We start from the raw sequence: 657,325 nt of genomic DNA, 5'->3' as shown, positions 1-657,325 counted from the left end.
TACCCACGTGTTACTCACCCGTCCGCCGCTAACATCAGGGAGCAAGCTCCCATCTGTCCGCTCGACTTGCATGTATTAGGCACGCCGCCAGCGTTCGTCCTGAGCCAGGATCAAACTCTCCGATAAATGGATCACAGACTAAGTTCACTGCATCCTGCAGTAACGTCTGTGTGATCTGCATCATGCAGACCTTAGTTTGACTGACTACGCACATCGCTGTGCGATTTATTTAAAACTTTGAATTAACAGGTACGTTTTGTCTTGTTTAGTTTTCAAAGAACTTTTCCACTTCTCTCGAAGCGACCTCTTAATCATAACATTTTCAGTTTGCTAGGTCAATACTTTTTTAAAAAATATTTTCGCTAGGCTTGCCTTTCTATTAAAAAGACAACAAAAAGAATTATATCAGCATCATCACTATGTGTCAAAGCTTTTTTTCATTTCTTTATATAGTAAAAGCGCAGCCTGTTGCAGCTGCGCTTTTTTGTTTATACTTCTTCCGTTTCTTCCGGCTCTTCTTCATTCTTTTCGACAAGCGCCACAGTGGCTACATGCTCTTGATCAGACATGCGGATCAGACGGACGCCTTGAGTTACGCGTCCCGTAGTGGAGATATCATTAATATCCATTCTGATTAACACGCCGCTTGCCGTAATAATCATTAAGTCCTCTTCGCCTTTTGTTGCTTTCACGGTTACTAACGGACCGTTGCTGTCAGTGATTTTACATGTTTTAAGACCTTTTCCGCCCCGGCTTTGAACTCTGTATTCTGAAGCCGGTGTGCGTTTGCCGTAGCCGTTTTCTGTCACTATGAGGACATGAGAGTCTTCTTCAAGAATCTCCATACCTACAACGACATCTTCGTCTGTCAGCGTGATGCCTTTAACACCCGCAGCTGTGCGTCCCATTTGTCTTACATCTTCTTCAGGGAAACGGATCAGTAAACCGTTCTTCGTTCCGATGATGATTTGTTTCTTGCCGTCAGTCAGGCGGACGGCCATCAGTTCATCGTCTTCCCGGAGACCTAGGGCGATCAACCCGTTATTCCGTATATTCGCAAACTGGGACAGTGCCGTACGTTTCGACACCCCTTGTTTGGTCGTAAAGAAGAGGTATTGCTCCTCATCAAACGTGCTGACCGGAATAATGGCATTAATCCATTCGCCTTTTTCAACTTCCAGAAGGTTAATAATCGGAATGCCTTTTGCCGTTCGGCCGTATTCAGGGATTTCATATCCTTTAGAACGGTATACCTTCCCTTTATTAGAGAAGAACAGGATCGTATCGTGCGTTGATGTGGAAATTAAGTGTTCCACAAAGTCATCTTCATTCGTTCCCATTCCCTGTACGCCTTTTCCGCCCCGTTTTTGGCTGCGGTATGTGGACGCCGGGAGACGTTTAACATAGCCGTTATGGGTCAGTGTGATGACGATATTTTCTCTCTCGATAAGATCTTCATCTTCAATTGTTTCAAGACCGGACGTCACAATTTCAGTGCGTCTCTCATCATTGAAACGCTCTTTGATTTCATTAAGTTCTTCACGGATGATCTCAAGAACTCTTTCTTCATTGGCTAAAATATCTTTCAGCTCAGCGATAAGCGCAACAAGTGATTGATATTCCTCTTCAATCTTTTCGCGCTCCAGACCGGTTAATCGCTGAAGACGCATATCCAGAATGGCTTGCGCTTGTTTTTCAGTCAGTGAGAATTGTTCGATCAAACCCGTTCTCGCAATTTCAGCCGTCTGGGAATTGCGGATAAGAGAAATAACGGCATCTAAATGATCGAGAGCAATTCTTAAACCTTCCAAAATGTGAGCTCTCGCTTCCGCTTTGCGGAGTTCGTAAGCCGTTCTGCGCCGGATCACAACCTTTTGGTGATCAAGATAATGCTCCAGACATTGTTTCAGGCTTAGTACCTTCGGCTGTCCGTCAACGAGCGCCAGCAGGTTGATCCCGAAAGACGTCTGCAGGGCCGTTTGTTTGTACAGGTTATTCAAAATGACGTGAGCATTGGCGTCACGGCGGATCTCAATGACGATTCTCATTCCGTTACGGTCGGATTCGTCTCGCAGATCGGTAATTCCTTCGATTTTTTTGTCCCGGACAAGATCCGCGATTTTTTCAATTAATCTCGCTTTGTTCACCTGATAAGGAAGTTCCGTGACAATAATTCTTTCTTTTCCCGATGAAGTCTCTTCGATTTCAGCCTTAGCCCGGATTGTGATTGATCCCCGTCCGGATTCATACGCCTTGCGGATGCCGCTCCGGCCCAAAATCTGACCTGCAGTCGGAAAATCCGGGCCCGGGATGTACTCCATCAGCTCCTGGTTTGTAATCTCAGGATTCTCACTTACGGCAAGCACGCCTTCAATGACTTCTCCAAGCTGATGCGGGGGAATGTTTGTCGCCATTCCGACCGCAATACCGGCAGCCCCGTTTACGAGCAGATTCGGAAATCTCGAAGGCATGACGGCAGGCTCTCTTTCTGAACCGTCATAGTTATCTTGATAGTCAATCGTGTCTTTCGTAATGTCACGCAGAATTTCCATTGCGATTTTTGACATTCTCGCTTCTGTGTAACGCATCGCGGCCGCTGAGTCGCCGTCAACCGAACCGAAGTTGCCGTGTCCGTCAACAAGCATGTAGCGGTAGTTAAAATCCTGCGCCATTCTGACCATTGATTCGTAAACCGCTGAGTCACCGTGCGGGTGGTACTTACCGATAACTTCACCGACGATACGGGCAGATTTTTTATATGGTTTGTCACTGGTCATGCCTAAATCATTCATTGCGTACAAAATCCGTCTGTGAACCGGCTTCAGACCGTCACGCACATCCGGAAGCGCCCGGGATACGATAACGCTCATTGCATAGTCCAGGAAGGATGTCCGCATTTCCTGACTGATATTGACTTCACGTACTTGTGGTGTGTTTTGTTCACTCATTAAAAAAACCTCCCTGAAGTATCACATGAAATAATGTGGGAGTAGATTGTCCATTATGATCTTCAATACGATTTCACTATTCTCCATTATATCAATAAACTTGTGTTTATACACATTAATTTAGTAGAATATACGGGTTTTGCGGATTTCAGAGGCTTTAGAAGCCGCTTTGAGAAAAAAGCCTTATTTCTTAACGAAAATAAGGCTTTCTTGGTTAAATATCAAGATTTTTCACGTATCTGGCGTTTGCTTCTATGAAGTTTCTCCGCGGTTCTACTTTGTCACCCATCAGCATTTCAAAAGTCTCGTCAGCGTCCATTGCATCTTCAAGATTGACTTGCAGAAGCGTTCTGGTCGCAGGGTCCATTGTCGTTTCCCAAAGCTGAGTCGCGTTCATTTCTCCAAGACCTTTATAACGCTGGAGGCCGGGCTTAGGTGATTGCGGAAGCTCTTTTAACAGCTCATCAAGCTGCTTATCGTTATAAGCGTATTCCACCCGTTTTCCCTGCTGCACTTTATAAAGCGGCGGCTGGGCAATGTAGACATAGCCGTTTTCGATGATTTCCCGCATGTATCTGTAGAAGAACGTTAATAAAAGCGTTCTGATATGGGCGCCGTCAACATCGGCATCCGTCATGATGACCACTTTATGATAACGCGCTTTTTCAAGATTAAAATCTTCTCCGATCCCTGTTCCGAGGGCCGTGATCATTGATCTGACCTCATTGTTTGAGAGAATCTTATCAAGTCTGGCTTTCTCAACGTTCAGAATCTTACCGCGCAGCGGCAGAATGGCTTGGAAATGACGGTCCCGTCCCTGTTTCGCTGATCCGCCCGCAGAGTCACCCTCTACGATATACAGCTCGGAAATGCTCGGATCTTTAGAAGAACAGTCCGCCAGTTTGCCCGGCAGATTGGAAATCTCAAGCGCACTTTTGCGCCGGGTCAATTCCCGCGCTTTTTTCGCCGCCATCCGCGCTCTTGCGGCCATTAAACCTTTTTCAACGATTTTGCGGGCTGAGTCCGGATTTTCAAGAAGGAATGTTTCCAGCGCAGAAGAAAACAGCGTATCAGTGATCGTTCTCGCTTCGGAGTTGCCGAGCTTCGTTTTCGTCTGCCCTTCGAATTGCGGATCAGGGTGCTTAATTGAAATAATGGCAGTCAGCCCTTCTCTCACATCATCCCCGCTTAAATTCGGATCATTTTCTTTGAAAATCCCCTTTCTTCTTGCATAGTCGTTTATGACACGGGTCAGACCGGTTTTAAATCCGGCCTCGTGCGTGCCGCCTTCGTATGTGTTGATATTATTTGTGAAAGAATAAATATTGCTTGTATAGCTGTCGTTGTATTGCAATGCAACTTCAACCGTTATGCCGTCTTTCTCGCCTTCGATATAAATCGGCTCTTCATGAACGACTTCTTTGGAACGGTTTAAGTACTCAACATAGCTTTTGATTCCGCCTTTGTAGTGGTACTCGTTTTTCCGTTCTTGTCCTTCACGTTTGTCTTCAATCGTGATGTTTACGCCTTTTGTCAGGAAGGCCAATTCCCGGACACGGTTTGAAAGCAGATCATAGTCATATACAGTTGTTTCTTTGAAAATTTCCGGGTCCGGAACGAAGTGCGTAATCGTTCCGGTCTTATCAGTTTCGCCGATCACTTCAAGATCAGCCACAGGTACACCGCGCTCGTACGCCTGATAGTGGATTTTCCCGTCACGATGAACCGTAACGTCAAGAGTGGTCGACAAGGCGTTTACGACGGACGCCCCTACACCGTGAAGACCGCCGGATACTTTATATCCGCTTCCGTCAAATTTACCGCCGGCGTGGAGAACGGTCATGATGACTTCAACCGCAGGGCGGCCCATCTTCTCCTGGATACCGACCGGAATTCCGCGCCCGTTGTCCTTAACGGTAATGCTGTTATCTTTTTCAATCTCGATGTTAATATCTGTACAATAACCGGCCAGGGCTTCGTCAATACTGTTGTCGACGATTTCCCACACCAAATGGTGAAGGCCTTTGCTGTTAGTTGATCCGATGTACATCCCCGGTCTCTTTCGAACAGCTTCCAAACCTTCTAATACCTGTATCTGATTCTCATCATAACTATTTTGCTGCTGTTCCATAGCCATGCACATTCACCTACACTTTTCTTAAACGATAATATATTCATTGTAAAGATCCGCTAAGAATCTATTTCTAACATAAATTGCGCACGTTTCTTCAGTGTGCCGGAAGATAAGGGAGAGTAATATATATTCTCAGTCGTGACTACGATAGACTTTGGCGTGCCGTTTACGGACGGCACTACTTTTTCTTTCTGTCTGTCCAGAAATTCTTCAACGATCGGCGATACATTGACCTTGCAGTCAAAAATGCCGACAATATCGCGGGTTGAAACGACAAAGTCGTCACCTAAATGAATATACAATCGCTCACCTCATTTCTTCACTTCACTAACGTACCGTTTTCCACACGGAACATTCCTGCTTGATGTAAGGTATCGTGGTCAATGCCATCCACGCTCGTCGTGGTGACAAATGTCTGCACACGGCCTTGGATCGTATGAAGCAAATGGGACTGCCGGTAATCATCCAGCTCGCTTAGTACATCATCCAAAAGTAAAATGGGGTATTCTCCGATTTCTTCATGAATCAAATCTATTTCAGCCAGCTTCAGAGACAAAGCCGTCGTACGCTGCTGTCCCTGCGAACCGTAAGTCTGCACATCGCGTCCGTTCACATAAAAAAGGACATCATCCCGATGCGGTCCGAATAATGTGACGCCTCGTTCTATTTCTTTTTCTTTTAATTTCGAAAAAGACTCCTGGTAGCTGTTACCTATTTTCGACAAATCTTTAGGATCTGATACATCAAGCGCCGTGTGATACTTAAGCGTCAGTTCTTCAAGTCCCCGGGAAATGCCGGAATGGATCGGCTGCGCCCATTTTTCAAGCTGCGCCGTAAACTGCAGACGTTTGGCGACAACTTTTGCGGCTGCTTCAATCAGCTGATCAGTGAGAACGTCAAGCATGGTCCGGTCAGTCTGTTTCCGGCTTTGCAGCTGTTTCAGAAAATGATTCCGCTGTGAAAGGATTTTTTGATAAAGAGATAAATCATACAGATAAACGGCAGAAACCTGCCCGATCTCCATATCGAGAAATCTTCTCCTCACCTGAGGGCTTCCTTTGACGAGATTTAAATCCTCAGGGGCAAACATAATGGTGTTCAGCGCTCCGACATACTGACTGAGTTTTTGCTGCTCTATATGATTGACCTTGCCCTTTTTACCTTTTTTGGAGATGACAAGCTGCATCGGGATGTCCCCGTTGCGCTTCATCACTCTTCCTTCTATTTTAGCATAGTCTTCGTCCCACCGTATAAGTTCTTTGTCATTTGAGGTGCGGTGTGATTTTGCCATCGAAAGGACATAGATGGCTTCCATCAGATTGGTTTTGCCTTGGGCATTTTCCCCGATGATCACATTCACCTTGTTTTCGAATTGAAGCTCAGCGCGCTCATAATTACGGTAGGATGTTAATTCTAAATTTTGGATATACAACCGCTGTCACCCGCTTTAATTGACGACTTGAAATGAACCAAATCCTTCAATCGCGACCACGTCTCCAACGTAAAGCTTTCTGCCGCGGCGATTGTCAGGTTCATTGTTGACAGTCACCTCATGCTCGCTCAGAAACCACTTCGCCATGCCGCCGGACTGAATCACATCGGCTAATTTTAAAAACTGGCCAAGCGTAATCATTTCTGTATCAATCGAAATCGGATTTGCCATAATATCGACCTCTTTCAAATATCACTAATATCTAATTGTACTAAAAAATCCTGAAATAAGGAAAGGGAAAACTTGAGGGAGCGGCTGATGAATAGAAAAGCTGCCGAACTAAGCCGGCAGCACATTCTGTTTGATTAATACGTTCTGACCGGAAGGATGAGCTGAACGATGGTCTCATCATTCGGCGTACGGATAAGAAACGGTCTCATCGCTCCCGTAAAGCTGATGCGGATGTCCGCTCCTTCAAGTACTTTCAGTGCGTCCATCATATATTTTGGACTGAATGAAATATTTAATTCCTCGCCGTCAATCTGGTCAGCCAGCACAGCTTCGACCACTTTCCCGATTTCCGGAGAATTTGATGAAATCTCAAGCGAATCCGCCGGTTTGGCAGAAAGCTTTACAACGTTGTTGCGGCCTTCTCTCGCCAATAAAGAAGCACGGTCTATCGCCTGTAAAAATTCCTTCGTGTTCACGACGATTTCCGTTTTGCTTTCCTGCGGAATTAAGCTGGTCGTGTCCGGATAGTTTCCGTCAAGCAATCTTGAGAAGAACAATACGTTTTTCGCTTTGAACAGAACTTGGGTTTCTGTAATGACGATATCCACCAGCTCTTGGTTGTCATCAAGAATTTTACTCAGCTCGGTTAAGCTTTTCCCGGGAATGACGACGTTATAAGAGCTGTCTTCCGGAATATCAAGCTTCGCCTTTCTTAAAGCGAGTCGGTGGCTATCCGTGGCAGTGCATAATAATTCACCGTTTTCAACTTTCCAGTTTACACCTGTCAAGATAGGGCGTGTTTCTGAGGCGGACACAGCGAACACGGTTTGGCGGATCAGGTTTTTCAAAAGATCCGTCGGAATCTGAATGGCGTGATGCTCTTCGATTTGCGGTAGATGCGGATATTCATCTGCATCAAGGCCGTTTAAATTAAATTCGGCTTTTCCGGAACGGATAATCGTTAAATATTGATTTTGAACTTCGATTTCAACAGTCGCCATCGGCAGTTTTTTAACGATTTCGCTGAAGAAACGCGCTTGCAGCACGATACTTCCCGGCTGATCGATCGTCACGATTTCTTTATCATCATCTTCTTTCGGAATGAATGACTCAATTGAAATATCAGAGTCACTTCCTGTGAAAGATACTCCTTCATCTGAGGCGACGATCTTAATACCGGTGAGAATGGGAATTGTGGTTCTGGATGAAACGGCTTTTAGAACGTCTTGTACACTTTCGACTAACCGATCTTTTTGAATCGTAAATTTCATGTTTATCCTCCTAACGGATAATATAATTAATATATTTTAAAAATAGCAGTAGTAATAGTAGGGCCTGTGGATTTGTGGATAAGTTGTGAAAAAGACAGGAAACACAGCCTATCCACATGTGGACAGACTGTGCATGGCTATGAAAAAGTTATTCACACTTTCCCCGATTCATCCGAGGGCACTATTATTTAAGCAGTTCTTTTATTTCTTTCACCTGCTGCTGAAGCTGCTCGTCATCAATCAGCAGTTTTGAAATCTTTTCGTGGGCGTGAATGACGGTTGTATGGTCTCTCCCGCCAAATTCTTCCCCGATTTTAGGCAAAGAAGAATCCGTCATTTCTCTTGAAAGATACATTGCAATTTGTCTTGGGAAAGCCACGGATTTCGTACGCTTTTTCGCTTTGAAATCTTCAAGCTTAATGTTGAACTGCTGTCCGACAATCCGCTGAATCTCTTTTATCGTAATGACCTTCGGCTTAGAAGACGGAATAATATCTTTCAATGCTTCTGCTGCCAGGTCTGCGTTAATGTCTTTATTGATTAAGGATGAATAGGCGACAACCCGGATTAATGCCCCTTCCAGTTCGCGGATGTTGCTGTCAATCTGATTCGCGATGTAAAGCATGACCTCGTTCGGAATATCAAGGCCCTCCGCCTTCGCTTTCTTTCTCAGAATGGCAATCCGCGTTTCCAGATCCGGCGGTGTGATATCTGTAATCAATCCCCATTCGAACCGCGAACGCAGGCGGTCTTCAAGGGTCGGGATCTCTTTCGGCGGTCTGTCACTGGAAATCACGATTTGTTTGCTTTCTTCATGAAGCGTGTTGAATGTATGGAAAAACTCTTCCTGTGTTTGTTCTTTTCCGGCTAAAAATTGAATATCATCTATCAAAAGTACATCAACGTTCCGGTAGCGGTTGCGGAAATCAACGGCTTTATTATCGCGGATTGAGTTGATGAATTCATTTGTGAATTTTTCAGAAGACAGGTACACCACTTTGGCTGAAGGATTATGATCAATGACATAATGGCCGATCGCGTGCATTAAGTGGGTTTTTCCTAAGCCGACTCCCCCGTATATAAATAAAGGGTTGTATGCTTTAGCGGGTGCTTCCGCCACAGCCAGTGATGCTGCATGGGCGAATCGGTTTCCCGATCCGATGACGAATGTGTCGAATGTATATTTCGGGTTAAGCATGCTTTGGGGAAAATCAGACGGTTCCTCTTTTGCCGCTTTTTTCACTTGCGGTTTCGGCAAAAAGTCTTCTTCGTCCTGATTTTGAGGAATGACAAATTTGACGCTTAATTCTTCCCCGGTTAATTCATATATGGTATCTGCAATGAGATGTAAGTACCTGGACTCCAGCCAGTCTCTGGCAAATTCATTGGGAGCGGTGATGGTTAAGGTATCTCCTTGCAGCGAATGGGCTTTCGTCGACTTCATCCAAGTTTCGAAACTCGGTTTGCTTAGCTTTTTCTCAATTTGAGCTAGAGCTTGATTCCAAAGATCCAATATATTCTCCATTATCCGGCACAGCCCTCCTTTTCTTTAAAAATCAGCGCCCTTCCCCTGTTATAGAACACAAAAAAAGAGCATATGGCTCTGACCATTCGTACACACGAAATGTTGAAAACATATAGTATAGTAGAAAAATAGCTTTTCGACAAATTCCACAAGTTGTGGACAACAATCTACACAAGCTGTGTGAAAACAATCCACAACTTATCCACAATTTGTGGATAAAGAGAATGGACTGGATAAGTAATTAAGAGTTAAAACACAAATATAATATCAAATTAAGCGAGGACTTGCAATGGTTCTCGTAATCTTATCCACAAACCTGACAACTTGTTGAAAAATCTTTGTCCACAGGGGTTAGCAATGTGAAAATGTTGTCGATAACGATTGTGGATATTAAAAAAAGACCGAAAAATTATCCACATGACGTTTTTTCGGGGGAGCGCGGCTTTTTTTGTGCGTTAAAAAAAGGAATATGAAAAATAAGGTTTCTAATCTGGTTAAGGTATGTTATCCTATTATGGTTGTAAGAAATAAAAGCACTGCTGAAGTTGACAATGAATAGGCAGCACAAATATAATAAGTAAGACTGTCTTTAACAGCTATTCCTCGAGGGAGGTGTCATAAATGAAAAGAACATTCCAACCGAATAACCGTAAACGCAGTAAAGTTCATGGCTTCAGAAGCCGTATGAGTTCAAAAAACGGTCGTCTAGTATTAGCACGCCGTCGCCGCAAAGGCAGAAAAGTATTATCAGCTTAGGCCACTGAATAATGTCAGTGGTCTTTTTTCACATTAAGAGAAAAGAGATGTCATGCGTCGCCCGGTACTGGAGAAATTTCTTCAGTATTCCGGCGGCCCGTTTTTTTTAGATAGAAATAAAAGTTTCTGCGAGTGAATATCGGAGTGAATTAAAGTGAAGAAGCGAAATCGGTTAAAGAAAAATGAAGATTTTCAAAAAGTGTTTAAACGCGGAACGTCTATGGCAAACCGCCAGTTCGTGCTGTATACGCTTGATCAGCCGAAACAGGAAGAGCTCCGGGTAGGGCTTTCTGTCAGTAAAAAAATCGGCAATGCCGTCGTGCGCAATCGGGTGAAGCGGTTAATCAGACAGGCTGTTCAGGAGGAAAAAGAGCTGCTCAAGCCGAAAGATTTTATTATTATCGCAAGAAAACCCGCCGGCGACCTCAGTTTTGAAGAAACGAAAAAGAGTCTGCAGCACTTATTCAGAAAAACCTCATTATATAAGAAATCTTCGTCAAAATAGCTCATATTTTGTTTTCTTCACGTTTTTAAAAGCGCTTCCTTTTATTTGGCGAAAAATGAACGCCATTTGAAACTGAAAGATGCTAAAATACATACAAGGTTTATAAAGATTGGTATAGGAGGAAACGTTCTTGAAAAGGAGAATATGGTTACTACTGAGTATGGTCGGTATGCTCGTGCTGCTGGCCGGATGCTCGAGTGTGAAAGAGCCGATTACGGCGAATAGTCCGCATTTCTGGGACAAATATGTTGTGTATCCATTGTCAGAAGTCATTACGTACGTAGCGAAACTGACGGGCGATAACTATGGTTTATCGATCATCATCGTTACGATTTTAATTCGTCTGCTGATTCTGCCGCTGATGATCAAGCAGCTTCGAAGCTCAAAAGCGATGCAGGCGCTGCAGCCTGAAATGCAGAAGCTCAGAGAAAAATACAGCTCTAAAGATCAAAAAACGCAGCAGAAGCTTCAGCAGGAAACGATGGCCCTGTTTTCAAAGCACGGGGTAAACCCGCTGGCAGGATGTTTCCCGATCCTGATTCAAATGCCGATTTTGATCGGATTCTACCACGCCATTATGCGTACGCAAGCCATTTCACAGCACAGCTTTTTATGGTTTGATTTAGGAGAGAAGGATCCTTACTATATTCTTCCTATCGTTGCCGGTGTGGCCACTTTTGTCCAGCAGAAGCTGATGATGGCGGGAAATCCGACTCAGAATCCTCAAATGGCAATGATGGTATGGATTATGCCGATCATGATCATCGTATTTGCGATCAACTTCCCGAGTGCGCTGTCTCTGTATTGGGTAGTCGGAAACCTGTTTATGATTGCTCAGACATTCCTTATTAAAGGACCTGACATTAAACACGATCCGGAAACGCAGAAAGCCGGAGGAAAGAAAAAGTGAAGAAGGTGACTGCTGCGGGACGGAATGTCGAAGAAGCAGTTCAATCAGGCCTTCAGGAACTTCAACTGACGAAAGATCAAGTAGAAATAACGGTGGTGCAAGAAGAATATAAAGGGTTTTTGGGTATTTTCGGAAAAAAGAATGCGATCGTAGAACTGGAAGAGAAAAGAAATCCTGTTCAGGAAGCGAAAGCGTATTTGGAAGAAATCATCCATTCTATTGCCGGGCCTTCTGAGATTGTTACGGAAGAAAACAAGAAAACAGTCTGTTTTCACATTAAAGGTGAAAAAGCGGCGCTGCTTATTGGCAAAAGAGGACAAACACTCAATGCCCTGGAAACATTGACGCAGCTTGTTTTGAACCGCGGCTCCGGCCAGTATCGCCAAGCCGTTGTCGACGCTGAGAATTATCGGCGGAAAAGAAGAGAAATTCTGGATCAGCTGGCAAACAGGCTGGCCAAGCAAGTGTCGAAAACGAAAAAAGATGTGCATTTAGAACCGATGCCGTCAGGTGAAAGAAAAATCATCCATGACGCGCTGTCAAAGCATCCAAATATCAAAACGTTTTCTACCGGTGAAGGCCGGTACCGCCATCTCGTTATTTCCCATAAAGATAGCAGAAAACCGAAGTCCGGGTAAAATCGGAACTTCGGTTTTTTTATTGGTAAAAATGGCTCTATTCCTGAGCAGAATCGCATTTTTTGCGTTTAAGTTTTTTCTTTTTCGGTCTATGCTGTTGATAAAAAAGGTTTTAGGAAATAAAATTAATTGTTATTCACATGTGGATAAGTTAAAGTAATAAGGGATGAATTTCTGCCTTTGTGGATAACGTATCTTCCACTTCAAACCAAACTATGTTATCTTTTAATTTTGGCGTAAATAAAATTTTTTATATAGATGGAAACAGAGATAAAGAGAGGTGAACAGCATGGATACAATTGCAGCGATTTCAACTCCGATGGGTGAAGGCGCGATTGCGATCGTTCGGCTGAGCGGCCCGGAAGCCGTAAAGATCGCCGACAAAATGTACAAGGGTCCGAAAGGCAAAACGCTCAGTTCGGCAGAATCCCATACCATTCATTACGGGCATATCGCGGACAGTACGACGGGACGGATTATTGAGGAAGTCATGGTGTCTGTTTTAAGAGCGCCCAGAACATTCACAAGGGAAGATGTCATAGAAATCAACTGTCACGGGGGTATTGTGACGGTTAATCAGGTGCTCCAGCTTGCTTTAAGAGAAGGTGCGAGACTGGCAGAACCCGGTGAGTTTACGAAGCGCGCATTTTTAAACGGACGGATTGACCTTTCACAGGCGGAAGCGGTGATGGATCTGATCAGGGCCAAAACGGACCGTGCCATGAATGTCGCCATGAACCAGATGGAAGGACGGCTTTCCGCGCTTGTCCGCCGTCTGCGTGATGAGTTGTTAGAAACACTTGCCCATGTTGAGGTGAATATAGATTATCCGGAATATGATGACGTCGAAGAAATGACGCATCAGCTTTTAGTGGAGAAGGCAAGCGGCGTGAAGAAAGAAATCGAGGCGCTGCTCCGTACGTCCGAGCAGGGGAAAATTTTGCGAGAGGGACTGTCTACCGTGATCATCGGCCGTCCGAACGTCGGGAAATCCTCTCTGCTTAACAGCCTTGTCCATGAAACGAAGGCGATTGTAACCGATATTCCGGGAACGACGCGTGATGTGATAGAGGAATATGTCAACGTGCGAGGCGTGCCGCTTCGGCTTGTCGATACCGCCGGAATCCGCGAGACAGAAGACATCGTCGAAAGAATCGGTGTGGAACGGTCACGGCAGGTTCTGAAGGAAGCGGATCTCATTTTGCTTGTGCTTAACCACAGCGAAGCGCTTTCTGAAGAAGATGTTAAATTGTTTGAAGCGGTTGAGGGAATGGACGTCATTGTCATTATGAATAAGACGGACCTTGAGGCTAAGATTGACGCTGAGCGCGTTAAGGAACTGGCGAAAGGCCGGCCTGTCGTCACGACCTCATTGCTGAAAGAAGAAGGCATTCAAGATTTAGAGGAAGCGATTCAGTCGCTATTTTATACAGGAGCGATCGAAAGCGGAGATCTCACCTATGTCAGCAACACCCGTCATATCTCGATTCTGCATCAGGCCAAGCAAGCGATTGATGATGCGCTGAACGGAATTGAACAGGATGTTCCGATTGATATGGTGCAAATTGATTTGACAAGGTGCTGGGAGCTGCTGGGCGAAATCATCGGTGATGCCGTCCACGAAAGCTTAATTGATCAGCTCTTTTCACAATTTTGTTTAGGTAAATAAAAGGGAGGAAAAAACCATGGGGTATGAAGCAGGCCAATACGACGTGATTGTCATCGGCGCCGGGCATGCCGGTGTTGAGGCTGCCCTCGCATCCGCGCGCCAGGGAGCCAAAACGCTTGTTTTGACGATTAATCTTGATATGGTTGCGTTTATGCCATGTAATCCGTCTGTCGGCGGCCCCGCGAAAGGGATTGTCGTCCGCGAAATTGACGCGCTCGGCGGAGAAATGGCTAGAAATATAGATAAAACTCATATTCAAATGAGAATGCTGAATACAGGAAAAGGTCCGGCCGTACGGGCGCTGCGTGCGCAGGCGGATAAATTCCAATATCAGCACGAAATGAAGCATACGCTGGAAAAAACACCGAATTTGACACTTCTTCAAGGGATTGCCGAGCGTTTAATCATTGAAGACGGAGAGTGCCGCGGTGTCATTACGCAAACGGGTGCTGAATACAAGGCAAAAACGGTCGTGCTGACAACCGGAACGTATTTAAGAGGGCGGATCATTCTCGGTGATCTGTCTTACTCAAGCGGCCCGAATAACCAGCAGCCGTCTATTAAACTTTCTGAGCACTTAGAGGAGCTCGGTTTTGATCTCGTCCGTTTTAAAACGGGCACGCCTCCTCGTGTCTCAAGCGATTCCATTGATTACAGCAAAACAGAAATCCAGCCAGGGGACCCGGTTCCGCGCGCTTTCTCATATGAAACGGTTGAATACATTACCGATCAGCTGCCTTGCTGGCTGACTTACACGAGTCCTGAGACTCATGAGATCATCGACAGCAACCTGCATCGTTCGCCGATGTATTCCGGTATGATTAAAGGAACGGGACCGAGATACTGCCCTTCGATTGAAGATAAAGTCGTTCGGTTTAATGATAAACCGCGTCATCAGATTTTCCTTGAGCCGGAAGGCAGAAATACGCAGGAAGTATACGTTCAAGGTCTATCCACGAGTCTTCCTGAGGACGTGCAGCAGCGGATGCTGGCGACCATTCCGGGACTGGAAAAGGTGCAGATGATGAGAGCCGGATACGCGATTGAGTATGACGCGATTGTACCGACACAGCTCTGGCCTACACTGGAGACGAAAAAAATCCCTAACCTGTACACAGCCGGTCAAATTAACGGTACATCAGGTTATGAGGAAGCAGCCGGGCAAGGAATTATGGCAGGGATCAACGCAGGGCGCAAAGCGCTTGGAAAAGAAGAAGTGATCCTCAGCCGTTCCGATGCTTATATCGGTGTATTGATTGATGATTTGGTAACGAAAGGAACCAATGAACCGTACCGTCTGCTGACTTCACGGGCGGAATACAGACTGCTGCTCCGTCACGACAACGCGGATCTTCGCCTGACGGAAATCGGCCACGAGATCGGCTTAATTTCTGATGAGCGCTATGAAGCGTTTGAGAAGAAAAAAGCGGCGATCGAGGCAGAGAAAAAACGTCTCTGGTCTGTTATTATCAAGCCGTCTCCTGAGAATCAGGAATATATCCGTTCACTCGGCGGAAGCGAGCTGAAAGACGGAGTGCGCGGCACAGATTTAATGAAACGTCCGGAAATGAACTATGAAACAGTGACAAAACTTGCGCCTGCAGATTCTCCGGTTCCGCAAGATGTGGCGGAACAAGTGGAAATCCAAGTGAAATATGAAGGATATATCGAAAAATCCTTGCAGCAAGTGGAAAAGCTGAAGAAAATGGAAAACAAAAAAATCCCTGATCGGATTGATTATGACGCCATTAAAGGAATTGCTACTGAAGCCCGTCAAAAGCTGAAAGAAGTGCGTCCTTTATCAGTTGCTCAAGCGTCCCGTATTTCCGGCGTCAATCCGGCAGACATTTCAATCCTGCTGGTATACCTGGAGCAGGGCCGTATTGCCAAGGTAGCTGAATAGAAAGGATGACGGCATGAATATAGAGGAATTTACATCCAGTTTAGCGGAGAAAGGGATTTCCCTTTCTGACCGCCAGCTGGAGCAATTCGAGTTGTATTATCGGATGCTCGTGGAATGGAACGAAAAAATGAATCTGACATCCATCACTGAGAAAAAGGAAGTTTATCTCAAGCATTTTTATGATTCGATAACGGCGGCATTTTATATTGATTTTGAAAAGGTCACCACTCTTTGTGATGTCGGCGCCGGCGCCGGTTTTCCAAGCCTGCCCGTCAAAATCTGCTTCCCGCATCTGCATGTCACCATCGTCGATTCACTGAATAAGCGGATTACGTTTTTGGAAACTCTCTCTGATGCTTTACAATTAGAGCATACGACATTTGTCCATGACAGAGCGGAGACATTCGGACAGCGGAAAGACGTCCGGGAAAGCTTCGATCTCGTGACGGCCCGTGCGGTGGCGCGTCTGTCAGTCCTGAGTGAGCTTTGTCTGCCGCTGGCCAAGAAAAACGGTATATTTGCAGCACTAAAAGCTGCAGCCGCTGATGAAGAGCTGAAAGCGGGGCAAAAGGCGATTAAAGTATTGGGAGGAGAGCTTGAACAAGTTCATTCCTTTACACTTCCCGTTGAAGAAAGTGAACGGAACATTATGATCATTCGCAAGACGAAAAGCACTCCGAAAAAATATCCGAGAAAACCGGGTACTCCAAATAAATCGCCAATTGAAGGGTAATTTAGACAGCCTGATGTGACAATTCCATCATATTTTCTGCAAAATTGATGAAGATACAGCAGGAAAAACCATGAGAAAATAGAATTATAAAAATGGCAGTTTTTAAAGGTGGTGTAGGTACATGAAGCATTCATTCTCTCGTTTCTTCGGGTTTGGTGAGAAGGAAGAGGAACCGGAGATAGCTGAGCATGATACAAACAAAGAAGAGATACTCGAAATACCGGTACATGCTATCGTTCCCAACCGTTTTCAGCCACGCACCATTTTCTCAGATGAAAAAATCAAAGAGTTAGCAATGACTATCCATACACACGGCATCATTCAGCCGATTGTTGTCAGACATACAGAAGATGAAGGACAATATGAGCTCATTGCGGGTGAAAGGCGCTGGAGAGCGGTACAGACGCTTGAATGGGAGAAGATTCCCGCAATTATTAAAGATTTTTCTGATACGGAAACAGCATCTGTCGCTTTGATTGAAAACCTGCAAAGGGAAGAATTGTCCTCCATTGAGGAAGCTCATGCGTACGCAAGGCTGTTAGAACTTCATGATTTAACACAGGAAGCCTTGGCGCAGCGCTTAGGAAAAGGCCAGTCAACGATTGCGAACAAGCTCCGATTGTTAAAGCTCCCGGAACCCGTCCAGGATGCGATTATGGAGAAAAAAATTACGGAACGTCATGCAAGAGCACTGATTCCGCTCAAACAGCCGGAGTTTCAGGTCACATTGCTTGCGGAAATCATTGAGAAAAGCTTAAACGTCAAGCAGACGGAAGACAGAGTGGTGAAAATGCTTGAACAGAATAAGCAGAAACCAAAGCCGAGACGCAAAGCGTTCAGCAGGGATACAAGAATTGCGATGAATACGATTCGTCAGTCACTGTCCATGGTGGAAGACAGCGGCGTCAGGCTGAACACTGAAGAAGAAGAATTCGAAGAGTACATCCAGCTTACCATTCGGATACCTAAATAAAAACTCTCCTGATCAGCAGGGGAGTTTTTATTTTAATCAAAAAACTATTTTGAGATAATGATAGATTTATTGTGCACTATACATTATATATGTAAAATTTTATCTTTTTGTGTCGTGAATTATCTTTTTACAGTCAAAAAAGTCACTTTATCGGAGAACTTATATTAGAAAGTGTCTTTTTCGTTTACATTTTTTTCACTTGCTGATAAACAAATTATGAAAAAAATAAAACGCTTTACTCTTTTTTTGATAAGATAGAAACAAGACAGTACATGTTCATGTGAAGGTAGGTGACATCGTGGGAAAAATCATAGCAATTACGAACCAAAAAGGCGGAGTCGGGAAGACGACGACTTCTGTCAATCTGGGGGCTTGCTTGGCTTACATAGGTAAAAGGGTTCTTCTTGTTGATATTGATCCGCAGGGCAATGCAACGAGCGGATTAGGGATTGAAAAAGCCGATGTGGATCATTGTGTGTACGACATTTTAGTAGATGATGCAGATGTTACAGATATTATTAAACCGACTTCAGTAGAGAACTTAGATGTCATTCCGGCCACGATCCAGCTTGCGGGAGCGGAAATCGAATTGGTTCCGACGATCTCACGGGAGGTCAGGCTGAAAAGAGCATTAGAATCTGTGAAACAAAATTACGATTACATGATTATTGATTGTCCTCCGTCTCTCGGGTTATTAACGATTAATGCGCTTACCGCTTCAGATTCAGTCGTTATCCCGGTTCAGTGCGAATACTACGCTCTTGAAGGATTGAGTCAATTATTAAATACAGTTCGGCTTGTGCAAAAACATTTAAATACCGACTTAATGATAGAAGGAGTGCTTCTGACGATGCTTGATGCCAGAACGAATCTCGGCATTCAAGTAATAGAAGAGGTAAAGAAATACTTTAGAGATAAAGTGTATCAAACCATTATTCCTCGCAATGTCCGTTTAAGTGAGGCGCCGAGTCACGGCAAGCCGATCATATTATACGATCCGCGTTCGAGAGGTGCGGAAGTATATTTAGATTTAGCAAAGGAAGTGGCAGCGAATGGCTAAAGGCGGGCTCGGAAAAGGGATTAACGCGTTGTTTAATCAGGTTGATTTGTCTGAAGAGACAGTGGAAGAGATTAAAATCAGTGATTTACGCCCCAATCCTTATCAGCCAAGAAAACAATTTGACGATGAGTCATTAGCTGAACTGAAGGAGTCCATCATTCAGCATGGCATTCTTCAGCCCATTATCGTGAGAAAATCATTGAAGGGCTATGATATTGTAGCAGGCGAACGCCGTTACCGCGCCGCAAAACTTGCCGGTAAAGAGACAGTGCCGGCTATCGTGCGGGATTTATCTGAATCGCTGATGCGGGAAATCGCTCTTTTGGAAAACCTTCAGCGTGAAGACTTATCACCGCTTGAAGAAGCTCTGGCATATGACTCACTGCTGAAGCATTTGGATTTAACCCAGGAACAGCTCGCTAAACGGCTCGGTAAAAGCAGGCCTCATATTGCCAACCATTTAAGACTGCTGACGCTGCCGGAAAGCATCCAGAACCTCATTGCAGAAGGTACATTATCCATGGGACACGGCAGAACCTTGCTTGGTTTGAAAAATAAAAACAAGCTTGAACCGCTTGTGAAGAAAGTGGTTGAAGAACAGCTGAACGTCCGTCAGCTTGAGCAGCTGATTCAGCAGTTAAACAACAATGTTCCACGTGAAACAAAGAAAAAAGAACCTGTTCAAGATGTTGTGTTAAAAGAGCGGGAATCGTATTTGCAAAATTACTTCGGAACAACAGTCAATATTAAGAGACAAAAGAAAAAAGGGAAGATTGAGATTGAGTTTTTCTCAAATGAAGATCTTGAACGTATCCTGGAACTATTGTCCGAGAGAGAAGCGTAAAAACCATCTTTATTTAAAAGATGGTTTTTTATATACGTCTTGTCAGCTTATGAAACGGACTGAGCCGTTCCTGCCGGCCTTCTGATTTATCTGTCAGCTGTAACCCCTCTGCTAAAACATTTGCCATGCTCATAACAAGATGAAGCCTCGTATTCTGCAGGACAAAATACTCCATAAACCCGCTGACATTGACGATTCCATTGATATGGACGTCACCGATTTCAGGAAGGTCTTTTTGAACACCTGCTCCGGGCTTCAGCGGCCCATCGCCGATTTGAAATGAGCCTACGCTTTTGACGCGGCCTAAACAAGCATCAACCGCTATAATAAACGGATTTTTATGTAGATGTTGAATATCTTTCAGCTTGTCTTTCATATTGACGGCGTGAACAGGATCTGACAGCGTGCCGTAAACGTGCAATCTGCCTAAATTCATTTTTTCTAACTTTGTTCCTACGAGCGGACCTAATGAATCTCCGGTCGACCGATCTGTACCGATACACACGGTGACTAACGGTCTGCCGGCTGCTTTACGTAAAGATGAAGTAAGGATCGCTTGTATTTGATTCGCAGCAGAAGAATCCGTATGGGATACATATTGTTTTGCCCGTTCTTGAGAAAAAAGCCCGCCTTTTCGATTCATAAGGTTCACTTCCTTGTCATGTCATACGAGTATTACATTGTTGTTTTTGGTGATGTATGGTTGTTTACAGTATATCCAGCGCTGCCTTTTTTTATGCTTATGTCATGATCAGCATGCCGGTTGTTTGAAAAGAGCGGGATAGAAAAAGAACCCAGAGCAGTTATTCTCTAAGTTCATGAAAGAAATAAGACCATTTGATCTACATCAACATATTGCTGATGATCTAATTTCAGCGCTCTTTTTTCTGTAGAGAAGAGGATAAATCCTAACTGAGCGTAGAGTTTTTTTGCGGGTTCATTTGTTGAAGTCACAGAGAGATGGAGCTGTTCTGTGTCTTTCATCTTTTTTGCTTGGCTGATGGCTTCCGTCATTAAAGCTTTTCCCGCGCCTGACCCTCGGTGTTTGGGGGAAATATACATAGAACCAATAACCGCAATGTGTCTTAGTTTAAACAGCGAATGCTTGGAGATCTTGAGGATTCCTATCAGTCTGTCTTGTTCAAAGGCGCCAAGCACGATGGCATTGCCGGCTTCAAGCCTGGCTTTGCATTTTTCGGACAGCCATTCTTTCTCCTCATCATAGCTGACGGCGAATGCGTCCGGGTGATCTTTTAAAGCTTTGAGCCTGATATCGGGTATCACTTGCGGTTAAACGCCTGATGTCCATGATTTGAGCGCCTAACATAAATAAATTTTCTGAATAGTCAATCGTCGTTATCATACCATATTTGTCCCATTTGTATGAATGTTTGCCGCTGTCACTCAATATAGTAGCAATATGCGGAGATGATCAGAAATTTTATGAGGTGATGAGGGTGTGGAGAGCCGGGATGAAGTGGATGCTGCTCATATTAAGCAGCCAGATTGGGGCCGGGTATGCAAGCGGGCAGGAAATATGGCAGTTTTTCGGTGTCGAAAGCGGACTGGCTATTGTATTGTTTACAGTCATGTTTACGATTTCGGCTTATATTGTGTTGAAGATCAGCTATCGGGTTCAATCAACGCACTTTTTACCTGTGCTTGAGCATCTGATGGGGCCGGCTCTTGCTAAAGTCTATGATGTGCTTATTATGTTTTATTTGTTTTCAATGACGATGGTTATGATTGCCGGCGGCGGTGTGACGCTGCAAATGTACAAGCTGCCGTTTTGGATCGGTATTTTTCTTCTTTGCATTGTAACCGTCGGTTTATTCTTTTGGGATATAAAAGGAATATTATCTCTGAATAGTATTTTGATACCGATTCTTGTAGCGGGGCTGTTATATGCATTGGTCTTTTTTCAGACAACCCATCATTACACGTGGACGATAGATTTGACCCGCCAGTATAATTGGCCGGCAAGCATTACCTTCACGTCCTTAAACATCCTTTCTGTTGTCGCTGTTCTTTCTTCAATCGGGAAAGATATGAAGGGACTGGGAGAAGCGAAAATCGCAAGCGTTGCAAGCGGGCTGATTTTCGGTATGATTTCATTTGTTTACAATGAAACGCTTGTACAGCTTTCAGGCAGTCTTACACAATATGAAATTCCTCTTTTCGCCGTCCTTGAAGGCGCTCCTTATCCGTTATTTCTTTGTATGGCCGCCGTGCTTTTTTTAGCCATCTATACGACAACGGTGACCGGTCTGTTCGGGCTGTCCAGCCGCATGCTTGCATTTGTGAAATTGCCGAGATGGACGCTCGTATCTCTTCTTTTAGCTGTGATGGTGCCTTTTACGACAATCGGTTTTTCAGATTTGATCGCCATTTTATATCCCATTTACGGGCTTTTAAGTCTTTATTTGCTGGTATGTCTTCTTCTTTACCCTATTTTAGGGAGATGGAAAAAAGTATAATGCTCATTTTGAGTGCGGCCGTTGCTCTTATCCTGTCTTTTTTTGTACAATAAATAAAGCAGTCTATGGAGAGAGGTGAAGGGTCTTGGCGGATAAAGACTTTGGCCTGAATGATATTGTTGAAATGAAGAAACCGCATCCTTGCGGTGAAAACAGGTGGAAAATCATTCGGATGGGAATGGATATTCGGATCAAATGCACGGGTTGTTCCCACAGTGTCATGATTCCGAGAAGAGATTTTGAGAGAAAGCTGAAAAAAGTACTCGTCAAGCATGAGGAGCCTACATCATAAGGGCTGGCGCTCATGCTTTTTCATATAGAGGAGAGGAAGAGGCCCGATGAGCAAAGTGCATCAGTCAGCGTGCCCGCTGAATTGCTGGGACAGCTGCGGCTTTTTGGTGACAGTTGAGGATGGAAAGGTGACGAAAGTAGACGGAGACCCGAATCATCCCATTACGGAAGGGAAAATTTGCGGCCGGGGCAGAATGCTGGAGACGAAAACGAATGCGCCGGAACGGCTTCGTTTCCCTTTAAAAAAGAAAGACGGCGAATTTGTCCGGATTTCCTGGGAGCAGGCGTTAGATGAAATTGCTGAAAAAATGGCGGTGATTAAGGAGACGCTGGGCACTGCCGCAGTGCTGCACAGTCATGACTACGCCAATAACGGTCTTTTGAAGGCGCTCGACCAGCGTTTTTTCAATGGATACGGCGGTGTAACCGAGATTGCGGGCAGCATTTGCTGGGGTTCCGGCATTGAAGCGCAGCGCTGGGATTTCGGGCGTTCTTACGGGCATGGACCGCTTGATATTTATCACAGCAAGCATGTGATCGTATGGGGCAGAAACGTGTCCCGGACGAATATGCACCTCTATCATCATCTGCAGCAGGTGAAGAAAAAAGGAGCGACACTGACGGTCATTGATCCTATTTTTAACCCGACTGCAAAGCTTGCCGACCGGTATATATCCGTCAAACCCGGCATGGATGGCTGGCTTGCGGCGGGTGTTTTAAAAATATTATGCCAAACCGGCAGAACCGATTCTGATTTTATTCAAAAGCATTCGGTCGGTTTTGAGGAAATAGACAAGCTTCTGCAGACGATTTCTTTTGAGGAGATCATTGAGAAAACAGAAACGTCTTTAGAAGTGCTTGAATATCTTGCCGATTTATATGCAGACGGTCCCGCCTCCACTTTTATGGGTCTTGGGATGCAGAGATATAAAAACGGGGGCGGGACGATACGGTGGATTGACGCTCTAGCTGCGGCGAGCGGAAATGTCGGTATCAAAGGCGGCGGCGCAAACTTCGGAAATGTGCAAGTCGGTGAAAGCTTTGCAAAGGCCGAGCTCACTCGTCCTGATTTGAAGAAAAGTTCGAGAATGTTTTCGATGATGACTCAAGCTGAAGAGGCGCTGAATGCAGCCGACCCGCCGATTGAGATGATCATCGTGACGTGCGGCAATCCGCTGACACAGGTGCCGAATACAAAAAAAGTGAAGGAAGCGTTTGAAAAAACATCGGTCACAGTGGCCATTGATTCGGTCATGACCGATACGGCGAAGCTCTGTGACTATGTGCTGCCGACGGCCGTAGTTTTCGAAGAGGAAGATATTTATTATTCCAGCATGTATCATCACTATGTTCAATATGGCAAGAAGCTTGCGGAACCGCAGGGAGAGGCAAAATCAGACCGCTGGATCTGGACGGAACTCGCAAAGCGTCTCGGATTCGGGGAGCTGTTTGATTACAGTACGGAAGATTTCTTAAAAATGGGGCTCCCTTCTTTGGAGAAAGAAGGAATCACCCTTGAGCAATTAAAGGAAAAAGGACATATGCCGCTTCCGGTCGAACAGGTTCCGTGGAGTGATTTTCAATTTTTAACCCCGAGCGGAAAATTTGAATTCGTCTCGTCACTGGCAGAAGAGAAAGGATACAGCGGCCTCCCTCAATTGGAAGTGCCGGAGGAGTCTGTTTATCACGACGCCGGGCTTGCAGGGAAATATCCGTATACGCTGCTGTCCATTCACCCGCAGCGCTCCAATCATTCACAGCACGTGCCGTTTATTGAAAAGCTTCAGCAGATTCAGGTGGACCTGTCGCCGGATATCGCGGAAGAGCTTTCTCTTCAAGACGGAGATACGGCAGAGGTTTACAATGACCGCGGCCGTCTGCGCGGCAGGGTGAAAATCATGAAGCAGGCTCACCCGAAGACGGTGAATATAGATGAGGGCATGTGGGCGGCATTCGGAGGCTCCGTCAACATGCTCACAAAGGATTCAAATTCCGATAATGGAATGGGAAGTACGCTTTTTGACTGTCTGGTAGCGGTTAAAAAAGGATAATCTAAGGAGAGAGAGGGCGGGAAATGCTTTTTTCTCAGCTTGTCTTTTCCTATGAACCTCCTTATAATTGCTCTAGGTTTACAATACGTTTATACGATGATGGTTTGATATAGAGGAGATGAAAGAATGGCTTTAACTGCTGGAATTGTCGGTTTGCCGAATGTCGGAAAATCGACGTTATTTAATGCAATTACCCAGGCTGGTGCCGAATCAGCCAACTACCCGTTCTGTACAATTGATCCGAACGTGGGAATCGTGGAAGTGCCGGATGAACGTCTGCAAAAGCTGACTGAATTGGTGAACCCGAAAAAAACGGTGCCGACTGCGTTTGAATTCACTGATATCGCGGGGATCGTAAAAGGCGCATCTAAAGGTGAAGGACTCGGAAATAAGTTTCTTTCTCATATCCGTCAGGTTGATGCGATCTGCCACGTTGTACGTGCATTCGCTGATGACAATATTACGCACGTGTCAGGGAAAGTCGATCCGATTGACGATATTGAAACGATCAATCTTGAATTGATTCTTGCCGACATGGAGACAGTCGAAAAACGCATCACGCGTGTAAGCAAGCTTGCGAAGCAAAAAGACAAAGAAGCGGTTTTTGAATTTGACATTCTGTCTAAATTAAAAGAAGCTTTCGAACAAGAAAAGCCTGCCCGTTCCGTTGAATTTACGGAAGAACAGCAAAAGCTTGTGAAGCAGCTTCATTTGCTTACGTCAAAACCCGTGCTTTATGTGGCGAATGTAAGCGAAGATGAAGTGGCTGATCCTTCAGACAATGAATACGTTGCGAAAATCCGTGAGTACGCCGCGGGTGAAAATGCCGAAGTTATCGTCGTCTGTGCGAAAATTGAGTCTGAAATTGCTGAATTGGAAGGCGAAGAAAAGCAAATGTTCCTTGAGGAGCTCGGCATCGAAGAATCAGGTCTTGATCAGCTGATTAAAGCGTCATACTCTCTTCTCGGCCTTGCAACATACTTTACGGCGGGCGAACAGGAAGTGCGCGCATGGACATTCAGAAAAGGCATGAAAGCTCCTGAGTGTGCGGGTATCATCCACACTGACTTTGAACGCGGCTTTATCCGCGCTGAAACGGTTGCTTATGAAGACCTTTTGGCAGGCGGCGGAATGTCCGGAGCGAAAGAAGCCGGAAAAGTGCGTCTGGAAGGTAAGGAATATGTAGTCCAAGACGGAGATGTCATTCATTTCCGATTTAATGTATAGGACACAGTTGTAAAGGGACAAGAGCTTTGGTATAATATAAACTTGTGAGTAATAGAATTATTGCTCCTTGCCCATTATAGGGCCGCTTAGACCAAAAGGAGGTGCAAACAGATGAAAAAGTACGAAGTTATGTACATTATCCGTCCGAACATTGACGAAGAGTCAAAGAAGGCAGTTATCGAGCGTTTCAACAACGTATTGACTTCTAACGGAGCGGAGATCACTGGAACAAAAGATTGGGGTAAACGTCGTCTTGCTTACGAAATCAACGATTTCCGTGACGGTTTCTACCAAATCTTAAACGTTCAGTCTGAAGCTGCAGCGGTTGCTGAATTCGACCGTTTAGCTAAGATCAGTGACGATATCATTCGCCACATCGTTGTTAAAGAAGAAGAATAAGCAATTTGAAATATATAATGTTAAAAGGTGGTCTTTCATATGCTTAACCGAGTTGTATTAGTCGGAAGACTGACAAAAGACCCAGAGCTTCGTTATACGCCAAGCGGTGCGGCTGTCGCCACGTTTACTCTTGCTGTGAATCGTACATTCACGAACCAGTCCGGAGAACGTGAAGCCGATTTCATTAATTGTGTCACTTGGAGAAGACAAGCCGAAAACGTTGCAAACTTTCTTAAAAAAGGAAGCCTTGCCGGCGTAGACGGCCGACTCCAGACAAGAAATTATGAAAATCAGCAGGGACAGCGTGTCTTCGTGACAGAAGTCCAAGCTGAAAGTGTTCAATTTCTTGAGCCTAAAAACAGCGGCGGTTCTGGATCAGGCGGATACAACGAAGGAAACAGCGGCGGAGGCCAATACTTTGGCGGAGGCCAAAATGATAATCCGTTCGGCGGAAATCAGAACAACCAGAGACGAAATCAAGGGAACAGCTTTAATGATGATCCATTTGCCAACGACGGCAAGCCGATTGACATCTCGGATGATGATCTTCCGTTCTAATAGATTATCGCTATATTCATAACGAGAAAGGTGGGAAATGACAATGGCAGGAGGACGCAGAGGCGGTCGTGCGAAACGCCGTAAGGTTTGTTACTTCACTTCTAACGGCATTACGCACATCGATTACAAAGATGTAGATCTTCTTAGAAAGTTTGTTTCTGAGCGTGGTAAAATCTTACCTCGCCGTGTAACTGGAACAAACGCGAAATACCAACGTAAATTGACTATCGCAATCAAACGCGCACGTCAAATGGCTTTACTTCCATACGTAACTGGCGAGTAAGCCGAAAGAAAAGAGCAAGAGCCTGCGGGCTCCTGCTCTTTTTTTATATCAGTCCTCCTCCATCCTGCCGAAATGTTTCACATGAAACATGGAAGTGCTTCTTACTCCTTTGTTATCTTGCTCCTCTATTCAAATACGCGTACTTATGCAATGAATTTGTTTATACTGAAGAACAGGGGGTGGCTGAGATGGAGACAGACAGAAATATCCTGACTGATGAAAAGTGGGGCGCAATCATACGCAATGATGCTTCTTATGACGGGGCATTTTATTATGCAGTAAAAACGACGGGGATTTTCTGCCGGCCTTCTTGTAAATCGAGAGTTCCGAATAAAGAAAACGTGCTGGTGTTTGATACGGCTGATGCAGCGCTCGAGAAACATTTTCGTCCCTGTAAAAGGTGCCGGCCGAACGGTCTTCGTCTTCCTGATGAAGAATGGATTGTTCAAATCATTGAGTACATTGACCGCCATTATCACGAATCTCTGACTCTGAGTGTACTGGCCGAAATGTGTCACGGCAGCCCTTATCATTTACAGCGGACATTTAAAAAAATCAGGGGAATATCCCCGATTGAGTATATACAGAAAAGAAGATTGTCGAAGGCGGAACACCTTTTAAAGCATACTGATATGACAGTCATGGAGATCGCTCTGACGGTCGGAATTCCAAACACAGCGCATTTCGCCACTCTTTTTAAAAAGAGAACCGGAAATTCGCCCACAGAATACCGAAAAACTGCCGGAATGGGAAAGGGAGGTTCAATATGAGTAAAGAGACAATGGTCTATTGGACACTTTTCACACGGAATGATTGGAGCCTGTATACAGCCGCCACATCTAAGGGGCTATGCTTTATAGGTTCAAATCATGGAAGCTTTGAAGAGCTTGAGCAGTGGGCAAAAAAATCACTGCCGTAATACCGATTGGCACGTGATGATGAGAAGCTGGCGTCTTACACGGCAGAGCTGTCCGAGTACATCGAAAATGGCAGATCAGCTTTTTCAGTGCCGGTGGATCTTTACGGGACAGAATTTCAGCTTGCTGTATGGAAAGCGCTTATGGACATACCGTACGGCGAGACATACTCGTATTCGGATATAGCAAAAATAATTCAGAAACCGGCAGCCGTAAGAGCCGTGGGCGCCGCGATTGGAAAAAATCCGGTATTGATTACGGTTCCGTGCCATCGCGTCATTGGAAAAAACGGGAAACTGACCGGATTCAGAGGCGGTTTAGAAATGAAAAAGCAGCTGCTGGCATTAGAGGGCGGAAACATTTAAACACTGGAATGACGGCTGAGCCGGACAGGAGGGAACACATGAAACTGATTTCTTGGAATGTAAACGGCTTACGTGCTGTGATGAAAAAGATAGATATCAATACTTACGTTCAGGAAACGGAAGCCGATATTTTATGTCTGCAAGAAACGAAAGTACAGGACGGACAAGTATCATTACAGCTTGAAGGGTACCATGGCTATTGGAACTATGCGGTGAAAAAAGGCTACTCAGGCACGGCTGTTTTTTCGAAAGAAAAGCCGCTTCACGTGTTTTATGGATTGGGAATTGACGATCATGATCAAGAAGGACGGGTGATCACACTTGAATTTGAGAACGTGTTCGTCGTCAACTGTTATACGCCGAATGCCAAACGCGGATTAGAGCGAATTGATTACCGTCTTCAATGGGAAGCCGATTTTAAGGATTATCTGAAGAAGCTTGACCGGAAGAAGCCCGTGATATTATGCGGCGATCTGAATGTCGCACACAGGGAGATAGATTTAAAAAATCCGAAAGCCAACCGGAAGAACGCCGGTTTCTCGGATCAAGAGCGGGAAGCGTTCAGCGCCCTGCTGAACACAGGATTTACCGACTCATTCCGCTATTTATATCCTGATCGGGAAGGCGCCTATTCCTGGTGGTCTTACAGGACGAACGTACGTGAGAAAAACATCGGCTGGCGGCTTGATTACGTCATTGTTTCAGACAGACTGAAGCCGCGGATCAGCCAAGCGGCCATTTGTGCCGATATCATGGGTTCTGACCATTGCCCTGTTGAAATGACAGTGGATTTATGATGAGATAGCAGTAAGAGAAATCCACTCTTGCTGCTTTTTTATCACCGAAAATGGAGGAGCACATGGCAAATATAAAAGAGATTGCGAAACTGGCGAATGTGTCGGTGGCCACCGTATCACGCGTATTAAACCGACACCCGTACGTATCTGAGGAGAAAAGGCGTCTTGTGAATCAAGTGATGAAGGAGCTGGATTATACCCCTAATCGAACTGCCATTGATCTGATTCGCGGAAAGACCAATACGATCGGCGTGATATTGCCGTACAGTGACCATCCCTGCTTTGACAAAATTGTAAACGGTATCACGAAGGAAGCGTTTGCCCATGATTACGTGACAACCCTTCTCCCCACCAACTATGACCTCGCTATAGAGATGACCTATTTCGAACTGCTGAAAATGAAAAAGATTGACGGACTGATTGTCACGTCCCGCGCGAATGAATGGGAAACCGCTGTGCCTTACCTGGAATACGGCCCCATTGTCGCTTGTGAATATACGCAGCATCAAGAGATTCCCTGCGCTTATAATGACAGGCAGGCAGCTTACAGAGAAAGCTTTTTGTATTTGAAAAACCGCGGACATCAAGACGTTGCTTTTACATGTGTGCGGGAAGCGGAAAAAAGCCCGAGTACGGCCGACAAGGTAACCGTATATAAGGCGGTTTTCGGCTCTCTTGATGAAACCCGCATTCTGATCGGATGCCATGATATGGACGACGGAAAGCGGGCAGGTGAACACTTCTGGGGTTTCGACAAGGCGCCGACGGCCATCTATGCGCACAGTGATGACGTGGCTGCCGGCTTGTACCAGTTTGCGAAAGAACAGAAATGGGACGCGGAGATCATCGGCGAGGGAAATCTGAGCGTCAGCCGGGCATTGAATATCCCATCTCTGGAACTTCATTTGGAACGGGTCGGAAGGGAAGCATTTTTGCTGTTTTTGCACGGAGAAACGGCTAAAAAACAAATTATGCATCAATTTCAGCGGAAAAAGTCTTGAACTGAAATGGGTTTCATGCTTTATAACTAGATTGAGAAAAAAAGGAGGCGGACATATGCGAATTGAACATGCGGCCATATGGGTGAAAGATTTAGAACGGATGAAAGAATTTTATGAGAAATACTTCGGCGCCAAGGCCAATGACCTTTATCATAATGAGAAAAAAGATTTCAAATCGTACTTTCTTTCGTTTGACTCCGGATGCAGGCTGGAACTTATGAAAAAAGGCGGCATTGATGAAGCTCCGTCACAGAATATGACCGGATGGGCGCATCTCGCATTTTCTACAGGCAGCAAGGAGCGGGTGAATGAATTGACGGAGACGTTTAAAAACGACGGATTTCAGGTTGTAAGCGGCCCGCGGGTGACGGGTGACGGATATTATGAGAGCGTGATAGAGGATGGGGAAGGCAATTTGATAGAAATCACAGTGTAACAGTGCGGGGAACCCGCACTGTTTTATTGATTAAATTTGCTGAGCATTAGTTTTCGGACCGAAGAGGATTAACAAAACGGAACATAGAAGCCAGCAGCCGCCGATGAACAAAAAGACGCTGATGTAGCCGAGCTTAACGGCAATAAATCCGACGAGCAGGGAGCCGAATATATTGGAAAAACGGCCGAGCCCGTACGCCAGCCCGCTCCCGGCCGAGCGATATTCCGTAGGATACGGCTCCGATGTATATGCGTATAAGTTTGAGGTGAATACCCGTTCCGTGACGTTGACGACAAATCCAAACACAATAATCATGACGGGAATAAACGTCATGCCGTATAACAGTCCGGCAATGGCAGTCAGAAAAGCGCTTGCGGCCAGAATCCATTTCCTTTGGAACGTCTCGGATATCATGGAACCGAGCAATGCGCCAAGCGGTGCGCCGACAGAGTGAAGCACATTGTACCACAGCGTTTTTTCCATGGTGATGCCGTTGCTTTTCAGCAGGCTGGGCACCCATGAAGCAAAGCCGTAAAAGCCAAAGGTTTCAAGAATCCATACCGCTGACAGGATGATGGTGATCTTTAAATTCCTGCCCTGAAACAGCCCTAAGTAGCCTGCGTGCTTCACTGTATGTACTTCTGCCGCCTCTTTTGGCGCGGGAAGCGGGCCTTTTTCTTTCTCTATACGTGCTTCAAGACGGTTCATAATGGCGTTTGCCTGATCATATGCGCCCCGATTTTCGTGCCAGCGCGGCGATTCCTCAAGCCGGCGGATAAAAAAGAAATAAATGAGACCGGCCGCCCCCCATACGAATACGAGCCGCCACCCCCATGAGCCTAAAGGAATGACAAAAGCGGAAACAACGTTTGTGACGGGAACGCCGATCAGTCCGATCATGGCGCAAAAGGAGATGTATTTTCCCCGTACGGATGATGGAAAAAATTCCGCCAAATAGCTGTTCGTCACAATCATGGCGGCCGCGACGCCGAGCCCGGTCAAGAAGCGGAAAATCATTAAGGAAGGAATGTCCCATGCCAGCGCATTCAGAAAAGATGAGATCGAAAAGACAAGGACAAAACAATTCAGCGCTTTTTTCCTGCCGATCCGATCGGACAGCCTTCCGCCGATGGAGGCGCCTAAAAACATGCCCAGGAAGGATGCGGCCGTGATGTCGGCAATGACGGACAGCTTCACGCCCCAATGCTCAATCAGCGCCGGAGCCACGTTGCTGAGCGTAAACAGGTCAGCGAGATCGAAAAAATAGATGATTCCGAGAGCGGTTAATACTTGATAGTGCACACGCGAAATGGGGAGACGGTCTAATCGGTTCGCTACATTTGAGAATGTCTGATGTTTCATAAAAAACCCCCTGACTTAGCAATTGTAATCAGAAAATACTGTAAATTTATCTGACGAATACATTATAAAGGTCTTTTTTTGGCAAAAACAGAGTGTAAATAACCAGAGCCAAAGGAAACGGCATAGCGCTTTCTTCTTAAAATATATAACATTTCCTATATCTGTTTCTGTTTATATTGTAAAATGTTGAAGGAAAGGAAGTTGATGCATAAATATGAATACATTTGTACGGCCCGCAGAGGGAAGAAATAGTGTATCGAGATATCTTCTTTCTCTGTTGCTCATTGTGGGTTTGTTCTTTTTCGGAAGCATACTGACCGTGTTTTATATGTTTCTCACGTCCGCTTTCAATCCTTCACTGACGATAAATTGGGATGAGGCGGCATTAAGTGACCCGCTGGCGGATATTTATTTACAGCATATCGTCTATTTCATAGCGATTCCGGGCATTTGGATAGCGGTTCGTTTCATTATGAAGCGGCGGTTTTTATCCATCATTACACCGAATCAGTCGCTGAACTGGAAGAGAATTTTCTTTGGATTCGGCACATATGTTGTGCTGATGTTTGTCGCGGGGCTGATTGATTTTTTAATTCATCCGGATCGTTTCACGCTTCAGGAATTCCATGCTTCACGTTTTCTGCTGCTGTTAGCGGCGGCCGTCTTGTTGGTTCCGATTCAAACCTCTGCGGAGGAATTTCTCTTTCGCGGTTTTCTGCTACAGTTTGCCGGAAAATTGACGGCAAACGCGGTGGTTCTGACGATCATTATCGGCGGATTATTCGGCGCACTTCATTTCGGAAATCCGGAGATGGATAATGGGGCTCTATGGGCGGGAATCGGATATGTCACCATCGGCATGATCTGGACCTTTATCACGATTAAAACGGGCAGTCTGGAGATGTCCCTTGGCGGTCACGCTGCCAATAATATGTTTTTATTTATCTTTCTCACAGAGGATCATTCGGTGTACGGCGGCATTCCGTCGGTATTTACAACAGCAGCCGGGGGCTATGAAATATACGATTGCATATCGACTCTGGTGATCAATATCATCTTCGCATGGCTCGCATTCCGTTTTGTGAAAAAAGAAAAGCAGCAGGCCGCCTAGGCTCTGCTGCTGATTTGTAAGGTGTTCATCGCTTCATCAATATCCGTCGTCGGCCTCCGGCAGGCGAAATTCTCACAAATGTAGACCGTTGTCTTCCCATCGATCATTTGATAACCTGCGGCAAAGTCAGAAATGCCAGCAAGATCATCCGGATGTTCTGCGGCGAGAATCGTATAGGCGGGAGTGAAATGCTCCTGAAGCGCCTCAATGAAACGTTTTCTGTCCGGGTCATCTTTCCTTCCGAACACAACGATTTCTTTTTGGGGCATTGTGTGTGCCAGTACGCTTTGCATGAAGAAAGCGTTGCTGCTCGGATAGGCCTCTATTTCCCGTTTGAACACGGAAAACATCACTTCGGCTTTTTCAATCAGTGATACATCACCCGTCAGGCGGCCGAGACGAAGCAGCTGTACGGCAGCCGCGCTGTTTCCGGAAGGCACGGCCCCGTCATAAACCTCTTTTTCCCTGACAAGAAGGGTCTCAGCATCATTCCCCGTAAAGAAGAAACCCCCGTGCCGTTCATCCCAGAACAGCTCCAGCATGCTTGTACATAACGTTTTCGCTTTCTGCAGATAAGACGGATGAAAACCCGCTTCATACAGTTCAAGATAAGCCCAGATGAGAAAAGCGTAATCATCGATAAACCCTTTGTTTTTCACTTCGCCCTCGCGATAGCGGACCATGACGCGCCCGTCCGGCATGAGGTGCCGTTCGAGAAAGCGGATGGCTGTTTCCGCCATGCTGAGATAGTCAGGCTCGTGAAATACCTTTGCGGCTTTTGCCAGCCCGGCAATCATGAGCGCGTTCCATGAGGTCAGCACTTTGTCATCTGTATGCGGATAGCTTCTGTTTTCACGGGCCTCCAGCAATTTTGTTCTTGCCTCTTCAAGACGTTCGGCCAGCTCACGTTCGGTGAGGCCGGTCTCTTCGAGGATAGCCTCACGCCGCGTGAAAATGAGGTGCGGGATGTTTTCGCCTTCAAAATTGCCTTGATCTGTGATGTTATACACCTTGCAATAAAGCGGGCCGAGTTCATCACCGAGAAGATTCATGATTTCTTTTTTTGACCATATGTAATATTTCCCCTCACGGCCTTCGGTATCAGCGTCTAAAGCTGAGAAAAAGCTGCCGTCTTCATGCATCATTTCCCGCTGAATAAACGTTACGATCTGCATCGCAATCTGTTTGTAGCGCTCATTACCTGTGACTTGATAGGCTTCCGTATAGGCGGTCAGGAGAAGGGCGTTGTCATACAGCATTTTCTCAAAATGCGGCACGAGCCATTCATTATCAGTCGAGTAGCGGGCAAAGCCAAATCCGATATGGTCAAAAATTCCGCCGTTCGCCATGCCGTCGAGTGTCTTGGTTACGCCGGCCAAAGCCTGTTCCTTGCCCGTATAGCTGTAGTAGCGAAGCAGAAACATGAGCATATGCGGCATCGGAAATTTCGGAGCCTGGCCGAACCCGCCGTACACCGTATCAAACCCGCCGGCCAGCTGGCGATACGTGTCATGAACCGCCTGTTCGCCAAGCATGCCCTCAGCCGGGTGAATCTTGACTTCAAGATGAGCGGCGGCGTTTTCGGCGATATCCTCGACATGCTGCCGGTCATTCGCAAACGTTTCGGACAGATGTTCAAGCACATCGATAAAGCCCGGACGGTTAAATTTGCTCGTCTTCGGAAAATACGTCCCCGCATAAAATGGCTTCTGATCTGGTGTGACGAACACGTTCAGCGGCCACCCGCCCTGCCCCGTCATCAGCTGGCAGATTCTCATATACACGGAATCCACATCAGGGCGCTCCTCACGATCAACCTTGATGGCTATGAATTTATCGTTTAACATACCGGCGATCTCTTCGTCCTCAAAGGACTCGTGAGCCATTACGTGACACCAGTGGCAAGTTCGCTAAGCTACCCGTACCCAATAGATAAGAGAACAGGTTTATTCTCTCGTTTCGCTTTTTCAAATGCTTCATCGCACCAAGGATACCAATCCACGGGATTATAAGCATGTTGGAGTAAGTACGGTGACTTCTCGTCGATTAATCTATTGGGTACTTTTTTATTTGGCATGGGATCACCTTCTTTCGTTCGTATTACCGTTGATATATCTTTACTGTACCATAAAGATGTGCAGTCTATTCTTTATTTGTTTCTGTCTAAAGAAAACTAGTCTGTAGTTGACAGAATGGACAAGGTGCCTGACAACTGATATAGAGCTATGCGCCTAATCCAAAAGCTTTCATAACAAAGATAACAACAGGCGGAATGATAAGTGATGGCAGAAGATTTAAGGTTTTACATTTTTTAATTCCCAAAATGCTTAACCCCGAGCTTAGTATCAGTATTCCGCCCACAATTGTTATTTCATTAATCATGTCTGCACTTAATGCACTCTCCATTACTTTTGCAAATAAATAGAGTGAGCCTTGCCAGGCAAATAACACAACAGCAGATAAGGCTATTCCAAAGCCAAACGCTGATGCGAGAACAATAGAAGTGATGCCATCCAACATACCGTTTGTAAGAAGATAAGTGGAATCACCATGGATCGCGGATTCAATAGGCCCTAATATCGACAATGATCCCATGCAAAACAATAAGATTGCAGTTGATAAGCCTTCAGCTAAGTTATTTTTAGAGAACTTGCTGACTAGATGGTTGAATCTAAGTTCCAAATTTACAAACTGTCCAAGTAGTCCGCCAACAGCTAAACTTACAATAAAAAGAATAGGGTATTTACTATCCGATAAATGCTGTGTAATGGCGTTTATTCCTAATCCAACTGCAACAAACCCCATCGCTTGCATAAGAATATCTTGATATTCACCTTTCATTCCTTTCTTGAATAGCCCTCCGAGTAAACATCCTGCGAAGATCATAAATGTGTTAAAAATTGTTCCAATCATGTGCTTTCTCCCCCAATAAAGTGTGCTTTTAAAAAAATAAACTCTCCAGTAACTAGAGAGTCAAGGGATTATTTAATGGGCAGCATGATTTCGGTCACATAATGATCCGGATTATTAGTAACACCATAATCAATTAACGTTATCTCAATGGAGTCGGCCGCTAACTCCAGATGATGCTTTTTCATATATGTCAGTAACTTTTTATAATATTGTTTGGCCTCTTTATGCGACCCCTTAAACCTGATTTGTAAATATTCATTTGATGGTAAGGTGATTACTGATGGGGGCAAATTATGCTCGTCTTCTAAGATCATAAAAATACTGGAGTAACGATCAAACTTATGCGCTTTTAGGTTTGACACTGAAATCGATAATCCAATCTTTCCTAAAAATATGTCTTCTTTAATAGTAAGATCATTTCTCAATTCTGTTAGAGAGTGTTCAATATCATGACCTAGAATATACTCATGCTGTAAATAAGCGACACGCAACTCCGGAAGTTTGATTTTTGTAATTTTGTCTAACGGTTTATTAACGGCATCTTCTATTTTGTTTAAACGGCGGGTGATCTTTTTTTCAATAAGCTCTAATTCCCTTTTTTTACGATCGATTTCGGTTTTTTGGTTTTTCAGTAATTGAATTAAGGTATCTGCATTGTGGGAATTATAAAAATCTAGGAGTTTGTTTATTGGCAAGCCTAAAGCCCGCAAATATTTGATTGTATCCAGTCTCTCAAACTGCTCTGTGGAATAGTATCTGTAGTTATTTTGCTTGTCTTTGTATGCAGGTTTCAAAAGACCGATCTCATCATAATATCTGAGAGTGGATATTTTGACGTGAAATAACCTGGATACCTCTCCAATAGAGAAAAAATTCTTCATGATCATAATCCTTCTGCTTTCATTTGTCTTAATAAACCTGTAAAAAATGGTTTTATCAACATTATAATATTCAGCAATTTAAAGATAAAGCATCCCCTCTGGATCGAAAAATTTTAATGGAGGGAATTGGAGAGGATTATATGGTAATCTGCGTGGCGTCAGTGACAAGTCGAATAGCCGACGCTGACAAGAACCGGCTTGTTTAAGTTTAAGCGTTTCGCTTTTTCGAAGGGTGCCAGTTTACGGGGTTGTGGGCGTGTTGGAGCAGATAGGGGGACTTCTCCGTGATTAAACTGTTGGGTTTACTATTGTTTGGCATGGGCTCACCTGCTTTCTATTCATATTTGTATGTTTAACATACCACAATCCTCTAAAAAAATTCATACACTCAACTTTGTGATCCAAACCCAAGTCATTAAAAAGGAGAACGGCTTACGACTCTATTTTCAGGGTTAAATGTCATCCACTTTATTGCTTTTTAGATAAGAAATAAGGATTTAAAATCTTTATCATTTTATTTACTGTTAGATAAGTGAAACACACCCCGGCGACTGTAACTGCGCCGCCCAGAAGAGAAATAAACGCAGGTACTTCACCTAACCACACCCAAGAAATGACCAAGGTTATGGCTGGTGTTAAATAAAGTGAAATGGCTGCTTCTGAAGCACCGACGAGTGAAGTGACATACGCAAGTGCAAAGTAAGGCACAACCGTTGGTAATAAGCCTAAGTAAACGATAGACAATGTGGAATTCATAGATGCGTGAACAACTTCTCCCCATAATCCCGGAAGAAACATCAGCATAGGCAATGTTGCACCCCAAATGGTGAATGTCACAAATGGAATAAAACCATACTTTTTTATATAGCGGGCTTGAAAAACGAAATAAATACTCTCCGAAAAAGCTGCCAGCAGGATTAACAAAATGCCGTTCACTGAATTTGTATAGTTTCCTGCCCCGAAAGAAATGATCGACACACCCAATAAACTTATGATAGAGCCAATCCATTTATAAAGCCCAAAATGTTCACCAAAAAACAGACGAGATAACATTGCAGAAAAAATAGGTGTCATGGTCACGAGTAAGCTTGCTACCCCTGCGCTGACGGTTTTTTCTCCGATATTCAGCAAAATGTGATATAGTGCAAAACCTAAAAATCCTAACGATAAAATAGCAGGGATATCCTTCATGTCGGGTAAACGCATATGAGTCAAAACAGCAAAAACCAGCAGTGCCATTGACCCAATCAACAAGCGAAACAAAGCAAGGTGTTCCGGCGTGTAACTCTCAAGACCCGCGCGAATTCCCGGGAAAGCTGATGCCCACAACCCAATCATCAGACTGTAAGATATGCCGATTCGAACTGTTTTCTTTCTCATCTTTCTCACTCCTCTTTACAAAAACCAACCAGTTATTTAATGTTTTTCTATATTAATAAAGATTTGATGAGATGACTTCAACCAGTTAAATAGATTTTGACCCAACCACTTTAGTTTTTAAGGAGGACCCTTTTAATGAGCGCTCCAGAAGAAAAAAAGATGAGAAAGCTTCCTAAGTACATACAAATCATTCAATTTATAAAAGAGAAAATAGGAAATGGAGAATGGCCGATCGGAAGTAAGATTCCAAGCCAGCGCACGCTTGCCAAACAACTTGAGGTGAACAGGAGCACAGTCATTACAGCTTTAGAGGAATTGATGGCGGATGGATTAATCGAAGGCAGAATGGGCAAAGGGACAGTTGTTACGAACAATACATGGACACTTTTGGCTAAGAATTCCGCCCCCGATTGGGATCAGTATGTAACCTCCGGAATTCAGCAGCCAAGCCAAAAAATCGTTCAAGAGATCAATAAATCAGAATCAAATTCTGATCTTATACAGCTCAGTAAAGGAGAACTTTCACATGAGATTTTTCCTTTAGCTGTTATGAAAGAGATCATGGGAAAGATATCTCAAAACATAGAGGCATTCGGATATGAGGAACCAAAAGGATATTTACCTTTGAGAGAGGCATTAAGCGGCTATTTAAGAACAATCGGCATTCAAGCTTCTCCTTCTTCCATTCTTATTGTTTCTGGAGCGCTGCAAGCCTTACAGCTTATATCAATGGGGCTTTTACAAAGGGGATCGACCGTTTATCTTGATCAGCCTTCCTATCTTTATTCATTACACGTCTTTCAATCAGCCGGGATGAAGCTGACTGGAGTTCCTATGGATCATGATGGACTTTTGCCGGAACATATCCGCATGGCAAGGGGGGAACGGGGGAGGGCTATCTTATATACAAATCCTTGTTTTCATAATCCGACAGGTATTTTAATGTCAAAAAAGAGACGAGAAGAAATCCTTGCGGCAAGTGAGAATACACAGCTTCCCATTATTGAAGATGACATTTATCGTGAGTTATGGATAGATGAGATTCCTCCAGATCCTATTAAAACAATTGATAAAAATGGGCATGTGCTTTACATAGGCAGCTTATCGAAAACATTAAGTCCGGGCTTGAGGATTGGATGGATCGTCGGGCCGGAACCAGTGATTGAACGTTTATCCGACATAAAAATGCAAACAGATTACGGCTCCAGTTCGTTATCCCAGAGAGTAGCGGCTGAGTGGTTTATATCCGGTGAATACCAGCAGCATCTAGAACAGGTGAGAAGTCAATTAAAGGTGAGAAGAGAATTGGCCTTGAGTGTTTTAGAAACTCATTTGAAAGATGTGGCGACATGGAATATCCCAAAAGGAGGATTCTTTGTCTGGGTAAAAATATTGCCTTCCATATCCATGAAATTACTTTATACCAAAGCCTTATCAAAAGGGGTTCTGCTCAATCTCGGCAGTATCTATGCTGAGGAAAAAGGGAATTATATTCGCTTATCATATGCTTATGCATCTCTTGAAGACCTTCAAAAGGGAATTTATGAATTGGGTTTGATGATTAAGGAATTGGCAAGCAGACAAATTTAAAAGACAGCGGCATATCGGAATTCAAACTGCATGGTTCGTTTTAAACTTGGCGAATCGGGATGCAGTGAGTGGCAAGGCAGAGATAGATGAGAAAGTTAAAGGAGATCAGAATATTCTAACCTCCTTTAACTTCGGTCAATCTTGCATCCTTAATATACTAAAGATTAAAAAGGAAGAAGTCCGGCCGTTTGTTATTCGGTTAAGCCAGCTCTTTTGTCATTAAGACATGCGGGATGCCGTCTTCCATAAATTCCGGTGAATCTGTCTGATAGCCCAGTTTGTGATAAAAGCCTTCCGCATGTGTTTGTCCATGCAGTTTACATTGGGTGATGCCTTTTTCTTTTACCATGTTTTCTAATTCGCTTATGATTACTTTGCCTAACCCGTATTTGCGGTAAGGTTTCAGGATGCAGATTCGTTCGAGCTTGCCTGTATGGTTTACGATGCGGACCCGTCCTGTGCCGGCAGGCTGATTTTCATGATAAACCAAGACATGCCCGCACTGTTCCTCAAGCGTATCGAACTGATCAAATTCATCGGATTCAGGTACTTGCTGTTCCTCAATGAATACTGCTTTTCTAATCTCAAGCGCTGCTTGCAAATCAATTTCCGTTGTTATTCTTATTATCCTCATGATCAATCAATCCTTTTCACATATTAATCTGGACTGCACGGCTTGCTTGTGGTCTTATAGAAGTAACGATAAAACAATTATATTGCAAATGCAACAAAAACATGAAAGGTTTGAAAAGATATGACTGATATTTTGCGGGAAATCGGCATGATCGCACGGGCATTGGATTCCATCAGCAATATTGAATTTAAGGAATTAGACTTAACAAAGGGGCAGTATCTCTATCTTGTGCGTATATGTGAAAACCCGGGAGTGATACAGGAAAAACTGGCGGAAATGATTAAAGTTGACCGGACAACAGCGGCGAGAGCGATCAAGAAACTGGAAATACAAGGATTTGTTGAAAAGCGTCCTGATGATCAAAATAAAAAAATAAAAAAACTGTTCCCGACCGAAAAAGGGAGAAAGGTTTATCCGTTATTGCAAAGAGAAGGAGAGCACTCTGCGGAAGTAGCCCTGTCCGGCTTTACGTCTGAGGAAAAAGAAACCATTTTCAGCCTTCTTCAGCGGGTGAGAAAAAATATAGAGCATGATTGGGAATATGTGAAGAAGGGAAACAAAAGAGACTATTAATGGATGATAATCCCTTTTACTGAACGATTGCGTTGTGAATGATTAAAGTCATAAATGGATACGTTATCTGTGAAATCTCCTTCCTCGGTTCCTGCTTCAACTAGTCGATAGGCTTATTTTTAACGAAAAGTATCAATTATGGTATATTTAAATAAGACAAAATAATTGAAGCGGGGAATGATATGAGTACAATCGAAAAACAAAGACGTAAGAAATTCAGAGCGAAATCAATCGTACGGGCCATCATGGTCATCATCGGCGGAATTATTGCCGCGTATGGACTGGAAACCGTACTGATTCCGAATAGTGTATCTGACGGCGGTGTAACCGGACTCAGCATTGTCGGTTCACAGCTCTTTCATTTGCCTCTTGGGATCTTGATTGCGGTGATCAATATACCGTTTGTCTGGTTAGGATATAAGCAAATCGGGAAAGGTTTTGCGTTTCTATCAATTATCGGTATTGTCTCACTTGCCGCGGGCACGAGTTTTTTCCACCACACGCCGGCTATCATTGAGGGAGATACCCTGTTAATCACCGTTGTCGGCGGGATTATTCTCGGCTTGGGAATGGGATTGGCATTGCGCAACGGCGGCGCCTTAGATGGAATTGATATGCTGGCTGTGCTTCTGTCACGGAAACTGCCGTTTGGCACGAGCGATCTCATTTTATTTTTAAACATTTTTGTGTTTATTTTTGTTTCTTTTGTATTCGGGCTGCAAGGCGCATTGCTTTCCGTCATTGCTTACTACATCGCATCCAAGGTGATCCATGTGGTTGAGGAAGGCTTAAGCGGTTCTAAAACATTTCAGATTATCACCAACGAGCCTGCATTAATGGTAGAGACCATTCGTGAAGAATTGGGCCGGAGCGCTACGTATAAAGAAGCATACGGCGGTTTTTCTCATGAAAAATTCAAAGAAATCACATGTGTCATCAACCGTTTGGAAGAAACCAAACTGAAGGAAATTATTAATGACATTGATAATCAAGCCTTTGTGACGGTATATGATGTCGCTGAAGTAAAAGGCAGTAATTTCAGAAAAATCCATAATCATTAAGAAGGAGCTGCCGTTCACCGGCAGCTTTTTTTAAAAAAGGAGAAAACACTTGCAAAAAAAGAATAACGGATGTATATTATTGATATATCAAACATTGACTAGTCAATTAATTGCGCAAAAGAAAGTAGGGATGGGTTTTGACAGCATGTTGTTCAGAGGAAGGCGAGATTTTGTATCAGCTTCAATCACTGCACAAAGTGATCGGCACGAAGTTTGAAGCGTGCACCGGAATCAGCCAATCCCGCCTTGAGCTTCTCGCCGTGCTTTTTTACGTCGATGAGATCAGCCAAAGCGATCTTCAGAAAAAGGTGAATATTGACGGCGCAGCCGTGACAAGACACTTGAAACAGCTTGAAGCCAAAGAAATGGTCACAAGAAGGCGGAAGCCCGAGGACAACCGAATTATACTTGTCCGGCTTACTGATCAGGGGCGGGAGAGAATTGAGGCTTCCAAAAAGGAGAAAGAGCGTTTCATAAAGGAAATGCTTGCCGGTGTCAGCGAGGAAGAACGCAATATGTTAAAAAACGTATTGTCGCAGATGCAGAATAATATAGAAAATATGAAAGCATAGGAGTGTATTACACATGAAAACAGAACTGAAAACAAACGACTTTATGGACATTATGAAAGGGCGCCGTTCCATTCGGAATTACGATCCGGCCGTAAAAATCAGCAAAGAAGAAATGACTCAAATTCTTGAAGAAGCAACGACAGCGCCGTCTTCAGTCAACGCGCAGCCATGGCGTTTCCTCGTCATTGACAGCCCTGAAGGAAAAGAAAAACTCGCGCCGCTTGCCAGCTTTAACCAAACACAGGTCAGCACATCATCTGCGGTGATCGCGGTTTTCGCAGATATGAACAGTGATGACTATTTAGAAGAAATTTATTCTAAAGCAGTCGAACTGGGCTACATGCCGCAGGAAGTAAAAGACAGACAAATCGCTGCTTTGACGGCGCATTTTGAAAAACTGCCGGAGCAAGTGAACCGTGAAACGATTCTGATCGACGGAGGTCTCGTTTCCATGCAGCTGATGCTTACAGCACGTGCGCACGGCTATGATACAAACCCGATCGGCGGCTATGATAAAGAAAAGATTGCCGAGGTTTTCGGAATGGATAAAGAGCGTTATGTACCGGTCATGCTGTTATCAATCGGAAAAGCGGCAGACGAAGGATATGCTTCCTACCGTCTTCCTATCGAAACAATCGCACAATGGAAATAAGGTTGAAGTGAAGCTGAGAGGAGAGGGACAGTGGACATAATTGCGGCTGTTTTCGTCGGAATTGTAGCTTTAGAACATATATTTATCATGATACTTGAAATGTTTTTTATCAATTCGAAGGCTGCCAAGCGGTCTTTCAAATTGCCGAAGCATTTAGAAGGTGATCGGAATGTGGCGGTCATGTTTGCAAATCAAGGTCTGTATAATGGATTTCTGGCTGCCGGCCTCATTTGGGGACTGATCCTCGGAGCTGATCCGATTGGCCATATGATTCAAATGTTTTTCGTTATTTGTGTGGTCATCGCGGCCATTTTCGGAGGCTTTACTTCAAACAAATCAATTATCGTAAAACAAGGACTTCCGGCTGTTTTAGCGCTTATTTTTCTTTTATTGGCGTAGCAGACGGAGTGAGGGCTTCCGGAAAGGAAGCCCTCTTTTTTTATTCTGTTTTGAAAATCATTTCTTATATACATCACTATAGATTGGGGAATGTCAAATCAGCGGGGGCAAGCAATGGATTGCAGTCGCTTGGAATGAGTATGGTTCCGGATGTGATCAGCTCGTTTCAACACATATATCCTTATGTCAATTTTCAGTTGAACCAAGCGTCAAATCAGCTGTCACTCCTTCTTAATTGTTATTTGCTGAAATAGATGGAGCGGACTCCATGTCAATCTGTTTTTTTAAAAAAAGCTGATCGGCAAATATGGTATGATTTACATAATCAGGGAGTGGGGTTGCAGAGGATGAATACGAAGAGAGCGTATTACGCTATTTTATACAGCCAGACCGCTATCAACTTGGGGTTTTCACTTTATACGATGGCCGTTATCTTGTTTTTGTTTACAAAAACCGGTTCGACAGCGATGGCCTCTCTTATGACGCTCGTCAGCATTGTATGCCGCGTATTGGGCAGCGCCGTTTTGCCGCTGGTCACCGGCCGGTTCACGCTTCGTTCTTTGTTAATCAGTTCTCAATTGATACAGATCACACTGTTAGTCTGTTTGTTTTTTGTCATCCAAACCGGTTCATCCGCATTCTTTTTTCTGCTGTTTTGTCTGATCGGAGGCATTTCTTTTTGCAACGGATGGTTTGCTCCGATAAAAAGCGCGCTGATTGGGGAAATCATTCCTCCTGATCGAAGGGCGAAAGCGAACAGTTTATTATCTGCGGCGGATCAGACCGTTCAGTTTGCGGGGTGGTCTCTGGGCGGCGTCATCATAGCGTTCCTGGGAGAGAGCGATACAATGATCGTCACTGTCATGTTATTGGTTTCTTCGGTGTTGGGCATCATTCTGTTTCTTCGAGTACGCATGTGTGCGCCGGCAGCAGTCAGGAAACGTTCCCTTTTTGCAGATGCGGCAAGCGGCTGGGTGTATTTATTTCAGCAAAAACAGCTCAGGGTTCTCATTGTGATGGATGTGATCGAATCGTGGGCAGGCATGATATGGATCGGGTCTGTGTCCTTGACTTATGTGCATGACGTCCTTCATAAAGGAGAGGCTTGGTGGGGGTATGTCAACGGAGTCTATTATGCAGGGACGATGATCGGAGGACTGATCATCTATAAGTTATCCGGTAAGTTTCAGCATCATCTCATTCCGCTTATGCTGACGGGAGCCTTGGCATATGGAATGTTCACGTTTATTTACGGGCTGATCACAAGCGCCGTTACGGCCCTTTTTCTGGTGCTGTGTATGGGGCCGGCTTGTGTATTACGAGATCTCACGCAGGAAACATTACTTCAAAACATCACGACCGAAAAGACACGGGTCAATATATTAGCGGCGAGATCAGCTTTAGTTCAGTTCATTTTTATGTTTTCCATTATCGGAACGGGGATTATCTCAGATGTATTCGGTGTGCGGTTTATTTATATTGGCGCAGGCCTTCTCTTATTAATTTCGGCTTTTATCGGATTTTCTCAGTTGCGAATGAAGAAAATGGTACAGAGCGGCATGTAGTATAGTATAATTAGGAACGTACGTTCTATATCGAGAGAGGAGAGGGTAATGTGGGACATCTGGCACTGCAATTGTATGATTATCATCTTTGGGCAAATCAGCAAATATTCACCCGGCTTAAAGAGCTTCCGGAGGATGTGTACCGTAAGGAGATTCAAAGTGTCTTTCCGTCGATAGCCGGTGTATTGACTCATGTGTATCTGTCCGATAAGGGGTGGTTTGATGTGTTCTCCGGAGAGCGTCTGGAGGATACGCTGAAATCAGCTGAACAGCAAAAAGGGGACATCTTGTCTAAAGAGATAGAAGAGCTGGAAGATCTATTTTTGGAATTATCAGACCGGTATCAACTATTTTTGCAGAAGGAGGAAAATATCAGTCTCCCCCTTGAAATAGAGCATCCGTCAGGTGACATCATGAAAACCGCAGCTGCCGATATGATCCTACATGTTGTGAACCACGGAACGTATCATCGCGGGAATATAACAGCCATGCTCAGACAGATGGGGTATGCTTCTGTGCCGACGGATTACGGTATTTATTTATATATAAACAAAAAGTAAACAAGACAGCCCACGCGGCTGTCTTGTGATATCCGTAAAAAAGCCAAATCATATGAGTGATTTGGCTTTTTCGTTTGCTATGCCATGTTTTGCAGCCGTTCTAAACTGTTTTTCCAATTCGCTTCAAGCGCTGTAAAAGCAGCGGCGGCATCTTGCTGTTCTAATGCGTGAATGATATCAGAGTGTTCATTATATGATCTGTTTAAAGCGCCGTTTTCACTGAAATAGCGGATTTCCAGTCTCTGAATTTTGACTTTCAGGCTTACAAGCAATTTGTGAAGTTCAGCGTTGTCCGCAAGCAGAATGATGCGATGGTGAAATGCATTATCCGCTTCCAGAACGGCCATTTTATCGCCGTCTTTCATCGTTTGAAGAAGATTTTCATTCAGCTGTTTCAATTCTTGAATCACGGCATCGTCCATACGCGGGAGGGCTTGCTGCAATGCGAGTTTCTCAAGCGTCCAGACGATGGAATACAAGTTTTCCGCTTCTTTTAACTCAATCGGAGCGACAAGCGTCCATCTGTTCGCTTTTGTTATCACCAAGCCGTCATCTTCCAGCCGCAATAAGGCTTCCCGTATCGGGGTGCGGCTGATTCCCAATGTTTCCGACAAATCCTTGTCCTTTAACTTTGTTTCCGGTTTGAGCTTGCCCGTTATGATCCAGTTTCTGAGTGTGCGATACACTTCGTCCCGCATGATGGTTCTTTTCAGCACAGGTTCTTTGTTTTGATTATCCAATGGAACACCTCATGAATCGTAGTATACATATTTGCATTTTACCACAGTCCGGGCGCCGGTTAGAAATGAAGAGGGACGTCTAAGGATGAATCGAACCGAGATGCTTCATCTCAATATGCTGAAAGTCAGCGGAGCCGCCTTCAGAAAAGAGCGTGATTCCCTGATCTTCGTGTTTTGGGAACACTTCATTTGTCAAAACGGTTTTTCCGTCGTCTGCAAATACTTCAATACTGGTTTTATCTACGAGAATTTTCAGATGAACGCGCCCTTTGTTTCCGTCAAATGGGGCTTTGCTTTCGACGTATGCGCCGGTTTTATCAGGCTGGTCTGTAAACGATCTGTTCACATAGGCACAGCCGTCTTCTGCTGAAATACCGACATCAATATGCCGGCTTTGGTCTGCTGATTCTCTGAGTCTGACGCCTGCATTTTTGATATCTGACCAAGCGATATCCATATCAAGCTGATATGTGTCACCTTTGATCGGCAGTGTCTCTGAACCGTTCACCTGTTTGTGTTCTATGCTGTCAGTTGAAGAGGTTAATTGGTTCAATGCTTCAACCGGCTCTGACACAAGGCTGTATGTGCCGCCGTCCTGCTGCTGAAGACGGATTTCACGGACGATAGAATCCGTGCCGTTAAAGCCGTTTTTTAGTGTCGGTGTTTCATTCGGATAATCCCAATTGTTCATCCATGCCAGCGCATAGCGTTTTGTCAGCGGATCTTCGCTATTACCGTCTTCAAATGTGACGCCGCCGTACCAGTCAAAGCCGTAATCGAGCCATTGCGGTTCTTCTTGATCGGCGGTAAATTCCTCCCCGTCAAAGTTTCCGGTCCAATACGCGTACGTATTCGGTTTGCCTGCGGGTTTGCCGTTTGCGCTTGCGCCCAGAACCCATTTGGCTGTTCCGTCATCTGCACGCATCATATAAAGGTCGGGGCATTCGACGAGGCCGATCTGCTGAGTGATAAAGCCGCCCGTGTATTTCCAATTTTTTAAATCGGGTGATTCATAAAAACCGATTTTTTCTCCTTCGGCCATGGCCATCACCCATTTGTCATCCTGTTCATCCCAGATTACTTTCGGGTCCCGGAAATCCTTAGTTCCCGGGTTTTTCATAACGGGCTGATCACTATAGGAAGTAAACGTTTTTCCCTTATCCGTGCTGTACCATAAATATTGTTCCTGGGCTTTTGTTTTGGCAGTCGGCTGCGTTGTGACGGCGACCAGCGCGTTTTTGCCGAAGCCCGCCGTGTTGTGTTTATCAATGACGACAGAACCGGACCATATATCGCCGTTTTCGTTGGTGTATTTCGGAATAGCCGTGCCTTCGTCCGTCCAGTGCACCAAGTCCTCTGATACGGCGTGCCGCCATTCTGTGCCGTTGCCGTTCGGGTAATCCCGATTATAAAGATAGTAGTAATGATATTTCCCCTCGAAAAAAATGGGCTTTTGAGGGTCGTTTTTCCATTTGTCCGGGGTCGTAAAATGATACGCCGCCCGGTAATCCTTCTTATGCTCCGTGTTTGTGTCAGAGGAATTGTGGGTTTTGTTCGGCAGTAAGCCGACAAACAGGAACGCACCCAAAAAGATCAATATTACAACGGGCCATTTTCGAGCCATGATTGAGTTCACCATCTTGTTGAGAAATAAAAGAAAATGCCAATGAAGTATCGGCATTTTCTTTTTGTTGTTATTAGTTGTTAACCGTAAGCTGTCCTTGTTCAAGGATGCTGTTTTTAACAACGGATGTTTTCTTGCCTTTGATGTTCATTAAGAAGCTTGGCGCAAATGTCGCCTTTTTATCCTCAAAGAAGCCTCTGTTTGTCATGTAGCTTGTGATCACGACATTGTTGCCTTTGGCTTGCGGCACTGCGAAGTGAGAGTAAGTGAACGTTACATCGTTAGGATCAAGACCCATTTGCAGGACAAGACCAGTTTTGTTCAGCGGCTTGTAAGGACCTGTTAAAGAGTTTGATACATAACCAAGCATGTAAATATCGTTTGAGTTAATACCGTCGATCGTCATTTTTGAACCGCGTGAATCAGTGAACAGGTACCATTTGCCGTTCATTTTGAAAACATTCGCGCGCTCGATTTCATCAGTTACCGTGTTTGAAGTGATCAGCGGCTTCATGACTTTTTTCAATGTGTAATCATCGTTTAACTCTACCATACCGAGGGCGCCGTTCGCTAATTCAGCATCGCGTTTTTTAGCGCTTTGCTGAAGCTTCTGACTTTCTTTACGGAAGAAGTTTGTGCTGCCGCCGTAGTACGCTTTGTTAAATAAAGATTCTTCGCCTTGGTATCCGTTTTCTGTTCCCGTGTTGGCTTCGAATACAAGGTATTTATGGCCTTTGTCTTCAACGTAGTGAGGGTCTCTCAGCGTATGGTTGTCGCCGGATGTATAGTTCCCTTCATCGATAAACTGCTGAACGTTTTGATATGTTTTTCCGTCGCCGTCAAAAATCGTTTTATGATCTTCGACTCCGTTGATCTTGAGCGTGTCATCAGATTTTGACACATTTACCTGCGCCGTTGTCAGGCTTTGTTTACCGTAATGTTTACCGGAAAAGTCAGTGTAGAATAAACGGATTTTTCCGTCAGATGTAAAGGTTGCAGAACCGGACCATTCTTGTGTCTGTTCTTTCAGGATTTCATCGTTGGCGTCGAACTTATCGCTGTCTTTAAAGACACGGCCGGCATTTTTCCAGCTGTCGATCGAGTTGTCGCCGACTTTTTGGTAAAACATGTAGATGGATGTGTCATCAGCGTCTTTCGGGCTTCCCGCAAGAGCAAACACGACGTGATAGCCGTTGTAGTCAGCTACTGTTCCGTCAGCGTTTTGGAGCGGCCAGCTGTCCCACACATCCAGTCCTTTCGCGGACTCGATATTTTTAATTGTTGATTGGTCGAATTGAGGAACTTGGTATTTTTCACTTTGCTGCTGTTTAGGGATCTGCAGCATATCATGGCGTGTGATATGAGAGACGCCGTACGTTTCTTTGTAAGGTTTTTGGGTATTTTCTTTCGCGAAGGCTTGAGTCGCTCCTCCTGCCAGAAGTGCAGTCGTAAAAGTTAGAACTGTGGCTCGTTTTGCAAATTTTTTGATGTTCATGTTCATGTCTCCTTTTGTATGTACCTTTTTTTGCGATCTGCCGATTCGATCCTCCTGCATTCATGGATGGCAGGTTTGTTACAGAAAAAAAGACCTAAAATATGTATGGGGTGACGCCAAAGAATACACTTTGCCCTTAACACATTTTAGGTCTTGCCTGCTTTATCAGTAACAATCCTGCATGATTTACTTGTCGACATCATTCTATTAGACTCTGATTCTATTGACAACTGGTCTATTTTCCTCTTTTGGATGATAGTAAAATGAAAAAAGGCCTTTTAATATATGGGTAATTGAGACTAAGGGGTGCTCTGGGCCTAGGAAAAAACCTCTCTAAAAAAGAGAGGTTATTTTTTCTTGATAGATAATAAAGCGATGGTGGCTAAAATCAGCAAAGTACCCAGCCATTCTGATATTCCGAAGGGAACATGCAGCCAGATAACAGCTAAAAAAGCTGCCGACAGCGGCTCTGCACAGGCAAGCAGGCTGGTTTCAGAGGCACTCAGATATTTCAGGCTTTCCAAGTAGCAATAAAAAGCGATGAGCGTTCCGAAAATGATGATAAACACAATCGCGGCATATGCAGGAAAGGACCACTCGCCTTCAAATGTCCAGGGCGGGCGGATCAAGCTGAGGGCGGCTCCGCCGATCAGCATGCCCCATCCGACAACAATGGCGGATCCCCATTTCTTCAGCAGACGATGCGGCTGAAGGGTGTAAAACGCCAGTGCAAACGCCGAACTGATTCCCCAAAAGACGGCCAGACCGGATATGGACAGGCTTCCGGCATTCCCGTGCGTGACCAAAATGAATGTGCCGGCAACCGCCAATAAGACGGCGAGCAGTTCTTTTCCCGAAGGAATTCTCTTTGCGCGAATCGCTAAAAAGCATGTAATGATCGCCGGCCCTAAATACTGAAGAACGGTAGCAGTTGCCGCGTTGCCGTACTCAATTGCCGCGAAGTAGGTGTATTGAACGCCTAACATTCCGAAAATCCCGAATAAAAGAAGGGGAATTCTGTCCCGGCTGTCTTTCCAAACAGCCCATATCCGTCCTTTTTCTTTGCGGTACGCGATTCCGAGCAGAAGCGCCCCTGACACCAGAAGGCGCACCGAAGTCAGCCATTCTGTATTAAAATGGCGGTGCTGGAACAGATACTGGGCAACCGTTCCCGAGACCCCCCATAAGATAGCTCCTGTAAGCACAAGCCAAATGCCTGTTGTTCGTGAATAAGAAAGAGCAGCGTGTTTTTCCAGGATAGACACCCCCGATTCTGATGTTGCGATAGCAACTTACAATAATTAGGAAAACAAACACCTTACATGTGATATATTATATATTGTATATTAGAAGGCGTCAAAATAATTTTCGGAGAAAGCGCTTACGAATGGCTGTCTGATGAACGAGCTATAAAAAAAACACCCCGGCTGGTTGCCGGGGTGTGTTGGTTATTCTGCAATCGCGTCTGTTAAAACAGGAACGACTTGTTTCTTTCTGGATACGACGCCTTTTAAAAGAGCCGTGTTGTTTTCTAACGTCACGTTGAATGCTTTTTCAACTTTTGACGCTTGATCACCGATGGCGAGCGCAAGGGAATCGTTTTCCAAAATGTCCGTAATCACGAGAAGGAACAGGTCAAGGTTCTTCTCAGCAATTACTTTTGAAAGAGCCGCTTCTAATTCCGGCTGCCGCTTTTTGACATCTTCAATATCAACTGTGTTGACTTGGGCGATTTCGACTTTTTTGCTGCCGAGCGTGAACTCTTTCGCATCAAGAGAAATCAGTTCTTCCACAGTTTTTTTGCTTAAGTCGGCGCCCGCTTTCAGCATGTTTAAGCCGTACTCTTCCGCATCTACGCCAGCAATTTCAGCAAGCTCTTTTGCCGCTGCGATATCTTGCTCCGTGCAAGTCGGAGATTTAAATAACAGAGAGTCGGAAATGATTGCTGACAGCATGAGGCCCGCAATTTCTTTCTCGATTTTCACGTTATTTTCTTTGTACATTTTGTTTAAGATCGTAGCCGTACAGCCGACCGGCTCAGCACGATAGTAAAGAGGTTCCGCTGTTTCGAAGTTGGCGATACGGTGGTGGTCGATCACTTCAAGAACCTGAACGTCTTCGATATCCTTGATGCTTTGCTGGCGTTCATTGTGGTCAACAAGGATGACGCCGTTTACTTCGTTTGCGGCTGTTTCCACCAAACGCGGGCTTTCCTGCTTGAAATAATCAAGCGCGTATTGTGTTTCGCCGTTGACTTGTCCAAGGCGGACGGGCTCAGCATTGAAGCCGAGTTTATTTTTTAGATCAGCATAGGCAATGGCAGAGCAAATGGTATCTGTGTCTGGGTTTTGATGTCCGAAAATAAGAATTTTTTCCATAATAACTCCTTGTCCTTTTTTGTAGTGTAAACAATCTTTTTATAGTTTAACACGTCTTGCGGAGGGTGTAATCTTCAAAACCTTAAAAATTGATGTGAAAAAGAAGCATTTTTGTTGAGCGGTGAGGAGGATTGCGAGTAAAATACTGGGTAAGTCAGATGCTAATCAGCATATAGTATCAAAAAAGGTACTATGGAGGATGAAAAATGAACATATATCCGAATAAAGAAGGTTGTCCGGTTGAACTGACGCTTTCCGTTATCGGCGGAAAGTGGAAGGGTATTTTGTTTTATCATATGATCGGCGGAAAAAAGCGGTTTAATGAGTTTCGGCGCATTTGCCCCAGCATTACACAGCGTATGCTGACGCTTCAGCTTCGCGAGCTTGAGGCGGACGGCATCGTGCATCGCGAGGTATATCAGCAGGTGCCTCCAAAGGTGGAGTATTCTCTTACCGAATTCGGCAGGTCGCTGGAACCGATCGTTTTGCAAATGAAGAAATGGGGAGATGCCAACCGGGAGTTTCTCGAGGCATACCGGGAAAAAACGTCGCCTCAAGATCAGTCCGCTCAAAAATAAGAAGCAGCAAAGGATTAAATTCCTTGCTGCTTTTTTTTATTTCATCGCGATGGCCTTTCTGGCGTTACGCACGTCATTCTTCAGCAATTCGCTCAGGTTGTAAGCCGGATATTGCCCGCGTTCTTCCATATACTCAAAGACCATTTGATGCCACTTGATGGCCGCGTTTAAGTGCTTGACGAAAACGTGTCTTAATTGAGGTGTGGCCGTCTCTGTAATGGCTCCGGCGTAATTGCGGACAGACGTTTTGGCCATGATCAGCAGGCCGCCGCTGTAAAAGGAGGAATCAGCGCGTTCTTCTGTTTCATCCTCACGAAAAGCGGGAGCTTCAGGGAAGAAAGGAAGCAGTTCACGCAGATTTTGTTCCAGCGAATGGATGGAAAATCTGTAAAGCTGTTTTAATCTGGCATCGCTTACGTCCCGCTCTGTTCTTTTTAATTTCACAAGTCCGTTTGCCTGGAAAGCCACTAACTCATGCAGTTCTAACGTTTCATGCCATGCTAATGTTCTCCGCTCGGTCATGGTGTAAGAATCTCCTTTATCCTTCATTTTCACTTTCAGCATATGCCCCGGTCCCGATGTTGTTCCTGATGTTTTGAAGTTTCCAGAAAGGGAAACTCAATGTAAAGGAAATACGAAATAGAGGTGAAACTATATGTGGGACATGATAAAGAACTTCTTCCTTTTCAGCAGCGGGGTTTTACAGGCGACCACTCTCTTACTTATCGTTATCGTCTTGTTATATGTACGAAAAACCAAAAAGAAAAACAGAGATACTTCTGGTTTCATGGATGATCAGGATCACTGATACAACGGGCATTCTTTCACTGGGATGTCCGTTTGTCTGTTTTCATGTTTCACATGGAACATTGCGGGTGTCCGCGCTCATTTTACTTGCGATTTCGACTTATGTTAAAATATATACGTGTATTTTGGAGAGTTTATGGAAAATTCAGGTCTTGAAAGAGACATTGCGGCGTCAAAAGAGCAGTCGTCTAAGCTGCTCTTTTCTATTCGTATGTTCGAATGATACAAGGTTTGAGGTGAGTAAGTGAAAAATACAAGGGCTCTAATAGAAGGCGCCATTTTGATCAGTATTTTTGCAATCATTTCCCTTTTGGTCGTGTACCTCCCTTTACTGGGGGCAATTCTTCTCTTTGCTTTGCCGCTGCCGATCATTCTTTACACCATTCGGCACGGTCTGAAGCCCGGGGTATGGATGGGGCTTGCCAGCCTTCCTGTCAGCTTTATTGTAAGTTCGTTTACCGGGCTTACAGGCGCTTTTACGGCTGCCTGTACGGGAATCGCCATGGGATATTATTTTAAAAAGAAACAGCCCGGCTATGCGGTTGCTGCCGGCGCTATGGCGTATGTGCTGTGCGGCGTCGTTTTTTTTGTGGTCAGCATCGTGTTTCTTAATATGAATGTGATCGATACCACCATGTCCCAGCTTCGGGAGTCGCTGTCTTTAGCAGAAACCATGTCAAAGCAGCTCGGTTACGGAGATCAGTTCGGGAAGCAGATCAAGCTGATGGAAAGTCAGCTGAGCACGGTTCAATATCTTTTTCCGACAGTGCTCGTATTGACCGGCATCGTTTTTTCTTTCCTCAGTTATGCTATGGTAAGGCCGCTTTTACGGCGATTTTCCCCTGATCTTCCGAAGATGAAGCCTTTTAGAGAGCTCAAACTCCCGCAAAGCGTTGTCATTCTGTATTTTATTGTGACGATATTAGGGTTTCTGCCTTTAGAAAAAGGGCATATGCTGTATTCGGTTTCATTGAATGGGGGATTTATTCTCAGCTTGCTGATTTGTATTCAAGGATTAGCGTTTATTTTTTTCTATTGCCGCGAAATGGAGATGCCGAAAGCCGTTCCTGTTTTAGCAATTGTGCTGGGTGTGCTTTTTCCGCTCATCTTGTCCGTGTATCTCCTCTTAGGCATCATTGACATAGGCTTTAACATAAGAAATAAGGTGACGCGAAATTGAGTGTGACTTACAGGTGGGGAGTTGATAGAAATGCCTAGTTTTTATGAAAAACCGTTGTTTCGGTATCCCATCTATGCATTGATTGCATTGTCAATCATCATAATCCTCATCAGCATTTACTTTAACTGGCTGATAGGAGCCATCGGCGTTGTGCTGCTCGCCGTGATCCTGTTTTTCATTAAGCGTGCGGATTCTCTGATCAGAAAAGAAATTGACGATTATATCTCCACGTTATCGTATAGATTGAAAAAAGTAGGCGAAGAGGCATTAATGGAAATGCCTATCGGGATTATGCTGTTTAATGATCAATATTACATTGAGTGGGCGAATCCGTTTTTGTCTTCCTGTTTTAATGAAAGCACACTCGTCGGGCGCTCGCTGTATGACACATGCGAGGCCGTCGTGCCGCTGATCAAGCAGGAGGTCGATTCGGAAACGATCACCTTGAATGAGCGGAAGTTTAAAGTAGTGATTAAAAGAGATGAGCGCCTGCTCTATTTCTTTGATGTGACAGAACAGATTCAGATTGAAAAGCAGTACGAAAATGAGAGAACCGTGCTGGCATATATCTTTTTAGATAACTATGATGACGTCACACAGGGGCTGGATGACCAAACGAGAAGCACGATGAACAGCCAGGTCACCTCATTATTAAATGCGTGGGCGCAGGAGTACGGCATTTTCCTGAAACGGACGTCCTCTGAGCGGTTTATCGCGGTGTTAAATGAACACATTTTAACGGAGCTTGAAAACGCGAAATTTTCGATTTTGGATGAAATTCGAGAAAAAACATCCGTTCATACTGTATCTTTGACCCTCAGCATCGGGATCGGCGCATCGGTTTCTTCCTTGAAGGAGCTAGGAGATCTGGCGCAGTCCAGCCTCGATTTGGCTCTCGGCCGCGGAGGCGACCAAGTGGCGATCAAAATGCCGAACGGCAAGGTGAAATTTTACGGCGGCAAAACAAATCCGATGGAGAAACGCACAAGGGTGCGCGCCCGGGTGATTTCTCACGCGCTCAAGGAGATTGTCTCAGAAAGCAGCAATGTCATTATCATGGGGCACAAGTTTCCTGATATGGACGCAGTCGGAGCCGCAATCGGAATATTGAAGGTGGCGCAGGCCAACGGCAAAGAAGGCTACATCGTCATTGATCCGAACCAGATCGGATCAAGCGTTCAGCGCCTGATTGAAGAAATTAAAAAATATGAAGAGCTGTGGTCGCGGTTCATCACGCCGGAAGAGGCGATGGAAATTTCAAATGACGACACGCTGCTTGTCGTCGTTGATACACATAAACCGTCCCTTGTGATGGAAGAGCGTCTCATGAACAAAATCGAGCACATCGTTGTGATTGACCACCACCGCAGAGGCGAGGAATTTATTAAAGACCCGCTGCTCGTTTATATGGAGCCATACGCTTCATCCACCGCAGAACTCGTGACGGAGCTGCTTGAATACCAGCCGAAGCGGCTCAAAATCAATATGATTGAAGCGACGGCCCTGTTAGCTGGTATAATAGTGGATACGAAGAGTTTTTCCCTTCGCACGGGCTCGCGGACGTTCGACGCCGCTTCTTATTTGAGAGCGAAAGGCGCAGATACGGTTCTGGTGCAGAAAGTTCTCAAAGAATCCGTCGGTTCTTACATCAAGCGGGCGAAACTGATCCAGCATACGGCTCTTTATAAAGAACATATCGCGATTGCTTCTCTTCCTGAGAATGAAGAGGAGTACTTTGACCAGGTGCTGATTGCGCAGGCGGCTGATTCCCTCTTATCGATGAGTGAAGTGGAAGCTTCATTTGCGGTAGCCAGACGGGATGAGCATACGGTGTGCATCAGTGCGAGATCGCTGGGCGAGGTCAATGTGCAGATTATTATGGAGGCGCTGGATGGCGGAGGGCATTTAACCAATGCGGCAACCCAGTTATCGGGCATTTCTGTCTCAGAAGCGCTCGTCCGGCTGAAGGAAGCCATTGATGAATATTTTGAGGGAGGCGTTCAGAGATGAAGGTTATTTTCTTACAAGATGTAAAAGGTAAAGGAAAAAAAGGCGAAATGAAAAACGTAGCAGACGGTTATGCACATAACTTTCTCATTAAAAAAGGCCTCGCTGTCGAAGCAAATGCGACAAACATCAGCGCATTGAAAGGACAGAAAGAAAAAGAGAAAAAAGAAGCGATTGCCGAGCTTGAAAGAGCGAAAGATTTGAAAGGAACGCTTGAACAGCTGACTGTTGAGCTGAGTGCCAAATCCGGTGAAGGCGGCCGTCTGTTCGGATCTGTCACAAGCAAGCAGATTGCAGAAGCGCTGCAAAAAACGCATAAGATTAAAGTGGATAAACGGAAACTGGAGCTCCAAGACGGTATCCGCACACTGGGATATACAAACGTTCCTGTAAAGCTGCACCCTGAAGTTCAGGCTGTGCTGAAGGTTCACGTAAAAGAAGAAGCGTAATACACAATGAAAAACCCGCCGATCCGGCGGGTTTTTTTATGTCAGCAGACGGCGCAGCGCAAGAAAATGATGAGATTGTTTCATTTCCGATCGCTACCAGATTGCATATTATATTACATCATAACGAAGGATGTGTCGGTATGAAACGATTTTTTTCTGAAACATATTTTAATAATCCGGAGAATAAAAAGGCGCTGGAGCATTATCCGCTGATCGGAGACGGAAAAGACGGGGAAGTCTACCGCTTAACACACAACAAATGCATAAAATACTTCTTTGAAAAAGGGACATGCAAGAAGGAATTGGCGGCTTTAAAGACCGGACAAGGTTCCCCGGTGATTCCAAGACTGTATGAATACGGAGATCGTTATATTGTGATGGAATATGTCCAAGGCACCTCTCTTGCCCGCCATATCAGAAAAGAAAAATCTCTGTCCGTCAAACTGACTGCTGATATTTTAAATATGCTGGATGAATTAAAAAGAATCGGTTTTACCAGATGGGATGCCGAAATCAGGCACATTCTGATTAACGAACACGGAAATCTTAAGGTCATCGACCATAAAAGAGCTTTTTCCGCCATTACCCGGTTTCCCGTAAAACTATTAAAAGGACTGGACAAATACGGCTTGGCAGATGAGTTTTTGAACACTATAAAAAAAACAAATCCGTCACGTTACCTGGAATGGCAGCCGCACATGTAAGTTTCTGAAAATCCGCATATGTAAGTTTCCTTTTTTTAGGGTCGTCATATGATATTTGTAACATTTGTTTGGTGGAGTGTGGAAAAAATGGCAGAATACATTATGGTTATCGGCGCTCATCCCGATGATGAACTATTGGGAGCAGCGGGCACCATAAAACGGCTGATCAATGAAGGATATAAAGTGATTTCCATTATTACGGCATTAGGAAGAAAAGAAGAAGCTCATCATATTAAACAATTAGGCGAACGCGCGAATCAAGAGCTTGGAATTGAGAAAGTCATCTTTTTGGAGCATACGAATTTAGAGCTGGAATGTATCCCGCTTCATAAGCTTGTCAAAGAATTAGAGCAGCTCATTCGCGTCTATCAGCCTGATAAAATCTTTACACATCATTACGGCGATATCAATATGGACCACCAGAGAACATTCCAAGCAGTTTTAACAGCCGCCAGACCGCTTCCGAATCAAAAGCCTATCGAACTGCTTACGTTCGAAACGCTATCTTCAAGCGAGTGGGAGAGGAATACGGCTGATAAACTCTTCAAACCTAATTACTTCGTTAACATCACAGACACAATGGATGCCAAACTCGCGGCGCTTCACCACTATGACGTAGAAATGAGGGATTACCCTCATCCCCGTTCATATGAAGGCGTTAAACATTTAGGAAGAGTCAGAGGGATGACGGCGGGTGTGGAATACGCCGAAGCTTTTGAAGTCGTGCGGAGGATCTGGAAATGATCAAGACATTTTCCGTCCCGTATCCGTATATGGTTCAGACGCTTGACCGCTACTACGGGGTCAAAACGCGCCCTCAAAAAAAGGCGGCAGTAAAGACACAGTTGAAACATGAACATCATATTCCGCGGTTATACAGGAAAAAAAAGAAGTTATCCATTTTGATTGCCACGTTTTGGGACTACCCGCACACGGGCGGTTTATCAAACTATATTAAAACGCTTAGTGAAGGCCTGAAAAAGAGGGGTCATAAGGTCGATGTCATCTCCCCTAATCTGTTTCCGTCCGCACAGGTAAAAGAACTGCGGGCGGCTGTTGTTCCGAAGTTAAAAGATTTCTTTAAGGACAGATATGGGGATTATAACAATCATATTTTGAAAAATAATAGGCTGATGTTTATATACGAGCAAATGCTTCAAAAGATTCATTTGGAAAGATATGATGTGTTTCATGCTCAAGATTTATTTACAGCCAATATATTAGGCAGATTCAATCAAATCTATAAGAAACCTTTATTTTTCACACCGCATGGCATGTTTACTTTCAACAGACTTAAATTTCACATCTTTAAAAAAGGATCGATAGAAGAGTTTTATTATAAAAAACTAGAGATGAAAGCCATTGAATACGCAGATCGCCTGATTATTATCAGCGATACGTTCCGCAGCCCGCTCATGAAGCTCGGAGCCGAACAGGAAGACATGACAACGGTGATCACAGGAATCGATTACGATGCAAAAACAGGCGGGAAAAGAAAAATCCCGCTGCCGAAAAATAAGATCATCATCTCGTGTATTGCAAGATTAGGCCCGAGAAAAGGACATAATCATTTGCTTGACGCACTTTCACGAATTCCGTCTGATGTGCTTGAACATGTTCAAGTGCTGATCGCGGGCGACGGAGAGATGAGGAGCGCCTTAGAGGAACAGGCTCGAAAACTGAATCTATCTATGGTCTCCTTTTTAGGAAAAAGAGATGATGTTCCCGCTATTTTGAATATGACGGACATATTTGTACTGCCGACCATTAATGATAGTCTGCCCATCTCGATTATTGAAGCGATGTTCAGCGGCTCGGCTATCATCGCGACCGATTGCGGGGGTATTCCGGATCTGATCCGCCATAACAAAACGGGACTTATTGTCGAGCCGGGAAATGCAAAGGTTCTTGCCCGGGCTTTAGCGTTTTTTATCTCTAACAAATCTGCGCGGGAGAAGGCTGCTTCAAACGCAAAGGCCTACGCGGAGAAATATTTAAGCAGTGAGACGATGATAAAAAATATCGAATCGATTTATCAAAATACCAACAGCTCGGAGGGAGATCATGAAACATGAACATGCAGCCGTTGTACTTGATTTCAGTGCAAACGGGATTGGGATCATTCGCAGCCTGGCCCGAAGAGGAATCGATGTTTACGCGTTTGACACGGAGGGACCTTATCGTATCGGAAAATCAAGATTGGCAGATTGCGGGATATGTCCCAGCCCTTTAACACAAGAGGAAGAACTGCTGACATTTCTGACTGATTTCGGGAAGCGATTCCAAGCAAAGCCGGTTCTGTACGCAGGATCTGATGATTATGCGGGATTTATATCTAAATTCCGCGAGACATTAGCCGGTTTTTTTTTATTTTTGCTCCCGAGCCGCTCTCTGTTAGAAACGGTCTTAGATAAAAGCAAAGCATATGAATTAGCGGTCAAGCATAACATCCCCTGCCCGAAAACCTTTTTTCCGAACAACCGGGATGAGCTGGAAGAGGCCATCGCCAATATTGACTTCCCGTGTATTTTAAAACCGGTGGCCGGCCATGAATACAGAAAAAAAGTAAACAAAAAAGCAATTGTAATGAAGGATGCCGCACAATTGCGCAAGGAGTTCAGCTCCTACAGAGAAAATGGAGAACTGCTTGTGCAGGAGATCATCCCCGGAGACAACCAGTGTTTTTATAAAGTCGCCACTTTTTATGATGACCAAATGAAATTAATGGGCTTATTCTCTCTGCAAAAGAACCATCAATTCCCTGCTGATTTTGGCGCGGGGGCCCACGTCGTCAGCAAACGGCTTCCTGATTTAATCGAGAAGACCCTGCCGTTTTTTGAAGCGATTCAGCTGAAGGGAGTAGGCATGGCGGAATTTAAAAAGGATCCCCGAGACAATGTTTACAAGTTTATCGAAATTAATCCGCGCTTTTGGCTCAGCCATAGCCTGACAGAACCGGCAGGCATTCATTTCGTTTACATGTACTATCTGTATTTGACCGGACAACAGGTGAAGCCCCAGCTCGAACAAAAAGACGGAATCAATTGGATTTATGAGGTGCGTTACTTCTTAACGTTTTTGAAGAAACGAAAAAGAGGAGAAATGACGTTCCGGGATTTTTGGAAAGGATTTAAAGGAAAAAAAGAGTACGCTCTTTTTGCTTGGAATGACCCGATGCCATTTATCAGAAACACTTGGTCTCATCTCAAAAACAGCTGGAAACGGAAGCGGAAGGAAGATCGGCATGTATGAAAAGGATCTTTTGTATGACGCATTTCAAAAACTGAGAATTGACGAAAAACTGTCGTATTCGTTCGGTGAAAGGGCCGCGGTGAATCCGGTTGACATCACATGCCTGAAATCAACAGACAGAAGCGCCATTTATAAACTGTTTGTAAAGAAAAAATCCGGCATTGTTCCGCTGATATTGAAGGTGTATAAATCTTCCCGTGAAAAAAACAAGGTCGAGATTAATATATACGGGAAAGCCCGTTCTGTTTTAGGGGATTTGCTGCCGGACATCTATCTTATAGAAGAAAGTGACCATGAAACGTGGATATTTATGGAGTTTGTCAGCCAGATCAGAGGACAGCTTACATTTCATCCGAAGCATTTCAAGTATATTATTCCGTCTGTCGCAGAACTGCACAGCCGCACCTTTGAAAACAAGACTATTTCTGACGGTAAATGGCGGTCGTGGCTGCCGGTATACGAATCGGAAACCATGAGAAAAGGGCGTAAAAAGCAGATCAAAAAGACAGCGGAATTATTGGATAGAGCTCTTAAAGATGAGCGCACAAAGGATATCGTGAAGCCTCATTATCGGCAAATCACAAACTTGCTGGAGCAGGAGGAGCCGGATTTTTTCCCAGAATTGATCCAAAACGGCTCAGCCATCACACACGGTGATCTTCATATGCAGAATATCTGCACCCACGATGCGTCCGGACATGAACCGTGGGATATTCAATTCATCGATTGGGAATCCGCAAAGTACGCGCCGGTTTGGTTTGATATGACGGTGCTGGTTGAAATTCTGCTCGGCTTCAGAAAAGATTGGAGCCGGCACGCAGAAGATATTCGGACGTATTGCGTAAAAGTGTATACGAAAGAAATGAAAAAGCGGGGCATTCATTTTCAGACCCCTCCTATGACGCTTTATAAAATGGCTTATTTGCAGAGAACACTTGAGAAAGGGCTTCATACCCAATTGCGGAGAATCTTCGACAATCGGGGAGGAGAACTGTTGCCGTATCATGTTGACAAAGTGTCAAAATGGGGACGGGAATTAGGATTATAAGTTTAAGAGAGGGGGAGCGGATTTGAAAGAAGAGATCGGCAAGCCGAACGGTCTGGTGCCTCTTGCCTTATTGCGCGTCATGGATCAATTTTACGGGATCGAACATCAAAGTGAGCCGGAGATGCTGTATTCGTTCTGTGCGGAAGGAAAAAGCTCCCCCAAACGAAAAAAGCCATTGCGTATTCTGTACGCAACCTTTCTCCGTTACCCGAATGTCGGAGGACTGGCGAGTTATATCACGTCAATTAAGACGGGTTTTGAGCGCATCGGTCATCAGGCGGATGTCATCTCGCCGCTCCAAATGCCGCCAGCTTTTTTTCAGGAAGATATCCCGCGGGCCGCTGACGAGATCAGAGCGTTTCTTGTTGGCAGATACGGCGCCGCAAACGAAAAGTTTGTGAAGAATCTCAGCTATTTACATGTCTTTCAAAGATTTTTGAAGGAGAAAGACTTAGAACAATATGACCTGTTTCACGCGCAGGATTTATTTGCGGTATTTTTGCTGGGATACCTTAATCAAACGTATCGGCGTCCGCTTTTTTTTACGCCGCACGGACATTTTACGAAAAGCCGGATGAAGTTTCATAAAATCCAAAAGGGTTCAATAGAAGAGGCATATTTCAGTGAAATAGAAAGGCAGGGTATTCGGGCTTCGGATAAAATCATTACAATCAGCGACTCCTTTCACGAGCCCTTGCTGGAGTACGGAGCGAAGGAGGCTCAGCTGACGACTGTTCATACCGGCATTGACATCCGGGATGCACCCGAGCCAAAACGTGCTGAAAAGCTCGTGATTGCGTGCGTTTCCCGTCTGACCGAGCGAAAAGGACATGATGTGCTGCTGGACGCCCTCGCCCGCATCCGGCACCATTTATCCGGAGTGGATATATGGATCATCGGAGACGGAAACATGAAAGGGTTTCTGGAAGAGAAGAGACGGAAACTGGGCCTCTCAAATGTGTTTTTCCTCGGAAAACGACATGATGTGCCGGCGCTTTTGGCTGAATCATCTATATTTGTCCTGCCGACATTGAATGATAATTTCCCCATAGCGATCATCGAAGCGATGTTCTCAGGTCAAGCCATTGTCGCAACTGACTGCGGAGGAATCCCTGAGATGATCTGGCATGAGGACACAGGGCTTATCTGTCAGCCCGGCAACAGCCGCGAACTTGCTGATGCCCTCGTAATGCTGATTACGGATCAGTCTCTCAGGGAACGGCTTGGAAAAGAAGCGCGCTCCTATGCCGTCCGGCATCTGCGTCAGGAACTGATGGTTTCAAAAATAGAAAGGATTTATCAATCATTTTTCTGAATGATACCGGCGCCGCATGGCAGGTGCTTCAAGAGCAGAATAAAGAGGCCGGCGTTTAACTATCCAGCCTCTTTCCGAGCTGTTTTTTCATCTCATACAGAGTCCGCTGGCTTTGTCCGCCCGGGCCGCCTGTCATTCCTTGCCGGGCTGAGCTTGTTTTTCCGGTGCTGTATCGGTCAGCTGAGATTTTTGTGCCGTTCTTTTTAATCCATGAGACAAGCTTTGTGTTGCCTGAATTGTTTCCGGATTATAAGAAATAGTTCACTTTTCCTTCGTCAACAAGTTTTTTCAGCTGTGAGACGGTTTTACCGAAATTTTCTTCACGGAAAAAAGAGGCGGAAAGCCATCGCTTCCGCCTCCCGCACATATATATGAGAGAGCGGCCTTTATTTGTGATCGTTCTCTTTTTGGATTTCAGCTAATTTGGCAAGCAGAATGTGCTGAGGCATGTGCATGATTCTCTCAAGCGGCATATTCAGTGATTCTGCGAGCTTTTGCGCCGTTTCGGCGGAAATTTGCAGCGGTTTCATGTGATCACTCCTTCCGTTTCTTTATTGTACTAAAATCAGAAATCTATCGTAAGGGGATATGACAAAGGAATGGAGGTTTGAAAAGCGGGGCTTTATAACAGAATGGGGGAGGTTTTTTATGCAATCGCCATTGATGTTATTACAGCTGAAGCTGGCTGATTATCAGAAAAAAGCCGCAGAACTGCGGACAATTGACGAATTTATCATACTGAAACAGACATTGCAGGACATGATGAAAGTATTCGCCGCCTTTGAAGAATGGGAGCTGTATCAAAAAACGGCCGATCTCATGGCGCAGACGGTGCTGCACATCCGTTTCATCGAATAAGGAAAAGCCCTCGCTCGGGCGAAGGCTTTTCTTAAAAGGACCGTTCTTCTTCAATGTTTTTATGCTGATCATAAATGACAAGCTTAGACGGGCTGTTCTCTTTCGCCGTCTGCTCCGCTTTCTCGATCGCCGCGTCCTTTGATGTATAAAGAGCCGTCGGCGCCACATTTTCCACCTTCACAAACCATCCGTCCGCATCAACACTGGGTGTTACAGCATATGTTTTCATCCTTCTTACCTCCCGGTTTCGATTTATTTATTTGTTTCCCGGCATTCGGAACGGCAAAACACATAACCCTCTCCTCCAAATACAGGGAAAGTGATATTTTTCTATTCTTTTTCATGAGAAATGGTAAAATGGAGTTTGGATATTTTTTAAGGAGAGGACGGTGCTTAGCATGACAGACCTTCTGAATGATCGGCTGCCGCCGCAAAACATAGAAGCTGAGCAGGCCGTGTTAGGTGCTGTTTTTTTACAGCCGTCTGCGTTGACACTGGCTTCTGAAGTGTTGATTCCGGATGATTTCTACAGAATGTCACATCAAAAAATTTACAATGCCATGCTCGTGCTCGGAGACCGCGGTGAACCGGTTGATTTGGTCACGGTAACGTCAGAGCTTGCGAATACCGATTTGTTAGAAGAGGTGGGCGGCGTTTCTTACCTGACGGATATCGCGAATTCCGTTCCGACAGCGGCTAATATAGAATATTACGCGAAAATCGTTGAGGAAAAATCCATTCTCCGCCGTTTAATCAGAACGGCGACCTCGATCGCTCAAGACGGGTATACGCGCGAGGATGAAGTTGAAGATTTATTAAGCGATGCGGAAAAAACGATTATGGAGGTCGCGCAGCGAAAAAATTCGGGCGCCTTCCAAAATATTAAAGACGTGCTTGTGCAAACATACGACAACATTGAGCAGCTTCACAACCGGAAAGGCGATATAACCGGGATTCCGACCGGCTTTATCGAGCTTGACCGGATGACGGCGGGTTTTCAGCGGAATGATTTGATCATTGTCGCAGCCCGTCCGTCCGTGGGGAAAACGGCGTTTGCCTTAAATATTGCGCAAAACGTGGCCACCAAAACGGATGAGAGCGTCGCGATATTCAGTCTTGAGATGGGTGCCGAGCAGCTTGTCATGCGTATGCTCTGCGCTGAAGGGAATATTAACGCCCAAAATCTCAGAACGGGTAATCTGACGGAAGAAGATTGGGGCAAGCTGACGATGGCGATGGGAAGCCTGTCAAACAGCGGTATCTTTATAGATGACACCCCCGGCATCCGCGTCAGCGAAATCCGTTCAAAATGCCGCAGGCTGAAGCAGGAGAACGGATTGGGCATGATTTTAATTGACTACCTGCAGCTCATTCAGGGAAGCGGCCGTTCGAGCGACAACCGTCAGCAAGAGGTATCGGAAATTTCACGGGCGCTAAAAGCGCTGGCGCGGGAGCTCGAAGTCCCGGTCATCGCCCTGTCTCAGCTCTCCCGGGGTGTTGAGCAACGGCAGGATAAACGTCCGATGATGTCAGATATCCGTGAGTCGGGAAGTATTGAGCAGGATGCCGACATCGTCGCCTTCCTGTATCGTGATGATTACTATGATAAAGAATCCGAAAACAAAAACATCATCGAAATCATTATTGCCAAACAGCGTAACGGCCCGGTGGGCACCGTCTCACTGGCTTTTGTGAAAGAATACAATAAGTTCGTAAACCTGGAAAGGCGCTTTGATGACGGCGGTGTTCCGGCAGGTGCGTAAAGCCTCAAGCAATGTCTTGAGGCTTTTTTTCATCCGAAAGAATGAGAGAATGCCGTCCGTTCGGCAGACGAAAAAAAGAAAGCGCTTTTATATAATGGCATTAAGGGAGGGATGATGATGACAATTGAATTTCCGCAATTCCAAGCGGCGCAAATCCGGATTGCCCGGCCGACCGGACAGCTCAAAGAAATCATCAGGTTTTATGAAGAAGGCCTCGGATTGAAGAGAATCGGCAGTTTTTCCGGACATGAGGGCTACAGCGGCGTCATGTTCGGCCTGCCGCATACGCAATATCACTTAGAATTCACCGAAGAAACCGGCTCGTCTCAGCCGGCGCCCGTTCCGCACGGCGACAGCCTGCTTGTCTTTTACATCCCTGATCAGCAGGAGGTCATTCGCATCAGCACGAAATTAAAGCAGATGGGATATGAGGAGAAAGAATCCGAAAATCCGTACTGGGAAGAAAAAGGCGTGACCATCGAAGATCCTGACGGCTGGCGGATCGTCCTGATGAATACAAGCGGAATATAAATGACTGTCTGAAGAACCTGGGATACGGGTTCTTTTTCATGTTAAAGTATGAAAGTTTCGGGAGTAATAGATAGCAAATGAAAGAGAAAACGCTTTTAATCAGGTTTAAGGCGAACAAATATAGAATAATAAGATTTAAACGTTCGGATTTACGATTGACTTTCTGTTTCTGCACTGATACACTTAATTTGTTTGAATGAGATATCGTTTTGAAAGGTTAACGGAGGTGCACGGATATATGTCTTCAGTAGTCGTAGTAGGTACGCAGTGGGGCGATGAAGGAAAAGGTAAAATTACAGATTTCCTATCAGAAAATGCAGAAGTGATCGCACGTTATCAAGGCGGAAACAATGCAGGACATACCATCAAGTTTGATGGCGTCACGTACAAGCTTCATTTAATCCCATCAGGAATTTTTTATAAAGAAAAAGCGTGTGTCATCGGGAACGGAATGGTTGTTGATCCGAAAGCGCTCGTAACGGAGCTTGCGTATCTTCATGAGCGCAATGTGAGCACGGATAACTTGAGAATCAGCAACAGAGCCCACGTCATTCTTCCATACCATCTGAAACTGGATGAAGTAGAGGAAGAACGCAAAGGGGCCAACAAGATCGGCACAACGAAAAAAGGCATCGGACCTGCTTATATGGACAAAGCGGCGCGGATCGGCATCCGGATCGCAGACCTGCTAGATCGTGACGTGTTTGCAGAAAAGCTTGAACGGAACCTTGAAGAGAAAAACCGTCTGCTGGAAAAAATGTATGAAACGGAAGGCTTCAAAATTGAAGATATTCTGGATGAGTATTATGAATACGGCCAGCAGATTAAAAAGTATGTATGCGATACATCCGTCGTTCTGAATGACGCGCTGGATGAAGGCCGCCGCGTTTTATTTGAAGGCGCTCAAGGGGTTATGCTTGATATCGACCAAGGGACATACCCGTTTGTCACTTCATCCAATCCGGTCGCCGGAGGGGTGACGATCGGTTCAGGCGTAGGCCCGACAAAAATCCAGCACGTCGTCGGCGTATCTAAAGCGTACACAACCCGTGTCGGTGACGGTCCTTTCCCGACTGAGCTGAAAGATGAAATCGGAGATCAAATCCGTGAAGTCGGACGCGAATACGGCACAACGACAGGACGCCCTCGCCGTGTCGGCTGGTTTGACAGCGTTGTTGTCCGCCACGCCCGCCGCGTCAGCGGAATCACAGATCTTTCTTTGAACTCAATTGATGTGCTGACTGGCATTGAAACGCTGAAGATCTGTGTCGCTTACCGCTACAAAGGTGAAGTGATTGAAGAATTCCCGGCAAGCCTGAAAGCCCTCGCTGAGTGTGAACCGGTATATGAAGAAATGCCTGGCTGGACGGAAGATATCACAGGCGCAAAAACATTGAGCGATCTTCCTGAAAATGCGCGCCATTATTTGGAACGCGTATCTCAGCTGACAGGTATTCCGCTTTCTATTTTCTCTGTCGGTCCCGACCGTTCACAAACGAACGTCATCCGCAGCGTATACCGCGCTAACTAAGAATTTGCAGCAAACAAGCCTCCGGTCATGGAGGCTTGTTTTTTATGTAGGAAAAAAATAATAGATTTTTTTCAAAAAAGTAGTTGCCACTTTCGAATGTTCTATGATATTATAAATCTCGTTGTTACGGAACAGCTTCAATAGAGTACTGCAAGAAAGCTTTTGTCTCAATGCTCTATGATACATAATCCGACACATCAAGAGCCATTAGCTCAGTTGGTAGAGCATCTGACTTTTAATCAGAGGGTCGAAGGTTCGAGTCCTTCATGGCTCACCACTTTTTATGGCCCGTTGGTCAAGCGGTTAAGACACCGCCCTTTCACGGCGGTAACACGGGTTCGAATCCCGTACGGGTCATTGATTTACTTTAGCGTTATTGCTAACTCCTTATTTGTCCTCGGAGGGCCGCCACGATACGGTTCTCCGGACAAATTACTGTAAGGTCCGGTAGTTCAGTTGGTTAGAATGCCTGCCTGTCACGCAGGAGGTCGCGGGTTCGAGTCCCGTCCGGACCGCCATTTTACTTTACTTTATAGTATAGAAAAGAAACATCTGGCTCGGTAGCTCAGTTGGTAGAGCAACGGACTGAAAATCCGTGTGTCGGCGGTTCGATTCCGTCCCGAGCCACTTACCCAAACGCATCTGCAATAGTAGGTGCGTTTTTTCTTTGTTATAAAAAAGGGAGAGCCGGCTTTTCAGCCGGCCCAGAAGAAGACGTCAAACAATAGACGGCGTTTATTTTCGTGAGGTTTCAAAAAAATATTATTTTTTAAAAGAAAATAAAAAACATGACAAAAGGATGGCAGTTCAATACGTTTTTGCGCTGTTCTCTTTAATTTTTTTATCTTTTGACCTGAAACCGTTATAATAGACGGGGAACGTTTTTCACGATGCGAATTGTGATCATCATGAAACATCAATAGATGAAATGAAGTCATTCTGGCAGGAGGAAAATCAAGATGATGGATAAGAAAATCCTTGTAGTCGATGATGAAAAACCGATTGCAGATATATTAGAGTTTAATTTAAGAAAAGAAGGCTATGACGTGCATTGTGCGTACGACGGAAACGAAGCCGTGGAAATGGTGGAGGAGCTTCAGCCTGATTTAATTCTTTTAGATATTATGCTTCCGAATAAAGACGGAGTTGAAGTGTGCCGGGAAGTCCGGAAAAAATATGATATGCCGATTATTATGCTGACGGCAAAAGACTCGGAGATTGACAAGGTCATCGGGCTTGAAATCGGAGCGGATGACTATGTCACGAAGCCTTTCAGCACGCGTGAGCTTCTGGCCCGCGTCAAAGCGAACCTGCGCCGCCAGCTTACAGTTGCGCCGGCTGAGGAAGAATCAGCTTCTAATGACATTCATATCGGTTCTCTCGTCATCTTCCCTGACGCTTATGTCGTATCAAAAAGAGAAGAAACGATCGAGCTGACTCATCGTGAGTTTGAATTGCTTCATTACTTAGCCAAACATATCGGACAGGTTATGACGCGTGAGCATCTGCTGCAGACTGTGTGGGGCTATGACTATTTCGGTGACGTGAGAACGGTGGATGTAACAGTGCGCCGTCTCCGTGAGAAAATCGAGGATAATCCGAGCCATCCGAACTGGATCGTCACAAGACGGGGTGTCGGTTATTACTTGAGAAATCCTGAACAGGACTAACCGGCGATGAATAAGGTTGGTTTTTTTCGGTCGATTCAGTTTAAGATCACGCTGATCTATGTGCTTCTCATTATCATCGCCATGCAGATTATCGGCGTGTACTTTGTGAAACAGGTGGAGAATTCTCTTCTCAAGTCCTATGAATTATCGTTAAATCAGCGGATTGACAATCTATCCTATTATATTGAGCAGGAATATAAAGGAGATAATGACAGCACCGTCATTAAAGATGACGTCAAACGGATTTTGAATGATTTTACGAAAAACAATGAAATACGGGAGATTACATTTGTTGATAAAAGCTATGAGGTCGTCGGTTCTTCGAGGCCTTATGGCGAGGAAATAGCGGGGAAACAGACGACTGACCCGATTTTTAAACGGATTTTCTCAACAAAACAGGCCTATTCAAAAAAATATTATGATCCTAAAAGCAAAAACAGAGTGCTGATTTCAGCAAAACCTGTCGTCACAGAGAATCAAGAAGTTGTCGGCGCGATTTATGTCGTGGCCAGTATGGAAGATACCTTTAACCAGATGAAAACCGTCAACTCGATTCTTGCTTCAGGAACAGGCTTAGCCCTTGTTCTGACGGCCCTTCTCGGTATTTTTCTCGCCCGCACCATCACCCATCCGCTGTCGGATATGCGTAAGCAGGCGATGGAACTGGCAAAAGGGAATTTCTCAAGAAAGGTGCGGAAATACGGGCATGATGAAATCGGTCAGCTCGCAACGACGTTCAACCATCTGACGAGAGAGCTTGAAGATGCCCAAGCCATGACAGAAGGGGAGAGAAGAAAGCTTTCTTCCGTTATCGCGTATATGACGGACGGTGTCATCGCTACGAATCGCAACGGGGCTATTATTCTTTTAAACAGCCCTGCGCTTGAGCTGCTGAATGTTTCACGTGAAACGGCTTTAGAGATGCCGATTACGTCTTTATTGGGCATAAAAGAGAACTTTACATTTGAGGATTTAGTAGAACAGCAGGATTCAATGCTGCTGGAGATCGAACGTGACGATGAAACGACTGTACTGCGGGTGAATTTTTCCGTTATTCAGAGAGAGCACGGAAAAATCGACGGTTTAATCGCGGTTCTTTATGATGTCACCGAACAGGAAAAACTCGATCGGGAACGCAGAGAGTTCGTTGCCAACGTGTCTCATGAGCTGCGGACACCGCTGACGACCATGCGAAGCTATTTAGAGGCGCTTGCGGAAGGCGCGTGGGAAAACAAAGATATCGCTCCGCGTTTCTTAATGGTGACCCAAAATGAGACTGAGCGCATGATCAGATTGGTGAACGACCTGCTTCAGCTTTCTAAATTCGACAGCAAAGATTATCAGTTTAATCGGGAGTGGATTCATATGATCCGCTTTATGTCACTGATTATCGATCGTTTTGAAATGACGAAAGAACAGCATGTCGAATTTATCCGCGAGCTTCCGGACAGAAATCTGTACGTGGAGATTGATCAGGATAAAGTGACGCAGGTTCTCGATAATATCATTTCTAACGCACTGAAATACTCACCGGAAGGCGGGCATGTCACTTTCTCAGTCGATGTGAACGAGAAAGAAGAGCTGCTTTATATCAGCGTAAAAGATGAAGGTATCGGCATTCCGAAAAAAGATGTGGAAAAAGTCTTTGACCGTTTCTACAGAGTGGATAAAGCGCGCACGAGAAAACTCGGCGGCACCGGGCTCGGCCTTGCGATTGCAAAAGAGATGGTTCAGGCGCACGGCGGAGACATTTGGGCCGACAGTGTAGAAGGCAAAGGAACGAAGATTACATTTACTCTTCCATATAAAGAAGAGCAAGAGGATGATTGGGATGAGGCGTGAAAATATAAAAACAGTCATACTGTCAGTGCTGGTCGTCATTAGTCTTGTTTTAACATGGGGAATTTGGACATTCCAGCCCAATTTTTCAGAAGGCACGGCCTCAACCAAATCGACTGTCCGGGAAAAGCATAAAATTGATAAAACGAGCCAAAAAGTGTCGCAAACGGTAAAACCCCGGGATATGTTTATTCATACAAACGGCTCTCATTATAAAGTGGATGATGAGACGCTCTTTAATGACCTGTGGGCGGATTTGCCGCAATGGGAAGTAAAAGGGATGAAGGATATTTCCGATCAATACGACAAGCTCGGTTTTAAAAATTGGCTTTACGGCAGAAACGGCAATTCGGCAAAGCTCGATCTGCAATTCAATGACACCATTCCGATTGATTTCTTCCAATCGATGTTTAAATGGTCAAATCCGTCAATGGAATACAGCTCATTTGACCATATTGTTATTCCGTTTAATGAGAATAAGACGAATAAGAAGATTTACATGGTCTCATACAGCAAGCAGCTGATTTTGGAAGTGACTGTGGAATCGGCGAATTACCGCAATCTGATGAATGAGCTGTACAGCAAAAAGTCGAGTATGCCGTTATACCACCTCTATTCGGTCGGAAAAAGCAAAGAATTTCTCATGCCGAATGCGCGGTTTAATATGAAGGAAAAAGAATTTATCACTGAAACCATTAAGACGAACCTGTTTAAGCAGACGCTTTTTAATGATCCGAGCACGGTCAGAGAGGACCCGAATTACAATCGGAATGTGCTGACTGACGGAATCAGCCGTCTGGAAATCAATTCGACACAGCGGCAGATTCAATTCCAGCATCGGAACCTGGCACAAAGCGCTTCTTACCAAACGGGTGAGCTGATTAAGAAAAGCTATAAATATTTAGAGGATACGGGAAGCTGGACGGATCATTATCAATTTTTTAATGTGAGTGATAACCAGCAGCTGAGTTTCTACATGTTTAAAGACCAAATGCCTGTGATCAACAGCACGTCTAAGCCTTTCGGATCCGGCCCTGTTTTGACCCTGCAATGGGCCAATGACGAGGTTCTCAGCTACAAGCGGCCGAACTATGTTCTCGGGCCGAATCCGATTAAAACAAAAGACGTAAAAATGATGAACGGCAATGAGGTTGTGTCTCTGCTGGAGCAGCAGGATAAATACGACGTGAACAAAATCGACCAGATCTTCCTGTCCTATCAAATGGTCTCTTCGTCAACGAATGATCTTGTTGAGCTGGAACCCGTCTGGAGTATGAAAATCAACGGGAAGATCGTCCCGATTACGAAAGATCTGCTGGGGAAGGAGGAGGACGATAATGGAGTGGAATAAGACAAAAACGATCTTCATCATTGCCTTCCTCATCCTCGATATTTTTCTCGGCTATCAGTTTTTTGAAAAACGCTCGAGCAGTGAATACGAAGTGATTAAAAATTCAAACGTGGAAAAAGACATGGAGATGGACCATATCACATTCGGCAACCTGTCTTCTGATTCCGCGACGGGCTACCGGCTGACGGCGGGCCAAAAGGTATTTACCGCTGAAGATATTGATGCTTTGAAGGATCAAAAGCCGTTAATGGAGATGCCGGCGGATGATCATAAGGTCACAACGCTGAAAATGAAATTTACCGATCCGGTCGGTTTATCGAAGCAAAAACCGCAGGAGGATGCGGAATCGCTCGTCAGCTCTAAAGTAACCGGCGGTGAAAAATATAAACTGTGGAAAGTCGACAAGGATCAAAAACAGATCATTTTTTACCAGACGTATGACGGACAGTTTATTTATCAGGATTTTGACTCGTCCACGGATGCGATCGGACAGGTGATTCTGCATCTGAACGATAAAAACCAGGTCGTATCTTACGAGCAGACCATGCTGGAGTCATTCAAGCGAATCCAGACGGAGAGCCTGATTCCTGAGCTTGATGCGGTCGAATTATTGTATTCTCAAAATTACTTAAAAGCGAATTGCGCCGTTAAAAGCGTCAAGTTCGGCTATATTGCCCAATACCCGCTGACAAGTACGCAGGTGCTGGCGCCGGTATGGAGAATTACAATTGAAGATAAGTCAAAAGGGACGAAGAAAAAGACACAGCAAACGTACACTGTGAATGCATTGGAAAGCACAGTCATTGATAACAATCAAAATAAATAATGGAGTGAGACACAATGGGCTTGCAATTTAGCGTGCTTGCGAGCGGGAGTACCGGAAACGCGTTTTATCTGGAGACAGAGGAGCACTCTTTTCTGGTGGATGCCGGCCTGAGCGGTAAAGCGATGGACGGGCTGATGGAGAGAATCGGCCGTAAGATAGACGACGTCGACGGCATCTTTGTCACTCACGAGCACAGCGACCATATTAAAGGGCTCGGCGTCATTGCGAGAAAGTACGGTCTACCCGTCTACGCCAATGAAAAGACGTGGAAAGCGATGGAGAATCAGATCGGCAAGCTGGATACCGGACAAAAGTTTTTGTTCCCGATGGAAAGCGTGAAATCTTTCGGCGGGCTTGATGTTGAGTCATTCGGCGTCTCTCATGACGCGGCCGAGCCGATGTTTTACGTTTTCCACTACCAAGGCAGAAAGCTCGCGCTGATGACGGACACCGGATATGTGAGCGACAGAATGAAAGGCATCATCCGTTCGGCCAATGTGTTTGTGTTTGAAAGCAACCATGACGTCGGCATGCTGCAAATGGGCAGATACCCTTGGAGCATTAAGCGGCGGATTTTAAGCGATGTCGGCCACGTCTCGAATGAAGATGCGGCGCTCGCCATGACTGATGTCATCGGCGACGGCACATCGCGCATCTATTTGGCGCATCTGAGCCAAGACAACAATATGAAGGAACTGGCGAGAATGTCCGTGCAGCAGACATTGGCTGCGAAAGGATTTGTCGCCGGGGAAACGTTTCAGTTATTTGATACCGATCCGAAAATTCCGACGCCGCTGTGCGCCGTGTAATTTTTCCAAATGAATCATGATTATTAATCCGCGATCTGACCCACACTATAAGCAAATCGAGTACTCTTGAAAGGATTTGAGATAGGGTGGATTATAATCGCGATGATGAACAGTACGCCTCCGAACAGCCCCGCCGCAGCAAGAGAGGATACTTTCTATCAAGTCTGATCGGCGTCATCGTCGGGGCCGCGCTCATGGCTTTCCTGCTGCCGTACTGGACAGGCGGAGACCATGGAGACAGCAGCAAAAGCACCAGCCGGCGTCTCGGCAGCGAACAGGTGAAAACAGTCAACGTAAATGTCAATGACGCTGTCACGAATATGGTCAGCCGTGTATCAGATTCGGTAGTCGGCGTTCTCAATATCCAAAAGACCGATATTTGGGGAGAGGGCGGCGAAGCGGGAAGCGGGTCGGGCGTCATTTATAAAAAGAACGGAAACACTTCTTATATCGTAACCAATCACCATGTCATTGAAGGTGCGACTGAGATTGAGATCAGCCTGAAGGATGGCTCGCGCGTGCCTGCTGAGCTGATCGGGAGCGACCGTCTGATGGATCTCGCGGTACTGAAGGTGAAGTCTGATAAAATCAAATCGGCCGCCCAGTTCGGCAATTCTGATCAAGTCAAAGTCGGAGAACCGGTCATTGCGATCGGAAATCCGCTCGGACTTGAATTTGCGGGTTCAGTGACACAGGGGATCATTTCAGGCACGGAAAGGGCGGTGCCTGTTGACTCAAACGGCGACGGACATCCGGATTGGAATGCGGAAGTGCTGCAGACCGACGCCGCGATTAATCCCGGCAACAGCGGCGGCGCTTTGATGAATATATCGGGCAAGGTGGTCGGCATCAACTCAATGAAGATCGCTGAATCCGCCGTTGAAGGAATCGGCCTGTCCATTCCGTCAAAGCTTGTCATTCCCGTTATTCAGGATTTAGAAAAATACGGAGAAGTCCGACGGCCTTTCCTCGGTATTGAGATGAAATCCTTAACGGATATTGCGAGCTACCATTGGAGCCAGACGCTGAAACTCCCGAAAGGCGTTAAAACCGGGGCGGTCATTATGGGTGTCGACGCGTTTTCACCGGCCGGAAAAGCGGGTTTGAAAAAGCTCGACGTGATCACCGGGTTCGACGGACATAAGGTCAATGACGTTGTGGATCTCCGCGAGCGCCTGTATCGCAAAAAGATCGGCGACCGTGTGAACATCACGTTCTACCGTTCGGGAAAGAAAAGAACAGCGGAAGTCAAACTGACCGAAGCGGATCGATTACAGAAATAAAAAAGCAGCCCGGATGTCCGGGCTGCTTTTTATTGATTTATTTGTTAATATTATACTATTGTGAAGCGGGGAGGTGAAACACATGAAAACGGCTGATGTGATCATCGTATTGAATGAAATCGAGGGTGAATGTGAAGGAAGAATTATTTTAGAATGCAGAATTTAAGAAAATGAAACACGTCATATCAAACGTCCTTTTTCAGGGGCGCTTTTTTTATGCCTTTTTTCAGAAGATATAAAAAAGAACTGAACGCGGGTCTCAACACGTTCAGTTAAAAATGGATAAGTTTAGAAAAAGGCAGACAATTGAAACAGACTGGTGCTGAATTGAAGCGGCAGCTTATTGATTATGATTTGCAGATGGCTCCGTTTTCAGCGTTTACTTTCACCAATTCAGCTTAGCTTCCGTTTTGTTTCTGATAAAAGCGAATAATAGAAGGGGAAGCGAAAAAAATAAACACAGGCTGATACATCTAAGGAGAGACTGCATCATGAATAAGTTGAAAGGCATCAAGCTGCTGAGTGCAGACGGCGAGTCTGCACTCATTGATTCTTTAACGATGGGGCTTCATCACGGAACGGTCCTCGGGGAAAACAATATCGTCGAGGCATACATCCGTTCTTTGCGCGAAAAGCTGAAGGACAAAGAGCACAAGGTGATTCGCACGGTTCGGGGCGCCGGGTACAGGGTGGATCTGGCATGAAACGGCTTTACAGAACCCTGCGGTTCCAGCTCCTGTTCAGGTCACTGGCGATGTTGACCTTGCTGTTATGTTTCATCGGCGGCACACAGTACATGTTGATGAAACGGACGATGTATGAAAATCAGGCGATCAGCATTCAGAGTGATATCAATTCAATGGATCAAAGCGTATGGAGGTCAATCAAAACCCTTGCCCGTTCCGAAACACCGGCTCATCCGAAGGTGATTTACCCCGGGGTGACGGTTGCTTTTATCAATCAATCATACAAGATGTCAGTTTTATCAGAAGACCCGCACGCGGGGGCCGCTCCTTCTTTTCCGAAAAACGTGTATCGGGATGCGCTGACAAATACAATGGCGCTTCACTACCAGGTGGCTCACAATAAGGCGGGTGAGGAAATCATCGTCGTGTTTAAGGCGATTTCCGTTGACGGAAGGCAGGCGGGAGTTGTGCAGATGAGCACGCTGACCCAGCCTCTGAATGATTCGCTGTTCCGCCAGATCAGCATTTTCGCGGTGCTTTCCTTTGCGGCTTTGGTCATCGGACTGTTTGTTTTTTTGCCGGTGATCCGGCTCACACTCAAGCCGCTGTCCCGCATTGTGCATATGATGGGTGACATTCATGCCGGCAGTCTCGATAAACGGCTGCCGATTGATAGGAAGCAGGCCGAAATTGAGTCATTGGGCATCTCCATCAATCAGATGCTGGAACGGATTGAAACCGCGTTTCAGGCGGAAAAAGAAGCGAAGGAGCGTATCCGGCAGTTTGTATCAGACGCATCACATGAGCTGAGAACACCGCTTACCTCCATTCACGGCTTTATCGAAATTTTAATGCGCGGGGCGGCGGAAAAGCCGGAGCAGAAAGAAAAAGCGCTTCAAAGCATGTACGCGGAATCCGCCAGGGCGAATAAGCTGATAGAGGATCTTTTGTTTCTCGCGAAGATTGACCGGGTTCCGAGCTTTGAAATGAAAAAAGGCGCATTGGGAGACGTCATTTTGGAAATGGAGGCTGAGCTGAAGCTGCTCGCGAGAAACCGGAAACTCGAGTTCTTTGTCGATCAAAAGATAGAAGCCGTTTTTGACAAAGACAAAATGAAGCAGGCCATTCTCAATCTCTTTTACAATGCGGTGCAGCATACGGATGAAGACACGGGTGTCATCACCGTCTCCCTGCAGAAAGACGGGGGAATCATGCTTATGATTGCGGATAACGGAACGGGAATCGCTCCGGAGCATGTGCCTCATGTGTTTGACCGGTTTTACAGGGCGGAAACCTCCCGATCCCGTCAATCCGGCGGCACGGGGCTGGGTCTTGCCATTACAAAAACCATTATCGACAGCCATAACGGAACAATTGAAGTGAAAAGTGAGCAGGGAAAAGGCTCCGTGTTCATCATCCGGCTGCCGGGATAAACCGGGATGCCGGAAGAAATATCACAATTTATATATAAATTCTAAATTTTCAAAAAATAACTTGTCCTTTTCCAATATTGATGATAATATCTAGTTATTGGTAAAGGGGGTGTGTACTGATGAAGATTGAAGAACTTGATCTTGATACAGAAACAGCAAGCTTGGTGCAGCGTTGCTAGTAAAGCCGTGACTCCCCTCATTGGGGAGTTATTATCTTTCAGGGGGTATGTCATGATGTCAACGGACTGTAAGCGCTGGAAGTTTAAAGACAGCGTGCAGGTGCTGACCTACACGGCGCATATTATCATTCAATATCGAAAGGCGATTAAGCTTGGGCATACGAGTGAGATAAAAGAGGCGGTTGAACGGCTGATCACCGGCTGTGAAAAACAAGAGCTTTCTGATCTTCTGGGAGAGGAAGCGGGAAACCGGTTTTTCGATGCGTTAATGAAATTGGATGCTTTAATAGAGCCATGGCAAAACGGCCGTGAAGGCTGCATCACTGAAAAGCAGCTGTACCATTTTGAGAAATACAACCAAAACCCCAATCTGATCCAAAACAGATTAGACGGCAGCAGGGCAGCGATCGTGGGTCTGGGGGGCGTCGGAACGATCATTCTTCAAAACCTTTTGGCGGCGGGCATGCAGCATTTTATTCTCATTGATTTCGATGCCGTATCAGTACATAACCTGAACAGACAATTCGTCTATAATAAATCTTCTGTAGGCAAATTAAAGGTCTCAGAATGCAGAGATTATATTGCGGGTATCAATCCCCATGCGGACGCAGCACTTTACCATCAGGAAATAACACAGCCGCAGGACCTGCGTGTGTTAGATCCGTACGAAATTGATATCGTCATAAATGCCGCTGACAAACCCCATAACATTTCTGAATGGGTTTATCAGTATTGTAAGCAGCGGAATATCGCGTTTATGACCGGGGGTGTCGGCAGCTTCAGCGGCCAATGGGGGCCTCTGCTCACGCCTGAATCCTATCAATCCGGCGTCACCTATGAAAAAAGCATGCCGGCCGGACTTCTGAACTGTTACCCCGATGAACCGATCAAAGGTTCTTTAGGAGCGACAAACGGTATTATATCCTCGTTTATGTCTCATGACATTATCACATACCTTGCAGGCGGAAGCCCGAAATCCCTGAATACCCGCATCGGCTTGGACTTTGACGGCCTTCATATTACAGAAACGAAGCTATCTCAAAAGGAAAGCGCTTTATGAAGACGATGCATCGTACGGCGAGAAAACCGGGCGACCCTCTGAAAATAGAAATCGACACAAGCCCGATACGCTTGAACCCATTAGATACGCAGGATTACACAAGCAAGATGATTTGCAGCATTATGTATGAAAGTCTGCAGGACGGCTATAACTGCCGAATCATCCGCAAAGATCGCCGCACCTGTCAGGTGGACATTCACCCAGACTATTTAGGTGACGCCGAGGGTGTGGTTCAAACGATCATCTATCATCTGACGAAAGAAAACCAAAGTCCCCATCTCGGCAGTTTCCTGAACATAAAACAGGCCGTTCCGTATGTAAAAGGCCTCGTCTCTTCCGATCAGCTCGGGGTGAACGTAACGGGTGAAAAACGATTTGAAGTCACCTTGGACGAGCCGTCTGATGAAATAGAAGCCGTTTTGCAGAGCAGCTTTCTGATTCCGGGAACCGCCGGGGGCGATGTGCCGGAAAACGGCCCGTACCGATTCAAGCGTACGTTTGAGAAAGGGCTGGAATTTGAGCGGAATCCGCAATATAAAATGACGCCCGCGGATCACCGCACGGTTCAGACCATCCAATTTATTTTGAATGATGATCTGGAAAAAAGCATCGGGCTGTACGAAGCGAATCAGACCGATGTGACCTGCCACACCCAGTTTCATCATTCCAACATGAGGTATCGGCAGTATGCTGATTTTAAAGAAAATCATTTGCCGATGTTATTTACCTTCAAGGTAAAGGACGGCATGCTGAGATCTTTCATTCAGCATTATTTTGATAAACAAAAGCTGGCCGGGGATTTGGGGCATATCATCACACCAACTGATTCACTGATCGGTATATGGGAAAGCGGGCGGACACCGCAGAAAGATCCGCCCCTTTTGACAAAAGGAGAGCCGATCCGAATTGTTTATGCCGATTATTATCCCAACGGAGAGATCATTGAAAGGCTGGCTGAATTGTTTCGGCGGGCCGGAGCGGACGTATCCGTCTCCCGCGTCAGTCATTTCAATGATTATTACCATATGGATAAAAGCGGGTTTGATATTGAGCTCCATTTGTTCCTGCCGGCTTACATGCATGAGCTGAGCTATATCAAATATTTCATCCGCGACATCAGCGATCCGGGGAAGAAAAAAACGATCATTGATGCCATAGGATCTGAAAAAAAGAAGGAACTTTTTGGGTTATTCGAGAATACAACTCATTATTGCCCAATTTGTTTTGGGAAAAGTCTGTATCTGCAAGATCCATGTATAGAGGGTTTTAGTGTAAAGACTGACGGGCTCCTTTCTGTTCATGATGTTAAATGCAGATAGCTGGAAAGGGGTATTCATTTGCGGAATCGAAATTTGCTTTACTTCTCCGGTTTTTTCGGAAACTTCTTTTTCGAACGGGGAATTTGGATTTTATATTTAACAAGCATGAATTATTCATTGTTTCTAGTGGGCATCCTGCAATCGGTCCTGAATTTGGCGATGTTTCTGGCGGAAGTGCCGAGCGGCGTCATCTCGGACAGAATCGGGAGAAAAAAATCGCTCTTGCTCGGCCATTTTATGGTCATTGTCTATTTGGTGATGTTCCTGAGCTTCCATAACTTCATCGCCCTCTTCATCGCCCATATTATATACGGTATCGGGCTGACGTTTATATCAGGAACGGATCACGCCTTTTTGTTTGATTCACTGAAAGAACAAGGGAAAGAAAAGTGGTACGGCAAATCCATCGGAAATTATAACGGACTTGTCATACTCGGTCTTGCGATCGCCATGGGCATCGGCGGCTACTTGCAGGAAATATCATGGTCGTATGTGTTTATCGCCGGGATTGTGACTCAGCTGATTGCGATGGCGGTCATTACACAGCTGACGGAAATCAAATTTGAAAACAGTGAACACGAAACGCAGACGGTCGGGGACATCTTAAAAGAAGTCAAAGATTTCTTCAGACTGAACAAAGCCTTTAAATATCTGGTGCTGTCACTGTCTGTTTTCTTTGCGATTACATCGGTTTTTTATATGTACGGACAAGATTTGTTAAGTCAGGAAGGGTTGTCCGTGCGCAATATATCCATTATTTTTGCGGGACTGTCCATCTTGCAGGCGCTGTGCTCCATCTTTTCTTCAAAGCCGGCGGAAAAATTCACGCCGAGGCGCGTGCTTCTGCTGACATTCTGCATCATCGGGGCGGCCTATCTGTTTATACCTTCGGGCAGCCTGTACGTGACGATTGCAGCTTTTGTCGTCATCAACGCGCTCTATGATGTGATAGAACCCGTATCCAGTCAGGTGGTGAATAATGAGATTCCGTCCAGAACGAGAGCCACGCTGCTGTCCATTATCAGTTTGATGACCTCGCTCTTCATGTTCATTGCCTTTCCGTTTATCGGATTCTTAACGGACTATTTTGATTCAGCTTTGCTGCTGACCGCAATCGGGGTATTATCCATCTTATTGTCGCTGTTTATGATGCTCAGCTTTTACAAACTGAAAGCGAGCGTCGCCATCCAGAATAAAGTCGAGCTTTGAACCAGAATGACAAAGGGATGATGTGAATTGCTGAATATTCATAATCTTACGGTAAATTTAGCGGGAGATACCATTTTCAAACAAGTTTCTTTCTTCATCAATGAAGGCGAAAAAGTGCTCGTGGCCGGGCCGAACGGGTCCGGCAAAAGCACGCTGTTCAGGGTGCTTTCAGGAGAGCTTGAGGCGGATGAAGGAACGATTGCGATCAACAAAGGGGCGAAGGTCGGTTTGCTGAAGCAGATCGCTGATCCCCATGAGGATCTGACGTTGTATCAATATCTGGAAAAATCGTTTGAAGCTCTCGCGGCGATCCAGAAGGAAATGAAGGCCATTGAGCTGAAGCTTTCGGAACCGATGAGTGATGACGAGCTGACTGCTTTATTGGAAAAGTACAGTCAATACACGGAAACATTTGAGCGGAACAGCGGCTACCAGATGCACGCGATGATTGACGAGGTATGCAATGGGCTCAGCCTTAGTGAATTAAAGGATCAGCCGTTTTCAAAGCTGAGCGGCGGCGAAAAAACAAAAGCCGGCCTTGCCGAAATTTTAATCCGCAACGACGACATTATACTGCTGGACGAGCCGACCAACCATTTGGATGTCCATGCGATTGAGTGGCTTGAAGGGTTTATAAAAAAATCGAACAAAACCATTCTGTTTACGACCCACGATAAAACGTTTGCCGACCAGACGGCGATGAAGGTGCTCGAGATTGATGATACTGAGGTGAAGATTTGGCCTTACGGTTTCAGCGAATACCTGAAAAAGCGGGAAGAATTCATCATCGCCCAGTTTGAGAAATATGAAGAACAGCAGAGAAAAATACAGAAGATGAAGGAATCCATCGCCCAGCTGAGAGATTGGGCCAACCGCTCGAATCCGCCGTCTGTCAGCCTGCACAGACGCGCGAATAATATGGAAAAGGCGCTGAAAAGGATCGAGCTGATCAATAAGCCGGTCCGGACGGAGCAAAAATTAAAAAACGCATTTCAGGAAGCGGGCGCCGGTTCAAAAGATATTGTGTTCATTGAAAACGGAAAGGTGGCCAACGGATCTTCCCTTTTATATCAAAATGTGAATCTGCGAATAAAGCATAAAGACAGAATCGGCGTCGTCGGCAGAAACGGCGTCGGCAAAACAACGCTGATCCGCTGTATCATCGGGGAAAGAGAACTGTCGGACGGCACCATTAAAGTGGGGGAAAATCTTAAGATAGGCTACATTGATCAAAAGAGCCAAGTCGGAGATTCGAGTCAGACGATTCTGCAATTCTTTAAAGAAAATCTGCTGACTGAAGAGGGCATGGCCCGGAATATGCTGGCCAAGTACGGATTTTACGGGTCGTCGGTCTTTAAAAAACTTTCCGTCCTGTCGGGCGGTGAGAGAATCAGGCTGAAGCTGTCCATCTTAATGGAAAAAAAGCTGAATGTCCTGATCCTGGATGAGCCGACCAACCACTTGGATATTGAATCTCAGGAAATTCTCGAAAACAGCCTGATGCAGTTTCAAGGCACCATCATCTGCGTTTCTCACGACAGAAACCTGCTGGAGAAGTTCAACAAGATTTTCTGGCTTGAGAATCAAAACGTCACCATCTTTTCAGGTCCATACAGTTACGCCAAACAAAAAAAACGGCAGATTGCCGAATAAAAGGGGAATGGATATGACCATTGACAGACTGACAATCAATGAGTTATCGTACGATCTTTTTGTAAGCGAGTATGCTGATAAGAAACCTTTTATTTTGACGGGGGCAATGGATCACTGGGAATGCAGGCCGTGGACGCTTGAATACATTGACGAACACTATGGAGACAGAATGGTCACCATCCGGAAATCAGATATCGAAGGGGTCAAAACGTTTAAACAAGTAAAGCTTTCCAACTATATCGAGTACATTGATCAGAATGATGACAAATGGTACTGTGACTGGAATTTTACGCAGCTGAACCAAAATGACTTAGACCTTGTCTATTCCGCACCCGAGTATTTTACAAAAGACACATTGAGAGCGGATGAAGAAACGGGACGGGACTGGAAATGGTTCTTTCTCGGTTCTAAGCAGACAGGCACGCCGCTGCATCAGGATTTTAACAGCACGCACGCGTGGAACGGCGTCATTTTCGGAGAGAAGGAATGGATCTTCTATCATCCGGGCGACTCTCCGTATTTGTACGAAGGAAATATCAATGTCTTTGATGAAAAAGACATAGAGCAAAAACCGCTGGCGCAAAAGGCGTCTCCGATCCGCTTCAGACAAAAGGCGGGAGAAATCATTTACGCGCCGCGCCATTGGTGGCATCAAGTCGAGAATACGGAACATACATTGGCAGTGAGTGAGAACTTTTGGTTTACCGGAGAGCGGCTTGCCAATCAGATATAAACGAAAGGCTGAGGAGCACCTCAGCCTTTTTTTGTATGGATTCATTTCATCCGGTCCAGACCGAATTTTTTCAGGCGGTATTGCAGGCTCTGCCTGCTGATTCCGAGCTCGTTTGCCGTTTTGGATATGTTATTGCCGTTTTTTCTCAGGGTTTTTTCGATCATGTATTTTTCGAAGTTTTCCATTTTGTCTTTTAAATCTGTGCCGGGCTGGGTGCTTGTGGCTGCTTTGCTTTCCGTGTCAGCGGGTTTGATTTTCATCCGGTATTGGTAAGGCAGGTGGGCCGCCGTAATCGTCGTTTCATCCGTCATAAAGTTCATGGCGCCTTCAATCATATGTTCAAGCTCGCGGATGTTGCCCGGCCAGTCATACTCCAGGAAAAATTGCTGCACATCGTCACTGATCGAATCGACATGCATTTGGAACAGGTGGTTGTTTTTCTGAATAAACACTTCGGCCAGAGGCAGAATGTCTTCCTTGCGCTCCCGGAGCGGGGGAATGATCAGCGTGACAACGCTTAAGCGGTAGTATAAATCTTTGCGCAGCCGCTCTTCTGAAATGGCGGTGATCGGGTCTTCATTCATCGTGGCGATGATGCGGACGTCAATCGGTTTGTCCTGAGCTGATCCGATGCGCCTGATTTTCTTTTCCTGAAGGGCGCGGAGCAGTTTTGCCTGCAGGCTGAGATTGAGAGAGTTGATCTCATCGAGGAGCAGGGTGCCTCCCTGCGCCTGCTCAAATAAGCCGGGCTGGTCGATGGCTCCGGTAAAGGCGCCTTTTTTCGTGCCGAATAAAATACTTTCGACCAGACTGTCCGGCAGGGCGGCGCAGTTTTGTGAGATGAACGGGGCGCCTGAGCGCTGGCTGCCGTTGTGAATGCTTTGGGCGAACAGCTCCTTGCCTGTTCCCGTCTCGCCGGCCAAAAGCACGGACGATGACGTACGGGTTGCACGTTTCGCGTTTTCGATGACTTCCCGAATGACCGGGCTGTTGCCGAGAATGCTGTCAAACGTGTAGCTGTTCTGTTCTTTCCTGTGCATGTTCTCCCTGATCAGCCGTTCGAGCTTGGTGACGTCCTTGGCGATTTCCACGGCGCCCTTGATCTCGCCGTTTTGCACAATCGGGAAGGTGTGGTTGATCGTCGTGATTTCCTGGCCTTTGTTATTGAAATAGCTCTGCTTTACATTTTTAATCGCTTTGCCTTCTTGAAGGGCCTGAACGAGCGTGCTGTCCTGCTGATTGGAAAACATAAATACATCAGTCAGGTTTTTATGCAGGACGTCCCGTTCATCCATATCTTCAATCTGCATCATTTTCTTATTGTAAATGACGGTGCTGCCCTTCTCGTCCACCACATGCAGCCCGACATCAATCTCTTCCAGAATGCTTTGTAACACGAGTGTGTAAAATTCGCTGGTTGTGTGCAGGTCAATTCCCCCTCTCAATCGTCTTAACATTCATTATTTTAAAATAAATCGAACAGGAAACGCAAAAAAATTTTGCGCTTGGACGATGTTTAAAAATAAATGGAAATTGAGGTAATAAAATCATTGACTTTTTTAGGGAAATGATTGATATTTAGATATATACTTAAATATCTAAATCGTACGTATGAGAGGGGGAAAGTTTTTGAATAAAGCTTTTAAAGCACTGGCCGATCCTACAAGGAGAAGAATTTTGGATTTATTAAAGAAACAAGACATGACAGCTGGTGAAATTGCGGAACACTTCGACATGTCAAAACCCAGTATTTCTCATCACCTTACCATATTGAAAAATACTGATTTGGTTCACGATGAGAGGAAGGGCCAATTTATTATGTATTCATTAAATACCACTGTATTACAGGATCTTATAGGCTGGTTCTTTTCTCTGACAGATTCAGAACATGATAATAAGAAAGGCGGGGAATCATGAAAAAATATCTCTTTTCGGCAGGAATCATTGTTTTAACTGTTTTCACATGGGTTTGCACTTATTCATCTTTACCGGACAATTTGGCGACACACTGGGGATTAAACGGAAGTGCAAATGATTACCAAACGAAAGCTAATGCGATGATGATGCTTATTGGCATCATGATTATTGTATATATTTTAATGGTTATCATCCCTAAGATTGATCCTAAAAATAACTACAAAACATTTATCCGGCCATATATGGCTATATTTAATACAATGTTTGCGGTTCTGTTTGTCATTAATCTGATGACCATCTTGACCGGCCTGGGATATGATCTCCCTATATCTTATTTAGGAAACTTTATAGTGGGAGTCATTTTCATGGTATTTGGAAACTTCATTCAGATCGTGAAGCCTAATTTCTTTTTAGGGATAAGAACACCTTGGACGCTGAGCAGTGAAAGAGTTTGGAAGGATACACACAGGGTTAGTTCGAAAATTTTTGTCTTAGCGGGCATACTCATGATGCTTGCAGCCTTTTTGCCGCCGGTATATAGAGTGTCAGTCATTTTCATTGCGGCAATCGGCTGTATCATATTATCTTTACTATATTCTTACATTGTATATCAGAGACAATTAAATAAATAATTGTTGAACAGGAGCAATCTAATCGGATTGCTCCTATTTTGTCAGCGGGAAACGCAAAAAAATTTTGCGCTTGGCTGAAGTTTGCACGCAAACTGCCGGAATATTTTGCGGGAAAAGAAAGAATGCTGGCGAAACATCCCGTTTTTTCGGATTGGCACGGAACTTGCTTTATAAAAAGGGAAAGCAAGATCTAATGTTGAATGATTACAAAACAAGGGGGAATCAGATTATGTCAGCTTTCACAAAATCTCAAGAAATTATCAGCCAAACTTCACATTACGGCGCGAACAATTATCATCCTCTGCCGATTGTTATTTCCGAAGCGCAGGGTGTTTGGGTAAAAGACCCTGAAGGCAATCAATATATGGATATGCTGAGTGCTTATTCTGCGGTGAACCAGGGGCACAGACATCCGAAGATCATTCAGGCGCTGAAGGATCAGGCGGATAAAATCACTCTGACGTCACGCGCGTTCCATAACGATCAGCTCGGCCCGTTTTATGAGAAAACAGCCAAGCTGACCGGAAAAGATATGATTCTGCCGATGAATACGGGAGCGGAAGCCGTTGAATCCGCTGTCAAAGCGGCGAGACGCTGGGCATATGAGGTCAAAGGAGTAGCCGATAACCAGGCGGAAATCATTGCGTGTATCGGCAACTTCCACGGCAGAACGATGCTCGCGGTATCCCTTTCTTCAGAAGATGAGTATAAACGCGGTTTCGGACCTATGCTTCCGGGTATAAAATTAATTCCATACGGAGACGCAGAAGCGCTGCGCCGGGCGATCACGCCGAACACAGCCGCTTTCTTATTCGAACCGATTCAGGGAGAAGCGGGCATCGTCATTCCGCCGGAAGGATTTTTACAAGAAGCGGCCGCTATTTGTAAGGAAGAAAATGTGCTTCTGATCGCTGATGAAATTCAGACGGGACTCGGCCGCACAGGGAAAACATTCGCGGTTGACTGGGAAAATATCGTACCGGATATGTTCATCTTAGGCAAAGCGCTCGGCGGGGGCGTCTTCCCGATTTCGTGCATCGCGGCGAACCGTGACATTCTCGGCGTGTTTAACCCGGGTTCCCACGGCTCGACATTCGGCGGAAACCCGCTCGCTTGCGCGGTATCGCTCGCATCTCTTGAAGTCCTTGAGGAAGAAGGGCTGGCAGAGCGTTCCCTTCAGCTTGGCCGGTATTTTAAAGAAGAGCTAGAGAAAATTGATAACCCGATCATAAAAGACGTGCGCGGACGCGGCCTGTTTATCGGTGTTGAACTGACAGAAGCGGCCCGTCCGTACTGTGAAAAGCTGAAAGGCGAAGGGCTTTTATGCAAAGAAACACATGATACCGTGATCCGTTTTGCACCGCCGTTAATGATTTCCAAGGAAGACTTGGACTGGGCGATCCAAAAGATCACAAACGTGCTTCAAAACGCGTAAAACCTTGATGCGGCAATGCTTTCCCTCGGCTTGTATGGAATTTACAAATAAAAAATTCAGCACACTCTATTTGCGCGGCGACAGTATTTTAGTATAATGTATCTTTATGTACGAAAATGAATTTCATATAACATTCATATACAAATAGAGGCTCTTTGGACAGCAAATCGGTTTCAAAGCACCGGCTTGGTTCCAATACAAGTTGCTGAAGGGGTGCAGAATAGTGAATACAAATCAAAAAGAGAATCAGCTTCAGCGCACAATGAAATCGCGCCATTTGTTTATGATTTCATTAGGCGGAGTGATCGGCACCGGGTTTTTCCTGAGTACCGGATTTACAATTAACCAGGCGGGACCGCTGGGCGCGGTTCTGTCTTATCTGGTCGGCGGTTTTATTATGTTTTTGACAATGCTCTGCTTAGGCGAGCTTGCGGTTGCCCTTCCCGTATCAGGGTCGTTTCAGACGTACGCAACCAAATTCATCAGCCCCGCTTTCGGTTTCGCATTCGGCTGGCTGTACTGGCTCGGCTGGGCGGTGACATGCGCCATTGAGTTTTTATCTGCGGGACAATTGATGCTCCGCTGGTTTCCGCATGTTCCCGTATGGGTGTGGTGCCTCGTGTTTGTCGGACTGATGTTTCTTTTGAACGCGATTACCACAAAAGCGTTCGCTGAGTCGGAATTTTGGTTTTCCGGCATTAAAATTTTAGTCATTCTGCTGTTTATTATTTTGGGCGGCGCGGCCATGTTCGGCCTGATCGACATGAAACACGGCGAGCAGGCTCCTTTCTTCTCTCATTTTTATGAGGATGGATTGTTTCCGAACGGCATTAAGGCTATGCTTATTACGATGATTACCGTAAACTTCGCGTTCCAGGGAACGGAGCTGATCGGGGTTGCCGCGGGAGAAAGTGAAAATCCCGAGAAAACAATTCCGCGCTCTATCCGGCAGACGGTATGGAGAACCCTTGTCTTTTTCGTTCTTTCCATCATCGTCATTGCCGGGATGATTCCGTGGAAGCAGGCGGGAGTGGTCGAAAGCCCGTTTGTCGTGGTGTTTGAACAAATCGGTATTCCATATGCGGCCGATATTATGAACTTTGTTATCTTAATTGCGCTGCTCTCAGTGGCCAACTCAGGCCTGTTTGCATCGACGCGTATCCTATATGCCATGGCGAACGAAGGACAAGCCTTTAAATCGCTCGGCAAAACAACTAAACGCGGCGTGCCGATGAACGCTTTGATCGTGACGCTGGCCGTCGCCTGCCTGTCCCTGCTGTCTAAAGTGGCAGCGCCGGAAACCGTTTATATGTTTCTCTTATCATTAGCCGGACTAAGCGCGCAGGTCGGCTGGATTACGATTTCCCTGTCGCAGCTGATGTTCAGACGGAAATATATCCACGAAGGCGGCAAAGTGGAAGACCTGAAGTTTAAAACACCGCTGTACCCGGTGCTGCCTATTATCGGGCTGACGTTAAACACGGTTGTTCTGATCAGCCTCGCATTTGATTCAGAACAGCGGCTCGCCCTTTATTGCGGCATCCCGTTCATGGCGGTGTGCGTTATCGTCTATCATCTGTATGTAAAAAAGCATAAGCAGTCAGAAAAACAGATAGAGCTTTAAATCTTTTCGTGTCCAAGTCATCTTTGAGAAACCCGCACAGGACAACATACAACATGTTGAGGTGGAAAAACGGATGAACAAGAATATCTCAGTTATTGGAATGCCGATGGATTTAGGACAAGCACGACGCGGAGTGGACATGGGCCCGAGCGCCATCCGCTACGCGCATCTCATTGAACGGTTATCTGACATGGGGTATGCGGTGGAAGACTTAGGCGACATCCCCGTCAATCGTGAAAAACTCAAAAATGATGAAGATCTGAAAAATTTGAACTCTGTGCTCTCGGGGAACGAGCAGCTCGCCCAAAAGGTGGACAGCGTCATTGAGAATGAGCGGTTCCCTCTCGTCTTGGGCGGCGATCACAGCATCGCGATCGGAACGCTGACAGGAACGGCAAAGCACTATAAACAGCTCGGCGTCATCTGGTACGACGCGCATGGCGACTTAAACACCCTGGAAACATCGCCGTCAGGCAATATTCACGGAATGCCGCTGGCCGTCAGCCTCGGCGTCGGGCACGACACGCTGGTGAATCTGGGCGGGTATGCCCCGAAAATCAAGCCGGAGAACGTCGTCATCATCGGCGCGAGATCGCTTGATGAAGGCGAGCGTGAATACATTAAGGAAACAGGCATGAAAGTCTATACGATGCATGAGATTGACCGCCTCGGCATGACAAAGGTCATTGAAGAAACCATTGACTACCTGTCAGACTGTGACGGCGTTCACCTCAGTCTTGATCTAGACGGCCTTGATCCGAGCGACGCACCCGGCGTAGGCACGCCTGTCGTCGGCGGCATCAGCTACCGTGAAAGCCACTTGGCAATGGAAATGCTGTATGATGCCGACATCATCACTTCAGCTGAATTTGTCGAAGTCAACCCGATCCTCGATCACAAAAACAAAACCGGCAAAACAGCGGTCGAGCTGGTAGAATCTTTGTTAGGAAAAAAACTATTATAAAATATGCGCCTCCGCACTTGCGGGGGTTTTTTTGTTGCCACGAGGAAACTAGCGGGCTTTCACCCTCTTTTCGGACCTGTAAATATGATATATTTATTACACAAAATGGGAAAGGGAGGTGTCCTGACAGATGGCTGAAGTGATGGCCCACGAAACAGTTGCGAAAAAAATCAGTGACTGGTATGAGGAAATCAAAAAGCACAACACTGAATCGGCTGAGGCGTTAAGAGAACAACTGCTTACGGATCTGCAAAATATGACACAAAATCAAACGGTGCTCCTTTATTTTAATTTAATTGATTCCCGCTATAAGCTTTTAATGGAAGAGTATGAGAAAACAGACGGCATTTTAAAAACGATCCAGCTGAACGCCGATAAAGAAAAAACAGACCAGATGATTCAATACTATTATTATTTCTTTTCCGGAATGCACGAGTTTTACCGTAAACGGTTTATGAACGCCATTAATTTTTACCGGATTGCTGAAAGCAGGCTCCGGCACATACCGAATGAGATTGAAAGAGCCGAGTTTAATTATCAAGTGGCGATTGCCTACTATGAAATCCGCCAAAACTACTTTGCGATGAACCACGCGGAAAAAGCGTTGGAGATCTACAAAGCCAATGAAATGTACGCGGTCAGAGAAGCACAGTGTTTAATGGTGATCGGCTGTAACAGAATGGACTTGTTTCACTATCAGAAAGCCGAAGAGCTCCTGCAGACGGCGGTTCATCAAGCCGCCAAAGCGGGCGATCCGCATATTGAGGCGCTCGCCCACTTTAACGCAGGCATTTGCTATGAAAGACAGGAAAAACTGGAGGAGGCGCGGGTCGAGTTTGAAACGGCTCTTGATCAAAAGGAGCATTTGCGATCAGCGTATTCGGTCCGGAGTCTGTACATGCTGGCCAGAGTGTTATTGAAGCAGGAAAAGACGGATGAGGGCCGGTTTTGGCTGCATAAAGCGCTGAATGCCGCTGAAGAAAAAAACGAACCCGTATACACCCAAAAGCTGCGCATCTTACAGCATGTCTTTATTGACCGCAATGAAGAAGCGCTTGAATCAGCTTTCGCCGAGTTAAGAAGGAAAGAGCTGTGGAGTGACGTTTCCGATTTGTCATATCAGGCCGCGGCGCATTTTAAAAAACAGGAGAAATACAAACCGGCGGCGAAGTATTTTCAGGAATCAATTGATGCCAATGACCAAATTTTGAGATTAACGGAGGGGATTCGTAATGAAAACATGTAAATTCATTGTACTCTCAGCAGCCTTGGCAAGTCTCATTTCGATTGGATTATTTGCACAAACTGGTTCAACGGCACAAGCCGACCAAATCATAAAACCGGCGGAAAACGGAGCCTTCGGATAATACTTCATGATACCGCTTTCGTGTAAGGAGTGATTCAATGGCTATCACGCTGCAGCCGATGACAGGACAAGAATTTCAGTCCTATCTCGCTCATTCAACCAAGCATTACGCTGAAGAAAAGGTAAAAGCGGGAACGTGGCTGCCTGACGAAGCGCCGGAATTAGCGGAACTGGCATTTGAAGACCTGCTTCCAGACGGCTTGGAGACGGCCGATCACTATTTATGGACGCTGACATTGGACGGAAAGGAAAATGCCGGCTGGCTGTGGCTGCACGCCGATCCGGACAACCCGCAGCAGGACGCATTTATTTATGATTTCGGCCTTCATCCGCCTTTCCGCGGCAAAGGCTATGCAAAAGAGGCGCTCGCAAGGCTGGAGGACAAAGCCAAAGACCTGGGTGTCCGCAAGATTTCTCTCCATGTGTTCGCTCATAACGAAACGGCGCGGAAGCTGTATGAGAAGACAGGATTTCTGGAGACGGATGTCATCATGAGCAAAAAGCTGTCATGAAAAGAGGCCCGCACGCTGGGCCTCTTTTGTTATTCATCTAACAATGTCATCATGTGTTCCGGATAACGCTCGCCGGCCGCCGTTCCGATCGGAAACATCTCATCCAACCGCGCCTTCACATCCTCCGGAAGCACAATGTCGAGAGCGGCGAGGTTCTCTTCCAAGTAGTGTTTCTTTTTTGTACCCGGAATCGGAATGAGGTCATCGCCGTTTGCGAGAACCCATGCGAGTGCAAGCTGAGGCGCGGTGATATTCATTTCCCGGGCAATGGCGGTAAGTTTTTGGACGAGCCCTATATTCACCGCCAAATTGTCTTCCTGGAATCTCGGCGTTCTTCTTCTGTAATCATCGGCATCCAGCTGATCTGTCGACGTCATCTTTCCGGAAAGAAAACCTCTGCCGAGCGGACTGTAAGGCACAAATGAGATGCCGAGCTCACGGCAGGCGGGCAGCACATGCTCCTCTGCTTCCCTGCTCCATAAAGAATATTCCGATTGAAGCGCGGCAATCGGGTGAATGCGGACGGCGCGCCTGATCGTTTCTGCGGAAGCCTCTGACAATCCGATATACCTCACTTTTCCTTCGTCAATCAGCTCCTTCATGGCGCCGACAGTTTCTTCAATCGGCACCCGCGGATCAACCCGGTGCAGATAATAAAGGTCGATATAATCCGTCCCAAGGCGTTTCAGACTGGCATCACACGCTTTTTTCACATAATCGGGCCGTCCGTTGATTTCGATAAACTCACCCTTTTCGCTTCGGACATAACCGAATTTCGTCGCGAGGCACAGCTCCTTTCTGAATGGGGCGAGCGCTCTGCCGACAAGTTCTTCATTCGCACCCAATCCATATTGATCAGCCGTATCAAACAAATTCACGCCGAGATGAACGGCATGATGCAGTGTGGAAATCGACTCTTCCTCACGCTGGCTGCCATAGTATTCCGACATGCCCATGCACCCTAACCCCATTGCGGAAACCCGCATCGAACCGATCGTTCTGTCCTTCATATGTCCTCCCCCTTTCTTGTATGATAACCAGATTTCCTGATATTTGAAAATGATTTATGTATATGATTTACATATTGTTATAAAATTTTTAAAAATCTGTAAATTGTATATTTTTTTATCACAATTTCGTCATATAATGAAAACGTGGAAAAATTAACCTTTGAGAAAAGAGGCGAAGTCAATGTGTAAAAAGCTGTTCAAAGCCGTCCTCCCGTTTGCCCTGTCATTCACCATGGTTCTGTCGTTCTCCGGTTTGAATGTAAAAGCGAAAGAAACAGAAATACCACGCTACGCAAAAGAAATCGCAGACCTTCAGCAGGGCACGACTCCTGAAGACGTTCTCCAATCCGCCAAAGAGCTTGCCAAACAGAAGCATGTTTCAACAGAAGCAATTCTCAAGCAGTTTCATCAAGAAATCACGGCAGACAAGGTGCAAGGAAATGTAATCGCTTCCAAAGACGGACTCTCTGCGATGGGCGGATCGTCAGGAACCAAAAAACTCCCGAAAAGCACAAAAGGCAATATTTATTACACGAACTCATACACGGCTTATTACAATCACGGGCATGTCGGCATGTATTCATCCGCTGATAAAATTGTCGAATCCGTGCCGGGAGACGGCGTCCGCCAGATTGCGTATAACGGCAGAGAAGTCGAAGACAATTCAATCGTCCAGACCGTGAAAGTTACTGATGCCCAAAAACAAGCCGCCGCTGACTGGGCTGTATCAAGAGTGGGTGATGAGTACTCCTTCAACTTCGTCAATAACAGAAATACGGGCCATGAAGGCGCCAAAAACTGCTCAAAACTGCTGTGGTCGGCATTCCTTTTAAAAGCGGGGATTGATATCGACTCTAACGGCGGCTTAGGCGTATACCCGCGCGACATCACAAGCTCGTCCTACACAACCACGATCCTGACCATTCACTAAGGAGAACAACGTGAAAAAAATCATCTCGATACCCTTAGTGATCATCGCCGCCGCAGCGGTCTTATGCTTCTTCTATTTCCCCACGGAAGATCCTGCGGAGGTTGCGAGAGACACATTAAATGACCCTGATTTTCTGAAAGATAAAGAGGCGCTGCTGTATTTCTCCACTGCGGCTGACCAAGACACGTTCGGCGGCGGAAAAAGCTACGCCCTCTTCGCCGATGAAAAAGGACGGCTCTCTTCTTATCAAATGAAGGGGCTTGAGCTCGGATCGGCCAAAGTGCATGACGAAAGCGTCCTGCTGGAGGACAAAAAAGGAATCTACACCGTTCAGGACGGCCTTCACACGTATAAAAGAGCGTATCAGCATACGGGAGACAGCGCGGGATATATCGAACGGACGAAAGGCTTTTACACGCTGTATAATTCGGGCTACGACAAGAGCGGCGGCAGCTATCGCTCAGAGCTGTACCGCCAGATGTACGGCAGGTGGAAGCAAGACGTTATCCCGCACTATATCCGTGCCTCAGGCTTTTTTAAAGATCATCTTTTCGCGCTCACGCCGACAGATGACGAAAAAGGCTATCACGTCCAAGACATTCAGGCCGATAAAGAAAAGCTCCATACAACATCAATCGCGACGTGGACGTATAAAGAAGGCACGTCTGTCGAATCCCAGCTCGCCGCGGACGACAGCGCCGTCTGCTTTGTTACCAGAGGAGAAAAAGCCGATTACATCTATCAAATGGTGAAAGTCATGAAAAACAGCGGCGCCATCAAAACGTATGACATCGCCGCTTATAAAAATGACGAACAGACGATCTATGACTCCATGCCGTTCAGCTTCAAAAAAAGCTTTTTCATGGAGCATCGCAGCTTCTATTTCGTTGACGGCTTCGGAACCGTCTACCGCATCAACCCTGAGACCGGAAAAAGCAAAAAGGCCTTCACCCTCCCCGCATCACGAATGAAAGCCGACTTCAAGGAGCTGACCCATCAAAACGGAAAGCTGTATCTGTTTACGTACAGCTACAAAAAGCCCGCAAAAATCGAATCCTTCGACCTGAAAACGGGAAAAAAACTGAACGACCTGACCATCCCAAATTTAAAAAACATCGTCACGCCGAAAAGCCATCTCAAGCTGTATGATGTGCAGGTGATGGATGGGTTTTGAGAAGGAAAAGCAGTCATCATAATGAAAATACAAACTTTGGATGATATAAACAAAAAACCCTTTTATTGGTTTGACCGTATCCGTTTGCGGATATAGAGTAGTAGACTGAATAAAAGGAGGATATATAGTGAAAAAACATTTCAAATGGTTTGTGGGAGTAGTTATTTTTGTTTTTATGTTCAGTTTTTCAGGTGTGACAGAAGCTATTAGTACAAAGACAATAAAAGATGAAATCACATGCCCTGTCTGTGATAAAACGATTAAGGCTGAAGGAAGTAAAAAAGACAGACAAAAAGCTTTGGATATCGTCAAAGACAGAGATGATTTGGATATGGATCAAACAGAAGTCTTTGTGACTGTTTTAAATAATAAAGACCATAAGATTGCATTGGTTCATTATGAAGATCAGCAAAATCATTCATTTGCGCAGAGGTATATTAATTTAAACACTGAGCAAATCGTTTTATCAGTAGAGGGTAAAGGAAAATGGGACAAAGAAAAAAAAGAAGGAAACTTCAAATTAAGAGTTGGAGATAAAGAAATTATTAATGAAGATTTTAATCAAGATGGATTAAAAGGCAAGGGGAATAATGCTTTATTGAACTCTGTCAAAAAAGCATCTCCGGCAAAATCAAAATTGGAGTCCTGTAACGATTTAGTCACAAAAATGCTGGGGCTTGGATCTAGTATTGCTTGCGCAGGTGCTTGTATGGCTGTCGGAGGTGCTGTCGGCGCAGTAGTGTGCTCGCCCTTATGTTTAGCAATTGAAAATGGAGTTGGCGAAGCAGGTGCTAAAGAAATTTGTGAACAATTCTTTGGTTGAAATATGCAGATTTGAAAAGAGCTTGCCGCTTTTGGTAAGCTTTTTATAATGAAACGTTACTGCGGGAAAGAAGGTGTTCATTTGAAATCATTCAGTATCTTCTTATTGTTGTCCGTCATTTGTATAACCATTGTTTTTGTCATAATGAATATGTTGATTGGATACCCTGATGTGAGTAACGGGGCATTGATTATGATTGTATATATCGTTGTGACCCTCATGATAAGGCTATATAGCAAGAAAAAAGCCGACCGAACATAGAGATAGAGGAATTTGACCCGTAAAAGCAGAAGACAGTCGGTGAAGGAGGGAGCCGATGAAGAAAAAGCTTGCCGCGGTGACCGTAACCATTCTCCTGGTTTCCGTGATAACCAACTCTTTTCTAAACGGCGGAAAGCCGGACTGGATTGATGTATGCTGTACGCTGCTGGCGTGTCTATTAGGAATTCTGTTCGTCCTTCGCTTAGAAAAAAGAGAAAACACGTAAAGAGCCGGATGCTGAAAACACCGGCTCTTTTTGCGCGTGATTTGCCGAATTGTGGATAAAACTCAGCCCGAAGCACTACTAACATGTGTATAAATAGGTTATATTGAGAAGAGAACAATTGCCGCGCGCAAAAGAAAACCGGAGGATGTAACAATGAAAACCGCTTATTATTCTTGTGAAGAACATATCGAAACCGTGCTGGACATGTACATAGATGATCATGAGCTTCCGCCCGAAATCAGAAAAATCGAACATACTAACAGTTTATCCACAGCCTGTGAATTATGTGGGGACACTGCAACATATCTAGTAGGGAACGAATGATCCTACACAAAATACAGAAAAGATATCCACAATTGTGGACAATATATATGAATAACTTGTTTCTAAAGTGGGGATGACCTGTGAATATCAATATTGTGACCATCGGAAAACTAAAAGAAAAATACCTCAAACAAGGCATTGAAGAATACAAAAAACGACTCTCAGCCTACGCAAAAATCGACATTATCGAACTCCCGGACGAAAAAGCTCCGGAAAACCTGAGCGACCAAGACATGAAAATCGTCAAAGACAAAGAAGGCGAACGCATCCTGGCCAAAATCAGCCCGGACACCCACGTCATCGCCCTCGCCATCGAAGGAAAAATGAAAACATCCGAAGAACTGGCCGATACAATAGATAAGCTGGCGACATATGGAAAAAGCAAAATCACCTTCGTCATCGGCGGCTCACTCGGCCTAAGCGACGCCGTCATGAAGCGCGCAGACGACAAACTGTCTTTTTCGAAAATGACATTTCCTCATCAGCTCATGCGGCTGATTTTAGTGGAGCAGATTTATCGGGCATTTCGGATTAATCGTGGGGAGCCTTATCATAAGTGAAGGGATTTTATATGCGTAAAATATAGGAATTTAATTAAAAAATAATATAAAATTACGCCATACAGGAAGGAGCAATTTTTGTGCTAGAATGGGATCAACTTTTAAATACTGAAAGACAGAGGGAATCCTTAGGGAAAAGTTTGCCACATAGAAATGAATTTGATAAAGATTATGAAAGAATAATTTATTCTTCCTCATTAAGGCGACTTCAAGATAAGGCTCAAGTGTTTCCACTACAGAATAACGACTTTATTCGAACAAGACTTACCCATTCTTTAGAAGTCGCCTCATTAGGACGTTCTCTAGCTTGGAATATAGGAAGTTGGTTGATTGAAGAAAAAGTATTTCCTAATTTCGAAAGGGCAAAAGAATTAGCATCTCTGGTAGAAGTATCATGCTTAGTACATGATCTTGGTAACCCTCCTTTTGGTCACTATGGAGAAGATATTATTAGAAAGTGGTTCGAAAAATGGTTTAATAGTACTTCCTTTGAAAAAGCACAACAAAAATTTGGTGAAATGGATGAACAACAAAAAAATGATTTTTTATACTTTGAAGGTAATGCACAGGCAATTAGGATATTATCAAAGTTACAATTTTTAAATGATCCATTCGGTGCAAATTTTACGTATGGAACTCTAGCCACATTAATGAAATATCCATGGGCATCAAATCATGATAATGTAACCAAACAAGGAAAAAAGAAATTTGGTTATTTTTATGCTGAAAAGGATTTATTTGAGAAATTATCTTCTAAGGTTGGTATTGGTATTTGTAGGCATCCTGCTACATATATATTGGAGGCAGCTGATGATATTGCTTATTTAACTGCAGATATAGAGGATGCAGTTAAAAAAGGAGTATTTACTTGGGAAGAAGAATACATGAAACTTAAAGAAAAGTTTAATAAAAAATATGAATCGGTATTTAAAAAATTAGAAGAATACAGAAGACAGGCAATAGAGAATAAGGTACCTAATAAAAGTCTTATTGATGTTCAAAATTTTAAAGTATCTATTCAGGGTATCATGATTTTTGCAGTTGTAGAAAGTTTTAAAACAAATTATCATCAGATTATGAGTGGAGAATTTGACGGAGACTTATTATCTACTTCATCTGCAAATGAAATAGCTGATGATTTAAGAAATTTAGCATTTAAATATGTGTTTTCTAATAAGGAAGTTTTGACTCTAGAGCTAGTTGGAGATAGAGTTATTTCTGACTTATTATCACTATTCATTGAAGCTGTGACTAATGTTAATGGGCTAGAAAAGTCAAAAAGTAAGCATGAAAAATTAGTACATCTAATTTCAGAAAATTTTAGGCATATTCAGCGTTTTTCTGAAGCTGGAAAACCTGAAGTAGACTTTTCAGAGCTTACACTATACAATAGATTATTATTAGTTACAGACTTTATTTCTGGTATGACTGACGGATATGCAGTTAACTTGCATCAAGAGTTATTAGGAGTGAAGTTACCATAACGGTAAGGAGGGTTTATAATGAGTAAAATTGAAGGAAATGTTAAAGTAGAGTTAATTAATTTGCTTGGAAAATACTCAGAAACCCTTGAATTTGTTGAAAAATTAGCGGAAACAGGAGAATTACTCTTTTTTGGTGGTGCTGTTCGGGATATATATTTAAAAAATGACCAATATCCCAGAGACTTTGATATTGCAATAAAGTTTAATGATAAACTAAAGTTTCATAATTTTATTAAAAATTATGAATATAGGATGAATCGATTTGGTGGGTATAAATTTAAAATCTCGGATGTTGATTTTGATATTTGGGATTTAAATAATACATGGGCATTTAAAAACACTAATTTAACACCAAGTGAAGAGAATCTAGCAAGGTCTGTTTACTTAAACATAGACGGCGTAGTATATAATTTTAACTCAAATTGCTTATATGCAGATTTATTAAGGGAATCTTTGATGAAATCTGAGTTGGATATTAGTCTAGAAGAGAACCCACATGTAGAGCTTAACTTGCTTAGGGCTTTAGTATTCAAAAGAAAATACAATCTAAATTTTTCAAGCAAATTAAGAAGAGTCTTCAAATATTATATAGAATCTACAAAGGAAAATAATTTAGTAAATCATTTATTAGAGTTACAATTATCACATTATAGAATAGAAAAAATTTCGAAAGAAGAACTTCATAATGAGTTACTATATATAGGGTGACAAGGGAAAAAAGTTAGGTGAATTTATTTACCTAACTTTTTTCCTTGATTCAAAGGGGGGGGTTATAACCAAATTTCTATTCTGACTAAAGCTTCAAATATTAATAAATAAACCTCATTTATTCCTATTAAAGTAAGCCTTATCTTAAGTGAGTGAGTTAAAGTGAAAATAAACTATTGAAAAGAAAGACTAGGTTAGACGTTCTTTTAAGTTAATCCTGTATAAAACGGTGAATAAACCATAATAATCGTTGGAAATTTACTGTTTTATATAATTAAAAGTAGTTTATATTACTTAGAGCATTTTTTAATGTATAGGGACAAAAATGACCTGTAACATCATGGTATTCACTATTCAGCCCAAAAGTTAAAGCTAATAAAATTCTGTCGATTGGCATAATATCTGAATGTATGCATAACCTTTTAGCTGCTTCTGAAAAGTAGTAAGATGTTATAAAATATACATATATAGGAGTAAAACTCTTTATTGAAATGTTAGGATAAGGATCGTTTTTTAGAGCAAAACCTTTTGTTTTTAGAAGATAAATAGATCCAGCTAATTCTCTAATTTCATTAGACTTCACTTTATCAGTATCATAGTGTTTTGCTTGACCTATTAAATAAATTTTATTTATATTTGATTTTGAACTAAATAATCTAGAGTGTACTTTTCTCTCTACAATGCCCACAAAGTCAATCCCCTGATCATGCGAATGTTTGGTGATATTTGGAATTCCGGTTGTGCCTAAAAATTTTATATATAAGGCACATAATTTTTCGAAATCATGAGGAATAAGTGCTTTAATCTCTATAAGCGCTTTAGATATATTATTAAGTAAATCAGTATTGAAATTTATATCCAACGTCTCACTATTTATATCAAATATATTAGTTGAAAAAATTTCCTCAATATCTGTCTCATATAAGCTGAGTTCTTCTGCAAAGTCTTTAGCCATTGTTAAGGGATCGTTTGTTTCGTAATTATTATCAATAAAGGTTATAAGGTTATTATAATGTTGATATTGAAGGAATAATATTTCTAAAAGAGACTTAAAAGTGTCTTCCTTGCGTATAATATTGATATCCATACAATTGATCCTTTATTATAAAAACTTTTTAAAAGCTTCTACAGATTTAATTATGCCTTCTAGATCCTCTTTTGTACTCTCATCCATATCGATAAGAGCAGTAATAGAAATTCGACTAATATTGTTTTTTATATTTTTTATATTTCTTTTAAACCCTTCCTTAGTTAAGTAACTACTGCTGTCTAATGCCTCTCCTAAATTTTTGGTATCTTCCATTATTTCTAAAGCTTCTTTATCAAAAATTATTTTGTTTAAATCACGAATATGATCCCGCTTAGTCAATATTCTTTTTCCGTTTTCATCAGCGGAAATCCAACTGAAAAATCTATTTAGATTAACTTTATTTGTAAATGTACCTAATTCCTCATTCCAACCAAGCCAGTTTCGGAGGTTAGGACGGCTCATTAATTCATGGAATAGACCAGCCATATCAGTATTAAAGCTATCTCCGTATTCATCATCATTTCTATAAATGTCCATTGCCTTAAATGAATTCAACTTTCTTCTAACTTCTTGTCTTGATATCCCTAATCTATTGGAAATTTCATGTTGGGACATACCAAAATTTAATTGTAAATTCATGATTAATTCTGCTTGTTCGAAATCATCCCATGGCTTAACACCACTTACATGTCTTAATCCCATTAATAAAAGATAAGATTCTTCATCAAAAGTATCATACAAGATAACTTCAAGGTTGTTAAATTGTTCAGGATCTAAATTTTCTATATCATAGCCGTTTTCATAATCAAATTTTAAAGATTTTAATGTGGCAATACGTCTATTACCCTCAATAACAACATAATGATCAGGCTTCCCGTCAATTTGTTTCACTAGAATGTTATCAATTTTTAAATAACCATTAGATTTGAAACTAACTAATAAATCTTTTATTCCTTCTCGATTATCGCCGCAAATCATATCAAGTACACGCTTTTGTACTAAGGGGTTGTCAACTTTTGATTCTTGAATTGGGGTATATCTATTATGGCTATGCAGACGATAATTGTTTGGGTCAAGATACAATTGGTCAATTGAGACTTTTATATTTTTCATAAAGAGCTCTCCTTAGTTAATATATATTACATTTATTATATCCTAATTCAATTGTTTTTATGTGTGATGTGTTAAATTAGGATGAAGAGGAATTCTTTAACCTATGGGGAAATACGTGAGTACTGTTATTCTGTATAATATGACGATTAAAGTATTACAGTAGTACAGGAGCAAAGCTGGTGAGGTTTTTGATAAGGTCTAAAAATTTTATTCTTTTCAAGTTACAATTAGTCATTTTTCGCTAACAACAATTACCTATTCAACTTATTAAATAACTCTCCTTCTCCATTTAGCCATCGAGTTGTGATTAAGTCAATATCATCCTTCTCCAGCTTTTCCAGTTTAACATCAAAAAAACTAGTAGCCTGTGCAACAAACTGTAGACTGCTCATTATATGAGAGATTTTTGAGAAAGCCGGCAGTCCAGCTTTAAGACCAACGACACTATTTTATTATACTGGACTGTATCCAGAAACAAATAAGAAAAAATCTTCAATTCTAACTCTTCCATATGCAATGGAAAGCTAGGGAGAAATGATTTCTTTGATAATATTATTATTCAAAACATAAGCTTTGGCGTTTGTGTAGCAGGAGGGCTTGAAATTGACGCCTCGAAAGTCATGGTGTTACTTTTTCTATTGAAAAGAAGTTTTTTCTAATGATATGATTACCTTATTATTTTCAGTTTACTGAATTAGCTCTCTGATCACGATTCGAAAGTAAGTTGGTCAAAAACCCCTAAAATAACATATTTTCCATTAAGTGTATTACTGTAGAGGAGACTATCATCATCCCTAAACCATAAATATAACTCACTTCATATACTGATACTCCCACAATCTCTCCAAAACAGCCATTTTCTTCAGCAGTTTTTCATCGACATTCGTTTCTTTCACTCTACTAATCGTTCATTGTTAACCGATACTCACACTAGCCTTAGAGTCAAAGTGTTTATCGGCAACTAGCTACATGCCGTAGGAGTTGTATAAGAGCGTGTAGCCGACGATGACGATCATTTTTCCATTCGCCTTGATCGGATCTTACTTCGCTTTCTTTTAATGGAATAGGATTCTCCTCTAGCCAAACCTTACGCCTCATGTTTCTGAAGGCTAACGGTTTCCCCAACCCCAAATAGAATCCGTCATTCAAGAATCCCCCTTCGAACAACACTTCTTTCGCTTTTTCCCTACGACAGTATAAATCCCTTTCCGTCACGGAAACCTAGTGGAAAAGGTTTCTGAAAGGAGGGGGCGTATGATGAAAAGTGAAAAAATCCAAAACAAAACATCTTTGGTTTGGAAGATGGCGATTGCATCTGCGGTTTCTTGGGAAGCGGCAAAACTGGCGGGCTCTGATCACCCCTATTTAGCGCCTCTGTCTGTTATTTTATGTTTGCAGCCAACGATAGATCAGTCGATTCGCTTTTCTTTTCATCGTATTGCGGGAACTGCGATTGGGATCATGCTAACGTCCTTTCTTGTCAGTCACTTGCCAATGAATGGCTGGATGCTGGGGCTGTTCCTATTAGGCGGTACTTACATTGCGAAGTGGTTACGAATAGATGTAACGGTTTTACATCAGGTAGCGCTCACCATTTTATTGGTCTTTACGTTTGAACGAAACTCTAAAGATTATGCATTCGACCGAATCATCGATACGGTGATCGGCGTCATCATCGCGATTCTGATTCACATGTTCCTGTTTCCGCCGGACTACACAAAAAAGGCAGCGGACTCTTTTCAAACATTGGCCCGTCAGCTTTCCGACGCACTTTCAGACCTTTCCAAATGGGTGCAATCAGAGTGGGGACAAGGAAAAGGGAACCTTATGGAATATAAAATGAACCATCTTCTGCAGGAGCTGCATACGGCAAAAGAGATGCTGCAAACAGCCTCTGACAGCTTAAAATTCAACCCCGTCAGAAAAAAACATAAAAACATCATTTCAAGCTATCAAATAGAGATGCAAAAGTTGAACGCCGGATTTGAGTATCTATCAAATATAGTGAAAACGTTAAAAGAATGGGAAAAAGAAGGAGCTTTATCTTCAAGTGACAAAAGGGAGCTGGGGAATAATTTACAAGTGTTAAGTGAATATTTTGCGGGTTTTAAAGGAATACAGCAGGGCGAAACAGACAATCGGAAACAGAAGGAACAGAACGTGTTATTGGAATCTCTCCGCTCCGACATGCTGTCGCAACCGCCGCCCGGTCATAAGGTCTATAAAGACTCTTTTTTTTTAGAAACGAAGAAATTGCTGAAGCGTTTGTAATGTTTTCTGGAATTATAGAATACGGATATACAGATGCAGATATGATCAGGTAAAACGGGGGACATGAAATGGATGATATACACCGGATTTTGGATGTCATCGCTAATTCTAAGAAAGCTAAGGTACTGGCTACCATTATTAAAACAGAGGGGTCCGCTTATAAGAAAGAAGGCGCCTCCATGCTGATTTTAGAGGACAAAACAAGAGTCGGCATGTTATCCGCCGGTTGTCTGGAAGAAGATCTCGTTGAAAGGGCAGAGCAGGTCTGGTCTGCGGGAGAACCGTTGATTGTCCGCTTTGATATGAGTGCGGAAGACGATTTATCCTGGGGACAGGGCGTTGGCTGTAATGGTGTTTTGACGGTGTTGCTTGAGCCTGTAAAAGGGGAATTGGAACGGCATCTGATGACAGTCAAGACATGCTTAGATGGAAAAAAATCTGTGACCCGAGTGAAACGATTCACTGAAACGTTAGAGCCGAAGGAAGATCTGTATATCGCTGAAGACGGCAGCGTGTTTGGAACCGGGGATGTGATGGAGCAAGGCTGTATTCAAAAACTGAGACAGACAGAGAAGGGAATCAAAAGAGATGAACATACATCTGATTTGTTTTTTATCCATCAGATGGTGCCAAAACCTTGTTTATATGTCTTCGGAGCAGGAGAAGATGCGAGGCCGTTAGTTTCGTTGGCGGCTCGTGCGGGCTTTCATGTGACGGTGATTGACTGGCGTCCCGCCTTATGTCATCACGGGCATTTTCCTGAAGCCGGCCATTTGATAACGGGAGCGCCGGAAGAAGTCATGGAAGGCCTGAGCATGACAAAAAGGGATTTTGTTGTCATTATGACGCACAGCTTTCAAAAAGATCAGATCATTTTACATACATTAAAAAACGAGAATGTGTTTTATAAAGGCGTATTAGGTCCCAGAAGGCGTACGGAGCGGCTGTTAGGCGGGGCAGAGATTCCGGCAGATATTCATTCCCCTATCGGCCTTCCCATCGGGGCACAAGGCCCTGAAGAGATTGCTGTAAGTATCGTCGGCGAGCTGATTAAAGAAATGCGAAAACAAAGGTCCCGCTTATGAAAACAGCAGCCATTTACCTGGCAGCCGGTACAAGCAGACGCATGGGGACGGATAAGCGAAGTTTATTTCTCAATGGCGTTTCCCTTGGAAGTATGGCTCTTAAACATGCCTTGTTATCTGAATTAGATCATATTTTCGTTATTACGGGAAAGGGAGATTCACTGCATTGGCTTTCGGAATTTTTCTTTTTATCCCCTATGTCAAATAAGTGGAGCCAGGCAGAATGTGAGCAGGCGGGTAAGGGCCAAAGCCATTCTATAATATGCGGTTTACAAAAAGCGGCAGCGTACGAGGCTGACGCCGTTATCATTCTCCTTGCAGATCAGCCGTTTGTCACCGCAGATATCATCAATACGTTAATTGATTCCTATCAAAAAGAGCGCCGTTATTCATTTATCGCCGCTGAAAATCAGCATCTTCCTATGCCTCCCATTTTATTCTCCAATCAATGTTTTCCAGTCTTGTATCAATTAAAGGGAGATCAGGGCGCCCGGCATGTCATCCGTGAAAGTATGATCAAGGCGGGAAAAATGATCAGCTTTCAAGACCCTTTGCTTTTTTATGACGTCGATACAGTTGAAGATTATAGGCTGCTGCTGAATAAATTCGGGGAGTGAATGAGTTGGAGTATATCGGGAAGAGTGTCATTCGGAAAGAGGCCCTTGAAAAAGTGACGGGTAAAGCGAAATATACGGATGATTTTCAAGAAACAGGGACGTTGCACGCAAAAATGCTGACCAGTCCATATGCTCATGCCGATATTGTGTCGATGGACTTTTCAGAAGCTTGGAAGATTCCCGGTGTGAGAGCGATATTGGGGGATGAACCTTTTCCGCTTGCAGGTGAGGAAATTAAAGACAGATCGCCGATTGCTTACAAAAGGGTCAGATACCATGGTGAGCCGGTTGCTGTTGTTGTTGCGGAAAATCCGATTACAGCTAAAAAGGCCGCGGATGCCATCAAAGTATCCTATAAACCTCTTCCCGTCGTCAATTCCCCCCGTGAGGCCTTTCAAAAGGATGCGCCGCTCGTTCATGAACATGCGGACCGCTATGAGAAGACAAAAGGTGTATTCCCGGTTCCGAAGACAAATATCGCAAACCTGGATAAGGTTAGAAAAGGAAATATTGAAGACGGGTTTAGGGAAAGTGATGTGACAGCAGAATTCCAGATTTCCTTTAACCCTTCTGATCACGCTGCGATGGAAACAAGATGCTCGATTGTTGAAATTCGGGCGGATGAGGAGATTATCATTACCACATCCTCTCAAGCTCCTTTTGCCATTAAAAAATTAATGCAGTGGTATTTTGGAATTGAACCCGGAAAGGTGATCGTCAAAACGCCTTTAGTAGGAGGAGCGTACGGGGGAAAAGCAGCCGTTCAGTTAGAGGTGATTGCCTATTTGGCATCAAAAGCAGTCGGAGGCCGGCCCGTCAAATTGTTTAATACGAGAGAAGAGGATATGATCACATCTCCCGTTCATGTAGGATTGGATGCCATTGTCAAATTAGGGGCCACAAAGAATGGAATTTTAAAGGCGGCGGACATTCAGCTTTTATTTGATGGCGGAGCATACTCTGATAAAGGAGTGGACATCAGCCGGGCTGCGGTGGTTGATTGTACGGGTCCGTACGCTATCGACCATATATCGTGTGATTCATATTGTATGTATACGAATCACCCATATCCAAGTGCATTCAGGGGCTACAGCCATGCTGAAGTGTTATTTGCTTTTGAGCGGACGATGGATGTATTGGCGGAAAAGCTGAACATGGACCCGTTAGAACTTCGCTATAAAAATGCCATTCGCCCCGGTGATACCACACCGACTCAAGTTCTTCTCAATTCAAGCACGGTCGGAAATGTACCGAAATGTATTGAAAGATTGAAGGAATTAATGAATTGGGACGAGGGACAGCGAATTGAAATCGACGGCCGGAAGATACGGGCGAAGGGAATCAGCTGTATTTGGAAAACCTCAACATTTGATACAAATGCAACATCCGGGGTTCTTTTAACCTTTAATCCCGATGGAAGCATTAATTTGATGTCAGGGGTAGTGGAAATTGGAACAGGGACAAAAACAGTGCTAGCCCAAATCTTAGCGGAACGAATGAAAATGGATATAAGCAAAATTCACGTAAAAATGCTTGTAGATACACAAACAACACCCGAGCATTGGAAAACCGTAGGGAGCAGAGGGACGTTAATGGCTGGGAGAGCCGTACTGAATGCAGCGGAGGAAGCCATTCGAAAGCTTAAGGACGCGGCATCATGTGTGTTGCGGGTTCCTGTCGAGGAATTGGAAGTGGCCGACGGAAAGGTTTATTTTATAGATCATCCTTCTGTACATGTTGACATAAAAGACATTGCTTACGGATATACGTTTCCGAATGGAAATACCATTGGCGGCCAAATCATTGCGAGCGGCAATTATACACTAACCCGGATGACGAATTTAGACCGGGAAACGGGAAGAGGAAAGCCGGGACCCGAGTGGGCTGTCGGTGCTCAGGGGATTGAAGTTGAGTTGGATAAACGGGATTATACGTACCGAATTACAAAAGCCTATTCTGTTGTGGATATAGGAACAGTATTGAATGAAAAAGCTGCAAGGGGTCAAGTGATGGGGGGGATGAGTATGGGAATCGCATTCGGAGGAAGAGAAACCTTTGTATTTGATCCGTATGGCAGAGTATTAAATCCTCAGCTTAGAACATACCGCCCCCTTCACTATGGAGAGCAGCCTGAATATATCGTTGAATTTGTTGAAACCCCGCATGTGATTGCGCCTTATGGAGCGCGCGGCGGAGGGGAACACGGACTGCTGGGGATGCCGGCCGCATTGGGAAATTGCCTTTCCGCCGCTTTAGATGTCCAATTGAATCAACTTCCTCTCATTCCCGAACAATTATGGAGAACGCAAGAGGGGTGGAAAGATGATACCGTTTGATTTTGACTATTTTAAACCGAAGACCATTCAAGAAACAATCAATCTATTTCACTCTCTTGCGGCCGAAAAGAAAACACCAATGTATTATTCCGGCGGGACGGAAATTATCACGTTAGGAAGGCTGAATATCGTCTATACGGATACGGTGATAGATATGAACGCGCTTCCGGAATTTCACGCTATCCGTTTTTATGAACGTTATCTGGTGATCGGAGCGGGCGTGTCATTAACGAAACTGGAGGAAGAAAATCCATTTCCGCTTTTAAGTAAAACGGTAAGTGAAATTGCGGATCGGACGTCTCGAAATAAAATCAGCCTGGGCGGAAACATTTGCGGGGGCATCTATTACCGTGAGGCCGTGCTGCCGTTGCTGATTTCTGATAGTTTGCTAGGGATTGCAGGGAGAGCGGGGATTCATTACCGCCCCATAAATAAAGTATTTAACAAGGAAATACAATTGCAAAAAGGTGATATTTTATTTCATATCGTTGTCGATCGAGCGTATGTTGACCAGCCGTTTGTCAGTATCAAAAGAAGACAGCAGTGGAATGTCGGATATCCATTGGTGACAGTCTGTGCGCTGAAAAAAGATGATGAGATCAGAATGGCCTTCAGCGGCGTATGTCCATTTCCGTTTCGTTCTGCTGAAATGGAGGCTGTGCTTAACGATAAAAGCTATTCATTAGAAGATAGAGTGCGCAGGTCTTTACAGTATGTACCCAAACCCGTTCTTGATGATGCGGAAGGCTCAAGTGAATACCGAATATTTGTCTTGCAACATACAATTTTAGATGCCTTACAGGAATTAGAAGGAGGTCCAAATGTCTGATCCTATTACGTTGAAAGTAAATGGCGAGGAAAGACAGATTACGGTCAGACCGGCTGATACTTTGTTATTTGCTCTTCGTCTTCGTCTCGGATTAACTGGTGCAAAACCGGGCTGCTTAAATGGGGATTGCGGCGCCTGTACGGTATTAACGGACGGGGTGCCGATGAAGTCTTGCTTAATGCTTGCGGCAGAAGGGGAAGGAAAGGACATTACGACAATTGAAGGACTGATCAATACGCCGATTCAAAAGGCTTTTATTGAAAAATTCGCGTTTCAATGCGGTTATTGCACACCGGGTTTTCTCATGAATTGCCACGCTTTAGTGAATACTGAGCCGAATGCAAGTGATGACACGATAAAAAATTGGCTGGAGTCCAATATTTGCAGATGTACGGGTTACAGGGAGATTGAAGAAGCGGTTAAATCCGTTTTACATACAGGGAAAGGGACTTCTTAGTTCGCAACCGTAAAAAAAGAGCCCAGAGAATCATCTCTGAACTCCATATTCTTCACTTCATATACCGATACTCCCGCAGTTTCTCCAAAATCGCCACTTCTTTCAGCAGTTCTTCACCGACGTTTGTTTCTTTCACTTTCTTTCGCTCAAGCTCTTTGTCGACTAATCGTTTCACTGTTAAGACGTCGGTTCCGGTGCTCAGCACTTCGGCCTTGGAGTTAAAGTGTTTATGGGCGACGAGCTGCATGCCGTAGGAGTTGTATAAGAGCGTGTAGCCGGCGATGCCTGTTGTGGATTGGTAGGCTTTGGAGAAGCCGCCGTCGATGACGATCATTTTTCCGTTTGCCTTGATCGGATCTTCGCCTTCGATTTCTTTTACCGGTGTATGGCCGTTGATGATATGGCCGTGATCCGGATTGAGGCCGAATTCCTTCAGGATGTTTCGGCAGGTTGCCTCGTCTTCACGCAAATAGTAATACGGGTTTTTCTTTTCTTTATGCGTTTCCTTCTCTTTAATGAAATACCGCTCAAAGGTTGTCATGGCCCGTTTTCCGAAGAGGGAGGAGTATTCGCCTGTCCATAAGTACCACGTCATATCTGTCGCCAGATCATCGGTTTCTTCCGGATGGGCAAAGGCTTCACGTAAGAACCGTTCAAATACATCGAGCAGCTCACGGCCCGCATAAGCTTTATCCTCTATCATCATCGTTTCCATGCTGCCGTTTTCATCGACGGGAATACAGCCGTGAATCAACAGGTTGCCGTTATATTTCAGATACAGGCTGCCTTTTTTCATCATAAAATTCATATGGCGGCCCAGCTTTTCGGAGTGCTGGACAGAAAACAGCAGCTTGTCCATGACTTCTGCTTCTTCTTCTAGCAGCTCGTCAGGCTGTTTGGGATTTACCGTCGCAAAGCAGGTGTTTTCCAGTTGATACGTTTTTCCGTTCAGCGTAATTTCATTGCGGTCATAATCAATCTTTTCCAGTAACAGCCGTTCTTCCATATTAAAGTTCGGCCGTCTCTTAATAATCGGGCTCTCAAGCTTGAATTGAATCATCGCGATCGCCTGATGAATTTTTGTGATTTGTTTAATCTCATCTTCCGGTCTGTTTTCGTCCGCTTTCGGGCGGAAAGACGGGTTATCATCGTAATATTTTTCGGCAAGGTTCAATAGCGGTCTCAGATTGATGCCGTAAACGTCTTCAATAATATCCAGATTGTCATAGCGGGCACAGATGCGGATAATATTTGCCAGGCATACTTTTGAGCCGGAATAAGCGCCTATCCAGAGAACATCATGATTCCCCCATTGAATATCCACTGAATGATAGTTGATCAGTTCTTCCATGATTTTATCCGGCTGCGGTCCGCGGTCGTAAATATCGCCGACCACATGCAGATGGTCGACCACCAATCGCTGCGTGCTGTAGGCAAGACCGGTGATCAGCTTATCGGCCTGGCCGAGCGCAATGATCTGTTCTATGATTTCGGAGTAGTATTGTTCCTTGTTGGCGGCTTGTTCTGTTTTGTACAGCAGCTCTTCGGAAATATAAGCAAATTGGGCGGGCAGTGCTTTGCGCAATTTGGATCGGGTGTACTTGGAAGAACAATAAGAAACGAGCTTAATCATCCGATGAATCGTTTCTTTATACCACTCGTTTAATGCCTCTTTCGTATCAAAGCCATGTTTGATCAACTTCAGTTTGTCTTCCGGGTAATAGACCAAAGCCGCCAATTCATCAATTTCTCTATCGTAAATGACGCCGCTGAAAATATCGCGGATCTTCTCTTTTACTCTTCCTGAACCGTTCCGCAGCACGTGCTGGAATGCCTGGTACTCCCCGTGCAGATCACTGACGAAATGCTCGGTTCCTTTCGGCAGGTTCAGTATCGCTTTCAGATTAATGATTTCCGTGACCACTTTTTCTTCACAATCGTATTTTTGTGCGAGCAGATCTAAATATTTGGTTTCCAATCTCGTCCATCCCCTTTTTATTTACGAGCAATTGTATGATAAAGTGAATTTAAAGTATGACATAATGTTTACATCATTAGACCTTATATGATAGTACCGCATAACGCCTTTTTGAGACAATGAAAACGGAAAATACGGCGCTTCAGGCATCGAAATTGGACCGGGATAACGCCGTGAGCACATCCCCCTATTGACAATGAATTCAACTTCCATTAAAATAAAAAGTTAGCTGATAGTTATTTCTATCGGAAACTTAATACGTAGCAGGCTATGATTGCTGTGGGTCGCACTACAGCAGGAGCGGCTTCTGGAGAGACCGCGGGTTTTCCGCGGCGCCGAAGGGTTCACAATCTCAGGCAAAAGGACAGAAGAGTACCGAATATGTATTTGTCATGCTGTTGATTGTCAGCGGCGCAAATATAATTTGATATTCTTATGACCATGAGATTGGAGGGCATCCAATCTCTTTTTTTATTGGCTTTTTTTGCTCGTCGTTCACTAGAGAGGTAAGGAGGAGTCAGATGTGGAGCAGCGAGAGCTAAAGAGGGACTTATCGAATCGGCATGTGCAGCTGATCGCCATTGGCGGCACGATCGGCACCGGATTGTTTTTAGGGTCCGGTAAGGCGATTCAGCTGGCGGGTCCTTCTATCATCTTTGCGTATTTTATTGTAGGTATTGCGCTTTTTTTCGTCATGCGGGCGCTGGGAGAACTGCTGTTATCTAAAGCGGGGTACCAATCATTAACGGATATAGCCGAGGCGCATTTAGGACCGCGTGCAGCGTTTGTCACCGGCTGGACCTATTGGTTTTGCTGGATTATGACGGCTATGGCGGATGTGATCGCCGTCGGTGTGTATGTGAAATATTGGTTTGATATTCCGCAGTGGATTCCGGCACTTATCTGTTTGCTCATTTTATTAGGGCTTAATCTGTTAACGGTTAAGATTTTTGGAGAATTGGAGTTTTGGTTCGCCTTAATTAAGGTAGTCACGATTCTCGCGTTAATTGTCATCGGGGTGGTTCTGCTGGTGATTGGGTTCAAAACGCATACCGGAACGGTTTCAGCGGCGAATCTGTGGGAGCACGGCGGCTTGTTTCCGAACGGATTTTCAGGCTTTTTACTTTCGTTCCAGATGGTGATCTTCGCCTATGTCGGTGTGGAATTAGTGGGTGTGTCGGCGGCTGAAACGTCAAATCCGAAAAAAAATATTCCGTCCGCGATCAATAAAATTCCATTGCGGATTTTATTTTTCTACGTCGGGGCATTGATCATTCTTTTATGTATTAACCCGTGGATGCAGCTGAATGCAACGGAAAGTCCTTTTGTAAAGACCTTCAGTCTGGTCGGCATTCCGTTAGCCGCGGGAATCATTAATTTTGTCGTATTAACGTCTGCCGCTTCTGCTTGTAACAGCGGGATGTTTTCAACAAGCCGGATTCTGTATAACTTAAGCAAAACGAAACAGGCGCCGGCAAGTTTTGCGAAGCTGAATAAAAATCATGTGCCGAGCCGCGCGTTATGGATATCGGTTATTGTGCTGTCAGCGGGCGCTCTTTTAAGCAAATTGATACCGGAAGCGGCCTTTGGCATCGTGACCACCATCAGCGCGATCTGTTTCATTTGGGTGTGGGGCGTGATTCTTGTCTGTCATATCAGATACAGGAAAACCCGTCCGGACTTACATGCAAGCTCGTCTTTCAAGGCGCCGTTTGCGCCGTTTATCAATTACGCCGTGCTGGCGCTGTTTGCCGTCATTCTGGTGATTATGCTGTTTGCGGTTGCGACGCGCCCGGCTTTGCTGCTGACGCCGCTGTGGTTTATTGGATTATTTCTCATCTATCGGGCGAGAGGGAGAAAGACAGATTGAATTACTTCAGACGGTGTACTGCCATGCAGTATGCCGTTTTAATATAAAAAAGCGCTATCCTGCCTTGTAAGCAGGGTAGCGCTTTTTACATTAATTCCGGATCAAATAATCAAATGCGCCTAAAGCGGCAGTTGCACCTGATCCCATGGAGATAATGATTTGGTTGTACGGGCCGTCTGTGCAGTCCCCTGCGGCAAATAGGCCGGGAACGCTTGTCGCGCCGCTCTTATCGACGATGATTTCGCCGATGCGGTTGCGTTCGACGGTTTCGTCTAACCATTCTGTATTAGGCACGAGACCGATTTGGACGAATACACCTTGGAGTTCAACGTGTTTTTCTTCGCCTGTTTCACGGTCAACGAACGTAATGCCGTTTACGTTTTGGTCGCCTGTGATTTCTTTCGTTTGTGCATTTTTGTGCACAGTGACGTTTGGCAGGCTGTAAAGACGTTTTTGCAGGACTTCGTCTGCTTTCAGTTCAGGCGCGAATTCCAGCACAGTCACGTGATTGACGATACCTGCAAGGTCAATCGCCGCTTCGATTCCGGAGTTTCCGCCGCCGATAACGGCTACGTCTTTGCCTTCAAATAAAGGTCCGTCACAGTGCGGACAGTATGCAACACCTTTGTTTTTGAACTCTTGCTCACCAGGTACGTTGACATTGCGCCAGCGGGCACCTGTTGAAAGGATCACTGTTTTACTTTTCAGTACAGCGCCGTTTTCAAGTTCAAGTTCGAAGAGGTCTTTTTTCTCAAGGCGTTTCGCGCGCTGAAGGTTCATGACGTCAATATCATAATCTTTCACGTGCTCTTCAAGGCTTGCAGCGAGCTTCGGTCCTTCAGTCGCTTTGACGCTGATGAAGTTTTCGATGCTCATGGTGTCGAGTACCTGGCCGCCGAAGCGTTCAGCGACGACACCGGTGCGGATGCCTTTACGCGCCGTGTAGATCGCCGCGCTTGCGCCGGCAGGTCCGCCGCCGACAACAAGAACGTCAAACGGCTCTTTGTCGGCAAACTCAGACGCATCTGCGCCGCTGCCCATTTTCGCGAGAATCTCTTCGATGGTCATACGGCCGCTGCCGAAAGATTCATCGTTTAAGAAAACAGTCGGAACAGCCATGATGTTTTTGCTTTCTACTTCTTCTTTGAATGCCGCGCCGTCAATCATTGTATGTGTGATATTCGGGTTGAGCACGCTCATCATGTTTAATGCTTGGACGACATCAGGGCAGTTGTGGCACGTCAGGCTGATATAAGACTCAAAGCGGTATTCTCCGCTGATGTTCTTAATCTGGTCAATGACCTTTTGATCAGCCTTAGGCGCTCTGCCGCTGACTTGAAGCAATGCCAGCACTAATGATGTAAATTCGTGGCCGAGAGGAACACCGGCGAATGTAACGCCTGTGTCTTCTCCGGTACGATTAACGCTGAAGCTCGGTGTTCTGTTTAATTCAGTTTTTTCAACTGAAATTTTAGATGACATGGAAGCCAGTTCGTCAACGAGAGCCAGCATGTCCTTAGAAATGTCATCGTCACCGGCGCTTACTTTGAGAACAATGTCGTTCTCAATTAGCTGCATGTATTGATTTAATTGTGCTTTGATATTTGCATCAAGTACCAATGGAATGCACTCCTTAGATTTTACCTACCAAATCAAGGCTAGGTGTAAGTGTTTCGCCGCCTTCTTCCCATTTAGCCGGGCAGACTTCACCTGGGTTTTGACGAACGTATTGAGCTGCTTTTACTTTGTTTACTAGGTTGCTTGCGTCACGGCCGATACCGCCTGCATTGATTTCAACTGTTTGGATAACGCCATCAGGATCGATGATGAATGTTCCGCGGTCAGCAAGACCAGTTTCTTCGTCAAGAACGTCGAAGTTGCGGGAGATCGTTTGAGATGGGTCACCGATCATTGCGTAAGTGATTTTGCCGATTTTTTCAGAGCTGTCATGCCAGCCTTTGTGTACGAAGTGAGTATCTGTAGAAACAGAGTATACTTCAACACCTAATTCTTTCAGTGCAGCGTATTGTCCTTGAAGATCTTCAAGTTCAGTCGGGCAAACGAAAGAGAAATCCGCTGGGTAGAAGCAGAAAACGCTCCATTGACCTTTCAAATCTTCGTTTGTTACATCGATGAATTCACCGTTTTTGAAAGCTTTTGCTTCGAATGGCAGTACTTCTTTTCCGATTAAAGACATAATATCTTCCTCCTGAAATGTGATTTGAAATATATTAAAAAGACAAAGCATTCACTTTATCTTTCAATAATAATTCTAATTATATATAGATTATTAAATAACATTTATTTTTTGTCAAGCTATATGGGGTATTATTTTCTGCTTTTTTTGCTTTAGACATTTAAAAACGCCTGGTATAAGCGGTTTGGCGCTGTTTGTCATGTGTAGCGCCGGGCGAAAGGGGGATTCTCAATTGGTGCAGAATAATATCAAGAATCCACCCTCTATATGGTAGTATAAACCAAAGAGGGGACGGTCATGCAAATAAAGTAACTTTGTTCAGGCACACTTTTATGAACGGGCGTTAGGTTTTAAAAAAATGATCAGTCCGGTGTCCAGAATTTAAAGTATATATTTGCGGATGTTCTTATACTAGCCTTACTCATATATCATCATGAGTGATTTTCTGAAAGAGATTTTAGGTGTGAAATGAAGATGGTTTTACGCAGGGGTGTTAGGGACGCAAAAATAATATAAATATCAAGCCAGTTTTAACAAAGACGTTAAATAGGAGTGTAGAAGTTGACCATACCAGGATATCAAGAATTTATGTACCCTTTTTTAAAGATTCTTTCAGATAAAAAGGAGCACAGATTACAAGAATTATACGTGAAATTAGCAAAAGAGTTAAACCTGTCAGAGGAAGATGCAGAAAAATTATTACCCAGCGGAAACCAAAAAGTACTTCATAATCGAATCGGTTGGGTAAGAACTTATTTAAGTAAAGCCGGTTTAATCGACATTGTCAGACGGGGTGTTTTTCAGATCACCAGCGAAGGCTTAGAAATCATTAATGACCCGAGTGTCGCCAGTATAGATAATAGATTTCTAATGAAATATAAGAGCTTTCAGAGATTCAAACAGACGGGTAAAGACAGCAATCAACAGGAAAGTGAGCCGGCGGTTACTTCAGAGCCCAGAACTCCCAATGAAATCATTGAACATAATTATAATGCTGTTAAAAATGAGATTAAAGAAGAGTTACTGAACCAAATATACAAATGTTCTCCTGCTTTTTTTGAAAAACTAGTCGTAGAATTGCTTGTTGCTCTTGGATATGGCGGTTCGTTAACAGATGCAGGCACGGCTATAGGGAGATCTGGAGATGGCGGCATAGATGGAGTTATAAAAGAAGACATTTTAGGGCTGGATATGATTTATCTTCAAGCCAAGAGGTGGAAAGATTCTGTTTCAAGGCCGGAAATACAAAAATTTGCGGGCAGCCTGGATGGGAAAAAAGCGAAAAAGGGTGTGTTTATTACTACATCTGTATTTACTGATGGCGCAAAAGAATATGTTAAAGTGATCGATAAAAAAATTATATTAATTGATGGAGAGAGGCTAACGGATTTGATGTTCAACTATAATGTCGGCGTTAGTTTAGAGAATACTTTTGTTATCAAGAGAGTTGACCTGGATTATTTTGAAGAGTGATTAAAAAGAGGTGCTGTTAAAAACAGCACCTCTTTTTCGGGAAAAAATGGATAATCATCTTTACAATGCTATTTTCGAAACCGATAATAAAAAGACAGTTTAAGTAGCGGTAAATCATTCAAACATAATAAAAAAGGGTGATCAAAAATGGAAGTTAGAAAAACAAAGTTCAATTATTTATACATTGTTTGGTCTGGGCTGACAGTTTTGATTTCAATTATGATCTTCAGAAAATTATTTCCTTTGGCACTTTTTCCAACGGTTCTTCTTTTTTTATCCGTTTACGGATTGTTATTCTTTATGAATTATGGACTTTTTGGGGATTGGAGAAATAGAATCAGGGCTGGGTTAAGGCGCCCGGCAACCATTGGAGAAAAGGAGTACCTTGAAAGGTTAAACGATGAAGTTTTTGTAAGCGTACAAAGACATTACCCTCATGTGAAAAAAGCGGATCTTTTTTTAATAGATGATGAGGGTATTAATGCATTTGCACTGGGGTTTAAAACGATAGGACTGACTTCGGCGGCTATGAGAAATTTAAGTGATGGTGAGCTAAAAGCGGTACTGGCCCATGAGTATGCGCATCTTGCTTTTAAAGACACATTACACCTTGTGATGTTTAATTCCAGTTTTACTATTTTGAGTATCGCACTGTTGCCGCTGTATGTGATGGGATTCTTTATATGTTTTATTCTGGGGTGTATTGAAGGGCTTCTGAACGGCGGATCAAATCCTTCTGTGTCTGGGGGATTATTAAACATATTCTTCAGGCTGGTCGGATGGTGTTACATAACGTACTGCCGTTTGGGGTTTTATTTTGTGAATATCGGAAGCAGAGATTTTGAATATCGGGCAGATGAAGTAGCAGCGAAAGCGGGTTTCGGAGATGAGCTGTTAGAATTTTTCTATCGGCTTGAACGTGAAAATATTGACGTTCGAAAAGGTTTTATCGCTTTATTAGCTTCAACTCATCCCTATACTGCTTACCGAATTGAGAATATTGAATCATTTCTGAACGGAGTCAGACAAGAATATTGATGTATTCATTGTCTTTATAAAGTTAACTGCCATTTGAATAGATGGAAAAAATATAAAGGAGCTGAAAAGGTGGCAATAACAATACCAGAATCAATTAAAAGTACAGCCACATCAGGAGAACGAATTCTGTTTCGTACATTAAAAGATTGGCTTCCTGATGATTATATAGTGTATTACGAGCCGGAAATTCATGGTGTAAGACCCGATTTTATCATTATTGGTCCAGATTTAGGTCTGATCGTACTTGAAGTAAAAGATTATACTAAAAATACATTTTATCATTTTACTAGAGAACAATGGACAATACGAAGCACACAAGGTGATTTACATAGTGTGAAAAACCCTTTCAAACAAGCCCGAGATAATTCTTTTAAAGTTGTTGAGATGTTAGAAAAAGATAAGAATTTAATACAGACAGAAGGAAAATACCAGTTTAAGCTTAAGTTTCCTTATGGATACGGGGTGGTGTTTACACGTTTGAGTGAAATCCAACTGTTAGAAAGCAGAGTTTATGATGTAATTGATCCTGAATTTATTCTTTCACGGGATCAAATCGATCCTGACCATGAACATTTTTCAGGAGATGTAATGGTTGAGAAATTAGTTCAGATGTTCAAAGTTCCTTTCCGTCTTAAAGAGCCTTTAACACATGAGGAAATTAACACGATTCGTTATTATTTGTTTCCGGAAATCCGTCTTGGTGCTGAAGTGAAGGAAACCGTTCCGTATCGGGATCAGCTGCTGCTGTCACTGCGAGATATAAAAACGATGGACTTACATCAAGAAAACATGGCGAAGCAGATTGGTGACAAACATAGGCTGATCCGTGGTGTGGCGGGAAGCGGAAAAACATTAATATTAGCCAGTCGTGCAAAAATGCTTGCGAAGAAACATCCTGATTGGAACATTTTGATACTCTGCTTTAATATTTCTTTGTCTCGAAATATCATTCAAATGGTGCGGTCTATGTACGCGGAGCCGGAAAAAGTATGTGATACTTACTCAGAGGACCACGATGCTCTGCAAGCAGAAGTGCCGGATAATTTACATGTTCGAAATTTTCACCAATGGTTTAAACAAGATCTGCAAATTAATAATGTAGATGATTATATAGAGAATATTGAAATAGCGGAAAAAGTATTGCCAAAGTATGATGCAATATTGATAGATGAAGGTCAGGATTTTGAAGGGAACTGGCTTAAATTAGTCAGCCTTTGTTTAAATCCGGATACGCAGTCATTATTGTTGGTCGAAGATCGAGCGCAGTCGATCTATGGTAATAAGAGGAGTTATATCAAAGAAACAGGTTTTGATTTTAGAGGGAGATCAAAAATTCTGAATATCAATTATAGGAATACGGCACAAATTGTTTCACTTGCATGGGATTTTTATGAAACATTCGCCGATATGCAAAAAAAAGGACAGCAAGAAGGAGAACATATAGAAATTATCTCACCCAAAAGTACAAAACGTAAGGGTCCTGAAGCAGCTCTTATAAGGTGTGACAATATTGAAGATGAGATAAGGATTGTTGCGAAACAAATTTTGAACTTTCATGCGGAAAAGAAAATTCCTTATTCCGAAATTGCTATCTTGTATCGAGCGAATTTGAAGGGGGTAGTTGCATGTATTAAACATACGCTGGACGAGTATGGTATTCCTTTTTATTGGATTACAGAAAGTAAGGATTCGAAGCGGAATTTTAATCCTGAAGAACAAACAGTGAAAATAACTACAATCGACAGCAGTAAAGGACTTGATTTTCAGGCGGTTTTTATTGTTAAAGCAGATCTCATGCCATTAGAAAAAGAAAAAGATAAGGACCGTGAAGTGCCTCTTATGTATATCGGCATGACTCGATCAAAGCAATATCTTTGCATTACATATTCAGGTGAATCAGATTACACAAATTATTTCGATAAGAGAAGAGAGCTTATACCCCAAATAACTGCCACGATGAATCATTGAATTAAAGTTAATTAGATAAACCATTTAATATATGTAATCTGCTTAACTGTTAAATATTTAAGGAAGCAAACAGTAGGAATCAACCCCTCTATATGGCAGTATAAACCAAAGGGGGTATGATCATGCAAATAAATCACATTACTTTGTACAGTTGTGCGTTGGAGGAGACGAAACACTTCTATGAACGAGTGTTAGGTTTTCCTTTAATTGATGAGTCCGGTGATTCGTTTACCATCAAGGCGGGGGAAAGTGAGTTGGAATTCAGGCGCGCCGATTCTCACTCTCATCCGACGTATCATTTCGCGTTTAATATTCCGAATAATCGTTTTGATGAGGCGAAGGCGTGGATAAAGGATAAAGTCGTTTTTCAAACGGAAGATGGGGAGGATGAGGTGTATTTCTCTCATATTCAGGCGCGTTCCTTTTATTTCAAAGATCCGTCCAACAACCTGGCGGAATTCATCGCGAGAGACACATCGCCGGAAAGCGCGGAACGTTTTTCGATTGGGTCCGTCCTGAATATCGGCGAGGTGAATCTGACGGCTGCCGAGGTGGTATCGACGGGGAAGGAGCTGCAGCGTTTCGGCATTCCGGTGAGAAAGCATGCGCCTCTTAGTGAAAACGGGTTTCATTTTATGGGTGATTACAATGATGGGGCGTTTTTACTTTTAGGGCCGAGCGGCCGCCGCTGGATTTTTTCTGATCAGCATGCGGAGTTCCATCGGCTGTCTGTCATTGTGAACGGGACGATCCGCATTGAGGCTGACGGAGAAGGCGGCATTGACATCAGGCGGGCACAGCCGTCATAAAAAAGCCCGGGCTCAAAGGCCCGGACTTGGGGACATTATTTATAAACAACCCGGGTGCTGCACATGATGTCGTGCAGCGTTTTTTTCTCTCCGAAGGCACCCATGATGAATCCGATATAAAGAATGAGCTTAGATATGATATATGCGAAAGCGCGTCCGAAGGCCTGGCCGATGGAAATGCGTCCGCCATCTTCATTGACGACCTTAAGGCCGAGCAATGCTTTTCCCAGGGTCCCCTGCATCTTTGAGGCTGTGAGCAGGCTGAAATATAAGATGCTGATCACAATAGAGCTCACAAGAATCGGAATGACGCCGAACACCAGAAAAGAGATGTTAAACTGGTTTTCGGTCATGAAGGGGTCAGCCGCCGCAACGCCTGCCGCAAATAAAAAAGAGACCATAAATTGAATGATAAAAATCGGAATTCCTATGATGATTTGATCAATGACGTAAGCCAGAAACCGAATCCAAAATCCTGCCGGTCTTTCCATGTATCTTTTTCTCTCCCTTGCTTTAATCTGGAATATTATACGTAATCATTCCGGATTTTGCAACGGAGCTTAGGCTTCTGCGAGCAGCCTCTTTCCCCATGCCAAGCGTCCCATGATCAGCCCGAAAGCCAGAAGGGCAAACATGATGCCGCACCACATCAGCTGATGGATTCCCAAATGTGAAATAAACCAGCCGCCCGCCGCCGTTCCGATGGTGATGCCGAGGTTGGAAAAAGAGACAAACAGGCTGTTGCCGAATTCAGGCGCCTCCTTTGCTTCCGCAGTAAGCCATGTCTGGCTGACAATGAGACCGCCGGAATGAACGGCGCCCCATACGAAGACGAGGACAGCCATCGGCGCGAAAGACGTCCCAAACCCGTATATGAGCAAGTAGGCGGCTGTATAAAGAAGCGGAAACAGGATGACGGTCTTTTTCATATTTTTATATAACAAAGCACCGAAGACGAAATTCCCGGCTATCATAATCACCCCGAAACTCATCAGCATGAAGCTGACCCATGTGCCGTTCATATGGGACACCCGCCCGAGGTACTCCGCAAAATAGCTGTAGACAGAAAACATGGCCGCAAAGAGACAGGTGACGGCAGCGATATTGAGCCACAAAGCCGGTTTGCGAAGAATGCCGAGCTGGCTACTGAAAGACATTTTTTCTGTGACCGGCATGGATGGCAAAAAGAGAAGAATGCCCGTGAACGCGATGAGACTGATGATAGCGCCGAATAAGAAGGCGGATTCAAGGGAGAGACGCTCCGCCAGATAGGACGTGAAAGGCACGCCGAACGCAAAGCCGGCGGTGATGCCTGAAAAGACTTTCGTTACGGCTTTTCCGGATTGGCCGGCGGGGACAAGCCGGGCCGCGGCCGCAAGCGCTACAGAAAAGAACACCGGGTGGCATAAAGCCGGAATGATCCGAAACGCCAGCATGACACTGAAATGCGCCGTATACGCGTAGACCGCATTTGAAACGGCAAACATCAGCACCGCTAAAAGCAGAATGTATTTCCGGTTTATACCTGAAGCAAGCAAGGTCAAAAACGGTCCCGACACAGCGACGATGAACGCGAAAATACTGACAAGCCATCCCGCTTTTGAAGCAGAAATATGAAATCTGTCCGCCACTTGCGGAAGAACCCCGATGATGCCCATCTCGGTCGTAATAATCCCGAAAACCCCTAGTGCCAAAAATAGAATGAAGATGGAACTGCTTTTTTTCATTGTTATGTATGCCTCCTTTTATAACTACATATATAGAAAAATAGATATGTTAGAACAAAAAAAGCCCTCCTTTCATGGTTATAGCTGGTGCTGGACATAGTCAGCAAAGGCTTTAATTTGTTTTTCATTTCTTCTGTAATAGGTCCATTTTCCGATTCGTTCGGATTCCAGCAGGCCGGCTTTTTGCATGGTCAGCAGGTAGCTGGAGATGACGGACTGCGCAAGCCCCGACTTTGCCTGAATATCACCGACGCAAATTCCGGTGCGGAAACTGAGTCCCTGCTCAAGATAAGGCCTTTCATCAAAATGGTCTTCCGGGTGTTTAAGCCACGTCATAATATCACTTCGTGTTTTGTTAGATAACGCTTTATGAATCAATATCGGTTCCATAACGTTTATTATATCTATTTTTCTGGATTTGTAAATTCGTTTTTAACAAAACATTCTCAAAATAACTAAATATCGTGCTAAAATATAACATATTATCAGATTACCGGTAAAAAAGCCGGGTTATTGTCAGGAGGATATTCACATGAATCAAAAGAAAAAAGGTGCGGTTGCGGTGACCTTGCTTTCCGCTCTGATGTTTTGTTTATTGCCGGTCCTCGTATCGCTTTCTCCGCTTGCAGAAACGGGGCCGAACGCGAATCGTTTTAATTCCGCGGGCATGTGGGCCGCCGTCGGTCAGATCCTTGTTATATATGCGGTCCCGCTCATTATGTATATTCTCGGTGTTCGTGGCATGAAAATCATCATGGCCGTTTTTTGCGGAATCGGGCTTATCATTTGCGCGGCTGTCTTGTTGGTGGCGTTATTGACCGCAATTTCCTTAGGGCAAGAGCTGTCTCTTTATTACGGCCTTTTCGTTTGGTCAGGCGCGGCTTTCATCGTCAATGTGGTGTGGTATATTGCCGCGTTTCGTTCCTCCCCGAAGCATCAGCAGGCTATGTGACATTTGTTCTATAAATCTACCGAAAATACAAATATTTCATAGGATGATTATGGTATGATGAAAGCGGTATAGCAGTTTTTAATAGAAACGGGAGGAACTGACATTGAAAAAAAAGACAGCTTCATTGCGAATGAAAACATTGGCGGCCGGCGCTGCGGTTGCTGCGGCTTTATCTGTGGGGGCGGTTTCTGATCTGCCGGGGGCAAAATGGCTGCATCCGGCCGCTGCTCAAGCTGCGGAAACGGTATTTAAACAAAATCATGCGGCATCCGGTTTCTTGGCGGGACGGTATGACGCGCAGGCGATGTCTCCGACGATGTTCAACTGGTCAAGAGAAAGCCGGTTTACAAGCACTGCCGATGGCGCGTTAAAATGGGAAAAGAATGTTCCGGCCACCCCTCAAAACGGTGCGGGAGCCGCGGTTGACGGGGACGGCACCGTATTTATTCAATCAAAGGACGGGAAGCTGACGGCGTATCATTCGGACGGTACTGTGAAATGGGTGACGGAAAACCTCGGGACGACCTATACGCTGACTCCGGTGCTCGGAACAAACGGTGTCATTTATCTTCCTTCTCACGATAAAAAACTGTATTTCATCGACAAAGAAACCGGAAACATTTTAACATCGGTTCCGCTGAGCGGAGCGCCGAGTTCCGATGCGGCTATCGGCTCTGACGGCACGCTGTATGTGTCGACGCTGGATAACTATATCTATGCGATTAAACCGACGTCGCCTTCGACATGGACGCAGAAGTGGAAGTTTAAAACAAACGGCGTGGTCGGTTCCGCTCCCGTGTTAGCATCAAACGGCACTCTGTATACGGCAACGTACAATAATATCTTTTACGCGATCAATTCCGGAACGGGCCAAGTGAAATGGTCAAAAACGACGTCCAACGGGTTTAAAGGTTATCCGGTTATTGATAGAGACGGCACCGTTTACGCCGGAAATCAGGACGGCAACTTATACGCCTATACATCAACGGGTGCTGTAAAGTGGACGTTCCCGTTAAACGGTTTCTCCAGCTCTTCATTAGCGATCGACCATAACGGCAATGTGTATATCGGTTCGGGAAGCGGCGAGCTGTTTTCCATCAGCAAAACCGGTAATATGAACTGGTCTTTCTATACGGACGGGCCTGTGAGAACGGCGCCGCTGATTGATGCGGACGGCAATGTGTACTTCGGTTCTGACGATAAAAATGTCTATGCGGTTGACGCTGACGGTAATGAAAAATGGCGCTATCAAACAGACAGCAATGTCATTTCCTCCCCGGTTCTGGCTGAAGACGGCACGCTTTATGTCGGTACTTATACGAAACTGCTCGCATTCGGGGCAAAAAAATAATAAAAAAGAATCCGCGTGCGCGGATTCTTTTTTATTTAGAGGCTTGAATAAATACGCCTTTTTCATGAGAGAATTCTTTAAAGCCGTACACACCGTGATATGAACCGATCCCGCTCGTATTGACACCGCCGAACGGAAGGTTGACGTCAGTGAAATGAACGACGACATCATTGACAGAAGCGTTGCCGGACGTCGTATGCTGCAGAACATAATCGATCAGCTCCTGATTATGGCTGAATACATACAAGGCAAGCGGCTTGTCCCGTTCAGTGATGTAATCAACGGCTTCACTGATATCTTCGTAATTCATAATCGGCAGAATCGGTGCGAAGATTTCTTCCTGCATGATCTTCATATCAGGCGTGACGTTTGTCAGCACGGTCGGAGAAATCGTGCGGTCATGCGCATCGAATACGCCGCCGAACGCCGTTTTCGCCCCTTTTTCAATGGCATCATCATACAGGGCTTTGACACGGTTAAAGTTGCGGTCGTTGACAATCTGCGTGAATTTGTTGCGGTCAACCGTATGATCATCCTCCATAAAACCTGCATTGACAATGGTCTGGAGAAGATCTGTAAAGGTGTCCTGTACATCTTCCTTCATAAGGAGATAGTCAGGAGCGATACATGTTTGCCCCGCATTGACAAATTTGCCGACGGCGATTTTTTTCGCCGCGTCCATCAAATCATAGCCGCTGTCGATGATCGTCGGGCTCTTTCCGCCAAGCTCAAGCGTGACGGACGACAAATGCTTCGCCGCTGCCGTCATGACGATTTTACCGACATTTGTGCTTCCGGTGAAGAAAATGTGGTCAAACGGCTGGTCGAGCAGTTCTGTCGCGACATCGACCTCACCTTCAAAAATGGCGACTTCTTCTTCGTGAAATGCCTCGCGAATAACTGTCGCGGCGATATGGCTCGTCTCCATCGTAAAATCGGACAGCTTCACAATCGCGCTGTTTCCCGCCGCAATGGCAGCCGCAAGCGGAGCCATCGTCAGCATAAACGGATAATTCCATGGGCCGAGAATTAAGGTAAGGCCTTTTGGCTCGTACATTAATACGCCGTCAGCATCGGGGCTGACGGATGAGCCGACGCGTTTCGGCGCCATCCAGGTGTCGAGATTGTTCATATTATCTTTAATCGCCTTGATTGTTCCCTGCGTTTCCGCTCTTTTCACCTCATGATAAGGCTTGCGGACGTCCCGTCTGATCGCCTCGATGATTTCTTCTTCATGTGCGGTGACGGCATCTAAAAAGCGCTGAAGCTTTTCTCTGCGCTGCCCGGCTGTTGAAGCACGCAGCGTTTTTTGATTTTTTTTCTGAAGCGCAAAGACGCGTTTGATGTCTGCTTTTATATGCTGATCCATCGGTCTTCCTCCTCTGGTTGCTTTTTTGTTTCTTCAGGGCCTATTATAATGTGATGTGATTTTGCGGCAAAGACAGCGTAAACGCATCTATACGTTACCGTACAAATTGCCGTGATCTGTCTAATGAAAGGAGTGTCTCTTATGCCGGATTCTGTGACAAATGACATCAAACAAGCGCTTTTGGCCATGCTTGGAGAGCGGGATATCCGCCGTGTGACCATGAAGGACATCGCCGGACGGGCGCACGTGAGCCGGGGGACACTGTACCTTTATTACGAAGATAAATATGCGATTTTAGAGGATATAGAGGAAGAAATGAAAGACGGGCTGAGCGAAGCGCTGTATGATTCGCTGAAGAATAAAGATGTGCTTCATTTACAGGGCGGATGGCAAAAAGTGCATCCGACACTGTCTTTTGTTGACCGGCATCGGGTGTTTTTTCAAACGATGATGGACCGTCATAAAATGCCGTATTTTCACTTTCATGCTTTTTTAAAAGATGTGTTCCGGCATGATGTGCTGCTGTCACCGGTCAATGCGGATTTCTCACCGACTGAACAGGATATGTACATTCATTACCGCGCGTTATACACGTATGCCATTGTGTTGTACTGGCTGAATGAGGAGCCCGGGGCATCCCCGGAAGAAATCAGCGGACAGGTGTGGGATTTGATTTCTCAAAAACGGTTTTACTGGCTGTTCGGCCGCCGGGTGCCGGAACAAGAAGAAAAAAAGCCCGCCGACCGCCGGGTGACAAGGACGAGGCAGGCCTTGCAAGAAGCCATGATCGGCTTAATGGCGGAAAAAAAAGAGTACGCGGCGATTACGATTTCCGATATTGCCCGTCAAAGCAACCTCCGCCGTGCCACTTTTTATGACCATTACGCCAACAAAGAAGCATTGCTGAAAACGATCATCCATCAATCATGCCGGGATCTGATCGGATTATTGACGGTAAAAGGAGACCCTGCCGACTGCTCCGTGGAAGAAGCGGAAGCCGCGCTCGTCCGTCTCTTTTCGGCACTGTCGGACGGCCTTCCGCTCGTTCATTTTCTGAGAGAGGGTTCCGAAGTGCCTGACGTCATCCCGGAAATGTTCAGAGCGCTGCAATCGTTTTATCTTCATCAGCCTCTGCACATTCAGGCGGGCAAAAAGCTCTATGCATACTATGTCGCGTCCATGCTCGTCGGCCTGATTCAATATCGTCTTCATGAAGGAAAAGACCACGCGCCGGATATGCTGGCCCGGGAGTTTCTGCAGTTTTTGGATGTAAAGAAGTATCGGGTGATTTTGCTGTGAGGATGATGAAAAAGAACTCGGCCGAAAACAGGCCGGGTTCTTTTTTGCTGTTTTCTTTGAGAAGTGCCGATATGAAAGAAACCTTCCATATGGCGCCTGATCAGCATTCTGCCGCCAAACATGACAAATGTCATATTCGGGGCATGATGGCTGCTACTACAAAAGCGTCTGGCGCCCCGTTATACTTGGGATCATAATGAAAAAGAAGGGACATGACATTCATGATCAATCACGCCGCAACTCAAAAACAAGCGTCTTTAAAAAAGCAGGTTGCCGCATTTTCCGGCGCCGATACAAAGCATAGTATCATTCAGCTTTTCAACACGTTTGTGCCGTTTTTTGCCCTTTGGTTTCTTGCTTACTTCAGCCTCAATATCTCCTATCTTCTGACCCTCGCCTGTACTGTTATAGCAGCGGGATTTTTGACAAGAATCTTTATTATTTTCCACGACTGCTGCCATCAATCCTTTTTCAAACAAAAGAAGCTGAACCGGCTGTTCGGGTTTATTTCAGGTGTTCTGACACTGTTTCCGTTCCTTCAATGGCAGCGAAGCCACTCCATTCATCATGCGACGAGCAGCAACTTAGATAAACGGGGCACCGGCGATATTTGGATGATGACCGTCAAGGAATACAACGAAGCGTCAGCCTGGACAAAAATACGCTACAGACTTTATCGCAATCCGTTTATTATGTTTATTCTCGGTCCGATTTACGTATTTCTGATTAAAAACCGTTTCAATGTAAAAGGCGCCCGCCGCAAGGAGCGCTGGAACACCTATTTCACGAACGCGGCGATTGTCTTATTGGCTGCTGCGACGTGCCTGCTTGTCGGCTGGGAAAACTTTTTGCTTGTTCAGGGTCCGATTTTCCTTATTTCGGGGTCAATCGGCGTCTGGCTCTTTTATGTTCAGCACACGTTTGAGGATTCTTATTTTGAAGCTGATGAGCATTGGGATTATGTGCAGGCCGCGGTAGAAGGAAGCTCCTTTTACAAGCTGCCGAAGCTTTTGCAATGGCTGACGGGCAATATCGGCTACCATCATGTCCACCACTTAAGCCCGAAAGTGCCGAACTACAAGCTGGAAGCGGCTCATGAGGGGCACGAGCCTTTAAAAAACGTACCGACCATTACGCTTAAAACAAGTCTTGAATCCATGAAATTCCGTCTGTGGGATGAGGACGAAAAGCAGTTTGTCACCTTTCGGGAGGCGCGGAAAACACCGGCGCCCCATCCGGTGCCGAAAGAACCTTTAAAGAAAAATGCCTGATACGGCGCACGGCTGGCTCTTTCTCTTATCAGAAAGAGCCTTCTCTTCATGCGTGAGGGTGCAATGAAGGCGGTGTTTTGATAAAGTGATGGTAGACACAAGCAGCAGAAGGTGGAACAAAGATGAAGAAGTATTTTAAATTTCAAAAACTGAACGGGATTTCTCCTTATATATGGACGATTTTTTTCATCCTGCCTTTTTATTTTATTTTTAAAAGCTCTTCTACCTTCGTCATCGTGGCCGGCATCATTTTCACGCTCGTTTTCTTTGGCGCATACCGCTTTGCATTTGTTGCAAAAGGCTGGCCGCTTTACTTATGGGCGCTTCTTCTGATCGGCATTTCGACCGGCTCAGCCATGCTGTTCAGTTATATTTATTTCGCTTTCTTTATCGCCTACTTCATCGGCCATATCCGAGACAAAGTTCCATTTTACATCTTATATTACATTCATATCATCAGTGCGGCGGTTGCCGTCAACTTCAGCCTTGTTCTGAAAAAAGAGTGGTTTTTGACACAAATTCCGTTTATCGTCATTACATTGATCAGTGCCATCCTGCTTCCGCTCAGCATTCGAAGCAGAAAGGCACGGGAGCGCCTTGAGGAGAAATTAGAATATGCAAATGAGCGAATTGCCGATCTTGTGAAGCTGGAAGAAAGGCAGCGTATCGCCCGGGACCTTCACGATACACTTGGACAAAAGCTCTCCTTAATCGGACTGAAAAGCGACCTTGCCCGAAAGCTGATATATAAGGATCCTGAACAGGCCCGCACTGAGCTGAAAAGCGTGCAGCAGACGGCCCGCACCTCCTTAAATGAGGTCAGACAAATCGTCTCATCGATGAAAGGCATCCGATTGAAGGATGAGCTCGGCAATGTTCGGCAAATTCTTGAAGCGGCAGGAATTGAATTTGTGTATGAAGAAAAAGAAGCGCCCAAACATATCTCTTTGCTGAACGAAAACATCGTCAGCATGTGCATTAAAGAAGCCGTCACCAATGTCGTGAAACACAGCGGCGCCAAAGTATGCCGCATCACCATTCAGCAGCTTTGGAAAGAGGTCGTCATTACGGTAGAAGACGACGGCAGCTTTCAATGCAGAGAAGACCGCTTTTTTTCAAAGGGGCACGGCCTGCTTGGAATGAGGGAACGTCTTGAATTCGCAAACGGCAGTTTAGCCATCGATACAGCCGCCGGAACAAAGCTGACCATGAGAATCCCGAATGATTCAAAATCAAAAGAAAAGGATGGTAGCAGATGATCAACATCTTCATTGCCGAGGATCAGCAAATGCTGCTCGGCGCACTCGGTTCGCTGTTGAATTTAGAAGAGGATATGACGGTTGTCGGCAAAGGCACAAGCGGCCAGGATGCCATCGATTTCGTGGAAAAACATGCGCCCGACATCTGTCTGATGGATATCGAAATGCCCGGGAAATCAGGTCTTGAAGCGGCAGAAGAACTCAAGGACAGCGGTGTGAAAATCATCATTTTGACGACCTTTGCCCGCTCCGGCTATTTTCAGCGGGCGCTAAAAGCAGGCGTCAGCGGGTACATGCTCAAGGACAGCCCGAGCGATGAGCTCGTCAGCGCCATCCGCAGCGTCATGAAAGGAAGACGCGTCTACGCACCTGAATTAATGGAGGACATCTATAGTGAAGAAAACCCGCTGACCGAACGGGAAAAAGAGGTGCTCGAGCTTGTCGCAGACGGAAAAAACACGAAAGAAATCGCAAACGCCCTCAGCATCAAAAGCGGCACAGTCCGCAATTACGTTTCGATGATTCTGGATAAACTAGAAGTGAAAAATCGAATTGAAGCCATTACCCGATCAAAGGAAAAGGGCTGGTTTAAGTAACCCGCCCTCAGCTTGTTCAGCCAGTGTTTTTTTACACTGGCTTTTTTTATTATCTATCGTCACTCCGTCTCTTCCTTCCACTTCTTATCAATCAGCATTTTTCCCGGCCAAGTGTATGCCATGATGCCGCCGTCTGCGGTGATGTCTTCTCCCGTGACGTAAGAGCTGTCGTCTGAAGCGAGGAAGAGCGCGACAGCCGCCATTTCTTCCGGTTTTCCGAGCCGGCCGAGCGGCGTGACCCATTTGTTGGCTTCACGGAACGCCTCGCCCATTTCGTCTTCTTTCGTGCCTGCCAATTTATCAATGAGCGGCGTTTCAATTGTGCCCGGCGATAAGGAATTGACGCGGATTCCGCTTCTGGCGTAATCAATGGCCATCGCTCTCGTCAGGTTCGTGATTCCGCCTTTTGCGGCGTTATAGCCGGAGCGGTCAAGGTCTGCGGCCCGGCCGGACATGGAGGAGGTGTTGATGATGGAGCCTCCTTTTTCGAGCATGAGCGGAATCAGGTATTTGCTGCACAGAAATGTGCCGCGCAGATCGACGGCGATGATCCGGTCAAAAAGCTCGACCGGGTATTCATGGACTTTGCCGCCCTCTTGGTCAACACCGGCATTGTTAAACAGAATATCAATTGTTCCGTACTTTTGCTGAATGCCGTCCGCAAAAGACTTTACGCTTTCTTCGTCTGATACATCAAGGTGAAAGGCTTCTGCTTCTCCGCCGTTTTTTCTGATGGCGCTGACGGTTTCATTCAGTTCGCTTTCATTGATGTCACCGCAGATCACGCGGGCGCCTTCATCGGCGAAAACCCGTGCCGTCGCTTGTCCGATGCCTGTCGCGGCCCCTGTGATGATTGCGGTTTTGTCTGTTAATCTTCCCATATTGCGATGCCTCCTTTTTTTATAACTGTTCCCGCTGAATAGGGGGATAAACATACGGAGGTTTATTTCTAAATACTTATTAAATATGTTAATATTATGTATATACATCATTGGGAGGTTTACATATTTTGAAGATACAGCATAAGAAGGAGATAGCGTTTTATTGTTATGCCATTGTTCCTATGGGATTTGTGATTTACACCGTTATCTCTATTCTATTTCAGGACATCACGTTTCCTCTCACTGTAAGAAATGTTCTGCATGAGTCTTTGCGAAACTTGGGATCTCTTATCTTATTTAGTTTGTTTTTCTACCCGTCATACATATGGATGAAGAAGGAATTCGGCCGCCGGAAAGAAGCAGAGGGGAGAGGATGATCAACATTCTCTCTTTTTTATTGATAAAATGGGTGAAATGAATCCATTAACATGTTAAATTTACAATATATGCATCTGCTAATCCTAGTTGACAATTGTCACTGTATATGATAAATAGATGCTGAAAAGATTTTACATAACATCAAAGCATAATTAAAGGAGAGATCTGAAGTGCGGAAAAAAAAGTTTAAAGCAGAATCCAAGCGATTGCTGGACATGATGATTAACTCCATTTACACGCAGAAGGAAATTTTTCTCCGCGAGTTAATTTCCAACGCGAGCGATGCGATTGACAAAATCTATTACAAGGCGTTAACCGATGATTCATTAACGTTTGATCAAGACAATTACTACATAAAAGTGACGGCGGATAAAGAAGCGAGAACGCTCACCGTCACAGATACCGGTATCGGGATGACAAAAGACGAGCTTGAACAGCATCTCGGCACGATTGCGAAAAGCGGTTCACTCGCTTTCAAGCAAGAAAATGACTCGAAAGACGGCCATGACATTATCGGCCAGTTCGGCGTCGGGTTTTATGCGGCGTTTATGGTGGCTGATAAAGTCACGGTGAAAAGTAAGGCGCTCGGCAGTGACGAGGCGTATGTATGGGAGTCGGAAGGGGCCGCCGGCTACACGATCGCGCCGTGTGACAAGGAAACCGTCGGTACGGAAATCACCCTGAAAATAAAAGAAAACACAGAAGATGAAAGCTATGATGAGTTTTTAGAAAACTACCGCATCAAAGCGATCGTGAAAAAGTACTCTGATTTTATCCGCTACCCGATCAAAATGGAAGAGACGGTCAACAAGCCGAAAGAGGGCAGCGAGAACGAATTTGAAGAAGTTCAGGAAGAACAGACGGTCAACAGCATGGTTCCGATCTGGAGAAAAAACAAAAGCGAGCTGACGGATGAGGATTACGAGGCTTTTTACGCCGAGAAGCATTACGGTTTTGATAAACCGCTGACCCACGTGCATATCAGCGTCGATGGAGCGGTGCGCTACAATTCGATTTTGTTTATTCCGGAAAACATGCCGTTTGACTATTATACGAAGGAATTCGAAAAAGGATTGGAGCTGTATTCCAACGGCGTGCTGATCATGAACAAATGCGCCGACCTGCTTCCGGATCATTTCAGCTTTGTAAAAGGCATGGTGGATTCTGAGGATCTGTCGCTGAACATTTCCAGAGAGATGCTGCAGCACGACCGCCAGCTGAAGCTGATTGCGAAAAACATCAATAAAAAAATCAAAGCCGAGCTGAAGAGCCTGCTGAAGAACAAAAGAGAAAAATACGAATCTTTCTATGAATCTTTCGGCAGACAGCTGAAATTCGGCGTCTATAATGATTTCGGCGCGAATAAAGACGTCTTAAAAGATCTGCTTCTCTTCTATTCATCTAAGGAGAAAAAGCTCGTCACTCTGGACGAATATGTGTCCAGAATGCCTGAGGATCAAAAATATATCTATTACGCGTCCGGCGATTCATATGAGCGGATTGAAAAGCTGCCGCAAACTGAAATGGTGGCGGACAAAGGCTACGAAATTTTATATTTCACGGAAGATATTGATGAATTCGCGATCAAAATGCTGACAAGCTACGAGGAAAAAGAGTTCAAATCCGTCTCAAGCGCCGACTTAGGCATCGACAGTGACGAAGATGAAAAGCAGACTGAAGCCGAAGAAAACGAATATAAAGACCTGTTCGAAAGCATGAAAGAGATTCTTGCGGATAAAGTCAAGAACGTCAGAGCATCGAAACGCTTAAAATCCCATCCGGTCTGCTTTGCGACAGACGGCGAAGTGACGATCGAAATGGAGAAAGTATTAAACGCCATGCCTGACAGCCAGCAGGTCAAAGCGGAAAAAGTGCTGGAAATCAACCCGAACCACGAAGTGTTTGAGACGTTAAAGAACGCGCACGGGCAAGATCGGGAAAAGCTTGCTTTATACACAAACCTGCTGTACAATCAGGCGCTTCTGATTGAAGGACTGCCGATCCATGATCCAGTCGAGTTTACGAATGACATCTGCAAAGTTATGGTATGACGCCAAAAAGGAATCGCCCAGCGGGGGCGATTCCTTTTTTGATTACAGTGTGCGCTGTTTAAGAATTTGATTTTGTTTGCTGCGCTTCTTTAAGGAGAACCGTTTTTTCAAGTGCGTTTCGATTTCTTCTAAACTTCTGCCCTTCGTTTCAGGAACGATGTAAGCGGCGAAGAAGAAGGATGTGAGGCAGATGACTGAGAATATTCCGAATACCCAGCCGATGCCCATGGCGCTCAGCATAAGCGGGAATACCAGTGAAACGACCAGGTTTGTTGCCGACAGAATCAATGTCGTAAATCCGGTTGCGGCTCCGCGTGCGTTTGACGGGAACAGCTCCGGCATCAGGACCCATACGACGGGACCCCATGTCGCCTGATAAAAGACGATATAGATTCCGAGAAACAGCACGGTCAGCCAAGCTGTTGAAGCTGACAGGCCGGCCAGAAGGAGAATGGCTGATAGTGACGCCAGGCTCAAGGTAATGCCGACACTTCCCCACATCAGCAGTTTTTTCCGGCCGATCCGGTCAATTAAGATCATGGCGGTGATACACATGATGACGTTTAAGACACCGATGCCCATCGTGCCGAGAACGGACGCCGAAGTGCCGAGTCCGGCCTTTGTAAAGATGGTCGGCGCATAGTAAATTACCGTGTTGATCCCGACCGCCTGCTGGAAGATGGCGAGGCCGATCCCGATCAGCAGCATAGGGCGGATCCATTTTGCTTTCAGCAAGCCGAGTGTAGATTCTTTTTTCTCAGCTTCTCCTTGTTTCATTTCCGCCAATTCAACGGCGATATCCTCTTTGTCGTGAGTCATTTCCATGACTTGTCTGGCTTCCTGCTCACGGCCGCGTTTGACGAGCCATCTCGGAGATTCCGGCATAAACGCGATTCCGATTAATAAAAGCGCCGCCGGTACTGCCGCGAGACCGACCATCCAGCGCCAAGCTTCAAACGGGGTGAATATGTAATTCACAATATATGCGAGTAAAATTCCGGTCACAATCATTAAGTTATTCAATGTGCCGAGCGTTCCGCGTATTTTTGTCGGCGCCATCTCAGATAGATAAACGGGAACCAGCGCCGTTGAGCCTCCGACGGCTAACCCGAGAATGACACGGGAGATAATCAGCATAGTGACGGTTTGCGAAGCCGCACAGGCAAGCGCGCCGATAATAAAAATGAGTGAAAGGACGAAAACCACTTTTCTCCGGCCCCATCGGTCAGAGCATGTCCCGCTTAAGGCGGACCCGAAAATCGCACCGAGCAGCAGCATGCTGACGACCAATCCCTCGGTCAGCGTGTTTAAAGGAATATCATTGTTAATAAATAACAAAGCTCCTGAAATCACACCGGTGTCATAGCCGTAAAGCAGCCCGCCCAATGCTCCGAAAAAGTAAATCAGGTATTTTTTGGTGTTTTTCTTCACAGATGATCCTCCTCATCTTTTGGAACGCATAATAGTTTATTTAGATAACTATTTCATTCCCCGAAGAGAAAAATATAAACATAAAAAAACACGCCCTTTCAAAAAGGCGTGTTTTTTTCTTATGAAAACAGCTTATCAATAAACGCGATTTCTTCAGCAGATAGCGTAATGGAGGCTGCTTTCACGTTGTCTTTTAATTGATCCGCGCGTTTGGCGCCCGGAATCAGGATATCGATTTCAGGTCTCGCCAAGTACCAGGCAAGCACGATATGCGCCGTATCGGCATTGTGCTTTTCGGCAATCGGTTTGAGCTGGTTGACTTTTTTGATGTTTTCTTTAAACTGCTCCCCTTGGAAATGCGCCTGATCATTGCGCAGGTCGCCTTCCGGGAAGGTTGTGTTCTCGTCGTATTTGCCGGCCAGCAGTCCGGATACGAGCGGGAAGTACGGAATGAATGAGATGCCGTGTTCTGTCGTATAAGGGAAGAAAGTCTTTTCCGCCTCACGGTTCAGCAGGTTGTATTCTCCTTGAACCACGTCGACTAAGCCGTCTTTATTGGCTTCTTTCAGCTGCTCCAAAGAGAAATTGGATACGCCGATGGAACGGATTTTTCCTTCTTTTTTCAGCTCATTCAATGCTTGAACGGCTTCGTCCTTCGGCGTGTGCTCATCCGGGAAATGGATGTAGAATAAATCGATGTAATCAGTCTGCAGGCGTTTCAGGCTGTCTTCGACTGATTGTTTCAAAAAGGCCGGTGAGTTGTCGAAAACAAAGTCATTGCCTTCTTTTCTGTGAGCGGCTTTTGTGGCGATGAAGACATCCTCGCGGTTATATTCTTTCAGCACCTCGCCGATCAATTCTTCAGAACGGCCCACACCGTAAATATAGGCAGTATCTAACATGGTAACGCCGCTTTTAATCGCTTCCCGGACCAATTCTTTTCCCGTTACTTCATTCAGATTCGGATAGAGATTGTGTCCGCCGACCGCATTTGTTCCCAAACCGATCGGAAATACCTTTAGGTCAGTTTTGCCGATTGTTACTTTGCTCATGTTTTCGCCCCCTGAAAAAATTGGATATCATAGCGCCTGCCGGAAAAATACGGCAGCGTTCTCTATTAACTATAACGCTATGCCAAGTGAATGTCGATTTGGTGCTCTTGGCAATACTTCGTATATTCCTCATCGAGCTGCTGAGAAGTGACAATGCTGTGAAGCCGGTCGAAAGGCGCGTATGTCAAAAGCGTGGATTTGCCGAATTTGGAATGATCCGCGAGCAGATACACTTCGTTCGCCTTTTCGGAAATTTTCTTTTTCACCTCGTATTCCAGTAAATCGGAATTCGTCAGGCCGTGGGTGATCGTTGTCCCGGTAGCGGACATGAACGCCTTGTTAATGTTGTATTTATTGAGGGTGCTCGGATCATCAATGCCGACAAACGACCTTGTCTTCCGCTTGTAGTTATTGCCGATGATGATCAGGTCGATATTTTTCATGGATGAAGCGGCGTTAATAATATCAAGGCTGTTCGTCAACACCGTTACATTCTTATCCGGATCAAGCGTCTCCAGCATCGATTTGGTCGTCGTGCCGGAATCAATAAATACAAGATCGTGATCCTCGATAAACCGCGACGCATAGCGGGCGATTTTGATTTTTTCATCCTGATGTTGAATGGTGCGGTTCTCAAAAGGGACGAGCACAGATTTTTCTGCTGACGTCACGCCGCCGTACACCTTTTTGATCACCCCTTTTTCCGCAAGCTTATTAATATCGCGTCTGACCGTGTTTTTAGAGACGTTGAATACCTCGCACAGCTCATCCAGCGAAGTGGCTCCGTGTTTGAGAATGTATTCTTCCATCTCCTGAATCCGCATCAGTTTCATAAAAAAACTCCTTCTAGAATTCTTAAAGTAATTAAAATATATAATAAACACCAAGAGTTAATCAATAGTTACTTAACAAATGATAAAAAAGAGGGTTCCCACCGTACGATTCGACACGGTTCTCCAAGTTCCTGTTTTCCCGCTCAAAAAAAGTACGATAAAAATAATGAAAAAATTTTGATTTTTTAGATTGACTTGAAGGTGTGTTGGGCTTACAATGTAACCAAGAAATGACCAAAATATAACCTGTAAAATCAAAATTGAAAGATGTAATCGTTTGCTTTATCCGTCACATGACCAACTTTTACATGGAAAGATTGGGATTCACCATCATTTTAGCATTTGTAAGCGTTTAATTCATGTCTTTTATATGAAAAAGATGAATATATTCATCCGTTATTATCCAGCTGACAGGATGTTTACTATTTAAGGAGGCAATGAGAATGGCAGAGATCAGAAAACTGAAAAACTACATCAATGGTGAATGGGTTGAAAGTAAGACAGATCAATATGAAGACGTTGTCAATCCGGCGACAAAAGAAGTGATGTGCCAGGTTCCGATTTCTACACGGGAGGATGTGGAATACGCCGTCCGCTCAGCGTCAGAAGCGTTTAAAACATGGTCGAAGACGGCGGTGCCGCGCCGTGCGAGAATTCTATTTAACTATCAGCAGCTTCTCCAGCAGAACAAAGAAGAGCTTGCCCGTCTGATCACTTTGGAAAACGGTAAAAACACGACAGAAGCACTCGGTGAAGTGGGACGCGGAATTGAAAACGTCGAATTCGCAGCGGGAGCGCCGTCACTCATGATGGGCGATTCACTTGCCTCTATCGCGACGGATGTAGAGGCGGCGAATTACCGCTATCCGATCGGGGTGGTCGGCGGTATCGCACCGTTCAACTTCCCGATGATGGTCCCGTGCTGGATGTTTCCGATGGCAATTTCGTTAGGAAACACTTTCATTCTGAAGCCTTCTGAGCGCACGCCGCTGTTAACGGAAAAACTGGCAGAGCTGTTTGAACAGGCCGGTCTGCCGAAGGGTGTCTTCAATGTCGTGCACGGCGCGCATGACGTCGTAAACGGCATTCTTGAGCATCCGGAGATTAAAGCCATCTCATTCGTCGGTTCAAAACCTGTCGGCGAGTATGTTTTCAAAAAAGGCAGCGAACATTTGAAACGCGTGCAGGCGTTAACGGGCGCAAAAAACCATACGATCGTGTTAAATGACGCCCACCTTGAAGATACGGTCACAAACATTATCGGCGCGGCATTCGGTTCGGCAGGAGAGCGCTGCATGGCATGCGCGGTCGTGACGGTTGAAGAGGGAATCGCCGATGAGTTTATGGCGAAATTACAGGAAAAAGCAGCGGACATCAAGATCGGAAACGGACTGGATGACGGCGTATTTTTGGGACCGGTCATCCGCGAGGACAACAAAAACCGCACGCACAGCTATATTGAAAAAGGCATCGAAGAAGGAGCGAAACTGCTTTGTGACGGCCGTGAACATGTAACGGAAGACGGCTATTTCGTCGGACCGACGATTTTTGACAACGTGACGACGGATATGACGATCTGGAAAGATGAGATCTTTGCGCCCGTTCTGTCGGTCATGCGTGTGAAAAATTTAAAAGAAGCGGTTGACATCGCCAACCAGTCTGAATTTGCGAACGGCGCCTGCCTGTTCACTTCAAATGCGAACGCGATCCGCTACTTCCGTGAGAATATTGACGCGGGAATGCTCGGCATCAACCTTGGCGTCCCGGCGCCGATGGCATTCTTCCCGTTCTCGGGCTGGAAGTCTTCTTTCTTCGGCACATTGCACGCAAACGGAAAAGACAGCGTCGACTTCTATACACGTAAAAAAGTCGTGACGGCACGATACCCGTCTCCTGACTTCAATTGATCAGACAGCCGGCCCGGACGGCTTTGTGATTCCGTCCGGGTTTTCTTTTACCATCCATTAAGGAGGAATAAACATGAGTTATTTGCTGCGCAAACCGCAGGCCGATGAGATTTCTCAAGGCGTGACCATCATACATGACGTCACTTCAGCCAATTCAGACCTCAAATACGTCGGATTTAAAGTCGTTGATCTTGCTCCCGGCTCAACATATACAGAAGATTTGAAAAAGACGGAGTGCTGCATCGTTGCGGTAACGGGAAAAGTTACCGTCACTGATTATGATCAGACATTTGAAAGCATCGGCACCCGTGAAAGCGTATTTGATAGAAAACCGACGGACAGCGTTTATGTGTCCAATGACCGCTCTTTTGGAATCACAGCTGTCAGCGGGGCGAGGGTCGCGCTGTGCTACTCTCCGTCCGAACACCAGCTTCCGACAAAGCTGATTAAAGCGGAAGACAACGGTGTGGAACATCGCGGCAAGCTGGCAAACAAACGAACCGTTCATAACATTCTCCCCGATTCAGATCCATCGGCAAACAGCCTTCTCGTTGTTGAAGTTTACACGGACAGCGGCAACTGGTCGAGCTACCCGCCTCATAAACATGACCAAGACAATCTGCCGGCTGAATCCTTTTTAGAAGAAACCTATTACCATGAAACGGACCCGCCGCAGGGATTTGTCTTCCAGCGTGTGTACACGGACGACCGCTCGATTGACGAGACGATGACCGCAGAAAATGAAAACGTTGTCATCGTGCCGGCGGGCTATCACCCGGTTGGTGTTCCGGACGGGTATACCTCTTACTACCTGAATGTCATGGCGGGACCGACACGAAAATGGAAGTTTCATAATGATCCGGACCATGAATGGATTCTGGAACGCTGATAAGTGAGGAGTGGCAGATAACGATGAAATATACGTTTAATGAAGAAAAAGAGTTTGATATTGTCGCGATCGGACGCGCGTGTATTGATTTGAACGCGGCGGAATACAACCGGCCGATGGAAGAAACGATGACGTTTTCTAAATATGTCGGCGGCTCCCCGGCAAATATTGCGATCGGCAGCGCTAAGCTCGGATTAAAAGCCGGTTTTATCGGCAAAATCCCGGATGACCAGCACGGCAGATTTATCGTTTCTTATATGCAGGAAAAGGGCGTTGATACGTCACAAATGACCGTTGACAGAGAAGGGCGCAAAGCGGGGCTCGCTTTTACGGAAATTCTCAGTCCCGAAGAGTGCAGCATTCTGATGTACCGGGATGACGTGGCGGATTTGCATCTAGAGCCGTCCGAAGTCAATGAAGGCTACATCGCAAACGCGAAAATGCTGCTCGTATCAGGTACGGCGCTTGCGAAAAGTCCGTCGCGCGAAGCCATCTTAAAAGCGGTGCAAATCGCAAAAAAACATGGCGTAAAAGTCGTGTTTGAGCTCGACTACCGTCAGTATACATGGCAATCGGCAGAAGAAACAGCCGTGTACTACACGCTGGTGGCGGAACAATCCGATATCGTCATCGGTACGCGTGACGAATTTGACGTAATGGAAAACCGCAGCGGCGGAAATAACGATGAAACCGTCCGCCATTTGTTTGCGCACTCCGCCGACCTTGTCGTCATTAAGCACGGCGTTGACGGATCATACGCATACAGCAGATCGGGGGAAGTTTTCCGGGCGCACGCCTATAAAACAAAGGTGCTGAAGACCTTCGGAGCGGGTGATTCCTATGCGTCAGCCTTCATCTACGGACTGGTCAGCGGCCGGGATATTGAAACGGCTTTAAAATACGGGAGCGCTTCCGCTTCCATCGTCGTCAGCAAACACAGCTCCTCAGAAGCAATGCCGGCTGCCGGTGAAATCATCGAACTGATTGAAGCGCAGCACAGTCTTAACGGTAAATAGAACGTATAAAAGGTGGGATCGTTTGTGGGTAAGACCATTCGCTTAACGACAGCACAAGCGCTGATTCAATTCTTGAACCGGCAGTACATTCATGTTGACGGAAAAGAAGAGCCGTTCGTTGAGGGCATCTTCACGATTTTCGGCCATGGAAATGTGTTGGGGATCGGGCAGGCGCTCGAGCAGGACGCCGGGCACCTGAAAGTCTATCAAGGCAAAAACGAACAAGGCATGGCGCATGCCGCGATGGCATACAGCAAGCAGATGCTGAGAAGAAAAATTTACGCGGTATCGACATCGGTCGGTCCGGGTGCCGCTAACTTGACAGCTGCCGCGGGTACGGCGCTGGCCAATCATATTCCGGTGCTGCTGCTTCCGGCCGATACCTTTGCAACGAGGCAGCCTGACCCGGTGCTTCAGCAGGTGGAGCAGGAATACAGCGCCGCCGTCACAACAAACGATGCGTTAAAGCCCGTGTCCCGCTATTGGGACCGCATCACCCGACCTGAGCAGCTGATGAGCAGCTTAATCCGGGCATTTGAAGTGATGACAGATCCGGCAAAAGCGGGCCCGGCCACCATCTGTATTTCTCAGGATGTAGAGGGAGAAGCATTTGATTTTGATGAAAGCTTCTTTGAAAAACGCGTTCATTACATTGACCGGATGCAGCCTAGCGAGCGTGAGCTGAAAGGCGCCGCGGAGAGAATTAAGGAGAGCAGCCGTCCCGTCATTTTAGTGGGCGGCGGCGCGAAGTACTCCGGCGCGCGTGAGGAATTAATCGCGCTTTCTGAAACATACGGCATTCCGCTTGTCGAAACGCAGGCCGGCAAGTCAACGGTTGAAGCCGATTTCGCCAACAATCTGGGCGGCATGGGCATCACGGGCACACTCGCCGCAAACAAAGCCGCCCGCCAGGCTGATCTGATCATCGGTGTCGGCACACGGTACACGGACTTTGCGACATCCTCGAAAACAGCGTTTGATTTTGACAAAGCAAAATTTTTGAATATCAACGTCAGCCGCATGCAGGCATACAAGCTTGACGCGTTTCAGGTCGTAGCCGATGCGAAAGTGACGCTCGGCAGGCTGCACGGCTTATTAGACGGATATAAAAGTGCATTCGGCACGGCGATTAAAGGCTGGAAAGATGAATGGCTGGCTGAACGGGACCGGCTCGGCAAGATCACTTTTACACGTAACGCGTTCAAGCCGGAAATTAAAAACCATTTCTCACAGGACGTGTTAAACGAGTATGCCGACGCGCTCGAGACTGAGCTGCCGCAAACAACGGCGCTGTTGACCATCAATGACACGATTCCTGAAGACAGCGTCGTCATCAGTTCGGCGGGATCTCTTCCGGGGGATCTGCAGCGGCTGTGGCATTCCAATGTCCCGAATACGTACCATCTGGAGTACGGCTATTCCTGCATGGGATATGAAGTATCGGGCACGCTCGGCCTCAAGCTGGCTCATCCCGACAAAGAAGTCTATTCACTCGTCGGCGACGGAAGCTTTCTGATGCTGCACTCTGAGCTGATTACCGCGCTTCAATATAACAAAAAAATCAATGTCCTGCTCTTTGACAACTCCGGATTCGGCTGTATCAACAACCTGCAGATGGATCACGGGAGCGGCAGCTATTTCTGCGAGTTCCGCACAGAGGACAATCAGATTTTAAACGTTGATTACGCGAAGGTGGCAGAGGGCTACGGCGCTAAAACTTACAGAGCCAATACGGTTGAAGAACTGAAAGCGGCGCTTGAAGATGCGAAAACGCAAGATGTATCCACTTTAATTGAAATGAAGGTTCTGCCGAAAACGATGACGGACGGCTATGACAGCTGGTGGCATGTCGGCGTGGCGGAAGTGTCGGAGCAGGAAAGCGTTCAGCGGGCATACGAAGCGAAAGAGATGAAGCTGAAGTCTGCGAAGCAGTACTAGAGGGGAGGCATCACGATGGGCAAACAAAATATTTTGTGGGGCATCGCTCCCATTGGGTGGCGAAATGACGATATGCCGGAAATCGGAGCCGGGAATACGCTGCAACATTTGTTAAGCGATATTGTTGTCGCCGGTTTTCAAGGTACGGAAGTGGGAGGGTTTTTCCCTGAACCCTCCGTCCTCAATAAGGAGCTGGCTCTCCGGAACTTGCGGATTGCGGGGAAATGGTTCAGCAGCTTTATCATTCAAGACGGTATTGAAAAAACGGCTGAACAATTTACAGAACACTGTGATTATTTGCAGAAAGTCGGAGCGGATGCCGCCATCGTTTCTGAACAGACGTACAGTGTCCAGGGCTTGGACATTGATGTATTTAAGAAAAAACCGCACTTCTCAGATGAAGAATGGGATACACTGTGCCAAGGCTTGAACCGTCTCGGGAAAATCGCTGACGAATACGGGCTGGATCTCACGTTTCATCATCATCTCGGCACAGGCGTCCAGACGGCGGAAGAAGTTGACCGGCTGATGGATGGAACGGACCCGCGGTATGTCCATTTACTTTATGATACCGGCCATGCCTATATCTCGGACGGAGACTATATGACGATTCTCAACAAGCATATGGATCGGATCAGACACGTTCATTTCAAGGACGCGCGGTTTGACATTATGGAGCGGTGCAGACAGGAAGGAAAGTCATTCAGGCAGTCATTTTTACAGGGCATTTTTACGGTTCCCGGAGACGGATGCATCGATTTTACCGAAGTGTACCAAACGCTCGTCCGTCATGATTATTCAGGCTGGATCGTCATTGAAGCCGAACAAGACCCGGCAGTCGCCAATCCGCTTGAGTACGCGCTGATTGCGAGAAAGTACATCGACAGTGAACTGCTTGATCCTGCAAATTAGAGGGGGACTTATATGAATCGTGCCAAGGCGGAATCAGCTTTCAGCAAACGGACCATCGCCGCAGCATTAGCAAATTACATTGATGCAGGTTCCATCGTGGCAGGATCAGCGGGTTTATCTATGTGGGTCAGCTACTTGAAGCTGTCCGACAGTCAGATCGGATTGCTCGGCGCCCTCAGCGCAAACGCGATATCAGCGGCCATCGGAGCGCTGCTCGGCGGGTATTTGGCTGATAAGGTCGGCCGAAAAGCTGTATACACAAACAGTATGCTCGTCTACGCTTTAGGAATTTGTTTGGTTTTGTTTGGATTCAACTTTCCCATGCTGTTATGCGGATACATGATTATCGGGGTTTCTGTAGGCGCGGATATTACGGCTTCATGGACCATTATTGCGGAAAACGCCCCCGAGAAAAACCGGGCGAGGCATTGCGGAGTGGCGCAGGTGGCGTGGGCCGCAGGAGCCGTTGTGGTTCTGCTGTTATCCGTTTTGGTCGGTGACCTCGGGCTTTTAGGAAATAAAATTGTCTTTGCGCATCTATTGGTGATCGCCCTGATCACATATGTGATAAGAAAGCGTTTACCTGAGTCGGATGCCTGGAAAAACAGTGAAGAGCGGCCTGCCGCCGTGAAAAAAACATCTTATTTTGACCTGCTTCAGCCGAAATTTTTCAAGAACATTTTGTTTTTAATGGGTGTGTTTCTCGTATGGAATCTCGCCGCGGGCGTCATGGGATTCTTCATGCCGTACATCTACCAGCAGGTCGGCGGCGTATCCGCAAATACGGCCAACATTCTGCAGATGGCCCTGTTTATCTTCACCGGTCTCGGCGTCGCCTGTATCTTCATGCCTTTTGCAGATCAATATCGGAAAACGGTGTTCGGAATCTGCGCCTTTATGGCTGTTGTCGGCTGGTCGCTGTTTTTGCTGCCGTTTCAGGGGCTCCCGATGCTGCTTTTGTTTGTTTTAGCGATCGGCATCAATAACGGAGCCGGCCAGCAGGCGAACTACCAGCTGTGGGCAAGCGAGCTGTTCCCGACAGAACACAGAGCGTCAGCACAAGGGCTCATGTTCTTTCTCGTCCGTATTTCAATCGGAATTTGGAGTTTATTTGTGCCGGTCATCATGTCACAATTCGGCATCGGTTTTATGGCCGGTATTCTGCTCATATGTGTGACGGCCAGTATGATCATCGGGCTTGTTTTCGCACCGAATACGTCCGGCAAGTCGCTTGAACAGATACAGGAGGAACTGTACGGTGCTCCTCAGGACGGCTGCGGGAAAAAAAAGACGAGAACCATTATTTGATTATCAGAAGGAGTGGCGATCAATGAATTTACGTATAGGTGTTATCGGAACCGGTGCTATCGGAAAAGAGCACATCAACCGCATCACAAATAAGCTGTCCGGAGCGGAAATTACCGCTGTCACAGATGTGAATGAGGAGGCCGCGCAGCAGACCGTTCAGCATTTCAATTTGAACGCCTCCGTTTATCCTGATGACGACAGCCTCCTCGCTGCTGAAAATGTGGATGCTGTCTTAGTGACAAGCTGGGGCCCGGCTCACGAGTCCAGCGTGTTGAAAGCGATTCAGCACGGCAAGCACGTGTTTTGTGAAAAGCCGCTTGCGACAACGGCAGAAGGCTGTATGCGCATTGTCGAGGAAGAAATGAAGACGGGAAAACGATTGGTGCAGGTAGGTTTCATGCGCAGATATGACAGCGGTTACGTTCAGCTGAAAGAAGCGATCGACAACCGTGCGGTCGGCGAGCCGCTGATGATTCACTGTGCGCACCGCAACCCGACAGTCGCATCGAATTATTCAACGGACATGGCCGTCGTCGATACGCTCGTTCATGAAATTGATGTTCTCCACTGGCTCGTCAATGACGACTATGAATTCGTACAGGTCATCTATCCGAAGAAATCAAAAAATGCGCTGCCGCATCTGAAAGATCCGCAGATGGTCATCATCGAAACAAAAGGCGGCATTGTCATCAATGCCGAAATCTACGTGAACTGTAAATACGGCTATGACATTCAATGTGAAATCGTCGGGGAAGACGGCGTCATTAAGCTTCCGGAACCGTCAAGCATCAGCTTGAGAAAAGAAGGGAAATTCAGCACCGATATTCTGATGGACTGGCAGCGCCGATTTGTGGCTGCGTATGATGTGGAAATTCAGGACTTCATTGATTCGATCCGGAAAAAAGGCGAAGTCAGCGGTCCGACGGCATGGGACGGTTATATTGCCGCGGTGACAACAGACGCGTGCGTAAAAGCTCAGGAATCCGGACAGAAAGAGCCAGTGGCGCTTCAAGAGAAACCGGCATTCTATCAATCATTTACGACTGTGAACAAATAATAGATCGGGAGTGAAAAAATGAAACTGGCCTTAGATCCATCCATGTACCGCGATGATTTAACATTAGAGGAAATGGTCTATAAAACGGCGGAGCTCGGATACGAATATATCGAACTGTCCCCGCGCGAGGATTTTTGTCCTTTCTATAAATATCCGAAAGTCGATTCAGCAAAAATCAAACAATTGAAGCGCCTTTTAAAGGATACAGGTGTGAAGCTGTCCTCTCTTCTTCCGCTTTACCACTGGGCGGGCCCTGATGAAGACCGCCGACAGGCCGCCGTGCGCAACTGGAAACGGGCGATCGAAATTGCGGTTGAACTTGAAGTGGATTTGATGAACAGTGAATTCAGCGGTTCAAAGTATGATCCGTTGACAAGTGAAGAAAAATTCATCAAATCCATGGATGAGCTGCTGCCCGTCTTTGAAAAAGAAGGCGTTAAACTCAATCTTCAAGCCCATCCATACGATTTTATCGAAACGCACAAAGGTGCGATGGATATGATCCGCGCGCTCGATAAGGATTGGATCAACCTTGTCTACTCGACTGCGCATACGTTCTTCTATGATGACGGCAAAGGCGATATCGAAACCATGTTTGATGAAGCCGGCGACCGCCTCACGCATGTTTTATTTGCAGATACTTTTAATCATAAAGCGGCGCACGGCCTGCGTTACATCGTCAATCCGCCTGACGCGAAAGTAACGGTGCACCAGCATTTGGATATCGGGCAAGGCGAGGTCGATTTTGAGACGATTTTCAGAAAGATGAGAGAGATGAAATTCGACGGAATTGCAACGAACGCCGTGTTTGCTTGGGTCGGCGAAAGAGCGGATGAATCAAGCCGGATCATGCTTAAGAAATTAAAAGAAGAACTGGGTATGGCATAAGCTGAGTATGGAGTTCGGCGGATCGGAGTAAAAATGCCCTCCAGCCGGACTCCCTTCATATCGAAAATGCGGATGGGAGAGGCTGACATGAAACTTTGCTTTAATGAAGCGACTACGCTGGAGAATTCAAACCTGAAACAGGATTTAGAACTGTGCGAAAAGCACGGCTATGATTATATTGAAATCCGCACAATGGATAAGCTGCCGGAATACTTAAAAGACCATTCACTGGCCGATCTGGCGGAATATTTTCGAACCCATCACATTAAACCGCTTGCCCTGAACGCACTGGTTTTCTTCAACAACCGTGATGAGAAGGGCTATAGGGAGATCATTTCGGAATTCAAAAGCATGATGGAAACCTGCAGGACGCTCGGCGTGAAATATGTGGTGGCCGTGCCGCTTGTGACAGAGCGGAAAATCTTGAAAGAAGAAATCAAAAAGAGCAGCGCAGAGGTGCTGACTGAGCTTTCGGACATCGCGGAGCCGTACGGCGTAAACATTGCCCTTGAATTTGTCGGCCACCCGCAATGCACGGTCAATACATTTGAACAGGCGTATGACATCGTGAACGCTGTCGGCCGCGATAATGTCGGACTGGTGTTTGACAGCTTCCATTTCCACGCGATGGGCTCCAATATTGAGAGCTTGAAGCAGGCGGACGGAAAGAAAATTTTCATCTATCATATCGACGATACAGAAGACTTTCCGATCGGCTTTTTAACGGATGAAGACCGCGTCTGGCCTGGGCAGGGTGCGATTGACTTAGACGCCCATCTGTCAGCGTTAAAAGAAATCGGATTCAATGATGTTGTCTCCGTAGAGCTGTTCAGACCTGAATATTATAAGCTGACTGCGGAGGAAACGATCAAAACGGCAAAGGAAACAACGGAAGCCGTCGTATCAAAATACTTCATGAAGGAGGCGTGAACATGGCTTTTGTCACCATGAAACATCTTCTTGCAGAAGCGAAACGGGAGCATTATGCAGTCGGCCAGTTTAATATCAACGGCCTCCAATGGACGAAGGCGATTCTGCAAGCGGCGCAAAAAGAGCAATCGCCGGTCATCGCCGCGGCTTCCGATCGTCTGGTCGACTATTTAGGCGGGTTTAAAACAATTGCCGCCATGGTCGGCGCGTTAATGGAAGAAATGGCGATTACCGTTCCCGTCGTGCTCCATCTTGATCACGGAAGCAGTGCGGAACGCTGCAGACAGGCCATTGACGCCGGATTCAGCTCAGTGATGATTGACGGCTCCCATCATCCGATTGATGAGAACATCGCGATGACAAAAGAAGTCGCCGATTATGCCGCAAAGCACGGCGTCTCAGTAGAAGCAGAAGTCGGCACGGTCGGCGGCATGGAAGACGGGCTGGTCGGCGGGGTCCGCTATGCCGATATCGCCGAATGTAAACGGATCGTGAAAGAAACCAATATCGACGCTCTGGCCGCCGCCCTCGGCTCCGTCCACGGCAAATATCAGGGCGAGCCCAATCTCGGATTTAAAGAAATGGCGGCTATCTCCCGCATGACTGATATTCCCCTCGTTCTCCACGGAGCATCCGGGATTCCGCAGGATCAGATCAAAAAAGCCATTACGCTCGGCCACGCGAAAATCAATATCAACACGGAATGTATGGTAGCCTGGACAGACGAAACACGACGCATGTTTCAGGAAAACGGCGATCTGTACGAACCGCGCGGCTACATGACACCCGGCATTGAAGCCGTGGAAGAGACGGTGCGAAGCAAAATGAGAGAGTTCGGATCAGCCGGTAAAGCAGCTAAGCAGCAGGTCGGCTGAAGAAAAAGCACTCACAGCATCGTGAGTGCTTTCGTCTTGTTATTTCGTTCTTGCGTTTCACCAAAGTATCACAATCAAATCAACCTGTTGCTGACTGAGAGCGATTGGTAAAGGTAGATGGTGTCAAAGTCATTGATAAACACATGGTTATGTTCGACAGCGGCAAGATTTTTTCTAAATGGGGGATTGCTCTGGCTTGTTTTGTTTCAGTCTTTCAAATTGTAGTCTGCGAACATGGAGATAAAGGGTATAGCACGCGTTATTGAAATAAAATAAAGTCAGCGGCCCAAAGTTTTTCCAGTGGGTTCATTGAGGAAAAGGGGCTTTTCCAGCGTAGCTTTCTGTCTATCCCCTACTTGTTTTATCCATAAGTCATAATAATATCCCCTTTTCTCTAATAACTCTTGATGTTTTCCTTTTTCGACTATTTTTCCTTGATCTAATACCACTATTAAATCAGAGTCTTGGCTGCTTAAAAGACGATGAGTTATTACAATACGGGTAATATTTGATTTTGCAAAGTATTCGTCAATTTTATGCTCTGTTAATGTATCCAAGTTACTTGTTATTTCATCTAAAATGACTACAGAAGGGTTATCGACGATAGCTCTTGCTATTGCTATGCGCTGACGCTGCCCTCCTGACAACATACTGCCATTTTCCCCGATAATTGTGTTATATCCCATTGGCATTCTTATTATATCTTCGTGTAACTGCACTCTCTTTGCTGCTTGTTCAATTTTATCTTGAGATAAGCTTTTAAATCCAGCTATATTGTTTGCAATAGTATCATTGAAAAGAAAGCTTTCTTGTAATACGACCCCCATTTGTTTTCGGAGCTCGTAAAGGTTTAAATTCTTCAAGTCTTCTTCACCATATAATACTTTTCCCTTAGTGGGTTTGTATAACCCCAGTATAATTCTTGATAAAGTTGTCTTTCCACTACCTGTACGGCCTACCAGAGCTAATTTAGTACCTGACTTAATGTTTAATGAAACTTCTTTAAGAATATGTAAGCTCTGGTGCGTAAATGTGACATTTTCAAGTTTTATGTCCTGTTTTGATAGTTCAGTTTCAATTATTGAAGTTTGGTTGAGTTGTTCGGGCTCAGTTTCCATAACATCTTGCATTCGTTCAAAAGTGTCACCGACCAATTGAAATTGTTGCATGCTTGTTATTAAAGAAGCAATCGGCAACAAGAAAGATGTTCCTAAACTGCTAAACCCTAATAAGCCTCCGAGTGTTAAATTTCCGGTGATAACTTCTTTTGATCCAAACCATAATAAGAGAAGGGGTGCACAATATCGGATGCTTATACTTATGCTATCCATTATAGCGTCTAAGTGGTATCGCTGTGAAAATGCTTCGATTTGTTTATCATAGTAATTTGACCACTTTGTTAGGATAGAATGATCTAAACCATTTGATTTAATAAAAGTGATAGCTCTTAGAGCTTCCACCAAAAAACTTTGTGTAGTTGTTTGAATTGATAAGTCATTATGGATTAAATTTTTTATTCTTGGAATCAAAATCATCATTAGTAAGAATTGAATAATTGCCAATCCAATAGCAAAAAATGCAAGCTTAAATGATTGAGTTAACATAGCAATAAAAAATGAAATCAAAGTAATAATATCTAGTACTACTGTTACTCCATTCTTAGCCATAATCTCCCTTATCATGGAAATGTTACTTACTCTCATTGCAATATCACCGGTTGTTCGATTTTCATAAAAATTAAGAGGTAATTTTAATAAATGTTCCACAAAATCGTTTGAAATGCTTTTACTTATAATAGCTTGAAGTTTAATTGTGAAATAATTGCGGAGAAACATAACAAGTCCCAATATAAAAACTGCTATGATGACTACAATTCCTAAAAATAGAAAAGAATTTGTTGATTTACTTATTAAAGAATGATCCACTAAATATTTAATTAAAAAAGGAACGGCTAAGAAGACTACTTGTGTGATCAGTGAAAAGAGAATGATAAGTGAAACAATAGTACGGCTTTTAACTATATAACGTAAATAATACTTTGCTGCGGGTGATGGCATCATCTCTTTAAATCTATCTGACTTCGTAAAAGTCAAGATTACCTTGCTATAATGTCTTTTAAATTCTTCTTCGGATAATCTCAACTTTCCTCTGTTGGGGTCAATTATATGAAAAAGACCTTTTTTAATCTGTTCTAAAACCACAAAGTGCCGTTCATCCCAAAATATGATGCAGGGAAGATATGAATGGATATATTTTTTCAAATCTTTAAATGAAACTTGGTATACTTTGCAGTTAAGCCCATAGTATTCTGATACTGATTTTAAAATGGATACAGATACGCCATTTCTTTGGGCATCACATTGTTCACTTATTTTATTTAGAGATATAGTACTCCCATAGTAACTTAAAATCATGGTGAGGCAGGCGGGCCCGCACTCATATTGTCCCATTTGCCTTACTAGAGGAACTCTTCTTCTCATTGGATCACTCCTAAGAAATAGAGCCTTAACAAAGTAAGGCTCATTTTAATTTTACAATTTTAGTTCTAAAGGTGATTGGAGTCTCAAAACTGATGGCACTTCAGTCGGTGCAAAAATCTTAAGCAATCCAAGTCCTATACCTGCATACCCCATCATTAAGGATGGGGATTCGTTATTTTTTTCAAATCCAGTTAACCATCCTCTGAGCTTTATATCATTTAAAATTTTATGGCTTAGTTCTGTTACATTTACGCTTAACTTTTTATTAAAGTTTTCCGTTGCGTACATAAGGATGTCCAGATTACCTAAATCACCATGGCATAAAGAATGATCATGTTCAAAACCATATTTTAGGGTTGTATTAATGGCGACATGTGCTTCATCCTTTATCAATTCATTTTGATTGTGTGGCAGGATCAATATTCTGCCTAATCCTATGCCTGCTGCGCCATTACACCAAGCAACAAAATTATCATTTCGAAACTGTCCGTTTTCAAGTTTAATATCTGCCCAATTGTTTTTTTCCGGAATAAACAAAGTTCTTTCAAATTCTAATGCTTTTTCAGCTACCTCTTTAAATACATTTTGCTCAGTAATTGCGTAAATTTCATAAAGAGCCCATATAATTCCTGAGGCACCATGAGCAAACCCGGAGGCTGGCGTTGGGTTTGCCGGGACTTTCCATCCAACTCCCTTTTCCATAACGTTAATATTTTGAATAAGACGATTTCCGCATTTTGTAATCAAGTTTAAGATTTGTTCTTCTTTATACCGTTTAAACAAATTTATTAAAATAACTGCTGTTCCAGCCACCCCTGTTAAAATATCGTTGTTTTCATCCCTTTCGATCAAAGAATCTAATTTGTTGAGGGCAGAATGAAGTTCGTTTTTCAATAGTTGTTCATCATTCCATAATTTTGATAAATGATCCAACAAATAAAGGTAAGAAGCAATCCCCCCAAAGGCACCCAAATCACTAGATGCAGACATATTTTTGTGTACTGCCACTAAAGCTTTTTTAGATAGTTTGGTGTATTTTTCATCGTTAGAGAGGCGACCTAAATAAGCAAGGAAGAGAGAAATACCTCCTACACCCTCGTATAATGAACTATTTGCAGCTGAAATCTTGAATTGATCCTCTCGTTGATTGTCAACAAACGATCCAATCCAAGATACATCCTCTTGTCCATCTAACTGTTCACCTTCAATCGCCCTACTAGCAAGAAAGTCTCCAATTTTAATAGCTTCTTGAAAAAAATCTTTTGGGTTAAATACGTGTAATCGAGGATTTATATCAAATACTTTATGTTTACGATAAGAATCCTTAATTACTAAAATAGCTGTTTTTATAAAGCTTACTTGTTCATGACAGTCACTTTCATTCATTTCATTTATTTTTTCCTTTGTCTCATTTAAGGCACTTGTTTTAAAAAAATTGTTGATTTTTCGACCGTTGGAATCCCACATATTTGTAGATTCAGGCTTGCTTGTGAAATATGGGATATCCCCAAGAAATAAGTCGTCCTTTTCACTATTTACAACTTGGTTCAATCGTGGATTCAATTTGGTATCTAACCACAATTTATCTAAAATCATTTCACGATCTAAGCCGTCTCTCATGAAATCTGGATGTAAACTTATTTTCAGAAGGTTTGCATAGCGAGATGTACCACGCAATATTTGTCTTACAGTAACTCCTTTAAAAGAATCTATTTGTTCGAGCATGTCTTGTTTATATTTCATGAAAAGGAAGTAGGTTTCTTCAAATCCTTTTATAATATCTCCTTCGTAAGCAACACTATTAATGATTTGCCCATGCAGCATAGGTCTATGTTGACTAACTGGAATTGGAAAGTTTTTTTCTTCTATCCTGACCGTATCTTTATCTCGATCAACTATTGTACTGGTTTTATGCGGAGATACTTGTCCTTCTTGTGCACCTAATGCACTAAGGTCAATTCCTTCAAATCCAGCTTTACTATTTATTTTTCTCGGTAATAACCCAATCCGCAAAACTGAACGTTCAATATGTTCTTGTGCGCGACTAAAAGCACTGGTATCTGTATACGTGGAATTATTATGAAATAAAGATTCTAAATCAACTAAAATAGGATATTCTCCCTCAGCAATTAAATTTTGCATATGAAAATCTACCGCATTCATTGCATATAAGATAGCTAAATAACTTCCAATACGCCAATAAAATTTTCCAATTTGCAGTTCTTCCTGACATTCTTTATAAGAGATAAACTGGGTCCATCCATAAGATTTTTTGTTAAGTGTGTGCACAGTTTTTAAGTCAAAACTTAAATTTTTACCATTTAGATAATTTACAAACTTATTGAATTTTACGTCTATTTCTAAGGAACGAGGTTTATACACAATTTTAATTCCAGTCTCAAAGTTTAAAATGGCGACTGTTTTTCCTTTGTTATGAGTATCTGAGACGCTACTTCCTGTATCGATGGATATAACTTTTCCTAATTTTTGACCATTAGTAAACTCAGATTCTAATAGCCCTTTATCCTGATGAAATCTTATAAGGAGTTCAGAAGTATTTTGAATCCAATACATTGTTTTTGTTGCTAACAGTCTTGTTAAAACTATGTATTCTTCTCGAATTGATCGAACATATGCCGGGTCATTTAAAAGGACTTTATTGAAATAAGAGGCTCGTTCTTCAGAAGTTTCACCTCGGAGCTTTCCTGCTACCCTTGCTACATTTAACTCCAATATTAATATCCGACTACTTATAGCTGACAAAGTTTCACCAAGAATATTAAGTGAATCATCAATTACAGACGGACTAAGTTCTTCCTTTATCAGAGATTTATTAGAGTGAGAATATAATACTTCCTCTAATTTTCCTCTTGCTATTTTCAAAAATGGTTTTATAAAACTAAAGAAGAGAATATCTTTTCTAACTTCTATATTTACATCTTTATAGGATTGTTCATCAACTAGCTGAATAATTTCTAGCCATCCTAGATGATCACTTTCATTAATAAATTCCACTTCTTTTGCATTGATAGTATGCTTTAGAGTTTCTTCATCAATATTTTGGGTGGCTAATACATTCTCAATTCGAATCCCCTCATCACTTTCAACAAGGCTTTTCCATCTTTCGAAGCGTCTGTTTGTTAGTTCATCCCAATTAGTATTAAGTGGACGCCTTACTTTTCTTTCACTTATCGAAGAAGATCTATTCCATACCGAATTCCATTTTAATTTTGTATGCATATTGAACACCTCATTTTTAATAAATTTGAACAATTAAGATTCCTTAATTATCCATAAATATAGCAGGGTTATTTAAAAGTTAAAAGAATTTCAAAAGAAGTTTAGGTTTATTTTATATGTGTTTATTAAGAATATTTAATATTTGAAATAAACACCACAAAAAGAATAATTGTGTAGTATGATAGTCTAAAATTTACAGGAGGAGAAAAAATGAGTATTTCAATATTAAAAGATAAAAAGTTATTGATCGGGATTTGCGGATCAATCTCATCTGTCGGCATCTCCTCGTATCTCTTATATTTTAAAAGTTTCTTTAAGGAAACAAGGGTTGTTATGACAAAAACAGCGGAAGACCTTATTCCAGCTCCTACTGTTTCTTATTTTTGTGACCATGTATACTCAGAACATGGGGAAAACGGAAAAAGACATAGCCACGTAGAAATTGGCCGCTGGGCGGACATATATTGCATTATTCCAGCTACAGCGAACATCTTAGGACAAACTGCTAATGGTGTAGCAATGAATTTAGTTGCAACTACTGTATTAGCTCATCCACATAACACTATTTTCTTCCCTAATATGAACGATTTAATGTGGAATAAAACAGTTGTTTCCAGGAATATTGAACAATTAAGAAAAGATGGGCATATTGTTATTGACCCAGTTGAAATTATGGCGTTTGAGATCGCGACGGGTACAAGAAAACCTAATCGTGGTCTAATTACACCCGACAAAGCTTTATTAGCAATAGAAAAAGGGTTTAGAGAAAGAACAAAACACCCCTCACTAACATAAATGGGATGACTCAAAAGTCATTTTAAAATGATTTTTGGGTCATCCTTTTTACACAACATTTTTTGAGTCTGCTTTTTTTTCAAGACAAATATATGTACTGTCAGATAGGAGGTACCCTTTTCCAAACTTTGTTTGAAGAATCTTTGGATCTCCAGGATTATCCTCTACTTTTTCTCTAAGAGAACTAATGTGTACATAGAGACTTGACCTACCAGTAAGGTCAGCGTATTCAATAAGTTCTTCAGAACAGACTATTTTATTTGAATTTAAATAAAGCAAATATAAAATTTTAAATTCTTGTATTGCCAGAGGGATATATTCATTCTTTTTCCAAATACAATGCTTTCCAACGTCGAAAAAAGTTGTAAAAGACAATTGAAAAACATTATGTTTTAGGGTTGAAACATTATTTATTTGATTTAATATTGGACCAGGGTTATAATCTGAAACGTTAGTTTCTAAGGAGTTAAGTATTATGACTGGGCAAGATATCGATTTTATCAGTTGCAACACTAAATCATTAGGGTGGCAAGTATCGATGATTACAGAGGAAAAATTTTCCTTGGATATTATTTGTTTTAATTCATCCAATGTGTTAACATTTATTATTTCATTACTATCTGGCGTTAATAAATGATTCATATATGCTTGGAAATAGCTATTTTCTGAACAAACGAGAGTTTTCCCCAACGATTTACCCTCCTGTTTTTTAAGAATTTTCTAATATTTTATATAATAAAATATAGGCTGTTCCTTCTGAAGGGAAACAGCCTATATAAATCAAATTAGCAAATACATTCAGAAGTTAGAGTACAAACACCGCCGCCACCAGGCAATGTAAAAGTACATGCTGCTTCCATGTCTCCCGCACCTACTAACTTATCCATTTGTGCTTCTTTCAGCTCACTGAATGGGTTACCAGCTGGATTTTGTGTAGAATTTTCACGGGAAAAAGGATCTTTCCATGAACGAATGATAGCTTCTTGACTCATTGTATTCACCCCCCTTATTAAGTATAGTATTATATTAACTCATAATCAAAAAAATGGAAGAGATATTATTAAATGTAAAAAATGTTTAAATAAAGAGTCTTAAGATATCTTTATATTTCTTATGTCTTATGCCTTGAAACATCACCTTTTCCATTAGTCGTTTAGTTTCAAAGAATACAACCAAAAAGATTTAGTCTTACCTTCATATAAATTTCTGTTTTACATAGCGCTAGTCAAATTAGTTTACCTTGTCTCGAATTCTCATAAGTTTAGACCGTATATACCCTACGTAAGGTCTCGTTTAGTAAAACTTCTTATTCCGTAAACCAAGAGAACGAGGCAGGTTATTACCATAATTGAGTAAAACAGGAAATTTGATTGAATCGGTGATTCATCTGCGGGTGACATTGCTAACATAGGCTGTGTCCATGGATATACTTGACCTAATGGTGTACTGGCAATAATAATGGCCGGTAATGTAAAAACAATGCTAACAGCGAGTGGTATGCCAAATGTTTTAGACCTGATTGAAACAATAAGCTGCAATAAAATTAATGGTAAACAAGCTAAGATCCCTCTAATTCCATATCCTAGAATTGTAAGTAAAGGAAAACTCCCGCTTATGCCTAACATATAACCGAATCCAATAAATAAGAGGATTAAAATGAACATACTAATGAATATCATGCGGACCACTGTTAGAAACTTTCCCAGAAAGATATCTGAGTGTTTAACTGGTAAGGCTAGAAGCTGTTTCCAACCGCCTCCTACATGTTCCCCCCTGCAAACAAGGGCGGCGAAAATTCCCACTACGATAGGCAATACAAAAGGGCCCATAAATAAGGCCACTTGTGTCCAAGCCTCTACCCAGGGATTGTCTCCAGGATTCATAAAAAGGTTATAGTTTTTAATAAAGTTAGTGTATGCCAGGGATACACCTAACAAAGGCCCTAGTAAATAGATGATCCATAACTTTGATCGCCTAAGCTTTAAACGTTCTACAAATAAAATGTTTTTCAAGTATTTCGCCTCCTTTTTACAAAGCATCCCGTTTAGCAAAATGAATAGAGCCTAGAAATAATATAATTATCCCTAAGAAAAGGCTAATGCAAAGGTAAGATGAAAGATCTGGGTTATATCCTATACCTTCATACTGCAGAATGACTGTCGAAGATTGACTAGGATAAGCCAGCGGAAACCATCTCGTTGATTGAGCAGCAGCCAAAAACAAACCCATTATAGATGATACTGATCCTACAAGAATTGAGAATGCTTGGTTGCTAAACACCATAGATAACCATATCTGGAATGCCATTATAGGCAGTACTGTAACTAACATGCTGTAACTATCTCCAAACAAAAGTCCCCAAGGTACACTGCCTTCGAATCCTACCAGTTTGCCCAGCAGTACCATGCCGAGCAAGAAGATTGTTGACGAAATAAATAAACTGACTACTAAGCAAATAAATTTACTTACATAAATTCGCATTCTAGATACGGGAAAAGAAAGGGTTTGCTTCCATCCGTTTGCTTGATGCTCTATATTTGCTATTATTGACGCAGAAAGTGTGGCGGCTAATGGAAAACCTAGACCAAATAACAAACTGTTATCATACAGTAAATACATCCACATTGACCCAGCATGGAACATTTCAGCTTGTTTTTCCACGTATTCAGATCGATAAGTAAGATTCACCAACTCGTATGCTATAATGAGTAAGGGAACCAATAAGACTACAATCAATAACGACGAACGTTTCAGTTTTAATTGATCTGCCCATAATAACTTTTTCATAGACTTCCCTCTGTACCAGTTAATTCTAAAAAAATATCCTCAAGCGATCGTGTCTTTTCTTCAAGTCGAAATACAGACAGCCCTGAATGAAGAAGTATGGAATTGATTTCTGAAACAAATTCCGGTTCTGTTTGAGACAGCCACAAATAATTTTTTTGTAAATCAACCTTTAATCCTTTCCTGTTTAGTATTGTTTTTGCTTCGATTACGTCACTAACACCGACTTTTAATAGTGGTTTTCGTTTTTGATGTAAACTTGCAATTGAGTCCTGGAAAATCATCCTCCCATTGTTTATAATCCCCACTTGAGTAGCCATTTGATCTATTTCACTCAACAGGTGGCTGGATACAACGACACTCATTCCCGATTTAGGCAATTCTTTAATTAACTCTCTTATTTCTTGGATACCGGATGGATCTAAACCGTTTGTCGGTTCATCCAGAATTAATAAATCAGGACTGCTTAACAGGGCAACTGCAATTCCCAAACGTTGTTTCATTCCAAGGGAATACTCCTTAGTCAGTCGATTTGCTACTTTAGATAACCTTACAGTTTCCAATACTTCATTGACCCGTTGTTCCGGAAGCCCTCTTAACCTCCTAACAGCTTCTAAGTTTTCGTAACCGGTTAAATTACCATAATAAGTTGGAGATTCTACCAGTGACCCGATTCTTTGCAATATCTGCAAACGATTCTTGTTTAGGTTTTGGCCAAAGATTTCGATGTTTCCTTTTGTTGGTTTAATTAAACCTAATAACATTCGGATGGTTGTTGTTTTACCAGCACCATTCGGTCCAAGAAAACCATAAATTTCGCCGCGCCTAATCCTTAAGTTTAATCCATCAACTGAAGTATGCTTTTTATACTTTTTAGTTAGATCGTGTGTTACCACTATTTGATCATTCATTTGTCTCTCACCTCACTTTTATCATAAGCGATGTTCTTTAAACACAAACGAAACTCTTCCTAAACATTCACTTAACGACATCCATTGTTTATTTTCTGTATGTAGTTATATTGATCCCTGAATATCAAGGTTAAAATATTAAAAGAATATTCTGAACCCTTAACGAAAGTTAAATTCTTTCCTTTTCTGACCTTTATGTCCTTGATCTCATATAAAATAAGAAATAAAAAGGAGGATAACTTATGACTTTAGAAGAGAACAAAATCCTCATGGTGGATGATGACGAACATATCTTAAACTTATTAATAACTTGCTTTGAAAAGGAAGGTTTCAGCAATATTTCCACAGCTATGACAGGGAGCGAAACCCTTCTGAAAATCGATCAGGAACTTCCAAATATTATTTTATTAGATGTCATGCTTCCGGACACTGATGGCTTCACCTTATGCAGCAAAATACGCTCCCATACAAATGTGCCGATACTCTTCTTAACAGCAAAAACAACAGATTTAGATAAATTGCAAGGGTTTAGTTTTGGGGGAGATGACTATATTACTAAACCATTTAATCCACTGGAAATCGTAGCTCGTGTAAAAGCCCAATTAAAGAGAACGACTCAGCTCTCTTCTTCTTACCCTCTAAAACAGGTATACGATTATGAATACTTTAAAATAGATCCCAATACCGGAAGACTTGTTGTTAACGGGACAAGAATCGATTGCCCTGCTCAGGAAATGAAACTTCTGATTTATTTCTGTGAACATCCCAATCAAATTTTAAGTAAACACCAAATTTATAAAGATGTATGGGGGGAGTTTTATGGCGGAGATAGTACTGTAATGGTACATGTAAGACGATTACGTGAAAAATTAGAGGAAGACCCGAGCAGACCAAGATGGATAAAAACAGTTCGAGGACAGGGCTATATATTTGAAGCAGAGCCTATAGATGAGGAGTTATTGTGAAGCTGAGAAATAGGATAGCATTTTACTTCGTATCGAGACTTTTTTTACTCATGTTTATTTGGGGTCTGCTCATGGTGGGCAGTATCATATTTTTCAGCCTCGTCTTAGGTCAAAATAAAATGGAAACCCCACAATTATCCTTGAAAAAAATTGTTGCCCAAACAGTTGTTGGAGATAAACAATTTTCAATAAACACGAAAGCAAAAGAAGATTTATTAGAGAACCGGATGTGGATTCAAATTTTAGATGAACAAGGAGATGAGGTTTTTTCTTTTAATAAACCTAAAAATATACCTAAGCATTATATTCTTGGAGAGTTAATATCAGATTACATGTACCCTGCCAAAAAAGGTTATCAATTATCTACGTGGTACGAAACGAAAAACAACCATGATTTAACGTGGGTATTGGGAAAGCCGATGGAAAAAAATAACCCTTTTTTCTATTGGGTGAATAACTTGTGGATTGTTTCTATTATTATGGCAGGGATTGTAATTGCAATATTTTACGGAAAAAAACTAGGTGCTCCCCTGCTGTTTATTGTATCTTGGATTGAGAATTTGTCTAAAGAAAAATATGAAGAACCTTATGATCGGAAGTTTCATTCAAGCAAATATAAACATAATAAATCTGGATATAAGACCTATCAAGAATTAATGCAGGCTCTGTCTGAACTTACCTCAACGCTTCAAAGGAATAAGGCTGAAAGAGAATTATTGGAAAAGACACGAGAAGAGTGGATGGCCGGTGTCTCACATGATTTAAAAACCCCTCTTTCGGTTATTAAGGGATATACGGTTCTTTTATCTTCAAATGAATATGAGTGGGAAAATCAGCAAGTGCGTGATTTTTCCTTAATAATGGAAGAACGTGTCGAATATATGGAAAAGCTGATTGAAGATTTCAACTTAACTTTTCAATTGAAAAATGAGTCGCTTCCAATCCATCTTGAAGAAAAAAACGTAGTGAAAGTAATTCATGACACTTTAGAAAAAATGAAGTTGCTACCGGAGTCAGAAAATAAGAGATTCGCTTTAGAATCCAGTCACAATAAGATACTTTTTAATATGGATGAAAGGTACCTAAAGCGCGCAGTTGAAAACTTGATTGCTAATTGTATTAAACATAATCCTCCGGGCACTAAAATAAAGGTCATATTATATCAGGACGTGTTACATGACAACGAAATACAAATTACAATAGAAGACGATGGGATAGGAATGGACGAAGAGACGGTTGAATGTTTATTTGATCGGTATTTCAGAGGGATAAGCGCTTCGTCAAATAACTCCGGGACTGGATTAGGAATGGCTATTGCTCAGCAAATTATCAAGGCGCATGGTGGAAATATTGATATATACAGTCAGCCGGGAGTTGGCACAAGATTTAAAATTACCTTTCCGAAGCCGCCATCTAAGTATAACAATGTCAATTAGAAATAATCTATCTTACGTTGAGAAAGGGTGAAGCGGGTCTTTTATAAAGGCCCGCTTTCTCATGTTGCAGAGAAGCGATGAAAGCATTATGATGGGGGCATCAAATAATGATGGCTCCGAAAAGCCGTATCCTTTTGGAGGATGGTTGCATGAATAAAATCATGATTGTGGAAGATAGTGAAGATATTCGCGGACTATTGCAGAATTACCTTGAAAAATACGGATATCAAACCGTGGCCGCCGCGGATTTCACGGCTGTTCTTGATGTCTTTTTGCGGGAAAAGCCTGATGTGGTGCTGCTTGATATCAACCTGCCGTCTTATGACGGCTATTATTGGTGCCGCCAGATCCGCCAGCACTCTACAAGCCCGATCATTTTCATCTCAGCCAGAAGCGGGGAAATGGATCAGGTGATGGCAATTGAAAACGGCGGAGATGATTATATCGAAAAACCGTTTTCCTACGATATTGTGCTGGCGAAAATCAAAAGCCAGATCCGCAGGGCATACGGAGAGTATGCCGCCAAGCAGGGTGAGAAAGTGGTTGAATATGCCGGTGTGCAGCTCTTTGTGGAACGGTTTGAACTGCGCTTTCAGGACGAAAAAAGCGAGCTTTCTAAAAAAGAAAGCAAGCTTTTGGAAGTGCTGCTGGAGCGGGGAGAAAAGGTGACGGGAAGAGACCGGCTCATGGAAAAAACGTGGGACACTGACATTTTCGTCGATGATAATACGCTTAACGTGTATATCACGCGGCTCAGAAAAAAACTGCGGGAGCTGAATGCGCCTGTTTCCATTGAATCGGTGCGGGGCGAAGGCTACCAGCTGAGGGCGCTGTCATGAAGCTGTTTCTCCGGTCTCATGCCGTGCTGATTCTGCTTTTTCTCCTTCAAGGGCTGTTTGTCTTCTTTTATTACTGGTTTGCGGGTCTCCATTCTTTTTCCCACCTGTTTTACATATTGGGCGTGCAGCTTCTTATTTTGGCGGGGTATCTTGCCTATCGCTGGTACAAAGACCGCGGTGTGTATCATTGGCTCAGCTCGGAGCAGGAAGGGACGGACATCCCGTATCTCGGTTCTTCAGTGTTTTGTTCAGAGCTGTATGAAAAGCAGATGGAGCTGACCCGGCTGCAGCACCAGAAGCTCCATGAAACCGAAGCCAAACTCGACGGGCGGGTGACGTATATGAATCAATGGGTGCACCAAGTAAAAACGCCGCTGTCGGTCATTAATTTAATCATTCAGGAAGAGGATGAGCCCGTCTTTGAACAAATCAAAAAAGAGGTCCGGCAGATTGAATTCGGGCTGGAGACGCTCCTTTATTCATCAAGGCTCGACCTGTTTGAGCGGGATTTTAAAGTCGAAGCGGTGTCCTTATCAGAGCTTCTCCAATCGGTCATTCAAAGCTATAAACGATTTTTTATTCAATACCGCGTTTATCCGAAAATGGACATTCGCGATGATCATCAGATTTACACCGATGCCAAATGGCTCAAATTTGCGATCGGCCAAGTGGTTACAAATGCGGTCAAATATTCGGCAGGCAAGAGTGACAGACTGGAGCTGAATGTCTTCCGCGATGAAGACAGGACGGTGCTTGAAGTCAAAGATTACGGTGTGGGCATTCCCCCGCAAGACATCAAGCGGGTGTTTGACCCTTATTTCACCGGCGAAAACGGACGGCGTTTCCAAGAGTCTACAGGAATCGGTCTCCATCTCGTCAAAGAAATTACGGGCAAGCTCAATCATACGGTCGACATCAGTTCGTCCCCCGGTGAAGGGACATCGGTCCGATTTTCATTTCTTACAAAAATGTAAGGCTCCGTTAAGAAAACAACATAGCTCATTCTGTTTCCCCTTGATAACATGGATTTACGTCAAGGGGATTTTTTATGCTGAATGCCCCGGCACTACATGAAAGCAGCCCAGATCAACAAGAATAAAACCATAAGGAGGATTCTCATGGCGAATATGCTTGAAGTCAAACATATAAATAAAACCTATAAAGGACAAGTATCCTATCAAGCTTTAAAACAAATTTCATTTTCAATAGAAGAAGGCGGGTTCACGGCGGTGATGGGACCGTCCGGCTCCGGAAAAACAACGCTTTTGAATATCATTTCAACGATCGACCGGCCGGATTCAGGCGATATCCTGATTCACGGAGAAAACCCGCACCGGCTGAAGCGGACAAAGCTCGCTCATTTCCGCCGCAAGCAGCTCGGATTTGTGTTTCAGGATTTCAACCTTCTGGACACGCTGACAATCGGTGAAAATATCATGCTGCCGTTAACGCTTGAAAAAGAAGCGCCGTCTGTCATGGAAGAAAAACTGCACGGCATCGCGAAAAAGCTCGGAATCGAAGACCTGCTCAATAAACGGACGTTTGAAGTATCCGGCGGACAGCGCCAGCGGGCCGCCATCGCAAGAGCGGTCATTCATAAGCCGTCACTTATTCTGGCCGATGAACCGACGGGAAACCTTGATTCCAAAGCGTCAAAAGATGTCATGGAAACGATGCAGAGCCTGAATCAGGATGATCATGTCACGGCTTTGATGGTGACCCACGATCCGGTTGCGGCAAGCTACTGCCGCCGCGTCATCTTTATAAAAGACGGCGAACTGTTTAATGAGATTTACCGCGGAGAAAACCGCCAAGTCTTTTATGAGCAGATTCTTGATGTGCTGTCTATGCTGGGGGGAAACGCAAATGACCTTTCTTCAGTTCGCTTATAAAAACGTCACGAGAAACAAAAGGGCCTATCTTGCATTCTTCTTGAGCAGCGCCTTTTCCGTTTTGATTTTCTTTACCTTTGCGATGTTCCTGTTTCATCCGGCATTAAAGGAAGGCTACCTGAATAATATCGCCAAAAAAGGCTTAACTGCCGCGGAATGGATGATCTTTGTTTTTTCTTTCTTATTTGTTCTGTATTCGGTTAACGCATTTTTGAAATCGAGAAATAAAGAATTCGGTATTCTGCTGATGCAGGGTATTACGCCGGTGCAGCTGAGAAAGCTCATTACGGCGGAAAACATGATCATCGGTGTCATGTCGATCGCAGCCGGGATTATCGGAGGCTTCATTTTTTCAAAAACGTTCTTTACGGTCGGCGCTTATATTTTAGAAATGGACGCGCTGCCTCTGTACATGCCTTGGAAAGCGCTCGGCATTACGGCCGGCGGATTTCTGCTCTTATTTTTCCTTTTATCGCAGTTCACGATCCTTTTTGTCAGATCAAATACAGTGATCAAATTAATAAAGGGCACTGACAAGATCAAGCCGGAGCCGAAGCCGTCCGTGCTTCTGTCCTTATTCGGCATCGCCTGCCTGTGCGGCGGGTACGGCATGGTTCTGAAAGGCAATGTCCACGGGACCGAGCCATTCATCATTTTACTGCTTACCGTCATCGGCACGTATTTCTTTTTCAGCCAAAGCAGCATCTGGATTCTGCGCGCGCTGAAGAAGTGGAAAACCTTTTATCTGCGCGGGAAAAACGTCATTTGGGTTTCTGATCTTGTTTATCGTTTAAAAGACAACGCCCGCCTGTTCTTTATCGTCAGCATTATTTCCGCGGTTGCCTTTACGGCGACGGGCGTGCTCGCGATGTACAAATCGACCGTCGGGGCGGAAGAGTCCGCCTATGAGATGGAGTATTTATCTTTCAGCAATAACCCGAAAGAACAGACTCATTTGAAAGATATTGATCATGAACTGAAAACACACGGCTTTACGTATAAGAAAGACAAAATAAATGTTTCCTATGTCCGCTATCAGGAAGGAGGTACTGTTCCGCCTGTTTACATGATCAGCGAATCGGATGTGTCAACATACTTCCATGTCAAGCTGAACGGGCTGAAACATAATGAGGCTGTCTATTTCCCGGGCACGTATGACCGCAATTTCAAAAACGACGCGCCGGATCAGCTGAAGCTGCTGAACCAAAAAGGCAAGCCGTCTGACCAAAAACTGACGGTAAAAGAAGTCAAAAAACCGCTGATTTCACTGAATGCCATCATCGCGGTGAACGATCAAACCTTTGATCAGCTGAAATCACTCGGTGAGAAAGCGTCATTATACGGCTACAGCTATGATCATTGGAAAGACAGTCTTGGGATCAGCCAATCCTTGAAAAATGAGATTTACGGCAACTATATCGACGTGCATTCTGATTTTATGGCAAAAGCCGGGACGTACTATGATACGGTGCAGCTGCCGAGCCTGAGTTTATTCATCGGCCTGTTTATCGCGATCGTTTTCTTTGTCGCGGCAGCGAGTTTCTTATATTTCAGGCTGTTCACCGATTTAGATGAGGACCGGGAGCGCTACCGTTCATTGGCCAAAATCGGTCTGAGCGAGCGTGAAATGGCACAAAGCGTGACGATACAATTGGCGATTCTCTTTTTCTTTCCTTTCGTCATTGCCGTCATCCATACGCTGTTTGCTTTGAGAACATTGGCGGTGGAAGGCTATTCCGATGTAGCGGGGCCGCTCAGTCTGACCATCGGAGGGTTTTTCATCTTTCAGCTTCTGTTCTTCCTCGCGGTGCGGACAAGCTATTTGAAAAAAATGAACAAGTAAGGGGAGTGCACAGATGAAAAAAGCATTGGCAATCCTGGCCGTCTTGGCGGCCGCTGCCGTCATATACGGACTTCTCTTTTTTCATAATGATGTTACAGACAGATTTAATCCGTTTATTCACCAGCAAGATGTTTATGTACAGATTGATCGAGATGGCAAACATCTTAGCCCGGGCGGTACTGAGTATACATTAGACGGATATAACGCATCCGGGAAAAAAGAAGAAGTGACCTTTTTCGCCGGGAAAGACCTTCGGAAGAACGCGTATTTGAAGGTGAAGGCGAAAGGAAAGTATGTCGAGACCTGGGAAGAAGTCAGATTTGAAGATATGCCGGGCTCCGTACAGTCAAAATTAAAGTGAACATGAAAAACGGCACAGTGTCATGACTGTGCCGCTTTTTTTATTTTTTATTTTCTTCAGCCCGTTTGATCAGCATGTCGGTGATGATATCCATCTGTTTGCTGACGGCAATCGGGTCATACGGATAGAAGGTGTTGAAATCGTTGATAAAGACACGGTTGTTCTTTACGGCATCGAGATTTTTCCAAACGGATGACTCTTTCAGACGCTCAAATGTTTTGCTTTCTCCATTCGGATTGTAATCGGTAATGAACATATAATCAGCCGCATATTGAGGGATGACCTCTTGGGAAACCTGTTTCATGGCGCCCGTTTTCATGATGTCTTTTTCGATTTTGGCCGGCGCTTTCAATCCGAGCGCGTTATAAACGGCTTGGCCGCCGCGGCCGGAATTGTCATTAAAAATCCAGATTTCGCCTTTATCCGTCGTTTCATAAAGGCCGACTGTCTCGTCTTTGCCGATCACGTTTTTGAGGCGCTTTTGATCGGCTTCGGCCTTTTTGTTGAAGTCTGCCATAAAGCTTTTGGCTTTATCCTTCGCCCCGGCAATGTCGCCGAATAGGCTGACCGTATCTTTCGTATTCTTTGCGGTGTTAAAAGGAATGACAATCGTCGGTGCGATTTTCGATAGTTTCTCGTATTGGTCATCCTTCATCAGCACGATTAAATCAGGCTTCAGCTGCATCACTTTCTCCACATTGACGGGATTGCCGATGTCCGTGGTGTTTTTCAGCTGTTTTTTGATAAACGGATTTTTGAAAGCCCATGAGCCCGCCCCGACGACATTTGCGTCAACGGACAGCAGCTCACCTGCATAAAAGTCAGTGACGATCCGTTTCGGATGTGCGGGTATGTCAATATTTCCTTTTGTTGATTCATATGTACGCATGTCTGTCTTTCCTTTGCCTGATGCCGATCCGTTGTTTTCCTTCGCGCCGCTGCAAGCGCTTAATGCGAAAACAAGCAGAAGTGCCAGGCCGATCAGCCATGATTGTTTCTTCATAATGATCCCCCTATTTCAGTGATAATGATTATCATTATTAATATAGCAGGAAGACGTCATTCCGTCTATGTTTTTTATAGAAAACCTTCCTTGATTATCCATGTTATAGTAGTAAAGGAGGAGGAATGAATGTTGATTACGAAAAGAGGGACTTGGTGGGAAGTGCTGCACAGCTGGTGGCTGCTGCTGACTTTCGCGCCGTTTGGGCTGACCGCTTTCTTGGCCTTTTTCTATATCGGCTACCGGGCCAAGAACAAAAAATGGCTGAAATACGGACTTATCTATTTTATTATTTTAGCAATTGCTTTTGTTCTGCCGAGCACGCCGGGCGTGTATATCGTGCTGCCTTTATGGGTCATCTCCATCATCCACGGGCTGAAAGTGCGGGCGGCTTATTTAATACAGCTTGATGTGTTTAAACAAAACGTCGAAGCAAGAGCGTTTGAAGCGGTAAGGCATGAGGCGGAGGAAAAATTCGGCGGAAAACCCGCTCAACGCATTGATCTGACAAAACAGAGATAAAAACAAATGACAAAGCCGGTATCTCGCGCTTTGTCATTTGCATGACCGGCCTATTGCTGGTATGAATGCTGCTGAAACGGTGTGTGATGCTGTGTTTGCGGGAATGAAGAAACATTAGCGTTTGCCATCGGTGCAGGCATGTGTCCGCTTACTTCCTGCTGAAGCTGATTGCACACATTCACGATTTGCTGGCATTTCTGAATGGCCATTTCATGCCCCTGCAGCGCTTGCTGAATGGTATGAACGGCATGCTGTTCATGGTTAAGCATCTGCTGAAGCATTTGAATGTTTTGCTGTTCCTGCTGGAGCATTTGCTTGTACTGCTGACTGCTTTGCTGTGTCTGCTGAATAAGCTGCTGTGCTGTTTGGCGGCATTGCTGCAGCTGATTTCCGCTGTATTGGTTTTGATACATCATGAATACCTCCCGGAGTGATTGATTTTACACATTTATCATGTGAAAGAATAGGAGAGGCATTCATGCAAGAAGGGGATTCAAATATTTACCTGTTATGTACAGAGCGGAATACAAGGCTCGGGATGGCCTGTCGAGCTTTGTATTCCGGCCCTTTTTCTCAGAAGCCGCCTTCTGTAGCGTGAAAAGGAATATTGAGTCTGTTTTCGACTGCGCGCAGGCGCTGATTCAAACGGTTTAAGCGGCGGGTATGGATTTCAATGGACTGGCTCAGCCGTCTGATCTGCTCATTCATACGCGTGATTTCCCGGTTTTGGCGCTGGTCTTCTTGTGAGAGGCGGGTGAGCTCTCTCGTTTGCTGGGCGTTTTGTCTTTCAAGTTGGGCGACTCTCCGTTCTAAAGCCGTCGGCTGCCGCTCTTCAGACTGAGGGGGCGCATAATAATAGCTTTCCTGCTGCTGATACGGCTCATACTCAACGGGGCTCACTTCGTATTCCTGCTGCTGAGGGAAATAGGCAGATGGGGTGTAGTACTGATATGGGTTCATTCATCATTCTCCTTATCTAGTGAAGTCTTTATACACTATGTAGTCAATTGCACAGTGCCACGGCATCCGCCTAACTTACAGGCGTAAAAAAAGCTTCAAAAGAAGGTGATCATGTTGCGGAACATACGGATTTTCATCATGACGGTTCTTGTTATCGGATGCGTCATGATAACAGGCTGCTCGCAAAAGAAAGCAGACGAACCCCCTTTTTATTACGGGACATGGGATGCGGGGCTGAAACCGGGCCCGATGGACGGGGTCAGATCTGAAACCGTTACGTTTACGAAAGACAGCGTGCTGACAAAGCAGGTCATTAAAGGCCGCGGCGAGGTTCCCATGCCCTCAGATGTTTACAAGGTGGTCTCACAAAACACGGACGGAACGATCGAGATTGAATACCTCGGACATCCGCACCCCGTCAAAAGCACGTTGAAAAGAGGAAAAAACGATACGCTCATTTGGAAGATATACGGAGAAACAAAAACAATGACAAGAATAAAAACCGGCGGGGAGGATGCACATGAGAAATAAGGCTGCCGACAGACTCGTTTTGACGGGTGTCATCGTACATATCATTCAATGGTTTTCACTGTTATGGTTATTTTTTATGCTTTTTGATCAGTTCGGGCGTTTTACCATTTATAATCCCAATGTCGTCAACGGCAGCATGCAGTCTTTTTCATTCTTTGATATGATGCGCGCTCTTCTGTTTTCCGGCACGCTGCGGAATACGCTCCTGCTGTTTCTGTTTGCGGCGATGCTCATTTACTTATGGGTGAACGCTCTGTTTATCCTGCTGGAAATCGTTTCTTATATCATGATCAGGCGGAACAGCCGTTCATTATGGGCATACTTTCCCGCAGCGATGGGAATAAAGCTTGCCCTTCTGGACATAGCGGCCGTCCCTTTCTTTGCGGCGGGGCTGATGCTCTTGAAGCAGAAAACAGATGACGGCGGCGAACAAGCTGACAAGGGGAAAAGACGGCCCCGCATCCGGAGGCAGGCCCGGTATACGAAGAGAAGGCGGAGAAACTTGTCCGTTTGATTTTTCATTGAAACGAAAAAACGATATGATGAAAGCATAAGCAGAAAAGGATACAAAGGAGATGCAGGATGTACAAGTTAATCGCAATAGATATGGACGGAACACTATTAAACGATCATCATGAAGTGACGGCTGAAGTCCGCGGGGCGCTTGATGCCGCCAAAGCGGAAGGGGTCAATATCGTCCTGTGCACGGGACGGCCGATCGGCGGCGTGCGTCGGTATTTGGAAGAGCTGAATTTACAGGAAGAAGGCGACTTTGTGATTGCCTATAACGGCGCACTCGTCCAAAATACGTATACAAACGGTGTCGTGGCCGAGCAGTCATTAGGCTTTGAAGATTTGGAGTCGCTTTACGAGCTGAGCTTACAGCTGGATACCCCGATGCATTACTTTGACACAGCCAATCTGTACACGCCGAACCGGGATATCAGTGAATACACGGTTTACGAATCATATATCACGAAAGTGCCGCTTCATTTCCGCACGATCGATGAAGTGCCGAAGGATATTCTGATTCCGAAAGTCATGTTCATTGACGATCCGGACAAGCTGGAGAAAGCGATCGCTTCCATTCCGGAATCATTCAGGGAAACATACACAATGGTCAAAAGCGCGCCATTCTTCCATGAGATTCTTCACCCGAAAGTCAGTAAAGGAAACGCGGTCAAGCTGCTGGCCGAAAAACTCGGCATTGAACAGAAAGACGTCATGGCAATCGGCGATAACGGCAACGACATGTCCATGATTCAGTGGGCCGGCTGCGGTGTGGCAATGGCCAATGCCATCCCGGAAGTAAGGGAGATTGCTGATTTTGAAACGAAATCAAATAACGAACACGGCGTGGCGCATGCGATTCAGGAGCTTGTGCTGAAAAAATAGGCACCCCATCAGAGGGTGCTTTTTTACCGCGTGTTTTGGTGATATGATAAGCGGAGAGGGGAGGCGCGACATGGATCGTGAAAAACAGCAGCTCAGCATAGAAGCGGCAAAACTATATTATCAATCAGATTACAGCCAGCAGCAGATCGCCGAACGGCTTAATCTGTCACGCCCCACCGTTTCAAGGCTGCTTCAGTACGCAAAGGAAAAAGGGTATGTGCAAATTCGCGTCATGGACCCGTTTGAGGATCTGGACGAACTCGGCGCAAAGCTGGAAGAAAAATACGGGCTGCTTGAGGCGCACGTCGTCTTTTCTCCAAGCGACGATTACCAGGCCATTACACATTACTTAAGCCGCTATGGCGCAGACTATATGCATAAAACCGTAAAGGACGGCGATATACTCGGCGTAAGCTGGGGGACGACAATGTATCAGATCGCAAGCCGCATGGAGCCGAAGCAGGTAAAGAGCGTTGAAGTCGTGCAGCTGAAAGGCGGCATCAGTCATTCCAATGTCAATACGTATTCGTCAGAAACGATTCAGCTGTTCGCCGAAGCATTTCAGACCATGCCGAGGTATTTGCCGCTGCCGGTTATATTTGACAGCGCTGATGTGAAGCAGATGGTCGAGCGGGACAGGCATATTAAGCGGATCATTGAAATGGGCAGACAAGCCAATATCGCCCTGTTTACGGTCGGAACCGTCCGGGATGAGGCGCTGCTTTTCAGACTCGGCTATTTCCGGGAAGAAGAGAAACAATTGCTGAAAGCACGCGGAGTCGGCGATATTTGTTCGCGCTTTTTTGACGCGGAAGGCAGGATTTGCAGCAGCAGCATTAACGGCAGGACGATCGGAGTTGAGCTCAGCGACTTGAAAATGAAAGAGCGTTCGATTCTGGTGGCGGGCGGCAGCAGAAAATGCAAAGCCATTCACGGTGCCCTGAAAGGAAAGTACGCCAACGTTTTGATTACCGATCAGCATACGGCCAAAAAACTCATTCAAGAATTGTGACAATTCTTGAACATAATTTCAATTACCAATTTACATATGTTCAAAATTCGGTTATTCTAAACGTATCCTAGGAAAAAGGAAGTGCATACAATGTCAATTGCAAGTCAAATAGACCATACTGCTTTGAAACCGCATACACAAAAAGCGGATATTTTACAACTGATAAAAGAAGCAAAAGAATATAAATTCGCTTCCGTTTGTGTGAACCCGACTTGGGTCAAACTCGCAGCGGAGGAACTGAAGGGCACGGGAGTTGACGTTTGCACCGTTATCGGATTTCCTCTCGGCGCAACGACATCGGAAACAAAAGCATTTGAAACGAAGGATGCCATCTCAAAAGGAGCCACTGAGGTGGACATGGTCATCAATATCGGCGCATTAAAAGACGGCGATGATGAAGCGGTTGAAGCTGATATCCGCGCGGTAGTTGAAGCAGCTGATAAAAAAGCGCTCGTCAAAGTGATCATCGAAACATGCCTTTTGACAGATGAAGAAAAAGAGCGTGCGTGCCGCTTGGCGGTATCCGCAGGCGCCGATTTCGTCAAAACGTCTACCGGTTTTTCTACAGGCGGGGCAACGGCTGAAGATATCGCTCTCATGAGAAAAACAGTCGGACCGGACATCGGGGTCAAAGCATCAGGCGGCATCAGAACAAAAGCTGATGTTGACAGCATGATCGCTGCGGGCGCGAGCCGGATCGGCGCAAGTGCGGGCGTCTCTATCGTGAGCGGCGGAGACAGCGGCAGCAGCGACTATTAATCAGCAGTGCGGAAGCTGAAAGCTTCCGCCATCCTCTTTCTTTGTTGATGCATAAAAAATTGTAAGCGAATACAAATAAAAGGAGAACACATATGAAGTATCTCATCGGAATTATCGGAATCATTGTGTTTTTAGGTCTTGCCTGGCTTGCCAGCAACGGCAAAAAAAGAATCAGAATCCGGCCGATCGCCGTCATGCTCGTGCTGCAGCTGATTCTCGGTTATATTCTCCTCAACACCGGTATCGGGAATTTTCTTGTCGGCGGTTTTGCAAAAGGATTTAACTACTTGCTGGAATATGCATCAGAAGGGATTAACTTTGTATTCGGCGGGCTTGTGAATGCGAAACAGACGACGTTCTTCATGAGCGTGCTTCTGCCGATCGTCTTTATATCCGCTTTAATCGGAATTCTGCAGCATTGGAAGGTCCTCCCCTTTATCACGAAGTATATCGGACTTGCGTTAAGCAAGGTGAACGGAATGGGGAAAATCGAATCTTACAACGCTGTCGCATCCGCGATTTTAGGGCAATCAGAAGTCTTTATCAGTTTGAAAAAACAGCTCGGTTATCTTACTGAACAGCGCTTATACACGCTTTGCGCGTCCGCAATGTCGACGGTCTCAATGTCGATCGTCGGTTCTTACATGATGATGCTGAAGCCTGAATACGTCGTGACGGCGCTTGTGCTGAACTTATTCGGCGGATTTATCATCGCTTCTATCATCAACCCGTACACCGTCAGCAAAGAAGAGGATTTGATCGTCGTTCCTGAAGAAGAAAAGCAATCCTTTTTTGAAGTGCTCGGTGAGTATATAATGGATGGATTCAGAGTCGCCGTTGTCGTAGCGGCGATGCTGATCGGATTTGTCGCACTCATTGCCCTGGTCAACGGCGTTTTTAACGCGGTTTTCGGCATTACATTCCAGGCGCTGCTCGGATATGTATTCGCGCCGTTTGCGTTTTTAACCGGTATTCCGTGGAATGAAGCGGTGAGCGCCGGAAGCATTATGGCGACGAAAATGGTATCGAATGAATTTGTGGCGATGCAGACGCTCTCATCCGGCGATTTCCATTTCAGCGCGCATACACAGGCAGTGGTATCTGTATTCCTTGTCTCATTCGCGAATTTCTCCTCTATCGGGATCATTACCGGTGCGGTGAAAGGGCTGCATGAAAAACAAGGAAACGTCGTCGCGCGGTTCGGGCTGAAGCTGCTGTACGGCGCAACGCTCGTCAGCTTCCTGACAGCGGCGATCGTCGGATTGATTCACTGAACATAAATGAAGGACAGGTGATAGATCATGAGAATGGTAGATCTTATTGTAAAAAAACAAAATGGAAAAGAATTGACAACAGAAGAAATTCAATTTTTCGTAAAAGGATATACGGACGGAAGCATCCCTGATTACCAGGCAAGCGCCCTTGCTATGGCGATTTACTTTCAGGATATGACGGATCAGGAGCGCGCCGATCTGACAATGGCGATGGTCAATTCAGGGGAAACGATTGATCTCTCCGCCATTGAAGGCATTAAGGTCGACAAACACTCTACGGGCGGGGTCGGCGACACGACAACTCTCGTACTCGCTCCGCTCGTCGCGGCGCTCGGCGTTCCCGTCGCTAAAATGTCCGGCCGGGGCCTTGGCCATACGGGGGGAACCATTGATAAGCTGGAAGCGATCGAAGGCTTCCACGTGGAATTGTCAAAAGATGAATTCATCAAGCTTGTGAACCGCGACAAGGTAGCCGTCATCGGACAAAGCGGGAACTTGACGCCTGCCGATAAAAAGCTGTATGCGCTGCGTGATGTAACGGGTACGGTGAACTCCATCCCGCTGATCGCAAGCTCAATTATGAGTAAAAAAATCGCCGCCGGAGCAGATGCCATCGTGCTTGACGTCAAAACGGGAGCCGGCGCGTTTATGAAAACGGATGAAGACGCCGTGAACCTCGCCAAAGCAATGGTCCGCATCGGAAACAACGTCGGCCGCCAGACGATGGCCGTGATTTCTGACATGTCGCAGCCGCTCGGTTTTGCGATCGGGAATGCCCTGGAAGTACAAGAAGCCATTGATACATTAAGAGGGGAAGGGCCTGAAGACTTAAACGAACTCGTCCTCACGCTCGGCAGCCAAATGGTCGTATTGGCGAAAAAAGCTGAGACATTGGAAGAAGCGAGAACGAAGCTTCAGGAAGTCATGAAAAACGGCAAAGCGCTTGAAAAGTTCAAAGAGTTCCTGAGCAATCAGGGAGGAGACGCTTCCGTCGTTGACGAACCGTCCAAACTTCCGCAAGCGGCGTACAAAATTGACGTTCCGGCAAAAGAAGCGGGTGTCGTTTCAGAAATCGTCGCTGACGAAATCGGTGTCGCAGCGATGCTGTTAGGCGCGGGACGTGCGACAAAAGAGGACGAAATCGACCTAGCCGTCGGTATTATGCTCCGCAAAAAAGTCGGTGACAAAGTTGAAAAAGGCGAGCCGCTCGTCACCCTTTACGCCAACCGCGAAAACGTTGACGACGTGACCGCCAAAGTCTATGACAACATCCGCATCTCAGAAAAAGCGGCAGCGCCGAAACTGATTCATACGCTGATTACGGAATAACAGAAGAAAGGCACATACCTCATCAGTATGCGCCTTTTTTTTATGGCATGGTTTTATCCAAATGAATGTCACGGACGGATTGTTTCGGCTGTTTCTTTCTCAAAAAACGAATGAGATAGCACAGGATCATACAAGGAATTCCGCAGAAGAGGGCGATTCTTTGATTGGGATCAAATGCAAGGCCTACGCATGAAGCGAAACATAAGATCACAGCGGCGATCGGAACGAGAGGGTATAACGGTGTGCGGAAGGTCAGATCCGCGACGCGTCCGCCGTTTTTCACATAATGTTTTCGAAATAACAGCTGAGACAGGGCGATGCTCATCCACACCACGACGCCGGCAAATCCGGCTATTGCCACGAGCACTACGTAGACCGTGCCCGGGGCGGCGATGCTTGAGATCAAGGATATGCAGGAAACGGCCATGCTGGCGAGCAGGGCATTCAGCGGAATGCCTTTCGGCGTGACTTTTTTGAACCGGGCGCTGATCATGTTTTCATTCGCAAGAGACCACAGCATCCGGGTGGAAGCATACAGTCCGGAGTTGGCGACCGAAAGCAAAGCCGTTAAAATCACGAAGTTCATGATATCTGCGGCGTATGGGATACCGATCTGGGAAAAGACCGCGACAAACGGACTTTCAATCACACCGGCTTCCTTCCAGGAGATCAGTCCGGACAGCACAAAAATGGCGCCGATAAAAAAGATGACCGTTCTCCAGGCGACATTTCGGATCGAACGCGGAATATCTTTTGCCGGATTGGCGGTTTCACCCGCTGTAATTCCGATCAGCTCCGTCCCTGAAAAGGCAAAGCTTACGGAAATCATTGCGATGAAAACCGCAAGAAAGCCGTTCGGAAACAGTCCGCCGTGTGAGGTGAAATTCGACAGCATCGGAGCTTCACCCGAACCGTGCAATGAAATCAAACCGAACATCGCGGCGCCGCCTAAGATGATAAATAAAAGGATGGTGACGATTTTGACGCTGGAAAACCAAAACTCTGTTTCTGCAAACAATTTAACGGAGAATGCATTGGCGGCAAAAAGGAGAGCCGCGAAAATCGCGCTCCACATCCAGACGCTGCTGTGGGGAAACCAGCGCTGCATGAGGATACCGGAAGCTGTAAACTCCGATCCTACCGTCACCACCCAATTCACCCAATACATGATACCGACCATAAACCCCGTGGACGGCCCGATAAACGTTGTCGCATACGTTTGAAATGAACCGGTCACAGGCATGGCTACTGACAATTCTCCGAGACACTGCATGACAAGATACATCATCAAGCCGCCGATCAGGTAAGCGGCGATCGTCCCGCCCGGCCCGGCCTGGCTCAATGTATACCCTGTGCTCAAAAACAGCCCCGTGCCGATGACCCCTCCCAATGAAATCATAAATAAGTGCCTGCTTTTCATCGTGCGCTTTAGTTGATTGCCGCCTTGATCAACATCCATCGTGATCTCCCCCTTTTTGCGTGGCATGAGAATCTTCCGGCAGCCGAGAGCACGCGTGCCGGGTTTGACTTTAACGTGACAATTTAAATCCCTTCAATGCATGTAAAATGACGTGTGCGGCTGCCCGGCTTGTCATATCGCGAAAATCAAGTGTCGGATCAACCTCAACGATCTCAATGCCCGAGATGTCAGCCTCCTGGGCTAAATACCTGACCGCCTGAAGCAGTTCCTCGGTATACAGGCCTCCGGGGCCGATCGCAGGACAGCCGGGCGCATGAGCTTGATCCAGCACATCCATATCAACCGAAATAAAAATGGCGTCGGCTCTTTTTTGAACGGCCGGCAAAGTGTCTTGTATCGTTCGGAGAAGCCCTTTCTCCCGGATCATCTCCATTGTATGCACGTCTGCCTGACGTTCTTTTACATATTGTTCGTATGCCAAGCTGTTGCTGAACTCCCTGATTCCAAGCTGAATCAGGTTTTGTCCGCTTATGATGTTTTCATCTAACAGACGGCGGAACGGCGTGCCGTTTGTCGGTCCTCCGTCTTCTGTGTTGCGGACATCGTGGTGGGCGTCGAATTGAAAGACGGCCGTTGTTCCTTTCGTTTCCGCAATGGCTTTAATGGCGGAATAACTGATGGAGTTGTCGCCGCCGAGAATGACGGGCACCCAGTCAGGCTGGTCCGTCAGAATATCATAAATGGTCCGATAAATGTGTTCGTGAGATTTGACGACATCCGTGACGTGAATCTGAATATCGCCGATATCGTACAGATGGTCAATGACATGCTCCCGCAGCTCCGCGGAATATGCGGAAATGCCGCCGAGCGCCCGGCGGATCGCACCGGGTGCAAAGCAGGCGCCGGAATGGCTGATTGACGACTTAGAAAGCGGAACGCCGATCAAAGCCGGCCCTTTGATCGTTTGTCCCGCCCATGCTTCCGTCACATCGCCGATCCTTGTCACATGGCGGTCGTTGAAGAGGGAGCCGGCTTTTTGCAGAAACGGATACTTATCCAAGAGCGGCTCCCTCCCTTGAAACGACCGTCTTTCCGTTCTTGATGACACGGCGGACATGATTGACGCCGTAATGATACGGGATATACATGTAATTCGGCGCTTCCCAAATGACAATGTCAGCCGCCCGTCCGGCTTTAATTTGTCCGGCCTCTTCGCCTTTTCCGATCGCATACGCAGCGTTAACGGTGACAGCGTGCCAGATTTCTTCTGCGGTCATTTTTAAATGAAGCGCGGCAATCGACATAATGAGCTGGAGATTTTCCGTCGGTGAGCTGCCCGGGTTGAAGTCAGTCGCCAAACTGACCCGTACGCCCGCATCAATCATCTCCCGGGCTCTCGCATAAGTGTGTTTTCCGAGATAGAAAGTCGTGCCCGGCAGCAGGACGGCGATTGTTCCGGACTCCGCCAGCTTTTCGATGCCTGCGTCAGACGCCCCCACCAAATGATCGGCAGAAACAGCATGCAGCTCTGCCGCCAATTCCGCGCCGCCGAGCGGGTCAATCTCATCAGCATGAATTTTCAAGCCGAAACCAGCTTCAGCCGCCTTTTTCAGGTAGTCCCGTGACTGGCTGACGGTAAAGACGCCTGTTTCTGTGAAAATATCGGCAAATTGCGCAAGGCCTTTTTCTTTTATGTCAGGCAAAAGCTGCAGCATGCGATTCAGAAATTCGTCAGGGCTGTTCCGGTACTCAGGCGGAATGGCGTGTGCTCCCATAAAGGTCGTGACGAGGTCGACCGGCTGGCGCTCACCCAGTTTTTTCGCCGCGGTCAGCTGTTTCAGCTCCGTGTCTTTGTCGAGTCCGTACCCGCTTTTTACTTCCGCGGTCGTGATGCCGTATGACAGCATGCGTCCGAGGTGAAAAAGCCCTTTTTCAATCAGTTCTTCTTCGGAGGCGGCTTTCGTGTCTTTGACCGTTGACAAAATACCGCCGCCTTGCGCCAGAATATCCAAATAAGACATACCCTGAATTTTTAAATTCAGTTCTTTTTCGCGGGACCCTCCGAATACAAGATGGGTATGGGGATCGACGAGGCCGGGGGTGACGAGCCGTCCCCCGCAGTCGATAATGTCTCTTGCCTCGTATCCTTTCTCCGCTCCTTGATGTCCGGCAAAAACAATGCGCCCGTCGTGAACGCCGATGACGGCATCTTCCGTGACTTGAAGATCCTGCATGCTTCCGCCTGATCGGGGGCCGCCGGATTCCATCGTCAGCAGCTGGCCGATGTTGGTGAGTATGGTATCTATTTGTTTCGGCATGTTACCGCTCCTTTTTCATCGGTATCATAATGTCTTGTTCCTCGGCGACTTGAACCGCTTTTTCATAACCTGCGTCCGCATGGCGGATGATGCCCATTCCCGGATCGCTTGTCAGAACGCGGGAAAGCCGTTGTTCCGCAAGGATGCTGCCGTCAGCGACCGCGACCATTCCCGCGTGAAGGGAATACCCCATGCCGACGCCCCCGCCGTGGTGAAAAGAAACCCAGCTTGCGCCTGATGCCGTGTTGATCAGCGCGTTCAGCACCGCCCAATCGCCGACCGCGTCGCTTCCGTCTTTCATCGCTTCTGTTTCCCGATTCGGAGAGGCGACAGATCCGCAGTCTAAATGGTCTCTTCCGATGACAATCGGGGCTTTCAGCTCGCCGTTTCTGACCAATTCATTGATGGCGAGCCCCATCTTTTCCCGTTCACCGTAGCCGAGCCAGCAAATACGGGACGGCAGGCCTTGGAACGTGACTTTTTTCTGCGCCATGTCAATCCAGCGGTGAAGGGCTTGATTTTCTGGAAACAGCTCTTTTAATAAAGTGTCCGTGCGGTATATATCTTCAGGGTCACCGGACAGCGCGGCCCAGCGGAACGGCCCTTTTCCTTCACAAAATAAAGGCCGGATGTAGGCGGGAACGAATCCCGGAAAATCAAAAGCATCGGCGAGTCCCTCATCTTTGGCAGCCTGGCGGATATTGTTGCCGTAATCAAAGACGACGGCACCTTTTTTCTTGAAGGCGAGCATGGCTTCCACATGCTTTTTCATACTCTGCTTGGAAAGCCTTACGTATAAATCAGGCTGATCCCGGCGCAGGCGGTCGGCCTCCTCAAGTGAGTATCCTGCCGGAATATAGCCGATCAGCGGGTCGTGAGCGGAAGTCTGATCGGTCACGATGTCAATATGGACGCCGCGGTTCAAAAGCTCATGATGCACCTCTGCCGCATTGCCGAGAAGGCCGATCGATAAAGGTTCTCCGGCTTGTCTGGCTGTTTCGGCCCAGCGCAGCGCTTCGTCAATTGATGCGGTTTTCCGGTCGCAATAGTTTGTTTCTATCCGTTTATCAATCCGTGTTTCATCCGCTTCAACGGCGATGACGACGCCATCATTCATCGTGACGGACAGCGGCTGGGCGCCTCCCATTCCGCCAAGTCCGGCCGTCAGCGTAAGGGTTCCTTTCAGACTGCCGCCGAAATGCTGTCTCGCAAGCTCCGCAAAGGTTTCATAGGTGCCTTGCAAAATACCTTGTGAACCGATATAAATCCAGCTGCCGGCGGTCATTTGCCCGTACATCATCAGTCCTTTTTTCTCGAGGTCATGGAAATGCTCCCAATCCGCCCATTTCGGCACGAGGACCGAATTAGCCAGCAGGACGCGGGGCGCGCGGCTGTGCGTGCGGAACAGTCCGACCGGTTTTCCGGATTGGATCAGCAGTGTTTCATCATCTTTTAACGTTTTGAGGGAGCGCTCAATCGCGTGAAAAGCATCCCAGTTTCGCGCGGCCTTGCCTATGCCGCCGTATACGATCAGATCCTCCGGCTTTTCGGCAACCTCCGGGTCAAGGTTGTTTCGGAGCATGCGGAGCACGGCTTCCTGCTCCCATCCTAAGCATTCAAGTTCGGTGCCGCGGCCGGCGCGGATTGATTTCTTTACATCAGTCATCTTGTAAGTCCTCCTTCATTGGTCATCAGTTTTTGGTGATGCTCATTCGGCAGAAAAGACTCCTTCTTCAGCCAGTCACTCAGATGTTCGATGTCATAAGAAAACACGCGGTCTTCTTGTATGGACGGCACGATGTTTCTCATTTCGAGATAGAGCTGTTTTGTGTACGAGGCGCAATGTTCCGCACCCCGGTATTCCACGGCCTGCAGCGCGCAAATGGCTTCAACGGCAAGCACCCGTCTCGTATTCGCGATGATCTGGTAGGCGTGCCTTGAGGCGATGGTTCCCATGCTGACGTGATCCTCCTGGTTTGCCGATGAAGGAATGGAATCGACACTGGCGGGATGGGCCAGGGTTTTATTTTCTGACACGAGGGAGGCCGCCGCATATTGCATGATCATCGCTCCGGATTGTAAGCCGGGCTGAGGGCTCAGAAAGGGCGGCAGGTCATTCAGCTGCGGATTCACAAGCCGTTCGATACGGCGTTCAGAAATATTCGCAAGCTCGGCCGCCGCCACTTTGAGAAAATCCATGGCAAAGGCGATCGGCTGTCCGTGAAAGTTTCCGCCCGAGATGATTTTGGCGCCGTCTTCGAAAATGAGCGGGTTATCTGTCGCGGCATTCATCTCAATTTCTAATTTTTCTTTTACATACGCTAATGTCTGCCATGATGCGCCGTGGACCTGAGGGATACAGCGGATCGAATAGGCGTCCTGGACACGCAGCTCCCCTTGGACGGTCGTCAGCTTGCTGTCTGACAAGTAATAGCGGATTCGCTCTGCGACATCCATCTGTTCCTGATATCCGCGGGCGGCATGAATGTCCTCGTCGAACGCATCGATAATGCCCTGAAGGCCTTCGATCGTTAAGCTCGCGATCCGTTCCGACTGATAGGCCAGCTTTTCGGCCTCGAGGTAAGCGATCAGTCCCATCGCGGTCATGGCCTGCGTTCCGTTGATCAGCGCGAGCCCTTCTTTAGAGGTCAGGACGGCCGGCTGAAGGTTTGTCTTTTCTAAAGCATGAGCAGCCGGCATCCGGGCCCCTTCGTAAAAGACTTCGCCTTGCCCGATAAGCGCCAGTGCAAGATGAGAAAGCGGCGCCAAATCTCCGCTCGCCCCCAGTGACCCTTGCTGCGGGATGACCGGGTGAATGCGATGATTGAGAAACGCGAGCAGTTGATCAATCAGCTCAGTCCGTACGCCGGAAAAGCCTTTCAGCAGGGCATTGGCGCGCAAAAGCAGCATGGCCCGCGATACAGATTCCGGAAACGGATCACCGACGCCGCACGCGTGAGAAAGAATCAGATTCAGCTGCAGATCCGCGGCGTCTTCTTTTTGAATCAGCACATCGCTGAACTTGCCGAACCCCGTCGTAATCCCGTAAATGGTCTTCTCTTCTTGAACGATCCGTTCAACCGCCGCCCTGCTTTTTTTCACACGTTCCATGCTTTCGGCAGATGCTTGAACCTCTTCAAAATCAAACAGCACACGCTGGGCATCTGCGGTTGTCAGTGAGGAACCGTCTAACGTTACCATCATTTCAACCCCTTTTTCTTTACTTTGGTAAAGCGCCCATACAAAAAGGAGCTATGCCATGAAAATGATATTTCACGCATAGCCCCCTATCATCTGAAATCTATGGGCTGATTCATATGTGATTAATTCCGACTCCGAATGTTTCGTGCTCAAGCCCCTTAATCGGAGCTCCGATCGTGCCGTAAAGGGAAACGGCGATCCAATCGCCTTCCGCCTCGCTTTCATACGGATTTCCCCGCAAGACGGCAAACTTCAGGCCCACGGTACGAAGCAGCGAGCCAAGCAGCATTTCGCCCCGCGTCACTCCGTGCAAAGCTTCCATTGTGGCATGATACAGCGCATGTGATTCGCGATAACCCTCAGATTGAATGACGCCGCTCTTTTTGGAAGCGGTTTCAATTGCAGCTACCACCTTATGCGCATCCATTGAACCCACCCTGCCGAGACAGACTTTCCAGCCGTCCCGTTCCAGCCGGCTGATCTGCTGGTTTTCTTCAGTCTCATGAAGCAGAAGAAGGACGGACAATCGCCCGATGCGGCGGTCTTTGTGTAAGGTCATATATGCTTCACTCAATTCTTAAATATTCTGATAACTAGTAACTGTTTTTTATATTAAGTGTTTGCGAATCAGAAGTCAAAACTTTTTTTCCAGTCTTTCACAAATCAGATTGCTATTGTATTAAAGCGGTACATCGGGAAGCCGGCGCTGTTGATCACATATTTCCGCCATCCGCGTCATAAAATGGAGCGTTGTCTTGAAAGCGTTTTAAGAAAAGAAGAGAGCGAGGAGATTTCAGAAAATGAAAACCAGTTTCTTTCGTGTGTGTCTGGTCTCAGCAGCAGTTATCGGGTTCACTCTGCCGCAGGCAAAAGCCCAGCATCCCGTTTTTTCAGAGGTCAGCGTGCATGATCCGTCCGTCATCAAAACAGGCGATACATACTATGTATTCGGCTCGCATTTGGCTTCCGCCAAGTCGAAAAACCTGATGCAGTGGCAGCAACTGTCTTCAAGCGTCAATCCCAATAATCCCTTGATCCCGAACGTCTACTCCGAATTAAAAGAGACATTCGACTGGGCCCAGTCTGATACGCTGTGGGCGCCGGATGTGGCTCAGCTGGCTGACGGGAAATATTACATGTACTATAACGCCTGTAAAGGAGACTCGCCGCGATCCGCTCTCGGTGTCGCCGTGAGTGACAAAATCGAAGGACCCTACAAAAACAAAGGCATCTTTTTGAAATCAGGCATGGAAGGAAAAAGCGAAGACGGCACGACGTATCATGCAAACGTTCACCCGAACGTCGTAGATCCGCAAACGTTTTTTGACCATAAAGGCAAGCTCTGGATTGTGTACGGCTCTTACTCCGGGGGGATTTTTATACTGGAAATGAATCCGAAAACCGGTTTCCCGCTCCCGAACCAAGGCTACGGAAAAAAACTGCTCGGCGGAAATCACAGCAGAATCGAAGGCCCGTACATCAGCTACAATCCGGAAACGAAATATTACTATCTGTATCTGTCATTCGGCGGACTTGACACAGCCGGCGGCTACAATATGCGTGTGGCGCGCTCTAAAAATCCGGACGGTCCGTACTATGACGCCGCAGGCCATAACATGCTTGACGCCAAAGGAAAAGACGGCAGTTTCTTCGATGACAAAGCAATTGAACCGTACGGGGTCAAACTCATGGGCGGCTACAGCTTCGCCTCACAATCTGAAAAAGGCACGGGCTACGTTTCACCGGGACACAACTCCGTGTTTTACGACGGGAAAACGAAACGATCATACCTCATTTTCCACACCCGTTTCCCGAACAGAGGCGAAGAGCACGAAGTCAGAGTGCATCGGCTGTACATGAACAAAGACGGATGGCCCGTTGCAGCGCCGTACCGCTACGCGGGAGAACCGGATACACACATATCGGCAGCCGCCGCATCCGGAGCCTACAAACTCATCCAGCACGGAAAAGACATTACAGCTACGATCAAAACCCCAAAAACCATCCGGCTTAACAACGACGGCACCATTTCCGGGGAAATGACCGGAACCTGGACAATAACCGACAGCAGCAAAGCCCGAATCAACCTGAACGGCACACATTATGACGGTGTCTTCCTGCAAGAATGGGACTCAGCGAGAGAGAAGGAAGTTGTGACGTTTAGTGTGCTGAGCGGTGATGGGGAGGCTGTTTGGGGAGTGAAGTGAAAAAGCACCTACTCCAGTTTGGAGGGTGCTTTTTTCTTGCTAATTAGGAGAATGACCTTCTATTGCTTTTAATAAACCATTTGAATTATGATGGACTCAACCTCTATCGTTTACAGTGAACAGTATAAAATTGATAACAAAAATATGAATACATACCTAAGAAAAAACGAAAGGAAGTTTAATTTTGAAAAAAACAATAAAAGTAGCCGCCGCAGTTATACAAAATGAAAACAATGAAATTCTATGCGCTCTACGTTCTCCAACAATGTCTCTTCCTAATCTGTGGGAGTTTCCTGGTGGAAAGCTTGAAGAAGGGGAGAATGCTCGGGAAGCACTTGTAAGAGAAATTGAAGAGGAACTTGATTGTAAAATTGTTGCGGGCGATGTGATAGCTGATATTCATCATGAATATGAGAAGGTCATCGTCAATTTAATTTCAATAAAAGCGAAGATTGTATCAGGGAAGCCGGTAGCAAAAGAGCATGCGGAATTCAGATGGGTGCCTATTCGTGAGCTAGAATCACTAGAGTGGGCACCCGCTGATCTTCCGACCGTATCTGCTTTAATTCGTTAAATCCACATACAAGTTTTCTGGGACAGGCTGATGGAGCTTCCATTTGACATTCATTGGCTTGTCTCCGTGGCTTGATACGTAATCCGCTTCTCCTAAATAAATAAATGGTAAAGTGATGTTGTGCATTTCAGTGAATTTCCTCACAAATAAATGAATATGATATCCTTTTTCCTTATGGTGAATAAAGTTTTGCCCTACGCTTGATGTATGTGAGGTTTGGTTTTGACTTTGCCAGTGAAAATGGCTAGGATCAATAAAATAATCTTTATATAGCAAATGATCTTCTACTTTTTCTGACTTATTCAAATTGATAAAGATTAAATAGTGATTTTTAACTCTACGTACACCCTCTCGCCAAGTCCCTTCCTGATCAGTTGACTGAAAAAGATAAATGAGCTCATTTCTTGTATAGGTCTGATACAATGTTAGCTTAATCTCTTTTGAAGCAAGGGCTTCTATATTGTTCATGCGTCTAAATTCAATCAGTCCATAGTGGACGCGCTCCTTAATATACGGTCCGAATAATGGATCGGTTAAAATCTCGCTTACTTCTGGATCTAACTTGAATGTATCACCTTGTAATGTACCAAAGCGCCAATTCTGTTTTTGATCTGATTTCGTTAAACGCTCCATTGCTCGCTGAATGAGGTCATCATGTGTATCTGTTGTGGTTTGAATATGAAACTGTTTTTCTAACGATTCTTTTACATCTTCTATTGTGATGATATTTTTGTGAAAACCGCTCTGTAAAATTAACCATTCATAAGGCCATTTAATAGGTAATTGCTGTTCTAATTTTGCTACTATCCCTACAACCAAGGGGTTATTGAGAATCCCTTCATCTGTAACATTCAAATCGTCCATTTTCTTTTTGGTCTGTACCCACGATTTGTATTTCTTTATAAAAAAGGTAAGCCCAGGTGCCTGTTCAGAGTATAGAAAATCAATTAATTCTGGAGAGCGCCCTAGCTCTTGTTTAAATTGCTTATATAACGTTTTCAGCATGGCATCTGAATTTAGTTTAATATGATCGATCTTATTTAAAATTTCTTTCTTCGTTACGGCTGAAAGGTCAACATAAGATCCTCCAGGTAAATCTGAAAACTCATGCGTCACGGCCACTCGGAGGGAATCTTTATCAAAAGATTTTTGGGTTGTTTGTCCAGATAGTGCGAGTGGAATAACGAATGACTTTTGATAGTTTCCGATAAAATCCAGTATCGTTACAAACTCTTTGTCGTCAGTTTTTCTAAGTCCCCGTCCTAATTGCTGAATGAAAATCGTTGGTGATTCTGTTGGTCTAAGGAACAATAGTAGATTGAGCTTTGGAATATCTATTCCTTCGTTGAAAATATCTACTGTAAATATAAGTTCTAAACTGTGGTGCGGATCCTCCAATTGACGAATGACCTCTTGTCTTTTTGCAGGAGAATCATTTCCTGTTAAATAAGTTGTATAAAAACCCAATTTATTAAATTCATCACTCATGTATATTGCGTGTTCGACGTTTGTACAGAAACCTAAGCCAACCATTTTCTCGCCGTGGAATCCATACATGTTGATCATCTTGATGATATATTCTACTCGTTTATGCGTTTTTAAATGATCGACTAGCGATTTCTCTTCGTACAGTCCATTTTTCACTTTTACTTTTTCGTAATCTACAGTATGATCTGAAATTCCAAAATAGTGAAATGGCGCAAGTAGCTCTGCCTTTAGGGCATCGCGGAGTCTAATTTCATAAACAACATTATGATCACAAATCTGAAGCACATCTTTACCGTCAAGACGCTCTGGTGTTGCGGTTAAACCTAATAAAAACTTTGGTGTAAAGTAGTTTAATACAGCTTGATAGGTAGATGCTTCTGCATGATGGAATTCATCAATCACAATGTAGTCAAACTCATCTGTTGAAAAAGATTCCAAAGTATCTTTTTTATGTAACGTTTGTACAGTGCTAAATAAAAAACGCTTATCTCTTTCTTTTTTCGTGCCAGTCAATAAGCCAAAATCTTCATGATTATTTGTGACTTTCTTGAATGTTTCGATTGCTTTTGAAAGTAACTCTTCCCGGTGGGCAAGAAAAAGATATTTATTTGGTTTAAATTGCTCAAAATCAAATGCTGCTAAAAATGTTTTTCCGGTTCCAGTGGCGGCGATGATGACTGCTTTTGTCTCCCCTTCGTTTCTTGTTTTTTTAAGGTTTCGTAATGCTTCCTTTTGCATGGAATTCGGGGACATTTTCGTTTTGTAAAGAGAGTTTTGAGCAGCAAAGGAAGCACTTACCTTTTGGCTTCCAGCTTGGAATTCCTCATAGGCTTGTAAAAATTGTTCGTCAACAGGCTGTGTCTTTTCATTCCAAACAGTGTCAAACAAATCTTTTGTTTGTTGATAAACGGGGAGATATCTGGTTTCAGGTAGTCTCACATTTAACTCATACCCGGTCGTAAGGGCAGCTTGTGATAGATTTGAAGATCCTACAATGACACTATGCTGTCCAGAACAGCGTTCAAATAAGTATGCTTTCGTATGGAAAGATTTTTTATATTCATTTACAATTCTCAACTCTACATTTTCAAATTGAAGAAGATGTCTTAACGCCTTCGGTTCTGTAATACCCATATAGGTAGATGTAATGATGCGTACAGGAACATGTCTTTTAGCAAGCTCCTGAAGCGGAGGGATCAAAAGCTGAACACCAGACCACCTTGTAAAACTAACCATAAAGTCTACCCGATCCGCCGTTAACATTTCGTGTTTTAATGCTTTGAAAAAGTTATCATGAGTTTGATGATTTCCTAGCAGTTTCAGACGATGTAGAGAAAATTCCTCTGAAATAGGAAGTTCCATTTCATTTAAACTATAAAGCACTGTGGAAAGTGGCAATGAAAAATTCGTATGTTTTCCAAGCTGAGAGGCGACCTTCTCGCTAAGCTGAATCGCTTGTTCATATTGATCTTGATCCACAAGTGTTTGAAATGTCTCGCTCAGTTGTTTTGCCGTATGTAAAGTCAAAACCTCTGCATATTCTTTTGGGCTGACCGGTTGAATGCGATGTGATGTTGGATAAAGTTTTTGTTGTTGCTGAATTTCCTCATGGAAGCCTCTATGATTTCTCATCATAATCTCCTTTTTTATATCAATAATTCCATTTTATCACTACTTTTACCAATAGGTAATACTGAAAAAGAAGAGAATAAAGTCCTATTTATTAAGCGCTTAAAAAATAACGCTGAGGTGGTTTGGTTTGGTATAAAAACGTCATCGCCACAAACGGAGAAAGTCTGTAAGCGCAATGTTCCGGAGAAAGCCGGCAAAATTGACATTCAGCAAAGAGAGGAGGACAATAAAAGCAGAAAGGCGGGATTCATATGTTTAAAAAAATTCTTGCAGCAGTAGACGGTTCAGACATGAGCAGCAAAGCTTTGGACGCAGCGATCCATCTGGCGAAAGAACAGCAGGCTGAACTCACCATTCTCTATGCGGGACGTGAAGCCGTTGTCTCCACATCAGCCTTAACAGGGATTGTCTATGTTCCGGAAAACTTCATTGAAGACATCAAACATGAAGTCGAGCAAAAAGGAGCGGCCATTCTGGAGGAGGCCAAGCAGAAAGCGGCTGAAAGCGGGGTAAATGCGGAAAGCCTGTACGTCCAAGGTGAACCTGCGCATCAAATTTTAAACATAGCGAAAGAACAGCATTTCAATCTGATTGTCGTCGGAAGCCGCGGAATCAGCGGATTTAAAGAAATGATGCTCGGAAGCGTGAGCCATAAGGTCTCACAATTGTCTCCTTGTCCTGTACTGATCGTTCATTAAACAGAAGACCCTGCTGATGCGGGGCTTTTTTTAATGAGAAAAGACCGCCGTCTTTCGAAAAATAGGATGAAATCTTCCTCTGAATCAAGTAAAATGGCTGTTAGTATTTGTCTGAATAAACAGTCAATGATATGGGGGAAGCGAATCAATGCAAGCTGAACAAACATCAAATGCCGTCATCAAAATGGTCATTTCCATGGTCATTTTCGGATCAATCGGCTTTTTCTCGGAACATACGAATGTGCCTTCAATTGAACTGGTCTTTGTGAGATGTCTGTGCGCCTCATTGTTTCTGGGCGTTTGCTGGTTTGGTTCCGGACGGTACCGCACCGAACAATGGAACCGGCGTGAGGTGCTGCAGACACTGGCCTGCGGATTTTTTCTCGTGCTGAACTGGGTGTTTTTATTTAAATCATTTGAGGAGACATCAGTGACGATAGCGATTTCCGTTTATCATCTGGCTCCGGTTCTCGTCCTTCTTCTAGGGAGCCTTATATACCGGGAGAAACTGCATATTGTGTCCGTCACTTCCATCGTGATTTGTTTTCTGGGCACCGCCCTGATTTCCGGCATCAACGGAAGTACATCATTTTCTCAGCTGATGGGATCGGGTATTATTTGGGCCGTGCTGGCCGCCCTTTTTTACGCCTTTACGACACTGGCCGGGAAAGGTATCAACAGTCTCAGCCCATATGCGGTCACCTGTTTGCAGACCGGGTTGGGCGTTATCATTCTTCTCCCGTTCGTCCGTTTCGGCGCTTTTTCTGATTTGTCGCATGTGAACTGGATCATGATTGTGTCAACCGGTATCATTCATACGGGAATTGTGTATTTGCTCTTTTTTGACAGCTTGCGGTTTTTATCCACCCGGTTTATTTCAATCATCGTATTTCTTGATCCGGCGGTGGCGATTGTGCTTGACACCGTATTTACGGGATTTCGCCCCGACCTTTATCAATCTTTGGGGATTGTGTTGATTTTTGCGGGAATGGCGCTGTCCTTGATTCGAAAGCAAAAAGCTGTGCCGGCGGAAACTCAGGCAGACAGCACCCGTATATAGGCGGCCGTACCGGCTGCTTTTTTTATTTTGGGGCTTTTCAGCCATAACGAAAAAGCAGACAAACAGATCATGGAAAAAGAGGATAGTAATTGTATAATACTTCATGTGTTTACAATTTAAGAGATTAAAGGAGTGAAGGGCATGAAAAAGAAGACGCGTCATCTCGCTTTCTTGGCTGCACTCGGCTTTGCGCTTTGTCTGGCCATCGTATGTTCCGCATCCAAGCAGGCAGAAGCGGCAGCGGCTTATCCGGATGTGATGCAGGGACTTACCGGATTCGCTGGCAATGCGAAGGATCATAACGGAAAAGCAAAATCCGCCGTATCGGGAGGCCAGGGCGGCCCCGTCGTCTACGTCAGCAATCTCAATGATCTGAAAAACAATGCGGGCGGAACGGACCGCAAAACCATCGTCATCACAAGTGATATTTCTTCCCCGGGTAAAGCCGTTGTGACAGTCGGCGCCAATAAAACCATCGTCGGCTCTTATACCAGCCACAGGCTGACCAACATCTATCTGACAACAGGCTCCGGATCAAACAATGTGATTTTCAAAAATCTCATTATCAGCCATAATGCCGCCATTACAGGCAACAACGACATTCCGATGTACATAGCGAACGGGCAGAATTACTGGATTGACCACGTGTGGTTTGAAGGACACAGCTACAATCCGAACAGCCGCAGCGATTTGGGAAAGCTTCTGTATGTCGGCGCCAAAGCGGATTTTGTGACGCTGTCTAACTCTAAATTCACAGACCATCTGTACGGCCTGATTCTCGGTTACCCGAATGATGATAACGAAGGACGCAATTATATCGGCTATCCGCATATGACGATCACCAACAACTATTTTAATAACGTCTATGTGCGTTCACCGGGCCTGATGAGATACGGCTATTTTCACGCAAAAAACAACTATGTGACCAATTTTAATTTAGGATTCACCATTCATACAAACGCGACTGTCTTCTCAGAAGCCAACTATTTCGGTAACGGAAATGAAAAAGGCGGAATGATAGACGATTACGGGACGGCCCAATTCACCGACATCGGTTCATTCCCGTCGCTCAAAGCCCCGAAATCACCGCGCACCGGTTGGAATCCGAGATCAAATTACAGCTACGGCACGCTTTCAGCCCAGGACGCCAAAAACTTCGCCCAATCCTACGCGGGAGCGCAAAATACAAATCTCCGCTATCCATAATACGAAAAACCGCCGGCAGCCGGCGGTTTTTTTATATGGATAAAAGGTTCAAAATTCCTATAATCCTTAAAATAACCTTAAATACCTAGGGAAATATTGATAAACAATTTCAATAATATTACTATTGTTAAAACTGTGTTGCACAAGAAGTGGAACTTAACTCACCCTAACCGCCAGAATACCGGAGAGTAACATGAAAACATCAACCTGAATAGAAAAACATTTTGAACGAATCGCATTAAACAAATTATGAAACAATCAAGAAACGTTTAGAAAAATGGGATTGAAAATTGAAGCTGCTTTTGGAAGAGTCGGGAGAATACCTATCATTCACTGATATTTTTTTTTGCAGCCTATTTGGGCGGCACCGGCTTTCACGATAATGAAGACGGCTATTGTGTAGATCATTTTGATATATGGGTTTGTGAAAAAAAGTTGTTTTCAGGTAAAGCGGGATATTTATCAGATCTAGAAAGTGATGAAGAAATCGCAGAAGAAATTCAAAACAGGATAAATGAATTGTACTTAGAAGCGGCAGAAATGATTGAAATGTTAAATGAATCCTAGTCTATTAATGTGAAGAGAGGTTCCCAGCCTCTCTCACTCAAAGGGAGGAGACAGCGACCAAAATCGGAGACAGCTGTCTGGAACTTGAAATAACACCAAGAAGGTATCAAGAGGCGGAGGATGATCCTTTTATCTCAACAATGTTTGAAATGTTGGAACATAATAAAGTAATCGCCCGCGATTACTCTGCCGTTTATTAGAAAGTGAATATAAAATGCTGACATCAGTGATCGAAGCGTTATTAGCAGGCAATCAAGACAGGATACGTTTAGAAACAATTGAACCATTTTTTATTTTGAGTATAGATAAAGAAAACGAATATTCGTAATGAAGAGAAGCTAGAACTTTTCGTGTAGACTCTAAAATCAGATCTCAAAGACTCCAAAACTTTAGGGAGATAAACGATGTACAAAACAATAAATGAATGGGTAGATTACATAGGTGGGGGGTGCGCTGTCCTTCATTTTGATTTTCAAGTGTTTAAAAAAGAACTTTCACTTAAGATTCAGGTCGTTGAAAATAAAGCCGAATATACGCATAACATTCTTTTTCAAAATGTAGCATCTGTTTATTTCAGTGCAGATATTGGTGATATGAGATTAGAAAAAATAGATCCTGAAGAATACAATTGGCAAGTATTTGAGATGAGTTACCACCCGGAAGGAATCGGTAATCTATCAAATGCTGTAATTCCGGAGTATCAATCAAATGCTAATTTTCTCATTGACATGAACAGAATGCTGATTGCTATAGAAGCTGAAACAGTTCGCTTTGACGACCAATCATTTTATGCGTATCATTCGAAATCATAAATAAACAAATAAGAGAGGTCCCAGCCTCTCTTTTCTTACATAACGAAATCGTTCGCGGAGGCAAACATGAACACTCCTTTAAATTTACAAAAAGAATCATTGAGGGCTATAGGGAATCTGGATGTGATTAATCCGCTTAAATACAATTCGATTTATTCATGTGATCTAGTGAGTAAAGATACTTTTTCTCAATTAATGAATGACTTAGAATTCGAAACAGCTCTAATAGAAGTAATGGCATTTCCTTCTTTTATTGAAGAATGGAAGAAGAAGGTTGAAAAGAAAATGATAAATATGAATACTGTATCGAAAAAGTTCATTCATATTGAATGTGCCCTAACCAAAGAAGAATTGATGGCAGATCACTTATTAGATGAATTATATTTTTTAGCATCGATCAATGACTTTGTTATAATAGCAAATCCTGCCAAAAATAAGTCCTATATGAACCTGAACACTCAAAAGGTTGATGTAACTACTGAAAATAATGAAAAAATCATTTGGTTTGAATTTGATGCAGCAGATTTATATATCATTGATTAATTTGATATAAATTCCAGATTCTTAATCTATGGAGTGTTGCTGATGTTAGAACTTATCGCGGAGCGGGTTGGGTCATATAAAAGAGAGCACATCATTTATTTCAATGCGGGTCGGGATGATCAGGTATTTATTGTGTCGGTGCACGATCACAAAGTAATATTGGAGGTTATGAAAGGCAGCTCTCTTTTAATCAAAAAAGAGTTACACGGATTTTCTGAAGTTGCCCAATTCTATCTCGTTGATTCGTATGATAACACAATCGTGATCGTTTATCTGGAAAATCATACGTGTCAATTGGCAACATACTGCATAAACAGTAATAAAATCAATCCGATTTGTTCTTTTCTATTAAGCGCCAATGTATTTCATCTGGGTGAGGATGGATTATTATGGATCGGATTAACGGACGAGGGTATGTATGATGAGAGAAACCCTCAAGGGAAAGCGATATTTGCTTTTCATGCAGAAGACAGAACGTTTTATTTTGAAGACGATTTTAAAGAAATGATGCATGAATGCTATGCCGTACAATCGATCAAATCTGATTTGTATGTATGTTTCGAGGGAGAGGATTGCTGTGTCATCGGGCATTATCAGATTGGACGGGACAGAATTCGTACTGTTGCAGAATATGTGCTGGACGGCGATCAATACTCCTATTGTGATCAGCTATCCGTTTCGAAAAAAAGGGTGCTTCTGATTCAGAGTCACGAGGATAACCTATTTGCATTTCATGAAGAGAACAAAGGCTTATCAGAGGCTGACGTCATGATACACGGTATTGATAGAAAAGGAGAAACAACGTACAGAGCCGTCCAGGACCGCATTTTTATCTTTAGTGATAACGATTTATATATGGTAAAGTATTGATCAATCCTATGCAGATGGCTTTTTTCAGCCATCTGCATATCATTTTACAGAGTGAACGATCGATATAAATAAAATACCATCCAAGACTCAAGGGGTAATTATATGAAAATAAAAATGAATAAGATAGTCGAAGAATCAGTAAAAGGATGTTTTTGTCATTTTGATAACTGCGGGCGTCTGTATCTCGGACGGCATCAGAATGGCGGGCTTTCGATTACGATCATCGATGAATCAGGTGATATTCGAGTGATTCTGAGATGTTAAAATCCATCAGATATTCTTTAAATGATGACGTCATCCGAAACCTGAAATTATACAAAAAAGAATTAGAGGGGCCGCTGCCTTCAGATGCAGGGAGATTCGAAGAAGACTTTGAGGGTGCTGCCTGCGCTGGGGATTTTTATGAATACTTCGCACTTGTCTGCGGCAGCTTAGATTTTGTGTTGGCGAATAAACAAATCCCTGTGCGGCAGCGTAAAGCCTTATATAAATCCTTTTTTGAGCTGTATCCGCAATATGCGCAGCTGAAAAACGCTTTAACGGATTATCCGGAGCTCAGCCGGGAAATCGGGCGGCATGAACGGGCCAGGAGGCTGTTAGTCAGCATTTTAAACAAGAAATGAAAGGCAGGCTTCTGACGTGAAAGAACCAACAATAGCAGAATGTCTGAAGAAGGCTGGTCTGATCCTGAACGGTCAAGCGGCGAGGGAAGAAGTGTCGGATTGGGCGTGCGAGTACGTGGCTGCAGATGATCCGGCGGTTGAGGACGAAACCGTTTGGGAGATGCTCGTATATTTGAGCGGGCTTGATCTGAAAGATTCGCCTGATGCGTATCTGCATACGTTAGAAGAATTAAGAGATTGGGTGCAGGAATATAAAGAAGTTCATGGGGGTTTGTAAAAAAAATTCATTTGAGTCAGACATGTCAATTCAGGTGAAAAAAAGGAGGCGCAAAATGGAGTGGCACAAACATGAGAAAGCAGTTCTGCTGGGGCCGGATTCGCCGGGTTGTTTTGAATTGACGGAGTTTACGTTCTATACCGGGTATAACGAGTATTATGATAAAATCCCGGTGTTTGAGCTGAAGCTGACTGACGGACAGTATGATGCCGTGCTGCGCTTTGAGGATGTGAGGTCTGCCCGGCTGGATGATCTTGAAAGCATCACCGACATCCATCTGGATATCAGCCCGGTCGAACAGCGGCTGGGAATCGATCCGCTACTATGTCGATGACGGGGAAGGAAGCATGTGCTTTTATTGCGCCAAATGGGTCGTGCTCGACATGAAGAAAAAGCAGTCCCCCGAACGGCCCGGCAAAACGTCAGGGTAAAGCGGCGGCATTTCGCGTATAATGAGGGGAGCCGGACAGAGAAGGAGTTTAGTCATGAATGAGTTTAATGAATATGCGATCAGCCCCGAGATCCGACGGGCGCTGAATGGCTTGCAATACACCGAGCCGACTGAAGTGCAGCGGCGCGTCATCCCCGCCGCGCTGCAAAAAAAAGACCTCGTCGTCAAATCGCAGACGGGCAGCGGCAAAACCGCGGCTTTCGGCATTCCGATCTGCGAGCTTGCGGAGTGGGAGGAAAACAAACCGCAGGCCCTGATTTTAACGCCGACCCGCGAGCTTGCGGCGCAGATTAAAGAAGATATCACGAATATCGGCCGTTTCAAACGGATAAAAGCCACGGCGGTTTTCGGAAAAGCTTCTTTTGACAAACAGAAAACCGAACTGAAGCAAAAAAGCCACGTCGTTGCCGGAACACCGGGGCGTGTGCTTGATCATATAGAAAAAGGGACGCTGCCGCTTGAGCGGCTGGCGTATGTGGTGATTGACGAAGCGGATGAAATGCTGAATATGGGATTTATTGAACAGGTGGAAGCCATCATTCAGCATCTGCCGAAAAACAGAGTCACCATGCTGTTTTCAGCGACGCTGCCGGATGACGTCGAGAAGCTGAGCCGCACATATATGAAAGACCCTGAATTGATTGAAGTAAAAGCGGAAGGCCTGACGACAAAAGACATTGAGCATTTTGTCACCAGAACAGAAGAAGAGGACAAAACATCTTTGCTGCGTGATGTCCTGATCACCGAAAACCCGGACAGCTGCATCATATTCTGCCGGACAAAAGAAAGAGTCATACAGTTAACCGATGAGCTGGACAGGCTGGGCTACCCTTGCGATAAAATTCACGGCGGCATGGTGCAGGAAGACCGCTTTGACGTCATGAATGAATTCAAGCGCGGCGAGTTCCGCTATCTCATTGCGACCGACGTTGCCGCCAGAGGAATTGATATCGAAAACATCAGCCTCGTCATCAATTATGATATTCCGCTTGAAAAAGAAAGCTATGTGCACCGCACAGGCAGAACGGGCCGCGCCGGACACCGCGGACTGGCCGTTACGTTTGTGACGCCGTCTGAATCGCGGTTTCTGAATGACATTGAGACATATATCGGTTTCCGCATCCAAAAGCGGGAAGCGCCGTCGGAAAAAGAAACAGCGGAACGGAAAGCGGCATTTGCGGAAAAATTGAACGCCCGCCCCGATGTCAAAACAGACAAAAGCGAACAGTTAAACAAAGACATCATGAAACTGTATTTTAACGGCGGGAAAAAGAAAAAACTCAGAGCGGTCGATTTTGTAGGGACGATCGCGAAAATCGACGGCGTTTCAGCCGATGATATCGGGATTATCACGATTCTGGACAACGCATCGTACGTCGAAATTCTGAACGGCAAAGGCCCGCACGTTCTTGACATCATGAAAAATACGACGGTCAAAGGCAAAAAACTGAAAGTCCATAAAGCCAAGAAATAAAAAAAGAAAGCCTGCCGCGTGCAGGCTTTTTTTACGCCGTTTCCTCAGGCACAAACGCAAGGATGGCAATGCCGATCACAAATAACAAAATCAGGCTGAACACGGCGGCTGACGAATTTCCGGTCAGCTGGGCGGTCACGGCAATCAAAAGCGGGCCGATAATTGAAGCGAACTTGCCGAAAATATTATAAAAGCCGAAAAACTCATTGGCGTTCTGTTTGGGGACAAGCTTTGCAAAGTAAGAGCGGCTCAGCGCCTGAATACCGCCTTGGGAAGTGGCGACAAGCATAGCCAAAACCCAGAAATCAAAAGCGGAATCCATAAAATAAGCATACGTGCAGACAATCATATACACGCCGATGCCGGCATAAAGCATTGTTTTTCCCTTAAACCGTTCGGCCAGCCGTCCGTACAAAATTGAAAAAGGCGCGGCGACGACCTGAGTGACAAATAAAACAATCAGCAGATTTGCCGCGCTGATGCCGAGGTCAGCCCCGTATGACGTGGACATCGTAATGATGGTGCCGACCCCGTCGATGTAGAAGAAATAGGCGAGCAGAAACAAAAACAGCGCCCGGTGCTTCCTGATCTGCTTCAGCGTGCCGGCCAGCCGTATAAAACTGCTGATCACAAGCCGCGGCTCCCTCTCGATATAATAGCGCTGGCGGACGCGGAGAAGGAGCGGAATCGAAAACAGCCCCCACCATGCCGCCGTAATCAAAAAGGCAATGCGGCCGGCAGCCTGGGCGGACAGCGGAATCATCTCCGCTTGTGCTGACAGAATCACGGCAATGCTGAGGAGAAAAGGGATTGTACTGCCGATATAGCCCAGCCCAAACCCCCTGGCGGACACCATATTCATCCGCTCCTTTGCGGCCACATCAACGAGAAACGCATCATAAAACACATTAGATCCGGCAAAGCCGATCGTGGAAATCGTATAACAAATTAATAACAGCATCCAAGGTTCGCCGGGAATCAAAGCCAGCGCGGCGGTGCCCGCCACACCGATCAGAAAAAAGAAGGCAAAAAACCGTTTCTTGCATCCTTTGTAGTCGGCAATCGTTCCTAAGACGGGGCTGAGCATCGCCAAAATAAAAGTCGCGGCGGCAATCGTATAGCCCAAATAAGCGGTGGAATCAGCCGCGCTGACGCCGTTTTCCGCCGCCGCCGCTTTAAAAAACAAGGGAAACACCGCCGTCATAATAATGACCGAATAAGCTGAATTGGCCCAATCATACAGCATCCAGCTGCTTTCTTCTTTCGAAAACCGTTTCATCACACATGCTCCTTCCCAAAAACCGGTTCTCTGCATTATATGCGCCGCTGCCTCATCGTTGGACAATGATTTCTGAACGGCGTTTTCTGATTGACCTGGAGATATTGACCTAGTACAAAAAGGATGTACAATCAAGGTGTAGCAGGTAAATGGTCAGGCTGGAGGGAGACGGAATTGAAGATTGCGAAAGTCATTAATAATAATGTCGTCAGTGTGCTCAAAGAAGGCAATCAGGAATTGGTCATCATGGGCCGGGGCATTGCTTTTCAAAAGAAAACGGGAGATCCGGTAGATGAAGCCCGCATTGAGAAAGTGTTCACCCTCGATAACAAAGATGTATCAGAAAAGTTCAAAACCCTTTTGTATGATATTCCGATCGAGTGTATGGAAGTATCCGAGGAGATTATCAGCTATGCGAAATTACAGCTCGGCAAAAAGCTCAACGACAGCATCTATGTGTCGCTGACCGATCATATTAACTTTGCGATCCAGCGCAATAAGAAAGGGCTGGATATCAAAAACGCCTTGCTGTGGGAAACGAAACGGCTGTACAAAGACGAATTTGCAATCGGCAAACAAGCGTTGGCCATGGTGAAAAACAAGACTGGCGTGTCTCTGCCGGAGGATGAAGCTGGCTTTATTGCGCTGCATATTGTAAATGCCGAGCTGAATGAAGAGATGCCCAATATCATCAACATTACAAAAGTCATGCAAGAGATTTTGAGGATCGTAAAATACCATTTTAAGATTGAATTCAACGAAGAATCGCTTCACTATTATCGATTTGTCACCCACTTAAAGTTTTTCGCGCAGCGTCTTTTTAACGGCACACATATGGAAAGCCAGGACGACTTTTTGCTGGAGACAGTGAAAGAAAAATACCATCGGGCGTATGAATGCACGAAGAAAATCCAAACATGCATTGAGAGGGCGTATGAGCACAAGCTCACCAGTGACGAGCTGCTGTATTTAACGATTCACATAGAAAGGGTAGTCAAACAAGCATAATGAAAGCGTTTGTATTTTTGTTTTCTTGTATTCATTTTTTCTTACATTCATATATGATCTTGTTAGGATTGTTACTCATAAGCAGGCAAAACCTAAATTACAATGAGTGCGGATCATCTCTTACTGTGCTGATGGTAATTTAGGTTTTTTTAAAATTCGTTATTATCATTATTCTGACCGATGTTCCCTTTTAACAGAATCATGTATGATCGATAAAGAAATCGCTTTCAAAGAAAGGGGAATGCCGACATGTTTTATCGTATGAAACGAGTGCTGCTCATTCTTGTCACTGGATTGTTTTTGAGTTTGTGTGCGATCACTTCTGCTGCATCAGCTCAAACAGGCGGATCGTTTTTTGAACCTTTTAACAGCTATAACTCCGGTTTCTGGCAAAAAGCAAATGGTTACTCCAATGGAGATATGTTCAACTGCACTTGGCGGGCAAATAATGTATCCGTGACGTCATCAGGTGAAATGCGTTTGGCGCTGACAAGCCCGTCTTATAACAAGTTTGACTGCGGGGAGAACCGCTCCGCTCAAACCTATGGCTATGGACTTTATGAAGTCAGAATGAAACCGGCTAAAAACACGGGGATCGTTTCATCGTTCTTCACTTATACAGGTCCAACGGATGGTACCCCTTGGGATGAGATTGATATCGAATTTTTAGGAAAAGACACGACAAAGGTTCAATTTAATTATTATACAAATGGCGCGGGAAACCATGAGAAGGTTGCGGATCTCGGATTTGACGCGGCCAATGCCTATCATACGTATGCGTTCGATTGGCAGCCGAACTCTATTAAATGGTATGTCGATGGGCAATTAAAACATACTGCGACAAGCCAAATCCCGACAACACCGGGAAAGATCATGATGAACTTGTGGAATGGGATAGGTGTCGATGACTGGCTCGGTTCCTACAATGGTGTAAATCCGCTATACGCTCATTATGACTGGGTGCGCTATACAAAAAAATAATGTACAGAAAAGGATTTCCGCCAGCGGAAATCCTTTTTTAATTAAAACGAAATAATCCCAATCAAAAGCGCCGCAATCGTCATCACAATCGTTGTTCCCACGGCCCATTTAATAGTGAATTTTTGATGGTCGCCAAAGCTGACGCCTGCCATTCCGACCAATAGATAGGTGGATGGCACAAGCGGGCTGAGCAGATGCACCGGCTGTCCCAGCAAGGAGGCTCTTCCGATTTCAGCGGCGTCTATTCCGTAAGCGGAAGCGGCTTCGGCGATGATGGGAAGAACACCGAAGTAAAAGGCGTCATTCGACATGAAAAAGGTGAAAGGCATGCTGGCAATCGCCGTGATCAACGGCAGATGCGGGCCCATGGCATCAGGGATGAGGGAAACGAGAGAATGCGCCATCGCATCGACCATTTTTGTGCCTGAGAGAATGCCTGTAAATATGCCTGCCGCAAATACCATTGAGACAACGTTTAACGCATTACCCGCATGCGCCGAAATCCGTTTCTGCTGCTCTTTGACATTTGGGTAGTTGACCATCAAGGCGATGGCGAACGCGATCATAAAAAGAACAGGGATGGGAAGCAGGCTGGTGATCAGCGCGGCCATCAGAGCGACAGTCAGCAGCAGGTTAAACCACTGGAGAGCGGGACGCTTCAGCGGCGCCGCCTCCGGATCAGAAGACGGCGCGTGTTCAATCGAAATGATGCCGAGCCGCTTCCGTTCTTTTTTTCCGAGGAGATAAGCAACGGCGATCACCCAGAGAACGCCGGCGATCATAGCGGGAATCAGAGGCGTAAAAACTTCTGACGTGTCCAATTTCAAGGAAGCCAAAACCCTCGCCGTCGGCCCGCCCCACGGAATAATATTCATGACGCCCGAACCGAGCATCGCAATCCCCGCCAGCACCAAACGGTTCATGCCGAGCCGTTTGTAAAGGGGCAGCATTGCCGCAATCGTAATCATATACGTTGTTGTCCCATCTCCGTCCAGCGAAATGGTCATCGTCAGAACCGCTGTGCCGATGGCGATTTTTAACGGATCCCCTTTGACAAGCGATAGGATTTTGGCAATGAGGGGATCAAACAGACCTGAGTCAATCATAATGCCGAAATAAAGGATGGCGAATAACAGCATGATCCCGGTAGGAGCGAGGTCTGTAACGCCCTGAATCATCATCCCGCCGAGATCTTTGCCAAATCCGCTGATCAGGGCAAACACAACAGGAACGACAATCAAAGCAATAAGAGCGGAAAGCCGGTTAGACATAATAAGATACATAAAGACAATCATCATCACAAAACCGAGTATGGCAAGCACGATATGACCTCCCCTGTTCAACAGCTGTTTTGGTAAGCGTTTTCACATTTTGTTTCTGTGAAAAGGGCTTATTTCAAAATGTGTATGACCGCATATGTAAATACAGACCTAAAATCCTAATGAGCGGATCAGCAGTTTATTTGAAGAACGCCGCGGGTAAATGTGCTGTAGAATGTTTCGTTTTAGAAGGGGGAACTGACATGAGTGATGATCAAAACAAACGAGTAAATGAACACTCAAAGGACGAACAGCTGGAGCAGTACCGATCTGATAACAGCGGCAAAAAAATGACGACCAATCAGGGGCTTCGCGTGTCTGAGGATGAGCATTCCTTAAAAGCGGGCGTCCGCGGCCCCACGCTGATGGAGGATTTTCATTTTCGTGAAAAAATGACGCACTTTGATCACGAGCGGATTCCGGAACGGGTCGTTCATGCGCGCGGGTACGGCGTTCATGGGCATTTTCAGGTGTACGAACCGATGACGGAATATACACGGGCGAAATTTTTGCAGGACCCGTCCGTCAAAACGCCTGTTTTCGTCCGTTTCTCAACAGTGGCGGGCTCCAAGGGGTCAGCCGACACCGTCCGTGACGCCAGGGGATTTGCGACGAAGTTTTATACTGAAGAAGGGAACTATGACCTCGTCGGAAACAATATTCCGGTGTTCTTCATTCAGGACGCGATCAAATTCCCGGATCTCGTTCACGCCATAAAACCGGAACCGCACAATGAAATGCCGCAGGCTGCGACGGCTCATGATACGTTCTGGGATTTTGTCGCAAACAATCCTGAATCCGCGCACATGGTCATGTGGACGATGTCTGACCGCGGCATCCCGCGAAGCTATCGGATGATGGAGGGCTTCGGCGTGCATACGTTCCGTTTCGTCAACGAGAAAGGAAAAGCGCGCTTTGTCAAATTCCACTGGAAACCCGTGCTCGGCGTTCATTCCCTCGTATGGGATGAAGCGCAGAAAATTGCCGGGAAAGATCCCGATTTCAACCGCCGCGACCTATGGGAAACGATTGAAAACGGCGGCAAAGTCGAGTATGAGCTCGGTGTTCAGATGATTGACGAAGAAGATGAATTTAAATTTGATTTCGATATCCTTGATCCGACGAAGCTGTGGCCGGAGGAGTTGGTTCCCGTCAAGCTGATCGGAAAAATGACCCTTGACCGCAATCAGGACAATGTCTTTGCGGAAACGGAACAGGTCGCCTTTCACCCGGGAAATGTCGTGCCGGGCATTGATTTCACCAATGATCCGCTTCTTCAAGGCCGGCTTTTCTCTTATACAGATACACAGCTCATCCGTCTTGGCGGGCCGAATTTTCACGAGATTCCGATCAACCGGCCGGTCTGCCCGTTCCATAACAACCAATACGACGGCTACCACCGGATGACGATTAATAAGGGCCCTGTCGCCTATCATAAAAATTCTCTGCAGAACAATGATCCGTCGCCGGCCTCAGAAGAAGAAGGCGGATACGTTCATTACCAGGAAAAAGTAGAAGGCAGAAAAATCCGCCAGCGCAGCGAGAGCTTCAATGACTATTTTTCTCAGGCCAAGATGTTCTGGAACAGCATGTCTCCCGCCGAGAAAGAACATATCATCTCCGCGTTCTGTTTTGAAGTCGGAAAAGTGAACAGCAAGGATGTGCAGCAGCAGGTGGTTGATGTCTTCAGTCACGTCGACGCCGGGCTTGCCGAGCGTGTTGCGAAAGGAATCGGCGTGAACCCGCCGCCGAAGGACCGTGAATCTGATGAAACGTTCACTTCCCCGGCCTTAAGCCAGGAAAACACGGTGAAGACGGCAGCGACAAGGCAGGTTGCGGTTTTAACCGACCACGGGTTTTCTGATGAGAAAGTCAAACAAGTGCTTGACGCATGCAAACAGGCGGGAGTCAGAGCCGATATCATCAGCCCCGCGCTGGGAACCGTCAAGGGAGAAAACGGCACGGAGCTCGAAGCGTCAGCCACGTTCCTGACAGCGGATTCCGTCCTGTACGACGCTGTTTTCATTCCGGGCGGAAAACAAAGCACAGACAGCCTCAAAGCCCAAAAATCGGCCAGAGACTTCGTCAACGAAGCTTTCAGCCATTACAAAGCGATCGGCGCCTCCGGTGAAGGAAAAGAACTTCTCGCCCTCGCCGCCGGAACCGAAAGCGGCCCCGGTCTTGTTCCGGACGGAAACCATGAACAATTTCTGAAAGCCGTGGCTGAGCATCGGCATTGGGACAGAAACATATAAGAATATATTTGAGTGCCTCTGAAAATGAGGCACTTTTTAAGTTATTAGAGTAGAATAACGAGAGTTGAGTTAATAATAGAACAAACAAAAAATTTAATCTCTATATTACTTGAACTGAAGTTGACTTTTAGTTAACATAAGTTTAAAGTTAGTAATTATCTCGCGATACAAGTTAGGAGAGTTTTATGAAAAAGAGAAGCCGTGGATTTCCGCGATTTAATTTAGAAAATACTTTAAAGTTTGCTAAGTTAATAAGAAGTTATTCAGGAGATAGCGATATTGAAAAGGACTTAATAACAAAAGCTCTGGGATATAAAAAATACAGCGGGGCTGTAGGCAACAAAATAGCATCCTTAAAACACTTTGGATTATTAGAAAGATCCTCTGGTAATTATAAGCTGACTCAACTTTCCAAAAGGATAATTGATTCAATGAGTGAGAAGGATTTTCAAAGTGCTTTGAGAACAGCATTTCTTCAACCAGAACTATTTGCTGAACTTTTCAATAAGTATTCAAGTGAAGGAGCAATTCCAGATAATTTACCTGAGATTTTAAATGTATACCATGAAATTTCAGATAACAGTAGTGAATATGCTTCTAGGATTTTCATTGAGTCAGCTTTATTCGCAAATATAATACATAAAAATAAAAAAATAATAAAATCAAATAGAGAGGAAACATTAATGGATAAAAAAAACAGCACTCCAAGAGAAGCGTTAGAACAAGGAACTATTGAAATGCAAAGGTTCGATTTTTCCCTTACTAATGGAAAATCTGCAAAAATTATAGTACCGGGGACATTAATTAAGAGAGACATTCAAATTATTCGAAAGCAGATTGAAACTTTGGAACTTCAAGTAGAAGATTAATAAAAGCAGAGGGATACATAGTGAAGCCGTTTACCGAAAAACAACTCGAAGAATATTACCGGCGTGACGAAAACATGATGATTTTGGTGTTTGCCCAATGGTGCGTCAATCATGACCTTGATCCGATGGCCATTTACAGCAAGGCTTACCCCGGACAGCCTTTAAACGAAGAGCTGCGAAAAACGGCTGAAGAGCTTGTCGTGCCGAAGGAGGAATCAGAACCGATTCCTGATCAAACCGTCATCGGCGTTTTGGAGATGTTCGGCAACTCCGATTTGGCGGAAGCCGTTTATGAAGCCATTGCGCAAAGACCTTCACGGTAAAAGAGGCGTGGATTATCCATGTCTCTTTTTTTCATGGAGAAAATGTGAAAGAAGGCCCAGAAACAATTTGCTGATCTGCGCTGTCTATAGAGTGTAATCCGTTTTCAAAAAGGGAACGGTAATGAAAAGGAGGAGTTGTGATGAAAAAAGCATTCAAAATGATGGCGGCCGTGCTCTTAACAGTGCTGACAGCCTCGCCGTTCGGAGGTTTCGCGCCTTCAGCAGAGGCCGCGCAAACCGCAAAGCCCGTCGTCAAAAGCCAGACGTATAAGTATGTAAAGCAGCTGACGTACCCCGAGGTCACAAATACGGGAAACGCATCTTTTGAAAAGAAAATCAATCAGGACTTCAAACGCTATATTGAAAACTCGTACAAAGAATATGTAAAAAACAAAAAAGACGGTGAAAAACAAGGCTATAAAGCGGAATACCAGGCAGATTTCAAGGTGAAGTATAATCAAGACGGCAAGCTCAGCATTCAGACGGAAAACTACAGTTACACAGGCGGAGCACACGGGCTGACAGCCGTTCAGACCTTTAATTACGACCTGGCCGCAAAAAAACAGGTCACACTCAATGATGTGCTGAATACAAAAACGAAAGCCAACAAAACGAGAGACTATCTTTACGGCTACATTAAGAAACATAACGATCTGTTTGACCAGGACGTCAAAAAACAAGAGATCATCCTGAATAACGAAAGACCTTTCTTCTTTACGAAAAACGGTATTGCCGTTGTGTTTGGACAATATGATCTCGGACCGTACGCGGCAGGAATCCGGGGCGTTTTCGTGCCTGCATCCGTCTATCAATAAAAAAAAGCGATATCACTCCAAAACGGAGCGGTATCGCTTTTTTTCTTTTACCAGACAAACAATCCGACAATCGCCGCGCTCAATAAGGAAACGGCAATTCCGCTGACAAGCAGCTTCCAGACGTTTTTCCCGATGATGGCTGATTTTTCACCATCAAGCAGAGATTGATAAGATCCGTAGATCATACCGATGGTGCTGAAGTTTGCGAATGATGTCAGGAATGTCGTAGCCACGGCAATCGTGTGCGGCGGAAGTGATTTCAGCTGCCCTTTCAGATCGGCCATTGCCACAAATTCATTCGTCGCGAGCTTGATGCCCATCAGCTGTGCGACATACATCGCGTCATGTACGCCTAATCCGAGAAGGAAGGCAAACGGACTGAAGATGTATGAGAAAATCTTTTGAATGGTCAAACCGTGCATGAACAGTCCGAGTACGCCGTTTAACGCAGCCGTTAACGCCACATATCCGATTACCATCGCTAAAATAACAATGACCATGTTCATGCCGACAAGCATACTGTTAGAAATCGTGGAGAAGAAGTCTTTTTTCTCCGCTTTTGAAGGAACGTAAATAATATCATCCTCTTTAGAAACGTCCACGGGATTCAGCATATTGGCGATTAAAAGCGCGTTTAAGCAATTCAGCGGGATGGCTGTAAACACATAAGTGGACGGAACCATCGTCAAGTACGATCCGATGATCGAACCGCTGATGCTGCTCATGCTCATCAGCCCGAATGTCAGAAGCCGATTGTTGCTGACGGCGGCAAGCTGCTGGCGGATGACGGCTAAAGCTTCCGTATTTCCTAAAAACATCATCTGGATGGAGAAAAAGCTCTCCAGCTTCGGCAGACGGGATATTTTAGAAATCAGCCAGCCGATTTTATCAATGAGCCACGGCAGAATACCGAAATACGACAGCATATCAAAGAAGGTCACGACGAAGATAATCGGCAGCAATGCGCTGAAGAAAAAATCAACCGTCGGGTTCGCCATGACAGACGGAAAGGCGAACGCAATCCCTTGACTGGCGCAGGAAATCAGCCATGTAAAGAACGCGCCGATCTTCCCGATGACAAAGCCGCCGACTTTTGTCCCTAACATAAACCAAGTAATCAGAAACTCAAAGACGAGGAGCATGACAATCGGACGCCATTTAATCTTCTTCTTGTTGGGAGAGCATAAGAAAACAACAGCCATGACAACAATGAGACCGACAATGTTCAATAAAAAGTACATGTGAGCAACTCCTATAAGGGTATTATGGAAATAAAAAAAGCTCTTATTCGTCACAAATTCCTGAAAGCCAGAAAGTGTGATAAATAAGAGCCAAAAGAAAAGAATAGACTGACAGCATCATATGCTTTTCACTCGTTCAAATTTATGCAAACTTTCTTGTAGTCTAGTCTTTTACGGCACTAGGTAGAAACAATCAGACCATATTACTGATCATATACAAGAATAACGATATTACATGAGATAGCAGTATTTTATCGTTTCAATTTTTGAAAATCAACCTTTTTAGATATTTTCAAAATAATAAATTTATATTATAAATAAAGAAAATAAAGGATGTTCACAAGTAATTGGATTAAAAAGGTATAAAAAGCCCCCGAAAAACAGTTCCGGTTCATTGTAAAGACGGGATGCAGCTGATAAAATGGATCTGAGGGCACCGCCTTCAAAAGACGGCAGAGAAGGGGTCATTTTCATGATCATTCAGTTCATTCGTTACAGATAATGAGAGGTATAGATAAATAGGTTAAACTTCCAATTTTGCGAGGTTTATTTGTCTATGCCTTTTTCATTTCATCGGAATAACGAATGAATGAGGTGTTTTTATTGACGTCTATAAAAAGAAAACGCGCGGAATTACTGCAATCATGCCAGTCCGTATTCAGGTGTCCGCTATGCAGTTCGGCCATGGAGGTCTCACAATACAAAAGCTTGATGTGCGGACACGGGCATACATTTGATATATCAAAGCAAGGATATGTGAATTTTCTCAATAAATCGGTCAAAACCCGCTATGACAGGCAGCTGTTCGAAGCGAGACGCGCTCTTTTTGACAGCCGGGAATTTTTTGGGCCGGTTCAAAAGGAGATCGCCGCCATCATCAGCCGCATTCAATCTCCGCAAACAACGGCGGCGATATTGGATGCGGGATGCGGAGAAGGCTCTCATTTAGCCGCCGTATGCAAATGGCTTCAGCCCGCTTTTTCCGTGACGGGAATCGGCATTGATCTCTCGAAAGAAGGTGTGCTGCATGCCGCAAAGGCCTTCGGGGATCATTTTGTTTTTGCCGTCGCTGATGTGGCGGATGCGCCGTTTGCCGACAGCTGTTTTGATGTCGTGATGTCTGTTTTATCACCTTGGAATTACAAGGAATGCAGCAGGCTTTTACGAAAGGGCGGCACAGTCATTAAAGCGGTGCCGCGGCGTGATTATTTGAAGGAAGTAAGGGAATTCTTCTTCGGAGACAGTCCTCGGCGGAATGACACCGCCGATTCTGCGGCCGGAAGATTCCAAGCGGGCTTTCAAACCTTTGAGCGCAAACGGCTGTGTTACACGAAGACCTTATCGCAGCCTGACCTCGAGCGGCTTGTGAAAATGACGCCCTTAACATGGAAATGTACTGATGAAAGCATCCGGCGGTTTATCAGCCGAAAAGCGGCGGATATTACGATAGATATCGATATTTTAATCGGAACCGGTCCTCTGTAAACAGAAAAGACACGCTGATCGCGTGTCTTTTTTTTATTTCCAGACTTCACCGGCAATGTTGACGACATGACGCAGTTTCGCCCATTGCTGTTCTTCTGTGATCAGGTTTCCTTCCTCAGTGGAGGCGAATCCGCATTGCGGGCTGAGGCAAAGCTGATCCAGGCTGACATATTGTGAAGCTTCTTCAATCCGGCGTTTAATCGCGTCCTTGTCTTCAAGTTCGCCATGTTTTGATGTAATCAATCCAAGCACAAGCTGAAGATCAGAGCGTTTGACATAGCGGAGCGGTTCAAAGCCGCCGGAGCGGGAATCATCATATTCCAAGAACAATCCGTCAAGGTTAAGCCCGTCAAAAATCGTTTCCGCCGCCGCATCATATCCGCCTTCAGCCGTCCATGTGGATTGGAAGTTGCCGCGGCAGATATGCATCGTAACCTTCAGATCGTCAGGGCGCTCCTTGATCGCGTCATTAATGGAAGCGGCAAACAGCCTGCGCAGCTCATCCGGCGTCGTTCCGAATGCTTCAATCTGGCGAAGCCCCGCTTCCGATAAGAAAACGGCCCATGCGGTGTCATCAAGCTGAAGGTAGCGGCACCCGGCGTCATAGAAAGCTTGAATCGCTTTTTTATACGCTTTTGACACATCGTGCTGAAATTGTTTGTAATCATTCTGGTAGGCCGCTTTTTCCAATTTTCCGCGGAAAAACAGCATATTCGGACTTGGGATGGTCATTTTCGGAACAGCATCGCCGGCAATGCTGTGCAGGAATTTATAATCTTCGAGCATCGGATGCTGAGAAAAATCAATATCTCCCGTTACTTTAATGCCGCGCGCTTTCGTCTGTACGTTGTGAAACTGAATGCCGCTTTCAGGCGTAAATGCCTCAACCCCGTCTAAATTTTCGAGAAAATCAAAATGCCACCAGGCACGGCGGAATTCGCCGTCAGTCACGACATTGAGGCCGGTTTCTTTCTGCTTTTCCACGCTGCGGATGATTTCTCTGTTTTCGATTTCGCGCAGCTGTTCTGCTGAAATCTCACCTGCCGCTCTTTGCAGGCGGGCTTGCTTCACAGCCGCCGGCCGCAGCAGGCTTCCGACCTGATCCGCGCGAAACGGCGGGTTTTTTCTTAGAAGAGTATGCAATGGTTGTTCTGTGTTTTGCTGTGACATGAACGATTCCTTCTTTCCTGATGAAATATAAAAAAACTCTTCCCTCGGATAGGGAAGAGCTTGCGTCCGCAAATCTCAACCTTATCTTCAGGATTTAGCACCATTCTGCTGAACAGCGGTTGCCGGGTATCATAGGGCCAGTCCCTCCACCTCTCTTGATAAGGAAATATGCTATTTTTCAGAATAAACTGTAATACTCTTAATCTTAGTATATTATCTTATATTGTCAATATATTTCGATAAATATTTTTATTTGTCACCCTCAAATAGAATCATATCTATCACGATGGCGATCGCAAGACAAAGAGCAATATCCTCTTCCTTTTCAATCTGCAAATGATAGGAATCGCCCCAGCTCATCCATGATTTGGTGACGGTCATCCGGTTTGATTTTCCGTCTGTCACTTGAAAATTCCGGCCCCACACATCGCCGGTAAGATCCCAGCCGAGTCCGGAAATTTCAAATTTCGGTTTGAAAAACGTGACTTTCTTGATGACTTGGCAGACGGGTTTGCCGCTGACGGAAATCTCGTAACGGGGAACGAGCGACATCAGTTTCTGATTGACGCTGGCGAGCGTGCGGCCGTCCAAATCAGTCAGCTTCAGTTCATCACCGAATGAAAACAGCTTTCCTTCAACATTGTAGACTTCTTTTCCGCTTTCAAGAAACACTTGAAAACGATTCTTAATCGTAAACATTCGCTCTTTGATGTAAAAATGGTACATAAAAAAACTCCTTTTTTATGTTGTACGAAAAAAGGAGGCGGAAGGTTTCATATCGGCCGGGTGCATAAAAAAAGGCTGCCGATTTTGCGGCAGCTGTCGTTTTTATGATAGCGGCATCCGACGTTTTTGACGGATCGCATTTAAATCAATGATGTTATTCGTGTCGGCAGCTGTCACCAGCGGGCTTGTCTTTGGCGTTTTCCGGCGGTTGTCCTTACTGAAAGAGAAAACAAGATACCCTGTCAAAGCAGCGAAAATAAGTAGCATCATTTTACATACCTCCCAAAAAAAGTTTTGGTATTATTATTGTACGAAAAAACAAACGAAAAGTATTCAAACAATTGTCACTTTTTTAAAAAATAACGTCATTTTCCGTAAAAATGACTATGGGTTGAAGAAATTTTGCTCTTGTTGTGGTTCTATAGATTGTATCGGCTGATGAATAATGATCGTTTATATAACTTTTTCACTATTTTTTGTAAGTGCCTAATTAACTACTTCGGTGTTTTCGTTTGCCTTGTGTTATTCAGTACCCTAAAAAACCGTATGATATGCAAAATAACTGCTTCTAACAGATGACTGCGAGTTGACAGCGCTTTCTTTATTTTTTTAACGAAAACGAGATGTTATCTTAAAAAAATCGTTTGAACATTTTCCGCAGTTTTTTAAAAGGATTTGATTTCGTCTCCAGAACACGCGGGTCTTTTAAGGTTTTTTTCAATTCTTTCGCTACAGTCCCTCTTGCCATAGTCTTCACTCCTTCTTTCCATTTCATACCTTATATACGGAAAGAAAGAAGGAAAGGTTTCATGTGAAAGAAAAAAACCAAAGCAGGGGGCTTTGGTTTTAAGCGCGCTCTTCAAAGAGCCTGGCGATTTCAACAATGACGTTTACCGCCTTTTCCATATGATCGACGGAAATGTATTCATATTTTCCGTGGAAGTTTTGGCCGCCCGTGAAAATGTTCGGTGTCGGCAGTCCCATGTAAGAGAGCTGTGAGCCGTCGGTTCCGCCCCGGATCGGTTCGATAATCGGTTCGATGTCGAGGTTTTTCATGGCTTGATACGCGACATCGACTATCTCTTTGACCGGTTCGATTTTTTCTCTCATGTTGTAATATTGATCACGCAGTTCAAGCTTGATGCTTTCCTTGCCGTATTTGGCCGCTAGCGCATCGGCGGTTTTCTGCATATATTCTTTTCGTTCTGCAAAGCGGTCTCTGTCAAAGTCTCTGATGATGTACGACAGGGCGGCTTCAGAAACGTCTCCGTCCATGGAAAGTAAATGATAGAAGCCTTCATACCCTTCCGTATATTCCGGCGCTTCTTCTTTCGGCAGCGCGTGATGAAATTCCATCGCGATTTTTGAAGCGTTGACCATTTTGTTTTTCGCCGTCCCCGGGTGGACGCTTTTTCCGTAACAAGTAAGCTTTGCGGCGGCTGCGTTAAAGCTTTCATATTGCAGTTCGCCGAGGGGGCCTCCGTCTATCGTGTAGGCGAATGCGGCGTTGAAGCGGCCGACATCGAATTTGTGAGGGCCTCTGCCGATTTCTTCATCGGGCGTGAACGCGACCCGGATCGTTCCGTGTTTGATGTCCGGATGTTTGATCAAGTACGCCATTGCCGTCATGATTTCGGCAATGCCCGCTTTGTTGTCGGCTCCGAGCAGCGTCGTGCCGTCTGTTGTAATCAGCGTCTGGCCCTTATAGCGGGAAAGTTCCGGGAATTGCTCAGGCGACAGGACGACATTGAGTTTGTCATTCAGAACGATATCATGCCCGTCGTAGCTTTCAATAATCTGAGGATTCACATTTTTTCCGGTAAAATCGGTCGCGGTGTCCACGTGAGCCAGAAAACCGACAGTCGGCACGTCTTTATCCGTATTCGCCGGCAGAGTCGCCATGACGTACCCGTTGTCATCGACTGTGATTTCTGTCATGCCGACCGACTTTAATTCATCTGCCAGCATGTTGGCCAATGTCAGCTGGCCGGGTGTTGAAGGGCAGTTTTCATTGTTTTCGTCAGACTGTGTATCGACTTTTACGTAAGAGGTAAAGCGTTCAATGATTTCATTTTTCATACCGTCATCTCCTTTGTCTTATCTTACCATGCGCGGGGGAGGGATTTCTATTTCACAACCCGTTTGAATCGAGGGCTCTGTTTTTTACGCGAATGAAAATAAATTATGAAGAAACGATGACTAAACGATTAAACTTTTTGGAAATGGATGATTGAGGAAGAAAAAACCGATATAATATGGTCAATTCATTCAATAGGGGAGGCTTTCTTCATGGCGATTTTAGTGACAGGCGGAGCGGGTTATATCGGCAGCCACACATGTGTCGAGCTGTTAAACGGCGGCTATGACATCGTGGTTCTGGATAATCTGTCAAACAGTTCACCGGAAGCATTGGAGCGTGTGAAAGACATTACCGGAAAAGGGCTTGTGTTTTATGAAGCGGATCTCCTTGACCGTGACGCCGTTCACCGGGTGTTTGCTGAAAATGAGATTGAAGCCGTCATTCATTTTGCGGGATTAAAAGCCGTCGGTGAGTCTGTGGCTGTTCCGCTCCGTTATTATCATAATAATCTGACGGGAACGTTTATTTTATGTGAAGCCATGCAGGCACACGGCGTGAAAAAAATCGTCTTCAGTTCTTCAGCGACGGTTTACGGCGTTCCGGAAACAACGCCGATCACTGAGGATTTTCCTTTAAGCGCCACCAATCCTTACGGGCAGACAAAGCTGATGCTGGAACAGATTTTACGCGATCTGCATAATGCGGACTCTGAATGGAGCATTGCGCTGCTCCGCTACTTTAATCCGTTCGGCGCGCACCCGAGCGGCCGGATCGGAGAAGACCCGAACGGCATCCCGAATAATTTAATGCCGTACGTCGCACAAGTCGCTGTCGGCAAGCTTGAGCGATTGCAGGTGTTCGGCAATGATTATCCGACAAAGGATGGCACCGGCGTGCGGGATTACATCCATGTCGTTGACCTTGCCGAGGGCCATGTCAGAGCGCTCGAAAAGGTGCTGAACACAACGGGCGCCGACGCCTATAATCTCGGCACGGGAAGAGGCTACAGCGTTCTGGAGATGGTCAAGGCGTTTGAAAAAGTATCGGGAAAAGAAGTGCCGTACCGTTTTGCAGACCGGCGCCCGGGAGACATCGCCGCATGCTTCGCAGACCCGGCAAAAGCGAAGGCTGAATTAGGCTGGGAAGCAAAGCGCGGGCTTGAAGAAATGTGCGCCGACTCTTGGAAGTGGCAGTCCTCCAATGTGAACGGGTACCAAAAGGCGTAAAAAGAAAGAGACCTTCGAATGATGAAGGTCTCTTTTGTTATGATGATTATTTAATTTTCACTTCAACATCGTTGCTGAACTTTAATTTCCAAGTGCCTTTAGAGTATGCGTCTTTATCAACTTCAAAAGCTTTTACGTCAGTCACTTTAATGTTCGGGTTCAAGTCACTTAAAATTTTACTATTGTCTACTTTTGTTTCTGTTGCATAGCTTGAAGAAGCATCAATATCTGAATCATAAGATGTTCCTTTAGAATCTACTAATTTCGCTCTTGGAATGGAGAAAGAGCTTAACGGCTTGTTTGAAACATTTTTAACCGTGTATTGAACAGCTACGATAACGCCGCCGTCAGACGCTTTTTTCTCGACAAATTGAGAGCCTACTGAATCCCTTTTTTCCACTTTGGTAACAGTAACTTCAGTTTTCTCAGTCTTAACAGTGTCACCGATGTTATACAGTTTTTCTTTAGATTCCGCAGCTTTTGAAGACGCAGTTTTAGATGATGAAGAATCGCCTCCGCCGCCGATGTTTACGAGAATGATAATAACCACCACTGCCAGAAGCAATGTGATGATTTTATGTCTCATGAAAAAGTTTCTCTGATCTTTACCGCAGTTTGGGCATTTTTTAACGCCTTTAGCGATTTCTTTGCCGCATGCCTTACAAGACACCAGGTTGCCTGCCATAATATTTCCTCCTATGTAAACTATTTCTTAAAAACTACATACTATAATGCCTGTAAAATAACCTATAGTCAATAATATTTTGAGAAAAAAAGTATTTTAATAATTTTTTAGTCATGTATTTTAGTGCCTTTTTTAGTATCGGCAGATCGTTCGAATTTTTTACAGGTTTATTGAAAAAAGAGTGGTTGAACATGTTCGTGATTTCCCGTATAATCTTGAAAGATAATATAAAAACTGAACATAAAAAACAGTGGTTTTCTAGGGTTCCGCAATCTGAATTGGTCTGGACCGAGAGAAAACACACAGCAGGTTCCTGCTGTGACACGTTGGGATAAAAGCCCGGGAGTTTCTGCTCTTTTAATGAAGAGTGCTCTCCCGGGCTTTTTTGATTTTATAAAAAAGGGAGTGTCTGGGATGAAAAAGAGATTGCTGGATGTGCTGATGCTGATTATTGGAGCTTTTATCTTTGCTTTGGCCGTTAATTTATTCGCCATTCCGAATGATCTTGGAGAGGGCGGGGTAACGGGAATCACCCTGATCTTGTACTATGTGTTTGAATGGTCGCCCGGGGTGACGAATATCATTTTGAATGGGATCTTATTGATGATCGGATATAAATTTTTAGACGGAAAAACAACGCTTTATACGATCATTACCGTTGTCGCCAACTCACTGTTTCTGCATCTGACGCATGATTGGCACTCGCCTTCACATGAACTCATTATTAATACTATTTTTGCGGGTGTGTTTGCCGGTGTCGGAATCGGGATCATTATTCGAGTCGGAGGCACGACTGCGGGTTCTGCCATTTTGGCGAGGATTGCGAACAAATATCTCGATTGGAATATCAGCTATGCGCTTTTGTTCTTTGATCTGATTGTCGTCTTCAGTTCTTATTTCATCATCGGTGCGGAAAAAATGATGTTTACCATTGTTATGCTGTACATCGGAACGAAGGTGATGGACTTTATCATTGAAGGCCTGAATACGAAAAAAGCGGTGACGATTATATCTGAGCATAAGCACGAAATCGCCGAACAGGTCAACACGCTGATGGACAGAGGGGTTACGCTGCTGTCGGGTAAAGGAAATTACACGGGGCAGTCGAAGGAAATTTTATATATCGTCATCCAGAAACAAGAGCTTTCCATGCTCAAAAAAATCATTAAAAGCTGTGATACAAAAGCGTTTGTCATTGTTCATGATGTGCGTGACGTCTTTGGTGAAGGCTTCGTCGATATCTCTAAATAAAAAAGGATCCCTCTGCCGGCGCGGAGGGTTTTTTCTTATGCCGGCAGAAGCGGTTATGATTCGTTTCCCGGGAAATAGCCTGAAAGCTGTTTCTTAAAACGAAGTGGATACAATCGGCCGGACGTTTTATACTGAAAATATGATAGAGCGATAGAAAGGAGCGCATATGAACCCGTTATTGGCAATTTACCCGAGGGCTGTGTTGTCTGATACGTGCTGTACGGCGGACGATGTCTTTTGCTTTTATGATGAGAAAAGGCGGGTCTATGTCGCCATTCCGAAGGAGGATATCACCCCGAAGGAGAAACTGCTTCTGGAATCATTTTTGACGCCCGCTGAAGAAAAAGGCGTTTTTTTTCCGGAGACGGCGGCAGCAAAGAGGTGGCGGCGTTTTCTGCTGGAAGAAGGTCCGGTGCCTGATGTCAAGGAGCCGCGTGTCCGTTTTATCCATTATGACTTATTGGGAGAACGGGACTGGGGGGCATTCACAGAAGCGCTGCGCCATTTCTGGCCGGTTTCATATACAGTTGTCCGGACGGGGAGGGATCATGGCGTGATTGTGGAGGAAGAAAAGCGGGAAGCGCCAGATTCGGATGACATCGCATCTTTTGTGAAGATTCTCGAAGGCGATTTTTATTTCAGTGTCCGTTTTTTCGTCGGAAGGTATTACTGCAAGGGGGAACGTCTGCGCCTTCATTATCAGAGAGAACAGCAATATTGTCAGATCGGCCGGCGTCATCTCCCGCAGCTGAGCACGCTGACCGCGGAAACGGTATTTCCGGCCATGCTCACGGAGGAAAGCAGAGAAAAGCTCTCAGCCTTGCTTCACGAAGAAGCGGCGCTGCTGTTTCAGAAAGAACCGGAGCTGAAGCATACGATTCAGACTTTTATTGAACATAACTCGAACATGTCGCTCACATCGAAAAAACTGCATTTGCACCGCAACAGTCTTCAATATCGGATTGATAAATTTGCGGAACGCTCAGGTATTGATATTAAGACATATCGGGGCGCCCTGCTGGCTTATTTCATTTGTCTGCAATATGAAAAATCACATTAAATGGGAAATGTGCACGAAGGCAGCGGACTTTTTTTATGAACATTGCCTATATCCGCCGCCGTCTGACGCTGTTACAATCCTATTTAAGAAAGCGTTTACAAATAAAGGGGGATATACATGGCGGAACTTCGGCTCGAGCATATTTATAAGTATTACGATCAAAAAGAAGCGGCTGTCGATGATTTTAACCTTCATATTAAAGATAAAGAGTTTATCGTGTTTGTCGGTCCGTCGGGGTGCGGCAAGTCGACAACTTTGCGGATGGTAGCCGGGCTGGAAGACATTACGAAGGGCGATTTCTATATCGGTGACACGAGAGTGAATGACATCGCTCCTAAAGACAGGGATATCGCCATGGTGTTTCAAAACTATGCGTTATATCCGCACATGACGGTCTATGATAATATCGCTTTCGGTCTGAAGCTGAGGAAGATGCCGAAACCGGAGATTAAAAAACGGGTCGAAGAAGCGGCGAAAATGCTGGGGCTCACAGAGTATCTGCACCGCAAACCGAAGGCGCTCTCCGGCGGGCAGCGGCAGCGGGTTGCATTAGGACGGGCGATTGTCAGGGACGCCAAAGTGTTCTTAATGGATGAGCCGCTGTCAAATCTGGACGCAAAGCTTCGGGTGCAGATGCGGGCTGAAATTATTAAGCTCCATCAAAGGCTGCAAACAACCACAATCTATGTGACGCACGACCAAACAGAAGCACTGACGATGGCGACACGCATCGTAGTCATGAAGGACGGAAAAATTCAGCAGATCGGCACCCCGAAAGAAGTGTATGAACATCCCGAAAACGTATTTGTCGGCGGGTTCATCGGCTCCCCGGCGATGAACTTTTTCAAAGGAAAGCTGACGGACGGCGCCATTCAGATCGGTTCAGCCGCTCTCAGCGTGCCGGAAGGGAAAATGAAAATGCTCCGGGAAAAAGGGTATGCCGGCAAAGATGTGGTCTTCGGCATCCGCCCGGAAGACATACATGACGAGCTGATTGTGGTAGAATCCTATAAGAATTCATCCATCACAGCTAAAATCAATGTCGCGGAATTGCTCGGGTCAGAAATTATGGTTTATTCCCGGATCGGGGATCAGGATTTTATCGCCCGGATTGACGCCCGCCATGACATTCGTGCCGGTGAGGAATTGACTGTCGCTTTCGACATGAATAAGGCTCACTTTTTTGACAGTGAAACAGAAATCAGAATCCGCTCATAACGCAAAGCCGGACAGCTGGATGTCCGGCTTTTTTGATGTAACAATTTATGACGCATAACCGATATAAAAAGTAAATAGAAGACAGAAAGCAGGAAAACGATGAAACGCATGATCATGTGCATGTGCCTTTTGGCTGCCGTGTTTACGCTTGCCGCCTGCTCGGGCCATGAGGCAAGCGCCGAACAAAGCATTCCGAAGGCAGAAGCGCACAGCGAAAAAAAGTCCGTAAAGCGGCAAATCAAAAAAGAGCCGGATACGTCCGCCTGGGTTCAAACGAAAGGGACGGCGAGACTGCCGATTCTGATGTATCACAGCATTTCAGAGGGAAACAGCCTGCGTGTGCCGAAGGAAGAATTCCGGCAGCATATGAAGTGGCTTCATGATCACGGCTATTATACGATGACTCCTGAAGAAGCCTATCTGATGCTGACGGAGGATAAGGAGCCGCGTGAAAAATGTGTTCTGATCACATTTGATGACGGCTATACCGACAATGTGAAAGCGGCCTATCCCATTTTAAAGAAATACAAGATGAAAGCGACAATCTTTATGATCGGAAACTTTATCGGCCATAAGAATCATCTGACTGAGAAGCAGATGAAGGAGATGGCCGCCCACGGCATTTCCATTCAGAGCCATACGATGAACCATCTCGAATTGAACGGGCTCACACCGCAGCAGCAGCGACGTGAAATGAAGGACTCTAAGCGTTTATTTGATCAAGTGTTCGGGCAGCGGACGACTATGATCAGCTACCCTGTCGGACGATATAATAAAGAAACATTAAAAGCCGCCGCCTCGTCAGGCTACCGTATGGCGGTCACGACGGAGCCGGGAGCGGCGTCTAGAGATCAGGGGCTTTACGGGCTTCACCGCGTCCGTGTGTCGCCGGGCATGTCCGGCGCGGCATTCGGCTCTTATATTCAAAATGTGATGAAATAACAAAGCCTCCGCATATGCGGAGGCTTTTTTTCAGTTTAATAGAATTGATGAAGCAGCAGAAGGGTGACGCTCACGGTAATCGCTCCGCCGATTCTGGTCGACACTTGGGCGAACGGCATAAGCTCAAGCCGTTCAGCGGCGCTCAAGATCGCGACGTCGCCGGTGCCGCCCTGGCCGGAATGGCAGGCATTAATAACCGCCGTCTCAATCGGGTACAGATTCAGCCATTTTCCGGTCAGAAAACCGACGGCCATCATCGTGACGACGATTGATAAAATGGTAATGATGTTGCTGATCGTAAACGCCGCAATCAGCTTGTCCCACGGTGTCATTGAAACGCCGATCGCAAATAAGAGCGGATAGGTCACGGCTGTCGAGAAAAAGCGCGAGACGCCGAAGGCTCCGTTTTCAATCGAAGCCGGCGCCAGCCTGAACAGCTTAATGAGAACGGCAAGGACGAGCATCACGACAGGAGCCGGAAGCTGAAAGAAATCATGCGCCAGCATGCCGACCAAATAGAGGGAAACCGCTAAAATACCGCCTGAAGCGAAAAAGGACAAATCAAACGTTTTATCATCGGCCGGCTGTTCCAATGCGGGAGCGGAATGATCAGACTTATCAACCTTCCCGTTGCCCGTCCATTCCGGTTTGCGTTTCCCGATGACATTCAGCAAACCCGATAACATAATGGCGCACAGGCTGCCTAGCATGATGGACGGCAGCACAAGCGCAAAGGCGTCTCCCTGGGACATCGGCATAATATCGGAGTAGCCGATGGATAAAGGAATCGCGCCTTCACCGACACCCCCCGCCATAATCGGAACGACGATATAAAGCAGCGTGTGCTGAAAGCCGAGCCCGAGCAGCGTCCCGACGCATAAGCCGACGATGGCGGCCGCGATCGAGCCGGCGATCAGCGGAATAAAAATCTTAACGAAAGCTTTGACGAGCGTCTCTCTTTTCATCCCGAGAATACTGCCGACGACGATACCGGCAATAAATAGATAGAGAAAGTTGGAGCTTTCCGTGAATTCTGTTGTTGAAGTAATAATGTCTTTCGGAAGCAGGTGGTAGTAGACGACAGCGGATGGAATAAAGGTTGCGAGAATCGCAGGGCCGCCGATGGACCGCACGATCGGAATGGATTTTCCGATCTGGCCGAAGGTAAATCCGAAAAAACTCATGACGGCAATTGATGTCAGAATGTCGCTTTTTACATCACGGCTCATGACAAACACCGTAATAAGCAAGAAAAGCAGGATATAGATAGGAAGAGGAATAATGCCGATTCTTATATTCATTGCTCTGGCAAACCAGTTATCAGTCCGTTCCTGTTTTTGGATTGAATCCGTTTGCAATTTTGGTTGAAGTTCTCCCATGCTTGTTCCCCCAGTCGTTATGTAGTGAAAAAATATCCCCATTTAAAGTATACTAAAAAATTTAAATTGTTCATATATTATGAATTTACTAGAGGCCATGCTTTCTTCACATTTTCTTTCTCAAAATGGCGATTTTGCGGGCTTTTTCACCGAGAAAAGCATTTTGTTCGCCACACGAATAAAAAAGAGGTACGATATCAAAGGGACAAATATCCTAGGTGCTGACATAAAATCTCTACAAATCCGACAATAATCAGTCACAATTTCAGCCTGATTTTAGGTATATTGATCTTTTTTTTTGGGCTGAATCGTTGTAAAGTAATGATATTGAATCATTTCTATGACAGCCGCTGACCCCCAGGGTGTACAGGCTGATATTTCAATAGTTTTGACGAATTTGTGAAACATTGAGCAAATATATCATTTTTTGTGAAATACCGAGCAATGATTCCGCTATGTTTGTGAAATGTTGAGCAATTTACCAGATTGGAGGAAAAACATCATGAGTGAGTTGGTATTAGCCCGCATTCAATTTGCATCTACAACATTGTTTCACTTCTTGTTTGTGCCTATGTCTATCGGGCTTGTGTTTATGGTTGCTTTGATGGAGACGCTTTATGTTGTCAAAAAACAAGAGACCTATCTCAAAATGGCTAAATTTTGGGGGCATCTCTTTTTAATTAACTTTGCTGTCGGCGTCGTCACAGGGATTCTTCAGGAATTCCAGTTCGGATTGAACTGGTCTGATTATTCCCGTTTTGTCGGGGACGTATTTGGGGCTCCGCTTGCGATTGAAGCGCTTTTGGCATTTTTTATGGAGTCTATTTTTATCGGATTATGGATTTTCGGCTGGGACCGTTTATCTAAAAAAGTGCATTTGCTTTGCATTTGGCTTGTATCCTTCGGAACGATTATGTCATCTTTCTGGATTTTGACGGCAAACTCATTCATGCAGGAGCCGGTAGGCTTTACGATTAAAAACGGCCGCGCGGAAATGAATGACTTCGGAGCGCTTTTGACAAACCCTCAGCTTTGGGTTGAATTCCCTCACGTCATTTTCGGAGCGCTTGCGACGGGTGCTTTCTTTATCGCCGGTGTCAGCGCATTTAAATTATTGAAGAAAAAAGAAGTGCCTTTCTTCCATAAATCTTTCAAGCTTTCGATGATTGTCGGTCTGATCGCCGGTATCGGTGTTGCGTTCAGCGGACACATGCAGGCTGAGCATTTAATGGAGTCGCAGCCGATGAAAATGGCCGCCAGTGAAGCGCTTTGGGATGACAGCGGTGATCCTGCCGCGTGGACGGCTTTTGCGAATATTGATACGAATAAAGAAAAAAACACATCAGAAATTTCAATTCCTTACGCACTCAGCTACTTGGCTTACCAGAAGTTCAGCGGCAGTGTGAAAGGGATGAAAACACTTCAAAAAGAATATGAAAAAACGTACGGAAAAGGCGACTATATCCCGCCTGTCAAAACGACGTTCTGGAGTTTCCGCATTATGGCGGGAGCGGGCGCGCTTATGATTTTTGCCGCGATTGCAGGCTTTATTCTGAACCGCCGCAAAAAGCTTCATACGAGCAAGTGGTATTTACGGGGCATGATCGCACTGATCGCATTCCCGTTCATTGCGAACTCTGCCGGTTGGATTATGACTGAAATCGGCCGCCAGCCGTGGACGGTTATGGGGCAAATGACAACCGCACAATCCGTTTCGCCTAACGTAACGACGGGATCTCTGCTGTTTTCAATTATCGGTTTCGGCGTCATGTACTTGATTTTAGGCGCGCTGCTTGTCTTCCTATTCGTTCGTGAAATTAAAAAAGGTGCGGACCATGATGATCACAAGGATGTTCCTGTATCAACGGATCCGTTCAGTCAGGAGGTCTACCATGGGGTCACTTCATGATCTTTGGTTTGTACTCGTTTCAGTTTTGTTTGTCGGATTTTTCTTTTTAGAAGGTTTTGATTTCGGTGTCGGCATTTCGACCCGATTTCTTGGCCATAATGAATTAGAACGCAGAGTGCTGATTAACACCATCGGCCCGTTCTGGGATGCGAATGAGGTATGGCTGCTGACAGGTACGGGAGCGATCTTCGCGGCATTCCCGAACTGGTATGCGACGATGCTGAGCGGATATTATATTCCGTTTATCATCATCCTTCTTGCTTTAATGGGCCGCGGGGTGGCGTTTGAATTCCGCGGAAAAGTGAATCATTTAAAATGGGTCAAAACATGGGACTGGGTGATTTTCTTCGGCAGCCTTATCCCGCCGTTTGTATTCGGCCTTATCTTCACAAGCTTGTTCCGCGGCATGCCGATTGACGGCCATATGAATATGCATGCGGGTTTCTCAGATATTGTGAACGTGTATTCCGTCCTTGGCGGAGCAGCCGTCACCCTTCTTTCATTCCTGCACGGTTTAATGTTTGTCACACTGCGCACGATCGGTGATTTACAAGAGCGTGCGAGAAAAATGGCAAAACGCGTAATCGGTGTTATCTTTCTTGTTGTACTTGCTTTCTTTGCAATGTCTGCATACGATACGGATATGTTTACACGCCGGGCAAACATCACGATTCCGGTATTCGTGCTGATTGTCATCTGCAACGTTCTTGCTGTTGTGTTCATGAGCAAGAAAAAAGACGGCTGGGCATTCGGTATGACCGGCGCGGGTCTTGCTTTGACAGTTGCGATGATTTTTATCTCTCTGTTCCCGCGCGTCATGGTCAGCTCGCTGAAAAGCGCGTATGACTTAACAGTAGCTAACGCGTCATCCGGTGATTATTCACTTAAAGTCATGACAATTGCCGCACTGACTCTGCTGCCGTTTGTCATCGGCAGTCAGATCTGGAGCTATTATGTCTTCCGGAAACGCGTCAGCCATAAGGAGCCTATGACTTATTAATGGGAAAAGACCTGTTTCTTTATAAAGGAATGAAGCGGATTCTTGCGATCATTACGGGATTAACGATTATACAAACGGCCGCCATCATCTTGCAGGCGGAATGGCTGAGCCAGGCGGTAACCGGATTATTTAACGGGAAGCGGATTGCTTCTCTTTATCCGGTTATCGGCTTTTTCCTGCTTGCGTTTTTGGTCCGGCATGCGGTGACAGCGGTCCGGCAGAAAATCGTATACCAATATGCCGCGCAAACCGGCGCAGACTTAAGAAAAAGATTTCTTGAGCAATTGTTCCGTCTCGGCCCCCGCTTTGCGAAAAAAGAGGGGACAGGCCGGATGGTGACGCTGGCGATGGAAGGCATCAGCCAGTTCCGCCGTTATTTAGAGCTGTTTCTGCCGAAAATGGTCAGCATGGCGATTGTGCCGGCGGCCGTTGTTATTTACGTGTTTTTTCAGGATAAAACATCGGCTTTGATTCTGATTCTTGCGCTTCCGATTTTGATTGTATTTATGATTCTGCTCGGACTTGTCGCACAGAAAAAAGCCGATCGCCAATGGAAGTCCTATCAGACGCTTTCCAATCATTTCGTGGATTCGCTCCGCGGACTGGAGACATTGCGGTTTTTAGGATTAAGCAAATCACACAGTAAAAACATCTTTCATGTCAGTGAGAGATACCGCAAGGCGACGATGAGCACGCTCCGGGTCGCGTTTTTATCATCATTCGCCCTGGATTTCTTTACGATGCTGTCGGTGGCGACAGTGGCGGTGTTTCTCGGCTTGCGGCTGATAGACGGACAAATTCTGCTCGGTCCGGCATTGACCGCGCTGATTCTCGCGCCTGAATATTTTCTCCCGGTCCGCGAAGTGGGAAATGATTACCACGCGACGTTAAACGGGCAGGAGGCGGGGAAAACCATTCAAGCGATTTTGGCGCAGCCCGGTTTTAAAGAAGAAAAGCCGCTCGAACTTGATACGTGGACTGACGGGGATGAATTACAGCTTACGCGTTTGTCCGTCCGAGAATCGATGTCTGAATTTCATCTGTCCTTTAAAGGGAAGAAGAAAATCGGGATTATCGGGGAAAGCGGTGCGGGAAAATCGACACTCATTGATGTGCTGGGAGGCTTTTTAGAGCCTGCGTCCGGTGAGATCAAGGTAAACGGTGAATCCCGCTCGCATCTGCAGTCGGACGGCTGGCAGAAGCAGCTGCTCTATATTCCGCAGCATCCGTACATTTTTGATGACACGCTTATGAATAATATCCGGTTTTATCATCCTGATGCTTCCCGTGAGGAAACGGCGCGCGCCGCTGATTCAGCGGGTCTTTCCGGACTGATCCGCGATCTGCCCGGCGGTCTTGACGGCCGGATCGGCGAGGGCGGACGGGCGCTCAGCGGAGGGCAGGCTCAGCGTGTCGCGCTGGCCAGAGCCTTTTTAGGAAACCGGCCGATTCTCCTTTTGGATGAGCCGACCGCTCACCTTGATATTGAAACAGAATATGAAATAAAAGAAACGATGAAAGACCTGTTTGAAAACAAACTTGTCTTTCTGGCCACTCACCGTCTTCATTGGATGCTTGAGATGGATGAAATTATCGTGCTTGATGACGGCGCGGTGGCGGAAATCGGCACCCACGACGAATTGATGGCGAAACAAGGCGTATACGCCAAACTTGTAAAGGCGCAACTGGGGGAAAGAACATGAGAAAAGAAGAATGGATTCTGCCGTATATGAAGCAAAATGCCCGTTTGTTTGTTCTTGTGATTTTTTTAGGCGCGGTGACGATTTTTTCGGCGGCCTTTCTCATGTTCACTTCCGGTTTTTTGATCTCTAAGTCGGCGACAAGGCCTGAGAATATCCTGCTGGTGTACGTTCCGATTGTGGCCGTGCGGACGTTCGGGATTGCCCGTTCAGTCTCACGGTACGCCGAGCGTCTGACGGGACACCATATCATTTTGAAAATCGTGTCCGACATGAGGGTGCGGCTTTACAATATGCTGGAGCCGGCCTCGCTCATGCTTTCATCCCGTTTTCGGACGGGCGACATGCTCGGCATTTTGGCTGAGGATATTGAGCATTTGCAGGATGCGTTTTTAAAAACGATTTTCCCGGCGGTTTCCGCTTTGCTGCTGTATGCGGCATCCGTTATCGGACTCGGTTTTTTTTCCTGGCCGTTTGCCGCTTTTGCGGCGATTTACCTGTTTATATTGGTTGTATTGTTTCCGGTTGTGTCGCTTCTTGTGACGAGAGCGAAAAACATGAGGCTGAAAAGCGGCCGGAATACGCTCTACAGCCGGCTGACAGATGCCGTGCTCGGCGTGAGCGACTGGATGTTCTCGGGACGACAGGCGGCCTTTATTTCCTCTTATGAAGAGAAAGAGAAGGCATGGTTTGACCTTGAAAGCAAACGTCAGCGGTTTACGAGATGGCGTGATCTCGCCGCGCAATGCCTCGTCGGCGGCTTCATATTGATCATGCTGTTCTGGACGGCGGGTCAGTATGCGGACGGCAGCATCGCCAACACGATGATCGCGGCCTTTGTGCTTGTCGTATTTCCATTGACGGAGGCGTTTCTGCCCCTTTCGGATGCGCTGACGGAAGTGCCTTCTTATCAGGATTCCATCAAAAGAATGAGTAAGGCGGCTCCGGAGCTGCGAAGTCATGAGGTGAAGCAGACCGATGAGAAACTGGATGTATCTGATGTGACACTTACATTTGATAACGTGACGTTTTCTTATGATCAGCACAGTCATGTGCTTGACCGTTTTTCCTTCACTCTCCGCCAGGGGGAAAAAATGGCGCTGCTCGGCAGGAGCGGCTCCGGTAAGTCGACCTCTCTCGCTTTAATTGAAGGCGCCTTAGTTCCCGATTCGGGCAAGGTGATGCTGAACGGGCTGGAAACTGCGGCCGTGCAGGAGCAGATTTCCTCAGCGGTGGCCGTTTTGAATCAGAAACCTCATCTCTTTAACACGAGCATTATGAACAATATCCGGCTCGGAAACGGCAAGGCGAGTGATGAAGATGTTAAGCGTGCGGCTCGGCAAGTGAAGCTCCATGATTATATTGAATCACTGCCTGACGGATATGAAACGTCCGTGCAGGAGACGGGGATTCGTTTTTCAGGCGGGGAACGGCAGCGGATCGCGCTTGCCCGTATTCTGCTCCAAGACACGCCGGTCATTATCCTTGATGAACCGACGGTCGGCCTTGATGCGGTCACTGAACGTGAATTGCTTGATACGATTTTTGATGTTTTTAAAGAGAAAACGATCCTCTGGATTACACACCATTTAGCGGGTGTGGAAACAGCTGATAAAATCGTCTTTTTAGAAAATGGAAAAGCAGAAATGGAAGGAACCCATCAAGAGCTGCTTGCAGAAAACGAAAGGTACCGGAAGCTTTACCGTCTTGATGTTCCGATCAGAACATAAACAGCCGCAAACGAGCGGCTGTTTTTTTGTGCGGTTTAAAATCTCTTCTTGTTTGGAATATAAATAGGAGACAGAAGAGGAGGTACAGAGATGAATATAATGGATTGGACGGAACAGGATGTGAAAGATACGCTGCCGAAACGGGAGGCGGACAGCCATAAAGGAACGTTCGGGACGGCGTTATTGCTGGCCGGGAGCGATGACATGCCGGGAGCCGCCCTTCTGGCCGGATTGGGTGCGATGAGAAGCGGTGTCGGCAAGCTCGTCATCGGTACATCGGCAGGCGTCATTCCGCTTATCGTCCCGGTGCTGCCGGAAGCCACGTACTGGCGGGACGGGTGGAAAAAAGCCGCGGCGGGCCAGCCCGGGGAAACCATCCGGGCCGCTGCCATCGGGCCGGGCCTTCCCCAAACAGACGAAGTGCAGCAGGCGGCTGATCAGCTGCTTTCTGGCGATTATCCCGTCATACTGGACGCGGGCGCAATTACGAAAAGAACCTATTCAAAGAGGAAAGCTCCCGTGATCTTGACGCCTCATCCCGGCGAATTTTCCAGAATGACAGGCCTTCCGATTCAAGAGATTCAGCAGAACAGGGCGGAATATGCCGCGGAATGGGCGGAGCGGCTTCAGGTCACGATTGTCCTGAAAGGAAACGAAACCATTATCGCTTTTCCCGACGGGGAATGCCGCAGGAATACAACCGGAAACGGCGCGCTTGCAAAAGGCGGGACCGGCGACACGCTGACGGGAATGATTCTCGGCATGCTGTGCTGTCATCAAGACCCGAAGCATGCCGTATTGAACGCCGTCCGCCTTCACGGCGAATGTGCGGAATTATGGACGAAAGAGCGCTCCGCCCATACCTTATTGGCGCACGAACTTTCTGAACTGCTGCCGCGTGTATGGAAGGAATATGAATAAAGAAAAGGCGTCTTCACAGGGAAGGCGCCTCTTTTTGTTTTAACCTTGATTTCATCAGGACATAATACAGCAGCGACGGAACGGCCAGGCCGATGACCCAGGCAATGTCGCCTCCGCCGAATATTTCAGCGAGCGGCCCGATGTAAAAGGAGGTATTGATGAACGGGATTTCTAATATAATCGACAAAACGAAGGCGGCCGCTGTAATCCAATTGACCCTGCCGTATTGCCCGTTGACGTCAAACATCGATTTGACGTGGTATTTTCCGCGGCGGATAAAATAATAATCCACGAGGTTGATCGCCGTCCATGGAATTAAGAAATAACTGATGAAAAAGATGAAATTTAAAAACAGTTCCATGAAATTGCTTTGGCCCAAGAGACTTAATACAGTACCCGCTGCCGTCACACAAAGGATCATTACCACTCTCGTTTTCGGCGTCACCTTCAGTTTTAAAAACGGCTCCAAGGTAGTCGTGGTTGACATAAAGGCTCCGTATAAATTAAAGACGTTGATCGCCATTTGCCCGAACAGGACGATGATCAGCATAATAAAGGAAAACGGACCGAACAATCGGACAATCTCATTTCCCGCATTAGCGGTAAATTCCGGGAGCGCCGTCGTCAAAATGGCGCCGAGAAGCATCATCCATATGGAACTGACTGACGTACCTGCGTAGCTGTACCAAAAAGTATGCGATGCCGGTGTTTTGACCGGCAGATAACGGGAATAATCTGCGACATATGGCGCGTATGCCAGCTGCCATGTGGCCACCGCGCTGACCGCCACTAGAAAAACAGGCAGATCTAATGAGCCGGGCACCCAGCTTCCTGAAGGAATCGGCAGTTGAAAAATAAGAATTGTTGCAGCAAAAAAAACGGCAAAGGAGGTCCAAGAGAGGATTTTCTGCATTTTGTGAATCAGATCATGACCGTAGATCGTGAGTAAAAAACAGATGGCGCTTAAGCCGATAATACACCATGAAGCCGGAATCGGGACAAAGCTGCTCAGTGTACCGGCTGCGAGAATCGTACTGCTCGCAAAGAAGCCCAGGTAAATAAACATGACCAAAAAGAGGGGCAGAATCGCTCCGATCACGCCGAATTGCGCGCGGCTTTGAATCATTTGCGGAATTCCGAGCTGAGGTCCTTGTGCGGAATGAGACGCCATAAAGATTGCGCCGATAAAGGTTCCGATTATAATGGCGGCGATACTCCAAAAGAGATCGAGTCCCATTGTAACGGGCAGTGTGCCTGTGACTAACGTCGTAATATGCATATTAGCCCCGAACCAGACGGGGAATAAATCTTTAGCCTTTCCGTGTCTTTCGTCATGCGGAATATGTTCAATCGTTCGCCTTTCTACTTTCAATAGATAATCTCCTCCGTATGTTCTTCTTTAACATAAAGACATAGCTTAACAGATTGACCTGCCGTTTACAAATTCCAGCATGCAGGAAAAACATTGTAAAGCCTCGCTGACAGCCGTTCAAAGTTTTTTTTGAAAAACGGTACAAACACTGCCGCCAAAACGATTTGCCAGGGTTTAAAAGGCATGGATACGCTTACTGACTAATATGTATGAAGGAGAAATGTGTCAATCTTTTGACGAATGGAACCATTATTCGTTAAGCTGAAAGAATAGTTTACTTTGTGTAAATTTCATTAATGAAAAGGGGATTGATGATATGTGTACAAGTCTTACATTGAAAACGACAGACGGTAATCACCTATTGGCGCGAACGATGGATTTTGCATTTCAGCTCGGTACGGACGTCGTGCTTTACCCTCGTCAGTACAGCTGGAAAAGCGAAGCTGACGGCAGGATGCATAAGACGAAATACGCATTTATCGGCATGGGGAGAAATCTCGGCAATGTTCTGTTTGCCGACGGCGTAAATGAAAAAGGGCTGTCGTGTGCGACGCTGTATTTTCCGGGCTTTGCGGGATACGAGAAAGCGGAACGGGAGGGCACCTGTCACATCGCTCCTCATGAGTTTGTCACCTGGGCCTTATCAAACTGTGACTCTCTTGAAGACATAAAGGAAAAGCTCTCAATGCTGACGATTGTAGAGAAGAAGTTAATGTTATTGGATACGGTGCTGCCTCTTCATTGGATTTTATCAGACCGCACGGGCAGCTGCATTGTCATCGAGCCGACACCGGAGGGAATGAAAGTATATGACAACAAACCCGGAGTGATGACCAACAGTCCGGAATTTCCTTGGCATGTGACCAATCTGCGCCATTATATCGGAATCAGGCCGCAGCAGTCAGAAAGCAAAACATTGGGCGGAATGACATTAACCGCTTTCGGCCAAGGATCTGGAACGATCGGGCTTCCCGGTGATTACACGCCGCCATCCCGGTTCATCAGAGCCGCTTATCTGAAAGAGCATTTAGAGCCTTCCGCCCATGAAACGGATGGCGTTACGGCCGCTTTTCACGTGCTGTCCAATGTGAATATTCCAAAAGGCGCGGTGATCACAGAGGAGAATGAAATTGATTATACGCAGTATACGTCGGTCATGTGCTGTGACACCGGAAACTACTACTTTCATCTGTACGACAACCGGCAGATTCACAAAGTAAGTTTATTCCATGAAGATCTTGAACGTCCGGAGCCGAAAGTATTTGCGGCCGCGGCGGAGCAGAATATACAGGAGTTGAATTAGCTCAAAAAAAAACAGGACGCGATTGTCCTGTTTTTTTAGTTAATACGGATCAGACGGATGGCTTTCCTGTTCAGCCTGTTTTGCGGCTTGTGCCGTATCAGTAGTGCCGATCGGCCCGCCGCTGTTGCTTTCGGAGGCTTTTTTCAGCCCTTCCGCAACACGTTTTCCGTAGTCCGGATCTGCTTTTGTGAAATTCTCAATCATTTGATCCTGAATGTCTTTCCGGCAGGAAGAAAGCGTATTGACCAGGTTTGTGATCAATTCGTTCCGTTCAAATTCCGAAAATCTGCGGTATGTTTCTCCGGCCTGGCCGAAGTTATTCGGCCGGTCGATCGCTTCCCGCTTCACATCGCCTTCGACATGAGGTGTATGGTCTTTCCCATCCTGCTTAGCTTCGGTGAGTCCTCCCATAATGGACGGCTCATAGTTGACGTGCGGGTTTTGTCCTTCTGCCCGATCGACACGATACTGCATTTGCCCGCCTTCCTGGTTGGTGGCGACATGCTTTTTCGGCGAGTTGATCGGAAGCTGCAGGTAATTTGCGCCGACGCGGTACCGCTGGGTATCTGAATAGGCGAATGTCCGCCCCTGAAGTAATTTGTCATCTGAAAAATCAAGGCCGTCCACAAGCACGCCCGTTCCGAATGATGCTTGTTCCACCTCGGCATGGTAGTTTTCCGGGTTTTTGTTCAGAACCAATTTACCGATCGGCTTCCAAGGGAAATCGTCTTTATACCACAGCTTGGTCGGATCAAGCGGATCAAAATCCAGCTCGGGGTGCTCGTCATCAGTCATGATTTGCGCATACACTTCCCATTCAGGATAATCGCCTTTTTCAATCGCTTCATACAAATCCTGTGTCGCATGGTTAAAGTTTTTCCCCTGAATCTCTTCCGCTTCCTTCTGTGTCAGGTTGCGGATGCCTTGTTTCGGTTCAAAGTGATATTTGACGAGCACGGCTTTTCCTTCTTCATTGACCCATTTGTAGGCATGGACGCCTGAGCCCTGCATCTGCCGGTAGTTGGCCGGGATGCCCCACGGCGAAAACAAGAAAGTGATCATATGAGTCGCTTCCGGTGATTGGGAAATGAAGTCGAAAATACGCTCGCCGTCCTGAATGTTCGTAACGGGATCAGGCTGAAATGCGTGCACAAGATCCGGGAACTTCAGCGGATCACGGATAAAAAAGATTTTCAGGTTGTTGCCGACCAGATCCCAGTTGCCGTCTTCGGTATAAAGCTTAACGGCAAAACCCCGGGGATCACGCAATGTTTCCGGGGAATGCTTCCCGTGGTTGACGGTAGAAAACCGCACAAACGCCGGAGTTTTCGTTCCTTTCTTTTGAAACACTTTCGCTCTTGTATATTTAGAAATCTCCTCGTCTCCAAAACTTCCGTACGCCTCAAAGTATCCGTGTGCGCCGGCGCCGCGCGCGTGAACGACGCGCTCGGGAATCCGTTCGCGGTCAAAGTGGCTGATTTTCTCCAAAAAATCATAATTCTCCAATGTCGTCGGTCCTCTATTGCCGACTGTCCTGACATTCTGGTTGTCAGTGACCGGATGGCCCTGCCGGTTTGTCAGCGTGTCTTCTGACTCGCCTTTACCGGTCGTCTTACTGGAAAGCGTTTCTTCGCTGTTTTTGTTATTTTCCATTGTTGAACCCTCCTTTTTGAACGGTAACAATATGCCCAGCAGAGCCGTTTTTTAAAACCGATTTTCAAAAGAAGCGGTTATTCCGCGATCGGCGTCAAGGACCCGCCGTTCCATATTTCGCCCTTGTTCAGCGTCCAGCTGTTTTGATAAAGGCTTTGCGCGCCTTGATTGGCCGCCGGACTTAATTGTTCATCCCATGTCAAAAAGTACGTGGTCTGAGGGTATTTTTGCCTGATCGCATTAATAAAAGCAGCATAATCAAAGCTTCCGATATTGCCGGACGGACCGGTTTCGGCAAAGGCAAACGGTTTTTTCAGAGACAGCATTTCATCATAGCCTGATATCGCATACGGATCAGTGAAGTAAGCGTCCAGACCGGTAATATCCACATAAGATGAGCCTGGGTAGAAGTCTGTTTTAAAGTCTCTGTTGGCATCCGGCGAATACACCCACAAAAGGTTATCCAATCCTCTTGTCTCTGTCATATAGCGGTATATCTTCTTGTAAAGCTCTTTGTACAGCGAGATTCTCTCATTGTCTTTTTGGTTGTAGCCTGTCAGCCCCCACCAGAACCACTCGCCGTTCATTTCATGCAGCGGTCTGAACAGAACGGTGACGCCTTGATTTTTCAGCTGAGTAAGGCCGTCGGCAATTTTGCTGAGCAGCGCCTCAAGCCGTTTTCCTTCCACAGTTGAAGGGTCAAGGATGTTTTTGTACTGGCTGTTTGAGATGGCCGTTTTATAGTTTCCGGATGGAAAGGCCGGATTTGCGAGATGCAGGCTGACCTGAGGGAGGCCGCCGCTTTTCCAGTATGAGATTAAGCTGCTGTTGCAGCTGTAATCGATAGTATCGGTGATATCCGCTGTTTCCAGCCACCCTCTCCCATAGTCACAGCCGTAGATGGCGGGAGACTGTCCCGTCGCGTTTTTCAAGCGGTTTTCCTCTGTCATTGAAAAAGTGACATCGCTGTAGCCGCCGAACGCTCCGGACATGACCCTGTTTTCTGAACGGTTGGGCAGGTGCGCCAGCCAGTTCATGATATCTTTTGTCGTCTGCTGGGCATTTGGGTTGACGGGATAAACGGTGTGAGCCGATATCGGACTGGCGGCTCCTAAGAGTAATAAAACGATAGACAGGCAGACTGCTAACTTTTTAAGCATATAAAAGACCTCCTGATTTTTAAGATGATGAAGGGTGTGAAACGATAACCTCACAATCTCCTTCTATAACAAAATCTCCGGAATCCGCCGGCACGATAAAGTGATCGCCTTTGTGAATGGGGCATCCATCCAGTTCTCCGCGTCCTTTAATCACGCTTGCGAGTAAATACCGGCCGGGTGCGGGGAATGATGCTTTCCCGCTCACATCCCATTGATAAACTGAAAAGAAAGGTGTTTCGGCGAGTATCGTAATAAGAGCATCTCCGATCCGATGCTTTGTGCTTTTTACATTTTCATCGGTATGGGGAATGTCTGTTACGTCAATTGCTTTCTCAAGATGAAGCTCGCGTTTATTCCCGTTCCCATCCGTCCGGTCATAGTCGTAAAGCCGGTAGGTGGCATCAGAGCTTTGCTGGATTTCAAGAACGAGCGTACCTTCACATAAAGCGTGCAGTGTGCCGCTCGGGACATAGAAAAAGTCGCCGGGCTTAATGGGGATGCGGCGGAGCAGGTGATCCCACTCGTTTCGTTCAATGAGCCGAACGAAATCTTCTTTTGTTTGGGCGCGGTGCCCTAAAATGAGCTCCGCGTCTTTTTTGCAGTCCAACACGTACCAGCATTCCGATTTTCCGAGTTCTCCGTTTTCATGCCGATGTGCATATGCGTCATCCGGATGAACCTGCACGGATAAGTCCATATTTGCGTCAAGAATTTTTGTGAGCAGGGGAAAAGCGTCTTCTTTCGGATGTCCGAACAGGTCAGGGTGTTCATTCCAGAGCCGGTGTAATGATGTTCCGGAAAAAGGCCCGTTCCGCACGATGGATGTACCGTGCGGATGAGCTGAAATCGCCCAGCACTCTCCCGTCCGCTCAGAAGGAATCTCATACCCGAATGTATCGCGCAGCTTCGTCCCGCCCCATAATCTTTCTTTAAAAACCGGTTCCAAAAATAAGAGTTTCGTCATTTTCCCGCCTCCCGGTTTGCCGTCTCTAATGCGCGCTCCGCCAATACGAGCGAACCGGCCGCGCCGGAGTGAATCCCTAATTGAGGGGGAACGATGAAGTGTTCAATGTCGGGCAGGTCAATATATTGATTCAGCCGCTTTTTCACGTGCTGACGGATATAAGAGAACAGCTGATGCTGCTTCATGACGCCCCCGCCGAGAATGATCTTTTCAGGCGAAAGTATGAGAATATACTGCACAAGCGCTTCGGCAATATAATAGCCCTCAAGCTCCCACACTTCCTGCTGATCCGCCAGCAGATATGCTTTTTTCCCCCAGCGTTTCTCAATGGCGGGACCTGCCGCGAGGCCTTCCAGGCAATCTGTATGGTAAGGGCAATTGCCTTTGTAGCCGTCGTCAGGGTGTCTTCTGACATAAATGTGGCCCATTTCAGGATGAGACAGCCCTTGAACAAATCTGCCGTTCATGATGGCGCCCGCTCCGATGCCAGTGCCGACCGTCAAATAGAGGCAGCTGTCCGCGTTTTTGGCCGCGCCGAAAGAAGCTTCTCCGAGCGCCGCCGCATTAACGTCGGTGGTGAAGCCTGCGGGAATATGCAGTGCGTTTTTGATTGTTTGAAGAATAGGGCAGTTCCGCCAGGCTGTCTTCGGCGTCGCGGTGATGCACCCGTATGTTTGACTGTCGGGGCGGATGTCAATCGGTCCGAACGACCCGATGCCGATGGCTTCTATCGGGAAATCTTTAAAGTAACGGATGACCTGTCTGAGTGTGTCATCCGGTTCTCCCGTCGGAAACTCCGCTCTGTCCAGAATGGTGCCGTCTTTTTGTCCGGCGGCACAGACAAATTTCGTGCCGCCGGCTTCAATACCTCCAAGCATGGCCGTACCTCCTCATCTGTTAAAATCCGTTTTGATCGGAAACGGCTTTGAACCAGCGGCCGCTTTTTTTGACGGTCCGTTCGCCCCCGTTTTCCAGATTGACAGATACAAAGCCATAGCGGTTTTTATAAGCATTTGTCCAAGACCAGTTGTCCATGAAAGTCCAAAGATGATAGCCTTTAACATTTGAACCTTCTCCGATGGCCCGATGCACCCATTTGAGATGTTCCTGGATAAATTCAATCCTGTAATCATCCTGAATGATGCCGTTTTCATCGCGGAAGCGTTCCTCGCCTTCAACTCCCATGCCGTTCTCGGAAATAAAACATTCGATATTTCCGTAATGTTCTCTGAGATTGGTGAGAATGTCATAGATTCCTTTTTCGTAAATTTCCCACCCGCGGTGAGGGTTCATTTTCCGTCCGGGCATGACGTACGGATCGAAGAAACGCTCAGGCAGGAAAGGGGCATGCGGATTCGGAACATGTTCTTTTGCCTTGACGCGTCTCGGCTGGTAGTAGTTCACGCCTAACAGGTCAACCGTATGCTCCTGAATGAGGCGGAGATCTTCTTTCTCATAACGCGGCAGAAAGCCTTCCGCCTTGAGAATCTCGACAAGCTCCTCAGGAAATTCGCCCTTTACGGCGGGATCTAAAAATGAGCGGTTGAAAAAGGCGTCGGCAATCCGGGATGCTTTCAGATCTTCAGGGTGTGAGCTTCTCGGATAAGAAGGCGTCAGATTCAGAATGATTCCGATTTGTCCGTCCTGTTTCAATTCTCTGTAGGCTTTGACAGCCCTTGCATTCGACAGCAGGGTATGGAAGCCGGCCTGCACCGCTTCTTGAAAATTAACGTGATTCGGATAGTGAAAGTCGTATAAGTAGCCGCCTTCAATCGGCACAATCGGCTCGTTGTGAGTGAACCATTTTTTCACTTTGTCACCGAATAGCGAAAAGCAGGTTTTGGCGTAATGTTCAAACGCGTCAACGGTGTCCCGGCTGACCCAGCCTCCCTTACGCTGAAGGGCGAGCGGCATGTCAAAGTGAAACAAATTGACAAACGGCTCAATGCGATGGGCAAGCATTTCATCGATGACGTCCTGATAAAACGCGACCGCTTTCTGATTGACCTCGTCAGTTCCGTCCGGAATCAATCTTGACCAGGAAATAGACAGCCGGAAGGAGTTGTGGCCGATTTCTTTCATCAGCCGGATATCCTCCTTGTATTGATCATAAAAACGTGACGTGTCGCCGGGGCCGACGCCGTTAAAAAAACGGCTCGGCTCTTTTTCATACCAGTAATCCCATATGTTTTGGCTTTTTCCGTCTCTGTCGGCGGCGCCTTCTGTTTGGGTGGCGGAGGCGGAAGACCCCCACCAGAATCCTTCCGGAAAACGATATTGAATATTTGATTCAGTCAATTGATTTCTCTCCCTTACTGCGATTTTGATTACATACTCATGCTGTCATCCCGTGCATGCTGCTCGGCCTCGGCTTCTTTTTCCTTTGCCATATTTAATTTGTCCAGCGCTTTAAGAAACGGGAACCAGATGACAAAGACAATACAGAGGTTGACCAGCTGCATAATGCCGCCCATGACGGAATTGGTCGCCATAATCCCGTTAATGAAAAGGGGGACGGTCCAGGGCACGGTCACGCCGGTAGGAGGGGGCACGATCCCCGCCGACATGGCCAGATAGGTGACGAGCGTGACAACCATCGGCGCGATTACCCACGGAATGATAATGATCGGGTTCATCACGATCGGCAAACCGAAAATAACCGGCTCATTGACGTTGAAAATACCTGGCGCGAGACCGAGTTTGGATATCTGTTTCATCTGTTTGCTTTTCATAAAAAGCAAGATGGTGATCACTATGGCCAATGTCATTCCGGTTCCGCCCATTCCGACGGTGTAAATCTCCATAAACGGCTTAGAAATAATATGGGGAATCTCTTTTCCCGCTGTATACGCAGCCAAATTTTCGACCTGTAATGTATTCCAGATCGGGTCCATCACGGAATTGATAATGATCTGTCCGTGAAGTCCGAAAAACCATAAAATCTGAATAAAGAAAACAGCGATTAATGTAGGAATGATGCCGCTTCCAAGTCCGACAAGCGGGGCTTGAACCGTATGATAAATGACATCATGCAGATTGGTGTGAAAGATCTGGGTGACAGCCGCATTGATCAAGAGGAAGACGGTAAGCGTGATAAAAGCCGGTATCAATGCGGCGAACGATTTAGCAACAGCCGGAGGAACACCGGCAGGCATCTTAATCGTTAAGTTTCTCTGGACGATTCTTCTGTAGATTTCACCTGACAAAAAAGCGGTTATCATGCCTAGAAACATCCCTTTTGCTCCAAGCCGGTCAACCGGAATGACGCCTGCGACCGCTTTGCCCGTTTCCGGCTCTAAGACGAAAGGGGTGAGCAGCAGAAAAGAAACCAATGCGATCGCTCCGCCGAATACGGCCTCCACTTCGTAGCTTTTGGAAAGGTAATAGCCGATCCCGAAGACGACAAAAATGGACATAATCCCCATCGTAGCCGTCGAAGCGCCGCCAAATCCGGATTGAAAGACAGACAGGGCGGAGCTGCTCATGATTTTGTTTAAAAACGGCAGGTTCGTCAGCACGACGAACACCGAACCGAAAATGGTCAGCGGAAACGCCAGCATAAAAGCATCCCGTAAAACTTGCAAATAGCGGTTATTGTTTAATTTGCCCGCGATCGGAACAAGGAATTGGCTGATTTTCTCAAACACGTCTTCACCCCCGGCTTTTTATAAATTTTTTGATTGAAATAAGTCGAGCATTTCTTTGACGAGCTCTTTCATTGAAAGCGCTGACATTAAGTGATCTTCAGCATGCATAAAAAGCAGAGAGACATCCGTTTTGGCGCCGCCGGCTTCTTTTTGAATCATCTGAAAATGGATGTCGTGCGCTTTTCCCAGTTCTTCTTCAGCCTTTGTCAGAAAGGTGTCTGACTCATCTGGCCGGCCGTCTTTATAAGCGCGTATCGATTGAATAATACAGCTGCGGGCATTGCCGCTGTGAAGAATCAGCTGAAAACTGATCTGTTCATCCGTGTACGTTTCCATGCTTATCGCCTCCTTTATTTGTTCTCTATCAAGGCAACGGCCTGTTCGTATGCTTTTTTGCCGTCTCCCATGCCGTATGCCATCATATCAATCACATCAACGGTGATGTGAAGCGGGTCCGCCTCTTTTTGAAGCTCGCCTTTTAAAAAACTCATCTGCGGGCCGATCAGTACGACGTCTGCGTCTTTCATCGCTTCTTTTGCTTTATCCTGTCCGACTGCCCAAATCTCGGCCTCCTCACCGATGGAGCTGGCGTAATTCTGCATTTTCGTGACAAGAAGGCTGGTGGACATGCCTGAGCTGCAGGCTAATAAAATTCTTTTCATGAGGAATCCCTTCTTTCATAAAGTTAAAACGTTTTCATGAATATTATAATCTTTTGAAATTAAATGTCTATACTTTTAAAATATAAAAGTTTAACTTTTCGGATTTTTGACACAAAAAAACCTTTTAAGATTCAACTTAAAAGGTTTTTTTCTCAAGCGAGCCATAACAGCCATATATAAAGTCCGATCAGGGTGATGAATAACGTCGGAATGGTTAATATCAGACCTGTTTTGAAATACATTCCCCAGGAAATTTTCACGTTTTTCCGGCTCAGCACGTGGAGCCATAACAATGTCGCCAGCGACCCGATCGGCGTGATTTTCGGCCCGAGGTCAGAACCGATAACATTCGCGTAAATCAATGCTTCTCTCATCAGCCCGTGAGTGTCCGTTCCGCTGATGGCTATGGCGTCAATCATCACCGTCGGCAGGTTATTCATAACGGAGGAGAGGATCGCAGCGATAAAACCCATTCCGAGTGTGCCCGCAAACAATCCGTGATCCGCCGCTTTCTGAATAAGCTGAGAAAGAAGATCCGTCAGTCCGGCATTCCGCAAGCCGTACACGACAACATACATGCCGACAGAAAAAAACACGATGGCCCACGGGGCGTCCTTGATGACTTGTTTCGCAGGGACGGCGGGGCTTCGCTGCGCCAGAATGAGAAAAATGACCGCGATGGAGCCGGCAACGAAGGAAACGGGTATCGACAGCAGCGCGCTGACGAAATACCCGATCAATAAAACGGCCAGGACAGCCCATGATAACCGGAAAAGGCGCTCATCCTTAATGGCGGATGCAGGATGTTTCACAAGGCTGGTGTCAAACCGTTTCGGAATGTTTTTTCTGAAATAGAGATACAGCACCAAAATGCTTGCCGCCAAAGAAAAGAGGTTGGGCACCAGCATGCGTGATGCATATTCAATGTATCCGATATGAAAGTAATCGGCGGATACGATATTGACCAAATTGCTTACAACGAGCGGCAGCGAGGTGGTGTCGGCGATGAATCCTCCCGCGATAATAAACGGAAAAACCAGCTTTTCAGGTAAATTCAAAGCCCGCACCATCGCCAGTACGATCGGCGTCAAAATGAGCGCCGCTCCGTCATTGGCAAACAGGGCGGAGACCACAGCCCCTAAGACCGACACATAGAGAAACATCCGCAGCCCGCTGCCTTTGGCCGCCATGGCCATATGCAGCGCGGCCCACTCAAAAAAACCGATACTGTCAAGAATTAATGAAATGATAATAATGGCGATAAAGGCGAGTGTCGCATTCCAGACGATCCCCGTCACTTCCGCGATATCGTGCAGGCTGACTGCTCCGGCGATCAAAGCGAGGACCGCTCCGCCGCAGGCAGACCAGCCGATTGATATATGTTTCGGCTGCCATATGACAAACACAAGTGTCAGCACAAAAATCAGCGCTGATAAAACCGCAACTCCCAAGAATATATCCCCCTTACCGGCATGTAACAGTGACTTCTTTTTGCCGCAATGTCTGTAAAACTTCGTCCTTTTCATCTATCTGCTGCAGAATCGAGCAAACCAGCGCGTATTCCGGTCCGGACGGATGAATGGCATAGTACCGCCATTGGCCCTCGCGTCTTTCCCGCACAAGGCCGGCGTTCTTTAATTTCCGCAAGTGCTGGCTGATGCCGGGCTGACTTATATGAAAAATAGCCGTCAGCTCGCAGACACAATATTCCTTATCCTCCAGAAGCTTCAGCATCAAAAGCCTCGTCGGGTCGCTTAGAAGTTTGAGGCACTGGCTGATCCCTTCGGAACTTAAAGCATTATGCCGCCGTTCCATGCGCTCACTCCTTTTTTAAACTATTATATAAGCGAATGTTTATATAAGTAAACGGTAATATAAAAAAGCCGGTCTTGCACTTTTTGCAAAACCGGCTCATGTTTATTTTTGGAACAGTTTTTTCGCTTCATCCATTGCTAATTTATTTCCCAGTGCCGAATAATCAAGCCAAGGCTGATCGGCAATTTTATAGACATGGTTTGCTTTCACGGCCTTCAGCCCTTTCCACACAGCGCTTTTTTGCAATTCTTTATAGGCTTGCTGTGACTTGTCGTCTCTGTTAACGACCACGAAAATCGCATCCGCGTTGTAATCAGGCAGCACTTCTTGAGAAATGACTTCATAAGGGCGGGAGGTGTTCATTTCTTTAATGCCGTCAGCCGGTTTCAGCTTCAGATCGTCAAACAGAATCGGTCCCATCGGGCGGCGTGTGCTGAAGACGCGAAGCTCTTTTGCGTTCACGCGGATCGCCATGACTTTGGCGTTTTTCCCTAATTCCTTATTCATCATGGATCTGACTTGTTTTGTTTCATCTTCATAATCTTGAATAAATGTTTTCGCTTCTTTTTCACGGTTGACGATTTTTCCGATGTCTTTTAAATGATCGCGCCATGTGCCTTTATCAAGGTCGAAAACGTGTGTGTTTCCGATTTTCTTGTATTTTGACACATCTTTTCCCGCAAATTCTTTATCAAGATAAATGTTGTCTGGATTCAGCTCAAGTAAAGCTTCCATATCCGGGTCTGAGGCAGGTCCGAGTTTTTTCGTGTCTTTCAGCTGATTTTTCACATGAGGGAGAAAATCTTTTAATTCTCCGCCCACGACGGAACCGGCAGGTGTAACGCCGAGAGCCAGCAGATCATTTGTCAGGTGAATGGACATCGAAGCGATTTTATGATCGCCGGATTTCTTTTTTGACTCCGGCTGTGATGAATCGGATTGGCAGGCAGCCAGTAAGAAAATACACATGAAACTGATGAGCGCAATTGTTTTTTTCATGGGAATACTCCTTGTTTTATGATTTGATTTTCATGACGAGATAGAGAAAATACGGCGCGCCGATGGCTGCCGCAACCACGCCGGCCGGAATGGCGTTCGGCTGAAACAAAGACCGGCCGATGGTGTCTGCCGCGACAAGAATGACAAGGCCGATTAATCCCGCAATCGGAATAATATGCTGATGCATGGTGCCGACGAGCCGTCTTGCCAAGTGAGGGGCGGCAAAGCCGATAAAGCCGATTCCGCCGGCCATCGCGACGCTCGCGCAGGACAAGCCGACCGCTATGGCGATCAGCATGATCCTTTTTCTCTGCACGTGTGCGCCGAGCCCCGCGGCTGCCTGGTCACCGAGCATTAAAATATTCAAAGAACGGGCGTTAAGCCATGCAAGCGGTGCGAGAATGCCGATCCAGGGCAATAGCGACCACACGTGAATCCAATCTCTGCCCCAGACGTTTCCCACCAGCCAGCGGGAAGCGAATGTATAAGTTTCTTCATTCAGGCGCAGCGACATAAACAATGTAACGGCGCTGAAGCCCGCGGAAACGGCGATCCCGACCAACAGCATGCGGATCGTTAAAAAACCGTTCAGCCTGTCGTACGTAAGCACTACGATCAGCAGGGCGGCGAGTGTTCCGCCCGCAAACGTAAACAGCGGGATGAACATCGACGCCTGCGCCTCCAGGGAATGAAAGAATGTGATATACATCATCAAACCGAAGGAAGCGCCGGCATGCAGTCCGAGAATGCCCGGATCGGCAAGCGGATTTCGGGATACACCCTGCAAAACAGCGCCCGACACGCCTAAGCCGATACCGGCCAGCATCGTCACCAGTATCCGGGGGAGCCGGTAATCGAATAAAACGGTTGTGCTTTGAAACGTGCCGTAACCGAACAGCGTTTTTCCCACGGTGAGGGGAGAAAGCCGGAATGAGCCCGTATGCAGCCCGATCAGAATAATGCAAACGGCGATGACCAGCAGAACGAGACCTGCCGCCGCCGCTTTTTTTGTTTCTTTCTGCACTTTCATTTATAAGTCTCTCCCTTCCTTGCGGGCAATATAAAGAAAGAAAGGGACACCGACAAGTGCGACCATGATGCCTATCGCCAATTCTCTCGGGGGACTGACCGTGCGTGAGGCCAAGTCGGCCAAAATCAAAAGAATCGCGCCGAGCAACGCGGACATCGGAATAATCAGCCTGTACGTAACGCCGACGATCTTGCGGGCGATATGAGGAATGACCAGCCCGACAAAGCCGATCGCGCCGGCAGCGGAAACAGACACACCGGCAAGAACGACGGCGATCATTAATCCCGCGGCACGCGTCAGAGCCGTGTTCACCCCTAAATTCGCCGCCACGTCATTTCCCATTGAGAGAAGGGTGACGGACCGGCCCATGAATGTCGCGAGAATGATGAAGACCGCAATCACGGGAACAAGGACTTGTAAATGAGCCCACTTGATCCCCGACACCCCGCCGGCGTACCAGAAGGCCAAATCCTGGCTTAAATCGTAATAAATCGCCACACCGGTACTGAGTGAATGTAAAAGCGCGGCCACGACCGCCCCGGCAAGCGTCACCTTTAAAGGTGTCATGCTGCCTTTTCCCGCCGCACTGATAAAGAAAATCAAGCCGGTGCTTGCCAGTGCTCCCAAAAATGACATCACCATCAGCAGGGCGTATGACAAATGAGGGAAAAAAGCAAAGCTGAGCGCAACAACAAACATGGCGCCCGCATTTACGCCTAAGACACCCGAATCGGCAAGCGGGTTTCTCGTGACACCCTGCATGAGGGCGCCGGCTGCGGCAAAAGCGGCTCCTGTAACGGCCGCGCCGAGCACCCTCGGAAGACGCAATTCATGAATGATCTGCTGGCCCGTCATGTTCGGATTGTAATCAGCAACAGCCGACCAAACCGTATGTAAAGTAATGTCTTTCGCGCCGAATGAGACGGCGAAAAAAATAGAAACAAGCAGCCCGATCACCGCGATCAGGAAGAAAACCCCGTTTTTTAAGATGCTGATCAGACGGCTTGCGGACGTGACAGAATCGCTCAAAAATCAATTCACCTACTTTTATGATCATTGTCCGGTATTTATTGAATATGAGAATCATTTTCATTTGAACCATCATATTATACCGGGCCGATTTTCAAAACGCAATAGAGTGTTCAACAATGATGCCCTTTTTTCTTTCATGTTTATATTGTAAAAAAGAAGTGAAAAACGTGAAAGAGGAAATCGCTATATTCAGAAAGGAGGGAGGCAAATGGCGGGAGAAGGAAAGCCTTTGCCGATTGAATTTTACCAGAGACCGTCAGTGGAGCTTGCCCCTTTATTGCTCGGCTGTCTCCTGGTGAAGGAGACGGATGAGGGAACGGCTTCAGGTTTTATCGTGGAAACGGAAGCTTATATGGGAGCGGATGACCGGGCGGCGCACAGCTTCGGCAACCGGCGCACGAAACGGACGGAAATTATGTTCCATGAGGCGGGCCGCATTTATACATACGTCATGCACACTCATACATTAATGAACGTCGTCGCCGCGGACATCGGCATTCCGCAGGCCGTGTTAATCAGGGCGGCGGAGCCTCATGAAGGACAGTTCCTGATGGAGAGCAGGAGACCGGGCAGACCCCCGAGAGAGTGGACAAACGGCCCGGGAAAACTGACGAAGGCGATGGGCATTTCAATGAACGACTACGGCGGCATGATCACGGAACCGCCGCTGTATATTACGGAGGGCTTTACGCCTGAACATATATCAACAGGCCCGAGAATCGGGATTGACAACAGCGGAGAAGCCCGGGATTATCCGTGGCGCTATTGGGTGACGGGGAACCGGTATGTCTCACGCTGACCATGTTTATAAACGCTGATAACAGGGGAAAGACAAGGTAAAAGAAAGGGGATTCAGACATTGAAAAAATTTTTCAAAACGATTATCAAATGGGCGCCCGTCATCTATCCGATCATCAGAAAAATCATAAAAGAACGGAAGGCATCTAAGCGGAACCGCATGTCCGCATCCCGAACAGCCGGCTGATCCGGCTGTTTTTTTACGGTCTTGGCATCGGATTGCCGCATTGACTTGAAATCCTCCCCAGTATAGAATTTACATACATTTACCCCTTCCTCATTCTTTTTGCCCATTTTTCACGTCTGCATCTGATCTGATAGGAGGTTTTTCTCATGCTTCATGGGCGGCTTCGTGAACTTCTGCGCTTGCTTTTAGCTGCTGAAACACCGGTTACAAGCTCAGTCATCGCTGCAAATGTAAAGGTAACGACGCGGACGGTCCGCAATGACATAAAGGAACTGCAAACCATTGTAGAAAAACACGGCGCATCCATTCAATCTGTCAGAGGGAGCGGCTATAAGCTGCTGATCCGGAATGAGCAGCCGTTTAAAAACTGGCTTCAGGACAATTTCCAGCAGAACAGCACCGTGCCGATTTTTCCCGATGAACGGATAGATTACCTGATGAAAAGAATGCTTCTGGCCGACGGCTACCTCAAGCTGGATGACTTAGCGGAAGAACTGTTCATCAGTAAATCCACACTTCAATCTGATTTAAAAGAAGTCAAAAAACGGCTCCGCCCCTATGACATCATTTTGGAAACAAGGCCGAACTACGGCTTTAAGCTGCGCGGCGAAGAGCTCCGCCTCCGTTATTGTATGGCGGAATACTTAGTGGACGACCGCGAGCCCGAGCCTGATCTCCTGAGTGAAAAGGCCGGTATTCTGCCGAAAGACGACATTCATGTGATCCGCACAGCCATTATGAAGCAGGTTCGAAACCATAAGATCCCGCTTTCTTTCTTCGGCCTGAACAATCTCATCATCCATATCGCCATTGCCTGCAAACGAATCCGGACAGAAAACTATGTATCTCTCATTCCGGAAGATCTTCATGATATTAAGCTCGAAACAGAATATCAGTCAGCGGAAGCCATCGTAAAAGAGCTTGAATCGGCACTTTCGGTCACCTTTCCCGAACAGGAAACAGCCTATATCGCCATTCACCTGCTCGGGACAAAGCGCATGACCCAGTCACAAATGGAAGGAAAAGAGCTTACAAGGCTGATAGACGGGGAAACCAGCCGTTTGACGGAGGCCATGATTGAAGCCATTGAGCGGGAGCTGAAGCTCGGAATCACGGACGACAATGAGCTGAAAGCGGGTCTTGCGCTCCATATCAAGCCGGCGATTAACCGAAACCGGTACGGAATGAACCTGAGAAACCCGATGCTCTCCGCCATAAAGGAAAATTATCCGCTCGCATTTGAAGCGGGAGTGATTGCGGGAATCGTAATCAAGGAGCAAACCGGCATTGATATTCATGAAAATGAGATCGGGTATTTGGCGCTTCATTTCGGAGCCGCGATTGAAAGGAGAAAGACGGAACGGCCGCCTAAACGCTGTCTGATTGTCTGTGCGTCCGGCGCCGGCAGCGCGCAGCTTTTAAGAGAAAAGCTCCGATCCCGGTTCGCAAAACGTCTTAAAATCGTCGGAACGGCTGATTACTGCAGCCTTGACCAGCTTTCCTTTGAGTCGATTGATTTTGTGGTCAGCACAGTGCCGATCAAAAAAGACCTGCCTGTTCCCGTATTGAAGGTTCATACGCTGTTGGGCGGCGGGGATTTTACAAAAATCGACGCCATGCTGGAAGAAAACCGGGAACAATTGAACTTTCTGAAACCGGAGCTGGTATTTTTGCAGCAGGATCTGGAGACGAAGGAGGACGTCATCCGTTTTCTCGGACAGCAGGTTGCAGAAGCCGGCCTCGCTTCTGATTCTCTGACCGATTCTATTTTTGAAAGGGAAGCGATTTCTCCTACGAGTTTCGGCAATCTTACGGCGATTCCGCACCCGCTCGTTCCGCAGACAGACACGACGTTTTGGGCGGTATGCACGCTGAAGAAGCCGATTGACTGGGCGGATAAGCGTGTCCAATTTGTCTGCCTGCTCTGCGTCGAGAAAGAAAGCAAAGCCGACCTCCAGCATATGTACAAATGGCTCGGCGGGATGTTGGATGATCCGGCCGCGGTAAGCCGTCTCTTAAAATGCACAACCTATCAGGAGGTTTTACGAGTATTCAGAGACAAACGATCAGCACCTTTTTTCCGTTAGCAGCGGAAAAAGCCTGAGTAGTTATGAAAGCGATTTCATAATATGATGGTACTAACATCGAGACATACAAAATATCAAACTTTCAGGAGGTCTTTTACATGAATATATTACTCGTTTGTGCAGCAGGGATGTCAACAAGCTTACTCGTCACCAAGATGGAAAAAAGCGCGCAGGAACAAGGAAAAGAATATAAAATCTGGGCGGTGTCAGGCGATTCAGTCAACCAGCATATTGATAAAGCGGACGTATTGCTGCTTGGGCCTCAAGTCCGTTATTTGCTTCCGCAGCTGAAAAAATTGGGTGAATCAAAAGGAGTGCCGGTTGAAGTCATCAATACCGTCCATTACGGCACTTGCAACGGAGCGGAGGTTCTGAAATCAGCGGAACAGCTCGGAAACGCATCGTAGAAAGGGGCGGGCCGTGTGAATAAGGTGAACCAGTTTTTAGAAGAGAAAGTCATGCCCATTGCCGGAAAAATTGCCTCCCAGCGGCATCTGCAAGCACTGCGTGACGGAATCATCCTCACCATGCCGCTTATCATCATCGGTTCATTTTTTCTAATCATCGGCAACCTGCCGATTCCGGGATATGCGGATTTCATGGCAAAGACGTTCGGAAGCGCCTGGTCTCAAAAACTGCAATATCCGGTTGATGCGACCTTTGAAATCATGGGCCTTGTCGCCGCTTTCGGAATCGCCTACCGCCTGGCCGAAAAATATGGGGTGGACGCATTATCGGCCGGTGCGATATCTTTGGCAGCGTTTCTCTTGGCAACGCCGTACAAAATTCCGTTTCTGCCTTCCGGCGCCAAAGAGGAAATCATGGTGGGCGGCGGCATCCCGCTGTCTCTCATGGGAAGCAAAGGGCTGTTTGTCGCGATGATCATCGCCATGCTGTCGACGGAAATTTACCGCCTGATCATCCAGCGGAATTTCGTCTTCAAAATGCCGGACGGCGTGCCTCCGGCGGTCAGCAAATCATTTGTCGCTTTAATTCCCGGCTTTGCCGTCATCTTTCTGATCTGGGGTGCGCGTTTAATTGTCGAAGCGACGCCGTTTGAAAGCCTTCATAACATTGTAAGCGTTGTACTGGGGACGCCGCTCTCGATTCTTGGGGGAAGTCTCGGCGGAAGCCTGGTAGCCGAAGCGGTTCAAATGCTCTTGTGGGCGTGCGGATTACACGGGGCGAACATTGTCGGCGGCGTCATGGCGCCGATCTGGTTCGGAGCGATGGATGCCAACCGGATTGCGTTTCAGGCGGGCGATGCGCTGCCGAATATTTTCACCCAGCAGTTCTTTGAAATCTGGATCAACATCGGCGGAAGCGGCGCGACACTGGCGCTCGTGGTCACCATGTTTCTCCGTTCGCGAAGCAAGCAGATGAAGCAGCTTGGGAAACTCGCCATCGGGCCGGCTGTCTTTAATATTAATGAGCCGATTATTTTCGGAATGCCGATCGTCATGAACCCGATGCTTCTCATTCCGTTCATTATCACACCGCTTGTCACACTGGTCTTTACCTATATCGGCATGAGCACTGGCCTCGTCGCCAAACCTGCCGGCATTGCCGTCCCATGGACGATGCCGCCGATTTTCTCCGGCTATCTTGCCACGGGCGGAAAAATATCAGGGGCTGTCATGCAGGCGATTAATATCATCACAGCCTTTATCGTGTACTATCCGTTCTTCAGAATGTGGGATTCGCAAAAGCTGAAAGAAGAAAACGAACTTGAACAATCGCAGGCGCCAGCCGTACAGGGAGACGAAAAAGCCGTGCTGTAGAGAAAGGGAGTGAAACACATGAATGAAAAAATGGAACAGACCATTTTTCAGATCATCCTGCATGGCGGCAACGGAAGAAGCGCATCAATGGAAGCCATTGCCGCCGCAAAGCGGGGGGACAGAGCCATGGCCGAGGAAAAGCTTCAGGAAGCCGCAAGGGAACTGACCGAAGCCCATCATTACCAGACAGAATTGATCCAAAATGAAGCCGGCGGAGAAAAAACAGACATGACGCTTTTAATGGTGCATGCGCAGGATCATTTAATGAATGCCATGACCGTGAAAGACTTGGCCGCTGAGTTAGTCGAGATTTACGAAAAAGTGAGTCTGCAAGGGGGAGCAAAAATATGACAAAAGGAATTAAAATTGTAACGATCGGCGGAGGTTCAAGCTATACACCGGAGCTTGTGGAAGGCATCATTAAGCGCTATGAGGAACTGCCTGTCAGAGAATTATGGCTCGTCGACATTCCCGAAGGCGAGAAAAAACTCAATATCGTCGGCACGCTTGCAAAACGCATGGTCGAAAAAGCGGGCGTTCCGATAGAGATTCACCTGACGCTTGACCGGAGAGAAGCTTTGAAGGATGCTGATTTCGTAACGACTCAATTCCGCGTCGGCCTTCTTGAGGCCCGCGCCAAAGACGAACGGATTCCGTTAAAATACGGCGTAATCGGCCAGGAAACAAACGGTCCGGGCGGTTTATTCAAAGGGCTGCGCACCATCCCGGTTATTCTGGAAATCGCGAAAGACATCGAAGAGCTTTGTCCGAATGCATGGCTTGTGAATTTCACAAACCCTGCCGGCATGGTTACCGAGGCCTTGCTCCGCTACTCGAATCTTACAAAAGTCGTCGGTCTCTGCAATGTGCCGATCGGCATTAAAATGGGCGTCGCAAAAGCATTGGATGTGGATGTCAGCCGGATCGAAGTGCAATTTGCCGGGCTGAATCACATGGTCTTCGGATTAGATGTTTTCTTAGACGGCGTCAGTGTGAAGGATCAAGTCATTGAAGCCATGGGAGACCCGGAAAACGCCATGACGATGAAAAATATCTCCGGAGCGGAATGGGAGCCTGAATTCCTGAAGGCGCTCGATCTGATTCCTTGCGGCTACCATCGCTATTATTTCAAAACGAAAGAAATGCTCGAGCATGAAATAGAAGCGTCACAGACGGAGGGCACACGCGCCGAGGTCGTGCAGAAGGTTGAGAAAGAACTGTTCGAACTGTACAAAGATCCGAATCTCGCCATCAAACCGCCGCAGCTGGAAAAACGGGGCGGAGCGTACTACAGTGACGCGGCCTGCAACCTGATCAGCTCCATCTATAACGACAAACATGATATCCAGCCCGTCAATACGATAAACAATGGCGCGATCGCCAGCATTCCGAATGACTCAGCGGTCGAAGTGAACTGCGTCATGACGAAAGACGGTCCGAAACCGATCGCCGTCGGTGATCTGCCGGTGTCTGTCCGCGGACTCGTCCAGCAAATCAAATCATTTGAGCGCGTCGCCGCTGAAGCAGCCGTCACGGGAGATTATCAAACGGCGCTTCTTGCGATGACGATCAACCCTCTTGTCCCGTCAGACTCCGTGGCAAAGGCCATTCTGGATGAAATGCTTGAGGCCCACAAAGAACATCTGCCCCATTTCTTTAAGTCGATTGAAGCATAAGAGCAGTAAAAAAACCCGGATTCGCTTCCGGGTTTTTTGCTTATTTTGATTCGCTTAGTGAGGCGACTTTCGTCGTCCAGCCGAACACGTCGGCTTCCGCGCCTTTTTGAATGCCTGTAATGGTATCATACAATTTCTTCGAGATCTCTCCGGTTTCACCGCTGCCGATGACAAGACTTTCATCATTCCAGATCAGTTCGCCGACTGGAGAAATGACCGCCGCCGTACCGGTTCCGAATGTTTCTTCCAATCGGCCGTCACGATGCGCCTGGATGATTTCATCGATCGAAATCTTCCGCTCGGACACAGTCAGTCCCCAATGTTTGAGAAGGGTGATGACGGAATTCCGCGTGATTCCTTCAAGGATGCTTCCGTTCAGCTCCGGCGTCACGATTTCGCCGCTGATTTTGAAGAAGATGTTCATGCTGCCGACTTCTTCGATGTATTTTTTCTCAATGCCGTCAAGCCATAAAACCTGGGAAAATCCCTTCTCTTCCGCAACCTGCTGCGCCTTCAGGCTTGAAGCGTAGTTGCCGGCCGTTTTCGCATTTCCGGTGCCGCCTTTGACGGCGCGCACGAATTCGTTTTCCACGGCGATTTTTACCGGTTTAATGCCTTCTTTGTAATAAGAGCCGACCGGGGAAAGTATGATAAACAGCTTGTACGTATGGGATGCCGCTACACCGAGGAAAGGCTCAGTCGCAATAATAAACGGACGGATATAAAGGGAAGTGCCTTCCGCTTTCGGAATCCAGTCTTGGTCGATGGCTACGAGCTGTTTCAGGCCTTCAAGAACAAGCTCTTCATCAATGAGCGGGATGCAAAGGCGGTCATTTGACTGGTTCAGGCGCTCCATATTTTTCTCCGGTCTGAACAGAAGCACTTCCTGATCCTTCGTTACATACGCTTTAAGCCCTTCAAAAACGGTTTGGCCGTAATGATAAACCATGGCCGCAGGATCCATTGAGATGGACTGATAAGGGATAATTCTCGGATCATACCAGCCTTGACCGGCGTCGTAATCCATAACAAACATATGGTCGGTGAAAATTCTGCCGAACGCAAGGTTATGGGGGTCCGGTTTCGGTTTTTTGGCTGAAGTCAATTCAACACGAATGTCTTGTTTCATAATGTTCTGTCTCCCTATTGGTGTTATTGTCAAACTTATTTGAAAATAATTTATATTCTATTGTATACCTTCAACAAATATTCGCAATAGTTTTCCTCAAATTTGTGAAAAAATCAAATCACATAAAAAGCAGGGGAGAGAATGCCCCCTGCGTGTTCGTTTTTACGTATTCTGTCATCACTGTGCTCAGTGAACCGTCACCTTGCCGGTTTTGTAAAACTGCTCCATTGCTTTATCGACGTACACCCAGCCCTTCCAGGCGATATGGATGGTGTCTTTCATAAAGTACGGATCATATTCGTGCCCGGATAAGTCGGCAACCTGAAAGCCCTTCGCTTTAATTTGCTTAGTGACTTTTTTGTAGTAATCAGTCCGGCCTTTTTTCGGGAAGCCGGTGTAGTCGTAAAACTTCCCATTTACGGGAATGACGACGAACATCGGCTTAGCGCCGGCATCCTTCAGAATAGTAAGCATATCTTCAAAATCGCTGAACTCCAGTGACTTTTTATAGGCGTATGTTCTGCCTTTGTTTGAACCTTTGGCTTTAGGCACTTTATTTTTGATCGTTTTATAAACAGAATCGTCTATAAAAAACGGATTAGAACGCGTGTGATCTTTACCATATTGAGCAGCCAGTTTTTCAAGCTGGGACCAGGACTTTCCCTTTAGGTTATTATTAACGAAACGTTTTGGTCCTTGCGGCTCTTCTATCGAATAATAAAGGTCCTTCTTTTCTAAGATATTATAATAAAGCTTCGCAGCCGGTGTTAATGCATTTACTTTCCAAGTCTGACCTTTTACAGACGCTTTATACAGTTCAGACAGGATTGCATCATTCTGTACAACTTTGTAGTGCAGCATACGCTTCATCATTTGTTTTTTCAGTCTCGGCTCAATGTTGCGATTAAAAGCCAAGTCAAGAGCTTGCAATGATGAGAAATTAGGAGCAAAATGCTGCTCATTTGAACCATGTTTTGTAAACCATTGCGGTGATACAATAAATACCATCTTTCTGCCTTTAAGCTGATCAGCATGAGCGGCAAAATTTATGGCATGAATTAAAGATTGCGAACCGCCTTTTCCGACAAGATAAGGCGTAAAGCCTTGGTTGTTCACTTGGAAATAGTTGGACGGATGAAACTCATCCAGTCTTGAAAGCTCGGAAGAACCGAAAATCGGCATATACTTCGAGTCTTCGAACATTTTGTTTTGCAGATAGAGCCCCTGGAACATATTCGGATTTAAGGCCGCTGCCGACTCTTCGACACGTTTTTCAGGAATGAAGCGCGTAAGCCATGAAGCTGGAACTGCGATAGCTCCGACAAACAGGACAAACGCTAAAATAATTGGTCCAAAGAAACGCTTTTTCATTTACTTCAACTCAGTCAGTTTGTTTACAATGTTGTTTGGCGTATTCCACTCGTCACGGTCAAATTCAGTGATCGGCACTGTAATGCCGAAGCGGTTTTCGATGGCGACAAGCAGTTCTACAGTTCCGAAAGAATCAAGCAGTCCTTCTTCAAAGATTTCAATATCAGGATTTTCTTTTACAGCGTCTTCCTGACAAACTTCAGCTAATACGTCTAATACTTCCTGTTTAAATTCCATGTGTTTTCAATCTCCTTTAGTGATGAAATGGTTTTCCTGAGAAAATATAAAATCCGAAACATACGAAATGGAATGTGATGACGATGGCTAAAAAGGCCGTAAAACGATTGGCGGGCAGCCACTTGTATTTCTTATTCCATTTCTCAAAAAAGTTATACCCGGTCATTAATACGGCGTGGTACAGGCCGTATACAATATATTGCAGGGCGAGTCCGTGCCAGACGCCCATCAGCATGAACAGCAGGAAATACCCGATGTTCGAGACGGCCATCCGGTTCTTTATCCATTTTTTCTTTGTCATCCAGAATACAAAGCGCATAAATACGTAGTCTCTGAACCAGAAGGATAAGGACATGTGCCAGCGGTTCCAGAAGTCTTTAATGTTTTTGCTGATAAACGGCTTATTAAAGTTTTCCGGAGATTTGATACCCATAATATAGCTTACACCGACGGCAAACATCGTGTAACCCGCAAAATCAAAAAACAGGTACAAGCTGTATCCGTACATGTACAGCACATTACCCCACAGTTTACTGTGGGTGATATGAGACAGATTCATAATGAAATACGTGTTAATCGCATATCCGATAATGAATTTGTACAAGAAACCGATAAAAATTTTATGAATGCCGGTATACAGTAAATCAGCGTATTCTCCCTTTGTCCATACTTTCTGTTCGTCCTTGGCAAATCTGCGGTATCTGTCGATCGGACCGGAAGAAATGGTCGGGAAAAACATAATAAAGTACAAAAGGCGGTGAAGCGGCATTTTTTCTTTAATCAGTCCGTCTCTCGTTTCCATGATCAGCTGGACGCCTTTAAATGTCAAATAAGAAATTCCTAAGAAACTGATCAGGTTATGAACCGGATGATGAGGCGCCGGCGGGAAGAAAAACGGCCATAATTTAGATAAAAACAGGGGTAAAATGGACGCGATCACGGCCATACTGAAGACAAAGCCGCTGTTGGCTTTCAGTCTGTAAGCGAGATAACCCCTGATTAAAAGCACCTGCCACAGCGTAAAGATACATAGTGCGATCACGCCGTGCAGATCATGCGCGAAAATCAAAGCCAATACGATGATGGATATAAACATGTTGTATCCTTGGAATCTCTTGCCGTTCAGCCCTAAAATAATCGTCGGCAAAAGAAGGATTCCAAGTAAGATAAAGAAGAAAAACGAGCTGTAAGGCGTCATACAAGAACCTCTTCGCCAATGCGTTTACGGTCGATTTTTCCGTTCGCAGTCATTTGAATGTGATCCTGATAAATGAATTTTCTCGGAATCATGTAGGCCGGAAGCGAAGCGGCCAGTTCTTTCTTAATGGCGCTTGTCAGCTGGAATTCTTTTTCAAAATCATGTTTTTCAGGCACGATGGCGGCAATTAAATATTCGACTGGTCCGTTAGGCTGATACGGGATGACAACCGCCGTGCGCACATATTGAGACTGCCTTACATGTACTTCGATTTCCTCCAGCTCCATGCGGTAGCCGTGAAGCTTAATCTGGAAATCAAGGCGTCCTTGGCAGAAAATCTGACCATCCTGAACATAACCGGCATCACCCGTGTGATATGCCCACTGGCCGTCAATTGAGAAAAACGCTTTTTCCGTCAGAGACGGTTCACCGAGATAGCCTTTGCTCACGCTCGGGCCGGCGATGATGATTTCCCCTTTTTCTCCGTCCGGAAGCTTATTCCCGTTTTCATCCATGATGAAGATATTCATATCGGGTTTTGCAAAACCGACGGGCAGGGATTCATTTTCATCGATGATCTGCTGCGTGATTTCAACGGAGGTGACGGCAACCGTTGTTTCAGTCGGGCCGTATGTATTGAATACGCGGGCCTTCGGAAAACGGTTTAACAGTTCCTGTGCCACGGCAGCCGGAAGCGCTTCTCCGCAAAACATAAATACTTCTGCCTCAGGCAGGAGCTCCTGCGTAAAGCCGGGGTCCATCAGACACATTTGGACGAAAGACGGCGTCGATGTCCAGACGTTCAGTTTGGATTTCTCCAGCTCTTCAAATAGTACTTTCGGTTTATTGATTTTGTCTTTCGTTACGCAGTGCAGCGTACCTCCCGTTTGAAGCGACGGGAAAATGTCCATGACAGATAAATCAAAAGAAAACGGAGCTTGGTTTAAGAATGTCTTACCCCCGCCCACAGGAAAATCCCTGCAGATCCAGTCAGTGAAGCTTTGCAGGTTATCAGCCGATATCTGTACGCCCTTCGGATTTCCCGTGCTGCCGGACGTGTAAATAATGTAAAACGTATCCAGCTCTTTTACCCAGTTCTCACGGCTGAGGTCTGCATCTCCGTCAGCTGCAAGCTCTTCGGGCGTAACGGTTTTAATCAGATTGCTTCCCGTATCGACTGCATCGCCCGATACGCTGATAAGCAGCTCTGCGCCTGAGCTTTCAATGATTTTGACGATCCGCTCCGCCGGAATGGAAACATCGACAGGGATGTAAGGGCGGCCCGCTTTGACGCTTCCCAAGAAAGAAACGATCATATTCGGCTCCATATGTCCGTAAACCAGGACAGGCGCTTTCGAACCGTCAGCTGTATGTTTTTGAATGCCGGACGCAACCCGCTCCGACAAATCCCATAATTCCCCGTAAGTGAGGGAATGATCTAAGGAACGAAACGCTATGGCCTGCGGCTTGGCGTCTGCGTATGTTTTTATAGCATCAAGTAGTTTCATAGTTATCCTCCCCGATTAGAAATCGTTGTAAATATAAGTGCCGGTATTCGCTGTATGAAATCCATACATCCAAAAGAGCAATACTAATATCAGAAAATAAAAGCCCGTATGAAACGTCCATTTGATCAATGTATTTTCATAAGCACGTTTTAATTTTTGCATCATATTCAAAATTCCTTCCCCGCGTATTCAATAATTACACCAGTATATGACGATTAGATTAACAAAAAGTTTCAAAATATGTCTAATATCCTAAGCTTAAAATTTCCTTAAAAATGAATGAGAAACAAAAGGATGGAAAACACGCATGTATAAATTGGAAAATGATCATACTAAAAAAGCGCTGTTCAGGCGGGATTTTTAACTTATCGTAAATATAAACGAGGTAAAAAAATTTTGGCGGCTTTTTCTTAAGCAGGCTTGTGCCGAACCCCAATGGAGAAGGGCGAAAAGCCGTTTCCGGCAGGATAGCTGATAAAGCGCCGCATCTTGTGAAATGAGGAAGAAATTATTATGATAGATAAGGTAGCAGAAAACGTGAAAACCCCAATTCAACACTACTGTTATCGGCTGACTGTGAAAGCCTTTTAATAGAAAGGAAGAGGAAAATGAATCAAAACAATATGGGGGGCAGCCAAAAGACGCCCGAGAAAGAAAGCATGGGCCGCATTTTGTGGCAGCTAACCCGCCCTCATACATTGACGGCATCGTTTGTGCCCGTACTTCTCGGCACCGTATTGGCGATGTTTTACGTAAAGGTTGATTTCCTGCTGTTTTTGGCCATGCTGTTTTCCTGTCTTTGGATCCAGATCGCCACGAACTTATTCAATGAATATTACGATTTTAAACGCGGTTTAGATACGGAGGATTCCGTCGGTATCGGCGGAGCGATCGTCCGCCACGGCATGAAGCCGAAAACAATTCTGCAGCTGGCGCTCGGCTCTTATGCGATTGCCCTCGTGCTCGGTGTTTATATCTGCATGAGCAGCAGCTGGTGGCTTGCGGCTATCGGCCTTGCCGGCATGCTGATCGGCTATCTGTATACGGGCGGCCCGCTGCCGATTGCGTATACACCGTTCGGGGAACTGTTCTCCGGCATTTGCATGGGCTCTGTATTTGTCCTTATTTCTTTCTTCATTCAGACAGGCAGAATTAATGAACAGAGCATTTTGATTTCCATCCCGATCGCCATCCTGGTCGGAGCGATTAACCTGTCCAACAATATTCGTGATATTGAGGAAGATAAAAAAGGCGGACGTAAAACGCTGGCCATTTTGATGGGGCATAGAGGGGCCGTTATGATACTGGCCGCATCTTTTGCCATCGCTTACATCTGGATCGTCGGTCTTGTCATTATGGGTTACACAAGCCCGTGGCTGTTCCTGGTCTTTTTGAGCGTGCCGAAACCCGTTCAGGCCGTGAAAGGCTTTGTGAAAAACGAAATGCCGATGAACATGATTATTGCGATGAAATCAACGGCGCAAACCAATACATTCTTCGGATTCCTGCTTTCAATCGGACTCCTGATCAGTTATTTCCGCTGATCAAATGAAAGGGCAAATGCCATAATCGGCATTTGCTTTTTTTTATGACATAATCTTCACGATATTGTAAAGAACCTGACCGCGGACTGACCCGTCTCATATATGGACAGCAAAGCAAGGAGATGAAAAAAATGGACTTGTCAACAGCCCATATGGATGATTTAAAAACGGTCATGGAAGATTGGAAAAATGAATTATTAGTTTATAAATTTGCTTTAGATGAGCTGGATACGAAGTTTTCTATCATCAGCCAGGAATATAATCTGATTCACGGGCATAACCCGATCGAGCATACAAAATCACGCGTGAAAAGTTTTGAAAGCATCGTCAATAAACTGATGCGCAAAGGCTGCGATGTGACGACGCAGGAAATGAAAGAGCATATTCATGATATCGCGGGTGTCAGGATTATCTGTTCCTTTATTTCCGATATTTATAATGTCGCTGAGGTTCTGAAGCAGCATAAGGACCTGAAGATCGTAAAGGTGAAGGATTATATCAAACATCCGAAGCCGAACGGCTACCGCAGTCTGCATTTGATTATTGAAATTCCCGTTTATTTGACGAATCGTGTGGAATATGTGAAGGCGGAAATTCAAATCCGCACCATCGCCATGGATTTTTGGGCGAGCCTTGAACATAAAATTTATTACAAATTAAATAACGAAGTCCCGAAGCATCTGACCGACGAGCTGAAGGAAGCGGCGGACATCGCCCATTATTTAGACGAAAAGATGCTTGGGATTAAGAAAGAAGTCGATTAAACGATTGACCCGTCACAACCAGCCGGACCGCTATTATACGCAGTCCGGCTGGTTGTTTTTATGTTTAGGTGTTTTCGCTTTCCCGCACGATGTATTCTGACGATGATTCAGGCTGAAATCCTGATTGAATTTGAACAGAGAATGCAATAGATATCAAATCGCAAACAGCACATTCCCGCAGAAAAAATGTGTAAGATCGAGGTTTACTTTTTTAAAAAAGGGAAAGACATTTGTACAACAAAAAGGGAGATGAATATCAGTGGGAAAGAATGAAACAATGCATATCGTATCATGTGCCGATGATAATTATGCTCGTCATTTGGGTGGGATGTTCGCTTCTTTATTGATGAATATGGATAAAACAAGGAATGCCAAATTATATGTGATCGACGGCGGAATTACTGCCGAAAACAAGGACAAGCTTGAACAGACCGCGATGTCATTCGGGACGCCGCTTGAATTTTTAGAAGTAGACGCTGATCAATACAAGCATGCAGTCGAAAGCAGCCACATTACAAAAGCGGCTTATTACCGCATTTCTATCCCTGATTTAATTAAGGATGAGTCCGTAAAGCGGATGATTTATATCGATTGCGATGCAATTGTGATGGAAGATATTTCGGTTTTATGGGACTTGGATATTTCCCCGGCAATAGTTGCGGCGGTAGAAGATGCCGGACAGCATGAAAGACTGAAAAAAATGAATATCAGCGACACTGCCAAGTATTTTAATTCCGGTATTATGATTATAGATTTCGAACCTTGGAGAACACAGAATATTTCTAAAAAAGTGATTGATTTTATCAATGATAACAGCTCGGAGGATTTTCTCGTGTTTCATGATCAGGACGCGCTTAACGCGATCTTATATGATCAATGGCATGAACTGCATCCGCGCTGGAACGCTCAGACGCATATTATCATGAATGAGAAAACGCCTCCTGAACTGATCGACCGTATACGTTACAGAGAAACACGTGCCGAACCGGCCATCGTCCATTTCTGCGGCGGGGACAAGCCTTGGAATACAGGCACTTCGCACCCGTATCGTGATCATTATTTCCGATATATGTCCTTTACGAAATGGAACACGATTGACCGCCCGGCCATGAACCAATAGGCAGGTGTGATGAAAACGCTTGTGAAGCCGTTGACCGGCTCACAAGCGTTTTTTTATTATTTCACCCGAATCGCACGCACGCGTTTTTGCAGGCTGGTCTTTTCGGCAGACGGCTTCAATCGGCTGACTGCCGTTTGCGCCGCTGATTTTGCTTTTTTCGTCTTGGTTTTTTCCGCCGTTTTTACTTTGTCCCTTGCCTGCTGCCGGTTGAGTTTATCTTTTATCCGGCCAAGCCGTTTTTCCAGAGCGGTTTTTTCTTTTCCCGGCTGGATTTCGCTGACTGCTTTTTGGGCTTTTGCGGTGTTGGCTTCAGAGGTCTTTTTTTCCGCCTGCTTGACGCTGGCCTCAGCTGTTCTCAAAAGGCTTGAGTTGACAGCGTTCAGCCGCTTTTGCAGCCCTTTTTTCTCTGAACCGGCCGGTAATTTGCGGATGGCGCTTTGTGCGGCGTTGACGGCGGTTTTTTTCTTTTGTTTTTCGGCAGTCCGGACTTTGTCTCTTGCGTCCGTCACATTTCTTGCCGTCTGAACTTTATTGATCCGCGCCTCGAGAGCGGTTTTTCCCTTTGACTTGGAAAGCTTGCTGACAGCCGTTTTTGCTTCATTGATATCTGCCTGCTTTTTCGTTTTTTCCGCTTTTATTACGGCCCGTTCGGCAAAGCTCTTTTGCTTTGTGTGATATTGCGCCAGTCCGTACCCGAATCGGCTGTCACGTCCGGGAGCGCCCAGATCTTTGACGTTCTGCTGCATCTGCTGCCGGAGCTGTGTATTTGTTTCCTCCGGATATTTCTGCCTGAGCAGCGCGAACATGCCGGTGACGTGCGGCGCGGCTTGAGATGTGCCGTCAGCCGTGGCGTACATTTGATTCAGATATGTGCTCGTAATATTGGTGCCGGGTGCGGCAAATTCAATTTGTTTTCCGGTCGTGGAAAAAGACGCGAGCCCGTTTTTTTCAGTTGACGCTGAGACTGCCGTTACGCTGCTGTAGGCGCCCGGATAATTGACGGGTTTTTTGTTGCCGTCGTTTCCTGCGGCGGCTACGATCACGATTCCTTTTTTGTAAGCTTTGTCAACGGCGTCGTGAAGACTTTTGCTGTCTGCGTTTGTCCCGAGGCTCATATTGATGATGTCCATTTTATTGGCGATCGACCAGTCGATCGCTTTAAGAAGGCTTTTAAGATCTCCCGCACCTTTTCTGTCCAATGCTTTAACCGCATATAAACGGACATCCGGCGCGATGCCGTCAATGCCGTATCCGTCATGTTTGGCCGCAATGATTCCGGCGACATGCGTCCCGTGTCCGTTGTCATCTTTGTATGAGGAAGTATAGCTGACTGCGGAATAGCCTCCGGCAATGGAAAGGTCATCATGAGGGTAAATGCCGCTGTCAATGACAGCCACTTTCACCTTTTTTCCGGTCAAGCCTTCTTTCCACGCCTGCTTGACCTGAGTCGGTTCGATATCCCATTGCGGCAGCGCGTAACTGCTGCTTTGGGCCGCTGATAACGGGCGGATATCAGAACCGCCTGCTGCCTGAAAGGATACATTCTCTTCTACATATAAGATGTCAGGGTCCTGTTTCAGGTCTTTCACCGTTTGCGAATCGGCTGACACGGCGACTGCCGGGAGATGCTGATAGGTCTGTTCCACATCCGCTCCGCTGTCTATGGCGGATTCCTTGCCGTTTTGATTTTTGTACACCACGATAACGTCCCGGTCGTGCGTCTCGGCGTGCGCGGGCGCCGCGGCGGAGAACAGTCCGACGCACAAGGCCGCGGCCATTATCGGTTTCAGGGTGTGATACATTGCGATTCCCCCTTTTTCTTTATATATCGGCAGTGCGGAATTCTTTTTTTCCTGAGGGATAAGGAAAATTTCTGTATGCAAATGTAAGCGTTTCCAAAATATGATGGAGAAAATGCTTTAAGACATCTGCGCAATGAACTCAAAAAGGGGGTTTTTGATAAATGAGTACGTTCAATCGGGTCATGGAAGAAAAAATCATGCCTGTCGCCGGAAAAGTCGCCGGCCAAAGGCACTTAAGAGCTTTGCGGGACGGCATTATTTTGACTATGCCGCTTATCATCATCGGATCGGTTTTTCTGATTCTGACGAGTCTTCCGATTCCCGGTTATGCCGATTTTATGGCTGGTCTTTTCGGTGAAAATTGGGTTGAAAAGCTCGGGTATCCCGTGAATGCGTCCTTTGATATTATGGCGCTTGTCGCCGCCTTTGGGATTGCTTACCGGCTTGCGGAAAGCTATGAGGTGGATGCCCTGTCATCGGGAGCCATTGCCCTTGCCGCCTTTTTATTGGCGACGCCGTATCAGATTCCGTTTATCCCTGACGGTTCGTCAACAGAGATTATGGTGGGAGGCGGCATTCCGATTTCGCTGCTCGGAAGCAAAGGTCTGTTTGTCGCGATGATCATTGCAATGCTGTCTACGGAAGTGTACCGGTTTATTATACAAAGAAATATCGTCATTAAGATGCCTGACGGAGTGCCGCCTGCGGTCAGCAAATCGTTCGTTGCGCTCATCCCCGGTTTCATTATTATTACGCTTGTATGGCTGGCCCGTCTGTTTATTGAAATAACTCCTTTTAAAAGTCTCCACAATGTCGTAGGCGATCTGCTGGGCACCCCGCTCTCTATTTTGGGCGGGAGTCTCGGCGGAAGTCTTATCGCCGAATTCGTGCAAATGCTGCTTTGGTCGTGCGGCATACACGGCGCGTCCATTATCGGCGGCGTCATGTCGCCGATCTGGTACGGGGCGATGGACGCCAACCGTTTGGCTTTTCAGGCGGGAGAAGCGCTGCCGAGCATTTTTACGACACAGTTCTTTCAAATATGGATTAATGTCGGCGGAAGCGGAGCGACGCTTGCCCTTGTGCTGACCATGCTTGTGCGCTCCAGAAGCAAACAGATGAAACAGCTCGGCCGTCTCGGCATCGGGCCCGCGATTTTTAACATTAACGAACCGATTATTTTCGGGATGCCGCTCGTCATGAATCCGCTGTTAATCGTGCCCTTTATCATCGCGCCGCTCTTGACCATTACGGCGACGTACATCGGGATGAGCACGGGGATGGTGGCAAAACCGGCGGGAATCGCCGTGCCGTGGACGATGCCGCCGCTGATTTCCGGTTATTTGGCGACGGGCGGGAAAATCTCCGGTTCGGTCATGCAGTTGATCAATCTCCTGATTACATTTATCATTTATTATCCGTTTTTCCGAATTTGGGATCTTCAAAAATGGAGAGAGGAACGGGCGGCGGAACAAAACGTCACAGAAGAAACATAAAAAAAAACGGGCGCTTTCGCCCGTTTTTTTAACGCTGGAAAAATTCGATCCATTCGCCGTCAGGTCCTTCAATGTAAAAGTAGCGGTACCCGTTCGGAAGCGTCGTGATTTCTTCATCAATGAATACGGCGCCCTGACGCTTCGCATGCGTGAACTCCGCTGCGATATCTTCAGTCAATAAAGCGACATGGTGCACTTTTCCTTCTGCGGGAAGCTCGCTGCTGTAGCCCTGGATCAGCTCAATTTCTGTCTCCGGCCCTTCTTGAAAGCCGAGAAAGGCAAGTTCAATAATGCCGTTCGTATGAGTGATACGATCCTTTAACTGCATACCGAGAACGTCTTGGTAAAAGGCGATGGATGTTTCAATATCTTTGACCATAATGCCTGTATGGTCGATTCTTTTGGCTGTCATGGTTTTCCCCCTGTTTTGAATTTTTCGGGACAATGCGGTGTTGATCATGTTTTATGGTACGATAAGAGAAAGCAAAACGAAAGAGGAATGCACAATGAAGCTACTTACAGTGAAAGATACATTTGCCGGAAAGCTGAAAAAAGGATTCCCCCTGATTGAAAAAGACGCTCTGTCCGGAAGCTCGGCTCATTTAACAGAGGGCGATCTTTTTGATGTGACATCCGAGAAGGGTGAGTTTATCGGAAAAGGCTATTACGGTTTGCAGAATAAAGGAGTCGGCTGGGTGCTGTCCCGCGCGAGAGATGAACGGATCGACGGACGTTTCTTTCTGGACAAGCTGAAAAAAGCGGTTGAAGCAAGAGCTCATCTGTTTAAGGCGCCCGATACGACGGCGTTCCGGCTTTTCAACGGTGAGGGCGACGGCATCGGCGGCGTCACGATTGACTTTTATGACGGTTATCTGCTGATTCAATGGTACAGTAAAGGCATTTACGCTTATAAGGACAGCATGATTGAGGCGATTGACGGACTGGAGCTTTCTTATAAAGCGATCTATGAAAAGAAACGATTCGATACTGCCGGGCAATACGTGGAAGACGACGATTTTGTCAAAGGCGAAAGAGGAGATTTTCCGGTCATTGTTCAAGAAAACGGCATACGGTACGCGGTGGATTTAAACGATGGGGCGATGACGGGCATTTTCTTAGACCAGCGTCATGTACGCAAAGCGATTCGGGACAAGTATGCAAACGGCAGACGGGTGCTGAATACGTTCTCTTATACGGGGGCATTTTCCGTTGCGGCGGCGCTTGGCGGAGCTGAGAAAACGACCAGCGTCGATGTCGCCAACCGCAGTCTCGGAAAAACGATTGAACAGTTCAGCGCCAACGGAATTGATTATGAGGCGCATGACATTAAAGTCATGGATGTTTTCAAATACTTCGGCTATGCGGAGAAAAAAGGGCTGGCGTTTGACCTCATCATCCTTGATCCGCCTTCTTTCGCCCGCACAAAAAAACGGACGTTCAGCGCGGCGAAAGATTATAAAAACCTGCTGAAGGAAACGATCGCCATCACCGCAAAAAACGGCATCATCGTCGCTTCGACAAACAGCAGCGCCTTCAATATGAAGAAATTTAAAGATTTTATAGAGACCGCCTTTAAAGAAACAAATGAGCGTTACGACATTTTGGAAGAATACACGCTTCCGGAAGATTTCAAAACGATTCCCGCGTTTAAAGAAGGGAACTATTTGAAGGTTGTTTTCTTGCGGAAAAAATAGGATGGTCATTTATAGCGTGGAAAGAGGGGAAAAGAAAACCCTCTTCCATCGCTCTAATCCGGGATAAATAATCTTTATATCTTACTGTTTAAAGAAAAAACCCGCTATTACTTAGTATCTCATCTGTGCCAAGTAAAGTGGCCTCACTAATCCCTCCGCCCAATTGTATCCTCGATAATGATTTTAATGGGCACCACCCTTTTTTTGAGTATCTATATAAATTGTAATGGCATCACTCATGAGCTTCGCCAACCCTTCACCATACCGGTCGATGTTCTTAGTGAAGCGTTCATCTTCAATATAGAGTTGACCTAATCCGTAAAAGGCATCAAAAGAATATTCACCAAAATTTTCATTGAGAAAATCAAACCACTCTTTGATAGCGGTTTGTACGTCTGGGGACTCGGGAGATTGGTTAATAAGGAGTGCAAATTTATTGAACATTGCAGTCCACTTATCAGATAAATCTTTTTGCTCACCATCAGTCATGTTTTTCAATCTAATATTTACCTTATCGACAGGTTGATCACCCCACCGTTTGCGGGCTTCTTGTTCATAAAGATTATGATTGAAGTTCATTCCCTCAAACCGCTCTTTGTTCGTCATGCAAATCTCTCCCATCATATGTTTGATTGATTTATCGATGGTATCAATCATCTTATCGACTCTATTCCGTTTCTCAATCAACATTTTCTTTTGTAAAATGAATGCCTCCCTTCGGTTAAATGAAGGATTAGTAAGGATTTCTTTAATCTCTTTTAAGGAGAAATCGAGCTCCTTGAAAAATAGTATCTGCTGCAGCTGTTCAAGATTCTCCTCAGAATAAAGCCGATAACCGGAATCGGTCGTTTCCTGAGGAGTCAATAATCCAATTTGATCGTAATGATGGAGAGTGCGTATGCTTACTCCAATCAGGTCAGCTACTTCTTTTACTTTCATACCCATCACGTTTGCCGCCTCCTTAATGGCTACTCTAAAGTATTACGCAACGTAAGAGTCAATAGTTGGTTAAAGATTTTTGTATATAAAGGGAGAACATATGAGGATTTCATTGCTGAAATTAAAGAAAAAAAGCCGGGCGTGAAGCTCCGGCTTTTTTCTATTCAATAATGTGCTGCACCCGGCCGATTCGCCCGTCTTCAAGGCGGACCTTAATGCCGCGCGGGTGGAAGCTTGAGTTCGTCAAAATATCCTTGACGATTCCTCTTGTCAGCTTTCCTGAACGCTGATCGGCTTTCAGGACGATATCGACTTCAAGTCCTTTTCTGATGCTGCTTCGCTGCTGGCCGTTCATATGACACATCCGTTCTTCAGTCTTTTCACTTCATGTCTTATCATATCGTGTTTTCGTCTTTTTATGAAGGACAGACAAATCAATTCTTCATGGCAACTAAAAAAAGACCGCTCTGTAAGGAGCAGTCTTTTATGACATAAACGAAAGCAAAATCGGGGCCGCGCACAGTGTCATAATCGCGGCGAGGATCATCGACACGCTTGAGATCGTTCCTGATACGGAGCTGAGCTCAAATGCTTTAGATGTTCCCGCTCCGTGCGCGCTAGTTCCGAGCAGCACGCCCCGGGCAATTTCGTTATCAATGCGGAAATAGCGGATGACCATCGGCCCGATGATCGTTCCCAATAAAGCCGTTAAAATGACGAAAACCGCTGTAACGGCCGGCATCCCGCCGATCATTTCTGAAACGTTCATGGCAATCGGCGTCGTCACGGATCGCGGCACGAGACTGTCGACTAAGCTGCTGCCGAGATGGAACCATTTTGCGATAAAGGCTGTTGACAAAATGGCGATACATGAACCGACCGCTACGTTCAAAATAATTTCCACGGCGTATTTCTTTAAAATCGGGAAATATTTATAAAGCGGGATGGCGAACGCCACTGTTGCCGGCTGAAGCATATCGGTCAGCAGTCCGCCGCCGAGATTGTATGTCTGATACGGGACATTGACAAGAAGCAGCAGTACGACCAAAACAGCGGGCGTAATCAGAAGCGGCGACGTATACACCCGCGGAAAACGAATGTAGAGTTTTTTCGCGCCCAAATACACTAAGACAGTTAAGAATAAACTTATGATTCCGATGAACACGTTTGTTTTTTCTCCTTTCTTTTTGCTATCAGCTGTGTAAGCGTACCTGTTGAAACCATCACGACAAATGTGCTGATGACGACGACAAGTAAAATGCTTACGCCGAATTTAGACATAATATCTCCGTATTCAATCACTCCGACGGCAGACGGGATGAAAAACAGCAGCAGCTCACCGAGGAGCCATGCTGCGCCAAGCTCAATCCATTCAAGTTTGATAATCTTGAAGTGCAATAATGTGAAAAGAATCACAATCCCGATTATACTGCCGGGAATATTTATATGAAGAGCCGCCGTGACCCAATTGATCAGACGCGCAAATATAAACAGCAGAGCGATTTGAATAACGGTAAGCAGCAATTTTTTCATAATGATGCCTCCCTTATATTTATATTGTACAGAAGGTTTTGCTATAGGTAAAATACATATAAAGAATAATATGTATTCCTTTTGTCTATAGAAAGGATGAAATGTAATGGATATCCGGCACTTAACGTATTTCTTGGAAGTGGCCCGTTTGAAAAGCTTTACGAAGGCTTCGCAGTCGCTGTATGTTTCACAGCCGACAATCTCAAAAATGATTAAAAACCTGGAGACGGAGCTCGGCATTAAGCTGTTTTACCGCAATGGCCGGCAAGTTGAACTGACTGACGCCGGGCAGAGCATGTATGTGCAGGCGCAGGAAATCACAAAGTCATTCCAAAACCTGACGTCAGAGCTGAACGATATTATGGAAGTGAAGAAAGGGCACGTCCGCATCGGTCTTCCGCCGATGATCGGGTCCGGCTTTTTCCCGAGAGTGCTCGGTGACTTCCGCGTCACATATCCCGATGTGACGTTTCAGCTTGTTGAGGACGGCTCTATTAAAGTGCAGCAAGGGGTGGAGGACGGCTCGCTTGATATCGGGGTCGTCGTGCTTCCCGCGAATGAAGAGATTTTTCATACATTCACAATCGTCAAGGAAACCCTTATGCTCGTCGTCCATCCGTCACATCGGCTCGCTGACGAGAAAGAATGCAGTCTTCATGAATTGAAAGAAGAGCCGTTCATATTTTTCAGGGAGGATTTTGTCCTTCATAATCGAATTATGACGGAATGCGTGAAAGCCGGATTCAGGCCGCACGTCATTTATGAAACGTCACAGTGGGACTTTATCAGCGAAATGGTATCCGCCAATCTCGGTATCGGCCTGCTGCCGGAAAGAATCTGCCGCGGTCTTGATCCTGACAAAGTCAGAACCATTCCGCTCGTTCATCCGGTCATTCCGTGGCATTTAGCCATCATTTGGCGGAAAGACCGCTATATGTCCTTTGCCGCCAGAGCCTGGCTGGAGCATACGAAATCGTATTTATGGAATCCGAAAAAGAGAAAAAAGGATGATTAGACATGGACGCACAAACCGCAGCTCAACACTTGAGTAAAGTGCGGGATCAAAACCCGCTCGTTCACAGTATCACCAATAATGTCGTCACGAACTTCACCGCTAACGGACTGCTCGCGCTCGGCGCATCGCCCGTTATGGCTTATGCAATTGAGGAGGCCGCCGACATGGCGAAAATCGCCGGAGCGCTCGTCCTGAACATAGGCACCCTCAGCTCGGCGTCGGTTGAAGCTATGATCGCAGCCGGAAAATCGGCCAATGAAAACTTTGTTCCGGTCATTTTTGATCCGGTAGGCGCCGGCGCCACACCGTTTCGGACGGCATCAGCCCGCAAGATCATACAGGAGGTCCGCTTGTCCGTCATTCGCGGAAATGCCGCGGAAATCGCCAATATTGCCGGCGCCCCTGATTGGAAGATAAAAGGCGTGGATGCGGGGGAAGCCGGAGGAGATGTGGTTCAGCTCGCTAAGACGGCTGCAAGCAGGCTGAAGACGGTCATTGCGATTACCGGAAAAACCGACGTCATCTCCGACGGCACCGATACATACGCCGTACATAACGGTGATAAACTGCTGACGAAGGTGACGGGGGCGGGATGCCTGCTGACGTCTGTAATCGGAGCCTTCTGCGCAGCGGGGCAGGACGTTCTGCAAGCGGCCGTTTCAGCCGTTTCTGTATACGGAAGCGCCGCTCAGCTTGCCGCTTTGGACACCTCCCATAAGGGGCCGGGCAGCTTCCAGATTGAGCTTTTAAACAAGCTGGCAAGCATCTCAGAACAAGAAGCGGCCGAGCTTGCCGCAATTGAAAGGGTGATAGAAAAATGACGCGTATTTCTCGGGAAATGATGAAGGATATGTTATCGGTTTATTTTATTATGGGATCAAACAATACAAGCGCAGACCCGGTTTCCGTGGTGAAAAAAGCAATTGAGGGCGGCGCTACGCTTTTTCAATTTCGGGAAAAGGGGAGCGGTTCTTTAACAGGGGATGAACGTGTCCTGTTCGCGAAGCGGGTGCAGGATGTCTGCAGGCAGGCCGGGATTCCTTTCATCATTAATGATGATGTCGAATTGGCCTTGCGCCTTGAGGCGGACGGAGTGCATATCGGACAGGATGACGCAGACGCCGAAGAAACGAGAGCGGCAATCGGCGATATGATTCTCGGTGTGTCAGCACATAACGTCTCCGAGGTGAAGCGGGCGGAAGAAGCCGGAGCCGATTACGTCGGAATGGGCCCGGTCTATCCGACCGAAACAAAAAAAGATGCTGAAGCCGTGCAGGGCGTTACATTGATTGAAGAGGTACGGCGTCAGGGCATCACCATTCCGATTGTAGGAATCGGCGGCATTACGGCTGACAACGCGGCGCCCGTCATTGAAGCGGGTGCAGACGGCGTCAGCATGATCAGCGCCATCAGCCAAGCCGAAGATCCAAAAGCGGCGGCGCGGAAGTTTTCAGAGGAAATTCGGCGCTCCAAAGCAGGGCTGTCCCGATAGGGCGGCCCTTTTTCTGTGTGCGCAAAAAGGCAGTGACGGACTTGGAGAATAGAAGCTGTATGTCAAGAACAGAGCAATCAGCTTGCAATATCGACCGAAGCGTTTGACGGCTCTATCGCTTCTCTCAAAGTGACGCCTGAACCAATCACCGCCGGCGCCGCAGGCTCAAAACCCCTCTATAAAAGTGAATAGCGCGCAGTGAGAGACCATTTCGAGGTCACGGAAAAACTTAATGCGGAATTCAGCGAATTTGAAGTTTTGATGTCGAAATACAAAACGTGCGATCAATCGTATACGTCTTGTGATACATTAAGTACAGATCAAATCAGAGAGATAAGCACGAAGCTGACGGCCCTTTCTGAAACCATGTCGAAGATTGCCGATGTGCTTTAAAAGGAGTTAAGACACAGCATGAGCGATGAACATAACAAGGAAAAACAGATCCACAGACGGGATGTCCTGAAGTGGGGCGCCGTCGCGGGCGCAGCCGTCGCTGTCGGAGCGAGCGGCCTCGGAGGACTCGCGCCGCTCTTCAAACCGGCGGCCACCGCTTCAAAGAAGAATGATGAAAAACATGATCGTGATCAAATCGTTCCTTTTTACGGAAAGCACCAAGCAGGAATCACAACAATGCATCAGACGTATGTGTATTTTGCAGCGTTTGATGTCATGTCAAGCGATAAAGCCGATGTCATCTCCCTTTTCAAACAATGGACAAGCTTGACGCAGCTGCTGACTTCAGGCGCCGTCCCTTCAGGCGAACAGAAAAATAAATATATGCCTCCGCAGGATACCGGGGAGTCGCAGGATCTGGCACCGGCGAATTTGACCGTTACCTTCGGCTTCGGCCCCGGGTTTTTCGAGAAAGACGGGAAGGACCGCTTCGGACTGAAAGATAAAAAACCGAAGCACCTCGCCGATATTCCGCCGATGCCTAACGACAAGCTCGATAAGAAACAAGGCGGCGGTGATATCGTCATACAGGTCTGCGCGGATAATGAACAAACGGCGTTTCACGCGGTGCGCAACCTGATGAAACAGGCATCGGGTGTGTGTGAAGTCCGCTTTCTCAATAAAGGTTTCTTAAGCGGCGGAAAAAACGGAGAAACACCGCGCAACCTCTTCGGATTCAAAGACGGCACCGGCAACCAAAGCACGAAGGATGAAAACCTGATGAATTCGATCGTTTGGGTTCAATCAGGAGAGCCGGACTGGATGACGGGCGGCACGTACATGGCGTTTAGGAAAATTAAGATGTTTTTAGATATATGGGACCGTTCATCCTTGAAGGAACAAGAGGACACGTTCGGGCGGGTGAAAAGCTCGGGCGCGCCTTTCGGACAAAAAAAGGAAACCGATCCCGTGAAGCTGAATCAAATTCCCGCCGACTCGCATGTCAGCATGGCAAAATCAACCGGCAGACAGATTCTGCGCCGGGCATTTTCCTATACGGACGGAATTGATCCGAAGACGGGCTATGTTGACGCAGGCCTGCTGTTTATCTGCTTTCAAAAAGACCCGGACCGCCAATTTGTCCCGATGCTGAAGGCTTTGGCGGCAAAGGATGCGCTGAATGAATACACACAAACGATCGGCTCTTCCTTATTCGCCTGTCCCGGGGGCTGTAAAAAAGGAGAATATATCGCCCAAAGGCTGCTGGAATCGTGACACCTTCCATATGGAAGGTGTTTTTTAAAAAAACACTTGTAACTATAAAAGTTACAACTTAAAATGATAAGGAAAGGAGACTTACAATGACACTGCAGATTAAAGTATATTCTGATTATGTATGTCCGTTTTGCTATGTCGGCAAAGCGGCGTTTGAAGAAGCTATCAAAGACAAGGACGTACAGGTGGAATGGATGCCGTTTGAATTGCGTCCGAGCCCCTCGCCGAAACTTGATCCGGTGAATGATCCCGCCAAGCAGCAGATGTGGAAAAACTCCATTGAGCCGATGGCGCAGTCGTTAGGCGTTGAAATCACGTTCCCCCGCGTGTCACCGCATCCTTACACGGATTTGGCATTTGAAGGCTTTCATTTCGCAAAGGAACATGGGAAAGGAAGCGAATACCATACACGCGTTTTTCAGGCGTTCTTTCAGGAAGAACAAAATATCGGTGACGTTGGCGTGCTGACAAAGCTTGCGGAAGAAGCCGGACTTGACGGCGCTGCCTTCAAAGAGGCGCTTGAGACAAGAGCGTACAAGGACGTACAGCGGGAAGCGCTCCGCCATGCTTATGAGGAAGCCGGCATTACGGCAGTGCCGACGTTTATCATCGGCGATGAGAGAATCCCTGGCGCGGCGGGAAAGGAAACCTTTGAACAAATCATTGAGCGGGAACTGAATAAACGTTAACCCGAAAAAAGCCCTCTCGATCAGCGAGAGGGTTTTGCCATATAGTGTTTGACAAATGTTTGTCTGTCCGCTTCATATGCCGCGGCGTCAAATGAGTCGCCGCAAAAATGAAGGCACCAAGGGTCTTTCTGGCAGGCGACGCCGACTTGATAGCCGTGTTTTTGAAATTCGAGCGACTGTGATGTGTCGTAAAAATGAAAGCCGCGAAACAAATCCTCCCGCCACTCCACGTCATATTGAGCCGCCATTAACAAGCCGTCAATGGCGTCAGCGGGCGTAAACAGGCCGTCTTCATCACCGTGCTCAAAATCCAGCGGGTGATAAGCATTCCCCCGGTATTCAATCACTTTTCCCATCCGCTGTCCGCTTTCCCACCAAATGCCGTTCGGCGGCAGGGTTTTGCAGCCGGCGACACCGAGAAGGCCGAGCTCCTGATGAGATTGAAAGATATGAAGCATGTCATGAAGGAAATGCTGATGAATGATAAAAGTATCCTGATGCAGATAAATTTTATATTTGGTGGGGTGTTTCAGCGCTTTGTTGTAGGACGAGGCCATGCTTGCTGAATCGTATATCGGCAAGATATCAACGGAGTATGAAGGGGGGACGGTAAGCTGCATGATATGGCTCTTGCACCGGGAGTACAGCGACTCATCATTCACACAGACGACAAACAGAAATGAATGTGCATCCATTACATGCTCCTCTCGGCCTCAATCACATATTGATAGGCCGATGCTTCTGTCATAAAGTCATGCCTTATGCCAAGCTGTACGCATACTTCGTGCAATGATGCGATGGCTTTGTGGTAAGAAGGGTGATCAACGCGGATCGCCTCAATGCGTTTGACCTCATAGCCGGCGGCTTTAAATAATGAAAGAGTCTCTTCCCGGGTAAAAAAACGCAGGTGGGTCTGATCCATTAATCCGGCGTCACTGTACGTCCATTTGCCGGCTAAAAGCTCCAGCACGACTGAGATGTGGCCGACATTCGGTATGCATGCAAGCACCGTGCCGTCTTTTTTTACATAAGGACGAAGCTTTTTCAGCACTGACCACGGGTCGACAAGATGCTCCAGAACGTCTCCGAACAGCATGCAGTCGAATTGCTCTGATTCGTACGGAAGAACGGCGGATTCAATGTCGCCGCAAAGCACATGGCTCAATTTGCTTTCCGCCTTTTTTGCGGCTTCGGGATACGCTTCAATGCCGTAAACCGTTATTCCGCGGTCTTCGATCGCTGCTCCTAAATTGCCCGTTCCGCAGCCGACATCAAGCACTGTCCGCCAGTTTTCGTCTATTTTGTTCAATAAATAAGGATTCAGGCCTTCGTAGTAGTTCTGTTGTTTTTCATCATAATAGGGATTCGTATCCATCTGTGTATCACCTCATAAATGGGCATAATACACAAGATATGCAGCGGGGGGATCTCATATCACCATGTTTGGCTGTTCAATTGCGGAATACGGACGGGAATGGTTGTCCGGTATACGGTTTGTTCTCTGATTCCCCTCTTATTGCGGGTGTTCCTTTGAAAACTCGGGTGCGGGCGGACTGTGGCAGGTCATATAGTAAAAGGATCCGCCTGTAATCTTACCGCTGGCGGATGGTGTTTTTCATTGGTGTTTTTTTCTTCACCGCTTTTTCAGTATTTAAGAAGCGCCTCACATCGTCAATGTTCAAACCCATGATTCTAGCCTCTTGAATTAACAATTGCCAATCTTGATCTATATCTTTCATTACATGAGTTTTCATAAGAACCTCCAATTGAAAAATTGATTTGCCCAGCTACAGCAGCCAATGTATAACAAATATCACACATAGTTGGCCGGTAATCCCAAATTGAAGATGAATTCACCTACCTATTCCCTAAGAAAATGACTGAAATAACCAAAATCCTTCAAGAATTCTTACATATAATAATAAACAAATAAATACTGACTGGATAGTATGCAAATAAAAATAAACCATATGACCTATTAATATTTACCCTCAAAACGTCGAATAGCATATTGTTTTTGCATAAAAAATACCGCAAAAGAATGATTCGGTGTAAGATAAAGTGAATGATCAAACAGCTGGGGTAAAAAATGAAAAAAAACAAATTTCAAATTAAGAGAGAAGAAACATTTGAAAGTTTTATTGACGCAGGCCTTCATCTCCTGATTGAAAGAGCTTACGATTCAGTCTCAATCGATGACATCAGTAAAGCGGCGGGTTTCAGCAAAGGGGCGTTTTACGTTCATTTTGAAAGCAAGGAAGATTTTCTGAAGCATTTGTTAGAGAGGCGTCAGATTAAAAAAAGGATCATCACTGGCTATCTCGACGAACTAGAAAAGCAAACAGAGCGGCCGTTGACGCTTTGTGAAGCCGCGGCCAGCGCGGCCAGCCTGTTGATGCGGTTTGTAAACAGCAAGCCTGCCTGGAATGTTGTGTCTTTTGCCGTTCATATGCCTACTTACAAAGTCGTCAGTGAATATGAAGCTTATATCCGTCTTTATAAGTTATGGATAGAAGAAAGCACCATGTACATAAATTGGCTCAAATCGAGAAATTTAATAGAAGACCATATAGATACCGAGCATACCGCTAACATGATGTGCGCGCTCATCGACGGGATGATTAAGCAATCCAATGTGCTGGGAAGGCCGGTTACTTTCCGCAGCATGTTTGACGCGCTCTATGTTTTTGTCAGCGGCAGAAAATCAGGGTAACGTTCTTCTTGATTTGACAAAAGGTTTAGAAAAGTCTTTCAGAAAGCGAGGAACTGCCATGCGCTACAGAGAAATTATGATGTATATCATTATGGGGATATTCACGACCATCGTGAATATCGTCAGTTTTTACATTCTGACGTCGGCATTTGAGATGGATTACAAGGCGGCGACTGTCGCCGCTTGGATTCTGTCCGTTCTATTTGCTTATGTTACGAATAAACGGTATGTCTTTCAGCAAAAGACCGCGGGAATGCGGAGTCTGATGAAAGAATTAACGGCCTTTTTCAGCGTGCGGGTGCTGTCTCTCGCCATCGATCTCGCCATGATGATTCTTCTGGTCAGTCAATTTCATATGAACGAAACATTGGCGAAAATCGCCGATAACGTCATTATCGTAGTCGTCAACTATGCGGCCAGCAAGTGGATTGTCTTCAGAAAAGCGAAAGAAGAGGGCGTGTCATAACGGTTTTTTTCTGCGCCCTGGGGGGAAAGTGTAATGGTGGAAGAGGATGCGTATGAAGCACAAAATAAAGAAAGCGTTTGCTGATGTATTCGGGGAATCGGAGGACCTGCGCGTTTTCTTTGCGCCCGGCAGAGTGAATCTCATCGGAGAGCTAACGGGGGCCGCTATGAGGAGAAGACAGGGAGAAAAGCTGACTTTTACACGGCGGATATCGGAGCGAGAGAACTAAAGGGGGATGACGATGGCAATTGAGCGGCACGTGGAACGTTTAATCCGGTACGGATTGCAAAAAGAGCTGATTTCATTTCTTGATATTGAATATACAAGAAACCGTTTATATGAAACTTTGCATATTACCCATCCGGAGGCTTCAGAACAGAAAGAAAATGAATCGTCGGCATCATTGCCGGACATATTGGCCCCGATTTATGAATGGGCGGCAGAAACGGGCCGGATGGCAGTCGATACAGACACCTATCGCGACCTGCTGAGCGCGAAGATCATGGGCTGCTTTGCCCCGCAGCCGTCCGAGATTGTGCGTCGTTTTGAAGAAACAAAGGCGGTGCACGGGCCGGAGCAGGCGACAAAGGCGTTTTACCGATTTTCAGAGGATGTGTATTATATCCGTTCGGACAGAATACAGCGGAATGTCGGGTGGACGGCTGAGACGGCTTACGGAAAGCTGGACATCACGATCAATCTTTCAAAACCGGAAAAAGATCCGAAAGCAATTGCCGCTGCCAAAGAGCAGCCTCAATCCGATTATCCGAGATGTGTTCTTTGTAAAGAAAATGTCGGGTACGAGGGGAGATCGGATCACCCGGCGCGTCAAAACCTTCGTGTCATTCCGGTCATTCTCGGCGATGAGCAGTGGTTTCTGCAATTTTCTCCGTATGTGTATTACCGGGAGCATTGCATCGTTTTGAAAGACCGGCACGAACCGATGAAGATCAGCAAAAAAACGTTTGACCGGCTGCTGTCGTTTGTCAGCCAGTATCCTCATTATTTTCTCGGTTCCAATGCTGATCTGCCGATTGTCGGCGGCAGTATTTTAAGCCACGACCATTTTCAGGGGGGCCATTATGAATTCCCGATGGCGCGGGCGGAGACAGAAAGCCGGTACAGGCTGCCTGACTATCCGAAAACGGTGCTGGGAATTGTGAAGTGGCCGATGTCGGTCATCCGCCTGCAAAGCGAGAGCGCGTCTGAGCTTTCCGGCGCGGCAGATGCCATCCTGCGGGCATGGCGCGGTTATTCCGATGAGGCGGCTGATCTCCTCGCCTGTTCAGGAGAAACACCGCACAATACAATTACGCCGATTGCCCGGCGGAGAAACGGTTTATTCGAATTAGATCTCGTCCTCAGAAATAACCGCACCTCTGATGAGCATCCGCTGGGAATTTTTCATCCCCATCAGGAAGTTCATCACCTGAAAAAAGAAAATATCGGACTGATTGAGGTAATGGGGCTTGCGATTCTGCCGGGCCGCCTTGAACAAGAAATGAAATACACGGCTGAAGCGCTGTGCTCACCGGACCCGGAAGCGGTCTTAACGGCAGACCCTTCTGCGGCAAAGCATAAAGATTGGGCGCTCAGTGTGCTGCATAAGCGGAAGGTAACGAAAGAAAACGCGGAACAGATTCTGAAAGAGGAAATCGGCCATGCCTTTGCGCGGATACTGGAGCATGCCGGCGTCTTTAAACAGACAGAAGAAGGCAGAGCGGCTTTCCGGCGGTTTATCCGCCATTTGGGCGCTCTACCGGAAAAAAGCCCCATCCCATAAGGGACGAGGCTTTTTTTTATCCTCTGCTTCTGGCGATCAGGCTGAATAAGAATACCACGATCGCAGCTCCGATGATTGCCGGAATGATGGCAAAGCCGGCAAGGTGAGGACCCCATGTGCCGAGCAGTCCGTGCCCGATCCATGCGCCGATCAGACCGGCGATCATTGACCCGATGATTCCCCCGGGCATACTGCCTTTTACAAATAAACTTCCGATCCAGCCGATAATAATAGCGACAATCAGAGATACGATAAAACCCATAAATATCACTTCCTATTTTTTATTATTTATGCCTATATGTTTCCTTCGTTTTGTCCATATTAAACATATGAATGCGTTTTTTATAATGAACATATCAAGGCGCGTTCCGGTCTTTTTTTTCACAATGCGTTGCGTTAAAATGGAAACCGTGTGAAAAGGTGTGAGCAAAGGAAAAAATATTTCTTTTGTAGAATGTTTAACAAAATGAAACTTTTTGTTGACCAGCGATTTTTATTATGGTAAACCTTTATTTGGTATTATTCGTTCTCGCTATCTTTTTTCTCTATATATGCTAAATGATCTAAAACTTTTTATGTTTGATTTACGCAAGTGGAAAAAGTTCATGCATTTTTTGACGATTTTGTGACATTAGGTCGAAAAAAAGATGAACTTTAGAAAAAAATAAAGCTAATAAGTGCAGATTTTGATAGCATAACAAGGTAGATAGAGAAAAGATTTTGAGAAAGTACATTTCAGATTCACTACATCAATAGGAAGGATGGTGATCTTCTTGTTCAGAGCATTTAAACCGTTACTTTTATTAGCGATGTTGGCTGTTGTTTTCGTACTGGGCGGATGCAGCGACATTTCCGTTTTAGATCCGAAAGGACCTGTAGCAGACCAGCAGAAAGATCTGATTCTCTTGTCAATCGGATTTATGCTGTTCATTGTCGGCGTCGTATTCGTACTATTTACAATCATTTTAGTGAAATACCGCGACCGCAAAGGCAAAGACAGCGGAAATTACAAGCCCGAGATGCACGGCAACACGTTCTTAGAAGTAGTCTGGACAGTGATCCCAATTTTAATTGTTATTGCACTTTCTGTGCCTACCGTACAGACGATATATTCGTTAGAAAAAGCGCCTGAAGCGACAAAGGATAAAGAGCCTCTTGTTGTTTATGCTACTTCGGTAGACTGGAAATGGGTATTCAGCTACCCTGAGCAGGATATTGAGACGGTTAACTACCTGAACATTCCTGTAGACCGTCCGGTTTTATTTAAAATTTCTTCAGCAGATTCAATGGCATCGCTATGGATTCCTCAGCTTGGGGGACAAAAATACGCGATGGCGGGAATGCTGATGGATCAATACTTACAAGCTGACAAAGTGGGAACATATGAAGGCCGCAACGCGAACTTCACCGGCGAACACTTTGCCGACCAGAAATTCAACGTAAAAGCTGTTACGCAAAAAGACTTTAACAGCTGGGTGAAAAAAGCCCAAAGCGATTCTCCAAAGCTGACGAAAGAGAAGTATGACGAACTGATGCTTCCGGAGAATGTCGGAAAATTAACGTTCTCTTCTACACACTTAAAATACGTTGACCACGGCCAAGATGCCGAATATGCGATGGAGGCGCGCAAACGCCTTGGCTACAAAGCCGTATCACCGCACTCTAAAACAGACCCGTGGGAAGATGTAAAGAAAAACGAATTTAAAGTATCCGACGATAAACAAGATTGAAATTGAACAAGAAAGGAGGAAGCCCGAATGAAATTGAGATGGGATGAATTTTTTGTAACAGGTGACCCATTAATTCTGGGCGCACAAGTTTCCATTGCGCTTTCCACTATCGCTATCATCGTTGTACTCACATACTTCAAAAAGTGGAAATGGCTCTGGTCTGAATGGCTGACGTCTGTAGACCATAAGAAACTTGGAATCATGTACATTATCTCTGCTGTTATCATGCTGTTCCGCGGCGGGGTCGACGGCTTGATGATGCGCGCCCAGTTAGCGCTTCCTAATAACAGTTTTTTAGACTCAAACCACTATAATGAGATCTTTACGACTCACGGTACGATCATGATTATCTTCATGGCGATGCCGTTTTTAATCGGTCTGATCAACGTTGTCGTACCTTTGCAGATCGGTGCGCGCGACGTAGCATTCCCTTACTTGAACAACCTGAGTTTCTGGACGTTCTTTGTAGGTGCGATGCTTTTCAATATTTCTTTCGTTATCGGAGGTTCTCCGAACGCAGGATGGACGAGTTACATGCCGCTGGCAAGCAACGACATGAGTCCCGGGCCTGGTGAGAACTTCTACCTGCTCGGTCTTCAGATTGCCGGTATCGGTACGCTGATGACGGGTATCAACTTTATGGTGACGATCCTGAAAATGCGTACGAAAGGCATGACGCTGATGCGTATGCCGATGTTCACATGGACGACGCTGATTACAATGGTTATTATCGTATTCGCCTTCCCTGTTTTGACAGTGGCATTGGCGCTGTTATCATTTGACCGTTTGTTCGGCGCTCACTTTTTCACGCTGGAAGCCGGCGGTATGCCGATGCTTTGGGCTAACTTGTTCTGGATTTGGGGACACCCTGAAGTATATATCGTTATCTTACCGGCATTCGGTATTTTCTCTGAAATTATTTCAGCGTTTGCAAGAAAGCAGTTATTCGGTTACAAAGCGATGGTCGGCTCAATTATCGCCATTTCCGTCCTGAGTTTCCTTGTATGGACCCACCACTTCTTCACAATGGGGAACAGTGCGTCCGTTAACTCTTTCTTCTCGATTACAACGATGGCGATTTCGGTTCCGACCGGGGTTAAAATCTTTAACTGGCTCTTTACGATGTATAAAGGCCGGATCAGTTTTACAACACCGATGCTGTGGGCGCTTGCGTTCATCCCGAACTTCGTTGTCGGCGGGGTAACAGGGGTTATGCTTGCGATGGCTGCAGCGGATTATCAATACCATAATACGTACTTCCTCGTATCTCACTTCCACTATGTGCTGATCGCGGGTACGGTATTTGCATGTTTCGCAGGATTTATTTTCTGGTATCCGAAAATGTTCGGCCACAAGCTGAACGAAAGAATCGGAAAATGGTTCTTCTGGATCTTTATGATCGGATTTAATGTATGTTTCTTCCCTCAATACTTCTTGGGGCTGCAAGGTATGCCTCGCCGTATTTACACTTACGGACCGAATGACGGATGGACTGCATTGAACTTTATTTCAACTGTCGGAGCCTTCATGATGGGTGTCGGATTCTTAATCCTTTGCTACAACATCTACTACAGCTTCCGCTACTCTACTCGCGAGATCAGCGGAGATTCATGGGGCGTGGGACGTACGCTTGAGTGGGCGACTTCATCTGCGATTCCGCCGCATTACAACTTTGCGGTGCTTCCTGAAGTGAAATCTCAAGATGCGTACCTGCAATTGAAAGAAGACAAAACGGATATTCATCCGGAAAGCAAGTTCAAGAAAATCCATATGCCGCACAACTCCGGAAGACCGCTTATTATGTCAGTGGCGTTCGGTATTGCTGGCTTCGGACTTGTGTTTGAATGGTTCTGGATGGGCATTGTCGGCTTGATCGGCATTCTGCTTTGCATGGTGCTTCGTTCATTTGAATATGACAATGGCTACTATATACCTGTTGAAGAAATAAAAGAGACGGAAAGAAAGATTTCCGAATAAAGGAGGCGTGATTTATGGAACATGCAGAACACGGCAATTCTAACGCGCCTATGGAATATCAATCTGAAACCGGCAGACTCAATATTCTCGGGTTTTGGATCTTTTTAGGGGCAGAGATTGTGTTGTTCTCAACACTATTTGCAACCTTCTTCGTTCTTCAAAGAAGAACAGCAGGAGGAGTCTTACCGGCTGAATTATTTGAAGTGAAGCTTGTCATGATCATGACATTCCTGCTTCTGATCAGCAGTTTCACCTGCGGGATCGCTGTTCATGAAATGCGTCGCGGAAGTTTAAAAGGCGTCGTCATTTGGACGATCATTACGCTTCTTCTCGGTGCGGGCTTCGTCGGATGTGAGCTTAACGAGTTCATCCACTATGTACATGAAGGAGCATCTCTCGGTACAAGTGCTTTCTGGTCTGGATTCTTCGTCCTTCTGGGAACGCACGGAACGCACGTAACGATCGGTATCTTCTGGATTGCCGGCATCTTACTGCAATTGAAGAAACGCGGATTAACGCCGCAGACGTCTTCAAAAATCTTTATCTCAAGTTTATATTGGCACTTCTTAGACGTTGTTTGGATCTTCATCTTTACAGGCGTCTATCTCATCGGATTGGGGGGACTATAATATGGCAAACAAATCTGCTGAACACAGCCACTTTCCGTGGAAGCATATCGTAGGTTTTGCGTTGTCTATTATTCTGACCCTGCTGGCCCTTTGGGTTGCGGTATATACGGAATTAAGCCCATCAGCAAAACTGTGGATCATTTTCGGATTCGCATTTATCCAAGCCGGCCTTCAGCTTCTCATGTTCATGCACATGACAGAAAGCGAAAACGGCGGAATTCAAGTCGGAAACACGCTCTTCGGATTTTTCGGAGCGATTGTTATCATCCTTGGTTCCATCTGGATCTTTGCGGCGCACTACCATCACGGGGACCATATGGATGGAAACCCTCCGGGCGGTGCGAAGCATCATTCCGAACATCAGGAATAAAAAGAAACCCTCTTCGTTCAGGCGAAGAGGGTTTTTTGTGCCTTTATTGGCTTCTTCTCCGGCGCAGGCGCGGAAGGCCGTAAATGATAAAGGCGGCGATATGGGCAACGATGACGTTGACGGCAAACAGGATGATCATGAGTGTGTGGCCGAGAGGGGACAGGCTGCTGGTTGCGTAAAAGTAGAAGAAAACCCACATGAGAATAATTGGCGGTATGGCCGAAAGAGCGACTTTTTTGTTATCCAGCCAGATAAAGAGGGGTGTTGCGCTTGCGACCAGTAAATAAGCAAAAAACATGTCCATCTTACATGTCTCCTTTCATTTTATGGCAGCGTTTCCAAAATGAAATGCAGAGAATAAAATGTGTCTGTTTTGTGGTCGTTTTTTGAACATTTTGTTACAATTATTATACCATGTTTTCCAATTTTTGATACCGCTTTTTCGAGAAATGTATTGCAACTATTGCCTCATTTTTGGATAGGTACAAGAAACCGGAAAGGTCAAATACCCTGTTACATTTCCGTACAAGGGAATGGCACAGGCTGTGAACCTTTGCTATGTTCAAAGAAAACATGCACAGCAAGGGTGGTTTTGAAGTGGACATAACAAAAGACGATGTCACAGCGCCGGACGTCATTGCGCTTTTGCAGGAGCATCTGAAGAGCATGACCATGCATTCTCCCCCGGAAAGTATACACGCGCTCAATGCGGCCCGGCTGCGTCAGCCTGACGTTACGTTTTGGAGTGCGAGGGAAAACGGCGTCCTGCTCGGCTGCGGCGCCTTAAAGGAGCTAAACAGCCGGCACGGTGAGATCAAATCAATGAAAACCTCTCCGAATCATATCAGAAAAGGCGCAGCCAACCGGATCCTCCGCCATATGCTTGAAGAAGCAAGGCGGCGGGGCTATGAGCGGATCAGCTTAGAAACCGGTTCTATGGAGGCTTTTCTCCCCGCCAGACGCCTGTATGAAAAAGCAGGGTTTCAATATTGTGATCCGTTTGCACATTATAAAGAGGACCCGAACAGCTTGTTTATGACGTTAAACATAAGCTGAAACCCCTTTTCTGACGAGAAGGGGTTTTTTATCGGAAAAGTTTTATCATGACCGAAACATTTCCTTTTCTGACACGTCATATGTCGTGTAGTCCCCAAACCGTAAAAAATAAAAAGGAAGCAACCTCATCATGTTTTCTTGAACGGTGTTCATGTATAATAAACATTAGTGACTTCCGATGAAAATGTAAGGCGGGATAGAATGAGTCGATATAAGAAACAGCAAAATCCCTATTATCAGGGGGATTTGATTTTTATATTTGGTGTGTTTTTAATAATTAGTGTTGCGGCGATTTATGCGGCCGGACAGTTCGGGCAGTACGGAGGCAGTGCCTGGATGAAACAGATTGTCTTCTATGTTATAGGTGCGGGATTCATCGGATTATTGCTGTATTTTGATTTAGAGCAGCTTGAGAAACTGAGTCTGTATGTATTGATTGCCGGCGTGCTGTCGCTGCTCCTTTTGCGTGTGGCGCCGGAATCCATCGCGCCGATCAAAAACGGAGCGAAGAGCTGGTTTCAAATCGGCAGCTTTACCCTCCAGCCCTCTGAGTTTACGAAAATAGGAATTATGATGATGGTCGCGTCCATTATATCGAAGGCGGGCCCGAAAGATCAAAGATCACTTCGGGAAGATGTGAATCTGCTTTTGAAAATTGCGGCATGGACGGTTATTCCGATCGGGATGATCGTTTTGCAGGATGCCGGAACGGGTGCGATCTGTCTGTTTATCGTTATGGTGATGGTGTTTATGTCAGGTGTAAACTGGAAGCTGATCACCATTATCGGCGGTTCGGCCGCGCTTGTGCTTGGCCTTTTCTTAGTGCTGGTAATTGAATTTCCCCATGTGGCGAATTCAATCGGCATTGCGGATTATCAAATTAACCGGATTACATCGTGGATGTCTGACTCCAGTGCGGCAACGACTCAGGCCGAGAGCGATAAAAGCTGGCAGGTGGATCAGGCTGTTATGGCAATCGGATCGGGCGGCATTACCGGAAACGGCGTTCATAATCTGAAGGTGTACGTACCTGAGGGACAGACCGACTTTATCTTTGCGATTTTGGGTGAAAGTTTTGGGTTTTTAGGCTGCGCCATTGTGGTTGTCATGTTTTTCTTTTTAATTTACAGGCTTGTGGTGCTGATTGACCGCTTGCATGCGTTTAATCGATTTGGCGCGTTTTTTTGCGTAGGGTTTACTGCACTTATCGTGATTCACACCTTCCAGAACATCGGGATGAATATCGGCATTATGCCGGTTACCGGTATTCCGCTGCTGTTTGTCAGCTATGGGGGGAGCTCGGTGCTTTCTACATTAATCAGCTTCGGGATCGTATATAACGCAAGTGTGCAGCTGACGAAATATAAAAGCTACTTGTTCAATTCTTAATGTGAGACGGCTCGTTTTTCGGGCTGTCTTTTTTTGTTTAGAGCATTTCGCTTTTGGCATGATACTCTTTCGGATATGATATATAGAGAAGGAGGCTTTATATATGAACAATACCATCGAAACCATACTTAATCATCGGTCGATCCGATCATTTACTGACGAGCTTCTGACAGCAGAAGAGATAGATACATTAGTGAAAAGCGCCCAGGCGGCGTCAACGTCCAGTTACGTGCAGGCTTACTCCATCATCGGCGTAACCGATAAGGAGAAAAAGCGGAAGCTGGCGGCACTGGCCGGAAACCAGCCTTACGTCGAAAATAACGGGCACTTGTTTGTGTTTTGCGCTGATTTGTACCGCCATAAAAAACTTGCTGAGGAAAAAGGCGAAAACATTACCGAGCTTCTTGAGAATACGGAAATGTTTATGGTCAGCGTTATTGATGCCGCACTTGCCGCACAAAACGTAAGTGTTGCCGCGGAATCAATGGGACTCGGCATTTGTTATATCGGAGGCATTCGAAATGAACTTGATCAGGTGACGGAAGTGCTTGGAACGCCTGACCATGTGCTGCCGCTGTTCGGCTTGGTAGTCGGTCATCCCGCTCATCCGTCCGGTCAAAAGCCGCGCCTGCCGAAACAAGCCGTATATCATGAAGACACGTACGATACGAATGAAGAAAACTTCCGCAGTTATATGAAGGAATATGATGAAACCATTTCCGATTATTATGATAAACGGACAAACGGCAAGCGGGTTGAAACGTGGTCTGATCAAATCCTGCAGTTCATGAAACAAAAACCGAGAACCTATTTAAATCAATATGTAAAAGATAAAGGTTTTCAAAAGAATTAAGAAAAAACCTCTCCTGACCGGGAGAGGTTTTTTTATGTTTCACGTGTAACATATTTCGACAAAATGGAACAAGGTATATAAATGTTTATCATCAGGGATGCTTATAAGCATACAGAAAGAAAAAACGGCTTAGCAGTGGTACGATGTTGATGAGGTGACAGTGATGATTTCATTAAGTATATTGGATCAATCTCCTGTATCAGAAGGGTGTTCTGCGGAAAGTGCACTGCGGAATACAGTAAGACTGGCGCAGGAGGCGGAAAAGCTCGGATATAAGAGGTTTTGGGTGTCAGAGCATCATTTTTCAGAGCGGTTGGCGGGTTCAAGCCCTGAAGTGCTGATCAGCCATATTGCGGCGAAAACGAAGGACATTCGGGTAGGATCAGGCGGTGTGATGCTTCCGCATTACAGCGCATATAAAGTGGCGGAGAATTTCCGAGTGCTCGAAGGGTTGACGCCGGGCAGAATCGATCTCGGATTAGGGAGAGCGCCGGGCGGAATGCCGATCGCATCATGGGCGCTGAATGACGGAGGGAAGCGTAATGCTGATCAATATCCGCAGCAGCTTCGTGAGCTGGCGATGTATTTGCATGATGCAGCTGATGACAATCACCGTTTTCCGAATCTGACCGCATCACCCCTTATTAAGACGGCGCCGGAAGTCTGGCTTCTCGGTTCTTCGGGGGAAAGCGCGCTTCTGAGCGCAGAAATGGGAGCAGGCTATATGTTTGCCCATTTTATTAATGGAGAAGGCGGAGAAAGCACGACAGCACAATATAAGCGCAGATTTAAACCTTCTGTATTAGGAAAAGAACCAAAAACAGCCGTGGCGGTGTTTGTACTGTGCGCGGATACGGAGGAGAAAGCGGAGGAACTCGCGGCTGTCATGGATTATACGCTGCTTGCAGGTGAACAGGGGATTCCGCTTCACGGCGTACCGTCTTACGAAACCGTCCGCGGCAATACGTATACACCGTATGAACAAAGACGAATTGCCGATAATCGGAATCGGATGATCATCGGAACGAAGCAGCAAGTGAAGGAACAGATTGTGGCTCTCAGTAAAGCATACGGAACAGAAGAAGTAATGGCTGTGACCATTACTCATCATTTTGAAGATAAACTTCAGTCATACCGTCTGCTTCGAGAAGCTTTTGCCGAATAGTCAGAAAGAAACCCTGCTGATGCTCCAGCAGGGTTGTTCGGTTATTCAATGATAAAAGGTTTTTCAGTCAGCACCTGGCTTGATTTCCCTTTGTTCGCGGCATAGGCCAGCATATAATATTCTCCTGCCGGCAGTGCGGTGTCACCATTGACTTTGCCGTTCCAGTCGAAATATTGATAGCCTTTATCCTGCTTTTTGTAGATGCCGGCTTGGCCGACAAAGTCAAGATTACTGTCATATACAAGGAAGGCAAGCTCTTCGGCTCCCGCCGGAAGATAGGTTTCAATTTGGTAGGTTCCCTGCGTTGTGCCGTCCTGTACGTCGATTGACGTCACGCGCGGATAGTCCGGCTCTTTTACAATCAGCAGCGTCGGCACTTTTGCGACTGTTTTTCCGCCTTCACGCACTGTGACGGTTCCCTCATAGGTGCCCGCCTTTACTTTTTTGGCATTGACCTTTACTTTCGCATTGACCTTTCCGGTTTGATGAGCGGGGATCACGACCCGGTCTGTGCCCGAAACGGTAATGCCCGTGCCGTTGAAAGAATACTCGAGCTGATATGATTTTCTGATGGACGATTGGTTTTCAATCGTAAAGGTTTCTTTTTTCGTTTCATTGCCTTTGTCTTTCATAAACGTTCCGTAAGAATAACTTCCCGGGGCGACAAGGGAGTCTGCTTTGATCGCCTTCATGATTCTGATGCTTCCGGCGCCTTGCGCATTATGCGGGTATACGTCACCGTCCGCGTCCGTTAAGGTTTCCGCCGTGTTCATGAGAGCGGCTTTTATTTGTTCCGGGCTCCATTTCGGTTTGGCCTGCTTGATGACGGCAGCTGCGCCGGCTACATGCGGAGAAGCCATGCTCGTTCCCTGTTTCGATCCGTAGCCGTACGGGTCGGCCGGATCATGGGTCGGAATGGTGCTCACGATGTTTACGCCGGGAGCAGAGACGTCAGGTTTAATCATCCACGTGTCCATAACCGGGCCGCGTGACGAAAAGTCTGCCATTTGTTCAGTGAGCGATTTAGCGACGGATAAATGGAATGTCGCTTTTGTGCCGCCCGCTTTTAATTGGCTGACGAGTTTTTCGCCGTCTTCTGATGAAAGCTTAACCGTCGGTACGGACATGCCCGGTACGTTGGCTTCAATTTCTCCCGGGGCATTGTTATACACAACCATACCGATCGCGCCCGCTTTTTTGGCGTTGTCTGCTTTATCCACAAAGGCGATGCTGCCCCGTTTGACGACCGCGACTTTTCCTTTCAGATCTTTGCCTTCAAAATCCTTTTGCTCGCCGATACCCGCCTCTATGAGCTCTGTTTCTTTTTTATTCAGTGCTTTTATGTCATCTTCTTTGTTGTAGCCCATTACTTTCGCTGAGGAATAGGAACCGAAGGAGACGGCGTACTCGTTCAGCGGCAGCTGTGTCGCTCCGACGGAGATGGCTTCTCTGGACGTTCCCGGAGAGCCGACGGTCCAATTGTTCGGCCCGCTGTTTCCGTTTGATGTAACGGCCGTGACGCCTTCTGACATCGCCCAGTCAAGCGCCGTGCTTGTCGCCCAGTCTGGGTTATTCACAGAATTGCCGAGAGAAAGGTTCATGACATCCGCTCCGTCCTGTACGGCGCGTTCGATGCCGGCGATGACGTTCTCCGTTGTTCCGCTTCCGCCCGGACCGAGCACACGGTAGGCAAGGAGTGTAGCATCCGGTGCGACGCCTTTAATCGTTCCGTTTGCCGCTACCGTGCCCGCGACATGAGTTCCGTGGTCAGTCGACGCGCCTCTCGGATCACCGGACGGCGTTTCTTCAGGATCGTAATCGTTATCCACAAAATCGTATCCTTTATATTGTCCGAAATTTTTCTTTAAGTCAGGGTGTTTATATTCGACACCGGTGTCAATAATGGCCACCTTGACGCCTTTCCCCGTATAGCCGAGCTTCCACGCGTCATTTGCCCCTATATAAGGCGCGCTGTCATCCATCTGCGGAGACACGGCATCCTTAGATAGGGTGATGTCTTTATCTTTCAGCTGATCGGTATGATAGGTGACGTTCGGATAAACCGCTTTGACATCCTGATCACTCAGCAGTTTCGGAATTTCATTTGCCGGGAGTTTCATGGAGAAGCCGGAAAACACTTGCTCATATTCCCTGTTGATTTTTCCGTGTTTAATGGTTTTGAGCGCTTTCTTTTTCACCTTTGAGCGTTCGCTTTTCAGCTTGCTTTTTGTCTGTGCTTTGCCGAGTTCCTTTGCTTCCGCCAGTGACTTTTCCTTCAGCTCGACGATGACTGTCGTTTGTTTGCCGGTGGTCATATCAATGTTACCAAATACCTCAGCCTTCTCAAGATCAGGAGTTTGCGGTTTTGAAGCCGGCGCAGCCTGTGAACTTGTGGATAAGGTAAAGGATAAGACAAAAGCCGGAAGCAGATAACGGATGATTCCTTTTTTCAATCGTGTTTCCCCCTTTTTCTTTATCTAAATTAGAAATCTAGTATATATTTCTTGAAAATTCAAAATAATCCTTGTGACATATGACTCATTTATGGAAATTGATCTGTGAATAAGGAGGGAGTTATACACAGAATCCTGTGCATAACTGAATAAAATTGTGTATATATATTGTTGGGAACGAGTGTTCCTATACAAAATATAGATCTAGTTTGTGGATATGTGGATATACCCTGTGTTTAAGCTGTGCTTAACCAAGGGATAAGGTGTGTATAACTTTTTTTATCGGCTTTTCCATTTTTCAGGTCATTTCCATCAGCTTTCAACAAAACTTCTGAAAACTAGTTTGTTTTTTCACTCATATTGTGACAAACAATTCGCCCGGCCGCGTCTATCATAGAGTCATAGGGTTGCTAGACCCGCTAGTTTTTAGCGGAGAAGGATCGGCCGCCTTTTCCGTTAAAGCGGAGAGAAAAACAGGCCTGCGAACAAGCTGTCTGTCAAAAAGAAGCGGAGGGATGATTTGCAATGAAACGTTTGCTAGTATCTTTACGGGTGTGGATGGTCTTTCTGATGAACTGGATGGCGCCGGGTAACGGAAGATATCCATTAGCCGCCGTGTACGGAAACCAAGCGGCTTATCATAAGAAAGCGAAGCGGACGGCTGGGGCTTTTTCGTTTGTGAGCCGTGTCCGATCGGCGGATTTGACCGATGAAACGAAATCGGCCCGCGGCAGGCTGGATAAAAATCGATGGATGCCTGTCCGCAAAGAATTGCCGAAACGGGAGCGCGCGGGTCCGGCACCTTTACATCATATGAAAAAGAGGGTACAATCCCACTAAACATATGAACGGGAGCGAACCTCTTGAGAATAGACAAAGTATTAAATAACAATGCGGCGTTAATAAAAGAAGACGGACGGGAAAAGATCGTAATGGGTCCCGGAATCGCTTTTCAAAAGAGAAAAAATGATGTGATTCAAAAACATAAAATTGAAAAAATATTTGTCGTGCACGACGAAAATGAAAAGTTCAAACAAGTGTTAGAAACGCTTCCCGAAGAGCATATAGAGGCGGCTGAAGATATCATCAGCCATGCGGAGGGAGAGCTTGCGGCACCTTTGAACGATCACATCCACATTGCGCTGGCGGACCATTTATCCTTTGCGATCGAAAGGATTCAAAACGGCCTTCAGGTGCATAACCGATTGCTTCATGAAATTAAGGCGCTTTATAAAAAAGAATATGAAATCGGCCGCTGGGCGGTTGAACACGTGAAACAAACCCTCGGTATATCATTGCCTGATGATGAGGCGGGGTATATCGCGCTTCATATCCACACTGCCAAGGCGGATGCCAAAAGCATGTATTCGGCGATGAAGCATACAACCATGATCAAAGAAATGATCGAAAAGATCGAATCCTTTTTCGAACAGAAGGTGGATGAAGACAGTATTTCCTATCAGCGCCTCGTCACGCACTTGCGGTATGCGGTCAGCCGGTTGGACTCAAATGAAGCACTCCATTCCATGGACGAGGAGATGCTTTATTTCATCCAAAAAAAGTATCCGTTTGCTTATCGGTGTGCGCTTGAACTGGCGGCGTTCTTAAAAAATGAATATGATTTGGAACTGCCGGAATCCGAGGCCGGCTATATTACGCTGCATGTCCAGCGTCTGCAAAAAAACCCGGAATAACGCGTCTGTTTCGAGAAACAGACTTTTTTTTTGAAAACATATTGACGAAAGCGCTATCATGAAATAAAATGAAAGCGCATTAAAAAACTGAATCGGCGGGATTGTGACTGGTAATGCAGGCAAGACCTAAAATTTGCGTACATGAAAAAGGGATCATGCTGACCTTTTTCGTTGGCGAATTTTAGGTCTTTTTTGATTTTAGAAAGGGGGATACATCATGAATTATCAAGAAACGGCAAAACAGCTTATCAAACACATCGGAGGGAAATCAAATATCATCAGCGCGACACATTGCGCCACACGGCTCAGGCTCGTCATTCAAGATGAACATAAGGTCAGCCAGGCCGATATTGAAGAGACAGAAGGAGTAAAAGGGGCTTTCAGCAGCTCGGGGCAATATCAGATTATATTCGGTACCGGCCTTGTGAATAAAGTGTATGACGCTTTTTCAAAAGAAGCCGATTTGGGGCGGGAGGATCGTGAGACACATCAGGACGCGGCGAAAAAAAAGCTGAATCCGGCCGCAAGATTTGCGAAAACACTGTCTAACATATTCGTTCCCATCATTCCGGCTATCGTGGCAAGCGGACTTTTAATGGGGCTGCTCGGCATGATGAAGGCTTTCCACTGGGTGTCTGAACAATCATCGCTGTTTAAGCTTTTAGACATGTTTTCAAGCGCGGCGTTTATCTTCCTGCCCGTATTCATCGGGTTCAGTGCGGCGAAGGAATTTGGCGGCAATGCCTATCTCGGTGCCGTGCTCGGGGGGATTATGATCCATCCGGCGCTATTGAATCCGTGGGGGCTTGCGGATGCATCGCCTGATTTTATGCAGCTCTTCGGCTTCGACATTGCGCTGCTCGGCTACCAAGGGACGGTCATCCCCGTACTGTTAGCCGTTTACATTATGAGCAAAGTGGAAAAGGGCACGAGAAAAATTGTGCCTCACGCATTCGATTTATTGGTCACGCCGTTTGTCACGGTGATTGTCACAGGATTTATCACCTTTATCGCAATAGGTCCTCTTGGCAGGGCGATCGGATCAGGCATTACCGTCTCGCTGACATATGTGTATGATCATGCGGGCTTTGTTGCCGGACTTCTTTTCGGCGGTCTTTATCCGCTTATTGTGCTTACCGGTGTGCATCACAGCTTTCATGCGATTGAGGCCGGCCTCATCGCTGATTTGGGCAGAAACTATATCCTTCCTATCTGGTCGATGGCGAATGTCGCTCAGGGCGCGGCGGGACTGGCTGTATTTTTCCTGACGAAAAAAGCGAAAATGAAAGAAATCGCCCTGCCTGCCGCATTTTCCGCTTTTCTCGGCGTAACCGAACCAGTCATTTTCGGTGTGAACCTAAGGTACCGTAAGCCGTTTATCGCGGGAATGATCGGCGGAGCGCTAGGAGGGGCCTATGTCGTGGTGACCGGTGTCGCAGCCAATGCTTACGGTCTGACCGGAATTCCGATGATTGCCATCACGGCTCCGCTCGGTTTAGGAAATCTTATAAACTATCTGATCGGAATGGGCATCGCCTCTGTTTCGGCGTTTATTGCCGCTTACATTATGGGAGCTAAAGAAAAGGAGGCCGTCAAATGAGGACACCGGATCAAGAGCTGCGCCTGCAGGCTGAGGAAGCGAAAAAGAAGCGGCAAGAAACAGCCGCGTCAGATCCATACCGCCAGAACTATCATGTTATGCCGCCGGTCGGGCTTTTAAATGATCCGAACGGCGTCATCCATTGGAACGGCGCATATCACTTGTTTTTTCAATGGCAGCCATTTCATACGGGGCACGGCGCGAAATTTTGGGCGCATGTGACGACGAAGGATTTCGTTGAGTGGAAAGAGGAAGAAATCGCGCTTGCGCCGGGTGAGTGGTATGACAAAAACGGCTGTTATTCCGGAAGCGCCATCGAAAAAGACGGGCGGCTCTGCCTGATGTACACAGGCAATGTCCGTGACGGAGAAGGAAATCGGGAAACGTATCAATGCCTCGCCGTATCCGAAGACGGGATCGTATTTGATAAAAAAGGAGTCGTCGCGCGTCTCCCGGAAGGCTATACCGCTCATTTCCGTGATCCGAAGGTGTGGGAGAAGGACGGGGCGTATTACATGGTGCTCGGCGCGCAGACAGAAAAGCTCACCGGAAGCGCTGTGTTGTTCACGTCAGAGAACTTGACGGATTGGACGTTTCTCGGTTCGATTGCGGGGGCGGACTCGGGCGGTCTCGGGTCATTCGGCTATATGTGGGAATGTCCCGACCTGTTTTCCCTTGACGGAACCGACGTGCTGCTCGTATGTCCGCAGGGGCTTGAAGCCGACGGGATAAAATATCATAACAGCCACCAGGCGGGCTATTTCCTCGGCAGGCTGCATACAGAGCCGCCAGAATTTAAGCATGGTGAATTTACGGAGCTTGACAGAGGATTTGATTTTTATGCGGCGCAGACGCTGGAAGATGATAAGGGGCGGAGGATTCTGTTCGCGTGGATGGGCGTTCCGGATCAGCATGAGGACAAACATCCGACACATGCGTATCACTGGATTCACTGCTTAACGATGCCGAGACAGCTGTCACTGTCCAACGGCAGAATCATACAGCGTCCGCTCCCGGAAATGAAATCGCGCCGCATGGATGAACAAAAGCGCAGTCTTCAATTGAATTGCTCGTCTGTAAGCCTCCCGGTGAAAGATGCGTCCCGGGCTGAAGTGCTGCTGGAAGACATCACTTGCGAATCCGGTTTTGAAATCTCAATTCGGGGTGCGTCCCGGTTTATATTTCATCAGGAAGAGGGGCTGGCTGTGCTGGAGCGCACTGCTTTCAGCGGAGAAGAAAAAGAAAAGAGAAGCTGCGCCATCAGCGAGGTGCATTCCGTCCAGCTCTTTCTGGATGCATCCTCCATCGAATTGTTTTTGAATGATGGAGAAGAGGTATTCAGCGCCAGATATTTTCCTTTCCCGGGAAATGATGACGTAACCGTCACTTCGGTTGGAAAAACGGAAATAAATGCCTCAATTTGGACACTTTTGTAGAAAATCGTTCTTTTTTCTTATGTGAAACCTATGCCATCTGTGCTATTCTTCAAACGAAAGCCTATGATTCCAGGAATAAAAGGAGTTGTTTTCTCAGCTTTGAAAAATCAGAAGATGACGCCGAAATGTTTACTTGTCAAAGCCGCAGAGCAAGTGGAAGATAAGCGGGAAGAATATAAAGAAGTATTGCTTCAGCTGAATCGCATGCTCAAGAGGGCTGAGCCGCACAATGAATGGAGTGATCGGCTGAGGCATACATATGAACAGATGAAGGAATATGCGCTGTTTGTGCAATCGATTGAGATGTTTTTGCGGTCATCCGCGAAAAAAATGAAATAATCCCCCTCGATCATGAGGGGGATATTTATTTTATTTTCCGCTAAGACGCATCGCCGAATGTTTAGTCGGTCCGATGTATTGGTTCAGCGGGAAAGATTCTTTGATTGCCGCAGTGATAAATTCTTTTGCCGCATAGATGGCTTCCTTCACTTCAGCGCCTTTGGCCAGTTCTGCCGTCACTGCGGCGGAGAATGTGCATCCGGCTCCGTGCGTGTAAGGCGTATCAATCATTTCGCTTTCTAATACTTCAGCGGTTTCTCCGTCATACAGCACGTCGATCGCTTTTTCATGTTTCAATTTGCCTCCGCCTGTAATCAATACATATTTCGCGCCGAGTTCGTGAATTTTCTTGGCCGCTTCTTTCATGTCTTCCACCGTTTTTAATTCATCCATACCGCTCAGCTGGCTTGCTTCAAACAGGTTTGGCGTGATGACGGTTGCCAGCGGCGCCAATTGGGTGCGAAGCGCTTCGGCATGCTCCGGATACAGCACTTCGTTCGCTCCTTTGCAGACCATGACAGGATCGATAACGACATTCTTCAGCTGTTTTTCTTTAATCGTTTTCGCCGCAAGCTCTATGATCTCCACGGTAGGGAGCATTCCCGTTTTCATGGCGTCTACGCCGATTCCGTCAACAATCGTCGCCAGCTGTGCGCGAATCGTATCGGCATCAATCGGAAATACTTGATGATCCCAGCTGTTCTCCGGGTCCATCGCTACGATCACGGTCAAAGCCGTCATTCCGTATACGTTTTTTTCTTGAAATGTTTTTAAATCGGCCTGTATTCCCGCGCCGCCGCTGGAATCAGAACCGGCAATAGTAAGTGCTTTGTGCATTGACATATCAATGGCCTCCATCAGTGTTTTATATCTCATTATAGTTAGATTTTCTCCCGATCACAATACGGAAGGCTTGGAGGAATGATTTGACAGCCGCGGGGGATGTGCGTACAATACCTACATAAGATTACTAGGTAAGGGTGAGAAAATAAATGCTCAACAGGGAGCTTGTAAAGGGCAGCACGGTCATTCTGGTGCTGACGCTGCTGAATGAACGGCCCATGTACGGGTATGAACTTGTGAAAGAAATGGAGAAAAGAAGCGGGAATGAACTGCAAATGAAGGAAGGCACGCTGTACCCATCGCTTCATAAGCTTGAACGCCAAAGCTATATTTCTTCTTACTGGGAAAAGCAGACCAAAGGGCCCGACCGAAAATATTACCGGATCACCGATGAAGGAAAAAACATTCTAGCCGAACGGACGAAGGAATGGAATCTGTTCTCCGCTCTGATGGACCGGATGCTGAAGCGGGGCGGGCAGAATGGATAAGGACCTTTATGTGCGGGAAATCAGAAAAGGGCTGGAAGGCAAGGCCGGAAGCCGTGAATTATTAAAGGAAATCGAAAGCCATATTCATCATGCCATTTGTGATCATCTGGAAAAAGGCAAAACCGAAAGCGAAGCGATGGAGCTTATTCTGCGGGAAGTGGGGACTCCGTCTGAGATTATCTCTGCTTTTCAAAAAGCTTCGGCGGTGCCCGCGCGGATTTTTATGCTCTTTTATCTGTTCTGCAACTGCGGTCTTTTTGTGATGGGGGCGATGATTACGATGATGCACGCGTGGAGGGTTCATCCCGCTGTTGACGCGCTGTGGAAAGGGATTTCCGTGTCAGTATGGCTGATTATGATCGGTTATGTATTGTATTGGTTCCAAATCGGCTATCAAGCTGGCAAAGAGTTCGGGGCTGGCGGCAAAAAGCTTGCTGAGCGGACGGTATGGGCTTCAATGGTGCCGAATCTATGTTTTATGTTTGTCTTTTTGTTCAATCTGGTTCCGGCTGGGCTGTTTCCTTCGGCGGTCACACCGAGTTTTGCGGCAGTATGCGCCGTTGTGACGGTATGTTTTCCGTTTTGCGGCAAAATAGGTTTTTACGCAGGCAGGCAGAGACTTGCCTGATCTTTTTCACTATATACATAGGGAATCTATATAGGGGTGTTTATATGAGATTAGGTTCGTGGATGTACGGCGCGTGCGCCCAAATAGCCGTTACCGTATTTACCGTCTGCGGCTTGGTTCTTGCATTGCCCGTTGTGAGTCTTTTTATTATGTTTCTGAATGGGATGCAAGACGCTATTTTTGTTGTTTTCAGTATTTTGCTTCTTCTATTGTTTTATGCGCTGGGATGGATTTGGGCCGTTTCGTTTGCGCGTGAGTGGAAGGTGAAGCTTTTCGAGCTGCAGATCAGCTCGCTCATTCCGCTGGCGGGTATATTATACTTGTACATTGACAGCGGGGTGAGTATACCGGAACTGATTCATGATTGGCATGAGGATGGATGTGCGCTTGTCCCGCCGGCTTTTGTCTGCTTGTGCACATGCTATGCGATGGTGCTGGTGCCTGTTTATCAATCAAAACTTTGGAATGCCATGGATGCGGGCAGACTTAATGCCAAGGCGGTATGCACTGTTTGGGGAGACCTTCTGATCATTCTGGTTTTGCTGGCGGGGATGACCTGGATTTGTTTCTGAATGGGCCGAAATCAAAAATCCCCCCTGATCTCTCCGCCGCTTTATGTTTTAATAGAACATGAGAAAAAGCAGAAGGAGCGGGTCATGAATATATCAATTGTCATAGTCACGTATAATCGGATTCCGGCTTTGTGTGAACTGCTGGAGTCGATTTCCAGGCAGACCATTAAGCCTTATGAAGTCATCATCGTAAATGATGCCGGGGAATCGGTCGAACAAGCGAAGCAGCTGTACAGCGATCTGCCGATTCAGATTATTGATTTAGAACAGAATGCCGGACATGTGGAAGCGCGGAACGCAGGTGTGAAAAAAGCGTCGGGTGATTACATCATGCTGTGCGATGATGATGATTTCATTACGCCGGGCCATTTGAAAAGAATGGCGGCTGCACTTGCTGATGCGGATTTTGTCCATTCTGACGCGGAAATTGTGTCATTTGAAGAACGGGGCGGCACGAGATACCCGGTGTCACGAAAGCCATTCGCCTATACGGCGGATTATGCGGATATGCGGGTATTTTCCACGTACGTTCCGTCAGGCAGCATGTACAGACGTTCTCTGCATGACACGTTAGGGTATTTTGATCCGGATGTCCATAATTATTGGGATTGGGACTTTTATTTGCGCGCCGCGAAACAGCACTGTGTGAAGCGTGTTCCTTGCGCAAGCGTCATATATGCGTTTTTTGAGGGAGGCGGCAATCAGTCCGCGGATCTCGGCGGCAAACGGAAGCGGTACTTAGACCGGTTAAGCGAAAAGCACGGGCTTGGGGAGCTCCCGACGAAAAACTTCGCGGTTCTTCTTGAAGAGCCGGACATGAAGAGGCGGGAGGCGCCGACTGACATTGTGTGGGACGGAAAGCCCGTCCATTCAAGACTGCACAGTTCATAAGGGGGACGGACAGTTTGAAACAGCTTTTAAAAGACAGCTGGTGGAATCAGCTGAAAGATGAATTTGACAAACCGTATTATCAAGAGCTGAGAGAGATGCTGAAACAAGAATACAGCAGCCAAACGATTTATCCTGACAGCCATGATATTTTTAACGCCTTGCATTATACGCCCTATGAGGATGTAAAAGCGGTCATTCTCGGACAGGACCCGTATCATGGCCCAGGACAGGCGCACGGGCTTAGTTTTTCCGTTCAGCCCGGGGTCAGACAGCCGCCGTCTTTGAAAAATATTTTCATAGAGCTTCAGGACGATATCGGCTGCTCCGTACCGAACCACGGATCGCTCGTCAGCTGGGCGAAGCAGGGAGTGCTTTTGTTAAACACAGTGCTTACGGTTCGCCGCGGTCAGGCCAATTCCCACAAAGGCAAGGGGTGGGAGCGGCTCACTGACCGCATCATTGATGTGGTGAATGAAAGAGAGAAGCCGATTGTCTTTATCCTGTGGGGGCGTCACGCGCAGATGAAAAAAGAGCGCATTGACACATCGAAACACATTATTATTGAATCGACTCATCCGAGCCCGTTTTCGGCAAGGAACGGTTTTTTCGGGAGCAGACCGTTTTCCCGTACAAACGCCGCCCTTGAAAAAATGGGGGAGCAGCCGATCGATTGGTGCATCCCCGACCTGCCGCAATAAACGGTTTTTTGAGACGCTTCCGCCCGGCGGAAGCGTCTTTTTTGACGTTCCGGGCGGTATGCCGTCAGAAAAAATAACAAACTCCATTCTGCGATCCGCTCAGAAATTTGATAAAATGCAGGAAGAAGACAAATTACTGCTGGAGGATTTACTCATGAACATACATATCTCTGCTTTGATTCAGAAGATGGAAGAAGAACTGAGGCAGGCGAAAACGGCGACCCGCACCGAGGAGGTCAAAATGCACGCGGCCGCCATCCGCTCTCTGTGTGATGTCGTGCTCGGCACTCAGACGCACACCGCTCTGGCGCCTGTGCAGAATCCGATTCCGAAAGCGGCGCCGAAACCTTCCGCGTCTCCTTCGACAGACCCGCTGCTGCTTGAAAAAATGATGGGCAGCGCCGGGCTGAACCAATATCAGAAAAAAGCGAAAGACGAACGTGAGGAAGACGGAAACGGGGATTCCATTTTCGATTTTTAACAGGAGAGGTTGATTGACTTGAAACTGATACTCGGGGGTTTGCAATGGACGGCATTTATGATTGCGGCTGCGATTGTAGTTCCTGTCGCCATCGCACAATCATTTCACTTGAACCATGCCGATTCTGCCGCATTGATTCAGAGCACATTTTTTGTGCTTGGCGTCGCTGCGGTCATCCAATGTCTCCAGGGACATCGTCTGCCGATTAATGAAAGCCCGGCAGGCTTATGGTGGGGCGTATACACGATTTACGGCGGACTGACGGGCACGGTGTTTGCGACATTCGGCGAGACGCTGCGGGCGCTGCAGGGGGCGCTGTTATTAAGCGCTGTCTTTTTCTTTTTGTTCAGCCTTTTTAAAGTGATTGAACGGCTGGCCGTGCTGTTTACGCCGGTTGTGACCGGTGTGTATCTGCTGCTGTTGGTCATGCAGCTGAGTCAGCCGATTGTGAAAGGCCTTTTGGGCATCGGCTATTTAAAAAACAGCGTCGACGGCCTTGTATTCGGGCTCGCCATGGTTGTGACGGCGGCGATGTTCATCATGTCCCGATCGAATGTTACGTTCTTAAGACAGTATGCGATTCTCCTTTCGCTTGCCGGCGGATGGATCTTATTCGCCGTCTTCGGCGCTGCCAAACCGATTCAAATACCGGATCGCGTGATTCAGCTGCCGGTTCTTTTTCCGTTTGGAAAACCCGTGTTTGACAGCGGCCTGATCATTACGTCACTCTTCATTACCGTGCTTTTGATTGTCAACATGCTCGCGAGCATCCGGGTTGTAGAAGCGGCGGTGAAAAAATTCGGCGGCACCGTTGGGAAACGGCGTGAGCGTCCGGCAGGGTTTGCGGCTTCGATCAGCCACCTTTTGAGCGGGCTGTCAGGGGGCATTGCGCCTGTGCCGATTTCAGGGGCGGCCGGTTTTATTGAGACGACGAAGCTTCCTTCGAAAAAGCCGTTTCTTTTGGGAAGTGTATTTGTCATGATCATCAGTATGATCCCGCTATTTATGAATGCGTTTGCGAGTCTGCCCTCACCGGTCGGCTTTGCGGTAAACTTCGTCGTTTTCTCCACGATGGCGGGTCTTGCCTTTACAGAGTTTGACTCTTATGAGAAAGCGGAGCAAAAACGAATCCGCTCCATTATCGGTCTGGCGCTCCTCACGGGGGTCGGCGTAATGTTTGTGCCGGAGAGCGCGTTATCAGGGATGCATCCGATCCTGATTTCGCTCTTAAGCAACGGCCTTGTGCTCGGGACGCTGCTGGCGATAGCGATTGACCGAATCCAGCTTATCAAAAAGAAAAAATCCGACAATCTCGTGTCATCGGATGACGGACGTTGAATTTTGCCGATGTTGGGTTATGATTGAATTGGAAACTTTAACGAAAAGGCGGGAGAAAAATAGATGAAAGTGTTTATTATTCTTGGTGCGATTAACGCTTTATTGGCCGTGGCGCTGGGCGCTTTCGGCGCGCATGGGCTTGAAGGGAAAATCCCCGATAAATATTTGCAGGTGTGGCACACAGGCGTGCAATATCATATGTATCACGCGCTCGGTCTTCTGGCTGTCGCGTTTTTGGCCGAAAAGCTTTCTGGCGCAGGCAGTGTTTCTGTCGCGGGCTGGCTGATGTTTGCGGGCATCGTTCTGTTTTCAGGAAGCCTGTACGTATTGAGCGTGACGCAGATTTCCATTCTCGGCGCGATTACACCGCTCGGCGGCGTGGCGTTTATCATCTCTTGGATTATGATTATCGTCGCGGCCGTCAAATATTTATAAAGAAAAAAAGCCAATCCTCTGTCAAGTGAGCGATTGGCTTTTTGATTTATCTCGGAGAATAAGAAGACATGGAGTACGGATAAGTATAAGCGATTTCCTCATCAAACGTGATGTAATCAAGGTAAATGGTCAGAAGCAGATAGCGGGTGCCCGTTTTCGGATCGCTGATGATGATATGGTCACGTCCCGCCGCCTCAATCACACCGCGGAAAATCTTTGAATTCCATTCTTTGCTGTTTTCAAATGTCATATAAATCGTCGCCGTTTTGCCCCGGTTCAACCGCAGAATATTTTCAATGTATGACTCTTCAATCGGCAGCATGCCGGGAACGTTTTGTGACGATGATGGACCTGACGGGATTTGAAAGCTGCCGCCGCCCTGCTGCTGCGGCTGGCCGGGGAACCCCCCGCCGAAGCCCTGCTGGCCTTGCTGCATCGGCATTGTCATTTGCTGCTGCATCGGCATCATTTGTGATCCTTGGCCCTGAGGCTGCGGATAAGGATTAGGCCCGAGCTGCGGCTGGAATCCTTGCATATCCATTCCCATCCCCATCCCCTGCATTTGCTGATATTGATTCTTTTTCGGTTTCATATTGTTCCTCCTTTGATGAAAACCTCTTGATGCTGAAACCTCCTGACAAGTATCAGACAGCCGACAGAGCGGCTGCTGTTTTTATCTATTCCACCATATGAGCCCAAAGAAAGATTTATGCGAAAAAAGAAAATACGATCCAATGTTTCCGGACATCAGAGCCGGCTTTTTTTTGTGCGCGCAATGCTGACTTTTCACATAATAGTCTGTATTCCTAGCGCATCTTCCGCATAAGGAACATATGATAGCGGTAGTTTCAGGTGCGAAAAGGGGGTGACGAGTTGCCTAAAGTGTCAGTGATCATGACGAGCTATAACAAAAGTGACTATGTGGCCCGCTCTATTAAAAGTATTCTGTCTCAGACGTTTACAGACTTTGAACTGTTCATTATGGATGACAACTCAAATGAAGAGACATTGGCGGAAATACGTCCTTTTCTCACGGATGACCGCGTCCGGTTTTATCAAAGCGATGTATCGGGCGTCAAAGAAAGAACGGAAAAAACACGCTACGCCGCCTTGATTAATCAGGCAATAGAAATGGCGGAGGGCGAGTACGTGACGTATGCGACCGACGACAACACGTATGTGCCGGAACGGCTTGAGAAAATGGTGAAAGAGCTTGATGAAGACCCGGAAAAAGCCGTCGTGTATTCAAGTTCCAAAACCTATCATCTGAATCAGCGGAAAGAGACGGTGAAGGAGACGGCCAGGCCCGCCGAACGGATCGTGTGGAACGCGCCGTGCGCCATTGACCATTGTTCGGTCATGCACCGGTTTTCCGTGCTGGAACAGGTCAAATCGGCATTCGGTTCCTATTGGGATGAAAGCCCCGCGTTTTACCGTATCGGTGACGCCCGTTTTTTCTGGAGAGTGAATCATTTTTATCCGTTTTACCCGATTTCTGAGGAGCTTGATATCAATTATATTACCGATCAATCCATCCATTATCAGCTTTTCGCGGCGGAGAAAAACGAGTTTGTGAACAGCCTTCCGCAGCAGACCACGTGCCGGGAGCTGAGGGAATCATTAAAAAAGCTTGGAAAGGGGTGAGGGCTTGTCGGCATACTTAGCGAACTATTGGGTGCTTTACCGGCAGTATATTGACCTTTTTCAGTCACTTCGCTACAAAGACATCCCGCTCGCATTGATCAGTAATTTTTATCAATATATCAGTCCGGCGCTTCGGGAGAGCATGGAGCAGAACCCAGAGCTTTTCGGTCCGGCGGATCAGCATATTCCTGAAGCCGGTATTCAGCCTTATTATGATCAAAAAAGGCAAAACATTAAGAAAACAGATGAGAAACCGGTAAACGGAAAAGTCATTCTGCATTTCGATCATCTTCGGTTCACCGAGGGAAATTACCGGCAGTTTGATCCGGCAAAAACAGCGGTACTGGCCAGATGGAGTCTGCCTGACCATCATGGGCTGCCCGTTATCTGCAAATTGGAGCTGACGGAAATGGGACAAAAAGGGAACCCCGTCCCTTATATTGAAAAAGCCCATTCCATTTTGAAAGAGCTTCACAGCCATCCCGCTTTCGGAAACAGAGAATTTCAGGAACGTTTGTATAAAGACATCCCGTTATTTATTGAAGCGATTGACGCCGTTGATATTTTGTTTACGGCCGAGAAGATTTCCGCCGTTGTAGTCGGCACGACGGAGGATATTTACAGCCGTGTGCTGGCGCTGATGTCCGCGAAAAAAAACGCCGTCAGCATCTGTCTGCAGCACGGAGCGCTCATGGGAGATGAAGCGTTTCTGCCCGTATTTACGGACTATCAGGCTGTATTCGGGGCTTATGAAGCGGAGTGGTATAAAGCAAAAGGCTGCAGGGATGAACAAATCATCATCACGGGGCATCCCCGTTTCGACGAGATTTTCTCAAGAGAGCCGATAGATCGGGACACGTTTTACCGCAAACTTTCTTTTCTCCCGTCACAGCGGACGGTGCTGATCGCCACGCAGCCGTTTTCTGATGAATTTTATACGGGAGTGCTTGAAGAGCTTGCCGGCCAAAAGAACATGCAGCTCATTATTAAACCGCATCCGTGGGAAATCGGCAAAAACAAGCTGGATGCTTACAATCAGGTGCTGCGGAAATATAAAGCAGGCAAAATCATCAAAAAAGAGATGGAGCTGTATGATATTCTCCCGTATGTTGACGCTGCGGTGACACAGACATCAACGGTCGGTCTTGAAGCGATGCTGTTTCAAAAGCCCGTGCTGATCGGAAAATCAGCGGGAACCCGCCGATACCCTTATTATCATTCACTTGGAGAATTTGTCTTTGAGGACCCGCAGGCACTCGCTCAGGAATTAATCCGGATATGCGAAAGCCCCGCAGCATATCAAAAAGCGGAACAGGCGCGCCGTGCTTTTGTCGCCGCGAACTACCCGGTACAGGATTCGCTTGCCGCTTTATGCCAAGTGCTTCAGGAAAAAACCGGAGTCAGCTTCAGACGGGTTGACCCTTCATAAAAAAGATAGGAGCGCAAAAAAATGGTGCAAAAAAGATCAGCTTTTCTTCCCTATTCATTGCCCATGATCGGGAAGGACGAAATTCAGGAGGTTATTGATACGCTTGAATCGGGCTGGCTTTCAAAGGGACCGAAAGTAGAGGCGTTTGAAAAAGCCTTTGCCGCCTGGACGGGGGCAAAGCACGCGATCGCGCTGAACTCATGTACCGCCGCTTTGTTTTTGGCCCTGAAAGCGAAAGGGATCGGTCTCGGTGACGAGGTCATCACGTCTGCCGTGACGTTCAGTTCAACAGCCAATACAATCGTGCACACAGGCGCCGTTCCGGTGTTTGTTGACATCGATCCGCTTACGCTGAATGCAGACCCTGAAAAAATTGAGGCGGCCGTCACCCCGCGGACAAAAGCGATTGTACCCGTTCATTTCGCCGGCCAGTCGTGTGATATGGATCAGATTTTGGCCATTGCCGAAAAGCATCAGTTATTTGTCTTAGAGGATGCCGCACATGCCGTGTATACCACTTATAAACAGAAAATGATCGGATCAATCGGTGATGCGACGGCATTCAGCTTCTACGCGACAAAAAACCTGGCAACCGGTGAAGGCGGCATGCTGACGACGGACGATGACGGGCTTGCCGATCAGATCAGGGTGCTCAGCCTTCACGGCATGAGCAAAGGCGCGTGGAACCGCTATTCTTCAAACGGAAGCTGGTACTACGAGGTCCAAACGCCCGGCTATAAAATGAATATGTTTGATCTTCAGGCAGCGCTTGGGCTTCATCAGCTGAAACGGATTGACAGCATGCAGCAAAGAAGGGCTGACATTGCAAGCCGCTACCAGGACGCTTTCAGAGACATGAAAGGGCTGACCGTCCCGTATGTCAGTGATGACGGGCGGCATGCATGGCATCTGTATGTTCTTCAAATAGAGGAGCAGGAGGCCGGGATCAGCCGGAACGATCTGATTTCCGCTTTGAAAGACCAATATAATATCGGCACAAGTGTGCATTTTATTCCGGTTCCGTTCCATCCGTATTATCAAAAAACGTACGGATATAAGGAAACTGATTTTCCGGCCGCGGCCGCGTATTATCACCGCACCGTATCACTCCCTCTTTATCCGTCAATGACAGATGATGACGTTGAATACGTCATTGCAGCCGTTACGGATATCGTCAAAGGGGCTGATTAGGTGTACAGACTGAGGGAAAATCTTGCGCAGGACATGATTCATGCCTTCCTGCATCAGAAGGGCATTCATCCGGAAGCCTATGAATCGTCGCTCTGTTTATTGGAAGAAAACAGCCTTCAAGGCGTGATTTTATATGAAAACTCTTCGTGGGAAAGTCAATTGTTCCGAAAAAATATCATCAATGTGAAGCTTGCAGCCGCAAACAGCACCGGACAGCTCAAAAGGCTGTTTCAGGAATTTTACGCGGCAAGGCGGGCGGACGGCACTGATTTTATATTTATTAAAATACCGGCTGAAGATATCGGCGCGATGCAGGTCGTGCAGCAGCTTCCGAACGCTTATTTTGTAGGGAGTCTTCTCAAGCTCGTCAGTCCGGTGCGTGTATATAACAGCACGCCGCCGTTTGAGATTACAGAAGCCGGACCCGGCGACACGGAAGCGATCAGCCGGCTGGCCCGCGACGCCTTTACAAAAAGCAGGTATTATCAAGACCCCCATCTCAGCTATGAAAGTGCAAACCGCCTGTTTGAAGAGTGGGCGCGGAATAACGCGGAAGGAAGAGCTTCGTTACAATTCCTCGCCAAATATAAGGGAGAGACCGCGGGCTTTGTTCAGGGGCTGTCTAAAGGCGATGAATTCGTCCTTGATCTGATGGCGGTAAAGCCGGGCTTTGAAGGAAAAGGAGCGGGATACCATTTAGCGGCGCACGTGATTGAACAATCATTGCGTTTTCAGCATAAGACTGTATCAGCGGGAACGCAGCTCCACAATGTAAGAGCCGTCCGCCTGTATGAAAGAATGGGATTTAAAGCGGATGCGTCCTATTACTACTATCATGTGTGGCCCGGGAAGGAGGCGGACTGATGGCATCATGCAAAATCGGAACGAAGTCAATCGGCGAAGGTTCGCCCGTATTCATCATCGCCGAAGCCGGAATTAATCATGACGGAAAACTGAGCCAGGCGTTTGAATTGATAGATGCGGCCAGTGAGGCCGGCGCGGACGCGGTCAAGTTCCAAATGTTTCAGGCTGACAAAATGTATCAGAAAGACCCCGGCTTATACAAAACAGCTGCGGGAAAAAACGTCTCTATTTTTTCTTTGGTGCAATCAATGGAAATGCCCGCTGAGTGGATCGAACCGCTGCTTGAATATTGTAAGAAAAAAGGCGTGCTGTTTTTAAGCACGGTATGTGACGAAGGCTCTGCCGACTTACTGTATGCGACTTCCCCTTCAGCTTTTAAAATCGCCTCCTACGAGCTGAACCATCTGCCGTTATTGAAATATGTCGCGGGGCTGAAGACACCGATTATCTTCTCCACCGCGGGCGCTGATATTTCAGATATTCAGGAGGCTTATCAAACCATTACCGGCGAGGGGAACAAAGAAATTGCGATCATGCATTGTGTGGCGAAATATCCCGCGCCGCCTGAATACAGCAATCTGAGCGTCATTCCCATGCTTGCCGCCGCATTCCCGGATGCAGTGATCGGTTTCTCCGATCACAGCGCCCATCCGTATGATGTGCCGTGCGCGGCTGTCAGGCTCGGAGCGAAACTGATTGAAAAGCATTTTACGATCGATAAAAACCTGCCCGGTGCTGATCACTCCTTCGCCCTCAATCCGGATGAATTAAAAGAAATGGTTGCGGCGATCCGCTCAGTTGAAGCGGAGCTGCGGCAGGGGCATCACGCTCCGGTGCCGGAAGTGCTGTCGGGAAGTTCCCATAAAACGACGACACCGATTGAAGGGGATATCAGAAGGTTCGCTTACAGAGGCATTTTTTCAACAGCGCCGATTCAAAAAGGCGAATGTTTTACGGCGGAAAACCTTGCCGTCCTTCGTCCCGGCCAAAAACCGCAGGGGCTTCACCCGAGATATTTTGAGCTTTTAACTGACGGCGCGCGTGCGGTCAGGGATATCCCCGCCGACACGGGCATCACTTGGGATGACCTTTTGACGAAAGGCAGCCCATATGATGACTGACATTTTGTTTATCATTCAGGCGCGGATGGGAAGCGGGCGTCTTCCCGGCAAAGTGCTGAAACCGATCGGCGGGTATACGATCCTCGATATGATTGTCAAAAGGGTTCGGCAAAGTGCGTTTTACGATCAATCACGGGATAATCTGATCGTCGCCGTGTCTGACAGCAAGACCGACGACATTCTGTCTGCGCACTGCCTCAGCAACCGCTACCGTGTGCACCGCGGCAGCGAACAGCGTGTGCTTGACCGGTTTGCACAAGTCATCGAACAAGTAAAACCGGACATCGCAGTCAGACTGACGGGGGATAACCCGTTTGTCGACCCTTCGCTGCTTGATTTTCTGATTCAATCGCATTTAGATCAGCACGCAGACTACACGTATATCTGCGGTACACCGCTCGGGATCGGCGGCGAGGCGGTGAACGCGCGCCTTTTAACGGAGATCAATGCGGACAAAACGCTGGCGGACAAATATCAGGAGCATGTCACCCTTTTGATAAGAGAATCTCCTGAGAGGTACCGGCTTCTCTTTCCTGAGCCCCCGCAGGAACTCCGGGCTCCTCACTTGCGGATGACCGTCGATACAGAAGAGGACTACAGGCTGGCCCGCGAGCTGTACGTAAAAGCGGGCTCGCGTCCTGATATTCCGGTAAAAGAATTGATCCATCTGCTGAATCGTGATCCGGAGCTCAGGGCCATTAATCAAATGATCCGGCAAAAAGAGGCTGATTAGCATGCGGGTTTTGATTTTCGCGGACGGGGGCCGTGACATCGGCATGGGGCACGCGGTCCGGATGAAGCTGCTTGCCGGTGCCATTAAGAACAATTGCTCAATAACGTTCTACACAAATAAAGAGGCTTCTTCTTATCTGTCATCTGATCAATGGGAAGTGATCATCAAGCCTGACAAGGGACAGAAGCAATTTATTGTCCGGGAAATAAACAGGCGGGCTCCCGACCTTCTCATATTCGATCTGCTCGATATGCCGTGTGACTGGCTGGAGAAAATTAAAAAGCATTCATCGGCTCGTATCGTCTTATTTGAAGAAAAACGGGAACATGTCATTCATTTATGCGATGCCGTTATAAACGGCATTTACGGCGGGCTGAAAAGCCGGACGGTTCAAATAGGCAGCGCCGCGGTATATGAAGGCCCGGATTATATGATTCTTCATCCGGGTTTTGAAAAAGCAAAACAGCTTTATCAGCTGAATAAAGAATGCCGGACCATATTGGTCTCATTAGGAGGAAGCGACCCGAAGAAGCTTGTCTTTAAAGTGATGGAAGCATGCCGCCGCATCCCCGGCATTCAGCGGAAACGAGTGATCATCGTCATGGGCGGCGCCGCGCCACATGCTGATGACGTGCGCGCGCTGATCACACAAATGCCTTATGCCGAGATGGTAATGCAGACAAATGACATGGCCGCGCTTCTCACGGGGGCTGATATGGCCGTCGTGTCCGGCGGGATCACTTTATATGAGACCATTTGTACAGGTGTGCCCTGCATTGTACTTTCTCAAGTGGAGCATCAAACCGTGACGGCTGAAAAATTCGCCGCACGGGGCGCCGCCGTTCATCTCGGCCTGGGAGAACACACCGCGGCGGACGTGCTCGCTCGGCATATGTCTGAGCTGGCTGCTGATTATCCGAGACGGCTCGGGCTTCATCAGAACGGAAAGCCGCTGGTTGACGGCAGGGGCATTAAACGGGCGGCGGCGATTCTTTATGATTTGTGATAAAACCACACGTAAGGAAGTGTTCATGTGAAAGGTGTTATCTTAGCCGGAGGCACCGGCTCACGCCTTATGCCGCTGACAAAAGCGGTCAATAAGCATTTACTCCCTGTCGGTCCATATCCGATGATTTACTGGTCGATCATGAAGCTGGAAGAAGCGGGGATTACGGATATCTTGCTGATTACGCAAAAAGAATATATTCCGCAATTTCATAAACTTCTCGAAACCGGAGAAGAGCTCGGCGTCTCAATCACATATCAGGTTCAGCCAGCCGCATCCGGCATTTCCGACGGTTTATCATACGCAAAGCGGTTTACCGGGCGCGATCCGTTCGTTCTGCTTTTGGGAGATAATATTTTTGAAGATTCATTAAAACCTTATACGGAGCGTTTCGCAAAGCAGGGAAAAGGAGCGAAAGTGCTGCTGAAAGAAGTTGACGATCCGGAGCGCTTCGGCATCGCCGAGATTGATGAGGAAAACAAACGGATCAAGTCGATCATTGAAAAGCCGGTGCAGCCGCCGACCAGACTATGCGTCACGGGGATCTACATGTACGACGCAGAAGTGTTTTCTTATATTGAACAAATTTCTCCTTCAAAACGCGGCGAACTGGAAATTACGGATGTCAATAATTTATACATTGAACACAGTGAGCTGACGTATGATGTGTTAACGGGCTGGTGGGTGGATGCGGGCACGCATGAATCGCTCTACCTCGCCGGAAGCCTGGCGCATCAGGCATTACAGAAAGGACAGGAGCATTAATCATGCCAAAATCATATTTAATTACAGGGGGCGCCGGATTTATCGGCCTTACCTTCACAAAGATGATGCTGAAAGAAACAGATGCGCAGATTACCGTCCTGGATAATCTCACGTATGCAAGCAGGCCGCTTGAAATAGAAGCCTTAAAAAAGAACAGCCGTTTCCGTTTTATCAAAGGTGACATTTCTGAAAAAGAGGACATTGACAAAGTCTTTTCCCAAATGTATGACGCTGTCATTCATTTTGCGGCTGAATCCCATGTGGACAGAAGCATAAATCAGGCAGAGCCGTTCATCACAACAAATGTGATGGGCACATACCGACTGGCGGACGCAGTGTTACAGGGAAAAGCCGGCAGGCTGATTCACATTTCCACAGATGAGGTGTACGGAGATTTGGCACCGGATGATCCCGCTTTTACAGAGACGACGCCGCTTTCTCCGAACAATCCGTATTCCGCCAGCAAGGCAAGCTCAGACCTGCTTGTCATGTCTTATGTGAAAACCCATAAGCTTCCTGCCATCATTACGAGATGCAGCAACAATTACGGGCCGTACCAGCACCACGAGAAAATGATTCCGACCATTATCAGGCATGCCGTAAACGGTACGCCGGTTCCGCTGTACGGCGACGGGATGCAGATCAGAGACTGGCTGTTTGCCGAAGATCATTGCCGCGCCATTAAGCTCGTGCTGGAAAAAGGAACACTAGGCGAAATTTACAATATCGGCGGAGGAAATGAACGGACGAATAAAGAGCTTGCGTCATTTATCATGAAGGAGCTCGGTGTCGAGGAACGGTTTGCTCATGTCGAAGACAGAAAAGGGCATGACCGCCGTTACGCCATCAATGCTTCAAAGCTGAAAAATGAGCTGGGATGGCGGCAGGACGTCACATTTGAAGAAGGAATGAGAAGAACCATTCGCTGGTATACAGACAGCCAAGACTAATCGGAAAGAAGGGGATCCGATTGACGAAGGTATTAGTAACCGGAGCGGCCGGTCAGCTGGGGCGGGAGTTATGCCGCCAGCTGAAGCGGGAAGGGTATGAAGTGATTGCCTTGACAAAAGCGATGATGAACATATCCGACCAGCGTTCGGTGCGGCACTCGTTCAGCCATTACAAGCCGGATATCGTCGTCAATACGGCGGCATACACCTCCGTTGACAAATGTGAAACGGAGCTCGACAAAGCGTATTTAATAAACGGAATCGGCGCTTATTATGCCGCGCTTGAGGCTGAAAACACCGGCGCGAAATTCATTCACATCAGCACCGATTACGTCTTCAGCGGCAAAGGAACACGGCCATACCAGACCGATGATCCCGCAGATCCGGGCACGATTTACGGAAAAAGCAAAAAACTCGGCGAAGAACTGATCCGGTTAACGGGAAAAAACCACACCATTATCAGAACGTCGTGGGTGTACGGCAGCGGCGGGCACAACTTTGTCAATACGATGCTGAAACTTGCGGATACACATGATCAGGTTCGTGTCGTTAACGATCAAGTCGGCGCACCGACGTACACAAAGGATTTAGCCGAAACGGTGATCGGTCTGTTTGACAAGCCGCCGGGCTTGTACCACGCCGCAAACAGCGGAGTGTGCAGCTGGTATGAATTTGCCAAGGCTATTTTTGAAGAAAGCGGCAGAACCGCCGCCGTGCTGCCCGTCACGACGGAGGAATACGGAAATGAGACGCCGCGCCCCGCTTACTCGGTGTTGAGCCTTGAGTCGATTGAACGGCAGGGGCTCGGCATGAGGCATTGGCGGGAAGCGCTGCAGGATTATTTACAAAGGGAGGGACAGTGCAAGTGATCGAAGGCGTAAAAATTAAAAAGCTGATCAAACACAGCGATGACCGGGGTTTTTTCTCAGAACTCGTCCGTGACGATGAACATCTCTTAGAGCGTTTCGGGCAGGCTTCCTGGTCCAAAAGCTATCCCGGCGTCATTAAAGCGTTTCACTATCATGAGAAACAGGATGACCTGTGGTTTTTCCCGACAGGCCACGCCCAGGTCGTGCTGCATGACCTTCGCGAAGAGTCGGCAACCAAGGGAGAAACGGATGTCTACTACATGGGAGAAGACAATCCGATGCTCCTTCTCATTCCCAAAGGCGTCGCACACGGGTACAGAGTGCTGGGCGAAACCCCGCTGACCATTATTTATTTCACGACAATGTCCTACAATCCGGATCAGCCTGACGAAAAAAGAATTCCGTGGAATGATGACACCATCGGATTTGACTGGCAGACCGCTCACCGGTAGCGCACAAGACGAAGACAGCGGATGTCTTCGTTTTTTTGTGCTGATTCATCTCGCGAAAAATAAATGATTGAATATTCTAAAAAATAATTTACTTCCATGGATAAAGGTGGTAGATTATTCTCAGGAAAAGAGAAACCCAATTCGCGAATGGAATCATCAGACACGCTTTTCCGGCAGAGGACGCTCTGAATCCTATATGATCTGGAGGAATTCATGATGTTAAAAAGAAAATCATTTTCTGCCTTTCTCATCAGTGCTGCGGTATTTTCAGCTGTGTTCTTGCCATCTTTTCATGCGAACGCCCAATCTGCCGTTATTGAAGCGAAAACCGTCAATAGTACGAAAGAATACGCGACGTCTGATATTGAAGTCACATACAAGCCGAATGCGCTGCTTGCCGTCGGTGCCGTTGAATTTCAATTTCCTGACGGGTTCAACGCCACTGTGAGGGACTCTGTAAACGGAAGAACACTGAAAGAAACGCAAATTCTCAACTACGGAAAAACGGTCAGACTTCCGCTTACCCTTGACTTATTGGGCGCCTCTGAATACAATCTCGTCCTGGTGCGTAAAAACCTTCCGCGCGCGGGCACGTATACAATTAAAGGCGATTACGTAAACGGTTTGGGGGCCGGCAGTCTCTATGCCGAAACAAAGCTGGTTATTGACCCGCGTTAATCCGGGATGAAAGAGGCTGACAACAGCCTCTTTTTTTATGCGCAAAATCCTGGCATGAATCTTGCATATAAAAAGGGGTGTAACGACAATGTGAAAGGGATTGATGGGTTTTGGTGTAAAAGCGCTTACATTTCGTTCTGCCGGTAATTGAAGCTTACACGTAAAATACGATGAGGTGATAAAACATGTCAGCCAACCCGCTTTCTAAAAGCAATCAGAAAGATGAAGAAAAAGAAGTTCTTAATTTGTTCTTGTCCACACAATCGATCATAAAAGAAGCCCTGCGCAAACTGGGCTATCCTGACAATATGTATGAACTGATGAAAGAGCCGATGCGGCTTTTGACCGTACGCATCCCCGTCAAAATGGACAATGGTTCAGTACAGGTTTTCACGGGCTACCGCTCACAGCATAATGACGCAGTCGGCCCGACAAAAGGGGGCGTGCGGTTTCATCCGGAAGTCAGTGAAGAAGAGGTTAAGGCGCTTTCCATCTGGATGACTTTAAAATGCGGCATCACAAATCTTCCATACGGGGGCGGAAAAGGCGGCATCATCTGTGATCCGCGGACGATGTCATTCGGAGAGCTGGAACGGCTGAGCCGCGGATATGTGCGCGCGATCAGCCAGATCGTCGGCCCGACAAAGGATATTCCGGCTCCCGACGTATATACCAACTCTCAGATTATGGCATGGATGATGGACGAATACAGCCGCCTGAGAGAATTTGATTCACCGGGATTCATTACGGGCAAACCGATTGTTCTCGGCGGTTCACAGGGGCGGGAAACGGCGACCGCGCAAGGCGTCACGATTTGTATTGAGGAAGCCGTTAAGAAAAAAGGGATTCCATTGGAAAATGCGCGGATCATCATTCAGGGGTTCGGAAATGCGGGGAGCTTTCTCGCTAAATTTATGCATGACGCCGGCGCCAAGGTGATCGGTATCTCAGACGCCCACGGTGCTTTGTATGACCCTGACGGCCTTGACATTGATTACCTGCTGGATAAGCGGGACAGCTTCGGCACGGTGACGAATCTCTTCTCTGATGTCATAACGAACCGGGAGCTGCTGGAAAAGGACTGTGATATTCTCGTGCCTGCCGCAATCTCCAATCAGATAACGGCTGAAAACGCCCATCACATTAAAGCCTCAATCATTGTGGAGGCGGCGAACGGCCCGACAACGATAGACGCCACGAAAATCCTGAATGAAAGAGGCGTGCTTCTCGTGCCGGATATTTTGGCAAGCGCCGGGGGCGTGACGGTGTCTTATTTTGAATGGGTGCAAAATAATCAAGGCTTTTACTGGTCTGAGGAAGAAGTCGCCGGAAAACTGCGCAGTGTCATGGTGAATTCATTTGAATCCATTTATCAGACAGCGCATACCCACAAAGTCGATATGCGTTTGGCCGCCTATATGACGGGCATCAGAAAGTCGGCTGAAGCGGCCCGGTTCCGCGGCTGGGTATAAGTGTTATCCGCAAAGAGATTTTGCATCAGTTATATAGCGGATCGCAAAATTTCTTTGCGTTTTCAGATTGCAGCTGACAGATTCGGACTAGCTTTCGGCAAAGATTATCTTTTTTTATCACAAATTGCTATGCTGGTATGCTTCTTGCATCTTCATTAAGCGTGAGCACACATTACAAAATACGGGGAGGAATTCTAATGACAGTTTCATACGCACACGAACCATTTACAAATTTTCAGGAAGAGACAAATAAACAATCGTTTCAGGAAGCGCTGGCTTATGTGAATTCACAGCTCGGCAAGCATTATCCGCTTATCATCAACGGTGAAGCGATTGAAACGGATAAAAAGATCATTTCCGTCAATCCGGCAGATAAAAAAGAAGTGATCGGTTCTGTATCGGCAGCCGGAAAAGAACTTGCGGAAAAGGCCATGCAGGCTGCGCTGCAGGCATTTCAAACATGGAAAAAAGTACGGCCGGAACACCGCGCGAATGTGCTGTTTAAAGCGGCGGCGATCATCCGCAGAAGAAAGCACGAATTCTCCGCGTATCTAGTGAAAGAAGCGGGAAAACCGTGGAAGGAAGCGGATGCGGATACGGCGGAAGCGATCGACTTTTTAGAGTATTACGCCCGTCAGATGCTGAAACTGAAAGACGGTTCTCCTGTAAAGAGCCGTGACGGAGAATATAATCAGTATCACTATGAGCCGCTTGGGGTGGGAATCGTCATTTCTCCATTCAACTTCCCGCTTGCGATCATGGCGGGAACGGCGGCGGCAGCCATCGTAACAGGCAACACGATACTTCTGAAACCGGCGGATGCGGCGCCTGTCGTGGCGGCGAAATTCGTTGAAGTAATGAAAGAAGCGGGCCTGCCGGACGGCGTGCTCCAATTCATACCGGGCGACGGAGGAGAAATCGGCGACTATCTGGTTGAGCATCCGAAGACGAGATTTGTGTCGTTTACAGGCTCCCGCGCGGTCGGATGCCGCATCTATGAACGCGCCGCAAAAGTACAGCCGGGCCAAAAGTGGCTGAAACGGGTCATTGCCGAAATGGGAGGGAAAGATACGGTGCTTGTAGACAGAGATGCTGATCTTGATCTTGCCGCTTCCTCAATCGTGTATTCCGCCTTCGGATTCTCAGGACAAAAATGTTCAGCCGGTTCGCGTGCGGTCATTCATCAGGACGTCTATGATGAAGTTGTTGAAAAAGCCGTCGCTTTAACAAAATCACTCACCGTCGGAAGTCCGGAAGATTTTGATACATACATGGGGCCAGTCATCCACGAAGCATCTTATAATAAAGTCATGAGTTATATCGAAATCGGCAAAACAGAAGGAAAACTCCTGACGGGAGGCGAAGGTGATGATTCAAAAGGATACTTTATTCAGCCGACCATTTTTGCGGATGTTGATGAAAACGCCCGCCTGATGCAGGAGGAAATTTTCGGGCCTGTCGTCGCGATCTCAAAAGCCCGTGATTTCGACCATATGCTTGAGATTGCCAATAATACCGATTACGGACTGACGGGCGCTCTGTTATCGAAAACCCGCGCGCACATTGAACGCGCCCGCGAAGATTTTCACGTGGGAAATCTATACTTCAACCGCGGCTGTACGGGAGCGATTGTCGGATACCAGCCGTTCGGCGGCTTCAATATGTCAGGAACCGATTCGAAAGCCGGAGGACCTGACTATCTGATTCTTCATATGCAGGCAAAAACAACGTCTGAAGCCTATTAATCTTTCGGAAATAGCGCGATGAAAAAAGAGTCGCGCTATTTTCTCTATATGAGGGTAAGGAGGATGGAATATGTATCAGCAGCTCAGCAAAATGCTTCCGGAGGAGAAAATAGAAGCCATTACGAAATCACTAGTGGCCTTAAACAGCATCAACGGCACATTGGGAGAAGGAAAAAAAGCCGACTATATCAAAGATATGATCAAGAGCTTTCCCTACTTTCAGGAGAATCCGTCACATGTGTGGGAGCAGGCGATTCCTGAGGACCCTTACGGCCGCAAAAATATTTTCGCATTTATTGAGGGAAACGGCGAAAGCCTGAATACGGTCATTTATCACGCTCATCTTGATACGGTCGGCATCGAGGATTTCGGCCCTTTAAAAGATATCGCTTTTGATTCCGACCGTCTCGCGGAATATTTCTCAAACTATGAATTTGATCGGGATGTGCAGCGGGACGCCCGCTCAGGCGAGTGGATGTTCGGAAGGGGTTCGGTTGATATGCAGAGCGGTATTGCCGTTCATCTCGCCAATCTGCTTCACTTTTCTGAACGGCGCGATCAGCTGCCGGGCCATATTCTGTTCATGGCAAACCCGGATGAAGAAAGCCAGCATTCCGGCATTTTAACCAGCATTTCTGAATTAAAACGGCTGAAACAAGAAAAGCAGCTTCGTTATTTAGCAGCGATTAATAACGATTTTATCACGCCGCTGTATGAGGGTGACACGACAAGGTACATATACACGGGTGCGGCAGGGAAGCTTTTGCCTTGCTTTGCGATTTACGGGCGGGAGGTGCATGTCGGAGATACGCTGTCCGGCATCGATCCGAATTTGATCGCGTCAGAAATCACCAGAAGAATTCACAACAATATTCATATGTCGGAAAACATTGAAGGGGAGCTTGTGCTTCCGCCGACCTGCCTCTACCAGCGTGACAACAAGGAAGCGTATAACGTGCAGACCGCCGTCAGCAGCTATGTCTATTTTAATTATTTTATTTACGAGAAAACCGCCAAAGAAGTCATGGATCAGCTGACCGCCGTGGCTGACGAAGCCTGCAAAGAGACAGAACGAAAATTATCTGATTATTACGACGAATACTGCGAGAGAACGAGCCTCCCGAAAAAAGACATCACATGGAACGTTCAAGTGTACAGTCTGGAAGATTACCTGAAAAGGCTGAGAAGCCGCGGGATAGACCCTGCACAGTGTATCGGGCAGGCATTTAAAACATATGAACATCTTGAACTGCGGATGAGATGTTTTAAAGCCGTCGAAGAACTGCAAAAACTCGATCCTGAGCAGGGAGCCAAAGTCATTATTTTCTATGCGCCGCCTTATCTTCCGCACAATTATCTGAAGGAAGAAAGCACACGGGACCGGCTTTTGCAGCATGTCATTCAAGAAGCGGTCGATAAAACAGCGGCATCAACCGGAGAAACATTCGTCTTTAAAAAGTTTTTCCCTTATTTAGCGGACGGAAGCTTTTTATCGCTGCATGAAACAGACGAGGAGGTCTCCGCCTTTACCGATAATTTTCCGGGCTGGGATGTCATCGGGACGATTCCTTTTAAAGAAATCAGGGAATTGAATATTCCGTCGGTCAATATAGGGGTATACGGAAAGGACGGCCATAAATGGACGGAACGCGTGTACAAACCGTACACATTCCATGTGCTGCCGGAACTCATTCAGCAGACGACAATGCACCTTTTGCACAGCTGCCGATTAGACATACGCACAAATGGCTGACATAACGGAATAAGGGGGATGTATATGCAGGGAGATACCAATCAAAATGAATTGCAGCGCACGATGAAGGGCCGGCATTTGTTTATGATCGCCCTCGGCGGCGTGATCGGGACGGGGCTTTTTCTGGGCTCCGGTTTTACGATCAGTGAAGCGGGACCGATCGGCGCGATATTGGCTTATGTGATCGGCGGATTTTTAATGTATCTGGTGATGCTTTGTTTGGGGGAGCTTGCGGTCGCTATGCCGGTCGCAGGATCATTTCAGGCGTATGCCGCAAAGTTTCTCGGGCCGTCGACGGGATTTACGATCGGATGGATGTACGCATTCAGCTGGGCCAATACAGTGGGGCTTGAGCTGACGTCGGCGGGGATTTTAATGCAGCGATGGTTTCCGGCCGTTCCGATTTGGGTGTGGTGCCTGGTATTCGGCGTCGTCATTTTTTCCATTAACGCGCTGTCTGCACGGAGTTTTGCGGAAATGGAATTTTGGTTTTCCAGCATTAAGGTCATGGCCATTGTATTGTTTATTATTCTCGGCTGCGCTGCGGTATTCGGCTTTGTCGGTTTTAACGGCGGGCAGACGGCTCCGTATCTGTCAAACTTTACGACGGACAAAGGGCTTTTTCCGAACGGCGCCCAAGCCGTGCTGTTTACCCTTGTTATGGTGAATTTTTCATTCCAGGGTACCGAACTGGTCGGAATCGCCTCGGGAGAAAGCGAAAATCCGGAAAAGACGCTTCCCCGCTCGATCCGAAACGTCATATGGCGGACGCTGTTTTTCTTCGTGCTGGCGATGTTTGTTCTCGTGTCCATTTTGCCGTATCAAACGGCAGGCGTCATCGAAAGCCCGTTTGTGGCTGTGCTGGATAAAATCGGCGTTCCTTATGCGGCCGATATCATGAACTTTGTCATTCTGACCGCCATGCTGTCGGTGGCGAATTCCGGGCTGTACGCTTCGTCCAGAATGATGTGGTCCCTGTCAAAAACTAAGATGGGCCCCGCTTCCTTAACGAAACTGACGAAAAAAGGCGTGCCTCTGAAAGCTCTTTTCATCACCATCGCCATCTCCGGTTTATCCCTGCTGACAAGTGTAGTCGCGGCTGAAACGGTGTATGTGTGGCTCATTTCCATCTCCGGTATGATTACCGTCGTCGCGTGGATGTCAATCTGCGCTTCACAATTCGTTTTCCGGAGACGCTTTCTCGCTGAAGGAGGAAATCTGAAGGACCTGGCATTTAAAACGCCTCTTTATCCGATCGTGCCGATTCTCGGATTTTCGGTTTACGGTCTTATCTTAATCAGTCTCATCTTTATCCCCGACCAGCGTATCGGTCTGTACTGCGGTGTCCCGCTGATGATCATCTGTTACGCGTATTATCACTTCGGTATCAAAAAACGCCTGAAGCGTGAGCCGACTTCTTCGGAAAAAGGCGCTGCCGGATAAGAAAAAAAGCCCTTCGCTTAAAGCGGCGGGCTTTACTTTGTGTTTCGTTTGGCCGACAGAACATAGGATAGAACGGCACAGAACTGAAAACCGAAAATGCTGACGGCCATCGGCCAGGCATTTTCTTCTCCGGCAATACCGACAAGGGGAGCGGCAGCCGCACCGCCGATAAAGGGCAGGAGTCCGAGAAGAGCCGCAGCGCTTCCCGCGCCTTTCTCCTGTTTCTGCATAGCCAAAGAAAATCCCGTCGTCGTGACGATCCCGACAGAAGAAACAATGATGAATAAAGAAATGCAGACTGCCGCCAGGCCTAAACCAAACGCAAGTGATAAAAGCAAATCGATGCTCCCGATGACGGCAATCATCAGACCGGAGACAAACAGCTTCCGTTCATCATGTGTTTTGGCCATCCGTCCGGTGATTTGGGTGGCGCATATGATTCCCGCACCGTTTACGGCGAACAGCAGGCTGAACATTTGGGCCGATACGCCGTAGATGTTTTGCAGTACAAACGGCGACCCGGCAATATATGCGAACATGCCGGTCATCACAAATGCCTGGCTGAGCGCAAATCCCATAAACATCCGGTCGCCAAGCAGGCCGCGAAACGTCATCAGCGTCTCCCGGAGTCCGCCGCTTGTCCGCTTTTCCGGCGGGAGTGATTCAGGCAACGCCGTAAGCACGGCGGCAGAAATGATACAGCCGATTACCGCCAGCACGATAAATACGATTTTCCAGCCGGCGAACTGAAGGATAAATCCCCCTGTAATCGGCGCTAAAATCGGCGCCGCCCCATTGACGAGCATCAGTAATGAGAAAAAAGCCGTCAATTCTTTTCCGGAATACATATCGCGTGCGGAAGCCCGTGCGATGACGATTCCGGCCGCCCCGGTGAATCCTTGAATAAACCTCATGACAATTAAAAACGAAACAGAAGGGCTGAAGGCGCATAATAAAGAAGACAGCGTATAAAGCAGCAATGACAGAATCAGCGGCTTCCGGCGCCCGATCATATCACTGAGCGGCCCGACAACGATCTGCCCGACCGCCAGCCCCAAAAGACAAAACGTCAGGCTCAGCTGCGCAAGTGACGCTGTCGTATGAAGATCGGCCGCCACTTCAGGCAAAGCGGGCAGATACATATCGAGCGAAAGCGGCCCGAATGAAGCGAGCGTCCCGAGAATCAGTACCATGCCGAGGCCTGCGCGGGCGGCCTTTGAATCAGCGTTATTCATTTCATGACCCCCACCTTAACAAATGATTCTATCACTATAGCATAACCAGACGGCGTATTTTATATCATTTATTGAATACAAACTAAATATTTTATTTAAAATCTGAATGTAAATAAAAAATCAGAATTAGTTTTCATGTGAAATGTAAAATGAAATATAAGGATGCTAAACTATAAAACAACAAAAGGTAGAAAAGTTTTACGGAAGAGGTGTTCAAAGAGCATGAACAGCAAACAAACCGATCACATCGAAACGAAACGCCGATTTCCGGTCTGTCTCGCGCTTGCTTTGACATTAGGCGTATTTGCCGCGGGTTCTGAAGAGCTGGTGATTTCTCCGCTGCTTCCGGATTTAGCGCAGGCTTTCAGTTCGGATGTCAGTGTGCTGGCGCTTTCCATCAGTATTTACGGAGTGATGATTTTTATCGGGGCGCCGCTTCTCGTTCCGCTGGGAGATAAATATTCCCGGGAACTCAGTCTGCTGGCGGGACTGCTTATATTTACGGCCGGCACGGTGATTTGCGCGCTGGCGCACAATCTCTTTTTCTTCTTTCTGGGCAGGGCGCTTTCCGGGCTTGCGGCGGGTGCGTTTGTGCCGACAGCATATGCGGTGGTCGGCGACCGTGTGCCTTATGCGTACCGCGGCAAGGTGATGGGTCTGATCGTGTCAAGCTGGTCGCTCGCTTTGATTTTCGGTGTTCCGATCGGCTCTTTTATCGGCGGCGTTTTGAATTGGCGGTGGACGTTTTGGATTTTCGCCCTCATGTCTGTCCTCGTTGCTTCGCTCATTTTCATTGAGGCGCGCCGCAGCACGGCGGATGGGGATAAAACAGAAGAGGAAAACGGACGGCAGGCAGGCACTTTCCGGGATGCGCTGAAGGTGCCCCGTGTCCCTGTATACCTCACGATCACTTTTTGCAACATGATCGGTTTTTACGGCATGTATTCCTTTCTCGGCACATATCTTCACCGCGTGCTGCCGGGGGGGAATACAGCTTCAGGGCTGCTGATCATGGTGTACGGAATCGGTTTTTCCATGAGCGTGTTCACCGGAAAAATCGCAGATAAGGCGGGGAAAATGCGCTCTTTGATCGCGGCATTGGCCGTGATCAGCATATGGCTTTCCTGTCTCGCCTATGCGCCGTCATCAATGCCGTTTTTGGTCATCGGGTTATTCGTCTGGGGGTTGATGCAAAGCCTGACGGTGACCTTGCTCAGCACTATTTTAAGTGATTGCTCACAGAGCCGCCGGGGCAAAATCATGGCATTTTACAGTCTGGCATCCAATTTGGCCGTCACCTTGGGTTCTGCTGTCATGGGTCCGGTCTATGGCGGATACGGATATGCAGCTGTCGGATTTATCTGTGCGGCCGTCACCCTCATCGGCTTTGTCCTCAGCGTTTTCGCATACAGAAGGTACGGGAAATATGAGCATAAGACCGACCAATCATTGTATCGGTAAAATAAAGTTTCTATAATTTTGTAAATGTTAATTTTTAACACCTTATATCATAAGGTGTTTTCTAATATATAGGAATAATTATCAATATTTTCAAATAATATTGACAGCTTGAACGTCTATGGATAATATTTACTTAAAATTTAACAGATTGGTTGGTGCTCATGATTATATTGGATAATAGCATTCAAACAAAAAGCAAGGCTTATTCAATATCTAAACTGATTACGATCAACACGCTCGGTCCTGAAGGGACAAGCAGTGAGTACGCAGCAAAAAACTTCATCACCAATTTCACCCTTCTCCAAGGGGTGAACAGCAAATTATCACTGCATGATACATTTGAATCGTGCATTGAAAAAACGCTTCAAAGTCCGCTGGAATACACAATTGTGCCTCACGCGTATGACGGCATTAAGCACTTCTACATGAGACCGGATCTGCAGCTTCTGCAAATTTTCAGGTGCGACACCCCGATGTACGGCCTGGCTGTCCGGCCCGGTTTTGAATATACAGATGACATGCTTGATAAGACTGTCATCGTATCCCACCCGTCTCCTATCAATTTGATTAAGTATTTTACCCGTAAAGATGTCACGTTTGATCTGGTGAACTCAACGAGCGCAGCCGCGAAAAGAGTGAAGGACGGTTTGTCCGACATCGCGCTGACAAATGAGCTGGCCAGACAAAAGTACGGCCTTCACTTTGTCAAAACATTTAAAAGCATTCCCATGAGCTGGTCATTATTCGGAAAAGGAGAGATTCATGATGAAAACTGAACAAGATTTGCAGGAACTTTATTTCCCGACGCCTAAATTAATAGAATGGGATAACGGAGTAAGACAATATTCGTCCGTCAGAGGCGATACGGAAGTTCTGCTTTCTTACGTTCCGCCGCATACAAACGTGGAACCGCATCAGCATAAGGAAGTCCAAATCGGCCTTGTCGTTTCCGGCGAGCTGTCCATGACTGTCGGAGATGTCACAAGAAAGATGACAGCGCTGGAATCAGCCTATATCGCGCCTCCTAACGTGCCTCACGGCGCAAGAAACGAGACGGATCAAGAAGTGATCGCCATTGATATTAAACGCCTGAAAGCCGGTGAAACCTATACAAGCCCTGAGGATTATTTTTTGAATATTTTTAAAACAAGAGACTTATTGCCTGGGATGGAAGTCACATTCTTCGTGGAAGACTGGGTGGAAATTATGCTTGCCAACATTCCGGGCAACGGAGGAGAAATGCCGTTCCATAAACACCGCAATGAACAGATCGGCATCTGCATCGGCGGCGGCTATGATATGACCATTGAAGGCTGCAAAGTGGATATGACATTCGGCACAGCTTATTTCTGCGATCCGAGAGAAGATCACGGCGCCATCAACAGATTTGAAAAAGATTCAAAATCAGTCAATATCTTTTTCCCTCCGCGCTATAACAGAGCAAAAGCGAAAAAATTAGAGGCGAAAGAGTCATGAACCTGACGGATAAAACCGTCCTCATCACAGGGGGCGCATCAGGCATCGGTTATGCCGCGGTTCAGGCGTTTCTGAATCAAGAGGCGAATGTGGTCGTCGCAGATATTGATGAAGCGCAGGGAGAAGCGATGATCCGGAAAGAAAACAATGACAGGCTGCATTTTGTCCGGACGGATATTACAGATGAACCGGCATGTCAAAACGCCATCCGGTCAGCGGTTGACAAGTTCGGCGGATTGGATGTGTTAATCAATAACGCCGGCATCGAGATTGTCGCCCCGATTCATGAGATGGAGCTGAGCGATTGGGACAAAGTGCTCAACGTCAATTTGACGGGCATGTTTCTTATGAGCAAGCACGCGCTCAAGTATATGCTCAAAAGCGGCAAGGGCAATATCATTAACACGTGCTCCGTCGGAGGAGTCGTCGCATGGCCCGACATTCCCGCGTATAACGCCTCTAAAGGCGGCGTACTGCAGCTGACGCGTTCGATGGCCGTCGATTACGCCAAACACAACATCCGCGTCAATTGCGTGTGCCCGGGAATCATTGACACACCTTTGAATGAAAAGTCGTTCCTTGAAAACAACGAAGGCACGCTTGAAGAAATCAAAAAAGAAAAAGCGAAAGTCAATCCGCTGCTGAGACTCGGCAAGCCTGAAGAAATAGCGAACGTCATGCTGTTTCTCGCTTCGGATTTATCAAGCTATATGACCGGAAGCGCGATCACCGCAGACGGTGGATACACCGCACAATAGAGAAGGAGTGTTTACATATGGAGAGAAAAACAGTATTGGTTATCGCTGACCTTGGGGGATGCCCGCCGCATATGTTTTACAAAAGCGCAGCCGAAAAATACAACCTCGTCAGCTTTATTCCGAGACCTTTTGCAATTACAGCCTCTCATGCGGCATTAATTGAAAAATACTCGATTGCGGTCATTAAAGATAAAGACTATTTTAAGAGTCTGGCTGATTTTGAGCATCCCGATTCGATTTACTGGGCTCATGAAGATCATGACAAACCTGAGGAAGAAGTCGTCGAAGAAATCGTCAAGGTGGCTGACATGTTCGCGGTTGACGCCATTACGACCAACAATGAACTGTTTATCGCTCCGATGGCAAAAGCGTGTGAACGTCTCGGCCTGCGGGGAGCGGGCGTACAGGCGGCTGAAAATGCCAGAGATAAAAACAAAATGAGAGCCGCCTTCAACCGGGCCGGCGTCAAGTCTATCAAAAACAAACGGGTGACGACGCTGGAAGATTTCCGCGCCGCGCTTCAGGAAATCGGAACGCCGCTTATTCTGAAGCCTACATATCTGGCGAGCTCCATCGGCGTGACGCTCATCAAAGAGAGGGAAACGGCAGAAGCAGAATTTAACAGAGTCAATGAATACCTGAAGTCGATTAACGTACCGAAAGCGGTCACGTTTGAAGCGCCTTTTATCGCGGAAGAATTTTTGCAGGGCGAGTATGACGACTGGTACGAAACAAGCGGTTATTCCGACTATATCAGTATAGAAGGCATCATGGCCGACGGGGAATACTTCCCTGTCGCGATTCATGATAAAACACCGCAAATCGGATTCACGGAGACATCGCATATTACGCCGTCCATCCTGGATGATGACGCGAAGCGGAAAATCGTCGAAGCTGCCAAAAAGGCGAATGAAGGACTCGGCCTCGAAAACTGCGCGACACATACAGAAATAAAATTAATGAAAAACCGGGAAGCCGGATTGATTGAATCAGCGGCACGATTTGCGGGATGGAACATGATTCCGAATATTAAAAAGGTCTTCGGCGTCGATATGGCGCAGCTGTTATTGGATGTTCTCTGTTTCGGAAAAGAAGCCGATCTGCCGAAAGGATTATTGGAGCAGGAGCCGTGCTATGTCGCCGACTGCCACTTGTATCCTCAGCATTTCAAAGAGAACGGCCAGCTGCCTGAGACGGCTGTCGATTTCGTCATTGAAAGCATTGACATTCCCGACGGCGTCTTAAAGGGAGATACCGAAATCGTTTCTTTCTCGGCGGCCGAGGCGGGTACGTCCGTGGATCTGCGGCTGTTCGAAGCGTTCAACAGCATTGCGGCGTTCGAGCTGAAAGGAAGCAATTCGGGTGACGTGGCCGAATCAATCAAACAAATTCAGCAGCAGGCGAAGCTGACTGCAAAGTATGCGTTACCGGTATGAAACAGCTGAAACCGAACTCTAAGTATTTGCTTTTCGGGCAGGCGCTTTCGTTTATGGGAGACTATTGCGTTCTCCCGGCCCTGCTCATTTTGTCTACATACTATCATGACTACTGGGTGACGTCCGGCGTTATCGCGGTCCGCAGCATTCCGATGGTGTTTCAGCCGTTTTTAGGCGTGCTCGTGGACAGGCTCGACAGGGTGAAAATCATGCTGTGGACGGATGTGATCAGAGGTGTCATCTTTTTGGGGCTGACATTTCTCCCGAAAGGCGAATATCCGCTGCTTTTTCTGGCGCTGCTGTTTATTTCTTACGGAAGCGGCGTGTTCTTTAACCCGGCACGTCTCGCGGTCATGTCGTCTTTAGAAGCGGATATTAAAAATATCAACACTTTGTTTGCAAAAGCCACGACGATTTCGATTATTGTCGGCGCTGCAGCCGGCGGACTTTTTCTGTTAGGCGGTTCTGTGGAGCTTGCCGTCGCGTTTAACGGGGTGACCTATCTTGTCTCCGCGTTGTTCATCAGCCGCATTAAGCTTCAATACGTGCCGATTCAGTCAGAAAACGTAAGAGAAGCTTTTCAGTCGTTTAAAGAAGGCCTGAAGGAAATCAAAACAAATGCTTTTGTGTTAAACGCCATGTTCACGATGATTACGATGGCGCTTTTATGGGGTGTCGTCTACAGCTATTTCCCGATTGTCAGCCGCTTTTTAGGCGACGGGGAAATCGGCAATTTCATCCTGACGTTCTGTATCGGCTTCGGCGGCTTTATCGGCGCCGCTCTTGTCAGCAAATGGGGCTTTAACAACAATAAAGGGCTGATGTATTTTACAGTGTTATCGATCGTCTCGCTTGCGCTGTTTTTGTTTACCCCGATTTTCGCCGTGTCAGTCATTGCCGCCATTCTTTTCTTTATCGCAATGGAATACGGTGAGGTGCTGGCGAAGGTCAAAGTTCAGGAGAACGCGGCGAACCAGATTCAGGGCCGGATCTTTTCGGTGGCGGAGGCGTCCATCGGATTGTGCATCGCCGTCGGTTCCATGTTGATCAACATTGTAGACGCGGCAGTCATCATGGCGTTTATCGTCCTTTTGGTCAGCGGGCTGTTTCTGCATACAAAACTGGTCAATAAATCCTTTTCAGAACGGAATAACGAATCAGAGCAAATTCATTTATAAGGAGCCTTTCAGATGGAAATCATACCGTCCGACGTCATCAAGACACTTCCGAAACAGGAATTTTCGCTCGTTTTTCAAAAGGTAAAAGAGATGGAGAAAACAGGAGCCCAGATCATTAATCTCGGGCAGGGGAATCCCGATCTCCCCACTCCGCCGCATATCGTTGAAACATTGCGGGAGGCTGCGCTGAATCCTTCGTATCACGGATACGGCCCGTTCAGAGGCTATCCGTTTCTGAAAGAAGCCATCGCGGAATTTTATGAGAGAGAGTACGGGGTATCGGTCAATCCGGAGACAGAAATCGCGCTGTTCGGCGGAGGGAAAGCTGGTTTGTACGTTTTGACGCAATGCCTGCTGAACCCCGGCGATATCGCCTTAGTCCCGAACCCCGGCTACCCTGAGTATTTATCGGGAATCACAATGGCCAGAGCGGAGCTGCATGAGATGCCGCTTCATCCGGAAAACGGCTATCTGCCGGATTTTGAGCGGATTGATCCCGCCGTCCTGAAAAAAGCGAAGCTGATGTTTTTGAATTACCCGAATAACCCGACGGGCGCGACTGCGGATCAGGCGTTTTATGAAAAAGCGGCTGCGTTTGCAAAAAGTCATGACATCCATCTTATTCACGATTTTGCATACGGCGCGTTCGAATTTGATCAGAACCCGGCCAGCTTTCTTCAGGCGAAGGAAGCAAAAACAGTCGGCGCGGAGCTTTATTCATTTTCGAAAACCTTCAATATGGCAGGCTGGAGAATGGCATTTGCCGTGGGGAATGAGAAAATTATTCAGGCGGTCAATGAGTTTCAGGATCACGTCTTCGTCGGCATGTTCGGCGGCCTTCAGCAGGCGGCAGCGGCGGCGCTGTCAGGAAATCCTGAGCATACGGAGCGTCTGAAGCGCACTTATAAAGAACGGATTGATTTTTTCACGGCGTTATGTGAAAAGGAATTAGGCTGGAGCATTGAAAAACCGAAAGGGACTTTTTATGTCTGGGCTGAAATTCCGAATGAATTCGAGTCATCACACCAGTTTTCGGACTATCTGCTGGAGCATGCCCATGTTGTCGTGACGCCCGGCGAGATTTTCGGCAGCGGCGGAAAGCGTTATGTCAGAATATCAATGGTGGCAAAACAGGGCGATTTAAGGGAATTCGTGCTGCGGATTCAAAAGCTAGGTTTGTCCTTTCCTTCATTACAAGAAACATCCCGCTGAGAGCGGGATGTTTTTATTATATGCTTTTCATGCTGCCGCCGTCGGCTGACACTTGCTGTCCGGTAATATAGGAGGCTTCTTCAGAGGCAAGAAAGGCAGCCAGCGCCGCGGTTTCTTCCGCAGTTCCGACACGCTTCATCGGGACGCCTGAGGCAATCCGTTCCTCCGCTTCCGCTTTAGAAATGCCGTTTTGCTTCATGACATTCTTCACGAATTGGTGATAACGGTCTGTGGCGATAAATCCGGGATTCAGACAGTTGACAGTAATGTGAAAAGGCGCAAGCTGAATGGCGATGTTTTTGCTGGCATTAATTAAAGCGGCGTTCATCATGCTGTTGGTAAACATATTGGCGCCGGGTTCTTTCCATAGGTTTCCGACGATATTAATGATTCTGCCGAATTCGTGCTGTTTCATGATCGCTGCGGCCGTTTTCATAGAGTCGATATAGGCGATCGTTTTATTCGTAAAGGTATTTGTCATATCCTCTATATCGCAGTTTTCAAAGGTATCCGGCGAGCCGCCCGGAATGTTGTTGATCAATACATCAAGCCGTCCGCATTGTGATCTGATTTCTTCAAAAATGCCGGCTCTCGCCTTCTGGTCCGACATATCGCCGGCCAGAACGGTGACGCCCGCATCCGGATGTTTGGCGAGGATCTCTTCTTTTACCGATTCGATATTTTCGGGAACTCGTGAATTAATGACGGTATGAAAGCCATTGTCAGCCAGTTTCAGAGCGATCGCTCTGCCGATCCCCTGACTGGCTCCCATAATAAATGCGGTTCGTTTTGACAACTGTCTGCACCCCTTTACCAAAATGGAATCTCCTTTACATCGTAAAAAAAAATGATAAAAATAGCAAATTTTATTTAAATTCTGACAAATAAAAAACCCGCCGGACAGGCGGGTGGGTGTTACACATGCAAAAACTTCGGAAGCGTGTCGAGAGACAAGCGGTTTCCGACAAAAAATGAACCGAATTCGCCGTAGCGCGCGCTGACTTCATCAAAGCGCATTTCATAAACAAGCTTTTTGAACTGAAGCACATCATCGCTGAAGAGCGTGACGCCCCATTCGTAATCGTCAAAACCGACAGATCCCGTGATAATCTGTTTGACTTTGCCGGCATAGCTCCGTCCGATCAAGCCGTGGCTTCTCATCAGGTTTCTGCGTTCATCCATAGAAAGCATGTACCAGTTGTCATTGCCGCTTCTTCTTTTATCCATCGGATAGAAGCAGACGTATTTCGCTTCGGGCAGCTCAGGATACAGGCGGGCGCGGACATGCGGATTTTCATACGGATCGCCTTCTCCGCTTGCGAGGTAGTTGCTCAGCTCAACCACGGACACGTAAGAATAAGCCGGGATTGTAAATTCAGCAAGCTTTGATTTGTTAAATTCAAGCTCGATTTCGTTCAGCTCTTCCATTGTCGGGCGAAGAATCATCAGCATGAAATCAGCTTTCTGTCCGACGATGCTGTAGATCGTTTGCGAGCCTTTTCCTTCTTTTTCGGCGACACCCCATTTTTCAAGCAGTCCCGTAAATTCGTGAATAATCGACAGGCGCTCATCGCTGGATAACATCTTCCATGACGTCCAGTCCATTGTGCGGAAATCGTGAAGCGCGTACCAGCCGTCAAGCGTTTGGGCGGCTTCGTTCGTTTTTTGCTGCTCACTCATGTATCTTCACTCCTATATCTTTTCATTACATTGATGCCTTCACTATATCACAGTTTAACCGTTTCGGCTGTGGAGAAACCTTGAATAATCCGAAGCCTTGTGTCAGAAACTAAGCCGTGAAACAAACCGTCAATTAAATTAGTTAGAAAAATAAGATTTCTTTTTGAAAGCGCTATAATAGAAGTTGGTTATTTGAATTTAGCTGGAAGAAGAGTATGCTGTAAAAGTAAGCGTTTTTTGTCAACATAGAGGAGGGAATATCGTGGCAGATTTATTTACAAAAGTACAAGAAAAAGTCGCAGGAAAAGATGTGAAAATCGTATTTCCTGAAGGGTTGGACGAACGTATCCTGGTTGCGGTCAACAACTTGGCGGGCAACAAGGTATTAAAGCCGATCGTGGTCGGCAATAAAGAAGACATTCAAGCAAAAGCGAAAGAATTAAATCTTACGCTTGACGGCGTGGACATTTTTGACCCGCATACATATGAAGGCATGGAAGAACTCGTTCAGGCTTTCGTAGAACGCCGCAAAGGCAAAGCGACGGAAGAACAGGCCCGCAAAGCTTTGCTGGACGAAAACTATTTCGGCACGATGCTTGTGTACAAAGGTCTCGCAGACGGACTTGTCAGCGGAGCTGCACATTCTACAGCCGATACGGTGCGCCCTGCACTGCAAATCATTAAAACAAAAGAAGGCGTGAAAAAAACATCAGGCGTCTTCATCATGGCCCGCGGTGACGAGCAGTATGTGTTCGCTGATTGTGCGATCAACATTGCTCCTGACAGCCAGGACCTTGCCGAAATCGCCATTGAAAGCGCCAATACGGCTCAAATGTTTGACATTGACCCGCGCGTTGCCATGCTCAGTTTCTCTACAAAAGGATCGGCGAAATCAGACGAGACGGACAAAGTGGCTGAAGCCGTGAAAATTGCGAAGGAAAAAGCGCCTGAGCTTACGCTTGACGGCGAATTCCAATTCGACGCTGCATTTGTGCCGTCTGTCGCGGAGAAAAAAGCGCCGGACTCCGACATTAAAGGAGACGCGAATGTATTTGTATTCCCAAGCCTTGAAGCGGGAAACATCGGCTACAAAATCGCTCAGCGCTTAGGCGGCTTTGAAGCGGTCGGACCGATTCTGCAAGGATTGAATATGCCTGTAAACGATCTTTCCAGAGGATGTAATGCGGAAGACGTCTACAATCTTGCGTTAATTACGGCTGCTCAAGCGCTGTAATCCGCAAAAGCCCGGCCTTTACGAGGACCGGCTTTTTTTATAGAAAGAACGTCACTGCGGCCCAGCCGAACAGGGACAAAGAGAGAGAACCGATCAAGCCTGCTGCGAGCGCCCGCCAGCCGCTATGACGAAACGCCGATATATGGACTTTCAAACCGAGACCCGCCATCGCCATGCCGATTAAAACATAAGACACTTGAACAAGAAATGCGGAAAACGAAGCTGAAATAACGCCTGATGTATGGATGGCGCTCATTCCGAGAAATCCGAAGATAAACCAAGGGATGGGGAGCGAAGCGGCAGAAGCCGTCTTTGACTTTCCGCTGCGGCGCGCCCGCATTCCGAGCATGAATGCGGCCGGGACGAGCAGCGCGACCCGGGTCAGTTTGACGATCACCGCCATCTCGACGGCTGCTTTTCCTCCGGCGCTGCCGGCAGCCGCCGCATGCGCCACTTCGTGAAGCGTTGCCCCGCAAAAGGCTCCGTAAGCCGCAGGAGAGAAGCCCAATCCATGATAAGCAAGAGAATATACAACAGTAAAAACGGTTCCTAATAACGAAACGGCGGCCGCGCTGATGGCGGCTGCATTTTCATTTGATCTGATCTGCGGCGCGATCGCGGCAATGGCAGCCGCCCCGCAGATCGCTGTGCCGCAGGCTGTCAGCGTGCTGAGTGTCTGATCTATACGGAACAGCCGGGACAGTCCGTATACAACGGCACCCGCAAACATCATACAGCAGACGGCAATTGCAAATACGTGCCAGCCCGCATGATAGATATCCGCCAGATTCAGTCTCATGCCAAGCAGGATGATGCCTGCTTTCAGCAAGTATTTGCTTGAGAACGCGATCCCCGGCTCTAATGCCTCCCGCTGTCCGAATACGGCGCGCCAGAGCATGCCGATCAGCATGGCAAGGACAAGCATTCCGAGCATATGCAAAAACGGCAGGCGGCTGACATAGGAAGCCGCAAACGCAATTCCTGCGGTAACTGAAATACCCTTTATCATCTTCATCTCAGTCACTTCCCATTATCTTGATAACTCCACTTTACTGCGGTCTTAATCATTAGTAAAATATATTTATATGATCTAAACGATTAGGAAAAATAATGATTAGGGGCGATGCTTTTTGTATTATGGGGAACTGAAAACATTCATTGCCGTCGTGGAAGAAAAAAACTTTACAAAGGCGGCGCAGAAGCTGATGATTTCTCAGCCGAGCGTCAGCCTTCATATTAAAAACCTGGAGAAAGAATTTCAAACCGCTTTGCTGAACCGCTCTCCGAAGCATTTTACGACGACGCCGACGGGGGACATTCTCTATCAGCGCGCCAAGCAGATGGTCTTTTTGTACGAACAGGCGAAATCCGAAATTTACGCCCACCATCATTATGTCAAAGGGAAGCTCAAAATCGCCGCGAGCTTTACCATCGGCGAATATATTCTGCCGCCGCTTCTCGCAAAGCTTCATAACGAGTATCCCGAACTGAACCTGGACGTCATGATCGGAAACACGGAGGAGGTCAGCGAAGCGGTTCGGATGCTTCAAGCCGATATCGGATTAATTGAAGGGCATACGGGGAAAAACGAGCTCGACATTCAGCCGTTTATGGAGGATGAATTGTGCATTGCCGCACCGAACGGACACCCGCTCGCCGGCAGAAAAAACATCCCGGCTGCCGAATTGCAAAATCAAGCGTGGGTGACAAGGGAGAAGGGTTCGGGAACGAGGGAATATTTAGACCATGTCCTTCAATCAAACGGACTGCGGCCGAAATCCATGATGACGATCAGCAGCAACCAGGGCGTCAAGGAAGCCGTGATCAGCGGAATGGGTCTTTCCGTTCTGTCAAAAAGCGTGCTGCAAAAGGATCTGCTTCACGGCAGCATTTCCGTGCTTGAGATAAAAGGATTCTCCTTAAAACGGAAACTGTCTATCATCCAATCTTCCATTATGGAGAACACAAAAAACAAAGAAATCTTCATCGCTCTTTTGAAAAGCCAATTTCAATCATCTCAAGCGGAGTGATATAATAAACGCATGGAAAGCCTATGACGAAAGGGATTTAATATAGATGGGAAAGCAACCGATTGATTTACTGATGCAGCCGAGCTGGAGAATCATTGACCAATCCAGCCTCGGCCCTTATTTTGATGCGAAGCAGTCATTCGCAATGGATGATACGCTGTGCGCCTCCGTAGGCAAAGGGGAATCGCCTGCGACGGCACGCTCTTGGGTGCACCACCGGACGATCGTGCTCGGTATTCAGGACACACGCCTGCCGTTTTTAGAGGACGGCGTGAAATTGCTGGAGGACGAAGGCTACCGTGTCATTGTCCGCAATTCAGGAGGCCTAGCGGTCGTTCTCGATGAAGGCGTATTGAATATCTCGCTTATTTTTGAAGATGAGAAAAAAGGCATCGACATTGACAGAGGCTACGAGGCGATGACAGAGCTGGTGCGGCGGATGCTGCGTCCGCACAATGCCGAAATTGAAGCATATGAAATTAAAGGATCGTACTGTCCGGGCAGCTATGATCTCAGCATCGGCGGCCGAAAATTCGCGGGAATCTCACAAAGACGCCTGCGGGGCGGAACCGCGGTTCAGATTTACCTCTGCGCCGATAAAAGCGGAAGCGAACGCGCCGATCTGATCAGACGTTTCTATCAAGCCGCTTTAAAAGACAAAAGCAACGATACAAAAGGCGTATATCCCGATATCCGGCCCGAAACGATGGCTTCATTAAGCGAATTGCTGCAAACGGACATTACCGTGCAGGACTTAATGCTGGCGCTTTTGACTGAACTGAAGGAACTCAGCGGACGCCTGTATGCAGCCAGATTATCGCCGGAAGAGGAAATGGTATTTGAAAAAAATCTGACCCGAATGCTGGAACGGAATGAGAAGGTGTTCGGCACGCAGGAAAGCTTGGACTGAGTCCGGGCTTTTTTTGTTTTTGGTAATTATATACTATTTAGTTATAGTGAAAAAGAATCGTTATATCAAAACTAGTTTACATTATATACCTTATTTGATTAATATATTTATGTAGGTTCCAAATAATTCTATAAACTGAAGGAGATGGAGATATGAACTTTAAAAAAATAAAAGAAGAAAAAAGAATCACGATCCCGACACATTTGTTAGCCGGAGATGCGGAACAATCAGGCAATTCTTTCGCTTGGAGCGGCTGGGTGCTTGTAGTGCCGAGCCAAGAAGACAATCAAAACCCGAATTTGAATTTCTCTGATTTAGCCGCTCAAAAGTAAGATAATCACTGTTTGGAGCCTACGCATCTGAGACGAGGCGGTGAGAGTGTGACACAAGAGTATATAAGAGAAATTAAGCGGGGAGCACTGTCATGGATTGTTGAAAATATCCATTATTTTGATATGAATCATAAAGTAGCGAATGATTTCAGATGGCGTCTTAAAACATTTATAGAACTCATTTTTCTTACCAATTACCTGATCAGAAATCAGGCAGATGATAAGGAGGTTGCTGTTTTAACGGAGTTTATTACAGAAAGGCTCCGTAATGATCAGCTTGAAGAATTTATTCATTTTGATCCGGACGGTCTCGCCGGATTGGCTATTGCGGGTGAATTTCTTACCTTGACTGATCATCCGTCACAGGCTTCAGTGATATGGGAGCTGGAAAAATTCACGGCAGCGCGTTTTGATTGCAGCCTTGCTAAAATTCCCTTTCGAAAAATGGATTTGAAGTACAGTCTGCAAAGAGCGGGCGTAACCTCGGAAATAACGGACTTTTCTGACTTATATCACTACACAGCAGCTGGCCAGGATATCCCAAATACATATATGACGGATCATGATGCGTACAGCATCACTCATACGATTTTTTATATAACAGACATGGGATGTTCTTCGCTTACGGATAAAGAATATCATCTGCCGTCCTTAAAAGAAAAGGTCCTGAAATTTCTCGGGATCTATATCTGTCTTGAGAATTTAGATATTACCAGTGAATTATTGATGTGCAGCTCTTTTTTACATATCGACATGGATAAGGACAACCATAAACCGCTCTATGAAGCAGCCTGGAATAAAATCTATCGGGGCCGAATGAAAGAGGGGAATGTCCCGAGCATCACCTATCAACATAAACCCGGTTTGAAAGGTGAACAGCGAAGAGAAGATGTGTTCAAACATTGCTATCATACAACACTTGTCGCCGCGGGTGCCGCGCATGCCTGTCTTAGAACAGAAAGGAACGATTAACTTGAACAGATTAGCTGAAGAGACGGATCAATTTTTATTATCTTTTGCTGAACAATCGCTTCCGGATCAAAAGAGCATTCAGCTGTTTGCCGGCTTCTGCAAATACTACAGAAAGACGAGCCATTCTTCTATTGTAAAAGAACATACTGAAAGGATTGCCTCCGCTTTCGTTGATAAGTCATGCTGGGAAGATCTGTTTCACTGTAACACGGCCATTGTCAATGAGTTGATTCATATCTATTTAACGGCAAAAGCTTATAAAAAGAAGCAGGGAATGGAAGCGGATGATCAGATCATACGTCACGGATTGCAAAACGGCTATCTTATAAAAAAAGAATGGCCTTATTTTAAATATGCCGAATTCGTCGGTTTACTGAATGAGCTGGGAATGTCAACTGACCATGAAAAAGTGCGCTTTTACAAGAATTCGATGTTTCAGCCTTTGCTCCATGACGCATGGAAAAGAACAGCTGAAAACGAGCTGGAGTTTGTCGAGTACTGTCTTCTTCATTTAGACCAGGGAGAGCATCTGCTTCATCCCGGCTTGAAGGCCTCCATTCAAAAATGGCTTGTGTTTTGTCTCGGCAGCCGAAAAATGAAACAGCTGTGCGATATGTTATTTATCCAATCGTGTATCGATCCATTTTTTTATGGCTGTCAAGCGGCTCTTCATCATATAAATAACGAGAATCCATCCATTCATTGTGCTCCGGCTCTTCTGCCGGCGATTGAGATTCTGAATCTGGAGTGTGGAACATGCGGATAGTCAAGGAACATTTTAATATAAAAAAAACAGAAGAATGGCTGCTGGGTTTTTGGAAGAACATTCAGCTGCAGCCGGAAGAAATGGAAGCAGATGATCTCATGCACCTGTTTTGCGGTTTAGCGGCATGTCATCATTTTGAAAAAAGAAAGGATACAGAAGAAATTATTCTATTCTTAGACCGTTATTTTTGGGAAAAAACGCACGAATGCCATCCGGTCCTGTTCGCGTATGCGTATCATGTGTACCGCAGGATGGATGCCGCAAAAAGCATCTTTTTTCATAACGGACTTGAACAAATGGTCCGCGGTTTACAAGAGGAACTGAAATCAGAGCCTTCCTCTATGATCCTCATGGTGTTAGCAGCTTATTTTGGGGCGGTGACCCCGGAAGAACTGATCGTTTTCTTAGAAACCGCAATGAAACGTGAGGCCGATTTGCTCATGGCACCGGGCGGCATCCAGAAAGAACAGGCGGATGCCCTGTATGCCGTCTCTTATTTGCAAATGAAAGAATTACAGCCTTTTCTCACAAAATGGTACAAAACATCAGATTTTGCTTTTTCAGGTTTAATGTTAGCCGAGTGCAGAAAGTATCACATTGACGCCGTTGCAAAATACACAGCCATTATGAAATTTCTCCGATTCGATGAGGCGCTTTTTATACGGGAAGGGCGGGAATTTCTACGCTTTCAGCAGCGAAGCAGCGGGAGCTTCGGTTATTTGAATCCATTAGCGATGGACCAAGGGGCGGTCAGCGGCAAATTGCTGGACCGTCAGTATTTCCTGCCGTCCGCTCATTATGCCGCCGCCTCTCTGTCTATGCTGTAATGTCTCTCTTTTGAAAGACGGAAAAAGAAATCAATAAACAAATAAGAAAGTAGATCGCTATAACTGTCACGGAATAGGGGATGTTTAACGTTGAAATCGCATCACCCGCACTTTTATTTACATAAGCAACGAGATTTAAATGCGGAAAGAGCGTAAATTTATACCACGTAAATTGGGCAAGCAAATCAGTTCCGCCCAATATACTGCCGGCAAACAGCAGTAAAATGGATAAGCAAAGGGAGAGCGCCTGGTTTTTGCACAATACTGACAAAGTGAACGCAATGGTGACAATACTTATAATTGATATGAAACGCAAAAGCAGAATGATTCCGGATGCTTTGATTGAACTGATGGTATACAGACTGTCATTTAAATGAGTAAAGACGAGCGGATATGAAGCATTGGAAAAACCGAATAACACGCCGCCGATCAGCAAACAGCTCACACAGTAAAATAAGTAAACCATGCCGGTAAACAGAAGAGAGGCCAGAAATTTCGATGTTAAAATCCGCCATCTTCGGTTCGGGCTTGTAGCGATAAACTTAATCGTCCCAAGGGCAAACTCTTTAGAAACAACCCCGCTGACGGTTAAAATCGCGGTTAAGCTTACGAAAATCTCAAGCCCGTTTGAAGTAACGGTGCCGAAAAACCTCCAGCCGTTCCATTCATAAGGGTTGATGTTATGCTCCAAATAATAGTCTTTATTCTTAACATCAGCAGAATAATAAACGCCTGCCGTTTCAGCCGGTTTATTAATTTCTTCCTGTTTTTTTTCGGCGAGAAGCCGTTCTTTCCAATTGTTATCCGAGGAGGCATCTAACTCATGATTCATAATAAGGCCGGCCAGCAAAACGATGAGAAACAGGAAAAAAAGAGATAAAAGTGTGCCTTTTTTTCGGGTTATTTTTATGAATTCGTTCTGCGCCAGATGAAATATGCTCATACCGCGTCCTCCTGATCTGTAATCATCATGTATTTCTCTTCCAATGACAAAGTCCTTGCAGAAACGCGGGAAATCAGAATCTCTTTCTCTGCCAAAGTTTTAATGATATACGGGATGGTATCTTCCTCCGCTTCCAATTCAATGATGCGGCTGTCTTTTTGCTGTACTTGAAGAATACCGTCCTGCTCTAATATTTCTTTCGCCCTTGCCGGATGATCGACCGTGACGGTAAACAGCTTTTTCTGACCAAGGTCATTTCTGCTCTTCATGTCTTCAATTCCTAAAATCCGTCCCTTTTTAATGTAGGCAACCCTGTCGCAAATCTCCTCCATTTCCGACAATAAATGGCTTGATAATAAAATGGAAACCCCTTGCTTCGCTAAATCGGAAAGAATGGTGCGCAATTCTTTCATCCCTTTAGGATCGAGGCCGTTCATCGGTTCATCCAGAATTAATAATCCGGGATTGTGAAGAAGAGAATAAGCGAGCCCCAAGCGCTGTTTCATGCCTAATGAGAAATGTTTCACTTTTTTGCGGGCAGCCTGCTCCAGTCCGACTTTTGCAAGGGTATTCATAAGGTCATCCGTTCGCAGCGAGGTGCTGCGCAGTTTAGTAAAATATTTTAGGTTTTGCAAAGCGGTCATGTTCGGATACATATCCGGGCCTTCAATGATAACCCCGATATGTCTCATAAAATATTCAAAGTCGCTGTCCGGTCTGCCTCTGAATGAAATGGCTCCTTCTGTTTTTTTAATAAGCTGTACGATCATTCTGAAAATAGTGGTTTTACCTGAGCCGTTAGGCCCTAAAAGGCCGAATATCTCACCTTTTCTCACATTGAAAGAAATTGACTGTACAATAGGGGTATGATTGATAGTTTTAGAGACATCTTTTAATATCAGGGCTGGTTCACTCATGCTACGTGCACACCTTCCTTATGATTTAGGGTAAAAGCCGTCAAAACCGAAGAACATGCTTCCGATCAGGCCGGCAGCGATTAAAATGAGAGCAATGCTATACCACATTTTTCGATTCAATGGTTTCCCTCCTTACAATGCTGACATTCCATTTGAAATAGCGCAAAAAGATGCGGAATATCAGTTTCGAAAGATCAAATCCGGCCATAAACACCGCCATACCCGCTCCGAGGACCATACATCCGTTAAAAATGGCTGTTACAATCGGCACTTTTACGAGGAGAAAGAATGATCCGGTCATCAGCATCAGGCCGATTGCCATCAAACTTAACACCGCAACAGAGGCAAAAAGAAACGGTGTCAGCATAAACATGAAGTTGAACATGCCCATACCCAGCATCAGGCCGAATGCTTTGAAAAAGGAGCGCCATGTTTTCTGCTCCTCGGCATCACTGATGAAAATATCCGCTTTTAAGGCGCGCGCAAGTGTTTTGGGGTTTCCTAAATTGCCGGCGATTTGTTCATCGCTTTTTCCTTCAGCGCCGCCCATTTGGAATATTTCGCCGATATCGGCGAGTATCTCTTTTTGCTCAAGTTCCGGCAGATCTTTTATTTCCCGCCGGAGATGTTTTAAATATTGGTCTTTACACATTCATTTTCCCTCCTTAATGATGCTGTTCACTTTTTCGGACAGGTCAAGCCATTCCGATTTTAATGTGTGATGATAAAAGGCGCCTTCTTCTGTTACTTTGTAATATTTGCGTGACGGGCCTTGATCTGAAGCTGCTGTATACGTTTTTAAATAGTTATTTTTCGTAAGTCTTCGTAATATGGGGTAGATGGTGCCCTCCGATACAGGGAACGTTTCACTTATGACCTTGATTAATTCATAACCATATAAATCTTCATAAAGAAGCAGGGACAACACACAAAGTTCCAATGCTCCTTTTCGTAATTGGCTACTCATTTACTATCATTCCCATCATATCTAATAATTGTATTCTCTATACAGTGTATTGCACAGTAGCTGATCGATCAATAATTCCCAAGAACCATTTGGGATGAGGAATTGAATCTTTATGCTTATGTGCGGGCGGGGACCGAGATGCGCAGCCCTTGCGGGAAGAAGGCCTCCTGAACAATGTTTACATTAATATAGATCAGGATGCGCGTCATTGACAAATGGCAAAAACCCCTTTTTCCATGACAAGGAAAGGGGTTTTTTGCGTTATTCGGCCATTTTTTCTAAATTGCCGTTCCGGTCCATTTTAAAGGACGGAGAGGCATGCTCGTCGTCTTCAAATAAAACTAGTTTTCTGGCTCTGTTCATAATTTTCACCAAGGTTTCGTAGTCATCCTGAATGGTTTTTTGATCTTTTTCAAGCTTTTCGACGGCTGCTTCCAGTTGCTCGGTTTTAGACTGAAGTTCTTGGTTTTCCCGTTTTAAACGGTCATTTTCCATCTGCAGGGCGGAAGTTTGCTTTCCGCTGCCTTCATAGCTCTGCAGAAATTGAATGACGTCTGCCATTGTGAGCTCCGCCTTTTGGCTCGGCTGCTGAGGCGCCAGCAAATGTGATAAACTAGCTAACTCTTCCTTGAAGCTTTCATCGACATAAGGCATATGTTCGCCGGACATGACGGCTTGCCGATCCTCTTTTGGCGCTTCCGTTTGAACCGTCTCTTCGGATGCGGTTTCCTGCATGATGTCCGCATCCGGTGCAGGCGGCTGGTATAATAGTTTCTTCTTGGCCGGCTGGCCGTTTCCGAGCGCGCGCATCCGCTGTTTCCGCTGTTTTTTTGCAAGCTGAAGCGCTTTTTCATATTGATGGCGCACGACGGCATTCCATCTGAATCCGCACGCTGCCGACGTTCTGTTTAATTTATCGCCTACCTCTTCAAAGGCGTTCAGCTGCGTGCTCCCTTCCCGGACGTGCCGGAGCACGGTTTCCGCAAGCAGCAGGTCATTTTCCTCCGACCAGGCGTCCTGTCTTTGCTTTGTCAATGTTCTCAACCCCCAATAATCTTTGATGGTATTAGAATGTCCAGATTGGAAAATATTTATACAAATTGGCTGAAAGAATGAGAGATACGCAGAGCCTTGCAGGATAAGATGAATCCTTGTACAATAAAACGTGATGTGATTTTTTTCGTTTTTTAAAATTAAGATTTAACATAGAGGAACACTGAATGAAGGGAAGCGTACATCATGGCTAATGAATTCCGAGTGTGTGATGATTGCCAGGCCACCAATATTAAGACATTGCTGCCGCGTTTGAAAGAAGCTGACCCGGATGCAAAAGTGGAGGTCGGATGTCAGTCATATTGCGGGCCCGGACGCAAAAAATCGTTTGCTTTCGTAAACAACCGCCCGCTGTCGGCGCCGACTGAGGACGAGCTGATTGAGAAAGTGAAAAAGAAGATCAAAAAGTAAATGTGCATTTTTACGACAGCCTCGCCCGATGGGTCAGGCTTTTTTGCTTCAAAAAATCAATGTCGGAAAACTGGAACAAAACGCCGGACAAATTCAAGGATGTTTTCAAATTACAGAGCCGATATAATAGAATCACGGCTAAAAAAAAGAGGGAATGACGATGGCGTATCCAAACGGAAAATTATCAGAAGAAAAAGTGTTTAAAGATCCCGTTCACCGCTATGTTCATGTGCGGGACAAGCTGATCTGGGATTTGATCGGCACCCGTGAATTTCAGCGGCTGCGCCGGATCAAACAGCTCGGTACGACGTATTTGACCTTTCACGGCGCGGAACACAGCCGTTTTAACCATTCTCTCGGCGTCTATGAGATTGTCAGACGAATGGTTGATGATGTTTTTAAAGGGCGTCCTGAATGGGATGACAATGAACGCGAACTCTGTCTCAGCGCCGCGCTTTTGCACGATTTGGGACATGGGCCGTTTTCGCATTCCTTTGAAAAGGTTTTTCATCTGGATCATGAAGACTATACGAGGGAAATCATTCTCGGCGACACCGAGGTGAATCAGGTTCTCAGAAAGGCGGGACCGGGATTTCCGCAGGATGTTGCTGAAGTCATTGCCAAAACATACAAAAACAAACAGGTGGTCAGCCTGATTTCGAGCCAGATTGATGCCGACAGGATGGATTACCTTCAGCGGGACGCATACTATACGGGCGTCAGCTACGGACATTTTGATATGGAACGGATTTTAAGGGTCATGCGTCCGCGAGAGGACCAGATCGTCATTAAGCAAAGCGGCATGCACGCCGTCGAAGACTATATTATGAGCCGCTATCAAATGTACTGGCAGGTGTATTTTCATCCCGTGACGAGAAGCGCAGAAGTCATTTTGACGAAAATTCTCCACCGTGCGAAGCAGCTCCATGAAGAAGGGTATATATTCACTCATGCTCCCGTTCATTTTTATTCCATTTTTGAAGGGAAGCTGACGCTTGCGGATTATCTGAAGCTTGATGAAGCCATCATTTTATATTATTTCCAGGCTTGGGAGGAAGAAGAGGACCCGATTCTGTCCGACTTGTGCCGCCGCTTCATTAACCGCCAGCTGTTTCAATACGCCGAATTTAACCCCAATGAGGAAATGTCGGCTTATTTTGAACTGACCGCTCTGTTTAAAGAGGCGGGAATTGATCCCAATTACTATTTAGTGGTCGATTCTTCATCGGATCTGCCGTATGATTTTTACCGGCCGGGTGAAGAGGAGGAGCGTCTGCCGATTCATCTGTTAACGCAGAACGGCCAGATCAAAGAGCTGTCCAGGCAGTCCGCTATTGTCGAATCCATTTCGGGCAAACGCCGGACGGATCATAAGCTGTACTATCCGATGGACCTCATTTTTGATGATTCAGAAAACCCTGAAGCAAAATTAAAAATCCGGCAGCTGCTGGGACTGACATAAAAGGATTTTGGTAAAGAAGGAAAAGGAGATGTCGGGAATTTGTTGAAAGAACATGCAAAACTGATGAAGGTGTTCTCGGATTCTGGAGAAATCATCGGGCGGAAAAAGCTGCAGAAAATCATTTATATCGCGAAGAAAATGCAGTATCCTTTCTACGAAAAATATGATTTTCATTTTTACGGCCCGTATTCCGAAGAACTGACGCTTCGAATTGAAGAGCTGTGCAATCTTGGGTTTCTGGATGAGGTGAAGGAAAAAAAGGGCGGCTACTTTCAATACCGGTACTCGCTGACGGAGACGGGAGCCGAGTTTTTACATCATGCGGAGCTTACGATGCCGGATATGAAGAAGTATATCGACAGCGTCAACAGCCGCTCATCCCGGTTTCTGGAGCTGGTGTCTACGATTTTGTATTTTGACGGCCTTGAAGCTGAGGAAAAGAAAGAGAAAGTGTTTACGATAAAAAGCAAACAGAAATATACGGATGAAGAATATGATGAGGCGCTTCACTACATAGAAGAGCTGAAACACATTTGTTAAAGGCGATGGCTTTCGTCTTTTTTTATGAAAAAACCAGGCCGCAATGAAGCGGGCCTGGTTTTGTTTATTGTCTCAATTTGCTGTGCTTGTACGAATATAAAAAGTAAACGATGACGCCGATGATCAGCCAGACGGCAAAATAAAGCCACGTTTTCAGCGGCAGATTGACCATTAAAAACAAACAGCAGATAATGGCCAAAATCGGCAGTACGGGTACAAACGGCACTTTAAATCCCCGTGGAAGATCTTTATGGGTGCGGCGCAGAATCAGCACGGACAGACTGACCATGGCAAATGTCAATAGCGCGCCGATGTTTGAGAGATCTGACAGCTCTTTCAGATCAACAAAACCCGCGATGCATGCGCTGATCAGTCCGATCAGCCACGTATTAAAGATCGGCGCTCCCGATTTCTTTCCGACAATGGTAAAGACTTTCGGCAGCATTCCGTCTCTTGCCATCGCAAAAGATATACGGGTCGCCGCATAGGTATGGGCGAGAACGACGGCCATCAGTCCGATCACCGCACCGGCAGCGATAATGCCCGCCACCGCGTTTTGTCCGACAGTCTGCAGCACATAAGACATGGCTTCCGGCACATTAAGCTGTGAATACGGAACCATACCCGTCATGACGAGACAGACGATGACGTATACCAATGTACAGATCACCAGTGAACCGATAATACCGATCGGCAGGTTGCGCTGCGGTTTTTTGACTTCTTCAGCCGAAGCCGAAATCGCGTCAAACCCGAGAAACGCAAAAAAGACGGCAGAAGCCCCCGTAATGACGCCTTTGATTCCAAAAGGCATAAAAGGATGCCAATTGCCCGGCTTTACAAAAAAGCTTCCTGTGATGATAAACAGCAAAACAATTCCGATTTTTACGAGAACCATTATATTATTAAAGGTTTTGCTCTCTTTAGAGCCGCGTGACAGAACGACGGCAATTAATAGAGTAATGATGATGGCAGGAAGGTTGACGATGCCCCCCTGGCTCGGCACGTGCAGCAGACTGTCCGGCAAAGGCGTGCCGATTTCGGCTAACAGATTATTAAAATAACTTGACCAGCCGCTTGCCACCGCCGACGCCGTCACCATATAAACGGATAAGAGCGTCCAGCCCATTAAATGGCCGACAATTTCTCCCATGGTGGTATAAGAGTAAATATAGGCGCTTCCGTAAACCGGGAGAACAGAAGCGATTTCGGCGTAACATAATGCTGCAAGGCTGCAGACAACGGCTGCAATGATAAAAGAAAAGATTACGGAAGGCCCGGCGTTTTTCGCGGCCGTAATGCCTGTAAGGACCATGACGCCCGTCCCGATGACGGCGCCGATGCCCAGTAATGTTAAATCAAATCCACCCATCGTTTTGGCAGTCTGCCTGTTTCTGCTTTGTTCAAGCAGCTGGGTGATGTCTTTTTTTTGTAGGATATTCCGCAACACGCATCCCTCCATCCAAAAGCAAAAGCCAAGAGGGACTCTTTGGCTTTTACCCGTGTCACATCTTCTGTGTAATCGACAATCCTGTGTTCTGTTTCCCCGTCTGTTCCGTTTCTTTTCTTTTCCAATCATATTGTCTGCCGCATCCGATCAGATTATCCTTTCCGTCAAACGCAGTCACCCTTAATGATTTTACCTGAATCGTGTCTATAAAACCAGCATTGCATAAAAGGATATGGTAAAAAAGAGGGAGACAAAAGTCTGTGCAGGGCAGGATAAAAGTTGCGGGCATTCCGGCCGGAATTTTGACTTTCTCCGTAAGGTATCAGTAAAATGTAATAAAAAACAAACAAATGATGATGGATGCATCTTGAAATGGGGAGTTTCTGCATGAAGCACGATAACTTGCAAGCAAATGTACTGGATTACGCGCTCACGAAATATTTAAAGAGCACGAAAAAGCTTGATGAGGCGACAATTCCGAAGAGTATAAACAATATCAGAGGATTTATTCTGAGGATTATTTACCGGCACGGCACGTGCACGATTAAAGATATATTGCAGGAGGTCACATTATCGCCTTCCGCCACGACAACCGCTCTCAATCATTTAGAAAAAGAAGGATTCGTGGAAAGGTCGAGAAACAACGAAGACCGCCGCACGGTATGGATGACGCTTTCCGAATCGGGAAAAATGGCGGCCATGCAAATGATTGAAAACCGGCAGCTGCTGATTGACGAACTGTTCGAAGCATTGACAGAGGAAGAAAAGAAAATCTTTTTCAGCCTGGTTGAAAAGGTTGTGAAATAAGCCGGCCTGACATAGCAGCGCCGGCCATTATCAAGGATTACTCCGTATCGCTGATCCGTTTGCCGGCGACGGCGTAATGATCCTTTCTCATTTCTTCAATCATGACAATGATCTTTTCTTCGGCTGCGCCTGTCGTTTCTTTTACGGCTTCGGTCACTTTTTCAACCAGATTCCGTTTTTGTTCATCTGTGCGGCCTTCAAGCATTTTAACGGTTACGAGCGGCATGGTGCTGATCCTCCTTTATCGTTTCCTCTCTTTGGAAGAGAGATCACTTATAGTATACTGAATGAAGGACAATCTTGCATTTTTAAAAAAAGGGGATTTTGACATTTGGACAGATTTTTATATTATCCGCTGGAGCTTATGCCCTATGTCGTGATTACGCTGATCGTGGCATTTACGATGCATGAACTGGCGCACGCGTATGTCGCGTATCGGTTCGGAGACGATACCGCGGCGAGACAGGGCAGATTAACGCTCAATCCGATTAAACATCTTGATGTTTTCGGAACGATTCTAATTTTGGTCGCGGGTTTCGGCTGGGCCCGTCCGGTGCCGGTGAACCGCCGCGCCTTTAAAAGACCGCGGCTGGCGGGAGTGCTGGTTTCCGTCGCCGGGCCCGTAAGCAACCTGCTTCTTGCCTTTATCGGTTTCTTTTTGCTAGTGTTGATGCATGCTTACGGAATGGAGCTGCTTTCTGCATTCAGCATGGGGCTTGACCGCTTTTTCTCTATTTGGATTCAGCTGAATCTCGCGCTGTGTTTATTCAACCTGCTGCCGCTTCCTCCGCTTGACGGCTACCGGATTATTGAGGATTTCGTGCCGCCGCGGGTGCGCGCCAAAATGACTCAGTTTGAGAGCTACGGGATTATCGTGTTTCTCGTGCTGTTTGTGACACCGGTCGGCTCCTATGTCGTGTGGCCGCTGTTAAGCGAGGGGAGAGACTGGATTCTTAAGGTATTTGCCATTATATTTCAACCGCTTTTGTAGGAGGGTATTTTCATGGAAGAAAAAAAGAAGAAAACAATCGGATTTAATATTATTAAAAGTGATCCGACCGACGGACATGGCGGTTTCGGCGCCGGGTCGCTGAGCCTTGATAATATTTCTCCGGTATTTGTCGATGTGGAAGAGAAGGAAGCCTTCGTTGACATCGGCGCAATGCATGCCCGCAGTGTCGTTGAAAAAGGCATCAAATTCCTGCCGAACAAAGATGAAGTGCCGAACGGAAAACCGTACTGGCTCGTGTGGGTCACCATCGACAGAAAAGAAGAAGGCCCTTATTACGCGGGTGTGACGGCTTGTGAAATGACCGTGGACAGAAGTATCCGCAGAGGCTATAAGTCATTGCCGGAGCATGTGAATTTAATGGATAAATCAATGAAGCGCCGCATTATCGTGGACAAAATGGACGCCAGCTCAAAGCAGGTGCTTGCTGAATTTCTGCAGAAGCATGACCAAGGGCTCTGGGAACGTTCATCCGATGAATTGAAAACGGGTCTGCTTCCGGGCGAAAAATAATTTGTGAACTTTTTGTGAACTTTATAAATATTTGCACTATTTCGCAATTGTACTGAGTAAACTGTTGATACAGAATCAGGACATGGAAAGTCCCGAGCCGAACCAAGACTCGGGGTTTTTCATGTTTACGCGGAGGTTTCATCATGTTCACCGTCTTTGAAATCGGGCCTTGGGTCATTGAAGCAGATACGGCGGAAACGAGAAAACAATATGAAAAATCATGGCCTGATCCCTGCGATTGCGGGTGCTGCCGGAACTTTTCCGAGGCGGTGAATCTCCTTTCCGCCGAGAAAACAAGATTGTTTACGCAGTTTGGGATTCGTCCGGCTGTCTGTCACGATTTGGGGGAGCATGGAAAGGAAAACGGCCTGCATCATTATGCGGGCAGCTATCCGATTGTCGGCAGGCTTAGGGAAGGCTGGCCAAAGTTTCATATCGAGAGGGCGGGAGATATCCGCTTTTCGTTTTCATTGGCGAGTACAACATTTTTTATACCGAAGGGTTTTCCTGACCCTATTATCCATCTCGACTTTTCACTCTTGCTCCCATGGGTGCTTGAGGAAGACGCGGAGTAAAGCCCGGCGCGCAATGCACCGGGCTCAGTCTTTTTTGCCGAGCCACTTATCCCACCACTTTTTGCGCGGAGCTTCTTTACGGGCGGGGACGTGTTCCTTTTCTTTTTTAGACGGTTCCGGTCCGTAGCACACATCCGCGGGCTCTGTGCCTGCGATGAAATACGTATAATGCTTTGCGGCGCATCCGGGTCCGGAAGTGTAGCCGGAAGCGGGATCGATATAGACGCCCGTGACGCCCTTCGGCGGTTTAAGCGCTATTTCCGGTTCTCCTTCGAGCGCCTTCTCCATAAAGTCCGCCCAAATCGTCTTCGCATAGCTTTTTTCTTCTACTGAATCAATCGTGCTGCTTTTGTCATAGCCTGTCCACACACCGGCGGCAAGAGCGGGATTAAAGCCGATCATCCAGCTGTCTGCGCTGGTCGTGCCTGATTTACCGCCATAGGTTCGGGTCAGCCGGTCAGAAATGGTGCGTCCCGTGACGGAAGTATAGCCGTTTAAATCCTGATCAAACATGCCCGTCATCATGCTCGCCGTCACAAAAGCGGCTTTTTTATCAAGCGTCTGCTGATGTCCGCGCGGCTGTTCATACAAGACGTTGCCGGCGGTATCCGTCACTTTTGTGATAAAGGAAGGGGTGATTTGTTTTCCCCCGTTTGCGAGCATCGCGTAGGCATTAACCATCTCAATCGGGCGCACGGGTTCAGTTCCGAGCGCCAGAGACGGAAGGGGCTTTAAATGTTCGCTGATGCCGAATTCCTTTGCCGCCGACACGAGCTTATTCATGCCGAGAAAGAGATGGGTCTTCACGGCATAAATGTTGTCTGATAACGCAAGCGCCTGAAGCAGCGTAATCGGTTTATTGGCGTAGTAGCCGTTGTAATTGCTTGGAGAATAGGTATCTCCGTTGTCGTCAATCTGGAACTCTGTGGCTTCGCTTTTCATCAGCGTGACCGGTGTAAAGCCGCTTTGAATCGCTTTGTAGTACAAAAGCGGCTTGATCGTGGAAGCCGGCTGCCGTTTCGCCTGTGTCGCCCGGTCAAACGGGCTTTTTTCGTAGTCACGTCCGCCGAGAAGCGCAAGCACGCGCCCTGTTGCCGGATCAATCGCGGAAAAGCCGACCTGAATGTCAGAGCCGGTACGGATCGTATGTGCCACAGTGTTTTCCGCGATCCGCTGCATGCGCTTATCAAGCGTTGTATAAACACGCAACCCGCTCGTTGCGAGCTGTTCGCGCGTCATGCCGAGCTTTTTCTCGAGTTCTTTCATCGCATCATCGTAAAAATAAGGCGCCGTTTTCGCTGCGGTTCTGTTTTTCAGCGGCTGATAGGCAAGCGGCGTTTTCTTAAGCCTTTCCGCCTTTTCTTTTGAGATCATTTTTTGTCCGGCCATCAGACGGAGAATGGTTTCCTGGCGCTGTTTGGCCTTCTTTTCGCTGACATATGGCGAATAGCCGGACGGGCCTTTCGGTATGCCGGCCAAAAGCACGGCTTCCGCATCGTTCAGATCTTTGGCGTGTTTGCCGAAATACAGGCGGGAGGCGGCTTCAATTCCGTATGCGCCGTGGCCGTAATATATCGTATTTACATAACCTTCTAAAATCTCGTTTTTAGAATAGTTCTGTTCAAGGCGGATCGTGTAAAATGCTTCGTTCCATTTTCGTTTCCATGTTTTATCATGCTCAAGGTAGAGATTTCTCGCGTATTGCTGGGTGATGGTGCTGGCGCCCTGAACCTTGGCCATTGCCTTTATGTCAGCCAGCGCGGCGGCGGCCATCCGCCGGTAATCAAAACCGTGGTGATTGTAAAAGTTTTGATCCTCCACCGCAATCGCGGCCTGCACCGCTGTCGGATTGATATCTTTTAACCGGACCCAGTAGCGCTTTTCCCCGAAATCGGTCTCACCTAGCTTTGAGCCGTCATTTGCATAAAGAATCGTAGACTGAGGAACCCGGACGGAGGGGGCGCCCTGCCATTTCGCTGCAAGAAGAACGGATGTGAAGCAGACGCCGGCCAGCATTCCGCCGATCAGTGTCAGAAAGATGCAGGCGCGGATGATTTTGAACGTGATTCTGAGCTGTTTTCCAGATACTTTATCCACTTTTGGGAACCCCCTTTTTCATGATTCTATTATTATGTGAAAAAAGGGGGTTTTTTAAACATATCAAACCGGACACTTCTTTACTTTTTCCCCTCCATCCTCTATACTTTTTCCTTAGGTGAAAATGAGATTTTAACCGGAATAAAAGCGATACAGACGCTTACAATAAATGAAATAAGCCTTGAAAGGGAGATGACAATTGAGCGAGCTTTGGTATACGGAGAAGCAGACGAAGAATTTCGGCATTACATTAAAGGTGAAACAAACATTACATACGGAACAGACGGAATTTCAGCATCTGGAAATGGTGGAGACAGAAGAATTCGGCAACATGCTGTTCTTAGACGGAATGGTCATGACTTCTGAAAAAGACGAATTCGTCTATCATGAAATGGTTGCGCACGTCCCGTTATTTACGCACCCGAATCCGGAAAACGTTCTCGTTGTCGGCGGCGGAGACGGCGGTGTCATCAGAGAGATTCTGAAGCACCCAAGCGTAAAAAAAGCAACGCTTGTCGACATTGACGGCAAGGTTATTGAATACTCTAAAAAATTCCTTCCGTCCATTGCGGGCAAGCTTGATGATCCGCGCGTCGACGTGAGAGTCGATGACGGTTTCATGCACATCGCGAAATCAGAAAATGAGTATGACGTTATTATGGTTGATTCAACAGAACCGGTCGGACCGGCCGTCAATCTGTTCTCAAAAGGCTTCTATGCCGGAATTTCCAAGGCGTTAAAAGAAGACGGCATCTTCGTCGCGCAGACGGACAACCCGTGGTTTACACCGGAACTGATTACAAACGTACAGCGTGACGTGAAAGAAATCTTCCCGATCACCCGTCTGTATACGGCTAATATCCCGACGTACCCGAGCGGCCTGTGGACATTTACGATCGGTTCTAAAAAGTACGATCCGCTTGAAGTGGAGGACAGCCGTTTCTTTGACATCGACACGAAATATTACACGAAAGAGCTTCACAAAGCGGCATTTGTTCTTCCGAAATTTGTGAGCGACTTAATCAAATAAAAACGTACGGCGCAGGAGCGAATCTTGCGCTTTTTTACAGGAAAGCGAGGGTATTATTGATGAGATTTGATGAAGCTTATTCAGGAAAAGTATTTATCGCAAGCCGCCCCGACTGGAAAGAGGCGGACGCCATCCTCTACGGCATGCCGATGGATTGGACGGTCAGCTACCGTCCGGGTTCACGGTTCGGCCCGGGGAGAATCCGCGAGGTGTCTATCGGTCTTGAAGAATACAGCCCGTACCTCGACCGTGACTTGGCTGATTTGAATTTCTTTGACGCCGGAGACATTCCGCTTCCGTTCGGCAATCCGCAAAGAAGCCTTGATATGATTGAAGAATACGTGGACGGCATCTTAGAAAAAGGCAAGTTCCCGCTCGGCATGGGAGGGGAGCACCTTGTATCATGGCCTGTCATAAAAGCCATGTATAAGAAGTTTCCGGATCTTGCCATCATTCATTTTGACGCGCACACCGACCTGCGCACGGATTATGAAGGCGAACCGCTTTCCCACTCTACTCCGATCCGCAAAGCGGCCGAGCTCATCGGGCCGCAAAACGTATTTTCATTCGGCATCCGCTCCGGAATGAAGGAAGAATTTGAATGGGCGAAAGAAAACGGCATGCACATTTCTAAGTTTGAAGTGCTTGAGCCGCTGAAAAAAGTGCTGCCGCAGCTTGCGGGACGCCCTGTTTATGTCACGATCGATATCGACGTTCTTGACCCCGCTCATGCGCCGGGAACGGGCACGGTTGACGCGGGAGGCATCACGTCTAAAGAATTGCTCGCGTCCATCCATGAAATCGCGCGCTCAGAGGTCAGCGTAAAAGGCGCCGACCTCGTAGAAGTGGCACCGGTCTATGACCACTCAGAACAAACCGCAAACACGGCAAGCAAGATGATCCGTGAAATGCTGCTTGGGTTTGTGAAATAGAAAGAATTTCCCCCGCTTGAAACATGGCGGGGGATTTTTATATTGTATATAAACTCCTTAGAAGTTAGTAAAAGCAATATATTATTTTACTATTAATAATTGATGTTATTGATAAAAATTATATAATAGGGTATTATTTAGTAAATACATCTTTAGAAAGGAAGTTGGAATGAAAACAGCAGTAGAAAATGAATTGGAATTAAAAAAGATTGAAATTTCAGTAATTAAACTGATAATTGCTGAAAAGCCTAATAAAGAGATCGCTAAGTCATTAAACTACTCGCAGCGTAATGTCGAATATATCATAGCCGGTCTTTGTAAAAAGTGGAATGTGAGTACTAGAGTCGGTATTGTTTCGGAAGCATATAAAAGGAATTGTATACAGTGAACGAAATGAAAGAAAAACCCCTATTGAGGGGGTTTATTTATATATGCTAAAAAAACATTCTATACAGGAATGCCGTAAAAATAAAAACTGAGATTGTCAGGTAGTTCAAATTTGTTCTCCATTTCAGAAGAATAAACAAAAGAAATAAATATGCAATATTGAACAAATCAAAGATAGAAAAAATCAAATGATTACTTGTGAAAAATAAACTAGTGTTTGGATGTTCTGCGAAAATATTTTTGAATGATATAAGAAAAAACTTAATTGCGACCGGGATGTTAGAAAACATAAATAGGGAATAAAAAGTTTTGATCTTAATTTGAGCGCCAAGAAAATTTATAATGAGAAATAATACGAATCCTTCAAAAATGACCCCGAACATTAAAAGAAACAGTGCGGCTATTGCAATGATGTAATCTAAATGTTTTACTTGCTCAACAACTTGTATAGGGATGTTTTTGGGAATTAAACTTTTCATAAAAGGTAAAAGGGAACTTAAATAAAAAGCTAACCCGATAATATAAAACAAAAACGAGGACAAAAAATTAATGTTTCGTTCCTTAAATGAAGATAATTCAATTTGCATAATCTTAAGAGGCTCCTTTTATAAAGATAGGTGTAATAAATGTTTCTAACATAGCTGCTATCATTAAACCGAGAAATATAATACCAATATATTTAAAAGTGAATTTCAAATTTATTTTGAGGAGTAATAAATCTAAAGTTAATTTCATTCCTACAGAGGCTGCAAGAAGCAATACCGGCACTTCAATTATTCCATGGGGTATAACAAGCAGTAAAAGGTTTAAATTGTCTTTAATGTTTCCTATCGCATTTCCTAAAATTAATCCATTAATAATTAAAACAGCAACCGTGCCAAGCGACAGCGTCAACGGGCCTAAAAAAACAAGCAGACTCGCTACTTTAATATTATTAAAGAAAATCTGAAAAAAATCCGGACGGATATTTCGATTTAGATTATTTACATTTGAAGCGGAATCTGTATAAAAATATGCTGTAAATAAAGCAATTAAAAATAAGATCAGACAGAGTATGTACAATTTGACTAAAACATCTTTTTTAAACAATGTATTTTCATCCATTCGTTAAAGGGACTGCCAGGGATATTGAATTTAATGTTTTATATTATGCTGCTGCTGTACTTGCTGCAGCCAATTGTTCTAAAACGGCCAATGGCAAGCCCGCACCAAGAGATCCTAAAACAGTAATGATAGCCAGAACTGAACCCGTTGCGGTGATAGCACTGACAATCCAACTAGGAGCGATAATTCCAGCTCTGTTTAAAATATCGATAACATCCATGCTTAAATGATTATGTTTCATACTGAAAAGAGCGAGAACAATGATTCCTGATGCTACTAATGTAAAAATCGCTTTACTATTTTGTGTTTTTAAAAGTAGATTCATTTTTTCCTCCAATTTTTTCAATATCCCCAGCAAGTTAAATAATAAAATATATTGGAATCTATTTGAATTGCGGATTTCCGAAAAAATAATAGTTAAGAGGTGAAATCCGTAAAAGTATCTGCTGGCTTATTTCGTACAAAGAAAGCCGGACCATATGTATGATCCGGCTTTCTTTGGTACTGAAACATTATACTTTTTTTCAAAAATAATATCAAAATAGTCGGCTGCCCCATAGCCTGAAATAGCAGGAGCAAATATTTGAACCAGCTTTCACCCTTGTTGCGAATACTTTTCAATAATTTATTTATAGTCTTCTTTAGGTTTTCCTTTCCATCGGTTTACTTCTGCTTTTATGAACTTGTATTCGTACATTGCTGTATAATCCTCCGGAAGTGTATTGGAATCGTTACCTTGTTTTTCGATTTTGATAAACTTGAATCCATAAATAGAGCGCGCAGCCTATTAAAAGAATCGGAAATTGCCATCCTGTATTTCCGTTTTTAAAATAATCTATTAATGACCATATCAGTAAAGCGACAGTATAAAAACTAAATGCTATTCTGGCGGCTGTACCCGATTGGTGTTTTTGCATCTCATCCATTTTCTTCATAAGAACCGCTCCCTTAATTTTTTTTGGCGTTATAGTTGAATACTTTATCTATTCCCGTATTTAAAGCGTGAGCTATCGAAAAAGCCAGACTTAAAGTCGGGTCATATTTATTATTTTCAATTGCATTGATGGTTTGCCTGGTCACATTGCAGAGCTTAGCCAGATCATTTTGTGAAATATCAGCTGCTGTTCTAAGTTTTTTTATATTGTTATCCACTAAAACCCTCCTTAACTTATTTTGTTTTTTATTTTAAATTTTCAAATTTATATATATTTATTTTAAATAATATATGTATAAGTGTCAAATACTTTTTACACATTTGAGTTCTAAGGTATGTTTTTTTTGTTTTTGTAAATTAGTTGTTTATATAAAAAACGGCTTGCAGTTTAACCTGCAAGCCTAAAAGTAATTATCATTTAAATCATTCCGCGCTGAGCAACTTCAAATTGATGTTCCGGTGCACTTGCGATGTCGGCTGAAACAAAAACAGTGCTTACTGCCAAGCAAGTAAGTGCTAATTTATACTTCAATTTCATACAACTTCACACCTCCTTGAATCTGCTGTCTTGTTTCTTCCACCTTTAAAAAATATGCAGCAGCCTTCTCGAAATTCTCTCTTTCATGATAATATTTTGCCACATCTAAGGCAAAATCTTCAAGATCAGCATACATCATTTTATCTCTGAGAAAGTCAAAACATTCCATGATTGCTTCTTCATCAGGCTCACCGACATACAAAGATTCTAAAAATTCATATTCGACTATATATAGGGAATCTTCTGCCTCCTCTGCATAAGATACCCCTTTGTCATGATATTGTCTGGCTATGGCCATATTTCCGATTTTATAATGTATTTGTGTGATTAAGAAATAGGCTTGCGGGAGAGAAGTGATGATGTTCCCATCTTCAAAAACAGCTATTGCCCGTTTTATGTAATCAATGGCTGGTTTGTAATTTCCTTGGCTGTTAAAACAAAGTCCGATATTATATAGAGTCCGGCCCATTAATTGAGGCTGCTGTTCTGCCTCTGCCATGGCATAAGCTTTTTTAAAATGCTGAATTGCTTCATCATATTGCTTTAAGTCAAGAAAGTTGGTAGCGAACAATGAATGGCACTGAAGCACCCTTATATTATATGCCTCCTGCTTATGATAAATTTTATAAGCCTGCCGGGCATAATCCATAGAAAAATAAGTCTGCTTCATATAATAGTAGGACTCTGACATCTTAAAATAAAATTCAGCTTTCTCGATACAATCTTTGACAAAATCCAGCTTATATTCAGCTTTCTTAAAAAACTGAATCGCTGAAAGATATTCACGGCATTCCAGCTCATACATCCCCCGGAAAAAATTAAAATAATAATCAAGCCGTCCGGTCAGCCGGGCCTGCTTTTTATCAATATCCGCGAGCAGATCCGATAGTCTCGGCTGTTCTTCTATCCGCTGCGATTCCAGCGGTTCGAGGTATTCGAGCATCAGATTGTGGCGGAATTCCATGAGAGAATAGTACAGATGAAGATCCTGGTCATCTTCCAGGCCTGCAAGTTCTTCTTTGATTTCTCTCCGCAAATACTCGGCGTCCGGGATGCTGAACCTTCGAATGTACATATACCATTCGTTGATTTTTTCTCCAATCGCTGAAGACGATAAAACACTCGCCACTATTCCGAATCCCTCCCTTCCACGTTATGTATATGACATATTTTATCATTTTCATTCGGAAGGATAGCGCAAAAATACCGCAAACTTTTCCCCTTTGACAAAGCCGTCCGCCGAAGGAACCGCATTTATCCCGCAGCCTAGGATTTCCGGTTTTTTCATTTTCCTTAAAAATCATGTTTATCTTCAAAACCAATCAGCAAAGATGGTAAGATAGGAGGAAGCGGTTGAACTTTTTCCCTTGAAAACTTATACTATTCAGGTTAAGCGGGATGATGAAAAGGAAGTGTCAGCATGAGACAGGAGACACCAGTAGCCATTCATGTGCAATCATTCATTCATAACGGCTCTGAAGAAGAGTCGGTTGAATTTACATCGAGTGGATTCTATTACGTGAGAAACGGCAAAACGTATCTTTCCTATCACGAAGAGCATGATTTGGGCAAGATTAAAACGGTCGTCAAGATCACAGAAAAAGAGATTCTCGTAATGAGATCGGGCGCCATCCAAATGAAACAGCGGTTCATTCCGGGGGCATCGACACTCACTCAATATAAACTGCCGTTCGGACAAATGGAGCTCCGTACGGAAACGAAAAACATTCAATCTGATGTCGGCAGTTCGGAAGGCTCCGTCAAACTGACATATAACATGACTGTAGGCGAAAACCAAGAACATGTACATAACATGACGATCCAATATAAGGAGGAAACAAAGGCATGAATATTGCGGAACAAATGAAGGACGTGCTGAAGGAAGAGATCAAAGCGGCCGTTCTGAAAGCGGGCCTGGCGGACGAAAGCCAGATTCCAAGCGTACTGTTAGAAACGCCGAAAGACAAAACACACGGTGATTATTCCACAAACATGGCGATGCAGCTGGCGAGAATCGCAAAAAAAGCGCCGCGCCAAATCGCTGAGGAGATCGTGGCGTCATTTGATAAAGGCAAAGCTTCCATTGAAAAGATGGATATTGCGGGACCCGGCTTTATCAACTTTTACATGAACAACAGCTACTTAACAAAACTGATTCCGTCCGTGCTTGAAGCGGGTGAACATTACGGAGAGACAAACATCGGACAAGGCGAAAAGATTCAGGTCGAATTCGTATCGGCCAACCCGACGGGAGATCTTCACTTAGGCCATGCGCGCGGCGCGGCGGTAGGTGACGCGCTGTGCAGCGTGCTTTCTAAAGCGGGCTATGATGTGAGCCGCGAATACTATATTAATGATGCGGGCAACCAGATTAACAACCTGGCGCTTTCCGTTGAAGTCCGTTATTTTGAAGCGCTCGGCCTCGAGAAACCGATGCCGGAAGACGGTTACCGCGGCGAGGATATTATCGCCATCGGGAAAAAACTTGCCGAAGATTTCGGTGACCGTTTCGTACATGAAGAGGAGAGCGAACGTCAGGCGTTTTTCCGTGAATACGGCTTAAAGTACGAGCTTGATAAACTTCGCTCCGACCTGGAAAATTTCCGCGTGCCGTTTGACGTATGGTATTCTGAAACGTCACTGTACGAAAACGGAAAAATTGATCAGGCGCTCGAGACGCTTCGCGAAAAGGGCCATGTATACGAAGAGGACGGCGCGACATGGTTCCGCTCCACAACGTTCGGCGACGATAAAGACCGTGTGCTGATCAAAAAAGACGGCTCATACACTTATCTGCTGCCGGATATCGCATACCATAAAGACAAACTTGACCGCGGATTCGACAAGCTCATCAATGTATGGGGCGCGGATCATCACGGGTATATTCCGCGTATGAAAGCGGCGATTGAAGCGCTCGGTTACAAGAAAGGCACATTGGAAGTTGAGATCATTCAGCTCGTTCATTTATACAAAAACGGCGAAAAAATGAAGATGAGCAAACGTACGGGGAAAGCCGTAACGATGCGCGACCTGATTGAAGAGGTCGGCCTTGACGCGGTCCGTTATTTCTTCGCGATGCGCAGCGCTGATACGCATATGGATTTTGACTTGGATCTTGCCGTATCAACATCTAATGAAAACCCTGTGTATTATGCGCAATACGCACACGCACGTATTTGCAGCATGCTTCGCCAAGGGGAGGAGCAGGGACTTAAACCGGCGGCAGATCTTGATTTCAGCCATATTCAATCAGAAAAAGAATATGACCTGCTGAAAACAATCGGCGGCTTCCCTGAAGCAGTGGCAGAAGCGGCGGAAAAACGCATTCCTCACCGTGTCACAAACTATATTTATGATCTGGCTTCCGCTCTGCACAGCTTCTACAATGCGGAGAAAGTCATCGATCCGGAAAATAAAGAGAAGAGCCGCGCGCGTCTCGCTTTAATGAAGGCGACGCAAATTACGCTGAACAATGCGCTTCAGCTGATCGGCGTATCCGCTCCGGAAAAAATGTAATGATGATCAAAGGACAAAGTCTTCGGGCTTTGTTCTTTTTTTTGCATATAAAGCGTGTGATGTAATTCACAATCCCGCACACTGAGTTTTTGTATGATAAGACTGATATTGAATCAGTGAAAGGGGCAAGCCGAATGATCAATCGTCAACATATTCAATTATCGCTGCAGTCATTAAGCTTAGTGGCAGGGTTTATGGTGTGGGTGCTGATTTCATCGCTCATTTCTCAAATGACATCAGATATTCATTTAAGCAAAGGCGAGATTTCATTGGTGACGGCGATTCCCGTGATTCTCGGATCGCTTCTCCGTATTCCTTTAGGATATTTAACGAACAGGTATGGCGCGCGGCTGATGTTTATGATCAGCTTCATCCTGCTTTTGTTTCCCGTATTTTGGATCAGTATCGCGGATTCTTTATTTGATTTAATTGCGGGCGGCTTTTTCTTAGGGATCGGCGGAGCGGTATTCTCCATCGGAGTGACGTCCCTCCCGAAATATTATCCGAAAGAAAAGCACGGTGTCGTAAATGGGATTTACGGTGCCGGAAACATCGGGACCGCCGTTACTACCTTTGCGGCGCCGGTTATCGCTCAAGCCGCGGGATGGAAAGCAACCGTGCAGATGTATCTTGTTTTGCTGGCTGTTTTCGCATTACTGCACGTTTTGTTCGGCGACCGGCATGAGAAGAAAGTCAAAGTTTCCATAAAGACACAAATGAAAGCCGTTTACCGAAATCATGTGCTGTGGATGTTGAGCCTGTTTTATTTTATTACGTTCGGCGCCTTTGTCGCCTTTACCATCTATCTTCCGAATTTTTTGGTTGAGCATTTTGGGCTGAGCCCTGCGGACGCCGGTCTGCGGACGGCCGGCTTTATTGCGGTCTCTACGCTGCTCAGGCCTGTGGGAGGGTTTCTTGCAGATAAACTGAGCCCGCTCCGCATTCTGATGTTCGTTTTCGCAGGGCTTACGCTGTCAGGCGTCATGCTGTCATTCTCCCCGGCGATCGGCCTTTATGCGTTCGGATCGCTGACGGTGGCAGTCTGCTCAGGGATTGGAAACGGGACGGTATTTAAACTGGTGCCTTTCTATTTTTCGAAGCAAGCGGGGATTGCCAACGGTATTGTGTCTGCCATGGGCGGACTGGGCGGTTTTTTCCCTCCGCTGATTCTGGCAAGTGTATTTCAGGCAACGGGTCAATACGCGATCGGGTTTATGGCGCTTTCAGAGGTTGCGTTAGCCAGCTTTGTCCTTGTGATCTGGATGTATTGGCAGGAAAGAATGAAAACACATACGGAGAGAAACAGTCATAGCCTTGATTCATAATGATCCATTCACAAGATTGTTAATTTTTTCTGGGCGAGTGCAAATCAAGTCACGTTACAATATACATACGCAACGTGACTTTCTTCGAGGTGAGCTCATGAATATTCTCTCTGTCCGAAAATCTGATAAAGAACTTCTTTCCCGCGAACTGCATGAATTGCTGGAATCGATCAGTACGAAAAGGAAAATGAAAAAACACACGTATTTGTTTCAAGAAGGAATGGATGCAGAAGAGCTTTATCTGATTCAATCAGGACTCATTGAAATCGGCAAGCTGACGTCTGACGGAAAAGACCTGACACTTAGAATCTGCCAGAAACACGATATTATCGGGGAATTGACGCTATTCACAGATGAGCCGAGATATATGCTCAGTGCGAAAGTGTTAGAGGACGGGGAGGTGCTCGTCATTAATAAAAACAGGCTGGAAAAGGAATTGATCCAAAACGGTGTTTTGACGTTTGAATTTATGAAATGGATGAGCACCCATCTGCGAAAAATCCAGTCTAAGATCAGGGATCTGCTTCTTCACGGCAAAAAAGGGGCGCTCTATTCCACCCTTATCCGCTTATCAAACAGCTACGGGGTGGAACGAAGTGACGGGATTCTGATTAACATTGTGCTGACAAATCAGGATTTGGCTAAGTTTTGCGCGGCGGCAAGGGAGAGCGTCAACCGCATGCTGGGAGACCTCCGCAAACAAGGGGTTATTTCGATAGACGAAACCGGAAAAATTATTTTGCACAAGCGGGACTATTTACGATGCGAGATCGAGTGTGAAAATTGTCCGCTTGAGATCTGCAATATTGACTGAAAAAACAAGGGCAGCCGATGTCCTTGTTTTTCAGCTTGTGATACATATACACATGACGGCGAAAAAGAAGCCGGCATTTAGGATTTCCAGAATGCCGATCGTTTTCACCGGCCAGTCTCTTCCGTGAAAAAACCAGGCCCGCAGACTGCTTGGGATAAAAGCGAGAAACGCCCAGCCTGCCCCGAGAAGAGCCGATAAAAAGGGGAGCAAGAGGTGATATCCCCACGACCAGTAAGCAAACCTTCTGTTTTTTCTCTCCCGTATGACCGATTTCACATAAAAAGAACTCCCGACAAAAAATAAAGCGGATTGCAAGAATAGAAACCAAGCCCAGCCGTCAAGGATTCCCGTTCCCAGCCAGCAGCTCGCAAGTCCGCCCGAACAAAAGAACAGAACACCCGCAATATCATTCGTAAGCGCCCGTTCGTTTTTTCGGCGGGCATAATGCGTATGTATGAGAAACAGCGGCAATAAAAAAACGCCGATCCAGACGAGCTGCGGCTTATGAAAGACAGAAATGATCAAAAAGCAGCAGGCCGGAAAACCGTAATACCATATCCACTTTTGATAGGGCTGAAGCTGTTTCTTTTTCAAAGCGAGCGAAACGGGATAAACCGTCAAGTAAAGGAACAGCCAGCCCAGAAAGAGCGGAATATGCCAGAAAACCGGGCCTCCCTTGACCATGCCGAGTAAAAATGGAATCAGCAGCATCGCCCATGCGCCGTGCTGCTTCGGAATCATCGCCTTCATCGAAACCCTCCTTTTTATTTCATTATAAGTGCAAACACTCTCCTGATAAGTGACCTTTATCATACAAGCTGTGAAATACATCACTGCCGCGCGGGCTCAATCGGGCTACACTAAAGATATCAATAGCACAGGAGGCTTTCCTATGAATCAGTGTGACTATTTATTATTTCTGAAACAACTTCCTATGTTTAATGAAGTGCCTCTGTCCATTGTCGAAACCTTGCTGAAAAACGGGACGTTTATCCGCGGCTCATCTGACCAATCTCCATCCTTTCTTCATTCACAATCCGTTTATATTGTATTGAAAGGCAATATCCGTTTTACGGACAGCAGGCTCCCTGAAGGGTCACAAACCGTTGCGCTGTGGGAAAAAGGCGATGTGTTTCCGATTGATGAAAAAGGCGGGCTCTCTTTATCGCCTTTTATCTCAGTCAATGCCTCAACGGATATTCTGGTACTCCATATTCCATATTCCGTATTTAAGCAAATGATGTCTTACCATCCGCGGCTGCAAATGAACTTTTTGGCGATGCTTCAGCAAAATGTCTTCTGTTCCTATCAGTTGTTTTTGCGGTATCTGTATACATCACGGGATGAAAACGCCGAACCCGGTTCTTAAACAGAACCGGTTTTTTGATGACGCGGGCGTCCCTATATCGTTTGAAAATCCTTCCTGCTGCTCTGTGTGAACGTTTTGTGAAAAAAGCAGAGTGTGTGACATAGTTCACAAGGTGATGCGCCGTCTCTGTTTATAGTGTACATAGCATCACCTGACTCGGAAGGAGTGAACGATCATGAAGAAAAAGAAAATGAGTCCGTTGCTCAGGAGATTAAACTATTTTTCTCCTATCGAACATCATTCAAATCATCATAGCCAAACGACAAGCGAAGATCGTGATTGGGAGAATGTATACAGAAACAGATGGCAGTACGACAAAGTCGTTCGCTCCACCCACGGCGTCAACTGCACGGGTTCTTGCAGCTGGAATATTTATGTGAAAAACGGAATTGTCACGTGGGAAGGACAAAACTTGAATTATCCATCAACAGGCCCGGATATGCCTGATTTCGAACCGAGAGGCTGTCCGCGGGGGGCCAGTTTTTCATGGTACATCTACAGCCCGCTCCGTGTGAAATATCCATATGTGCGCGGTGTGCTGATCAATTTGTGGCGGGAAGCATTGCAGACGCATCAAAATCCGCTGGATGCCTGGAAATCGATCGTTGAAAACCCTGAAAAAGCGAAGTCCTATAAACAGGCAAGAGGGAAAGGCGGCTTTGTCCGCGCGGAATGGCCGGAAGTGCTGAAGCTGATTTCAGCCTCTCTGCTGTATACAGTGATGAAATACGGGCCTGACCGGAATGTCGGTTTTTCTCCGATCCCGGCGATGTCCATGATCAGCCACGCATCAGGTTCGCGATTCATGTCTTTAATCGGCGGCCCAATGCTCAGTTTTTATGACTGGTATGCGGATCTCCCGCCGGCATCCCCGCAAATTTGGGGTGACCAGACGGACGTTCCGGAAAGCAGTGATTGGTACAATTCAGGCTATATCATCACATGGGGCTCCAACGTTCCGCTAACGAGAACGCCTGATGCGCATTTTCTGGCGGAAGCCCGCTATAAAGGCGCCAAGGTCATTTCAATCAGTCCCGATTTTGCGGAGTCCTCAAAGTTTGCGGATGACTGGCTGAGCATCCGCCAGGGGACTGACGGAGCCCTGGCGATGGCGATGGGGCACGTCATTATGCAGGAATTTTACGTGAACCAAGAAACTGAACGTTTTATTGAGTACGCGAAGCAATACACCGATTTTCCATTCTTCGTCACTCTGTCAAAAGAGAAGGGCGTGTATACTGCGGGGCGGTTTTTGCATGCGAAAGACATCGGGCGGCAGACAAAGCATGATCAGTGGAAGCCGGCGGTCTGGAATGAACAGACAGGTGCGTTTGCCATACCGCAAGGAACAATGGGCTCCCGCTGGGACGGGCAGCAGAAATGGAATCTGCACATGATCGACGAAGACACCGGGGAACAGATCGAGCCCCGTCTCTCCGTGCTCGGAATAGAGGACGAAATCGGCACGGTGCGCATTCCGTATTTTTCAAATGACGGAAACAAAGTGCTTGAGCGGAATCTTCCTATTAAAAAATTGGATCTGAATGGTGAAGAGACGTACGTCACGACCGTGTTTGACTTGATATTGGCAAACTACGGCGTGAACCGGGGCATCGGCGGACAATCAGCCGCATCTTATGATGATCCCCGTCCGTTCACACCTGCCTGGCAGGAACAGATCACGGGAATTAAAAGAGAAGCCGTTATACAGATTGCCAGGGAGTTTGCTCAAAATGCGATCGATACAGACGGCAGATCGATGATTATCGTAGGGGCGGGAATCAACCACTGGTTCAACTCCGACACGATTTACCGTGCGGTGTTAAATCTTGTTTTACTCGTCGGCGCCCAAGGCGTAAACGGCGGAGGCTGGGCCCATTACGTGGGGCAGGAAAAGCTCCGTCCTGCTGAAGGGTGGCAGACGATTGCAACCGCAAAGGACTGGGAAGGCGTGCCTAAACTGCAAAACGGCACCTCATTTTTTTACTTTGCGACAGACCAGTGGCGTTATGAAGACCAGCCGATCAGTGACTTGGCTTCACCGATCGCCGCGTCATCCCGCTACAAGCATCACGCCGATTACAATGTGCTGGCGGCGCGATTAGGGTGGCTGCCGTCCTACCCGACATTCAATCAAAACGGCATTGATCTGTACAAAGAAGCTGAAAAAGCGGGGGCGGCGACACCTGAAGACGTAGGTGCGTACGTGGCCTCACAGCTTCAGGAGAAAAAACTGAAATTCGCGATTGAAGACCCGGACAATGAAGTGAATTTCCCAAGGAATCTCTTTGTATGGCGGGCAAATCTGATCTCAAGCTCAGGAAAAGGGCATGAATATTTTCTCAAGCATCTGCTGGGGACGACAAACGGTCTGATGAATGACGACAGCGACAGCATCCGCCCTGAAGAAATCAAATGGCGGGAACAGGCGCCGGAAGGCAAGCTCGACTTGTTAATCAATCTCGACTTTCGAATGGCCGGTACGGCGCTGTATTCCGATATCGTGCTGCCGGCGGCGACATGGTATGAAAAACACGACCTCAGCAGCACGGATATGCACCCGTTTATTCATCCTTTTGCTCCGGCGATCTCGGCGCCGTGGGAATCGAGGTCAGACTGGGATATTTTTAAGGCGCTGTCAAAAGCCGTTTCCGATCTGGCGGAAGAAGTCGAGATGGAGCCGGTGAAAGAGGTAGTCGCGACGCCGCTCCTCCACGACACGATGCAGGAATTGGCCCAGCCGTTCGGAAAAATCAATGACTGGAGCAAGGGCGAATGTGAAGCCATTCCGGGAAAAACGATGCCGAACATCCATGTCGTTGAACGGGATTACAAACACATTTTTCATAAAATGACCGCGCTCGGCCCTCATACGGCTTTAAAACCGAGCGGAACAAAAGGGATGAGCTGGTCTATCGCCGATGAATATGAATCACTCAAAAAGAGACTTGGAGAAATCACCTCGGACAGCCTCGCAAAGGGATGTCCGAATATCAGTGAAGCGAAACAGGCGGCAGAAGCGATTTTAACCCTGTCATCCACGTCGAATGGAAAGGTCGCCGTGAAAGCATGGGAATCGCTTGAAAACATCACAAACCTGAAGCTGAAAGACCTGGCGGAAGAACGCGAGGAAGAATGCTTTACGTTCGAGCAAATTACAGCCCAGCCGAAAACGGTCATCACGTCTCCGGCCTTTACCGGCTCAGAAAAAGGAGGGCGCAGGTACTCGCCGTTTACGACGAATGTGGAAAAATTAATCCCGTGGCGGACACTGACCGGCAGACAATCCTATTATGTCGATCATGAACTGATGATGGAATTCGGTGAAACGATGTCGACATTCAAACCGATCCTCCAGCATCGCCCGTTTCTAAGCAAGCGGCCTGATCAAGAGGGAAAAGAAATCGTCCTCAATTATTTGACGCCGCATAATAAATGGTCTGTCCACAGCATGTATTTTGATTCTCTGCCAATGCTGACGCTGTTCCGCGGCGGACCAACCGTGTGGATGAATAAAGATGACGCAGAGGACACGGATATCAAAGACAACGATTGGATTGAATGCTTCAACCGAAACGGCGTTGTCGTGGCGAGAGCGGTTTTGTCTCACCGGATTCCTAAAGGAATGGCGTTTATGCACCATGCCCAGGACCGCCACATCAACGTGCCCGGCACAAAACTGACGAATAACCGCGGAGGCACCCATAACAGCCCGACAAGGATTCACGTCAAGCCGACCCAGATGATCGGGGGCTACGCACAGCTCAGTTACGGCTTTAACTATTACGGTCCGACGGGGAATCAGCGCGATCTGAATGTCGTCATCCGCAAGCTGAAGGAGGTCGATTGGCTTGAAGATTAAAGCGCAGATCGGGATGGTCATGAACTTGGATAAATGCATCGGCTGCCACACGTGCAGTGTCACCTGCAAAAACACGTGGACAAATCGTTCCGGTGCGGAATATATGTATTTTAATAATGTAGAAACAAAGCCCGGCATCGGCTACCCGAAGCAATGGGAGGACCAGGACAAATATAAAGGCGGCTGGACGTTGAAAAAAGGAAAGCTTGAATTGAAATCAGGCCCGAAAACAAACCGGCTTGCAGGCCTTTTCTATAATCCGAATCAGCCGACGATTGATGATTACTATGAACCTTGGAACTATGATTATGAAACATTAACAAACAGTCCGCAGAAAAAGCACCAGCCGGTGGCGCGGCCGAAATCGTCCTTGACGGGTGATTTTATGAATATCGAATGGGGCCCGAACTGGGAGGATGATCTCGCGGGCGGCCATATTACAGGGCTTGAAGATCCAAACGTTCAAAAAATGGAGGAATCGATCAAAACAGAATTCGATGAGGTCTTTATGATGTATCTGCCCCGTATTTGTGAGCACTGCATCAATCCGGCATGCGTGTCATCCTGCCCGTCCGGCGCCATGTACAAACGTGAGGAAGACGGCATCGTACTCGTTGATCAAAACGCGTGCCGTTCATGGAGATATTGCGTCTCATCCTGTCCTTATAAAAAAGTCTATTTTAACTGGCAGACGAACAAAGCGGAAAAATGCACACTCTGCTTTCCGCGCTTGGAGGCGGGGCTGCCGACCATCTGCTCCGAAACGTGTGTGGGCAGAATCCGCTATCTCGGCGTCATGCTGTACGACGCGGATAAAGTGGAGGAAGCGGCCTCCGTTGAAAATGAAAAGGATCTCTACCATTCCCAACTGGACATTTTTCTTGATCCGAATGATCCTGAGATTGCCAAATTGGCAAAAGAACAAGGCATCCCGGCTGAATGGATAGAGGCCGCGCAGCAATCGCCGATCTATAAAATGATCATCGATTGGAAGATTGCGCTTCCGCTTCACCCTGAGTACCGTACGCTGCCGATGGTTTGGTACATTCCGCCGCTCAGCCCGATTATGAATCTCTTTGAAGGAAAAGGCAGCCGGCAAACGGCGGAAGATATTTTCCCGGCTATCGACCAAATGAGAATTCCGATTGACTATTTGGCCCAGTTATTAACGGCCGGTGATACGGATCATATTCGGTCAACGTTAAAGAAAATGTCCGTCATGCGTCAGTATATGAGGGCGGTCCAGACGAATAAATCCATCGACGCGGCACTGATCTCCGGTGTCGGTTTAACAGAACAGCAAATTGAAGACATGTATCGGCTGCTGGCGATCGCCAAATATGATGACCGCTTTGTGATCCCGAGCAGCCATCGAGAAGAAGTGTCTGATTTATACGCTGAACAAGGAAGCTGCGGTTTGTCATTTTCAGGCGGCCCCGGCTCTTGTTTCTAACTTTTGATAAATGAGGTGAAACAAGATGAACACCACAGACCGGCAAATCACATTCTCCGCTCTTTCCATTCTTCTCTCTTATCCGGATGAAGAGTGGAGAGCCGGGCTTCCCGATTGGAAGGCTCTTATCCATGACGTCACCAATCAGCAAATCCGTGAGAAACTGCTGCACTTTTTAGAGGCGGCAGCCGGCTTTTCTCCGCAAGCGCTGATTGAACACTATGTGTATACGTTCGACTTCGGGAAAAAAACGAATATGTACGTCACCTACTTTAACTCAGGCGAGCAAAGGGAGCGCGGAATTGAACTGCTGCATTTAAAAAACACCTACCAGCAATCCGGTTTCCTGCCGACAGAGAAAGAGCTGCCTGATTATCTGCCGCTTATGCTGGAATTCGCCGCGGTCGCAGAAATTGAAGCGGCGAGAAGCGTGTTTGAGAAATACCTGTCCAATGTGAGGGAGCTGGCTTCCCGCCTCGAAAAAAATGACAGCCTCTATGCTGAGCTGCTGCACGTGCTGCAGGCCGCGCTGGAAAGCATCGGTGTACGTGAAAGCACTGAAGAAGGGGCTGTTCAGGCATGAGCGGGCAGATCCTGTGGGGGATTATGCCGTACATGGTATTGACGATCTTTATCGGCGGGCATATTTACCGCTATCAGCATGACCAGTTTGGCTGGACGGCGAAATCAAGCGAGCTGTTAGAAAAGAAAAAACTTGCGGCGGGCAGCACACTTTTTCACTGGGGACTGCTGTTCGTTGTCGGCGGACATGTCATGGGAATTCTGATCCCGGAAGGCGTGTATACTGCACTTGGCATTTCAGAGCATACGTATCACAAAATGGCGATCGGCGCAGGCCTGCCGGCGGGGATCGCGGCTTGTGCCGGACTAGTGATCCTGACATACAGAAGGCTGTTTGACAAAAGAATCCGCAAAACCAGCTCGCCATCGGATATCCTGACGCTTATTCTGCTGCTGTTCATGATGCTGTCGGGCGTTGCGGCCACGTTTCTCAACATTGACTCGAAAGGATTTGATTACAGGGCAACAGTCGGGCCGTGGTTCAGGGAAATTGTTTTGTTCCGGCCTGACGCTTCTTTGATGGAGAGTGTCCCGCTATGGTTTAAGTTTCATATCATCATAGGGTACGTCGTTTTTATCCTCTGGCCGTTTACAAGATTGGTTCACGTGTTCAGCCTGCCCCTCAAGTATTTGACCCGCAGCTATGTTGTCTATCGGAAACGCACGTAAAAATCCCCCTGCAAGAGGGGGATTTTTTATGGTGAAAAAATAAAAACATAAGATATTTTCTGCCAAGGTAATGGCTGGGCGGCGGTGATTCCTGTTATGTTTTATGTGGAAATAATATCAACAAAAGGAGAGTGAAGAATGAAGCGGATTTTCCTCATTTTAGCCGCCTGTCTGATGACAAGCGCCGGCGTCCTGACACTCAGACATTCTCATGTATTAACCGGCGGCACAGCGGGACTGTCACTAAGCCTGTCGTACTTGTTTCATTCCTCGTTTGCGATTATCTTCTTTCTGATCAATATCCCGTTTTATATATTTTCTCTCATCAGAATGGGAATCAAATTCACTCTATCCACCGTTTTTGCAGTCACAGTGCTGACTCTGTTTACCGGCGCGGATCACTGGCTGCCGCCGGTCTCTGTTTCACCGCTTGCCGGGGCGGTTTGCGGCGGGGCGCTGATCGGGTTCGGCCTGTCGCTCATGTTTTATCATCAGGCATCGCTCGGCGGCGCCAATATCCTCGCTTTATTTCTGCAAAAGCGCTGCGGATGGAATCCGGGTGCCGTTAATTTCCTCTTCGATTTTGGCGTCGTGCTGGCCGGCATTTTCTCCGTCGGATTGCTGAAAGGGCTCTTCTCCTTAGTGTCGATTGCGGTCACCGGTCTGATCATCGGCATCTTCAAAAATAAAATCAAAGGCAGCTGCTCGCTCAATCCGGCATTGCTTCAGAACATCACACCCGGCCAGTCACAGGAAGTGTCATCATAAGCCTTTCCGGCTCGTGCGGAGAGGCTTTTTCATATGTTTACAGGCCGGAAGACAGAGGGTATACAGAGTTATCGGATCAGATGGGAGAGAGTCGGGATGCTGAAAAGGAGACTGGAATTTTGCTTTTTATATATGATGCTTATCGGAGCATATGTCATATGGTTTTTTCCGGTTTCCAGGCTTGAGTTTTACGGAGGGTTGCTTTGCTATGCAAGCATTATTTTGTTCAGCATCTATTCGTTAATTCTTGAAAACCGCACCTCGCAGCACACGCTGTTATGGATTCATATTCTTGTGTTTTTTCCGATCGCCGGGTACTTATTTTACCTTTTTTCCGGCCAGCTTTATGAAAAAGGCAAGCTGTTCAGGTCGAAACGGACATACAACCGGGAAAAGCTGAGAACGATATTTGATATGGAACAGACTCCCGATCTGTCCGGGCTGAAAGGAAATCAGAAGCGTTTCTTTCAATATTCAATCAAGGCGTCTCATATGAATATCAATACAAAAAGCAGGCTGAAGGTGCTCAAAAACGGGGACGAAACATTTCCGGAGCTGTTTGAAGCGCTCCGGTCGGCAGCATCATTTATACATATTGAGTATTACATGTTCAAATCAGACATGCTCGGGCACAAGATGATGGAGATTATGATGGAAAAAGCGCGTCAAGGTGTTGAAGTGCGGTTTTTGTTCGACGCGGCCGGCAGCCTGAAGCTGGCCGGAAAAGACATTAAAAAACTGAAACGCGCGGGCGTGAACATCGTCCCGTTTCTGCCGCTGAAATACGGTTTTTTCAACCAAAAATTCAATTTCAGAAATCACCGCAAGATCGTCATCGTTGACGGGAAAACCGGTTTTGTCGGCGGGCTGAATGTCGGCAAGGAGTATATCGGCAAAGACCAAAGTGTCGGTTTTTGGCGGGACACCCATATGAAAGTCGAAGGAGAAATCGTTCAGACGCTCCACAGCATTTTTATGCTTGATTGGGAATACGTTTCGGATGAGGTGCTGATTGATCAGAAAGCATACAGCTGCCCGGTCCCTGCAGAAAGCGGCGGCGTCTATCAAGTCGTTCCGACGGGCCCCGATATGAAGGAACGGATGAGCGATCTGTATTATGCCATGATAGCGGCGGCCGAATCATCTGTATGGATCGCGACGCCTTATTTCGTGCCGAATGAGCCGATCCGCACAGCGCTAAAGGAGGCTGCTGCCAGAGGCGTCCGGGTGCGAGTCATGGTGCCGGAAACCAATGACGGATTTTTAACCCAGTACGCGACGAGATCGTATTTCCCCGAGCTTCTTCGCGAAGGAATCGAAGTCTATTCCTATCAAAAAGGCTTTATGCATCAAAAGGTGCTCATCACTGACGGAAACCTCGCCTCTGTCGGGACGGCGAACATGGACATGAGAAGCTTTCAGCTGAACTTTGAGGTTAATGTCTTTTTTACAGATCAAAAGGCGATCAAAGATCTTGAAGCGCATTATCTGGAGGATATGAGAGAGTCTGAGAAAATCAGCCCCGTCCGTTTCTATAAGCGCACATTATGGGAAAGAACGAAGGAATCCTTCGCGCGGTTATTTTCCGGCGTTTTATAAAAAACGCTTTTAAAACTCCTTGTGTATAGTATAATTGAGAAATATTATCATTAGGAACGAGGCACAAGGAGGACGGAATCGTGCTGCGACAATTTTTTTCTTATTATAAACCGTACAAAAAGCTGTTTTTTCTCGACTTCTTTTCTGCCATCGCCGGCGGATTGATGGAGCTGAGTTTTCCTCTGATTGTAAATTACTTTATCGATACATTGCTCCCGGGGCGGGATTGGCGTCTGATTATTTTGACTTCCGCTGCTTTATTCGGAGTCTACGCCCTCAGCTCGGCGCTTCAGTATGTTGTGACGTATTGGGGCCATATGCTCGGCATTAACATTGAAACCGATATGCGGAAAAAGCTTTTTGACCATCTGCAAAAGCTTTCGTTCAAATTTTACGATAACAACAAAACGGGCAGTTTAATGTCCAAGCTCACCAATGATTTGATGTATATCGGAGAAACCGCCCACCACGGGCCTGAAGACCTGTTTATCGCGGTCATGACGATTTTGGGCGCGTTCGGTGTGATGCTGTTCATTAACTGGCAGCTCGCGCTGTTGACCTTTATTATTATGCCGGTCGTCATTTGGCTTGCTTTGTATTTTAATAAAAAAATGACCTCTGCGTTTACAAAACTGAACAAAGACGTCGGAGACTTCAGCGCGAGGGTCGAAAACAATATCGGCGGCATTCGTCTTGTTCAGGCTTTCAGCAATGAAGCGTTTGAAACGCAGCGGTTTGACGTGAACAATCAGCGTTTCCGCAAAACAAAGCTGACGTCATATAAAATCATGGCGAAAAACGGCTCGATCAGTTACATGCTGACAAGATTCGTCACGCTGTTCGTCCTGTTGTGCGGGACATGGTTCGTGATCCGCGGATCGTTATCTTACGGAGAATTCGTCGCTTTTGTGCTGCTGACGAACGTTCTGTTCCGTCCGATTGATAAAATCAACGCGATTATTGAGCTGTATCCGAGAGGCATAGCCGGTTTTAAAAGCTTTATAGAAATAATGGAAACGGAGCCTGATATCAAGGACGCCCCGAACGCGAGACATGTGTCCGGTTTAAAAGGGAATATCCGTTATGATGGTGTGTCATTCGGTTACGAAGAAAACAGCCCGGTTCTGTCGGGAATCAATTTGTCCATTCATGCCGGGGAGACAGTCGCATTCGTCGGGCCTTCGGGAGCGGGGAAATCAACGCTGACAAGTCTGCTGCCGCGCTTTTATGAGCCGTCTGAAGGCGTGATTTCCATCGACGGAATCGATATTAAGGACATGACGCTGTCATCATTGCGCGGACAAATCGGCGTCGTCCAGCAGGATGTCTTTCTGTTTTCCGGCACATTGCGGGAAAACATTGCTTATGGGCGGCTCGATGCGTCTGAGGAAGAAATCCGGCAGGCCGTCCGCCAGGCACATTTAGAGGATTTGGTAAACGGGTATCCCGACGGTTTAAACACGGTGATCGGCGAGCGCGGCGTGAAGCTGTCAGGCGGGCAGAAGCAGCGGCTTTCCATCGCCAGAATGTTTTTGAAAAACCCGTCGATCTTAATTTTAGACGAGGCTACATCAGCCCTCGATACAGAAACGGAAGCCGCCATTCAAAAATCGCTGCAAGAGCTGTCTGAAGGACGCACAACGCTTGTGATCGCCCATCGGCTGGCTACGATTAAGGATGCGGACAGGATCGTCGTCGTCACGAAAGAAGGCATCGCTGAACAAGGTCATCATAAGGAACTGCTGGCATCCGGCGGCATGTACCAGAGACTCCATCAGGCCCAATTCGGCGAGCTGATACATGAATAATGGAAAAAGGATAGACGAGCGGGGGCCGGGCAGCCTCCTGTCTATCCTTTTTTATGTAGTCCGTATTTAATGGGCTTCTTTTTGCGCAGGTTCGATGATATGTTTGAAACGGTCAACAAGCTGCACCGCTTTCTTTCCTTCCACTACAATTAAATATTCTTGTTCTTTATGAGCCATTCTGAACGTTTCCAGCTCAATGATATCTTTGATTTTGCACATTGTTTTTTTAGAGTAGATATACAGCTCGTGGCCTCCCGTGTGGCAAAGCTGATAAAGCTGAAGCATGTTTCTTAAAGTGAACTTCTTAGCGGCTATTTTCAAAGATGTAATGTTTTTCATGTGTTTTCTCCTCCGTCTGATGGTCTGTTATTTCGGAAATTCCCCATATGAACGGGTGATAAACCTGGTTATACCTTCCACCTCAGCACTCCGCCCGCCAGGCGTTTAACTCCGCGGATGGCGCTTAATTCTTCGACGAGCCGGAGCAGCGCCCGGTCTTTCTCTTTCGCCTCAATCATAAAATCGATGTCCGTATCCCATTGTCTGAACCGCTCCAGCACCGGCAGAATAAAATTCGCATCCACATAGTCCGCATGACTGCGTACGGCTGATTCTGATTTTGGCGAGGAGAGATGGACCTTCGGCTTTAAGCCGATCCGCTGCCATGTTTTGATCATCCGCGGAAGAATGTCATCTAAATCAGCGTCATCTGTCGGATTGGCGTAAAAATGGTGATAATCAAACACAAACGGAATGCCTTCTTGCTCACATACACTGAGTGTTTCCTCGGACGTATATGTTTTATCATCGTTTTCTAAAGTCATCCGCTGTTTGATGACATCGGGAAGTTCTTTCAGATTCACGCGGAAACGGCCAAGCGCGCTTTGTTTGTCACCGTAAGCGCCTCCGACATGGATGTTGATGACGGAACGGTCCGCGATGCCCATTGCGTCCAGCATGTCATAATGATAGGCCATATCCTTGACCGCATTTGCGGTAATCTCCCGTTTCGGGCTTGTAAAAAGCGTGAATTGGTTCGGATGAAAGCTCGTTCTGAGGTCATATTTTCTGACCAGCCCGCCGATCTCACGAAACTCCTGGCGAAACGGCGTGACAAAATCCCACATTACATCCGGGTGCGTGGCGAGCGGCACAATTGAGCTTGAGAACCTGTACAAAGGGATGCCGTGGCCGACCGCATAGTGGAGGGTGCGCAGCGTATTGGTAAGATTTGCTTTCGTCACAGAAAGCAGGGCGTCTTTCCGCTCACTGCGGGAAAGCTTGGTATAGCGCGCATATGTTAAGGTTTTGGCGGGGGACGCGTCCCAAAGGCACATGGCGTTTGCGACGAATCCGAATCTGAACAGCATATGGTTTCTCCTTTATAAAAAGTAAGATATGGCCTTTCCCAGCCATTCTGCAGGAAGCTGTCTGACGGAGCGCTGTTTCACTTTTTCTAATGTGAGAAGCTCGGATTTTTCGATGTCCTGCTTTATGGTTGAAAGCACTTCCTTTGTAAAGTCTTCATCATGAATGATGACATTCACCTCTTCATTCCAGAACAGGCTCCGTTTATCAAAATTCGGCGTGCCGATAATGCTGATGCGGTCATCTATAATGAAGGCTTTAACATGATAAAAGCCTTGATAATACCGATAGATGAGGCAGCCGGCCTTCAGAAGCTCGGGATAATAGGCAAAAGCTGTTTCCCGAACGAGCGGGTGATCTGATTTCATCGGAACGATCAAGATGACTTTGACGCCTTTTCGGCAGGCTGAAATAAGCGCTTCCTGAAGCTTTTTGCTCGGTACATAATAAGGCGTGCCGATGATGATTTTTTTCTCCGCCTTACGGATGCAGTTTTCATAATGCGATTCAAGCGAAAAACCGTCAGATGCATATGTCCTATGAGAGATATCCCCTTCGGATAATGCCGGATAAACCCCGGGTGATTCGGGTGTTTTTCCGGTATTTCGTTTCAGGTCGCTTACAAAAAGAGTCTGAAGATCCGCCGTGCCTTCGCCGGTCATCCGCAGGTGATAATCCTCCCAGTTTCCGAACTTCGCTTTTTTGCCGAGGTACTCTTCAGCGATATTAAAGCCGCCGACATAGCCGATTTTGCCGTCAATGACGGTCACTTTCCGGTGATTCCGTTTTTGCAGCCTGAAAAAAAGAAACGGAAATGCCGGTTTATTTAGAAAATGAACGTGAACGCCGGCTTTTTTCATCGTTTGAATGGAAGGCTTTTTCACTTGGCGGCTGCCCGCCCAATCGAGCAGCAGATATACGGAGACGCCGGCCCGGGCCTTTTCTTTCAATAAATCAAACATCTCATGGCTGACTTGGTCGTTCTTCATAATAAAAAACATCATATGAATAGAAGAGACGGCTTGGCGGATATCAGCCGTCATCTGCTGCACAAGCTCGCTGCCGCAGTGAATGAGTGTGATATTACTCTTTTTCGGGTCAAAAACGGGCTCATACGCCTGTTTTTTGTACGCCGCCCGGCCAAGCAGCATATCAAACAGCATAAGTGCGATCAATATGATAAAAATGACAAGCAACACAAAAATGACCTTCATACCGACGCTCCTTTCCGAAGTATCCGTAGTGTGCCCTGAGAATGTGAATTTAATTATTGACTGAACACTCATTCATTATTTATGATAAAGTAAAGATATGACAATGAAGAGGGGAATCAGAACAAAGGGGGAGACAAGATGAACGCATTTCTCATGGTAAACGCGCTGCTGTTTTCAGCTGTAAACGCTTACGCCGTTTATTTATTCATTTACCTGATCAGAACGAGGATCGCTTATATTAAGCTCGGCCAAAGGGAAGAATTTGATAAACGCCTGAAAGAACGTCTTCATAAGATATGGGTGAATGTGTTCGGACAGAAAAAATTGCTGAAAGATAAAAAGAGCGGAATCATCCACGTTCTGTTTTTTTACGGTTTTATACTCGTTCAGTTCGGCGCAATTGATTTTATTCTGAAAGGGCTGCTTCCTGACCGGCATCTGCCGTTCGGCCCGCTTTATCCGGCGTTTACCTTTTTTCAGGAAATCATTACGTTTCTGATTTTAATCGCCGTAGTCTGGGCGTTTTACCGGCGCTACATTGAAAAACTCGTCAGATTGAAACGCGGGTTTAAAGCGGGGCTTGTCCTGCTGTTTATCGGAGGACTGATGGTGACGGTGCTTCTCGGGAACGCCATGAACCTTTTATGGCACGATCATTCTCTGTCTTGGACGGAACCGATCGCTTCCTCCATTGCGTTTGTGCTCGGGGGTCTTTCAGCGCCGGCGGCCGCCGCCGTATTTTATGTTTCATGGTGGCTTCATCTGTTGTTTTTGCTCAGCTTTTTAGTGTACGTGCCGCAATCAAAGCATGCGCACTTAATTGCGGGTCCGGCGAATGTGTTCCTCAGCAGGCTGGATTCAAAAGGAAAGCTGGAAAAAATCGATTTTACCGATGAGACGAAAGAAAGCTACGGCGTCGGAAAGATTGAAGACTTCCGCCGCTCTCAGCTTGTCGACCTTTACGCCTGCGTCGAATGCGGCCGCTGTACAAATATGTGTCCGGCCTCCGGTACGGGCAAAATGCTCTCGCCGATGGACCTCATTTTAAAGCTCAGAGACCATTTGACGGAAAAAGGCGCTGCCGTGACATCAAAATCTCCGTGGGTGCCCGCGCCCGTTTTTCAGCACACGAAGGCGAATCAGCTCGCCGCGGCTTCCTCAGGGGGAGGATCGCGTGAAGCGGCGGCAGCCATTGATTACAACCCGAGCTTAATCGGCGAGGTCATCACGGAAGAGGAGATTTGGGCGTGCACCACTTGCCGCAACTGTGAAGATCAATGTCCGGTCATGAATGAACACGTTGATAAAATTATCGATCTGCGCCGCTATCTTGTGCTTACGGAAGGGAAGATGGACAGCGACGCGCAGCGGGCCATGACAAGCATTGAAAGACAGGGAAACCCGTGGGGCTTAAACCGGAAAGAGCGGGAGAACTGGCGGGAGCAGGCTGATACAGAGATTCCGACAGTGAAAGAAATGAAAAAACAAGACAAAGAGTTCGACTATTTGTTTTGGGTCGGCTCAATGGGTTCCTACGACAACAGGAGCCAAAAGATTGCCGTCTCATTTGCAAAGCTGCTCAATGAAGCGGGCGTATCCTTTGCGATTCTCGGCAATAAGGAAAAAAACTCAGGCGATACGCCGCGCCGTTTGGGCAACGAGTTTCTGTTCCAAGAGCTGGCGGAACACAACATCGGCGAATTTGAAAAACACGGAATCAAAAAAATCGTCACAATTGATCCGCACGCCTATAATATGTTCAAAAATGAATACCCTGATTTCGGATTCCGGGCCGAAGTCTATCATCATACTGAATTATTAGCCGAGCTTGTGTCACAGGGGAAACTAAAACCGCTTCACCCGGTCAATGAAACGATTACCTTCCATGACTCGTGCTATTTAGGAAGATACAACGAAGTGTATGAGCCGCCGAGAGCGATCTTAAAAGCCATTCCGGGCGTTCAATTGAAGGAAATGGAGCGCAGCCGCGAAAACGGGATGTGCTGCGGCGCCGGGGGAGGGCTCATGTGGATGGAAGAAGAAACGGGAGCGAGGATCAACACGGCCCGGACTGAGCAGGCGCTTTCTGTCAGTCCGACGGTCATCAGCTCCGGATGTCCTTACTGTCTGACCATGCTCGGTGACGGGACGAAAGCGAAAGAAGCCGAAGACGCGATCGGCACTTATGATGTCAGTGAATTGCTCGCCATGTCTGTATTCGGCGCCGAAAAACAAGAGTCTTTATAGAAAGAAGCGGGCCGCCGGCGCATATGCCGGCGGCTTTGTTTTCGCACATCAGCCGATTTATGAAGGGGCGGCTCTAAAATTTCTTAAATTACGCTGTTTAGGGTAGCATATTCTGTTTTAATTTGTTTATAATGAGAGGTATGGTTTATGAACAAAACAATACAAATTCGTTCTTATTATAGGATAGAAACAGATACATATAAGTAATAGAAAGGGAGTGTCCGACCTTGAGTATCAAACAATATTCTCAGGAACAGCTGAAGCAGATGGCTTTAGTTGAAATCGCTCACGAAATTTTCTCAGAACATAAAAAACCGGTTCCGTTCCAGGAGCTGCTGAATGAAATGATCTCCTTGCTCGGTGTTACGAAAGAGGAACTGGGCGACCGTATCGCCCAATTTTATACAGACCTCAACATTGACGGCCGCTTTATTGCTCTGTCAGATCAGACATGGGGGCTCCGCAGCTGGTATCCGTACGATCAGCTGGACGAAGAAACACAGCCGACTGTAAAAGCGAAAAAGAAAAAAGCGAAAAAAGCCGTTGAGGAAGATCTCGACCTTGATGAATTCGAGGAAGTTGATGAAGATGACATCGATCTCGATGAAATGGAAGAAGATATTGACCTTGACGCAGACAGCTTTGACGACGAAGATATCGATGAAGAAGATGACGACGAGCTTGAGATTGAAGATGAGATGATTGAAGAAGATGAGGAAGATTATGATGATGAGGAAGAGGATCGCAAAGACTGATTTTATATCAGCAAAACGATCTTGACTTTCATTGTCGAACTATGTAGTATGTATTTTGGGCTCTTCAAAAAGAAGAGAATTCATAAGAGTGCTACGCTCCCTTTCAAGAAATTGAAAGGGAGCTTTCTTATTTTCATCTCCCAAATTCTTTTACACATCATTTGTTTTTAGTGAAATGATTTTCTATAAAACGGCACATTTTAAGGAATGTAGCGCAGACCGAAGAGAGGAGCAAACGAAATGACGAAATATATTTTTGTAACCGGGGGAGTTGTATCATCACTCGGAAAAGGAATTGTGGCAGCATCACTTGGCCGCCTTTTGAAAAACAGAGGCATGAGCGTCACCATCCAAAAATTTGACCCTTATATCAACGTTGACCCGGGAACGATGAGCCCGTACCAGCACGGTGAGGTATTCGTTACCGATGACGGCGCTGAGACTGACCTTGACTTAGGGCATTATGAGCGGTTCATTGACATTAATCTGAACAGATTCAGCAACGTGACGACCGGTAAAATCTATTCTGCCGTATTGAAAAAAGAGCGCCGCGGGGACTACCTCGGCGGAACGGTTCAGGTCATTCCGCACATCACAAATGAACTGAAAGACCGTGTGTACCGTGCAGGCAAAGAAACAAACGCAGATGTAGTCATTACTGAGATCGGCGGAACAGTGGGAGACATCGAATCCCTTCCGTTCCTTGAAGCCATCCGTCAAATGAAAAGCGACATCGGCCATGAAAACGTGATGTACATTCACTGTACGCTTGTTCCGTACATCAAAGCGGCGGGCGAGCTGAAAACAAAACCGACGCAGCACAGCGTAAAAGAGCTGAGAAGCCTCGGTATTCAGCCTAATATCATCGTCGTGCGCACGGAAATGCCGATTTCTCAAGATATGAAAGATAAAATCGCGCTCTTCTGCGATATTGACACGAAAGCGGTCATCGAGTGCGAAGATGCGGACAACCTTTACTCCATCCCGCTTAACCTTCAGGAGCAGGGACTCGATAAGCTTGTCTGCGATCATATGAAATTAGAATGCAAAGACCCGGATATGACGGAATGGAAAGACCTTGTCACGAAAGTGAAAAACTTGTCTAAAACCATTACAATCAGCCTTGTCGGTAAATACGTCGAGCTTCAGGACGCTTACATTTCAGTCGTTGAATCACTGCGCCACGCGGGCTATGCGTTTGACGCTGATGTGAAGATCAAATGGATTAACGCCGAAGAAGTGACAGAAAGCAATATTCAAGAGCTGACTGGCGGCACAGACGGAATCATCGTGCCCGGCGGTTTCGGGGATCGCGGCGTAGAAGGGAAAATCATCGCCGCCAAGTATGCGCGTGAGAATAAAATTCCGTTCTTCGGCATCTGCCTCGGTATGCAGATTGCATCCATTGAATATGCGCGAAACGTATTAGGTCTGGAAGGGGCTCACTCTGCGGAGATCGATCCGTCCACTCCTTATCCGATCATCGACCTTCTGCCAGAACAAAAAGATGTCGAGGATCTTGGAGGAACGCTTCGTCTCGGACTGTACCCTTGTAAGCTTCAGGAAGACACGAAAGCCTTCGAAGCGTATGCGGATGAAGTGGTATACGAACGCCACCGCCACCGTTATGAATTCAACAACGAATACAGACAGCAAATGGAAGAGAACGGTTTTGTGTTCTCAGGAACAAGCCCTGACGGCCGTCTTGTGGAAATCATCGAGCTGAAAGATCATCCTTGGTATGTCGCTTGCCAGTTCCACCCTGAGTTCAAATCAAGACCGACAAGACCTCAGCCTTTATTCAAAGACTTTATCGGCGCTTCCGTACAAGCTGCAGAACAGAAGTAATAAAAAAAGACTTGCCTCCTTTAAAAGCGGCAAGTCTTTTTTCTGCATCAGGCATATTCCTGCATCATTTCCTTTAACGTAAAGGATAGCGCGTGATAGACATACAGGCCTGTCATTAATGAAGGAAAGCCGTATCTTGTCCCGTCTTCATCGGGCAGAAGCGGCATTTTTAATTTGCTGTCAATATGAACATCACAAAATTCCTCAATCCCGGTTTGATCTTTGATGACAGGAGATACGCAAACGAGGCCGACCCCTTTTTCATAAAGCTTTTGAGCCAGCGCCTGTTCTTCAGCTGTGCCCGGACCTGAACAAAACATCAGCACCCTGTCGCTTTCTGTAACCGAATCAGCTGTATCCGGAAACGCTTTGACGGAAGGCATCGGTTCTGAGCCGAGTTCCGCCTCGCACAAAATGCCCTGCATCTCATTTGCGCCGTATAAATAAATGGTATGACCGCTGACGGCTGCCTGCGCCAGCAGGCGCGCGCCGTCTTCTATTGCTTCGGATTCCTTATCCTGAATGCGGGAAAAAATGCCTGCAAGCTGGGTCGTAAATATCTTTAACATGAGTGAAACCTCCTTTACACATACAAGAACAGTATACAACAAAAGAGAAAATGCTCAGAAAATGTCGGAAAGTAGACTATTATAATTAAAGGAAATGTGAAAATCAAACAGAATACATAAACAACTGCTTCCTTTTGACGAAAATGATAATATTGGGGTGTAAAATGATGAATGAAAAGATTTTAATCGTAGATGACCAATACGGTATACGCATATTGCTCAATGAAGTGTTTCATAAAGAAGGGTACCAGACGTTTCAGGCCGCCAACGGCATACAGGCGCTGGACATTGTAACGAAAGAACGGCCCGATCTCGTGCTTTTAGATATGAAAATCCCCGGCATGGACGGTATCGAAATTCTCAAGCGCATGAAGATGATCGACGAATCCATCCGCGTCATTATCATGACCGCTTACGGAGAACTCGATATGATTAAGGAATCAAAAGAGCTCGGAGCGCTGACCCATTTTGCGAAACCTTTTGACATTGATGAGATCAGAGACGCGGTGAAAAAATATTTACCTCTAAAATCGAATTAATAAAATTAGAAACAATTATGTCATTGTGTTGCCGATTTGTCGAAAAGTTGGTATCCTAGAGATGGAGAAAAAGCGATCTGTTGTTTTACATATGACAGGTTTTTATGGTCATGCTATAGGTGGAAAGCTTTTTTCGAGAAGAAGCAAATCAGGCTACATAAGGAGGACTTTCGACATGCCTTTAGTTTCAATGACGGAAATGTTGAATACAGCTAAAGAAAAAGGATATGCTGTTGGACAATTTAACTTAAATAACCTTGAGTTCACTCAAGCTATTTTACAAGCAGCAGAAGAGGAAAAATCCCCGGTTATTCTTGGTGTTTCAGAAGGCGCGGGACGCTACATGGGCGGCTTCAAAACAGTGGTTGCCATGGTTAAAGCTCTTATGGAAGAATACAAAGTGACAGTTCCTGTCGCGATTCACTTAGACCACGGTTCAAGCTTTGAATCTTGTGCGAAAGCGATTCATGCAGGTTTCACTTCTGTAATGATCGACGCATCTCACCATCCGTTTGAGGAAAACGTAGCAACTACAGCTAAAGTGGTTGAGCTTGCTCATTTCCACGGCGTTTCAGTTGAAGCTGAGCTTGGAACTGTAGGCGGACAGGAAGATGACGTGATCGCTGAAGGCGTAATCTATGCTGACCCTAAAGAGTGTCAAGAACTTGTAGAGCGCACTGGCATCGACTGCCTTGCACCTGCACTGGGTTCTGTTCACGGTCCTTACAAAGGCGAACCGAACCTCGGTTTCAAAGAAATGGAAGATATCGGAAAATCAACCGGCCTTCCGTTAGTACTTCACGGAGGTACAGGAATTCCGACTGCCGACATTAAAAAATCAATCTCACTTGGTACGGCTAAAATCAACGTAAACACTGAAAACCAAATTTCTTCTGCAAAAGCTGTCCGCGAAACATTGGCAGCTAAGCCGAACGAATACGATCCTCGTAAATATCTTGGACCTGCTCGTGAAGCAATCAAAGAAACGGTTATCGGCAAAATGCGTGAGTTCGGTTCTTCAAACCAAGCTTAATTCAATGTAACATCCATAAACCGCCTGACAGCATTGACAGGCGGTTTTATGTCTTACCTTTAGAAAGCGCAATCATGTTTTACAGTTCTGAAAATTTATTACTGGGGAGGCTTTCCTTATGTTATTTTTCATTGATACAGCAAACATTGACGAGATTAAAGAAGCTTATGAACTTGGCGTTCTTGCCGGAGTTACGACAAACCCTAGTTTAGTGGCGAAAGAAGCTGACGTGTCTTTCCATGACAGACTTCGTGAGATTACGGAAGTCGTGAGCGGATCAGTAAGCGCGGAAGTCATTTCCCTGAATGCTGAAGAAATGATTGAAGAAGGTAAAGAACTTGCGAAAATCGCGCCGAATATTACGGTGAAAATCCCGATGACGTCTGAAGGGTTAAAAGCCGTAAAAGCGCTGAGCGACCTGAACATTAAAACAAACGTAACGCTCATTTTCAGCGCCAACCAGGCGCTTTTGGCGGCAAGAGCCGGGGCGACTTATGTATCTCCGTTCTTAGGCCGTCTGGATGACATCGGCCATAACGGTCTTGAACTGATTTCAGAAATAAGACAGATTTTTGACATTCATGACATTGATACACAAATCATCGCAGCTTCCATCCGTCATGCACAGCACGTGACTGAAGCCGCTTTACGCGGTGCGCATATTGGTACGATGCCGCTGAAAGTCATTCACCAGCTGACGAAACATCCGTTAACGGATAAAGGCATTGAGCAATTCTTGGCTGACTGGAATAAATAAGGGGGAAAAGGGCGGCAAACCGGTTGCATCCGTTTGCCGCACCCTTATGTTTTCCTGTTTGGCAGCGGGCCTTCAGTATCAAAGTGAAGAGTGTGTTTCCCCGGAATATGAACCCGGCGGGCCTCTGTGCATCCTGTGTTAAAAATGCCCCGCAAAGCTTCGCTATTTTCTTCCTGTTATTTTATAATGTCCTTGTATTCTTTCTCTTCGAATTGGCTACATTTTGGACAAGAGCTTTATTTGCAGAGACAGAATAAAATGCCATTTTATTTACGCTCCGCAGCTATCTTCTTATGGAAGGAGACTATCATGGAAAAGTTGAATATTGCCGGCGGCGATCCGTTAAACGGAACCGTACATATCAGCGGCGCGAAAAACAGCGCCGTCGCATTGATACCCGCAACCATTCTGGCAAATTCCGAAGTAACGATCGAAGGGCTTCCGGAGATCTCAGATATTGAAACGCTGCGTGACCTGCTGAAAGAAATCGGCGGAAACGTCCATTTTGAAAAAGGAGAAATTGTCGTCGACCCTTCCCCGATGATCAGCATGCCGCTTCCCAACGGCAAAGTGAAAAAACTCCGCGCTTCCTATTACTTAATGGGCGCGATGCTCGGCCGCTTCAAACAGGCGGTCATCGGACTGCCGGGCGGATGCCATCTCGGGCCGCGGCCGATTGACCAGCATATCAAAGGGTTTGAGGCGCTTGGGGCGGAAGTCACCAATGAACAAGGCGCGATTTATCTGCGCGCCGAAAGGCTGAGAGGCGCACGGATTTATTTAGATGTCGTCAGCGTCGGAGCGACGATCAATATCATGCTTGCCGCTGTACTGGCTGAAGGTAAAACCGTGATAGAAAACGCCGCCAAGGAACCTGAGATTATTGATGTTGCCACATTGCTCACCAGCATGGGCGCAAAGATCAAAGGCGCAGGAACCAATGTAATCAGAATCGACGGCGTAAAAGAGCTGCACGGATGCAGGCATACGATCATTCCGGACAGAATTGAGGCGGGCACCTTTATGATCGCCGGCGCCGCGATGGGGAAAGAAGTCATTATTGATAATGTCATACCGACTCACCTGGAGTCTTTAACGGCGAAGCTCAGGGAAATGGGTTTTTACATCGAGACGAGTGACGATCAGCTTCTTATGCTCGGCGGGCAGAAGCAGATAAAACCGGTCGACGTAAAAACGCTTGTTTACCCGGGATTCCCGACTGATCTTCAGCAGCCGATGACATCTCTGTTAACGAGAGCCAGCGGCACGAGCGTCGTAACCGACACCATCTACTCGGCCCGATTTAAACATATAGATGAGCTGAGACGGATGGGGGCCAATATGAAAGTGGAAGGCAGGTCGGCCATTATCACCGGTCCGGCCGAGCTTCAGGGCGCAAAAGTAAAGGCGAGCGATCTGCGTGCAGGCGCTTGTCTGGTCGTCGCCGGACTCATGGCTGACGGCGTAACCGAAATTACCGGTCTCGAGCATTTAGACCGCGGCTACAGCAATCTTGAGAAAAAACTCGAAGGTCTGGGCGCCACAATCTGGCGGCAAAGGCTGACGGACGAAGAGATAGAACAGCTCCAAAATTCATAGAAATGCGGACTTTTGAGAGGAGATCGTGTTGAAATGGAAAGAAGCTTATCGATGGAATTGGTTCGAGTCACTGAAGCGGCGGCTTTAGCATCTGCCAGATGGATGGGCCGCGGGAAAAAAGATGAAGCTGATGATGCGGCGACAAGCGCAATGCGTGACGTGTTTGACACGGTGCCGATGAAAGGCACGGTCGTGATCGGGGAAGGCGAGATGGATGAAGCGCCGATGCTTTACATCGGCGAAAAGCTCGGAAACGGATACGGCCCGCGCGTCGATGTCGCCGTCGATCCTCTTGAAGGCACAAACATCGTAGCGAGCGGCGGCTGGAATGCGCTGACGGTGATCGCGGTCGCTGACCATGGAACATTGCTGAACGCCCCGGATATGTATATGGAAAAAATCGCGGTCGGTCCCGAAGCGGTAGGCTGCATCGATATCGAAGCGCCTGTCATTGATAACTTAAAAGCCGTTGCGAAAGCGAAAAATAAAGACATTGAAGATGTCGTGGCAACCATTTTAAATCGTGACAGACACGAAAAAATTATCTCTGAATTGCGTGAGGCGGGCGCCAGAATCAAACTGATCAACGACGGCGATGTCGCGGGCGCCATCAATACGGCCTTTGACCATACGGGAGTAGACATTCTCTTCGGTTCAGGCGGGGCTCCTGAAGGCGTGCTGTCTGCCGTTGCGTTAAAAGCGCTAGGCGGCGAAATCATCGGCAGGCTTCTGCCGCAAAGTGCGGAAGAGCAGGCGCGCTGTGAGCGAATGGGCCTTGATGTATCCAAAGTGCTCCGGATGGAGGACCTTGTGAGAGGGGATGACGCCATTTTTGCCGCAACGGGCGTCACGGACGGAGAGCTGCTGAAAGGCGTTCAGTTCAAAGGCTCCGTCGGCACGACTGAAAGCCTGGTCATCCGGGCGAAATCAGGAACGGTCCGATTCGTTGACGGAAGACACAGCCTGAAGAAAAAACCAAATCTTGTGATCCGGCCATAAATAGAGAAAAGCGGGACGGAAAGTCCCGCTTTTCTTTTGCAAAAAAGAGTCAACCCTATCATTTATATGTCAAAGCATTATTTAAGTTGAATAATTTTTTGAAATGAGGTAAAAATAAAGAGTGCTGCGATTTTTCTGTGTCATTCCTTCTTTTGAGTACTGGGAAATTTTCAAATTCTACCGCATACAGACGATATAAATATTGATCTTCTCAAGTTTTTGTCCTCGCTTCCTTCAAAACTCATTAAGACATTCCTTTTTTAAAAAAGCGCCGATCATGGGTGGAAGTGTTACCGATAGAAGTTCCTGAACGTTTTATAAAAGAATGTGCTTTGGCGGAATCATGCGAAGCAGCCGATTTGAATGAAAACAGCAATACATTGACTATGAAAAGCGTGGTGTTTTTATGAAAGACGTATCTATTTCCTCTTTGGAAAATATGAAATTAAAAGAACTATATGAACTGGCCAGACATTATAAAATCTCCTACTACAGCAAACTGACTAAAAAAGAATTAATCTTTGCCATCCTGAAAGCCAACGCCGAGCAGGAGGATCTTCTGTTTATGGAAGGCGTGCTCGAAATCATCCAATCGGAAGGATTCGGCTTCCTCAGACCGATTAATTACTCGCCAAGCTCAGAAGACATCTATATTTCTGCTTCCCAGATCCGCCGCTTTGATTTAAGAAACGGTGACAAAGTATCCGGCAAGGTGCGTCCGCCGAAAGAAAACGAACGCTATTACGGACTTTTGCACGTTGAAGCGGTAAATGGAGACGATCCGGAATCTGCGAAAGAGCGCGTTCATTTTCCCGCGCTGACACCGCTTTATCCGGACCGCCAAATGGTGCTTGAGACGAAACCGAATTATCTCTCAACAAGAATTCTCGATATGATGGCTCCCGTCGGTTTCGGCCAGCGCGGTCTGATCGTGGCGCCGCCGAAAGCCGGTAAAACCATGCTGTTAAAAGAAATCGCTAACAGCATTACGACAAATCAGCCTGACGCTGAATTGATCGTTCTCTTAATTGATGAAAGACCGGAAGAAGTAACGGATATTGAACGTTCCGTAGCGGGCGATGTCGTCAGCTCGACGTTCGATGAAGTGCCGGAAAATCACATTAAGGTAGCGGAGCTTGTGCTTGAACGGGCGATGCGTCTCGTTGAACACAAAAAAGACGTTATCATTCTGATGGACAGCATTACCCGCCTGGCACGGGCCTACAACCTCGTTATCCCGCCAAGCGGACGTACGCTTTCCGGCGGGATTGACCCGGCTGCGTTCCATCGTCCGAAGCGCTTTTTCGGTGCCGCGAGAAACATTGAAGAGGGCGGCAGCCTGACCATTTTGGCGACGGCGCTCGTTGACACGGGCTCCCGGATGGATGACGTCATCTACGAAGAGTTTAAAGGAACGGGCAACATGGAGCTTCACCTTGACCGTTCTCTTGCGGAAAGACGGATTTTCCCGGCGATCGATATCCGCCGCTCCGGCACGCGGAAGGAAGAGCTGCTCGTGCCGAAAGAGCATCTTGACCGTCTATGGGCAATCCGCAAATCGATGTCTGATTCTCCGGACTTCGCAGAGAAGTTTATGAGAAAAATGAAAAAAACAAAAACGAATCAGGAATTCTTCGATCTGATCAACCAAGAATGGAAGCAGGCAAACCTTTCATCATCAGCCCGCCGCTGATAAAAAATGTATTTGCAAATGCAGTAAATGACTGATATAATTCTCTCATATGCGTTCCGGATTCGCTCCGGAATAATAACTCTGTTTCCACACGGGATTCAGGGCGGAAGGAGATGGATACAATGAAAGCAGGAATTCATCCTAATTTCAAAAAAGCAACAGTTAAATGCGCTTGCGGAAATGAATTTGAAACAGGCTCAGTAAAAGAAGAGGTACGCGTTGAGATTTGCTCTGAATGCCACCCATTCTACACTGGACGTCAAAAATTCGCTTCTGCTGATGGTCGTGTTGATCGCTTTAACAAAAAATACGGTCTTAAGTAATAATAGATTTTACAGGCAGGCAAGAATTGCTTCTTGCCTGTTTTTTATGTCCATAAACAGGAAAAAAAGGGGAGCGGATAGCCTATGTACATAATGAAGCAAAGCGGATGGCTTGAGCTGATATGCGGCAGCATGTTCTCTGGGAAATCAGAAGAGCTGATCCGCAGAGTGAAAAGAGCGACTTATGCGAAGCAGGAGGTCAAGGTGTTCAAACCTGCCATTGATAATCGCTACAGTGAGGAGGCTGTCGTTTCTCACAACGGCACATCCATGACAAGCCACGTCATCTCGTCTTCGGCTGAAATATGGGATCATATCAGTGAAAGCACGGACGTCATCGCGGTAGATGAAGTGCAGTTTTTCGGCGAATCGATCATCGGCGACTTATCCTCGCTTGCGGATAAAGGATATCGTGTCATCGCGGCCGGACTTGATATGGATTTCCGGGGAGAGCCGTTCGGCGTGGTGCCGAATCTGATGGCGGTTGCCGAATCAGTGACGAAGCTGCAGGCGGTCTGCTCCGTTTGCGGGTCGCCGGCAAGCCGTACGCAGCGTTTGATTGACGGGAAGCCCGCTTCCTATGATGATCCGGTCATTTTAGTCGGCGCGTCGGAGTCATACGAAGCGAGATGCAGACATCATCACGAAGTGCCGAAAAAACAGACTGATAAATAACCCTTTTCATGAAAACATCGGTAAAAAATCCGGTGTTTTTTTGACGGTTTTTCAAAAATTGTAGTTAATTAACTTAAAAAAGAGTATGAAAAAATTAAGTAATTTTCATCTCTTGAATTTTCATTTTTACAGGCATAAAATGACTAAGTAATGTAAATAGTTATGAGACATTGTTCGAATAATTGTCAAAAAAAGATATAGCAGATCGCGATCACACTAGCCAAAATGGGTAATTACTTAACTTTGTTAACTATTTGAAGAAAGAAGGAGATTTTCTTGAATAATATTAAAGTAACGAAGGAAGGCAACTTAGAAACTACTTTAAGAGGAAAAGAAGTTCTATCTATCCCTACTTTAAATAAAGGTGTTGCGTTTTCAGCAGAAGAAAGAAAAAGCCTTGGATTAGACGGGCTGCTTCCTCCGACCATTCTGTCTCTTGATGAGCAGGCAAAACGCGCATACGAGCAGTTTCAAGCTCAGCCGGACCGCCTTCGCCAAAACGTGTATTTGAATGATTTGCAAAACCGTAACGAAGTTCTTTTCTTTAAATTGCTTCAAAACCATCTTCGTGAAATGCTGCCGGTTGTTTACACACCGACTGTCGGTGAAGCGATTCAAGAATACAGCCATGAGTACAGAAGACCTCAAGGGATTTACCTTTCTATCGACAACGTGGAAGGAATTGAAGAGGCATTTGAAAACCTTCATGCCACTGCCGGAGATATTGATCTGATCGTTGCGACAGACTCAGAAAGCATCCTCGGAATCGGTGACTGGGGTGTAGGCGGTATCAACATCGCCATCGGTAAATTAGCCGTATACACAGCGGCTGCCGGTATTGACCCAAGCCGTGTTATTCCTGTCGTTCTTGACGTCGGTACGAACAATGAAAAACTTCTGAACGATCCTTTATACATCGGTAACCGCCATGAACGTATCCAAGGCGAACGTTATGAAGCTTTCATTGACGCTTATGTAAAAGCTGCGCTTAAATATTTCCCTAAAGCTCTTCTTCACTGGGAAGACCTTGGAAACAAAAACGCGCGCAATATCATGAAGAAATACAACCATGAAATTCTTACCTTCAACGATGACATTCAAGGAACAGGCGCGATTACGCTTGCAGGTGTGCTTGCGGCTATGAAGAAAACAGGCGCGTCTATTAAAGACCAGCGTGTGGTTGTCTTCGGTGCGGGATCTGCCGGAATCGGAATCGCTGACCAAATCCGCGACACTATGGTGCTCGCCGGTCTTTCTGAAGAAGAAGCCAACAAAGCGTTCTACACAATGGACTACAGAGGCTTGTTAATTGAAGGTATGGAAAACATTCTTGATTTCCAAGAGCCGTACCTGCGCACAGCTGAAGAAATTAAAGATTGGAAACGCGATGAAAACGGACAAATTCCTTTCATTGAAGTGATCCGTCAAGCGAAACCGACAATCTTAATCGGTACATCAGGCCAAAGCGGCGCATTCAGTGAAGAAATCGTCAAAGAAATGGCAAAACACGTTGAGCGTCCGGTCATCATGCCGATGTCTAACCCGACACCGCTTGCTGAAGCCGTTCCTAGCGATCTTTTCAAATGGACTGACGGCAAAGTGCTTGTGGCGACAGGAAGCCCGTTTGACAATGTGGAGTACAATGGCGTTTCTTATGAAATCGGACAATCTAACAACGCATTCGCGTTCCCTGGACTTGGTCTCGGTTCAATCGTTGTAGAAGCGAAAGTGATTACTCCTGCAATGTTTGCGGCAACTGCTGACGCAATCGCAGAAAGCGTTGATTTTGAAACACCGGGTGCAGGCCTTCTGCCGAGCATGAGCGACTTACAAGAAGTTTCAATTAAAGTTGCGATCGCCGTAGCGGAAACTGCCATTAAAGAAGGCGTGGCAAACCGCATTCCTGAAAATGTAGAACAAGCCGTTCTTGATGCAATGTGGAAACCGCAATATAAACAAGTTATCGCTAAATAATTTTACGATTAATTTTACAGTCCGAGGGAAAGCTTTTATGTAAAGGCTAAAGTATACGGACATTAAGGATTTGGAGGAGAATATTTTGAGCTTCTTAGATATTTTAATCCTCCTGGCGCCGATCTTTTTCGTGATCGTGCTGGGATGGTTCGCAGGTCGCTTCGGAAGTTATGACGCGAAGTCAGCAAAAGGGGTAAGCACCTTAGTTACGAAGTACGCGCTTCCGGCGCATTTTATCGCAAGTATTTTAACCACTTCAAGAAGTGCGTTTTTATCACAGGTTCCTTTGATGATCGCTTTGATCATTGGGATTGTCGGATTCTTTATCGTCATTCTGTTGGTTTGCAAATTTATCTTCAAGTATGATTTAACGAATTCATCTGTATTTTCTTTAAACTCTGCACAGCCGACATTTGCATTTATGGGTATTCCGGTACTTGGAAGCTTATTCGGAGCAAACGAAGTAGCGATTCCTATCGCCGTTACGGGTATCGTGGTTAACGCCATCCTTGACCCGCTTGCGATCATTATCGCTACAGTCGGTGAGTCATCTAAGAAACAAGACAGCGAAAACGAGAACTTCTGGAAAATGACTGGTAAGTCTATTCTTCACGGTCTTTCCGAACCGCTTGCGGCTGCACCGCTTATCAGTATCATCCTGGTACTCTGCGGTGTAACACTCCCTGGCTTGGGTGAAAAAATGCTTGATCAGCTCGGAAGCACAACATCAGGTGTTGCACTCTTTGCCGTCGGTGTAACTGTCGGTATCCGTAACATCAAGCTCAGTCTGCCGGCTTTCGGTATCGCTTTGTTAAAAGTTGCCGTTCAGCCTGCGCTGATGTACTTGATCGCTCTTGCAGTCGGACTTCCGGCTGACCAGATCACGAAAGCGGTATTGCTCGTTGCATTCCCTGGATCTGCGGTAGCGGCGATGATTGCCACACGTTTCGAAAAACAAGAGGAAGAAACTGCGTCCGCGTTCGTGATCAGTGCGATTTTATCTCTGATCTCACTGCCGATCATCATTGCGCTGACTGCATAATGAAAAGCTCCCTGTTTCAGGGAGCTTTTTTGATTAGAATTGAAATTTAAAAGGCGAAAATCTCGTTTTTTTTCTGGGTTTCTTATGTTCTGAAGAAGCGGCTGTTTCTGAGAGGGGAGCTGTCTGGGCAAGTTCCTGGATGCGGGAGGCCAATGTCTGCAATTCGGTATTGAGGTCGTCAATTTCCCGTCTGTGCTGAAGAAGCTGATAAGACACCCCTTCATCCGCCTTTTGTTTCAGCTGGCGTTCCAGCTCCTCTATCCTTGAAAGCAGATGGTTCTCACCTTGTTTCTCTTTCGTGAGAATGTCCAGTTTGCGCTCCAGCTCTGCCAACCTTTGTTCAGCGCCGCCAGTGATTTTCGGACGCTGCAAAATGAAGCCCGTCCGTTTTTTCGGCTGCCGGGGCACTTGAACGTCCAGAAGGGCAGTGCCTTCAGAAATTTGCCGTTTGACCGATTTCAGCACATCAAGATCCTCAGGTGTAAAGGAATAATGTCCGAGCTCATTCCGTTCAGCCGGAAGATTCAGCTGCTTGACCCACCTTTGCACCGTTTTTGCGGAGACACCGAGCTCTTTCGCGGCCATGTTTGTATTCATGATCACATACCTCCTTTTTGCTAGGTATTCGACCATGAGGCGGCGTTCCCTTCACGTTAGACAAAACAAGAAGGAATTCGCCAAAGAAAGCGGCATTTCTTCAAAAAACGTTACGCTTCATACAATTCAAGCGGAAGCTTGTCGGGATCGAAGAAAAAGGTAAACCGTTTCCCCGTCAGCGGATCGGTTCTGATCGGTTCTGTGCCGACGCCCTTTTCCTTTAACTCCCTGACGGCTGCTTCAAGATCGTTTACGGTGAAGGCGAGATGCCGGAGACCCGCGGCTTCCGGTCTGGTCGGCCGTTCGGGCGGATCGGGAAAGGAAAACAATTCAATCGCATATGCGCCGTCCAGCGCCAGATCGAGTTTATAAGATTCCCGTTCCTTTCGATATGTTTCTTTTATAATGCCGAAACCGAGTATCTCGGTGTAAAAAGCTTTCGACTTTTCATAATCAGAGCATATGATTGCTATATGGTGGATGGATTTCAGCATATCCGCCCCTCCTTTTTTGCTTCAGTATAACAGAGGCGAATTGCTTTTGACTGGCGATAAGCCCTATACTATAATGAGAATGTTACGCACAGGAAAACAGAGGTGAAGACCGTGTTAGACCGTTTACAGTCAATTGAACAACGATACGAAAAATTAAATGAGCTTTTAAGTGATCCGGAAGTGGTCAACGATCCGAAAAAGCTTAGAGAATATTCGAAAGAGCAATCTGATATACAAGAAACCGTTGAAGTCTATAGACAATACAGAGACGCATCAGAACAGCTTGCCGATGCGAAAGCGATGCTTGAGGAAAAGCTTGATGCCGATATGAGAGAAATGGTGAAGGAAGAAATCTCCGAACTGCAGGGAGAGACGGAAACCTTATCAGAGCGTTTGAAAGTGCTCCTCATCCCGAAAGACCCGAACGATGACAAAAACGTAATCATGGAGATCCGCGGAGCAGCGGGAGGAGAAGAAGCCGCGCTGTTTGCGGGAAATCTCTACAGAATGTACTCCCGTTACGCCGAAATCCAAGGCTGGAAGACTGAAGTCATGGAAGCAAACGTGACCGGAACGGGCGGTTACAAAGAAATCATCTTTATGATTACAGGAAAAGGCGCATACTCCAAGCTGAAGTATGAAAATGGCGCGCACCGCGTACAGCGTGTTCCGGAAACGGAATCAGGCGGCCGTATTCATACATCCACGGCGACGGTGGCGTGTCTTCCTGAAGCGGAAGAAGTAGAAGTGGACATCCACGAAAAAGACATCCGCGTCGATACATTCGCATCAAGCGGACCGGGCGGACAAAGCGTAAACACGACGATGTCGGCGGTACGCCTGACGCATTTACCGACCGGTGTCGTCGTATCCTGTCAGGATGAAAAATCTCAGATTAAAAACAAAGAAAAAGCGATGAAGGTGCTCCGCGCCAGAATCTATGACAAATTCCAGCAGGAAGCTCAGGCTGAATATGATCAGACCCGTAAATCAGCCGTCGGATCAGGCGACCGTTCCGAGCGTATCCGCACATACAATTTCCCGCAAAACCGTGTGACGGATCACCGCATCGGCCTGACGATTCAAAAGCTGGATCAAATCCTGGAAGGCAAGCTTGATGAAGTGGTTGAAGCGTTAATCGTAGAAGACCAGTCAAGCAAGCTCCAGCAGGCGGAAAATTAAGATGAAGACCGTTTTTGAAGCCCTAAGCTGGGCTTCTTCTTATTTAACCGAAGCGGGAAGAGAAAAAAACGCGGCCGAGCTGCTGCTGTTAAATGATACCGGAATGGATCGGAGCAAACTTCTCGCAAGTCTGCAGGAGCCCGTCGGCGAGGACGAACTTTACCGTTTCAGACGGCACGTGGAGATGCATAAAGAAGGTATTCCGATTCAATATATTATCGGGAAAGAACAGTTTTACGGCAGGGAATTTTTTGTGAATGACGATGTTCTCATTCCGCGTCCGGAAACGGAAGAAGTCGTCTTTCATCTGCTGGACAGACAGAAGCGGGTATTTTCCGGGGCGGAACGACTGAACGTCATTGATATCGGTACGGGGAGCGGAGCTATTGCGGTGACGCTCGCGCTTGAATGCGGACATTTTTCAGTATCGGCTTCGGATATTTCAAAAGAAGCGCTGCAGGTGGCGGAAAGAAATGCGCAAAACCTCGGAGCGGACGTGTGCTTTTTGCAGGGAGATCTGTTAACTCCTTTTATTTCATCAGGAAAAAAAGCGGATATTATTGTTTCCAATCCGCCGTATATTTCTGAAGAAGAAATGGCGGATTTGTCGGATATCGTCCGTTTCCATGAGCCGCTTCATGCTCTTACGGACGGCGGTGACGGTTTGAAATTCTACAAGCGGTTTATGGAGGAGCTGCCTCTTGTCATGAAAGATAAAGCGCTTGTCGTCTTTGAAATCGGATATAATCAGGGAAAAGCCGTGAAAGACCTGTTCCGTCATTCCTTTCCGAATGCGGAAGTGGAAGTCGTACAGGACATCAACGGAAAAGACAGAACCGTATCCGCGGTCATCACATCATGAAAAAAGCCCGCCGGTGACGCACACGGCGGGCTTTTGTTACAATGGAAAGAAAATGAAAGGGGCATCCGCCTTGAAAAAAGCGTTCGCCTTCGGATGTATACTCGCCGCCGCAGCTTATGCGGCTGGATTTGTCCTGCCGTTTGGCTTTGACATCATTTTCGGCGCCGTTACGGCTGTTCTTATCGTCGCAGCGGTCATCGTTTCCGGGCTGGCCGTAAGCGGAGCGGAGCAGCGGGCCAATTATCATTCTGAAACAGAAGAAGGACGGCACGCCCGTTTAAAGATGGCCGCCGTTTTCTTTTGCGCCGCTCTCCCTTCAGCCGGCTGTCTGCTGATTACGCTTCTGTAGCCGGATTTTGTCTTTGCAGCAATACGGAATCCCACACCCAATAGACGACGGCTGTTAAAACCGCAAAGATATAAAAGGCTGAATTAGAAAACAGAGATTGGCCTGACGGCTGCAAAAGACCGAAGATGATCCCGTTTGCAATGAACGACACCCCTAAATAATAAAGAAAATACAGCGGATGAAATCTCTTCGGCTTTTTATTCAGAAAGTATTGAAGCGGCAGCGCAAAAATCAAATAAGGAAACAAAAAATAAAACGCCATCGAAATGAAAGCCGCGATAATGAATTGATGAACATACAAAATAGAATAAATGACAGACATACATGCCGCCGACAGCAGCACGGTGTAATTATATTTCATCTGAAAACCTCCTATCAAAATAATATCGTACCATATTTTGAATCTGTCAATGCAGATTATCAGCTTGCTAGATTTTTTTCTTCCCGCCGGTTTAAACCTTTTCCGTCATGTCCATAATGGGACTAGATAAAAAAAGCACGGAGAGGAACGGTGGGGACCGATGAAACAGACAATGATGATCTGCATATATATTTTTCTTTTATTATCAGGAGCGCTTGCGGGTTTGACAAAAGAAGAAACGGCGCGGGCATCAGCCGATGAGCCCGTCGTCATACCGGATGAAGCGATCCGGCTCAGGATTTTGGCCAACAGTGATAACGATGAGGATCAAAAGCTCAAGCGCCAGATCAGAGATGCTGTAAACGAGCAAATCACGGACTGGGTGAAAGATATCACTTCCATTGAAGAAGCGCGGCGGCTCATTCGTTCGAAGCTTCCTGAAATTAAAGAAATCGCCAAACAAACGATGAAAGAAAAGGGTGCGCATCAATCCGTTTCAGTTCAATTCAATAAAATTTCGTTTCCGACAAAGCTGTACGGCAATATGGTCTATCCGGCCGGAAAATATGAAGCCATTTTAATTACACTCGGCAATGGCGAGGGCGCCAACTGGTGGTGCGTCTTGTTTCCGCCGCTGTGCTTCCTTGATTTCTCAAACGGCGAAGCGGTGAAAGATCAGGAAGACGGCGGACAGAAGCAGGAAGAAACGCAGAAACAGACAGAAAAAGTGCTGGATGACGTAAAAGCAAAGGCTGATAAAGCGAAGAAAGAAAATAAAGATGACGATGATACCGAAGTGAAGTTTTTCCTCGTCGATTGGATTTCAGATCTATTTTCCTGAAGCAAAAGGCATAAATCCGGATTCGATTCATAGATTGGAAGAAAGAGTTGATCGAAACGGAGGGAAATATATGTTTTATCAGCTGAGAGTGGCAAGAGATCAAGATACGGAGGCGCTGGAGGCCTTTTTGAAAAAGTCTGATACGGCACATGCGGAAATCGATCAGCAGATCAGCCGGTTTATCGTGCTGGAAGACAGCGAAAAAAAGATTGCCGCCTGTCTCGGGATCGAAAAATTCAGCGGCGGAAAAGGGCTTCTCCGTTCACTCGTCATGTCGGACAGGCTGAATCAAAGCCATATCGTTACACTGTTTCAAAGTATGGATGTGCTGTGCAAAAAACATGAGATTCAAGATGTCTACTTAGTCGCCAATCAGCCCTCATCTGCTGAGTTTCTGAATGTGATGGGATTTGAAGCGTGCGCCGATGCGCCTGATGAACTGTATACGTCCGAACATTTCCGCAACTCGTTATGCACAGAAGGTTCGTTTTTAATGGTGAAAACCTCTGCCTGATCTAACTTATACACAAGGTTATCCACTTATTAAAAAGTGTTGTCCACAGTTTGTGGATAACACTTGTTTTATTAAAGGACATCTTTTATACTTTCAAAAGGAATACACGAGAGAAAATAAAGTTTTACCGCTTTAAAATAAGGAGTTTGGTTATACATGAAAACAAGAAGATGGTTTGTGGATTGTTCCGCAGAATTATCCACAACCGATCCCCAAATTACACAAGCCGCGGAATTGCTCCGGCAGAATGAGGTTGTGGCTTTTCCGACAGAAACCGTTTACGGACTGGGCGCTAACGCTGAAAATACGGAAGCCGTAACGAAAATATATGAGGCGAAAGGAAGGCCGAGCGATAACCCGCTGATTGTGCATATATCCCATATCAGCCAGCTTGATCGTTTTATCAGCCATATTCCTGAGACGGCGAAAAAGCTTATGGAGCTATTCTGGCCGGGGGCGCTGACCCTTGTCCTGCCGTGTAAGCCCGGTGCGCTGTCACCCCGTGTCACCGCGGGACTTGAGACGGTAGCGGTCAGAATGCCTGATCATCCGGCAGCATTAGCCCTCATCAGCTCGGCCGGACTGCCGATCGCCGCGCCGAGCGCCAATTTATCAGGAAAACCGAGCCCGACGAAGGCCGAGCATGTCGCTCATGATTTAAACGGCCGTATTGCCGGTATTGTGGACGGCGGCGCGACGGGAATCGGAGTGGAATCAACCGTTCTGTCCTGTACGGGGAAACAGCCCGTGCTGCTTCGTCCGGGAGGCGTGACAAAAGAGCAGATTGAATCCGCCGCCGGTCCGGTTCTTGTGGATAAAGGGCTGACCGAAGAAGATGAGGTTCCTATTTCTCCCGGTATGAAATATACACATTACGCGCCTTCTGCGCCGATGGCTATTGCCGACGGCGGCGCCCGGAGAATTCAAGAACTGGCAGACGCATATAAAAGCCGGGGAAAACGAATCGGCATTTTGACAACAGAAGAGAACGCCGATAGTTACCAGGCTGATTATATCAAGGTCTGCGGCAGACGCGCCGACCTTGAAACAGTGGCGTCCGCCTTATACGATGCGCTCCGCAGCTTTGATGAAGCGGAAGTGGATATGATTATTTCTGAGTCCTTTCCGGATACCGGAGTGGGGCTCGCCGTTATGAACAGGCTGATGAAAGCCGCAGGCGGCACCGTTATCCATTAACTTGTTCTACCCCTTATCGGACATGCATAAGCTAAACAAGCGGGCACGTCCAAGGGGGTTTTTATTCATGTCGAATCTATTCATCGGGGAACTTGTCTCCTTAAGCATCATGGCATTTGCTTTGGGGACGGATGCCTTTTCCGTCGGACTCGGAATGGGAATGATTCAGCTGAAGAAAAAACAGATTTTTCATATAGGGGTTGTCATCGGGCTGTTTCATGTCATGATGCCGCTTGTGGGAATGGCGGCCGGGCATCTGCTGTCCGGTTTTCTGGGGATGCTCGCCGTTTACATCGGCGGATCTCTTCTTTTCATTTTAGGGGTGCAGATGATGATCGCCGCGTTTAAACAATCGGACGGGCCGCTCATATCTCCGGCAGGCTCGGGACTGTTGCTGTTTGCGGTCGGTGTCAGTCTGGACAGCTTTTCTGTCGGGCTCAGTCTCGGGATGAACGGCTCCAATCCGTTTCTGGCCGTTACGCTGTTCGGGGTCTTCAGCACCGTTTTAACATGGGCGGGCCTTTTGGCGGGAAGAAAGGTGCAGTCGTGGCTCGGCTCCTACAGCGAAGCGCTTGGCGGAGCCATTTTGATCGGATTCGGGCTGAAACTGCTTTTACCGATATAAGATACGTAAAAAAAGAAACGAAGATGCCGTTTCTTTTTTCTTCATTTATAATAGGCAGTAAGAGGTGACGGACATGAAAATAATCTTTGTTTGTACAGGCAATACGTGCCGCAGTCCCATGGCTGAGGCTCTTTTTAAATCCATAGCAGAAACGAAAGGGCTGGATGTCAGCGTAAGCTCGGCCGGCGTATTCGCGTCTCCGCACGGAAAAGCGTCGGCTCATGCCGTAGAAGCGCTGTTTGAAAAACGGATCGCCCTCAATCACAGTTCATCTCCCTTATCGGAAGAACATATCGAGACGGCCGATCTGGTGCTGGCGATGACCGAACAGCATAAACAGCTGATTGAAGGCCGATATCAAAACAGTCAGGGCAAAGTCTTTACCATTAAAGAATACGTAACGGGGGAAAACGGCGATATCTCTGACCCGTTCGGCGGTCCGCTTGATGTTTATAAACAGACGCGGGACGAACTGGAGGAGCTGCTGACCCTTTTGGCTGATCAATTGCTTGACGGGAAAAGCAAGTAATCTGTCAGAAAATCTGCAAACAGGTCATTTGCAAAACGAATGTGAAAGAGTAGAATGAAATCAACGGATTTCGTAATAAAAAGGACAAGCACACTGGGCTGTCTTCGCCCAGCCACACCTAGGAGGTAAATGAATGAAAGTAGCTATTGCGTCAGATCACGGCGGCGTCCATATCCGCGAAGAAATAAAAAGTCTTTTGGATGAATTGCAGATTGAATACATTGATATGGGCTGTGAATGCGGCGCCGGCTCTGTCGATTATTCAGACTACGCTTTTCCGGTAGCGGAAAAAGTGGTGAACGGCGAAGCTGACAGGGGAATTTTAATTTGCGGCACAGGCATCGGCATGAGCATCTCCGCAAATAAGGTAAAGGGCATACGCTGTGCGCTTGCCCATGACACCTTCAGCGCAAAAGCGACGCGTGAACACAATGACACGAATGTTCTTGCGATGGGCGAACGCGTCATCGGCCCGGGGCTGGCGCGCGAAATCGCAAAAGTCTGGCTGACGACTGAATTTACGGGCGGCCGCCACGAACGGCGGATCGGCAAAATCGCAGATTACGAAGAAAAAAATCTGTAAGAGGTGCTGGACAATGGAAGAGATGAAGCAAAAATGGACGGACATGCTGACTGAGTTTCAAGAGCAGGCAGGACTGACGGTCGGCAGTCTGCTGGTGATCGGGTGCAGTACAAGTGAAGCCGCCGGAAGCCGGATCGGCACCGCCGGAAGCGGGGATTGGGCTGAATTGATATACAGCGGACTTAACCGGTTTAAGGAAAAAACGGGTGTGCATCTTGCTTTTCAATGCTGCGAGCATTTAAACAGGGCGCTTGTCATTGAAGCGGAAACGGCCGAGCGGTTCAGGCTCCCCATTGTTTCAGCCGTCCCCGTCCCGAAAGCGGGCGGAGCGATGGCCTCTTATGCATACCGGCAGATGCGTTCTCCAGTGCTCGCTGAATCGATTCAGGCTGACGCCGGGATTGACATCGGTGATACGTTCATCGGCATGCATCTGAAACCCGTTGCCGTCCCTGTCCGGATATCGAGCCGTGAGCTTGGAGAAGCACATGTGACGATGGCCCGGACAAGACCGAAGCTGATAGGCGGAATTCGCGCCGTTTATGAATGCGAATGATGAAAATGCTTTTCCTGTATAATGTTCGTGTTTTCTAATTAAATTTTGTGATTTTTTTAAATAAGCTGTTACATTCACCTGAAAAACCATGTACAATAAGGGTGGTAAAAATAAAGAACAGGAAACGGATAGGAGAGGATCTCGCTGATGAAACATTTACCTGTACAAGATAAACAAGTGTTTAACGCCATCAAAGATGAGCGTAAGCGTCAACAGACTAAGATCGAATTAATTGCTTCTGAAAACTTCGTGACGGAAGCGGTAATGGAAGCACAAGGCTCTGTTTTAACAAACAAATATGCTGAAGGCTACCCCGGCAAACGCTACTACGGCGGCTGTGAGCATGTTGATGTCGTTGAGGACATCGCCCGCGACCGCGCGAAAGAGATTTTCGGAGCTGAGCATGTAAACGTTCAGCCGCACTCAGGCGCTCAGGCGAACATGGCTGTTTACTTCACGATTTTAGAGCACGGCGACCCGGTGCTCGGGATGAACCTCTCCCACGGCGGCCACTTAACACACGGAAGCCCGGTTAATTTCAGCGGCGTTCAATACAACTTTGTAGAATACGGTGTCGATAAAGACACGCAATATATAGATTATGAAGATGTGCGTGAAAAAGCGCTGGCGCATAAGCCGAAACTCATCGTAGCCGGAGCGAGCGCATACCCCCGCACGATCGACTTTAAAAAATTCCGCGAAATCGCTGATGAAGTCGGCGCTTACTTCATGGTAGACATGGCGCATATCGCGGGTCTTGTCGCAGCCGGTCTTCATCCGAATCCGGTTCCTTACGCTGACTTTGTAACGACAACGACTCACAAAACACTTCGCGGACCCCGCGGAGGAATGATCCTTTGCCGTGAAGAGTTTGGCAAAAAGATTGATAAATCCATTTTCCCGGGAATCCAAGGCGGACCGCTTATGCATGTCATCGCGGCCAAAGCCGTTTCTTTCGGAGAAGTGCTTGAAGATGATTTCAAAACATATGCGCAAAACGTCATCTCGAACGCGAAGCGCCTGGCTGAGTCTCTGAACAAAGAGGGCATTCAGCTCGTATCAGGCGGAACGGATAACCACCTTGTACTTGTCGACCTCCGTTCTCTCGGACTGACCGGAAAAGTCGCTGAACACGTTCTTGATGAAATCGGCATTACATCTAATAAAAACGCGATCCCTTACGATCCGGAAAAACCGTTCGTCACAAGCGGAATCCGTCTCGGTACGGCAGCTGTGACAAGCCGCGGCTTTGACGGTGACGCGCTTGAAGAAGTCGGCGCCATCATCGGCCTCGCGCTGAAAAATCATGAAGACGAAGCAAAACTTGAAGAAGCGAGAAAGCGCGTATCTGCCTTGACTGAAAAGTTTCCTTTATATAAAGAACTGGACTATTAATAAGGAAGAAACCCGCCGGAACCTTAATCCGGCGGGTTTTTTTATGATTTTCTTGAAACTGTTTGTCTTTTTCTGTAGAATCAATAGAAGTGTGAAAAAGTCACTCGGACAACAAAAAAGGAGCTGAACACAGTATGGGAAAGGTTTACGTATTTGATCATCCTTTAATCCAGCATAAGCTGACATATATTCGGAATGAAAATACAGGCACAAAGGATTTCAGAGACCTTGTGGACGAAGTCGCATCACTGATGGCGTTTGAAATTACACGTGATCTTCCTCTTAAAGAAGTGGAAGTGAAAACACCTGTTCAAACAGCGACATCCAAAGTGATTTCAGGGAAGAAACTCGGTATCGTGCCGATCCTGAGAGCGGGTCTCGGAATGGTTGACGGCATGCTGAAATTAATCCCGGCCGCTAAAGTGGGACATGTCGGATTATACCGTGATCCGGAAACCTTAAAACCGGTGGAATACTATGTCAAGCTTCCTTCTGATGTAGAAGAACGCGAATTTATTGTCGTGGATCCGATGCTTGCTACGGGAGGCTCTGCGGTGGAAGCGATCAACAGCCTGAAAAAGCGCGGCGCGAGAAACATTCGTTTTATGTGTCTTGTAGCGGCTCCGGAAGGCGTGGAAGAGCTGCAGAAACATCATTCTGACGTTGATATTTATATCGCCGCCCTTGATGAAAAACTGAATGAAAAAGGCTATATCGTTCCGGGCCTCGGTGACGCGGGTGACAGACTGTACGGAACCAAATAAATCGGAAAACCTCATTCAGGGGGTTTTCTTTTTTTATCCAGATATTTGCTGAATGGGCAGAGTTCATACATTTATAGGTGAATTTGTGAACATTCTGTGTATGCTTCCGGTATAAAAAGTTTTTTAACTTTAAACAGATTGACACATGTTAGGGGCTATTGTATGCTAAACGAGGGTATTATGAGAAGGTTTTCATTCCTTTCATTTCTAGTATCCATCCTCATTTTAAATCCTCCAAAAAAACCCGTTATATGAGGATTTATCTAAGCGAATGAAACAGCATCCCGTGGCATCAGGAGGATGAGTGGTTTTTTCGAACAGGCCGTTTTGCGGACAAAAAAGGCCTTCTGCAAGGGTTAACCGCATGTTTTGCCGTATCCAGGAATTATATTACATTTTCATCAGGAGACAGATAGTTGATGGACGATCCCAATCTTACATTCAGCAGACAACGGAGATATGTATTTGTAATCTTAGCAATCTATTTGCTGGGATATGGTCTTACGGCGTATAAAACTGTTTTTTTAGGCCTCTTTTTGGGAACTGTTTTCAGTTTGTTTAATTTGTGGCTCTTGACCAGAAGAATGAATGCTTTTGACAAGGCCGTGGCGAAAGGAAAGTCCATACGATCACTCGGGAGCGCAGCGCGTTGGTGCAATGCGATACTTGCGATGGCTGTCGCCTTTAAATATCCCGATAAAGTCAGTGTGGCAAGTGTGATTATTGGATTAATGACAATTTATCCCGTCATTATGATAGATTCCATTATTCAGCTCAAACGTTCATCAATGGAAGAGAGGTGAAAACCCATTGAATCACGATTACAGAACTATTGATTTGTTTGGTCTTACTTTTAATCTGACAAACATTCTGATGATTACTGTGGCAAGTGTGATTGTGCTGCTGATTGCGATTCTTACTACAAGAACGCTGTCCATCCGTCCGGGAAAAGCCCAGAACTTCATGGAATGGATTGTTGATTTTGTCCGCAATATTATAGGCAGTACAATGGATTTAAAAACAGGGGCTAACTTCTTGGCGCTTGGTGTAACCTTGCTGATGTACATATTTGTATCAAATATGCTAGGGCTGCCGTTTTCTGTAACGGTCGGACACGAGCTTTGGTGGAAATCACCGACGGCCGATCCGGCTATTACTCTGACTCTAGCCGTTATGGTTGTGTCGTTAACGCACTATTACGGCGTGAAGATGAAAGGTTTGAAGGAATACTCTAAGGATTACCTCAGACCGGTTCCGCTTATGTTCCCGATGAAGATCATTGAGGAGTTTGCGAATACGCTGACACTCGGACTTCGTCTTTACGGTAACATTTTCGCCGGGGAAATTCTTCTTGGCCTGCTTGCGAATCTGGCGACGAATTTCTACTCAAACAGTTTCTTTCTCGGTTTGGTCGGCACAGTCGGAGCCATTATTCCGATGCTTGCATGGCAGGCATTCAGCTTGTTCATCGGTACCATCCAGGCATTTATCTTTACGATGCTGACGATGGTGTACATGTCACACAAAATCAGTCATGATCATTAAAATCATATATCCATTCGGATAACATTTTAAAGGAGGAACTTTTTCATGAATTTAATAGCAGCTGCAATTGCAATCGGTTTAGGCGCACTTGGTGCAGGTATTGGTAACGGTCTGATCGTTTCACGTACGGTAGAGGGAATCGCCCGTCAGCCGGAAGCAGGAAAAGAACTTAGAACTCTTATGTTCATGGGTATCGCATTGGTTGAGGCCCTTCCGATTATCGCTGTCGTTATCGCGTTCTTAGCGTTCTTTGGCTAAGCAAAAAAGCCTTATATGAACTAAAAATGGCGAAGATCACTCTAAGAGAACCTTCGCCATTGCTTTATGTCTGATAAGCAGGCCGTCCCGAAACGGCTTTTTATCAGCAGAGAAAACCTGCAGAAGGGAGTTGCCGTAGTAGATGTCTCAATTACCTCTTGAATTAGGACTGTCGTTTAACGGCGGAGATATCCTATTCCAATTGTTAGCTATGTTAGTTTTATTAGCGCTTCTCAAGAAATTCGCTCTGGGACCGCTATTAAATATAATGAAACAGCGTGAAGATCATATCGCCGGCGAAATTACGTCCGCTGAAGAAAGAAATAAAGAAGCGCAGAAGCTGATTGAAGAGCAGCGCGTTCTTTTAAAAGAAGCGAAACAGGAATCACAATCACTCATTGAAAATGCGAAAAAACTGGGTGAAAAGCAGAAGGAAGACATTATCCAGGCTGCACGCGCCGAGTCTGAAAGATTGAAAGAAGCGGCGAGAACCGAAATTGTCAAAGAAAAAGAACAAGCGGTTTCCGCACTTCGCGAGCAAGTCGCATCACTTTCTGTCTTAATCGCATCGAAAGTGATTGAAAAAGAGCTTGATGAACAAGCCCAGGAACAACTGATTCAGGACTATCTTAAAGAGGTAGGAGAAAGCCGATGAGTGGATCTGCTGTCTCTAAACGATACGCGTCAGCGCTTTTCGACATTGCCGTTGAGACTTCTCAAATCAATGAAATCGAAGAAGAGCTTACCGTACTAAAAGAAGTGTTCCGGAACGAAGCCGGATTACAGGAAGTGTTAAGCCATCCGAAGGTATCGGCCGCTAAGAAAAAAGAGCTGATTCAGCAATCGTTCGGCGCACTGTCTGAGTCTGTGCTGCATACGATTTTTCTTCTGATTGACCGCCGCCGGTCTTCGATTGTGCCTGATCTCACAGACGAGTTTATCAAACTTGCCAATCAGGCCCGTCAGACAGAGGACGCGGTTGTTTATTCAGTAAAACCGCTGTCAGAAGCGGAAATGTTATCATTGTCTCAAGTGTTTGCAAAAAAAGCCGGAATCGCTTCGCTCAGAATCAGAAATGAAGTGCAGACGGATTTAATAGGCGGCATTAAAGTCCGCATTGGAAACCGGATTTATGACGGAAGCGTAAGCGGAAAGCTTGAGCGCATGGAACGTCAACTTGCCGGAGGAAATCGATAGAAGGGGTGAAACCTAAGTGAGCATCAAAGCTGAAGAGATTAGCACGCTGATAAAGCAGCAAATTCAAAATTACCAATCTGAAATTGAAGTTCATGACGTAGGTACAGTCATCCAAGTCGGAGACGGTATTGCGCGTGTGCACGGCCTTGACAATTGTATGGCCGGTGAACTTGTTGAGTTTTCAAACGGCGTTTTGGGTATGGCTCAAAACCTTGAAGAATCCAACGTAGGTATCGTTATCTTAGGACCTTACAGAGATATCCGTGAAGGTGATGAGGTCAAAAGAACGGGCCGCATCATGGAAGTTCCTGTAGGTGAAGAATTAATCGGACGTATCGTCAACCCGCTCGGACAGCCGGTAGACGGACTGGGTCCGATTCTGACAAGCAAAACACGTCCGATCGAAAGCCAGGCTCCAGGCGTAATGGACCGTAAATCGGTACATGAGCCGCTGCAAACGGGTATCAAAGCGATCGACGCGTTAATTCCGATCGGCCGCGGACAGCGTGAGCTGATTATCGGGGACCGTCAGACAGGTAAAACATCTGTTGCGATTGATACAATCTTAAACCAAAAAGATCAAGACATGATCTGTGTGTACGTAGCGATCGGCCAAAAAGAATCTACAGTGCGCGGCGTGGTGGAAACACTTCGTAAGCATGGCGCGCTTGATTACACGATTGTCGTGACGGCGTCCGCTTCACAGCCGGCTCCGCTTCTTTACCTTGCACCGTATGCAGGGGTGACAATGGGTGAAGAATTCATGTACAACGGCAAGCACGTTCTCGTCGTATATGATGATTTGTCCAAACAAGCAGCCGCTTATCGTGAGCTGTCATTGCTTCTTCGCCGTCCGCCGGGCCGTGAAGCATTCCCTGGGGATGTATTCTATCTTCACTCCCGTCTGCTTGAGCGCGCAGCCAAGCTGAGTGACGCTAAAGGCGCAGGATCAATTACGGCGCTGCCGTTCGTCGAAACACAAGCAGGAGATATCTCCGCTTATATCCCGACAAACGTCATTTCCATTACTGACGGACAGATTTTCCTTCAATCCGACCTATTCTTCTCAGGCGTGCGTCCTGCGATCAATGCCGGATTATCCGTATCCCGTGTCGGCGGGTCAGCCCAAATCAAAGCGATGAAAAAGGTAGCGGGAACATTGCGTCTTGACCTTGCTTCATACCGTGAACTTGAAGCATTCGCCCAATTCGGATCTGATCTTGACCAGGCGACTCAGGCGAAACTGAATCGCGGTGCGCGTACAGTTGAAGTGCTGAAACAAGACTTGAATAAGCCGCTTCCGGTTGAAAAACAGGTAGCCATTCTTTATGCGCTGACAAAAGGATATCTTGATGATATTCCGGTTGCGGATATCAGACGTTTTGAAGAAGAGTACTACATGTACCTTGATCAAAACCATAAAGATCTGCTTGACGGCATTGCGAAAACAGGAAACCTTCCTGCTGATGAAGACTTCAAAGCTGCAATCGAAGGCTTCAAACGCACATTTGCACCAAGCAACTAACCCTTAGAAGATGAGAGAAAAAGGTTCTCTTTTTCTCTCTTTTTACGCAAATGAAGAATAAAGGTGGTGAAATCTTTGGCCTCATTACGCGATATTAAGTCAAGGATCACGTCAACGAAAAAAACAAGCCAGATTACAAAAGCCATGCAGATGGTATCCGCTGCGAAGCTGAACCGTGCGGAAACCAACGCGAAGTCATTTGCTCCGTATATGGATAAGATCCAGGAGGTTGTGTTTAACGTCGGAAAAGGCGCGAAAAACGCGAAACACCCGATGCTTGTCTCAAGAGAAGTGAAAAAGACGGCGTATCTCGTCATTACGTCTGACCGCGGGCTTGCGGGTGCGTTTAACAGTTCGGTTTTGCGAAACGCTTACCGCACCATTCAAGAACGCCATCAGTCTAAAGATGAATACACGGTGATTGCAATCGGCAGAGTCGGCCGCGATTTCTTCAAAAAACGGGAGATGCCGATTTTGTCTGAGTTAGTGGGGCTTGGCGACGAGGTCACTTTTGCTCAGATTAAAGATTTGACCCGTCAGACGGTTCAAATGTTTATCGACGGCGCTTTTGATGAACTGCATTTGGTGTATAACCATTTCGTCAGTGCGATTTCACAGGAAGTGACGGAGAAAAAAGTGCTGCCTTTAACGGATTTCGGAACGAGCGGCGGGAAGCGCACGGCTTCTTACGAGTTCGAACCGGATGAAGAAGAGGTGCTCGAAGTGCTGCTTCCTCAATATGCGGAAAGCTTAATTTACGGCGCGCTTCTTGACAGTAAAGCAAGTGAACACGCTGCGAGAATGACAGCAATGAAAAATGCGACTGATAATGCGAAAGAACTCATTGATTCACTTTCGCTTTCATATAACCGCGCGCGTCAAGCGGCGATTACACAAGAAATTACCGAAATTGTCGGCGGTGCAGCCGCTTTAGAATAGAAAGATTTTGTCAGGAGGGATAGCGATGAAGAAAGGACGCGTAAGTCAGGTGCTTGGACCGGTTGTCGACGTACGTTTCGAGGACGGCCACTTGCCTGCGATTTATAATGCGATTAAAGTTTCACAGCCAGCTACAGGCGAAAATGAAGTAGGCATCGACCTAACGCTAGAGGTTGCTCTTCATTTAGGTGATGATACAGTCCGTACAATTGCCATGGCATCTACGGACGGAATTCAGCGCGGAATGGAAGCTGTTGATACAGGTGCGCCGATTTCCGTTCCTGTCGGTGATGTGACTCTCGGACGCGTATTTAACGTACTGGGAGATAAAATTGATTTAAATGAACCGCTGCCTGCGGATGCTCAAAAGGACCCGATCCACAGATCAGCTCCTTCATTCGATGAGCTTTCAACTGAGGTTGAAATTCTTGAAACGGGAATTAAGGTTGTTGACCTGCTCGCTCCTTACATCAAGGGCGGTAAAATCGGATTGTTCGGCGGCGCCGGCGTAGGTAAAACCGTATTAATCCAGGAATTAATCAACAACATCGCGCAAGAGCACGGCGGTATTTCCGTATTCGCCGGTGTAGGAGAGCGTACTCGTGAAGGGAACGACCTTTTCTACGAAATGAGCGATTCAGGCGTTATCAAGAAAACAGCCATGGTCTTCGGACAAATGAACGAGCCGCCGGGCGCACGTATGCGTGTAGCACTGACGGGTCTTACAATGGCTGAGCATTTCCGTGATAAACAAGGACAGGACGTACTGTTCTTTATCGATAACATTTTCCGTTTCACACAAGCGGGTTCAGAGGTTTCCGCGCTTCTCGGCCGTATGCCTTCTGCGGTTGGTTATCAGCCGACGCTTGCGACAGAAATGGGTCAGCTTCAAGAGCGTATTACGTCTACAAACGTTGGTTCAGTTACATCTATCCAGGCGATCTACGTGCCTGCCGATGACTACACTGACCCGGCGCCGGCGACAACGTTCGCTCACTTGGATGCAACGACTAACCTTGAGCGTAAATTAACTGAAATGGGTATCTACCCTGCGGTTGATCCGCTGGCTTCCACTTCCCGCGCGCTTGCTCCGGAAATTGTCGGAGAAGAGCATTATGCGGTGGCGCGTGAAGTCCAGTCAACGCTTCAGCGTTACAAAGAACTTCAGGATATTATCGCGATTCTCGGTATGGACGAATTAGGTGAAGAAGACAAGCTTGTCGTTCACCGCGCACGCCGTATCCAGTTCTTCCTTTCTCAAAACTTCCACGTAGCTGAGCAGTTTACGGGACAAAAGGGTTCTTACGTGCCTGTTAAAGAAACGGTACGAGGCTTTAAAGAAATCCTTTCCGGTAAATATGACCATCTTCCGGAAGATGCATTCCGTCTTGTGGGACGCATTGAAGAAGTCATTGAGAATGCAAAAGAGATGGGTGTAGAAGTTTAATCTGGTCCTAGGAGGGTAAAAGCATGAAGACCGTTAAAGTCAATATCGTTACTCCCGACGGCCCAGTATATGATGCTGATATTGAAATGGTGAGTGTAAGAGCCGAGAGCGGTGATCTCGGTATCCTGCCTGGCCATATTCCGACCGTGGCTCCGCTTAAAATCGGCGCTGTCCGCCTTAAAAAAGACGGGCAGACCGAATTGGCGGCTGTCAGCGGCGGATTTTTAGAAGTCCGTCCTGATCAGGTCACTATCCTTGCACAAGCCGCTGAAACAGCGGAAAGCATTGATAAAGAGCGCGCCCTTGCTGCGAAAAAGCGGGCGGAAGACCGTTTGAACAAACGATCAGATGATACTGACATTCGTCGGGCTGAGCTTGCGTTACAGCGGGCTGTAAACAGATTGGATGTTGCAGGAAACTAAAAAAGAATCCTTCTCGGCTGTCTGAGAAGGATTCTTTTTCTATATTAACGCATAAGAGATTCATAGACGCCGATAAGCGGATGATCCTCTTCTTTTTGCAGATATAAATGTTCGCAGCAGTTGTCGGTGTGCCACGTTTTGTTTCCTCTCCGCACACCCGTCGTATAAGCGCCGTCCGTATACGGATAAGGTTTGACGACCCATTCGGCATCGTCATGATGTCTGATGGCGCAATCGATGACATACACACTGAGCATTTTCTCAAATTCGTCAATCGGCAGGTTCCAATCCGCCAAAAGCAGCTCTTTTATGCTGCGGAAGTAAAGAGCTTCCACTGCCAGCAGGCTGCCGGGTGAATAATCAAGAGAAATGTTGAAAAACTGACATAATTCTTTCAGTTCCTCTGTTTGAGACTGTCTATAATCATAGTAGAATGCTATCGCTTCCCACTCGTGGTCAAATACGGGAAGTGTTTCTCCATACTGCTTTTCCGGATGAAAAAAGGAATGATTCATATTCCCATCTCCTTTCCAAAAAAGTATATCATGCCGGAGAACGGACATTTAAGCGGGGATTGCCCCTAATTTTGGATAAAAATTCTGATGTAAAAATGATCATCTTTCTCTCTTCTTCTTATATAATAAGAGAGGATATGAGGGGCGGAAAAAATGAAAGGAGATGGAATTTGTGAATGTATTGGGGCAGCAGGCCGCAATCAGCATCCTGGTTCACCTGGTATGCATTGCGGTGACATGGTGGGCGCTTCAGGCCGTCAACTTTGATCCGCTGATCCGAAAAGGAAAAATAGTGCAGGCGAGGCTGCTGATCATTCTTCTTACCATTGCGATCGGTACGGCAGTCGCCAACTTCTTTTTAGATTATCTTACCTATTCGAAACAGCTTCCATACTTATTTTAAGATGTTTCGTCTGTTGAAATGAAGGGAATCGCTGGGTGAGAAACCAATTTTTCTTCACCCGCTTGGCGAGTTTTGACGAAGTTTTCCATGTATTGCTTTCCCCGGCTCCGGCAAAAATGGGAGTAAGGGGGAGAGATCGATATGAAGAAAAAAAGAGCAGGCCGCATCATCTTGTTTTTTGTTTTTTTAAGCGCCTTAATAGCGGTATTTCATTCCATTCATGCAAGTGAGCTGTCTCCGCTTGCCCAGATTGCCGAAGGAATGGAGCGGCAGCAGGTCACTGTGGATGAATGGACGCTTCATGCGAAAAAAAATCTGAACCTGTCACTGAGTGAATTTGATGACAAGGTAAAAGAACTGAAGACGCAGTATCCGCAATATCATTGGGAATCCGCGCGGGAAGATAAAATCGTAAAGGCCGTCGGCACGTATTCTGACAAAAAAAATCACACAACTTTTAAACTGCAGCTCGTCACTACCCTCAAAAACCAGAACCCAACTTCGTATTTATTATATGAGCAAATGAGCCCGGAGCAACCGGAAAACTGGAATGATACATATGAACAGTTTGAACGGCAGGCACATGACATATTTCAAAATAAAGTATTTATTTTTACTTGTCTAAAGGGTCATTTAAATGATAATATGAGTATTGTTTTGCAAAAAAAAGCAGAACAGCTCATGAAAGAATTTGAAGCAAGTCCAGTTGAACATGTAGTTGAGCCTCATTTCGTTTCTGTTTCTGCATTTACATATAAGTGGACAGATTACATCATGACATCGAAACATAAGATGAATGTGCAAGTTGCGCTTAGAAGTGCGGGAATGGGCGGAAAACATACCGTTACGGTTGGCACACCAATCGTGACGACTGAATATTAATATAGAGAATATAGGGACGCGGAGGGGAATACCTTGGAAAAAATCATCGTCCGCGGCGGTCAGAAGTTAAACGGCACAGTGAAAGTTGAAGGAGCAAAAAATGCCGTTTTACCAGTTATCGCTGCATCTTTATTAGCAAGTGAAGAAAAAAGCGTAATATGTGATGTACCTACGCTCTCCGATGTATATACAATTAATGAAGTGTTGCGTCATTTAGGAGCAGATGTGCATTTTGAGAATAATGAAGTTACCGTAAACGCTTCTTACGCTTTAGAAACAGAAGCACCTTTTGAATATGTGCGCAAAATGCGCGCGTCAGTGCTTGTTATGGGCCCTCTGTTAGCCCGTACGGGTCATTCAAGAGTAGCGCTTCCGGGCGGCTGCGCAATCGGCTCAAGACCGATTGATCAGCATTTAAAAGGCTTTGAAGCAATGGGTGCAAAAATCAAAGTAGGCAACGGCTTTATTGAAGCAGAAGTGGAAGGCCGTCTGCAGGGCGCAAAAATCTATTTAGATTTCCCAAGTGTGGGTGCGACAGAAAACTTGATTATGGCAGCTGCTTTAGCTGAAGGAACAACAACGCTTGAAAACGTGGCAAAAGAGCCTGAAATCGTTGACTTAGCGAACTATATCAATGCGATGGGCGGAAAAATCCGCGGAGCCGGCACAGGCACCATTAAAATTGAAGGTGTCGAGAAGCTTCACGGCGTAAGACACAACATCATTCCTGACCGTATTGAGGCGGGTACTTTCATGGTGGCTGCGGCTATCACGGAAGGAAATGTATTAGTAAAAGGTGCGGTTCCTGAGCATCTTACGTCTTTAATTGCGAAAATGGAAGAAATGGGAGTCAAAATTACGGATGAAGGAGAAGGCCTTCGTGTCATCGGTCCTGCCCAGCTGAAGCCGATCGACATTAAAACGATGCCTCACCCAGGATTCCCGACTGATATGCAGTCGCAAATGATGGCGCTGCTTCTCCGTGCGAGCGGAACAAGCATGATTACTGAAACTGTGTTTGAAAACCGTTTTATGCATGCTGAAGAATTCCGCCGGATGAATGGCGACATTAAAATTGAAGGACGTTCTGTGATCATTAACGGTCCTGTACAGCTGCAAGGCGCAGAAGTTGCCGCTACGGACCTGCGTGCGGGCGCGGCGCTGATTCTTGCGGGATTAGTGGCTGAAGGTCATACACGCGTCACGGAACTGAAGCACTTGGATCGCGGTTATGTGAATTTCCATAAAAAACTTGCGGCTCTCGGCGCTGACATCGAGCGTGTCGTTGATGAAACGGCCGCTGAACAAGAAAGCAAAGAAGTCGTAACTGACCTAAACGCATAATGGCTGTAAAAACAGTATGTCAATCTGGCATACTGTTTTTTTATGGTTTATCATCATTATTATGCTCTGATTTTCAAAAAAGAATACGTTTTTCGCGTGAAAAACGGAATAAAGATTCTGTCCAAAAGGAAGTCATATTAGCTTGTCCCTGCCCATAAGATGAAGTAGAGTCGAATCCCAAGCAGGAGGCAGCTGATATATGAAACCGATTGTATTTCTACTATCCGGGCTGTGTATACTTATTCTTCTTGTTCCCACCATTCTCGTTCTTCCGTTTCAGGCGGAAAAAGGAGCAGCCGTAAACAGAGAGCCCGGACACAAAACAGCACACACCACACGAGAAACAAAAGGAGCAGAAACATTGAAAGAATCACCTGTATCCATTCCGGTTTATCGGACATCCAAACATTCTGTAGAGAACATTCCGCTTGAAGAGTACGTGATCGGTGTCGTGGCTTCCGAAATGCCCGCAAACTTTAAACCGGAAGCCTTAAAAGCCCAGGCGCTCGCCGCCCGGACTTTCATCGTCAGACTGATGGTCGCTGACTCAGCCGTTCAGGCGCCGAAAGGATCACTGGTGGATGATACGCAAATGTTCCAAGTCTATCAAAGCAAAAGCCAGCTGAAAAAAGAATGGGGTTCTAAGTACGCACACAACCTCAAGAAAATCACAAACGCGGTCGCAGGCACGCAAGGAAAGATTTTAACGTACGACAACAAGCCGATTGAGGCATCTTTCTTCTCTACGAGCAACGGGTATACGGAAAATGCGGAAGCCTATTGGACAAGCGCCATTCCTTATTTAAAGAGCGTGAAAAGTCCGTGGGATAAGCAATCGCCGAAATATCTCGCCACCCAGACCTTCAGTGTGCCGGAGTTTCAGCAAAAGCTCGGCGTGCAGCTCTCGGGACAAAACACGGTAGGGCAGATTACAGCCAGAACGCCGGGCCATCAAGTGGCGACGGCCGTCATAAACGGCAAAAAGCTGAAGGGAAGAGACATCCGGGAAAAACTCGGACTCCGTTCTGCCGACTTTGAATGGAAACGGAACGGCGGCAGCATCACCATTACGACAAAAGGATTCGGCCACGGCGTCGGCATGAGCCAGTACGGGGCCAATTACATGGCGGAGCAGGGGAAATCCGTGGCGGACATCGTCAAGCATTATTATCAGGGAGTGGACATATCCGAAGCAGATTCATTTTTAAACAAATATATGGCGAAAAAATAGACGCTTTCATGAGCGTCTGTTTTTTTTGAAAACTATTCCATAAACGGTAAAGCAACCAACAGACTCATATAACGAAAGCCTAAAGGCTGACAAATGCCGTCTGAAGGCTGAGCGACGGGTGAAAATCACTGATAAAAATGCCGCATCTATGTGAATATACGCAAAAATAATGAGGAACGCCGTCCTATTTATTTCCCTTTTCATCTCATTTACGATAAATATTGTTCGGCGTTGAACGTAAATCTATTGAAAAGGGGAAGAAGCAATGAAAAAAACACTTTCACTCATAATCATGCTCGGATTGATGCTGACTGCTGCATCTCCTGCTTTTGCTGCCGAGAATGCAAACGAGAAGACATTTTTATTTAAAAACAATATCGCCATTTTGCTTGATGCGAGCGGCAGTATGGCGAAACGGATTGACGGCGTTTCTAAATACAATATGGCAAAAGATGAAATCGTCCGTTTTGCAGATCGAATTAAGTCTACATCACAGGTCAGAATGACGGTTTTCGGTTCGGAAGGCAATAATAAAAACTCCGGAAAAGTTCAATCTTGTGAATCCATTCGCGGTGTATACGGATTCCAAAAGTTTGACAGACAGAGCTTCCTCAATTCTCTGAACGGAATCGGGCCTACGGGCTGGACACCGATTGCAAAAGCATTAGAAGATGCGAAGGCTTCTTTTAACGGCGTTCATAAATTCGGCTTTAAATCCGTTTACCTGTTGACAGACGGTGAGGAGACATGCGGCGGAGATCCTATTAAGACAGCGAAAGAACTTCGCAAACATCATATTAAAGTCAACGTGATCGGCTTTGACTTTAAAGAAGGCTTCAACGGACAGCTTCACGCAATTGCCGGTGCGGGCGGAGGAAAATATTACGAAGCTCACAGCCAAAAGGATATGAACCGCATCTTTACGATGGAAGCGAGTTCATTAGCGAAATAAGAAAAGGTGCCGTTTAGCGGCCCTTTTTTTTATGTTCCATTTAACAAAAGTTTCAAGAAAAGATGAAGAGAAAACTGTAAAAAGAATCAGATTCCGGACTTATATTACAAAAAGGGCGAAAAAGGCATTAAATCTGTCATCATTTATCCAATCTTTTTAGGATGATGCGCATAATTCTGTTCATTTTTAACGGCGTACAGCCGCTTATACAAAAGGAATCCCGCCCTATATCTTTTTGCATACTCCTCATCTAGCATAGAGAAGAGCCGGGGGCCCATCGGCCAAAAACAAACGGAGAGGAATGAAGGAAATGAAAAAAATGTTCACTGCGGGGATTGTCGGACTTTTGACGCTTTCACTCGGATCGCCTGTTTTTGCAGCTGAGAAAAAGCACGAAGAAACAAATGTCGCCGTGCTGTTTGACGCAAGCGGAAGCATGATACAAAAAACAGGGGGAGAGCGTAAAATAGATGTTGCGAAAGAGTCTGTCACTTCTTTTGCGGAAGTTCTTCCTGAAGACACGAATCTGATGCTTCGGGTATTCGGGCATAAGGGCAATAATAAAAACTCAGGCAAAGCCGTATCATGTAACGCGACAGAAACGTTATACGGCCTTCAGCCGTACGCCGTGACTCCATTTGAGCAATCACTCAGCAAGATTAAACCGACCGGCTGGACACCGATAGCGAAAGCGCTTTCTGATACACGTGAAGAATTTGAGCGGGCCGGCGCTAAAGGGAAAAACGTCGTATATCTGATCACAGACGGTGAAGAAACATGCGGCGGGAATCCTCAGGCCGAAATTCAAAAGCTCCGTAAAGCGAATGTCAACACGGTCGTCAATATCATCGGCTTCAACTTCGGCATGAAAGGAAGCGAAAGCCTTGAAAAAGCGGCGGAAGCGGGAGGCGGCACATATGTCTCAGCTGACAGCGCGGACGAGTTCAAACAGGCTTGGGAAGACGCTGCAAAGGATTTAGCAAAAGAATAGGTTAAAAAAGGACGCCCGCGCGGCGTCTTTTTTTGTTTAGAAAACGGAACCGCGGGAATGATACGGATAAAAGGAGATGAACGCTGTTGTTAAAAGGAGCAGGCATTATATTGGTGCTGGCGGCAGTCGTTTTTGTTCTGATAGGGATTTTTCTGAAGCTTGCCGCCTTCATATTCGTCAGTATATTGGCCATTATCGCCGCAGTAATTTTATTCACCATTTTGAGCAGACATCATCGCAACGAAACATAGAGTCCGAAGAGGGCTCTTTTTTTAAACCGCAAATTCGACAAAATACAGGGATTGTGGAAGAATAAAAGAGAAGGATACTGCGGAGGGGAAAACAGTGGATGAAAAAACAACAGCGGTAAGAGACATATACCGCTATGAAAAAGGGGTATTAACAAAGACGGCAGATCGGATGGTTTCAGAGTATCCGCTGACCGTCATGGTGAACGGGCAGGAATTTGTTACGCTCGTCTGCACGCCTGACCATTTAGAGGAACTCGTCATCGGATTTCTCGCATCAGAAGGCGTCATTCGTTTTGAAAAAGAGATCAAAAGCTTTACTATAGATGAAAGTCTCGGGTTTGCATATGTTGAACTGACGAATCCCGGAGTGCTTGAGCAAAAAGACTATACGAAGAGGGTCATCGGTTCATGCTGCGGGAAAGGCCGCCATTTTTACTTTCAGCAGGATGTGAAAACGGCCAAAACCGCCGTCAGCCGGATTACCATAACTCCTGAGACGTGCCTTCGCCTGATGAAGGAGATGCAAAGCGGAAGCGGCACCTTCCGGGAAACGGGCGGCGTCCATAATGCAGCGCTGTGCGATACGGAAAAGCTGCTCTTGATGAGGACAGATATCGGGCGCCACAACGCGCTGGATAAGCTGTACGGCTGCTGTTTGAAAAACGGAATGCCCGTCCGTGACAAGCTGATCGTCTTCAGCGGCCGGATTTCCTCAGAGGTTTTATTAAAAGCCGCAAAAATCGGCGTGTCGATTGTCATTTCAAAATCGGCGCCGACGGAGCTCGCGCTGCAAATGGCGGAAGAGCTGAACATCACCGCGATCGGTTTTGTCAGAAACGGATCATTTAACGTATACACACATCCTGAACGGGTTGAACAATAGAAAGGGGTCTTGGGCTTATGAATACAGAAACGCGCCGGGTGACAGACAAAAGGGAAAGGCCGCTCAGGGATCTTCGTATCTCTGTAACCGACCGCTGCAACTTCAGATGCACGTACTGTATGCCAGCCGAATTATTCGGACCGGATTATCCATTTTTACAAAAGACGGAATTGCTCTCCTTCGAGGAGCTTGAGCGGCTTGCGAAGCTGTTTGTCGGCCGCTTCGGCGTTGAAAAAATCAGGCTGACGGGCGGAGAGCCGCTCATGAGAAAAGATATGCCTGAATTGATCAAAAAACTTGCGCGCATCCCCGGACTTAAAGATATCGCGATGACGACAAACGGCTCTCTGCTTCCCGTGTATGCGGAAAAACTGAAGCAGGCGGGGCTGCATCGAGTGACAGTCAGCCTCGATTCTTTAGAGGATGAGCGGTTTAAGGCCATTAACGGCCGCGGCGTTTCGGTGAACAAGGTGCTTGAGGGCATTGAGGCGGCAAAAGCGGCCGGACTCGGTGTGAAAATCAATATGGTTGTTCAAAAGGGCGTCAATGAAAAAGATATCCTGCCGATGGCCCGCTATTTTAAAGAAAAGGGTCATATTCTCCGGTTTATTGAATTTATGGATGTAGGCAATACGAATCAATGGAATAAAAAAGACGTGATCACGAAGGCCGAAATTATTGATCTGATCAACCAGCACATGCCGACGGAGCCGATAGAAGCGAATTATAAAGGGGAGGTCGCTTCCAGGTTCCGCTATCTTGACGGTTCCGGCGAAATCGGCGTGATTTCCTCAGTCTCGGATGCGTTCTGCGCCTCCTGCAACAGAGCGCGCCTGTCGGCGAGAGGCGAGCTGTTTACGTGCCTGTTTGCGTCAAGCGGCTATGATGTTCGGAAACTCGTGCGCGGCGGTCTGACCGATGATGAATTGACGGAATCCATCGCTTCTGTCTGGAGAAATCGCACGGATCAGTATTCAATTGACCGCGCGCTTTCTAAAACGGATGGGAAAAAGAAAGTGGAAATGTCTTATATAGGCGGATGAAGAAAAGCTTGCCCGGACAAGGGCAGGCTTTTTTATTCACATTATGAGAGCGGTCTGTTCAAAAAATACCGGTGACAGCCGAAATATATGATAGGAATTTTGATGCAGGACAATCAAGTTATGCAATTCCAAAGCCATACAATATGTTAAAATATAACCAATAGAAATTAGAAAAGGTTGTGAAAGGGGCATGACCGCATACGAGATTCCGTCATCTCAAGTTGGAGTCAAGATCAACAAATGGTACAAGCACATTTTAGCGTTTCAAGCGGCTGATGCCATAAAGCTGAAAGAGGAAATTGATGAGGATATACAACGTATGGAGGAAGACCAGCTGCTGCTGTTATATTATCAGCTGATCAGCTACCGCCATCATATTATGCTTGATTACGTCAAGCCGGAATGCACCGAACAATCACAGATTCAGTACAGCGAGCTGCAAAAGACGATCGAAAGCACGGACAGTATATCAGGACTGTCTGAGTATTATTTCCATTTGTTCAGAGGAATGTATGAATTCGATCACAATAACTATGTTGCGGCTATTTCTTTTTACCGGAAAGCGGAAAAACTCCTTTCATTTGTCGAGGATGATATAGAGAGGGCGGAATTCCATTTCAAGATGTCTGAAGTGTTTTACGTCATGAAGCAGACTCATTTTTCCATGAATCACGGGATTCAGGCGCTGGATACGTATATGAAACACGATTTTTACAGAGTGCGGAGAATTCAATGCCATTTCGTCATCTCAGGAAACTACATCGACTGCAAAAACTACGACAAAGCGCTTGAGCATTTAGACGAAGCCCTCCGCCTTTCTTTGCTTGAAGGACAGCCCCGCCTGATCGGGTCTTCGCTTTACAATCTGGGGAATTGTTATTCTGAAAAGCGGGATCTGGATGAAGCGGCCCGGTACTTTAGAAAAGCGGTTCCCGTTTTTGAAGAGCATCAGCTTGAACAGCTTCCGAAGGCGCTGTTCAGCTTAACGCACACCCTTTTCAGGCTGCATGATGACCAAGCGGCCCTTACCTATTATGAAAGAGGGATCATGATCGCGAAAGAACGCGGCGACCGATTCAGTTTAGAGAAGTATAAGTTTTTACAAGCGCTTTATTTGGAGTCTCTCAATATGGATTTAATCCATGAAGTGTTTGACTATATGAATGAAAAATCGCTGTATGTGTATATTGAAGATTTCGCCTTGGAGGCCGCCGTTTACACAAGCGCACATGAGCAATATAAAGAAGCGGCGTATTTTTATGAAAAAGCGATTCGCATGAGAGAAAACATTCAAAAAGAACAGTGTTTATACGATATATAATTTTCTTAACCATCTGATCAGCAGATGGTTATTTTTTTATGCACATCAAGACGTTTGATCATAGAAAAAATCGGAAAAATCGCAAAAGAGGGAAAAAAGTACGATGGGAAGGAGGGATTTGTTGTTCGGATTTAATGATATGATAAAGTTTTTCGTTTCATTTCTCATCATTCTCCCGATGGTGTCTGTCATCCATGTGTCGGGACACAGCTTTATGGCCATGCTGTTCGGAGGCAAGGCGTCATTGGATATCGGAATGGGGAAACGTCTTTTAAAAGTAGGGCCGATTCAGGTTCGGCGTATCTACTTCATAGATTCTTTCTGCAAGTTCGGCGAATTGCGGATAGATAACCGCCTGACGAGCGCGCTCGTCTATTCCGGAGGCTGTCTGTTTAATCTCGCTTCTATCTTTTTAATAAATCTGCTGATCATAAAAGATGTCCTTGAGCCAAACTTATTTTTTTACCAATTTGTCTATTTTTCAACTTATTATGTTTTCTTTGCTCTTCTGCCCGTGCAATACGGGGATAATAAGCTGTCAGACGGATTGGCCGTTTACAAAGTGATCCGCTACGGGGAACGCTGTGAAATCAATAATTGAGAGTTGAAATGTTTGCTATCAGGCTGAAAGGGAAGAAAACAAGTACACAAAAACAAAAGGAGCTGAAGAGATCATGAGTGAAGATAACGGTTTAAAAGACAAAGTAAAAGGCGGCATGAACAAAATGAAAGGGGAAGCAAAGGACAAAGCAGGCGACATGGCAAACAAGTCCGACTTAAAAGCGGAAGGTAAAAAAGACAAAGCGAAAGGCAGCCTGCAAAAGGGTGTCGGTAAAACGAAAGATAAACTCAGTGATGATTAATTTGATCGTGAAACACAGCAAAAGCCCAAAATATTTTGGGCTTTTTGTTATGAGAAATGACAAAAATTCCAGTTCGTTTGGTTAATATTCACTAAATTTTTAAATATTCTATAAATTCCCCGGCGATTTCTTTATAATATTCACAAAGAATGTAACCTTTCTTCACATTTAATTAAACGTTTGTTGAAGAAAAAAATGAGAAATCGGTCATTTCTGCAAAAGGAATCGGGCCGTTCACCGTCGAATAACTTTTATCACTTAACATTTCATGAGGTGAAGGGGGTAACGGCCGCCTGCATCGTTTCGGTATGACCATGCGGATTGCGTTTGACTATCACTAAGGGGGAATACAGATGAAACTGACACCGGTTGAACAAGAAAAATTGCTTATTTTTACGGCGGGAGAGCTCGCTAAGCAACGGAAGGCGCGCGGCGTCCTGCTGAATTATCCCGAAGCCGCCGCATATTTGACCTGTTATCTGATGGAAGGCGCGAGAGACGGAAAAAGCGTTGCGGAGCTGATGGAATCCGGCCGCAATGTATTGACGGAAAAAGACGTTATGGAAGGTGTTGCGGAAATGCTGGATAGCATTCAGGTGGAAGCGACGTTCCCGGACGGGGTTAAGCTTGTCACCGTTCATCAGCCGATCAAAGCGGAGGTGAAGTCATGAAGCCGGGAGCGATTCAAGTCGCAAAGGGGACCATCACCATTAACGAAGGCCGGAAGACGCTGGAGGTGTCAGTCACCAATAACGGAACACGGTCAGTTCAGGTAGGATCGCATTTTCATTTTGCCGAAGCCAACGGCGCCCTTTCCTTCAATCGGGACAAAGCAATCGGCATGCGCCTTGATATCCCGTCAGGCACATCTGTCCGTTTTGAACCGGGAGAAGAGAAAACCGTCACGCTCGTGGAAATCGGAGGGCGAAAAACGGTCAGAGGCCTCAACGGCATGGCCGATACGTATATGGATGAGCGGGGAAAAGAGAAGACGCTGTCAAATCTTAAAAAAGCCGGATGGATGGAGGAGGCGATCCGATGAAAATGTCACGTGAGCAATACGCAGAACTGTTCGGACCGACAACGGGAGACAAAGTCAGACTCGGAGATACGGATTTATGGATTGAAGTCGAAAAAGATTTCACGAATTACGGGGAAGAAATGATTTTCGGCGGAGGGAAAACAATCCGGGACGGCATGGGGCAGAACGGGCGTATCACCGGGAAAGACGGAGCGCTTGATCTGGTCATTACAAACGCCGTCATCCTGGATTATACCGGAATCGTCAAGGCGGATATCGGGGTGAAGGACGGCCGGATTGTCGGCGTCGGGAAAAGCGGCAACCCTGATATGATGGATGGGGTGGACCCGCACATGATTATCGGTGCCGGAACAGAAGTCATTTCCGGCGAAGGGAAAATCGTAACGGCCGGCGGGGTGGATACGCATATCCACTTTATCTGCCCGCAGCAGATGGAAGTCGCGCTTTCTTCAGGTGTGACCACGCTTCTCGGCGGCGGAACAGGTCCTGCGACGGGAAGTAAAGCGACGACTTGTACATCCGGTGCATGGTACATGTCGAGAATGCTGGAAGCGGCCGAGGAGTTTCCGATCAATGTCGGTTTCTTAGGAAAAGGAAATGCATCCGATAAAGCGCCGCTGATCGAGCAGGTGGAAGCAGGCGCGATCGGCCTGAAGCTGCATGAAGATTGGGGATCAACGCCAAGCGCCATTAAAGCTTGCATGGAAGCAGCGGATGAGGCGGACATTCAGGTGGCGATCCACACAGACACGATAAATGAAGCGGGCTTTTTAGAAAATACGCTTGATGCGATCGGCGACCGGGTTATCCATACATATCACATAGAGGGAGCCGGCGGAGGCCATGCACCGGATATTATGAAACTCGCATCTTACGCCAATATCCTGCCGTCCTCTACGACGCCGACGATTCCATATACCGTCAACACGATGGACGAGCATCTTGATATGATGATGGTCTGCCATCATTTAGATTCAAAAGTGCCTGAAGACGTGGCGTTCAGTCATTCACGCATCAGAGCGGCCACCATTGCGGCGGAGGATATTCTGCACGATATCGGCGCGATCAGCATGACGTCATCTGACTCGCAGGCGATGGGCAGGGTGGGAGAAGTGATTATCAGGACATGGCAGGTTGCCGATAAAATGAAAAAACAGCGAGGCGCTCTATCAGGAGAAAACGGCAATGACAATGTGCGCGCCAAACGCTATATCGCCAAATACACGATCAACCCGGCTGTCACTCACGGCCTGAGCCATGAAGTCGGTTCCGTTGAAAAAGGAAAGCTTGCAGACCTTGTACTATGGGACCCGGTTTTCTTCGGTGTCAAACCTGAACTTGTGCTCAAAGGCGGCATGATCGCCCGCGCCCAGATGGGAGATCCGAATGCTTCCATTCCGACGCCTGAGCCCGTGTTTATGCGGCAGATGTACGCATCCTACGGTAAAGCAAACCGAAATACCTCTATTACATTTATGTCCCAGGCCGGTATCGCAAACGGTGTGCCGGAAAAGCTCGGCCTTGAAAAAATGATTTCTCCCGTACGGAATATCCGTAAGCTGAGTAAGCTCGACATGAAGCTGAATGACGCGATGCCGAATATACATGTCGATCCGAAAACCTATCAGGTGTTCGCCGACGGAGAAGAGCTGGCATGCCAGCCCGTCAGTTATGTTCCGTTAGGACAGCGTTATTTCTTATTTTAATCCCTCTCCGGCCGGTTTCCCGCCGGCCTGTTTACCCTCTATTGCCAACTTGATTTCATCCTGCCGCCCGTTTTAGTGTATATTAGTAGTTGACAAACAAATGAAATGTAACCATTGTGGTTACAACGGTGGTGAAAAACATGATTAACAGCCGTCTTGCTGTGGCCATTCACATTTTATCGCTGATCTCAACGGATGAACGGGCGTCATCGGACATGATTGCGGGCAGCGTAAACACCAATCCCGTCGTAGTGCGGAGAACGATCAGCCAGCTGAAAAAAGCGGGTATTCTGACATCCCGGGCGGGTATTCCGGGAGCCAGCCTGAAAAAAGATCCGTCGGAGATCACCCTCTTAGAGGTTTACAGGGCGGTGCAGAATAAGGAAGAGCTTTTTGCGGTTCACGACAATCCGAACCCCGACTGTCCGGTCGGCAAAAATATTCAGCGCGCGCTCGATGAGACGTTCGGAAGCGTACAGCGGGCAATGGAGAATGAACTTGCGAGCAAGTCCCTTTATGATGTAATGAATCATCTCTTTTGTTAAAAAGAGATGGGTTCATGCCGCTAGAGGTGTAACGGAAATGGTTACAATGGATAATGAGGAAATCACGGTTTTGGCTCTATATTCAGACAAGCCTGGATGCGGGATTGCGATCTGTTTAATGAAGAAATCCTCCGAAACTAAAGGAGGTGGTAACCGGGATATTTTTATTTTGCTTAAGGCTTATGTGAAGGTGTCTGTTGTAAGCGGGTTACCGAAAAAAGACGGAACTCTTATTTTAATACGCGCTAAAAAAACTGATGGAGAATATCCTGCCTCCGGTAATGCCAAAACCGTTCGCCTCTTCACAATCATTATAAAATTTCTCAAGGAACGATCAGCAGCCCGTTAGCTGCCCCTCATTAAAGATGAGCTGTTACCACACTGTTACATTAGAACTTCCGCTGCTTTTATATCCTTCTGTCGCTAAGACTTGATAAGCCCAATTACTGCCCAGATTCATTCCATGGCTCTTCCATGCGTTAACATGATTGCTGAAAGTGATTGCAGCGTTGCTTCCGGTTGGTCTCTTCGACTGGCGGACACTCCAGTACTGCGTAAAAGTAGTGTTATCGCCATCAATGGAAGGTGCATTATAACGTGTCGTTGTATATATGTCATATGTACCTCCATCACTCTTTACAGTACCTTTATACGTTCCGGTAGGTCTGTAAGTACCCCATGAATCCACCACATAATATTCGATGAGAGGTGCTCTCGTCCAGCCATATAAAGTCAAATATCCATTGCCATTCGGCGCCCAAACACCGGCATTATAGTTTATTGTTCTAAATGGCGAGCCTGTAGTCCAGCCTTTACCAACAACGAAATTCCCGGTATTAGACCAATTAACACTGTAATTTCCGCCAGAGCCATTGACTGCGTTTACTGTCCCGCCCCCGTCAGTCCAATTTTGCCAGTAATCTGTGCCAGCTGCAGAGGCGGTTGCCGAAAACATGCTGATACTCATGAAAGCTGCCGTCAATCCCACTAAGAATTTCTTTTTAAACTTAAACATATGTTACCTCCTATACTATTTTTTCTGACTTTGACATGAGGCAGCACTCGTAAATATTTAACGAACGCCAACGCTTTTGATCGTTCCTTTCAATATAATAGCATGAATACATGAGTGAATATTAAGAACAATTGTAATTTAATTACAAAGACCCAAAAAACTGTATGATGAGTGGTCTTGTACCGCCATAGCCTTATTTCGCAGAACTGAGTGATTTCAGTTGAAACTCTGGGGAAAAGTTTTATTTGAAAAAACTTTTTTGCCGAAAGAATATCTGCATACAGCGTCAATGCTGTTCGCCGTATTGGCAAATCCAAAGCAGAAAAACTTTACCGTTGTCGAAGAAGCGGAATAAGAAAAAATCCCGGGCGGATGCGCCGGGATTTTCCTTTTTAATATGTATTGGCATCAATATTATTAAACGCGCCGTCCACGATGCCGAGCGTCATGAGGACAATGAAAAGAACGATACCGAGAACGGACAAGCCGACCGTCACGATCAGATAGATCCCCTGCATTTTCACGAACTTTGCATAATTCTCCAGCATATGTTCCTCTGTCAGTTCATTGAACTGCGCCGCCATCTGTCCCGCTTCATTTGCCGAGCGCATCAGAAAAATGCCGGCAATGATCTGCAAAACGCCGGGAATGGCTCCGATTAAAAAGAAAAACGCGCCCGACAGCGCCGCAAACGCGCCTATAATAATAAATAAAATACCTGTCGCTTTTCCCCATTTCGAAATAGAAATAAGCGAACGATTCACTGATTCAGGTTTCAAACTATGGCACTCCTTTACAAAAAAATACTCACTTTTCATTTATACACTATTCGGTCATTCTTTTGAATATAAAATGTGTTTTTTCATGCCGTGTCCGTTTTTATATCAGAAAATTCCCGAGAAACACCCCGGGAATTACAAAATCGGCGACAGAAGTCTTGAAATCGATTCTTTAATGCGGATCCGCAGCGAACGCTCCTGATATTCTTCATACGTATATTTTCTGGAGACGAGCAGATCTTCTTTAAATGAGGAAATGAGTTTTTTCGCGATGGTGACGTCATAAATAAAGGCGTTGACCTCAAAATTAAGTCTGAAGCTTCTGACGTCGATATTCGCCGTACCGACTGAAGCCGTCTCATCATCAACGACAATCGTTTTTGCATGAATAAAGCCGTTATCGTAAATGTAGACTGAGGCTCCGGCTTTCAAAAGATCGCCGATGTAAGATAAAGTCGCCCAGTAAACGAAAGCGTGATCCGGTTTGTTCGGGATCATGATTTTGACGTCGATGCCTGACAGACAGGCGATCCTGAGGGCGTCCAAAAGACTTGAGTCTGGAATAAAGTAAGGCGTCTGAATCAGGATCGATCGTTTGGCCGTTGAGATCATCTTGATATAGCCGTTTTTAATTTGTTCCCATTCTGAATCAGGTCCGCTCGTGACAATCTGCATCCCGACATTGCCCTTCGGCTCGCATTCCGGAAAATGATTCGGAACGTAAGTGAGCGTATGGTGATGGGACGCTTGGTTCCAATCGAGGATAAACCGTGTCTGAATGGCGTGTACCGCCGTGCCTTGAAGTCTGAGGTGCGTATCGCGCCAGTAGCCGAATTTCGGATTCAGGCCGAGATATTCATCTCCGACGTTAAAGCCGCCGACATAGCCGGTTTCGCCGTCAATGATGACGAGCTTGCGGTGATTCCGATAATTGAGCCGCAAATTAATCGGACGAAGCCTGGAAGGAAAAAAGACTTCCACATGGCCGCCGGCGTCCCGCAGCGGTTTGAAGAATTTTTTTCTGAGTGATCTTGAACCGAGTTCATCATATAACACTCTGACTTTTACGCCTTCCCGTGCTTTTTTCACTAAGGCATCGCGCAATTTTTTTCCCAGTTCATCACCTTTATAAATATAGTATTGAAGGTGAATGTGATCTTTTGCGTTGGAAATGTCCTTCATTAAGCGTTTGAACTTATCGCGCCCGTCCGTTAAAATCTCCACCGAATTATCCTCTGTAAAGACTGCGTGGTTGTTCATGACAAGCATATAGATGAGGTCTTTATTATCCACAGTCGCCCTGTTGTTAAATTGGAATTGCCTCGACTTCAGATCTTTCAGCTGAAACTTCAGCAGCTTTTCTATTCCGATTTTTTTACGGTCTTCCCATTGAAACAGATGCTTGCGTCTCAGGTTATGGCCGAATAACAGGTATAAAATAAACCCTAAAATGGGAATAAAAAAAAGAACCAAGAGCCAAGCCCATGAAGCGCTGGCATCGCGTCTTTCTTTGAAAATCATGATGACGGCCAAAAGTATATTTAAAACGAAAAAAAATCCGAATAAAATAAATGAAATGCTCACTTTGCAACCCCGCTATATCATATTTATCAAGACTGTGCCCATTAGTATTCCGACAAGTGCAGCAATCTGATTCCCATTTCAAATTATAACATTGACATTTTGAAAGAATAAAGAGCCGGAATCAAAGATGAATGCAGTTTTCTTTCAAAGAAAGTTCCGGGTGCGGTAAAATATGCATATATGAAAAAGAAGACAAAAATGACAGCAAAGGGGAGAGGGCATGAAGCTGGAGCATGCGGAACAATTGCCGGGATTCATAAAAAAAGAAATTCAGAAAATACAAATCGCCATCGCGCCGCTGATGAAAAAAAGCATCATTTACCGTTTTCTTGCTTTCCCGCTCGCCGCTTTTAGTCTGTTTCATCTGGCATCGCTTTTGATTCAGGCCCCTTCCGGGAGAGGAGCTCTCGTATCGGCCGGCATTTTTGCCCTCCTTGCGGCTCTGGGTCTTGCGTTTTTTAAGGAAGCCGGCTATCAGCGGAAACAGGTGCAAAAAACGATCCGCCTTTATATGCTGAACAGGATCAGAAAAAGCGATATTCTGTCTGAGGAACGGAAAAGCGCCTATACCCGGCTGATTGCCGAGGAGCCGTCTGCGATGAAGAGCTTTATTGAATTTTTAACGGAAGAAGACCGGAAAAAAGAAATGCTTTATTAAAAAAGAGCTGACGCGCGATCAGCTCTTTTTGTCATTCAAACACAGGGTCGTTCTCATAGTAATATGAATCAGGCGTGTCATACGTATCAGTGCTGTAATAAGCCATAATTCCGATGACAGCGAAGATGACGACTAAAATAAAAGCGAGAATGCCCAATACCACACTGGATGCCGCGTAAAAAAACTGCATTTTGATAAATGACGCGTAATGTGCAAGCATATTTTCTTCCGCGTTTTCTTCTAGCCCTTCCTGAAGGGCGGCAGCCGCTTTTGCCGAGCGCATCAGCATGACGCCGGAAATGATGAGCAGAACACCCGGAATGGCTCCGAGCAGCGTCACAATGGCTGACAGAGCGGAAAGAGAGCCCGTGATGATCAGAAACACGGCGGTGATCTTTCCCCATTTGGCGATGTCGGCAAGGGAACGGGCTTTTTTATTGAGCGGCTGGTTTTCGTCTTTGTCTTTATCGATGGTGATCATGACAGTTCTCTCCCTAAAATGTTCAAGTCATATCGTTTTCCGTCCATTTCGGCGATACCCGGGAATACGCCCCATTCGGTAAAACCGAATTTTTCAAACAGCTTAATGCTCGGCACGTTATGTCCGAAGATAAAAGCCATCAGGCTGCGGATGCCGATTGTCGGAGCGAGTGCCAGGGCTTCTTTCAGCAGAAAGCTTCCTGCTCCTTTGCCGCGGCAATCCTGATGCAGATAGATGCTGATCTCCGCCGTTTTGTCATAGGCCGGACGGCCGTAAAACGTTTCAAAGCTGATCCAGGCCGCCACTTTGCCGGTTTCATCTTCCGCGACCATCAGCGGGCGCCGGTCCGTGTGCCGCAAAAACCAATCCATCCGGTCTGCGGGCGTCACTTCTTCCGTATCAGCCGTTACCATGCGTGAGGCAATCGTCGAGTTGTATATGGCCACCACCGCATCTAAATCCTCCAATACGGCTTTGCGCAGGGTCAAATTCATATTCCGGGATCTCCCTTCACATTTCATTACATAATTAAGTGCAATCTGCACATACTACTTCCAAAAAAGTTTTTTATGGATGTGTATATATTTTCAGAAAAGTGTTCAGAATGTTGCTGAGGTGATGAACAAATGAGAGAGGAAGAAAAGAAAACTTCTCAAGTCAAAAAACTTCAGCGGTTTTTTCGCAAACGCTGGATATTCCCTGCAATCTACTTAGTCAGTGCGGCCGTCATTTTAACAGCTGTCCTTTGGTATCAATCCGTTTCGAATGATGTGAAGGACAATCTGACGAACAACGGCGGAAACTCCGCGTATGACAGCGGCAAAGACGATGCCGTCGAAGTAGGCAAGTCAATGGAAAACGTCGCAATGCCGGCTGCTCATTCTGAAAATGTTTCTGTTGTGAAAAAGTTTTACGAATCTGATGCCGCAAAAAAAGAGAAAGAAGCAGCACTTGTTAACTATAATAACACGTACAGCCTCAGTAAAGGAATTGACTTAGCTGAGAAAGACGGAAAATCATTTGATGTTTCTGCTTCTCTGAGCGGTACGGTTGTTAAAGCTGCTAAAGACCCGGTACTGGGGTATGTGGTTGAAATTGAACACTCAGACGGCCTGTCTACTGTCTATCAGTCTTTATCTGAAGTCAGCGTCGATCAGGGCGACAAAGTAAAGCAGAACCAGGTCATCGGCAAATCCGGAAAAAACCTTTACAGTGAAGAAAGCGGAAATCACGTGCACTTTGAAATCCGCAAGGACGGCGTAGCGATGAACCCGCTCAATTTTATGGACAAGCCGGTAACATCAATTGAAAAAGCGGCGGCTGAAGAGAAAAACGCTGTAACAGAAGAAACGGAAGGGTCAATTCAGCAGTCTTCCGAGAAAAAAGATGTGACGCCTAAAAAAGAAACCGAAGAAAAACCAGGTGACAAAGAAGACGGCACAAAAGACAAGACAGATGGTAAAGATGACGGCTCAATGAAAGATTCGGGCAAGTAATCTTGATCCCTAAGCGCCTATCAGCTCTGATAGGCGCTTTTCATATTGCTGCATGTGCCTTTATACTAATAGAAAACGAAGGAGATGCTGAATGAATAAATGTCTGGCGGCCGGGTGGCTCGTCTTTGTTTTCGTTTCTGCTTTGACTGAAAGCTTTCACGACATGATTGTGTCGCAGACGGTGTCCTTCCGTTTCACGTCCCATCCGGATGTGTCCGGTTTCTTTGTGTTCGATATGGCGGAGCTCGCCATACCGGAAGCGGCGATTCAAAAGCTCGGGCACGCGTTTTCATTTTTTGTGCTCGCCTATTTGTTTTTCAGGGGGCGCAGGCGCATGAAGAGGGCGGTGCTGTATGCATTGGCCGCCGCTTTCCTGACAGAAATCGTCCAGCTCTTTTTCGGCAGAAACGGATGCCTCCGCGATGTGCTGATTGACAGTCTCGGCATTGCTGTATTCTGTGTTTTACAAAGGAAAAAAGTGAGAATGCTCCATTTTTACGAAGCAATCAGAAGTACACCACTACTACAGCTTCCGCAAGTCATTATTTTAGTTTCTCTAATTCTTCTATAGTGTATGTAGTAACAGGAGCCGCTTGATCATCATCTTTTTCCCTCCATCCTTTCCACACTCGTTGATTGTACTTATCTTTTCTTTTTTGTTCCCATTTTTTTTGTTCCTTACTAGTACCTGTTGTATACTTTCCTTTTTGTGCGAATCTTTTTCTTGTTTTTTCGCTACTCTTGCTAAGTGTTTGTCGTACATTATTCATCGAATACAGTTCTTCCTGTTTCAATCTCTTCTTTTTCTCTATAGCTTCAGGAGACTTCTCTCTGGCTCGTTGTTTTTCTCTAATCTCTCTCCTTTTTCTTTGACCTAAGGTTTCATTTTTAAATTGATTTTCTTCTCTCATTTTAAACTAGCCCCTTCTACTAGAATATTTATGCAAAACTTAATCCCTTTTATTATAAACAAATGATGTTTTTCTCTCACTTATATCTTGCTGTTATTCCTGATATGATGCCGGGTTTTTCGTGGCCAAGGCAGACAACGGAACGCGCCTTGGCTGCAGCTGAAGGAGTTGTGCGGCAGGGCGCCCGTACAAACATACAAAAACCGGCAGTCTGTGACAGACGCCGGCTTTTTTTTATATATTATGGTTTGTCGATTTGCTTTTATGAACGATACTTTCATAGATTCGCACGATCAGATCGACAATCGGACGAAGCACATTTGAAAATCTGAACAGCAGGAATCCGACAATGAGGGAAACGATAATGCTTCCGAGCACATCGATCGGATAATGATGGCCGACCCAAATTCTTGAGAAGCCGGTCAAAAGGCCGAAAATCACAAGCGGCCAGCCGAGTTTTTTGTTGCGGAACAGAATCGCAATTGAAATCGCCAAAGCGCCTGTCGTATGGTCACTCGGAAATGAAGCATCCGCGGCATGAGGGATCAGTGTATGAACCGTATGCTCGACAAAGGGGCGCGGCTCGACATAGACTTTCGTGATGAGGTAGTTGATGATAAGCGCCGCAACACCCGTGAAGCCCGCGTACAGGGCGTTTTGTCTGCCTTTTGTGCTTCCGAACAGCCACATGGCAAGCAGGAAAAGGGCGTAGGCGTAAATGGCGTATTCCGTTATAAATACCATGATAGAGTCGAGAATGGCACTATGGTGCGACAAACCATTGATCGCTTTAAATAGTTCGTAATTCACAAATATCACCTTTTATCTTTATTTTATATGAACAGTGTAATGCTTTTTTCTATGAGACACAATTGGTATTAAAAATAATCATAAAAAAGTAAACAGAATGAAACGTGACTGTATTACTGTGCGTCAAGTATGCGGGAAAAGAATAGCCGAAGGAGTTTTGTCCGTTGCTGAAACGTTTGAAAAACGCCGATCTGCCGCTTGTGTTTGTCATTATGCTGCTTTGCGGATTCGGCTTGTTAATGGTGTACAGCGCCAGTGATGTGATGGGGTCTCAGCGGTACGGAGATCCATCCTATTTCTTCCATAAACAAAGTGCCTCTTTACTGATCGGATTATGCTTATTTCTATTTGCCGCCTGTCTGCCGTATAAGCGGTATGCGCGGCTTGTACCGCTGTTTGTGGTCGGTTCGCTGGTATTGCTGCTGCTCGTATTGATACCGGGAATCGGGCTGGAGCGGAATTTTTCCCGCAGGTGGCTGGGAGCGGGCCCGCTTGTCGTACAGCCGTCTGAATTGGCGAAGATCGCCATGATTTTGTATTTCGCTTCGATTTATACGAAAAAGCAGCCGTACATTCATCAATTTGTGAAAGGGGTTCTGCCGCCTTTAGTGATTTTGGGGACCGCTTTTCTGCTGACATTGGCGGAGCCTGATTTAGGGACGGCTTCCTTAATACTGGCGGCGTGCGGGTCGATTTTATTATGTGCCGGCTTGAAAAAGCGCCATCTGTTCGTGCTCGGCGCGACGGCGGTGTCGGGGGTTGTTTATCTCGCATTTTCTGCTTCCTATCGTGTGAAGCGCCTCGTTTCCTTTACCAATCCGTTTGGTGACGCGAACGGGGACGGCTATCAGCTGATTCAATCCTATTTTGCTATTTCCGGAGGCGGGTTTTTCGGAAGAGGGCTTGGAAACAGTGTTGAAAAAATGAACTATCTGCCTGAGGCGCATACCGATTTCATTATGGCCGTGATCAGCGAAGAGCTGGGGATATTCGGTGTTCTGATCGTTTTGGGATTATATTTTGCGTTAATGCTTCTCGGCGTAAAAACGGCCGTGCGGGCTGATGACCCGTTCGGGAAGCTTCTTGCCATCGGAATTACGTTTCAATTGATGTTTCAGGTTGTCTTGAATTTGGGAGCGATGAGCGGACTCCTCCCGGTTACGGGTGTGCCGCTTCCGTTTATCAGTTATGGCGGTTCTTCATTGATTATGACGCTGTTTTTGTGCGGCATACTGGTCAATATTAGTACATATGCGAAAAAACAAACCGTACGGCATAAGCGTCCTGCCCCGCATGAAAAAAAGGCTTCTTCTTTTTAATGAAGCCAGAAAAAACGCCCGGGATATTTCTGTCTCCGGGCGTTCTGTCTGTTTATAAAGCTCCTGGTCCTTCTTCTCCGGTGCGGATATTAATCGTGTTTCCGATTTCATAGACGAATATTTTGCCGTCTCCGGGCTCTCCCGTTTTCAGCACTTTTTTTGCCGTTTCCACGACTTGATCAACGGGGACTTTGCTGACAACGATTTCCACTTTCAGCCGTTCATACACATTGCTTTCAATTTTGACTCCGCGGTACAGTTCGGTGTGAGCTTTTTGAAGGCCGCAGCCGTGTACGTTGGAGAAGGTCAGCGATGTGACTCCGATTTTACCGAGTTCCTGTTTTAATGTTTCAAACTTAGCCGGACGCGTAACGATTTCTACCTTGAACATTTGACCGCTCATCTAAGCCACTCCTCACTTTATAAGTCCTGATATGCTTTTTCCCCGTGCATCGTTAAATCAAGCCCAAGTGACTCTTCTTCTTCGCTGGCGCGGAGGGGAATGAACAGACCTACAATTTTAATGATAACGAAAGTGACAATAAATACAAATACGTAGGTTGCCGCAATGGCTGCAATCTGCTTCCAGAGCAGTCCCGGATCGCCGTAAAACAGCCCGTTTGCCCCGCCGTCATTGACGGAAGTGGTGGCGAATAAACCGGTCGCGATGCCGCCCCATGTCCCGCCGATTCCATGCAGGCCGAAAGCGTCAAGCGCATCATCGTATCCGAAAGTCTTTTTAAGCCAATACACGCCCCAGAAGCAGACAAGCCCGCCGATGAAGCCGATTACGATGGAAGAGAACGGCGTAACGAACCCGGCAGCCGGCGTAATGGCGACAAGCCCGGCAATAGCGCCTGATACAGCACCCAGCATGGTCGGTTTTTTGTTCAGCATCCATTCGATTAAAATCCAGCCGATAATTCCGGCCGCAGCCGCGGTGTTTGTGTTAATGAAGGCAAACATCGCGATACTGTCAAGCGTGAGGGCGCTGCCGACATTGAAGCCGAACCATCCGAACCAAATGAGCGCCCCGCCCAAGAACGTGTAAATTAAGTTGTGAGGCGAAGCCGCCGTGCCGTCCTTGCGTTTCCCGAGCACAATCGCCAGCACGAGCCCGGCGACCCCGGAAGAAATGTGGACGACGTTTCCGCCTGCGAAGTCAAGAGCGCCCATTTGGCCGATCCAGCCGCCGCCCCATACCCAATGCGCAACGGGCGTATATACGAGGGAAGCCCACAAAAAGGAAAATACAAGAAAAGCACTGAATCTCATGCGTTCAGCAAATGCTCCGGAAATAATGGCCGTCGTCAGTACGGCAAACGTCATTTGGAACATCATGAATAATGAATGCGGGATCGTATCACTGTAACTTCCGGGTTCAAAGCCGACCCCCTTCAGCCCGGCCCATTCAATCCCGCCAAGCCATGTATTCCCGGGGGCAAAAGCAAGTGAATATCCGTACAAAACCCAAACGACGGATACGATGGCGAGGGAAGAAAAACTGTGCATCGCCGTGCTGAGCACGTTTTTGCTTTTTACCATTCCGCCGTAAAACAAAGCCAGCCCGGGGGTCATCAGCCACACGAGTAAAGCGCAAAAGAACATAAATACTGTATCGCCCATCTGCATGTTGTATTCCTCCGTCTCATTCAAAATGTAATCGTGATTAATTCATTATTATAGAGAAAAAAGAACGATAAAACATTTTCGTGTAAGGTTATCTAACATGGTTTTTTGCGTTCATAATGTCGCTTTTTCAAAGGGGTGTCATGCGACTTTATATCCATAAAAAGAGCGCCGGAGCATGGCGGAAGAAATCCTGTCCGGGAAAGAGTAAAATAAACGGGGTGAGAAACACTAACTGCATCAGGAGGAATCATTATGACAACATCATTGAATCTGCAATTTGAAAAAACGGCTTTGGTCATTATTGATTTACAAAAAGGTATTGTGCCGATGGATAAAAGCGGTACCGTTGTGCCGAACGCGAAAAAATTAATTGATGTGTTCCGGGAAAAAGGCGGATTTATCAGCTTTGTGAACGTGGATTTTCATGACGGAGCGGATGCGCTGAAGCCGCTGACGGATGAAGAGGCGGCGGGCCATTCGGCTCCGCCGGCGGATTGGGCTGAATTTGTGCCTGAAATCGGAGTGAAAGAAAACGATTATACGGTAACAAAACGGCAGTGGGGCGCGTTTTTCGGCACGGACCTGGACCTTCAGCTCAGAAGACGGGGAATCGACACGATTGTGTTATGCGGGATTGCGACAAACATCGGTGTGGAAAGCACGGCGCGGGAAGCTTTTCAGCTCGGATATCAGCAAGTTTTCGTAACTGACGCGATGGCGACATTCAGTGATGAACAGCATGAAGCGACACTCAAGTTTATCTTCCCGAAAATCGGCAGAAGCCGGACGACGGAAGAATTTATCGCACAGACAAAATGACAATCTCCAAAAAAAGCCGCGTCCTGTTTTTGACGGCCGTGGCTTCGGGGACGATGCTGAACCCATTGAACTCGTCGATGATTTCTCTTGCGCTTCACAGTATTCAGCATGAATTTCACCTGTCGTTTACAACGGTGTCCTGGCTGATATCGTCCTTTTATCTTGCCAGCGCGGTGGCGCAGCCTGTTACTGGGAAGCTCGGTGATATGCTCGGCAGGAAGAAGCTGTTTTTGATCGGGCTTCTGCTTGTTGCCGTCTCGGCGGTCGGCGCGCCGTTTGCGCCGACTTTTATGACATTGCTGATCATGCGGCTTTTTCAATCGATCGGAAGCAGCGCGATATATCCGTCCGGCGTCGGATTGATCCGTTCAAATATACAGGAGAAGCAGGCTTCGGCGCTGGCCGTCCTGTCAATCTTTGCATCAGCCATGACGGCGCTCGGTCCGACTCTCGGCGGTTTTCTGATCGTTTGGGGAGGGTGGCCGGCGATCTTTTTCGTCAATCTGCCGTTTATCATTCTCAGCTTTTTTCTCGGAATGTATATGTTTCCGAAAGATGAAAAACGCGAGATCGGCGGCTTGAAAGGCGTGCTCCGCCAGCTTGATACGATCGGGATACTTCTGTTTGCCGGAGCGATTATCCTTCTCCTGTCGTTTTTATTGTCCTTCAGTACGAAGCCTCACTATACAGAAGGCGTATTCGGGCTTTTGTTTGTCGGGCTGTTTATCTGGCGCGAGCTGAAAACGGAGAAGCCGTTTATTGATGTCAGGCTGTTTAAAACGCATCGGAAACTATCGTCGGTGTATATTCAATTTATTTTGCTGAATATATTCTTTTACTGCATCTTTTTCGGGCTTCCGAGCTATTTTCAGGATGAAATGCATTTGTCCGTTCAGACAAGCGGATTGATTATGCTGTTTATGTCGGGCATGAGTATTCTGGTGTCGCCTTTGACCGGAAAATGGATAGATAAAAAAGGGCTTCTTCAGCCGATTGTTGCCGGAACCTGCCTGACCGCGCTCGGAGCGGTGCTGTTAACGTTTTTCTTCCTTCAGGCGCCCATGATAGGAAAAGGGCTGATCCTGTCCGTGCTGGGTGTCGGCTACGGCTTCGGAAATGTCACGTTTCAGGCGGCCATGCTGAAAACGAGCCCCGCCGACATGGTCGGAACAACGTCCGGCCTGTTTCAGACCTGCAGGTATCTCGGTTCGATTTTGTCTTCTGTCATTTTGGGCATTCTTTTCGGGAAAGAAATTACCGCCGGCCATTTTCATATGCTTGGGACGATTCTTATCGTTGTCGGCGCCGTAAGCCTTTTGATGGCGTTCCGGTTTTCGGTTCTCCTCAAAAAAGCCTCTTAACAGGCGCAAAAAAAAGAGACGGGCTCTCCCCGTCTCTTTTTTTGTGTAATGTGCTCAAAAAACAAAACGATTATTGTCGACAGCAACCAATGTTATTTACGGAATTTTCAGTTATATTTTTTCACATGTGATGTAAGGAAAACGTACATGCGGGAGGGAGAAAATGAAAAAAACAATGAGTGATCGGCTAAGCAACAAAGATTTACTGCCTTTAGAAGACGGCGAACGGACATGGAAAGCAGTGAATTTTGCATCCATCTGGATGGGGTGTATTCATAATATCCCGACCTACGCGACTGTGGGCGGGCTCATTGCGATCGGCCTTTCTCCGTGGCAGGTGCTCGCCATTATCGTGACGGCGTCACTGATTTTGTTCGCCGCTTTGGCCTTGAACGGCCATGCCGGAACGAAATACGGCCTGCCTTTTCCGGTCATTATCAGGGCCTCTTACGGAATATACGGCGCTAACATTCCGGCGCTTCTCAGGGCGTTTACAGCCATCATGTGGCTCGGAATTCAAACATTTGCCGGGAGCACGGCTTTACACATTCTGCTTTTGAACATATGGCCTGGCTGGGGGAGTCTCGGCGGAGATTGGAATATATTCGGGCTTCATCTGCCGGGCTTTCTGTCGTTCATTTTCTTTTGGGGGATTCATCTGCTTGTGCTGCGGCACGGCATGGAATCGATCAAAAAATTTGAAGTGTGGGCGGGCCCGCTTGTATATCTCGTCTTCGGCGGCATGGTCTGGTGGGCGATAGATATTGCCGGCGGGCTCGGTCCGATTTACTCACAGCCGGGAAAGTTCCATACCTTTTCTGAAACGTTTTGGCCGTTCGCCGCCGGAGTGACGGGAATTATCGGAATATGGGCGACGCTGATCCTGAATATCCCTGACTTCACCCGGTTCGCCGCGTCGCAAAAAGAACAGATTCGCGGCCAGTTTTACGGGCTGCCGGGAACATTTGCGCTGTTTGCGTTTGCAAGCATCACGGTGACATCCGGATCACAGGTAGCATTCGGAGAACCGATTTGGGATGTGGTGGAGATTTTGGCCCGGTTTGATAATCCTTTCGTCATCGCTCTTTCGGTCATCACACTTTGCATCGCCGCCGTCTCGGTTAACGTGGCGGCAAACATCGTGTCACCGGCCTATGACTTGGCGAATGTCCTGCCGAAGTATATTACATTCAGAAGGGGAGGGTATTTGACCGCCGTTTTGGCTCTGTTCACAATACCGTGGAAGCTGATGGAGAGCGCCACGAATGTATATGCGTTTCTCGGACTCATCGGCGGGATGCTCGGACCGGTGGCCGGGGTGATGATGGCTGATTATTTTATCATCAGAAAAAGGCAGCTCTCAGTTGAAGACCTTTATTCGGAAACCGGACAGTACACTTATTACAAAGGCTATAATTACCGGGCCTTTGCCGCGACCTTTCTCGGCGCGTTTATTTCTTTAATCGGGATGTACGTCCCGGCGTTCGCCGGCATCTATGATATTTCCTGGTTTGCGGGTGTCATTTTGTCATGTCTCGGTTATACGGCGCTTATGTACATTCATCCTCCTTATGTAAAAGCGGAGGGGCGAATCGTGCGGGAAAGAGCGGCCGAATAAAAAAAGCCGGGGGCTGCCCCCCGGCTTTTTGTCATATCAGTCTGCGATTGAAACGTTTCCGTCCGCTTCAAGCGGCGTTCTTTTTTTCTGGCTCCAGCCATACAGGAGCAAAGCAATCAGGACGAACAGCCCCGCTGCCAGATAAATCGAATGGAATCCGGCCGAAGCGACGAAGAGGCCGAATACATATGACCCGCCGGCAATCCCGCTGTCAAAGAAAGTGAAGAAGGTAGCCGTCGCAAAGCCTGAACGGTGTCCGGGCGAATTCTGAATCGCCAGCGTCTGCATACACGGTACGATAGAGCCGTATCCGAGACCGATTACGGCACCGGACAAGAGAAGCATGAGGGCGCTGTTTGTCATCGCCAGCATGCAAAGCCCCGCGGAGAACACGATAATCGACGGATAGATGACGATTCCCGGCCCCACTCTGTCAAACAGCTTTCCTGTGAAAGGACGGGCGGCCATCATCGTCACGGCGAAACAGACGAAGAAATAGCCGCTGACATCCAACAGGTGGATCGTCTTTGCATAAACGGATAAATATGAAGTCACACTTGAATAACAGAAAGAAATGGACAACCCGACAATCGCGATTTTAAGCGCGCCTTTTTCAAACATGTCGGAGAAAGAAAAACGGAAGACAGTCGTTCCGCTGTTGTTTTGATCCGGCACACGAATCATAAAAGCAATCAGTAAGCCTAAAGAAACAAATACGGCAAAAAGCGTAAAGAAAACCGGGAACGATATGACTTTCACAAGGCTCAGTCCGAGAAACGGACCGATCGCCATGGCAAGGTTCATAGACATCGCGAAATAACCGAGCCCCTCGCCGCGCCGCTTGGCGGGAATAAGGTCAGCGGCAATTGCGCCCGTGACCGTCGTTAAAATGCTGAACCAGATGCCTTGGAAAAAACGCAGTCCGAGCAGCAGATAGAAATTGTGTATCGGCAAATACAGATAAGAAGACAGGGCGAACAGCGCCAGAGATACAATCGTCATTCTTTTCTTGCCGAACCGTTCAATAATTGCCCCTGAAAAAGGACGGGTGATAATAGCAGATAACAGGAACAGGCTGATCAAAAGCCCTCCTTGTGATTCACTGCCGCCAAGCTCCTGAATCATATAGATAGGCAGCACGGCCAAAAATGTATAAAAGAACACAAAGACAAATAAATTCACGAGTACGACCATAATAAAATCTTTGGTCCAGATCGAGTCAGATTTACTCAAAAGTACAGCACTTCCCTTTCTTTTTTATTTCGTTAAAAACACATTCAGAAACTCAGAAAAAGCTTCCTTATCTCCATCTTGGAAATCCGCAAGCATGTCTTCCTCGAACTTCAGCATCTCTTGATTGATGCTGTTGTATTTCAATTCAGCTTCCTTCGTCAGGACGACGAGCTTTTCCCGCTTGTCTTCTCCCTGTTCCCGCTGAATCCAGCCGTTTTCTTCAAGGCGTTTGATCGTTCTGGTAACGGTCGGCGCCTCTACGTTCAGATAGGACCAGATTTCTTTTTGGGTCATCGGTCCGAACGTTTTTAAGCAATATAGGATTGACCATTGAGAGGAGTACAGGCCGAATGGTTCCAGCCGTTCATTGGCTTTCTTCGTAATCAGGCGGGCGCATTGATTGATTTGATGAATGAGGCGTCTGTTGACGTGGATCATTTCCGTTCTCCTTTTCAAAAAACTTACCTAAGTAACTAATTGTGCTGTTTCATTCTACAGCAGGATCGCGCGGATGTAAACCCCCTGTTCAAAAAGCAGAAAATTATGACCCGCCCCTTGTCCTTATTGAGTTTTTAGCATATTCCCAATTCATTGCTAATACACTGTTACAAACCTATCAAAGAGAGTGTTTGAGGTGAGGGATCGTGGGCATATTTCTAAAACCTTCTTATATAATCGGACAACGAAGAAGCTGCATCATCAGTGAATCTGTTACAGAATACGGATCTCATTTCACACTTCTCACATCCAACTGGGGAGGTCGAGTGGTGTGCACGATTACATCAAAGAGCGAACAATCAAGATTGGTAAGTATATCGTGGAGACGAAAAAAACCGTTCGTGTCATTGCGAAAGAGTTTGGTGTTTCCAAAAGTACCGTACACAAAGATCTGACAGAACGCCTGCCTGAAATCAATCCTGACTTGGCGAATGAAGTAAAAGAAATACTCGATTATCATAAATCCATCAGACATTTAAGGGGGGGCGAGGCGACGAAATTAAAGTACAAGAAGGATGAAATTCTTGAAGGGGAGCCCGTTCAGCAGCCGTAGCGCCTGACGTCTGCCGGGCCCTTTTTTCTCCTCCGGGCGGTTTCGCGAATATCCGCAAAATTTTGTCAAGAACTTATATCGTTCAGCAGCTTTTTTTTGATAAATTATGATAATATATATAATTAGGGCACAATGTGGATATTTTACTGTGAAACAGATATCAAGGAGGATATAAATAGATGTTTGCAAGGGATATTGGAATTGACCTCGGTACTGCAAATGTACTGATCCATGTAAAAGGAAAAGGAATTGTTCTGAATGAGCCTTCCGTTGTGGCACTTGATAAAAACAGCGGCAAAGTGCTGGCTGTCGGTGAAGAAGCCAGACGAATGGTTGGACGTACACCTGGGAATATTGTTGCGATCCGTCCGCTGAAAGACGGCGTAATCGCAGACTTCGAAGTAACTGAAGCCATGCTGAAACATTTCATTAATAAGCTGAATGTAAAAGGACTTTTCTCAAAACCGCGCATGCTGATCTGCTGCCCGACGAATATTACGTCCGTTGAGCAAAAAGCGATTAAAGAAGCAGCTGAAAAAAGCGGCGGAAAGCATGTGTACCTTGAAGAAGAACCGAAAGTTGCCGCTATCGGCGCGGGTATGGAAATCTTCCAGCCGAGCGGTAACATGGTTGTTGACATCGGAGGCGGTACGACAGATATCGCAGTTATTTCTATGGGCGATATTGTCACCTCCTCTTCTATTAAGATGGCTGGGGACAAGTTTGACATGGAAATCTTAAATTATATCAAACGCGAGTATAAGCTGCTGATCGGTGAACGTACCGCTGAAGATATTAAGGTGAAGGTCGCAACGGTTTTCCCAGACGCACGTCATGAAGAAATCACCATCCGCGGCCGTGACATGGTTTCCGGTCTGCCGAGAACGATTACAGTAAACAGCAAAGAAGTGGAAGAAGCCCTTCGTGAATCAGTTGCCGTCATTGTGCAGGCCGCCAAGCAGGTTCTTGAAAGAACACCGCCTGAATTGTCCGCTGACATCATCGACCGCGGCGTTATCATTACCGGCGGGGGAGCGCTGTTAAACGGGCTTGACCAGCTTCTTGCCGAAGAGCTGAGGGTGCCCGTTCTTGTCGCTGAGAACCCGATGGATTGTGTTGCGGTCGGAACCGGCGTCATGCTGGATAACATGGACAAGCTTCCAAAACGCAAACTGAGCTGATGATAAAACCTCATTCTGAAAAAGAATGGGGTTTTTTTCTGTCAAACCCTTCACGAACGGGAATGTAAATCCGATAATAAGAAAAAATGCTGATTTTCATTATAGAACAAACGTTCCGGTTAGGCAACTGGAAATAATGCTATTTCAGAGGTGGAAGACTTGTTAAAAGGATTATATACCGCAACGTCCGCAATGATTACACAGCAGAGAAGAACGGAAATGCTGTCAAATAACATCGCAAACGCGAATACGTCAGGATACAAAGAGGATCAAGGTTCAATCCGCGCCTTTCCCGAGATGCTTCTGAGCCGAATAGAAGGCGACAAAAAAACGAAAATCGGTTCCGTCAACACAGGTGTATACATGCAGGAGCTGAAACCGTTGTTTACGCAGGGAAGCCTGAAAACGACCGATCAGCCGACCGATATCGCGCTTATGGAGAATCAGGTTCCCAAGAATGCCGAAACGAATGAAAACGCCGAGCTGTTTTATCCCGTGCAGACTGCGGGCGGCGTCCGCTATTCAAAAAGCAGCACTTTCTCATTAAATGAAAACAATCAGCTTACGATAAACGGAAACCTTGTTTTATCAACAAACGGACAGCCGATTACAGTCGACAATGAAAAATTCACCGTATCAGAAAACGGAACGGTCACGACAAACGGCCGGCCGGCGGGGCAGATTGACATCAGGATGGAAGAAGACGTGCGCAATCTGAAACGGGACGGCAATGACCTATACAGCACGGCCGACGGCTCTGAACTGCCGAGCGCGGCGGCGAATCCCCAGGTCTCGTATTCATTAAAGCAAGGCGTCTCGGAGCTTTCGAATGTGGACGTGACGAGCACGTATACAGAAATGACGGAAGCATACAGATCATTTGAAGCCAATCAGAAAGTCATTCAGGCTTACGATAAAAGCATGGATAAAGCCGCAAATGAAATCGGCAAAGTGTAACAAAATGGGGGACGTTCAATTATGATGCTCAGATCAATGCTGACGGCTTCAACAGCCTTAAATCAGCTTCAGCAGCAGATGGATACAGTCAGCAGCAACCTTTCAAACAGTGATACGACAGGCTATAAAGCGAGGGACTCCCGCTTTTCCGAGCTGATCAGACAGCAGTATGACCATATAGATGACAAAAAGGAAAATTCGCCGAACATGCGGAAAACGCCGCCCGGCCTGCGTCTCGGCGCCGGGACGGTCATGACTCCGCAGCTGGACTCAGGGCAGGGAAGCATCAAAAAAACCGACCGTGACCTTGATATCGCGTTCACCTCACCTTATCAATATCTTCAGGCAGAAGCGGACGGACGGCGGATGTATACAAGGGACGGCTCACTTTCCCTCAAGCCGGTCGGCGGAAATGACCGGCTGCTTCAGCTGATGACAGCGGGAGGCAATCCAATTCTCGATGAGAACGGCCAGCCCATACAAATTGACAGTTCGCTGAATCAGCTGAAAATCAGCAAAACCGGAACGCTGACTGCTTCAGACCAGGCAGGAACCCGTTCGCAGACGTTTAATCTCGGCATCGTCAATGTCAATAATCCTCAGGCCCTTCATGCGGAAGGGGATAATCTGTTTTCCGTAAACGGAGCGGGTGCTTCAGCGATTGAAGAGCTTACCGGCGCAAACCGGCAGGCAATCGGCATGGAGCAGGGCGCGCTTGAAAGTTCAAATGTCGATATGTCAAAAGAAATGACCGACCTAATCGTGTCTCAGCGTTCCTATCAGCTGAACAGCCGCACGATTACATTGGGAGACCAAATGCTGGGCTTAATCAACTCAGTCAGATAAAAGAAGGGGCGTTTTGATCAGCCGCGCATGATAAAAAATGCGGCTTTCTCAAAATCGCCCTTTTTTTTGTAGTAATCAGTAATATCCTGAAGCAGCACTTCCAAATCCACCCACGCTTCAATTTTCTGCAGCTCCAGCACGAGCTTCTGCAACCGGTCGTACGGGTCCTCCTGAGCGGTGTACAGTATGTTGAGCGCGGTCAGCTTCAATTTCATAATCTTGTTCTGCACTTTTTCAGATATGTATAAACCTTTCTGCAGCACGGTTTGTCCTTCGGCGGCATATCCGGTTTTAAAAAGTGCTCTGACCGCTTCGTATACACAATGCAGGTAGGAAACGGGAGACTCTTTCTCGAAACGCTGATTGCCCAATACCTTTTTGTAAAAAGGGAGGGCCTCTTTATCTTTTTTCTGGGCGGTCTTTAAAAAACCAAAATTATAATAGGCGTGGCACAGCAGGTTATTGTCATTGATCCGGTCCGTTATCTTTATGGATTCATTAAAGAGCTGTTCTGCGTCTTCATAGCGTGCCTCGTCTATGTAATTCACGGCGAGAAGCAGCCGGCAGCTGAGTGTTTTTTTGATGTAGCCGAATTCACCTTGATAGATCTCCAGCGCTTTATTGACATATTGAATGGAGAGCGCAGGCGACTTCATCATGTAATATGCACCCGCTGTTTTATAATAAAATTCAGCGGCTTCGAAACGGTCCTGAATGGCCGGCAGGTACTGTTCAGCTTCTTTAAAGCGGCAGACAGCACGGTTCGGAGCGCCATTCACCATATGGAATAACCCTTTGAAAAAATAGAAATAATAAGTTAATTCATGATCCATCTCATCTTTGCGCCGCTTCAGCTCGCAGAACAATTTAGTCAGACCGTCTTTTTTCTCAAACAGCAGCTGAAACCGTGCGAAAAACAGCTGATATCTGAGATTGAGCTTTGCATTCTTTTGTAATTTGGGGAGATGCTGATTGATTTGTTCGTGAAGGGAACGGGCTAGATCGAATTGGCGTTTTCCCATGGCGTCATACCACTCATTCAGCATCACCAGCGTGCGTTTTTCAGTAAACTTAGCAATCATCTTCCAACCTCTTTGCATAGGGTAAAAATCTTTATTTATCATAACACATTAATGGACGAGGCTCATTGCCAGCTGGTTACAGTTTACAGCGCGGTTGAAAAAGAAATTGATTCATAATATACTTCCAAATGTACAGATTGGTTACCACTTATACCTTCTATACATACTATTGTCGATGAAGGAGATGTCAAGAGAATGCTTGATACTCAGCAAATTAAAGAAATTATTCCCCATCGCTATCCGTTTCTTCTGGTAGACAGAATTACGGAAGTCGAAGAAGGAAAACGGGCGGCGGGATATAAAAATGTGACGGCGAATGAAGATTTTTTTAACGGCCATTTTCCTGAATACCCTGTTATGCCGGGCGTATTAATCGTAGAGGCTTTGGCGCAGGTCGGAGCTGTGGCGATGCTGATTAAAGAAGAAAACCGGGGCAGACTCGCGTTTTTTGCGGGGATTGATAACTGCCGTTTCAAAAAGCAGGTAAAACCGGGTGACAAGCTGGAGCTTGAAGTGGACATTACACGTGCACGCGGTACGATCGGACGCGGAAAAGGCGTTGCCAAAGTTGACGGCGAGCTCGTGTGTGAAGCTGAATTAACCTTTGCGCTCGGAGAATAAAAACAAACAGATGGGCTTATAAAAAAGCCCATTTTGTATAGAAAGGGGTGAATGTAATGTGGTCAGAATTTAAAAGCTTTGCGATGCGGGGCAATATCATGGATCTGGCAATCGGTGTCGTCATCGGCGGCGCTTTCGGCAAAATTGTGACGTCGCTCGTTGAAGACATCATCATGCCGCTTGTCGGCCTGCTTCTTGGCGGTCTTGATTTTTCAGGGCTGGCGGTGACATTCGGCGATGCCCATATCAAGTACGGAAGCTTCATTCAAACGATTGTGAACTTCTTCATTATTTCATTTTCTATCTTTATCGTGATCCGCACAATAGGCAAGCTGAGACGTAAAAAAGAAGCAGAAGAAGAGGCTGAAGAAGCAGAAGACACAGATCAGCAGACAGAACTGCTGACTGAAATCAGAGATCTGCTGAAACAGCGGGCTCCTCACAATGACTAGGGCACAAAAAAGGCTGGATGATTAACGTCCGGCCTTTTTTATGATTATAATTTTTGTTTAAACGCTTCAATCAGCCGGCTGCCCGAGTAGCCTTCTTTTACGAGCGACTCCAGAATGCTTTCTGATCCGGGGTGGTTTCTTGACACCATTTGACCGTAAATTAAAACTTGTATACTCTTTTCCAGCTCCACGATATTTTTGATGCTTCCCGTCAGCTGGGCGGGGCGGTTGCTTTTTTTCGTAATCGTTACAAACACCTTCGCTTCTTTCTGGCTTTTCATCAGCATGTCAAAAAAAGAAAAGTGTTCGGCCGGGACCAGTGCTTCAATTAACCAGTGATTTTCTCCGTCCTCTTTGTTGATAATCAATCCGTCTAAAAGGGGAAACTGTTCAATCGGCTGATCGTCTTTATCTAAACGTTCCACATTCAGATCAACCAGTTTAAAGGTTTTCATCTCTTATTTTCACCCCTGTTGTCCATGTTTTTCGTTCATTTATTATAACACATATCATTTTTCCCGGGAAAATGCTGTAAGACATGCTTCATCATTTTTGTAGGCGGTCAACATTTAATCATTTCTATTTTTTCATTATAATGTAAAAGAATATGGTCATGGAGAGATGCTTATGAATCAATTGCGCCTGAAGGAAATCTATATAGAAGACGGTTCAAGGCGAAAAGACGATCATTCCTACTTGGTATGCAAAAAGGAAGATTGTGAGGTGCATCTTAACAGAAGGGGAAATGTCGTCTTTTTATATGAAACAAAAGACCGCATGGAACAGTATAAAATTCAGCTTTCACTGACTGATAAAAAGCTGAGTTTTTACTGGTTCGCATGGGACGGCGGAAAGTTTGTCCGCATGTTTGAGAAAGACTGGCTCAAAACGAAACTTTTCTCGCGGCTGCTCAAAAATACATATTACATAAGCGGTCAAAAACAAAAGTTTTTTTTATCAGAAAGAAAAACAAAAACATAAAAGCAGCCTAAACGGATAACGGCTTTTTCCGCTTTTTGCTTTCATGAGCCCTTGTACTACAATGAAGCCAGCCTCGAAAAAGAGAGGAGGATACGGCTTGTTTAACCACGTTATGCTTGTCGGCCGGCTGACGAAAGATCCGGAGCTCCGTTTTACATCAGCGGGCATTCCCGTCGCGCATATTACGTTGGCGGTAAACCGCAATTTTAAAAGCGCGTCGGGTGAAACCGGAACCGACTTCGTCAACTGCACCATCTGGAGAAAAAACGCTGAAAACACGGCATTGTACTGCCAAAAAGGGTCAATGGTCGGTGTAAGCGGCAGAATCCAGACGAGAAGCTATGAAAAGACAGACGGCGTAAAAGTTTATGTGACCGAGGTCATGGCTGATACCGTTCGGTTTATGGATCAGAAACGGAAAGAGCCGCTGGCTGAATAGCATGCTTTTTTCCTCGATTTCCCGCCTTTCAGCGGGCCCCGCAATACCTCCTTCCCACTCGCCAGTCGAAAGACTGGTTTTTTTGTGCGGAAGCTGAAAAATGGTTAAAAAGAAGTGATTTTGCTTATAAATACTTAAAAACATTGAATATATTGGGATAAAAACTTATAATTACTTACAGATAAGTGACGAAAAAAGGGAATGAGGACGTGTATCAAGAAGAAAGACTGATTGCGATAATGGAATATTTGAAACAGCACCGGCGGATCACCGCAGAACAGATATGTTCGCTGCTTCATATTTCAAGAGATACCGCAAGAAGGGACCTTGTAAAGCTGAAAGAGCGAGGGGCCATTATCAGAACACGGGGCGGCGCGATTCTGCCGTCAGTGAATCAGGAAGTTCCAGGCTATTCGGGCCGGCTGAAAACCGTTTCTGAAGAGAAAAACAAAATCGGCAAGCTGGCCGCATCCCTGATCCATAAAGGGGACCGGATCATCCTGGACACCTCGACAACCGTGCAGGCCTGCGCGGAGCATTTAAATGTCACCGGCTGCACTGTTATTACAAATTCGATCAATCAGGCCGATATCCTTTCCGCAAAAGAGGGAATTGATATTCACCTGCTCGGCGGAAAGCTCCAGAAGGAACACCGGTTTTTATACGGGGCTTCCGTTGTAGAAAAACTGGGGGATTATCACGCTGATAAGGTGCTGATCGGCGTTGTCGGCATCTCGGAAAACGGCCTGACGATTCCGCATGAAGAAGACGGCATGGTAAAGCGTAAAATGATCCGACAGGCTGAACAGGTGATTGCGCTGAGTGATCACTCGAAGCTTGGCCGTACGAGTTTTTATCAGTATGCAGACCTGCACGAGGTTGACCTGCTGATTACCGATCGGCTGCCTGATCAGGATTTTTGCGATCTGCTCGACCGGCACGGCGTAGAATTGCTTGTAACTGAATCTGAAGAAGAGGATGAGGACATGTGAAACTGATTGCCATAGATCTGGACGGCACACTGCTGAACAGCAGTCATCAAGTAAGCGATGAAAACAAGCGGGCTTTAAGGGAAGCCCGGCAAGCGGGAATTGAAATCGTGGTTTCCACGGGACGCGCGCATTTTGATGTGCACTCCATATTCGAACCGCTCGGCATAAAAACATGGATTATCAGCGCAAACGGAGCCGTCATTCATGCTCCTGACGGCAGCCTGTACCACTGTGAAGCGATTGAAGAATCAAGAGCCCGCGGCATTTTGTCATGGCTTGAAGAGAATCAATATTATTATGAGGTGTTTACAAACAAAGCCATCTATACGCCTGAAACCGGCAGGCAGCTGCTCGATATCGAAATGGACCGGGTGAAAAGCGCCAATCCGGAAACCGATCTTTCTGTTTTGGAACAGGCGGCTTCAGTGCAATACAGCCAGTCCGGCTTTGCTTACATTCATTCATACCGTGAGCTCTTTGAGAAAGAAGAGCATCTGGATTTTTATAATATTCTCGGATTTTCGTTTGATGAGCGGAAGCTGAAAGCGGGCTGGGACCGATTCAGCGGTCAGAAAGATCTCACCCTTGTCAGCTCTGCCGATCACAACTTCGAACTGGCGTCTCGAAACGCCTCTAAAGGGCAGGCGCTCAAACGGCTGGCGCAAAAGCTCGGCATTCCGATGGCTGAAACCGCCGCGGTCGGTGACAGCTTAAATGACTATTCAATGCTTCAGGCGGCCGGAAAAGGCATAGCGATGGGGAATGCGAGAGAAGATATTAAAGAGATCGCTGATGCCGTTACATTGACAAATGATCAAAACGGCGTTGCGTATATGATCAGGAATTTACTGTGAAAGGTATGGCGATACTGTTCATGACTGGCGTGACGCATTCATGGCAAATGCGGCGTAACAGTAAGGACGACATAAAAGACCGGCTCTTCCCGAGAGAGCCGGTCTTTTTGCGTTTAATGTGATTGCGCCGATGCGCTGAGGGTGAATAATTCTTCAAGCTCATCGGATGACAGCTCGGTAATCCAATTTTCACTTTGGATAATCTGATCGTTCAAAGTTTGTTTCGTTTCGAGCATGGCATCAATTTTTTCTTCAATCGTTCCCGTCGTAATGAGTTTGTGAACGTGGACGAACCGTTCCTGGCCGATTCGGTAGGCGCGGTCGGTCGCCTGGTTTTCCACCGCCGGATTCCACCACCTGTCATAGTGAATGACATGATTGGCAGCCGTCAGATTCAGGCCGGTTCCGCCCGCTTTCAGTGACAAAATCAGCGTCGGGTATTCTTTCTTCTGGAACCGTTCGACGAGAGAATCGCGTTCCTGCTTGGACAGGCTTCCGTTTAAAAACTGAACCGGTTCTCCGAATGTTTTTTCCAGGAGGCGCTTCATCATGTTGCCCATCTGAATGTATTGGGTGAAAATGAGGCAGCTTTCCCCTTGTCCGCGGATCGCCGCCATTAAGTCAAGCAGCTTTTCCAGTTTGACGGATCTCCCGTTTAACAGCTCTGTCTGTTCTTCCTTCAAATAGAGCGCAGGATGGTCGCATATTTGCTTCAAGCGGCCGAGCATGCTCAGAATCAGCGCTTTCCGCTGCATCCCGGTCAGAGAAGCCATATGTTCAAATGTATCTTTGACAAGCTGTTCATAAAGGGATGCCTGTTCGGCTGAGAGCGGGATAAACTCTTTTTGTTCCAGCTTGTCAGGAAGATTAAGCGCCACTTCTTCATCCCGTTTTGTCCGGCGCAGTAAAAACGGCCGGATTAACTGCTGAAGCTGGTTGATTCTTTTTTCGTCACGGTCTTTTTCAATCGGCAGCACATAGCTTTTATGAAAGCCGGTCAGACTGCCGAGATAGCCTTTGTTCATAAAATCAAAGATCGACCAAAGCTCTGTCAGGCGGTTTTCCATCGGTGTTCCGCTCAGCGCAATATGATGGACGCCTTTCAGCTTTCTGATTGCGCGGGACTGCTTCGTATGCGCGTTTTTAATATTTTGCGCTTCATCAAGGCAGATGGTGCTCCATGTCACGGAAGAAAGCTCTTCCTGATCAGCGTGCGAGAGGCCGTAAGAAGTAAGAACGACATCCGCGTCCTGATAGGCCGGGACAAATGCTTCGCCCTTCGGCCTGCGGGGGCCGTAATGAAGCACGGCCTTCAGCTGCGGCGCGAAGGTCTGGAGCTCACGCTGCCAGTTGCCGAGCACCGATGTCGGCGCAATGATTAAGGCAGGCGCTTTTTGCCGGCCGCTTTCCTTCACATGGAGAAAATAAGCGATCATCTGAATCGTCTTTCCAAGTCCCATGTCATCTGCGAGACAGGCGCCGAAGCCGTTTTCCCGTAAAAACAGAAGCCAGTTCATGCCGTACATCTGATAAGGGCGGAGCTGGCCCTGAAACGCGGCGCTGACTTCATGCTCCGGCAGATCCCCGGCATCCGTCAGTTTGCGGATCAGGCTTCTGAGATGCTTTGATAATTCGATCTTGATCCCGGCAAATGCCGATGAGTCAATGATGTCCGTGTCCTCGGCTCCGTTTTCCCCGTGATCCATCAGTTCGCGCGCCAGCACGTCGGACATGTGGAGGCCCTCAGATTCCGCTTTTTCCATCAGTATTTTCATCTGTTTAATAAATTGCGGATCAATTTTCACCCATTGGCCGCGGATGTTGACGAGACGTCTGTTGTTTGCGACAAGCTCATTGAATTCATCCTCTGTCAGCTCAATTCCGTTTGTGGCGAATCTCCAGTTGAAATCAAGCAGAGCGTTCATGCCGACGAAGGACTCGCCCCGCGGGGAGGATGACACTTTCGCCTTGAGCATCATATTGCTGTCCCGGACAATCTGCCACCATGATGGGAGAAGAATCTCCACACCCATATCGACAAGCGTCTCACTCGCTTCCGATAAGAAGATCCAAGCCTCTTCTTCAGAGATCAGCGTCGTTCCTGAATCAAACGAAAGCCAGGGAACCGTTCTGCGGAAGCGGTCCTGTTCGCGCGCGATTTTTCCGCTGTATGCCTGCCACGCTTTTTTCAGACCCTTCAATCCGTCGAAAAAGGTGATGGAGCCGGTTTTTTTCTCACGTAAAAACATCTCGATTTTCCAGTCGTCACCGTCGAAATCAGGCTCGTTTAATCGGAGCCCGACGGTAAACGGCGTCAGATCGTCATGCCAACCGATTCCCTCGAGAAAATCATCTTCATCCAAAAAGGAGCCTTTAAACGTATGAACGGCCGGCGAACGGGTTTCGATCCGCCGCCATTTTTCCAGCAGGTCATCATTGTACTGAATGTAGTCCTGTACCGCGGCTGAGAACCAGTCTGCCGTAAAGCCTTCAAGCAAAAGCTCGCGGTCTTTGAAGCGCAGGACACCATTTTGCCATGCGTCATAATCCGGAAGAAAATCGCCGTCGGCAATAAATTCGTATATCGTCGAAGCCGCTTCGATTAACGGTTCCGTTTCCTTTGTCAGCTGCACGGTGCTGAATGAATTGAACGAGTTTTTTCCAAGCAGCTCGACGGTCATCCAAGGGCTGAGCAGAACGGCCGGAGTGCCGATGAAGCTGACGTCTTCAAGAAACGTTCCGTAAAAGGTGGACTCATGCCATTGGAACAAATGAGTCTTCATCTGACTGAGAGTAAGCGGCTGCTCCTTCTCATCATGGCTTGACAGCGTAAATGTCCAATCTTCCATTTGTTCAACATGAATGAAAATTTCCTTAAGACTCGCCATCAATCAACTTTCCTTTCTGCAATTCTTCTTGAAGGGCGCGCAGCCTCTTGTAGCTTGCGCTCAGCCGGCTGATATACCGCTCCCAAACCTGCTGTTTTTTTGCCTTTTTATAAAGCGTCCGCAGTTTTTTCAGATGACGCGCAGCCTCTTTATAGGCGCTGCGGTTTTTTTGGTCGATAAAAAAGGCCGCAGCCCGGTGATAGGAGGGGATGAGCGCTTCCGGATCACTGGCGGCAATTTCCTTCAGGATGTCCTTTTCGATTTCCCAGACGGAAAAACCGACGAGGCTGTGAATCTCCACCCATTCCGCGTACCGCCGTTTTTCGTACAGGTACTGGCTGTATTCGGTAAAGGTATAGGGAAGGCAGCCGGAAGCAAACCGTTCAAACAGCTGATCATCCCGTGAGTGCCGCGCATAATCCGCCAACAGCGCAAACAGCTCTCCGATGATGTCGCGCATTTCTTTAAACGGCTTATCAAGCTTCGTATAGTTCACGGCAAGCGGTTCGATCCGGCCATACCATGCTTTCAGCCGTTTCCAGTCTTTTTTCGCGGTGAGTTCACCGAGCCATTGAAAGGTGTACGGCAGCGCTTCAGGAGGGAAGCGGGATATATCTTCAAAGACCGCTTCATCATCTTTTTGCAAAAAGGCCAGATGAAGCCGTCCGAACCGCACTTCCGGCGAAAAACGGCGCCCGCTTTCCTGTTCGAGAATCTCCTGTTCACGCGCGACCCATTTCGGCCGGTTCAAAAGCGCGCTCCACATTTCACCGAATACCCGGAGGCGTTCGTATTGAAAAAGCTCTTCTTTCACAAGCAGTCTGCGGAGCACCGGAGGCGTCCGGTCTAAAAAAGGATCGAGTGAAAAAGACAAGGCGTACGTTTTCAGTCTGTCAATGGAGGAATAAATCGTATCCATCAGCTGTTCCACGTATGGATTAATGCTGTAATAATCTTTTTCGGCATCCAATCTGCCTGACTCAATCAAAGTGAACATGTGAAGCCAGACGGCAAGCGCCGAATGAATCTGATATAAGCTTTTAAGCTCGGGTTTTTTCGGGGCGTGTTTTTTGAGCGCTGACAGATAGCCGTAATAAAGGCCCTGCATCGTCTGGCTTCCGGCCGGCGTCCGCGCCTCCCACAGCGAGAATTCCGAATCAAAAAAAGCGAGCCAGCTTGACAGCGACTCTTCATTCGGCAGCACTTTTTCCTGAAACTGCCGGCGGACAAGCTCCCTGCTTTCCTCAAGCTTTTCTCTTTCCAGCCAATGTTCGGTAAAGGTACCGACCCGCTCGAATTGGGCATATACGTAAAGAAAAACGGCGAGCACGTGGCGGCAGATCGCCTCAGACGGGCATGCGCAGCCGCTTTTCACCATGAAAAATAAGTTCAGCGTGACCCTTACAGGCACAACATCCTGCACATATGCGGAAATCTCTGTCGGGGTTTGAACCTGTATACGATAGACGGAATCCTGCCGATATAAAATGAGTGCTTTCTTCATCAGCTGAACATTGTCTTCATTGTAAGGAAGAAGTTCTTTAAGCTGTTCAGCCGCTGCGAGCACATCTTCTTTAGCAATCATATCCTGAAGCATGATTATCGCTCCTAACGAGTCACAAAATAAAAAGATTCCAATTCCTCTATTATATCGCAACACATGGCCCGGAAAAAGTTTTTCCTAAAAAAGGACATAAAAACCCGAATGTGTCGAATGATGTATTAGAGATTGCAAAACAGCACCCGACAGCATATAATAATCTTGTTTTCAATTTAATGGAAGCCGAAAGGAAACGAATGATGAAGAAAACGAAGTTAGATCAAGAGGAGTTTCTGAAGATTTTAATGCATGCGCACGACATCGGTGAGCAGTCCTCTGAGATGACCACAAAAGAAATGCTTGAGAATTTGATTTCTTATATTAAAAATGGATATGCAACATAAAATCCCGCAGGCTCTTGGCCGCGGGATTTTTTAATCTTCCTGTGACACCAGCATTTAAAGCGCTTACAAATATAAATCGGATTGAAGTGATTGTCTGTTTTTGTCGAATTTTGTCATTTGAAAAGGTTAGAAATGACAGTTCAAAGCTGTATAATCGTAATTGGAAAAGATCATTGGAGGGAATGGGAATACACGGAAAGTGATATGGAGGTTATATGGGAGAATCTGCAAGCATAAAGGAAATATTCGCAATACTGAGAAAGCGTCTGCTGTTTATACTTATTATTACCGCGGCGGCATCTTCCGCAGGCGGTCTCATCAGTTTCTTCGCTCTTACGCCGGTCTATGAAAACTCAACTCAAATTTTGGTCAGCCAATCCAAAAACAATCAAAAAGAAGTCCAATTCAATGACGTTCAAACCAACCTCCAATTAATCAACACGTATAATGTCATCATCAAAAGCCCGGTCATCCTCGATGAGGTGATTAAACAGCTGCATCTGTCCATGACTTCGAAAGAGCTGGAATCGAAAATCACGGTATCCAGCGAGCAGGATTCACAAGTCGTGACGATTGCCGTTCGGGATACGGATGCTAAGCGGGCGGCCGTTATGGCAAATGCGGTTGCATCCGTTTTTCAGGACAAGATCACCGCCATCATGAACGTTGATAATGTCAGCATCCTTTCAAAGGCCGAAGCGTCGGACAGCCAGTCACCGGCAGAGCCTAACCGTAAGCTGAACATCGCGATTGCGTTTGCCGCCGGACTTTTGGGCGGAATCGGTCTCGCCTTTTTGCTGGAACATCTGGATAATACGATCAAATCGGAAGAACAGCTGGAAGCGCTGCTCGGCATCCCGATCCTGGGAACGGTTACTTCAATCAGTACAAAAGACAGCGTTGCCAAAAATGTGAGGATGGCGGAAACCAAACAAGCGGGAGGCGGACATGTTGACGCGTAAAAAAGACAAACCCGGAAAACGAAGCGTGATTGCGATGTCTGAGCCGAAATCCATCAACTCAGAACAATATCGCACGATCCGCACAAACATTGAATTTTCTTCCGTTGATACGGAGGTGAAGTCCCTTTTGATCACATCCGCCGGTCCGGAAGAAGGAAAATCGACAACCGCGGCCAACCTTGCCGTCGTATTTGCACAGCAGGGGAAAAAAGTGCTTTTAATTGATGCGGATCTGCGCAAACCGACGGTTCATTTCACCTTCAAATTGGATAACGGAACCGGATTAACGTCGCTGCTGTTAAAACAGCTGCCGTTTCAGAAAGCCGTCCTGCCGGCTGATGAAGCAAACCTGGATATTTTAACGAGCGGGCCGATCCCGCCCAATCCGGCGGAGCTTTTATCGACGGGTGCCATGAAAGATCTTCTGTCAGAAGCAGCCGCAGTTTATGATAAGGTGATTTTGGACACGCCTCCCGTTTTGGCCGTAGCCGATACGAAAATATTAGGCAGCTACACTGACGGGGCCATTATGGTGATCTCAAGCGGGAAAACGGACAAGGAAAAAGCGGCCAAGGCGAAAGAAGCGCTCGATTACTGCCCGTGCAAGCTCCTTGGGGCCGTTATGAACGGGAAGAAACAAACGAAACATTCGGACTACGCCTATTACGGACAATAATGTCACAATGGGCGCGGTCCATTCTTTTTAAGGAGGGATTGAAATATGATAGATATCCATTGTCACATCCTTCCTTCCATAGACGACGGCGCGGCGGATGATACAGAAAGCCTGAAGATGGCGAGAGAAGCGGTCAGACAGGGGATTGATACGATCATCGCGACGCCGCATCATGTGAAATACCGCTATGACACGGATCGGCATACGGTCAACGAAGCGGTCAGCCTGTTAAACAAACGTTTGAATAAGGAAGGCATTCCGCTGACTGTCCTGCCCGGCCAGGAAATCAGAATAGACGGAGATCTGCTGGCAGGTCTTCAAAGCGGCTCGCTTGTCCCGCTCCATAATACAAAGTATGTGCTGGCGGAATTTCCGGCGGATCATGTCCCGGCCTACGCTGAAAGGCTGTTTTATGAACTGCAGCTGAACGGATATGTCCCCGTCATCGCCCATCCGGAGCGGAACAGGGAAATTCGCGAAAACCCTTCCGTCCTTTACAGTCTTGTGAAGAAAGGGGCGGCCGCCCAAGTGACGGCCGGCTGCATTGCCGGAGCATTCGGGCGGAAAGCGAAATCCTTTTCGCTGCAGCTGATGGAAGCGAATTTGATCCACTTTCTCGCATCTGACGCCCATAACCTCGGACCGAGGAATTTTTATTATCAGGAGGCGCTCGGCGTTCTGAAAAAAGAAGCAGGGGCGGAGCTGATTTACATGCTTACGGAAAATGCGGCGCTTCTCACTGAAAACAAAGCCGTTTATAAGGAACCTCCGCTGCCTGTGGCCCGCCGTAAGCGCTGGGGTCTTTTTTAATCGTCGTCTCCATCCCGTTTAAATGAAGCGTAAGCGGCTGTTTTGCAAGATGATTCGTTTATGCTTATGCTATTATCAGCGGCCGGCGCCGTTTTTTCCTATCATGGCCTCAGGCTTCCGGCATTCCGCCGGCGCCGGGATCATATGATAATAACGGTAAGCTGCCCAGCAGCAATTTCTAAACGGTTGGGGGAACACGATGAAAATAACAGTGATCGGAACAGGCTACGTCGGTCTTGTGACAGGAGTGTCTCTTTCAGAAATCGGCCATGACGTAACATGCATTGATATTGACGAACGTAAGGTTGAGCAGATGAGAAAGGGATTGTCCCCTATCTTTGAACCGGGCCTTGAAGATATGATGAAACGAAATATCGGCCGGCATCGGCTGGCATTTGAAACAAGCTACGAAAAAGGGCTTGCGGAAGCGGACGTTATTTTTATAGCGGTCGGAACGCCGCAAAAAGAAGATGGGCACGCAAACCTTACTTATATTGAAAATGTCGCCGAACGGATTGCCGAACATATTTCTAAAGATGCGATCGTCGTGACAAAAAGCACGGTTCCCGTGGGAACGAATGACAGGATCAGCGAAGTTATTCATTCAAGGCTGAGAGCGGACGTGAACATTTCAATCGCTTCGAATCCGGAATTTCTCCGTGAAGGTTCGGCGATTCACGATACCTTTCACGGCGACCGCATCGTGATCGGGGCTGAAGACCGGCAGACGCGGGAAACGCTTGACCGGGTTTTCGCGCCGCTTGCGATTCCGGTATATCATACGGACATCAGAAGCGCTGAGATGATCAAATATGCGTCAAACGCATTTTTAGCGGCAAAAATCAGTTTTATTAATGAAATTTCTCATATATGTGAAAAAGTCGGTGCGGATGTGGAATCAGTCGCACACGGAATGGGATTGGATAAACGGATCGGCAATCAATTCTTAAGAGCCGGCATCGGTTACGGCGGTTCCTGTTTTCCGAAGGATACAAACGCCCTCGTGCAGATCGCGGGACATGTGGAGCATGATTTTGAATTGCTGAAGTCCGTCATTAAAGTCAACAATAACCAGCAGTCCATGCTGGTTGATAAAGTGCTGAACAGGCTGGGCGGTGTGACGGGGAAAACCATCGCGTTATTAGGGCTGTCTTTTAAGCCGAATACAGATGATATGCGGGATGCCCCGTCCATTGTCATTGCGGATCGTCTGGCGGCTCTTGACGCCCGGATGACAGCGTACGATCCGATCGCTTCATTCCGGGCTTCCGGGCTGCTTCCGGCTGCGGTTTCCTATCGGGAGTCCATAGAAGAAGCCGTCAGGGGAGCGGATGCCGTCCTGATTCTGACAGATTGGGAACAAATTAAACACTTCCCGCTTGAAGCGTACAAAGAGCTGATGGAAACCCCGGTTATTTTCGACGGGAGAAACTGCCACTCGCTTGAGGAAGCGGAACAGGCCGGCGTGGAATATATCTCAATCGGAAGAAGAGCCGTCGTGCCTCAGACTGATTCTGTCACTTGAAAGGCCGGCGGTCCGCGCCGGCCTTTTATCATACAATCATTAGAGACGAAGGAGATATTAATCGTGGAAAACACATGGAAATTGCCGAAGCAAATGGAATCATCCCGCGGTCTGCTGGAAACGTCAGCACGGCCCTTTATCAAACTGCACGTCAAAAAAGCTGAAACGGGACGGTATGACAGTAAAATTGCCGGAGACCCCTATTTTCCGAAACATGAACCATATCCTGAAGATGAAAGCGGCAGGCCGATGAAGCTTCTCGCCCAAATCAATTTTGCGGATATGCCCGGACTTCCTGATTTTCCGGACACCGGCATTCTTCAGTTTTACGTATCGGTCAGTGATGACGTATACGGTTTGAATTTTGACGACGGGTGCGCGCAAACGGGTTTCTCCGTCAAATATTTTGAGCACGTGACAGATCGGGAAGAGGAGCTCATGGATGATTTTTCTTTCGTTCAGGTTGAAGAGGAGTACGATTTTCCGATTCAATCCGAAGCGCTGATCACCCCTGAGCTGTCTGCTGAATGGGTGCTCCCGTCTGATTTTCAATTCAGGCAATATGCCGGGATGGATGCCTTCGACTATTTCGAGCAGTTTGACGATGAGGTGTATGACGAATATACGGTGAACGCATTCGGCCATAAAATCGGCGGCTATGCGTCCTTCACCCAGGAAGATCCGCGGTCTTATTCCCATCAAAACCATACGATTCTGCTCTTGCAAATTGATTCAGATGATGACATTGATTCGATGTGGGGAGATGTGGGAATCGCCAATTTCTTTATCAGACCGGAAGATTTGAAGAAAAAAGATTTCTCAAACGTTTTGTACAACTGGGACTGCAGTTAACGACAGTATTAGACTCATGATACAAGGCAAAGGAGACGGTTAATCACTGTCTCCTTTTTTTAGGGAATTTATCATGGATACATAGAGGAGATCAATGAATGGATATGCCGTTTATGTGAGTCTTTTGGCGTTAATGATGAGCATCTCGGCTGCTGAAAATAAGTCATTTAACCTATTTAAGCTGCTTTCTGTCTATTTTAAAATATAATATATGGAAATATAGTATGGAAAAGTCTGTGCTTTTTGTACGACTTTTTGCGTAAGACGAGGTGAAAACAGATGAGCCATTCAAGCACATTAAGCCATATTAACAGCACGATCAGCCATAAACTGGGCGAGATCGAACACCAAATTGATAAATTAAAAGAAGCGAAAAGAGAGATAGAATCTCTGCAGGAAGAGGGCGTGTCTGAAATCAGAGACATCCTCAGGCCGCACCTGGATCATCATTGGACCGGCACTTTTGCTGAAGAATTTGATGACCGGCGCGATCAGGCCCATACAGAAGCATACAGAATCGTCACAGACAAATACGACGGTTATATTTACCGAATCGGCTTAAAGATGACACAGCTTGAAATTGAAAAAGGAGGGCTCCTTGCCGCCAGAAGCATCGCGAGAGAGGCAGAGCACCTGCTGACGCTGGGAGAAGAAGCCCTTGACACGGTCGGAGAAAAAATACAATCAATCAAAAAAAGCTGGAGTTGGTTTTAATGGCAGAAATAAAACTCAAATACGGAGCCGTCATGAAGCAGCTTGAATCCGTCAGCAGCGCTTTGGAGGCCGTTTCTATCGGGAACGCCGGTTCAAACGGAAAAAACAAGCTCGACTATACCTCCAAATACCAATCACGCGAGGCAAAGCTTGTATCGATGATCAGCGAATACAAGCAGGCCGTTCATAAGAATATCGCGGACGTTAAAGACAACGTAGATTCTTTGAAGGAACAGGACGAGGCGATCGCCGTAAAATAACGAAAGAAAGGACTTGCCGATGAGCAAAGTGTTTGAATCACAATCGTTAACGGACGAAGCAGATAAGAGAAAGAAACAATACGAAGCCCTTGAAGGGCAGCTGCGTGCGCTCAAACAAGCCTTTCAAGGCGTGGCCGATCTGGGTGATGCTTTGAAAGGGAAAGGCGCAGACAATATAAAAGATTTTTTTCAGGGACAAGCGGAAATCGCCGACAGCTGGCTGACGCTTGTCTCTGCTCAAATTGCGTTTTTAAATGGCATTTCAGGTGACATTAAAGATCAAGAACTCAGCGATTCATATGCGGAGACTTCGTTTTTAGAGCATGAGCTGCCCAATGCGGATTTGAGAGCTTCAGAGATTGTCTCCGCTCATAAAGCAGAAATCGATTCGATTTTGTCTGGCATCAGCGATATTATTCATCTCGATACATATACGCTGGATGATTACGCAGATAAAATGGGTGATGCCCAGAAAACCAGACGTGACACGATCACGGCAGTCGATACGCTTGATGAATCCCTGACCGCTGAATATCAAAACTTAGAATCTCTGGACAACGCAGTGCTCAGCAAATATTCCGTTCTCATGCAGGCCACCAGGAACGGGAAAAGCGCCTCCCCTATGTACTATGACAAAAAAGCCTTCCACAGCAATGAAATCTACAAAAGCGTCAAGGCGACAGAAAAACAGGGCACGGACTATATTGACGCAAAAGCCCAGCAGGCCGAAGCAAGACGGCTTCAGGAAAAGGCTGAAGAAGAAGCCAATAAACCATGGTACGAAAAAACATGGGACGGCATCTGCAACTTTACCGGCGAAGTCACCGGCTATTATGATTATAAAAGAGCAGCTGAAGGCGTTGATCCGGTGACCGGCGAAAAACTCTCCACCGCAGAACGCGTCACAGCAGGAGCGATGGCCGCCGCCGGATTCATACCGGTCGTCGGCTGGGCGGGCCGCGCTTTCAAAGGCGGAAAAGCCATTTACAAAACCGGAAAAACCGTCATTGCCGCAGAACATGCTTTAGATGCCTATAAAACCGGAAAATCCTTAGACATTCTCAAAATGACAGAAATGGGCGCATACGGCCTCGTCGCCTCAAACGGATTCTCAGAAGCCGTCACAGGCAGAGATATGTTCGGAAACAAAGTGTCTGAGGAAAAACGGAAGCAAGGAGCGCTGGAAGCGGCGTTGAGTTTGGTTGGTGCCGGCGCACTGGCGAAGCATGTAAACAAAGGCATACCGCTTGCAACCCATTCAAAAGTTCAAAAAGCTAACAAGACACTAGAAAAAGTTAAACAATTCAAAGTCCCGACAAACGTCCGCGTGTACGCAGAACGCCCAGTAACTCCGGATGGCTTCACGATCGGAATCCCGACAGTCCGGGTAGATGTAGAAAAGACGGCTGTGAAGGATCTTGGGATTGTGAAGATGGCTAGTAGTGGTAAAGGTATTAAGGGTATTGTTAAACCTGTTTCAAATATGAATGAGTTTTTTGATATGGAATTTGGAAAAAAAATAAGTAATTCCTTATCAAAATCAAAAGTAAAGTACGATGGACAATCAATTTATAAGGTGGAAAAGAAAACTGATAACCAATATCTGAAAAAGGGTTATGGAGTTTATCTTGACGCATTACACAAAGACCATTTAGAAGTAATAGATAAGACGGGAAATGTGAAATACGTATTGAATTTAGATGGTACTTTAAACCCTGACAAGACTAAGAAAGCACTTGGACGAGTAGTTAAGGGGTGGAAATAACAGTGGAGGAATTGATATGGATAAAAAGTTAGAAGGAATATTGGACATACTAGATAAACTTAATTCAAGTATTAATATTATAAATAAAGAAGATTTAGATGAACAGTACGAGAACCTTGAGGATTTTAGGGTGTTAACTAGAGATTTAGATATTATATTAAACAATTTTGGTTCATTGGATAAGAACGATGGTGATGAAATAGAGAAAATGTTATTTGAACTTCATAGAATTCTAACGACGTTTGAATGGCATTTCTCAGAAATTAGTGATTTAAACACAACAATTTTAAAAGTTTATAAAGACAAAATCAATAACCTCTAGTAATGAAAAGCCTTAACTGAATCTTTAGAATTCATTCAGGGAACGAACTATATTAATAAAATAATGCAAGAGAAAGGGTTTATCGAACTCAGTTATTTGTATGATTACTACGATACTGTGTATGAGTGGAGTGAATTGCCACATATACAGCCTTTCAACAGGAGATTAACATTAGGAGATGCCTTGTTTACTGATGTATTAGAATTGCTATAGTTAAGAGCTTGCCGTGTTGTTATCGGCAAGTTTTTTTATAATAATTTAACAATGTGGAGTACAAGGAGAAGCAGGATGGACAGAGACCATATTTCTCAATTGCTGCCATTAAAAATCTGTAATGGCTGGTCTGTAGTACTGAACAATTTAAGTTCAGAAAAAAGAATGCGAGAAAAATATGAATTACTAAAACTACAAAATGAAAAACGTAATGCTGTTATTAAGGTAATATTTGAAAATGATCAATACCATGTCATAGTAGCGGGCTTAAAAACAGATAAGATTTATGAAGATGAATCTTTTGATGAAATGGAACAATTATTGGAAGAGTTAGAATATCAAATCTGGACTGTGGGAAGTGGGGTTTTAGAGGGTTTGCAGCCGCTAAGCCAACATGTTCCCAATTTCTTAAGGCTTAAGATACCGGCTGGTTGGACTGTTGATTATATTACATTAAAAGATACTGATCCTAAAACTCTAGAGGAAAATGATGATGCTTGGTTATTTGACTTTAATCAAGATCTCCTGCAGATTTCTCATAAGACAAAAAATTTGCTGCTTGACGTAGGATGGTACCCAGAAGGAGATCCAACCGGCAGTTATGGCATTGAACTGATAAAAAACGAAGATTGGGAAAATCCTCTAGTGTACTGAACTTAAAGAATTACTTAAACAATTGGATCTTATTTTTATGAAAGAAATGAAAAATGAATATTAATAAAAAGCAGATTATACTATTTGCTTTTTTCAATGAAGCATAAGGAGTCTTCGCTAGATCGACACACAGGACAATTGAGCGCGAAGAGAGGAAAACAAGTGAAATGAAAATACATCAAATTCACGATTTTGAACAAAAAGATGAATCGGATTTTATTCGAACTCAACAATCTCTTATACATAAAATCAACCTATCCCCCGTCATCCATCCAGAATCCGTCAATACATGCGCAGGCGTCGACCTCGCCTATTGGGAGCAGGACGGGGAACCGTACGGGGTGTGCAGTATGATCGTGATTGACGCTGATACAAAAGAAGTCATTGAAAAGGTGCACAGCATGGGGAAAATCAGCGTGCCGTATGTGTCCGGTTTTCTTGCGTTTCGCGAGCTGCCTTTGATCATCGAGGCGGCGAAAAAGCTGGAGACGGAGCCGGATGTCTTCTTGTTTGATGGCAACGGGTATCTGCATTACAATCATATGGGCGTTGCCACTCATGCGGCTTTTTTTCTGGGAAAGCCGACGATTGGGATTGCGAAAACCTATCTTAAAATCAAAGGCTGCGATTTTGAGATGCCTGAAAATGAAGTAGGCGCCTACACCGATATTCTCATTGACGGCGAGGTATATGGCCGGGCGCTTCGGACACGGCGGGACGTGAAGCCTATCTTCTTGTCTTGCGGACATAACATTGATTTAGAAAGCAGCTATCAGATCACAATGAAAATGATCAATCGAGAAAGCAGGCTGCCGATCCCTGTCCGTCTGGCTGACCTTGAAACGCATGTTTTGCGAACGTTTTATCGGAAAAATCACGTGTAACACTTGGGGCTTTAAGCCACCAAGTGTTTTTTTTGTATGCCTGGTGTCCGCTTTATTAAAAACTTTGTCGTCCTCGCAGCAGGTTTTTATTTGAATGTTTTTCGCGTCAAATCGATAAATGCCTTTAATGGTGCAGACATCCACTTGTCCTTATGCCATGCTAGTTGAGTAAAAACGGGGCATTCATTCTGCCAGTTGAGTTCTTTCATCCGTCCTTCGGCAATATCGTCTTTTACTGTCATTTCAGGCAATAGTCCAATTCCGAGTCCGGCCATCACGCATTGTTTGATGGCTTCTATGCTGACGAATTCTAATTTATTAGGGTAGACTCCGGCGTCATGTAAAGTGTTCTCAAAGAGCGTGCGATATGAACAGCCGTCCTCTGTCAGCAGAAGGGTTTCGTTTTGAAGATCCTTCAATGTTGCTGGTGAGTCTGCTGGAAAAGGATGGTCATTGGCGGCTACCATTTTGATTTCATCCTGAATCAGAGATTCAACGTGCAGTGCGTCTTCCGTTCGGTTCACATCCAAAATGAAAGTGATATCAAGCTGGCCCTGCAAGAGCTGTTCTTTCGCTTGTTCGTTGGAAATATACGGTTTGAATATGAGCTTTACTTGAGGAAAAGCCTGTTTGAATTCTTTTATGATAGGCGGAAGGCGGTATGTGCACTGGCTTTCCGTCGCACCGATTTTCAAGGTTCCGGTTGTTTCCCTTGCTTGATTTGCGGCCATTTTTGCTTCTTCTGTTAACGCAATGATCTTCTCCGCATAGGATTTGAACGTTTTGCCGGCTTCTGTCAGGAAAAGCCGCTTGCCGAGCCGTTCAAATAAAGGAGTCCCGATTTCTTCTTCCAGTGATTTGATCTGAGAGGTAACGCTTGATTGTGCATAGTTAAGCATCTTGGCCGTTAGGGTGAAGTTTACGTGTTCTGCTGCGGTAATAAAGGTGATCAGCTGCTTCAATTCCATTTGATCTCGCCCTTTCTAAATCGTTTTTATCGATTGAAACAATCGAAATAATCATCTGTATTGATCGATGAATCCATTATATGATGAAGAAAATCATTCGTAAACAAAGGAGCAGATGCATCATGAACATTGCGGTTATTCATGGCGGAACGAGGCCTGACGGAAATACGGATATTCTTGCGGAGAAGGCTGTTCAAGGATTCGATGCGGAGCACATTCATTTGCGGAAATATCGGATCCGGCCAATTGAAGATCTGCGTCACGCCCAAGGCGGCTTTCGTCCTGTTCAAGATGACTGCGATTCTATCATTGAGCGGATTTTATCGCGCGATATTCTTGTATTCGCCACCCCAATTTATTGGTTTGGCATGTCAGGGACATTAAAGCTGTTTATTGATCGCTGGTCACAGACGCTGAGAGATCCGAGGTTTCCTGATTTTAAACAGCAAATGTCAGTGAAGCAGGCATATGTAACAGCAGTGGGAGGGGACAACCCTAAACTCAAAGGGCTGCCGCTGATTCAGCAATTTGAACATATTTTTCATTTTATGGGGATGTCCTTTAAAGGCTATGTGCTGGGAGAAGGCAATCGTCCCGGTGATATTCTTCATGATCATCAGGCTCTGTCCGCTGCGAGCCGTTTATTGAAAAGAAGTGATGCGATATGAAGCTGCTGCTGGTTATCTCTGGTATATTGATTCTTGCACTCTTTCTAGCTTGGAAAGCGCCGACTTCTGTTTGGGTACAGGCTGAAACCAATTCGCCTCAGGTTCAGCAATCTGTGAGAATGGCAGGCGCAACGCTGCAAGTTAAGCAAATCATCAAGAGTGATGCAGGCGAAGAAACAGTTGTCATATCAAACGGCATTGCGGGGCCAAAATAAAAAAGCACCTGTCCAGGTGCTTTTCTTTATAAATGAGGAATCACAAGCCCTCCATACAAAAACGCCGCGATAATCAGGAAGGCCGGATGCAGCTTGAATTTTGTCAAGGCAAGGAGGGAGATCCCCGCAATCACTATCGCTTGAACCCAGCCGATCGCTTTGATGCCGTCTGCGCCGATTTGCCAGGTAAGAATGAGCATCATGACGGCGATGACAGGCTGGACGGACAGCGTCATACCTTTGATGACGGGGGATTGGCGGAAGCGCTGAATGATGCGCAAGAGGACGATCAATGCGAGCGCCGACGGTACGACGGTGGCGATCAGCGCAATCAGGAACCCGGGCCACCCGCCTGCGCTGTAGCCGACATACGCCGCGATTTTGGTTGCGATCGGGCCCGGCAATGCGTTCGCAAGTGCGAGCATATTTGAGAATTGATCGTTTGAGAGCCAGCTGTATCTGTTGACGACTTCTTCAAACATCAGCGGGATCGACGCCGGTCCGCCTCCATATCCGAGTACGTTTGCGACAAAAAACGCCATAAATACATAAATCAAGATCATGAGGCAGACATTCCTTTATCTTTTGAACGTTTATTTGTGATTTTGTCCTTTAATTTAAAATGAAACGCGCCGTACGCTAAGAAAATGATAATGACAAAGCCGGGATTGATCTGTAACGTTTGCAGGCCGATAAAAGCGATGATAAAAAACAGGATGCCCGTGACCCAGCCGAAACCTTTAAGCGCTTTTTGGCCAAACTCGTACGCCATGATGCCGAGCATGACCGCAATCACCGGTGTTACGGCGCCAATCATGCCGGCAACGATTGCTGAGCGGCTTAAGACATTGACAGCCGCAAACAAGCCCGCCATAGCGAGACATGTAGGCAGAATATGTGCGAGGGTTGCCGCGATTGCGCCTAACGTGCCTTTCAGCTTGAAGCCCAGATACGCCGCCATTTTTGTGGCAATCGGTCCGGGAAGCGCATTAGCGATCGCTAGTATTTCTCCGAATTCATCATCATCTATCCATTTGTATTTATTGACTGCTTCATGGCGGATAAGCGGGATCACCGACGGGCCGCCTCCGAATCCGAGAATGCCCGTTCGGACCATCGCCGCCGTAATGTCCCAATAGGGATGTTTCATGGCTATGTCCCCTCCTTACAGCTTCATGCCCGTTCTGCTTTTATACCGTTTAATCAGCATTTGGCAGTCGACGCTGACGACGCCTTTTTGCGTATAGAGCCGTTTTGTCAAAAACTCTTCCATCTCCTGATCATTTGCGAAAATGCCGTGCATATGCAGCTTGCTCGGTCCGGTCATATGATAAAGGCTTGTCACGGCCGGCTCCTTTTCAAGCTTTAATGCGGTTTCCTCCAAATACTGCGGCTCCACCTCCACATTAAAAAACACGGACACATGACGGCCGATTTTCGCCGGGTTGATGACAGCGGTGAATTTTTCAATCACACCGGCATCCAGTAAATGCTGAATGCGGTGCTGAACCGCCACTCGCGACAGGTTAACCCGCTTTCCTAAGTCTGTATAGGAAACCCTTCCTTCCTCGTGCAAAATCGAGAGAATCTGTTTATCCGTTTCATCAAGGACAAGATTCGGAATGCTGTACTCATGTTCCAACCGGCTTCACCTTCCTTCATTTGGTGGATATTATTGTAACATGAAATGTTACGGTATGAAGGAGAAATTTTTTTATTGTTTTCGTTACGTAATAAATTAGGATTATTTCTTATCGGAAAGTAAATAGTGTGTGAGCTTTTCTTTCAGGAAAGTGGATACCGGTGAAGCCGCTTTTTATACTTGAGAAAATTTGTAAAGGGGCTTGCCATGAATACTTCAACCATCGGAACGAAACAAATGGTCGTCAGTCCGCATTATCTTGCTTCTCAGGCGGGGGCCGGCATTCTGGAAAAGGGCGGAAACGCGTTTGACGCGGCAGTGGCGGTCAGCGCCTGCCTGGCAGTCGTGTATCCGCACATGACGGGTCTTGGCGGGGATTCATTTTGGCTCACTTACCATAAAGAAACGGGACGAATCAAAGCTTATAACGGGAGCGGCCGTTCAGGGAAGCATGTGACGAGAGACTTGTATCGGGGCAGAGAAGCGATCCCTCTGCGCGGGCCAGAAAGCGCAATTACCGTTCCGGGAATGGCGGACAGCTGGGATGCCGTGCTTTCGGCGTACGGGCGTCTTTCGCTCGCTGAGGTGCTGAAGCCTGCTCTTGATTATGCGGCAAACGGATTTCCAGTGTCCGCCGACCAGTGCGCCCACACAGAACGCAATCTCGCTCTTTTAGCCTCAACACCTTATACCTCAGCCATTTTTACGAGAAACAAAAAAGCGCCCATGCCCGGTGAACGGTTTGTCCAGAAGGATCTGGCGGCCAGCTTGGAACAGCTTGCCGAGAAAGGCAGAGGCGCTTTTTATGAAGGAGATCTCGCTCAAAGCATCACATCCTTTCTGCAAAACAACGGCAGCCGTCTGACACTTGATGACTTTAAAGCCCACCGCGGCGAGTGGACGAACCCGGTATCCTCTGATTACCGCGGGTACCGCATCTATCAGGCTCCGCCGAATTCACAGGGCTTTACAGGCTTAATGACGCTCAATATATTGGAAAACTATGATTTTTCTCAGATTGAACACGGTTCCTTTGAATATTATCATCTGCTGATCGAGGCGCTGAAGAAGAGTTTTCAGCACCGGAATGAAGTGCTGACAGATCCGGCATTTTCTCATATTCCGCTGGATCGGCTGCTTGATAAACGGTATGCAAAGCAGCTGGCGGAAGAAATCGGTTACACGGCTGCGCCGGCGGTAAGCCGTCCGGTCGGAAGCGACACTGCTTATGCCGCCGTCAGAGATGCGGAAGGAAATGCCGTTTCCTTTATACAGAGCCTCTATTTCGAGTTCGGATCTGCCGTTACGGCGGGGGAGACGGGTATTTTACTGCAAAACCGCGGGTCATTTTTTTCGCTGGATGAATTCCATGTCAATACGCTCGAACCCGGCAAGCGGACGTTCCACACCCTCATGCCGGCGATGGCCTGTAAAGAAGGAAAGCCGCACATCCTGTACGGAACCCAGGGAGGAGAAGGCCAGCCGCAAACTCAGACAGCGATGATTACGCGCATCATTGATTACAAAATGGACCCGCAGCAGGCGATCAATGAGCCTCGCTGGGTCTGGGGACGGACATGGGGAGAGGAGTATGAAGGGCTGAGGGTTGAAAGCAGAATCAGCCCTGAAACGAGAGAAGCCCTAAGGCAGAGCGGCCACCGCGTCGAGACCGTTGGTGATTTTGACGGGCTTATGGGCCATGCGGCAGCGATCGTCATTGATGAAGAAGGCTTTCTCCAAGGCGGGGCCGACCCGCGCGGCGACGGAGCGGCCGCAGGAGTATAGAGCATGATACGCTAACTGATGAAAAAAATAAGCATGCCAAGAGCGGCAGAAAGACCCGCGTAAAACGAATCGTACACATATTGCTTTTCCTCCCGCCGGTGCCGCCATTCCATTAAGCCGCTGCAGCAAAATAGCATGGAAACAGCTCCGGCAAATACGTACATTTCATTGAAAAAAGTCACCGCTGCGATGCCCGTAATAAGCAGTGTGATTTCGATTAATCGATATGTGCTGTTTATCGGCTTCTGCTTTTTAACGGGATTTGGAAAATGGAGAACTTTGACGGCAAATACTTGAAACATAAGGCTGAGCAAAATAAATACGGCTGAAAAAATCAGTAACTGAATGAAATCCATCGTCTGCCTCCTAAAAATGTGTCACTCGTTTCATACGGGTGAGGGCCTTGCAAGTTTCAGCATTCTATAAGACATTAGGCGGATTTTAATGGTAAAAGACTCAAAAAGACCCCTTTTGAAAGGGGTCTTTTTGACTAGTTTCTTCTATTATAATGGTTCCTGCTTCAGGTCGGGCGGACGAGCGTATATGTCTTCCCGAGTCTGGCGTATTCATTCCCCGCGAGCCTTGCCGCAGGCTTCAGCTCATCTGTCCGTATGTAGCCTTTATCGGCGTCATATACTTGGTCATTCAAATGAAAACAAACGACTCTGCCGATGATGAGGTCTGTCGTCGTTTCTCCGCTGTCATTTTGAAACGGAAGATGGCGTTCGAGTATACATTCAAACCTGACTTTTGCTTCTTTTATACCGGGAACGCTGATGCAGGCGCTGTCTGTCACAGAAAGGTCTGTCATGCCAAGTTCACTGACATCAGGATCAAGCCTTGCCGCCGTTTTGTTAATATCTTCAATAATGGACTCATCACTGACGTGCACCACGAATTCCCGATGAGCGATTGCGTTTCTCGCGGTGTCTTTCTGCCGTCCGTCCGCGCGGCTGACAGAGATGGCCAGAAGCGGCGGTTCTGCGGAGACAACGTTATAGAAACTGAAGGGCGCCGCGTTTACGGCGCCGTTGATGGATGACCGCGTCGTGACAAATGCGATCGGCCGGGGAACGACTGTGCCCGAAAGCAATTTGTAAGTGTCTTTTGCGTTCAGTTCGTCTGCTCGTAAGATATGCATGATTTCGGCCGCCTTTCTTTATCGTATGACCTGATTATACAGAAAGAAAATTCGGAAACACAACAAAAGAAAACCGGCTGCATATCTTATCACGTGGCATATATCTGATTGAGGAAAAAGGCTTCCGTTTAGCCGGCAGCCTATTTACAAATGGCGTTACTTGTAGTTTTTCTTTACAACCCAGATGTTCCCGTCTTTCCAGTACTCTGTTTTGCTGCAGTAATCGTCTTTTTTGCAAGGGTCTTTTTTATGAGGACGATAAGGTTTTTTCTGCGTGCGTTTTTTCTTGCGGCGGCATGATTTTTTGTGGCTGCGAGATTTTTTGTGAGAGCGGCACGATTTTTTACGGCTGCGAGATTTTTTGTGAGAACGGGACTTTTTATGGCTGCGAGATTTTTTGTGAGAACGGGACTTTTTATGGCTGCGAGATTTTTTGTGAGAACGGGATTTTTTATGGCTGCGAGATTTTTTGTGAGAACGGGATTTTTTATGGCTGCGAGATTTTTTGTGAGAACGGGATTTTTTATGGCTGCGAGATTTTTTGTGAGAGCGGCACGATTTTTTATGGCTGCGAGATTTTTTGTGAGAGCGGCACGATTTTTTATGACTGCGAGATTTTCTCTTCTTACTGCTTTTTGGTTCTTGGTACAAATAATCTTCCAATCCCTCGGTGCTTGCGGACTTTACTGCTTCTTCGATATCAGAATGGGAATAGTGGCCCATTTTGAAACCTCCTCATGATATATGTTTTAAGGATGCGATCCTTACTACCACATAGTACGCATGAATGAAAAAAGTGTATGTGTGATTCGCTGAGTTTTATATAAAAAGCACAGCCTAAATTAATACAGGGAGGGTTACTGATGAAAGACCAATCAACATTGCCTCTGTACCAGCTGTTTATTCACCCGAAAGACTTAATGGAGCTGAAAAAAGACATTTGGGATGATGATCCGGTGCCCGCGGTGCTGAGAGTGAATCAAAAACGGCTTGACATTGATCTGGCGTACCGCGGCTCTCATATAAGAGATTTCAAGAAAAAATCGTATCACATCGCTTTTTATTCGCCGAAAACATTTCGCAGGGCGAAAGAGATACATTTAAACGCTGAATACAAAGATCCGTCGATGATGAGGAATAAGCTGTCTCTCGATTTCTTCGCGGAGCTTGGGACGCTGTCACCAAAGGCGAATTTCGTAACCCTGCAAATCAATGGCAGGCATGAGGGGGTGTATCTTGAGCTGGAGTCAGTGGATGAATATTTTCTGGCGAAACGGAATTTGGCGGAAGGGGCTGTTTTTTACGCGGTTGATGACGACGCCAATTTCTCCCTCGTCAGTGATCTGGAGCGGGATACAAAAACATCGCTCGAACTTGGTTATGAAAAGAAAACGGGAACGAAAGAAGACGATTTATACTTGCAGGACATGATCTATAAAATTAATACCGTGCCGAAGTCAGAGTTCAAGGGGGAGATCGTCAAACACTTGGACGCCGATAAGTATTTGCGGTGGCTTGCGGGCATCGTGTTTACCTCAAACTACGATGGGTTTGTTCATAATTACGCTTTGTACCGGAATCATGAAACGGGACTTTTTGAAGTCATTCCGTGGGATTACGATGCGACGTGGGGAAGAGACATTCACGGTGATCGGATGGACGCCGATTATGTCAGAATACAAGGGTTTAATACCTTGACTGCAAGGCTTCTGGATGAACCGTATTTCCGCAAAGCGTACAAACAGCTTTTGGAAGAAACGCTTCAGACCCGGTTTACCATTGAACATATGAAGCCGAAGGTCATGTCACTGTATGAGCAGATCAGGCCGCATGTCGCAAAGGATCCTTATAAGAAAGAGGAGATTGATTGCTTTGACCGGGAGCCTGATGTGATTTGCGAATACATTAAGGAGCGGTCCGCCTTCATCAGCAGTGAGTTAGAGCGGTGGAATATCTGATTTGGAAATGAAGAAAGATTTTTTACAAATAGGCTGGTGAATCAGTTCCCGAAAATAATCGTGATACGTATATATGCATTATGCTTTTTACATTATGAGAAAAATGACTAGGAGGATAATAGATGAAACGCAATACGAAGCGGCATCGGTCTGATGACAACTTTTTGCATGCAATGGAAGGAAAAGTAATTACTGTCTACCGGGGAGGTCCGGAGTCCAAGACAGGGAGATTAGCAGACATTCAATCGGATTATATCGCTCTTCAGGTTGATAATAAAATCGTTTATTATCAATGGAAACACGTGAAAAGTGTGACGGAAAATACGAGTGAAACCGTATCGCCGGCCGAAGCGGCAGAATGTGAAAAAGCTGATGATTTTCAAGACCTGATCAGCCGGATGACCAATCGCACGGTGCAATTGAATCAGGGAGGTCCCGAATCGAAAAGAGGAAAGCTTCACGAAACAGGGGATGATTTTCTCGTGCTGGAAACGGAAGATGACGGAATCGTATATTTTAACGCCGACCATGTCAAAAGCATCAGCGCGGAACAAGAAGAGGACGGCCAAGAGGAGGAGCGCCCGGAATTTGAAATGGCTGATGATTTTCACGGCATATTTAAACGCCTGATCCACAAATGGGTATCCATCAACCGCGGAGGTCCTGAAGCCGTTGAAGGTATACTTGTGGATAATTCCGACGGCCACTACACTCTTGTGAAAGATAAAGAAGTGCTGCGGATCTATCCTTTTCATATCAAGAGCATCAGCGAAGGGGCAAAAGGAGCAGCTAAAAAAGAGGAGAATAAAGACGACGAGAATAAAGGTGAGAAAGAGAGCGCCGAAGAAGAAAAGTCACATGAAGAAGAATCACGCGAAGAGCAGCGTACTTCCTCTAAAAAGTCGAAAAGATCATCAAGATCCGTTCGATCCTCAAAACGGGAGGAAGAGAATTCTTATAGCTACGCCACTGTATTAAGGACAATAGATTATCGGTGGAAACACGGCCGTAAATGATTGGAAAGATTGTCCGTAAACGCGGGAGAGGGGGGAATGAAATGGCTGGATTAAGCAGATTTCTGGATAAACAAGTCGATATTGAGATATCGGGGAATACGACATTTTCAGGAACTCTTTTGGATATCGGTCAGGATATCATTGTGATTCATGACGGCCGGACGTTTCTTTATATTCCGCTGCTGCATCTTCAGAGGATGACATTGACGCTCCCGGACGAAGAGAATAAAGAGCCGTACGCAAGAAAAAAAAGTCCGCATCCCGAAAAACAGGAACATTCATTTTCTTACCGGAATACCCTCCAGCATATAAAAGGCAGATTTACAGAAATATTTGTTACGGGAGACCGTTCCATCCATGGGTATGTGACAAGTGTTTTAAATGATTATTTTGTTTTCTTCTCTCCGGTTTATAAGACTCTTTTCATCTCGATGCATCATTTGAAATGGCTGACACCCTATTCCGATGAGCAGACGCCGTATACATTAAACAGTTCAGAGCTGCCGGTTGTTCCCGCTAATGTGCCCCTTGTCCGGAATTTTGAGGAGCAATTAAAAAGATATATCGGGAAGCTGATTATTCTGGATTTAGGAGATATACCGAATAAAGTGGGGCTGTTACAGGATGTCTCAGATAATATTCTTGAATTGACCAATGCAGACGGCGATACTGTTTTTTGGAAATTGAATCATTTAAAAACCATGCACCTGCCATAAATGATAAAACTGCCTCTCTTATACAGCAGGCAGTTTTTTTTCATCGGAGCTAAAGGTAAATCCAACTGATCCAAACATATAAAACGGTAATGGTAAACACGACGGTGAGAGGGACAACGACAATGGTCGTTTTGATATATTCTGACCAAGAAACTTTTTCGCCGTGCTGTCTGATGATATGCATCCAGATCAGCGTGGCTAATGTCCCGATCGGCAGAAGCAATGATCCGATATCACTGCCGATAATATTAGCCAGATAAATGATTTTTACGGTTAATGGGTCGATGGACATTTCAGTTAATGTCAAAGTGCTGATCATTAAGGCGGGATGGTTATTGAACAAATTAGAGAGGACGGATGTAGCAATGCCCATAATAGTTGCGGCGTGGGCAATGCTTTGTGAGACATAAGGCTCAATAGACTGAACAAGCAGCGCCGTCAGTCCGATATTATGCAGTCCGTAGATGATAATGTACATCGTGAAGGCAAAAATAAAGATATGCCAAGGCGCTTTTCTTAATAAGTCTGCCGGTCCGATTTTTAAATAAAACCATCTCCAGCAAAGCAGGATGACTGAACTGATGACAGCCACGAGCGAAACGGATATGCCGTTGTAAGAAGCTGCAAACAGACTGATCCGGACGAACAATACAAATACCAAAACACAAAACATGATGTTCGTACGGCTGTTTTGGCTCAAGTCCGGCGGAGGCTGAAGCGGATGATATCGTTTGTGTTCCAGCGAATCAAAATGAACCGGAATATCGGGGAGCTGTTTCGGCAAACGGCGGTAAAAAACGGCAAACAGCAGAAAGGCCATAAACACCAGTCCCAGCGTGCCGGGGATAAACATCATATTGGTGTACAAATAAAGGTCCATGCCTATCATTTTGAGAGAAATTAAATTGACGATATTACTGACGCCGATCGGGGTGCTTGCCGCCGTCGCAATTAATACGCCGCTTATTAAATACGGTGTTTTCTGATGTCTTTTAAGTCCGAGATATTGTAAGACCAATAGTAAAATAGGAGTGGTGATTAAGACGCTGCCGTCATTATTCAGAAAGAGCGTCATTGAAAAACAGAGCAGGTTGGTCAGCCAAAAAAGCCGGATGCCCGATCCCTTGGCGCGGTGAAGCAGTTTGGCCGCCGCCCAGTTAAAAAAACCGAAGCTTTCCAGCGCGATCGCCATAATCATTGTGGAGATAATGGTTATTGATGCTCCGGTGACTTTTGACCCTATATCCCCCAAATCATGAAAGGAAACGGTTCCGCATAACAAAACGAGAATGGCGCCCAGCGACGCCGGAACGGCTTCATTTAATCCCCCGGGTCTCCAAAATATAAAAATAATGGTCACAAAGAAAGAAATCAGGGTCAAAATGACGGTAATATGTGTAATGTGTTCTGCCTCCTTTTAGATGGGTCATTGCCGCCCCGTTATTTTTATCCCTCCTGATCAGTTGTACTGTATGTATACGGGTACAGGTCGTAAGGTGTACTGAGCGTTTCTACCAATTTAGTAAAAATCCATAAAAGCACAAAAAAAGAGGCTGCTTTCGGCGGCCCTCTTTTTTATGCATTTTCCTTATCCGCCTGCAATAAAGCCTGGCGTTTATTCATAATATCCAGAAAATGTTTCAGGATCGGATTTTGATTATCCTTGCGGTAGGCAATGACCCATTCGGCAGTGAGCTGCGCCTGATTAATGCCGCGGTAGGCGACTTCGAGATTAAACAGCTTTTTAGCAGAAGAAGGCACGAAGGTTACACCGATACCGGCACTAACCAATCCGATCACCATTTGATACTCCGTCGCTTCCTGAACGATTTTCGGTTTGAAGCCCGCCTGCTCGCAGTAGTTTACAAACTCTAGGTATAAAGTCGGCCATGTTTCTTTCGACAGTGTGATAATCGGTTCATTTTTTAAATCCTGAATGTCGATTGTCTGTTTAGCGGTAAGCGGGTGCTGCTTCGGCAAAGCCAGAATGCACGGACTGCTCTGCACCTTTTCCATATGTAACGCGGAATGCTGTAAAGGCGGATGAAGGATGCCGATATCAATGTTCCCCTTCAGAAGTTCTTCCTGCTGTCTGAAAGAAGAAATTTCACGCAGATCAAGCTTGACGGAGGGGAATTTTTCGCGGAATTCCCGAATGATCGGCGGCAGAAATTCATATGTGGCCGAGCCGACAAAACCGACGACAAGGCGGCCGAGCTCTCCCCGCGCCGTTCTCTGCGCCATTTCAATCGCTTTGTCTATTTCTTCGATCGCGTTTCGGCTGTGTTTTAAAAAACTTTCTCCGGCAGCTGAAAGCTCTACAACCCGTTTCGTGCGCTTTAATAAGGTCACGCCGACTTCCTTCTCAAGCTGTTTGATCTGCTGGCTGAGAGGCGGCTGTGTCATATTTAACCGAAGCGCAGCTTTGCCGAAATGAAGTTCTTCGGCAACGGCAATAAAGTATTGAAGATGGCGAAGCTCCATCCTTATCCATTCCTTTCTCTTTGTTAATTATTCGTGAAACATATTAATCATACGGCGAATTGATATTGGAGGTCAATTTCCAAAGAGTGTATAGTGAATAATATCACAAATTACTTAAAATTTTATATTTAATATGCATAATAAGGAGTGAGGGTGTTGGCAAAAGCAACAAATGAACTAAAAACCTCTGAAAAAAATCGGGGGGCGGAGCTTGTTGTTGATTGCTTAGTGGAGCAAGGTGTCACACATGTTTTTGGCATTCCGGGTGCAAAAATTGATGCAGTATTTGATGCGTTAAAAGATAAAGGACCTGAACTGGTTTTATGCCGTCACGAACAGAACGCTGCATTTATGGCTGCGGCTGTCGGAAGACTGACTGGAAAACCAGGCGTTTGTCTCGTTACTTCAGGCCCGGGGGCATCCAACTTGGCGACCGGCTTGTTAACGGCTAATACAGAAGGTGATCCGGTAGTGGCGCTGGCGGGTAACGTAATTCGCGCAGACCGGTTAAAACGGACACACCAATCATTGGACAATGCGGCGCTATTTCAGCCGATTACAAAATACAGTGTAGAAGTACAGGAAACAGGGAATATACCAGAAGCGGTAACAAACGCCTTCAGGGCAGCGTCAGCAGGTCAGGCAGGCGCGGCTTTTGTGAGCTTTCCGCAGGATGTTGTGAATGAAATCACAAATGTGAAAAACGTACGCAGCGTGCCGGCGCCGAAACAAGGCCCTGCACCGGAAGAAGCGGTCAGCGCGGCTATCGCGAAAATCCAGACGGCGAAACTTCCCGTTCTGTTAGTCGGCATGAAAGGCGGAAGACCGGAAGCGGTAAAACAAATCCGCAAACTACTTGCCAAAACAAAACTGCCTTTCGTAGAAACGTACCAAGGGGCCGGCACATTGTCCAGAGAGCTGGAAGACCAATATTTCGGCCGGATCGGACTGTTCCGCAACCAGCCGGGCGATCTTCTGCTTGAACAGGCGGATGTCGTATTAACGATCGGTTATGATCCGATTGAATACGATCCGAAGTTCTGGAACGTAAACGGTGACCGTGCTATTATCCATCTTGACGAAATCCAGGCCGACATCGATCATGCCTATCAGCCGGAATTAGAATTATTAGGCGATATCGCCGCTACGGTTAAACAAATTGAACACGACGCTGTGACATTTGATATGGGCAGCCGTGAAAAAGAAGTGCTGAGCGAGTTAAAACAGATGCTCACAGACAGCGAGAAGGCGCCAAGCGATCATAAATCCGACAGAGTGCATCCTCTGCAAATCGTCCAAGAACTGCGCAGTGCAATTGATGACGACGTAACCGTCACTTGCGATATCGGTTCTCACGCGATCTGGATGTCCCGCTACTTCCGCGCTTATGAGCCGCTGAAACTGTTGATCAGCAACGGCATGCAGACATTGGGCGTAGCGCTTCCTTGGGCGATTGCCGCCACATTGGTGAATCCGGGTGAAAAAGTCGTATCCGTTTCAGGAGACGGAGGATTCTTGTTCTCTGCAATGGAATTGGAAACGGCAGTCCGCTTAAAAGCGCCGATCGTTCACCTTGTATGGAATGACAGCACATATGATATGGTCGCATTCCAGCAAATGAAAAAATATAACCGTACATCATGCGTAGATTTCGGAAACATTGATATCGTAAAATATGCAGAAAGCTTCGGCGCCACCGGCTTGCGCGTTGAGTCACCGGAACAGCTGGCAGACGTGCTGCAAAAAGGCTTGAACACAGAAGGCCCTGTCATCATTGACATTCCTGTCGATTACAGTGACAATGTCCATTTATCAAGCGACATGCTTCCGAAGCAATTCAAAGAAAAAATGAAAGCAAAAGCTCTCTAGCACTCTGCGCACCATGACCTGTTTTCTAAAACAGCCCAATTTAAAAGGAGTGAAGGGAATATGAAAAACGCAAGCGACATCCATATGATGAGCCGCGGAGAAAAAGGCTCACCTGAGGATCAGATCTATCAAGTATCCACAATGACATCTCTGCTGGACGGAGTATATGACGGAGATTTTGATATGGCTGACATTCCGAAGTTCGGTGATTTCGGAATCGGCACGTTCAACAAACTGGACGGCGAATTAATCGGATTTGACGGCGAATTTTACCGTCTGCGCGGCGACGGAACGGCTACGCCTGTTAAAGGCGGAGACCTGTCACCATTCTGCTCATTCACATTTTTCACGCCGGACATGACGCATACGATCGACGGCGAAATGACCCGTGAAGAATTCGAGCAGGAAATCGCCAGCCTTCTGCCTAGTAAAAACTTATTTTATGCGATCCGTTTAGACGGCGTATTTAAAAAGGTGCAGACAAGAACGGTAGAACGCCAGGAGAAACCGTACGTTCCGATGATCGAAGCGGTGAAAACACAGCCTGTGTTCAACTTTGACGACATTCAGGGTACAATCGCCGGCTTCTGGACGCCGGGTTACGCAAACGGCATCGCTGTTTCCGGATATCACCTGCACTTCATTGATGAAGGACGCAATTCCGGGGGACACGTGTTTGACTATGTCATTAAAGATTGTAAAGTGACCATTTCTCAAAAAATGAATATGAACCTCAAGCTTCCGAATACGGCGGACTTTTTCAACGCAAATTTAGATAATCCGAATTTTGCGAAGGATATCGAAACAACCGAAGGAAGCCCGGAATAAAATAAAAAAGAAAGCCTCATTTTTCTCGGGGGCTTTCTTTTTATTTGGCTGAACCGGCAAAGATTAGGTAAAATACAGTCAAAAGGGAAAGGTGTGGTAGCTGTGAAAGTATTGGTATTAGCGGTTCATCCTGACATGGACAACTCAGCGGTCAATAAGGCGTGGACAGAAGAATTAAAAAATCATGATGACATCACGGTCCGTGAGCTTTATAAAGAATATCCGGACGGGAAAATAGATGGGGAAAAGGAACGGCAGCTGTGTGAACAGTATGACCGGATCGTATTTCAATTCCCGCTGTACTGGTACAGTGCGCCTCCGCTTTTAAAAACATGGATGGATCATGTGCTGGCGTATGGCTGGGCTTACGGCTCCAAAGGAAAGGCGCTGCACGGCAAAGAATTGCTGCTGGCTGTTTCTGTAGGTGCCGGAGAGGATGCATATCAGGCAGGCGGGTCCAACCATTTTTCACTGAGCGAGCTCTTAAGGCCGTTTCAGGCAATGGCTAATTTTACGGGAATGACCTATTTGCCGGCTTTCGCGATGTACGGGGTTAGCAGCGCCGATGCTGCGGCTATCCGTGACAATGCCAAACGCCTGTCGGATTACATAAAGAAGCCATTTTAGAGTCGTATACATTCATCTTCATCCGACAATATTTCCTGAGAAATATTTCGAACCTTAGACGTTTCTGACTGCTCAAGAAAGAAAAAACGGATTTCGCGCTGAATTTGCGAAATCCGTTTTGATATTATGTCAGTTTTTGCAGATCTTTTGTGCTGATATATCCCGTTGCGCCCCCGTAATCGACAAGCGCCCAGCCGAAATCAATGCCGCCGCCGGCTGTCTTTTTCCATCCGAGGAAAGAAACGCTCGTGTTTTTGGCAAGGGAAGCTTTGACCGCTTGTTTGTCTGTATATACTTTTGTTTTTGCCGTCGTTTTTACGGTTGTTGCTTCTTTAACAATATAATGAGTAGATACAAATCCTGTTTTTCCGTTTTTATAATGTACTTTTGCCCAGTCAGCGTTCTGGAATGAAACGATCTTTAAGCTGTCGCCTAAATGAAGGGTATCAGCTCTCGGACTGGCTGCTGATGCTTTTGTTCTGACGTTCAATGCTTCCGCGGAAACGAGATAAGAGTCAAGCGGGTAGCTGTACAGATCGTCAATTTTGACCGCTTCTTGCGCGTGTGTCTCCGGAAGAGGCGTTATTCCGGCAGCTGAAGCCGCTGATATTCCCGCTGCAAGGGTCAGAATGGATGCCGCTTTGGCTGTTTTCTTCATCTGTATCTCTCCTTTTACTTCATCCTTTCACGTTTTACCGGAAGTCTAAACATCGGCCGATTATTTTTGTGTTTGAAGTTTCAATGGAGCGGAAATGGTTTTTTTGACTTTTTCTCCTTTGAGCACCTGCTCCGCCGCTTCGGCCGCCAGTTTTCCGATCAGCTCCGGCTGCTGGGCGACCGTGGCTGTCAGCTTCCCGTTTTTAATGGAAGAAATCGCATCTTTGTTTCCGTCGAAACCGACGACCAAAATGTGTTTGCCCGAGCTGTTAATCGCTTCGAGCGCCCCGAGTGCCATTTCATCATTATGGGCGAACACGGCTTTGATATCCGGATGTCCCTGCAGCAGGTTTTCCATGACGGTCAATCCTTTTGTGCGGTCAAAATCTGCCGCTTGCTTTGTTACGACATCCAGCTTTTTGTCGGCAATATGATGAAAGCCCGTTCCGCGTTCCCGTGTCGCGGATGCGCCCGGCACCCCTTGCAATTCAGCCACTTTGGCGCCTTTTCCGAGCTGATCGGCGAGGTAGTCAGCCGCCATTTCTCCTCCTTTGACATTGTCAGAGGCAACAAGCGTTTCGACTTTGCCGTGTTCGGCTGAACGATCCAGCGCAATGACGGGAATGCCGAGGGAATTTGCCGATTCGACGGCTGTTGAAATCGCTGATGAATCGGTCGGATTGATCAGCAGCGCATCGACTCCCTGCTGGATCAAATCTTCTACGTCATTTGACTGTTTAGATGAATCATTTTGGGCATCGACAATAATGACCTTCATGCCCCGTTTTTTGGCTTCCTTTACAACGCCTTCTTTTAATGAAACGAAGAACGGATTGTTTAATGTGGAGACGGAGAGCCCGATAGTGAATTCTTTTTTATGTTTTGTGTTTGACGGTTTTGCCCATTGCGGCGGTTCAAGTGAACAGGCGGACAGCAAAAACAGTGATAATGCCGCGATCGTGATGATGGCTTTCTTCATAATGGTCCTCCTACTATGCCGATTTTTTGCGGTCCAGCAGCACCGCGATTAAAATGACGATTCCTTTGACGACGAGCTGATAAAAAGATGATACGCCGAGAAGGTTCAAGCCGTTGTTCAGTGTACCGATAATCAAAACCCCGATCAGCGTCCCGATGATGCGCCCTCGGCCGCCGGACAGGCTCGTTCCGCCGAGAACGACCGCTGCGATGGCGTCCAGCTCGTATGATTCCCCGGCCGTCGGCTGTGCGGAATTTAAGCGTGATGTCAGAATCGCTCCCGCCAGCGCCGATAATAAACCTGTCAGAGAATAGATCATGATCTTGATGCGGGGCACTTTGATTCCCGATATCAGCGCCGCTTTCTCATTGCCGCCGATGGCGTATGTCCGGCGGCCGAACGGTGTTTTGTGCAGAAGAACCCACAGGGCCGCAAATGCAATCAGCATCGTAATGGCAGGTACGGGGATGCCGAGAAAATAACCGCGCCCGAATAATTGAAATGCGTAATTTGTACCGAGCCCCGTAATCGGATTTCCGTCCGTATAGACGAGGGTCAGTCCGCGAAAGACGGTCATTGTCGCCAAAGTGGCGATGAACGGCGCCATTTTTCCTTTTGTGATTAATAATCCGTTTATCATGCCGAGTACGGCGCCGATCACGCAGCCGATGATGACGGCTAAGATCGGGTCGATGCCTGATACCATCATACCTGCGACCAATGCACTCGATAAGGCGAGGATGGCTCCGACAGAGAGATCAATGCCTCCCGTTAAAATGATAAACGTCATTCCGAATGCAATCAGAGCGTTAATCGCAACCTGCCGAAGAAGATTGAGAATATTGAGAGGTTCAAGAAAACTCGGGTTTAAAACGGAAACGATCAGCACAAGAATCAGTAAGCCGAGAAACGGACCGAGTTTTTGCGTGAAGGTGTGAATGGAAAATCGCTTTTGTTCAGTTGATGTCATTGGTTCAGTTTTCATACCGCTGCCCTCCCGTGGCAAGTGTCATGATGTGTTCTTGTGTTGCGTCTGCCGCATTGATTTCTCCGCTGATGCGCCCTTCGTGGACGACGATGATTCTGTCACTCATGCCGAGAATTTCCGGCAGCTCGGAAGACACCATGATGATGGCGACTCCGCGATCGGTCAGTTCATTCATTAATGAATAGATTTCCCTTTTCGCGCCTACGTCGACGCCTCTTGTCGGTTCATCAAGGATGAGGACTTTCGGGCCGATTCCGATCCATTTGGCGATGACGACTTTTTGCTGATTTCCTCCTGATAAATGCCGGGCGGCGGTTTCCGGAGATGCAGTCTTAATGGTCAGACGCTTGATGAGCAGCTCAACGAACTCCGCCTCGCGTTTTCGGTCAATGATGCCTTTCGGAGAGAAGCTGGTCAGGTTCGGCAATGAGATATTTTCACGAATGGACGTATCCAGCAGCAGCCCTTCATCTTTGCGGTTCTCCGTAATCAGGCCGAGTCCCTTGCGGATGGCATCGTACGGACCCCGAATGCCGGTTTTTCGGCCGGAAATCCAGATCTCTCCGGAATCGAGCCGGTCAATTCCGAACAGCGCCCTCATGATTTCTGTCCGTCCGGCACCCATTAAGCCGGAAACGCCGAGGATTTCTCCGGCGCTCACATGGAAACTGATCTGTGAAAAGCTTCCTTTTTTTGAGGCGTTTTTTACTTCGAGCACCTTATCGCCGAGTGACGGCGTGCGGGTTGGATACCGATCGGTCAGCTCCCGCCCGACCATTTTTTTGACCACTTCATCAAAATGAGTATCTTTCATATGCGCCGTATCGACAGTGAGGCCGTCCCGCATAATGGTGATCCGGTCGCAAATCGAAAATATCTCTTCCATTCGGTGCGAAATATAGACGATTGATACGCCGTCCCGCTTTAACGCCGTCATCACGTCAAACAGTTTGCTGATTTCCCGTTCGGTCAGCGCCGCGGTCGGTTCGTCCATAATAATGACTTCGGCGTTTGTCATCAGCGCTTTGGCAATCTCAATCATCTGCTGCTGGCCGACGGAACATTGTCCGGCTTCCCGGTCAAGAGGAAGAGAGACTCCCAGTTTTTCAAGCTGTGATTTTGCTAGCGCTTTCATTTTCTTCGTTTCCAAAACGCCGAACGCCGTCGTCAGCTCTTTGCCGATAAAAAGGTTTTCAAGCACCGTCATGTCCGGCCATATATTCAGTTCCTGATGGATAAAGGCGATTCCGTGCTTTTCGGCTTCTTTTGGATTGGAGAAATTCATATTTGTTCCGTTTATCGTAATGTTTCCCTTATCGAGCCGGTAGAGCCCGGTGAGCAGATTCATTAACGTCGATTTGCCCGCTCCGTTTTCTCCCATTAAAGCGTGGATTTCTCCCGGCAGAAGCTCAAATGAGACGCCGGATAGCACTTGGTTTTTGCCGAATGCTTTATGAATGTCTGTCATGCCGATATGCATGCTGGATCCCTTCTTTCTAGAAAATCACACCCGCCTGCAGGATGCAGTTGGCGTATGGTGTCATTTCACCCGTTCGGATGACGGCTTTTGCTTTCTGTGTGAGCCGTTTGAATTCCGTGTGGGGCATGTACTCGATCGTCTGCGCTGAGAAATGGCTTTCTATGAAACTTGCATTCTCAGGATTTTCGTCTTTGATCTCGGAAGCGGCTATCACCTTTTCGACTGCCATCTCCCCGGCTATCAGGCTGGTCACATCCCGAAAGGCGGGAACGCCCGCCGTTAAAGACAAATCAATTTTAGGGACGCCGTCAGGGACGGGGAGACCCGCATCGGCGATTGCGATGAGGTCTGTATGCCCGAGATCGGCTAATACTTTGGCAATGTGGCTGTTTAACATTCCGTGTTTTTTCATGACAGCAGCTCCTCAACTTCTTTTCTGGCCGGCATCCCGCCTTGGGCGCCGAAGTGCTGCACGGACAGGGAGGCGGCGCGGTTGGCAAACAGGAGCGCTTGCTCGATGTCCCGTCCTTCCGCGAGTGCGACGGCAAGTGCCGCATTAAAGGTATCGCCGGCTCCCGTCGTGTCGACCGCTTCTGCAGGGAAGCCGGGAACAAGCCGTTCCGCGGTGCCGTCTGAGTAGCGTACGCCTTGTTTTCCTTCGGTAATGAACAGTTTGCCGGGATAGCCGGCGAGCGCTTCTTCTTTCGTCCGGTCAGGAAATAAAATGGATGCTTCATGTTCGTTCGGCGTAAGATATGCGGCATTCTCAATTGTCGATTGTTTCAGCGGCCGGGCCGGCGCGGGATTCAGGATAACCGGAATTTGCTGCGCGCGGCAGTAGCTGCACACTTCTTCAACGGTTTCTTCAGGAATCTCCTGCTGGATCAGCACGATATCAATGACGGAAAGTTTTTCCAGCGCACTTTTGGCATAATCGGGGGAGATGTCATCGTTTGCGCCTTTTACGACGACGATGCTGTTGTCTCCTTCTGCGAGCACAATATGAGCCGTTCCGCTTTTTTTATGTGTAACCGTTTCCATATAGTCCGTATTGACACCGTTTGCCTTCAGGTTTTCAATAATCGCTTTTCCGTAGCTGTCACTGCCAGCTTTTCCTACCATATATACGTTCGCGCCCAGACGGGAAGCGGCTACGGCCTGGTTTGCGCCTTTTCCCCCGGGCACGGTTTGAAAGTCTGTGCCCAGTACGGTTTCCCCGGCTTTCGGACGCCGTTCGGATGTGACGACCAGATCCATAGAACAGCTTCCGATAACACAAATTTCACTCATGGTGATCATCCTTTCTCGTCGTTTGTCTTCTTATGTAAGTCACGGGTAGTTGAATGGCCGTCTCTTTCGGCGGCTCTTTCTTTATCAATTGCAGCAGCAGGTTTGCCGCTTGTTTTCCCATCTCATATGCAGGCTGGCGGATGGTTGAAAGCGGCGGAAACAAAAGCCTGCTCTGCGGAATATCGTCGTATCCGATGATCTGAATCTCCTCCGGAACTTTTTTGCCGAGCCGCAGCGCCTCATGGAGGACGGCAGCCGCCGCAATATCGTTGCTGGCAATGACTCCGTCGGTTTCCGGGTATGCTGCAAACAATTTTTCTGCTAAAACGGCGGCATCCTTGATGGAAAATGAAGCAGCGGAGATGACATTGAACTGCGCGCCCGCTTTTTGCAGCACATCAAGTGCGCCGTTAAAACGTTCCTGAGCGGTCGGAAGGTGGCCTGGGCCTTTAACAAGCGTGATGCTTGTGCTTTTGCCGCAAAGCATTTCCTCAGCCGCCCGTTTTCCGCCTGCCCGCCCGTCACTGAATACGGATGGGGCGCCTTCTTTTGTCCGGTCCAGAAATACGACCGGGTAAAGGCTGCCGCTGTATTCGGGAAGGTCGGGGTAATGGGTGGCCGCCAAAATACCGGCAACTTGATTTTGTTTAAATGTTTGCAGGTAGTCGAGTTCTTTTTCCAATTCTTCATCGCTGTTGCCGATGATCAGCCGGTATCCTTCCCGCTGCAGCTCGTCTTCAGCGCCGCGGGCAAGCTGCGGGAAAAAGGGGTTCGTAATATCCGGAAGCAAAAGCCCGACCAGTCTGGATTCTCTTTTATAAAGAGAGCGGGCAACTTCATTCGGATAATAATTCAGCTTCTCCATGGCAAGCATGACCTTCGTTCGTGTATCTTCATGCACGTAGCCGTTGTCATTGAGGACACGCGAGACCGTGGCAACAGAGACGCCGGCAGCGGCTGCGACATCTTTAATCGTTGCCAACAAACACTCCTCCTTCATTTATGTAACCGTTTACACAAAAAGAGTACCACGAATCATTTCGGTTGGCAACAAAAAAAGAGACCGGGGTCTCTTTTAGTTCACGATGCCGATTTGCGAGATATTCACTTTGATATCAGGGACGATTTCGATGGAAGGGTAGACCTCACGCCAATTGAGCCGCTTGCCCCGCTCATAATAATGGGTTTGATATTTCCGGCCGATGCCGAGGATATCCGAGTTGTGCTCCTGAATATGGCTGATCACCGATCTGGCCTGGCTGTTCAAATTTGCTGATGCTTGTTTGTTCATTTGGTTGATTGCCGTATAAGAATTCAGCTTGTCCTTCGGATATTCCAAGACGCGTGCGTTCAGCTTTAAACGGATTTTCACTTTTATATGCTGCGGATCTGTATCTATAAATACAATCTTTCGCGTGGCATCCGTGATGCCGAGAGAAAGATAATTTTCAATATCCATTTTGTATTTGTCCCACAGCTTCAGATTAATATTAGCCGATTTATTAAATTGCCCGCTTAAAAGGGTCAGGAGGGTCGAATCCTGACCGAGCACCTCAGTCACTTTCCGCTGGCCGCTGAACAGGGCAGAACCCTCTACCTTTATCGTCTGTCCGTTAATCGATAAATAAGGAAGGGCGAAATCCTTATCAGCCGTCAGCATGCTTGAACGGATGGATTGCAAATTTTCCATGCTGATATTTGATTCCGCATTAGCGCTTGTTAATAAATTCGTTAAATACTTGCTGACGATCAATTTCTGCCGGACGATCAGCTTCAGCACTTCAATCGCCTCGCCGTCTTTTACAACCGCCGGATGAGCGAGAAGCGGACTTTTCGGATCTCTGTAAAAGACATCGAGATAAGGAAAAAGCGGTTTTTCCGCCATTTTCTCACCGATTAATAAGACTCTTTGCTTGGACGTGTCAATGCGCTGGTCGACAAGCTTATCCAATTGAAACCGCGCTTCACGGATGGTGTGCCCGGAAGCGCTGAGCACCGTCGTAATGAATGAGCCGCCCGTTTCCTGTTCCGCCTGGGAGGACTGAACCTTCCGATAGGTGATGGCGATTTTATTTTTACCGTCCTGATCAACATCAAGGCTTGCGGTCAGCACGAGAGAAATATCTTTCAGCAAATTTTGATCCCAGCAGCCCGCAAGTGTCAGGCTTGCGCACATGAGACTGATAAGAACCGCTTTTTTAATGCGCATGGCGGACACCCTTTTTGCGTACAAGGACAATCAATACCATAAACAACGGAAACAAATACACAAACACAATATCGGAAATGCGGAAAAACTGATCCAGCTGCTGTATCGTTTTATCTGTGCTTGTGGCCCAAATAGACAGAAGGAAGACGAGCAGGGCCGGCGGATAAACAAACCGGCTGTGATCTTTTTGATTGAACAGCTTGGCGATGCCGGTGCTTGCCAAGTAAAACACGTTGGCCAGCGTTGAAAAGACGGTCACGAACCAAAACGTCAAAAAGAGCAGATCCGTCCGTTCGATAATTCTGAATGAAACGGTTTTTAACAGGTACAGCACAGGCTCCGGGATCATTTTTATTTCTTCGGGGCTGATGGTGACAAAGCAAGTAAGAGTGATATACAGGTAATAAAGGATAATCAAGCCGTTTGAAATCGTCAGTATTTTGTAGCGCTGGCTGACGGTGCAGTTGATTAGGGGCCCGATCACAAGCGCCGCCTGAAAGCCGGTAATGCTGACAAGTGTTTGCTGCACCCCGGTCAGCATGTCTTTTGCGGTTCCGTGAAAAATCGGCATAATGTATGTGATATCGGCTTTTCCCAGCGTGTATAAAAGCGGCAGAGAGATCAGCAGCAAAAACGGCGTTAAAATAAAGCTGAACCTCGCGATCGCATTCAGCGGAGCTTGGGCAATATAGACAGAACCGAGGATCAGCATTAGGCTGATCACCCAATTCGGAGTCTGAGGGAGCACCCAGATATCCAATATCCGTGTAAATACAGAAAGAATGAGCGTGCAGAGGAACGCGAAATATAAAATATACAGCACCTGCACCCCTTTGCCGGCAAGTGTTCCGAACACCTCTTCCAGCATTTCGTACAGGTTCAGCTTCGGAAACCGGTGGAATAATATCATATACAGGCTGAATGTAAGCTGGACGAGCAATCCGGTAAGCAGAATGGAAATCCACCCGCTGCTTCCCGATTTCATCATCAGTAAATGGGGCAGCGCCAAAATGCCGATGCTGATCTGCGTCTGATTAATGAAAAACACGCCTTGAAGCCGGCTTATTTTTTTAGGCTTCATCTTTTCTCCACCCCCGAACATGTTTCATCTGCTTTGAGTCTTGCGGTCTCAAATAAAAAGGCCTTCTTTTAATAAACCAAGCCGGCAGCCGGATAAATGCATCCTTTAAGTCACTGAAATGAAACGGCGTCAGAGATGATAAATACGGAACGCCGAGGGATTCAAGCTTGCACAGGTTCATCAGAATAAGTCCGAAGCCGAATGCGATGCCGATAAAACCGAACGAGGATGCCAGAAACATAAGCGGAAATCTGAGCGTTCGAATGGACGTGCTCATTTCATATGAAGGAAGCACAAAAGAAGAAACGGCCGTAACGGCCACGACGATAATCATCATATTAGAAATGAGTCCCGCCTGAACGACTGCGTCACCGATCACGAGACCGCCGACAATGCCGATCGTCTGACTGATCGGTTTCGGCAGCCTGATACCGGCTTCGCGGATCAGCTCAATCGTAATCTCCATAATCATGGCCTCTATCAGCGGAGGGAAGGGAATATCAACAATCGAATTTTTCATGGTGATAATCAAATCGTTGGGAATGACTTCAAAATGAAACGCAATCAGCGCGATATAAAAAGCGGGCAGTGTAATCGCGATCATAAAGGCGAAAAATCTCAGCACTCTCAAAAAACTGGCGGAAATCCACCTCGTGCTGTAGTCATCCGGCGATTGAAAAAAGGAAAAGAACGTGATCGGCGCAATCAAGGCCGACGGGCTGCCATCCATCATGATCAGCACACAGCCTTCCATCACGCATGCTTTTGCTTTATCCGGCCGTTCCGTATGAACGATCTGCGGAAAAATGGAAAACGAATTATCTTCTATCGACTCCTCGATAATTCCGGGCGCAAGCACGCTGTCTATACGCAGGTATGACAGGCGCCGCTTCACTTCCTCCACAATCTCCGGATTGGCGATATTCTCAACAAAGATAACCGCAACCTTTGATTTGGCTCTTTCCCCGATATCCATATAATGAACGGAGAGATGGCGGTCCTGTATGTGAAACCGCAGCTGATGAATGTTCGTTTCCAAACTTTCCACAAACCCGTCATGGGCGCCGCGGACGATACTTTCAGATTCGGGTTCCATAATGGAACGCAGCGGATTCTGCCCGACGGAAAACAGCTTCGCTTTCCTTGACGCATCGCTGAGAAAAACAACCTGGCCTGCCAAAATCCCGTCAATGAGTTTTCTGGTTTCATCCGTTTCCGCACTGCTGACGGCATTCATCGTTTCCTCAAGCGGACCGTTCTGCAGGGTGTCGCTTAACAGAAACTCATTCAGCTTCTGTTCTTCTATCATTTGTTCAATATAAAAGAAAGCGGTATGACGGTCCTGCAGTTTGATCCTTCGTATTTTAAAATCGCCGCAAACACACATCAGCTCCTGCATTTTCCGTACAGCCGATTCAAAATCGCCGGGAATCCGTTTGTTTTGTTTATCCGCAGACATCAGACCGCCTCCTTTCCCGGTTATCTGTAGTTTTCAGCGGGTATTCCTTTTTTATGCATTTTATAAATTAAAGGAATTTCTTGATACTGCTTGCTTTTTTCCATGAACTTCACAATTATGGATGAACTTTTCTTGAACGAATATAAAGATTTATTAAAATTATTTCAAAAGAGTGATAAATGTCCTGTAAATGCTTTAAAAGGAGATAGGCTTTCCGCATATAAAATGTGTATTTCTTGTAAACACTCCGGACCCGTCTTTTTCTGTCACGTACCAGTCATTCCGCTAGTTATTTTGGAATGGGACTGAAAGCAGGATACGGGGGAAAAATGAATGACTTTAAGACCTTATCCTTAACAAAACAGGCAGTCTGCATACAGCGGACATAGAGTCCCGAAACGTATGCGCAGTGCGGAAAACGCTGATATAACAGGCTGTAAAAGATGGATTATCATTACATCTTTTTCTTCCGGAACGCGTATAGTCCCATTGGTCCAAATGAATTTCTGTGTGGAAATGTAAACGCATTCATTTTTCTTTTGAAAAATTGAAGTAAGGTTGAAGTCCTGCCTATTCCCAAAAAAAGCAATTCGATCATAGGAAGAATAGCGTCACTAATAGAGAAGTTTGGCTCAGTGAAAGCGGGAAGATTATGTTACATAATGCCGATTGAGAATTCATAGTGAAGCTATATACTGATGAATGAATTTATCAATACAGAAGGAGATGTCAAAAATCAATGTGGTTACTCATTATAGCCTGTGCTGCCGTACTAATCATCGGAATCATTGAAAAAAGGCGGCATCAGAAGAATATCGATGCTCTGCCAGTACGCGTCAATATTAATGGTATCCGCGGAAAGTCAACCGTAACGAGGCTGACGACCGGAATACTGATGGAGGCGGGCTACAAAACAGTCGGAAAAACGACGGGAACAGATGCAAGGATGATCTATTGGGATACACCTGAGGAGAAACCGATCAAACGGAAACCGCAGGGCCCGAATATCGGCGAGCAAAAAGAAGTAATGAAGGAAACCGTAGAACGGGGCGCCAATGCCATTGTCAGTGAATGTATGGCGGTAAACCCGGATTATCAGATTATCTTTCAGGAAGAACTCCTTCAAGCCAACATCGGCGTCATCGTGAATGTGCTTGAAGACCATATGGATGTCATGGGGCCGACGCTTGATGAAATAGCTGAAGCTTTTACCGCGACGATACCGTATAACGGTCACCTTGTCATTACAGACAGTGAATACACAGACTTCTTTAAAGAAAAAGCCGCAGAGCGGAATACCGAGGTCATTATTGCGGATAACTCTAAAATTACAGATGAATACCTTCGAAAATTTGAATATATGGTCTTTCCTGATAACGCTTCCCTGGCGCTCGGCGTTGCCCAGGCTCTTGGGATAGATGAAGAAACGGCGTTTAAAGGAATGCTGAATGCGCCGCCTGATCCTGGCGCCATGAGAATCCTGCCGCTGCTCAGCACGAAGGAGCCCGGTCATTTCGTAAACGGCTTTGCCGCAAATGATGCATCTTCTACTTTAAATATATGGAAACGTGTAAAGGAAATCGGCTACCCGACAGATGAACCGATCGTCATCATGAACTGCCGCGCCGACCGTGTGGACAGAACGATTCAGTTCGCAAACGACGTGCTTCCGTACATTAAAACGAAGGAACTCATACTCATCGGCGAAACGACAGAACCGATCGTCAGAGCTTATGAAGAAGGCAAGATTCCTGCCGATACACTGCACGATCTGGAATATAAATCAACAGACGAAATCATGGACGTGCTGAAAACAAGAATGCAAAACCGTGTCATATATGGCGTCGGCAATATCCACGGTTCAGCGGAACCATTAATTGAAAAAATCCAAGAGTATAAGGTGAAACAGCTCGTTAGCTAGGAGGAAAAGGATAAATGTTCGGATCAGATTTATACATTTCACTTATTTTAGGCGTGTTAATCAGTTTAATTTTCGCGGAAAAAACAGGTATCGTACCTGCCGGTTTAGTCGTGCCGGGTTATTTAGGGCTCGTTTTTAACCAGCCGGTCTTTATTTTACTCGTATTGTTAGTGAGTCTTCTTACATACGTGATCGTCAAATACGGTTTATCCAGATTTATGATTTTGTACGGACGCAGAAAATTCGCAGCTATGCTGATAACGGGAATCTGCTTAAAAATCGCCCTTGATTTTCTTTACCCGATCGTACCGTTTGAGATATCAGAATTCCGCGGAATCGGTATCATCGTACCGGGTCTGATCGCCAATACCATTCAGAAACAGGGATTAACGATTACATTCGCCAGCACGCTGTTCTTAAGCGGCGCAACTTTTGCCATTATGTTTGCTTACTACTTAATCTAATGTAAGGTGTGTCAAACGATGAAAAAACAATTAAGCTTTCAAGAAAAACTGCTGAAGCTGACCAAACAGCAGAAAAAGAAGACCAATCTTCACGTTTTTATCGCGCTGCCGATCGTCTTTTGCCTGATGTTCGTCTGCATCCTGACAGGGAAGGCGGAAACGCCGAGTGTGAAAAGAAATGCCGATGACCTTGTATCAGCTTCATTCGTCGGAGATATTATGATGGGCCGGAATGTCGAGAAAGTGACAAAGCATAAAGGCACGGAGAGTGTCTTCCGTTACGCAAAGCCATTCTTCGAAGCATCCGACTATGTGTCGGGGAACTTTGAAAACCCGGTTACATATAAAAAGAACTACAAAGAAGCAGAAAAAAATATCCACCTTCAGTCAAACAAAGATGCCGTAAAAGTATTGAAGGACATGAATTTCACCGTTCTCACGGCAGCCAACAACCATGCGATGGATTACGGCCCTCAAGGAATGCGGGATACGGTTGAAGAGTTTTCAAAGCAAAATCTTGAACTTGTCGGAGCGGGCCTCACGCTGAAGGAAGCCGAGCAGAACATTTCTTATCAAGATGTAAACGGAATCAAAATCGCAACACTGGGTTTCACTGATGTTTCCGGAAAAGGTTTTGCAGCTAAACGAAATGCGCCGGGTGTGCTTCCGGCCGATCCAGAGCTGTTTATTCCGATGATTTCTAAAGCCAAAAAGAAAGCCGATCTTGTCATTGTTCAAACACACTGGGGACAGGAATACGATAATGATCCGAATGACAGACAGCGCCAATTGGCAAGAGCAATGTCAGATGCCGGAGCGGATATTATCGTCGGACACCATCCGCACGTGCTGGAACCGATCGAAATGTACCACGGCACCGTTATTTTCTACAGCCTGGGCAACTTCGTATTTGACCAGGGGTGGACAAGAACGAGAGACACGGCGCTTGTTCAATATCATCTGCAGAAAAACGGCACGGGACGCTTTGAAGTCATGCCGATGAACATTCATGAAGCAACGCCTGCACCGGTTAAAAAAGGCAGCATCAATCATAAAACGATCGTACGTGAACTGACGAAAGAATCGAATTTCAAGTGGAGCGTCAAGGATGGAAAATTAACGTTTGATGTGGATCACAGCGATATCTTAAAAAAGAAAGCGGAGTGAAAAACAAATGAAAATCATTAAAGCAGGATGGCCGTTTGCCGCGATCATTATGGTATTTATGTTTATGTCTGCGTTTAAATACAATGATCAGCTCACAGATCAGGAAAAACAAAAAATTGACACGGAAATGCAAAAAATTCAGCAAGAGGACACAGCGGGCGCAAAATAAGCTCATGATTCCGCTTGCCGGCATATTGTTTGTTCCGAATCCAGTAAAGAATGCCCATATCGGGCATTCTTTTTTTTGTGCTCTCCTAAACATTTGTTAAAAGTTACCGATGTAAAAACTACTAAAAATGAGGAGAGTGAATAGAAAACATGCTCACAAGCTGGAGGAAGTACATCCTTGCCGGCCTTATGATTTGTCTTGTGGCACCTGCAGTAACGAGAACGGAAATTGCCGAAGCGGATTCTCAAGTTTCTGTCCTGATCGTTTCAGACGCGCAAAAACTTGTCGGAAATAAATATGTTTACGGAGGCGAAGAGCCTGAGGACGGTTTTGATCCGTCCGGATTGATGCATTATCTTTTCAGCAGGCAGAACATCCATCTGCCGAGAACGGTCAGTGATCAATGGAAAGTCGGAGCCGCCGTCAAAGAAAATGACCTTTTACCGGGAGATCTTGTGTTTTTCAAAAAGTCGGATTCAACACAAAATACGCCTGTCCATGACGGTCTGTATATCGGAAACGGAGAGATGATACACAGTTCTCCGTCAGAAGGCGTAACCGTCACACGCTTTCAAAAAAGCAGTTATTGGATGAATTTATATCTTGGCGCAAAGCGGATGACAAAAGATCCGGAACTGGCTGATGATCCGATCGTTCAGGAGGCAGCCCGTTACCTCGACATTCCGTATGTATTCGGCGGAAGCACGCCCGAGGCGGGATTCGACTGTTCGGGTCTGGTCCAATATGTTTTTGAAAACAAGCTTCACATTTACCTGCCGAGATCTGCGGAACAGCAGTGGCTGGTCGGTGAGAAAATCAAACTGAGCGACATAAAGCCCGGGGACGTGATTTATTTCAGCGACACGTATAAAAAAGGAATTTCCCATGCGGGCATTTATGCGGGAGAGGGAAGGTTCATCCAAGCAAGCCGCTCCGAAAAAGTCACCATTTCTTACTTGGCGGAAGATTATTGGAAAAAACATTTCACAGGGGTGCGCCGATTCAGCAATTTAGCCATTTCTAAAGACAATCCCGTTGTGTCCACAGCGGCCGATCATATCGGAATTTCTTATCTGAAAGGCGGCGTTTCACCGGAAACCGGCTTTGATACGGCGGGATTTGTTCAATACATCTATCAAAAAGCGAAAGGAATCAGCCTGCCGCGTTATGCCGACAAGCAGATGCAGGCGGGCGTTCCGGTCGATAAACAAGATCTGAAGCCCGGCGATCTGGTCTTCTTTAAAGCGGAAAGCCTGAATCCGGCCATTTATATCGGGAACGGACAAGTGATTCATGTCACCGTCTCCGCAGGCGTTACCATAACAAATATGAACACAAGCGCTTATTGGAAGGACAAATATGCGGGCGGCATCCGGCTTCCGTAAAAAAAGACGTCAGAGAGTGTCTCTGACGTCTTTTTCTTTTACCGTTTCGGCGCTCTGTATCCGGCCGCTACCGCATCCTCTACAGAACAGAACATTTCCGCGGGATCTGTCGTCCGGTCATAGTAAGTACTTCCCGGTGTGTGATAAATGCCGTTCCGGCTGCCTTTAATGTCGCATCCCTGTGAGGTGCCGGCTGCTTTCGTTTCGGCATGTCCGCCGGAGGAAGGGGCGTTGTTTTGCGCCGTTTCCGCGTTTTCGGATTTTGTTTCTGCTTTCTGCCGCTTTAAAGTTTTATTTTCTGACTGAAGCGTTTCAGCGGTCTTTTCGAGCTTTTTATGTGAATTTTTTAATTTCTCATTGTCTTGTTTGAGTGATTTGTTTGTTTTTTTCAGCTCGCTTATCTCTTGGCTGAGTTTGCTGAGTTTTTCTTCGTTGCCAGCTTCAGCTTCGGATTTCTCCTTTTCGGCCGCGGCACTGATGCTTTCATATTTTTTCTCAAGCGCCTGGTGTTCCTTCGTCAATTTTTGATAAGCGGTATCAAGGGTGCTGTATTTCTCCTCTGCCTTCACGGCCGAGGCGTCCGGCTCTGCGAGGGATGCACCGGTCAGAAGCAGGATAAATCCGCCGATGAGAAGAGGCCAAAACAGCTTTTTTGAAAAATGTTTTTCTTATTTTGCCGCTTTGCATATGAGATGAAACATTCCGTATCCGACTGCGCAGAGAAAAGCTAAAAATCCTATAATAGCGATTGCATTCGACATCATGAAACTCCTTTTTTCTTTATCTTACAATTTATTTTCAATTTTGGAAATTTCTTTTTTAGAAAACATGAAAAAGCCAGGCCGTGAAAGACCTGGCTTTTACCTTTTATTGCCCGTTGTCGAGAAGCCGGTTGATGAAATATGCGACGCCGTTTTCATCGTTGCTTTTTGTAATATACGTGCTTTTTTCTTTCAGTTCATCAATCGCATTGCCCATGGCGATGCGGTTTCCCGCCGCTTCAAACATGGAGAAATCATTCGGGCTGTCGCCGATGGCGTAAATATCCTGTTTTTCAATTCCGTACAGTGAGGCAAGCTCCGTCAGAGCACGTCCCTTTCCGGAACCGGCAGGGAGGATTTCGATAATGTGTTTTCCGGAAGATGTCTGGGATAATTTCGGATGATGTGTAATTTCTTCTTTGGCGTTTCTCAATTTTTCCATATCAAAAGAGAAACAAAGAAGCTTGTAAACATGTTCGTCTCCGTTAAAAATCGCCTGTATATCCTGTACGGGTTTAATGCCGAATTGTTTGAACTGCGTCTTTGCGCCCTCCCATAATGTCTGAATATCTTCCTTGGGATTGGCGCTTTTCAGAATGTCCAGTTCTGCCTGCAGTTTGGACTCGCCGTCAAACGGGGACAGCAGATGATCATCTGTATAGACCTCAAAGTAAATGTCTTTGTTCGTTAAATAAGCGGCGATATCCTTTCCGGCCTGCTGATCCATTAAGAGGCGGCTGACGAGGCGGTATCCTTTGTCATGGACTGTCCCGCCGTTTGCCGCAATGATCGGAATATCCAAATCCTTTAAGAGCGCTTTTACATCAAACGTGGCTCTGCCCGTGCAGATGGCCACGAGAATGCCCGCTTCATCCGCTCTTTGTAAAGCCGCTCTGTTTTCCGGAGAAATCACACTGTCCGAATTCAGTAATGTGCCGTCTAAGTCAATGGCTATCAATTTCATATGTATGGATGCCCTCCTTAAAAATAAAGCTGCTTCATGTAGTATGTTCAGCTTTGTGCGAAATCAGCAGAAAGCCGTCAGTTAAAAGGCTATACCTTCATGTCCTTTTTTTCAACAGAAAAACGGCGGGATTTGCTAATCCCGCCGTGACATCTTACGCGTCTAAATCATTTTTTAATTTCGTTTTTACTTCTTGAAGGTTTTCCTCATTCAGCTTGAAGTAATAAATATTTTTGCCGTACTGAGGAGTGTAAATGTAGCTGTCTGAACCTGTCAGCTGCAAAGAATTCACCGATTTCAGCGATGTGATAAACGGGAACAGACCGATGGCGTCATTAAGAGATAAGTTCATTTTCAAGTTTTTCCCTAAGCTGTCGACGATATCGTCATACGATGGGATCGAGCTTAACGATTTAGATTTTTTAATAATGGCGCTCAGCACTTCCATCTGTCTTTGTCCGCGCATCAGATCGGTGTCCGCTTTGCGTGTTCTTACATAAGCCAGTGCCTGCTCACCGTCAAGCGTCTGGACGCCCGGCTTCAGCACGACTTTTCCTTTTGTATCGACTTTAATACGATCGGCAATTTTCTGGCTTTTCACATTTACCGTAACGCCGTTCAACTCATTGACGACATCGCGGAACGCGTCGAAGTTGCTCTCAACCACATAATCTACCGGAATATCAAACATGTTTTCTACTGTTTTATAAGTTAAATTATAACCGCCGTAAGCATGTGCGTGCGCGAATTTGTCATAGCCGTGTCCCGGGATGTTGACATAGGAATCCCGCGGAATGCTGAGCATTGTCGCTGTTTTCTTTTTCCGGTTGAAGGTGACGAGCACGTTGGCGTCACTTCTTGCGTCATCTACTGATTCACCCTTATTGTCACGGGCGTCTATTCCTAAAAGCAATACGGTGAAAGAATCCTTCTTCGGGTCAAATTCTTTGATCCGTTTTACGGACTGGTCGCCGCGGTCAAGGCTGACGTGCGCTTCTTTGGTCGCATTATTCAATTTCACAAATGCGTAGGTGCCGACGGAACCGGCGATCACCAATAAGAAAGCGGCGAATACCAGTACAAATTTCACCCATTTTCTGAGGCGTCTTTTCTTTTTTCTGCGTTGAGATCGTTCTTCCATATCATTACCTCTCGTTTCTATTCTTTGTGAAGCGTACCATAATTGTTGACTCGGAGCAACTCTGCAAATGAGAAAATTCTAAATCTTTCTCTCTATTTCGACAACATCTACTGTTATTTTTGCATCAGGTTCACATTATATTGGACGGCAGGAAGCGGGAAATGTTTCGTCGCTTTGTGAAAAATAATCAGTAAAATAATGGATATTAACGGTGCGGAAGGTTTGAAACGATCGGAAACAGGCAAAAGAAGCAGTAGAACAATTCCGCGCGGATACAGCGTTGGATGAAGGGAGTCTATATAACATGAAAAGCATACACTCGAATAAATGGCTCTATTTTTTCGGCGCTCTCGGGGGCGCGTTATACGGATATGATACCGGAGTCATTTCCGGAGCTATTTTGTTTATGAAAAAAGAACTGGGATTGAACGCCTTTACAGAAGGCCTCGTCGTCAGTTCGTTATTGGCGGGGGCGATTCTCGGATCGGGATTCGCCGGCAAACTGACCGACCGGTTCGGCAGGCGGAAGGCCATCATGGGAGCGGCGCTGCTGTTTTGTATAGGCGGTTTAGGAGTCGCTTTTGCCCCGAATACAGGGGTGATGGTTCTTTTCCGGATTATTCTCGGACTTGCTGTCGGAACATCTACAACGATCGTCCCGCTCTATTTATCGGAGCTGGCTCCGAAGCATAAACGGGGGGCGCTTTCTTCGCTGAATCAGCTGATGATTACGGTCGGAATCCTCGTTTCTTATATCGTGAACTATATATTTGCCGATGCAGGCGCTTGGCGCTGGATGCTTGGACTTGCGGTTGTGCCGTCAGTCATTCTGCTGATCGGAATCTTATTTATGCCGGAAAGCCCGCGCTGGCTGTTTACGATCGGCAAAGAAGAGAAAGCAAGAGAAATCCTTTCATCATTGCGGGGAACGAAGAATATTGATGATGAGATTGATCAGATGAAAGAAGCGGAAAAGGAAAACGAAGGCGGCTTGAAAGAATTGTTTGAGCCGTGGGTGAGACCCGCGCTGATTGCCGGCCTCGGACTTGCCTTTTTGCAGCAATTCATCGGGACAAATACAATTATTTATTACGCACCGAAAACATTTACCAGTGTCGGGTTCGGCAATTCCGCGTCTATATTGGGAACGGTCGGAATCGGCGCCGTCAATGTCATCATGACGCTTGCGGCTATTAAAGTCATTGATAAGATCGGCCGGAAGCCGCTGCTGCTGGCCGGAAATGCGGGCATGGTCATCAGTCTGCTCGTATTGGCCGCGGTCAATCTTTTCTTTGAACATTCAGCAGCCGCATCATGGACAACGGTGATTTGTTTAGGCCTGTTTATCATTGTGTTTGCGGTCAGCTGGGGGCCTGCCGTGTGGGTCATGCTTCCTGAATTATTCCCGCTGCATGTCCGGGGTATCGGGACGGGTGTCTCCACTTTGATGCTGCATGCCGGAACATTGATTGTCTCATTAACCTATCCGATGCTAATGGAAGCAGTCGGCATCAGCTATTTATTTCTCATTTATGCCGCTATCGGAATAATGGCATTCCTGTTCGTCCGGTTTAAAGTGACCGAGACGAAGGGGAAAAGCCTTGAAGAAATTGAGCAGGATCTGAAAAGCCGTAACGGAGGCTCGGGATCAGAATCAAATCGGCGGACAGTTCATCTGTAATATTCAGTTTTAGGGGGGCGGTTATTCACCGGCCCCTCAAAACGGATGCGTGCGGGCGCCCGCACGGTCACATAAATGACGGGGATATGTCATACGTTGTATAAAGTCACGATAAAGGCGGGGATGCCGGTGAAAACGAGTATTATTATCCTTACATATAATGAACTTGAGCTGACGAAAAAATGTCTGGCCAGCATTGAACGATACACCGACAAAGATAAGATTGAACTGATTATAGTTGACAACGGTTCCTCAGACGGAACGAGAGAATACATATCAAATCTGCCTGACGTCAAAGTCATCCTTAATGAAAAAAACCTCGGGTTCGCCAAGGGGTGCAACCAGGGAATCGAAGCGGCAGGGGGAGAAAATCTGCTGTTTCTGAACAACGATACGATGGTCACGAAAAATTGGCTCACCTCCATGCTGAGGGTGCTGTATCAATCTGAAAAAACCGGTATGGTCGGGCCCGTCAGCAACTATGTCAGCGGCGCGCAAATGATCCATGACACGTATCAATCGCTTGATGAGCTGGAGTCATTCGCGGAGGCGTATTGCGCACGGGAAAAGCATCAAACAAAGCGGGTGCTGCGCCTTGTCGGCTTCTGTCTTCTGGTGAAAAAAAGCGTCATTGAAGACATCGGCCCGTTTGATGAGCAATTCGGATACGGTTCTTTTGAAGATGATGACCTATGTCTGCGCGCCCTGCAAAAAGGATACAGCCTGCACATCGCTCTCGATGCCTTTGTGCATCACCACGGGCATGCGACGTTTACGGCTAATCAGGATATCAATATCAATCAGTTATATTCGGAGAACCGCCAGCGTTTTACGGAAAAATGGGGCACTGATTTTACGTACTTTACTCATCCGAGACCGGAAATTGCGGAGCTCGTTCCCCGGGAGGCGAAACGGATACTTGATGTCGGCTGCGGTGCGGGAGCTACGGGGCTGGAACTTCAAAACAGACAGCCTTGCGAACTGTACGGAATAGAACTGCACCCGCTGGCGGCGCAAGCGGCAAAAGGACACTATGAAGCGGTGCTGCAGGAAGATGTCGAAAAAGTGAAGCTGCCTTATCCGGAAGGCTTTTTTGATTGCATCATTTTCGCGGACATCCTTGAGCACTTAAAAGACCCGTGGCGCGTCATTGAAACGTACTCATCCTATTTGTCGCCTGCCGGATCAATCGTTTGCAGCATTCCGAATATTTCCCACGCCGAAGCGCTGTTCCCGCTTCTGCTCGGTGACTGGACATACAGAGACGCCGGTATTCTCGACCGCACCCACTTGCGGTTTTTTACGCCGCAGACGGTGCGCACGCTCTTTCCGGAAGAGACATTTGACGTGAAAAAGCAGTCCTATACGTATGTTCACGTGGATGAGCGTGTGCAGCTGTTTTTACAGGAAATCACACGAATGGCGCAATCGATGCAATTTCCGGTGACACAGCTGCCCGAACAAAGCCGGATTTATCAGATTCTCCTTCGTGTCGAAAAAAAACGCTGAAGGCTACCGTCCCATCGTTCCGAAGTTGGTAATCTGAATGGAAACATCATAGTCAAAGGCCGCTTCGGAGAAGGTCTCATCCCAGCGGTGCTTTACTTTCTTCCAATAGTCGGGATATTGAATGCGGACTCTGTCAGAAAAGAAGACAGGGTCCGTTTCATATTGATTCTGCAGCTTATCGATGACTTCTTTCATATCGCTTTTCAGTTTTTTTTCGAAAATCTTTTCCAGCCCGTTTAAATAGTGCTGATCGAATGAATCTTCTCCGGCATATTGATCCTCTGACAAAAGTCCTTTTGTTTTCACCGCTACATGAAATGACAGCTTCCCGTTTTTCAGCAGGGGGGTGATGGAGGATGTTGATTTTTTGATTTCGAAGGTAATCGGGTGCCCCCCTTTATCCAAAGCGGGCAGCACGCCGCCCCGTATCGTCCCCGTCAGCCAATTCAGGCTCTGTACTTCGTATGATGACAGAAAGCCCGCCAATCTGTTTTGTTTTGCGTTTTTGATAATGGCCGCTCCGTCATACACCGTTTTTCCTTTTTGATTGCTGACGGCCTGAATGAGAAAACTGAGTTTATTATGGCAGTAAATCGAAGCTCTCCCGATTCGGAGCGGTTTTAAAATCTTCCCGTTGTAGCCGCCGTTGTTCGTAAGGTCGATCAGCTTTTCCGCAGGCATGGGCTGCTGCTGATTCGGCGTCGGCTCCGTCAGAATATCGGACGCTTTACCTCTTGCCGCGAAGAGATAGCTGCTCCGCCTTAATTCATCATCGCGGATAAAATGATTCATCATCTGGAGTATATTTTGGTCGGCCAGCAATTTGTCGCTGAATATCAGCACTTTTAAATGATCGCTGTAAACGGGCGGATCTTTTAAAGCGACTTCACTGACGGCTTCAAGAATGGTATCCCCCCGCGACGTCACATTGACAAACACGGGCCGGCCGGAAGCCTGGCTGTTTTCACTTTGGGGCAGCAGGTTTTGATAGGTTAATTTATATCGGCGGTCACTCGTCTCGTCTATCGCCAGCCCCCGGGCGAAAGACAGCTTTTCAACTTCCTTCGCGTCCCAGCACCCTGAAAGCGTCATCAGTATGAAAAGCGCCGCCGCCCATTTTACGAAATGTGTCATGACGTCTGTTTCCTCCCGGCTATTTTTTTCATCCAGCTGACAAACCAGATGAGAAAAGGAATCATAATGACGGCAAAAAACGCATATCCGAGAATATTCGCAAATGCAAACACACTGTTGATATCATCGGGGTACATTGAAAGGCCGAATGTCACTGCCAATAAGCCCCCCAGCAGCCAGGCATTGTTTTTATTTTTCAGTTTGAAAATGGTGTTTAATCCGAGATGCGCTCCTTTAAAAGAACCGAGCATACAGGTGAACTGCTGGCATGTCCACGTAATTAAAAGAAAGATATCAAACCTTTCGATGAAAATACCGCGGATTTCCAAGGCGTGAATCAGGGAAATGGTCGGATATGTCACCGTTTTGGCTTCAGCGATCGACATACAGCCGATTACGACAAGCAGCGTAAAGCTGTAAAATAAGCCTGCGCATGCGATGCCGAAGACGGCAGCCTTTTTCGCCTGCTTCGGATTTTTCATAAACGGCACCAGATAAAGAATCACCTCAAGTCCTGAAAAGTACAGAAGGGTCCGCGGAAACAGCTCAAAAAAGCTTTTGTAGCCCCCATCCAAGACCGGGCGGACGAAATCCAGCTTAAACAGTCTCAGGCTGAATATGAGCAGCACAATCAGAATGACGATCGCAATCGGAAAGAGATAAGCATAGAGTTTTGAAATGGGATAGACCCCGCCGGTCACATGGTAGATGCCGACCGCCAGAAAGATGAATATAACGACACCCATCGGCGTATTTTTCAGTAAAAAGTAATTGATGACCTCACCGAGAAAACGGGCTTGAAAACAGACGGTGACGACAAAATAACAGCTGATGAATAAATTCAGAAGAGAACCGATGGCGCGTCCCATGATGCTTTGATTCAGCTCATAAATGGTTTCCCCGCTGTTTTTCTGCAAAAACGGCATAAAGAGCAGGACGATGCCGATAAACACGAGACTCTGCACAAGAATAATGATCCATCCGCTCGGACTGTCCGCTGCTGCGGCGGAGCGCGGCAGTGTTAACACGCCCGCTCCGATCATTGTTCCGCTTACCATGAGAAGTGTCTGCATAAACGACAGCTTGTCTTCCGGTTTTTTCATGGTGATCACCTTTGCTTGATTTTATCTTTCGTCTCTTTTCTGGTCGGCCGTTTTTTCAAAAGAGGCGTCGGCAGTCTGACGATCGTATCTTTTAAGTCCTGTCCCGGCTGCGCCATGATCGGAATAAGATAGTCCTGGCCGAAGCTTTTCAGGCGCATCAGATGGCCGACGACAAGCAGATAACACATGATCAGTCCGTATAAACCTAATATCGCCGACAAAATCATCGAAAAAATACGGATGAGTCTCAGCGGAAAATTGAACGCATAGGAGGGCGCCGTAAAAGAAGCCAATGCCGTAACGGATACGATAATGACCATCATCGCGCTGACGATGTTCGCCTGAACGGCGGCCTGCCCGATCACCACGCCCCCGATCAGGCCGATCGTCTGTCCGATCGGCTTCGGCAGCCTGAGTCCGGCTTCTCTGATCATCTCAATCGTAAAAATCATAATAAACGCTTCAACAAAAGGGGGAAACGGAACATTCAATCTGCTTCCGGCAATCGTCACCGCCATTCTCGTCGGCAAAAGCCCCGTGTGAAACGTAACGAGCGATATGTAAAGGCCGGGTAAATAAATCGTGATTAAAATGCATGTATACCGAAGCAGTCTGAGAAAGTTAACCGGAACCCACCGCTGATTATAATCGTCAGGTGAGTGGATAAATTCATCAATGGTAGCCGGCACCAAAAGGGTAAAAGGCGTTCCGTCTACAAGAATGGAGACCCTTCCTTCCAAAAGAGCGCCCATAACCCGGTCGGGCCGTTCGGTCGTCAAGACGGTCGGGAAAATGGAATACGTGTTATCTTCAATAAGCTGCTCGATCGTTCCTGATTCCGGAATGTCATCAATGGTGATCGAATCCAGTCTTTTCATCACTTCTTTTACAACCTCATCAGGCGCAATATCCCGAATGTAGGCAACGGCGATCCGCTTTTTTGTCCGTTCGCCGAGTGTGATCTCTTTGATCTGGAGGTTGGGATCACCGGACTGCTCGCGCAAAAGCGCCGTGTTCGTTCGGAGCTTTTCGACAAAACCTATCCTAGGCCCCCGTTCAAGCACTTCTGAAGCCGGTTCTTCAATATCACGCATTTTAAATGTTTCCGTTTCAAACGAAAGGGCTTCCTCCCATCCCTCCGCCAGCAAAACCGATTTGCCGGAAAAAATGTCTGCCTCCGCGTCCTTAAGTGAAGAAAGCCGGGTGTGACGATAGCCGAAAGAGATGGATGACGGCGGTATTTCAGCCGGTTCCTCTTGATGCAGGGCGGCCGCCTGCACGGGCGAAATAATATATTCCGCAAGCAATTGATTGTCGGTCAGTCCGTCTATATATATAAGGCAGGCGTCACATTTGCCGTTTCCGTACGTAAACGAATAAAACATCATGTCATCGCTTTGGCCGATCCGTTTTTTCAGCGCTTCAAGGTTTTTGCCGAGCTCCGCATGTATCGTCATAATGTTCCCCCCTTTCCATCAGTTATTTTAATTTGCGACAAACAAGGCATTTTATTCTGGAATAGGAAATGACTGAGCATTCCGCCCCATCCGAATGGTATAATGAGCAGGTCAGCCATTTTATACATATTGTTTTTAACCGCGGCTCCCTCCGTGTTTTAAAAAAGACACAGGGGGAATGGGATATGAGCCGCTTTTTAAGGGGAGGGGAACGAACATGACGCAAGAGCCGATTTTTCTACAGCCTGTATGTAAAGAAAAAATATGGGGCGGCACGTTATTACGCGAACGATTCGGATATGACATACCTTCAGAAACAACCGGCGAATGCTGGGCGATATCAGCCCATCCGCACGGAATGAGCACGGTCAAAAGCGGTCCGTATCAAGGGAAAACCTTGATGGACCTGTGGGATCAGCATAGAGAGTTATTCGGCGGAACGGAAGGGGACCGGTTTCCGCTGCTGACGAAAATACTGGACGCCAAACATCATCTGTCCGTTAAAGTCCATCCTGACGATTATGACGCCGAGGAGCATGGACAGGGCGAAACGGGGAAATCTGAGTGCTGGTACATTATTGACTGTAAAGAAAATGCGGAAATCGTATATGGTCATACGGCCCGTTCGAAAGCGGAACTTGTCACCATGATTAACAGCGGTGACTGGGAAGGCCTGCTGCGCCGCGTGAAGATTAAACCCGGCGATTTTTATTATGTGCCGAGCGGAACCATCCATGCCATTTGCGCCGGGGCGCTCGTGCTGGAAATACAGCAGAATTCAGACGCCGCCTACCGGATATATGATTACGGGCGTACAGATCAAAACGGCGGGGCGCGTGAGCTGCATATCCGCGATGCCGTCAACGCCGCCACCGTTCCTCATGTGGACGGATTTTTGGATGAATCAACTGAAACGAGAAAAGGCATCACCATTAAAACCTTTGTGCAGGGAGAATATTTTTCTGTATACAAATGGGATATCAGCGGGACGGCGGAAATGACCCAGGACGCTCCGTTTATGCTGTGCAGCGTCACAGAAGGAAGCGGCTCCATCATCTTTGAAGGCAAGTCCGCCAAGCTTGAAAAAGGCGCGCATTTCATACTGCCGGATCAGATGCCTGACTTTACGATAAACGGAGATTGCACGATCATCGTTTCTCATATATAAAACCAAACTTAATCCCAGCTCTGGGATTAAGTTTTTTTTATTTGGATAATTGGATGATTTCTCTCTGTAAAAATGAAGAAAGCGGGCCGATAAATAAACTAGTTTGATAGAAACCAATTGAATCAGAAAGAGGAGAAGGAATGAAAAAGAGATTTGTTGCACCTATGTTATTGTCCGCCGTTTTCCTTGTCTTTAGCACCGTTACACAGCACGCCGAGGCCGCATACAGCGACTACTCCGTTTACGAGCTGGAAACGAAGCAGCAATTTGCTTCTGAGAACGAGGCGCTTCAAGCGGCAGCGAAATTGAAAAAGGATACGGGGTGGCAGGCTGACGCAAAGAAAGCCGGAAATGCGCCGCTCACTTATCAAATCTCAGCTTCAGGCTTACACGATGAAACGGATGCGAAAACCGTGCTGAAAGACTTTACGAAGCAGACGGGCGTGGCCGGCACTTACAGCGCAAGCGGAAGCAAACAGCCGTACGTGACCGTCACATCAGGCGTTCTATCAGACGAGCGGCAGACGAAAAATCTTCTTGCCGAACTGACGAAAAAAACGGGCGTGACCGGCGCCGTCAAGCCGGCGGGGACAAAACAGCCGTATATGCAGGTCGTGACTTCTGAGATGGCGGCCGATGCGGATGCAAAAGCGCTCTCGCAAGCGTTGACGAAGCAGACGGGCGTGAAAGCGTCATACCGTCAGATCAAACGGGAAACAGCCCGGTTTCAGATCCAATCGGGAACAATCTCCGGCGATCAAAAAGCCGCTCAAATTCAAACTGATTTTCAAAAGGAAACAGGATTGCAGTCGTCGCTGAAAGTCACGGCAAAGGCCAGTCCGAATATCACCGTGACAGCCTCTGGCATTTCAAATGCAACTGATGCGGCAGGTTTAGCGAAACAGCTGCAGCAGAAAACAGGCGTCAAAGGGAACGTTCAAAAGTATGCCCAAAGCAAAACAGCAACCGTGTATAACGTGCAGTCAGGATATTTTAACGGAGTAAGCGCCGTACAAAATGCTATCACCCAAATCAAGAAGAATACGGGTGTCAGCGGAAGCTATCAAAAAGCCGGCAAGAAGAATAATTACACGGTCGCGATGAGCGGACTGACGGCTAAACAGCTGCAAAGCGTGCAAGCTTTCTTTAAAAAGAAAAAATGGCATTGCGACGCATCGCCTGTCAAAAAGACAGCATCAGTGTCCGTTTACCGGATCACGGCAGGGCAGCTTACCGCTGCAAAGGCAGAACAAACGGAGGCGTTTTTCCGCCAGCAGCATGTAAAGACGGCAAGAACAGCGGCGGGAAAAACAGCAGAAAACGAATATCAGCTGCTTTCTCAGCAGACGGCAGACCAGTCGAAGATAAAAAAAGGATTGAATCTGCTGGCGGGATATAAACTGACTGCCATTTCAAAAACGATATCCAAGCAGACGGACACAACGTACCAAGTCACAACCGAATCACTGCTTGATACGGCAAAGATCAATCAATCGCTGGATTTTTTTAAAGGGAAAAAAGTATCCGCCTCCGCACAGAAAACAGGTGAAGCGGCGTATACACAATTCAGAATTGAAACGGCACCGCTGCTTAAGAAGGAAGACATTGACCGCGTGACTGCTTTTTTCAAGCAAAACAAAGCGGCCGGCACTGTGAAGGAGACGGGGAAAACCGGCTCCGCACAGTACGTCATCAAAACCGAAAAATTCAGCAGTAAAACCGTTTTAAATAAAAGCATGAGCTTTTTCAGCGCCAAACAATTACAGGCCGGCTATACGAGTGAAAGCCATCCGGTTTATGAACTCCGCATTCGCGATCAATTCACGGGAGCGCAGTCAGCGGACGCCGCCTCCCAAAAGCTGAAAAAGCTGTACGGATGGACGATGGCTATTCTGAAAATAAAAAACGGACCGCAAATCATGAATACCAATTACAACATCTCGCTGGCAGATATGGTCAAAAAACAAATGACAGTCAGCCCGCAGACTGATGCCGCGGCTTATGCATCGCTTACGTACATCAATACGGCCTCCGGAACGGTCACAGCCGACGTCCTGAACGTCCGGTCAACCCCGGAAGTCAGCTCCGGCAATATTATCGGGCAGTTGAAAAAAGGCGATAAAGTCAGCATCACAGGCCAGACAAACGGCTGGGCCAAACTCAGTATGGGCTGGAGAAACGCCAGCAGTGACGAAGTCGGGCAGTACGTCAATCCGGCTCACTTCGCACAAGACAGCAAGTATTACTTTCAATTTCTGAAGCTCTCTCAGACAGCCGGACTGAACGCATCGGAACTGAATCAAAAAGTGCTGGTCAATAAAGGAATACTGACAGGAAAAGGCCAGGCCTTTATTACAGCCGCCGGCAAATACAGCATCAATGAAGTGTATTTGATTTCGCATGCTTTGCTTGAAACGGGCAATGGCACGTCAGAGCTTGCGAACGGCATTATGTATAATGGTAAAAAGGTTTACAACATGTACGGCATCGGGGCTTATGACAGCAACCCGAATTACTACGGCGCACAATACGCGTATAAGCAAGGCTGGTTTACTCCGGAAGCCGCGATTATCGGCGGAGCCCAATTTATCGGTGCGTCTTATATTCACAATCCTTCATACGAGCAGGATACGCTGTATAAAATGAGATGGTCTCCAGCCGCGGCTCATCAGTATGCGACAGACATCGGCTGGGCGTATAAGCAGGTAAACCGCATGTACAGCTTATACTCACTGCTGGATGACTATACGCTTTACTATGATGTTCCCGTGTATATGAAAGTATAAAAAAAGGGCTGAAGTGCATGCTTCAGCCCTTTCTTCATGCAAAAAACACCCGCCTCAGATTCAGGCAGGTGCTTCAGCGCAATTTTTCATTTTTGTTTCCGCAAATTTTAATAACGCTTCACTCGAATTCCCATCTGAATACATATTCCATTTGTCCGAGAACCGCTTCATTTCTTCTGCACGAAATGGCTTTTTCGTCATTTCCTCCAGAAGAGCTTCGCTGTCATGACAAGCTTTTCCGGGAATGACGGAAGTATAATTGTCGATTAAACCGCGTTTTCGATCATATTCCTCCAGATCATACGTGAAAAAGAAAATCGGTTTATTTAAGAGCGCGAATTCAAAAGGCACGGAAGAGTAATCCGTAATTAAAATATCAGCCGCTTTCAAGAGATCATGAAGACGCATGTCAGACACGTTCTTGATCAATTCGCTTTCAAACGAAGCCGAAATATGATGCAAAACGGCAGGATGAAGCTTTACAAGCAGCATATACTCTCCGTTTAACGCGTTTGTGAGCTGTTCTTCGGTGAATGGCAGCCGAAAGGACTGCATATCATAATCCCTGAATGTCGGTGCGTACAGGATGATTTTTTTCGGCCATTTGTGCTTCAGTTCGGGCTTGTGTTCTTCATAATACACGTCAGTCAGGGGGACACCCGTTTTTAACAGCTGGCCGTCCCGTATGCCGAACGACTTTTTAAAAACGTCAGCCATCGCGTCTGAACCGACGGTGACAAAGTCAAACGAGCGGTACACTTTTTTAAAACGGCTGATGTCTGATGCCGGACGGTTTTGATTCGTCACATCCTCAAGGCCGAACTTTTTCAAAGAGCCGTTCGCATGCCACACCTGAATGCATGTCGTTTGCGGCCGGCGGTTTAAGACGCTTGTCATGAGGAAATAGTTATCCGTTATCACCGCTTTGCTCTTAAAAAGGATCAAAACTGCCTTCAAAAGATGCAGCGGATGTTTTTCGTTCAGATAAAAAGAGCCGAGACCTTCCAGCTCTTTTTTCAGACTGACGGCGTGTCTCGTATACAAAACCGTCATTTCATAAGAAAGCGATTCAGCGTGCGCTTTGTAAGAGCGGATGAGAGCCTGTGCATTCTCTTCAAAAGATACCAGCAGGGTCAGATGGTTCTTGGGCTTTACAGGCTTGAACAAAACGCCCAGAACAGACAGATATATAGAATAAAAAGCGGCGAATAAAGATCGCAAGTTCATAGATTACCAATCTCTTTTGCTGTTTTATTTGTTTAAAGCTGTTTCGTTTGATCTTCTGCCTGCTTGGAATACAGGCTTTTATTTGATTTATTATTTCTCAAAACGGTAAAAGCATACTTCGGAATGTTCAGCATCCTTTTCCATCTCCACGGATTCGTCACCAGTCTGTACAGCCATTCCAGATTCGTTTTGATCATCCATTCAGGGGCGCGTTTCACCGTTCCGCTGAACACATCAAAGCTTCCGCCCAAACCGATCGATACAGCCTGAGGGAAAAGATGTTTGTATTCATAAATAAATTGTTCCTGATGGGGATATCCTAAGGCGACAAACACGAGATCGGGTTTCGCCCGGGAAATCTGTTTGGCGACGAAGCGTTTATCCGCTTCATAACCGTTGCTGGCTCCGACAACCTCAATATTCGGATACTCTTTGCCGATCCGGTCCAAAACGGCGTCAAGCACGTCTTGCTTAGCTCCGTATAAAAATATTTTTTTAGACTGCCGGTTTGCGAGACCAAGCAGCGACAGAAATACATCGAATCCCGCAATTCTTGATTTCAGCGGGTGCTGCGTCAAACGTGACATTAACACGACGCCGATACCATCCGGCAGGACGAAATCCGCGGAAGAAATGACTTGATGATAACCTTTGTCTTTCGCAGCAGCGTATCCGATCTCAGGGTTGACCGTCGCAATGACGGCTCCTTGCTTTTGTGCGATATAATAAGTGTCTAAATATGAAATAAACTCCTGTAAATTTCCATTAACATAAGAAAGGTTGTGCACCATTTCAGTCTGCATCTGCCGTCCTCCTTTTTGTACGGGATTTTCTTTCATTTTTTCGTGACTTAGGCTAAGCTTTATTTTAACATAATACCTTCAGATAAACTTAACAATAGTTTTACAAAAATATAAATAAGATAACAATTTCTTTAATCAACCGCGCAAAAACCCTGCTAAACTCCTATTGTAATAACATTTGTTAATAAGTGGAATTTAACTTCGTTTTACATTGGCTTAACCTTTTCAGGGCTATGTGATATAATGAGGTTCCATGAGTACGAAATTGGCACTTTAGTGATTAAGGATACAGCTGCGCAGCATTTCAGGGCAGTTGCTTGTTATACGTATGATGATAGAAAGGAGCTTTTGTTTCATGAAGAAGGTCATTACTTACGGAACGTTTGATTTACTGCATTGGGGTCATATTAAACTGCTTGAGCGCGCAAAGCAGCTTGGAGATTACCTAGTTGTTGCCATCTCAACAGACGAGTTCAACCTGCAAAAACAAAAAAAGGCCTACCACAGCTATGAACACAGAAAGCTGATTCTGGAAACGATCCGTTATGTCGACGAAGTCATTCCGGAAAACAGCTGGGATCAAAAAGTACGTGACGTAGCGGATCACAACATCGACGTGTTCGTAATGGGAGACGATTGGGAAGGCAAATTCGATTTCCTTAAAGATCAATGCGAAGTCATCTATCTCCCTAGAACCGAAGGCATTTCCACCACACAGATTAAAAAAGAAATTGCCGGGGTGTAATACGGAAATATAATAGATTGAGTGAAAAACCATCAAAGTACTTCTTATTTATTGATAAGAAGTACTTTTTGATGCTTAAATTGGTTTTGCTATTTTAATCTGCGGGAATAGTATTATTTTGCAGTGTTCTACTAAATTCATATGGTGAAAGGGAGAAAAAATTTGTCCAATCAGCCTATTAACTATAATAATGAGCTTCCCGATATGATGTATTATTTTATCTCAGGCGGACTGCCGGATAATTACGGCGGTCTGACCAAATCACTATTATTGCGTTCTAAACTATTCGGAGAAGAAAGCCAAAAGAATACCACCTTTCTTACTTTTAGATTAGATTTAGAGTTTGCTAGAAAAAAGAACGAGCTGTTTGAAAAGGGAAAAGCTGACTCTGAATACACTCAAGTTATAAACATGTATGATGACTTTTTAAGTAAAAAAACAAAAGGCAAGCGGATTTATTCGGAGAAAATTGAGCTGGATCAAATAAAAAGACATGTCAGCAAGGGGAAAGTAAGCAAGGCAATTTCAAAGATCTTCGGCAAATCATCAAATGATTATATTCTTTCCTATTATTCAGGCGGTTCGGCGGTGCGTTACGTAGACTATCTGAATGATGAAAAACAAGTAATCAAAAGAGAAGAATACAATAAAGAAGGAAAACCCGTCATTGTCTCTCATTTTGACACAAAGATTAACCAAATCTTCCTTCAGGAGTTTATCAACAGCGAAAGTGTCGTTTACCTGGAAAAACACTACATGTGGGACAGCCAAAGTGAAGAAGTGAAATTTACCCATTTCACGTGGTACACAGAGGAAGGTCCATTAACATTTAAAGATGAATCTGAGCTGCGCCGGTATTGGATAGACGTTCTTCAAAATGAAAACGATCAGCCTAAACTATTTCTGGTAGACAGCAGACCTCAGGACAAACATGTCTTCAGAGTGAAAAAAGCGCCGTCATCATATTATGCCGCGATTATTCACAATAAACATTATGGTGATAATAAATTCCAGATCAAAGGGCGTTATAAAGAAGTTTTTGGCCAGATCAATAATCTGGATGCTGTATTTTTTATTACTGAGGAGCAGATTGCAGATTTCACTTTAATTACAGGGGAAAAAGAGACTTTCTTTTTTACGCCGCATACCATTAATAAACCGCTTGATGAAAAGGTACTGAACGTTCCGAGTGAACGAAATAAAGCGGTTATTATCTCAAGGCTTGCCGCGATGAAAAACCTGACGCATGCCGTTAAAGCGTTCAAACTTGTTGTAAATGAAATCCCGGATGCGAAATTGGAAATATTCGGGTCTGGAGAAGATACAGAAAAAATCAAAAAGGAAATTGAAGCTCAAAACCTCCAGAATAATGTATTGCTGAAAGGCTACACGAATAACCCCGATTACGAGTTTCAAAAAGCGTGGCTGACAATTTCAACGTCTCACTTTGAAGGCTTCGGTCTGTCCAACATGGAAGCATTGAGCAATGGATGCCCTGTGGTAACTTACGATTATGATTACGGTGCCAGAAGCTTGGTAGAAGACGGAGTAAACGGCTATGTAATCGAGCAATATAATATAGAAAAATTAGCCGAGGCCATTGTCTCTTTAATGAGAGATGACAGCACTCATCAACAATTTTCACGTAAGGCCTTTAAAATGGCTGAGAAATACTCAAAACCAAATTATATTAAAAATTGGTCATATGCTCTTTCCAAAATGATTGAAGTGAGAAAAGAAAAGGAACGGCTCGCTGAAAAAGTCGGTTCTAAAGAACAGCCGATTACATCCTTTGAAAATAGCGGCACCGGATTGACGATCAGCGTTTCAGTGTGCAATCAGAATGATGGCTTTGAAAAAGTCAGACTGGTCGGGATTGATCGAAAAAACAAAGCTGAAATCATCTCCGTATCCGCTGATCAACCGGCTCAGCCGTTTACTATTGATTTTGAAAAGGATATCAAAAAAGAAAAAATCGATGCTAATCTTACTTCGGTTCTTGACTTTTACATTCAGTTTGTAACAGCTGACCATATCAGTATTCTTAGAAGGGTATCCAGCCGTGAAGTTATTTTCGGCGAAAAGGAACGGTTTATGAAGAACGGATACACTTTCGAACCTTATACGACTGTGAAAGGGAATTTCTCTATTAAATTAAACAAAAAGGATCACATCGATTAAGTAAATCGGCAAAGTGAAGAGCTTTAATACAGAGGAGCAGAAAATAAGTATGGATGAAAATACTGTGAGTAAATGTATTTTGAAAAGCTTAAAAAATAATGTGGGCGATCTGGCGCTCTCTATTTCACTTGAAAGCGAAGAACCGTTAGCTGAGGAAGTGAAATGTTATTTAAAATTAAAAGAACGGCGTTCCGGAGCCGAGGACTTTATTGTTTTAGAGAAAGAGAGCCCGGCTCAGTACAGCGCATCAATTAATATTCACTCGTTTCCTGAACCTTTAGAAATGGGACAGACTTATGATTTTTATGTGGTACTTGGTGAACCGGAAGCTGAAGAAGAAGAACAGCCGAAGCAGGTGCGTTTATCTGTGGAAGCTGAAGCGATTGAGCGTGCCTACCACCTTGATCATACGACTGAGCTGTTAATTTTGCCTTATACAACCGATAAGGGGAATTTTTCCTTAAAGGTAAAAAGAGAAGCGAAAATTGTGAAGTTTGATGAGATTCAGCTGAAGGCAGAAGAGATTATGATTTCAGGGTATGCAGGATATCTAAGTTCGGAGAATCAGCTTTCAGTTAAAAACCTGCAATTTGTCATTAAAAAAGGGGGAGAAGACCCCGTAGAAAAACATTTCCCTATTGAAGTGACGAAAAAAACGGAGAATATTGAACAGCTTCGGGAAGATGCATTCACCCCTGAAATTTTTGATTTCCAAATAAAAATTCCATTAAAAGATATTCCTTATTCTCTGGAAAAACGGTTTGTCTACCGTATGTTTATGGAGTTTCATTGTGAAAACGACGAAGCTGAACCTATTGTTCTCAGCAGCACTCCGCTTGTGCTCGGAGACAGAAAAAATAAACTGAAAGGCCTCATAAGCGTTGTGAATAAAGACAGCGGGCCGGTCAGATATGAAGTATATAAAAAGAAGAAAAAGCAGACTGTCTGTATCCGTGTGAACGACTACAGCCTGAAAACAAGGATGAGATACTTCATAAAAGGGAAGAAAAAACGTTTCATTTCCAAAATGAAAAAACTGAAAAAACGCAGAAATTCCCTTATTACGAAAGGTTATAAAGTTGTTTTCAGAATGGCGAGTAAAATGCCTGTTAAAAGCAAGACCATTATTTTTGAAAGCTTTAACGGCAAACAATACAGCTGTAATCCGAGAGCAATTTATGAATACATGCAAATCAATCACCCGGAATATAAAATGTATTGGAGCGTAAATAAACAGTATGCAGCGCCTTTTAAAGAGAAGGGCATTCAATACATTAACAGGCTTTCTATCAAGTGGCTGTTTGCTATGGCGCGGGCAGAATATTGGGTCGTCAACAGCCGTCTGCCTTTATGGATTCCAAAGCCTGAACATACAACCTATCTTCAAACATGGCACGGCACGCCTTTAAAAAGACTTGCAATGGATATGGAAGAAGTTCATATGCCGGGTACTAATACGAAAAAATATAAAAAGAATTTTATTAAAGAGGCATCCAATTGGGATTATTTAATTTCCCCTAATGCCTACTCGTCTGAGATATTTGCGCGCGCCTTCCAATTCGATAAAACCATGATTGAATCAGGTTATCCGAGAAATGATTTTCTTCATAATGACAATAATAATGAGACAATCACAGCGATCAAAAGAAGATTAAACCTGCCTGAGGATAAGAAAATTATTCTTTATGCGCCGACATGGAGAGATGACCAGTTTTATGCTAAAGGCCGTTATAAATTTGACCTTGATTTAGACCTGCATAAATTAAGGGAAGAGCTCGGAGATGAATATCTCGTTATTCTGAGAATGCATTATCTTGTGGCCGAAAATTTTGACCTTGGTCCATTTGAAGGGTTTGCTTACGACTTTTCTGCACACGAAGATATTCGGGAATTGTATATGATTTCAGATCTGTTAATCACCGATTACTCTTCTGTATTTTTCGATTTTGCAAATCTGAAACGCCCGATGTTGTTTTTTGTTCCCGATATTGAAACATACCGGGATAAACTCAGAGGGTTTTATTTCGATTTTGAGAAAGATGCTCCTGGTCCGTTAGTGAAAACGACAGAGGAAACGATCGAGGCAATCAAACATATTTCATCACCGGATTATCAGCACCCGGTTTCATTCAAACCTTTTTATGACAAATTCTGTTATCTTGAGTCAGGACATTCTTCTGAGAAAGTCGTAAAGATTGTGTTTGAATCTGAATAATAGAAAAACCCCTTTGTATCAAGGGGTTTTTCTATTACGCTTTACAAACTTTTTAGCAGCATTTGCATGCGGCTTGAAAGTGAAAAAAAATTTGATTTCTGGTACAATTATCAGCGATGCTTTATAAAATCAAATCAACCTAAGGAAGATTAAAATGAATGCTGTAGTGAAAATACTAAAAGAGCAAGTAACATCATTTCCTTTAATCATGCGATTAGCGGCCTACGAAACAAAGTCTAAATATCAAATGAATTATTTAGGCGTTTTATGGCAGTTTTTAAATCCTCTTATTCAAATGCTCGCCTATTGGTTTGTTTTTGGATTGGGGATCAGAAAAGGGGGGCCGATGGCTACAGGTGCCGGAGAAGTGCCTTTTATTCTGTGGATGCTTGCAGGTCTGATACCGTGGTTTTTTATAAGCCCGACAATACTGGACGGATCAAATAGTGTATTTAAAAGAATTAAAATGGTTGCTAAAATGAATTTCCCAATCAGTTCTTTGCCGTCTGTCGCCATCGCTTCTAATTTGTTCAGTTATGCAATTATGATGGTGATCTATATCATTGCATTGCTCGCCAGCGGAATCTATCCGAGCCTTCATTGGCTTCAATATATTTATTATTTTGTTTGTCTGATGGCTTTCTTATTTTCGTTCAGCTTGTTTAATTCGACAATCAGCGTGCTGATCCGAGACTATCAGTTTCTTCTGCAGGCAGTGACAAGACTTTTATTTTTCCTGCTGCCGATTTTTTGGGACATTCACTCGAAACTGGGGGCAGATCACCCGGAATTGGTGCCGGTCCTGAAGCTGAATCCGCTGTTCTATATTATTGACGGATTCAGGAACAGTTTCTTAGATGGCCAGTGGTTCTTTCAAGATGTGAAGTATACACTGTATTTCTGGCTGTTCACCTTATTTTTATTAACAGTCGGTTCTGTTTTACACATGAAATTCAGAGATAAGTTTATTGACTTTCTTTAATACGTAAGGAGATTGTACAATGAAACTAAAGGTTTCGTTTCGAAATGTTTCAAAGCAGTATCATCTTTATGAAAAACAGTCGGACAAAATAAAAGGTTTGTTTTTCCCTGCTAAAGATAACGGTTTTTTCGCTGTGCGAAATGTCTCCTTTGATGTATATGAAGGGGAGACAATCGGCTTTGTAGGAATTAACGGATCGGGTAAATCGACGATGTCAAATCTGCTTGCAAAAGTAATACCGCCGACAAGCGGTGAAATTGAAATGAACGGCCAGCCGTCGCTGATCGCGATTGCAGCCGGTTTAAATAATGCTTTGACGGGCCGGGATAACATTAGACTCAAATGTTTAATGATGGGGCTGACCAATAAAGAAATCGATGAGATGTATGAAAGCATAGTTGAGTTTGCTGAGATTGGTGATTTTATTAATCAGCCGGTAAAAAACTATTCTAGCGGTATGAAGTCCCGCCTCGGCTTTGCGATATCCGTGCATATAGATCCGGATATTTTAATCATTGATGAAGCCCTCTCTGTCGGGGATCAGACATTTTATCAGAAATGTGTCGACCGAATCCAGGAATTTAAAGAACGAGGAAAAACCATTTTCTTTGTGAGTCATTCCATCGGTCAGATTGAAAAAATGTGTGACCGTGTGGCTTGGATGCACTATGGTGAATTAAGAATGTTCGACGATACTAAAACCGTAGTCAAAGAGTACAAAGCATTTATCGATTGGTTTAATAAGCTCTCCAAAAAAGACAAAGAGAAATATAAGAAAGATCAGGTTGCTGAACGTAAAAAAGAATCGCCTGAGCAGCAGGCAATTGTGAAGGAACAAAAGAAAAAAAATAAATCCGGATCAGCAGTCAATGCTATTCAAATTGCTATTTTATCAATACTGCTTGTGTTTATGGCCGGAACCATGTTTTTCAGCGCCCCGCTTCGTACGATCGCATCGTTCGGTAAGATCGGATATCAAGATGATGTTAACAAGGGGAAAGACCAGATATTGGTGAACAAAAAAGGTTTCGTATTAAAAGACCAGACGCAGGCCTATAAAGATACAGAGCTGAAAAAAAAGGCGGACTTCCTTATTCCGTTCGGTGCTCAGGTGAAAGTGGTATCTGAAGACAGGCAATCAGCAAAGATCGAGGTCAACAATAAAACGTACTATATCCCGGAAAACGCAGCGGTCTATAACGAAAAAAATTCAAATGTGAAAGCATCCGCTTTTTCTCCGTATGTAAAGCAGGGTGATGCTGATCAACTTGTGTCGCATCTCGGTGAGCGCGTTAATGATATCCAGCAAGAAATGAAAGAGCTGCAGAAAGAAGTGGTGAACGGCCGGGAGACGCTATATCTTAAAAATGGCGAGGTCAGTTATGTAGTGAATAATGGCAAGACCGAGCAGCTTGTTTTCAGAGGAATATCAGCTATTACTCCGGCAGATCTATCCCTGAATAATAAAGGTGTTATAAAGGCCAGCAGTGATCGGCAATTTATTGCGGCAAATGATAAATACGCTTTTATTATCAATAACGATAATCAAACTTTAACCTGCATTTTAAAATAAAAAGCTGTTGGAATAAATCCAACAGCTTTTTTCTTATAATTCATCTTTTCTTAACAGGTCTTCCATGAAAGGGATAAGGTGATCACGCAGTTCACGATCCTGCATCGCAAATTCTAATGTAGTGGTAATAAAACCTAGTTTTTCACCAACATCATATCTTTTGCCCTCAAAATCGTAAGCAAAAACCCGCTGAATTTCATTTAGCTTTTGAATAGCGTCTGTAAGCTGAATTTCCCCTCCGGCACCAATTTGCTGTTCCTCAAGATACATGAAGATTTCAGGAGTGAAGACGTAACGTCCCAGTATTGCCAGATTGGACGGAGCAGTCCCTTGAGCCGGCTTCTCAACAAAGTTCTTCACCTGATATCTGCGGCCTTCACTTGTCAGCGGATCAATAATTCCGTAACGATGGGTTTCTTCTTCAGGCACTTGCTGAACCCCTATAATAGAAGAAAGTGTTTTTTCATATTCATCCATCAGCTGGCGAAGCCCTGGTTTTTCAGCTTGAACGATATCATCTCCGAGAAGGACGGCAAATGGCTCGTCACCGATAAAATTACGTGCGCACCAAACGGCATGTCCAAGACCTTTTGGCTCCTTTTGCCGGATATAATGAATGTCAGCAAGATTAGAGGCTTTTCGGACTTTTTCTAAGAGTTCGACCTTCCCTTTTTCTTCTAGATTTCTTTCCAGCTCTGGTGAGTAATCAAAATGGTCTTCAATGGCTCTCTTGCTTTTTCCCGTAACAATAATAATGTCTTCAATACCCGCTTCAACCGCTTCTTCAATTATGTATTGAATCGTTGGTTTGTCTACAATCGGAAGCATCTCTTTCGGCATGGCTTTTGTTGCCGGCAGAAAGCGTGTCCCTAAACCTGCAGCGGGAATTATGGCTTTGCGTACTTTTTTCACTTTAAAGCACCTTCCTTAGCGTCACTTAAATATAAGTTATGATATCTATACAGACTCAGGCTTGCTGATATTTTCTGTATACCCGATATTTCATTTTTAACACTTTTAATGATATAAGATAAACCATTATTAAACAAGTTTTATCCGTAAAGCCTTAATGATATATCCTTTTTCATTTAGGGGAAAAATAATACAAGATATTTAACCGGTGGATCATATCGTGTAAAATGGGTTGATAATGAAAAATGATCACAAACTTGATACAGGAGAAAGAGATATGAAAAAACTTAAAGTCATGACGGTATTCGGTACAAGGCCTGAAGCGATAAAAATGGCGCCCCTTGTGCTCGAATTAAAAAAACGCCCTGAAATAGAATCATATGTCACTGTAACTGCCCAGCATAGACAAATGCTGGATCAAGTTCTTCACGCATTTCAAATTAAGCCTGACTTTGATTTGAATATTATGAAAGAACGGCAGACGCTGGCTGAAATTACTTCAAACGCCCTGGTAAAACTGGACGGCCTGTTTAAGGAAATCAAACCTGATATTGTTCTTGTTCATGGTGACACGACAACAACCTTTGCCGGAAGCCTTGCAGCTTTCTATCACCAGATTACAGTCGGACACGTGGAGGCCGGATTGCGGACGGGCAACAAATATTCACCTTTTCCGGAAGAATTGAACCGCCAAATGACCGGAGCGCTTGCTGATATCCACTTTGCTCCGACTCAGCAAGCGAAGCAAAATTTATTGAATGAGAATAAAAAAGAAAGCTCCATTTTTGTTACCGGAAATACAGCGATTGATGCTTTGCATACAACGGTTCACTCTGAATATTCCCATAACATTATTGAGAAAATCGGCAATGACAGAATGATTTTACTGACGGCGCATCGCCGGGAAAATTTAGGTCAGCCGATGGAACATATGTTTAAAGCCATCCGCCGGATCGCAGATGAATTCAGCGATGTGCAAGTCGTTTATCCGGTACACCTGAATCCTGCTGTACGTGAAGCTGCTGATAAGCACTTTGGTGATTCGGAGCGCGTCCATTTAATTGAACCTCTTGAAGTGATTGATTTCCACAATTTTGCGTCAAGGTCGTATTTTATTTTGACTGATTCAGGAGGCGTTCAGGAGGAAGCTCCTTCCTTAGGAAAGCCGGTTCTCGTATTGCGCGATACTACTGAACGGCCTGAAGGAGTGGAGGCGGGCACTCTGAAATTAGCCGGTACTGATGAAGAAACGATTTATCAGATGGCAAAACAGCTGCTGACAGACAAGCTGGAATATGAAAAAATGTCGCGGGCATCTAATCCCTATGGAGATGGCATGGCGTCAAGAAGGATTGCTGAGGGGCTGCTCTATCAATTCGGACTGCGTTCAGAGCGTCCTGATTCTTTCGAGGTGTAACAAAAAAGCAGCTCTGCATAAAGTATGCGAAGCTGCTTTTTCTGCATTAGTTTAAAGGTTGAGGCTGCTTCTCAATTCTTTAGTAATGGAGGCAAGTCCGTTTTCATCTGCTTTATAATAGTAAATTCCGTCGATTTTGGTGCCGTCACCCTTTAGCTCATGCTGAATCACTTTCTTGCGGGCATCTTTATAACCGGATTGAATATCCCACATATCATCAAAGGTTAAATTCGTTTTTACATTGTTCTCTACTACTTTAAACATATCTCCGAATTTCGTGACAGAAGAGATACTTGCCCCTTTATTGATAATACCCTCTATAATCTGCCGCTGTCTGTCCTGGCGGCCGAAATCCCCTTTAGGATCTTCTTTTCTCATTCGTGAGTAAGCGAGGGCTTCATCACCGTTTAATGAAATATTGCCTTTGCTGAAGGAATAACCGTCATAGTTAAAAGCGAATGTACTGTTGACAGTGATGCCTCCTAAAGTGTCAACGACATCTTTAAAACTTTCCATGTTTACTTTAATGAAATAATCTACAGGCAGGTTCAAGAAATTCTCCACAGTATCTACTGCCATTTGCGTACCGCCAAATGCATATGAATGATTGATTTTATCCATCGTGCCTTTGCCGATAATTTTTGTATAAGTGTCACGCGGAATACTGACCATTTCCGTTGTTTTTGTCTTTGGATTGACAGTAAGGTAAATGAGCGAGTCGGCTCTTCCTTTATCATTTTTACGTTCGTCCACTCCCATGATCAAGACAGAGAACGGTTCGTGTTTATTTATTTTCACCTCAGTACTGCGTTTATTCGATTTGTTAATGTCTTCGTGAATGCTGGCGACGGTTGATGCCGCTTTATGCCATAGATAGTATGTAAAGCCGCCGGAAACTAAAATAAAAATGCCGATGATTGTCAGAAAGACCAGTAACAAAGTCTTTTTCTTTTTTCTTCGTTTACTTCTCATCTCAATACACCCCATCTGTTTTAATTGGAAATCGGACTCCCAGCAAATGCAATATTTTATAATAGAATACAATAAATCCTAATATAGTCGAATGTTATCGAAAAAAGTTTCAATGTTTCTTAATTTTTCTTTAAAATAGATAATATATTGTCGATAATCCATAATGAGGTGAAAAAAATGAAAAAAATTTTTGGATGTTTGTTCTTTATACTGCTTCTCGCCGGGTGCGGAGTTAACAATGAAAAATCTCAGGGCGAGGATGCGGGTGAAAAGCTGGTCACGAAAGAGGGCACTTATGTAGGACTGGCGGATACTCATACAATAGAAGTCACTGTGGATCATGAACCGGTAAGTTTTGATATCACTGAAGAATCAGCCGGCGATGTTAAGAATTTGGATAATGGCGACAAAGTGACAGTAAAATATCAAAAAAATAGCAAGGGACAGCTTATGCTGAAGGATATCGAACCGGCAAATTAATGAATAGGGGGACGCTGTAATCTTGAAAACTTGCAAACATTTAATAGGACTGACTCTAGCTGTTGTTATATTGCTTATACCGGCGGTTTCCTTTGCGGCAGATTCAAATATTTCAGTTAAGCTGACAAATTACATCGGAAATCAATCAAGCATTTCTTTATCGCCAACCGGTTTTTATCAGGTTACCGGTGATCATGTGTCTGTAACCAACCGCTTTTCGGGGGCATCCCGATATGAGACTGCGGCTCTTGCATCTGACTCCCAATGGAGAAATCCTAAAACCGTTATTCTCGTCAATCGTGATGTTTTTATCGACGCATTACCAGTAATTCCTCTGGCAAAAAAAATGGATGCGCCGGTGTTATTTACACAGCCGGACACTTTGACAAAAACTACAGAAAAACAGATTGCTAAGTTCAATCCCGATAATATTCTGGTTATCGGCGGGGCTAAAAGCATTTCAAAGGACGTTGAAAATAAGCTTAAGTCTTATGGAGCTGTGAAAAGAATCAGCGGGAAAAACCGTTATGTTCTGTCTGAAAACATTGCAAAACAAATGGGAAATTACGATAAAGCAATTGTTGTAACAGGGAATGTTTTTCAAGACGCTTTAGCCATTGCTCCGTATGCCGCTGCAAACGGCTATCCCATTTTACTGACTGAAAAGGATAAATTGCCAGATTATGATCTTCCGAAGCAAGTCTTAATTATCGGGAGTTCGTTCAGCGTGAGTGATGCTGTAGAAAATCAAATTAAAAAAACTTCAACTGTGCAGCGAATACCCGGATCAACACGGTATGAATTGACTGCTAATATTATTAATCAGCTAAAGTTGAAGGCTGATAAAGTCGTCATGACTAATGGAACGAAATATGCTGATGTCCTGGTGGGCGCTTCTTTAGCCGCCAAAAAAAACAGCCAATTATTATATATCAAACAAGATGATGTTCCTTCAGCAGCTAAATCAGTGACAAAAGAGAAGGCGTCGTATGCATACGACTTTATCGGAAGTACAAGCTCCATTTCCGCCGGGGTTGAAAATGAGCTTTCAAACCATTTTTACTTAGCCGGCGGAAGCACATACAACTTACAAATCAATAATGGAAAGTTAAATCTTAATCATATTAAAACATATGGGAATTCATTGAGAATAAAACCGGAAACGTACAATGAATCCAACCGGATCAGTTTGAATGGAAAAGAATACTTGGGGACGGTTAATTTTTCAATAGAGTCAGGCAAATATATCAGACCTGTAAATGAAAACATTCCTTTTGAAGATTATTTAAAAGGTGTCGTACCGAATGAAATGCCTGCAAGCTGGTCTCTTGAAGCGCTGAAGGCGCAAACGGTTGCGGCAAGAACATACTCAATTACGAAGACCGGGAGCACTGTTGCTGATACTACTGCTTTTCAAGTATATGGCGGGTACAGCTGGAATGCCAATACGACGAAAGCGGTGCAGCAGACAAAAAATAAGGTGCTGACTTACAAAGGGAATTTAATTACGGCAGCTTATTCATCGAGTAATGGCGGTTATACAGAATCAAGCGACGAAGTATGGGGTTCAAGCGTTCCTTATTTAACTGCGAAAAAAGACACAAAAGATCCTCAAACTGCCTGGAGTCTGACGCTTTCTAAGCAGCAAATCAATCCGGATTCAATTGATGTAAATAAGCCGGCCTCTTGGTTTGCTTCAAAGAATGAGACAAATGCAGCTCAACTGAGCGGTATTAAAAACTGGATTTTGAAAAATAAGGAAACGGGCGCTTCCGCCATTAAAATTTTAAAATTAGAAGATTTTACATTCAGCGGAACAACTAAAGGACAGCGGGCTAAAACAGCAACTTTGAAAGTGAATTACGCTGTCAAACAAAACAATGGAAATTACGAGGCAAATAAAACATCTGCAATGACTGTGCCGGTTACTGAACTGAGAACAATGATCGGAGCCTCCGTGTTTAAAAGCACTTATGTGACCGTCAGTCAAAACGGTTCTGCTTTTACAATCAGCGGAAAGGGATATGGACACGGCATCGGAATGAGCCAATACGGCGCTAAGGCAAGAGCGGATTCAGGAGATTCATATAGTTCAATTTTAAAATTTTATTATCCGGGCACCACATTGACTGACTATTAAATAAACGAGAGCAGGAGGAAGGCAATTGCGTTCTTATCTTAAAGTCCTGATCATTTCTATGCTGGGACTCATCATATTTATCCCGTCAGCCTTAGCTGACAACGCGGTTAAAAGAGTAGGGGGAAGCAACAGGTACGGTACGGCTGCTGCGCTTTCCAAGCAGGTGTATTCAACAGCGAGTACGGCTGTTGTCGTCGGCGGAGGTTCGTATGCAGATGCTATATCCGCTGCCCCGATGGCATATCAGAAAAATGCGCCGCTGCTTTACACAAATAAAGATAATTTGTCATCAGAGACGAAAACCCGTCTGAAAGAATTAAAAACAAAAACGGTCATTATTGTCGGCGGAACGCCTGCTGTGTCAGCAAATACAGCAAATCAAATCAAAGCGCTCGGCATCAGTGTTAAGAGAATTTCAGGGAGCAACCGATATGATACGGCAGCTAAAGTAGCAAAGGAAATGCCTGCTGCTTCAAAAGCCGTTATTGCAAACGGATTTTTATATGCTGACGCAATAGCTGCAATTCCATATGCCGCAATGAACGGATATCCAATTTTGTTTACGAATCAAACAGATATCAACAGTGCGACAGCAGGAGCTATAAAAAGCAAGGGGATCAAAAGCTCTATTGTAACAGGGGGAACCGGGAGCATAAATGCCTCTGTCTTCAATAAACTTCCTTCACCAAAAAGAATCAGCGGAAGCAATCGATACGAACTTGCGGCCAATCTAGTTCAGCAATTAAATCTTCCGACAGGCAATGTATTCGTCAGCAATGGTTTCGGGTATGCAGACTCCATAGCGGGTGCTGCTCTTGCTGCAAAGAAAAAACAATCTATCATTCTGACAAACGGCAGCAATCTTTCAAAAGAAACAAGAGTCATCATCGGAAGAAAAAAATTAAGCAGCTTTACCATTATCGGGAACTCCCCGGCTGTCAGCTCAAATGTTGCAAACCAGCTGAAAAATCCGGCCGCGGGAAAAACAATTTTAATTGATCCGGGTCATGGAGGCCAAGATTCCGGTTCTATAGGTAACGGCATTTTAGAAAAAGACGTCAATCTTGATATCGCTAAAAGGCTGAATAAAAAATTAAATGCTTCAGGTGCTCTGCCGGTCATGACGAGGTCTAATGATACATTTTATTCCTTGCAGGAAAGGGTAAATAAAGGTGCAACCGCAGGAGCGGATTTATTCATCAGCGTTCACGGCAATGCAAATGATGCAACTTCTGCAAACGGAACTGAGACCTACTATGATGAGACATATCAAGCCGCTGCAAGCAAACGCCTGGCAGGACAAATTCAGCCTAGGGTTGTTAATGCATTAAAAACAAGAGACAGAGAGGTTAAAACAGCTCCGTTCTATGTCATTAAGTATTCCAAAATGCCTAGTGTATTAGTAGAGACGGCTTTTATTACGAATCCGTCTGATGCAAGTAAATTAAAGCAAGCATCCTATAAGGAAAAGGCAGCTGCAGCCATCAATGATGGAATCGTGTCTTATTATAAGTAAAACTTTTATATATTTGTGTACGAGCCTGCTGGTCAAAATTGATCGGCAGGCTTTTTCGTTGTTTTCCGCTCATAATGATCCTTTTCAATTATAGTAACCGCCGTTTATGGATATGAATAGATTTACAATAAAAAAACAATAATCGAAACATTCTAATAAACATTAACGTTTCCTTTACTTCCAATTAACATCCATCTGCTAAACTCACGGCATAGGTCATCAAACATCCCAACAAATCGTGAGGTGTGTGTCAGTGGGAGCAGAGAAAAGCATGAATGTAAATAATAACTATGCAGTGCGGCAGGGGACTTCCGCTGCCGTTACGGAAAGAACGGCCCGTTATTTGGCTTTTAAGCGATTCATGGACATTGTGTTTGCGCTTGCGGGGCTTTTGGCGGCGCTCCCGGTGATGGGCCTGTTCTCCATACTGATTCGTTTGGAGTCGCCCGGCCCGGCTTTTTACAAGCAGGAGCGGGTAGGCAAAGACGGGAAGCCGTTTTATTTGTATAAGCTCCGCTCTATGAAAATAGATGCTGAAAAATCGGGGGCGGTCTGGGCGCTGAAAAAGGATCCCCGCGTGACAAAGGTCGGCGCTTTTATCAGAAGGACCCGTATTGATGAGCTGCCGCAGCTGGTAAATGTGCTTCGGGGAGAAATGAGCCTGATCGGCCCGCGTCCCGAGCGTCCCGTGTTTACGGAACAGTTTCAGGCTGAGATTCCGGGGTTTACGGAGCGGCTGGCCGTTAAGCCGGGATTAAGCGGCTGGGCGCAGGTCAACGGGGGATATGACATGACACCGAGGGAAAAACTGATGTTTGACTTATATTATATCCGCAACCTGACCTTTTCATTGGAACTGAAGATTATGCTCAAAACGTGCAAAGTGATCTGGACCGGTGACGGGGCGCGATAAAAATTCTGGTCAGCAGACAAAAAAGTAGGGAAAACGATGCCTAGTATTACAAATCAAATTTTGAGCGGCGCCAAATGGACAAGTATTTCGACAGCGTGTATTACGGTCATTCAAATTGTCCAATTCGCCCTGCTCGGGCGGGTCATGTCACTGGCTGAATTCGGCCTTGTCGGCATGATCACAACGGTAGTGGTGTTTGCCCAAATTGCGCTTGATATGGGTTTTGGCGCCGCGCTCATTCAAAAAGATCATGTGACTGAAAAACAGATGTCTTCCTTGTACTGGCTGAATATCATAACGGGGATTGCGCTGTTTGCGCTGCTGTTTTTCAGCAGTCCGCTCATTGCCGATTTTTATCGGCGGGAGGAGCTTGTCTATTTAATCCGCGTGCTGGCCGTCATGTTTTTAATCGCGCCGATCGGTCAGCAATATCAGTATATGCTGCAAAAAGCGCTGGCATTTAACACGCTAAGCAAGATTGAAATCTTTTCAAATGTGCTGTCCTTCGTTTACTTGACGGCTGCGGTTTTTTATACGGACCCGATTCTCGCGTATGTGATTTCCCAGGTGCTGCTGCAATCGTCAAAAGGCATTCTGTACTGGGTGTCCTGCAGAAAAACATGGAGACCGGCGTTCGTTTTTGATCTGAAGGGAATGAAAGGCTTCTTTTCTTTCGGAGCCTTTCAGCTGTCTTCCCGGCTTGTGAACCGGCTCGGGGCGAATATTGATATGATTCTGATCGGCAGTTTTATCGGCGCCGAGGCGCTCGGCATTTACAATCTGGCCTACCAGATTGTCACGCTTCCGGTATTAAAAATCAATCCGATCATTACGAGAGTCGCGTTTCCCGTCTTTGCGAAAAACAAGCATGAAAACAGCGTGATCAGAGAAGGGTTTCTCAATATGACCAAAATACTCGCGCTGATATCCTTTCCGCTCTTGCTCGGTTTGGTTTCAGTATCGGATGCATTCGTGGCTTCGGTTTTCGGAGAAAAATGGCTGGCGGCTGTCCCGGTTTTAAATGTTCTCGCCATCGTCGGGATTTTAAGGGTTCTGATGAATCCGAACGGATCTGTGCTGCTGGCAAAAGGGCGGGCCGATCTGGCATTTTATTGGGACGCCGGGGTGATGCTGCTGTATAGCGCATCTTTGTACGCCGCCGTGCTGTCCGGAAATCTCTTGACGGTAGCCTGGACGTACGCTTTCATCAGCATCCTGAATTTCCTGATCGGGCGCTGGCTGCTGGCATATGTCATTAAGCTGCGGCTGTCGGCTTACTTCAAAGCCGTGGCCAAACCGTTTCTGCTTACGGCGGCAATGGGTGTCATCGCCTTTACAGCCAGCTTCGGAACGGAGCGGATCAGCCTTGATGTCAAGCTGCGGCTGGCGATCTCCGTAGCCTGCGGCGCGTTGTGTTATTTATTCCTGTTAGGAAAAGCTTATCCGCATATGAAAAGTAAATTAAGAAAAGGACGTTTGCTATGAAGGTATTGTGGATGACAAGTGTATATCCGAGCAGTGAGAAGCCGGGAGAAGGCGTTTTTCATGAGACGCAGGCCCAAGAACTGAGAAAGCTTGGCGCGGAGATGACTGTCATTTGTCCGCGGCCGAAACTCGCCGCGCCATTCCGGGTGCTGAAAAAGACGTATCGGCAAAAGGATATAAGGCCGGCGCATGAATGGCGGAGAGGCGTGTCCGTCCACCGGCCGTTTTATCAGGCGGTTCCCGGACAGCTGAAATGGGCGCAGCCGCATAAAAGAATGGCGTTATCGGTTCTTTCCGAAATTAAAAATCATGGCCTGAAGCCCGATCTGATTCACGCGCATTTCGCCATGCCGTCAGGCGGAGCGGCGGCCATTGTGTCAAAGGCTTTAGGCATCCCGTATGTGCTGACCTTGCATGGCAGTGATGTCAATGTCTATCCGCATTACAGCAAAAGCGCTCATCGCGCATTTACATTTGCGGTGCGGGAAGCAGCCGATATTTACGCTGTGAGCGGCAGTCTGCGGGAACAAATGAAAAAGCTCATCGAAGCGGAGTGCAGCGTGCTTCCGATCGGCATCACGCTTGACGCCTTCCGAAAAAGGAACGAGACGAAAGAAGCCGTCAGAAAACGGCTCGGCCTTCCTCCGGATAGAAAACTGATCGTGTTCATCGGCAGGCTTGTCAAAGAGAAAGGTGTTTTCGACTTATCAAAAGCCGTTCAGTCATTGGATGAAAGATATGAAGCTGTCTTTGTCGGTGACGGTCCCGCCGAATCTTCATTGCGTGAAGCCGCTCATATCGTCACGGGGCAAGTGCCGAACGACAAGGTACAGGACTATCTGCTGGCCTCAGATGTAATGGCGCTGCCGTCCTACAGCGAAGGCATGCCGACTGTGGTCATTGAGGCGCTCGCTCTGAAGGTGCCGGTAATCTGTACCGATGTCGGAGGATTGGCTTCTTTATTCGGGAAACACCGGGGGTTGCTGATCAAGCCGGGTTCACCTGACACGCTGGCAGAATCCATTTTGCAATATGACGAAGGAGAGGCTTGGACGCCGCAAACAGCCGAGGAACTTTCTCAAACCGTCCGCACGTATTTTGACGCAAGCCACAATGCGAAAGCGCTGAAAGAGAAATACCGGTCCGTCATGAACCGGGCCGGGCAAGAGGAGAACCTTTCGAAAGAGGGATGAAGCTGTGAAAAAAATCGCTGTATTAGGAACAGGGTATGTAGGTCTTGTATCTGGAACTTGTTTTGCGGAAATCGGCCATCATGTGACTTGCTGTGACATCAATGAAGCGAAAATCAGAAGCTTGCAAAACGGAGTCATCCCGATATATGAACCGGGGCTTGAGGAATTAGCCGAAAAAAATGTCAGTGCCGGGCGGTTATCCTTTACGGCCGATATTGAGCCGGCTGTGAAAGCCGCTGATATCATCTATATCGCCGTCGGTACGCCGATGTCAAAGACGGGTGAAGCCGATCTGACCTACATTAAGGCAGCGGCGCAAACAATCGGAGAACAGCTGAACGGATACAAAATCATTGTCACCAAAAGCACTGTTCCGGTCGGGACGGGAAAGCTCGTTTACCAAATCGTCAGCGAAGCGTCAAAGGGAAAATATCCGTTTGATGTCGCGTCAAATCCTGAATTCCTCCGCGAAGGTTCGGCGGTGCGGGATACGATGCAGATGGAGCGGGCGGTTATCGGCGCCACAAGCGAACATGCCGCTTCGGTCATTGAAGAGCTTCATAAGCCGTTCCGTACGAAGATCGTAAAGACCAATCTTGAAAGCGCGGAAATGATTAAGTATGCCGCAAATGCTTTTTTAGCCGCCAAAATATCTTTTATTAACGATATCGCCAATATTTGCGAACGTGTCGGGGCGGACATTTCTCACGTGTCAGAAGGCGTCGGCCTTGACAGCCGGATCGGGAATAAATTTCTGCAGGCCGGCATCGGATTCGGCGGATCCTGCTTTCCGAAGGATACAACGGCTTTATTGCATATCGCAAACGCCGCCGGCTATCCGTTTGAAATGATGGAAGCCGTCATTGAAACCAATCAGAAGCAGCGGGTCCGTATTACGGAAAAATTGAACCGCGCCATCGGTCCCTTAAAAGGGAAAACCGTGGCCGTACTGGGGCTGGCCTTTAAACCGCATACAAATGACGTCCGCTCCGCCCCGGCTCTTGATATCATCACAAGTCTTAAAGAGCAGGGTGCTCACGTGAAAGCGTATGATCCGATCGCGATTCCCGAAGCGTCAGCGATATTAGGAGAAGGCGGCATTGAATATCACACAGAGATGTACAGTGCCATCAAAAACGCAGACGCATGCCTGATTACAACAGATTGGCCGGAAGTCAAGGAGATGGATCTTCAGAGAGTGAAGCAGCTGCTCAAACAGCCGGTCATCATTGACGGCAGAAATATGTTTCCGTTGGAGTATATGAGGGTTTCAGGATTCACTTATCATTCCGTCGGACGTCCGGCGGTTCATGCCGATCGGCAAATAAAAGAACTGGCAAGATAGAAAAAGATTTGTTTTCAGGCTCTCGGCAGTCCGGCTCGGCTGCCGGTTTTGGAAAGGGGTTTGCCATGTGAGTATCAAACGTTCAGCGGCACATGTTCTTGTGCTGCTTGCCGCTGTCATTACAGGAGGATGCATCATGCTGGAGGCGGTCAGGGCGGATGCCGGCTTCGGAAAAATCACCGTGCTGCTGCTTGCCGCCATGATTGGCATTGCCGGACTTGCTTTGCTATCCGCCTTTACAACAAACGGTCAGATGTTTATGGCGCTCATTTATATACTGATCGCGTGTACATTTTTAAACCAGGCCTTCTTTGCGGTTCATCTCGGATTTTTCAGCTTATTTATATACCGGCTGTTATTAATCGGAGCGGGCGCCCTTCACATCGCCGGCATCCTGACAAACCGTCATCATATTGACAGATGGAATCGGGTGAATGTAAAAGGGGTTCTGATGTTTTTCGCCTTATGGTTTACATACGGTCTCCTATCGTTATTGTGGGCAAAATCCGTGACGTACGGGATTAAATATTTAGCTTTAATGGGAATGGGCATGTTTTTGATTTATCTTATTGTCATGTTCATTCAGCGCTTTGATCAGCTGATGGTTTTTTACGGCATATGGCTTGTGATGACCATTTTTGTGATGGCGATCGGCTTTTACAACCATTTTACACACAACCATCTGCCGAGCTCCACGCTTTATAACGGCCCGCAGTACAAACAGCATTATCCGACGTCCGTTTTCTTTAATCAAAATGATTTCGCGACGTTTTTGTGCATCAGTTTCTTTCTGTATGCGGCGGCGGTGAAAAATATGAAAAACGGCTATGTGAAGGCCGTCAGCCTGCTCTTTGCGATCTGCGCTTTGTATTTAATCATTTTGACCGGTTCGCGCGCGAGTCTGCTGGGCATATGCGCGGGGGCGGCTGTATACGTCTTCATCCTGCTGCCTTCCGTGTTGAAAAAATTCGCGCTGTACGCTGCGGGAGCGGGTGCTGCGCTGTTTGCGGTTTTATTTGCGGGCCGTATCACCAATGCCGTCTTGAATCTGTTTTCAGCTCCGCAGGCGATGCCGGGACAGCAGCCGCTTCCTTCCAACCTTGCGAGGGCGAATCTTTTAAAGAACGCCTTTCACTATGTGATTGATTCCTGGGGGTTCGGAGTGGGTGCCGGAAATGTCTCTTACTATTTAAAAGCGGAGCCCGTTTATGATACGGGCGGCGTAGTTGAGGTGCACAACTGGCTCGTCGAGATTATGGCGAACTTCGGCGTGCTTACGATGCTCGGTTACCTGACAGTCTATTTGTTCCTTTTTTGGACACTTTATAAATGTCATGAAAGAAAATCGGAAAATCAGTCAAGACTGATCACAGAAGGACTTATCACGGCGATGGCCGGTTTTTTGGTAAGCAGCATCAGCCCAAGCTCCGTATCAAATTTATTTTTCCACTGGGTATTTCTCTCGCTCGTGATCGCGGCGGTCAATATATTGAGGCGTTTACAAAAGGAGTCTGCCGTCACGGCGTACTATGAAAAACAGGGAGATGCGAGATGAAGGATATGTTGACAAGAATAACCCGGCGTATCAAAAAGAATATCATTTGGATCATTGCGCTGCCCGTTGTGTTAGGGGCGGCGGGATATGTATTGCCGTCAAAAATAAGCGGAAACAGCAGTTTTACATCAGAAGCCGCGATCGCCGCGGGAAATTATGATCATCCGCTTTATAACAATACAAAAGAAATCCCGCTCCTTTTGACGAGCGATGCCTTTTTAAAGCAGGCTCTGCCTGATAAAACAGACGAAGAAAGAGCGGCTGTGAAAAGTAAACTGACTGTCGAAACACAATCAGATTCATTGATCACGGTCAGCTACAGCGGCCAAAACAAACAGGAGACCGAATCGGTGTTTCAAGCCGTCATAACAACTTTTCTGAAGAATGATCAGGACCTGTTTGAAAAACGGGCAAAAGTAGTGCGGCAGAGTATTGCTGCGCTTGAAGGAGAAACCGTCAGCGCGGACGCCAAAGTGGATAAGGAACGATTTTTATACGAATTGAAAAATACGCAGCTGAACCTGAAAGCGGCCGGCGTCATCAATTCAGAGCCGATGAATGAAACGGCGGGACAAGGCATGCCGCCGAAAAAGAAAGCGGTTCTGGGCGTTTTAATCGGCATTGCAGTTGCCTTTATGTTCATTGTCATTCCGGAGTTTTTTAGAGAGTCCTTGTGAAAATCTGCGATGGAGATGTGACCATGACAAACTGGAAACCTTTCGTATCTGTCATTACACCGTCTTATAACGCAAGTGAATATATCGAAGACACGATTCAGTCCGTTTTACATCAAAGCCACCCGCATTGGGAAATGATTATCGCGGATGATTGTTCAACGGACGGAACGAGAGATATTTTACGGCAATATGAACAAAAAGATGAGCGGATCCGCGTCGTTTATTTAGATAAAAACGGGGGAGCCGCGGCTGCCAGAAATACAGCCCTTAAACATGCCAAGGGCCGTTATGTCGCATTTCTGGACAGCGATGACAGATGGAAAAAGGAAAAGCTTCAAAAACAGCTTGCGTTTATGGCGGAGCGTTCCTGCGCTTTTTCATTTACGGGCTACAGCGTCATGGAGCAGGACGGAACGCCGACGGACAAAACGATTCAAGCCCCTGAAAGCCTGTCATATGATGAAGCTTTAAAAAACACGATTATCGGATGTTTAACGGTCATGATTGACAGAGAGCAGACGGGGCAGATTCAAATGCCTGATATCAGAACGCGGCAGGATTTAGCGACATGGCTTTCCCTGCTGAAAAGGGGATTTACGGCTTACGGCCTGAATGAGTGCCTTTCAGAATACAGGCTTGTGCAGAATTCGATTTCAAGCAACAAGTGGAAAGCCGCAAAAAAAACGTGGTTTGTTTATAGAGAAATTGAGCGCCTGCATTTTATCAAGGCTTCGTGGTGTTTTATGCAATATGCGAAAAACGCGGTCTTGAAAAGACTGTAGGCGTCAGAGGAGCTGGGTGATGAAGGTGGAACCGATTATTCACGTAATCGTCGGAGCGGCGGAATGGGGGCATGACCGGCTGAGATACAGACGGCACCGGCTGGCTGAATTTCTTGCCCGGCAAAAAGAAACGAAAAGCGTCATTTGGGTATGCCCGTCCCCGCGAGCCAATGATGGTCAGACGGCCGGGATCGCCGAGGGAATCCGGCAGTTCACTGTAAAGGATCTCATGCAGCAAAAAGCATTCCGTTTCGGCAGGTATACAGACATGTGTTACAGGCATAAACTTTCACCATTGTTGCACATGCTGAAGGAAGAAGGAGAAGGGGCCCGCTGCTGCTTATGGTACACCTTCCCCGGTTTTCCGCTTCTGGCAGATCTGTTTCCTTGGGATGAAGTGATTTACGATTGCAGTGATCTGTGGGCCGCTCCGATCAGCGGCCGGGCCGGTGTGCTGTCAAATGTAAGAAGAAACATCATTAAACAGGCGGAAATGAGAATCATTCAGCGTGCCGATTCCATCACCTGCACATCTGACTGTCTGCACCGGGAGGTCGGAAAAAAGCTGGAGAACCCGCACCAGAAAGTGTTCACCATTGAAAACGGAGTGGAATATGACCTGTTTTCACGGGAAAATAAACAGCCGGATGAAGACATTTTACGGGGACGGAACGGAACGGTTCTCGGTTTTATCGGCGGAATCAAACCGAAGCTCGATTTTGCGCTTATGGCGGAAACGGCAGATGTGCGGCCTGACTGGACGATTTTATTGGTGGGCCCGAACACGGCTCAGGACGATCCGGATTTCGAGTCGCTTCTGGAACGCCCGAATGTCATCTGGACGGGACCTGCCGCGCCGAATGAAGTGCCGTCCTATATGCAGCTTGTCGACATCGGCATCATGCCGTATAAAAATTCACCTTATAATGACGCGGTATTTCCGCTTAAGCTTTTTGAATTTTTAGCCGCCGGGAAACCGGTTGTCGGCTGCAACCTTTCTTCTACGTCAAAAATCAAAAGGCCTTACGTTTATGAATACGTTGAAGGGAGCGACCCCGCAGATTTCATCGCGGCCTGCGAAGCGCTTCTGGCAGCGGACCGCCGCGGATCATACGAGGCTTTGCGCCGTGAATTGGCCCGGAGACGAGATTGGAATGTTTTATTCGGCCGAATGCTCGAATGCACGGGTATATTGAAAAATGCGCAATCCCATTAAAAGGGAAAGCGCATTTTTTGATTTGCGTGTTTCTTTTTGATGATGCTTGTTATAATAACTAGTAAGAATTATAATGGAAGGAACGGTTCAATATCAGAAAAGACTTCATATAATTCCAAAGGAGACTTCTTTATGCTTGACGAACGCATGTTTCGCATAGTTGTTGCGTTTTTTGTCTCTCTGCTAACGGTTTTAATCCTAACTCCTATCGTAAAAAAAATTGCGATCAAAATAGGTGCAGTTGACCAGCCCAGCAACCGAAAAGTACATGATAAAATAATGCCCCGTATGGGCGGCTTGGCCATCTTTATCGGCGTAGCGGCGGGTGTGCTCGCGGCCGGCATATATAATGAAACAAAAATGACCGCCATTACGGTGGGTGCGTTTATTATTGTTATTTTAGGAATCCTTGATGATAAATACCAATTAAGCGCAAAGGTAAAGTTTTTCGTCCAGCTGGCCGTGGCCATTATGATTGTGAGCACGGGACTGAAAATGGACTTTTTCTCCGTACCGTTTTTAACGGAACGTTTAGAATTGGGATGGGTCGCTTACCCGCTGACTGTGTTATGGATCGTCGGTATTACGAATGCGATGAACCTGATTGACGGTTTGGACGGACTCGCTGCCGGCCTGTCGGTCATCGGACTCTCCACTATCGCCGTTATGGCGTTATCCGGGGGGAAAATCCTTATTCTGTCACTTTCACTTGTCGTGATAGGAAGCACACTCGGATTTTTATTTTATAATTTTCACCCGGCAAAGATATTTATGGGAGATACCGGATCGCTCTTTCTCGGATACGTCATCTCAGTACTCTCATTATTAGGTCTTTATAAAAGTGTTACTTTATTCAGTATCATCATTCCGATCATCATTTTGGGCGTGCCGATTTTTGATACGACATTCGCCGTCATCAGGCGGATTTTAAACAAACAGCCGATCTCAGCGCCTGATAAGTCACATATACACCACCGGCTGATGGCCTTCGGGCTGTCACACCGCACGGCTGTCATTATCATTTATTTAATCGGCTTTATTTTCAGCGTCAGTGCCATCCTGCTGAAAAGTGCGACCATATGGCTTTCGCTGTTTATTATTTTTGTATTGATTGTATTTATGCAAATCATAGCAGAGGTCACAGGGTTAGTAAATGAACAATTTAAACCATTTACCAAGTTTTACAAAAGATTGGTAAAGAAAAATTAAAAAGAGCAGATCATGCGAATGGTCTGCTTTTTTGCTATTCTCTTATTATATAGAAAAACCCGATCCTGCTCAAAGGATCGGGTTTACTCTTAATAGCCTGTTGTGCCGCCGGACTGTGTGCTGTCCGTACCGTTTGCACCTGCAGTACCGTTGGTTGAATCGGTTGTGCCGCTTGTTCCGGTGCTGCCGGAAGTCGAATCAGTTGTACTGTCCGTTCCGGTGCTGTCAGAAGCGGGATCGGACACCGTGCTGCTTCCGGACGGGTAATCCAGGTGCTTCTGCAATTCCTGCCGTACTTTTTCGAGATTGGCTGGATCCGGCTGGAAATAATATGTTCCGCGCGTAGTTGCGGTTCCGCCTAAATATAAATCTGATCCTGTTATGGTCAGTGTATCAATCTTTTTGCTGGTAAAGCCGCTGTAAATCTGCTGAAGAGCGAGTCCTTCAGTGATTCGGATATTTGTTTGGACGTTATTGCTCGCTGTTTCAGCGATTTTATCGATTTTAGCAATATTTCCAGCTCTTGACATTTGGTCGATCAGTGCGTTTAAAATTTGCTTTTGGCGGTCATTCCGGCCGAAGTCTCCGCGCTTATCCTGCTTTCTCATCCGCGCGTAAGCCAAAGCCTGCTCACCGTTCAAATGCATGTTTCCTTTCTTGAAATAGATCCGTTTCTTTTTACTGACGTCACTCATCTCGTCGAAGTCAAACGGCACTTTTACATCGACCCCGCCTACCTCATCAATAACATCCTTAAAGCCATTGAAGTCGACAGTGACATACTTATCAATCGGTATGCCTAATAAGTCTTCGACGGTTGAGACGGTTTCATCCGCTCCGCCCTTAGCAAAAGCCGCATTGATTTTTGTTTTGTTACCGGTTGTGTCGCCGGCAAGCGTCACCCGCGTATCACGAGGAATACTCAGCATTTTCATTGTTTTATTTCTCGGATCAAGGGTAACGACAATAAGAGAATCTGATCGTCCGCCTTTTCCGCTGGTGGCATAATTTTCGATCCCCATAAACAAAATGGAGAACGGTTTTTTCTTCATATTGATGACTTTATCCCGCAATTTTGATTTGTCTCCGCGGGAAAGGGCATCATATGCATTATCTGCCGCATTAATCGTTTTGTATACTTTGTATCCGCCAAATCCGGCAGCGACTAACAAAACGAGGGTAAGCAGCAGCAAAATCCGTTTGAATATGATCTTTCGTTTGCTTTTCTTTTTCTTTCGAACACGCACTCTTACACGTTCAGCCATTACATTAGTCTCCTTTAGGGCTGACGTCTGTTTCTAAATACGTCAGTTCTCCCTCTGTATTCTTACTCTTGCCGTTCGTCAGTTCTGTCATCCATTTTAGAAACGCTTCTTTGTCTTTTTCTTCAACGTACGTTTCAAATTCGACATGATCCGCATAATGGATATCTTTCAGTAAAAAAACTGATTCTCTCAGTTCGTTCTCTATCTTGCCGAGCCACGTATAATCCGCTGATGTATGCATAATCCGCATCAGCTTCCGCTCCGTAACTCCTATATGATTTAAGCCTTCAGACACTGACTTCCCATATGCACGAATCAATCCGCCTGCACCGAGCTTTATTCCGCCGAAATACCGGGTAACCACCGCGCAGGTATCTTTCAGACCTCGTTTTTTCAGCACTTCCAGCATGGGGACGCCGGCTGTTCCGCTTGGTTCTCCGTCATCATTGGCCTTTTGTATATGGTCGGTTTCGCCGATCAGATAAGCTGAGCAGTTATGAGTCGCATTCCAGTGCTGTTTTTTTATCTTTTGTATAAATTCCTGCGCTTCCTCTTCAGAAGCAGCACGGCTCAGGTGACAGATAAAACGTGATTTTTCAATCACAATCTCATGTTCACCCGCTTCTTTAACTGTTAAATAGCTGTGCAGCATGATTGCTGGACCCTCCTGACAAGCATTAAAAGACTTGTTTCTACAAATTCGAACAGACTTTAGAATTTTTGCGCATATTTTGGTATCATGAAAGAGTAAGATACTATATAAAAATGTTTTTTTCTAGAATATACGCATTCTTTCATTATAATTCGACATAAATTGCAGTTCAATTACATTTATAATAAAAATACATAACAACACCGTTACGGAGGGAGACAGATGAATAAATCGAAGATGGACTCCAAAGTTTTGGATTCTATACTTATGAAAATGCTGAAAACCGTGGACGGGAGCAAGGACGAGGTTTTTCAAATCGGAGAGCAGTCGCGCCAGCAATATGAGCAGCTGGTTGAAGAACTCAAACAGATCAAACAGCAGGTGTACGAAGTCATTGAGCTGGGCGACAAACTTGAAGTTCATACGCGGCACGCACGAAACCGCTTGTCTGAAGTGAGCAGAAATTTCCATAAGTTCAGCGAAGAAGAAATTCGCAACGCCTATGAAAAGGCGCACAAACTTCAAGTGGAACTGACGATGATCCAGCAGCGTGAAAAGCAGCTGCGGGAGCGCAGAGATGATTTAGAACGCCGGCTTTTGGGGCTTCAGGAAATCATTGAACGGTCAGAATCATTGGTCAGCCAAATAACCGTCGTTCTGAATTACCTGAATCAAGACCTTCGCCAAGTAGGGCTTCTTCTTGCCGATGCGCAGGCTAAACAAGATTTCGGCTTAAGAATCATCGAAGCCCAAGAGGAAGAAAGAAAAAGAGTTTCCAGAGAAATTCATGACGGTCCCGCGCAGATGCTGGCAAATGTCATGATGAGATCGGAATTAATTGAACGGATCTTCCGCGACCGCGGCACGGAGGACGGATTTCAGGAAATCAGAAATCTTCGGCAGAATGTGCGGAATGCCCTTTACGAAGTCAGAAGGATTATATATGATTTAAGACCGATGGCATTGGACGATCTCGGGCTGATTCCGACACTGAGAAAATATCTTTATACAACTGAAGAATACAACGGAAAGGTGAAAATACATTTTCAGTGTATCGGAGACACGGAGAACAAAAGGCTTGCCCCGCAATTTGAAGTGGCGCTTTTCCGTCTCGCTCAGGAAGCCGTCACAAATGCACTCAAACATTCAGAATCAGAGGAAATAACAGTAAAAGTGGAAGTAACCGCTGATTTTGTCGTTCTTATCATTAAGGACAACGGAAAAGGCTTTGATATTAAGGATGCTAAACAAAAGAAAAACAAGTCATTCGGCTTGCTGGGAATGAAAGAAAGAGTAGATCTGCTTGAAGGAACGATAACGATAGACTCTAAAATAGGTCTTGGGACATTTATCATGATTAAGGTTCCGTTATCTCTCGGCCTATAATTTGTTAAATAGAGCCAAAAGACATATTGACCGAACAGCGGCGTATATAGAACAATAGGATAAGGAGGCGTAGCGTGTGACTAAAGTAAATATTGTTATTATCGACGACCATCAACTATTCCGTGAGGGTGTAAAAAGAATATTGGATTTTGAACCTACCTTTGAAGTGGTAGCAGAAGGTGACGATGGAGATGAGGCGGCTCGAATCGTCGAGCATTATCATCCCGATGTTGTCATAATGGACATCAATATGCCGAATGTAAATGGAGTAGAGGCTACTAAACAGCTTGTTGAGCTGTACCCTGAATCTAAGGTGATTATCCTCTCCATCCATGATGATGAAAACTATGTGACTCATGCTTTAAAAACAGGTGCAAGAGGCTATCTCCTGAAAGAGATGGACGCAGATACTTTAATCGAAGCAGTGAAAGTGGTAGCCGAGGGCGGTTCTTACCTTCACCCGAAAGTAACCCACAATCTTGTCAACGAATTCCGCCGTCTTGCGACAAGCGGAGTTTCTGCTCATCCTCAGCATGAGGTTTATCCGGAAATCCGGAGACCATTACATATATTAACGAGACGGGAATGTGAAGTGCTGCAAATGCTTGCAGACGGAAAAAGCAACCGCGGAATCGGTGAATCATTGTTTATCAGTGAGAAAACAGTGAAAAACCACGTGAGTAATATTTTGCAGAAAATGAACGTTAATGACCGGACACAAGCCGTTGTCGTAGCCATTAAAAACGGCTGGGTAGAGATGCGTTAGTCATGTATGAGAAGACTTGCCATAATAGGCAAGTCTTTTTTTACAGCTTCATATCTATTAAAATACTTATTAAGTACTTAATAAGGCAGGTAAAGTGATGAAGATTGCAGTTGTAACAGACAGTACAGCATATATTCCGAAAGAGATGAGAGAAGAACATCATATTCATATGATCCCTCTTCAAGTGGTTTTCGGTGAAAAAACATTCCGCGAAGAAACAGAACTCGACTGGAGAAGTTTTTATAAAGAAGTAAAAAATCATGATGAGCTGCCGACTACGTCCCAGCCTTCTTTCGGTGAATTAATCGCATTGTACGAAGAACTGGGCAAAACATATGACGCAGTCATAAGCATACATTTGTCCAGCGGAATCAGCGGAACTTATAACAGCGCCGCCTCGGCAAACACTATGGTTGATCATATTAAAGTTTATCCCTTTGATTCAGAGATCAGCTGTTTGGCGCAAGGTTTTTATGCATTAAAGGCAGCACAGCTCATTAAAGACGGTGTTGACTCACCGGAAGAGATTATAAAAGAGCTGGAAGAAATGAAAAAAACAGTCCGTGCGTATTTTATGGTGGACGATTTATCACACCTCCAGCGGGGCGGGCGTCTAAGCAGTGCTCAGGCTTTTATCGGCGGTCTGTTAAAGGTAAAGCCTATTCTTCATTTTGACAATAAGGTAATTGTTCCTTTTGAGAAGATTCGGACACGCAAAAAAGCGATTTCGAGAATTTTTGAGCTGTTTGGGGAGGATGCAAGTAAAGGAATCCCGATGCGGGCCGCTGTCATCCATGCAAACAGGGAAGAAGAAGCGGCGGATATTATACAGGAGTTAAGCGGTAAATATCCTCATGTCGAATTCTATAACAGCTATTTCGGTGCCGTGATCGGAACCCATCTGGGCGAAGGCGCCATCGGAATCGGCTGGTGTTTTAAAAACTAAGTGAAAATCTCCGTTTTCAAGGGCGGAGATTTTTTTATTATTAAATTTTCGTGATTCGACAAAAAAATTCCCGGCAGGCATACTTTGAGCAGAAAGGAGGCAGGGAGATGGCCGAAGGTGCTTCAGAATTTTCAGAGGTGCGGGATTTCTTTTACGGCCGACATTTATTGAGAGCTGAGATACCGTTTTCAGATCAGCGCATCAACCGTTTTATAGAAAAAGAGTATATAACGGCCGAGCCGTCAATCATCCGCCGGAAAAACCGTTACATCTGCCAACGATGCGGTCAGTCTGATCAAGCCTGCTTTGCGGCATTTTGGGCGCCCTCTGCCAAAAGGCAGATCACCTATTGCCGTGCCTGTGTCATGATGGGAAGGGCTGATGAACTGACATCGTTATATTCTTGGAATCAAGCCCCTGAAAACAGCTGGAAGCCTGTAAAGCTTTCTTGGGAAGGAACACTGACAGACGGACAGAAGCAGGCCGCCGCCGCGCTTACAGATGCGATAAAAGAGAGACAAGAGCTGTTAGTATGGGCGGTTTGCGGATCGGGGAAAACAGAGATGCTGTTTCCTGGTATCGAGTTTGCCCTGAATCACGGTTTGCGCGTCTGTGTCGCGACTCCGCGTACAGATGTCGTACTTGAACTGCTGCCGAGACTGAAAAAAGCATTTGAGAAAGTCGACGTTTCTGCTTTGTACGGCGGCAGCGAGGACAAAGGCCGCTTGACTCCGCTGATGATTTCAACCGCTCATCAGCTGATGCGCTACCGAGACATTTTTGATGTCATGATAATAGATGAAGTAGATGCGTTTCCTTTTTCAGCCGATGAGACATTAAGGTTCGCTGTTGATAAAGCGAGGAAGAAAAACAGCGCCCTTGTTTATGTAACGGCAACTCCTTCAGACACATTAAAAAAGAATGCTGAAGCCGGTTTGCTGAAAAGCGTTCGCATACCGGCCAGATATCATCGGAAACCTCTCCCGGAGCCGCGTTTTTTGTGGTGCGGCAATTGGAAGAAGAAGCTTCAGAAAGGAAAACTGCCGCGCTCTGTAACGGATTGGGTCCGCCAAAAACTTCAATCACAGCTGCCGGTTTTCTTATTCGTTCCGTCTGTACACGTATTGAAAAAGACAACGGATTATTTTCAGAAATTAAACATACGGGCAGAAGGCGTACATGCGGAAGACACATTCAGAAAGGATAAAGTGAAACGGTTCAGAGACGGCCTGCTTGACCTGCTGGTAACGACTACGATTTTAGAAAGAGGAGTTACCGTACCCAAAGTTCAGACATGTGTCCTCGGCGCAGAAGCACCTATCTTTACTGAGAGCGCGCTCGTACAGATCGCGGGCAGAACGGGAAGGCATTATAAACATTTCAGCGGTGATGTCGTCATGTTTCATTTCGGAATGACAAACGGAATGAAAAAAGCAAAAAAACATATAGAACATATGAACAAATTGGCACAAAAAAGTAAATTGTTGGACTAGTTAATTTCAGAAAACGTGATACAGTATACTCATACTTTCCTATGAGGAGCTGTCAGCATGCTTGTCAATTCTAAAGAAATCATATTAAAGGAACTTCTCGACCGCCATATGCCTCAGCTTCATATGAAATGCACATGCCGGGTATGCAAAAATGATGTACTAGCACTTTCATTAAACCGGGCTGAGCCGGCATATGTTACAGATAAAAAGAAAGTTGCTTATGCAAAAGCAGAGATAGTTGATAAACAGAAAAATACAGCGCTGCTTGTCATTCTGGCTGAATCAGCGGCGATTGTTTCGGTTAATCCAAGCGAGTTCTGTGAAACTCGGGAAGGAGCGTAATATCTCTGAATTGTTTATTGTGTGACTCACCAATTTCAAGTTCATTGACTTGGAGATCTCTGTTTTCTCTGGCGCCCGAGCAAGAGGTATGCACCATATGCAGCAGCCGATTCGAAAAAATTGAAGGCCCCGTATGCACTATATGCGGGAGGCCTCAGGAGTCAAATGAAAAATGCGCTGATTGTGCGGCCCGGGAATCAAAAACGGAAAAGCGCTTTTTGCTGCGGCAAAACCGTTCGGTATATTTGTATAATGATGCGATGAAGGACTCATTAGCCCGGTTTAAATTCAGGGGTGATGCGAAAATCATTCAAGCATTTGGACGTGACTTTGCTGCCGGCTTTAAAGCGGCATATCCATCAAATACACATACTCTCATCCCTATTCCGCTGAGCGGCGAACGGCTGGCGGAACGCGGATTCAATCAATCCGAGCTGCTGGCCTCTCTGCTCGGAATGCCCGTCATTTTCCCCCTCATCCGACTGAACAATGAAAAACAATCCAAAAAGAGCAAAACAGAAAGGCTGTCCGCAGAAAAAAAGTTTTCAGCAGCCGAAAACTCGGCCGAAGGTATGAACGTCATCTTAATAGACGATATTTATACGACGGGCGCCACACTGCATCAAGCCGCCGAAGTCCTGCTGACAGCGGGTAAAGCGTCATCGGTCTCCTCTTTTACTTTAATCAGGAGCTAAATCATTCTTTTTTTCTGCCGATATAATTGATAGAAATATAAGGCAGATTAAAGAAGGAATAGGAGTTAATACGATGGGTGAATTGGCGAATTGTCCAAAATGCAATGCTTTATTTTTTAAAACGAACCTGCAGACCGTGTGCCAGGCATGTATTAAAGAAGAAGAAAAAGCATTTGAAACCGTCTATAAATTTTTGAGAAAGCAGATCAACAGACAGTCGACGATGCAGCAGATCACTGAGGAAACAGGTGTGGATGAAGAGCTGATCCTCAAGTTTATCAAACAAAAAAGGATTCAGATCAGCCAGCTTCCAAATTTGGCATATCCTTGCGAAAGGTGCGGAAATCCGATCAGGACGGGGAAATTTTGCAAGTCCTGTCAGACAGATATTGAGTCACAATTAGACCATATGAACCAAAAAACAGCCGCTGAATCCAAAGAAAAAAACAGTACAAAAGACACATACTATGCCTATAATACCAAAAACACCTGATTCCCTAAACTAACTGATAACGCAGTCGATAAAAGAATTAGACTGCGAACAGAAAGCGAGAGGAATCCTATGAAAATCAATCAGTACGGAACACAATCCGTTAATCCATACCAAAAAAATTACGAAAAGCAAGCCGTACAAAAAGAGGCTGCAAAGCCGAAGGACAAAGTGGAAATTTCTTCTCATGCAAAAGAGCTTCAAAATGCGTCAGATGCGGTCACTAAAACACGTCAGGAAAAAATCGCTCAGCTTAAAGCGGATATAGAGAGCGGAACATATAAAATAGATTCAAACAGCATCGCTGAAAACATAGTGAATTTTTATAAAAAGCAATAAAAAGGAGAAAGCCAATGTCAGCAAAGCCAATTATTGATCAACTGAAGCGACTTTGCGCACTGCATGAACATCTGCTCACGCTGTCTGAGGAGAAAACGGAAGCGCTGAAAGCAGGTAAAACAAAAGAGCTCTCCAACATATTGACTAAAGAGCAAAAGTATATTCAGGCAATCGGGCAGACTGAGGAAGAACGAATCAGGTTAACTTCTCAGTTTCTCAGCCGCGGTGAGGACAATACAATTGCTGCATGCATCTCCAGAACTTCAGGCAGTGAAAAACAGGAGCTTGAAGGGTTATTTCACTCTTTGTCTGCGCTTCTTGACCGTCTGAAAGAAGTGAATGAGATGAACAAACAGCTCACGATTCAGGCTTTACAATTCATCTCAGGGGCATTCGATATGATCATGCCGGGTGAAAAAGAGAATATGAATTATAAAGAGCCGCAAGCGGCGCGCAAGCCTGTCAGCCGTTTGACATTATTCGATTCAAAAGCTTAGAACGGAGGATTTTCAATGCCATCGACTTTTATGGGGCTCGAAACAGCAAGGCGTGCATTGAGTGCGCAGCAGACTGCATTGAGCACAGTTTCAAATAACGTTGCAAATGCAAATACAGAAGGATATACGAGGCAGCGCGTCACATTACAATCGACGAGTCCTTATCCCGCAGTATCAAAAAACAGTGATCTGACGGCCGGCCAAATCGGAACAGGAGTAAAAGCCGGTTCAGTTGAGCGCGTCAGAGACAGTTTTTTAGACTATCAGTACAGAACGGAAAATACAAAATTAGGGTACTATACAGCCCGTTCCAATTCATTGTCGCAAATGGAAGGCGTCATGAAAGAGCTTGACAATAACGGATTAAACGGATCGCTCAGTTCGTTTTGGAATGCCCTTCAGGATCTGGCGACGAATCCGGAAAATACGGGAGCGCGCTCAGTTTTGCAGGAGCAGGGGAAATCTCTTGCCGAAAGTTTTAACTATATATCTACCTCTTTGACTAACATTCAGGGTGATATTAAAAAGAACCTGGATAACACAGCGGATCAGGTCAATTCCATTCTCAATCAGCTGAATGACCTTAACAATCAAATAGCGGCAGTTGAGCCGAGCGGTATGCTCCCTAATGATTTGTATGACCAAAGAGACAGATTGATTGATCAATTATCTTCTATGGCAAATATAAAAGTTTCATATAATAAGTCGGGCGGACATGCCTTGGCGACTGCTGAGGGCACGGTTAACGTCGAATTGCTGAATGGAAACAACAATTCTCTTGGTACGCTGCTCGACGGTAACACAAAAACAGTTTCAGAAATGAAAATCAACTACGACAAGGACAGCGGACTCGTGTCGAGTGTGTCAGTCGGCAGCAGTACGGTCAATGCGGATGCATTTACCGGAAAAGGCTCACTTTTAGGTCTTATTGAATCATACGGCTATATGTCAAACGGAGAAGAAAAAGGGCTTTATCCTGAAATGCTGACGGCTCTTGACAATATGGCGCTATCCTTTGCTGACGCGTTTAATGCAGTTCATGAAAAAGGGAAGACCTATACAGGCGAACAGGGTGCAGCATTTTTTGACTTCAGCGGCGGTGAAGCGGTGCCGGCAAAAGGTGCGGCAGCGAAAATAAAAGTCAGTGACAAAATCCTTGCGTCTACTGATAATATCGCAGCGTCGTTAAACGGAGAAAAAAGTGACGGCACAAACGCGACAAATCTAGCAGCCGTACAGAACAGCAAGCTGACTATTAATGGTGAAACCACTACAATTAATGACTTTTATGAATCCCTTATCGGAAAGCTGGGCGTTAATTCACAAAAAGCGGCCAATCTTATGAACAACTCTGAAAGCAACACCCTTTCAGCCGATGAACGGAGACAATCAGTCAGTGCAGTGTCTTTAGATGAAGAAATGACAAATATGATTCAGTTTCAGCACGCTTATAATGCGGCTGCGCGGATCATAACGATGCAGGATGAAATATTCGATAAAATTATTAACGGTATGGGCACCGGAGGAAGATAGGAGATAAGTAAATGAGAGTAACTCAAGGGATGATCGCAAAAAATTCTCTTCGATTTATCGGCTCAAGTTATGACAAGCTCGATCGGCTTCAGCAGCAAGTGTCTACGGGGAAAAAAATCACGAAAGCTTCTGATGATCCGGTCGTCGCAATGAAGGGAATGCAGTACCGTACTCAGCTTGCGCAGGTAAACCAGTATCAGCGGAATGTTTCGCAAGGTTTTACATGGCTGGAAAACTCGGAATCAAGCGTAAACTCGGAAACGGATATTATGGGGAAAATCCGGGATTTGATGGTTCAGGCGAAAAGTGATTCGAACGGTGAAACAGAATTGAAAGCAATCGGTACAGAAATCGGCCAGCTGAAAAAGCAGCTCGTTTCTGTCGCGAATACTCAGGTAAACGGACGTTATCTGTTTAACGGAACAAATTCAGACGTCCCGCCGATCACTGAAAATGCCGACGGCACATATACGTACAACTATGAGAATTATACCGGTGCTTCGGATGTTAACATCAACATCTCAAACGGAGCAGTGCTGAAAGTGAATTCTGATCCAAACTCAGCTTTCGGAGGCGTCGCACAAAATGGAGATAATGTATTTGAATTTCTCAACTCCTTAGAAGCTTCTTTAAGCAAAGGCACGCTGTCCGAAGCAGATTCAAATCAAATTCTGTCAGATATCGACGGTTTTACTGACAAAATGAATGCTGAAAAATCCAATATCGGGGCACGCACAAACCGGTTGGAACTCATTCAGACAAGATTGGAATCACAAGCGGCAACCGCTGAAAAAGTATTGTCGGATAATGAGGATGTAGAAATGGAAGATGTAATTGTTGATTATTTATCTCAACAGACGGTTCATAGAGCAGCGCTGTCAGTGAATGCGAATATCATTCAGCCGTCACTGATCGACTTCCTAAAATAATATAACTATCGTCTTCAATATATAAAAAAAGCGACTCACAACAGGGAGATCGCTTTTTTTACTAAAATACTATAAATAGGAGGGATCTCTGTGCAGATGCCGAGATTGATTATTGACAGTGTGCCTGCTAAAATCGGTATAACCTTTCAAAAGGAAGAAATCGAGATGGAACAGCCGCCCGCTGACCTGGAAATCGAGCAGCCGCCGGCAGAGCTGAACATTGAAAGCACGCCGGCCAAACTGACGATTGACCAGACGAGGGCGTGGGAGAACTTGAATCTCAAATCATTTGAAAAGCTGAACGCTGAAGCCGCTCAAAAAGGTGCGGAAGCCTGCAGCGAGTTTATCGCAAAAACAGTCAGGGAAGGGAAGGAAATGGCGGCTATCGAAAAGAAAACGGGCAATGTGATGGCCCGGCAGGCAGCAGATGTCAGTCCGCCCGATCCATTCGGCGAATTCAGCGACTTTCTGCCTGCGCAGTTTCTCGTCGACATTGACTGCATTCCTTCAAAGCTTACGATTGATATTGAAGCCCGCAAACCTTCAATTGAAGCAGCCGTCAATAAACCTGTATGGAATTATACGCCGGGGAAAGTTCAGATTGATATGATGCAAGACCCTAAGGTGACGATTTCGGTTGATGATGGCAACGCAGAATAAAAGATGAAAGTGGTAAAGGATTGTGAAGCATGATAATTAAAACAAAATATCACGGAGAAATCAGAATAGATGAAGGGCAGATTATCTCATTTGAAAACGGCCTGCCGGGATTTAATGAAGAGACTCAATTTGTTGTTCTTCCTTTGTCGGAAGATTCACCGTTTTTGGCGCTGCAGTCTGTGAAACAGGAGCACATCGCCTTTATTGTCGCCAGTCCGTTTATTTTCTTTAAAGGGTACGAATTTGACATTGACCAAGCGACGCTTGAGCTTTTGCACATTGAAGATATAGAGGACGTCGAAGTGATGGCGATTTTAACACTGGAAGAGCCTTTTGAAAACACGACCGCCAATTTAAAAGCGCCGATTATCGTCAATAAAAAGGAAATGAAGGCGAAACAAATCATTTTACATGATGCTTCCTATGAAACAAAACATCTGATAGGAGGAGGATCATGCTAGTTCTCTCAAGAAAAGTGAATGAGTCCATTCAGATCGGGCCGGATATTGAAATAAAGGTGATCGCTATCGAAGGAGAACAAGTGAAGCTGGGAATTGAAGCGCCTCAGCACGTAGATATTCACCGGAAAGAAATCTACTTGTCGATCCTGGAAGAGAACAACAGAGCCGTATCTTTTAATACTGATTTATTACTTAACTTATCCTCACAAAAAAAGTGAGGATTTTTTTATTTTCAATATAAACAATAGAAGCGGCCATCCGATATATATATTGTAGCCAATGAGAGGAAAAATTTTCTTCAGAAATGACGCTGCGCAAATGCACAAGGACGTGCGAAAAACAATTCAGGGAGGAAATACAAAATGAGAATCAACCACAATATCGCGGCTCTTAACACTAGCCGTCAGCTGAATGCAGGTTCAAACTCTGCTGCAAAAAACATGGAAAAATTATCTTCAGGTCTTCGCATCAACCGCGCTGGTGATGACGCTGCGGGTCTTGCGATCTCTGAAAAAATGCGTTCTCAAATCCGCGGTTTAGACATGGCGTCTAAAAACGCTCAAGACGGAATCTCTCTTATCCAAACGGCTGAGGGTGCATTGAACGAAACTCACAGCATTCTTCAGCGTATGAGCGAGCTTGCTACACAAGCGGCTAACGACACGAACACTACTTCTGACCGTGCTGAGTTACAAAAAGAAATGGATCAGCTTTCTTCTGAAGTAACTAGAATTTCTACAGACACAGAATTCAACACAAAGAAATTACTTGATGGTACAGCAACTGACCTGACTTTCCAAATCGGTGCCAATGAAGGTCAAACTATGAAGCTTTCAATTAATAAAATGGATTCTGAAAGTCTTGCTGTTGGGGATGCTACTAAAGGAATTGATATCTCTACTTCTGCGGAGGCAGCATCTACTGCTCTTACAACAATCAAAACAGCTATCGACACAGTATCTAGCGAGCGCGCTAAACTTGGTGCGGTTCAAAACCGTTTAGAGCACACAATCAACAACCTTGGTACTTCTTCTGAGAACCTGACTTCTGCTGAATCACGTATCCGTGACGTAGACATGGCTTCTGAGATGATGGAGTACACGAAAAACAACATCCTTACTCAGGCTTCTCAAGCTATGCTTGCGCAAGCTAACCAACAGCCTCAGCAAGTTCTTCAATTGCTTAAAGGTTAATGACGGAAAGATCCTGGTTCTCCAGGGTCTTTTTTTATTTCTTCAGCTAACTCCTCCTTCAGCAAGCCAAAGAACCCTATTGACAAAATGAAACATTATATTTTGCAGTTAAATTATTGAAAACCTTTTAATATGACCGATATAAGAATAAGATCATACATTTATGGAGCTGTGATATGATAAACAGTCGGAAACTCACTGTTGTCATAGAGCCGTCTACGACTAAACGCCGAAAAGGAGAGGGTACATATGGTCACAAGAATCACAGGCCTTAATTCCGGTCTTGATGTAGATTCTCTGGTGAAAAAAATGATGGATGCCGAAAAGCAGCCGCTTAATAAATTAAACCAGCAAAAGCAGACGCTTGAATGGAAGCGCGATGCTTATCGGGAAATGAATACCCAGATTGCCGACATGTATTCTACTACATTTAATAATATGCTGATGTCCACAAACTGGAATAAAAAAACAGTAACAAGTTCGGATTCCAGTGTCAGCGCGGTGGCCGTCAGTGCTGAGCAGAATATTTCAACGAGCATGTCTGTACAGCAGCTGGCTACGCCGACGACTTATAAATCCTCAGGGGCCATCAATTTCACTTCGGGTCAAAGCCAAACATTGAAATTCAATGTCACAAATCCGGGTGAAACGAAGCCGACTGAGGTAAACGTCACGATCGCCGCAACCGATACGATTGATGATGTGGTCACCAAACTGAACAGCTCGGGTCTCGGAGTGACGGCTTTAAAAGAGAAAATCTCTAACGGCTCGGATTATGTGGACACGATTGCGTTCACTTCCAATAAAACGGGGGAAGGGTTTACCCTTTCAGCAGGTGATGACGCGACCAAAAGCTTTCTGAAAGATCAGCTCGGTTTTGCCGTTGATGATGCAACAAATGAACTGACGGCCAATGCCGAAGGGAAAAACGCGAAGTTTACGTTCAACGGGCTTGAAATGACAAAAACGTCCAATAACTTTACGATCAACGGCATCAAATACACGCTGAACAGCGTGACGGACAGCAATAAAACGGTTACGATTAACAGCACGACGGATACGGACGGCATTTTTAACAACATTAAAGATTTCGTTGATAAATACAATACGTTAATTAAAAGCGCAAACGAGAAGGTGACAGAATCAAAATACCGTGATTATAAGCCGCTAACCGATGAACAAAGAGAAGCGATGACCGATAAGCAGATTGAGCAGTGGGAGGCAAAAGCTAAAAGCGGTTTATTACGGAGTGACAGCACGCTGCAGAACGGTTTGGCGGAGATGCGGCTTGATCTGTACTCAACCGTTACGATTGACGGGAAAAAATATCAGCTTGCCGATTTCGGAATTGAGACGTCTGATAGTTATACGGATCAAGGAAAGCTTGTCATTAAAGACGAAGCGAAACTGAAACAGAAAATTACCGAGAATCCTGCTCTTGTGGCTAAACTGTTTAATGCAGACAGCCCTGATACAGCGAAAACCAAAAACCCGGAGGAACAGGGGATTGCCCGGAGATTAAAAGACACATTAAACAAAATGCAGACCCAAATTTCAAAACAGGCGGGTACGGAAAGCTCGGTATCAACCAGCTTTGCCATTGGAAAAAGCCTGGATGAAATAGAAACAAATATTTCCAATATGAAAACGAAGCTGGATGACATCGAGACGAGATATTATAAAAAGTTCAGCGCACTGGATACGGCATTGGAGAAATTGAACAGCCAATCTTCATATCTCACGTCAATGTTAGGATCTTCAACATCATAACCTTGGAGGTTTTATAAAAATGGCAATAAATAATCCTTTTGCTGCTTATCAGCAGACATCCGTCTTTACAGCCGCTCCGGAAGAGCTGACCCTTATGCTTTATAACGGCTGCCTGCGATTCATTAAGCTGGCAAGGCAGGCGATGAAGCAAAACAACCTTGAAGCCAAAAATGAAAATATCGTAAAGGCGCAAAACATCATTCAAGAGCTCAGCATCACGTTAAACCGGGAGATTGAGATTTCTGAGCAGATGTCATCAATCTATGATTACATCCGCCGCCGGCTGATCGATGCGAACGTGCAGAATAACGGAGAGTTTTTAGATGAAGCGGAAAAGCTCGTTACTGAATTTCGCGACACGTGGAAGCAGGCCATGCAGAGTGAACGGAAAAACAGCCATGGCGCGGGCGGCCTTGCCTGATGAACAGCAATGTCTTTGCTTTGTATAACGAAACGAAGAACATGTACGCCGCACTGAAGGACGCCCCGGAAAGCGACGGTCTCATCAGCAGCGTTACGGCATTTACGGAGAAAAGGGAGGAGATGCTTGCGGGCATAAAGCCGCCTTTTTCCGAAGAAGAAAAAACGCTGCTTCAGCAGGTGGCCGCGATGGACCGTCTGATTACCGGCGAAGTGAAACGGATTCAGGATGGCATCCGAAATGAAATAAAAACGCTTAAGAAAAAACGAATCTACCATAATACGTATTTCAATCCGTATCAGCAAACGACAAGTGACGGCCGTTATTACGACAAACGCAAATAGGTGAGTGTTTTGAGAAGTTTGAACGATTACCATTTGGTGTCAGCCTATTACCAGCTTCTTTTTACGATTGATGAGGGGCTTTGCTACCTGTTGGACACGCAGGACGATTTTTTTAAGACGGAGGGCGAGCGGATTTACAACGATTTGATTCAGGCTTTTTTTCATCTCGATTCTTCTCATGCGCTTCTGTTGTCTATCATTGAGTGCCGATGCGTGGAAACGGCGATCCGCTCATTTGACGAGATCTTTCAGGATTTCAGCATGTTAAATGATTATGATTTCCCGTCCGCCCCTTTTCAGGAGTTTTTAAAAACCATCTTTCTGCCGCATTATAAGCTATGGATGGAGCAGACGCACGACTGCATCAAACCGTATGTTCTTCACTAGACCTGCTGCAAGCGGCAGGTCTTTTGCCTGCGTCCTTTGCATATACTTATAATCCTGCCGGACGCTGCCGGATAAAACCGACACCATTCGTCATCGTTCACCGAATTTACACATTATTTTAACGTTTCAGCAGGGATCAGAAGGGGTAAAAGAGAAATAGTTACATATCCTTAGATAAAGGGAGGCGTTCTTTGATGAACTACAATATCAGAGGAGAAAACATTGAGGTTACACCTGCGTTAAAGGATCATGTGGAGAGAAAAATCGGCAAGCTGGAACGATATTTCGAGCAGAGCGTCAATGCCGATGTGAACGTCAACTTAAAATTCTATAACGATAAGGAATCCAAAGTTGAAGTCACCATTCCGATGACTGATCTGGCGCTTCGTTCTGAAGTGCATAACGAGGATATGTACAATGCAATTGATCTCGCAACAAACAAGCTGGAACGTCAAATCCGAAAGCATAAAACAAAAGTCAACCGAAAATTCCGCGAGCAGGGTCTTCCGAAACATTATTTCGAGAACGGCAGCGCTGCTGATACGGGCGTAGCGGTTCAGGACGAAATTGAAGATGACAGCCCGGAAATTGTCCGTCAAAAGCGTTTTAATTTAAAACCGATGGATAATGAAGAAGCGATTCTCCAAATGAATATGCTCGGACATAATTTCTTCGTATTCACCAACGCGGAGACGAATCTCACAAATGTCGTTTACCGCAGAAATGACGGCAAATACGGATTAATTGAACCGACTGAATAAACCCATCCAGCCTTCCGTGAACGCGCGGAAGGTTTTTCTCTATCTTTATCTGCAAATTCTTTGGAAATAGCAAAAGGTATGTTATGATAATGAGAGGTATACATGGACAGAAAATTATCATTTATTCCATGCAAAATCTGCATGTGAACATAGAGGAGCGTTATAGATGCTTGGGATTTTAAATAAAATGTTTGATCCGACCAAACGTGCGCTGAACAAATACGAAAAAATAGCAAATGACATTGATGCCGTAAGAGGAGATTATGAAAATCTTTCTGACGAGGCGCTTAAAAATAAAACGGCAGAATTTAAAGAGCGGCTTGAAAAAGGAGAAACGACGGATGACCTTCTTGTCGAAGCGTTTGCCGTCGTTCGTGAAGCTTCCCGCCGCGTAACCGGCATGTTCCCGTTTAAAGTGCAGCTCATGGGGGGCATCGCCCTTCATGAGGGGAACATTTCCGAAATGAAAACAGGGGAAGGGAAAACGCTGACGTCCACCCTTCCGGTATATTTAAACGCGTTAACGGGAAAAGGCGTTCACGTCGTAACGGTCAACGAATATCTGGCCAGCCGTGATGCCCAGCAAATGGGAGAAATTTTCGAGTTTCTCGGGCTTACAGTCGGCCTGAACCTGAATTCGTTGTCAAAAGACGAAAAACGCGAAGCCTACGCAGCCGATATCACGTATTCAACGAACAATGAACTCGGCTTTGATTATTTGCGTGACAACATGGTGCTCTATAAAGAACAAATGGTGCAGCGCCCGCTTCATTTTGCCGTTATTGATGAAGTCGATTCAATTTTAGTCGATGAAGCGAGAACGCCATTGATTATTTCCGGACAAGCTCAGAAGTCCACAAAACTGTACGTGCAGGCAAATGCGTTTGTCCGCACGCTCAAGAAAGATCAGGATTATACGTATGACGTCAAAACGAAGGGCGTTCAGCTGACGGAAGAAGGAATGACGAAGGCTGAAAAAACGTTCGGCATCGACAACCTGTTTGATGTCAAAAACGTGGCCTTGAACCACCATATCAACCAGGCTTTAAAAGCCCATGCGGCGATGCAGAAAGACGTGGATTATGTTGTTGAGGACGGCCAGGTCGTCATCGTTGATTCCTTCACCGGCCGTCTGATGAAAGGACGCCGCTACAGCGAAGGTCTTCACCAGGCGATTGAGGCGAAAGAGGGCCTGGAAATTCAAAATGAAAGCATGACATTGGCGACGATTACGTTCCAAAACTATTTCCGTATGTACGAAAAGCTGGCCGGTATGACCGGTACCGCAAAAACGGAAGAGGAAGAATTCCGCAATATTTATAACATGCAGGTTGTATCCATCCCGACCAACCAGCCGGTCATCCGTGACGACCGTCCGGACTTGATCTACCGCTCAATGGAAGGGAAATTCAAGGCGGTGGCGGAGGATGTCGCCCAGCGCTACATGACCGGACAGCCGGTTCTTGTCGGTACGGTTGCCGTTGAAACGTCTGAATTGATTTCTAAACTTCTGAAAAACAAAGGGATTCCGCATCAGGTGCTGAATGCCAAAAACCATGAGCGTGAAGCTCAGATTATTGAAGAAGCGGGACAAAAAGGCGCTGTCACGATTGCGACCAACATGGCGGGACGCGGAACCGACATTAAACTCGGCGAAGGCGTAAAAGAGCTTGGCGGCCTTGCGGTCGTCGGTACGGAACGCCACGAATCCCGCCGGATTGACAATCAGCTCCGCGGACGTTCAGGACGTCAGGGAGACCCGGGCATCACACAATTTTATCTTTCAATGGAAGATGAATTGATGCGCCGTTTCGGAGCTGAACGGACGATGGCGATGCTTGACCGGTTCGGTATGGATGACTCCACGCCGATTCAGAGCAAAATGGTGTCACGCGCCGTGGAATCATCTCAAAAACGTGTCGAAGGAAACAACTTCGATTCACGTAAGCAGCTTCTTCAATATGACGACGTGCTCCGTCAGCAGCGCGAAGTCATTTACAAGCAGCGTTTTGAAGTCATTGACTCTGAAAACCTGCGTGACATTGTGGAAGGCATGATCAAGTCTTCTCTGGAGCGTGCGATTGCCGCTTATACGCCGAAAGAGGAGCTTCCGGAAGAATGGAATCTTGACGGCCTCGTGGAGCTGGTGAATACAACGTATCTTGATGAAGGCGCGCTTGAAAAGAGCGATATCTTCGGAAAAGAACCGGACGAAATGCATGAGATGATCATGGACCGCATCATGACGAAATATAATGAAAAAGAAGAGAATTTCGGTACAGAGCAGATGCGTGAATTTGAAAAAGTCATCGTATTGCGTGCCGTTGATTCAAAATGGATGGATCATATTGATGCGATGGATCAGCTGCGTCAAGGGATTCACCTTCGCGCTTATGCGCAGACAAATCCGCTGCGTGAATATCAAATGGAAGGTTTCGCAATGTTTGAGCACATGATTGAGTCCATTGAGGACGAAGTTGCGAAATTCGTCATGAAGGCCGAGATTGAAAGCAATTTGGAACGCGAAGAAGTTGTTCAGGGCCAAACGACGGCTCATCAGCCGCAGGACGGCGATGAGGCCAAACAAGCGAAAAAAGCGCCGGTCCGCAAAGTTGTGGATATCGGACGCAACGCGCCTTGCCATTGCGGAAGCGGAAAAAAATATAAAAATTGCTGCGGCCGGACAGAATAGTCTCGACTGATGAAGCGAACATGACCGGGTCTGCGTCTTATGGCGCCCCGGATCTTTTAATGAGGTGAATGGAATGGAATTATCAGAAATCAGGGCAGAGCTCGAAAATATGGCTTCTCGTTTAGCGGACTTCAGGGGGTCTCTTTGACCTCGAATCAAAGGAAGCCCGCATTGCAGAATTAGATGAAAAGATGGCGGAACCGGAATTCTGGAATGACCAGCAGAAGGCCCAAACCGTCATCAACGAAGCGAACGGTCTGAAAGAATACGTGAACTCCTACCATCAGCTGAGCGAGTCTCACGAAGAGCTGCAAATGACACATGATCTTTTAAAAGAAGAACCTGACCAGGACCTTCAGCAAGAGCTTGAGAAAGAGCTGAAGTCATTAACGAAGGAATTGAATGAATTTGAGCTTCAGCTGCTGCTCAGTGAACCATATGACAAAAATAATGCGATTTTAGAACTTCACCCGGGCGCCGGCGGTACGGAATCTCAGGACTGGGGTTCCATGCTGCTCAGAATGTATACCCGCTGGGCGGAAAGACGCGGCTTCAAAGTTGAAACGCTTGATTATCTCCCGGGAGATGAAGCAGGAATTAAGTCTGTCACACTGCTTATTAAAGGCCACAATGCATACGGCTATTTAAAAGCGGAAAAAGGCGTACACCGTCTCGTGCGGATTTCTCCATTTGATTCATCAGGCCGCCGTCACACGTCATTCGTGTCATGTGAAGTCATGCCTGAATTCAATGAAGAAATCGACATTGATATTCGTACCGAAGATATTAAAGTTGATACGTACCGGGCGAGCGGTGCCGGCGGACAGCACGTCAATACGACTGATTCAGCCGTTCGGATCACCCACCTGCCGACAAATGTAGTCGTCACGTGCCAGACGGAACGCTCACAAATCAAAAACCGCGACCGGGCGATGAAAATGCTCAAAGCGAAGCTGTATCAGCGCAGAATTGAAGAACAGCAGGCGGAGCTTGACGAAATCCGCGGCGAACAGAAAGAAATCGGCTGGGGCAGCCAAATCCGCTCGTACGTCTTCCATCCGTACTCCATGGTGAAAGACCACCGTACCAATACGGAAATGGGGAACGTGCAGGCGGTTATGGACGGAGATATCGATATCTTCATTGACGCCTATTTACGTTCTAAACTGTCGTAATCCGGGAACACACCTGCCTTTGGCAAGGTGTGTTTTTTTATCCGTTCTCTTTTTCCATTTTTCACAACACGCTTTAGCAAATTAATACGGTATTTGGCTGTTATTTACTTCTAAGCCGGGAAGACTTAAAATGCTATCGAGAGAAAATCGGAGAACGGAGGATTTTGCATGGATGTGAATCACAATAAGCCGCTCCGTCTGATCAAAGATTACATATATATCATGATCGGTGCGGCGATTACAGGGGTCGTGTTTAACGTATTTTTGCTGCCGAACCGTATAGCAGCGGGGGGAGTAAGCGGGATCAGCACCATTTTAGAAACGTTTGGTTTTGAACCGGCTTATGTGCAGTGGATTATTAACATCCCTTTGTTTATCGCCGGAGTGATCATTCTCGGCGGGAAGTTCGGAATGAAGACACTGGTCGGTTCCATCGTTCTGCCGCTTGCCGTCTTTTTAACAAGAGATCTGCCTGCCGCGACGACCCATGAACTGCTGGCGGCGATTTTCGGAGGCGTCGGGATCGGAACTGGAATCGGCATCGTGTATCTCGGCAAAGGCTCCACGGGGGGAACGGCTCTGGCGGCGCAGATCATTCACAAATACACGGGGCTGTCGCTGGGAACGTGCCTTGCCATCATGGACGGATTAATTGTGCTGAGCGCGATGCTCGTTTTCGGAGTGGAGCAGGGACTGTATGCGATGCTCGGGGTATTTATTTCAAGCAAAACGATTGATGTCGTGCAGGTCGGGTTCAACCGCTCCAAAATGGCTTTAATCATTACGCAGCATGAAGAAGCAGTCAGATCAGCTGTGTTTAAAGAAATCGACAGGGGTGTGACGAAGATCTCCGCAGTCGGCGGGTATACGGAACATGACCGGCCGATCTTAATGTGTGTCGTCGGCCAGACCGAATTCACAAAACTGAAACAAATCGTCAAACAAATTGATGAGTCAGCCTTTGTCATTGTCGCAGACGCAAGCGAGGTGCTCGGCGAGGGTTTCAAACGCGAGTAAACGAGGTTATAATAGCGAAGGGGTGCATCTTACATATGAAATCAAAATGGGCGCTGCTGGCGCTGGTTCTGACCATGTCCGTCCTGCTGGCGGCATGCGGCGGATCCAATGAATCGAAAAAAGAAAGCTCTGACAGCTCAGGCGGATCAAAAGCATCTGCGTCAGCGGGTGAAGAACTTTATCAGCAAAGCTGTATCGGCTGTCACGGTAAAGACTTAGAAGGCGGCGGAGGTCCGAATTTACAGGAAGTCGGCGGGAAGTATGATGAAGCTAAAATTGAAAGCATCATTAAAAACGGACGCGGCAATATGCCGAGCCATCTTGTAAATGATGAGGAAGCCGCGAAGATCGCAAAATGGCTGTCACAGAAAAAATAACAGAAAAACCTTGCCTGTTATAGGGGCAAGGTTTTTTCTCGGTCTGGGAATGAAAAGAAACTGTAATAGTAATATGTCTAAATTTGACGTATAATGAAGTGTACTGAGGAAAAGGAACTTTCAGATTTTTCATCTGTTTCCTGACGAATCGGCCATAAACCGCTGTACGTTTGCGAACTCTATGGCTGCAAGACATAAATAAAAGATTAGGTGATTTCATGATAGAGATGAAAGAAGTATATAAATCCTATCCGAACGGTGTAAAAGCGATTAACGGGCTGTCAGTCATGATTCATCCCGGAGAATTTGTATATGTCGTAGGACCGAGCGGAGCCGGTAAATCTACTTTTATTAAAATGATTTACAGAGAAGAAAAACCGACAAAAGGGCAAATATTGATTAATCATAAAGATCTCGCGGCTGTGAAAGAAAAAGAGATTCCTTTCGTGCGGCGTAAAATAGGTGTTGTTTTCCAGGATTTCAAACTCCTTCCGAAATTGACGGTATTTGAAAACGTAGCGTTTGCGCTTGAGGTTATCGGAGAGCAGCAGTCAGTCATTAAAAAACGCGTGCTCGAAGTGCTTGATCTTGTGCAGCTGAAGCATAAAGCGCGGCAGTTTCCCGACCAGCTTTCCGGAGGAGAACAGCAGCGTGTTTCCATCGCAAGATCCATCGTCAACAATCCTGACGTCGTGATAGCTGACGAACCGACGGGCAACCTTGATCCGGTAACATCATGGGAAGTGATGAAGACACTGGAAGAGATTAATAACCGCGGAACGACCGTCGTGATGGCGACACACAATAAAGAAATAGTAAACACCATGAAGAAACGGGTCATCGCGATCGAAGACGGAATTATTGTGCGTGATGAGTCAAGAGGGGAGTATGGTTCTTATGATTAAAATTCTCGGGCGCCATTTGCGTGAGAGTTTTAAGTCTCTCGGAAGAAACACGTGGATGACATTTGCATCCATCAGTGCCGTTACCGTTACATTGATTTTGGTCGGCGTGTTTTTAGTCATTATGCTGAACTTAAACAACATGGCTAAAAATGCTGAAAAAGAAGTGGAAATTAAAGTATTAATCGATCTGACGTCAAATAAGAAAACGCAGGATACGCTGCAGAATGAGATTAAAGACATCTCGGGTATCCAAAGCGTAGAGTTTTCATCTAAAGATAAAGAGCTTGATCAATTGGTCAAAAGCTTCGGCGACAGCGGAAAGGCCATGAAAATGCAAGATCAGGAAAACCCGCTGAACAACGCGTTTATCGTCAAAACGACAGATCCGCATGATACGCCGAAAGTCGCGAAAAAAATTGAGAAGCTTGATCATGTGTATAAAGTGACATACGGGAAAGAAGAAGTCAGCCGTCTGTTTAAGATCGTCGGGGTGTCACGCAACATCGGGATTGCGTTAATCATCGGCCTTCTGTTCACGGCGATGTTCTTAATTTCGAATACGATTAAAATCACGATTTTCGCCAGAAGAAAAGAGATTGAAATCATGAAGCTTGTCGGCGCGACAAACTGGTTTATCCGCTGGCCGTTCTTCCTGGAAGGACTGCTGCTAGGGGTATTCGGTTCTGTCATACCGATCGCTCTCGTGCTGAGTACGTACCAGTCGATGGTCGCTTGGGTGGCCCCGAAAGTTCAGGGATCATTTGTTTCACTTCTGCCGTACAGTCCGTTTGTGTTCCAAGTATCACTTGTGCTCATTCTGATCGGCGCGGTGATCGGGGTATGGGGAAGTCTGACTTCCATCCGGAAATTCCTTCGTGTATAAATACAAAAGCCAGTCTGATATAGACTGGCTTTTTTTAATGGTCTCGTTACTGAATGACGGACAGGGCCGGTGATCCGGGCTTTAATGTAAAGTCATAAGACGATTCGTCTCGGTACATCGGGTCCGCATAAATGGAATCCGAATCGTTTGCCGTTCCTTTTCGGTACGCTGTGAATGAATCATATTCTCTGTTCTTCCAATTCCAGATACCGTCTTTTCCCTCTTCTTTGTGATAGACGTTATGATTAACGGTATTTTCTTCGTTTTTCGTAAAATCATTTGCGATAAAAATCCGTGAATCGCTTGCCGTCATGATGTTTTTTTCGATCGTGTTCCCTTTTGTGCCGTACTGCAGGAGCAGCTGGCCGCCGTCAAGGTCCTTCGTGTCATTTCGGTACATGATGTTGTGAGCGATCACCGAATTGATGGTGCCGCCGCGTTTCGTGTCATAGCCTCCGATTGAAATACCGGTGTAAGCATTGCCGTACACCTTGTTATCCGTGATCCGGATATCTCGTGCGTATTTCCCTTTATGCTCAGAGGTGGCTTCAATCCCAAGGTCATTGTTGTAAACGGTGTTTTTCTTAATGTCCACATGTTCTGCGCCGTCAACGTAAATACCGCCCGCTGAATATTCATCTCCGTAAGCGGGATTTCCGTAAGAAGAGTTATGGCTCACCGTATTGTTTTCAATGATGCCGTTTCGCGCATAGTCGTTTTGCTTGGATGTTCCTTCGTATCCGATCACGTCAATCCCGATATTGTTATTGTCCCGGATGGTATTGCCGGCAATCTTAAATCCGTCAACATTTCCGTTCAGCACGACCGCTTCGCTTGCGCCGAGCGTCAGTTTTTCAACCGTATTATTTGTGATGCTGACATCCTTCATGGCGCCTGTGCCGTAAAATGCGATGCCGTGTGCGTTTCCTTCATCAGCCGTGGTTTTAATGTTCCGGATATGGTTGCCGTCAATGTTGATATGACTGCTTGATCCGGTGACGCAGATCCCCATGGCCGTCGCATCTTCTGATGATACGGAGAGATTCTCAAGCGTAATGCCGTGAATGGTAATGTACTGTTTATTGCGGATTTGAATTAACGGAGTTTCAGAATCGCTTTTTGGCGCAGATTTGCCGCTGATGGCGACATGCTCATTCTGATAGTTCCGAAATGTAATCGGCTTTTCGGCCGTGCCGCTGTGCTTTACTTCAAACGTTTCATCATATGTCCCTTCCCGAATCAATACGGTTGTTCCGGCCTCTGCCTTTTCAGCCGCATGTTTTAATGTGCGGAACGGCTTTTCTTTCGTTCCTTCATTTTGGTCGCTGCCTGCGGGAGAAACATACAGGGCGTCCGTCTGCGTTTTCTCATTGGCCTCTGTTTTTGGCCAGACAAAGGCGGTAATGCCTGCGGCCAGAACCGCCGCGGATAAAATCGATAATTTTATTTTCATATCGCATTCTCCTGTATATATAATGAATTGCATACAAAATATTATACGTTACCCATATATATGAAACAATCTCGCATTTTCATTTTTTTGTTGCCGTTACATGAATTCTTTGCAATTTACACATACTATCTCCAGGTTTTCGTAAAAGGACTAAGAGGAGGTAAACGATGAAGCAGAAAATGATCGCAGTGATAGCGGCCCTAAGCATGATGTGCGGCGGAGCCCATATTGCCGGGGCGGCACAGCCGAATTCATCAGACGCAGAAAGAAGCCGGGCAATGGAAAAAATCGAAAAAGCATATGAGCTGATCTCGAACGAATACGTGGAAAATGTAGATAAAGAAAAGCTTCTTGAAGGAGCGATTCAGGGGATGCTGTCTACATTAAACGACCCTTATTCCGTTTATATGGACAAGCAGACCGCTAAGCAGTTTTCCGATTCTCTTGATTCTTCTTTCGAAGGGATCGGCGCTGAAGTCGGTATGAAAGACAATAAAATCATTATCGTATCACCGTTTAAGCAATCTCCGGCGGAAAAAGCGGGCCTCAAGCCGAATGATGAAATCATCAGTATAAACGGCGTGTCAATGAACGGGAAAGATTTAAACGAAGCCGTGCTGAAAATCAGAGGAAAAAAAGGATCGAAGGTTTCTATTAAAATACAGCGTCCGGGTACTGAAAAACAGCTGTCATTCCGGATTAAAAGAGCGGAAATCCCGCTTGAAACCGTATTTGCTTCCCGCAAAGAATCAGGCGGTCATCATGTCGGCTACATCGGCATATCGACATTTTCCGAGCATACCGCCGAGGACTTCGCCGCGGCGCTGAAAAAGCTTGAAAAACAAGGGATTGACGGTCTCGTCCTTGATGTAAGGGGGAATCCCGGCGGCTACCTTCAAAGCGTCGAACAAATTTTAAAGCATTTCATCACAAAAGACATGCCGTATATCCAAATTGCGGAGCGTAACGGCGATAAAAAACAATATTTCTCAACCTTAAAACATAAGAAGCCGTATCCCGTCAATATTATAACAGATAAAGGAAGCGCCTCCGCTTCAGAAATTCTTGCGGGCGCGTTAAAAGAAGCGGGACATTATGACGTTGTCGGTGACACTTCTTTCGGTAAAGGAACGGTTCAGCAGGCCGTGCCTATGGGAGACGGGAGCAACATTAAATTGACGCTTTACAAATGGCTGACACCGAAAGGCAATTGGATTCACAAAAAAGGCATTGCTCCGACAATCGCCGTGAGCCAGCCGGATTATTTTGCGGCGGGACCGCTTCAGCTGAAACAGCCGCTTCAGCCTGATATGAACAGCGCGGATGTCAAACACGCCCAAATCCTGCTGAAAGGCCTAGGCTTCGACCCGGGCAGAGCGGACGGCTATTTCAGCAAAACAATGAAAAAAGCCGTTCTGGCGTTTCAAGACCGGTACAAGCTTGATAAAACAGCAGTCATTGATAAAAAGACAGCGGAAAAAATGAATCAGCTGATGAATGAGAAGAAATCTGACGAAAAAAATGATTTGCAGCTGCAAATGGCGTTAAAATCATTATTTGTAAAATAAATGAAAAGGAGGCGTTTTTTGCGTCTCCTATTTCTTTTGTCATTCGTAAAAAATGAACCAAAAGACATATAATTATGACGGTTTTGACAAGATATTAAAAAAATTTTCACATTTAAACATTTATAAAGGACAAACATTACCCGATATTTATAGAGAAGAGAGACTTTATGCCGAGTTAATATGTATTCAAAATGAAACTTTTGAAAGTTGCCTCAGTCAGTTTTAGTTCTTACAATAAAAGAAGGTTCTAATAGAGAACAGTTTTAGTTTGGCAGCTGCATTTCAGTATCGAAAGCAGAAGTGTTTGCGGCGCTTCAGCACGGCAGCTGTAATCACCCGTGCTTATCTGGATAAAAAAATGGGGGTTCACAATTGAAGAGGGCAAGTATTGTGCGTGAAAAAAAATATTATGAATTAGTGGAACAACTAAAAGACAGAACAAAAGACGTTACATTTTCATCAACAAAAGCACTAAGTCTTCTTATGCTGTTCAGCAGATACCTGGTCAATTACACAAATGTTGAATGCGTTCACGAAATCAATGAAGAGTGTGCGAAGCATTATTTCACTTACTTAATGAAAAACCATAAACGTTTAGGAATCAATCTGACGGATATTAAGCGGTCCATGCTTCTGATCAGCGGCGTGATCGAGGTGGAGGTTGACCACTATCTGAAAGATTTCTCTCTCTCAAATGTAACGCTGTGGATGACGGAAGAGAGATAGACGTTTGAGATATTCAAGCCAATGATTATTTGGTAGAATAGAATTAAAATGTTTGGCTTGAGGCGGTGAAAGCAGTGTCTGTTCAATGGGGAATTGAACTTCTGAAAAGTATCGGTCTGTTTTTTTTGCACCCGATGTTCTGGTTTTTTATCATCATAAGTCTCGCATGCGGATATTTGCGGATCAAACGTGAACGCCATACGTTTCATACAAAAATCGCGGATATGTATGACGAGCTTATCTTTACATACATAAAAGGACTTATACCGGGTATTCTTCTCTCCATATTATTTTTTGGACTGGGAATTTCGATTCCATTCGGTCTTCTCGGCATAATCGCGGCCGTGACGGCTTTGGCTTCGCTGACGTTCCGTATGAATTGGCTGTCATCAGCTTATATTGTCAGCGCCGGCATGTTCATTGCGTTTCTCCTTCAGTATACCCACACAGTGCCGTTTGCGGATCGGTTTCCGCAGGCATTCGGCGTGAATTGGGCATCGGCGGCCGTGTTTATGGGCCTTTTGATTATCACGGAGGGAGCGGCTGCCTGCCGTTCAGCGCATCTGAAAACATCTCCGGCGCTTGTCGTCAGCAGCAGAGGCCTGCCCATCGGCCGACAATTGGCGAATCGCGCATGGCTGCTTCCGCTTTTCTTATTGGTGCCGGGCAGCGGGCTTGAGTCACATCTTTCTTGGTGGCCTGTCTTTACCGTGCCGGGCGGCTCTTTCCATTTGATCTGGATTCCTTATATCGCCGGCTTCGGACAGCGTGTGCAGGGGTCACTTCCGGAAGTCAGCATAAGGATAACGGCGAAACGTGTCATGATTCTCGGGGTTATCGTGACCGCATTCGGGGCAGCTGCCCTTTGGTGGACTCCGCTTGCCGGAGCTGCCGCTTGTATTGCGGTGCTCGGACGCCTGTTTTTATCATTGAGACAGCGGCTGAACGATAACGCGGCTCCGTTTTATTTCTCTAAGCGGGATCAGGGCTTAATGGTGCTCGGCATCATTCCGAATACACCCGCGGACGATCTTGAGCTGAAGATCGGTGAGATTATTACGAAAGTAAACGGCATCCCCGTGAAGCATGTATCGGATTTTTATGAAGCACTCCAAAAAAACCGCGCATTTGTAAAAATGGAGATCATCGGCCTGAATGGTGAAATCCGGTTTGATCAGCGCGCGTCCTATGAAGGCGAACATCATGAATTAGGTATTTTATTCGTGCAGGATGAACACGAGCACGAAGAAATGACAGCATTATAATGTGATTTTTCATAATTATTCGGAATAGTTTCAAGAACTCCTAAACTAGATTTCAAAATAAAACAGCTAAGAAAATTATATTTTCTTAGCTGTTTTATTTTGAAAATAATAAAAAAATAAATGAAGGAGAGGTATGGCTTTTGGAAAGGTTATTGCTAACTCCAAAACCTTTAGAAGATGAATCTTTAGCAGGATATATATTAAGAATAACTGATTATAATGGTTATGTTGGATAGGGGGAGTACATTATAAAAAAGCTTTTACTTAAGAGATTGCCGTTGATCTCACTTGGAGTTATAGCTTATATACTGACAAAATACGCGCAGAACCATCAGGATTGGGCGGAGAAATACAGTAGGTCTGTATATCCGTTATTGTCAAAAACAGTAGGACTTGTACCTTCTTGGGTCACATTTTCTGTTAGTGAATGGCTCGTCGTGTTGGTTGTGTTACTATTTCTATTTTATATCGTTTATTATGTGCGCAAGGTCATCATGAGTAAAGGTGCACGTAGGATGGTAGTTTATCGTGGTGCTCTAGGAATCGTTACGATCTGTAGCGTGATATATTTTTGTTATACTATTTTGGGTGGAATAAACTATTACAGATATTCTTTTTTGTCTTATACCGAATATAAAGAAGAGAACTACAGCAAGGAGGAACTGGTCAAATTGAGTAAGTCGCTTGCCGTTGAAATGGAATTGGCAAGGGAAAAGTTAGCGGATACTGATCTTTTGGCTCATGTACCAGAGGTTTTTGATTATTATGCACAACACGCAGTGTTCTCAATGCAAATGTTATCAAAGAAATATCCTGTTTTGGAGCATTCATATTCAACACCAAAACCAGTGGTGATGTCAAAACTAATGTCGCATGCAGGGATACATGGTATTTTTGTCCCTTTTACTTATGAATCCAATATCAATGTTAATGTGCCAGTTTTTTTGGTGCCTGCTACTATGGCACATGAATTGGCACATCAGAGTGGTTTCATGCATGAGGATGAGGCAAATTTTATAGCATATCTGGCATGTAAGCAGCAGGATGATCCAATGATACTTTACAGTGGTTTTTTTCTAGCATTTGATTATTCTATATCTGAGCTAAAGAAAGTGGATCCAGATCAGGCGTCTGATATAATGTCCAGTCTGTCCAAGGCGGTGCAGCATGATATAGAACAAAATGAGCAGTACCGGGATAAGTATGAGGGTGTTATTTCAAGTATTTCAAGAAATGTAAATGATGTATATCTGAAGGCAAATAATCAGACAGACGGTTTGAATAGCTATAGTGATATGGTGAATTTGTTGCTGGCAGAGCAGCGAGAGATAGAGAAGTACAATTAAATGTATCTTGAATACTTATAGGTTTATATAGTAATGATAGTGGGCTCAAGTTGAACATAGGAGTGAGTGAAATAAATAAAATAAAAGTATTTCCTATTCCATATGCTGGAGCGTCGGTAAATGCATATTATGAATGGAAAAAACTACTGCCGGATAGATATGAATTGTGTATATGTGAATTGGCTGGAAGAGGAACTCGATTCACAGAGCCTTGTTACCAGTCTGTTGATGAAGCAAGTGAAGATATCGCCAAAAGAATAAGTGAACAATTAGAATATGACGATGAATATGTTATATTTGGACACAGCATGGGAGCCTTATTGACTTATGAGATATATTATAAACTTAAGCAAATGGGAACTAAGGAACCAAGGCATCTGTTTTTTTCTGGGCGAGATGCTCCACATATTTTTGAAAAGAGAGAAGACATTGAAAATATGACTAATGAAACTTTCTTGACAAAGGTGGAACAATATGGGGGAATACCAGAGGAGTTTTATACAAAAGAGATTATGGATATGTTTCTTCCGATTTTGCGAGCAGATTTTATAATTTTGGACAATTATAAGTTTCAGCCCAAAGCAGAAAAAATAAGTTGTGGAGTAAGCGTTTTTTATGCGGATAGCGATTTTTCGACTCATATCAATGAAATGCATAAATGGAGTGAAGTTGTTGAAGGAAACGTGAAATTTCATAAGTTTAAAGGAGAACATTTTTTTTTGAATCGGTATCCTAATGATATTGTAAATACTATTGTTAAAGATACAGAGACTTATTCTTGTTCATGAGAGATTCCTCGTTTCGTCAATGTTGGTGTGGTAACTTACATTGTACAAGAGGAATCTCTCTTTTGCATTCATTTTTTGGTAGAATTTAGATAATCGACAGACGTGTTATTATATAAATCTAAAAAGATTTTGGTTTAGACTTTCTTGTCCCAATCAAGTTCCAAAAATAAAAATTTAGACTTTCTTTTCTTTGTACAGTTTGAATGTGTTTTGAAATATTATATTTAAAATAAATTTTATCAGTCTGAGAATCCTTCAATGATTGTTACTTAATTTTGCTTAATTATAAAAGTAATATTCAATAATTGTTTTAGGTAGGTTTTAGTAAGGAGAATTATGAAAAAAATTAAGAAAAAACATTGGAAATAATAAGCTTTCAGTTTTATTAATTATGAAAAATCACATATAAAAAGCCTGGTGCCGCTAACAACACGGCGGCCGGGCTTTTTTTACGGCCGGATTACGGCGCAAGCGGCCGAACTTGATCTGAGCTCTTAGCGATTTACATTTCCCTTTTCTCTTTTAAATAAAAAGATTCTCATAGAGCAAAACCGCATTGCGATACTCTATGCAGCGGGGGAGTGCGGTGACACTTTCGAGAGAGAAAAATAAGAAGGAAAACTAGAAAAGGTTCCGGAAAGCGGGTGCTCACGGAACCTTTTTTTGTTTACGCCGAATGGCTTTTTTTCGTATCAACGGTTTCGCCGGACTTAATTCCAAGTGATACGAACAAGCCGATCACAGAAACTCCGATCAATATGATAAACAGAATATGAAACCCGGAGATTAAACCGATCAGTGCTGAAGAAATAATGCTTCCGAAATAACGGAAGGTGGAAAAAATCCCGGATGCGATACCGGACATGCCCGGTTCTACCGTCGCAAGAGAAGACACCTGCATGCTCGTCAGCCCCGCACCGGACGCGATGCCCCCTACAATAAGCGATGCCATAAGAAACGGAACGGAATGGGAATAAACCAAAAGCAGAAATAAGAGATTGGCTACAGCCATCAGCCCGAAGGACAGAAAAATCATTCTTCGCGCGCCCCATTTCTGGTGCAGCTGAGCTCCGCCCCAGTTGCTGGCGGACATGAAAACAGAAAAGACTGACAGCGCCATGCCGCTGTGCGACGTATTCATGCTGAAGTGGCCGGTCATAAAGAGCGGCATAATCAATAACACGGCGTACATCATTAAATTGCTTAACAGGACCGACAGATTGGCGCTCGTAAAGGTCGTGTTTTTAAACAGGTCAAAATCAATAATCGGATGTTTCGTGCGCAGCTCCCGCCTGAAAAATAGCGGAACAAATATGAGAATGAGCAGCGCGTACACCCAATAGCCCAAAGAGCTTTCATTTTTCGTCAGAAGAATAATAGACACAATGCTTCCGGCAAGCAAAACGGACCCGATGATATCAAGCGGTGCGTCGGACGTTTCTTCTTTATATTTAGGAAACATCATTAATGCCGTCACGAGTGCGATCGCAAGAAACGGAATGTTGACCCAAAAGATCGAATGCCAGCTGAAGCTCTCAATTAATAGAGAGCCGATAAACGGACCGAGAGCCGCGCCCAGCCCGGCGCCGAGGCCGAAAAAACCGAATACTTTCGGAAGGCGTTTTTCAGACACGACATGGCGGATGATGGCGATGCTGTTTGGCGTAAGCAAAGCGCCGCCGGCAGCCTGAAGCGCCCGGAAGAAAATCAATAAGAAAAGACTTGGTGAGAGGGCGCACCCCAATGATGCGATGAGAAAAAGGCCGACGCCCCATAAATACATTTTTTTGTTACCGTACATATCACCGAGTTTGCCGGCGATGGGCTGTGTCACGGCCATCACGATTAAATACACGGTCACTACCCATGTGATGCTGGCAATTGATTCGCTGAATGAGCGGGAAATGGACGAAAGGGCGACTGCGATCATCGTAGAATTGATGGGAACGAGTATGGCTCCCAGCAAAAGCGAAACGATCAGCGCCCATTCTTTCTTTGAACCCATCCTTCATCCTCCTTGGAGCCGGAAAATGACCGGCCGGTAATGCCTTTCATGAAAATCTCAGTGCTGTGTTTCAGCATCGTTTCCTCAGAGAGAGTAATGACTCTTTTCCCCAGCTGCAGCCGGTGTATAAAATAACCGAAAATCATCGTCATAAAGACGTCTGCATTAGCTTCTTCGCTGCCGGGGCTTATTATATTTTTCTTTGTCAGCTCCTTAAAGTAAACGATTAAATGCTTTTTCACGGATTGAGGATATACGACAATATCCTGCAGGACGTCTTCGAATAGTTCCGGTTCGCGCAGGCAGATGCGGAACACTTCTTTTTTTTGTTCCAATTGCTGCAGAAGGGTCGCGGCGAAATGAAGAAGATCCTCATACAGATCGCCTTCCGCCTTGGTGATCATGCTTTCCGGAACCGGCGCCTGCTGTTCAATCATGGCTTTCATTAATCCTTGCTTGTTTTTAAAATTACGGAAAATCGTTGCTTCGCTTACTTTTGCTTTTTCTGCGATTTCCTTTGTTGTCGCTGCGCGGTATCCTTTTTGGATGATCAGATTCATCGCGGCGTCAATAATTCTCTTGTTCGTCGTTCTCAACATGTTTCACCTCGCGTAAATACTGGCAGGACAAGTATACACCCGCCCTGCCCGTCAATAAAGAGGGAAACCTAGCATGAAGCGCGTTTGACAATCGTAATCTTGCCGTTTGTCCCGTCTACCGTGACGATATCTCCGTCGTTGAGCCTGTCAGTCGCGGCACGTGTGCCGAGAACGGCCGGGAGCCCGTATTCTCTCGCGATGATCGCCGCATGTGACAGGATGCCGCCCGTGTCCGTAATGACGGCCTTTGCATCCTGGAACAGACTGGTCCAAAGCGGTGTCGTCATTTTGCAGACAAGCACGTCTCCTGTTGAAAAACGGGAAAATTCACTTGCGTCACGAATGACTTTCACCGGGCCGCTTGCAATTCCGCTTGACGCTGCAAGTCCGTAAATTTGATGTTCAGTGTTTTTTTCATCTTCTGTGATGGAGCCGGTAATCTGTTCAGCCGTTTTCAGCTGTTCCGAAGTCGGAGTCCCGAGATAAGCGGGGGCTTCAAGCAATTGATATTGCTGGAAGAGCTGTTTTCGTTCAGCGGCTTTTTCCTGCATCGGAACCGGCGACGCCAGCGCTTTCTCGACTTCATCGCTGTATAAGTACCACATATCCTCCCGATCATCGATTACGCCTTGTTTTTGAAGCAGCTCGCCGATTTTCAGAAGGCAAAGGCGTGCTTTGGCGTCCAGCATCGCATCAATATAAAAATGGTGATCATCTTTGATGACGGATGAAGACAATGTCCACTGATAATAGCGGTCAAACGTCTCCCGGAAGCCATCATCTTCAATTCTATCCATAAAGTCGGCGTAGAGCTGTTTTCGTTTTTCTATCGTTTTATGAAACTCACTGTCAAAATCGTATCCGTTCCGGACATAGTTCTGAATGTTGGCCAAAGCGAAATAAGGGTTTTCCGCCCAAGTTTGTTCAATGAGATCATGACTTTTCACGGATCTCCAGCCGTATTCCTGTAAAAATTCGCCGACTTGTTCGAGAAAGCGTTTTCCCTCATTTGATTGCAGAAGCGTCTGATGCAGCTCATCGGCATGAGAAACCGTAAAGACGCGCCGCAGTTCAGGGCTGTCTTTTACTTGTCCGGAAAGCAGCCAGAGCTGTCTGTCGGTCTCCAATGACTTATTCATGACGCCGGCCAGCATTTCATACAGAAGGGAGGTGTTTTCTTTCTCAACCTGTCCGTACATAGATTCCAGTATCATGTTTAACGCAACCTGCGGAAAGACAATATTGAAATGTTCTTCGTATCCTTTTAAATAGAAGTCTTGCAGGTTTCGGAACGCATCAAGGGCAGTCTCCGGTGTATGGTCTGTATGCGCCAGTTCGTCCAGCTTTTGATAAAAAGGCAGAAAGGTTTCCTGAATAATATCGTACATGCGGTCAGCCAAGACGGGGAAAAGCGCTTCTAACTGTTCTGCGGGCAGCTTGTCGTCCGTCTTATGCTGTCTGGAAAAAACATGGCCCTGATGAAGTTTGACACGCTCAATCTCGATGCCCATCACAGGGAAGGCCTTCGTGCTCTCTTTGAGGCCGTATTCCAAAGCCGGCACAATGAGTGAAGCGAATAACGGGCTGACGGGACCTTCTATATTGGCCTCCATATTGAGCCAAAAATCTTTCTGATCCCGGGGCGTCATAATAAATTCCCGTTCTTCGTCTGCCGCTTTCTGATCCTGCGCGATCGTTGTAATCGGTCTGGCCTGAAGCAGATACAGCTTATTTTCGGCAAATCCGAATTCGAGATCCACGGGATAACCGTACAGTTCCTCCGTCTTTATTGTCAGCATGGCAAGCTCTTTGACGCTCTCGTCATCAAGGCAGAAGCGGTTTCTCATGTCAGCGGACGTCTCTTTTTCCGTCACGCCTTCGTCTTTAGAGACGATATACATTTCTTTTAAGCCGATTTCTTTTTCAATCTGAAATGTGTCTTTATTGACGATAAATGTGTCGGGCGTCACGCTGCCGGAGACGATTGCTTCTCCGAGACCGTAGCTCGCGCTGATCATCAGTTCTCCGTCATCATGTGTGACGGGGTTGCGGCTGAAAATGACTCCTGAAACCTCGGAATTGATGAGACCTTGCACGACAACGCCCATTAACGGTTCTGCGGTGTCATTGTTCATTTTCTCTTTATAACCGCTGACCCGCGCCGAGAAGAAGGAAGCCCAGCATTCTTTCACTTTTCCGAGAAACTCTTCTTCTGTTTTGATATTTAAATAGGTTTCGTACTGGCCCGCGAAAGAAGCGCCTTCAAGATCTTCGGACGCGGAGGAGGAACGTACGGCGACAGAGGCGTATGATTCTCTCAATTCATAAAACGACGCGGTCAGTTCCTCCCGAAGCTCTTTTGAAAACGTGCCGTTCATAATGGCGCGCTCCAGCTGTTCCTGATCTGCTTGAAGCCCGTTGTCTTCCATAAAACGTATCAGGGCATTCGTCTGAATGATAAAACCGCCGGGAACGGGCAGCCCGTTTTTCGTCAGTTTAATCAGGTTCATTCCTTTTGCTCCTGCAGAGCGGCTCGATTCTTCCGCTTTTTGAAATCGCACTGAATACATGCGGTATGACCCCCTTTTTTCTTCATCCAAGAAAATGATAGTAAACACTATCATTACATTGTAAAGAGGGAGGAAGAAACTGTCAAAGATACAAAGACCTAAACCTTCTCATCCTTTCGGCTGAAGAAAGGTAGTTCGATTCATCTGGTTAATGGTTCAATGGATTTATATTCACATTTTTTTTGACAGATGATTGAAGACTGCTGAAAAAGGGTATTGTGATAGCAGGGGAACGATTGTCCGATTCTTCATTTTTTACTATAATCAGATGAGATGAAGAATTCCCGAGGAGGGTTTTTGTGATTACAAAAGCCGTTTTTGCATTATGTTTCCCTTTTATGCTGGTCGTCCTTTTTACGCGCGTCACGTTTAACCACTATGTGGCGATCGCTCTCACAGCCGCACTGCTTTTCGCATCCTATTTAAAGGGTTACACCGAAACGTATTTTATCGTTGGATTGGATGTCGTATCGCTGGTGGCCGGAGGGCTGTACATGGCCAAAAAAGAAGCAGACAAAAAGAAAGACAATGCCTGACATGGTGAATATGAAATAGAATGCCTGCTTTTACGCCATAAAAGCAGGTTTTTTATACAAAAATTGACTTGGTAAAAATAAACCATCGAACTTTAGTTCGTATTTTTAGTGATTTTGCCCGTCATTGTGTTACTATATCAATAGGAAGATTTCGTAAAGAAACGGAGGCTTTTTTGTGAAAGATCGTTTTGAGTTAGTCTCGAAATATCAGCCCCAGGGAGATCAGCCGCAAGCGATTGAGAAGCTTGTCAAAGGCATACAGGAAGGCAGAAAACACCAGACTCTCCTGGGTGCGACAGGGACGGGCAAAACCTTTACCGTGTCCAATCTGATTAAAGAAGTGAATAAACCGACACTGGTCATTGCCCATAACAAAACCCTTGCCGGACAGCTGTACAGCGAGTTTAAGGAGTTTTTCCCGAACAACGCTATCGAATATTTTGTCAGCTATTACGATTACTATCAGCCGGAGGCGTACGTGCCTCAAACGGATACTTTTATAGAGAAAGACGCAAGCATTAATGATGAAATTGATAAACTGAGACACTCCGCGACATCCTCTCTGTTTGAACGGAGAGATGTCATTATTATCGCGAGTGTGTCATGCATATACGGTCTCGGTTCGCCTGAAGAATACCGGGAAATGGTCGTGTCGCTCAGACCGGAAATGGAGATTGAGCGGAACGAGCTGCTGAGAAAGCTTGTGGATATCCAGTATGCCCGCAATGATATCGACTTTCAGCGCGGGACGTTCCGCGTGCGCGGAGACGTTGTGGAAATCTTCCCGGCTTCCCGTGACGAACATTGTATCAGAGTGGAATTTTTCGGAGACGAAATTGAGCGGATCAGAGAGGTCGACGCTTTGACCGGAGAAATTCTCGGCGACCGTGACCATGTCGCGATTTTCCCGGCTTCCCACTTCGTCACCCGGGCGGAAAAGATGGAAAAAGCGATTCTGAATATTGAACAGGAGCTTGAGGAGCGCTTGAAAGTGATGCGCGAAAACGGCAAGCTCCTTGAAGCGCAGCGGCTTGAGCAGCGGACGAGGTATGATCTTGAAATGATGCGGGAAATGGGTTTTTGCTCAGGGATCGAGAACTATTCAAGACATTTGACGCTCCGTCCTCCTGGCTCTACGCCGTATACGCTGCTTGATTATTTTCCGGACGATTTTATGATTGTCGTCGATGAATCACATGTGACGATTCCGCAGGTGCGCGGCATGTTCAACGGTGACCAGGCGAGAAAACAGGTGCTTGTCGATCACGGGTTCCGCCTGCCGTCAGCGCTTGACAACCGTCCGCTCCGATTCGAGGAATTTGAAAAGCATATGCACAACATCGTGTACGTGTCGGCGACTCCGGGACCGTATGAAATTGAGCATACGCCGGAAATGATCGAGCAGATCATCAGACCGACGGGACTCCTCGATCCCCTCATTGACGTCCGGCCGATCGAAGGACAGATTGATGATCTGATCGGCGAGATTCAGGCGAGGATTGAACGGAATGAACGCGTTCTCGTGACGACTTTAACGAAAAAAATGTCAGAGGATCTGACCGATTACCTCAAGGAAATCGGCATCAAGGTCAATTATCTGCATTCCGAGATTAAGACGCTTGAACGGATTGAAATCATCCGTGACCTCCGCCTCGGAAAACATGATGTGTTAATCGGCATCAACCTGCTGAGGGAAGGGCTTGATATTCCGGAAGTGTCACTTGTCGCCATTCTCGATGCGGATAAAGAAGGCTTCCTCCGTTCTGAACGTTCGCTGATTCAGACGATCGGACGGGCGGCACGAAACGCGGAAGGCCGCGTCATCATGTATGCCGATAAAATCACGAATTCGATGGAGATCGCAATTAATGAAACGAAGCGCCGACGGGAACAGCAGGAGCGCTTTAACGAAATTCACGGCATTACGCCGCAAACGATCAATAAGGAAATCCGCGATGTGATCCGCGCGACGCAGGCCGCTGAGGATAAAGAAGAATATAAAACAAAAGCCGCGCCTAAACTGGCGAAGATGACGAAGAAAGAACGCCAGAAAGTCGTTGAGCAAATGGAGCACGAAATGAAAGAAGCGGCCAGAGCGCTTGATTTCGAGCGGGCGGCAGAGCTTCGTGATTTACTGTTAGAGCTTAAAGCGGAAGGATGATGAACACATGGCAATTGACCGGATCGAGGTGAAAGGTGCAAGGGCGCACAATTTAAAAAACATTGATGTAACGATTCCCCGGGATCAGCTCGTCGTCGTGACGGGCCTGTCCGGATCGGGAAAATCATCCCTTGCCTTTGACACCATTTACGCGGAAGGACAGAGGCGGTATGTTGAATCGCTTTCTGCCTATGCGCGCCAATTTTTAGGGCAGATGGATAAGCCGGACGTTGATGCGATCGAAGGGCTTTCTCCGGCGATCAGCATTGATCAGAAAACGACGAGCCGCAATCCGCGGTCAACCGTCGGAACGGTAACGGAGATTTATGATTATCTCCGGCTGCTGTACGCGAGGGTCGGGAAGCCGCACTGCCCGGAGCACGGCATTGAAATTACGTCGCAAACGATCGAACAGATGGTTGACCGGATTCTTGAATATCCGGAGCGGACGAAGCTTCAAGTGCTTGCGCCGATCATCTCAGGCAGAAAAGGCGCCCATGTCAAAGTGCTTGACCAAATCAGAAAGCAAGGTTACGTAAGGGTGCGGATTGACGGAGAAATGGCCGAGCTTTCCGACGATATTGAACTTGAAAAAAACAAAAAGCATTCCATTGAAGTAGTCATTGACCGGATTGTCGTCAAGGAAGGGGTTGCCGCACGGCTTTCCGACTCACTGGAAACCGCGCTCCGCTTAGGGGAAGGCCGTGTCATGATAGATGTCATCGGTCAGGAAGAGCTGATGTTCAGCGAGCATCACGCCTGTCCGATGTGCGGTTTTTCTATCGGGGAGCTTGAACCCCGGCTGTTTTCGTTTAACAGCCCGTTCGGCGCCTGCCCGACTTGTGACGGTCTAGGTTTGAAGCTGGAAGTGGACCCTGAGCTTGTCATTCCCAATCCTGAACTGTCATTAAAGGAACACGCCATCGCGCCGTGGACGCCGATCAGTTCACAATATTATCCGCAGCTGCTTCAGGCGGTCTGCCGCCATTACGGCATTGATATGGAGACTCCGGTCAAAGACCTGCCGAAGCATCAGCTTGATAAAGTGCTGTACGGCAGCGGCAATGAACGGATCTACTTTAAATACGAGAATGATTTCGGACAAGTGCGCGAAAATGAAATTGAATTTGAAGGTGTGCTGCGCAATATTGAGAGACGGTATAAAGAGACAAGCTCCGATTATATCCGTGAACAGATGGAGCAGTACATGTCACAGAAGCCGTGCCCGACATGCAAAGGCTACCGGCTGAAGAAAGAAGCGCTTGCCGTTTTGGTCAACGGGCGCCACATCGGCACCATTACCGAGCTTTCCGTCGGCGATGCGCTGGAATTTTTCAAAAACCTGACGCTGTCTGAGAAAGATATGCAGATTGCCGATTTAATTTTAAGAGAGATTGTGGAGCGTCTCAGCTTTTTAGATAAAGTCGGTCTTGATTACCTGACGCTGAGCAGGGCGGCGGGAACGCTGTCAGGCGGAGAAGCCCAGCGTATCAGGCTTGCGACGCAGATCGGCTCCCGTTTGTCAGGCGTCCTGTACATTCTTGATGAGCCGTCCATCGGCCTTCACCAGCGTGACAATGATCGTCTGATCAGCGCGCTGAAAAACATGAGGGATCTCGGCAACACACTGATTGTCGTGGAGCATGATGAAGATACGATGATGGCTGCCGATTATTTGATAGATATCGGTCCGGGCGCCGGCATTCATGGCGGCCGCGTCATATCGGCGGGGACGCCTGAAGAAGTGATGAATGATGCAGATTCTCTGACCGGACGTTATTTGTCAGGGGCTCAATTCATCCCGATGCCTCCGGAGAGAAGAAAGCCTGACGGCCGGTTCATTGAAATCAAAGGTGCTTCAGAAAACAACCTGAAAAAAGCGAACGCCAAATTCCCGCTCGGCACTTTTACGGCGGTGACAGGTGTGTCCGGTTCCGGAAAAAGCACGCTTGTAAATGAAATTCTGCATAAGGCGCTTGCGCAAAAGCTTCATAAAGCCAAAGCGAAACCGGGAAGCCATAAAGAGATCAAAGGCCTTGACCACCTTGATAAGGTGATCGACATCGACCAGGCGCCGATCGGCCGGACACCGAGATCAAATCCGGCAACTTACACGGGTGTGTTTGATGATATCCGCGATGTATTCGCGCAGACAAATGAAGCAAAGGTGCGCGGCTATAAAAAAGGCCGGTTCAGTTTTAATGTAAAAGGCGGGCGCTGTGAGGCCTGCCGCGGCGACGGCATCATCAAAATTGAGATGCACTTCCTTCCTGACGTGTACGTTCCGTGTGAAGTGTGCCACGGCAAACGTTACAACCGGGAGACGCTTGAGGTCACATACAAAGGAAAAAGCATTTCCGACGTTCTGGATATGACGGTGGAAGATGCTCTGTCTTTCTTTGAAAATATCCCGAAAATCAAACGCAAGCTTCAAACGCTTGCTGATGTCGGACTTGGGTATGTGACGCTCGGCCAGCCGGCGACGACGCTGTCAGGCGGAGAAGCGCAGCGCGTCAAGCTCGCTTCCGAGCTGCATAAGCGTTCCACCGGCCGGACGCTGTATATTCTGGACGAACCGACGACAGGCCTCCACGTTGATGATATCGCAAGGCTTTTGGTTGTGCTTCAAAGACTCGTCGATAACGGTGATACCGTTTTGGTCATTGAACACAATCTCGATATCATTAAAACGGCGGACTACATCGTCGATCTGGGACCTGAAGGCGGAGCGGGCGGCGGCACGATCGTAGCCTCCGGAACGCCTGAAGAAGTTGTCGAAGTGAAAGAATCATATACGGGGCGCTATCTGAAACCGGTAATGGAACGCGATAAAAAACGGATGAAAACATTGCTGGCCGAAAAAGAAACGGCAGCCACGTAATAGATCAATAAAAACAGCCCAAAACTTATCGGTTTTGGGCTGTTGTTGTTACAGGCTTTTTTTCTGTTGGGGAAGCTGTCTGCTTAAATGCATTAAGTCCTGCAGAATATGGGTGCTGCTGCTGTCCAGCAGCACTTTTATATATTGGATATCATGGGAAATGGGAAGAGGGGCTGCTTTGATCTGTTCCAATTCAGCCAGCATTTCGCTGTTCATTCTTTTCTGTTCGCGAATTAAATTTCGAAGACTCTCTTCCGTTACTTGGGCGTTTTCGGGATCTTTCTCCATTTGTATGTCCTCCTTGCATACGGTCAGGCTTTGTTACATATTGTAATCGGTTCGGGGAAAAGATTCTATAGTGAAATCTCTGAAACCAAAAATTACGTATAACGAAGCATGTCCTTAGCATGAAAATGAAACCCGCTCATTCGTCATACGTATGTATAAGGAAGGGTTTTTTACATCACGGCACAGGGAGTGTTTTTATTGAACCGAAATCAAGCAATTATCGCATCAATCTGTTATTTCAGCGTGTTTCTCGCGCCGCTCATTCTTCCGATTGTGGCTTATTTTGTCGTCGATGAAAAAGAGACGAAGCGGCATGCCATGCGCGCTCTGATTTCCCATATCATTCCGTTTGCGGGCTTGCTGATTGTGACCGCGGGTGTTGTCGGCGGATTGATTACGGCCCAGGGGGAGAGTATGGTGCCCGTTTTTGTTATGATAACAGGAGCAGCTGTTTATTTTCTGATCCTCATCGGAATGGTCATTTGGAATATCGTGCAGGGAATTAAGGTGTTACGCCAGGTGTAAGAAAAGTCGGGGGAGGAGTTTTGTATGAAACAGGAGAAAGAACGGATTTTAAAGCTTGTGGAAGACGGGATGCTGACGGCGCAGGAAGCACTGACGCTCATTGAAAAACTGGATCATGAATATAAAGAAAAAGAAGAGCAGATCACCGCATTATCTGCGGAGGTTCAGGAACCTGCGGAAGATTTCGAAAGCGGGGCAAAAGAAAGCCAAAAGCCGTCGCTCGGGGCGAAGCTGTTCGACTGGATTGATTCTGCCGTCAAAAAAGTGAAGGAAGCGGATCTTGATCTGAATTTCGGCCACGCACACGAAGTGCAGCATATTTTTCAATTTAAAGACAGTGAATTCTCGGCCATTGATATGCAGATCGCAAACGGCAGCGTCAATATCGTACCGTGGGCGGATGAAGATATCAGAGCGGAGTGCCAGGCGAAAGTGTACCGGGCGGACAGTCAGGAGGCGGCGCGCACCGCATTTCTACAGCACATTGAGTGTGAAGTGAAGGGCAATAAGTTTTTTGTCCGCACGGAAAAGAAAACGATGAAAACCAATGTTACGCTTTATGTTCCCCAGAAAGAGTACGATAAGATAAGAGTGAAGCTGTTTAACGGACCGATCAGAGGGGAACATTTACATGTAAAAGAATTCTCGGCGAAAACGACAAACGGCGTTCTGTCATTCTCTCATTTGACGGCTGAGAAAGCGTCGGCGGAAACGGCTAACGGACAAATCAAGCTGGCCGGACATCAATGCGGCGCGATTGAAGCGGAAACGATCAACGGCTTGATTGATTTGCGCGGATCGAGTGAATCCATTGACGTTCAAAGCTTTAACGGCAATATCATGCTTACCGTGACAGCGCCGCACTGCCGCTCCATCTACACGAAAACGACGACCGGAAACGTGGAGATCGCTCTGCCTGATGATTCGGCGGTGAAAGCGGAGCTCAAAAGCAATCTCGGCTCTCTCAGCCATGAGCTGATTGATGCGGAAATTTTAAAGGAAAAGAATGATACCATTCAAAAAGAACTGATGCTGGCATCAAATCAAGGCCATGATCAGCATCTCTCGATTTTCTCAGAATCGTTAACAGGAGCCATTAAGCTCAAGCATACTCAGAGGTGATTGGATGAAAAGACTTTACCGTTCAGAAAAAAACCGTAAAATCGCCGGTGTCGTCGGCGGTTTGGCGGAGTACATCAATATGGATGCGTCGCTTTTGCGCATTATAACCGTTGTATTAGCGCTTGTCACGAGCGGAATCGTGCCGATTGTATATATTATCTGGTGTTTTGTTGTACCTTTAGAAGGAGATTTGAAATAAATGATCAAATGGGCAGTCAGCATTTTAGTAAATGCTTTATTATTAATCGTTATCGCGGGATATTTTGATTCCGTCCATATCAGCAGTATCGGAGCGGCTGTCATCGCCAGTGTGATTCTTTCTGTGTTAAATGTGCTGATCAAACCGATCATCGTCATATTGACATTGCCTGTCACGGTTGTGACCCTCGGCCTCTTTCTGTTTGTCATCAACGCCATTACGTTAATGATGACCGCAGCCTTGATGGGAGACAGCTTTCAGATTGACGGGTTCGGCACCGCCATTTGGGCATCCGTCGTGCTGTCCGTTTTCCACTTGCTGATCCAAAAAGGCATATTGGAGCCGCTTAGAAAAGGATAAAAAACAAGCTGTCCCGAGAGGGCAGCTTTTTTATGTGCGGTTTACATAAGCGGCAGCCTCCTGACGCAACATAATGCATAGGGAGGTAATGAGATGAAACTTGTGATGACGCTCTTTTTTCTGATTGGTTTGCTTTGTGTGAGTCCTTCTGCGGATGCGGCGCGCAAAGAATCGGCAATCCCCGTGAATCAGCAGGAATTCGGACAGCCGCCTCATTACATACCGCTTCTGGAGAATCCTCCCCAAATCGAAGTAAAGGCGGAAATGAAAAGAAACCTGTTCATACAGGCTCATGTACGGAATGCTGACTATCAAGCGTTTTCGGCGTTTCTTTTTTATAAACAAAGCAATGAGCTGGGGTTTAAGATGGTGCCGATGGAGCCCGCGCCAGGCGCAATCCGGCTTTTTACGGCCCAGGTTTCAAAACGGGATATCTGGAATGGAGAATTGGAATATTACCTCGTTTTCACCAACGGCAGACAGCGGGCGGAATCGGAGAAAAAGCGGCTGAAGCTGGACGGCTATCAAGCCGATTTGAATCATATTCCCGAGCTGATGATTACGGAGCTTGCGGTTGATACGAAAAATGAAGACGGCGCTGATGCCTATGAATTTATCGAGGTGTATAACACGACGGACAGGCCCATTCATTTTAAAGACTATCATATCCGCTACCGCTATCCGAAGGAAGGGCCGGAATCAGATATGATATGGAGGCCGAAAGAAGATACCGTCATTCCGTCAGGCGGGACTTACGTGTTTTGGCTGAGACGCGCCGCATCAGAACTGACGATAGATGATTTCAACCGCTATTACGGGACACATCTGAAGGAAGGAGAACATCTCGCCGTCATCGAAGGGACGGACGGAATGTCCAACGGCCGCCCGCGTACGGTCGTGCTGTCGGCAAATACCGGCAAGGATATCGCCTCAGCGCAATACCGGAAACACGCTTTCCGCCGACTGACTTCTTTGCTGTACAAATATCCGCTGAACGGAACGGGAGAATTGCTGAAGATCTCCACGAGCGAGCATAAGCCGTCACCGGGCTCCGTTTTTCAGGCGCAGATTCCGCAGCAGAAAAGGGTGATCAAACCGGACAAGGAAAAACCGGTCATCGAAGACCTTACAGACAGAAAGCCCGTCCGGCCCGCTGAAAGCATTGAATTAAAGGCTGACATAAAAGACAAAAACCTTGTCAAAACAGCCGCGTTTTATTACCGGACCAATGAGAAAAAACCATTCAAACGAATTCTGGCCGAAAAAGACCGCAACGACAGCTTATACCATCACATTCTTTATTCCCCGGAACTGCTCGGCCAGGATCAGCTTGAGTATTATATCGCAGCCAGTGATGGAGAAAATGAAGCAAAAACGCCCGTCAAGATGATTGACATTGAACAGACGAGCAAATCACACGGACTCAGAATGAATGTTGAACCAGAAGATACGATATCCGGCACCTATCTGCTCAAAGCGACTTCCGACGTCAGCGCCGATAAGATCAAGCTGTGGATTGACGGCAAGCGGCAGGAGACCCGTCCGGCGCTGGAAAAAGAGGTCTATTTCGCCTTCGATGCCCGGAAAACGAATCTTTATTTTCAAAACACCGTCATGATGGAAAACGAGGTGCTGCACATTTTTGACGATCCGTCTCACCGCTACAGAACGCACTCGGTTCTGCTTCCGGAACGTCTGCTGCAAAAAGGCGGCAAAACACAGAAAGTATCCATCCGTTCGGGCTCAAAGGTTTCTCCGTATGACACGGGAGAGAATCGGGATGATTTTGTCGTGAAACATGCCCGTCTGGTGCTTTCGGACGGAACGGTGATCAAAGACGGGAAGACCGATCCGTCCGAGCAGCTGTTTATCGGTGACGGCAGGCGGGCGAATCAGCAGAAGACCTTCTCATTCAGCCTGCCGGATCATTTGTTTACGTCACGGCTGCTGCCGTGGAACACGGCGAAGCTTTCGGAAGGCTATCACCATATTTTTGTTAGCGACGGTGAGGAGCAGCTGAGCCAATCTGTGCGGGTGGACAATTCGGGGCCGAAGATTGTCCCAGGTATCAAAGAAGGCGCGGCGCTGAAAGGTAATGTTGAGCTGAATGCGGACATCCGTGACAAATGGAGCAAAGTGGAAGAGGTGAAAGCGTTTTTGGACGGAGAAAGCATTACGCTCCCGCATCACACGTCATCAGCCGATCTCAAGCCCGGAAAGCATACCCTTACCATCATTGCGGCAGACCTTGCCGGAAATGAAACAACGTCCGTCCGCACCTTCCATATCAAACGGGAGGAGCCGAACCAGCCGGAGCTTGCCGGTCAAAAAATCGGCGCCCGCAAAGCAAAGCTGTCCGTCCGGGTAAAAGACCCGACGAAGGATGACATGAATGTATCATTTTATCGCGGCTTCCGTTATACCGCGCGGAATCCGGGCAGTGTGAAAGTGTATAAACACGCCTCATTAACGGAACCGCCGAGGGGCATAAAAGAAAATGAAATGCCGTTTACCCTGCCGGAAATGAACCGTATCTCGGCAAATGACGGAAAAACCGTTTCGGCAGAAAGTATGGAGCGTTTTCCTTATCACCGGTTCGAAGTCTCCGTTGACCCGTCTATCGACGAAACGGATCTGGCCGAGGCTGTCTGGAAAGGAAGCTCTCTGCCCGGCCGAAAGGTAACCATGTATTTTTGGAATTACCGGACAAGCCGCTGGCAGGAGGCGGACAGCGTCCTTGCCAAAGATAAAAAGCCGTTTACATTAAAAGCCGCCGTTTCCGCAGCGGATGTGGTGAAGAACTCAAAAATGAATGTCATCGTGCAGGATCAAATACCGGCGAAAGGCAATTACACGTTTGTCTGGATGTCGGATACACAGTATTACGCACAAGGGCACCCGCACATTTTTGACAAAATGACGGAGTGGATCAAAGAAAATAAGGAAAAGCACAATATTAAATATGTCTTTCATACCGGTGATATTGTCGATGATTCAATGGTGATGAAACAGTGGAAAAACGCCGACCACTCCATGCGGACGCTTGACAAGGCGGGAATTCCGTACGGAGTGCTTGCCGGCAATCACGACGTCGGCCATAAAGACGGCACATACCGAACCTTCGGGGATTTCTTCGGGAGCCGCCGGTTTGAACAGAACATGCATTACGGCGGATCATACAAAAATAACCGCGGGCATTATGATCTGCTGTCGGCAAGCGGGAACGATTTTATTATGATTTATATGGGCTGGGGCATTACGGAACAAGAGATTGACTGGATCAATCAAGTGCTGAAGAGGTATCCGGACCGAACCGCCATCTTATGCTTTCATGAGTACTTGCTTGTGAGCGGAAATCGAAGCCCGATCGGGGAGACGATCTATCGAAAAGTCGTCAAGCCGAATCGCAATGTGGCGATGGTATTAAGCGGCCATTACCATAACGCCATGAAAAAAACCGATGCGCTTGACGATGACGGGGACGGAAAACCGGACCGCCTCGTCCACCAAATTCTGACCGACTACCAGGACGGTCCGGAAGGGGGGCAGGGCTTTATGCGCATTATGCAATTTGATCAGGCCGCCAATCAGGTTCACATGTTCTCCTACTCGCCGTACACGGATGACATCAATTACTATGACACCGATCTGTTCGCTGATAAAGACGAATTCTCAGCAGAAATGGATTTACAGCCGAAGAGGAAAAGGGTAGCGACCGATTATTTTGAATGCAACGTCTATACGAACGAACTGCTCGGTCATAAAAAACACGTAAAAAGCGGAAAAACCGCAAATTGGGTCTGGGACGGCCTGCAGCCTGATTCCGTTTATTACTGGTACACCGTCGTGAAGGACCCGTACAACGGCAAAACAATATCACCGCTGTGGATGTTCAAAACGGGAAATACGCCGTATCACCCGGCTCCGGATCAGTTTGATTTCAGGCATGCCTCAAACCCATAGCAAAAACATAAAGCCTGCCGATCGGTCAGAAGAAAATCTGACGGTCAGCAGGTTTTTTTCTGTAACATGAATGGCGGTACTAAGTGTTTTTGACTTTTTTATGTCCCTTTTCTATACTAAAATCGATTGGTTTTCGTAATATGCAGGAGGAAACATAATGAACAGTAAAACCGGGACTAAAGAAAGAATTATTCAAACCTCTGCATATCTTTTTCAGATTCAGGGATACCATGCGACTGGTTTGAATCAAATTATAAAAGAGAGCGGAGCACCCAGAGGGTCCGTGTATCATCACTTTCCAAACGGAAAAGAAGAACTCGCCATTGCGGCGATCAAATATACGGGAAGATGCGTTGAAAAGCAGATACAGAATAGTATGTCTCAATCCGCGGACCCTGTAGAAGCGATTCAGCACTTTATTCATGTAACGGCTGAACAGTTTAATGATCCGCAGAATATTGAGGGCGTGCCGGTTGGATTGCTGGCGGGTGAGACCGCTCTGATCAATGAAACGTTAAGATGCACTTGTGTTGAGGTGTTCAAGAAGTGGACGGATGTGTTTGCGGCTAAATTTCTTGAGCATGGGTTTGAACAAGAGGAAGCGGAGAAGCTTGGGATGACAATCAACTCGATGATTGAAGGCGCAATCATGTTTTCATTGGCTCATAAAAACAAAGAACCGCTGCTGCTGATTTCAAAGCAGGTTCCGTATATTATCCAAAACAGAGGGTAGCATTTTATTACTCTTTTCTTTATAAAAATAGATACCGGAACCCCAGCCTCTTCGTTTTGACAGAGTCATAGAGAACATTCACCGGCTTGGTTTGAAAATGGCAGATCAAAAAAACATCTCCAACCCGTAACGGTTGGAGATGTTTCATTTCACCCTGTCCATATAATGCACGAATGTGTAGCGGTCGCCTCTGTAGGCGGATTTGACGTGCTCAAAAGCAGTGCCGTCCTGCAGATAAGTGGTCCGCTTGATATAGAGGACGGGGGCACCGGGCTGGATACCGAGCAGCTCAGCTTCTTCCTCGGAAGCGGCTCCCGGTTCAAGCTCTTGTTTTGCCCGTGAGATCGGCATCTGATTGTACGCTTCAATATGCTCATACATGGATGATTGAAAATGGGAGGCATCCAGTTTTCCCGCCTTGTCAAACGGGATGTACGATGCCTCAATCGCCATCGGGATATCATTTGCCAGCCGGACGCGGATGATTTTATGAAGCGTTGCCAGATAGCCGCACCCCAGGATAGAAGATAATTCTTCCGTCGCCTGAATCAGCTGGTATTCGGCAAGTCTGCTCCCCGGCTTCATGCCCCGGCTTCTCATATCTTCGGTGAAGCTTGTCAGCCCTTGAAGCGGCTGTTCCATCTTCAGTTTGCTGACGAACGTTCCCCGGCCTTTCTGTCTGTATAAAAATCCTTCATTCACCAGATTGGAAAGCGCCTGGCGCACCGTCATGCGGCTGATGCCGAATTGTTCGGCGTATTCCCGCTCCGACGGAAGCAGCGCATCCGCTTTCAGCTCGCCGTTTTTGATTTGTGTTTTCAATTGTTCCATAATCTGAAAGTAAATCGGAATCGGAGATTGTTTATCAATCTGCATAGGTCAAATCCTTTCAATCGCCGCCCGCAGCCTTTTCATCAATCAAGACCGTCACATCCGGATGCGCGTGCAGGGCGGAGGCGGGGAATGCTTCGCTGACGCGCCCGTCCAGAAGCTGCTTCACCGCTTGGGCCTTGCTTTTTCCGGATGCCATGATCAAAATCCGTTTGCCTGACAAAATCGTTCCGATCCCCATTGTCAGGGCTTTTTCAGGGACTTGATCAATTGACGGAAAGTACCGCGCATTCGCCTGTCTTGTCTCTTCATTCAGCTCAACGACATGGGTTCGGGATTCAAATGGCGTCCCGGGTTCATTAAAGCCGATATGGCCGTTGTGTCCGATGCCTAAAAGCTGTATATCCGCTCCGCCGAGTGTTTGAATCAATCGGTCATAGCGCCCGCATTCGGCATCAAGATCGTCTGCCCGTCCGTCAGGGAGAAAGTGGCGGTCCTTTCGGCTGTCGATGTGTGCAAAAAAATGTGTATTCATATAATAATGATAGCTGTTTTTGTCCTCGGGAGAAAGCCCGGCGTATTCATCAAGGTTGATCGTCGTGACATTCCGGAATGACAAGCCTTCTGAGCGGTGCATCCGCACAAGTTCTTTGTATACGCCTTCAGGAGTGCCCCCCGTCGCAAGGCCGAGAACGGCATCCGGCTTTTGTTTCACTGTTTCAGCAATAATCGCTGCGGCTTTTTCACTTAATTCTTCATAATGTCTGCATGTGATAACATTCATGTCCAATCAGCCTCCCTTGAGATATATGCGGTGTTTCCGCGGCAAATTGTGGCCAGCACGCCGCACTGTCCGTCCGTCAGAACAACGTCGGCGTCTTTTCCTTGGGCGATGCTTCCTTTACGGTCGAATATGCCGAGGCGGCGGGCCGCATTTGCCGATGTCATATTTGCTATATCCAGCCATGAGCAGTTTGTAAACCTGCGCATGAGCGCCGCGCCTTCATTCATTTTTAAAATGGAACCGGCCAGCGTTCCGTCAGAGAGGAGCGCCGTGTCCCCGCGAACGGTGACTTTTTGCCCGCCGAATTCGTATTCTCCGTCCTTAAGCCCTTTTGCCCGCATGGAGTCTGTAATCATGATCAGGTTTTGGCTTCCTTTCGCCAAATAAGCAAGCTTTACAGCCAGAGGATGAGAATGAATGCCGTCAGTGATCAGCTCAGCCGTGATGCGGCCGCAGGCGAGAGCCGTGCCGATGCCCCCCGGCTCACGGTGATGAAAGGAGCTCATGGCGTTAAAGAGGTGCGTCATATGCACCGCCCCGGCATCAGCCGCTTTTTGTAAAAGCTCGGCTCCTGCGTCTGTGTGTCCCATTGACGGGATGATGTTTTGGTTTTTCAAATAACGGATCAGGCTGAAATCAGGATCTTCTTCCGGCGCAAGCGTCACGATTTTGATCAGCCCTCCCGAGAGTTGCTCCCATTTCTGAAACAGCCCGGCATCAGCAGGAGTAATCCATTGTTTCGGCTGTGCTCCCGCCTTTTTCGGAGAGACAAACGGTCCTTCTAAATGAATGCCGATCAACTCAGCGCCTTTTTGGGTCTGCGGTGAGGAAGACGCCCATTTTTGGGCGTTGACGAGCGCTTTTTCAATGTTTTCGTGCTGCTGTGTGATCGTTGTCGCTAAAAAAGCGGTTGTTCCTTCTTCGGGCAGCCGGGCGGACAGTGTATCAAGAGCCGCAACATCGGCATCCATCGTATCCGCGCCGTATCCGCCGTGAATATGGATATCAATCATTCCGGGAAGCGCATACGAGCCCTCGGGCGCCTTCCATTCCTTCTCATACGTTTCTTGCGGCCTTGTTTTTCCCGCGTAAGAAATGATGCCGTCCTTTATACCGAGAAAACCGTTTCGGATGATTTCTTTTTCTGTTACGATGTCCGCACCGCTGATTAACAAGCTTTCAGCCACTTTAAAACACGCCTTTCTGGTTAGTTGTTAGTTTTATTTTACTCCTTTTCAGACTAGTTATCTAGACCAGTTATGCCGGAATTGTATAAATCTGTTTTGGTTCAGACGGTAAAGTGATAAAATATAACTGTTCAAAGCTCGGAACATCCCAGAACAGGAGGAACATATCTTGGCAAAGGTTCGGACCAAAGACGTAATGGAACAGTTCCATTTAGAATTGATCAGCGGAGAAGAAGGGATTAACCGCCCGATTACGATGAGTGATTTATCACGGCCCGGTATTGAAATCGCCGGTTATTTTACATATTACCCGAGAGAACGGGTGCAGCTTTTAGGAAAAACGGAGCTGTCATTTTTCGATCAGCTTCCCGAGGAAGATAAGAAACAGCGGATGAAATCGCTGTGCACCGATGTGACGCCGGCTATCATACTTTCCAGAGATATGCCGATCCCGCCGGAGCTTGTAGAAGCTTCCGAGCAAAACGGCGTGCCTGTGCTCAGATCCCCTCTGAAAACAACCAGGCTGTCAAGCAGGCTGACGAATTTTCTTGAAAGCCGTCTCGCGCCGACAACGGCCATTCACGGTGTGCTTGTGGATATATACGGCGTCGGCGTGCTCATTACGGGAAAAAGCGGCGTCGGTAAAAGTGAAACGGCGCTGGAGCTTGTCAAACGAGGCCATCGTCTTGTCGCGGATGACTGCGTTGAAATCCGGCAGGAGGATCAGGATACCCTTGTCGGGAACGCGCCTGATCTGATTGAGCATCTGCTCGAAATCAGGGGGCTCGGCATTATAAATGTCATGACGCTGTTCGGGGCGGGCGCCGTCAGAAGCAATAAAAGAATTACTATCGTCATGGACCTTGAGCTTTGGGAGCAAGGAAAGCAATACGACCGTCTCGGACTTGAAGAAGAAAAAATGAAAATCATTGATACGGAAATTACAAAACTGACCATTCCCGTCCGCCCGGGGCGGAATCTCGCCGTTATTATCGAAGTTGCGGCGATGAACTTCAGATTGAAGCGGATGGGCTTGAATGCTGCCGAACAATTCACGAATAAGCTGGCGGATGTCATTGAGGACGGCGAACAAGACGAATAGGAGTTGGCAATAATATGAATGAAGCTGGAACACCGATCAATCCGATTGCCTTGCAGCTCGGGCCTTTATCCGTGCACTGGTACGGCATCATTATCGGCGCGGGCGCGTTATTAGGGCTTTGGATGGCCATGAGGGAGAGTGAAAAGCGGGGGCTGAAAAAGGACATTTTTATTGATCTTGTTCTTTTCGCCATCCCGATCGCAATCATTTGCGCACGGGCATATTATGTGCTTTTCGAGTGGAGCTATTACTCGGAACATCCCGGGGAAATCATTAAAACTTGGAAAGGCGGCATTGCGATTCACGGCGGATTAATCGGCGCGATCGCGACGGGAATCGTCTTTTCAAAAGTAAGAGGCATCTCATTCTGGAAGCTGGCGGATATTGCCGCGCCGAGTATTCTGCTCGGCCAGGCCATCGGACGCTGGGGGAACTTTATCAACCAGGAGGCTCACGGTGAAGCGGTCAGCCGGTCATTTTTGGAAAGTCTGCATCTTCCGGATTTCATCATCAATCAGATGTACATAGACGGACAATATTATCACCCGACGTTTTTGTATGAATCGCTGTGGAGTTTTGCGGGCGTCGTGATTCTGCTTCTGCTCCGCCGCGTGAACCTGCGCAGAGGCAATCTGTTTTTGACGTATGTGATCTGGTATTCAATCGGCAGATACTTTATTGAGGGAATGCGGACGGACAGCCTGATGCTGACGAGCCAGCTTCGGATCGCGCAGGTCATTTCCATTGTGCTGATTGTACTTGCGATTATTTTAATGATTTTCAGACGCATGAAGGGGTATGCTGATAAGCGGTATGCTGACACGGACTGACGACTGAAATCGGAAAGGACATAAGATGACTGATAAACGTGTAACCGCCATTTTATTCGATCTCGACGGCACGCTGATTGACACGAATGAACTGATTATCGCTTCTTACCTTCATACGCTTGATCATTATTGCCCGGGGCAGTTCAAAAGGGAAGATGTGCTCCCGTTTATCGGCCCGCCTCTGTACGAAACGTTTTCAGGCATTAATGCCGAAAAGTGCGATGACATGATCAGCATGTACAGAGCATTCAACCATGAAAAGCACGATGAGCTCGTCACGGAGTACGAAACGGTTTATGAAACGCTTGATGAATTGAAAAAAGCGGGCTATCAGCTCGGTATTGTCACCACAAAGCTGAGGGATACAGTCAATATGGGATTGAAGCTGACAGGCATCGGGGCGTTTTTCGATACTGTCGTCACGCTTGATGATGTAAAGCACCCGAAGCCTGACCCCGAGCCTGTGCGGCTTGCGCTCAGCCGGGTTGGGTGCGATCCGTCGGAAGCCATAATGGTCGGTGACAATTATCACGATGTCATGGCGGGAAAAAACGCCGGCACGAAAACAGCCGGCGTCGCGTGGACGATTAAAGGCGCACAGGCGCTTTCCGCCTATGAACCCGATTATATGCTCGAGAAAATGAGTGATTTATTGCACATCACCGGAGTGAAGTAACACGTGAGAAAAACAGACCGCCATCCGGTTTCAGGTGCAAATTCATTGTGGCATGTTTATCAGACGGTTCCCTTTCTGAAGGTGATGAAAAATTTCATCATCATTCAGATCGCAAGGTATACGCCGTTTTTAAGCGTGAAAAACTGGCTGTACCGAACCTTTTTGAAAATGAATGTCGGAAAACAGACGTCATTCGCGCTGATGGTGATGCCGGATATCATGTTTCCCGAAAAAATCACTGTCGGAAAAAACAGCATTATCGGCTATAATACGACGATTTTGGCTCATGAATATTTAATACATGAGTACCGGACCGGTTTTGTCACAATCGGTGACGAGGTGATGATCGGAGCAAACACAACCATTCTGCCCGGCGTCACCATCGGGAGCGGAGCCGTTGTATCAGCCGGCACGCTGGTGCACAAAGATGTCCCCGCCGGGGCGTTTGTCGGAGGAAATCCGATGCAGGTGATCTATACGGACGAAGAAATGAAAAAACGAATGGAAAACCCCGCAGATTAACGTCAGCGGGGTTTTTTTTATGACTTGATCACAATGGCCTGGCTGCCCATCTGCTTCCAGGCTTTTTCAAAGTCAGACCGGTCTGTTTTTCTGTTTTTATAGCCGTAAGGATCATTAACGTATACATAATCGTGATCATAACCGGTTACGGCTACGCTATGCATGCTGAACGTAATGTCGACCTTTCCGTTCGGCGTATCCCAAGTCTGCATATGATCAACCGGCTTAAAGGATGTGGTGGTAATCACCCAGACCGGCCGCCCTTTTTCAAGCTGGCGGTACACTGAAGAAATGTCTTTTCCCGTAAGATCGTATACTTTGTTTCCCGCATATTCTTTGGCAAGTTTATCAATCGGCTCATGATAAACGCCTAAACCCGGGCCGTTTTCCATATCTCCGGCAAATCCTTCATTCGGATCTCCCTTCAGCCCGCTGCTGTATGTGAGCGGAACTTTATTGATTTTATCCGCCAATGTATTTTTTGACACATGATATCCGGCATTGTTCAAAATCATGGCAAGGCTGGTCACCTCACAGCCATTGTACAGTCTGGGAGAATCCATCTGCCTGTACAGAACGACATTCAGCGGTGACGCGCTCCCTTTTAACGGTGTTTTCTCATCAGGCTCGTCGGACTGCTGATTGAAAAAATTTAAATGAATATCGTTTGTATAGATGTTATATCCCAGATAGACAAGGATGGCTGTCAGAATCAGCACACATAATGTTCCAAGCGTCTTCATTATCAATTATTCTCCCTTGTTTCTGATGAAGCTGTTCTATGTATTATAGCACTTCTGCTCAATATGATTCGATTGTTCCGATATGTTTACAGGTTTGTTCATTCTTTAGCCATGTTTATGGAAAAGAATAGGCGGACATTGGGCGTTGCAATCTATTCTTTTATCTGCTAACATATTATCATATTAGCGAACTAAAGGATTCGGAATTTTCCTTCAGACAAAGCGGAGGTGTAAAAGGCAAATGTTTATGTTTGAGAAACCGCATGGCATGAGAGATACGCTGCCCGGTTTATACGAAGCAAAGAAAAAAGTCCGTTCCACACTGACGGATTTAATTGATAAATGGGGTTATCAGTTTATGGAGACGCCGACCCTTGAATTTTATGAAACAGTAGGCGTCCAGTCAGCCATTGAAGAACAGCAGCTGTTTAAGCTTCTCGATCAGGACGGAAAAACGCTTGTGCTTCGGCCTGACATGACCGGACCGATTGCCAGGGTGGCGGCATCTAAGCTGCACAAACACAATCATCCGCTCAGAGCGGGGTACGCGGCAAGCGTCTATCGCGCTCAGGAGCGGGAAGGCGGACGTCCGGCCGAATTCGAACAGGTCGGCGCGGAGCTGATCGGCGACGGATCAACAAGCGCGGACGCCGAGGTGATTGCGCTGGCGGCCGGCGCTTTGAAAAACGCGGGATTGTACCGGTTTAAAATCGCGATCGGCCATGCCGGACTCGCTGATGAGCTGTTTGTCGAGGTTTTGGGCAATGCCGAGCGGGCGGATGTTCTGCGGCGCTTTCTCTTTGAAAAGAATTACGTGGGATACAGGGAACATGTCAAATCGCTTCCGCTTTCTTCAATAGACAAAAGCCGGCTGCTCGCACTTTTGGAATTGCGAGGCGGGAAAGAGATTTGCGCGAAGGCGGAGGAGATCATCGGAATCTCCGGACAAAGCTTAATTCAGGAGCTGGAAGACCTGTGGGACATTCTTGAGGATTACGGGTGTGCCGAGCATATTCGCCTTGATCTGAATATGGTAAGCCATATGAGTTATTACACGGGAATTTTATTCGAAGTGTACGCGGCAAATGTCGGTTTCGTCATCGGAAGCGGAGGACGCTATAACAATCTCCTCGGCCATTTCGGCAATCCCGCTCCCGCCACGGGCTTCGGGCTCCGTATCGACAGGCTGATTGAAGCGCTCGGCATTCAGGAAGAAACAAGTGAAGCGGACGCCGTGATTTTCAGCAAGGAGCAGCGGGCCCAGGCCATTTTATTCGCGGAGGAAGAAAGGGCGCGAGGCAGAAAAGTCGTCCTGCAGGATCTGGCGGGCATTGAAAATATCGATCATATGACAAAATCATTCGCAAACGTCACATACTTTATCGGTGCCAGAAAGGAAGAGCGGAATGGGTAAGGTACTCACAATGGCAATGCCAAAAGGACGGATATTCGAAGAAGCGGCCGGGTTGCTGCGGCAGGCCGGATACAGGCTGCCCGAAGAGTTTGAAGAATCGAGAAAACTGATCATTGACGTTCCTGAAGAAAATCTCCGCTTTATTCTGGCAAAGCCGATGGATGTTACGACTTATGTCGAGCATGGCGTCGCTGATGCCGGTATTGCCGGGAAGGATGTCATGCTTGAGGAAGAGCGTGACGTGTATGAGGTGCTCGATCTGAAAATCAGCAAATGCCATCTCGCCGTTGCGGGGCTTCCCGGAGCGGATTGGAACGGAGTCGCCCCGAGGATTGCGACGAAATATCCGAATGTTGCGTCGAGTTATTTCAGAGAGCAGGGCGAACAGGTGGAAATCATTAAGCTGAACGGTTCCATTGAATTGGCGCCTTTAATCGGGCTTGCTGACAGAATCGTAGATATCGTATCAACCGGGCGGACATTAAAGGAAAACGGTCTCGTTGAATCAGAACATATTTGTGACATCACATCGCGTTTTATCGTCAATCCGGTCAGCTACCGCATGAAGGATGATGTAATCGACGAAATGGCGGCCAGGCTGGCCAGGGTTGTGGAAGGAGAAACGGCAAAATGAAAATAACCGCAGTAAAAAGAAGCGAGCGGTTTTCACTGAAGCGTTCCATCGACAGCGGAACCGAAGAGCAGCGGAAAACCGTCAGGGGGATTATTGAAGACGTCAGACAAAACGGTGACAAAGCCGTTTTGGCCTATACAAAAACATTTGACGGCATCAGCCTGAACCGAATGGCCGTGAGCGCAGAGGAAATCACCGAGGCATACCGTCTGCTTGATGATCAGCTGCTGGAAGTGATCAGGCAGGCGATTGCCAATATTAAAGAATATCACGAGCGCCAGCTGCAATCCTCTTGGTTTTACCATCGCAAAGACGGTTCGATGCTCGGACAGAAAATAACGGCGCTCGATTCCGCGGGCGTATACGTGCCGGGCGGGACGGCCGCTTATCCGTCTTCCGTTTTAATGAATGTCATCCCCGCTCTCGCTGCGGGAGTGGAACGGATCGTTCTCGTCAGTCCTCCGGGAAAAGACGGCCGCCTTTCGCCAGGCGTTCTGGCGGCGGCCTCTGAGCTCGGCATAAAGGAAATTTACAAGGCGGGAGGCGCGCAGGCGGTTGCCGCGCTCGCTTACGGAACGGAAACGATACAGCCTGTTGATAAGATCACGGGCCCCGGAAATATATTTGTAGCGCTCGCGAAGCGCGAAGTCTTCGGCGTTGTGGATATTGACATGATCGCCGGGCCAAGTGAAATCGTGGTCCTGGCAGACGATACGGCGGTGCCCGAAGAAGTCGCCGCTGACCTGCTTTCACAGGCCGAACACGATATGCTCAGCTCAAGCGTGCTTGTCACCGATTCACAGAAGCTTGCCGAAGCGGTATCAGATGAGGTGAATAAACAGCTTCAGACCCTGCCGCGCAAAGAAATCGCCGAAGCGTCGATCAGGGATCACGGCCGCATTTATATCGCGGAATCGATGGAAGATGCGGTGGACACGGTGAATGCGCTGGCGCCCGAGCATTTAGAAATCATGACGCATTCGCCGGAGGCTTTGCTTGGAAGCATCAGACACGCGGGGGCGATTTTCTTAGGACGATACAGCGCTGAACCGGTCGGCGATTATTTTGCCGGACCGAATCACGTTTTGCCGACAAACGGAACGGCGCGGTTTTCAAGCCCGCTGAATGTAACAGACTTTCAAAAGAAATCGAGCATCATCTCTTACAGCCGGAAGGCATTTGAAACACACGCGGACAGCATTGCCGCCTTTGCGAGACTGGAAGGGCTTGAAGCGCACGCAAGATCGATTGAAGCGAGAAACGGAGGAATGACCGATGAGAAAAGCGGAACGCGCCAGAACAACAAATGAGACGGATATTAAGCTGGCTTTCGAAATAGACGGAGAAGGAAAAGCCGACATCAGCACGGATGTGCCGTTTATGACTCATATGCTTGATTTGTTCACAAAACACGGGCAATTCAATTTAACGGTTGACGCAAAAGGCGATACGGAGATAGATGATCACCATACGACTGAAGATATCGGCATCTGTTTAGGGCAGGCTTTTTTGGAGGCGCTCGGTGATAAAAAAGGGATCAAACGGTACGGATCAGCGCTTGTGCCGATGGACGAAGCGCTCGCCCAAGTCGCCGTAGACCTGAGCAACCGGCCGCACCTTGAGATGCGCGCTGCATTTCCGCAAGCGAAAGTCGGAACGTTTGATACCGAGCTGGTACATGAATTCCTATGGAAACTGGCGCTCGAAGCGAGAATGAATCTGCACGTCATCGTTCATTACGGCACGAATACCCATCATATGATAGAAGCCGTGTTTAAGGCGCTTGGCAGAGCGCTTGATGAAGCGTCATCCATTGATCCGCGCGTCAAGGGTGTGCCGTCTACGAAAGGAATGCTGTAAATGATCGGTGTAATTGATTACGGTATGGGCAATTTATTCAGCGTGTCGAAAGCGCTGGAACGCATCGGCGTCCCGTATGTCGTATCAGACCGGCCGGAAGAGCTTGAAAAAGCGGATGCTTTTATTCTTCCAGGTGTCGGATCATTCAGTGACGCCATGGACAATTTACGCAGCACGAAGCTTGATCAATTCATACACCGTATGGTTGACGAGGGTAAGCTGCTCCTCGGCATCTGCCTCGGCATGCAGCTCATTTTCGAAGAGAGCACCGAAAACGGCTCTGCAAAAGGACTTGGTTTATTAGCCGGAAAAGCTGTGAGACTCAAAGACAGAGATGCCGAAGGAAACAAGCTGAAGGTGCCGCATATGGGCTGGAACCGGCTGACGTTTCACCAAACGTCTCCTTTGCTTTCGGAAGCGGAAGAAGGATTCGTTTACTTTGTCCATTCCTATTATATAGACGGGCTGGAAGACGGCGATCTTCTGGCAAGCGCTGAGTACGGCGTTCGTGTTCCGGCAGTCGTCGGGAAACGCAATGTCTTCGGTGCACAGTTTCATCCGGAAAAAAGCGGTACGGCCGGAATGGCGATCTTAACGCAATTTACAAAAATGGCAGCGGAACAGAAGGTGAAGAAATGAACGCTTTTACATTATATCCGGCAATCGATATGAGAAACGGCAAATGCGTCCGCCTCATCCAAGGCGATTACGGCAAGGAAACGATATACGGTGACTCTCCTTTAGACATGGCAGCGCAATTTGCACAAGAAGGCGCCGAATGGATTCATCTCGTGGATCTTGACGGCGCGAAAGCAGGCAGGAAAGTAAACGACAGGCATGTTCTTGACATTGCGCGGCAGCTTGATATCAAAGTCGAGATCGGCGGCGGGATCCGTTCTGAAGCGGATGTGTACGGTTATTTATCACAAGGCGTTGATCGCGTCATTCTCGGCAGCTCGGCCGTTTCCGATCCGGCATTTGTGAAGAGCATGCTGAAACAATACGGCGGCAAAATCGCGATCGGCCTTGATGCAAGGAACGGATATGTCTCGACGGAAGGCTGGCTGGAAACATCCTCGGTAAGGGCGGCCGATCTGGGCCGTGAATTGGCGGCCGAAGGAGCGGAAACCTTCATTTTCACGGATATTGCAACTGACGGCATGCTGTCAGGCCCGAACATCGAAAGCACCGTTCAGCTCGCAAAAGCAACGGGAAAAGACGTCATCGCTTCAGGCGGAGTCAGCTCAGTCGCCGATCTCAAAGCACTGGCCCGCTTCAAAGACGCCGGCGTATCGGGAGCGATTATCGGAAAAGCGCTGTATACAAAACAATTTTCATTGGCTGAAGCGCTCAGAAGGGTGAGGGACGCATGATCACGAAACGAATCATTCCGTGTCTCGATGTGAAAGAAGGACGCGTCGTCAAGGGCATTCAATTTCTCGGGCTGAAAGATGCGGGCGATCCTGTCGAGCTGGCCGAAGCCTACGACAGGGAGGGCGCTGACGAACTTGTTTTTCTCGACATTTCCGCCTCTCACGAAGGCCGCAAGACGATGACAGACGTCGTAGAACAAGTTGCGGCAAAACTGGCGATTCCGTTTACGGTCGGCGGCGGAATCAATCAATTAAGCGATATGAAACGAATGCTTCGCGCCGGCGCTGATAAAGTATCCGTTAATACAGCGGCCGTTCTCCGACCCGAGCTGATTACGGAAGGAGCTGAGTTTTTCGGCTCGCAATGCATCGTAGCGGCGATTGACGCAAAGTATGACGAAGATTCGGATTGCTATAAAGTGTACACACACGGCGGCAGAAAGAAAACCGAGCGGGAAGTCACGGCCTGGGCAAAAGAAGCTGTCAGCCGGGGAGCGGGTGAAATCCTGCTGACAAGCATGGACGCAGACGGTGAGAAAACAGGCTTTAATCATACGCTCACACAGCTTGTCTCACGTGCCGTCCCGGTGCCCGTCATTGCGTCAGGGGGAGCCGGCAGCGCGCGCCATATGCTTGAAGCCTTCACAGTCGGTGAAGCGGACGCCGCGCTTGCAGCTTCTATTTTCCATTACAAAGAGACATCTATAAAAGAAGTGAAAGATTATATGAAGAAACACGGGGTGAATGTGAGATGAAACAGGCAGATGAACTGCGGTTTGACGAGGCCGGACTGATACCCGCCATCGTACAGGATGCGGCAAGCAAAGAAGTGCTGACACTGGCTTATATGAACCGAGAATCCTACGAAAAAACGATAGAAACGAAAGAAACCTGGTTTTACAGCCGTTCACGCAGAGAGCTGTGGCATAAAGGAGCGACATCGGGGAATACCCAAAAGGTGAAAGCCATCCGTTATGATTGCGATCAAGATGCCCTCGTCGTGCTTGCGGAGCCCTCAGGACCCGCATGCCATAAGGGAAGCTACAGCTGCTTTTCCACGGAAAAAGCAGACACGCAGGATCGTTTCGGCATCTTGAATGAACTGGAAAGCGTAATCGCCAAACGGCAGGCGGAGATGCCTGACGGAGCCTACACAACGTACCTGTTTCGGGAAGGCGTCGATAAAATTCTCAAAAAAGTCGGAGAGGAAGCTGCAGAGGTTATTATCGCCGCGAAAAACCGCGACCATGAAGAATTAAAATGGGAAGCGGCAGATTTGCTGTATCATTTGCTCGTTCTTCTGCGTGAGCAGTCGCTTCCTCTGGATGACGTGCTTGACGTCCTTGCGAAACGCCATTCAGCATCTGAGTAAAACAAACCTCACGGAGAGTCCGTGAGGTTTTTATTCTGTCAAACTTAAACATTCAATAAAATATTCCTTATTTCCGCAACCGGAGGCAGATGAATTTGATAATATTGACTAATAGAGTTTATTTTGGTTTTTATCAAAAATATACGTTTTGTTCATATTCCGTTCATGCACATCCGTTATAGTATAAACAGTGATATAGGAGGAAAACATATGCCGAATAAACAACCAAAACCTAAAGGGAAATTCAGCTCATTCTTTTCATTAGTCAAAAAAACAAAACCATCATACGGTATGCTGGCCTTCGCGCTGTCTCTCAGTATTGTGACAACGCTCGTCAGCCTGCTGATTCCGCTATTGACAAAGCAGCTCGTTGACGGCTTTTCCATGTCGTCGCTGTCAGGCGTGCAAATCGGAATCATCGCAGCCGTGTTTATCGTACAGGCCGCATTAAGCGCCTACGCCACCTACGCCCTGAACTACAGCGGCCAGAAAATCATCTCGGGACTGCGTGATTTGTTGTGGCAGAAATTAATTAAACTGCCCGTCTCTTATTTTGACAAAAACGCCACAGGAGAAACGATCAGCCGTATCACCAATGACACAATGGTGGTAAAAGAGCTGATCACAAACAATATCAGCGGATTTATTACCGGAATCATTTCCGTTATCGGGTCACTGACGATCTTATTTTTCATGAACTGGAAGCTCACATTGCTCGTGCTGATCGTCGTGCCGCTGGCTGCGGTGATTTTAGTGCCGATCGGCCGGAAAATGTTTAAAATTTCTCGGGAAACACAGGATGAAACGGCGAGATTCACCGGATTATTAAACCACATCCTCCCGGAAATCAGGCTTGTAAAAGCGTCAAACGCTGAAGAAGCGGAATACGGACGCGGAAAAGCAGGCATCATGGCGCTCTTTAAACTCGGGCTGCGTGAAGCGAAGGTGCAGTCGCTCGTAGGCCCGCTTATTACACTTGTATTAATGGCGGCGCTGGTCGCTGTCATCGGGTACGGCGGGATGCAGGTGTCATCCGGTGAATTGACAGCCGGCGCACTCGTTGCCTTTATCCTGTATTTGTTTCAGATCATTATGCCGATGGGCCAGATCACTTCATTTTTCACACAGCTTCAAAAATCCGTCGGCGCAACGGAACGGATGATTCATATTCTTGCAGAAAAAGAAGAAGATATCCAAACCGGAAAAGCCATTGAAAACGCGGATCAGCCGATTAAGCTCGAACAAGTCTCATTCGGCTACAAAACAGATCAAACCATCCTAAAAGACATTACGGCTACGATTGAGGCCGGCAAAGTCACCGCGATCGTCGGACCGAGCGGCGGCGGAAAAACAACGTTATTTAAGCTGCTTGAACGATTCTACAATCCGACTGCGGGCAGCATCCTGCTCGGAAATGAACCGATTGATGCGTATTCCCTTGAGTCATGGCGGGAGCATATCGGCTACGTGTCGCAAGAAAGCCCGTTAATGTCAGGCACCATCCGCGACAATATCTGCTACGGATTAAAACGCGAGGTGACTGATGAGGAACTGAGGCAAGCTGCTGACATGGCCTACGCCCTGCAATTTATTGAAGACTTACCGAAGAAATTTGAAACAGAGGTCGGTGAGCGGGGAATTATGCTGTCAGGCGGACAGCGCCAGCGCATCGCCATTGCCAGAGCGCTCCTTCGCAACCCGAGCATTCTGATGCTTGATGAAGCGACATCAAGTCTGGACAGCCAATCTGAAAAATGGGTGCAGCAGGCGCTGGAAGTTCTAATGGAAGGCCGCACCACGATTGTGATCGCCCATCGTTTATCCACGGTTGTGGATGCAGATCAGCTTCTCTTTGTCGAACAGGGTGAAATCACCGGACGGGGCACACACCATGAATTAATGGCATCCCATTCGCTGTACCGCGATTTTGCGGAGCAGCAGCTGAAGCTGAATGCCGACTTAGAAAACAAAGCTGTGTAAAGCAAGACTTTATGAATAGAAAGCAGCTGAAAAAGCTGCTTTTTATTTTGCAGCCGGAATCCTATTCATTGGAAGCGGGGGTTGAATTATGAAAAAACGCACAAAGATTTTTTATTGTCACGCGGCCTTACTGCTCGTATTCATGACTGCCGGGTGTACGGACGGTAACGATGAAGAGCCGAGCCATTCTTCAAGTCCGGCCGGAGAAAGCAGCGGCATCAACAAGGCTGAAACAGCATCAGCGGCAGAAAAAAAAGAACCCGTAATCAAAGATTCACATCACATCTCTGCGGACAAAAGCCAACCGAACAACATGTCGGCAGATTATTCTCCTCTGCAAATTGAATATGCCCGCATCTGGCTGCAGCTTGGGGAAAATCAGCAGATAGATGAATTGAACGTTCGCCGCATTCCGGCCGGAGCACTCGTCAATCCTGACGATCATACGAGCGCCCGCTATCCGGAAGATGTTACGCAGTTAGCAGGCTCCCGGTTAGTCGATGGGTCAGTCACTTACAGCAGCAATGGTGACGGCACCATTCAGGTATACAATGTTCCTTTGCGCTGGGAGTCTCGTGAAGATATTGATCAAGGCGTAATGAAAGAAGTGACGGAGGAAATGATCCGCCATACAAAAAAAGTGTCTGTCGATACAGGAGACAATGAAAAAATAAGACGGTTAATAGACATCATGTCGATTCATTAAAAGAAGACAGGCAAAAAAGCAGAAGGAGGGATTTTCATGGCTGTCATATTGGTTGCGGATGACGACCGCCATATCCGTGAGCTTGTCCGCCTCATGATGGAGCAGAGCGGCTTTGACGTCGCAGAAGCGGAAGACGGGGAAGCGGCGGTGAAGCTGATCGAATCAGCACCTATTGATCTCATCATACTGGATGTGATGATGCCGAAAATGGACGGGTTTGAAGTCAGTGAAGCCGTCCGCAGCTTTACGGACATTCCGATTTTGATGCTGACGGCAAAAGGCGAAACGCTGGACAAAGTGCAAGGTTTTACTTCCGGAGCGGATGATTATCTCGTCAAACCGTTTGAGCCGCTTGAGCTGGAAGCAAGGGTCAAAGCATTGCTGAAACGGTACCGGATCACCGCTGAAAAACTGCTGACCATCGGAAATGTCACATTAGATAAGCAGTCCCGCACCGTAACGCGCGGCGGCGGAGCGGGATTGACGCTGCCCCGGCGTGAATTTGAGCTTTTATTTAAGCTCGCCGGTTATCCGAATAAGACGTTTTCAAGAGAACAATTAATAGAAGATATTTGGGGCTTTGATTATGAAGGTGACGAGCGGACGGTTGATGTGCATGTTAAAAGGCTGAGGGAACGGTTTCCGGAAAAGGACTATCCGTTTGCCATCCATACGGTGCGGGGGCTCGGGTATCGGTTTGTGGTGACAGAATGAAACGGATCTTCAGAACGGCTGGAAAAATCATCATCCTTCTCACCGTCACCGCATTCTTATGGCTGGCGGCTCACCTGATCGTTCAGGGATTCGGTCTCATATGGCCGATTTTGCTTGTGCCGTACGCCGAGCAGATTCTGACGCTTTGGCTTGTTTTCGGCCTGCTGTTTGTAACGATGTTTATTTTTTCAAAGTCAGCACGTGAAAGACATCATGCGATCTGGGATTCGCTGACCGCCACGATCAAGCAAATGTCGAGCGGCAACTTCACAGCGGCCGCTTCCCGGAAAATGGAGAAGATTGAACGGGACCACCCCGTGACGAAATTGGCTGATGAACTGTCGACACTCGCCGCGGAACTGAGTGAAATGGAAAAGCTGAAACAAGAATTTATTTCGAACGTTTCCCATGAAATCCAAACTCCGCTTACTTCATTAAAGGGCTACGCGCATCTTCTGAAAAAACCGGATTTATCATATGAGGAGCGGGGGCGCTACTTACACATCATCGAGACAGAAACAGAACGATTATCAAAAATCAGTGAAAATCTGCTGAAGCTCACTGCGCTTGAACGCCAAACCGAACCGATACAAAAAAAACCGTTCCGCATTGACAAACAGCTGCGGCGCACCATATTGACCTGTGAGCCTGAATGGTCTGCCAAACAGATTGAGTTTCTCATTGATTTACAGGAGTCGTATGTGTACGGAGATGAAGCGCTGCTCAGCCAAGTATGGATGAATCTGATTCACAATGCCGTAAAATTTACCGGTGAAGGCGGCCGCATTTCCGTTAAAATTGTTGATCTGCCGGGAGCGGCGGCTGTCGAAATCGCCGACGACGGAATCGGAATGGAGCCTGAACAGGCGGAGCGTGTATTTGAACGGTTTTATAAAGCGGACAAGGCGAGAAACGCAGGGGGAAGCGGGCTCGGCCTGTCCATCGCACAAAAAATCGCAGAGCTGCACGGCGGTTCGATAGAGGTTGAGAGCAAGCGCGGCGAAGGAACCCTTTTCCGCGTCATTCTTCCAGCCGAGCCTCGTGAAAAAAACAGCTAAAATCTGGTCGAACCAGCCAGTAAAAAACGAAGCCGATCCTGTCTTTTGAACTATTGAGGCGAAACCGTTTTATGGTATACTACTGACGGTAATACGTATAAAACGGAGGATATTTGTGGGAAAACACACTTCTGAACAGAAAAAGCACGCGCAAATTGTCCAGCTGCTTCAGGATGGACAATATTTTTTTCATAAAGGCTTAAAAGCATATAAAGAGCGGAATTTAAAACGGGCCAGCAAACTGATTCAGCGGGCCGTCCACCTCGAGCCGAATGATTCCGAAATGCTGTCACGGCTGGCCGTGATTTATTCTGAAATGGGCCACTACCAGCAGTCAAATGAGCTGTTCGACTTTATTTTGGTGAACCTGAAAGAAGAAATGCCCGAGTGTCATTATTTTAAAGCGAATAATTTCGCGCATTTGGGGCTCTTTCAGGAAGCATACAAAGAAGCGGCGGCTTATTCAGATGCCGATCCGGACGGGGAATTCAGCGAAGAGATTGAAAATCTGATGGAGCTTTTGGATTTCGGCGAAGCGGGTGAAAACGAATCGCTCTATGACCAGGATGAGCTGCTGATCAGGCAGGACCGGGCAAAAATGCTTCTTGAGAGCGGCCAGCTTCATGAAGCGGTTGTCATGCTTGAAGAGATTACGGCCGATTACCCCGAGCTTTGGTCTGCATACAACAACCTGGCGCTCGCTTACTTTTACTCAGGCAATGTTACAACAGCGAAACAGACGGTATTCGAAGTGCTTGAGAAAAATGAAGGCAATCTCCATGCCCTGTGCAACCTCCTTGTATTCTGCTATTACGAGAGGGAAGATGAAAAAGTCGGAGAATTGAGCGGAAAACTCGCCAACGTGTATCCGATTTTATTCGAACAGCGCTATAAGCTGGGGGCGACGCTTGCGCTTGTCGGCAGACATGATCTCGGTTATAAATGGCTCCGTTCTCTTTACAAAAGCGGGTTCGAAGGCGACGAAACGTTTTATTACTGGCTTGCCGCCTCAGCCTACGGGACAGGCCGCACAGAATTTGCGGAAACCATTTGGAAAAAGGCCGAAGCCGAATTTCCCGAATCAGACCGGCCCGCGCCTTGGGCGGAGCGGCAGGAACCGCTTCCTGCTTCACTTGAACAGCGGCTTGCCGCCTATTATATCAGCAGCGCTGAAGGAGAGCGGAACCAGCTTGAAAAAGTTCTGACGGTAAAACGCGCCGTTTCACCGTTTGAACAAGATTTCGTCAGACTGCTGCTTTCCGGTGAAAAAGGCGCTTCAGGCGTCTCTGGTGACGCGCTGTTCACGTATCGGACGGTCAAGCTTCTGGAGAAAGCGGAAGCCGACAGTTTAAAAACTGACGTCATGAGCTGCTGGGTTTTTCACGTCATTCAGCATATCCGCGCCGCCGCTGCCGTACAGAATGAGCGGGCATGGGCCGCAGCCATCGCATACGTATGGAAAGAAGCAAACGGCGAAAAAACGACGAAAAAAGAAACGGCCGCCGTTTACGGTATAACCCCGGCAACCCTTTCGAAATACATCAGACAAATAGATGATATATTAGAATAAAACCGATTCTTTCTATATAAAGAGTCGGTTCTTTTTTTTATCATAAAGGGGCAAAACAGAACTTTACCGCCGAAAAAAGAGGTATTCATACGTATTTTTTTGCTTTTTGAATCGAAATCAGGCCGTAATCACCGTTTATTTTGCAAAATATGAGATTTGCAATCACATTGAAATATAACTGTAATAAAAATTGTCGAAACATGATGGTATAATGAGTCTCGTACATAAGAGATTAGTTTATTTTACATGTGCTGTATAATCTATACCAATTAACCAGATTCAAAGAATCGTACATAAAAATCATCAGCCTCACGGGTATGTGAGGGAGCGTAACTTTGATGTTCATAATAGAATTCCAAATGAGAACAGGTTTAAAGTAAAAGGGAGGAAAGAAAAAGTGAAAAAGAGTTTATTAACACTTGGTTTGGCTTCCGTCATCGGGACAAGCAGTTTTTTGATCCCGTTTACAAAAACTGCATCGGCGGAAACATTAGACAGCAAAAAAGCGAAAATTGAAAGCAAGCAATCTGAGGTGGCTTCAAGCCTTGAAGCAAAAGAAAGAGAATTGTCTAAGCTTCAGGACAAGCAGGCTAAGATTGAAAAAGAACTGAAAGACATTAACGCTAAAGCGTTGGATACAAGCAATAAAATCGAAGATAAAAAAGCTGAAAACGAAAAAACGAAAAAGCAGATCGCTGATTTGAAAAAAGAAATCAAAGAAACAGAAGCGCGTATTGAAAAACGCAATGAAATCCTGAAAAAACGCGTTCGTTCTTTACAGGAAAACGGCGGTTCTCAAGGATACATAGATGTACTTTTAGGAGCGACAAGCTTCGGAGACTTCATTTCCCGTGCGACTGCAGTATCTTCTATCGTTGATGCGGATAAAGACCTGATCAAACAGCAGGAGCAGGATAAAGCGAAACTCGAAGACGCAGAGGCTGAACTTAACGTGAAGCTGAAAAAAGTTCAAGATGATCTTGCGAAACTCGAGTCTATGCAAAAAGACCTGAACAAACAGCTTGATCAGAAAGACAAGCTTTTCGACGAAGCGAAAAACGGTCAGAAAAAAGCGGCTTCCGCTATCTCTGATCTGAAAAAAGAAGCGTCACAGCTTGCAAACCAAAAAGCTGACACTGAAAAAGAACAGAAGCGCATTAAAGCTGAGCAGGCTGCAGCGGCTGCCCTGATCAAAAAACAGGAAGAAGCGCAAAAAGCTTCTGAAGACCAAAACCAAAAAGATGACAGCCAGCCGGCACCGGCGGTTAAAACTGTGAAAAAAGCGGCTGTTTCAACATCATCTGATTCATCTGACAGCTCAAGCAAACCGAAGAGCACTTCAGGCGGATCATCTCATAACAGCGGCGGTTCAGATGATTCTGACGGCGGATCTGTTATTTCAAATTCTGGCGGTATTGAAGGCGCGATCAGCGTAGGATCAAGCCTTGTGGGTAAATCTCCGTACAAATTCGGCGGCGGACGCACTCAATCTGATATTGACAACCGTATTTTTGACTGCTCTTCATTCGTACGCTGGGCTTATGCTAACGCAGGCGTTAACCTCGGACCTGTCAGCGGAACAAGCACAGATACTTTAATTAACAGAGGGAAAGCTGTCAGTGCGTCTGATATGAAACGCGGAGACTTAGTGTTCTTCAACACGTATAAAACAAACGGCCACGTCGGCATCTACTTAGGCAACGGAACGTTCCTGAACGATAATACATCGCATGGTGTATCTATCGATTCTATGAGCAACCCTTATTGGAAAAAATATTTCAACGGTAATGTAAGACGTGTCGTTCAATAATGAATAAGACAAGGGCCTTCTATCCCGGAAGGCTCTTTCTTTATTTGTATACCCGCTCAGGAGCTGCCTAATCACGGTTTCTTAGAAAAATGAGCAAAAAAATAGCGAATTGCCCTCAGATTTAATAGGATATGGGTAAGGAATACGATTGATGGGGATTCTTAGTCATATAGGGCGCGCCCCATTTCGAAAAGGAGTGAATCATGGTGTCAGAAGAAAAAATTTATGATGTGATCATTATCGGCGCGGGTCCGGCGGGGATGACCGCTGCCGTTTACACATCACGAGCGAACTTATCCACATTAATGATCGAAAGAGGAATTCCGGGCGGCCAGATGGCCAACACGGAGGATGTTGAAAACTATCCGGGTTTTGAAAGCATTCTCGGCCCTGAACTTTCTAATAAAATGTTTGAACATGCGAAAAAATTCGGTGCGGAATATGCGTACGGCGATATTAAAGAAATCGTTGACGGTAAAGAATATAAAACGGTCAAAGCCGGTTCAAAAGAATATAAAGCGCGCGCCATCGTCATTTCTGCCGGAGCGGAATACAAAAAGATCGGCGTTCCCGGCGAAAAAGAACTGGGCGGCCGCGGCGTATCATACTGCGCGGTTTGTGACGGCGCGTTCTTTAAAAATAAAGAGCTTGTCGTTGTCGGCGGCGGAGACTCCGCCGTTGAAGAAGGCGTCTATCTGACACGCTTCGCTTCAAAAGTCACCATCGTTCACAGACGTGACAAATTGCGTGCGCAAAGCATTCTTCAGGCGCGTGCCTTTGACAATGAGAAAATTGACTTCAAATGGAACAAAACCGTAAAAGAAATCCATGAGGAAAACGGAAAAGTCGGCAGGCTTACTCTTGTGGATACCGTGACGGGAGAAGAGGAAGAATTCAAAGCTGACGGCGTCTTTATTTATATCGGTATGCTTCCGCTTTCTAAACCGTTCGAGAACTTGGGCATCACAAATGAAGAAGGCTACATTGAAACAAACGCTCAAATGGAGACAAAAGTTCCAGGCATTTTCGCCGCGGGAGACATCCGTGAAAAAACGCTCCGCCAGATCGTAACGGCGACAGGCGACGGAAGTATTGCGGCTCAAAGCGTTCAGCATTATGTGGAAGAGCTTGAGGAAACGCTCAAAACCGTTAAATAATCACTGTAATGTTCAGTTTTTGAATCGTTACTGTGTTTTAATTACGCTGTAACACGGGTGAAATACTGATGTTTTAAGATGAATGTAGTAATTGACCCCCTTTTTAATGAATACACTTTGGCACGGATTCCAGTATCCGTGCCCTTTTTTTGCGATTTTTTGTTTTCTGTCAAATAAAAGAAAAGGATGTCGGTGTCTCTGCATTGTGAGAGACATGCCGAAACGGTATAATGAAGAGACGATGATTTGTTGAGAAGGTTAGGTGACGTACTTGTGCAAAGAGTGACAAATTGTGTGCTACAGACAGATGATCAGGTTCTCCTTCTCCAAAAGCCGAGACGGGGCTGGTGGGTCGCGCCCGGCGGGAAGATGGAAAGCGGCGAATCCGTCAGAGATTCCGTCATCAGAGAGTACAGAGAAGAGACGGGCATTTATATACTAAATCCGCAGTTAAAAGGCGTGTTTACCTTTATTATTAAGGAACAGGAACAAATCGTGTCAGAGTGGATGATGTTTACTTTCGTCGCCGACTCCTACACGGGGCGGAATGTCGCTGAATCAGAGGAAGGCGTTCTGAAGTGGCATGACGTAAAAGATATCCACAGCCTTCCGATGGCCCCCGGAGACGGGCATATCCTTGATTTTATGATCAAGGGCCAAGGGCTTTTGCACGGCACCTTTACGTATACGCCGGACTTCGAGCTGCTCAGCTATCGTTTAGATCCGCAGCTTATCAAATAAAAGAAAGACCGCAGGGGGGAGAAAGATGAGTATGAATGAAAACCATGATATTCAGCTCGTCATCATTACGGGAATGTCTGGAGCGGGGAAAACCGTCGCCATTCAAAGCTTTGAGGATCTCGGCTATTTTTGCGTCGACAATCTGCCGCCTTCCTTGCTGCCGAAATTTTTGGAGCTGATGAAAGAATCAAGTTCAAAAATGAGCAAGGTCGCGCTTGTCATGGATCTGCGGGGACGTGAATTTTTTGACAGGCTGATTGAGGCGCTGGATGAAATGGCGGAAAATCCGTGGATTACACCGCGCATTCTCTTTTTAGACGCTAAGGATTCCATCCTTGTGACGAGATACAAAGAAACGAGGCGTTCTCACCCGCTGGCAGCTACCGGGCTTCCTCTTGAAGGAATCGCGCTGGAACGCCAGCTGCTTGAAGAATTGAAAGGGCGCTCTCAGCTGATCTATGACACATCGGGTATGAAACCGCGTGATCTGCGTGAAAAAATCGTGGCGCATTTCGCCACGAACCAAGGTGAAACATTTACAGTGAACGTGATGTCATTCGGTTTCAAATACGGGCTTCCGATAGATGCCGACCTCGTGTTTGATGTAAGGTTTCTGCCGAATCCGTTCTACATTGAAAGCATGAGGCCGCTTACGGGGAAGGATGAGGAAGTGTCATCCTATGTGATGAAGTGGAACGAAACACAAAAGTTTATTGAAAAGCTTGTTGATCTGCTCGGCTTTATGCTTCCGTCTTATAAGCGGGAAGGTAAAAGCCAGCTTGTCATCGCGATCGGCTGTACGGGCGGCCAGCACCGCTCCGTCGCGCTCGCTGAGTATTTGGCTGACTATTTTAAAAAAGATTTCTATACTCATGTCACTCACCGGGACATTGAAAAGAGAAGCCGGAAATGAATAAGAAGCCGAAAATCGCAATCTTCGGCGGCGGAACGGGTCTGTCCGTGCTGCTTCGGGGGTTAAAGCATAAGCCCGTTGATATTACGGCGATTGTGACAGTTGCTGATGACGGCGGAAGTTCAGGCCGTCTGCGGGATGAACTTCAAATTCCGCCGCCGGGTGACATCCGTAACGTACTGGCCGCTTTGTCAGATGTTGAGCCGCTCGTTGAAAATCTGTTTCAGCACCGTTTCAACAAAGGAAGCGACTTAACCGGACATTCGCTCGGCAATTTGATTTTGGCAGCGATGACAAATATAACCGGTGATTTCTTTCACGCTGTCACCGAAATGAGCAAGGTGCTGAATGTCCGCGGCAGAGTGCTGCCTGCTGCCAACACCAGTGTCGTTCTTCACGCTGAAATGGAGGACGGGCAGGTCGTCTCCGGAGAATCGACAATCCCTTCTTACGGCCAGCGGATTAAACGGGTGTTTCTTACGCCTGAAAAAATTGATCCGCTGCCGGAAACGATTGACGTCATCCGTCAGGCCGATTTAATCATTATCGGTCCGGGAAGCCTGTACACAAGCATTCTTCCGAATCTGCTCGTGCCGAAAATCGGAGAGGAAGTCGTCAAGGCCGCGGCCAAAAAAGTATATATATGCAACGTCATGACACAGCCCGGCGAGACGCTTCAATACAGCGCGGCCGACCATGTCAAGGCGCTGAACGATCATATGGAGCAGCCGTTTATCGACACGATCTTAATCAACAATGAGGAGATCCCTGACGAAATCAAAAGCAAATATGCGAAAGAGCTGGCCCGGCCCGTCGACTTCAATGTTGAAAAGTTGAAATCTATGGGGCTTGAGGTCATCAGGGATCAGATTATCACGTATAAAAATGGCGTAATCCGTCACGATACACATAAAGTGGCTTCTCTTCTTGTCGATTTATTAAGGGACTAGAGGCCTTTTGAAATGAGGTGGCTAATATGTCATTTGCATCGGAAACAAAAAAAGAACTGACGAATCTGGAAGTGAAGGACTGCTGCGCCAAGGCGGAGCTGTCCGCGCTGATTCGGATGAACGGTTCCCTGTCATTTTCAAACCGCCATCTCGTGCTTGACGTTCAAACCGAAAATGCGGCGATTGCCCGCCGCATTTATACATTGCTGAAGAAACAATATGATGTATCGGTCGAACTGTTAGTCAGAAAAAAAATGCGGCTGAAAAAAAACAATGTTTATATTGTGCGCTTTTCTGAAAATGCAAAGCTGATTTTAGAGGAATTGAAAATCCTCGGGGAGAACTTTATATTTGAACGGAATATTTCTGAGGAACTGGTGGCGAAACGGTGCTGCAAACGTTCTTATATGAGAGGGGCGTTTTTGGCGGGGGGATCTGTGAATAATCCCGAAACCTCGTCGTACCACTTGGAAATCTTCTCGCTTTATAAGGAACATAACGATTCATTATGCGCGCTGCTGAATGAATTTCATCTGAACAGTAAAACGCTTGAACGGAAAAAAGGCTATATTACGTATTTAAAAGAGGCGGAAAAAATCACTGAATTTCTGAATGTCATCGGCGCTCACAATTCACTGCTGCGCTTTGAAGATGTGCGGATTGTCAGAGATATGAGAAACTCAGTGAACCGCCTCGTCAATTGTGAAACAGCAAACTTAAACAAAACCATCGGGGCTTCTCTCAGACAGGTGGAAAATATTAAATACATTGATGAACGGATCGGTCTTGAAGCGCTGCCGGAAAAGCTTCGCGAAATTGCGCAGCTGCGGATTGATTATCAGGAGGTCACGCTGAAAGAACTGGGGGAAATGGTTGCAAGCGGGAAAATCAGCAAATCCGGCATCAATCACAGGCTGAGAAAGCTCGATGAAATCGCAGAACAGCTGCGTACAGGACAAAGCATCACTTTGAAATAACCGTACAGAAAAGGGGAGATCTTATGGTTCAGGGGAAAGTGGAAGTGCGTTTAAAGACGGGATTGCAGGCGCGCCCCGCTGCATTGTTTGTACAGGAGGCAAATCGTTTTGCATCAGATGTGTTTCTTGAGAAAAACGGCAAGAAAGTGAATGCCAAAAGCATTATGGGATTAATGAGTCTGGCGGTCAGTACGGGGACGGAAGTCACTCTGATCGCTGAAGGCGACGATGAAAAGGAAGCGCTGGAAAAGTTGTCCGCTTATGTGCAGGAAGAAGTGTAAACACTTTGTAAGGGGGACGGAACGATGAATGAGTTTCTGAAAGATTGTTATCAAACGATAGGCTGGGAAAAGGATTCCCTCGATTTCAGCAACCTGCCGGAGTTTTTAAAGGCGCTCGCGTATCGGTTTCCGTTTGAAAATCGCGCTGTTTTGTCCAAAAAAGAATATGACGTCACGAAAGAAGGACTGTGGCGGCACATGGTGAAGGAACCTCATGGCGGCCTTTGCTATGACTTGAACGGACTGCTTTATTTCATCCTGAAAGATGCCGGATTTGATGTCAAATTGATCCGCGGAACGGTCTGGAAAAACGGCTGGGCGCTGCCCGGCACACATGCGGCCGTACTTCTTTCCGCCGGGGAGAATGAGTACATCGCTGATGCAGGATTCGGCCTCAATCTCGCCATGCAGCCTGTGCCGATGTCGGGAGACGAGACGGTATCAGCGGCCGGAGCGTTCCGCGTGAGGATAGAAGAGACGGAATTCGGAACATACCTGCTTGAAATGAACAAAGGGGACGGCTGGCAGACAGGTTACGCATTTTCGCTTGAAGAAATCGATGAAAAGGACCTCAAGTCTATGAAACAAACAATCTTTGAACATGAACGCTCTCCTTTCAACAAACGCCTGCTTGCTTCTAAGCGGACACCGGAAGGGCACATGGTTCTGTCTGAACGCAATATAACAATAAAAAAACACGATGGCACGGCGGAAAACAGCAGAATAGACCGGTCAGAGTTTGAAGAAAAATTTACTGCTCATTTTATATGAAGCTTGCAGGTTCTCTGCAAGCTTTTTTGAGAAAAAATTTGTGAGCAGATTATCAGAGGTTGTCTTTTTTAAATTATTTTCGATACTTAATAACATATCTATAAATGTGGATGTTTTATCTTATACTTTTGATAGAAAGATTGAAAGTGTTATGAATTCTTAGAATTAAATATTACATAATAAACCATTAGTTACAAAAATAGTTGATAACAATCTATCTATATGATAAAATTTTGATGTTAATACATTATCTGGAGGTATAACTATGAAAAAATGTGTATTGCTGTTATCGAGTGTGGCTATCTCTGCAGTAACTTTCTACTCTTCCCCGGCTTTAGCCCATGAAAATCCAAAAGAAAAAGTTGAGCATTCAGTTGATCAAACAAAAAGAGATAAAGTTTATTTAACTGAACAAGAAGTTAGAAATACAGATATTAATATGTTAAGTAAGATACATAATAAGTTGAATAAAGAAATTTCTAACAAAGATTATACAGAGGAAGAACTCAATCAGATTGCAGCTAAAGAAATCCAACAAGCAATCCGAAGTAAATCTACTTCTTTTTCAGCATTGGATTATTATATCCCTGTTCCTGGCTTTGGGCAATTGAATAAGGATGAAATTCGCTTGGCAGAGAGAAACCCACTTGAGTTCACTAAGTATGCAAATGCAGCAAAAGAAGCTTATAACGAAACGAATAAATATTATTCTGGTAAGCAGCAACTTTATCAAGGTAATGGTGATGCATTTCGACATAGCTATTGGAATGCACGCTTAGTACAATCCTTTGGTGGAGGACCGAATCATGGATATGACAGGGCAAAAGTATGGGCTACAGCACATGAATCAAAGTCTTCAGGTATAGATAAACAAATGGACCTTATGAACAATGAAACCGGGAGGTTCCTTGCGGTCGATAAATATTATTCATATAGTAGTGTTCAGTATAGCAGCACTTTAAGGAAAATGGTTAAGCAAGGCAGTCTGGTTAGAATTGTGAATAATAAGTTGGTAGCTACAAATGGTACTACAGGAAAATAGATTAGTTTATAAACAATTTAGTCACAGAATGTATATATGGAAGAGAATTATTGTCTAACTACCAGTACTAAATAGCGTTCATCCACTGCTATGATGGTAAGAAATGTGTTCTGTTGTATTAGATTAAGAAGAGTAAGGATGTATCTAATATTAAACCACTGTTGTTTTATTCTACTCTAGTCAGGAAATAATTCAATTTAGTGTAAGACGGCTGGCAGACAGGTTACGCATTTTCGCTTGAAGAAATCGATGAAAAGGACCTCAAGTCTATGAAACAAACAATCTTTGAACATGAACGTTCTCCTTTCAACAAACGCCTGCTTGCTTCTAAGCGGACACCGGAAGGGCACATGGTTCTGTCTGAACGCAATATAACAATAAAAAAACACGATGGCACGGCGGAAAACAGCAGAATAGACCGCTCAGAGTTTGAAGAAAAATTTACTGCTCATTTTATATGAAGCTTGCAGGTTCTCTGCAAAAAAACGGCCTCCGCAGGGAAGCCGTTTTTTGTATGTGTTTATCTCATTTTTGTAAAGGTTTGATAGTGGTCTGTCGTCTTATAAATCAGCCAGTCGCTTGAGTAAAGAATCCGGTCTGAATTTCTGAAGCCTGATGTATAGTTAATATCCGCTTCACGCCACGTCCGTCCGCTTTTTGCAGGGAGTTTGCCTTCCCTGTTTGAGAAGATGTCTCCGCCGATGCTTTTCCCCGGGGCGACGTCCGCCAGATTCCCCTTTGATGCCACCCAGCCGAGGGCCTGTGCTTCTGATTTTGTAATGTAATTATCAGGAAGCTTATGATAGGTCTGAAGATAATCCGCAACCCCGTCAAACGTGTTGATAACCTGTGCTTCAGTGTGCGCCTTGTGAGAAGATGTATCCGTCTTGGCAGCCGTTGAAAACAGCATCCCCGCCGCGGAGAACAGCACCAGCAAACAAACGGAAATCCACGATAATCGTTTTTTCAAAGCAATACCTCCCATTTTTATCATGTGAAGCTGATTCCTTTTCATTGTATCAGCATCAAGAGAAAGGAATAGAAAGAATTTTAAAATAGTACTTTTGATCTAGTGAAAAATAAACCCCGGCTGAAACGGCCGGGATTTTTCATCTCATTGAAATTCCTTCGTGAGGTTTTTCGGTGTTTTTCCGTATACGGCGTCAATCATGTTTTGTGCGGCTTGCTTGAACATATTCAAGCGGATTTTTGCCGTTGCTGACCCGATATGAGGAAGCAATGTGACGTTTTCCAGCTGCAGGAGCGGATTGTCTTCGGCGATCGGCTCTTTTTCAAACACATCTAAACCGGCGCCTTTTATCCAGCCCTCCTGCAATGCGCGGATGAGCGCTTTCTCATCAACCGTCTTTCCCCGGGAAATATTGACGAAACATGCCGTATCTTTCATCAATTTAAATTCCCGCTCTCCCATCATATGATACGTTTCGTCAGTAAGCGGGGTAATTAAAAGCACAAAGTCTGATGTTTTCAGCAGTGTATCTAAGTCGGCATATGTAACCCCGAGTTCCTTCTCAGCATCCGGTTTTCTGCTGCGGTTATAATACAGCACGTCCATATCGAAGCCGAATTTTGCCCGTTTGGCAGCTTGTTCACCGATTCTGCCCATGCCGATAATTCCTAATGTCTGATGGTGGACATCCATACCGAAAAGAGATTCCTCCTCAATGGTTCCCCATTTGCCGGCGCGGACGAATCGATCCAATTCGGCAACCCGTCTGGCGGAAGACAGAATTAATGAAAAAGCCAGATCAGCGACAGTGTCATCTAAGGTGTACGGTGTATGCGTGCCGACAACCCCGCGTCTTTTCATTTCTTCAATATTAAAATTATCATAGCCGACTGAATTATTGCTGACGACCTTCAGCTTCGGCGCGTGATCCAGCAAATCACTGTCAATCGCCGTTCCGGATGTCAGCAGCCCTTCAGCATCTTTCATTTTTTCGTACAGTTCCTCTTTTGGAATGGTATCTTCTTTCCAGATGTCATAGCGGCAATGCTCGCCTATCATTTGTTCGACTTCGGGCGGTATCGGTTTCGCGATGAATACATAGGGTTTCAACGGGCTTCTCCTCCTTTGTCTTTCTTCTCTATTTTATTATATAAGAGAAGCGGTAACGTGAGAAATATTCAAACGCATTACGATAAATTTCTGGTTCTTTTGAACTTAAAATGAAAGAAAAAGAAATGTACATGCTTGATTTCTCCAAACAGTAACAGAATCCGCCTATATTTCTGAAGGCAAAATGAGCGGAACTGCTGTTTTCAAAAGCTTTATAGGTTGGTGTAAAGATAAATTTTATTATTTTTGAAAGATATAAATGAATATAATCTGAATTTACAGTTAAATTATCGTGTCTTTTTTTGAAAGCGCTTTTGAGGCCTTTTTCTGTGCTATAATTCCTTACTGTAAGCTGGGTAAGAAGGCTTGCAATACAATCGGATGGGAGATGAATAGAAAAATGGTTTCTTTATCAAGCATTTTGGAGCACAACCAGCAGTTTGTCCAAGAAAGGAAATATGAACCTTACCAAACGACAAAATTCCCGAAAAAAAAGCTTGTCATCGTATCCTGTATGGATACAAGGCTGACGGAGCTTCTGCCGCAGGCGATGGGACTCAGAAACGGCGATGCCAAAATCATAAAAAACGCGGGAGCCATTGTTTCTCACCCATTTGGAAGTGTCATGCGGAGCATTTTGGTTGCCGTTTATGAACTGCAGGCAGAGGAAGTCTGCATCATAGGTCACCGCGAGTGCGGAATGTCGGGATTAAATGCGGCTTCCATATTAAATAAAGCAAAAGAGCGCGGCGTGGAGGACAAATGTCTGAGCCTTCTGCAGCATGCGGGAGTCGATTTGGAAACATGGCTGACCGGTTTTCACAGCGTCGAAGAAAGCGTGGCCCACAGCGTGAATATGGTCAGGCATCATCCGCTCTTGCCTGAAGAGGTGCCGGTGCACGGGCTGGTGATCGATCCGGGAACGGGGACGCTGGATGTAGTCGTTGACGGTTATGAAACAGTCAAAGGAGGATGCAGCTGACGATGCAATTTACCGGCAGATACCAGGGGTACAATTTGCAGAAATTTCAGAAAGACCTAATCGCGGGAATTGTGGTCGGAATTGTAGCGATTCCACTGGGAATGGCCTTTGCCATCGCCTCGGGGGTCGGTCCGGAATACGGGCTTTACACCGTTATTGTGGCCGGAATTCTGATTTCGCTGTTGGGCGGGTCTAAATATCAGATCGGCGGGCCTACAGGGGCGTTTGTTCCCATTTTATTTGCCATTGTGATGCAGTATGGTTTTGAGAATTTACTTGTAGCCGGTTTTATGGCAGGCGTCATGCTCGTCCTGTTTGGCGTATTTAAGCTCGGAAAGATTATGAAATTCGTGCCGAAGCCGGTGATCGTCGGATTTACGGCCGGGATCGCAGTGCTGATTTTCTCGGAGCAGATTGCCCATTTTCTCGGTCTGCGCGATATCCAAAAGCATGAAAGCTTTATCCTCAACATTGCGGAAATAGGCAAGAAGATCGGAACCTTTAATTTGTACAGTATCCTCATCGCGGGAATTGCTTTGGCCATTTTGCTGTTATCAGCCAGGCTGATGCCGAAGATTCCCGGCGCGCTTGTGGCGCTGCTTGTCTCTACAGCCGCGGCGGTCGTGTTTTTTCCTGACAAAATGGCGACAATCGGTTCTGCTTACGGGGAAATTCCGCGGCAGCTTCCGGCTTTCCAGCTTCCGGATTTCTCAATTGATAACATGGTGATGATGTTTCCGTCGGCTCTGATCATTGCGCTTCTCGGCGGACTTGAATCCATATTATCGGCGATGGTCGCGGACAATATGAAAGGATCACGGCATGACAGCAATAGGGAGCTTGTCGGGCAGGGCATCGCCAATATGGCAGCGCCGCTTTTCGGCGGCATACCGGCAACGGGAGCGATTGCGCGGACCGCAACAAATATTAAAAACGGCGCAGTTTCTCCGATTTCCGGTGTTGTCCACGGAGTCACCGTCCTCCTCGTCCTGCTCGTCTTCGCCCCGCTTGCCGTTCACGTACCGCTGGCAAGCATGGCGCCGGTATTGATGGTTGTGGCTTGGAACATGAGTGAGCGGAGGGAAGTCGCCAATATGATGCGGCTGAAAAACACTGATTCATTCGTACTGGCGGCAACCTTTTTGCTGACGGTTCTGTTTGATTTAATTATCGGCGTTTCTGCCGGTCTTGTGCTCGCTTTTGTTTTCTTTATCAGAAAAATGAGCGAATCAACAAGCATTAAAACACCGCATGCCGCGGTCAAATCGGTTAAAAATGATTCGTCCGTCAGCACATATTCCATTGAAGGGCCGCTGTTTTTCGGTTCAATTGATTCACTGGAATCATCGCTGCTGGAGAGGCTTCAGGAAAAGCCGAAGACGCTTATTCTGCTGATGAATAATGTACATTACATGGATACCTCCGCAGAAGCGGTGCTGGGGAATGTGATGAACCGGATCAAACGGCATAACGGGAGATTGATGATCGTCGGATTGCAATCACAGCCGAGAGAGCTGATCCGGAAGACGGGGCTGTTTCATAAAATCGGGAAACAGCATTTCTTTGAGCATCAGGACGAGATAACGGGATAAATTCAGATACGGCCTGTCCATGAAAAAGCGGACAGGCCGTGTTTTTATTCGGTTTCAAAGCGCTTGATCAGTTTTTCCTGATGGGCTTTCATCACATCTTCTAACGTGATTCCGTACTTATCGGCAAGGATAGCCAGATTTCCGAGGACGTCACCCATTTCTTCAATCAGCTCCTGTCTGCGTTCAGCCTGGGTTGCGTCCTTTTCATCCGGCCGGTCTCTGCCGATTTCATATGCTCTTACCGCCCGGGCGAGCTCACCCGCCTCTTCCATTAAAAAGCCGATTCTGATAAATGGCCCGTACGCCGTCCATCCTCGTTTTTCGTAAAAATCTTTCGTCCATTGTTCTGCTTCAGCCATCTGCATGTGAAACACTCCTTATGTCCTGTATGATTCTTATTGATATTATCATATAGAGATGGGACAATATATAGTGTATTTTGATTTATTGATGTACATATATAGATGCGGAGATGAAAAAATGAAAACCATTTGTGTATTTGCGGGGTCAAACCCGGGGGTAAATGAAGAGTACAAACGCAAAGCGGCCGAACTGGGTGAATATATGGCGGAGCAGGGAATCGGCCTTGTTTACGGCGGTTCACGGGTCGGTCTGATGGGAACCGTCGCTGATGCGTTAATGGCAGGCGGCGGAAAAGCTGTCGGCGTCATGCCGAGCGGGCTTTTCAGCGGAGAGATTGTTCATCAGAATCTGACGGAGCTGATTGAAGTCAGCGGCATGCATGAGCGGAAAGCGAAAATGAGTGAACTTGCCGACGGGTACATTGCCATGCCCGGCGGTTTCGGAACATATGAAGAGTTATTTGAAGTGCTGTGCTGGGCGCAAATCGGCATTCATCAAAAACCGATCGGACTGTACAATGTGAACGGGTATTTTGAGCCGATGATGAAGATGGTCAAGTACAGCATCCAGGAAGGATTTTCGAATGAGTCTCATTTAAAGCTGATACACAGTTCCTCCCGGCCGGATGAGCTGATTGAGCAGATGAATCGGTATACATACCCGATTTTAGATAAGAAATGGCGTGAATTGTAAGGCAGCGGTCGGAAATATGTTTCGGCGGCTGCATCTGATTCATTCTGACGGAAAGTTCTTTTCTCTTTCTCGTGCGTACCACGCCTTTCTTCGTAATAAGAGATATGGCTGAGAATAAGATGCGAATGAGAATGCTGCTGGGGTTGAAAGAATAAGAACATCCATTTCCTCAGAGGAGATGGATGTTTTGCGGTTTGCAGACTGTATGCGTTTACAACTTTTGTTGTACGAATGTTTCTTCCGATATGAAATCATCCTGCTGCATCTTTTGTTTTTTTGAACCGATTCCAAATATACCGACTGTCAGTGCACAAAGAAACCAGCAGCCTGTAAAGAACAAGAAAACACTTAAAAATCCGTAGCCTGAATACAGGAAACTGACGACAAAGGGACCGGCTACATTTGCAAGGCGTCCTACGCCGTAAGTGAGGCCATTTCCAGATGCCCTGGCTTCAACCGGATATAATTCCGGCGTATAAGCATATGCGATCGAACTGAAAGTACGCTCAAACATATGCATGAGAAATCCGCATACGATAATGACCATCGGCAAAGGATTGATGCCGTAAAAGAATCCAAGCGCCATAATAATTAACGATAAAACAGAAATGGCCCACTTTCGATCCACACGGTCAGAGATTTGCGACGCAATGAGAGCGCCCAGCGGGGCACCGATCGTTCCCAGAGTGACGTATACGATAGACTCATCCATTGATACGCCTTCTTTCACCAGAAGGGTGGGAACCCACGTGCCAAAGCCTTGAATTGCAATCGTGGAAGCTGCCCACATTGTCATTAAAACAAAAGTTCTTCCTGCCAAAGGCTTTTGAAACAGCGTCCGATATGGAACGGATTTTACAGCGGTTTGTCTGCTTTGCAGAGCCGGAGCTGGTTCAGGCAGTTCACCCTTTTCTTTTTCTGCTTTTGCCTCCAGTTCAAGCAGAATGCGGTGTGCTTGTTCGCTTTTTCCTTTCGTGTCCAGCCATTTCGGTGATTCTTCCAGTTTTCTGGCGATCAGCGGAAAAAAAATACCGACCGCGCCGAATAGAAAGATAAACCGCCAGCCGTAAGAGGCGGACGGCACGACCAATTTAGCCACCCAGCCGGCCGCAGGAATTCCGCATATGCCGATTGTAATACAGATTGCCTGGTATTTTCCCTTAGTTGCGGATGGGAAAAATTCGCTGATATACGTACTTGCCACAATCGTTGTGGCGCCGATACCTAAACTCGTAAGAAATCTAAAAACACCGAGTATTTCTGGGTTCCAAGCCAGAGAAGAGAGGAGGGAGAAGGAAGAGAAAAAGGTGACAACCAGAATTAAACCTTTTTTCCTTCCGAAACGGTCTGAAAACCATCCTCCGGCAGAGGCGCCGATAAACATCCCGAAATAGGAGACAGACGTAATAAAAGCGATGGTATGAGTAGATATGTTCCATTCCTTTAAAAGTGAAGGCGCCGCATATGAAAACGTATTTAAATCGATAAAATCAAAAAAGTAAGCGAATGAAAGGATAACGAGCACTGCTTGATGGGCCCTTGAAAAAGGCAGTCTGTTTAATCGATTAGACGCATTTACATTGATCATCTCGTATTCCTCCGTTTTTCTTTGACTTGTCTGAAGACGGTATTAACCAATGTGATTCAGCGTATTCATGTTGTAACTTTGTTTAGTAAACACATAGCCTTCAGAGATTTTTCTTGCTGTGCGTACTACTTTAATCGTTGTTCCGTCCGGATCAACATCTGCCTCGGTTTTTAAAATACCGCTTGGATGCCCCAATCGGATCGTTCTGCCGGAGAATGAAAATTCAGATAATATTGTATCTTGCAATAGCATGCCGGCAGTCGTACATACCGCCCCTGTAATGGCTAAAGCTTGATGCGGTTTTTGCATGGACATCATACGAATGACAAGATCCATCTCTTCTGCGTGTCTCTTTATCCCTTTTGTATCGATATAATCCGCTGGAGATGAGATTAATGTCAGTTTTGGTACGGCCGGTGATTTTGCAGCAGCCTCATGTCTCGGAGCGAATCTGCATTTCTCGGCTGCAATCGATCGGATCATTTCGAGCTTTTCCAATATATCCGGGGTGTATTCATCCGGAAGTTCTAAGCCGGTAAGCCCCGTGTCCTCTGCTTTTACAAAGACAAGCGGATTGGCGTAATCAATAATCGATACCGAGATATTTCCATACGGGGTATCGAGAACATCAATAGGCTGACCAGTGGGAAACAGCTTACCGGTCACCGCTCCTTCAGCCTGGTGAAATGAAAGATAAATAGGAGAAGCTGTACCTGGAACCCCCGGAATAGAGCAGTCCCCCTGGTAATGAAATGTTCCATTTCTGACTTCGACTTCTGCTGCGATCACTTTTTGAGTGTTTGTATTTAAAATTCTGACTTTTGTCACCGGCTCTTCAGCTTGAACGAGCCCTTTCTCAATAGCATAAGGGCCTACGGCAGAAGAGATATTTCCGCAATTGCCTTTGAAGTCGGTAAAATTGTCAGTCAAACTGACCTGAGCAAACGTATACTCAACATCAGCATCCTTTCTGGCGGATTTCTTAATAATGGCTGCCTTGCTTGTGAGAGAATGGCCGCCTCCGAGACCGTCAATTTGTCTCTCGTCAGGGCTCCCCATAATGTCTAAAAGAAAATCGCTCCATAGGTTTGTATCGTCTGGCATGTCTTTTTGATGAATAAAAACGCCTTTGCTGGTGCCGCCTCTCATAACGGTTACAGGAACTTTTTCCATGCTGTCTCATCCTTACATCATTTTGTGTGGATAAAAAGGTACCGGTCCCTTTGGAAGATATCGTATGATAAATAAGGATTATAAGTAAAACATATAATTTTTATAAAGTTGAATAAAAAACTTTTATAATAGGAGAAAATTTTATAGCAGAAAAATATTTTGGGGGATTTCATATGGATGAAAAGGATTGGATTGTGCTCATTACATTATTCGAAGAAAAAAATATGACGAAGGCGGCAGAGCGATTATATATGACACAGCCGGCGTTAAGTTATCGGCTCAAAAACCTGGAAGCACAATTCGGAGTGCGCCTTTTTTATAAAAGAAAAAAAGGGATGGAGTTCACTTCAGAAGGTGAACATCTGGTTGATTATTCGAAAGAGATGCTGCAGGAGTTCAGAAGAGTGAAGGATGATATGCTCAATATGAGCCATGAAGTCAGCGGGGTTCTCAGATTAGGAGTCTCAAGCAATTTTGCTCAGTATAAGCTCCCGGCGATTCTAAAACGGTTTTCTGATCAGTATCCGTCTGTTCAATTCCACGTCAATACGGGATGGAGTGCAAAAGTGATGGATCTGCTTCATCATTCGGGGGTACACCTTGGGATTATGAGGGGGAATTATGATTGGCAAGGGGAAAAACAACTGTTAAATGAAGAGAGACTGTACCTTATTTCAAAAACTGAAATCAACAGTGAGGACCTTCCCAAATTGCCGATGATTTATTATCAAACTGATGCTTCTTTGAAAAGTTTGATTCAAAAATGGTGGAATAACCAATTTACTGAACCGCCTTTCATTGCAATGGAGGTAGACAGGCAGGAAACCTGTAAAGAGATGGTGAAAAACGGCCTCGGTTATTCTGTTGTGCCGGAAATCTGTCTTCAGCCTTCTGATGAATTATACACATTGGCGCTGTCTTATAAAAATAACGAGCCTGTGATACGCGATACTTGGCTCATGTATGATTCTTCAGCGTTAGAATTATCTGTCGTCAAAGCATTCATTACTTTTTTGAATGGGAATAAAGCATAAAAAAACCTGCAAGAGACATCATCTCTTGCAGGTTTCTGAGGCATTACTTCTGGTCTTCCGTATTGCGTGTCAGCACTTTATCGATTAAGCCGTATTCTAAGGCTTCATCAGCTGATTTGAAGTTGTCGCGGTCTGTATCGCGCTCAATGACTTCAAGCGGCTGGCCGGTACGTTCAGCAAGCACTTTGTTTAATTTGTCGCGAAGCAAGAGAATGCGTTTTGCCGCAATTTCAATTTCTGTCGCCTGTCCTTGCGCTCCGCCAAGCGGCTGGTGAATCATAACTTCACTGTTAGGAAGCGCGTAACGTTTGCCTTTTTCTCCGGCTGCAAGTAAAAATGCTCCCATAGAAGCGGCCATACCGATGCAGATCGTGGATACTTTCGGTTTAATGAACTGCATTGTATCATAGATTGCCATACCGGCAGTGATTGATCCGCCAGGGCTGTTAATGTAAATGGAAATATCTTTTTCAGGGTCTTCCGCTTCAAGGAATAAAAGCTGTGACACGATGGAGTTCGCAACGTTGTCATCAATCGCAGATCCAAGCATGATAATACGGTCCTTCAAAAGACGGGAGTAAATGTCATAAGCTCTTTCTCCGCGGTTCGTTTGTTCAATGACTGTAGGTATTAAATTCATAATGCTCCTCCTTCACCTTTTAGGTAAGTATGTATTTACATGATACATTTTTGGTCAATAAAGGTCAAACAAAACGCTGACCAAAATGCCAACCTTTTCTTCTAACACCATTTTTCCCATAAAACAAAAAGTTCAAACAGCAAAGTGGAAATGAGGATGATCAGCGCCGGAGCCTTGAGAAAATGATATGGCCGGAGCGCTCAAAATAGACCGCAGTTCCGTCGGTACATACGGCTGAACGGTCTGACTACGTTGTCCGTCCTTCCAAAAGCCGTACCGGCAAACACGTTTCCAGCGGCAAATCATCAAATTCGCCTTCAATTTCTTTTGCTAAAATCTCGATGGCTGTTTTGGAAATCAATTCGATCGGCTGCTGGATGGTTGTCAAGTCCGGCAGAACCGTTTGAACGGTTTCAGTGCCGTCATAACCGATCACTTTTAATTGATTCGGGATGTCTTTCCCCCGTTTTTTAGCCTCGTTCATCACGGCAGCCGCCATGATATCATCGCTGGCAAAAATTCCGTCGGTGTCAGGCTGTTCATCGAATAATGTTGAAATAATATCATGGTAATGCTGATAAAAGGGTACTTCATATGTAATAGGCTTCCGTCCGTGTTTATGCATGACGTCTTCGTATGCTTTTCTTCTGAGGTTTGCCGGTGTTTCGAGTTCAATCGGGCCGTTGAGATGGACGATGTGCCGGCACCCTTTTTCAATCAGCAGCTCAGCCGCCTTTTTTCCGCCGTCATAGTTGTCTGAGCCGACGACTGGAATCGTGTCCGATAAGTAATGATCAATGGCGACAATCGGCAGATTTTGCTTGTGATAATTGAGAATTCCCCGGTTGTAAGTCACGGCGATCACGCCGTCCACTTGGTTTCTTATCAGCATCTCCAAATATTTTTCTTCCTTATCCTTTCGATGTAAACTGTTGCAAAGCAGCAGTTTGTACCCCATGGACGTACAAATGCTTTCAATATGAAAGGCGAGTTCGCCGAAAAACGGGTTGCTGGAGTTTGGGATGATAAGTCCTATTAAATTGGTTCGTTTTCGGAATAAAGAGCGGGCCAGATCGTTTGGAAAGTAATTGATTTCTTCCATCGCCTTGTACACTTTTTCTTTTGTTTTTTCGCTGATATAGCCGCGGTTATTTAATACCCGCGAAACGGTTGTAGATGAAACTCCCGCTATTTTCGCAACATCATGAATGTTAGGCTTCATTCCCGTGCCCTCCTGCTTACTGAAATGGCTTACAATTTCCGTCACGCACTTATTTTAGAGAATCAGGCTGACATGTGCAAGGACATTCCATGTTTCTGTTTTCATATAAAGAGGGTGCATTTTGTTTGATTGGAATAATCAGAAAATGTTATGTCAACCGATTGACATATGAAACCGGTTGACATACAATTCTTTTTGAAAGCGCTTTATTTATGGAGTGAAGGGAAGTGATGGGTATGGAGAGATGGCTGGCGGCAATAAAGTGAAGGAATCAAGCAGCGGCGTAAAGTAAGCGCTTACTAAGGGCTCGCATGTATGTGATGAATATGAAGAAGGAAGTATGCGGCTCTAAAACGGCTGTTAAAAGGTCCTATTAAAGGAGCGGTGCAAATGAAAAGCTCAAAAAGTCTGTATTGGAAACTGAGTGCTTATTTCTTCTTTTTCTTTTTTACTTGGTCTTCCAGCTATTCTTTATTTGCGATTTGGTTAGGGCAGGAAATCAATTTAAACGGATCAGCGACAGGCATTATCTTTTCTGTAAACGCCGTATTTGCCCTGTGCATGCAGCCTCTTTACGGTTTTATCTCTGACAAATTGGGGCTGAAGAAAAAGATATTGTTTATGATCAGCTGTCTTCTCATATTCACGGGTCCGTTTTATATCTTCGTCTATGGGCCGCTTTTACAATACAACGTCTTTCTTGGCGCCGTTGTCGGAGGCTTATATTTGGGAGCCGCTTTTTTAGCGGGAATAGGCGCGATTGAAACGTACATTGAAAAGGTCAGCCGTAAGTATGATTTCGAGTATGGAAAATCAAGAATGTGGGGCTCGCTGGGCTGGGCGGCGGCTGCATTTTTTGCAGGGCAGCTTTTCAATATCAATCCCAATATCAACTTCTGGATCGCCTCTGTTTCAGCCGTCATATTAACGGCCATTATCATGTCTGTGAAAATAGAAATGACCGATCATGAGAAAAACAGAGCGGAATCGGTCCGGTTAAAAGATGTGGGGCGGCTCTTTTTATTAAAAGATTTCTGGTTTTTTATGATGTACATTATCGGGGTGACTTGCATTTACGGCGTATATGATCAGCAGTTCCCGATCTACTATGCGTCTTTGTTTCCTTCAGTGTCAATGGGTAACCAAGTATTCGGCTATCTGAATTCATTCCAGGTGTTTTTGGAGGCCGGCATGATGTTTCTTGCGCCTTTTATCGTCAATAAGTTCGGAGCGAAAAACAGTTTGATTTTAGCGGGGTTTTTAATGGCTTTCCGCATCGTCGGGTCCGGAATTGCAGTTGAGCCTGTAGGCATTTCATCAATGAAACTCATCCACGCACTGGAATTGCCGATTATGCTGATCGCCGTTTTTAAATATTTGGCTGCCAATTTTGATACGCGTCTGTCGTCCGTCCTTTATCTCGTCGGTTTTCAATTCGCATCTCAGGCAGGCGCGTCGATTCTGTCGCCGCTTGCGGGAGGATTATATGACAGTGCGGGGTTCCGTCAAACCTATCTCATCATGGGAATCGTCGTCTTTGGTTTTACCGTCATCTCCATATTTACTTTATTGGGCCCGAAACAAAACAGCAGGCGTGTCCAGCGTCTGCAAAAAATCGGATAGAGAGGATGTTACAAATGGATAGAATTCAGCAGGCGGAAGAAGCTTTGAAGGAAGCCGAGGGTAAAGTAAAACAAAGGTATCGATTGGGGTATCATATTATGCCGCGGGCGAATTGGATCAATGATCCGAACGGGCTTATTCAGTTTAAAGGAGAATACCACGTCTTTTTTCAGCATCATCCGTATGATGAGCATTGGGGGCCGATGCATTGGGGACACGTAAAAAGTAAAGATCTCGTTCATTGGGAGCACCTGCCGGTTGCCTTAGCTCCGGGCGACGCATTCGATCAAAGCGGCTGTTTTTCGGGAAGCGCGGTCGATGATCATGGAAGATTGGCCCTCATCTATACAGGACATAATATAATTGATCAAGAGAAAGACCTATTCTATCAAACTCAAAATATCGCTGTCAGCCAAGATGGCACCGTGTTTGAAAAGCTTCAGGAAAACCCCGTTATTGCGGAACCGCCGGAAGACAGCGCCCGTCATTTCCGCGATCCGAAAGTATGGAAGCATCGCGATGTTTGGTATATGGTCATCGGCAACTCTTCAAAAGAAAATGTCGGACGGGTCGTTTTATACCGTTCACCTGATTTGCGTGATTGGGAATACGCGGGGGTTCTCGCCCAAAGTGACGGTAATCTCGGCTATATGTGGGAATGTCCTGATTTCTTTGAACTAGGCGGCAAACACGTCCTGCTGATTTCGCCACAGGGTATTGAAGCGGACGGTGATTCCTATCAAAATTTACATCAAACCGGCTATTTAATCGGTGACTATAATAATAAAACAAACAAATTTACACACGGCGCTTTTAAAGAACTGGATCACGGCCATGACTTTTACGCCGTGCAAACATTATTAGATGATAAAGGACGCAGAATTGCTATCGGCTGGATGGATATGTGGGAATCTGAGATGCCGACAAAAGCAGACGGATGGTGCGGTGCACTGACTTTGCCGCGAGAACTGACTTTGCGTGATGATCATAAACTTTTGATGAATCCCGTGGAAGAAACCAAGCAGCTGCGGAAAATGGAATATCGGGAATGTGCCGGACGATCGGTTTCAGGGAGTTACTTGGCAAAGACGTCCGAAGACCTGCTTGAAGTCCGAGCCGTGTTTGATGTAAACGATTCTGATGCCGAAACGGCAGGTTTTAAAATTCGCGGCCTTGACGAAGAAGAACTTGTGCTGACATACAATCTAACGGATAAAAAGCTGACACTTGATTGCACCAAGATGGGGAAAACGAAAGACGGTGTGAGAAGGGTGCGGCTGGATGCAAACGGCAAGCTGGCGCTGCGTATCTTTATTGACAGATCCTCGATTGAAGTATTCGCCAATCATGGAGAAACAACGATGACAAGCCGTATCTATCCGAATGAGGGCAGATTGGGGATTGAGCTGTTTTCTGAGAAAGGCGCCGTAAAGGTTGAGGAATTCACCTATTGGACGTTAAAAGACATTTGGAAAAAAAGCTGAAACGAGTGATTGCCGCTTTTTCTGCAGCGGCTGGAAATGCACCGAGCCGGGGGCGTCCGCCTGAAATAAGTTTTTTGTGAAAATCAATGCCGTTAAATGATGCAGGATTATGCTGCATGAGGACGCTGCATAATCCTGTTGTGTATAATCAAAAAAGAGTTGCTTTCTGTGCGTTTCTTTATTATAATATAAAGGTATCTGATTGAAAAAACGTGCGCTCGTAGCTCAGTTGGATAGAGCGGTGGTTTCCGGTACCACGTCTGTCGGGGGTTCGAATCCCTCCGAGCGCGTCTCAGTTAAGACGATAGGAAAAACCTCGCAGATGATAATCTGCGAGGTTTTTTTATTTTATCTTGTTTTGAAACTGTTAACGAATGTGTCTCTGTTATTTTCGGTTCCGGCAATCAGCCGCGCACTTTCACTGATCCGCTGTGCGAGAGCTTTTTGCGCCTTGCCTTCGAAGCTGTTCAATAAGGCTGAATACACTTCATATAATTCATCTTTCAACGTATCCATTTCGAATGTCGGTTTCAGCGTTCGGCGCACTGTCTCCAGTTTTGTCTCCGCTGCCTGCGTCATGGCGGTTTTCAGCATCTGCCGCTGCAGCCTTTTCTTCATCGGGTCGTCCTTGTGTTCTAAAAGTTCGTCTAATGTCGGCATTATGTATCCACCTCTATCATCTTAACCAGTTTGCGAGCATCTGGTCTTTTTCCTGAAATTCGTCCGCTATTTTATGTAAGAATCCGCCGACCTCTTCAAGGTCCGTGATCGCCGCCTGCAAAGAATCAATAAACGCCTGCTCAGCCTGTGTGTCGTAAAAAATCGGGCCTTTATCGTAGGATTGCGCAATATCTTCAATTGTATTGGTCACGTCCTGTGCTTGAAGCTGATCAAACAAGCCATGCCCAACTTGGCCGTAAAATTCCGTTTTCAGCTCGGCGATTTTTTCATCGTGCTCTTGATAGGCGTTCTGCGCTTCTTTTTTCATCGTCCGCAAATCCTCAGTCATGGCCTGCACCTTTTCAGCCAGCTTCTTTGCGTTTTTCGGCGTTACTTTTATCGCGTCTCCGCTTCCGATCGCACCGGCCGGCAGGAGAGCGCCGAGGTTTTTATCGAAAACTAATTCATCACCATTCGGATTTGTGATGTTTCCGTTTCGGTCAAATATGAAATTCGCTTCGTTTAAGCCGTGTGTATCCGGATTTCTCAGAATGACCGTAGTGAAGAAATAAGCGAGATTCTTGCTGATCTGCTCGTTCAAGTTCCCGCCAAGCCGCTGCTTCCGGCTGAACTGTGAGAGTGAGGGGTTTTTCGTATAAATCGTTGTCCCGTTGTGGCGGTCATATTCGTTCCAATAACCTGCCCCGACCATGTCGTCCGGATTGATAATGGACCGGATGTATGGATCGTATATGCCGCTGTTGATGTCTTTCTGTGTTTCTTCATCGTGCAGTTTGACGACGGAGGGGCTGTTAAACGCGACGGCGTACACATCATTATTCACTGCGCTGTATTCGGCCTCAGCGCCGCCGAGTGAATGGCCGGTTGTTGAAATAATCGTTGACGTTCCGGCATACTTTTTCTTTACGCTGCGTACCAGCTGATCGGCTTGATCGATTTGCGATGTTTTCGTTATCAGCTTATACTTTCCGGTTGTGAGCATGGCGTCTTGAGAGGGCGTTCCGTGATAGGTTCCGAGCGTTTTCGAGGTATCCTCCGCGTCTTTTTTTACAATATAATACACTTCTTTTTGCGGATCATTTCCGAAAACAATATTCCCGCCGTCCGCTTTTACGCCGTCATTGATCGGGTCTTTTCCGATATCGGTTCCCGCAAAGGCGACGACCACGTTTTCGGGGTTTTTTGATTTTACCCATTTTCCATCTTGTGTTTTTTCTCCTTGTGATAGTACAACTGCGTCTAATCCGGTATCTTCGTCCGTTTTTATTTTTTCAACGTACCAATAAGTTTGTTGGTCTGTTTGTATCGGTTTCCCCGTTTTCAATTTATCAACTAATCTTTCGTGGTTGTAAGATTCCTGACTTAGCGTATAATAAATTTTATCTGTTAATTTTGGAACTTTAATCTTGTGATTCATATACATTGCCTCCTTATTTTTGTAAAATAAGATAGGAAAGGGTTGATTTCCAAATGAAAAAGAAAAAGTACATAATTATCCTTATTTTAATAATTATAGCAGTTGGGGGACTTTTTATGAAGCATCAGTATGATCAAAAGGAAAAAGAGATTGCGTTATTCGAAGAAGCCCAGAATCATATGGAAAAGTTTTTAACAACGAACTATAAAAATGTGGATAATATCCATTTTTCCGAGGATTACTATATTAACCCAATGGGTGGTATTAGTATTAAGGGTTATACGAATGGAAAAAAAGAGTTTGAAGGTCTATATGATCCAGGCAATAAAGAAATATTATCATATACGGTTGATGCCGAACCAAAAGAAGAATGTAAAGATAAGCTTTGTACAAGATAAATTAGCCTGCTCAATCGAGCTGGGCTAATTTTGCTGTATTGCTCTTCCTCTAATCTCCTGGGCATAAAACAAATTTTCCATAGATACATTTAATCCTCTGTTAATAATGAATAGTGTTGTGATATCATATCTTGTATTTGTTTTAAATCTGCTTATCGTAACCTCAGTAGAACCAACTAAATCAGCCAAACCCTTTTGGCTTTGAATACCCTTCTCCTTCATCACTTCATTTAACCTAGATCTAACTATAACTAACGCTTATAAAAAAGTATTCTCGATCACTGATACTTGATACGTTGATGTTTTTTAGACATGTACAACACCCTGAGGTTGATGTAAATTTAATCTAAGAAAGGATGAGTCTGTGAAGAAATACATGGTTGTCCTGATATTTGTAATAACTATAGTGTCAGGAAGTATCTACATGAAGTACCACCATGATAAAAAAGAAGCAGAGCAAGAACTTTTTATCCAAGTGAAAGATAAAATGGAAAGCTATATAAAAGCTAATTACAAAAATATAAAACACATTACATACGATAACGATTACAAAATAGACCATATGGGAGGAATTTCTATTAGGGGGTACTTGAATGGTAATAATGAAAAAGAATTTTTCGGACTTTATGACAAAACGAATGATGAAATAGGAGTTTCGTCAGTCGATGCAGAAGAGAAACCCGAATGTCAGGAAAAAGAATGTGAATACTAAAAAGACGCTGGAATAGAGAAGAATTCTTTATGATTATTTTATTGATTTAGCTGGCAAAATTACAGTTTAGTGATATTTGAATAATGTAATACCAAACGAATTTGCCGGTTTATATGATCCTCCAGATGACAAAATAGGGAGCTCCTCTGTGGATGCGGAAGAAAAATCTTATGACGCCTAACTGGCGTCTTTATTTTTGTATTATTGGCTGGCCCCAAAAACTCTAACGGATAAATCCCTTTCCTTAAAGAGTAGCCATTCTTGTTTTTCTCCTTGTAATACACTTCTGTTTTCGGATCATTTCCGAAAACAATTATCCCGCAGTCAAAGATCGGGTCTTTTTCGATATCGGTTCCCGCAAAGGCGACGACCACGTTTTCGGGGTTTTTTGATTTGATCCATTTTCTGCTTTTTGGCTTGATGCCTTTTGAGAATACAAAGGCATCAAGCCACGTATCAGAATCCTGCTGCGCTTTCTCAACGTACCAATATTACGTCTTACTTCATATGCAGGGCTAACATTTTATAATTATAAGCTGCTTGACTCAAACGGTAATATTCTTTATCTGTGACATTAGAGACGGTTATTTCTTTTCCTTTTGGCATATATACATCACCTTTCTTATATTGTAAAATAGTTCCGAAAGGATGATACGCATGAGAAAATACATTATTATCCTAATTATTATAATTATAGCAGTGGGAGGTTTTTTCGTGAAGCGTCAATATGATAAACATAAAAACGAAGAAAAACTTGTGATTGAGGCGCAAGAGCACATGAAGATTTACTTAAAAAAAGACTATAAAAATGTACAGGAAGTTCATTTTTCAAAAGACTACAATATCGATCCGACAGGCGGAGTTGAAGTTTCAGGCTACATAAATAATAATAAAGAAAAAGAATTTTCCGGTATATATGATCCAACGAACAAGGAGATAGGTATTTCAGTGGTCAATGCCGAAGAAAGATAAAATACCCACCTCAGGATGAGTGGGTATTTATTTTGTTTAATTATCTTACAAGATTCGAGATATGTTTCTCATACAGTTCAAACCTATTCCTGAGATCAATCGCCTCTACCGTCTCATTTGTCGAGGTATCCCCGATATTAACGATAACCGCGTACAAATATCATGACAACTCAACGTTAGGAAAAACGTCAGATCAGCATTTTACTCGCTTTAAGTTCCAATCTTAACTTGTCAGTAACAATCGCGATGAATTCTGAATTGGTTAGCTTTGCTTTTGACATGCTGAAAGTATATTCATATCAAGTTTTCAGTAGTTACGTTTACTTAAACCATGAGGGGAAGTCCAAGAAGCACTGCAATATTAAGCTATCAAATATTTAGGTGGGCAAATTACTATTGTAGGTTCCGACCGTTCGATGTATCCTCCGTATCTTCTTTTACAAAATAATACACTTCTGTTTTCGGATTATTTCCGAAAACAATATTCCCGCCGTCAAAGATCGGGCCTTTTGCGATTTCGGTTCCTGAAAAGGGGACGACCACGTTTTCGAGTTTTTTTGATTTTACGCATTTTCCGTTTTTCTTCACTGCTTGTACTAATACAACCGCATCGAGCCCTGTATCATCGTCTGATTTTATTTGATCGACGTACCAATAAGTAGGTTTTGAAATGGAAGAATTAGTACGTATATACTCATTGTTCACTAATTTCCTTTTAAGATAGTCATAGTTATAAGCACGTTTATATAGCACCTTTCTTGTCATGTAAAATAGGGTAGGAAAAGGGATGATTTTTTTTGAAAAAATACCTTATTATTGTATCGGTGTTAACTATAACTGTTGGAGGATTGATTATGAAGCATCAATATGATGTGAAAAAGGAAGAAAAGGCTCTTTTTGAAAAAGCCAAAAGTAAAATGACCGAATACTTGCATCACGAGTACAAGGGAATAGAGAAAATTTCTTATGATGATTATTTTATTGATCCAACGGGCGGAATTACAGTTGAGGGGTATCTAAACGGCGATAAAACTAAAGAATTTGACGGTTTATATGATCCTGTAGGTGACAAAATAGGGAGCTCCTCTGCGGATGCGGAAGAAAAATCTTAAGACCCTAAATGCATCGGATGTCACCACCATTTTTCTAGTCCGCGAGCTTCATCATAACTGATGGGACGGATGATTCTGTGAAAAAATATATTATTATCTTCATTATCTTAATAGCAGCCGGAGGTTTTATAATGAAGAGTATGAATGATAAAAATGTTCAGGCTGAAGAGATAAAGATTGCGCAAGAACGAATGGAGAAATTTATCAAAGCGAATTATGAAGGCATACATAACGTTACATTTAAAGATAAATACGAGATAGATCCAATGGGCGGGATAGAGGTATTTGGCTATTACAACGGTGATACATCGAATAAATTTGATGGTATTTATGATAAAGCAAATGACAAGATCATGGGGCACTCAATAGACGCTGTAAGTAAGAAAGGATGCAGAGATAAAGATTGTGATTACTAAGAAGACGCTCGTCTGCGTTTTTTATAGATGAGCTTAATGAAAAAGACAAGGGTTTCGGCATGTGCCGCCCTTGTCTTTTTTTATTGAACACTGTAAAACATAACCGGAAACAGCTCATTATTTGACAGTCCATTTTAACAGCGTTACAATTAATCATGTAAATAGTTACATGTTTAAACAAACATAATGTCTCGGGAGGTGATACGTCCTTGAATGAACCTTCTTTAAAAAAGTCATTTATGAGTCAGTGAAACGCATCATTGATCCCGAGCACGTGTATTTCCGCACTGTGCCTGTGTTTGAAACAAGCAGTGAGGCATATCAGCATCTGCAGGACCGGCTGTTTATCGGGGCTGCGGTCAGATTGCCGGATGACATTCGGTTATGAAATTCAATAATAAGATGGAGAGTGAGTCAACATGGAAAACTTTATCGGAAGCCATATGATTTACACGTATGAAAACGGCTGGGAGTATGAAATCTATATTAAAAATGATCATACGATCGACTATCGGATTCATAGCGGAATGGTAGGCGGCCGCTGGGTGCGCGACCAGGAAGTGAATATCGTCAAGCTGACAGAAGGCGTATACAAAGTGTCATGGACTGAACCGACAGGCACAGACGTTTCCTTAAACTTTATGCCGAATGAAAAACGGATGCACGGAATTATTTTCTTCCCGAAATGGGTGCATGAGCATCCGGAAATCACGGTGTGCTACCAAAATGATTACATTGACGTGATGAAAGAGTCACGTGAGAAATATGAAACGTACCCGAAATATGTCGTTCCCGAGTTTGCGGATATTACGTATCTCAACAATGCGGGAATCAATAACGAAACATTGATTTCAGAAGCGCCGTACGAAGGAATGACCGATGATATCCGTGCGGGAAAATTAAAATAAGAGAAAAACCCGGCAGCTTGCCGGGTTTTTTGTATCCTTTTACGACAGGGTTTTGGTCATGATAAAGTCGACTTGTTTATCATCCCCCATATAAAAAGAGTGTTCTCCGGTTTGGACAAACCCCATTTTTTGATAAAAGGCGATTGCATTTTCGTTTTTTTCCCATACGCCCAGCCAGATGTTCTTTTTATTGTGTGCTGTTGCGATTTTCACAGCTTCATTCAGCAGATATTTGCCAAGCCCGTGTTTCTGATGGCTTTTTCTTATATAAATTCTCTCAATCTCAAGAGAGTCTTCCCCCATTTTTTCTGACTGTGCTTCGTTCAAGTTGACTTTTACATACCCCGCAAGGTCATGATGATAATAAACAAAATAGAATTGAGAAGACGGATTGGATAATTCCTTTTTCAGCTGTTCAGAGCGGAATGCATTTTCCAAATAAGCTTTCATATTTTCAGGTGAATTTTGATCTTTAAATGTATCATTGAATGTTTCAATGCTTATCTCCCGGAGCTCTGTTATATCGTTAAGGCTGCACTTTTTTAATTTAATACTCATGGTCATACAGCTCCTTTCTTCATTTATCATATCAGCTGTTTTTTTTGTTGTGTTTGCAATAAAAATACCGTATAGTAAACATACCGTAATTTTGTTGTATTTGCAACATAAAATTAGAAAATGAGGACGATAAAGTGAAATATGTTTTTTATGTTTTAGGAATCATGATCTTGACCTTTGGTATTTCTGTCACGATTCAATCAGATCTTGGAACGTCGCCTTTTGATGCGCTTATTGTGGGATTGTCCGTCCATGCAGGGCTTACCGTGGGAAGCTGGGAAATCATCATCGCTTTCCTGTTAATTTGCTGTAATTCAATGTTAAAAAGACAAAGACCGGAATTTTCAGGGATGATTACGGCGTTTATAACGGGAATCGGGATTGATATGTGGCTTTTTTTTCTGCATCGAGTCATAACGCCTGAACTATGGTACGGAAAGGCGGGCTGTTTTGCAATCGGTTTAGTTGTGATAGGGATAGGAACCGCAACCTACCTGCACACAAATTTCGCACCGATCCCGGTTGATCGGTTAACGTTAATTGTCCGCGAATTAACCGGGAGAAGCATCTTTTTTTCAAGAACAGTCATTTACTTCATATTTTTCATACTGGCCGTGATGCTAAAAGGTCCGGTAGGCATCGGAACATTATTAACCGTTTGTTTAGGAGGGATCATCCTTCATTTCTTTATGCCGATTACCGGAAGATGGATAGACGGCATATTAACAGCATCTCCAAAGCAGGAAGAAACGAAAACCCGGTAACGGAGGTTTTTACCCGATTCTATCATTTTTCATGTCACCCGCATGTTTAAGGTATAATAAAAAAGGGGGAGGGATTTTTATGAGCGGTCAAAGAAAGCTCGTTTTTTACGGAGCTGTCAGCGCAGATGGCTATCTTGCGCGGGAAAATCATTCTTTAGATTGGTTAATCGGAACTGAAGGTGAAGACAGCACCGATTATGAAGCTTTCTATGAATCTGTCGATACGATCATTATGGGCAGAAAAACATACGAGGAAATATTGGTTTTATTGCCTGAGGAATTTCCGTACAAAGGTAAAGAATGCTATGTGTTTTCGCGGACATTGACAGGGCGTACTGAACATGTGCGGTTTATTCATGAAGAGCCTGCCGATTTTATAAAAGCATTGAAATGCCAAGAAGGCAAGCGGATTTGGATTGTCGGCGGGAGTGATCTGCTGCACCCGGTTTTGGAGGAAAAACTTGTCGATGAGTTTATCATTCAGATCGCCCCCGTTCTGCTCGGCCGCGGAATTTCTTTGTTTAAACCCGGAGACCGGGAGACAGGACTGAAGCTGACTGATGTCAGGCGTTACAAACAATTTGCGGAGTTGCATTATGAAGTGAGATAAAATGAAAGGTATGAAAGAAACCCAGTAAAGGTTACCGGGTTTCTTTTTCATGTTTGTTTTTATGTTTTGATATGGTGTGGGCCGGACCGCATGAAAACCCTGCAACCATGATAACAACCCCTATCCACCTCACGGCATAGAAATCAGTGTCGCGCAGGAAGATAAATGAAACTAAGGTCATAAGCGCCCCGATTATAACGGCAGCTGTGCCGATAATACTTGATTTCTCCATATAAAAACTCCTTTATGAATGTTTGGTTAACGTATTGGGTTGGAATATAACATATCAGGGGTAATGCGGAAATGGATATGCCGCGAAGCTGACTGATGTCTGAAGTAAGATGAAAATGAAACGCCAAGGGAGCCGGCTCCCTTGGCGTTTTTTAGGCTTGAAACAGGATGCGGCGTTTTGCTGAATCGGGATCACTTTCGACAGCGGTATCCGTGTTGAAAAGCAAAGTTTCGCGTGAATCGGTTTCATATTCAGGCCAATTGAAGTGAGAGGTGTTCGGGTTTCCGGTTTTTGCAAAAGCGAGCCATGCGGATTGGATTTGTTTGGAAAGCTGTTCTGCGTCATCACCGAGCGGCTCTTGCAGCGTCTTTCTCAAAGAATCAAAGTTTCCGAACACAAACGGCAATTCCAGAGCGTGAACAGCTTTATGAAACGGCGGTGTTTCGCCATGCCAATCAAAGCGGTACATCCAGACCGGTGCGTGTTGCGACTGTCCTTGTGCGAAAGCGACAGCCGGCCGCCAGAAAATCAGATCCGTCATCATATCGATTTGTCCCGTTAATGAATGCGGATATAAATCTGCCGCTTGCTCGGTGCAGTTTTCTCCGAGGTAATAATGCAAATAATCTTGCTGCTTTTTCTCGGAATGAATGTCTGTATCAGGGGTGAAAAACAAATATGCTTCATCACGATTGGTTCCGATGATCATAGGTATGCCTTCTGCGGCCCCGTCTGCTATGGCTTTCACCGGTTCCGCAGGCAATGTGGCCGGATCGATGGCGGGCTGAAACAAAAGCTGAAAAATGTTTTGATCCAGTGAGCGCCGCACTTTATCCGCAGTCTTAAGCAGGTCATTAACGGAAAGCTCCTGCAATTGATCAGTGCCGGCTTCATGAATAAATGCCGCCGCGATGTCTTTTGCCATGTCCGCCGGGATCGTATGAGAGGCGCCGCTTTCTAAAATGGCTTTATGAAACAGACCTTTTGCGTCAGGCATTGCCATAAGTGAGGCGATGCTCATGCCGCCTGCCGATTCACCAAATATCGTGACGTTATCCGGGTCTCCTCCAAATTCGGAGATATTGTCCCTCACCCAGCGCAACGCGGCGATCTGATCGAGCAGCCCGATATTGGCGGAATACGCGTCATGAATAGAAGACAAATGTAAAAAGCCTAACGGTCCGAGCCTGTAATTGAGTGTCACGACAATGACATCTCCGTCAGCGGCAAGGGCAGATCCGTCGTAAAGCGGTTCGCTTCCGGCACCTAAATAAAATGCCCCGCCGTGTATCCATACCATGACAGGCTTTTTTTCGCCCTCTGAATCGGGGGCGAAAACGTTGAGGTAAAGGCAATCTTCAGATTGAGGCGGTATATCCCCGGAAAACGATATGGACAGCATATCATCCGGCTGCGGACAAACCGGCCCGAACGAATCGGCATGTTTTACGCCGTCCCAAGGTGCGGGCGGCTCCGGCGCTTTAAATCTCAGCTCTCCGACGGGCGGCTTCGCGTACGGTATGCCCTTCCATGTGCGGGCACCGCGGCCGGCAGTTCCTTTCAGTGCGCCGCAGCGGGTTTGAACGGTAAGTTTTGTCATGATTTCATCCCCTTTTTTCTTTTCATTATAAACAGAGATGAAGGCATGAAGCGAATAAAAGCCCTTTCATCAGCATATCATCAGTAACGCTTCCGTTCTAAAAATGATCTGACTTCCTGAACGGACAAGCCGAGTTCTTTTGCTTCCTGCATCAGCGCTTTCCATTCTTCAATGTTGGATTCAGTCAGTTTTCTGTTGCGGTAGGGTGCGGGCTCCGGGCGCTTTTCAGTCAGTTTGTTCGTAAAGGTGAACAGTTCTTCTTTCGGCATGCCCGACTGGACGGCCTGCACAAGGTGGATGCGCCACTCATCTTCCGTGTCTCCCATCTGATGCAGCATCGTTTCGGCATCAAAAAGCTCCGTCAGATCGACCTGCAGGGTGGCGGATACTTTTTTCAGAAATTGGATGGACGGATTTGAGTGAACCCCCCGTTCTATCTTGCTTAAATAAGATTTAGAGACACCTGCTTCAACTGCTAGCTGATTAATAGAGTAGCCTTTTCTTCTGCGGTATAAACGAATTATTCTTCCAATCATTGTGCTGAATTCTCCCCTGTATACTGGCATTTTTGTTCATTATAAGAAATTTTTCGTTCTTTATAAAATTTAAAATTATAAGGGAAGTGCAGTAAATAAGAGGAAAATCATGATAATGTTCTCTAAAAAGAACCAAATGGCTTAATTTGAAATTTTCAAATTTCGACCTTTTCTTTTATAATCCAATCATTAACAGAAGGGGGCGTTTAAGCCTGATGCAATAAGGATGAGGCTGTAATTACATGAATGAGAATATGAGTTTTAAAGAATTATTTGACATTATTAAACACAGACTTTTACTGATTTTTATCATGACAGCAGTTGTAACGCTGGTGACGGGATACATCCAATTCCGGGTGGTTTCGCCCGTTTATCAGGCATCGACCCAAGTGCTCATTCATGAAACAAGCGGTGAAAAAAATTCGAATCTCAGCGACGTTCAGCTGAATCTTCATTACAACAATACGTTTCAAACGATAATGAAAAGCCCGGTTGTGCTTGAGAAAGTGAAACAGAAGCTGCATCTTTCTGAGACGGCATCCGCTTTAAAAGCAAAGATCACGACAAGCAGCGAAACCGATTCAGAGATCATTACCGTAGCGGTGCAGGACGAGAACCCGAAACAGGCCGCCGCTATAGCGAACACGCTGATGAAGACATTTAAAAAAGAAGTCCGTGACAGGATGAATATAAAAGGCGTCATTGTTTTGTCCGAGGCAAAAGCATCGGAAAGCCCGATGGTCAAGCCTTCGCGCATCAGGAATATCATGATGGCGTTCGGTGCGGCTCTCATGGCGGGTGTGACGCTTGCGTTTTTTCTCCACTTTCTTGATGAAACCGTTAAAAGCGAGCGGCAGCTCAGCGAAAAAACAGACTTGCCTGTTTTAGGGGTTGTGTATGACATCAAAAATCAGCAGACACGGTCTGATGAAAAACATTTCGGGGAGTGAGGCGTTTGGGATTCAGAAAAAAGAAATCAAGAAGGGGACTGGCTCAAATATCCGTTTTACATCACAAATCATTGGTGGCTGAACAATACCGCACCATTCGGACAAATATTGAGTTCTCCTCTGTTCAGACCCATTTGCGCTCCATTCTCGTCACTTCCTCCGTTCCGGGAGAAGGAAAGTCATTCAGCGCCGCCAACCTTGCCGCGGTATTTGCGCAGCAGGAAAAAAAGGTGCTGCTCGTCGATGCGGATTTACGAAAACCGACGATACACGAGACCTATCAGCTTGAAAATGTACAAGGCCTTACGAATGTGTTAGTCGGAAACGCTTCCCTCGGCGAAACGGTGCAAAAAACGCTGATTGATAACCTTTACGTCTTAACGAGCGGGCCGACGCCGCCGAATCCGGCTGAGCTTTTATCTTCAAAGGCGATGGGAGAGCTGATTCAGGAGATGTACAGCCGGTACAGTCTGGTTATTTTCGATTCACCTCCGCTTTTGGCGGTGGCGGACGGACAGATTTTAGCGAACCAGACAGATGGAAGCGTTCTCGTCGTCTTGAGCGGAAAAACGAAAATGGATACCGTCCAAAAGGCGAAAGACGCGCTTCAGCAGTCTAAGGCAAAGCTTTTGGGGGCGCTGCTGAATAAAAAGAAAATCAAAAAAACAGAGCACTACTCGTATTGAGCGGTGCAGGTGATGTCTCCTTACCTTTATCAACGGAGGCACTCGGCTCTGCTGTGGGCGGCGTTTTCCGCCGCCTTAGATGCTGGTCGTCGGTGGCGGGGTGTGAGGACGGGTTAAATGCCCAATTTATCTTAAGATGATGCATTGTTATCGGCTTAGCTGTTATGTCTGTTTTTACGAAAACCGTATCAGCTAAACCGATAAATGAGGAGGGGAAAGATTGACTTACCGGAGAAGACTTTCAATGATTTTTGCATTGGATACGTATCTCGTTTTACTTTCCGTTGTTATAGGATATCAATTTTTTGAGGATTCTTATCACTTTTATGACTCCGGAGCGTTGCTGCTGACTGCCGTAAGCATGCTGATCAGCCATCATGTATGCGCTTTTATGTTTCACCAGTATAAGCAGGTATGGACGTATACGGGAATAGGCGAGCTGCTTGATCTGCTGAAGGGGATCACGCTGTCCGCAGCTGTGACAGCCGCCGTCCAATACGGGGTGTTCCACACGATTTTATTCCGGCTGTTAGCCGTCAGCTGGATGATTCAGCTATTGTTCATCGGAGGAAGCCGGATGATTTCGCGCGTACTGAAAGAAACGATCGGCAGGAAGCAAAATGACTCTTCCCGGGCGCTGATCATCGGCGCGGGCGCAGGAGGAACGCTGCTCGTCCGTCAGCTTACCCAGAAAAACGATCTCGGAATCATGCCTGTGGCTTTTATTGATGATGATCAGACGAAGCATAAGCTCAAAATTATGGGCCTGCCCGTCATCGGCGGAAAAGAAAGCATTATGCCGGCGGTGCAGAGGCTGAGAATTCACCACATTATCATCGCCATTCCGTCTCTTTGCACCCATGAGCTTCAGACGCTGTACAAAGAATGTGTACAGACGGGCGCCCATATTAAAATCATGCCGCAATTTGATGAGATCCTGCTCGGAACGCAGGCTGCCGGACACATCAGGGATGTGAAAGCCGAAGATCTCCTCGGCAGAAAGCCGGTCACCCTTGATACGAGCAAAATTTCTGACAGCATCAAAGGGAAAACGATTCTGGTCACGGGCGCCGGCGGCTCTATCGGTTCTGAAATCTGCCGCCAGATCAGCTCGTTTCTTCCGCATGAAATCGTCCTTCTCGGCCACGGGGAGAACAGCATTTATTCGGTGCATAACGAACTGTCCGCACGCTTCGGCAAAGAGGTGCTTTTTCATGCGGAGATCGCCGATATTCAGGACAGAGATAAAATCTTTACCTTGATGAAAAAATACGAGCCGCACGTCGTCTATCATGCGGCCGCCCATAAACATGTGCCGTTAATGGAACATAATCCGGAAGAAGCCGTCAAAAACAATATTATCGGCACGAAAAATGTCGCCGAAGCCGCCGATATGTGCGGAACGGAAACATTCGTGCTGATTTCTTCTGACAAAGCGGTCAATCCGGCCAATGTCATGGGCGCGACGAAGCGGTTTGCGGAAATGGTCATCATGAACCTCGGAAAGGTCAGCAACACCAAATTCGCCGCCGTCCGTTTCGGGAATGTGCTCGGAAGCCGCGGCAGCGTCATTCCGATTTTCAAAAAGCAGATTGAAAAAGGCGGACCCGTCACCGTCACGCATCCGGCGATGACAAGATATTTTATGACGATCCCCGAAGCGTCAAGACTCGTCATTCAGGCGGGGGCGCTTGCAAAGGGGCGGCAGATTTTCGTTCTGGATATGGGAGAACCCGTCAAAATCGTCGACTTGGCAAAGAACTTGATTCATTTATCAGGCTATACGACAGAACAGATTCCCATTGAATTCTCCGGCATCCGCCCGGGAGAAAAGATGTATGAAGAACTGCTGAATCATAATGAAGTACATACGGAACAGATTTTTCCGAAAATCCATATCGGGAAAGCGATCGACGGGGATTGGGCCGTGCTCATCCGTTTTATGGAGGAATTCAGCCGTCTGCCTGAAGATGAGCTGAGAAAACGGCTGTTTGAGGCGATCGAATCAGTACATGAAGAAGCGGCCGCAGGTGTGTGATGGGAGGACAGAAAGATGACGAAAAAAGTATTATTCTGCGCCACTGTCGATTATCATTTTAAAGCCTTTCATCTTCCGTATTTTCAATGGTTTCAGGATATGGGCTGGGAGGTGCACGTCGCGGCAGGCGGCAATATGAATCTTCCGTTCGTTGATGAAAAGTTTTCCATCCCGATCCGGCGCTCGCCGTTTCATCCCGAAAATCTTTCTGTTTACAGGCGGCTGAAACGGCTCATTCAGGACAACGGCTACGACATGATTCACTGTCATACGCCGGTCGGCGGCGTGCTTGCACGCCTTGCGGCGAGACAAGCGCGCCAAAAAGGGACGAAGGTGCTGTACACCGCGCACGGCTTTCACTTCTGCGACGGAGCGCCCCTGAAAAACTGGCTTATTTATTACCCGATCGAAAAATTTCTCTCTTCTTACACGGATTGTTTGATTACGATTAATGAAGAGGATTACGAACGGGCCAAGCAAATGAAAAAAACAGCTTGCGGCGCGAAGAAAATACACGGCATCGGCGTGAATACAGACAGGTTTCGCCCTGTGAGCCGGGCAGAGAGTGAACGTCTGAGAGAAAAACACGGCTTCGGCGCCGGGGAATTTATCCTCATATACCCCGCTGAATTAAACGGCAATAAAAACCAGGGACTTCTCATTGAGGCTGCGGCATTGCTGAAGAACCGCATTCCGGAGCTGAAACTCGTATTTGCCGGAGAAGGCGCGATGGAAGAACCGTACAGAAAAAAGGCTGAATCACTCGGGGTATCCGACATTGTGCGGTTTTACGGTTTTTGCCGTGACATTCATGAGCTGATTCAGCTTGCCGATCTGTCTGTCGCCTCAAGCATCCGCGAAGGGCTCGGTATGAATCTGCTTGAAGGGATGGCTGCCGAAAAGCCCGCCGTTGCCGCAGACAACAGGGGCCACCGTGAGATCATCGAAGACGGTGTGAACGGTTTTCTCGTGCCGGCAGGGGACAGCGCGGCATTTGCCGATCGGATTGAAAAGCTGTACCGATCCCCGGGTCTGCGAAAAGCAATGGGACAAGAAGGGCGCAGGACGGCGGAATGTTTTTCAGAAACACGTACGGTAAAGGAAATGGCGCACATTTACGCCGGTTATATGGATAAAAAGGAGAAAAGCGTATGAATGCAGGAGCACAACCGAAAATTTCCGTCATCATGGGAATTTATAATTGCGAAGAGACATTAGCGGAGAGTATTGAATCCATCCTGAGCCAATCGTATAAGAATTGGGAACTGATTATGTGTGATGACGCGTCAACTGACGGAACGTATCAGATTGCGCGCCGTTACGCGGATCATTACAGCGACCGGATCACGCTGATTCAAAATAAGACGAATCAACGGCTTGCCGCTTCGCTGAACCGCTGTCTGACATACGCAACGGGGGATTATATCGCCAGGCAGGACGGTGATGACATCTCCAACCCGAGGAGACTGGAAAAACAGGCCGCTTTCTTAAACAAGCACGCCCACTATCAAGTCGTAGGCACGGGCATGCTCGTATTTGACGAATTCGGCGTCAGGGGCGCCCGGCTTTTGCCGCCCGTGCCGAAACCGGGAATTATGGCGAAAGGCACACCGTTCTGCCATGGCACCATTATGATGCGGGCTGAAGCGTACAAAGCGCTTGGCGGCTACCGGTCAGTCAGGCGGACGCGGCGGATGGAAGATATCGATTTGTGGCTGCGCTTTTTTGAAGCGGGTTTCCGTGGGTACAATCTCCAGGAAACGCTGTATAAAGTCAGAGAGGACAGTGATGCGTTTAAAAGGAGATCGTTTACGTATTCCATTGATAATGCGGTGCTCGTTTTTCAGGCATGCAGACGGCTGAAGCTGCCGCTTTCCCATTACGCGTATATCGCAAAACCGCTCATCCGCGCCATTACGCCGCCCGCGGTCATGAACCGTTATCATAAAAACAGGGACATCCGCCAAAAAGAAGGGCTTGCCGAACATGACTGACAAACCGATGCGGGTGCTGCACATCTTCAGCGGTATGAACAGGGGCGGCGCAGAAACGATGATGATGAATTTGTACCGGAAGATGGACAGAACGAAGGTGCAGTTTGATTTTTTAACCCATAGGAACGATCCGTGCGCTTATGATGAGGAAATTCTCGCTCTCGGCGGACGGCTTTTTTATGTGCCGAGCATCGGCAGCACAAACCCGATTACATTTGTAAAACAGGTCAAGCGGGTGATTCAGGAAAAAGGCCCGTTTGCCGCCGTGCACGCCCATACCGATTTTCAGTCGGGATTTATCGCATTGGCCGCTCGTTTAGCCGGCGTCCCGGTGCGGATCTGCCATTCGCACAGTACGTCGTGGCGGGGGCGGGCGTCGCGGCTTGCCGGGATACAGCTGTTTGTGTTCAGACGGCTGATCACGGCAAACGCCACGGCACTGTGCGCCTGCGGAAAAGAGGCGGGCCGTTTCTTATTCGGGAAAGAAAAAGACGTGCATCTTTTGCCGAACGGCATTGATCTCGACTTATTTGCCGGCGGGTGGGCGGACACAGAAGCTGAAAAAAGGAAGCGGGGCATTGCAGACGGCCGTTTGGTGATCGGCCATATCGGCCGCTTTACAGAAGAAAAAAACCACGAATTTCTGCTCCGGCTGGCCGCTGATATGAAAGAGCGGGGCATCGGCTTACAGCTGGTTCTCGCCGGAGACGGTCCGCTTCGCACCGATATGGAAAATCTGGCGGCGAAGCTGGGGCTTGATGATGATGTGCGTTTTATCGGCATAGAAGACCGCGTTCATGATCTGCTGAAAATGCTGGATGTATTTGTCATGCCGTCTCTTTATGAGGGGCTGCCCGTCACGCTCGTTGAAGCGCAGGCCTCCGGGGTGCCGTGCGTGATATCAGACGGCATAACGGAAGAAGCCGATGCCGGGCTCGGGCTGGTCAAAAGGCTCAGCCTCAAAGAACCGCCAGGACAATGGGCATCCGCGGTTTTACGGGCAGCAGAGGCGGCAAAGCCTGACGGGACGCGTATTAAAGAAACCCTCAGGCGGCTGGGATATGACGCGGGAGAAAATGCGGGGGCTGTTATGAAGCTTTACAATATGAATTGGAAAAAGGAACAGTAACGAATGATTGTATATGTAGTCAATATGGGAATTGTTTATATTTGGTCATGGTTCGCGAAAATGTGCGGCGGGCGTGATCAATCGCTTTCGACCGGATACCGGCCGAATCAGCTCGTCATGCTCGTTCCGTTGCTATCGCTGGTATTGGTCTCCGGTTTGCGCTACAGAGTCGGGACGGATTTTCAGACGTACGCGCTGATGTACAAGCTGGCGGAAAATTACGGCAGCATTTGGGAGATCTTCGGGTTCGGAGCGAAAAAAGCAGCCGTTGATCCGGGGTTTACGGCTCTCATCTGGCTCATGAATTTTATCACGAAAGATCCGCAAATCATGTATTTCACCGTGGCGGTCGTGACGTGCAGCTTTATTTTAAAGGGGCTCGTTGAGTTCGGCCGTCCGTTTGAGCTGAGTGTATTTTTGTTTTTGGGCACGTATCACTATTACGCTTCCTTTAACGGGATCAGGCAGTATATGGTGGCGGCCGTTTTGTTTTGGGCCGTCCGTTACGTGATCAGCGGAAGCTGGAAGCGTTATATGTCAATCGTGCTGCTGTGTTCGCTTTTTCATTCCTCAGCGCTGATTATGATTCCGGTTTATTTTCTCGTCAGAAAAAGAGCATGGTCGCCCGCGATTTTCGGACTGTCGGCATTGTTTCTTCTTATGACGTTTCTGTATCAGAAGTTCATTTCGCTGTTTGTCGTCGTGCTGGAAAACAGCTCGTACGGCCATTATGAGAAATGGCTGATGACCAATACGAACGGGATGAACGTCGTAAAAATCGCGGTGCTGCTTCTGCCGCTGTTTTTGGCTTTCTGCTATCGGGAGCGGCTGCGGAATCTCTGGCCTGACATTGATGTCATCGTGAATTTCTGTCTGCTCGGCCTGCTCTTCGGTCTTTTGGCGACAAAGGATGTTATTTTTGCCCGGTTTAATATATATTTCGGCCTGTACCAAATGATCTTGATCCCTTATTTTGTGAGGATTTTTGATGAAAAATCAAATGCGCTGATTTATATCGCCATTATTGTCTGTTATTTTCTTTACAGTTACTTGCTTATGCCGGTCGATTCGTCTGTGCTTCCGTACAGAACGATTTTTTCCCGGTAATGGACACTGGAGGTTTATATGGAAACACCCGCGGTCAGTTTATTAATTGCTGTGTATAATACGGAAACTTATTTAGAAAGATGCTTAGATTCATTGCTCAATCAGTCGCTCGCCAATATCGAAATCGTGGCCGTTAATGACGGGTCAACGGATCAAAGCCCGGCGATTCTTGAAACCTATCAGAAGCGGGATGAGAGAATCAGGGTCGTTCATCAGCAAAACCGGGGGCTCGGCGCGGTCCGCAACAGGGGAATCGAGGCGGCGCGCGGCGAATTTATCGCTTTTATTGATGCGGACGACTGGGTTGAACCTGATTATTGCCTCAGCATGTATGAAAAAGCGAAGGCTGATCAGGCTGATCTCGTGATTTGCGAATATGCGGCTGAATTTGCGGATACGGGGAAAACCGCCGTTTCAACGATCGCTTCAGCGTACGAGGGCCGCCCGAAACAACGATACCTGAAAGATTTATTTGAAGGAAGAGTCAGCGGCTTTTCATGGAACAAGCTGTACAAAAGATCCATGATCGAGCATCATCAGCTGCGCTTTCCGCTTCGTGATGAGCTGGAGCACGTGGAGGATCAGTACTTCAGCCTCCGGGCGCATGTTTTCGCAGGTGCCGTCTCATACGTGGATCAGCCGCTCTATCATTATCGGATTCACTTGACTTCCATTGTGCAAAGCTATCAGAAAAAGCTGTTTGACTCAGGTCTCGTTCTCTATCGGCTGAACGAGGCTTTTTTGCGTGAAAACGGCTGCTTACAGGAATACCGGCAGGAGCTGGATTTTTTCATCGTTCAGCACGGAACGGTCTGCCTGCTGAATGAATGGAAGCGGAATAACGGAGGCCGGTTTTCTGAGAAGTGGAAGAATATCAGCCGGATATGCGCTGATCCCGTATTCCGCCTGAGCCTTTCCAAAACGGGAACGGCGCCGTTTGACGCCAAACGCTCATGCCTTCTGCTTTTGGCGAAGCTGAAGCTGATTCCGTTCGTGTCGCTGGCATCAGCCGCGTATCAGCGGGCAATCGAGTACAAAATGAAAATCAGAGGGTGAAGACATGTCGATACAATCTTTAAAAATCAATCTCGCGGAATGGCTTTTGCTTAAGTTCAAATACCCGTCCCAATTTCATTTCGGAACGGGAGCGGATGGGGCGGGGCTTACAGCGGCAAGAAAAAAGATCATTTTGACGCTGCTCCCGTCCCACGATAATCTCGGCGATCACGCCATCGCCTACGCAAGCAAAAAATTTCTTGAACGGGAGTATCCCGATTTTGACATTGTCGAGGTGGATATGAAGGATATATACAGATCGGCAAAAGCGCTGATCAAAAAGCGCCACCCCGATGATATGGTATTCATCATCGGCGGCGGGAACATGGGGGATTTGTACCGGTATGAGGAATGGACGCGCCGCTTTATCATAAAAACATTCCGGCAATATCGGATCGTTCAGCTTCCGGCGACGGCTCACTTTTCTGAATCAAAAAAGGGACGGAAGGAACTGAAGCGCGCCCGAAAAGTGTACAATGCGCATCCCGACCTTTTGTTAATGGCGAGAGATGAGACGACGTATCAATGGATGAAGCGTCATTTTCCCGGAAAAACAGTGCTCAAACAGCCTGACATGGTCTTATATTTGGATAAAAGCGAGCGGGGCATCCCGCGGGAAGGGATCTACCTCTGTTTACGGGAGGATAAGGAGAGTGCGCTGACGGCTGAGGACAGAACGATGGTAAAAGAAGCTTTGGCCAAAGAGTACGGAGAGCTGTATTCCTTTACCACGACGGTCGGCCGGAGGGTCAGCCGCCATACACGTGAAAAGGAGCTGGAAGCGCTTTGGAATACGCTGAAAGGCGCGGAAGCCGTCGTCACTGACAGGCTTCACGGGATGATTTTTTGTGCGCTGACGAAAACGCCTTGTGTCGTCATTCGTTCGTTTGATCATAAGGTGATGGAAGGCTATCAATGGCTGAAAAACATACCGAACATGATATTGCTTGAACGTCCCGACCCTGAAGCCGTAACGTCCGCCGTAAACCGGCTGCTCAGCGGCAAGCATGAGGAAGGCGGTTCTTTGCGAAGTGTTTATTTTGCCGGGCTGCGCTCGAAAATCAGCGGTGATGCCCAATGACCGCGCCGCTTGTGAGCGTGATCGTGCCGATGTATAAGACAGAGCCTTTTATTAAAGAATGCGCGGTTTCTTTAACAAAACAGACGCTGAGAGACATCGAAATCATTTTCGTCGATGACGGTTCACCGGATCAGTCAGGCCGGATGGCTGAACAATTCGCCGCAGAAGATGCGAGAATCCGGGTGATTCATAAAGAAAACGGCGGCCTCAGCTCGGCCCGCAATGCCGGAATAAAAGCCGCCCGCGGCCGTTATATCGGTTTTGCGGACGGCGATGATTATGTGACGGAAACAATGTTCGAGCGGCTTTATGAAGAAGCGGAGAAGAACCGGCTGGATATCGCCGGCTGCGGTTATTACAAAGAAACGCCGTCTAAAGAAAGAACGTATATGCCGCCGTCCCTTCCGCCGGGCCGCGTCTTCACAGCGGATGAAATGACCGCATTGCTGACCCGCGCGCACGAACATCGGTTTATTTGGTATGTGTGGCGCTATATATACCGGCGAGAAGCATTGCAAGGGCTGTTGTTCCATGAAGATATCCGGTTTGCCGAGGACTCTCCGTTTAACTTGGCAGCGTTCCGCCAAGCCGCGCGTGTCAAAGTGATAGACGAAGGGCTGTATATCTACCGGGAAAATCCGCAAAGTCTTACAGAAACACCGTTTAAGCCCCGCTTAGATCACGAACTGCAAAAGCAATATGCAGCGAAAATGGCTTTTTATGAGGCAAACGGGCTGACGGACGCCTGCCGGAGCGATATTGATACATATTTGTGCAAGCATCAGATTCCGATGCTGATCGCCAACGCATGCGCCGCCCCGCAGCCGTCACACCAGATTACGGCGCATATCGGCAGAATCTTAACGTATGACATGGTAAAAACGGCCGTGCGCAGGACGCCGTGCCGCCATAAACAGCTGCTGGCCGGGGAGCGCGTGGTGCTCGGTCTGTGCAAAATGCGCCTTCCTCTTCTTCTGCATGCGTTTTTCGAACGGAAATCGAAAGAGAAAGGCAGTGCGGAAGGAGCATGAAATTTGCCATTAATTTCGGCACCAATGTGACGGCGTTTTTACTATCGGTGTTTTTATCAGTGTGGATGACGCCCTTTATTGTGAAAACATTAGGTGTTGAGGCCTTTGGGTTTGTCCATCTGACACAGAATATCATTAACTATTTCTCTATTATTACCGTTGCGCTGAGCTCTGTCGTTGTAAGGTTTTTCTCCGTCGCCGCCCACAGGGGGAACAGGGACGAGGCCAATGCGTATGTAAGCAATTATTTAGCCGCTTCTGTCGTGATATCTCTATTACTCGCTGTGCCGCTCGCCGGGACTGCTTTTTTTATTGACAAGATTATGAATGTACCGGCCGGGCTCTTAACGGATGTGAGGCTGTCTATCGTAATCGGCAGCGTGCTGTTTATGCTGACGTTTTTTATGGCGGGGTTCGCGACGGGGCCGTTTTTTGCCAACAAGCTTTATATCACAAGTTCCATTCAGGCCGTGCAAATGCTGGTCAGGGTGCTGTGTGTGCTCGCTCTGTTTACGTGCCTGCCGCCGAAGATCTGGCAGATCCAGCTTTCGGCATTAGCGGGAGCCGTCTGTGCGGCTGTGCTGACTTTTTTCTTCTTTAAGAAATTGATTCCATGGTTTTCTTTCAGCCGTAAAACCTTGTCATTACAGACGAGCAAAGTGCTGTTTTCGGCCGGTGCCTGGAGTTCTGTCAACCAGATCGGCGTGCTGCTGTTTCTGCAGATTGACCTCATGACGGCCAACCTCGTGCTGGGGCCGTCTGAAGCGGGTGTCTATGCGGCGATTATTCAATTCCCGCTTCTGCTCAGAAGTCTTGCCGGGACGCTTGCTTCACTGTTTGCGCCGGTTTTGACTTCCTATTATTCAAAAGGCGATATGGAAGGTCTCCTGTCTTACGCCAATAAGGCCGTGCGGATGAACGGGCTTCTCCTCGCGCTTCCCGCCGCATTATTAGGAGGGCTTGCCGAACCGTTTCTGGCGATTTGGCTGGGCCCGTCGTTTGTGCAGACGGCGCCGCTTTTATATATTCACGCCGCGTATTTGGCGGTCAGTCTCTCTGTCATGCCGCTTTTTTACGTATGGACGGCTTTTAATAAACAAAAAACGCCCGCCGTCGTTACTTTATGTTTAGGCGGACTGAATGTCATATTGGCCGTGGTTCTCAGCGGACCGGCACATCTCGGGCTGTACGGCATCACCATTGCCGGGGCTGTCTCCCTCATTTTGAAAAATGCCGTCTTCACGCCGCTGTATGTTTCGCATATTACCGGCTTTCAGAAAACCGCGTTTTACAAAGGCATGTTCGGACCGTTGGCGGCGGCCGTATTTGCCTGGGCCGTCTGCCGGGGTATCCGGCTGTTTTCACCGCTTGACAGCTGGGCCGGTCTGATCGCCGCGGGGCTTGCCGTATGCATAAGCTATGCCGCATTCGCTTTTTTCTTCATTTGTACGAAAGAAGAAAGGCGGCTTGCTTTACAGAAATGCCGAAAAGTGAAAGGAGCTGTTCAGATTTGAAGGCGAAACGTGTATTTGATATAGCGGCCGCGATGCTGTTATTGTGCGGCGCGAGTGTCATTCTTCTCTTCGCCATGGCAGCCGTCAGATGCGCCATCGGGTCTCCGGTATTGTTCAAACAGACGAGACCGGGGCATAATGGGCGTCCGTTTACGTTGTATAAACTCAGAACGATGACGGATGCGCGTGATGAAAACGGTGTGCTGCTTCCGGATCATCTGCGCCTGACCAAACCGGGAAGGCTGATCAGAAAACTGAGCATCGATGAGCTTCCCCAGCTTTTTAATGTGCTCAAAGGCGATATCAGTCTGGTCGGCCCCCGCCCTTTGCTGATGGATTATCTGCCGCTTTACACGGCGGAGCAGGCGCGGCGGCACGAGGTGAAGCCGGGGATTACGGGCTGGGCGCAGATCAATGGGAGAAACGCGATTTCATGGGAGGAGAAATTCAAGCTCGACGTGTGGTACGTCGACAACCGCACCTTTCTGCTCGACTTAAAGATTCTGCTTTTAACAGTGAAAAAAGTTCTCGTGTCAGAAGGCATACACCAAGCCGGCCATGTGACGGCAAAGCGCTTCACAGGCAGCGGAGATATGTCATCGTGAAAAAGGTCGTGCTGATCGGAAACGGCGGACACGGAAAAGTCGTGAAGGAAATCGTGCAGGCCCGTTCCGATATGGAGCTTGCGGGCATATTGGACGACGGATTCAGCGGTTTTGCCGTTCGGAACGGTTTATATACGGGCCGGACGGAAGACGTGCACATACTTCAGAAACTCGTCCCCGAGGCCGTGTTCACGATATGCATCGGACGCAACGGCGTCAGAAAGCAGTTTGCTGAAACGCTTGGGATTGAAGATATAGATTATGCTGCACTCATTCACCCCGGGGCGATCGTCAGTGAAACGGCTTCCGTCGGACACGGAACGGTTGTGATGGCGGGCGCCGTCATTCAGGCGGGCGCTGACATCGGCGCCCATTGCATCATCAATACGGGGGCGGTTGCCGATCATGACAATGCAATCGGAGATTACGTCCATCTTTCACCGCGCGCGGCGCTTGCCGGCGGAGTGAATGTCGGGGAAGGAACGCACATCGGAATCGGCGCGTCCGTCATACCGCAGATGGATATCGGCCCTTGGTCCGTTATCGGCGCGGGGGCTGCGGTCATCAGCAGAATTCCCGGCCATGTGACGGCGGTCGGCGTTCCGGCCCGCGTCATCCCCCCTATCCATAATGAAAAAGGATGATTTCATGCAAACAAACAAACGGATTTATTTGTCTCCGCCTCATATGAGCGGAAAAGAACAGGAATACATCGCAGAAGCCTTCCGCTCCAATTGGATTGCCCCGCTCGGTCCGCTCGTCAATTCGTTTGAAGCGCGGCTCGCGGAATATGCGGGAGTGAAAAGCGCGGCGGCCGTAAGCTCGGGAACGGCCGCCATCCATCTTGCCCTGCGGCTTGCGGGTGTGAAAAAAGGAGACGTTGTATTTTGTCCTTCCTTTACGTTTGTCGCCACGGCGAATCCAATTGTGTATGAGCAGGCTGAGCCCGTTTTTATTGATTCGGAATGGGAGACGTGGAATATGTCGCCCGCTGCGCTTGAGCGGGCGCTCCGGGATGCAAAGCGGCGCGGCAGACTCCCGAAAGCGGTGATCGCCGTCAATCTTTACGGCCAAAGCGCGAAAATGGATGAATTAATGAGCCTTTGTGACGCATACGGCGTCTGTCTGATTGAAGACGCTGCCGAGTCCTTAGGATCAACATATAAAGGCAGGCAGAGCGGCACCTTCGGCCGTTTCGGCATTTATTCCTTTAACGGCAACAAAATCATTACAACATCGGGAGGCGGCATGCTCGTGTCTGACGATGAAGCCGCGATTGAAAAAGCGAGGTTTCTTGCGTCACAGGCGAGAGATGCCGCCGTTCATTACCAGCACAGCGAGCTCGGTTACAACTACAGGCTAAGCAACATTCTCGCGGGCGTGGGGATATCGCAGCTGGAAGTGCTCGAAGATCGCGTCCGGGCGAGGAGAGAAATCTTTAACCGGTATCGGGAAGCGCTGGAAACATATCCGGGCATCCGCATGATGCCGGAGCTTGAAGGAACGGTTTCAAACCGCTGGCTGACGGCTCTGACGCTTGATAACGGCGTGACGCCGCAAGAAGCCGTTGCCTGTCTTGCGGAACAGAACATTGAGGCCCGGCCGCTGTGGAAACCGCTGCATACGCAGCCGCTTTTCTCATCTTCCGTCTTTTATCCTCACAGCGAACATGAGCGTGTCTCTGAGAACCTTTTCAGCCGGGGCATCTGTCTGCCGTCCGGGTCTGACCTGTCTTCTGAGGAGCAGCAGCGTGTCATTGACGCACTTGCGCAACTGTTTGAAACGAAAGGGGAGAAAACATGGACAGCCGCCATGTTATGAGCCGATTAAAAGAGAAGCTGACGGGTCTGCTCAGCGTTATACCGCCGCAATCCGACATCATATATGCCGACTATCCCCTCTACGGAAATGTAGGGGATTTATTGATTATGAAAGGGACGGAGGCGTTTTTTAAAGCGCACGGCATCCGCGTAAGACAGCGCTGGAATCCCGACAATTTTCCATTCGGGCGCCGGGCGGACAAAAAGACGATCATCGTCTGTCAGGGTGGCGGAAATTTCGGGGATCTCTATCCGTACTATCAGACGTTCAGGGAAAAAATCGTCAAATCCTTTCCGGAAAACAGGATCGTCATCCTGCCGCAATCGATTTATTATCAGGATGAGACACGGCTGCAAAAGACATCGGCGCTTTTTGCGGAGCACAAGGATCTCCACCTGTTTACGAGAGATCATGTGTCATACGAGACTGCGAAACACTTTTTTTCGGCGAATCATATCGGGCTTATGCCTGATATGGCCCATCAGCTGTATCCGATCGCGGCGTCAGCGGCTCCGTCACGCGGCAGGCTTCATTTTATCCGCACAGATGGGGAAATCAACCCGAAGCTGCAAAACAATTCTTCCGTTAAAAACTGTGACTGGCAGGATGTTCTGTCAGCAAGCGACCGCAGGGGAATCGCTTTTTTCCAAACGCTGAATGTTTTGAATAAAAAAGCGGGAAACCCGCTGCCGATTGCGCGGTTTTGGAAACGCTATTCCGATTTCTTAACGAAAAAAGCGGTCCTGTTTTTCAGCAGGTACGAATCGGTGGAAACGTCAAGGCTCCACGGCCACATCCTGTCCTCGCTTCTCGGGAAACCGAATACCGTCATTGATAATTCATACGGGAAAAATGCCAACTATTATTACACCTGGACGCACGAAGCGCCGGACGTCCGGCTGATCGGTGAAACCGCCGGCACGAAGGAAAACCTTCCGCTTTGAATGAGCGGAAGGTTTATTTTGTTTCTCCGCGTTTTACTTTGTTGTACGCCTCATCCAAATGCTGAATTCTTTTGAGCACAACCGAGTTTTTCGTCAGCTGATCCTGTACAAGGGTTGAGACGACGGAGCGGTAATAGCTGTTCATCGCATGAATTCGGTCTTCATTCGGATTCATTTCAATGTGCTGTGTAAAGTTTTCAATAAAATAGGGAACAGAAAAAAGTTCTGACATCTATAAAGCAACTCCTTTTAATAAGTATATACGGTATGAAACCAATCATGTACAATGAAAAAAGGGGAGTGAGCATGATGGATATCAAACTTCAGCAAACACAAATGTTAAAGCCTCAATTAACGCAAGAGCTTAAACAGGCCATCACATTACTCGGATACAATTCCGCGGAACTGGCCGGATATATTGATGAGCTCTCACTGGAAAACCCTCTGATTGAACGAAAGGAAACAGACACGCCGCCACTATCTTACCATAAAACAAATAAAAACAGGATGAAAGAACGGGACGGAAGCCAGCAGATCAGACTTACCCGTAAAACCCTGCAGGATTCGCTCAAACAGCAAGCCTTAGACATGAAGCTGTCCGATGATGAGAAAAAAATTTTCAATTATCTGATACATTCATTGGATTCAAACGGATATTTAAAAGAGGACATATCAGCCGCCGCCGACCATGTATCCGCTTCACAAGAGGAGACGGAAGCGGTTTTGAAAAAGCTTCAATCCCTTGAGCCCGCGGGAATCGGCGCCCGGTCTTTGCAGGAATGCATCCTTCTTCAGCTCCGCCGTCTGCCCGAGCGTAACGAACAGGCGGAATGGATTGCCGAAGCCTATTTTGAGCTATTTGCCAGAAAGAACTGGAAAGCGCTTACACTGAAAACGGGCATTCCGCTTAAAGACATTCAGGGCATCGCTGACATGATCAGCGCGCTTGATCCGAGGCCGGGGCTCCGTTATGCGCATGAGGAGCCGGGTTTTTACGTAGAACCGGATATTTTCATCACGGTGAAAAACGGCATCATTCAAGCGCGGCTCAACAGCCGTTCGTTTCCTGACATCCAGCTTCATGCCCATTATCAGCCGCTCCTGTCAGCTGCCGGGTGCCGTGACACGAAAAATTATCTGTCGGCAAAATATCAGGAATGGCGCTGGCTGAACCGGGCTTTGTCGCAAAGAAAACAAACGATCACGAGAATTATCGGCGTCCTGACTGAACGGCAGGAATCCTTTTTTCTCACAGGAAAAAGCGGAATGCAGCCGCTGACCTTAAGAGAGGTGGCGCAAACGCTGGAGCTCCACGAATCAACGATCAGCCGGGCCATCAAAGGGAAGTACGTTCAGACGCCGTACGGACTGTATGAAATGAAAACATTTTTCTCGGCGAAAGCTGAATCATCGGGGGATGGCGGCGCCTCCAATTATGCCGTAAAAGCGCATCTGGAAGCATTGGTCCGTAAAGAAGATAAAAAGAAACCTTTTTCAGACCAAAAGCTTGCCGATCTGCTTCATGAACAATATGACATCCGAATCTCAAGGCGCACCGTCGCCAAATACCGTGATCAATTAAATATTCCGCCGTCATCGGCGAGAAAACGGTACAGCTGAAACCTCCCCGAGCCAAACCCCGGGGAGGTTCTCCGTGTTACGGGATCATCCATGAAAACAGATGATGCTGTAAAAATGTAATGAGACAGACGAGCAGAAGCAAAAACAGACTGTGCTTAATCGTAAAGCGGAAAAGGTCGGCTTCCTTGCCCGCCAGACCGACAGCGGCACAGGCAACCGCAATGGATTGCGGAGAAATCATTTTTCCGGTGACACCGCCTGATGAATTGGCGGCAACGGAGAGAACCGGGTCCATCCCGACAGAGAGCGCCGTCACCTTTTGCAATCCGCCGAACAATAGGTTGGCCGATGTATCAGAGCCGGTAATAAATACGCCGAGCCAGCCGAGCACCGGCGAAAAAAAGGTAAACATCGAGCCCGTCATGGCAAGCGAAAGACCGAGTGTCGTGCTCATGCCGGAAGCATTCGTCACATAAGCAAAGCCGACAACAGAAACAATGGTCACAACCGGAAACGTTAACTCTTTCACCGTTTCAATAAACGCTTCGCCCCACGTCTTCCACGACATGCCGAGGGCGAACTTGGAGATGACGGCGGCAATCAGAATCGCCGTGCCCGCTGAACCGAGAAGCTCAAGCTTGTACACGGCTTCAATCGGCGTGCCGTCCGCCTGAAGAATCTGCTGATTTACAAATGGGACGGGAGGCGTGAAGGTCAATGCGCGCCCGGCTGCATTCAGCCAGGAAAGCCACATTGACGTTCCTTCATAATGACCGGTTAAGGCAGCCTTCACGCCGGGAATCCCCCAAACGGATATCATGGCCGTCAGAAGAAGGAAAGGAGACCACGCTTTAAACACCGCGGCGCCCCCGTACTTGATCGGCGCCCGGTCAGCGGCCGCTGCTGATTCCCGTTCTGCCGCGAAACGAAAGGCCGTTTTCGGTTTCCAAAATTTCAAAAACAGAGCGAGCGCGGCCATGGAAACAAGCGCCGACAGCACATCCGGAAGCTCAGGCCCTAAAAAATTCGAGCTTGCGTACTGCACGGCCGCAAAGGAGACGCCGGAAACAAGAATGGCCGGCCATATCTCAAAAGCCTTTTTAAAACCGCTCATCAAAATGATTAAGTAAAGCGGAATAAAGACGGATAAAAACGGAAGCTGCCGGCCGACCATTTGGGAAATTTCCATTGCCGGTATCCCGGTCGGACCTTCGACGGCGGTAATCGGAATGCCGATCGCACCGAAGGCAACGGGCGCCGTATTGGCAATCAGGCAAATTCCCGCCGCATACAGCGGCTGAAAACCAAGTCCGACGAGCAAAGCGGCCGAGATCGCGACGGGAGCGCCGAAACCGGCGGCGCCTTCTAAAAATGCCCCGAATGAAAAGGCGATGAGCAGCGCCTGCAAACGCCGGTCATCTGTAATTGAGAGCACCGAACTCCGGATAATCTCGAACTGTCCCGTTTTCACGGTGATTTTATACAGAAAGACCGATGTGACGATAATCCAGCCGATCGGAAGCAGCCCGTACACCGCTCCCTGAGAAGCGGACATCACCGCTTTTTCCGCCGGCATGCCGTAAACAAATACAGCGATTAAAAGTGAAACGGCTAACGTTAAAAGCCCCGCTATGTACCCCTTCATCCGTTTCACCGCAAGCGCCCAAAAAAAGAAGATAATCGGCACGAGCGCGCAAGCTGCCGATAAAAGCAAATTTCCCCCTAAAGGAGCGTACCCCTGTGTCCATTGCATCCCTAAAAAACCCCTCCTTATGTCATGTAAACGATTACTTTTTATGATAAGGTCATCTGATGACCGGGTTAATTAGCATTATATTTTGAAAGTTTTGAAAGTACAATACTTTTCTTGAACAAATTGTCTGAACCTGTCGGCAACACAAAAAAAGAAGTATAATAGACGATAAACATCAAGATTCACAAGTGACGGGGTGATCGCGTTGAAATATAAACAAATTAAAACGAAAAAAATCTACGAAGAAGTCGCTGACGCATTGCTGGAGAAGATAAAAGCGGGCGAGCTTAAGCCGGGTGAAAAGCTTGATTCCGTTCAGGCGCTTTCTGAGAGTTTTCAGGTCAGCCGCTCGGCGGTCAGAGAAGCGCTGTCGGCTTTGAAAGCGATGGGGCTCGTCGACATGAAGCAGGGAGAAGGCACATACATAAGAGAATTTGAGCCGTCTCATGTTTCCCAGCCGCTTTCTTCCGCCCTCTTGATGAAAAAAGAGGACGTCAAACAGCTGCTCGAAGTCAGAAAGCTGCTTGAACTCGGCGTCGCCGCCATGGCCGCTGAAAAACGCACCGAAGACGATTTGCAAAAAATCCGCCAAGCTCTCTTGGAGATGAAAGACATCGACGGAGACGAAGAATTGGGCGAAAAAGCAGATTTCTCCTTTCACATGGCGCTGGCGGAAGCATCACAAAACGGGCTGCTTAAGCATCTCATGAATCATGTCTCCGCGCTCCTTTTGGAAACAATGAGAGAAACGAGAAAAATTTGGCTGTTTTCTAAACGAACGAGCGTGCAGCGATTGTATGAAGAGCATGAACGCATTTACAGCGCCGTCGCCGCCGGAGACGCGGATGAAGCGGAAGCCGCGATGACGGCGCACCTGACGAATGTGGAAGAAGTGCTGGGGGCTTATTTTGAAGAAAATGTATAGAAGCTGACTTGTGAAAGGGGATAGCATCACATGCAGGCCGAATCTTTTTTTTCTGACCATGTAAAGAAAGCTCTGACAAACGATCCTCCCGGGGAATGGATGCCGGCAGTTCCGAAAGCGTGCATCCCTCTGCACTCCGGCTATCCCGATCCCGCACTCGTTCCTGATAAGGAGCTGAAAGAAGCCGCCTCCCGCCTTCTGGATGAGGAGCGCGATCTGCCGCTGCATTATATGGGAAGCCCGAGGACGGCCGTTTTAAAAAAGCAGATTCAAGAACGGTTAGCCATCCGCGGCATTCACTGCCGGGACGATGAGCTGATCGTGACATCAGGCGCCTGTCAGGCGATAGATCTGGCTGCGCGGGTTTTCCTCGATGAACAAACCGCCGCTGCCGTTGAAGCTCCGGTCTATATGGAAGCGCTCGAGATTTTAAAAAATTATACACCGCATATCATGAGCATTCCGACAGATCAAGAGGGCCTGCAAACAGAAACATTGGCCTTCATGCTTGAGGAAAGAAAACGAAAAGGGCTTGTGCTTCCCCGTCTTCTCTACACGATACCCGCTTTTCAGAATCCTGCGGGAACCGTAATGTCAGCGAAGCGGAGAACCCGCCTGCTTCAGCTTGCCGAAACGTATGATTTTCTCATCTTGGAAGATGATGCATACGGCGAGCTCGGATTCACCGATATTCCGCCGCCCTTGAAAGCCATGGATCAAAACGGCCGGGTGCTGTACGCCGGTTCATTATCAAAAGTCATCGCCCCGGGTATGAGGATCGGCTGGATTGCAGGGGACGCCGCATTCATCACGGCATTGTCATGGTTAAAAAAAGACTTAGGCCACCCGTTTTCCCAAGCGGTGACCGCCGTCTATCTGGAACAAACGAATATTGAAGAACGGCTCGCCGCCTTGCGGGAAGCATATCGAAGCAAACGTGATGTTTTGCTCGCCGCATCAGCGCGATATCTTCCGGAATCCGCATCCTGGCACGTGCCTGAAGGCGGTTATTTTGTATGGGTGAAAGCGCCGGGGGCTGATATGTCCGCAATGCTGGCGAGGGCTCTGTCTCACGGCGTTTCCTATGTACCCGGAAAATATTTTTTTCCGCATCAGGAAGACGGTGCCGAATATCTCCGCCTGTCGTTCAGTTTTGCCGGTAAAGCCGCGATAAAAGAGGGTGTGCAAAAACTGGGACGCCTGCTGAAAAACGGGATGTAGAGCAGCATGGGAAGCTTTCAGGCTTCTCTTTTTTTGCACCCTTCAGCGCATCGGGCGAAAGGATTTTTCAGAAAAACCTTCCAATCCATATTCAGAATAGTGTAGGATATTCATAGAGCTTTCCAAAAACAGGTCATCAGATGACCAGATCACATACTGAGGATGAAAGAGGGGTTCATCATGAAAGTCTCATTATTTGTCACGTGCCTTGTGGATATGTTTCAGACCAATGTCGGAAAGGCGACGGTTGAGGTGCTGGAACGGCTCGGGTGCGAGGTGGATTTTCCCGAGGGGCAGATTTGCTGCGGGCAGCCCGCATACAACAGCGGGTATGTGAC

General features: G+C 46.2%; 654 protein-coding genes, 5 tRNA genes, 1 rRNA gene, 18 pseudogenes and 4 riboswitches (1 of these 682 running past the window's edge). Of the genes and pseudogenes, 474 read left to right on the top strand and 204 right to left on the bottom strand.

The features are described 5' to 3' along the window. From OWN49_RS10060 to dnaA, 8 genes are all read right to left on the bottom strand, one after another. Nucleotides 1-126: ribosomal RNA gene (locus OWN49_RS10060) — 16S ribosomal RNA — on the bottom strand; the annotation flags it as partial. Between the two features lie 362 nt (nt 127-488). After that, on the bottom strand, nt 489-2,948 hold the full coding sequence (gene gyrA, locus OWN49_RS10055; RefSeq protein ID WP_077721681.1) for a DNA gyrase subunit A: 2,460 nt from the start codon (nt 2,946-2,948) through the stop codon (nt 489-491). Nucleotides 2,949-3,162: 214 nt separating this feature from the next. Continuing rightward, the gene (gyrB, locus tag OWN49_RS10050; RefSeq protein ID WP_077723123.1) at nt 3,163-5,079 is read right to left on the bottom strand and encodes a DNA topoisomerase (ATP-hydrolyzing) subunit B; all 1,917 of its coding nucleotides are present in this window, start codon (nt 5,077-5,079) and stop codon (nt 3,163-3,165) included. A 59-nt stretch (nt 5,080-5,138) separates the two neighbouring features. Beyond that, on the bottom strand, nt 5,139-5,384 hold the full coding sequence (gene remB / locus OWN49_RS10045; RefSeq protein WP_004392908.1) for an extracellular matrix regulator RemB: 246 nt from the start codon (nt 5,382-5,384) through the stop codon (nt 5,139-5,141). A gap of 17 nt (nt 5,385-5,401) precedes the next feature. Then, nucleotides 5,402-6,514, bottom strand: coding sequence for a DNA replication/repair protein RecF (gene recF, locus OWN49_RS10040; RefSeq protein WP_007409910.1), 1,113 nt, complete (start codon nt 6,512-6,514; stop codon nt 5,402-5,404). A 15-nt stretch (nt 6,515-6,529) separates the two neighbouring features. Further along, complete coding sequence (rlbA, locus tag OWN49_RS10035) at nt 6,530-6,745, bottom strand: ribosome maturation protein RlbA (protein ID WP_004392910.1); 216 nt, start codon at nt 6,743-6,745, stop codon at nt 6,530-6,532. Between the two features lie 134 nt (nt 6,746-6,879). Further along, complete coding sequence (gene dnaN / locus OWN49_RS10030; RefSeq protein ID WP_007409909.1) at nt 6,880-8,016, bottom strand: DNA polymerase III subunit beta; 1,137 nt, start codon at nt 8,014-8,016, stop codon at nt 6,880-6,882. Nucleotides 8,017-8,200: 184 nt separating this feature from the next. Beyond that, entirely contained in the window at nt 8,201-9,541 is a 1,341-nt protein-coding gene (dnaA, locus tag OWN49_RS10025; RefSeq protein ID WP_004392913.1) for a chromosomal replication initiator protein DnaA, read from the bottom strand. Between the two features lie 621 nt (nt 9,542-10,162). On the opposite strand from dnaA, the gene rpmH reads away from it, so the two are divergent. The 10 genes from rpmH to OWN49_RS09975 all read left to right on the top strand — a co-directional run bounded on the left by rpmH (nt 10,163) and on the right by OWN49_RS09975 (nt 19,532). Then, nucleotides 10,163-10,297, top strand: coding sequence for a 50S ribosomal protein L34 (rpmH, locus tag OWN49_RS10020; protein ID WP_003178075.1), 135 nt, complete (start codon nt 10,163-10,165; stop codon nt 10,295-10,297). Between the two features lie 154 nt (nt 10,298-10,451). After that, nucleotides 10,452-10,802, top strand: a complete 351-nt coding sequence (gene rnpA, locus OWN49_RS10015; protein WP_004392944.1) for a ribonuclease P protein component — start codon at nt 10,452-10,454, stop codon at nt 10,800-10,802. Nucleotides 10,803-10,962: 160 nt separating this feature from the next. Continuing rightward, nucleotides 10,963-11,712: a YidC family membrane integrase SpoIIIJ gene (gene spoIIIJ, locus OWN49_RS10010; RefSeq protein ID WP_007409906.1), complete on the top strand. Its 750-nt coding sequence runs from the start codon at nt 10,963-10,965 to the stop codon at nt 11,710-11,712. Beyond that, complete coding sequence (gene jag / locus OWN49_RS10005) at nt 11,709-12,350, top strand: RNA-binding cell elongation regulator Jag/EloR (protein ID WP_017418434.1); 642 nt, start codon at nt 11,709-11,711, stop codon at nt 12,348-12,350. The genes spoIIIJ and jag overlap by 4 nt, the downstream gene beginning before the upstream one ends. Nucleotides 12,351-12,639: 289 nt before the next feature. Continuing rightward, the gene (mnmE, locus tag OWN49_RS10000; RefSeq protein WP_004392954.1) at nt 12,640-14,019 is read left to right on the top strand and encodes a tRNA uridine-5-carboxymethylaminomethyl(34) synthesis GTPase MnmE; all 1,380 of its coding nucleotides are present in this window, start codon (nt 12,640-12,642) and stop codon (nt 14,017-14,019) included. A 16-nt stretch (nt 14,020-14,035) separates the two neighbouring features. Next, nucleotides 14,036-15,922 (top strand): tRNA uridine-5-carboxymethylaminomethyl(34) synthesis enzyme MnmG, encoded by a 1,887-nt coding sequence (gene mnmG / locus OWN49_RS09995; RefSeq protein ID WP_004392959.1) that lies wholly within the window; start codon nt 14,036-14,038, stop codon nt 15,920-15,922. Between the two features lie 13 nt (nt 15,923-15,935). Beyond that, nucleotides 15,936-16,655, top strand: coding sequence for a 16S rRNA (guanine(527)-N(7))-methyltransferase RsmG (gene rsmG / locus OWN49_RS09990; protein ID WP_014306213.1), 720 nt, complete (start codon nt 15,936-15,938; stop codon nt 16,653-16,655). 121 nt (nt 16,656-16,776) lie between these two features. Next, a complete protein-coding gene (gene noc / locus OWN49_RS09985; protein WP_007409900.1) occupies nt 16,777-17,628 on the top strand; it encodes a nucleoid occlusion protein in 852 nt (283 codons plus the stop codon). Between the two features lie 298 nt (nt 17,629-17,926). Beyond that, nucleotides 17,927-18,688: a sporulation initiation inhibitor protein Soj gene (gene soj / locus OWN49_RS09980; RefSeq protein ID WP_007409899.1), complete on the top strand. Its 762-nt coding sequence runs from the start codon at nt 17,927-17,929 to the stop codon at nt 18,686-18,688. Beyond that, entirely contained in the window at nt 18,681-19,532 is an 852-nt protein-coding gene (locus OWN49_RS09975; protein ID WP_004392966.1) for a ParB/RepB/Spo0J family partition protein, read from the top strand. Before soj ends, OWN49_RS09975 begins: the two co-directional genes overlap by 8 nt. 28 nt (nt 19,533-19,560) lie before the next feature. Here the strand turns inward: OWN49_RS09975 and yyaC are convergent, their stop codons facing one another. Then, nucleotides 19,561-20,175: a spore protease YyaC gene (gene yyaC, locus OWN49_RS09970; RefSeq protein WP_004392969.1), complete on the bottom strand. Its 615-nt coding sequence runs from the start codon at nt 20,173-20,175 to the stop codon at nt 19,561-19,563. Between the two features lie 173 nt (nt 20,176-20,348). Then, nucleotides 20,349-20,816: a GNAT family N-acetyltransferase gene (locus OWN49_RS09965; RefSeq protein ID WP_229873599.1), complete on the bottom strand. Its 468-nt coding sequence runs from the start codon at nt 20,814-20,816 to the stop codon at nt 20,349-20,351. A 167-nt stretch (nt 20,817-20,983) separates the two neighbouring features. Here OWN49_RS09965 and OWN49_RS09960 point away from each other — a divergent pair, with 167 nt between their 5' ends. From OWN49_RS09960 to OWN49_RS09905, 12 genes and pseudogenes are all read left to right on the top strand, one after another. Then, nucleotides 20,984-22,009, top strand: a complete 1,026-nt coding sequence (locus OWN49_RS09960) for a YkvI family membrane protein (protein WP_088005468.1) — start codon at nt 20,984-20,986, stop codon at nt 22,007-22,009. A gap of 85 nt (nt 22,010-22,094) precedes the next feature. Continuing rightward, a complete protein-coding gene (locus tag OWN49_RS09955; RefSeq protein WP_004392973.1) occupies nt 22,095-22,301 on the top strand; it encodes a DUF951 domain-containing protein in 207 nt (68 codons plus the stop codon). 46 nt (nt 22,302-22,347) lie between these two features. Continuing rightward, nucleotides 22,348-24,351, top strand: coding sequence for a molybdopterin-dependent oxidoreductase (locus OWN49_RS09950; protein ID WP_176283645.1), 2,004 nt, complete (start codon nt 22,348-22,350; stop codon nt 24,349-24,351). A gap of 126 nt (nt 24,352-24,477) precedes the next feature. Then, the gene (gene ychF, locus OWN49_RS09945; protein ID WP_004392975.1) at nt 24,478-25,578 is read left to right on the top strand and encodes a redox-regulated ATPase YchF; all 1,101 of its coding nucleotides are present in this window, start codon (nt 24,478-24,480) and stop codon (nt 25,576-25,578) included. Nucleotides 25,579-25,689: 111 nt separating this feature from the next. After that, nucleotides 25,690-25,977, top strand: a complete 288-nt coding sequence (gene rpsF, locus OWN49_RS09940; protein ID WP_004392977.1) for a 30S ribosomal protein S6 — start codon at nt 25,690-25,692, stop codon at nt 25,975-25,977. Between the two features lie 39 nt (nt 25,978-26,016). Continuing rightward, nucleotides 26,017-26,535, top strand: coding sequence for a single-stranded DNA-binding protein SsbA (gene ssbA / locus OWN49_RS09935; protein WP_004392979.1), 519 nt, complete (start codon nt 26,017-26,019; stop codon nt 26,533-26,535). Between the two features lie 43 nt (nt 26,536-26,578). Further along, nucleotides 26,579-26,818, top strand: coding sequence for a 30S ribosomal protein S18 (gene rpsR, locus OWN49_RS09930; RefSeq protein WP_004392983.1), 240 nt, complete (start codon nt 26,579-26,581; stop codon nt 26,816-26,818). A 188-nt stretch (nt 26,819-27,006) separates the two neighbouring features. Beyond that, nucleotides 27,007-27,588, top strand: coding sequence for a bifunctional transcriptional activator/DNA repair enzyme AdaA (locus tag OWN49_RS09925; RefSeq protein WP_176283644.1), 582 nt, complete (start codon nt 27,007-27,009; stop codon nt 27,586-27,588). Next, a pseudogene (locus OWN49_RS09920) lies at nt 27,585-28,100 on the top strand (methylated-DNA--[protein]-cysteine S-methyltransferase). Before OWN49_RS09925 ends, OWN49_RS09920 begins: the two are co-directional and overlap by 4 nt. 38 nt (nt 28,101-28,138) lie before the next feature. After that, nucleotides 28,139-28,897: an exodeoxyribonuclease III gene (locus tag OWN49_RS09915; protein ID WP_094247317.1), complete on the top strand. Its 759-nt coding sequence runs from the start codon at nt 28,139-28,141 to the stop codon at nt 28,895-28,897. A gap of 62 nt (nt 28,898-28,959) precedes the next feature. Then, nucleotides 28,960-29,898 carry a LacI family DNA-binding transcriptional regulator gene (locus tag OWN49_RS09910; RefSeq protein ID WP_176283643.1) on the top strand — a complete coding sequence of 313 codons (939 nt, stop codon included), beginning with the start codon at nt 28,960-28,962 and terminating at the stop codon, nt 29,896-29,898. A 55-nt stretch (nt 29,899-29,953) separates the two neighbouring features. Continuing rightward, the gene (locus OWN49_RS09905) at nt 29,954-30,334 is read left to right on the top strand and encodes a VOC family protein (protein ID WP_004392999.1); all 381 of its coding nucleotides are present in this window, start codon (nt 29,954-29,956) and stop codon (nt 30,332-30,334) included. A 30-nt stretch (nt 30,335-30,364) separates the two neighbouring features. On the opposite strand, the gene OWN49_RS09900 is transcribed toward OWN49_RS09905, so the two are convergent. Beyond that, nucleotides 30,365-31,696, bottom strand: a complete 1,332-nt coding sequence (locus tag OWN49_RS09900; RefSeq protein WP_004393001.1) for an MFS transporter — start codon at nt 31,694-31,696, stop codon at nt 30,365-30,367. 214 nt (nt 31,697-31,910) lie between these two features. On the opposite strand from OWN49_RS09900, the gene OWN49_RS09895 reads away from it, so the two are divergent. Further along, on the top strand, nt 31,911-32,807 hold the full coding sequence (locus tag OWN49_RS09895; RefSeq protein WP_176283642.1) for a CPBP family intramembrane glutamic endopeptidase: 897 nt from the start codon (nt 31,911-31,913) through the stop codon (nt 32,805-32,807). On the opposite strand, the gene OWN49_RS09890 is transcribed toward OWN49_RS09895, so the two are convergent. The 6 genes and pseudogenes from OWN49_RS09890 to OWN49_RS09865 form a co-directional block, all read right to left on the bottom strand. After that, complete coding sequence (locus tag OWN49_RS09890) at nt 32,804-34,693, bottom strand: thioredoxin domain-containing protein (RefSeq protein ID WP_176283641.1); 1,890 nt, start codon at nt 34,691-34,693, stop codon at nt 32,804-32,806. The two genes, OWN49_RS09895 and OWN49_RS09890, sit on opposite strands and share 4 nt — an antisense overlap. 35 nt (nt 34,694-34,728) lie before the next feature. Further along, a pseudogene (locus OWN49_RS09885) lies at nt 34,729-34,884 on the bottom strand (DUF255 domain-containing protein); the annotation flags it as partial. A 146-nt stretch (nt 34,885-35,030) separates the two neighbouring features. Further along, nucleotides 35,031-35,720 carry a DUF554 domain-containing protein gene (locus OWN49_RS09880; protein ID WP_014306201.1) on the bottom strand — a complete coding sequence of 230 codons (690 nt, stop codon included), beginning with the start codon at nt 35,718-35,720 and terminating at the stop codon, nt 35,031-35,033. 68 nt (nt 35,721-35,788) lie between these two features. Next, nucleotides 35,789-36,601 carry a MerR family transcriptional regulator gene (locus OWN49_RS09875; protein WP_014306200.1) on the bottom strand — a complete coding sequence of 271 codons (813 nt, stop codon included), beginning with the start codon at nt 36,599-36,601 and terminating at the stop codon, nt 35,789-35,791. A 161-nt stretch (nt 36,602-36,762) separates the two neighbouring features. After that, a pseudogene (locus OWN49_RS09870) lies at nt 36,763-36,920 on the bottom strand (DUF255 domain-containing protein); the annotation flags it as partial. A 149-nt stretch (nt 36,921-37,069) separates the two neighbouring features. Beyond that, nucleotides 37,070-37,981: a DMT family transporter gene (locus tag OWN49_RS09865; protein WP_176283640.1), complete on the bottom strand. Its 912-nt coding sequence runs from the start codon at nt 37,979-37,981 to the stop codon at nt 37,070-37,072. 135 nt (nt 37,982-38,116) lie between these two features. Between OWN49_RS09865 and OWN49_RS09860 the strand changes: the two genes are divergently transcribed. Beyond that, nucleotides 38,117-39,571, top strand: a complete 1,455-nt coding sequence (locus OWN49_RS09860; RefSeq protein WP_176283639.1) for an aminotransferase-like domain-containing protein — start codon at nt 38,117-38,119, stop codon at nt 39,569-39,571. A gap of 199 nt (nt 39,572-39,770) precedes the next feature. Here the strand turns inward: OWN49_RS09860 and OWN49_RS09855 are convergent, their stop codons facing one another. Continuing rightward, nucleotides 39,771-40,205, bottom strand: a complete 435-nt coding sequence (locus OWN49_RS09855) for a GNAT family N-acetyltransferase (RefSeq protein ID WP_070082665.1) — start codon at nt 40,203-40,205, stop codon at nt 39,771-39,773. Between the two features lie 120 nt (nt 40,206-40,325). On the opposite strand from OWN49_RS09855, the gene OWN49_RS09850 reads away from it, so the two are divergent. The 7 genes from OWN49_RS09850 to OWN49_RS09820 all read left to right on the top strand — a co-directional run bounded on the left by OWN49_RS09850 (nt 40,326) and on the right by OWN49_RS09820 (nt 45,587). Continuing rightward, complete coding sequence (locus tag OWN49_RS09850; RefSeq protein WP_014306189.1) at nt 40,326-40,778, top strand: MarR family winged helix-turn-helix transcriptional regulator; 453 nt, start codon at nt 40,326-40,328, stop codon at nt 40,776-40,778. Between the two features lie 182 nt (nt 40,779-40,960). Continuing rightward, a complete protein-coding gene (locus OWN49_RS09845) occupies nt 40,961-41,839 on the top strand; it encodes a YitT family protein (RefSeq protein WP_014306188.1) in 879 nt (292 codons plus the stop codon). A 137-nt stretch (nt 41,840-41,976) separates the two neighbouring features. Then, nucleotides 41,977-42,411 (top strand): MarR family winged helix-turn-helix transcriptional regulator, encoded by a 435-nt coding sequence (locus OWN49_RS09840; RefSeq protein WP_032875377.1) that lies wholly within the window; start codon nt 41,977-41,979, stop codon nt 42,409-42,411. A gap of 13 nt (nt 42,412-42,424) precedes the next feature. Continuing rightward, the gene (locus OWN49_RS09835; protein WP_004393039.1) at nt 42,425-43,063 is read left to right on the top strand and encodes a nitroreductase family protein; all 639 of its coding nucleotides are present in this window, start codon (nt 42,425-42,427) and stop codon (nt 43,061-43,063) included. Nucleotides 43,064-43,093: 30 nt separating this feature from the next. Further along, nucleotides 43,094-43,462, top strand: coding sequence for a DUF1304 domain-containing protein (locus tag OWN49_RS09830; protein WP_004393040.1), 369 nt, complete (start codon nt 43,094-43,096; stop codon nt 43,460-43,462). A 347-nt stretch (nt 43,463-43,809) separates the two neighbouring features. After that, nucleotides 43,810-45,027 (top strand): MFS transporter, encoded by a 1,218-nt coding sequence (locus OWN49_RS09825; protein ID WP_077723109.1) that lies wholly within the window; start codon nt 43,810-43,812, stop codon nt 45,025-45,027. A 50-nt stretch (nt 45,028-45,077) separates the two neighbouring features. Continuing rightward, complete coding sequence (locus tag OWN49_RS09820; protein WP_070082663.1) at nt 45,078-45,587, top strand: DinB family protein; 510 nt, start codon at nt 45,078-45,080, stop codon at nt 45,585-45,587. Between the two features lie 77 nt (nt 45,588-45,664). On the opposite strand, the gene OWN49_RS09815 is transcribed toward OWN49_RS09820, so the two are convergent. From OWN49_RS09815 to OWN49_RS09795, 5 genes are all read right to left on the bottom strand, one after another. After that, on the bottom strand, nt 45,665-46,327 hold the full coding sequence (locus OWN49_RS09815) for a GntR family transcriptional regulator (protein WP_014306186.1): 663 nt from the start codon (nt 46,325-46,327) through the stop codon (nt 45,665-45,667). 79 nt (nt 46,328-46,406) lie between these two features. Further along, nucleotides 46,407-47,963, bottom strand: a complete 1,557-nt coding sequence (locus OWN49_RS09810) for a glycoside hydrolase family 32 protein (protein WP_154066746.1) — start codon at nt 47,961-47,963, stop codon at nt 46,407-46,409. Between the two features lie 61 nt (nt 47,964-48,024). Next, nucleotides 48,025-49,446, bottom strand: coding sequence for a glycoside hydrolase family 68 protein (locus tag OWN49_RS09805; RefSeq protein WP_176283638.1), 1,422 nt, complete (start codon nt 49,444-49,446; stop codon nt 48,025-48,027). Nucleotides 49,447-49,793: 347 nt separating this feature from the next. After that, a complete protein-coding gene (locus OWN49_RS09800; RefSeq protein ID WP_280639699.1) occupies nt 49,794-50,711 on the bottom strand; it encodes a DMT family transporter in 918 nt (305 codons plus the stop codon). Nucleotides 50,712-50,894: 183 nt separating this feature from the next. After that, on the bottom strand, nt 50,895-51,824 hold the full coding sequence (locus OWN49_RS09795; protein WP_004393053.1) for a manganese-dependent inorganic pyrophosphatase: 930 nt from the start codon (nt 51,822-51,824) through the stop codon (nt 50,895-50,897). A gap of 206 nt (nt 51,825-52,030) precedes the next feature. On the opposite strand from OWN49_RS09795, the gene OWN49_RS09790 reads away from it, so the two are divergent. Then, on the top strand, nt 52,031-52,402 hold the full coding sequence (locus OWN49_RS09790) for a winged helix-turn-helix transcriptional regulator (protein ID WP_007615010.1): 372 nt from the start codon (nt 52,031-52,033) through the stop codon (nt 52,400-52,402). A gap of 36 nt (nt 52,403-52,438) precedes the next feature. Here OWN49_RS09790 and OWN49_RS09785 read toward each other — a convergent pair whose 3' ends face one another. Continuing rightward, entirely contained in the window at nt 52,439-52,924 is a 486-nt protein-coding gene (locus OWN49_RS09785) for a spore coat protein (protein WP_017418488.1), read from the bottom strand. Between the two features lie 133 nt (nt 52,925-53,057). Here OWN49_RS09785 and OWN49_RS09780 point away from each other — a divergent pair, with 133 nt between their 5' ends. The 10 genes from OWN49_RS09780 to OWN49_RS09735 all read left to right on the top strand — a co-directional run bounded on the left by OWN49_RS09780 (nt 53,058) and on the right by OWN49_RS09735 (nt 63,164). Further along, nucleotides 53,058-53,210 (top strand): hypothetical protein, encoded by a 153-nt coding sequence (locus tag OWN49_RS09780; RefSeq protein WP_004393059.1) that lies wholly within the window; start codon nt 53,058-53,060, stop codon nt 53,208-53,210. Nucleotides 53,211-53,453: 243 nt separating this feature from the next. Then, nucleotides 53,454-54,389, top strand: coding sequence for a YybS family protein (locus OWN49_RS09775; protein ID WP_070082661.1), 936 nt, complete (start codon nt 53,454-53,456; stop codon nt 54,387-54,389). Nucleotides 54,390-54,419: 30 nt separating this feature from the next. Beyond that, the gene (locus tag OWN49_RS09770) at nt 54,420-56,399 is read left to right on the top strand and encodes a DHH family phosphoesterase (RefSeq protein ID WP_014306180.1); all 1,980 of its coding nucleotides are present in this window, start codon (nt 54,420-54,422) and stop codon (nt 56,397-56,399) included. Continuing rightward, on the top strand, nt 56,396-56,845 hold the full coding sequence (gene rplI / locus OWN49_RS09765; protein WP_172615119.1) for a 50S ribosomal protein L9: 450 nt from the start codon (nt 56,396-56,398) through the stop codon (nt 56,843-56,845). The genes OWN49_RS09770 and rplI overlap by 4 nt, the downstream gene beginning before the upstream one ends. Nucleotides 56,846-56,985: 140 nt before the next feature. After that, complete coding sequence (locus OWN49_RS09760) at nt 56,986-57,549, top strand: kinase (protein ID WP_245133888.1); 564 nt, start codon at nt 56,986-56,988, stop codon at nt 57,547-57,549. Nucleotides 57,550-57,636: 87 nt separating this feature from the next. Continuing rightward, entirely contained in the window at nt 57,637-58,293 is a 657-nt protein-coding gene (locus OWN49_RS09755) for a PIG-L deacetylase family protein (RefSeq protein ID WP_004393067.1), read from the top strand. Beyond that, nucleotides 58,290-59,624, top strand: coding sequence for a glycosyltransferase family 4 protein (locus tag OWN49_RS09750; RefSeq protein WP_102422131.1), 1,335 nt, complete (start codon nt 58,290-58,292; stop codon nt 59,622-59,624). Before OWN49_RS09755 ends, OWN49_RS09750 begins: the two co-directional genes overlap by 4 nt. After that, nucleotides 59,614-60,801 carry a carboxylate--amine ligase gene (locus tag OWN49_RS09745; protein ID WP_070082660.1) on the top strand — a complete coding sequence of 396 codons (1,188 nt, stop codon included), beginning with the start codon at nt 59,614-59,616 and terminating at the stop codon, nt 60,799-60,801. Before OWN49_RS09750 ends, OWN49_RS09745 begins: the two co-directional genes overlap by 11 nt. Next, nucleotides 60,794-61,849 (top strand): phosphotransferase, encoded by a 1,056-nt coding sequence (locus tag OWN49_RS09740; protein WP_167860577.1) that lies wholly within the window; start codon nt 60,794-60,796, stop codon nt 61,847-61,849. The genes OWN49_RS09745 and OWN49_RS09740 overlap by 8 nt, the downstream gene beginning before the upstream one ends. Nucleotides 61,850-61,871: 22 nt before the next feature. Continuing rightward, a complete protein-coding gene (locus tag OWN49_RS09735) occupies nt 61,872-63,164 on the top strand; it encodes a glycosyltransferase family 4 protein (RefSeq protein WP_176283636.1) in 1,293 nt (430 codons plus the stop codon). A 55-nt stretch (nt 63,165-63,219) separates the two neighbouring features. Here OWN49_RS09735 and OWN49_RS09730 read toward each other — a convergent pair. Next, a pseudogene (locus tag OWN49_RS09730) lies at nt 63,220-63,468 on the bottom strand (mannosyltransferase); the annotation flags it as partial. An 82-nt stretch (nt 63,469-63,550) separates the two neighbouring features. Further along, nucleotides 63,551-63,694 (bottom strand): YycC family protein, encoded by a 144-nt coding sequence (locus OWN49_RS09725; protein WP_014306172.1) that lies wholly within the window; start codon nt 63,692-63,694, stop codon nt 63,551-63,553. Nucleotides 63,695-63,812: 118 nt separating this feature from the next. On the opposite strand from OWN49_RS09725, the gene OWN49_RS09720 reads away from it, so the two are divergent. Then, a complete protein-coding gene (locus tag OWN49_RS09720; protein ID WP_014306171.1) occupies nt 63,813-64,022 on the top strand; it encodes a hypothetical protein in 210 nt (69 codons plus the stop codon). Between the two features lie 31 nt (nt 64,023-64,053). Here OWN49_RS09720 and OWN49_RS09715 read toward each other — a convergent pair whose 3' ends face one another. Next, nucleotides 64,054-64,251 (bottom strand): DUF2188 domain-containing protein, encoded by a 198-nt coding sequence (locus tag OWN49_RS09715; RefSeq protein ID WP_007407900.1) that lies wholly within the window; start codon nt 64,249-64,251, stop codon nt 64,054-64,056. Between the two features lie 169 nt (nt 64,252-64,420). Here OWN49_RS09715 and dnaB point away from each other — a divergent pair, with 169 nt between their 5' ends. From dnaB to OWN49_RS09615, 20 genes are all read left to right on the top strand, one after another. Continuing rightward, on the top strand, nt 64,421-65,785 hold the full coding sequence (dnaB, locus tag OWN49_RS09710) for a replicative DNA helicase (protein WP_004393100.1): 1,365 nt from the start codon (nt 64,421-64,423) through the stop codon (nt 65,783-65,785). A 117-nt stretch (nt 65,786-65,902) separates the two neighbouring features. Further along, nucleotides 65,903-66,316, top strand: a complete 414-nt coding sequence (locus tag OWN49_RS09705; protein WP_070082656.1) for a VOC family protein — start codon at nt 65,903-65,905, stop codon at nt 66,314-66,316. Nucleotides 66,317-66,554: 238 nt separating this feature from the next. Next, entirely contained in the window at nt 66,555-67,847 is a 1,293-nt protein-coding gene (gene purA, locus OWN49_RS09700) for an adenylosuccinate synthase (RefSeq protein WP_004393102.1), read from the top strand. Between the two features lie 201 nt (nt 67,848-68,048). Beyond that, nucleotides 68,049-68,124, top strand: a tRNA-Lys gene (locus tag OWN49_RS09695). Between the two features lie 8 nt (nt 68,125-68,132). Beyond that, nucleotides 68,133-68,204: transfer RNA gene (locus OWN49_RS09690), tRNA-Glu, on the top strand. 84 nt (nt 68,205-68,288) lie between these two features. Beyond that, nucleotides 68,289-68,365 (top strand) — tRNA-Asp (locus OWN49_RS09685). 36 nt (nt 68,366-68,401) lie between these two features. After that, a tRNA-Phe gene (locus tag OWN49_RS09680) sits at nt 68,402-68,474 on the top strand. A gap of 335 nt (nt 68,475-68,809) precedes the next feature. Next, a complete protein-coding gene (gene walR, locus OWN49_RS09675; protein ID WP_004393104.1) occupies nt 68,810-69,517 on the top strand; it encodes a cell wall metabolism DNA-binding response regulator WalR in 708 nt (235 codons plus the stop codon). A gap of 6 nt (nt 69,518-69,523) precedes the next feature. After that, nucleotides 69,524-71,359 (top strand): cell wall metabolism sensor histidine kinase WalK, encoded by a 1,836-nt coding sequence (gene walK, locus OWN49_RS09670; RefSeq protein WP_004393106.1) that lies wholly within the window; start codon nt 69,524-69,526, stop codon nt 71,357-71,359. After that, nucleotides 71,349-72,707, top strand: a complete 1,359-nt coding sequence (gene yycH, locus OWN49_RS09665) for a two-component system activity regulator YycH (RefSeq protein ID WP_004393107.1) — start codon at nt 71,349-71,351, stop codon at nt 72,705-72,707. Before walK ends, yycH begins: the two co-directional genes overlap by 11 nt. Then, nucleotides 72,694-73,533, top strand: a complete 840-nt coding sequence (locus OWN49_RS09660) for a two-component system regulatory protein YycI (protein WP_004393108.1) — start codon at nt 72,694-72,696, stop codon at nt 73,531-73,533. Before yycH ends, OWN49_RS09660 begins: the two co-directional genes overlap by 14 nt. A gap of 14 nt (nt 73,534-73,547) precedes the next feature. After that, nucleotides 73,548-74,342 carry an MBL fold metallo-hydrolase gene (locus tag OWN49_RS09655; protein ID WP_004393110.1) on the top strand — a complete coding sequence of 265 codons (795 nt, stop codon included), beginning with the start codon at nt 73,548-73,550 and terminating at the stop codon, nt 74,340-74,342. A gap of 86 nt (nt 74,343-74,428) precedes the next feature. Further along, complete coding sequence (locus OWN49_RS09650) at nt 74,429-75,625, top strand: S1C family serine protease (protein WP_176283635.1); 1,197 nt, start codon at nt 74,429-74,431, stop codon at nt 75,623-75,625. Nucleotides 75,626-76,116: 491 nt separating this feature from the next. Beyond that, nucleotides 76,117-76,329, top strand: a complete 213-nt coding sequence (locus tag OWN49_RS09645) for a winged helix-turn-helix domain-containing protein (protein ID WP_176283634.1) — start codon at nt 76,117-76,119, stop codon at nt 76,327-76,329. Beyond that, the gene (locus OWN49_RS09640) at nt 76,326-77,744 is read left to right on the top strand and encodes a sensor histidine kinase (protein WP_176283633.1); all 1,419 of its coding nucleotides are present in this window, start codon (nt 76,326-76,328) and stop codon (nt 77,742-77,744) included. The genes OWN49_RS09645 and OWN49_RS09640 overlap by 4 nt, the downstream gene beginning before the upstream one ends. Nucleotides 77,745-77,975: 231 nt before the next feature. Further along, nucleotides 77,976-78,983 (top strand): ThiF family adenylyltransferase, encoded by a 1,008-nt coding sequence (locus OWN49_RS09635; RefSeq protein WP_176283632.1) that lies wholly within the window; start codon nt 77,976-77,978, stop codon nt 78,981-78,983. Continuing rightward, nucleotides 78,980-80,302 (top strand): ABC transporter substrate-binding protein, encoded by a 1,323-nt coding sequence (locus tag OWN49_RS09630; protein ID WP_176283631.1) that lies wholly within the window; start codon nt 78,980-78,982, stop codon nt 80,300-80,302. Before OWN49_RS09635 ends, OWN49_RS09630 begins: the two co-directional genes overlap by 4 nt. 18 nt (nt 80,303-80,320) lie before the next feature. Beyond that, nucleotides 80,321-81,511: an MFS transporter gene (locus OWN49_RS09625; protein WP_014306161.1), complete on the top strand. Its 1,191-nt coding sequence runs from the start codon at nt 80,321-80,323 to the stop codon at nt 81,509-81,511. 27 nt (nt 81,512-81,538) lie between these two features. Beyond that, the gene (locus tag OWN49_RS09620; RefSeq protein ID WP_176283630.1) at nt 81,539-83,164 is read left to right on the top strand and encodes an ABC-F family ATP-binding cassette domain-containing protein; all 1,626 of its coding nucleotides are present in this window, start codon (nt 81,539-81,541) and stop codon (nt 83,162-83,164) included. Nucleotides 83,165-83,177: 13 nt separating this feature from the next. Beyond that, a complete protein-coding gene (locus OWN49_RS09615) occupies nt 83,178-83,897 on the top strand; it encodes a cupin-like domain-containing protein (RefSeq protein WP_176283629.1) in 720 nt (239 codons plus the stop codon). A 41-nt stretch (nt 83,898-83,938) separates the two neighbouring features. Here OWN49_RS09615 and OWN49_RS09610 read toward each other — a convergent pair whose 3' ends face one another. Next, the gene (locus OWN49_RS09610) at nt 83,939-85,354 is read right to left on the bottom strand and encodes a sigma-54 interaction domain-containing protein (RefSeq protein ID WP_370649021.1); all 1,416 of its coding nucleotides are present in this window, start codon (nt 85,352-85,354) and stop codon (nt 83,939-83,941) included. 172 nt (nt 85,355-85,526) lie between these two features. Here OWN49_RS09610 and OWN49_RS09605 point away from each other — a divergent pair, with 172 nt between their 5' ends. The 8 genes from OWN49_RS09605 (at nt 85,527) to OWN49_RS09570 (ending at nt 92,347) form a co-directional block, all read left to right on the top strand. Then, nucleotides 85,527-85,814, top strand: a complete 288-nt coding sequence (locus tag OWN49_RS09605) for an autorepressor SdpR family transcription factor (protein ID WP_015240946.1) — start codon at nt 85,527-85,529, stop codon at nt 85,812-85,814. Then, the gene (locus OWN49_RS09600) at nt 85,811-86,446 is read left to right on the top strand and encodes an SdpI family protein (protein WP_156735336.1); all 636 of its coding nucleotides are present in this window, start codon (nt 85,811-85,813) and stop codon (nt 86,444-86,446) included. Before OWN49_RS09605 ends, OWN49_RS09600 begins: the two co-directional genes overlap by 4 nt. Before the next feature lie 229 nt (nt 86,447-86,675). Continuing rightward, nucleotides 86,676-87,881 carry an ornithine--oxo-acid transaminase gene (locus OWN49_RS09595; RefSeq protein WP_004393130.1) on the top strand — a complete coding sequence of 402 codons (1,206 nt, stop codon included), beginning with the start codon at nt 86,676-86,678 and terminating at the stop codon, nt 87,879-87,881. Between the two features lie 223 nt (nt 87,882-88,104). Beyond that, entirely contained in the window at nt 88,105-89,505 is a 1,401-nt protein-coding gene (locus OWN49_RS09590; RefSeq protein WP_176283628.1) for an amino acid permease, read from the top strand. A 73-nt stretch (nt 89,506-89,578) separates the two neighbouring features. Further along, a complete protein-coding gene (gene rocF, locus OWN49_RS09585) occupies nt 89,579-90,469 on the top strand; it encodes an arginase (RefSeq protein ID WP_004393135.1) in 891 nt (296 codons plus the stop codon). Nucleotides 90,470-90,599: 130 nt separating this feature from the next. Next, a complete protein-coding gene (locus tag OWN49_RS09580; protein WP_024086023.1) occupies nt 90,600-91,715 on the top strand; it encodes a response regulator aspartate phosphatase in 1,116 nt (371 codons plus the stop codon). After that, on the top strand, nt 91,702-91,836 hold the full coding sequence (locus tag OWN49_RS09575) for a hypothetical protein (protein WP_004393139.1): 135 nt from the start codon (nt 91,702-91,704) through the stop codon (nt 91,834-91,836). Before OWN49_RS09580 ends, OWN49_RS09575 begins: the two co-directional genes overlap by 14 nt. 37 nt (nt 91,837-91,873) lie before the next feature. Then, nucleotides 91,874-92,347, top strand: coding sequence for a GNAT family N-acetyltransferase (locus tag OWN49_RS09570; RefSeq protein WP_017418509.1), 474 nt, complete (start codon nt 91,874-91,876; stop codon nt 92,345-92,347). A gap of 29 nt (nt 92,348-92,376) precedes the next feature. Here OWN49_RS09570 and OWN49_RS09565 read toward each other — a convergent pair whose 3' ends face one another. Beyond that, the gene (locus tag OWN49_RS09565; protein ID WP_069449117.1) at nt 92,377-93,357 is read right to left on the bottom strand and encodes an aldo/keto reductase; all 981 of its coding nucleotides are present in this window, start codon (nt 93,355-93,357) and stop codon (nt 92,377-92,379) included. A gap of 181 nt (nt 93,358-93,538) precedes the next feature. On the opposite strand from OWN49_RS09565, the gene OWN49_RS09560 reads away from it, so the two are divergent. From OWN49_RS09560 to OWN49_RS09525, 8 genes are all read left to right on the top strand, one after another. Continuing rightward, nucleotides 93,539-94,288 carry a YiiX/YebB-like N1pC/P60 family cysteine hydrolase gene (locus OWN49_RS09560; RefSeq protein WP_014306154.1) on the top strand — a complete coding sequence of 250 codons (750 nt, stop codon included), beginning with the start codon at nt 93,539-93,541 and terminating at the stop codon, nt 94,286-94,288. 10 nt (nt 94,289-94,298) lie between these two features. Next, nucleotides 94,299-95,462 (top strand): hypothetical protein, encoded by a 1,164-nt coding sequence (locus tag OWN49_RS09555; RefSeq protein WP_176283627.1) that lies wholly within the window; start codon nt 94,299-94,301, stop codon nt 95,460-95,462. 127 nt (nt 95,463-95,589) lie between these two features. Further along, nucleotides 95,590-96,285 carry an ABC transporter substrate-binding protein gene (locus OWN49_RS09550; RefSeq protein WP_176283626.1) on the top strand — a complete coding sequence of 232 codons (696 nt, stop codon included), beginning with the start codon at nt 95,590-95,592 and terminating at the stop codon, nt 96,283-96,285. Nucleotides 96,286-96,601: 316 nt separating this feature from the next. Beyond that, nucleotides 96,602-96,772 carry a hypothetical protein gene (locus OWN49_RS09545; RefSeq protein ID WP_004393146.1) on the top strand — a complete coding sequence of 57 codons (171 nt, stop codon included), beginning with the start codon at nt 96,602-96,604 and terminating at the stop codon, nt 96,770-96,772. A 153-nt stretch (nt 96,773-96,925) separates the two neighbouring features. After that, entirely contained in the window at nt 96,926-97,096 is a 171-nt protein-coding gene (locus tag OWN49_RS09540) for a CxxH/CxxC protein (protein ID WP_004393147.1), read from the top strand. Nucleotides 97,097-97,176: 80 nt separating this feature from the next. After that, nucleotides 97,177-97,656 (top strand): 23S rRNA (pseudouridine(1915)-N(3))-methyltransferase RlmH, encoded by a 480-nt coding sequence (gene rlmH, locus OWN49_RS09535; RefSeq protein ID WP_013354196.1) that lies wholly within the window; start codon nt 97,177-97,179, stop codon nt 97,654-97,656. An 80-nt stretch (nt 97,657-97,736) separates the two neighbouring features. Then, a complete protein-coding gene (locus tag OWN49_RS09530) occupies nt 97,737-99,140 on the top strand; it encodes a deoxyguanosinetriphosphate triphosphohydrolase (RefSeq protein WP_176283625.1) in 1,404 nt (467 codons plus the stop codon). An 18-nt stretch (nt 99,141-99,158) separates the two neighbouring features. Then, a complete protein-coding gene (locus OWN49_RS09525; protein ID WP_007407872.1) occupies nt 99,159-99,848 on the top strand; it encodes a hypothetical protein in 690 nt (229 codons plus the stop codon). A gap of 274 nt (nt 99,849-100,122) precedes the next feature. On the opposite strand, the gene OWN49_RS09520 is transcribed toward OWN49_RS09525, so the two are convergent. The 3 genes and pseudogenes from OWN49_RS09520 to OWN49_RS09510 form a co-directional block, all read right to left on the bottom strand. Beyond that, nucleotides 100,123-100,935, bottom strand: coding sequence for a restriction endonuclease (locus OWN49_RS09520; RefSeq protein ID WP_007407871.1), 813 nt, complete (start codon nt 100,933-100,935; stop codon nt 100,123-100,125). 15 nt (nt 100,936-100,950) lie between these two features. After that, on the bottom strand, nt 100,951-101,991 hold the full coding sequence (locus OWN49_RS09515; RefSeq protein ID WP_007407870.1) for a hypothetical protein: 1,041 nt from the start codon (nt 101,989-101,991) through the stop codon (nt 100,951-100,953). A gap of 812 nt (nt 101,992-102,803) precedes the next feature. Beyond that, nucleotides 102,804-103,031, bottom strand: a pseudogene (locus tag OWN49_RS09510) (class 3 fructose-bisphosphatase); the annotation flags it as partial. A gap of 214 nt (nt 103,032-103,245) precedes the next feature. Here OWN49_RS09510 and OWN49_RS09505 point away from each other — a divergent pair. From OWN49_RS09505 to OWN49_RS09480, 6 genes are all read left to right on the top strand, one after another. Further along, on the top strand, nt 103,246-104,262 hold the full coding sequence (locus OWN49_RS09505; RefSeq protein ID WP_176283624.1) for an FUSC family protein: 1,017 nt from the start codon (nt 103,246-103,248) through the stop codon (nt 104,260-104,262). A gap of 68 nt (nt 104,263-104,330) precedes the next feature. Further along, entirely contained in the window at nt 104,331-105,347 is a 1,017-nt protein-coding gene (locus OWN49_RS09500; protein ID WP_176283623.1) for an XdhC family protein, read from the top strand. Beyond that, complete coding sequence (locus OWN49_RS09495; protein WP_176283622.1) at nt 105,344-105,964, top strand: NTP transferase domain-containing protein; 621 nt, start codon at nt 105,344-105,346, stop codon at nt 105,962-105,964. The genes OWN49_RS09500 and OWN49_RS09495 overlap by 4 nt, the downstream gene beginning before the upstream one ends. 5 nt (nt 105,965-105,969) lie before the next feature. Beyond that, a complete protein-coding gene (locus OWN49_RS09490) occupies nt 105,970-108,300 on the top strand; it encodes a xanthine dehydrogenase family protein molybdopterin-binding subunit (protein ID WP_176283621.1) in 2,331 nt (776 codons plus the stop codon). Next, a complete protein-coding gene (locus tag OWN49_RS09485; protein ID WP_176283620.1) occupies nt 108,287-109,129 on the top strand; it encodes an FAD binding domain-containing protein in 843 nt (280 codons plus the stop codon). The genes OWN49_RS09490 and OWN49_RS09485 overlap by 14 nt, the downstream gene beginning before the upstream one ends. Beyond that, nucleotides 109,122-109,586, top strand: a complete 465-nt coding sequence (locus OWN49_RS09480; protein ID WP_014419315.1) for a (2Fe-2S)-binding protein — start codon at nt 109,122-109,124, stop codon at nt 109,584-109,586. The genes OWN49_RS09485 and OWN49_RS09480 overlap by 8 nt, the downstream gene beginning before the upstream one ends. 52 nt (nt 109,587-109,638) lie before the next feature. On the opposite strand, the gene fbp is transcribed toward OWN49_RS09480, so the two are convergent. Beyond that, nucleotides 109,639-111,564: a fructose-1,6-bisphosphatase gene (gene fbp / locus OWN49_RS09475; RefSeq protein ID WP_015387465.1), complete on the bottom strand. Its 1,926-nt coding sequence runs from the start codon at nt 111,562-111,564 to the stop codon at nt 109,639-109,641. Between the two features lie 297 nt (nt 111,565-111,861). Then, nucleotides 111,862-111,942, top strand: a riboswitch (glycine riboswitch). A gap of 145 nt (nt 111,943-112,087) precedes the next feature. Between fbp and OWN49_RS09470 the strand changes: the two genes are divergently transcribed. Further along, complete coding sequence (locus OWN49_RS09470; RefSeq protein ID WP_176283619.1) at nt 112,088-113,434, top strand: amino acid permease; 1,347 nt, start codon at nt 112,088-112,090, stop codon at nt 113,432-113,434. 90 nt (nt 113,435-113,524) lie between these two features. On the opposite strand, the gene ahpF is transcribed toward OWN49_RS09470, so the two are convergent. Both ahpF and ahpC read right to left on the bottom strand, forming a co-directional pair. Beyond that, nucleotides 113,525-115,054, bottom strand: a complete 1,530-nt coding sequence (gene ahpF, locus OWN49_RS09465) for an alkyl hydroperoxide reductase subunit F (protein WP_173612891.1) — start codon at nt 115,052-115,054, stop codon at nt 113,525-113,527. Nucleotides 115,055-115,067: 13 nt separating this feature from the next. Next, a complete protein-coding gene (ahpC, locus tag OWN49_RS09460) occupies nt 115,068-115,631 on the bottom strand; it encodes an alkyl hydroperoxide reductase subunit C (RefSeq protein ID WP_004393188.1) in 564 nt (187 codons plus the stop codon). A 561-nt stretch (nt 115,632-116,192) separates the two neighbouring features. Between ahpC and OWN49_RS09455 the strand changes: the two genes are divergently transcribed. The 4 genes from OWN49_RS09455 to OWN49_RS09440 all read left to right on the top strand — a co-directional run bounded on the left by OWN49_RS09455 (nt 116,193) and on the right by OWN49_RS09440 (nt 120,919). Beyond that, a complete protein-coding gene (locus tag OWN49_RS09455; RefSeq protein WP_077723081.1) occupies nt 116,193-117,104 on the top strand; it encodes a restriction endonuclease in 912 nt (303 codons plus the stop codon). 147 nt (nt 117,105-117,251) lie between these two features. Beyond that, complete coding sequence (locus OWN49_RS09450; protein ID WP_102422105.1) at nt 117,252-118,142, top strand: M48 family metalloprotease; 891 nt, start codon at nt 117,252-117,254, stop codon at nt 118,140-118,142. Nucleotides 118,143-118,211: 69 nt separating this feature from the next. Beyond that, nucleotides 118,212-120,110: a 3'-5' exonuclease gene (locus OWN49_RS09445; RefSeq protein ID WP_077723079.1), complete on the top strand. Its 1,899-nt coding sequence runs from the start codon at nt 118,212-118,214 to the stop codon at nt 120,108-120,110. Between the two features lie 122 nt (nt 120,111-120,232). Further along, a complete protein-coding gene (locus tag OWN49_RS09440) occupies nt 120,233-120,919 on the top strand; it encodes a VOC family protein (RefSeq protein WP_077723078.1) in 687 nt (228 codons plus the stop codon). 35 nt (nt 120,920-120,954) lie between these two features. Here the strand turns inward: OWN49_RS09440 and OWN49_RS09435 are convergent, their stop codons facing one another. The 3 genes from OWN49_RS09435 to OWN49_RS09425 all read right to left on the bottom strand — a co-directional run bounded on the left by OWN49_RS09435 (nt 120,955) and on the right by OWN49_RS09425 (nt 123,036). Continuing rightward, entirely contained in the window at nt 120,955-121,410 is a 456-nt protein-coding gene (locus tag OWN49_RS09435) for an RDD family protein (protein ID WP_032858716.1), read from the bottom strand. Between the two features lie 69 nt (nt 121,411-121,479). Further along, a complete protein-coding gene (locus tag OWN49_RS09430) occupies nt 121,480-122,646 on the bottom strand; it encodes an MFS transporter (RefSeq protein WP_077723077.1) in 1,167 nt (388 codons plus the stop codon). Between the two features lie 78 nt (nt 122,647-122,724). Further along, nucleotides 122,725-123,036 (bottom strand): ArsR/SmtB family transcription factor, encoded by a 312-nt coding sequence (locus OWN49_RS09425; protein ID WP_015240918.1) that lies wholly within the window; start codon nt 123,034-123,036, stop codon nt 122,725-122,727. Nucleotides 123,037-123,178: 142 nt separating this feature from the next. On the opposite strand from OWN49_RS09425, the gene OWN49_RS09420 reads away from it, so the two are divergent. Beyond that, complete coding sequence (locus OWN49_RS09420) at nt 123,179-123,598, top strand: DUF5391 family protein (protein WP_004393203.1); 420 nt, start codon at nt 123,179-123,181, stop codon at nt 123,596-123,598. 130 nt (nt 123,599-123,728) lie between these two features. Further along, on the top strand, nt 123,729-124,949 hold the full coding sequence (locus tag OWN49_RS09415; RefSeq protein ID WP_109955233.1) for an outer membrane protein assembly factor BamB family protein: 1,221 nt from the start codon (nt 123,729-123,731) through the stop codon (nt 124,947-124,949). A 31-nt stretch (nt 124,950-124,980) separates the two neighbouring features. Here OWN49_RS09415 and OWN49_RS09410 read toward each other — a convergent pair whose 3' ends face one another. Beyond that, a complete protein-coding gene (locus OWN49_RS09410) occupies nt 124,981-126,318 on the bottom strand; it encodes an aldehyde dehydrogenase family protein (protein WP_004393206.1) in 1,338 nt (445 codons plus the stop codon). Nucleotides 126,319-126,459: 141 nt separating this feature from the next. Between OWN49_RS09410 and OWN49_RS09405 the strand changes: the two genes are divergently transcribed. The 4 genes from OWN49_RS09405 (at nt 126,460) to OWN49_RS09390 (ending at nt 130,743) form a co-directional block, all read left to right on the top strand. Beyond that, nucleotides 126,460-127,617 (top strand): TetR/AcrR family transcriptional regulator, encoded by a 1,158-nt coding sequence (locus OWN49_RS09405; RefSeq protein WP_015418578.1) that lies wholly within the window; start codon nt 126,460-126,462, stop codon nt 127,615-127,617. Nucleotides 127,618-127,838: 221 nt separating this feature from the next. Then, nucleotides 127,839-128,888, top strand: a complete 1,050-nt coding sequence (locus OWN49_RS09400) for a fatty acid desaturase (RefSeq protein ID WP_015418577.1) — start codon at nt 127,839-127,841, stop codon at nt 128,886-128,888. A 122-nt stretch (nt 128,889-129,010) separates the two neighbouring features. Next, nucleotides 129,011-130,147, top strand: coding sequence for a sensor histidine kinase (locus OWN49_RS09395; protein WP_014306135.1), 1,137 nt, complete (start codon nt 129,011-129,013; stop codon nt 130,145-130,147). Next, nucleotides 130,144-130,743 (top strand): response regulator transcription factor, encoded by a 600-nt coding sequence (locus OWN49_RS09390; RefSeq protein ID WP_007407848.1) that lies wholly within the window; start codon nt 130,144-130,146, stop codon nt 130,741-130,743. The genes OWN49_RS09395 and OWN49_RS09390 overlap by 4 nt, the downstream gene beginning before the upstream one ends. A 59-nt stretch (nt 130,744-130,802) precedes the next feature. On the opposite strand, the gene OWN49_RS09385 is transcribed toward OWN49_RS09390, so the two are convergent. Next, nucleotides 130,803-131,624 (bottom strand): SDR family oxidoreductase, encoded by an 822-nt coding sequence (locus OWN49_RS09385; RefSeq protein ID WP_077723076.1) that lies wholly within the window; start codon nt 131,622-131,624, stop codon nt 130,803-130,805. Between the two features lie 128 nt (nt 131,625-131,752). On the opposite strand from OWN49_RS09385, the gene OWN49_RS09380 reads away from it, so the two are divergent. Together OWN49_RS09380 and htpG are read left to right on the top strand one after the other, a co-directional pair. Further along, the gene (locus OWN49_RS09380) at nt 131,753-132,001 is read left to right on the top strand and encodes a hypothetical protein (protein ID WP_021494665.1); all 249 of its coding nucleotides are present in this window, start codon (nt 131,753-131,755) and stop codon (nt 131,999-132,001) included. Between the two features lie 171 nt (nt 132,002-132,172). Continuing rightward, nucleotides 132,173-134,053 carry a molecular chaperone HtpG gene (gene htpG / locus OWN49_RS09375; RefSeq protein ID WP_007614881.1) on the top strand — a complete coding sequence of 627 codons (1,881 nt, stop codon included), beginning with the start codon at nt 132,173-132,175 and terminating at the stop codon, nt 134,051-134,053. Between the two features lie 42 nt (nt 134,054-134,095). Here the strand turns inward: htpG and OWN49_RS09370 are convergent, their stop codons facing one another. From OWN49_RS09370 to OWN49_RS09360, 3 genes are all read right to left on the bottom strand, one after another. Next, on the bottom strand, nt 134,096-135,484 hold the full coding sequence (locus OWN49_RS09370; protein ID WP_065180357.1) for a sugar porter family MFS transporter: 1,389 nt from the start codon (nt 135,482-135,484) through the stop codon (nt 134,096-134,098). A gap of 119 nt (nt 135,485-135,603) precedes the next feature. Continuing rightward, entirely contained in the window at nt 135,604-136,536 is a 933-nt protein-coding gene (locus OWN49_RS09365) for an aldo/keto reductase (protein ID WP_176283618.1), read from the bottom strand. 77 nt (nt 136,537-136,613) lie between these two features. After that, a complete protein-coding gene (locus OWN49_RS09360; RefSeq protein WP_004393223.1) occupies nt 136,614-137,369 on the bottom strand; it encodes a DeoR/GlpR family DNA-binding transcription regulator in 756 nt (251 codons plus the stop codon). A gap of 443 nt (nt 137,370-137,812) precedes the next feature. On the opposite strand from OWN49_RS09360, the gene iolA reads away from it, so the two are divergent. The 10 genes from iolA to iolJ all read left to right on the top strand — a co-directional run bounded on the left by iolA (nt 137,813) and on the right by iolJ (nt 149,089). Continuing rightward, the gene (iolA, locus tag OWN49_RS09355; RefSeq protein WP_014306132.1) at nt 137,813-139,276 is read left to right on the top strand and encodes a methylmalonate-semialdehyde dehydrogenase; all 1,464 of its coding nucleotides are present in this window, start codon (nt 137,813-137,815) and stop codon (nt 139,274-139,276) included. A gap of 73 nt (nt 139,277-139,349) precedes the next feature. Then, entirely contained in the window at nt 139,350-140,165 is an 816-nt protein-coding gene (gene iolB, locus OWN49_RS09350) for a 5-deoxy-glucuronate isomerase (RefSeq protein WP_176283617.1), read from the top strand. Nucleotides 140,166-140,188: 23 nt separating this feature from the next. Continuing rightward, on the top strand, nt 140,189-141,181 hold the full coding sequence (gene iolC, locus OWN49_RS09345) for a 5-dehydro-2-deoxygluconokinase (protein ID WP_176283616.1): 993 nt from the start codon (nt 140,189-140,191) through the stop codon (nt 141,179-141,181). A gap of 24 nt (nt 141,182-141,205) precedes the next feature. After that, nucleotides 141,206-143,119, top strand: a complete 1,914-nt coding sequence (gene iolD, locus OWN49_RS09340; RefSeq protein WP_176283615.1) for a 3D-(3,5/4)-trihydroxycyclohexane-1,2-dione acylhydrolase (decyclizing) — start codon at nt 141,206-141,208, stop codon at nt 143,117-143,119. A 15-nt stretch (nt 143,120-143,134) separates the two neighbouring features. Then, nucleotides 143,135-144,031, top strand: coding sequence for a myo-inosose-2 dehydratase (iolE, locus tag OWN49_RS09335; protein WP_102422099.1), 897 nt, complete (start codon nt 143,135-143,137; stop codon nt 144,029-144,031). 12 nt (nt 144,032-144,043) lie between these two features. Then, on the top strand, nt 144,044-145,339 hold the full coding sequence (locus tag OWN49_RS09330; RefSeq protein WP_176283614.1) for an MFS transporter: 1,296 nt from the start codon (nt 144,044-144,046) through the stop codon (nt 145,337-145,339). Nucleotides 145,340-145,361: 22 nt separating this feature from the next. Beyond that, nucleotides 145,362-146,396: a Gfo/Idh/MocA family protein gene (locus tag OWN49_RS09325; protein ID WP_167860556.1), complete on the top strand. Its 1,035-nt coding sequence runs from the start codon at nt 145,362-145,364 to the stop codon at nt 146,394-146,396. 18 nt (nt 146,397-146,414) lie between these two features. Continuing rightward, nucleotides 146,415-147,284 (top strand): sugar phosphate isomerase/epimerase family protein, encoded by an 870-nt coding sequence (locus OWN49_RS09320; RefSeq protein WP_014306128.1) that lies wholly within the window; start codon nt 146,415-146,417, stop codon nt 147,282-147,284. A gap of 87 nt (nt 147,285-147,371) precedes the next feature. Next, the gene (gene iolI / locus OWN49_RS09315) at nt 147,372-148,214 is read left to right on the top strand and encodes a 2-keto-myo-inositol isomerase (RefSeq protein WP_012118841.1); all 843 of its coding nucleotides are present in this window, start codon (nt 147,372-147,374) and stop codon (nt 148,212-148,214) included. 2 nt (nt 148,215-148,216) lie between these two features. Continuing rightward, a complete protein-coding gene (gene iolJ, locus OWN49_RS09310) occupies nt 148,217-149,089 on the top strand; it encodes a 6-phospho-5-dehydro-2-deoxy-D-gluconate aldolase (RefSeq protein ID WP_176283613.1) in 873 nt (290 codons plus the stop codon). A 278-nt stretch (nt 149,090-149,367) separates the two neighbouring features. On the opposite strand, the gene OWN49_RS09305 is transcribed toward iolJ, so the two are convergent. After that, nucleotides 149,368-151,569 (bottom strand): peptidase domain-containing ABC transporter, encoded by a 2,202-nt coding sequence (locus OWN49_RS09305; protein WP_077723067.1) that lies wholly within the window; start codon nt 151,567-151,569, stop codon nt 149,368-149,370. Between the two features lie 51 nt (nt 151,570-151,620). Next, nucleotides 151,621-154,809: a type 2 lanthipeptide synthetase LanM family protein gene (locus OWN49_RS09300; protein ID WP_077723066.1), complete on the bottom strand. Its 3,189-nt coding sequence runs from the start codon at nt 154,807-154,809 to the stop codon at nt 151,621-151,623. A gap of 210 nt (nt 154,810-155,019) precedes the next feature. On the opposite strand from OWN49_RS09300, the gene OWN49_RS09295 reads away from it, so the two are divergent. Next, entirely contained in the window at nt 155,020-155,604 is a 585-nt protein-coding gene (locus OWN49_RS09295; RefSeq protein ID WP_077723065.1) for a flavoprotein, read from the top strand. Between the two features lie 48 nt (nt 155,605-155,652). Here the strand turns inward: OWN49_RS09295 and OWN49_RS09290 are convergent, their stop codons facing one another. From OWN49_RS09290 to OWN49_RS09270, 5 genes are all read right to left on the bottom strand, one after another. Then, a complete protein-coding gene (locus OWN49_RS09290) occupies nt 155,653-156,294 on the bottom strand; it encodes a response regulator transcription factor (protein ID WP_007614849.1) in 642 nt (213 codons plus the stop codon). Nucleotides 156,295-156,389: 95 nt separating this feature from the next. Then, on the bottom strand, nt 156,390-156,596 hold the full coding sequence (locus OWN49_RS09285; protein ID WP_029325769.1) for a plantaricin C family lantibiotic: 207 nt from the start codon (nt 156,594-156,596) through the stop codon (nt 156,390-156,392). A gap of 285 nt (nt 156,597-156,881) precedes the next feature. After that, complete coding sequence (locus tag OWN49_RS09280; RefSeq protein ID WP_232213060.1) at nt 156,882-157,616, bottom strand: ABC transporter permease; 735 nt, start codon at nt 157,614-157,616, stop codon at nt 156,882-156,884. 16 nt (nt 157,617-157,632) lie between these two features. After that, entirely contained in the window at nt 157,633-158,391 is a 759-nt protein-coding gene (locus OWN49_RS09275) for an ABC transporter permease (RefSeq protein WP_007614844.1), read from the bottom strand. Continuing rightward, entirely contained in the window at nt 158,388-159,299 is a 912-nt protein-coding gene (locus tag OWN49_RS09270; RefSeq protein WP_058906455.1) for an ABC transporter ATP-binding protein, read from the bottom strand. Before OWN49_RS09270 ends, OWN49_RS09275 begins: the two co-directional genes overlap by 4 nt. 242 nt (nt 159,300-159,541) lie before the next feature. Here OWN49_RS09270 and OWN49_RS09265 point away from each other — a divergent pair, with 242 nt between their 5' ends. The 7 genes from OWN49_RS09265 (at nt 159,542) to OWN49_RS09235 (ending at nt 166,635) form a co-directional block, all read left to right on the top strand. Beyond that, nucleotides 159,542-160,264, top strand: coding sequence for a response regulator transcription factor (locus OWN49_RS09265; RefSeq protein ID WP_077723063.1), 723 nt, complete (start codon nt 159,542-159,544; stop codon nt 160,262-160,264). Then, nucleotides 160,261-161,700 (top strand): sensor histidine kinase, encoded by a 1,440-nt coding sequence (locus OWN49_RS09260; protein ID WP_101562577.1) that lies wholly within the window; start codon nt 160,261-160,263, stop codon nt 161,698-161,700. Before OWN49_RS09265 ends, OWN49_RS09260 begins: the two co-directional genes overlap by 4 nt. Nucleotides 161,701-161,849: 149 nt before the next feature. Then, on the top strand, nt 161,850-162,539 hold the full coding sequence (yxdJ, locus tag OWN49_RS09255) for a two-component system response regulator YxdJ (RefSeq protein WP_004393241.1): 690 nt from the start codon (nt 161,850-161,852) through the stop codon (nt 162,537-162,539). Further along, nucleotides 162,536-163,513: a two-component system sensor histidine kinase YxdK gene (gene yxdK / locus OWN49_RS09250; RefSeq protein WP_176283612.1), complete on the top strand. Its 978-nt coding sequence runs from the start codon at nt 162,536-162,538 to the stop codon at nt 163,511-163,513. Before yxdJ ends, yxdK begins: the two co-directional genes overlap by 4 nt. Before the next feature lie 144 nt (nt 163,514-163,657). Then, nucleotides 163,658-164,431, top strand: coding sequence for an ABC transporter ATP-binding protein YxdL (gene yxdL / locus OWN49_RS09245; protein WP_004393250.1), 774 nt, complete (start codon nt 163,658-163,660; stop codon nt 164,429-164,431). Beyond that, entirely contained in the window at nt 164,406-166,274 is a 1,869-nt protein-coding gene (gene yxdM / locus OWN49_RS09240) for an ABC transporter permease YxdM (RefSeq protein ID WP_176283611.1), read from the top strand. Before yxdL ends, yxdM begins: the two co-directional genes overlap by 26 nt. 13 nt (nt 166,275-166,287) lie before the next feature. Then, the gene (locus OWN49_RS09235; RefSeq protein ID WP_004393256.1) at nt 166,288-166,635 is read left to right on the top strand and encodes a YxeA family protein; all 348 of its coding nucleotides are present in this window, start codon (nt 166,288-166,290) and stop codon (nt 166,633-166,635) included. A 40-nt stretch (nt 166,636-166,675) separates the two neighbouring features. On the opposite strand, the gene OWN49_RS09230 is transcribed toward OWN49_RS09235, so the two are convergent. Beyond that, nucleotides 166,676-167,638: an iron-hydroxamate ABC transporter substrate-binding protein gene (locus tag OWN49_RS09230; RefSeq protein ID WP_004393259.1), complete on the bottom strand. Its 963-nt coding sequence runs from the start codon at nt 167,636-167,638 to the stop codon at nt 166,676-166,678. A gap of 129 nt (nt 167,639-167,767) precedes the next feature. On the opposite strand from OWN49_RS09230, the gene OWN49_RS09225 reads away from it, so the two are divergent. After that, the gene (locus OWN49_RS09225; protein WP_004393261.1) at nt 167,768-168,160 is read left to right on the top strand and encodes a hypothetical protein; all 393 of its coding nucleotides are present in this window, start codon (nt 167,768-167,770) and stop codon (nt 168,158-168,160) included. Between the two features lie 50 nt (nt 168,161-168,210). Here the strand turns inward: OWN49_RS09225 and OWN49_RS09220 are convergent, their stop codons facing one another. Together OWN49_RS09220 and OWN49_RS09215 are read right to left on the bottom strand one after the other, a co-directional pair. Continuing rightward, nucleotides 168,211-168,573 carry a hypothetical protein gene (locus OWN49_RS09220; RefSeq protein ID WP_060673804.1) on the bottom strand — a complete coding sequence of 121 codons (363 nt, stop codon included), beginning with the start codon at nt 168,571-168,573 and terminating at the stop codon, nt 168,211-168,213. Between the two features lie 160 nt (nt 168,574-168,733). Then, nucleotides 168,734-169,120 (bottom strand): hypothetical protein, encoded by a 387-nt coding sequence (locus OWN49_RS09215; RefSeq protein WP_004393267.1) that lies wholly within the window; start codon nt 169,118-169,120, stop codon nt 168,734-168,736. Nucleotides 169,121-169,231: 111 nt separating this feature from the next. Between OWN49_RS09215 and OWN49_RS09210 the strand changes: the two genes are divergently transcribed. The 7 genes from OWN49_RS09210 to OWN49_RS09180 all read left to right on the top strand — a co-directional run bounded on the left by OWN49_RS09210 (nt 169,232) and on the right by OWN49_RS09180 (nt 175,420). After that, entirely contained in the window at nt 169,232-169,651 is a 420-nt protein-coding gene (locus tag OWN49_RS09210) for a DUF3255 family protein (RefSeq protein WP_015387486.1), read from the top strand. After that, nucleotides 169,641-170,165: a hypothetical protein gene (locus OWN49_RS09205; protein ID WP_014306122.1), complete on the top strand. Its 525-nt coding sequence runs from the start codon at nt 169,641-169,643 to the stop codon at nt 170,163-170,165. Before OWN49_RS09210 ends, OWN49_RS09205 begins: the two co-directional genes overlap by 11 nt. Nucleotides 170,166-170,233: 68 nt before the next feature. Then, nucleotides 170,234-171,046 carry a sugar-phosphatase gene (gene yidA / locus OWN49_RS09200; protein ID WP_071392479.1) on the top strand — a complete coding sequence of 271 codons (813 nt, stop codon included), beginning with the start codon at nt 170,234-170,236 and terminating at the stop codon, nt 171,044-171,046. Between the two features lie 70 nt (nt 171,047-171,116). Then, nucleotides 171,117-172,058: a sugar-binding transcriptional regulator gene (locus OWN49_RS09195; protein ID WP_025650021.1), complete on the top strand. Its 942-nt coding sequence runs from the start codon at nt 171,117-171,119 to the stop codon at nt 172,056-172,058. A 90-nt stretch (nt 172,059-172,148) separates the two neighbouring features. Further along, the gene (gene deoC / locus OWN49_RS09190) at nt 172,149-172,817 is read left to right on the top strand and encodes a deoxyribose-phosphate aldolase (RefSeq protein ID WP_004393277.1); all 669 of its coding nucleotides are present in this window, start codon (nt 172,149-172,151) and stop codon (nt 172,815-172,817) included. A 92-nt stretch (nt 172,818-172,909) separates the two neighbouring features. Continuing rightward, nucleotides 172,910-174,091 (top strand): NupC/NupG family nucleoside CNT transporter, encoded by a 1,182-nt coding sequence (locus tag OWN49_RS09185; RefSeq protein WP_004393280.1) that lies wholly within the window; start codon nt 172,910-172,912, stop codon nt 174,089-174,091. A 27-nt stretch (nt 174,092-174,118) separates the two neighbouring features. Next, nucleotides 174,119-175,420 carry a pyrimidine-nucleoside phosphorylase gene (locus OWN49_RS09180; RefSeq protein WP_102422091.1) on the top strand — a complete coding sequence of 434 codons (1,302 nt, stop codon included), beginning with the start codon at nt 174,119-174,121 and terminating at the stop codon, nt 175,418-175,420. A gap of 40 nt (nt 175,421-175,460) precedes the next feature. Here the strand turns inward: OWN49_RS09180 and OWN49_RS09175 are convergent, their stop codons facing one another. From OWN49_RS09175 to hutP, 6 genes are all read right to left on the bottom strand, one after another. After that, complete coding sequence (locus tag OWN49_RS09175; protein WP_004393284.1) at nt 175,461-176,879, bottom strand: amino acid permease; 1,419 nt, start codon at nt 176,877-176,879, stop codon at nt 175,461-175,463. A gap of 70 nt (nt 176,880-176,949) precedes the next feature. Further along, complete coding sequence (gene hutG, locus OWN49_RS09170) at nt 176,950-177,900, bottom strand: formimidoylglutamase (protein ID WP_176283610.1); 951 nt, start codon at nt 177,898-177,900, stop codon at nt 176,950-176,952. Next, nucleotides 177,893-179,158 carry an imidazolonepropionase gene (hutI, locus tag OWN49_RS09165; RefSeq protein WP_071392476.1) on the bottom strand — a complete coding sequence of 422 codons (1,266 nt, stop codon included), beginning with the start codon at nt 179,156-179,158 and terminating at the stop codon, nt 177,893-177,895. Before hutI ends, hutG begins: the two co-directional genes overlap by 8 nt. A 1-nt stretch (nt 179,159) precedes the next feature. Further along, complete coding sequence (gene hutU, locus OWN49_RS09160) at nt 179,160-180,824, bottom strand: urocanate hydratase (RefSeq protein ID WP_176283609.1); 1,665 nt, start codon at nt 180,822-180,824, stop codon at nt 179,160-179,162. After that, the gene (gene hutH / locus OWN49_RS09155; RefSeq protein ID WP_004393290.1) at nt 180,821-182,359 is read right to left on the bottom strand and encodes a histidine ammonia-lyase; all 1,539 of its coding nucleotides are present in this window, start codon (nt 182,357-182,359) and stop codon (nt 180,821-180,823) included. The genes hutU and hutH overlap by 4 nt, the downstream gene beginning before the upstream one ends. Before the next feature lie 112 nt (nt 182,360-182,471). Next, the gene (gene hutP, locus OWN49_RS09150) at nt 182,472-182,918 is read right to left on the bottom strand and encodes a hut operon transcriptional regulator HutP (RefSeq protein WP_004393292.1); all 447 of its coding nucleotides are present in this window, start codon (nt 182,916-182,918) and stop codon (nt 182,472-182,474) included. A gap of 241 nt (nt 182,919-183,159) precedes the next feature. Between hutP and OWN49_RS09145 the strand changes: the two genes are divergently transcribed. Together OWN49_RS09145 and OWN49_RS09140 are read left to right on the top strand one after the other, a co-directional pair. Next, on the top strand, nt 183,160-184,566 hold the full coding sequence (locus OWN49_RS09145) for a glycoside hydrolase family 43 protein (protein ID WP_176283608.1): 1,407 nt from the start codon (nt 183,160-183,162) through the stop codon (nt 184,564-184,566). 184 nt (nt 184,567-184,750) lie between these two features. Further along, nucleotides 184,751-185,140 carry a (deoxy)nucleoside triphosphate pyrophosphohydrolase gene (locus OWN49_RS09140; protein WP_007407807.1) on the top strand — a complete coding sequence of 130 codons (390 nt, stop codon included), beginning with the start codon at nt 184,751-184,753 and terminating at the stop codon, nt 185,138-185,140. Here OWN49_RS09140 and OWN49_RS09135 read toward each other — a convergent pair. Continuing rightward, nucleotides 185,129-188,260 (bottom strand): DUF3427 domain-containing protein, encoded by a 3,132-nt coding sequence (locus OWN49_RS09135; protein WP_176283607.1) that lies wholly within the window; start codon nt 188,258-188,260, stop codon nt 185,129-185,131. The genes OWN49_RS09140 and OWN49_RS09135 overlap by 12 nt on opposite strands. A 251-nt stretch (nt 188,261-188,511) precedes the next feature. Between OWN49_RS09135 and OWN49_RS09130 the strand changes: the two genes are divergently transcribed. From OWN49_RS09130 to OWN49_RS09070, 13 genes and pseudogenes are all read left to right on the top strand, one after another. Beyond that, the gene (locus OWN49_RS09130) at nt 188,512-188,958 is read left to right on the top strand and encodes a universal stress protein (RefSeq protein WP_039253283.1); all 447 of its coding nucleotides are present in this window, start codon (nt 188,512-188,514) and stop codon (nt 188,956-188,958) included. Between the two features lie 148 nt (nt 188,959-189,106). Further along, nucleotides 189,107-190,018 carry a DMT family transporter gene (locus tag OWN49_RS09125; protein WP_021494691.1) on the top strand — a complete coding sequence of 304 codons (912 nt, stop codon included), beginning with the start codon at nt 189,107-189,109 and terminating at the stop codon, nt 190,016-190,018. Nucleotides 190,019-190,159: 141 nt separating this feature from the next. Beyond that, entirely contained in the window at nt 190,160-191,224 is a 1,065-nt protein-coding gene (locus OWN49_RS09120) for a polysaccharide lyase family 1 protein (protein WP_094247371.1), read from the top strand. Nucleotides 191,225-191,581: 357 nt separating this feature from the next. Further along, a complete protein-coding gene (locus OWN49_RS09115) occupies nt 191,582-191,791 on the top strand; it encodes a hypothetical protein (protein ID WP_015387497.1) in 210 nt (69 codons plus the stop codon). 62 nt (nt 191,792-191,853) lie between these two features. Further along, nucleotides 191,854-192,215, top strand: a pseudogene (locus OWN49_RS09110) (hypothetical protein). After that, a complete protein-coding gene (locus tag OWN49_RS09105; protein ID WP_077723047.1) occupies nt 192,196-192,603 on the top strand; it encodes a YxiG family protein in 408 nt (135 codons plus the stop codon). The pseudogene OWN49_RS09110 and the gene OWN49_RS09105 overlap by 20 nt, the downstream one beginning before the upstream one ends. A gap of 66 nt (nt 192,604-192,669) precedes the next feature. Further along, entirely contained in the window at nt 192,670-193,146 is a 477-nt protein-coding gene (locus tag OWN49_RS09100) for a hypothetical protein (protein WP_077723046.1), read from the top strand. 42 nt (nt 193,147-193,188) lie between these two features. Further along, a complete protein-coding gene (locus OWN49_RS09095; protein WP_077723045.1) occupies nt 193,189-194,016 on the top strand; it encodes a hypothetical protein in 828 nt (275 codons plus the stop codon). Nucleotides 194,017-194,118: 102 nt separating this feature from the next. After that, on the top strand, nt 194,119-194,280 hold the full coding sequence (locus OWN49_RS09090) for a hypothetical protein (RefSeq protein ID WP_167860543.1): 162 nt from the start codon (nt 194,119-194,121) through the stop codon (nt 194,278-194,280). Further along, nucleotides 194,274-194,639 carry a YxiJ family protein gene (locus tag OWN49_RS09085; protein ID WP_077723044.1) on the top strand — a complete coding sequence of 122 codons (366 nt, stop codon included), beginning with the start codon at nt 194,274-194,276 and terminating at the stop codon, nt 194,637-194,639. The genes OWN49_RS09090 and OWN49_RS09085 overlap by 7 nt, the downstream gene beginning before the upstream one ends. Nucleotides 194,640-194,655: 16 nt before the next feature. Next, nucleotides 194,656-194,916, top strand: coding sequence for a DNA-binding protein (locus OWN49_RS09080; protein WP_071392465.1), 261 nt, complete (start codon nt 194,656-194,658; stop codon nt 194,914-194,916). Nucleotides 194,917-194,971: 55 nt separating this feature from the next. Next, nucleotides 194,972-195,347 (top strand): annotated as a pseudogene (locus OWN49_RS09075) (hypothetical protein). A gap of 54 nt (nt 195,348-195,401) precedes the next feature. Further along, complete coding sequence (locus OWN49_RS09070; RefSeq protein ID WP_015418533.1) at nt 195,402-196,841, top strand: DEAD/DEAH box helicase; 1,440 nt, start codon at nt 195,402-195,404, stop codon at nt 196,839-196,841. 31 nt (nt 196,842-196,872) lie between these two features. Here OWN49_RS09070 and OWN49_RS09065 read toward each other — a convergent pair whose 3' ends face one another. Beyond that, nucleotides 196,873-198,123 carry an MFS transporter gene (locus tag OWN49_RS09065; RefSeq protein ID WP_106080301.1) on the bottom strand — a complete coding sequence of 417 codons (1,251 nt, stop codon included), beginning with the start codon at nt 198,121-198,123 and terminating at the stop codon, nt 196,873-196,875. 171 nt (nt 198,124-198,294) lie between these two features. On the opposite strand from OWN49_RS09065, the gene licT reads away from it, so the two are divergent. Both licT and bglS read left to right on the top strand, forming a co-directional pair. Continuing rightward, the gene (gene licT, locus OWN49_RS09060; protein WP_070082586.1) at nt 198,295-199,128 is read left to right on the top strand and encodes a BglG family transcription antiterminator LicT; all 834 of its coding nucleotides are present in this window, start codon (nt 198,295-198,297) and stop codon (nt 199,126-199,128) included. A gap of 249 nt (nt 199,129-199,377) precedes the next feature. Beyond that, nucleotides 199,378-200,109, top strand: coding sequence for a beta-glucanase (bglS, locus tag OWN49_RS09055; protein WP_003150769.1), 732 nt, complete (start codon nt 199,378-199,380; stop codon nt 200,107-200,109). Between the two features lie 41 nt (nt 200,110-200,150). Here bglS and citH read toward each other — a convergent pair whose 3' ends face one another. Continuing rightward, a complete protein-coding gene (gene citH / locus OWN49_RS09050) occupies nt 200,151-201,431 on the bottom strand; it encodes a citrate transporter CitH (RefSeq protein ID WP_077723043.1) in 1,281 nt (426 codons plus the stop codon). 200 nt (nt 201,432-201,631) lie between these two features. On the opposite strand from citH, the gene OWN49_RS09045 reads away from it, so the two are divergent. The 4 genes from OWN49_RS09045 to OWN49_RS09030 all read left to right on the top strand — a co-directional run bounded on the left by OWN49_RS09045 (nt 201,632) and on the right by OWN49_RS09030 (nt 205,690). Continuing rightward, nucleotides 201,632-203,683 carry a catalase gene (locus OWN49_RS09045; RefSeq protein WP_077723042.1) on the top strand — a complete coding sequence of 684 codons (2,052 nt, stop codon included), beginning with the start codon at nt 201,632-201,634 and terminating at the stop codon, nt 203,681-203,683. A gap of 185 nt (nt 203,684-203,868) precedes the next feature. Beyond that, entirely contained in the window at nt 203,869-204,552 is a 684-nt protein-coding gene (locus OWN49_RS09040) for a hypothetical protein (RefSeq protein ID WP_043867549.1), read from the top strand. 74 nt (nt 204,553-204,626) lie between these two features. Next, complete coding sequence (locus OWN49_RS09035) at nt 204,627-204,875, top strand: hypothetical protein (protein WP_046341506.1); 249 nt, start codon at nt 204,627-204,629, stop codon at nt 204,873-204,875. Nucleotides 204,876-205,015: 140 nt separating this feature from the next. Further along, nucleotides 205,016-205,690 (top strand): DUF3298 and DUF4163 domain-containing protein, encoded by a 675-nt coding sequence (locus OWN49_RS09030; protein WP_077723041.1) that lies wholly within the window; start codon nt 205,016-205,018, stop codon nt 205,688-205,690. Between the two features lie 47 nt (nt 205,691-205,737). On the opposite strand, the gene OWN49_RS09025 is transcribed toward OWN49_RS09030, so the two are convergent. Next, on the bottom strand, nt 205,738-206,931 hold the full coding sequence (locus OWN49_RS09025) for a NupC/NupG family nucleoside CNT transporter (protein WP_003150774.1): 1,194 nt from the start codon (nt 206,929-206,931) through the stop codon (nt 205,738-205,740). 139 nt (nt 206,932-207,070) lie between these two features. After that, nucleotides 207,071-207,171: riboswitch (purine riboswitch) on the bottom strand. A 363-nt stretch (nt 207,172-207,534) separates the two neighbouring features. Between OWN49_RS09025 and OWN49_RS09020 the strand changes: the two genes are divergently transcribed. Further along, on the top strand, nt 207,535-208,416 hold the full coding sequence (locus tag OWN49_RS09020) for a methyltransferase domain-containing protein (protein ID WP_077723040.1): 882 nt from the start codon (nt 207,535-207,537) through the stop codon (nt 208,414-208,416). A gap of 33 nt (nt 208,417-208,449) precedes the next feature. Here OWN49_RS09020 and OWN49_RS09015 read toward each other — a convergent pair whose 3' ends face one another. The 4 genes from OWN49_RS09015 to pepT form a co-directional block, all read right to left on the bottom strand. After that, nucleotides 208,450-209,586: a 5-methyltetrahydropteroyltriglutamate--homocysteine S-methyltransferase gene (locus tag OWN49_RS09015; RefSeq protein WP_077723039.1), complete on the bottom strand. Its 1,137-nt coding sequence runs from the start codon at nt 209,584-209,586 to the stop codon at nt 208,450-208,452. 78 nt (nt 209,587-209,664) lie between these two features. Beyond that, nucleotides 209,665-209,751: riboswitch (SAM riboswitch) on the bottom strand. A gap of 84 nt (nt 209,752-209,835) precedes the next feature. Then, nucleotides 209,836-210,312, bottom strand: coding sequence for an LURP-one-related/scramblase family protein (locus OWN49_RS09010; protein ID WP_039253306.1), 477 nt, complete (start codon nt 210,310-210,312; stop codon nt 209,836-209,838). A gap of 102 nt (nt 210,313-210,414) precedes the next feature. Next, entirely contained in the window at nt 210,415-210,582 is a 168-nt protein-coding gene (locus tag OWN49_RS09005) for a hypothetical protein (protein ID WP_003150808.1), read from the bottom strand. 576 nt (nt 210,583-211,158) lie between these two features. Beyond that, nucleotides 211,159-212,391, bottom strand: a complete 1,233-nt coding sequence (gene pepT / locus OWN49_RS09000; RefSeq protein ID WP_077723038.1) for a peptidase T — start codon at nt 212,389-212,391, stop codon at nt 211,159-211,161. A 210-nt stretch (nt 212,392-212,601) separates the two neighbouring features. Between pepT and galE the strand changes: the two genes are divergently transcribed. Further along, on the top strand, nt 212,602-213,618 hold the full coding sequence (galE, locus tag OWN49_RS08995; RefSeq protein ID WP_017418596.1) for a UDP-glucose 4-epimerase GalE: 1,017 nt from the start codon (nt 212,602-212,604) through the stop codon (nt 213,616-213,618). Nucleotides 213,619-213,664: 46 nt separating this feature from the next. Here the strand turns inward: galE and OWN49_RS08990 are convergent, their stop codons facing one another. Continuing rightward, nucleotides 213,665-214,204, bottom strand: a complete 540-nt coding sequence (locus OWN49_RS08990) for a DUF4352 domain-containing protein (protein ID WP_146277428.1) — start codon at nt 214,202-214,204, stop codon at nt 213,665-213,667. Nucleotides 214,205-214,550: 346 nt separating this feature from the next. Further along, a riboswitch (guanidine-I (ykkC/yxkD leader) is annotated at nt 214,551-214,651 on the top strand. 66 nt (nt 214,652-214,717) lie between these two features. Here OWN49_RS08990 and OWN49_RS08985 point away from each other — a divergent pair. The 4 genes from OWN49_RS08985 to OWN49_RS08970 all read left to right on the top strand — a co-directional run bounded on the left by OWN49_RS08985 (nt 214,718) and on the right by OWN49_RS08970 (nt 218,774). Continuing rightward, the gene (locus OWN49_RS08985) at nt 214,718-215,554 is read left to right on the top strand and encodes a YitT family protein (RefSeq protein ID WP_101562553.1); all 837 of its coding nucleotides are present in this window, start codon (nt 214,718-214,720) and stop codon (nt 215,552-215,554) included. A gap of 166 nt (nt 215,555-215,720) precedes the next feature. Beyond that, nucleotides 215,721-216,614, top strand: a complete 894-nt coding sequence (locus OWN49_RS08980; protein WP_176283606.1) for a PucR family transcriptional regulator — start codon at nt 215,721-215,723, stop codon at nt 216,612-216,614. 117 nt (nt 216,615-216,731) lie between these two features. Further along, nucleotides 216,732-217,832, top strand: a complete 1,101-nt coding sequence (locus tag OWN49_RS08975; protein ID WP_039253317.1) for an ABC transporter ATP-binding protein — start codon at nt 216,732-216,734, stop codon at nt 217,830-217,832. Nucleotides 217,833-217,931: 99 nt separating this feature from the next. After that, nucleotides 217,932-218,774 (top strand): polysaccharide deacetylase family protein, encoded by an 843-nt coding sequence (locus OWN49_RS08970; RefSeq protein WP_176283605.1) that lies wholly within the window; start codon nt 217,932-217,934, stop codon nt 218,772-218,774. Nucleotides 218,775-218,809: 35 nt separating this feature from the next. On the opposite strand, the gene OWN49_RS08965 is transcribed toward OWN49_RS08970, so the two are convergent. Further along, entirely contained in the window at nt 218,810-220,153 is a 1,344-nt protein-coding gene (locus OWN49_RS08965; protein WP_014306094.1) for a 2-hydroxycarboxylate transporter family protein, read from the bottom strand. A 502-nt stretch (nt 220,154-220,655) separates the two neighbouring features. Here OWN49_RS08965 and OWN49_RS08960 point away from each other — a divergent pair. The 5 genes from OWN49_RS08960 to OWN49_RS08940 all read left to right on the top strand — a co-directional run bounded on the left by OWN49_RS08960 (nt 220,656) and on the right by OWN49_RS08940 (nt 227,413). Continuing rightward, nucleotides 220,656-222,062: a cytochrome ubiquinol oxidase subunit I gene (locus OWN49_RS08960; protein WP_014306093.1), complete on the top strand. Its 1,407-nt coding sequence runs from the start codon at nt 220,656-220,658 to the stop codon at nt 222,060-222,062. Next, a complete protein-coding gene (cydB, locus tag OWN49_RS08955; protein WP_003150830.1) occupies nt 222,046-223,062 on the top strand; it encodes a cytochrome d ubiquinol oxidase subunit II in 1,017 nt (338 codons plus the stop codon). Before OWN49_RS08960 ends, cydB begins: the two co-directional genes overlap by 17 nt. Next, nucleotides 223,062-224,765 (top strand): thiol reductant ABC exporter subunit CydD, encoded by a 1,704-nt coding sequence (cydD, locus tag OWN49_RS08950; RefSeq protein ID WP_003150833.1) that lies wholly within the window; start codon nt 223,062-223,064, stop codon nt 224,763-224,765. Before cydB ends, cydD begins: the two co-directional genes overlap by 1 nt. After that, entirely contained in the window at nt 224,762-226,492 is a 1,731-nt protein-coding gene (gene cydC, locus OWN49_RS08945) for a thiol reductant ABC exporter subunit CydC (RefSeq protein ID WP_176283604.1), read from the top strand. Before cydD ends, cydC begins: the two co-directional genes overlap by 4 nt. Nucleotides 226,493-226,582: 90 nt before the next feature. Further along, nucleotides 226,583-227,413 carry an NAD(P)H-hydrate dehydratase gene (locus OWN49_RS08940; protein ID WP_176283603.1) on the top strand — a complete coding sequence of 277 codons (831 nt, stop codon included), beginning with the start codon at nt 226,583-226,585 and terminating at the stop codon, nt 227,411-227,413. 13 nt (nt 227,414-227,426) lie between these two features. Here the strand turns inward: OWN49_RS08940 and OWN49_RS08935 are convergent, their stop codons facing one another. Beyond that, nucleotides 227,427-228,785: a purine-cytosine permease family protein gene (locus OWN49_RS08935; RefSeq protein WP_014306090.1), complete on the bottom strand. Its 1,359-nt coding sequence runs from the start codon at nt 228,783-228,785 to the stop codon at nt 227,427-227,429. 316 nt (nt 228,786-229,101) lie between these two features. On the opposite strand from OWN49_RS08935, the gene OWN49_RS08930 reads away from it, so the two are divergent. Continuing rightward, complete coding sequence (locus OWN49_RS08930) at nt 229,102-230,088, top strand: choloylglycine hydrolase family protein (RefSeq protein ID WP_146283940.1); 987 nt, start codon at nt 229,102-229,104, stop codon at nt 230,086-230,088. 39 nt (nt 230,089-230,127) lie between these two features. On the opposite strand, the gene katX is transcribed toward OWN49_RS08930, so the two are convergent. The 13 genes from katX to OWN49_RS08865 all read right to left on the bottom strand — a co-directional run bounded on the left by katX (nt 230,128) and on the right by OWN49_RS08865 (nt 243,017). Continuing rightward, entirely contained in the window at nt 230,128-231,741 is a 1,614-nt protein-coding gene (gene katX / locus OWN49_RS08925; RefSeq protein WP_048367812.1) for a catalase KatX, read from the bottom strand. A 77-nt stretch (nt 231,742-231,818) separates the two neighbouring features. Further along, nucleotides 231,819-232,901: a glycosyl hydrolase gene (locus OWN49_RS08920; RefSeq protein ID WP_070082572.1), complete on the bottom strand. Its 1,083-nt coding sequence runs from the start codon at nt 232,899-232,901 to the stop codon at nt 231,819-231,821. Nucleotides 232,902-232,920: 19 nt separating this feature from the next. Further along, nucleotides 232,921-233,865: a mannose-6-phosphate isomerase, class I gene (gene manA / locus OWN49_RS08915; RefSeq protein ID WP_176283602.1), complete on the bottom strand. Its 945-nt coding sequence runs from the start codon at nt 233,863-233,865 to the stop codon at nt 232,921-232,923. Next, nucleotides 233,862-234,743: an ROK family protein gene (locus tag OWN49_RS08910; RefSeq protein WP_070082570.1), complete on the bottom strand. Its 882-nt coding sequence runs from the start codon at nt 234,741-234,743 to the stop codon at nt 233,862-233,864. Before OWN49_RS08910 ends, manA (OWN49_RS08915) begins: the two co-directional genes overlap by 4 nt. A gap of 19 nt (nt 234,744-234,762) precedes the next feature. Then, entirely contained in the window at nt 234,763-236,163 is a 1,401-nt protein-coding gene (locus OWN49_RS08905) for a glycoside hydrolase family 1 protein (RefSeq protein ID WP_070082569.1), read from the bottom strand. A 29-nt stretch (nt 236,164-236,192) separates the two neighbouring features. Further along, complete coding sequence (gene celB / locus OWN49_RS08900) at nt 236,193-237,512, bottom strand: PTS cellobiose transporter subunit IIC (protein WP_176283601.1); 1,320 nt, start codon at nt 237,510-237,512, stop codon at nt 236,193-236,195. A gap of 18 nt (nt 237,513-237,530) precedes the next feature. Continuing rightward, nucleotides 237,531-237,848, bottom strand: a complete 318-nt coding sequence (locus tag OWN49_RS08895) for a PTS lactose/cellobiose transporter subunit IIA (protein WP_003150849.1) — start codon at nt 237,846-237,848, stop codon at nt 237,531-237,533. A gap of 14 nt (nt 237,849-237,862) precedes the next feature. Continuing rightward, on the bottom strand, nt 237,863-238,174 hold the full coding sequence (locus OWN49_RS08890) for a PTS sugar transporter subunit IIB (protein WP_003150851.1): 312 nt from the start codon (nt 238,172-238,174) through the stop codon (nt 237,863-237,865). 152 nt (nt 238,175-238,326) lie between these two features. Further along, the gene (locus tag OWN49_RS08885; RefSeq protein ID WP_070082567.1) at nt 238,327-239,625 is read right to left on the bottom strand and encodes an arsenic transporter; all 1,299 of its coding nucleotides are present in this window, start codon (nt 239,623-239,625) and stop codon (nt 238,327-238,329) included. A 13-nt stretch (nt 239,626-239,638) separates the two neighbouring features. After that, nucleotides 239,639-239,989 carry an ArsR/SmtB family transcription factor gene (locus OWN49_RS08880; protein ID WP_014306081.1) on the bottom strand — a complete coding sequence of 117 codons (351 nt, stop codon included), beginning with the start codon at nt 239,987-239,989 and terminating at the stop codon, nt 239,639-239,641. A 102-nt stretch (nt 239,990-240,091) separates the two neighbouring features. Continuing rightward, entirely contained in the window at nt 240,092-240,988 is an 897-nt protein-coding gene (locus OWN49_RS08875) for an ABC transporter substrate-binding protein (protein WP_032868637.1), read from the bottom strand. Nucleotides 240,989-241,004: 16 nt separating this feature from the next. Then, on the bottom strand, nt 241,005-242,018 hold the full coding sequence (locus OWN49_RS08870) for a FecCD family ABC transporter permease (RefSeq protein WP_025853649.1): 1,014 nt from the start codon (nt 242,016-242,018) through the stop codon (nt 241,005-241,007). Then, entirely contained in the window at nt 242,019-243,017 is a 999-nt protein-coding gene (locus OWN49_RS08865) for a FecCD family ABC transporter permease (protein WP_224443738.1), read from the bottom strand. A 241-nt stretch (nt 243,018-243,258) separates the two neighbouring features. Here OWN49_RS08865 and OWN49_RS08860 point away from each other — a divergent pair, with 241 nt between their 5' ends. The 7 genes from OWN49_RS08860 (at nt 243,259) to licH (ending at nt 249,579) form a co-directional block, all read left to right on the top strand. After that, nucleotides 243,259-243,849 carry a DNA-3-methyladenine glycosylase gene (locus OWN49_RS08860; protein WP_003150858.1) on the top strand — a complete coding sequence of 197 codons (591 nt, stop codon included), beginning with the start codon at nt 243,259-243,261 and terminating at the stop codon, nt 243,847-243,849. Nucleotides 243,850-243,900: 51 nt separating this feature from the next. Continuing rightward, nucleotides 243,901-244,035: a hypothetical protein gene (locus tag OWN49_RS08855; RefSeq protein ID WP_369719122.1), complete on the top strand. Its 135-nt coding sequence runs from the start codon at nt 243,901-243,903 to the stop codon at nt 244,033-244,035. A 146-nt stretch (nt 244,036-244,181) separates the two neighbouring features. After that, complete coding sequence (licR, locus tag OWN49_RS08850) at nt 244,182-246,122, top strand: transcriptional regulator LicR (RefSeq protein ID WP_077723028.1); 1,941 nt, start codon at nt 244,182-244,184, stop codon at nt 246,120-246,122. Between the two features lie 98 nt (nt 246,123-246,220). Beyond that, complete coding sequence (licB, locus tag OWN49_RS08845) at nt 246,221-246,529, top strand: PTS lichenan transporter subunit IIB (protein ID WP_003150863.1); 309 nt, start codon at nt 246,221-246,223, stop codon at nt 246,527-246,529. Nucleotides 246,530-246,544: 15 nt separating this feature from the next. Then, a complete protein-coding gene (celB, locus tag OWN49_RS08840) occupies nt 246,545-247,903 on the top strand; it encodes a PTS cellobiose transporter subunit IIC (RefSeq protein ID WP_176283600.1) in 1,359 nt (452 codons plus the stop codon). An 18-nt stretch (nt 247,904-247,921) separates the two neighbouring features. Beyond that, the gene (gene licA / locus OWN49_RS08835; RefSeq protein ID WP_003150867.1) at nt 247,922-248,254 is read left to right on the top strand and encodes a PTS lichenan transporter subunit IIA; all 333 of its coding nucleotides are present in this window, start codon (nt 247,922-247,924) and stop codon (nt 248,252-248,254) included. Next, nucleotides 248,251-249,579, top strand: a complete 1,329-nt coding sequence (gene licH, locus OWN49_RS08830; RefSeq protein ID WP_003150870.1) for a 6-phospho-beta-glucosidase LicH — start codon at nt 248,251-248,253, stop codon at nt 249,577-249,579. Before licA ends, licH begins: the two co-directional genes overlap by 4 nt. 40 nt (nt 249,580-249,619) lie before the next feature. Here the strand turns inward: licH and OWN49_RS08825 are convergent, their stop codons facing one another. The 6 genes from OWN49_RS08825 to OWN49_RS08800 all read right to left on the bottom strand — a co-directional run bounded on the left by OWN49_RS08825 (nt 249,620) and on the right by OWN49_RS08800 (nt 255,187). Next, entirely contained in the window at nt 249,620-250,711 is a 1,092-nt protein-coding gene (locus OWN49_RS08825; protein ID WP_025853645.1) for a branched-chain amino acid aminotransferase, read from the bottom strand. A gap of 183 nt (nt 250,712-250,894) precedes the next feature. After that, nucleotides 250,895-252,079: a D-alanyl-lipoteichoic acid biosynthesis protein DltD gene (gene dltD / locus OWN49_RS08820; protein WP_077723027.1), complete on the bottom strand. Its 1,185-nt coding sequence runs from the start codon at nt 252,077-252,079 to the stop codon at nt 250,895-250,897. After that, nucleotides 252,080-252,316 (bottom strand): D-alanine--poly(phosphoribitol) ligase subunit 2, encoded by a 237-nt coding sequence (gene dltC, locus OWN49_RS08815; protein ID WP_003150875.1) that lies wholly within the window; start codon nt 252,314-252,316, stop codon nt 252,080-252,082. A 16-nt stretch (nt 252,317-252,332) separates the two neighbouring features. Further along, nucleotides 252,333-253,514: a D-alanyl-lipoteichoic acid biosynthesis protein DltB gene (gene dltB / locus OWN49_RS08810; RefSeq protein WP_012118762.1), complete on the bottom strand. Its 1,182-nt coding sequence runs from the start codon at nt 253,512-253,514 to the stop codon at nt 252,333-252,335. Next, nucleotides 253,511-255,022, bottom strand: coding sequence for a D-alanine--poly(phosphoribitol) ligase subunit DltA (gene dltA / locus OWN49_RS08805; protein ID WP_070082563.1), 1,512 nt, complete (start codon nt 255,020-255,022; stop codon nt 253,511-253,513). The genes dltB and dltA overlap by 4 nt, the downstream gene beginning before the upstream one ends. Nucleotides 255,023-255,037: 15 nt before the next feature. Then, nucleotides 255,038-255,187 carry a teichoic acid D-Ala incorporation-associated protein DltX gene (locus OWN49_RS08800; protein WP_003150882.1) on the bottom strand — a complete coding sequence of 50 codons (150 nt, stop codon included), beginning with the start codon at nt 255,185-255,187 and terminating at the stop codon, nt 255,038-255,040. Between the two features lie 443 nt (nt 255,188-255,630). On the opposite strand from OWN49_RS08800, the gene OWN49_RS08795 reads away from it, so the two are divergent. The 3 genes from OWN49_RS08795 to OWN49_RS08785 all read left to right on the top strand — a co-directional run bounded on the left by OWN49_RS08795 (nt 255,631) and on the right by OWN49_RS08785 (nt 258,450). Next, nucleotides 255,631-256,566, top strand: coding sequence for a 1,4-dihydroxy-2-naphthoate polyprenyltransferase (locus OWN49_RS08795; protein ID WP_003150884.1), 936 nt, complete (start codon nt 255,631-255,633; stop codon nt 256,564-256,566). A gap of 131 nt (nt 256,567-256,697) precedes the next feature. Then, the gene (locus tag OWN49_RS08790) at nt 256,698-257,330 is read left to right on the top strand and encodes a GTP pyrophosphokinase (RefSeq protein ID WP_007407732.1); all 633 of its coding nucleotides are present in this window, start codon (nt 256,698-256,700) and stop codon (nt 257,328-257,330) included. 259 nt (nt 257,331-257,589) lie between these two features. Then, complete coding sequence (locus tag OWN49_RS08785) at nt 257,590-258,450, top strand: glycosyltransferase family 8 protein (protein WP_077723025.1); 861 nt, start codon at nt 257,590-257,592, stop codon at nt 258,448-258,450. Between the two features lie 56 nt (nt 258,451-258,506). Here the strand turns inward: OWN49_RS08785 and OWN49_RS08780 are convergent, their stop codons facing one another. Continuing rightward, a complete protein-coding gene (locus tag OWN49_RS08780; protein WP_077723185.1) occupies nt 258,507-260,252 on the bottom strand; it encodes a S8 family peptidase in 1,746 nt (581 codons plus the stop codon). Nucleotides 260,253-260,413: 161 nt separating this feature from the next. Here OWN49_RS08780 and celB (OWN49_RS08775) point away from each other — a divergent pair, with 161 nt between their 5' ends. Further along, nucleotides 260,414-261,748, top strand: a complete 1,335-nt coding sequence (gene celB, locus OWN49_RS08775) for a PTS cellobiose transporter subunit IIC (RefSeq protein ID WP_003150892.1) — start codon at nt 260,414-260,416, stop codon at nt 261,746-261,748. 28 nt (nt 261,749-261,776) lie between these two features. On the opposite strand, the gene OWN49_RS08770 is transcribed toward celB (OWN49_RS08775), so the two are convergent. After that, complete coding sequence (locus tag OWN49_RS08770; RefSeq protein ID WP_003150894.1) at nt 261,777-262,160, bottom strand: VOC family protein; 384 nt, start codon at nt 262,158-262,160, stop codon at nt 261,777-261,779. 94 nt (nt 262,161-262,254) lie between these two features. Between OWN49_RS08770 and OWN49_RS08765 the strand changes: the two genes are divergently transcribed. Then, nucleotides 262,255-263,442: a class I SAM-dependent rRNA methyltransferase gene (locus OWN49_RS08765; protein ID WP_176283599.1), complete on the top strand. Its 1,188-nt coding sequence runs from the start codon at nt 262,255-262,257 to the stop codon at nt 263,440-263,442. 183 nt (nt 263,443-263,625) lie between these two features. On the opposite strand, the gene OWN49_RS08760 is transcribed toward OWN49_RS08765, so the two are convergent. From OWN49_RS08760 to OWN49_RS08745, 4 genes are all read right to left on the bottom strand, one after another. After that, nucleotides 263,626-264,387, bottom strand: coding sequence for a MerR family transcriptional regulator (locus tag OWN49_RS08760; protein WP_077723183.1), 762 nt, complete (start codon nt 264,385-264,387; stop codon nt 263,626-263,628). 154 nt (nt 264,388-264,541) lie between these two features. Then, nucleotides 264,542-264,736 (bottom strand): YwbE family protein, encoded by a 195-nt coding sequence (locus OWN49_RS08755; RefSeq protein ID WP_003150901.1) that lies wholly within the window; start codon nt 264,734-264,736, stop codon nt 264,542-264,544. Nucleotides 264,737-264,865: 129 nt separating this feature from the next. Then, on the bottom strand, nt 264,866-265,546 hold the full coding sequence (locus tag OWN49_RS08750) for a CidB/LrgB family autolysis modulator (protein WP_012118753.1): 681 nt from the start codon (nt 265,544-265,546) through the stop codon (nt 264,866-264,868). Next, nucleotides 265,528-265,914 carry a CidA/LrgA family holin-like protein gene (locus OWN49_RS08745; protein ID WP_007407725.1) on the bottom strand — a complete coding sequence of 129 codons (387 nt, stop codon included), beginning with the start codon at nt 265,912-265,914 and terminating at the stop codon, nt 265,528-265,530. Before OWN49_RS08745 ends, OWN49_RS08750 begins: the two co-directional genes overlap by 19 nt. A gap of 106 nt (nt 265,915-266,020) precedes the next feature. On the opposite strand from OWN49_RS08745, the gene cidR reads away from it, so the two are divergent. The 6 genes from cidR (at nt 266,021) to OWN49_RS08715 (ending at nt 270,778) form a co-directional block, all read left to right on the top strand. Then, a complete protein-coding gene (gene cidR, locus OWN49_RS08740) occupies nt 266,021-266,929 on the top strand; it encodes a cidABC operon transcriptional activator CidR (protein WP_003150908.1) in 909 nt (302 codons plus the stop codon). 2 nt (nt 266,930-266,931) lie between these two features. Continuing rightward, complete coding sequence (gene thiM / locus OWN49_RS08735) at nt 266,932-267,750, top strand: hydroxyethylthiazole kinase (RefSeq protein ID WP_077723023.1); 819 nt, start codon at nt 266,932-266,934, stop codon at nt 267,748-267,750. Beyond that, on the top strand, nt 267,747-268,421 hold the full coding sequence (thiE, locus tag OWN49_RS08730; protein WP_003150910.1) for a thiamine phosphate synthase: 675 nt from the start codon (nt 267,747-267,749) through the stop codon (nt 268,419-268,421). The genes thiM and thiE overlap by 4 nt, the downstream gene beginning before the upstream one ends. A 198-nt stretch (nt 268,422-268,619) precedes the next feature. Further along, the gene (locus tag OWN49_RS08725) at nt 268,620-268,814 is read left to right on the top strand and encodes a hypothetical protein (RefSeq protein ID WP_003150911.1); all 195 of its coding nucleotides are present in this window, start codon (nt 268,620-268,622) and stop codon (nt 268,812-268,814) included. Nucleotides 268,815-268,832: 18 nt separating this feature from the next. After that, a complete protein-coding gene (efeB, locus tag OWN49_RS08720) occupies nt 268,833-270,089 on the top strand; it encodes an iron uptake transporter deferrochelatase/peroxidase subunit (protein WP_176283598.1) in 1,257 nt (418 codons plus the stop codon). 86 nt (nt 270,090-270,175) lie between these two features. Continuing rightward, nucleotides 270,176-270,778, top strand: coding sequence for a DsbA family oxidoreductase (locus OWN49_RS08715; RefSeq protein ID WP_029972919.1), 603 nt, complete (start codon nt 270,176-270,178; stop codon nt 270,776-270,778). Between the two features lie 20 nt (nt 270,779-270,798). Here OWN49_RS08715 and OWN49_RS08710 read toward each other — a convergent pair whose 3' ends face one another. The 3 genes from OWN49_RS08710 to OWN49_RS08700 form a co-directional block, all read right to left on the bottom strand. Further along, nucleotides 270,799-271,473 carry a glycosyltransferase family protein gene (locus tag OWN49_RS08710; RefSeq protein ID WP_176283597.1) on the bottom strand — a complete coding sequence of 225 codons (675 nt, stop codon included), beginning with the start codon at nt 271,471-271,473 and terminating at the stop codon, nt 270,799-270,801. Continuing rightward, nucleotides 271,473-272,153: a class I SAM-dependent methyltransferase gene (locus OWN49_RS08705; protein WP_176283596.1), complete on the bottom strand. Its 681-nt coding sequence runs from the start codon at nt 272,151-272,153 to the stop codon at nt 271,473-271,475. The genes OWN49_RS08710 and OWN49_RS08705 overlap by 1 nt, the downstream gene beginning before the upstream one ends. 217 nt (nt 272,154-272,370) lie before the next feature. Continuing rightward, nucleotides 272,371-272,532, bottom strand: coding sequence for an anti-repressor SinI family protein (locus OWN49_RS08700; protein WP_029972917.1), 162 nt, complete (start codon nt 272,530-272,532; stop codon nt 272,371-272,373). Between the two features lie 335 nt (nt 272,533-272,867). Between OWN49_RS08700 and OWN49_RS08695 the strand changes: the two genes are divergently transcribed. From OWN49_RS08695 to galT, 5 genes and pseudogenes are all read left to right on the top strand, one after another. Then, the gene (locus OWN49_RS08695; protein ID WP_003150919.1) at nt 272,868-273,491 is read left to right on the top strand and encodes a TetR/AcrR family transcriptional regulator; all 624 of its coding nucleotides are present in this window, start codon (nt 272,868-272,870) and stop codon (nt 273,489-273,491) included. Between the two features lie 79 nt (nt 273,492-273,570). Next, a complete protein-coding gene (locus OWN49_RS08690) occupies nt 273,571-273,957 on the top strand; it encodes a GtrA family protein (protein ID WP_032857211.1) in 387 nt (128 codons plus the stop codon). A gap of 46 nt (nt 273,958-274,003) precedes the next feature. Next, nucleotides 274,004-274,075 (top strand): annotated as a pseudogene (locus tag OWN49_RS19525) (galactokinase family protein); the annotation flags it as partial. 38 nt (nt 274,076-274,113) lie between these two features. Then, a pseudogene (locus tag OWN49_RS19520) lies at nt 274,114-274,209 on the top strand (hypothetical protein); the annotation flags it as partial. Then, on the top strand, nt 274,199-275,740 hold the full coding sequence (galT, locus tag OWN49_RS08680; protein WP_077723019.1) for a UDP-glucose--hexose-1-phosphate uridylyltransferase: 1,542 nt from the start codon (nt 274,199-274,201) through the stop codon (nt 275,738-275,740). The pseudogene OWN49_RS19520 and the gene galT, both read left to right, overlap by 11 nt. Nucleotides 275,741-275,756: 16 nt before the next feature. Here the strand turns inward: galT and OWN49_RS08675 are convergent, their stop codons facing one another. Beyond that, a complete protein-coding gene (locus OWN49_RS08675) occupies nt 275,757-276,002 on the bottom strand; it encodes a GlsB/YeaQ/YmgE family stress response membrane protein (protein WP_003150926.1) in 246 nt (81 codons plus the stop codon). Nucleotides 276,003-276,504: 502 nt separating this feature from the next. Here OWN49_RS08675 and qoxA point away from each other — a divergent pair. Genes qoxA through qoxD form a run of 4 tightly spaced genes read left to right on the top strand, consistent with a single transcriptional unit; the run spans nt 276,505 to nt 280,446 of the window. Beyond that, entirely contained in the window at nt 276,505-277,470 is a 966-nt protein-coding gene (gene qoxA, locus OWN49_RS08670) for a cytochrome aa3 quinol oxidase subunit II (RefSeq protein ID WP_014306059.1), read from the top strand. A gap of 27 nt (nt 277,471-277,497) precedes the next feature. Next, nucleotides 277,498-279,447 carry a cytochrome aa3 quinol oxidase subunit I gene (gene qoxB / locus OWN49_RS08665; RefSeq protein WP_012118743.1) on the top strand — a complete coding sequence of 650 codons (1,950 nt, stop codon included), beginning with the start codon at nt 277,498-277,500 and terminating at the stop codon, nt 279,445-279,447. Nucleotides 279,448-279,461: 14 nt separating this feature from the next. Beyond that, nucleotides 279,462-280,076, top strand: a complete 615-nt coding sequence (gene qoxC / locus OWN49_RS08660) for a cytochrome aa3 quinol oxidase subunit III (RefSeq protein WP_003150930.1) — start codon at nt 279,462-279,464, stop codon at nt 280,074-280,076. Nucleotide 280,077: 1 nt separating this feature from the next. After that, complete coding sequence (gene qoxD, locus OWN49_RS08655; RefSeq protein ID WP_007407711.1) at nt 280,078-280,446, top strand: cytochrome aa3 quinol oxidase subunit IV; 369 nt, start codon at nt 280,078-280,080, stop codon at nt 280,444-280,446. A 43-nt stretch (nt 280,447-280,489) separates the two neighbouring features. On the opposite strand, the gene ywcE is transcribed toward qoxD, so the two are convergent. After that, nucleotides 280,490-280,750 (bottom strand): spore morphogenesis/germination protein YwcE, encoded by a 261-nt coding sequence (ywcE, locus tag OWN49_RS08650; RefSeq protein WP_003150937.1) that lies wholly within the window; start codon nt 280,748-280,750, stop codon nt 280,490-280,492. 254 nt (nt 280,751-281,004) lie between these two features. Here ywcE and OWN49_RS08645 point away from each other — a divergent pair, with 254 nt between their 5' ends. The 4 genes from OWN49_RS08645 (at nt 281,005) to OWN49_RS08630 (ending at nt 284,909) form a co-directional block, all read left to right on the top strand. Next, nucleotides 281,005-281,502 carry a GNAT family N-acetyltransferase gene (locus tag OWN49_RS08645; RefSeq protein WP_077723018.1) on the top strand — a complete coding sequence of 166 codons (498 nt, stop codon included), beginning with the start codon at nt 281,005-281,007 and terminating at the stop codon, nt 281,500-281,502. A gap of 201 nt (nt 281,503-281,703) precedes the next feature. Continuing rightward, a complete protein-coding gene (locus OWN49_RS08640; protein WP_015387531.1) occupies nt 281,704-282,891 on the top strand; it encodes an FtsW/RodA/SpoVE family cell cycle protein in 1,188 nt (395 codons plus the stop codon). A 103-nt stretch (nt 282,892-282,994) separates the two neighbouring features. Continuing rightward, complete coding sequence (gene nfsA, locus OWN49_RS08635) at nt 282,995-283,744, top strand: oxygen-insensitive NADPH nitroreductase (RefSeq protein ID WP_077723017.1); 750 nt, start codon at nt 282,995-282,997, stop codon at nt 283,742-283,744. A 163-nt stretch (nt 283,745-283,907) separates the two neighbouring features. After that, nucleotides 283,908-284,909, top strand: coding sequence for an LLM class flavin-dependent oxidoreductase (locus OWN49_RS08630; RefSeq protein WP_077723016.1), 1,002 nt, complete (start codon nt 283,908-283,910; stop codon nt 284,907-284,909). A 41-nt stretch (nt 284,910-284,950) separates the two neighbouring features. On the opposite strand, the gene OWN49_RS08625 is transcribed toward OWN49_RS08630, so the two are convergent. Further along, the gene (locus OWN49_RS08625) at nt 284,951-287,362 is read right to left on the bottom strand and encodes a S8 family peptidase (RefSeq protein ID WP_077723015.1); all 2,412 of its coding nucleotides are present in this window, start codon (nt 287,360-287,362) and stop codon (nt 284,951-284,953) included. 525 nt (nt 287,363-287,887) lie between these two features. On the opposite strand from OWN49_RS08625, the gene OWN49_RS08620 reads away from it, so the two are divergent. The 5 genes from OWN49_RS08620 (at nt 287,888) to OWN49_RS08600 (ending at nt 292,431) form a co-directional block, all read left to right on the top strand. Further along, complete coding sequence (locus OWN49_RS08620) at nt 287,888-288,202, top strand: hypothetical protein (protein ID WP_003150952.1); 315 nt, start codon at nt 287,888-287,890, stop codon at nt 288,200-288,202. Between the two features lie 23 nt (nt 288,203-288,225). Continuing rightward, nucleotides 288,226-289,056, top strand: a complete 831-nt coding sequence (locus OWN49_RS08615; protein ID WP_003150954.1) for a PRD domain-containing protein — start codon at nt 288,226-288,228, stop codon at nt 289,054-289,056. Nucleotides 289,057-289,273: 217 nt separating this feature from the next. Continuing rightward, nucleotides 289,274-290,656: a sucrose-specific PTS transporter subunit IIBC gene (locus tag OWN49_RS08610; protein ID WP_077723014.1), complete on the top strand. Its 1,383-nt coding sequence runs from the start codon at nt 289,274-289,276 to the stop codon at nt 290,654-290,656. Continuing rightward, nucleotides 290,653-292,092 (top strand): sucrose-6-phosphate hydrolase, encoded by a 1,440-nt coding sequence (locus OWN49_RS08605; protein WP_077723013.1) that lies wholly within the window; start codon nt 290,653-290,655, stop codon nt 292,090-292,092. Before OWN49_RS08610 ends, OWN49_RS08605 begins: the two co-directional genes overlap by 4 nt. 63 nt (nt 292,093-292,155) lie before the next feature. Next, nucleotides 292,156-292,431, top strand: coding sequence for a DUF1273 domain-containing protein (locus tag OWN49_RS08600; protein WP_229154584.1), 276 nt, complete (start codon nt 292,156-292,158; stop codon nt 292,429-292,431). A 30-nt stretch (nt 292,432-292,461) separates the two neighbouring features. On the opposite strand, the gene OWN49_RS08595 is transcribed toward OWN49_RS08600, so the two are convergent. After that, nucleotides 292,462-293,274, bottom strand: a complete 813-nt coding sequence (locus OWN49_RS08595) for a bifunctional hydroxymethylpyrimidine kinase/phosphomethylpyrimidine kinase (protein ID WP_003150959.1) — start codon at nt 293,272-293,274, stop codon at nt 292,462-292,464. Between the two features lie 149 nt (nt 293,275-293,423). Here OWN49_RS08595 and OWN49_RS08590 point away from each other — a divergent pair, with 149 nt between their 5' ends. From OWN49_RS08590 to OWN49_RS08555, 8 genes are all read left to right on the top strand, one after another. Continuing rightward, nucleotides 293,424-293,762, top strand: coding sequence for a PadR family transcriptional regulator (locus tag OWN49_RS08590; protein WP_003150960.1), 339 nt, complete (start codon nt 293,424-293,426; stop codon nt 293,760-293,762). Then, nucleotides 293,755-294,390 carry a permease prefix domain 1-containing protein gene (locus OWN49_RS08585; protein ID WP_077723012.1) on the top strand — a complete coding sequence of 212 codons (636 nt, stop codon included), beginning with the start codon at nt 293,755-293,757 and terminating at the stop codon, nt 294,388-294,390. The genes OWN49_RS08590 and OWN49_RS08585 overlap by 8 nt, the downstream gene beginning before the upstream one ends. Before the next feature lie 44 nt (nt 294,391-294,434). Then, nucleotides 294,435-294,962, top strand: coding sequence for a hypothetical protein (locus OWN49_RS08580; protein WP_071392445.1), 528 nt, complete (start codon nt 294,435-294,437; stop codon nt 294,960-294,962). A gap of 84 nt (nt 294,963-295,046) precedes the next feature. Then, nucleotides 295,047-295,853: a glycosyltransferase family 2 protein gene (locus tag OWN49_RS08575; protein WP_071392610.1), complete on the top strand. Its 807-nt coding sequence runs from the start codon at nt 295,047-295,049 to the stop codon at nt 295,851-295,853. Between the two features lie 14 nt (nt 295,854-295,867). After that, on the top strand, nt 295,868-296,551 hold the full coding sequence (locus tag OWN49_RS08570) for a uracil-DNA glycosylase (protein ID WP_012118732.1): 684 nt from the start codon (nt 295,868-295,870) through the stop codon (nt 296,549-296,551). A gap of 58 nt (nt 296,552-296,609) precedes the next feature. After that, nucleotides 296,610-297,032 carry a YwdI family protein gene (locus OWN49_RS08565; RefSeq protein ID WP_077723182.1) on the top strand — a complete coding sequence of 141 codons (423 nt, stop codon included), beginning with the start codon at nt 296,610-296,612 and terminating at the stop codon, nt 297,030-297,032. Nucleotides 297,033-297,050: 18 nt separating this feature from the next. Beyond that, on the top strand, nt 297,051-298,370 hold the full coding sequence (locus tag OWN49_RS08560; protein ID WP_003150968.1) for a purine/pyrimidine permease: 1,320 nt from the start codon (nt 297,051-297,053) through the stop codon (nt 298,368-298,370). 63 nt (nt 298,371-298,433) lie between these two features. Then, on the top strand, nt 298,434-298,805 hold the full coding sequence (locus OWN49_RS08555; protein WP_003150969.1) for a DUF423 domain-containing protein: 372 nt from the start codon (nt 298,434-298,436) through the stop codon (nt 298,803-298,805). Between the two features lie 46 nt (nt 298,806-298,851). On the opposite strand, the gene gerQ is transcribed toward OWN49_RS08555, so the two are convergent. Then, complete coding sequence (gene gerQ, locus OWN49_RS08550; RefSeq protein ID WP_003150971.1) at nt 298,852-299,397, bottom strand: spore coat protein GerQ; 546 nt, start codon at nt 299,395-299,397, stop codon at nt 298,852-298,854. A gap of 281 nt (nt 299,398-299,678) precedes the next feature. Between gerQ and OWN49_RS08545 the strand changes: the two genes are divergently transcribed. From OWN49_RS08545 to OWN49_RS08470, 16 genes are all read left to right on the top strand, one after another. Beyond that, on the top strand, nt 299,679-300,449 hold the full coding sequence (locus tag OWN49_RS08545; protein ID WP_024085938.1) for a glycosyltransferase family 2 protein: 771 nt from the start codon (nt 299,679-299,681) through the stop codon (nt 300,447-300,449). Between the two features lie 4 nt (nt 300,450-300,453). Further along, a complete protein-coding gene (locus OWN49_RS08540; protein ID WP_077723011.1) occupies nt 300,454-301,878 on the top strand; it encodes a capsular polysaccharide export protein, LipB/KpsS family in 1,425 nt (474 codons plus the stop codon). A 21-nt stretch (nt 301,879-301,899) separates the two neighbouring features. Next, nucleotides 301,900-303,069, top strand: a complete 1,170-nt coding sequence (locus tag OWN49_RS08535; RefSeq protein ID WP_077723010.1) for a DegT/DnrJ/EryC1/StrS family aminotransferase — start codon at nt 301,900-301,902, stop codon at nt 303,067-303,069. Beyond that, nucleotides 303,070-303,933: a GNAT family N-acetyltransferase gene (locus tag OWN49_RS08530; protein ID WP_077723009.1), complete on the top strand. Its 864-nt coding sequence runs from the start codon at nt 303,070-303,072 to the stop codon at nt 303,931-303,933. It abuts the gene before it with no gap. Continuing rightward, complete coding sequence (locus OWN49_RS08525) at nt 303,933-305,054, top strand: N-acetylneuraminate synthase family protein (protein WP_024085936.1); 1,122 nt, start codon at nt 303,933-303,935, stop codon at nt 305,052-305,054. Before OWN49_RS08530 ends, OWN49_RS08525 begins: the two co-directional genes overlap by 1 nt. Beyond that, nucleotides 305,047-305,787 (top strand): cytidylyltransferase domain-containing protein, encoded by a 741-nt coding sequence (locus OWN49_RS08520; protein ID WP_077723008.1) that lies wholly within the window; start codon nt 305,047-305,049, stop codon nt 305,785-305,787. The genes OWN49_RS08525 and OWN49_RS08520 overlap by 8 nt, the downstream gene beginning before the upstream one ends. 1 nt (nt 305,788) lies before the next feature. Further along, complete coding sequence (locus OWN49_RS08515) at nt 305,789-306,793, top strand: PseG/SpsG family protein (protein ID WP_176283595.1); 1,005 nt, start codon at nt 305,789-305,791, stop codon at nt 306,791-306,793. A 27-nt stretch (nt 306,794-306,820) separates the two neighbouring features. Next, entirely contained in the window at nt 306,821-307,558 is a 738-nt protein-coding gene (locus OWN49_RS08510; protein WP_017418672.1) for a sugar phosphate nucleotidyltransferase, read from the top strand. A gap of 2 nt (nt 307,559-307,560) precedes the next feature. Continuing rightward, the gene (gene rfbB / locus OWN49_RS08505; RefSeq protein ID WP_003150982.1) at nt 307,561-308,508 is read left to right on the top strand and encodes a dTDP-glucose 4,6-dehydratase; all 948 of its coding nucleotides are present in this window, start codon (nt 307,561-307,563) and stop codon (nt 308,506-308,508) included. A 20-nt stretch (nt 308,509-308,528) separates the two neighbouring features. Continuing rightward, entirely contained in the window at nt 308,529-309,377 is an 849-nt protein-coding gene (gene rfbD / locus OWN49_RS08500; protein ID WP_077723005.1) for a dTDP-4-dehydrorhamnose reductase, read from the top strand. Next, nucleotides 309,374-309,829 carry a dTDP-4-dehydrorhamnose 3,5-epimerase family protein gene (locus OWN49_RS08495; protein WP_003150986.1) on the top strand — a complete coding sequence of 152 codons (456 nt, stop codon included), beginning with the start codon at nt 309,374-309,376 and terminating at the stop codon, nt 309,827-309,829. The genes rfbD and OWN49_RS08495 overlap by 4 nt, the downstream gene beginning before the upstream one ends. Nucleotides 309,830-310,045: 216 nt before the next feature. After that, complete coding sequence (bslB, locus tag OWN49_RS08490) at nt 310,046-310,507, top strand: biofilm surface layer hydrophobin BslB (RefSeq protein WP_003150988.1); 462 nt, start codon at nt 310,046-310,048, stop codon at nt 310,505-310,507. 185 nt (nt 310,508-310,692) lie between these two features. Next, nucleotides 310,693-311,979, top strand: coding sequence for a Glu/Leu/Phe/Val family dehydrogenase (locus tag OWN49_RS08485; RefSeq protein WP_003150991.1), 1,287 nt, complete (start codon nt 310,693-310,695; stop codon nt 311,977-311,979). Nucleotides 311,980-312,176: 197 nt separating this feature from the next. Next, the gene (gene pruA / locus OWN49_RS08480) at nt 312,177-313,724 is read left to right on the top strand and encodes an L-glutamate gamma-semialdehyde dehydrogenase (RefSeq protein ID WP_003150992.1); all 1,548 of its coding nucleotides are present in this window, start codon (nt 312,177-312,179) and stop codon (nt 313,722-313,724) included. Between the two features lie 70 nt (nt 313,725-313,794). Further along, entirely contained in the window at nt 313,795-315,477 is a 1,683-nt protein-coding gene (locus tag OWN49_RS08475; protein WP_176283594.1) for a M20 family metallopeptidase, read from the top strand. A gap of 24 nt (nt 315,478-315,501) precedes the next feature. Then, entirely contained in the window at nt 315,502-316,920 is a 1,419-nt protein-coding gene (locus OWN49_RS08470; protein WP_176283593.1) for an amino acid permease, read from the top strand. 32 nt (nt 316,921-316,952) lie between these two features. Here OWN49_RS08470 and OWN49_RS08465 read toward each other — a convergent pair whose 3' ends face one another. Then, nucleotides 316,953-318,155 carry a multidrug effflux MFS transporter gene (locus tag OWN49_RS08465; RefSeq protein WP_102422048.1) on the bottom strand — a complete coding sequence of 401 codons (1,203 nt, stop codon included), beginning with the start codon at nt 318,153-318,155 and terminating at the stop codon, nt 316,953-316,955. A 222-nt stretch (nt 318,156-318,377) separates the two neighbouring features. On the opposite strand from OWN49_RS08465, the gene OWN49_RS08460 reads away from it, so the two are divergent. The 7 genes from OWN49_RS08460 to OWN49_RS08430 all read left to right on the top strand — a co-directional run bounded on the left by OWN49_RS08460 (nt 318,378) and on the right by OWN49_RS08430 (nt 325,676). Next, complete coding sequence (locus OWN49_RS08460) at nt 318,378-319,616, top strand: MFS transporter (RefSeq protein ID WP_176283592.1); 1,239 nt, start codon at nt 318,378-318,380, stop codon at nt 319,614-319,616. 161 nt (nt 319,617-319,777) lie between these two features. Beyond that, entirely contained in the window at nt 319,778-320,392 is a 615-nt protein-coding gene (locus OWN49_RS08455; protein ID WP_003150997.1) for a bacilysin biosynthesis protein BacA, read from the top strand. Further along, the gene (locus OWN49_RS08450) at nt 320,382-321,092 is read left to right on the top strand and encodes a cupin domain-containing protein (protein WP_003151000.1); all 711 of its coding nucleotides are present in this window, start codon (nt 320,382-320,384) and stop codon (nt 321,090-321,092) included. Before OWN49_RS08455 ends, OWN49_RS08450 begins: the two co-directional genes overlap by 11 nt. Next, a complete protein-coding gene (gene bacC / locus OWN49_RS08445; protein WP_038460243.1) occupies nt 321,089-321,850 on the top strand; it encodes a dihydroanticapsin 7-dehydrogenase in 762 nt (253 codons plus the stop codon). Before OWN49_RS08450 ends, bacC begins: the two co-directional genes overlap by 4 nt. A 17-nt stretch (nt 321,851-321,867) precedes the next feature. Then, entirely contained in the window at nt 321,868-323,286 is a 1,419-nt protein-coding gene (locus OWN49_RS08440) for an ATP-grasp domain-containing protein (protein ID WP_025649395.1), read from the top strand. Continuing rightward, nucleotides 323,283-324,464 carry an MFS transporter gene (locus OWN49_RS08435; protein ID WP_077723003.1) on the top strand — a complete coding sequence of 394 codons (1,182 nt, stop codon included), beginning with the start codon at nt 323,283-323,285 and terminating at the stop codon, nt 324,462-324,464. The genes OWN49_RS08440 and OWN49_RS08435 overlap by 4 nt, the downstream gene beginning before the upstream one ends. Before the next feature lie 12 nt (nt 324,465-324,476). Continuing rightward, complete coding sequence (locus OWN49_RS08430) at nt 324,477-325,676, top strand: pyridoxal phosphate-dependent aminotransferase (protein WP_077723002.1); 1,200 nt, start codon at nt 324,477-324,479, stop codon at nt 325,674-325,676. A gap of 16 nt (nt 325,677-325,692) precedes the next feature. Here OWN49_RS08430 and OWN49_RS08425 read toward each other — a convergent pair whose 3' ends face one another. Together OWN49_RS08425 and hemQ are read right to left on the bottom strand one after the other, a co-directional pair. Then, nucleotides 325,693-326,472: an SDR family oxidoreductase gene (locus OWN49_RS08425; protein WP_017418688.1), complete on the bottom strand. Its 780-nt coding sequence runs from the start codon at nt 326,470-326,472 to the stop codon at nt 325,693-325,695. A 119-nt stretch (nt 326,473-326,591) separates the two neighbouring features. Beyond that, nucleotides 326,592-327,356 (bottom strand): hydrogen peroxide-dependent heme synthase, encoded by a 765-nt coding sequence (gene hemQ / locus OWN49_RS08420; protein ID WP_017418694.1) that lies wholly within the window; start codon nt 327,354-327,356, stop codon nt 326,592-326,594. Nucleotides 327,357-327,618: 262 nt separating this feature from the next. Here hemQ and pta point away from each other — a divergent pair, with 262 nt between their 5' ends. Then, nucleotides 327,619-328,590 carry a phosphate acetyltransferase gene (gene pta, locus OWN49_RS08415; protein WP_003151012.1) on the top strand — a complete coding sequence of 324 codons (972 nt, stop codon included), beginning with the start codon at nt 327,619-327,621 and terminating at the stop codon, nt 328,588-328,590. A gap of 37 nt (nt 328,591-328,627) precedes the next feature. Here pta and OWN49_RS08410 read toward each other — a convergent pair whose 3' ends face one another. Continuing rightward, nucleotides 328,628-329,605, bottom strand: a complete 978-nt coding sequence (locus OWN49_RS08410; RefSeq protein WP_176283591.1) for a YeiH family protein — start codon at nt 329,603-329,605, stop codon at nt 328,628-328,630. 115 nt (nt 329,606-329,720) lie between these two features. Between OWN49_RS08410 and OWN49_RS08405 the strand changes: the two genes are divergently transcribed. The 6 genes from OWN49_RS08405 (at nt 329,721) to OWN49_RS08380 (ending at nt 334,427) form a co-directional block, all read left to right on the top strand. Next, complete coding sequence (locus OWN49_RS08405; protein ID WP_007407666.1) at nt 329,721-330,620, top strand: LysR family transcriptional regulator; 900 nt, start codon at nt 329,721-329,723, stop codon at nt 330,618-330,620. A gap of 46 nt (nt 330,621-330,666) precedes the next feature. After that, complete coding sequence (locus OWN49_RS08400) at nt 330,667-331,530, top strand: lipoate--protein ligase family protein (RefSeq protein WP_176283590.1); 864 nt, start codon at nt 330,667-330,669, stop codon at nt 331,528-331,530. Between the two features lie 152 nt (nt 331,531-331,682). Further along, on the top strand, nt 331,683-331,862 hold the full coding sequence (locus OWN49_RS08395; protein WP_003151018.1) for a hypothetical protein: 180 nt from the start codon (nt 331,683-331,685) through the stop codon (nt 331,860-331,862). A gap of 48 nt (nt 331,863-331,910) precedes the next feature. Beyond that, the gene (locus OWN49_RS08390) at nt 331,911-332,834 is read left to right on the top strand and encodes a DUF6895 family protein (RefSeq protein ID WP_025853619.1); all 924 of its coding nucleotides are present in this window, start codon (nt 331,911-331,913) and stop codon (nt 332,832-332,834) included. After that, on the top strand, nt 332,803-333,600 hold the full coding sequence (locus tag OWN49_RS08385) for a hypothetical protein (protein WP_077723000.1): 798 nt from the start codon (nt 332,803-332,805) through the stop codon (nt 333,598-333,600). Before OWN49_RS08390 ends, OWN49_RS08385 begins: the two co-directional genes overlap by 32 nt. Continuing rightward, nucleotides 333,591-334,427: a hypothetical protein gene (locus tag OWN49_RS08380; RefSeq protein WP_077722999.1), complete on the top strand. Its 837-nt coding sequence runs from the start codon at nt 333,591-333,593 to the stop codon at nt 334,425-334,427. Before OWN49_RS08385 ends, OWN49_RS08380 begins: the two co-directional genes overlap by 10 nt. On the opposite strand, the gene OWN49_RS08375 is transcribed toward OWN49_RS08380, so the two are convergent. The 5 genes from OWN49_RS08375 to OWN49_RS08355 all read right to left on the bottom strand — a co-directional run bounded on the left by OWN49_RS08375 (nt 334,417) and on the right by OWN49_RS08355 (nt 338,289). Continuing rightward, complete coding sequence (locus OWN49_RS08375) at nt 334,417-335,370, bottom strand: ABC transporter permease (protein ID WP_077722998.1); 954 nt, start codon at nt 335,368-335,370, stop codon at nt 334,417-334,419. The genes OWN49_RS08380 and OWN49_RS08375 overlap by 11 nt on opposite strands. Beyond that, nucleotides 335,367-336,287: an ATP-binding cassette domain-containing protein gene (locus tag OWN49_RS08370; RefSeq protein ID WP_031378569.1), complete on the bottom strand. Its 921-nt coding sequence runs from the start codon at nt 336,285-336,287 to the stop codon at nt 335,367-335,369. The genes OWN49_RS08375 and OWN49_RS08370 overlap by 4 nt, the downstream gene beginning before the upstream one ends. Nucleotides 336,288-336,384: 97 nt before the next feature. Then, nucleotides 336,385-336,939 carry an HAAS signaling domain-containing protein gene (locus tag OWN49_RS08365; protein WP_003151028.1) on the bottom strand — a complete coding sequence of 185 codons (555 nt, stop codon included), beginning with the start codon at nt 336,937-336,939 and terminating at the stop codon, nt 336,385-336,387. Continuing rightward, on the bottom strand, nt 336,940-337,254 hold the full coding sequence (locus OWN49_RS08360) for a PadR family transcriptional regulator (protein ID WP_014306027.1): 315 nt from the start codon (nt 337,252-337,254) through the stop codon (nt 336,940-336,942). 261 nt (nt 337,255-337,515) lie between these two features. Continuing rightward, nucleotides 337,516-338,289 carry an RsfA family transcriptional regulator gene (locus OWN49_RS08355; protein ID WP_166705903.1) on the bottom strand — a complete coding sequence of 258 codons (774 nt, stop codon included), beginning with the start codon at nt 338,287-338,289 and terminating at the stop codon, nt 337,516-337,518. Between the two features lie 204 nt (nt 338,290-338,493). Here OWN49_RS08355 and OWN49_RS08350 point away from each other — a divergent pair, with 204 nt between their 5' ends. The 3 genes from OWN49_RS08350 (at nt 338,494) to OWN49_RS08340 (ending at nt 340,720) form a co-directional block, all read left to right on the top strand. Continuing rightward, nucleotides 338,494-338,718, top strand: coding sequence for a DUF1450 domain-containing protein (locus OWN49_RS08350; protein WP_003151034.1), 225 nt, complete (start codon nt 338,494-338,496; stop codon nt 338,716-338,718). A gap of 160 nt (nt 338,719-338,878) precedes the next feature. After that, the gene (locus OWN49_RS08345; RefSeq protein WP_025853614.1) at nt 338,879-340,180 is read left to right on the top strand and encodes an HD domain-containing protein; all 1,302 of its coding nucleotides are present in this window, start codon (nt 338,879-338,881) and stop codon (nt 340,178-340,180) included. 39 nt (nt 340,181-340,219) lie between these two features. Next, a complete protein-coding gene (locus OWN49_RS08340) occupies nt 340,220-340,720 on the top strand; it encodes a YwgA family protein (RefSeq protein ID WP_007407653.1) in 501 nt (166 codons plus the stop codon). 64 nt (nt 340,721-340,784) lie between these two features. On the opposite strand, the gene OWN49_RS08335 is transcribed toward OWN49_RS08340, so the two are convergent. Further along, nucleotides 340,785-342,164, bottom strand: a complete 1,380-nt coding sequence (locus tag OWN49_RS08335; protein ID WP_032862558.1) for an amino acid permease — start codon at nt 342,162-342,164, stop codon at nt 340,785-340,787. A gap of 390 nt (nt 342,165-342,554) precedes the next feature. On the opposite strand from OWN49_RS08335, the gene OWN49_RS08330 reads away from it, so the two are divergent. Then, nucleotides 342,555-342,974, top strand: a complete 420-nt coding sequence (locus tag OWN49_RS08330) for a MarR family transcriptional regulator (protein ID WP_003151040.1) — start codon at nt 342,555-342,557, stop codon at nt 342,972-342,974. A 37-nt stretch (nt 342,975-343,011) separates the two neighbouring features. Here OWN49_RS08330 and OWN49_RS08325 read toward each other — a convergent pair whose 3' ends face one another. Further along, a complete protein-coding gene (locus tag OWN49_RS08325) occupies nt 343,012-343,200 on the bottom strand; it encodes a 2-hydroxymuconate tautomerase (protein ID WP_003151042.1) in 189 nt (62 codons plus the stop codon). A gap of 105 nt (nt 343,201-343,305) precedes the next feature. Here OWN49_RS08325 and OWN49_RS08320 point away from each other — a divergent pair, with 105 nt between their 5' ends. From OWN49_RS08320 to OWN49_RS08310, 3 genes are all read left to right on the top strand, one after another. Further along, nucleotides 343,306-343,965: a site-2 protease family protein gene (locus OWN49_RS08320; protein ID WP_077722996.1), complete on the top strand. Its 660-nt coding sequence runs from the start codon at nt 343,306-343,308 to the stop codon at nt 343,963-343,965. A gap of 12 nt (nt 343,966-343,977) precedes the next feature. Next, a complete protein-coding gene (locus OWN49_RS08315; RefSeq protein ID WP_015387555.1) occupies nt 343,978-344,496 on the top strand; it encodes a YwhD family protein in 519 nt (172 codons plus the stop codon). Between the two features lie 143 nt (nt 344,497-344,639). Further along, nucleotides 344,640-345,071, top strand: a complete 432-nt coding sequence (locus OWN49_RS08310) for a hypothetical protein (protein WP_077722995.1) — start codon at nt 344,640-344,642, stop codon at nt 345,069-345,071. Between the two features lie 24 nt (nt 345,072-345,095). Here the strand turns inward: OWN49_RS08310 and OWN49_RS08305 are convergent, their stop codons facing one another. After that, nucleotides 345,096-347,168 (bottom strand): transglycosylase domain-containing protein, encoded by a 2,073-nt coding sequence (locus OWN49_RS08305; RefSeq protein ID WP_077722994.1) that lies wholly within the window; start codon nt 347,166-347,168, stop codon nt 345,096-345,098. Nucleotides 347,169-347,367: 199 nt separating this feature from the next. Between OWN49_RS08305 and speE the strand changes: the two genes are divergently transcribed. From speE to OWN49_RS08290, 3 genes are all read left to right on the top strand, one after another. After that, the gene (gene speE / locus OWN49_RS08300; protein ID WP_003151052.1) at nt 347,368-348,198 is read left to right on the top strand and encodes a spermidine synthase; all 831 of its coding nucleotides are present in this window, start codon (nt 347,368-347,370) and stop codon (nt 348,196-348,198) included. A gap of 59 nt (nt 348,199-348,257) precedes the next feature. Then, on the top strand, nt 348,258-349,130 hold the full coding sequence (speB, locus tag OWN49_RS08295; protein WP_003151054.1) for an agmatinase: 873 nt from the start codon (nt 348,258-348,260) through the stop codon (nt 349,128-349,130). A gap of 169 nt (nt 349,131-349,299) precedes the next feature. Beyond that, complete coding sequence (locus OWN49_RS08290; protein WP_003151056.1) at nt 349,300-349,518, top strand: helix-turn-helix transcriptional regulator; 219 nt, start codon at nt 349,300-349,302, stop codon at nt 349,516-349,518. A 590-nt stretch (nt 349,519-350,108) separates the two neighbouring features. On the opposite strand, the gene OWN49_RS08285 is transcribed toward OWN49_RS08290, so the two are convergent. From OWN49_RS08285 to OWN49_RS08255, 6 genes are all read right to left on the bottom strand, one after another. Then, nucleotides 350,109-350,621, bottom strand: coding sequence for a stage II sporulation protein M (locus OWN49_RS08285; RefSeq protein WP_077722993.1), 513 nt, complete (start codon nt 350,619-350,621; stop codon nt 350,109-350,111). Between the two features lie 43 nt (nt 350,622-350,664). Further along, nucleotides 350,665-350,946, bottom strand: coding sequence for a hypothetical protein (locus tag OWN49_RS08280; protein WP_014306021.1), 282 nt, complete (start codon nt 350,944-350,946; stop codon nt 350,665-350,667). A gap of 406 nt (nt 350,947-351,352) precedes the next feature. Beyond that, nucleotides 351,353-351,556: a hypothetical protein gene (locus tag OWN49_RS08270; protein ID WP_069473623.1), complete on the bottom strand. Its 204-nt coding sequence runs from the start codon at nt 351,554-351,556 to the stop codon at nt 351,353-351,355. Nucleotides 351,557-351,569: 13 nt separating this feature from the next. Then, entirely contained in the window at nt 351,570-351,773 is a 204-nt protein-coding gene (locus OWN49_RS08265; protein WP_003151064.1) for a helix-turn-helix transcriptional regulator, read from the bottom strand. Between the two features lie 200 nt (nt 351,774-351,973). Then, entirely contained in the window at nt 351,974-352,093 is a 120-nt protein-coding gene (locus tag OWN49_RS08260) for a PhrC/PhrF family phosphatase-inhibitory pheromone (protein ID WP_127069886.1), read from the bottom strand. Beyond that, on the bottom strand, nt 352,077-353,222 hold the full coding sequence (locus tag OWN49_RS08255) for a response regulator aspartate phosphatase (RefSeq protein WP_077722992.1): 1,146 nt from the start codon (nt 353,220-353,222) through the stop codon (nt 352,077-352,079). The genes OWN49_RS08260 and OWN49_RS08255 overlap by 17 nt, the downstream gene beginning before the upstream one ends. A gap of 291 nt (nt 353,223-353,513) precedes the next feature. Between OWN49_RS08255 and OWN49_RS08250 the strand changes: the two genes are divergently transcribed. The 4 genes from OWN49_RS08250 (at nt 353,514) to OWN49_RS08235 (ending at nt 357,748) form a co-directional block, all read left to right on the top strand. Continuing rightward, nucleotides 353,514-353,942, top strand: coding sequence for a DUF1934 domain-containing protein (locus OWN49_RS08250; protein WP_176283589.1), 429 nt, complete (start codon nt 353,514-353,516; stop codon nt 353,940-353,942). Beyond that, nucleotides 353,939-355,609, top strand: a complete 1,671-nt coding sequence (argS, locus tag OWN49_RS08245; protein ID WP_025853601.1) for an arginine--tRNA ligase — start codon at nt 353,939-353,941, stop codon at nt 355,607-355,609. The genes OWN49_RS08250 and argS overlap by 4 nt, the downstream gene beginning before the upstream one ends. A gap of 134 nt (nt 355,610-355,743) precedes the next feature. Then, entirely contained in the window at nt 355,744-356,934 is a 1,191-nt protein-coding gene (narK, locus tag OWN49_RS08240; RefSeq protein WP_044052814.1) for a nitrate transporter NarK, read from the top strand. A 97-nt stretch (nt 356,935-357,031) separates the two neighbouring features. Further along, nucleotides 357,032-357,748: a Crp/Fnr family transcriptional regulator gene (locus tag OWN49_RS08235; protein WP_166705899.1), complete on the top strand. Its 717-nt coding sequence runs from the start codon at nt 357,032-357,034 to the stop codon at nt 357,746-357,748. A 30-nt stretch (nt 357,749-357,778) separates the two neighbouring features. Here OWN49_RS08235 and OWN49_RS08230 read toward each other — a convergent pair whose 3' ends face one another. Next, on the bottom strand, nt 357,779-358,498 hold the full coding sequence (locus OWN49_RS08230) for a YwiC-like family protein (RefSeq protein ID WP_146275722.1): 720 nt from the start codon (nt 358,496-358,498) through the stop codon (nt 357,779-357,781). 142 nt (nt 358,499-358,640) lie between these two features. Here OWN49_RS08230 and OWN49_RS08225 point away from each other — a divergent pair, with 142 nt between their 5' ends. From OWN49_RS08225 to OWN49_RS08190, 8 genes are all read left to right on the top strand, one after another. Further along, a complete protein-coding gene (locus OWN49_RS08225; protein WP_176283588.1) occupies nt 358,641-359,117 on the top strand; it encodes a Crp/Fnr family transcriptional regulator in 477 nt (158 codons plus the stop codon). A gap of 175 nt (nt 359,118-359,292) precedes the next feature. Beyond that, nucleotides 359,293-362,979: a nitrate reductase subunit alpha gene (locus OWN49_RS08220; RefSeq protein ID WP_176283587.1), complete on the top strand. Its 3,687-nt coding sequence runs from the start codon at nt 359,293-359,295 to the stop codon at nt 362,977-362,979. Continuing rightward, a complete protein-coding gene (gene narH / locus OWN49_RS08215; RefSeq protein ID WP_176283586.1) occupies nt 362,969-364,432 on the top strand; it encodes a nitrate reductase subunit beta in 1,464 nt (487 codons plus the stop codon). The genes OWN49_RS08220 and narH overlap by 11 nt, the downstream gene beginning before the upstream one ends. Before the next feature lie 25 nt (nt 364,433-364,457). Beyond that, a complete protein-coding gene (narJ, locus tag OWN49_RS08210; protein ID WP_044052817.1) occupies nt 364,458-365,015 on the top strand; it encodes a nitrate reductase molybdenum cofactor assembly chaperone in 558 nt (185 codons plus the stop codon). Next, on the top strand, nt 365,012-365,683 hold the full coding sequence (gene narI, locus OWN49_RS08205; RefSeq protein ID WP_024085917.1) for a respiratory nitrate reductase subunit gamma: 672 nt from the start codon (nt 365,012-365,014) through the stop codon (nt 365,681-365,683). Before narJ ends, narI begins: the two co-directional genes overlap by 4 nt. Nucleotides 365,684-365,821: 138 nt before the next feature. Continuing rightward, entirely contained in the window at nt 365,822-366,451 is a 630-nt protein-coding gene (locus tag OWN49_RS08200; RefSeq protein ID WP_017418720.1) for a YitT family protein, read from the top strand. 96 nt (nt 366,452-366,547) lie between these two features. Beyond that, a complete protein-coding gene (cls, locus tag OWN49_RS08195) occupies nt 366,548-368,050 on the top strand; it encodes a cardiolipin synthase (RefSeq protein WP_103526563.1) in 1,503 nt (500 codons plus the stop codon). A gap of 80 nt (nt 368,051-368,130) precedes the next feature. Further along, nucleotides 368,131-369,858, top strand: a complete 1,728-nt coding sequence (locus tag OWN49_RS08190; protein ID WP_017418722.1) for an ABC transporter ATP-binding protein — start codon at nt 368,131-368,133, stop codon at nt 369,856-369,858. A 66-nt stretch (nt 369,859-369,924) separates the two neighbouring features. Here OWN49_RS08190 and OWN49_RS08185 read toward each other — a convergent pair whose 3' ends face one another. From OWN49_RS08185 to cls (OWN49_RS08175), 3 genes are all read right to left on the bottom strand, one after another. Next, nucleotides 369,925-370,197, bottom strand: coding sequence for a hypothetical protein (locus tag OWN49_RS08185; RefSeq protein ID WP_003151087.1), 273 nt, complete (start codon nt 370,195-370,197; stop codon nt 369,925-369,927). Nucleotides 370,198-370,265: 68 nt separating this feature from the next. Beyond that, a complete protein-coding gene (gene uvsE / locus OWN49_RS08180; protein WP_077722980.1) occupies nt 370,266-371,228 on the bottom strand; it encodes a UV DNA damage repair endonuclease UvsE in 963 nt (320 codons plus the stop codon). Between the two features lie 12 nt (nt 371,229-371,240). Beyond that, complete coding sequence (gene cls, locus OWN49_RS08175; protein WP_077722979.1) at nt 371,241-372,440, bottom strand: cardiolipin synthase; 1,200 nt, start codon at nt 372,438-372,440, stop codon at nt 371,241-371,243. Between the two features lie 138 nt (nt 372,441-372,578). On the opposite strand from cls (OWN49_RS08175), the gene OWN49_RS08170 reads away from it, so the two are divergent. The 3 genes from OWN49_RS08170 to pyrG all read left to right on the top strand — a co-directional run bounded on the left by OWN49_RS08170 (nt 372,579) and on the right by pyrG (nt 377,290). Continuing rightward, nucleotides 372,579-374,687 carry a (Fe-S)-binding protein gene (locus tag OWN49_RS08170; RefSeq protein WP_077722978.1) on the top strand — a complete coding sequence of 703 codons (2,109 nt, stop codon included), beginning with the start codon at nt 372,579-372,581 and terminating at the stop codon, nt 374,685-374,687. Nucleotides 374,688-374,914: 227 nt separating this feature from the next. After that, complete coding sequence (rpoE, locus tag OWN49_RS08165) at nt 374,915-375,442, top strand: DNA-directed RNA polymerase subunit delta (protein WP_015387570.1); 528 nt, start codon at nt 374,915-374,917, stop codon at nt 375,440-375,442. Between the two features lie 240 nt (nt 375,443-375,682). Beyond that, the gene (pyrG, locus tag OWN49_RS08160) at nt 375,683-377,290 is read left to right on the top strand and encodes a glutamine hydrolyzing CTP synthase (protein WP_003151098.1); all 1,608 of its coding nucleotides are present in this window, start codon (nt 375,683-375,685) and stop codon (nt 377,288-377,290) included. A 47-nt stretch (nt 377,291-377,337) separates the two neighbouring features. Here pyrG and OWN49_RS08155 read toward each other — a convergent pair whose 3' ends face one another. Further along, on the bottom strand, nt 377,338-377,859 hold the full coding sequence (locus tag OWN49_RS08155) for a DUF2529 domain-containing protein (RefSeq protein ID WP_077722977.1): 522 nt from the start codon (nt 377,857-377,859) through the stop codon (nt 377,338-377,340). Between the two features lie 164 nt (nt 377,860-378,023). On the opposite strand from OWN49_RS08155, the gene spo0F reads away from it, so the two are divergent. From spo0F to OWN49_RS08100, 11 genes and pseudogenes are all read left to right on the top strand, one after another. Continuing rightward, complete coding sequence (gene spo0F / locus OWN49_RS08150; protein ID WP_012118670.1) at nt 378,024-378,398, top strand: sporulation initiation phosphotransferase Spo0F; 375 nt, start codon at nt 378,024-378,026, stop codon at nt 378,396-378,398. 175 nt (nt 378,399-378,573) lie between these two features. Then, nucleotides 378,574-379,431: a class II fructose-bisphosphate aldolase gene (locus OWN49_RS08145; RefSeq protein WP_003151102.1), complete on the top strand. Its 858-nt coding sequence runs from the start codon at nt 378,574-378,576 to the stop codon at nt 379,429-379,431. A gap of 118 nt (nt 379,432-379,549) precedes the next feature. After that, the gene (gene fsa / locus OWN49_RS08140) at nt 379,550-380,188 is read left to right on the top strand and encodes a fructose-6-phosphate aldolase (protein WP_003151103.1); all 639 of its coding nucleotides are present in this window, start codon (nt 379,550-379,552) and stop codon (nt 380,186-380,188) included. Nucleotides 380,189-380,497: 309 nt separating this feature from the next. Next, nucleotides 380,498-381,787, top strand: a complete 1,290-nt coding sequence (locus OWN49_RS08135; protein ID WP_176283585.1) for a UDP-N-acetylglucosamine 1-carboxyvinyltransferase — start codon at nt 380,498-380,500, stop codon at nt 381,785-381,787. A gap of 33 nt (nt 381,788-381,820) precedes the next feature. Then, nucleotides 381,821-382,786 (top strand): class II fructose-bisphosphatase, encoded by a 966-nt coding sequence (gene glpX / locus OWN49_RS08130; RefSeq protein WP_003151105.1) that lies wholly within the window; start codon nt 381,821-381,823, stop codon nt 382,784-382,786. A gap of 201 nt (nt 382,787-382,987) precedes the next feature. Further along, nucleotides 382,988-383,196 (top strand): annotated as a pseudogene (locus tag OWN49_RS19515) (hypothetical protein). Continuing rightward, nucleotides 383,193-384,479: a transcription termination factor Rho gene (gene rho, locus OWN49_RS08120; RefSeq protein ID WP_003151107.1), complete on the top strand. Its 1,287-nt coding sequence runs from the start codon at nt 383,193-383,195 to the stop codon at nt 384,477-384,479. The pseudogene OWN49_RS19515 and the gene rho overlap by 4 nt, the downstream one beginning before the upstream one ends. 122 nt (nt 384,480-384,601) lie before the next feature. Then, nucleotides 384,602-384,802: a 50S ribosomal protein L31 gene (rpmE, locus tag OWN49_RS08115; RefSeq protein ID WP_003151132.1), complete on the top strand. Its 201-nt coding sequence runs from the start codon at nt 384,602-384,604 to the stop codon at nt 384,800-384,802. Nucleotides 384,803-384,886: 84 nt separating this feature from the next. Beyond that, entirely contained in the window at nt 384,887-385,477 is a 591-nt protein-coding gene (locus OWN49_RS08110) for a thymidine kinase (RefSeq protein ID WP_038464350.1), read from the top strand. Between the two features lie 276 nt (nt 385,478-385,753). Then, nucleotides 385,754-387,451 (top strand): oxaloacetate-decarboxylating malate dehydrogenase, encoded by a 1,698-nt coding sequence (gene malS / locus OWN49_RS08105; protein ID WP_176283584.1) that lies wholly within the window; start codon nt 385,754-385,756, stop codon nt 387,449-387,451. A gap of 85 nt (nt 387,452-387,536) precedes the next feature. Then, complete coding sequence (locus OWN49_RS08100) at nt 387,537-388,493, top strand: AEC family transporter (protein ID WP_003151136.1); 957 nt, start codon at nt 387,537-387,539, stop codon at nt 388,491-388,493. A gap of 33 nt (nt 388,494-388,526) precedes the next feature. Here the strand turns inward: OWN49_RS08100 and racA are convergent, their stop codons facing one another. Then, nucleotides 388,527-389,090 carry a chromosome-anchoring protein RacA gene (gene racA, locus OWN49_RS08095; protein ID WP_017418731.1) on the bottom strand — a complete coding sequence of 188 codons (564 nt, stop codon included), beginning with the start codon at nt 389,088-389,090 and terminating at the stop codon, nt 388,527-388,529. A gap of 110 nt (nt 389,091-389,200) precedes the next feature. After that, entirely contained in the window at nt 389,201-389,584 is a 384-nt protein-coding gene (gene gloA2 / locus OWN49_RS08090) for an SMU1112c/YaeR family gloxylase I-like metalloprotein (protein ID WP_003151138.1), read from the bottom strand. Nucleotides 389,585-389,695: 111 nt separating this feature from the next. On the opposite strand from gloA2, the gene prfA reads away from it, so the two are divergent. The 3 genes from prfA (at nt 389,696) to OWN49_RS08075 (ending at nt 391,977) form a co-directional block, all read left to right on the top strand. Next, complete coding sequence (gene prfA, locus OWN49_RS08085) at nt 389,696-390,766, top strand: peptide chain release factor 1 (RefSeq protein ID WP_003151139.1); 1,071 nt, start codon at nt 389,696-389,698, stop codon at nt 390,764-390,766. A 1-nt stretch (nt 390,767) separates the two neighbouring features. Next, complete coding sequence (gene prmC, locus OWN49_RS08080; protein WP_070082512.1) at nt 390,768-391,628, top strand: peptide chain release factor N(5)-glutamine methyltransferase; 861 nt, start codon at nt 390,768-390,770, stop codon at nt 391,626-391,628. Between the two features lie 70 nt (nt 391,629-391,698). Beyond that, complete coding sequence (locus OWN49_RS08075; protein WP_069449066.1) at nt 391,699-391,977, top strand: DUF5316 family protein; 279 nt, start codon at nt 391,699-391,701, stop codon at nt 391,975-391,977. On the opposite strand, the gene OWN49_RS08070 is transcribed toward OWN49_RS08075, so the two are convergent. Continuing rightward, nucleotides 391,964-392,338, bottom strand: a complete 375-nt coding sequence (locus tag OWN49_RS08070) for a UPF0715 family protein (protein ID WP_003151143.1) — start codon at nt 392,336-392,338, stop codon at nt 391,964-391,966. The two genes, OWN49_RS08075 and OWN49_RS08070, sit on opposite strands and share 14 nt — an antisense overlap. Nucleotides 392,339-392,498: 160 nt before the next feature. Between OWN49_RS08070 and spoIIR the strand changes: the two genes are divergently transcribed. From spoIIR to OWN49_RS07980, 18 genes are all read left to right on the top strand, one after another. Next, nucleotides 392,499-393,179, top strand: coding sequence for a stage II sporulation protein R (gene spoIIR, locus OWN49_RS08065; protein WP_077722976.1), 681 nt, complete (start codon nt 392,499-392,501; stop codon nt 393,177-393,179). A 70-nt stretch (nt 393,180-393,249) separates the two neighbouring features. Continuing rightward, complete coding sequence (locus OWN49_RS08060) at nt 393,250-393,693, top strand: hypothetical protein (RefSeq protein ID WP_003151145.1); 444 nt, start codon at nt 393,250-393,252, stop codon at nt 393,691-393,693. 156 nt (nt 393,694-393,849) lie between these two features. Beyond that, the gene (locus OWN49_RS08055; protein WP_070082510.1) at nt 393,850-394,890 is read left to right on the top strand and encodes an L-threonylcarbamoyladenylate synthase; all 1,041 of its coding nucleotides are present in this window, start codon (nt 393,850-393,852) and stop codon (nt 394,888-394,890) included. Nucleotides 394,891-394,957: 67 nt separating this feature from the next. After that, nucleotides 394,958-395,515 carry a manganese efflux pump MntP gene (locus tag OWN49_RS08050; protein WP_003151147.1) on the top strand — a complete coding sequence of 186 codons (558 nt, stop codon included), beginning with the start codon at nt 394,958-394,960 and terminating at the stop codon, nt 395,513-395,515. Nucleotides 395,516-395,588: 73 nt separating this feature from the next. Continuing rightward, the gene (locus OWN49_RS08045; protein ID WP_003151148.1) at nt 395,589-396,044 is read left to right on the top strand and encodes a low molecular weight protein arginine phosphatase; all 456 of its coding nucleotides are present in this window, start codon (nt 395,589-395,591) and stop codon (nt 396,042-396,044) included. Between the two features lie 133 nt (nt 396,045-396,177). Then, on the top strand, nt 396,178-396,627 hold the full coding sequence (rpiB, locus tag OWN49_RS08040) for a ribose 5-phosphate isomerase B (protein WP_003151149.1): 450 nt from the start codon (nt 396,178-396,180) through the stop codon (nt 396,625-396,627). Between the two features lie 13 nt (nt 396,628-396,640). Further along, the gene (locus OWN49_RS08035; protein WP_077722975.1) at nt 396,641-397,183 is read left to right on the top strand and encodes a TIGR01440 family protein; all 543 of its coding nucleotides are present in this window, start codon (nt 396,641-396,643) and stop codon (nt 397,181-397,183) included. A 147-nt stretch (nt 397,184-397,330) separates the two neighbouring features. Beyond that, a complete protein-coding gene (gene glyA, locus OWN49_RS08030) occupies nt 397,331-398,578 on the top strand; it encodes a serine hydroxymethyltransferase (RefSeq protein WP_176283583.1) in 1,248 nt (415 codons plus the stop codon). A gap of 134 nt (nt 398,579-398,712) precedes the next feature. Continuing rightward, on the top strand, nt 398,713-399,342 hold the full coding sequence (gene upp / locus OWN49_RS08025; RefSeq protein ID WP_003151154.1) for a uracil phosphoribosyltransferase: 630 nt from the start codon (nt 398,713-398,715) through the stop codon (nt 399,340-399,342). 419 nt (nt 399,343-399,761) lie between these two features. Further along, nucleotides 399,762-400,145 carry an ATP synthase subunit I gene (atpI, locus tag OWN49_RS08020; RefSeq protein WP_003151155.1) on the top strand — a complete coding sequence of 128 codons (384 nt, stop codon included), beginning with the start codon at nt 399,762-399,764 and terminating at the stop codon, nt 400,143-400,145. A gap of 7 nt (nt 400,146-400,152) precedes the next feature. After that, nucleotides 400,153-400,887, top strand: a complete 735-nt coding sequence (gene atpB / locus OWN49_RS08015) for a F0F1 ATP synthase subunit A (RefSeq protein ID WP_003151158.1) — start codon at nt 400,153-400,155, stop codon at nt 400,885-400,887. 45 nt (nt 400,888-400,932) lie between these two features. After that, the gene (atpE, locus tag OWN49_RS08010; protein ID WP_003151167.1) at nt 400,933-401,145 is read left to right on the top strand and encodes a F0F1 ATP synthase subunit C; all 213 of its coding nucleotides are present in this window, start codon (nt 400,933-400,935) and stop codon (nt 401,143-401,145) included. 142 nt (nt 401,146-401,287) lie between these two features. After that, nucleotides 401,288-401,800, top strand: coding sequence for a F0F1 ATP synthase subunit B (atpF, locus tag OWN49_RS08005; RefSeq protein ID WP_003151168.1), 513 nt, complete (start codon nt 401,288-401,290; stop codon nt 401,798-401,800). Continuing rightward, a complete protein-coding gene (locus OWN49_RS08000) occupies nt 401,797-402,342 on the top strand; it encodes a F0F1 ATP synthase subunit delta (RefSeq protein WP_003151169.1) in 546 nt (181 codons plus the stop codon). The genes atpF and OWN49_RS08000 overlap by 4 nt, the downstream gene beginning before the upstream one ends. A gap of 16 nt (nt 402,343-402,358) precedes the next feature. Continuing rightward, entirely contained in the window at nt 402,359-403,867 is a 1,509-nt protein-coding gene (gene atpA, locus OWN49_RS07995; protein ID WP_003151170.1) for a F0F1 ATP synthase subunit alpha, read from the top strand. A 75-nt stretch (nt 403,868-403,942) separates the two neighbouring features. Next, nucleotides 403,943-404,806 (top strand): ATP synthase F1 subunit gamma, encoded by an 864-nt coding sequence (gene atpG / locus OWN49_RS07990; protein WP_003151172.1) that lies wholly within the window; start codon nt 403,943-403,945, stop codon nt 404,804-404,806. A 25-nt stretch (nt 404,807-404,831) separates the two neighbouring features. Beyond that, complete coding sequence (gene atpD, locus OWN49_RS07985) at nt 404,832-406,253, top strand: F0F1 ATP synthase subunit beta (protein ID WP_003151173.1); 1,422 nt, start codon at nt 404,832-404,834, stop codon at nt 406,251-406,253. Nucleotides 406,254-406,276: 23 nt separating this feature from the next. Then, on the top strand, nt 406,277-406,675 hold the full coding sequence (locus OWN49_RS07980; protein WP_003151176.1) for a F0F1 ATP synthase subunit epsilon: 399 nt from the start codon (nt 406,277-406,279) through the stop codon (nt 406,673-406,675). A gap of 44 nt (nt 406,676-406,719) precedes the next feature. Here the strand turns inward: OWN49_RS07980 and OWN49_RS07975 are convergent, their stop codons facing one another. Continuing rightward, nucleotides 406,720-407,190, bottom strand: a complete 471-nt coding sequence (locus OWN49_RS07975; protein ID WP_003151179.1) for a hypothetical protein — start codon at nt 407,188-407,190, stop codon at nt 406,720-406,722. 172 nt (nt 407,191-407,362) lie between these two features. On the opposite strand from OWN49_RS07975, the gene OWN49_RS07970 reads away from it, so the two are divergent. The 17 genes from OWN49_RS07970 to OWN49_RS07890 all read left to right on the top strand — a co-directional run bounded on the left by OWN49_RS07970 (nt 407,363) and on the right by OWN49_RS07890 (nt 420,996). Next, entirely contained in the window at nt 407,363-407,593 is a 231-nt protein-coding gene (locus OWN49_RS07970; protein ID WP_003151181.1) for a DUF1146 family protein, read from the top strand. 141 nt (nt 407,594-407,734) lie between these two features. Then, nucleotides 407,735-408,475, top strand: coding sequence for a YwmB family TATA-box binding protein (locus tag OWN49_RS07965; protein ID WP_003151183.1), 741 nt, complete (start codon nt 407,735-407,737; stop codon nt 408,473-408,475). 33 nt (nt 408,476-408,508) lie between these two features. Continuing rightward, entirely contained in the window at nt 408,509-409,819 is a 1,311-nt protein-coding gene (murA, locus tag OWN49_RS07960) for a UDP-N-acetylglucosamine 1-carboxyvinyltransferase (RefSeq protein ID WP_007407592.1), read from the top strand. A gap of 199 nt (nt 409,820-410,018) precedes the next feature. Continuing rightward, on the top strand, nt 410,019-411,050 hold the full coding sequence (spoIID, locus tag OWN49_RS07955) for a stage II sporulation protein D (RefSeq protein ID WP_102422815.1): 1,032 nt from the start codon (nt 410,019-410,021) through the stop codon (nt 411,048-411,050). A 265-nt stretch (nt 411,051-411,315) separates the two neighbouring features. Next, nucleotides 411,316-412,002 (top strand): VWA domain-containing protein, encoded by a 687-nt coding sequence (locus OWN49_RS07950; protein ID WP_003151188.1) that lies wholly within the window; start codon nt 411,316-411,318, stop codon nt 412,000-412,002. Nucleotides 412,003-412,312: 310 nt separating this feature from the next. Next, nucleotides 412,313-412,993, top strand: coding sequence for a VWA domain-containing protein (locus OWN49_RS07945; protein ID WP_015387578.1), 681 nt, complete (start codon nt 412,313-412,315; stop codon nt 412,991-412,993). 86 nt (nt 412,994-413,079) lie between these two features. Further along, on the top strand, nt 413,080-413,244 hold the full coding sequence (locus OWN49_RS07940) for a hypothetical protein (protein ID WP_003151191.1): 165 nt from the start codon (nt 413,080-413,082) through the stop codon (nt 413,242-413,244). A 94-nt stretch (nt 413,245-413,338) separates the two neighbouring features. Then, nucleotides 413,339-414,127, top strand: a complete 789-nt coding sequence (gene fdhD, locus OWN49_RS07935) for a formate dehydrogenase accessory sulfurtransferase FdhD (RefSeq protein WP_014306001.1) — start codon at nt 413,339-413,341, stop codon at nt 414,125-414,127. Nucleotides 414,128-414,144: 17 nt separating this feature from the next. Further along, entirely contained in the window at nt 414,145-415,170 is a 1,026-nt protein-coding gene (gene moaA / locus OWN49_RS07930) for a GTP 3',8-cyclase MoaA (protein WP_012118655.1), read from the top strand. A 190-nt stretch (nt 415,171-415,360) separates the two neighbouring features. After that, nucleotides 415,361-416,491 carry a response regulator aspartate phosphatase gene (locus OWN49_RS07925; RefSeq protein ID WP_053573977.1) on the top strand — a complete coding sequence of 377 codons (1,131 nt, stop codon included), beginning with the start codon at nt 415,361-415,363 and terminating at the stop codon, nt 416,489-416,491. A 121-nt stretch (nt 416,492-416,612) separates the two neighbouring features. Then, entirely contained in the window at nt 416,613-417,092 is a 480-nt protein-coding gene (locus OWN49_RS07920) for a hypothetical protein (protein WP_065982538.1), read from the top strand. A gap of 73 nt (nt 417,093-417,165) precedes the next feature. Beyond that, nucleotides 417,166-417,354, top strand: a complete 189-nt coding sequence (locus tag OWN49_RS07915) for a CsbD family protein (protein WP_003151197.1) — start codon at nt 417,166-417,168, stop codon at nt 417,352-417,354. A 353-nt stretch (nt 417,355-417,707) separates the two neighbouring features. Continuing rightward, entirely contained in the window at nt 417,708-418,025 is a 318-nt protein-coding gene (ureA, locus tag OWN49_RS07910) for an urease subunit gamma (protein WP_003151198.1), read from the top strand. After that, entirely contained in the window at nt 418,022-418,396 is a 375-nt protein-coding gene (gene ureB, locus OWN49_RS07905; RefSeq protein ID WP_003151199.1) for an urease subunit beta, read from the top strand. The genes ureA and ureB overlap by 4 nt, the downstream gene beginning before the upstream one ends. Further along, entirely contained in the window at nt 418,393-420,102 is a 1,710-nt protein-coding gene (gene ureC, locus OWN49_RS07900; RefSeq protein ID WP_014305996.1) for an urease subunit alpha, read from the top strand. Before ureB ends, ureC begins: the two co-directional genes overlap by 4 nt. 140 nt (nt 420,103-420,242) lie before the next feature. Further along, on the top strand, nt 420,243-420,647 hold the full coding sequence (locus tag OWN49_RS07895) for an Rrf2 family transcriptional regulator (protein WP_077722972.1): 405 nt from the start codon (nt 420,243-420,245) through the stop codon (nt 420,645-420,647). A gap of 37 nt (nt 420,648-420,684) precedes the next feature. Next, complete coding sequence (locus OWN49_RS07890; RefSeq protein ID WP_223609733.1) at nt 420,685-420,996, top strand: hypothetical protein; 312 nt, start codon at nt 420,685-420,687, stop codon at nt 420,994-420,996. A gap of 24 nt (nt 420,997-421,020) precedes the next feature. Here the strand turns inward: OWN49_RS07890 and xynA are convergent, their stop codons facing one another. The 3 genes from xynA to cls (OWN49_RS07875) all read right to left on the bottom strand — a co-directional run bounded on the left by xynA (nt 421,021) and on the right by cls (OWN49_RS07875) (nt 424,025). After that, nucleotides 421,021-421,662: an endo-1,4-beta-xylanase XynA gene (gene xynA / locus OWN49_RS07885; protein ID WP_007407578.1), complete on the bottom strand. Its 642-nt coding sequence runs from the start codon at nt 421,660-421,662 to the stop codon at nt 421,021-421,023. 392 nt (nt 421,663-422,054) lie between these two features. After that, complete coding sequence (locus tag OWN49_RS07880; protein ID WP_176283582.1) at nt 422,055-422,441, bottom strand: DUF5362 family protein; 387 nt, start codon at nt 422,439-422,441, stop codon at nt 422,055-422,057. Between the two features lie 135 nt (nt 422,442-422,576). After that, the gene (cls, locus tag OWN49_RS07875; protein ID WP_003151210.1) at nt 422,577-424,025 is read right to left on the bottom strand and encodes a cardiolipin synthase; all 1,449 of its coding nucleotides are present in this window, start codon (nt 424,023-424,025) and stop codon (nt 422,577-422,579) included. A 220-nt stretch (nt 424,026-424,245) separates the two neighbouring features. Here cls (OWN49_RS07875) and OWN49_RS07870 point away from each other — a divergent pair, with 220 nt between their 5' ends. Continuing rightward, a complete protein-coding gene (locus OWN49_RS07870; RefSeq protein ID WP_007614328.1) occupies nt 424,246-424,683 on the top strand; it encodes a DUF5392 family protein in 438 nt (145 codons plus the stop codon). Between the two features lie 31 nt (nt 424,684-424,714). Here OWN49_RS07870 and OWN49_RS07865 read toward each other — a convergent pair whose 3' ends face one another. Beyond that, nucleotides 424,715-425,164, bottom strand: a complete 450-nt coding sequence (locus tag OWN49_RS07865; RefSeq protein ID WP_003151216.1) for a DUF5362 family protein — start codon at nt 425,162-425,164, stop codon at nt 424,715-424,717. Next, a complete protein-coding gene (locus tag OWN49_RS07860) occupies nt 425,161-425,652 on the bottom strand; it encodes a GNAT family N-acetyltransferase (protein WP_101563124.1) in 492 nt (163 codons plus the stop codon). The genes OWN49_RS07865 and OWN49_RS07860 overlap by 4 nt, the downstream gene beginning before the upstream one ends. Before the next feature lie 138 nt (nt 425,653-425,790). On the opposite strand from OWN49_RS07860, the gene OWN49_RS07855 reads away from it, so the two are divergent. Continuing rightward, on the top strand, nt 425,791-426,660 hold the full coding sequence (locus OWN49_RS07855) for a M23 family metallopeptidase (RefSeq protein WP_017418752.1): 870 nt from the start codon (nt 425,791-425,793) through the stop codon (nt 426,658-426,660). A gap of 91 nt (nt 426,661-426,751) precedes the next feature. Then, nucleotides 426,752-427,231, top strand: coding sequence for a VanZ family protein (locus tag OWN49_RS07850; protein ID WP_077722970.1), 480 nt, complete (start codon nt 426,752-426,754; stop codon nt 427,229-427,231). Here OWN49_RS07850 and OWN49_RS07845 read toward each other — a convergent pair. Both OWN49_RS07845 and OWN49_RS07840 read right to left on the bottom strand, forming a co-directional pair. Continuing rightward, the gene (locus OWN49_RS07845) at nt 427,203-427,571 is read right to left on the bottom strand and encodes a hypothetical protein (RefSeq protein ID WP_016937671.1); all 369 of its coding nucleotides are present in this window, start codon (nt 427,569-427,571) and stop codon (nt 427,203-427,205) included. The genes OWN49_RS07850 and OWN49_RS07845 overlap by 29 nt on opposite strands. Nucleotides 427,572-427,805: 234 nt before the next feature. After that, entirely contained in the window at nt 427,806-428,381 is a 576-nt protein-coding gene (locus OWN49_RS07840) for an undecaprenyl-diphosphatase (protein WP_003151220.1), read from the bottom strand. Nucleotides 428,382-428,545: 164 nt separating this feature from the next. On the opposite strand from OWN49_RS07840, the gene ftsW reads away from it, so the two are divergent. Further along, nucleotides 428,546-429,700, top strand: a complete 1,155-nt coding sequence (gene ftsW / locus OWN49_RS07835) for a putative lipid II flippase FtsW (protein ID WP_003151221.1) — start codon at nt 428,546-428,548, stop codon at nt 429,698-429,700. Nucleotides 429,701-429,752: 52 nt separating this feature from the next. On the opposite strand, the gene OWN49_RS07830 is transcribed toward ftsW, so the two are convergent. Both OWN49_RS07830 and OWN49_RS07825 read right to left on the bottom strand, forming a co-directional pair. Further along, nucleotides 429,753-430,103, bottom strand: coding sequence for a P-II family nitrogen regulator (locus OWN49_RS07830; protein ID WP_003151222.1), 351 nt, complete (start codon nt 430,101-430,103; stop codon nt 429,753-429,755). A gap of 17 nt (nt 430,104-430,120) precedes the next feature. Further along, nucleotides 430,121-431,332, bottom strand: coding sequence for an ammonium transporter (locus OWN49_RS07825; protein WP_003151223.1), 1,212 nt, complete (start codon nt 431,330-431,332; stop codon nt 430,121-430,123). Between the two features lie 252 nt (nt 431,333-431,584). On the opposite strand from OWN49_RS07825, the gene OWN49_RS07820 reads away from it, so the two are divergent. The 3 genes from OWN49_RS07820 (at nt 431,585) to OWN49_RS07810 (ending at nt 435,130) form a co-directional block, all read left to right on the top strand. Further along, nucleotides 431,585-432,151, top strand: coding sequence for an isochorismatase family protein (locus tag OWN49_RS07820; RefSeq protein ID WP_007614320.1), 567 nt, complete (start codon nt 431,585-431,587; stop codon nt 432,149-432,151). Beyond that, nucleotides 432,148-433,512: an MFS transporter gene (locus OWN49_RS07815; protein ID WP_176283581.1), complete on the top strand. Its 1,365-nt coding sequence runs from the start codon at nt 432,148-432,150 to the stop codon at nt 433,510-433,512. Before OWN49_RS07820 ends, OWN49_RS07815 begins: the two co-directional genes overlap by 4 nt. A gap of 163 nt (nt 433,513-433,675) precedes the next feature. Next, the gene (locus OWN49_RS07810) at nt 433,676-435,130 is read left to right on the top strand and encodes an NCS1 family nucleobase:cation symporter-1 (RefSeq protein ID WP_102422818.1); all 1,455 of its coding nucleotides are present in this window, start codon (nt 433,676-433,678) and stop codon (nt 435,128-435,130) included. A 36-nt stretch (nt 435,131-435,166) separates the two neighbouring features. Here the strand turns inward: OWN49_RS07810 and OWN49_RS07805 are convergent, their stop codons facing one another. Continuing rightward, nucleotides 435,167-436,363 (bottom strand): MFS transporter, encoded by a 1,197-nt coding sequence (locus tag OWN49_RS07805; RefSeq protein WP_024085905.1) that lies wholly within the window; start codon nt 436,361-436,363, stop codon nt 435,167-435,169. Nucleotides 436,364-436,387: 24 nt separating this feature from the next. Beyond that, on the bottom strand, nt 436,388-436,801 hold the full coding sequence (locus OWN49_RS07800; RefSeq protein ID WP_176283580.1) for a MarR family winged helix-turn-helix transcriptional regulator: 414 nt from the start codon (nt 436,799-436,801) through the stop codon (nt 436,388-436,390). Nucleotides 436,802-437,132: 331 nt separating this feature from the next. On the opposite strand from OWN49_RS07800, the gene spoIIID reads away from it, so the two are divergent. From spoIIID to OWN49_RS07780, 4 genes are all read left to right on the top strand, one after another. Continuing rightward, nucleotides 437,133-437,414, top strand: a complete 282-nt coding sequence (gene spoIIID, locus OWN49_RS07795; protein WP_003151236.1) for a sporulation transcriptional regulator SpoIIID — start codon at nt 437,133-437,135, stop codon at nt 437,412-437,414. A 179-nt stretch (nt 437,415-437,593) separates the two neighbouring features. Then, nucleotides 437,594-438,595: a cell shape-determining protein Mbl gene (gene mbl / locus OWN49_RS07790; RefSeq protein ID WP_003151237.1), complete on the top strand. Its 1,002-nt coding sequence runs from the start codon at nt 437,594-437,596 to the stop codon at nt 438,593-438,595. A gap of 159 nt (nt 438,596-438,754) precedes the next feature. After that, on the top strand, nt 438,755-439,552 hold the full coding sequence (locus OWN49_RS07785; RefSeq protein ID WP_007614310.1) for a flagellar hook-basal body protein: 798 nt from the start codon (nt 438,755-438,757) through the stop codon (nt 439,550-439,552). A gap of 24 nt (nt 439,553-439,576) precedes the next feature. After that, nucleotides 439,577-440,398, top strand: coding sequence for a flagellar hook-basal body protein (locus OWN49_RS07780; RefSeq protein ID WP_176283648.1), 822 nt, complete (start codon nt 439,577-439,579; stop codon nt 440,396-440,398). A gap of 17 nt (nt 440,399-440,415) precedes the next feature. Here OWN49_RS07780 and OWN49_RS07775 read toward each other — a convergent pair whose 3' ends face one another. After that, nucleotides 440,416-441,480, bottom strand: a complete 1,065-nt coding sequence (locus OWN49_RS07775; protein ID WP_060673909.1) for a response regulator aspartate phosphatase — start codon at nt 441,478-441,480, stop codon at nt 440,416-440,418. A gap of 195 nt (nt 441,481-441,675) precedes the next feature. Here OWN49_RS07775 and fabZ point away from each other — a divergent pair, with 195 nt between their 5' ends. After that, complete coding sequence (gene fabZ / locus OWN49_RS07770; protein WP_003151242.1) at nt 441,676-442,101, top strand: 3-hydroxyacyl-ACP dehydratase FabZ; 426 nt, start codon at nt 441,676-441,678, stop codon at nt 442,099-442,101. A gap of 56 nt (nt 442,102-442,157) precedes the next feature. Further along, entirely contained in the window at nt 442,158-442,553 is a 396-nt protein-coding gene (mscL, locus tag OWN49_RS07765; protein WP_015418395.1) for a large conductance mechanosensitive channel protein MscL, read from the top strand. Nucleotides 442,554-442,597: 44 nt separating this feature from the next. Here mscL and OWN49_RS07760 read toward each other — a convergent pair whose 3' ends face one another. Continuing rightward, nucleotides 442,598-443,008, bottom strand: a complete 411-nt coding sequence (locus OWN49_RS07760) for a YwpF-like family protein (protein WP_003151245.1) — start codon at nt 443,006-443,008, stop codon at nt 442,598-442,600. Between the two features lie 172 nt (nt 443,009-443,180). Here OWN49_RS07760 and OWN49_RS07755 point away from each other — a divergent pair, with 172 nt between their 5' ends. From OWN49_RS07755 to OWN49_RS07740, 4 genes are all read left to right on the top strand, one after another. Further along, the gene (locus OWN49_RS07755) at nt 443,181-443,534 is read left to right on the top strand and encodes a hypothetical protein (protein ID WP_003151247.1); all 354 of its coding nucleotides are present in this window, start codon (nt 443,181-443,183) and stop codon (nt 443,532-443,534) included. A 97-nt stretch (nt 443,535-443,631) separates the two neighbouring features. Next, the gene (locus tag OWN49_RS07750; RefSeq protein ID WP_003151249.1) at nt 443,632-443,973 is read left to right on the top strand and encodes a single-stranded DNA-binding protein; all 342 of its coding nucleotides are present in this window, start codon (nt 443,632-443,634) and stop codon (nt 443,971-443,973) included. Between the two features lie 209 nt (nt 443,974-444,182). After that, a complete protein-coding gene (locus OWN49_RS07745; RefSeq protein ID WP_003151250.1) occupies nt 444,183-444,965 on the top strand; it encodes a DeoR/GlpR family DNA-binding transcription regulator in 783 nt (260 codons plus the stop codon). Beyond that, a complete protein-coding gene (locus OWN49_RS07740) occupies nt 444,962-445,819 on the top strand; it encodes a Cof-type HAD-IIB family hydrolase (protein ID WP_176283579.1) in 858 nt (285 codons plus the stop codon). The genes OWN49_RS07745 and OWN49_RS07740 overlap by 4 nt, the downstream gene beginning before the upstream one ends. A 113-nt stretch (nt 445,820-445,932) precedes the next feature. Here the strand turns inward: OWN49_RS07740 and OWN49_RS07735 are convergent, their stop codons facing one another. Both OWN49_RS07735 and OWN49_RS07730 read right to left on the bottom strand, forming a co-directional pair. After that, nucleotides 445,933-448,707: a DEAD/DEAH box helicase gene (locus OWN49_RS07735; RefSeq protein WP_060673911.1), complete on the bottom strand. Its 2,775-nt coding sequence runs from the start codon at nt 448,705-448,707 to the stop codon at nt 445,933-445,935. After that, a complete protein-coding gene (locus tag OWN49_RS07730) occupies nt 448,694-450,304 on the bottom strand; it encodes an SWIM zinc finger family protein (protein ID WP_069473606.1) in 1,611 nt (536 codons plus the stop codon). Before OWN49_RS07730 ends, OWN49_RS07735 begins: the two co-directional genes overlap by 14 nt. A 203-nt stretch (nt 450,305-450,507) precedes the next feature. Here OWN49_RS07730 and OWN49_RS07725 point away from each other — a divergent pair, with 203 nt between their 5' ends. The 13 genes and pseudogenes from OWN49_RS07725 (at nt 450,508) to OWN49_RS07665 (ending at nt 460,288) form a co-directional block, all read left to right on the top strand. Beyond that, entirely contained in the window at nt 450,508-450,651 is a 144-nt protein-coding gene (locus OWN49_RS07725; protein ID WP_003151259.1) for a hypothetical protein, read from the top strand. A 215-nt stretch (nt 450,652-450,866) separates the two neighbouring features. After that, the gene (locus OWN49_RS07720; protein WP_070082498.1) at nt 450,867-451,613 is read left to right on the top strand and encodes a YveK family protein; all 747 of its coding nucleotides are present in this window, start codon (nt 450,867-450,869) and stop codon (nt 451,611-451,613) included. Beyond that, nucleotides 451,600-452,289 carry a CpsD/CapB family tyrosine-protein kinase gene (locus OWN49_RS07715; protein ID WP_014305982.1) on the top strand — a complete coding sequence of 230 codons (690 nt, stop codon included), beginning with the start codon at nt 451,600-451,602 and terminating at the stop codon, nt 452,287-452,289. Before OWN49_RS07720 ends, OWN49_RS07715 begins: the two co-directional genes overlap by 14 nt. A gap of 45 nt (nt 452,290-452,334) precedes the next feature. Beyond that, a complete protein-coding gene (locus OWN49_RS07710; protein ID WP_077722964.1) occupies nt 452,335-453,099 on the top strand; it encodes a tyrosine-protein phosphatase in 765 nt (254 codons plus the stop codon). A gap of 199 nt (nt 453,100-453,298) precedes the next feature. Beyond that, nucleotides 453,299-454,624 (top strand): UDP-glucose dehydrogenase family protein, encoded by a 1,326-nt coding sequence (locus tag OWN49_RS07705; RefSeq protein WP_025649367.1) that lies wholly within the window; start codon nt 453,299-453,301, stop codon nt 454,622-454,624. Nucleotides 454,625-454,687: 63 nt separating this feature from the next. Then, nucleotides 454,688-455,476: a YwqG family protein gene (locus tag OWN49_RS07700; protein WP_077722962.1), complete on the top strand. Its 789-nt coding sequence runs from the start codon at nt 454,688-454,690 to the stop codon at nt 455,474-455,476. A gap of 279 nt (nt 455,477-455,755) precedes the next feature. Next, complete coding sequence (locus OWN49_RS07695; protein ID WP_003151273.1) at nt 455,756-456,190, top strand: DUF5082 family protein; 435 nt, start codon at nt 455,756-455,758, stop codon at nt 456,188-456,190. After that, nucleotides 456,190-456,450: a YwqI/YxiC family protein gene (locus tag OWN49_RS07690; protein WP_007614257.1), complete on the top strand. Its 261-nt coding sequence runs from the start codon at nt 456,190-456,192 to the stop codon at nt 456,448-456,450. Before OWN49_RS07695 ends, OWN49_RS07690 begins: the two co-directional genes overlap by 1 nt. Nucleotides 456,451-456,469: 19 nt before the next feature. Next, nucleotides 456,470-458,215, top strand: a complete 1,746-nt coding sequence (locus OWN49_RS07685) for a ribonuclease YeeF family protein (RefSeq protein ID WP_176283578.1) — start codon at nt 456,470-456,472, stop codon at nt 458,213-458,215. A gap of 16 nt (nt 458,216-458,231) precedes the next feature. Beyond that, entirely contained in the window at nt 458,232-458,537 is a 306-nt protein-coding gene (locus tag OWN49_RS07680; RefSeq protein ID WP_003151282.1) for a hypothetical protein, read from the top strand. 18 nt (nt 458,538-458,555) lie between these two features. After that, nucleotides 458,556-458,750, top strand: a pseudogene (locus tag OWN49_RS07675) (hypothetical protein); the annotation flags it as partial. A gap of 75 nt (nt 458,751-458,825) precedes the next feature. Next, nucleotides 458,826-459,468: pseudogene (locus OWN49_RS07670) on the top strand (hypothetical protein). 103 nt (nt 459,469-459,571) lie between these two features. Continuing rightward, nucleotides 459,572-460,288 (top strand): endonuclease V, encoded by a 717-nt coding sequence (locus OWN49_RS07665; protein WP_077722960.1) that lies wholly within the window; start codon nt 459,572-459,574, stop codon nt 460,286-460,288. 86 nt (nt 460,289-460,374) lie between these two features. On the opposite strand, the gene OWN49_RS07660 is transcribed toward OWN49_RS07665, so the two are convergent. Continuing rightward, nucleotides 460,375-461,256, bottom strand: coding sequence for a LysR family transcriptional regulator (locus OWN49_RS07660; RefSeq protein WP_077722959.1), 882 nt, complete (start codon nt 461,254-461,256; stop codon nt 460,375-460,377). Nucleotides 461,257-461,378: 122 nt separating this feature from the next. Between OWN49_RS07660 and OWN49_RS07655 the strand changes: the two genes are divergently transcribed. Both OWN49_RS07655 and OWN49_RS07650 read left to right on the top strand, forming a co-directional pair. Beyond that, the gene (locus OWN49_RS07655) at nt 461,379-461,924 is read left to right on the top strand and encodes a flavodoxin family protein (protein WP_077722958.1); all 546 of its coding nucleotides are present in this window, start codon (nt 461,379-461,381) and stop codon (nt 461,922-461,924) included. Beyond that, nucleotides 461,921-462,139 carry a hypothetical protein gene (locus OWN49_RS07650; RefSeq protein WP_070082491.1) on the top strand — a complete coding sequence of 73 codons (219 nt, stop codon included), beginning with the start codon at nt 461,921-461,923 and terminating at the stop codon, nt 462,137-462,139. Before OWN49_RS07655 ends, OWN49_RS07650 begins: the two co-directional genes overlap by 4 nt. A 26-nt stretch (nt 462,140-462,165) precedes the next feature. On the opposite strand, the gene chrA is transcribed toward OWN49_RS07650, so the two are convergent. The 3 genes from chrA to OWN49_RS07635 are packed head-to-tail and all read right to left on the bottom strand — an operon-like array spanning nt 462,166 to nt 463,781. After that, a complete protein-coding gene (chrA, locus tag OWN49_RS07645; RefSeq protein WP_077722957.1) occupies nt 462,166-462,702 on the bottom strand; it encodes a chromate resistance efflux protein ChrA in 537 nt (178 codons plus the stop codon). Further along, nucleotides 462,699-463,289 carry a chromate efflux transporter subunit ChrB gene (chrB, locus tag OWN49_RS07640; RefSeq protein WP_025853576.1) on the bottom strand — a complete coding sequence of 197 codons (591 nt, stop codon included), beginning with the start codon at nt 463,287-463,289 and terminating at the stop codon, nt 462,699-462,701. Before chrB ends, chrA begins: the two co-directional genes overlap by 4 nt. 15 nt (nt 463,290-463,304) lie before the next feature. Further along, nucleotides 463,305-463,781 carry an Lrp/AsnC family transcriptional regulator gene (locus OWN49_RS07635; protein WP_077722955.1) on the bottom strand — a complete coding sequence of 159 codons (477 nt, stop codon included), beginning with the start codon at nt 463,779-463,781 and terminating at the stop codon, nt 463,305-463,307. 207 nt (nt 463,782-463,988) lie between these two features. Between OWN49_RS07635 and ggt the strand changes: the two genes are divergently transcribed. Then, nucleotides 463,989-465,566, top strand: a complete 1,578-nt coding sequence (gene ggt / locus OWN49_RS07630) for a gamma-glutamyltransferase (RefSeq protein ID WP_176283577.1) — start codon at nt 463,989-463,991, stop codon at nt 465,564-465,566. A gap of 11 nt (nt 465,567-465,577) precedes the next feature. Here the strand turns inward: ggt and OWN49_RS07625 are convergent, their stop codons facing one another. The 3 genes from OWN49_RS07625 to cotG form a co-directional block, all read right to left on the bottom strand. Then, entirely contained in the window at nt 465,578-465,922 is a 345-nt protein-coding gene (locus OWN49_RS07625; RefSeq protein ID WP_077722953.1) for a DUF4181 domain-containing protein, read from the bottom strand. Nucleotides 465,923-466,086: 164 nt separating this feature from the next. Then, nucleotides 466,087-466,707 carry a flavin reductase family protein gene (locus OWN49_RS07620; protein ID WP_014419051.1) on the bottom strand — a complete coding sequence of 207 codons (621 nt, stop codon included), beginning with the start codon at nt 466,705-466,707 and terminating at the stop codon, nt 466,087-466,089. A gap of 156 nt (nt 466,708-466,863) precedes the next feature. Beyond that, nucleotides 466,864-467,430: a spore coat protein CotG gene (cotG, locus tag OWN49_RS07615; protein WP_096034907.1), complete on the bottom strand. Its 567-nt coding sequence runs from the start codon at nt 467,428-467,430 to the stop codon at nt 466,864-466,866. Between the two features lie 140 nt (nt 467,431-467,570). On the opposite strand from cotG, the gene OWN49_RS07610 reads away from it, so the two are divergent. From OWN49_RS07610 to OWN49_RS07600, 3 genes are all read left to right on the top strand, one after another. Beyond that, nucleotides 467,571-468,665, top strand: coding sequence for a CotH kinase family protein (locus tag OWN49_RS07610; protein ID WP_015387604.1), 1,095 nt, complete (start codon nt 467,571-467,573; stop codon nt 468,663-468,665). 122 nt (nt 468,666-468,787) lie between these two features. Then, nucleotides 468,788-469,681, top strand: a complete 894-nt coding sequence (locus OWN49_RS07605) for a hypothetical protein (protein WP_025853571.1) — start codon at nt 468,788-468,790, stop codon at nt 469,679-469,681. Between the two features lie 41 nt (nt 469,682-469,722). Then, nucleotides 469,723-470,397: a hypothetical protein gene (locus OWN49_RS07600; protein ID WP_007407530.1), complete on the top strand. Its 675-nt coding sequence runs from the start codon at nt 469,723-469,725 to the stop codon at nt 470,395-470,397. A gap of 49 nt (nt 470,398-470,446) precedes the next feature. On the opposite strand, the gene OWN49_RS07595 is transcribed toward OWN49_RS07600, so the two are convergent. Then, complete coding sequence (locus OWN49_RS07595; RefSeq protein ID WP_070082487.1) at nt 470,447-471,778, bottom strand: arsenic transporter; 1,332 nt, start codon at nt 471,776-471,778, stop codon at nt 470,447-470,449. A 194-nt stretch (nt 471,779-471,972) separates the two neighbouring features. Then, complete coding sequence (gene alsR, locus OWN49_RS07590) at nt 471,973-472,881, bottom strand: acetoin biosynthesis transcriptional regulator AlsR (RefSeq protein ID WP_003151316.1); 909 nt, start codon at nt 472,879-472,881, stop codon at nt 471,973-471,975. Between the two features lie 156 nt (nt 472,882-473,037). On the opposite strand from alsR, the gene alsS reads away from it, so the two are divergent. The 3 genes from alsS (at nt 473,038) to OWN49_RS07575 (ending at nt 476,205) form a co-directional block, all read left to right on the top strand. Next, nucleotides 473,038-474,750, top strand: a complete 1,713-nt coding sequence (alsS, locus tag OWN49_RS07585; RefSeq protein ID WP_176283576.1) for an acetolactate synthase AlsS — start codon at nt 473,038-473,040, stop codon at nt 474,748-474,750. Nucleotides 474,751-474,810: 60 nt separating this feature from the next. After that, nucleotides 474,811-475,578, top strand: a complete 768-nt coding sequence (gene budA, locus OWN49_RS07580; protein WP_003151318.1) for an acetolactate decarboxylase — start codon at nt 474,811-474,813, stop codon at nt 475,576-475,578. Between the two features lie 102 nt (nt 475,579-475,680). After that, nucleotides 475,681-476,205: an NAD(P)H-dependent oxidoreductase gene (locus tag OWN49_RS07575; protein WP_172615030.1), complete on the top strand. Its 525-nt coding sequence runs from the start codon at nt 475,681-475,683 to the stop codon at nt 476,203-476,205. Nucleotides 476,206-476,329: 124 nt separating this feature from the next. Here OWN49_RS07575 and OWN49_RS07570 read toward each other — a convergent pair whose 3' ends face one another. From OWN49_RS07570 to OWN49_RS07525, 10 genes are all read right to left on the bottom strand, one after another. Continuing rightward, nucleotides 476,330-476,863, bottom strand: coding sequence for an SH3 domain-containing protein (locus OWN49_RS07570; RefSeq protein WP_024085887.1), 534 nt, complete (start codon nt 476,861-476,863; stop codon nt 476,330-476,332). Between the two features lie 60 nt (nt 476,864-476,923). Then, nucleotides 476,924-477,841 carry a ribose ABC transporter substrate-binding protein RbsB gene (gene rbsB, locus OWN49_RS07565; RefSeq protein WP_007407524.1) on the bottom strand — a complete coding sequence of 306 codons (918 nt, stop codon included), beginning with the start codon at nt 477,839-477,841 and terminating at the stop codon, nt 476,924-476,926. Nucleotides 477,842-477,854: 13 nt separating this feature from the next. Beyond that, nucleotides 477,855-478,826 carry a ribose ABC transporter permease RbsC gene (gene rbsC, locus OWN49_RS07560; RefSeq protein WP_071392391.1) on the bottom strand — a complete coding sequence of 324 codons (972 nt, stop codon included), beginning with the start codon at nt 478,824-478,826 and terminating at the stop codon, nt 477,855-477,857. Continuing rightward, nucleotides 478,816-480,309 (bottom strand): sugar ABC transporter ATP-binding protein, encoded by a 1,494-nt coding sequence (locus tag OWN49_RS07555; RefSeq protein ID WP_176283575.1) that lies wholly within the window; start codon nt 480,307-480,309, stop codon nt 478,816-478,818. The genes rbsC and OWN49_RS07555 overlap by 11 nt, the downstream gene beginning before the upstream one ends. A gap of 16 nt (nt 480,310-480,325) precedes the next feature. Next, nucleotides 480,326-480,721, bottom strand: coding sequence for a D-ribose pyranase (gene rbsD, locus OWN49_RS07550; RefSeq protein WP_176283574.1), 396 nt, complete (start codon nt 480,719-480,721; stop codon nt 480,326-480,328). After that, nucleotides 480,718-481,599, bottom strand: coding sequence for a ribokinase (gene rbsK, locus OWN49_RS07545; protein WP_176283573.1), 882 nt, complete (start codon nt 481,597-481,599; stop codon nt 480,718-480,720). Before rbsK ends, rbsD begins: the two co-directional genes overlap by 4 nt. Continuing rightward, nucleotides 481,592-482,581 carry a LacI family DNA-binding transcriptional regulator gene (locus OWN49_RS07540; RefSeq protein ID WP_176283572.1) on the bottom strand — a complete coding sequence of 330 codons (990 nt, stop codon included), beginning with the start codon at nt 482,579-482,581 and terminating at the stop codon, nt 481,592-481,594. Before OWN49_RS07540 ends, rbsK begins: the two co-directional genes overlap by 8 nt. A 93-nt stretch (nt 482,582-482,674) precedes the next feature. Continuing rightward, nucleotides 482,675-483,808 carry a Ger(x)C family spore germination protein gene (locus tag OWN49_RS07535; protein ID WP_025853562.1) on the bottom strand — a complete coding sequence of 378 codons (1,134 nt, stop codon included), beginning with the start codon at nt 483,806-483,808 and terminating at the stop codon, nt 482,675-482,677. Beyond that, nucleotides 483,798-484,889 (bottom strand): GerAB/ArcD/ProY family transporter, encoded by a 1,092-nt coding sequence (locus OWN49_RS07530; protein ID WP_071392385.1) that lies wholly within the window; start codon nt 484,887-484,889, stop codon nt 483,798-483,800. Before OWN49_RS07530 ends, OWN49_RS07535 begins: the two co-directional genes overlap by 11 nt. After that, nucleotides 484,879-486,348: a spore germination protein gene (locus OWN49_RS07525; RefSeq protein ID WP_077722948.1), complete on the bottom strand. Its 1,470-nt coding sequence runs from the start codon at nt 486,346-486,348 to the stop codon at nt 484,879-484,881. Before OWN49_RS07525 ends, OWN49_RS07530 begins: the two co-directional genes overlap by 11 nt. 739 nt (nt 486,349-487,087) lie before the next feature. Here OWN49_RS07525 and pgsB point away from each other — a divergent pair. The 5 genes from pgsB to OWN49_RS07500 all read left to right on the top strand — a co-directional run bounded on the left by pgsB (nt 487,088) and on the right by OWN49_RS07500 (nt 491,454). Then, nucleotides 487,088-488,269, top strand: coding sequence for a poly-gamma-glutamate synthase PgsB (pgsB, locus tag OWN49_RS07520; RefSeq protein WP_003151337.1), 1,182 nt, complete (start codon nt 487,088-487,090; stop codon nt 488,267-488,269). Between the two features lie 14 nt (nt 488,270-488,283). After that, on the top strand, nt 488,284-488,733 hold the full coding sequence (gene pgsC, locus OWN49_RS07515; RefSeq protein WP_003151340.1) for a poly-gamma-glutamate biosynthesis protein PgsC: 450 nt from the start codon (nt 488,284-488,286) through the stop codon (nt 488,731-488,733). 18 nt (nt 488,734-488,751) lie between these two features. Further along, nucleotides 488,752-489,900 (top strand): CapA family protein, encoded by a 1,149-nt coding sequence (locus OWN49_RS07510; protein WP_176283571.1) that lies wholly within the window; start codon nt 488,752-488,754, stop codon nt 489,898-489,900. 7 nt (nt 489,901-489,907) lie between these two features. Further along, entirely contained in the window at nt 489,908-490,069 is a 162-nt protein-coding gene (locus OWN49_RS07505; RefSeq protein ID WP_003151344.1) for a hypothetical protein, read from the top strand. Between the two features lie 149 nt (nt 490,070-490,218). Continuing rightward, nucleotides 490,219-491,454, top strand: coding sequence for a C40 family peptidase (locus tag OWN49_RS07500; RefSeq protein WP_025853559.1), 1,236 nt, complete (start codon nt 490,219-490,221; stop codon nt 491,452-491,454). A gap of 38 nt (nt 491,455-491,492) precedes the next feature. Here OWN49_RS07500 and OWN49_RS07495 read toward each other — a convergent pair. The 3 genes and pseudogenes from OWN49_RS07495 to OWN49_RS07485 all read right to left on the bottom strand — a co-directional run bounded on the left by OWN49_RS07495 (nt 491,493) and on the right by OWN49_RS07485 (nt 494,320). Continuing rightward, nucleotides 491,493-492,215: pseudogene (locus OWN49_RS07495) on the bottom strand (sunset domain-containing protein). A 106-nt stretch (nt 492,216-492,321) separates the two neighbouring features. Further along, nucleotides 492,322-493,179 (bottom strand): Cof-type HAD-IIB family hydrolase, encoded by an 858-nt coding sequence (locus tag OWN49_RS07490; protein WP_025853558.1) that lies wholly within the window; start codon nt 493,177-493,179, stop codon nt 492,322-492,324. Between the two features lie 154 nt (nt 493,180-493,333). After that, nucleotides 493,334-494,320 carry an LCP family protein gene (locus tag OWN49_RS07485; protein WP_003151348.1) on the bottom strand — a complete coding sequence of 329 codons (987 nt, stop codon included), beginning with the start codon at nt 494,318-494,320 and terminating at the stop codon, nt 493,334-493,336. A 304-nt stretch (nt 494,321-494,624) separates the two neighbouring features. Here OWN49_RS07485 and OWN49_RS07480 point away from each other — a divergent pair, with 304 nt between their 5' ends. Together OWN49_RS07480 and OWN49_RS07475 are read left to right on the top strand one after the other, a co-directional pair. Next, a complete protein-coding gene (locus OWN49_RS07480) occupies nt 494,625-496,001 on the top strand; it encodes a sugar porter family MFS transporter (RefSeq protein WP_077722946.1) in 1,377 nt (458 codons plus the stop codon). Between the two features lie 96 nt (nt 496,002-496,097). Continuing rightward, nucleotides 496,098-497,510 (top strand): bifunctional glycosyltransferase family 2 protein/class I SAM-dependent methyltransferase, encoded by a 1,413-nt coding sequence (locus OWN49_RS07475; RefSeq protein ID WP_176283570.1) that lies wholly within the window; start codon nt 496,098-496,100, stop codon nt 497,508-497,510. Nucleotides 497,511-497,513: 3 nt separating this feature from the next. Here OWN49_RS07475 and OWN49_RS07470 read toward each other — a convergent pair whose 3' ends face one another. From OWN49_RS07470 to OWN49_RS07460, 3 genes are read right to left on the bottom strand one after another with little or no spacing between them, the layout of a single operon-like run. Continuing rightward, nucleotides 497,514-498,644 carry a Ger(x)C family spore germination protein gene (locus tag OWN49_RS07470; RefSeq protein ID WP_025853555.1) on the bottom strand — a complete coding sequence of 377 codons (1,131 nt, stop codon included), beginning with the start codon at nt 498,642-498,644 and terminating at the stop codon, nt 497,514-497,516. After that, nucleotides 498,641-499,747 (bottom strand): GerAB/ArcD/ProY family transporter, encoded by a 1,107-nt coding sequence (locus tag OWN49_RS07465; protein WP_025853554.1) that lies wholly within the window; start codon nt 499,745-499,747, stop codon nt 498,641-498,643. Before OWN49_RS07465 ends, OWN49_RS07470 begins: the two co-directional genes overlap by 4 nt. 5 nt (nt 499,748-499,752) lie before the next feature. Beyond that, nucleotides 499,753-501,204: a spore germination protein gene (locus OWN49_RS07460; RefSeq protein ID WP_176283569.1), complete on the bottom strand. Its 1,452-nt coding sequence runs from the start codon at nt 501,202-501,204 to the stop codon at nt 499,753-499,755. A 217-nt stretch (nt 501,205-501,421) separates the two neighbouring features. On the opposite strand from OWN49_RS07460, the gene manA (OWN49_RS07455) reads away from it, so the two are divergent. Next, nucleotides 501,422-502,372 carry a mannose-6-phosphate isomerase, class I gene (gene manA, locus OWN49_RS07455; RefSeq protein ID WP_176283568.1) on the top strand — a complete coding sequence of 317 codons (951 nt, stop codon included), beginning with the start codon at nt 501,422-501,424 and terminating at the stop codon, nt 502,370-502,372. Between the two features lie 140 nt (nt 502,373-502,512). Further along, a complete protein-coding gene (locus OWN49_RS07450) occupies nt 502,513-505,158 on the top strand; it encodes an N-acetylglucosaminidase (protein WP_176283567.1) in 2,646 nt (881 codons plus the stop codon). Nucleotides 505,159-505,218: 60 nt separating this feature from the next. On the opposite strand, the gene OWN49_RS07445 is transcribed toward OWN49_RS07450, so the two are convergent. Continuing rightward, a complete protein-coding gene (locus OWN49_RS07445; protein ID WP_025853551.1) occupies nt 505,219-506,385 on the bottom strand; it encodes a CDP-glycerol--glycerophosphate glycerophosphotransferase in 1,167 nt (388 codons plus the stop codon). Nucleotides 506,386-506,417: 32 nt separating this feature from the next. Continuing rightward, the gene (locus tag OWN49_RS07440) at nt 506,418-507,188 is read right to left on the bottom strand and encodes a WecB/TagA/CpsF family glycosyltransferase (RefSeq protein WP_146275648.1); all 771 of its coding nucleotides are present in this window, start codon (nt 507,186-507,188) and stop codon (nt 506,418-506,420) included. A gap of 355 nt (nt 507,189-507,543) precedes the next feature. On the opposite strand from OWN49_RS07440, the gene tagD reads away from it, so the two are divergent. The 5 genes from tagD (at nt 507,544) to tagH (ending at nt 514,884) form a co-directional block, all read left to right on the top strand. Further along, nucleotides 507,544-507,933, top strand: a complete 390-nt coding sequence (gene tagD / locus OWN49_RS07435; protein WP_003151361.1) for a glycerol-3-phosphate cytidylyltransferase — start codon at nt 507,544-507,546, stop codon at nt 507,931-507,933. A gap of 162 nt (nt 507,934-508,095) precedes the next feature. After that, the gene (locus OWN49_RS07430) at nt 508,096-510,114 is read left to right on the top strand and encodes an alpha-glucosyltransferase N-terminal domain-containing protein (RefSeq protein ID WP_176283566.1); all 2,019 of its coding nucleotides are present in this window, start codon (nt 508,096-508,098) and stop codon (nt 510,112-510,114) included. A gap of 49 nt (nt 510,115-510,163) precedes the next feature. Continuing rightward, entirely contained in the window at nt 510,164-512,329 is a 2,166-nt protein-coding gene (locus tag OWN49_RS07425; protein ID WP_217904221.1) for a CDP-glycerol glycerophosphotransferase family protein, read from the top strand. A gap of 154 nt (nt 512,330-512,483) precedes the next feature. Further along, nucleotides 512,484-513,311, top strand: a complete 828-nt coding sequence (tagG, locus tag OWN49_RS07420; RefSeq protein WP_015240701.1) for a teichoic acids export ABC transporter permease subunit TagG — start codon at nt 512,484-512,486, stop codon at nt 513,309-513,311. Between the two features lie 19 nt (nt 513,312-513,330). Continuing rightward, entirely contained in the window at nt 513,331-514,884 is a 1,554-nt protein-coding gene (gene tagH, locus OWN49_RS07415) for a teichoic acids export ABC transporter ATP-binding subunit TagH (RefSeq protein WP_077722939.1), read from the top strand. 33 nt (nt 514,885-514,917) lie between these two features. Here tagH and galU read toward each other — a convergent pair whose 3' ends face one another. Beyond that, complete coding sequence (gene galU / locus OWN49_RS07410) at nt 514,918-515,796, bottom strand: UTP--glucose-1-phosphate uridylyltransferase GalU (protein WP_015240700.1); 879 nt, start codon at nt 515,794-515,796, stop codon at nt 514,918-514,920. Between the two features lie 277 nt (nt 515,797-516,073). Between galU and wecB the strand changes: the two genes are divergently transcribed. After that, nucleotides 516,074-517,213 (top strand): non-hydrolyzing UDP-N-acetylglucosamine 2-epimerase, encoded by a 1,140-nt coding sequence (wecB, locus tag OWN49_RS07405; RefSeq protein ID WP_077722938.1) that lies wholly within the window; start codon nt 516,074-516,076, stop codon nt 517,211-517,213. Nucleotides 517,214-517,264: 51 nt separating this feature from the next. Here wecB and tagU read toward each other — a convergent pair whose 3' ends face one another. Continuing rightward, a complete protein-coding gene (gene tagU, locus OWN49_RS07400; RefSeq protein WP_077722937.1) occupies nt 517,265-518,185 on the bottom strand; it encodes a polyisoprenyl-teichoic acid--peptidoglycan teichoic acid transferase TagU in 921 nt (306 codons plus the stop codon). Nucleotides 518,186-518,362: 177 nt separating this feature from the next. Between tagU and OWN49_RS07395 the strand changes: the two genes are divergently transcribed. The 12 genes from OWN49_RS07395 (at nt 518,363) to OWN49_RS07340 (ending at nt 532,696) form a co-directional block, all read left to right on the top strand. After that, nucleotides 518,363-518,665 (top strand): hypothetical protein, encoded by a 303-nt coding sequence (locus OWN49_RS07395; protein ID WP_176283565.1) that lies wholly within the window; start codon nt 518,363-518,365, stop codon nt 518,663-518,665. 22 nt (nt 518,666-518,687) lie between these two features. Next, complete coding sequence (locus OWN49_RS07390; RefSeq protein ID WP_077722936.1) at nt 518,688-520,805, top strand: SpoIID/LytB domain-containing protein; 2,118 nt, start codon at nt 518,688-518,690, stop codon at nt 520,803-520,805. 25 nt (nt 520,806-520,830) lie between these two features. Continuing rightward, nucleotides 520,831-522,321: an N-acetylmuramoyl-L-alanine amidase gene (locus OWN49_RS07385; RefSeq protein WP_172615018.1), complete on the top strand. Its 1,491-nt coding sequence runs from the start codon at nt 520,831-520,833 to the stop codon at nt 522,319-522,321. Nucleotides 522,322-522,574: 253 nt separating this feature from the next. Continuing rightward, the gene (locus OWN49_RS07380) at nt 522,575-523,234 is read left to right on the top strand and encodes an exopolysaccharide biosynthesis polyprenyl glycosylphosphotransferase (RefSeq protein ID WP_003151373.1); all 660 of its coding nucleotides are present in this window, start codon (nt 522,575-522,577) and stop codon (nt 523,232-523,234) included. Between the two features lie 36 nt (nt 523,235-523,270). After that, nucleotides 523,271-524,719: a teichuronic acid biosynthesis protein TuaB gene (gene tuaB / locus OWN49_RS07375; protein WP_176283564.1), complete on the top strand. Its 1,449-nt coding sequence runs from the start codon at nt 523,271-523,273 to the stop codon at nt 524,717-524,719. After that, nucleotides 524,716-525,912, top strand: a complete 1,197-nt coding sequence (gene tuaC / locus OWN49_RS07370) for a teichuronic acid biosynthesis protein TuaC (protein ID WP_102422844.1) — start codon at nt 524,716-524,718, stop codon at nt 525,910-525,912. Before tuaB ends, tuaC begins: the two co-directional genes overlap by 4 nt. Nucleotides 525,913-525,916: 4 nt before the next feature. Next, nucleotides 525,917-527,257, top strand: a complete 1,341-nt coding sequence (tuaD, locus tag OWN49_RS07365) for a UDP-glucose 6-dehydrogenase TuaD (RefSeq protein ID WP_070082463.1) — start codon at nt 525,917-525,919, stop codon at nt 527,255-527,257. A 67-nt stretch (nt 527,258-527,324) separates the two neighbouring features. Next, on the top strand, nt 527,325-528,812 hold the full coding sequence (tuaE, locus tag OWN49_RS07360; protein WP_176283563.1) for a teichuronic acid biosynthesis protein TuaE: 1,488 nt from the start codon (nt 527,325-527,327) through the stop codon (nt 528,810-528,812). Then, nucleotides 528,809-529,489, top strand: coding sequence for a teichuronic acid biosynthesis protein TuaF (tuaF, locus tag OWN49_RS07355; RefSeq protein WP_015387623.1), 681 nt, complete (start codon nt 528,809-528,811; stop codon nt 529,487-529,489). The genes tuaE and tuaF overlap by 4 nt, the downstream gene beginning before the upstream one ends. A 23-nt stretch (nt 529,490-529,512) precedes the next feature. After that, the gene (gene tuaG, locus OWN49_RS07350; RefSeq protein ID WP_003151380.1) at nt 529,513-530,271 is read left to right on the top strand and encodes a teichuronic acid biosynthesis protein TuaG; all 759 of its coding nucleotides are present in this window, start codon (nt 529,513-529,515) and stop codon (nt 530,269-530,271) included. A gap of 19 nt (nt 530,272-530,290) precedes the next feature. Beyond that, a complete protein-coding gene (tuaH, locus tag OWN49_RS07345; RefSeq protein WP_070082461.1) occupies nt 530,291-531,487 on the top strand; it encodes a teichuronic acid biosynthesis protein TuaH in 1,197 nt (398 codons plus the stop codon). Nucleotides 531,488-531,619: 132 nt separating this feature from the next. Beyond that, entirely contained in the window at nt 531,620-532,696 is a 1,077-nt protein-coding gene (locus OWN49_RS07340; RefSeq protein ID WP_003151382.1) for a glycosyltransferase family 4 protein, read from the top strand. Between the two features lie 89 nt (nt 532,697-532,785). Here OWN49_RS07340 and OWN49_RS07335 read toward each other — a convergent pair whose 3' ends face one another. Together OWN49_RS07335 and OWN49_RS07330 are read right to left on the bottom strand one after the other, a co-directional pair. After that, nucleotides 532,786-533,961, bottom strand: a complete 1,176-nt coding sequence (locus OWN49_RS07335; RefSeq protein ID WP_176283562.1) for an LCP family protein — start codon at nt 533,959-533,961, stop codon at nt 532,786-532,788. A 4-nt stretch (nt 533,962-533,965) separates the two neighbouring features. Continuing rightward, nucleotides 533,966-534,613: a YigZ family protein gene (locus tag OWN49_RS07330; RefSeq protein WP_060657503.1), complete on the bottom strand. Its 648-nt coding sequence runs from the start codon at nt 534,611-534,613 to the stop codon at nt 533,966-533,968. 222 nt (nt 534,614-534,835) lie between these two features. On the opposite strand from OWN49_RS07330, the gene degS reads away from it, so the two are divergent. The 26 genes from degS (at nt 534,836) to ftsX (ending at nt 557,075) form a co-directional block, all read left to right on the top strand. Further along, nucleotides 534,836-535,999: a two-component sensor histidine kinase DegS gene (gene degS, locus OWN49_RS07325; RefSeq protein WP_003151385.1), complete on the top strand. Its 1,164-nt coding sequence runs from the start codon at nt 534,836-534,838 to the stop codon at nt 535,997-535,999. Between the two features lie 76 nt (nt 536,000-536,075). Further along, nucleotides 536,076-536,765: a two-component system response regulator DegU gene (gene degU / locus OWN49_RS07320; RefSeq protein ID WP_003219701.1), complete on the top strand. Its 690-nt coding sequence runs from the start codon at nt 536,076-536,078 to the stop codon at nt 536,763-536,765. A gap of 97 nt (nt 536,766-536,862) precedes the next feature. Beyond that, nucleotides 536,863-537,711: a DegV family protein gene (locus OWN49_RS07315; protein ID WP_003151387.1), complete on the top strand. Its 849-nt coding sequence runs from the start codon at nt 536,863-536,865 to the stop codon at nt 537,709-537,711. A gap of 107 nt (nt 537,712-537,818) precedes the next feature. Further along, nucleotides 537,819-539,204 carry a DEAD/DEAH box helicase gene (locus OWN49_RS07310; protein WP_176283561.1) on the top strand — a complete coding sequence of 462 codons (1,386 nt, stop codon included), beginning with the start codon at nt 537,819-537,821 and terminating at the stop codon, nt 539,202-539,204. Between the two features lie 57 nt (nt 539,205-539,261). Beyond that, entirely contained in the window at nt 539,262-539,546 is a 285-nt protein-coding gene (locus OWN49_RS07305; protein ID WP_017418816.1) for a late competence development ComFB family protein, read from the top strand. Nucleotides 539,547-539,551: 5 nt separating this feature from the next. Further along, nucleotides 539,552-540,241, top strand: coding sequence for a phosphoribosyltransferase family protein (locus OWN49_RS07300; protein WP_202980098.1), 690 nt, complete (start codon nt 539,552-539,554; stop codon nt 540,239-540,241). A gap of 73 nt (nt 540,242-540,314) precedes the next feature. Then, nucleotides 540,315-540,734, top strand: coding sequence for a TIGR03826 family flagellar region protein (locus OWN49_RS07295; protein ID WP_043867469.1), 420 nt, complete (start codon nt 540,315-540,317; stop codon nt 540,732-540,734). A 69-nt stretch (nt 540,735-540,803) separates the two neighbouring features. Then, nucleotides 540,804-541,070, top strand: a complete 267-nt coding sequence (flgM, locus tag OWN49_RS07290) for a flagellar biosynthesis anti-sigma factor FlgM (RefSeq protein WP_003151393.1) — start codon at nt 540,804-540,806, stop codon at nt 541,068-541,070. Nucleotides 541,071-541,084: 14 nt separating this feature from the next. Beyond that, complete coding sequence (locus tag OWN49_RS07285; RefSeq protein WP_003151394.1) at nt 541,085-541,567, top strand: flagellar protein FlgN; 483 nt, start codon at nt 541,085-541,087, stop codon at nt 541,565-541,567. 15 nt (nt 541,568-541,582) lie between these two features. Continuing rightward, nucleotides 541,583-543,100, top strand: a complete 1,518-nt coding sequence (flgK, locus tag OWN49_RS07280) for a flagellar hook-associated protein FlgK (RefSeq protein WP_015387629.1) — start codon at nt 541,583-541,585, stop codon at nt 543,098-543,100. An 11-nt stretch (nt 543,101-543,111) separates the two neighbouring features. Next, the gene (gene flgL / locus OWN49_RS07275) at nt 543,112-544,029 is read left to right on the top strand and encodes a flagellar hook-associated protein FlgL (protein ID WP_003151396.1); all 918 of its coding nucleotides are present in this window, start codon (nt 543,112-543,114) and stop codon (nt 544,027-544,029) included. 90 nt (nt 544,030-544,119) lie between these two features. Then, the gene (locus OWN49_RS07270) at nt 544,120-544,689 is read left to right on the top strand and encodes a DUF6470 family protein (protein ID WP_003151397.1); all 570 of its coding nucleotides are present in this window, start codon (nt 544,120-544,122) and stop codon (nt 544,687-544,689) included. A 29-nt stretch (nt 544,690-544,718) separates the two neighbouring features. Beyond that, nucleotides 544,719-545,150 (top strand): flagellar assembly protein FliW, encoded by a 432-nt coding sequence (gene fliW / locus OWN49_RS07265; RefSeq protein WP_060657507.1) that lies wholly within the window; start codon nt 544,719-544,721, stop codon nt 545,148-545,150. After that, nucleotides 545,144-545,368 carry a carbon storage regulator CsrA gene (gene csrA / locus OWN49_RS07260; protein WP_003151402.1) on the top strand — a complete coding sequence of 75 codons (225 nt, stop codon included), beginning with the start codon at nt 545,144-545,146 and terminating at the stop codon, nt 545,366-545,368. The genes fliW and csrA overlap by 7 nt, the downstream gene beginning before the upstream one ends. A gap of 144 nt (nt 545,369-545,512) precedes the next feature. Continuing rightward, entirely contained in the window at nt 545,513-546,343 is an 831-nt protein-coding gene (gene hag, locus OWN49_RS07255; RefSeq protein ID WP_038460035.1) for a flagellin Hag, read from the top strand. 249 nt (nt 546,344-546,592) lie between these two features. Then, nucleotides 546,593-548,113, top strand: a complete 1,521-nt coding sequence (locus OWN49_RS07250; protein WP_176283560.1) for a flagellar hook-associated protein 2 — start codon at nt 546,593-546,595, stop codon at nt 548,111-548,113. 19 nt (nt 548,114-548,132) lie between these two features. Beyond that, on the top strand, nt 548,133-548,534 hold the full coding sequence (fliS, locus tag OWN49_RS07245; protein ID WP_003151407.1) for a flagellar export chaperone FliS: 402 nt from the start codon (nt 548,133-548,135) through the stop codon (nt 548,532-548,534). Then, complete coding sequence (gene fliT / locus OWN49_RS07240) at nt 548,534-548,878, top strand: flagella biosynthesis regulatory protein FliT (RefSeq protein WP_071392359.1); 345 nt, start codon at nt 548,534-548,536, stop codon at nt 548,876-548,878. The genes fliS and fliT overlap by 1 nt, the downstream gene beginning before the upstream one ends. Before the next feature lie 9 nt (nt 548,879-548,887). Continuing rightward, the gene (locus tag OWN49_RS07235) at nt 548,888-549,265 is read left to right on the top strand and encodes a hypothetical protein (protein WP_003151412.1); all 378 of its coding nucleotides are present in this window, start codon (nt 548,888-548,890) and stop codon (nt 549,263-549,265) included. 194 nt (nt 549,266-549,459) lie between these two features. Next, nucleotides 549,460-550,026, top strand: coding sequence for a ribosome hibernation-promoting factor, HPF/YfiA family (gene hpf, locus OWN49_RS07230; RefSeq protein ID WP_003151413.1), 567 nt, complete (start codon nt 549,460-549,462; stop codon nt 550,024-550,026). Between the two features lie 166 nt (nt 550,027-550,192). Further along, nucleotides 550,193-552,718 carry a preprotein translocase subunit SecA gene (gene secA / locus OWN49_RS07225; protein ID WP_176283559.1) on the top strand — a complete coding sequence of 842 codons (2,526 nt, stop codon included), beginning with the start codon at nt 550,193-550,195 and terminating at the stop codon, nt 552,716-552,718. Between the two features lie 73 nt (nt 552,719-552,791). After that, nucleotides 552,792-553,893, top strand: a protein-coding gene (gene prfB, locus OWN49_RS07220; protein ID WP_096034905.1) for a peptide chain release factor 2 whose coding sequence is annotated in 2 segments (ribosomal slippage) — nt 552,792-552,863 and nt 552,865-553,893 — 1,101 coding nt in all. Because the reading frame shifts where the segments join, the coding sequence is not laid out codon by codon here. Between the two features lie 168 nt (nt 553,894-554,061). Next, a complete protein-coding gene (locus tag OWN49_RS07215; RefSeq protein ID WP_077722926.1) occupies nt 554,062-554,910 on the top strand; it encodes a YitT family protein in 849 nt (282 codons plus the stop codon). Between the two features lie 35 nt (nt 554,911-554,945). Beyond that, nucleotides 554,946-555,287: a cytochrome c551 gene (gene cccB / locus OWN49_RS07210; protein WP_003151417.1), complete on the top strand. Its 342-nt coding sequence runs from the start codon at nt 554,946-554,948 to the stop codon at nt 555,285-555,287. A 218-nt stretch (nt 555,288-555,505) separates the two neighbouring features. Beyond that, a complete protein-coding gene (gene ftsE / locus OWN49_RS07205; protein WP_003151418.1) occupies nt 555,506-556,192 on the top strand; it encodes a cell division ATP-binding protein FtsE in 687 nt (228 codons plus the stop codon). Continuing rightward, nucleotides 556,185-557,075 carry a permease-like cell division protein FtsX gene (ftsX, locus tag OWN49_RS07200; protein ID WP_013353766.1) on the top strand — a complete coding sequence of 297 codons (891 nt, stop codon included), beginning with the start codon at nt 556,185-556,187 and terminating at the stop codon, nt 557,073-557,075. The genes ftsE and ftsX overlap by 8 nt, the downstream gene beginning before the upstream one ends. A 46-nt stretch (nt 557,076-557,121) precedes the next feature. Here the strand turns inward: ftsX and OWN49_RS07195 are convergent, their stop codons facing one another. Further along, the gene (locus tag OWN49_RS07195; RefSeq protein WP_176283558.1) at nt 557,122-558,528 is read right to left on the bottom strand and encodes a right-handed parallel beta-helix repeat-containing protein; all 1,407 of its coding nucleotides are present in this window, start codon (nt 558,526-558,528) and stop codon (nt 557,122-557,124) included. A 206-nt stretch (nt 558,529-558,734) separates the two neighbouring features. On the opposite strand from OWN49_RS07195, the gene ctpB reads away from it, so the two are divergent. The 5 genes from ctpB to OWN49_RS07170 all read left to right on the top strand — a co-directional run bounded on the left by ctpB (nt 558,735) and on the right by OWN49_RS07170 (nt 564,221). Continuing rightward, nucleotides 558,735-560,096 (top strand): carboxy-terminal processing protease CtpB, encoded by a 1,362-nt coding sequence (gene ctpB, locus OWN49_RS07190; RefSeq protein ID WP_370649022.1) that lies wholly within the window; start codon nt 558,735-558,737, stop codon nt 560,094-560,096. 372 nt (nt 560,097-560,468) lie between these two features. Beyond that, nucleotides 560,469-560,822 (top strand): swarming motility protein SwrAA, encoded by a 354-nt coding sequence (gene swrA, locus OWN49_RS07185; RefSeq protein ID WP_014305920.1) that lies wholly within the window; start codon nt 560,469-560,471, stop codon nt 560,820-560,822. 74 nt (nt 560,823-560,896) lie between these two features. Next, the gene (locus tag OWN49_RS07180) at nt 560,897-562,087 is read left to right on the top strand and encodes a S1C family serine protease (RefSeq protein ID WP_007407459.1); all 1,191 of its coding nucleotides are present in this window, start codon (nt 560,897-560,899) and stop codon (nt 562,085-562,087) included. A gap of 278 nt (nt 562,088-562,365) precedes the next feature. Further along, nucleotides 562,366-563,433, top strand: coding sequence for a DUF3810 domain-containing protein (locus OWN49_RS07175; RefSeq protein ID WP_077722923.1), 1,068 nt, complete (start codon nt 562,366-562,368; stop codon nt 563,431-563,433). A gap of 50 nt (nt 563,434-563,483) precedes the next feature. Continuing rightward, nucleotides 563,484-564,221 (top strand): thioesterase II family protein, encoded by a 738-nt coding sequence (locus OWN49_RS07170; RefSeq protein WP_077722922.1) that lies wholly within the window; start codon nt 563,484-563,486, stop codon nt 564,219-564,221. Between the two features lie 667 nt (nt 564,222-564,888). Here the strand turns inward: OWN49_RS07170 and OWN49_RS07165 are convergent. From OWN49_RS07165 to OWN49_RS07155, 3 genes are all read right to left on the bottom strand, one after another. Next, the gene (locus OWN49_RS07165) at nt 564,889-566,226 is read right to left on the bottom strand and encodes an MFS transporter (RefSeq protein WP_070082450.1); all 1,338 of its coding nucleotides are present in this window, start codon (nt 566,224-566,226) and stop codon (nt 564,889-564,891) included. Continuing rightward, on the bottom strand, nt 566,199-566,822 hold the full coding sequence (locus OWN49_RS07160; RefSeq protein ID WP_172615166.1) for a TetR/AcrR family transcriptional regulator: 624 nt from the start codon (nt 566,820-566,822) through the stop codon (nt 566,199-566,201). Before OWN49_RS07160 ends, OWN49_RS07165 begins: the two co-directional genes overlap by 28 nt. A gap of 71 nt (nt 566,823-566,893) precedes the next feature. Next, nucleotides 566,894-569,395 (bottom strand): PEP/pyruvate-binding domain-containing protein, encoded by a 2,502-nt coding sequence (locus tag OWN49_RS07155; protein WP_077722920.1) that lies wholly within the window; start codon nt 569,393-569,395, stop codon nt 566,894-566,896. Nucleotides 569,396-569,694: 299 nt separating this feature from the next. Here OWN49_RS07155 and OWN49_RS07150 point away from each other — a divergent pair, with 299 nt between their 5' ends. The 3 genes from OWN49_RS07150 to uvrA all read left to right on the top strand — a co-directional run bounded on the left by OWN49_RS07150 (nt 569,695) and on the right by uvrA (nt 574,973). Further along, nucleotides 569,695-569,931, top strand: coding sequence for a CsbA family protein (locus OWN49_RS07150; protein ID WP_003151438.1), 237 nt, complete (start codon nt 569,695-569,697; stop codon nt 569,929-569,931). A gap of 175 nt (nt 569,932-570,106) precedes the next feature. Next, the gene (gene uvrB, locus OWN49_RS07145; protein ID WP_077722919.1) at nt 570,107-572,092 is read left to right on the top strand and encodes an excinuclease ABC subunit UvrB; all 1,986 of its coding nucleotides are present in this window, start codon (nt 570,107-570,109) and stop codon (nt 572,090-572,092) included. A gap of 7 nt (nt 572,093-572,099) precedes the next feature. After that, nucleotides 572,100-574,973 carry an excinuclease ABC subunit UvrA gene (uvrA, locus tag OWN49_RS07140; protein ID WP_077722918.1) on the top strand — a complete coding sequence of 958 codons (2,874 nt, stop codon included), beginning with the start codon at nt 572,100-572,102 and terminating at the stop codon, nt 574,971-574,973. Between the two features lie 48 nt (nt 574,974-575,021). Here the strand turns inward: uvrA and OWN49_RS07135 are convergent, their stop codons facing one another. Continuing rightward, on the bottom strand, nt 575,022-575,261 hold the full coding sequence (locus tag OWN49_RS07135) for a hypothetical protein (protein ID WP_003151443.1): 240 nt from the start codon (nt 575,259-575,261) through the stop codon (nt 575,022-575,024). Between the two features lie 198 nt (nt 575,262-575,459). Between OWN49_RS07135 and OWN49_RS07130 the strand changes: the two genes are divergently transcribed. From OWN49_RS07130 to OWN49_RS07105, 6 genes are all read left to right on the top strand, one after another. Continuing rightward, a complete protein-coding gene (locus tag OWN49_RS07130) occupies nt 575,460-575,786 on the top strand; it encodes a hypothetical protein (protein WP_003151444.1) in 327 nt (108 codons plus the stop codon). Nucleotides 575,787-575,810: 24 nt separating this feature from the next. Further along, nucleotides 575,811-576,908 (top strand): DUF4097 family beta strand repeat-containing protein, encoded by a 1,098-nt coding sequence (locus OWN49_RS07125; protein WP_070082446.1) that lies wholly within the window; start codon nt 575,811-575,813, stop codon nt 576,906-576,908. Nucleotides 576,909-576,912: 4 nt separating this feature from the next. Continuing rightward, the gene (locus tag OWN49_RS07120; protein ID WP_003151448.1) at nt 576,913-577,107 is read left to right on the top strand and encodes a PspC domain-containing protein; all 195 of its coding nucleotides are present in this window, start codon (nt 576,913-576,915) and stop codon (nt 577,105-577,107) included. Continuing rightward, on the top strand, nt 577,108-577,467 hold the full coding sequence (locus OWN49_RS07115) for a phage holin family protein (RefSeq protein ID WP_014418984.1): 360 nt from the start codon (nt 577,108-577,110) through the stop codon (nt 577,465-577,467). Nucleotides 577,468-577,560: 93 nt separating this feature from the next. Next, nucleotides 577,561-581,430, top strand: a complete 3,870-nt coding sequence (locus OWN49_RS07110) for a metallophosphoesterase (protein ID WP_176283557.1) — start codon at nt 577,561-577,563, stop codon at nt 581,428-581,430. Between the two features lie 157 nt (nt 581,431-581,587). Beyond that, complete coding sequence (locus OWN49_RS07105) at nt 581,588-582,163, top strand: TetR/AcrR family transcriptional regulator (protein WP_176283556.1); 576 nt, start codon at nt 581,588-581,590, stop codon at nt 582,161-582,163. Nucleotides 582,164-582,307: 144 nt separating this feature from the next. Here OWN49_RS07105 and OWN49_RS07100 read toward each other — a convergent pair whose 3' ends face one another. Genes OWN49_RS07100 through nagA form a run of 3 tightly spaced genes read right to left on the bottom strand, consistent with a single transcriptional unit; the run spans nt 582,308 to nt 584,965 of the window. Next, nucleotides 582,308-583,039: a GntR family transcriptional regulator gene (locus OWN49_RS07100; protein WP_176283555.1), complete on the bottom strand. Its 732-nt coding sequence runs from the start codon at nt 583,037-583,039 to the stop codon at nt 582,308-582,310. 13 nt (nt 583,040-583,052) lie between these two features. Further along, nucleotides 583,053-583,778: a glucosamine-6-phosphate deaminase gene (nagB, locus tag OWN49_RS07095; RefSeq protein WP_003151453.1), complete on the bottom strand. Its 726-nt coding sequence runs from the start codon at nt 583,776-583,778 to the stop codon at nt 583,053-583,055. Continuing rightward, the gene (nagA, locus tag OWN49_RS07090; protein WP_176283554.1) at nt 583,775-584,965 is read right to left on the bottom strand and encodes an N-acetylglucosamine-6-phosphate deacetylase; all 1,191 of its coding nucleotides are present in this window, start codon (nt 584,963-584,965) and stop codon (nt 583,775-583,777) included. The genes nagB and nagA overlap by 4 nt, the downstream gene beginning before the upstream one ends. A gap of 169 nt (nt 584,966-585,134) precedes the next feature. Here nagA and hprK point away from each other — a divergent pair, with 169 nt between their 5' ends. From hprK to OWN49_RS07070, 4 genes are read left to right on the top strand one after another with little or no spacing between them, the layout of a single operon-like run. After that, nucleotides 585,135-586,067 (top strand): HPr(Ser) kinase/phosphatase, encoded by a 933-nt coding sequence (gene hprK / locus OWN49_RS07085; protein WP_003151456.1) that lies wholly within the window; start codon nt 585,135-585,137, stop codon nt 586,065-586,067. Between the two features lie 14 nt (nt 586,068-586,081). Beyond that, the gene (gene lgt / locus OWN49_RS07080) at nt 586,082-586,897 is read left to right on the top strand and encodes a prolipoprotein diacylglyceryl transferase (protein ID WP_007407440.1); all 816 of its coding nucleotides are present in this window, start codon (nt 586,082-586,084) and stop codon (nt 586,895-586,897) included. 25 nt (nt 586,898-586,922) lie between these two features. Then, a complete protein-coding gene (ppaX, locus tag OWN49_RS07075) occupies nt 586,923-587,573 on the top strand; it encodes a pyrophosphatase PpaX (RefSeq protein WP_070082441.1) in 651 nt (216 codons plus the stop codon). Nucleotides 587,574-587,576: 3 nt separating this feature from the next. After that, nucleotides 587,577-588,095 carry an acyltransferase gene (locus OWN49_RS07070; protein WP_007407438.1) on the top strand — a complete coding sequence of 173 codons (519 nt, stop codon included), beginning with the start codon at nt 587,577-587,579 and terminating at the stop codon, nt 588,093-588,095. Between the two features lie 17 nt (nt 588,096-588,112). Here OWN49_RS07070 and OWN49_RS07065 read toward each other — a convergent pair whose 3' ends face one another. Beyond that, nucleotides 588,113-588,838, bottom strand: coding sequence for a C39 family peptidase (locus OWN49_RS07065; protein WP_176283553.1), 726 nt, complete (start codon nt 588,836-588,838; stop codon nt 588,113-588,115). A 241-nt stretch (nt 588,839-589,079) separates the two neighbouring features. Here OWN49_RS07065 and OWN49_RS07060 point away from each other — a divergent pair, with 241 nt between their 5' ends. The 23 genes and pseudogenes from OWN49_RS07060 to OWN49_RS06950 all read left to right on the top strand — a co-directional run. Further along, nucleotides 589,080-590,252: an ATP phosphoribosyltransferase regulatory subunit gene (locus OWN49_RS07060; RefSeq protein ID WP_172615007.1), complete on the top strand. Its 1,173-nt coding sequence runs from the start codon at nt 589,080-589,082 to the stop codon at nt 590,250-590,252. Continuing rightward, the gene (hisG, locus tag OWN49_RS07055; RefSeq protein WP_015387648.1) at nt 590,245-590,886 is read left to right on the top strand and encodes an ATP phosphoribosyltransferase; all 642 of its coding nucleotides are present in this window, start codon (nt 590,245-590,247) and stop codon (nt 590,884-590,886) included. Before OWN49_RS07060 ends, hisG begins: the two co-directional genes overlap by 8 nt. Then, nucleotides 590,883-592,196 carry a histidinol dehydrogenase gene (gene hisD, locus OWN49_RS07050; protein WP_176283552.1) on the top strand — a complete coding sequence of 438 codons (1,314 nt, stop codon included), beginning with the start codon at nt 590,883-590,885 and terminating at the stop codon, nt 592,194-592,196. Before hisG ends, hisD begins: the two co-directional genes overlap by 4 nt. Beyond that, entirely contained in the window at nt 592,162-592,746 is a 585-nt protein-coding gene (gene hisB / locus OWN49_RS07045; protein ID WP_007614023.1) for an imidazoleglycerol-phosphate dehydratase HisB, read from the top strand. The genes hisD and hisB overlap by 35 nt, the downstream gene beginning before the upstream one ends. Then, nucleotides 592,747-593,385: an imidazole glycerol phosphate synthase subunit HisH gene (gene hisH / locus OWN49_RS07040; protein ID WP_172615005.1), complete on the top strand. Its 639-nt coding sequence runs from the start codon at nt 592,747-592,749 to the stop codon at nt 593,383-593,385. It begins immediately after the preceding gene. Beyond that, nucleotides 593,382-594,119, top strand: coding sequence for a 1-(5-phosphoribosyl)-5-[(5-phosphoribosylamino)methylideneamino]imidazole-4-carboxamide isomerase (gene hisA, locus OWN49_RS07035; RefSeq protein WP_172615004.1), 738 nt, complete (start codon nt 593,382-593,384; stop codon nt 594,117-594,119). The genes hisH and hisA overlap by 4 nt, the downstream gene beginning before the upstream one ends. Beyond that, the gene (hisF, locus tag OWN49_RS07030) at nt 594,116-594,874 is read left to right on the top strand and encodes an imidazole glycerol phosphate synthase subunit HisF (protein ID WP_077722906.1); all 759 of its coding nucleotides are present in this window, start codon (nt 594,116-594,118) and stop codon (nt 594,872-594,874) included. The genes hisA and hisF overlap by 4 nt, the downstream gene beginning before the upstream one ends. Next, nucleotides 594,871-595,491, top strand: a complete 621-nt coding sequence (hisIE, locus tag OWN49_RS07025) for a bifunctional phosphoribosyl-AMP cyclohydrolase/phosphoribosyl-ATP diphosphatase HisIE (RefSeq protein ID WP_077722905.1) — start codon at nt 594,871-594,873, stop codon at nt 595,489-595,491. The genes hisF and hisIE overlap by 4 nt, the downstream gene beginning before the upstream one ends. Before the next feature lie 210 nt (nt 595,492-595,701). After that, nucleotides 595,702-597,471: an ABC transporter ATP-binding protein gene (locus OWN49_RS07020; RefSeq protein ID WP_070082434.1), complete on the top strand. Its 1,770-nt coding sequence runs from the start codon at nt 595,702-595,704 to the stop codon at nt 597,469-597,471. 88 nt (nt 597,472-597,559) lie between these two features. After that, the gene (locus OWN49_RS07015) at nt 597,560-598,177 is read left to right on the top strand and encodes a hypothetical protein (RefSeq protein ID WP_176283551.1); all 618 of its coding nucleotides are present in this window, start codon (nt 597,560-597,562) and stop codon (nt 598,175-598,177) included. A 36-nt stretch (nt 598,178-598,213) separates the two neighbouring features. Further along, nucleotides 598,214-598,891, top strand: coding sequence for a response regulator transcription factor (locus tag OWN49_RS07010; RefSeq protein WP_176283550.1), 678 nt, complete (start codon nt 598,214-598,216; stop codon nt 598,889-598,891). Continuing rightward, nucleotides 598,888-599,949, top strand: coding sequence for a sensor histidine kinase (locus tag OWN49_RS07005; protein ID WP_176283549.1), 1,062 nt, complete (start codon nt 598,888-598,890; stop codon nt 599,947-599,949). The genes OWN49_RS07010 and OWN49_RS07005 overlap by 4 nt, the downstream gene beginning before the upstream one ends. A gap of 115 nt (nt 599,950-600,064) precedes the next feature. Next, the gene (locus tag OWN49_RS07000; protein WP_077722904.1) at nt 600,065-601,519 is read left to right on the top strand and encodes a tetratricopeptide repeat protein; all 1,455 of its coding nucleotides are present in this window, start codon (nt 600,065-600,067) and stop codon (nt 601,517-601,519) included. Nucleotides 601,520-601,916: 397 nt separating this feature from the next. Then, on the top strand, nt 601,917-603,329 hold the full coding sequence (locus OWN49_RS06995) for a C40 family peptidase (protein ID WP_077722903.1): 1,413 nt from the start codon (nt 601,917-601,919) through the stop codon (nt 603,327-603,329). Nucleotides 603,330-603,535: 206 nt separating this feature from the next. Further along, the gene (gene trxB / locus OWN49_RS06990) at nt 603,536-604,486 is read left to right on the top strand and encodes a thioredoxin-disulfide reductase (protein WP_007407423.1); all 951 of its coding nucleotides are present in this window, start codon (nt 603,536-603,538) and stop codon (nt 604,484-604,486) included. A gap of 273 nt (nt 604,487-604,759) precedes the next feature. Beyond that, entirely contained in the window at nt 604,760-605,227 is a 468-nt protein-coding gene (locus tag OWN49_RS06985; RefSeq protein ID WP_003151491.1) for an 8-oxo-dGTP diphosphatase, read from the top strand. 25 nt (nt 605,228-605,252) lie between these two features. Next, complete coding sequence (gene rapZ, locus OWN49_RS06980; RefSeq protein WP_176283548.1) at nt 605,253-606,140, top strand: RNase adapter RapZ; 888 nt, start codon at nt 605,253-605,255, stop codon at nt 606,138-606,140. Then, complete coding sequence (locus tag OWN49_RS06975; RefSeq protein ID WP_007407422.1) at nt 606,137-607,090, top strand: gluconeogenesis factor YvcK family protein; 954 nt, start codon at nt 606,137-606,139, stop codon at nt 607,088-607,090. The genes rapZ and OWN49_RS06975 overlap by 4 nt, the downstream gene beginning before the upstream one ends. 26 nt (nt 607,091-607,116) lie before the next feature. Then, complete coding sequence (gene whiA / locus OWN49_RS06970) at nt 607,117-608,067, top strand: DNA-binding protein WhiA (RefSeq protein ID WP_017418846.1); 951 nt, start codon at nt 607,117-607,119, stop codon at nt 608,065-608,067. 23 nt (nt 608,068-608,090) lie between these two features. After that, the gene (locus OWN49_RS06965) at nt 608,091-608,348 is read left to right on the top strand and encodes an HPr family phosphocarrier protein (RefSeq protein ID WP_003151495.1); all 258 of its coding nucleotides are present in this window, start codon (nt 608,091-608,093) and stop codon (nt 608,346-608,348) included. A gap of 24 nt (nt 608,349-608,372) precedes the next feature. Further along, complete coding sequence (locus OWN49_RS06960; RefSeq protein ID WP_073982114.1) at nt 608,373-609,119, top strand: arylamine N-acetyltransferase family protein; 747 nt, start codon at nt 608,373-608,375, stop codon at nt 609,117-609,119. 265 nt (nt 609,120-609,384) lie between these two features. Then, complete coding sequence (locus tag OWN49_RS06955) at nt 609,385-610,161, top strand: DUF6973 domain-containing protein (protein ID WP_015240662.1); 777 nt, start codon at nt 609,385-609,387, stop codon at nt 610,159-610,161. 206 nt (nt 610,162-610,367) lie between these two features. Next, nucleotides 610,368-610,622 (top strand): annotated as a pseudogene (locus tag OWN49_RS06950) (arylamine N-acetyltransferase); the annotation flags it as partial. Nucleotides 610,623-610,681: 59 nt separating this feature from the next. On the opposite strand, the gene OWN49_RS06945 reads toward OWN49_RS06950, so the two are convergent. Together OWN49_RS06945 and OWN49_RS06940 are read right to left on the bottom strand one after the other, a co-directional pair. Next, on the bottom strand, nt 610,682-611,071 hold the full coding sequence (locus OWN49_RS06945) for a ribonuclease (RefSeq protein WP_223151841.1): 390 nt from the start codon (nt 611,069-611,071) through the stop codon (nt 610,682-610,684). 204 nt (nt 611,072-611,275) lie between these two features. Beyond that, nucleotides 611,276-612,241: a 2-hydroxyacid dehydrogenase gene (locus OWN49_RS06940; protein ID WP_070082431.1), complete on the bottom strand. Its 966-nt coding sequence runs from the start codon at nt 612,239-612,241 to the stop codon at nt 611,276-611,278. Nucleotides 612,242-612,641: 400 nt separating this feature from the next. Between OWN49_RS06940 and OWN49_RS06935 the strand changes: the two genes are divergently transcribed. Further along, a complete protein-coding gene (locus OWN49_RS06935) occupies nt 612,642-613,223 on the top strand; it encodes a beta-class carbonic anhydrase (protein WP_003151503.1) in 582 nt (193 codons plus the stop codon). A gap of 2 nt (nt 613,224-613,225) precedes the next feature. Next, nucleotides 613,226-614,815 carry a SulP family inorganic anion transporter gene (locus OWN49_RS06930; RefSeq protein ID WP_014305896.1) on the top strand — a complete coding sequence of 530 codons (1,590 nt, stop codon included), beginning with the start codon at nt 613,226-613,228 and terminating at the stop codon, nt 614,813-614,815. A 44-nt stretch (nt 614,816-614,859) separates the two neighbouring features. On the opposite strand, the gene OWN49_RS06925 is transcribed toward OWN49_RS06930, so the two are convergent. Beyond that, nucleotides 614,860-615,180 (bottom strand): MazG nucleotide pyrophosphohydrolase domain-containing protein, encoded by a 321-nt coding sequence (locus tag OWN49_RS06925; RefSeq protein WP_077722899.1) that lies wholly within the window; start codon nt 615,178-615,180, stop codon nt 614,860-614,862. Nucleotides 615,181-615,295: 115 nt separating this feature from the next. Between OWN49_RS06925 and OWN49_RS06920 the strand changes: the two genes are divergently transcribed. Then, on the top strand, nt 615,296-615,871 hold the full coding sequence (locus OWN49_RS06920; protein WP_015387658.1) for a TIGR00730 family Rossman fold protein: 576 nt from the start codon (nt 615,296-615,298) through the stop codon (nt 615,869-615,871). Nucleotides 615,872-616,082: 211 nt separating this feature from the next. Here OWN49_RS06920 and OWN49_RS06915 read toward each other — a convergent pair whose 3' ends face one another. Together OWN49_RS06915 and OWN49_RS06910 are read right to left on the bottom strand one after the other, a co-directional pair. Then, nucleotides 616,083-617,459: an MFS transporter gene (locus OWN49_RS06915; RefSeq protein ID WP_060674016.1), complete on the bottom strand. Its 1,377-nt coding sequence runs from the start codon at nt 617,457-617,459 to the stop codon at nt 616,083-616,085. 42 nt (nt 617,460-617,501) lie between these two features. Further along, on the bottom strand, nt 617,502-618,632 hold the full coding sequence (locus OWN49_RS06910) for a 2-methylaconitate cis-trans isomerase PrpF family protein (protein WP_176283547.1): 1,131 nt from the start codon (nt 618,630-618,632) through the stop codon (nt 617,502-617,504). A gap of 173 nt (nt 618,633-618,805) precedes the next feature. Here OWN49_RS06910 and OWN49_RS06905 point away from each other — a divergent pair, with 173 nt between their 5' ends. Continuing rightward, nucleotides 618,806-619,666 carry a LysR family transcriptional regulator gene (locus OWN49_RS06905; RefSeq protein ID WP_003151510.1) on the top strand — a complete coding sequence of 287 codons (861 nt, stop codon included), beginning with the start codon at nt 618,806-618,808 and terminating at the stop codon, nt 619,664-619,666. A gap of 43 nt (nt 619,667-619,709) precedes the next feature. Here the strand turns inward: OWN49_RS06905 and clpP are convergent, their stop codons facing one another. Then, nucleotides 619,710-620,306, bottom strand: coding sequence for an ATP-dependent Clp endopeptidase proteolytic subunit ClpP (gene clpP / locus OWN49_RS06900; RefSeq protein WP_003151513.1), 597 nt, complete (start codon nt 620,304-620,306; stop codon nt 619,710-619,712). 247 nt (nt 620,307-620,553) lie between these two features. Beyond that, nucleotides 620,554-621,528: a LacI family DNA-binding transcriptional regulator gene (locus tag OWN49_RS06895; protein ID WP_176283546.1), complete on the bottom strand. Its 975-nt coding sequence runs from the start codon at nt 621,526-621,528 to the stop codon at nt 620,554-620,556. A 390-nt stretch (nt 621,529-621,918) separates the two neighbouring features. On the opposite strand from OWN49_RS06895, the gene OWN49_RS06890 reads away from it, so the two are divergent. The 3 genes from OWN49_RS06890 to OWN49_RS06880 all read left to right on the top strand — a co-directional run bounded on the left by OWN49_RS06890 (nt 621,919) and on the right by OWN49_RS06880 (nt 624,925). Next, on the top strand, nt 621,919-623,151 hold the full coding sequence (locus OWN49_RS06890; protein WP_165409325.1) for an MFS transporter: 1,233 nt from the start codon (nt 621,919-621,921) through the stop codon (nt 623,149-623,151). Between the two features lie 14 nt (nt 623,152-623,165). Further along, nucleotides 623,166-624,635: a glycoside hydrolase family 32 protein gene (locus OWN49_RS06885; RefSeq protein ID WP_176283545.1), complete on the top strand. Its 1,470-nt coding sequence runs from the start codon at nt 623,166-623,168 to the stop codon at nt 624,633-624,635. 214 nt (nt 624,636-624,849) lie between these two features. After that, nucleotides 624,850-624,925, top strand: a tRNA-Arg gene (locus OWN49_RS06880). Between the two features lie 58 nt (nt 624,926-624,983). On the opposite strand, the gene OWN49_RS06875 is transcribed toward OWN49_RS06880, so the two are convergent. Both OWN49_RS06875 and OWN49_RS06870 read right to left on the bottom strand, forming a co-directional pair. Further along, on the bottom strand, nt 624,984-625,295 hold the full coding sequence (locus OWN49_RS06875; protein WP_077722895.1) for a hypothetical protein: 312 nt from the start codon (nt 625,293-625,295) through the stop codon (nt 624,984-624,986). A 16-nt stretch (nt 625,296-625,311) separates the two neighbouring features. After that, nucleotides 625,312-626,733: a lipase gene (locus OWN49_RS06870; RefSeq protein WP_154066739.1), complete on the bottom strand. Its 1,422-nt coding sequence runs from the start codon at nt 626,731-626,733 to the stop codon at nt 625,312-625,314. A 53-nt stretch (nt 626,734-626,786) separates the two neighbouring features. Between OWN49_RS06870 and OWN49_RS06865 the strand changes: the two genes are divergently transcribed. Then, entirely contained in the window at nt 626,787-627,131 is a 345-nt protein-coding gene (locus OWN49_RS06865; RefSeq protein WP_077722893.1) for a DUF1433 domain-containing protein, read from the top strand. A 24-nt stretch (nt 627,132-627,155) separates the two neighbouring features. On the opposite strand, the gene OWN49_RS06860 is transcribed toward OWN49_RS06865, so the two are convergent. After that, nucleotides 627,156-627,356, bottom strand: a complete 201-nt coding sequence (locus OWN49_RS06860; protein ID WP_256885085.1) for a helix-turn-helix domain-containing protein — start codon at nt 627,354-627,356, stop codon at nt 627,156-627,158. Between the two features lie 199 nt (nt 627,357-627,555). Here OWN49_RS06860 and OWN49_RS06855 point away from each other — a divergent pair, with 199 nt between their 5' ends. Further along, nucleotides 627,556-627,843, top strand: a complete 288-nt coding sequence (locus OWN49_RS06855; RefSeq protein ID WP_077722892.1) for a DUF1433 domain-containing protein — start codon at nt 627,556-627,558, stop codon at nt 627,841-627,843. A 97-nt stretch (nt 627,844-627,940) separates the two neighbouring features. Continuing rightward, a pseudogene (locus tag OWN49_RS19510) lies at nt 627,941-628,024 on the top strand (DUF1433 domain-containing protein); the annotation flags it as partial. Between the two features lie 94 nt (nt 628,025-628,118). Here the strand turns inward: OWN49_RS19510 and OWN49_RS19455 are convergent. After that, nucleotides 628,119-628,449 (bottom strand): annotated as a pseudogene (locus tag OWN49_RS19455) (lipase); the annotation flags it as partial. Nucleotides 628,450-628,500: 51 nt separating this feature from the next. On the opposite strand from OWN49_RS19455, the gene OWN49_RS06850 reads away from it, so the two are divergent. Further along, nucleotides 628,501-628,815, top strand: coding sequence for a DUF1433 domain-containing protein (locus tag OWN49_RS06850; RefSeq protein ID WP_176283544.1), 315 nt, complete (start codon nt 628,501-628,503; stop codon nt 628,813-628,815). A gap of 188 nt (nt 628,816-629,003) precedes the next feature. Here OWN49_RS06850 and OWN49_RS06845 read toward each other — a convergent pair. Both OWN49_RS06845 and OWN49_RS06840 read right to left on the bottom strand, forming a co-directional pair. Continuing rightward, nucleotides 629,004-629,114: pseudogene (locus OWN49_RS06845) on the bottom strand (sporulation transcription factor Spo0A); the annotation flags it as partial. A gap of 96 nt (nt 629,115-629,210) precedes the next feature. Further along, nucleotides 629,211-629,580: pseudogene (locus OWN49_RS06840) on the bottom strand (lipase); the annotation flags it as partial. Between the two features lie 32 nt (nt 629,581-629,612). Between OWN49_RS06840 and OWN49_RS06835 the strand changes: the two are divergent. From OWN49_RS06835 to OWN49_RS06820, 4 genes are all read left to right on the top strand, one after another. Continuing rightward, nucleotides 629,613-629,927, top strand: coding sequence for a DUF1433 domain-containing protein (locus tag OWN49_RS06835; protein WP_077722889.1), 315 nt, complete (start codon nt 629,613-629,615; stop codon nt 629,925-629,927). Nucleotides 629,928-630,058: 131 nt separating this feature from the next. Further along, nucleotides 630,059-630,343 carry a DUF1433 domain-containing protein gene (locus tag OWN49_RS06830; protein ID WP_070082422.1) on the top strand — a complete coding sequence of 95 codons (285 nt, stop codon included), beginning with the start codon at nt 630,059-630,061 and terminating at the stop codon, nt 630,341-630,343. A 247-nt stretch (nt 630,344-630,590) separates the two neighbouring features. Next, nucleotides 630,591-630,731, top strand: coding sequence for a DUF3237 family protein (locus tag OWN49_RS06825; RefSeq protein WP_077722888.1), 141 nt, complete (start codon nt 630,591-630,593; stop codon nt 630,729-630,731). Nucleotides 630,732-630,762: 31 nt separating this feature from the next. Further along, nucleotides 630,763-631,251 (top strand): phenolic acid decarboxylase, encoded by a 489-nt coding sequence (locus OWN49_RS06820; protein ID WP_014305882.1) that lies wholly within the window; start codon nt 630,763-630,765, stop codon nt 631,249-631,251. A gap of 39 nt (nt 631,252-631,290) precedes the next feature. Here OWN49_RS06820 and OWN49_RS06815 read toward each other — a convergent pair whose 3' ends face one another. Next, nucleotides 631,291-631,809 (bottom strand): GNAT family N-acetyltransferase, encoded by a 519-nt coding sequence (locus OWN49_RS06815; protein ID WP_077722887.1) that lies wholly within the window; start codon nt 631,807-631,809, stop codon nt 631,291-631,293. A gap of 134 nt (nt 631,810-631,943) precedes the next feature. Between OWN49_RS06815 and OWN49_RS06810 the strand changes: the two genes are divergently transcribed. Together OWN49_RS06810 and OWN49_RS06805 are read left to right on the top strand one after the other, a co-directional pair. Then, nucleotides 631,944-632,573 (top strand): YczE/YyaS/YitT family protein, encoded by a 630-nt coding sequence (locus tag OWN49_RS06810; RefSeq protein WP_025853513.1) that lies wholly within the window; start codon nt 631,944-631,946, stop codon nt 632,571-632,573. A 79-nt stretch (nt 632,574-632,652) separates the two neighbouring features. Then, nucleotides 632,653-633,183, top strand: coding sequence for a dihydrofolate reductase family protein (locus tag OWN49_RS06805; RefSeq protein ID WP_071392319.1), 531 nt, complete (start codon nt 632,653-632,655; stop codon nt 633,181-633,183). 31 nt (nt 633,184-633,214) lie between these two features. Here the strand turns inward: OWN49_RS06805 and OWN49_RS06800 are convergent, their stop codons facing one another. The 3 genes from OWN49_RS06800 to slrR all read right to left on the bottom strand — a co-directional run bounded on the left by OWN49_RS06800 (nt 633,215) and on the right by slrR (nt 635,551). After that, nucleotides 633,215-633,415, bottom strand: coding sequence for a hypothetical protein (locus tag OWN49_RS06800; RefSeq protein WP_014418938.1), 201 nt, complete (start codon nt 633,413-633,415; stop codon nt 633,215-633,217). Between the two features lie 151 nt (nt 633,416-633,566). Then, nucleotides 633,567-635,015: a carboxylesterase/lipase family protein gene (locus tag OWN49_RS06795; RefSeq protein WP_077722884.1), complete on the bottom strand. Its 1,449-nt coding sequence runs from the start codon at nt 635,013-635,015 to the stop codon at nt 633,567-633,569. A gap of 80 nt (nt 635,016-635,095) precedes the next feature. Continuing rightward, nucleotides 635,096-635,551: an HTH-type transcriptional regulator SlrR gene (slrR, locus tag OWN49_RS06790; RefSeq protein WP_017418863.1), complete on the bottom strand. Its 456-nt coding sequence runs from the start codon at nt 635,549-635,551 to the stop codon at nt 635,096-635,098. A 242-nt stretch (nt 635,552-635,793) separates the two neighbouring features. On the opposite strand from slrR, the gene OWN49_RS06785 reads away from it, so the two are divergent. From OWN49_RS06785 to OWN49_RS06715, 15 genes are all read left to right on the top strand, one after another. Beyond that, nucleotides 635,794-636,501, top strand: a complete 708-nt coding sequence (locus OWN49_RS06785; protein WP_017418864.1) for a YveK family protein — start codon at nt 635,794-635,796, stop codon at nt 636,499-636,501. 5 nt (nt 636,502-636,506) lie between these two features. Beyond that, a complete protein-coding gene (locus OWN49_RS06780) occupies nt 636,507-637,187 on the top strand; it encodes a CpsD/CapB family tyrosine-protein kinase (RefSeq protein WP_003151543.1) in 681 nt (226 codons plus the stop codon). Between the two features lie 220 nt (nt 637,188-637,407). Then, complete coding sequence (locus OWN49_RS06775; RefSeq protein WP_172614994.1) at nt 637,408-639,225, top strand: polysaccharide biosynthesis protein; 1,818 nt, start codon at nt 637,408-637,410, stop codon at nt 639,223-639,225. 15 nt (nt 639,226-639,240) lie between these two features. Continuing rightward, nucleotides 639,241-640,380: a glycosyltransferase family 4 protein gene (locus OWN49_RS06770; protein WP_172614993.1), complete on the top strand. Its 1,140-nt coding sequence runs from the start codon at nt 639,241-639,243 to the stop codon at nt 640,378-640,380. Next, nucleotides 640,377-641,219: a glycosyltransferase family 2 protein gene (locus OWN49_RS06765; protein ID WP_025853499.1), complete on the top strand. Its 843-nt coding sequence runs from the start codon at nt 640,377-640,379 to the stop codon at nt 641,217-641,219. Before OWN49_RS06770 ends, OWN49_RS06765 begins: the two co-directional genes overlap by 4 nt. Further along, nucleotides 641,212-642,348 carry a glycosyltransferase family 1 protein gene (locus OWN49_RS06760; RefSeq protein WP_077722881.1) on the top strand — a complete coding sequence of 379 codons (1,137 nt, stop codon included), beginning with the start codon at nt 641,212-641,214 and terminating at the stop codon, nt 642,346-642,348. The genes OWN49_RS06765 and OWN49_RS06760 overlap by 8 nt, the downstream gene beginning before the upstream one ends. A gap of 3 nt (nt 642,349-642,351) precedes the next feature. Beyond that, complete coding sequence (locus OWN49_RS06755; protein WP_077722880.1) at nt 642,352-643,455, top strand: EpsG family protein; 1,104 nt, start codon at nt 642,352-642,354, stop codon at nt 643,453-643,455. Between the two features lie 18 nt (nt 643,456-643,473). Then, nucleotides 643,474-644,511, top strand: a complete 1,038-nt coding sequence (locus tag OWN49_RS06750) for a glycosyltransferase family 2 protein (protein WP_015418269.1) — start codon at nt 643,474-643,476, stop codon at nt 644,509-644,511. 4 nt (nt 644,512-644,515) lie between these two features. After that, entirely contained in the window at nt 644,516-645,592 is a 1,077-nt protein-coding gene (locus OWN49_RS06745) for a polysaccharide pyruvyl transferase family protein (RefSeq protein ID WP_077722879.1), read from the top strand. Then, entirely contained in the window at nt 645,589-646,623 is a 1,035-nt protein-coding gene (locus OWN49_RS06740) for a glycosyltransferase (RefSeq protein WP_077722878.1), read from the top strand. Before OWN49_RS06745 ends, OWN49_RS06740 begins: the two co-directional genes overlap by 4 nt. After that, the gene (locus tag OWN49_RS06735) at nt 646,620-648,137 is read left to right on the top strand and encodes an MATE family efflux transporter (protein WP_176283543.1); all 1,518 of its coding nucleotides are present in this window, start codon (nt 646,620-646,622) and stop codon (nt 648,135-648,137) included. The genes OWN49_RS06740 and OWN49_RS06735 overlap by 4 nt, the downstream gene beginning before the upstream one ends. Beyond that, entirely contained in the window at nt 648,134-648,742 is a 609-nt protein-coding gene (locus OWN49_RS06730) for a sugar transferase (protein WP_025853492.1), read from the top strand. Before OWN49_RS06735 ends, OWN49_RS06730 begins: the two co-directional genes overlap by 4 nt. Next, on the top strand, nt 648,739-649,386 hold the full coding sequence (locus tag OWN49_RS06725; protein WP_176283542.1) for an acetyltransferase: 648 nt from the start codon (nt 648,739-648,741) through the stop codon (nt 649,384-649,386). The genes OWN49_RS06730 and OWN49_RS06725 overlap by 4 nt, the downstream gene beginning before the upstream one ends. 4 nt (nt 649,387-649,390) lie before the next feature. Beyond that, complete coding sequence (locus OWN49_RS06720) at nt 649,391-650,563, top strand: DegT/DnrJ/EryC1/StrS family aminotransferase (protein ID WP_025853490.1); 1,173 nt, start codon at nt 649,391-649,393, stop codon at nt 650,561-650,563. After that, entirely contained in the window at nt 650,542-651,507 is a 966-nt protein-coding gene (locus tag OWN49_RS06715) for a polysaccharide pyruvyl transferase family protein (protein ID WP_070082411.1), read from the top strand. The genes OWN49_RS06720 and OWN49_RS06715 overlap by 22 nt, the downstream gene beginning before the upstream one ends. A gap of 13 nt (nt 651,508-651,520) precedes the next feature. On the opposite strand, the gene yvfG is transcribed toward OWN49_RS06715, so the two are convergent. Further along, a complete protein-coding gene (yvfG, locus tag OWN49_RS06710; protein WP_003151570.1) occupies nt 651,521-651,739 on the bottom strand; it encodes a protein YvfG in 219 nt (72 codons plus the stop codon). 77 nt (nt 651,740-651,816) lie between these two features. On the opposite strand from yvfG, the gene rpoN reads away from it, so the two are divergent. Continuing rightward, entirely contained in the window at nt 651,817-653,127 is a 1,311-nt protein-coding gene (gene rpoN / locus OWN49_RS06705) for an RNA polymerase factor sigma-54 (protein ID WP_077723180.1), read from the top strand. Nucleotides 653,128-653,164: 37 nt separating this feature from the next. On the opposite strand, the gene lutP is transcribed toward rpoN, so the two are convergent. Beyond that, nucleotides 653,165-654,841 carry an L-lactate permease LutP gene (gene lutP, locus OWN49_RS06700; RefSeq protein WP_176283541.1) on the bottom strand — a complete coding sequence of 559 codons (1,677 nt, stop codon included), beginning with the start codon at nt 654,839-654,841 and terminating at the stop codon, nt 653,165-653,167. A 205-nt stretch (nt 654,842-655,046) separates the two neighbouring features. Between lutP and OWN49_RS06695 the strand changes: the two genes are divergently transcribed. The 3 genes from OWN49_RS06695 to OWN49_RS06685 all read left to right on the top strand — a co-directional run. Next, nucleotides 655,047-655,766, top strand: a complete 720-nt coding sequence (locus tag OWN49_RS06695) for a FadR/GntR family transcriptional regulator (protein WP_017418877.1) — start codon at nt 655,047-655,049, stop codon at nt 655,764-655,766. A gap of 30 nt (nt 655,767-655,796) precedes the next feature. Next, nucleotides 655,797-656,987, top strand: coding sequence for an aminotransferase-like domain-containing protein (locus tag OWN49_RS06690; protein WP_077722874.1), 1,191 nt, complete (start codon nt 655,797-655,799; stop codon nt 656,985-656,987). A 180-nt stretch (nt 656,988-657,167) separates the two neighbouring features. Continuing rightward, nucleotides 657,168-657,325, top strand: the 5' portion of a protein-coding gene (locus tag OWN49_RS06685; RefSeq protein ID WP_077722873.1) for a (Fe-S)-binding protein. Its footprint extends 559 nt past the window's final position; the window shows 158 of its 717 coding nt (coding positions 1-158); its start codon is at nt 657,168-657,170; its stop codon lies beyond the right edge, outside the window.

Origin of the sequence: Bacillus sp. NEAU-242-2 (genome assembly GCF_027853835.1) — a bacterium.
Taxonomy (GTDB): domain Bacteria; phylum Bacillota; class Bacilli; order Bacillales; family Bacillaceae; genus Bacillus; species Bacillus velezensis.
Note: the sequence above shows the minus strand (reverse complement) of the source record. Positions and strands in the feature narration are given on the sequence as shown.

Excerpts from the sequence above, each read along its gene's own strand:
- OWN49_RS09125 (WP_021494691.1), top strand. The coding sequence starts at position 189,107 with ATGCAAGCTGAACAAACATCAAATGCCGTCATCAAAATGGTCATTTCC.
- OWN49_RS07335 (WP_176283562.1), bottom strand. The coding sequence starts at position 533,961 with ATGGCTGAACGTGTAAGAGTGCGTGTTCGAAAGAAAAAGAAAAGCAAA.
- OWN49_RS09495 (WP_176283622.1), top strand. The coding sequence starts at position 105,344 with ATGAAAACAGCAGCCATTTACCTGGCAGCCGGTACAAGCAGACGCATG.
- cccB (WP_003151417.1), top strand. The coding sequence starts at position 554,946 with ATGAAATCAAAATGGGCGCTGCTGGCGCTGGTTCTGACCATGTCCGTC.
- pepT (WP_077723038.1), bottom strand. The coding sequence starts at position 212,391 with ATGAAAAATGAAATCATTGAACGCTTTACCTCTTACGTAAAAGTCGAT.
- OWN49_RS08345 (WP_025853614.1), top strand. The coding sequence starts at position 338,879 with ATGGCGTATCCAAACGGAAAATTATCAGAAGAAAAAGTGTTTAAAGAT.
- OWN49_RS09540 (WP_004393147.1), top strand. The coding sequence starts at position 96,926 with ATGAAAACCGCTTATTATTCTTGTGAAGAACATATCGAAACCGTGCTG.
- OWN49_RS07155 (WP_077722920.1), bottom strand. The coding sequence starts at position 569,395 with ATGTATTCAGTGCGATTTCAAAAAGCGGAAGAATCGAGCCGCTCTGCA.
- OWN49_RS08980 (WP_176283606.1), top strand. The coding sequence starts at position 215,721 with ATGAACCCGTTATTGGCAATTTACCCGAGGGCTGTGTTGTCTGATACG.
- OWN49_RS09895 (WP_176283642.1), top strand. The coding sequence starts at position 31,911 with ATGAATACATTTGTACGGCCCGCAGAGGGAAGAAATAGTGTATCGAGA.
- tagH (WP_077722939.1), top strand. The coding sequence starts at position 513,331 with ATGAAACTAAAGGTTTCGTTTCGAAATGTTTCAAAGCAGTATCATCTT.
- mbl (WP_003151237.1), top strand. The coding sequence starts at position 437,594 with ATGTTTGCAAGGGATATTGGAATTGACCTCGGTACTGCAAATGTACTG.
- licB (WP_003150863.1), top strand. The coding sequence starts at position 246,221 with ATGAATATATTACTCGTTTGTGCAGCAGGGATGTCAACAAGCTTACTC.
- yxdL (WP_004393250.1), top strand. The coding sequence starts at position 163,658 with ATGGCGAATATGCTTGAAGTCAAACATATAAATAAAACCTATAAAGGA.
- OWN49_RS07285 (WP_003151394.1), top strand. The coding sequence starts at position 541,085 with ATGTCAGCAAAGCCAATTATTGATCAACTGAAGCGACTTTGCGCACTG.
- OWN49_RS08990 (WP_146277428.1), bottom strand. The coding sequence starts at position 214,204 with ATGAGACATAAAATCATCACATTGCTTCTGGCAGTGGTGGTTATTATC.
- OWN49_RS07650 (WP_070082491.1), top strand. The coding sequence starts at position 461,921 with ATGAAGCTGCTGCTGGTTATCTCTGGTATATTGATTCTTGCACTCTTT.
- OWN49_RS09440 (WP_077723078.1), top strand. The coding sequence starts at position 120,233 with ATGCAAATAAATCACATTACTTTGTACAGTTGTGCGTTGGAGGAGACG.
- uvrA (WP_077722918.1), top strand. The coding sequence starts at position 572,100 with ATGGCAATTGACCGGATCGAGGTGAAAGGTGCAAGGGCGCACAATTTA.
- OWN49_RS07315 (WP_003151387.1), top strand. The coding sequence starts at position 536,863 with ATGAAGATTGCAGTTGTAACAGACAGTACAGCATATATTCCGAAAGAG.
- iolA (WP_014306132.1), top strand. The coding sequence starts at position 137,813 with ATGGCAGAGATCAGAAAACTGAAAAACTACATCAATGGTGAATGGGTT.
- fsa (WP_003151103.1), top strand. The coding sequence starts at position 379,550 with ATGTTATTTTTCATTGATACAGCAAACATTGACGAGATTAAAGAAGCT.
- OWN49_RS09640 (WP_176283633.1), top strand. The coding sequence starts at position 76,326 with ATGAAACGGCTTTACAGAACCCTGCGGTTCCAGCTCCTGTTCAGGTCA.
- OWN49_RS08700 (WP_029972917.1), bottom strand. The coding sequence starts at position 272,532 with ATGAAAACTCATGTAATGAAAGATATAGATCAAGATTGGCAATTGTTA.
- ssbA (WP_004392979.1), top strand. The coding sequence starts at position 26,017 with ATGCTTAACCGAGTTGTATTAGTCGGAAGACTGACAAAAGACCCAGAG.
- OWN49_RS07460 (WP_176283569.1), bottom strand. The coding sequence starts at position 501,204 with ATGACGATACATGCGGAGCTCGGCAAAAACCTTGAAGCGCTGAAAAAA.
- OWN49_RS08110 (WP_038464350.1), top strand. The coding sequence starts at position 384,887 with ATGTACATAATGAAGCAAAGCGGATGGCTTGAGCTGATATGCGGCAGC.
- OWN49_RS08035 (WP_077722975.1), top strand. The coding sequence starts at position 396,641 with ATGGAAGAGATGAAGCAAAAATGGACGGACATGCTGACTGAGTTTCAA.
- OWN49_RS07830 (WP_003151222.1), bottom strand. The coding sequence starts at position 430,103 with ATGAGCGGTCAAATGTTCAAGGTAGAAATCGTTACGCGTCCGGCTAAG.
- OWN49_RS08460 (WP_176283592.1), top strand. The coding sequence starts at position 318,378 with ATGAACAGCAAACAAACCGATCACATCGAAACGAAACGCCGATTTCCG.
- OWN49_RS09645 (WP_176283634.1), top strand. The coding sequence starts at position 76,117 with ATGAATAAGTTGAAAGGCATCAAGCTGCTGAGTGCAGACGGCGAGTCT.
- OWN49_RS09595 (WP_004393130.1), top strand. The coding sequence starts at position 86,676 with ATGTCAGCTTTCACAAAATCTCAAGAAATTATCAGCCAAACTTCACAT.
- hag (WP_038460035.1), top strand. The coding sequence starts at position 545,513 with ATGAGAATCAACCACAATATCGCGGCTCTTAACACTAGCCGTCAGCTG.
- dltA (WP_070082563.1), bottom strand. The coding sequence starts at position 255,022 with ATGAAACTACTTGATGCTATAAAAACATACGCAGACGCCAAGCCGCAG.
- OWN49_RS07490 (WP_025853558.1), bottom strand. The coding sequence starts at position 493,179 with ATGAAATTGATAGCCATTGACTTAGACGGCACATTACTGAATTCGGAC.
- galT (WP_077723019.1), top strand. The coding sequence starts at position 274,199 with ATGGCAATTGAGCGGCACGTGGAACGTTTAATCCGGTACGGATTGCAA.
- OWN49_RS07015 (WP_176283551.1), top strand. The coding sequence starts at position 597,560 with ATGAAAAAACGCACAAAGATTTTTTATTGTCACGCGGCCTTACTGCTC.
- OWN49_RS08290 (WP_003151056.1), top strand. The coding sequence starts at position 349,300 with ATGAAAACAGCAGTAGAAAATGAATTGGAATTAAAAAAGATTGAAATT.
- ppaX (WP_070082441.1), top strand. The coding sequence starts at position 586,923 with ATGACTGATAAACGTGTAACCGCCATTTTATTCGATCTCGACGGCACG.
- OWN49_RS09030 (WP_077723041.1), top strand. The coding sequence starts at position 205,016 with ATGAAAAAAGCATTCAAAATGATGGCGGCCGTGCTCTTAACAGTGCTG.
- iolC (WP_176283616.1), top strand. The coding sequence starts at position 140,189 with ATGAAATATACGTTTAATGAAGAAAAAGAGTTTGATATTGTCGCGATC.
- dltB (WP_012118762.1), bottom strand. The coding sequence starts at position 253,514 with ATGACGCCTTACAGCTCGTTTTTCTTCTTTATCTTACTTGGAATCCTT.
- OWN49_RS08580 (WP_071392445.1), top strand. The coding sequence starts at position 294,435 with ATGAGATTAGGTTCGTGGATGTACGGCGCGTGCGCCCAAATAGCCGTT.
- OWN49_RS06925 (WP_077722899.1), bottom strand. The coding sequence starts at position 615,180 with ATGCAGATGGCTGAAGCAGAACAATGGACGAAAGATTTTTACGAAAAA.
- tuaC (WP_102422844.1), top strand. The coding sequence starts at position 524,716 with ATGAAGGTATTGTGGATGACAAGTGTATATCCGAGCAGTGAGAAGCCG.
- flgM (WP_003151393.1), top strand. The coding sequence starts at position 540,804 with ATGAAAATCAATCAGTACGGAACACAATCCGTTAATCCATACCAAAAA.
- OWN49_RS07215 (WP_077722926.1), top strand. The coding sequence starts at position 554,062 with ATGGATGTGAATCACAATAAGCCGCTCCGTCTGATCAAAGATTACATA.
- OWN49_RS07620 (WP_014419051.1), bottom strand. The coding sequence starts at position 466,707 with ATGCATATCTTACGAGCAGACGAACTGAACGCAAAAGACACTTACAAA.
- OWN49_RS07480 (WP_077722946.1), top strand. The coding sequence starts at position 494,625 with ATGAAAAGCATACACTCGAATAAATGGCTCTATTTTTTCGGCGCTCTC.
- OWN49_RS08910 (WP_070082570.1), bottom strand. The coding sequence starts at position 234,743 with ATGCTTGGAGGTATTGAAGCCGGCGGCACGAAATTTGTCTGTGCCGCC.
- hisB (WP_007614023.1), top strand. The coding sequence starts at position 592,162 with ATGAGAAAAGCGGAACGCGCCAGAACAACAAATGAGACGGATATTAAG.
- OWN49_RS09135 (WP_176283607.1), bottom strand. The coding sequence starts at position 188,260 with ATGAGAAATCATAGAGGCTTCCATGAGGAAATTCAGCAACAACAAAAA.
- yyaC (WP_004392969.1), bottom strand. The coding sequence starts at position 20,175 with ATGAATCGAAAAGGCGGGCTTTTTTCTCAAGAACGGGCAAAACAATAT.
- OWN49_RS07530 (WP_071392385.1), bottom strand. The coding sequence starts at position 484,889 with ATGAAGCCTAAAAAAATAAGCCGGCTTCAAGGCGTGTTTTTCATTAAT.
- narI (WP_024085917.1), top strand. The coding sequence starts at position 365,012 with ATGAGCGGGCAGATCCTGTGGGGGATTATGCCGTACATGGTATTGACG.
- fabZ (WP_003151242.1), top strand. The coding sequence starts at position 441,676 with ATGCTTGATACTCAGCAAATTAAAGAAATTATTCCCCATCGCTATCCG.
- OWN49_RS08310 (WP_077722995.1), top strand. The coding sequence starts at position 344,640 with ATGTTCACCGTCTTTGAAATCGGGCCTTGGGTCATTGAAGCAGATACG.
- OWN49_RS09515 (WP_007407870.1), bottom strand. The coding sequence starts at position 101,991 with ATGAAAAATATAAAAGTCTCAATTGACCAATTGTATCTTGACCCAAAC.
- hpf (WP_003151413.1), top strand. The coding sequence starts at position 549,460 with ATGAACTACAATATCAGAGGAGAAAACATTGAGGTTACACCTGCGTTA.
- OWN49_RS08330 (WP_003151040.1), top strand. The coding sequence starts at position 342,555 with ATGAAGCACGATAACTTGCAAGCAAATGTACTGGATTACGCGCTCACG.
- OWN49_RS06750 (WP_015418269.1), top strand. The coding sequence starts at position 643,474 with ATGGAAACACCCGCGGTCAGTTTATTAATTGCTGTGTATAATACGGAA.
- OWN49_RS08880 (WP_014306081.1), bottom strand. The coding sequence starts at position 239,989 with ATGGAACGGCGGCATAATGCTTTAAGTTCCGAAGGGATCAGCCAGTGC.
- OWN49_RS08690 (WP_032857211.1), top strand. The coding sequence starts at position 273,571 with ATGTATATCATTATGGGGATATTCACGACCATCGTGAATATCGTCAGT.
- cotG (WP_096034907.1), bottom strand. The coding sequence starts at position 467,430 with ATGGGCCACTATTCCCATTCTGATATCGAAGAAGCAGTAAAGTCCGCA.
- OWN49_RS08790 (WP_007407732.1), top strand. The coding sequence starts at position 256,698 with ATGGACTTGTCAACAGCCCATATGGATGATTTAAAAACGGTCATGGAA.
- dltC (WP_003150875.1), bottom strand. The coding sequence starts at position 252,316 with ATGGAATTTAAACAGGAAGTATTAGACGTATTAGCTGAAGTTTGTCAG.
- OWN49_RS07870 (WP_007614328.1), top strand. The coding sequence starts at position 424,246 with ATGAAGCTGGAGCATGCGGAACAATTGCCGGGATTCATAAAAAAAGAA.
- OWN49_RS07600 (WP_007407530.1), top strand. The coding sequence starts at position 469,723 with ATGGCTGGATTAAGCAGATTTCTGGATAAACAAGTCGATATTGAGATA.
- OWN49_RS06905 (WP_003151510.1), top strand. The coding sequence starts at position 618,806 with ATGGATGAAAAGGATTGGATTGTGCTCATTACATTATTCGAAGAAAAA.
- cidR (WP_003150908.1), top strand. The coding sequence starts at position 266,021 with ATGGATATCCGGCACTTAACGTATTTCTTGGAAGTGGCCCGTTTGAAA.
- OWN49_RS09525 (WP_007407872.1), top strand. The coding sequence starts at position 99,159 with ATGAGTAAAATTGAAGGAAATGTTAAAGTAGAGTTAATTAATTTGCTT.
- OWN49_RS07705 (WP_025649367.1), top strand. The coding sequence starts at position 453,299 with ATGAAAATAACAGTGATCGGAACAGGCTACGTCGGTCTTGTGACAGGA.
- OWN49_RS07445 (WP_025853551.1), bottom strand. The coding sequence starts at position 506,385 with ATGAACTTGCGATCTTTATTCGCCGCTTTTTATTCTATATATCTGTCT.
- OWN49_RS08875 (WP_032868637.1), bottom strand. The coding sequence starts at position 240,988 with ATGAAAAAAACAATTGCGCTCATCAGTTTCATGTGTATTTTCTTACTG.
- OWN49_RS06850 (WP_176283544.1), top strand. The coding sequence starts at position 628,501 with ATGAGAAAATACATTATTATCCTAATTATTATAATTATAGCAGTGGGA.
- OWN49_RS09035 (WP_046341506.1), top strand. The coding sequence starts at position 204,627 with ATGATGATTTTGGTGTTTGCCCAATGGTGCGTCAATCATGACCTTGAT.
- OWN49_RS07945 (WP_015387578.1), top strand. The coding sequence starts at position 412,313 with ATGAAAAAAATGTTCACTGCGGGGATTGTCGGACTTTTGACGCTTTCA.
- OWN49_RS09950 (WP_176283645.1), top strand. The coding sequence starts at position 22,348 with ATGAGCAAAGTGCATCAGTCAGCGTGCCCGCTGAATTGCTGGGACAGC.
- OWN49_RS09795 (WP_004393053.1), bottom strand. The coding sequence starts at position 51,824 with ATGGAAAAAATTCTTATTTTCGGACATCAAAACCCAGACACAGATACC.
- rapZ (WP_176283548.1), top strand. The coding sequence starts at position 605,253 with ATGAGTATGAATGAAAACCATGATATTCAGCTCGTCATCATTACGGGA.
- spoIID (WP_102422815.1), top strand. The coding sequence starts at position 410,019 with ATGAAACCGATTGTATTTCTACTATCCGGGCTGTGTATACTTATTCTT.
- OWN49_RS09910 (WP_176283643.1), top strand. The coding sequence starts at position 28,960 with ATGGCAAATATAAAAGAGATTGCGAAACTGGCGAATGTGTCGGTGGCC.
- OWN49_RS07890 (WP_223609733.1), top strand. The coding sequence starts at position 420,685 with ATGGTTACAATGGATAATGAGGAAATCACGGTTTTGGCTCTATATTCA.
- rbsC (WP_071392391.1), bottom strand. The coding sequence starts at position 478,826 with ATGAAAACTGAACCAATGACATCAACTGAACAAAAGCGATTTTCCATT.
- OWN49_RS07330 (WP_060657503.1), bottom strand. The coding sequence starts at position 534,613 with ATGCTGCACAGCTATTTAACAGTTAAAGAAGCGGGTGAACATGAGATT.
- OWN49_RS08380 (WP_077722999.1), top strand. The coding sequence starts at position 333,591 with ATGCGGATAGTCAAGGAACATTTTAATATAAAAAAAACAGAAGAATGG.
- OWN49_RS08555 (WP_003150969.1), top strand. The coding sequence starts at position 298,434 with ATGAAAGTGTTTATTATTCTTGGTGCGATTAACGCTTTATTGGCCGTG.
- OWN49_RS09880 (WP_014306201.1), bottom strand. The coding sequence starts at position 35,720 with ATGATTGGAACAATTTTTAACACATTTATGATCTTCGCAGGATGTTTA.
- OWN49_RS07660 (WP_077722959.1), bottom strand. The coding sequence starts at position 461,256 with ATGGAATTGAAGCAGCTGATCACCTTTATTACCGCAGCAGAACACGTA.
- OWN49_RS08060 (WP_003151145.1), top strand. The coding sequence starts at position 393,250 with ATGTTTTATCAGCTGAGAGTGGCAAGAGATCAAGATACGGAGGCGCTG.
- fliW (WP_060657507.1), top strand. The coding sequence starts at position 544,719 with ATGATAATTAAAACAAAATATCACGGAGAAATCAGAATAGATGAAGGG.
- iolI (WP_012118841.1), top strand. The coding sequence starts at position 147,372 with ATGAAACTTTGCTTTAATGAAGCGACTACGCTGGAGAATTCAAACCTG.
- OWN49_RS09235 (WP_004393256.1), top strand. The coding sequence starts at position 166,288 with ATGAAAAAAGCATTGGCAATCCTGGCCGTCTTGGCGGCCGCTGCCGTC.
- dnaB (WP_004393100.1), top strand. The coding sequence starts at position 64,421 with ATGACAGACCTTCTGAATGATCGGCTGCCGCCGCAAAACATAGAAGCT.
- OWN49_RS08385 (WP_077723000.1), top strand. The coding sequence starts at position 332,803 with ATGCCTGTCTTAGAACAGAAAGGAACGATTAACTTGAACAGATTAGCT.
- cydD (WP_003150833.1), top strand. The coding sequence starts at position 223,062 with ATGGGAAAAGACCTGTTTCTTTATAAAGGAATGAAGCGGATTCTTGCG.
- hisG (WP_015387648.1), top strand. The coding sequence starts at position 590,245 with ATGGGTAAGGTACTCACAATGGCAATGCCAAAAGGACGGATATTCGAA.
- OWN49_RS06895 (WP_176283546.1), bottom strand. The coding sequence starts at position 621,528 with ATGAAGCCTAACATTCATGATGTTGCGAAAATAGCGGGAGTTTCATCT.
- OWN49_RS07965 (WP_003151183.1), top strand. The coding sequence starts at position 407,735 with ATGAAGAAAAAAAGAGCAGGCCGCATCATCTTGTTTTTTGTTTTTTTA.
- glpX (WP_003151105.1), top strand. The coding sequence starts at position 381,821 with ATGGAAAGAAGCTTATCGATGGAATTGGTTCGAGTCACTGAAGCGGCG.
- efeB (WP_176283598.1), top strand. The coding sequence starts at position 268,833 with ATGAGCGATGAACATAACAAGGAAAAACAGATCCACAGACGGGATGTC.
- OWN49_RS09780 (WP_004393059.1), top strand. The coding sequence starts at position 53,058 with ATGTGGGACATGATAAAGAACTTCTTCCTTTTCAGCAGCGGGGTTTTA.
- OWN49_RS08155 (WP_077722977.1), bottom strand. The coding sequence starts at position 377,859 with ATGTTAAAGATATTTACGACCCAGCTTGCAGGCATTTTTTCCCGCATT.
- OWN49_RS07605 (WP_025853571.1), top strand. The coding sequence starts at position 468,788 with ATGAAACGCAATACGAAGCGGCATCGGTCTGATGACAACTTTTTGCAT.
- OWN49_RS08475 (WP_176283594.1), top strand. The coding sequence starts at position 313,795 with ATGTATCAGCAGCTCAGCAAAATGCTTCCGGAGGAGAAAATAGAAGCC.
- alsR (WP_003151316.1), bottom strand. The coding sequence starts at position 472,881 with ATGGAGCTTCGCCATCTTCAATACTTTATTGCCGTTGCCGAAGAACTT.
- OWN49_RS06975 (WP_007407422.1), top strand. The coding sequence starts at position 606,137 with ATGAATAAGAAGCCGAAAATCGCAATCTTCGGCGGCGGAACGGGTCTG.
- OWN49_RS09265 (WP_077723063.1), top strand. The coding sequence starts at position 159,542 with ATGACTTTAGAAGAGAACAAAATCCTCATGGTGGATGATGACGAACAT.
- OWN49_RS06935 (WP_003151503.1), top strand. The coding sequence starts at position 612,642 with ATGGTTTCTTTATCAAGCATTTTGGAGCACAACCAGCAGTTTGTCCAA.
- OWN49_RS09740 (WP_167860577.1), top strand. The coding sequence starts at position 60,794 with ATGTATGAAAAGGATCTTTTGTATGACGCATTTCAAAAACTGAGAATT.
- OWN49_RS08465 (WP_102422048.1), bottom strand. The coding sequence starts at position 318,155 with ATGAATAACGCTGATTCAAAGGCCGCCCGCGCAGGCCTCGGCATGGTA.
- OWN49_RS08485 (WP_003150991.1), top strand. The coding sequence starts at position 310,693 with ATGTCAGCCAACCCGCTTTCTAAAAGCAATCAGAAAGATGAAGAAAAA.
- narK (WP_044052814.1), top strand. The coding sequence starts at position 355,744 with ATGATCAATCGTCAACATATTCAATTATCGCTGCAGTCATTAAGCTTA.
- licA (WP_003150867.1), top strand. The coding sequence starts at position 247,922 with ATGAATGAAAAAATGGAACAGACCATTTTTCAGATCATCCTGCATGGC.
- tagD (WP_003151361.1), top strand. The coding sequence starts at position 507,544 with ATGAAGAAGGTCATTACTTACGGAACGTTTGATTTACTGCATTGGGGT.
- OWN49_RS08280 (WP_014306021.1), bottom strand. The coding sequence starts at position 350,946 with ATGAATCTACTTTTAAAAACACAAAATAGTAAAGCGATTTTTACATTA.
- OWN49_RS07105 (WP_176283556.1), top strand. The coding sequence starts at position 581,588 with ATGAACAGTAAAACCGGGACTAAAGAAAGAATTATTCAAACCTCTGCA.
- hutH (WP_004393290.1), bottom strand. The coding sequence starts at position 182,359 with ATGGTAACGTTAGACGGTTCCTCACTGACAACCGCAGATGCCCAGCGT.
- manA (WP_176283568.1), top strand. The coding sequence starts at position 501,422 with ATGACGCAAGAGCCGATTTTTCTACAGCCTGTATGTAAAGAAAAAATA.
- prmC (WP_070082512.1), top strand. The coding sequence starts at position 390,768 with ATGAAGACCGTTTTTGAAGCCCTAAGCTGGGCTTCTTCTTATTTAACC.
- OWN49_RS08200 (WP_017418720.1), top strand. The coding sequence starts at position 365,822 with ATGAAGCGGATTTTCCTCATTTTAGCCGCCTGTCTGATGACAAGCGCC.
- OWN49_RS09420 (WP_004393203.1), top strand. The coding sequence starts at position 123,179 with ATGAATCAAAAGAAAAAAGGTGCGGTTGCGGTGACCTTGCTTTCCGCT.
- hemQ (WP_017418694.1), bottom strand. The coding sequence starts at position 327,356 with ATGAGTGAGCAGCAAAAAACGAACGAAGCCGCCCAAACGCTTGACGGC.
- spoIIIJ (WP_007409906.1), top strand. The coding sequence starts at position 10,963 with ATGGTCGGTATGCTCGTGCTGCTGGCCGGATGCTCGAGTGTGAAAGAG.
- OWN49_RS07340 (WP_003151382.1), top strand. The coding sequence starts at position 531,620 with ATGCTTGACGAACGCATGTTTCGCATAGTTGTTGCGTTTTTTGTCTCT.
- OWN49_RS08695 (WP_003150919.1), top strand. The coding sequence starts at position 272,868 with ATGAAAAAAAACAAATTTCAAATTAAGAGAGAAGAAACATTTGAAAGT.
- thiE (WP_003150910.1), top strand. The coding sequence starts at position 267,747 with ATGACGCGTATTTCTCGGGAAATGATGAAGGATATGTTATCGGTTTAT.
- OWN49_RS09785 (WP_017418488.1), bottom strand. The coding sequence starts at position 52,924 with ATGACCGAGCGGAGAACATTAGCATGGCATGAAACGTTAGAACTGCAT.
- secA (WP_176283559.1), top strand. The coding sequence starts at position 550,193 with ATGCTTGGGATTTTAAATAAAATGTTTGATCCGACCAAACGTGCGCTG.
- qoxC (WP_003150930.1), top strand. The coding sequence starts at position 279,462 with ATGGAACATGCAGAACACGGCAATTCTAACGCGCCTATGGAATATCAA.
- OWN49_RS07135 (WP_003151443.1), bottom strand. The coding sequence starts at position 575,261 with ATGGAGAAAGATCCCGAAAACGCCCAAGTAACGGAAGAGAGTCTTCGA.
- OWN49_RS08170 (WP_077722978.1), top strand. The coding sequence starts at position 372,579 with ATGAACGCATTTCTCATGGTAAACGCGCTGCTGTTTTCAGCTGTAAAC.
- walR (WP_004393104.1), top strand. The coding sequence starts at position 68,810 with ATGGATAAGAAAATCCTTGTAGTCGATGATGAAAAACCGATTGCAGAT.
- OWN49_RS09565 (WP_069449117.1), bottom strand. The coding sequence starts at position 93,357 with ATGAAGGACAGAACGATCGGTTCGATGCGGGTTTCCGCAATGGGGTTA.
- slrR (WP_017418863.1), bottom strand. The coding sequence starts at position 635,551 with ATGATTGGAAGAATAATTCGTTTATACCGCAGAAGAAAAGGCTACTCT.
- OWN49_RS09825 (WP_077723109.1), top strand. The coding sequence starts at position 43,810 with ATGAATACGAAGAGAGCGTATTACGCTATTTTATACAGCCAGACCGCT.
- iolE (WP_102422099.1), top strand. The coding sequence starts at position 143,135 with ATGGGCAAACAAAATATTTTGTGGGGCATCGCTCCCATTGGGTGGCGA.
- OWN49_RS09570 (WP_017418509.1), top strand. The coding sequence starts at position 91,874 with ATGGCTATCACGCTGCAGCCGATGACAGGACAAGAATTTCAGTCCTAT.
- OWN49_RS09975 (WP_004392966.1), top strand. The coding sequence starts at position 18,681 with ATGGCTAAAGGCGGGCTCGGAAAAGGGATTAACGCGTTGTTTAATCAG.
- OWN49_RS07815 (WP_176283581.1), top strand. The coding sequence starts at position 432,148 with ATGACAATCTCCAAAAAAAGCCGCGTCCTGTTTTTGACGGCCGTGGCT.
- OWN49_RS09365 (WP_176283618.1), bottom strand. The coding sequence starts at position 136,536 with ATGAGCAAAGTAACAATCGGCAAAACTGACCTAAAGGTATTTCCGATC.
- OWN49_RS08715 (WP_029972919.1), top strand. The coding sequence starts at position 270,176 with ATGACACTGCAGATTAAAGTATATTCTGATTATGTATGTCCGTTTTGC.
- OWN49_RS09660 (WP_004393108.1), top strand. The coding sequence starts at position 72,694 with ATGGAGTGGAATAAGACAAAAACGATCTTCATCATTGCCTTCCTCATC.
- tuaF (WP_015387623.1), top strand. The coding sequence starts at position 528,809 with ATGAAGGATATGTTGACAAGAATAACCCGGCGTATCAAAAAGAATATC.
- OWN49_RS07465 (WP_025853554.1), bottom strand. The coding sequence starts at position 499,747 with ATGAAAAAACCGGAAGACAAGCTGTCGTTTATGCAGACACTTCTCATG.
- hisIE (WP_077722905.1), top strand. The coding sequence starts at position 594,871 with ATGAAACAGGCAGATGAACTGCGGTTTGACGAGGCCGGACTGATACCC.
- OWN49_RS08930 (WP_146283940.1), top strand. The coding sequence starts at position 229,102 with ATGTGTACAAGTCTTACATTGAAAACGACAGACGGTAATCACCTATTG.
- speB (WP_003151054.1), top strand. The coding sequence starts at position 348,258 with ATGAGATTTGATGAAGCTTATTCAGGAAAAGTATTTATCGCAAGCCGC.
- dltD (WP_077723027.1), bottom strand. The coding sequence starts at position 252,079 with ATGAAAAAGCGTTTCTTTGGACCAATTATTTTAGCGTTTGTCCTGTTT.
- OWN49_RS08455 (WP_003150997.1), top strand. The coding sequence starts at position 319,778 with ATGATTATATTGGATAATAGCATTCAAACAAAAAGCAAGGCTTATTCA.
- OWN49_RS07120 (WP_003151448.1), top strand. The coding sequence starts at position 576,913 with ATGAAAAGACTTTACCGTTCAGAAAAAAACCGTAAAATCGCCGGTGTC.
- OWN49_RS07730 (WP_069473606.1), bottom strand. The coding sequence starts at position 450,304 with ATGCTTCAGGATATGATTGCTAAAGAAGATGTGCTCGCAGCGGCTGAA.
- OWN49_RS09090 (WP_167860543.1), top strand. The coding sequence starts at position 194,119 with ATGAAAATAAAAATGAATAAGATAGTCGAAGAATCAGTAAAAGGATGT.
- ggt (WP_176283577.1), top strand. The coding sequence starts at position 463,989 with ATGAATACTTCAACCATCGGAACGAAACAAATGGTCGTCAGTCCGCAT.
- OWN49_RS08260 (WP_127069886.1), bottom strand. The coding sequence starts at position 352,093 with ATGAAATTGAAGTATAAATTAGCACTTACTTGCTTGGCAGTAAGCACT.
- wecB (WP_077722938.1), top strand. The coding sequence starts at position 516,074 with ATGAAAAAACTTAAAGTCATGACGGTATTCGGTACAAGGCCTGAAGCG.
- OWN49_RS09295 (WP_077723065.1), top strand. The coding sequence starts at position 155,020 with ATGAGTATTTCAATATTAAAAGATAAAAAGTTATTGATCGGGATTTGC.
- iolB (WP_176283617.1), top strand. The coding sequence starts at position 139,350 with ATGAGTTATTTGCTGCGCAAACCGCAGGCCGATGAGATTTCTCAAGGC.
- OWN49_RS08185 (WP_003151087.1), bottom strand. The coding sequence starts at position 370,197 with ATGAAAAACATTACATCTTTGAAAATAGCCGCTAAGAAGTTCACTTTA.
- budA (WP_003151318.1), top strand. The coding sequence starts at position 474,811 with ATGAAAAACGCAAGCGACATCCATATGATGAGCCGCGGAGAAAAAGGC.
- OWN49_RS06945 (WP_223151841.1), bottom strand. The coding sequence starts at position 611,071 with ATGCTGTTTTCAACGGCTGCCAAGACGGATACATCTTCTCACAAGGCG.
- OWN49_RS08145 (WP_003151102.1), top strand. The coding sequence starts at position 378,574 with ATGCCTTTAGTTTCAATGACGGAAATGTTGAATACAGCTAAAGAAAAA.
- OWN49_RS07980 (WP_003151176.1), top strand. The coding sequence starts at position 406,277 with ATGAAGACCGTTAAAGTCAATATCGTTACTCCCGACGGCCCAGTATAT.
- OWN49_RS08365 (WP_003151028.1), bottom strand. The coding sequence starts at position 336,939 with ATGTGTAAAGACCAATATTTAAAACATCTCCGGCGGGAAATAAAAGAT.
- OWN49_RS06765 (WP_025853499.1), top strand. The coding sequence starts at position 640,377 with ATGAATGCAGGAGCACAACCGAAAATTTCCGTCATCATGGGAATTTAT.
- rpoN (WP_077723180.1), top strand. The coding sequence starts at position 651,817 with ATGGATATCAAACTTCAGCAAACACAAATGTTAAAGCCTCAATTAACG.
- rpsR (WP_004392983.1), top strand. The coding sequence starts at position 26,579 with ATGGCAGGAGGACGCAGAGGCGGTCGTGCGAAACGCCGTAAGGTTTGT.
- rpiB (WP_003151149.1), top strand. The coding sequence starts at position 396,178 with ATGAAAGTAGCTATTGCGTCAGATCACGGCGGCGTCCATATCCGCGAA.
- OWN49_RS08970 (WP_176283605.1), top strand. The coding sequence starts at position 217,932 with ATGAAACGCATGATCATGTGCATGTGCCTTTTGGCTGCCGTGTTTACG.
- OWN49_RS07115 (WP_014418984.1), top strand. The coding sequence starts at position 577,108 with ATGATCAAATGGGCAGTCAGCATTTTAGTAAATGCTTTATTATTAATC.
- lutP (WP_176283541.1), bottom strand. The coding sequence starts at position 654,841 with ATGCAATGGACACAGGGGTACGCTCCTTTAGGGGGAAATTTGCTTTTA.
- OWN49_RS08765 (WP_176283599.1), top strand. The coding sequence starts at position 262,255 with ATGAAGCTACTTACAGTGAAAGATACATTTGCCGGAAAGCTGAAAAAA.
- OWN49_RS07195 (WP_176283558.1), bottom strand. The coding sequence starts at position 558,528 with ATGAAAATAAAATTATCGATTTTATCCGCGGCGGTTCTGGCCGCAGGC.
- OWN49_RS09415 (WP_109955233.1), top strand. The coding sequence starts at position 123,729 with ATGAAAACATTGGCGGCCGGCGCTGCGGTTGCTGCGGCTTTATCTGTG.
- OWN49_RS07715 (WP_014305982.1), top strand. The coding sequence starts at position 451,600 with ATGTTGACGCGTAAAAAAGACAAACCCGGAAAACGAAGCGTGATTGCG.
- OWN49_RS08375 (WP_077722998.1), bottom strand. The coding sequence starts at position 335,370 with ATGAGCATATTTCATCTGGCGCAGAACGAATTCATAAAAATAACCCGA.
- hisD (WP_176283552.1), top strand. The coding sequence starts at position 590,883 with ATGAAAATAACCGCAGTAAAAAGAAGCGAGCGGTTTTCACTGAAGCGT.
- OWN49_RS09070 (WP_015418533.1), top strand. The coding sequence starts at position 195,402 with ATGAATGAGTTTAATGAATATGCGATCAGCCCCGAGATCCGACGGGCG.
- OWN49_RS09100 (WP_077723046.1), top strand. The coding sequence starts at position 192,670 with ATGAACACTCCTTTAAATTTACAAAAAGAATCATTGAGGGCTATAGGG.
- OWN49_RS07720 (WP_070082498.1), top strand. The coding sequence starts at position 450,867 with ATGGGAGAATCTGCAAGCATAAAGGAAATATTCGCAATACTGAGAAAG.
- atpE (WP_003151167.1), top strand. The coding sequence starts at position 400,933 with ATGAATTTAATAGCAGCTGCAATTGCAATCGGTTTAGGCGCACTTGGT.
- spo0F (WP_012118670.1), top strand. The coding sequence starts at position 378,024 with ATGATGAATGAAAAGATTTTAATCGTAGATGACCAATACGGTATACGC.
- OWN49_RS07500 (WP_025853559.1), top strand. The coding sequence starts at position 490,219 with ATGCTCACAAGCTGGAGGAAGTACATCCTTGCCGGCCTTATGATTTGT.
- OWN49_RS07655 (WP_077722958.1), top strand. The coding sequence starts at position 461,379 with ATGAACATTGCGGTTATTCATGGCGGAACGAGGCCTGACGGAAATACG.
- cydB (WP_003150830.1), top strand. The coding sequence starts at position 222,046 with ATGGGGTCACTTCATGATCTTTGGTTTGTACTCGTTTCAGTTTTGTTT.
- rfbB (WP_003150982.1), top strand. The coding sequence starts at position 307,561 with ATGCCAAAATCATATTTAATTACAGGGGGCGCCGGATTTATCGGCCTT.
- OWN49_RS09015 (WP_077723039.1), bottom strand. The coding sequence starts at position 209,586 with ATGTCACAGCAAAACACAGAACAACCATTGCATACTCTTCTAAGAAAA.
- OWN49_RS07950 (WP_003151188.1), top strand. The coding sequence starts at position 411,316 with ATGAAAAAAACACTTTCACTCATAATCATGCTCGGATTGATGCTGACT.
- pgsB (WP_003151337.1), top strand. The coding sequence starts at position 487,088 with ATGTGGTTACTCATTATAGCCTGTGCTGCCGTACTAATCATCGGAATC.
- OWN49_RS09745 (WP_070082660.1), top strand. The coding sequence starts at position 59,614 with ATGAAACATGAACATGCAGCCGTTGTACTTGATTTCAGTGCAAACGGG.
- hutU (WP_176283609.1), bottom strand. The coding sequence starts at position 180,824 with ATGACTGATGTAAAGAAATCAATCCGCGCCGGCCGCGGCACCGAACTT.
- OWN49_RS08045 (WP_003151148.1), top strand. The coding sequence starts at position 395,589 with ATGAAAATAATCTTTGTTTGTACAGGCAATACGTGCCGCAGTCCCATG.
- OWN49_RS08370 (WP_031378569.1), bottom strand. The coding sequence starts at position 336,287 with ATGAGTGAACCAGCCCTGATATTAAAAGATGTCTCTAAAACTATCAAT.
- OWN49_RS08620 (WP_003150952.1), top strand. The coding sequence starts at position 287,888 with ATGAAACGTTTGCTAGTATCTTTACGGGTGTGGATGGTCTTTCTGATG.
- OWN49_RS08705 (WP_176283596.1), bottom strand. The coding sequence starts at position 272,153 with ATGGATACGAATCCCTATTATGATGAAAAACAACAGAACTACTACGAA.
- OWN49_RS08605 (WP_077723013.1), top strand. The coding sequence starts at position 290,653 with ATGAGGACACCGGATCAAGAGCTGCGCCTGCAGGCTGAGGAAGCGAAA.
- OWN49_RS07305 (WP_017418816.1), top strand. The coding sequence starts at position 539,262 with ATGCTTGTCAATTCTAAAGAAATCATATTAAAGGAACTTCTCGACCGC.
- OWN49_RS09275 (WP_007614844.1), bottom strand. The coding sequence starts at position 158,391 with ATGAAAAAGTTATTATGGGCAGATCAATTAAAACTGAAACGTTCGTCG.
- OWN49_RS07810 (WP_102422818.1), top strand. The coding sequence starts at position 433,676 with ATGAAAAAAACAATGAGTGATCGGCTAAGCAACAAAGATTTACTGCCT.
- OWN49_RS08315 (WP_015387555.1), top strand. The coding sequence starts at position 343,978 with ATGGAAGAAAAAAAGAAGAAAACAATCGGATTTAATATTATTAAAAGT.
- galE (WP_017418596.1), top strand. The coding sequence starts at position 212,602 with ATGGCGATTTTAGTGACAGGCGGAGCGGGTTATATCGGCAGCCACACA.
- OWN49_RS06760 (WP_077722881.1), top strand. The coding sequence starts at position 641,212 with ATGACTGACAAACCGATGCGGGTGCTGCACATCTTCAGCGGTATGAAC.
- OWN49_RS09360 (WP_004393223.1), bottom strand. The coding sequence starts at position 137,369 with ATGAAACTGATGCGGATTCAGGAGATGGAAGAATACATTCTCAAACAC.
- pyrG (WP_003151098.1), top strand. The coding sequence starts at position 375,683 with ATGACGAAATATATTTTTGTAACCGGGGGAGTTGTATCATCACTCGGA.
- OWN49_RS09225 (WP_004393261.1), top strand. The coding sequence starts at position 167,768 with ATGTTGATTACGAAAAGAGGGACTTGGTGGGAAGTGCTGCACAGCTGG.
- OWN49_RS09580 (WP_024086023.1), top strand. The coding sequence starts at position 90,600 with ATGGCTGAAGTGATGGCCCACGAAACAGTTGCGAAAAAAATCAGTGAC.
- rho (WP_003151107.1), top strand. The coding sequence starts at position 383,193 with ATGAAAGACGTATCTATTTCCTCTTTGGAAAATATGAAATTAAAAGAA.
- OWN49_RS07005 (WP_176283549.1), top strand. The coding sequence starts at position 598,888 with ATGAAACGGATCTTCAGAACGGCTGGAAAAATCATCATCCTTCTCACC.
- ureC (WP_014305996.1), top strand. The coding sequence starts at position 418,393 with ATGAAAATGTCACGTGAGCAATACGCAGAACTGTTCGGACCGACAACG.
- OWN49_RS09390 (WP_007407848.1), top strand. The coding sequence starts at position 130,144 with ATGATCAACATCTTCATTGCCGAGGATCAGCAAATGCTGCTCGGCGCA.
- OWN49_RS07800 (WP_176283580.1), bottom strand. The coding sequence starts at position 436,801 with ATGATCCACGTCAACAGACGCCTCATTCATCAAATCAATCAATGCGCC.
- OWN49_RS09410 (WP_004393206.1), bottom strand. The coding sequence starts at position 126,318 with ATGGATCAGCATATAAAAGCAGACATCAAACGCGTCTTTGCGCTTCAG.
- noc (WP_007409900.1), top strand. The coding sequence starts at position 16,777 with ATGAAGCATTCATTCTCTCGTTTCTTCGGGTTTGGTGAGAAGGAAGAG.
- OWN49_RS06885 (WP_176283545.1), top strand. The coding sequence starts at position 623,166 with ATGGATAGAATTCAGCAGGCGGAAGAAGCTTTGAAGGAAGCCGAGGGT.
- qoxD (WP_007407711.1), top strand. The coding sequence starts at position 280,078 with ATGGCAAACAAATCTGCTGAACACAGCCACTTTCCGTGGAAGCATATC.
- OWN49_RS09655 (WP_004393110.1), top strand. The coding sequence starts at position 73,548 with ATGGGCTTGCAATTTAGCGTGCTTGCGAGCGGGAGTACCGGAAACGCG.
- OWN49_RS06745 (WP_077722879.1), top strand. The coding sequence starts at position 644,516 with ATGTCGATACAATCTTTAAAAATCAATCTCGCGGAATGGCTTTTGCTT.
- clpP (WP_003151513.1), bottom strand. The coding sequence starts at position 620,306 with ATGAATTTAATACCTACAGTCATTGAACAAACGAACCGCGGAGAAAGA.
- whiA (WP_017418846.1), top strand. The coding sequence starts at position 607,117 with ATGTCATTTGCATCGGAAACAAAAAAAGAACTGACGAATCTGGAAGTG.
- OWN49_RS09230 (WP_004393259.1), bottom strand. The coding sequence starts at position 167,638 with ATGAAGAAACAATCATGGCTGATCGGCCTGGCACTTCTGCTTGTTTTC.
- OWN49_RS08285 (WP_077722993.1), bottom strand. The coding sequence starts at position 350,621 with ATGGATGAAAATACATTGTTTAAAAAAGATGTTTTAGTCAAATTGTAC.
- OWN49_RS06755 (WP_077722880.1), top strand. The coding sequence starts at position 642,352 with ATGATTGTATATGTAGTCAATATGGGAATTGTTTATATTTGGTCATGG.
- OWN49_RS08050 (WP_003151147.1), top strand. The coding sequence starts at position 394,958 with ATGTCGAATCTATTCATCGGGGAACTTGTCTCCTTAAGCATCATGGCA.
- OWN49_RS08395 (WP_003151018.1), top strand. The coding sequence starts at position 331,683 with ATGAACTTTAAAAAAATAAAAGAAGAAAAAAGAATCACGATCCCGACA.
- OWN49_RS08595 (WP_003150959.1), bottom strand. The coding sequence starts at position 293,274 with ATGTCAATGCACAAAGCACTTACTATTGCCGGTTCTGATTCCAGCGGC.
- OWN49_RS09705 (WP_070082656.1), top strand. The coding sequence starts at position 65,903 with ATGACAATTGAATTTCCGCAATTCCAAGCGGCGCAAATCCGGATTGCC.
- rbsD (WP_176283574.1), bottom strand. The coding sequence starts at position 480,721 with ATGAAAAAACACGGAATGTTAAACAGCCACATTGCCAAAGTATTAGCC.
- OWN49_RS07510 (WP_176283571.1), top strand. The coding sequence starts at position 488,752 with ATGAAAAAACAATTAAGCTTTCAAGAAAAACTGCTGAAGCTGACCAAA.
- OWN49_RS07010 (WP_176283550.1), top strand. The coding sequence starts at position 598,214 with ATGGCTGTCATATTGGTTGCGGATGACGACCGCCATATCCGTGAGCTT.
- OWN49_RS08400 (WP_176283590.1), top strand. The coding sequence starts at position 330,667 with ATGGGAAAGCAACCGATTGATTTACTGATGCAGCCGAGCTGGAGAATC.
- OWN49_RS09915 (WP_094247317.1), top strand. The coding sequence starts at position 28,139 with ATGAAACTGATTTCTTGGAATGTAAACGGCTTACGTGCTGTGATGAAA.
- manA (WP_176283602.1), bottom strand. The coding sequence starts at position 233,865 with ATGACGAAACTCTTATTTTTGGAACCGGTTTTTAAAGAAAGATTATGG.
- iolJ (WP_176283613.1), top strand. The coding sequence starts at position 148,217 with ATGGCTTTTGTCACCATGAAACATCTTCTTGCAGAAGCGAAACGGGAG.
- OWN49_RS09615 (WP_176283629.1), top strand. The coding sequence starts at position 83,178 with ATGACCATTGACAGACTGACAATCAATGAGTTATCGTACGATCTTTTT.
- OWN49_RS09890 (WP_176283641.1), bottom strand. The coding sequence starts at position 34,693 with ATGGCTCACGAGTCCTTTGAGGACGAAGAGATCGCCGGTATGTTAAAC.
- OWN49_RS08975 (WP_039253317.1), top strand. The coding sequence starts at position 216,732 with ATGGCGGAACTTCGGCTCGAGCATATTTATAAGTATTACGATCAAAAA.
- OWN49_RS09750 (WP_102422131.1), top strand. The coding sequence starts at position 58,290 with ATGATCAAGACATTTTCCGTCCCGTATCCGTATATGGTTCAGACGCTT.
- OWN49_RS08520 (WP_077723008.1), top strand. The coding sequence starts at position 305,047 with ATGACTGACATTTTGTTTATCATTCAGGCGCGGATGGGAAGCGGGCGT.
- cydC (WP_176283604.1), top strand. The coding sequence starts at position 224,762 with ATGAGAAAAGAAGAATGGATTCTGCCGTATATGAAGCAAAATGCCCGT.
- OWN49_RS06955 (WP_015240662.1), top strand. The coding sequence starts at position 609,385 with ATGAAAAAATGTGTATTGCTGTTATCGAGTGTGGCTATCTCTGCAGTA.
- OWN49_RS09270 (WP_058906455.1), bottom strand. The coding sequence starts at position 159,299 with ATGAATGATCAAATAGTGGTAACACACGATCTAACTAAAAAGTATAAA.
- hutI (WP_071392476.1), bottom strand. The coding sequence starts at position 179,158 with ATGCCGAAACAAATAGATACCATACTCACCAACATCGGCCAGCTGCTG.
- ctpB (WP_370649022.1), top strand. The coding sequence starts at position 558,735 with ATGATGTGCGGCGGAGCCCATATTGCCGGGGCGGCACAGCCGAATTCA.
- OWN49_RS09330 (WP_176283614.1), top strand. The coding sequence starts at position 144,044 with ATGAATCGTGCCAAGGCGGAATCAGCTTTCAGCAAACGGACCATCGCC.
- OWN49_RS07710 (WP_077722964.1), top strand. The coding sequence starts at position 452,335 with ATGATAGATATCCATTGTCACATCCTTCCTTCCATAGACGACGGCGCG.
- OWN49_RS08745 (WP_007407725.1), bottom strand. The coding sequence starts at position 265,914 with ATGAAAAAATTGCTGCTTACCGTTATTCAAATCGCTCTGCTGTTTATA.
- OWN49_RS08920 (WP_070082572.1), bottom strand. The coding sequence starts at position 232,901 with ATGCTTAAAAAGTTAGCAGTCTGCCTGTCTATCGTTTTATTACTCTTA.
- OWN49_RS07100 (WP_176283555.1), bottom strand. The coding sequence starts at position 583,039 with ATGCAGATTGATAAACAATCTCCGATTCCGATTTACTTTCAGATTATG.
- OWN49_RS09405 (WP_015418578.1), top strand. The coding sequence starts at position 126,460 with ATGCCGGATTCTGTGACAAATGACATCAAACAAGCGCTTTTGGCCATG.
- OWN49_RS06855 (WP_077722892.1), top strand. The coding sequence starts at position 627,556 with ATGAAGTACCACCATGATAAAAAAGAAGCAGAGCAAGAACTTTTTATC.
- OWN49_RS09635 (WP_176283632.1), top strand. The coding sequence starts at position 77,976 with ATGATGTCAACGGACTGTAAGCGCTGGAAGTTTAAAGACAGCGTGCAG.
- hisF (WP_077722906.1), top strand. The coding sequence starts at position 594,116 with ATGATCACGAAACGAATCATTCCGTGTCTCGATGTGAAAGAAGGACGC.
- qoxB (WP_012118743.1), top strand. The coding sequence starts at position 277,498 with ATGAAATTGAGATGGGATGAATTTTTTGTAACAGGTGACCCATTAATT.
- OWN49_RS08710 (WP_176283597.1), bottom strand. The coding sequence starts at position 271,473 with ATGGATGCACATTCATTTCTGTTTGTCGTCTGTGTGAATGATGAGTCG.
- OWN49_RS08435 (WP_077723003.1), top strand. The coding sequence starts at position 323,283 with ATGAAACAGCTGAAACCGAACTCTAAGTATTTGCTTTTCGGGCAGGCG.
- OWN49_RS08645 (WP_077723018.1), top strand. The coding sequence starts at position 281,005 with ATGTTCAAAGAAAACATGCACAGCAAGGGTGGTTTTGAAGTGGACATA.
- OWN49_RS07925 (WP_053573977.1), top strand. The coding sequence starts at position 415,361 with ATGACCGCATACGAGATTCCGTCATCTCAAGTTGGAGTCAAGATCAAC.
- OWN49_RS09770 (WP_014306180.1), top strand. The coding sequence starts at position 54,420 with ATGCCTAGTTTTTATGAAAAACCGTTGTTTCGGTATCCCATCTATGCA.
- OWN49_RS09145 (WP_176283608.1), top strand. The coding sequence starts at position 183,160 with ATGAAAACCAGTTTCTTTCGTGTGTGTCTGGTCTCAGCAGCAGTTATC.
- OWN49_RS09575 (WP_004393139.1), top strand. The coding sequence starts at position 91,702 with ATGAAAACATGTAAATTCATTGTACTCTCAGCAGCCTTGGCAAGTCTC.
- OWN49_RS08770 (WP_003150894.1), bottom strand. The coding sequence starts at position 262,160 with ATGACAGCCAAAAGAATCGACCATACAGGCATTATGGTCAAAGATATT.
- OWN49_RS06735 (WP_176283543.1), top strand. The coding sequence starts at position 646,620 with ATGAAATTTGCCATTAATTTCGGCACCAATGTGACGGCGTTTTTACTA.
- OWN49_RS08230 (WP_146275722.1), bottom strand. The coding sequence starts at position 358,498 with ATGAAGGCGATGATTCCGAAGCAGCACGGCGCATGGGCGATGCTGCTG.
- OWN49_RS06815 (WP_077722887.1), bottom strand. The coding sequence starts at position 631,809 with ATGAGTATTAAATTAAAAAAGTGCAGCCTTAACGATATAACAGAGCTC.
- OWN49_RS09040 (WP_043867549.1), top strand. The coding sequence starts at position 203,869 with ATGAAAAAGAGAAGCCGTGGATTTCCGCGATTTAATTTAGAAAATACT.
- OWN49_RS09215 (WP_004393267.1), bottom strand. The coding sequence starts at position 169,120 with ATGAACCCATATCAGTACTACACCCCATCTGCCTATTTCCCTCAGCAG.
- OWN49_RS09485 (WP_176283620.1), top strand. The coding sequence starts at position 108,287 with ATGATACCGTTTGATTTTGACTATTTTAAACCGAAGACCATTCAAGAA.
- OWN49_RS07690 (WP_007614257.1), top strand. The coding sequence starts at position 456,190 with ATGGCAGAAATAAAACTCAAATACGGAGCCGTCATGAAGCAGCTTGAA.
- OWN49_RS09720 (WP_014306171.1), top strand. The coding sequence starts at position 63,813 with ATGCAATCGCCATTGATGTTATTACAGCTGAAGCTGGCTGATTATCAG.
- rpmH (WP_003178075.1), top strand. The coding sequence starts at position 10,163 with ATGAAAAGAACATTCCAACCGAATAACCGTAAACGCAGTAAAGTTCAT.
- rbsK (WP_176283573.1), bottom strand. The coding sequence starts at position 481,599 with ATGAGTGAAATTTGTGTTATCGGAAGCTGTTCTATGGATCTGGTCGTC.
- OWN49_RS06920 (WP_015387658.1), top strand. The coding sequence starts at position 615,296 with ATGAAAACCATTTGTGTATTTGCGGGGTCAAACCCGGGGGTAAATGAA.
- OWN49_RS09085 (WP_077723044.1), top strand. The coding sequence starts at position 194,274 with ATGTTAAAATCCATCAGATATTCTTTAAATGATGACGTCATCCGAAAC.
- OWN49_RS08350 (WP_003151034.1), top strand. The coding sequence starts at position 338,494 with ATGGCTAATGAATTCCGAGTGTGTGATGATTGCCAGGCCACCAATATT.
- OWN49_RS07065 (WP_176283553.1), bottom strand. The coding sequence starts at position 588,838 with ATGAAGACGCTTGGAACATTATGTGTGCTGATTCTGACAGCCATCCTT.
- gyrA (WP_077721681.1), bottom strand. The coding sequence starts at position 2,948 with ATGAGTGAACAAAACACACCACAAGTACGTGAAGTCAATATCAGTCAG.
- OWN49_RS09285 (WP_029325769.1), bottom strand. The coding sequence starts at position 156,596 with ATGAGTCAAGAAGCTATCATTCGTTCATGGAAAGATCCTTTTTCCCGT.
- OWN49_RS09175 (WP_004393284.1), bottom strand. The coding sequence starts at position 176,879 with ATGGATGTTGATCAAGGCGGCAATCAACTAAAGCGCACGATGAAAAGC.
- OWN49_RS06805 (WP_071392319.1), top strand. The coding sequence starts at position 632,653 with ATGAGCGGTCAAAGAAAGCTCGTTTTTTACGGAGCTGTCAGCGCAGAT.
- walK (WP_004393106.1), top strand. The coding sequence starts at position 69,524 with ATGAATAAGGTTGGTTTTTTTCGGTCGATTCAGTTTAAGATCACGCTG.
- OWN49_RS08135 (WP_176283585.1), top strand. The coding sequence starts at position 380,498 with ATGGAAAAGTTGAATATTGCCGGCGGCGATCCGTTAAACGGAACCGTA.
- OWN49_RS09210 (WP_015387486.1), top strand. The coding sequence starts at position 169,232 with ATGTTGCGGAACATACGGATTTTCATCATGACGGTTCTTGTTATCGGA.
- OWN49_RS09185 (WP_004393280.1), top strand. The coding sequence starts at position 172,910 with ATGAAGTATCTCATCGGAATTATCGGAATCATTGTGTTTTTAGGTCTT.
- argS (WP_025853601.1), top strand. The coding sequence starts at position 353,939 with ATGAATATTGCGGAACAAATGAAGGACGTGCTGAAGGAAGAGATCAAA.
- OWN49_RS09480 (WP_014419315.1), top strand. The coding sequence starts at position 109,122 with ATGTCTGATCCTATTACGTTGAAAGTAAATGGCGAGGAAAGACAGATT.
- OWN49_RS07780 (WP_176283648.1), top strand. The coding sequence starts at position 439,577 with ATGCTCAGATCAATGCTGACGGCTTCAACAGCCTTAAATCAGCTTCAG.
- OWN49_RS07760 (WP_003151245.1), bottom strand. The coding sequence starts at position 443,008 with ATGAAAACCTTTAAACTGGTTGATCTGAATGTGGAACGTTTAGATAAA.
- OWN49_RS06715 (WP_070082411.1), top strand. The coding sequence starts at position 650,542 with ATGGACAGCCGCCATGTTATGAGCCGATTAAAAGAGAAGCTGACGGGT.
- OWN49_RS09850 (WP_014306189.1), top strand. The coding sequence starts at position 40,326 with ATGACTGATATTTTGCGGGAAATCGGCATGATCGCACGGGCATTGGAT.
- OWN49_RS07295 (WP_043867469.1), top strand. The coding sequence starts at position 540,315 with ATGGGTGAATTGGCGAATTGTCCAAAATGCAATGCTTTATTTTTTAAA.
- OWN49_RS07665 (WP_077722960.1), top strand. The coding sequence starts at position 459,572 with ATGAAAATACATCAAATTCACGATTTTGAACAAAAAGATGAATCGGAT.
- yvfG (WP_003151570.1), bottom strand. The coding sequence starts at position 651,739 with ATGTCAGAACTTTTTTCTGTTCCCTATTTTATTGAAAACTTTACACAG.
- OWN49_RS07395 (WP_176283565.1), top strand. The coding sequence starts at position 518,363 with ATGAAAAAAATTTTTGGATGTTTGTTCTTTATACTGCTTCTCGCCGGG.
- OWN49_RS09865 (WP_176283640.1), bottom strand. The coding sequence starts at position 37,981 with ATGAGAAAGAAAACAGTTCGAATCGGCATATCTTACAGTCTGATGATT.
- ahpC (WP_004393188.1), bottom strand. The coding sequence starts at position 115,631 with ATGTCTTTAATCGGAAAAGAAGTACTGCCATTCGAAGCAAAAGCTTTC.
- OWN49_RS07695 (WP_003151273.1), top strand. The coding sequence starts at position 455,756 with ATGAGCCATTCAAGCACATTAAGCCATATTAACAGCACGATCAGCCAT.
- pruA (WP_003150992.1), top strand. The coding sequence starts at position 312,177 with ATGACAGTTTCATACGCACACGAACCATTTACAAATTTTCAGGAAGAG.
- hisH (WP_172615005.1), top strand. The coding sequence starts at position 592,747 with ATGATCGGTGTAATTGATTACGGTATGGGCAATTTATTCAGCGTGTCG.
- OWN49_RS08585 (WP_077723012.1), top strand. The coding sequence starts at position 293,755 with ATGGATAAGGACCTTTATGTGCGGGAAATCAGAAAAGGGCTGGAAGGC.
- OWN49_RS09790 (WP_007615010.1), top strand. The coding sequence starts at position 52,031 with ATGAACATATATCCGAATAAAGAAGGTTGTCCGGTTGAACTGACGCTT.
- OWN49_RS09805 (WP_176283638.1), bottom strand. The coding sequence starts at position 49,446 with ATGAACATCAAAAAATTTGCAAAACGAGCCACAGTTCTAACTTTTACG.
- OWN49_RS09845 (WP_014306188.1), top strand. The coding sequence starts at position 40,961 with ATGAGTACAATCGAAAAACAAAGACGTAAGAAATTCAGAGCGAAATCA.
- OWN49_RS09760 (WP_245133888.1), top strand. The coding sequence starts at position 56,986 with ATGAAACGATTTTTTTCTGAAACATATTTTAATAATCCGGAGAATAAA.
- tuaH (WP_070082461.1), top strand. The coding sequence starts at position 530,291 with ATGAAGGTGGAACCGATTATTCACGTAATCGTCGGAGCGGCGGAATGG.
- purA (WP_004393102.1), top strand. The coding sequence starts at position 66,555 with ATGTCTTCAGTAGTCGTAGTAGGTACGCAGTGGGGCGATGAAGGAAAA.
- OWN49_RS06890 (WP_165409325.1), top strand. The coding sequence starts at position 621,919 with ATGAAAAGCTCAAAAAGTCTGTATTGGAAACTGAGTGCTTATTTCTTC.
- OWN49_RS08590 (WP_003150960.1), top strand. The coding sequence starts at position 293,424 with ATGCTCAACAGGGAGCTTGTAAAGGGCAGCACGGTCATTCTGGTGCTG.
- ureA (WP_003151198.1), top strand. The coding sequence starts at position 417,708 with ATGAAACTGACACCGGTTGAACAAGAAAAATTGCTTATTTTTACGGCG.
- ywcE (WP_003150937.1), bottom strand. The coding sequence starts at position 280,750 with ATGGACATGTTTTTTGCTTATTTACTGGTCGCAAGCGCAACACCCCTC.
- OWN49_RS08070 (WP_003151143.1), bottom strand. The coding sequence starts at position 392,338 with ATGAAATATAATTACACCGTGCTGCTGTCGGCGGCATGTATGTCTGTC.
- licR (WP_077723028.1), top strand. The coding sequence starts at position 244,182 with ATGCTTCATGGGCGGCTTCGTGAACTTCTGCGCTTGCTTTTAGCTGCT.
- OWN49_RS07450 (WP_176283567.1), top strand. The coding sequence starts at position 502,513 with ATGAAAAAGAGATTTGTTGCACCTATGTTATTGTCCGCCGTTTTCCTT.
- racA (WP_017418731.1), bottom strand. The coding sequence starts at position 389,090 with ATGAATACAAACATGGCCGCGAAAGAGCTCGGTGTCTCCGCAAAAACG.
- OWN49_RS07505 (WP_003151344.1), top strand. The coding sequence starts at position 489,908 with ATGAAAATCATTAAAGCAGGATGGCCGTTTGCCGCGATCATTATGGTA.
- csrA (WP_003151402.1), top strand. The coding sequence starts at position 545,144 with ATGCTAGTTCTCTCAAGAAAAGTGAATGAGTCCATTCAGATCGGGCCG.
- OWN49_RS08000 (WP_003151169.1), top strand. The coding sequence starts at position 401,797 with ATGAGTGGATCTGCTGTCTCTAAACGATACGCGTCAGCGCTTTTCGAC.
- OWN49_RS07625 (WP_077722953.1), bottom strand. The coding sequence starts at position 465,922 with ATGGATTTCATTCAGTTACTGATTTTTTCAGCCGTATTTATTTTGCTC.
- fliS (WP_003151407.1), top strand. The coding sequence starts at position 548,133 with ATGGCAATAAATAATCCTTTTGCTGCTTATCAGCAGACATCCGTCTTT.
- gloA2 (WP_003151138.1), bottom strand. The coding sequence starts at position 389,584 with ATGCTGAAATCCATCCACCATATAGCAATCATATGCTCTGATTATGAA.
- tagG (WP_015240701.1), top strand. The coding sequence starts at position 512,484 with ATGAATGCTGTAGTGAAAATACTAAAAGAGCAAGTAACATCATTTCCT.
- OWN49_RS08565 (WP_077723182.1), top strand. The coding sequence starts at position 296,610 with ATGCCGTCAGAAAAAATAACAAACTCCATTCTGCGATCCGCTCAGAAA.
- rplI (WP_172615119.1), top strand. The coding sequence starts at position 56,396 with ATGAAGGTTATTTTCTTACAAGATGTAAAAGGTAAAGGAAAAAAAGGC.
- OWN49_RS09925 (WP_176283644.1), top strand. The coding sequence starts at position 27,007 with ATGGAGACAGACAGAAATATCCTGACTGATGAAAAGTGGGGCGCAATC.
- rpsF (WP_004392977.1), top strand. The coding sequence starts at position 25,690 with ATGAAAAAGTACGAAGTTATGTACATTATCCGTCCGAACATTGACGAA.
- OWN49_RS06720 (WP_025853490.1), top strand. The coding sequence starts at position 649,391 with ATGCAAACAAACAAACGGATTTATTTGTCTCCGCCTCATATGAGCGGA.
- OWN49_RS08860 (WP_003150858.1), top strand. The coding sequence starts at position 243,259 with ATGGCGGGAGAAGGAAAGCCTTTGCCGATTGAATTTTACCAGAGACCG.
- OWN49_RS09725 (WP_014306172.1), bottom strand. The coding sequence starts at position 63,694 with ATGAAACCGCTGCAAATTTCCGCCGAAACGGCGCAAAAGCTCGCAGAA.
- katX (WP_048367812.1), bottom strand. The coding sequence starts at position 231,741 with ATGGAAAATAACAAAAACAGCGAAGAAACGCTTTCCAGTAAGACGACC.
- OWN49_RS09395 (WP_014306135.1), top strand. The coding sequence starts at position 129,011 with ATGAAGAAGTATTTTAAATTTCAAAAACTGAACGGGATTTCTCCTTAT.
- OWN49_RS06690 (WP_077722874.1), top strand. The coding sequence starts at position 655,797 with ATGCAGGCCGAATCTTTTTTTTCTGACCATGTAAAGAAAGCTCTGACA.
- yxdK (WP_176283612.1), top strand. The coding sequence starts at position 162,536 with ATGAAGCTGTTTCTCCGGTCTCATGCCGTGCTGATTCTGCTTTTTCTC.
- rpmE (WP_003151132.1), top strand. The coding sequence starts at position 384,602 with ATGAAAGCAGGAATTCATCCTAATTTCAAAAAAGCAACAGTTAAATGC.
- OWN49_RS07555 (WP_176283575.1), bottom strand. The coding sequence starts at position 480,309 with ATGCATATCGGCATGACAGACATTCATAAAGCATTCGGCAAAAACCAA.
- ychF (WP_004392975.1), top strand. The coding sequence starts at position 24,478 with ATGGCTTTAACTGCTGGAATTGTCGGTTTGCCGAATGTCGGAAAATCG.
- OWN49_RS06770 (WP_172614993.1), top strand. The coding sequence starts at position 639,241 with ATGACGAAAAAAGTATTATTCTGCGCCACTGTCGATTATCATTTTAAA.
- OWN49_RS08515 (WP_176283595.1), top strand. The coding sequence starts at position 305,789 with ATGCGGGTTTTGATTTTCGCGGACGGGGGCCGTGACATCGGCATGGGG.
- rocF (WP_004393135.1), top strand. The coding sequence starts at position 89,579 with ATGAACAAGAATATCTCAGTTATTGGAATGCCGATGGATTTAGGACAA.
- chrB (WP_025853576.1), bottom strand. The coding sequence starts at position 463,289 with ATGAAACATCCCTATTGGGACATTACGGCGGCGATGGTCCGAACGGGC.
- OWN49_RS09545 (WP_004393146.1), top strand. The coding sequence starts at position 96,602 with ATGAAGAAAAAGCTTGCCGCGGTGACCGTAACCATTCTCCTGGTTTCC.
- OWN49_RS09875 (WP_014306200.1), bottom strand. The coding sequence starts at position 36,601 with ATGAAGAATTTTTTCTCTATTGGAGAGGTATCCAGGTTATTTCACGTC.
- OWN49_RS09120 (WP_094247371.1), top strand. The coding sequence starts at position 190,160 with ATGAAAAAGAAGACGCGTCATCTCGCTTTCTTGGCTGCACTCGGCTTT.
- OWN49_RS08430 (WP_077723002.1), top strand. The coding sequence starts at position 324,477 with ATGGAAATCATACCGTCCGACGTCATCAAGACACTTCCGAAACAGGAA.
- tuaB (WP_176283564.1), top strand. The coding sequence starts at position 523,271 with ATGCCTAGTATTACAAATCAAATTTTGAGCGGCGCCAAATGGACAAGT.
- glyA (WP_176283583.1), top strand. The coding sequence starts at position 397,331 with ATGAAACATTTACCTGTACAAGATAAACAAGTGTTTAACGCCATCAAA.
- licH (WP_003150870.1), top strand. The coding sequence starts at position 248,251 with ATGACAAAAGGAATTAAAATTGTAACGATCGGCGGAGGTTCAAGCTAT.
- OWN49_RS09610 (WP_370649021.1), bottom strand. The coding sequence starts at position 85,354 with ATGTTAAGACGATTGAGAGGGGGAATTGACCTGCACACAACCAGCGAA.
- OWN49_RS06910 (WP_176283547.1), bottom strand. The coding sequence starts at position 618,632 with ATGGAAAAAGTTCCTGTAACCGTTATGAGAGGCGGCACCAGCAAAGGC.
- OWN49_RS08630 (WP_077723016.1), top strand. The coding sequence starts at position 283,908 with ATGATTTCATTAAGTATATTGGATCAATCTCCTGTATCAGAAGGGTGT.
- OWN49_RS09325 (WP_167860556.1), top strand. The coding sequence starts at position 145,362 with ATGAATTTACGTATAGGTGTTATCGGAACCGGTGCTATCGGAAAAGAG.
- ftsX (WP_013353766.1), top strand. The coding sequence starts at position 556,185 with ATGATTAAAATTCTCGGGCGCCATTTGCGTGAGAGTTTTAAGTCTCTC.
- dnaA (WP_004392913.1), bottom strand. The coding sequence starts at position 9,541 with ATGGAGAATATATTGGATCTTTGGAATCAAGCTCTAGCTCAAATTGAG.
- OWN49_RS08450 (WP_003151000.1), top strand. The coding sequence starts at position 320,382 with ATGAAAACTGAACAAGATTTGCAGGAACTTTATTTCCCGACGCCTAAA.
- OWN49_RS07755 (WP_003151247.1), top strand. The coding sequence starts at position 443,181 with ATGAATCAATTGCGCCTGAAGGAAATCTATATAGAAGACGGTTCAAGG.
- OWN49_RS09560 (WP_014306154.1), top strand. The coding sequence starts at position 93,539 with ATGTGTAAAAAGCTGTTCAAAGCCGTCCTCCCGTTTGCCCTGTCATTC.
- OWN49_RS08470 (WP_176283593.1), top strand. The coding sequence starts at position 315,502 with ATGCAGGGAGATACCAATCAAAATGAATTGCAGCGCACGATGAAGGGC.
- OWN49_RS06795 (WP_077722884.1), bottom strand. The coding sequence starts at position 635,015 with ATGACAAAACTTACCGTTCAAACCCGCTGCGGCGCACTGAAAGGAACT.
- spoIIR (WP_077722976.1), top strand. The coding sequence starts at position 392,499 with ATGAAACAGACAATGATGATCTGCATATATATTTTTCTTTTATTATCA.
- OWN49_RS08760 (WP_077723183.1), bottom strand. The coding sequence starts at position 264,387 with ATGGGTATGAAAGTAAAAGAAGTAGCTGACCTGATTGGAGTAAGCATA.
- OWN49_RS09860 (WP_176283639.1), top strand. The coding sequence starts at position 38,117 with ATGAGCGCTCCAGAAGAAAAAAAGATGAGAAAGCTTCCTAAGTACATA.
- ureB (WP_003151199.1), top strand. The coding sequence starts at position 418,022 with ATGAAGCCGGGAGCGATTCAAGTCGCAAAGGGGACCATCACCATTAAC.
- nfsA (WP_077723017.1), top strand. The coding sequence starts at position 282,995 with ATGAACAATACCATCGAAACCATACTTAATCATCGGTCGATCCGATCA.
- hisA (WP_172615004.1), top strand. The coding sequence starts at position 593,382 with ATGAACGCTTTTACATTATATCCGGCAATCGATATGAGAAACGGCAAA.
- cls (WP_077722979.1), bottom strand. The coding sequence starts at position 372,440 with ATGAAGGTCATTTTTGTGTTGCTTGTCATTTTTATCATATTGATCGCA.
- OWN49_RS07125 (WP_070082446.1), top strand. The coding sequence starts at position 575,811 with ATGAAACAGGAGAAAGAACGGATTTTAAAGCTTGTGGAAGACGGGATG.
- pgsC (WP_003151340.1), top strand. The coding sequence starts at position 488,284 with ATGTTCGGATCAGATTTATACATTTCACTTATTTTAGGCGTGTTAATC.
- OWN49_RS07425 (WP_217904221.1), top strand. The coding sequence starts at position 510,164 with ATGGATGAAAATACTGTGAGTAAATGTATTTTGAAAAGCTTAAAAAAT.
- OWN49_RS07535 (WP_025853562.1), bottom strand. The coding sequence starts at position 483,808 with ATGCGCATTAAAAAAGCGGTTCTTATCAGTCTCATGTGCGCAAGCCTG.
- rlbA (WP_004392910.1), bottom strand. The coding sequence starts at position 6,745 with ATGGCAAATCCGATTTCGATTGATACAGAAATGATTACGCTTGGCCAG.
- OWN49_RS09425 (WP_015240918.1), bottom strand. The coding sequence starts at position 123,036 with ATGGAACCGATATTGATTCATAAAGCGTTATCTAACAAAACACGAAGT.
- OWN49_RS08890 (WP_003150851.1), bottom strand. The coding sequence starts at position 238,174 with ATGAAAAGAATTTTATTAGCCTGCAGCTCAGGCATGTCCACCAGCCTT.
- OWN49_RS06820 (WP_014305882.1), top strand. The coding sequence starts at position 630,763 with ATGGAAAACTTTATCGGAAGCCATATGATTTACACGTATGAAAACGGC.
- OWN49_RS09505 (WP_176283624.1), top strand. The coding sequence starts at position 103,246 with ATGATGAAAAGTGAAAAAATCCAAAACAAAACATCTTTGGTTTGGAAG.
- OWN49_RS07110 (WP_176283557.1), top strand. The coding sequence starts at position 577,561 with ATGAAACTTGTGATGACGCTCTTTTTTCTGATTGGTTTGCTTTGTGTG.
- rbsB (WP_007407524.1), bottom strand. The coding sequence starts at position 477,841 with ATGAAGAAAGCCATCATCACGATCGCGGCATTATCACTGTTTTTGCTG.
- OWN49_RS09435 (WP_032858716.1), bottom strand. The coding sequence starts at position 121,410 with ATGGAAAGACCGGCAGGATTTTGGATTCGGTTTCTGGCTTACGTCATT.
- OWN49_RS08780 (WP_077723185.1), bottom strand. The coding sequence starts at position 260,252 with ATGTATCACACCCTGAAACCGATAATGGCCGCGGCCTTGTGCGTCGGA.
- OWN49_RS07610 (WP_015387604.1), top strand. The coding sequence starts at position 467,571 with ATGAAAGACCAATCAACATTGCCTCTGTACCAGCTGTTTATTCACCCG.
- fliT (WP_071392359.1), top strand. The coding sequence starts at position 548,534 with ATGAACAGCAATGTCTTTGCTTTGTATAACGAAACGAAGAACATGTAC.
- deoC (WP_004393277.1), top strand. The coding sequence starts at position 172,149 with ATGTCAATTGCAAGTCAAATAGACCATACTGCTTTGAAACCGCATACA.
- OWN49_RS07855 (WP_017418752.1), top strand. The coding sequence starts at position 425,791 with ATGAGAGAGGAAGAAAAGAAAACTTCTCAAGTCAAAAAACTTCAGCGG.
- OWN49_RS09755 (WP_004393067.1), top strand. The coding sequence starts at position 57,637 with ATGGCAGAATACATTATGGTTATCGGCGCTCATCCCGATGATGAACTA.
- OWN49_RS07165 (WP_070082450.1), bottom strand. The coding sequence starts at position 566,226 with ATGGGTTCAAAGAAAGAATGGGCGCTGATCGTTTCGCTTTTGCTGGGA.
- OWN49_RS08535 (WP_077723010.1), top strand. The coding sequence starts at position 301,900 with ATGGTGCAAAAAAGATCAGCTTTTCTTCCCTATTCATTGCCCATGATC.
- OWN49_RS07570 (WP_024085887.1), bottom strand. The coding sequence starts at position 476,863 with ATGAAGAAAACAGCCAAAGCGGCATCCATTCTGACCCTTGCAGCGGGA.
- OWN49_RS08960 (WP_014306093.1), top strand. The coding sequence starts at position 220,656 with ATGAGTGAGTTGGTATTAGCCCGCATTCAATTTGCATCTACAACATTG.
- OWN49_RS09430 (WP_077723077.1), bottom strand. The coding sequence starts at position 122,646 with ATGAAAAAAAGCAGTTCCATCTTCATTCTATTTTTGGCACTAGGGGTT.
- OWN49_RS09450 (WP_102422105.1), top strand. The coding sequence starts at position 117,252 with ATGGAAGTTAGAAAAACAAAGTTCAATTATTTATACATTGTTTGGTCT.
- OWN49_RS08270 (WP_069473623.1), bottom strand. The coding sequence starts at position 351,556 with ATGAAGAAAATGGATGAGATGCAAAAACACCAATCGGGTACAGCCGCC.
- atpI (WP_003151155.1), top strand. The coding sequence starts at position 399,762 with ATGGACGATCCCAATCTTACATTCAGCAGACAACGGAGATATGTATTT.
- OWN49_RS08525 (WP_024085936.1), top strand. The coding sequence starts at position 303,933 with ATGGCATCATGCAAAATCGGAACGAAGTCAATCGGCGAAGGTTCGCCC.
- bglS (WP_003150769.1), top strand. The coding sequence starts at position 199,378 with ATGTTTTATCGTATGAAACGAGTGCTGCTCATTCTTGTCACTGGATTG.
- OWN49_RS09855 (WP_070082665.1), bottom strand. The coding sequence starts at position 40,205 with ATGAGGATAATAAGAATAACAACGGAAATTGATTTGCAAGCAGCGCTT.
- OWN49_RS06960 (WP_073982114.1), top strand. The coding sequence starts at position 608,373 with ATGAATGAGTTTCTGAAAGATTGTTATCAAACGATAGGCTGGGAAAAG.
- OWN49_RS06740 (WP_077722878.1), top strand. The coding sequence starts at position 645,589 with ATGACCGCGCCGCTTGTGAGCGTGATCGTGCCGATGTATAAGACAGAG.
- OWN49_RS06865 (WP_077722893.1), top strand. The coding sequence starts at position 626,787 with ATGAAAAAGAAAAAGTACATAATTATCCTTATTTTAATAATTATAGCA.
- OWN49_RS09005 (WP_003150808.1), bottom strand. The coding sequence starts at position 210,582 with ATGATGCTACTTATTTTCGCTGCTTTGACAGGGTATCTTGTTTTCTCT.
- OWN49_RS09960 (WP_088005468.1), top strand. The coding sequence starts at position 20,984 with ATGAGGGTGTGGAGAGCCGGGATGAAGTGGATGCTGCTCATATTAAGC.
- OWN49_RS06915 (WP_060674016.1), bottom strand. The coding sequence starts at position 617,459 with ATGATCAATGTAAATGCGTCTAATCGATTAAACAGACTGCCTTTTTCA.
- OWN49_RS08235 (WP_166705899.1), top strand. The coding sequence starts at position 357,032 with ATGAATATTCTCTCTGTCCGAAAATCTGATAAAGAACTTCTTTCCCGC.
- OWN49_RS09010 (WP_039253306.1), bottom strand. The coding sequence starts at position 210,312 with ATGTACCATTTTTACATCAAAGAGCGAATGTTTACGATTAAGAATCGT.
- OWN49_RS06785 (WP_017418864.1), top strand. The coding sequence starts at position 635,794 with ATGAATGAGAATATGAGTTTTAAAGAATTATTTGACATTATTAAACAC.
- hutP (WP_004393292.1), bottom strand. The coding sequence starts at position 182,918 with ATGACCTTACACAAAGACCGCCGCATCGGGCGATTGTCCGTCCTTCTT.
- OWN49_RS07865 (WP_003151216.1), bottom strand. The coding sequence starts at position 425,164 with ATGATCACCATCGATAAAGACAAAGACGAAAACCAGCCGCTCAATAAA.
- ftsE (WP_003151418.1), top strand. The coding sequence starts at position 555,506 with ATGATAGAGATGAAAGAAGTATATAAATCCTATCCGAACGGTGTAAAA.
- OWN49_RS09715 (WP_007407900.1), bottom strand. The coding sequence starts at position 64,251 with ATGAAAACATATGCTGTAACACCCAGTGTTGATGCGGACGGATGGTTT.
- OWN49_RS09205 (WP_014306122.1), top strand. The coding sequence starts at position 169,641 with ATGAGAAATAAGGCTGCCGACAGACTCGTTTTGACGGGTGTCATCGTA.
- gyrB (WP_077723123.1), bottom strand. The coding sequence starts at position 5,079 with ATGGAACAGCAGCAAAATAGTTATGATGAGAATCAGATACAGGTATTA.
- OWN49_RS06875 (WP_077722895.1), bottom strand. The coding sequence starts at position 625,295 with ATGCCGACATTAGACGAACTTTTAGAACACAAGGACGACCCGATGAAG.
- OWN49_RS07725 (WP_003151259.1), top strand. The coding sequence starts at position 450,508 with ATGAAGAAAACGAAGTTAGATCAAGAGGAGTTTCTGAAGATTTTAATG.
- OWN49_RS08870 (WP_025853649.1), bottom strand. The coding sequence starts at position 242,018 with ATGAAAGTGCAGAAAGAAACAAAAAAAGCGGCGGCGGCAGGTCTCGTT.
- OWN49_RS09385 (WP_077723076.1), bottom strand. The coding sequence starts at position 131,624 with ATGGGAAGATTAACAGACAAAACCGCAATCATCACAGGGGCCGCGACA.
- OWN49_RS07685 (WP_176283578.1), top strand. The coding sequence starts at position 456,470 with ATGAGCAAAGTGTTTGAATCACAATCGTTAACGGACGAAGCAGATAAG.
- OWN49_RS09180 (WP_102422091.1), top strand. The coding sequence starts at position 174,119 with ATGAGAATGGTAGATCTTATTGTAAAAAAACAAAATGGAAAAGAATTG.
- OWN49_RS08600 (WP_229154584.1), top strand. The coding sequence starts at position 292,156 with ATGATTCCAGGAATAAAAGGAGTTGTTTTCTCAGCTTTGAAAAATCAG.
- mnmG (WP_004392959.1), top strand. The coding sequence starts at position 14,036 with ATGGGGTATGAAGCAGGCCAATACGACGTGATTGTCATCGGCGCCGGG.
- OWN49_RS07250 (WP_176283560.1), top strand. The coding sequence starts at position 546,593 with ATGGTCACAAGAATCACAGGCCTTAATTCCGGTCTTGATGTAGATTCT.
- OWN49_RS07820 (WP_007614320.1), top strand. The coding sequence starts at position 431,585 with ATGACAACATCATTGAATCTGCAATTTGAAAAAACGGCTTTGGTCATT.
- OWN49_RS07850 (WP_077722970.1), top strand. The coding sequence starts at position 426,752 with ATGAATAAATGTCTGGCGGCCGGGTGGCTCGTCTTTGTTTTCGTTTCT.
- OWN49_RS08575 (WP_071392610.1), top strand. The coding sequence starts at position 295,047 with ATGAATATATCAATTGTCATAGTCACGTATAATCGGATTCCGGCTTTG.
- OWN49_RS09130 (WP_039253283.1), top strand. The coding sequence starts at position 188,512 with ATGTTTAAAAAAATTCTTGCAGCAGTAGACGGTTCAGACATGAGCAGC.
- flgL (WP_003151396.1), top strand. The coding sequence starts at position 543,112 with ATGAGAGTAACTCAAGGGATGATCGCAAAAAATTCTCTTCGATTTATC.
- degS (WP_003151385.1), top strand. The coding sequence starts at position 534,836 with ATGAATAAATCGAAGATGGACTCCAAAGTTTTGGATTCTATACTTATG.
- OWN49_RS08640 (WP_015387531.1), top strand. The coding sequence starts at position 281,704 with ATGAGTCGATATAAGAAACAGCAAAATCCCTATTATCAGGGGGATTTG.
- yycH (WP_004393107.1), top strand. The coding sequence starts at position 71,349 with ATGAGGCGTGAAAATATAAAAACAGTCATACTGTCAGTGCTGGTCGTC.
- OWN49_RS07525 (WP_077722948.1), bottom strand. The coding sequence starts at position 486,348 with ATGTCTGCGGATAAACAAAACAAACGGATTCCCGGCGATTTTGAATCG.
- OWN49_RS08675 (WP_003150926.1), bottom strand. The coding sequence starts at position 276,002 with ATGGGTTTTATCGTATCTCTGATTGTCGCTATTATTATCGGCTGGATC.
- OWN49_RS09105 (WP_077723047.1), top strand. The coding sequence starts at position 192,196 with ATGTACAAAACAATAAATGAATGGGTAGATTACATAGGTGGGGGGTGC.
- OWN49_RS06800 (WP_014418938.1), bottom strand. The coding sequence starts at position 633,415 with ATGGAGAAATCAAGTATTATCGGCACAGCTGCCGTTATAATCGGGGCG.
- tuaG (WP_003151380.1), top strand. The coding sequence starts at position 529,513 with ATGACAAACTGGAAACCTTTCGTATCTGTCATTACACCGTCTTATAAC.
- bslB (WP_003150988.1), top strand. The coding sequence starts at position 310,046 with ATGTTAAAAAGAAAATCATTTTCTGCCTTTCTCATCAGTGCTGCGGTA.
- OWN49_RS08800 (WP_003150882.1), bottom strand. The coding sequence starts at position 255,187 with ATGATGCAAAAATTAAAACGTGCTTATGAAAATACATTGATCAAATGG.
- OWN49_RS08360 (WP_014306027.1), bottom strand. The coding sequence starts at position 337,254 with ATGAGTAGCCAATTACGAAAAGGAGCATTGGAACTTTGTGTGTTGTCC.
- OWN49_RS08940 (WP_176283603.1), top strand. The coding sequence starts at position 226,583 with ATGAATATAATGGATTGGACGGAACAGGATGTGAAAGATACGCTGCCG.
- OWN49_RS09025 (WP_003150774.1), bottom strand. The coding sequence starts at position 206,931 with ATGTACTTTTTATTGAACATTGTCGGTCTCATTGTTGTCATGGCTGTT.
- OWN49_RS09305 (WP_077723067.1), bottom strand. The coding sequence starts at position 151,569 with ATGAGAAGAAGAGTTCCTCTAGTAAGGCAAATGGGACAATATGAGTGC.
- OWN49_RS09320 (WP_014306128.1), top strand. The coding sequence starts at position 146,415 with ATGAAACTGGCCTTAGATCCATCCATGTACCGCGATGATTTAACATTA.
- OWN49_RS06830 (WP_070082422.1), top strand. The coding sequence starts at position 630,059 with ATGAAGAGTATGAATGATAAAAATGTTCAGGCTGAAGAGATAAAGATT.
- OWN49_RS07975 (WP_003151179.1), bottom strand. The coding sequence starts at position 407,190 with ATGAATCATTCCTTTTTTCATCCGGAAAAGCAGTATGGAGAAACACTT.
- cls (WP_103526563.1), top strand. The coding sequence starts at position 366,548 with ATGCTGAAAAGGAGACTGGAATTTTGCTTTTTATATATGATGCTTATC.
- OWN49_RS08325 (WP_003151042.1), bottom strand. The coding sequence starts at position 343,200 with ATGCCGCTCGTAACCGTTAAAATGCTTGAAGGCCGCACAGATGAACAA.
- OWN49_RS07895 (WP_077722972.1), top strand. The coding sequence starts at position 420,243 with ATGATTAACAGCCGTCTTGCTGTGGCCATTCACATTTTATCGCTGATC.
- OWN49_RS09095 (WP_077723045.1), top strand. The coding sequence starts at position 193,189 with ATGTTAGAACTTATCGCGGAGCGGGTTGGGTCATATAAAAGAGAGCAC.
- OWN49_RS08795 (WP_003150884.1), top strand. The coding sequence starts at position 255,631 with ATGAATCAAAACAATATGGGGGGCAGCCAAAAGACGCCCGAGAAAGAA.
- uvsE (WP_077722980.1), bottom strand. The coding sequence starts at position 371,228 with ATGCTGTTCAGATTCGGATTCGTCGCAAACGCCATGTGCCTTTGGGAC.
- OWN49_RS09045 (WP_077723042.1), top strand. The coding sequence starts at position 201,632 with ATGAGTGATGATCAAAACAAACGAGTAAATGAACACTCAAAGGACGAA.
- OWN49_RS09220 (WP_060673804.1), bottom strand. The coding sequence starts at position 168,573 with ATGTATCAAAACCAATACAGCGGAAATCAGCTGCAGCAATGCCGCCAA.
- OWN49_RS08410 (WP_176283591.1), bottom strand. The coding sequence starts at position 329,605 with ATGAAGATGATAAAGGGTATTTCAGTTACCGCAGGAATTGCGTTTGCG.
- OWN49_RS08610 (WP_077723014.1), top strand. The coding sequence starts at position 289,274 with ATGAATTATCAAGAAACGGCAAAACAGCTTATCAAACACATCGGAGGG.
- atpD (WP_003151173.1), top strand. The coding sequence starts at position 404,832 with ATGAAGAAAGGACGCGTAAGTCAGGTGCTTGGACCGGTTGTCGACGTA.
- yxdM (WP_176283611.1), top strand. The coding sequence starts at position 164,406 with ATGACCTTTCTTCAGTTCGCTTATAAAAACGTCACGAGAAACAAAAGG.
- OWN49_RS09520 (WP_007407871.1), bottom strand. The coding sequence starts at position 100,935 with ATGGATATCAATATTATACGCAAGGAAGACACTTTTAAGTCTCTTTTA.
- OWN49_RS07020 (WP_070082434.1), top strand. The coding sequence starts at position 595,702 with ATGCCGAATAAACAACCAAAACCTAAAGGGAAATTCAGCTCATTCTTT.
- OWN49_RS09630 (WP_176283631.1), top strand. The coding sequence starts at position 78,980 with ATGAAGACGATGCATCGTACGGCGAGAAAACCGGGCGACCCTCTGAAA.
- atpF (WP_003151168.1), top strand. The coding sequence starts at position 401,288 with ATGTCTCAATTACCTCTTGAATTAGGACTGTCGTTTAACGGCGGAGAT.
- OWN49_RS08250 (WP_176283589.1), top strand. The coding sequence starts at position 353,514 with ATGAGACAGGAGACACCAGTAGCCATTCATGTGCAATCATTCATTCAT.
- OWN49_RS08965 (WP_014306094.1), bottom strand. The coding sequence starts at position 220,153 with ATGGGAGAACTTCAACCAAAATTGCAAACGGATTCAATCCAAAAACAG.
- OWN49_RS07310 (WP_176283561.1), top strand. The coding sequence starts at position 537,819 with ATGGCCGAAGGTGCTTCAGAATTTTCAGAGGTGCGGGATTTCTTTTAC.
- OWN49_RS07485 (WP_003151348.1), bottom strand. The coding sequence starts at position 494,320 with ATGGAAGAACGATCTCAACGCAGAAAAAAGAAAAGACGCCTCAGAAAA.
- OWN49_RS08220 (WP_176283587.1), top strand. The coding sequence starts at position 359,293 with ATGAAGAAAAAGAAAATGAGTCCGTTGCTCAGGAGATTAAACTATTTT.
- yidA (WP_071392479.1), top strand. The coding sequence starts at position 170,234 with ATGTACAAGTTAATCGCAATAGATATGGACGGAACACTATTAAACGAT.
- OWN49_RS09400 (WP_015418577.1), top strand. The coding sequence starts at position 127,839 with ATGATCAATCACGCCGCAACTCAAAAACAAGCGTCTTTAAAAAAGCAG.
- OWN49_RS09300 (WP_077723066.1), bottom strand. The coding sequence starts at position 154,809 with ATGCATACAAAATTAAAATGGAATTCGGTATGGAATAGATCTTCTTCG.
- gerQ (WP_003150971.1), bottom strand. The coding sequence starts at position 299,397 with ATGAAACCGAAAAAGAATCAATATCAGCAAATGCAGGGGATGGGGATG.
- OWN49_RS08225 (WP_176283588.1), top strand. The coding sequence starts at position 358,641 with ATGAATCAGTGTGACTATTTATTATTTCTGAAACAACTTCCTATGTTT.
- narJ (WP_044052817.1), top strand. The coding sequence starts at position 364,458 with ATGAACACCACAGACCGGCAAATCACATTCTCCGCTCTTTCCATTCTT.
- dnaN (WP_007409909.1), bottom strand. The coding sequence starts at position 8,016 with ATGAAATTTACGATTCAAAAAGATCGGTTAGTCGAAAGTGTACAAGAC.
- OWN49_RS07825 (WP_003151223.1), bottom strand. The coding sequence starts at position 431,332 with ATGCAGATGGGCGATACAGTATTTATGTTCTTTTGCGCTTTACTCGTG.
- OWN49_RS09600 (WP_156735336.1), top strand. The coding sequence starts at position 85,811 with ATGAAAAAATATCTCTTTTCGGCAGGAATCATTGTTTTAACTGTTTTC.
- OWN49_RS07470 (WP_025853555.1), bottom strand. The coding sequence starts at position 498,644 with ATGACACATTTCGTAAAATGGGCGGCGGCGCTTTTCATACTGATGACG.
- xynA (WP_007407578.1), bottom strand. The coding sequence starts at position 421,662 with ATGTTTAAGTTTAAAAAGAAATTCTTAGTGGGATTGACGGCAGCTTTC.
- mscL (WP_015418395.1), top strand. The coding sequence starts at position 442,158 with ATGTGGTCAGAATTTAAAAGCTTTGCGATGCGGGGCAATATCATGGAT.
- lgt (WP_007407440.1), top strand. The coding sequence starts at position 586,082 with ATGAATGAAGCTGGAACACCGATCAATCCGATTGCCTTGCAGCTCGGG.
- celB (WP_003150892.1), top strand. The coding sequence starts at position 260,414 with ATGAGTACGTTCAATCGGGTCATGGAAGAAAAAATCATGCCTGTCGCC.
- upp (WP_003151154.1), top strand. The coding sequence starts at position 398,713 with ATGGGAAAGGTTTACGTATTTGATCATCCTTTAATCCAGCATAAGCTG.
- mnmE (WP_004392954.1), top strand. The coding sequence starts at position 12,640 with ATGGATACAATTGCAGCGATTTCAACTCCGATGGGTGAAGGCGCGATT.
- OWN49_RS07060 (WP_172615007.1), top strand. The coding sequence starts at position 589,080 with ATGTTTATGTTTGAGAAACCGCATGGCATGAGAGATACGCTGCCCGGT.
- OWN49_RS06965 (WP_003151495.1), top strand. The coding sequence starts at position 608,091 with ATGGTTCAGGGGAAAGTGGAAGTGCGTTTAAAGACGGGATTGCAGGCG.
- OWN49_RS08055 (WP_070082510.1), top strand. The coding sequence starts at position 393,850 with ATGAAAACAAGAAGATGGTTTGTGGATTGTTCCGCAGAATTATCCACA.
- OWN49_RS09900 (WP_004393001.1), bottom strand. The coding sequence starts at position 31,696 with ATGAAACATCAGACATTCTCAAATGTAGCGAACCGATTAGACCGTCTC.
- OWN49_RS08440 (WP_025649395.1), top strand. The coding sequence starts at position 321,868 with ATGGAGAGAAAAACAGTATTGGTTATCGCTGACCTTGGGGGATGCCCG.
- chrA (WP_077722957.1), bottom strand. The coding sequence starts at position 462,702 with ATGATCTTGATTTATGTATTTATGGCGTTTTTTGTCGCAAACGTACTC.
- OWN49_RS08985 (WP_101562553.1), top strand. The coding sequence starts at position 214,718 with ATGAAAAAGAGATTGCTGGATGTGCTGATGCTGATTATTGGAGCTTTT.
- rsmG (WP_014306213.1), top strand. The coding sequence starts at position 15,936 with ATGAATATAGAGGAATTTACATCCAGTTTAGCGGAGAAAGGGATTTCC.
- OWN49_RS09500 (WP_176283623.1), top strand. The coding sequence starts at position 104,331 with ATGGATGATATACACCGGATTTTGGATGTCATCGCTAATTCTAAGAAA.
- yxdJ (WP_004393241.1), top strand. The coding sequence starts at position 161,850 with ATGAATAAAATCATGATTGTGGAAGATAGTGAAGATATTCGCGGACTA.
- OWN49_RS07735 (WP_060673911.1), bottom strand. The coding sequence starts at position 448,707 with ATGGCGAGTCTTAAGGAAATTTTCATTCATGTTGAACAAATGGAAGAT.
- OWN49_RS09905 (WP_004392999.1), top strand. The coding sequence starts at position 29,954 with ATGCGAATTGAACATGCGGCCATATGGGTGAAAGATTTAGAACGGATG.
- OWN49_RS07845 (WP_016937671.1), bottom strand. The coding sequence starts at position 427,571 with ATGAGAGAAGAAAATCAATTTAAAAATGAAACCTTAGGTCAAAGAAAA.
- OWN49_RS07440 (WP_146275648.1), bottom strand. The coding sequence starts at position 507,188 with ATGCAGACTGAAATGGTGCACAACCTTTCTTATGTTAATGGAAATTTA.
- OWN49_RS08895 (WP_003150849.1), bottom strand. The coding sequence starts at position 237,848 with ATGGAAACGTACACGGATGAACAGATCAGTTTTCAGCTGATTCTTCAC.
- OWN49_RS07775 (WP_060673909.1), bottom strand. The coding sequence starts at position 441,480 with ATGATTGCTAAGTTTACTGAAAAACGCACGCTGGTGATGCTGAATGAG.
- OWN49_RS06930 (WP_014305896.1), top strand. The coding sequence starts at position 613,226 with ATGCAATTTACCGGCAGATACCAGGGGTACAATTTGCAGAAATTTCAG.
- thiM (WP_077723023.1), top strand. The coding sequence starts at position 266,932 with ATGGACGCACAAACCGCAGCTCAACACTTGAGTAAAGTGCGGGATCAA.
- OWN49_RS06870 (WP_154066739.1), bottom strand. The coding sequence starts at position 626,733 with ATGAATCACAAGATTAAAGTTCCAAAATTAACAGATAAAATTTATTAT.
- OWN49_RS09835 (WP_004393039.1), top strand. The coding sequence starts at position 42,425 with ATGAAAACAGAACTGAAAACAAACGACTTTATGGACATTATGAAAGGG.
- flgK (WP_015387629.1), top strand. The coding sequence starts at position 541,583 with ATGCCATCGACTTTTATGGGGCTCGAAACAGCAAGGCGTGCATTGAGT.
- bacC (WP_038460243.1), top strand. The coding sequence starts at position 321,089 with ATGAACCTGACGGATAAAACCGTCCTCATCACAGGGGGCGCATCAGGC.
- tagU (WP_077722937.1), bottom strand. The coding sequence starts at position 518,185 with ATGAGAAGTAAACGAAGAAAAAAGAAAAAGACTTTGTTACTGGTCTTT.
- OWN49_RS07915 (WP_003151197.1), top strand. The coding sequence starts at position 417,166 with ATGAGTGAAGATAACGGTTTAAAAGACAAAGTAAAAGGCGGCATGAAC.
- nagB (WP_003151453.1), bottom strand. The coding sequence starts at position 583,778 with ATGAATGTTATCACATGCAGACATTATGAAGAATTAAGTGAAAAAGCC.
- OWN49_RS09195 (WP_025650021.1), top strand. The coding sequence starts at position 171,117 with ATGGATCGTGAAAAACAGCAGCTCAGCATAGAAGCGGCAAAACTATAT.
- moaA (WP_012118655.1), top strand. The coding sequence starts at position 414,145 with ATGAATACAGAAACGCGCCGGGTGACAGACAAAAGGGAAAGGCCGCTC.
- OWN49_RS08755 (WP_003150901.1), bottom strand. The coding sequence starts at position 264,736 with ATGAACGGCCAGCAGCGAAGCAGCATCAGAAAAGGACTTGAAGTCGAT.
- OWN49_RS07680 (WP_003151282.1), top strand. The coding sequence starts at position 458,232 with ATGGATAAAAAGTTAGAAGGAATATTGGACATACTAGATAAACTTAAT.